856 protein-coding genes, 11 tRNA genes, 5 pseudogenes and 3 riboswitches (2 of these 875 running past the window's edge) are annotated in these 901,478 nt (G+C 64.9%); of the genes and pseudogenes, 476 read left to right on the plus strand and 396 right to left on the minus strand.

The window, feature by feature from the left end; all coding sequences use genetic code 11:
• From A7X65_RS03345 to A7X65_RS03380, 8 genes are all read right to left on the minus strand, one after another.
• A protein-coding gene (locus A7X65_RS03345) for a DUF4238 domain-containing protein (RefSeq protein WP_082884813.1) crosses the window boundary here: on the minus strand, positions 1-811 show its 5' portion. It extends 128 nt beyond the left edge of the window; 811 of the gene's 939 nt are visible here — the first part of the coding sequence; the start codon lies at positions 809-811; its stop codon lies off the left edge, out of view.
• Between the two features lie 77 nt (positions 812-888).
• Complete coding sequence (locus A7X65_RS03350; protein ID WP_063682908.1) at positions 889-1,092, minus strand: hypothetical protein; 204 nt, start codon at positions 1,090-1,092, stop codon at positions 889-891.
• A 147-nt stretch (positions 1,093-1,239) separates the two neighbouring features.
• Positions 1,240-1,698, minus strand: a complete 459-nt coding sequence (locus tag A7X65_RS03355) for a hypothetical protein (protein ID WP_063682909.1) — start codon at positions 1,696-1,698, stop codon at positions 1,240-1,242.
• Positions 1,699-1,742: 44 nt separating this feature from the next.
• The gene (locus tag A7X65_RS03360) at positions 1,743-2,519 is read right to left on the minus strand and encodes a hypothetical protein (RefSeq protein WP_063682910.1); all 777 of its coding nucleotides are present in this window, start codon (positions 2,517-2,519) and stop codon (positions 1,743-1,745) included.
• Positions 2,520-2,984: 465 nt separating this feature from the next.
• Entirely contained in the window at positions 2,985-3,275 is a 291-nt protein-coding gene (locus A7X65_RS41450) for a hypothetical protein (protein ID WP_156527617.1), read from the minus strand.
• Between the two features lie 9 nt (positions 3,276-3,284).
• Positions 3,285-4,271, minus strand: coding sequence for a GTP pyrophosphokinase (locus A7X65_RS03370; protein ID WP_063682912.1), 987 nt, complete (start codon positions 4,269-4,271; stop codon positions 3,285-3,287).
• Positions 4,268-5,332, minus strand: a complete 1,065-nt coding sequence (locus A7X65_RS03375) for a nucleoid-associated protein (RefSeq protein WP_063682913.1) — start codon at positions 5,330-5,332, stop codon at positions 4,268-4,270. Before A7X65_RS03375 ends, A7X65_RS03370 begins: the two co-directional genes overlap by 4 nt.
• A gap of 399 nt (positions 5,333-5,731) precedes the next feature.
• The gene (locus A7X65_RS03380; protein WP_063682914.1) at positions 5,732-6,019 is read right to left on the minus strand and encodes a site-specific integrase; all 288 of its coding nucleotides are present in this window, start codon (positions 6,017-6,019) and stop codon (positions 5,732-5,734) included.
• 153 nt (positions 6,020-6,172) lie between these two features.
• Here A7X65_RS03380 and A7X65_RS03385 point away from each other — a divergent pair, with 153 nt between their 5' ends.
• The 6 genes and pseudogenes from A7X65_RS03385 to A7X65_RS43080 all read left to right on the plus strand — a co-directional run.
• Complete coding sequence (locus A7X65_RS03385; RefSeq protein ID WP_063682915.1) at positions 6,173-6,412, plus strand: zincin-like metallopeptidase domain-containing protein; 240 nt, start codon at positions 6,173-6,175, stop codon at positions 6,410-6,412.
• Positions 6,409-6,519 (plus strand): hypothetical protein, encoded by a 111-nt coding sequence (locus A7X65_RS43780; protein ID WP_430642670.1) that lies wholly within the window; start codon positions 6,409-6,411, stop codon positions 6,517-6,519. Before A7X65_RS03385 ends, A7X65_RS43780 begins: the two co-directional genes overlap by 4 nt.
• Before the next feature lie 74 nt (positions 6,520-6,593).
• Positions 6,594-6,917 (plus strand): annotated as a pseudogene (locus A7X65_RS43785) (zincin-like metallopeptidase domain-containing protein); the annotation flags it as partial.
• A gap of 97 nt (positions 6,918-7,014) precedes the next feature.
• Positions 7,015-7,251: a hypothetical protein gene (locus tag A7X65_RS03390; RefSeq protein ID WP_156527618.1), complete on the plus strand. Its 237-nt coding sequence runs from the start codon at positions 7,015-7,017 to the stop codon at positions 7,249-7,251.
• Between the two features lie 57 nt (positions 7,252-7,308).
• On the plus strand, positions 7,309-8,766 hold the full coding sequence (locus A7X65_RS03395) for a hypothetical protein (RefSeq protein WP_063682917.1): 1,458 nt from the start codon (positions 7,309-7,311) through the stop codon (positions 8,764-8,766).
• A gap of 175 nt (positions 8,767-8,941) precedes the next feature.
• A pseudogene (locus tag A7X65_RS43080) lies at positions 8,942-9,135 on the plus strand (nucleotidyl transferase AbiEii/AbiGii toxin family protein); the annotation flags it as partial.
• Between the two features lie 239 nt (positions 9,136-9,374).
• On the opposite strand, the gene A7X65_RS03400 reads toward A7X65_RS43080, so the two are convergent.
• From A7X65_RS03400 to A7X65_RS03430, 7 genes are all read right to left on the minus strand, one after another.
• Positions 9,375-10,436, minus strand: a complete 1,062-nt coding sequence (locus A7X65_RS03400) for an aromatic ring-hydroxylating oxygenase subunit alpha (protein ID WP_063682918.1) — start codon at positions 10,434-10,436, stop codon at positions 9,375-9,377.
• On the minus strand, positions 10,433-10,636 hold the full coding sequence (locus A7X65_RS03405) for a hypothetical protein (RefSeq protein WP_063682919.1): 204 nt from the start codon (positions 10,634-10,636) through the stop codon (positions 10,433-10,435). The genes A7X65_RS03400 and A7X65_RS03405 overlap by 4 nt, the downstream gene beginning before the upstream one ends.
• A 42-nt stretch (positions 10,637-10,678) precedes the next feature.
• Complete coding sequence (gene metE / locus A7X65_RS03410; protein ID WP_063682920.1) at positions 10,679-13,009, minus strand: 5-methyltetrahydropteroyltriglutamate--homocysteine S-methyltransferase; 2,331 nt, start codon at positions 13,007-13,009, stop codon at positions 10,679-10,681.
• Between the two features lie 104 nt (positions 13,010-13,113).
• Positions 13,114-13,338: riboswitch (cobalamin riboswitch) on the minus strand.
• Positions 13,339-13,371: 33 nt separating this feature from the next.
• A complete protein-coding gene (gene prpB / locus A7X65_RS03415; RefSeq protein ID WP_063682921.1) occupies positions 13,372-14,295 on the minus strand; it encodes a methylisocitrate lyase in 924 nt (307 codons plus the stop codon).
• Between the two features lie 11 nt (positions 14,296-14,306).
• The gene (gene prpC / locus A7X65_RS03420; protein WP_063682922.1) at positions 14,307-15,488 is read right to left on the minus strand and encodes a bifunctional 2-methylcitrate synthase/citrate synthase; all 1,182 of its coding nucleotides are present in this window, start codon (positions 15,486-15,488) and stop codon (positions 14,307-14,309) included.
• Positions 15,489-15,530: 42 nt separating this feature from the next.
• Positions 15,531-17,048: an MmgE/PrpD family protein gene (locus A7X65_RS03425; protein WP_063684779.1), complete on the minus strand. Its 1,518-nt coding sequence runs from the start codon at positions 17,046-17,048 to the stop codon at positions 15,531-15,533.
• Positions 17,049-17,060: 12 nt separating this feature from the next.
• Positions 17,061-17,471: an acyl-CoA thioesterase gene (locus A7X65_RS03430; RefSeq protein ID WP_063682923.1), complete on the minus strand. Its 411-nt coding sequence runs from the start codon at positions 17,469-17,471 to the stop codon at positions 17,061-17,063.
• A gap of 149 nt (positions 17,472-17,620) precedes the next feature.
• On the opposite strand from A7X65_RS03430, the gene A7X65_RS03435 reads away from it, so the two are divergent.
• The 4 genes from A7X65_RS03435 to A7X65_RS03450 all read left to right on the plus strand — a co-directional run bounded on the left by A7X65_RS03435 (position 17,621) and on the right by A7X65_RS03450 (position 24,186).
• Positions 17,621-19,042: a short-chain fatty acyl-CoA regulator family protein gene (locus A7X65_RS03435; protein ID WP_063682924.1), complete on the plus strand. Its 1,422-nt coding sequence runs from the start codon at positions 17,621-17,623 to the stop codon at positions 19,040-19,042.
• A 5-nt stretch (positions 19,043-19,047) separates the two neighbouring features.
• Positions 19,048-19,536, plus strand: a complete 489-nt coding sequence (locus A7X65_RS03440) for a hypothetical protein (RefSeq protein ID WP_145666599.1) — start codon at positions 19,048-19,050, stop codon at positions 19,534-19,536.
• Positions 19,537-19,773: 237 nt separating this feature from the next.
• A riboswitch (cobalamin riboswitch) is annotated at positions 19,774-19,993 on the plus strand.
• Positions 19,994-20,114: 121 nt separating this feature from the next.
• Positions 20,115-23,018 (plus strand): ribonucleoside-diphosphate reductase subunit alpha, encoded by a 2,904-nt coding sequence (locus tag A7X65_RS03445; RefSeq protein WP_063682926.1) that lies wholly within the window; start codon positions 20,115-20,117, stop codon positions 23,016-23,018.
• Positions 23,019-23,028: 10 nt separating this feature from the next.
• Positions 23,029-24,186: a ribonucleotide-diphosphate reductase subunit beta gene (locus tag A7X65_RS03450; RefSeq protein WP_082884901.1), complete on the plus strand. Its 1,158-nt coding sequence runs from the start codon at positions 23,029-23,031 to the stop codon at positions 24,184-24,186.
• 647 nt (positions 24,187-24,833) lie between these two features.
• On the opposite strand, the gene A7X65_RS03460 is transcribed toward A7X65_RS03450, so the two are convergent.
• On the minus strand, positions 24,834-25,226 hold the full coding sequence (locus A7X65_RS03460; RefSeq protein WP_145666596.1) for a DUF4430 domain-containing protein: 393 nt from the start codon (positions 25,224-25,226) through the stop codon (positions 24,834-24,836).
• Positions 25,227-25,550: 324 nt separating this feature from the next.
• A riboswitch (cobalamin riboswitch) is annotated at positions 25,551-25,750 on the plus strand.
• Between the two features lie 250 nt (positions 25,751-26,000).
• Between A7X65_RS03460 and A7X65_RS03465 the strand changes: the two genes are divergently transcribed.
• From A7X65_RS03465 to A7X65_RS43790, 5 genes are all read left to right on the plus strand, one after another.
• Positions 26,001-27,350: a TonB-dependent siderophore receptor gene (locus tag A7X65_RS03465; protein WP_145666593.1), complete on the plus strand. Its 1,350-nt coding sequence runs from the start codon at positions 26,001-26,003 to the stop codon at positions 27,348-27,350.
• Positions 27,351-27,441: 91 nt separating this feature from the next.
• Positions 27,442-28,293 (plus strand): TonB-dependent siderophore receptor, encoded by an 852-nt coding sequence (locus A7X65_RS03470; RefSeq protein WP_082884814.1) that lies wholly within the window; start codon positions 27,442-27,444, stop codon positions 28,291-28,293.
• A 21-nt stretch (positions 28,294-28,314) separates the two neighbouring features.
• Entirely contained in the window at positions 28,315-29,073 is a 759-nt protein-coding gene (gene fhuF, locus A7X65_RS03475; RefSeq protein WP_145666589.1) for a siderophore-iron reductase FhuF, read from the plus strand.
• Positions 29,070-30,512 carry an ABC transporter ATP-binding protein/permease gene (locus A7X65_RS03480; RefSeq protein ID WP_063682932.1) on the plus strand — a complete coding sequence of 481 codons (1,443 nt, stop codon included), beginning with the start codon at positions 29,070-29,072 and terminating at the stop codon, positions 30,510-30,512. The genes fhuF and A7X65_RS03480 overlap by 4 nt, the downstream gene beginning before the upstream one ends.
• On the plus strand, positions 30,464-30,742 hold the full coding sequence (locus A7X65_RS43790) for an ATP-binding cassette domain-containing protein (protein ID WP_430642914.1): 279 nt from the start codon (positions 30,464-30,466) through the stop codon (positions 30,740-30,742). The genes A7X65_RS03480 and A7X65_RS43790 overlap by 49 nt, the downstream gene beginning before the upstream one ends.
• Positions 30,743-30,908: 166 nt before the next feature.
• Here A7X65_RS43790 and zigA read toward each other — a convergent pair whose 3' ends face one another.
• From zigA to A7X65_RS03505, 5 genes are all read right to left on the minus strand, one after another.
• The gene (gene zigA / locus A7X65_RS03490; RefSeq protein ID WP_063682934.1) at positions 30,909-32,114 is read right to left on the minus strand and encodes a zinc metallochaperone GTPase ZigA; all 1,206 of its coding nucleotides are present in this window, start codon (positions 32,112-32,114) and stop codon (positions 30,909-30,911) included.
• A 703-nt stretch (positions 32,115-32,817) separates the two neighbouring features.
• Positions 32,818-33,000, minus strand: a complete 183-nt coding sequence (locus tag A7X65_RS03495) for a hypothetical protein (RefSeq protein WP_063682935.1) — start codon at positions 32,998-33,000, stop codon at positions 32,818-32,820.
• Positions 33,001-33,076: 76 nt separating this feature from the next.
• Positions 33,077-33,229, minus strand: coding sequence for a hypothetical protein (locus A7X65_RS41455; RefSeq protein WP_156527619.1), 153 nt, complete (start codon positions 33,227-33,229; stop codon positions 33,077-33,079).
• Between the two features lie 412 nt (positions 33,230-33,641).
• Positions 33,642-34,460, minus strand: coding sequence for a nucleoside phosphorylase (locus tag A7X65_RS03500; protein ID WP_063682936.1), 819 nt, complete (start codon positions 34,458-34,460; stop codon positions 33,642-33,644).
• A 22-nt stretch (positions 34,461-34,482) separates the two neighbouring features.
• The gene (locus A7X65_RS03505) at positions 34,483-35,151 is read right to left on the minus strand and encodes an ArsR/SmtB family transcription factor (protein ID WP_063682937.1); all 669 of its coding nucleotides are present in this window, start codon (positions 35,149-35,151) and stop codon (positions 34,483-34,485) included.
• A 74-nt stretch (positions 35,152-35,225) separates the two neighbouring features.
• Between A7X65_RS03505 and A7X65_RS03510 the strand changes: the two genes are divergently transcribed.
• The 5 genes from A7X65_RS03510 to A7X65_RS03530 are packed head-to-tail and all read left to right on the plus strand — an operon-like array spanning position 35,226 to position 39,186.
• Complete coding sequence (locus tag A7X65_RS03510) at positions 35,226-35,963, plus strand: MBL fold metallo-hydrolase (protein WP_063682938.1); 738 nt, start codon at positions 35,226-35,228, stop codon at positions 35,961-35,963.
• 4 nt (positions 35,964-35,967) lie between these two features.
• Positions 35,968-37,260, plus strand: coding sequence for an MFS transporter (locus A7X65_RS03515; protein WP_063682939.1), 1,293 nt, complete (start codon positions 35,968-35,970; stop codon positions 37,258-37,260).
• Positions 37,261-37,290: 30 nt separating this feature from the next.
• Positions 37,291-37,638, plus strand: a complete 348-nt coding sequence (locus tag A7X65_RS03520; RefSeq protein WP_063682940.1) for an SHOCT domain-containing protein — start codon at positions 37,291-37,293, stop codon at positions 37,636-37,638.
• Between the two features lie 53 nt (positions 37,639-37,691).
• Positions 37,692-38,045, plus strand: a complete 354-nt coding sequence (locus A7X65_RS03525; protein WP_145666572.1) for a DsrE/DsrF/TusD sulfur relay family protein — start codon at positions 37,692-37,694, stop codon at positions 38,043-38,045.
• A 19-nt stretch (positions 38,046-38,064) separates the two neighbouring features.
• Positions 38,065-39,186 carry a cysteine desulfurase family protein gene (locus A7X65_RS03530; protein WP_063682942.1) on the plus strand — a complete coding sequence of 374 codons (1,122 nt, stop codon included), beginning with the start codon at positions 38,065-38,067 and terminating at the stop codon, positions 39,184-39,186.
• Between the two features lie 87 nt (positions 39,187-39,273).
• On the opposite strand, the gene A7X65_RS03535 is transcribed toward A7X65_RS03530, so the two are convergent.
• Both A7X65_RS03535 and A7X65_RS03540 read right to left on the minus strand, forming a co-directional pair.
• On the minus strand, positions 39,274-40,095 hold the full coding sequence (locus A7X65_RS03535) for a DUF2182 domain-containing protein (protein WP_063682943.1): 822 nt from the start codon (positions 40,093-40,095) through the stop codon (positions 39,274-39,276).
• A 50-nt stretch (positions 40,096-40,145) separates the two neighbouring features.
• Complete coding sequence (locus tag A7X65_RS03540) at positions 40,146-40,775, minus strand: DUF1326 domain-containing protein (RefSeq protein WP_063682944.1); 630 nt, start codon at positions 40,773-40,775, stop codon at positions 40,146-40,148.
• A 407-nt stretch (positions 40,776-41,182) separates the two neighbouring features.
• Between A7X65_RS03540 and A7X65_RS03545 the strand changes: the two genes are divergently transcribed.
• Complete coding sequence (locus tag A7X65_RS03545; protein WP_063682945.1) at positions 41,183-42,358, plus strand: lipase family protein; 1,176 nt, start codon at positions 41,183-41,185, stop codon at positions 42,356-42,358.
• A 142-nt stretch (positions 42,359-42,500) separates the two neighbouring features.
• Here A7X65_RS03545 and A7X65_RS42475 read toward each other — a convergent pair whose 3' ends face one another.
• Entirely contained in the window at positions 42,501-42,758 is a 258-nt protein-coding gene (locus A7X65_RS42475; RefSeq protein WP_063682946.1) for a hypothetical protein, read from the minus strand.
• Between the two features lie 248 nt (positions 42,759-43,006).
• Here A7X65_RS42475 and A7X65_RS03555 point away from each other — a divergent pair, with 248 nt between their 5' ends.
• Positions 43,007-43,381 carry a hypothetical protein gene (locus A7X65_RS03555; protein ID WP_063684780.1) on the plus strand — a complete coding sequence of 125 codons (375 nt, stop codon included), beginning with the start codon at positions 43,007-43,009 and terminating at the stop codon, positions 43,379-43,381.
• A 63-nt stretch (positions 43,382-43,444) separates the two neighbouring features.
• Here A7X65_RS03555 and A7X65_RS03560 read toward each other — a convergent pair whose 3' ends face one another.
• Positions 43,445-44,725, minus strand: a complete 1,281-nt coding sequence (locus tag A7X65_RS03560) for a polysaccharide deacetylase family protein (protein ID WP_063682947.1) — start codon at positions 44,723-44,725, stop codon at positions 43,445-43,447.
• 162 nt (positions 44,726-44,887) lie between these two features.
• Positions 44,888-45,658, minus strand: a complete 771-nt coding sequence (locus A7X65_RS03565) for a polysaccharide deacetylase family protein (protein WP_063684781.1) — start codon at positions 45,656-45,658, stop codon at positions 44,888-44,890.
• A gap of 116 nt (positions 45,659-45,774) precedes the next feature.
• Here A7X65_RS03565 and mgtE point away from each other — a divergent pair, with 116 nt between their 5' ends.
• From mgtE to A7X65_RS03585, 4 genes are all read left to right on the plus strand, one after another.
• Positions 45,775-47,196 carry a magnesium transporter gene (gene mgtE, locus A7X65_RS03570; protein ID WP_063682948.1) on the plus strand — a complete coding sequence of 474 codons (1,422 nt, stop codon included), beginning with the start codon at positions 45,775-45,777 and terminating at the stop codon, positions 47,194-47,196.
• A 230-nt stretch (positions 47,197-47,426) separates the two neighbouring features.
• Positions 47,427-47,744: a helix-turn-helix domain-containing protein gene (locus A7X65_RS03575; protein ID WP_063682949.1), complete on the plus strand. Its 318-nt coding sequence runs from the start codon at positions 47,427-47,429 to the stop codon at positions 47,742-47,744.
• A gap of 110 nt (positions 47,745-47,854) precedes the next feature.
• On the plus strand, positions 47,855-48,673 hold the full coding sequence (locus A7X65_RS03580) for an aldo/keto reductase (RefSeq protein WP_063682950.1): 819 nt from the start codon (positions 47,855-47,857) through the stop codon (positions 48,671-48,673).
• A 49-nt stretch (positions 48,674-48,722) separates the two neighbouring features.
• Positions 48,723-49,709, plus strand: coding sequence for a hypothetical protein (locus tag A7X65_RS03585; RefSeq protein WP_063682951.1), 987 nt, complete (start codon positions 48,723-48,725; stop codon positions 49,707-49,709).
• A gap of 261 nt (positions 49,710-49,970) precedes the next feature.
• Here A7X65_RS03585 and A7X65_RS03590 read toward each other — a convergent pair whose 3' ends face one another.
• Positions 49,971-50,690 carry a DUF599 domain-containing protein gene (locus A7X65_RS03590; RefSeq protein WP_063682952.1) on the minus strand — a complete coding sequence of 240 codons (720 nt, stop codon included), beginning with the start codon at positions 50,688-50,690 and terminating at the stop codon, positions 49,971-49,973.
• Positions 50,691-50,813: 123 nt separating this feature from the next.
• On the opposite strand from A7X65_RS03590, the gene A7X65_RS03595 reads away from it, so the two are divergent.
• The 5 genes from A7X65_RS03595 (at position 50,814) to A7X65_RS03615 (ending at position 53,955) form a co-directional block, all read left to right on the plus strand.
• Positions 50,814-51,476, plus strand: a complete 663-nt coding sequence (locus A7X65_RS03595; protein WP_063682953.1) for a glutathione S-transferase family protein — start codon at positions 50,814-50,816, stop codon at positions 51,474-51,476.
• On the plus strand, positions 51,419-51,931 hold the full coding sequence (locus A7X65_RS03600) for a YidB family protein (RefSeq protein ID WP_347336371.1): 513 nt from the start codon (positions 51,419-51,421) through the stop codon (positions 51,929-51,931). The genes A7X65_RS03595 and A7X65_RS03600 overlap by 58 nt, the downstream gene beginning before the upstream one ends.
• Before the next feature lie 188 nt (positions 51,932-52,119).
• Positions 52,120-52,323 (plus strand): hypothetical protein, encoded by a 204-nt coding sequence (locus A7X65_RS03605; protein WP_018647393.1) that lies wholly within the window; start codon positions 52,120-52,122, stop codon positions 52,321-52,323.
• Positions 52,324-52,479: 156 nt separating this feature from the next.
• Positions 52,480-53,472 (plus strand): hypothetical protein, encoded by a 993-nt coding sequence (locus A7X65_RS03610; protein WP_063682955.1) that lies wholly within the window; start codon positions 52,480-52,482, stop codon positions 53,470-53,472.
• Between the two features lie 42 nt (positions 53,473-53,514).
• Complete coding sequence (locus A7X65_RS03615; protein WP_063682957.1) at positions 53,515-53,955, plus strand: DUF1489 family protein; 441 nt, start codon at positions 53,515-53,517, stop codon at positions 53,953-53,955.
• Here A7X65_RS03615 and panC read toward each other — a convergent pair.
• Positions 53,952-54,803: a pantoate--beta-alanine ligase gene (panC, locus tag A7X65_RS03620; protein ID WP_063682959.1), complete on the minus strand. Its 852-nt coding sequence runs from the start codon at positions 54,801-54,803 to the stop codon at positions 53,952-53,954. The genes A7X65_RS03615 and panC overlap by 4 nt on opposite strands.
• 281 nt (positions 54,804-55,084) lie before the next feature.
• Here panC and A7X65_RS03625 point away from each other — a divergent pair, with 281 nt between their 5' ends.
• The 4 genes from A7X65_RS03625 (at position 55,085) to A7X65_RS03640 (ending at position 58,868) form a co-directional block, all read left to right on the plus strand.
• Positions 55,085-56,008, plus strand: coding sequence for a division plane positioning ATPase MipZ (locus A7X65_RS03625; protein WP_063682960.1), 924 nt, complete (start codon positions 55,085-55,087; stop codon positions 56,006-56,008).
• Between the two features lie 341 nt (positions 56,009-56,349).
• A complete protein-coding gene (locus A7X65_RS03630) occupies positions 56,350-57,210 on the plus strand; it encodes an alpha/beta fold hydrolase (RefSeq protein ID WP_063682961.1) in 861 nt (286 codons plus the stop codon).
• 121 nt (positions 57,211-57,331) lie between these two features.
• The gene (locus A7X65_RS03635) at positions 57,332-58,078 is read left to right on the plus strand and encodes a vWA domain-containing protein (RefSeq protein ID WP_063682963.1); all 747 of its coding nucleotides are present in this window, start codon (positions 57,332-57,334) and stop codon (positions 58,076-58,078) included.
• Positions 58,079-58,145: 67 nt separating this feature from the next.
• On the plus strand, positions 58,146-58,868 hold the full coding sequence (locus A7X65_RS03640) for a DnaJ domain-containing protein (RefSeq protein WP_063682964.1): 723 nt from the start codon (positions 58,146-58,148) through the stop codon (positions 58,866-58,868).
• Between the two features lie 213 nt (positions 58,869-59,081).
• On the opposite strand, the gene A7X65_RS03645 is transcribed toward A7X65_RS03640, so the two are convergent.
• Positions 59,082-60,944, minus strand: a complete 1,863-nt coding sequence (locus tag A7X65_RS03645; protein ID WP_063682965.1) for a D-alanyl-D-alanine carboxypeptidase — start codon at positions 60,942-60,944, stop codon at positions 59,082-59,084.
• A gap of 388 nt (positions 60,945-61,332) precedes the next feature.
• Between A7X65_RS03645 and A7X65_RS03650 the strand changes: the two genes are divergently transcribed.
• From A7X65_RS03650 to clpA, 3 genes are all read left to right on the plus strand, one after another.
• The gene (locus A7X65_RS03650) at positions 61,333-61,668 is read left to right on the plus strand and encodes a phasin family protein (RefSeq protein ID WP_063682966.1); all 336 of its coding nucleotides are present in this window, start codon (positions 61,333-61,335) and stop codon (positions 61,666-61,668) included.
• Positions 61,669-62,348: 680 nt separating this feature from the next.
• Complete coding sequence (gene clpS / locus A7X65_RS03655; protein ID WP_026312603.1) at positions 62,349-62,681, plus strand: ATP-dependent Clp protease adapter ClpS; 333 nt, start codon at positions 62,349-62,351, stop codon at positions 62,679-62,681.
• 283 nt (positions 62,682-62,964) lie between these two features.
• Positions 62,965-65,376: an ATP-dependent Clp protease ATP-binding subunit ClpA gene (clpA, locus tag A7X65_RS03660; protein WP_063682967.1), complete on the plus strand. Its 2,412-nt coding sequence runs from the start codon at positions 62,965-62,967 to the stop codon at positions 65,374-65,376.
• A gap of 70 nt (positions 65,377-65,446) precedes the next feature.
• Here clpA and A7X65_RS03665 read toward each other — a convergent pair whose 3' ends face one another.
• The 6 genes from A7X65_RS03665 to A7X65_RS03685 form a co-directional block, all read right to left on the minus strand.
• Positions 65,447-65,905: a PEGA domain-containing protein gene (locus A7X65_RS03665; RefSeq protein ID WP_063682968.1), complete on the minus strand. Its 459-nt coding sequence runs from the start codon at positions 65,903-65,905 to the stop codon at positions 65,447-65,449.
• A 130-nt stretch (positions 65,906-66,035) separates the two neighbouring features.
• Positions 66,036-67,457, minus strand: a complete 1,422-nt coding sequence (locus A7X65_RS03670; RefSeq protein WP_063682969.1) for an MFS transporter — start codon at positions 67,455-67,457, stop codon at positions 66,036-66,038.
• Positions 67,458-67,605: 148 nt separating this feature from the next.
• Complete coding sequence (locus A7X65_RS42480) at positions 67,606-67,767, minus strand: hypothetical protein (protein ID WP_167358201.1); 162 nt, start codon at positions 67,765-67,767, stop codon at positions 67,606-67,608.
• Positions 67,768-67,838: 71 nt separating this feature from the next.
• Entirely contained in the window at positions 67,839-68,864 is a 1,026-nt protein-coding gene (locus A7X65_RS03675; RefSeq protein WP_063682970.1) for an aldo/keto reductase, read from the minus strand.
• A 118-nt stretch (positions 68,865-68,982) separates the two neighbouring features.
• On the minus strand, positions 68,983-69,213 hold the full coding sequence (locus A7X65_RS03680) for a hypothetical protein (protein WP_063682971.1): 231 nt from the start codon (positions 69,211-69,213) through the stop codon (positions 68,983-68,985).
• Positions 69,214-69,305: 92 nt separating this feature from the next.
• A complete protein-coding gene (locus A7X65_RS03685; RefSeq protein ID WP_063682972.1) occupies positions 69,306-70,262 on the minus strand; it encodes an AraC-like ligand-binding domain-containing protein in 957 nt (318 codons plus the stop codon).
• A gap of 198 nt (positions 70,263-70,460) precedes the next feature.
• On the opposite strand from A7X65_RS03685, the gene A7X65_RS03690 reads away from it, so the two are divergent.
• Positions 70,461-71,477 (plus strand): carbon-nitrogen hydrolase family protein, encoded by a 1,017-nt coding sequence (locus A7X65_RS03690; RefSeq protein WP_063684782.1) that lies wholly within the window; start codon positions 70,461-70,463, stop codon positions 71,475-71,477.
• 27 nt (positions 71,478-71,504) lie between these two features.
• Complete coding sequence (locus tag A7X65_RS03695) at positions 71,505-72,545, plus strand: phenylacetaldoxime dehydratase family protein (protein ID WP_063682973.1); 1,041 nt, start codon at positions 71,505-71,507, stop codon at positions 72,543-72,545.
• Here the strand turns inward: A7X65_RS03695 and A7X65_RS03700 are convergent.
• Together A7X65_RS03700 and A7X65_RS03705 are read right to left on the minus strand one after the other, a co-directional pair.
• Positions 72,542-73,180 carry an HAD family hydrolase gene (locus tag A7X65_RS03700; protein WP_063682974.1) on the minus strand — a complete coding sequence of 213 codons (639 nt, stop codon included), beginning with the start codon at positions 73,178-73,180 and terminating at the stop codon, positions 72,542-72,544. The two genes, A7X65_RS03695 and A7X65_RS03700, sit on opposite strands and share 4 nt — an antisense overlap.
• A gap of 71 nt (positions 73,181-73,251) precedes the next feature.
• A complete protein-coding gene (locus A7X65_RS03705; RefSeq protein WP_063682975.1) occupies positions 73,252-74,268 on the minus strand; it encodes a TRAP transporter substrate-binding protein in 1,017 nt (338 codons plus the stop codon).
• Positions 74,269-74,487: 219 nt separating this feature from the next.
• On the opposite strand from A7X65_RS03705, the gene A7X65_RS03710 reads away from it, so the two are divergent.
• The 4 genes from A7X65_RS03710 (at position 74,488) to tsaA (ending at position 77,047) form a co-directional block, all read left to right on the plus strand.
• Positions 74,488-75,330 (plus strand): lytic transglycosylase domain-containing protein, encoded by an 843-nt coding sequence (locus A7X65_RS03710; RefSeq protein WP_245323223.1) that lies wholly within the window; start codon positions 74,488-74,490, stop codon positions 75,328-75,330.
• A gap of 105 nt (positions 75,331-75,435) precedes the next feature.
• On the plus strand, positions 75,436-76,176 hold the full coding sequence (locus A7X65_RS03715; RefSeq protein ID WP_063682976.1) for an AzlC family ABC transporter permease: 741 nt from the start codon (positions 75,436-75,438) through the stop codon (positions 76,174-76,176).
• Positions 76,173-76,523 (plus strand): AzlD domain-containing protein, encoded by a 351-nt coding sequence (locus tag A7X65_RS03720; protein WP_063682977.1) that lies wholly within the window; start codon positions 76,173-76,175, stop codon positions 76,521-76,523. The genes A7X65_RS03715 and A7X65_RS03720 overlap by 4 nt, the downstream gene beginning before the upstream one ends.
• A 32-nt stretch (positions 76,524-76,555) precedes the next feature.
• Positions 76,556-77,047, plus strand: coding sequence for a tRNA (N6-threonylcarbamoyladenosine(37)-N6)-methyltransferase TrmO (tsaA, locus tag A7X65_RS03725; protein ID WP_063682978.1), 492 nt, complete (start codon positions 76,556-76,558; stop codon positions 77,045-77,047).
• Positions 77,048-77,168: 121 nt separating this feature from the next.
• On the opposite strand, the gene A7X65_RS03730 is transcribed toward tsaA, so the two are convergent.
• The 4 genes from A7X65_RS03730 to A7X65_RS03745 all read right to left on the minus strand — a co-directional run bounded on the left by A7X65_RS03730 (position 77,169) and on the right by A7X65_RS03745 (position 80,291).
• Positions 77,169-77,597, minus strand: coding sequence for an HIT domain-containing protein (locus tag A7X65_RS03730; RefSeq protein WP_063682979.1), 429 nt, complete (start codon positions 77,595-77,597; stop codon positions 77,169-77,171).
• A 51-nt stretch (positions 77,598-77,648) separates the two neighbouring features.
• Positions 77,649-78,890, minus strand: coding sequence for a GNAT family N-acetyltransferase (locus tag A7X65_RS03735; protein WP_063684784.1), 1,242 nt, complete (start codon positions 78,888-78,890; stop codon positions 77,649-77,651).
• A gap of 181 nt (positions 78,891-79,071) precedes the next feature.
• Positions 79,072-79,818, minus strand: coding sequence for a glycerophosphodiester phosphodiesterase (locus tag A7X65_RS03740; RefSeq protein WP_063682980.1), 747 nt, complete (start codon positions 79,816-79,818; stop codon positions 79,072-79,074).
• Positions 79,819-79,823: 5 nt separating this feature from the next.
• Positions 79,824-80,291, minus strand: a complete 468-nt coding sequence (locus A7X65_RS03745) for a RidA family protein (protein ID WP_014494672.1) — start codon at positions 80,289-80,291, stop codon at positions 79,824-79,826.
• Positions 80,292-80,522: 231 nt separating this feature from the next.
• Here A7X65_RS03745 and A7X65_RS03750 point away from each other — a divergent pair, with 231 nt between their 5' ends.
• From A7X65_RS03750 to A7X65_RS03760, 3 genes are all read left to right on the plus strand, one after another.
• A complete protein-coding gene (locus tag A7X65_RS03750) occupies positions 80,523-81,368 on the plus strand; it encodes a cell envelope integrity EipB family protein (protein ID WP_063682981.1) in 846 nt (281 codons plus the stop codon).
• A 278-nt stretch (positions 81,369-81,646) separates the two neighbouring features.
• The gene (locus A7X65_RS03755; protein ID WP_063682982.1) at positions 81,647-82,048 is read left to right on the plus strand and encodes a RidA family protein; all 402 of its coding nucleotides are present in this window, start codon (positions 81,647-81,649) and stop codon (positions 82,046-82,048) included.
• A gap of 12 nt (positions 82,049-82,060) precedes the next feature.
• Complete coding sequence (locus tag A7X65_RS03760; protein ID WP_063682983.1) at positions 82,061-82,462, plus strand: NUDIX hydrolase; 402 nt, start codon at positions 82,061-82,063, stop codon at positions 82,460-82,462.
• Between the two features lie 80 nt (positions 82,463-82,542).
• Here the strand turns inward: A7X65_RS03760 and A7X65_RS03765 are convergent, their stop codons facing one another.
• The gene (locus A7X65_RS03765) at positions 82,543-82,950 is read right to left on the minus strand and encodes an ACT domain-containing protein (RefSeq protein WP_063682984.1); all 408 of its coding nucleotides are present in this window, start codon (positions 82,948-82,950) and stop codon (positions 82,543-82,545) included.
• 193 nt (positions 82,951-83,143) lie between these two features.
• On the opposite strand from A7X65_RS03765, the gene A7X65_RS42485 reads away from it, so the two are divergent.
• Complete coding sequence (locus tag A7X65_RS42485; RefSeq protein ID WP_167358202.1) at positions 83,144-83,299, plus strand: hypothetical protein; 156 nt, start codon at positions 83,144-83,146, stop codon at positions 83,297-83,299.
• Between the two features lie 11 nt (positions 83,300-83,310).
• Here the strand turns inward: A7X65_RS42485 and A7X65_RS03770 are convergent, their stop codons facing one another.
• Together A7X65_RS03770 and A7X65_RS03775 are read right to left on the minus strand one after the other, a co-directional pair.
• Positions 83,311-84,600, minus strand: a complete 1,290-nt coding sequence (locus tag A7X65_RS03770) for a DNA polymerase IV (protein ID WP_063682985.1) — start codon at positions 84,598-84,600, stop codon at positions 83,311-83,313.
• A complete protein-coding gene (locus tag A7X65_RS03775; protein WP_063682986.1) occupies positions 84,597-84,908 on the minus strand; it encodes a DUF3572 domain-containing protein in 312 nt (103 codons plus the stop codon). Before A7X65_RS03775 ends, A7X65_RS03770 begins: the two co-directional genes overlap by 4 nt.
• Before the next feature lie 237 nt (positions 84,909-85,145).
• Here A7X65_RS03775 and A7X65_RS03780 point away from each other — a divergent pair, with 237 nt between their 5' ends.
• Entirely contained in the window at positions 85,146-85,511 is a 366-nt protein-coding gene (locus A7X65_RS03780) for a response regulator (RefSeq protein WP_027553080.1), read from the plus strand.
• Positions 85,512-85,525: 14 nt separating this feature from the next.
• Entirely contained in the window at positions 85,526-86,899 is a 1,374-nt protein-coding gene (locus tag A7X65_RS03785) for a PleD family two-component system response regulator (protein ID WP_063682987.1), read from the plus strand.
• Between the two features lie 221 nt (positions 86,900-87,120).
• On the opposite strand, the gene A7X65_RS03790 is transcribed toward A7X65_RS03785, so the two are convergent.
• Positions 87,121-87,726 carry a TetR family transcriptional regulator gene (locus tag A7X65_RS03790; protein WP_063682988.1) on the minus strand — a complete coding sequence of 202 codons (606 nt, stop codon included), beginning with the start codon at positions 87,724-87,726 and terminating at the stop codon, positions 87,121-87,123.
• 129 nt (positions 87,727-87,855) lie between these two features.
• On the opposite strand from A7X65_RS03790, the gene A7X65_RS03795 reads away from it, so the two are divergent.
• Positions 87,856-89,094: an MFS transporter gene (locus A7X65_RS03795; RefSeq protein ID WP_063682989.1), complete on the plus strand. Its 1,239-nt coding sequence runs from the start codon at positions 87,856-87,858 to the stop codon at positions 89,092-89,094.
• Positions 89,095-89,185: 91 nt separating this feature from the next.
• Here the strand turns inward: A7X65_RS03795 and A7X65_RS03800 are convergent, their stop codons facing one another.
• Together A7X65_RS03800 and A7X65_RS03805 are read right to left on the minus strand one after the other, a co-directional pair.
• A complete protein-coding gene (locus A7X65_RS03800) occupies positions 89,186-90,967 on the minus strand; it encodes an adenylate/guanylate cyclase domain-containing protein (protein WP_063682990.1) in 1,782 nt (593 codons plus the stop codon).
• 237 nt (positions 90,968-91,204) lie between these two features.
• Positions 91,205-92,122 (minus strand): NADP-dependent oxidoreductase, encoded by a 918-nt coding sequence (locus A7X65_RS03805; RefSeq protein ID WP_063684785.1) that lies wholly within the window; start codon positions 92,120-92,122, stop codon positions 91,205-91,207.
• Between the two features lie 346 nt (positions 92,123-92,468).
• Here A7X65_RS03805 and A7X65_RS03810 point away from each other — a divergent pair, with 346 nt between their 5' ends.
• Together A7X65_RS03810 and A7X65_RS03815 are read left to right on the plus strand one after the other, a co-directional pair.
• Positions 92,469-93,152: a type 1 glutamine amidotransferase domain-containing protein gene (locus A7X65_RS03810; RefSeq protein WP_063682991.1), complete on the plus strand. Its 684-nt coding sequence runs from the start codon at positions 92,469-92,471 to the stop codon at positions 93,150-93,152.
• 548 nt (positions 93,153-93,700) lie between these two features.
• Positions 93,701-95,350, plus strand: coding sequence for a winged helix-turn-helix domain-containing tetratricopeptide repeat protein (locus tag A7X65_RS03815; protein ID WP_082884819.1), 1,650 nt, complete (start codon positions 93,701-93,703; stop codon positions 95,348-95,350).
• Positions 95,351-95,374: 24 nt separating this feature from the next.
• On the opposite strand, the gene A7X65_RS03820 is transcribed toward A7X65_RS03815, so the two are convergent.
• Positions 95,375-96,607, minus strand: coding sequence for an acyltransferase family protein (locus A7X65_RS03820; RefSeq protein WP_245323225.1), 1,233 nt, complete (start codon positions 96,605-96,607; stop codon positions 95,375-95,377).
• 546 nt (positions 96,608-97,153) lie between these two features.
• Here A7X65_RS03820 and A7X65_RS42490 point away from each other — a divergent pair.
• On the plus strand, positions 97,154-97,579 hold the full coding sequence (locus A7X65_RS42490; RefSeq protein WP_167358203.1) for a hypothetical protein: 426 nt from the start codon (positions 97,154-97,156) through the stop codon (positions 97,577-97,579).
• Between the two features lie 28 nt (positions 97,580-97,607).
• Positions 97,608-97,955, plus strand: a complete 348-nt coding sequence (locus A7X65_RS03830) for a hypothetical protein (protein WP_156527623.1) — start codon at positions 97,608-97,610, stop codon at positions 97,953-97,955.
• Between the two features lie 156 nt (positions 97,956-98,111).
• Here A7X65_RS03830 and A7X65_RS03835 read toward each other — a convergent pair whose 3' ends face one another.
• From A7X65_RS03835 to A7X65_RS03850, 4 genes are all read right to left on the minus strand, one after another.
• Complete coding sequence (locus A7X65_RS03835) at positions 98,112-98,705, minus strand: hypothetical protein (protein ID WP_208608598.1); 594 nt, start codon at positions 98,703-98,705, stop codon at positions 98,112-98,114.
• Positions 98,706-99,352: 647 nt separating this feature from the next.
• Positions 99,353-99,520 carry a 50S ribosomal protein L33 gene (gene rpmG, locus A7X65_RS03840; RefSeq protein ID WP_057756569.1) on the minus strand — a complete coding sequence of 56 codons (168 nt, stop codon included), beginning with the start codon at positions 99,518-99,520 and terminating at the stop codon, positions 99,353-99,355.
• 207 nt (positions 99,521-99,727) lie between these two features.
• On the minus strand, positions 99,728-101,053 hold the full coding sequence (locus A7X65_RS03845) for an LLM class flavin-dependent oxidoreductase (RefSeq protein ID WP_063682995.1): 1,326 nt from the start codon (positions 101,051-101,053) through the stop codon (positions 99,728-99,730).
• Positions 101,054-101,224: 171 nt separating this feature from the next.
• Positions 101,225-102,562, minus strand: a complete 1,338-nt coding sequence (locus A7X65_RS03850; RefSeq protein WP_063682996.1) for an amidohydrolase — start codon at positions 102,560-102,562, stop codon at positions 101,225-101,227.
• Between the two features lie 119 nt (positions 102,563-102,681).
• Between A7X65_RS03850 and A7X65_RS03855 the strand changes: the two genes are divergently transcribed.
• Positions 102,682-103,233 carry a hypothetical protein gene (locus tag A7X65_RS03855; RefSeq protein WP_063682997.1) on the plus strand — a complete coding sequence of 184 codons (552 nt, stop codon included), beginning with the start codon at positions 102,682-102,684 and terminating at the stop codon, positions 103,231-103,233.
• Positions 103,234-103,243: 10 nt separating this feature from the next.
• Here the strand turns inward: A7X65_RS03855 and A7X65_RS03860 are convergent, their stop codons facing one another.
• The 4 genes from A7X65_RS03860 to topA are packed head-to-tail and all read right to left on the minus strand — an operon-like array spanning position 103,244 to position 109,578.
• A complete protein-coding gene (locus tag A7X65_RS03860) occupies positions 103,244-103,993 on the minus strand; it encodes an NUDIX hydrolase (protein WP_063682998.1) in 750 nt (249 codons plus the stop codon).
• Positions 103,994-104,025: 32 nt separating this feature from the next.
• On the minus strand, positions 104,026-104,466 hold the full coding sequence (locus tag A7X65_RS03865) for a DUF983 domain-containing protein (RefSeq protein ID WP_063682999.1): 441 nt from the start codon (positions 104,464-104,466) through the stop codon (positions 104,026-104,028).
• On the minus strand, positions 104,460-106,811 hold the full coding sequence (gene rnr / locus A7X65_RS03870) for a ribonuclease R (protein ID WP_063683000.1): 2,352 nt from the start codon (positions 106,809-106,811) through the stop codon (positions 104,460-104,462). The genes A7X65_RS03865 and rnr overlap by 7 nt, the downstream gene beginning before the upstream one ends.
• 19 nt (positions 106,812-106,830) lie before the next feature.
• On the minus strand, positions 106,831-109,578 hold the full coding sequence (gene topA, locus A7X65_RS03875; RefSeq protein ID WP_063683001.1) for a type I DNA topoisomerase: 2,748 nt from the start codon (positions 109,576-109,578) through the stop codon (positions 106,831-106,833).
• Between the two features lie 323 nt (positions 109,579-109,901).
• Here topA and A7X65_RS43085 point away from each other — a divergent pair, with 323 nt between their 5' ends.
• The 3 genes from A7X65_RS43085 to A7X65_RS03890 all read left to right on the plus strand — a co-directional run bounded on the left by A7X65_RS43085 (position 109,902) and on the right by A7X65_RS03890 (position 110,968).
• On the plus strand, positions 109,902-110,045 hold the full coding sequence (locus A7X65_RS43085; RefSeq protein WP_232992230.1) for a hypothetical protein: 144 nt from the start codon (positions 109,902-109,904) through the stop codon (positions 110,043-110,045).
• A 244-nt stretch (positions 110,046-110,289) separates the two neighbouring features.
• Positions 110,290-110,532, plus strand: a complete 243-nt coding sequence (locus A7X65_RS03885; RefSeq protein ID WP_063683002.1) for a hypothetical protein — start codon at positions 110,290-110,292, stop codon at positions 110,530-110,532.
• A gap of 85 nt (positions 110,533-110,617) precedes the next feature.
• A complete protein-coding gene (locus A7X65_RS03890) occupies positions 110,618-110,968 on the plus strand; it encodes a hypothetical protein (protein ID WP_063683003.1) in 351 nt (116 codons plus the stop codon).
• A gap of 48 nt (positions 110,969-111,016) precedes the next feature.
• Here A7X65_RS03890 and A7X65_RS03895 read toward each other — a convergent pair whose 3' ends face one another.
• A complete protein-coding gene (locus A7X65_RS03895; protein ID WP_063683004.1) occupies positions 111,017-111,571 on the minus strand; it encodes a flavodoxin family protein in 555 nt (184 codons plus the stop codon).
• Positions 111,572-111,980: 409 nt separating this feature from the next.
• A complete protein-coding gene (locus A7X65_RS03900; protein ID WP_063683005.1) occupies positions 111,981-112,448 on the minus strand; it encodes a winged helix-turn-helix transcriptional regulator in 468 nt (155 codons plus the stop codon).
• Between the two features lie 122 nt (positions 112,449-112,570).
• On the opposite strand from A7X65_RS03900, the gene A7X65_RS03905 reads away from it, so the two are divergent.
• Both A7X65_RS03905 and A7X65_RS03910 read left to right on the plus strand, forming a co-directional pair.
• Complete coding sequence (locus A7X65_RS03905; RefSeq protein WP_063683006.1) at positions 112,571-113,344, plus strand: glucose 1-dehydrogenase; 774 nt, start codon at positions 112,571-112,573, stop codon at positions 113,342-113,344.
• Between the two features lie 177 nt (positions 113,345-113,521).
• Entirely contained in the window at positions 113,522-113,704 is a 183-nt protein-coding gene (locus A7X65_RS03910) for a hypothetical protein (protein ID WP_063683007.1), read from the plus strand.
• 58 nt (positions 113,705-113,762) lie between these two features.
• Here the strand turns inward: A7X65_RS03910 and A7X65_RS03915 are convergent, their stop codons facing one another.
• Positions 113,763-114,371 carry an FMN-dependent NADH-azoreductase gene (locus A7X65_RS03915; protein WP_063683008.1) on the minus strand — a complete coding sequence of 203 codons (609 nt, stop codon included), beginning with the start codon at positions 114,369-114,371 and terminating at the stop codon, positions 113,763-113,765.
• A gap of 83 nt (positions 114,372-114,454) precedes the next feature.
• Between A7X65_RS03915 and A7X65_RS03920 the strand changes: the two genes are divergently transcribed.
• Positions 114,455-114,865 (plus strand): winged helix-turn-helix transcriptional regulator, encoded by a 411-nt coding sequence (locus A7X65_RS03920; RefSeq protein WP_063683009.1) that lies wholly within the window; start codon positions 114,455-114,457, stop codon positions 114,863-114,865.
• On the opposite strand, the gene dprA is transcribed toward A7X65_RS03920, so the two are convergent.
• Complete coding sequence (gene dprA / locus A7X65_RS03925) at positions 114,862-116,004, minus strand: DNA-processing protein DprA (RefSeq protein WP_063683010.1); 1,143 nt, start codon at positions 116,002-116,004, stop codon at positions 114,862-114,864. The genes A7X65_RS03920 and dprA overlap by 4 nt on opposite strands.
• A 27-nt stretch (positions 116,005-116,031) precedes the next feature.
• On the opposite strand from dprA, the gene A7X65_RS43795 reads away from it, so the two are divergent.
• Positions 116,032-116,265: a DUF6959 family protein gene (locus A7X65_RS43795; RefSeq protein WP_430642671.1), complete on the plus strand. Its 234-nt coding sequence runs from the start codon at positions 116,032-116,034 to the stop codon at positions 116,263-116,265.
• A gap of 8 nt (positions 116,266-116,273) precedes the next feature.
• Positions 116,274-117,518 (plus strand): amidase, encoded by a 1,245-nt coding sequence (locus tag A7X65_RS03930; protein ID WP_063683011.1) that lies wholly within the window; start codon positions 116,274-116,276, stop codon positions 117,516-117,518.
• Here A7X65_RS03930 and A7X65_RS03935 read toward each other — a convergent pair.
• The 4 genes from A7X65_RS03935 to A7X65_RS03950 form a co-directional block, all read right to left on the minus strand.
• Entirely contained in the window at positions 117,510-118,700 is a 1,191-nt protein-coding gene (locus A7X65_RS03935) for a patatin-like phospholipase family protein (RefSeq protein ID WP_063683012.1), read from the minus strand. The genes A7X65_RS03930 and A7X65_RS03935 overlap by 9 nt on opposite strands.
• A gap of 200 nt (positions 118,701-118,900) precedes the next feature.
• Positions 118,901-119,497, minus strand: a complete 597-nt coding sequence (plsY, locus tag A7X65_RS03940) for a glycerol-3-phosphate 1-O-acyltransferase PlsY (RefSeq protein WP_063683013.1) — start codon at positions 119,495-119,497, stop codon at positions 118,901-118,903.
• Between the two features lie 47 nt (positions 119,498-119,544).
• Positions 119,545-120,846, minus strand: coding sequence for a dihydroorotase (locus A7X65_RS03945; protein WP_063684789.1), 1,302 nt, complete (start codon positions 120,844-120,846; stop codon positions 119,545-119,547).
• Between the two features lie 5 nt (positions 120,847-120,851).
• Complete coding sequence (locus A7X65_RS03950) at positions 120,852-121,799, minus strand: aspartate carbamoyltransferase catalytic subunit (RefSeq protein ID WP_063683014.1); 948 nt, start codon at positions 121,797-121,799, stop codon at positions 120,852-120,854.
• A gap of 213 nt (positions 121,800-122,012) precedes the next feature.
• Here A7X65_RS03950 and A7X65_RS03955 point away from each other — a divergent pair, with 213 nt between their 5' ends.
• Genes A7X65_RS03955 through A7X65_RS03965 form a run of 3 tightly spaced genes read left to right on the plus strand, consistent with a single transcriptional unit; the run spans position 122,013 to position 125,206 of the window.
• Positions 122,013-122,753 (plus strand): M15 family metallopeptidase, encoded by a 741-nt coding sequence (locus A7X65_RS03955; protein ID WP_245323256.1) that lies wholly within the window; start codon positions 122,013-122,015, stop codon positions 122,751-122,753.
• A 21-nt stretch (positions 122,754-122,774) separates the two neighbouring features.
• A complete protein-coding gene (locus A7X65_RS03960; protein ID WP_063683016.1) occupies positions 122,775-124,418 on the plus strand; it encodes an acyl-CoA dehydrogenase family protein in 1,644 nt (547 codons plus the stop codon).
• A 23-nt stretch (positions 124,419-124,441) separates the two neighbouring features.
• The gene (locus A7X65_RS03965) at positions 124,442-125,206 is read left to right on the plus strand and encodes a CPBP family intramembrane glutamic endopeptidase (protein ID WP_063683017.1); all 765 of its coding nucleotides are present in this window, start codon (positions 124,442-124,444) and stop codon (positions 125,204-125,206) included.
• A gap of 145 nt (positions 125,207-125,351) precedes the next feature.
• On the opposite strand, the gene A7X65_RS03970 is transcribed toward A7X65_RS03965, so the two are convergent.
• Both A7X65_RS03970 and ruvX read right to left on the minus strand, forming a co-directional pair.
• On the minus strand, positions 125,352-126,275 hold the full coding sequence (locus tag A7X65_RS03970; RefSeq protein ID WP_063683018.1) for an AEC family transporter: 924 nt from the start codon (positions 126,273-126,275) through the stop codon (positions 125,352-125,354).
• Positions 126,276-126,279: 4 nt separating this feature from the next.
• On the minus strand, positions 126,280-126,759 hold the full coding sequence (ruvX, locus tag A7X65_RS03975; RefSeq protein WP_063683019.1) for a Holliday junction resolvase RuvX: 480 nt from the start codon (positions 126,757-126,759) through the stop codon (positions 126,280-126,282).
• A 47-nt stretch (positions 126,760-126,806) separates the two neighbouring features.
• On the opposite strand from ruvX, the gene A7X65_RS03980 reads away from it, so the two are divergent.
• Entirely contained in the window at positions 126,807-127,025 is a 219-nt protein-coding gene (locus A7X65_RS03980) for a hypothetical protein (protein ID WP_063683020.1), read from the plus strand.
• A gap of 85 nt (positions 127,026-127,110) precedes the next feature.
• On the opposite strand, the gene A7X65_RS03985 is transcribed toward A7X65_RS03980, so the two are convergent.
• Positions 127,111-128,046, minus strand: coding sequence for a cyclase family protein (locus A7X65_RS03985; protein WP_063683021.1), 936 nt, complete (start codon positions 128,044-128,046; stop codon positions 127,111-127,113).
• Between the two features lie 220 nt (positions 128,047-128,266).
• Positions 128,267-129,157, minus strand: coding sequence for a LysR family transcriptional regulator (locus A7X65_RS03990; protein ID WP_063683022.1), 891 nt, complete (start codon positions 129,155-129,157; stop codon positions 128,267-128,269).
• A gap of 97 nt (positions 129,158-129,254) precedes the next feature.
• On the opposite strand from A7X65_RS03990, the gene A7X65_RS03995 reads away from it, so the two are divergent.
• The 9 genes from A7X65_RS03995 (at position 129,255) to A7X65_RS04035 (ending at position 137,361) form a co-directional block, all read left to right on the plus strand.
• Positions 129,255-130,235, plus strand: coding sequence for an NAD(P)H-dependent flavin oxidoreductase (locus A7X65_RS03995; protein ID WP_063683023.1), 981 nt, complete (start codon positions 129,255-129,257; stop codon positions 130,233-130,235).
• A 20-nt stretch (positions 130,236-130,255) separates the two neighbouring features.
• Positions 130,256-131,332, plus strand: a complete 1,077-nt coding sequence (locus A7X65_RS04000; RefSeq protein ID WP_063683024.1) for an NAD(P)H-dependent flavin oxidoreductase — start codon at positions 130,256-130,258, stop codon at positions 131,330-131,332.
• Positions 131,333-131,409: 77 nt separating this feature from the next.
• A complete protein-coding gene (gene gatC / locus A7X65_RS04005; protein ID WP_007611211.1) occupies positions 131,410-131,697 on the plus strand; it encodes an Asp-tRNA(Asn)/Glu-tRNA(Gln) amidotransferase subunit GatC in 288 nt (95 codons plus the stop codon).
• A gap of 18 nt (positions 131,698-131,715) precedes the next feature.
• The gene (locus A7X65_RS04010) at positions 131,716-131,928 is read left to right on the plus strand and encodes a hypothetical protein (protein ID WP_008548392.1); all 213 of its coding nucleotides are present in this window, start codon (positions 131,716-131,718) and stop codon (positions 131,926-131,928) included.
• The gene (gatA, locus tag A7X65_RS04015; protein WP_063683025.1) at positions 131,925-133,400 is read left to right on the plus strand and encodes an Asp-tRNA(Asn)/Glu-tRNA(Gln) amidotransferase subunit GatA; all 1,476 of its coding nucleotides are present in this window, start codon (positions 131,925-131,927) and stop codon (positions 133,398-133,400) included. The genes A7X65_RS04010 and gatA overlap by 4 nt, the downstream gene beginning before the upstream one ends.
• A complete protein-coding gene (locus A7X65_RS04020; RefSeq protein WP_156527626.1) occupies positions 133,391-133,693 on the plus strand; it encodes a hypothetical protein in 303 nt (100 codons plus the stop codon). Before gatA ends, A7X65_RS04020 begins: the two co-directional genes overlap by 10 nt.
• On the plus strand, positions 133,690-135,168 hold the full coding sequence (gatB, locus tag A7X65_RS04025) for an Asp-tRNA(Asn)/Glu-tRNA(Gln) amidotransferase subunit GatB (RefSeq protein WP_063683026.1): 1,479 nt from the start codon (positions 133,690-133,692) through the stop codon (positions 135,166-135,168). The genes A7X65_RS04020 and gatB overlap by 4 nt, the downstream gene beginning before the upstream one ends.
• Before the next feature lie 1,519 nt (positions 135,169-136,687).
• Positions 136,688-136,954, plus strand: coding sequence for a hypothetical protein (locus A7X65_RS04030; RefSeq protein ID WP_063683027.1), 267 nt, complete (start codon positions 136,688-136,690; stop codon positions 136,952-136,954).
• Between the two features lie 197 nt (positions 136,955-137,151).
• Positions 137,152-137,361 (plus strand): hypothetical protein, encoded by a 210-nt coding sequence (locus A7X65_RS04035; RefSeq protein WP_063683028.1) that lies wholly within the window; start codon positions 137,152-137,154, stop codon positions 137,359-137,361.
• 113 nt (positions 137,362-137,474) lie between these two features.
• Here the strand turns inward: A7X65_RS04035 and A7X65_RS04040 are convergent.
• Positions 137,475-137,567 (minus strand) — tRNA-Ser (locus tag A7X65_RS04040).
• Positions 137,568-138,065: 498 nt separating this feature from the next.
• Between A7X65_RS04040 and A7X65_RS04045 the strand changes: the two genes are divergently transcribed.
• Together A7X65_RS04045 and A7X65_RS04050 are read left to right on the plus strand one after the other, a co-directional pair.
• Positions 138,066-140,678, plus strand: coding sequence for a tetratricopeptide repeat protein (locus A7X65_RS04045; RefSeq protein ID WP_167358204.1), 2,613 nt, complete (start codon positions 138,066-138,068; stop codon positions 140,676-140,678).
• Between the two features lie 813 nt (positions 140,679-141,491).
• Positions 141,492-143,099: a porin gene (locus A7X65_RS04050; protein WP_063683030.1), complete on the plus strand. Its 1,608-nt coding sequence runs from the start codon at positions 141,492-141,494 to the stop codon at positions 143,097-143,099.
• Between the two features lie 571 nt (positions 143,100-143,670).
• On the opposite strand, the gene A7X65_RS04055 is transcribed toward A7X65_RS04050, so the two are convergent.
• A complete protein-coding gene (locus tag A7X65_RS04055; RefSeq protein WP_063683031.1) occupies positions 143,671-146,133 on the minus strand; it encodes a lytic transglycosylase domain-containing protein in 2,463 nt (820 codons plus the stop codon).
• A gap of 241 nt (positions 146,134-146,374) precedes the next feature.
• On the opposite strand from A7X65_RS04055, the gene dapA reads away from it, so the two are divergent.
• The 4 genes from dapA to A7X65_RS04075 are packed head-to-tail and all read left to right on the plus strand — an operon-like array spanning position 146,375 to position 148,852.
• On the plus strand, positions 146,375-147,265 hold the full coding sequence (dapA, locus tag A7X65_RS04060; RefSeq protein ID WP_063683032.1) for a 4-hydroxy-tetrahydrodipicolinate synthase: 891 nt from the start codon (positions 146,375-146,377) through the stop codon (positions 147,263-147,265).
• Positions 147,266-147,319: 54 nt separating this feature from the next.
• Positions 147,320-147,733 (plus strand): large conductance mechanosensitive channel protein MscL, encoded by a 414-nt coding sequence (mscL, locus tag A7X65_RS04065; RefSeq protein ID WP_063684791.1) that lies wholly within the window; start codon positions 147,320-147,322, stop codon positions 147,731-147,733.
• A 59-nt stretch (positions 147,734-147,792) separates the two neighbouring features.
• Complete coding sequence (gene smpB / locus A7X65_RS04070; RefSeq protein ID WP_018644570.1) at positions 147,793-148,266, plus strand: SsrA-binding protein SmpB; 474 nt, start codon at positions 147,793-147,795, stop codon at positions 148,264-148,266.
• 4 nt (positions 148,267-148,270) lie between these two features.
• Positions 148,271-148,852 (plus strand): peroxiredoxin, encoded by a 582-nt coding sequence (locus A7X65_RS04075; protein WP_063683033.1) that lies wholly within the window; start codon positions 148,271-148,273, stop codon positions 148,850-148,852.
• Between the two features lie 45 nt (positions 148,853-148,897).
• Here A7X65_RS04075 and A7X65_RS04080 read toward each other — a convergent pair whose 3' ends face one another.
• Together A7X65_RS04080 and A7X65_RS04085 are read right to left on the minus strand one after the other, a co-directional pair.
• Entirely contained in the window at positions 148,898-149,572 is a 675-nt protein-coding gene (locus A7X65_RS04080) for a uracil-DNA glycosylase (protein ID WP_063683034.1), read from the minus strand.
• Positions 149,553-150,200, minus strand: a complete 648-nt coding sequence (locus A7X65_RS04085; protein WP_018644573.1) for a LabA-like NYN domain-containing protein — start codon at positions 150,198-150,200, stop codon at positions 149,553-149,555. The genes A7X65_RS04080 and A7X65_RS04085 overlap by 20 nt, the downstream gene beginning before the upstream one ends.
• 327 nt (positions 150,201-150,527) lie before the next feature.
• Here A7X65_RS04085 and rpoZ point away from each other — a divergent pair, with 327 nt between their 5' ends.
• The 8 genes from rpoZ to A7X65_RS04125 all read left to right on the plus strand — a co-directional run bounded on the left by rpoZ (position 150,528) and on the right by A7X65_RS04125 (position 157,838).
• The gene (gene rpoZ, locus A7X65_RS04090) at positions 150,528-150,920 is read left to right on the plus strand and encodes a DNA-directed RNA polymerase subunit omega (protein WP_008133017.1); all 393 of its coding nucleotides are present in this window, start codon (positions 150,528-150,530) and stop codon (positions 150,918-150,920) included.
• Between the two features lie 209 nt (positions 150,921-151,129).
• A complete protein-coding gene (locus A7X65_RS04095) occupies positions 151,130-153,415 on the plus strand; it encodes a RelA/SpoT family protein (protein WP_063683035.1) in 2,286 nt (761 codons plus the stop codon).
• A 45-nt stretch (positions 153,416-153,460) separates the two neighbouring features.
• Positions 153,461-154,213: a pyridoxine 5'-phosphate synthase gene (locus A7X65_RS04100; protein ID WP_063683036.1), complete on the plus strand. Its 753-nt coding sequence runs from the start codon at positions 153,461-153,463 to the stop codon at positions 154,211-154,213.
• Entirely contained in the window at positions 154,210-154,629 is a 420-nt protein-coding gene (gene acpS, locus A7X65_RS04105; protein WP_063683037.1) for a holo-ACP synthase, read from the plus strand. Before A7X65_RS04100 ends, acpS begins: the two co-directional genes overlap by 4 nt.
• Before the next feature lie 248 nt (positions 154,630-154,877).
• Positions 154,878-155,642, plus strand: a complete 765-nt coding sequence (gene lepB, locus A7X65_RS04110; protein WP_063683038.1) for a signal peptidase I — start codon at positions 154,878-154,880, stop codon at positions 155,640-155,642.
• Entirely contained in the window at positions 155,639-156,520 is an 882-nt protein-coding gene (rnc, locus tag A7X65_RS04115; RefSeq protein WP_063683039.1) for a ribonuclease III, read from the plus strand. The genes lepB and rnc overlap by 4 nt, the downstream gene beginning before the upstream one ends.
• On the plus strand, positions 156,510-157,436 hold the full coding sequence (gene era / locus A7X65_RS04120) for a GTPase Era (protein WP_063683040.1): 927 nt from the start codon (positions 156,510-156,512) through the stop codon (positions 157,434-157,436). Before rnc ends, era begins: the two co-directional genes overlap by 11 nt.
• A 21-nt stretch (positions 157,437-157,457) precedes the next feature.
• Positions 157,458-157,838 (plus strand): hypothetical protein, encoded by a 381-nt coding sequence (locus tag A7X65_RS04125; RefSeq protein WP_063683041.1) that lies wholly within the window; start codon positions 157,458-157,460, stop codon positions 157,836-157,838.
• Between the two features lie 122 nt (positions 157,839-157,960).
• On the opposite strand, the gene A7X65_RS04130 is transcribed toward A7X65_RS04125, so the two are convergent.
• On the minus strand, positions 157,961-158,266 hold the full coding sequence (locus A7X65_RS04130; RefSeq protein ID WP_063683042.1) for a hypothetical protein: 306 nt from the start codon (positions 158,264-158,266) through the stop codon (positions 157,961-157,963).
• Positions 158,267-158,324: 58 nt separating this feature from the next.
• Here A7X65_RS04130 and recO point away from each other — a divergent pair, with 58 nt between their 5' ends.
• The 6 genes from recO (at position 158,325) to fabI (ending at position 164,921) form a co-directional block, all read left to right on the plus strand.
• Positions 158,325-159,077 carry a DNA repair protein RecO gene (recO, locus tag A7X65_RS04135; protein ID WP_063683043.1) on the plus strand — a complete coding sequence of 251 codons (753 nt, stop codon included), beginning with the start codon at positions 158,325-158,327 and terminating at the stop codon, positions 159,075-159,077.
• Positions 159,078-159,180: 103 nt separating this feature from the next.
• Positions 159,181-159,459 carry a hypothetical protein gene (locus A7X65_RS04140; protein ID WP_063683044.1) on the plus strand — a complete coding sequence of 93 codons (279 nt, stop codon included), beginning with the start codon at positions 159,181-159,183 and terminating at the stop codon, positions 159,457-159,459.
• 245 nt (positions 159,460-159,704) lie between these two features.
• On the plus strand, positions 159,705-161,927 hold the full coding sequence (locus A7X65_RS04145; RefSeq protein ID WP_063683045.1) for a DUF3141 domain-containing protein: 2,223 nt from the start codon (positions 159,705-159,707) through the stop codon (positions 161,925-161,927).
• A gap of 29 nt (positions 161,928-161,956) precedes the next feature.
• Entirely contained in the window at positions 161,957-162,916 is a 960-nt protein-coding gene (locus A7X65_RS04150; protein WP_063683046.1) for a phosphate acetyltransferase, read from the plus strand.
• A 5-nt stretch (positions 162,917-162,921) separates the two neighbouring features.
• Positions 162,922-164,136 (plus strand): acetate/propionate family kinase, encoded by a 1,215-nt coding sequence (locus tag A7X65_RS04155; protein WP_063683047.1) that lies wholly within the window; start codon positions 162,922-162,924, stop codon positions 164,134-164,136.
• The gene (fabI, locus tag A7X65_RS04160; protein ID WP_063683048.1) at positions 164,133-164,921 is read left to right on the plus strand and encodes an enoyl-ACP reductase FabI; all 789 of its coding nucleotides are present in this window, start codon (positions 164,133-164,135) and stop codon (positions 164,919-164,921) included. The genes A7X65_RS04155 and fabI overlap by 4 nt, the downstream gene beginning before the upstream one ends.
• Before the next feature lie 181 nt (positions 164,922-165,102).
• Here the strand turns inward: fabI and A7X65_RS04165 are convergent, their stop codons facing one another.
• The 5 genes from A7X65_RS04165 to A7X65_RS04185 form a co-directional block, all read right to left on the minus strand.
• Positions 165,103-165,561: a MaoC family dehydratase gene (locus A7X65_RS04165; RefSeq protein WP_063683049.1), complete on the minus strand. Its 459-nt coding sequence runs from the start codon at positions 165,559-165,561 to the stop codon at positions 165,103-165,105.
• 11 nt (positions 165,562-165,572) lie between these two features.
• Positions 165,573-166,223, minus strand: a complete 651-nt coding sequence (locus tag A7X65_RS04170) for a 3-oxoacid CoA-transferase subunit B (protein ID WP_063683050.1) — start codon at positions 166,221-166,223, stop codon at positions 165,573-165,575.
• Positions 166,224-166,226: 3 nt separating this feature from the next.
• Positions 166,227-166,874 carry a CoA transferase subunit A gene (locus A7X65_RS04175; protein WP_063683051.1) on the minus strand — a complete coding sequence of 216 codons (648 nt, stop codon included), beginning with the start codon at positions 166,872-166,874 and terminating at the stop codon, positions 166,227-166,229.
• 88 nt (positions 166,875-166,962) lie between these two features.
• Positions 166,963-167,559 (minus strand): hypothetical protein, encoded by a 597-nt coding sequence (locus tag A7X65_RS04180; protein ID WP_063683052.1) that lies wholly within the window; start codon positions 167,557-167,559, stop codon positions 166,963-166,965.
• A complete protein-coding gene (locus A7X65_RS04185) occupies positions 167,556-168,485 on the minus strand; it encodes an alpha/beta fold hydrolase (RefSeq protein ID WP_063684792.1) in 930 nt (309 codons plus the stop codon). Before A7X65_RS04185 ends, A7X65_RS04180 begins: the two co-directional genes overlap by 4 nt.
• A 130-nt stretch (positions 168,486-168,615) precedes the next feature.
• Between A7X65_RS04185 and A7X65_RS04190 the strand changes: the two genes are divergently transcribed.
• The 6 genes from A7X65_RS04190 to A7X65_RS04215 all read left to right on the plus strand — a co-directional run bounded on the left by A7X65_RS04190 (position 168,616) and on the right by A7X65_RS04215 (position 178,500).
• Positions 168,616-171,123, plus strand: a complete 2,508-nt coding sequence (locus A7X65_RS04190) for an alpha/beta hydrolase (protein ID WP_063683053.1) — start codon at positions 168,616-168,618, stop codon at positions 171,121-171,123.
• A gap of 8 nt (positions 171,124-171,131) precedes the next feature.
• Complete coding sequence (locus A7X65_RS04195; RefSeq protein WP_063683054.1) at positions 171,132-172,028, plus strand: alpha/beta fold hydrolase; 897 nt, start codon at positions 171,132-171,134, stop codon at positions 172,026-172,028.
• Between the two features lie 27 nt (positions 172,029-172,055).
• Entirely contained in the window at positions 172,056-172,406 is a 351-nt protein-coding gene (locus A7X65_RS04200) for a phasin (RefSeq protein WP_063683055.1), read from the plus strand.
• A 331-nt stretch (positions 172,407-172,737) separates the two neighbouring features.
• Positions 172,738-174,996, plus strand: a complete 2,259-nt coding sequence (gene parC / locus A7X65_RS04205) for a DNA topoisomerase IV subunit A (protein ID WP_063683056.1) — start codon at positions 172,738-172,740, stop codon at positions 174,994-174,996.
• Positions 174,997-175,397: 401 nt separating this feature from the next.
• Positions 175,398-176,948, plus strand: coding sequence for an ABC transporter substrate-binding protein (locus A7X65_RS04210; protein ID WP_063683057.1), 1,551 nt, complete (start codon positions 175,398-175,400; stop codon positions 176,946-176,948).
• Positions 176,949-176,952: 4 nt separating this feature from the next.
• On the plus strand, positions 176,953-178,500 hold the full coding sequence (locus tag A7X65_RS04215; protein WP_063683058.1) for a GMC family oxidoreductase: 1,548 nt from the start codon (positions 176,953-176,955) through the stop codon (positions 178,498-178,500).
• A gap of 131 nt (positions 178,501-178,631) precedes the next feature.
• On the opposite strand, the gene A7X65_RS04220 is transcribed toward A7X65_RS04215, so the two are convergent.
• The gene (locus tag A7X65_RS04220) at positions 178,632-179,258 is read right to left on the minus strand and encodes a LysR family transcriptional regulator (RefSeq protein ID WP_063683059.1); all 627 of its coding nucleotides are present in this window, start codon (positions 179,256-179,258) and stop codon (positions 178,632-178,634) included.
• A gap of 128 nt (positions 179,259-179,386) precedes the next feature.
• Between A7X65_RS04220 and A7X65_RS04225 the strand changes: the two genes are divergently transcribed.
• A complete protein-coding gene (locus A7X65_RS04225; protein WP_063683060.1) occupies positions 179,387-179,779 on the plus strand; it encodes a RidA family protein in 393 nt (130 codons plus the stop codon).
• A 45-nt stretch (positions 179,780-179,824) separates the two neighbouring features.
• Positions 179,825-180,514 carry an L-2-amino-thiazoline-4-carboxylic acid hydrolase gene (locus A7X65_RS04230; protein WP_063683061.1) on the plus strand — a complete coding sequence of 230 codons (690 nt, stop codon included), beginning with the start codon at positions 179,825-179,827 and terminating at the stop codon, positions 180,512-180,514.
• A gap of 1,063 nt (positions 180,515-181,577) precedes the next feature.
• On the opposite strand, the gene A7X65_RS04235 is transcribed toward A7X65_RS04230, so the two are convergent.
• The 3 genes from A7X65_RS04235 to A7X65_RS04250 all read right to left on the minus strand — a co-directional run bounded on the left by A7X65_RS04235 (position 181,578) and on the right by A7X65_RS04250 (position 185,811).
• Positions 181,578-182,801, minus strand: a complete 1,224-nt coding sequence (locus A7X65_RS04235; protein ID WP_156527627.1) for a hypothetical protein — start codon at positions 182,799-182,801, stop codon at positions 181,578-181,580.
• 806 nt (positions 182,802-183,607) lie between these two features.
• A complete protein-coding gene (chrA, locus tag A7X65_RS04245; protein WP_063683064.1) occupies positions 183,608-184,993 on the minus strand; it encodes a chromate efflux transporter in 1,386 nt (461 codons plus the stop codon).
• Complete coding sequence (locus A7X65_RS04250; protein ID WP_063683065.1) at positions 184,993-185,811, minus strand: chromate resistance protein ChrB domain-containing protein; 819 nt, start codon at positions 185,809-185,811, stop codon at positions 184,993-184,995. The genes chrA and A7X65_RS04250 overlap by 1 nt, the downstream gene beginning before the upstream one ends.
• A 199-nt stretch (positions 185,812-186,010) precedes the next feature.
• Between A7X65_RS04250 and dmeF the strand changes: the two genes are divergently transcribed.
• The 3 genes from dmeF (at position 186,011) to A7X65_RS04265 (ending at position 188,856) form a co-directional block, all read left to right on the plus strand.
• Positions 186,011-186,979 carry a CDF family Co(II)/Ni(II) efflux transporter DmeF gene (dmeF, locus tag A7X65_RS04255; protein ID WP_063684793.1) on the plus strand — a complete coding sequence of 323 codons (969 nt, stop codon included), beginning with the start codon at positions 186,011-186,013 and terminating at the stop codon, positions 186,977-186,979.
• An 83-nt stretch (positions 186,980-187,062) separates the two neighbouring features.
• Entirely contained in the window at positions 187,063-187,893 is an 831-nt protein-coding gene (locus A7X65_RS04260; RefSeq protein ID WP_063683066.1) for an N-acyl homoserine lactonase family protein, read from the plus strand.
• An 84-nt stretch (positions 187,894-187,977) separates the two neighbouring features.
• Complete coding sequence (locus A7X65_RS04265) at positions 187,978-188,856, plus strand: DMT family transporter (RefSeq protein WP_063683067.1); 879 nt, start codon at positions 187,978-187,980, stop codon at positions 188,854-188,856.
• On the opposite strand, the gene A7X65_RS04270 is transcribed toward A7X65_RS04265, so the two are convergent.
• Together A7X65_RS04270 and A7X65_RS04275 are read right to left on the minus strand one after the other, a co-directional pair.
• On the minus strand, positions 188,853-189,044 hold the full coding sequence (locus tag A7X65_RS04270; protein ID WP_063683068.1) for a hypothetical protein: 192 nt from the start codon (positions 189,042-189,044) through the stop codon (positions 188,853-188,855). The two genes, A7X65_RS04265 and A7X65_RS04270, sit on opposite strands and share 4 nt — an antisense overlap.
• 31 nt (positions 189,045-189,075) lie before the next feature.
• Positions 189,076-190,233, minus strand: coding sequence for an MFS transporter (locus A7X65_RS04275; RefSeq protein WP_063683069.1), 1,158 nt, complete (start codon positions 190,231-190,233; stop codon positions 189,076-189,078).
• Between the two features lie 169 nt (positions 190,234-190,402).
• Between A7X65_RS04275 and A7X65_RS04280 the strand changes: the two genes are divergently transcribed.
• Complete coding sequence (locus A7X65_RS04280) at positions 190,403-191,662, plus strand: adenylate/guanylate cyclase domain-containing protein (RefSeq protein ID WP_063683070.1); 1,260 nt, start codon at positions 190,403-190,405, stop codon at positions 191,660-191,662.
• Between the two features lie 57 nt (positions 191,663-191,719).
• Here the strand turns inward: A7X65_RS04280 and A7X65_RS04285 are convergent, their stop codons facing one another.
• The gene (locus tag A7X65_RS04285; RefSeq protein WP_063683071.1) at positions 191,720-192,964 is read right to left on the minus strand and encodes an MFS transporter; all 1,245 of its coding nucleotides are present in this window, start codon (positions 192,962-192,964) and stop codon (positions 191,720-191,722) included.
• A 169-nt stretch (positions 192,965-193,133) separates the two neighbouring features.
• On the opposite strand from A7X65_RS04285, the gene A7X65_RS04290 reads away from it, so the two are divergent.
• The gene (locus A7X65_RS04290) at positions 193,134-194,486 is read left to right on the plus strand and encodes an Nramp family divalent metal transporter (RefSeq protein WP_063683072.1); all 1,353 of its coding nucleotides are present in this window, start codon (positions 193,134-193,136) and stop codon (positions 194,484-194,486) included.
• 21 nt (positions 194,487-194,507) lie between these two features.
• Here the strand turns inward: A7X65_RS04290 and A7X65_RS04295 are convergent, their stop codons facing one another.
• The 4 genes from A7X65_RS04295 to hemB form a co-directional block, all read right to left on the minus strand.
• Positions 194,508-194,876: a hypothetical protein gene (locus tag A7X65_RS04295; protein ID WP_156527628.1), complete on the minus strand. Its 369-nt coding sequence runs from the start codon at positions 194,874-194,876 to the stop codon at positions 194,508-194,510.
• 153 nt (positions 194,877-195,029) lie between these two features.
• A complete protein-coding gene (locus A7X65_RS04300) occupies positions 195,030-195,806 on the minus strand; it encodes an arginyltransferase (protein WP_063683074.1) in 777 nt (258 codons plus the stop codon).
• Between the two features lie 134 nt (positions 195,807-195,940).
• Positions 195,941-196,480 (minus strand): RDD family protein, encoded by a 540-nt coding sequence (locus tag A7X65_RS04305; protein WP_167358205.1) that lies wholly within the window; start codon positions 196,478-196,480, stop codon positions 195,941-195,943.
• Between the two features lie 135 nt (positions 196,481-196,615).
• On the minus strand, positions 196,616-197,677 hold the full coding sequence (gene hemB, locus A7X65_RS04310) for a porphobilinogen synthase (protein WP_063683076.1): 1,062 nt from the start codon (positions 197,675-197,677) through the stop codon (positions 196,616-196,618).
• A gap of 123 nt (positions 197,678-197,800) precedes the next feature.
• On the opposite strand from hemB, the gene A7X65_RS04315 reads away from it, so the two are divergent.
• The 17 genes from A7X65_RS04315 to A7X65_RS04395 all read left to right on the plus strand — a co-directional run bounded on the left by A7X65_RS04315 (position 197,801) and on the right by A7X65_RS04395 (position 214,187).
• Positions 197,801-198,298, plus strand: coding sequence for a DUF6163 family protein (locus A7X65_RS04315; protein ID WP_063683077.1), 498 nt, complete (start codon positions 197,801-197,803; stop codon positions 198,296-198,298).
• Between the two features lie 552 nt (positions 198,299-198,850).
• Positions 198,851-199,369 (plus strand): transcriptional regulator LdtR, encoded by a 519-nt coding sequence (ldtR, locus tag A7X65_RS04320; RefSeq protein ID WP_018320040.1) that lies wholly within the window; start codon positions 198,851-198,853, stop codon positions 199,367-199,369.
• A gap of 201 nt (positions 199,370-199,570) precedes the next feature.
• The gene (locus A7X65_RS04325; protein WP_063683078.1) at positions 199,571-199,807 is read left to right on the plus strand and encodes a hypothetical protein; all 237 of its coding nucleotides are present in this window, start codon (positions 199,571-199,573) and stop codon (positions 199,805-199,807) included.
• Between the two features lie 37 nt (positions 199,808-199,844).
• Positions 199,845-200,066 carry a hypothetical protein gene (locus tag A7X65_RS04330; RefSeq protein ID WP_063683079.1) on the plus strand — a complete coding sequence of 74 codons (222 nt, stop codon included), beginning with the start codon at positions 199,845-199,847 and terminating at the stop codon, positions 200,064-200,066.
• A 257-nt stretch (positions 200,067-200,323) separates the two neighbouring features.
• On the plus strand, positions 200,324-201,622 hold the full coding sequence (gene glyA, locus A7X65_RS04335; protein WP_063683080.1) for a serine hydroxymethyltransferase: 1,299 nt from the start codon (positions 200,324-200,326) through the stop codon (positions 201,620-201,622).
• Between the two features lie 15 nt (positions 201,623-201,637).
• Complete coding sequence (gene nrdR / locus A7X65_RS04340; protein ID WP_063683081.1) at positions 201,638-202,120, plus strand: transcriptional regulator NrdR; 483 nt, start codon at positions 201,638-201,640, stop codon at positions 202,118-202,120.
• A complete protein-coding gene (gene ribD, locus A7X65_RS04345) occupies positions 202,117-203,265 on the plus strand; it encodes a bifunctional diaminohydroxyphosphoribosylaminopyrimidine deaminase/5-amino-6-(5-phosphoribosylamino)uracil reductase RibD (RefSeq protein ID WP_063683082.1) in 1,149 nt (382 codons plus the stop codon). Before nrdR ends, ribD begins: the two co-directional genes overlap by 4 nt.
• Before the next feature lies 1 nt (position 203,266).
• Positions 203,267-203,890: a riboflavin synthase gene (locus A7X65_RS04350; protein WP_063683083.1), complete on the plus strand. Its 624-nt coding sequence runs from the start codon at positions 203,267-203,269 to the stop codon at positions 203,888-203,890.
• A gap of 179 nt (positions 203,891-204,069) precedes the next feature.
• A complete protein-coding gene (gene ribH, locus A7X65_RS04355) occupies positions 204,070-204,561 on the plus strand; it encodes a 6,7-dimethyl-8-ribityllumazine synthase (RefSeq protein WP_063683084.1) in 492 nt (163 codons plus the stop codon).
• Positions 204,562-204,564: 3 nt separating this feature from the next.
• Positions 204,565-205,059: a transcription antitermination factor NusB gene (nusB, locus tag A7X65_RS04360; protein ID WP_063683085.1), complete on the plus strand. Its 495-nt coding sequence runs from the start codon at positions 204,565-204,567 to the stop codon at positions 205,057-205,059.
• 174 nt (positions 205,060-205,233) lie between these two features.
• Entirely contained in the window at positions 205,234-206,226 is a 993-nt protein-coding gene (gene thiL, locus A7X65_RS04365) for a thiamine-phosphate kinase (protein WP_167358206.1), read from the plus strand.
• Between the two features lie 100 nt (positions 206,227-206,326).
• On the plus strand, positions 206,327-206,932 hold the full coding sequence (locus A7X65_RS04370; RefSeq protein WP_063683087.1) for a hypothetical protein: 606 nt from the start codon (positions 206,327-206,329) through the stop codon (positions 206,930-206,932).
• 270 nt (positions 206,933-207,202) lie between these two features.
• On the plus strand, positions 207,203-209,317 hold the full coding sequence (locus tag A7X65_RS04375) for a sodium-translocating pyrophosphatase (protein ID WP_063683088.1): 2,115 nt from the start codon (positions 207,203-207,205) through the stop codon (positions 209,315-209,317).
• A 325-nt stretch (positions 209,318-209,642) separates the two neighbouring features.
• On the plus strand, positions 209,643-210,857 hold the full coding sequence (locus A7X65_RS04380; RefSeq protein ID WP_245323263.1) for a class I SAM-dependent methyltransferase: 1,215 nt from the start codon (positions 209,643-209,645) through the stop codon (positions 210,855-210,857).
• Entirely contained in the window at positions 210,854-212,404 is a 1,551-nt protein-coding gene (locus A7X65_RS04385) for an amino acid adenylation domain-containing protein (RefSeq protein ID WP_063683089.1), read from the plus strand. Before A7X65_RS04380 ends, A7X65_RS04385 begins: the two co-directional genes overlap by 4 nt.
• 35 nt (positions 212,405-212,439) lie before the next feature.
• Entirely contained in the window at positions 212,440-213,918 is a 1,479-nt protein-coding gene (locus tag A7X65_RS04390) for a hypothetical protein (RefSeq protein ID WP_063683090.1), read from the plus strand.
• Positions 213,915-214,187 carry an acyl carrier protein gene (locus A7X65_RS04395; RefSeq protein ID WP_063683091.1) on the plus strand — a complete coding sequence of 91 codons (273 nt, stop codon included), beginning with the start codon at positions 213,915-213,917 and terminating at the stop codon, positions 214,185-214,187. Before A7X65_RS04390 ends, A7X65_RS04395 begins: the two co-directional genes overlap by 4 nt.
• 38 nt (positions 214,188-214,225) lie before the next feature.
• Here the strand turns inward: A7X65_RS04395 and A7X65_RS04400 are convergent, their stop codons facing one another.
• Both A7X65_RS04400 and A7X65_RS04405 read right to left on the minus strand, forming a co-directional pair.
• Positions 214,226-215,227 carry a Bug family tripartite tricarboxylate transporter substrate binding protein gene (locus tag A7X65_RS04400; protein ID WP_063683092.1) on the minus strand — a complete coding sequence of 334 codons (1,002 nt, stop codon included), beginning with the start codon at positions 215,225-215,227 and terminating at the stop codon, positions 214,226-214,228.
• A 129-nt stretch (positions 215,228-215,356) separates the two neighbouring features.
• A complete protein-coding gene (locus tag A7X65_RS04405) occupies positions 215,357-215,845 on the minus strand; it encodes an outer membrane protein assembly factor BamE (protein WP_063683093.1) in 489 nt (162 codons plus the stop codon).
• 98 nt (positions 215,846-215,943) lie between these two features.
• Between A7X65_RS04405 and A7X65_RS04410 the strand changes: the two genes are divergently transcribed.
• The 7 genes from A7X65_RS04410 to A7X65_RS04440 all read left to right on the plus strand — a co-directional run bounded on the left by A7X65_RS04410 (position 215,944) and on the right by A7X65_RS04440 (position 220,683).
• Positions 215,944-216,495 carry a ubiquinol-cytochrome C chaperone family protein gene (locus tag A7X65_RS04410; RefSeq protein WP_063683094.1) on the plus strand — a complete coding sequence of 184 codons (552 nt, stop codon included), beginning with the start codon at positions 215,944-215,946 and terminating at the stop codon, positions 216,493-216,495.
• Positions 216,492-217,064, plus strand: a complete 573-nt coding sequence (locus A7X65_RS04415) for a YceD family protein (protein ID WP_063683095.1) — start codon at positions 216,492-216,494, stop codon at positions 217,062-217,064. The genes A7X65_RS04410 and A7X65_RS04415 overlap by 4 nt, the downstream gene beginning before the upstream one ends.
• A 296-nt stretch (positions 217,065-217,360) precedes the next feature.
• On the plus strand, positions 217,361-218,422 hold the full coding sequence (gene plsX, locus A7X65_RS04420; RefSeq protein WP_063683096.1) for a phosphate acyltransferase PlsX: 1,062 nt from the start codon (positions 217,361-217,363) through the stop codon (positions 218,420-218,422).
• Complete coding sequence (locus tag A7X65_RS04425) at positions 218,419-219,399, plus strand: beta-ketoacyl-ACP synthase III (RefSeq protein ID WP_063683097.1); 981 nt, start codon at positions 218,419-218,421, stop codon at positions 219,397-219,399. Before plsX ends, A7X65_RS04425 begins: the two co-directional genes overlap by 4 nt.
• A 134-nt stretch (positions 219,400-219,533) precedes the next feature.
• Complete coding sequence (locus A7X65_RS04430; RefSeq protein WP_027548240.1) at positions 219,534-219,875, plus strand: integration host factor subunit alpha; 342 nt, start codon at positions 219,534-219,536, stop codon at positions 219,873-219,875.
• Between the two features lie 24 nt (positions 219,876-219,899).
• Positions 219,900-220,478, plus strand: coding sequence for a MerR family transcriptional regulator (locus tag A7X65_RS04435; RefSeq protein WP_063683098.1), 579 nt, complete (start codon positions 219,900-219,902; stop codon positions 220,476-220,478).
• Positions 220,479-220,605: 127 nt separating this feature from the next.
• Positions 220,606-220,683 (plus strand) — tRNA-Pro (locus tag A7X65_RS04440).
• 330 nt (positions 220,684-221,013) lie between these two features.
• Here the strand turns inward: A7X65_RS04440 and A7X65_RS04445 are convergent.
• A complete protein-coding gene (locus tag A7X65_RS04445) occupies positions 221,014-222,336 on the minus strand; it encodes an epoxide hydrolase family protein (RefSeq protein ID WP_063683099.1) in 1,323 nt (440 codons plus the stop codon).
• Between the two features lie 58 nt (positions 222,337-222,394).
• A complete protein-coding gene (locus A7X65_RS04450) occupies positions 222,395-223,018 on the minus strand; it encodes a TetR/AcrR family transcriptional regulator (RefSeq protein ID WP_063683100.1) in 624 nt (207 codons plus the stop codon).
• 124 nt (positions 223,019-223,142) lie between these two features.
• On the opposite strand from A7X65_RS04450, the gene A7X65_RS04455 reads away from it, so the two are divergent.
• On the plus strand, positions 223,143-224,108 hold the full coding sequence (locus A7X65_RS04455; protein WP_082884821.1) for an alpha/beta fold hydrolase: 966 nt from the start codon (positions 223,143-223,145) through the stop codon (positions 224,106-224,108).
• Between the two features lie 145 nt (positions 224,109-224,253).
• On the opposite strand, the gene A7X65_RS04460 is transcribed toward A7X65_RS04455, so the two are convergent.
• Positions 224,254-224,493: a hypothetical protein gene (locus tag A7X65_RS04460; protein WP_027547402.1), complete on the minus strand. Its 240-nt coding sequence runs from the start codon at positions 224,491-224,493 to the stop codon at positions 224,254-224,256.
• 596 nt (positions 224,494-225,089) lie between these two features.
• On the opposite strand from A7X65_RS04460, the gene A7X65_RS04465 reads away from it, so the two are divergent.
• On the plus strand, positions 225,090-226,061 hold the full coding sequence (locus tag A7X65_RS04465; RefSeq protein ID WP_063683101.1) for an SDR family NAD(P)-dependent oxidoreductase: 972 nt from the start codon (positions 225,090-225,092) through the stop codon (positions 226,059-226,061).
• A 284-nt stretch (positions 226,062-226,345) separates the two neighbouring features.
• Entirely contained in the window at positions 226,346-227,458 is a 1,113-nt protein-coding gene (locus A7X65_RS04470; RefSeq protein ID WP_063683102.1) for an alpha/beta hydrolase family protein, read from the plus strand.
• A gap of 36 nt (positions 227,459-227,494) precedes the next feature.
• Here A7X65_RS04470 and A7X65_RS04475 read toward each other — a convergent pair whose 3' ends face one another.
• Positions 227,495-228,001, minus strand: a complete 507-nt coding sequence (locus A7X65_RS04475) for a MarR family winged helix-turn-helix transcriptional regulator (protein ID WP_063683103.1) — start codon at positions 227,999-228,001, stop codon at positions 227,495-227,497.
• A 407-nt stretch (positions 228,002-228,408) separates the two neighbouring features.
• Here A7X65_RS04475 and A7X65_RS04480 point away from each other — a divergent pair, with 407 nt between their 5' ends.
• Entirely contained in the window at positions 228,409-229,965 is a 1,557-nt protein-coding gene (locus A7X65_RS04480) for a porin (RefSeq protein WP_063683104.1), read from the plus strand.
• A gap of 339 nt (positions 229,966-230,304) precedes the next feature.
• Here the strand turns inward: A7X65_RS04480 and A7X65_RS04485 are convergent, their stop codons facing one another.
• The 3 genes from A7X65_RS04485 to A7X65_RS04495 form a co-directional block, all read right to left on the minus strand.
• Entirely contained in the window at positions 230,305-230,784 is a 480-nt protein-coding gene (locus A7X65_RS04485) for a GcrA family cell cycle regulator (RefSeq protein ID WP_063683105.1), read from the minus strand.
• 72 nt (positions 230,785-230,856) lie between these two features.
• The gene (locus A7X65_RS04490) at positions 230,857-231,054 is read right to left on the minus strand and encodes a hypothetical protein (protein WP_007603456.1); all 198 of its coding nucleotides are present in this window, start codon (positions 231,052-231,054) and stop codon (positions 230,857-230,859) included.
• A 200-nt stretch (positions 231,055-231,254) separates the two neighbouring features.
• Positions 231,255-232,196 carry an acetamidase/formamidase family protein gene (locus A7X65_RS04495; protein ID WP_063683106.1) on the minus strand — a complete coding sequence of 314 codons (942 nt, stop codon included), beginning with the start codon at positions 232,194-232,196 and terminating at the stop codon, positions 231,255-231,257.
• A gap of 133 nt (positions 232,197-232,329) precedes the next feature.
• Here A7X65_RS04495 and A7X65_RS04500 point away from each other — a divergent pair, with 133 nt between their 5' ends.
• Genes A7X65_RS04500 through A7X65_RS04510 form a run of 3 tightly spaced genes read left to right on the plus strand, consistent with a single transcriptional unit; the run spans position 232,330 to position 235,156 of the window.
• The gene (locus A7X65_RS04500) at positions 232,330-233,133 is read left to right on the plus strand and encodes a YdcF family protein (RefSeq protein WP_245323410.1); all 804 of its coding nucleotides are present in this window, start codon (positions 232,330-232,332) and stop codon (positions 233,131-233,133) included.
• A gap of 52 nt (positions 233,134-233,185) precedes the next feature.
• Complete coding sequence (locus A7X65_RS04505) at positions 233,186-233,968, plus strand: DUF169 domain-containing protein (RefSeq protein ID WP_063683108.1); 783 nt, start codon at positions 233,186-233,188, stop codon at positions 233,966-233,968.
• Positions 233,969-233,977: 9 nt separating this feature from the next.
• Positions 233,978-235,156, plus strand: coding sequence for a saccharopine dehydrogenase family protein (locus A7X65_RS04510; protein ID WP_063683109.1), 1,179 nt, complete (start codon positions 233,978-233,980; stop codon positions 235,154-235,156).
• Positions 235,157-235,269: 113 nt separating this feature from the next.
• Here A7X65_RS04510 and A7X65_RS04515 read toward each other — a convergent pair whose 3' ends face one another.
• Positions 235,270-236,466: an FAD-dependent monooxygenase gene (locus A7X65_RS04515; RefSeq protein WP_063683110.1), complete on the minus strand. Its 1,197-nt coding sequence runs from the start codon at positions 236,464-236,466 to the stop codon at positions 235,270-235,272.
• A gap of 147 nt (positions 236,467-236,613) precedes the next feature.
• Between A7X65_RS04515 and A7X65_RS04520 the strand changes: the two genes are divergently transcribed.
• A complete protein-coding gene (locus A7X65_RS04520) occupies positions 236,614-237,087 on the plus strand; it encodes a MarR family transcriptional regulator (RefSeq protein WP_063684796.1) in 474 nt (157 codons plus the stop codon).
• On the opposite strand, the gene A7X65_RS04525 is transcribed toward A7X65_RS04520, so the two are convergent.
• From A7X65_RS04525 to A7X65_RS04535, 3 genes are all read right to left on the minus strand, one after another.
• Positions 237,059-238,312: an O-antigen ligase family protein gene (locus A7X65_RS04525; RefSeq protein ID WP_063683111.1), complete on the minus strand. Its 1,254-nt coding sequence runs from the start codon at positions 238,310-238,312 to the stop codon at positions 237,059-237,061. The two genes, A7X65_RS04520 and A7X65_RS04525, sit on opposite strands and share 29 nt — an antisense overlap.
• A 151-nt stretch (positions 238,313-238,463) precedes the next feature.
• Positions 238,464-240,014 (minus strand): undecaprenyl-phosphate glucose phosphotransferase, encoded by a 1,551-nt coding sequence (locus tag A7X65_RS04530; protein WP_063683112.1) that lies wholly within the window; start codon positions 240,012-240,014, stop codon positions 238,464-238,466.
• Positions 240,015-240,134: 120 nt separating this feature from the next.
• Positions 240,135-241,268, minus strand: a complete 1,134-nt coding sequence (locus tag A7X65_RS04535; RefSeq protein ID WP_063684797.1) for a glycosyltransferase family 4 protein — start codon at positions 241,266-241,268, stop codon at positions 240,135-240,137.
• A 204-nt stretch (positions 241,269-241,472) separates the two neighbouring features.
• On the opposite strand from A7X65_RS04535, the gene A7X65_RS04540 reads away from it, so the two are divergent.
• On the plus strand, positions 241,473-243,878 hold the full coding sequence (locus A7X65_RS04540) for a GumC family protein (RefSeq protein WP_063683113.1): 2,406 nt from the start codon (positions 241,473-241,475) through the stop codon (positions 243,876-243,878).
• A gap of 278 nt (positions 243,879-244,156) precedes the next feature.
• On the opposite strand, the gene A7X65_RS04545 is transcribed toward A7X65_RS04540, so the two are convergent.
• On the minus strand, positions 244,157-245,338 hold the full coding sequence (locus A7X65_RS04545) for a GNAT family N-acetyltransferase (protein ID WP_063683114.1): 1,182 nt from the start codon (positions 245,336-245,338) through the stop codon (positions 244,157-244,159).
• A 129-nt stretch (positions 245,339-245,467) separates the two neighbouring features.
• Here A7X65_RS04545 and A7X65_RS04550 point away from each other — a divergent pair, with 129 nt between their 5' ends.
• Entirely contained in the window at positions 245,468-246,517 is a 1,050-nt protein-coding gene (locus tag A7X65_RS04550; protein ID WP_063683115.1) for a polysaccharide deacetylase family protein, read from the plus strand.
• On the opposite strand, the gene A7X65_RS04555 is transcribed toward A7X65_RS04550, so the two are convergent.
• Positions 246,501-246,722 (minus strand): DUF2842 domain-containing protein, encoded by a 222-nt coding sequence (locus tag A7X65_RS04555; RefSeq protein WP_018642447.1) that lies wholly within the window; start codon positions 246,720-246,722, stop codon positions 246,501-246,503. The two genes, A7X65_RS04550 and A7X65_RS04555, sit on opposite strands and share 17 nt — an antisense overlap.
• Positions 246,723-246,831: 109 nt before the next feature.
• On the opposite strand from A7X65_RS04555, the gene A7X65_RS04560 reads away from it, so the two are divergent.
• Entirely contained in the window at positions 246,832-247,914 is a 1,083-nt protein-coding gene (locus tag A7X65_RS04560) for a COX15/CtaA family protein (RefSeq protein ID WP_063683116.1), read from the plus strand.
• Between the two features lie 30 nt (positions 247,915-247,944).
• Here A7X65_RS04560 and A7X65_RS04565 read toward each other — a convergent pair whose 3' ends face one another.
• The 4 genes from A7X65_RS04565 to A7X65_RS04580 all read right to left on the minus strand — a co-directional run bounded on the left by A7X65_RS04565 (position 247,945) and on the right by A7X65_RS04580 (position 251,467).
• Entirely contained in the window at positions 247,945-248,289 is a 345-nt protein-coding gene (locus tag A7X65_RS04565; RefSeq protein ID WP_063683117.1) for a hypothetical protein, read from the minus strand.
• 215 nt (positions 248,290-248,504) lie between these two features.
• Complete coding sequence (locus A7X65_RS04570) at positions 248,505-249,785, minus strand: O-acetylhomoserine aminocarboxypropyltransferase (protein WP_063683118.1); 1,281 nt, start codon at positions 249,783-249,785, stop codon at positions 248,505-248,507.
• Between the two features lie 149 nt (positions 249,786-249,934).
• Positions 249,935-250,519 carry a CoA-binding protein gene (locus A7X65_RS04575; protein ID WP_063683119.1) on the minus strand — a complete coding sequence of 195 codons (585 nt, stop codon included), beginning with the start codon at positions 250,517-250,519 and terminating at the stop codon, positions 249,935-249,937.
• 123 nt (positions 250,520-250,642) lie between these two features.
• Positions 250,643-251,467 (minus strand): enoyl-CoA hydratase, encoded by an 825-nt coding sequence (locus A7X65_RS04580; RefSeq protein WP_063683120.1) that lies wholly within the window; start codon positions 251,465-251,467, stop codon positions 250,643-250,645.
• A gap of 86 nt (positions 251,468-251,553) precedes the next feature.
• Between A7X65_RS04580 and A7X65_RS04585 the strand changes: the two genes are divergently transcribed.
• The 6 genes from A7X65_RS04585 to A7X65_RS04610 all read left to right on the plus strand — a co-directional run bounded on the left by A7X65_RS04585 (position 251,554) and on the right by A7X65_RS04610 (position 255,232).
• Entirely contained in the window at positions 251,554-251,982 is a 429-nt protein-coding gene (locus tag A7X65_RS04585) for a PaaI family thioesterase (RefSeq protein ID WP_063683121.1), read from the plus strand.
• Between the two features lie 159 nt (positions 251,983-252,141).
• Complete coding sequence (rplM, locus tag A7X65_RS04590) at positions 252,142-252,606, plus strand: 50S ribosomal protein L13 (RefSeq protein WP_011087726.1); 465 nt, start codon at positions 252,142-252,144, stop codon at positions 252,604-252,606.
• Between the two features lies 1 nt (position 252,607).
• The gene (rpsI, locus tag A7X65_RS04595; protein WP_018320095.1) at positions 252,608-253,087 is read left to right on the plus strand and encodes a 30S ribosomal protein S9; all 480 of its coding nucleotides are present in this window, start codon (positions 252,608-252,610) and stop codon (positions 253,085-253,087) included.
• Between the two features lie 229 nt (positions 253,088-253,316).
• Positions 253,317-254,537 carry a GGDEF domain-containing protein gene (locus A7X65_RS04600; RefSeq protein WP_063683122.1) on the plus strand — a complete coding sequence of 407 codons (1,221 nt, stop codon included), beginning with the start codon at positions 253,317-253,319 and terminating at the stop codon, positions 254,535-254,537.
• A 59-nt stretch (positions 254,538-254,596) separates the two neighbouring features.
• Positions 254,597-254,833, plus strand: coding sequence for a hypothetical protein (locus A7X65_RS04605; RefSeq protein ID WP_063683123.1), 237 nt, complete (start codon positions 254,597-254,599; stop codon positions 254,831-254,833).
• Between the two features lie 102 nt (positions 254,834-254,935).
• Entirely contained in the window at positions 254,936-255,232 is a 297-nt protein-coding gene (locus A7X65_RS04610; protein ID WP_063683124.1) for an antibiotic biosynthesis monooxygenase family protein, read from the plus strand.
• A gap of 6 nt (positions 255,233-255,238) precedes the next feature.
• Here the strand turns inward: A7X65_RS04610 and A7X65_RS04615 are convergent, their stop codons facing one another.
• A complete protein-coding gene (locus A7X65_RS04615; protein WP_063683125.1) occupies positions 255,239-256,375 on the minus strand; it encodes an AI-2E family transporter in 1,137 nt (378 codons plus the stop codon).
• 135 nt (positions 256,376-256,510) lie between these two features.
• Between A7X65_RS04615 and A7X65_RS04620 the strand changes: the two genes are divergently transcribed.
• On the plus strand, positions 256,511-257,239 hold the full coding sequence (locus tag A7X65_RS04620) for a hypothetical protein (protein WP_063683126.1): 729 nt from the start codon (positions 256,511-256,513) through the stop codon (positions 257,237-257,239).
• An 89-nt stretch (positions 257,240-257,328) separates the two neighbouring features.
• On the plus strand, positions 257,329-258,102 hold the full coding sequence (locus A7X65_RS04625) for a gamma-glutamyl-gamma-aminobutyrate hydrolase family protein (RefSeq protein ID WP_063683127.1): 774 nt from the start codon (positions 257,329-257,331) through the stop codon (positions 258,100-258,102).
• A 71-nt stretch (positions 258,103-258,173) separates the two neighbouring features.
• Here the strand turns inward: A7X65_RS04625 and A7X65_RS04630 are convergent, their stop codons facing one another.
• The 4 genes from A7X65_RS04630 to A7X65_RS04645 all read right to left on the minus strand — a co-directional run bounded on the left by A7X65_RS04630 (position 258,174) and on the right by A7X65_RS04645 (position 261,450).
• Positions 258,174-258,977 carry an adenylate/guanylate cyclase domain-containing protein gene (locus A7X65_RS04630; RefSeq protein ID WP_063683128.1) on the minus strand — a complete coding sequence of 268 codons (804 nt, stop codon included), beginning with the start codon at positions 258,975-258,977 and terminating at the stop codon, positions 258,174-258,176.
• Positions 258,978-259,249: 272 nt separating this feature from the next.
• Positions 259,250-259,825: a DUF4291 domain-containing protein gene (locus tag A7X65_RS04635; protein WP_063683129.1), complete on the minus strand. Its 576-nt coding sequence runs from the start codon at positions 259,823-259,825 to the stop codon at positions 259,250-259,252.
• Between the two features lie 65 nt (positions 259,826-259,890).
• On the minus strand, positions 259,891-260,361 hold the full coding sequence (locus A7X65_RS04640; protein WP_063683130.1) for a hypothetical protein: 471 nt from the start codon (positions 260,359-260,361) through the stop codon (positions 259,891-259,893).
• A 111-nt stretch (positions 260,362-260,472) separates the two neighbouring features.
• Complete coding sequence (locus tag A7X65_RS04645; RefSeq protein ID WP_063683131.1) at positions 260,473-261,450, minus strand: GlxA family transcriptional regulator; 978 nt, start codon at positions 261,448-261,450, stop codon at positions 260,473-260,475.
• A 152-nt stretch (positions 261,451-261,602) separates the two neighbouring features.
• On the opposite strand from A7X65_RS04645, the gene A7X65_RS04650 reads away from it, so the two are divergent.
• From A7X65_RS04650 to A7X65_RS04665, 4 genes are all read left to right on the plus strand, one after another.
• Positions 261,603-261,860: a tautomerase family protein gene (locus tag A7X65_RS04650; RefSeq protein WP_063683132.1), complete on the plus strand. Its 258-nt coding sequence runs from the start codon at positions 261,603-261,605 to the stop codon at positions 261,858-261,860.
• 163 nt (positions 261,861-262,023) lie between these two features.
• Positions 262,024-263,406 (plus strand): NfeD family protein, encoded by a 1,383-nt coding sequence (locus tag A7X65_RS04655; RefSeq protein ID WP_063684798.1) that lies wholly within the window; start codon positions 262,024-262,026, stop codon positions 263,404-263,406.
• Entirely contained in the window at positions 263,403-264,164 is a 762-nt protein-coding gene (locus A7X65_RS04660) for a slipin family protein (protein WP_063683133.1), read from the plus strand. The genes A7X65_RS04655 and A7X65_RS04660 overlap by 4 nt, the downstream gene beginning before the upstream one ends.
• 81 nt (positions 264,165-264,245) lie before the next feature.
• A complete protein-coding gene (locus A7X65_RS04665; protein ID WP_063683134.1) occupies positions 264,246-265,385 on the plus strand; it encodes an asparaginase in 1,140 nt (379 codons plus the stop codon).
• A 156-nt stretch (positions 265,386-265,541) separates the two neighbouring features.
• On the opposite strand, the gene glnA is transcribed toward A7X65_RS04665, so the two are convergent.
• Both glnA and A7X65_RS04675 read right to left on the minus strand, forming a co-directional pair.
• Positions 265,542-266,951: a type I glutamate--ammonia ligase gene (gene glnA / locus A7X65_RS04670; protein WP_063683135.1), complete on the minus strand. Its 1,410-nt coding sequence runs from the start codon at positions 266,949-266,951 to the stop codon at positions 265,542-265,544.
• 150 nt (positions 266,952-267,101) lie between these two features.
• On the minus strand, positions 267,102-267,440 hold the full coding sequence (locus A7X65_RS04675) for a P-II family nitrogen regulator (protein ID WP_007603495.1): 339 nt from the start codon (positions 267,438-267,440) through the stop codon (positions 267,102-267,104).
• A gap of 381 nt (positions 267,441-267,821) precedes the next feature.
• On the opposite strand from A7X65_RS04675, the gene A7X65_RS04680 reads away from it, so the two are divergent.
• Positions 267,822-269,321 carry a bifunctional ADP-dependent NAD(P)H-hydrate dehydratase/NAD(P)H-hydrate epimerase gene (locus tag A7X65_RS04680; RefSeq protein WP_063683136.1) on the plus strand — a complete coding sequence of 500 codons (1,500 nt, stop codon included), beginning with the start codon at positions 267,822-267,824 and terminating at the stop codon, positions 269,319-269,321.
• A gap of 99 nt (positions 269,322-269,420) precedes the next feature.
• On the opposite strand, the gene A7X65_RS04685 is transcribed toward A7X65_RS04680, so the two are convergent.
• The gene (locus A7X65_RS04685) at positions 269,421-270,737 is read right to left on the minus strand and encodes a multicopper oxidase domain-containing protein (protein ID WP_063683137.1); all 1,317 of its coding nucleotides are present in this window, start codon (positions 270,735-270,737) and stop codon (positions 269,421-269,423) included.
• 154 nt (positions 270,738-270,891) lie between these two features.
• Between A7X65_RS04685 and A7X65_RS04690 the strand changes: the two genes are divergently transcribed.
• From A7X65_RS04690 to A7X65_RS04725, 8 genes are all read left to right on the plus strand, one after another.
• A tRNA-Leu gene (locus A7X65_RS04690) sits at positions 270,892-270,976 on the plus strand.
• Between the two features lie 173 nt (positions 270,977-271,149).
• Positions 271,150-272,511, plus strand: coding sequence for a trigger factor (gene tig / locus A7X65_RS04695; protein WP_063683138.1), 1,362 nt, complete (start codon positions 271,150-271,152; stop codon positions 272,509-272,511).
• A gap of 291 nt (positions 272,512-272,802) precedes the next feature.
• Complete coding sequence (locus tag A7X65_RS04700) at positions 272,803-273,438, plus strand: ATP-dependent Clp protease proteolytic subunit (RefSeq protein WP_063683139.1); 636 nt, start codon at positions 272,803-272,805, stop codon at positions 273,436-273,438.
• Positions 273,439-273,888: 450 nt separating this feature from the next.
• Entirely contained in the window at positions 273,889-275,160 is a 1,272-nt protein-coding gene (clpX, locus tag A7X65_RS04705; RefSeq protein ID WP_018642420.1) for an ATP-dependent Clp protease ATP-binding subunit ClpX, read from the plus strand.
• Positions 275,161-275,485: 325 nt separating this feature from the next.
• A complete protein-coding gene (lon, locus tag A7X65_RS04710) occupies positions 275,486-277,909 on the plus strand; it encodes an endopeptidase La (RefSeq protein ID WP_063683140.1) in 2,424 nt (807 codons plus the stop codon).
• Between the two features lie 147 nt (positions 277,910-278,056).
• Entirely contained in the window at positions 278,057-278,395 is a 339-nt protein-coding gene (locus A7X65_RS04715; protein ID WP_156527634.1) for a hypothetical protein, read from the plus strand.
• A gap of 120 nt (positions 278,396-278,515) precedes the next feature.
• Positions 278,516-278,920, plus strand: a complete 405-nt coding sequence (locus tag A7X65_RS04720) for a GFA family protein (protein WP_063683142.1) — start codon at positions 278,516-278,518, stop codon at positions 278,918-278,920.
• Between the two features lie 63 nt (positions 278,921-278,983).
• Positions 278,984-279,060, plus strand: a tRNA-Val gene (locus A7X65_RS04725).
• A gap of 149 nt (positions 279,061-279,209) precedes the next feature.
• Here A7X65_RS04725 and A7X65_RS04730 read toward each other — a convergent pair.
• The gene (locus A7X65_RS04730; RefSeq protein WP_063683143.1) at positions 279,210-280,970 is read right to left on the minus strand and encodes a caspase family protein; all 1,761 of its coding nucleotides are present in this window, start codon (positions 280,968-280,970) and stop codon (positions 279,210-279,212) included.
• 463 nt (positions 280,971-281,433) lie between these two features.
• Between A7X65_RS04730 and A7X65_RS04735 the strand changes: the two genes are divergently transcribed.
• The 9 genes from A7X65_RS04735 (at position 281,434) to A7X65_RS04775 (ending at position 291,461) form a co-directional block, all read left to right on the plus strand.
• Positions 281,434-282,447: a Pnap_2097 family protein gene (locus A7X65_RS04735; RefSeq protein ID WP_063683144.1), complete on the plus strand. Its 1,014-nt coding sequence runs from the start codon at positions 281,434-281,436 to the stop codon at positions 282,445-282,447.
• 36 nt (positions 282,448-282,483) lie between these two features.
• A complete protein-coding gene (locus A7X65_RS04740) occupies positions 282,484-283,092 on the plus strand; it encodes an acetyltransferase (protein WP_167358207.1) in 609 nt (202 codons plus the stop codon).
• Between the two features lie 226 nt (positions 283,093-283,318).
• On the plus strand, positions 283,319-284,353 hold the full coding sequence (locus tag A7X65_RS04745) for an acyltransferase family protein (protein ID WP_082884823.1): 1,035 nt from the start codon (positions 283,319-283,321) through the stop codon (positions 284,351-284,353).
• 147 nt (positions 284,354-284,500) lie between these two features.
• The gene (locus A7X65_RS04750) at positions 284,501-285,250 is read left to right on the plus strand and encodes a class I SAM-dependent methyltransferase (protein ID WP_063683147.1); all 750 of its coding nucleotides are present in this window, start codon (positions 284,501-284,503) and stop codon (positions 285,248-285,250) included.
• The gene (locus A7X65_RS04755; protein WP_063683148.1) at positions 285,247-286,113 is read left to right on the plus strand and encodes a glycosyltransferase family 2 protein; all 867 of its coding nucleotides are present in this window, start codon (positions 285,247-285,249) and stop codon (positions 286,111-286,113) included. Before A7X65_RS04750 ends, A7X65_RS04755 begins: the two co-directional genes overlap by 4 nt.
• A 22-nt stretch (positions 286,114-286,135) precedes the next feature.
• Entirely contained in the window at positions 286,136-288,040 is a 1,905-nt protein-coding gene (asnB, locus tag A7X65_RS04760; RefSeq protein WP_063683149.1) for an asparagine synthase (glutamine-hydrolyzing), read from the plus strand.
• Positions 288,041-288,059: 19 nt separating this feature from the next.
• Positions 288,060-288,908, plus strand: coding sequence for a class I SAM-dependent methyltransferase (locus tag A7X65_RS04765; protein ID WP_063683150.1), 849 nt, complete (start codon positions 288,060-288,062; stop codon positions 288,906-288,908).
• A 2-nt stretch (positions 288,909-288,910) separates the two neighbouring features.
• A complete protein-coding gene (locus A7X65_RS04770; RefSeq protein ID WP_156527636.1) occupies positions 288,911-290,593 on the plus strand; it encodes a hypothetical protein in 1,683 nt (560 codons plus the stop codon).
• A 7-nt stretch (positions 290,594-290,600) separates the two neighbouring features.
• Positions 290,601-291,461, plus strand: coding sequence for a class I SAM-dependent methyltransferase (locus tag A7X65_RS04775; protein ID WP_063684799.1), 861 nt, complete (start codon positions 290,601-290,603; stop codon positions 291,459-291,461).
• Positions 291,462-291,590: 129 nt separating this feature from the next.
• Here the strand turns inward: A7X65_RS04775 and A7X65_RS04780 are convergent, their stop codons facing one another.
• Genes A7X65_RS04780 through A7X65_RS04800 form a run of 5 tightly spaced genes read right to left on the minus strand, consistent with a single transcriptional unit; the run spans position 291,591 to position 298,434 of the window.
• A complete protein-coding gene (locus A7X65_RS04780; RefSeq protein WP_063683152.1) occupies positions 291,591-292,559 on the minus strand; it encodes a cation diffusion facilitator family transporter in 969 nt (322 codons plus the stop codon).
• Between the two features lie 2 nt (positions 292,560-292,561).
• The gene (gene ihpC, locus A7X65_RS04785) at positions 292,562-295,774 is read right to left on the minus strand and encodes a divalent metal ion exporter subunit IhpC (RefSeq protein WP_063683153.1); all 3,213 of its coding nucleotides are present in this window, start codon (positions 295,772-295,774) and stop codon (positions 292,562-292,564) included.
• Complete coding sequence (ihpB, locus tag A7X65_RS04790; RefSeq protein ID WP_063683154.1) at positions 295,767-296,744, minus strand: divalent metal ion exporter adaptor subunit IhpB; 978 nt, start codon at positions 296,742-296,744, stop codon at positions 295,767-295,769. Before ihpB ends, ihpC begins: the two co-directional genes overlap by 8 nt.
• Positions 296,741-298,015, minus strand: coding sequence for a divalent metal ion exporter subunit IhpA (gene ihpA / locus A7X65_RS04795; protein ID WP_063683155.1), 1,275 nt, complete (start codon positions 298,013-298,015; stop codon positions 296,741-296,743). Before ihpA ends, ihpB begins: the two co-directional genes overlap by 4 nt.
• A 56-nt stretch (positions 298,016-298,071) precedes the next feature.
• Entirely contained in the window at positions 298,072-298,434 is a 363-nt protein-coding gene (locus tag A7X65_RS04800; RefSeq protein WP_245323268.1) for a hypothetical protein, read from the minus strand.
• 148 nt (positions 298,435-298,582) lie between these two features.
• Between A7X65_RS04800 and A7X65_RS04805 the strand changes: the two genes are divergently transcribed.
• Positions 298,583-299,212: a cation efflux transmembrane domain-containing protein gene (locus tag A7X65_RS04805; RefSeq protein ID WP_063684801.1), complete on the plus strand. Its 630-nt coding sequence runs from the start codon at positions 298,583-298,585 to the stop codon at positions 299,210-299,212.
• Positions 299,213-299,229: 17 nt separating this feature from the next.
• On the opposite strand, the gene A7X65_RS04810 is transcribed toward A7X65_RS04805, so the two are convergent.
• The 11 genes and pseudogenes from A7X65_RS04810 to A7X65_RS04860 all read right to left on the minus strand — a co-directional run.
• Complete coding sequence (locus tag A7X65_RS04810) at positions 299,230-299,601, minus strand: hypothetical protein (RefSeq protein ID WP_063684802.1); 372 nt, start codon at positions 299,599-299,601, stop codon at positions 299,230-299,232.
• A 141-nt stretch (positions 299,602-299,742) separates the two neighbouring features.
• Entirely contained in the window at positions 299,743-300,384 is a 642-nt protein-coding gene (locus A7X65_RS04815; RefSeq protein WP_063684803.1) for an NrsF family protein, read from the minus strand.
• A gap of 215 nt (positions 300,385-300,599) precedes the next feature.
• Complete coding sequence (locus A7X65_RS04820) at positions 300,600-300,878, minus strand: hypothetical protein (RefSeq protein ID WP_063683156.1); 279 nt, start codon at positions 300,876-300,878, stop codon at positions 300,600-300,602.
• Positions 300,879-301,035: 157 nt separating this feature from the next.
• Complete coding sequence (locus A7X65_RS04825) at positions 301,036-301,242, minus strand: hypothetical protein (RefSeq protein WP_063683157.1); 207 nt, start codon at positions 301,240-301,242, stop codon at positions 301,036-301,038.
• A gap of 22 nt (positions 301,243-301,264) precedes the next feature.
• Positions 301,265-301,495: a hypothetical protein gene (locus A7X65_RS04830; protein WP_063683158.1), complete on the minus strand. Its 231-nt coding sequence runs from the start codon at positions 301,493-301,495 to the stop codon at positions 301,265-301,267.
• A gap of 31 nt (positions 301,496-301,526) precedes the next feature.
• Entirely contained in the window at positions 301,527-302,198 is a 672-nt protein-coding gene (locus A7X65_RS04835; protein WP_082884825.1) for a cytochrome b, read from the minus strand.
• 12 nt (positions 302,199-302,210) lie between these two features.
• Positions 302,211-302,486: a hypothetical protein gene (locus A7X65_RS04840; protein WP_063683160.1), complete on the minus strand. Its 276-nt coding sequence runs from the start codon at positions 302,484-302,486 to the stop codon at positions 302,211-302,213.
• Positions 302,487-302,627: 141 nt separating this feature from the next.
• On the minus strand, positions 302,628-303,185 hold the full coding sequence (locus tag A7X65_RS04845) for a sigma-70 family RNA polymerase sigma factor (RefSeq protein ID WP_082884826.1): 558 nt from the start codon (positions 303,183-303,185) through the stop codon (positions 302,628-302,630).
• A gap of 205 nt (positions 303,186-303,390) precedes the next feature.
• The gene (locus A7X65_RS04850; RefSeq protein WP_063683161.1) at positions 303,391-303,759 is read right to left on the minus strand and encodes a hypothetical protein; all 369 of its coding nucleotides are present in this window, start codon (positions 303,757-303,759) and stop codon (positions 303,391-303,393) included.
• 214 nt (positions 303,760-303,973) lie between these two features.
• A complete protein-coding gene (gene pepT, locus A7X65_RS04855) occupies positions 303,974-305,224 on the minus strand; it encodes a peptidase T (RefSeq protein ID WP_063683162.1) in 1,251 nt (416 codons plus the stop codon).
• A gap of 106 nt (positions 305,225-305,330) precedes the next feature.
• Positions 305,331-305,636, minus strand: a pseudogene (locus tag A7X65_RS04860) (HU family DNA-binding protein); the annotation flags it as partial.
• A 229-nt stretch (positions 305,637-305,865) separates the two neighbouring features.
• On the opposite strand from A7X65_RS04860, the gene A7X65_RS04865 reads away from it, so the two are divergent.
• Positions 305,866-305,942 (plus strand) — tRNA-Asp (locus A7X65_RS04865).
• A 135-nt stretch (positions 305,943-306,077) separates the two neighbouring features.
• Positions 306,078-306,911 (plus strand): FkbM family methyltransferase, encoded by an 834-nt coding sequence (locus A7X65_RS04870; RefSeq protein WP_063683164.1) that lies wholly within the window; start codon positions 306,078-306,080, stop codon positions 306,909-306,911.
• A gap of 109 nt (positions 306,912-307,020) precedes the next feature.
• Here A7X65_RS04870 and A7X65_RS04875 read toward each other — a convergent pair whose 3' ends face one another.
• The 3 genes from A7X65_RS04875 to A7X65_RS04885 all read right to left on the minus strand — a co-directional run bounded on the left by A7X65_RS04875 (position 307,021) and on the right by A7X65_RS04885 (position 309,922).
• Positions 307,021-307,224, minus strand: a complete 204-nt coding sequence (locus tag A7X65_RS04875) for a hypothetical protein (protein ID WP_015685754.1) — start codon at positions 307,222-307,224, stop codon at positions 307,021-307,023.
• A gap of 143 nt (positions 307,225-307,367) precedes the next feature.
• Entirely contained in the window at positions 307,368-308,663 is a 1,296-nt protein-coding gene (locus tag A7X65_RS04880; RefSeq protein ID WP_063683165.1) for a spinster family MFS transporter, read from the minus strand.
• A gap of 68 nt (positions 308,664-308,731) precedes the next feature.
• Entirely contained in the window at positions 308,732-309,922 is a 1,191-nt protein-coding gene (locus tag A7X65_RS04885) for an aromatic ring-hydroxylating dioxygenase subunit alpha (protein ID WP_063683166.1), read from the minus strand.
• Positions 309,923-310,103: 181 nt separating this feature from the next.
• On the opposite strand from A7X65_RS04885, the gene A7X65_RS04890 reads away from it, so the two are divergent.
• The 24 genes from A7X65_RS04890 (at position 310,104) to mtnK (ending at position 334,331) form a co-directional block, all read left to right on the plus strand.
• Complete coding sequence (locus A7X65_RS04890; RefSeq protein ID WP_063683167.1) at positions 310,104-310,616, plus strand: MarR family winged helix-turn-helix transcriptional regulator; 513 nt, start codon at positions 310,104-310,106, stop codon at positions 310,614-310,616.
• A 178-nt stretch (positions 310,617-310,794) separates the two neighbouring features.
• On the plus strand, positions 310,795-313,047 hold the full coding sequence (locus tag A7X65_RS04895) for a TonB-dependent siderophore receptor (RefSeq protein ID WP_063683168.1): 2,253 nt from the start codon (positions 310,795-310,797) through the stop codon (positions 313,045-313,047).
• 691 nt (positions 313,048-313,738) lie between these two features.
• Positions 313,739-314,104, plus strand: a complete 366-nt coding sequence (locus A7X65_RS04905) for an NADH-quinone oxidoreductase subunit A (protein ID WP_008136158.1) — start codon at positions 313,739-313,741, stop codon at positions 314,102-314,104.
• Positions 314,095-314,682, plus strand: a complete 588-nt coding sequence (locus A7X65_RS04910; RefSeq protein WP_063683170.1) for a NuoB/complex I 20 kDa subunit family protein — start codon at positions 314,095-314,097, stop codon at positions 314,680-314,682. Before A7X65_RS04905 ends, A7X65_RS04910 begins: the two co-directional genes overlap by 10 nt.
• 11 nt (positions 314,683-314,693) lie before the next feature.
• The gene (locus tag A7X65_RS04915; protein WP_063683171.1) at positions 314,694-315,305 is read left to right on the plus strand and encodes an NADH-quinone oxidoreductase subunit C; all 612 of its coding nucleotides are present in this window, start codon (positions 314,694-314,696) and stop codon (positions 315,303-315,305) included.
• Positions 315,306-315,307: 2 nt separating this feature from the next.
• Positions 315,308-316,504: an NADH-quinone oxidoreductase subunit D gene (locus A7X65_RS04920; RefSeq protein WP_063683172.1), complete on the plus strand. Its 1,197-nt coding sequence runs from the start codon at positions 315,308-315,310 to the stop codon at positions 316,502-316,504.
• The gene (locus tag A7X65_RS04925; protein WP_063683173.1) at positions 316,504-317,466 is read left to right on the plus strand and encodes an FkbM family methyltransferase; all 963 of its coding nucleotides are present in this window, start codon (positions 316,504-316,506) and stop codon (positions 317,464-317,466) included. Before A7X65_RS04920 ends, A7X65_RS04925 begins: the two co-directional genes overlap by 1 nt.
• A gap of 12 nt (positions 317,467-317,478) precedes the next feature.
• Complete coding sequence (nuoE, locus tag A7X65_RS04930; protein WP_063683174.1) at positions 317,479-318,090, plus strand: NADH-quinone oxidoreductase subunit NuoE; 612 nt, start codon at positions 317,479-317,481, stop codon at positions 318,088-318,090.
• Positions 318,090-318,296: a hypothetical protein gene (locus A7X65_RS04935; RefSeq protein ID WP_082884827.1), complete on the plus strand. Its 207-nt coding sequence runs from the start codon at positions 318,090-318,092 to the stop codon at positions 318,294-318,296. The genes nuoE and A7X65_RS04935 overlap by 1 nt, the downstream gene beginning before the upstream one ends.
• 15 nt (positions 318,297-318,311) lie before the next feature.
• Entirely contained in the window at positions 318,312-319,637 is a 1,326-nt protein-coding gene (nuoF, locus tag A7X65_RS04940; protein WP_063683175.1) for an NADH-quinone oxidoreductase subunit NuoF, read from the plus strand.
• Between the two features lie 5 nt (positions 319,638-319,642).
• Complete coding sequence (gene nuoG / locus A7X65_RS04945; RefSeq protein ID WP_063683176.1) at positions 319,643-321,718, plus strand: NADH-quinone oxidoreductase subunit NuoG; 2,076 nt, start codon at positions 319,643-319,645, stop codon at positions 321,716-321,718.
• A 4-nt stretch (positions 321,719-321,722) separates the two neighbouring features.
• Entirely contained in the window at positions 321,723-322,790 is a 1,068-nt protein-coding gene (gene nuoH, locus A7X65_RS04950; protein ID WP_156527639.1) for an NADH-quinone oxidoreductase subunit NuoH, read from the plus strand.
• A gap of 14 nt (positions 322,791-322,804) precedes the next feature.
• Positions 322,805-323,293, plus strand: a complete 489-nt coding sequence (gene nuoI, locus A7X65_RS04955; protein WP_026232873.1) for an NADH-quinone oxidoreductase subunit NuoI — start codon at positions 322,805-322,807, stop codon at positions 323,291-323,293.
• Positions 323,294-323,302: 9 nt separating this feature from the next.
• Positions 323,303-323,941 carry an NADH-quinone oxidoreductase subunit J gene (locus A7X65_RS04960; RefSeq protein ID WP_063683178.1) on the plus strand — a complete coding sequence of 213 codons (639 nt, stop codon included), beginning with the start codon at positions 323,303-323,305 and terminating at the stop codon, positions 323,939-323,941.
• Positions 323,938-324,246: an NADH-quinone oxidoreductase subunit NuoK gene (gene nuoK / locus A7X65_RS04965; RefSeq protein ID WP_008547737.1), complete on the plus strand. Its 309-nt coding sequence runs from the start codon at positions 323,938-323,940 to the stop codon at positions 324,244-324,246. The genes A7X65_RS04960 and nuoK overlap by 4 nt, the downstream gene beginning before the upstream one ends.
• Positions 324,247-324,254: 8 nt before the next feature.
• Positions 324,255-326,333, plus strand: coding sequence for an NADH-quinone oxidoreductase subunit L (nuoL, locus tag A7X65_RS04970; RefSeq protein WP_063683179.1), 2,079 nt, complete (start codon positions 324,255-324,257; stop codon positions 326,331-326,333).
• Entirely contained in the window at positions 326,334-327,842 is a 1,509-nt protein-coding gene (locus A7X65_RS04975) for an NADH-quinone oxidoreductase subunit M (RefSeq protein WP_063683180.1), read from the plus strand.
• 22 nt (positions 327,843-327,864) lie between these two features.
• Positions 327,865-329,301, plus strand: coding sequence for an NADH-quinone oxidoreductase subunit NuoN (nuoN, locus tag A7X65_RS04980; protein WP_063683181.1), 1,437 nt, complete (start codon positions 327,865-327,867; stop codon positions 329,299-329,301).
• 1 nt (position 329,302) lies between these two features.
• Entirely contained in the window at positions 329,303-330,109 is an 807-nt protein-coding gene (locus A7X65_RS04985) for a biotin--[acetyl-CoA-carboxylase] ligase (RefSeq protein ID WP_063683182.1), read from the plus strand.
• The gene (locus A7X65_RS04990) at positions 330,109-331,779 is read left to right on the plus strand and encodes a ribonuclease J (RefSeq protein ID WP_063683183.1); all 1,671 of its coding nucleotides are present in this window, start codon (positions 330,109-330,111) and stop codon (positions 331,777-331,779) included. The genes A7X65_RS04985 and A7X65_RS04990 overlap by 1 nt, the downstream gene beginning before the upstream one ends.
• A 69-nt stretch (positions 331,780-331,848) precedes the next feature.
• On the plus strand, positions 331,849-332,253 hold the full coding sequence (gene mce, locus A7X65_RS04995) for a methylmalonyl-CoA epimerase (RefSeq protein WP_063683184.1): 405 nt from the start codon (positions 331,849-331,851) through the stop codon (positions 332,251-332,253).
• Between the two features lie 8 nt (positions 332,254-332,261).
• On the plus strand, positions 332,262-332,537 hold the full coding sequence (locus A7X65_RS05000; RefSeq protein ID WP_063683185.1) for a DUF1467 family protein: 276 nt from the start codon (positions 332,262-332,264) through the stop codon (positions 332,535-332,537).
• Positions 332,538-332,583: 46 nt separating this feature from the next.
• Complete coding sequence (locus A7X65_RS05005) at positions 332,584-332,931, plus strand: hypothetical protein (protein ID WP_063683186.1); 348 nt, start codon at positions 332,584-332,586, stop codon at positions 332,929-332,931.
• 116 nt (positions 332,932-333,047) lie between these two features.
• A complete protein-coding gene (gene mtnK, locus A7X65_RS05010; protein ID WP_063683187.1) occupies positions 333,048-334,331 on the plus strand; it encodes an S-methyl-5-thioribose kinase in 1,284 nt (427 codons plus the stop codon).
• 228 nt (positions 334,332-334,559) lie between these two features.
• Here mtnK and A7X65_RS05015 read toward each other — a convergent pair whose 3' ends face one another.
• Positions 334,560-335,570 (minus strand): hypothetical protein, encoded by a 1,011-nt coding sequence (locus tag A7X65_RS05015; protein WP_245323272.1) that lies wholly within the window; start codon positions 335,568-335,570, stop codon positions 334,560-334,562.
• A 149-nt stretch (positions 335,571-335,719) separates the two neighbouring features.
• Between A7X65_RS05015 and A7X65_RS05020 the strand changes: the two genes are divergently transcribed.
• From A7X65_RS05020 to A7X65_RS05040, 5 genes are read left to right on the plus strand one after another with little or no spacing between them, the layout of a single operon-like run.
• Positions 335,720-337,306, plus strand: a complete 1,587-nt coding sequence (locus tag A7X65_RS05020; RefSeq protein WP_063683189.1) for an ABC transporter substrate-binding protein — start codon at positions 335,720-335,722, stop codon at positions 337,304-337,306.
• A 54-nt stretch (positions 337,307-337,360) separates the two neighbouring features.
• Entirely contained in the window at positions 337,361-338,284 is a 924-nt protein-coding gene (locus tag A7X65_RS05025) for an ABC transporter permease (RefSeq protein WP_063683190.1), read from the plus strand.
• Complete coding sequence (locus A7X65_RS05030) at positions 338,281-339,102, plus strand: ABC transporter permease (protein ID WP_063683191.1); 822 nt, start codon at positions 338,281-338,283, stop codon at positions 339,100-339,102. The genes A7X65_RS05025 and A7X65_RS05030 overlap by 4 nt, the downstream gene beginning before the upstream one ends.
• Positions 339,099-340,079 (plus strand): ABC transporter ATP-binding protein, encoded by a 981-nt coding sequence (locus tag A7X65_RS05035; protein WP_063683192.1) that lies wholly within the window; start codon positions 339,099-339,101, stop codon positions 340,077-340,079. The genes A7X65_RS05030 and A7X65_RS05035 overlap by 4 nt, the downstream gene beginning before the upstream one ends.
• A complete protein-coding gene (locus A7X65_RS05040; protein ID WP_063683193.1) occupies positions 340,072-341,094 on the plus strand; it encodes an ABC transporter ATP-binding protein in 1,023 nt (340 codons plus the stop codon). The genes A7X65_RS05035 and A7X65_RS05040 overlap by 8 nt, the downstream gene beginning before the upstream one ends.
• Before the next feature lie 35 nt (positions 341,095-341,129).
• Here A7X65_RS05040 and A7X65_RS05045 read toward each other — a convergent pair whose 3' ends face one another.
• The 5 genes from A7X65_RS05045 to A7X65_RS05065 form a co-directional block, all read right to left on the minus strand.
• Positions 341,130-342,533, minus strand: coding sequence for a threonine/serine exporter family protein (locus tag A7X65_RS05045; RefSeq protein ID WP_082884828.1), 1,404 nt, complete (start codon positions 342,531-342,533; stop codon positions 341,130-341,132).
• Positions 342,534-342,608: 75 nt separating this feature from the next.
• Complete coding sequence (locus tag A7X65_RS05050) at positions 342,609-343,634, minus strand: ABC transporter permease (RefSeq protein ID WP_063683195.1); 1,026 nt, start codon at positions 343,632-343,634, stop codon at positions 342,609-342,611.
• 11 nt (positions 343,635-343,645) lie between these two features.
• Entirely contained in the window at positions 343,646-345,148 is a 1,503-nt protein-coding gene (locus A7X65_RS05055; RefSeq protein WP_063683196.1) for a sugar ABC transporter ATP-binding protein, read from the minus strand.
• Positions 345,149-345,154: 6 nt separating this feature from the next.
• Positions 345,155-346,177, minus strand: a complete 1,023-nt coding sequence (locus A7X65_RS05060) for a sugar ABC transporter substrate-binding protein (RefSeq protein WP_063683197.1) — start codon at positions 346,175-346,177, stop codon at positions 345,155-345,157.
• Between the two features lie 146 nt (positions 346,178-346,323).
• Positions 346,324-346,728, minus strand: a complete 405-nt coding sequence (locus A7X65_RS05065; protein WP_063683198.1) for a globin — start codon at positions 346,726-346,728, stop codon at positions 346,324-346,326.
• Positions 346,729-347,211: 483 nt separating this feature from the next.
• On the opposite strand from A7X65_RS05065, the gene A7X65_RS05070 reads away from it, so the two are divergent.
• The 9 genes from A7X65_RS05070 to A7X65_RS05110 all read left to right on the plus strand — a co-directional run bounded on the left by A7X65_RS05070 (position 347,212) and on the right by A7X65_RS05110 (position 356,755).
• Positions 347,212-347,586 carry a DUF2946 domain-containing protein gene (locus A7X65_RS05070; RefSeq protein WP_063683199.1) on the plus strand — a complete coding sequence of 125 codons (375 nt, stop codon included), beginning with the start codon at positions 347,212-347,214 and terminating at the stop codon, positions 347,584-347,586.
• A gap of 84 nt (positions 347,587-347,670) precedes the next feature.
• Positions 347,671-350,145, plus strand: a complete 2,475-nt coding sequence (locus A7X65_RS05075; protein WP_063683200.1) for a TonB-dependent receptor — start codon at positions 347,671-347,673, stop codon at positions 350,143-350,145.
• A gap of 38 nt (positions 350,146-350,183) precedes the next feature.
• A complete protein-coding gene (locus tag A7X65_RS05080) occupies positions 350,184-350,705 on the plus strand; it encodes a copper chaperone PCu(A)C (protein WP_063683201.1) in 522 nt (173 codons plus the stop codon).
• Positions 350,705-351,127 carry a hypothetical protein gene (locus A7X65_RS05085; protein ID WP_063683202.1) on the plus strand — a complete coding sequence of 141 codons (423 nt, stop codon included), beginning with the start codon at positions 350,705-350,707 and terminating at the stop codon, positions 351,125-351,127. Before A7X65_RS05080 ends, A7X65_RS05085 begins: the two co-directional genes overlap by 1 nt.
• Positions 351,128-351,141: 14 nt before the next feature.
• Positions 351,142-351,660 carry a YcnI family copper-binding membrane protein gene (locus A7X65_RS05090; protein ID WP_063683203.1) on the plus strand — a complete coding sequence of 173 codons (519 nt, stop codon included), beginning with the start codon at positions 351,142-351,144 and terminating at the stop codon, positions 351,658-351,660.
• Entirely contained in the window at positions 351,660-353,222 is a 1,563-nt protein-coding gene (locus A7X65_RS05095; protein WP_063683204.1) for a copper resistance CopC/CopD family protein, read from the plus strand. The genes A7X65_RS05090 and A7X65_RS05095 overlap by 1 nt, the downstream gene beginning before the upstream one ends.
• Before the next feature lie 151 nt (positions 353,223-353,373).
• Positions 353,374-354,693, plus strand: coding sequence for a proline--tRNA ligase (gene proS, locus A7X65_RS05100; protein ID WP_063683205.1), 1,320 nt, complete (start codon positions 353,374-353,376; stop codon positions 354,691-354,693).
• A gap of 72 nt (positions 354,694-354,765) precedes the next feature.
• A complete protein-coding gene (locus A7X65_RS05105; RefSeq protein ID WP_063683206.1) occupies positions 354,766-356,046 on the plus strand; it encodes a lipoprotein-releasing ABC transporter permease subunit in 1,281 nt (426 codons plus the stop codon).
• 7 nt (positions 356,047-356,053) lie between these two features.
• Positions 356,054-356,755: an ABC transporter ATP-binding protein gene (locus A7X65_RS05110; protein WP_063683207.1), complete on the plus strand. Its 702-nt coding sequence runs from the start codon at positions 356,054-356,056 to the stop codon at positions 356,753-356,755.
• Between the two features lie 129 nt (positions 356,756-356,884).
• On the opposite strand, the gene A7X65_RS05115 is transcribed toward A7X65_RS05110, so the two are convergent.
• Positions 356,885-357,964 (minus strand): zinc-binding dehydrogenase, encoded by a 1,080-nt coding sequence (locus A7X65_RS05115; protein ID WP_063683208.1) that lies wholly within the window; start codon positions 357,962-357,964, stop codon positions 356,885-356,887.
• 109 nt (positions 357,965-358,073) lie between these two features.
• Here A7X65_RS05115 and A7X65_RS05120 point away from each other — a divergent pair, with 109 nt between their 5' ends.
• Positions 358,074-358,847, plus strand: a complete 774-nt coding sequence (locus A7X65_RS05120) for a helix-turn-helix transcriptional regulator (protein ID WP_063683209.1) — start codon at positions 358,074-358,076, stop codon at positions 358,845-358,847.
• Here the strand turns inward: A7X65_RS05120 and A7X65_RS05125 are convergent.
• The 4 genes from A7X65_RS05125 to pdxR all read right to left on the minus strand — a co-directional run bounded on the left by A7X65_RS05125 (position 358,844) and on the right by pdxR (position 363,199).
• The gene (locus A7X65_RS05125) at positions 358,844-359,704 is read right to left on the minus strand and encodes a DMT family transporter (RefSeq protein ID WP_063683210.1); all 861 of its coding nucleotides are present in this window, start codon (positions 359,702-359,704) and stop codon (positions 358,844-358,846) included. The two genes, A7X65_RS05120 and A7X65_RS05125, sit on opposite strands and share 4 nt — an antisense overlap.
• A 71-nt stretch (positions 359,705-359,775) precedes the next feature.
• A complete protein-coding gene (locus A7X65_RS05130) occupies positions 359,776-360,372 on the minus strand; it encodes a TetR/AcrR family transcriptional regulator (RefSeq protein WP_063683211.1) in 597 nt (198 codons plus the stop codon).
• Positions 360,373-360,447: 75 nt separating this feature from the next.
• The gene (locus tag A7X65_RS05135) at positions 360,448-361,698 is read right to left on the minus strand and encodes a COG3904 family protein (protein ID WP_063683212.1); all 1,251 of its coding nucleotides are present in this window, start codon (positions 361,696-361,698) and stop codon (positions 360,448-360,450) included.
• A 94-nt stretch (positions 361,699-361,792) separates the two neighbouring features.
• Positions 361,793-363,199 (minus strand): MocR-like pyridoxine biosynthesis transcription factor PdxR, encoded by a 1,407-nt coding sequence (pdxR, locus tag A7X65_RS05140; RefSeq protein ID WP_063683213.1) that lies wholly within the window; start codon positions 363,197-363,199, stop codon positions 361,793-361,795.
• A 115-nt stretch (positions 363,200-363,314) separates the two neighbouring features.
• On the opposite strand from pdxR, the gene A7X65_RS05145 reads away from it, so the two are divergent.
• Together A7X65_RS05145 and A7X65_RS05150 are read left to right on the plus strand one after the other, a co-directional pair.
• Positions 363,315-363,776, plus strand: coding sequence for a carboxymuconolactone decarboxylase family protein (locus A7X65_RS05145; RefSeq protein WP_063683214.1), 462 nt, complete (start codon positions 363,315-363,317; stop codon positions 363,774-363,776).
• A gap of 50 nt (positions 363,777-363,826) precedes the next feature.
• Positions 363,827-364,465 (plus strand): HD domain-containing protein, encoded by a 639-nt coding sequence (locus A7X65_RS05150; RefSeq protein WP_063683215.1) that lies wholly within the window; start codon positions 363,827-363,829, stop codon positions 364,463-364,465.
• Positions 364,466-364,468: 3 nt separating this feature from the next.
• On the opposite strand, the gene A7X65_RS05155 is transcribed toward A7X65_RS05150, so the two are convergent.
• From A7X65_RS05155 to A7X65_RS05165, 3 genes are all read right to left on the minus strand, one after another.
• Positions 364,469-365,767, minus strand: a complete 1,299-nt coding sequence (locus tag A7X65_RS05155) for an MFS transporter (protein WP_063683216.1) — start codon at positions 365,765-365,767, stop codon at positions 364,469-364,471.
• A gap of 158 nt (positions 365,768-365,925) precedes the next feature.
• On the minus strand, positions 365,926-366,180 hold the full coding sequence (locus A7X65_RS05160; RefSeq protein ID WP_063683217.1) for a DUF3551 domain-containing protein: 255 nt from the start codon (positions 366,178-366,180) through the stop codon (positions 365,926-365,928).
• Between the two features lies 1 nt (position 366,181).
• Entirely contained in the window at positions 366,182-366,490 is a 309-nt protein-coding gene (locus tag A7X65_RS05165; RefSeq protein ID WP_063683218.1) for a DUF3551 domain-containing protein, read from the minus strand.
• 255 nt (positions 366,491-366,745) lie between these two features.
• Here A7X65_RS05165 and A7X65_RS05170 point away from each other — a divergent pair, with 255 nt between their 5' ends.
• The 16 genes from A7X65_RS05170 to fabZ all read left to right on the plus strand — a co-directional run bounded on the left by A7X65_RS05170 (position 366,746) and on the right by fabZ (position 387,960).
• The gene (locus tag A7X65_RS05170; RefSeq protein ID WP_063683219.1) at positions 366,746-367,468 is read left to right on the plus strand and encodes an outer membrane protein; all 723 of its coding nucleotides are present in this window, start codon (positions 366,746-366,748) and stop codon (positions 367,466-367,468) included.
• A 454-nt stretch (positions 367,469-367,922) separates the two neighbouring features.
• A complete protein-coding gene (gene dnaE, locus A7X65_RS05175; protein ID WP_063683220.1) occupies positions 367,923-371,426 on the plus strand; it encodes a DNA polymerase III subunit alpha in 3,504 nt (1,167 codons plus the stop codon).
• 134 nt (positions 371,427-371,560) lie between these two features.
• Positions 371,561-372,067 (plus strand): DUF2846 domain-containing protein, encoded by a 507-nt coding sequence (locus A7X65_RS05180; protein WP_245323275.1) that lies wholly within the window; start codon positions 371,561-371,563, stop codon positions 372,065-372,067.
• Positions 372,068-372,464: 397 nt separating this feature from the next.
• Positions 372,465-373,235, plus strand: coding sequence for a carbonic anhydrase (locus A7X65_RS05185; RefSeq protein WP_063683221.1), 771 nt, complete (start codon positions 372,465-372,467; stop codon positions 373,233-373,235).
• A gap of 175 nt (positions 373,236-373,410) precedes the next feature.
• Entirely contained in the window at positions 373,411-375,885 is a 2,475-nt protein-coding gene (locus A7X65_RS05190; RefSeq protein WP_063683222.1) for a caspase family protein, read from the plus strand.
• 213 nt (positions 375,886-376,098) lie between these two features.
• Entirely contained in the window at positions 376,099-377,094 is a 996-nt protein-coding gene (locus A7X65_RS05195; protein ID WP_018642316.1) for a 30S ribosomal protein S2, read from the plus strand.
• A gap of 132 nt (positions 377,095-377,226) precedes the next feature.
• Positions 377,227-378,150 (plus strand): translation elongation factor Ts, encoded by a 924-nt coding sequence (gene tsf, locus A7X65_RS05200; protein WP_063683223.1) that lies wholly within the window; start codon positions 377,227-377,229, stop codon positions 378,148-378,150.
• A gap of 60 nt (positions 378,151-378,210) precedes the next feature.
• Entirely contained in the window at positions 378,211-378,927 is a 717-nt protein-coding gene (pyrH, locus tag A7X65_RS05205) for a UMP kinase (protein ID WP_063683224.1), read from the plus strand.
• A gap of 71 nt (positions 378,928-378,998) precedes the next feature.
• A complete protein-coding gene (frr, locus tag A7X65_RS05210; RefSeq protein ID WP_063683225.1) occupies positions 378,999-379,562 on the plus strand; it encodes a ribosome recycling factor in 564 nt (187 codons plus the stop codon).
• 12 nt (positions 379,563-379,574) lie between these two features.
• Positions 379,575-380,333 (plus strand): isoprenyl transferase, encoded by a 759-nt coding sequence (locus A7X65_RS05215; RefSeq protein ID WP_063683226.1) that lies wholly within the window; start codon positions 379,575-379,577, stop codon positions 380,331-380,333.
• Positions 380,330-381,172, plus strand: coding sequence for a phosphatidate cytidylyltransferase (locus A7X65_RS05220; protein ID WP_156527644.1), 843 nt, complete (start codon positions 380,330-380,332; stop codon positions 381,170-381,172). Before A7X65_RS05215 ends, A7X65_RS05220 begins: the two co-directional genes overlap by 4 nt.
• Positions 381,173-381,176: 4 nt before the next feature.
• Complete coding sequence (dxr, locus tag A7X65_RS05225) at positions 381,177-382,400, plus strand: 1-deoxy-D-xylulose-5-phosphate reductoisomerase (protein WP_063683227.1); 1,224 nt, start codon at positions 381,177-381,179, stop codon at positions 382,398-382,400.
• Between the two features lie 44 nt (positions 382,401-382,444).
• Positions 382,445-383,596 (plus strand): RIP metalloprotease RseP, encoded by a 1,152-nt coding sequence (rseP, locus tag A7X65_RS05230; protein ID WP_063683228.1) that lies wholly within the window; start codon positions 382,445-382,447, stop codon positions 383,594-383,596.
• A gap of 175 nt (positions 383,597-383,771) precedes the next feature.
• A complete protein-coding gene (gene bamA / locus A7X65_RS05235) occupies positions 383,772-386,309 on the plus strand; it encodes an outer membrane protein assembly factor BamA (RefSeq protein WP_063683229.1) in 2,538 nt (845 codons plus the stop codon).
• 125 nt (positions 386,310-386,434) lie between these two features.
• Positions 386,435-387,502 carry a UDP-3-O-(3-hydroxymyristoyl)glucosamine N-acyltransferase gene (lpxD, locus tag A7X65_RS05240; RefSeq protein ID WP_063683230.1) on the plus strand — a complete coding sequence of 356 codons (1,068 nt, stop codon included), beginning with the start codon at positions 386,435-386,437 and terminating at the stop codon, positions 387,500-387,502.
• A complete protein-coding gene (fabZ, locus tag A7X65_RS05245; RefSeq protein ID WP_063683231.1) occupies positions 387,499-387,960 on the plus strand; it encodes a 3-hydroxyacyl-ACP dehydratase FabZ in 462 nt (153 codons plus the stop codon). Before lpxD ends, fabZ begins: the two co-directional genes overlap by 4 nt.
• Before the next feature lie 22 nt (positions 387,961-387,982).
• Here fabZ and A7X65_RS05250 read toward each other — a convergent pair whose 3' ends face one another.
• Positions 387,983-388,306 (minus strand): KTSC domain-containing protein, encoded by a 324-nt coding sequence (locus A7X65_RS05250; protein WP_063683232.1) that lies wholly within the window; start codon positions 388,304-388,306, stop codon positions 387,983-387,985.
• A 176-nt stretch (positions 388,307-388,482) separates the two neighbouring features.
• Here A7X65_RS05250 and lpxA point away from each other — a divergent pair, with 176 nt between their 5' ends.
• The 3 genes from lpxA to lpxB are packed head-to-tail and all read left to right on the plus strand — an operon-like array spanning position 388,483 to position 391,326.
• A complete protein-coding gene (gene lpxA / locus A7X65_RS05255; protein WP_063683233.1) occupies positions 388,483-389,274 on the plus strand; it encodes an acyl-ACP--UDP-N-acetylglucosamine O-acyltransferase in 792 nt (263 codons plus the stop codon).
• Between the two features lie 19 nt (positions 389,275-389,293).
• The gene (locus tag A7X65_RS05260) at positions 389,294-390,151 is read left to right on the plus strand and encodes an LpxI family protein (protein WP_063684807.1); all 858 of its coding nucleotides are present in this window, start codon (positions 389,294-389,296) and stop codon (positions 390,149-390,151) included.
• Positions 390,148-391,326: a lipid-A-disaccharide synthase gene (gene lpxB / locus A7X65_RS05265; RefSeq protein WP_156527645.1), complete on the plus strand. Its 1,179-nt coding sequence runs from the start codon at positions 390,148-390,150 to the stop codon at positions 391,324-391,326. Before A7X65_RS05260 ends, lpxB begins: the two co-directional genes overlap by 4 nt.
• A gap of 112 nt (positions 391,327-391,438) precedes the next feature.
• Here lpxB and A7X65_RS05270 read toward each other — a convergent pair whose 3' ends face one another.
• The 9 genes from A7X65_RS05270 to gltX form a co-directional block, all read right to left on the minus strand.
• On the minus strand, positions 391,439-392,206 hold the full coding sequence (locus tag A7X65_RS05270) for an SDR family NAD(P)-dependent oxidoreductase (RefSeq protein WP_063683235.1): 768 nt from the start codon (positions 392,204-392,206) through the stop codon (positions 391,439-391,441).
• Complete coding sequence (locus tag A7X65_RS05275; protein ID WP_063683236.1) at positions 392,203-393,312, minus strand: ABC transporter ATP-binding protein; 1,110 nt, start codon at positions 393,310-393,312, stop codon at positions 392,203-392,205. The genes A7X65_RS05270 and A7X65_RS05275 overlap by 4 nt, the downstream gene beginning before the upstream one ends.
• Before the next feature lie 10 nt (positions 393,313-393,322).
• Positions 393,323-394,180, minus strand: a complete 858-nt coding sequence (locus A7X65_RS05280; RefSeq protein ID WP_063683237.1) for a carbohydrate ABC transporter permease — start codon at positions 394,178-394,180, stop codon at positions 393,323-393,325.
• Entirely contained in the window at positions 394,173-395,096 is a 924-nt protein-coding gene (locus tag A7X65_RS05285) for a carbohydrate ABC transporter permease (RefSeq protein WP_063683238.1), read from the minus strand. The genes A7X65_RS05280 and A7X65_RS05285 overlap by 8 nt, the downstream gene beginning before the upstream one ends.
• Positions 395,093-396,379 (minus strand): ABC transporter substrate-binding protein, encoded by a 1,287-nt coding sequence (locus A7X65_RS05290; protein WP_063683239.1) that lies wholly within the window; start codon positions 396,377-396,379, stop codon positions 395,093-395,095. Before A7X65_RS05290 ends, A7X65_RS05285 begins: the two co-directional genes overlap by 4 nt.
• Positions 396,380-396,439: 60 nt before the next feature.
• On the minus strand, positions 396,440-397,618 hold the full coding sequence (locus A7X65_RS05295) for an ROK family transcriptional regulator (protein ID WP_208608604.1): 1,179 nt from the start codon (positions 397,616-397,618) through the stop codon (positions 396,440-396,442).
• Between the two features lie 121 nt (positions 397,619-397,739).
• Positions 397,740-398,144, minus strand: coding sequence for a GFA family protein (locus A7X65_RS05300; protein WP_063683240.1), 405 nt, complete (start codon positions 398,142-398,144; stop codon positions 397,740-397,742).
• 174 nt (positions 398,145-398,318) lie between these two features.
• On the minus strand, positions 398,319-399,623 hold the full coding sequence (gltA, locus tag A7X65_RS05305; RefSeq protein ID WP_063683241.1) for a citrate synthase: 1,305 nt from the start codon (positions 399,621-399,623) through the stop codon (positions 398,319-398,321).
• Positions 399,624-399,779: 156 nt separating this feature from the next.
• Positions 399,780-401,207 carry a glutamate--tRNA ligase gene (gene gltX / locus A7X65_RS05310; RefSeq protein ID WP_063683242.1) on the minus strand — a complete coding sequence of 476 codons (1,428 nt, stop codon included), beginning with the start codon at positions 401,205-401,207 and terminating at the stop codon, positions 399,780-399,782.
• A 156-nt stretch (positions 401,208-401,363) separates the two neighbouring features.
• On the opposite strand from gltX, the gene A7X65_RS05315 reads away from it, so the two are divergent.
• The 4 genes from A7X65_RS05315 to A7X65_RS05330 all read left to right on the plus strand — a co-directional run bounded on the left by A7X65_RS05315 (position 401,364) and on the right by A7X65_RS05330 (position 406,149).
• A complete protein-coding gene (locus tag A7X65_RS05315; RefSeq protein ID WP_063683243.1) occupies positions 401,364-403,040 on the plus strand; it encodes a glutamine--tRNA ligase/YqeY domain fusion protein in 1,677 nt (558 codons plus the stop codon).
• Between the two features lie 25 nt (positions 403,041-403,065).
• Positions 403,066-403,452, plus strand: a complete 387-nt coding sequence (locus A7X65_RS05320; RefSeq protein ID WP_063683244.1) for a nuclear transport factor 2 family protein — start codon at positions 403,066-403,068, stop codon at positions 403,450-403,452.
• Positions 403,453-403,540: 88 nt separating this feature from the next.
• Positions 403,541-403,774: a DUF2171 domain-containing protein gene (locus A7X65_RS05325; protein ID WP_015685840.1), complete on the plus strand. Its 234-nt coding sequence runs from the start codon at positions 403,541-403,543 to the stop codon at positions 403,772-403,774.
• Positions 403,775-403,872: 98 nt separating this feature from the next.
• Positions 403,873-406,149, plus strand: a complete 2,277-nt coding sequence (locus tag A7X65_RS05330; protein WP_063683245.1) for a ComEC/Rec2 family competence protein — start codon at positions 403,873-403,875, stop codon at positions 406,147-406,149.
• Positions 406,150-406,158: 9 nt separating this feature from the next.
• Here A7X65_RS05330 and A7X65_RS05335 read toward each other — a convergent pair whose 3' ends face one another.
• The 8 genes from A7X65_RS05335 to A7X65_RS05370 all read right to left on the minus strand — a co-directional run bounded on the left by A7X65_RS05335 (position 406,159) and on the right by A7X65_RS05370 (position 412,823).
• Positions 406,159-407,097: a GAF domain-containing protein gene (locus A7X65_RS05335; protein WP_063683246.1), complete on the minus strand. Its 939-nt coding sequence runs from the start codon at positions 407,095-407,097 to the stop codon at positions 406,159-406,161.
• A gap of 221 nt (positions 407,098-407,318) precedes the next feature.
• Positions 407,319-407,750, minus strand: a complete 432-nt coding sequence (locus A7X65_RS05340; protein ID WP_063683247.1) for a hypothetical protein — start codon at positions 407,748-407,750, stop codon at positions 407,319-407,321.
• A 192-nt stretch (positions 407,751-407,942) separates the two neighbouring features.
• Entirely contained in the window at positions 407,943-408,146 is a 204-nt protein-coding gene (locus A7X65_RS05345; RefSeq protein ID WP_063683248.1) for a hypothetical protein, read from the minus strand.
• A gap of 243 nt (positions 408,147-408,389) precedes the next feature.
• Positions 408,390-409,091, minus strand: coding sequence for a transcriptional repressor LexA (gene lexA, locus A7X65_RS05350; RefSeq protein ID WP_063684809.1), 702 nt, complete (start codon positions 409,089-409,091; stop codon positions 408,390-408,392).
• Between the two features lie 176 nt (positions 409,092-409,267).
• Positions 409,268-410,479: a molybdopterin molybdotransferase MoeA gene (locus tag A7X65_RS05355; protein ID WP_063683249.1), complete on the minus strand. Its 1,212-nt coding sequence runs from the start codon at positions 410,477-410,479 to the stop codon at positions 409,268-409,270.
• 229 nt (positions 410,480-410,708) lie between these two features.
• Positions 410,709-410,903, minus strand: coding sequence for a hypothetical protein (locus tag A7X65_RS05360; protein ID WP_063683250.1), 195 nt, complete (start codon positions 410,901-410,903; stop codon positions 410,709-410,711).
• Between the two features lie 149 nt (positions 410,904-411,052).
• Positions 411,053-411,679: an HAD family hydrolase gene (locus A7X65_RS05365; RefSeq protein WP_063683251.1), complete on the minus strand. Its 627-nt coding sequence runs from the start codon at positions 411,677-411,679 to the stop codon at positions 411,053-411,055.
• A gap of 10 nt (positions 411,680-411,689) precedes the next feature.
• Positions 411,690-412,823 carry an alpha-hydroxy acid oxidase gene (locus A7X65_RS05370; RefSeq protein WP_063683252.1) on the minus strand — a complete coding sequence of 378 codons (1,134 nt, stop codon included), beginning with the start codon at positions 412,821-412,823 and terminating at the stop codon, positions 411,690-411,692.
• A gap of 292 nt (positions 412,824-413,115) precedes the next feature.
• On the opposite strand from A7X65_RS05370, the gene A7X65_RS05375 reads away from it, so the two are divergent.
• Positions 413,116-414,453, plus strand: coding sequence for a S41 family peptidase (locus A7X65_RS05375; RefSeq protein ID WP_063683253.1), 1,338 nt, complete (start codon positions 413,116-413,118; stop codon positions 414,451-414,453).
• A 71-nt stretch (positions 414,454-414,524) separates the two neighbouring features.
• Here the strand turns inward: A7X65_RS05375 and A7X65_RS05380 are convergent, their stop codons facing one another.
• Complete coding sequence (locus tag A7X65_RS05380) at positions 414,525-415,280, minus strand: SDR family oxidoreductase (protein WP_063683254.1); 756 nt, start codon at positions 415,278-415,280, stop codon at positions 414,525-414,527.
• A 375-nt stretch (positions 415,281-415,655) separates the two neighbouring features.
• Positions 415,656-415,910, minus strand: coding sequence for a hypothetical protein (locus tag A7X65_RS05385; RefSeq protein ID WP_063683255.1), 255 nt, complete (start codon positions 415,908-415,910; stop codon positions 415,656-415,658).
• Positions 415,911-416,385: 475 nt separating this feature from the next.
• Between A7X65_RS05385 and A7X65_RS05390 the strand changes: the two genes are divergently transcribed.
• The 8 genes from A7X65_RS05390 to A7X65_RS05425 all read left to right on the plus strand — a co-directional run bounded on the left by A7X65_RS05390 (position 416,386) and on the right by A7X65_RS05425 (position 423,939).
• Complete coding sequence (locus tag A7X65_RS05390) at positions 416,386-417,606, plus strand: OpgC domain-containing protein (protein WP_063684810.1); 1,221 nt, start codon at positions 416,386-416,388, stop codon at positions 417,604-417,606.
• Complete coding sequence (locus A7X65_RS05395; protein ID WP_082884832.1) at positions 417,603-418,016, plus strand: DUF1622 domain-containing protein; 414 nt, start codon at positions 417,603-417,605, stop codon at positions 418,014-418,016. Before A7X65_RS05390 ends, A7X65_RS05395 begins: the two co-directional genes overlap by 4 nt.
• Entirely contained in the window at positions 417,994-418,851 is an 858-nt protein-coding gene (locus tag A7X65_RS05400) for a Spy/CpxP family protein refolding chaperone (RefSeq protein WP_082884833.1), read from the plus strand. Before A7X65_RS05395 ends, A7X65_RS05400 begins: the two co-directional genes overlap by 23 nt.
• A gap of 21 nt (positions 418,852-418,872) precedes the next feature.
• Positions 418,873-420,846, plus strand: a complete 1,974-nt coding sequence (locus A7X65_RS05405) for an FAD-binding oxidoreductase (RefSeq protein WP_063683257.1) — start codon at positions 418,873-418,875, stop codon at positions 420,844-420,846.
• A gap of 1 nt (position 420,847) precedes the next feature.
• Positions 420,848-421,555, plus strand: coding sequence for a hypothetical protein (locus A7X65_RS42495; RefSeq protein ID WP_063683258.1), 708 nt, complete (start codon positions 420,848-420,850; stop codon positions 421,553-421,555).
• Positions 421,543-422,331 carry a cytochrome c3 family protein gene (locus A7X65_RS05415; protein WP_082884834.1) on the plus strand — a complete coding sequence of 263 codons (789 nt, stop codon included), beginning with the start codon at positions 421,543-421,545 and terminating at the stop codon, positions 422,329-422,331. Before A7X65_RS42495 ends, A7X65_RS05415 begins: the two co-directional genes overlap by 13 nt.
• 238 nt (positions 422,332-422,569) lie before the next feature.
• Entirely contained in the window at positions 422,570-422,974 is a 405-nt protein-coding gene (locus A7X65_RS41485; protein ID WP_156527649.1) for a hypothetical protein, read from the plus strand.
• Positions 422,975-423,327: 353 nt separating this feature from the next.
• Positions 423,328-423,939, plus strand: a complete 612-nt coding sequence (locus tag A7X65_RS05425; protein WP_063684813.1) for an RNA polymerase sigma factor — start codon at positions 423,328-423,330, stop codon at positions 423,937-423,939.
• Here A7X65_RS05425 and A7X65_RS05430 read toward each other — a convergent pair.
• Entirely contained in the window at positions 423,936-426,653 is a 2,718-nt protein-coding gene (locus A7X65_RS05430) for a bifunctional diguanylate cyclase/phosphodiesterase (protein WP_063683260.1), read from the minus strand. The genes A7X65_RS05425 and A7X65_RS05430 overlap by 4 nt on opposite strands.
• Positions 426,654-426,969: 316 nt before the next feature.
• On the opposite strand from A7X65_RS05430, the gene A7X65_RS05435 reads away from it, so the two are divergent.
• A complete protein-coding gene (locus A7X65_RS05435) occupies positions 426,970-427,134 on the plus strand; it encodes a Flp family type IVb pilin (RefSeq protein ID WP_026311877.1) in 165 nt (54 codons plus the stop codon).
• Positions 427,135-427,234: 100 nt separating this feature from the next.
• On the opposite strand, the gene moaC is transcribed toward A7X65_RS05435, so the two are convergent.
• The 4 genes from moaC to A7X65_RS05455 are packed head-to-tail and all read right to left on the minus strand — an operon-like array spanning position 427,235 to position 431,519.
• Positions 427,235-427,762: a cyclic pyranopterin monophosphate synthase MoaC gene (gene moaC, locus A7X65_RS05440; RefSeq protein ID WP_063683261.1), complete on the minus strand. Its 528-nt coding sequence runs from the start codon at positions 427,760-427,762 to the stop codon at positions 427,235-427,237.
• Position 427,763: 1 nt separating this feature from the next.
• The gene (gene trpC / locus A7X65_RS05445; RefSeq protein ID WP_063683262.1) at positions 427,764-428,585 is read right to left on the minus strand and encodes an indole-3-glycerol phosphate synthase TrpC; all 822 of its coding nucleotides are present in this window, start codon (positions 428,583-428,585) and stop codon (positions 427,764-427,766) included.
• 7 nt (positions 428,586-428,592) lie between these two features.
• Positions 428,593-429,606, minus strand: a complete 1,014-nt coding sequence (trpD, locus tag A7X65_RS05450; RefSeq protein ID WP_063683263.1) for an anthranilate phosphoribosyltransferase — start codon at positions 429,604-429,606, stop codon at positions 428,593-428,595.
• A gap of 14 nt (positions 429,607-429,620) precedes the next feature.
• Complete coding sequence (locus A7X65_RS05455; protein ID WP_063683264.1) at positions 429,621-431,519, minus strand: SurA N-terminal domain-containing protein; 1,899 nt, start codon at positions 431,517-431,519, stop codon at positions 429,621-429,623.
• A 223-nt stretch (positions 431,520-431,742) separates the two neighbouring features.
• Between A7X65_RS05455 and tpiA the strand changes: the two genes are divergently transcribed.
• The 3 genes from tpiA (at position 431,743) to pyrG (ending at position 434,823) form a co-directional block, all read left to right on the plus strand.
• A complete protein-coding gene (tpiA, locus tag A7X65_RS05465; RefSeq protein ID WP_063683266.1) occupies positions 431,743-432,498 on the plus strand; it encodes a triose-phosphate isomerase in 756 nt (251 codons plus the stop codon).
• A 140-nt stretch (positions 432,499-432,638) separates the two neighbouring features.
• Entirely contained in the window at positions 432,639-433,025 is a 387-nt protein-coding gene (gene secG / locus A7X65_RS05470) for a preprotein translocase subunit SecG (RefSeq protein WP_063683267.1), read from the plus strand.
• Between the two features lie 166 nt (positions 433,026-433,191).
• The gene (gene pyrG / locus A7X65_RS05475; RefSeq protein ID WP_063683268.1) at positions 433,192-434,823 is read left to right on the plus strand and encodes a CTP synthase; all 1,632 of its coding nucleotides are present in this window, start codon (positions 433,192-433,194) and stop codon (positions 434,821-434,823) included.
• A 4-nt stretch (positions 434,824-434,827) separates the two neighbouring features.
• Here the strand turns inward: pyrG and A7X65_RS05480 are convergent, their stop codons facing one another.
• The 3 genes from A7X65_RS05480 to A7X65_RS05490 all read right to left on the minus strand — a co-directional run bounded on the left by A7X65_RS05480 (position 434,828) and on the right by A7X65_RS05490 (position 437,667).
• Complete coding sequence (locus A7X65_RS05480) at positions 434,828-435,490, minus strand: class I SAM-dependent methyltransferase (RefSeq protein WP_063683269.1); 663 nt, start codon at positions 435,488-435,490, stop codon at positions 434,828-434,830.
• 112 nt (positions 435,491-435,602) lie between these two features.
• Positions 435,603-436,979 (minus strand): sensor histidine kinase, encoded by a 1,377-nt coding sequence (locus A7X65_RS05485; protein WP_063683270.1) that lies wholly within the window; start codon positions 436,977-436,979, stop codon positions 435,603-435,605.
• A gap of 10 nt (positions 436,980-436,989) precedes the next feature.
• Entirely contained in the window at positions 436,990-437,667 is a 678-nt protein-coding gene (locus tag A7X65_RS05490; protein WP_063683271.1) for a response regulator transcription factor, read from the minus strand.
• 188 nt (positions 437,668-437,855) lie between these two features.
• On the opposite strand from A7X65_RS05490, the gene A7X65_RS05495 reads away from it, so the two are divergent.
• From A7X65_RS05495 to glsA, 5 genes are all read left to right on the plus strand, one after another.
• On the plus strand, positions 437,856-438,182 hold the full coding sequence (locus A7X65_RS05495; RefSeq protein WP_063683272.1) for an NIPSNAP family protein: 327 nt from the start codon (positions 437,856-437,858) through the stop codon (positions 438,180-438,182).
• Positions 438,183-438,309: 127 nt separating this feature from the next.
• Positions 438,310-439,161 (plus strand): 3-deoxy-8-phosphooctulonate synthase, encoded by an 852-nt coding sequence (gene kdsA / locus A7X65_RS05500; protein WP_063683273.1) that lies wholly within the window; start codon positions 438,310-438,312, stop codon positions 439,159-439,161.
• Entirely contained in the window at positions 439,161-440,372 is a 1,212-nt protein-coding gene (locus A7X65_RS05505; protein ID WP_063683274.1) for an MFS transporter, read from the plus strand. The genes kdsA and A7X65_RS05505 overlap by 1 nt, the downstream gene beginning before the upstream one ends.
• Before the next feature lie 143 nt (positions 440,373-440,515).
• Positions 440,516-442,609, plus strand: coding sequence for a methyl-accepting chemotaxis protein (locus tag A7X65_RS05510; protein ID WP_063683275.1), 2,094 nt, complete (start codon positions 440,516-440,518; stop codon positions 442,607-442,609).
• Positions 442,610-442,757: 148 nt separating this feature from the next.
• Positions 442,758-444,632 carry a glutaminase A gene (glsA, locus tag A7X65_RS05515; protein WP_063683276.1) on the plus strand — a complete coding sequence of 625 codons (1,875 nt, stop codon included), beginning with the start codon at positions 442,758-442,760 and terminating at the stop codon, positions 444,630-444,632.
• Positions 444,633-444,740: 108 nt separating this feature from the next.
• On the opposite strand, the gene A7X65_RS05520 is transcribed toward glsA, so the two are convergent.
• The 3 genes from A7X65_RS05520 to queF form a co-directional block, all read right to left on the minus strand.
• Positions 444,741-445,382: a glutathione S-transferase family protein gene (locus A7X65_RS05520; RefSeq protein WP_063683277.1), complete on the minus strand. Its 642-nt coding sequence runs from the start codon at positions 445,380-445,382 to the stop codon at positions 444,741-444,743.
• A 156-nt stretch (positions 445,383-445,538) separates the two neighbouring features.
• Positions 445,539-446,336: a substrate-binding domain-containing protein gene (locus A7X65_RS05525; RefSeq protein WP_063683278.1), complete on the minus strand. Its 798-nt coding sequence runs from the start codon at positions 446,334-446,336 to the stop codon at positions 445,539-445,541.
• A gap of 20 nt (positions 446,337-446,356) precedes the next feature.
• A complete protein-coding gene (queF, locus tag A7X65_RS05530) occupies positions 446,357-446,845 on the minus strand; it encodes a preQ(1) synthase (protein WP_063683279.1) in 489 nt (162 codons plus the stop codon).
• Positions 446,846-446,971: 126 nt separating this feature from the next.
• Here queF and eno point away from each other — a divergent pair, with 126 nt between their 5' ends.
• The 18 genes from eno (at position 446,972) to A7X65_RS05625 (ending at position 466,144) form a co-directional block, all read left to right on the plus strand.
• Positions 446,972-448,255, plus strand: coding sequence for a phosphopyruvate hydratase (eno, locus tag A7X65_RS05535; RefSeq protein ID WP_063683280.1), 1,284 nt, complete (start codon positions 446,972-446,974; stop codon positions 448,253-448,255).
• Between the two features lie 34 nt (positions 448,256-448,289).
• Entirely contained in the window at positions 448,290-449,423 is a 1,134-nt protein-coding gene (locus A7X65_RS05540; RefSeq protein ID WP_063683281.1) for a zinc-binding dehydrogenase, read from the plus strand.
• 118 nt (positions 449,424-449,541) lie between these two features.
• A complete protein-coding gene (locus A7X65_RS05545; protein ID WP_063683282.1) occupies positions 449,542-450,540 on the plus strand; it encodes an MBL fold metallo-hydrolase in 999 nt (332 codons plus the stop codon).
• A 472-nt stretch (positions 450,541-451,012) separates the two neighbouring features.
• Positions 451,013-451,564 (plus strand): NADPH-dependent FMN reductase, encoded by a 552-nt coding sequence (locus A7X65_RS05550; protein WP_063683283.1) that lies wholly within the window; start codon positions 451,013-451,015, stop codon positions 451,562-451,564.
• Positions 451,565-451,719: 155 nt separating this feature from the next.
• Positions 451,720-452,037, plus strand: coding sequence for an FtsB family cell division protein (locus tag A7X65_RS05555; RefSeq protein ID WP_063683284.1), 318 nt, complete (start codon positions 451,720-451,722; stop codon positions 452,035-452,037).
• 164 nt (positions 452,038-452,201) lie between these two features.
• Positions 452,202-453,161, plus strand: a complete 960-nt coding sequence (locus A7X65_RS05560; RefSeq protein ID WP_063683285.1) for a helix-turn-helix domain-containing protein — start codon at positions 452,202-452,204, stop codon at positions 453,159-453,161.
• A 278-nt stretch (positions 453,162-453,439) separates the two neighbouring features.
• Complete coding sequence (gene adh / locus A7X65_RS05565) at positions 453,440-454,957, plus strand: aldehyde dehydrogenase (RefSeq protein ID WP_063683286.1); 1,518 nt, start codon at positions 453,440-453,442, stop codon at positions 454,955-454,957.
• Positions 454,958-455,101: 144 nt separating this feature from the next.
• Positions 455,102-456,481: a glycerophosphodiester phosphodiesterase family protein gene (locus A7X65_RS05570; protein WP_082884904.1), complete on the plus strand. Its 1,380-nt coding sequence runs from the start codon at positions 455,102-455,104 to the stop codon at positions 456,479-456,481.
• A 255-nt stretch (positions 456,482-456,736) separates the two neighbouring features.
• On the plus strand, positions 456,737-457,759 hold the full coding sequence (gene pdhA, locus A7X65_RS05575; RefSeq protein WP_063683288.1) for a pyruvate dehydrogenase (acetyl-transferring) E1 component subunit alpha: 1,023 nt from the start codon (positions 456,737-456,739) through the stop codon (positions 457,757-457,759).
• A gap of 29 nt (positions 457,760-457,788) precedes the next feature.
• Positions 457,789-459,171 (plus strand): pyruvate dehydrogenase complex E1 component subunit beta, encoded by a 1,383-nt coding sequence (locus tag A7X65_RS05580; protein WP_063683289.1) that lies wholly within the window; start codon positions 457,789-457,791, stop codon positions 459,169-459,171.
• A 3-nt stretch (positions 459,172-459,174) separates the two neighbouring features.
• Entirely contained in the window at positions 459,175-459,477 is a 303-nt protein-coding gene (locus tag A7X65_RS05585) for a DUF5076 domain-containing protein (RefSeq protein WP_008547332.1), read from the plus strand.
• Positions 459,478-459,479: 2 nt separating this feature from the next.
• Entirely contained in the window at positions 459,480-459,932 is a 453-nt protein-coding gene (locus A7X65_RS05590) for a nucleoside deaminase (RefSeq protein ID WP_082884836.1), read from the plus strand.
• A 63-nt stretch (positions 459,933-459,995) separates the two neighbouring features.
• Positions 459,996-461,348: a pyruvate dehydrogenase complex dihydrolipoamide acetyltransferase gene (locus A7X65_RS05595; protein WP_063683290.1), complete on the plus strand. Its 1,353-nt coding sequence runs from the start codon at positions 459,996-459,998 to the stop codon at positions 461,346-461,348.
• 8 nt (positions 461,349-461,356) lie between these two features.
• Complete coding sequence (locus A7X65_RS05600; protein ID WP_063683291.1) at positions 461,357-461,590, plus strand: hypothetical protein; 234 nt, start codon at positions 461,357-461,359, stop codon at positions 461,588-461,590.
• A 17-nt stretch (positions 461,591-461,607) separates the two neighbouring features.
• A complete protein-coding gene (gene lpdA / locus A7X65_RS05605) occupies positions 461,608-463,029 on the plus strand; it encodes a dihydrolipoyl dehydrogenase (RefSeq protein WP_063683292.1) in 1,422 nt (473 codons plus the stop codon).
• A 360-nt stretch (positions 463,030-463,389) separates the two neighbouring features.
• On the plus strand, positions 463,390-464,631 hold the full coding sequence (locus A7X65_RS05615) for a threonine synthase (protein ID WP_063683294.1): 1,242 nt from the start codon (positions 463,390-463,392) through the stop codon (positions 464,629-464,631).
• A 125-nt stretch (positions 464,632-464,756) separates the two neighbouring features.
• Positions 464,757-465,728, plus strand: coding sequence for a tripartite tricarboxylate transporter substrate binding protein BugD (locus tag A7X65_RS05620; protein WP_063683295.1), 972 nt, complete (start codon positions 464,757-464,759; stop codon positions 465,726-465,728).
• A 65-nt stretch (positions 465,729-465,793) separates the two neighbouring features.
• The gene (locus A7X65_RS05625) at positions 465,794-466,144 is read left to right on the plus strand and encodes a hypothetical protein (RefSeq protein ID WP_063683296.1); all 351 of its coding nucleotides are present in this window, start codon (positions 465,794-465,796) and stop codon (positions 466,142-466,144) included.
• Between the two features lie 40 nt (positions 466,145-466,184).
• Here the strand turns inward: A7X65_RS05625 and A7X65_RS05630 are convergent, their stop codons facing one another.
• From A7X65_RS05630 to A7X65_RS05640, 3 genes are all read right to left on the minus strand, one after another.
• Complete coding sequence (locus tag A7X65_RS05630) at positions 466,185-466,571, minus strand: response regulator transcription factor (RefSeq protein WP_063683297.1); 387 nt, start codon at positions 466,569-466,571, stop codon at positions 466,185-466,187.
• 86 nt (positions 466,572-466,657) lie between these two features.
• Complete coding sequence (locus tag A7X65_RS05635; RefSeq protein WP_063683298.1) at positions 466,658-467,323, minus strand: response regulator transcription factor; 666 nt, start codon at positions 467,321-467,323, stop codon at positions 466,658-466,660.
• Positions 467,320-469,746 (minus strand): PAS domain-containing sensor histidine kinase, encoded by a 2,427-nt coding sequence (locus A7X65_RS05640; protein WP_063683299.1) that lies wholly within the window; start codon positions 469,744-469,746, stop codon positions 467,320-467,322. Before A7X65_RS05640 ends, A7X65_RS05635 begins: the two co-directional genes overlap by 4 nt.
• 713 nt (positions 469,747-470,459) lie before the next feature.
• On the opposite strand from A7X65_RS05640, the gene A7X65_RS05645 reads away from it, so the two are divergent.
• The 3 genes from A7X65_RS05645 to A7X65_RS43090 all read left to right on the plus strand — a co-directional run bounded on the left by A7X65_RS05645 (position 470,460) and on the right by A7X65_RS43090 (position 471,385).
• Complete coding sequence (locus A7X65_RS05645) at positions 470,460-470,855, plus strand: hypothetical protein (protein WP_063683300.1); 396 nt, start codon at positions 470,460-470,462, stop codon at positions 470,853-470,855.
• Entirely contained in the window at positions 470,852-471,040 is a 189-nt protein-coding gene (locus tag A7X65_RS41490; RefSeq protein WP_145665742.1) for a hypothetical protein, read from the plus strand. The genes A7X65_RS05645 and A7X65_RS41490 overlap by 4 nt, the downstream gene beginning before the upstream one ends.
• 180 nt (positions 471,041-471,220) lie before the next feature.
• Complete coding sequence (locus A7X65_RS43090) at positions 471,221-471,385, plus strand: hypothetical protein (protein WP_245323281.1); 165 nt, start codon at positions 471,221-471,223, stop codon at positions 471,383-471,385.
• An 84-nt stretch (positions 471,386-471,469) separates the two neighbouring features.
• Here A7X65_RS43090 and A7X65_RS05655 read toward each other — a convergent pair whose 3' ends face one another.
• Entirely contained in the window at positions 471,470-473,668 is a 2,199-nt protein-coding gene (locus A7X65_RS05655) for a lytic transglycosylase domain-containing protein (protein WP_063683302.1), read from the minus strand.
• A 323-nt stretch (positions 473,669-473,991) separates the two neighbouring features.
• Here A7X65_RS05655 and A7X65_RS05660 point away from each other — a divergent pair, with 323 nt between their 5' ends.
• The 6 genes from A7X65_RS05660 (at position 473,992) to A7X65_RS05680 (ending at position 477,869) form a co-directional block, all read left to right on the plus strand.
• Positions 473,992-475,728 carry an adenylate/guanylate cyclase domain-containing protein gene (locus tag A7X65_RS05660; protein WP_063683303.1) on the plus strand — a complete coding sequence of 579 codons (1,737 nt, stop codon included), beginning with the start codon at positions 473,992-473,994 and terminating at the stop codon, positions 475,726-475,728.
• Positions 475,729-475,853: 125 nt separating this feature from the next.
• Positions 475,854-476,030 (plus strand): hypothetical protein, encoded by a 177-nt coding sequence (locus A7X65_RS42500; RefSeq protein ID WP_167358208.1) that lies wholly within the window; start codon positions 475,854-475,856, stop codon positions 476,028-476,030.
• Between the two features lie 209 nt (positions 476,031-476,239).
• Complete coding sequence (locus A7X65_RS05665; RefSeq protein WP_063683304.1) at positions 476,240-476,452, plus strand: hypothetical protein; 213 nt, start codon at positions 476,240-476,242, stop codon at positions 476,450-476,452.
• Between the two features lie 135 nt (positions 476,453-476,587).
• Positions 476,588-476,845: a hypothetical protein gene (locus A7X65_RS05670; RefSeq protein WP_063683305.1), complete on the plus strand. Its 258-nt coding sequence runs from the start codon at positions 476,588-476,590 to the stop codon at positions 476,843-476,845.
• A gap of 148 nt (positions 476,846-476,993) precedes the next feature.
• Positions 476,994-477,215, plus strand: coding sequence for a hypothetical protein (locus A7X65_RS05675; RefSeq protein WP_063683306.1), 222 nt, complete (start codon positions 476,994-476,996; stop codon positions 477,213-477,215).
• Between the two features lie 72 nt (positions 477,216-477,287).
• Complete coding sequence (locus tag A7X65_RS05680) at positions 477,288-477,869, plus strand: hypothetical protein (RefSeq protein ID WP_208608599.1); 582 nt, start codon at positions 477,288-477,290, stop codon at positions 477,867-477,869.
• A gap of 7 nt (positions 477,870-477,876) precedes the next feature.
• On the opposite strand, the gene A7X65_RS05685 is transcribed toward A7X65_RS05680, so the two are convergent.
• Both A7X65_RS05685 and A7X65_RS05690 read right to left on the minus strand, forming a co-directional pair.
• Positions 477,877-478,068 carry a hypothetical protein gene (locus A7X65_RS05685; protein ID WP_063683307.1) on the minus strand — a complete coding sequence of 64 codons (192 nt, stop codon included), beginning with the start codon at positions 478,066-478,068 and terminating at the stop codon, positions 477,877-477,879.
• Between the two features lie 84 nt (positions 478,069-478,152).
• Positions 478,153-478,590: a hypothetical protein gene (locus A7X65_RS05690; RefSeq protein ID WP_145665724.1), complete on the minus strand. Its 438-nt coding sequence runs from the start codon at positions 478,588-478,590 to the stop codon at positions 478,153-478,155.
• 302 nt (positions 478,591-478,892) lie between these two features.
• Between A7X65_RS05690 and A7X65_RS05695 the strand changes: the two genes are divergently transcribed.
• The 4 genes from A7X65_RS05695 to A7X65_RS05710 all read left to right on the plus strand — a co-directional run bounded on the left by A7X65_RS05695 (position 478,893) and on the right by A7X65_RS05710 (position 482,301).
• Positions 478,893-479,087, plus strand: a complete 195-nt coding sequence (locus A7X65_RS05695; RefSeq protein ID WP_063683309.1) for a hypothetical protein — start codon at positions 478,893-478,895, stop codon at positions 479,085-479,087.
• Positions 479,088-479,271: 184 nt separating this feature from the next.
• A complete protein-coding gene (locus tag A7X65_RS05700; protein ID WP_156527651.1) occupies positions 479,272-479,526 on the plus strand; it encodes a hypothetical protein in 255 nt (84 codons plus the stop codon).
• A gap of 242 nt (positions 479,527-479,768) precedes the next feature.
• Positions 479,769-481,490 (plus strand): dihydroxy-acid dehydratase, encoded by a 1,722-nt coding sequence (ilvD, locus tag A7X65_RS05705; protein WP_063683311.1) that lies wholly within the window; start codon positions 479,769-479,771, stop codon positions 481,488-481,490.
• On the plus strand, positions 481,477-482,301 hold the full coding sequence (locus A7X65_RS05710) for a tetratricopeptide repeat protein (RefSeq protein WP_063683312.1): 825 nt from the start codon (positions 481,477-481,479) through the stop codon (positions 482,299-482,301). Before ilvD (A7X65_RS05705) ends, A7X65_RS05710 begins: the two co-directional genes overlap by 14 nt.
• A gap of 126 nt (positions 482,302-482,427) precedes the next feature.
• Here the strand turns inward: A7X65_RS05710 and xth are convergent, their stop codons facing one another.
• Positions 482,428-483,225, minus strand: a complete 798-nt coding sequence (xth, locus tag A7X65_RS05715; protein WP_063683313.1) for an exodeoxyribonuclease III — start codon at positions 483,223-483,225, stop codon at positions 482,428-482,430.
• Positions 483,226-483,360: 135 nt separating this feature from the next.
• Here xth and A7X65_RS05720 point away from each other — a divergent pair, with 135 nt between their 5' ends.
• Positions 483,361-485,691, plus strand: a complete 2,331-nt coding sequence (locus A7X65_RS05720; RefSeq protein ID WP_063683314.1) for an ATP-binding protein — start codon at positions 483,361-483,363, stop codon at positions 485,689-485,691.
• A gap of 85 nt (positions 485,692-485,776) precedes the next feature.
• A complete protein-coding gene (locus A7X65_RS05725; protein WP_063683315.1) occupies positions 485,777-486,883 on the plus strand; it encodes a dienelactone hydrolase family protein in 1,107 nt (368 codons plus the stop codon).
• Positions 486,884-486,958: 75 nt separating this feature from the next.
• On the opposite strand, the gene erpA is transcribed toward A7X65_RS05725, so the two are convergent.
• Entirely contained in the window at positions 486,959-487,288 is a 330-nt protein-coding gene (erpA, locus tag A7X65_RS05730; protein WP_063683316.1) for an iron-sulfur cluster insertion protein ErpA, read from the minus strand.
• A gap of 110 nt (positions 487,289-487,398) precedes the next feature.
• On the opposite strand from erpA, the gene A7X65_RS05735 reads away from it, so the two are divergent.
• The 12 genes from A7X65_RS05735 to surE all read left to right on the plus strand — a co-directional run bounded on the left by A7X65_RS05735 (position 487,399) and on the right by surE (position 499,599).
• Positions 487,399-488,607 (plus strand): deoxyguanosinetriphosphate triphosphohydrolase, encoded by a 1,209-nt coding sequence (locus tag A7X65_RS05735; protein ID WP_063683317.1) that lies wholly within the window; start codon positions 487,399-487,401, stop codon positions 488,605-488,607.
• Between the two features lie 9 nt (positions 488,608-488,616).
• On the plus strand, positions 488,617-490,407 hold the full coding sequence (gene argS / locus A7X65_RS05740; protein ID WP_063683318.1) for an arginine--tRNA ligase: 1,791 nt from the start codon (positions 488,617-488,619) through the stop codon (positions 490,405-490,407).
• A gap of 140 nt (positions 490,408-490,547) precedes the next feature.
• Entirely contained in the window at positions 490,548-492,158 is a 1,611-nt protein-coding gene (locus tag A7X65_RS05745; RefSeq protein ID WP_063684816.1) for an SPOR domain-containing protein, read from the plus strand.
• 46 nt (positions 492,159-492,204) lie between these two features.
• Positions 492,205-493,233: a beta-N-acetylhexosaminidase gene (nagZ, locus tag A7X65_RS05750; protein WP_063683319.1), complete on the plus strand. Its 1,029-nt coding sequence runs from the start codon at positions 492,205-492,207 to the stop codon at positions 493,231-493,233.
• Complete coding sequence (locus A7X65_RS05755; RefSeq protein WP_063683320.1) at positions 493,230-494,069, plus strand: segregation and condensation protein A; 840 nt, start codon at positions 493,230-493,232, stop codon at positions 494,067-494,069. The genes nagZ and A7X65_RS05755 overlap by 4 nt, the downstream gene beginning before the upstream one ends.
• A gap of 21 nt (positions 494,070-494,090) precedes the next feature.
• Positions 494,091-494,867, plus strand: coding sequence for an SMC-Scp complex subunit ScpB (scpB, locus tag A7X65_RS05760; RefSeq protein WP_063683321.1), 777 nt, complete (start codon positions 494,091-494,093; stop codon positions 494,865-494,867).
• Between the two features lie 166 nt (positions 494,868-495,033).
• A complete protein-coding gene (locus tag A7X65_RS05765) occupies positions 495,034-495,270 on the plus strand; it encodes a twin-arginine translocase TatA/TatE family subunit (protein WP_008134998.1) in 237 nt (78 codons plus the stop codon).
• 89 nt (positions 495,271-495,359) lie between these two features.
• On the plus strand, positions 495,360-495,929 hold the full coding sequence (gene tatB, locus A7X65_RS05770; protein WP_063683322.1) for a Sec-independent protein translocase protein TatB: 570 nt from the start codon (positions 495,360-495,362) through the stop codon (positions 495,927-495,929).
• Positions 495,926-496,738, plus strand: a complete 813-nt coding sequence (gene tatC / locus A7X65_RS05775; protein WP_063683323.1) for a twin-arginine translocase subunit TatC — start codon at positions 495,926-495,928, stop codon at positions 496,736-496,738. Before tatB ends, tatC begins: the two co-directional genes overlap by 4 nt.
• Before the next feature lie 137 nt (positions 496,739-496,875).
• Positions 496,876-498,207 carry a serine--tRNA ligase gene (gene serS / locus A7X65_RS05780; RefSeq protein WP_063683324.1) on the plus strand — a complete coding sequence of 444 codons (1,332 nt, stop codon included), beginning with the start codon at positions 496,876-496,878 and terminating at the stop codon, positions 498,205-498,207.
• Positions 498,208-498,357: 150 nt separating this feature from the next.
• Positions 498,358-498,720: a hypothetical protein gene (locus A7X65_RS05785; RefSeq protein WP_063683325.1), complete on the plus strand. Its 363-nt coding sequence runs from the start codon at positions 498,358-498,360 to the stop codon at positions 498,718-498,720.
• 111 nt (positions 498,721-498,831) lie between these two features.
• The gene (surE, locus tag A7X65_RS05790) at positions 498,832-499,599 is read left to right on the plus strand and encodes a 5'/3'-nucleotidase SurE (protein WP_063683326.1); all 768 of its coding nucleotides are present in this window, start codon (positions 498,832-498,834) and stop codon (positions 499,597-499,599) included.
• Between the two features lie 23 nt (positions 499,600-499,622).
• Here the strand turns inward: surE and A7X65_RS05795 are convergent, their stop codons facing one another.
• Positions 499,623-499,994, minus strand: coding sequence for a response regulator (locus A7X65_RS05795; protein ID WP_063683327.1), 372 nt, complete (start codon positions 499,992-499,994; stop codon positions 499,623-499,625).
• 241 nt (positions 499,995-500,235) lie between these two features.
• Here A7X65_RS05795 and A7X65_RS05800 point away from each other — a divergent pair, with 241 nt between their 5' ends.
• Positions 500,236-500,886 carry a protein-L-isoaspartate(D-aspartate) O-methyltransferase gene (locus tag A7X65_RS05800; protein WP_145665700.1) on the plus strand — a complete coding sequence of 217 codons (651 nt, stop codon included), beginning with the start codon at positions 500,236-500,238 and terminating at the stop codon, positions 500,884-500,886.
• A gap of 109 nt (positions 500,887-500,995) precedes the next feature.
• Positions 500,996-502,387 carry a LysM peptidoglycan-binding domain-containing M23 family metallopeptidase gene (locus A7X65_RS05805; protein ID WP_063683328.1) on the plus strand — a complete coding sequence of 464 codons (1,392 nt, stop codon included), beginning with the start codon at positions 500,996-500,998 and terminating at the stop codon, positions 502,385-502,387.
• A 161-nt stretch (positions 502,388-502,548) separates the two neighbouring features.
• On the opposite strand, the gene A7X65_RS05810 is transcribed toward A7X65_RS05805, so the two are convergent.
• Positions 502,549-503,553, minus strand: coding sequence for an ATP-binding protein (locus tag A7X65_RS05810; RefSeq protein WP_063683329.1), 1,005 nt, complete (start codon positions 503,551-503,553; stop codon positions 502,549-502,551).
• Between the two features lie 180 nt (positions 503,554-503,733).
• On the opposite strand from A7X65_RS05810, the gene yajC reads away from it, so the two are divergent.
• The 6 genes from yajC to A7X65_RS05840 are packed head-to-tail and all read left to right on the plus strand — an operon-like array spanning position 503,734 to position 509,387.
• Complete coding sequence (gene yajC, locus A7X65_RS05815) at positions 503,734-504,111, plus strand: preprotein translocase subunit YajC (RefSeq protein ID WP_027546603.1); 378 nt, start codon at positions 503,734-503,736, stop codon at positions 504,109-504,111.
• A gap of 47 nt (positions 504,112-504,158) precedes the next feature.
• Positions 504,159-505,763 carry a protein translocase subunit SecD gene (gene secD, locus A7X65_RS05820; protein WP_063683330.1) on the plus strand — a complete coding sequence of 535 codons (1,605 nt, stop codon included), beginning with the start codon at positions 504,159-504,161 and terminating at the stop codon, positions 505,761-505,763.
• 10 nt (positions 505,764-505,773) lie between these two features.
• Entirely contained in the window at positions 505,774-506,793 is a 1,020-nt protein-coding gene (secF, locus tag A7X65_RS05825; RefSeq protein WP_063683331.1) for a protein translocase subunit SecF, read from the plus strand.
• Positions 506,794-506,853: 60 nt separating this feature from the next.
• Positions 506,854-507,237, plus strand: a complete 384-nt coding sequence (locus tag A7X65_RS05830) for an Mth938-like domain-containing protein (protein WP_063683332.1) — start codon at positions 506,854-506,856, stop codon at positions 507,235-507,237.
• A complete protein-coding gene (locus A7X65_RS05835; RefSeq protein WP_063683333.1) occupies positions 507,234-508,097 on the plus strand; it encodes a phytoene/squalene synthase family protein in 864 nt (287 codons plus the stop codon). The genes A7X65_RS05830 and A7X65_RS05835 overlap by 4 nt, the downstream gene beginning before the upstream one ends.
• A gap of 45 nt (positions 508,098-508,142) precedes the next feature.
• Positions 508,143-509,387, plus strand: a complete 1,245-nt coding sequence (locus A7X65_RS05840) for a threonine ammonia-lyase (protein WP_063683334.1) — start codon at positions 508,143-508,145, stop codon at positions 509,385-509,387.
• 1 nt (position 509,388) lies between these two features.
• Here A7X65_RS05840 and A7X65_RS05845 read toward each other — a convergent pair whose 3' ends face one another.
• Entirely contained in the window at positions 509,389-510,567 is a 1,179-nt protein-coding gene (locus A7X65_RS05845) for an aminotransferase class V-fold PLP-dependent enzyme (protein WP_063683335.1), read from the minus strand.
• Positions 510,568-510,774: 207 nt separating this feature from the next.
• Here A7X65_RS05845 and A7X65_RS05855 point away from each other — a divergent pair, with 207 nt between their 5' ends.
• From A7X65_RS05855 to A7X65_RS05870, 4 genes are all read left to right on the plus strand, one after another.
• Entirely contained in the window at positions 510,775-511,734 is a 960-nt protein-coding gene (locus A7X65_RS05855) for a LysR family transcriptional regulator (protein WP_063683337.1), read from the plus strand.
• 106 nt (positions 511,735-511,840) lie between these two features.
• Positions 511,841-513,034, plus strand: a complete 1,194-nt coding sequence (locus A7X65_RS05860; RefSeq protein ID WP_063683338.1) for a CaiB/BaiF CoA transferase family protein — start codon at positions 511,841-511,843, stop codon at positions 513,032-513,034.
• Entirely contained in the window at positions 513,031-513,972 is a 942-nt protein-coding gene (locus tag A7X65_RS05865) for a hydroxymethylglutaryl-CoA lyase (protein WP_063683339.1), read from the plus strand. Before A7X65_RS05860 ends, A7X65_RS05865 begins: the two co-directional genes overlap by 4 nt.
• 41 nt (positions 513,973-514,013) lie before the next feature.
• Entirely contained in the window at positions 514,014-515,345 is a 1,332-nt protein-coding gene (locus A7X65_RS05870) for an MFS transporter (protein ID WP_063683340.1), read from the plus strand.
• A gap of 18 nt (positions 515,346-515,363) precedes the next feature.
• On the opposite strand, the gene A7X65_RS05875 is transcribed toward A7X65_RS05870, so the two are convergent.
• The 5 genes from A7X65_RS05875 to A7X65_RS40425 form a co-directional block, all read right to left on the minus strand.
• Complete coding sequence (locus tag A7X65_RS05875; protein ID WP_063683341.1) at positions 515,364-515,666, minus strand: hypothetical protein; 303 nt, start codon at positions 515,664-515,666, stop codon at positions 515,364-515,366.
• A gap of 43 nt (positions 515,667-515,709) precedes the next feature.
• Positions 515,710-516,291: a CAP domain-containing protein gene (locus A7X65_RS05880; protein ID WP_063683342.1), complete on the minus strand. Its 582-nt coding sequence runs from the start codon at positions 516,289-516,291 to the stop codon at positions 515,710-515,712.
• Between the two features lie 92 nt (positions 516,292-516,383).
• On the minus strand, positions 516,384-517,478 hold the full coding sequence (locus tag A7X65_RS05885; RefSeq protein ID WP_063683343.1) for a serine/threonine protein kinase: 1,095 nt from the start codon (positions 517,476-517,478) through the stop codon (positions 516,384-516,386).
• Between the two features lie 7 nt (positions 517,479-517,485).
• Positions 517,486-518,913, minus strand: coding sequence for a methylenetetrahydrofolate--tRNA-(uracil(54)-C(5))-methyltransferase (FADH(2)-oxidizing) TrmFO (gene trmFO, locus A7X65_RS05890; RefSeq protein WP_063683344.1), 1,428 nt, complete (start codon positions 518,911-518,913; stop codon positions 517,486-517,488).
• 127 nt (positions 518,914-519,040) lie between these two features.
• On the minus strand, positions 519,041-519,193 hold the full coding sequence (locus tag A7X65_RS40425; protein ID WP_007590701.1) for a DUF1127 domain-containing protein: 153 nt from the start codon (positions 519,191-519,193) through the stop codon (positions 519,041-519,043).
• 628 nt (positions 519,194-519,821) lie between these two features.
• Between A7X65_RS40425 and A7X65_RS05895 the strand changes: the two genes are divergently transcribed.
• Entirely contained in the window at positions 519,822-520,148 is a 327-nt protein-coding gene (locus tag A7X65_RS05895) for a hypothetical protein (RefSeq protein WP_063683345.1), read from the plus strand.
• A 64-nt stretch (positions 520,149-520,212) separates the two neighbouring features.
• Here the strand turns inward: A7X65_RS05895 and A7X65_RS05900 are convergent, their stop codons facing one another.
• Complete coding sequence (locus A7X65_RS05900; RefSeq protein ID WP_063683346.1) at positions 520,213-521,037, minus strand: lytic murein transglycosylase; 825 nt, start codon at positions 521,035-521,037, stop codon at positions 520,213-520,215.
• A gap of 129 nt (positions 521,038-521,166) precedes the next feature.
• The gene (locus A7X65_RS05905) at positions 521,167-522,075 is read right to left on the minus strand and encodes a DUF2189 domain-containing protein (RefSeq protein WP_063683347.1); all 909 of its coding nucleotides are present in this window, start codon (positions 522,073-522,075) and stop codon (positions 521,167-521,169) included.
• A gap of 334 nt (positions 522,076-522,409) precedes the next feature.
• On the opposite strand from A7X65_RS05905, the gene A7X65_RS05910 reads away from it, so the two are divergent.
• The gene (locus A7X65_RS05910; RefSeq protein WP_063683348.1) at positions 522,410-522,811 is read left to right on the plus strand and encodes a DUF3597 domain-containing protein; all 402 of its coding nucleotides are present in this window, start codon (positions 522,410-522,412) and stop codon (positions 522,809-522,811) included.
• Between the two features lie 50 nt (positions 522,812-522,861).
• On the opposite strand, the gene A7X65_RS05915 is transcribed toward A7X65_RS05910, so the two are convergent.
• Positions 522,862-523,137 carry a GNAT family N-acetyltransferase gene (locus A7X65_RS05915; RefSeq protein ID WP_063683349.1) on the minus strand — a complete coding sequence of 92 codons (276 nt, stop codon included), beginning with the start codon at positions 523,135-523,137 and terminating at the stop codon, positions 522,862-522,864.
• Between the two features lie 103 nt (positions 523,138-523,240).
• Here A7X65_RS05915 and A7X65_RS05920 point away from each other — a divergent pair, with 103 nt between their 5' ends.
• Positions 523,241-524,176 (plus strand): tetratricopeptide repeat protein, encoded by a 936-nt coding sequence (locus tag A7X65_RS05920; RefSeq protein ID WP_063683350.1) that lies wholly within the window; start codon positions 523,241-523,243, stop codon positions 524,174-524,176.
• Between the two features lie 198 nt (positions 524,177-524,374).
• Positions 524,375-524,773, plus strand: a complete 399-nt coding sequence (locus A7X65_RS05925; RefSeq protein WP_063683351.1) for an SPW repeat domain-containing protein — start codon at positions 524,375-524,377, stop codon at positions 524,771-524,773.
• A gap of 47 nt (positions 524,774-524,820) precedes the next feature.
• Here the strand turns inward: A7X65_RS05925 and A7X65_RS05930 are convergent, their stop codons facing one another.
• The 3 genes from A7X65_RS05930 to A7X65_RS05940 form a co-directional block, all read right to left on the minus strand.
• On the minus strand, positions 524,821-525,096 hold the full coding sequence (locus tag A7X65_RS05930) for a GNAT family N-acetyltransferase (protein ID WP_063683352.1): 276 nt from the start codon (positions 525,094-525,096) through the stop codon (positions 524,821-524,823).
• Positions 525,097-525,107: 11 nt separating this feature from the next.
• The gene (locus A7X65_RS05935; RefSeq protein ID WP_063683353.1) at positions 525,108-525,623 is read right to left on the minus strand and encodes a DUF3828 domain-containing protein; all 516 of its coding nucleotides are present in this window, start codon (positions 525,621-525,623) and stop codon (positions 525,108-525,110) included.
• Positions 525,624-525,706: 83 nt separating this feature from the next.
• Complete coding sequence (locus tag A7X65_RS05940; RefSeq protein WP_063683354.1) at positions 525,707-526,072, minus strand: hypothetical protein; 366 nt, start codon at positions 526,070-526,072, stop codon at positions 525,707-525,709.
• A 94-nt stretch (positions 526,073-526,166) separates the two neighbouring features.
• On the opposite strand from A7X65_RS05940, the gene A7X65_RS05945 reads away from it, so the two are divergent.
• The 3 genes from A7X65_RS05945 (at position 526,167) to A7X65_RS05955 (ending at position 529,247) form a co-directional block, all read left to right on the plus strand.
• Entirely contained in the window at positions 526,167-526,664 is a 498-nt protein-coding gene (locus tag A7X65_RS05945) for a hypothetical protein (RefSeq protein WP_063683355.1), read from the plus strand.
• 105 nt (positions 526,665-526,769) lie between these two features.
• Positions 526,770-528,377, plus strand: coding sequence for an acyl-CoA synthetase (locus A7X65_RS05950; RefSeq protein ID WP_063683356.1), 1,608 nt, complete (start codon positions 526,770-526,772; stop codon positions 528,375-528,377).
• Positions 528,378-528,386: 9 nt separating this feature from the next.
• Positions 528,387-529,247, plus strand: coding sequence for a PCC domain-containing protein (locus A7X65_RS05955; protein WP_063683357.1), 861 nt, complete (start codon positions 528,387-528,389; stop codon positions 529,245-529,247).
• Positions 529,248-529,260: 13 nt separating this feature from the next.
• Here the strand turns inward: A7X65_RS05955 and A7X65_RS05960 are convergent, their stop codons facing one another.
• Positions 529,261-531,330 (minus strand): DUF1217 domain-containing protein, encoded by a 2,070-nt coding sequence (locus A7X65_RS05960; protein WP_063683358.1) that lies wholly within the window; start codon positions 531,328-531,330, stop codon positions 529,261-529,263.
• A 1,207-nt stretch (positions 531,331-532,537) separates the two neighbouring features.
• Here A7X65_RS05960 and A7X65_RS05965 point away from each other — a divergent pair.
• The 3 genes from A7X65_RS05965 to A7X65_RS05975 all read left to right on the plus strand — a co-directional run bounded on the left by A7X65_RS05965 (position 532,538) and on the right by A7X65_RS05975 (position 534,528).
• Positions 532,538-533,092, plus strand: a complete 555-nt coding sequence (locus A7X65_RS05965) for an SRPBCC family protein (protein ID WP_063683359.1) — start codon at positions 532,538-532,540, stop codon at positions 533,090-533,092.
• Between the two features lie 2 nt (positions 533,093-533,094).
• On the plus strand, positions 533,095-534,042 hold the full coding sequence (locus A7X65_RS05970; protein WP_063683360.1) for a YVTN family beta-propeller repeat protein: 948 nt from the start codon (positions 533,095-533,097) through the stop codon (positions 534,040-534,042).
• A gap of 270 nt (positions 534,043-534,312) precedes the next feature.
• Positions 534,313-534,528, plus strand: a complete 216-nt coding sequence (locus tag A7X65_RS05975; RefSeq protein WP_245323287.1) for a hypothetical protein — start codon at positions 534,313-534,315, stop codon at positions 534,526-534,528.
• A 79-nt stretch (positions 534,529-534,607) separates the two neighbouring features.
• On the opposite strand, the gene A7X65_RS05980 is transcribed toward A7X65_RS05975, so the two are convergent.
• A complete protein-coding gene (locus tag A7X65_RS05980; RefSeq protein WP_063684819.1) occupies positions 534,608-535,534 on the minus strand; it encodes a nucleoside hydrolase in 927 nt (308 codons plus the stop codon).
• A 155-nt stretch (positions 535,535-535,689) separates the two neighbouring features.
• Positions 535,690-536,319, minus strand: a complete 630-nt coding sequence (locus A7X65_RS05985) for an HAD-IA family hydrolase (RefSeq protein WP_063683361.1) — start codon at positions 536,317-536,319, stop codon at positions 535,690-535,692.
• Positions 536,320-536,379: 60 nt separating this feature from the next.
• On the opposite strand from A7X65_RS05985, the gene A7X65_RS05990 reads away from it, so the two are divergent.
• Complete coding sequence (locus A7X65_RS05990; protein ID WP_063683362.1) at positions 536,380-536,916, plus strand: RNA 2'-phosphotransferase; 537 nt, start codon at positions 536,380-536,382, stop codon at positions 536,914-536,916.
• 50 nt (positions 536,917-536,966) lie between these two features.
• Here the strand turns inward: A7X65_RS05990 and A7X65_RS05995 are convergent, their stop codons facing one another.
• Together A7X65_RS05995 and A7X65_RS41500 are read right to left on the minus strand one after the other, a co-directional pair.
• The gene (locus tag A7X65_RS05995; RefSeq protein WP_063683363.1) at positions 536,967-537,530 is read right to left on the minus strand and encodes a DinB family protein; all 564 of its coding nucleotides are present in this window, start codon (positions 537,528-537,530) and stop codon (positions 536,967-536,969) included.
• Positions 537,531-537,622: 92 nt separating this feature from the next.
• Positions 537,623-537,802: pseudogene (locus A7X65_RS41500) on the minus strand (HAD hydrolase-like protein); the annotation flags it as partial.
• A 99-nt stretch (positions 537,803-537,901) separates the two neighbouring features.
• Here A7X65_RS41500 and A7X65_RS41505 point away from each other — a divergent pair.
• Positions 537,902-538,861, plus strand: coding sequence for a hypothetical protein (locus A7X65_RS41505; RefSeq protein ID WP_156527656.1), 960 nt, complete (start codon positions 537,902-537,904; stop codon positions 538,859-538,861).
• 3 nt (positions 538,862-538,864) lie between these two features.
• Positions 538,865-539,395 (plus strand): restriction endonuclease, encoded by a 531-nt coding sequence (locus A7X65_RS06000; protein ID WP_063683364.1) that lies wholly within the window; start codon positions 538,865-538,867, stop codon positions 539,393-539,395.
• A gap of 8 nt (positions 539,396-539,403) precedes the next feature.
• Here A7X65_RS06000 and uvrA read toward each other — a convergent pair whose 3' ends face one another.
• From uvrA to A7X65_RS06020, 4 genes are all read right to left on the minus strand, one after another.
• On the minus strand, positions 539,404-542,379 hold the full coding sequence (uvrA, locus tag A7X65_RS06005) for an excinuclease ABC subunit UvrA (protein ID WP_063683365.1): 2,976 nt from the start codon (positions 542,377-542,379) through the stop codon (positions 539,404-539,406).
• 267 nt (positions 542,380-542,646) lie between these two features.
• Entirely contained in the window at positions 542,647-543,399 is a 753-nt protein-coding gene (locus A7X65_RS06010) for an outer membrane protein (RefSeq protein ID WP_063683366.1), read from the minus strand.
• A 233-nt stretch (positions 543,400-543,632) separates the two neighbouring features.
• Positions 543,633-544,319, minus strand: coding sequence for an outer membrane protein (locus A7X65_RS06015; protein ID WP_063683367.1), 687 nt, complete (start codon positions 544,317-544,319; stop codon positions 543,633-543,635).
• Positions 544,320-544,555: 236 nt separating this feature from the next.
• A complete protein-coding gene (locus A7X65_RS06020; protein WP_063683368.1) occupies positions 544,556-545,335 on the minus strand; it encodes an outer membrane protein in 780 nt (259 codons plus the stop codon).
• Positions 545,336-545,785: 450 nt separating this feature from the next.
• Between A7X65_RS06020 and A7X65_RS06025 the strand changes: the two genes are divergently transcribed.
• The gene (locus A7X65_RS06025) at positions 545,786-546,283 is read left to right on the plus strand and encodes a single-stranded DNA-binding protein (protein ID WP_063683369.1); all 498 of its coding nucleotides are present in this window, start codon (positions 545,786-545,788) and stop codon (positions 546,281-546,283) included.
• Between the two features lie 155 nt (positions 546,284-546,438).
• Here A7X65_RS06025 and A7X65_RS06030 read toward each other — a convergent pair whose 3' ends face one another.
• From A7X65_RS06030 to A7X65_RS43800, 3 genes are all read right to left on the minus strand, one after another.
• Positions 546,439-547,959: a DUF1254 domain-containing protein gene (locus A7X65_RS06030; protein ID WP_156527657.1), complete on the minus strand. Its 1,521-nt coding sequence runs from the start codon at positions 547,957-547,959 to the stop codon at positions 546,439-546,441.
• Positions 547,960-547,993: 34 nt separating this feature from the next.
• Positions 547,994-549,493 carry a DUF1254 domain-containing protein gene (locus A7X65_RS06035; protein ID WP_208608600.1) on the minus strand — a complete coding sequence of 500 codons (1,500 nt, stop codon included), beginning with the start codon at positions 549,491-549,493 and terminating at the stop codon, positions 547,994-547,996.
• Between the two features lie 254 nt (positions 549,494-549,747).
• On the minus strand, positions 549,748-550,788 hold the full coding sequence (locus A7X65_RS43800; RefSeq protein WP_430642709.1) for a DUF1254 domain-containing protein: 1,041 nt from the start codon (positions 550,786-550,788) through the stop codon (positions 549,748-549,750).
• Between the two features lie 464 nt (positions 550,789-551,252).
• On the opposite strand from A7X65_RS43800, the gene A7X65_RS06045 reads away from it, so the two are divergent.
• Together A7X65_RS06045 and gyrA are read left to right on the plus strand one after the other, a co-directional pair.
• The gene (locus A7X65_RS06045) at positions 551,253-551,651 is read left to right on the plus strand and encodes a DUF2306 domain-containing protein (protein WP_063683370.1); all 399 of its coding nucleotides are present in this window, start codon (positions 551,253-551,255) and stop codon (positions 551,649-551,651) included.
• Positions 551,652-551,819: 168 nt separating this feature from the next.
• Complete coding sequence (gyrA, locus tag A7X65_RS06050; RefSeq protein ID WP_063683371.1) at positions 551,820-554,600, plus strand: DNA gyrase subunit A; 2,781 nt, start codon at positions 551,820-551,822, stop codon at positions 554,598-554,600.
• Between the two features lie 88 nt (positions 554,601-554,688).
• Here gyrA and A7X65_RS06055 read toward each other — a convergent pair whose 3' ends face one another.
• Positions 554,689-556,542, minus strand: a complete 1,854-nt coding sequence (locus tag A7X65_RS06055; RefSeq protein ID WP_063683372.1) for a potassium transporter Kup — start codon at positions 556,540-556,542, stop codon at positions 554,689-554,691.
• Between the two features lie 195 nt (positions 556,543-556,737).
• On the minus strand, positions 556,738-556,995 hold the full coding sequence (locus tag A7X65_RS06060) for a hypothetical protein (RefSeq protein WP_063683373.1): 258 nt from the start codon (positions 556,993-556,995) through the stop codon (positions 556,738-556,740).
• Positions 556,996-557,276: 281 nt separating this feature from the next.
• Between A7X65_RS06060 and coaD the strand changes: the two genes are divergently transcribed.
• The 5 genes from coaD to queA all read left to right on the plus strand — a co-directional run bounded on the left by coaD (position 557,277) and on the right by queA (position 560,482).
• Positions 557,277-557,774, plus strand: coding sequence for a pantetheine-phosphate adenylyltransferase (gene coaD, locus A7X65_RS06065; RefSeq protein ID WP_063683374.1), 498 nt, complete (start codon positions 557,277-557,279; stop codon positions 557,772-557,774).
• A gap of 37 nt (positions 557,775-557,811) precedes the next feature.
• Positions 557,812-558,387 (plus strand): peptidylprolyl isomerase, encoded by a 576-nt coding sequence (locus A7X65_RS06070; RefSeq protein ID WP_063683375.1) that lies wholly within the window; start codon positions 557,812-557,814, stop codon positions 558,385-558,387.
• Between the two features lie 8 nt (positions 558,388-558,395).
• Positions 558,396-558,806 (plus strand): hypothetical protein, encoded by a 411-nt coding sequence (locus A7X65_RS06075; protein ID WP_063684822.1) that lies wholly within the window; start codon positions 558,396-558,398, stop codon positions 558,804-558,806.
• On the plus strand, positions 558,803-559,267 hold the full coding sequence (locus A7X65_RS06080) for a peptidylprolyl isomerase (protein WP_063683376.1): 465 nt from the start codon (positions 558,803-558,805) through the stop codon (positions 559,265-559,267). Before A7X65_RS06075 ends, A7X65_RS06080 begins: the two co-directional genes overlap by 4 nt.
• Before the next feature lie 141 nt (positions 559,268-559,408).
• Positions 559,409-560,482: a tRNA preQ1(34) S-adenosylmethionine ribosyltransferase-isomerase QueA gene (queA, locus tag A7X65_RS06085; protein ID WP_063683377.1), complete on the plus strand. Its 1,074-nt coding sequence runs from the start codon at positions 559,409-559,411 to the stop codon at positions 560,480-560,482.
• Between the two features lie 185 nt (positions 560,483-560,667).
• Here the strand turns inward: queA and A7X65_RS06090 are convergent, their stop codons facing one another.
• From A7X65_RS06090 to A7X65_RS06105, 4 genes are all read right to left on the minus strand, one after another.
• Positions 560,668-561,705 carry an aspartate-semialdehyde dehydrogenase gene (locus A7X65_RS06090; RefSeq protein WP_063683378.1) on the minus strand — a complete coding sequence of 346 codons (1,038 nt, stop codon included), beginning with the start codon at positions 561,703-561,705 and terminating at the stop codon, positions 560,668-560,670.
• Between the two features lie 230 nt (positions 561,706-561,935).
• The gene (locus A7X65_RS06095; protein ID WP_063683379.1) at positions 561,936-562,541 is read right to left on the minus strand and encodes a PepSY domain-containing protein; all 606 of its coding nucleotides are present in this window, start codon (positions 562,539-562,541) and stop codon (positions 561,936-561,938) included.
• 250 nt (positions 562,542-562,791) lie between these two features.
• Positions 562,792-563,550 (minus strand): TetR/AcrR family transcriptional regulator, encoded by a 759-nt coding sequence (locus tag A7X65_RS06100; RefSeq protein ID WP_063683380.1) that lies wholly within the window; start codon positions 563,548-563,550, stop codon positions 562,792-562,794.
• A 130-nt stretch (positions 563,551-563,680) separates the two neighbouring features.
• Entirely contained in the window at positions 563,681-564,865 is a 1,185-nt protein-coding gene (locus A7X65_RS06105) for a patatin-like phospholipase family protein (protein ID WP_245323290.1), read from the minus strand.
• A gap of 205 nt (positions 564,866-565,070) precedes the next feature.
• Here A7X65_RS06105 and tgt point away from each other — a divergent pair, with 205 nt between their 5' ends.
• Positions 565,071-566,219 carry a tRNA guanosine(34) transglycosylase Tgt gene (gene tgt, locus A7X65_RS06110; RefSeq protein WP_063683381.1) on the plus strand — a complete coding sequence of 383 codons (1,149 nt, stop codon included), beginning with the start codon at positions 565,071-565,073 and terminating at the stop codon, positions 566,217-566,219.
• A 14-nt stretch (positions 566,220-566,233) separates the two neighbouring features.
• Here the strand turns inward: tgt and A7X65_RS06115 are convergent, their stop codons facing one another.
• Positions 566,234-566,452 (minus strand): hypothetical protein, encoded by a 219-nt coding sequence (locus tag A7X65_RS06115; protein ID WP_063683382.1) that lies wholly within the window; start codon positions 566,450-566,452, stop codon positions 566,234-566,236.
• Positions 566,453-566,656: 204 nt separating this feature from the next.
• The gene (locus A7X65_RS06120; protein ID WP_245323292.1) at positions 566,657-567,766 is read right to left on the minus strand and encodes an acyltransferase family protein; all 1,110 of its coding nucleotides are present in this window, start codon (positions 567,764-567,766) and stop codon (positions 566,657-566,659) included.
• A gap of 355 nt (positions 567,767-568,121) precedes the next feature.
• On the opposite strand from A7X65_RS06120, the gene cysK reads away from it, so the two are divergent.
• Entirely contained in the window at positions 568,122-569,099 is a 978-nt protein-coding gene (gene cysK, locus A7X65_RS06125; protein ID WP_063684825.1) for a cysteine synthase A, read from the plus strand.
• Between the two features lie 3 nt (positions 569,100-569,102).
• Positions 569,103-569,342, plus strand: a complete 240-nt coding sequence (locus tag A7X65_RS06130; RefSeq protein WP_063683383.1) for a BrnA antitoxin family protein — start codon at positions 569,103-569,105, stop codon at positions 569,340-569,342.
• Positions 569,343-569,387: 45 nt separating this feature from the next.
• On the opposite strand, the gene A7X65_RS06135 is transcribed toward A7X65_RS06130, so the two are convergent.
• The 5 genes from A7X65_RS06135 to solA form a co-directional block, all read right to left on the minus strand.
• Positions 569,388-570,140: an amino acid ABC transporter ATP-binding protein gene (locus tag A7X65_RS06135; protein ID WP_063683384.1), complete on the minus strand. Its 753-nt coding sequence runs from the start codon at positions 570,138-570,140 to the stop codon at positions 569,388-569,390.
• A gap of 11 nt (positions 570,141-570,151) precedes the next feature.
• Positions 570,152-570,988 (minus strand): amino acid ABC transporter permease, encoded by an 837-nt coding sequence (locus tag A7X65_RS06140; protein WP_063683385.1) that lies wholly within the window; start codon positions 570,986-570,988, stop codon positions 570,152-570,154.
• Positions 570,985-571,728: an amino acid ABC transporter permease gene (locus A7X65_RS06145; protein ID WP_063684826.1), complete on the minus strand. Its 744-nt coding sequence runs from the start codon at positions 571,726-571,728 to the stop codon at positions 570,985-570,987. Before A7X65_RS06145 ends, A7X65_RS06140 begins: the two co-directional genes overlap by 4 nt.
• A gap of 98 nt (positions 571,729-571,826) precedes the next feature.
• Positions 571,827-572,639 carry a transporter substrate-binding domain-containing protein gene (locus A7X65_RS06150; protein ID WP_063683386.1) on the minus strand — a complete coding sequence of 271 codons (813 nt, stop codon included), beginning with the start codon at positions 572,637-572,639 and terminating at the stop codon, positions 571,827-571,829.
• 76 nt (positions 572,640-572,715) lie between these two features.
• Positions 572,716-573,885 (minus strand): N-methyl-L-tryptophan oxidase, encoded by a 1,170-nt coding sequence (gene solA, locus A7X65_RS06155; protein WP_063683387.1) that lies wholly within the window; start codon positions 573,883-573,885, stop codon positions 572,716-572,718.
• A 125-nt stretch (positions 573,886-574,010) separates the two neighbouring features.
• Here solA and A7X65_RS06160 point away from each other — a divergent pair, with 125 nt between their 5' ends.
• On the plus strand, positions 574,011-574,976 hold the full coding sequence (locus A7X65_RS06160; protein WP_063684827.1) for a LysR family transcriptional regulator: 966 nt from the start codon (positions 574,011-574,013) through the stop codon (positions 574,974-574,976).
• A 55-nt stretch (positions 574,977-575,031) separates the two neighbouring features.
• On the opposite strand, the gene A7X65_RS06165 is transcribed toward A7X65_RS06160, so the two are convergent.
• Together A7X65_RS06165 and A7X65_RS06170 are read right to left on the minus strand one after the other, a co-directional pair.
• A complete protein-coding gene (locus A7X65_RS06165; RefSeq protein ID WP_063683388.1) occupies positions 575,032-576,459 on the minus strand; it encodes a caspase family protein in 1,428 nt (475 codons plus the stop codon).
• A gap of 202 nt (positions 576,460-576,661) precedes the next feature.
• Positions 576,662-577,537: a DMT family transporter gene (locus A7X65_RS06170; RefSeq protein WP_063683389.1), complete on the minus strand. Its 876-nt coding sequence runs from the start codon at positions 577,535-577,537 to the stop codon at positions 576,662-576,664.
• Positions 577,538-577,682: 145 nt separating this feature from the next.
• On the opposite strand from A7X65_RS06170, the gene A7X65_RS06175 reads away from it, so the two are divergent.
• Positions 577,683-578,081, plus strand: a complete 399-nt coding sequence (locus A7X65_RS06175; RefSeq protein WP_063683390.1) for a RidA family protein — start codon at positions 577,683-577,685, stop codon at positions 578,079-578,081.
• A gap of 69 nt (positions 578,082-578,150) precedes the next feature.
• Here the strand turns inward: A7X65_RS06175 and A7X65_RS06180 are convergent, their stop codons facing one another.
• From A7X65_RS06180 to A7X65_RS06185, 3 genes are all read right to left on the minus strand, one after another.
• Positions 578,151-578,696 carry a hypothetical protein gene (locus A7X65_RS06180; protein WP_063683391.1) on the minus strand — a complete coding sequence of 182 codons (546 nt, stop codon included), beginning with the start codon at positions 578,694-578,696 and terminating at the stop codon, positions 578,151-578,153.
• The gene (locus A7X65_RS40440; protein WP_082884840.1) at positions 578,641-578,991 is read right to left on the minus strand and encodes a hypothetical protein; all 351 of its coding nucleotides are present in this window, start codon (positions 578,989-578,991) and stop codon (positions 578,641-578,643) included. The genes A7X65_RS06180 and A7X65_RS40440 overlap by 56 nt, the downstream gene beginning before the upstream one ends.
• Before the next feature lie 172 nt (positions 578,992-579,163).
• Positions 579,164-579,751, minus strand: a complete 588-nt coding sequence (locus A7X65_RS06185) for a formyltransferase family protein (protein WP_063683392.1) — start codon at positions 579,749-579,751, stop codon at positions 579,164-579,166.
• A 189-nt stretch (positions 579,752-579,940) separates the two neighbouring features.
• Here A7X65_RS06185 and A7X65_RS06190 point away from each other — a divergent pair, with 189 nt between their 5' ends.
• From A7X65_RS06190 to A7X65_RS06200, 3 genes are all read left to right on the plus strand, one after another.
• Positions 579,941-580,225, plus strand: coding sequence for a hypothetical protein (locus tag A7X65_RS06190; RefSeq protein WP_063683393.1), 285 nt, complete (start codon positions 579,941-579,943; stop codon positions 580,223-580,225).
• A gap of 336 nt (positions 580,226-580,561) precedes the next feature.
• Positions 580,562-580,780 carry a hypothetical protein gene (locus tag A7X65_RS06195; RefSeq protein ID WP_063683394.1) on the plus strand — a complete coding sequence of 73 codons (219 nt, stop codon included), beginning with the start codon at positions 580,562-580,564 and terminating at the stop codon, positions 580,778-580,780.
• Between the two features lie 153 nt (positions 580,781-580,933).
• A complete protein-coding gene (locus A7X65_RS06200; RefSeq protein WP_063683395.1) occupies positions 580,934-581,353 on the plus strand; it encodes a hypothetical protein in 420 nt (139 codons plus the stop codon).
• Between the two features lie 6 nt (positions 581,354-581,359).
• Here A7X65_RS06200 and A7X65_RS06205 read toward each other — a convergent pair whose 3' ends face one another.
• Positions 581,360-581,662 (minus strand): hypothetical protein, encoded by a 303-nt coding sequence (locus A7X65_RS06205; protein ID WP_063683396.1) that lies wholly within the window; start codon positions 581,660-581,662, stop codon positions 581,360-581,362.
• A gap of 209 nt (positions 581,663-581,871) precedes the next feature.
• Here A7X65_RS06205 and A7X65_RS06210 point away from each other — a divergent pair, with 209 nt between their 5' ends.
• Positions 581,872-582,084 (plus strand): hypothetical protein, encoded by a 213-nt coding sequence (locus A7X65_RS06210; RefSeq protein ID WP_063683397.1) that lies wholly within the window; start codon positions 581,872-581,874, stop codon positions 582,082-582,084.
• A 7-nt stretch (positions 582,085-582,091) separates the two neighbouring features.
• Here A7X65_RS06210 and A7X65_RS06215 read toward each other — a convergent pair whose 3' ends face one another.
• Both A7X65_RS06215 and A7X65_RS06220 read right to left on the minus strand, forming a co-directional pair.
• On the minus strand, positions 582,092-584,140 hold the full coding sequence (locus tag A7X65_RS06215) for an acetoacetate--CoA ligase (protein ID WP_063683398.1): 2,049 nt from the start codon (positions 584,138-584,140) through the stop codon (positions 582,092-582,094).
• 244 nt (positions 584,141-584,384) lie between these two features.
• Positions 584,385-584,612 carry a hypothetical protein gene (locus tag A7X65_RS06220; protein ID WP_063683399.1) on the minus strand — a complete coding sequence of 76 codons (228 nt, stop codon included), beginning with the start codon at positions 584,610-584,612 and terminating at the stop codon, positions 584,385-584,387.
• A gap of 258 nt (positions 584,613-584,870) precedes the next feature.
• Here A7X65_RS06220 and A7X65_RS06225 point away from each other — a divergent pair, with 258 nt between their 5' ends.
• The 3 genes from A7X65_RS06225 (at position 584,871) to A7X65_RS06235 (ending at position 587,587) form a co-directional block, all read left to right on the plus strand.
• A complete protein-coding gene (locus A7X65_RS06225; RefSeq protein ID WP_063683400.1) occupies positions 584,871-585,590 on the plus strand; it encodes an outer membrane protein in 720 nt (239 codons plus the stop codon).
• Positions 585,591-585,973: 383 nt separating this feature from the next.
• Positions 585,974-587,059 carry an AI-2E family transporter gene (locus A7X65_RS06230; RefSeq protein WP_063683401.1) on the plus strand — a complete coding sequence of 362 codons (1,086 nt, stop codon included), beginning with the start codon at positions 585,974-585,976 and terminating at the stop codon, positions 587,057-587,059.
• 141 nt (positions 587,060-587,200) lie between these two features.
• Positions 587,201-587,587 (plus strand): NUDIX hydrolase, encoded by a 387-nt coding sequence (locus A7X65_RS06235; RefSeq protein WP_063683402.1) that lies wholly within the window; start codon positions 587,201-587,203, stop codon positions 587,585-587,587.
• A gap of 1 nt (position 587,588) precedes the next feature.
• Here the strand turns inward: A7X65_RS06235 and A7X65_RS06240 are convergent, their stop codons facing one another.
• The 3 genes from A7X65_RS06240 to A7X65_RS41510 form a co-directional block, all read right to left on the minus strand.
• On the minus strand, positions 587,589-587,873 hold the full coding sequence (locus tag A7X65_RS06240) for a hypothetical protein (RefSeq protein WP_063683403.1): 285 nt from the start codon (positions 587,871-587,873) through the stop codon (positions 587,589-587,591).
• Between the two features lie 185 nt (positions 587,874-588,058).
• A complete protein-coding gene (locus A7X65_RS06245) occupies positions 588,059-588,298 on the minus strand; it encodes a hypothetical protein (RefSeq protein ID WP_063683404.1) in 240 nt (79 codons plus the stop codon).
• A 154-nt stretch (positions 588,299-588,452) separates the two neighbouring features.
• On the minus strand, positions 588,453-588,737 hold the full coding sequence (locus tag A7X65_RS41510) for a hypothetical protein (RefSeq protein ID WP_156527662.1): 285 nt from the start codon (positions 588,735-588,737) through the stop codon (positions 588,453-588,455).
• Between the two features lie 210 nt (positions 588,738-588,947).
• Between A7X65_RS41510 and A7X65_RS06255 the strand changes: the two genes are divergently transcribed.
• Both A7X65_RS06255 and A7X65_RS06260 read left to right on the plus strand, forming a co-directional pair.
• On the plus strand, positions 588,948-592,052 hold the full coding sequence (locus A7X65_RS06255; protein ID WP_063683406.1) for a DEAD/DEAH box helicase: 3,105 nt from the start codon (positions 588,948-588,950) through the stop codon (positions 592,050-592,052).
• Between the two features lie 361 nt (positions 592,053-592,413).
• The gene (locus A7X65_RS06260; protein ID WP_063683407.1) at positions 592,414-593,121 is read left to right on the plus strand and encodes a hypothetical protein; all 708 of its coding nucleotides are present in this window, start codon (positions 592,414-592,416) and stop codon (positions 593,119-593,121) included.
• Positions 593,122-593,141: 20 nt separating this feature from the next.
• Here A7X65_RS06260 and A7X65_RS06265 read toward each other — a convergent pair whose 3' ends face one another.
• The gene (locus A7X65_RS06265; protein WP_156527664.1) at positions 593,142-593,987 is read right to left on the minus strand and encodes a hypothetical protein; all 846 of its coding nucleotides are present in this window, start codon (positions 593,985-593,987) and stop codon (positions 593,142-593,144) included.
• Positions 593,988-594,096: 109 nt separating this feature from the next.
• Between A7X65_RS06265 and A7X65_RS06270 the strand changes: the two genes are divergently transcribed.
• The gene (locus A7X65_RS06270; RefSeq protein WP_063683409.1) at positions 594,097-594,336 is read left to right on the plus strand and encodes a hypothetical protein; all 240 of its coding nucleotides are present in this window, start codon (positions 594,097-594,099) and stop codon (positions 594,334-594,336) included.
• Positions 594,337-594,416: 80 nt separating this feature from the next.
• On the opposite strand, the gene A7X65_RS42505 is transcribed toward A7X65_RS06270, so the two are convergent.
• The gene (locus tag A7X65_RS42505) at positions 594,417-594,587 is read right to left on the minus strand and encodes a hypothetical protein (RefSeq protein ID WP_167358209.1); all 171 of its coding nucleotides are present in this window, start codon (positions 594,585-594,587) and stop codon (positions 594,417-594,419) included.
• A 202-nt stretch (positions 594,588-594,789) separates the two neighbouring features.
• On the opposite strand from A7X65_RS42505, the gene A7X65_RS06275 reads away from it, so the two are divergent.
• Positions 594,790-595,371, plus strand: a complete 582-nt coding sequence (locus A7X65_RS06275) for a hypothetical protein (protein ID WP_156527665.1) — start codon at positions 594,790-594,792, stop codon at positions 595,369-595,371.
• A gap of 217 nt (positions 595,372-595,588) precedes the next feature.
• On the opposite strand, the gene A7X65_RS41515 is transcribed toward A7X65_RS06275, so the two are convergent.
• Positions 595,589-596,185, minus strand: coding sequence for a hypothetical protein (locus tag A7X65_RS41515; protein ID WP_156527666.1), 597 nt, complete (start codon positions 596,183-596,185; stop codon positions 595,589-595,591).
• 668 nt (positions 596,186-596,853) lie between these two features.
• Between A7X65_RS41515 and A7X65_RS41520 the strand changes: the two genes are divergently transcribed.
• Complete coding sequence (locus A7X65_RS41520; RefSeq protein WP_156527667.1) at positions 596,854-597,237, plus strand: hypothetical protein; 384 nt, start codon at positions 596,854-596,856, stop codon at positions 597,235-597,237.
• A gap of 65 nt (positions 597,238-597,302) precedes the next feature.
• Here the strand turns inward: A7X65_RS41520 and A7X65_RS06285 are convergent, their stop codons facing one another.
• The 4 genes from A7X65_RS06285 to A7X65_RS06300 form a co-directional block, all read right to left on the minus strand.
• Positions 597,303-597,851 (minus strand): hypothetical protein, encoded by a 549-nt coding sequence (locus tag A7X65_RS06285; protein ID WP_063683412.1) that lies wholly within the window; start codon positions 597,849-597,851, stop codon positions 597,303-597,305.
• A gap of 113 nt (positions 597,852-597,964) precedes the next feature.
• Positions 597,965-598,040 (minus strand) — tRNA-Lys (locus A7X65_RS06290).
• A 456-nt stretch (positions 598,041-598,496) separates the two neighbouring features.
• On the minus strand, positions 598,497-601,166 hold the full coding sequence (locus tag A7X65_RS06295) for a glycosyltransferase (RefSeq protein ID WP_063683413.1): 2,670 nt from the start codon (positions 601,164-601,166) through the stop codon (positions 598,497-598,499).
• 215 nt (positions 601,167-601,381) lie between these two features.
• Positions 601,382-601,975 carry a hypothetical protein gene (locus A7X65_RS06300; RefSeq protein ID WP_063683414.1) on the minus strand — a complete coding sequence of 198 codons (594 nt, stop codon included), beginning with the start codon at positions 601,973-601,975 and terminating at the stop codon, positions 601,382-601,384.
• A gap of 327 nt (positions 601,976-602,302) precedes the next feature.
• Here A7X65_RS06300 and A7X65_RS06305 point away from each other — a divergent pair, with 327 nt between their 5' ends.
• Positions 602,303-603,862, plus strand: coding sequence for a glycoside hydrolase family 17 protein (locus A7X65_RS06305; protein ID WP_063683415.1), 1,560 nt, complete (start codon positions 602,303-602,305; stop codon positions 603,860-603,862).
• Here A7X65_RS06305 and A7X65_RS06310 read toward each other — a convergent pair.
• The gene (locus A7X65_RS06310; RefSeq protein ID WP_063683416.1) at positions 603,822-604,202 is read right to left on the minus strand and encodes a hypothetical protein; all 381 of its coding nucleotides are present in this window, start codon (positions 604,200-604,202) and stop codon (positions 603,822-603,824) included. The genes A7X65_RS06305 and A7X65_RS06310 overlap by 41 nt on opposite strands.
• A 140-nt stretch (positions 604,203-604,342) precedes the next feature.
• Between A7X65_RS06310 and A7X65_RS06315 the strand changes: the two genes are divergently transcribed.
• Positions 604,343-604,561, plus strand: coding sequence for a DUF7660 family protein (locus tag A7X65_RS06315; protein WP_063683417.1), 219 nt, complete (start codon positions 604,343-604,345; stop codon positions 604,559-604,561).
• Between the two features lie 78 nt (positions 604,562-604,639).
• Here the strand turns inward: A7X65_RS06315 and A7X65_RS06320 are convergent, their stop codons facing one another.
• Entirely contained in the window at positions 604,640-606,064 is a 1,425-nt protein-coding gene (locus A7X65_RS06320; protein WP_063683418.1) for a hypothetical protein, read from the minus strand.
• 175 nt (positions 606,065-606,239) lie between these two features.
• Between A7X65_RS06320 and glmU the strand changes: the two genes are divergently transcribed.
• Together glmU and A7X65_RS06330 are read left to right on the plus strand one after the other, a co-directional pair.
• Positions 606,240-607,595: a bifunctional UDP-N-acetylglucosamine diphosphorylase/glucosamine-1-phosphate N-acetyltransferase GlmU gene (glmU, locus tag A7X65_RS06325; protein WP_063683419.1), complete on the plus strand. Its 1,356-nt coding sequence runs from the start codon at positions 606,240-606,242 to the stop codon at positions 607,593-607,595.
• Between the two features lie 27 nt (positions 607,596-607,622).
• A complete protein-coding gene (locus tag A7X65_RS06330; protein ID WP_063683420.1) occupies positions 607,623-607,805 on the plus strand; it encodes a hypothetical protein in 183 nt (60 codons plus the stop codon).
• Between the two features lie 9 nt (positions 607,806-607,814).
• On the opposite strand, the gene A7X65_RS06335 is transcribed toward A7X65_RS06330, so the two are convergent.
• Positions 607,815-608,033, minus strand: coding sequence for a hypothetical protein (locus A7X65_RS06335; RefSeq protein WP_063684828.1), 219 nt, complete (start codon positions 608,031-608,033; stop codon positions 607,815-607,817).
• 219 nt (positions 608,034-608,252) lie between these two features.
• On the opposite strand from A7X65_RS06335, the gene glmS reads away from it, so the two are divergent.
• The 3 genes from glmS to A7X65_RS06350 all read left to right on the plus strand — a co-directional run bounded on the left by glmS (position 608,253) and on the right by A7X65_RS06350 (position 611,909).
• Positions 608,253-610,079 (plus strand): glutamine--fructose-6-phosphate transaminase (isomerizing), encoded by a 1,827-nt coding sequence (gene glmS, locus A7X65_RS06340; RefSeq protein ID WP_063683421.1) that lies wholly within the window; start codon positions 608,253-608,255, stop codon positions 610,077-610,079.
• Positions 610,080-610,169: 90 nt separating this feature from the next.
• Positions 610,170-610,946: a DUF502 domain-containing protein gene (locus tag A7X65_RS06345; RefSeq protein WP_063683422.1), complete on the plus strand. Its 777-nt coding sequence runs from the start codon at positions 610,170-610,172 to the stop codon at positions 610,944-610,946.
• Positions 610,947-611,051: 105 nt separating this feature from the next.
• Positions 611,052-611,909, plus strand: a complete 858-nt coding sequence (locus A7X65_RS06350) for an NAD(P)-dependent oxidoreductase (protein WP_063683423.1) — start codon at positions 611,052-611,054, stop codon at positions 611,907-611,909.
• A gap of 10 nt (positions 611,910-611,919) precedes the next feature.
• On the opposite strand, the gene A7X65_RS06355 is transcribed toward A7X65_RS06350, so the two are convergent.
• On the minus strand, positions 611,920-612,441 hold the full coding sequence (locus A7X65_RS06355) for a P-loop NTPase family protein (protein ID WP_063683424.1): 522 nt from the start codon (positions 612,439-612,441) through the stop codon (positions 611,920-611,922).
• A 206-nt stretch (positions 612,442-612,647) separates the two neighbouring features.
• Between A7X65_RS06355 and panE the strand changes: the two genes are divergently transcribed.
• A complete protein-coding gene (panE, locus tag A7X65_RS06360) occupies positions 612,648-613,577 on the plus strand; it encodes a 2-dehydropantoate 2-reductase (protein WP_063683425.1) in 930 nt (309 codons plus the stop codon).
• A 41-nt stretch (positions 613,578-613,618) separates the two neighbouring features.
• Here the strand turns inward: panE and A7X65_RS06365 are convergent, their stop codons facing one another.
• Both A7X65_RS06365 and recG read right to left on the minus strand, forming a co-directional pair.
• Positions 613,619-615,313: a sensor histidine kinase gene (locus tag A7X65_RS06365; protein ID WP_063683426.1), complete on the minus strand. Its 1,695-nt coding sequence runs from the start codon at positions 615,311-615,313 to the stop codon at positions 613,619-613,621.
• Between the two features lie 137 nt (positions 615,314-615,450).
• On the minus strand, positions 615,451-617,559 hold the full coding sequence (gene recG / locus A7X65_RS06370; RefSeq protein WP_063683427.1) for an ATP-dependent DNA helicase RecG: 2,109 nt from the start codon (positions 617,557-617,559) through the stop codon (positions 615,451-615,453).
• Positions 617,560-617,752: 193 nt separating this feature from the next.
• On the opposite strand from recG, the gene A7X65_RS06375 reads away from it, so the two are divergent.
• From A7X65_RS06375 to A7X65_RS06385, 3 genes are all read left to right on the plus strand, one after another.
• Entirely contained in the window at positions 617,753-618,043 is a 291-nt protein-coding gene (locus tag A7X65_RS06375; RefSeq protein ID WP_063683428.1) for an FAD assembly factor SdhE, read from the plus strand.
• Positions 618,040-621,558: a transcription-repair coupling factor gene (gene mfd / locus A7X65_RS06380; protein WP_063683429.1), complete on the plus strand. Its 3,519-nt coding sequence runs from the start codon at positions 618,040-618,042 to the stop codon at positions 621,556-621,558. Before A7X65_RS06375 ends, mfd begins: the two co-directional genes overlap by 4 nt.
• A 269-nt stretch (positions 621,559-621,827) precedes the next feature.
• Positions 621,828-622,964, plus strand: coding sequence for an acyl-CoA desaturase (locus tag A7X65_RS06385; protein WP_063683430.1), 1,137 nt, complete (start codon positions 621,828-621,830; stop codon positions 622,962-622,964).
• A gap of 114 nt (positions 622,965-623,078) precedes the next feature.
• On the opposite strand, the gene A7X65_RS06390 is transcribed toward A7X65_RS06385, so the two are convergent.
• From A7X65_RS06390 to A7X65_RS06400, 3 genes are all read right to left on the minus strand, one after another.
• Positions 623,079-624,302: a hypothetical protein gene (locus tag A7X65_RS06390; protein WP_063683431.1), complete on the minus strand. Its 1,224-nt coding sequence runs from the start codon at positions 624,300-624,302 to the stop codon at positions 623,079-623,081.
• Between the two features lie 86 nt (positions 624,303-624,388).
• Complete coding sequence (locus A7X65_RS06395) at positions 624,389-625,891, minus strand: class I adenylate-forming enzyme family protein (RefSeq protein ID WP_063683432.1); 1,503 nt, start codon at positions 625,889-625,891, stop codon at positions 624,389-624,391.
• Positions 625,892-625,895: 4 nt separating this feature from the next.
• Positions 625,896-627,740, minus strand: coding sequence for an extracellular solute-binding protein (locus A7X65_RS06400; protein WP_063683433.1), 1,845 nt, complete (start codon positions 627,738-627,740; stop codon positions 625,896-625,898).
• 260 nt (positions 627,741-628,000) lie between these two features.
• Between A7X65_RS06400 and A7X65_RS06405 the strand changes: the two genes are divergently transcribed.
• The gene (locus A7X65_RS06405; RefSeq protein ID WP_063683434.1) at positions 628,001-628,828 is read left to right on the plus strand and encodes an invasion associated locus B family protein; all 828 of its coding nucleotides are present in this window, start codon (positions 628,001-628,003) and stop codon (positions 628,826-628,828) included.
• A 77-nt stretch (positions 628,829-628,905) separates the two neighbouring features.
• Here A7X65_RS06405 and hspQ read toward each other — a convergent pair whose 3' ends face one another.
• The gene (gene hspQ, locus A7X65_RS06410) at positions 628,906-629,238 is read right to left on the minus strand and encodes a heat shock protein HspQ (RefSeq protein WP_063683435.1); all 333 of its coding nucleotides are present in this window, start codon (positions 629,236-629,238) and stop codon (positions 628,906-628,908) included.
• A gap of 106 nt (positions 629,239-629,344) precedes the next feature.
• Here hspQ and A7X65_RS06415 point away from each other — a divergent pair, with 106 nt between their 5' ends.
• Positions 629,345-630,298 (plus strand): AEC family transporter, encoded by a 954-nt coding sequence (locus tag A7X65_RS06415; protein WP_063683436.1) that lies wholly within the window; start codon positions 629,345-629,347, stop codon positions 630,296-630,298.
• 94 nt (positions 630,299-630,392) lie between these two features.
• Positions 630,393-630,779 (plus strand): DUF7674 family protein, encoded by a 387-nt coding sequence (locus tag A7X65_RS06420; protein ID WP_063683437.1) that lies wholly within the window; start codon positions 630,393-630,395, stop codon positions 630,777-630,779.
• A 24-nt stretch (positions 630,780-630,803) separates the two neighbouring features.
• Here A7X65_RS06420 and A7X65_RS06425 read toward each other — a convergent pair whose 3' ends face one another.
• Positions 630,804-631,988, minus strand: coding sequence for a UbiH/UbiF family hydroxylase (locus A7X65_RS06425; RefSeq protein WP_063683438.1), 1,185 nt, complete (start codon positions 631,986-631,988; stop codon positions 630,804-630,806).
• An 87-nt stretch (positions 631,989-632,075) separates the two neighbouring features.
• On the opposite strand from A7X65_RS06425, the gene pcsA reads away from it, so the two are divergent.
• The 3 genes from pcsA to A7X65_RS06440 all read left to right on the plus strand — a co-directional run bounded on the left by pcsA (position 632,076) and on the right by A7X65_RS06440 (position 634,624).
• On the plus strand, positions 632,076-632,843 hold the full coding sequence (gene pcsA / locus A7X65_RS06430; RefSeq protein ID WP_063683439.1) for a phosphatidylcholine synthase: 768 nt from the start codon (positions 632,076-632,078) through the stop codon (positions 632,841-632,843).
• Positions 632,840-633,574 (plus strand): TerC family protein, encoded by a 735-nt coding sequence (locus tag A7X65_RS06435; RefSeq protein WP_063683440.1) that lies wholly within the window; start codon positions 632,840-632,842, stop codon positions 633,572-633,574. Before pcsA ends, A7X65_RS06435 begins: the two co-directional genes overlap by 4 nt.
• A 75-nt stretch (positions 633,575-633,649) precedes the next feature.
• Positions 633,650-634,624, plus strand: a complete 975-nt coding sequence (locus A7X65_RS06440; RefSeq protein WP_063683441.1) for a quinone oxidoreductase family protein — start codon at positions 633,650-633,652, stop codon at positions 634,622-634,624.
• A 1-nt stretch (position 634,625) separates the two neighbouring features.
• On the opposite strand, the gene A7X65_RS06445 is transcribed toward A7X65_RS06440, so the two are convergent.
• The 3 genes from A7X65_RS06445 to A7X65_RS06455 all read right to left on the minus strand — a co-directional run bounded on the left by A7X65_RS06445 (position 634,626) and on the right by A7X65_RS06455 (position 637,294).
• Positions 634,626-634,701: transfer RNA gene (locus A7X65_RS06445), tRNA-Arg, on the minus strand.
• A gap of 14 nt (positions 634,702-634,715) precedes the next feature.
• Positions 634,716-635,912: an acetylornithine transaminase gene (locus tag A7X65_RS06450; protein WP_063683442.1), complete on the minus strand. Its 1,197-nt coding sequence runs from the start codon at positions 635,910-635,912 to the stop codon at positions 634,716-634,718.
• Between the two features lie 290 nt (positions 635,913-636,202).
• On the minus strand, positions 636,203-637,294 hold the full coding sequence (locus tag A7X65_RS06455) for a tetratricopeptide repeat protein (RefSeq protein ID WP_245323308.1): 1,092 nt from the start codon (positions 637,292-637,294) through the stop codon (positions 636,203-636,205).
• Positions 637,295-637,475: 181 nt separating this feature from the next.
• Between A7X65_RS06455 and A7X65_RS06460 the strand changes: the two genes are divergently transcribed.
• Together A7X65_RS06460 and A7X65_RS06465 are read left to right on the plus strand one after the other, a co-directional pair.
• Entirely contained in the window at positions 637,476-638,417 is a 942-nt protein-coding gene (locus A7X65_RS06460) for a hypothetical protein (protein WP_063683444.1), read from the plus strand.
• A 166-nt stretch (positions 638,418-638,583) separates the two neighbouring features.
• Positions 638,584-638,826: a hypothetical protein gene (locus tag A7X65_RS06465; protein ID WP_167358210.1), complete on the plus strand. Its 243-nt coding sequence runs from the start codon at positions 638,584-638,586 to the stop codon at positions 638,824-638,826.
• A gap of 92 nt (positions 638,827-638,918) precedes the next feature.
• Here A7X65_RS06465 and rimO read toward each other — a convergent pair whose 3' ends face one another.
• On the minus strand, positions 638,919-640,244 hold the full coding sequence (rimO, locus tag A7X65_RS06470) for a 30S ribosomal protein S12 methylthiotransferase RimO (protein WP_063683446.1): 1,326 nt from the start codon (positions 640,242-640,244) through the stop codon (positions 638,919-638,921).
• Between the two features lie 111 nt (positions 640,245-640,355).
• Here rimO and A7X65_RS06475 point away from each other — a divergent pair, with 111 nt between their 5' ends.
• The 5 genes from A7X65_RS06475 (at position 640,356) to A7X65_RS41525 (ending at position 646,311) form a co-directional block, all read left to right on the plus strand.
• Positions 640,356-640,946, plus strand: a complete 591-nt coding sequence (locus tag A7X65_RS06475; protein WP_063683447.1) for an ANTAR domain-containing response regulator — start codon at positions 640,356-640,358, stop codon at positions 640,944-640,946.
• Positions 640,943-642,106 carry a CmpA/NrtA family ABC transporter substrate-binding protein gene (locus tag A7X65_RS06480; RefSeq protein WP_063683448.1) on the plus strand — a complete coding sequence of 388 codons (1,164 nt, stop codon included), beginning with the start codon at positions 640,943-640,945 and terminating at the stop codon, positions 642,104-642,106. The genes A7X65_RS06475 and A7X65_RS06480 overlap by 4 nt, the downstream gene beginning before the upstream one ends.
• Positions 642,107-642,443: 337 nt before the next feature.
• On the plus strand, positions 642,444-644,225 hold the full coding sequence (locus A7X65_RS06485; RefSeq protein ID WP_063683449.1) for a NirA family protein: 1,782 nt from the start codon (positions 642,444-642,446) through the stop codon (positions 644,223-644,225).
• Positions 644,222-645,829: a sulfite reductase subunit alpha gene (locus A7X65_RS06490; protein ID WP_063683450.1), complete on the plus strand. Its 1,608-nt coding sequence runs from the start codon at positions 644,222-644,224 to the stop codon at positions 645,827-645,829. The genes A7X65_RS06485 and A7X65_RS06490 overlap by 4 nt, the downstream gene beginning before the upstream one ends.
• 329 nt (positions 645,830-646,158) lie before the next feature.
• Positions 646,159-646,311 carry a hypothetical protein gene (locus A7X65_RS41525; protein WP_063683451.1) on the plus strand — a complete coding sequence of 51 codons (153 nt, stop codon included), beginning with the start codon at positions 646,159-646,161 and terminating at the stop codon, positions 646,309-646,311.
• A gap of 121 nt (positions 646,312-646,432) precedes the next feature.
• Here A7X65_RS41525 and A7X65_RS06500 read toward each other — a convergent pair whose 3' ends face one another.
• The 3 genes from A7X65_RS06500 to pxpB are packed head-to-tail and all read right to left on the minus strand — an operon-like array spanning position 646,433 to position 649,001.
• A complete protein-coding gene (locus A7X65_RS06500) occupies positions 646,433-647,203 on the minus strand; it encodes a LamB/YcsF family protein (RefSeq protein WP_063683452.1) in 771 nt (256 codons plus the stop codon).
• 32 nt (positions 647,204-647,235) lie between these two features.
• Positions 647,236-648,273 carry a 5-oxoprolinase subunit C family protein gene (locus A7X65_RS06505; RefSeq protein WP_063683453.1) on the minus strand — a complete coding sequence of 346 codons (1,038 nt, stop codon included), beginning with the start codon at positions 648,271-648,273 and terminating at the stop codon, positions 647,236-647,238.
• A complete protein-coding gene (gene pxpB / locus A7X65_RS06510) occupies positions 648,270-649,001 on the minus strand; it encodes a 5-oxoprolinase subunit PxpB (protein ID WP_063683454.1) in 732 nt (243 codons plus the stop codon). Before pxpB ends, A7X65_RS06505 begins: the two co-directional genes overlap by 4 nt.
• Positions 649,002-649,257: 256 nt before the next feature.
• Here pxpB and A7X65_RS06515 point away from each other — a divergent pair, with 256 nt between their 5' ends.
• Both A7X65_RS06515 and A7X65_RS06520 read left to right on the plus strand, forming a co-directional pair.
• Positions 649,258-649,956, plus strand: a complete 699-nt coding sequence (locus A7X65_RS06515; protein WP_027536148.1) for a ribonuclease activity regulator RraA — start codon at positions 649,258-649,260, stop codon at positions 649,954-649,956.
• A gap of 26 nt (positions 649,957-649,982) precedes the next feature.
• Complete coding sequence (locus A7X65_RS06520; RefSeq protein ID WP_063683455.1) at positions 649,983-650,387, plus strand: (R)-mandelonitrile lyase; 405 nt, start codon at positions 649,983-649,985, stop codon at positions 650,385-650,387.
• Positions 650,388-650,520: 133 nt separating this feature from the next.
• Here the strand turns inward: A7X65_RS06520 and A7X65_RS06525 are convergent, their stop codons facing one another.
• The 5 genes from A7X65_RS06525 to A7X65_RS06550 form a co-directional block, all read right to left on the minus strand.
• Complete coding sequence (locus A7X65_RS06525; protein ID WP_063683456.1) at positions 650,521-652,704, minus strand: KAP family P-loop NTPase fold protein; 2,184 nt, start codon at positions 652,702-652,704, stop codon at positions 650,521-650,523.
• A 721-nt stretch (positions 652,705-653,425) separates the two neighbouring features.
• A complete protein-coding gene (locus A7X65_RS06535; RefSeq protein ID WP_063683458.1) occupies positions 653,426-653,782 on the minus strand; it encodes a hypothetical protein in 357 nt (118 codons plus the stop codon).
• A 183-nt stretch (positions 653,783-653,965) separates the two neighbouring features.
• Positions 653,966-654,847 carry a DUF2147 domain-containing protein gene (locus tag A7X65_RS06540; protein ID WP_063683459.1) on the minus strand — a complete coding sequence of 294 codons (882 nt, stop codon included), beginning with the start codon at positions 654,845-654,847 and terminating at the stop codon, positions 653,966-653,968.
• A gap of 244 nt (positions 654,848-655,091) precedes the next feature.
• Positions 655,092-655,913, minus strand: coding sequence for a hypothetical protein (locus A7X65_RS06545; protein ID WP_156527671.1), 822 nt, complete (start codon positions 655,911-655,913; stop codon positions 655,092-655,094).
• 548 nt (positions 655,914-656,461) lie between these two features.
• Positions 656,462-657,253, minus strand: a complete 792-nt coding sequence (locus A7X65_RS06550; RefSeq protein ID WP_063684829.1) for a transporter substrate-binding domain-containing protein — start codon at positions 657,251-657,253, stop codon at positions 656,462-656,464.
• 111 nt (positions 657,254-657,364) lie between these two features.
• Between A7X65_RS06550 and A7X65_RS06555 the strand changes: the two genes are divergently transcribed.
• Entirely contained in the window at positions 657,365-657,862 is a 498-nt protein-coding gene (locus tag A7X65_RS06555; RefSeq protein ID WP_063684830.1) for a DUF1993 domain-containing protein, read from the plus strand.
• A 57-nt stretch (positions 657,863-657,919) separates the two neighbouring features.
• Here A7X65_RS06555 and A7X65_RS42510 read toward each other — a convergent pair whose 3' ends face one another.
• The 6 genes from A7X65_RS42510 to A7X65_RS06585 form a co-directional block, all read right to left on the minus strand.
• On the minus strand, positions 657,920-658,438 hold the full coding sequence (locus A7X65_RS42510) for a hypothetical protein (protein ID WP_063683461.1): 519 nt from the start codon (positions 658,436-658,438) through the stop codon (positions 657,920-657,922).
• Positions 658,439-658,607: 169 nt separating this feature from the next.
• Positions 658,608-659,597 carry a hydroxyacid dehydrogenase gene (locus A7X65_RS06565; protein ID WP_063683462.1) on the minus strand — a complete coding sequence of 330 codons (990 nt, stop codon included), beginning with the start codon at positions 659,595-659,597 and terminating at the stop codon, positions 658,608-658,610.
• A 36-nt stretch (positions 659,598-659,633) separates the two neighbouring features.
• Positions 659,634-660,734, minus strand: a complete 1,101-nt coding sequence (locus tag A7X65_RS06570) for an ABC transporter ATP-binding protein (RefSeq protein ID WP_063683463.1) — start codon at positions 660,732-660,734, stop codon at positions 659,634-659,636.
• A 6-nt stretch (positions 660,735-660,740) separates the two neighbouring features.
• A complete protein-coding gene (locus A7X65_RS06575) occupies positions 660,741-661,652 on the minus strand; it encodes a carbohydrate ABC transporter permease (RefSeq protein WP_063683464.1) in 912 nt (303 codons plus the stop codon).
• On the minus strand, positions 661,652-662,590 hold the full coding sequence (locus tag A7X65_RS06580; protein WP_063683465.1) for a carbohydrate ABC transporter permease: 939 nt from the start codon (positions 662,588-662,590) through the stop codon (positions 661,652-661,654). Before A7X65_RS06580 ends, A7X65_RS06575 begins: the two co-directional genes overlap by 1 nt.
• Before the next feature lie 154 nt (positions 662,591-662,744).
• Positions 662,745-664,085, minus strand: a complete 1,341-nt coding sequence (locus A7X65_RS06585) for an ABC transporter substrate-binding protein (protein WP_063683466.1) — start codon at positions 664,083-664,085, stop codon at positions 662,745-662,747.
• Positions 664,086-664,601: 516 nt separating this feature from the next.
• Between A7X65_RS06585 and A7X65_RS06590 the strand changes: the two genes are divergently transcribed.
• Entirely contained in the window at positions 664,602-665,429 is an 828-nt protein-coding gene (locus tag A7X65_RS06590; protein WP_063683467.1) for a Spy/CpxP family protein refolding chaperone, read from the plus strand.
• A 112-nt stretch (positions 665,430-665,541) separates the two neighbouring features.
• Positions 665,542-665,919, plus strand: coding sequence for a response regulator (locus A7X65_RS06595; RefSeq protein WP_063683468.1), 378 nt, complete (start codon positions 665,542-665,544; stop codon positions 665,917-665,919).
• 90 nt (positions 665,920-666,009) lie between these two features.
• Here the strand turns inward: A7X65_RS06595 and A7X65_RS42515 are convergent, their stop codons facing one another.
• The 3 genes from A7X65_RS42515 to glk all read right to left on the minus strand — a co-directional run bounded on the left by A7X65_RS42515 (position 666,010) and on the right by glk (position 667,642).
• Positions 666,010-666,165 (minus strand): hypothetical protein, encoded by a 156-nt coding sequence (locus A7X65_RS42515; protein ID WP_167358211.1) that lies wholly within the window; start codon positions 666,163-666,165, stop codon positions 666,010-666,012.
• Positions 666,166-666,323: 158 nt separating this feature from the next.
• Positions 666,324-666,527, minus strand: a complete 204-nt coding sequence (locus tag A7X65_RS06600) for a hypothetical protein (RefSeq protein ID WP_063683469.1) — start codon at positions 666,525-666,527, stop codon at positions 666,324-666,326.
• A gap of 143 nt (positions 666,528-666,670) precedes the next feature.
• A complete protein-coding gene (glk, locus tag A7X65_RS06605; RefSeq protein ID WP_063683470.1) occupies positions 666,671-667,642 on the minus strand; it encodes a glucokinase in 972 nt (323 codons plus the stop codon).
• Positions 667,643-667,925: 283 nt separating this feature from the next.
• Between glk and pncA the strand changes: the two genes are divergently transcribed.
• The 10 genes from pncA to A7X65_RS06655 all read left to right on the plus strand — a co-directional run bounded on the left by pncA (position 667,926) and on the right by A7X65_RS06655 (position 678,994).
• The gene (pncA, locus tag A7X65_RS06610) at positions 667,926-668,552 is read left to right on the plus strand and encodes a bifunctional nicotinamidase/pyrazinamidase (RefSeq protein ID WP_063683471.1); all 627 of its coding nucleotides are present in this window, start codon (positions 667,926-667,928) and stop codon (positions 668,550-668,552) included.
• Between the two features lie 16 nt (positions 668,553-668,568).
• Positions 668,569-669,687, plus strand: coding sequence for an alpha/beta fold hydrolase (locus A7X65_RS06615; protein ID WP_063684831.1), 1,119 nt, complete (start codon positions 668,569-668,571; stop codon positions 669,685-669,687).
• 138 nt (positions 669,688-669,825) lie between these two features.
• On the plus strand, positions 669,826-671,859 hold the full coding sequence (locus A7X65_RS06620) for an NAD(+) synthase (protein WP_063683472.1): 2,034 nt from the start codon (positions 669,826-669,828) through the stop codon (positions 671,857-671,859).
• Between the two features lie 36 nt (positions 671,860-671,895).
• Positions 671,896-672,279: a GrlR family regulatory protein gene (locus A7X65_RS06625; RefSeq protein ID WP_063683473.1), complete on the plus strand. Its 384-nt coding sequence runs from the start codon at positions 671,896-671,898 to the stop codon at positions 672,277-672,279.
• A gap of 453 nt (positions 672,280-672,732) precedes the next feature.
• Positions 672,733-673,548: a sugar phosphate isomerase/epimerase family protein gene (locus tag A7X65_RS06630; RefSeq protein WP_063683474.1), complete on the plus strand. Its 816-nt coding sequence runs from the start codon at positions 672,733-672,735 to the stop codon at positions 673,546-673,548.
• A gap of 30 nt (positions 673,549-673,578) precedes the next feature.
• Positions 673,579-675,216 (plus strand): ABC transporter substrate-binding protein, encoded by a 1,638-nt coding sequence (locus A7X65_RS06635; protein WP_063683475.1) that lies wholly within the window; start codon positions 673,579-673,581, stop codon positions 675,214-675,216.
• A 2-nt stretch (positions 675,217-675,218) separates the two neighbouring features.
• The gene (locus A7X65_RS06640) at positions 675,219-676,202 is read left to right on the plus strand and encodes an ABC transporter ATP-binding protein (protein WP_063683476.1); all 984 of its coding nucleotides are present in this window, start codon (positions 675,219-675,221) and stop codon (positions 676,200-676,202) included.
• Positions 676,199-677,191: an ABC transporter ATP-binding protein gene (locus A7X65_RS06645; RefSeq protein WP_063683477.1), complete on the plus strand. Its 993-nt coding sequence runs from the start codon at positions 676,199-676,201 to the stop codon at positions 677,189-677,191. The genes A7X65_RS06640 and A7X65_RS06645 overlap by 4 nt, the downstream gene beginning before the upstream one ends.
• Positions 677,191-678,120, plus strand: a complete 930-nt coding sequence (locus A7X65_RS06650; protein ID WP_063683478.1) for an ABC transporter permease — start codon at positions 677,191-677,193, stop codon at positions 678,118-678,120. The genes A7X65_RS06645 and A7X65_RS06650 overlap by 1 nt, the downstream gene beginning before the upstream one ends.
• A gap of 13 nt (positions 678,121-678,133) precedes the next feature.
• The gene (locus tag A7X65_RS06655; RefSeq protein ID WP_063683479.1) at positions 678,134-678,994 is read left to right on the plus strand and encodes an ABC transporter permease; all 861 of its coding nucleotides are present in this window, start codon (positions 678,134-678,136) and stop codon (positions 678,992-678,994) included.
• 54 nt (positions 678,995-679,048) lie between these two features.
• Here the strand turns inward: A7X65_RS06655 and A7X65_RS06660 are convergent, their stop codons facing one another.
• Together A7X65_RS06660 and A7X65_RS06665 are read right to left on the minus strand one after the other, a co-directional pair.
• Positions 679,049-680,425, minus strand: a complete 1,377-nt coding sequence (locus tag A7X65_RS06660) for a SagB/ThcOx family dehydrogenase (protein WP_063684832.1) — start codon at positions 680,423-680,425, stop codon at positions 679,049-679,051.
• Positions 680,426-680,519: 94 nt separating this feature from the next.
• Positions 680,520-682,427: a TOMM precursor leader peptide-binding protein gene (locus A7X65_RS06665; protein WP_245323314.1), complete on the minus strand. Its 1,908-nt coding sequence runs from the start codon at positions 682,425-682,427 to the stop codon at positions 680,520-680,522.
• Here A7X65_RS06665 and A7X65_RS43095 point away from each other — a divergent pair.
• The 6 genes from A7X65_RS43095 (at position 682,404) to A7X65_RS06685 (ending at position 688,093) form a co-directional block, all read left to right on the plus strand.
• Positions 682,404-682,841 carry a hypothetical protein gene (locus A7X65_RS43095; RefSeq protein ID WP_245323321.1) on the plus strand — a complete coding sequence of 146 codons (438 nt, stop codon included), beginning with the start codon at positions 682,404-682,406 and terminating at the stop codon, positions 682,839-682,841. The genes A7X65_RS06665 and A7X65_RS43095 overlap by 24 nt on opposite strands.
• Positions 682,842-683,199: 358 nt before the next feature.
• Entirely contained in the window at positions 683,200-683,487 is a 288-nt protein-coding gene (locus A7X65_RS41535) for a hypothetical protein (RefSeq protein WP_156527674.1), read from the plus strand.
• An 89-nt stretch (positions 683,488-683,576) separates the two neighbouring features.
• Complete coding sequence (locus tag A7X65_RS06670; protein ID WP_245323325.1) at positions 683,577-684,446, plus strand: VOC family protein; 870 nt, start codon at positions 683,577-683,579, stop codon at positions 684,444-684,446.
• 180 nt (positions 684,447-684,626) lie between these two features.
• Complete coding sequence (gene ilvD / locus A7X65_RS06675) at positions 684,627-686,477, plus strand: dihydroxy-acid dehydratase (protein WP_063683481.1); 1,851 nt, start codon at positions 684,627-684,629, stop codon at positions 686,475-686,477.
• 220 nt (positions 686,478-686,697) lie between these two features.
• A complete protein-coding gene (locus A7X65_RS06680) occupies positions 686,698-687,021 on the plus strand; it encodes a hypothetical protein (RefSeq protein ID WP_027559170.1) in 324 nt (107 codons plus the stop codon).
• Between the two features lie 328 nt (positions 687,022-687,349).
• Positions 687,350-688,093 carry a hypothetical protein gene (locus tag A7X65_RS06685; protein ID WP_063683482.1) on the plus strand — a complete coding sequence of 248 codons (744 nt, stop codon included), beginning with the start codon at positions 687,350-687,352 and terminating at the stop codon, positions 688,091-688,093.
• A gap of 72 nt (positions 688,094-688,165) precedes the next feature.
• Here A7X65_RS06685 and A7X65_RS41540 read toward each other — a convergent pair whose 3' ends face one another.
• A complete protein-coding gene (locus A7X65_RS41540) occupies positions 688,166-688,336 on the minus strand; it encodes a hypothetical protein (protein WP_156527675.1) in 171 nt (56 codons plus the stop codon).
• 298 nt (positions 688,337-688,634) lie between these two features.
• A tRNA-Ser gene (locus A7X65_RS06690) sits at positions 688,635-688,724 on the minus strand.
• Between the two features lie 270 nt (positions 688,725-688,994).
• On the opposite strand from A7X65_RS06690, the gene A7X65_RS06695 reads away from it, so the two are divergent.
• A complete protein-coding gene (locus A7X65_RS06695; protein WP_063683483.1) occupies positions 688,995-689,186 on the plus strand; it encodes a hypothetical protein in 192 nt (63 codons plus the stop codon).
• Between the two features lie 58 nt (positions 689,187-689,244).
• Here A7X65_RS06695 and A7X65_RS06700 read toward each other — a convergent pair whose 3' ends face one another.
• Positions 689,245-689,475, minus strand: a complete 231-nt coding sequence (locus A7X65_RS06700) for a hypothetical protein (protein ID WP_063683484.1) — start codon at positions 689,473-689,475, stop codon at positions 689,245-689,247.
• 244 nt (positions 689,476-689,719) lie between these two features.
• Between A7X65_RS06700 and A7X65_RS06705 the strand changes: the two genes are divergently transcribed.
• On the plus strand, positions 689,720-690,037 hold the full coding sequence (locus A7X65_RS06705; protein ID WP_063684834.1) for a DUF1476 domain-containing protein: 318 nt from the start codon (positions 689,720-689,722) through the stop codon (positions 690,035-690,037).
• A 17-nt stretch (positions 690,038-690,054) separates the two neighbouring features.
• Here A7X65_RS06705 and A7X65_RS06710 read toward each other — a convergent pair whose 3' ends face one another.
• Both A7X65_RS06710 and A7X65_RS06715 read right to left on the minus strand, forming a co-directional pair.
• Complete coding sequence (locus A7X65_RS06710) at positions 690,055-690,525, minus strand: GNAT family N-acetyltransferase (RefSeq protein WP_063683485.1); 471 nt, start codon at positions 690,523-690,525, stop codon at positions 690,055-690,057.
• 34 nt (positions 690,526-690,559) lie between these two features.
• The gene (locus A7X65_RS06715) at positions 690,560-691,138 is read right to left on the minus strand and encodes a TIGR00645 family protein (protein ID WP_063683486.1); all 579 of its coding nucleotides are present in this window, start codon (positions 691,136-691,138) and stop codon (positions 690,560-690,562) included.
• A gap of 246 nt (positions 691,139-691,384) precedes the next feature.
• Here A7X65_RS06715 and A7X65_RS06720 point away from each other — a divergent pair, with 246 nt between their 5' ends.
• Positions 691,385-691,618 (plus strand): hypothetical protein, encoded by a 234-nt coding sequence (locus tag A7X65_RS06720; protein ID WP_245323414.1) that lies wholly within the window; start codon positions 691,385-691,387, stop codon positions 691,616-691,618.
• 28 nt (positions 691,619-691,646) lie between these two features.
• Here A7X65_RS06720 and A7X65_RS43520 read toward each other — a convergent pair whose 3' ends face one another.
• A complete protein-coding gene (locus A7X65_RS43520; RefSeq protein ID WP_283806131.1) occupies positions 691,647-691,775 on the minus strand; it encodes a hypothetical protein in 129 nt (42 codons plus the stop codon).
• A gap of 818 nt (positions 691,776-692,593) precedes the next feature.
• Here A7X65_RS43520 and A7X65_RS06725 point away from each other — a divergent pair.
• Complete coding sequence (locus A7X65_RS06725) at positions 692,594-693,529, plus strand: septal ring lytic transglycosylase RlpA family protein (protein WP_082884843.1); 936 nt, start codon at positions 692,594-692,596, stop codon at positions 693,527-693,529.
• A 47-nt stretch (positions 693,530-693,576) separates the two neighbouring features.
• Here A7X65_RS06725 and A7X65_RS06730 read toward each other — a convergent pair whose 3' ends face one another.
• Positions 693,577-697,887: an IPT/TIG domain-containing protein gene (locus tag A7X65_RS06730; protein WP_245323328.1), complete on the minus strand. Its 4,311-nt coding sequence runs from the start codon at positions 697,885-697,887 to the stop codon at positions 693,577-693,579.
• Between the two features lie 413 nt (positions 697,888-698,300).
• Here A7X65_RS06730 and A7X65_RS06735 point away from each other — a divergent pair, with 413 nt between their 5' ends.
• The 4 genes from A7X65_RS06735 (at position 698,301) to A7X65_RS06750 (ending at position 700,592) form a co-directional block, all read left to right on the plus strand.
• Positions 698,301-698,843 carry a phage tail protein gene (locus A7X65_RS06735; protein ID WP_063683488.1) on the plus strand — a complete coding sequence of 181 codons (543 nt, stop codon included), beginning with the start codon at positions 698,301-698,303 and terminating at the stop codon, positions 698,841-698,843.
• 99 nt (positions 698,844-698,942) lie between these two features.
• Complete coding sequence (locus A7X65_RS06740) at positions 698,943-699,470, plus strand: phage tail protein (RefSeq protein ID WP_063683489.1); 528 nt, start codon at positions 698,943-698,945, stop codon at positions 699,468-699,470.
• Between the two features lie 37 nt (positions 699,471-699,507).
• Positions 699,508-700,050, plus strand: coding sequence for a phage tail protein (locus tag A7X65_RS06745; protein ID WP_063683490.1), 543 nt, complete (start codon positions 699,508-699,510; stop codon positions 700,048-700,050).
• 35 nt (positions 700,051-700,085) lie between these two features.
• Positions 700,086-700,592: a GNAT family N-acetyltransferase gene (locus tag A7X65_RS06750; protein ID WP_245323330.1), complete on the plus strand. Its 507-nt coding sequence runs from the start codon at positions 700,086-700,088 to the stop codon at positions 700,590-700,592.
• Here the strand turns inward: A7X65_RS06750 and A7X65_RS06755 are convergent.
• Positions 700,589-701,545: an alpha/beta fold hydrolase gene (locus A7X65_RS06755; RefSeq protein ID WP_063683492.1), complete on the minus strand. Its 957-nt coding sequence runs from the start codon at positions 701,543-701,545 to the stop codon at positions 700,589-700,591. The genes A7X65_RS06750 and A7X65_RS06755 overlap by 4 nt on opposite strands.
• Positions 701,546-701,697: 152 nt before the next feature.
• Between A7X65_RS06755 and A7X65_RS06760 the strand changes: the two genes are divergently transcribed.
• The 9 genes from A7X65_RS06760 to A7X65_RS06800 all read left to right on the plus strand — a co-directional run bounded on the left by A7X65_RS06760 (position 701,698) and on the right by A7X65_RS06800 (position 711,511).
• Entirely contained in the window at positions 701,698-702,960 is a 1,263-nt protein-coding gene (locus A7X65_RS06760; protein WP_082884844.1) for a D-alanyl-D-alanine carboxypeptidase family protein, read from the plus strand.
• 2 nt (positions 702,961-702,962) lie between these two features.
• Positions 702,963-703,649, plus strand: a complete 687-nt coding sequence (gene tmk, locus A7X65_RS06765; RefSeq protein ID WP_063683493.1) for a dTMP kinase — start codon at positions 702,963-702,965, stop codon at positions 703,647-703,649.
• Positions 703,646-704,692 (plus strand): DNA polymerase III subunit delta', encoded by a 1,047-nt coding sequence (locus tag A7X65_RS06770; protein ID WP_063683494.1) that lies wholly within the window; start codon positions 703,646-703,648, stop codon positions 704,690-704,692. Before tmk ends, A7X65_RS06770 begins: the two co-directional genes overlap by 4 nt.
• A 111-nt stretch (positions 704,693-704,803) precedes the next feature.
• On the plus strand, positions 704,804-706,840 hold the full coding sequence (gene metG, locus A7X65_RS06775; RefSeq protein ID WP_082884845.1) for a methionine--tRNA ligase: 2,037 nt from the start codon (positions 704,804-704,806) through the stop codon (positions 706,838-706,840).
• 13 nt (positions 706,841-706,853) lie between these two features.
• On the plus strand, positions 706,854-707,630 hold the full coding sequence (locus A7X65_RS06780) for a TatD family hydrolase (RefSeq protein WP_063683495.1): 777 nt from the start codon (positions 706,854-706,856) through the stop codon (positions 707,628-707,630).
• A gap of 13 nt (positions 707,631-707,643) precedes the next feature.
• Complete coding sequence (locus A7X65_RS06785) at positions 707,644-708,441, plus strand: MBL fold metallo-hydrolase (RefSeq protein ID WP_063683496.1); 798 nt, start codon at positions 707,644-707,646, stop codon at positions 708,439-708,441.
• A gap of 164 nt (positions 708,442-708,605) precedes the next feature.
• Positions 708,606-709,193 carry a TRAP transporter small permease gene (locus A7X65_RS06790; RefSeq protein ID WP_063683497.1) on the plus strand — a complete coding sequence of 196 codons (588 nt, stop codon included), beginning with the start codon at positions 708,606-708,608 and terminating at the stop codon, positions 709,191-709,193.
• 2 nt (positions 709,194-709,195) lie between these two features.
• A complete protein-coding gene (locus tag A7X65_RS06795; protein WP_063683498.1) occupies positions 709,196-710,509 on the plus strand; it encodes a TRAP transporter large permease in 1,314 nt (437 codons plus the stop codon).
• Between the two features lie 27 nt (positions 710,510-710,536).
• Positions 710,537-711,511: a TRAP transporter substrate-binding protein gene (locus A7X65_RS06800; RefSeq protein WP_063683499.1), complete on the plus strand. Its 975-nt coding sequence runs from the start codon at positions 710,537-710,539 to the stop codon at positions 711,509-711,511.
• A 67-nt stretch (positions 711,512-711,578) separates the two neighbouring features.
• Here A7X65_RS06800 and A7X65_RS06805 read toward each other — a convergent pair whose 3' ends face one another.
• The 5 genes from A7X65_RS06805 to A7X65_RS06825 form a co-directional block, all read right to left on the minus strand.
• Entirely contained in the window at positions 711,579-712,970 is a 1,392-nt protein-coding gene (locus tag A7X65_RS06805) for an autotransporter outer membrane beta-barrel domain-containing protein (RefSeq protein WP_156527678.1), read from the minus strand.
• 237 nt (positions 712,971-713,207) lie between these two features.
• Complete coding sequence (locus A7X65_RS06810) at positions 713,208-714,857, minus strand: acyl-CoA synthetase (RefSeq protein ID WP_063683501.1); 1,650 nt, start codon at positions 714,855-714,857, stop codon at positions 713,208-713,210.
• 21 nt (positions 714,858-714,878) lie between these two features.
• Positions 714,879-716,768: a TRAP transporter large permease gene (locus A7X65_RS06815; RefSeq protein WP_063683502.1), complete on the minus strand. Its 1,890-nt coding sequence runs from the start codon at positions 716,766-716,768 to the stop codon at positions 714,879-714,881.
• Positions 716,769-716,783: 15 nt separating this feature from the next.
• The gene (locus A7X65_RS06820; RefSeq protein ID WP_063683503.1) at positions 716,784-717,803 is read right to left on the minus strand and encodes a TRAP transporter substrate-binding protein; all 1,020 of its coding nucleotides are present in this window, start codon (positions 717,801-717,803) and stop codon (positions 716,784-716,786) included.
• Positions 717,804-718,345: 542 nt separating this feature from the next.
• Positions 718,346-719,245, minus strand: a complete 900-nt coding sequence (locus A7X65_RS06825) for a ferritin-like domain-containing protein (RefSeq protein WP_063683504.1) — start codon at positions 719,243-719,245, stop codon at positions 718,346-718,348.
• Between the two features lie 318 nt (positions 719,246-719,563).
• Between A7X65_RS06825 and A7X65_RS06830 the strand changes: the two genes are divergently transcribed.
• Genes A7X65_RS06830 through A7X65_RS06860 form a run of 7 tightly spaced genes read left to right on the plus strand, consistent with a single transcriptional unit; the run spans position 719,564 to position 728,370 of the window.
• Positions 719,564-721,723, plus strand: coding sequence for a NosR/NirI family protein (locus tag A7X65_RS06830; RefSeq protein ID WP_245323333.1), 2,160 nt, complete (start codon positions 719,564-719,566; stop codon positions 721,721-721,723).
• Positions 721,724-721,746: 23 nt separating this feature from the next.
• Positions 721,747-723,696 (plus strand): TAT-dependent nitrous-oxide reductase, encoded by a 1,950-nt coding sequence (gene nosZ, locus A7X65_RS06835; protein WP_063683506.1) that lies wholly within the window; start codon positions 721,747-721,749, stop codon positions 723,694-723,696.
• Between the two features lie 31 nt (positions 723,697-723,727).
• Positions 723,728-725,068: a nitrous oxide reductase family maturation protein NosD gene (locus tag A7X65_RS06840; protein WP_063683507.1), complete on the plus strand. Its 1,341-nt coding sequence runs from the start codon at positions 723,728-723,730 to the stop codon at positions 725,066-725,068.
• Positions 725,065-725,985 carry an ABC transporter ATP-binding protein gene (locus A7X65_RS06845; RefSeq protein WP_063683508.1) on the plus strand — a complete coding sequence of 307 codons (921 nt, stop codon included), beginning with the start codon at positions 725,065-725,067 and terminating at the stop codon, positions 725,983-725,985. The genes A7X65_RS06840 and A7X65_RS06845 overlap by 4 nt, the downstream gene beginning before the upstream one ends.
• Entirely contained in the window at positions 725,982-726,809 is an 828-nt protein-coding gene (locus tag A7X65_RS06850) for an ABC transporter permease (RefSeq protein ID WP_063683509.1), read from the plus strand. The genes A7X65_RS06845 and A7X65_RS06850 overlap by 4 nt, the downstream gene beginning before the upstream one ends.
• The gene (locus A7X65_RS06855; protein WP_063683510.1) at positions 726,806-727,378 is read left to right on the plus strand and encodes a nitrous oxide reductase accessory protein NosL; all 573 of its coding nucleotides are present in this window, start codon (positions 726,806-726,808) and stop codon (positions 727,376-727,378) included. The genes A7X65_RS06850 and A7X65_RS06855 overlap by 4 nt, the downstream gene beginning before the upstream one ends.
• Positions 727,375-728,370: an FAD:protein FMN transferase gene (locus tag A7X65_RS06860; protein ID WP_063683511.1), complete on the plus strand. Its 996-nt coding sequence runs from the start codon at positions 727,375-727,377 to the stop codon at positions 728,368-728,370. Before A7X65_RS06855 ends, A7X65_RS06860 begins: the two co-directional genes overlap by 4 nt.
• Before the next feature lie 11 nt (positions 728,371-728,381).
• Here the strand turns inward: A7X65_RS06860 and A7X65_RS06865 are convergent, their stop codons facing one another.
• Complete coding sequence (locus A7X65_RS06865) at positions 728,382-729,305, minus strand: helix-turn-helix domain-containing protein (protein WP_082884846.1); 924 nt, start codon at positions 729,303-729,305, stop codon at positions 728,382-728,384.
• Positions 729,306-729,502: 197 nt separating this feature from the next.
• Between A7X65_RS06865 and A7X65_RS06870 the strand changes: the two genes are divergently transcribed.
• The 5 genes from A7X65_RS06870 to A7X65_RS06890 are packed head-to-tail and all read left to right on the plus strand — an operon-like array spanning position 729,503 to position 735,527.
• A complete protein-coding gene (locus A7X65_RS06870; RefSeq protein ID WP_063683513.1) occupies positions 729,503-730,723 on the plus strand; it encodes an amino acid ABC transporter substrate-binding protein in 1,221 nt (406 codons plus the stop codon).
• 58 nt (positions 730,724-730,781) lie between these two features.
• The gene (locus A7X65_RS06875) at positions 730,782-731,657 is read left to right on the plus strand and encodes a branched-chain amino acid ABC transporter permease (RefSeq protein ID WP_063683514.1); all 876 of its coding nucleotides are present in this window, start codon (positions 730,782-730,784) and stop codon (positions 731,655-731,657) included.
• On the plus strand, positions 731,654-733,324 hold the full coding sequence (locus tag A7X65_RS06880) for a branched-chain amino acid ABC transporter ATP-binding protein/permease (protein WP_245323335.1): 1,671 nt from the start codon (positions 731,654-731,656) through the stop codon (positions 733,322-733,324). The genes A7X65_RS06875 and A7X65_RS06880 overlap by 4 nt, the downstream gene beginning before the upstream one ends.
• Positions 733,317-734,048 carry an ABC transporter ATP-binding protein gene (locus A7X65_RS06885; RefSeq protein WP_063683516.1) on the plus strand — a complete coding sequence of 244 codons (732 nt, stop codon included), beginning with the start codon at positions 733,317-733,319 and terminating at the stop codon, positions 734,046-734,048. Before A7X65_RS06880 ends, A7X65_RS06885 begins: the two co-directional genes overlap by 8 nt.
• Before the next feature lie 27 nt (positions 734,049-734,075).
• Entirely contained in the window at positions 734,076-735,527 is a 1,452-nt protein-coding gene (locus A7X65_RS06890; RefSeq protein ID WP_063684839.1) for an aldehyde dehydrogenase, read from the plus strand.
• 231 nt (positions 735,528-735,758) lie between these two features.
• Here A7X65_RS06890 and A7X65_RS06895 read toward each other — a convergent pair whose 3' ends face one another.
• From A7X65_RS06895 to A7X65_RS06905, 3 genes are all read right to left on the minus strand, one after another.
• Entirely contained in the window at positions 735,759-736,574 is an 816-nt protein-coding gene (locus A7X65_RS06895; protein ID WP_063683517.1) for a hypothetical protein, read from the minus strand.
• 86 nt (positions 736,575-736,660) lie between these two features.
• The gene (gene fsrB / locus A7X65_RS06900; protein ID WP_063683518.1) at positions 736,661-737,950 is read right to left on the minus strand and encodes a siderophore utilization protein FsrB; all 1,290 of its coding nucleotides are present in this window, start codon (positions 737,948-737,950) and stop codon (positions 736,661-736,663) included.
• Between the two features lie 148 nt (positions 737,951-738,098).
• On the minus strand, positions 738,099-740,411 hold the full coding sequence (locus A7X65_RS06905) for a TonB-dependent siderophore receptor (RefSeq protein WP_063683519.1): 2,313 nt from the start codon (positions 740,409-740,411) through the stop codon (positions 738,099-738,101).
• 358 nt (positions 740,412-740,769) lie between these two features.
• On the opposite strand from A7X65_RS06905, the gene A7X65_RS06910 reads away from it, so the two are divergent.
• Entirely contained in the window at positions 740,770-741,333 is a 564-nt protein-coding gene (locus A7X65_RS06910; RefSeq protein WP_063683520.1) for a helix-turn-helix domain-containing protein, read from the plus strand.
• Here the strand turns inward: A7X65_RS06910 and A7X65_RS06915 are convergent.
• Entirely contained in the window at positions 741,330-743,321 is a 1,992-nt protein-coding gene (locus tag A7X65_RS06915) for a primary-amine oxidase (RefSeq protein ID WP_063684840.1), read from the minus strand. The genes A7X65_RS06910 and A7X65_RS06915 overlap by 4 nt on opposite strands.
• A gap of 15 nt (positions 743,322-743,336) precedes the next feature.
• Positions 743,337-744,527: a serine hydrolase domain-containing protein gene (locus A7X65_RS06920; protein WP_063684841.1), complete on the minus strand. Its 1,191-nt coding sequence runs from the start codon at positions 744,525-744,527 to the stop codon at positions 743,337-743,339.
• A 184-nt stretch (positions 744,528-744,711) separates the two neighbouring features.
• Between A7X65_RS06920 and A7X65_RS06925 the strand changes: the two genes are divergently transcribed.
• The gene (locus A7X65_RS06925) at positions 744,712-745,695 is read left to right on the plus strand and encodes a helix-turn-helix domain-containing protein (RefSeq protein WP_063683521.1); all 984 of its coding nucleotides are present in this window, start codon (positions 744,712-744,714) and stop codon (positions 745,693-745,695) included.
• A gap of 16 nt (positions 745,696-745,711) precedes the next feature.
• Here A7X65_RS06925 and A7X65_RS06930 read toward each other — a convergent pair whose 3' ends face one another.
• The 6 genes from A7X65_RS06930 to A7X65_RS06955 form a co-directional block, all read right to left on the minus strand.
• Positions 745,712-746,485, minus strand: a complete 774-nt coding sequence (locus tag A7X65_RS06930) for a MetQ/NlpA family ABC transporter substrate-binding protein (RefSeq protein WP_063683522.1) — start codon at positions 746,483-746,485, stop codon at positions 745,712-745,714.
• Between the two features lie 28 nt (positions 746,486-746,513).
• On the minus strand, positions 746,514-747,179 hold the full coding sequence (locus tag A7X65_RS06935; protein WP_063683523.1) for a methionine ABC transporter permease: 666 nt from the start codon (positions 747,177-747,179) through the stop codon (positions 746,514-746,516).
• Positions 747,169-748,311: a methionine ABC transporter ATP-binding protein gene (locus tag A7X65_RS06940; RefSeq protein ID WP_208608601.1), complete on the minus strand. Its 1,143-nt coding sequence runs from the start codon at positions 748,309-748,311 to the stop codon at positions 747,169-747,171. The genes A7X65_RS06935 and A7X65_RS06940 overlap by 11 nt, the downstream gene beginning before the upstream one ends.
• 217 nt (positions 748,312-748,528) lie before the next feature.
• A complete protein-coding gene (locus A7X65_RS06945; RefSeq protein ID WP_063683525.1) occupies positions 748,529-750,010 on the minus strand; it encodes a DASS family sodium-coupled anion symporter in 1,482 nt (493 codons plus the stop codon).
• A gap of 113 nt (positions 750,011-750,123) precedes the next feature.
• Positions 750,124-750,930, minus strand: coding sequence for an enoyl-CoA hydratase/isomerase family protein (locus A7X65_RS06950; protein WP_063684842.1), 807 nt, complete (start codon positions 750,928-750,930; stop codon positions 750,124-750,126).
• A gap of 35 nt (positions 750,931-750,965) precedes the next feature.
• Positions 750,966-751,724 carry a hypothetical protein gene (locus tag A7X65_RS06955; protein ID WP_063683526.1) on the minus strand — a complete coding sequence of 253 codons (759 nt, stop codon included), beginning with the start codon at positions 751,722-751,724 and terminating at the stop codon, positions 750,966-750,968.
• Between the two features lie 62 nt (positions 751,725-751,786).
• Here A7X65_RS06955 and nthA point away from each other — a divergent pair, with 62 nt between their 5' ends.
• From nthA to A7X65_RS06975, 4 genes are all read left to right on the plus strand, one after another.
• Positions 751,787-752,413 carry a nitrile hydratase subunit alpha gene (gene nthA / locus A7X65_RS06960; protein WP_063683527.1) on the plus strand — a complete coding sequence of 209 codons (627 nt, stop codon included), beginning with the start codon at positions 751,787-751,789 and terminating at the stop codon, positions 752,411-752,413.
• On the plus strand, positions 752,410-753,069 hold the full coding sequence (nthB, locus tag A7X65_RS06965; RefSeq protein WP_063683528.1) for a nitrile hydratase subunit beta: 660 nt from the start codon (positions 752,410-752,412) through the stop codon (positions 753,067-753,069). Before nthA ends, nthB begins: the two co-directional genes overlap by 4 nt.
• Positions 753,069-753,446: a nitrile hydratase accessory protein gene (locus tag A7X65_RS06970; RefSeq protein WP_063683529.1), complete on the plus strand. Its 378-nt coding sequence runs from the start codon at positions 753,069-753,071 to the stop codon at positions 753,444-753,446. The genes nthB and A7X65_RS06970 overlap by 1 nt, the downstream gene beginning before the upstream one ends.
• A gap of 119 nt (positions 753,447-753,565) precedes the next feature.
• Positions 753,566-755,290 carry a hypothetical protein gene (locus A7X65_RS06975; protein WP_063683530.1) on the plus strand — a complete coding sequence of 575 codons (1,725 nt, stop codon included), beginning with the start codon at positions 753,566-753,568 and terminating at the stop codon, positions 755,288-755,290.
• On the opposite strand, the gene queC is transcribed toward A7X65_RS06975, so the two are convergent.
• Positions 755,283-756,005: a 7-cyano-7-deazaguanine synthase QueC gene (queC, locus tag A7X65_RS06980; RefSeq protein WP_063683531.1), complete on the minus strand. Its 723-nt coding sequence runs from the start codon at positions 756,003-756,005 to the stop codon at positions 755,283-755,285. The two genes, A7X65_RS06975 and queC, sit on opposite strands and share 8 nt — an antisense overlap.
• 127 nt (positions 756,006-756,132) lie before the next feature.
• On the opposite strand from queC, the gene mazG reads away from it, so the two are divergent.
• Both mazG and A7X65_RS06990 read left to right on the plus strand, forming a co-directional pair.
• Positions 756,133-756,951: a nucleoside triphosphate pyrophosphohydrolase gene (gene mazG, locus A7X65_RS06985; protein WP_063683532.1), complete on the plus strand. Its 819-nt coding sequence runs from the start codon at positions 756,133-756,135 to the stop codon at positions 756,949-756,951.
• A complete protein-coding gene (locus tag A7X65_RS06990) occupies positions 756,951-757,424 on the plus strand; it encodes a GNAT family N-acetyltransferase (protein ID WP_245323416.1) in 474 nt (157 codons plus the stop codon). Before mazG ends, A7X65_RS06990 begins: the two co-directional genes overlap by 1 nt.
• Positions 757,425-757,498: 74 nt before the next feature.
• Here A7X65_RS06990 and A7X65_RS06995 read toward each other — a convergent pair whose 3' ends face one another.
• From A7X65_RS06995 to A7X65_RS07055, 13 genes are all read right to left on the minus strand, one after another.
• Entirely contained in the window at positions 757,499-758,896 is a 1,398-nt protein-coding gene (locus A7X65_RS06995; RefSeq protein ID WP_063683533.1) for an FAD-dependent oxidoreductase, read from the minus strand.
• A 182-nt stretch (positions 758,897-759,078) separates the two neighbouring features.
• The gene (gene hflX, locus A7X65_RS07000) at positions 759,079-760,476 is read right to left on the minus strand and encodes a GTPase HflX (protein WP_063683534.1); all 1,398 of its coding nucleotides are present in this window, start codon (positions 760,474-760,476) and stop codon (positions 759,079-759,081) included.
• An 11-nt stretch (positions 760,477-760,487) separates the two neighbouring features.
• A complete protein-coding gene (gene hfq, locus A7X65_RS07005; RefSeq protein ID WP_007591126.1) occupies positions 760,488-760,736 on the minus strand; it encodes an RNA chaperone Hfq in 249 nt (82 codons plus the stop codon).
• A gap of 312 nt (positions 760,737-761,048) precedes the next feature.
• Positions 761,049-762,419: a nitrogen assimilation response regulator NtrX gene (gene ntrX, locus A7X65_RS07010; protein WP_063683535.1), complete on the minus strand. Its 1,371-nt coding sequence runs from the start codon at positions 762,417-762,419 to the stop codon at positions 761,049-761,051.
• Between the two features lie 17 nt (positions 762,420-762,436).
• Entirely contained in the window at positions 762,437-764,875 is a 2,439-nt protein-coding gene (locus A7X65_RS07015) for a sensor histidine kinase NtrY-like (protein WP_063683536.1), read from the minus strand.
• Positions 764,876-765,082: 207 nt separating this feature from the next.
• Positions 765,083-765,544: a hypothetical protein gene (locus A7X65_RS07020; RefSeq protein WP_063683537.1), complete on the minus strand. Its 462-nt coding sequence runs from the start codon at positions 765,542-765,544 to the stop codon at positions 765,083-765,085.
• Positions 765,528-766,448, minus strand: coding sequence for a DUF2950 domain-containing protein (locus tag A7X65_RS07025; RefSeq protein WP_063683538.1), 921 nt, complete (start codon positions 766,446-766,448; stop codon positions 765,528-765,530). Before A7X65_RS07025 ends, A7X65_RS07020 begins: the two co-directional genes overlap by 17 nt.
• Positions 766,445-768,106 carry a DUF3300 domain-containing protein gene (locus tag A7X65_RS07030; RefSeq protein WP_063683539.1) on the minus strand — a complete coding sequence of 554 codons (1,662 nt, stop codon included), beginning with the start codon at positions 768,104-768,106 and terminating at the stop codon, positions 766,445-766,447. Before A7X65_RS07030 ends, A7X65_RS07025 begins: the two co-directional genes overlap by 4 nt.
• A gap of 117 nt (positions 768,107-768,223) precedes the next feature.
• Entirely contained in the window at positions 768,224-769,219 is a 996-nt protein-coding gene (locus tag A7X65_RS07035) for an ABC transporter substrate-binding protein (protein ID WP_063684844.1), read from the minus strand.
• A gap of 107 nt (positions 769,220-769,326) precedes the next feature.
• Entirely contained in the window at positions 769,327-771,210 is a 1,884-nt protein-coding gene (locus tag A7X65_RS07040; protein WP_063683540.1) for a sensor histidine kinase, read from the minus strand.
• Positions 771,211-771,392: 182 nt separating this feature from the next.
• Positions 771,393-771,806 (minus strand): hypothetical protein, encoded by a 414-nt coding sequence (locus tag A7X65_RS07045; protein WP_063683541.1) that lies wholly within the window; start codon positions 771,804-771,806, stop codon positions 771,393-771,395.
• 20 nt (positions 771,807-771,826) lie between these two features.
• Entirely contained in the window at positions 771,827-773,059 is a 1,233-nt protein-coding gene (locus A7X65_RS07050; protein ID WP_063683542.1) for an HlyD family secretion protein, read from the minus strand.
• The gene (locus tag A7X65_RS07055) at positions 773,052-773,486 is read right to left on the minus strand and encodes a hypothetical protein (protein WP_063684845.1); all 435 of its coding nucleotides are present in this window, start codon (positions 773,484-773,486) and stop codon (positions 773,052-773,054) included. Before A7X65_RS07055 ends, A7X65_RS07050 begins: the two co-directional genes overlap by 8 nt.
• A 161-nt stretch (positions 773,487-773,647) precedes the next feature.
• Here A7X65_RS07055 and A7X65_RS07060 point away from each other — a divergent pair, with 161 nt between their 5' ends.
• Both A7X65_RS07060 and ppk2 read left to right on the plus strand, forming a co-directional pair.
• Entirely contained in the window at positions 773,648-774,100 is a 453-nt protein-coding gene (locus A7X65_RS07060; RefSeq protein WP_063683543.1) for a hypothetical protein, read from the plus strand.
• Between the two features lie 25 nt (positions 774,101-774,125).
• Entirely contained in the window at positions 774,126-774,926 is an 801-nt protein-coding gene (ppk2, locus tag A7X65_RS07065) for a polyphosphate kinase 2 (RefSeq protein WP_063683544.1), read from the plus strand.
• A gap of 73 nt (positions 774,927-774,999) precedes the next feature.
• Here ppk2 and A7X65_RS07070 read toward each other — a convergent pair whose 3' ends face one another.
• Positions 775,000-775,428, minus strand: coding sequence for a hypothetical protein (locus A7X65_RS07070; RefSeq protein WP_063683545.1), 429 nt, complete (start codon positions 775,426-775,428; stop codon positions 775,000-775,002).
• Between the two features lie 61 nt (positions 775,429-775,489).
• Positions 775,490-777,124 carry an aspartate 4-decarboxylase gene (gene aspD, locus A7X65_RS07075; RefSeq protein ID WP_063683546.1) on the minus strand — a complete coding sequence of 545 codons (1,635 nt, stop codon included), beginning with the start codon at positions 777,122-777,124 and terminating at the stop codon, positions 775,490-775,492.
• 319 nt (positions 777,125-777,443) lie between these two features.
• Here aspD and aspT (A7X65_RS07080) point away from each other — a divergent pair, with 319 nt between their 5' ends.
• Together aspT (A7X65_RS07080) and aspT (A7X65_RS07085) are read left to right on the plus strand one after the other, a co-directional pair.
• Complete coding sequence (gene aspT, locus A7X65_RS07080) at positions 777,444-779,135, plus strand: aspartate-alanine antiporter (protein ID WP_063684846.1); 1,692 nt, start codon at positions 777,444-777,446, stop codon at positions 779,133-779,135.
• Positions 779,136-779,146: 11 nt separating this feature from the next.
• Positions 779,147-780,853: an aspartate-alanine antiporter gene (aspT, locus tag A7X65_RS07085; protein ID WP_245323337.1), complete on the plus strand. Its 1,707-nt coding sequence runs from the start codon at positions 779,147-779,149 to the stop codon at positions 780,851-780,853.
• A 9-nt stretch (positions 780,854-780,862) separates the two neighbouring features.
• Here the strand turns inward: aspT (A7X65_RS07085) and A7X65_RS07090 are convergent, their stop codons facing one another.
• Both A7X65_RS07090 and A7X65_RS43805 read right to left on the minus strand, forming a co-directional pair.
• Entirely contained in the window at positions 780,863-783,616 is a 2,754-nt protein-coding gene (locus A7X65_RS07090) for a decarboxylase (protein ID WP_063683548.1), read from the minus strand.
• Between the two features lie 233 nt (positions 783,617-783,849).
• A pseudogene (locus tag A7X65_RS43805) lies at positions 783,850-784,014 on the minus strand (DUF1275 family protein); the annotation flags it as partial.
• 134 nt (positions 784,015-784,148) lie between these two features.
• Here A7X65_RS43805 and A7X65_RS07100 point away from each other — a divergent pair.
• From A7X65_RS07100 to A7X65_RS07110, 3 genes are read left to right on the plus strand one after another with little or no spacing between them, the layout of a single operon-like run.
• Complete coding sequence (locus A7X65_RS07100) at positions 784,149-785,837, plus strand: aspartate:alanine exchanger family transporter (protein ID WP_063683550.1); 1,689 nt, start codon at positions 784,149-784,151, stop codon at positions 785,835-785,837.
• A 10-nt stretch (positions 785,838-785,847) separates the two neighbouring features.
• Positions 785,848-786,735: an alpha/beta hydrolase family protein gene (locus A7X65_RS07105; protein ID WP_063683551.1), complete on the plus strand. Its 888-nt coding sequence runs from the start codon at positions 785,848-785,850 to the stop codon at positions 786,733-786,735.
• 22 nt (positions 786,736-786,757) lie between these two features.
• The gene (locus tag A7X65_RS07110) at positions 786,758-787,342 is read left to right on the plus strand and encodes an invasion associated locus B family protein (RefSeq protein WP_063683552.1); all 585 of its coding nucleotides are present in this window, start codon (positions 786,758-786,760) and stop codon (positions 787,340-787,342) included.
• A gap of 18 nt (positions 787,343-787,360) precedes the next feature.
• Here A7X65_RS07110 and A7X65_RS07115 read toward each other — a convergent pair whose 3' ends face one another.
• Both A7X65_RS07115 and A7X65_RS07120 read right to left on the minus strand, forming a co-directional pair.
• Positions 787,361-787,729, minus strand: a complete 369-nt coding sequence (locus A7X65_RS07115; protein WP_063683553.1) for a response regulator transcription factor — start codon at positions 787,727-787,729, stop codon at positions 787,361-787,363.
• Positions 787,730-787,914: 185 nt separating this feature from the next.
• The gene (locus A7X65_RS07120; protein WP_063684847.1) at positions 787,915-788,538 is read right to left on the minus strand and encodes a response regulator transcription factor; all 624 of its coding nucleotides are present in this window, start codon (positions 788,536-788,538) and stop codon (positions 787,915-787,917) included.
• Positions 788,539-788,854: 316 nt separating this feature from the next.
• Here A7X65_RS07120 and A7X65_RS07125 point away from each other — a divergent pair, with 316 nt between their 5' ends.
• Positions 788,855-789,541, plus strand: a complete 687-nt coding sequence (locus A7X65_RS07125) for a helix-turn-helix domain-containing protein (protein WP_063683554.1) — start codon at positions 788,855-788,857, stop codon at positions 789,539-789,541.
• Between the two features lie 16 nt (positions 789,542-789,557).
• Here A7X65_RS07125 and A7X65_RS07130 read toward each other — a convergent pair whose 3' ends face one another.
• From A7X65_RS07130 to A7X65_RS07140, 3 genes are read right to left on the minus strand one after another with little or no spacing between them, the layout of a single operon-like run.
• The gene (locus tag A7X65_RS07130; protein WP_063683555.1) at positions 789,558-790,247 is read right to left on the minus strand and encodes a MarC family protein; all 690 of its coding nucleotides are present in this window, start codon (positions 790,245-790,247) and stop codon (positions 789,558-789,560) included.
• Complete coding sequence (locus A7X65_RS07135; RefSeq protein ID WP_063683556.1) at positions 790,240-790,692, minus strand: potassium channel family protein; 453 nt, start codon at positions 790,690-790,692, stop codon at positions 790,240-790,242. Before A7X65_RS07135 ends, A7X65_RS07130 begins: the two co-directional genes overlap by 8 nt.
• Positions 790,693-790,702: 10 nt before the next feature.
• On the minus strand, positions 790,703-791,815 hold the full coding sequence (locus A7X65_RS07140) for an AI-2E family transporter (RefSeq protein WP_245323339.1): 1,113 nt from the start codon (positions 791,813-791,815) through the stop codon (positions 790,703-790,705).
• A gap of 359 nt (positions 791,816-792,174) precedes the next feature.
• Here A7X65_RS07140 and A7X65_RS42520 point away from each other — a divergent pair, with 359 nt between their 5' ends.
• Positions 792,175-792,321 carry a hypothetical protein gene (locus tag A7X65_RS42520; RefSeq protein WP_167358212.1) on the plus strand — a complete coding sequence of 49 codons (147 nt, stop codon included), beginning with the start codon at positions 792,175-792,177 and terminating at the stop codon, positions 792,319-792,321.
• 188 nt (positions 792,322-792,509) lie between these two features.
• On the opposite strand, the gene ntrC is transcribed toward A7X65_RS42520, so the two are convergent.
• From ntrC to dusB, 3 genes are read right to left on the minus strand one after another with little or no spacing between them, the layout of a single operon-like run.
• Complete coding sequence (gene ntrC / locus A7X65_RS07145) at positions 792,510-793,952, minus strand: nitrogen regulation protein NR(I) (protein ID WP_063683558.1); 1,443 nt, start codon at positions 793,950-793,952, stop codon at positions 792,510-792,512.
• 9 nt (positions 793,953-793,961) lie between these two features.
• On the minus strand, positions 793,962-795,137 hold the full coding sequence (locus A7X65_RS07150) for a two-component system sensor histidine kinase NtrB (protein ID WP_063684848.1): 1,176 nt from the start codon (positions 795,135-795,137) through the stop codon (positions 793,962-793,964).
• The gene (gene dusB, locus A7X65_RS07155) at positions 795,134-796,135 is read right to left on the minus strand and encodes a tRNA dihydrouridine synthase DusB (RefSeq protein WP_082884850.1); all 1,002 of its coding nucleotides are present in this window, start codon (positions 796,133-796,135) and stop codon (positions 795,134-795,136) included. Before dusB ends, A7X65_RS07150 begins: the two co-directional genes overlap by 4 nt.
• On the opposite strand from dusB, the gene A7X65_RS42525 reads away from it, so the two are divergent.
• Genes A7X65_RS42525 through A7X65_RS07165 form a run of 3 tightly spaced genes read left to right on the plus strand, consistent with a single transcriptional unit; the run spans position 796,107 to position 798,209 of the window.
• Entirely contained in the window at positions 796,107-796,355 is a 249-nt protein-coding gene (locus A7X65_RS42525; RefSeq protein WP_167358181.1) for a hypothetical protein, read from the plus strand. The genes dusB and A7X65_RS42525 overlap by 29 nt on opposite strands.
• Before the next feature lie 60 nt (positions 796,356-796,415).
• A complete protein-coding gene (locus A7X65_RS07160; RefSeq protein ID WP_063683559.1) occupies positions 796,416-797,597 on the plus strand; it encodes a bifunctional 2-C-methyl-D-erythritol 4-phosphate cytidylyltransferase/2-C-methyl-D-erythritol 2,4-cyclodiphosphate synthase in 1,182 nt (393 codons plus the stop codon).
• Between the two features lie 3 nt (positions 797,598-797,600).
• Entirely contained in the window at positions 797,601-798,209 is a 609-nt protein-coding gene (locus A7X65_RS07165; protein ID WP_063683560.1) for a CinA family protein, read from the plus strand.
• 111 nt (positions 798,210-798,320) lie between these two features.
• On the opposite strand, the gene A7X65_RS07170 is transcribed toward A7X65_RS07165, so the two are convergent.
• Together A7X65_RS07170 and A7X65_RS07175 are read right to left on the minus strand one after the other, a co-directional pair.
• On the minus strand, positions 798,321-799,100 hold the full coding sequence (locus tag A7X65_RS07170) for a mechanosensitive ion channel family protein (protein WP_063683561.1): 780 nt from the start codon (positions 799,098-799,100) through the stop codon (positions 798,321-798,323).
• Positions 799,101-799,203: 103 nt separating this feature from the next.
• On the minus strand, positions 799,204-799,398 hold the full coding sequence (locus A7X65_RS07175; protein WP_063683562.1) for a hypothetical protein: 195 nt from the start codon (positions 799,396-799,398) through the stop codon (positions 799,204-799,206).
• A gap of 982 nt (positions 799,399-800,380) precedes the next feature.
• Between A7X65_RS07175 and A7X65_RS07180 the strand changes: the two genes are divergently transcribed.
• Genes A7X65_RS07180 through A7X65_RS07200 form a run of 6 tightly spaced genes read left to right on the plus strand, consistent with a single transcriptional unit; the run spans position 800,381 to position 805,548 of the window.
• A complete protein-coding gene (locus tag A7X65_RS07180) occupies positions 800,381-801,088 on the plus strand; it encodes a c-type cytochrome (protein WP_063683563.1) in 708 nt (235 codons plus the stop codon).
• An 11-nt stretch (positions 801,089-801,099) separates the two neighbouring features.
• Positions 801,100-802,350: a c-type cytochrome gene (locus A7X65_RS07185; protein ID WP_063684850.1), complete on the plus strand. Its 1,251-nt coding sequence runs from the start codon at positions 801,100-801,102 to the stop codon at positions 802,348-802,350.
• A gap of 19 nt (positions 802,351-802,369) precedes the next feature.
• A complete protein-coding gene (locus A7X65_RS42530) occupies positions 802,370-802,546 on the plus strand; it encodes a hypothetical protein (protein WP_018641890.1) in 177 nt (58 codons plus the stop codon).
• On the plus strand, positions 802,543-803,124 hold the full coding sequence (locus tag A7X65_RS07190) for a cupredoxin domain-containing protein (protein ID WP_063683564.1): 582 nt from the start codon (positions 802,543-802,545) through the stop codon (positions 803,122-803,124). Before A7X65_RS42530 ends, A7X65_RS07190 begins: the two co-directional genes overlap by 4 nt.
• Positions 803,111-804,733 carry a b(o/a)3-type cytochrome-c oxidase subunit 1 gene (locus tag A7X65_RS07195; RefSeq protein WP_063683565.1) on the plus strand — a complete coding sequence of 541 codons (1,623 nt, stop codon included), beginning with the start codon at positions 803,111-803,113 and terminating at the stop codon, positions 804,731-804,733. The genes A7X65_RS07190 and A7X65_RS07195 overlap by 14 nt, the downstream gene beginning before the upstream one ends.
• Positions 804,733-805,548, plus strand: coding sequence for a c-type cytochrome (locus tag A7X65_RS07200; RefSeq protein ID WP_063684851.1), 816 nt, complete (start codon positions 804,733-804,735; stop codon positions 805,546-805,548). Before A7X65_RS07195 ends, A7X65_RS07200 begins: the two co-directional genes overlap by 1 nt.
• A gap of 141 nt (positions 805,549-805,689) precedes the next feature.
• Here the strand turns inward: A7X65_RS07200 and A7X65_RS07205 are convergent, their stop codons facing one another.
• Together A7X65_RS07205 and lipA are read right to left on the minus strand one after the other, a co-directional pair.
• Entirely contained in the window at positions 805,690-806,160 is a 471-nt protein-coding gene (locus tag A7X65_RS07205) for a type II toxin-antitoxin system RatA family toxin (protein WP_063683566.1), read from the minus strand.
• Between the two features lie 6 nt (positions 806,161-806,166).
• Positions 806,167-807,123, minus strand: coding sequence for a lipoyl synthase (gene lipA, locus A7X65_RS07210; RefSeq protein ID WP_063683567.1), 957 nt, complete (start codon positions 807,121-807,123; stop codon positions 806,167-806,169).
• A 130-nt stretch (positions 807,124-807,253) separates the two neighbouring features.
• On the opposite strand from lipA, the gene A7X65_RS07215 reads away from it, so the two are divergent.
• Positions 807,254-807,856, plus strand: a complete 603-nt coding sequence (locus tag A7X65_RS07215; protein WP_063683568.1) for a DNA-3-methyladenine glycosylase — start codon at positions 807,254-807,256, stop codon at positions 807,854-807,856.
• A gap of 49 nt (positions 807,857-807,905) precedes the next feature.
• Here the strand turns inward: A7X65_RS07215 and A7X65_RS07220 are convergent, their stop codons facing one another.
• From A7X65_RS07220 to A7X65_RS07295, 16 genes are all read right to left on the minus strand, one after another.
• A complete protein-coding gene (locus A7X65_RS07220) occupies positions 807,906-810,782 on the minus strand; it encodes a valine--tRNA ligase (protein WP_063683569.1) in 2,877 nt (958 codons plus the stop codon).
• A gap of 154 nt (positions 810,783-810,936) precedes the next feature.
• Positions 810,937-811,713 carry a PopZ family protein gene (locus A7X65_RS07225; protein WP_063684852.1) on the minus strand — a complete coding sequence of 259 codons (777 nt, stop codon included), beginning with the start codon at positions 811,711-811,713 and terminating at the stop codon, positions 810,937-810,939.
• Between the two features lie 308 nt (positions 811,714-812,021).
• Entirely contained in the window at positions 812,022-813,428 is a 1,407-nt protein-coding gene (locus A7X65_RS07230) for a TolC family outer membrane protein (protein ID WP_063683570.1), read from the minus strand.
• Between the two features lie 206 nt (positions 813,429-813,634).
• Positions 813,635-814,297 (minus strand): protein-L-isoaspartate O-methyltransferase family protein, encoded by a 663-nt coding sequence (locus tag A7X65_RS07235; protein WP_063683571.1) that lies wholly within the window; start codon positions 814,295-814,297, stop codon positions 813,635-813,637.
• Between the two features lie 136 nt (positions 814,298-814,433).
• Positions 814,434-814,613, minus strand: coding sequence for a hypothetical protein (locus A7X65_RS07240; protein WP_063683572.1), 180 nt, complete (start codon positions 814,611-814,613; stop codon positions 814,434-814,436).
• 212 nt (positions 814,614-814,825) lie between these two features.
• A tRNA-Asn gene (locus tag A7X65_RS07245) sits at positions 814,826-814,900 on the minus strand.
• Between the two features lie 200 nt (positions 814,901-815,100).
• Entirely contained in the window at positions 815,101-815,469 is a 369-nt protein-coding gene (locus tag A7X65_RS07250) for a hypothetical protein (RefSeq protein ID WP_063683573.1), read from the minus strand.
• A 212-nt stretch (positions 815,470-815,681) separates the two neighbouring features.
• Entirely contained in the window at positions 815,682-817,382 is a 1,701-nt protein-coding gene (locus A7X65_RS07255) for a flotillin family protein (protein WP_063683574.1), read from the minus strand.
• 20 nt (positions 817,383-817,402) lie between these two features.
• The gene (locus A7X65_RS07260) at positions 817,403-818,065 is read right to left on the minus strand and encodes an OB-fold-containig protein (RefSeq protein ID WP_063683575.1); all 663 of its coding nucleotides are present in this window, start codon (positions 818,063-818,065) and stop codon (positions 817,403-817,405) included.
• A 10-nt stretch (positions 818,066-818,075) separates the two neighbouring features.
• Positions 818,076-819,239 carry a PspA/IM30 family protein gene (locus A7X65_RS07265; RefSeq protein ID WP_063683576.1) on the minus strand — a complete coding sequence of 388 codons (1,164 nt, stop codon included), beginning with the start codon at positions 819,237-819,239 and terminating at the stop codon, positions 818,076-818,078.
• Between the two features lie 1,159 nt (positions 819,240-820,398).
• Entirely contained in the window at positions 820,399-820,782 is a 384-nt protein-coding gene (locus A7X65_RS07270; RefSeq protein WP_063683577.1) for a RidA family protein, read from the minus strand.
• A 14-nt stretch (positions 820,783-820,796) separates the two neighbouring features.
• Positions 820,797-823,127, minus strand: coding sequence for an acetamidase/formamidase family protein (locus tag A7X65_RS07275; protein WP_063683578.1), 2,331 nt, complete (start codon positions 823,125-823,127; stop codon positions 820,797-820,799).
• 134 nt (positions 823,128-823,261) lie between these two features.
• Complete coding sequence (locus tag A7X65_RS07280; protein WP_063683579.1) at positions 823,262-824,503, minus strand: acetamidase/formamidase family protein; 1,242 nt, start codon at positions 824,501-824,503, stop codon at positions 823,262-823,264.
• 49 nt (positions 824,504-824,552) lie between these two features.
• Positions 824,553-826,175: an amino acid ABC transporter permease/ATP-binding protein gene (locus tag A7X65_RS07285; RefSeq protein ID WP_063683580.1), complete on the minus strand. Its 1,623-nt coding sequence runs from the start codon at positions 826,173-826,175 to the stop codon at positions 824,553-824,555.
• Positions 826,175-827,095, minus strand: a complete 921-nt coding sequence (locus tag A7X65_RS07290; protein ID WP_063683581.1) for an ABC transporter substrate-binding protein — start codon at positions 827,093-827,095, stop codon at positions 826,175-826,177. Before A7X65_RS07290 ends, A7X65_RS07285 begins: the two co-directional genes overlap by 1 nt.
• Positions 827,096-827,537: 442 nt before the next feature.
• A complete protein-coding gene (locus A7X65_RS07295) occupies positions 827,538-827,801 on the minus strand; it encodes a hypothetical protein (RefSeq protein ID WP_063684853.1) in 264 nt (87 codons plus the stop codon).
• A gap of 253 nt (positions 827,802-828,054) precedes the next feature.
• Here A7X65_RS07295 and A7X65_RS07300 point away from each other — a divergent pair, with 253 nt between their 5' ends.
• Positions 828,055-828,249: a hypothetical protein gene (locus A7X65_RS07300; protein WP_063683582.1), complete on the plus strand. Its 195-nt coding sequence runs from the start codon at positions 828,055-828,057 to the stop codon at positions 828,247-828,249.
• An 84-nt stretch (positions 828,250-828,333) separates the two neighbouring features.
• Here the strand turns inward: A7X65_RS07300 and A7X65_RS42535 are convergent, their stop codons facing one another.
• The 7 genes from A7X65_RS42535 to A7X65_RS07330 all read right to left on the minus strand — a co-directional run bounded on the left by A7X65_RS42535 (position 828,334) and on the right by A7X65_RS07330 (position 838,788).
• Positions 828,334-828,480: a hypothetical protein gene (locus A7X65_RS42535; RefSeq protein WP_167358213.1), complete on the minus strand. Its 147-nt coding sequence runs from the start codon at positions 828,478-828,480 to the stop codon at positions 828,334-828,336.
• Positions 828,481-828,659: 179 nt separating this feature from the next.
• A tRNA-Cys gene (locus tag A7X65_RS07305) sits at positions 828,660-828,733 on the minus strand.
• Positions 828,734-828,827: 94 nt separating this feature from the next.
• Positions 828,828-829,568 (minus strand): tRNA-uridine aminocarboxypropyltransferase, encoded by a 741-nt coding sequence (locus tag A7X65_RS07310; RefSeq protein WP_063683583.1) that lies wholly within the window; start codon positions 829,566-829,568, stop codon positions 828,828-828,830.
• Positions 829,569-829,605: 37 nt separating this feature from the next.
• Positions 829,606-832,713 carry an efflux RND transporter permease subunit gene (locus tag A7X65_RS07315; protein WP_063683584.1) on the minus strand — a complete coding sequence of 1,036 codons (3,108 nt, stop codon included), beginning with the start codon at positions 832,711-832,713 and terminating at the stop codon, positions 829,606-829,608.
• Positions 832,713-835,862, minus strand: coding sequence for an efflux RND transporter permease subunit (locus A7X65_RS07320; protein ID WP_063683585.1), 3,150 nt, complete (start codon positions 835,860-835,862; stop codon positions 832,713-832,715). Before A7X65_RS07320 ends, A7X65_RS07315 begins: the two co-directional genes overlap by 1 nt.
• Positions 835,863-835,898: 36 nt before the next feature.
• Positions 835,899-837,314 (minus strand): efflux RND transporter periplasmic adaptor subunit, encoded by a 1,416-nt coding sequence (locus A7X65_RS07325; protein WP_063683586.1) that lies wholly within the window; start codon positions 837,312-837,314, stop codon positions 835,899-835,901.
• Entirely contained in the window at positions 837,304-838,788 is a 1,485-nt protein-coding gene (locus A7X65_RS07330; protein WP_156527684.1) for an efflux transporter outer membrane subunit, read from the minus strand. Before A7X65_RS07330 ends, A7X65_RS07325 begins: the two co-directional genes overlap by 11 nt.
• A gap of 660 nt (positions 838,789-839,448) precedes the next feature.
• Here A7X65_RS07330 and A7X65_RS07335 point away from each other — a divergent pair.
• Positions 839,449-840,483: a cysteine synthase A gene (locus A7X65_RS07335; protein ID WP_063683588.1), complete on the plus strand. Its 1,035-nt coding sequence runs from the start codon at positions 839,449-839,451 to the stop codon at positions 840,481-840,483.
• Positions 840,484-840,496: 13 nt separating this feature from the next.
• Here A7X65_RS07335 and A7X65_RS07340 read toward each other — a convergent pair whose 3' ends face one another.
• From A7X65_RS07340 to A7X65_RS07375, 8 genes are all read right to left on the minus strand, one after another.
• Entirely contained in the window at positions 840,497-841,030 is a 534-nt protein-coding gene (locus A7X65_RS07340; RefSeq protein ID WP_063683589.1) for a DUF805 domain-containing protein, read from the minus strand.
• 124 nt (positions 841,031-841,154) lie between these two features.
• Complete coding sequence (locus A7X65_RS07345) at positions 841,155-843,392, minus strand: O-linked N-acetylglucosamine transferase family protein (protein ID WP_063683590.1); 2,238 nt, start codon at positions 843,390-843,392, stop codon at positions 841,155-841,157.
• Positions 843,389-845,626: a tetratricopeptide repeat protein gene (locus tag A7X65_RS07350; protein ID WP_063683591.1), complete on the minus strand. Its 2,238-nt coding sequence runs from the start codon at positions 845,624-845,626 to the stop codon at positions 843,389-843,391. The genes A7X65_RS07345 and A7X65_RS07350 overlap by 4 nt, the downstream gene beginning before the upstream one ends.
• Positions 845,627-845,755: 129 nt before the next feature.
• A complete protein-coding gene (locus A7X65_RS07355) occupies positions 845,756-847,993 on the minus strand; it encodes an O-linked N-acetylglucosamine transferase, SPINDLY family protein (RefSeq protein ID WP_488230409.1) in 2,238 nt (745 codons plus the stop codon).
• Positions 847,994-848,089: 96 nt separating this feature from the next.
• Entirely contained in the window at positions 848,090-848,827 is a 738-nt protein-coding gene (locus A7X65_RS07360; protein ID WP_063683592.1) for an amino acid ABC transporter ATP-binding protein, read from the minus strand.
• 11 nt (positions 848,828-848,838) lie between these two features.
• Positions 848,839-850,344: an amino acid ABC transporter permease gene (locus A7X65_RS07365; protein ID WP_063684855.1), complete on the minus strand. Its 1,506-nt coding sequence runs from the start codon at positions 850,342-850,344 to the stop codon at positions 848,839-848,841.
• On the minus strand, positions 850,341-851,546 hold the full coding sequence (locus tag A7X65_RS07370; RefSeq protein WP_063683593.1) for an amino acid ABC transporter permease: 1,206 nt from the start codon (positions 851,544-851,546) through the stop codon (positions 850,341-850,343). The genes A7X65_RS07365 and A7X65_RS07370 overlap by 4 nt, the downstream gene beginning before the upstream one ends.
• Before the next feature lie 26 nt (positions 851,547-851,572).
• Entirely contained in the window at positions 851,573-852,589 is a 1,017-nt protein-coding gene (locus A7X65_RS07375; RefSeq protein ID WP_063683594.1) for an amino acid ABC transporter substrate-binding protein, read from the minus strand.
• Positions 852,590-852,971: 382 nt separating this feature from the next.
• On the opposite strand from A7X65_RS07375, the gene metC reads away from it, so the two are divergent.
• Entirely contained in the window at positions 852,972-854,156 is a 1,185-nt protein-coding gene (gene metC / locus A7X65_RS07380; RefSeq protein WP_063683595.1) for a cystathionine beta-lyase, read from the plus strand.
• A gap of 12 nt (positions 854,157-854,168) precedes the next feature.
• Here metC and A7X65_RS07385 read toward each other — a convergent pair whose 3' ends face one another.
• Entirely contained in the window at positions 854,169-855,209 is a 1,041-nt protein-coding gene (locus A7X65_RS07385) for a hypothetical protein (protein ID WP_063683596.1), read from the minus strand.
• A gap of 250 nt (positions 855,210-855,459) precedes the next feature.
• On the opposite strand from A7X65_RS07385, the gene A7X65_RS07390 reads away from it, so the two are divergent.
• On the plus strand, positions 855,460-857,151 hold the full coding sequence (locus A7X65_RS07390; RefSeq protein ID WP_063683597.1) for a Na/Pi cotransporter family protein: 1,692 nt from the start codon (positions 855,460-855,462) through the stop codon (positions 857,149-857,151).
• On the opposite strand, the gene A7X65_RS07395 is transcribed toward A7X65_RS07390, so the two are convergent.
• The 7 genes from A7X65_RS07395 to A7X65_RS07425 all read right to left on the minus strand — a co-directional run bounded on the left by A7X65_RS07395 (position 857,122) and on the right by A7X65_RS07425 (position 868,797).
• Positions 857,122-857,511 carry a DUF3592 domain-containing protein gene (locus A7X65_RS07395; protein ID WP_167358214.1) on the minus strand — a complete coding sequence of 130 codons (390 nt, stop codon included), beginning with the start codon at positions 857,509-857,511 and terminating at the stop codon, positions 857,122-857,124. The genes A7X65_RS07390 and A7X65_RS07395 overlap by 30 nt on opposite strands.
• 93 nt (positions 857,512-857,604) lie before the next feature.
• Positions 857,605-857,943 carry a lipid-A-disaccharide synthase N-terminal domain-containing protein gene (locus tag A7X65_RS07400; RefSeq protein ID WP_063683599.1) on the minus strand — a complete coding sequence of 113 codons (339 nt, stop codon included), beginning with the start codon at positions 857,941-857,943 and terminating at the stop codon, positions 857,605-857,607.
• Complete coding sequence (locus A7X65_RS07405) at positions 857,940-858,674, minus strand: glycosyltransferase family 2 protein (protein ID WP_063683600.1); 735 nt, start codon at positions 858,672-858,674, stop codon at positions 857,940-857,942. Before A7X65_RS07405 ends, A7X65_RS07400 begins: the two co-directional genes overlap by 4 nt.
• Positions 858,675-858,739: 65 nt before the next feature.
• Positions 858,740-859,585, minus strand: a complete 846-nt coding sequence (locus A7X65_RS07410) for a phosphatase PAP2 family protein (RefSeq protein ID WP_063683601.1) — start codon at positions 859,583-859,585, stop codon at positions 858,740-858,742.
• A gap of 1 nt (position 859,586) precedes the next feature.
• The gene (locus A7X65_RS07415) at positions 859,587-861,329 is read right to left on the minus strand and encodes an ArnT family glycosyltransferase (protein ID WP_063683602.1); all 1,743 of its coding nucleotides are present in this window, start codon (positions 861,327-861,329) and stop codon (positions 859,587-859,589) included.
• Positions 861,330-861,379: 50 nt separating this feature from the next.
• Positions 861,380-863,488: a penicillin-binding protein 1C gene (gene pbpC / locus A7X65_RS07420; protein WP_063684856.1), complete on the minus strand. Its 2,109-nt coding sequence runs from the start codon at positions 863,486-863,488 to the stop codon at positions 861,380-861,382.
• Between the two features lie 104 nt (positions 863,489-863,592).
• Entirely contained in the window at positions 863,593-868,797 is a 5,205-nt protein-coding gene (locus A7X65_RS07425) for an alpha-2-macroglobulin family protein (protein WP_063683603.1), read from the minus strand.
• 404 nt (positions 868,798-869,201) lie between these two features.
• On the opposite strand from A7X65_RS07425, the gene A7X65_RS07430 reads away from it, so the two are divergent.
• Positions 869,202-869,278 (plus strand) — tRNA-Arg (locus tag A7X65_RS07430).
• Between the two features lie 204 nt (positions 869,279-869,482).
• On the opposite strand, the gene A7X65_RS07435 is transcribed toward A7X65_RS07430, so the two are convergent.
• Positions 869,483-870,898 carry an O-antigen ligase family protein gene (locus A7X65_RS07435; RefSeq protein ID WP_156527685.1) on the minus strand — a complete coding sequence of 472 codons (1,416 nt, stop codon included), beginning with the start codon at positions 870,896-870,898 and terminating at the stop codon, positions 869,483-869,485.
• 107 nt (positions 870,899-871,005) lie between these two features.
• Complete coding sequence (locus A7X65_RS07440; protein WP_063683605.1) at positions 871,006-871,191, minus strand: RlpA-like double-psi beta-barrel domain-containing protein; 186 nt, start codon at positions 871,189-871,191, stop codon at positions 871,006-871,008.
• A gap of 5 nt (positions 871,192-871,196) precedes the next feature.
• Between A7X65_RS07440 and A7X65_RS41560 the strand changes: the two genes are divergently transcribed.
• Entirely contained in the window at positions 871,197-871,385 is a 189-nt protein-coding gene (locus A7X65_RS41560) for a hypothetical protein (protein ID WP_156527686.1), read from the plus strand.
• Between the two features lie 256 nt (positions 871,386-871,641).
• On the opposite strand, the gene A7X65_RS07445 is transcribed toward A7X65_RS41560, so the two are convergent.
• Complete coding sequence (locus A7X65_RS07445) at positions 871,642-872,304, minus strand: SGNH/GDSL hydrolase family protein (protein WP_063683606.1); 663 nt, start codon at positions 872,302-872,304, stop codon at positions 871,642-871,644.
• Positions 872,305-873,378: 1,074 nt separating this feature from the next.
• Between A7X65_RS07445 and A7X65_RS07450 the strand changes: the two genes are divergently transcribed.
• Positions 873,379-873,642: a hypothetical protein gene (locus A7X65_RS07450; protein ID WP_063683607.1), complete on the plus strand. Its 264-nt coding sequence runs from the start codon at positions 873,379-873,381 to the stop codon at positions 873,640-873,642.
• Between the two features lie 478 nt (positions 873,643-874,120).
• On the opposite strand, the gene A7X65_RS40470 is transcribed toward A7X65_RS07450, so the two are convergent.
• On the minus strand, positions 874,121-874,495 hold the full coding sequence (locus A7X65_RS40470; protein ID WP_347336372.1) for an excalibur calcium-binding domain-containing protein: 375 nt from the start codon (positions 874,493-874,495) through the stop codon (positions 874,121-874,123).
• Between the two features lie 234 nt (positions 874,496-874,729).
• Here A7X65_RS40470 and A7X65_RS07455 point away from each other — a divergent pair, with 234 nt between their 5' ends.
• A complete protein-coding gene (locus A7X65_RS07455; RefSeq protein WP_063683608.1) occupies positions 874,730-874,990 on the plus strand; it encodes a hypothetical protein in 261 nt (86 codons plus the stop codon).
• A gap of 25 nt (positions 874,991-875,015) precedes the next feature.
• Here A7X65_RS07455 and A7X65_RS07460 read toward each other — a convergent pair whose 3' ends face one another.
• Both A7X65_RS07460 and A7X65_RS07465 read right to left on the minus strand, forming a co-directional pair.
• Entirely contained in the window at positions 875,016-876,359 is a 1,344-nt protein-coding gene (locus A7X65_RS07460; RefSeq protein ID WP_245323345.1) for a TadE/TadG family type IV pilus assembly protein, read from the minus strand.
• Between the two features lie 355 nt (positions 876,360-876,714).
• Positions 876,715-876,933: a hypothetical protein gene (locus tag A7X65_RS07465; protein WP_063683610.1), complete on the minus strand. Its 219-nt coding sequence runs from the start codon at positions 876,931-876,933 to the stop codon at positions 876,715-876,717.
• Positions 876,934-877,446: 513 nt separating this feature from the next.
• On the opposite strand from A7X65_RS07465, the gene A7X65_RS42540 reads away from it, so the two are divergent.
• Positions 877,447-877,608 (plus strand): hypothetical protein, encoded by a 162-nt coding sequence (locus tag A7X65_RS42540; protein ID WP_063683611.1) that lies wholly within the window; start codon positions 877,447-877,449, stop codon positions 877,606-877,608.
• Positions 877,609-877,708: 100 nt separating this feature from the next.
• On the opposite strand, the gene A7X65_RS07475 is transcribed toward A7X65_RS42540, so the two are convergent.
• The 3 genes from A7X65_RS07475 to A7X65_RS07485 form a co-directional block, all read right to left on the minus strand.
• A complete protein-coding gene (locus tag A7X65_RS07475) occupies positions 877,709-878,491 on the minus strand; it encodes a hypothetical protein (RefSeq protein ID WP_063683612.1) in 783 nt (260 codons plus the stop codon).
• Between the two features lie 181 nt (positions 878,492-878,672).
• Positions 878,673-878,909, minus strand: coding sequence for a hypothetical protein (locus A7X65_RS07480; RefSeq protein ID WP_063683613.1), 237 nt, complete (start codon positions 878,907-878,909; stop codon positions 878,673-878,675).
• Between the two features lie 76 nt (positions 878,910-878,985).
• Positions 878,986-879,222: a hypothetical protein gene (locus A7X65_RS07485; RefSeq protein ID WP_063683614.1), complete on the minus strand. Its 237-nt coding sequence runs from the start codon at positions 879,220-879,222 to the stop codon at positions 878,986-878,988.
• Between the two features lie 264 nt (positions 879,223-879,486).
• On the opposite strand from A7X65_RS07485, the gene A7X65_RS07490 reads away from it, so the two are divergent.
• The gene (locus tag A7X65_RS07490; RefSeq protein WP_063683615.1) at positions 879,487-879,834 is read left to right on the plus strand and encodes a DUF6481 family protein; all 348 of its coding nucleotides are present in this window, start codon (positions 879,487-879,489) and stop codon (positions 879,832-879,834) included.
• A 162-nt stretch (positions 879,835-879,996) separates the two neighbouring features.
• On the opposite strand, the gene A7X65_RS07495 is transcribed toward A7X65_RS07490, so the two are convergent.
• Positions 879,997-880,239 (minus strand): pentapeptide MXKDX repeat protein, encoded by a 243-nt coding sequence (locus tag A7X65_RS07495; RefSeq protein ID WP_063683616.1) that lies wholly within the window; start codon positions 880,237-880,239, stop codon positions 879,997-879,999.
• Between the two features lie 343 nt (positions 880,240-880,582).
• Here A7X65_RS07495 and A7X65_RS07500 point away from each other — a divergent pair, with 343 nt between their 5' ends.
• From A7X65_RS07500 to A7X65_RS07510, 3 genes are read left to right on the plus strand one after another with little or no spacing between them, the layout of a single operon-like run.
• The gene (locus tag A7X65_RS07500; RefSeq protein ID WP_063683617.1) at positions 880,583-881,605 is read left to right on the plus strand and encodes a TRAP transporter substrate-binding protein; all 1,023 of its coding nucleotides are present in this window, start codon (positions 880,583-880,585) and stop codon (positions 881,603-881,605) included.
• Entirely contained in the window at positions 881,602-882,156 is a 555-nt protein-coding gene (locus A7X65_RS07505; RefSeq protein WP_063683619.1) for a TRAP transporter small permease, read from the plus strand. Before A7X65_RS07500 ends, A7X65_RS07505 begins: the two co-directional genes overlap by 4 nt.
• Positions 882,153-883,511: a TRAP transporter large permease gene (locus tag A7X65_RS07510; RefSeq protein WP_063683620.1), complete on the plus strand. Its 1,359-nt coding sequence runs from the start codon at positions 882,153-882,155 to the stop codon at positions 883,509-883,511. The genes A7X65_RS07505 and A7X65_RS07510 overlap by 4 nt, the downstream gene beginning before the upstream one ends.
• 112 nt (positions 883,512-883,623) lie before the next feature.
• Here the strand turns inward: A7X65_RS07510 and A7X65_RS07515 are convergent, their stop codons facing one another.
• The gene (locus A7X65_RS07515; RefSeq protein WP_063683621.1) at positions 883,624-884,307 is read right to left on the minus strand and encodes a GntR family transcriptional regulator; all 684 of its coding nucleotides are present in this window, start codon (positions 884,305-884,307) and stop codon (positions 883,624-883,626) included.
• A 217-nt stretch (positions 884,308-884,524) separates the two neighbouring features.
• Here A7X65_RS07515 and A7X65_RS07520 point away from each other — a divergent pair, with 217 nt between their 5' ends.
• The 4 genes from A7X65_RS07520 to A7X65_RS07535 all read left to right on the plus strand — a co-directional run bounded on the left by A7X65_RS07520 (position 884,525) and on the right by A7X65_RS07535 (position 888,421).
• The gene (locus A7X65_RS07520) at positions 884,525-885,148 is read left to right on the plus strand and encodes a TRAP transporter small permease (RefSeq protein WP_430642762.1); all 624 of its coding nucleotides are present in this window, start codon (positions 884,525-884,527) and stop codon (positions 885,146-885,148) included.
• Complete coding sequence (locus A7X65_RS07525; RefSeq protein WP_063683622.1) at positions 885,148-886,413, plus strand: TRAP transporter large permease; 1,266 nt, start codon at positions 885,148-885,150, stop codon at positions 886,411-886,413. The genes A7X65_RS07520 and A7X65_RS07525 overlap by 1 nt, the downstream gene beginning before the upstream one ends.
• A gap of 24 nt (positions 886,414-886,437) precedes the next feature.
• Positions 886,438-887,421 carry a TRAP transporter substrate-binding protein gene (locus A7X65_RS07530; protein WP_063683623.1) on the plus strand — a complete coding sequence of 328 codons (984 nt, stop codon included), beginning with the start codon at positions 886,438-886,440 and terminating at the stop codon, positions 887,419-887,421.
• Positions 887,422-887,494: 73 nt separating this feature from the next.
• On the plus strand, positions 887,495-888,421 hold the full coding sequence (locus A7X65_RS07535) for a dihydrodipicolinate synthase family protein (protein WP_063683624.1): 927 nt from the start codon (positions 887,495-887,497) through the stop codon (positions 888,419-888,421).
• A gap of 146 nt (positions 888,422-888,567) precedes the next feature.
• On the opposite strand, the gene A7X65_RS07540 is transcribed toward A7X65_RS07535, so the two are convergent.
• From A7X65_RS07540 to A7X65_RS07560, 5 genes are all read right to left on the minus strand, one after another.
• Positions 888,568-889,395, minus strand: coding sequence for a hypothetical protein (locus A7X65_RS07540; protein ID WP_063683625.1), 828 nt, complete (start codon positions 889,393-889,395; stop codon positions 888,568-888,570).
• Between the two features lie 222 nt (positions 889,396-889,617).
• Positions 889,618-890,529, minus strand: a complete 912-nt coding sequence (locus A7X65_RS07545) for a hydroxymethylglutaryl-CoA lyase (protein WP_063683626.1) — start codon at positions 890,527-890,529, stop codon at positions 889,618-889,620.
• Between the two features lies 1 nt (position 890,530).
• The gene (locus A7X65_RS07550; RefSeq protein WP_063683627.1) at positions 890,531-892,534 is read right to left on the minus strand and encodes an acetyl/propionyl/methylcrotonyl-CoA carboxylase subunit alpha; all 2,004 of its coding nucleotides are present in this window, start codon (positions 892,532-892,534) and stop codon (positions 890,531-890,533) included.
• A gap of 4 nt (positions 892,535-892,538) precedes the next feature.
• Positions 892,539-894,143: a carboxyl transferase domain-containing protein gene (locus A7X65_RS07555; protein WP_063683628.1), complete on the minus strand. Its 1,605-nt coding sequence runs from the start codon at positions 894,141-894,143 to the stop codon at positions 892,539-892,541.
• An 81-nt stretch (positions 894,144-894,224) separates the two neighbouring features.
• A complete protein-coding gene (locus A7X65_RS07560) occupies positions 894,225-895,397 on the minus strand; it encodes an isovaleryl-CoA dehydrogenase (protein WP_063683629.1) in 1,173 nt (390 codons plus the stop codon).
• A 109-nt stretch (positions 895,398-895,506) separates the two neighbouring features.
• Between A7X65_RS07560 and A7X65_RS07565 the strand changes: the two genes are divergently transcribed.
• Positions 895,507-896,535 (plus strand): AraC family transcriptional regulator, encoded by a 1,029-nt coding sequence (locus A7X65_RS07565; RefSeq protein ID WP_063683630.1) that lies wholly within the window; start codon positions 895,507-895,509, stop codon positions 896,533-896,535.
• 91 nt (positions 896,536-896,626) lie between these two features.
• Here A7X65_RS07565 and A7X65_RS07570 read toward each other — a convergent pair whose 3' ends face one another.
• From A7X65_RS07570 to A7X65_RS07580, 3 genes are all read right to left on the minus strand, one after another.
• A complete protein-coding gene (locus A7X65_RS07570) occupies positions 896,627-896,914 on the minus strand; it encodes a DUF3551 domain-containing protein (RefSeq protein ID WP_063683631.1) in 288 nt (95 codons plus the stop codon).
• A 213-nt stretch (positions 896,915-897,127) separates the two neighbouring features.
• Complete coding sequence (locus A7X65_RS07575) at positions 897,128-897,619, minus strand: Lrp/AsnC family transcriptional regulator (protein WP_063683632.1); 492 nt, start codon at positions 897,617-897,619, stop codon at positions 897,128-897,130.
• A 263-nt stretch (positions 897,620-897,882) separates the two neighbouring features.
• A complete protein-coding gene (locus tag A7X65_RS07580; protein WP_063683633.1) occupies positions 897,883-898,188 on the minus strand; it encodes an ETC complex I subunit in 306 nt (101 codons plus the stop codon).
• A gap of 260 nt (positions 898,189-898,448) precedes the next feature.
• Here A7X65_RS07580 and A7X65_RS07585 point away from each other — a divergent pair, with 260 nt between their 5' ends.
• A complete protein-coding gene (locus A7X65_RS07585; protein WP_063683634.1) occupies positions 898,449-899,621 on the plus strand; it encodes an OpgC domain-containing protein in 1,173 nt (390 codons plus the stop codon).
• Positions 899,622-899,661: 40 nt separating this feature from the next.
• Here the strand turns inward: A7X65_RS07585 and A7X65_RS07590 are convergent, their stop codons facing one another.
• Together A7X65_RS07590 and A7X65_RS07595 are read right to left on the minus strand one after the other, a co-directional pair.
• Positions 899,662-899,856 (minus strand): hypothetical protein, encoded by a 195-nt coding sequence (locus A7X65_RS07590; protein WP_063683635.1) that lies wholly within the window; start codon positions 899,854-899,856, stop codon positions 899,662-899,664.
• 627 nt (positions 899,857-900,483) lie between these two features.
• On the minus strand, positions 900,484-900,894 hold the full coding sequence (locus tag A7X65_RS07595) for a hypothetical protein (protein WP_063683636.1): 411 nt from the start codon (positions 900,892-900,894) through the stop codon (positions 900,484-900,486).
• Positions 900,895-901,187: 293 nt separating this feature from the next.
• On the opposite strand from A7X65_RS07595, the gene A7X65_RS07600 reads away from it, so the two are divergent.
• Positions 901,188-901,409 (plus strand): hypothetical protein, encoded by a 222-nt coding sequence (locus A7X65_RS07600; RefSeq protein WP_063683637.1) that lies wholly within the window; start codon positions 901,188-901,190, stop codon positions 901,407-901,409.
• 50 nt (positions 901,410-901,459) lie between these two features.
• On the opposite strand, the gene A7X65_RS07605 is transcribed toward A7X65_RS07600, so the two are convergent.
• Positions 901,460-901,478: the end of an outer membrane protein gene (locus A7X65_RS07605; protein WP_063683638.1), read on the minus strand. It continues 710 nt past the right edge of the window; only the last 19 of its 729 coding nucleotides appear in the window; its start codon lies beyond the right edge, outside the window; its stop codon occupies positions 901,460-901,462.

The following is a 901,478-nucleotide window of genomic DNA, read 5'->3' on the forward strand; positions in this document are numbered from 1 at the left end:
AGTGGTCGTGCGCCCAAACGTATTTGACGGCCCGCTGAACCAGCTGCTTGTTGCAGCTGTAGACCAGGTCGCGAATTGGTATGGCCTTGATCGAGTCCATGCCCTGTTGCGTGGTGGCGGCAACGAACAGCATTGTAGGGCTAAGCGGCATGGCGAGGTGGCTATCAACGTAGCCAAGCCCATTGGTCATCACGACAGGCCGGTCCGACGTGAGAAGGCGATATCTGTACTTTGTAAGGTCGAGGCACACCCACGTCATGCTGTGGATGAGCATGCCAATCGCGTCGTTTGCGATGAAGCGGCGAAGTTGGATTAGAGCATATTGCCGCGCCATGCCCGGGTTGTGATCACCCAGCGGCGGCTCGTTAGGGAAGTCGATAGTCCACTGCTTCTTCGCGTGCTCCCATTGCTCTTGCAAATCTTCGGTGAATTTCTCGAAGGTGTCGGCGACGGCCTTTGGTGACCGCATCAGGATGCTGAGCACGAACAGCGTCCAAGCCTCGCGCATGCGCGGCGTCATCTTTCCGCGCTGGAGCTGCCTCTGGTGCGCGTAGGCCGCCTGGTCGTCTACCTTCTTGAAGAAGGTCTGCTCAATCACTTTAACAAATTCTTCGGTGACGCCGGGCATTCGGTACAGCCCGCGCACGTACCCGGTCGCATCCGGGAATTTGTACTGAGGTTTGACAATGCCCTTGTAGGGGGTGCTGTACTCAATCAGCCACCTATCGGCTCGCTTCGCCCATTCTTTCGAAGACGGGGATGTAGCGATGCTTGGGGAGCTTGAACTCCTTGCCAGACATGATCGACTCATTTGCGGAGTGACCACAAACTAGTTGCTGGCTTGCAGCATTTCAACCTTGGCCTCGGCTCGACGGATGCCGGCTTTCACTAGAAGAGTTTGACGAAGCGAAGCACGGTTGCGGCGCCGCTGGTGTAAGCGAGCGACACAATTCCCAGGATCGCGATGCCGAGGGTCACGATCAGGAAGCGGAGCGGCCACTTAACCGCATTGATCGCATCGACACCCTTGGCCGAGACGCGGCTCTTCCCGATCTGCAGCAGCAGCTCCGGCGGTTTGGTCGCGGCGGTCATGGGGAGAATCCTCCTTAGAAATCAAATGATTACTACAGCGGAGGACAGGAGTATGAGGCCCCAGAATTTGAGTTTCGTCAAGAGGCAGGGATTCAGTTTTGAACGCCACACTTACCGTGTCTATGCGTTCGGAATTTCAAAATTCGCTTACCGCTTGCTGCTAAGCTCTTTCCACCACCGTGTCAGTGCTTGAGTCACCAAGTCAGAATTAAACACGATGCCGGTCTCGGCCTTTAGGTTTTCGATGATTTCCTTCAGCTCCGGCCGGCGGTTCGTGTTGATGAAGATACCATCGCGTTTGTTATGCGCGCCGGCTTCAGTGAAGAGAGACGTGCGAAGTGGTTCGCGGCGTTCAAGATCGATCTGCTTCTCGTCCAGAGAGTCCGCAGGGACACACCGGGCGAGAAACTGTTCCTGGATGCCAAACACCCGGAGCTGCACCGCGAGGTGTTCGAGCTGCCGGGACCAATCGGGCAGGCGAGAGAGGCCGTAATGCCTTTCAGGGGTGAAGGTGTGCTTGCGAGAATCGAATACCTTGGCCTTTGGGTGGCTCGGTATCTCGTCTTCGCTTGCAGGTCGCCCGCCGCTCAAAACAAAGAGCCTCACTTCATTCTATCAGATCGGGGCAGGCGGAATTGTAGCCGGAACGGCTACTTGGCCCAATCCAAGACCTCAATCGTGGTCTTCGTGATCCGCAGAGCGAGAGCGAACGCGAGAATAAATGGCCATGCGAATAGTCCGTGCGAAGATATCCGGACGTCGTCTGACGAGATAGGTGCGTGAAATCTGACAAAGTCCGAATCCAACTTGATCCTATCTTGCACGGTCCGGAGCTTTTCGATCTCTTCGCCTATCTGTCGGAAGGACTGCGTTCGGAGGGCGTCGTTTGAGTCCGGTGGCTTGATCTGACGAAGGTATCTATCGACAGCCAAGCTAAAATCGAGGCGCGTCTCGCTTTCGCTCTCTTCCTGCATATCTCTATTGAGCTTCTTTATTTGCTCGCAGTATAACGGAACTAGCTGCACCTTTTCCGGTATGCATGATGCATGCTGTAGGGCCTTTATCGTATCAAGGAGCTCTCGATACTCCTTGCCTAGAAGGCGACGCCCCTCATCTTGCACTTCCAACTGAGTATATTCGTATCGCTTATGCTGGTAATTTATGGCGAGAACGAAAACGCCGACCGCTGCAATTCCAAGATATACATAGTCGATCAACCGCGCCTTGGTAGGCGTGAGCTTCTTCATAGCTCCGAACCACCAGTGGAAGAGAAAGAAAAGCGCGAAGAACCAAGTTAAAAGACGCACCTCATAATCCGGACGTTCGACAAAAAAGGTCGAGCCATACAGCAGGACGAAAACGAACGTGCCGATCTGAGAAATCCGAACAAGCGTTTTCCTGTCGATAAGTCGCTTCCAAATCGCCATTCTCCGGACTCTCCGCTATTTGGCTCACCGAGCGAGAGCTGCCCAACGTGCGCTCCCTTTTCGCTTCTTCTTTGACAGCGCCTTTGCCATAGCGAGTCCGCCAGGTTTTTCCGCTTCTCGCGTATACATGGCTGCATAATAGCACGACGGCAAGTTGAGCGGTTGTTATCCACAACTACAAAACTTGCGTGCCGCTGCGCATATGCGACGATCAACGCAAGATGATCCGTGGCAGAGATGTAGTTCGACCGGGAAATGAAACAGGCGTGGCGGAATTAGACCTTTCTCGAATATTGAACGGCCGGCAGTCCTGACACCTCATCGGTGATAGCAACTAAATCTGAGAAAATGATCGCCTCTGCAACTCGCTTCGACGGTTCGTTATCAATGCTTACGATCGCCTCAACACAGAACGAGCTGATGCCGTTTCGGGACAGTCCATTCTTCAATTTAGCGATCGCGGCCTCAACGATTTTCTTGGCATAAACCTTTGCCGCGGTGATGGACTGGCACCGCTACGCCCGCCTGAAAGCAGGGAAGCCCATGAAGCGGCTCAGTCAGGACCATCACAGCCAACGCTTGAACCTCCCGACCATCGAGCTTCACGTAGGTAAACCCCGAAACGCCGGCCGTAGGTTCGTTGAAATGCACGAACAATTCGCGGTCGAGCTGTCCAGCTTGTAACTCTACCTCATTGCGAAGCAGGGCTTGTTGAAACGACACTAGGCCGTCCGTGGGGGCGGTCATACCTGCCATTGTCGCTCCTCAGCTATCAGGTGCGGCGAGCCCTAGGTCCGTATAGATTGGCTTCATTTCAGCCTTCGTAAGAGGCCACGCCTCTTGAGCGTCTGCAGGCCGTTTCGCCGCAACGAGATAGGCGAGCATTATACTCGGCTGGCGGAACAGCAGCTTGGTCGGCGCGCGCTCCCTGATGCGATCAAGTAGAAACGGTTTCTCTGCGAACAGCTCGCGCGCCATCAACGCGGGCTGTTCGCCGCCGAAGACCGCGAACGCGTCGTTTAGCAGGCCTTCCGCCCTCGTGATGTCCGGCGAGCGACCAACAAGCTCCCGATATAGAGCGTCCATTTCGATGGATAGCTTCTTGTTCGGAGCTACGTTGTTTTCGATCAACTCCATGAGCTGTTCGAAATAATCGTTCGTGGCCTCGATAAGCGCCATGCTCTTGGCGGCGGCACGATGCATGTCGGGCGTATCGACGACGCTCGGCTTGTAGATCGTATCGTGCGTCAGTTCGCTATGAGCATGCTGAAGGATTGTCCGTACCTGAATCTCACAGGGCGTTCCTGCCGTCACCGTGAGCCCGCCAACATCTTTGCTGGCCTTGCAGCGGACAACGTAGTGGACGGATTGATACTTGAACTCATACGGACTTTTCGCCCGTTCCTCCTCGTAATCCTTGTCCTTGGAAGCCTCCCACTCTGAGCATGCCTCTATGGCATGACACACGGTCGCGATTTCCTTCGCGAGAAGCACGACGAACCGAACGCCGACCTTGTCGGTGATCTGCGCAAGGGGATCAGCGTAATTCTTGTCTCGATAAAAAGCCTTCGTCAGGATCGAGCCGTCGCCTTTGACACGCGGACTCGCCGGCATACGCACGAAAATGTCGGCTGACAGCGGCGCGATGAGCGGTGAAATTTCTTGCATGAGTTTCTGAGCGACAAACTTTCCCCACGCCTCAACGAGAGGTCGTTCTTGATACCAGCGCTCTAGGAACTCTTCCTCTGTCATTCTTGCGTCTGAATGCGGTCTTTAATCGTGATGATCGTCCATTGGCCCGGCGGCCCCGGTGCTGTGCCCTTGGCCTCGACCGTTTCCATGGTGATCAAATCCTTGAAGGACTCGGGCGGCGCGCTCAGCTCGATGCTTCCCGAGAAGCGAACACGTCTCTTACGCAACTGACTACGGACTTCGGAGATGTCTTTCTGAACGGCATTCAGGGGGAAGTTCTTGCCCTGCATGAAGTTTGTATAGTCGTCCCGCGCCTCAGTGGGCAGGTAAGCCGTTGAGAAATTGTTAACCTGGATCGTCGGCGTTTGGTCCACCTTCAGGTACGTGTACAGCGAGGTCAGAAGGTCGTCCCTGACTTCTGGCTTGACCGGCAGTGACCGAATGAAGGTTCGCGTGTGGTCGAAGAAAACGCGTGTCAGGTGCGCGCTGTTTTGAGGGATCTGGCAGCCAAGAAATGTGCCGAAGAAGTATTTCGCCGCACCCTCACGGTTCTGCGTCGTCATCTGACTATCGTAGACGTGCGCGGTCCAACCCTGTGGCAGGGTTTGCCCCGCCGTCATCTGCACGAAGAAGCCAATCTTGTAGAGCTTCGAGGCCGGTGTCAGGAACAGGTCTTTGAAAAAGTCTAGTGCTGTTCCGTGTTCTCGAAAGCCACTCTGTTTTTCCGCTTTGATGACGGCCACAAATGGGCATGGAGTGGCGCCGATCGTTCCCGAAAACACCACCAGCTTTCCGCCCGGAAGGTTTTTTGCAAGTTGTGCATTTGCTAGTTTGTCAGCGAACTTCACCGAATTTGCGACGAACGCCGCGTCGGGTATACCGACAAGAGATAACGCGAGGGCCACAGCGCTTTCCGGTCCCGCTTCGGCGATCTCCATTTCCATGCTTTGCGAAACGGCCCCCATCGCATCGACGACACGTTCCTTGAACATATCCATAGCTTCAGGAGGCAGGGCGATCAGTTGCGCGCCGTAATGGGGGGGCACCAGCGAGCCATCGAGGCGGCGCTTAAACACTTCATGCAGCACAACGCGTGCCACGACCAGATTTTCGAATGGCATTCAGACCCCACTAGTTGTGGGGAGGTTACCGAACCACCTCCGAAGGTGTCGAGACCGTCAAAAGTTCCATATGTTCGTGTTTTGTTCTATCAACTGCGAAGCGATGATACAAGCGTTTTCTCGTGAGTTTTCTTGCATTTCCCCTAGCCAGACAGTGCGACCGAGGGCGTGGGCGGCGGCGGGCTCCGACCGAAGCCTTATGCGGCGCAGTGGCATGCGAAGCGGCGGGAAGAAGTCGGCGCGCCGAGGGCAGCGCCGGCAGAGTGCGCTGAGATCAGCTTCACCCGAGCGGACGTAACCGCAGCTATCTTCGCAGTTGGCGCACGGACTCTTTCGAAGCGTAATGCGGCGTAGGCTCATCATGTGGTCCTCAGGTTGAAGCCAGCAGAGAGACCCGCGCTACGCGGCACGGGCCAGGGTTTGAAGGAACGGCTCCAACTTTGTCTCGATCGCGGTCCGTATCTTGGGCAGGTACTTTGCCAACATGTAGACCTCTGCCACGGCACTCACGATTCGGTCAGCTTGGTTGCCGATGGCGCCCATCGAGGGATTGAGCAACCGTTCGACGATGTGCGGCTCGACCTCCGTCTCGGCCAAGCCGGTCCTGAACGTCCGGCGCAAGTCGTGAAGGCGCCACGCTTCCACTCCGTCGCCGAGGCGCTTTTTGTACTTGCTCCACCCGGACATCCGCCGTTTATCTGAGAACTTCGGGGGAAGAGCAGGTCCGTCGAGTTGAGGCGAGGGCAGGCTTCGAGCTCGGCTGCGACCATGTCCCCGTGCGGGAAGGTGTGCTCCCGAGAGTTTTTGCAGAGCCACTCGCGTAAATGCGCACACGGGTTCATGGTCGTCTATACCGACAAGATGCTGCGAACGAAGATCGATGACGTGTCGAGTGAAGAGACCGCTTACGCTGTTCCGGTTCTGAAAGCTTACACGGTCTTGAATATCAAACAGATCGAAGGCTTACGGGAGTTTTCTATGCGCCAGCCGCGCCGCGCCTCGATCCCGTTCAACGCGTTGCTCGCGCTGGTGCGTTCTTCGCCGCGATCAAGCCCGACATGCGCCATAGTGGCGCGATGACGTACTACAATTTTGTGCGACACTTCGTGCAGATGATGACGCCATTCGAGTACTTTTGTGGCGCGGAAGGCTATTACGCGACGCTCGCGCATGAATGCACGCACTAGACGCGGCACCCTTCGCGCCTCGATCGCGATCTCGGTCGCAATCGCGTTGGCGATGAAGATGTGCGACCGAACAATTCGTGGCCGAACTCGGCGCGCCTTTTGTTTGCGCTGATCTTGACCTCTCCTTGGCCAATCGTGACGACCATGCGCCCCACATCGCGTCTTGGATGAGATTCCTGAAGAACGACGCGCGTGCGATATTTTTCGGCGCCGGCGCTTGCTCAACGCGCGACCAACTATCTATACGGTTCGTTAATTGCTCGCCTCGTCTGAAGGGGCGTGCCGATCACCTGGCGTTTGGCGGAACGAGAGTTGACGATGAGAACGCAATTGCTTGCGCACTACCTGACGAAACGGCAATGTTTTCAGATAAGCTGAAACCGGCGGCCGTTGGATAGTCTGTTAGTGCTCTAAGGGCGACTACGAAACGGCTTGCTCTTCGCAGCTCTATGTCCAATGGCCGGCTAGTCTAGTCAGGCGCATCAGGAGGTTAAGATGGAAAGTAAATTTTCCAAGATGAGCAAAGCTGAGGCTGTCGAAGCCACCAAGCTCTGTGATCAGCAAATCATAGTGTTGCAAAAATATTCGGCAGACCTGGAAGCGGGCGCCGTTAGCTCTCCGGCCAATCCAATGCGAAGGATCGAACTCATCGAAACCAATGGGAAGCTGATCAAGGCAAAGCTCGAGGAAATTGAAGAGCTCAACAAGGAGCTAGCGCGAAGAATCGGGTAAGTTAGTTTACGGCTAGATAGCGGCCGTTTACGAAGGTGAGGTCGCTGCTTTCGAGTCGTGGCCATCAAGATCGTAATCGGGCAATATACTATGCGAAGAGTCGTGTTCTATTCGTGGCAGTCCGATCTGCCAAACTCTACCAATCGCAGCTTTATACAGCGAGCGCTCGAATTTGCAGCTGCGGCCATCGCTGGCGACGACGGCGTTGCGGTGGAGCCGGTGATTGACCGTGATACCGAGGGTGTCGCAGGGTCTCCCGATATTGCCGCGACGATTTTCGCGAAGATCGCAGAGGCCGATGTTGTGGTCGTTGACGTTTCCATAATCAACAAAGCAACGGGTGGCAGGCCGGTACCCAATCCAAATGTATTGATAGAGCTCGGCTATGCGCTGAGAGCAATCGGCTACGAGCGGATCATTCTGGTCTTCAATCGAGCGTATGGCGCGATCGAGGATTTGCCGTTCGATTTACGAACGCGTCGTATTCTCACGTACGATGTCGCGCAGGATGCTGTCGAAAAAGCCGCGGTTCGTTCGGACCTTTCGAAACGATTGGACGTTGCGCTTCGGGCGGCGCTCGCTGGATTGCCGGTCGTTGGAGAAGAATCGGCGGTCTTGCCTGTGATTGCAGCGATCGAAGCGAGCCAAGGCAACCGTGCCGCCATCTTACGTCGTTCCTTAACCTCGATCCTGGAGAAGCTTGATACTTTGAAACCTGCAAGAGATTCAGCGGGCGACTGGATAGAAGAACTGGAGAAGGCGCTGAACGAGAGCCAGGCGCCGATACTCGAATTCTCCATGATTGCGGAGGCCATTGCGATTATGAATGACACCGCGGCGGGATTGGAATGCTACCGGTGGTTCGGCAAAGTCTTGGAGCGATACGATCTGCCCGAAGGCTTCTCGGGATCCTTTTTCGACGAAGACTTTGATTATTATAGGTTCGTCGGCCATGAGCTTATGGTGACGCTCATTGCATGCTTGTTGCGCGAGAGTCGGTACGCTTTGATCGCGGAAATTCTGCTAGAGTCGCTGCCTGTGGGCTATCTCCGTCGTACAGGTGGGCCAGGCAGTCGCGAATGGTCGGACGCATCCGCCCACATCCGCACGTTTGGAGCGGTAAACAGGCAGCGACAAAGAAACTCTGTCCACGCCGATATTCTCCATGACCGCCACACCTCTGGCAGCTTGGCAGCAATTGTGCCGGCGGAGAGTTTCATTGCTGCCGACTTCTTCCTGTTTTTGCGCAGCGTGTTGCCTCCAGAAATGCGGGGGGCTCACTCGTCTTGGCGGCCGTGGAGCTGCCTCTATTTAAAAGGTGCACCTCGGTTCTTACTCGATGCAGAGCGAAAAACGCGCGCTGAAGAACTTGCACGAACGTTGGACGTCCCTTCCATCGATGAACTCAAGCGGCGTCTCTTGGAACGCGGGCACGACATAGGTCATCTTTTCAGCAACGGTTTCTGGGACTACCCCATCAGCCAAAAAGACGTGGAACGCATCGGTAGCCGGTAAAGCCCCGCCCGTGCCTCCGCTCCTAGGACCGCGACCATACAGGCGTTGTCTCTGTTGGACCGATCAGGCATCCATACAACTATATGGTCACACAGAGCTAGGCCACGGCAAACGCATGTTCGTGAGAGTAGTATCCTCGATCCGGCCAACCAGATAACGGTCCCGGACGACCTCGATGGTCTTCGCTTACATCTATGAGGAGCAAGTTGCGCTCCTGTACGCGTACTTCCGATCGTCAGCCAGGAGAAATGCTTTGGCACCGCGATCAATCTGTTCGTTCGCGATATGCCGCGGCTCTCCGTCCAATATCGATCTCACATACCTCCCAATGGGGACCGAGCGAGGTCGTTCGCCGATATCGATGCCGCCGGGCCACCTGGATCCAAAAATGCAATTCCGAGGTTGAGCCGTTGGCGTGCATACACTGCGGGCGAGATCAGAGCAGCGAGAGCGGAACGCGACTGCCTCACGAACGAAATGTGGACATATCTGGTGCGGCGCCCGCGCTGCGAGCAACGAGCACGACGTAAGCTATTGATCACGTTGGTGGGCCCGGCAGGACTCGAACCTGCAACCAGACCGTTATGAGCGGTCAAGGTATTGGATATCTAAGTGTGATTATGCACCCCGTGCAGAGCTAGCAATTCTCGCAGGTCGCGGATGGCGGGAAAAACCTCCTGATTCCAGTCTCCGCCCTGCACGTCGTAGGCGGCCTGTTCCATCTCGACGATCGCGCGATCCTCGTCGAAGACGCGGTCAGTGAATTTGGCTAGGAATGGCCAAGCCAGCTCGAGCAGGCCGGGGATTTTCGGCCGACGGACGGAGAGCATGATGAACGTTCGGTTCTTGCGTTGTTGGACATCGACAGGCGTATAGCCGAGCCAGACATGCAGGACCGGATGCTCGCCTGAGGTCCAGAGACGCAGGGATTGGTGCGGGTAGTCCGTCCGGATCGTCATGAGGTCGCGCGGTGCGGCAGAGGGGGCGCGGAGACTGCCCACGATCATGCTCTCACCAAGCGGAGCACGTTCGCCGGGGCGGCGGAAGCTGTAGTCCAGCTCCATCCAGCCTTTACCCGATCGCTGGCCGAGATAGCGAGGGCTGACTTTTCCGGTGGTCTGTCGGTGCAGGAACTGATGGTTCATGTCCATCAGGTTCTCGTGCATGAACGTGTAGTGGCAATTGACGAATTGTCCGAACCGTCGCGTCTTGTAGGCGCGATCCGCAGCGGCCCCGAGCGTTGTAGGCGGCGGCTTGGCTAGCAATCGGCCCGGCCATACCAGAACGACGCCATCCAGTTCGCAGCACGGATAGGCGCACACGCCGTTCGGAAGTTTGTCCTTGCCGAGATAGGGAACGTCGACGCAACGGCCTGAGGAGTCGTAGCTCCAGCCGTGATAGCAGCAGTGCAGATGACAATCCTTGACGACGCCCTTCGACAGCGGGACCTGCCGATGCGCGCAGCGATCTTCCAGCGCGAACAGATCGCCGGCCTCGGTGCGAACGATGACGATGGGTTCACCCGCAAACGAGGAGGCGAAGGCACGTCCGCGCTTCACCTCTTGCGACCATGCCAGGGGATACCAGTGATCGGGGTGTGAACCCACTTGTCTCAAGTCGGCCGGCGCCTGATTTGCATCGGTGCCGGCCGCATTTCTAACGGAGTTCACGGATTGGACGCCCCCGACGTGCCGAGGTGAATCGCGAGGATCTCTTCGGGGGTCTCCCGAACCTCGATCGTCTGAGCCCCGCTGCCGACGAACTCCAGGATCGTCTTGTCGCCATCGCGCCACATCCCGCCGACCAGCGAGATATTGACGTGATAAGGCTTACCGCCGTCAAAACGGGTACATTTGATCCAGAAGCGCATCGGCAGTCTCCGTTTGGGGCCGAGGAGAGAGTTACATCAGCGTCACGACGCTTTTCGAAGCTCGCGTGCGGCAGCGACCATGTTGACGAGCGCCGGACGGACTTCCTCCCATTTGCGCGTCTTCAGGCCGCAATCGGGATTGATCCAGAGCTGCGAGTCCGACAGCCGCTTCCGGGCCAGCGTGATGAGGTCCTTCATCTCGTTGGTTTCGGGAACGCGCGGCGAGTGGATGTCGTAGACGCCGGGGCCGATGTCGTTCGGATATTTGAAACCGGTGAACGCATCGAGCAACTCCATCTTTGATCGCGACGTCTCGATCGAGATGACATCGGCATCCATCGCCGCAATCGCGTCGATGATGGCGTTGAACTCGGAGTAGCACATGTGGGTGTGGATCTGCGTGGCATCGAGAACGCCGGTCGAGCAGATGCGGAAGCTTTCCACGGCCCAGTCGAGATAGGTCTTCCACTCAGAGTGACGCAGCGGCAGGCCCTCGCGAAGTGCGGCTTCGTCGATCTGGATCATGGTCGCGCCGGCCTTTTCGAGGTCGGTGACTTCGTCGCGGATCGCGAGCGCGATCTGTCGGCAGGCCTCGCTGCGCGGAAGATCGTCGCGAACGAATGACCAGTTCAGGATTGTCACCGGACCCGTGAGCATCGCCTTCATCGGCTTCTTGGTCAGCGATTGCGAATAGCGCCACCACTCGACCGCCATCGGCTTCGGTCGCGAGACGTCGCCGAACAGGATCGGTGGACGCACGTAGCGCGAGCCGTAGGACTGCACCCAGCCATATTGGGTGAAGACGAAGCCGGAGAGCTGCTCGCCGAAATACTGGACCATATCATTGCGCTCGAATTCGCCGTGGACGAGCACGTCGAGCCCGATCTCCTCTTGCCAGCGCACGGTGCGGGCCGTCTCCTCCCTGAGAAACTGCTCGTACTGCGCATCGGTCAGCTTGCCCTTGGCGTGCGCAGCGCGGGCGTTGCGGACGTCGGCAGTCTGCGGAAACGAGCCGATCGTCGTCGTCGGGAACGCCGGCAGGTCGAAACGCTTGCGCTGGATCTCCGCGCGGCTTGCAAAGGCGCTGGTGCGACGGCGCATGGCATCGTCGATCGCCGCCATGCGCTTGGCAACCGCCGCGTTGTGGATCTTGGGTGAGGTCTGGCGGGCCTTGGCAGCCTTGTCCGAGGCGGCGAGGGTATCCGCGATGCCTGCGTCACCAGCGAGAGCCCTCGCCAACGTGGAGAGCTCCCCGATCTTCTGTACCGAGAAGGCAAGCCAGCTCCTCACATCGGGGTCGAGACCGGTTTCGAGTTCGAGATCGATTGGCGTATGCAGCAGTGAGCAAGAGGGGGCGATCTGCACGCGGGCCGCGCCGAGCCTGGCAATGACCGGCTTGTAGTGCTCGAGGAGCGCCGACAGGTTCGAGCGCCAGACGTTGCGGCCATCGATGACGCCGAGCGAGATCACGAGATCGGCGCGGGCGCCGGATTCGAACTTGCCAAGTTGCTGCGGCGCGCGGATCAAGTCGACGTGCAATCCGGCGACGGGCAAGGCGAGGGCGGTCGTGAGGTTGTCGCCGATCGCGCCGAAATAGGTCGCGAGCATGATCTTGATGCTGGGGACTTCCTTGGAGAAGTAGGCATAGGCGCGCTGAAGTGCACCGCGCTCGGCTTCGCTAAGGTCAAGCACCAGACAGGGCTCATCGATCTGAACCCATTCTGCACCACGCTTGGCCAGTTCCTGCAGAACCTCGACATAAACAGGCAGGAGTGCATCGAGCAGCGAAACCGGATCAAACCCTGCATCATGGCTCTTGCCGAGCTTGAGGAAGGTGACGGGACCAACCAGCACGGGGCGGGTCTGATAACCTAGCGCCTTCGCCTCGTCGTATTCCTCGATCGCCTTGCGTGAGGAGAGCTTGAAGGTCTGTCCTTTGTGAAATTCAGGAACCATGTAGTGGTAGTTGGTGTCGAACCACTTGGTCATTTCCTGCGCAGTCGCGCCGTGACCGTGATGGGCATGACCGCAGCTTGCATCTTGAGTGTCGCCCTGTGAACCGCGCGCCATCGCGAAGTAAGTCTTGAGCGAGACCGGGCCGCCCTTCCAGCCATAGGCGTCGGGGATGGCGCCGACCATGACGCTGGTGTCGAGCACTTGATCGTAGAGCGAGAATTCGTTCGACGGAATGATGGTTGCGCCAAGAGATTTCTGGCGTGCCCAGTTGGCGGCGCGGAGCCCGGCCGCGGTTTCGAGGAGCTGTTTCTCGCTGATCTTGCCTGCCCAGAAGCCTTCGAGCGCGAGCTTGAGTTCGCGGCGCGGCCCGATGCGGGGCGTGCCGAGTGTTGCGACTGGAAGTGAAAGAGAAGTCATAGCTTTAACCCCATTGTGTTGGGGCAAAAGGCCATGGCGGACGCTGGCAGGGCAGCCGTGGATGCGGCAGCTGCTTGGCGTACCACCGGGACACCCCGCCCGTGGACGATTATGTTGTCGGGGCAGGTCTCCTGGCTCGCGGGTCATCGCCTGCATCCTGGCCTTCCCGAAGCATGTGCTTCAGTGACACTTTTGGATGCGGGCTCACCGCTTACAGTTGCGGGGGCAGCGCCGGCATTGCATCAGTCCGAACGGACCGGGAGCGCACCGGCTTCCCTCTTAGCTCCGGATCAAGTGGGACCCGGAGAACCTCGACGTCTCCGATTAGCTGCAACGGTGGGGTTCCGTCAACCTCCCGCCGTTCACTTGCGCTGTGGCATACCTGATGGAACGATTGTCTGAACGATCGAAGAATCCAAAGCTTCGTAATCGTGTAGTCCGATTGTCGCGTAGAGCTCCGCGCGCGTCTGCATACGATCGACGAGCTTATGCGTGCCGCCATCACGCGAAATTGCAGCATAAAGTTCTGCCTGCGCCTTGTTGGCGACGCGCAACGACGACACGGGCCAGATCACCATTGCGTAGCCCATCGCCTCGAACTCGGCGGCTGTGAAGAACGGGGTCTTTCCAAATTCGGTCATATTGGCGAGCAAAGGCACGCCCGGCATGCGCTGGGCAAAGGCGCGGAACATCTCGGCGGTGTTGAGCGCTTCGGGGAAGATCGCGTCAGCGCCCGCTTCCACGTAGAGTTTGGCACGCGCAACCGCGCCGTCGAGGCCCTCGCTCGCGGCAGCATCGGTCCTGGCGATGATCACAAGATTGCGACGGGCTTTAGCCGCGGCCGCCACCTTGGCCGCCATGTCGTGCGCATCGGCAATCTTCTTGTCGTTCAGATGCCCGCACTTCTTTGGCAGGATCTGGTCTTCAAGGTGAAGCGCGGCCGCGCCGGCGTCTTCAAACACGCGCGTGGCATGCATGACGTTGAGGGCCTCGCCGTAACCGGTGTCGGCATCGACGAGAAGGGGCAGGCCTGATGCGCGGACGATCTGGCGGACGAAGAAGGCAACTTCATCCACGGTGATGATGCCGAGATCGGGCAGGCCCATCGACGCCGTCATAGCTGCGCCCGACAGATAAAGCCCCTCGAAGTCAGCCGCCTTGGCCTGGAGCGCTGCCATGCCGTTGTGGGCACCGGGAAGCTTCAAGATGCCGGGCTGCTTCAAGAGCTCGCGGAAGCGGAGACCCGCGGGCTCCTGCGGCAGATCGGCGGCAACGAGATAAGGCATCTGGCAGTTCCTCAGGCGGCGCGGACCGACGAACGCAATCCGTTGCGCTGTTCGAGCGGCACGAATTTCAGGTTCTCCGGGCCCACATAATTGGCCGACGGCCGGATGATTTTGTTGTCGATACGCTGCTCGATGATGTGCGCAGCCCATCCCGACGTGCGGGCGATCACGAACAGCGGCGTAAACATCGGCGTCGGCACGCCCATCATGTGATAGGACACCGCGCTGAACCAGTCGAGATTAGCGAACATCTTTTTGGTTTCCGCCATCACGGCTTCGATCCGGTCGGCGGTCTCGAACATCTTCATCGCGCCGGCCTCGCGCGACAGACGGCGCGCGACCTCCTTGATCACCTTGTTGCGGGGATCGGCGATCGTGTAGACGGGGTGGCCGAACCCGATCACGACTTCCTTTGCGGCGACGCGGCGGCGGATGTCGGCGTCGGCTTCATCGATATCGGCGTAACGCTTCTGCACCTCGAAGGCGACCTCGTTGGCGCCGCCATGCTTCGGCCCGCGTAGCGCACCGATTGCTCCCGTGATGGCCGAATACATGTCGGCGCCGGTGCCGGCGATCGACCGGGCGGTGAAGGTGGAGGCGTTGAACTCGTGCTCGGCATAGAGGTTAAGCGACGTATGCATCGCGCGGACGTGGGAGTCCGATGCCTTGCGGCCGTGCCGCAGATGCAGGAAGTGCCCGCCAATGTTGTCGTCATCGGTCTCCACCTCGACGCGGCGGCCGTTCTGGGAGAAATGATGCCAGTAGAGCAGCATCGAACCGAGTGACGCCATCAGGCGATCGGCGATGTCGCGGGCGCCGGGATGATTGTGGTCGTGGGCTTCCGGCAGCACGCAGCCGAGCGTCGAGACACCGCTGCGCATGACATCCATCGGATGCGCCGCCGCAGGAAGGGCTTCCAGCGCTGCCTTTACAGCGTTGGGTAAGCCGCGCAGGCCCTTCAGCTTGGACTTGTAGGCAGCAAGCTCAGTCGGCGTCGGTAAACTGCCGTGCACAAGCAGATGGGCGATCTCCTCGAACTCGCAGGTCTCTGCTACATCGAGGATGTCGTAGCCGCGATAGTGCAGATCGTTGCCGGTGCGGCCGACGGTGCAGAGCGCGGTGTTGCCGGCGACGATGCCCGACAGCGCGACCGATTTTTTGGGCGCCGGCTTTGAAGACACTTCGTTCGTCATGATGCCAATCCCTTGATTCCGAGAAAGCTTGCGTTCGCCGCCTTAGCGGCTGGACCAATCGAAGATGCCCGCCGATCCCTTCGCGCCGAGCTGCAATGAATCGACGGTGAAGGTGAGGCCGGAGAGGTCGCCGGCCGTCAGTTCTGGCAGGCGTTCGACCAAGCCGAGCAAGCGATCCTGCTCGGCCGGCGCGATGACACCATCGGCGAGGCTGCGGAACTTCGCGACATATTGCGGCCGGGCGAATGGGCGTGCGCCGAGCGGATGCGCATCCGCCACCGCAAGCTCGTCGCTGATGGTCGAGCCGCCCTTGAGCGTGACCACCACGCGTCCGCCGAACGCCTTCTGCTTGGGATCGTGGCTGTGATAGCGCTGGGTCCAGGCGGGATCTTCGACCGTGGAGATCTTGTGCCACAGCGCGACCGTCTCCGGCCGCGCAGCGCGTTCCGGCGCGTAGGACTTCTGGTGGTGCCAGCCGCCGTCTTCGAGGGCGACGGCGAAGATGTACATGATGGAATGATCCAGCGTCTCGCGGCTGGCCTTCGGGTCCATCTTCTGCGGATCGTTGGCGCCGGTGCCGATTACGTAGTGGGTGTGATGGCTGGTGTGGATCACGATGCTCTCGACTTTGGAGAGATCACCGATCTTCGGTCCCATGCGTCGGGCGAGGTCGATCAGGGCCTGGCTCTGGTACTCCGCCGAATGCTCCTTGGTGTAGGTGTCGAGGATGGCGCGCTTCGGCTCGCCCTTCTCGGGCAAGGGCACGACGTACTGCGCCTTCGGGCCCGACAGCAGCCAGGCGATGAAGCCATCTTCGCCTTCCCACGCGGGCGAGGGAGCACCTTCGCCGCGCATGACGCGATCCACGGCCTCGATCGCCATCTTGCCGGCAAAGGCCGGCGCATAGGCTTTCCAGCTCGAGATTTCGCCCTTGCGCGACTGGCGCGTGGTGGTGGTGACGTGCAGCGCCTGCTGCACGGCCTGGTAGGTCGTCTCGATCGGCAGGCGCAGCGCTGTGCCGATGCCGGCGGCGGCGGACGGGCCGAGATGGGCGATATGGTCGATCTTGTGTTCGTGCAGGCAGATGCCCTTCACCAGATTGACCTGGATCTCATAGCCGGTCGCAAGGCCTCGGATCAGCGCGGCACCGTCAAGGCCGCAGTGCTGGGCCACCGCCAGGATCGGCGGAATGTTGTCGCCGGGGTGCGAATAGTCGGCAGCCAGGAACGTGTCGTGAAAGTCGAGCTCGCGAACCGCAACACCGTTGGCCCAGGCGGCCCATTCCGGCGAGATGCGTTGTGCCTGAGGCAGCCCGAACACGGTCGCGCCAGGCTTAAACGGATGCGAGACGGCCTGAGCCCGCGCGCTGGCAACGGAACGACGCGCGACGGATGCCGCGGCAACGGCGGCGTTGTCGATGATGCGGTTGCCGATCATCTCGATCACGGCAGGCTCGACCGCGACGGGATCGGAGGCGACCTCGGCGATCTTCCAGGCGAGCTGGTCCGTCCGCGTCAGATTCTCGGAGGATTTGTAGGTGCGGACGTGGTGCGATTTCACGATCAATATCCTTCAGGCGTGATTGGAAGAAGCCGGATCGACCGGCGTCGGCTTTCCAGTCGCGTCGACCGCGACCATTTCGAACGAGCCCCGTATGGCGACGCGGCGAGAGCCTGTCGTCAGCGCTTCGGCAACGACTTCGACCGCGACAGTCATTGATGAACGGCCGACCCGCTCGACATGAGCAGTCAGCTCAACGAGTTCGCCGACTCGAACGGGCTCGTGGAATTGCACCTTGTCCGAAGTCGCCATCACCACCGCGCAACGGTCGCGTCGGGTGGCCGCGACAAACGCGGCCTTGCCCATAAGGCTCAGCGCATTGCCGCCGAACAGCGTTCCGTAATGGTTGGCCTGTTCGGGGAAGACGACCTCGACGAAGCGTGTCGGCTCGTTTTGTCCGGTAGCTTTGAGGGCGGCCTGCATGGAGCGATATCCGATGACCCTTGCAAGGCGGGTCCGTTATTCGCAATATCTGCAAGGTTAAAACTTGCGTATAGTACTGAAAAAGCAAAGCTTTGTGAAAGTCGAGACTGTTATTTTGCAAAGTTTGCGAAGTCGGTGTGGAGTTTCAGATGAAGAAAGCATTCATGGGCGTACGCCTGAAGCGCCTGCGCGAAGAGCGCAGATTGACGCAGCAGGCGCTCGCCTCGGCAATCGGAATCTCACTGAGCTATCTCAATCAGCTCGAGAACAATCAGCGGCCACTCACCATCGCCGTGCTGCTCAAGCTCAACGCCGCCTTCGGCGTCGATGTTCAGTTGTTCTCGGAGGACGACGAGGCCCGGCTCGTCGCCGATTTGCGGGAGGCGCTGTCCGATCCCGAAATCGGAGGGACGATCTCGTCGGCCGAATTACGCGAACTCGCAACCAACATGCCCGCGCTGGGCAGGGCTCTCGTCAGCATCAATCGTCGCTATCGGCAGGCGATCGAGCAGAGTGCCGCGCTCGCGGCCCGGCTTGGAGAGGATCGGCAGGCGGAGACGGCGATCCTGCCGTCGACCGCGTACGAAGAGGTGCGTGATTTCTTCTATGCGCGCCACAACTACATCGCTGAGCTTGATGAAGCTGCCGAACGTCTTGCACAGCAGCTTGCGCCATCCGACGCAGTCACTCCGGTTGTTCTCACTGACCATCTCCGTGCCAAATTCGACGTCACGGTCCTGATCGGTAACGGGGCTGACGATGTCCATCGCCGCTACGACCCGCAGAACAGGACCCTGCATCTTTCGCGCAGGCTTGAACCAGGGCAGCGCGCCTTTCAGCTCGCAACCCAGATCGCGATGCTCGGCCTCGACCGCGAGCTCAGTGCGCTCGTCGATGGAGCAGGATTTGCCAATCAGGAGACGCGCGGCCTCGCGCGCATCGGGCTTGCTAATTATTTCGCGGGCGCACTGATCATGCCCTACGGGCGTTTCCTGGCAGAGGTCAAGACGCAGCGCTACGACATCGATATGCTCGGTGAAGTTTTCGGGGTCGGCTTCGAAACGATCTGCCATCGCCTTAGCACGCTGCAGCGGCCATCGGCCCGTGGCGTGCCGTTCTTCTTCATCCGCGTCGACCGCGCCGGCAACATTTCGAAACGTCAGTCGGCGACGGATTTTCACTTCTCGCGGATCGGCGGCACGTGCCCGCTTTGGAATGTCTACGAGGCGTTTGCTTCTCCAGGCCGCATCGTGACTCAGTTTGCCCGCATGCCAGACGAGCGAGCTTATCTCTGGATCGCCCGGACCGTGTCTCACAGAAGCGGCGGCTACGAGTCACTAAGCAAGACCTTCGCCGTGGCCCTGGGGTGCGACATCAGGCATGCAGGTGAGCTCGTCTATTCACGAGGATTGGACGTTCACGATCCTGCGTCAGCAGTCCCCATTGGCATGGGTTGCAAGGTGTGCCAACGTATCCATTGTCCGCAACGTGCTTTTCCCCCTGTCGGGCGTTCACTGATGATTGACGAGAGACAGTCATTCTTTTCGCCATATGCCGCGTCCAAACCCTGAGACGCATGCACGAAGATTCTGCCCAAACCCGCTATCTGGATACGTCTGACGCAGCCGCGTGTCGCGTGGGCTTCGTTCCTTCAACACATTTGACCGCGGGCAGCACGAACAAGGCACACCAGGCAATTCGTCTCGTGAAATCGACGTTTCGTGGCGAGTTCAAATGCCTTGTCACTCAAGTAGAAGCTGGCATCATTATCGAGTGCCCGGAGGCGACCGAGTGCGCAATCCTTAATTTGTGCATTGTCGTCGAACAAAGATTGGAGCGTCTGAAGCAAGAGCCGCTCGCTGCCAAGATGGTCGAAGAGATTCTCGCGGTCTCAAGCGCCGAACTTCGTCGTTGGTCAAAGGACGGTCGCATTCCGACCAGTGGCCGAGCCTATTTCAGCCAAGGCAGGAAGCAGGTTGGGTTGTTTCTCTATTCGCCCGAGGTCATTCGCGGACTGTCGTCGCGCCCGGACCAAATCGCGCAATGGCGCAATCAGGATCGCTAGCCACAGCCTCAGCATTAAAAAAAGAATCTTGCCAGCGCGCCTGAGTGGCGCGACTCAGAGTGGTGAGAGTCGTGCGCGCGCGTTTCGAACAAGTTTCCCGTTAAATCCCGTATGAGACCTGATTGCACGGCCGTCCCGAATCGCCGGATGTCGGTGGAAGCCTGTGAAATTCCCACATTCCACAAGGAACCAGGCCACAGAGCCGCAACGAATCGTTGACACCGGCTCGCGAATATCACCACATATAGGCGTCACGGTTCCGCTGGATCGCAAGATTTAGTGGCTAAGAGGGAAGCCGGTGAACCTCGCCTTTGGTGAGGAATTCCGGCGCTGCCCCCGCAACTGTCAGCAGCGAGCTGCTTCCGTACAAGCGTCACTGATGCGTTCGCGCATTGGGAAGACGGGAAGCGAGCGACGACCTGCGAGCCAGGAGACCTGCCGTGACGATCTGAACGTCCACGGGCGGGGTGTCCGGCGGTCGCTTGCATGCACCGTCCGGCACTTTGCTGCCGGCGTTTCTGCGGCGTCCTTTCCAAAAGCCCCGTTCAAACACAACGCGCGCATCACGGGGCCGATTGATGTCACTGAACCTGCACGACGCGGAAGGCGCTTCCGCACCCATCATCCAGTTGCGTCCACAGTCACTTGCGGCTGCTTCCAGCGAGCCGTCCATGCAGATCATCCGTCGCAACGGCAAGGTCTCGCCATTCGATTCCGCCAAGATCGCCGTTGCCATGACCAAGGCCTTCCTGGCCGTGGAAGGCACCAGCGCGGTCGCCTCGCGCCGCGTCCATGAGAGCGTCGAGCAGCTGACGTCCGAAGTCCTCACCGCGCTGATGCGACGGGCAGGCGAAGGCCGCACCTTCCATATTGAGGACGTTCAGGATCAGGTCGAGCTCGCCTTGATGCGTAGCGAGCACCACAAGGTCGCGCGCGCCTATGTGCTGTATCGCGAGGAGCGCTCGCGTCAGCGTGCGGAGGAAGCCGCCGCGGAAGCCAAGACGACTGCCGTGCCCGAACTCCACGTCACGCTCGCCGACGGCTCGCGCGTGGGCCTCGACAACAAGCGTCTCGCGCTGATCATCGGAGAAGCCTGCGCCGGCCTCGACGGCGTCTCGCCCGCGCCAGTGCTGGCCGAGACCACCCGCAATCTCTACGACGGCATCAGCCAGGATGAGCTGGCGCTGGCCTCGATCATGGCTGCGCGCACGCTGGTCGAGCAGGAGCCCAACTACGCCTATGTCAGCGCACGCCTGCTGCTCGACAAGCTCCGCGGCGAAGTGCTGTCGCATGTCCACGGCGTTCCGAGCTCGGCCTCGCAGGCCGACATGGCGAGCCGCTATGCCGAATATTTCCCGGCTTATGTCAAAGTGGGCATCGCTGCCGAGCTGCTCGATCCCGAGCTCTCGCGCTTCGACCTCGGCCGCATCGCTGCGGCTCTGAAGCCCGAGCGCGACCTGAACTTCCAGTTCCTCGGTCTGCAGACGCTCTACGATCGCTACTTCCTGCATGAGCACGGCAAGCGCATCGAGCTGCCGCAGGCGTTCTTCATGCGGGTCGCCATGGGTCTCGCTGTCCGCGAGATCGATCGCGAAGCCAAGGCGATCGAGTTCTACGATTTGCTGTCCTCGTTCGACTTCATGGCCTCGACGCCGACCCTGTTCAATTCGGGCACGCTGCGCCCGCAGCTGTCGTCGTGCTTCCTGACCACGGTGTCGGACGATCTCGACGGCATCTTCAAGTCGGTCAAGGACAACGCGCTGCTCGCCAAATATTCCGGTGGCCTCGGCAATGACTGGACGCCGGTGCGCGGCCTCGGCGCCCACATCAAAGGCACCAATGGCGAGAGCCAGGGCATCATCCCGTTTCTGAAGGTCGCCAATGATACCGCGATCGCCGTCAACCAGGGCGGCAAGCGCAAGGGCGCGGTCTGTGCTTACCTTGAGACCTGGCATGTCGACATCGAGGAGTTCCTCGATCTGCGCAAGAACACCGGCGACGATCGCCGCCGCACCCACGACATGAACACCGCCAACTGGGTGCCGGACCTGTTCATGCAGCGCGTCGATACCGACGGCGAGTGGACGCTGTTCTCGCCCGACGAGACCCCCGACCTGCACGATCTCTATGGATCGGCCTTCAAGACCGCCTACGAGGCCTATGAAGCCAAAGCCAAGGCCGGTGGCATGCGCGTGTTCAAGACCGTGCGCGCGACCGATCTCTGGCGCCGCATGCTGACCATGCTGTTCGAGACCGGCCATCCCTGGATCACCTTCAAGGATCCCTGCAACCTGCGCTCGCCGCAGCGGCACATGGGTGTGATCCATTCCTCGAACCTCTGCACCGAGATCACGCTCAACACCTCGGCCGACGAGGTCGCGGTGTGCAATCTCGGCTCGATCAACATGCTCGCCCATGTCGGCGCTGCCGGCATCGACCAGGCCAAGCTGAAGCGGACGGTCAAGACCGCCGTGCGGATGCTCGACAACGTCATCGACATCAATTTCTACACCATCCCCGAGGCGCGCCGCTCCAACATGCGTCACCGCCCGGTCGGCCTTGGCCTGATGGGCTTCCAGGAAGCGCTTCAGGTCCAGCGTATCCCGATCGCATCGGACGCGGCCGTCACCTTTGCCGATGTCAGCATGGAAGCGATCTCCCACCACGCGATCGAGGCGTCGTCGGATCTAGCCGCCGATCGCGGCCGTTATCCGAGCTTCGAGGGTTCGCTGTGGTCGAAGGGCATTCTGCCGCTCGATTCCATTCACTTCGTCGCGGAATCCCGCGGCGGCCTCGATGCCGATCGCTCGTCGACCCTGGACTGGGATAGTCTGCGCAAGAAGGTCACCTCCAGCGGCATGCGCAACTCCAACGTCATGGCGATCGCGCCGACCGCGACGATCTCCAACATCTGCGGCGTCTCGCAGTCGATCGAGCCGAACTACCAGAACCTGTTCGTCAAATCGAACATGTCTGGCGACTTCACCGTCGTGAACGAATTCCTCGTGCGCGATCTGAAGGCGAGGGGGCTGTGGGACGAGGTCATGGTCTCCGATCTCAAATATTTCGACGGCAGCGTCGGCCAGATCGACCGCGTGCCTGATGACCTCAAGGCGCTTTACGCCACCGCCTTCGAGATCGACAGCGCCTGGCTGATCGAGGCGGCCGCGCGCCGGCAGAAATGGATCGACCAGTCGCAGTCGCTCAACCTCTACATCGCCAATCCGTCCGGCAAGAAGCTCGACACGCTGTACCGGCTGGCCTGGCGGCGCGGCCTGAAGACCACCTATTACCTGCGCTCGCGCAGTGCCACCCATGTCGAGAAGTCGACGCTGAAGGGCACGGACGGCAAGCTCAACGCGGTGTCCGCGTCGAGCACCATGTCGCACGCGCCGATCATGATCCCGACCGCGGCGGCGCCTGACCTCGATGGCATCAAGGCCTGCCGGATCGACGATCCCGAATGCGAAGCGTGCCAGTGAGGAGATGACGATGCTCGATTGGTCTGACACCGAAACCACCACAGCGGTCGCTCCTGCGGCCGCGACCCTCACGACGGCACTGCGTCCGCAGACCCAGTTCAAGCTCGAGCCGGTCGATCCGACTGGCCTCGGGGCGATCGACCGCGCCGGCGGCCGCGTCTCCGTCGACGAGAAGCGGATGATCAACTGCCGCGCCGACGTCAACCAGCTGCTGCCGCTGAAATACAAATGGGCCTGGGAGAAATATCTCTCCGGCTGCAACAATCACTGGATGCCGACCGAAGTCTCGATGCAGGCCGACATCGCACTGTGGAAGTCGCGGGACGGCCTGACAGAGGACGAGCGTCGCGCCATCAAGCGCAACCTCGGCTTCTTCGCCGCCTCGGAATCGCTCGTCGCCAACAACATCGTGCTGGCGATCTACCGTCACCTCACCAACCCGGAGTGCCGACAGTATCTGCTGCGGCAGGCCTTCGAGGAGGCGGTGCACACCCACACCTTCCAATACATCGTGGAGAGCCTCGGCCTCGATGAGGGCGAGCTGTTCAACATGTACCGCGAGGTGCCCTCGATCACCGACAAGGCGGCCTGGGCACTCAAGCACACCCAGCATCTGGACGATTCGTCGTTCGAGACCGGAACGCCTGACAACGACCGCGCCTTCCTGCGCGATCTCGTGGCGTTCTATGTCGTGTTCGAAGGCATGTGGTTCTACACGGGGTTCGCGCAGATCCTGTCGCTTGGCCGCCGCAACAAGATGGTCGGCATCGCCGAGCAGTATCAATACATTCTGCGCGACGAGAGCATTCATCTGAACTTCGGCATCGACGTGATCAACCAGATCAAGATCGAGAACCCGCATCTGTGGACCGCCGAATACCAGGACCAGATCCGGGGCATGATCCGCGAGGCGGCAGAACTCGAAGCCGCCTATGGTCGGGACACCATGCCGCGCGGCTTCCTCGGCCTCAACGCGGCGCTGTGCGAGCAGTACATGCACTTCATCGCTAACCGCCGCTGTGCCCAGATCGGCCTCGCGCCGGTCTTTGCGGATGTCGAGAACCCGTTCCCGTGGATGTCGGAGGCGATGGACCTGAAGAAGGAGAAGAACTTCTTCGAGACCCGCGTCATCGAGTATCAGAACGGTGGTGTGCTGAGCTGGGATTGAGCGGGTCTGGAAAGCCCGGCGAGGATCTTATGATTGCCCTCGCCGGTTGCGTTCCGAGACACGATCATTGAATGAGTACGTAACCCGATTCCGACTGGTTCAATTGCCTCGGGTGCGCGGTCCTACTGCCTAGCTGAAGCATCCAATGCCCTGCGGTTCGCCGGAGCTCTGCCTCTTGATCGTAGGGCTTGTTGGCGTCGAAAGACACTTTCACCTTGATATGAGTGTCATCTTCCCAAGCAACGAGCTCCCAGCTCTCGTACTGCTTGGCTCGATACTTGAATTCCAATTTGGGTGGTCGGTCTCTAGAGACCAAACTGCAATATCGTATTTGCGTGCGCAGGCGTCGTCTCGATCTATCGAGAGCAAATATTTCGCATTCGGCGACATAAGCGGAACTTCACGCATCACGATCTCGCTGCCTGTAGGCGACTGAGCCGGGTCAATTTGATCCGCTGCCCGGTTGGTCAACAGTGGCGCGCCGAGAACAAGAACCAATGCACAACGATGCACAAACATGGGTGAGAACCTAATGTATAGGCTGCGCTGCCCCTCTGAACTGCAAGCGTCGGAGTTGTCGCGAAGGGCTGCGCTTTTGCGATGAGACGGTCTGTATCGGGCTCTCAGTGGACCACGCAGCGTCTGAGCTAAGGCGCCGCTGTCTTCAGATTGACCGACTTGCTTTGCATCGTCGAGACATCCATGTACTTCCATTCCACGAGAGCTGTCTGGTTGTTGAGATCCTCGAACAAAATAGCCTCGCTGGCTCCAACGGACGACTCATTTCCATTGATCCAAAGCAACCAATAACAGTTCGCTGTAGCTCCGTCGGTCGTCCCGTCAATGCTATCGATCTGCGCGCCGTAGATCGAACGATACTCAACGCGAAATGTGAAGTTGCTCGGGTTCATTGCCTCACCAATGATCATCGCTTGAAGGACGGTGATTCCGGCAAACCAAGGCACGTCAGGTAGTACTTGAGTTGGATTTGGGTTGGTCGGATCTGCGTAGATTTTGATCTGAACGATATTGGCTGCCACAGCGATCCTCCATAAATTGAAAGCCAATTCTCGTGGTTGTTTTAGAGTAGTATGGCAACTCAAGGCGGTGTCCGCAAGGCTGATCGCTTTCTCCCGCTTGTTGACCTAATTGTCGACGACCGCAGACTGCAAAAAGGCACGCCGCGTGCTCCCATTCGTGACCACGTTCAAGCGGCGTCCGCCGGTGGTCGCTGCCGTCGTTCTTTGATCCCTTCTACATATGGGGATTGCAAGACATGAAACCTGCAGCGCCAAGTCGCAGGGGGCCTACGTCGGATAGCGCGCTGCGGCAGGCAACCCATGTTGACAGTGGTTTCTGGATAAACTTATGGTGACTGCGACGGTCCTCCTTCGGGAGTTTAATAGGGAATGCGGTGCGGAGTTTTGCTCCTAAGCCGCTGCTGCCCCCGCAACTGTAAGCGGCGAGCCTGCTGATCACTGGCCACTGGGTTTTCGGACCTGGGAAGGCGATCTGAAGGCGACGACCCGCGAGCCAGGAGACCTACCGTCAGTCGTGGTCACGAGCGAAACGCGTCGGACGGGGTGAGCCGAAGCGAGATCATCGAGCTGTTTGGCGGGTCACGTTGCCGTGGGGGCTCGTACGGTTTTGCCACTCAGGAAGCTGCCGTAGGTCGTTGCAGGTGTCGTGCGCGGTGATGCACGGCTCGCGCTTCTGCGCGTGCCGTGTATGGCCGATCAATCGCGCGTGAGGGGGTTGTTTTGTCCAGACTTCGTTCGAGTCTTCTTGCCCGTACAGGGCGGTCGAAAATTGAAGTGAGCGTGGCGGCTTGTGCTGTGGTGGTTTTGGCTGCCGGTGCCACCGCTAAGGCTCAGCGGGTGCCACGTGACACGGGATTGCCTCCGGTCGTGGTCCAGCCTACGGAGCCGGCAACCCGACAACCGGCGTCACAGAGCGCGAGCGGCACCAATGCGCCGCGTAGAGCAGCGCGACGATCGCGTCCAACGTCGGCGCAGGCGCCGGCATCAGCACCGGCGAAGCCCTCGGTAGACAGCGGCAATGTCAGCCAAACCCGCGATGGCGTCGACGGTTATGTCGCCCATGGGACCGAAGCCGGCAGCAAAGTTGCAACGCCGCTGCTACAATTGCCGCGGTCGGTATCCACCGTGACGCGCGAAGAAATGGCGGACCGAGACGCCCAGAGCGTGCGAGAGGCTTTGCAATACACCGCCAGTGTCGGCACTTATTATCGAGAAGGGCAGTTTACCCGAGATTACGGTTATATCCGCGGGTTTCAGGGACTGCAGTTCGTCGATGGGCTTCGGCTGAATGTCAACAACTACGGCCTGGAGCCCTATGGGTTCGAGCGCATCGATGTTTTGAAGGGACCCGCCGCGACCTTGTACGGGCAGGGTAGTCCCGGCGGCCTGTGGGATCTCACCAGCAAGCGTCCAACCGATCAAGCTTTCGGTGAGGCTCTCGTGCGTTTCGGAGTGCACAACACGGCCGAAGGTGCGTTCGATGTCGGCGGCCCGGTGACGCAGGATCATTCGCTACTCTATCGGGTTGTGGGACTCGGCCGGATCGGTGACGGCCAGATCGATTTCACCAGCAATGACCGCGCCTATATTGCGCCATCCTTCACTTGGCGGATCAATGAGGACACCACTCTCACCATTCTGGCTGCCTATCAATACGATCCTCACCTGACCGTGCTGCAGCCGCTGCCGTACGCGGGATCGGTCGTGCCGGGCCCGAACGGCCAGTTCGTCTCTCGCAACCTCTTCATGGGAGAGCCGAGCTACCATGATACATCAATCAAACAGGCGCGTATCGGCTATGAGTTCAAACACCGGTTCAACGATATTTTCTCGTTCCAGCAAAATTTCTACTATCAGAATATCGATATCAATCTGAACGAAGTGCAGGGCAACCCGACTACGCCCGTTACGACGACGATGCCGCGCATAGCTGCGCACCAGACGTTCCAGATCGACATGTACCAGATGGATAATCGGCTGAAGGCCGATTTTGCGATGGGCCCGCTATTCCATCACGTCGTGTTCGGTGGCGACTATTCTGCCACGCCCAACGTGCAGGGGACGGGTACTGGGACAGCAACCGCACTCAATTTGTATAACCCGTCTATGGACAGCCTTTCGTGAGTTCGCCCACGATTACGACGCTGCGCTATCAGGATCAGTGGCAGGCCGGGGCCTATATTCAAGACCGTGTTGAACTAGGGGGGGGCTCAACGTGTTGCTCGGCGCGCGTTACGATCAGCTCGAGCAGGATCAGAAGACACGCAGCCTCAATACTGCGACAGGTATCTTCTCTAATCCGGCTTGGACATTCGCACCGGACCATGGGTTCACCTACAATGGAGGCCTGATCTACAATTTCGCCAATGGCATCGCGCCCTACGCTAGCTACTCGCAGACATTCACACCAACTGCGGGAACAGATTTCTTTGGACGCGCTTTCGTTCCAGTGACCGGCGATCAGAAGGAGGTTGGCGTCAAATACATGCCGCCAGGCTATGATATTCTTATGTCCGCGGCCGTGTTCGACATCACGCAGTACAACGTGCTGACGCGCGACCTCGCCGCTGTACATACCGGCTTCTCGGTGCAGACTAGCTCGGTCGAGAGCCAGGGTGGCGAGCTTGAGATCAAGACCACGCATCTCTACGGATTCAATATCAGCGCCGCTTACACTTACCTGGATGCAAAAGTGATCGCGACAAACACCGCGGGCGGGCTCGGCAAGCATCCGGTCGGAATTCCCATGAATTCGGCCTCGCTGTGGACGACCTACCGGTTTGCCGGCGGCGAACTCGCAGGCCTCACGCTCGGCGGTGGCGTGCGTTGGGTCGGCGATCAACCCGTCGATGCCCTCAACACACTGCCGGTGCCTTCCTTCACGCTCTACGACCTCACCGCCCGTTACGAGCTTGGCGCGCGTTTCCCGACGCTGAAAAATTGGGATGTCGCGTTGAATGTCAAAAATCTGCTCGATACACGGTATGTCGGGTCCTGCGATGACGCCCAAGACTGTTACTATGGTCCAGGTCGCAACATTACGGGGACACTGCGTGCGCGCTGGTAGCTCATTCCGGACTCAGAGTCCGTGACGCCTGAGAAGGTTTGCGAGGCGATTGATCGATTGGCCGTCGCCGACTACGCGTCGTTCGGCGGGCGCCTTGTGACTTTGCAAGACCCGAGGCCGGGCGTGCCGTCGGATCGGCTCCTGGATGTGGCAATGCGCGAAGCGATCGAGCACCGCTTCGCGCGTCGCTTTGCGACAGAATTTGATGTCCGTTCGGTACAGTCGATCTGGATGAAGTGGTATCTGAACGCCTTCATCCCGCCCGTTCTCATGGCGGATATCCTGCTCGGTCAATCGATTTCGGTCGATCTACCCGATCTCAGCTTCATCATGGCAGATGATGGACGTGTAGCGGCGGTCAAGATCGCGAGCACACGTGACAGTACCGGAGAGGAGCCGTTTCATCGGCTCCGGCCGTTGATATTCGACCACTTCGCGCCCTTGATTGAGATGTGGTGCGACCGGACCGATGTCACTGCACGCGTGTTCTGGAGCAATGTTGGCAATACTTTCGAGGCGATGCTGCGCAGGATCGAGGCGGTTTCGGGCGCGTCGGAACGACTTTCGGAGGCGCAGCGTCTGCTCTCGGTGGTGGTCACGCCCTGGGGCGTGGCAAATCCGCTATTTGACGCTGTGTATTACGCGCTTGAAGAGGGCGCGCTGGAGCGGCGACGCCGCGTCTGCTGTCTGCAATACCTTTTGCCCGATCGACGCTTCTGCAAGGCGTGTCCGATCGAGGAGGCCCGGACCGTACATCGGCAGGAAGGGACCCGATCTTGAATCGCATCGCCTCCTTGGGAACCTCGCTACGCGAGGTCGCTCGCATCGCTGCGCCTTACTTCCGGTCCGAGGAGCGCTGGAGCGCGGCGCTGTTGTTCATCTCGATCATCTTGGCACAGCTCGCTTTGGTCGGCGCTGCTGTTGCAGAGAACTACTGGCGTAATGGATTCTTCCAGACCCTTCAGGATAGGGATTGGGACGGGTTTTTAGTCCAGTCCGGGCTCTTCAGCACCATCGGCGTCGTCTTCGTCCTTGCGACGGTTTATCAGCGGTATCTCACTCAGTGGTTGGCGATCCGTTGGCGTCGGTGGCTCACCACACAATATCTCGGCAAGTGGCTTGACGGTTCAGTTCACTATCGGGCGGCACTCGCTGGTGGGCCAATTGACAATCCTGACCAGCGCATTGCTGATGACATCAGGCAGTTTATCGACGGCGTAATCTCGCTCATCGTGGGCCTGCTCAACGCGATCGCGCGCGTTGTGTCATTTGTCGCTGTGCTGTGGACGCTGTCGAACCTGATGCCGCTGCAGATTTTTGGCGAATCCTACGTGATTCCCGGCTATTTGGTGTGGGCGGCGCTAATCTACGCGGCTCTCGGCAGTGTAGTCACCCATCTGATTGGGCGTCACCTCATCGGCATCGAGTTCGAGCGCGAGCGGCGCGAAGCGAACTTTCGTTTCGCACTCGTGCGCGTGCGGGAGAACGGCGAAGCCATCGCCATGATGCGAGGCGAGGCATCCGAACGAGAGGATTTGCTTGGCCGCTTTGCGGAGATTGCGCGGAATTGGTACCGATTGATGCGTTGGGAGCAGTTTGTATCGCTCTTCGCCGAGAGCTACAAATATTACTCTAGGTATTTTCCCTATTTCGCCCTTGCGCCGCTTTTCTTTGGCGGGCCTATGCAATTGGGGGCGTTCATGCAGGCGGGATCCGCCTTCAACTCGGTGCATCAGGCATTCTCGTATTTCATCAGTTCATATGTCCGGATTGCTGAGCTTGCCGCAACCGTTCAGCGTCTGTCTCAGTTTGAGCTAGCAATGCAAGAGTCCGCATTCGGCAGCGAGGCGATTTCGTCCGCCACGGACCTTGTGGTCGATGCCGAGAACCTCGTGGTGAGCGATGCGGCTGGCCGCGAACTCGCCTTGCTCAGGCGTCTTGCGCTAGCTCCAGGCGAGACAGCGTTGTTGATCGGGCGATCCGGTGCCGGCAAGACCAGTCTACTGCGGGCCATCGTGGGGATCTGGCCGCATGTAAAGGGAAGAGCGGGTCGTCACGCCGAGCCGATCATGGCGCTACCTCAGCGTCCTACATTCCGCTTGGAACGCTTCGACGCGCGCTCAGCTATCCGGCATCGGCAGGAGCGTACGGCGACGAACGCTTGCGTGAGGTGTTGGCCGCAGTCGGCCTCGGTTATCTGGATCAGTCGCTCGACGTGATGGAGGCCTGGGACAGGCGGCTGTCCGAAGGCGAGAAACAACGTCTGTCGCCTGCGCGCGTCCTTCTTGCCGAACCAGATTTGGTTTTGCTGGATGAGGCGACGTCTGCCTTGGAACGGCCTGCAGAACTTGCCCTGCACAGCCTGCTTCGCGAAAGATTGCCGCGCACGGTCATCGTTGCAGCGGCGCACGACGACCGTTTGCAGGATCGAAGCGTCGTGATGACTTGATGTGTTGACGTCTTGGGCTCGGGGCTGCCATCGGTGTGGCCGTCAGCCATGGTAGTCTGCGGGAATATGCTGTCGTAGATCGCGCGTGCCTCGCGGATGAGGCGCTCGCGCTCGAGCTCTGATTTCGAAACGAAGCCGACGACGTTGTTCATGGATGCGCTCCGGTCTAGGCGGCTTCGTCCGCGCGTCGCCAGACCGGGAAGGGGTCCGCAAGCGTCGCCCATTCCGCGAGGTTCATCGCAGGCTTTCCTGGAACGAGGCAGGCATCTAGCCGGGCGCGCAGTGCGGTTTCGTCCATGCCGCTGCCGATGAACACGATTTCCTGGCGGCGATCCCCGTAGATTTCGTTCCAGTTCGCTCGCAGCTGTTTGCGCCAGAACGGATCGTCCGGCCAGCGTTCCGCTGGCACGTTGGCCCACCAGAAACCAAGCGCCTGGGTGCGTGTGATCGAGCCGGCCTGGCTGAGTTCGCCAAGCCATTGCGGGCGCGTCGCGAGCCAGAAATGTCCCTTGGCGCGGATGACGCCGGGCCAAGATTCCTTGATGAACTTGTCGAACTTGGCGGGATCGAACGGGCGGCGCGCGCGATAGACAAAGTTTGTCACGCCATATTCTTCGGTTTCCGGCACGTGATTCTCGAAGCCGTAGAGTTCCTTAAACCACAAGGGATTCTGCTGCGCCTTCTCGAAGTCGAACCTGCCGGTGTCAAGAATGCGGTCGAAGGCAACCCGGCTGTGGTTGGCTTCGATGAGATCCGCCTTCGGATTGAGTGCGCGGATGATCTTTCGGGCCGCCTCACGCTGCTCGGGCGCGGCATCATCGACCTTGTTGAGGACGATCACATCGGCGAACTCGATCTGCTCGACGAGCAGGTCCACCAGCGTCCGCCGGTCGTTCTCCAGCGCCTCGCCGCGCTGTTCCAGAAATTCGGTGGAAGAATAGTCCTTCAGCAGATTCACGGCATCCACGACGGTGACCATGGTGTCGAGGCGCGCCACGTCGGAAAGGCTCTCGCCGTCTTCGGTACGGAAATCGAAGGTCGCGGCGACTGGAAGCGGCTCCGCGATGCCCGTGGATTCGATCAGCAGATAATCGAAGCGGCCGCTCTCTGCGAGACCGCGCACCTCCTTCAGAAGATCGTCGCGTAGCGTGCAGCAGATGCAGCCGTTGGTCATCTCGACGAGCTTCTCGTCAGTCCGAGAAAGATTCGCACCACCATTGCGAACTAGGTCCGCATCGATGTTCACCTCGCTCATGTCGTTGACGATCACCGCCACCTTTAGGCCGTGCCGGTTGTTCAGGACGTGGTTCAGCAAAGTTGTCTTTCCAGCCCCGAGGAATCCGGACAAGACGGTGACGGGGAGTTTGTGCATCGAGATCGAACAGCCTTTTCAAGGAGATACGGCGACGGCGTTTGGGAGGGGGCATGCGGACCAAATATGTAATGTTATAACATTACATTCAATCTGCGCCCGCCTGTCAAGGCGCGTTTCCGAGGCGAGCCGGTTTGAATATGGAAATCGGCGACGATTGCTGGCGTGCCTACCGGAGGGTAAGTCCGCGATGCGGTCCAGGCTCTACGCGCTACGCTTACCGAACCAATACGTCTCGGCCCTTCGGGTTAGGATCCATCTCGCAAAACATATTGAGCTCCTCGCCGGGGGCACTCGGGAAAGGGGCTCGCCCTCGGCGATCGCTATCACTGCCCCTGTCCCGGGTGCCGCTGTTGACCGGTCTCGTCGCTGCACTCGGTCCCGCGTGCCGCCCTCGCTGTTGCGAGGACGTCGCTATGCTCACGCTCTTGCGGGTGCCATCTCACTTGTCGCGATGCGCCTGCGGCGCACGCTGCTGGGGTCTGCGACCCCGCGGCGGTCAAGGGCCTTGCGAGCGCCGCAAGCGGCGCCCTTGACCGCCTTCCCCCGCTCATTGGCGCGGGCCTAGTCCGGTTGCATGCGCAACCGTCCCACAAGATTAGGAAATCCGATCTCAATTGAGACGGCTCGTCGTGGGCGTTAGGCTCGCCCGGTGATCAGCTAACGAGCTGCGGTCTCAGACTGGAACGTCATCAGGGTTTGATCAGGTAAATTCGGTCTGCCTTGCGGCCGCGTCGTAGACCTTGATTTGGATGGCCGGAAACCGGCCCTTAAGCTCGATGGCCGCCCTGTGTGCGCCTTCTCTGGTAGAGAAGGTCGCTTTAGAGTGGCCATCGACAATGATCGCGAACTCTTCGAGCGGAAGGTCTTCCAGGCGCTGGTGCATGATTGTTCGATATCCCCGTGCAGCGGATTTGGCGCGAGTCCATCGGACTGTTGGTTCCGACCGCGACCCGCCGGCCTCAGTCGGACAAACGTCGGATCGCGACGATGCGCCAACGAGCGCCGTCGAACCATTTCTCCGCGGCGCTGCGAGCTGAGTCCTCGTTCAAAGCTTTGAGGTCGGTCTTCAAGTTCCGCTCGCCGTCGGCGAGCTGAATTCGAAACATCGCCATTTGCGACTCCCTTTGTTTGGAGGGGAGGTTGGCGCTGTGTGGTTAATGAAAGGTTAACGGTCGCCGCCTCGGGCTCCCTACGACCGACCTTCGATCGGATGGCTTCGCACCGCAAGCTGAAAGGGACCCGTTGGGGTCGAAATGAACCTTTCGATCCAAGTTGCTGGAATAAGCCATTGAATTCGCAAGAAATGCGAACGCCCTCCGAGCGCACCAATGGTGATAACCCATTGACGCGAAAACATTTTCGCGATTTCTCTCCCCTCGCATTATGATCGCGGCGGATGTTGCCGATTTCGTGGGGCTCCGTGCTCGAAATTTTGCGTCTGGGTCCAGCGTTGCGCTCTGTTGGTCGTGTCCATTTGAACCAACGGCATGCGATGCAAATCCCTATTTGCTCGCGCGATCGCCGCTAACTGCGCCAGACACGAGCGGTGGTGGCGATGACAGCCAGCGTCGCCTTTGCGCCATCTGCCTCGCCCTTCTCGAAATCCCCCTCCGTCTGGGCCATGGAGTTGGTCACATGCGCGAAGCACACGATGGAACGTCCGCTAGTTGCGCTGAACGCATAGAGGGCCGCAGCTTCCATCTCAACGGCCAGCAGGCCGAGCTGGCGCGCCCGCGCGATCGCCGACTCGGTTTCGCGATAGGGCGCATCTGTCGTCCACGTTGCACCCCGATGCAACGCGATGCCAGGGAGGGCGAGCCCCGTCTGCTCGACGCGAGCGAGGAGCTTCGCGTCAGGTGCCTCGGCGAACGTGGAGCCCGGCAGATAGTGATAGCTCGTTCCCTCATCGCGTAGCGCGCGGTCGATCAGAACAAAGTAGGGCGTCGGTCCGATCGGGGTGATCTGGCCGGCGGACGTGACGCTGACGAGCAGCCGGCATCCGGATGCGAAAAGCTGCTCGGCGACCAGCACGGCAAAGGGAGCGCCGACCGCACAGCCCACGATCCCGACCTCGCCGATGCCCTCGAGATCGAAAGCGAGAAGCTCGGTGTGGTAGCAGGCCCATCCTTCATGAATGCGTCCCGCGCCGGTCCGCTTGAGATAGCGCACGACATCGCCATCCGGGTCCAGCACGCAGACCTCGGGTACCGCGACAAGCGGCAACTCCCTCTGCCTGCGTGCTTCCCTCAACAGGGCTTCGGGTCGGAACACCGAAGGGGCAGAGTGATTCTTCTCGCCGGCAATCGGCCATGCGCCATCCGCGCGATCGATTTTCTTGTCCATGATGCAACAGGATCCAGTTGGCTTAGGCGAGGGATTCGATGGGTAGACCGGCGGCCTTCCACTCGGGGTAGCCATCCTCAAGCCGGCGGATGCGATAACCGCGGGCTCTGAGCGCTGCCACGGCTTCGAACGAAAGGACGCAATAGGGACCACGACAATAGGCGATCACTTCGCGGCCTTTCGGAAGTTCGCCGAGACGTCGTTCCAGTTCGGCGAGCGGAATGTTGAGAGCGCCGGGAAGATGGCCGAGCGCGAACTCGTCTACCGGTCTCACATCGAGCACCGTGACCAGATCGTCCCGCAACCTTGCGATCAGGTCGTCACGGGAGACCGGCTCGAGCGAGTCGCGCGCCTGAAAGTAGTCAGTCACGACACGGCCGATCTCGGCGACATTTCGTTCGCCGACGCGACCCAGCGCCTTAAGCAGGGCGACCACTTCGGATTCGCCCGCCAGGCGATAGAGAACGTTCTTGCCGCGGCGCTCCGTCTCGACGAGGCGGGCCCGCCTCAGGATCTGCAGGTGGCGTGAGGTGTTGGCAAACGTCAGATGCGCCCGGACGGATAGTTCTTCGACGGTCCGCACGCCTTGGGCGAGATGCTCCAGAAGCTCAAGCCGATGCGAGTGCCCGAGCGCCTGTGCCACTTCGGCGAGGTTCTCGTAGATCGCCTGTTTCGGTCCGGTGCTTGACACGGTTGCTCCTGGATATATCATTCAGCAGATCGATTGAATATGATTTACCTGCTCTCGTGGAGGAGTGCAAGCCCATGATCCTGCGTCAGTTCTTGCATCACGATCCGGTCGGCATCTCCTACCTCTTCGGCTGCGGCGGCAAGGCGACGGGAGCGGTGGTCGATCCCGTTGGCGATATCCGACCCTACCTTCAAGCCGCAGAAAATGCCGGCATGAAGATCAACTACGTGATCGACACTCACGTCCACGCCGACCACATCTCCACCGGGCGGGCGCTCGCTGAGGCGACCGGTGCGCCCTATGTGCTCTCGGCCGAGGCGGGCGTCGGGTTTCCGTTCAAGGGCGTGCGGGACGGGGACGTCCTTCCGCTCGGCAACGTCACGGCCAAGGTGATGCACACGCCTGGCCACACGCCCGAGCACATCTGCATCCTCGTGACCGATCACACCCGCGGCGAGGAGCCCTGGTTCGTTCTCAGCGGCCACACGCTGATGGTCGGCGATCTCGGGCGTACCGAGCTGGCCACGAGCGCCGAAGAAGGCGCGAAGCAATTGTTTCACAGCGCACGTCGCTTGAAGGAGCTTCCAGACGACGTCGAGGTGCTGGCCGGCGCCTATGCCGGTTCAGTCTGCGGCCGGCGGCTCAGTGGCAAGCCTTGGTCGACCATCGGCTTCGAGAAGCGGCATAACCAGGCGTTCATGATCGCGGATGAAGCCGAGTTCATTCGCTTCATGGTGTCGGAGATTCCGCCGGCGCCGCCGGAGGCCGCGAAGATCAGGGCGGCCAATTCGGGCGTCGCGGCTGCCGCGTGATCCGATGAGCGAAGCGGTATCCAGTCCACAAGCTGCCCCATCAGTCAGGCTCGGCCTGAAGGAGAACTGGCCGCAATTCGCCTTGCTTGTCCTGATCAATGCCTTCGTCGGTGGCATGGTTGGGATCGAGCGCACCGTTGTGCCGCTGATCGGCGCCGAGGAGTTTCGGATCAGTTCGACCACTCTGGTCGTCTCCTTCATCGTCAGCTTCGGCGTGGTGAAGGCCTGCGCCAACCTGGTTTCCGGTCAGCTCGCCGACGCCTGGGGACGCAAGCGGGTTCTCATTCTCGGCTGGCTCGTTGGCCTGCCAGTGCCGTTCATGATCATCGCCGCGCCAAGCTGGAAGTGGGTCATCGCGGCCAACGCGCTGCTCGGCATCAACCAGGGCTTTGCATGGTCGATGACGGTCATCATGAAGATCGATCTGGTTGGCCCGAAATCGCGTGGCCTTGCCGTTGGCCTGAACGAATTCGCGGGCTATCTCGCGGTGGGCGTGACAGCCTTTCTCACCGGATACATTGCATCGGAATACGGGCTGAGGCCGGCGCCGATCTATCTCGGCGTTGCCTATGCGATCCTGGGCTTCGCACTTTCGATCCTTTTGGTGCGCGACACCCGCGATCATGTGCGGCTCGAGACGGCGGGCCATGCGCGGCAGGCGGCGCCGATCAGTTTTCGAGAGATCTTCCTCCTGACGTCTTTCAGAGATCGCAACCTGTTCGCCGCTTCCCAGGCCGGACTCGTCAATAACCTCAATGACGGCATGAGCTGGGGCATCTTCCCGCTGTTCTTCGTGTCGTTTGGCCTGTCGGTCGAGCGCATCGGCATCCTGAAGGCGGTCTACCCGGCAGTCTGGGGTATCCTGCAGATCGCGACCGGTCCGCTGTCGGACCGCTGGGGCCGCAAGGGCCTGATCGCCGCCGGCATGTGGGTGCAGGCCGCGGGCCTGTTCCTGACTGCGGCGACCAGTCACTTCGAATGGTGGCTCGTCGCGAGCGTCCTGCTCGGTGTCGGCACGGCGATGGTTTACCCAAGCCTGATCGCGGCGGTCTCTGATGCGTCGCATCCGAGCTGGCGCGCCCGTTCGCTCAGTGTCTATCGCTTCTGGCGCGATCTCGGCTACGCGATAGGCGCGCTATCGGCTGGCGTGATCGCGGACAGCTTCGGACTTTCAGCCGCCATTGGTTCGATCGCCGCCCTCACGTTCATTTCCGGCGGCGTCGTTGCGTTGATTATGCGCGAAGGCGAGGCGACTTCCGTTGATCTTGCGCAAAAGGCGAACCCGCCGGCGGAGTAGAGTTCGTTTCGTTTATGATGGAGCAAGCCAATGCGAAAAGTCTTGGTCCAGATGATCGGCGCTTTCTGCCTGTTACCCGGTCTAGCATGGGCGCAGGCATCGCCAGACACTGAACGCTACTACGGTTGGGGTCCGCATATGATGGGCTGGGGCGGAGGATGGTCCGGCATGATCTTCGGTCCGTTGTTCATGATCTTGTCTCTCGCGGCCCTGATTGTCCTCGTTGTTATCTCGGTTCGCTGGCTAAGCGGGTCAGCACGGGACAATACAGCCGCACCAATTACGCGCACACCGCTCGATATTCTCAAGGAGCGCTTTGCGCGCGGTGAGATCGACAAGGCGGAGTTCGAGGACGGCCGACGTGTTCTAAGCGAATAGACCGGGACGCCGACTCAAAAAGCTCGCCTGGCTGGATGAGGGGAAACGCGCCCGTGCAAGTTCTGCTGATACTGAACGACCCGCCCTATGGCAGCGAGCGGTGCTACAACGGCCTGCGACTCGCCCTCGCTCTCGCCAAGGCCGATCCTGCGATCGCCGTGACGGTGTTCTTGATGGCAGATGCGGTCACCTGCGCGAAGTCGGGCCAGAAGACGCCGGACGGCTATTACAACGTGGAGCGCATGCTGAAGGGCGTTCTCGCGGGTAAAGGACAGGTCCTGCTTTGCGGCACCTGCATGGATGCCCGCGGCCTCGCTGATGCCGAGATGTTGAGTGGCGTGAGACGCAGCACCATGGCTGAACTCGCGACGATCACCGTTTCCGCCGAGAAGGTGTTGGTGTTTTGAACCGCCCCGAGGAGTTGGCATGCGACCGATCTATCTCGACTACAACGCGAGCACGCCCATCGATCCGGCGGTGGCGGCAGCGATGCGGCCGTTCCTGGACGAGGCGTTCGGCAATCCGTCCAGCGGCCATTGGGCCAGCATCCCGGCGAAAGCCGCCCTGGAGCAGGCCCGCGGCCAGGTCGCCGCGCTGCTCGGCGCCGCACCAGACGAGATCATTTTCACCAGCGGCGGCAGCGAAGCAAACAACCTGGCCATCAAGGGCACGTTCTTCGCGCTGAACCGCAAAGGGGCGCACATCATAACATCGGCGGTCGAGCATCCCGCCGTTCTTGCTCCCTGCCGGTTTCTCGAACGGCTCGGCACTGTGGTCACGTATCTTCCGGTTGATCGCACCGGCCGCGTCGATCCCGAGGACGTGCGCCGCGCCATTACCCCGCAGACAGTCCTGATCAGCATCATGCACGCCAACAACGAAGTCGGCACAATCCAGCCGATCGAGGAAATAAGCGCGCTCGCACGGGAGCACGGGATTCGCCTTCACACGGACGCGGCGCAATCGGTCGGAAAGATATCGACCAAGGTCGACGCGCTCGGCGTCGATCTGCTGTCGATCGCCGGTCACAAGCTCTATGCCCCCAAAGGCGTCGGCGCGCTCTATGTACGCGGCGGGGTCGAACTGGATCCCCTCATTCACGGCGCCGGCCACGAGTCGGGCCGACGCGCCGGAACCGAGAGCGCACTGCTCGCGGTTGGGCTCGGGACGGCCTGCGCGACAGTCGCAGACCTTGCACCGATGGAACGTGTTCGGGCTCTACGCGATCGCTTCTGGCAGGCGCTGCAAAATCGATTCGGCGATAGTGTCGCCCTCAATGGCCATGCGACACATCGTTTGCCCAATACCCTCAACGTGTCGTTCGTCGGCAAGATCGGCGGGGACATACTGGGAGAGCTGAGCGGTGTCGCAGCATCGACGGGTTCGGCGTGCCATGCGGGGCGGATCGAGCTCTCACCCGTTCTCGCCGCGATGGGCGTGCCCGAGAGAATCGGAATGGGGGCGATCCGCTTCAGCCTGGGAAGGGCCACCACGTCTGACGAGATCGATGAAGTGGCCGCTCGTCTGGCCGCGATCGCATCGGCCTGATCTTTCGGCATTCCGCCCGTAAGGAAAGTCGCTCCGTGGGACTCATGCGAGTTGCGGCTTCCTCGTCGGAGATCAGCGTCCGCCAAATCACCGCGGCAAGGACAACAGCAGCCAAACGCCCGCGGCCACACTTGCAACGCCGGCGGCGCGCGCGATCCAGCGTCCGATCGGCGTGAGCTTCTCCAGAAGGACAAGCAGCGCCAAAAGCGCAATCCAGAGTACGTTCATCGCACCGCCGACGAACAACAGCGCCATCAAAACCCAGCAGCAGCCGACACAATAGCCTCCGTGTCGAAAGCCAAGCAGCAGGCAGCCTCGCAGGTCGCCGCGAAAGCCGCCGTGGCGCATCAGGAACAGAAATGGCGACTGGCATTGGGCTAGGCAGACGTCTTTGAGCGGTGTCCACTGATAGACACCCGCCGCGATCAGCACGATGGCGCCGAGCAGGTCGCTCGCGATCGCCATCCGGGAATCCAGCAGGGCTGCCCGCTCGATCGCCCATTGGACAAAAGTGGCCGCCAGCGAAAAGCCGCACCAGGCGAGGAGATAACCGGCGGCAAACCAGCCGGTCGCGGCGAACGGCTTGCCTTGCGCTTTGCCCTGTCGGCCGACGCGGGCGTACATCAGGATCATGGGCGCGGCCGAGGGTGCCATCATTCCGACCATCATCACCGCCCACATCAGGAACACATAGGCGAACTCGATCGTTCGCCAGGGCTCATTGGCCGGCAGCATGATTCCGATCCCGGCCGGGATCATGCGGAAGTCGGTCATGTCCATGCCGCCCATGTCCATGTCGTTGGCGAGCCAGAGCACATAGCTCCATGCCAGCGCGACAAGGAGGCCGATCGCGCCGCCGACGATCCAGCGATCGCGTCTCAGCACGGTTTCCAGGGGGCTGTCCGTCATTTGCGAGCGACGTTGGCGGCCCTGATGCAGGCCGGTATCGGGAGTTTACATCACGCCTGGTTCGACCAGCGGATCGGCGCATAGAGGCCGTTCCTGCCGGAATTATCCCAGCGCATCCCATGATCGCTGAAGGTATTGCCAGCGGCGCCGACGGCCATCACCATCGCGTCGGGGCTGACGGGATGACCGATGTTCACCCACATTTCCCCGCTCGGATGCATGGTCGGCAAGGGATCGACGGACATGTGCAGGATGCCGGGGATCTCCGCCGACCGCGTCTTGCCGTCGGTCCGGAACGTGATCGGCACCTTGCGCACCCCCAGGTTCTTGCTGATCAGCGGCGTGAACGCGGCCATCGGACCGCCGGCACCGCCGGTGAAGATTGCAGCCAGGGCCTCGGTCTGCTCATCATTGGCGCGCTGATCGATATAGGCGGCCACCGACCAATCTCCGTCCGCCATGACTCCAGGCGCGTGGAGGACGACGAGCACATTCATCCCATCGAGCGCGACATCGCCATACCGGCCACTCTCGATGTGGAAGATCAGCGGTACGTTGCAGAAGCCCTCGGTCGGCCGCGCGGTCAATGGAGGGGCCGCCGACACCAGGCAGGGACACACGATGCTGCAACTGCAATTCTCGAAATAGTCACCGGAAAGGTGCCATGGGACATCTGCCATTGCTCTCTCCCGCCTGGCCGAACCCGATAGATGCTTTCGAATGAGCTACGTAGGGTTGAAAGCTACGCCCCGTGGGGAAGCGCCGCAAGCCGATTTCACCGGCAGATGCCTGGTGTCGTTTCTCGCAAAGTCCAACCGGATCGAGATCGTCGATCGCCACGCTCGACGTGCCGCCGAATCCCGAACGATGGACGTGCCGCGGTTTCGGCCTGCGGATTCTCCCTGCTCACGCAATTGTTCCCCGGAATAGGCTGTCAGGGACGTGGGTCGATCGACATCTTATTATTGCAATATAGTGCTATTACACCCTATAATTGATCAACTCCAAGAAATGCCAAATATCGGTTGCTGGCTTCCGGGTCCGAACACGGTCGGCCGGAGTCGAGCACCTTTGCAGGGAGGGTAGCATGACGCTCAAGCCGGGATTTCAGTTCGCGGAGGCGCAGCTTCTGCTCGAGATGGCGCAGCATGCCTATGCCGGGACACCATCGCTGACCGAGGTGGTGGCGACCTGCGGCGTTCCTCCCGTGCCCGATCCAAGCTCGAATTGGACAATCCGCAAGGACCTGACTCCGACGAGCCCCACGCTGTTGGATAATTACTGGCAGGTCTGGCAGAACCAGAGTGACACCACCCAATACGCGATCGCCGTGCGCGGCACGGTCGCAACTGCTTCCAGCGTATTGGCCGACTTGCTGTTCCCCCTGATCAACGCGCGCTTTGACGTGAAGCTCGGTTCGATCTCGCTGCCGTTCTACCTCGCGCGAGACGAGGGCGACAGCGCGGTAAAAGCGAGCGTGCATTCGGGCTTCGCTCTGAGCTTGATGCTCATGCTGTTCACCACCAACAGCCCGTTGTTCGTGACCTTGGCGCTGCTCGCGCAGCAGGGCAACGACGTCTACATCACCGGGCACAGCCAGGGTGCCTCGATAGCCACGCTGCTTACCTCGCTGGTCCGGCACTCGACGGATGCTTTCAAGGGGCCGGCCTACAAGACCTACACGTTCGCGCCCGCCAAGGCCGGCAACGACCATTACGCATATGATTACGCGCAGCTTGCCGCGGTCGGCGGAAACGCCTGGGCGGTGACGTCGACCCAGGACTGGGTGCCGCAGGCGCCGTTTGCGCTGGAGTGGATATCAGACCTCAACACGCCAAATCCGCTGCGTGGGTTCGGCGGCAGTCCCGATCCCGAGGCAATGATCGCGCTCGGCAGCGTGGCCGCCGACGGTCAGGCCGCGGTCAATCGTGTTCGCGACGATGCGGTGGGACGGCTCAAGCAGCGGGTCGAGAGTCTGTCCCGAAGACTGACATCCGAGACGATCCACTTGAGCGCCGCCGATCTCGGCGCGCCGACCGCCGCACCGATCACGGGATCGACGATCTCGGACGTGATCCAACAGATCCTCGACCAGATTCAGGCTTCGCTGAATTATGCAGACGCCGGCGCGCTGCTGCCGCTCTTCGCCACCCCGGGCGGCAATCCGAGCGACGGGACGCCGGGATGCCAGAAGCTGGACTATTTCTGGCAGCACCACCTCGGCAACTACCTGAAATACATGAAGCAGCAGTACGGCGGCTGAGCCGACAACGACCGCGTGCAGGTGCGCTGATGAGCAAGTATCGCACCCGCTTCCACGGCCAGGTCGATCTCGCGACGGCGGAGGAATTGGCGGAGTTCTGGCGCGAGGAGGGCGGTGATCGCCGCCCGCTGGTTCGCCGCGCTCAGCCGTATTCGTCGCCGATGCCGTACTCCTTATAGATCTCCAGCGGATCGGACTCCGGGAACAGGCGGCATTTGGCCTGGGCGAGGTGCAGGCTCACCGCCGACGCCTCCTTGCCGTTCGCAAGCATCTTGCGGATGTCGTCCATATGCGCGCTCGGCTGGTGCTTCGGCTCGAGCTGCTCGAGCGCGACCAGCGCGGTCGCGAGGGCCTCGGTCAAAACCCATTCGTCGTGGCCCGTGATTCCCTTTTTCGGCATCGGCAGACCCCAGATATGGCGGCAGTCCCCAGTCTATCGCGTCTTCCGCCAAATCGCCATTGAGCCGTTGCGGGCGGGAGGGGTGCTGGCTAAAAGGCGGCAAGTTGCCGGGCCTTGGTATCTTTGTTGAAACATTGTTGGCGTAGACGGGCGCCTGCAGGGATCCTGCCGGCAGTTCCGGCCCGGGCCTCCCTGACCCCGCATTCGCGACACGCTTTCCGTTGCGCATCCTGAAGGCTCAAGCCAGCATGGTCTTTCTCAGCTTCGTCTACCGCTTTGTCACCAATTTCGCCTTCATGGCGATGGTGTATTTCAGCCTGAACTTCATGGAGAAATATCAGAACCGGGCGATCATCGCGATCCTGGTGCTGATCTATGCCGGCATGCGCGCGGCCTCGACGCTGCGGGCGTTCTACTTCTACCAGAAAATCGAGAAGCTGGAGGCCGAGACGAAGCGGCTCCAGGCGCCGATCAACGACGGCTCGGGCGGAACCAGCGCGCGCAAGCAGGTCGTCGCCGACGTCGCGCGGTTGCGGCGCGACGGCGAGCTCAAATCCTATATGGACTTGTTCTTCCTGGCGTTGATCGTGCTGCTCTGCGTCGCGGCCATCTTCCGGCAGTAACGGACGCCGCGGCGTTCCGACGGGATCGCCTGACAGCAGCCTGACGCGCCGGCAAGCCGCGCCTCAGGCGCGCTTCTTCGCGCTGGTCGCGACGCGGGTCGGGTGGGCCGTGCCCTTGGGTGCGATGTTCTTGGCCTGCGCACCGTGCTTGGCGGCAGCGGGCGCCGCATGCGCGGTGCGGCCAGCGTGCGGCTTGCCGGCCTTGCCCTTGGCGGTCTTGCCCCTGGCCGTGCCGGGCGTCTCGGCTGCCATGGCAAGCCGTGTCGCGGCGCGCCGCGACAAGCTGGTCGACAGCAGCACCTCGACCGAGCCCTCGGGGATCGCGAACAGATCGCGGCCGGGCACGGGCAGGGTGGATGCGATATCCGTCTGCGCCCTGGTCCGGCGCGGCAGCAGCGGCTGATGCTCGGTCTGCGCGTTGAGGTCGGCAAGGGAAGGCGCCGGCAGTGTCTGGGTCTGTGCGAACACGAAGCCCGGCACGCGCGGCCAGCGGGCGATCGGCGTCGTCTCGGTCGGCGGATGCAGCAGCCACTCCACCGGCGTGGTCGGCGTCGCCGGACGCTCGGCGGTCGCGGGCACCACATGCACGATGCGATAGCCGCGCGCCTTGAGGTCGCGGATGATCTTCGGGAACGCCGCCACGGTGCGCGCCTGGATGTCGTGCAGCAGCAGAATGCCCTTGCCCTTGGCCTCCAGCCGCTGGATCGCGAGCTGATAGACGCGATCGGACGATACGTGCCGCCAGTCGTCGGCCGGGAAGTCGGCGCTCCAGACCTGGATGCCGCGCGAGATCAGATAGTTCTCGACGGCCTCGGCCCGCATCAGGCCGGGAATGCGGAAGAACGGCGCGAGCTGCTTCGACGGATCGGTCATCGCAGCCGAGGTCCACTGGATTCCGCCGTTGATCTCGGGCTCGAACTTCTCGATTGGCATCCGGTCGAACGTCAGCGGATGGTCCATGCTGTGGGTGCCGACGGTGTGGCCCGCTGCGATCAGCTTGCGTACGCCTTCCGGATTCGCCTTGGCCTGCTGCCCGATGATGAAGAACGTCGCCTTGATGCACTCGTCGTCGAGCATCTTGAGGATCTGGTTCGAATATTTCGGCAGCGGACCGTCGTCGAAGGTGAGGACGACCTCGTGGTCCTTCAGCGGCAGCGTCTCGCGATACTGCATGGTGCCGATCAGCGGATGCTCGCGCGGATCGACGACAAGGGTGCGGGAGGTCCCGAGCGCGTCCGGATGGCCAGGGCAATCGGCAGCGTAGGCCGCCGGTGCACCGGCGGTCAGCAATCCCAGAAGGACGATCCACGATCGCGTCCGAACAACAACGCTACTTCCGATCATGAACCCGGTCTGCCCTCATGCGCGACTGCCGCCATCATTAGGTCGGAGCTGCACCGAAACGGTTCAGGCGCAAGTCCCCTTCCATCTTTGCATGGCGTAGCATGAACGGACTGTTAATAGGGTCAAAATCACCCCATTTTGCGCCGGCGTGACATTCCGGCATCAGCGCGTGTCGGCGCTCTTCTGTGACGTGCCCGGGACCACGTGAACCACGCGAAAACCGTTGTCTTTCAGGTAGCGCAGGAAGGCCGGCATGATCGCCGCCGTGCGCGCCTTGGGATCATGGAACAGGATGATACCCTTGCCGGCCGCAGCCAGGCGCTCGGTGACCAGCTTCAATTCCTGCTCGGGCGTCATCTCGTTCCAGTCGCTGGCCCAGAGGTCGGCCCCGAACACGACGATGCCGCGCGACTGCAGGAGATCGAGCTGTGCCTGCGTCGCCTCGAAATAGGGGAAGCGGAAGAACGGCGTCGACGGCGTCGTGGTCGAGACCCCGTTGAGCGCCATCTCGTCGGCCGCGATGCCGCGGTCGATCTCGCTCTTCGCCTTCTCGAACGGGATCCGCGCCATGAACGGATGCGAGAAGGTGTGATGGCCGATGGTGTGGCCCTCGCGCGCGATGCGCTTGACCATCTCGGGGTGCTCGGCGGCGTGCAGGCCGATCAGGAAGAAGGTCGCGCGCACGCATTCCTGCGCCAGCGCCGCCAGCACCTTCGACGTGGTCGGCGGATGCGGGCCGTCGTCGAAGGTCAGCACGACCTCGTGATCGGCCAGCGCCAGCGTCTGCGGAAAGCTCTTCAAGCCGACACGCGGCGTGGCCTTGGCGTCGACGCTCAGGATGCGCGAGGTGCCGAGCGCATCCTTGCGCGGGCACTCGGCAGCCTCCGCAGAGGCGATGCCGGCGAGGGCCGCGAGGACCGCGCCCGCCGACATCGATGTCCATTTCAGCCGAAGCATCTTTGCCATTGCGCTTGGAGTCGCCTTGTGGGTATTGCCTGAACCATCAGCTCAGACCACTCGTTCCAACCTGTCAAACGGCGAGGCGCGCCATGGATGAACATATGGACGGTGCCCCATCCGCCGCGGATTCGGTACTCGACCACGTGCCGATGCGCAATGAAGACGGCGAAATTCGGCACGAATTCGTCGAGGAAATCGCGCATGCGATCGAGGCCGGCGACAGTGTGTCGCTGCGCGCCTGCGTCGCCGAGCTGCACGAGGCCGATCTCGGCGACCTGATCGGGGCGCTGGCGCCCGACGACCGCGTCCGCCTGGTCGAGCTCACGGGGCGCGACTTCGACTTCTCTGCGTTGAACGAGGTCGACGAGAGCGTCCGCGAGGAGATCCTCGAGGAGCTGCCGCCGGAGACGGTCGCCGAAGGCGTCCGCGAGCTCGAATCCGACGACGCGGTCGAGCTGCTGGAGACCCTCGACGAGGCCGAGCAGGAGGAGATCCTCGAGAGGCTGCCCTTGCAGGAGCGCGTCGCGCTCGAGCGCAGCCTGCTGTATCCGGAAAACTCCGCCGGCCGACGCATGCAGACCGAGTTCATCGCGGTGCCCCAGGATTTCACCGTCGGACAGGCGATCGACTACATGCGCGAGACGCCGGATCTGCCCGACCGCTTCTACGAGATCTACGTCGTCGACAAGGAGCAGCATTGGCAGGGCGCAGTCCCGCTCGACGTGCTGCTGCGCGCCCGCCGGCCGGTGGCGCTCGCCGAGCTGACCGACGAGGACCGCCGCCGCGTCTCCGTCCTGGAGGACCAGGAGGAGGTGGCGCGCATGTTCGGCAAGTACAATCTCGTCGCAGCCCCCGTGCTCGACACCCAGGATCGCCTCGTCGGCGTCATCACCGTCGACGACGTCGTCGACGTCATCGAGGAGGAGGCCGACGAGGACCTCAAAGCGCTCGGCGGCGTCACCAGCGACGAAGAGCTGTCGGACACCTTCCTCACCATCGCCCGCGGCCGCTTCAACTGGCTGCTGGTCAACCTCGCCACCGCGTTCCTGGCGTCCTCCGTGCTCGGCCTGTTCGAGGGCCAGCTCGAGAAGATGGTGGCGCTCGCGGTGCTGGCGCCGATCGTGGCGAGCCAGGGCGGCAATGCCGCGACCCAGACCATGACGGTAGCGGTGCGCGCGCTCGCGACCCGCGAGCTCGGCTCCTCCAACGCCTGGCGCGTGGTGGTGCGCGAGTTGCTGGTCGGCCTCGTCAACGGCCTTGCCTTTGCCGTGATCACCGGCATCGCGGCGGTGGCCTGGTTCAAGATCCCGGGCCTCGGCATCGTCATCGGCCTCGCCATCATCTGCAACCTCGTCGCCGGCGCGCTCGGCGGCATCCTGATCCCGATGGCGCTGGAGCGGGTCAGGGTCGACCCGGCGGTAGCGTCCGGCACCTTCGTCACCACGGTGACGGATGTGGTCGGCTTCTTCTCCTTCCTTGGCATTGCGACGCTGTGGTTCGGGTTGAAGTAGGGGCGGGGGCAACTCGTGCTCTCGTGTCCCGGGCGCGCTGCAGCGCATAGCGCTGCTGCGCAGAACCGGGACCCAGAACGCGGCACGGTCCACTGGGCAACATGGGCCCCGGCTCTGCAGCGCATCACTTCGTGCTGCGCAGCGTCCGGGGCACGAGACCGTCTACGCGACGCCATCATCTTTAATCCGAACTTAAGCGACCTGCCGCATCATCATGCCCGCTTGGGGGAATGGACATGCGGTTGCGGCTGAAGGCGGACGGACGGGTCGTTGAGTTGCGGGATGGACAGGAATTTCCGGTCCAGCCGCTGGCGGCCGAACCCGCGGCCCATGCCGCCGCTGCCGATACCAGTTCGCTCGCGGTGCGCGATCTTCGCCGCCGCGCCTGCCTGACCCAGATGGAGTTCGCCGCCAAGCTCGGCGTTCCCGTCGAAACCATCCGCAACTGGGAGCAGGGCAAGCGCGCCCCGCGGGGACCCGCCCGCGCGCTGCTGGCAGTGATCGCGCATGCGCCCGACACGGTGTTCCAGGCGCTCGCCAAAGTCTGACACGAACCTCCTGTTAGCATTGCGCCGAAGATCCGGCCGGGCGTCCGTTGCACTCTCGCGGACCGGGTCCATAATGACGCTTGGGGCTGCCGTAACAGAGAGGATTCCTCATGCTGTTCGTCGAGGCCAGTGGCGCAAGGATTCCCGCAATCGGGCTCGGCACCTGGGAGCTGGAAGGGCGCACCTGCGCGCGCGTGGTCGAGCAGGCGCTGCGGCTCGGCTATCGTCACATCGACACCGCCCAGGTCTACGAGAACGAGCGCGAGGTCGGCGACGGCTTGCGCGCCTCCGGCGTGCGCCGCGACGACGTCTTCCTCACCACGAAAGTCTGGACCAATCATTTCGCGCCCCACGATCTGGAGCGTTCGGTCAAGGAGAGCCTCGCGCGCATGCGGCTTCCCAGCGTCGATCTCCTGCTGCTGCACTGGCCCAATCCGCATGTGCCGCTGGCGGAGACGCTCGGCGCGCTGTCGCATGCCAAGCGCATGGGCCTGGCGCGCCACATCGGCGTCTCCAACTTCACGGTGGCACTGATGGAGCAGGCGGTCGCGCTGTCGTCCGAGCCGCTGGTCTGCAACCAGGTCGAATACCATCCCTATCTCGACCAGGCGAAGGTGAGGGCGGCCTGCGACCAGCACGGCCTCGCGCTGGTCGCCTACAGCCCCGTCGCCAAGGGCCGCATCAAGTCCGACCAGACGCTCGCCGCGATCGGCCGCGCGCATCGCAAGACGCCGGCGCAGGTCTGCCTGCGCTGGCTGGTGCAGCAGAACGTTGCGGCGATCCCGCGCACCTCGCGCGTCGAACGCCTGTCGGAAAACATCGATATCTTCGATTTCGAGCTCGCCGACGACGAGATGACTGAGATCGCCGCGCTGGCCAGCCCGAGGGGCCGCCTGACCGATTTCGGCTTCGCGCCGAAATGGGATTGAGAGGGCACTGGGGTATGCTAGGACCGCGACGGCAACCCAAGATCGGTCGATGGAACTGCGGAAGATCATACGGACGGACATTGCGGCGTCGGCGATTGCGCATCTGACGCTGGTGGCGCTGATCATCGTGATCAGCGAGGTCCATCCGTTTCACGCCGCTGCGCCGGAGGCCGTTGCGGTCGACATCGTCACGCCCGAGCAGGTCAAGCAGGAAGAGGCGCGAGCGGAGGAGAAGGCCAAGGAAGAGGCCAAGGAGAAGCCGCCGGAGCCGCTCCCCGACCTGAAGCTGCCGAAGCTCGATGCCACCGACAAGTCGGAGCCGATGTCGAAGCCGGCGGCCAAGCAGCCGGCTGCAGCGCAGCCATCGCCCGAACCCCAGCAGCAGAAGCCGACGCAGCAGCAATCGCAGCCACAGCCACAGCCGTCACCCGTGCCGAAACCGCGCGAGGCCAACGCACAGCCGCAACAGCCGCCGCAGCCGACGCCGCAACAGCCGCCTCAGCAGACCCCGCAATCGCCGCCCCAGGCGATGCCGCAGCCACCAGCAGCGCAACCGCCGCCAGCTGCGATGTCGCAGCCCGAGGCAACGCCGCCGCCGGCCTATCGGGCCCCGGAGCCCGACGTCACCGTCAAATACGGCGTGATGCTGGGCCTGCCGCCCGAATTGCCGGTGGAGCCGAAGGACACGCCCAAGGACGACGGGGGCGATTCCAAGGATTCGATCGCCGCGAAGCTTCCGCCCGAAGTCATCGCCGAGTTGCGGCGGCATTTGCGAAGCTGCTCGAAACTGCCGGCCGGGCTCGATCCAACCGACAACGTCCACATCAAGCTGCGTGCGGTGTTCGCCACCGACGGCACGCTGGCGCGCGAGCCGATCCTGATGGCGGCCCCGCCATCCGCCAAGGGCGTGGCCATCGTGAAGTCCGCCATGAGCGCGCTGCAGGCCTGCCAACCCTACAAGATGCTGCCGCGCGATCTGTACGGAGAGTGGAAGGTGATGGATCTGCCGTTCAGCCCGCGGGATTTTGGCGGGTAGCTCCCGCGTAGCCCGGGTGAGAAGCGATACCCGGCTATTGTCTCGCGAAGGTCCCGGATGTCGCTTCGCTCATCCGGGCTACGAGACATCGAGAGAGTACGCGTCATACCCCGTTCTCGTGCCCCGGACGCAGCGCAGCGTCACTGCGACGGTGCGCTGCAGAGCCGGGGCCCATGTCGCTGAATTGCCCCGTATTGCCTTCTGGGTCCCGGCTCTGCGCAGCAGCGTTGCACGCTGCGGCGCGTCCGGGACACGGGCGCATCAATGACCGCGCTTCACCGCGCCTTCATCACCATCCACGACCTCCGGCGCCATCGCCGCCCAGGCGCTCGATGCAAACTGCCGCCGCCAGGTCACGATCACCACCGCGGCCGTGGTCACGAACAGCACCCAGGGGCTGACGAACCAGCCGAGATAGCCGAGCGCGAAGAAGAAGGCGCGCTGGCCGCGGTTGAAATGGCGGCCGGCGGATTCGAAGACGCGCGAGGTGCGGATGACGTGAGCCTCGGCCTGCGGCGTGCCGGCTTGCGAGGCCGGCGGCATGCCGCCGAACAGGATCGCGACATAGTTGAACAGGCGATAGGCCCAGGCGAACTTGAAGAACGCGTAGACGCAGATCAGCACGAGGCCGACGCATTTCAGCTCCCACATCGCCGGCGAGGTGCTGAGGTCGATCGGCAGCTTGCTCAGAATCGTGATCGCGTCGTTGGTGGCGTGCAGCAGCGCCAGCGCGCCGCCGAGCGCGAACAGGCTGGTGGAGGCGAAGAAGGCGGTGCCGTTCTGCAAGGAGGCCATGATCTGCATGTCGACCATGCGGGTCTCGCGATCGAGCAAGCGGCGCACCCAGACCTCGCGATAGCGGTTCATGCGCGCCGACAGGCTGTCGCGGCCATAGGCTGAATGCTCCAGCGTCAGGGCATAGGCCAGCCATTCGATGATGAAGAAGCCGACCGCGGTGATGTCGACCCAGTGCCTGCTCATGTCTTGCTCCCTCGGGGATCGCAACGATTGCCACGCATGTCCGGGCGCGGCAACGATTGATTGGCGGCAGGCGATGGCGCTAAAAGCAGCCGCACCAGACGGACTTTCGAAGGGATCAGTGACATGGCAACGCTCAAGCTCGCGATCGGCAACAAGAACTACTCGTCATGGTCGATGCGGCCCTGGCTCGCGCTGCGCGCGAACGACATCCCGTTCGTGGAGACCGTGATCCCGCTCTACACCGACAACCCCGCGGACAAGCAGCAGATCCTGTCCTTCAGCCGCGCCGGCAAGGTGCCCGTGCTGGTCGATGGCGAGACCACGGTGTGGGATTCGCTCGCCATCATCGAATACATCGCCGAGCGCTATCCCGAGAAGAAGCTGTGGCCCGACGACGCCGCGGCCCGCGCCCATGCCCGTTCGGTGTGCGCCGAGATGCATTCCGGCTTCGTAGCGCTGCGCAGCGAATGCGGCATGAACCTGCACCGCCCGGTCCGCGCCGTGGCGCTGTCGACGGACGCCAAGGCCAATGTCGCGCGCATCGAGGAGATCTGGCGCGAGTGCCGCGCGCGCTACGGTGCCAATGGACCGTTCCTGTTCGGCCGCTTCGGCGCGGCGGATGCCATGTATGCGCCGGTCGTGCATCGCTTCCGTACCTACGCGATCGACGTTGCGCCGGACACGAAGGCCTACATGGACACCATGATGGCGCTGCCGGCGTTCCAGGAATGGACCCGCGAGGGGATCGCCGAAACGCTCGTCATCGCGAAGTTCGAGGATGCCTAACCCGCGAATGTGATCGGGCGCCGCTTGACGATCAGCAAGCCGGCGGCGCTCAATCACGCGGCAACCAAGGCTTGGGAGAGGGCGCCATGGGAATCCTGGACTCGCTGGAAAACAATCCCGCGCTCCGCAGCGCACTCGGCCAGCTCGGCGCCGCCGTGCTGCCCGCCGTGCTGAACGAAGTGCTCGGCAGCAACAATCAGGGCGGCCTCAGCGCGATCGTCGCCAAGCTCCAGCAGGCCGGCTTCGGCGACCAGGTCAAATCCTGGCTCGGCAACGGCCACAATTTGCCGATCTCGGCCGACCAGCTCCGCGCCGTGCTCGGCAGCGACACCGTCCGCCAGCTCGCCGCGCGCTACAACATCCCGGTCGACCAACTGGGCCAGATTCTGGCCCAGGAGCTGCCCAAGGCGGTGGACCAGGCCAGCCCGCAGGGGCATCTGCCCCATACCGCCTAGGGAGCCGGTTCCAGCGGTATTACCGTGGTCCGCAGGCCTGCTTATCGTCCTGAAAAGACTTACTGATTTGTATATTTACCGGGCTCGCATGAGACTGGTCAAAAACGCCGCATGCGTGCTATACAGCACACGGGTTTCCGGCCGGCCATCGCAGTGGGACCATGGGCGAGGCAGGCGTTGTTTGAGTAATGGAGAGGGTGTTGAAGCACAAATTCCCCGTTGGAACGCGCGTTTTGTTCACGGCCAGCAACGTCGCGCGCCCCGCTGCCAGCGGCTCGTATGAAGTGATCCGCCTGCTGCCGACGGAAGGCGACGATTGCCAGTACCGGATCAAGAGCTCGACCGAAGCGTTCGAGCGGGTCGCCAAGGAAAGTCAACTGGCGCTCTCCTGACGCGCCGACGATCGCGCCCATTGCTTTCGCGGACGAATTTGCTTTGCTCGCCGTTAAAAGGCCCGCTTCGCCTTCACAAGGTGAGGCGGGGGCAGTTGCCGACTCGCGGTGCTCGCTTGACCATTCGCTCTTTGCTCGCGTGAGGGGACGTCGCGCATGAACTGGGCATGGGCCTCTTCGTTCGACCAAATCTGGCGCTCGGCGGCCTTTCCGATGTGGATGACGCTGGCGGCGGCCGGATTCTTTGGATTGATCCTGCTGATCACGCTGCTGCGCGCCGAGAAGTCGGTCGCCAACGGCGCGTTGACCGTCATCACGCTGCTGTCCATCGCGATCGCGGGGGCGGCCATGGTGCGCGTCTACGGGCCGGGCGCGGAGGACGCGCCGACCGAGGCGCGTGCGCAGGCCGCGGTCACCGCAAGCCTGCCGGCGCTGTCCTGCCTCGATGGTCTCGCCGGTGATGCCGTGGCCGCCGGCTGCGAGAAGGCACTGTTCGGCGCGCCCGAGACCGCGGCGGCCGCCGTCGCCTATACCGCGGCCCGGATCGACCGGCTGACCGCGCTCGGCGATGCCGCCTCCGCCGACAAGAGCCTGACGCTGGACATGAAGGTGCTGCGCAAGGCGCTCGAGCGCGACCGCTACGGCCTCGTCGCGCAGGTGCTGGTCGCCCGCGACGGCTGTACCCCGTTCGATTGTGCCGCCTTCCGCTCGCTGACCGATCAGCAGCAGGTCGCCGCCAACATGGATTCCCATCTCTACGATACGCTGGTCGCGCGCTACGCGCCGATCTGGAACGCGCCCGCAGGAGCGCCGGCGATGCCCGCCACCGCTGCGCTCGCCGGGCTGCCGCCCACGATGCCGACGGGCAAGCCGACCAATGCCGAATTCCCGAGCGCGTCGTCGACGCCGCCGGTGAGCATCATGAATCCGGAGCCACCCACCGCGGCGACGCGCCAGGCCGCCCCTGCCGGTGGCGCTGCGCCGGCGGCGCGTGCGCCGGCCGCCAGCTCCGCGCAGGCCGCAGCTCCCGCGGCACCGGCCGCCAAGAAGCCGCCGGCGCCGAAGGCCGCGCGTGCGCCGGCTCCGCCACCGGTTCCGCTCGCGCCGCCGCCCGCAGCGGCAGCTCCCGCGGCTGCGGATAACGAGTAGTTCGGCATTCCAAATGCGTGGCTGCCCGGCTAATGCTGGGGCATGCCGCTACATCTCATCAAGCTCGCCGTCGGCTGCGACTCCGTCAAGGAATTGAAGGAGTGGGTGGCCGAACGGATGCAGACCGCCAAGAAGAAGGGTCTGCCGCAACATCACATCCACATCACCCGCATGGTGCCCAAGCGTGACGCCGAAATTCTCGGCGGCGGCTCGCTCTATTGGGTCATCAAGGGTGAGATCGCCGCGCGCGAAAAGATCATCGGCATCGAGCCGTTCCGCGACAAGGACGGCATCGGACGCTGCCGGATCGTGATGCAGCCGAAGGTGATCCCGGTCTCGCCGCGGCCGATGCGCCCATTCCAGGGCTGGCGCTATCTCACCGACGATTCGGTGCCGTCCGATCTCGGCAAGTCCGCCGCGAGCTCGATCGCGGCGATGCCCGAGCCGATGCGGCGCGAGCTGCGCGATCTCGGACTGCTCTAAACCGCGATATTGTCGATCAGCCGCGTCGTGCCGAGCTTGGCCGCGACCAGGATCCGCAGCGGCCCGTCCTTGCGCGAGGTGACCTCGGCCAGTGTCTCGGCGTGGCGGACCTCGAAATAGTCCAGCGCAAAGCCGGCCGCCCTGATCGTCTCGGCGCCGCGCGCCATCGCCGGCGCGATGGCTTCGCCCGCCTTGATCCGTCCGGCGCTGTCCTTCATGGCGCGGTAGAGGACGGTGGCGGTCTGGCGCTCCTCGGCCGAGAGGTAGACGTTGCGCGAGGACATCGCGAGCCCGTCGCGCTCGCGCACGGTGCGGGAGCCGATCACCTTGACGCCGAGATCGAGGTCGCGCGCCATCTGCGCCACCACCCGCAACTGCTGGAAGTCCTTCTCGCCGAAGATCGCGAAATCGGGCCGGCATTGCGTGAACAGCTTGCCGACGACCGTGGCGACGCCGCCGAAGAAGTGCGGCCGGAAGCGATCCTCGAGGCCGGCGAGCGCCGGCCCCTCCGGCACGATGCGGGTCGCAAAGCCCTGCGGATACATGGCCTCGACGCCGGGATGCCAGACGATGTCGACGTCCTCGGCCGCGAGCTTGGCAATGTCCGACTTCCAGGTGCGCGGATAGGCGCCGAAGTCTTCGGTCGGAGCGAACTGGGTCGGGTTGACGAAGATCGACACCACGACGCGACTCGCGCGCCGCTTGGCGAGGCGCACCAGCGACACATGCCCGTCATGGAGGGCCCCCATGGTCGGGACCAGCGCGATCGTGGCCTTCCGCTTGCGGAGATTATCGGTAGCGCGCCGCAAGCTTGGGACCGTGCGGGCAATCAGGGGGCTTCGTGACATCAGGACTCGGGGGCTGGGGGATCGGTGGGCGCGGCCTGCCGCGCGGCCGGCTAACCTTAACAAGCAGCTGTCGTGGACGCCATGCATGCGGATGCGGCACAGCATCCCGCGCAAGGCCGCGCAGGGCGTCGCGACATTGTGGGCCGGATCACAGACGAACGATGGCGCCGCTGTTCATGATGAAGAATGGCGCACTGCTATTTGCATTTCCTGTCACGCATTTCACTTGACCGCAGACGCGGCCAACTCGAAGATATTGCTTAGGGGTGTTGAGGATCGCCATGCTTGTGCAGGCTAGCCAAAGCCAATCCGGCTCGGCGCACGTCGTTGTGCTTGGTAACGAGAAGGGCGGCTCTGGCAAATCGACCACCGCCTTGCACATTGCCGTTGCGCTTCTCAAAGCCGGCCAGCGCGTCGCCACCATCGACCTCGACTGCCGCCAGCAGAGCTTCACCCACTACATCAACAACCGCGCGGCCTGGGCCCGCCGCACCAAGCTCGACCTCGAGCTGCCGGTGCACCGCTGCATCAAGCTCGGCGAGACCATGCAGATCGCCGACAACGAGAACTCCGAGTTCCAGCAGTTCATGGAGGCGGTGTCGGCGGTCGAGAGCAGTTTCGATTTCATCGTCATCGATACGCCGGGCACCGACAGCTACCTGATGCGGCTCGCCCATTCGATGGCCGACACGCTGGTCACGCCGATCAACGACAGCTTCCTCGATTTCGACGTGCTCGGCACCGTCGATCCCGCCAGCTACGCGGTGACGGGCGAGAGCCATTATGCCGAGATGGTGCGGGACGTCAGGCGCAAGCGCCGCCAGCTCGACGGTTCGAGTACCGACTGGATCGTGGTGCGCAACCGCCTGTCCATGCTCGGCTCGCGCAACAAGCAGCTCGTCGCCGACGGCCTGAAGGATTTGTCGCTGCGGCTCGGCTTCCGCTATGTCGACGGCTTCGCCGAGCGCGTCGTCTACCGCGAATTCTTCCCGCGCGGCCTGACCGCCCTCGACGAGATCGACGAGGCCACGCTCGGCATGCGGCCCAATCTCGGCCATCTCACTGCGCGGGAGGAGGTGACGAGCCTGCTCCGCCAGCTCAAGCTGCCGCTCGACGAGCGCGGCCGGCGCCGTGCGGCAAATCGCGCCGAGTGGTTCAGCCAGGTCGACAAGCCGCTCGAGGTTCACGACATCCTCGGCGCCTGAGGCGGTATAAGGCTACTTCCGATCGATTTGAGAAGCAGGTTCCTGCCGGAACCAGACTGGCGCTTGGCCGTTTCACCCCATGTTTACTGCGAAATTGAACCCCGTGGCGACCGGTTGCGTCCGATAGTGACCTGCACCTTGACGTAGCCGTAAAAGAACGGGGTGCCCACAAAACGAGTGCGGCGCACAATGAAAGGGCTGATAGTTCACAATATTTAGCCTTCCTGTCACGCGGCTGTGACATATATTAGGGAATAGGCGACCAGAGGCCGAAGAGCCTCGGAAGAACACGATTTTCAACAGGGTATTCAGGCCGCAAGAGCCTGAGGCTGAGGACGAAAATGAAGCGTGGAATTGCCGTTCTGGTTTCGGTCAGTGCCCTCTGTGGCGTCGCCTATTTCACGGCGAGCAAGTGGGCGATCAAGCACGAGACCATCACCTTCTACGACGCTTCGCGCGACAACCGTCCCGTGCCTGTCGACATCGCGATCCGTCGCGACAAGGAAATGCAGGCCAATGCCGGCATGATCACGCTGCCGGTCGCAGTGATCAATCACGGCAACACCGTCAAGAACACCGAGTACGGCTTCCTCGCCAACATCTTCGCGGCGCGCGGCTACATGGTCGTCAGCCCGCAGCATGATCTGCCGACCGATCCTCCGATGGTGACCAAGCCCGGCGAGCTCTATGTCGGCCGCCTGCCGCAGATCCTGCGCGGTGTCGCCAACATCCATCTCGCCATGCAGGAGCTGAAGAAGGTCCAGCCCAACGCCGACTACGACAAGGTGACGATGGTCGGTCACTCCATGGGCGGCGACATCACCATGTATTTCGCCAAGCAGTATCCGGACGAGGTCAAGAAGGTCGTCACGCTCGACAATCTGCGCGTGCCCTTCGTCACCGCCGGCAAGTTCAAGATCCTGTCGTTCCGCTCCCAGGATCCGCAGTTCAAGACCGATGCGGGCGTGATCCCGACGGACGAGGAATGCGAGAAGGCCGGCATCCAGGTCGTGAAGACCGAATTCCAGCATAACGACATGCGCGACACCGGCCCCGATGCAGCCAAGAACTCGATCCAGAGCATGCTCGACAAATTCCTGAGCGCGACGGACAGCGAGCTGGCGCCGGTCGACACGCAATCGTCGCCGCCCAAGATCCTCGAGCCGGGCCCGGTCGCTCTGATGGCGCCTGCCAAGAGCTGACGCGTCGCTCATCATCCGTACCGACTTCGAAGCCTCCGCCGGCATCCGCCCGCGGAGGCTTTGCACATTGACCGGGCTCTTCGCGCGCACCACATTAGTCGCCCAGCTTGGTTGAGCAGCGATGTCGGGCGAACCCATCAAGCCGCGCGGTGATGCGGTTTCGACGAAGGCGGGCGGGGCGGTGCCGCAGGCCGGCGCGTCGACGTCCGAAGACATTGCCGCCTTCGTCGCCAGGGCCCGCGCGCTGTCACCGCATGCGCCCGGTGCGAAAGGCCGGCTGATCTTCGCGCTGGATGCGACGCTGAGCCGGCAGCCGACCTGGGACATGGCCTGCGCGCTGCAGGCCGACATGTTTCGCGAGACCGCGGCGCTCGGCAGTCTCGACATCCGGCTGGTCTACTATCGCGGCTACAACGAGTGCCGCGCCACCGGGTGGATCTCCGACAGCGCCAGGCTTGCGACGCTGATGAGCAAGATCGATTGCCGCGGCGGCGACACCCAGATCGGCAAGGTGCTGAGCGAGGCGCGGCGCGAGGCGGTCGCATCCGGCGTGCGCGCCGTCGTCTTCGTCGGCGATGCCATGGAGGAGAATGTCGACGAGCTCTGCGCCAAGGCCGGCGAGCTCGGCATGCTCAAGGTGCCCGTCTTCCTGTTTCAGGAAGGCCACGACGCCGTCGCCGAAAAGGCCTTCCGCGAGATCGCACGACTGACCGGCGGCGCCTGGTGCCGATTCGATCCGGGAGCTGCGGCGCAGCTGCGCGAGTTGCTGCGGGCGGCTGCCGCCTATGCCGCCGGCGGCCGCGAGGCGCTGTTGAAGCTGGCCGGCAGCGTGAGCGGTGCGGCGATGTTGATCGGCCAGATGAAGTAGGGCGCCGCGCGATCGGCGTGATCGAAGACGCCATGCTTTTTGACACGAGGACGACTATATTCCGGCCATGACCCTGATCGTCGGCGCCGTCGCCGTTATCACGCTTTACCTGCTGCTCCAGATGTTCCGCTCGGCCAATCCGGCGGTGCTGGCGCGTACCATCAAGTTTGGCGGCGGCGTGGTGGCGCTGGCGGTCGCGGCCTTCACGGGCCTGCGCGGCGAGCTTGCGGTCGCGATCCCGCTCGGGATTTTCGGCGCCGGGCTGCTCGGCTGGACGCCGCTGGCGAATGCCGGCTTCGGCAATGTCGGCGGGCTGTTCGGCGGCGCGGCGCGCCCGACCGGTCAGGCCTCGCGGGTGCGCTCGTCATTCCTGGACATGCGGCTGGACCACGATTCCGGCCGGCTCGGCGGCCAGATCATTGCCGGCCCTCACGCCGGGCGCGATCTCGACGAGTTCGATCTCGCCGCCTTGCTGGCAATGGTCCCGGCGTTCGACGCCGAGAGCGTGGCCTTACTTGAAAGCTATCTCGACCGCCGGTTTCCCGCTTGGCGTCAGAACGCGCAGGGCAATGCGGCAGGGGGGCAGCGCCGTACGGCGGCGAGCGGCAAAATGACGGCGGAGGAAGCCTATCAGATCCTTGGCCTGCAGCCGGGCGCGGGGCGTGACGACATCAGCAGGGCTCACAAGTCCCTGATGAAGAAACTCCATCCCGACCAGGGGGGCTCGACGTATCTCGCTGCCCGGGTAAACGAGGCCAAGGATACTCTGCTTCGCACGCATAACGGCTAACTCCGGCACCACGCTACAAACGCCCGTACCCGCGTGAGCTCCGTTTGCTCTGTTCTCGCCCGATGCCCGCCATTGTCGGCGTGGTCGATCCCTTGAGTAAAAATTTAACCGTAAATCGTTGACGAGAGGTTGTCGCGGAACAGGCTTCCGCGCACGCCGAAAACAAAAATGCCCGCGCAAGGCGCGGGCATTTTTTCGAAGCTATGCGGAAGATCAGTTGCGGACGGTGATGCAGGAGATGTCGGCGCGCTTCAGGGCGCGGCAGACGGCTTCGGCCTGGTCGCGCTCGAGGCCTGCGAAGCGGGCACGGTAGAGCTTGCGATTGTCCTTGGCGAGGACGGGCTCGGTGAACGGATCGGCCTTGCTGAGCAGGCCGCGGGCCGAGCTGCGCGCGGCGTCGATGCGCTGCTGGGCTTCGTTCTCGCTCTCGAGCGCGCCGACCTGGACGATCCAGCCGCTGTGGGTGACGGCCGGCTTGGTGGTGGCGCTCATCTGGATCGGCTGCGGCGCCGGATCGGCGGAGGCTAGCTTCGGAGCGGCAAGGGCAGGAGCAGGCGCGGGCGCAGAGGCGGTCGCGGCCGGCAGCACGCCGAGGATGCCGTTGCCGGTGCCGAAGCCGGCCGGCTGGCGCGGCAGCTCGGCGCGGGCAAGGTCCGCCTTCGGCGCTTCCGGCTGGCTCTGGGGCTCGGGCTTGTTGATCAGGTCGGCCCGGGCGACGACGGCGCCGGAGGTTTCCGCGACGTCGGAGCGGGAGGCAATCGTGCTCGTGACCTGCGGAGCAACCTGGGCCGGGGCAGCGGAAGCGACCTTCACGGCACCGGCCTTGACCTGAACGGTCTTGACCCGCACCGGCTTCATCGGCTCGGACGAGCCGGGGATGATCGAGAGCGGCTGGCTCGAGATCACGCCGTTGGTGAGCGGTGCCGGCTCGATCTTGGATTCAGTCGGCCGAACCTCGAGCTTGCTGGCTTCCGGCTTGGGCGTGGCCGGCGGCACCGCAGCCGTCGCCGCAGCAAGCGTCGACAGGCGCGCAGCGAGACGGGACGGGGCGGATTCGGGAGCAGGGGCGGCAGCGGCCTGAACCGGTGCGGCGGGCCGCGCCGGCGTATCCGACGCATCGGCGACCTCGGCAGAGGCGTCAGCGCCGTTGCGCTCGGTGACGGCGACGACGGTGCGGGTGGTCGCGCCCTTCTCCAGGTTCTCCGCGAGCAGGTTGCGCATGATGGCATCGCGCGAGCCGCCGCTGCGGCCGCCCAGCACCACGCCGATCAAATGGCGGTTGCCGCGGCGCATCGAGCTGACGAGGTTGAAGCCGGAGGCGCGGGTGTAGCCGGTCTTGATGCCGTCCACGCCTTCCACGCTGCCGAGCAGGTGATTGTGGTTGCGGATCGACTGGCCGCGCCAGTTGAACGTCGAGGTGGCGAAATAGCGATAGTAGCGCGGGAAGCGCTCCTGGATGGCGCGGCCGAGCGTGGCCTGGTCGCGCGCGGTCGTGACCTGCTCGTCGTTGGGAAGGCCGTTGGCGTTGCGGTAGACCGTGCGGGACATGCCGAGCGAGCGCGCCTTGCGCGTCATCATCTGGGCGAAGTCGTCCTCGTCTCCGGCGATCGCTTCGGCGATGACCACGGCGGCGTCGTTGGCGGAGCGGGTGACGAGACCCTTGATCGCGTCCTCGACGCGAATGGTCTGGCCGGGACGCAGGTTCAGCTTGGTCGGATCCTGGTCGGCAGCGTGCTGGGACACCGGCATCTCGGTGTCGAGCTTCATCTTGCCGGACTCCAGACGCTCGAACAGCAAATAGAGCGTCATGATCTTGGTGAGCGAGGCGGGGTGGCGGATTCCGTCGGGGTTGTTCGACTGCAGCACCGCGCCGGAATTACCGTCGACGATGATGGACGCGAATTTCGGGCTGGAGCTCTCGGATACGTCGCGCTGCACCCGGTGGTGCGCGTAATGCCGCCGGTGGCGCCGCGCTTCCGCTGCGTCAGTGGTGAAGATGACTGCGGTGGTGACCGTAAGAAGCCCGAAAACGCCAACCCGCGCCAAGCGCGAGGAAGACAAGTTTTTACGAAGCATGGAACCCCGTCCCCGTTTCTGACTAGATCACCGGCTCGTGAGGCGAAATTGTGCCCATGGGACCCGGGATCATTACCTGCTCAGGCTGTCCCTCCGCTGGTGTTCGCCGCGGGAGACGTTGGGCCTGAGCCGCTATTCTGGCTAAGGTGATGTTCTCAAACGGCTTTTGACCGATTGCGGAAGCTGAACACGTCCAGGGAATCAGGGTAGGGGGCTGCGGTTTCCAAAAGCTTAAGGAACCCTTGCGGGAAACCCCGGGAATCTCAGCGATTTGCATCTAATTTTGTGCGTCGCACAAGATTCTTGACTTTTTTGTGCGTTGCACTAATAATGGGCACGGTCAGGGAGCCGGGGCTTCCCGACGAGAGCCAGGGAAAAGGATTCCGAAATGTTCAAGGTTGAAGACTTTCAGAACTACGGGAAAGAGCACTTCGAGCAGTGCGTTGCCTCCGCGACCTCGGTGCAGCACGGCCTCCAGGCGATCGCCAGCGCCTATGGCGACTACACCAAGAAGTCGTTCGAAGACACCAAGTCCTTCGTCGAGAAGCTTTCCGGCGTGAAGTCGCTGGACAAGGCCGTCGAAGCGCAGACCGAGTTTGCCCGTTCCGCCTACGAGACCTTCGTTGCGGAGTCGCAGAAGATCGCCGGCCTCTACAGCGACCTCGCCAAGCAGGCGTTCAAGCCGGTCGAGACCGTCGTGTCGAAGTTCACCCCGGCCAACTAATCCCTTTCCGGATATCTGGAAGCAAAAGCCCGGCTGAACAGCCGGGCTTTTTGTTTGTCGCGATCGATTGACCCGGCGGGCCGAGCGCGGCCTCGACCGTCGTTCGACATCTCTAGGGTCGAGGCGGCCGGCAGCGCGCGCAATGTCGCGGCACGTGCGTCGTCGGTTCGCTTCCGGCGTTAACCAGCACGCAGGTCATGATGGTCGTCGGCCCCGATGCTCGCCGGCTGTCTTCCAGGCGATTCAATGGCGATGGGTTGGTCCGTAAAAATCCGGAGATGATTCCGCGCGAAAGCGTCGCAGCCCGGTTGCCAACCGGTTCCTGCTCAATACGTTCTAACCATGTGACGCGGAAATTTTTGTCAAACCGGCCCGGATTGATTAACCTCGCCAAGGATCGTCCGGATCAGGAATCGGGACCGTCGCGGCCGCATCGGCCGGACCTTCGCACGCTTGCGGCGAAGGGGGGCGGGCCCATATTGTTGACGACCGAGACGGCTTGGACCGGACCGGTTGGAAGCGGCGATCCAACGAGGCGGCGCGCCTGTGTGAAGCTCCGGAGGTTGGGGCTCCGCGGCGGACCGTCATACGCTTCCGTGGGGAATTTGAACGCCTGAGCCATGCCGCAACTGACTTCCAGACTCGACCTGTCCGCGGCCACCGCCGCCGTCGCTCCCCGGATGAGCAATGACGAGAACCGTTCCGGCAACCCGACGGGTCCGAACACCTCTGTCATCACCAAGGTCAAGCCGAAGACCAAGCGGCCGAACCTGTACCGCGTGCTGATCCTGAACGACGACTACACGCCGATGGAATTCGTCGTCCACGTGCTGGAGAAGTTCTTCCAGAAGGACGTCGAGGCGGCGACCAAGATCATGCTGCACGTTCACCATCACGGTATCGGCGAGTGCGGCGTGTTCACCTACGAGATCGCCGAGACCAAGGTGACGCAGGTGATGGACTTCGCCCGCAAGCACCAGCATCCGCTGCAATGCGTGATGGAAAAGAAGTAGTCGCGCGTTCGCGTTCTTTAGAGTGGTTCTGTTCGTGTGCCGTGTGATGGCAGCACATCCTGCTGCATGATCCCGCTTAACATCGCGCCGACTTCAACCTGCCCAAATGGGTAGTTCTGCCCAAATCGGAACGGGTTTTGCATCGAAAATACCGCAGGCGTGTTGCTTGCCCAGTCGCGGAACCGGTCTTTCGCGGCGGTCTTGTATAACTATATGTGACAAAGGTTGTTGTTGCCTGACCGGGCGATCACGACCATGATGGTGGGGGCCATAGAGGACGCGAATGCCGACTTTTTCCCAAAGCCTTGAACAATCCCTGCATCGTGCGCTGGCGATCGCAAACGAGCGTCATCACCAATACGCGACGCTCGAGCATCTCCTGCTCTCCCTGATCGACGACTCCGATGCAGCCGCCGTCATGCGCGCCTGTAGCGTCGATCTCGACAAGCTCCGCACGAGCCTCGTCAATTATCTTGAGACCGAATTCGAGAACCTGGTGACGGATGGCGCCGATGACGCCAAGCCGACCGCCGGTTTCCAGCGCGTGATCCAGCGCGCAGTGATCCACGTTCAGTCGTCTGGTCGCGAAGAGGTGACCGGCGCCAACGTGCTGATCGCGATCTTCGCCGAGCGCGAGAGTCATGCCGCGTACTTCCTGCAGGAGCAGGACATGACGCGCTACGACGCCGTCAACTACATCAGCCACGGCATCGCCAAGCGGCCGGGCGTCTCCGAGGCGCGGCCCGTGCGCGGCGTCGACGAGGAGACCGAGACCAAGGGCAACGAGGACGCCAAGAAGAAGGGCGAAGCGCTCGAGACCTATTGCGTCAACCTCAACAAGAAGGCGCGCGACGGCAAGATCGATCCGGTTATCGGACGCAATTCCGAGATCAACCGCGCGATCCAGGTGCTGTGCCGCCGGCAGAAGAACAATCCGCTGTTCGTGGGTGAAGCCGGTGTCGGCAAGACCGCGATCGCGGAGGGCCTTGCCAAGCGCATCGTCGACAGCGAGGTGCCGGAGGTTCTGGCAGCCGCGACCGTGTTCTCGCTGGACATGGGCACGCTGCTCGCCGGCACGCGCTATCGCGGCGACTTCGAGGAGCGTCTCAAGCAGGTGCTCAAGGAGCTCGAGGCGCATCCCAACGCCATCCTGTTCATCGACGAGATCCACACCGTGATCGGTGCGGGCGCGACGTCGGGCGGGGCGATGGATGCCTCGAACCTGCTCAAGCCGGCGCTGGCCTCGGGCACGATCCGCTGCATGGGCTCGACCACCTACAAGGAATACCGTCAGCACTTCGAGAAGGACCGCGCGCTGGTGCGGCGCTTCCAGAAGATCGACATCAACGAGCCGACCGTCGAGGACGCCATCGCGATCCTCAAGGGCCTCAAGCCGTACTTCGAGGACTACCACCGGCTGAAGTACACCAATGAGGCGATCGAGGCCGCGGTGCAGCTCTCCTCGCGCTACATCCACGACCGCAAGCTGCCCGACAAGGCGATTGACGTGATCGACGAGTCCGGCGCGGCGCAGATGCTGGTCGCCGAGAACAAGCGCAAGAAGACCATCGGCATCAAGGAGATCGAGACCACGATCGCCTCGATGGCGCGGATCCCGCCGAAGAGCGTGTCGAAGGACGATGCCGAGGTGCTCAAGCATCTCGAGCAGACCCTGAAGCGCACCGTGTTCGGTCAGGACAAGGCGATCGAGTCGCTCGCAGCTTCGATCAAGCTGGCACGCGCCGGCCTGCGCGAGCCGGAGAAGCCGATCGGCTGCTACCTGTTCTCGGGGCCCACCGGCGTCGGCAAGACCGAGGTCGCGAAGCAACTGGCGGCAACGCTCGGCGTCGAGCTGCTGCGCTTCGACATGTCCGAGTATATGGAGCGGCACACCGTGTCGCGCCTGATCGGCGCGCCTCCCGGCTATGTCGGCTTCGACCAGGGCGGTCTGCTCACCGACGGCGTCGACCAGCATCCGCATTGCGTTGTGCTGCTCGACGAAATCGAGAAGGCGCATCCCGATCTCTACAACGTGCTGCTCCAGATCATGGACCACGGCCGGCTCACCGACCACAACGGCAAGCAGGTCAACTTCCGCAACGTGATCCTGATCATGACCACGAATGCAGGCGCGGCGGATCTCGCCAAGCAGGCGTTCGGCTTCACGCGCTCGAAGCGGGAAGGCGACGACCACGAGGCGATCAACCGGCAGTTCGCGCCGGAATTCCGCAACCGTCTCGATGCCATCGTCTCGTTCGGCCATCTCAGCGTCGAGGTGATCGGCACCGTGGTCGAGAAGTTCGTGCTTCAGCTCGAGGCGCAGCTCGGCGACCGCGACGTCACCATCGAGCTGTCGGAGCCCGCCAAGACCTGGCTGGTGCAGCATGGTTACGACGAGCAGATGGGCGCACGTCCCATGGCCCGCGTGATCCAGGAGCACATCAAGAAGCCGCTCGCCGACGAGGTGCTGTTCGGCAAGCTCAAGGGCGGCGGCCATGTTCGCGTCGTTCTCGTCAAGGACGAGGCCGACGAGACCAAGGAGAAGATCGGCTTCGAGTTCCTCGATGGCCCGGTCACGCCGAAGCAGGAAAAGCTGCCCGGCACCCGCAAGCGCCCGCCTGGCAAGCCCAACAAGCCGGGCGGCCCCGGCGGCTCCAAGGGGCCGACCTCCAAGGGACCGCTGGTCAAGGCTTGATCGGCGCGGGATGAAATCGAAAAGGCCGGCTGCAAAGCCGGCCTTTTTGTTTGCGTCCGCCGTGCGGGCGCTAGGTGCCGGTGTCCGGCGCAGCCGCAGCCGGCGGCCGTGGTTTCTTCGGCGCGGGCGGCCGCGCGCGGGGAGGGGCGGACGGCTGCATGGTCACGATGACCGGATTGGGCTTGTGATCGGTCGCAGCTCCCGTTGCAGCATCGACGCCCATGCCGACGACACCGCCGAGCAGGAGATTGCCGGCGAAGCCTGCGGCGCCACCGGTCTGGATGTCCCGGGTGAGCGGCACGATCTGCGGCTCATAGCCTTCCTTCTGGAAGGTGATGGAGATGTCGGCATTCCGCTTGACGACCACGGAGCAGGGTGTCGTGCAGGTGGTCGGAACTTCCATTCCGCTGACCACGGCTTCCACGCCAGAAGGTGTCGATGAGATGCTGATATTTTCCGTCGTGCCGCGCGTGACAGACGCGCAGCCGCCCAGCATGACGCTGAGCGCCACAATTCCAAATGAACGCATGAAATGCCCCTTTTTCCCGGCGCCAATCAAGCGCAACCGGAGCGGGAGGGCAATAGGTCATAGGTCCAGATAGTTAAGCCACGCACAAGTTGCGGGAGAGGATGGAGGTCGCCTCTGGCGTGGGCACCTGCTAGTCGCCGCGCAGGCGCTGATCGTCCTGCACCCGGACATGCTCGGCGCCGCGCGCGCCCGTGGAAGACAGCCGCAGCATGCTCAGCATCGCGCCGCAGAGCGCAAATCCGACACCGGTGAGAAGCGCCAGCCGCGTTCCGTCGACCGGATAGCGGCCGAGCAGCAGCGCCACCAGCGCAGCGCCCGTCGTCTGCCCGAGCAGCCGCGCCGTGCCCAGCATTCCGCTGGCGCCGCCGGCGCGCTCGCGCGGGGCGGCTGCAATCATGGTGCGGTTGTTGGGCGTCTGGAACAGGCCGAAGCCGGCGCCGGCCAGCGCCATTCGCCAGATCACGTCGAACGGCGTGGGCGCGGCCGGCAGGAAGGCGAGCGCGGCGAGGCCGCAGGCGAACAGCGTCAGCCCGATGCCGCCGAGCAGGCCCGCCGGATAGCGCTCGACCAGGCGCCCGGCCAGCGGCGCGGCGAATGCCACCGCGATCGGCCAGGGCGTGATCAGCAAGCCCATATGCACCGCCGAATAGCCGAAGCGGCTCTGCAGGTAGAAGGGGATCGCGACGAAGGCCAGCATCTGCCCGCAGAACGAGGCGATCGAGGTCGCGATCGACAGCGCGAACACCGGGATCCGCAGCAGGTCGACCGGCAGCAGCGGCGAGGTCATGTGAGTTTCGCGATAGACCAGCATCGCGCCCGCGATGATGGCGATGGCAAACTGAATGAGACAGGTGATCGCGGCCTCGCCGTGACCGACACTGTCGACGGCCGCGATGCCGACGCCGAAGGTGATGGCGGACAGGCCGGCGCTTTGCCAGTCGAAGGAACGGCTGGCCGGCCTCGTGTGCGGCAGGCTGCGCAGGCCGAGCAACAGCGTCACCGCGCCGAGCGGCACGTTGATGGCGAACAGCCATGGCCAGCTTCCGACGGCGAGGATGCCTGCGGCAAGCGTCGGGCCGACCGCGGCCGAGAAGGCGACGACGAGAGCGTTGAGCCCGATGCCGCGGCCGAGCTGGCTGCGCGGATAGGTGAAGCGCACCAGCGCCGCGTTGACGCTCATGATGCCGGCGGCGCCAAAGCCCTGGACGATGCGTGCGATCGTCAGCAGCGGCAGTGTATGGGCCAGCGCGCAGAAGGCGGATGCGAGCGTGAACAGCACGAGCCCGACCAGATAGACGCGGCGATAGCCGACGATCTCGCCGAGCGAGGCCAACGGCAACAGCGAGATCGTGATCGCGAGCTGATAGCCGTTGACGATCCAGATCGAGAAGGCCGGGCTGGCGTTGAGGTCGGTCGCGATCGTCGGCAGCGCGACATTGGCGATGGCGCTGTCGACCACGGCCATGATGATGCCGAGTGCGATCGTCAGAACCGCGTAGTTGCGCTGCGGTTGCGGCAGGCCGTCGGCATGTTCGATCGGTGCGGACGACATGATGGTGGCGCGGTTGATTTGGGCCGTGGTGCGTCTCCGGATTAGGAAATTGCAGGCTGGATCGCAACCCGGCAGAACCACGGACGGTTCCAGCGCCGGCGGCAGGCCTGCCGTGCGGCAAAATGGGTTGGAAAACGCCGCCGTCGGACTACCAGCGCCCCGTCCACTTTCCGAAGATGTAGAGCGTCACGAGGCCGAGCGTCACCGCGGTCGAGGCGGCGATGACGGTGCGATCCCAGTCGATGCGCGTCCGCTCGGCGCGGTTGAGACTAAGCACCGTGAACAGGGCCTTCATGGCAAATCGGCGCATCGGAAGCCTCGCGAGGGCCGCAGGATGGCACGGCCGACACACGCGGGCTTGATGCAGCTCAAGGGCGGTCGTTACACCGCCGGTGGATTGCGATCGGTGAAGGTGGTGCGCTGGTGCCAGTAGGGATAGGGCAGCGTCACCTTGCTGGCGGCATCGAGCTTGGCCACCTGGTCCTTGGTCAATGACCAGCCGACCGCGCCGAGATTCTCGCGCAGCTGCGCCTCGTTGCGCGCACCGATGATCAGCGTCGAGACGGTGGGGCGCTGCAGCAGCCAGTTGAGTGCGATCTGCGAGACACTCTTGCCGGTTTCCTTCGCGATCTCGTCGATCGCATCGACCACGCGATAGACGTGCTCGTCCGGCACGGGCGGACCGAACTCGGCGGTCTTCGGCAGGCGGCTCACTTCCGGCTTCGGCTGGCCGCGCCGGATCTTGCCGGTAAGGCGTCCCCAGCCGAGCGGCGACCACACCACTGCGCCGAGGCCCTGGTCGACGCCGAGCGGCATCAGCTCCCATTCGTAATCTCGGCCGATCAGCGAATAGTAGGTCTGGTTGGCGACGTAGCGTGGGAAGCCGTGCTTGTCGGCAACATTGAGCGACTTCATCAGGTGCCAGCCCGAGAAATTCGAGACGCCGACGTAACGGATCTTGCCGGCGCGCACCAGCACGTCGAGGGTCGAGAGCACCTCTTCGGGCGGCGTGAAGGCGTCGAAGCCATGGAGCTGGAACAGGTCGATGTAGTCGGTGCCGAGCCGGCTCAGCGAACCGTCGATGGCCGCGAGCAGATGCTGCCGCGACGAGCCGATGTCGTTGGGACCGTCGCCGAAGCGGAAGGTAGCCTTGGTCGAAATCAAAACCTTGTCGCGGCGGCCTTTGATGGCCTCGCCGAGCACGCGCTCGGACTCGCCGAGCGAATAGACGTTCGCGGTGTCGAACATCGACACGCCGGCCTCGAGGCAGATGTCGAGAAGGCGTCGCGCTTCGGTCGCGTCCGTCGTGCCCCAGGCCGCGAGGCGGCCGACGCCGCCGAACGTGCCGGTCCCCAGGCTCAGGGCGGGCACCATGAGGCCGGACCGGCCCAAGCGTCGGTATTCCATCGATATTGCTCCTCGGCTGGCCGCTGGTTGATCGGCGCGGCCTTTCGTTCGGGATGTTAGTGCAAGCAGGCGCGTCGTCCTACGACGTGCTCACATACCGGCCTTGCTTGGGAGCGGGCTAGTCGTGCCGAAGCATGTCATCGAAGGCCGTATCGGCAACGCGCGTGCCGACCGGATTCGATGCAGCCTGAGCCTCAATTCTTGTTGAAGGAGAACAGGCGGCATCACCATCATGCGGCTGCCGCGGCAACAAGGTGAGGCTCCAGCCGACGAGAACCAGCATCGCGAGCCGGAATGCGATCGCGCCCAGCAGCAGCTCCGATCCGCTTATGGTGGCGTTGCTCCTCATGTGCCACAGCCTGCGGCAGGCCGGCCGGCAAGACAATCTGGAATTGGCGAGCGCTGCCTTCGTCCCGAACGAAGGCTCCGCCTGATAGCTGCTCAGTGCGGCAACTGGCTCTGCCTGAACTCGCGCGGCGACATCCCGAAATGTTCGCGGAAGACGCGGCCGAAATGCGAGAGGTCGTTGAAGCCCCAGGCGAATGCGATCTCGCTGATGTGGCGATGGGTGAGCACGGGCGAAACGAGGTCGCGCCGGCATTGGCCGAGACGTTCGGCGAGAACGTAACGCTGGAACGAGGTGTCCTCGTCGGCGAGGAGATCGTTCACATAGCGTGGCGAGATACCGAGCGCGGCAGCAGTGTCGGCCAGCGAGAGGTCGGGGTCAGCGAGGTGCGCGCGAATGTGGGCCTTCAGCCGGTAGAGCAGGGCGGAGCGATGGGTCGACGACGGCAGCGTGGTGTTGCCGAGCCGCTCGCTCAGCGCCATCGCCAGCAGGTCGACGGCCTGCTCCGACAGGGCGGCCGCGTTGTTCGGCGCGAGACGGTCCGCGCTCTGGCAGAGCCTGATGATGAAATCATAGGCGAGCCGCTCCAGCGGTGCATCGGCGCCGAACGAGATCGCGGTGAGCGTCTCGGTGGCACCTAACCGTCGCTGCAGCATCTCGCGCGGCACCTTGAAGATGGTCTGCGTGAAACTGTCGTTGAACTTCAGTTCATAGGGGCGCGTCGTGTCGTAGAGTGCGAACTCGCCGGGATGGATCACGGTCTCGCGGCCGTCCTGCACCACACAGCCGTCGCCGCGATTGCCGAGCGCGACGAGAACAAAATCCTGATCCGAGCGCGCGATGCGAGAGGGCGTGCGAAAGACGTGCTGGCGGTCCGAGCAGACGTCGGAGCAGACGGCCTTGCCGAGCGAGGCTTGCGTCACCGAGCCGTGAAAGGCGCTGCCGAGGTCGGACTTGCAGTCGAGCCCGACGAAGACGTCGCAGACGATGTCCTGCCAGAGGGCGAGCCGCCGGTAGCCGGGGCTGCCGTGCGTCGTGAACTGGATAGTCATCGGCAAGCCTCCCTGTCCCATCCCCGCAAAGCCGCATGTTGGCGCAGGTCAAGCCTGACCTGAGGCAAGTCCCGTACCGGCGCGGCGGTCCCTTCCAGTCGAGTTTTTGTTCCGCCGCGGTCGAGCGCCCGGCCGCCCGGCTTGGCCAAATAGACTGCATCGGACGAGGTCCGCGATCAACCGGCAATGGAGGCGGCCATGGGCATCGAACATCCCAAATACAAGGTGGCGGTGGTGCAGGCGGCGCCCGCCTGGCTCGACCTCGACGCCTCGATCGACAAGTCGATCGCACTGATCAAGGAGGCGGCCGAGAAAGGCGCGAGGCTGATCGCCTTCCCGGAGGCTTTCATCCCCGGTTACCCCTGGCATATCTGGATGGACTCGCCGGCCTGGGCGATCGGCCGCGGCTTCGTGCAGCGCTATTTCGACAACTCGCTGTCCTATGACAGCCCGCAGGCAGAGCGCCTGCGCGATGCGGTACGCAAGGCGAAACTGACGGCGGTGATCGGCCTGTCCGAGCGCGACGGCGGCAGCCTTTACCTCGCGCAATGGCTGATCGGGCCCGGCGGCGAGACCATCGCCAAACGCCGCAAGCTGCGGCCGACCCATGCCGAGCGCACCGTCTATGGCGAAGGCGACGGCAGCGATCTCGCCGTGCATGCGCGGCCCGACATCGGCCGGCTCGGCGCGCTGTGCTGCTGGGAACATCTCCAGCCGCTGTCGAAATACGCGATGTATGCCCAGAACGAGCAGGTGCATGTCGCGGCCTGGCCGAGCTTCTCGCTCTACGATCCCTTCGCGCCGGCGCTGGGCGCCGAAGTGAACAATGCCGCGTCCCGCGTCTATGCGGTGGAGGGCTCGTGCTTCGTGCTGGCGCCGTGCGCGACGGTGTCGCAAGCAATGATCGACGAACTCTGCGACCGGCCGGACAAGCACGCGCTGCTGCATGCCGGCGGCGGCTTTGCCGCGATCTACGGGCCCGACGGCAGCCAGATCGGCGACAGGCTCGCGCCGGACCAGGAGGGGCTGCTGATCGCCGAGATCGACCTCGGCGCCATCGGCGTCGCCAAGAATGCCGCCGATCCCGCCGGGCATTATTCGCGGCCCGACGTGACGCGGCTGCTGCTCAACAAGAAGCGCTACCAGCGCGTCGAGCAGTTCGCGCTGCCGGTGGACACGATCGAGCCCACGGATATTGCCGCGGCGGCGAGCTGACCGCTGCGATCACGGGGAGGGCACGGCATGGAATCCGCAATTCCTCTGCATCTCGAAACCACGCGCACGCGCCACAAGCGCGTGCCGGACGATTATCAGCCGCCATATCCATCCTTCGTGGCGCGCTACAAGCCGGCCGTGAACCGGGTCGTGATGGCCTATTTCGGCCTGCAGTATCGCGGCACGGCGCCGTCGGGCGCGATGGAAGCGCTGAAGGATATCGCAGGGCTGTTCGCGGGCGAGGGTGGTCCGTCTCATTGGGACCGCGCGAGTTATGCCGACCAGGCCGGCTACGAGAATGTTGTCACGGTCGCCTATTGGGACGACGTCGTGCGCTTCGATGCCTGGTTCGCACCGGCGCGGGAGGCGTGGACCGGCCGCGTGCGCGAGGGCGTCGGCACCTTCATCGAGGTGCTGCGCCCTGTCGTGGCGCGGCACGAGACGCTGTTCTCCTCGCCCGACCGGCCCGAAGGCGTTGCCGTCATCGCGGATGGCATGAGCGGAGAGGTGCAGGAGCACGCCTATTGGGGCGGCATGCGCGACCGCATTCCGCTGTCGCAGACCGACGCAATGGCGCCCGGTGGCAGCCCGGAGCTGATCCGCGACGGCGCGCGCCTGCGCGTCAAGGCGCACGACAATCTCTGTCTGATCCGCTCCGGGCAGGACTGGAGCGATACCGAGGCGTCCGAGCGAAAGCTCTATCTCGACGACGTCGAGCCGGTGCTGCGCGAGGGCATGGACTTCTTGCGGGACGACGGGCTTGCCATCGGCTGCTATACCAATCGCTACATGAATGTGATCGCGGCCGACGGCAGCGTCAGCGAAAAGTCCTATGGCCAGAGCTGGTGGAAAAGCCTCGCCGCGCTGGAGCGCTGGGCGGAGTCGCATCCGACCCATGTCAGGATCTTCGGTGCGGCGATGAAGTACCTCTCGACGCTCGGGCCGTCAGCGAAGCTGCGGCTCTATCACGAGGTCACGGTGGCGGCCGCCGACGAGCAGTTCTTCGAATATCTGAACTGTCACGCCAAGACGGGGATGCTCGCAGCGGTCGAGACTGTGACCGCTTAGGCCACGCAGTGGCCGAGCAGCTCGGGATGCGCGGTGCAGATGTGATGCGCGCCGGCCTCCCGAAGCTCGGTCTCGCTGCCATAGCCGTAGAGCACGCCGATCGCGGTCATGCCGTTGGTGCGGGCGCCGACGACGTCGTGGCTGCGGTCGCCGATCATGATCGCCTGCCGCGGATCGACCTTGGCCTCGTCGAGCGCGTAGCGCAGCAGGTCGCGCTTGTCGACGCGCGTGCCGTCGAGCTCCGAGCCGAACACCCGCTCGAAATACGGCTTCAGGCCGAAATGATCGACGATGCGGCTGGCGTAGACCGCGGGCTTGCTGGTTGCCACGAACATGCGCGGCGTCGTCGCCGCAAGCGTCGTCAGGGTATCGACGATGCCGGCATAGGCCTCGTTCTCGAACAGGCCGATATCGGAAAAACGTTCGCGGTAGAGCAGCAGCGCGCGGTCCGCGAGTTCCGCGCTGCCCGTGAGTTTCTGCAGGCTGGCATGCAGGGGCGGGCCGATGCACCAGGTCAGCTCGTCCTCGCTCGGGACCTTGAGGCTCAGCCGCTCCAGCGCGTACTGGATCGAGCGGGTGATCCCGGGCTTCGGGTCGGTCAGCGTGCCGTCGAGATCGAAATAGATCGTGGTCATCAGGGCGGAACCGGCGTTGAGACTGCCGCCCGTTGCTAGTGGGCTGGGCCCTCAAGTCAAGCCCCGTTGCGTCATTGCTGCCGGGCCCAGGCGACGATCGCGGCGGCGTCCGGGCCGGCCTGGGCCTCCCACGCGGTGATCGTGCCTGACGCGGCGCCGCGCAGGGCCGCGACGAGGGATTGCGGCGCGGGCTCGACGATGCTCACACCGTTCTCGCGCATCCGCGCGTAATTCTCGGCCGTACGATGGGCGAGCAGTGCAAACTGGCGTTCCTCCGTCTCGGCGGCCGCCGCCAGCACCTCGCGCTGCATCGGCTCGGACAGCGCGGCAAAGTCCTCGTTGCGGACGAAGGCGATCGAGACCGGCATCGCATAGTTGATGGCGGTGAAATGCGGTAGGAAGTCCCAGAGCTTTCGCCCTGCGCCGCCGTCGCCGGAGGTGAGGAACGCGTTCAGCTGATGGTCCTTCAGGCCGGCCAGCGCCTTGTCCATCGGCAGGAACTGCGCATTGGCGCCGGCCGCGCGCATCACCGCGTTGGAATTGGCGTCGTAGGCCCTTAAGTCTAGCTTCGCCAGATCGTCGGCGCCCGCGAGCGCATGATGCGACCAGAGACCGGTCGCCGGCCAGATCGTCAGATACAGCAGCTTGAGGCCGCGCGCGGCGAAGGCCTTCTCGTAGAGCGGGCGTGCCCGCGCGTTGGTGGCGCGGGCAAGGTCCACCGATTGCACCACAAAGGGCAGGGTGGAGAGACCGAACACCGGGTCGAGGCCGGACAGTGCGCCCGCGAAGGCATCGCCGCCGGCGATGCGACCATCCATCGCGGCACGCGGCATTTCGCCCGAGCTGATCTTGAGCTCGTTGTCGAAGGCGTTAGCTACGGTCACGAAACCGTTTGTGCGCGCTGCGACGCGATCGGCGAAAGTGGTGAGGCCGATCCCGGAAATGTTGTTTTGCGGGTATTCCGTGGTCATCCGCCAGCTGACCTGCGCCATGGCCGGCGCGGCGGACAGGACGAGGGCGGCGACGGTTAAGGTCGCGCGGATCCGTTTGGCGAGGGAACGCGTTGGGCGAAGCAGGTCAGGCAGCATATATTGGCAACTCATTGAACCATGGCACGATGCCACGACATGGCGGATCATCTTGTCGCATGCCGCGCCGCAGCGCGCCACGTTGATGCTTGGGCAGTGTTGGCGCGGATTGCATCAATCCTCATAGCCACACTGCTCGTCTCGCCGTCGCGCGTCGCAGCCTGGGACAGCTCGCCGGCAAAAACCAACGTCGCCGTTCCCAGCGTTGAGGAGCTCGCGATGCCGCCGCAGAAGCCGGCGGATGCGCGCGAGAGCGACACGCGGGAATCGATCTGCCTGATCGTCGAGGCCGCCGCGCGCGATGCCAACCTGCCGCTGGAGTTCTTCGCCCGCGTGATCTGGCAGGAAAGCCGTTTCCAGGCCGATGCGGTGGGGCCCATGACGCGCAGCGGCGAGCACGCCCAGGGGATCGCGCAGTTCATGCCGGGCACCGCCAGCGAGCGCGGGCTGCTCAACCCCTTCAACCCGGTGCAGGCGCTGCCGAAGTCGGCCGAATTCCTGAACGAGCTGCGCAACCAGTTCGGCAATCTCGGCCTTGCCGCGGCCGCCTACAACGCCGGCCCGCGCCGCGTGCAGGAGTGGCTCGCCGGCACCGGGCCGATGCCGGAGCAGACCCGCAACTATGTCTACGCCATCACCGGCACGAGCGTTGACGCGTGGGCCAAGGCGGGCAGCACCGGCAAGGGGCCGCCGAGCTCGCCGCCCACCAGTTGCCGCGACCTCATGGCCCTTTTGAAGCGCGCGCCAAATCCGTTCGTCGCCGAGCTCGAGCAGCATGTCGAGCTTGCCGCGGCCAAGATCTGGGGCGTGCAGCTTGCCGCCGGATTCGACCGCAACAAGGCGCTGGCGATGTATTCCCGCGCGGTCACGCATCTGAGCGCGGTGATCGGCGAACGCGATCCGAGCCTGCTGCGTTCGGTGATGCGCAGCCGCGGCACGCGCGCGTTCTACCAGGTGCGGATCGGTGCGGATACGCGCAGCGAGGCGGATGATCTGTGCAACCGCATCCGCAAGGCGGGCGGCGCCTGCTTCGTGCTGAAGAACCGGGGTGTGACGGGGTAGGGCGCCTCTCCGCGCGCATGCCAGCCCCGCCGCGCGCTTCCTTGACGCGAGGCGCCGCATTGCCCGTTATGCGGGCACGATTCTGCAACTTCAGCCGGCCGTTCCGTGGCGCTCCCTCCGCTCGATTCCCCTCAATGGCAAAGTCCCTTGCGCGCCTTCGGTTGGGGGCTGCGCTCGGTCACGCAGACGATCCTGACGCTCGTCCTGTTCGCGACCTATCTCGGCATCGGCGCGCTGGCCCATGACACCCATTTCAGCCTGCTCTGGGCACTCTGCTCGACGCTGTTCGTCTGGGCGGGGCCGGCGCAGATCATCCTGATCACCACGCTTGGCTCGGGCGCCACCATCATCCAGTCGGCGATTGCCGTCACCGTCAGCGCGATCCGGCTGTTTCCCATGGTGGTCTCGGTGCTGCCGCTGATGCGGACGCCGACGACCAGGCGGCGCGAGCTGTTCTTCGCGGCACATCTCACGGCCGTGACGCTGTGGGTCGAATGCCATCGCTTCCTGCCGCAGGTGCCGCGCGAGCGGCGGATCGCCTTCGTCAACGGACTTGGCTTCGGTCTGGTCTCGGTGTGCCTCACCGCCAACACGGTCGGCTATTTCCTCGCCGCCAATCTGACGCAGACGCTGGGCGCGGCGATCCTGATGCTGACGCCGCTGTCGTTCCTGTTCTCGACCGCGCGCAACAGCCGCGAGGCCGCCGACGTCGTCGCGCTGACGCTCGGCGTCCTGCTCTACCCGCTGGCCGCGAAGATGAACTCCGGCCTCGACATCCTCGTCAGCGGGCTCGTAGCCGGCACCATTGCCTATGGCGTGCATTGGTGGCGGGAGGTGCGCGCATGAGCTACGCGCAGCTCATCGGCGACTGGCAGGCGCTCGTCGTGCTGTTCGTCGCCGGCGTCGTTCCCAACCAGATCTGGCGCATGCTGGGCCTGTGGTTCGGCGGCGGCATCGACGAGGGCTCCGAGCTGCTGGTCTGGGTGAGGGCGGTTGCAACCGCCATCCTGGCCGGCGTCATCGCCCAGATCGTGGTGCAGCCGCCGGGGGCGCTCGCCAGCGTGCCCGATGCCCTGCGCTATGGCGCGGTCGGCGCCGGCCTCGTCGTGTTCCTGCTGACCCGCCGCTCGATCTTCGCGGGCGTGGTGACGGGCGAAGTCTTCATGCTGGTCGGCAAGTGGTGGTTGGGCTAAAACCGCTTCCGACAAGCCAAGGAACAGGAAATATGGTTCGCGAAAACGAGCTCCGCGAAGGCGAGGTCGCCATCGAGCTGCCGTCCACCGAGGATGCCGGCCTCGTCTTCATCGGCCGCATCCGCACGCCCTGGACGTCGCGGCTGGAGACGCCGCGGCAGGGGCGCCAGGACGGCCCGATCTGCCGGCTCGAGATCTACGAGCTGTTCGTGCCGGCCATCAAGGGCGTCGACTTCTACAGCAATCTCGAAGTGCTCTATTGGCTCGACCGGTCGCGGCGCGACATCATCCTGCAGAGCCCGAAGAACAACGAGAAGACGCGCGGCACGTTTTCGCTGCGCTCGCCGGTGCGGCCCAATCCGATCGGCACGTCGATCGTCAAGCTGGTCGGCATCGAGGGCAATGCCATTCTGGTGCGCGGCCTCGATTGCATCGACAACACGCCGCTGATCGACATCAAGCCCGACCGCTGCGAGTTCACCCCGCTCGCCGCACCGCAGCCGGGGGATTTCCAGACGGAGTGAGGGGCCACATCGTCGCCTCCTCGTCATTGCGAGCGAAGCGAAGCAATCCAGTCTGTCTCTGCGGACGCAGACTGGATTGCTTCGTCGCAAGGGCTCCTCGCAATGACGGAGTGTGCGCCGGCTATCCCGCCTTCAGCGCCGCGATCAGCTTGGTCGCGTTCTCTTCGAGCACCTTGACGTCTTCCTTGCGGCTCGCGGGCGGCAGCATGGCTACGCCGTCGTGGCGCGGCATCACGTGCATGTGCAGGTGAAACACCACCTGGCCGCCGGCAGGCTCGTTGAACTGCTGCACGGTGATGCCGTCGGCCTTGAACGCCTTCATCGCGGCAGCCGCGATCTTGTGGGCGCCGCGGGCAACATGGGCGTAGTCGTCGGGCTTGATGTCGAGGATGTTGCGGGCAGGGGCCTTCGGGATCACCAGCGTGTGGCCGGGGACGCGCGGCATGATGTCGAGGAAGGCGAAGACGTGTTCGTCTTCGTAGACCTTGTGGCAGGAAAACTCGCCGCGCAGGATCTTTGCGAAGATGTTGTTGGGGTCGTAGGCGGTCATGGCGGCAGCTCCCAAGATTTTGCGCTTACTGTCACCAGCCCGGTGTGCGCGTCAAGGCGCCTCGTCGAAGCCTTTGCGGAACGGGCCGAGCTCGGCGAGCTCCCGTCCGGCCTCGGCGACATAGGCGCGCTCGCGCTTGAGGTAATCGTCGATGGCGCGGCGCAGGCCGGGATCGGCGATGAAGTGGGCGGAATGGGTCGTCTTCGGCAGGTAGCCGCGCGCGATCTTGTGCTCGCCTTGCGCGCCGGCTTCGACATTCCCGAGGCCATGTTTGATGGCGAAATCGATCGCCTGGTAGTAGCAGACCTCGAAATGCAGGAAGGGATGATGCTCGACCGCGCCCCAGTTGCGGCCGAACAGCGTGTCCGAGCCGATGAAGTTGATCGCGCCCGCGATCCAGCGGTCGTTGCGGCGGGCCATCACCAGCAGCACGTCCTCTGCCATGGTCTCGCCGATAAGTGAGAAGAACTCGCGCGTCAGATACGGCCGGCCCCATTTGCGCGAGCCGGTCTCCATGTAGAACATGAAGAACGCGTCCCAGGCATCCTCGGTGATGTCCTTGCCGGTGAGCCAGTGGATGGTGATCCCCGCGGCCAGCGCATCGCGCCGCTCGCGCTTGATCGATTTGCGGTGGCGCGAGTTCAGCGTCGCCAGGAAATCGTCGAAGCCGGCAAAGCCCTCATTGTGCCAGTGGAACTGCTGGTCGGTGCGCTGGAGGAAGCCGTGCTCGGCGAGCAGCTTCCATTCCGCCTCGCGCGCGAAGGTGACGTGAACGGACGAAGCCTTGCTGACGCCGCACAGCGCCACGAGCCCGCTTGCCAGCGCGTCCGTGATGCGCTCGCGATCGACGCCGTCGCGGACGAGCAGCCGCGGCCCCGTCGCTGGCGTGAAGGGAACCGAGACCTGCAGCTTCGGGTAATAGCGCCCGCCTGCGCGCTCATAGGCGTCGGCCCAGCCGCGGTCGAAGACGTATTCGCCCTGGCTGTGCGATTTCAGATAGCAGGGCACGACACCGGCGACGCGGCCGTCGAGCTTGGCCACGAGATGCCGGGGGCCCCAGCCGGTGCGGATCGTCGCCGAACCCGATTTCTCGACGGCCGACAGAAAGGCGTGCGAGACGAACGGGTTATAGGCGGGTCTTGAGAGGCCGAGGGAATCGCCTGGAACGGCAGATGAGGTTCCGTTGCCAGCCCCGTTGCAGCGGCCGCCGGGATTGGCGCAGGCGTCCCAATCCCCTGCAGACACTTCACCGATAGAAGGGACCGCCTCAAGCGTGATTTCAGATGATGCCATCGTGCCCAAGATCGTGCATTGCAGCAGCGACTTCAAGAGGGCGGCCCGCGCGTCGTCCTGGCGAAAGCCAGGACCCATTACCCCAGAGAGAAGTTGTAGTGCCGAGCTGCCAACCACCTGTCGTCGCCAAACGAGCGCCGGTGGTAATGGGTCCTGGCTTTCGCCAGGACGACGTCGGTGGCTACGGCACGAACCCCTCGAAGATCATCTGATCCGCATACTGCCCAACCCGCGTCCGCTGTTCGTCCGTGCGGACGGTCCAGCCTAGCAGGGCACAGCCGAAGACGTTGCGGGCGATCCAGGGGGCGGGGGCCGGCAGGTGATCGACCTTGAAGGCGACGAAATGCGGCTGGGTCTGGAGGCCGTGGCGCAGGTACAGCATGCTGTCGCGCTGCTCCTGCGTCAGGTAGGCCCAGTATTCGTCCTCATAGCTCCGCTGCGCGACGATGCCGCGCGGGCGGCTCGGCACCAGCTCGCGTAGCGCCAGCACCTGGTCGGGATCGAAGGACATGCCGACGGCAGGGCCCTGATAGGACGCCAGCACCTCGGCCATCCGCTTCACCAGCTTGCGGTCGCCGTCAAAATGGCTCTTCACCTCGATCACCAGCGGCACGCGGCCGGCGACCATGGTGCAGAGGTCGGACAGCGACATCATCCGCTCGTCGGTGTCCTTGAATTTGACGGCCCTCAGCTCCGCCGCGGTCTTCGAGACCACGTTGCCGGTCGCCTCGGTGAGGCGGCCGAGCGCATGGTCGTGATGGATCATTGCCTCGCCGTCGGACGAGAGCTGGATGTCCACCTCGATCGCGAAATTGCCCGCGATCGCAGCCTGAACCGCACCCGGCATGTTTTCGACGATGCCGCGGGCGATGTCGTGCAGGCCGCGATGGGCGACCGGCCGGGCTGTCAGCCAATCCGGAGCGCGCATGCGCGTCAGGCGACCTCGAACACGCCTTCGACCTCGACCGCCGCGTCCGCGGGCAGCGAGGCGACACCGACGGTGGTGCGGGCATGGCGGCCCTTGTCGCCGAAGGCTGCGACCATCAGGTCGGAGGCGCCGTTGAGCACCTTCGGCCCGTCCAGGAAGTCCGGCGCCGAGTTGATGAAGCCGCCGAGGCGAACCACGCGCACCACCTTGTCGAGGTCTCCGAGCGCCGCCTTGACCTGGGCCAGCAGATTGACCGCGCAGCCGCGCGCGGCCGCCGCGCCGTCCTCGATCGAGACGCCGGCGCCCAGCTTGCCCTTGGCGATCAGCTTGCCGGCGGGGTCGAAGCAGACCTGGCCGGACACGAACAGCAGGTTGCCGGTCCGCACGAACGGGACGTAGTTGGCGACGGGGGTGGGGGCCTCGTGCAGCTTGATGCCCTGTTCCGCCAGTTTTTGCTCGACCGTGCCCGCCATGTCCGACCTCGTTGTCCAAAAATCATTCATCCCGGCTCCCCTGGAGGCCGCCGGGCGCGCCCTGTTTCGCCCATCGTGCCGCCACATGCAAGCAACTGGAGGGGGCTGGGTTTTGTTGAGGCAGGCCAGCAGGTTCAACGCGGGGGCCGCAACTTTACGTGAAACGGCCTCAGTTGCGACGCAATGGAACGGTCATTAAAATGTCGAATCTGCGCTTTCCAGGGATGAGACATGGTGCACCTTTTCCGGACTTCGCTCGGTGTGATGGCGCTCGCGGCGGCCGCTTTCGGCTCTGGCGAAACGGTGCAGGCCGCCAACGGTCCGTTCCTCGCGCACCAGGCGCTCTATGACCTCAGCCTCGTCAAATCGCGCTCCAATTCGGTGAACAGCGCGCGGGGTCGCATCCTCTACAATTTCACCGGCAGTTCCTGCGAGGGCTACACCTCCGAATTCCGCCAGGTCTCCGAACTCGACAGCGGCGAGGGCAAGGTCACGCTGAGCGACCTCCGCTCCAATTCCTGGGAGGATGCCGCGGGCAAGAGCTACCGCTTCAAGATCGAGACGCGGATGAACGAGGCCGACGCCGGCCGGGTCGACGGCTCGGCCGAACGCGACGGCGACCACATCAACGTCAAGCTCAAGCTGCCGGCGCCGAAGAGCTTCACCCTCGACGGCAAGATCGTATTCCCGACCGAGCAGATCCAGCGCATCATCGCCGCCGCCAAGGAGGGCAAGTCGCTGCTCGAGCTCTCGGTTTATGACGGCTCCGACGACGGCCAGAAGGTCTACAACACGCTGACCGTGATCGGCCAGCCGATCGCCGCCGACCGCGCCACCTCCGCCGATCCGTCGACGTCGGACGAGCACATGAAGTCGCTGAAGCGCTGGCCCGTCACCGTCAGCTATTTCGACCGCGAGGCGCAGCAAAAGGAAGGCGAGCAGACGCCGGTCTATGCGATGGCGTTCGAGCTCTACGAGAACGGCGTCTCGCGCCAGCTCGTGCTCGACTACAACGATTTCGTCATCTCCGGCGCGATGGGCAAGTTCGACGCCAAGGACAGCAAGCCCTGTAATTGAGGGGCACGGCCACGTCGTACTCCTCTCTTTCACCGTCACTCCCGCGCAACGGCGAAGCCGTTGTCGCTGGAGGTGGCCGCTTCTTCAGCGGCCCTCGAAGGGCGACGGCCCGGCTGCAACAGTACGGCCGTGCATCCTTCGAGGCTCCCCGCGCGCCACTTCGCGCCACGCGGCTCGCACCTCAGGATGACGGGGCATCAGCGCTGCTCGTTGCATCTAGCTCTCGTCACACTCTCCCGCTACGCTACCTCCCAACCACAAACTCCGGGGAGCCAACCATGCCCAAGCTCGACCATCTCCGCCCCAGCGGCCTGCATCACAATCCCGCTTATTCCCACGTCGTCACCGCCTCCGGCGCGCGCACCATCTACATCTCCGGCCAGGTCTCGACCGACGAGGAGGGGCGGATCGTCGGCGAGGGCGATATCGCCGCGCAGACCACGCAGGTGATGCAGAATCTCGGGCATGCGCTGAAGGCGGCCGGCGCGAGCTATTCCAACATCGTGAAGATCACGACCTTCGTCGTGAACTACAAGCCGGAGCTGCGCCCGATCATCGGCAAGGCCCGCTCGGCCTTCTTCGAAGGCATGGAGCCGCCGGCCTCCACGCTCGTCGGCGTCTCCGCGCTCGCCGCGCCGGAATGGCTGATCGAGATCGAGGCGATCGCGGTCGCGGATTGAGGTGTTGACGGAATGACGTCGGAGAATATCCGGATTGCCGCCGCGCTGATGAGCAGGAGCGACGGACGCGTCCTGCTGGTCCGGAAGAGGGCGACTGAAAGCTTCATGCAGCCCGGAGGAAAGATCGAGGCCGGCGAGCATCCGCAGGCCGCGCTGCGGCGCGAATTGTCGGAGGAGCTCGGGATCGAGGTCGATCCGAGCGAGATGACCTATGTCGGGCGATATACGGCGCCGGCCGCCAACGAGCCCGGCCGGCTGGTCGATGCGGACATCTTTCGTGTCGTCATCGCCCATTCCGTCACGCCCGCCGCGGAGATCGAGGAGATCCTTTGGCTCGATCCGTCCTCGCCCGGAGCTGTCAAGCTCGCACCTCTGACACGCGACAAGCTGCTTCCGCTGTGTTCGCGGCAGTAGCCCGGAATGGAGCGCAGCGTAATCCGGGAAACCTGTCGCTGAGGATGCACCGTCCCGGATTTCGCTTCGCTCCATCCGGGCTACTGGTCTCCCGTCCCACCGAGCTCTCGCAACAGCGCCATCGCTTCGTCGGCCCGGTCAACCGGCACGAAGAGATGGTCATGATGGAAGGCCGACACGGCGTTCACGCTGATGCCGGCCTCGGCGAGGCGCGCGGTGATTGCCGCCAGGAAGCCGACTGCATCGAGCGCGGAGTGAACCGTCAGCGTGATCAGGCGCGAGGCGAATGCGTGGCTTAGTCCCGCCGCTTCGGCTTCCTCGTGCCGTATCACCAGCGTTATTCCTTCGCGCTCCCGGAATGTCAGCATCGGGCTGATCGTGGCTGGAGTGCTCACGCCCGGCGCAAGCGTGCAGAACACGAAGGTTCCGTCCATCATCTCCGGCTTCATGCCTTTCAGCAGCGCGGCGAGATCGCGTTCGCCGGTCAAGGTGCGAGCCTCCGGACGAGGAGGGGCGTCCTTGCGAAGCTGTCGGCGCAGGCGACTGTGGAAGCCTTGTCCAACATACCTTTGTATATCTCCTCTAATCCTTCTCATGCGCCGAGCTTACGCTGGTACAATTGAGCGACGGCGGGAGATTCTTACAATTTGAGTCCACTCGGGTCACTGCGAGGAAACTCAAATGAACGTGGTCATTCGAAAGCTCAACGGCTTATGGCACCTCATCGTCGGATCCTGCCAGATCCGAACGCCGTTCCTGGAAACGCAGGACCGGCAGTTGGTCGTTCAGTACGCCAGGCGCGCCTATCCGGGTGCACGGGTCTTCGAACGCGACTGAGCTGAGCGGGATCACTCCTGCGCCTTCTCCGGTCCGTCATAAGCGATGCCGCGGATCACCGCGGCGCTGCCGAACTTCTTGCGCAGGCTATCCACCGCGCGTTCGGCATGGGCGGCACGGCGGTCGAGCATGTCGGTGTCGTCGATCGCTGATCCCTCGCGCAGCGCGCTGACGCCGGCGCCCATCAGGCGGAAGGCGGTGCCGTCGATCTCCTTCGCCAGCATTTCACGGCAGATCGAGAAGATCTTCGCAGCGAGCTGCGTCGGCGCGGCGATCGACTGCGAACGGGTGCGCTGGCGGAAATCGGCGGTCTTCAGCTTCAGCGTCACGGTGGAGCCGGCGAGCTCGCTGCTCTTGAGCCGCGACGACGTCTTCTCGCAGAGTCGCCACAGAATCTTCTCCAGCGTCGCGAAATCGCGGATGTCGGTCTCGAAGGTGGTTTCGCTGGAAATCGTCTTGGCGCCGCGGTCCGGCTCGACATGGCGGTCGTCGATGCCGCGCGCGAGCCGCCACAGCCTGCGGCCGTCGCTCGGGAACTGCCGCATCATCTCGATCTCGTCCGCCTTCTGCAGGTCGGCGATGACGCGGAAGCCGCGCTGCACCAGGCGCTCCTGGGTCGCAGGCCCCACGCCGAAGATGAAGCCGACCGGCTTGTCCGCCAGCATCGTGCGCGCTTCCTCCTGGTCGAGCGCAGCAAAGCCGCGCGGCTTGTCGAGGTCGGAGGCGATCTTGGCGAGGAACTTGTTGCAGGACAGGCCGACCGAGACGGTGATGCCGATGTCGCGCTCGACCTCGCGGGCAAAGCGCGCCAGCACTTTTGCCGGGATCATGCCGTGCACGCGCTCGGTGCCGGAGAGATCGAGGAAGGCTTCGTCGATCGAGAGCGGCTCGACCAGCGGCGTCAGGGCCTGCATGGCCTGGCGCACCTCGCGGCCGACGCGGACATATTTGGCCATGTCGGGCGGGATCACGGTCGCATGCGGGCAGGCATCCAGCGCCTTGAACATCGGCATCGCCGAGCGCACGCCATAGGTCCGCGCGATGTAGCAGGCGGCCGACACCACGCCGCGCTTGCCGCCGCCGATGATGACGGGCTTGTCGGCGATGTCAGGATTGTCGCGCTTCTCGACCGTGGCGTAGAAGGCGTCGCAGTCGATATGGGCGATGGTCAGGCTCGCCAGCGTCCGGTGGCGGATGAGGCGGGGGGAACCGCAGGCCGTGCAGCGCCGGACACTCACGTCCAGATCGGCCAGACAATCCCGGCAGAAGCAGCGGGGCCCGGCCGGGTCGGGCGTGCTCACGGCACGTCGCGCTCCCAGGAGGGGTCGCCGAGCGCGTCGCCGAGCACCTGCCGCGCTGCGGCAACGTTGGTCGGATGCAGCTCCGAGGCTGTCGCGAAGGCCTTCACGGTGGCGTCATCGCGCAGCACGAAATCGAGCACGTTGAGGAGGAAACTCGGGTCCGCGGCGGCGTTCCGGAGGGTCTCCGGACCGACCCCTGTCTCAGCCAGGAACAGGCCCAGCCGCTCGGGGTCGCCCGCGACAAAGGACAGGGCCTGAATCGCAACGATTTCAGCGACTTCGCGAGGGTTGTGAACAGGCTTTTTCAAGGGAGCAGTTTGCCTTTCCGTTAACTTTCGGTGTCTACTTTGCATCATGCCCGAGTCTCCGCCTTGAGTCTTCCGGCCCGGGGCAAGCAACTGGAAACCACGTCGCAGAAAGTGGCCCCTCGGGTTTAACGAAACTAGAGCGAATCTGAGGCTAGTTTGAATCCAGTTTTCGAAGCGCCGGAAAGCGGCGCCTGAGGCGTCAGATGTATCCGGCTACGTGCCAATCAGGAGGACGGGATGGCTAAGACCGTCCTGATCGTGGAAGACAACGAGCTCAACATGAAGCTCTTCCGCGACCTGTTGGAGGCCCACGGCTACCAGACCTCCGGCACCAGCAACGGCTACGAGGCGCTCGACCTCGTGCGCAAGATGCGGCCCGACCTCGTGCTGATGGACATCCAGCTGCCGCAGGTCTCAGGCCTCGAGGTGACGCGCTGGATCAAGGACGATCCGGAGCTGCGCACCATTCCCGTCGTCGCGGTCACGGCGTTCGCGATGAAGGGCGACGAAGAGCGCATCCGCGAGGGCGGCTGCGAGGCCTATTTGTCCAAGCCGATCTCGGTCGGCAAATTCATTGAGACGGTCCGGCGTTTTATCGGATAGGAAGTGAGTTCACAGTGTCCGCGCGTATCCTGGTTGTCGATGACGTTCCTGCCAACGTCAAACTCCTCGAAGCCCGCCTGTCCGCCGAATATTTCGACGTGATGACGGCCTCGAACGGCACCGAGGCGCTCGCGCTTGCACGCCGCGCCGAATGCGACATCATCCTGCTCGACGTGATGATGCCCGACATGGACGGTTTCGAAGTCTGCCGCCGCCTGAAGACCGATCCGGCGACGCACCACATTCCCGTCGTGATGGTCACCGCGCTCGACAGCCCCGCCGACCGCAACCGCGGCCTCGAAGCCGGCGCCGACGATTTCCTCACAAAACCCGTCTCCGACGTCGTGCTGATCGCGCGCGTGCGCTCGCTGACGCGGCTGAAGATGATGACCGACGAGCTGCGCATGCGCGCCATCACCTCGCTCGAGATCGGCATGCAGGCGCCCGAGCGCAGCGCCGTGGCCGACACCGGCAAGGGCGGCCGCATCCTCCTGGTCGACGACCGCGAGTCCTCCTACGAGCGGCTGGCGACGATCCTCGCCGCCGAGCACACCATCGACGTCGAGCCGAACCCGACGGAGGCGCTGTTCCACGCCGCCGAAGGCAATTACGACCTGCTGATCGTCTCGCTCGATCTCAACAATTTCGACGGCCTGCGCCTGTGCAGCCAGGCGCGCTCGCTTGAGCGGACGCGCCACGTGCCGATCCTCGCCATCGCCGACCCCGAGAACTCGACGCGGCTGCTCCGCGGCCTCGAGATCGGCGTCAACGACTATCTCTTGCGCCCCGTCGACAAGATCGAGCTGCTGGCGCGCGCCCGCACCCAGATCCGCCGCCGCCGCTACACCGATCATCTGCGCGACAACGTGCAGAACTCGATCGAGATGGCGATCACGGACGCGCTGACCGGCCTGCACAATCGCCGCTACATGGAGAGCCATCTGGCAACGCTCGCCGAGCAGGCATCCACGCGCGGCAAGCCGCTGGCGCTGATGATCCTCGACATCGACTACTTCAAGTCGATCAACGACAATTACGGCCACGACGCCGGCGACGACGTGCTGCGCGAGTTCGCGGTGCGCGTGCGCAAATCGATCCGCGGCATCGACCTTGCCTGCCGCTACGGCGGCGAGGAGTTCGTCATCGTGATGCCGGAGACCGACCTGCACGTCGCCGGCATGGTCGCCGAGCGCCTGCGCCGCTCCATCGCGGGCGAGCCCTTCGCGATCCACAAGGGCGCCAAGCGCATCGAGGTCACCATCTCGATCGGCCTCACCACGCTGGAGCAGAAGGGTGAGGCGGTCGGCGACGTCCTCAAGCGCGCCGACACCGCGCTGTACCGCGCCAAGCACGACGGCCGCAACCGGGTGGTCTCGCACGCGGCGTGAGGCTGCTCGCGATCCAAAAGTTCGAAAACAACCCCATGCACAGTAGCCGGCGCGAGCGGGATCAATGGGTTATGCCGGTGGCAGGGAAGGGTGCGCCGCGGCGGCGCGCGGTTTGACTTGTCGGGCAAAACAGAAGCATTTTGGCAGGGTCGGTGCTGCATGGGGCGAATGCTGTCGCCACACCCACAGTGTCGTCCCGGCCTCCGCCGGGACGACGGCAGTTATTGTGGCGAGCGCTTGCCCTTCACGGGCGTCACCGCCTCTCCACCCACATCCACCCCCGCATTCCGCAAGAGCACCTTCGCCGCTTCCTTTGCCGCGCGCGCCATCGCGGGATCGTCGCGCACCAAGTCCTGGGCGATGGAGCCATCGACCAGCAGCACGAGCTGGGTGGCGAGCGCATCGGCGTCGGCAACGCCGAGCTCGGTGAGGCGGTCGCGAAACCAGACGCGGCGGCTTTCCTTGAAGGCGATGGCGATCTTCTTCACGGCGCGGTCGGAAGGGCCGAGCTCGGCGACCGCATTCACGAACGGGCAGCCGCGGAAATCCTTGGCCGCAAAGCGGCGCTCCAGCGAATCGAAAGTGGCGAGAATCTGCTCGGCCGGCGGCTTGTCGGAGGGGCGGGCGTGCACGAAGCGGCGCTCGAGATAGGCCGCGATCAGCGCGTCCTTGGACGGGAAGTGGTTGTAGAGCGTGCGCTTGGAGATGCCGATCTCGGCCGCGATGGTGTCGACGCCGATGGCGCGAATGCCCTGCAGATAGAACAGCTTGTCGGCGGTCTCGAGGATCCGCTCTTTCATCGTCTGTGGGGCGGGCGGGGGAGCCATGCGATAGCGCGCATCCTGTTGGCTTGACAGTACCGGCCTTTCATAGCCTAAGTACACAGGTCTGTGTAACCAAAATCAACCGATATTGCAGACGACGGCACGCGTGCCGCGCCGCCGAGGGAGAAAGTCATGCCCCTGTTGCAGGTCCTGCGTCCGACCTTGCCGATCCTGATCGGCGCCTCGATCATGCTGACGCTGAGCATGGGGCTGCGGCAGAGTCTCGGCATCTTCATGCAGCCGCTGACGCACGACATCCACATCTCGATCTCGGATTTCACGCTGGCGCTGGCCGTGCAGAACCTCGCCTGGGGCTTCCTGCAGCCGCCTGCCGGCGCGCTCACCGTGCGCTACGGCTTCCGCCCGATCATGATCGTGGGCGCGCTGATGTATATCGCAGGGCTTGCGCTGATGGCGACCGCCAACGGCCTGCTCAGCATCATGATCGGCGCCGGCGTGCTGATCGGGACCTCGCTGGCCTGCACCGCGGCCGCGATCGCGATGTCGGTGGCGGCGCGCGCGGTGCCCGCAACAGTGCGCTCCACCGTGCTCGGCATCGTCTCCGGCGCGGGCTCGCTCGGCGCGCTGCTGTCGGCCCCGATCGGGCAGATCCTCAACGAAGGCTTCGGCTGGCGCTTCGGCCTTGCAGGCTTCGTCGTCATGTCGGTGCTGATGATCCCCGCGGCCTGGTATGCCGGTCGCATCGACAAGATCCCGCTGCCGAAGCCGACCGCCGACGACATCGGCGATGCGACGGCCGCGACCGCGGCGAAGACCGCGTTCGGCAATGCCTCCTTCGTGGTGATGACTTGTGCCTATCTCGTCTGCGGCATGCAGCTCGTGTTCCTGACCACGCATCTGCCGTCCTACCTCGCGATCTGCGGCCTCGATCCGATGCTCAGCGCGCAGACACTCGGCATGATCGGCGGCTTCAACGTGCTGGGCTCGCTGTTCTTCGGCTGGGCCGGCCAGCGCTGGAACAAGCTGGCGCTGCTTGGCGGCATCTACATCCTGCGCTCGATCGCGCTCGCCTGGTACTTCACGCTGCCGGCGACGCCATTCTCAACGCTGCTGTTCGGCGCGATCATGGGCTTCCTCTGGATGGGCGTCGGTCCGCTGGTCGCCGGCGCCGTCGCCGAGATGTTCGGCCTGCGCTGGCAGGCGATGATCCAGGGCCTTGCCTTCATGAGCCATCAGATCGGCAGCTTCCTCGGCGCCTATGGCGGCGGGGTGCTCTACGATGCGCTCGGCTCCTACACCATGGCCTGGCGCATCGGCGTCGCGCTTGGGCTGGCCGGCGGCATCATCCAGGTCGCGTTCGCGCTGATCCGGCCGTCGCAACCGCCGACGCCGGTGTTGAAGGCGGCGTAGGCGGGGAGAGGCTCACGAACGTCAGCTCGAGCGCTTGTGGCGCACGACGCTCTGCTTCGTGCGATCGGCAGCTTCCGACCCATAATCGACATCACCCCTCTGGTACTCCAGCCAGGCGCAGTCCCTCACTGATCCGCGCCCGACCAGCAAGATACGTCGGATGGTCGCTTGATGAACCGAAGCCGAAACGGCGGATACTGAAGTCTGGGTCGAGCGCAAGTCCCGCCCTCGCAACTGTTCGTGCCTCATCCGAGGCTCCTAGCAGGCCCAAGGCAGCGGCCAACGCAAAATGTGCAGGAGGGTAATTGCGGTTAGTCTCGATACTTCGTCGCAGCCAACTGGCCGCCTCGGCATATGCACCGAGATGCATCTTGGCCGTTCCTACGAAATCCATCCACTGGTGGGCAAGCGTATCGCGCGGGGAGAGACGGAGAGCCTCGAGTATGTGAGCTTCGGTCTCGGCAGGCCGACCCATCTGAATTTTGGCTATGCCAATGGAGCTGTGCGCCCAGGCCGAGTTGCGATCAATCGCCAATACTCGCTCGCATTCTGCAATTCCTTGGGCGGCCCGATTTGTCAAAATGTAGACACCACCCAAGACCAAGTGGCCTAGCGTGTCGTCCGGTGCGAGCGAAAGTGCTTTGGTCGCATTTGTTGCCGCTGCGGAAAAGAGCGCCGCCTTATTGTCGGTGCGCACGGTAATTGCCATTCGGAAATCTACGATTGCCAGCCCGACCATCGCTCGGACATTTCGAGCGTCGATTGCCAAGGCACGTTCGAAAAAATCGCGTGCATGAGTTAGGTCCTTGGGGCTCGGCCCCTCGTATAGGCAAGCAAGACCTTGAAAAACCAGATCCAATGCGTCGGGATTGAGCGAGCGCTCCGCTCGTCGGGCCTCGGCGACAATGAGCTGGACGTCTAAGGCATTGGCGAGTCTCGATACAATTTCGTCCTGCATATCGAAAATATCGGCGATGAGCTTTTCGAAACGCTCGGCCCACAGGTGATTGGCAGTTTGAGCATCTATGAGCTGGACGTTGATCCGAAGTCGGCTCCGGCTGCGCTGAACCGATCCTTCGAGTACATAGCGAACGTTCAACTCACGCCCGACCTGTCGAACGTCTATAGACTTGCCCTTGTAAGAGAACGCGCTGTTTCGGGCAATAACGAACGAGCCACTGATGCGAGACAGATCCGTTGTAAGAGAGTCAGTTACACCATCGGCGAAGCAGTCTTGTTCAGGATCGCCGCTAAGATTGGTGAACGGTAACACAACAATGGAAAGATGCGGCGGCGAAGACGTGCTTGATCCCCCACGTTCAGACAGCGTCGCGGGCCTGAACTCATCCAAAATCACGGCGTAGACTCGAATCGGGCGGCCGATGTTTTTAAGGTTCTGTTCGCCGAGATCGGCAAACCTGTCTCCGATCTTGCCTTGGACCTGATCGTAAACAGATGAGGAAATGCAGATGCCGCCGGGGGCTGCGACGCTCTCAAGCCTCGCCGCGATATTGACGCCATCGCCAAAGATGTCGTGAGGTTCGACGATGACATCACCGATATTGACGCCCACCCGAAAAGCGATGCGGCTGTCTTCCCGATCGCCGGTCGTCAGTTCGCCGACACGCGTTTGGAATTGCATCGCAGCCCGAACTGCTTCGACGGCGCTCGGAAACTCCGCTAGAAGCCCGTCGCCAGTGTTTTTCACGATGCGACCGCCGTGCTCCGCGATTGCGGGCTCGACGCCGTCGGCGAGGAGTGCCATCAGCCTGGCATGCGTCGCCTCTTCGTCCGCGTGCATAAGCCGCGAGTACCCGGAGACGTCGGCCGCCAATATTGCTGCCAATCGACGCTCTGGCCTCGCGTGCACCATGATCGGCAAGTCCTGCTTGTTGCACTTTTACGCCGGATCACGCGAGGTGACAAACGCGCACGACCTATGAGCCGACGGTTCCGTCTCCTTCGATCAAAAACGACAACTGCACTGACCATCTGCTTGCTCGGACCGCCCGCACCGTTGTTGAAGACGGCGCAGGCGGAAGGTCGTTCACGAGTATCTGCCGGAGGGGAGCCGACGACGGTGTGCCTCCTGTGCCTGATAGCTGCTGCTTCAGGGACGAACGCGGATGATCGTATTCCCCTTGCGCCGGCCGCTCGGATTTAGGGCGGCGACCGCATCGTCGAAGGTGGAGACCTTGCCGATGTTCGTCCGCAGTCGGCCGTCCCGCACGCGCTGGACGATCTCACTTAGCTGGGAACGATCTGCCTCGACGACAAAATCGAGAGCCAGTCCGTTGGTCGGCCGCGCCTCGGCCGGCCCGACGATGGTGACCAGTGTTCCTCCGGCTCGGATCAGTGCTGCGGACCGCTTCTGGATGTCACCGCCGATGACATCGAACACCAGATCGACCTTGCCGATGTCTTCAAGGGCGTCGTTGTCGAGGTCGACGAATTCCTTCGCCCCGAAATCGAGCACCGTCTGACGGTCGGAGGCGCGACCGGAGCCGATGACGTAGGCGCCTGCCTCTCGTGCGAGCTGCGTCACCATCGAGCCGACGGCGCCCGCCGCGCCGTGTGCGAGCACGCGTTGCCCCGCCTGGAGGCGGCCGTGCTGGAACAGCCCTTGCCATGCGGTCAGGCCAGAGACCGGCAGGCTCGCGCCCACCGTGAAGTCAACGTCACCAGGCAGCGGCGCGAGATTGCGGGCCTCGATCGCCACATACTCGGCCAGCGAGCCATCGCGATACCAATCCGCAAGGCCGAACACCCGCTGTCCCACCGAGAGCCCGGTCGTGCCATATCCGAGAGCGGTGACCACTCCGGCCAGCTCGTGTCCAGGGATCGACGGTGTTCGGGCACGCTCGACGCGATCAGTCCAGGTCGAAGGCCACGTCAGCTCGGTCGGGACAAATCCCGACGCGTGAACCTGGACAATGACGTCGTTGATCGCTGCTTGCGGCTCGGGCCGGTCCATCAGCTTCATTCCGCCTGTTCCCGCAGCCTGTTCCGTGACAACGATTGCCTTCATGGGAATTATCTCCTCGATCCTGATCTGGTTGGGCCCAGCGATCAGCGCCGTCTGCGCCGGCCGGACCTCCCGCAAGACTGGCGGATCGGGATCGCTCCGGTCGCTGGCTAGCGGATAAATGCGCTGCGCCCGGCCATAGAACAGTACCAAGATTGCAAATTGCGCATGTACCAGGCGCGATGGCTTTGAGCTGAAGACACTTGCCGGATATTCCCCATTTACCGCATTTAACCACCGTCGGGCCGACTGCGGTGATAGGTACGTTCGCGTATCGCGCGCCGGGGCGCTCGTGGCGGGAAACGCTTGGAACCGAATCCTGAACGCCTCATCAAATCGAGGATCCAACGTGACCCAGCATGTTCTGTTCATCGTCACCAACGCAGCCGTGATCGGTCCGCACAGTCGCAAGACCGGCTTCTTCTTTGCGGAAGTCGCCCATCCTTTCGACGTGCTCGACAAGGCGGGAATCGCGGTGGAGTTCGCGTCGCCTGCCGGCGGATGGACGCCCTACGACGCATATGACGAGAAAGACCCAGCCCAGAAGGCGTTTCTCGCGAGCAAGGCTTTTCGTCGGCTCAATCACAGCCGCAAATTGTCCGAAGTCGATGCCGCGGACTACGATGCGATCCTGGTGCCCGGCGGCCTCGGGCCGATGGTCGACATCGCGCGAAACGCCGACGTGCAGAAGGCCGTCGTGCGCGCGTGGAGCACGGGCAAGCTCGTGAGCGCCGTTTGTCACGGTCCGTGCTCTCTTCTCGGCGTGGATCTCGGGGATGGCACGCCGTTCGTGCGCGGCAAGAAGCTCACGTCGTTCTCGACAAAGGAAGAGTACGACTACGCCCGGGACGACGTGCCCTACGAACTTGAGGATGCATTGAGGGCAGAGGGTGCCGAGTACTCGTCTGCATCCAACTGGCAACCTCATGTCGTTGTTGATGGCCGCCTCATCACCGGGCAGAACCCGGCATCGGCGGGACCGCTGGCGAAGGAACTGTTGACGGCCCTCAAACGGGCTGCCGCTGCAAGCTGATGCCTTCGGGCGCGCGCTTCGGATTGACGGTTTGAAACGCGGTCACTCACGCCCCAGCGAGCCCGGCGTAGCCGAGAGCATGCATCCGATCATGGCGGTGCTCGTCGAGCGCCGCCGCTTTGCGCCGCACGGGTCGATCGCGCCGCGGCAGCGGAGATCCCGTGCGCTGCCGGCAGTTGTCCGGCAGCTGTTGCGGCCTGATGCGCGAGCGACGCTGCAGCCCACGTATTGAACAGACGCCTCAGGCGGGCCGCCAGCAGGAGAACCTTCTTCCGCAAGCTCGGACGCGTCGCGGACGGGAGGGATGCAAGCGCTTGCGCGGAACCGCGATGTGCCAAGACGGCAAACCATCCGGCGCAATAGCGGTGCAGACGATCGGACGCACGGACCATGTGGCATCTCCGGTTGAAGGGCGATTGACCGATCTCTAAACTCGACCGATCCCTCGCGCTTGACGGAGTCCTTCAGGACACATTGGTTTTTCCCTGAGTTGGAGATTGTTTCGACGACGGCCGCCATATGCGGTCAGCCTCGCTAGGAAAGTGATAATGGTAGTAAAATACCGTTTTTCGGATTTCGAGGTCGATCTAAGCCAGCAAGAGCTTCGACGTGAGGGGACGCCTGTCCATATTGAACCTCAGGTCTTCGATCTCATCGTTCATCTGGTGCGCAACCACGAGCGGGTGGTGAGCAAGGACGAGCTCATCGACATCGTGTGGCATGGCCGCATCATTTCCGAAGCGGCTTTCTCCAGCCGCATCAACGGCGCGCGGCGCGTGCTCGGCGACAACGGAACCGATCAGCTCTTCATCAGGACGCTGCACCGGCGCGGCTTTCGGTTCGTCGCCCAGGTGCATGCGATCGGCGGCTCCGACGCCGAAGCGATCCGGCTTGCGCCGGAGCAGCGCGCGCCGATCGACGTTCCGAAACAGGCATCGCTTTCGACCGACGTGTCGCATCTCGACGACGTCGTTTCGGAATCGGTCAAGGCAGAGGCCAACGCGCGTTCGTTCATCGCGGTGCTGCCGTTCACGAACATGTCGAACGATCCGGAGAACGAATATTTCAGCTATGGATTGACGGAAGACATCATCCGGCTGCTCGCCCGCAACCGCTGGCTTTCCGTGATCTCGCGCCACTCGACGATCGGGTTTCAGGGGCGGGTGGTTGACGCGCGCGACGTCGGTGCGCAGCTCGGCGTGAGCTATGTCATGTCCGGCAGCGTTCGCAAGAGCCGCGATGTCGTGCGGATCACGGCAGAGCTGACCCGGGCCGCGGACGGGATGCAGCTTTGGTCCGACAAGTACGAACTTCAGCTCGAGAACATCTTCGATATTCAGGAGGAGATGGCCAAGCAGATCGCCGCCACCATCGAACCCGAACTGTCGAAGGTCGAGCAGCAACTCGCGGCACGAAAGGCGCCCGAAAGCCTGGATGCGTGGGACTGCTATCAGCGCGGACTATGGAATCTCTGGCGGTTCACCACGCCGGGATTCGACCTGGCCGAGGAGTATTTCCAGCGTGCGATCGCGGCAGATCCCGGCTTCGCGCGTGGTCATGGTGCGCTGGCCTACGTCAATATCCAGCGCGCGCTCTATGATGATCCGAAGATCCGGCCCGGGCGTCTGGAAACGGCGCTGCGCCAGTCCCGTCTCGCCGTGACGCTCGACGAGCTCGATTGCTTCTGCCATTGCGCGCTCGGGCGAGCGCTGTGCCTGACGCGTCGGAACGACGAGGCGCTGGCCGCCATCGACACCTCGCTGGAGCTCAATCCGAGTTTCGCGCAAGGGTATTTTGCGCAAGGGTTCAACCTTTTGTGGTGCGGGCGGGAGATCGAGGCCGAAGCGCTGCTTGATCGCGCGACAATGCTCAGTCCTCGCGACAGCCATCTCTGGAGCTTTCACCACGTTCGTTCGTGGACGCATTTCTCGCTTGGCGAATACGACATTGCCGTCGAGTTTGCCCGCAGGGCGACGCGGCAGCCGAATGCCACCTATCGTGCTTATGCGACGCTGGCTGCGTCCCTCGGCCACCTCGGTGACAAGGCGCAGGCCCATGCGGCAGCCGTCGATCTGCTGCAGCGCAAGCCGGATTACACGATCGCGACGGCGCGGCAGGAGCTGTTCTTTTGCAACGATCAGGGCTTCGTCGAGCGGTTCGCCGAGGGGCTGGCTGTTGCCGGTGTCAGCGGCCGCTGAAGGCCGCAAGACTGCGCGCGCCGGCTAGGATGCCGCGACCTTCACCTTGATCGGGGCGGGCAGGGGAAGGCGCAGTCCCAGGCCCCGTGCCAGCGCCGGGCGGCGCGATGCCGGCAGCCGCTTCGGCAGCCTTCCGAAATGCGCCAGCGTTTGCATCAGCGCGGACCTGACGGCCGGCTCGATCCTCGCACAGATGAACCAGCAGACCAGCACGAGTAGGCCCAGCGCGACCCACACGGCCGAGGTGGCATCGAGGCCCGCCTCGATCAATGCACGGATGATCGCAGAGCCAATGACGTTGTGGGTGAGATAAAGCGGATAGGTGATCAGTCCGAGCGTCCTCAGCCAGGCCGGCGCTTCGGGAGAAGCCACGGGTGCAGGGTGCCTGTTCCTTTTCGCGGCACGGGCAATGAGGAGCACCGCGGCCGCCCAGACGGTGATCGGCACCATGGCCGATTGATCCGAGATGGCGGGGATGGAGGTCAGGAAGAACGAGGCGAAGACGTAGATCTCGGCTGCGCCCGACAAGCAGGTGACGGCGACGGCAAGCTGTTCGAGCGCGGTCAATTCCCTGTTCGCGGAAATGAACAGCCAGATGCCCAGCGCAAAGAAGCAGCCGTGAGTCAGCAGGAATGCCGCGCACGGCACCCGGAACATCAGGATCAAGAGATAGGGCAGGTCGGATGGCGTCGTGCATGACGCAACCAGCAGCGCGATGGCATTGAACACCGCGCTGTAGATGGTGAGACCAAAGGCGAGGTGCCGCAGCGTGATCTTCCGCGTCAGCATCGCGCACAACACCAGCCCATAGAACGCCGTCTCGGCCGCGAGCGTCCAATAGACCTCGTCGAGCCATTGACCGGTGACGCCCTTCGGCACCATCAGCATGGCGTGGATGTAGGGCAGGATGATCTCGGACGCCGGTCCGCTGCCGAACAGCAGCAGGACGAGGAAGGTCGCGGTGGCGCAGACCCAGACCGCCGGATAGAGCCTGAGCGCGCGGCCAAGCAGAAACTCGCCGGGCGAGGCCGTGCTCGCGGAATTGGCAATGACGAAACCGGAAATGACGAAGAAGATTTCAACGCCGACCCAGCCGAACCAGGTGAACGGTGCGGCCGAGGGGTAGAGCACGTCGGCTGCAACGGTGCGCTCGAAACCGGGGACGCCGATCGATGCCCAGGCCCAGGACCAGAACATCTGGTGGAAAACGGCAACTCCGAGCGCGGCTCCGAAGCGCAGCGGATCCAACAGCGGCAAATGGCTCTTCACGGGAATGGACCAGGTTCATGCAACAATCCCGCTGGAGGTATTGGAGCCTGCCGCTGGCCTCTGCGACATGGGTCACACTTGGTCGACGGTTGTCCGGATGCGCAGTGCTTTGCGTGGGGTGCGTAGCCCAGCTCTCATGCCCCGGACGCAGCGCAGCGTCACTTCGACGGTGCGCTGCAGAGCCGGGGCCCATGTCTCCGCATTCTGCCGTGCCGCCTCCTGGGTCCCGGCTCTGCGGAGCAGCGCCATAGCGCGTCGAAGACGCGCGTAAACGCGCTGGCGGCGCTGCACCGCGTCCGGGACACGAGAGAGCTGAAGCTCGACAGCAACAGAAGGCGTGTGGAGAGAAAGAACTAGCGGCGTGCAGACCGCTTGAGGTCGGCGACCTTGAACCTGTTGCCGGCGGCGAGGCTGCTGCAGAACCAGTGGGCTCTGTTTCGATTCTCGCCCAGGAACACCTTCGTCTCGACGCAAGTCTCGTAGGACGTATGGGTGATGGTGTCCCGGCATGTGGGCGAGAAAGGTCCATAATTGATGTTGCCGCCGGACTCGCTGCAGCCGATCCAGGGCTCATTGCCGTGCCGGAAGCTTGAAGCACAGCCGCCGTTGCAACTGCTGGCGACTTTCTCCAGGCTGGCAAGCCTCGCCATGGGTGAGCCCGGCGCGTACGAAGGCGTGCGCGCGGTTGACGTTGGAGCTGTTGACGCCGTCCGGCGCGGCGCGGTTGTGGTTGCTCCCCGCTCCGACACGTGCGGTCTTGCCGTCTGCTTCGGCGCGTCGACCGTGACGGGGGGAAGCGTGGCGGCGGAGCCGGTTGGGATCTGCGACGCGGCCGGGGCGCACAGTAGGACGGTTGACAACGCGGCGGCGACTGAAGGCACGACAAGGCTTGATGACAATCTCATGACCATGTCCTTCCTGATCCGGGACGGAAATGCCGTGCCGGGAAGTGCACGCTAACATACATTCGGGATTGAGCAACCGAGGGTTGACGAAGATTGTCCGTTTCGAGCGACGTTGCTATGATGCCTCGATGCCGCCTTTGCTTGTTACTCTCTTGAATTGTGCCCTCATTGGCACATTCATCGCCGGGATGCTTGGAGGCGTCTGGGCCAACCATCAAATGTTGCTGCGAGCGCGGGATGCTGGTGGCCGATTCTGGTTGATCAATCCCTTGACGGCGTTCGCTGGGATAACGATCAAGCACGCTCTGATCTTCCTCGCGTGCTTGGCCGTCAGCATGTCCTCCTTTGCAGGATTGATTGCGCTGAACCAGGGGCTGCCGAAATTGAAGGCCGTGCTATTCGAGATTCAGGCTGGCCCCGTCAAACACTGATCGGCTTTTGCTGTTGGCCGCAGTTCACCCGGCCCAGTGTCGTGCTCCGGACGCAGCACAGCGGCATTTCCGAGCGGTGCTACGCATCGCTCGGGCTACGGCAGGTCCGGATCACGTGGGGGCGCAACCAGAAACGGGGCTGCGATGCCCCGTCGACTAACGTTGACGTGCCGATCGCTTGAGCTCGGCGACCTCACGCTTCTCCGCAACCAACGTGGTCAGCTTTTCCCCCTTCAGCTTCCCGCCGGCGAGCAGGCTGCTGCAATGCCAGCGCGCTTCTCGCGTGATCCAGCCCAGGAAAAGTTTGGTGTCCATGCACTCCGCGTAGGTCTTGTAGGTGAGCGTGTCGGTGCAGGTTGACGAGACCACCGAATTGATTCCCGCCGAATAGCTGCAGCCAACCCAGGGGGCGTTGCCGGTCTTGAAGCTGGTCTCGCAGCCGCCGTTGCAGCTGCTGGCAGATCGCTCCAGCTTGGCGATCTTCGCCATGGTCGATCCCGGCGCATAGGACGGCGTTCGGGCGGCCGACGATGTCGTCTGAGTTGCCGACGATGTCCGGCCGGATGTGCCGGTGCCTGCCGCGCGCTGCGGCGCAGACGGTTTTGCCGCCGGCTTCGGCGCGTCGACGGTGACCGGAGGCAGCGTGTCGGTGGAGCCCGCGTTGATTTGCGACGCAGCGGGGCCGACCAGCAGGACGGTCGACAAGGCGGCGATGGCTGAAGGCACGACAAGGCTTGGCGACAATCTCATGACCATGTCCTTCCCAAATCCGGCGCGGAAATGCCGCGCCGGTAACGGCACGCTAACATACATTTGAGGTTGAGCAACCGACGGTTGATGAGATGCCTGCCTATAAACTCGTCAGCGCGATGGCGGGCGGGAGAAGGCTGTCCTTGCGATCAAAGCCGTCGCGGCAATTCGTCTAACGGCGCAAGGATTTGGCTAGCCGGATAGCACCTTTGGCTCCGGCGGCGCCGCCCACTCCAAAGCACACCAGGGCTGCAGAGAACACGACGAGAGCCCAATCGCTGTGAATGCCGCCCGGTGCGTGACCGAGAAACGAGATGCCGATCCACAAGGCTGCGAATCCAGCGTGGCTGCTCCAAGCGCGAAGCCCACCAGGGCAGCGAGCGACGTTCTGGCTTCCATCGGAAAATTCCCCGGGCACTTCGAGCGTCCCCGATGATGACGGCAGGAGTCAACTCAGCTCGATGCGAAGCATCGTCCAATGCGGTGTGCTGCGGGACCTTGTCTTTGCGCGTGCCGAGTCGCTCTCCAGGTCCCGGCTCTGCGCAGCTGCGTTGCACAGTGCCGCGCGTCCGGGACACGCGAGGAGGGGCCAAAATAAAACGGGGCCCGAAAGGGCCCCGCAAAAGTCTTCAGCGTTTGCCGCGATCTTACTTGATCTTGGCTTCCTTGAATTCGACGTGCTTGCGCGCGACCGGGTCGTACTTCTTCTTGACCAGCTTGTCGGTCATGGTGCGCGAATTCTTCTTGGCGACGTAATAGAAGCCGGTGTCGGCCGAGGACACGAGCTTGACCTTGATGGTGACCGCTTTGGCCATGTTCTGAACCTCAGAGAATTGGGGAATCTGGAGCCGGCCAAACGGCCCGCGTTGGCCGGCAACCTAGCCAGAAACCGCCTGATGTCAAGGTTTCGAAGCGTTTTCCAGCGAAGTGGGCACCGGTTCGCGTCAGGAAAACGCGTCAAAAACAACAACCTAGAGCCCCGAACGGGGCTCTAGGCTGGAAAACCACTCAAATCGGCCCGATTAACCCTCGAAGAACCGGTTTTTCGGCCGCGGCAGGCCCAGATTCTCCCTCAAAGTGGTCCCTTCGTACTCTTTCCGGAAAATCCCGCGCTTCTGCAGCTCCGGGACCACCTTGTCCACGAAAACGTCGAGGCCGGCGGGCAGGAACGGGAACATGATGTTGAAGCCGTCGGAGCCGCGCCCGACCAGCCATTCCTCCATCTGGTCGGCGATGGTCTTGGCCGTGCCGACGAACGAAAGCCCGCCATAGCCGCCGACGCGCTGGGCGAGCTGGCGCACGGTGAGCTTTTCGCGCTTGGCGAGGTCGACCATGCGCTGGCGGCCGCTCTTGCTGGCATTGGTCTCGGGGATCTCGGGCAGGGGACCATCGGGATCGAAGCCGGAGGCGTCGGTGCCGAGGATGACGGACAGCGAGGCGATGGCGCTGTCGTAATGCACGCGGCTGTCGAGCAGCGCGCGCTTCTCCTTGGCCTCGTCGACGCTGTCGCCGACCACGACGAAGGCACCGGGGAGGATCTTGAGGTGCTCGGGATCGCGGCCGATCTTCTCCATGCGGCCCTTGATGTCGGCGTAGAGCTTCTGGCCGTCGGCGAGGCTGCCGCCGCCGGTGAACACGGCTTCCGCGGTTTCGGCCGCGAGCTGCTTGCCGTCGTCCGATGCGCCCGCCTGCACGATCACCGGCCAGCCCTGCACCGGGCGGGCGATGTTGAGGGGACCGCGCACCTTCAGATATTTGCCGTTGTGGTCGAGCGTGTGCATCTTGGCGGGATCGAAAAACAACCCGCTCTCGACATCGCGCACGAAGGCGTCGTCGGCGAAGGAATCCCACAGGCCGGTGACGACGTCGTAGAACTCGCGGGCGCGCTTGTAGCGCTCGGCGTGCTCCATGTGGTCGTCGAGGCCGAAATTCAGCGCCGCGTCGGGGTTCGAGGTGGTGACGATGTTCCAACCCGCACGGCCGCCGCTGAGATGGTCGAGCGAGGCAAACCGGCGGGCGACGTGATAGGGCTCGTCGAAGGTGGTCGAGCCGGTCGCGATCAGGCCGATCCGCTCGGTGACGGCCGAGAGCGCCGAGAGCAGCGTGAACGGCTCGAACGAGGTCACGGTGTGGCTGCGCTTGAGCGCATTGACGGGCATGTTCAGCACGGCGAGGTGATCGGCCATGAAGAATGCGTCGAACTTGCCGGCCTCGAGCTTTTGGATCAGCGTCTTGATGTGGCCGAAGTTGAAATTGGCGTCGGGCCAGGCCCCAGGGTAGCGCCAGGCGCCGGTGTGGATGCTGATCGGGCGCATGAACGCGCCAAGCTTGAGTTGCCGTTGTGCCATCGCCCCGCTTCCATGTTGGGTGTCGTTGGGGAAAGACATAGGCACGCTGGGGAACTCCGCCATCGGGGGAGGCGGGAAGAATTTTTTGTTTTTCGATCGACCTTCAGCACGTTCGCGTCATTCCGGGCCGCCGATCGGCGAGCCCGGAAGACATCAAGACGCGAGAGGGGATTATTGCCCCCGCGCCCTTTGATCGAAGGCGCTCAGCACGGCGAGCGTCATCGCGGTGACGCCGGTCTGGATGGTCGGCTTCGGCACCGGGGCGAATTGGGGCGAGTGGTTGCCGGGAAGCGGCGGGCCGCTGCCGTTGCGCGCGGCGGCGACGCGCTCGGGCTCATAGACGCCGATGTTGAAGAACATCGAAGGCACGCCGGCGTTGATGTATTCCGAATAGTCCTCGCTGGTCGTGTTCGCGGGGCTGACGTTGAACTTGTCGCCGAACGCCGCTTTCAGCACCCGCTCGGCCTGGCCGACGACAGCGGCGTCGTTCATCACCGCCTTGGTGCCCTCGTCGAGATGGATTTCGGGCGCCGGCGCATCCGCCATCGCCGCCACCGCCTTCGCCGTTCGTTCGATTCCGGCCAGCATCCTGGCGCGCACCTGCGGCTTGAAGCTGCGGATCGTGCCGATCACCCTGGCCTCGTCGGGAATGATGTTGCCGGCGGTGCCGGCGTGGATCGCGCCGATGGTGACAAGGCCGAATTCCGTCGGGTCCTTCTCGCGGCTGATCACGCTCTGCACGTCGACGACGAAGCGGGACGCCATCATCACGGGATCGATGGTCGCCTGCGGGACCGCACCATGTCCGCCGCGGCCGACGAACTTGATGAACAGACCGTCGACATTCGACGATCCGGCCCCGACCCTGTAGGTCAGGGAGCCGTAGGCGCCACTGCCGTCGTGCAGGGCAAAACCAGCATCGGGCTTGGGAAAGCGGGTGAACAGGCCATCGTCGATCATCGCCTTTGCGCCCCTGACCTCTTCCTCGGCGGGCTGCGCGATGAACATCAACGTGCCGTGCCACTGGTGCTTGAGGCCGACCAGCGTCTTCGCCGTACCGACCCAACTCGCCATGTGGATGTCGTGGCCGCAGCTATGGGCGACAAATGTCTCGCGACCCTGCCAGACCTGCTTGTCGCGGCTGGCATAGGGCAGTCCGGTCTTCTCCTCCATCGGCAGCGCATCGAGCTCGGTGCGGACCATGATGGTGGGACCGTCGCCGTTCCTGTAGATCGCCACAACGCCGGTCTTGCCGACGCGCTCGGTGACCTCGAAGCCGATCGCACGCATCTCGGCGGCGAGCTTCGCCGCGGTCTTCTCCTCCTGGAAGGCAAGCTCGGGATGGGCGTGGATGTCCTTGTAGAGGGCGTCGAGCTTCGGATAGTCGCTCTCGAAGGAGGTCTCGATCGTCTGCTTCAGTCTGGCGACGTCGAGGTCAGCATGGGCAGGCGGAGCGAGCAGGCCGCATAGTGCCATAGAAGCGAGCAGGGGCTTCACGAACCGCGTCATCCCATCCTCCAAACGCTCAAGTGAACTTTCCTAGACCTAGCACATCCGGGGCGTCTGTTCGAACCAATCTGCTCGTCACGCCGACCAAGCCATGACCTTCGCTCCCGAGGAGACCTCTCATGGCAGACGCAATGACGGTGGATGGCAATTTGATCCGCGTCGAGTGGCCCGGGCAATGGATTGCCCGGATTTTGTCGGTGCCGTTCCTTGCCGCGGGTTCGTATCTGCTCTGGAACGTCGCGCTCGGCGTGCGCAATGATCTCGCAGGGTTCGGCAGGCTGGCCGACGATCTGGTCCCGATCCTGGTCTTTTCGGGGATCGGCCTCGTGATCGTGATTCCCGGCCTTTGGCTCGCGACCTACCGCTATTTCGTCGAGCTCAACAAGCTGATGTCCGAGGTCGTCGTGATCCGCGCCTGTGGTCCGCTGCGGGTGCGCAGCCGGCGGAAGCTCACCGAATTCAGCTTTCTCAGTGTCACCGATCAGGGCGCCACCGACGAGGATCCGCCGTCGACCTTCGACGTCGCCCTCTGCGGCAAGCGCGGCACCGAGCCCGTGGCCTTGAGCAGCTTCAACACGCGCGACGAGGCCAACGCGTTCGCGCAGGAGATCGGCCGCGCGCTCAAGCTGCCGGCACGCGATTATGTCGGCACCGAGCCGGACGCGGATTGAACCCGCGAGCTCAGCTCAAAATATCCTTCTGCATCTTGCCGCCGTAGAAATGGAAGAACGGCACGGGCGCATCGTGGCGCAGCGGGCCGGTGGCGAGGCGGGTGTCGAGCTCGTTGAGCACGTTGCGCGTCATCGGATGCAAATCGGCGAGCGGCTTCGAGCCGAGCTCGACCCAGACCAGCTCGACCAGTTCCGCATCGGCATGGATCACGCCCTCGACGCGGTGGGTGATCGCGGAGGCATCGGCTGTGAAGAAGCGGGTGTCGAAGCGCTTGACGCGGCCGGGCGGGGTGATCGCGCGCGCGATCAGGAACAGGCTGGAGGGATCGGGCAAGAGGCCCGCATCGGCGAACGGCTTCCAGGCGCCTTCGAGCTTCGCCTTCACCTCAGCCCTGCGGCCGAGGCAGAGACCAGTCTCCTCGCAGGCCTCGCGGATCGCGGCGATCGCCAGTGACTTCGCGCGCGAGGCCGGCGTCTTCGGGCTGCCTTTGGCGAGATTGGCCTCGAGCTCCGCGGTGACGGGCGCCGCAATCGGCACGCGATAGTCGTCCTTGTCGACACGGCCGCCGGGGAAGACGAACTTTCCGGGCATGAACACCACCTTGTCGTGGCGCTTGCCGACCAGGACTTTCGGGATCGCGCCGCTGCGATCGACCAGGATCAGCGTCGCCGCATCCTTCGGGCGGAAGTAGGGATGATGGTCGGCTTCCTTGCCCTCGTGGATTTTTGCCTTTTCGTCCGCCTGCGACGTGTCCGTCATGTCCTCACCCAAAACGCTTTTTGATTATTTGCTTACACCGGCGGAATACCATCCGGAGGGTTCTCGTCAAAGCCGTGCATGCGCAGAGCCCATTGCAATCCGACCACGGCGCCCTTCACCGGCTGCAGCAGTCCGAGCGAGGCAAAGAAAGTGAAGGGCAGGTAGGCCGCGAAGCTGAGCCAGACCGGCGTGGTGTAATTGGTCTCGATCCAGAGGATGGTGGGCACCACGATGTGGCCGACGATGACGATGACGAGATAGGCGGGCAGATCGTCGGCACGGTGCGGCGTGAAATCGAGGCCGCAGACCGAGCAATTGTCCGCGGTCTTCAGGAAGGCGCGGAACAGCTTGCCCTCGCCGCAGCGCGGGCAGCGGCTGCGGAAGCCGCGCTTCATCGCCGTCCAGACGTCGCGCTTCTCGACGAGGCCGGTCTCGCGCGTCCAGATCTTGGGGGCCGTGCTCATCGTCACCATGCCTTGCCCTTCTTGCCCTTGCCTTTGCCCTTGTTCTTTCTCTGCTTCTTTCCTTTGCCCGACTTCTGCTTCTCCGGCTTGCGTTTTCTCTCCGGGCTGCGTCCGGGATGGGGCTTGGACGATTTGCGCTGTGGGCGGAACTGCCGGCGCTCGCGCGGGCGGCTCTCGCCCTCCGAGGACAGCAATTCGAAGCGCAGTGCGCCCGCGATGGGAGCGGCTTCGATCAGGCGGACGTCGACGACGTCGCCGAGCTGGTACATGGTGCCGCTGCGGGTGCCGACCAGGGCGTGGCGGCCCTCGTCATAGTTGAAATATTCCGTGCCGAGGGATCGGATCGGGATCAATCCGTCGGCGCCGGTCTCGCTCAACTTGACGAACAGGCCGGCGCGAGTGACGCCGGAGACGCGGCCCTGGAAGCTCGCGCCGATACGGTCGGCGAGGTGATGGGCGATCAGGCGATCAACGGTCTCGCGCTCCGCCTTCATCGCGCGCCGTTCGGTTAGCGAGATATGCGCGGCAACCTCGCTCAGGGTTTCCGGCGTCTCGCTGTCGGGCAGGGCGCCTTCGCCGAGGCCGAGGGCGCGCACCAGCGCGCGGTGCACGACGAGGTCGGCATAGCGGCGGATCGGCGAGGTGAAATGCGCATAGCGGCGCAGGTTCAGGCCGAAATGACCGTAATTCTCGGAGGAATATTCAGCCTGGGCCTGGGCGCGCAGCACCACCTCGCTCACCAGCGGGTAATAGTCGTGGCCCTCGAGCTGGGCCAGCACGCGGTTGAACGTGGTGGGGCGCAGCGCGCCTGATTTGGCGAAGGGGACGTCGAGCGTCTCCAGGAACTCCGCGAGCGCGTGGACCTTCTCCAGCGTCGGCTCGTCATGGACACGGTAGATCAGCGGGAGCGATTTCTTCTCCAGCATCTCGGCTGCCGCAACGTTGGCGAGGATCATGAACTCCTCGATCAGCTTGTGCGCATCGAGACGTTCGGGGACGACGACGCGGTCGACCGTGCCGTCGCTCTTCAGGAGAATCTTGCGCTCGGGCAGGTCGAGATTGAGCGGATCGCGCTCGTCGCGGGCGCGCTTGGCGCAGGCGTAGGCGGCATAGAGCGGCCTCAGGATAGGATCGAGCAGAGGGCCGGTGGTGTCGTCGGTGCGTCCATCGATCGCGGCCTGAGCTTGCGCGTAGCTCAGCTTTGCGGCCGAGCGCATCAGGATGCGATGAAAGCTGTGCGAGCGCTTGCGGCCGTCGGGGCCGAGCACCATGCGCACCGCCAGCGCGCCGCGCGGCTCGCCCGGCACCAGCGAGCAGAGATTGTTGGAGATGCGCTCGGGCAGCATCGGCACGACGCGGTCGGGGAAATAGACCGAGTTGCCGCGGTCGAGCGCGTCCCGGTCGAGCGCGGTGCCCGGGCGGACGTAGAAGCTGACATCGGCAATGGCGACGTTGACGATGAAGCCGCCCTTGTTGTTGGGGTCGTCGTCGGGCTGCGCATGCACCGCGTCGTCGTGATCCTTGGCGTCGGGCGGATCGATCGTGACCAGCGGGATGTCGCGCCAGTCTTCGCGTCCCCTCAGATTCGCCGGCTCCGCGGCTTCCGCCTCGCGCTCCGCTGTGGAGGAGAATTGCAGGGGGATGTCGTGGGCGTAGATCGCGATCAGGCTGATCGCCTTCTCGGACTTGACCGAGCCGAGCTTCTCTTTCACCCGGCCGGAGGCGAGGCCAAAGCTGCGCGTGCGGACGATGTCGACGCTGACGAGGTCGCCGTCCTGCGCGCCGTTCGTATCGGCCGGGGCGATGTTCAATTCGCGATCGGCGGACTTCTTGTCGACGGGGACGAGCCGTCCACCGCCTTCGGGAAGGCTGCGGAACACGCCGAGGATGCGGGTCTTGGTCTTGTCGAAGACCTTGATGACGCGGCCGCGATAGGCCGGTCCTTCGGTCTCCTCGGTGCGCTCGACGCGCAGCAGCACGCGGTCGCGTACGCCGGCGGCGGTGCCGGGCTTGGGCCGGCGCGGCATCTCGATGATGATCTTCGGCGGCTCGCCGCTCTCGACCTCGTCCCACTCGGTGGGCGTGGCGATCAATTCGCCGTCGCGGTCACGGCCGGTGATGTCGGCGACCAGCGTCGGCGGCAGCGTGTCCGGTTCGGACACCTTGTGGCGCTTTTTCTTGATGGTCCCGTCGTCGGCGAGCTCGCGCAGCATGCGCTTGAGCTCGACGCGATCGGCGTTCTTCAGGCCGAACTCGCGCGCAATTTCGCGAGTTCCAACCTTTCCAGGATTTGCCTTGATGAAGGCGACGATGGCTTGCCGGTCGGGAAAGCCACGGTCATTGTTTCGTTTCACTTAACCTCTAATTCTTCACTTAAGTCTTGCCGGCACTCTTCTTGGCCGGAGCCTTGGCGGTGGCGGCCTTGGTCGGCGACGTCTTTGCGGTCGACGACACGGCGGCGCGCGCCTTGCTGGTGGATTCAGTTTTCGATTTAGCCGCGGCTTTCTTCGCGGCCGGTTTTTTCTTCGGCGCGGCGTCCTCGCCGTCCGCGGCCTTCGCCGCAGCCTTCTTGGCCTTGGCGGGCTTCGCCGCCTTCTTCGCCTTGGCCTTGCCGCCGCCCTTGGCCGCGCGCTCGTCGATCAGCGCGATCGCCTGCGGCAGCGTGATGGCGTCCTTCTCGAACTCGGCGGGGATCGTCGCGTTGACGCCGCCGGCCGTGACATAGGCGCCGTAGCGCCCGCTCTTCACGGTGACGGTGCCGAGCGTCGGATGATCGCCGATCGCCTTGCCGGGGTCGGCGCCGAAGCGCCGGCTCGGGCCCTTGGCGACCTTTTCGGCGATCAGCGTGACCGCGCGGTTGAGGCCGATGTCGAAGACCTCGTCGCCGGATTCCAGGCTGGCATAGGTCTTCTCATGCTTCACGAACGGCCCGAAGCGGCCGAGGCCCGCGGTGATGGGCTGGCCGGTCTCGGGATGCTTGCCGATCTCGCGCGGCAGCGACAGCAGCTTCAGCGCAAGCTCGAGCTCGACATCGCTGGGCGAGGTGCCCTTCGGGATGCCTGCGCGCTTCGGCTTCTCGCCTTCCTCGTAATCCTTCTGCTCGCCGAGCTGGATGTAGGGGCCGAAGCGGCCGGCCTTCACCCAGACATCGCGACCGGTGTCAGGATCCTGGCCGAGCGAACGGTCGGCCGTCTGCTCGCTGTCGGCGGCGAGCTGGCGGGTGTAGCGGCACTCAGGATAGTTCGAGCAGCCGACGAAGGCGCCGAACTTGCCGGCCTTCAGATTGAGCCGGCCGGTGCCGCAGCTCGGGCACTGCCTGATGTCGCCGCCATCCGCGCGCGGCGGATAGATGTGCTGGCCCAGCATGTCGTCGAGCACGTCCAGCACCTGCGCGACGCGCAGATCCTTGATGTCGTCGACGGCACCGATGAAGCCGGTCCAGAAATCCTTCAGCACCTGCTGCCAGGAGATCTCGTTGTTTGAGATGCGGTCGAGCTGCTCTTCGAGGCTGGCCGTGAAATCGTATTCGACGTAGCGGGCAAAGAAGCTCTCGAGGAACGCGACCACGACGCGGCCCTTGTCCTCGCCGTGCAGACGCTTCTTCTCCAGCTTGACGTAGCCGCGGTCCTTCAGCACCTGGAGGATCGAGGCATAGGTCGAGGGCCGGCCGATGCCGAGCTCTTCCATGCGCTTGACGAGCGAGGCCTCCGAGAAGCGCGGCGGCGGCTCGGTGAAATGCTGGGTGACGGAGAGCGAGTCGCGCTTGATCGGCTCGCCCTGGCTCATCGCGGGCAGGCGGCGGGAGTCTTCGTCCTCCTCGTCGTCGCGGCCTTCCTGGTAGAGCGCGAGGAAACCGTCGAACTTGACGACCTGACCGGTGGCGCGCAGCTCCAGCGTCCGGCCGCCGGCCTTGGCGGTGATGTCCACGGTGGTGCGCTCGAGCTCGGCCGATTCCATCTGGCTCGCAATGGTGCGCTTCCAGATCAGCTCGTAGAGCCGGGCCTGATCGGAATCGAGCTTGCGGCTCATGCTGTCGGGGCGGCGGGCGAGGTCGGTCGGACGGATCGCTTCGTGCGCTTCCTGGGCGTTCTTGGCCTTGGCCTGGTACTGGCGCGGGGCATCCGGCACGTAGGCGTTGCCGTAATCCTCGCCGATCACCTTGCGCGCCTGGGTGATCGCCTCGGGGGCGATCTGCACGCCGTCGGTACGCATATAAGTAATGAGTCCGGTGGTCTCGCCGCCGATGTCGATGCCTTCATAGAGGCGCTGGGCGATGCGCATGGTGTGCGCCGGCGCAAAGCCGTATTTGCGGCTGGCTTCCTGCTGCAGGGTCGACGTCGTGAACGGCGCCTGCGGATTGCGGCGGGCCGGCTTGGCGTCGACCGCGGTGACCGCGTAGGTGGCGAGCTCCAGCGCCTTCTTGAAGTCTTCGGCTTCCGCGCCGGTGCCGATGTCGAGGCGCTGGATCTTCTTGCCGTCGGCGCCGACCAGGCGTGCCTCGAAGGCATCGCCGCGCGGGGTGAGCAGGGTCGCGATCAGCGACCAATATTCGCGCGGCACGAACTTCTCGATCTCGAGCTCGCGGTCGCAGACGAGGCGCAGCGCCACCGACTGCACGCGACCGGCCGAGCGGGCGCCCGGCAGCTTGCGCCACAGCACGGGGGAGAGGGTGAAGCCGACCAGATAGTCCAGCGCACGGCGCGCCATATAGGCATCGACCAGCGCACCGTCGATCTCGCGCGGATGCTTCATCGCGTCCGTGACGGCCTGCTTGGTGATGGCGTTGAACACCACGCGCTCGATCTTCTGATCCTTCAGCGCGCGCTTCTCCTTCATCACCTCCAGAACGTGCCAGGAGATGGCTTCGCCCTCGCGATCAGGGTCGGTCGCCAGAATCAGTCGGTCGGCGCCCTTCAGGGACTTGGCGATATCGTTGAGCCGGCCGGCCGCCTTGGGGTCGACCTCCCAGATCATCTTGAAATTGCTGTCGGGATCGACGGAGCCGTTCTTCGCGGGCAAGTCGCGGACATGGCCGAACGAGGCCAGAACCTCATAGGACGAGCCCAAATACTTGTTGATCGTCTTGGCTTTCGCCGGCGACTCCACAATGACGATATTCATGTAGTTCCAGTGACTTACGGGAAAATCTTGGGCCGAAAACGAAAGGACTCGGGTCGGCCGTTTCGACCCGAACATGGGTGGTGAGGCGGTCCCTGTCAAATCGAGGGGTGTTGAAAGCGCTCCGAATGGGAAAAGTTTCATATCGAGAAAGTTGCAAATTACCACCTTGGAGTTGCGATCCCGATCGGCGTAATGTTTCCACGGGGCATGGATTCGGGGTGGGGACGGTGACAAGGCCGGGAAAGAAACGGGCGCGCGCTGCAGCAGGCGCGCCGGCAGGCTCGCGTAATGAGGAACCCGGGGAAGGCGGGGCGGACGAGGCCGTGGCCTTCATCGCCGAGCAGGTCGCCGCCATGCGCAAGCTCGCCGAGCGCCACAAGCTGGACGTGCTGCATTATCTCCTGGGCATGACGCAGCTCGAGGCCGACGAGCATTTGCGGCTGCGGACGCGGCGCAAGCTGTCGTAGCGGACGGTGTCGCGCGTGTCGCCCGGATGAAGCGAAGCGTAGTCCGGGGCGACTTGCAGCGAGGAGAGAACCCGGGATGGCGCTTTGCTCCATCCGGGCTACGGATCATCTCCGCTCAAAGGGCGAAGGCGCTGTGATCGGCATGCGGGTCGATCGATCGGGCATGCCGCTTCGGCGTCCAAAATGCATGCCTGCATGCGTTGCGGCCGTGGTAGATTTGCTCTCGCGAAACCGGAGGTTTGCGATGATGTCGATCAAGCCGCTTCCATTCGTCGGGACGGATCTAGGGCGCGCGCGCCAGATCCTGAAGTCCTGGACCTCGCTCCGGCGGCTGACAAGCGATGAAACCGACATCGTCGTACGCATGATCGCACAGGGCCTCGCGGAGGGCCGGAAACACGGCTTCGAGTTGGCTGGTGCCGAAGGGCCGTCGGCAAGCCAGGATTATGTCGACGAGCTGCCGGACACTGCCGGCGCCCAATCGTAGATCTCACTGCCACATTTTGACGGGCCGAACCTGGTTCGGGCGCGCAGCTGCGCGCGTGTTTTCGCAAGCAACCGCGGAGACTGGCATGTTCGAAGTAACACGCGCGCTGCTGCTGCTGGCCGTCATCGCCGTTGCCGCGCCGGCGCTCGGGCGCGACGACGGCCGTTACGCCAATTCGCCGCTCAAGTCGTGGTTCGAGAGTTTGCACAGCGAATTTGGACAGTGCTGTACCAATGCCGACGGATACATCGTCTCCGATCCGGATTGGGACACCGATGGCGTGAATTATCGCGTTCGCATCGACGAAGAATGGGTGAACGTTCCTGCCGGCGCCGTGATCAAGCAGCCCAATCGTGCGGGGTTGACGATGGTGTGGAAACATTACCTCGACGGTCATCCCAAAGTCCGGTGTTTCATGCCGGGTAACATGGGCTGAGGCATGCCTCGCCAATGCGAGAGATCGCGCGCTCGCAGCGACGGCTGGTCAGCTGTGGCGGCCTGCGATCCTCGCCAATCGCCGGCCGAGATATTCGGCCGTGACGAGGTCGCTCTCAGGCAAGGCGCCGTCGATCAGGTGCGTTGCGAGTCCAAGCTGGCTGCCCAGCCGATTGCGGCCGGCCGGATCCTCCCCGCCCGGAATATCCAGTCCGCACCAGAGCATGCCGTGCTGGGTAGCCAGAATGGAAAAATAGGTCAGCGTGTGCAGTTGATCGCCGTTGGCGCATGCGCCCGTCGTGAAGCCGCCCGCGATCTTGTCGGCCCATCGCTGCTGGCTCCATCGGTCACTTGAAGCGTCGGCGAAGGCTTTGAATTGCGCGGTTGGGCCGCCCATGTAGGTCGGGCTGCCAAATGCCACTGCGCCGGCGCGGTCGATCGTCTCAAGCAACCGCTCATTCCGGAAACGGCCCGACACGATGTCGTCGCCGGCGATGCGGCAAAGACCGATCTCCGCCATTCCGGTGGCCCCGCGCGCTATTGCATGTGCCAGCTGTTCGGTGGTGCCGGAGATCGAAAAATAGACGATGGCGAGCAGGGGCATGTTGGCGCCGCTTTGGGATGCCTAGCCATCTTTGATGCTGTCGAGCTTTTGCACAAGTCCTGCAACGAGGCTGTCATGGGGCCCGGGGCTCTATGAATTCCGTCATCCTGAGGCGCGAGTGGCGCGATGCAAGGCATCGCGCCGGGAGCCTCGAAGGATGAACGGCCGGGATGCAGCCGCGTGGAGAAGGCTGGGCCGTCGCCCTTCGAGGCTCGCCGAAGAGGCGAGCACCTCCAGCGACAATGGCTTCGCCATTGCGCGGGGGTGACGGTGAGGGATTGGGGCGCGGTGCTCCAAGTTCGTCATTGCGAGCGGAGCGAAGCAATCCAGAGTGTCCCCGTGGAGGCAGTCTGGATTGCTTCGTCGCAAGCGCTCCTCGCAATGATGGCGTGGTGGCAGTCCTGCTCCGTCACGCCGACCGCCGGCGCGGGGCCGGTCTTGGCTTCACCATCGCATCCGCGGGGCTGAGCAGGCGGCCGTCCTCGGCGCGCATTTCGAGTTTCTTCACCGGGCGGCCTTTCTCGCGATCGACCAGGACGGTCGCGATCTGCTCGGGGTGGTCGTCGAACTCCTCGCTCCATTGCCGGAGCGCAACCAGGATCGGGAAGGTGCCGCGCCCCTTCGGTGTCAGCACATATTCCTGATAGGCGCTGCCGTCGGAGGCGGGGGCGGTTTCCAGGATGCCATGGTCCACGAGGGAGTGCAGACGGGCTGACAGGATGTTCTTGGCCATGCCGAGCTTGCTCTGAAACTCGCCGAAGCGGCGCAGGCCGAACAGCGCCTCGCGGATGATCAGCAGCGACCACCAGTCGCCGAGTGCGTCCAGCGAGCGCGCGACCGGGCAGGAGTCCCCCTCAAAGCTCGTTCGTTTCACCATTGTTCCAGGTCCTTTCGCGTTCGCACGGTCCGGCCGCCGATCACGCGCTCGTGTGGTTGCATCATAAAACCAAATGCCCTAGATGGCAATCTAGTTTCATAATGAAACCACTGGAGGCGAGCATGAGACTTCAAGGCAAGACGGCACTGATTACGGGCGGCAACAGCGGCATCGGGTTTGCGACGGCAAAGCTGTTCGTGGCCGAGGGCGCGAAGGTAGTGATCACCGGACGCAACAAGGAGACGCTGGCGGCGGCCGCCAAGGAGCTCGGCCCGAACGCGCTCGCGCTGGCGGCCGATGCGACCGACATCGCCGCGACGGAAGCCGCGATCAAGCAGGGTGCCGAGAAATTCGGCAAGTACGACATCGTGTTCGCCAATGCCGGCATCCCCGGCGGAACGCCGCTCGGCTCGGCGACGCTGGATGTGTTCGAGAAGGTCATCAGCACGAACCTCACCGGCGTGTTCTTCACGGTGCAATCCGCGCTGCCCTATCTCAACGACAACGCCTCGATCATCCTCAACGGGTCGGTGATCTCCGTGCTCGGCATTCCCGGCTATTCGGCCTATGGCGCGGCGAAAGCCGGCGTGCGAGCGATGGCGCGGATCATGGCTTCGGAACTGTCGCCGCGCGGCATTCGCGTGAACGTGGTCGCGCCGGGCGCGATCCGCACGCCGATCTGGGGCGCCGCGATCGCAACGCCGGAGGCCGAGAAAGAGTTCGAGAAGCGCATCGCGCTGTCGACGCCGCTCGGCCGCATTGGTGAACCAGATCACATCTCGAAGACGGTGCTGTTCCTCGCCTCGGATGACTCCGCGCATGTGCAGGGCCAGGAGATCTTCGTCGACGGCGGCGCGGTGGCATCGCCGAGCGGCGCGCCGATCTATCGCGGCTGATCAAATAAGCTGCAAATTGAATCGGTCGGCGCGATCAACTCGGTTGCGCCGGCCGGTTCCCTCGCGTTGCGCGACCTATTTTCTAAACCTTTGCGTGAGGTGTTGAACCTTCGCTTGTGCTGCAAAGACATTTTTACGGGCAGAGGGTCACAAGACTCATTTTCAAAGGAGCCCGTGATGCCGAAGGCAGCTCGCATTTTTTCGTCGATTTCAGCACCGCGTATTTTCACCGAACGTTCCGCCATTCCCGCCAAGCGCTCCGACACGTCCGAATTCATCGGCGTGGCTCTGTTCTCCGGTATCGGCCTGTTCATTTCGCTCGTGGCCGTCATCCTCGGTATTCAGGGCGCCTGGTTCTAGCTTCGTCGATCTGTCAGCCGCCGCCGGAGTCCGGCAGCGGCTGGTGTCGGTGTGAATCTTACGCAGCGCGCAGGCTGGTGGCCGCCTGAAGCGCGCTTGCGATCGACTTCTCGCGATGCTCCGGCCCGACCTGGATGCCGTCGGCGATGATGAATTCGGGATTGGTGATGCCCATGAAACCGAATACGCCGCGCAAGTACGTTTCGAGGTGCTCAAGCGCCGCCGCCGGCGAACCCGCGCCGTAATATCCGCCGCGCGAGATCGCCACGATCACACGCTTGCCGCCGGCAAGACCCTGCGGCCCGTTCGCCCCGTAGCTGAACGTCTTGCCCGCCACCAGGACGCGGTCGATCCAGGCCTTGAGCTGGCTGGGAATGGTAAAATTGTACATGGGCGCGCCGATCACGACGACGTCCGCGGCGAGGAACTCGTCGAGGGCAGCGGCGCTGGCAGCAAGGTCGGGGCCGAGTTCGGCCGGCGCGGGGGCGCCTTGCGCAACGGCCAGGTGCGATCCGGAGAGATGGGCAAGCGGGGTCTGGGTCAGGTCGCGATAGGTCACGGCGAGCGAGGGCGTCGCCTGCCGGAGCCGGTCGACGATGGCGGCGGAGACCTGCCGGCTGACGGAGTGGGGGCCGAGGACGCTGGAGTCGATATGGAGGAGTTTCATTTGGGGTCACCCTGGTATAGGTTTGTAACCAGCGCTAGATGAGTGACTATCGAAATCCCCGCAAGAACGCACTTTTTTGAGCCATGGGCACATCTTTGGAACCAGCACACACCGATTTACCCGCACCGCGACTGCCTGATCCGGACCATTCCGACTGCCGCGGCGTGGCCTCGGTCCTGTCGCGCGTCGGCGACAAATGGAGCGTGTTCGTCATCATGAATCTGAGCGACGGGCCCAAGCGCTTCAATGAGCTGAAGCGGATGATCAACGGCATCTCGCAGCGGATGCTGACATTGACGCTGCGCGGCCTCGAGCGCGACGGCCTCGTCACGCGCACGATTTTCCCGACGATTCCACCGCGCGTGGATTACGAGCTGACCGATCTCGGCCGCGGGCTGCAACAGCCGGTGAAGGCGCTTGGACAGTGGGCCATGGACCATCTGGCGCAGATCGAGGCGGCGCGGACGCGCTTCGACGCGCGCAACGAGCTCTAGATCAGCGACACCAGTCCGCCGCCGTGGCGCTCGAGCCGGCCGGCGAGCTCAAGCTCCAGCAGCACGGTCCGCACGATCGCGGGCGAGGCGCCGGACATCCGCACGAGATCGTCGATCGTCACGGGGGCAGGGCCGAGCAGGCCGGTGATCTGGTCGCGGTCGTGGCCTTGCGGATCGCTCTCGAACGGCTCGCTGTCGGGCTCGCTCATGGGATGCATCAGCGGCCGCTCCATGATCGGCTGGACCGCGTTGACGATGTCGGCGGCTTCGGTGACGAGCGTTGCACCCTGCTTGATCAAATCGTTGGTGCCGGCGGCGCGCGGATCGAGCGGCGAGCCCGGAACTGCGAATACCTCGCGGCCCTGTTCGGCCGCCATGCGCGCGGTGATCAGCGAGCCCGAGCGGTGCGCGGCCTCCACCACGACCACGCCGAGCGAGGCGCCTGAGATCAGCCGGTTGCGGCGAGGGAAGTCGCGGGCGCGCGGCTCGTGGCCGAGCGGCATCTCGGAGATCGCCGCGCCGGCGTGATCGAGGATCGCCGCGAGCAGATCGCCATGCTCGGGCGGATAGATGCAGTCATGGCCGCCGGCGAGCACCGCGATCGTGCCGCTCTCGACGCTGGTGCGATGCGCCGCCTGGTCGACGCCGCGGGCGAGCCCCGAGATGATGACAAAGCCGGCTTCGCCGAGCTCACGCGCGAGCTGGCCGGCGAACTTCAAGCCGGCGCCGGAGGCATTGCGAGATCCCACGATCGCGATCATCGGCCGCATCAGGGTCTTGGTGTCGCCGCGCACCGCGAGCAGCGGCGGCGCATCGTCGAGCGTTGCGAGCCGCGCCGGATAGCCGTCCTCGCCGGGCGCGAGCCAGGAGATGCCGAACTTGCGGCTCGCGGCGAGCTCGGCCTTGGCCTCGTCCGCACTGCAGATGCGCCCCGACCGCTGCGCACCGCCGCGGCGGGCGAGATCCGGCAGCCGCTCCAGCGCCGCGCGCGGGCTGCCGAAATGATCGACCAGCGAACGGAACGTGCGCGGGCCCACATTGTCGGAGCGGATCAGCCGCAGGCGGTCGATCCGCTCAGCCTCGGTCAGCTCAACGCTTGGGTTGATGGCGTCCACGGCGTCTCCTTGTGAGCGCAGCATGGAACAACCTGAGGGCGTAGGGAAGGGGTGGACCGCCACCCGGGACGGCGTTTTCCGGGCGTGCTGATTCAGGGCGACACCCTCCACTCACTCTGTTGCATGGCAGACGATGCCTGTTCGGCCCTCGACCGGTCGTCGGAAGCATACGAGAATGCCAACGAGCTCAGAAACCGGCTTTGGTCGTACCTCAATCACGACAAGGCCGTCCTGGATGAGCACAGCCTGCCTTTGCCGTTCAGCGGCCGAGGCACCTTGACCTAGGAAGACCCATGATCTCACTCGCCGACCTCCAGCGCCGCATCGAAGCCGGCGAGCTTTCGCCTGACGCCGCCATCGCCCAGTCGCACGCGGCGATCGAGGCCAGGGAGAAGGACGTCCGCGCCTTCGTCCGTCACGACAAGGCCGCCAAGGCGCAAAGCTCCGGCCCGCTGCGCGGCATCGCGGTCGGGATCAAGGACATCATCGACACCGCCAACATGCCGACCGAGATGGGCTCGGAGATCTATCGCGGCTGGCAGCCGCGCTCGGACGCGCCTGTGGTGATGATGCTGAAGCGGGCGGGGGCGACCATCATCGGCAAGACCACCACGACCGCGTTTGCCTCGCGCGATCCGACGCCGACGCTCAATCCGCACAATCTCGGTCACACGCCGGGCGGCTCGTCCTCGGGCTCGGCGGCAGCCGTCGGCGCCGGCATGATCCCGCTGGCGCTGGGCACCCAGACCGGCGGCTCGGTGATCCGGCCGGCGGCGTATTGCGGCGCTGCCGCGATCAAGCCGTCGTTCCGGATGCTGCCGACGGTCGGCGTGAAGTGCTATTCGTGGGCGCTCGACACGGTCGGTCTGTTCGGATCGCGCGCGGAAGATCTCGCGCGTGGTCTGTTGGGAATAACCGGCCGTACCGAATTCGCCGGCATCGCTCCGGCCAAGGCGCCGCGCATCGGCGTGGTCCGGCAGGAATTCGCCGGCGCCGTCGAGCCGGCGGCGGAAGAGGGGCTGCAAGCTGCGATTAGGGCGGCCGAACGTGCCGGCGCCAGCGTGCAGACGATCGCCGCGCCGGAATCGTTGGCGGAAGCCTGGCGCATCCACCCGATCATCCAGGATTTCGAGGCGCACCGCGCGCTCGCCTGGGAGTTTGACCAACATCACGACGAGATCGCACCGATGCTGCGCGCCAGCCTCGATGCGACGGTCGGGCTGACGCCGAAAGACTACGACGAGGCCCGCCGCATCGCGCGTCGCGGCCGCCGCGAGCTCGGTGAACTGTTCGAGAATTTCGACGTGCTGCTGACCTATTCGGCGCCGGGCACGCCGCCGGCCAAGGAGCTCGCCTCGACCGGTGACCCCCGTTACAACCGGGTCTGGACGCTGATGGGCAACCCTTGCGTCAACGTGCCGGTGCTGAAATCCAACGGACTGCCGATCGGCGTTCAGGTGATCGCGCGCTTCGGCAATGATCCGGTGGCGTTGTCGTCGGCGTGGTTCCTGGAGAACGCGCTGGCGAAATCAGGCTAGCGCCGCTTCGGCGGCGGGCAGCGCGTGTCGGGCGTCCGCGCCTGATGCGCCTTGCCCGAGCCAGCGCTCGGCGGCTTCGCGACCGCTCCGGTGCAGCGCGCGGATGAAGCCGCGGCCGAGATCGGTGGACGAGCGCTGCGCGAGCCCGTCGACGGAATCTTCGGCTGAGATCGTGGAGAGCCGCAGCGACGGCGCGGCCTGCGACTTCGCCCATGCGATTGCGGCAAGCTCGGCATTGAGCGCGGCGTTGGCGGCGATCTGGTCGAGCCGGCGGTCGATCGCCGCGAGCGTGATCGGCACGTAGCTGTCGCGGGACGGCGTGACCTGGACCAGCAGGAGGTCGGCGGTTGCAGATTCCTGCACCAGCTTCACCAGCGGCGGGTTGCCGCCGAAGCCGCCGTCCCAATAGGCCTCACCGTCGATCTCGACGGCACAGTGAACCAGCGGCGGGCAGGTCGAGGCCAGCGCGACATCGGCGGTGATGGCCTCGTTGCGGAAGATCTGCTGCTGGCCGTCGCGGATCCGCGTCGCCGCGATCAGCAGCTTCGGGCAGCGCGGATCGCGCAGAGCGGAAAAGTCGATGTCGCGCGACAGTGCCTGCCGCAGCGGATCGAGATCGAATGGATCGAACTGGCCGGAGCGCAGCGTCGGGCCGAACGCGACCGAGCTTCCCGCCGGAGAAAATCCGCCGACCAGCATCAACGAACGGAACGACGCCTCGTGCATCAGGCGGACCCAGAACCGGTTCAGCCGGCCGCGGGCCGCCTCACGGCCGCCCTCGGCAAGACCGCAGGCGAGCAGCAGCGCGTTGATCGCGCCGGCGCTCGCGCCGCTGATCGCGTCGATCTCGATGTCGGGCTGTTCCAGCAACCGCTCCAGCACGCCCCAGGTGAAGGCGGCAAAGGTGCCGCCGCCCTGGAGGGCCAGCGAAAGCTTTTTCGGCGGCCATGATCTTGATGGCTGCCTGATCCCAACGGGTGGGGCGACGGCCTCGACTTCGACGCGGCGCGGCGGTGGCGCGACGGCGATGGGCGCTGGGGGAGAGACGGGCGCAGGCTCTATCGCGGGAGGCGGCGAGGGAGCGCCGGACCAGATGTCCGTTGCCGAGAGCAGCTGGCTTGCCGCGGTGCGTGCCGCACCTTGCGAACCAGCATCGATATGCGCGTCCATCTTCTCGCTCATTCTGAGCAACCGCGTAACGCCATTTCCACTGTCAGGATGACAGGCGTGGAACCCGTTCGCTACAGCCTGCCGTGAGTCGGAAGAGAGTTGCGAACAGGATTTGGCATATAATGCGGAGATGGTGCGGCGGTATCCGTACTTTTTCCGGCTTCAGATTTTGGCTGACGCGAACCGCTATCCGCCTCACTCGAGAACGCGACTTAAGCCTTCTCGCCGATCCGGCTCTCCTTGCCCGATTGCAGGCGCTTGATGTTCTCGCGATGCGCGTAGAACAGCAGCAGCGTCAGCACCGCGAACAGTGCCGACAGCGCGAGGTGGCCGAACCACCACAGGAACATCGGCGTGATGAACGACGCCACCAGCGCGGAAAGCGAGGAGTAGCGGGTGGTGAAGGCGGTGGCCAGCCAGAGCACGCAGAACACCACCGCGGCCGGCCAAAACAGTCCGAGCAGGATGCCGATATAGACCGCGACGCCCTTGCCGCCTTTGAACTTGAGCCAGACCGGGAAGAGATGGCCGAGGAACGCGCCGAGCCCCGCCACCATCGCGGCATTGGGGCCGGCGATGTAGCCGCAGATCACCACGGCGGCAGTGCCCTTGAGCGCGTCGAGCAGCAGGGTGCCCGCGGCAAGGCTCTTGCGTCCGGTGCGCAGCACATTGGTGGCGCCGATGCTGCCGGAGCCGATCGAGCGGATGTCCTGCGTGCCGGCAAGCTTCGTCAGGATCAGCCCGAACGGAATCGAGCCGAAGAGGTAGCCGATGGCGAGCGCCACCGGCAGGAAGGCTTCAAGCCCCATGGCTGCACCTTGATGCTGAACTGCGACGCCACGCATGATCCCGCGCTTCAGACATGTTCATAGACCGTCCGTCCGCCGACAATGGTGCGCACCACGCGGCCTGTAAAGCGGGCCTCGTCGAACGGGGTGTTCTTGCAGGGCGATTTGAGGTCGGCCGGATCGACCACCCAGGGCGTATCGGGGTCGATCACGATCACGTCCGCCGGGCTGCCCACGCGCAGGGTTCCACCGGGCAGGCCCAGCAGCTCGGCCGGCCGGGTCGACATCGCCCGGATCAGCGTCTTCAGCTCCAGCTCGCCATTGTGCACCAGCCGCAGGCCGGCGGGCAGCATGGTCTCGAGCCCCACGGCGCCGGGCGCCGCTTCCGCGAACGGCAGGCGCTTGACCTCGACGTCCTGCGGATTGTGATCGGACATGATGACGTCGAGGAGGCCGGAAGCGACGGCGGCGACCAGCGCGCGGCGGTCGTCCTCGGTGCGCAGCGGCGGCGACAGTTTCAGGAAGGTCCGGTAGGGGCCGATGTCGTTCTCGTTCAGCGCAAGGTGGTTGATCGAGACCGAGGCGCTGACGGCGAGCCCGGAATCGCGGGCGCGCTTGAGCACGTCGAGCGAGTCGACGCAGGACAGCGATGCCGCGTGATAGCGGCCGCCGGTCAGCGCGACGAGGCGCATGTCGCGCTCCAGCATCACGGCTTCCGCCGCGTTCGGGATGCCCATCAGGCCGAGCCGCGTTGCGAACTCGCCCTCGTTCATCACGCCTTCGCCGACCAGATGCGGGTCCTCGGTGTAGTGCACGATCAGCGCGTCGAAATCGCGGGCGTAGGTCAAGGCCCGGCGCATCACCTGGGCGTTGGTGACGCTTTTGTCGCCGTCGCTGAAGGCGACCGCGCCGGCGGCCTTCAGCAGGCCGAACTCGGTCATCTCCTCGCCGCGCATGCCCTTGGTGAGAGCGGCCATCGGCTGGATGTTGACGATCGCGGTGTCGCGGGCCCGGCGCATCACGAAGTCCACGGTCGCCGAATTGTCGACGACGGGCAGGGTGTCGGGCTGGCAGATGATGGTGGTGATGCCGCCGGTCGCAGCCGCCTGGCTCGCTGACGCAAAGGTCTCGCGATGGCTGTAGCCGGGCTCGCCGACGAAGGCGCGCATGTCGATCAGGCCGGGCGCGACGATCTTGCCGGCGCAGTTGACGACGTCGGTGCCCTCGGGGACGCCGGCCGCGCCGATGCCGCGGCGGGTCTCGCGGATGGTGCCGTCGGCAATCAGGACGTCGCCGACGCCGTCGAAATCCCTGGAGGGATCGATGACGCGGGCGTTGGCAAGCAGGATCGGGCGGCGATCGGTCAACATGGGCATCACGCGTTCGGCAGGTTACGGGCGAGCGCTTCCAGCACCGCCATGCGGACGGCGACGCCCATCTCCACCTGCTCGCGGATCAGGGACTGTGCGCCGTCGGCGACCGCCGTGTCGATCTCGACGCCGCGGTTCATCGGGCCGGGGTGCATCACGAGGGCGTCCGGCTTGGCGTAGCCGAGCTTCTTCTGGTCGAGCCCGAAATAGTTGAAGTACTCGGAGGTCGACGGCACGAAGGAGCCGTTCATGCGCTCGCGCTGCAGCCGCAGCATCATGACGATGTCGGCGCCGTTGAGGCCCTCGCGCATGTCGCGCGCGACCTCGACGCCCATCCGCTCGATGCCGGGCGGCAGCAGCGTGGAGGGGCCGACGACGCGGACGCGGGCGCCCATGGTGTTGAGGAGGATGATGTTGGAGCGGGCGACACGCGAATGCAGCACGTCGCCGCAGATCGCGACCACGAGGCCCTCGATGCGGCCCTTGTTGCGGCGGATGGTGAGGGCATCCAGCAGCGCCTGGGTCGGATGCTCGTGGGCGCCGTCGCCGGCATTGATCACGGAACCGTCAACCTTGCGGGCCAGCAGTTCCACCGCGCCGGAGGCGTGATGGCGCATCACCAGGATGTCCGGGTGCATGGCGTTGAGCGTCATCGCGGTGTCGATCAGCGTCTCGCCCTTCTTGATGGACGAGGACGCGACCGACATGTTCATGACGTCGGCGCCGAGCCGCTTTCCCGCGAGCTCGAACGAGGACTGGGTCCGGGTAGAGGCCTCGAAGAAGAGGTTCACCTGCGTCCGTCCACGCAGGACGGTGCGCTTCTTGTCAACCTGGCGGTTGAGCTCGACATATTCTTCGGACAGGTCGAGGAGGCCGGTGATGTCGGCCGCGGAAAGGCCCTCGATGCCCAGCAAATGCCGGTGGCCGAGGACGAAGGTCGATTTCGATGTCATTAAAGCGAGAGCTATAGGCGCGGATGGCGGGGGGAGCAAGGGCCAATGCCGGGGTAGGGAGTTATCCCCTGATCTGTCTGGTCGGGCTCGTCCTCTCCGTCATGCCCGGGCTTGTCCCGGGCATCCACGTTCTTCTATCGCAATTGATGCAAAAAGAACGTGGATGGCCGGGATAAACCCGGCCATGACGATGCGGGGCCACCTATGAAAATAATGGCGACAGCTCTTCTGGCCGCAATGACGATCAGCGCCGCCCACGCCCAATCGCTCCCCGGCGGCTTCGTCTATCTCCGCGACATCGATCCCGGCATCATCCAGGACATCCGCTACGCGACCTCGAACAATTTCGTCGGCCGTCCGCTCGCCGGCTACGGTGCCGGGGAATGCGTGGTGAAGCGCGAGGTCGGGCTGCGGCTGAAGGCGGTTCAGGCGGAGCTGGCGGCGCAGAACCTGTCGCTGAAGATGTTCGACTGTTACCGGCCGGCGCGGGCCTCGCTCGACATGGTGAAGTGGTCGCAGAACGGCCACGAGACCGCCGCCGAACGGCGTTACAATCCGAAGATCCCGAAGACCGAGCTGTTTCGTCTCGGTTACATCGCGAGCCGTTCGCAGCATTCCACCGGTGCGGCGCTCGACCTCACGCTGGTCGATCTCAAGGCCGACAATTCCGGAAAATACGATCCGTCGAAAACCTATGCCGATTGCACGGCGCCGGTCGAGACGCGTGCTCCGGAAGGCAGCGTCGACATGGGGACCGGTTATGATTGCACCGACACCAAGGGCCATACCGCGGCACCGTCGATCGGTGCGGAGCAGCGCGCCTGGCGCAAGCGGCTTGTGGCTGCGATGGCGAGGCAAGGCTTTGTGAACTATTCGAAGGAGTGGTGGCATTTTTCCCTGCCGGGGGCAGGCGGGGAGGCCTATGATTTCCCTATTCAGCCGCGGCGGAACTGATTCCGCGCCGAGGACGAGAAGATGACCCAGCCCACATTTGCGACCCACGAGGTCTTCAACCAGTCGCCGCCGTTCGAAGACGTCGATCTGTTCGCGGTCGACCGTCCCCTGGTCGCGGCGGTGAAGGCCAATGGCGGCGCGGCGGCGGAGCGGGAGCTGTCGGAGTTCGGCAGGCATTGGGGCTCGGCCGCGATGGCCGATCGCGGGCGCGTGGCCAACGAGAACACGCCGAAGCTGCGGACCTTCGACGCAAAAGGCAATCGGCGCGACCAGGTCGAGTTTCACCCCTCGTATCACGAGCTGATGGCGCACAGCGCACGTGCCGGCGTGCACAATTCGACCTGGACGATGGAAGGCAAGCCCGCAGGCGATGCCGCCGAAGTCATTCGCGCGGCAAAGTTCTACATGGCCTCGCAAGTGGAGACCGGCCATCTCTGCCCGATCACGATGACGCGCGCCTCGGTCGCGGCGCTCGCGACTGAGCCGGATCTTTTGGCGCGCGTGATGCCGGTGCTGTCGACGAAGAGCTACGATCCCGCCTTTGCGCCGTGGTGGGAGAAGCGCGGCATGACGCTCGGCATGGGCATGACCGAGAAGCAGGGCGGCACCGATGTGCGCGCCAACATGACGCGCGCGGTGCGCGACGGCGATGCCTATCGCATCACCGGACACAAATGGTTCATGTCGGCGCCGATGTGCGATGCGTTCCTGGTGCTGGCGCAGGCCGAGAGCGGGCTGACCTGTTTCTTCATGCCGCGCTTTGCGCCGGATGGTTCGGTCAATGCGATCCAGTTCCAGCGGTTGAAGGACAAGCTCGGCAACCGCTCCAATGCATCTTCCGAGGTCGAATTCACGGGCGCCTATGCACAGGCGGTCGGCGAAGAGGGCAAGGGCATCCGCACCATCATCCAGATGGTGCAGCTGACGCGGCAGGATTGCGCGATCGCTTCCGTCGGCTTGATGCGCTCGGGGCTCGCACATGCGCTGCATCACGCCCGTCACCGCAGCGTGTTCCAGAAGCATCTGGCCGATCAGCCGCTGATGCAGGCGGTGCTCTCGGACATGGCGCTGCACGTGGAAGCGAGCACGGCCCTGGTGATGCGGCTCTGCCGTGCCTTCGATCGCACGCCGCATGATGCCGCGGAGGCCGCTTACATGCGGCTGCTCACGCCTGCGATCAAATACTGGACCTGCAAGAGCGCGCCGGCATTCCTTTACGAGGCGATGGAGTGCCTCGGCGGTAACGGCTATGTCGAGGACGGCATTTTGGCGCGCCACTACCGGGAGTCGCCGGTGAACGCGATCTGGGAAGGGTCCGGCAACGTGATGTGCCTCGACGTGCTGCGCGCATTGTCGCGTGAGCCGGAGGCGGCAATGGCCGTGCTGCAATCCCTTGTCGCCGAGACCAAGGGCCTGCCCGGAGCGGGCGAGGCGGCGGCGTTCATCGGCAGGACGTTTCGGCGCGCCGATGGCGAACGCGTCGCGCGCCTCGCGGTCGAGAAGCTGGCGCTGCTGGCCGCGGCCGCTGCGCTCAATGGCGTGTCGCCGCGCCAGGCCGAGCTGTTTGCCGCCACGCGCCTCGCAACGAACCACGCCAGCATGTATGGCGCGGTCGAGCTGGAGAGCGGCGACGTGCGCGCGTTGCTCGAGCGGGCGCTGCCGTGAGCCTTCCCAAGGAAAGCCTCCTGATGGACTCCCTCAATCCCGATCATCCGCCGCTCGTCATGACGCCCGCGCCGCCGCGTGTCTGGAAGTTCTGGGGCACGGCGCTGTGGGGCCTCTTCATCTTCGCCGCGATGTTCGTCGGGCAGATCGGTGCCATCGTTCTGCTGGTGGTGATGCGGGGTCTTCCCGCAAACCTCAGCTCGGTCGAACTCGTCGGTCACGAACCCCAGGCATTGGGGCTGTCGGTGATCATGGGGTTGCCAACGACGCTGGCCGCGGTGTGGCTCGCCATCCGCATCAAGAAGGCGTCCTTCGTCGACTACCTCACGCTCTATTGGCCCTCGTGGAAGCAGCTGCTGTTCGGCGCGGTCGGCCTCGTCCTGATCGTGCTGGCCTGGGAGGTGGCATCGCGATCGCTCGGCCGCGAGGCAACGCCGGGCTTCATGACCGACCTGTTGAAATCCGGCCGCGACAAGGGCGCCGCGCTCCTGCTGCTGGTCGCCTTCAGCGTGGCCGCGCCGATGTCGGAAGAAGTTCTGGCGCGCGGATTCCTGTTCCGCGGCTGGTCGGCGAGCTTCCTGCGCGTACCGGGCGCGATCCTGCTGTCGTCGCTGGTGTGGACGGTGGTCCACCTGCAATACGACCTATACTTCCTCGCCGAAGTCTTCACCATCGGGCTGTGGTTCGGCTACATGCGCTACCGCGCCAATTCGCTGTGGCTCACGATCATCCTGCACGCGCTGAACAACATGACGGCCGTGGTGCTGACGATGTGGCTGGGAGGTTAGCCGGTTGCCGCACACTCCGTCATTGCGAGCCAACGGGGTCCGCGCGAAGCGCGGCCCGATGACAGGCCCCGCGAAGCAATCCAGAATCCCACCGCGACGACAGTCTGGATTGCTTCGTCGCAAGGGCTTCTCGCAATGACGAGGTCTAGGCAACCAGCGCGATCGCGATCGGCATGGTGATCGCCGCCAGAATGGTCTGCAGCGTGATGATCTGTGCCAGCAGCGGCGCGTCGCCGCCCATCTGGCGGGCCAGCACGTAGGCGCTGGGCGAGGTCGGCACCGCCGCGCAGATGGCGACGATCGCAAGGCTGTTGCCGGACAGTCCGAACCAGGCGGCAAGAACCAGCGCGAGCACGGGCATCAGGACCAGCTTGAATGCCACGCCGATGGCTGCGCTCACGCTCGGGCGGAACAGGCCCTTGAGTTGCAGGCCGGCGCCGGTGACGAGCAGGCCGATGGCGAGCGATGAGCGGCCGAGCGCGTCCGCCACCTCGTGCCAGATCCTCGGCAGCGGCAGATGGACGACGTTGATCACGAGCCCGATGACGCAGGCCCAGATCAGGGGATTGCGGATCACCGTCATGACGATGGCGCGCACCGACTGCTTTTCGGGCGAGGCATAGTGCGCGAGCACGGCGACGCTGAATACGTTCACCAGCGGGATGATCGCGACCATCGCGACCGACGCCAGCGCCAGCCCGACATCGCCGTACAGATTGGCCGAGACCGACAGCGCCACATAGGTCTGCCAGCGCGTCGCGCCCTGGAAGATCGAGGTGAAGGCAGGGCCGTCGATGTCGAGCCGCGACAGGGCCGGGCGGAGCGCGAGGCAGAGCAGGGACATTGCCAGCGCCGACAGCAGCAGCGCGCCGCCGACCCCGGCGACCGGCACTTTCGTCAGGTCCGCCTTCACCAGGGTCTGGATCAGCAGCATCGGGAACAGCACGAAATAGGTCAGCCGCTCCAGCCCGTGCCACTGCGTGTCCAGCCGCATCAGGCTGTGCCGGAGCACCACGCCGAGCACGATGAGGATGAAGACCGGCAGCAGCGCCGCGATCACGACGAGCATGGGGTCAGCCGGTGCGCAAGTTTGCGAGGCGGTCGAGTGCCCCTTGCAGGATGAAGATCGCGGCGTGCTCGTCGATCACCTCGGCGCGCTTGGCGCGGCTGACATCCATGCCGATCAGCTCGCGCTCGACGGCCGCGGTCGAGAGGCGCTCGTCCCAGAGGCCGATCGGAAGCGCGGTCAGGCCGGCGAGATTGCGGGCAAAGGCGCGGGTGGATTGCGCGCGCGGGCCCTCGCTGCCGTCCATGTTGATGGGCAGGCCGAGCACGAAGCCGGCTGCCTTGCGCTCGGCCGCGATCGCGAGCAGCCGGGCGGCGTCGTGCTTGAACTGCTTGCGCTGGATGGTCTCGACGCCGGTCGCCAGCCGGCGGTCCGGGTCGGACACGGCAACACCGATGGTCTTGGTGCCCAAGTCGAGCCCGACCAGCGCACCGCGCTGGGGCCAGTGGGTTGCAGCATCGACGAGAGGCAGGATAAGAGCCGGCATGGATCTAGCGCATATCACGCGTCGCGCTGCGGAGTGAACCCTCGGCGATGGACACACTGACACTATTCGGCCTGTTTGCCGTGACGGCGATGCTGGTCTGCTATGCCCTGGAGGACCGCAGCCACTGGTTCGTGCTGCTGTTCGCGGCCTCGTGCGCGCTCGGGTCGGCCTACGGCTTCCTGCAGGGCGCCTGGCCGTTCGGCGTCGTCGAGGCGATCTGGGCCGTGGTTGCATTGCGGCGGTGGCATCTCAGGCCGCAGGGATAGTGGGCGAGGGGCCTGCCGCGCAGGCTGGAGGCGCCTCGCCCGGGTCCTGAGATCGCGGATCGAGATCAGCGGATCGCGATCGAGATCAGCGGATCGCGATCGGGTTGATCATCGCCTGCACGCCGCCGGTCCAGCGCGGCTGCCCGAGCACGAACAGGAACTCATAGCCCTTGTCCTTCGCGAGCGCGGCGGTGTCCATGTTCTCGAGGATGTAGGTCCCGTTCATCGCGAGCAGGATCTGGTGCACCTCGAACACGTTCTTGGACTCGAACGGCAGCACCTCGAGCGCCCAGGTGTCAGCGCCGACAGCGACGACGCCCTTGCCGGTGAGGTACTTCGCGCCCTCGACGCCGAGACCGGGCTCGCCGGCCGAGTAGCGCTTGTCGTCCTTGCCGATCAGGCTGAGCCAGCCGGTGTGGAAGATGACGACGTCGCCCTGGCGGATCTCGACGTTCTGCGCCTTGGCGGCTTCCTCGATCTCCTTGACGTTGAAGGCGGTGCCTTCCTTGACGATGTCGGTCTTGAAATAGGCGGCCATGTCGAGCAGCACGCCGCGAGTGACCATCGGCGGTACCTTCTCGATGCCGAGTTTCTTCAGCCCGTTCGGGTCGGCGAAGTCGGCGAGCTTGTTGCCGTTGTAATAGACGTGCTCGACGCCGAGATGGCCGAGACCGTCGAGCTGGCTGCCGATGCCGACCCAAGTGTCGAGGATGTCGTCGTTATAGGTGGCCTTGTTGGGGCCGAGACCGGGGATGCCGGCTTGTCCGGGCTGCACGATGGTGAGCTTGAACTGGCGCGGCGGATAAGCGGGCGTCTGCGGTGTGACGGGAATGCCGAGAGCGTAGGTCTTGCCGGTCTTCACCAGGGAGGTGGCCTTCACCACGAGCTCCGGTGTTATGTAGTTGGCGGCGCCGATCTCGTCGTTCGGGCCCCATTTCGATTTGGTCCAGTCCTGAGCGCTTGCAGTTCCTGACATCGCCGACAACGCGGCGACGCAGCACAACACGAGCGTATTGCGCATCGATAGTCCTCCCGATGTTTTTTTGCCGATGTTTTGGCTTCGTTGTGGTTTCGCGCTGGCCAGTCGCTCATCCTAACGTAGAACGATCGCGTGCTTCAAAACTTTTCGACGCGCGATGATGCGACCGCTGAACGCAGCATCGGCCGCGCGCAACGCAAATGGATTCGAGTACGACAGATTTGTGACAGTGAATTTCGCCGCGTGGAACGTTCGCTTTGCGTCAGGCCGCGATGACGTCGTCGTCCTTTTTCAGGCAGGCGACGAAGCCTTGAAGCGCGCTGTATTGATGTCCCGCGCTGCGCTGAATGAAGAGCGTCTCGGCACGCGCGTGCGAGGCGCCGAGCGCGTGCACCGACACGCTGCCGCTCATCGCGCTGCGTTCGACCACCGCGCGTGGCAACAGCGTCACGCCCATGTCGGCGGCGACGCAGCCGATCATGCCGTCGAGCGTGCCGAGCTCGAAGCGTGCGGCCGACGGCCAGCCGAATTCGACGAAGATCTGTTCGAGCCGTTGGCGATAGGTGCAGCCGATGCGGAACACCAAGGCGGTCGGGCCGGATTCCGGCGTGCCGGCGCGCAGCTCGGCGAGCGAGCTCCAGCGCCGCGCGCTGACGAGCACCATCTCTTCGCGGAAGGCGTTCGTCGCGGTGAGATCGGCATGTGCGATAGGACCTGCGACGAAGGCGCCGTCGAGCGTGCCGTCGAGCACGCTTGCGACGAGGTCGGCCGTGGTCGCGGTGCGCAGGGAGAGGCGCACGGCCGGGAAGCGGCGGTGGAAATCAGCCAGCAGCGGCGGCAACCGCACGGCCGCGGTGGTCTCCATCGAGCCGATCGCCAGCGGGCCCTTCGGCTCGCCATCGTCGCGTGCGGCGAGCACGGCCTCGCGCGACAACGCGGCCATGCGCTGCGCGTAAGGCAAGAGACGCTTACCGGCGCCGGTCAGCGTCATGCCGCGGCTGTGACGCTCGAACAGCGGGGTGCCGATCTCGGCCTCCAGCGCCTTCACGCGCTGGGTGACGTTCGATTGCACCGTGTTGAGCTCTTCGGCGGCGCGGGTAATGCCGCCGGTGCGGGCGACTGCGGCGAAGGTCTGGATGTCGCTGAGTTCCATGGTGTCGTTTCGCTTTTGAGATGGCAGCGTTCGCAACAATTCATTTTTCGAGAATGCTAGTCGCGCCTAGTCTCGCTGTCCAGATCAGGGAGGGACCATGCCGCTTGCGACATCGCTGACCACGCTGCTCGGGATCAGGCATCCCATCCTGCTGGCGCCCATGGACGTCATCGCCGGCAGCCGTCTGGTCGCAGCGGTGAGCCGCGCCGGCGGCTTCGGCATCCTCGGTGGCGGCTATGGCGAGCGGGCGTGGCTGGAGCAGGAGACAGCCAAGCTCGCGGGCCTCTCCGCGCCATTCGGCATCGGCTTCATCACGTGGAGCCTGGCCAGGCGGCCCGAGCTGCTCGACGTTGCGCTCGCCGCAAAGCCATCCGCGATCATGTTGTCGTTCGGCGATCCCGCGCCGTTCGCTGCGAAGATCAGGTCGGCGGGCGCCCGCCTGATCTGCCAGGTGCAGGACGAGCTCATGGCGCGGCAGGCGCTCGATGCCGGCGCCGATGTCCTGATCGCGCAGGGGACGGAGGCAGGCGGTCACGGCGCCTCGCGCACCACCGTCGATCTCGTGCCGGCGGTCGTCGATCTCGCCGCGGGCCGCGTGCCAGTCGTCGCGGCCGGCGGCATCGCGGACGGGCGCGGGCTCGCCGCGATGATGATGCTCGGCGCAAGTGGCGTGCTGCTCGGCACGCGCTTCTATGCCAGCCAGGAGGCCGACGGCGCGGAGGAGGCCAAGCGGCGCATCTGCGCGGCGAACAGCGGCTCGACCGTGCGCGGCATCATCTTCGATCTCTCCCGCAACAATGTCTGGCCGGCGCCGTTCACGGGACGATGCCTGGTCAACGACCATGCCCGACGCTGGATCGGCCGCGAGGTCGAGCTGATGCAGAATGTTGCCGCAGTCGCCGCGGACTATGCCGCCGCAAAGACCGCCGGCAATTTCGACGTGGCCGCGGTGATTGCCGGCGAGGCAGTCGGACTGATCCATGATATTCCACCGGCGGCGGAGATCGTCGAGCGGATTGCGATTGAGGCGGAGCAGCTTCTGGCTGGACGGAGAAACTCCACCGCGTCAGCCGCCTGAGCACAAGAGAGAGAACAACCATGTGGCCTGACCGTCGACTGATCGATCTCTTCAAGACCGAATTCCCGATCGTGCTGGCGCCGATGGCCGGCGTGATGGATGCGGAGCTGGTGATCGCCGTGGCGGAGGGCGGCGGGCTCGGCTCGCTGCCGAGCGCGATGCTGTCGCCGGAGAAGGCGCGCGAGCAGGTCCACATCATCCGCCAGCGCGTGAAGGCGCCGCTGAACATGAACTTCTTCTGCCACACGCCGGTCGATCTCACGGCGGAGGCGGAGGCGCGCTGGAAGCAGCGGCTCACGGGCTATTACACCGAGCATGGTCTCGATCCCGCAGCGCCGATCGCGGCGGCCAACCGTGCGCCGTTCGATGCGGCCTTCTGCGAGGTGGTCGAGGAGCTGAAGCCGGAGGTCGTCAGCTTTCACTTTGGCCTGCCGGAGCAGGCGCTGCTCAAGCGCGTCAAGGCGGCAGGCTGCCTCGTCATCTCGTCCGCCACCACAGTGAAGGAGGCGGTCTGGCTCGAGCAGCACGGCGTCGACGCGGTGATCGCGCAAGGTGCCGAGGCCGGCGGCCATCGCGGCATGTTCCTGACAGACAAGATCGCCGAGCAGCCCGGCACGTTCGCGCTGGTGCCGCAGGTCGCCGACGCCGTGAAGGTGCCGGTGATTGCGGCCGGCGGTATCGCCGACGGGCGCGGCATTGCCGCAGCCTTCGCGCTCGGTGCCTCCGGCGTGCAGGTCGGCAGCGCGTACTTGCGCTGCCCGGAATCCAAGGTCAGCGCGGGTGGCCGCAAGGCGCTCGCCGAGGCGCGGGACGATTCCACCGTCATCACCAATGTCATGACCGGCCGGCCGGCGCGCGGGGTCCAGAACCGGCTGATGCGCGAGGCCGGCCCGGTCTCGCCCGATGCGCCGCCGTTCCCCCACGCCGCGACCGCGCTCGGGCCGCTGAAGGCGGCGGCCGAAAAGCAGGGCAGGGTGGATTTCACCAATCTCTGGGCCGGACAGGCCGTGGCCCTCGGCCGCGAGGTCCCTGCGGCCGAATTGACCCGGGATTTGGCCAAATCGGCGCTGGCCCGCATGAAAGGGCTTGCTGGATAGGCCCCTGGCGCCGGTTGCGGCGCAAAAGCGGCCTCTGCTATACGGCACATAGGTTTTGCCGTGAGAGGCCTTATATAATGTCCGTCGACGCCGCTACCGTCCGCCGCATCGCGCATCTCGCGCGCATCGCGGTTTCCGAGGGCGAGGTTCCGCATCTGCAGGGCGAGCTCAACGCCATGCTCGCCTTTGTCGAGCAGCTCTCGGAGGTCAATGTCGAGGGCGTAGAGCCGATGACCTCGGTGACCCCGATGCAGATGAAGAAGCGGCAGGACGTCGTCAACGACGGCGAGATCGCCGACGATATCGTTGCCAACGCGCCGGCGACTGAAGGTCACTTCTTCCTGGTGCCGAAGGTCGTAGAGTAACTTTTAGGACGTGGTCCGATGTGTCTGCTTTGCGACGATGAGAAGGCCTATCAGGCCTACATGAATTACCTCGACAAGATGGAGCGGCAGGGCAAGGCCGCCGATCCCAATGTCGCCGTCAATGCCGTGCTCGACGAGCTCGAGGCCGCCGCGAATGCGGCCGCCAAAAAAGACGACCCGGCCAACGACAAGACCCTGTCTCCCTTCTTCTGCAGCCCGATCAATAAATGACCGATTTGACATCGCTGACGCTGGCCGAGGCCCGCAAGGGTCTCGCCGACAAGACTTTCACGTCGCTCGAGCTGACCGATGCGCATCTGAGCGCGATCGAGAAAGCGCGCGTGCTCAATGCTTTCGTGATGGAGACGCCCGACCAGGCGCGCGCCATGGCGCGCGAGGCGGACGCGAAGATCGGGAAAGGTGACGCGGGCCCGCTCGCCGGCATCCCGCTCGGCATCAAGGACCTGTTCGCGACCAAGGGCGTGCGCACCACGGCGTGCTCGAAGATCCTCGGCAATTTCGTGCCGACCTACGAGTCCACCGTGACCTCGCAGCTCTGGCGCGACGGCGCGGTGATGCTGGGCAAGCTCAACAATGACGAGTTCGCGATGGGCTCGGCCAACGAGACCTCGTGCTTCGGTCCCGTCGGCAATCCCTGGCGGCGCGAGGGAAGCAACACGACGCTGGTGCCGGGCGGCTCGTCCGGCGGCTCGGCCTCGGCCGTGGCTGCGCTGCTCTGCATGGGTGCGACCGCGACCGACACCGGCGGCTCGATCCGCCAGCCGGCGGCGTTCACCGCGACCGTCGGCATCAAGCCGACCTACGGCCGCTGCTCGCGCTGGGGCATCGTCGCCTTTGCGTCCTCGCTCGACCAGGCCGGCCCGATCGCGCGCAGCGTGCGCGACAGCGCGATGCTGCTGCGCTCGATGGCCGGTCACGATCCCAAGGACACGACGTCGGTCGATATCGCCGTGCCGGATTACGAGGCTGCGATCGGCAAGTCCGTGAAGGGCATGAAGATCGGCATCCCCAAGGAGTATCGTCTCGACGGCATGCCGGCCGAGATCGAGAAACTTTGGACTGAGGGTGCGGCCTGGCTGAAGGCGGCCGGCGCCGAGCTCGTCGAAGTGTCGCTGCCGCACACGAAGTATGCGCTGCCGGCCTATTACATCGTGGCGCCGGCGGAGGCGTCCTCCAATCTGGCGCGCTATGACGGTGTGCGCTACGGCCTGCGCGAGCAGGGCAAGAACATCATCGAGCTCTACGAGAACACCCGCGCCGAAGGGTTTGGCGCGGAGGTGCGCCGCCGCGTCATGATCGGCACCTATGTGCTCTCCGCCGGCTATTACGATGCCTATTATCTGCGCGCCCAGAAGGTGCGCACGTTGATCAAGAAGGACTTTGAAGATTGCTTCGCCAAGGGGGTCGACGCGATCCTGACGCCGGCGACGCCGTCGGCGGCCTTCGGCATCGGCGAGAAGGGCGGCGCCGACCCGGTCGAGATGTACCTCAACGACATCTTCACGGTGACCGTGAACATGGCGGGCCTGCCCGGCATCGCCGTGCCCGCCGGCAAGGACGCGCAGGGCCTGCCGCTCGGCCTGCAACTGATTGGCCGCCCGTTCGAGGAGGAGACGCTGTTCTCGCTCGGCGAGGTGATCGAGCAGGCGGCCGGCCGCTTCACGCCCGCGAGGTGGTGGTGAATGTCGCGGGCTTCATCGCGAGCCTCGACGGCGCGGCGCCAGCGCCGGAGCTGAACGCGCCGCTCGCCGGTCTTTGGTGGGCTGCCAAGGGCGACTGGGACCAGGCGCACAAGCTCGTCCAGGACGACCAGGGGCGCGACTCCGCCTGGGTGCACGCCTATCTGCACCGCGTCGAAGGCGATCTCGGCAACGCCGGCTACTGGTACCGCCAGGCGGGCAAGCCCGCGGCAAAGGATTCATTGGAAGCGGAGTGGGAGCGGATCGCTGCCACGCTGCTCGGGAGCACAACATGAGCACGGCCACGCACAAGCTTCTCAGGGGCGCCACGGGTGACTGGGAGATGGTCATCGGCATGGAGATCCATGCCCAGGTGACGTCGAACTCAAAGCTGTTCTCGGGCGCCTCCACCACGTTCGGCGGCGAGCCGAACAGCCACGTGTCGCTGGTGGACGCCGCGATGCCGGGCATGCTGCCTGTGATCAACGAGGAATGCGTCAGGCAAGCTGTCCGGACCGGGCTCGGTCTCAACGCTCAGATCAATCTGCGCTCGGTGTTTGACCGCAAGAACTATTTCTATCCGGACTCGCCGCAGGGCTACCAGATCAGCCAGTACAAGTCGCCGATCGTCGGCGAGGGCGAAGTCGTCGTCGAGCTGGACGGTGGCAGGACGGCCACCATCGGCATCGAGCGGCTGCATCTGGAGCAGGATGCCGGCAAGTTGCTGCACGACCAGTCGCCGTCGATGTCCTTTGTCGATCTCAACCGCTGCGGCGTGGCGCTGATGGAGATCGTCTCCAAGCCCGACATCCGCGACGCCGAGCAGGCCAAGGCCTATGTGACCAAGCTGCGCTCGATCCTGCGCTATCTCGGCACCTGCGACGGCGACATGGAGAAGGGAAACTTGCGCGCCGACGTCAACGTCTCCGTGCGCAAGCCGGGAGCGCCGCTCGGCACCCGCTGCGAGATCAAGAACATGAACTCGATCACCTTCATTGGCCAGGCGATCGAGTTCGAGGCGCGCCGGCAGATCGAGATCCTCGAGGAAGGCGGCGCCATCGACCAGGAAACGCGGCTCTATGACCCCAACAAGGGCGAGACGCGCTCGATGCGGTCGAAGGAAGAGGCGCACGACTATCGCTACTTCCCCGACCCCGACCTGTTGCCGCTGGAGTTCAGCCAGGCGTTCGTCGACGAACTGAAGGCCGAGCTGCCCGAGCTGCCGGACCAGAAGAAGACGCGCTTCGTCGCCGATTTCGGCCTGTCGGCCTATGATGCGAGCGTGCTGGTCGCCGAGCGCGAGAGCGCACTGTTCTACGAGACGGTGCTCGACAAGCTCGCCAACCGCGCGCGCGACGGCAAGATGGCGGCGAACTGGGTGATCAACGAGCTGTTCGGCCGTCTCAACAAGGAAGGCCGGGATATTACGGACTCTCCGGTCAACGCCGAACAGCTCGCGGCGATCGTCGATCTGATCGGCGAGGGCACGATCTCGGGCAAGATCGCCAAGGATCTGTTCGAGATCGTCTGGCAGGAAGGTGGCGACCCGCGCGCGCTGGTCGAAAGCCGCGGCATGAAGCAGGTCACCGACCTCTCGGCGATCGAGAAGGTGGTCGACGACATCATCGCGGCCAATCCGGACAAGGCCGCGCAGGTCAAGGACAAGCCGCAGTCGCTCGGCTGGTTCGTCGGCCAGGTGATGAAGGCGTCCGGCGGCAAAGCCAATCCGCAGAGCGTCAACGACCTGCTCAAGTCCAAGCTCGGCGTCTAGCCTCACGCGTTCGAACGAGGTGACGGACACGCTCCGTCACCTCGCTTGGTGTTTGCGATGCGACGCTCGCGCGTCATCGACGGCGAAGATCATCCCGTTCAAGCGCGATGCGGCGGCCGAATCGCAGCCCGCGCGATTCGCGCAAAACGGCGACTTGCACACGCTCCGACGAGCGCTTCCGCCGTTAAGCATGAAAATAATTTCGTTGCCAAAATTCGCGACTCAGAGTCCGCGACTCGCCTCCGCGGCGCCGTCGCGCGCCGTGCAGCGTTCGTCGACGCACTGATCGCACGCGATGTATGCGCACAGAATAATACTTGCTGCATAGTGTTTTTCTGCAATCGCTGCGCTTGCCGATGTCGCTGTTGCGAGAAGCATTCGCAATCGCGGACGCGTGTCTCCGCGTGTCGGCAAATCAAGCGCGGCTGGCGCACGCGCGCTGCGTCGTCAACACTTCCTTAAGTCAGAAGATGTTTTTTTCGTCGTGTTGGTGTATTCGGGGTGAGTGCATTCGATCCCCGAATGCGCGCAGCGATTAAAGCCATCTCACACATCGGAGGGCAACATGGCCAAGAAAGCGAAGAAGGCGAAGAAGGCGAAGAGCGCAGTGAAGAAGACTGCGAAGAAGACCCGCAAGGTCGCGAAGAAGAAGAAGTAACTTCGCTTCTGAAGTTGCCGGCCCCTAGCAGCCGGCACGTCATCAGCGCCTCCCAGAGGTTCTGATCGACGATAGAGGGTGTCGGCGAGACATCAGGTCAACGGTCGGGTCGTTCTCTTTTACGGCCCGGCAGAAGAAACAAAGTTTTCTTCGTTCGGTGCGGTTCTCTTTCCAAAGGGCTCCGCAATTTCACAAGCGGCCTTCGGGCCAACGTGAAATCTGGTCCTGACGTGTTCGCCGACGCCCTCGTTCTCCCTGAGGCCGGGGTATTGCCGGCATTCCCTTTCCCGACATTGCTGATCTGACCGCGACGTCGCCGCGCTGCCCTGAGGCAGGCAGGCCACGGCGCCAGTGGCGTTGTGTGCGCCATCTCTTCATGCGCGGTGCCGTCGCCGGGCTACGAGCGGCGGTCCTGCACGCCGAGACGGCCGTGGTCGAGCCGATCGGCCGCGGTGCGCCGGATTCCCCGTGGGCGCGGGGACTGGCGGGGGCAGGGTGCGGTCACGACGGCGCCGCTCCCACAAATTGCAGCCGCAGGACGCCCACCACCGCGCGCGATGGTTATCGATGTCCCAAAATCCAGCGGTAAACAGAATCTGACGAATCGCAAAAGTGCCTGCAAATCAGGGACTTTTTGAATTCCGCGCGCGGGTGCCGCGCGCTCGCGTTTACGTCTGCTTCATCGCGATACTTAAACTGCCATTCAAATTTGCCCGCCATCATTACCTCCAACAACAAGCCGGCAAACGGCGTTGGGGAAGAGTTGAACGGCGCAGGATCCCAGAAAGGGATTTTGCAAATCACAGTTGGACGGGAGCCGCGCTCGGGGGACGAGGCGGCATAAGAAAAAGGGGATGCGTTATGTTTCAGGGTACTTTCGATCTCGATACGGCCACTCCGATCGATGCGAGCGCGCTGTCGGACGTGCTGTTCGAGCGCGGGATCTATTGGGCGAGCGGCCGCTCCGGCCTCGTCGATCTCGTCGCCGCGCATAAATGGTTCAACCTCGCTGCCCTGAAGGGCCGCAAGGACGCCGTGGCGCTGCGCCAGGAAGTTGCCGGCCAGATGTCGGATGCCGAGATCTCGGTCGCGCAGCGCGAGGCCAGGGCCTGGGTGTCCGCTCACTAAGAGCCGTCTCCGTTCCGATGGAACCGGAGCAGGGCTTCCGGTTCCCATGTGACGCGCTTTCCACGCGCCAGCCGATATCGCCTTCGCTCGAAGCGGCTTTGAACTGAGAATCCGGTTCGCCCCCGTGTTTTCACGGGCGGCCTTGGTTGCGCTGAATCAAATCTTTCGTCGTGCCGTCGCTTAACAACCGGCGCGGTATGAGCACCCACGACATCAATGAACAATGGCTGCCGATTCAGATCGCGCCCGACGACTGCGTTCTGGAACTCGGACGGCCCTACAAGACGGGCATCGTGCCCTGGACCTTTCCGGCCCGGCGCACGTCCGGTGTCTGGTTCAACGTCTGGGCCGACGAGCCGGTGCTGATCTCACCCTCGCATTGGCGGATCTGGCGCTCCGGCGGCTAGGTGAGGGCACGCATATATAAGGTGAGCGGGGAATCGGGCTGAGCCCAACCGTGTGGCTGCGGCCAAGCGTCGTCTTCAGGTGAAAGAACGGCAGACCCTGATTCTGCTGCTGGTGGCGGAGAGGGAGGGATTCGAACCCTCGATACAGCTTGAGACCGTATGACGCTTTAGCAAAGCGTTGCCTTCAGCCACTCGGCCACCTCTCCGGTGCGAGCCTTATGCCTCTAATTGCTTGGGCCGGTCAATTTGTAAGCGCGTGTTTGCGCTCGAATATTCCCATCGATTTTCCGAACAGACCCGGTTTGCTTCCCGGACGAGAACCGTTACGTCGCAAGAACGGACGCGGGGCTCGAACGTCGCGCATGTGCAATGAGACTGCTCGTTGCGGGTGAGTTTCTCTCGTTCTGGCGTAAGTGGCTGGATTTGCTGTAGAATCAATCAATCTCGTGGAGGGGGTCATCGAGGGAGCGAAACCCCTCCGTCTCGGCGATCGTTACCTTAATGTATTGATTTTGCGTGTTTTTATTTCCGAATGCCTGTGTCGCAGGTGGGATGAGCTGCCTCTAGACTGTATCGGCTCAGACAGCCGGCCGATCTGGTAACGGTGCTCTCGGCGGGACCGGGCGACGCGAGCGGCCGAACCGGATGGGCCTTCGCAGGACCAGTTGCTAAGGTCAACGAGTTGGATTGAGGGAGGAATGGGCTTGGCGAATGAGTTGCAGGCCAAATTTCGGCGTGCTGTCGAGGCCTTTCAGGCCAGGGACCTGCCGAAAGCGGAAAAAATCCTCGAGCAGATCAGGAGAGCCTCCCCGAACATCTTCGACGTCGCCCACTTCCTCGGCGTGATCAAGCTGATGCAGGGCCGATTTTCGGAGGCCGAGACTCATCTCAAGGCGGCGGTCGCCCTGAACGGCAGCAGCGACGAAGCGCTCAGCAATTACGGATACGCACTCAAGAGCCTCAACCGGCCCCACGAGGCGCTGACGTATTTCACGCGCGCCTTGGCGGTCAATCCGCGCAATCCTCTCTCGTACCACAACAGAGGCACGATCCTCGCCGAATCCTCGCGAAACTATTCGGAGGCGATCGAACAGTTCGACAAGGCGGCATTCTACAATCCGAACTTTGCCGAAGCCTATTCGAGCAAGGGCAATTGCCTCGAAAAGCTCGCCCGCTTTGAGGACGCTCTGGTAGCCTACGACAAGGCGCTTTCGATCAGGTCCGACCTGGAGCCTGCATGGCTCGGTCGGGGGAATGCGCTCCGGAATCTCAAGCGCTACGATGATGCGCTTGCCACCTACGTCAAGGCGCTGTCGATCAACTCCGGTTTCGCGCAGGCATGGGTCGGCCGCGGCGATGTTTTCGCCGATCTCGAACGGCATGACGAAGCGCTGGCCGCGTATGACAAGGCGCTGTCGATCAAGCCCGATCTCGAGGGCGCATGGGCTGCCAAGGGCCATGTCTTCTGGCGCCTGAAGCGCTACGACGAAGCGTCGGCCGGCTATGACAAGGCGCTCTTGATCAAGCCGGACCTGGAGAATGCGTGGCTTGGTCGGGGCAATGTGTCGTTTGACCTGAAGCACTATGACGATGCGTCAGCTGCGTTCGACCGGGCGCTGTCGATCCGGCCTGATCTGGCAGAAGCCTGGCTCGGCCGTGGCAACGTTCTCAATGAATTCAAGCGCCATGACGATGCGCTCGCCGCATTCGGCCGGGCACTCTCGATCAAGCCCGATCTCGCTGAAGCCTGGCTCGGTCGAGGTAATGTCGCGTGGGCTCTCAAGCGCTATGAGGAAGCTCTGGCCGCCTTTGACCGGGCGCTCTCGCTCAAGCCTCGCCTCGTGGGGGCATGGATCGGTCGGGGCAACGTCTTCACGGAGCTCAAGCGCCATGACGAGGCATTTGCTGCCTTTGACAAGGCGGTGTCCATCGAGCCGGATCTGGAGGGCATTGAGGGGCTGCGCCTTCTTGCAAAGATGAACTTGTGCAATTGGGACAATCTGGAGGACGAGATCGGTCATTTGACGGCGGCGATACGAGCCGGGAAGGCGAACAGTTCGCCGTTTGCGCTGCTGTCGTTGACCGACACTCCCAATGATCATTTGTTGTGTGCCAGAGCGTGGGCGCGCGCAAAGCTCCCGCAATTGTCCAAGCCGAGCTCAAGAGGTGAGATCCGCAGGAACGACAGGATTAGGATCGGATATGTTTCCCCCGATTTGGGCCAGCATCCGGTCGGGTACCTCATCGCCGGCGTCTTCGAGAACCACGACACTGATCGTTTCGAGACCTACGCCTTTTCGCTAGGCCCGGACGACAACAGCGATCTGCGCAGGAGGCTTGAACGGCCGTTTCATCGCTTCGTCGATTGTCACCACAAGGTCGACAGTGAAATCCTGAGGGCCATCGACGATGCTCAGATCGATATTCTCGTCGATCTTGCGGGCCATACGCACAATGCCAGGTTGTCGCTGTTCGCGGCCCGTCCCGCGCCGATCGCCGTCAATTATCTCGGCTTTGCCGGAACATTGGGGAGCAGCGCGCTCGCCGACTACATCGTTGCCGATCACGTCGCGCTGCCGGACCAAATCAGCCAATGCTTCGAAGAGAAGATCGTTCGCTTGCCCGGCAGCTTCATGCCGCGCGGTGACAACGATAAGACGATCGGCGAGGTGCTCCCCAACCGGGCTGATCACGATCTGCCGCAGGATTGGACGGTGTTTTGTTGCTTCAACAACGCCTACAAGCTTAATCCGGCTGTCTTCCGCTGCTGGATGAATATTCTGACGCGCGTGGACCAGTCGGTGTTGTGGCTGTCCGACGTCGGCGAGATCGCCAAATCCAACCTGCGAAAGCAGGCGTCGGGCTTGCGCGTCGACCCGGATCGCCTGGTCTTTGCAAAGCGCGTTCCGTCCTCGGCCGAGCACCTGGCGCGGCATCGCCTTGCCGACCTTTTCCTGGACGTGCTGCCATACAACGCACATACGACGGCGAGCGATGCGCTGTGGGCCGGTCTGCCGGTCGTGACGCAGATTGGAGATAGTTTCGCCGGCCGCGTTGCGGCGAGCCTGCTTGACGCCGTCGGCTTGCCTGAATTGATCACGCGAACCCGCGACGACTATGAAGCCCTTGCGGTCGAGCTCGCACTGGACAGGCCGAAGCTTCAGGGAATTCGCCAGAAGCTGTGGGACAACCGCTCAGCGACGTCATTGTTCGATGTCGCGCGCTATACGAGGCACCTGGAAGCTGCCTACGAGACCATGCATCAAAAGCATCTGGCCGGATTGCCGCCGGATCACATCGACGTTCGGCCGCTCTGATCGGGCAGGTCCATGACGTGCGTCTGCCTTGTTCGGGCAGGCGAACGGCAAGGCCGGCCGCGTATGCGGCCATCTCCTTATATGTCATGCGAGCGGCGAGGCTGCTCGATCCTGGAACGAGACAACCGAACCGGGCGAGGGGATATCGCGGCAGGCCGGGATGTCTTTGGTATCCGTGATTCCTGGGTTCCACCGTAGAGGCTCTGCCTCCGCCCGGCGGCAGCCCGGCCCGGTCGATTGTCCAGCCGGCACCGCGGTCTCTCTCCAGGCCCCGTCAGGCCGGATGCCCCGTCGCGTGACGCCCCGGCGCGATCCGCGATCGCCGGATTCTCCTTTGATCAGCCGATTCCCGGTCGTCGATTGCACCGCCAGGTGCGGGCCGATTCCACGATTCGAGGGCGTCAAATGCGTAACTCCGCGACCGACGGCGCGCGGCGCCTCAAGTGAGGAAATTCAAGGGCAAATGGAACCGCACCGAAAACAACAGTAAAAACAATATGTTGTGGACGCGTTCCGATCACATCTGCGTGTTATTTGTGCAACACCCATTGGAAAACGCGCTTCATAGGCCGGGTTCGGAGCGTTCTGTTGTTGTGTGTGCAAGGACGTTCGGTAATTGTGACTGAGCGACGGAGGGGGGCATCCCGAGGTCGTCCCGTTTTAGGTGGTTCGCTTAAGTCCCTCGCGTTCAGCGGGTGTGTCCGAAGGCGCGAAGCGACTAAGCGGTGAGTTAAGGGACAAGGGAACCAACCTTAGGGTGTATCACCCAGCGGATCCGGAACCTTCCCTATAGAGCAAACTTGGAGGTTTAACATGAAGTTGGTTAAGAGCCTTTTGCTCGGTTCAGCGGCGGGTCTGATCGCCGTTGGCGGAGCGCAGGCAGCCGATCTCCCCGTGAAGGCCAAGGCGGTCGAATACGTGAAGATCTGCTCCCTGTACGGTGCCGGATTCTACTACATCCCGGGCACTGACACGTGCATCAAGCTGGGCGGTTATCTGCGCGCCGAAGTCGCGCTGGGCACCAACTCGGACTTCACTCTGAACCAGAACGTTTCGACGCAGGGCGCCAACGGTGCGCGCAACCGTCTGACGAACTACTACACGATGCGCGCTCGTGAAGATCTCAACATCGACACGCGCACCGCAACCGAGTACGGCGTCGTCCGTACCTTCTTCGACGGCGTGTTCTCCTGGACCACCGGCAACTACGTCGGCACCGGTTCGGCCACCGGCACTACCGCCTACAGCGGCGCGCTGGCGACTGCCACGACTCCTGGCGCGACCACCACGTCGCTCTTTGGCTCGGGCGGCGGCTCGGTGAACGGCACCGACGGCAACACCTCGGCCGGTTCGCTCGGCGTGTACTACGCCTTCATCCAGTTCGCCGGCTTCACGATGGGTAAGGCCGTGTCGCAGTTCGACGCGCCCTGGACCAACTATCCCGGCAACAACTTCGACGGTCTCGTCGGCGGCAGCGGCACGGTCACTGGTATCAACCAGTTCACCTACACCGCTGACTTCGGTCAGGGCGTGACGGCGGCCTTCTCGGCGGAAGATCCGACCTCATACATGCAGGCCGGCAATCTCAACATGTCCGGTGCGACCGCGTCGAGCGTCCTCGGTGCTTCCTATGGTTCCAACGCCATCGGCGGTTCGCGTTCGCCGAACCTCGTCGGTATGGTGCGTGTCGACCAGGCCTGGGGCCTCTTCCAGGCGTCGGTTGCGGCCAAGGATAACCACGTTGCTTACTATGGCTCGACCGAGCTGACCGGCCACCCCGATGACAAGTGGGGTTGGGCAGTTCAGCTCGCTTTGTCGATCAAGAACATCCCGACTGGTGCGGGTGACGTGATCAACATTTCGGGCGTCTACACCGACGGCGCGACCCGCTACAACTTCCAGAACCTGGCGGGCAGCACCTACGTGATGTTCGGCAGCTCGGGCACGGCCTACCAGAGCATCGGCTACGCTTCGGCTCCGGACACGGTGTTCATCACGGGCAGCTCGCAGGAGACGGTCAAGACCTGGGGCTTCCGCGGTGCTTACACCCATAACTGGGATCCCTACTGGAACACCGCGATCTACGGTGCCTACGCTCAGGCTCAGTTCGGCACGCTCGCCAAGACCACGCTCTGCGGCGCCGGTGGCGCTGGCGGCGGCGTGATCGGTGCTGGCTTTGCTGGCGTGACCTCGTGCAACCCGGACTTCGCGATCGGCCAGGTGGGTATCATCACCCGCTGGACCCCGGTCAAGAACCTGACGTTCTCGGCTGACCTCGCCTGGACCCACCTCGACCAGAAGTATGCTGGTACGGTGACCCCGGCCGCTCTGGTCCCGGTTCCGGCCAAGCCGGTCGCGACCTACGAGCTCAAGGATCAGGACTCGGTCGTTCTGCTCCTCCGCGCTCAGCGTAACTGGTAAGTTTGGTCTAACGACCTGACAGAGAGCCCCGGCGGGAAACCGCCGGGGCTTTTCTTTTGAGCGGTCGCTCGCAGCCAGGGGAAGAGGTGGTCGTCAGGGCGGCAAGTCCGCAAGGCCCGCAAGGACGGCATTCGATGCCGGCTCTTGATGCGAAAGAGGCCGCCAACGCCGCGGCTTCCCGAGATTCCCGAGCGAAGCCGGCGTTATCTCGGATCGAGGAGCCCTCGACGCTGGCCAAGCCTCGCTCCATCCTGCTGCTCCGGCATTCGTAGAAGGTCTTTAGGCCGAGAACCTTTCGGCAGTCCTGGACCGCGGCACCGGACAAGGGCATCCGACCCATGGACCACTATTGGGGCCGTTGCTGGTTTGGGCCGCGACCTTGATCGGGGCAGCGCTCAACGGCGCGATCGAGACGGCGCCAAGAACAAGCGCGGACATGCCAACGTCGTCATGGCTCTCCTCGTCGCGTTGCTTGGGACGGCAGACCTCCATCCTGGAGACGGTGCAGGGGTTTACTCAATCCAGACCGTCTGGCGCGTGAGGGCCGTGCGTTGGCCCGCCAGGAGAGTGGCTACTCGACGCTGCCGGCGCCGCGGCGCAGATCGGCCTCGATCTGCAGGCGCGTGCCGCCGCCGAAACGGGCGCGGTAGACCTGCAGGTTCTCCATGATCCGCTGCACGTAATTGCGCGTCTCGGAGAACGGGATCAGCTCGACCCAGTCGACCGCATCGACCTTCGCGTCGCGCGGATCGCCGTAGCGGTCGACCCATTTCTTCACGCTGCCGCGGCCGGCATTGTAGGCGGCAAACGTCATGATGTAGGAGCCGCGATAGTCCTCGAGCAGCCCGCCGAGCTCGGCCGAGCCGAGCGTGGCGTTGTAGACCGAATCGTTCTTGAGCCGTCCGAGGTCATAGGTCGCGCCGTGGCGCTTGCAGACATAGCGGGCGGCGTCCGGCGTCACCTGCATCAGGCCGTAGGCCTGCGCCGGTGAGACCACCGACGGGTTGAAGGCGCTCTCCTGCCGCGCGATGGCGTAGACGATGCTGCGTTCGACCTCGGGGCCGATCGGCGTGAACTGCGGAATGCCGTTGACCGGGTAGGCGTAGAAGTCGAACGGCAGGCCGCGGTTGAGCGCGGCCTTGCCGAGCAGCAGCATGCCGCGTGCGTCGCTGTAGCGCTGGGTGACCTCGCCGAGGCCCGCGAGCGCTTCGGGATCGCCGTTCTCGCCCATGTCGGCGAGCATCGGTATCGCCATCTCGCGCTCGTCGAGCTCGTAGAGCAGCTGCGCGGCGCGGACGATCTCGAGGCGCTCGGCGCCGCGGCCGCGCGGCTGGCTGTTCAGCTCGATCTGCGGCAGGCCTAGTTTTGCGCGCGCGAGCTGGCCGTAATAGCTGGTGGACTGCTCGGCGGCGCGGGCATAGGCGTTGCGCGCCTCCTGCTGGCGGCCGGCGGCTTCCGCGGCGCGGCCCTGCCAGTAGCCGGCGCGCGCCAGCGTGGTCGGGTTGACGCTGCCGACGCCGATACGGGCGAAATGCTGGGCGGCGGTGGCGGGATCGTTGAGGAAGCGCAGCGCGATCCACCCCGCGGTGAATTCCTGCTCGGTCTTGTAGATGTCGCGCGAGGGCAGGGCCGCATCGCGCGCGATCAGATAGGCGCTGCGGAACTCCTCGGTGTCGATCATCTTGCGCGCCAGGAGGCGCCGCTCGATCCACCATTCGTCGAGATTGTAGAGCCGGTTCGGATCCTTCGGCGCCGCCAGCATCAGCTGGGCGGCCTCGGCAAACTTCTCCTCGCGGCGCAGCAGCTGGATCTTGCTGAAGATGAAGCCGGGATCGTTGTGCAGCTCGCGCGGCACCGCATCGAGCAGGGCGCGCGCGTTGGGGGCCTTCTTGACGGCGGCGATGCGGGCCTTGGCCAACGCGATGTAGCCGGCGCCGAGGCGCTTTGCGGCGCGCAGCGCGGCCTCGTTCTCGCTGCCGTAGAGCAGGGTATCCATCCGCGCCTTCTGGTCGCCCGCCGTCAGCAGGGCGCCGAACTGGTCGAGCGCGTTGTTCTCGGTGTCCTCCGACATCGGATCGCTGCGCCAGGCCTCGCGCACCAGTCGCTCGGCATTGGCGCGGTCGCCGCGCGCCAGCATCGCCCTGGCGAGCGTGAAGCGGCCCTTGGCGGAGATCGGGGATTCATTCTCGAACCAGGACCAGGCGACCGACTCGTCGCGCCTGTCGTCCCACATCGCGGCCTCGAGCCGGCGGCGCAGGAAGGTCTGCGACGGCCAGCTCGGATTGGCCGAGAGGAAGGCGCGGTAGCGCTCGACGGTCGCGCCGTTGTCCTCGCTGCGCAGGATGATCCACTCCGCAAGCTTCCGCGCGACGGGATCGGAGATGGAGGCGGCGTAGTTGCTGGCGTCGCCCGCCTTGCGCTTGCGCACGAGCTCGATGACGTTCTCCAGCGTGTCCTTGTCGGCCTGCGACGTCGACGAGGTCGCAGCGACCGCGGCCGGCGTGACCGGCTTGCGCGGCGCGGCGTGCTGGCGGGTCGCGGGCGCAAGCACGGGCGCCGCAATCGGTTTGGCCGGGGCCGGGGCGGTCGGTTTGACGGTGGCCGTCACGGCCGGGGCGGGCGCCGGCTTGGAGGAGAAGCCGCTTGCCGCCGGATGCGGCTTTGCCGCAGCGGCCGCTGCGGCGGGCTTGGGCTTATCCTTGGTGGTGTCCTTGCCGGCGCTCTTTGCGGCATCCTGGGCCGGCTTCTTCGCGGCGTCCTTGGCCGGGGCGGCGGCCGCACCCTTAGCCGTATTCTTGGCCGCGCCGGCCTTCGCCGCGTCCTTGCCGGTTCCCTTGTCCTTGCCAGCGTCCTTTGCCGATCCCTTGGCAGGTCCTTTCGCGCCGTCCTTTGCCGCTGGCTTCGCGGTCTCCTTGGACCCTTCGGCGGCCGTCTCGTTGGACTTGGCCAAGGCGGCGCAGCCGACCGACAGCCCTGCCGCCAGGCTCACGACCAGACCTAGGGATCTCCATGCGGCGCGCGGGAAGCAGGTCACGGCGTTTCGTCGCCCCGAATCAGTCAAGTGGCTCAAGACCTATCTGTACAGGATCTCTCGGTATTCGATTGAATATGCGGACAAAATACCAACAGCCGCTTACTTTCGGCGGGTTTGCACCACCACCGCGGCAAAATCGCGGCCTAAACAGTGCGTCACGCGGCAGCGGCCCTTTTACCAGCGGGACAGACCCGATATGTATGGGGCTTGCTCTCAAGATTGCCGCGTACGGAGGAAGTCCATGGCAGCCAAGACGAAATTCCGGGGATCGTTCACCGCCTTGGTCACGCCGTTCAAGAACGGCTCGCTGGACGAGGCGGCGTTCCGCTCCCTGGTCAACTGGCAGATCTCAGAGGGCACCAACGGCCTGGTCCCGGTCGGCACGACCGGCGAGAGCCCGACGCTCAGCCATGACGAGCACAAGAAGGTCGTCGAATGGTGCATCGAGGAGGCCAAGGGCCGCGTTCCCGTGGTCGCCGGCGCCGGCTCCAATTCGACCAAGGAAGCGATCGAGCTTGCCCAGCACGCCGAGAAGGCGGGCGCCAATGCCGTGCTGGTGGTGACGCCCTACTACAACAAGCCGACCCAGGAAGGCATGTACCAGCACTTCAAGGCGATCAACGATGCGATCGGGATTCCGATCATCATCTACAACATCCCGCCGCGCTCGGTGATCGACATGTCGGTCGACACCATGAAGCGGCTGTGGGAGCTGAAGAACATCGCCGGCGTCAAGGACGCCACCGCAAGCATGGTTCGCGTTTCGCAGCAGCGTGCTGCGATGGGCGAGGACTTCAACCAGCTCTCCGGCGAGGATGCGACCATCCTCGGCTACATGGCCCATGGCGGTCATGGCTGCATCTCGGTGACCTCGAACGTCGCGCCGCGGCTGTGCTCGGAGTTCCAGGCGGCCTGGGCCAAGGGCGACACCAAGGCGGCGCTCGCGATCCACGACAAGCTGATGCCGCTGCACAACAACCTGTTCATCGAAAGCAACCCGGCGCCGATCAAGTACGCGATGTCCCTGATCGGCAAGCTCGACGAGACGCTGCGGCTGCCGATGGTTCCGGTCTCCGAGCCGACGCGCGTTGCGGTGCGCAGCGCCATGGTGCACGCGGGACTGATCAACTGATGAAATAGCAATCGGGGGGAGCCGTTCATGAGCGTCGACGAAAAGGGCAGGAAGATGCTCACGGAGTTCCGCGAGTTCGCCATGAAGGGCAATGTCGTCGACCTCGCGGTCGGCGTCATCATCGGCGCGGCCTTCGGCGCCATCGTCACGTCGCTGGTCGGCGACGTCATCATGCCGATCATAGGTGCTGCGACCGGCGGTCTCGACTTCTCGAACTACTACATTCCGTTGTCGAAGGCGGTGACCGCCACCAATCTGGCGGATGCGAAAAAGCAAGGCGCGGTCCTCGCTTACGGTAGCTTCCTCACGCTGACGATCAACTTCATCATCGTCGCCTTCGTGCTGTTCCTGGTGATCCGCGCCATGAACACGCTGAAGCGGAAGGAAGAGACCAAGCCCGCCGAGCCGGCGAAGCCGTCGGCGGAAGTCGTACTGCTGACGGAGATCCGCGATCTCCTCAAGAAGTGACGCGCGCCCTTCGTCCAAACTGTTAGCTTACGCGCGTATGTCGATCAGGTTTGTAGGTCATGGCCGATAAGAACGAACGTCCGATCAAGGTCATGGCGGAAAATCGCAAGGCCCGCTTCAACTATGCGATCGAGGACACGATCGAGGCGGGCATTGCACTGACCGGCACCGAGGTGAAGTCGATCCGCAACGGCAAGAGCACGATCGCCGAATCCTATGCCGACTCCAAGGACGGCGAGATCTGGCTGATCAACGCCACCATCCCGGAATATCTCCAGGGCAACCGCTTCAATCACGAGCCGAAGCGGCCGCGAAAGCTGCTGCTGCATCGCCGCCAGATCAACAAGCTGATGGGCGCGGTCGATCGCGAGGGCATGACGCTGATCCCGCTCAAGCTCTACTTCAACGAGCGTGGTCGCGCCAAATTGCAGCTCGCGGTTGCGAAGGGCAAGAAGCTGCACGACAAGCGCGAGAGCGAGAAGAAGCGCGACTGGAGCCGGGAGAAGGGCCGGCTGCTGCGGGCGAGGGGATAGTGCGATGAACCAGCGCAACCTGCTCGAGGTCGACTGGAGCCAGATCCCGGCGCCCGCCGATGACGGCGGTGCCGCGCATCTGACCGGCATGACGTTGCCGCCGATCGGCCTGCTCGCGACCGACGACAGGTCGGTGACGCTGTCGGCACTTCCAGGCCGGACCGTGGTGTTCGCCTATCCGCGGACAGGTGAGCCGGGCAAGATCGCGCTGGTCGATGATTGGGACATGATTCCGGGCGCACGCGGGTGCACGCCGCAGACTTGCGCGTTCCGCGATCTGTTTGCCGAGCTGAAGGCTGCCGGTGCCGCCCATGTGTTCGGCCTTTCGACTCAGAGCAATGAATACCAGACCGAGATGGCCTCGCGCCTGCACCTGCCATTCCCCGTGCTCTCGGACGAGAAGCTGGCGCTGACGCGCGCGTTGAACTTGCCGACCATGGAGGTCGCGGGCCTGACGCTGATCAAGCGCCTCGCGCTCGTCATCGACGACGCCAGGATCACGCATGTGTTCTATCCGGTGTTCCCGCCCGACCGGAACGCCGGCGACGTCTTGGACTGGCTGAAGGCCAATCCGGCCAAATCCTGAACCGAGAAGTCCTGATCCAGGCCAAAGCCTGATCCGAGGCAAGGCCTAGTCGAGGTCGGCCCTGATCTTCGCGAACACGCTGCGGAACATGTCGGTGGTCAGCACGCCGGTGTTCGTGTTGTAGCGCGAGCAATGATAGCTGTCGTACAGCTTGAAGGCGCCGGCCTGATGCACCGCCCCGTGGCCGAAGGGGGCCTGCGAGGCCTTCAGCTTCAGCGGCTTGAGCACGCTATCGTGCGCAATCCGCCCCAGCGCCACGATCGCGCGCAGCTTCGGCATGGTCTCGAGATTCGCGACGAGGAACTGGCGGCAGGTGTTGATCTCGACCGGAAGCGGCTTGTTTTGCGGCGGAACGCAATGCACGGCATTGGCGATTCGGCAGTCCACGAGCTTCATCCCGTCATCGGGCCGCGCCTGATAGGTCCCCTTGGCGAAGCCGTATTCGAGCAGCGTCGCGTAGAGCAGGTCGCCGGCATAGTCGCCGGTGAAGGGGCGCCCGGTGCGGTTGGCGCCCTGCATCCCCGGCGCAAGGCCCACGATCAGCAGACGCGCCGTGATGTCGCCGAAGGGCGGGACGGGGGCATTGTGCCACAACGGCTCCCGCGCGCGGTTCGCCTCGCGAAAGGCGACCAGGCGCGGACAGAGCGGACAATCGCGGTCGGGGACGAGGGTGGGGGGCTGGCGGCTTGACCGGACCGCCTCACTCCTCGAAGTCGTCATCGCCCCTCGGCGCCATGGTGGTCGCGCGCTGGAGGAACTGCGGGGCGTGATGGCGTCCCTCGCCACGCTCGCCGCGGTCGCGCGGGGCGGGACGTTCGGACGGGTCGCGGCCGAGCTTGGACTGCAGCTCGACGAGATCGGTGAAGACGTCGGCCTGGCGGCGCAGCTCGTCGGCGATCATCGGCGGCTGGCTGGCGATGGTGGAGACCACGGTCACCCGGACGCCGCGGCGCTGGACGGCCTCGACCAGGGAGCGGAAGTCGCCGTCACCCGAGAACAGCACCATCTGGTCGATGTGCTCGGCGAGCTCCATGGCGTCCACCGCGAGCTCGATGTCCATGTTGCCTTTGACCTTGCGGCGGCCGGAGGCGTCGATGAATTCCTTGGTCGCCTTGGTGACGACGGTGTAGCCGTTGTAGTCGAGCCAGTCGATCAGCGGACGGATCGAGGAGTATTCCTGATCCTCGATGATGGCGGTGTAGTAGAACGCCCGGAGCAGCGTCCCGCGGCTCTGAAACTCCTTCAGCAAGCGCTTGTAGTCGATGTCGAAGCCCAGAGTTTTCGCCGTCGCGTAGAGATTGGCCCCGTCGATGAAGAGCGCGATCTTGTTGGTAGGAGAAGGTGACATTCAGTTTGCTCGCGTAGTGTGTCGTGATTGATCGTTTATTGTTGGCGCGGCGGCCCCCAGCCGCGCAGTCCCATAGCGCCTAAACCCGTCGAAACCGCAAATCCGGAGAAGTCGGGGCAATCAAGGTATAGTTATGGCGGACTCTCATACACCCGGCGCCGCCCTCGATGGCAGCCCGGGAAATCACCCATCCCAGCCCCAATGTGGGGGTATCAGAGCCATTTGGCGAGGCCAAATCACAAATTGGCCTTGCGAAATCGCCCTGTCCCCTATAACTACCCCCAATCATCCACATATTTCGTCCCACCCACAACGGAGCGACAGTCTATGGCTCGCGTCACCGTAGAAGATTGTATCGACAAGGTCGACAACCGGTTTGACCTGGTCCTGCTGGCCGCCCACCGCGCCCGCATGATTTCGTCAGGTTCACAACTAACGGTTGACCGCGATAACGACAAGAACCCTGTTGTGTCTTTGCGCGAAATTGCCGACACGACCATCTCGCCGGAGGACCTCCGCGAGGAGCTGGTGCACTCGCTCCAGAAGTTCGTCGAGGTCGACGAGCCCGAGCCCGATACGGTGCCGCTGATCGGTTCCGCCGGCGCCAGCGTCGATGCGGACGATACCGAAGTTGCTGTCGAGCGCATGACCGAAGAGGAGCTCCTGAAGGGCCTGGAAGGCCTCGCTCCGCCGGAGGAGCAGCCCGAGGAAGACGAGTAAATCGTCCCGTCGCAATCATCGACTTCTTGTGATCTTATCAAAGGCCCGAACCGTTGTTCGGGCCTTTGCTTTTGTTGGCGTTTTCGTGGTTACCATAGTGTTGTCGATGGGCGCTGCGAACCTGTCACCGAATTGAACTGACGCACGCGCGATCGGGGCTAAGATGTATACAACGGGCCGCCTCGTGGTCCGTTTGAAGGCAGGACGGAATGGTATATCGGCGCCGGAGATCCACGCAGATGCAGGCCGCAACCGAATCGGTTGCCGTGGTCCCGACTGCGCAGGTCGCGCGCCCCGCAAAGCCGCGCGCGCGCATGATGCGTCAATATGACCTCGTCGAGCGCGTCAGGTCCTACAATCCCAACACCAACGAAGACCTGCTGAACCGCGCCTATGTCTACGCCATGAAGGCGCACGGCTCGCAGACGCGTGCCTCGGGCGATCCGTATTTTTCGCACCCGCTCGAAGTGGCGGCGATTCTCACCGACCTGAAGCTCGACGACGCCACCATCGTGGCCGCGCTGCTGCACGACACGATCGAGGACACCGAGGCGACGCGGGCCGAGATCGACCAGATCTTCGGACCCGAGATCGGAGCGCTGGTCGAGGGCCTGACCAAGCTGAAGCGGCTGGAGCTGGTGTCGCGCGAGGCCAAGCAGGCCGAGAACCTGCGCAAATTGTTGCTGGCGATTGCCGACGATGTCCGCGTGCTGCTGGTCAAGCTCGCCGACCGCCTGCACAACATGCGCACGCTGGAATTCGTGCCGACGGAATCACGCAGGCGCATCGCCGAGGAGACGCTCGACATCTACGCGCCGCTGGCCGGGCGCATGGGCATGCAGGAAATGCGCGAGGAGCTGGAGGATCTGTCCTTCCGCACCCTCGATCCCGAGGCCTATTCGGTGGTGATGCAGCGGCTCGATGCGCTCGCCGAGCGCAACCGCAACCTGATCGGCGAGATCGAGGACCAGCTCTCCAACAATCTGCGTCACCGGGGTCTGGGCGCGCGGGTCTATGGCCGCCGCAAGAAGCCGTTCTCGATCTGGACCAAGATGGAGCGCAAGTCGGTCGGCTTCGAGCAATTGTCGGACATTTTCGGCTTTCGCCTCGTCGTCAACGACATCGAGGCCTGCTATCGCGCGCTCGGCATCGTCCACACCACCTGGCCTGTCGTGCCCGGCCGCTTCAAGGACTACATCTCGACGCCGAAGCAGAACGACTACCGCTCGATCCACACCACGGTGATCGGCCCGGGCAACCAGCGCGTCGAGCTGCAGATCCGCACCGAAGCGATGGACCAGATCGCCGAGCGCGGCATTGCCGCGCACGTCTTCTACAAGGAGGGTGTGGGCTCCCCGACCGAATTCCTCAAGCGCGAATCCAACGCGTTCGCCTGGCTGCGCCACACCGTCGGCATCCTCTCCGAGAGCGCCAATCCCGAGGAGTTCCTCGAGCACACCAAGCTCGAGCTGTTCCACGACCAGGTGTTCTGCTTCACGCCGAAGGGCAAGCTCATCGCGCTGCCGCGCCATGCCAATGTGATCGACTTCGCCTATGCCGTGCATACCGACGTCGGCAACAGCGCCGTCGGCTGCAAGATCAACGGCAAGTTCTCGCCGCTGTCCTCGGAGCTGCAGAACGGCGACGAGGTCGAGGTGCTGACGTCGGAGGCGCAATCGGCGCCGCCGTCGGCCTGGGAAACGCTGGCGGTGACCGGCAAGGCGCGCGCCGCGATCCGCCGCGCCACGCGCACCGCCGTGCGCGACCAGTATGTCGGCCTCGGCCGGCGCATCGTCGAACGCCTGTTCGAGCGCGCCAAGATCGAATACGCCGACGACAAGCTCAAGGGCGCGCTGCCGCGGCTGGCCCGCACCTCGATCGAGGACGTCATGGCGGCCGTGGGGCGCGGCGAGATCAAGGCCTCCCACGTCGCGCGCGCGATGTATCCGGATTACAAGGAGGAGCGGGTCGCCCGTTACGGCATCAAGAAGGGCCTCGCCGCCAAGATCAAGGAGAAGTCGTCCGAGCCGCCGCGCAGCCCGGTCGCGATCCCGATCCGCGGTATCAATTCCGACCTGCCGGTGAAGTTCGCGCCGAACGGCGGCGCGGTGCCCGGCGACCGCATCGTCGGCATCGTCACGCCGGGCGAGGGCATCACCATCTACCCGATCCAGGCGCCCGCCCTGAAGGATTTCGAGGAGGAGCCGGAGCGCTGGCTGGACGTGCGCTGGGACATCGAGGACACCGCGCCGCAGCGTTTCCCGGCCCGCATCAGGGTCGAGAACGTCAACGAGCCCGGCGCGCTGGCGCAGATCGCGACCGTGATCGCCGAGCACGACGGCAACATCGACAACATCAGCATGCAGCGCCGCTCGCCCGATTTCACGGAGACGACGATCGATCTCGAAGTCTACGATCTGAAGCACCTGAGCGCGATCCTCGCCCAGTTGCGCGCGAAGGCGGTCGTTGCCCGCGTCGAACGTGTTAATGGATAGGCGCTGATTGCACGCGTCCGTCCCTCCGATTTCGTGAGTCCTGAAATGCCCGCATCTCCGCTCCGCCTCGGCGTCAATATCGATCACGTCGCAACCGTGCGTAACGCGCGCGGCGGCCGCCATCCCGATCCGGTGCGCGCCGCGCTGCTGGCCATCGAGGCCGGCGCCGACGGCATCACCGCTCACTTGCGCGAGGACCGCCGGCATATCCGCGACGAAGACATGGCGCGGCTGAAGGCGGAAATCTCCAAGCCGCTGAATTTCGAGATGGCGGCGACCGACGACATGATGCGAATCTCGCTCGCCACCAGGCCGCACGCGGTCTGCCTGGTGCCGGAGCGCCGCCAGGAGGTGACGACCGAAGGCGGCCTCGACGTGGTCGGCCAGCACAACGCGCTCGCGCCCTACATCGCGCGGCTGAGCGAGGCCGGCATCCGCGTCTCGCTGTTCATCGCCGCCGACCCCGCGCAGATCGAGATGGCGGCCCGGCTGCGCGCGCCCGTGATCGAGATCCACACCGGCGCCTGGTGCGACGCCGTCACCGACGGCCATACCGAAAAGGCCGAGTCCGAATGGGCGCGGATCGTTGCGGGCGTGAAACTAGCCAAGAACGCCGGGCTCGAGGTCCACGCCGGCCACGGGCTCGACTACGCCACCGCGGAGAAGATCGCCGGCCTGCCGGAGATCATGGAGCTCAACATCGGCTACTACATGATCGGTGAGGCACTGTTCGTGGGTCTTGCCGAGACGGTGCGCAAGATGCGCGCGGCGATGGACCGTGGCCGGAGCCGGGCATGATCATCGGCATCGGCTCCGACCTGATCGACATTACCCGCGTGGCCAAGGTGATCGAGCGCCATGGCGAGCGTTTCCTCGACCGCATCTTCACTGCGGCCGAGCGGGCCAAGGCGGAGCGCCGCGCCAAGAACGAGAAGATGGTGGTGGCGACCTATGCCAAGCGCTTTGCCGCCAAGGAGGCCTGTTCCAAGGCCCTCGGCACCGGCATCCGTCTCGGCGTCTGGTGGCGCGACATGGGGGTGGTCAACCTGCCGGGGGGGCGGCCGACCATGCAGCTGACCGGCGGGGCGCTGGCCCGGCTCCAGACCCTGACCCCGGCGGGATTCGAGGCCCGGATCGACCTGTCGATCACCGATGACTGGCCGCTGGCCCAGGCCTTCGTCATCATTTCCGCCGTTCCGCTGCCGAAGTCCTGACCGTTCGGCGGGCGTTTTATAAATCTCTTTAAAAATCAATGTCTTGGGCAGTTTTGATGCGATCCTTGATTGCGTGGCCCCCGACAACCGTCTAAAAGTCCGCCGACGCAAATCAGGCTGGGCGAATTCGGCTTTACGCCGGAATTGGCCCTCATTATCAGAATCAGGACAATCTCCTTGCGCCGCGAGCGATGGGCTGTTCGCGGGAGGAGGGCGCTCTGTGACCGCCGGCCGGAATTGAGAGAGCAATGAGCGTGACTTCGGGAACGAAAACTGAAAGCGGCGTCGGCGAAACGATCCGGGTCGTCATCCACGCCCTCCTGATCGCGCTGGTGATCCGCACGTTCCTGTTCCAGCCATTCAACATCCCGTCCGGCTCGATGAAGGCGACGCTGCTGGTCGGCGACTATCTGTTCGTCTCGAAATATTCCTACGGCTATAGCCACTATTCGATCCCGTTCTCGCCGCCGCTGTTCTCGGGGCGGATCTGGGGCTCGGACCCGAACCGCGGCGACATCGTCGTATTCCGCCTGCCCAAGGACGATTCCACCGACTACATCAAGCGCGTGATCGGCCTTCCCGGCGACCGCATCCAGATGCGGGACGGGCTGCTCTACATCAACGACACGCCGGTCGAGCGGCAGCGCATGAGCGAGTATGTCGGCGAGGATCCCTGCGGCGCCGAAAGCGGTGCGATCTCCCGGGTGAAACGCTGGAAGGAGACGCTGCCGAACGGCGTGTCCTACGAGACGCTGGACTGCGCCGACAACGGCTACATGGACAACACCAACGTCTACACCGTGCCGGCCGGCCATTTCTTCATGATGGGCGACAATCGCGACAACTCCACCGACAGCCGCTTCCTCGGCCAGGTCGGCTATGTGCCGCAGGAGAACCTGATCGGCCGCGCCCAGATGATCTTCTTCTCGATCGCCGAAGGCGAGCATGCCTGGATGTTCTGGCGCTGGCCGTGGGCCGTGCGCTGGAATCGCTTCTTCAAAATCGTCCGATGAAAGACGAAGCCAAGGACATCACGACCCAACCGATCGACGCGCAAGCCGTCTCTGACGGCGAAGCTGCCGCCAACACGCTTGCGACCAAGGTTTCTGAAGGCAAGGCTTCGGAGGGCAAGACGGCTGAAGCCAAAACGCCCGCGAAGAAGAAGCGGGCACGCAGCAGCAAGGCCAAGAGCTCGGACGCGAACGCGGCGCTCGAGGCGCGCATCGGGCACGCCTTCACTGATCCGAACCTGCTGATGCAGGCGATCACGCACGTCTCGGCGTTGAAGTCCGGGCGCAAGCGCGGCGACAGCTATCAGCGACTGGAATTCCTCGGCGACCACGTGCTCGGTCTCGTCGTCTCCGACATGCTCTACCATGCCTTCCCGAACGCCGACGAAGGCGAGCTGTCCAAGCGTCTCGCCGAGCTCGTGCGCAAGGAGAGCTGCGCGGACGTGGCCAAGTCGCTCGGCCTGCTCGACGACATCAAGCTCGGCTCGGTCGGCTCCAGCGCCGATGCCCGCCTGCGCAAATCCATCCTCGGCGACATCTGCGAGGCCGTGATCGGCGCCATCTTCCTCGATGGCGGCCATGCCGCGGCATCCGAGTTCGTCAAGCGCAACTGGACCGAGCGCATGCACAAGCCGCGGCGTCCGTTGCGCGATCCCAAGACCGTGCTGCAGGAATGGGCGCAGGGGAAGGGGCTGCCGACCCCGGTCTACCGCGAGGTCGAGCGCACCGGCCCGCATCACGATCCGCAATTCCGCGTCGCCGTCGACCTGCCGGGACTGGCGCCGGCCGAAGGCATCGGCGGCAGCAAACGCGCAGCAGAGAAAGTAGCAGCTTCGGTGATGATCGAACGTGAAGGTGTTGGCGGCAGCAATGACGGCTGAAGCGAGCGGCGAAGCGCCCACCGCGACGCGCTGCGGTTTCGTCGCGCTGATCGGCGCGCCCAATGTCGGCAAGTCCACGCTGGTCAATGCGCTGGTCGGGGCCAAGGTCACGATCGTCTCGCGCAAGGTGCAGACCACGCGCGCGCTGATCCGCGGCATCGTCATCGAGAACAACGCGCAGATCATCCTGGTCGACACGCCCGGCATCTTCTTGCCCAAGCGCCGGCTCGACCGCGCCATGGTCTCGACCGCCTGGAGCGGGGCGCATGACGCCGACCTCGTCTGCGTGCTGCTCGATGCCAAGACCGGGATCGACGAGGAGGCCGAGGCGATCCTCGCCAAGGCAGCCAGCGTCAATCACGAGAAGATCCTGGTCATCAACAAGGTCGACCTTGTCCAACGCGAGAAGCTGCTGGCGCTGGCGCAAGCCGCCAACGAGCGCATGAAGTTCGCGAAGACCTTCATGATCGCGGCGATCTCGGGCGACGGCGTCGACGATATCCGCACGACGCTGGCCGAGATGGTGCCGCCGGGCCCGTATCTCTATCCCGAAGACCAGATGTCGGACGCGCCGATGCGGCAGCTCGCCGCCGAAATCACGCGCGAGAAGATCTATCAGAAGCTGCACCAGGAATTGCCCTACCAGTCCACGGTCGAGACCGACAAATGGGAGGAGCGCAAGGACAAGTCGGTGCGGATCGAGCAGACGATCTTCGTCGAGCGCGAAAGCCAGCGCAAGATCGTGCTCGGCAAGGGCGGCGCCACGATCAAATCGATCGGCGCGGACTCGCGCAAGGAGCTGATGCAGATCCTGGACGTGCCGGTGCATCTGTTCCTGTTCGTCAAGGTGCGCGAGAACTGGGGTGACGATCCCGATCGCTATCGCGAGATGGGCCTGGACTTCCCCAAAGAATAACGAAGAAAAGATCGATCACCGATGAGCCTGCCCGCCAACGTCCAGCGCTTCGAAGCGTTGCTCTATGCATCGTTGATGCTGGATGCCGTGTCGGTCGCGGTGCAGGACCGCACGCCCAATGCCGAGATGACCGAGCAGATGATCATGACGGCGACGCTTCTCGCCGGCGGCATGATCCTGCTGCTGGTCTATTTCGTCTGGCTGGCCGCGCATTGGCGCAAGAACTGGCCGCGCTGGGTGCTGGCGGCGGCGCTGGTGCTGTCAGTGATCTCGCTCGGCCAGATCATCGGCGAGAAGGGCATGGAGCTCGACAGCGCCATCGAGATCGTCTCCTGCGTGCTGACGACGATGGGCCTGTATTTCTCCTTCAGCGGCGACGCCCAGGGCTGGTTCAACGCGTAGCGTCTCGCGCGGTGCCGTAGGGTGGGCAAAGGCGCGCCCTTGCGCGCCGTGCCCACCATAATCGCGTCGTAGTCAAAATTCGTGGGCACGCTTCGGTTTGCCCACCCTACGATTTTTGCGACCTACGATCGGTACGCGTGGACGATAATCGCCGCGCTCACGATGACGGCCCAGATCACGAAGCCCACGATCACCCCGAGCGCCGGTGACAGGATCACCCGGCCCTCGCCCTTCCGCGTGATCTGCAAGAGGCCTGTCCAGCCGATCCGTCTCAAGGTTTCCGGGAATTCGACGGTGATCCTGCCGAACGTGGCGACAAATAGCAGCGCGAGTGCAGTGAAATAGAGAACGGTCGGCAGTGCCGCCCAGACGACCCAGAACACCAGTTCGAGAACGACCGCGATCAGGTCGAAAATGATGCTGGCCATCGTGATCCCGGGCGTGTCCGAACTTCTGCATCAAGGCATATCGCGTTATACTTAACATATGGAATGGACCGACGAAGGCATCGTGCTGGGCGTGCGGCGGCATGGCGAATCCAGCGCCATCGTCGAGCTGCTGACACGCGCGCATGGCCGGCATCTCGGCCTCGTCCGCGGTGGTGCGAGCTCGCGGCTGCGGCCGCTGCTGCAGCCGGGCAACAGCGTCAGCGCGGTGTGGCGGGCGCGGCTCGACGAGCATCTCGGCACCTATGCGATCGAGGGCCTGAAGCTGCGCGCGGCGACGCTGCTCGGGTCGTCCCATGGCGTCTACGGCGTGACCCATCTGGCCTCGATCGCGCGGCTGCTGCCGGAGCGCGACCCGCACGAGGAGATCTTCGCGCTGCTCGAACATTCGCTCGACGATTTCGACGACATCGGCAGCGCGGCCGTGCATCTGATCCATTTCGAGCTGGCGATGCTCGCCGAGCTTGGCTTCGGACTGGCCCTGGAGAACTGCGCGGTCACCGGCGAGACCACGGATCTGATCTACGTCTCGCCGAAGTCGGGCGGCGCGGTGTCGCGCGGCGCGGGCGAGCCGTGGCGCGACCGGCTGCTGCGGCTGCCGCCGTTCCTGCGCCATGGCGAAGCCGCCAGCGAACTCACCGAGCAGGACCTCCAGGACGGCTTCCGGCTGACCGGCCTGTTCCTGCTGCGCCATGTGCTCGAGCCGCGCGGGCAGGCCCATTCGGACGCGCGGGCCGGCTTCATCAATGCCCTCATGCGGCAGCAGGCGAGGGCGGCTCTCCCCTCGCCATGAGCTGATCGCGTCTCTGCCTTGCCCCTCGGCATGGGGTTCCCCCGGAACGAAATCGGGCCGATCGCGTTCGCTCCCTCAGGGTTCCACAACGGGGACAGCCTAAATGTTGATCAGAGGATTTGCCTTGTCCGCGGCGCTGGTTGCGCTTGCGCCTGAAGCAACGGCCGGAGAGCCGCAACCGGGCGTGTTTCGACGCGCCTCCTGCACCGTCGTGCGGTACTATGTGGCCAAATATTCCGCTGCGGCCGCAGAGACATGGGCGCGGTCCCATGGTGCGACGGAGGCCGAGATCGAGGCCGCCCGCCGCTGCGTGGCCAATGCGCCGGCCACCGCGCAGCCCAAAACCCAGCAGACTGTGACAGCGGGCTGGGCCGGGCAATAGACCGTTTCTGCATTTGATGACAATTCAGCGATCGCCGGCGCGCCCATGGCGCGGCGGCGCGATGATTTGATCACGCAATAGCCCGCACGCTGCGCAGCGCGCGGGACGTGTTCGCTCGCCTGTGTGCGTAGATTTGCGCACCATATCGGCCCGATCAGATTCCGCGCATCTTTGACCGTTGACCTAAATCAACACCCGCATGTCCGGCCCTCGTTGAATGGCCGTGCGCGACGGCGAGGTCGAACATGGCGATGGAAAATCTGAAACTGCCCGATGGTCCGTTGTCGGGCCTTGTCGCATCCGCCGTCGAATATCTGGTCGATGCCGGACAGCGCAGCGTCCTGTTCCTCGACATCATGCGCCAGCGCGGCGACCAGTATCGCGAGCACGTCACGCAGACGGCGCCGCATGTGCTGCAATATGCTGCCGAATTGATCACCGACGGCCGCACGCTGGACGAGCCGGTCAATTATGCGCTGGTGCGCATCATTCCCCCCAAGGATGTCGAGATCGATATGAGCCGGCGGCCGTTCGTCGTGGTCGATCCGCGTGCCGGCCACGGTCCGGGCATCGGCGGCTTCAAGGCCGACAGCGAGATCGGCGTCGCGATGAAGGCGGGACATCCCTGCTATTTCATCGGCTTCCTGCCCGAGCCGGTGCCGGGCCAGACCATCGAGCGCATCGCGCGCGCCGAAGCGACATTCATCGAGACTGTTATCAGCCGCCACCCCGATGCCGACGGCAAGCCCTGCGTGATCGGCAACTGCCAGGCGGGCTGGGCCGTCATGATCCTGGCATCGCTGCGGCCGGAGCTGTTCGGTCCGCTGATCATCGCCGGCGCGCCGCTCGCCTATTGGGCCGGCGTGCACGGCAAATATCCGATGCGCTATTCCGGCGGACTGCTGGGCGGAAGCTGGCTGACGGCACTGACCAGCGATCTCGGCGCCGGTAAGTTCGACGGCGCCTGGCTGGTGCAGAACTTCGAGAACCAGAACCCGTCGAACACGCTCTGGACCAAGCAGTACAACGTCTATTCCAAGGTCGATACCGAGGCGGAGCGCTATCTCGACTTCGAGCGCTGGTGGGGCGGGCACGTCAACCTCAATGCCGAGGAGATCCAGTTCATCGTCGATGAACTGTTCATCGGCAACAATCTCGCCGCCGGGCGCATCGAGATGTCGGATGGACAGAAGGTCGACCTGCGCAACATCCGTTCGCCGATCGTGGTGTTCTGCTCCAAGGGCGACAACGTCACCCCGCCGCAGCAGGCGCTGGACTGGATCCTGGAATGCTATTCCGACGTCGATGAGATCAGGGCTTACGGCCAGACCATCGTCTATACCGTTCACGAGAACATCGGCCATCTCGGCATCTTCGTCTCCGGCGGCGTGGCGAAGAAGGAGCATGCGGAATTCTCCAGCAACATCGATCTGATCGACGTGCTGCCGCCGGGGCTCTACGAGGCCACGTTCGAGGCTCGCGGCGACAAGACGATCAACGCCGATCTCGCGGAAGGCCATTGGGTGATGCGCTGCGAGGCCCGCACCCTGGACGATATCCGCGCCATGGGCGGCAATTCGCCGGAGGACGAGCGCCGCTTCGCAGCCGCCAAGCGCATCTCCGAGCTCAACCTCGCGGCCTATCAGAAATTCGTGCAGCCCTGGGTCAAGAAGATGGTGACGCCGCAAATGGCGGACTTCGCCCGCAACATGCATCCGCTGCGGCTGCAATATGAGGCCTTCAGCAGCAAGAATCCCTGGATGTCCAGCGTCAAATCGGCCGCCGACCGGGTCGAGGACAACCGCAGGCCGGTTTCGAAGGACAATCCGTTCCTGGCGTTCCAGGAGCAGATGTCCAAGCAGATCGTTCATGCGCTCGATAGCTGGCGCGACGCGCAGGAGGCGCTGAGCGAAACCATGTTCCTCAATCTCTACGGCTCGCCGGTGCTCCAGGCCGCCGTCGGCGTCGATCCGGAGTCTGTGCCCTCGCGCCGCCGCGAGATGTCGGACGAGCATCGCGCCATGCTCGAGAAGCGGATCGCCGAATTGAAGTCGCGTATCGGCGAGGGCGGCCTCCGCGAGGCGGCGCTGCGGGCGCTGCTTTATGTCGGCTCGGCGCGCGGCATGGTGGACGAGCGCAGCATCGAGGCGCTGCGCCAGGTCCGGCGCGACCAGGCCGGCGCCCGGATGACGCTGTCCGAATTCAAGATGCTGGTGCGGGAGCAGTTCTTCATGCTGCTGCTGGATCGGGAGCGCGCCCTGGCCGCCATTCCGGGCCTGTTGCCCGACGACATGAACAAGCGGCGCGCGGCCTTCGCCGCGATGCGCGAGGTGCTGTCGGCGAGCGAGGACATCACCGGCGAGCGCGCCAATCGCTTGCGGCGCGTTGCCGTGCTGTTTGGCCTGGACGGAGAGGGCGAGGTGACCTCCAACGTTGCCCCTTTCGACCCTCAGGCAAGAGCATCGTAGCGCGGATTGGCGGAGACGGGAGTAACATCATGTCGGCCGATACGACGCACGAGACCGGCAGCAAGTACGACCGGTTGATCGCGGCGGCCAGGGCCGCTCCCCCGACGCCGACCGTCGTCGTGCATCCCTGCGACGAGACGTCCCTGCGCGGGACCGTCGACAGCGCGAGTGCCGGCATCATCCGGCCAATCCTCGTCGGGCCGGAGCGGAGGATCAGGGACACGGCCGCAAAGTTCGATCTCGACATCTCCGGCTTTGAGATCGTTGACGCCGCGCATAGCGACGATGCCGCAGCCAAAGGCGTCGAGCTGATCCATGCCGCCAAGGGCGAGCTGCTGATGAAGGGCAGCCTGCACACCGACGAATTGATGCGTGCCGTCACCGCCAAGGTCGGCGGCCTGCGCACCGACCGGCGCATCAGCCATGTCTTCGTCATGGACGTGCCGGCCTATACCGACACCATCTTCGTCACGGATGCCGCGATCAACATCTTCCCTGATCTCGACGCCAAGCGCGACATCATCCAGAACGCGATCGATCTCTATAACCAGGCCGGCTTCGGCCGGACGCCGCGGGTTGCGATCCTGTCGGCGGTCGAGACCGTGACGTCGAAAATCCCCTCGACGATCGAGGCCGCGGCTCTCTGCAAAATGGCCGATCGCGGCCAGATCACCGGTGGCCTGCTCGATGGTCCGCTGGCGTTCGACAATGCAATCGACCCGGAAGCCGCACGGATCAAGGGCATCGTATCCGAGGTCGCCGGTCGGGCGCAGATCCTCGTTGTCCCGGACCTGGAGTCCGGCAACATGCTGGCCAAGAACCTCGCTTATTTCGCCAAGGCGGATGGCGCCGGCATCGTGCTCGGTGCGCGGGTGCCCGTCGTCCTGACGTCGCGCGCGGATTCGCCGCGTGCACGGATGGCCTCCTGCGCGGTCGCGGCGCTGTATGCGCACGCCCGGCGCCAGAAGGCGCCGACAGTGGCCGCGTGATCGCCATGGAGACGATCCTCGTCGTCAACGCAGGCTCCTCCAGCGTCAAGTTTCAGGTCTATGCGATCGAGGGTGAGGGCACCCTTCGCCGGCACATCAAGGGACAGATCGACGGCATCGGCAGCCGGCCGCGGCTGCGGGCAAGCGGCGCAGGCGGTGATGCGCTGGCCGATCGCGCCTATCCGATCGAGACCGTGCCTGACGTTCCGGCGGCGATGGCCGTTGCCGGCGCCTGGCTGCGCGACGAGCTGCGCGTCACGCCGATCGCGGTCGGGCACCGGGTCGTGCACGGGGGACCGGACTACGCAAAGCCGGTGCTGATCGATCATGGCGTGGTGTCGCGTCTCGAACGTTTCGTATCCCTGGCGCCGCTGCATCAGCCGCACAATCTCGCGCCGATCCGCTCGTTGCTTACGAATTTCCCGGCGCTGCCGCAGGTCGCGTGCTTCGACACGGCCTTCCATCGCACCCATGACGCCGTCGCGGACCACTACGCCATTCCGCATCAGCTCCATGCCGAGGGCGTCAGGCGTTACGGATTTCACGGGCTGTCCTACGAATACATCGCCCGGACTTTGCCGAGCGTGGCGCCCGACATCGCCAAGGGGCGCGTGATCGTCGCCCATCTCGGCAGCGGCGCCTCGATGTGCGCATTGAAGGACGGCCGCAGCGTCGAAAGCACGATGGGCTTCACGGCGCTCGACGGCCTGCCGATGGGAACGCGTCCCGGACAGATCGACCCCGGTGTGGTGCTCTACCTCATCTCCGAGAAGGGCATGCCGGCCGCAAAGGTGCAGGACTTTCTCTACCGCGAATGCGGGCTGAAGGGCCTCTCGGGCATCAGCAACGATATGCGCGAGCTGGAAGCGAGCACCGACCCGCACGCGCGGCTCGCGATCGATTGTTTCGTTTACCGCATCGGCCTCAATGCCGGCATGCTGGCCGCCGCCCTGCAGGGGCTGGACGCCTTCGTGTTCACGGCCGGCATCGGCGAGAACTCGTCCTCGATCCGCGCGCGCGTCGCCAGCCGGCTCGAATGGCTCGGCGCCGTGCTCGATGCCGGCGAGAACGCCCGCCATGCGCGGCTGATCTCGGAGGCTGGCAGCCGTATCCCCGTCTACGTCATCCCGACCGACGAGGAACTGATGATCGCGCAGCACACGCTGTCGCTGCTGATGAATGGCCAATCGCACAACACACGATCTGAGAGGGTGTCATGATCCCCGTATTCCCCGACAGCAAGGTGGCCCTCAAGGGCAAGAAGGGCCTGATCGTCGGCATCGCCAACGACCAGTCGATCGCTTGGGGTTGCGCGCGGGCGTTTCGCGCGCTCGGCGCCGATCTCGCCGTCACCTATCTGAACGATCGCGCCAAGAAACACGTCGAGCCGCTCGCCAAGGCGCTGGAGGCGCCGATCTTCATGCCGCTCGACGTCATGGTCGAGGGCCAGACAGAGGCGGTGTTCGAGCGTATCGCATCCGAGTGGGGGCAGCTCGACTTCCTGCTCCATTCGATCGCCTTCTCGCCCAAGGAGGCCCTGCACGGACGCGTCGTCGACGTCGGCCGCGACGGCTTCCTCAAGACCATGGATGTTTCGTGCTGGTCGTTCATGCGCATGGCGCATCTTGCCGAGCCGCTGATGAAGAACGGCGGCACGTTGTTCACCATGACCTATTACGGCAGCCAGATGGTGGTCGAGAACTACAACGTGATGGGCGTCGCCAAGGCCGCGCTTGAGGCCTCGGTTCGCTACATCGCTGCGGAGCTCGGTCCGAAGGGCATTCGCGTCCACGCGATCTCGCCGGGACCGCTGGCGACCCGGGCCGCATCCGGCATTCCGGAGTTCGACGAGCTCATGGACAAGGCGCAATCGAAGGCGCCGGCGCGCAGCCTGGTCAGCATCGACGATGTCGGCAATGCCACCGCGTTCCTCGCGCTCGACGGCGCCAAGCTGATTACCGGTGGCGTGCTCTACATCGACGGCGGCTACCACGTCATCGATTGATCGCGCGGGGGCGTCCGCTGTCGCGGCCGGCGGGCTCGGAGCGAAGTGCTGATCGTGGCATCATGCCGGTGTTTTGCCCGACGGAACAATAGCTTTTTGGGGCTGCAGATTCGCTGATCGAAAAGCGTAACGATTCCAACCCGCCGCTACTGTGCATGGGGTTGTTTTCGAACTTTTTTGGTCAGCGGTAGTGCAGGGCGATCAGTTCGGCGACGCAGGCGGGCTTCTTGGCCCCCTCGATCTCGATCACGAGATGGTAGTTCACGCGCAGGCCGTCGGGCGGCACGTCTTCGGCTTCCGCAACGCTGACGCGGCCGCGCAACTTTGAGCCCGCCGGCACCGGCGCGAGATATCTGATCCGGTCGGCGCCGTAGTTCAGCGTGTTGCGGAGCCCCTTCAAGCCGATCACCGAGCGGATGAACAGCGGGGCGAGCGCGAGCGACAGCAGGCCATGGGCGATGGTCTTGCCGCCGGGCATCTCCCTGGCTGCGCGCTCCTGGTCGACATGGATCCACTGCTCGTCGCAGGTCGCTTCCGCGAACTGGTTGATGCGGTCCTGCGACACCTCGACCCAGTCGCTCACGCCGATCTCGGTGCCGACCGCGGATTTGATCTCGCTGAAATCGCTGAATATGCGCATGATCCCCCTCGTCAGATTTGCATCTCCGGGACGGTGTCGGGAACGGTCAGTTCCGCTTCCGTCACCGCCAACACCTCGCCGATGCTGATACCGGGCGCCGTCTCCAGCAGCGTCGCCTTGCCGCCGGGAAAGCCGATCACGGCCATGTCGGTCACCACGAGATTGACCGGCCGCGCCGACGTCAACGGCAGGGAGCATTTGGCGACGATCTTCGACTTGCCCTTCGCGGCATGCTGCATGGCGACGATCACGCGCTTGGCGCCGCTGACGAGGTCCATTGCACCGCCCATGCCCGGAACCATCTTGCCCGGGATCATCCAGTTGGCGAGCAGGCCATGCGCGTCGACCTGGAGGCCGCCGAGCACGGTGATGTCGACATGGCCGCCGCGGATCAGGCCGAACGACATCGCGCTGTCGAAGGTCGCTGCGCCCGGCAGCGCGCTGATCGGCCGGCCGCCGGCGTCGGTGAGCGTCGGGTGTGCCATGCCTTGCTCGGGAATCGGTCCGGTGCCGATCAGGCCGTTCTCCGACTGGAAGAACACTTTCAGATCCGCCGGAACGTAGTTCGCCACCAGCGTGGGAATGCCGATGCCGAGATTGACGAGGTTGCCGCTCTTCAATTCCTTGGCGACGCGCCGCGCGATGATGATCTGCGGATCCATATGTCACCCGTTCGTAATGAGGTAATCGACGAGGGGTGCCGGCGTCATGACGTGGTCGGGCGCGATGACGCCCACCGGCACGATGTTCTCGACCGTCACGATCACCGTGTCCGCCGCCATCGCCATGATCGGGTTGAAGTTGCGTGCCGTCAGCGCATAGGCGAGGTTGCCGAGATAGTCGGCGAGGAAGGCGTGGACCAGCGCGTATTGTGCCCGCAACGCCGTCTCCAGCAGAAATGATTGGCCGTCGACCTCGATCTGGCGTTTGCCTTCCGCGACGAGGGTGCCGACGCCTGTCGGAGTCAGCACGCCGCCGAGTCCGCATCCGCCGGCCCGGATGCGTTCGACGAAGGTGCCTTGCGGCACGAGATCGACGGCGATCTGGTTCCCCAGCATCTGCTGCTGCGCCTTCGGATTGAGGCCGATATGCGTCGCCGTGAGCTTCGCGACCAGCGCCGCATCGAACAGCTTGCCGACGCCTCTGCCAGGTATGGCGGCGTCATTGCAGATCAGGGACAGGCCGGACTTGTTCTGCCGGACGAGCTCGTCGAGCAGGCGCTCCGGCGTCCCGACTCCCATGAAACCGCCGACCATGACGCTGGCGCCGGCCGGGATCATCGCAACGGCTTCTTCGACGGAAACGGCCTTCATGCAGGGACCTCCGCGGCGGGCAGACAGATGCTGGATCGATGTTGCGGGCGGGAGGTCTCGCAGTCTTGATCTGCGTCAAGGCCTCGGTTCATTCGCGCTGGACGATCCCGATGCTTTCCAGGGTCTCGTTCCAGAGCCGGCGCACTTCGGCATGCCGCCGCTCGAGCGCCGCGCTGACGGCATCCCGGAAAGGAAGCAGGTCGGGTCCCTTCAGAAACAGGATCTGTGCCTGCAACAGCCGGCTGCTCTCGAACTCGATGCGGCGCAGGGCCATGACGAAAGGATCGTTCTGGCTCGCTTCCGTCGGCAGCAGGGCGGCCGGCCGTATCCCCGCGTGAATCGCATGCGCAAGGGTCGCAAGGTGAATGGCCTGCGCGCGGGCGGGATCGGCGATGTCCTCGACCGGAGCGGGAAGCCAGGCCATCTCCCAGGACGCGACCATGTGGGTTAGCGCGAAATCCGGAACCCATGCGGTCGCGCGCGCGAGCAGCGAGACGATCTCGCTCTCGCGATAGAACTGGGCGTTCAACTCGACCTGCCAGGCCGCATCGAATTTCGCGGGCAGGGCGACGGCGAATTGCCGTGCCAGCGCACCATGGGCCGAGACCAGGAACGCGGCGACCCGCGTCTGCTGGCGCGGCTGCACGCGACCGTCGGTCTCCAGCGGTCCAAGGAATGCGTTCATGTCGTCGCCGTCCTCCGCACGGGGATCGCGCGCAGATGGTCGTAGCCCGCGGGAAATGGCGAATAGTCTCCGCCGGCATCGTCCGGCGCGATCAAGACTTGCTTGTTGCCCTTCCAGCGTCCAGCCATGACGTCTTCGGCGAAGCGGGCCAGGAGGTCAGCGGTGAGCGCGGCCTTCTCGAGCGTGAAGGCGTGGTAGGCCTTCGGGATGATCACGAGCGCGCTGTCGGGAATCTCCACACGCAGCGTTTCGTGCAGCGCGCGCGGCGTGAGGAAGTCGAACTCGCCGTTCAGGATCATGGTTGGGACGGTGATCGAGGAGAGCAGTGGCGTCAGCGGCTTGAAGTCGAGGAAGGACTCCATGAGGTTCTGCAGAGCGTAGACGTCGTTCACCAGCCATCCCTGCCGTTTCACGCTATCGAGCTTGTCCAGCAGCGGCTTCAGCCACTGGTCCGACAGGTTCATCGGCAGCAGCAGATCCTGGAGATAGCCGGTGCCGCCCAGGATGAGACCGGTACGCAGGGCGTTGCCGATCAGCAGGAGTTGCGGCGAAAGCTCTGCAAAGCAGCTCATCGGCACGAGCCCGGACAGCCGCGCGCCGTGCTCGATGGCATAGCGCAGCGCGATCAGGCCGCCGAAGCTGATGCCGCTGAGGAACACCGGACCATCGCCGAGCTCACCGATCAGGCGATGCAGCACGGCGGTATGGTCGTCCTGATCGATGAACAAAGCGGGCTTGTCGGAAATGCCCTGGCCGAGCAGGTCGAAGGTCGCGACCCGAAAGTGCCGTGTGGTCAGCGCGTCGCGATAGCTGCCCCAGAGCTCGGAATATTGCGTAAGGCCGTTCACCAGGACATAGGTCGGCGCACCCGGCGGCCCGTCTAGCTCATAGCGGATACGATACGAGCCGTGACTGAGGAAGGGCATAGCGGTGACCGGCCAGATGATGATGGCCGCGATCCTCAACGCCGGCGTGCGGATTCCATTGAGTTAAATCAAACCTCCCTCGGACGCCGGACCTAGCGTTCGCGCAAAACATTGCCAGGAGGAGTCCGCCATGACCGGGGCAAAGGCGCTTCAGCGCTGCTGCGTCACCTTGATTGTGTTGCTGGTCGGCACCGCGCTTGCTGTCGCGCAGCCGTTCACGCGCCGCTCGTCGCAAGTGCAACATGACGGGCTGAAGAAGACTTACGAGATCGCGAACTTTCGCCTCGGCGGTAAATACGATCTGGCCAACCCGTCGAAATGGGAAAATGGCGGCGAGGGCGGAGTAACGCTGGAATCGCTGGGCGCCGGCAAGCTGCGTACGGCCTACATCGCAATCGGAAACCCACGCCGCAACGCGAGCGGCGAGATCACCAACGCGGTCGTGATCAACTCCTATTACTCCGGCGACTCCACCGACATGTACGAGCAGTGGGTCAAGGGCGCCGCTCTGTCAGGCGGCGTTCCCATCATCGGACCGGGACGGCCGATCGACACCGACCGCTACTATGTCGTCATGGTCGATCCGCTCGGGACATGGGGCGCGAGCAAGCCGTCCGACGGTCTCGGCATCAAGTTTCCGCAGTACAGTTACTATGACATGGTACAGGCGAATTACCGCCTGCTGCGCGACGAGCTGAAGGTCGCGCGCGTTGCGCTGGTCACGGGCGTCTCGATGGGCGGCACCCAGACCTATGTCTGGGGCGTGATGCATCCGGAATATGTCAGCGCCTTGATGCCGATCGGCGGCACCACGCAATCCGACGGCGATGACCCCGTCGGCAACTGGACCTTCCAGATGATGACGGCGGCGATCCAGGCCGATCCGGTCTGGCAGTCTACCAATGGCGATTACTACAAGCTGCCCAAGGAAAAGCATCCGGTGCCGGGCGTTGCGTTCGGCTGGTCGATTCTCGGAATGACCGGGTACGACTTCGCCTTCCGCACCAGCCAGAACTGGGGCGCCGTGCAGCCCGAAATCTTCTACTGGGATCCGCCGAACGAGAAGGCGGGATTGAACGTCGTCAACCGCGCCAAGCTCTACGACGCGGTCGACCTCGTCTGGCGCAACAGGGTCGGCGAGACTCACAACGTCAATCCCTATCTCGGCCGCATCCAGGCGCGCACGCTGGTGATGCACATCACCAACGATCTCTGGCTCAACTTCAAGCTGGCCCAGAAAGCGGTCGACCGGGTCCCCGGCGCCGATCTGATTGCTCAGGAAAGCCCGGTCGCCCATTACGGCGTGTTCCCGATCATCAACCAGCGCAAGAACGATCCGAAGTTCGTCGCCTTCATGGACGATGTTGCGAGCCTCGATCGCGCGCAGAAGTTCGTCGACAAGAACTACCGCGTCCCGGGCGTCGCCGAGACCATCGATCCCAAGAAATCCTTCTGGAAGGATTTCGTGACCTATCCCTATCCGGTCAAGTTCGCCAATGCCAAGGACAAGAGCGGCAACGCCTGGCAGATCGGCTACATGGATGAATACAACGGCACCGACCGGGATCCGAAGGTGCTGGTCATCATCCATGGCAAGGGCGCGTTCGGCGGCCATTACGGCAACATCATGCAATACGCCCTGCGCAGCGGGTTGCGCGTGATCGTGCCCGACCTGCCGCACTACGGCATGTCCGGGCCCGGCAATCTCGACAAGAGCCCGGCGCGCACCATGCAGGACATGCGCGAGGTCATCTACGACCTCGTCGTCAACCAACTCGACGTCAAGAAGGCCTATTACCTCGGCCATTCGCTCGGTGGCCAGTTCGTGACGGGCTATGCGCTGACCTGGCCGGATGCGGTGCAGGGGCTCGCGCTCGAGGCACCGTCGGGCCTCGAGGAATATCCGCGCGAAATCACCATCGCCAAGGACAAGAAGGCGAAGCTGTTCGACCCGGCCTTCGACCACGATTTCGACAAGTGGAAAGCCGTGTGGGACCAGACCGGCATCCTCGCGGCCGAGATGGGGCGTTCGGAGCAGAACATCCGCGACTTCTTCTATTTCAAGAAGCGCGATCCCGACACCGGAGCGGTGTCGGCGGCCAAGAGTGGCTATTTCTTCAGCGACAGCGAATATGCCCGCTTCCATACCGAGCAGCGCGTCGGGCTGACCAAGGGCAACCCGAAGGAGCTCGAGCAATGGTGCAACGTCTTCATCTACGACATCCACACGATCGGCGCCGAGGTTCAGCAGGACGATCCGAAGAACCTCTATGAGCGGGTCACCCAGATCAAGGCGCCGATCTTCCTGGCCTTCGGCGACAAGGAGCCCTTCATCCCGACGCCCGCCTTCAACGGGCTGACCGATCTCGGACGCGACGTCATCTCGCCGTTCATGACGCGGATGACGAATGCCGGCAACCGGCCGATCCTGAAGATCTACCCCGACACCGGACACTTCATCCACACCGACAATCCCGTCGAATATTCGGTCGACGTCGTGGACTTCGTCATCAAAGGCGGTGTCGACACGTCATCGCCGGCCGGTATCGACCGCATGATCAAGGGCGCCGTCGTCTCGGCGTTGCCGGTGGCTCCGAGTCCTCCCGGTGCCGCGCCCACGGCCGGCCTGAACAAATAGGGCCGCCCATGCGGACGGTGCCAGGAGTTGCTACCGGAATTGCGCCGAGGGTGCAGGCGGGAGAAGTCAAGCTCGGCTGGCGGGAGTGGGGACGCGGCGACGTGGCCGTCGTCTTCATCCACGGCAATCTCGCCAGCAAGGACTGGATCGAGCTCGCTGCGCCGTTGTTTCCAACGGGCCTTCGCGTCGTCGCGATCGACTGGCGCGGATGCGGCGACAGCGACCGGCCGAAGCCGGCCGCCGATTATTCCAACTATTCGATGCAGCAACATGCCGAGGACATGCTGGCTGCGCTCGCTACGCTCGACATCGGCTATTGCCATCTGGCGACACACTCGACCGGCGGCATCATCGCCGCGCGGATGTTGCTGATGCAGCCGCAGCGCTTCGGCCGCGTCTTCGCGCTCGACCCGGTGACGCCGCTCGGCATGGCGTTCAATGCCGACCAAATCGGCCTGTTCCGCGAGATGATGGAGAGCAAGGAGCTGACCCGGAAGATCATGGCGACGGCGGCCTCGTCCTTGTTTGAGCCCGAGAGCATGGCGCCGCATGCGGTCCCACGCTTCCGCGAGGGGCTGGCCGAGATCCAGGCGCTGTTCGACCGCATCATCGACCAGACCTTTGGCGTCTCGGAAGGCATCTGGATCGGCACCCCAGTCAATCTCACGCGGGAGAGGGAAAGCCGCGAGCTCGAGCGCCGCATGCCGGAGCTGCGGCATCCGCATCTCGTGGTGTGGGGCGAATGGGACGGCTGGATTCCGCCGGCCGACCTTCGCACCATGGCCGAGGCGATGCCGGATTGCCGCCTCGTGGTCGTGCCTGGCATCGGGCACTCGATGAACCTGGAAAGGCCCGCGCTCTATGCCGGATATTTCGGGGCCTGGTTCGGAGGACTTCCCGCGTAACGCAATCCCTGAAAGGAGAGGAACGTCATGGCAGAGATCAACGCGTCCGCCGAAGGCGTCCGCAACGCACTGACCGAGGCGCTCGGTCGCCTGCGCAAGGCCAATGCAGATTATTTCGAGCTGTTGGAGAAGAGCCTTGGCTCGTCGCCATTACCGATCGCGAACCAGGCCAAGGAGGTCTGCAGCTTCATGCAGCGCAACACCACCGCGACGTTCGATCTCGGCGAGAAGCTGATCCACGCCAACAACGTGCAGGATGCGCTCAAGCTGCAATCCGATTTCTTCCAGGACCAGATGCGCTCGCTGACCGATCAGGCCAGGACCATGGGCGAGTCCGCGATGAAGGCGGCAGGCGGCTTGTTCAGTCCGAAGAGCTGACACGGCCGGCGACGACAGCGCCAGCCGTCCGCGTCCAAGTCATCCCATTGCCGGTCGTCCGGGCGGAGGCCGCCCGATCGCCGGCCGGCCCGGCCGTCCGGGCTATCCCGGCTATGGGGGCGTTATCGGGGCCCGCGGGTGAAGCCACTTGCAGCGCAAATTCCTCGCAATTGTGGATAACTTCCGGGCACGGCCTCGGGAGAGCAGGGGCGCATGTCCATGCTGAGCCTGCTATACATCCGCCCGAATCGCGCCCCAGCCGGGGGCTATTGGGAACCATCTTGGGCCGCCGCCGGATTGCCGGCGGCAAGTGTCTGAAAGTAAAGGCTTTATGGGCAAGCGAATTGTGCCGCCGGAAGAGCCGGCCGAAATCCACGAGGTGCGGCTGCAGGAGGCGCTGGAAGAGCGCTATCTCGCCTATGCGCTCTCGACCATCATGCACCGCGCGCTGCCGGACGCCCGCGACGGCCTGAAGCCGGTGCACCGGCGCATCCTCTACGGCATGCGCCTGCTCCGGCTCGATCCCGGCACCGCCTTCAAGAAGTCCGCGAAAATCGTCGGCGACGTGATGGGCTCGTTCCATCCGCACGGCGACCAGGCGATCTACGACGCCATGGTGCGCCTCGCGCAGGATTTCTCCTCGCGCTATCCGCTGGTCGACGGCCAGGGCAATTTCGGCAACATCGACGGCGATAACCCTGCGGCCTACCGCTACACCGAAGCGCGCATGACCGACGTCGCGCGGCTGCTGCTCGAAGGCATCGACGAGGACGGCGTCGAATTCCGCGCCAATTACGACGGCCAGTCGAAAGAGCCGGTCGTGCTGCCCGGCGGCTTCCCGAACCTGCTCGCCAACGGCGCGCAGGGCATCGCGGTCGGCATGGCGACCTCGATCCCGCCGCACAACGCCGCCGAGCTCTGCGACGCCGCACTGCATCTGATCGAGAAGCCCGACGCGAAGTCCAAGGCGCTGATGAAGTGGGTCAAGGGGCCCGATTTCCCGACCGGCGGCATCTGCGTCGATTCCAAGCAGGCCATCGCTGAGGCCTACACGACCGGCCGTGGCTCGTTCCGCGTCCGCGCCAGGTGGGAGCAGGAAGAGGGCGCGCGCGGCACCTGGGTCGTCGTCGTCACCGAGATTCCCTTCCTGGTGCAGAAGTCGCGCCTGATCGAGAAGATCGCCGAGCTGCAGGACCAGAAGAAGCTGCCGCTGGTCGGCGACATCAGGGACGAGTCGGCCGAGGACGTCCGCATCGTCATCGAGCCGAAGTCGAAGAACGTCGATCCCGCGCTGATGATGGAATCGCTGTTCCGCCTGACCGAACTCGAAAACAAGATTCCGCTGAACCTGAACGTGCTGATCAAGGGGCGCATCCCCAAGGTGGTGGGGCTCGCGGAGTGCCTGCGCGAATGGCTCGACCATCTGCGCGACGTGCTGATCCGCCGCAGCAACTACCGCAAGGGGCAGATCGAGCACCGCCTGGAAGTTCTCGGCGGCTTCCTGATCGCCTATCTGAACATCGACAAGGTGATCAAGATCATCCGCACCGAGGATGAGCCGAAGCCGGCGTTGATGAAGGAGTTCAAGCTCACCGAGGTGCAGGCCGAAGCCATCCTCAACATGCGCCTGCGCTCCTTGCGCAAGCTCGAGGAGATGGAGATCCGCACCGAGGACAAGAACCTCCGTGCCGAGCTCAAGGGCATCAACGCGGTGCTCGCCTCGGAAGCCGAGCAGTGGAAGAAGGTCGGCGAGCAGGTCGGCAAGGTCCGCGACATGTTCGGACCGAAGACGCCGCTCGGCAAGCGCCGCACCACCTTCGCCGACGCGCCCGAGCACGATCTCGCCGCGATCGAGGAGGCCTTCGTCGAGCGCGAGCCGGTGACGGTCGTCGTCTCCGACAAGGGCTGGATCCGCACCATGAAGGGCCATGTCGAGGATCTCTCGGGCCTTGCCTTCAAGCAGGACGACAAGCTCGGTATCGCGTTCTTCGCGGAGACGACCTCGAAGCTGCTGCTGTTCGCCACCAACGGAAAGTTCTTCTCGATCGACGTGGCGAAACTTCCGGGCGGCCGCGGCCATGGCGAGCCGATCCGCCAGTTCATCGATCTCGAGCCGGAGGCCGCGCCGGTCACGCTGTTCGTCAACAAGGGCGGGCGCAAATTCCTGGTCGCGAGCCACGAGGGCCAGGGTTTTGTAGTCAACGAGGACGATTGCGTCGGCACCACCAAGAAGGGCAAGCAGGTCCTCAACGTCGACATGCCGAACGAGGCGCGCTCGGTCACCGAGGTGATCGGCGACACCGTCGCGGTGATCGGCGAGAACCGCAAGATGTTGATCTTCCCGCTCGACCAGGTGCCGGAGATGGCACGCGGCCGCGGCGTGCGCTTGCAGAAGTACAAGGACGGCGGTCTCTCCGACGTCGCCGTGTTCGAGGCCAAGGCGGGCCTGACCTGGAAGGACTCCGCTGGCCGCGAATTCTCCGCGACCATGAAGGAGCTCTCGGAGTGGCAGGGCACCCGCGCCGACGCCGGCCGCCTGCCGCCCAAGGGTTTCCCGAAGTCGAACAAGTTCGGCAAGGTGATCGGGTAGGGCGGTCTTGTCCCGGACGCGCAGCAGCGTGAACGCTGCTGCGCGAAGCCGGGACCCACGCCACGCGGATTGCTCGGGGACATGGGCCCCGGCTCTGCAGCGCACCGCCAAGTGGCGCTGCGCTGCGTCCGGGGCACGAGAGTGTGTTTAACGCGCACCTATCGCCCCATCGTCATTGCAAGCGCAGCGAAGCAATCCAGACTGCCCTGCGGAAAGACTCTGGATTGCTTCGCTGCGCTCGCAATGACGAGAGGTAGCAACCTCGCTCCTCCAATTCGCATCGCTTAGCCCGCAAACGCTTGGCAGATAGTCGTGAGTGCATAAGTGCCTGCGTTGATCGGGCACGAACATTGCTTTTTCTTCGCCTGCAAATGAACTCTCAAGAAGAAGCAAAAGGCACAATGTTCAAACTGAAGGCTTTCATTCCGGCGCTGCTCGGTCTCGCGCTGGTGGCGGCGCCCGCGCATGCGGCGGGCAATCTCGTCGCGGTGCTCGAGGCGGAGATCGTCACGCTCGATCCGCATTTCTCCACCGCCTACATTTCGCGCACGTTCGGCTACATGGTGTTCGACACGCTGTTCGCGAAAGACTCCAAGGGCGACATCAAGCCGCAGATGGTGCAGGACTGGAAGGTCTCGCCGGACGGATTGATCTACACGTTCACGCTGCGCGACGGCCTGAAATGGCATGACGGCCAGCCGGTCACCGCAAGCGATTGCGTGGCCTCGCTGCGCCGCTGGGGCACTCGCAGCGCGCTCGGCCGCCGCATCTTCGCGATCACGGCCTCGCTGGAGCCGACCGATGCCAAGACCTTCGTGCTGACGCTGAAGGAGCCGTCCGGCCTCGTCATCGACGCGCTCGGCAATCCCGTCAGCCCGGTCGCCTTCATGATGCCCGAGCGCATCGCGAAGACTCCCGGCGACCAGCGCATTACCGAGATCGTCGGCTCCGGTCCGTTCGTCTACAGCAAGGCCGATCACCGCACCGGCGACCGCATGATCCTGAAGAAGTTCGCCGACTATGTACCGCGCCCCGAGCCCGCCGACTTCCTTGCCGGCGGCAAGCGCGTCAATGTCGATACGCTCGAGATCCGCGTCATCCCGGATGGTGCGACCGCCGCCTCGGCGTTGCAGGCCGGCGAGATCGATTTCATGCAATACGCGCCGTTCGATCTGCTGCCGCAGCTGGAGAAGAACGCGCGCGTCAAGCTTGTGAACTTCACCGGCGGCAACATGTTCGCGGGCGCCTACCGCCTCAATGCTGCGTCGAAGCCGTTTGACGATCCGGAAATTCGCCGCGTGTTGTGGAAGCTGGTCGATCAGCGCGAGGTACTGGATGCGCTCGGGCTCGATGCGAAATATGCAACGCCCTGCGCGACCTACTTCACCTGCGGCACGACCTATGAGAGCAAGGCCGGCACGGATGCTGCCGCAAAGCCGTCGATCGAAGCGGCGAAGGCCGCGCTGAAGGCGACCAAATATGCCGGCGAGCCCGTCGTCGTCATGGAGGCCAACGATCTCGAAGCCCCGCGCATCTCGGCGCAGGTATTGGCCGAGCGGCTGAAGGCTGCCGGCTTCAACGTCGATCTGCAGGTGATGGACTGGGCGAGCGTGCTGGCGCGCCGCGCCAAGAAGGAGGGCTGGAGCGTCTACGGCGTCCACGCCGGCGGTTTCGACCTCGGCTCGCCGCTGACCAACGTCATGGTCGCCTTCAATTGCGCCGACTTCACCGGCTGGCAATGCGATGCGCGCATCACGCCGCTGATGGAAGCCTTCGCCAAGGCGCCGGCCGAAGCGGACCGCAAGACAATCGCGGGCGAGATCCAGGCCGTCATGTACGATCAGGCTCCCGCCATCCCGTGGGGGCAATTCGCCCAGCCCGCGGCCTATCGCGCCACCCTGCGCGGTCTGTTACCGTCCGCCATCCCCGTGTTCTGGAACGTTGAGAAGTAACGCGATGTACGATGTCATTGTTGTCGGCGGCGGCTCCGCCGGCGCCGCCGTTGCGGCCAGGCTCTCGGAAGATCCCGCCCGGCGCGTCCTGCTGCTCGAAGCGGGGCTCGACTGGCGCGCCGACGAGGCGCCCTGGGAGGTACGGACGCCCAACCCGATTCCGATCATCCACAAGCGCGAATATCAGGAGAAATGGCAGTGGCCTGATCTGCTGACGCGCCGCGTGGCGGGGCAGGAGCCGCGCTTCTACTGGCGCGGCAAGGGGCTCGGCGGCTCCTCGATGATGAACGGCCAGATCGCGATCCGCGGCGTTGCCGACGCGTTCGACGAATGGGCGGCCAATGGCTGCACCGGCTGGTCGGCGAAAGAGGTGATGCCGCTATTCTCGGTGATCGAGGACGATCTCGAGTTCGGCGACAGCGCAGGCCACGGACGCGGCGGACCGCTGCCGGTCTATCGCGCTCCGCCGGACAAGTGGGGCCCGATCGACTGCGGCTTGCGCGATGCAGCGCTGGCGAGCGGCTATCCCTGGTGCGCCGACCTCAACGGCCCCGATGGCGAGGGCGTTGCCTGCTATCCCATCAACAGCCGCGACTTGCGCCGCATCACCACCAACGAGGGCTATCTCGAGCCCGCGCGCGACCGCGCCAATCTGGAGATCCGCGGGCACGCGCTGGTCGAGCGCGTGCTGATCAGCGACGGCCGCGCGACCGGCGTCCGCGTGCATATCGAGGGGCAGGGCACCCACGATATCGCCGCGCGTCAGATTGTGCTGTGCGCCGGCGCGATCCACAGCCCGGCGATCCTGCTGCGCTCGGGCGTTGGACCTGCCGAGGAACTGAAGGCGATGGGGATCGCGGTCGAGCGCGACCTGCCGGTCGGCCGTCACTTCTTCGACCATCCGCTGTTCCGCGCCACGATCCAGCTCCAGGAAAAGCTGCGGCCGACCGATCCGGACACCCGCCACACCAATTGCTGCGTGACCTATTCCTCGGGCCTCGCCAATGGCGGCAAGCGCGACATGATCCTGATCGCCTTCAACCATCGGGGCATTGGCGTGCCCGGCGCGATCGGGGCAGGGCTGTTCAACGCCTATTCGCGTGGCACCCTCAAGCTGGCTTCGACCGACCCGTCGATCGATCCGGTGGTCGAGGAGAACATGCTGGCCGATCCCCGCGACATGCTGCGGATGATCGACGCGGTGAAGCGGCTCGCGGTGATCACCTCGCAGCCGGCGCTGTCAGGCATTGCGGACTGGATCAGGCTGACCGATACCGATCTGACGCTGCCGCAGGCAGCCGCCCTGCCGGATCATGAGCTCGACGCGCTGCTGCGGCGGGAGACCGGCGACATCCAGCACGCCGCCGGCAGCTGCCGCATGACCGGCGTGAATGACGGCGATGGCGTGGTCAACCCCGATGGCGGGGTGAAGGGCATCGCGGGCTTGCGCGTTGCCGACGCCTCGATCATGCCGTCGGACTGCCGCGCCAACACGCACTTCACGACAGTGGTGATCGGGGAAGCGATCGCACGGATGATGATGATGCGGTAACGCCGCAACGCCAGTGCCATGCCCCGGCTTTACCGGGGCATCCAGTGCGTCGCGGCCTCACGATTCAGGCACAACCGTCTCGGAGTACTGGATCGCCCGCCCCAAGCGCACAAGGCGGGCGATGACGCGCCTCAACTTCCGACGGTGCCCACCAGGCGAGGGCGGCGATTTGCGTGCGGCATCTCCGCCGACAGCGCGCTCAGCCATTCGCGGAAGCTGACGATCTCAGGACAATCCGCGGTGCCCTCAGGCGCAATCAGCCAATCGCCTACGCCGGCCCCTTGGCTGACACGATCGCAGCGATAGCCCGGATGGTGACCGACACCGCGCGCGATCAGCAGGTCGACCTTGCCCTCGACCAGCTCGTGCAGGCCCGCTGGGTGCAGCACCCGCAGACCGATATCCGCATGCGCGTTGCGAAATTCCGCCAGGGCGAGGCGGCGCAGGTCGAAGCCGCCGTGGACCCCCAGCTGCAGCAACACTGTGCCAGCCGGCTTCAATTGCGCGGTCGCGTCCGCGATGTGGCGAAAGCCTTCGGAGACCCCGGGCAGATAGGCCTGACCGGCCGCGGTGAGGATCAGCTGCTTATGCAGCCGCTCGAACAGCTGCACGCCGAGCCGCGACTCCAGCGCTTTCACCTGCTGCCCGACGGCGGCGGGCGTGACATGCAGCTCGTGCGCGGCGAGCTTGAAACTGAGATGCCGCGCGGCGGCCTCGAAAGCGCGGAGCGCGTTGAGCGGTGGGAGGGCGTAGGTCATCGCGCCTCAGTTTGACACCGATCGCTTGCGGCCTTGCAATAGATTTTCTTGCGCTGAACCGCAGGAATGATGCTTTGCGCCGCGGCGACGCTGCCGGATACGGTCAGCCCGCAACCGGAGAATACCCCATGCCCGCAGCCCACATCGTCAGCCATAATCCCGCAACGGTCCACCCTCCCGCCGCCGGTTACAGCATGGGAGTTGAGCTGACACAGCATCGCCGCCTGCTGTTCATCAGCGGCCAGGTGCCGGAGAGAGCCGACGGCACGGTGCCGGAGGGCTTCGAAGCGCAATGCGAGCAGGCCTGGCGCAACGTCATGGAGGTGCTCGCCGCCGCCGGTCTCGGCGTGGAGAATCTGGTCAAGGTCACGACGTTCCTGACCGACCGGAGCCAGCTCGTGCCCAACCGCACCATTCGTACCACGGTGCTCGGCGACCATCGGCCGGCGCTGACGGTGGTGGTCGTTGATACCGTCGACAGCAAATGGCTGCTGGAGATCGAGGCGATCGCCGCGGAATGAGCGGGCTTCACAGGTAACGATCGATCCAATGATATGAGGTTTCCAATGGCCGAGACCATCCATCCCTTCTACGAGAAGCATCGGGGCGCCATGGAGGCCGCCATGCGCCATCGCCTCGATCTTGCCGAGCCGATGCTGCGCGAGCGCGCGCATCTGTCCGACATCGGCGGGATCAGGCGGGAGGTGATGGCCGAATTCGACATCGTGCTCACGCAGACGCCCTATGTCGGAGGCGCGGCAAGCCGCATGAGCGATTTCTTCATGAGCCTGATCGGTTTCATGGCCATCAGCAGGGTGCTCTCGCGCCATGGCGTGCCGGTTCCCGTGATCGGCGAGATCGAGCGGGAGACCTACAAGGCGCAGTTGCTCACCGTACCGGAAGACGAGCGTCTCGCCGAGGGGCGTCAGTTCATGTCGCCCGAGAACCAGGCCTTGCTGCGCGAGCAGGCTGCGCAGAGCAAGACAAGCAGCCATCGAGACGCGTTTCCGGAAGACTTCGTCTACGACTTCGTTGAGCCTGGGCCGGACGACGATTTTGAATTCGGCATCGACTACAAGGCGTGCGGCTTCTGCAAATTCGCGGCGCGCCATGGCGACAAGGATATCCTGTCGAACATCTGCGGCCTCGATTTCGACGCCTATGCAACGCGCGGCATCCGTCTTGAAAGGACGCAGACCTTGGCCGGCGGCGCGAGCCACTGCAATTTCCGCTTCTCGCGGCTGCCGTCGAGATAGGGCACAGATCTGATGCGCCGGCTTGATAGGGGCATCCGGTACGCCGCGGCCTCTGTTTTCAATCACGATCGTCTCGGAGTACTGGATCGCCCGGTCCCGTCTCCGCCAAGGCTACGCCGGGCCCACAAGGGTGCTTGGCCGCCGAAGCTTCAGCGAAGGCGGCAAGCCGGGCGATGACACCGAGAGTGAGGCTAGACAGGTCATAGCTCGGTTACACGTTTCAAACAGCGGATAAGAGTTCGCGTTCTCGCGGCGCGTCTCGCCCGAGTTTTCTTTGATGTGCTGCGCCCGGAAAGGCAAGGGCGCAGGGAAGGCCGGGCGCCGGCTGGCACCCGAGATCCGTGCGCCACAAAGAATGCACACGGGAGTGGACCACAGGTTCGCCGGATCGCCCGGCCTTCCCTGCGCGAATGGTTTTAACGGTGTCCTTCGTGCTCTCCCCGGGGAGCGGTGCACTATTGCCCCCGTCGCCTTGCGGATGACTGATGCGCGCGCCCGGTCGGGCCGCCACATCACCGCATGACTTGACGCACAGACCCCGGGCGTCAGGACCACACGACTTCTCCGTCCGCGCACGTCTTCGCCCGACGTTCGAAGGCTGGCCGTGTGCTCACCCTCGAAATCGCACGAAGACGCTGCCGGCGCCGTGTCGTACGCGCGAACGCCATTGCTCACGGCCAAGGCCGCCCTGCAACGCCGATCGCGCCCGACGCCGTCGCGTCCATCGCTGCCCGGCCTGCGATTCGTGACGATCGCGATCCGCCCCTTGTCTCAGGCCAGGGTGTCTCGTGTGTACGATAAATCCGAATTTCGGTAAAGTGGAATATTTTGGGCTGTGAGGCTTGACAAGCGGGCGGGCAAAATGGCCGGGCTGTTTTGCCCGACAGGCACAGGCCTTTATGAAATAGCTGATGGAGCCTTAAGTTGCTCCTTATCTCAAGCGCCTGAATGTTCGGGCGGTGGCCGAACCATGCCGGGTAGCGAGGGGATGCTCGTGACCAGGCGGCTGGCTATCGAATATTCGAAGGTTCTGGGGTCATAGAGACAATTGCGCAGCATCCCCTCATTGGAGTTGGTTGATGTGATTGAGAATGCGTGATTGCCAAGGCTTGAGGTCTGGGTCGTTCAAATGACCTCTTGCCCGTTCGAGCAAGTCGCCAGCCGGAGCCATCCGGCCCGGCGAAAATTGTCTATCTAACTGCCTTTCGAGGAGTGAAGTCGTCTCATGTTCCGCTATCGGCGCAAATATCAGATCAAACATTACATCATCTGGAAAAGCACGCTCATCCAGTCGCATGAAGGATATGGCTTTGATCCCCAAGCCAATCCGAAAGGGGTCGTGACTTGTAATCAAATGAAGAATGCGATCCTTCAAGATCTGAGGTTGAGTCCTCGATGCATTTGATGCGACCTGGGACCATGTCCATCCCGCCAAGCGATGCGTATCTGCGCCAATCGCTTCGTTTTGATCGAAGTAGTTTTCAATGCCGATCAGCACTTCTTCTAATGGGAAGGGCTCGGCCGATTTCCGGAGAGTTTCGACGTCGGTTCCAATAGCGTTTGCGATGAAGGAGAGACGGTCGATCGGCGGCCCTGCATCGATTGCCGGCGGCCGCGTTTCAAGCAGAAGTAGAAACTGCGTCTTGTTCGAGAGGCCGCCTTTGATGTGACGAGCCAGAAGGCGATCTTTGCCGTCAATGCGCTCAAAATATTCGAAGCTATCTCCCGTGAACCCCTTCGGAAGATCCGACTTCCGTGGCCATCTCGAGTCTGACCGTATGACACGCAACAGGAAGCCGTCCTCAAATTCGCCGAGTTTCCGTTGCGTTGCGCACTTGCCGGGATAGCCCCGTAAAAGAAATTCAAGAGCCAGTTTGGCGTTATTTTTCGCAAAACATGTAGCGCCATCAGCTTGAGTGTAGAGCATCCAATCGCGAGTCCGGGTATTAGATCGCAGTGCGAGCGTGTGGTTAGACGTAGCCAGAACTTTGATGCAGACGTCGTCGCAATGATTATTGTTGTCGTCTTCGATAGCCAAAAGCGTGTGATCTCTGCGCTCGGGTTCGGCGGTAAAGGATGTGAGACTAGCGAACAGGTCCATTTCTTCGGTTATCAGCAAGAAGGAGCCGCAATAGATGCTACCCGCTAGAATGATCGGGCCTAGGACAAAGCCGATTCGTCGCTTTGCAAGTCCATAGACGGGCAACAGAATAAACGGCGCGGTAAGTGCGCCGAAAAGCAGAGCAATCAAGCCCGGCGCGAACATGAGTGCCATGCCCATCGCCATAGCCGCGCTCCACGCGCAAGCCGCTGAGAGGATGGCGATCACAGCGGAGATGCAAGCGTCTCCAAGGATCTTAATCAGCGGGTGATATCTCACCTGGATGGAGGCCTTCGGAGCAGATGGCGGGCGGACATCCTTTGGTTGTGGACCATGTGCCCTAACGCTAGGTAAACCGGGTCCAGGGGCAACAACTCGTAGGATGGGTAGAGCGTAAGCGAAACCCATCAACCCTCCGCCCATGACGAGGCATGATGGGTTTCGCAAGGGCTCAACCCATCCTACGTACTGCGATACTTAAAGCGTCGTGTCGCACGACACCGAAAGTCGTCGCCTCCGTCTCGATCGTGATGTACCGTACGAAGGTCGTGGCGAGGCCCGGCTGCGTCGGAACTGTCCATTTCAGAACACTCTTGTCGGGCATGCGCTTCTCGAACTCGGGCGCTGTCCCATACAGCTCCGAAAAGAATGTCACGGCTCTTTCGATCGCGCCCGGGCCAGTCCCCATTGCCTCTCGCAGGTGTTGCTCATCGCTTGCGTCAAAGCATATTTTGAACTCTGCAGATGCAACAGTCGGAAAGACCACGACCAGTGAGGGCAAGCAAACGCATTCAATCTGGCTCCTCGGAGTAGCTCGGGTGACGTGAGGCCCTAGCTCGTAGGATGGGTAGAGCGTAAGCGAAACCCATCAATCCCTCCGCCGGTGACGTGGCATGATGGGTTTCGCAAGAGCTCTACCCATCCTACGCACTGTCGGCTCAACGTCGCGCTCTGGCGACAAGCCGGACGCGACGAGCCCACGAGGATACGCCCTAGATCACCCCCGCCATCCGCAGCACCACGCCCGCCGCGCAGCTGCCCGCCAGCACCGTCAGCATCCCCAGCTTGAAGCGGAAGATCGCGGTTGCTGCCGCGATCGCCAGCACCAGCGCGGGGAGGTCGACGCTGGTCAGCACCGGCCGGTCGAACGCGAACGGGAAGGCGTGCACGGGCACGGTCTCGCGGAACAGCGTGTGGAGCGCGAACCAGATCGAGAGGTTGAGGATCACGCCGACGACGGCGGCGGTGATCGCGCTGAGCGCGCCGGCAAGGCCGGTGTTGCCGCGCAGGCGCTCGATATAGGGGGCGCCGACGAAGATCCAGAGGAAGCAGGGCGTGAAGGTGACCCAGGTCGCGAGCAGGCCGCCGAAGGTTGCGGCGACCATCGGCGACAGGATGCCGGGATCGCGAAAGGCCGCCATGAAGCCCACGAACTGGAGCACCATGATCAGCGGGCCCGGCGTGGTCTCGGCCATGCCGAGGCCGTCGAGCATCTCGTGCGGCTTCAGCCAGTGATAATGCTCGACCGCCTGCTGGGCGACATAGGCGAGCACCGCGTAGGCGCCGCCGAAGGTGACCAGCGCCATCTTCGAGAAGAACAGCGCGATCTGGCTGAACACGTTGGCCTGGCCAAACGCGGCCAGCAGCGCGATGACCGGCACCAGCCAGAGCGCAAGCCACAGCGCGGCGACGCGGATCGCACGGCCGGTGTCGGGTTTGACGTGATCGGGCACGGCCTCGCCGAGCATGCTGTCGATTACGGCACCGCTGCCGCCATGGCCGTGACCGGCCGGGGCGAATTCCGGACGGCCTTGCCTGGCGCCGATATATCCGATCACGCCGGCGGCGATGATGATGATCGGGAAGGGGACCGCGAAGAAGAAGATCGCGACGAAGGCGATCGCTGCGAGCGCGATCATGATGCGGTTCTTCAGTGCGCGCTTGCCGACGCGGAACACGGCTTCGATCACGATCGCGAGCACGGCGGCCTTCAGCCCGAAGAACAGCGCCTCTACGAAGCTGACATTGCCGTAAGCGGCATAGATGTAGCTGAGCCCCATGATGGCGATGATGCCGGGCAGGATGAACAGCCCGCCCGCCATCAGTCCGCCGGCGGTGCGATGCATCAGCCAGCCGACATAGGTCGCAAGCTGCTGCGCCTCCGGTCCCGGCAGCAGCATGCAATAGTTCAGCGCATGCAGGAAGCGGCCTTCGGAGATCCACTTCTTCTCCTCGACCAGGATGCGATGCATCACCGCGATCTGGCCCGCGGGCCCGCCAAAACTCAGGCAGGCGACGCGCAGCCAGACACGGAAAGCCTCGTTGAAGCTGATGCCGTGACCGGCATCAGCTCCTGCTTGATTGGCACGCGTATCCATTACGCCTTTACCTTGTTGGTCGGCCAGTTGTGGGTCTCGGCCGTGGCATCGCGGCACCAGCGGTAGAAGGCGTCGTAGAGCAGCATGCCGGCCTCGAGCTGCTCGAGGTCGTCATCGTACATGCGCGACAGCCCGAGCGAGGCCGCGAGCAGGCCCGGCGCCTCCGGTGCCAGATCCGGCCGCGCGGTGTCGGCACCGCGCACCAGCGTCGCGAGTCGAAGCAAAGGCGGCGTGGCAATGCCGAATTCCTCGATCATCACGTCGAAGGTGCAGAGCTCGCCGCGGTGGCTCCAGAACACGTTCTCGATGTCGAAGGGCGCTGCATTGAAGCGCTCGCCGACGGCGACGACCTCGGACGGCGCCACGTACAGGAACACCGCGTTGGGATCGACGAAGCGGCGGATCAGCCAGGGGCAGGCGATGCGGTCGACCTTGGGCCGCGCCCGCGTGACCCACACGGTGCGTCCCTTGGCGTCGCGCGGCGGCAGCTTCCTTGTGTCGAGCAGCGGCAGTTTTGCAGCCTTCCAGCCCTCGAAGCCGTCCTCCAGGGTTTCCGCCTCGGCGCCAAGCTGCCTCAGCCAGGCGGCCGTGCCCTGCGCCAGCTTGGCGCCGCGCAGGCAGGAGACGATGGCGGAGCGGCCGGCAAAGTCGCCGCCCCATTCCGCGACGGTTTCGTGACTGAGCTTGATCGAGCCGGGAATCAGCCGCCGGTCGGCGGCAAAATCCTCCTCCGTGCGGACGTCGATCAGGACAGGAGCGTTGGCCGTGCCGATCAGGCGCGCCAATTTTTCGGATGATATGGTCGTGAACGTAGACATGGTGTTGCGTCCTCGCAAAAACCGAACGGGACGCGATACTTGGGCATGTCGCCTCGTGGGGAGATCGCTCAAATCCCCATGGGCCGATTACAGCCAAACTAAGCGGAACTGTCAATCCGCAGGACGATTGGGCCTTCGAAAATAGACCGCCGCCGGTCTATAGTGGGTGGCAACACATCTGAATCTTCTGGAGAATTCGATGCATTCCCACTCCATTGAACAGTGGACGCATGACCACGCGTTCCTCGGCGAAAAGCACGAGGAGAACGAGCGGCGCACCTGGCTCGTGGTGGTGCTGACGCTGGTCATGATGGTCGGCGAGATCGTCGCCGGCTCGCTGTTCGGCTCGATGGCGCTGCTGGCCGACGGCTGGCATATGGGCACGCATGCGGCAGCGCTCGGCATTGCCGCCTTCGCCTATCGTTTCGCGCGGCGGCATCTCGGCAATGCGCATTTCACCTTCGGCACCGGCAAGTTCGGCGATCTCGCCGCCTTCTCCAGCGCGATCATCCTCGGCCTGATCGCGGTCGAGATCGCCTATGAGAGCGTGCTGCGGCTGATCAATCCGGTGCCGATCGTCTATGGCGAGGCGATCGCGGTCGCGGCGCTCGGCCTGTGCGTCAACCTCGCCAGCGCGTGGCTGCTGCGGGGCAGCCACGATCACCACCACGGGCATCATCATGGCCACGATCACGGCCACGGTCATGCGCATCATGATCACGACGATCACGATCACCACCATCATCACGACAACAATCTTCGCGCCGCCTATGTCCACGTCATGGCGGATGCCGCGACCTCGGTGCTGGCGATCGCAGCGCTGCTGGTGGCCATGTATTCCGGCTGGGTGTGGGCCGATCCCGCGGTGGGCCTGATCGGCAGCGTGGTGATCGCGAGCTGGGCGTTCGGCCTCATCAAGAGCTCGGGCGCGGTGCTGCTCGACGTGCGCGCCGACGAGAAGCTGGAGCGGGTGATCCGCGCCCGCATGGAGGTCGGCGACGATCGGGTTACCGATCTGCATCTCTGGCAGGTCGGACCGGGCCATTGCGCCGTGCTGTTGTCCGTGGTGTCGGACCGGCCGAAGCAGCCGGCTGTCTACAAGAAGCGGCTCGCGGGGTTGAAGGGGCTCAGCCACATCACGGTCGAGGTCGAGACCTGCCCGCATTGACGTGATTGGTTGGTGCGGAATTCTTTGGTGCGAGCGGGGTTGATCCTCGGTCGCAGCCGGCATGGCCATAAGGAGAAACAGCAATGATGCCCAGGATCGCGCTCGCACTCACCGCCGTTTCGCTCGCTCTGTCCAGCCCTGCGGCGATGGCGCAATCGGAAAAGAGCGGGGTCGAAAGGCTCTACGTCCTCAATTGCGGCGAGGGTACCGCCGGCGACATCTCGCGCTGGACCCCCGGCCTCAACGAAGGCAAGACGATGGACTTCGTCGACAGTTGCTATCTCATCAAGCACGCCAAGGGCTGGTTCCTGTGGGACACCGGCATCGCCGATGCCGTCGCTGCCATGCCGAACGGGTTGGTGCCCGCCGATCCCAAGGCGGTAACCTGGAAGCGGCCGAAGACGCTCGCGGCCCAGCTCGAGCAGCTCGGCCTCAAGCCCGACGACGTCAAGGCAATGGCGGTCTCGCACACCCATCCGGATCACACCGGCAATGTCGAGCTGTTCCCGCAGGCCATGCTCTACGTGCAGAAGGCCGAATATGACTGGCCCGGCGCCAACAACGAACCGCGCTTCAAGCCGTCGCATCCGGTCGAGCTGCTCACGGGCGACAAGGACGTGTTCGGCGACGGCAGCGTGACCATCCTCTCGACACCCGGCCACACGCCGGGACACCAGTCGCTGCTGGTGAAGCTGCCGAAGACCGGCGCGGTGGTGCTGTCAGGCGATGCCGTGCACTTCAAGGACAATTGGGACAACCGCCGCGTACCCGGCATGAACGTCAACAAGGACCAGACCGCGACCTCGATGCAGAAGATCGCCGACACGCTCGCCAAGGAGAAGGGGCAGCTCTGGATCAACCACGACAAGGCCCAGCGCGACAGCCAGAAACTGGCGCCGGAGTTTTACGACTAGCGCCCTTTGGCGGCCCTGTTGCCACAGCGGTGGCAGCAGGGCTGTGCTAGGCGCAACCCGAAGCTCCGGGACAGGAGACGGCGTGTGGGCGAATGGCTCGGGGTTGCGATCGCGCTGGCGTCGAGCAGCATCGGCGGCACCGCCGCGGCGATCACCCGCTATCTCGTCACCGGCGCCGATCCGGTCCTGCTGGCGATCCTGCGCTGGGGGATCGGCTTTCTCTGCCTGCTGCCATGCGCGTTGCTGCTTCGCGTACGCTGGCCGCAGCGGTCCGACTGGCCGGCCGTGGCGCTGCTCGGCATCTGCTTCTTCGGTCTGTTCTTCATCCTGTACAACATCGCCGTGTCCTACACGACGGCGGCGCGGGCCAGCCTCGCGCTGGCGACGCTGCCGCTGCACACCATGGTGGTCGGCGCGATCCTCGGCGTGGAGCAGCTCACGGCGCGCAAGATCATCGGGGTCGGCATCGCCGTGCTCGGCGTCACGGCGGCGCTTGCCGCGGGGCTCGCGCAGAGCCCGCCGGGCGCCTGGCGCGGCGAGCTGATCATGACCGCGGCCGTGTTCTGCATGGCGTTCTACAACGTGCTGTCGCGTCCGCTGATGCGGCGCTCCAGCGCGCTCGGCTTTCTCACGGTCGGTATGGGCGCGGGCGCAGCGGTGCTGGTGCTGGCGGGGCTCATGAAGGGCAGCTTTGCGGCGCTCGATCACTTCACCACGGCGCAGTGGATTGCCGGCATCTATCTCGGGGCCGGCGGCGGTGCGCTCGCCTTCATCCTCTGGGTCATGGCGCTGGCGCGGGCGACGCCGACCCGCGTTGCCAATACGATGACGGTCAATCCGATCGCCGCGACCTTGCTGGCCGCACTGCTGATCGGCGAGCCGATCACGGCGAACCTCCTGATCGGGCTCGTCGCGGTGTTCGCTGGGATCTGGATTGCGACCGGCGAGGCGAAACCGGCCTAGCTCTTTGGCGCGGTCGCGGCAGGCGGGCTCGTCTCCGGCGTCTTCTTCGGCTTCAGCGTGCCGGCATAGAACGAGACCAGCCACACCAGGAGGAGGGCGAGGAGATAGACGCCCCAGGCCTGCGGCGGCGTGGTCGCCCAGCGCAAGAGGCCCTTGAAGGTGCGGGGCGGGTTGTTGTCGTCGGTCATGGCCCGCTTGTGCGCGAAAGCCGAGGTGCGGTCAATCCGGCCGCGGTGTCGGGCGGATCAGGAACAGGGCCGCCAGTGCCGAGAGGCTGAGCGCAGAGGAAACGATCAGCACCTTGGCACCCATGACGTCGATCAAGAGGCCGAAGGCCAGCGGCGCCACCGCCTGCGCCATCCGCGCCGGCGCACCGATGATGCCGAGGCGGTAGCCGAAATCCTTTGGGCCGAAGATCGATAGCGGCAACGTGCCCCGCGCAATGGTCAGGATGCCGTTGCCCGAGCCATAGAGCAGCGCAAAGGCGCTCGCGGCGGGCGCGCCGAAGATGGCAACGACGGCGGCGCCGACCGGCTGGGTGATGCAGGCCAGCCGCGTCGACCACAGCGGATGGAAGCGGCTGAGAAAGCTCGCCTCCAGGATGCGCGCGGCCACTTGTGCCGGGCCGATCAGCGCGCCGGCCGCGATCGCCTCGATGTGGGTGGCGCCCATCGTCTCGAGGATGCGCGGGAAGTGGACGGCCATCGCACCGGTGACGGTCCATGCGGCGGCAAAGACGAAGGCAAGCAGGATCATGGTGCGATCGAGCGGCACATTCGGCTTCTCGGCGGTCGCCGCCGCCTGCTTTGCGCCCTTGATCGCCGGCAGCATGAAGAAGTTGAGCGGCAGGCCGATCAGGATGTTGGCGGCGGCCCAGGCAAAGCAGGTCTCACGCCAGCCGATATGGGCAAGGCCCCAGGCGGTGAGCGGCCAGCCGACGGTGGAGGCAAAGCCCGCCATCAGCGTGATGCCGGTGATGGAGCCTCGCGCCTCGGTGCCGTAGATGCGCCCCAGCGCGGCGAAGGCGGCGTCATAGAGGCCCATCGCCATGCCGATGCCCAGCACGAGCCAGGCGAATGCCATCACCGCAACCGATTGCGAGACGCCAAGGAGCACGAGGCCGGCGGCGATGATCAGGTTGGAGGCCGACAGCACCTGCCGTCCGCCGACGAGGTCGATCTGCCGCCCGATGCGCGGGCCGAGCATCGCCGAGATCACCAGCGAGGCCGAGAACGCGCCAAACACCCAGTTGGAGGAAATGCCGAGCTCGTGCGCCATGGGATCGGCGAGCAGCGCGGGCAGATAGTAGCTGGACGCCCAGGCCAGCGTCTGCGTCGTGCCCAGCGCCAGGATGATCGGAAGCTGGCGCTGGCTCATGGTTCTGTACGTGGGGTCGGCGATGTCATTGGTTCCATTTGCAGTCGGCCGCGACAGCGCGTCAACAGCACCTGCGGCATATTCGACCTGCTGCAGGCGGGAGCCTTGGTCGCACGCCACGCCCTATGCGTGGCCTTTCGCTCGTCACGAATGCACGCCATAATGGCGCATGCAATTGACCTCGCGCCTCGCGCTGATGAACTGGCTGACCGGCCAGGGGCTCACAGGCCTGCCCGAAAACGAACTGCTCCGCGGGTTCTGCGAGCGCTGCCGCGCCGAGGGCCTGGAACTGTCGCGCGCGCTGGTCGTCATCGACACGCTGCATCCGATCTATGAGGGGCGGGGCTTCCGCTGGAGCGACCGCGCCAGCAACGAGAGCGACGCGTTCGAATACGGCTCGACCGCCGAGGGCGATGCCGCCAAGAGCTGGCGCCGCTCGGTGTTCTTCCACATGCTCGAGCACGGTCACGACGAGATGGTGATCGATCTCGCCGACGCACCGTCGCTGGATTTCTCGCAGATCGGCGAGCTCGCGGAAAAGGGCCACAAGCACTATCTCGCCTTCGTGCATCGCTTCGGCGAGAACGGTGCGCTCGGGCTGATGGACTGCCTCTATTCCTGCTGGACCACGCGGCGCGATGAGGGTTTCGACGAAGCCCAGCTCGAGGCCCTGCGCGATCTGGTGCCGGTGCTGGGGCTCGCGATCAAGTCGGCGCAGCAGGTTGACATCGCGCGCACGCTGGGCCGCGTCTATCTCGGCCGCGGCGCCTCCGAGCAGGTGCTGGGCGGACGCATCTCGCGCGGCGTCACCGAGCGCATCAACGCCGTGCTCTGGTATTCGGATTTGCGCGGCTCGACCGGCATCAGCGAGAGCATCGGTCCGGACGAGATCATCCCGTTCCTCAACGATTACGCGCAGGCCGTGATCGACGCGATCCACGATGCCGGCGGCGACGTGCTGAAGCTGATCGGCGACGGCGTGCTGGCGATGTTCACCGGCGAAGACATGGCGCATGCCCGCCGCGCCGCGCTCCGCGCCGAGCACCTGTTCCGGCAGAACGTCGCGGGCTTGAACGCGCGGCGGGCCGCCGATGGCCGTCCCACCACCTCCGCCTATATCGGCCTGCATGTCGGCGAGGTCTTCTACGGCAATATCGGCAGCGAGGACCGGCTCGACTTCACCGTGGTCGGCCCGACCGTGAACGAGGTCAGCCGCATCGCCTCGATGAGCCGCTCGGTCGATCGCGAGCTGCTGGCCTCGGCGGAGTTCTACAAGGGCCTGGACGCCGCCGGCCGCCGCTACCTCGTCTCCACCGGCCGCTACGCGCTGCGCGGCATCGGCCGCGCGCAGGACCTCTACACGCTCGATCCCGAGGTCGATGCGAACGAGCCCGTGACGGGGAGCTACGAGCGCTATCTGGCGAATTAGCCGGACTTACCCCCGGCGTCGTCCGGGCTTTCGCCAGGACGACGCCGGAAAAATCACCTAGCACCGCACCGCGACCTCATCCCCCACCATGTCCGGCTGCCGGTCGAGGCCCGCGGCCGGGGACAGCCAGATTACCAGCGCCTGCGCGCCGAACACGACGGCGGCGAGATAGAGGCACGCCTCCGCGCTCCAGAGGCCGCCGACGATGGCGCCCAGGGCCGAGCCGAGCGGGCGTGCGCCGTAGCTCATGATGTTGATGGCGGAGACGCGGCCGAGCAGGCGTGGCGGGGTCACCGACTGGCGCAGCGTCGTGGTCGAGATCACCCACAGGATCGGCCCGACGCCGAGCAGGAAGAAGCTCAAGGCGGCGAGCCAGGGCGAGGGGATCAGCACGGTCAACGCCATCACCACTGCGGCGACGAAGCCGGTGACGGGGCCGAGACCAACCACCGTTCCGAATGCGATGCGCTTCATCACGCGCGTGGCGAGGAGCGCGCCGATCACCATGCCGACTCCGTACATGGTCAGCACCGTGCCGACGCCGGCGGCGCTCTGTCCGAGATGACGCACCGCGTAGGGCACGAACACCGCGATCTGCAGGAACCAGCCGGTATTGAAGATGAACTGGGTGATGAACACCGGCCGCAGCAGCGGATGGTGAAACACGAAGGCCGCGCCTTCACGGATCTCCTGCAACGGATGGCGGCGCGGAGAGGGCGCCCGCGCGGGCTCGTAGATGCCGGAAAGCAGCACCACGGCGATGGCCGAGAGCGCCGCGGCGAAGCCGAAGGCCAGGCTCGCCCCCCACCATCCAACCAACGCGCCGCCGAGCGCAGGCCCGCTGGCGAAGGCAATGGTGCGCGCGAGCTCGATCCGGGCGTTTGCGGCGGGCAGGAGGTCCGGGCTCACCAGCGAGGGCACCAGCGCCGGCGCCGCGACGCTGTAGACGACGGTGCCGCACACCGCGGCGAAGCCGAGCAGGGCCAGCAGCGGCAGATTGAGCGCGCTCAGCGCGAGGAGCAGCACGATCGCCGCGAGCGCCGCGGCCCGCAGCGCCTCGGCGCCCGCCATCAGCGCGCGGCGCGAGATGCGGTCGGCGAGCAGGCCGGCCGGAATGGCGAACAGCACGAAGGGCAGGGTCAGCGCGGTCTGCAGCACGCCGGTCTGGCCTTCGGCGACGCCGAGCGTGAGCACGGCGACGATCGGGGCGGCGGCTAGCGCGATCTGCTCGGCGGATTGCGCTGCGAGGTTGGACCAGGCGAGGCGGCCGAAGGTGTCGGGAAGGCGCGGCGGATTTGACATGGCTCATTTCCTGCAAAGTCGGATTGGCGCCAGTATCGGCGTCCCGGCGCGGCCAAACCCACCCGCTTCCCGACAGGGCGGGGCAAAACGCGCCCGATGGGGGAACCGATGCGGCTAGATGCAGTTGCAAATGAGTTGCAATAAGGGACGACTTCGGTATTCTGACCGTATGGATGCACGCTCGCCCGACCTCACCCCCAACGCCGCCGGCTGGCGCGCTGACGCGCCAACCACCAAAAGCCTCGCCGAGGTGAACGGCACGGTCGCCATTCCGGCGGCCGCCCAGTGGTGGCGGCGGCTGCTCGCCTTCGTCGGTCCCGGCTACCTCGTCTCGGTCGGCTACATGGACCCCGGCAATTGGGCGACCGACCTCGCGGGTGGCTCGAAATTTGGCTACACGCTGCTCTCCGTCATCCTGCTCTCGAACCTGATGGCGATCCTGCTGCAGTCGCTGGCGGCGCGGCTCGGCATCGTCACCGACCGCGATCTCGCGCAGGCTTGCCGCGCCACCTATTCGCCGGCGGTGAACTTCCTGCTCTGGCTCGCCTGCGAGGCGGCGATCATCGCCTGCGATCTTGCCGAGGTGATCGGCACCGCGATCGCGCTGAAGCTGCTGTTCGGCATCCCCCTGATCGGCGGCGCGCTGCTCGCCGCGCTCGATGCATTCCTGCTGCTCATCCTGATGAATCGCGGCTTCCGATTCCTCGAGGCCTTCGTCATCGCGCTGCTGGCGGTGATCGCGGTCTGCTTCGCGGTCCAGATCGTGGCCGCCGCGCCGCCGGTTGGCGAAGTGCTGCACGGCTTCGTGCCGAAGGGCGAGATCTTCACCAATCCCGAGATGCTCTACATCGCGATCGGCATCATCGGTGCCACCGTGATGCCGCATAACCTCTATCTGCACTCCTCTATTGTGCAGACGCGCGCCTATGAGCGCAACGACACCGGCCGCCGCGAGGCGATCAAATGGGCGACGACGGACTCCACCATCGCCCTGATGCTGGCGCTGTTCATCAACGCCGCGATCCTCGTCGTTGCCGCCGCGACCTTCCACAAGAGCGGCCATTCGGATGTGGCCGAGATCGGGCAGGCCTTCGAGCTGTTGTCGCCGCTGCTTGGCCTCGGCATCGCCTCGACGCTGTTCGCCGTCGCGCTGCTCGCCTCGGGCCTCAACTCGACCGTCACTGCGACGCTCGCCGGCCAGATCGTGATGGAGGGCTTTCTCGACCTGCGCCTGCCGCACTGGGCGCGCCGCCTGCTCACGCGCGGCATCGCTATCGTTCCGGTGATCGTCGTCACAGCGATCTATGGCGAGCGCGGCACGGCGGATCTCTTGGTGTTCAGCCAGGTCGTGCTGTCGATGCAGCTGCCCTTCGCCGTCATCCCGCTGGTCCGCTTCGTCTCCGACCGCCGCAAGATGGGGCAGTTCGCGATCCCGACCTCCGTTGCCGTGATCGCCTGGATCGTCGCGGGCGTGATCGTGATTTTGAATCTGAAGCTGCTGGCCGATACGCTGTTCGGCTAAGGCCGCTTGCGCGCGTGGCGGCTAGCAGAGCCCGCTCATATGCTTGAACTTTAGGAGTGACGGCAGCCCTTGCGGGCTCGATTTCGGCACGTAGCCCCGCAAGGTCGCCTTCGGGCCCTTCTGCTTGTACTCTTCGATCCCGCATGACGTCGGGCCTTCGTACACAGTCACCGTCACGGCATAGAAATCGGGAAGTACGCCGTCGATCCGGGCCTCGGATTCGATGTCGATGTTCGGCTGTCGCCATGTATGGATGATCTTGCGGCCGGGCTCGGGCCTGTCGAACAAGGGAACGTCAGGTGCAAAGAGATCGGCGATGTCGCCGACCTTGCCGACCGGCTCGCCATAGTCCTTGATGAACTTGCGAAGCTTCGGGGATGGAGACGTCACCACGATGCACCGGCCAAAATACTCCTTGCGTCCGGCGTCACAGGCATGAGCGTCGATGTTCGACGGGATGATCAGCGCGAGTGCGAGGAAAAAAGACGCAGCCGACGGCGAGCGCATGCCTCTGCTTGGCGCGCGACATCGAACCAAGGTGTCTCAGTCCTGCGGCTCGGACGTCGCATCGCCCTGCGCGTCGATGCGCAACCAGCCCGAGGGCGCAAGGCGCTGCTGCGGCAGGAAGCGCGCCTTGTAGTCCATCTTCTTGGAGCCTTCGATCCAGTAGCCGAGATAGACGTAAGGAAGGCCCTGACGTCGCGCGCGGGCGATGTGGTCGAGGATCATGAAGGTGCCCATCGAGCGGCTGACCTGGCTCGGCTCGAAGAACGAGTAGACCATCGACAGGCCGTCGCTGAGGACGTCGGTGAGGGCGACAGCGATCAGTTCCTCGCCGCGGCCGGTGATGCCGCTGTCGGGGCCACGCTTGCGGTACTCGATGATGCGGGTCTCGACATGAGAGTCCTCGACCATCATGGCGTAGTCGAGCACGGTCATGTCGGCCATGCCGCCGTGGCGGTGGCGGGCATCGAGATAGGCGCGGAATACCGAATATTGCTCGGAGGTTGGCACCGCGCTGCGCTGCTCGCCGATGATGTCGGCGTTGCGCGCCATCACCTTGCGGAAGTTGCGGGAAGGGCGGAACTCGTTGGCGACGACGCGGACCGAGACGCAGGCGCGGCACTGGTCGCAGGCGGGACGGTAGGCGATCGACTGGCTGCGGCGGAAACCGCCATGGGTCAGGAGGTCGTTGAGGTCGCCGGCGCGCTCCCCCACGAGATGCGTGAACACCTTGCGCTCATGCCGGCCCGGCAGATACGGGCAGGGCGAGGGCGCCGTGAGGTAAAATTGGGGGGTGTCGCGCGAGTGCTGGGTCAAGGGACGTCGTGGGCCTCCGAAGTGAATATCAGCATCGCGCTACGAAAGCCCTCGGTCAATTGGTCTACTCGGCAGGTCAGATCAGCCAGCTTAGCCGGTTTTGGTTGACAGGCCCTTGATCAGTACGGCCCCGCTCAATAAGGCCTTGCCGCCTGCGGCACGGGTGCACGGACGGAATTGTTGATCACGACCGTTCCCAGCACGAAATCGTGCAGCAGGCGCCGGCGACCGTTGAACAGGCCGACCAGCACGACGAAGGGCGACAGGAACGACACCGTCACCCAGAACAGCACGGCATGGGTGGCGCCAAGCACGAAGTAGCCGGGCGCGCCGTACCAGGTGCGCAGTTCCAGGTCCATCACGCGCATGCCGATCGTGGCGGAGGAGGGGCCGCCGATGCAGGCGCCGTAATAGACGATGGCCCAGATGACGGACGCCGGCCAAGCCGGCCAGAACAGCGCCCAGCCGAGGCCGAGCGTGACTACGCCGAACAGCGCGATGAAGAGGTAGCCGAGGATGACCGGAACGGAGATCACGATCATGTCGATCAGGAAGGCGAACACCCGGCGCGTCGCCACGCCGCGGAACAGTTCCGGATGCAGATACGGATCGTAGGCGTGCGGCTGCACCGCGCCGTCGTTGCGCCAAATGCCTGAATTACCCGAGTCCGACATCGTCCGTTCTCCCAGCGAAGCCCCCATCGCAGGACATGGGAACACGCCATGCCCGCGCCAAGGGCGCGCCGGGGTAGCAAGCCGAAATATTCCGGCGATTCGGGGGCGGTGTGGGGACGACGCCGTGGAAGCATCTTACCCCTGGCTGCGCAGCTTCTCCGCGACCTTCGGTGCAAAATAGCTCAGCACGCCGTCGGCGCCGGCGCGCTTGAAGGCGAGCAGGCTTTCCATCATCGCGCGCTCGCCGTCGAGCCAGCCGTTGTTCGCAGCCGCCGCGATCATCGCGTATTCGCCGGAGACCTGGTAGGCGAAGGTCGGCATCGCAAAGGTGTCTTTCACGCGGCGGACCACGTCGAGATAGGGCATGCCGGGCTTCACCATCACCATGTCGGCGCCCTCGGCGATGTCGAGTTCGACCTCGCGCAGCGCTTCGTCGGTGTTGGCGCTGTCCATCTGATAGGTGCGCTTGTCGCCGGTGAGCGTCTTGGCCGAGCCGATGGCATCGCGGAACGGGCCGTAGAAGGCGGAGGCGTATTTCGCCGCATAGGCCATGATCTGAACGTCGAGCAGGCCTGAGCGGTCCAGCCCCTCGCGGATCGCGGCGACGCGGCCGTCCATCATGTCGGAGGGCGCGATGATGTCGCAGCCGGCCTCGGCCTGCACCAGCGCCTGGCGCACCAGCACCGCGACCGTCTCGTCGTTGAGGATCTTGCCGTCGGAGATCAGGCCGTCATGGCCGTGGCTGGTGAAGGGATCCAGCGCGACGTCGCAGAGGATGCCGATCTCCGGAAACTCTTTCTTGATCGCGCGCACCGCCTGGCAGACCAGATTATCGGGATTGGTGGCTTCCGACCCTTCCTCGTCGCGCAAGGAAGGATCGGTGTACGGAAACAGTGCGAGGCAGGGGATGGTGAGCTTCATGGCGCGCTCGGCTTCGCGCACGGCCTGATCGACGCTGAGGCGCTCGACGCCCGGCATAGAAGTAACCTGCTCGCGCTTGTTGTTGCCGTCGATCAGGAACAGCGGCCAGATCAGGTCATCGGTGGTGAGGACGTTCTCGCGCACCATGCGCCGGGCCCATTCGGCCTTGCGGTTGCGGCGCGGGCGGACGGTCAGATCGAGGGCATGGGGCACGGCCGTGCCCTCCCGGCGCGAGACCTCGCGCAATTCGATCGGACGTCCGTATTTGATCGCCATTACTCTTCCTCCGGCTGGAATTATTCTTATACCAGCTCGCATGGTTCCCGTCACCGCGGCTTGACCTGCCGCAAGGGATGGCAGCCGATTGATTTTGCTGGCCGAAGCAGCCAGAAGGGAGCCATGTCCGAGATCTCCACCCGCGATACGGCCCGCGACAGTGCCAGGGACGCTGCCCGAGACAGTGCCAGAGAAAGCGCGCTGTCGGTGGCGGCGATCTCGTCGGAGCGGCCTGAGTCCGACGACAATGTCTGGACGCGGCGGCTCGTGCTGTTCCTGCGGGTGATGGCGCTGCTCTCGATCCTCAAGGGCCTCTATCATTGGGCGCAGGTGACCGGCTTCGTCGGCGGCGAGGACGAGGCGTTCGAGAACCAGTCGATGGCCTGGCAGGCCGCGACCGTCTACTTCGCTGTGATCGAGCTCGTCGCCGCCGTCGGTCTGTGGCTTGCCACGCCCTGGGGCGCAGTGGTGTGGCTCACCACCGTTGTTTCGATGGCGGTGATCGAGCTGATGTTCCCTGGCATCTACGGCGGCAGCCTCGTCGTGGTCGGCGTCGAGGTCTTCATGCTCGCCGCTTATCTCGCGCTCGCCTGGATGGCCGCGCGCGAGCGGCCGCCGTAGCGCAGGCATTTCGTAGGATGGGTAGAGCGAAGCGAAACCCATCGATGCGACTGCGCGTGGATGATGGGTTTCGCTTCGCTCTACCCATCCTACATCTGTCCAGCTCCGGGACGCTGCAGAGCCGGGGCCCATCTCTCCGCATTCTTGCTTTGACACATCTGGGTCCCGGATCTGCGCTTCGCTTGTCCGGGACACGATGGCGGAGTTGTGCGCGATTGGTTGACCGCTGGTTGCCTCAAATTTGAGGTAAGTTTTCATTGACCAGTCCGTTCCGCCACAGCTGTTACGGGTGCGTTTCGAAACGGGGCGGGGCTGTTCTGGAATGCGACAGAATGGGCGGACGGAGGGTGAACAGGACCTTGCGAAGGTCAACAGACGGTTGCGAAAAGTCCTTGTGGCACAGGCTTAATCCGCAATTCACTGTCTTAAATTCATGATCTCTTTATTCTCTTATTTAAGCCGATCTTCAAACGAGCCCCTTAAGTTGCACCTATCAGACGGGACACAAGTTTCGTCGAATAAGTCGATAAAAACGACAACAGGGGAAGTGTCATGATGAAAGCCGTCGCAACTGCGGCAGATACCGCAGAGCGCGTCTCCGGCCAGCAGGGTTCGGTGCAGTCGCTCTATCTGGAAGCTTTGACTCTGGTGGAGCGGCTGCATCGCCGGCTCCTCGACGTGATCAAGGATGAATTCGATCGCCGCGGCCGTGCGGACATCAACTCGGTCCAGGCGCTCCTGCTCTACAACATCGGCGACAAGGAGCTGACCGCGGGCGAGCTGCGCACGCGCGGTTACTATCTCGGCTCCAACGTCTCCTACAATCTGAAGAAGCTCGTCGAGCTCGGCTTCCTCGATCATCAGCGCTCGCGCGTTGATCGCCGCTCGGTGCGCATCCGCCTGACCCCGCAGGGCCAGGAAGTCCGCCGCATCGTCGACGCGCTCTATCAGAAGCACGTCAAGACGGTCGAGCAGGTCGGTGGCATCTCGGGCGAGGAGTTCTCCACGCTCAACAAGTCGCTGCACCGTCTCGAGCGGTTCTGGACCGACCAGATCCTGTATCGCCTCTGAGCTTTCCGAGGGATCAAGGCCAAGCCGGCCCCGACAACAAGACCGGCAAGCCTCCCGAACGTGCCTAACTTCCCCAAGCGCGCCGGCCCGGAGTTGCCCCCGGACCGGTGCGTTTTGCTTTTTTGCGCCTGCGAAAAAAATCGCCGCCGCGTGGAACGAGTTCCCCTTCTGGCGCTTATCTCTTCCGGATCGGAGGCTACGATGCTGGTCGAGCGCGGCTTGGGGGTGATGAACGTGGAGCTCGTGAGCGAGGCCTACGCCATCGCCGCGAACTATCTGCGACGCTCCGGCGCGATCGCCGACACGCTCGTCACGGACGAGCATTTGCTCGGCATCATCGTCAAGCTGCTCCACCACGGCGAATTCAACAAGATCAGGCTGGCCAACAAGGCCATCGCACGATTCGAGGCCGAGACCGGGGCTCGCGCGGTTGCCTGATCAAAACTCCCCAAATCCCAGTGAACCAGAGGGTGCCATGGAAGCTGCCATCGACCGCATCATGCAGACCTATGACCTGCTCGCCAATCGCACGGCGGCGGCCAGCGAGGAGGCGCGGGAAAAGGTGACGAATTACCTCAACACCCTGATGGAAGCAGGCGAAAAGGACACCCACAGGTTGACAGTCTGCGGCCTGACCTATCTCCGCCAGCTCGACGGCAGCGTGGACCCGGTGAAGGCGGGGTACACCGGGCTATAGGTAAAATCCGGCCAGCCCGGCTGGGGCGTAAAGGTCCAAAGCGGACCCTTTAGGGATAATCGGACAAGGGCGGTTCCGCAGAGCGGTCCTGACGTCGAAATCCTTCAATCCCCACCATATGTTGCATAAATATCAGGCCCGACCCGCAAATGCTTGGCCGGGGGCGGGCGATGTGGTAGATCGCGCGTGCTTCCGATCGCCACACCAGACCCGCCCGTAGCCTGCCAAAAGGCCGCGGCGGTGGAGATATTCGCAAGATGACCCTCGCCAAAACCGCCTCTGCGCCCGATTCGTTTTTCACCGCCTCGCTCGAGCAGGCCGACCCGGAAATCGCCGCCGCCATCAAGGGCGAGCTCGGCCGGCAGCGCCATGAAGTCGAGCTGATCGCCTCCGAGAACATTGTCAGCCGGGCCGTGCTGGAAGCGCAGGGCTCGGTCATGACCAACAAATACGCAGAGGGTTATCCGGGCGCGCGCTACTACGGCGGTTGTGAGTGGGTCGACGTCGCCGAGAACCTCGCGATCGATCGCGCCAAGAAGCTGTTCGGCGCCAATTTCGCCAACGTGCAGCCGAACTCCGGCAGCCAGATGAACCAGGCGGTGTTCCTGGCGCTGCTGCAGCCGGGCGATACCTTCATGGGTCTCGATCTCGCGGCCGGCGGCCATCTCACCCACGGCTCGCCCGTCAACATGAGCGGCAAATGGTTCAAGGCTTCGCACTACACCGTGCGCCGCGAGGACCAGATCATCGACATGGATGCGGTCGCCAAGCAGGCAGAAGAGGTCAAGCCGAAGCTGATCGTCGCCGGCGGCTCGGCCTATTCGCGCGCCTGGGACTTCAAGCGCTTCCGCGAGATCGCGGACTCGGTCGGCGCGTATCTGCTGGTCGACATGGCGCACTTCGCGGGTCTCGTTGCCGGCGGTGTGCATGCTTCGCCGGTGCCGTACGCCCACGTCACCACCACCACCACGCACAAGTCGCTGCGCGGTCCGCGCGGTGGTCTGATCCTCTCCAACGACGAAGTGCTCGCCAAGAAGCTCAACTCGGCGATCTTCCCGGGCCTGCAGGGCGGCCCGCTGATGCACGTGATTGCTGCGAAGGCGGTGGCCTTCGGCGAGGCGCTGCGTCCGGACTTCAAGGTCTATGCGAAGAACGTCGTCGAGAACGCCAAGGCGCTGGCCGAGGCCATGAAGAGCCACGGCTTCGATATTGTCTCGGGCGGCACCGATAACCATCTGATGCTGGTTGACCTCAGGCCGAAGGGCCTGAAGGGCAACGTCTCTGAGAAGGCGCTGGTCCGCGCCGCCATCACCTGCAACAAGAACGGCATTCCGTTCGACCCCGAAAAGCCGTTCGTCACCTCGGGCCTGCGTCTCGGCACCCCGGCGGCGACGACCCGCGGTTTCGGCGTCGCCGAATTCCAGCAGGTCGGCGGCATGATCGCCGAGGTCCTCAACGCGATCGCGCAGTCCGACGACGGCAAGGCGCCGCTGGTCGAGGCCGCGATCAAGGAACGGGTCAAGGCGCTCACCGACCGGTTCCCGATCTACCAGTAAGGTCAGGCCAAACGGATGCGATGCCCGAACTGCAACAGTCTCGATACGCAGGTTAAGGACTCGCGTCCGACCGAGGACTCGTCCGTGATCCGCAGGCGGCGCGTGTGCGTCGCCTGCGAATTCCGTTTCACCACCTTCGAGCGCGTGCAGCTCCGCGAGCTCACCGTGATCAAGCGCAACGGCCGCCGCGTGCCGTTCGACCGCGACAAGCTGATGCGCTCGGTGTCGATCTCCTTGCGCAAGCGGCCGGTCGAGCCGGAGCGGGTCGAGAAGATGGTCTCCACCATCGTCCGCGAGCTCGAGACCGGCGGCGAAGCCGAGATCTCCTCCGAGGTGATCGGCGAGACCGTTATGGAGCATCTGCGCACGCTCGACGACGTCGCCTATGTGCGCTTCGCCTCTGTCTATCGCAATTTCCGCGAGGCCAAGGATTTCGCCGAGGTGCTCGGCGAGCTCTCCGGTGAGGAGGAAGCGCGGCTCGCCGCGATCCGCAAATGATCTTCCGCATCCTGGAAGATCAGTTCGCGCAGAAGGCTCGCGAGGCCAGGGACGCGGACCGTCGCTTCATGGAGCTGGCACTCTCGTTGGGCAGGCGCGGGCAGGGACGCACCTGGCCCAATCCGGCCGTGGGCGCCGTCATCGTCAAGGACGGGATCATCGTCGGCCGGGGCTGGACGCAGCCGGGCGGACGGCCGCATGGCGAGCCCGAAGCGCTGCGCCGGGCAGGCGAGGCCGCGCGCGGCGCCACGCTCTACGTCACGCTGGAGCCGTGCTCGCATTTCGGCAAGTCGCCGCCTTGTGCCGACGCCGTGATCGCGGCCGGCATCAAGCGGGTGGTAGCGGCGATCGAGGATCCCAATCCTGATGTCGCCGGCCAGGGCCATGCGCGCCTGCGCGCCGCCGGTATCACGGTGGATGTCGGCCTGTGCGCGGCCGAGGCCGCCTTCGACCACGCCGGCCATTTCCGCCGCATCCGGGACCAGCGTCCGCATGTGATCCTGAAGCTCGCGGTGTCGCCCGACGGCAAGATCGGCGCGGCCGGCGGCAAGCCGATCGCGATCACGGGCGAGGCGGTGCGCAACCGCGTGCATCTGCTCCGCGCGCAGAGCGACGCCATCCTGGTCGGCATCGGCACGGTGCTGGCGGACGATCCGCAGCTCAATTGCCGCCTGCCGGGCATGGCGGCCCGTTCGCCGGTGCGCGTGGTGCTGGACCAGAGCCTGCGCATTCCCGCATCGAGCCAGCTGGTGCGCTCCGCACGCGAGACACCGCTCTGGGTGATCGCGTCCGAGCTTGCGGAAGCCGCCGCCGCGACCCGCCTGGGCGCCGCCGGTGCGCAGATCGTTCGCGTGCCGCAGGGCAGTGCGTCCGGGCTCGACCTTCCGGCCGTGCTGCATGCGCTGGCCGGGAAGGGCATCTCGCGGCTGATGGTCGAGGGCGGCAGCCGGGTTGCGGCCTCGTTCGTCGCGGCCGATCTCGTCGACGAGATCTGGCTGTTCCGCGGGGCGGAAGCGGTGGGCGAAGGCGGCGTCGATGCGCTCGATGCATTGCCCCTGTCGAAAATCACGCAGTCGCAGGCCTACAAGGTTCATGCTAGCGAGACATTCGAGCACGATACTCTCACCATCTATGAGCGCGCCTAACATGTTCACCGGCATTGTCACCGATATCGGCGAGATCGTCGGCTTCACGCCGACCGCGCAGGGCCAGCTGCACCGGCTGCGCATCGCCTGCAGCTACGATCAGTCCACCATTGCCGACGGCGCTTCGATCGCCAGCAACGGCGTGTGCCTGACCGTGGTTGCTTCCGGCGTCGCCGGCGGCAAGGATTCCAAGCAAAGGACCTGGTATGACGTCGATGCTGCCGCAGAGACGCTGGCGCTGACGACGGCGAAGCACTGGAAGCTCGGCACCAAGCTCAACCTCGAGCGCGCGCTGAAGATCGGCGACGAGCTCGGCGGCCATATCGTCGCCGGCCATGCCGACGGCATCGCCACCATCGTCAGCCGCGAGGACCTGCCCGACATGGCGCGGTTCGAGCTTTCCACGACGCGGGAGCTGGCGCGGTTCATCGCCACCAAGGGCTCGATCACGCTCGACGGCGTCTCGCTGACGGTCAATACGGTTGCGGACGTGACCTTTTCGGTGCTGATCATCCCGCACACCCTGACGGTCACGACCATCGGCGGCTGGAAGGCGGGGGCCGAGGTCAATATCGAGGTCGATTTGATGGCCCGCTACGCGGCGCGGCTGACGGAAATGAAGTGACCGGCAAAGCCGGTCGTTCCGGGGCGCGGAGCGAACTAGGGTGCGCAATTGCGCACCGAGAATCTCGAGATTCCGGGCTCGATGCTTCGCATCGCCCCGGAATGACGGTGTCTTTGAACTTGGCTTGCTGGCCTGCGGCGACTACATAGCGGCCAACCCAGACTGAACGGATTTTGACGATGGCAGACGCGCGGCGCGCACCCCTGAAGGACCAGACCGACATCTCCGGCGCACGCGCGCTGATCGTCGAGGCACGGTTCTATGACGATCTCCAGGACGCGCTGCTGGACGGCGCGGTCACCGAGCTGAAGGCGGCCGGACTGACGCATGACGTGATCACGGTTCCGGGCGCGCTGGAGATCCCGGCGGCGGTCGCGATCGCCGTCGACGCGGCTGCGGCGAACGGCAAGCCCTATGACGCCGTGATCGCGCTCGGCTGCGTGATCCGCGGCGATACCATCCATTTCGAGATCGTCTCGCAGGAATCCTCGCGCGCGCTGATGGACCTCGCGGTTGCGCGAAAACTGCCGCTCGGCAATGGCATCCTCACCGTCAACAACGAGGACCAGGCCTGGGCGCGGGCGCGTGCCAGCGAGCTCAACAAGGGCGGCGATGCCGCGCGCGCGGCGCTTGCGATGCTGCGCATCAAACGCCGCCTGGCGCGGGCTTGAGACATGGCTGACGCGAAAAAACCGGCTGGCGCTCCCGAGAAGAAGGCGAACCGCCGTGGTGCGGCGCGGCTCGCGGCCGTCCAGGCGCTGTACCAGATGGACATCGCCGGCGCCGGCATCAACGACATCTTTGCCGAGTTCGAGAGCCACTGGCTCGGCAACGAGGTCGAGGGCGACACCTATTTGCCCGCGGAAGCCGCGTTCTTCCGCGACGTCGTCTCGGGCGTGGTGCGCGACCAGAAGAAGCTCGATCCCCTGATCGACGAGGCGCTGTCGAAGGGCTGGCCGCTGAAGCGGATCGAGGCGATCCTGCGCGCGGTGCTGCGGGCCGGGGCTTATGAGCTCCAGCACCGCAAGGACGTGCCGGGCCGCGTCGTCGTCTCCGAATATGTTGACGTCGCCAATGCCTTCGTCGATCGCGAGGAGACCGGCATGGTCAACGCGGTGCTCGACCAGATCGGCCGCCAGTTTCGCGGCGACGAGTTCGGGCGGGGGTAGCCTCTGACGAGGGCGGTGAATTGATGCGAGGTGGCTGCCCGATACTCCGTCGTCATCACCCGCGAAGGCGGGTGATCCAGTACGCCGCGGCCCATCGGGTTCACACGACCGTCTCTGGAATACTGGATCGCCCGGTCAAGCCGGGCGATGACAGCGGAGAATGGGGCTAGGCTAGTGGCAGACCCGCACAATCCCTCCGGCGAAGACTCCCTCATCGCGCGCTATTTCAAGCCGCTCGCGACCGATCCCGGTGCGCTCGGGCTGGTCGACGACGCCGCTGTCCTGGCCTCATCGGGCGAGGACATCGTCGTCACCACCGACGCCGTCGTGGAGGGCGTGCACTATCTTGCCACCGACCCGCCCGACACCATCGCTCGCAAGGCGCTGCGGGTGAACCTGTCCGATCTCGCCGCCAAGGGCGCGACGCCGGCCGGCTTCGTGCTGACGCTGGCGCTGCGCAGCAAGGAGGATTCCTGGCTCCGCCCATTTGCCGACGCGCTGGGCGAGGACGTAAGAACCTTCGCGTGCCCGCTGCTCGGCGGTGACACGGTGTCGACGCCGGGGCCGCAGATGATCTCTATCACCGCCTTCGGGCGCGTGCCGAAAGGGCGGATGGTCGGCCGCACTGGTGCAAGGCCGGGCGACCTTGTCTTTGTCACGGGGACGATCGGCGATGCCGCGCTCGGTCTCGATGTGCTCACGGGCGGCGTGACGGCCGATGTGCTGAAGGGGGATCGGATCGCGCAGGATTATCTGCTCGATCGCTACCGTGTTCCCCGGCCGCGCAATGCTTTGGCGGCGGCGGTGCTCGCTCACGCCAGCGCAGCGATGGATGTCTCCGATGGCCTCGCAGGCGATCTTGCCAAGCTCTGTGCTGCCTCCGGCGTCAGTGCCTCGGTCGAGGTGCACCGCGTTCCGCTATCGCAGGCCGCCGCTGCCGCGGTCTCCGCTGTGGGCCTGGAAAAGCTTGTGTCGGGCGGGGACGATTACGAGATCCTTTGCGCCGTTCCGGAAGCCCACTGCGACGATTTTGCGCGAGGGGCCGACCAGGCGGGTGTTCCCGTCACGGCGATCGGCACCGTCGTCGCCGGCCTACAGGCGCCGCGATGGACAGATGCGCAAGGCCGCGAGGTTGTCCTGAATAGGCTTTCCTACAGTCATTTCTAGACCCTGCGACCGAACGTCCGCCGGCTGGCGCGCTCAGTCCCTCTGCTTTCCCACGATAACCGGGTAATGTCGGCAATCGCAACTGACGGACTTGATTCGGATGACGGCGGCTTCAACCGAGAGCAAGTTGCAGCCCGTTCCCGGCAGGGAATGCGGAAGCTGCAGCTTGTGCTGCAAGGTCTACAACGTTCCAGAAATCCAGAAGGCCGCAGGCAAGTGGTGCGGCCAATGCAAGCCCGGTCGAGGCTGCAAGATCCACGACAACCTGCCGGACCAGTGCGCGACGTTCAATTGCCTTTGGCGAACGGAAGCAGCAATGCCGGCGCAATGGAAGCCGGATCAGGCGAAGATGGTGGTTACCATCAATCCGATTACCCGGAATATCCAAGTCCAGGTTGATCCGGGCCTGCCGTCGGCCTGGAGCCGCCAGCCCTACCACGATCACTTGCGTCAATGGGCAACGAAGAACATGGCGAAAGGCCAGTACGTCGTCGTTCTCGTCAATGAGCTGGCGACGCTGGTTTTGCCTGACCAGGATGTGGCGCTCGGCCCGCTTGCGCCCGAGCAGAAAATCGCAGTTCGGCTCGAGCCCGGTCCGAATGGCGGTGTCTACGAGATCAAGGTTTCGACCACGCGAACGACGGACGATGGTCAGACCTTCGAAATCGCGTCCTCGTCCCGTCATCCCGTGAGATCCGCGGCCTAGACATGGCCGCCGACTAGCTTGACCACCTTCGGAGGTCGCCGGCGTGCACTGCGGCAAGCCGGCGGCCGGGTGCTCGGGATTAGGCCCAAATACCTGCCGAGATCGGCCTTTTCGGCTCTATCCGGCGTTGCACCCTCAATTTGATTTTGGCAAGCTTGCGGCTGACTAAGGCCGCCCTCGGGCGGCTTTGTTCAAAATCAAGGCGCCGCACCGCTCGACGGACAACAAAAGGCGCCGGGGGTACATCAAGGATCTGAGGCAAAAAATCACATGACAGCATTATGGTTGATAGTGCTCTGCGGAGTGCTTTCCGTCGTCTACGCGATTTGGGCGACGTCTTCGGTGTTGAGCGCGGATGCGGGGTCGCCGCGCATGCAGGAGATCGCAGGAGCCGTGCGTGAAGGCGCACAGGCCTATCTCCGGCGCCAATACACCACGATCGGTATCGTCGGCATCGTCATCTTCGTTCTGCTTGCCTATTTCCTTGGGCTCTATGTCGCGGTCGGTTTTGCCATCGGCGCCATCCTGTCCGGCGCCGCAGGCTTCATCGGCATGAACGTCTCGGTCCGCGCCAATGTGCGCACCGCCCAGGCCGCGACGACGTCGCTCGCCGGCGGCCTCGAACTCGCCTTCAAGGCGGGGGCCATCACGGGCCTGCTGGTGGCCGGTCTGGCGCTACTGGGTGTGACCCTCTATTTCGGCTTCCTGGTCCACTCGCTCAAGCTAGCGCCCGACAGCCGCACCGTGGTCGACGCCCTGGTGGCGCTCGGCTTCGGCGCCTCGCTGATCTCGATCTTCGCCCGTCTCGGCGGCGGCATCTTCACCAAGGGTGCGGACGTCGGCGGTGACCTCGTCGGCAAGGTCGAGGCCGGCATTCCCGAGGACGATCCGCGCAACCCCGCGACCATCGCCGATAACGTCGGCGACAATGTCGGCGACTGCGCCGGCATGGCCGCCGACCTGTTCGAGACCTATGCGGTGACCGCGGTCGCGACCATGGTGCTCGCGGCGATCTTCTTCGCGAAGACGCCGATCCTCGCCAACATGATGACGCTGCCGCTCGCCATCGGCGGCATCTGCATCATCACCTCGATCATCGGCACGTTCTTCGTCAAGCTCGGGCCGAGCCAGTCGATCATGGGCGCGCTCTACAAGGGCCTGATCGCAACCGGCATCCTGTCGCTGATCGGCATAGCCGTCGTGATCTACTACCTGATCGGCTTCGGCAAGCTCGACGGCGTCGCCTACACCGGCATGGCGCTGTTCGAGTGCGGCGTGGTCGGCCTGGTCGTCACCGCGCTGATCATCTGGATCACCGAATACTACACCGGCACCGACTATCGTCCGGTGAAGTCAATTGCCCAGGCCTCGGTGACCGGCCACGGCACCAACGTGATCCAGGGTCTCGCCGTCTCGATGGAGGCGACCGCGCTGCCCGCGATCGTCATCATCGCCGGCATCCTGGTCACCTACAGCCTCGCCGGCCTGTTCGGCATCGCGATCGCGACTGCCACCATGCTGGCGCTGGCCGGCATGGTCGTCGCGCTCGACGCCTTCGGCCCGGTGACGGACAACGCGGGCGGCATCGCCGAGATGGCGGGCCTGCCCAAGGAGGTGCGCAAGTCGACCGATGCGCTCGACGCGGTCGGCAACACCACCAAGGCGGTGACGAAGGGCTACGCGATCGGCTCTGCCGGTCTCGGCGCCCTCGTGCTGTTCGCGGCCTACAATGAAGACCTCAAATTCTTCATCGCCAACAAGAATGCCTACTTCCAGGGCGTCAATCCGGACTTCTCGCTGAACAACCCCTACGTGGTCGTCGGCCTCCTGTTCGGCGGCCTGCTGCCCTATCTGTTCGGCGCGATGGGCATGACGGCCGTGGGCCGTGCGGCCGGCGCGATCGTGGAGGAGGTCCGCCGTCAGTTCCGCGAGAAGCCGGGCATCATGCAGGGCACCGACAAGCCGGACTACGGCAAGGCGGTCGACCTGCTGACCCGCGCGGCGATCAAGGAGATGATCATCCCCTCGCTGCTTCCGGTGCTGTCGCCGATCGTCGTCTACTTCCTGATCTACGCGATCGCGGGCGGTGGCGCGGCCGGCAAGTCGGCGGCGTTCTCGGCGGTGGGCGCGATGCTGCTCGGCGTGATCGTGACGGGCCTGTTCGTCGCGATCTCGATGACCTCCGGCGGCGGTGCCTGGGACAACGCCAAGAAGTACATCGAGGACGGTCACTTCGGCGGCAAGGGCAGTGATGCCCACAAGTCCGCGGTGACCGGCGACACCGTCGGCGATCCCTACAAGGACACGGCCGGCCCGGCGGTGAACCCGATGATCAAGATCACCAACATCGTGGCCTTGCTGCTGCTGGCGATCCTCGCGCACTAAGGCACACGGCATCGTCTGGACTGAAGACCCCCGCGGCGCAGGCCGCGGGGGTCTTGTTTTGCGTGCGGCCAGCGCCTTCCGGGGTCATCGGAGCAAGCCGGCTCATCGGCTCGCGATCGAGCAGGGCGCGGCGGCGCGGGCCTATGGAAAAAGGGGCCGGCGACCGGGAGATGCACACACCTGAGAGGGTGTCATTTAAGGTTGCTTAACCCGCGGCCCTCTAGAAATACGAGAGGATATCGGCGGCTTCCGAGCGGGTTCCCATGAGAGACGCTCGCGACGTGTTCAGGTCATCGTCGCCTGCCGGCTGCAAATGGAGGTTCCGTTGCCTGCGCTGCCGATGAACGAGGTTGTGCGCGCGCTGATGGCGCACCCGGATGTGGCGGATGCCGTGCTCAGCTCCGAGCGGAGCCATGACGGCCGCCAGTTCGAGATCGCGTTCGTCGCGGTCGATCCCGACCGGCTGAGCGTCGGCAAGGCGAACCACCTTCAGGCCGAAACAGAGCGGAGGGTGGCGCAATGGCGCCGCGCCTTCGATCAAGCCTATCGCCATGATGCCGATAGCCTTGCGCCCTCGTTCGTAGGCTGGACCAGCAACTTCACCAACAAGCCCATTCCCGAGCCCGAAATGGCGGACTGGTTGGATCGCACGATCCAGCGCATTCGCGCGCTCGGTGCGAGGCGGGTGCTCGAGATCGGATGCGGAGTCGGGCTGCTCGTCGAGAAGCTCGCGCCCGGGTGTGAGGTGTATTGCGGGACCGACCTTTCGCCGGTCGCCGTTCAACGCTTGCGCGCGTTTGCGCAGTCGAGGCCCGAGCTTCGGCATGTCGAATTTCTGGAGCGGGAAGCCACGGATCTGACGGGCCTGTTGCCGCACTCGTTCGATGCCGTGGTGCTCAACTCGGTCGTGCAATATTTTCCGGGCATCGAATATCTGCACACAGTCCTGGATCGCGCCGCCGATCTGGTCGCTCCCGGAGGTCACATCTTCGTCGGCGACGTTCGCAATCTCGAGCTGCTGCCGGCCTTCCACCGCGAGGTCCAGGCCGCGAAGGCAGCGCCGGGTGCAACGGAGGCCTCGCTCGAGCGAAAGATCTTCCTGTCGATCGCCCAGGACCGCGAGCTGGTGATCGATCCCGGCTATTTTCAGGGCATCTCGGAGACCATCCCGCAGATCGGGGCGGCGGACGTGCTGCTCAAGCAGGGATCAAGCTATGAGCTGACCCGCTATCGCTACGACGTGGTGTTGCGTGTCGATCGCCAGACCGTCTCAGCCCGCACCGACAACAACAGCCTCGTGCCGGACATGAAGCACTGGGCGGATGAGCGTCGGCCGCTCGCCACCGACCCGATGGCCGCCGCGTTTCTTCAGCATCTCGGCATGGCGCTCGGCAACGCGTTGCGGGTCGAGCTTCCGGATGCCCAATTGCCCGCGGCAGTGATCGCGCTCAGCCAACGGGATTTCGCCGAAATCGTGCGCGCCTTGTTGCGCGCGCCGGCTGATCCCGGCAGCCGCGAAGCGGCGGAGGCATCGATATGACCGCCTATAATCTCGGGCTGCGCTTCGAAGAGGTCGCGGCGTCCTCGCCCGATGCCGTCGCCCTCATCTGCGAAGGCGACAGCCTCTCGTTCGCAGAGCTCGACAGCTCGGCAAACCGGTTGGCGCGATGGCTGATCTCGCAGGGCGTAGGCAAGGGCGTCGTGGTCTGCCTCGAACTGCCGAAGATTGTCGAGGCCTATGCGCTTGCGGTGGCCTGCATCAAGATCGGGGCGCCTTATGCGTTCCTCGATCCCGCGGCTCCGGCGGAGCGTGCCCGGCTGATGCTGGAGCGGTGCCGGCCCGCCTTGATCGTCAGCGTGCGCGAGGGATCCGGCCCGCGCACGGTGATCGGCGATGCAGCGGCCAGAGCGGCTCTGCAAGAGACCGTTTCGAAGTTCGACGACGGCAATCTGCCGCTGACGTCCCTGATCACCGGCGTTGATCCGGCCTATGTCATGTTCACCTCGGGCTCGACGGGCGAGCCGAAAGGCGTGGTCATCCCGCATCAAGGGGTGCTCCATCTGATCGCGTGGGCGAAGAGCGATCTTGGAATTGGACCGCAAGACCGCCTGACCAATGTCAATCCGATCTACTTCGACAATTCGGTCTTCGACATCTATGCGGCCTTGCTGAACGGAGCGGCGATCGTTGCGCTGGACGCGCTGAAGGGAAGGCCGCCTGCGGAGCTGGTGGCGGAGATCACGAAGCATCAGTGCACGTTCTTCTTTGCCGTGCCGACGCTGTTCATGTTCCTGGACTCCATGCATCTGCTGGGCCCCGAATGGCTGCCGAGCGTCAGCCGTTTCATGTTCGGCGGCGAGGGGTTTCCGCTGGCCCGGCTGCGCCGCTTCCACGACGCGTTTGCCGGCAAGGCAAAGCTGATCAACTGCTACGGCCCGACCGAGACGAGCTGCATCTGCAGCGGCTTCGAGATCGTCGAATCCGTTTTCGACACCGACGACGGGTTGGCTCCGCTCGGACAGCTCAATCCCAACTTCAGCTACCGGATTCTGGACGAAGACAGGAAGCCGGTCGCCGCGGGCACTGCCGGCGAGTTGTGGCTGGGCGGCCCGTGTGTGGGGCTCGGCTACATCAACAATCCGCAAGAGACGGCCCGCCGTTTCTGTCAGGATCCGCTGATCGAGGGCTATCGGTCGATCCTGTATCGGACCGGCGACCTCGTGGAGGCCGAGGCTGAAACGGGCGTGCTCCGTTTCCGTGGCCGTGCCGACAACCAGGTCAAGCTTCGGGGCTACCGGGTCGAGCTCGAGGAGATCGACCACGCGCTGGTGGCCTGCGAGGGGATCACCCGTGCGCTTGCCGTGGTGCTCCACGATGCCACTGGCGCAAGCCGGCTGCTCGCCGCCTATTCGGGTGCAAAAACCGCGGACGGCGATTTGCGTCAGCACTGCGCCGCGCGCCTTCCGGCCTACATGGTGCCGAGCCGGTTCGTCTGGCTGGAGAACATTCCCGTCAACGCCAATGGCAAGGCCGACCGGCGCTCGGTGGCGTCCCTGCTCGGTGAAGCGGTCGCGAGGGCCTCGTAGATGCGACGGCCCGCAGCGCTTGCGCGCATCCTCCGATGAGCATCGAAAGCCAGTCCTACGGCTACACGGCCACGGGCTTGCTCGTGAAGCCGTCGTGGCGGTTGATCCCCCAGATCGACCGCGATCCGAACCTCGTGGCGGGCGTCCAGGCCACCCGCGGCCGCTTGCTGCTCTGGTGCACCGTCGTGCTGCTCACCGTGCTGTTCTGGCGGATCGGTGTCGATTTCTCGGCGGCGGCTCTTGCGGTGGCGTGCGCCTATGTCGGGCGGCACCGGCGTGTGCTGATCCTGCTGGCAACCGTGCTGCTGCTTTACCGGAGCGGCTTCCTGATCGATCGCCCCTTCCTCGAGCGGATGGCCGTCACCGAAGGCGTCGCGGACCGGATCCATCAGCCGCTGCTGGAGGCGGTCACGCTGGTGGTGGTGCTTGCGCTGTTCGCGGGCCTGCTGGTCTTGCAGGGATCAGCGAGCACGGCGCTTCGCCGCCCGACGCTCAGCCTCCTCGTCGCATTCCTGGCGCTTCTCGCGCTGACGCAGGCGCCGGTGATGGCCGGCATGCCGCGCGTCCTGCTCTGGTCGTTCCTGATGACCTCGCAGCCCTATCTCTGGTTCCTCGCTTACGGTCTGGTCGATGCGAGCAAGAAGCGGTCTCCGGTGTGGCAGCGCCTGAGCGTCTTTCATCCCTTCTGGGGATCGTCGCTGACGCCGTTCGGGAAGGGGCTGGCCTATCTCGAACGCTTCGAGGCCAAGACACCGGAAGAGCTCGCGGTCACGCAGCTCAAGGGCGTCAAGCTGGCGGCCTGGATCCTCGTGCTGGCGATCGTCAAGATTTGCCTCGGCGAGCTCGTCCACGGTCGTTTGCAGCTTCCGATGTTCGACGACAACCTGCTGCAATATCTCGCCGGCCATCCTTTGCCGCGCCTCGTCGGATGGGCGAGCCTCGTCAGCTTCTTCGTGGAAGACCTGCTGGGCATGACGGTGTTCGGCGGCGTCATCGTCGCGACGGCGCGGCTCGCTGGATTTCGCCTGCTGCGCAACACCTGGCGGCCCCTGGAGTCGACGACGCTCGCCGACTTCTGGAATCGCTACTACTTCTATTACAAGGAACTGCTGGTCGATCACTTCTTCTACCCGACCTTCATTCGTTGCTTCCGCGGCCATCGCCGGCTTCGCATGTTCTTCGCCACCTTCATGGCGGCGTGCGTCGGCAACCTGCTGTTCCATTTCATTCGCGACATTCATTTCGTCGGCGACATGGGCCTTTGGCGGGCCGTGGTCGGCGAGCAGTCGCATGCGTTCTACACGTTCGTCCTGGCCGTCAGCGTGGGGCTCTCGCAGATGCGCCGCGCGCCGCAGCCGGCCTCGCGTGGATGGCTGCGCCGCCGCTTGCTGCCGTGCCTGTGGGTTTCGACCTTCTTCTGTCTCATCCACGTCTTCGACGCGCCGCTGGACCGCGAGCACACGCTCCTGCAGCGCGGCGAATTCCTGTTCTACCTCCTGGGAGTAACGACATGACCGCGAAAGCCGGGCCTGAAATCAGGTCGCAGATGCGCCGCTACATCGAGCAGCGGCTGCTCATGAAGGGCGACGGTGCGCCGCTTCATGACGACGATCTGCTGTTCACCAGCGGGCGCCTCGATTCACTCGACGCCGTCGAGCTCGTGATGAGCATCGAGACCGACTATGGGATCAATTTCGCCGACATCGGTTTCGACCTGACGCGCCTCGACTCGATCTCGGCCATTGCGGCGCTGGTCGGACAGCCGTCAGCCCAACCCGCCTAGCGCTTTCGCGCAAGGCGGGATGCCGGTTCGACCCAGCGCTACTGCACGTCCATCTGCAGCCCTTCCTTCTGGATGATGCCGGCGAACTTCTTCGTCTCGGCGTCCACGAAGTCGGCGAACTGCTGCGGGGTGCCATAGTCGGCGCGGGCGCCCATGGCGGCGATGTTCTTCTTCACGTCGTCGCGCTCCAGCATCGCCTTGACCTGGAGATTGAGCGCCTCGAGCACGGCGGGCTGGACGCCCTTCGGCAGGAACACCGAGAACCAGGACGAGACGTCGAAGTTCGAAAGCTCCGGCGCGCTCTCGCGCATGGTCGGCAGGTCTTTCGCGAGATCGCTGCGGTCGGTGGTGGTGACGCAGAGACCGGTGAGCGTGCCGTTCTGGACCTGCGGCAGGCTCGGATAGAGATTGTCGAACAGGATCTGGATGTCGCCGGCGAGCGCGGCCTGCAGCGCCGGCCCTGCGCCGCGGAACGGAATGTGCGTCATCTTCAGCCCTGTGAGCTGGAGAAACCAGGCGCCGGTGAGGTGAGGGCTCTGGCCGACGCCGGAGGAGGCGTAGCTCAACTTGTCCGGATTGGCCTTCAGATAGGCGATCAGCTCGGCGATCGACTTGATGCCGGTCTTGGGATGCGCCGAGACGATGTTCGGGATCCGGATCATGTTGGAGACCGGCTGGAGCTGGTCAGGCTTGTAGGTCAGATTCTTGAAGATGCTGTAGGCGATCGCGTTCGGACCGGGGTTGCCGATCAGGATGGTGTGGCCGTCAGGCTTGGCGCGGACCACCTCGGCGGTGCCGATCGTGCCGCCGCCGCCGGAGCGGTTTTCCACGACGACAGACTGGCCCCAAATGGGCTGCAAATGGGCGGCGAGGAGCCGGCCCATGACGTCGGTCGAGCCGCCCGCCGCAGCCGGCACGATGACGCGGACCGTCTCGGTCGGTTTCCAATCCGCCAGGCTCGATCGCGGCAGTATCGCTGCGGCTGTGAGGCCGGCGGCACCGGTGAGAACGCGGCGGCGGGACAACAAATTTTTGGGCACGAATCCACTCCCTGCTTCTTGTTTTGCAGGGAGCGTAGGGAACCCGGCGCGCAACGGCAAGTCGGAGGCGAAGGCAAGTCCCGCGCGAACAGCGGCACGACGCCGCAGGCCCGAAAACGCTATAGGTGCTCAGTCTTTGAAGCTGATCAGCTTGAAGATTGGCGCGAGGTAGCTCATCTCCTGGCCCGACGTCGGCGTGGTGCGGCTGACGAAGTCGAAGATCTTGCCGTCCTGCAGACCGTAATTGGCCAGCCGACGCACGCGCCGGTTCTTGTCGAAATAGATCGCGATCACGCGCTGATCGACCACCTTCTGGTTCATGAAGGCGACCATCCGCTCCGAGCGCTGCGAGATGTAATAGAAGACCTCACCGTCGAGGGTGGCGACCGTGGAGGGCGTGCCCATCACGATCAGCACCTGGTCCTGGCTTGCGCCGATCGGAATCTGCTCCAGCGCGCCGGGCGGCAGGATGTAGCCCTTCTGGAACTGCTCGCCGGTGCAGCCGGCCAGCGCTATGCCGACGAGGGCCGCAGCGGCAGCCAGGCGCAGGCCGCGCCAACGTGCATGAAGGCCGCGCCGCTTGTCCGCGCGCAGGCCGGTCTGGTTCGTTATCGTCATAGCGGAACTGATTCCGTCCCCTTGCGTCGCGCGAGGCGCTGAAGTACCGGGCTGGGCGTCTGAATGCAACTCGCGCGCGCCCGCTTGCGGAAACCACAATGCTTTGGCCGTTCAATCACTTCAGGAAACCCCGGCTTGCCCCGGCGCGCACCATTGAAGCCATCTATGGCATGATCGTGACGCAGGCGCGAGAACCCATATTTTACCGTGACTTGGGCGTGCCGGATACGGTTAACGGGCGTTTCGACCTGTTGCTGCTGCATCTGTGGCTGCTCCTGCGCCGCCTGCGCACGGTCCAGCACGCCACCGAGCTGTCGCAGGCGCTGTTCGACCGCTTCTGCGAGGACATGGACGACAATCTGCGCGAGATGGGTATCGGCGACCAGACCGTGCCGAAGCGGATGCGGGCGTTCGGGGAGGCCTTTTACGGCCGCGTGCAGGCCTATGATCAGGCCGTGGAGGGCGGGGCTGAGGCGCTGGCGGCCGCGATCTGCAAGAATATCTTGAACGGGACCGGCCTGGAGCAGGCCCGGCAGCTCGCGGCCTATGCCGTGGCCACCGAGGCCGATCTCGGCCGGACCGAAGAGGCCGCGCTGCTGGGGGCGTCCTTCAAGTTTCCCCCGGCACTTTCCGAGGATATTTCGCCATGAGCCGACCAAACACCGGATCCGAGCCCGATCCCTGGCGGGCCCCCATCATCGTGGCCCAGATTCCCGAGGCCGGCCTGCATCGCGAGCTCGAGGCATCGGCCGGCGAGCGGCAGGCCATGGCCGGGCTTGCCGGCCTGCGCGAGATCCTGTCGGCCCATGCCAGCTTCGACGTCGTGCCGAAGAGCGGTGGCCGCGTCCAGGTCACGGGGCTGGTCCGGGCCCGGGTCGGCCAGACCTGCGTGGTCACGCTCGATCCGATCGAGAGCGAGGTCGACGAGGAGGTGGACCTGACGTTCGCGCCCGAGGCCGAGGCACGGCGCCTGGCCGACCTGATCGAGGAGGGGCAGGACGACGAGGAGCCGCCGGAGGTGATCGATCCGCCGGAAGCCATCGTCAACGGCATCATCGACCTCGGCCGACTCGCCACCGATGCCCTGTTCCTGGCGATCGACCCCTATCCGCGCAAGCCGGGCGTCGTGTTCGAGGCGGAGGTTACCGCCCCCGATCCGGAGGACCATCCGTTCGCGGTGCTGAAGGCGCTTCAGGACGGGAAGAAGAAGGGCGAGTAGTTGCCGATTCCCCCGTAAGACCGCTGCCGCGGGGCACGAGGTGTCTGCGGCGGCGGTTTGAAAGTCCGGCTTATCTGATTGATTTCCATGGATTTCTTCTGAATCCGCCGGTTCGCGGCCGGATCGCCCTGAACGCAAAAGGCTGGGGGCAAGAGGTTGTTTCGGGATAACAAAACGCTATTGTCGCGCCCCGGTCCGGGTGCGGCGTGGCGCTTGGCCGGTCGCCATGTCCATGGCGAACCCATTTGCGGACCCGCTCGTTCAAGACCGCACCAGACCAGGTTTCCAGGACTTTCATGCCCAGCAAGGTTCGCATCGCGCTTGACGCCATGGGTGGCGACGACGGCGCCGCCGTGGTCATTCCCGGCGCCGCCATCTCGCTGGCCAGGCATCGCGACACCGAATTCCTGCTGGTCGGGGACCGGGCCAAGATCGAGCCCGAGCTCGAGCGGCATCCCCAGCTCAAGGCCGCCTCCAAGATCGTCCATACCGACGTCGCCGTCAGCGGCTCGGACAAGCCGAGCCAGGCGCTGCGGCGCGGCCGCAAGACGTCCTCGATGTGGCTCGCCATCGACGCGGTGAAGAAGGGCGAAGCCGATGTCGCGGTCTCCGCCGGCAATACCGGCGCGCTGATGGCGATGTCGCGCTTCCATCTGCGCACGCTGCCAAGCATCGACCGCCCGGCCATCTCCGCGATCTGGCCGACCAAGCGCGGCTCGTCCGTTGTTCTCGACCTCGGCGCCACCCTCGGTGGAGATGCCCATCATCTGGTGTCGATGGCGGTCATGGGCGCGGCCAAGGCGAGCGTGCTGTTCAACAAGAAGCGGCCCACGGTCGGCCTGCTCAACATCGGGACCGAGGAGGTCAAGGGGCACGAGGAGATCCGCGAAGCCAGCGAGATCCTCCGCGCGCGGAACCTGCCCGAGCTCGACTATATCGGCTTCGTCGAGGGGGACGACATCGGCAAGGGGGCCGCCGACGTCATCGTGACCGAAGGTTTCAGCGGTAACATCGCGCTCAAGACCGCCGAGGGAACCGCGCGGCAGATGGCCGAGTTGCTTCGTAATGAGTTGCAGCGGAGCTGGCTGTCCAGGCTCGGCTATCTCTTTGCCCGCCGCGCCTTCCAAGCCCTGCGCGACAAGATGGATCCCAACAAGTCCAACGGCGGCGTGCTGCTTGGGCTGAACGGGATCGTGGTCAAGAGCCACGGTGGAACCAGCGCCGAAGGCTTTGCCTATGCGATCGATGTTGGCTATGAGATGGCTCACTACGATCTCCTGAACAAGATCAATCAGATGCTCAACCGCGAGGGTGGTGCACTTAGTTCCGTGCAGGCCGCGCAGGAGGCTGTTTCGTGACGAAAATCCGTTCGGTCGTGCTCGGCTGCGGCTCCTACCTGCCGGAGCAGGTGGTGACCAACGCCCAACTGGCGGCGCGTATCGACACCTCCGACGAGTGGATCGTCCAGCGCACCGGCATTCGCGAGCGGCACATCGCGGCCGAGGGCGAGTTCACCTCGCACCTCGCCATCAAGGCGGCGCAGGCCGCGCTCAGCGATGCCGGGCTGGATGCGCAATCGATCGACCTGATCGTGCTGGCGACCTCCACGCCCGACAACACCTTCCCCGCGACCGCCGTCGCCGTGCAGCACGGGCTCGGCATCAATCACGGCGCGGCCTTCGACCTGCAGGCGGTGTGCTCGGGCTTCGTGTTCGCGCTCGCGACCGCCGACAATTTCCTGCGCACCGGCGCCTTCAAGCGCGCGCTGGTGATCGGCGCGGAGACCTTCTCGCGCATCCTCGACTGGAACGACCGCGGCACCTGCGTGCTGTTCGGCGACGGTGCCGGCGCGGTGGTGCTGGAGGCGCAGGAGCAGCCGGGCGATGCGGCGACCGACCGCGGCATCGTCACCACGCACCTACGCTCCGACGGCCGCCACAAGGCCAAGCTGTTCGTCGACGGCGGGCCGTCCTCGACCCAGACCGTCGGCCATCTGCGCATGGAGGGCCGCGAGGTCTTCAAGCATGCGGTCGGCATGATCACCGACGTGATCGTCGATGCCTTCCAGGCGACCGGGCTCAACGCCGACAGCATCAACTGGTTCGTGCCGCATCAGGCCAACAAGCGAATCATCGACGCCTCCGCCCACAAGCTGCACATCGCGCCGGAGAAGGTGGTGCTGACGGTGGACCGTCACGGCAACACCTCGGCGGCCTCGATTCCGCTGGCGCTGTCGGTGGCGCGCAGGGACGGCCGCGTCAAGAAGGGCGACATGGTCCTTTTGGAAGCCATGGGCGGCGGCTTCACCTGGGGCTCGGCGCTGGTGCGCTGGTAGCGCCACAGTCGATAAAATTTTGCCGGAATCAGTCGCGATTATCGATGCGTCTGCATTGATGAGCGCTGTTGACCGCCGTATCGTAAGCTCATAATTTCAGACAACAATTGTTCGCCGTGATGTGGGGCAGGGCGATGACCGATCAAAGTAAAACCGTAACGCGTGTCGATCTCTGCGAAGCCGTCTACCAGAAGGTGGGGCTGTCGCGGACGGAGTCGTCTGCGTTCGTGGAACTCGTGCTGAAGGAGATCACCGACTGCCTTGAAAAGGGCGAGACGGTGAAGCTGTCCTCGTTCGGCTCCTTCATGGTGCGCAAGAAGGGTCAGCGTATCGGCCGCAACCCGAAGACCGGCACCGAGGTGCCGATCTCGCCGCGCCGCGTCATGGTGTTCAAGCCGTCGGCGATCCTGAAGCAGCGCATCAATTCCCAGCACCGCACCAACGGCGACGCCAGCAAGGCTCAACCCGAGGCGTAACGCCCAACGGATAAGGACAGGCATTTGGACAAGGCGCCGGATGCGTTCCGAACCATCAGCGAAGTAGCGCAGGAACTCGACATTCCGCAGCACGTGCTGCGGTTCTGGGAGACCCGGTTCTCCCAGATCAAGCCGATGAAGCGCAGCGGCGGCCGCCGCTATTACCGCCCCGACGACGTCGACCTGCTCAAGGGCATCCGCCGCCTCCTCTACGGGGAGGGCTACACCATTCGCGGGGTGCAGCGGATCCTGAAGGAGCACGGCGTCAAGTCGGTGCAGGGCCTTGCCGACGGCGCGGCCGCGGTCTCCTTCGGAGCCATCGAGGACGCCATCGGCGCCAGCCTGATGGAGCCGGACGACGAGGGCCCCATCAAGGGCATCGCGGACGCCGACGATGACGACTACCAGGGGGATGAGGAGGAAGGCATCGACTTCCGCTTCACGGAGGTCGACGACGAGGAGATCCTCACCACCTTCCGCAAGGGCGGCACGCCCGCCGCGCCCGCCGGCCCCAGCGCGCTGGACCGGGAGCGCCTCGGAAAGGTGCTTGCCGACCTTGTCGCCTGCCGGGAGATGCTGGATCAGGCCCTGAAGGACGGGTAGGGGCGCATTTCGCGAGCCTTGCCGTTGTTCCGGGCCCTCGCGGCCTCCCGGCCGATGAAGCCGAGGCACCAAAATGGTGTGACCTCGCCTTGCGCATCGCGCCGATCCTAGCTAATGGAACGACGTTCGGAGCGTGGCGCAGCCCGGTTAGCGCACTAGTCTGGGAGACTAGGGGTCGGAGGTTCAAATCCTCTCGCTCCGACCATTTTTTCAAAAGCAGCTGTTGGGTGGAATGGCCGTCGGCGTGGAGCCTGCTTCCGCCGGTGATGTGGCCGTGCGATCGGTCGCGGATGGCAGCTTGGTAGACCGCCAAATCAAAACAACGAAAACAACCCCATGCACAGTAGCGAGCCGTTGGCGGAATGACGGTTTTCCGAATTAGTTCTGACCCGTCGGGCAAAACAGGGGTATTGTGCAATCGTGCGAGCCGGTGGGGGATGTAATTGGACTGCACTGCACTGCTCTGCATGCCCGCACTGAAAGCCTCGCCTGAGTTGGCGGGTGACCCGTCCGTCGACGCCGAGCCTCTGGTCCGTTATTTGCGCAATGATCTGAAGGCTGCGCGTACTTCTTCTGAAAACAGCTTCGGCTCCTCCCAGGCGGCGAAATGTCCGCCACGTTCGGCCTCGCTGAAATAGGCCAGGCTGGGGTACATAATCTCGGCCCAGCTTCGGGGCGCAGCAAAGATTTCGCCAGGGAACGTCGTAAATCCCACGGGGACCGCGACCGCAGGAGGAGACTTGCCGGCCGCACGGGCTGCGGCCTGTCCGGCCTCCCAGTACCACCGTGCGGCCGAGGCCCCGGTGCCGGTCAGCCAGTACAGCGTGACGTTGTCGAGGATGCTGTCCCGAGTGAGATTGCCCGCGGGCTTACCCTCCACGAACGCTCGGGAAATCTTGTAGTAGCTGTCCGTGTCGTGGTCGAGCATCCAGCTCGCGAGCCCGAGGGGTGAATTCAGCAGGGAGTAGCCGATCGTCTGAGGCCGCGTCGACTGCTCCAGGAAGTAGCCAAAGCCACTCGCCCTGAACGCCGCGGCCGCCTTCTGCGCCGTGCGTTCCTTCTCGGATTCTGCGGGCAGTTTGTCGGACATTGCCGCCACACCCGCGAGCAGGTTAACGTGGATGCCCAGAAGTCCATTGGGGGCTTGGCGCCCCATCGCATCCGTTACTGCCGCACCTACGTCGCCACCCTGGGCGACGTAGCGCGTGTAGCCGAGGCGATCCATCAGCGCCGCCCACGCACGCGCGATGCGCGCGGCGTCCCAGCCGAGTTCGGTCGGCTCTCCCGAGAAGCCGTAGCCAGGCAAGGATGGAAGCACCAGGTGGAATGCATCGTTGGAAGTGCCACCATATTTGGTCGGGTCAGTCAGGGGGCCGACTGTATCGAGGAGCTCGATGACCGAGCCAGGCCAGCCGTGCGTCATGATTAGCGGCAGCGCGTTCTCATGCCTGGACTTGACGTGGATGAAATGGATCTTCACCCCGTCGATCACGGTCGTGAACTGTGGCAGCGCGTTCAGCCGCGCCTCGCACTTGCGCCAGTCGTACTCAGTCGACCAGTAGCGGGCGAGCGCCCGCAGCGTCGCCAGCTGCACGCCCTGCGACCGATCCGCAACGAGCTCTTTGGTGGGCCAGCGCGTGGCCGCGAGGCGCCGGCGGAGATCAGCGAGGTCTTCACCCCGGACATTGATGCGGAAGGGAAGAATTGCGTCGGCCTTGGTCGTAGCGGGCGGGGTCTCTCCTTGCTTCGATTGTGCGCGTGCGGCGACGAAATGTATTGGAAGCAAGCTGACGGCACCAGTTGCGGCTGCCCCTGCGAGAAGGCTGCGCCGGGTGGGCGAAGAGGAGATTGCGGTCATGGTCGGCCTCCTTGTTTGCAAGCCCGCTCCCAAACTAACCGACGAACCAAGGCTGGTCCTACCTCAAATACCCCACCACCATCCTCGTCGTCTCGTCCACCAGCGTCTTTACCGTCTTCTCCGACCGCATCTCCGCCTGGTTCAGCACCGTGTTGTGCGCGACGGCTTCGATTGCGCTGACGCAGATGAAGGCGGCTAGGCTAGGGTCGATCTTGCGCATCTCCTTGCGGCGGCTTTCGAGATAGGCCCGGACGAGGGCGTGGACCTCGTGGTTGAAGGCTTCGACCTCGGCGAGGTGGCCGGAGCGGGGGATCTGTTCGGCGAGGACCCTGTGCAGGTCCGGGTCGATGTGATGGGCCTCGATCGCGACGGTGACGAGGCGGCGCACCGCTCTCTCGATCGGCATGTCCGCAACCTCGGCGAAGGCGGCGCGGACGATCGTCATGATCTCGTCGTTGTGACGATTGATCACGGCAGCGACGAGCGCTTCCTTGCTCGGAAAATACTGGTAGAGCGAGCCGACGCTGACGCCGGCGATCTCGGCGATGCGGTTGGTGCTCGTCTTCTCGAAACCTTCACGGACCAGAATGCGAGCGGTCGCCTCGACCAGCGCGTCGACGGTGGCGCGCGAGCGCGCCTGCGAGGCGTTTTTCCGCGGGTTTGTCGGCGGTTTGCGGGCCATGGGCTTGCGATCCCGAATGCGAGTAGAAAAAGCGAGTGATCGCTCGCATTATATCCGCGTGCGGTGGGCTGTCGGCAAGCCTCTTTGTCGCCATATGGATGCCGAGCCAAATGGAGGACGGACGATGAGCGTCGCACGACTTGTATCGGCCCTGCAGTTTTGTCCTGTCATCTGCGCGCCGCGCAATCGCGATCCCGCGCCCAGCCTGCAGAGCCGCGCCTTCAACCTGCTGCTCGGGCAGCTCCCTTACAAGCAGCAGCTCGCATCCGCCGAGGCCGTGCAGGCGCATGTGCAGAAGCTGGCGCTCGCGCCGGCCTCCTTCGAGCCGACGGGCCTCGGGCGCGGCGTCGAAGCGGTGTTGACCAAGATGGGCGGATGGCCGGTCTATTACACCGCGCCGTCGTCGGGCCATGAGGGCTGCAACTACGTGATGTTCCTGCATGGCGGCGGTTTCATCAACGAGATCGTGCCGGCGCATTGGCGGTTCGTCGGACAGATGACGCGCAAGGCGCGCGTGTGCTGCGTCGTGCCGATTTATCCGCTGGCGCCGCGCGCGACCGCTAGGGATGTCGTGCCGGCGACGGCCGAGCTGCTCCGCATGCTGCTCGAGGATGCCGGCAGCGCAAAGGTCACGGTGGTCGGCAATTCCGCCGGCGCGGGGCTCGCGCTCGCGGCGTGCCAGTGGCTGCGCGATCGCGGCCATCGGCAGCCGCACCGGCTGATGCTGATCTCGCCCGCGGCCGATGCGTCCGTGAGCCGTCCGGAGCAGGTTGCGATCGCCGCGCGCGATCCGATCCAGGACATTCCGGGGATCGTCGAGGCGGGACGGCTCTATGCCGGCGAGCTCGATGTCGGCCATCCCTTCGTCAGCCCGCTCAACGGCGCCTTCCGCGCGCTGGCGCCGATGACGATTTTTTCGGGCACGCGCGACCTGCTCTACCCCGACAGCGTCGATCTTGCGGAGCGGGCGAGGGCGGTGGGCGTTGCGGTCGAGCTGCATCTGCTCCGCGACCAGCCGCACAATTATGCGCTGATGCCGACGCCGGAGGGACGGCGTGCGCGTGCGCTGATCATGCGGGCGATAGCTTAGGGGGCAAAGCTAAAGGGCAAAGCTAAAGGGAAGGTGTGACTGACGTCACAGGGCGCGCAGCCTCGGTGGGTCTGGCGCTGGCAGTGCTCGGACAGGGGAAGGCTGCCCCGGGCGTTTCCTCGATAGACGTAATTTTACGGGGCCGTCAGGCGTGGCCCTTGATCTCGTAGTGACCCGGCACGCATTTGTAGCGCTCGAGGCGCCAGTTGGCGTGATAGATCGGATGCTCGCCCATCCATTTCGCCAATGGTGCCTGTGCGCCGATTGCACACTGCATCATCGACATCTCGGGCGTCATGTTGCTGTCGGTCACGATTTCCTCGACGCAAGCGCCCGAGGCAGATGCACCTAGCCGGCAGAGCACGGCAACGACGGTCACGAACATTCCTGTCACCTCATCGGTAGTTTCAGACCACGAAGAGGATGCAAGCGGAGTGCCAGAGCCTGTGACACAAACAACACGCTGGCCTGGACGACTCGACCCAGCGTCCGTCCTCATTTGACGATTCGGATTGTAAAAAAATTGCCCCTAAACCGAAGCCGGACAAATACGGGAACCGGAAAGGGATGTGTGGATTGTAAGCGCCGGGCCGCTTTCCGCTTGTGAGGCCGTTCACAGGGGCTGGCACGCCGATAGGTTCGGTTTGGTACGGATACGCGCCGGGCGCGCGGGACCGCCACAGGATCGCGGGATACGCGAGGGCGATTCCGTATCGGTCGCGCCGGTGCAGTTTCTGTTCAAGCAGGACGACGAGGCGGTGCTCGCGCGCGTCCGCGTGCTCGCGGACGAGGATCGCATGCCGTCATCATCGACAGCGTCGTGCCGCGCTCGGATCTTTCGAATAGTCCGCAGCCCGAAATAACGAATGTCGACCGATCCGCTTTTACCTGCGGTTGCGTCGCTGCTACATTTTGCGCGCACGCTCGCGAATGGCGTAGCGACGGAAGAAACATACCGACAAGGGAGGGGCCGAAAGTCCCATGAAGGATTTTGCTGGAAAGATCGCAGTCATCACCGGCGGCGGCACGGGAATGGGGCGCGAGCTCGCGCGGCAGCTCGTTGCCGAAGGCTGCAACGTTGCCATGTGCGACGTCTCGGAGGCTGCGATGGCCGAGACCAAGCGGCTATGCGAGGTCGAGAAGCTGCCGCAGGGCCTGCGCGTCACGACGCATGTCGCCGACGTCGCGATCGAGGATCATCTGAAGCGTTTCCGCGACGAGCTCGCCGAGCAGCAGAAGACGGACAGGATCCATCTCCTGTTCAACAATGCGGGCATCGGGGGCGGCGGCAGCCTGTTCACCAACACGCGCGAGCAGTGGGAGCGCACCTTCAACATCTGCTGGGGCGGCGTCTATCTCGGCGTGCGCACCTTCCTGCCGATGCTGGTCGCGGCCGACGAGGCCCACATCGTCAACACCGCCAGCGTCAACGGCTTCTGGGCCTCGATCGGCATGGGGCAGGCGCACACCGCCTACAGCTCGGCCAAGTTCGCGGTGAAGGGATTCACCGAAGCGCTGATCAACGATTTGCGCCTGCACGCCCCGCACGTCAAATGCTCGGTGGTGATGCCCGGCCATATCGGCACCTCGATCGTCTCCAATTCGCGCAAGGTGCAGAGCACGGACGGCTCGGAGCGGCTCAACGCCGACGAGGTCGCGCTGACCCGCAAGCGCATGGTCGCCGCCGGCGTGCCGGATGCGGAGAAGATGTCGGACGAGGACATCCAGGCCGTGTTCGCCGAACGCGCCCGCAGCTTCCTGGAGGACGCGCCGACGACCGCCGCGCAGGCCGCGAAGATCATTCTCGACGGCGTCAAGGCGGAGCGCTGGCGCATCCTCGTCGGCGACGACGCGAGGCGCCTCGACGAGCGCGTACGCACCACGCCCGAGCAGGCCTATGACCGCGCCTTCTACGAGAGTTTTACACAGGAGGTCGGCTGGCGACTCGGCTGAACTGGCTTCGCGCTGCCGGCCGGTGAACGCGCGCCAATATGGGTATGATGACCGTCATGGCAAGAGGCGCGCACGTCACCTCGCGTAATTTGGCGTGCCACCTCTTGCCATCGTTTGCAGCCTCATGACGAATTGGAATGTCACGCATGCGACATCGTCCGTCGTTCACCGATCGTTCAAGCGATGGTGATGCCAAACGGCTCTCATTCGGTGCACGGCAGCTTGGTTGGCGAACCAAAATAGTTTAGTCAGTCAGGGTAACGCGATGATAGAGCGTAGCTCCGATGATACCCGCATGCCTCTCCGACGACTGGATCCTCTGCCCGGAGCGAGAGGATATCTCCTCTGAGTTCACGCGGCTCCTCACCGCGGCCCAGGAGGGCGGCGCCACCATCGCGGAATGCCTGATGATCGCGCGGCAGCTCAAGCGCGGCGAGGACCAATCCTGGCATCGCGAGTGGAAGAAGCTCGCGCAGACCAATCGCCATCGCGCCGAGGCCGCGTTCGCCGAGGGCCACATGGCGACCGCGCAGCGCAACTGGCTTCGCGCGCTGAACTACTATGGTGCTGCGGCGATGCCGCTCGACCAGGCCGACGAACGCCGATGGGTCGCGGTGCTGGCGATGCAGGAATGCGCCCGCCGCTATCTCACGGCGCGCGCGCCGGCCGGCGAGGTCGTGACGATTCCCTGGGTCGAGGACCACGCGCTGCAAGGTTACTTCCTGCCCGCGAGCGCGGGCAGAGCGCGGGCACCGACCGTGATCTGCATCGGCGAGCCCGGCCATCGCAAGGAGGAATTCCTGTTCAAGCTCGCGCCGCATGCGCGCGAGCGCGGCTTGTCGATGCTGGCGCTGGACCTGCTCGGCGACCAGCGCGACGACTATACCGACAGCCTGTTGCAACGGCGCGATCTCGAGAGCTCGATTGCGAGCGTGATGGACTATCTGGAGACGCGCGACGACGTCGATTTCGACCGCGTCGCCATCGTCGCGGACGGGTGGGGCTCCTCTTTCGTAGCGCGCGCGGTGCTGCAGGAGCCGCGGCTGGCCGCGGCGGTCTGCGACGGCGGGCTGTGGGATCTGCACGAACGATCGTTCTTCGCCAGCCGCTTTGCCATGAGCGACCTCAGCATCGTCCCGGTGCCGCATGCGCCGCTGATGGCCTCCAGCGCCGACTGTCCGGTGCTGATCACGCTCGGCGAAGATGGCTGGCTCAAGGCCGACCGGGCCCGCCAGATCGTCCAGCAATCCCGGCTCGGCAGCTCGGATATCATGCTGAAGGTGTTCACTGCGGCGGAGACCGGCGCGGCGCAGGCCCATGCCGACAATCCGAGCCTTGCCAACGAATACATCTTCGACTGGCTGGAAACGCGCCTCGGCGCCGGGCAAGGAATCTAAGCGCGCGAGCGCGCGCTTTTCGAACGAGCCGGCGTCTCAGAAGTCGAGCGAGATCCTGACGCAGGCCTTCTCCAGCCGGGTCTTCAGCGTCGCAAGCTTGCCGGTGAATTCGGTCAGCTCGTTCTCGTCGAACTCCTGGAAGACGAATTCGCGAATCGTCTTGTACTGCTCGTTCAGGCTCGCGATGTGCTTCTGGGTCTTGTCGACCAGCGAGAGCCGCACGACCCGGGCGTCGGTCGGCGAGGGACGCCGGCGCAGCAGGCCTTTCTTCTCCAGCAGCTTGGACTGGGTGGTGACGAAGGAGGGATCGACGTGGAGCAGCTTGGAGACCACGTTGACCGGCACGCCGTCGTCCTTGTCGAGGTCGGAGATCGCCATCAGGATCAACCATTGCGGGCCGCTGATGCCGAGCGTTCTCGCCCAGAACTGACGCAGCTCCTCCAGATACATGTTGATCGAGGATATCTCCCAGGTGAAGCGCCTGATGATATCCAGATTGCCGACGGAGCGCAGACGCGCTCCTTCTTTCCTCGTCGCGGACACAGCATCACTCCCGTGAAATGATTCTTCAGGCCGGTGTTCGTGGAGGGGCATAGTCCACGCAAGCCTGCCCTGACGCAAGTGCAGGGCAGGGTTATTTTGTCACTAAAATTACAAAGATGAGCCGCTCAGTATATTGGGCGGGCCCGAGTGTTGCGTGCGGGGCACAGGTTTAGTGAAACCAGAAAGCTTACTCAATAAACTATTTTGATAAGTGGAACGGCGCAGGCATATTGCCCCGCGACGGTGGGGGGTACTCAATCGTCCCGTTGCAGGTGGTTCGCTCACGTCCCTCGCGTCGAATGCGGGTGTGTCCGAAAGCGCGAAGCGGCCGAGCGGATTTGAAGAGACGGGGATCTGGGGGGCCTCACGGTCCAGTCTCCGTAAAATGAGCAACTTGGAGGTTTTAAATGAAAATGGTGAAGAGCCTTTTGCTCGGCACTGCGGCGGGTCTGATCGCCGTCGGCGGAGCGCAGGCGGCTGATCTTCCGGTCAAGGCCAAGGCGGTCGAGTACGTGAAGATCTGCTCGCTCTACGGCGCGGGTTTCTACTACATCCCGGGCAGCGACACCTGCATCAAGCTGGGCGGCTACCTGCGTGCCGAAGTCGCGCTCAATGCCGGCGGCAACTACAGCGCCCAGTACAACGGCGTGTTTGCGGCCAACAACCGCCTGACCAACTACTACTCGATGCGCGCTCGTGAAGACCTCAACATCGACACGCGCACCGCAACGGAATACGGCGTCGTCCGCACCTATTTCGACGCGGTGTTCACCTGGACGACCGGCAACTATGGCGGCACCGGTTCGGGCACGGGCGCGACCCAGTACAGCGGCACGGTCGGCCTCAACGCCGCGGGTACCGGACTCACGGGCTCGAGCGGCGGCGCCGTCAACGGCACCGACGGCGCTATCTCGGGCGGTTCGCTCGGCGTCTACTACGCTTTCATCCAGTTCGCCGGCTTCACCCTCGGTAAGGCGGTGTCGCAGTTCGACGCACCCTGGATCAACTATCCCGGCAACAACTTCGACCAGCTCGTCGGCGGCAGCGGCACCACCAACGGCGTCGTTCAGGCCACCTACACGGCCGATTTCGGTCAGGGCGTGACGGCGGCGTTCTCGCTGCAGGATCAGACGCAGGTCTTCCAGACCAACGTCTGGAACACCGCCGGCATGAGCACCACCGGCGTCCTCGGTGGCGCTTACGGCTCGAACAACCTCGGCGGCACCCGTGCTCCCGACATCGTCGGCATGGTCCGCGTCGACCAGGCCTGGGGCCTGTTCCAGGCATCGGTCGCCGCGCACGACAACCACGCCGGCTATTACGGCGCCACCGAAGTCACCGGTCATCCGGAAGACAAGTGGGGCTGGGCCGTTCAGCTCGCCTTGCAGATCAAGAACATCCCGACCGGCGCCGGCGACGTGATCAACATCTCGGGCGTCTACACCGACGGTGCGAGCCGCTACAACTTCCAGGAGCTGGCCGCGACCAGCTACTCGATGTTCGGCAGCTCGAACGCAGCGTATCAGAGCATCGGCTTTGCCGGCGTGTCTGACGCGGTGTTCGGACCGGGCAGCGGCCTCGAGCTGACCAAGACCTACGGCTTCCGTGGTGCCTACACCCACAACTGGAGCCCGTACTGGAACACGGCGCTGTACGGCGCGTGGGCTGCGGTCAACTACAGCGGCACGGCCAAGGGCCTGATCTGCGGCAGCGCCGCGTTCGCGACCCTGACCGGCACCTGCAACCCGGACTTCAACATCGGCCAGGTCGGCGTCATCACCCGCTGGACGCCGGTGAAGAACCTGACCTTCTCGGCTGACTTCACCTACAGCCACCTCGACCAGAAGTACTCGGGCGTGATCACGACCGGTGCGCTGACGGGCGTCGCCAAGCCGGCGGCCACCTACGAGCTGAAGGACCAGGACACCTACAGCCTGCTGCTGCGCGCCCAGCGCAACTGGTAAGGCTTTAAGCTTCTCTCGAACTCGACGAAGCCCCGGCGGGAAACCGCCGGGGCTTTTTCGCGGATAGAATTGTTTACGGGAAGGGCCTTCGGAAAATCCGGCGGTCCCGTGCAGGGGACGAAGACGAGCTATGCGATTCGATCGCCTTCAAACTTATTTACTTACCTGAGTTAATCAGCTATATAGTTTTCAGCCAAATACGAAAGTAGCGGCTCTTAGCTTCACGCTAAGCCTCCAGAAACCTCCGGTGATGCCCCGCCGGAGGTTTTTCGTTTTGGGCATGGCGTCTTCGCGCGATGCGGATGCGGGCCGTTGCGGCGACAACGTATCGACGAGACGTTAGCCGCGCATCATGCGGGCGCGCGAGTTCGGCCGGTAGGCGAGGCGGCTGTGGCCGGTGCAATAAGGCTGGCCGTCGGGCGCGGTATTGCCGCAGAAGCAGAAATCCTCTTCGCCCGGGCTCGAGATCGGCCAGCGGCAGCGGTTCTCAGAGAGCTCCAGCAGCGAGCAGCGATTGGCATCGTCGATCGAGCCGGGGGCAACAGGCGCGTCGGTCTCGCCGTAGATCGTTGCGAGCATCTCGTATTGCAGCCGCGGCACCGCCCGCGATGCGCGTGCCGGCGGCGCAAGGCTGCGCTCGAGCCTGCGGTCTTCGACGGCGCGGCTGCGCGTCAGATTGAGACGGGAGAGCTTGCCGATCACGGCATTGCGGCTGACGCCGATATCGGCCGCGATCTCGCGGCAGGAGAGGCCGGCTTCGAAATGCTGCTTCAGAAGCTCAATTCGTTCGTCAGTCCAGGTTGGTGAGAGAACAGGCATTGTAACGGTCCCAGGTTGCAGATGTCGGCCATCCGCATCGCAAGATCCGTCCGCATCACGTCCGGCGCGCGCTCACGTCCTGCCATTGTCGCGAATCGACAAAAGCCCGTCCTTGATGGCGAGACGGATGCCTTCCTCGATCAGGGTTCGTGCGACGCCGGGAACGCTGGTGCCGTGGGTGCCCTGTCTCACCAGTTTCTCCAGATAGGTGATGGTCGAGAGCGCCAAGGTTACGGGAATGCGGTCAGTCTCGGCTTTTTCGGTGGCCATGGCCCGAACGCTAGCCTCTTACTCAGGTACATAAAAGTAACGATTAAGACTCTATTTAGGTTCGGGGGTGGAAGTCAAATGCAGCCTGCGCTTGACGATCAGCCCGTTGGAATCGCACAGGAAATTTGGTGCGACTCAGCGCGCCGCACGGCAGGCCGGGCGGCGGCGTCGCGTTGACGGGGCAGGGAAGGCCCGGCCGCTCAGCCGTGCACGAGCGCCTTTTCGATCATGCAATGGATGCCCTTGGAGCCGTTGACGGTCTGGGTCACCCTGAGGTCGGCGGCCAGGCTGCACAGCGTATAGGCGTCCTCGCGCGACAGGTTTCGCTTCTCGCCGAGCAGCACGATCATGTCGCGCAGCGCGCGCATCGCGCACTGGTCGAGGTCGGGATCCATCGCCATGGTCATGTAGTGCGTCGCCGTTTCGGCGCGGGGGTACGCGAACTTCAGGTCCTTGCGCAGCGTCAGGCGGAAGCGGCCCTGCAGCGCGGTCTCGATCGCGGTGACGCAGACCTCGCCGTCGCCCTGCACGCCATGGCCGTCGCCACAGGAGAACATCGCGCCGGGAACGAACACCGGCAGATACAGCGTCGCGCCGGCGCCGAGCTCCTTGTTGTCGAGATTGCCGCCCATGGCGCGCGGCACCAGCGAGGAGATGCGGCCCCAGCTCGGCGGCGGCGACACGCCCATCACGCCGAAGAAGGGTTTCAGCGGCAGGTCGAGGCCCCACGGCATGCGGCCGACCATCCGCGACCGGTCGAGCGGGATGTTGAGGATGCGCGTCTCGTGGAAATCGTCGGGCAGGGTGCCGGAGAGCGGCTTGATCATGTTCCAGCCCCAATCCTGCCGGAGCTGAACGTCGAGGATCTCGACCGCGAGCACGTCGCCGGGCTCGGCGCCCTCGACCGCGATCGGGCCGGTGAGGATGTGGCCGGGCAGCATGCGCTCGTTTTTGGCGTGAACCTCGTGCATCTCCGGCGGAATGTGGAATTTGTCGCGGTCGGGCAGCATGTCCGGACCGCCGCTGATGGTGTCGACCGTCACCTCGTCGCCGCTTTTGATGGTGAGGACGGGCTTGAGCGCGGCCTCGAAGAAGCCCCAATGGCAGGTCTCGGGGCTCGAATGCAGGTGGTGATGGGTCATTTGCGGCCGTCCAATCGGTTTTGCTTGTGATGCCCGGGCTTGACCGGGCGATCGATCCTCTTCCAAGAAGATTTCTGAAGATGGACCGGCCGGTCAAGCCCGCGCACGGCATATCATTTCAGCGAGGCTCCCCCTGTATTTCGTTCTGTCCAAGACCCTCGGCATTGCGCTGCTGCCGATCAACCTCCTGGTCGAGCTCGGCATCCTGTCGCTGGTGCTGATGCTGACGCGCTTTGCCGCGCTCGGCCGCAAGCTCGCGGTGACCACGCTGGTCCTGCTGGTGCTGGCGGCGTTCTCGCCGCTCGGCAACCTGCTGCTCTATCCGCTGGAGTCGCGCTTTCCGGCGTGGGATCCCGCGCGCGGGGCGCCCGACGGCATCATCGTGCTCGGCGGCTCCGTCGACACCGATCTGTCGGCGGCGCATCGCACGCCGGTGGTGCGGCACGCGGCCGATCGCCTGTTCGCGCCGGCCGATCTGGCCCGCCGCTATCCGAACGCGCGCATTGTTTTCACCGGGGGCACCGCGAACCTGATCTCGACCGAGGCCAAGGAAGCCGACTATTCCGCGCCGGTGCTGGAGAGCCTGGGCATCCCGAAAGAGCGCCTGATCCTCGAGCGCGACTCCCGCAACACCTGGGAGAACGCGATCTTCACCAAGCAATTGGTGTCGCCGAAGCCGGGTGAGCGCTGGCTGCTCGTGACGTCGGCCTTCCACATGCCGCGCTCGATGGGGATTTTCCGCAAGGCAGGATTCGACGTCGAGGCCTATCCCGTGGACTGGCGCATGGGCGGGCGTGACGATCTCTTCGCATTCACCCGTGTCGGCGGCGAAGGGCTCGCCAAGACCGACATCGCCATGCGCGAATGGATCGGTCTTCTGACGTACCGCGCCATGGGCCGGACCAGCGAGTTGCTTCCGGGCCCGGCCACGGACTAGGCTCGCACAACAAGAACAAAGCACCGGCGCGATCCGCCGGCCGGAGGACGCCATGTTGCAGCAGAGTGCAGAGACAATCGACCTTGCCGGTCTCGTCGCCGATCTCAACAGCCTGTTGCGGCTGAAGACGACGGTGATCGGCATGAAGCTGTTCGCGCGCGCCGCGGACATGGAAGCGGTCCCCAAGATCCGGCGGCCGAACGCGGTCCACACCACCGACCAGATCGTCAGCATGGCGGCGCGGCTCGGCTGGACGGTCGGCATCACCGCCGACGATCTCGTCGGCGCACAGTGCCGCGCGGTGATCGGCCTCAGCCCCCAGGACGACAAATGGCTCGCCGGCGAAAACTATGTCGGGGTCTGGCACGGCACGGCGGAGGACGCGCGCAAGCGGCAGGAGGCGCTCGACGTGGTGCCGTTCGGGCAGTATCAGGCGCTCGCGGTCAGTCCGCTCGCCAGCGGCCGGCTCGATCCACCCGACATCTGCCTCGTCTACGCGACGCCCGGGCAGATGATCATCCTGATCAACGGGCTGCAATATACCGGCTACAAGAAGTTCGAATGGGGCGTGGTCGGCGAAACCGCCTGCGCCGATTCCTGGGGGCGGGCGCTGAAAACGGGCGAGCCGAGCCTGTCCTTGCCATGCTATGCCGAACGGCGCTATGGCGGCGTGCCGGACGAGGAGATGCTGATGGCGCTGAAGCCTTCGCATCTCGCCAAGGCGGTTGTGGGCATGAAGGCGCTGGCGAAGAACGGCCTGCGCTATCCGATCCCGCCCTATGGCATTCAAAGCGACGTCCGTGCCGGCATGGGCGTGAGTTACGCGAAAAAGTAAGGGACGACCATGAGCTCTCAGGAATTCGACATCGTCGTCTACGGTGCGACCGGTTTCACCGGCCAGCTCGTCGCCGAATATCTGGCGGCGCATTACAAGAACGACAAGGCGCTCAAATGGGCGATGGCGGGCCGCAGCCTCGACAAGCTGAAATCCGTGCGCGATGCGATAGGTGCGCCCTCGGACACGCCGCTGATCGTGGCGGACGCATCCGACGCCGCATCGCTGAAGGCGATGGTGGCGCGGACCAAGTCGGTGATCACGACGGTCGGTCCGTATCAGTTCTACGGCGAAGACCTGCTCGCGGCCTGCGTCGCCGGCGGCACTGACTATTTCGATCTGTGCGGCGAGCCGGTCTGGATGCGGCAGATGATCGACAAGTACGGTGCCGCGGCCAAGGCGAGCGGCGCGCGCATCGTGTTTTCCTGCGGCTACGATTCCGTGCCGTTCGAGCTCGGCACCTTCTTCGTGCAGGAAGAGGCGAAGCGCGTGTTCGGCGCGCCCGCGGCGCGCGTGAAGGGCCGCGTGCGCGACATGCGCGGCACGCTGTCGGGCGGCACCGCGGCGAGCGCGAAAGCGACGTTCGACGCGGTTGCGAAAGATCTCAGCCTCGTCGCCATTCTCAACGATCATTTCGCGCTGACGCCCGGCTTCACCGGACCGAAGCAGCCGAAGGGCAACAGGGCCGTGTTCGAGGAGGACCTGCAGTCCTGGGCCGCACCGTTCATGATGGCGCTGATCAACACCCGCAACGTCCACCGCTCCAACATGCTGATGGGTTTTCCCTACGGCCAGGACTTCGTCTACGACGAGATGGTCCTGACCGGCGCCGGCGAGAAGGGCGAGTCCAACGCCAAGCGCGTGATGGCGGCCAACGCCGAGAAGACCGGTCCGAACGCGCCGAAGCCGGGCGAGGGGCCGTCGAAGGAGGAGCGGGAGAAGGGGCTCTTCAACCTGCTCTACGTCGCGATCGCGCCCGACGGCCGCATGGTCCGTGCCGGCGTCACCGGTGACCGCGATCCCGGCTACGGCTCGACCTCGAAGATGATCTCGGAATGCGCGATCTGCCTGCTGCGCGACGCGAGCGACGTTCCGGGCGGCTTCTGGACGCCGGGCGCAGCGATGCAGCACAAGCTGATCAAGCGGCTGGTCGACAACGCCGGGCTGACGTTCGGGGTGGAGAGCTAGCTCGGTCCCGTGGGGTGGGCAAAGCGAAGCGTGCCCACCAGTGTCGCGATCGGAGAGAGAAGGTGGGCACGGCGCTTTGCGCCTTTGCCCACCCTACGGCACCGGTCGTGCCGCTACACCGCCCGCGCATCATACGCGTACATGAAGTCCATGGCCTTGGCGCCAAGCGGCAACAGCCACTTCATCATCTGATTGCGGACCCAGGCGCCGGAGGCGCTGAACTCGCGCTTGCTGTTGCCGTTGCGGCGGGCCATCGCAACGATCTTCTCGGTGCGCGGACGCCGTTCGGCCTCGAAAGCCTGGAAGGTGGCGCCGAGCTCCTGCCCCTCCTGCATCAGTCGGGCGAGCCGCATCGCGTCCTCGAGCGCGAGCGAGGCGCCCTGGCCGGCATGGGGGCTGGTCGCATGCGCGGCATCCCCGATCAGCAGCGAGCGCTTGCGGGACCAGACCGGCAGGGTCGCGACGTCGAGCGTATCGGTGACCACGATGTTCTCGGCGGCGTCGATGATGTCGGGGATCGGATCGTGCCAGCCGCGATGGAAGCCGCGCAGATGCTGCTTCAGCGTCGCCTGGTCGAGCGCGCGGAACATCGCTGCGTCCATGCCGTGCGCCGGCTGGGTGCTCCACCACATCACGCCGTCGTTGGGATCCGGGCTGCAATGGCCGTAGCCGAAGAAGCCGCTCTGGCCGAACGTGGTCTCGACATGCCGGCCGATGGCGCGGCCATCGAGGACGGCGTGCGGCACGAAGCCACCGAAGCCGATCAGGCCGGTGTTGAACGGTTGCGGGCCATCAGGCACGACCTGGCGGCGCACCACCGAATGCACGCCGTCGGCGCCGATCAGGAAGTCGCCTTCCGCGGTGGTGCCGTCGGAAAAGTAGGCGATGATCGGCTGGTCGCCGCGATCCTCGATCTTGATCAGGCGCTTCTCGAAATAGAGCGAGACGCAGGCGCACCAGGCCTTGTCGATCAGGATCTCGTTCAGGCTCGCGCGGGCGATGTTGACCGCCGGCTGGCCGAAGCGCCGCGCCATGTCGCGGTTGATCGAGCCGAGCCTCTCGCCGCCTTGCGAATAGAAGTCGAACGATTCCGCGACCGAACCGCGGCTGATCAGCTCGTTCGCAAGCCCGATCTCGTCCATCACATGCATGCCGTTCGGCGCGATCTGGAGACCGCCGCCGATGCCCTTCGAGTAGGGCCAGGCCTCGTAGATCGCGGATTCGATGCCGGCGCGGCGCAGCAGGATGGCGGCGACAGGCCCGGCGATGCCGGCGCCGATGATCAGGGCCTTGCGGGGACGGTTGGACATGGCTTGCTCTCGACGTTTCCGTGGTGCTAGGAGATATTACGGTCGCTAAATCTCTTAGTGACTAAGATATATATCGAGTAAGAGAAGAGGCCGACCTTGTCAAGGACGAAGGCGCGCACGGCGTTGTTGGGGCAGCTGGAGGAGGCGATGCGCAGGTCTTCGGCGCAGGGCGTGCTCTATGGCCAGACCGTTGCGAACGTTGCCGGAATTGCCAATTCCGACCTCGAATGCATGGACATCCTCTACCTTGAGGGACGGGTCACGGCGGGCAGGCTCGCCGAGGTCACGGGCCTCACCACGGGCGCCATCACCGGCGTGATCGACCGGCTCGAGAAAGCGGGGCTGGTGCGCCGCGAGCGGGACGAGGCCGACCGCCGCAAGGTCTTCATCACGGTCGTGCCGGAGGCGATCGACAAGCTCAGCCAGTTCTACGTGCCGATGCAGCAGGCGATGGAGAAGGTCTGCAATGGCTATTCCGACGAGGAACTGCGCCTGCTGCTGCGCTTCGCCAATGAGGGCTACAAGGGCGTGGTCGCGGCGACCGAAGCGTTGAAGGGCCTGCTCGATACGCCGCCCGAGAAGCGGCCCGCTCTCAAGCTGAAGACGTTTCGTCAGCCCTAGTCTTGTAGGCCTGCGCGGCGGCGATCATGCCCCACATCGCGCCCAGCATCATCCAGAAGTGCCGCCAGTGGTCGGTGTCGATCACGAAGCTCTCGCCGACGGTGCCGACGAAGGCGGAGAACACCGCGAGATAGGCCCGCTGCCAGGGCACGCGGACGAAGACGTGCCTGAAGCCCATGATCACGGTGGTGAAGACCAGTGCGGGATAGCACACGCCGGAGAGCCAGCCGCCGGACATGAAGGCGTTGAGGTAGGAGTTGTGGGTGTCCTCGGGGAAGTAGCGGTGGAATTGCAGCGGGCCGATGCCGAACGGCAGGTCGAGCGCCATCTCCGCACCGAGGATATGCCGGCCGAACCGGCCGAAGCGGCCCTCGTCATAACTCTGGTCGAAGCTCGCGCGCTGCTTGAACATCTCGGCGGTGGCATCGAATGACAGCAGCACCGCGATCAGCGCCAGTCCGAGCACCGCGGCGACGATCGCCATGATGACGATGCGCGAGCGCTGGGCGTTGGTACGGCTGGTCAGCACCATCAGCGCCAGCATGAAGGCGGAGGTCAGCACCAGCCCGCCCCAGGCGGCGCGGGAGAAGGCGAGCAGGATCGCCAGCGACATGATCCCGAAGGCGAAGACGTTGCGGATCGCCTTGCCGAGCTTGTCCGAGACCACGCTCTGCAGCGCGAACAGCGCCGGCAGGATCAGGAAGGCGCCGAGCACGTTCGGGTCCTTGAACGTGCCGCGCGCGCGTCCATAGAGCGTCAGCAGGTCGTTACCGCCGGGAACGAGGTGGAAATAGCCGGCGACCGCCAGGAGCGAGGCGATCATCGCGCCGACCACGAGGCCGCGGCGGAGCATGTCGAGCCGGGCCGCGGTGTCCTCGGACGTGACCATGGCGAAGAACACGACGGTTACCGCCATGTACCAGGAGGTCGCGATCCAGCTCACCACCTCGGGCTGGTCGTACAGCGGGATCGCGCTGATGGTGTAGCCCACATTGAGAAGGACCAGCATCAGCACCATCGGCATCAGCACGAGCCGCAGGCGCAGGCTGGTGGCGAAGAAAGCGACGGTCGCGAGCAGGGTCGCGATCTCGTACGGGCTCGGCTCGATGAAGACGATGGCGCCGGAGGCGCCGACCAGCCACACCAGCGCGCGCTGCAGCGCCAGCACGCCGGGCGCGGCCGGCGCGGCCAACTTCACTCCACCGGCTGTCGCCGCATACGCCATCACACGCTCACGCTACTCGTACGCCACAAACACCGCTGTCATCGCCCGGCCTGACCGGGCGATCCAGTATTCCGCGGCGCCTGTTGGAGAAAGCGGCTGGCGCTGCGGAGTACTGGATGCCCCGGTTAAGCCGGGGCATGACAGAGAAAACTCAATACGCGTTCTCGTTCTTGGTCAGCAGCGAGATCGGCGTCTTCAGGAGAATGACGAGGTCGAACAGCACCGACCAGTTCTCGATGTAATAGAGGTCGAACTCGACTCGCTTCTGGATCTTTTCTTCATTGTCGATCTCGCCGCGCCAGCCGTTGATCTGGGCCCAGCCGGTGATGCCGGGCTTGACGCGGTGGCGGGCGAAATAGCCGTCGACGGCTTCGTCGAACAGGCGGCTCTGGAGCTTGCCCTGAACCGCATGCGGGCGCGGGCCGACCAGAGAGAGATTGCCGGAGACGACCACGTTGAAGAGCTGCGGCAGCTCGTCGAGGCTGGTCTTGCGGATGAAGCGGCCGACGCGGGTGACGCGCGGATCGTTCTTGGTCACGACCTTCGAGGCTGTCGGATCGGCCTGATGGTGGTACATCGAGCGGAACTTGTAGACGTCGATGCGCTCGTTGTTGAAGCCGAAGCGTTTCTGGCGGAACAGCACCGGGCCGGGGCTGTCGAGCTTGATCGCCAGCGCCACGAGCCCCATCACCGGCAGTGCCGCGAGCAGCGCGAGGCAGCCGACGATGCGGTCGAACAGCCATTTCATCACCAGGTCCCAGTCGGTGATCGGCGCCTCGAACACGTCCAGCGTCGGCACCTCGCCGAGATAGGAATAGGAGCGAGGACGGAAGCGCAGCTTGTTGGTGTGCGCGGAGAGGCGGATGTCGACCGGCAGCACCCAGAGCTTCTTCAGCATTTCCAGGATGCGGGTCTCCGCCGAGATCGGCAGCGCGAACAGCACGAGATCGACGCGGGTGCGGCGGGCGAACTCGACGATGTCGTCGACCTTGCCGAGCTTGCGCGCGCCGGCGCAAGTGTCGAGCGCGCGGCTGTCGTTGCGGTCGTCGAACACGCCGAGCACGTGGATGTCGGAATCCTCCTGCGCATTCAGCGCCTCGACCAGCTGCTCGCCGTTGCGGTCGGAGCCGACGATGATGGTGCGGCGGTCGAGCCGGCCCTCGCGCGCCCAGGCGCGCACCAGCGAGCGTAGCACCAGACGCTGAGAGATCAGCGCGACGAGCCCGAGGAAGTAGAAGGCGGCGAGCCACAGCCGCGATATCTCGCTGCCGAACTTGGCGAAGAACGAGATGCCGATGAACAGCAGGAACACGAACGACCAGGACGAGATCATCCGCGTCATCTGGCGGAGCTGGCCGCGGAACAGTTGCACCTGGTAGAGGTCGGCGGCCTGGAAGCAGACCACCGCGGCGACCGCGACGGCGACGATCTCCGCAGGATAGATCCAGCTGAAGGATCCCGCGAGCGGCATGACATAGCCGACATAGACGGCGATGCCGACGAGGCTCAGCAGGACGAAATCGGCGAGGCGGACGAAGCCGGCGATCACGATCGGCGAATAGGCACGCGCGACCTTCTGGTTGACGACCTCGAGCGCGGCGGGTGTGAGCCGGCGGCGACGCTCCACGAAAGGCTGGTCAGCGGGCCTGGCCGCGGCGCTGGTCGCGGCATCGAGCATCGAGCGTGCGTTGAGCGGTTCCACGGGCGTCCACGTCCATTCCAAAAGCCCGCGGGTCGCGACTTTGCACCCCGGGTGAGCATCCCCTGGCACATCGATTATCGAACAAATCGGAAGATTCTCTAAAGCCGGCCTTAAGGATGGCTAATGATTGGTAAATGCGTCGCGATAACCCGCGAGCACGCCCTCGACCATCGCCTGCTGGGAGAAGTGCGCGGAGATCCGTTCGCGCAAGGACACCGCGCGCTGCGCGGTGGTTTTGGGATCATCGAGCGCCGCAGCGATCGCCTCCGCCATGGCCTCGGGATTGCTCGGTGCGAACAGAGCGGGGCTGTCGCTGCCGAATATCTCGGGGATGCCGCCGATCTTCGAGGCGATCATCGGGATGCCTGCGGCGCCGGCCTCGATCACGACATAGGGCATGGAATCGCCGCGCGAGGGAACGACCAGCAGCCCTCCCTTGGAGAAGCCGTAGCGCGCCTTGACGTGGCCGACGAAACGAATGGCACTGGTGAGGCCGAGCCTCTCGACCTGCGCCTTCAGCGCCGCCGTCTCCTCGCCGTCGCCGCCGAGCGTGAGCGTGACCTTCTTGCCGCCTTCGTGCAGCCGCGCGACGGCATCGACAAGGAGATCCGCGCCCTTGATGTGCCTGAACTCGCCGACGTAGCAGATGTCGGTGGCGTCCTCGGCGGTGATGACGGGCTCGAACTCCTCCGGTGTCACGCCGTTGAAGACGCAATGCACCACGCCCTTGGGCGTACCGACGATGCGCTGATAGGTGTCGCGGGCAAATGCGCTCTCGAACAGGAAGAGGTCCGTCGCGCCCATCAGCGAGCGCTCGAGCCGCGCGTAGAATTCGCCCTTCAGCGTGTTGAGCGGATAATGCAGCGAGCCGCCATGCGGGGTGTAGATACGGATGGCGTCGTCGGTGCGCCGTCGCATGCGGATGAATGCGCCGGCCTTGGCGCCGTGGCCGTGCAGGACGTCGGGCTTGAGCGTAGCGATCAGGCGCCGCATGCGGAGCCAAACCAGGAAATCGTCCGGCGACGGCTCGCGGCGGATCGCCATCCGGTGAACGCCGAGCTTCAGCCTTGGCGCGAGCTCGGCCAGCGCTTTGTCGGCGCGTTCGCCGCCGGTCAGGCTGTCGGCGAGAATCCCGACATGATGGCCGCGGTCGACCTGACCGTTGGCGACGTCGAGGATGTGGCGAAAGATTCCGCCGACCGGGGCGCGCACGGCGTGCAGGATTCGAAGCGGCTGGTCGGGTGAGGGGGGCATGATCAAAACCAGCGCTCGACGGCGAAGACCGAACAATTCCGAGGAAAATATCGCGTTGGATTAAGAGCCTTCGTGGTTAACAAACGGTGACGAGCGCGTGCGTGCAACGCGCGCGACGTCGCGATTAACCCAGCGGCAACCTTAATGGAGTGTAATCGCCCCGGTTGAGGTAGCTTGGTGGCGTTGCCCCTGCGGGAGTGTTCGATGCGTTTAGCGTTCTGGCGTGCCGGCAGAGCCAAGGCCGTGGTCGAGCGGGCTGTTTCGAAGTCCAGAGCCGAAGCCGCGCACAAGGCCGAAGCTGCCAAGATTGAATCGACCAAGCCCGAAGCGGCCGCGACTGAATCGTACAAGGCTGAAACCACCAAGGTTGAATCGAAGGCTGCGCCCGCCGCCGCGAAGCAGGCTCAGGCCGAATCCGGCGACCTCGATTTGCATGCGCTCGGCGCGGCGTTGGCGCGTAAGCGCGGCTGGATCATCGTGCCGACGGTGCTGGCGCTCGTCGGGTCGATCGCCGTCGTCAACCTGGTCACCCCGCGCTACAAGTCCGAATCCCGCATCCTGATCGACGGCCGCGAGAACGTGTTCCTGCGCCCGAGCAGCGACCGCACCGAGGAGCGCCAGGCGCTCGACGCCGAGGCCGTCACCAGCCAGGTGCAGCTCGTGCTGTCGCGCGACCTCGCGCGTGAGATCATCAAGAAGAACAAGCTTGCCGAGCGCCCCGAATTCGATCCGGTGCTGCAGGGCGTTTCGCCGCTGAAGTCGCTGGCGGCTCTCGTCGGCATCGGTCGCGATCCGTTCTCGATGACGCCGGAAGAGCGCGTGCTCGACGCCTATTATGAGCGCCTGCAGGCCTATGCCGTCGACAAGTCGCGCGTCATCGTGGTCGAATTCCAGTCCGCCGATCCCGACCTTGCCGCACGCGTCGCCAATTCGATCGCCGAGGGCTATCTCGTGCTGCAGCAGAGCGCGCGCCAGGACCAGGCCAAGAACGCGAGCCAGTGGCTTGCGGGCGAGATCGAGAATCTCCGCAAGAAAGTGTCCGACGCCGAAGCCAGGGTCGAGGATTTCCGCTCCAAGTCGAGCCTGTTCGTCGGCACCAACAACACCACGCTGTCGAACCAGCAGATGGGCGAGGTCAACACCCAGCTCAACAATGCGCGCTCGATGAAGGCCGATGCCGAATCCAAGGCGCGGCTGATCAAGGAGATGCTCCAGAGCGGCAAGCCGATCGAGGCATCCGAAGTGGTGAACTCCGAGCTGATGCGGCGCTTGTCGGAGCAGCGGGTGACGTTGCGCGCGCAGCTCGCGGAACAATCCTCCACGCTGCTCGGCAATCACCCGCGCATCAAGGAGCTGAAGGCCCAGCTCGGCGACCTCGACAACCAGATACGGGACGAGGCGGCCAAGATCTCCCGCTCGCTCGAAAGCGACGCACGCATCGCCAGCGGCCGGGTCGACGGCCTGACCGCGAGCCTGGAGCAACTCAAGAAGCAGGCGACATCGACCAATGGCCAGGACGTTCAGCTTCGTGCGCTCGAGCGCGAGGCCAAGGCGCAGCGCGACCTGCTCGAGTCGTATCTGGCAAAATATCGCGAGGCCAACACTCGCGAGACCATCGACACCGCGCCGACCGACGGCCGCATCATCTCGCGCGCCATCGTTTCCAACACGCCGGCCTATCCCAAGAAGCTGCCGATCGTGCTGATCGCGACCATCGCGACGCTGCTGCTGTCGTCGGGCGTCGTCGTCACCGGCGAGCTGCTGCGTCAGACCGCGCCGCGGGCGGCGGCCGTGTTCGCGCCGGCGGCCTCACAAAGGCAGGCTGCGGCTCGCCAAGAGCCGTTTGTTGAGCCGCCGTTTGTTGAGCCGCCGTTTGTTGAGCCGCCGTTCGTTGAACCGCCGGTCGTCGCGCCGCCTGTCGCTCCATCCGCCGAACCGGTCTTCGAACCGATCGTGGACGAGTCCCTGCCGCTTCAGCCGGAGATGACGGCCGATGCCGGTCTCGCCGAATTCGCCGAGATCGAGCACCTCGCTAACAGACTGCGCGCCGCGGGCGGGGCGGCGAAAAAGGTCACGGTGCTCGGCACCGCATCGGGCGAGGCCGTCACTTTGTCGGCGCTGACGCTGGCCCGCCATCTGGCGCGCGACGCGCGCGTCGTCCTGGTCGATCTCGCGGCGTCCTCGCCGACCATCGCCGCGGTGTCGGTCGACGCCTCCGCGCCCGGCCTTGCCGAGCTGATGCAGGGCGAAGCCTCGTTCGCGCAGGTCATCACCCGGGACAAGCTGTCGCGGCTGCATCTGGTCATGGCGGGGCGTGCCGGCTTCGACCGCAGCCTGCTGCAGTCACCGCGCGTGGGCCTTGCGATCGACGCGCTGCTGCGCGCCTACGACCATGTGCTGCTCGACGCCGGCGGTGCATCCGATCTTCCTGCGGAGCTGCTGACGACCAGCGCCCGCGCCATCGTGGTGCCCGATGCCGCGATGGCGGCCGATGCGCGCACGCTGATGTGCGAGCAGTTGAAGGCCGTCGGCTTCAGCGAGGTGACGATGCTGAGCAAGCCGGTCCAGGCGCCGAATGCAGTGGAGACCCCGCGCGTGGTGGCGGCGTGATCTTTCCCTCTCCCTTGTGGGAGAGGGTGGCTCGTCGCGTTAGCGGCGAGACGGGTGAGGGGTCTCTCTTCCCGAGTCCCACTGCCATTTGAGTCTGCGGAAACAACCCCTCATCCGGCGCTTCGCGCCACCTTCTCCCACAAGGGAAGAAGGGAAGGCAGGAATCGTAGGGTGGGCAAAGGCGCACTTGCGCCGTGCCCACCAGCTGTCAACGATTGCCATAGACGTGGGCACGCTTCGCTTTGCCCACCCTACGATACTCTGCGCGTGGACGGTTTTTACCCGAACGCCTGCCGCAGCCGGCGCGCCAAATCGAACAGCATCTGGTTCTGCTTCACCAGCCGCTTGCCGTGGCTGAGCGACGACATCGCCATCGCCGCCAGCTTTCCGCGCGAGGTCAGCGGCACGAAGCTGTCGAAAATGTCCTCGTCGTCCTTGCAGAACATCCGCTTGTACTCGTCGGAGCCGATGCCGAGGTCGAGCGAGCGGTAACCGCGCTCGGCGTAGCGGTCGATGATGTAGCGCATCAGGATCAGGCCCGGGCTGTAGCGGGCATGCTCGGACATCGTGTAGGTGTTGAACATCATCGAGAAGCGCTGGCCGTCGGCAACGCCGGCAAAGATCGCGATCACTTCCTCCTCGCATTCGAGCGCGTGGATGTCGATGACGCGGCCCTCGCCGCGCGGCGCGAGGCACGCGCTGCGGACGAACTGCTCGACCCCCGGCTCGGCGAAGACGTTCGGCAGCTTCTGCTCCGCCATCCGCACCGGCTTGACGCGGAAGAACCAGTCGAGCAGGCGGGTGACGTCGGCGTCGGTCGTGGCAAGATGATAACGATAGCCTGCGAGCGACTGGAGCTTCTTCTCCTTGCTCTTGAGGCGGCGGCGGAAGGAGTTGCTGATCCGCGATGCGGGCGGCCCGCCGGGCTCCATCGTCAGCAGCGGGCAGCCGTTGATCGCGCTCTGTCGCGGCAGGGCCGCAAACGGATTTTGCTGGTCGCTCCAACGCAGCGGCTGCTGCGTCAGCGCCAGCACGTCGACGTGCTCGCCGAGCGCGGCGAACAGGCCGTCGAGATCGGCGGCGCCGGCCTGGCCTGCGAATTCGCTATTCCACAGACCCATGTTGAAGGTCGTGTGCTTGCCGCCCATGAAGCAGGCGGTGCGTACGCCATGGCCCTGGCGCAGCGAGAGCGGCAGCAGCAGCAGCGGCTGGCGGTCGGCGTCGCGGGCGATGACGATGAAGGGACGGGCGCCTTCGTGAGCGCCGACCTGCTTTTGCCAGGGACCGAGCAGGTCGAAGCGCTGGTAGGGCGTGAAGAGGTGACCGGGCTCCTCGAAGGCGCGCCAGACCGCCTCGGCCTCGCCGAGCTCCCGGACGATATCGACATGCGCGATACGGCTCGCTTTCGACCGCGCTGGCGCTTCTGCCGTCCGGCTTTGCATCGCCGCAGCCATGGTCATTCGCGAAACCTGTCGAGAAAACGGAAAATGCGTAATTCGGCCTGTGGCCGACCTTTGCAAAGAAATGTCAACAAAGGGTAATGAGGATGGGCGAGGGAACGGGCCGCCGGCGAGCGCGAAGGTGGGATATTGGCATCCGACGACAGATGGCTGGAACGGCTGCGCCTCGAGCTGACCTGGTTCAGCGGCCAGGCGCTGCTGCGCAGCCGTGGAGCGGGCGCCATCCTGCGTTTTGCCCATGTGCGGCCACGGCGCCGCGGCGGATTCCAGCCGCTCCGCGCAGACGAGATCACGCCGCAATTCCTCGACCGCGCCATTCGGGCGCTGAAGCGGTGGCGTTATGATTTTATCGGCATGGACGAGGTCTGCCGGCGCGCCGTGACTCTGCCTGAGAAGCGGCGCTTCGTGGCGCTGACCTTCGACGGTGCTGCCAAGGACCTCATCAGCTTCGCCTATCCGGTGCTCGCGCGCCACGCCGTGCCCTTCACGGTCTATGTGCCGACAGCGTTTCCCGACGGCGTCGGCGAAGCCTGGTGGATCGGTCTCGAACGGGTGATCGCGCGCGAGAGCCGCATCAGCTTGATGATGGGCGAGAAGGAGCAGCGCTTCGTTGTGACCGGCGATGCCGAGAAGCAGGCGCTGTTCTCGCATATCGAGAGCTGGCTGCGCTCGCTGCCGCCGGCGGAGCTGTCGGCTGCGATCGCCGATCTCTGCACGCGCTACCGGATCGATCTCGCCGCGCTCTCGCGCGAGGCGTCGATGGACTGGGAGGATATCGCCAGGCTCGCGGCCGACCCGCTCGTCACCATCGGCAGCGCGACCGTGAATTATCCCGTTCTTGCCAACATGAAGGACACCGCGGCGCTGCGCGAGATGACGATGGGCAAGGCGGTGGCGGAATCCGCGTTCCACCGCGAGATGAGGCATCTCGCCTTTCCGTTCGGCGACCGCGCGTCGTTCCGGCGCAGCCACGTCGTGATGGCCGAGGAGGCGGGCTTTGCCAGCGCGGTGTCGACGATCCCGGGCATCGTGGAGGCGGAAGGGCGCACCAATCTGCGCGCGCTGCCGCGGATTTCATGGGACGGCCGGATCGGCTCGCTGCGGATGCTGCGCGTGCTGGTGTCGGGGGCCGCGTTTGCGCCGGTGAAACCGACGGGAAGTACTACGGGCCAGACTTGACGCGGTCGGGCCGCTGCATCCAGCTCACGATCGGCATCGCCGGCAGCACCCAGCCCATGCCCACGACCACATAGTAGATCGCCTGCCGCCAGCCGGATTCGGCGATCCACGGCATCTGCGCCGCCGCCATGCCGAGCAGGGCCCAGACGGTGGCGAGCACCAGGAGCAGGATGGCGCCGAGGAACTTGCGGGTGCGGATCGTCATGGTCGAAAACTGCGGCCTTCGCGTAACTTGCGCTGCGGGAGCGGGGGACTATAAGGGGCACGCAGTCCGGTTCAAGTCTCTTAGGCACCAGGCCTCGTTTGCCCCTGAAATGACGACGATTTCCGCTTCCCCCGACCCGCATCGCGCCGTCCGCTGGTGGCTGATCTCCGTGGCCGCGCTGATCGCCCTGATGGTGCTGGTCGGCGGGGCGACGCGGCTGACGGAATCCGGCCTGTCGATCGTCGAATGGAAACCCGTCACCGGCAGTGTTCCGCCGCTCTCGGAGGCGCAGTGGACCGCGGCGTTCGAGGCCTACAAGAAGATTCCGCAATATCGCGAGCTCAACGCAGGCATGAGTCTGTCCGAGTTCAAGGAGATCTTCTGGTGGGAATGGAGCCACCGGCTGCTCGGCCGCTTCATCGGCGTCGCCTATCTGCTGCCGTTCCTGTTCTTCCTCTGGCGCGGCGGATTGGCGGCTGAGCTGAAGCGGCGGCTGTGGCTGCTGTTCGCCCTCGGCGGGCTGCAGGGCGCGGTCGGCTGGTGGATGGTGGCCTCGGGCCTCACCGAGCGGGTCGAGGTCTCGCAATACCGGCTGGCGACGCATCTGATGCTGGCGCTGCTGATCTTCGCCGGCATCGTCTGGACGGTGCGGCGGCTCAAGGAGCGGCCGGCGATCGCCGTGCCCGCGCGGTTGCGCTTCACGAGCGCGGTGCTGCTCGCCGTGACGCTGGTGCAGATTTATTTCGGCGCGCTGGTTGCGGGCCTGCGCGCCGGGCGTGCCTACAACACCTGGCCGCAGATCGACGGCGCGTTCATTCCCGCAGCTGAGCGGCTGTGGTTCGAGACGCCGTGGTGGCGCAACATGTTCGACAATGTGCTGACCGTGCAGTTCGAGCACCGGATGACGGCGTATGCGCTGTTCGCGCTGGCGGCGCTGCATGCGTTCGATGCCGTGCGCTCGCGCGCGGGCGCAGCGGCAAGCGGCGCGCTCTGGCTGTTCGCCGCGGTCAGCCTGCAGGCCGTGCTCGGTATTCTCACGCTGCTCAATCAGGTGCCGATCGGGCTTGCCCTCGCGCATCAGGCGGTTGCGATTTTGGTGCTCACGCTCGCCGTGATGCAGGTGGAGCGGCTGGCCTCACGCCAGTCCGCACACGCGCAGCCGCGTGCCGTTCCGGTCGGTCAGGTCGGCTGATCACCATCAGCCCCGGCTGATACCGGCTGATCAGCAATAGCCGTAGATGCCGCACGAATAGGGCAGGCGCCAGAAGTAATCGACTTGCTTCCCGCCGTAATAGGAGCCCTGGTAATCGTAGCTCCAGGGGCGGCCGTAATAGCCGGGCAGGGTGTGGGAGCCGGGCAGGAGCGGCGTGCCCGGCAAGTTGCTGATGTAGCTGCCGATGCCATACGCCGGCGAAATCAGCGCATCCGGATCGGTCTCGACATAGACCTTGGGCGGGTCCTGCGGCGGCGGAGCGGCTCGCCGTCTCGCCGTTGCCGGCAAATCAGCGGCCATGGCGGCCGAGACCGTCAGCATTGCCGCAAGGGCAGGCACAATCCAGCGCAGCATCGTCGGCTCCGAATCAAAAGGGCGATCCAGCGACGATGTATGCGGCAGATATGGTTAATGACTGTTAACTGACGGTCGCCAAGGCAACCGTCATTCCGGGGCGCGCGTGAGCGCGAACTACGGTGCGCAGTTGCGCACCCGAGAATCTCGAGGTTCTCAGGTGCGCAATTGCGCACCCAGTTCGGTGCTTCGCTCCGCCCCGGAACGACAGGAAACTAAGCGCTGAGCGCCTGCTCGAGGTCGGCGATCAGGTCTTCCTTGTCCTCGATGCCGATCGAGAGCCGGACCACGTCGGGGCCGGCACCGGACTTCACCTTGGCGGCGTCGTCGAGCTGGCTGTGCGTGGTCGAGGCCGGGTGGATCACCAGCGAGCGGGTGTCGCCGACATTGGCGAGGTGCGAGAACAGCTGCAGCTTCGACACCAAATTGACGCCGGCGTCGTAGCCGCCCTTCAGGCTGAAGGTGAAGACGGCGCCCGCGCCCTTGGGCGCATATTTGCGCGCGAGCTGGTTGTACTTGTCGCTCGCAAGGCCCGCATAGCTCACCGAGGCCACCGCCGGATGACCGGCGAGGAATTCGGCGACCGCCTTGGCGTTGTCGCAGTGCTTCTGCATGCGCAGCGGCAGCGTCTCGATGCCGGTCAGGATCATGAAGGCGTTGAACGGCGACAAAGCGGGGCCGAGATCGCGCAGGCCCAGCACGCGGCAGGCGATCGCGAAGGCGAAGTTGCCGAACGTCTCCTGCAGGCGGATGCCGTGATATTCGGGGCGCGGCTCCGACAGCATCGGATATTTGCCGCCCGTGGACCAGTCGAAGGTGCCGGCATCGACGATGATGCCGCCGAGCGAGTTGCCGTGGCCGCCCAGGAACTTCGTCAGCGAGTGCACGACGATGTCGGCGCCGTGGTCGATCGGACGAATGAGGTAGGGCGAGGCCAGCGTGTTGTCGACGATCAGCGGCACGCCCGCCTTGCGCGCCACCGTCGAGATCGCCTCGATGTCGGTGATGCTGCCGGCGGGATTGGCGATGGACTCGATGAAGATCGCCTTGGTGCGCGGCGTCACCGCGCGCTCGAAGCTCGAGATGTCGTCGGGATCGGCCCACACCACGTTCCAGCCGAAGCTCTTGAACGCGTGCGTGAACTGGTTGATCGAGCCGCCATAGAGCTTTCGCGCGGCGATGAATTCGTCGCCGGGCTGGAGCAGTTGCTGCAGGATGACGACCTGGGCGGCGTGGCCCGAGGCCACTGCGAGCGCGGCGGTGCCACCTTCGAGCGCGGCCACGCGCTCTTCAAGCACCGCGTTGGTCGGGTTGCCGATGCGGGTGTAGATGTTGCCGAACGCCTGCAGGCCGAACAGCGAGGCGGCGTGGTCGGCGTCATTGAAGACGAAAGAGGTGGTTTGATAAATCGGGGTCGCGCGCGCACCGGTGGTCGGATCGGGCTGTGCACCGGCATGCACGGCAAGGGTTGAAAATCCCGGAAGGCGATCGCTCATAGAAGGCGTCCTGTTCTCTTGGTCTGAAATCGCGCGGCATGCTGATGGGCGGGGCGTCCGCCGTCAAGGCGCCGCTTCACATCAGGATGATTTGGGAATGATCCTGCTACGCATTGTCGCGTTCGCGAAACGAAACCTTCGCAATTGCGTCAGCTCTGCTCGGTCTTGTTTTTCGCGGCGCGATCCGATGCCGCGGTGTCGCCGCCGCCGACGCTCATCCGATTGAGGGAGAGCCGCATGCCTTGCGTCGGCGCCGGCGCGCGCTTGGAGCTGAGCGTGCGCGAATTCACGCCCATCCAGGAGATTTCCGAGGACAGGCGGCCATATTCGATCTTGGGGCAGCGGTTCATGACCACCTTGATACCGACCGACTCCGCTTTCGCCGCCGCGGCGTCATCGCGTGCGCCAAGCTGCATCCAGATCACCTTCGGCAACGGGTCGAGCGTCAGGGCTTCCTCGACTACGGGCATGATGTGGCTGGAGTTGCGGAAAATGTCGATCATGTCGATGGGGCGACCGATGTCGGACAGCGAGGCGACGAACGGCTTTCCGAGCAAATCCTTGCCGACATGGCCCGGATTGATCGGGATCATGTCGTAGCCGCGCTGCGCCAGATATTTGAACGCAAAATAGCTCGGTCGCACGTTCTGCGGCGAGGCGCCGACCATCGCGATCGACTTCACGCTGTTGAGGATGCCGCGGATGTAATTGTCGGGATAGGCGTCGTGGTTCATCTTGTTCTTTCTCTGACCCTCATGGTGAGGTGCGCGGCACGCGCGTCTCGAACCATGAAGCCGCAGTCGGGCCTCTATCCTTCGAGTCGCCGCGTTCCGCGGCTCCTCAGGATGAGGAACTGATTACTCATCCCGCCATGTCGGCGTGCGCTTCTCGATGAAGGCGCCGATGCCTTCCTCGGCGTCGCGTGCCATCATGTTCTCGGTCATCACCTCTGCGGCATAACGATAGGCATCCGCAAGGCTCATCTCGGCCTGGCGATAGAAGGCCTCCTTGCCGAGCTTGACGGTATAGGCGGATTTCAGCGCGACCTTCTCGGCGAGCGCGATCGCCGCATCGCGCTCGGTACCGGCGGGCACGACGCGATTGACGAGCCCGATTTCGCGGGCGCGGTCGGCGGTGACGGGCTCGCCCGTCAGCAGCATCTCCATCGCCTGCTTGCGCGGCACGTTGCGCGTCAGCGCCACCATCGGCGTCGAGCAGAACAGGCCGATATCGACGCCTGGCGTGGCGAACGTCGCGTCCTGCGAGGCGATCGCGAGGTCGCAGCTCGCAACCATCTGGCAGCCGGCGGCCGTGGCGATGCCCTGGACGGCGGCGACTGTCGGCTTCGGCAGATGCACGATCGCCTGCATCATCGCGCTGCAGGCATTCATCATCTCGGCGAAGAAGGCACGGCCGCGGTCCGGGTCCGTGCGGCGGGCGTTCATTTCCTTGATGTCGTGGCCGGCGGAGAAGGCGGGACCGTTGGCCGCGATCACCACGCCGCGGATGGCCTTGTCGTCGCGGATCTCGTTGAGCTCGGCATGCAGGGTCGCAATCATCGCCTGCGACAGGCTGTTGCGCGCGGCCGGGCGGTTCAGCGTCAGGACGGCGATGCTGCCCACCGTCTCGCGCAGCAGGATCGGCGGTTGCGGGGAGGGGGCACGGGCGGCCTGAACGGACATTGACGCGACTTCCGTGGAATGATTGCAATTGGATGACACGGATAACTTAATGTAACAGGGCAAGCGAAGCGAGGGTGGGGAACAGCATGGCGTTAGCGAAAATGAGCGTGGCCGAGGTCGAGCAGTTTCTGCGCGACGAGTTCCCCCAGGCCTTCAGCGGCGACGACATCACGATCGAGAGCGCGGACGGCCAGACCTGCCTTTTGCGCCAGCGTTTCAGTGAAAGGATGCTGCGGCCGGGTGGAACGGTCTCCGGCCCGACGCTGATGGCGCTCGCCGATTTCGCGATGTACGTGGTGCTCCTGTCCGCCATCGGCCCGGTCGGGCTCGCGGTCACCACCAATCTGAACATCAACTTCCTGCGCAAGGGCCAGCCCGGGCAGGACGTGCTGGCCGAGGCGCGGCTACTCAAGCTCGGCAAGCGCCTGGCGGTGGGGGAGGTAAACCTCCTGTCCGGGACTTCACCCGACCCGATCGCCCATGTCACCTCGACCTATTCCATTCCAAATGTTTGAGCTTTTCGCAGGTAATATAGCACCGTATTTTTAAACCATTGATTTTGCTTCAGTAATTTGCGTCATCGGGCATTGACCGTTGCGCGGCGTTTCTCTAGAAACCCGGGCAGTCCGGTGCGGTTGTTCGCGCCGATGCTCCCCGTCCACGGAAACTCTGACATGAAAACCTTTTCGGCAAAGCCGGCTGAGGTGACGAAGAAGTGGGTGCTGATCGACGCCAAGGGTCTGGTCGTCGGCCGTCTCGCCACCATCGTTGCCATGCGCCTGCGCGGCAAGCACCTCCCGACCTACACCCCGCACGTTGATTGCGGCGACAACGTCATCATCATCAACGCGCAGCATGCGGTCCTCACCGGTCGCAAGCGCGAGCAGAAGACCTATTACAAGCACACCGGCTACGTCGGTCACGTCAAGGAGCGCACCGCGCGCCAGATTCTCGAGGGCAAGCACCCCGAGCGCGTGCTCGAGAAGGCCGTCGAGCGCATGATCCCCCGTGGTCCGCTCGGTCGCGTGCAGATGGGCAACCTCCGTGTCTACGGCGGCGCCGATCATCCGCACGAGGCGCAGCAGCCCGAGAAGATCGACATCGCCAAGTTGAACCGCAAGAACACGAGGGCCGCATAACATGGCCGAATCCATCCAGTCGCTCGACCAGCTCTCGCAGCTCAAGACTGCGGCGGCGCCCGATGCGCCCAAGCACGAGAAGAAGGTCGACAAGTTCAACCGCGCCTATGCCACCGGCAAGCGCAAGGACGCGGTCGCCCGCGTGTGGATCAAGCCGGGCGCCGGCAAGGTCACCGTGAACTCGCGCGAGGTCGAGGTCTATTTCGCCCGTCCCGTGCTGCGCATGATGATCGAGCAGCCGTTCTCGGTGGCCCAGCGTTCGGGCCAGTACGACGTGATCTGCACGGTCGCCGGCGGCGGTCTGTCCGGCCAGGCCGGCGCGGTCCGTCACGGCATCTCCAAGGCGCTCACCTATTTCGAGCCGGAGCTGCGCTCCGTGCTCAAGAAGGGCGGCTTCCTCACCCGCGACTCGCGCGTGGTCGAGCGTAAGAAGTACGGCAAGGCCAAGGCCCGCCGGTCCTTCCAGTTCTCGAAGCGTTAATCGCTTCGGTCGCATTCGCCGCGAAAGCGGCTTCAATGAGATGCAAAAGGGCGCTGATTTCAGCGCCCTTTTTGTTGTTCGTTTGTATGCAAATTGACGACGAGTTTCTGGAAAAGTTGGGGCTGCGCGAAAACCTGAATGGAACCCGCGGGACATAGCGTCGCATTCGGAAGGGCGCGCAAATCGGATGTGCCGATCGCGTAACTGCTATGTTTTCAAGGGGGCCGACATGATGTCGCTCGATAGCATCACGCTCTATTTGGTTGCCACCATGGTTGCCGCATTGCTCGGCGCCATGATGGTGTTCTTCGGCAAGCAGGAAAACAGTCCTGCGCTGAAATGGTGGGGCACCGCCTATCTGCTCGGTGCGACCTCCGTCGCGTTGTGGACGGCGGCCGGCGACAAGCTCGGCCCGCATCTCTACCTCGCGTTAAATGCCGTCGGCTTCGTGGCCTGCGGCATGGTGTGGAATGCGGCGCGCGTCTTCCACGGCCGCAAGCCGAACTGGCCCGGTCTCGTGCTCGGCGCGCTCGCCTGGGTCGCCGCCGTCTCGCTGCTCGATCCGGCGGCGTCCATGCTGCGCATGATCATCGGCGCGGGCATCGTCTCGGTGTATGCGGCGCTGACCGCGAGCGAGCTCTGGGTCGAGCGGCGCAAGAGCCTGCAGCGGCGCTGGCCAGCCTTCGTCGTGCCGGTGATGCACGGCTGCGTCCTGATGCTGCCGATCCTGATCGGCAGCTTCCTGCGTCCGCACGACGCCGGCTTCTCCTCCAGCATCTGGGTCACCGTGTTCGCGGTCGAGATCGTGCTCTATGCCGTCGGCACCGTGTTCGTGATCTTCATGCTGGTGTCCGAACGCACCGTCACTGCGCACCGGACCGCGGCGTCGACCGATCCGCTCACCGGCATGCTGAACCGACGCGGCTTCTCCGAAGCCTGCGGCCGCGTGATCGATCGCGAGGCCAAGGCCGGACGTCCCGTCACCGTGATGATCTTCGACATCGACCACTTCAAGTCGATCAACGACCGCTTCGGTCATCCCGCCGGCGACGAGATGCTGAGGCTGTTCTCGACGGTCGTCGTCAACAATTTGCGCATCTCCGACCTCTCGGGCCGCATCGGCGGCGAGGAGTTCGCGGCTTTGCTGCCGTGCTCGCTGGAGGAGGGTGTGCTGGTGGCCGAGCGCGTGCGCGAAGCCTTCGAGACCTCCGGCGTCGTGGTTGACGAAGGCCCGGTCGACACCACCGTCAGCATCGGCGTCGCCGGCGGTCCTGCCGGCACCGAGCTCGAGGTGCTGCTGGCCTCGGCCGACACCGCGCTCTACCAGGCCAAGCGCGGCGGCCGTAACCGCGTCGAGGCGGCGGAGGAGCTGCCGCTGTCGCTGGAGAACTGGCGCCGCCAGAGCGCGGCGCGGGTCGGTGCGCCGCAGGCGCGTCCGGTCACGGCGTGAACCCAAGGGCGGCCCTGCGGTAAGCCGCTGTTTACCATTCGATCCCTACCATTGCGGTCATGGAATCGATCCGTCGACAGACCCCGCAGGCCGCCCTGATGTCGCTCGAAGCCCACGCGGCGTCGGCGCGGAGCGGCTTTGCCTGCCTGTTCTCGACAGCGGAGGAATACGAGACCGCGCTGATCACCGAGCGCCGCGCCCAGGGACGCTACACGCAGGGACGCAGCTACTGGCCGGTCGCGCTGTTCATCGGTTGCACCCTGATCGTCCTGGGCACCGCGCTGCTGTTCTCCTGAGAGGGACGCATTTGGGGCCGGGCAGGGCGCCGTTTCGGCGCCTTTTTCTTTGTCCATGGCTGCGGTAGACACGCCCATCGAACAACAAAGGGTGGAAAACCGATGGTCACCGAGATCGCGCAAATCGACGTCAAGCCGGGCAGCGAGAAGGATTTTGAAGCCGCCGTCGCCAAGGCCAAGGCGGCCTTCGGCCGTTCCAAGGGCTTTCATGGCTTCGAGCTGCACAAGTCGATCGAGAAGCCGCAGCGCTACCGGCTGATGGTGAAGTGGGCAACGCTGGAGAACCACACCGTCGACTTCCGCGGCTCGGAGAATTTCACCGAGTGGCGTGGCCTCGTCGGCCAGTATTTTGCCGCGCCCCCGGAGGTCGAGCACACCGAGACCGTGCTGACCACCTAAGAGGGATCACGCCGCCTCCGCCAGAGGCGGCGCCTCATACGTCTTGAAATGGTCGATCATGACCTTGGCGATGGCGACCAGCGGGAGCGCCAGCGCGAGACCCCAGATTCCGAACACCACGCCAAGCAGGATCTGGAACGCGAACAGCGTCGCCGGCGGGATGTCGAGCGCCTGGCGCTGCAGGATCGGCGTCAGCACGTAGCTCTCCATGGCATGCACGCCCATGAAGAGCAGGAACGCCGACAGCGCCGGGATCCAACCCGAGGCGAGGCTCGCCAGCACCACGACCACACCGGCGATGATGGCGCCGACGGTCGGGATGAAAGCAAGCAGGCCGGCCTGAATCCCCAGGATGAACGAGCCGGGAATGCCGATGATGGCAAGCCCGATCCAGGTCACGGCGCCGACCGCGATCATCACCACGATCTGCGCGATCAGCCAGCGCTCCAGCGTCTCGCCGATCCGGTCGATGATCAGGGCGACGCGAGTGCGGTGCCCGGCGGGTGCGAGGAACAGCAGGCCGTCGTGGTAGACGCCGGGCTGGGCGGCAAAGGCGAGCCCGAGGAACAGCACGATGAAGATGTTGCCGACGGCGCTGATCGCGCCGAACAGCACCTTGAAGGTCTGACTGACGATCGCCCCGCCGCTCGAGGCGAGCGCGCCGGCGCCGCCCGGCAATCCGCCATGCGGGGCCGGGCTCGGGGCCGGCGCCGTGCTGTCCTCGCTGGATGCCGCGGGCGCGGCATTGCCGAGATCGAAGACGCTGGTGTCGATGCCGTGGCTCTCGAGGAAGGACCGGACGTTGCTGATCTGCGACTTGATGGTCTTGCTCAGCACCGAGGCCTGCTCCGCGATGGTGGCGCCGCCGAGATAGGCGACGCCGGCGAGCAGCACCGCAAGCACGACGCAGACGATCGCGAGCCGTACCGCGTGGGGCAGATGTACGCGCCGCCCCAGCGCAATGGTCAGCGCATTGAGGCCGACGCCGAGCAGCATGCCGGTGAAGATCAGCAGCAGGGTCGTCGCGAAATACCAGGTGAAGACCAGCATGGCCGCGAACAGGACGACACCGATGCCGCCGACCGAAATCGCCCAGGCAAGATCGCTGCGGGTCCGGGGCCGTTCATCTCTGGAAATGCTCACATCGGGTCCTTTTCAGCGTACCGCGCGCTGCACTCTTTCGACAAACGCGCTTCCGATCAAGGCCGCGTCAACGCGCTGGTTTGACGCTGCAGCGCGAACGGTGCAGAGCGATGAGAAAGAACAGGTGGGGGGCGCTTGAGTTTCATCAGCAAATGGGCCGGTCTGCTCGGGCTTCTGGCCGTGCTCGTGATCGGGGACCAGATCCGGATCAACCGGCCCGGGCACAAATACCGTCTGACGGTCGAGGTGGCGACGCCCGACGGGATCAGGACCGCATCAGGCATTCTCGCCGTGGTGCCCGACCGCAACTACAACCGCGGCGGCCGCACCACGATGCGCGGGGAGGCGGTGTTCGTGGACCTCGGCCAAGACGGCGGCAAAGATCGCGGCAAGGGCAAGAACCTGGTGGTGCTGCTGGCACATCGGCAGGGCGACAAGCTCGATCTCGACGACATCAACTATGTGGCGCTCCGCGCCTACGGTGCCGCGCGCGGCAACCGCGTCTCGTTCAACGACATCAGCCGGCAGACCGGCATTGTCCCGGTGCAGGGGGACCTGATCCCGGTGCTGGTGAGCTTTGGTGATCCCGCCGACCCCGCGAGCGCGCGTCTTGTCGCCAGCGACCAGGCGGACGCGGTCCTGGGCGATGGCTACGCCATCCGCGGCCTCACCGCCGAGGTGGTGCCCAACGGGTTCTGGCCGATCGATTTCGGGGGCGTGCTCGGAGAGCCCGTGACGCGCGGAATTGATGCGAAACTGCCCTGGCTGGCCACGCCGGGCGACCCCGCGGCGACCGCCCTGAAGGCCGCCGGCCTGCCTGCGGCGGGGGCAATTGAGGCCCGGGAGGCATTTGCGCGAAAATAGCATTGCCGTCCCGCGATCCCTTCAGTTGAATTTGTTCCATCCCAAGGGCATCTTTGGAGAATCTTGTTGCGGGGAGGTCGGAACGGGAGATGAGAAAGCCGGTCGTCGGCGTGATTGGGAATTCCCATCGCGTCGAGAATCGATTTCAGGTCCAGATGGTCGGCGAGCGAAATTTGCGCGCCGTGGCCGAGGTCTCCGGCGGCTTGCCGGTGATGTTCGCGGGCTCCCCTGATATCACCGACATCGCCGCACTGCTCGATACGGTCGACGGCATCGTCCTCACCGGGGCTCGTGCCAACGTGCATCCGACCCGTTTCAACGTCGACCCCTGCGAGAAGCACGAGCCCTACGACATCCATCGCGACGAGGTGGCGCTGGCGCTCTCGCTTGCCTGCGTTGCCCGCGGCATCCCGCTGTTCGGCATCTGCCGCGGCCTGCAGGAGATGAACGTCGCCTTCGGCGGCTCGCTGCATCCCGAAATCCGCGAAATTCCCGGCCGCATGAACCACCGCATGCCCCGGCTCGAGAACGGCGAGATCCATCCCGATCCGACCGTGGTGTTCGCCGACCGTCATGACGTCGCCCTCACGCCCGGCGGCGCATTCGCGACGCTCCTGGGGTGCGAGAAGATCAGGGTCAATTCGCTGCACGGCCAGGGTATCCTCGACCCCGGCAAGCGCGTGCTGATCGAGGGCGTCGCCGAGGACGGCACCATCGAGGCGATCCGCATCGCGGAGGCCCCGACCTTTGCGCTCGGTGTGCAGTGGCACGCCGAGTACGACCCGCAGCGCAACCCGATCAACCGAAAACTGTTCGAGGCCTTTGGCGAGGCGCTGGTGGCGCGGCAGAGGACGGCGGCTTAGCTCAAGGCTCCGTCCCGGACGCGTTGCAACGTTCTGCTGCACGGGGCCGGGACCAAGCGCAGGCTCGCGCATCAAGGCGTGAGCTTTGCGACATAGGCATTGACGGGGTCGGCGTAGCCCTTGAGAAGCAGGCTGCGCTGCTCGGCGGCAATGCCGGGCGGTGCGTCCTCCCGGACCACCGAACTGATGACCATCTCGCCGCCCTTGGCCGCAGCGACCAGCCGCGCGCAGAAGTTCATGGGGTCTCCGAGCGCGGCAAACTGGTAGTTGCCGTCCTCCACGCCGATCGAGCCGACAAACGTCTTGCCCGCATGCACGCCGACGCCAATGGAAAGCCAGGGGCCCGCGGGATCGTCATGTCCGGTCGCGCGCAGAAGTGCGAGCCCGGCCTTGACCGCGTGCCGGCGATAGTCGCTGCCTGAAAAGCCGGGCAGGAAAATTCCGATCACCTCGTCGCCGACCATCTTGTCGACCACGGCGTCGGTCTCGGCAAATACCTCGGTGGCCACCCGGAAAAAGCGCTGCATGAGCGCGGCAAACTCGGTTGGGCCCATGCGCGCAGCGAGTTGGGTCGATCCCCGCACGTCGGCATAGAGCATCGCGATCTCGATCTCGGCGCCGCCGCGCTCCTTGGCGAGCACCGCCTCGCACTGCTCGCAGATATGCGGGTTGCGGCGCCATGGCCGGAAGCCTGCAAGCCGTAAGGCCGGTGCGGTGAAGCCGTCGAAACCCACGCAGCAGAGCCGGCAGCGGTTATCGGCCGTCGGCGACAGCATGCGCATCACCGCGCGGCCGCGGCGGAGCGAAGGGTGCTCGCCGGACAGCATCTGCTGCCAGAAGGCATTGCGATCCTGATCGCCTGCGAGGTCCGACATCGAACGTCTCGTCCGATCGCCCGAGATTGGTCTTCTGCATTCTAGTCCGCGGGCCGGAAACCGGCAACGAAACATATGCGGCTGCGGCTCGCGTCGGTGAGAAGCCGGGGCGATTGCGCCATGCTTCAAAACGCACTCCGAATTTCAAACGCGATAAACCAATCAGTAGGAATTAGTCCGCCCCGATTTTCGCGGCTCTGATTTGTTCTTTGAGAACGAAGTGGAGTCAGATGCGGAACGAAAGCTGACGGCGCCGAGGCGCGACGCCATCGCTACGGTACGATCGCATCGTAGGCGCGCTCAGGCGGCAGTCCGGCTTCAGCCTGATCCAGCTTGTTCTCCTTCACCAGATCATGAATCGTGCGGGCGAGGTCCGTGACATCGGTGATCTTCCGAATCCATTGGCTGGCATAGAGGGGCACCGCCGCTTCACCGAGCCCGATCTGAATGGCGCGGTGGGGCAGCGGTCGAAGATGAAGGTCTCGTTCCGGGTCCCACTGAATCCGCACAGGCGAGTTGGTCTTCAGCCTGATCCAATCCTCCTCGTTCATGGTGGGATCGGGTTTGCTGGGGCAGGTATTTTCCAGGGCCCAGTGAAATCCCTCGCGGCTGATGTCTATCGCGAGGATCCGGCGCTGGCCCGCGTCCTTGTAGCTCCAGCCGCTGCGATACATCATCCAGAGAAAGGACGGCTTTATCCACGTCATGCGGTTGAGCTTGAAGGGAGGAGAAACGAACGTGCCTCGTGCCAGGGCCGCATCCGCGATTTCGTCGCCATAGGCCTGGTAGACCCGTATCGTTTGTTCGTCATAGACGGCCCTGATCTGCCGTTCGGGAACATCATTCATGGTCGGTCGCGCGCTTGTTCTCAATGGTTGGTGCCGGCATCAATCCGACGTCGTCGGCCGGGAGGCTAACTCGGTGTGGCCGGAAGCGGGCGCTCGAACTCGATTTCCGGGAAAGGGCTGTAGACGCGATCGGAATTGCAACTGATCAAGGCGACTTCCTTGCGCGCGCGCAGGTCGGTTGTGAGCTGACGATGCGTGAATGCGAACCAGTTGACCGCTGGCTCCGCAGCGTATTTGTCGGCATTACGCCCCCGGAAGCGGAAGCGCACGCAGACAGCGGCAACTGTGCCGCCTCCCAGGAGATTTCCGAATTGCGCCTGCGCATTGGAGATTTGCGCCTCCCGGATGCCCGTGAGGCCGTAGACCTGCGTCATCATCACGAATTCGCGCTTGAGTATCGCGCGGTAGTCGTCGGGCAGGTGGGTGGCAAGCTTGCTGCGTTCGGATTCCCGCTGCTCCGCCGATAACTCCTGCGAGGTCGTATTGCAGCCTGCGCAGGCCAGAAGCGTCATGACTACGAAGATGCGTCCCCACATGATTCGACCCCAAGCCTGTCCGGGAATTTTCTAGGACAACCTCAGAACGATGGCAATGAAGACGCAACCGGCGCTATCGCGAGAGCACGATGTGGCGCGTGCCGGCCGATCTCACGCTGTCCGCTCCATCCGCCGTGCACGATACGCCTGCGGAGACATCAGGGTCAGCTTGCGGAACGCCTTGCGAAAGCTGCTCTCGTCCTCGTAACCGGCGGCGCGCGCGATGGTCTTGACCGGTTGCGCCGTCGTCTCCAGCAGCGTGCGTGCCTGCTCGACGCGGCGGCGCATGATGAAGGCTCGCGGCGGCTCGTGCGTGAGCTCCTGGAACTTCCGGTTCAGCGTGCGTTCGCTCAATCCGAGCGCGCCGGCGAGGCGCTTCACCGTCATCGGGCTCTTGCCGGCGCGGCGCACCAGCAGGTCCGCCCTGGTCAGCAGCGGGTCCTGCGACAGCAGATAGCCGACGGGCATGAAGATCGACTGGGTGCGCTGCGCGGTGTCGATGACGACGTAGTCCGCGCACAGTTTTGCGATCTCCTTGCCGTCGACCATCTCGATCAGGCGGAGCAGGAGGTCGACCCACGACATCGGTCCGGCCGCGCAGACGATGCGGTCGGTCGCGGTGATGACGGCGTCTGGCGCGAGATCGATCGCGGGATGACGCTGCCGCAGCTCGCCCTGCAGCCACCAGGTGATCGTGGCGCGGCGGTTGTCGAGCAGGCCCGCGCCTGCGAGCAGGAACACGCCGCTGCAGAAGGCGCCGATCAGGCGGCCGTTCGCGTGCTGCTGCCGCAGCCAGGCCCCGGCGCGGGCATATTGCCGTTGCAGCCGGGCGGCCGTGACGTGATCGACGAGATTGCCGGGGACGAGGATCGCATCGAAGCTGCTGCGTCTGCCGATCGCGCCATCGACCGCGACGATCTGGCCGCCGCCGGCGCGCACGGCCTTGCCGTCGAGCGACAGCGTCTGCCAGGCGAAGCGGGATTTTGCGCCGCTCTGCTGCATCACGTGGTTGGCGAGCGACAGGACGTCGGCGATGCCGGCGATCGCCGAATGCATGCAGCCTTCCAGCGCCAGAATGGCGAGCTTCATTGGGACCTCCAGGCAGACGCGATGATCCTAGCCGATGGCCGCGTGGACCGAGTGGCTGAAATTGCCCGATCTCTGGCTTATCCGCCACTGCCTTGCCGGGCAACCCGGGTGCAAATTCGCGGCGTCGTCACCCGACATGATTGGAGAAAGACATGCCTTACGTCACCATTTCCACCGTCCGCGGCATCCTCGACGCCGCGCAGAAGAAGTCGCTGCTCGAGCGGATCACCGACCTGATGGTCGAGGTCGAAGGGCAGGGCAATGCGGACTTCCGCCGCAACGTCTGGGTCAGGATCGAGGAGCAGGAGCCCTCGCACTGGTCGCTCGGCGGCATGCAGCCGACGCCTGACGTCATCGCCGGCACGTTCGGGGCGATCGGCGCGGATGGCATGCGCGTCTCGCGGTCGTAGCAGCACATCGCGCGCGGGCGGATCGGCCGAAGGCATGGTCCGCCCCGTGCTCAATCTGCCTGCGGGGCGATCTCCATTGCATTGCACAACGACAACGGCGTGCACGCGACCGCATTGAGGTTCGAAAGACGCGCACCATATGTTCTGCAAGGGAGCCCGTGCCGTGCAGACCATGAAGGCGGCCCTCGTTGCGGCGATCAGCGCCGCGGCTTTGATCTGCAGCCTCCTTCCCGGCCTGGCGGAGGAGGGACGCCGTTTTGCATTGATTGTATCGATCGACGGGGCCATTGGCCCTGCGTCGGCCAGCTACGTGAAGGAGGCCTTGGCCACGGCGAGCGAACGGCGTGCCGAGGTCGTGCTTCTGAGAATGAACACGCCTGGCGGTCTCAATTCCAGCATGCGCGAGATCATTGCGGATGTGCTTGCCTCGCCCATCCCTGTCGTCGGCTACGTTGCTCCTTCCGGCGCCCACGCGGCGAGCGCCGGGACCTATATCCTTTATGCGACCCATATCGCGGCGATGGCGCCAGGCACCAATATCGGTGCCGCGACGCCGGTGCAGATTGGCGGGCCGCTGCCGGGGCTGCCGAGCGGCACGCCCGACAAGGATGGCAAAGACAAGAAGGATGAGCCGAAGGACGCGATGACGGCGAAGGTGACGAATGATGCCGTCGCCTTCATCCGCAGCCTCGCGGAGCTGCGCAACCGGAACGCGGACTGGGCCGAGAAGGCAGTCCGTGAGGCTGCCACGCTCTCCGCCAACGGTGCGCTCGAGGCTCATGCCATCGAGCTCGTCGCGCGCGACCAGGCTGAATTGCTGCGGCAGCTCGATGGTCGTGTGGTGGAGGTTGCAGGCGGTAAGACGCAACGCCTCGCGACGAAGGATGCCGTCGTCGAAGCCGTCGACCCCGGACGGATATCCCGCTTCCTGGCGGTCATCACCGATCCGAACGTGGCGTTCATTCTCCTGATGGTCGGCATCTACGGCCTGATCTTCGAGTTCATGTCGCCCGGTGCCGTCGCCCCCGGCGTCGTCGGCGCGATCTGCCTGCTGATCGGCCTCTATGCGCTCAATCTGCTGCCCATCAACTATGCCGGGCTCGCCCTGATGCTGGTCGGACTCGTGCTTCTCACCATCGAAGCCTTCAACCCGACAGTGGTGATCGGCCTCGGAGGGATCATCGCTTTCGTGCTGGGAGCCATGATGCTCTTCAGGGGCGAGGCGCCCGGCTACCAGCTGTCGTGGTGGGTGATCGGCATTGCAGCGGCCGTGTTCACCGGCTTTGCCCTGGTCGTGCTCAGTTCGCTCCGGCGCGTCCGCAAGGCTCCTGCACGGGTCGGCGCGCAGGCCATGCGCGGCTTGCCCGCCAAGGTTCTCGACTGGAACGGAAACGAAGGTCACGTCTTCGCCCATGGTGAGCGCTGGCAGGCGCGCGGCGCCGAAACGTTCAAGCCCGGAGAGACCGGCGAAATCGCCGACGTCGTCGATCTGACGCTGCTGATACGGCGCACACCCGCCCGAACCGGCGAGGGAGGCACATCATGATGCTGGAATATCTGACGTATGCGGCGCTTGCGCTGCTTGTCATCATGTTTCTATCCCAGGCCATTCGAATCCTGCGCGAATATGAGCGCGGAGTCATCTTTACACTCGGCCGCTTCACCGGCGTGAAAGGACCGGGCCTCATCCTCCTCATTCCGGTCGTGCAGCAGCTCGTCAAGGTCGACCTCCGGGTGATGGTGCAGGTCGTGCCGCCGCAGGACGTGATTTCGCGCGACAACGTCTCGGTCAAGGTCAATGCCGTTCTGTACTTCCGCATCGTCGACCCCGAACGGGCCATCATCAAGGTCGGCGATTACATGGCCGCGACCAGCCAGCTCGCCCAGACCACGCTGCGCTCGGTGCTCGGCAAGCACGAGCTCGACGAGATGCTTGCCGAGCGTGACAGGTTGAACGCGGATATCCAGGAGATTCTGGACAAGCAGACCGACGTCTGGGGCATCAAGGTCACCGGCATCGAGATCAAGGACGTCGATATCAACGAAACCATGGTTCGCGCGATTGCCAAGCAGGCCGAGGCTGAGCGGTTGCGGCGGGCCAAGGTGATCAATGCGATGGGCGAGCAGCAGGCCGCCGAAAAGCTCGTCGAGGCCGGCCGGATTCTCGCGCAGGAGCCTCAGGCGATGCAGCTGCGTTATTTCGCAGCTCTGCACGACATCGCGGGCGAACGGTCATCGACCGTCGTGTTTCCGCTGCCGACGGGCTTGCTCGACCATTTCATGCCGCGGCGAGACAATCCATAGCGACAGGCAGCAGGCCGACCCATCTTCGGCCTCAATGGGCGTATCGAATGTCGATCCCTACTTAAACGGGAGGACAATTCGATGATGACGCCTACCGCCAGTGCAGCCGGTCGCCGCCAAAGCTGGATTTCAATGCTCTCCATTCCCCTGTTCGCCCTCACACTTTGGACGTGCGGGGGCGGGGCAGCAGTCCAGGCTGCGGAGCCCGGCAAGGACGCTTCGGCCGGCAGCCTGCCGCGCATTCTCGTGCTCGCGACGGGAGGCACGATCGCCGGCCAGGCCGACCCGCGTGCGACGGGCGCGTACAAATCCGGGCAGATCACCGGCGAGCAGCTCATGGCGTCGGTGCCGGGCCTGGACAAGCTCGCCAAGATCAACGCCGAGCAGATCTCGTCGATCGGATCCCAGGACATGAACGACAAGGTCTGGTTCGCGCTGGCCCGCCGCATCCAGGACGCCTTCGACAAGAACGAGGCCGATGGGATCATCATCACCCACGGCACGGATACGCTGGAGGAGACCGCGTTCTTCCTCGACAATGTGGTACGCGGCGACAAGCCCGTGGTGATCGTCGGCTCGATGCGGCCGGCCACCGCGGTGAGCGCGGACGGCCCCGGCAATCTCTACGAGGCGGTCCAGGTCGCCGCCGATCCGCGCGCGCGCGGCCGCGGCGTGATGGCCGTGCTGAACGACAAGATCCAGGGCGCACGCTCGGTGACGAAGACCAACACCACGAGCATCGAGACCTTCGGCTCGCCCAATGACGGGCCGATCGGTTATGTCGACACCGCCGGCGGCATCCGCTTCATGGCGCAGGCTCCGGGCTTTAGGCGCGCGACCTATCAGCTTCCGGCCGGCGAGCAATTGCCGCGCGTCGCGATCGTCTACTCGCACGCCAACATGGACGCCATTCCGATCGAGGATGCGATCTCGCACGGCGCCAAGGGCATCGTGCTGGCCGGCGTCGGCGACGGCAACACGTCGAAGGCCGCGCTCGACGCGCTCGAGGCCGCCGCGAAGAAGGGCATCGTCGTCGTCCGCTCCACGCGGGTGCGATCCGGCTTCGTCACGCGGAACGTCGAGGTCGACGACGACAAGAACGGCTTCGCCGTGTCGGAGGATCTCAATCCGCAGAAGGCGCGCGTGCTCACCCAATTGCTGATCGCGAGCGGCGTCACGGCGCCGGCCGATCTGCAGAAGGCGTTCACGGCGACGTGGTAGGGGCTGAGTAGGATGGGTAGAGCGCAGCGAAACCCATCGACCTTGCGCGACGCAAGATGATGGGTTTCGCAAGGGCTCTACCCATCCTACGATCCCCCAAAGCGAAAAGGCGCCCCTTTCGGGGCGCCTTTTGCCTGTCTCGTCCTGTTCGAACGCTTAGTTCGAATAGTACATCTCGAACTCGACCGGGTGCGGGGTCATCTCGAAGCGGGCGACTTCGGTCATCTTCAGCTCGATGTAAGCGTCGATGAAGTCGTCGTCGAACACGCCGCCGTTCTTGAGGAAGCCGCGGTCCTTGTCGAGATTTTCCAGCGCCTCGCGGAGCGAGCCGCAGACGGTCGGGATCTGCTTCAGCTCTTCCTTCGGCAGGTCGTAGAGGTCCTTGTCCATCGCCGGACCCGGATCGATCTTGTTCTTGATGCCGTCGAGGCCGGCCATCAGCATCGCGGCGAAGCCGAGATAGGGGTTGGCCATCGGATCGGGGAAGCGCACCTCGACACGCTTGGCCTTCGGCGAAGCGGTGTAGGGGATGCGGCAGGAGGCCGAGCGGTTGCGCGCGGAGTAGGCGAGCAGCACGGGGGCCTCATAGCCCGGGACCAGACGCTTGTAGGAGTTGGTCGACGGGTTGGTGAAGGCGTTGATCGCCTTGGCGTGCTTGATGATGCCGCCGATGTAGTGCAGGCAGGTCTCCGACAGGTCGGCGTACTTGTTGCCGGCGAACACCGGCTTGCCGTCCTTCCAGATAGACTGGTGCACGTGCATGCCCGAGCCGTTGTCGCCGTAGATCGGCTTCGGCATGAAGGTGGCGGTCTTGCCGTAGATGTGCGCGACCTGGTGGATGCAGTACTTGTAGATCTGCATGTGGTCGGCCATCAGCGTCAGCGTGTCGAACTTCATGCCGAGCTCATGCTGGGCGGACGCGACCTCGTGGTGGTGCTTCTCGACCTTGACGCCCATCTTGGCCATGGCGCCAAGCATCTCCGAGCGCATGTCCTGCACCGAGTCCTGCGGCGGGACCGGGAAGTAGCCGCCCTTGGTGCGGATGCGGTGGCCGAGATTGCCGCCTTCATACTCGGTGTCGGAGTTGGTGGGCAGCTCCGACGAGTCGAGCCGGAAGCCGGTCTTGTAGGGCTCGGCCGAATAGCGCACGTCGTCGAATACGAAGAACTCGGCTTCGGGACCGACGAACACGCTGTCGCCCACGCCCATCGACTTCACCATGGCTTCCGCCTTCTTGGCGATGCCGCGGGGGTCGCGGTTGTAGGGCTCGCCGGTGGTCGGCTCGAGCACGTCGCAGGTGATGACCATCGTGGTCTCGGCGAAGAACGGGTCGATCGTCGCGGTCACCGGATCGGGCATCAGGCACATGTCGGACTCGTTGATCGCCTTCCAGCCAGCGATCGAGGAGCCGTCGAACATCGTTCCTTCGGCGAAAATGTCCTCATCGATCATGCTGACGTCGAACGTGACGTGCTGCCACTTGCCGCGCGGATCGGTGAAGCGCAGGTCGACGTACTTAACGTCGTTGTCCTTGATCGATTTCAGGACGTCTTTGGCGGTCTTCATGCATACCCCTTTTGGCTCTGCGGGTCGGTTTCCAGGTGAGCAGATTCGTTCTCGCTTTCGGCGAGTTGGCGCAACCGCACAAACGAAATCAGGCCGCCGAAGCAGCCTTTTTTCTTTCAGAGTGTCGCAAAATTCGGGATAGCACCCGGCTCAGATAGCGTCCAGCCCGGATTCGCCGGTTCGGATGCGGATCGCCTCTTCGATGTTGGAGACGAAGATCTTGCCGTCGCCGATGCGACCGGTTTGCGCGGCGCGGCGGATCGCGTCGATCGCCCGCTCGACCAGATCGTCGCCGATCACGATCTCGATCTTCACCTTGGGCAGGAAGTCGACGATGTATTCTGCGCCGCGGTAAAGCTCGGCGTGGCCCTTCTGCCGGCCGAAGCCCTTGGCCTCGGTCACGGTGATGCCCTGAAGGCCGACTTCCTGAAGCGCTTCCTTCACCTCGTCGAGCTTGAACGGCTTGATGATGGCTTCAATTTTCTTCACTGCGCGCCTCCCGGCCTTTCGATCAATAGCAACGTCTTCGTCAGGATGCGCTTTATCTCACGCACGATCGTGTCTTCGGTATGCCGGGATGCCTGACCAGCCCGACAACGACGGCCAGCCACACCCTGATAAATGCCAGCGAGCACGACAAACCGAAGCGGCTTCCTCGAAAGCAGGGTCTATGCCAAGTTGCAAATGCCCTGATTATTGGAGCGTTATCAGCCTTTTAACTGGCAACTCTGATAGGTGGAGCCGACCGGCTCAAAATACCGCAGACTACGAAATAGGCAAACGGTTCAATATCTGTGCAGATCGTTGTTCCGTAAGCCCAGTCGGCACGGATCGTGCCTGTTGAAAAGGCGTTTGGACCAGGGAAGTGGCATGGAAGTACTGACCAACGCTGAAATGCAGCGCGCGGACCAGCTCAGTATTGCGGCAGGCACGCCCGGCTTCAAACTGATGCTGAGCGCCGGGCAAGCGGTCGCGGAGGCCGCCAACGCGCTGGTGGAGGAGGGGCCGATTCTGATCGTGGCCGGCCCCGGCAACAATGGCGGCGACGGTTTTGTCGCAGCCGCCGAGCTCGCCGCGCAAGGGCGCGAGGTCTCGGTGATCCTGATGTGCGAGCGCGACCAGCTCCAGGGCGATGCGGCCTCCGCCGCGCGCGGCTGGAAGCATCCCGTGCTGCCGTTCAATCCTCAGGCGATCGGAAGGCCCGCGCTGATCATCGATGCGCTGTTCGGCGCCGGCCTCGGCCGCCCCGTCGAGGGCGAGGCGCGGGAGATGATCGAGGCGATCAATGCCAATGGTGCGCCCGTGCTCGCGGTCGACCTGCCGAGCGGCATCAACGGCACCAGCGCGGCAATGATGGGCGTTGCGGTCAACGCCGCCGAGACCGTCACCTTCTTCCGCAAGAAGCCGGCCCATTTGCTGCTGCCCGGCCGGATGCATTGCGGCCGCGTTCGCGTCGCCGACATCGGTATCGACGCGCAGGTGCTGGAGGAGATCAGGCCGGGGGTATTCGAGAACGATCCGGATTTCTGGGGCGCAGCGTTTCCGGTGCCGCTGATCGACGGGCACAAATACGCGCGCGGACACGTGCTCGCGGTCTCCGGCGATGCGGCCGCGACCGGCGCGGCGCGGCTTGCCGCGCGCGGCGCGCTGCGGTCCGGTGCCGGGCTGGTGACGCTCGCCACCCCGCGCGATGCGCTCGCGATCAATGCCGCCGCGCTTACCGCAGTGATGGTGCGTCCCGTCGATACCGCGGTCGAGTTCGGCAAGCTGCTCGGCGACAGGCGCTACAACACCTGCATCATCGGTCCCGGCACCGGGGTCGGCGATCGCACCTGCGACATGGTCCACACCGCGCTCACCGCGCAGCGGCACCTGGTGCTGGATGCGGACGCGCTGACGAGCTTTGCCGCAAATCCTGAGCGCCTGTTCGAATCGATCAAATCCTCTGGGGACAATGCGGTGGTGCTGACGCCGCACGAGGGCGAATTTCCGCGCCTGTTCTCCGACCTCAGCAACAAGCATCCGGGCCGCTCCAAGCTCGAGCGCGTGCGCGCTGCCGCCGAGCGCTCCGGCGCAGTGGTGCTCCTGAAGGGGCCGGATACCACCATCGCCGCGCCAGATGGCCGCACCACCATCGCCGCGAACGCGCCGCCCTGGCTCGCCACCGCCGGCGCCGGCGACGTGCTGTCCGGCATCATCGCTGGTCTCCTGGCGCAGGGCGTTCCGGCGTTCGAGGCCGCCAGCATCGGCGTCTGGATGCACGGCGAGGCCGCGACCGAGGCCGGGCCGGGGCTGATTGCGGAGGACCTGACCGAGACACTGCCGGCCGTGCACCGGCGCATCTACGATGCGCTGGGGGTGGAGTACTAGGCCGCCAGGTAGGATGGGTAGAGCGCAGCGAAACCCATCATCTCAAATCGCGGCGAGGGGCGGCGGGTTTCGCTGCGCTCTACCCATCCTGCGCGTCTTTCACTCCACCGCGTACCAGCGCACCAGGCGCGGGGCGGCCCAGTCCGTCACGACCGATTCGAGCAGCCATCGCCCGGGCGAGGTCGCGGCGAAGGCGATCCGCTGGGTCTGGCCGGGCTCGACCGCGAGCGTGTCGAGCCAGTAGGGCTTCCAGCCGTCGTCGAGCTTGTCGAGCAGGCGGAAGGGATGACCGTGCAGGTGGAAGACGGTCGTGACGGGGGCCGGGTTCTTCAGGGCCAGCACGACGGTGCGGCCGGCCTTGGCGCGGAAGACGGGGGCGGAGGCCGTGGAGAAACTCGCGGGACGGACCCAGCCGGCGTCGGCGCCGCCCAGCGCGACATCGAACCGCAGGGCGCCTTTCAGATCGAGCTTCTCGGGCAGGTCGTTCGACGGGAGCGGCTGCGGCGGCGACAGGGGCACGCGCCGCTCCAATGTGCCCGCTACCGTGAGGCGGCCGACCTGGCGCGCCTCCTTGCCGTCATGCAGCAGGAATGCGGCCGATGTGGCCGTATCCACAAACGCGTCGGCGCGGCCGCCGGGGGCGAGCACGAGGGCGCCGTTGCGCGCCGGGAACGGCTCGGCGGGCTGCCCGTCCAGCGCCATCACGCGGACCTCATGGCTCTCCAATTTGATTGCCAAAACAGTGCGTTGGGAGCCGTTGATAAAGCGCAGCCGCAGCCGCTCGCCGGCCGAAGCTGAGAGTTCGAATGAAGTGTTGCCGTTGATCGTATAGAGCGGCGTCGTGTCCTTCGGGTCCTGACCGGGGGGAAGGGCGGTGCCGTCCGGCCGCAGGCGCCATTCCTCGAACAGCAGGACCTCGTCGCGATCGACCGCGACCCGGCTGGTCTCGGCCGCGATGATCGGAAGCGGGCGCGCCGGCTGCTTCTGGCCGTCCTCGAAGAGTCGGAAGTCAGCCAGCAGGGTTCCCGCGTTAGATACTGAAATAATTGATGTTTCTGTCGTGTCCGGCGCCGCCGGGGCGCGCCCCCGGAGCGGGTCGGCCGGGGTCGGCGCGCTCAGTCCGTACCAGACTGGTGCAAGCGGCACAGGCAGGTCGTTCCGGAACACCACCTGGCAACTGTCAAAGCGCTTGAGACGGACGTCCCTGAGGTGGCTTACCGCAGCCAGCTCCCAGATCGGTGTAGGTGCCTGACCCGGCCGCAGAGCCAGCGTTGCCGCCCTTGCCTGAAGCGCGAGCTGGGCCGTCACCGACGGGCCGGCGCCGCCGGCGATCAACCCGGCCGCCGAGGCTCCAAGGGAAGCTCCAAACCCTGCCAAAACCTGCCGTCTGTTCGGGTCGAAAATCCGTGGTTTCATGCCGCGATCCGGACCACGCCGCGCTGGATAAGTCCAGCCATCGTGCCTACTTGAACCATGCCTCCATCGGGCCATTTTTTTGCTGCGAACAGTCAGGCACATGTTATAAGCCCGGCCGCCCGCGGCATCGCGGCCGGTCTTGATGCAAATTCACGCGGGCGTGGCGGAACTGGTAGACGCGCTGGATTTAGGTTCCAGTGACGAAAGTTGTGGGGGTTCGAGTCCCTCCGCCCGCACCAAGCGCTTCTCGCGTTTGCACGGATTACGAGGGCCTGCTCCTCGCGGATGTCTGTCCGCCTGAAGCCGGTCCGATGAACCACCGGCGTTGAGGCGTTCGCCTCGCGCCGGATCGATTAATGACAGCGTCCCGACGCATGCGCGCCGGGACCGAGCGAAAAGAAGATTGGACGCCATGCAGGTCACAGAGACCCTCTCGGAAGGTTTGAAGCACGAGTTCAAGATCAGCGTTCCCGCGGCTGATCTCGACGCCAAGGCCGGCGCCAAGCTCGTCGATCTCAAGGACAAGGTCCGCATCAACGGCTTCCGTCCCGGCAAGGTGCCGGTCACGCACCTGAAGAAGGTCTATGGCCGTTCGGTGATGGCCGAGACCATCGACCAGACCATCCGCGACACCAACACGCAGCTGTTCTCCGAGCGCGGCTTCCGTCTCGCCACCGAGCCTAAGATCACGATGCCGACCGAGCAGGCCGAAGTCGAGGAACTGCTGAACGGCAAGACCGATCTGACCTACACGGTCGCGATTGAAGTGGTGCCTGCGATCGCGCTCGCCGACTTCAAGACCTTCCAGGTCGAGAAGCCCGTCGCCGACGTATCCGACGCCGACGTCGACGAGGCGATCAAGCGCATCGCCGATTCCAACCGCGGCTATGCCGCCAAGACGGAAGGCGCCAAGGCCGAATCCGGCGACCGCGTCACCATCAACTTCAAGGGCTCGATCAACGGCGAGCTGTTCGAGGGCGGCACCGGCGAGGGCATCCAGGTCGTCATCGGCTCCAACACCTTCATCCCCGGCTTCGAGGAGCAGCTGATCGGCATCGGCGCGAACGAGACGCGCACGCTGAAGGTGTCGTTCCCGAAGAACTACATGAACGACAAGCTCGCCGGCCAGCCGGCCGAGTTCGAGACCACCGCGACGACGATCGAGGCGCCGCAGGACATCGCGATCGACGACGAGTTCGCCAAGACGCTCGGCCTGGAATCGCTGGACAAGCTGAAGGAAGCCGCGCGCGAGCGTCTGGTTGCCGAGTTCTCGACCGCGACGCGCCAGCGCGTCAAGCGTGCGCTGCTCGACCGCCTCGACGAGGCGCATCGCTTCGAGGCGCCGCCATCGCTGGTCGACGAGGAGTTCAATCTGATGTGGAACTCGGTCAAGGCCGAGATGGACTCCGCCGGCAAGACCTTTGCCGACGAGGACACCACTGAGGATGCCGCCAAGGAAGAGTACCGCAAGATCGCCGATCGCCGTGTGCGGCTCGGCCTCGTGCTCTCCGAGATCGGCGAGAAGAACAAGATCAGCGTGACCGACGACGAGGTCGGCCGCGCCGTGATCGAGCGCGCCCGGCAGATGCCCGGCCGCGAGAAGGAGGTCTGGGACTACTATCGCAACAACGCCCAGGCGTTGGCCCAGCTTCGCGCACCGATCTACGAGGACAAGGTCGTCGACTTCATCCTCGAGCTCGCCAACGTGACCGAGAAGAAGGTCTCGCGCGAGGATCTCTACAAGGACGACGAAGCGGAAAAGACCGCTGCTTGAAGGCTTTGAGCAATCAGCCTTCTATTAAGGATGATCCGCGATCAGGCCCGGCTAGCCATGTGGCTGGCTGGGCCTTTCTGCGAGAATCAGCTTCAACTCCCCGCTGGATTAAGCCTTAATTCGCTCCGCACTTGTCTGGCGCGAATTGGGCTATATCTGTCGGTACGCCCTGTACCCGAGTTCCTCTGCTAACTAGTCCTGCATCACGGGACGTCCATCGCCTCCGGCAAATCCAGCCCCACTGGCCAGCCAAGACAGGTGGTGTCCACGTCCGAAAACCCTAGGTGACTCATGCGCGATCCGGTTGAAACCTACATGAACCTCGTGCCCATGGTGGTCGAGCAGACCAACCGTGGCGAGCGCGCCTACGACATTTTCTCGCGCCTGTTGAAAGAGCGCATCATCTTCGTGACCGGTCCGGTCGAGGACGGCATGTCGACGCTGATCGTCGCGCAGCTGTTGTTCCTCGAGGCGGAAAATCCGAAGAAGGAAATCTCGATGTACATCAACTCGCCGGGCGGCGTGGTGACGTCGGGCCTTGCGATCTACGACACCATGCAGTTCATCCGCCCGCCGGTCTCCACGCTCTGCACCGGCCAGGCCGCCTCGATGGGCTCGCTGTTGCTGTGCGCCGGCGAGAAGGACATGCGCTTCTCGCTGCCGAACGCGCGCATCATGGTCCATCAGCCCTCCGGCGGCTTCCAGGGCCAGGCGACCGACATCATGCTGCACGCCCAGGAAATCCTGAACCTGAAGAAGCGGCTCAACGAGATCTACGTGAAGCACACCGGCCAGACCTACAAGACGATCGAGGACGCGCTGGAACGCGACAAGTTCCTGACCGCGAACGACGCCAAGGAGTTCGGCCTGGTCGACAAGGTCATCGACAAGCGCGCCGAGGAGCCGGCGGCGGCGAAGGCCCCGTAGCACTACTGGACCGTAACGGCGATCCCCTGGGATCGCCGGGTCCCATCAGGGTGGCGTTCACGCTTAGTGCGCGTGGACGCATTGCAAAACAGCGTTTTGCGCCCTGCGGCAGGCAGAAAGTTCCGCTTTCGTGCTTGTTTTTCGTGGCAATCCAGCAACGCCGGGGTGATTTCGGTCACTTCGTCCGTGCCAAGACCGGAAATCACGGTATTGTCACGGGTAGCCGGCGACCCCCGATTAGCGAATTCTTGATAGTCGGGTGACAGCATGGTTGGCTACGATTGATCGGCTATGATCGCGGGAGAATCGAGTGACCGTGATTCGCACGGGATGTAGTAACGCGTAGGTCTTTTTTGGTACGGAATTTGCTCTATTTAAACTCTAGGCCGGCCATCGTGTCGGAATGGAGCGATCGAGCGGAACGGGATCGAACCGCGGACGGAGACATGAATGAGTAAGGTCGGCACGAGCGACTCCAAGAACACGCTATATTGCTCGTTCTGCGGCAAGAGCCAGCACGAAGTCCGCAAACTGATCGCGGGTCCCACGGTCTTCATCTGCGACGAGTGCGTCGAGCTCTGCATGGACATCATCCGCGAGGAGAACAAATCCTCGCTGGTCAAGTCGCGCGACGGTATTCCGACGCCGAAGGAAATCTGCAAGGTGCTGGACGATTACGTCATCGGCCAGAGCCATGCGAAGAAGGTCCTGTCGGTCGCGGTGCACAACCACTACAAGCGCCTCAACCACCAGACCAAGCACAACGACGTCGAGCTCGCGAAGTCGAACATCCTGCTGATCGGTCCGACCGGCTCGGGCAAGACGCTGCTCGCGCAGACGCTCGCCCGCATCCTGGACGTGCCGTTCACGATGGCGGATGCGACGACGCTGACCGAAGCCGGCTATGTCGGCGAGGACGTCGAGAACATCATCCTGAAGCTGCTCCAGGCCGCCGACTACAATGTCGAGCGCGCCCAGCGCGGCATCGTCTACATCGACGAAATCGACAAGATCAGCCGCAAGTCCGACAATCCCTCGATCACGCGCGACGTGTCGGGTGAGGGCGTGCAGCAGGCGCTGCTCAAGATCATGGAAGGCACGGTGGCTTCGGTCCCGCCGCAGGGCGGCCGCAAGCATCCGCAGCAGGAATTCCTGCAGGTGGACACCACCAACATCCTGTTCATCTGCGGTGGTGCCTTCGCCGGCCTCGAGAAGATCATCTCGGCGCGCGGCCGGTCGACCTCGATCGGCTTTGCGGCTCAGGTGATGGCGCCGGAAGACCGCCGCACCGGCGAAATCTTCCGCCACGTCGAGCCTGAGGATCTCCTGAAGTACGGTCTCATCCCCGAATTCGTCGGCCGTCTGCCCGTCGTGGCGACGCTCGAGGATCTGGACGAGACCTCGCTGAAGAAGATCCTGACCGAGCCGAAGAACGCGCTGGTGAAGCAGTACCAGCGGCTGTTCGAGATGGAGAACATCGAGCTGACCTTCGCCGACGAGGCGCTTGGCGCGGTTGCCCGCAAGGCGATCGAGCGCAAGACCGGCGCGCGTGGTCTGCGTTCGATCCTCGAGGCGATCCTGCTCGAGACCATGTTCGACCTGCCGGGCCTGGAAGGTGTGGAAGAAGTCGTCATTTCGCGCGAAGTCGTGGAAGGCACGGCCCGTCCGCTCTACATCTACGCCGATCGGACCGATCGCGCCGTCGAGAACGCCAGCGCCTGATTTCGGCGCTGGAACGCTTCCTTTCGTCTTTCATAGTGGCGGCTGCGGAAATGAGCTCCGCAGCCGGTGTTGCGTCGCTTATTTGCGTGCGTAAGCGCCTGATGGCGCGCGTCTTTCAATGACTTGACACCCCCCCGGTCGATAGCCACCTAATGTCGGCGGCGAGCGAGAATTCTGTTCAAGATTCGCCTCAGTTCCGATCCGGCAAGCCCGGTCCAACCTACGAATGGTAGACCGGTTTTTTCGGATCACGTCGGCACCTTGTGGCGGTTGCGCATGAAGACGGCGGACTGCGTGCAAGGGGGCAAAGCAAAAGGAAAAGGCCATGACTAATCCAAAACCCCGGCCAACCATCGTCCACGGCGAAACGCACGCCTATCCCGTGCTGCCGCTGCGCGACATCGTCGTCTTCCCGCACATGATCGTTCCGCTCTTCGTCGGCCGCGAGAAGTCGATCCGCGCGCTCGAAGAGGTGATGAAGAACGACGCGCTGATCATGCTCGCGACGCAGAAGAACGCGTCCGACGATGATCCGGCGCCCGATGCGATTTACGAGACGGGTACGCTTGCGAGCGTGCTGCAGCTCTTGAAGCTTCCCGACGGCACCGTGAAGGTGCTGGTCGAAGGGCTCGAGCGTGCGCGCGTGCAGAAATACACCGATCGCGCCGACTACTATGAGGCCACCGCCGTCGCGCTGGCCGACACCGATGCCAAGTCGGTCGAGGCGGAAGCCTTGGCGCGCTCCGTCGTGTCGGACTTCGAGAGCTATGTGAAGCTCAACAAGAAGATCTCGGCCGAGGTCGTCGGCGTCGTGCAGGCGATCACCGATTTCGCCAAGCTCGCCGACACCGTTGCCTCGCATCTTGCCGTCAAGATCGCCGATCGCCAGGGCATCCTGGAGACGCTGTCCGTCACCACGCGCCTGGAGAAGGTGCTGGGCCTGATGGAGAGCGAGATCTCGGTGCTGCAGGTCGAGAAGCGCATCCGCTCGCGCGTCAAGCGCCAGATGGAGAAGACCCAGCGCGAGTACTATCTCAACGAGCAGATGAAGGCGATCCAGAAGGAACTCGGCGACGACGACGGTCGCGACGAGCTCGCCGATCTCGAAGAGAAGATCTCCAAGACCAAGCTCTCCAAGGAAGCGCGCGAGAAGGCGCAGCATGAATTGAAGAAGCTGCGCCAGATGTCGCCGATGTCCGCGGAAGCGACCGTCGTGCGCAACTATCTGGACTGGCTGCTGTCGATTCCGTGGAACAAGAAGTCCAAGGTGAAGAAGGACCTGGAGGCCGCGCAGGCCATCCTGGACTCCGATCACTACGGGCTCGAGAAGGTCAAGGAACGCATCGTCGAGTATCTCGCGGTGCAGTCTCGCGCCAACAAGCTGACCGGCCCGATCCTGTGCCTCGTCGGTCCTCCCGGCGTCGGCAAGACCTCGCTCGGCAAGTCGATCGCGAAGGCGACCGGACGTGAGTTCGTGCGCGTGTCGCTCGGCGGCGTGCGTGACGAGGCCGAGATCCGCGGTCACCGCCGCACCTATATCGGCTCGATGCCCGGCAAGATCATCCAGTCGATGCGGAAGGCGAAGTCGTCGAACCCGCTGTTCCTGCTCGACGAGATCGACAAGATGGGCGCCGATTTCCGCGGCGATCCGTCCTCGGCCTTGCTCGAGGTCCTCGACCCCGAGCAGAACGGGACCTTCAACGACCACTATCTCGAGGTCGACTACGATCTGTCCAACGTGATGTTCATCACGACCGCGAATACGCTCAATATTCCCGGACCGCTGATGGACCGCATGGAGATCATCCGGATCGCGGGCTACACCGAGAACGAGAAGGTCGAGATCGCGCGCAAGCATCTGATCCCGAACGCGGTGTCCAAGCACGGCCTGGACTCCAAGGAGTTCTCGATCGACGACGAGGCGCTGCTGCTTCTGATCCGCCGCTACACCCGCGAAGCTGGCGTGCGTAACCTGGAGCGTGAGCTCTCCACACTCGCCCGCAAGGCGGTGAAGGAGCTGATGATCTCCAAGAAGAAGTCGGTCAAGGTCACCGAGAAGACTCTGGAAGAGCTGCTCGGCGTGCCGAAGTACCGCTTCGGCGAGATCGAGAGCGAGCCGCAGGTCGGCATCGTCACCGGCCTTGCCTGGACCGATGTCGGCGGCGAGCTGCTGACCATCGAAGGCGTCATGATGCCCGGCAAGGGCAAGATGACGGTCACGGGCAATCTGCGTGACGTGATGAAGGAGTCGATCTCGGCGGCGGCGTCCTATGTCCGCTCGCGGGCGATCAACTACGGCATCGAGCCGCCGATGTTCGACCGCCGCGACATCCACGTGCACGTGCCGGAAGGCGCGACGCCGAAGGACGGCCCGTCCGCGGGCGTGGCCATGGCCACCGCGATCATCTCGGTGATGACCGGCATTCCGGTCCGCCACGATGTCGCGATGACCGGCGAGATCACGCTGCGCGGCCGCGTGCTGCCGATCGGCGGCCTCAAGGAGAAGCTGCTCGCCGCTGCCCGCGGCGGCATCAAGACGGTGCTGATCCCCGAGGACAACGCCAAGGATCTCACGGAGATTTCCGATGCGATCAAGGGCGGCATGGAGATCATCCCGGTCTCGCGCCTCGACGACGTCGTCGCCAAGGCCTTGGTGAAGAAGCCGGTGCCGATCGTCTGGGAAGAGGACACCAAGGTGACGGTGAAGCCGGACGGCGACGAAGCCGCCGGCGGTCTGACCGCTCACTGATCGCAGCTTGAAAGATCACGAAACGGCGCCTTCGGGCGCCGTTTTTGTTTTGAGCGACGGGGCCGCGCTAGCGAGGGCGACGGGTACGATTGAATGCAATTATAGATTGTGCTATCGATATCCCTTTACCCACAGGGGAGGATAGCAATGATTGGCAAGACATTTGGCTTTGTCTGTTTGCTGACGCTCGCAGTTGCACCCGTCGCGCACGCGCAGGCCGCCGTCGCCTGCACCGACATCTACGCTCCGGTTTGCGGTCTATCGAGCGTCGGGCTGCGGATGACCTATTCGAATGCCTGCTGGGCCCGCGCGAGCGGCGCGACGGTTCTGCATGCCGGCCAATGCCAGGGGCCGATCTGCTCCGACCTCTACAAGCCGGTATGCGCACGGCCGGTGGGAACGCGGATTCTGAAGACGTATCCGAACCTGTGCATGGCTGAAAATGCGAACGCGGTCTTCGCCTACAACGGCAGATGTCACAAGTAGGCTGGACGATCCGCGAGGCCGAACGTTACGGTGACGCCGGCGTTTCGCCGGGGCTGTGATCGTGCGCGAGAGTTGCCCGGTGCGGCGCCTTCGGGCGCCGCTTGTGCTGTGGGGCAAATCATGCGGATCGACGGGCAGTGCCATTGCGGGAAGATCGCCTTCGAGGCCGAGGTCGATCCGGAGGCCGTCTCGGTGTGCCACTGCACCGACTGCCAGACGCTGACGGGATCGCCGTTCCGGGTGACCGCGCTCTGCACCAGGGCCGATATTCGCCTGACCGGCGGTACGCCAAAAGTCTACGGCAAGCGCGGCGACAACGGCCGGATGCGCTTCCAGCACTTCTGCGCCGATTGTGGTTCCCCGCTGTTCACGAGCGGCGAGGGCGAGGAGGCCGGCGATTGGGGCATCCGCTGGGGCTCGATCCGCCAGCGGGACAAATTACGCCCCGTCAGGCAGCTCTGGTGCCAGTCGGCGGCGGTATGGATCGACGCCGTGCCGCTGCTGCCCGGCCGGCCGCAGGACTGAGGCCCAGGAACTGAAGTTCCGCGCTTGCTCGTTCGGGGCCTGTGAGGCTAAAGAGGCGGCGAGGGGCGGTTAGCTCAGCTGGTTAGAGCATCTCGTTTACACCGAGAGGGTCCGCGGTTCGAATCCGTGACCGCCCACCAGCCTTCGCTCGCTTCGCGAGCTACGGCTAGGCGAGCCAGCCTCGGAACATCATTGACGCGAAGCGAGTGAAGGCTGCCGTGCCGACTAAGTCGGCGAAGGCGGGCATCTCCCTGAGAGTTTCGGCTGGGCATCCACGGAGCGGACTGGATTAGTTACAGACTTCAACACTTTCGCCGGTGTGGGTGTTTGCACTACCGCCGCCCCTGCGAAATTCCAATCGACAACCTTTGGACACTGGTCGGCAGCCAGCGCTATTGCAAACAATCTGTCCGCTCGACTGTGGCTTCGCTGGCGTAGCCTCGACCTTCTTACGCTCTGCATCCCGCTTCGTCGCATCCTCGCGGGTCGCAACCGGCTTCTTGTCCGGCACCTTCTCGCATTCATTGTCGTCATTGACGCGGTAGCCGGCGCGGCAGGCGATCTTGATGCAGGCATCGCCGTCGGCCCTGAAGCCGTGGTCGCAGACCAGCGGGCAGATCCGGCCTGGCCTGGCCTTGATCGCGTCCAGCGCCTCGAAGCTCGCGACCTTGGCCTCGAATTTCGTGCCGGCGTATTTGTTGAACAGCGCAAGCGAACGCTCGGATGAGGCCGTCCAGATTCCATCCACGGGAGCCGGGTGGCAACCGACGCGTCGCAGTTCGGACTGCACCAGCTTGGTTCTCTCGTCCGCCGACATCGCCGGCGCGGCGGAGGAGGGCGTTACGGCGGCGACCTTTTGCTCCGCGGCGGCCTGCTTCTCGGCCATGACCTTCGCGACGGCCGCCTCGGCGTCTTTCCGCCGCTGCTCGGCTGCGGCCGCCTTGGCTTCCTCGACCTGCTTGGCCTTCTCGGCGGCAAGACGCTTCTCCTCGGCGGCCCTGGCGGCGGCTGCCGCCTTCTCCTGCTCGGCCTTGTTGGCCCGATCAGTGGCGAGGCGCGCCTTGTCCTCTTCGGCTTGCCGCGCCTTGTCGGCCGTCGCCGCGCGGGTTTCCTCGGCGGCGATCTTGTTCAGCTGGCCTTTGGCGAGATCGGCATAGAAGCCGATCGGAAAGCGGTTGAGGAATGCGGTCCATCCGTCACGCGTACCGAGCTGAAGCGCCAGTTCGTAGTCGCGCCGGATTTCGCTGTCGGGGTTTGCCTGGGGGCCGGCCGCGATCGGCTTGGCGGCGACCAGCGAGACGTCGTCGCCGCCGAGCGAGCCGTACACATAGGGCTCCTGCTTGTAGCCGGTGTTCTTGAGAACGTCGTCGCGTACGAAGCCGAACGCCTTGCGCAGGTCGAGCCCGGGCGTGGGGAGGCGTTCGACCAGCGCTGCGGCGAACGGGCTGTTCCTGGAATCGCCGTCCGAGGCCGTCGAGCCGGCCTTGGCGGCGAAGGCGATCATGGTGTTCGGGCTGGTCGGCTCGACCTTGGCGAGGCCGCGGCCGACGGCGCGCGCGGCCATGGTCCGCTTCATCGTCTTCGCGAACGGGTTGTCGCGGCATGCATCGAGGATGACGAGACGGAGCTGCCTCGCCGGCTCGACCGCGAACAGGGCGCGCTCCAGCGGCAGCGTCTCGTCGAGGACGTCGCTGTCGGTCTCGAGCGTGGCGTCCGTGGGGATCAGGTAATTGGTCCCGTCGAGCTCGATGCCGTGGCCGGCATAGTAGACGACGGCGACATCGGCCTCACGCGTCCTGCCCCCGAAGTCGCGCAGCGCCCGCCGCATCTCCGCGGCATTGAGATCGAGCTTGATGTCGACCTGGTCGAACCCTGCCTTCTTCAGCATGCCGCCGACCAGGGACGCGTCGTTCACGGGATTGGAGAGCCTGGGCGCGCTCTTGTAGGCGGAATTGCCGATCACGAGCGCCACGCGCTTTTCCGCGTGCGCCGCTCCACAGCCGAGACAGCAGATCGCCAATAAAAACAGAAAAATCCGAAGTGCGCCCATTGCAGCCCCAAATCGCAATGTCACCAGACTATTCGCAAGAGTGCCATCAAGGCAAAGCCCCCTATGTGACGAACATCACAGGCGGCCGCGCGGCAGCACGCCAATGTCAGATCCGCAAGTCACACCAGAGGGCCGCCCAATGTGTGCTCTGCTTGATTTCATCTATCGGAATTGCTGCCGGGCGCGCCTGCGCGAGCTGCGACGCGCGAGCCGGCGTGGCTCGATCATCCCGATCTAGTCATTTCCGCCCCGGTGTCCGCGCGCAGCGGCCTGTGATGGTCGCGCGCCGGGGGCGGCGGTCTCTCTCGCCAGCGGCCAGCCCGGTTCCGCCGGCATCTTCTGCTTGCGGCCTGTCGGCTCGTCGGGCATATCGGCCCGAACCGGGACGCGCAGAGCGGCTGCCCTACCCAGGGAATGCTCCGTCGGGGCGGTCGTGTGAGAAGGGCTTGCCAGGGGACGTCGGATGCTGCGCCAGATCATTGCCGAGGAAATACCCGGCAACCCCGATTTTTCCGCTTCCCTCTCGGATCTGCCGATCGACAGTTTTGGGCTGGTGGTGCTGAGGGGAAGGATCGAGGCGGCACTCGGACGCCCCGTCGGCGACGAGGCCTGGGGACGCGTCGAGACGCTGAACGACATCCTGGCCCTCTCGTCGGTGCAGGAGCCGGCGCGCGTCTCAGTGGCGGCGGCCATGGAGCGGCGCAGCCTGTCCGTGAACATGCCGCAGATGGCGATGGGAGGACTGTCGGAGTCCTGGCTCCTGAAGGAGCTGGGCGACATGCACTGGACCATGATCACCTCGGGTCTCCGCAGCCCGAGCTCGGCATTGAAGGATGGCGGAGGCAACCGCCTGTACGCGACGTTTACGCGCATCGGTTACTCGCTGCGCAAGCCGCTCAGTGCGATCGGCGAAGACAGCGGTCTCGATCTCACCGGGACGATTTCCCGGTTCGGAGCCGGCACGTTCATCTCGGACATCACGCTGCGCCACGACCTTGCCGGCGGTGAGGCGCGCCTCATGTCGAATTTTTCCCGGCGCGGCGAAGCGAACAACACCTCGCTCCTGAAGGGGCAGCCGACCATTCCGCCGGATTGTCCGATTCCGGAAGTTCCTCTGCCCGCCTTCGTGTCGGAGTACCGCGATCTCAGGGCGCGGACGCCTGCGGCGCCGCTGTTCGAGGCCGAGTACGACATCATCCCGTTTCACGACATCAATGGCGTCGGGCTGCTGTACTTCGCGTCCTATCCGATCATCAGCGACATCTGCGCGCTGCGCTACGACCCGACGTTTTCCGAGCTGAGCACGGTCTCGCGCGACATCTACTATTTTGCCAATTCGGACATCAAGGACCGTATCGTCTTCCGTATCCACAAATGGGAGCAGTCCGAGGCCGGGCTCGTTACGGAGATCTCCCTGTCGCGCAAGAGCGACGGTGTCGTGATGGCCTATATGCTGACGACGAAATCCCAAGGCTAACGCACTTGATGGCTGAGGCGTTCAATGGCTAAGGCGATGGCTAAGGCATTTATCTTCGGCGGAGGCGGCCATGCGCGCGTGATCGCATCGTTCCTCGATGTCGCGCCCGTCTTCGTCGTTCGCAGCCTGGAGGGCCAGCCCGCGCTGCCCGGAAGCGTGATGTCCGAGGACGACTATTTCCGCGAGCTTCCGTCCGGCGATGCCTATCTCGGAATAGGAGCCAACGCGGCGCGCCAGCTCTGTGCGTCCCGGTTGCGGGAAGCCAAGGTGAACATGCCGCCGTGCATCGCTCCGACCGCCTTCGTCGCGCGCGACGCCGAGATCGAGAGCGGCGCGGTGATTGCGGCCGGTGCCGTCGTGGGCTCGAGAGCCCTGATCGGGCGCGACACGATCGTCAACACCCTGTCCAGCGTCGACCACGATTGTGTGCTCGGTGCGCTGTCCCAGGTGACGGCCGGTGTGACCTTCGGCGGAGGGGTCAAGGTCGGCGCCAATTGCTTCTTCGGCATCAAGAGCGCCATCGTTCCGAACAGGACCATCGGCGACAATGTCCAGGTCATGGCGGGCAGCCTGATCACGGCCGACGTCGAGCCGAATGTCGTCATGGGCGGTAATCCGGCGCGGCTGGTCAAACGCATCGGTTGAGGCCGCGCGAACGGGCGGGCGGAACTGGCCGCCGGGACTTCGCTTTGCAGGATGCGATCGGCAGGGCGGCGTCGGATGAGGACGACACCGAGCGATTACGGATCAACGTCGGGCAGTCCGCGTCTGAGTATTCCCGAGACGGCGCTGACCACGAAGGTGAAGGCAAGCTCACGCTGCGGTTGTGAGACATTGCGCCTGCCACGATGCGCTGCTAGGTTGCCGCCGAATGGCAGGAACTCAGCTCCATGGCCGGTTGCCCGGCATTCAGGTCGGGCGCGCGATCGCTGCCTTGGGGGTTTTTTATTTTCATACTCATCTTGCGCTGAACTACTTCGATCCGGCCCGGCTCTATACTTGGAAGTTCCTGGCTGATCGCGGCGCCGCTGGTGTGGATCTCTTCTTCGCCATTTCCGGCTTCATCGTCTGTTACGTCTCGTCAACGCCGGGCTACACGCCCTTCAGCTTTCTCGCCAAGCGCTTCTTTCGCATCTACCCGCTCAATGCGCTGGCGACGCTTGTCATGATCATGCTCTTCAGCCGCAGCATCGGCGGGCCGCCGCACGAGATCGAGCTGGGGCGCGTCTTGCGATCGCTTCTGATCGTTCCGCAACAGACCCCGATGAATGCGGTCGGCTGGACGCTCGAATACGAGGTGGTCTTCTATCTGGTCTCCGCAATCCTCATTCCGCTCGGCGGAGTGCGGCTGTTGCTGCTCTGGTGCGTTGCCGCTGCTGCGATCGGGACCGAGATCGCTCCGCAGCCGCCGATCATCGCTCGTTTCGGTGACGACCATTACGCAAGCTTTGCGGCAGGTGTGTTCGCTTACATGATGGTTTCACGGCTGTCGCCGCGCTGGAGTTCCAGTCTGGTGCTGCTGGTCCTTGCAATTGTCACTTACGTCTATGGGCTAAACGTATCCTACTGGATGACGCCCGTGGCGTGCTGCCTCGCCGTTTCCGGCATGGCGCTTCTGCCATCCGCACCGCGCCCGTTCGTCAAGCTTGGCGACATTTCCTACGGTCTCTACGTCTGGCACTGGCCCGTGTTCATGATCCTGCCGTGGCTGGCGTATCGGAAGCAATTCGACCCGGCCAATGGCGAGCTCTGGCGCTGGTTCCTGCTTGTGGCCGTCGTCGCCGTCGCGTCCGCATCTTGGATGTGGTTTGAGCGCCCGATCAACCGCTGGGCGGCGCGTTGGCTGGCGCTGCGGTCAAAGGGCCGCGATGTGCCGGGCGATCCAAGCCCCGAGGTGATCAGGTAGGCAAGGTGATCCCCGGTATTGCAACAGCCTCGTGACGCCACGGGACGCGTCGCGAGAGCGGTGAACTCGCGTCTCGGGCCGGTGCCCTGCGCCTTGAGAAACCTGTCCCTTGCTGCTAATCCCGACATGAAAAGAGGTTCAGGACCAATGGCTCAGGTCTCTCGGCTGCCACAACCCGCGCCCGCGGACCCTCTCAAGACGGGGGCGGCGACGTATTCGAGCGGCATCGCCGATGCGCAGAACTACATGAACTGGGTCATCGAGCAATTCCGCCCGTACCTCAAGGGACGAATCGTCGAAGTCGGATTCGGTCATGGGCTCTACAGCAGGGTGCTTGGGGAACTCGGTGACTATTGCGGGATAGACCACGACCGCGACAGTGTCGAGCAGGCCAGCCGGGCCATGCCGGACCGCAACTTTGCCGTCTGCGACATTTTGGCTGGGGAACAGCTCCACGCGCTGTTCCCCAACGGGGTCGATGCGGTCTTCACCATCAACGTGCTCGAGCACATCGAGGACGATGCCAAGGCGGTCGCCAATCTGGTCGACGTGCTCAAGCCGGGCGGACATCTTCTCATCAGCGTTCCGGCCCTGATGCTGCTCTACAACGATCTGGATCGTCTTGCCGGACACTTCCGCCGCTACAGCACCACGCGCTTGCGCGATCTTCTCGCGGGACAGCCTGTCGAGCTGGTGAGGCTCAGCTATTTCAACCCCGTCGGCGGGTTGGGATGGCTTGCCAACCGTTTGAAGCGCCATGAGTCCCTGAACGACGATGCCGTGAACGGACAGATCGCACTGTTCGACAAGTACATGGTTCCGTTGTCGCGGGCGCTTGACCCCCTGTCGCGGAGCTTCTTCGGGCAATCCGTCACCTGCATCGCACGGCGCGTATGATTTCGGTCGTCATTCCAGCGCTGAACGAGCGCAACGGCATCGTCGATACGATCGCGCGGGCGAAGGCGGTTCTCGACGGAGCCCAACTCACTCCCTACGAGATCATCGTCGTCGACGACGGATCGAGCGACGGGACCGGGGCGCTGGCCGAGGAGGCCGGCGCAAAAGTCCTGAGGCACCCGCACAACATCGGCTACGGGCGCTCGCTCAAGGACGGCATTCGCATGGCGTCCTTCGAAACGATCGTCATCAGCGATGCCGACGGCTCCTATCCGATCGAGGCCATACCCAAGCTGATCGCACGCCTCAATGAGGGGTTCGACATGGTGGTCGGCGCGCGGACCGGCCCGAACTACCGGGAGTCGATGCTGAAATCGCCGCTGCGCGCGGTGCTCAAGGTCATCGTCGAGTTCACCGCCAATCGCGAAATCCCCGACATCAATTCCGGCCTTCGCGCCTTCCGGCGCCAGGTTGCGATTTCCTATTTCGACCATGTCAGCGACCTCTTCAGCTTCACGACGTCGCTCACGCTCGCGTACATGATGAACGCGAGATTCGTCGATTACATTCCGATCGATTACGCAGAGCGGATCGGACGATCCAAGGTCAATCTGTTCCGCGATTCCCTTCGCACCCTTCAATACGTCCTCGAAGCCTGCACCTACTACAATCCGCTGAAGATCTTCGTGCTGTTGGCGATGATGTGCATGCTGCTCGCGGTGGTGTCGCTGATCGGCGGGATCATCCTGCAGGTCGTCAGCGGTTTCGTGCTCGGGGTCGGAGCCATCCTTCTCAGCATTCTCGTCGTCGCGATGGGGCTGCTGGCGGTGCTTCTGAAGCAGATCATGAACCAGCGACCATGACCATCGATCACGCCAAAGCGCGATGTGCGGCATAGCCGGAATCTTCCATCGCGATGGCCGCCCGGCTGATCGCGCCACGGTCGCAGCGATGTCTGCGGCGTTGATCCATCGCGGGCCGGACGGCGACGGCTCCTGGCTGGATCAGTCCGTCGGTTTCGCGCACCGCCGGCTCGCGATCCGCGATCTGTCCGACGCCGGGCACCAGCCGATGCTGGATGCGTCCGGCCGGATCGTCGTGACTTACAACGGCGAGCTCTACAACGACGGCGAGCTGCGCCGCGAGCTCGAGCGGTCCTTCGGCTTCCGCTTCCGCGGGCACTGCGATACGGAAATTCTCCCTTACGCCTATCTCGCCTGGGGAGAGGCGATGTTCGAACGGCTGGAGGGCTTTTTCGCCCTCGGCCTCTGGGACCGTCAGGAGCGTCGGCTGATCCTCGCGCGCGACGGCATCGGCATCAAGCCGCTCTTTTTCTTCGAGGACCGTAGCGACGTCGTGTTCGCGAGCGAGGTCAAGGGAATCCTGGCGAGCCAGCGCATAGCCGCGCATGTCGATCCTGCCGCCTTGCACACCTTCCTGGCCGCCGGGCACACCGGGACGCGGGAGAGCCTGTTTCGCGACATCAAGCAGGTGCCGCCGGGTACGGTTATGAGCTTCACCGCCGGCGAATGGACCGAGCGCCGCTTCTGGCGTCCGGTTCGCGCGCCGACGATCGACCGGTTGGATGACGCGGTCGACCGCCTGCGGTCGACCATCCAGACGGTGGTCGAGAGCCAGATGGTGAGCGACGTGCCGCTGGGCGTGCTGCAAAGCGGAGGCGTCGACAGCTCCCTCGTCACGCTCACGCTGAAGCAGCTCGGATTGAAGCCGCCGCTGTTCACGGCAGGCTTTTCCGAGAAGAGCCATGATGAATCCACCGCCGCAAAAGACATCGCCGCCGCGGCCGGCCTGTCGGTCAGCGTGATCGACGGGGAAGGGGGCGAGGATGCCGAGACGGCCCTGCGCGCGGTGGTCCATCATTTCGACGGGCAGTGCGCCGATACGGGGGCGCTCGGCTTCTATCGTCTGGCCGGTGCGGTGCGGCAGCATTGCAGCGTCGTTCTGTCTGGCGACGGCGGCGACGAGTTCTTCGCCGGATATGAAACCTATGCCGCAACCGCCATGGCGGAGCCTTTGCGCCGCGTCGTGCCGCGCGGCGTTGCCGGCATGACCGGCCGGTTTGCCTATGCCGCCGTTCGCGGCAACGAGAGACGTCTTCCCGCGGCGGCGCAGCTGGCCCGTTTTGCGCTGGGTCTCAGCGAGGAGGGCGACAGCCCGCATTTGCAATGGCGGCGGCTGGTGCCTGGATTTCTTGCCGCGAAGATCTACGCGCCCGCAATGCTCGATGTCGCCACGGCGGATCCGTTCGCGGAATATGCGGAATATTATGCGGAGCCGCACGACAAAGTGCTCGATCGTGCGCTGATCGCCGACCAGCGCTTTCACCTGCAAAGCGTGCTCACGAAGGTCGACGCGATGAGCATGGCGCATTCGCTCGAGGTGCGCGTTCCGATCCTTGACCGGCGGGTCATGGACCTCGCGGGCACTATCGATGTCGCGCTCCTCAATCCTTGGCCGAAAGGAGCCCCGAAATACGTGCTCCGGAAGCTCGCCGAGAGCCTGGGAATGCCAAAGGAAGCCGCATGGTCGCGCAAGCGAGGATTCAACGTGCCTATCGCGCAGCTGATGAGGCGGGGCGGCCTGCAGGCGATCTGCGATCGCGTCTTCAACAAGGAGCCGGACGTCTTCGCGCCCTATCTCAAGCCGGATGAGATCCGGACGCTGTGGACCGACCATTTGGAGCGGCGCAGCGACAACGCCTTCGCACTGTGGCCCATCCTGACATTGGGGATATGGCTGATGGGGCTCGCGGCCCCGCGGTCGCGTTGAGCGAGCTGGACGCGCGCGCATGCCGGATCTGAAGCGACAGACGATCAGCGATTTCGGAGAGCAGTGGACTGCGTTCCGGGACAATCCCGGCTATTACGGGTCGGCGGATCTGCTCGCGGATCTGTTCGGTCCGCTGCTGACGCTTGACGATGTCAGGGGCGCGCGGGTCGCCGACATCGGAAGCGGCACCGGGCGTATCGTCAACATGCTGCTCGACGCGGGCGCCGATCGCGTCGTTGCGGTCGAACCATCGGCTGCATTCGAGGTCCTGAAGGCGAACACCACCGTCAATGCGGACCGCATCGAATATCTCCAGGTGCCCGGCGATCAATTGCCGCCTGGCCTTGGGCTCGACTACGTCGTCTCGATGGGCGTGCTGCACCATATCCCAGTGCCGGAGCCGGTCGTCCGCGCCGCGTTCGCAGCGCTGCGTCCGGGCGGGCGCTGCGTCGTGTGGCTTTATGGCTTTGAGGGGAACGAGACCTATCTGTCGATCGCCGTGCCGCTGCGCAAGCTCACGGTGCGGATGCCGCACCGGATGCTCGTGGCACTGTCGCACCTGCTGGAGTTCGCGCTGACGGGTTATATCTGGCTGTGCCGGATCCTTCCGCTTCCGATGCGCAGCTACATGCGTTCCGTCCTGGCGAAGTTTCCGCGTTCGGTTCGCCGCCTGACCATTTACGATCAGTTGAATCCCTCCTACGCGAAATACTATACGCGCGCCGAGGCGGAGGCGTTGTTGTCGGATGTGGGATTTGCGGATGTTCAGCTCTATCACCGGCATGGTTATAGCTGGACCGTGTCCGGCACCCGCCCGGCGGAGTCGCGCGGTCAGTCCGCGACCGGCGATATCAAGGGCGAGCATTGAAGATGAACGAAGCACGGGCCGGGCGCCCTGGATTGTTGCCTGCATGGCTCGGATGGGTGAGTTCCATCGCGTGGTTCTGGATCTGGGTCGGCGCGATCGGCTTCGTCCTGATGGTTCACCTCGCATTCCTGGTGACCTGGCCGGATCACTTCATCCATGAGGACAGCTGGGCCTATCTGACGCAGGCGGAAGCCATCCTGAAGGGGCACTATATCGAAGACGTGACGAAGCGTCCGTATGGCGTGGCGTTCTTCGTCGTCCTGCTGTCGAAGCTGTTCGGCCCAAACATCCTGGTGTTTGTCATCGTGCAGCACCTGATGAGCGTCGGCACCGCGCTTCTGGTCGCTGCTATCGTCCGTTTTGCCGGTGCCCCTCGCTTCTTTGCGCTGCTGGCATTTTGCCTTGCGGCACTGCATGGCCGTCTCGTCCACTACGACAACTCTGTCGGTGCGGAGACGATTTCCAACTTTCTGGTCAGTCTTGCGGCCTTCATCGCGGCCGGTGCGGCATTTCGGAACTGGCCGGCGTTTCTCGCAGCGGCGGGTATGGGCCTGGCTCTCGGTGCGCTCATGGTGTGCCGGTCGGCGGCGATAGGACAAGCCATGGTCATCCTGCTGTGGTTGTTCGTGACCTTGGATGCCCGGCTCTTGCGTCGGTTCGGTGCCGTTGGACTGGCGGTCTTCGTCGCGTCAGCCGTCTACCTCACTCCGGCGGCGGTCGATGCCGTGATTGGAAAGCCGCGCGCCGGCAGCGAGAGCGTTGCGGTCATGGCCTTTGTCGTCGGCTATTCCGGCGATTTCGATCACGGCGTGCACCTCGACCGGAAAGCCAAGGCGAGGCCGTATGTCGAGAAGATGCGGGCTGCCGATACGGCCAAAGGCTGGGCCGACACGGGCGAATATCAATGGCCGTTCGGCGCGGTGCAAGGGCTGAAAATGCCCGGCGACAGCGACGCCGACATCGGACAGGTCGTGCGCGATATTTTCATCGAAACCGTGACGACGCCGTCCACGCTGTATCGGCACGTCACGCGGCACTTCTTCCGGGAAATGTATTTCCTGCTCTTCGATGGAAATTCGGTTGCGCGGCGCGCGCCCAATCCGCAAGGGTACGAGTACTTCGTGAAGCGCGATGCCCTGCCGTTCTTCGGGAGCCCGACCGGATTCGAGCGCGGCCAGCTCGTGCGCGCGTACTACAAGCCCTGGTGGCCGTTGCCGCGGTTTTTGCCGACAGCGGATCAGTTGCAGAACTGGCTGACCCAGATCATGGGGCGTGGCTACGCGCCGAACTCGGAGTTGGTGACGTTCTGCTGCGGGGTGAAGGTCTCGACGGAATACGATGACCGTCCAGGCCCGATCCGGTGGTTGTCCGCGGCGACGCTCATTCTCGCGCTCGTCCTCTTGATAGGAGGCGCCGCGAGCTATGTGGGCCTTGTTCGGCGGCCGTCCCGCGGCCTTGTTGCCGGCGGCGCTTTGATGGTTCTGCTCGCCCTGGTCAGCGCCGCGTTTCCCGCCTTCCTCATTTATGGCTACAATCGTTATGCTTATTACGTCATTCCCTTCCTTGGGGGCTCGAGCGCCATTCTGGCGAGTTTGGTCTTCGATGCGATCAGGTCCTATCGCACCCGGGCCGGAGATGGCGGGGAAGACCGCAAAGTGCGAACGGCGCGCGAGCGCATGCAATGAGGCCATGATGCAGCAACCCAGCGGACACGAGCAAAACGCCGACCAGATTGCCTATTGGAACGGCCCGAGCGGGCAGCGCTGGGCCGATCGCCACGGGGTCCAGGAGAAGCTGCTCGGGCCGATCGCCGACGTGCTGATCGACCGGGCGAAACCGAAGCCGGGCGAGCGCGTGATCGACGTGGGCTGCGGCTCCGGTGCGACCACGGTAGCGTTCGCCAGGGCCGTGGCTCCCGATGGTTTCGCGCTCGGCCTCGACGTCTCCGATCCGATGCTGTCGCAGGCGCGGGCGCTCGCCCCAAAAGGCCTGCCGCTCGATTTCGTGCTGGCGGATGCAACGGTGCATCCGTTCGAGCCGGCGAGCTTTGACCTGTTGGCGTCACGCTTCGGCGTGATGTTCTTTGCCGATCCCGTTGTGTCCTTTGCCAATCTCCGCCGCGCGCTGAAGCCCACCGGGCGGCTCGCCTTCGTCTGCTGGCGCGAGCCCAAGGAAAATCCCTGGATGATGGCGCCGCTGATGGCGGTCTACAAACACGTTCCGAAAATGCCGCCGGTCGGGCCGGAGGAGCCGGGTCCGTTCGCGTTCGCCTCCGAAGAGCGCGTGATGCGCATCCTGAAAGGCGCAGGTTTCGTGGACGTCGCGATGGAGCCGCACAATCTGGCGATGGACATCGCGATCGGCGGCGGCCTCGAGGCGGCCGTCGAGGGCTCGCTCCAGATCGGCCCCGCCAGCCGCGCGCTTCAGGGCCATCCGCCCGAGACGTATGAGGCCGCCAAAGCCTCGATCCGCGAGGCGCTCGCGCCGTTCCTGAAGGGGCAGAGCGTGGCGCTGCAGGGCGCGATCTGGATTGTGACGGCGAAGGCGAGTTAGGGCTTAAGCGAAGCTCTCTCCACCGTCATTTGCGAGGAGCTCTTGCGACGAAGCAATCCAGACTGTTTCCGCGGAGGCAGTCTGGATTGCTTCGTTGCGCTCGCAATGACGACGCGGAGGTAGAGCGCCTCACACCACGTCGTCCGGCGCCAGCGCGCAGCCGTTATCTGGATGGGTCTCGACCTGGAGCGTGGTGTGGCCGATGCGGAAGGAGGCCTTCAGCATCTGTGCCGTCTCCATCAGGAACGCATCGCCGCTGCCGGCGGGCATGACGAGGTGACACGTCAACGCCGTCTCGGTGGTCGAGATCGGCCAGACGTGGAGATCGTGGATGGCGGAAACGCCGGGGCGCTCCAGCAGGAATGTCCTGATCGCGGCGAGGTCGGTACCCTTGGGGGCGGCTGCCATCGACATGTCGATGGAGCCGCGCAAGAGGCTCGTCGTGCTCCAGAGAATGGTGGCGCAGATGACGAGGCTGGTGACGGGATCGAGCCAGAGCCATCCGGTCCAGATGATCAGCCCCGCCGAGACCACGACGCCGAGCGAGACCGCCGCGTCCGCCGCCATGTGCAGATAGGCGCCTTCGATGTTGATGTCGTCCTTGCGGCCGCTGGCGAACAGCATCGCCGTGAAGCCGTTGATGAGGATGCCGATGCCGGCAACCACCATCACGGTCACGCCGGCGATCGGCTCCGGCTGGCGCAGGCGCAGGATCGCCTCCCAGCCGATGGCGCCGGTCGCGACCAGCAGCAGCACCGCGTTCGCGAGCGCAGCGAGGATGGTGGAGGCGCGCAGGCCATAGGTGAAGCGGCCGCTCGGCGCGCGCCGCGCTGCGATCGAGGCGCCCCAGGCCACGACCAGGCCAAGCACGTCGGAGAGATTGTGGCCGGCATCCGCGAGCAGGGCGGTTGAGTTGCTGATGTAGCCATAGATCGCCTCGGCCACGACCAGCGCGGTGTTGAGGACAATGCCGATCGCAAAGGCCTTGCCGAAGCTGGCAGGGGCATGGACATGACCGTGACTGTGGTCATGCCCGTGATCATGCGAATGGCCGGCATGGTCATGATGGTCGTGGCCGTGGTGGTCGTGGCTGCCCAAACCTAGTGCTCCCCGGACGCCGCCAAATCAGGCACCATTGTAGGCGTTTCGCGTGCCGCGTCACGCCGGAACAGCACGTAGAGCGCCGGCAGCACCAGCAGCGTCAGCACCGTCGAGGAGATGATGCCGCCGATCACGACGGTCGCCAGCGGCCGCTGCACCTCGGCGCCGGCGCCGGTGGCGAGCGCCATCGGCACGAAGCCGAGCGAGGCGACGAGCGCCGTCATCAGCACCGGCCGCAGCCGCGTCAGGGCGCCCTCGCGTACGGCCTCCGCAACGGGCCGCCCCTCGCTGCGCAGCCGCTCGATGAAGGCGATGATGACGAGGCCGTTGAGCACCGCGACGCCCGACAGCGCGATGAAGCCGACGCCGGCGCTGATCGACAGCGGGATGCCGCGCAGCAGCAGCGCCGCGACGCCTCCGGTCAGCGCCAGCGGCACGCCCGAGAACACCAGCGCCGCATCCGCCGCCGATCCCATTCCCATGAACAGCAGCAGGAACACCAGCAGCAGCGCGACCGGCACCACGATGGTCAGGCGCTTGGTGGCGGAGACCAGCTGCTCGAACTGTCCGCCCCAGCCGATCCAGTAGCCGGGCGGCAGCTTGACCTTCTCGGCCACGGCGGCCTGCGTCTCGGCGACGAAGGAGCGTAAATCGCGCCCGCGCACGTTGGCCATCACCACGACGCGGCGCTTGCCGTTCTCGCGGCTGATCTGGTTGGGGCCCGGCGCGATCTCGATCGCCGCGACCGAAGACAGCGGAACGTAGCGCAGCGCCGTACCCGAGGTCCCGGACCAGGCCGTCTTGGTGATCGCGGCGGCATCCTCGCCCGGCGGCAGCGGGATCGGCAGCGACTTGATCGTGTCCGGGTTGGCACGCAGGTTTTCCGGCAGCCGCACCACGATGTCGAAGCGCCGATCGCCCTCGAACAGCTTGCCGACCGGCTTGCCGCCGATCGCGATCTCGACGAGGTTCTGCACCTCGCTGAGGCTGAGGCCGTAGCGCGACAGCGCCTGGCGGTCGAGCTTGACGGTGAGGATCGGCAGTCCTGCGACCTGCTCGGTCTTGACGTCGGCGGCGCCCTCGATGCCGCGCACGATGCCGTTGACCTGCTGGGCGATGCCCGCGAGTACGTCGAGATCGTCGCCGAAGATCTTGACGCCGACGTCGCTGCGGATGCCGGCGATGAGCTCGTTGAAGCGCATCTGGATCGGCTGCGTCATGCCGTAAGCCGTGCCGGGCAAGGTGTTGGCGGCGCGCTCGATCTCCTCGATCACCTCGTTCTTCGGCTTGTCGGGATCGGGCCATTCCTCGCGCGGCTTCAGCGTCACATAGGTGTCGGCGACGTTGGGCGGCATCGGATCGTTGGCGATCTCGGCGGTGCCGACCTTGGAGAAGATGGTTGCGACTTCCGGTACCTGCTTGACGGCCTTTTCCAGGCGAAGCTGCATGTCGACGCTCTGGGTCAGGCTGGTGCCGGGAATCCGGATGGTCTCGATGGTGATGTCGCCTTCGTCCAGGCTCGGAATGAACTCGCCGCCCATGCGAGTCGCGGCAAAGACACTGCCGACGACGATCAGCACGGCAGCGAACGCGACGCTGCCGCGATAGCGGATCGCGCGGTCGAGCAGCGGCACATAGAACCGCTTGGCCGCCCGCATGAAGATGTTCTCCTTCTCCGAGACCTTGCCTGTGACGAAGATCGCAACCGCGGCCGGCACGAAGGTGACCGACAGCAGTGCTGCACCGGCCAGTGCCATCAGCACGGTCAATGCCATCGGCGTGAACATCTTGCCCTCGGTCCCCGTGAGGGTGAGGACCGGCAGGTAGACCACGGCGATGATCAGCGTTCCGAACAGGCTCGGCTTGATCACCTCGCTGCTTCCGGCGCGGATGGTGTCGAGGCGTTCGTCCAGCGTCAGCAGCCGGCCGCGCCGATGCTGCTCGGTAGCGAGCAGCCGCAGGCAGTTCTCGACGATGATGACGGCGCCGTCGACGATGATGCCGAAATCGATGGCGCCGAGACTCATCAGATTGGCGCTGACCTTGCTCTCGACCATGCCCGTGATCGTGAACAGCATCGCGAGCGGGATGACGCAGGCCGTGATCAGCGCGGCGCGGATGTTGCCGAGGATCAGGAACAGCACCGCGATCACCAGCGCCGCGCCCTCGATGAGGTTCTTGGCGACGGTCTGGATCGTCGCCTCCACCAGATGCGTGCGGTCGTAGACGGCGCGCGCGATCACCCCGTCGGGGAGCGATTTCGCGATCTCGTTGAGCCGCGCCGCGACGCGCTGGGCAACCGAGCGGCTGTTCTCGCCGATCAGCAGCATGGCGGTGCCGAGCACCGTCTCCTTGCCGTTGGCCGAGGCCGCGCCGCTGCGCAGGTCCTGGCCCTCCTGGACGTCGGCGACGTCGCGGATGCGCACGGGCACGCCACCGCGCGAGCCGATCACGATGTCGCGGATATCCTCGATATTGGCGACCTGGCCGGGGGCGCGGACGAGATATTGCTCGCCGTTGCGCTCGATATAGCCGGCGCCGACATTGGAATTGTTGGCGGCGAGCGCCGTCATGATGTCGCGGAAGCCGAGCTTGTAGGCCATCAGCCGGCCCGGGATCGGCAGCACGTGGAACTGCCGCTCATAGCCGCCGATCGAGTTGACCTCGACCACGCCGGGAATGGTCCGCAGCTGCGGCTTGATGATCCAGTCCTGGATCGTGCGCAGCTCCGTCGGCGTGAACTCCGTACCCGTCGGCGACTTCGCGCCCGCCCTGGCTTCGACGGAGTAGACATAGATCTCGCCGAGGCCGGTCGAGATCGGCCCCATCGCGACCTCGGTGCCCGCAGGCAATTGCTCCTTCGCCTGCTGGATGCGCTCATTGACGAGCTGGCGCGCGAAATAGATGTCGGTGCCGTCCTGGAACACGACGGTGACCTGGCTCAGCCCGTAGCGCGAGATCGAGCGGGTATAGTCGAGCCTGGGCAGGCCGCCCATGGCGGTCTCGAGCGGGAAGGTGATGCGCTGCTCGGCTTCGAGCGGCGACAGGCCCGGCGCGCGCGTGTTGATCTGAACCTGTACGTTGGTCACGTCGGGCACCGCGTCGATCGGCAGCCGCGTGAAATTCCAGGCGCCAAAGGCGCCGGCGGCGAGCGCGAGCAGCACCACCAGCCACCGCTGGCGAACCGAGAAGGCGAGGAGGGCGTCAATCATGATCGGCGTCTCCCTTGCCCATCTCCGCCTTCACGACGAAGCTGTTCTCGGCGACGTAGCGCTCGCCGGCCGACAGGCCGGCGCGGATCTCGACGAATTTTGGGTCGGAATCGCCAAGCTCGACGGGACGCGCCTCGATCTTGTCGCCGTCCTCGCGGACGAACACGATGGTCTTGTTCTCCAGCGTCTGGATTGCGCTCCGGCGCACGGCGACCGCGACATTGCGGGCGGCGAGGATCAGCCGGGCCGTGACGAACAGGCCGGGCCGCAGGCGTCCTTCCGGATTCGGCAGCACCACGCGCGCCAGCGCGGTCTGGGTCTCGCTCGAGCCGATCGGCGCCATGTAGGAGATGGTGCCCTTGATCTCGCCGCGGCCGTCATCGGGGTCGATCAGCACCTCGTCGTTGAGACGGACGCGTTTCAGGTCCTGCCGGTAGATCGATAGGTCGACCCAGATGGAGGAGAGGTCGGCGACGACGAAGGCCGGCTTCTGCTCGGAGGCGTATTCGCCGAGCGAGATCTGCCGCTCGATCACGGTGCCGGCGATCGGCGCCTTCAGCTCGTAAACCGTGAGGCTCTGGTTGCTCTCGATCGCCGCCAGCAGGTCGTCCTTGCCGACCTTGTCGCCGATCCGCTTCTGGATCGATTTTGCAATTCCGGGAAAGCGGGGCGTGACCTGGACGACCGCCTCCTGGTTGGCGCGCAGGATGCCGTTGAACGACAGCGTGTCGGTCAGCGTCGCGCTGGCGGCTTCCGCCAGGGTCACGCCGGCGGCGGCCAGCTTGACGTCGGAGATGCGGATGCGGTCGGCACCGTGCTCGTCCTGCTCGACATGGTCGTTCGGCTTCTCCGGCTTCTTCTCTTCGGCGTGCTCGGTGTGCGCAACCTTGGCAGGGGCGAGCAGCGAGTAACCGTAAGCGCCGAGCGCGGCCGCGACGACGGCTATGAGGAGGGTGGAGGATGTCTTCATCGCGCGCTCTCCCGGGCCAGCGCAAAGGGATTGCCGACGAGGCCTTCGATGGTGGCAACGCCGACGTGGAAGTTCTGCTGTGCTTCCTGCTCGCGCAGCCGCGCTTGCGTCACGCTGGCCTGTGCGTCGAGCACTTCGAGCAGGGTGAAGCGGCCCTGGCCGTAGCCTTGCGAGATCGCCTCGGACGCCTCGACCGCCTTGGGGATGGCGGTCTCGCGCAGCACGGCGAGCTCGCGCAGCGAGCCCTGCACCGAGTCGTAGGCGCGGCCGGCGATCACGATCAGCGTGTTGCGGTTGGCCTCGCGCTCGGCTTTGGTCTTGGCGAGGCTTTCCTGCGCCGAGAGGATGTTGCCCTGGTTCTGGTCGAACACGGGGATCGGCACCGAGACGGTGAGCCGCACCGCGTCGTCATTGCTCTCGTTGAAATGGCGCCAGCCCGCGGCGATCCGCACGTCGGGATAGGGCTTGAGGCGCGCGATCAGCAACTCGGCATTGCGCTGGGCGAAGACCGCGGTCCAGCGCACCAGCTGCGGATTGGCATCGATGGCGGCGATCACCGACTGGAAGGTCGGCGGCCGCCCGGTGGTGTCGAGCCGTCCGGAGACCTCGCCGAATTTCGCCGCGGGATCGCCCATCAGCACGGCAAGCTCGCGCCGGGCGCTCGCCAGCGTCGCCTTGAGGCGCTCGCGGTCGGCCTTCACCAGCGCGGAGGCGACCTCGGCGCGGCCGGTCTCGGCCGGGGAGGAGGCGCCGGCTTCGACGCGGCGACGAAGCAGCGGCGTCAGCCGGTCGATCGCGGCGATCTGCTCGTCGAGGATCTGGATGCGCCGCTGCGCGCCGAGCACGCTGAGGAAGGCGATCGCAGTCTCCGACAGCACCTCCAGCCGGACTGCCTTGCGCTGGATCGCGGCGACCTCGATGCCGGCCTGTCCGGCGGCAATCCTGGCGTCGCGCTTGCCGAACAGCTCGAAAGCCTGGCTGATCTGGAGCGTGGTCTCGGCCGATCTGGTGCCGCGATAGATGCCGGAGCCGAACGAATTGTCCTGCTCGTATGACAGTTCCGGATTGAGCAGCGCGCCCGCCTGGATGCGTTGGCCCGTGGCGATGCCGACATCGCGCTCCGCCGCCGTCAGGCGCGGGCTCGCGGCCAGCGCGCGCGAGAGCGCCGCGCGCATGGACAGCGTCTGGGCCTGCGCATGCGGCGTCAGCCAAGGGCCAATGAGTATCGCCAACGCGCATGCGAGGCGCGCGGCAGTCCGTCTGGAAGACATGAAGGTGACCTGTGAACAATAGCATCGTGGGCGCGCAAGGCGCCCGGCTGATCAGTTCAGGCCAGGTATCTGGGGGGAGGCGAGTCGGTATCGGGATCGATCCCGACCGAGGCGGGCTCGCGCGACGATGTCGGCACGGTGTGCAGGTCGACCGTTGTGGCGGGTTCGACGTGCTGGGCGACGGTCACCGAGAAGCAGCCGTGGCAGTGATGCGCTGCGATGGACTTGCCGTCACAATCGCCCGGCGTACCCGCCATCGAGACGATGTGCGACTGGCCGAACGGGTTTGCCACATCGAGGCACTGGCTGGCATGCAGGGCGCCCGACAGCAGATAGAGCACCGCGCAGACTACGGCCCAGGACCCGCGCCAGTTGCGCGGGCGGAACACTTTCCTGATGGACCGGCGGATCGAAAACACGGCGTCGCTCTCTTTGACTTCAAGCTGCCTAGCAGGGTCCGGGAAAAGTGTCGACCCGCAACAATGTTACGTGTGGGGAACTTGATGTCGCGGGGAGGGTGGGGATATCGAGATTGTCTGGGACGTGTTCTGGTCCTATCTTGCCGGCATGGCCGACGCATGCTGTTCACCGCCGCCACTCAATTTCGATCGCCATCGGGGCAACAAGGCGTATCGCCGCGTGCTGTGGGCCGTGCTTGCCATCAATGCCGTCATGTTTCTGGTCGAGATCGGCGCGGGCCTCGCCGCCGGATCGGCGTCGCTGCAGGCTGACGCGCTCGATTTTCTCGGCGACGCCGCGAACTACGCCATCAGCCTTCTGGTCGTCGGGATGGCGCTGCGCTACCGCGCCGCTGCCGCTCTCGCGAAGGGGCTGACAATGGGTGCTTTCGGCCTGTGGGTCGTCGGCACCGTGGTCTGGCACGCCGCTCATGGCACGTTACCGAGTGCGTTCACGATGGGCGCGGTCGGCATGGCGGCCCTTGCCGCGAACGCGGCCTCGTTCGGATTGTTGTGGGCGTACCGCAAGGGCGACGCCAACATGCGCTCGGCCTGGATCTGCACGCGCAATGACGTGCTTGGCAACATCGCGGTGCTGCTGGCCGCCCTGGGCGTGTTCGGCACCGGCACGGGCTGGCCCGATGTGATCGTGGCGGCCATCATGGCCGGCCTCGCGCTCCAGGGGGCGTCCGTCGTGGTGCAACAATCGACGATCGAACTGAAGGCCCGTCCGGCCTGACGACGTGGTGTGAGCTGTCAGTCGTCATTGCGGCCGTAGTAGCTCTTCATGAGCCGGTATTGGCCGCCTTGCGAGACGTATTCCTGATGCAGGCAAGTGTCGCCCCTGCAAAACCCTCCGCCCTCGCTGCAATGAAGATGCTCGAAATGCAGCCTGATGATGCGTGAGTTTTCAAGATAGGTTGCGAAATAGTGGGCGGCGCGTGCCGAACTTCTGCACATGTGCGCCACGGCGTTGCGGACTTCGAGCGGCAAGCGATCAATGTGTTCTGGATTCCAGGGGGCGTCGTATCCGCCCTGACTGCCGCGAGCAAATGCATGCGGCGTGCTCACGAACACCAATGAAACACAAGCCGCTATCGCGGGGAACTGTCCACGAAAGCTCCACATGCCAGCCTCCATCATTGCGGATGACTTGCTGCGTTTCAGAGATAAAAAACTATCACAGTACAGGGCAATCGGTGCAGAAATTTCAGTTCAGCAGCTTTGTCCGCTCGTCATAGACGTCGCGTGTTCGGAGATTTGCCTCGGCTACCAGCGCAGAAGGCGCGGGCCGAGCAGGGCGCCGGCCAAGGTACACAGCACGATTGTCCCGCCATACCAGACCGCCACGAACGGCAGCGAATCGTCTGTACAGTGAAGCGCGTAGGCGAACGCGCTGATTCCGCCGGCGACGAGACCGGCGAACGCGCCCGCGCGGCGAAGGTCGGTCGGCGCGGCCTGACGCGCCGCCCACATCGTCATCGCGAAGGGGACAATGGCGATGACCGGAATCGACACCAGACATTCGAGCCATGCGTCGCCTGTGACCATCCGGTCCCAGTGCGAGGCAGGCGCGGCGCCGAGACTAACGAGAGCGAGCGCGACGACGGCCAGGAAGGGCAGGACAACGACGGTCGCACCGTGCCTGAGCGACCCACCCGGGCGCGACAGCTTGGTCAGATAGGCGGCTGCCGCGCCCGTGACCGTCGCGGCAAAGGCGATCTTGAGAAGAAGGAAAGCCCAGGCAGCGGCCGAGTTGAGGCCGGTCCGCGGACCTAACCCGACCAGAATGGTAGTGACCGCGAGCGCGGATGCCAGAGCGACCGTCAAAGCGATGCGCCGGCCGACCTTTCGGGAGTCCACTGGCTCGACCCGGGTACTCAAGACGTTAACGAGGTCGTCGGTCTTCATCCCATGCTCCACGGCCCCGCCGGTCAAATCCGCAAACGGCTTTTCCCTTGAGCCGGCTGCTTTTACCACGATGGCACCATCGTCAGGCGGACCGGCGGCAGTGCCCGCCTGACGAATTCGAAGCGCGCGAACATCCGGTTACATCATCACGCGCACGTGATCTCGGGAGGATGGCCGCCGGAGACGAATCTCCCGATCGGCTGTCGCGCCGGGCGCTATTTCTTCTCGTCCTGCTTCTTGTCGGAGTCCTGACCAGCACGGCTCATACCGCCCTGGCCGCAGCATTTCATCGCCTTCATCCCCGACATCGCACCGCTGCCCATCCCCATCATGTCATGGCCGTCCGCACCCATGCCCATCTTGTCCTGTGCCGGCGGCGTCGCCGGACGGTCGTCCGCCATCGCAGGCGAGCCGGCCGCAATGCTGGCCACGACTGCGGCCATCGCGACCGCAAGTGCATGGCGCTTCATGATCGACGATTGATTGAATCCCATTTTGGATACCTCCGAGTGATTTGCCTGATCGATTTTTCCAGATTGAGGGGGCTGCTTCGCAACGCGCCTCAAGCCCATCTCGCAAATGAATTCGAGGTCTCCCGGCGGCCGGTTACAAGTTCACGCGCAGGTGATTGAGGTTGGACAACGAAGCAACTCATTTCGAGATGGGCCCGCGGATGTGGCCAATGGGGCGAGCCCGAAACCGGCGGACCAGGTCGAAGCAGAACCGGGCAAGAGCGACGGCCGCAAGGGCGGCCAGGATGATCAGCAGTGCCGCCGATAGCGTGATTGCCGCATCTGCGAGGCGAATACCGCCGACGGTCAGCGCGCCAACGCCTGTGTTCATACAGTTCATCATCATGCGGCGTGTTCTCCGATCGGATTCACGGTCGTGACGTTCGCTTCGGCAGAAGCAGACGCAGAACGGCGGCGTTGGCGAGCAGAAGCAGCAGAGCCGTCAGGACGACCAGAACCGGCCTCGACGTCAGGACAACCAGGAAATCCCCGGCCAGACGGCTCGTCGCATCCAGCACCCGATGAACGCTTCCGGACGGCATGCTGCCTTCCATCGCTGACATCATCTGGTGCATCGCGGACATGTGTTCCATGTTCATTGCTCCTTGTGATGCACGACCCTCGATGCGCTCACGTTGTGCTCGTGGAAGATTTGCGGTCGCCGAGCGACGCGGATGCTGGTCCTGTGCGGCTGCCAAGCGCTGGAATCATCCGGACCAGGATCGGGTCTCGGAAGATGAAATGATGAACGAGCGCGGCCAGCACGTGGAGGGAGATCAGGCTCAACAAGGACCAGGCGAGAAAGACGTGGACATGGTAGGCGGCCATCGCCCTCGCGGGATGGCCGAGCGGGATGCCCGAGCCGAGCGCATCGAGGTCTGGGAGCCCGGGGACGCCCATGCAGCACTGCATCGAGGAGGCGACGATCCAGCCGGTGAGCGGCGTCAGGATCATAAGGCCGTAGAGCGTCCAGTGCATCGCTTCGGCGACGACGTGCAGAATCCCGGAGCTTCCGGAGGGGGCTTTCGGCCAAGGCATCATCGTCCTCAGGAAGAGCCTGATCACGACGAGCCCGAGGACCGTAAGCCCCGCATGGGCGTGAGCAACGAAGGCGTCCTCGCGCGGGCCGCTTCCGTAGACGGCGCTCAAGCCGAAGTAGAGCGCCAGCAGGATCAGCCAGGCGCCAGCCCAATGCGCGGCCACCGAGACGAGGTTCGGCCGCCTCGCTTGTCCCGGCTGCGCGGGAGAGCCCCGACGCAGCCGGTTCAGCCTGGTTCGAACGAGACGCCGAAGATCGAGCATCACGACGTCGCATCAGAAGCCGCGCGACGGCGGGATCGATGATTTCGGACCGCCGATATAACGCGGGCCAGGATCTGCCGTGGTGGAAGAGGTCACCGATCCCATCGCGGCGAAGGGACCACCCGAGGCGGATTGCGCTCCCGCCGTCTGGTAGGAATGGGGGCCGACTTCGTTCGGCCAATACCGCCGATCGGAAATCGTCAGGCCCGCGTTTGCGGCTGCCGTCGTCGCGACCAGAGATGCCAGCACGGAGAATGCAAGAACGGATTTGGGGAAGATCGTCGACATGGTCTGCTCCTTTGTTACGAAAGGCGCCTCGTGCGCGCTTCTGCAAAGGAGTTCGGAGATTTTCTGCGACCGGTTACATCATCACAGCGACGTGAGATCATCGGCCGCGAAGGGCGATTTCGACTGCACGCGGGAGGACGATCAGGTGTCGCTGTCTTTTCTCAAGAACGAAGCAAGTGCCTTCAGCCCGCGGTGAATGCTGACCTTGACGTTCGATTCAGACATCCCGTACCGCTCGGCGGTTTCCGCAACACTCTTGCCTTCGAGCTTGACGGCTTCGATCGCCTGCCGCGTTTTCAGAGGCAGCCGGGCAAGCAGGGACGTCATGTCGTGTGTTCCCTCTGCGGCCGCGTGGTCGTCCGTTGCGGACAGCTCCAGATGGTCCTCGATCGGGACGTCCATCCTTGAAGCTCTGGTGCTGCGCAGGTGGTCGATCAGCTTGTATCGCGCAATGGCTTGAAGCCATGGCGTGAACAGCGCTTCGGGATCGTAAGTGTGTCGCTTGAGGTGAACCGCCAGCAGCGTCTCCTGCAGCAGGTCTTCGGCCTCATCCGCGCTGCGTCCTACGCCTGTCAGCCGGCGTTTGTAGTAACCGCGAAGGCGCGGGACGAGCTTCGACAATAGGACTCTATAGGCCGCCGCGTCGCCACGTTGACTGGCGATCATCAAGGCCTTGAGCTCGGCTTCCTGGTTCGTCACGTCAGCCCCGCCGATGTCGCGAGCGCAGCGTCGACCGGCGCGGCCATGGCGGCGCGCGCGAGGTTGGTGGTCACCATGTGATTGGTCCTCGATGGGTCTGATGGAGCCGCCGGAGCTGCGCCCGGCAGGCCGGATGCAGCAGGCGGCAGGCAATGGCGCGCACGACGGTGCCGGCGTGCACGATCATCAGGCGCGTCAGCGCCGATCAGGCCTTGCTTCGAGGGGGATGGTCGGGAGGTGTGGCGCCGAGCCCGTCATGCAGGCGGTCATTGCCGAGCGTCAGCGGGCGCCTCTGCAACGGCCGGAGCATCGCCGAGCTCGCTCCGGATGGCGCGGGCAGCGACAGGCTCAGCATGCACAGGGCGATGAATGGACAGGAAACGCAGTTCTTGCTCTCGCCCGGACAGCAGGGCATGTCGTCGGACATCGCCTGCGTATCGCCGGACATTGCGCTGACGCTGACGTGGGAGCCCGCCGCCGGCATGGCCGACGCCGGTGACGCCAGCGGCGCGAGCGTGAGCCCGGCCGCGACCAGCAGCATCACCACAGCATGGGCGAACCGTTTCAGGCGCATGCGTTCTTGTTGCATGCCGGGGTGGAACCCGTAAACCTGCGCGCTATCACGATTTGGCCAGCCGCACACGGAAAGGCCCCAGCCCGGGGCTGACCGGCTGAGGCCTCATGTGCTCACAATCTTCATCCTTGGGACTTGAGCTTCCAACACGCTCCCTACCGTATCGTTCCGGCGCGGCTGGAATTTTTTCGCCCGCAGCGGGGAGGAGCGGCGCCTACGCCTTCTCCTCCCAGATCATCGCGAGGTGCACGATGGTCTGCACCGCCTTCTCCATGTCCTGCCGGCTGACCCATTCCAGGCGCGAGTGGAAGGCGTGCTCGCCCGCGAAAATGTTGGGGCAGGGCAGGCCCATGAAGGACAGGCGCGAGCCGTCGGTGCCGCCGCGGATCGCGGTGCGCATCGGCCGCAGGCCGGCGCGGCGGATCGCCTCGATGGCGTATTCGAGAATGTGCGGGTGGCGGTCGATCACCTGCTTCATGTTGCGGTACTGCTCGCGGACCTCGAAATTGTAGGTCGAGCGCGGATAGTCCTTCATCACGTCCTTGACGATGGTCTCAAGCAGGACCTCCTTCTCCTTCAGCCCTTCCTCGGTGAAGTCGCGCACGATGAAGGACAGCGTCGCCTGCTCCAGCGCGCCCTCGATGCCGATCGGATGCAGGAAGCCCTGCTTGCCCGAGGTCGTCTCCGGCGAGCAGCCCTCCTTAGGCAGCCGCTCGACGATGGCGGCCGCGATCTTGATCGCGTGCTCCATCTTGCCCTTGGCGTAGCCGGGATGAGCGCTGACGCCGTTGATGGTGATGGTGGCGCCGTCGGCCGAGAAGGTCTCGTCCTCGACGCTGCCCGCGCTCTCGCCGTCCATGGTGTAGCCGAAATCGGCGCCGAGCTTTTTCAGGTCGACATTGTCGACGCCGCGGCCGATCTCCTCATCGGGCGTGAACAGGATCTTGATGGTGCCGTGCTTCACATCAGGATTGTTGATAAAGAAATACGCGGCATCCATGATCTCGGCGACACCGGCCTTGTTGTCGGCCCCGAGCAGCGTGGTGCCATCGGTGGTGATGATGTCGTTGCCGATCTGGTTCTTCAACGCCGGATGCTCCGCAAAGCGGATCACCTGGTTGGGATCGCCCGGCAGCGCGATGTCGCCGCCGCGATAGTTCTTCACCATCTGCGGCTTGACGTCCTTGCCGGTGACGTCGGGCGAGGTGTCCATGTGCGAGCAGAAGCAGATCACCGGCACCTTCTTGTCGGTGTTGGCGGGGATCGTTCCGTAGACATAGCCGTAATCGTCGAGATGGGCGTCGCCGACGCCCATGGCCTTCAGCTCGGTGACGAGCACGCGGCCGAGATCCTTCTGCTTCTCGGTCGAAGGCGAGCGCGGGGATTCCGGATCGGACTGGGTGTCGATGGTGACGTAGCGCAGGAAGCGCTCGGTCACGGTGTGCGAAAAGGTGAGGGAGGACATTTCTGGTCAAACCGCCGGGGCTTTGGGGAAGCTGGCGGTATATCAGAAAAGCGGGCCAGGTTGCGGCCGGAACGACGCTGGATCAGGCTTAACGATCGGTAAGCGGCTAGATCGCCTCTTTGAGCTCCTTGACCGGGCGGAACGCGACCTTCTTGCTGGCCTTGATGTGGATGGCTTCGCCGGTGGCGGGATTGCGGCCGGTGCGGGCGGCGCGCTTGCGGACCTGGAGGATGCCGAGGCCCACGATGCGGACCCGGTCGCCCTTCTTCAGGTGCTTGGTGATCAGCTCGACCATGTCGGTCAGGACGGCCTCGGCGTGCTTTTTCGACAGATCCTGGCTCTCCGCGATGTCGGCGGCGAGGTGCTTGAGCGTGATGGTGGCGGGAGCGGCTACCTTTTTCGCCATATCTGGCCTCCTCGATTCTTGCCGGCGGCCGGGGAGACGGCCCCGGAACCCTGCAAGTTCCCGGAGGCGTAGACGATTCGGGACCGGACTGACTACGCCGCCGGCGCGACCGCGGGTCACGTTGGCGCGGCCTGTCCGCGAAAATCAGCTCGTTCAGGCTGTGGATGCAACGTCCTTGACTTCACCTAGTCCGGCCTTTAAGTCCCCCCTCGTTCCGCAGACATTTGCGTGTCACGCGGGAGTAGCTCAGTTGGTTAGAGCGCCGGCCTGTCACGCCGGAGGTCGCGGGTTCGAGCCCCGTCTCTCGCGCCATTTTTGGTGGAATTTCAATCAGTTAAAATCAGCTAGATCCAGGCCTTGCTGCCCAGGGGCATGCGTGGGTACCGGCCTCGACCGCTGCGTTGATCCCATGCTAGTGCTCAATCCAGCATTGTTCGGGTCGATTTCATGCAGGCAGCCGATTTCAGCGCCACGCTGCAAAATTTGTTCGAGAAAGGCGTGCGCTACGGGACGGTCATCGATCTCGGCTGCGCCGATGGGCACTTCGTGCTCAACCATCTCTCGTGCCTCAGCGGTGCGGCGCCACTGAACATCGATGCCAACAGGATCTATGAGGACTCCCTCAAGGCCATCAAAGAGGCCCTTGGCGGGCACTATCGCATCTGCGCCATCACCGACCACGAGGGCGAGATCGAGATCACCGAATCGGTGCATCCCTACTGGTCGTCGCTCCGCCCGGCGGGCGACATCTACTGGTCGCGGGTCAACGACCTGACCACGAGCAAGGTGAAGGTGCCGGCGACGACGCTCGATGCGCTGGCCAAGGAGCTGTCGCTCGAGCCGCCGTTCCTGATCAAGCTCGACGTCCAGGGCGCGGAAATGGCTGCGCTGAAGGGCGCGCGCGACGTGCTCGAGAATTGCAGCGTGGTCGTCTGCGAGGCCGACATCGACGACTTCCAGGACATCAACGCGGCGCTGCTGGAGGCTGGTTTCTTCCTCTACGACCTGACGACGCTACAGCGCCTGCGCGATGGGACGCTCGGCTGGTTCTACCCGGTCTATGTCAGCGGCAAGCTCGCGCATCTGAAGCCGCAGGCGTTCTGGGAGGCCGGCGACAACGCCGCGGTGATCGGCGTGCAGGAGACGCGCCGTAAGATGATCCTCGAGCAGAACAGGAAGATCCTCAACCGGCTGCGTTATGGGCAGAGCAAGGTTAGCCGCAACGATCCCTGTCCCTGCGGTTCGGAGCAGAAATTCAAGCATTGTTGCGGTAGCTACTGAGGCAAACTTCAGTTGAATCATTAGCCTGGTGAGTTGCCCTCAACTGGGGTCGCGACGCAAAAAGGCCGCCCGGGGGCGGCCGTTTGGTCTCAAACCGGACCTTTCGTTCTCAGCGGATCTCCGAGGTCCCGGCGCTCGTCACCACGACGGGCTTGCCGGCCTTGATCACGTGGGTCGACTGGGCGGTCTGGCTGTAATCGGCGTTGGTCCGGGCGGCGATCCCGAAACCGGCCACTGCAATGCCGGCAACCAGCGCCACCACCACGATCTTCAGGTGGGTCGCACGATCAGCAGAATGAATTGAGTGGTTCATATGAGCCTCCCGACGGGCTTAGCCGCCGTCTATGGGCTCATCTTCTAAGGACCATCTGTTTCCGGATGGTTTCGCGGGTTCCGCAAAATGGTTTCATCTGGCTGCCCGGAGGGTTCCGCCGGGCGGCCGTCCCTGGGCGGCTTTCAGGCCGCCGCCCGCCCGATATCGTCCCGGATGCTCCGTGCCGCCCAGACGAACAGGAGGGCGCCGAGCGTGGTCGTGACCGCCGCCGAGAGCAGGGAGTAGCGCACGGCATCCGCGCCATAGCTGCCCTTCAGGGCATCGTTGACGACGCCCACGGCGAGCGGACCGACGCCCTGGCCGAAGCAGGTGGCGGTGAGCGCGATCAGCGCGGAGGCCAGTGCCCGCATGCTGGGCTTGGCCACCGTCTGCGCGATCGCGAAGATCGGGCCGAGATGGAAGCCGACCAGGAACGAGGTCAGCGCCAGCATCGCCACCATCATCGTGAAATCCTGCGTCAGCATGCAGAGCGCGAACACAGGGCCGGCGAGGCCGGAGGTGATCGCCGGCGCCCACAGCTTCCAGCGGTCGTCGCGGCGGCTCACTTGCGCCACCACGAAGCCGCCGAGCAGGGTGCCGGCCATGCCGGCGAGGCCCTTGAAGGTGCCGGCATAAGTGCCGATCTCGGCGCTCGACAGATGGTGCACGCGCGCCAGGAACGGCGGGATCCAGGCCGCCGTCGCGTAGTTCGTGTAGGTGGTGAGGCAGAACCCGATCAGCACGACGATGAAGCTCCGCTGCGAGGCCAGGAAGCGCAGCGTCGGGCCGAGCGGCTCGGGCACGAAGCTCTCCTGCATGGCGCCGCGCTTCGGCTCGGAGATCGTCAGCCACAGCACCAGCGCGAGCAGGATGCCGGGCAGGCCGGCGACATAGAACGCCATCCGCCAGCCATAGTGCTGGTTGACGTAGCCGCCGATGAAATACCCGAGGAAGACGCCGAGATAGGTGCCGATGGCGTAGATGCCGAGCGCGCGCGGGCGCTCGTTCTTGGCGAAGAGGTCGGCGACGATCGACTGCGAGGCGGGGGAGCCCGCGGATTCGCCGATGCCGACGCCGATGCGCGCCAGCGCCAGCGAGGTCAGGCTGGCGGCGGCGCCGCACAGCGCCGTCATCGCGCTCCAGAACGCGAAGGCGACGGCGACGATGTTGCGCCGGTTCATCCGGTCGGCGACGCGCGCGATGGGGATGCCGAGCAGGGAGTAGAACAGCGCGAAGCCGAAGCCTGCGAGCAGGCCCATCATGGTATCGCTGAGCTGAAACTCCTTCTTGATCGGCTCGATCAGGACGTTGAAGATCGTGCGGTCGAGGAAATTCAGCGCGTAGATGATGGTGAGCAGGCCCAGCACGTAATAGCGCCGCGCCGAGGGCTTTGCCGCGGCCGCCGTTTGCACCGACATCTGTGACGTCACATCGACCATCGCTTCCCCCAATTTGTCTTTGTTTTGTCTTTGTTGCCGTCACCAGTCCAGCCCTGAGGGCTGTCGGCTCATCCTTCGCGGATGTAATTCCCCGCTTCGAACTCGACCGGCGGCGCGCCAGCATCGAACGAGATGCCGATCGGATCGCGACCTGCTTCCATCGCTTCGAGCTGGTCGGTCAGCATGCGCCGGATCATCAGGATGCCGCGGTCGCTCTGGCCGAAATGCTCCTCGGAATGGACGGTCATCTCGCCCTGGCCGACCTGGGCCTCGTAGTCGCCCGGGAATTTCTGGTGCTCCTGCTCAGTCATGTCCCACCAGAACTTGCCGTTGAATTTCGAGCGCATGCGGCCGATGTCGCCGGAGTTCTTGACGCGGCCGGCGACGTAGATGCGGAACGAGGTGTCGTCGATCGGCAAGGTCCAGCCGATCGACTCGACGCGGGCGAACTGTGCCACGCGCGGGTTCGGCACGACGCGCAAGGTGGGGAGGGCGGCTTCGGTGACGCGGTAGAACACCTTGCCATCGTCCTGCTTGCGGATCGAGCGCACGGCGATGCCGCGCGGGGTCTTGTCGAACTTCACCTCCGGCATCGAGGCCATCATGTTGGTGAATTGCGGGCCCGAGAACGAGCCGTGCAGCACCGGCACGTGGTAGGGATCGACGACGTTCTCGAAATGCTGGAGCCAGTTGCAGGGAATGATCGCAGGGCCGCCTCCGCCGATCGAGGAATCGTCGGCCTCGACCAGTTCGCCGTCATCCATGTTCTCCAGGCACTCGTAGCGCGGCAGCACCGGGCGTTTCTCCGCCGGGCCCATATAGGCGAAGATCAGCCCGTAGCGCTCCTCGACCGGATACCAGGGCTGGCGCACCTTGTTCTTGAACTGGCCGCCCTCGGGCTCGCATGGCTGCTCCAGGCAGTGGCCTTCTGTGTCGAACTTCCAGCCGTGGTAGCAGCAGCGGATGCCGTCCTCCTCGACCTTGCCATAGTAGAGCGTGGTGCCGCGGTGGCAGCAGCGCGCGTGCAGCAGCCCGGCGCGGCCGTGCTTGTCGCGGAACAGCACCAGATCCTCGCCGAGCGCGCGCACCTTCTTCGGCGTGTCGGCGGCGTCACCGACGAGGCCGACCGGATGCCAGTAGCGGCGGAGCAGTTCGCCCATCGGCGTGCCGCGCACGACAGAGGTGAGCTCGATGCGCGTGTGCGCCGGCTTCATCGCATAGGCCGTGCCGAGATCGCGATCCCGCTGGGTGATGGTCATGCTGATCCTCCCGCCGCCGGCCGCGCTGACCGGGCCTTCTTGACGCGTTGGGAGCAGTGAAAAATAAATCGATGACAATGTCAACGATCTTCTAAATGCCTCTTAATCGCATTTGAGGAGAACGGCGGGGCCGCGGCGGCTCAGGCTTGGCAGGGCCGGGCTTTCTTGGCAGAGGTGGATGATGAACGAGACACCGAGCAGGGAGGGGTGGACGGCCCCCGAGGCGAGCAAGAGCGAACCGGCGCCGGTCACCGTGATGCTGTCGTCGCGGCTGATGGTGCTGGCCAATCTGCTCAAGCGCGGTGCCATCCTCCGCTACAAGCGGCTGACGGGATTGTCCTCCGTCGAGTTCGGTCTCGTTGCCTCGCTCGGCCGGCGTCCGCCGATGAGCGTGGCGCGGCTCGCCGAGGCGGTCGGCCAGGACAAGGGGCAGATCAGCCGCGCGCTGGCCAATCTGGTGTCGCGCAAGCTGATCGCGAAGTCGGCAAATCCGAAAGATAGCCGCGAGGTGCTGATCTCGCTCACCGCGGCCGGCCTTGCGGCGCATGACGCGATCGTCGAAGGCGCGCAGGAGCGCAACCGTCGTCTGTTGGAAAGTCTGAGCCCCGCCGAGTTCGAGATGCTGCTGCAGCAGGTCGATCAGCTCACGGCGATCGCCGCCGACATGCTCGAGAGCGAGAAGAACGCGCGCTGACGCTTCGATCGTGCCCGGGAACAATGGATCGGTTCTAAGAGCCGCTCTAAGAAGTTTTCAATTAGGGAAATCGCGCGCGCTCACATAAGCGTCGCCCTGGGCGCATGCCGTTGCCGGGACACGGCGGCATGACGCAGCAAACATGCAGCTTCGGGGTGGCGCGTTGAACAGTCTTGGAATGCTGCGGTCTGCCGTTTTGGCGACCGCATCCGCTTGGGTTTTGGTGCCGCAGGCATCGCTCGCACAATCGTCCGCGCAAAGCGGCGCGGAGAACCTGCCGTCGGTGACGGTCACCGCACCGGAAGCGCGCCGCCGCGCGCCCGCGGCTGCGGTACGCAGCGCGCCGCGGCGGTCGGTGCAGACAGTAAACAGGAGCAAGCCGCAGCCGCAGCGCAATGCCGGTTTCGTCGAGACGGCGCGCGGCCCGGTGAACGGCTATGTCGGCAAGCGCAGCTCGTCCGGCACCAAGACCGACACGCCGATCATGGAGACGCCGCAATCGGTGTCCGTCATCGGTGCGGAGCAAATTCGCGACCAGAAGCCGAACAAGCTCGACGAAGTGCTGCGCTACACCGCCGGTGTGCGGGCAGGGACCTTCGGCGCGGATACGCGCAACGATTGGTGGCTGATCCGCGGCTTCAAGTCCGACGATGTCGGTCTGTTCCTTGACGGCATGCAGTTGTTCTACACGTCCTACGCGAGCTGGAAGCTCCAGCCCTTCAACATGGAGCGCGTCGAGGTGCTGCGCGGTCCGTCTGCGGTGCTCTATGGCGGATCGAGCCCGAGCGGCATCGTCAACGTCATCAGCAAGATGCCGCCGGCGGCGCCGATCCGCTACGTCGAGACCGGCGTCAACAATTTCGGCAATGCCTATGTCGGCTTCGATGTCGGCGGGCCGGTCGCAACACAGCCCCAGGATGGCGAGCTGTTCTACCGCGTCGTCGGCCAGGTCCAGAACGGCCCGACGCAGGTCAACTTCACGCCCGATAACAACTACTTCATCGCACCGTCGGTGACCTGGAAGCCGGATGCCGACACCACGTTCACGGTGCTGGCGTCGGCCTCGAAGCAGGACACCCGCGGCATCAACTTCCTGCCCTATGTCGGTACGGTGACGAATGCCTCGTATGGCAAGATTCCGACCAGTTTCTTCGGCGGCGATCCCAGCGTAGACAAGTTCACGCGCGAGCAGGAGATGCTCGGCTACCAGTTCGAGCGCCATCTCACCGAAGACCTCACGTTCCGGCAGAACGCGCGGTTTGCGCATATCGACCTGACCTATCGCGGCTATGTCGGCAACGACGCCAATCAGGCGACCGCCACGCTCAATCGCTACAATTGGTATGCGAAGAACACGGCCAATCAGGCTGATCTCGACAACCAGCTCGAATATCGCTTCAACACCGGCCCGGTGAGGCACACCATGCTGTTCGGCGTCGATCTGAAGGGCTATCAGATCGACGATTATCAGGCCTTCGGGTTCGGCGTGCCCTCAATCAGCATCTTCAATCCCGTCTACGGCGGAGCCGAAACGCCGCTGCCGACCACGCCGTTCCGCAACTTCCTGATCACGCAGAAGCAGGCCGGCACCTATCTCCAGGACCAGATGAAGCTCGGCAATTTCACGCTGGTCCTGAGCGGGCGGAATGATTGGGTCGAGACGACGCAGGACGCCCGCGACACGGGTGCCAGTGTCGACAGCCGCAACGACAGCAGGTTCAGCGGCCGTGCCGGGCTGATCTACAATTTCGACAACGGCATTGCGCCCTACGTCTCTTACTCGACCAGCTACAATCCGATCATCGGCCTCAATGCGCAGAACAAGCTGTTCCTGCCGGAGACGGGCAAGCAGGCTGAGATCGGTGTGAAGGTCGCACCGAAGGGTTTCGACGGCTATTTCACGGTCTCGGCCTTCGATCTGGTCCGTCAGAATGTTGCGACGACACTGCCGGGCAGTGTTCCGGTTCTGCAGAACCAGACCGGCGAGGTGACCTCGCGCGGCATCGAGCTCGAGGCGGTCGCCAACGCCACCAAGGAACTGAAGCTGATCGGCGCGTTCACCGCCTATCATCTGTTCAACAGCAAGGACCTCGATCCGACCCTGGTCGGCAAGACCCCGACCAACACGCCTGAGATGCTGGTCTCTGGCTGGGCGGACTACACCTTCAAGGACGGACCGCTCGAGGGCTTCGGCTTCGGTGGCGGCGTCCGCTATATCGGCTCGTCCTGGGCCGATACCGCCAACACCCTCGAGGTTCCCGCGGTGGTGCTCGGCGACCTCGCGCTCCACTACGAATGGCAGAACTGGCGCACGGCCCTCAACGTCATCAACCTGACCGACAAGATCTATGTCGCGAGCTGCGCGTCGGCCACGTCCTGCTTCTACGGCGACCGCCGGCGGGTCACCGCCAGCGTCTCCTACAAATGGTGAGGCCAGGGTGAGGACAGGCGAGGGCAGTCTCGCGCCTGCCTGATCCCGTCCGCCTCCTGTCCTGACGACCGGACGACCGCCGATCTTCCGTTGGGGAGACGATGAGCTCCAGGCCATGCCCCCCGGCCGAAAGCTCATGCGAGCGCGGCGCGTGCGACGACCCAGCAAGTCGCCGCCGCGCTCGCGGTCGGTCGGGTCCGGAGCCGCCCCGACGCATTCGCCAGACGGGCCCCGGACCCGTCGTGATGCATGGCTCGTCCGATTGCCTCTGCCGTGCTGGTCCTGCCCATGGCCGAGATCATCTGCGCGGTGCCCGCAGTGCCCGTCGGCAATATGTCGCCGGGGTGACGGAAAGGGCCTCCGCACCGCGTCATGGCCCGGCCATGGGTGCGCTGCCACACGAAAAATCCGAGCATTTTGCCCCGATGCTGCGTGACGGAGAGCCGCCGCGCTCTATGCACCGCAATCTCGGAACGGCCGCCGTGCAAAACTGCCGTCACCCTTGCTGGGCTGGGCGATCTGCTCCATACCAGCCGCGGGGTGATTCCGGGATTTCCACCGTTCTGGGGCGACAAAGGGCCTAAAAAGAGCGTGTCTTGCGCCCATTGGTGCACTGCGCTAAGGCTCAGAATAATTCCAAATCGGGACGAATCCGCGGCTCCCCCGACGTCGCGGGAAAAAGGGCTCGCCAATGAGCGGCATTCTGCAGAACTATCTTCCACTCGTCGTCTTCATAGGGGTAGCGGGCCTCATCGGCCTCGTGCTGCTGATCGCGCCGTTCATTGTCGCGTTCCAGCAGCCGGACCCGGAAAAGCTGTCGGCGTATGAGTGCGGATTCAACGCCTTCGACGACGCGCGAATGAAGTTCGACGTCCGCTTCTATCTGGTCGCCATCCTCTTCATCATCTTCGACCTCGAGGTGGCGTTCCTGTTTCCCTGGGCGGTGGCGTTCGGCAAGCTTGGCGCGACCGGCTTCTGGTCCATGGTGGTGTTTCTCGCCGTGCTGACGGTCGGGTTCGCCTATGAATGGAAGAAGGGAGCACTCGAATGGGATTGAACCCTGCAACGTCCGCCGGTCCGGTGATTGCGCCGGCCCCCAAGGGCATTCTGGATCCGTCGACCGGCAGGCCGGTCGGGGCCAATGATCCGTTCTTCCTCGAGGTCAACTCCGAGCTGTCCGACAAGGGCTTCTTCGTGGCTGCGACCGACGACCTCATCACCTGGGCCCGCACCGGCTCGCTGATGTGGATGACCTTCGGTCTCGCCTGTTGCGCCGTCGAGATGATGCAGGTGTCGATGCCGCGCTACGACGTCGAGCGCTTCGGCTTCGCCCCGCGTGCCTCGCCGCGCCAGTCCGACGTGATGATCGTCGCCGGTACCCTGACCAACAAGATGGCCCCGGCGCTGCGCAAGGTCTACGACCAGATGCCCGAGCCGCGCTACGTCATCTCGATGGGCTCGTGCGCCAATGGCGGCGGCTACTATCACTATTCCTACTCGGTCGTGCGCGGCTGCGACCGCATCGTGCCGATCGACATCTACGTGCCGGGCTGCCCGCCCACGGCGGAAGCGCTGCTGTACGGCGTGCTGCTGCTGCAGAAGAAGATCCGGCGCACCGGCACCATCGAACGCTAAGGTTTTACGTCATGGACGACGGCAAGCTCGACGCCCTTGGGCAAACGATCGTTAGCGCGCTTCCGGGCGCCGCCACCGGTCACACGGTGGCCTTCAACCAGCTCACGGTTGATGTCGAGGCCAGCAAGATTGTCGAGGTGGTCAAGTACCTCCGCGACGATCCGAATTGCCGTTTCGTCAACTTCACCGACATTACGGCCGCCGACTATCCGTCGCGCGACAAGCGCTTCGACGTGATCTACCACTTCCTGTCACCGACCCTGAACACCCGCATCCGTCTCAAGGCGCAGGCCGACGAGACCACGCAGGTGCCGTCGTTGATCGAAATTTTCCCCGGCGCCGACTGGTTCGAGCGCGAGGCCTACGACCTCTACGGCGTGTTCTTCGTCGGCCACCCCGACATGCGCCGCATCCTCACCGATTACGGTTTCGAGGGTCACCCGCTGCGCAAGGACTTCCCGCTCACCGGTTTCGTCGAGGTCCGCTACGACGACCAGGAGAAGCGGGTCGTGTACGAGCCCGTCCGGCTCAACCAGGAATTCCGCAAGTTCGATTTCCTCTCGCCGTGGGAAGGGGCGGACTATCCGCTTCCCGGTGACGAGAAGGCGGGACCGAAGGCCTGATCATGAACGAGCAACCCGAACAGCTTCGCAATTTCACCATCAACTTCGGGCCGCAGCATCCGGCGGCGCACGGCGTGCTGCGCCTGGTGCTGGAGCTTGACGGCGAGATCGTCGCCCGCGTCGATCCCCATATCGGCCTGCTTCACCGCGGCACCGAGAAGCTGATCGAGCAGAAAACCTATCTCCAGGCGATCCCGTATTTCGACCGCCTCGACTACGTCGCGCCGATGAACCAGGAGCATGCCTTCTGCCTCGCGGCCGAAAAGCTGCTCGGCATCGAGGTGCCGCGCCGCGGCCAGCTCATCCGCGTGCTCTATTGCGAGATTGGCCGCATTCTCTCTCACCTCCTCAACGTCACCACGCAGGCGATGGACGTCGGCGCGCTGACCCCGCCGCTGTGGGGCTTCGAAGAGCGCGAAAAGCTGATGGTGTTCTACGAGCGCGCCTCCGGCAGCCGCATGCATGCAGCCTTCTTCCGCGTCGGCGGCGTGCATCAGGACCTGCCGCAGAAGCTGGTCGACGACATCGAGGCCTGGTGCGATCCGTTCCTGAAGGTCGTGGACGATCTCGACCGCCTGCTCACCGCCAACCGCATCTTCAAGCAGCGCAACGTCGACATCGGCGTGGTGCCGCTGAAGGAAGCCTGGGAGTGGGGCTTCTCCGGCGTGATGGTGCGCGGCTCGGGCGCGGCCTGGGACCTGCGCAAGTCGCAGCCCTATGAATGCTACGCCGAGATGGATTTCGACATCCCGATCGGCAAGAACGGCGACTGCTACGACCGCTACCTGATCCGCATGGAAGAGATGCGCCAGTCCGTGCGCATCATGAAGCAGTGCATCCAGAAGCTGAACGCGGCCGACGGGAAGGGCGCCGTCGTCGTCGAAGACAACAAGGTCGCTCCGCCCCGCCGCGGCGAGATGAAGCGCTCGATGGAAGCGCTGATCCACCACTTCAAGCTCTATACCGAAGGCGTTCACGTGCCGGCCGGCGAGGTCTACGCCGCGGTCGAGGCGCCCAAGGGCGAGTTCGGCGTCTATCTCGTCTCCGACGGCACCAACAAGCCCTACAAGTGCAAGATCCGCGCGCCGGGCTTTGCCCATCTGCAGGCGATGGACCACATCTGCCGCGGCCATCTGCTCGCCGACGTCTCGGCCATTCTCGGCTCGCTCGACATCGTGTTCGGAGAGGTCGATCGGTGATGGCGCAGGCGCCAATCCAGTTTGACCGCGCCTCGGGGGCCCTTGAAGGGGCCAACCTGTGGGAGCGGACGGCTGCGTTGGCGCTGGTGACGGGATCGAAGATCTCCTCGCACTTCTCGCACATGGGCTACATCGCCTGCGCCAACCTGCTGCGGAAGACGCTGCCGGAGCGCAACATCGCGATCAGGCTCAATCCCGACGCCGTGTTCGAATTCCCGTATGGCGACGGCTATTGGAGCAAGCTGCTCAACCGCTCGTACAATTACGAAGACGAGCTCGAGCTGCTGTTTTCCGACTCCATCGACGTCGACTACACGCTGCTCGATTGCGGCGCGAATTACGGCTACTGGTCGGTGCTGGTCTCGAGCAAGCCGTTCGGCGCACACAAGGCGATCGCGATCGAGCCGTCCGGGCAGAACTATCCGAAGCTCGCCAACAACGCCCGCGTCAACGCTGGTCGCTTCGAGACCATGAAGTGCGCGATCGGCTCCGCCCGCGGCACCGCGCGTCTGTCGGGCACCAAGCACGAGGCCTTCAGCATCGCCGGCGATCCGTCGGCGGGCGGCGAGGACGTGCCGGTCATTTCGCTCGACAACCTCATCGACGACGGCAAGGTCGCGGCATCGGGCAAGTACCTGATCAAGCTCGACGTCGAGGGCGTCGAGATCGAGGCGATCAAGGGCGGCGCCCGGCTGCTCCAGGCCGACAGCGTCATCATGTGCGAGGAGCACGGCAGCGACCGCTCCCATGCGGTGTCGCGCTACATCCTCGAGCAGACCCCGCTGAAGCTGATCGTGTTCGATCCGCGCAGCAACCGGATGGAGACCGTGACCGAGCTGTCGATCCTCGACCGCATCAAGGTCTCGACCCACGTCGGCTACAACGTTTTCGGCACCGCAAGCGCATTCTGGCAGGACAGGATCGAAGCCCTCAATGCCAAGACCGCGCGCCGCATGCAGTGAGAGATTGAAGATATGTCCGTTCGCCGATTAGCACCGAAGGAAGTCCAGCCCGCGAGCTTCGCGTTCACGGAGGAGAACCTCGCATTCGCCAAGCAGCAGATCGCGAAATATCCGGCCGGCCGGCAAGCCTCCGCGGTCATCGCCATTCTCTGGCGCGTCCAGGAGCAGCACGAGGGCTGGGTCTCGGAAGCCGCCATCCGCGCCGTCGCCGACCTGCTCGACATGCCCTATATCCGCGTGCTGGAGGTCGCGACCTTCTACACGATGTTCCAGCTCGCCCCGGTCGGCAAGAAGGCGCACGTCCAGGTCTGCGGCACCACGCCGTGCCGGCTGCGCGGCGCCGAGGATCTGATCCACGTCTGCGAGCACCGCATCCATCACGAGCCCTTCCATCTGTCCAAGGACGGCAATTTCAGCTGGGAGGAGGTCGAGTGCCTCGGCGCCTGCGTGAACGCGCCGATGGTGCTGATCGGCAAGGACACCTATGAGGACCTGACCAAGGAAAGCTTCGGCAAGGTGCTCGACGGCTTCGCTTCGGGCAATCCGCCCAAGCCCGGTCCGCAGAACGGTCGCCAGTTCTCGGCGCCGAACGGTGGGCCGACCACGCTGAAGGAGATCACCTGATGCGTGATCTCTCGTCGCCGGCCGTGCAGGGGAGCGGTGCCATGAAGAAATGGGGCTTCATCGCGATGCATGCCGCCGTGGCGGCTGCCTTCATCTTTCTCCTGCAACGCTTCAGCCTGAACGCGTCGCTGGAATCCAGCCTGCTCTGGGCGCTGACGTTTGGCGTCTGCGCCGCCGGGCTTGCCTACAAGCAAGCCAACCGTTGATCGGAAAGCACTGATATGCTCGAGGACAAGGACCGCATCTTCAAGAACCTCTACGGCCTCCACGACTGGGGGCTCGAGGGTGCGCGGCGCCGCGGCGCCTGGGATGGTACGAAGAACATCATCGACAAGGGTCGCGACTGGATCATCAACGAGATGAAGGCGTCGGGCCTGCGCGGCCGCGGCGGCGCAGGCTTCCCGACCGGCCTGAAGTGGTCCTTCATGCCGAAGGAATCGACCGACGGCCGTCCGAGCTATCTCGTTGTCAACGCCGACGAGTCCGAGCCCGGCACCTGCAAGGATCGCGAGATCATGCGGCACGATCCGCATCTCCTGATCGAAGGCTGCCTGATCGCGAGTTGCGCGATGAACGCGCACACCTGTTACATCTATGTCCGCGGCGAGTTCATCCGGGAGCGCGAGCACCTTCAGGCCGCGATCGACCAGGCCTATGATGCCAAGCTCGTCGGCAAGGACAACGTCAACGGCTGGCCGTTCGACATCTACGTCGCCCACGGCGCCGGCGCTTACATCTGCGGCGAAGAGACCGCGCTGCTCGAAAGCCTCGAAGGCAAGAAGGGCCAGCCGCGCCTGAAGCCGCCGTTCCCGGCCAACGTCGGCCTCTATGGCTGCCCGACCACCGTCAACAACGTCGAGTCCATCGCCGTTGCGCCCGACATTCTCCGTCGCGGCGCCGCCTGGTTCGCCGGCATCGGCCGTCCGAACAATGTCGGCACCAAGCTCTTCTGCATCTCCGGTCATGTCGAGCGGCCCTGCAACGTCGAAGAGGCCATGGGCATTCCGTTCCGTGAGCTGATCGACAAGCATTGCGGCGGCATCCGCGGCGGCTGGGACAACCTCAAGGCCGTGATCCCCGGCGGCTCGTCGGTGCGCATGGTGCCGGCCGAGCAGATCATCGACACGCCGATGGATTTCGACAGCCTGAGCAAGCTGCGCTCGGGCCTCGGCACTGCGGCCGTGATCGTGATGGACAAGTCCACCGACCTGATCCGCGCCATCGCCCGCATTTCGTACTTCTACAAGCACGAGAGCTGCGGCCAGTGCACGCCGTGCCGCGAGGGCACCGGCTGGATGTGGCGCGTCTTGACCCGCATGGCCGACGGCCGCGCCCACAAGCGCGAGATCGACATGCTGCTCGAAGTGACCAAGCAGGTCGAAGGCCACACCATCTGCGCGCTCGGCGACGCGGCGGCCTGGCCGATCCAGGGCCTGATCGCGCATTTCCGTCATGAGATCGAAGCGCGCATCGACCAGTATTCGCACAAGGCCGACATCGACGATATCGGCGTCCGCGATCCCGTGAACATGGTCGCGGCGGAGTAGAGAGAATGACCAAGCTCATCATCGACGGCAAAGAGATCGATGTCCCCGCCGAATACACGCTGCTTCAGGCGTGCGAGGCGGCCGGCGCCGAGATTCCGCGCTTCTGCTATCACGAGCGCCTGTCGATCGCCGGCAATTGCCGGATGTGCCTCGTCGAGGTGAAGGGCGGCCCGAAGCCGGTCGCGAGCTGCGCCTGGGGCGTGCGCGACTGCCGTCCGGGTCCCAAGGGCGAGCCGCCGGAGATCTCGACGCGTTCGCCGATGGTGAAGAAGGCGCGCGAAGGCGTGATGGAGTTCCTTCTCATCAACCATCCGCTGGACTGCCCGATCTGCGACCAGGGCGGCGAGTGCGACCTGCAGGACCAGGCGATGGGCTATGGTGTCGACACCAGCCGCTTCGCCGAGAACAAGCGCGCGGTCGAGGACAAGTACCTCGGCGCGCTGGTCAAGACCTCGATGAACCGCTGCATCCAGTGCACGCGCTGCGTCCGCTTCTCGGCGGAAGTCGCCGGCGCCCCCGAGATGGGCGCGACTGGCCGCGGCGAGGACATGGAGATCACGACCTATCTCGAGCACGCCCTGACCTCGGAATTGCAGGGCAATCTCGTCGACATCTGCCCGGTCGGCGCGTTGACCTCGAAGCCCTATGCTTTCGCGGCGCGCCCGTGGGAGCTCGGCAAGACCCAGTCGGTCGACGTCATGGATGGCGTCGGCTCGGCGATCCGCGTCGACACCCGCGGCCGCGAAGTGATGCGCGTGCTGCCGCGCATCAACGAGGCCGTGAACGAGGAGTGGATCTCGGACAAGACCCGTCACATCGTCGACGGCCTGCGCACCCAGCGCCTCGATCGGCCCTATATCCGCGAGGCCGGCAAGCTGCGCGCGGCGAGCTGGCAGGAGGCCTTTGCCGCGATCGCTGCGAAAGCGGCACGTACCGACGGCAAGCGCATCGGCGCGATCGCAGGCGATCTCGCCGGCGTCGAGGAGATGTTCGCGCTGAAGGACCTGCTGTCGAAGTACGGCTCGGGCAATCTGGCGGTGCAGGGCGGTGACGCCTTCGATCCCGCGCTCGGCCGCGGCTCCTACATCTTCAATCCGACGCTGGTCGGTGTCGAGCAGGCGGATGCGCTGCTCATCATCGGCGCCAATCCGCGCAAGGAAGCGGCTGTGTTCAACGCCCGCATCCGCAAGCGCTGGCGCGCCGGCGGCTTCAAGGTCGGCGTCATCGGCGCCAAGGCCGATCTCACCTACGACTATGACCATCTCGGCGCAGGCACCGAGACGCTCGGCGAGCTCGCAGCCGGCAAGCACTCCTTCATGGACGTGCTCAAGAACGCCAAGCACCCGATCATCCTGGTCGGCGCGGGCGCGGCTGCCCGTCACGACGGCGCCGCCATTCTCGCCGCCGCCGCCAAGCTCGCGCTCGACGTCGGCGCGCTCAAGGACGGCTGGAACGGGTTTGGCGTGCTGCACGAGACCGCCTCGCGCGTCGGCGCGCTCGATATCGGCTTCGCCGCCGGTCAGGGCGGCCTGAACGCCGCGCAGATGACGACCTTCGGCACGCTCGACCTGTTGTTCCTGCTTGGCGCCGACGAGATCAAGGCGCCGGACGGCACCTTCGTCGTCTACATCGGCACCCATGGCGACCGCGGTGCGCACCGCGCCGACGTGATCCTGCCGGCCGCCGCCTACACCGAGAAGTCCGCGATCTACGTCAACACCGAAGGCCGCGTGCAGATGACCGGCCGCGCCGCGTTCCCGCCGGGCGAAGCCCGCGAGGACTGGGCAATCATCCGCGCGCTGTCGGAAGCGCTCGGCAAGAAGCTCGGTTACGACTCGCTTGCCGCGTTGCGTCAGGCGGTCTTCAAGGCCGTGCCGCACCTGATCCGTCTCGACCAGATCGAGGCCGGCTCCGCCGACCAGATCAAGAAGCTGGCAGGCAAGGGCGGCTCGCCCGAGAAGGCGCCGTTCAAGCCGCTGGTCGAGGACTTCTATTTGACCAACCCAATCGCGCGTGCGTCCGCCGTGATGGCGGAATGCTCGCGGCTTGCCTCCGGGCAGATGCTGACCGCAGCGGAGTGAGCTGATGGAATTCTTCGAAAGCGCATTCTGGACCGGCTTCCTCTGGCCGCTGATCATCATGGTCGCGGAGAGCGTCCTGGTGCTCGTCGTCCTCCTGGTCGCGATCGCCTACATCCTGCTCGCCGACCGCAAGATCTGGGCGGCGGTGCAGATCCGCCGCGGCCCGAACGTGGTCGGCCCGTGGGGCCTGCTGCAGTCCTTCGCCGACCTGCTCAAGTTCGTGCTGAAGGAGCCGATCATCCCGGCCGGCGCCAACAAGGGCGTGTTCCTGTTGGCGCCGCTGGTGTCGTGCGTGCTCGCGCTCGCGGCCTGGGCGGTGATCCCGACCAATCTCGGCTGGGTGATCTCCGACATCAATGTCGGCATCCTCTTCATCTTCGCGATCTCGTCGCTGTCGATCTACGGCATCATCATGGCCGGCTGGTCGTCGAACTCGAAGTATCCGTTCCTGGCGGCGCTGCGCTCGGCGGCGCAGATGGTGTCCTATGAAGTCTCGATCGGCTTCGTCATCATCACGGTGCTGCTCTGCGCCGGCACGCTGAACCTGTCGGCCGTGGTCGAGGCCCAGCATGTCCGCGGTCTCGCCAGCCTGATCGGCCTGCCGCAGCTCACCATCCTCAACTGGTATGTCTGGCCGCTGTTCCCGATGTTCGTGGTGTTCTACGTCTCGGCGCTGGCGGAAACCAATCGTCCGCCCTTCGATCTCGTCGAAGCGGAATCCGAGCTCGTCGCCGGCTTCATGGTGGAATACGGATCGACCCCGTACCTGCTGTTCATGCTCGGCGAGTACGTCGCGATCGTCACGATGTGCGCGATGGCCACGATCCTGTTCCTCGGGGGCTGGCTGCCGCCGGTGGACCTGCCGCCCTTCAACTGGGTGCCGGGGATCATCTGGTTCTCGTTGAAACTGTTCTTCATGTTCTTCCTGTTCGCGATGGCAAAGGCGATTGTGCCGCGCTACCGCTACGACCAACTCATGCGTCTCGGCTGGAAGGTGTTCCTGCCGCTGTCGCTGGCGATGGTGGTCGTGGTGGCGGGCGTGCTGCAGTTCGCCGGCATCGCGCCGAAGTGAGGGCCGTCATGGGTATCAACATCAACGCCACTGCACGCTCGCTCCTGCTGTCGGAATTCGTCTCGGCGTTCTTCCTCGCCATGCGCTATTTCTTCCAGCCGAAGCCGACGCTGAACTATCCGTTCGAGAAGGGCCCGATCTCGCCGCGCTTCCGCGGCGAGCATGCGCTGCGCCGCTATCCGAACGGCGAAGAGCGCTGCATCGCCTGCAAGCTCTGCGAAGCGGTCTGCCCGGCGCAGGCCATCACCATCGAGGCCGGCCCGCGCCGCAACGACGGCACCCGCCGCACCGTGCGCTACGACATCGACATGGTGAAGTGCATCTATTGCGGCCTCTGCCAGGAGGCCTGTCCGGTCGACGCCATCGTCGAAGGTCCGAACTTCGAGTTCGCGACCGAGACCCGCGAGGAACTGTTCTATGACAAGGCCAAGCTGCTCGCCAACGGCGACCGCTGGGAACGCGAGATCGCGAAAGCGATCGAGCTCGACGCGCCGTACCGGTGAGGTGAGGGCATGATCCTTCCCGCGCTGTTCTTCTATCTCTTCGCCGGCGTCTGCGTCGCCTCGGCCGTAATGGTGATTGTCTCGCGCAATCCCGTGCACTCCGTGCTGTACCTGATCCTGGCCTTCGTCAACGCCTCCGGCCTGTTCGTGCTGATGGGCGCCGAGTTCCTCGGCATGATGCTGATCGTCGTCTATGTCGGCGCGGTCGCGGTGCTGTTCCTGTTCGTGATCATGATGCTCGACGTGGACTTCGTCGAGCTGCGCGAAGGGTTCATCCAGTACCTGCCGGTCGGTGTGGTGATCGGCGGCATCTTCCTGTTCGAGCTGCTGCTGACCGTCGGTGCCTGGGTCATCAACCCCTCCGTGAGCAAGAACATCACGGCGGCGATCCCGACCAACGTCTCCAACACCGAAGCGCTGGGCCTCGTGCTCTATACGAAGTACATCCACTACTTCCAGCTCTCGGGCATGGTGCTGCTGGTCGCCATGATCGGCGCCATCGTGCTGACGCTGCGCCACAAGGCGAGCGTGAAGCGGCAGGACATCAACGTTCAGAACGCGCGCACGCCCGAGATGGCGATGGCGATGCGCAAGGTGGCGCCGGGGCAGGGGCTCTCGGATGCCGACGCGGCGGAGTGGGTGAAATGACGATCGGGCTCGGACATTATCTGGCGGTCGGCGCGATCCTGTTCACGCTCGGGATTCTCGGCATCTTCCTGAACCGCAAGAACATCATCGTCATCCTGATGTCGATCGAGCTCATCCTGCTCTCGGTCAACATCAACCTCGTCGCGTTCTCGACCTTCCTCGGCGACATCGTCGGCCAGGTCTTCGCGCTGCTGGTGCTGACGGTCGCGGCTGCTGAAGCCGCGATCGGTCTCGCCATCCTGGTGGTCTATTTCCGCAACCGTGGCTCGATCGCGGTTGAGGACGTCAATCTGATGAAGGGCTGAGCTCTCAAATGGTTCAGGCAATCGTTTTTCTGCCTCTGCTGGGCGCCATTCTGGCAGGGCTCATCGCCCTGGCCGGCGCGCATGCCCGCAACCCCTCGGGCGACGAGCTCGATCATCATGGCGACCATGGCCACGGCGATGCGCACGCTTCGGCTGCGCATGACGACCACGCTCACGACGACCACGGCCATGACGACCACGGCCACGGCCCGGTCGAGCCGGCCGCGGCCGGTTCGCGCGCCGCCGAGCTGATCACCACCGGCCTGCTGTTCGTCTCGGCCGCGCTGTCCTGGATGACCCTGGTCGACGTCGGCTTCATGCACCATGACGTCCGCATCCAGCTGCTGCCCTGGATCTTCTCCGGCGACCTCCAGGTCTGGTGGACGCTGCGCGTCGACACGCTCACCGCCGTGATGCTGGTGGTGGTGACGACCGTGTCCTCGCTCGTGCACCTCTATTCCATCGGCTACATGGACGAGGACCCGAACCGGCCGCGCTTCTTCGGCTACCTCTCGCTGTTCACCTTCGCCATGCTGATGCTGGTGACTGCGGACAACCTCGTGCAGCTGTTCTTCGGCTGGGAAGGCGTGGGTCTGGCGAGCTACCTGCTTATCGGCTTCTGGTACCAGAAGCCCTCGGCGAACGCGGCCGCCATCAAGGCCTTCGTGGTCAACCGCGTCGGCGACTTCGGTTTTGCGCTCGGCATCTTCGCGATCTTCATGCTGACGAGCTCGACCGATTTCGAGACCATCTTCCATGCCGCGCCGGGCCTCACCGGCAAGACCATCAACTTCCTCGGCTGGCACGCCGACGCCCTGACCCTGACCTGCCTCCTGCTGTTCATGGGCGCGATGGGCAAGTCGGCGCAGTTCCTGCTGCACACCTGGTTGCCGGACGCTATGGAAGGCCCGACCCCGGTGTCGGCGCTGATCCACGCCGCGACCATGGTCACCGCCGGCGTCTTCATGGTGGCGCGCTTGTCGCCGCTGTTCGAGCTCGCCCCGAACGCCCAGGCCGTGGTGATGTTCTTCGGTGCCACCACCGCGTTCTTCGCGGCCACCATCGGCCTCGTCCAGAACGACATCAAGCGCATCGTCGCCTACTCGACCTGTTCGCAGCTCGGCTACATGTTCGTGGCGATGGGAGCAGGGGCCTATTCGGTCGGCATGTTCCACCTGTTCACGCACGCCTTCTTCAAGGCGCTGCTGTTCCTAGGTTCCGGCTCGGTGATCTACGCGATGCACCACGAGCAGGACATCCGCAACATGGGCGGCCTCTGGAAGAAGATCCCCTACACCTACGCGGTGATGGTGGTCGGCACGCTGGCCCTGACCGGCTTCCCGCTCACCGCCGGCTACTTCTCCAAGGACGCGATCATCGAGTCCGCCTACGCCTCGCACAACCCGTTCGCGGTGTACGGCTTCCTGATGACGATCGTCGCCGCCGGCCTGACCTCGTTCTACTCCTGGCGCCTGATCTTCAAGACCTTCCACGGCGAGCCGCATGACGAGCATCACTACGAGGCCGCGCATGAGGCGCCGCTCTGGATCCTGATCCCGATCGGCGTGCTCGCGGTCGGCTCGTTCGTCGCCGGTCTTCCGTTCAAGGAGCTGTTCGCAGGCCACGGCGTCGAGGAGTTCTTCCGCGAGTCCGTGAAGATGAACCCGCACATCATCGAGGAGATGCACCACATCCCCGAGACCATCGCCTTCCTGCCGACGGTGATGATGGTGCTGGGCTTCCTCGTCTCGTACCTGTTCTACATCCGCCGGCCTTATCTGCCGGTCGAGCTCGCGAACACGCAGCCGATGCTGTACCAGTTCCTGCTCAACAAATGGTACTTCGACGAGCTGTACGACCTCATCTTCGTCCGTCCGGCGAAGTGGATCGGCTATCAGCTCTGGAAGAAGGGCGATGGCTTCATCATCGACGGCTTCGGCCCCGACGGCGTCTCGGCCCGCGTGCTGGACATCACCCGCAACGTCGTGAAGATCCAGACCGGCTATCTCTATCACTACGCATTCGCCATGCTGATCGGTGCCGCCGGCCTGATCACCTGGTTCATGTTCGGCTTTGGAGGCCAGTAAATGACAACCTGGCCCATTCTTTCGGTCACGACGTTCCTGCCGCTGGTCGGCGCGCTGATCGTCTATCTCAGCCGCGGTGACGACGAGGCGGCCAAGCGCAATTCGCGCTGGATCGCGCTCTGGACCACGCTGATCACCTTCGCGGTGTCGGTGATCCTGGTCATGCGCTTCGACCCCAATAACCCGGACTTCCAGTTCGTCGAGAAGGCGAACTGGCTCGCCGCCGGCATCACCTACCACATGGGCGTCGACGGCATCTCGCTGCCGCTGGTGATCCTGACCACCGCCGTGATGCCGTTCTGCATCATCGCGAGCTGGAAGGCGATCACCAACCGCGTCCGCGAATACATGATGGCGTTCCTGATCCTGGAAACGCTGATGATCGGCACCTTCTCGGCGCTCGATCTCGTGCTGTTCTACCTGTTCTTCGAGGGCGGCCTGATCCCGATGTTCCTGATCATCGGCGTCTGGGGCGGTCCGCGCCGGGTCTACGCGTCGTTCAAGTTCTTCCTCTACACGCTGCTCGGCTCGGTCCTGATGCTGCTCGCCATCATGGCGCTGTACTGGAACGGCGGCACTACCGACATCCCGACCCTGATGCACACGGCCGTGCCGCGTAGCTTGCAGACCTGGGCGTGGCTCGCCTTCTTCGCCTCCTTCGCGGTGAAGATGCCGATGTGGCCGGTGCACACCTGGCTTCCCGACGCGCACGTCGAGGCGCCGACCGCGGGCTCCGTGGTCCTCGCCGCGATCCTGCTGAAGATGGGCGGCTACGGCTTCCTGCGCTTCTCGCTGCCGATGTTCCCGCTGGCTTCGCATGACTTCGCGCCGTTCGTGTTCACGCTCTCGGCCATCGCCATCATCTACACCTCGCTGGTGGCCTTGATGCAGGAGGACATGAAGAAGCTGATCGCCTACTCGTCGGTGGCGCATATGGGCTTCGTCACCATGGGCATCTTCGCCGGCACCATGCAGGGCGTCGCGGGCGGTATGTTCCAGATGATCTCGCACGGCATCGTCTCCGGCGCGCTGTTCCTCTGCGTCGGCGTCGTCTACGACCGCCTGCACACCCGCGAGATCGCGGCCTATGGCGGCCTCGTCAACCGGATGCCGCTCTACGCGATGACCTTCATGATCTTCACCATGGCCAATGTCGGTCTGCCCGGCACCAGCGGCTTCGTCGGCGAGTTCATGACGCTGCTCGGCACCTTCAAGGTCTCCATCCCGACCGCGTTCTTCGCCACCTTCGGCGTGATCCTCTCGGCGGGCTACGCGCTGTGGCTCTACCGCAAGGTCGTGTTCGGGGCGCTGGTCAAGCCGTCGCTGGCGAGCATGAAGGATCTGACCTTGCGCGAATGCGTGACGCTGTTCCCGATGATCGCGCTGACGATCCTGTTCGGCGTCTGGCCCAAGCCCGTGCTCGACATGTCGGCCGCCTCGGTCCAGCAACTCGTCAACAATTACAACACCGCTGTGACGGCCGTGAAGGCCGCCGCACTGCTCCAGTGATCGGGCAGGTCAGGATATCGCCATGAGCTTTACGACTGCAGGTTATCAACTGGCGCCGGTGCTGCCCGAGCTCGTGCTCGCGATCGGCGCCATGGCGCTTCTGATGCTGGGAGCCTATCGCGGGCAGGGGACGACAAGCGCGGTTACCTCGCTGGCCGTGCTGCTTCTCGTCGTGGTCGGCGTGCTCGAATACATGCTGCCCGCGGGCAAGCAGGTCACCTTCGGCGGCAGCTTCATCGTCGACGACTTCGCCCGCTTCATGAAGATCCTGGCGCTGATCGGCTCGGCGGTGACGCTGATCCTGTCGACCGAGTTCCTGGCCGACCCGTCGCGCCGCATCTTCGAATACGCCATCCTGGTGCTGCTCTCGACGCTCGGCATGATGGTGCTGATCTCGGCCGGCGACCTGATCTCGCTCTATCTCGGCCTCGAATTGATGTCGCTGGCGCTCTATGTCGTGGCGGCCTCGAACCGCGACAACGCCAAGTCGACCGAAGCCGGCCTGAAGTACTTCGTGCTCGGCGCGCTGTCCTCGGGCATGCTGCTTTACGGCGCCTCGCTGATCTACGGCTTTACCGGCACCGTGAGCTTCACCGGCATCGCCGCCGCCGCGACGATGTCGAATGTCGGCCTGGTGTTCGGCCTCGTCTTCCTGCTCGCGGGCCTGTGCTTCAAGGTTTCGGCCGTGCCGTTCCACATGTGGACGCCGGACGTGTATGAAGGCGCCCCGACCCCGGTCACCGCCTTCTTCGCCTCGGCGCCGAAGGTGGCTGCGCTCGCCGTCTTCACCCGCGTCACGCTGACCGCATTCCCGGGCATCGTCTCGCAGTGGCAGCAGATCCTGGTGTTCGTCTCGATCGCCTCGATGGCGCTCGGCTCCTTCGCCGCGATCGGCCAGACCAACATCAAGCGCCTGATGGCCTATTCCTCGATCGGCCACATGGGCTTTGCCCTGGTCGGCCTCGCCTCCGGCACGGTCGAGGGTGCGCAGGGCGTGCTGATGTACATCGTGATCTATGTCGCGATGACGCTCGGTTCGTTCTCGATCATCCTCGCCATGAAGCGCAACGGCCAGGCGGTCGAGCAGATCAGCGATTTCGCCGGCCTGTCGCGCACCAATCCGCTGCTCGCCTTCATGTTCGCGATGCTGCTGTTCTCGCTCGCCGGCATCCCGCCGCTCGCCGGCTTCTTCGCGAAGTGGTACGTCTTCGTCGCCGCCATCAAGGCAAACCTGTTCACGCTCGCCGTGATCGGCGTGCTCTCCAGCGTCGTCGGCGCCTACTACTATCTCGCCATCGTCAAGACGATGTACTTCGACGAGCCGGCCGGCCAAGTCGATCCGGTGCGCGTCGAGGTGAAGACGGTGCTGGCGGTTGCGGGCGTGTTCAACATCCTGTTCGCGCTGATCGCAGGCCCGGTGGTGAGCGTCGCCTCCGCTGCGGCAAAGTCGCTGTTCTAGGATGGGGTTCGCGCTCGGTCCTCGCGCACAGGCCGCGGGCTACAGGCTCGCGGCTTTCGAACGGACCGGCTCGACCAACACCGACGCCATCGAGCACGCGCGGGCCGGCGAACGCGGCCCTATGTGGTTCGTCACCTCCGAGCAGACCGCCGGCCGCGGCCGTCGCCAGCGCGCCTGGATCGCCCCGAAGGGCAATCTCGCCGCCAGCGTCCTTGAAGTCCTGGACATCGCGCCTGCGGTTGCCGCCACCATCGGCTTTGCCGCCGGGCTGGCGGAGGAGGCAGCTCTCGAGAAGGTCAGCCTCGAGGCCGCGATGCGGCTCGGCGAAGGCCGTCCCCGCTACGCCCTGAAATGGCCGAATGACGTGCTCGCCAACGGCAAGAAGCTCGTCGGCATCGGCCTCGAGGCGGAAGCCGTCGGCGATCGCCTGGCCATCGTCACTGGCATCGGCACCAACGTCGTCGCCGCGCCCGAGGGCACGCCGACGCCCGCCGTGTCGCTGGCCGCCCTCGGCGTCCAGATCAGCGCGGAGGAGCTTTTCACGGCCCTGGCGGATGCCTGGGTCGAGTTCCGTGGCATATGGGACAATGGCCGCGGCTTCGCCGAGATCCGTAAACTGTGGCTGGCGCGCGCCGCCGGTCTCGGCGAGCGGGTGGGGATCCACACGGGGACGACGACACTGGAAGGTATTTTCGACACCATCGACGACACCGGCTGCCTGATCGTCCGCACCGCGGAGGGCCGGCGCGTGCCGGTGGCGGCGGGTGAGGTGTTCTTTGGTCCGGCCCGTTCCGTGGGAGCTGCGTGATGGCAAGGCCGGATGAACTGGTATTTGCGCCGCTCGGCGGCGTCGGCGAGATCGGCATGAACCTGTCGATCTATGGCCTCGGCAACCGCCACCAGCGCTCCTGGCTCGCGGTCGATCTCGGCGTCTCCTTCGGCGACGAGGAGCACCTGCCGGGTATCGACCTGATCATGCCCGACATCTCCTTCCTGGAGAAGGAACGCAAGAACCTGATGGGCCTCGTGCTGACGCACGCCCATGAGGACCATTTCGGCGCCATCATCGATCTCTGGCCGAAGCTGAAGTGCCCGATCTACGCGACCAAGTTCAGCGCCGCCTTGTTCGAGGCCAAATGCGCCGCCGAGCGCAATGCGCCGGAGATCCCGGTGACCGTGGTGCCATCCGGCGGGCGCGTCGATATCGGCCCGTTCAACGTCGAGTTCATCCCCGTCGCGCATTCGATTCCGGAAGCGCATGCGCTGGCGATCCACACTGAAGCCGGCATCGTGCTGCACACCGGCGACTGGAAGATCGACCCGACCCCGACGCTGGGCGCGCCGACCGACGAGAAGCGGCTGCGCGAGCTCGGCGAGGAGGGCGTGCTCGCTCTGATCGGCGATTCCACCAATGCCGTGCGCGACGGCCGCTCTCCTTCCGAAGCCGAGGTCGCCAAGACCATCATCGACCTCGTGAAGTCCGCCAAGGGCCGCGTCGCGGTGACCACGTTTGCTTCGAACGTCGCCCGCGTGAAGGCCGTGGCCGACGCCGCCAGGGCTGCCGACCGCGAGGTCGTCGTGGTCGGCCGCGCCATGGAGCGCGTGGTGCAGGTCGCGCGCGAGACCGGCTATCTCGAGGACGTGCAGAATTTCCGCTCGCCCGAGGTCTACGGCCACCTGCCGCAGGACAAGGTGCTGGCGCTGTGCACCGGCAGCCAGGGCGAGCCGCGCGCCGCGCTGGCGCGCATCGCCAATGACGACCACCCCGAGATCACGCTGAACCGCGGCGACAGCGTCATCTTTTCCTCGCGCACCATTCCCGGCAACGAGAAGGCGGTCGGCTCGATCATCAACAATCTGGTGCTGCAGGGCGTCGAGGTCATCACCGATCGCGATGCGCTGGTCCACGTCTCCGGCCATCCCCGCCGCGACGAGCTGCGCGACCTGATCTCCTGGGTGAAGCCGCAGCTCCTGATCCCCGTCCATGGCGAGGCCCTGCATCTGCACGAGCATGCCAAGCTCGCGCGCGCCGCCGGCGTGCCGCGGGTGCTGGTGTGCCGCAATGGCGACCTCGTCAAGCTCGGGCCTGGCGATCCCGGCGTGGTCGGCGAGGTGCCGTCGGGCCGGCTCTACAAGGACGGCACGATCCTGGAGGATTCCAAGTCCCGCGCGGTGGTCGAGCGGCGGCGCATGGCCTTCTCCGGCTGCGCCTTCGTCGCCATCGCCATGACCGCCCAGGGCGAGCTCGCCGACGAACCCGAGGTCGATCTGGTTGGCATTCCCGAGAAAAACCGGGCCGGCGAGACCTTCGACGACCTGGTCTTCGACGCCGTCATGTCCACGATCGAGGGGCTGCCGAAGGCGCGGCGCCGGGATCCCGACGCGCTCGGTGAATCGGTGCGACGCGCTGTCCGGGCCGTCATCAACGAACATTGGGGTAAAAAGCCCCCCTGTCTGGTACACGTCCTGACAGTGTAATCGCGTAGGCATGGTCTCGCGGGCGGGTCGCTTCGCCCAGTCCGGATCGTGCGCTGAGGGAGAAGAAACATGCTGGGTCGCCTCAACCATGTCGCGATCGCGACCAGGGATGCCGTCAAGGCCGCGAAGATCTACGGCACCGCGTTCGGCGCCCAGATCTCGGAAGCCGTGCCGCTGCCCGAGCACGGCGTCATCACCGTGTTCGCGACCCTGCCCAATACCAAGATCGAGTTCATCGAGCCGCTCGGGGAAGCCTCGCCGATCGCCAAATTCGTGGAGCGTAACCCGGACGGCGGCATCCACCATGTCTGCTACGAGGTGGTCGACATCATCGCCTCCCGCGACACGCTGGTGAAGGAGGGGGCAAGGGTGCTCGGCGACGGCGTGCCGAAGATCGGCGCCCATGGCAAGCCGGTGCTGTTCCTGCACCCCAAGGATTTTTCCGGCGCCCTCGTCGAAATCGAGCAGGCGTAAGCCGTCCCATGGCCATCCAGATCTCGACCGCGATTGCGATCTACTTCGTCATCTGGTGGGTCGCGCTGTTCCTGACGCTGCCGTTCGGCGTGCGCAGCCAGCACGAGGACGGCGTGGGCGCGCCCGGCACCGACCCCGGCGCGCCGATCCTGACGCGGATGGGCCGCAAGCTGATCTGGACCACGATCATCTCGGCGATCATCTACGGCCTCGGCATGTTGGCCTATCATGCCGGCTATCTCTCGATCGAACGGCTGTCGAAATTGATGGGCATGCCGTTCTAGCTATTCTTCGCTGGATTTTCCTGTTGCGTGGTTGTTGGGGAAACGAATGACTTTTCAAAGGATCGTCGTCGCGCTTCTGGTGCTGATCGTCGCCGGCCTTGGGGCCGTCGGCTATTTCGAATGGAAGATGGCGGTGCAGGTGCGCACCCTGAAGGCGTTCGTCGAGGGCTATGTCTTCAACGACGCGGTGATGGCCTGCGAGCAGGCCAAGAGCTCGACGCCGTTCAAGTGGAACGGCGGCAAGAGCACCTCGGTGATCGGACTGAACTCGGTCAAGCTGGACAAATACAACGTCGTCGCCAGCTACACGCTGGTGGCGGACGGCGTCTATTGTGATTACGATCCGATCAAAAGAAAGGCCGAGATCGGCTCGAGCTTCCTGGAGCGGGAGTAACGGTCCGGCCCCATAGAGCATGATCCGGAAAGTGTGAAGCGTTTTTCCTTGAAGATCATGCTCAAATATAAAAAACGAAGGCGCGATTTCATCGCGCTTTAGGGGATGGGATCGCCATGGCGCAGGCGGCGGATTACCGGATTCTGCATGAGGCCGACTTGCGGGACTATCTCGCGGGCCTTCCGGACCTGAAGGCGCAGCTCGGCGGCGCGCCCGCGTCCTGGGAGATCACCGAGGTCGGCGACGGCAATCTCAACCTCGTCTTCATCGTCAAGGGCGCGAAGGGCGGCGTCGCCGTGAAGCAGGCGCTGCCCTATGTCCGCCTCGTCGGCGAGAGCTGGCCGCTGCCGCTGTCGCGAGCGCATTACGAATATCTCGCGCTGTCGCGGCAGGCGCAGATCGCCCCGGGCCTCGTGCCGGCGCTGCTGCACCACAATGACAAGCTGGCGCTGACGGTGATGGAGCTGCTCGAGCCCCACATCATCATGCGCAAGGGGCTGGTTGCCGCAACGCAATACCCTGGTTTCGTGGACGACATCACCACCTTCATGGCGCGAACGCTGTTCTTCACCTCGGACCTCGCTTTGCCGGCCGCCGAGAAGAAGGAGTCCATCGCGGCCTTTGCGGGCAACCATGCGCTGTGCAAGATCACCGAGGATCTGATTTTCACCGATCCCTACCGCATCGCCGAGCAGAACCGCTGGACCGCGCCTTACCTCGATGGCCTCGCCGCAAACCTTCGCGACGACATGGAGCTGCATGTCGCGATCTCCCGGCTGAAGCTGAAATTCATGGCAAGCCCGGAAGCGCTGCTGCACGGCGATCTCCACACCGGCTCGATCATGGTCACGGAGAGCCAGACGCGGGTCATCGACCCGGAATTTGCGTTCTACGGTCCGATGGGGTTCGACGTCGGCGCGGTGCTGGCCAATCTGCTGATGGCCTATTTCGCCTCCGCAGGCCATGAGCGCACGCAAGGCGAGCGGGCTGCGTTCGAGGTCTGGGTGCTGGAGACGGTCGACAAGGTCTGGAACGAGTTCGCCCGCAAATTCCTCGACCTCTGGCGCACCGGGCCGACCGGCGATGCTTACCCGACCTCACTTTTCACCGGCGACAAGGGCGCCTTGCGTCTGGAGGCCGAGCGGCAGGCCTACATGCAGCGCCTGTTCACCGACACCGTCGGCTTCGCCGCCGCCAAAACCATCCGCCGTATCTTCGGCCTCGCGCACAACATCGATTTCGAGCTGATCGAGGATCCCAGGAGACGGGCGATCAGCGAAGCCCGCGCCGTGCGGCTCGCACGGGGCATGATGGTGGAGGCGGCGGCGTTCCGGACGATCGCCGACGTCACCGGCGCCGCGCGGAAAGTGCGCGACTGGCAGCCGGAGCTGACGGGCTGAGAGAGCTTGAGGAGCGCACCTTCGCGCTCGCAATCATAACCCGAGCAACAGGCGCAATTGTTCACCGTCACCCTGAGGTGCCGGAGCGAAGCGGAGGCCTCGAAGGGCGACAGCCCGGCTGCATCTCGGCCGTTCATCCTTCGAGGCTCAGCACGCGATTGCATCGCGCGCCTCGCACCTCAGGATGACGGTCACGCTGTTTACGAGAGCCCACGGGGCCAGACGGTCTCAATAAAGCCGTATCGGCAGCAGGACGCCGTCCGAACCGGCCAGCAGACCCCAGGTCTCACCGGCCGCGACCTCGAACTCCCGGCTTTGCGCCGCGCTACCGTCCACCTTCAGGGCGACCCTGTACTTGCCGGGCGGCAGATCGATCTTTTGGCCGCCGGGCAATTCGCCTGCGGCGGTGTCGGAGTCCGTCAGTTTCTCGCCGGCGTGCGCAGCCAGCCTGATCGTCTGCTCGGCGACGGTGATGACTGCTGCTTCATCCGTCTTGTTGCCGAGGATCAGCCTCACTTGCCCCGGCTTCGCCAGCAGGCCGCCAGTCGCCGCGACGAATTTGCGCCGGGACAGCTCGGCGATGGTCTTGTCATCCTGACGGGAGAGCCGGAGCAGGGCCAGCCCTGCGCCTGTCCTGAAGGTGATCACCGCCCGGTCGGATGCGACGACCGCGCCGTCATCCTCGGTCCAGCCACGCTGGCCGAGTGCGTCGCGGTAGAAGCCGAGCACGGCTGCGAGATCGCGCGGCGTCTCGGCGTAGACCGAATTGATCTGCGGCGAACTCTTCGCCGTCGTGAGGGTCCAGTCCTCGGGCAGCGGCAGGCCGGTGACCTCGGCGAGCTTGGCTTCGAAACCCGCGCCTGCGCCGCGCGCGATCATCCCGACGGGGATGCTGAGCAGCCGTTCGACGACATTATCCGCAGTCTCGTGGCTTCGGACCGCCCACCAGGTCTGGTCGAGATAATCGTTCGACCCGGAGGTGCGGCTCCAGCCAAAGCGAATGCCGTCCGCGTCGCTGTGCCGGCCGGGGTTGGCCGCGAGCGGGCTTGCGAGCACAGCCGCCGCGGCGACCAGACTGCCCGCGAGCAAAACACCTAAAATTCGGCGCTTCATCTTTTCCGCGATCCCATTTTTCCGCGATTCCCGCGGCTCAGATGACGATCCTGAGCTTGGTCGCGCTGATCGCGAAAAATGTTCACTGCTCCCGGTCATTCGATGATGCACCGCGTCAATCGGCAACTTGCACCGCCGTGGGATGCAACCCGGCCCGCGAGCTTGTCGCTGCCTCAGGAACCGGCATCACGTGGCATCAAATCGAAGCTTGCGTTCGACGGGCTACGAATGATCAAATCCGTGATCGAAATACCTGCGCCGGTGGGGGACATAAGATGTTGAGGAAGATCGCGATCGTTGCTGGTCTGGGGCTGGCACTCGCCGCCTCGGCAGAGGCCCAGACGCCGCGCAAGGGCGGAACCATCCGCATGACGGCGCCCTACGGCTCGAGCTTCACCAGCCTCGACATCCACACCACCCAGCGCGCCCAGGACGAAATCTATGCCAAGGCGCTGCATCGCTCGCTCTACATCTGGAATTCCGCGGAAGGAAGGCCGGTTCTGGAGCTTGCCAAGGAGGACGTGGTTTCGGGCGGAGGCCTCGTTCACACCTTCAAGCTGCGCGACGACGCCTATTTCCACAACGGCCGCAAGATGACCGCCGATGACGTGATCTGGTCCTTTACCCGCATCATGGACGGCACCAAGGCATTTCCCGGCGCACGCTTCGTCCGCGTCATCGAGGGCGCCGCTGCGGTGGAGAAGGGGCAGGCCAAGGAGATCTCCGGCCTGAAGAAGATCGACGATTTCACCGTCGAGATGAAGCTGACCGAGAAGGTCGATCCCGGTTTCTACTTTTTCACCGCGCTGACCTCGATCTATCCTGCCGACGAAGGCGCCAAGGAGAGCTTCATCCAGAAGCCGATCGGCCTCGGACCGTTCAAGTTCGTCGAGCACGTGCCGGGATCGCGCATCGTGCTGGAGCGCTGGGACCGCTTCTACAAGCCCGGCAAGCCTTACGCCGACAAGGTCGTCGTGTCGATCATGGCCGAGGCCGCGGCGCGCGACGTCGCCTTCCGCAACAAGGAGATCGACACGTCCGTGCTCGGGCCGGCGCAGTACGTGGCCTATCAGTCCGATGCCAATCTCAAGGGCACCATCGTCGAGGTCGCCGAGGTGTTCACGCGCTACATGGGCATGAATCCCTCGTTCAAGCCGTTCACGGACAAGCGCGTCCGTCAGGCGATCAACTACGCGATCGATACCGATCTGATCATCAACAAGCTGGTCAAGGGCAAGGCCTATCGCGCCACCAGCTGGCTGCCGCTGACTTCGCCTGCCTACGACAAGGCGATGAAGCCTTACCCCTTTGATCCCGCCAAGGCCAAGCAGCTGCTTACAGAGGCCGGTTACCCCAATGGCTTCGAATTCGAATGGACCACCAGCCAGAACGAGAGCTGGGGCCTGCCGATCGTCTCGGCCGTGATCCCGATGCTGGACAAGGTCGGCATCAAGGCGAAGGTCAAGCAGGTCGAGACCGCCGTGCTGGCGGAGGTGGTGCGCAGCGGCGACTACCAGGCCTTCATCTATTCGCAGCAGAGCGGCCCGGATCCCCAGGCTGCGCTCAAATGCTTCCACTCGGCGACGCCGCAATCGGCCTGCAATTACATGAACTTCAAAAATGCCGAGTTCGACAAGATCGTCGATGCGGCCGGGCAGGCTGACGCTCCTGAGCAGCGCGTCGCGCTGCTGCAGAAGGCCAATGCGCTGCTCTACGAGGAAGCGCCGGTCTGGTTCTTCAACTACAACAAGGCGGTCATGGCCGTGCAGCCATGGCTCAAGGGCGTTCAACAGAACGCGACGGAGCTGACCCACCAGAATGTCGAAGACCTCTGGGTCGACGAGACCTCGCCCGCGAAGTGACACGCGCGCTTCCTCGATTGCACCGGGCGATGGAGGGAGCGGGGAAAAGTGCCGATGCTCTCGTTCCTGATCCGTCGTCTGCTGCAGTCCATTCCGACCGTGCTTGCCGTCGTGCTGCTGGTGTTCGTGCTGTTCAGCGTCGTTCCCGGCAGCATCGTCTCCTCCATGAGCGACGATGCAGATCCGCAGGTCGAGCTGCGGATGAAGAAGCAGCTTGGCCTCGACGATCCCGTCTATGTCCGTTTCGGCAGCTATATCGCCAAGCTCGCAACCGGCGATTTCGGGACCTCGTTCCGGACGCGTGAACCGGTCATAACAATGATCGCCAAACGGGCCTGGCCGACGCTGCAGCTGATCTTCACGGCCATGGCGTTTGCGATCGTGATCGGCGTGCCGCTTGGCTTCGTCGCGGCGCTGAGGCCCGGCGGCCTCGTCGATACGCTTGCCATGGTCGTGGCGGTATCGGGTCTGTCTATCGCCAAGTTCTGGCTCGGACTCGTGCTGATGTATCTGTTTGCGTTGAAGCTTGGCTGGCTGCCCAGCTTCGGCTACGGCGACGGCGGGCTGAAATACCTGCTGCTGCCGGCGGTGACCCTCGGCGTCTCGCCGATGGCGCTGTTTGCCCGCACGACGCGCGCTGCGGTGCTTGAGATCATGACCGCCGATTTCGTCCGCACCGCGCGTTCCAAGGGCATGAGCGAGACGCGCGTCGTCAAATGGCACGTGATGCGCAACGCACTCGTCATCATTCTCACCACCGTTGGGCTGCAGTTCGGCGGGCTGATGGGGCAGGCGGTCGTCGTGGAAAAGCTGTTCTCGTGGCCCGGCATCGGCTCGCTGCTGGTCGACAGCGTCCTGCAGCGCGACATTCCCGCCGTCCAGGGCTCCATTCTCGTGGTGGTGCTGGCCTTTCTCGCGATCAATCTGCTGATCGACGTGCTCTACGGCGTGATCGATCCCAGGATCAGGTACGCATGAAGCTCCGCGCCAATCTCATCATCGGCGGCGCGCTGTTCGCGCTCGCGATCCTGGTCGGGCTGCTCGCGCCCTGGCTGGCGCACACCGATCCTGTCCTGGACGCCAATCTGATGAACGCGGAAGAGCCGCCGAGCTGGACTTGGTGGTTCGGCACCGACGACCAGGGCCGCGACATCTATTCCCGCGTGGTCTACGGCGCCCGCGTCTCGCTGACGGTCGGCATCGTCTCGCAGCTCATCAACAGCGTCATCGGCGTGGCGCTGGGCCTCAGCGCCGGCTATTGGGGCGGTTGGTGGGACGATGTCGTCAACGCCCTGACCAACCTGATGCTCGCAATCCCCTCGCTGATCTTCGCGCTCGCCATCATGGCGGTGTTGGGACCCGGCCTGACCAGCCTCCTGATCGCGCTCGGGCTCACCAACTGGTCCTTCACCTGCCGGATCGCCCGGGCCTCGGCATTGTCGCTGAAGAGCCAGGGCTATGTGCAGGCGGCCACCGTGCTCGGCTACGGCGATGTGCGCATCATGATCACGCAGCTTCTCCCGAACATGCTGGGGCCGATCGTCGTCATCGGCACACTCGGCATGGGTAGCGCGGTCTTGTCCGAAGCCGCGCTGTCGTTCCTGGGCCTCGGCGTCCGCCCGCCGTTCCCGAGCTGGGGCAGCATGCTGTCGGACGCCCGCGACCAGATCACGACGGCGCCATGGCTCTCGGTGTTTCCGGGCCTTGCCATCTTCCTGACGGTGCTCGGTCTCAATCTGCTCGGCGATGGCCTGCGCGACATCCTCGATCCCCAATCGCGGAGCCGGCGGACATGACGGGCGCGCCGCTGATCGAAGTCGAGGATCTCCGCATCGACCTGGACGATGGATCGCGGCGCGTTGCGGCAGCCGAAGGCATTTCGTTCCGCATCGATCGCGGCGAGACCTTTGGCCTCGTCGGCGAATCCGGCTGCGGCAAGAGTATTACGGCGCTTGCCTTGATCGGCCTGTTGCGGCCGCCGCTGTCGATCGGCGGCGGCGTCATCCGGTTCGAGGGCAAGGAAATCCAGCACCTGTCCGCGGCGCGGCAGCGCGACCTGCGCGGCAACCGCATCGCCATGATCTTCCAGGAGCCGATGACGGCGCTGAACCCGGTCTCGCCCGTCGGCCGGCAGATCGCCGAGATGTTCGTGCTGCACAAGGGCAAGAGCTGGCGGGAGGCCAACAAGCTGGCGGTCGAGGCCTTGGCGAGCGTGCGCGTGCCCGCGCCCGAACGGCGCGTCAACGACTATCCGCACCAGCTCTCCGGCGGCATGCGCCAGCGCGTCATGATCGCCATCGCACTCGCCTGCGGCCCGGACCTTCTGATCGCCGACGAGCCGACCACCGCGCTCGATGTCACCGTGCAGGCCGAGATCATCGAGCTGATGCGCAATCTGTGCGCGGAGCGGGGCACGGCGATCCTGATGATCAGTCACGATCTTGGCCTCGTCGCCAATGTCTGCCGCCGCGTCGCCGTGATGTATGCCGGCCGCATCGTCGAGGAGCGCGGCTCGGCCGATATTTTCCGCGCACCTTCGCACCCCTATACGCAGGGCCTCGTCGACTCCTTGCCGCGGCTGGGCAGCCGCGCCGCGCTCGGGCGGAGCAGGCTCAAGGAGATCGCGGGCGTGGTCCCGGCCATCACGAGCTTTCCGGACGGCTGCCGGTTCAATCCGCGCTGCGCGCGGGCGACCGATATCTGCCGGACCGTCGCACCGACGGCGGAGTGGCTGGAGGCGGGCGGCCTGGTGAGGTGTCATCACCATGCATGAACCACAGGGAAGACCGGCTGACGACTTGATCCTCAGCGTCGAGGATCTCGCGGTCCATTTTCCCTTGGGCGGTGGTCTGTTTGGCCGCGGCCGGCGGTTGCTCCGTGCCGTCGATGGTGTCGATCTCAGCTTGAAGCGCGGCGAATGCCTTGGTCTCGTCGGCGAGTCCGGCTCCGGCAAGTCCACGGTCGCGCTCTCGATCCTCGGCCTGCTGACGCCCACGCGTGGCCGCATCGTGCTGGACGGGCAGGTCGTGACGGACCGGGCATCCGTCGATCGCAAGGCGCTGGCCCGCACCGTGCAGATCGTGTTCCAGGATCCCTACGCCTCGCTCAATCCGCGCCAGACCGTGCGCCGCACGCTGGAAGATCCGCTGCGTGTGCACGGCGTGACCACAAAGAGCGAGATCGAAGACCGCGTCGCGACGATGCTCAAGCATGTGGGATTGCGGCCCGAACAGGCCGACCGCTACCCCCATGAATTCTCCGGCGGCCAGCGCCAGCGCATCGGCATCGCCCGCGCGCTGATCCTCAATCCCAAAATCGTCATCTGCGACGAGCCGGTCTCGGCACTCGACGTCTCGATCCGCGCCCAGATCATCAATCTGCTGCTGGAGCTGAAGGACACGCTCGGCCTGTCCTACATCATGATCAGCCACGATCTCGGGGTGGTCGAGCACATGAGCGACCGCGTCGCGGTGATGTATCTCGGCCGCATCGTCGAGAACGGCCACTGGCGCGAGATATTCGAACGGCCCGCGCACCCCTACACGCAGGCGCTGATCGCCGCCATTCCCGACCCGCTGCGTCACGCCCCGCTGGCGACGACCGGCGGCGATCTTCCCAACCCGCTCAATCCGCCGCACGGCTGCGCCTTCAGCCCGCGCTGCCGGCATGCCGAGGACGTGTGCCGGCGCGAGCCGGGGCCGGTGCTGGAGACGCGGCCAGATGGGCATGCGGTGCGGTGCTGGCGGGCTGAGGAGATTGCGGGGCAGGCGGCGGTGGCCTCCATCTAGCGGATATACTCGCAGCGCGCCGGCCCCGGTCGTCCTCAGCTCCTCTGAGCCGGATTACGGCGAACATCGAGGTGGTCGATGACCACCTTCGGCACAATCAGGCCGAGGCTTATGCCCAGCACGATCGCGATGGCGGTCACACCATCGGCAATCGTGGCCCCGACCAGGGCGGATGTCGCCTGTGCCGTGTCGGCGATTTCCAGTAGCCCGCTCGCCATCCGGAAGAGGTAGACACCAGGGATCATCGACACGACCGAGGCAAAGCCGATCGCGGCGAATGGCAAGTGGCGACGGCGTGCGATCGGGGTGAGGAGCAACCCGACCACGAGGCAGGCGACCAATGCGCCGGTCGCCGCGCCAAAACCCAGCTCCGAGATCGCGGCCCAGCGTGAGGCATGGGCAAGCATGCCGACGGCGACAGGCCAGGGCAGCATGGCGCTCGGAGTCGAGAAGAAGACGCTGTAACAGGCGACCGCGACGCCCGCCGCGATCACATCGAGCCAGAGCGGCACCGCCTGGCCCGGCGGGTCGATCGGGAGCGACTGATTGAGCAGCGTGAGCCCGAGCAGCAGCCCGGTCGAGATTGCGAAGACCACCAGGCCCGCATAGGTCAGGCGGGCCGCGCCCAGGTGAATGCGCGCCCTGAGGAGATCGAGCACGCCGTTGAGGATGTGCGGTCCGGGCACCAGCACCATGCATGGACACACGACGACCAGGCCGGGGTTGGGGCTGAGCTGGTAGCGCGCCGCAACGCCGCCGACGATCCCGGCCAGCAGGGCTGCGCAAAACGGCTGGATGAAGACATTCGTGCTGATCTTTGCGATGAGGCGCCGAAGCAGCCCGCCGAGGCCGGCGCTCGCGAAGATCAACACTGCAGTCAGCCAGTGCTGCATGCCGAAAATGATCGCGAGCGCCACCGAGCCGCTTGCCGCCGCCAACGCGAACAGCCAGGTCGGCGACGGTGGCGTGGCGGCGATGGCCTCGATGCGGCTGTGTGCATCCGCGATCGACAATCGACCGGCCTCGATGTCCGCGATCGCATGCATGGTGGACGCAACGCGGCTCATGTCGATCCCGGTCGGATCGGCCGGCTCGTCGGTGATTGATGTCACGCCGCCGGCGTCCACGCGCAACCGCAGCTCGCCCCAGCGCGACATCAGCCGGGCATTGACGCCGAGCTTGCGTCCAAGCAGTCCGGTTGCGGCGACGACCTGATCGGTCGCCTGGCCGTTGACGAACAGCGTTCTCGCGAACGCCAGGATCAGCCCGGAGCTGTCTTGACTGGTCATGGTCTCATCTCTCGACGCCGCCTCCGGGAGCTGGACAACCGGCCAGGGTGGGCGGTTCTCGCGGTAGTCGGCGATTGTCCTCCATGGACGGCAGCGCTGGCTTTCAGCTCCGAACGATAGCGAGCGGACCGGCGTGGAAGATGTCCGCATGGCCAGACGGCCATGAGGCAGTCGGCGCCGCTCCGCGCCAAATTCCCCAATGATTTGTAATGTGCGTGGGGTGGGCTACTCGACCGCCTTTTCCCTCAACCGCTGCGCATAGACGTTGATCACCAGCGCCGCCAGCAGGATCAGGCCTCGGATCAGGATCTTCAGGAAGCTGTCGATGTTGACGTGGTCGAGGCCGTTGTTGAGGACGCCGAGTACGAAGAGCCCGACGATGGTGTTGCCGATTCCGCCGCGGCCGCCGAACAGGCTAGTGCCGCCGACGACGACGGCGGCGATGGAATCGAGGAGGTAGGTGTCGAACTCGTTCTGCTGTGCGCTGCCGAAATGGGCGACGCCCAGCATGCCGCCGATGCCGGAGCAGACTGCCGAGATGATCATCACAGCGCCGAGAATGAGCTTGACGTTGAGGCCGGCATATTCGGCGGCCTCGCGGTTGCCGCCGACCATGTAGACGTAGCGGCCGAAGCGCGTGTAGGTCAGCACCAGATGGCCGCCGAGCAGCATGATGGCGGCGACGATGACGATCCAGGGGATGCCGCCGATCGATCCCGAGCCGAGCGTCGTGATCAGGCTGGGGACCTTGTAGGCGATCTGGCCGCGCACCAGCAGCGCCGAGATGCCGGCGGCGATCTGCATCATCGCCAAGGTCATGATGAAGGAGGGGATGCCGATGACGGTCAGCCCCAACGCGTTGACGAGCCCGAGCAGGGCGCAGAGCAGGATCGACAGGATGATCGCGACCGCGCCGGGCAGGGGTATGTTGGCGATGTTGACGTAAGATTCCTGCAGCGTGAAGTAGGCGACCGCGATGCCCGTGACATTGGCGATGCTGGCGATCGAGAGGTCGATCTCGGCGCACAGGATCACGAAGGTGAGGCCGACCGCGATGATGCCCGTCACCGACACCTGCGTCAGGATGTTGCCGAGATTGTCGAGCGTGGCGAAGGAGGGGCTGGCGAAAGCGAAGAAGCCGGAGAGGAAGATCAGCGTCAGGAACGGGGCGATGTTGCGCATCTGCGAGCGCAGGAAGGGCGCAAGGCCCCGTGCCCGCTGTCCCGCCGCCAAAGCCGTCTCGCTGCTCATGTGCTTCTCCGTCACGCGGCTTCCAGCAGGCGGTCCTTGCTGACCGGCTCGTTCCTGAACTCCCGCACCACCGCGCCGCGCTTGAGCACGAGGATGCGGTCGGCCAGCGACAGCACCGTTTCCGGCTCCGTCGACAGCACGATGATCGCGAGCCCTTTTGTGCGGAGGTCGCGGACGATGTTAATGACGTCGTTCTTGGCGCCGACATCCATGCCGCGGGTCGGCTCGCACAGCACCAGCAGCTTGGGCGGATAGGTCAGCCATTTGGCGAGGGCAACCTTCTGTTGGTTGCCGCCCGAGAGCATGCCGAGATCAAGGCCGACCACCGGCGGCCTGATCTGCAACTGCTCGACTTGGCGCTTGGCGATGTCGCGCTCTTGCGCCGGCTTCAGCAGCAGCGACGAGATGCGGTCCAAAATGCTGATCGAGATGTTCTTGTAGACCGGTTCCTGGTGGAACAGCATGTCGCGCCGGCTCTCCGGCACCAGCGCCACGCCGGCGCGCCGCGCCGCCGCCGTGCTGGCGAAGGTCTTTGGCGTGCCGTCGACGAAAAGCGTGCCGCCGTCCGGCTTCAGCTTGCCGAACAGGATGCGGGACAATTCCTGCTGGCCGCAGCCCATGAAGCCGTAGATGCCGAGCACCTCGCCGGCGCGCGCTTCGAAGGAGATGTCCTTCAGGCTGCGCGCGAGCGAGAGCTGGTCGACTTTCAGGACCACCGGGCTTTCGCTCGGCTGCGGCAGCATCAAATCGTCGGTGTAGCTGTGCTCGAGCGCCTCGCCGCCGCGGCCGATCATGGCCTCGATCAGCGCGCCCTTGCTGGTCGCAGCGCTCGCGGTCTCCGCGACCTTCCGGCCGTTGCGGAACACGGTCACCGTGTCGGACACACGCAGGATGTCCTCGATGAAATGCGAGATGAAGACGATGCTGGTGCCTTGCGCGCGCAGCCGCCGGAGCGTTGTGAACAGCCGCTCGACCTCCGGCGGGGAAAGGGCGGAGGTTGGCTCGTCCAGGATGACGATGCGCGCGCCGGAGAACAGCACGCGTGCGATCTCGATCAACTGCTGCAGCCCGATCGGCAGGTCACCGAGCCGCGACATAGGGTCGACGTCGATGCCGAAACGGGCGAGCTGTTCGCCGGCCTCGCGCGCCATCCGTCGCCATTGCACCAGGCCAAGGGCGTTGGTCGGCTGGTTGCCAAGGAAGACGTTCTCGGCAACGGTAAGGTCTGGGGCGACGGAGAGCTCCTGATGCACCATGGCGATGCCGGCCGCATGCGCGTCGCGCGCCGAGCGGAAATGCGTTTCGGTTCCGTCGATCAGGAAGCGGCCGGAGAACTCGGTGTGCACGCCGGCGATGATCTTCATCAGCGTGCTTTTCCCCGCGCCGTTCTCGCCGACGAGACCGTGGATCTCGCCGGGATAGAGCGCGAAGTCGACACCACGAAGCGCTTCGACGCCGCCGAAGCTCTTCGTGATGCCCTGCAGTTCCAGGATGGGCGAACGCGTCTCAGGCATGAAAGATCAGATCAGGAAGTGATCCTGCATCCACTGCATCCCCGCGGCGTTCGCCTTGGTCACGACAGGGCCGTCGGTGACGACGTTCTTGGGAATGCCCTGTCCGCTCTTCTCGCCGCCGACCACGGCGGACACGCCCGCGATGATCGCACCGCCATGGATGCGGCAGGACGGGTTGCGGACGGTCGCGTACATGCGGCCTTCGCTCACCGCCTGGATCGCCGGCGGCATGGCGTCGACGCCGCCGATCAGGATGTTGGTGCGGCCCCGCGCCTTCATGATGTTGGCGGCGGCGAGCGCCATGTCGTCATTGTGGAAGAACGCCGCGTCGATCTGCGGGTACTTCGTGAGGTAGGTTTCCCAGAGGCGCGCAGTCTTGGAGACGTCCCAGTCGGCCGGCTGGGTGTCGAGTACCTCGATGTTCGGGAACTGCTTGACGACGGTGTTGAAGCCCTTCGCGCGTCCTTGCGCGCCGGTGTGGCCGAGCGCGCCCTGCGTCATGATGATCTTGCCCTTGCCGCCCATCGCGTTGCACAGCGCCTGCGTCACCGAGGCGCCCATGAACTCGTTGTCGGGGGCGAGGAAGGAGTGGACGTTGATTTGATCGAGAGGAGCAATGAGTGTGTCCATGTCGATCACGGGTGTGCCGGCGTCGATCATCTTCTGCACGGGCTGGGTGAGGGTGCCGATGCCGAAGGCCTGGATCGCGACGAAATCCCATTTCTGCGAGGCCATGTTGTCGATTGCCGCGCGCTGCTTCACTGCGTCGAGCTGACCGTCGAACCAGGTGACCTCGACGTTGAACAGCTTGCCCCAGAATTCTGCCGCCTGCTTGCCTTGCGCGCACCACGTCGCCTGAAGGCCCGCATTGGAGAAGGCCGCCTTCAGCGGTTTCTCGCTGCGTCCGACCTCGGCGGCCAAGGCGGGGTTTATGCCCATGCTGCCGAACAGGGCAGCCCCGGCGCCGGCGGTCGCTGCCGCCTGAAGAAGATCGCGCCTCGTCGTCGAGAAATCTTTCGTCCCGGACATCGCTCGCTCCCATGTATTTTATCGTCGGCGCGTCATTGCTTGCGCGGCCGATGTCCGAAAGTCTCTCACAAGAGTTGTTCGCACTCAATCTGCAATCAGCGGCGTCGTGGCCGCGACATCGCCGCAGCTTGGTGCAGCGCAAAGGATCAGGCGGGAATGCTGGCGTATGCGTCGATCTCGACGAGCAATCTGTCCCAGGCCAGTGCAGTGTCCGCCGACCAGTCGTCGCCGAGCAGGTCGCGCAGCGTGTTCCTGATGACAGCGAAGAAGGCGATGAACAGCTCGCGCGAGGTGCCATATGCATCGTGCGAGGCGACCTCGCAGGCGATCAGCCGGAAATGCCCGCGGCGCTCGCCCGCAAAGTCGAGAATCGCCTCGATGGTCAGGGCCAGCATCGAACCCATCACGAGCTCGCTGCCTTGTGCGCGGAACATCGTTCGCGTTTCGGGATGCGCTTCGAACAGGCGCCGGTAGACCAGCGGCGTGAGATCGGCGCAGCGCAGCGCCGCGATTTCGAAACTCTCTTCGATACGATTGAGAGAAGCGCTCATCGGCTTTTCAGCCATGCGGACAAAAAAAGAGCGGGGCCCTGGCCCCGCTCAAAAATTGTGTCGACCCTATTATCCCCGATCTTAAGATTTGATCTTGATTGACGGGGCGACGCTGCGTTTTGCGCGCCAGGGGCTCCTCCCGAGACTTGGACCACCAGGCCATGACCTCGCGGTCAGCGCCTGAGCAAGAGGATGCTAGATCAACTTTTCTCACTTGTCATCATTTTCGGCAACGATTGTTCAAAATAACAGCAGCTGACGAAATGATCGGGCTGTTTACCGCGTAAGCATATGACAAATATAAGAAATCTGTGGATGCGGCGGGGTGGCCCGGCTGCCTCGAATACCAAACGTCCGGTCCCCATGGGGCGCCCGGACCACAGTTTTCGAGTAATTTGAGCCCGGCCAACCAGGCGGCGGAACTGGTCTCGACTCGGGTCGCGGCGAGGTGTTTAGATCGCAGCTGAACGAACGGTTCGGTGGATGCGCGCACGGCTGCAAAAATTCCTGCCTCTGGTCCTGCTCGCCCTGGCGATGCAGGTGCTGGCGCCGATTGCCGCCTGTCTGGCGGCAAGCCAGGCCGTTGCCGATCCGCTGTCGGCTGCCGTCATCTGCCACAGCCCGAGCGAGCAGGGTGGTCTGAACGACCGGACGGGAACGCCGACCGCGCATGCGGGCGCATGCGCGCTGTGCTGCCTGGCCCAGGCCAATGCCTCACTCGATTCGCCGCCGCACGTGGCGCTCGCCATTCCCTTCCGCCACGCCGAACGCGTGGTGTGGCACACGGCGGATGCATCCGCCGTGTCCGCCCATAGAGGCTCACACGCCCAGGCGCGCGCGCCTCCCCAATTTTCCTGACGACCCTCGTGATCGCCGCGGTCCGTCCGTAGGCGATTGATGTTGTCGAATGGCCGGAGAGAAAGCCGGCGTCAGGAATGCCCCATGTTAAGTCGTCATGCCCGCCGAGGCGTGAGCGTCGTTGCCGTTCAGGCCGCGCTGCTCGCGTCGCCGGGCGGAGTTTTAGCCCAGAGCAGCGCGGTGCTGCCGCCGGTGACGGTCGATGCGCCCGCCGCTGCGAAGCCCAAGCCGCGCAAACCGGTGGTGCGTCCAGTCGCCGCCAGGACGCAGTCGGCAAAGCCTGCCCGTGCGGGGGCCGCTCCCGCCGTCGCGGCCGAGCAAGGTACAGGCAGCGCCCGCGCATCGCTCGACGCCCCGGCCGCCGTCACGCGCTATCAATTGCCGCAGCGTTCCTTCAGCATCACGGCGAAGGAGGTCGATGAGACGATCAACCTCAAGGATCCCGAGGACGCCGTCAAATACATGCCGAGCCTGTTCGTGCGGAAACGCAACGACGGCGACAACATGGCCGTGCTGGCGACGCGGAGCTGGGGTCTCAATTCGAGCTCGCGAACGTTGATCTACTACGACGATCTCCTTATCTCGGCCCTGATCGGCAACAACAACACGAATGCCTCGCCAAAGTGGAACTTGATCTCGCCGGAAGCGATCGGGCGGGTCGATTACCTCAACGGCCCGTTCGCCGCCGCCTATCCCGGCAACTCGATCGGCGGCGTGCTGCTGATCTCGTCAAAGATGCCGGACAAGCCGTTTGCGGTGGCCAAGGAAACCGTGTCCGTGATGCCCTGGAATCAATACGGCACCAAGGACACCTACGTGACCAGCCAGACCAGCGCCGCCGCGGGCAATCGCGACGGCAAGCTGTCCTGGCTCGTCAGCGCCAACTATCTCGACAGCTACCAGCAGCCGCTCACTTACACGACCAGCGCTGCAATCCCGGCCGGCACGACCGGTGCGTTCCCCGCGTTGAACAAGCAAGGCGTTGCGGCCAACGTGCTAGGCACGGGCATCCTCGCGCATTCGCAGCAGACGTCGGGCAACATCCGCCTTGCCTATGATGTGACGGCGCAGGTTCAGGCGACCTATTCGTTCGGGATCTGGAATAACCACCAGGTCTCCGATCCCCAGACCTACCTGAAATCGGCCGCGACCGGTGCGCCCACATTCGCGGGCCTGTCCGGATTTGCCACCGGCAAATATGTCTGGGACCAGACTCACGTCAGCAATGCCGTTGCGATCAGAAGCGACACCAAAGGCACCTACGATTTCGATCTCTCGGCTTCCAGCTACAATTATCTCCAGGACATTCAGCTCAATCCGTTCACCGTCACGCCGACAGGCGTTGGCTATTCCCAGAACGGGAAGATCACACGGATGGACGGCACCAACTGGCAGAACGCCGATGCCAAGGGGATTTGGCGGCCGTTCGGCTACGACGGCCCCCATGAGGTCAGTTTCGGTCTGCATGGCGATCGTTACCGCCTGGAAAGTCCCGTCTATGCGTCATCGGTCTGGTATGCGACTGGAGACACTGGGACAGGCACGCTCTACTCACAGGGACAGGGTGAAACGCGGACCGGTGCGATCTGGCTGCAGGATGCCTGGAGGATTCTTCCCAATCTGAAGCTTACGCTCGGCGGACGGTTCGAAACCTGGCGTGCCCAGGACGGCTTCAATGTCAGCACCGGAACAAGCGCTGCCGGTGCGATTACGTCGATCGCCGCGGTTCAACAACCGCAACTCTCCTCAACGAATTTCTCGCCGAAAGCGTCGCTGTCCTTTGATCCGAACAGGGACTGGAACATCACAGCGAACTTCGGGCAGGCCTATCGTTACCCGACCGTCATGGAGCTCTATCAGAACCTGACGGTCGGCGGCGTGGCGACCATCGCCAATCCAAACCTGCTGCCCGAGCAGGATCTGACGGGTGAGCTGAACATCGAGCGCAGATGGAGCGACGGCCGCGTCCGGTTGACTCTGTTCCGGGAGCACGTCGATCACGCGATCATCTCCCAGACCAACCTCGTCACCAATCCGGTCACCAAGGTACAGACGCCGACGACGGTGATCAGCAATGTCGACGCGATCAGGTTGCAGGGTATCGAGTTGTCCGCCGACAAGGACAATGTTTTCGTTAACGGCCTCCAGCTGTTCGGCAGCGTGACCTATGTCGACTCGCGTATCCTGGCTGATGCGGGCTGGGCCGGACTTGATCCTCTGACGAACCTGCCCACGGCCGTCGTCGGCAAGCGCGTTCCGTACGTGCCGGACTGGCGCGCCAAGTTCGGCGTCACCTATCGGCCGAACGACAATTGGGCCTACACAATCGCGGCACGTTACAGCGGCAAGCAGTATTCGACGCTGGACAACACCGATCGTGTGTCCCACGTCTATGGCGCCTTCGACAACTTCTTCGTTGTGGATCTGAAGGTCCACTACAACGCGACGAAGAACTTCGCATTCGACTTCGGTATCGATAATCTCTTTAACGAGCAGTATTTCCTGTTCCATCCGTTTCCGGGGCGAACCTTCGTTCTCGCCGGCAAGTACACGTTCTGACTGATAGGGCGATGTCTACGACAAGAAAGGCAAACGACATGACCAGGCTATCAAATATCCTCGCGCTCGCAGTGCTCTCCGCGGCAATGTTCGCCGCCCCAGTGCGCGCCGACGACGTCAAGGCCGGCGATCTCGTGATCTCGCAGGCCTGGAGCCGGGCGACTCCGGGCGGCGCCAAGGTCGCGGGCGGCTATCTCACCATCGAGAACAAGGGAACGGCAGCGGACAGGCTGGTCAGCGTCTCCGCCGACATCGCGGGCAAGGCCGAGGTCCACGAGATGGCGATGGACAACGGCGTGATGAAGATGCGTCCGCTCGACAAGGGTCTTGTCATTGATCCCGGCAAGACCGTGAAGCTGGCGCCGGGCGGCAATCATTTGATGCTCCAGGAGCTGAAGGGGCCGTTTAAGGAAGGCGAGAAGGTGCCGGTCACGCTCGAATTCGAGAAGGCCGGCAAGGTCGCCGTCTCCCTCGATGTGCAGGGCCTTGGGGCCCAGGCACCGGGCGGCGGCGGAATGATGATGAAGAAAATGCCGGATCATTCGGGAATGAAACACTGATGAGCACGATCAAGCTCCATATGACCACGCGTCGAGCCATCCTCGGGATTGCTGCGTTGCTGTCGGTTGCCGCAACGCCGATGGCGGCGGCGACCGACGACGACAGCTTCTTCACGCATCTGCACACCGAGAAGGCGATGGCCAACGTCACGGTCTCGCCGGGCCGCGCCGGCCCGGTCGAGATCGCGATTCAGCTTGAGACCACGGACGAGACACCGCTCACGGCGAAGGCCGTGTCGGTCACGCTGGTGGACACGCAGTCCGGCAGGACGCTCGCGCCGGTCGAGGCTTCGCGCGAGGGCGAAGACGGCTGGCGCGTGAAGCTCGCGCAATTGACGCCCGGCCGCTGGATGCTCGGTCTTGGAATCTCGATCTCCGAGGCTGACCATGTGAACATTGAATCGCCGATCCTGATCAAATGATAGGGGGCCCGAACATGTCGAAGCGTTTTTGCCTGATCCTGATCGCCGCATGCGCGGCGTCGCCCGCGGCGGCGCATATCACGCTAGAGACCAAGCAGGCGGCGGTCGGTTCCTACTACAAGGCCGTCTTCGCCGTGCCGCATGGCTGCAAGGGTTCGCCCACGACAAAAATCCGGGTGCAGATTCCGGAGGGCGTCATCGCGGTGAAGCCGATGCCGAAAGCGGGCTGGAGCGTCGACGTCGTCGAGGGAAAATACACCAACGAGTACGACTATCACGGCAACAAGCTATCTTCCGGCGTCAAGGAAGTCGCCTGGTCCGGGGGCAAGCTGCCGGATCACAATTACGATGAGTTCGTCATCAGCAGCTTTCTCACCGATAGCCTGAAGCCGAACACGACCTTGTATTTCCCGGTCGTCCAGGAATGCGAGACTGGCGTCAGCCGCTGGATCGAAATCCCGGCGGAGGGGGCAAAGCACTCGCACGAGGGCAACTCGCCGGCGCCTGGCGTGAAGCTGCTGCCCAAACCGTGATGCGCCTCTTCGCCGCGCTTGCGACGCTGCTCCTTGTTGTCGGCTTCGCGACCGGCGCCTTTGCGCATGCGGCGCTCGTCGCGGTCGAGCCGGCGAGCGGCAGCATGCTGGCGGCTGCGCCCAAGTCCGTGGAGCTGCGCTTCAACGAGGCGGTGACGCCGGGCGCGGTCCGGCTGATCGACGGAGCGGGCAGGGCACGGGACGATGCGCGCGTCAGCGCATCGGGCGAGACGATCTCGGTCGCCATGCCGCCGGATCTGCCGCAAGGCACGGCAGTCGTGAGTTACCGCGTGATCTCACAGGACGGTCATCCCGTCGCGGGATCGGTGATCTTTTCGATCGGCATACCGACGGGAACGCAACCCCCCGCCAATGTGGACCGCGGGTTGAACGCGCTGATCTGGCTGGCGCGGGTCGGTCTCTATCTCGGGCTGTTCGTCGGCATCGGCGGTGTGTTCTTCGCGCGCTGTGTCGCCTGGTCGATGACGGGCCTGACCGTGCCGCGCGTCGCGCTGTTGGTCGGCATTCCGAGCGCGGTTGTCTCCCTGGGCGTGCTGGGTCTCGATCTCCTCGGCCTGCCGCCGGCGGCGCTCGCAACGGTTGCTCCGTGGAAGGTCGCATTCGCAGCCAGCGCCGGCCCCGCGCTGCTCGTTGCAGTCGTGGCGATGCTGCTTGCAATGACGGCGCTGCGCAGCGCGTGGTATGCGCGCGCCTGCGCGGTCGTCGCATTCATCGGCGTCGGCCTGTCGCTCGCCATGACCGGGCACGCCGCAACGGCACCGCCGGAGGCGCTGACGCGGCCGGCGATTTTCCTTCATGGCGTCGGTGTCGCCTTCTGGATCGGAGCCCTCGCGCCGCTCGCCGCGCTGATGTCGAAGCCGGCCACTGCGGCTCTCCCGGTCGTGAATCGCTTTTCCCGCGTCGCTGTGCTGGCGGTCGGTGTGCTGGCGTTGACCGGTCTTGGCCTTGCCATCGTTCAGCTCGAAAAGCCGTCGGCGCTGGTCGAGACCCGCTACGGGACCATCCTGTCGATCAAGCTTGGTCTGGCCGTCGTCCTGCTGGCGCTGGCCGCACTCAACCGGTTTCGGCTGACGCCGGCCCTGGCGGGGAAGGGGAACGCCGCGTCTGCATTGAAGCGTTCGATCGTACTCGAATGCATCATCGCCCTCGGCATCTTCGCCCTCGTTGCCGGCTGGCGTTTCACGCCGCCGCCGCGGACCATTGTTCCCGAGACGCCGCTGGCGATCCACATTCACACCGACAAGGCGATGTTCCAGGTGCTGGTCTCGCCGGGGAAGGCGGGCGCCAACGACTTCGTGCTCCAGCTCATGACGGGAGAGGCGACGCCGCTTTCGGCCAAGGAGGTGACGCTGACGCTCAGCCTGCCCGAGCGCGGCATCGAGCCGATCGAGCGGGGCGCCTCGCTCGGACCTGACGGCTACTGGCATGTCGCCAAGGCCGAGCTGCCCTTCGCCGGCCGCTGGCATGTCCGGATCGATGCGCTGGTGACCGATTTCGAGCAGGTCACGCTCGAGGACGATCTCGAGCTGGCGCCCCCTTAGTGGGGCCTGCGCGGTTCAAGTTAAACCTCAAGGCAACGGAAAAATGACAAGGAATTCCGCCGCGTTAGCGGCTTTTCCTCATTCCCGGCCTTGTATTTTCGCTCCCAATCCGGTTTCACTGCAGGCCCTCACTGATTCCTCGAGTATTGCCATGCGGTTGTCGCGATTCTTTCTGCCCATCCTGAAGGAAAATCCGAAAGAGGCGGAGATCGTCTCGCATCGGCTGATGCTGCGCGCCGGCATGATCCGGCAGGAAGCGGCCGGCATCTATGCCTGGCTGCCGCTCGGCTTTCGCGTGCTGAAGAAGATCGAGCAGATCGTGCGCGAGGAGCAGGACCGTTCCGGCGCGCTGGAACTGTTGATGCCGACGCTGCAGCTCGCCGACCTCTGGCGCGAGAGCGGCCGCTACGACGCCTACGGCCCGGAGATGCTCCGCATCGCCGACCGCCACAAGCGCGAGCTGCTGTACGGGCCGACCAACGAGGAAATGATCACCGAGATTTTTCGCGCGTACGTGAAGTCTTACAAGAACCTGCCGCTGAATCTCTATCACATCCAATGGAAATTCCGCGACGAGCAGCGTCCGCGCTTCGGCGTGATGCGCGGCCGCGAGTTCCTGATGAAGGATGCCTATTCCTTCGACCTCAACGAGGCCGCCGCGCGCGTCGCCTACAACAAGATGTTCGTCGCCTATTTGCGGACCTTCGCGCGGATGGGGCTGAAGGCGATCCCGATGCGCGCCGAGACCGGTCCGATCGGCGGCGATCTCAGCCACGAATTCATCGTGCTCGCGGAAACCGGCGAATCCGGCGTGTTCATCAATCGCGACGTACTGGAGCTGCCGGTGCCGGGCGAGGACGTCGACTATGACAGCGACCTGACGCCGATCATCAAGCAGTGGACCTCGGTCTACGCCGCGACGGAAGACGTTCATGATGCCGCCCGGTTCGAGCAGGAAGTGCCCGCGGACAAGCGGGTCAACACCCGCGGCATCGAGGTCGGCCAGATCTTCTATTTCGGTACCAAATACTCCGACGCCATGAAGGCCCTGGTCGCAGGCCCCGACGGCGTCGATGTGCCGATCCATGGCGGCTCCTACGGCGTCGGCGTCTCGCGCCTCCTGGGTGCCATCATCGAGGCCTGCCATGACGATGCCGGCATCAAATGGCCGGAGGCGGTGGCCCCGTTCCGCGTCTCGATCCTGAACCTCAAGCAGGGCGATGCGGCGGTCGATGCGGCCTGCGAGCAGCTCTATGCCGAGCTCCAGGCCAAGGGCGTCGACGTGCTCTATGACGACACCGACCAGCGCGCCGGCGCCAAATTCGCCGCCGCCGACCTGATCGGCATCCCCTGGCAGATCATGATCGGGCCGAAGGGGCTCGCCGACGGCAAGGTCGAGATCAAGCGGCGCAGCGACGGCTCCCGCGAGACCATGTCGCCTGCGGACGCAGTCGCCCGGCTGGTCGGCTGAATAGTGTTCATCGCGCGATAGCGGGCCGGTAATCCGGCCACATTTGCCCCCGAATCATGGGATTATCGAGCGATGGATGAAACCATGACTGAAGCCAAGCCAACCGCGCCTTTTGCGCCATTCGAGTGGATGCTGTCGGCGCGCTACCTGCGGGCGCGCCGCAAGGAGGGATTCATCTCGGTGATCGCCGGGTTCTCGTTCCTCGGCATCATGCTCGGCGTGGCGACGCTGATCATCGTCATGGCCGTCATGAATGGCTTCCGCAAGGAACTGCTGGACAAGATCCTGGGCCTGAACGGCCACATCCTGGTGCAGCCGCTGGAATCGCCGCTGACCGACTGGAAGGACGTCGCCGACCGCCTCAGCCAGGTCAAAGGCATCCGGCTGGCCGCCCCCGTGGTGGACGGCCAGGCGCTGGCGTCCTCGCCGTGGAACGCCTCGGGCGTCCTGGTGCGCGGCATCCGCTCCGACGACCTCAACAACCTCACCTCGATCGCCAAGAACATCAAGCAGGGCTCGCTCGAGGGCTTTGACGAGGGGCAGGGCGTCGCGATCGGCCGGCGCCTCGCCGACCAGCTGTCGCTGCATGCCGGCGACAGCATCACGCTGGTGGCGCCGAAGGGCGCGGTCACCCCGATGGGCACCACGCCGCGCATCAAGCCCTACAAGATCGTCGCCGTGTTCGAGATCGGCATGTCCGAATACGATCTCGGCTTCGTGTTCATGCCGCTCGCGGAGGCGCAGGCCTATTTCAACCGCAGCAACGACGTCACCTCGATCGAGGTGTTCACCACCAATCCCGACCAGATCGTCGCCTTCCGCCAGGCGGTGACGGAGGCGGCGGGCAGGCCGGTGTTCCTGGTCGACTGGCGGCAGCGCAACTCGACCTTCTTCAACGCGCTCCAGGTCGAGCGCAACGTGATGTTCCTGATCCTGACTATGATCGTGCTGGTCGCGGCGCTCAACATCGTCTCCGGCCTGATCATGCTGGTGAAGGACAAGGGCAGCGACATCGCGATCCTGCGCACCATGGGCGCCTCGCAGGGCTCGATCATGCGCATCTTCCTGATCACCGGCGCCTCGATCGGCGTGGTCGGCACGCTGGTCGGCTTCATCGTCGGTCTCGTCATCTGCCTCAACATCGAGTCGATCCGGCAATTCCTGTCCTGGCTGACCTCGACCGAGCTGTTCTCGCCGGAGCTCTACTTCCTGTCGAAGCTGCCGGCCGAGATCGACATCGGCGAGACCACGGCGGTCGTCATCATGGCGCTGACGCTGTCGTTCCTGGCGACGCTGTATCCGTCCTGGCGCGCCGCGCGCCTCGACCCCGTCGAAGCGCTCCGGTACGAGTGAGGGGCTGATGGAGCAGCAGGGGGCTGACGATGTACCGGTCATTTATCTCCACGAGATAAAGCGGCAGTACTTGCAGGGCGAGGTGCCGCTGACGATCCTGGACGGCGCCAAGCTCGCGCTGTGGCCGGGCCAGTCGGTTGCGCTGGTCGCGCCGTCCGGCTCGGGCAAGTCGACGCTGCTGCACATCGCGGGGTTGCTCGAAGCGCCCGATTCCGGCGAAGTCTATGTCAACGGCGCGCCGACCTCGCAGCTGCCCGACATCGAGCGCACCCAGCTGCGCCGCACCGATATCGGCTTCGTCTACCAGTCGCACCGGCTGCTGCCGGAGTTCTCGGCGCTCGAGAACGTCATGATGCCGCAGATGATCCGCGGCCTGAAGAAGTCCGAGAGCGTCAAGCGCGCCAAGGAGATTTTGGGCTATCTCGGCCTCGGCGACCGCATCACCCATCGTCCCGCGGAGCTGTCGGGCGGCGAGCAGCAGCGCGTGGCGATCGCACGCGCGGTGGCGAACGCGCCGCGGGTGCTGTTCGCGGACGAGCCGACCGGCAATCTCGATCCGCACACCGCGGACCACGTGTTCCAGGCCCTGATGCAACTGGTCAAGGCGACCCAGGTCTCCATGCTGATCGCGACCCACAACATGGAGCTCGCCGGCCGCATGGACCGGCGCGTGTCGCTGGCGAACGGCCAAGTCGTCGAGCTCGAATAAAAAGTTACGAAAACAACCCCATGCACAGTAGCCGAACACCGGCGGCTACTGGCGGGGTGACGCCTCCCAATCCTTTGAGATGCCGGGCATAACCGCTGCGACCGCGCATCGCCGCAGCGGGACGGCGAATTACGGCCTGATGACCGTCAGTTTGAACGGGCCGCCGTTGGCCGCGGCGTGCGCAACGGCGTCGTTGGCGTGGTCGAGGTCGAAGGCGGTGGTCTCATACTCCTCCAGCCGCAGCAGCCCCGAGCGCACCAGAGCGATCAGGCGTGCGGCCGCGTCCGGCGGATACATCCAGACGCCGCGAATACTGATGCAGTTGCGCATGATCCAGGGGTAGGGCAGCTCGAGGCCGGCGCCGCCGGCCATCCCAACGCCGCCCATCAGCACGACGCGGCCATAGGCCCGCACCGTCATGACCGCCGCGCGCACAACGGTCGGACTGACCGAGGGCGGCATGATGTCGAACACGCAGTCGATCGGGCCGGGCGCGGCGCGCTTCATCGCCTCGCGGTCGTCATCCTCATTGCCGGTCAGCCTGACCGGCTTCACCCGGCTGCCGAAGCGGCGGACGAGGTCAGCGAGGATCGTCTCGTTGCGGCCCGGCGTCACCACGCAGGCCGCGCCCATCGCCAGCGCGACGGACACCGCCGCGCTGCCGAAATTGCCGGTGGCGCCGCTCACCAGCACGGTCTCGCCGGCTTGCAAATTGGCGGCGAGGAAGCCGCCATAGGGCACCAGCAGCGTGCCGAGCGCGCACCATTGCGCGGCCTGCTCCGGCGTGATCTCGCCGATGCGTTTGACGTTCTCGGTGGGCACGCGCATCTGCCCGGCAAACGAGCCATGGCGAAAATGCTGCTGTAGCCGCATGCCGCCGGGACCGGCGGCCGTGAGTCCCTGCAGGGCGATGTCAGGCGCGACGGCATCGTCGCGCGAGCGCACCGTCGGGTCGCAGAACACCCAGTCGCCGACGCTGAGCTTCGTCGCGTCCGGGCCGACCGCGCGCACCCGGCCGATGCCGCCCGGTCCGGGGATGATCGGCAGGTCGAGCGCATAGTTGCGCGTCCCGTCGAAGACCTCGTTCATGTAGGACAGCACGCGCGTGGCTACGACGTCGATGATGACCTCGCCGGTGCCGAGCACCGGTTCGGGGACAGTCTCGATCGCCAGGGGCGAGCCGAAGGATTTGAGCACGGCAGCTTTCATGATGTTCACCTCGGGGATGGATGAAGCCGATATGCCCCGCCCTTGAACGGACAAGAAGGCCTGGTATTATCCTAGTATTGCAAAATCCCTCCATCGCGGGAGCGACATCATGGCCGATCCACGCCGCGTCGAATTCGGCGACTTCCTGCGGTCCCGCCGCGAGAAGCTGTCGCCGAAGATCGTCGGGCTTCCGGCAGGCCGCCGGCGCCGTACCGCGGGACTGCGCCGCGAGGAGGTCGCGCAGCTCGCCGGCATCGGCGTCGACTGGTACATCCGCCTCGAGCAGGGCCGCACCGTCAGTCCCTCGGTCACCACGATCGACGCGCTGGCCCGTGCGCTGCGCCTGTCGAAGACCGAGCACGCGCATCTGAAGGCGCTGGCGCGCGACGGCGACAAGCGCGCGTTCGTGCCGGAGGTCGTGCCGCCGTCGATCCGGCGGATGATCGAGAGCCTGAACCAGCCGGCCTACATCACCGGGCGGCGGTGGGACGTGCTGGCCTGGAACGATCCCGCCGAGGAGATCTTTGCTTTCGGTCAGTTGCCCGAGCAGGATCGCAACACGCTGCTCCTCATGATGACCAACAAGCAGACGCGCAAGCGTTACGGCGCAGGCTGGGCCGACGTCGCCAAGGCCATGGTCGCGATGTTTCGCGCCACCCACGACGTCTGGGCCGGCGATCCCGCCTTCACCGAGCTGCTGACGCGGCTGCGCGCGGGCAGTCCGGAATTCGTCAAATGGTGGGAAGCGCACGAGATCCGCAGCACCATGTCGGGCCGCAAGACCATGAACCATCCGACCCTCGGCGTGCTGCATTTCGAGCACACGAGCTTTCAGGCCAATGACGATCCCGCGCTGAAGCTTGTGATCTACACGCCGGTTTAGGCTGCCCGGATGACCGGTCGTATTTGCGTCATGGCGACGCCGGAGATCGCGAGCAGCCCGCCAACAATCAGTTTCGGCGTCACCTCGTCGCCGAGGAACAGCACGCTCGACATCAGGGCGAACACCGGGAGCAGCAGGCCGAAGGGCGCGACGCGACTCATCGAGCAGCGCGCGATCAGCCAGAACCAGAGACTAAAGCCGACGATGCCGCCGATGAAGATCGTGTAGGCGAGGGCGAGCCAGCCGCGTCCATCCGCTGAAGCGAGGCTTGCCAACTGGCCGTATTCGAGCAGCAGCGACATCAACAGCACCTGCGGCACCGTCAGCAGCGACGACCATCCCATCAGCATCAAGGGATCGAACGGCCCGTAGCGTTTGGTCAGGACGTTGGAGACCGCGAATGCGAAAGCGGCCCCGATCACGAGCAGCAGCGGAAGCGGCCTTGCCGACAGGCCGGGCTCGGCTGCCAGCACGACCACGCCGGCGAACGCAAGCGCCACGCCGGCGGACGTGGTCAGAGACGGTCGTTCCGCGAGCAGCGGCCACGCCAGCAGGACGGTGAAGGGCGTGGCGAGCTGGTAGGCGACCGCCGACATGCTTCCCGAGCCGAGCCCAAGGCCGACATAGAACAGCCCGAAGTTCAGACCGCCGAGGAAGATCGAGATGGCGATGACAGGGCCGAGCTGTCGACGCGTTGGCCTTTTGACGAAGGGGACGAGCAGCAGCGCAATGGCGAGAAAGCGCAAGGCGAGGAAGAAGAGCGGCGGAAATTCCGCGACGCCGACCTTGATGGCCACGAACTGATAACCCCAGAGCAGGGGTACCGCCACCGCGCAGACGATCTGGATCGCGGACATCGGACTTCTTCCTTTCAAGACCGATCGGTCTAAATATCGACGCGCCGATACGACGCGCGTCATACGGGTGGTTAGCTCACGAAACGGTCGAGAAGAGCGTCAGCACTGGCTTGCGACGAGGTCCGCGCCGGCGTGGTCTTGCCGATCACGCGCAGGCCTTCGACGAAACAGACGAGAATGCGGGCGGCGCTTGCAGGCTCGACACGATCCGCCAGCTTCTCCGCCGCCTTGGCGCGGGACAATGCATCGGCGAGCCTCGCCTCCATCGCCTTGAAGAAGCCCGCGACGCGGCGGCCGACCTCGGCATCCTGGCCGGCCAGCTCCATGGCGGTGGCGACGAGCAGGCAGCCGCGACGTCCATTGGTGCCGCTGGTGCGCTCGACATAGCCGGCAAGGAAGGTTCGCAGACCCTCGACGGGATCCCTGTGCGGGGCAAGCTCGACGTCCATCCGCGCGATGGCGTCGGCGATGTAGCGATCGAGTGCAAGCAGGAACAGCGAGTGCTTGTCGCCGAACGCGGCGTAGAGGCTGCCGCGCGACAGCCGCGTCGCGCGAAGAAGATCCGGCAGCGCCGTAGCGTGATAGCCGCGCGACCAGAACACATTCATCGCGCGTTCGACGGCGGCATCGACGTCGAAGCTTCGCGGGCGGCCGCGGGTCGGTTGCACGGGGGCTGGGCGGAGCATCGCGGATATATAGACCATTCGGTCCATATATCGCAAGGGCCACTTCCGAGCCCGATCCTATGGCGCCGGCGCCGCCGAAGGCGTTGCGCTGGCGTTCGGCTGCGGAACCGGAGGCCACGGACTGATCGGGCTGAGCGCCGACAGCGCGCAGGATGATTTGAGCTGGCTCCACAGCGAGGCGAGGCCCGTCAGGTCGATGTCGAATTTGGTCTCGTCGGTCTTGTCGTCCGGCATCGCGATGGTCTCGCGGACATGCAGGGAGCGCGAGGCCAGGATCGCCTTGAGCATGTCGGCATCGATGTTGCCGCGCCAGGTCTCGTACTTGCCGGATCGGATCGGGGCTCCTCCGGCCTGCTTGTCGGAGGCGTCCGCCGTCATCAGAAGCGTGCTTGTGCCGGTGGAGGCCTCGTCGATTTCGCCGGCGAACCACAGCGGCACGTGCGTCCTGCTTTCGCAGGACAGGCGCCACTCCATGGTCCGGAACGAGCTTTCGCTCGTCTTCAGCACGGCGAGCTTGCGGACGTACGGCCGCGCGGACTTCTCCAGTCTCCACGTCGTTTCCGCAAGCGGCCGGGTGTCGATGCCGAAACGATAGAGCTCGTATCGCGTCAGCACGTGCAGGTTCTCGAACTTCACGGTGTGGATCAGGGCATCGAGCTCGCGGCTGATCCCCATCGAGGTGATGAACGCGGCGCGCTCGCGCTCGGCGCTCGCCATGCGGCGCTGCCTCGCCTCGGCGATGATCTGTGGCGGAGGATCGCCGCGAACGCGGAAGATCAGCCTGGAATTGTGGACCGCCAGCGCAGCGTCGGGCGCCACCTCGCGGGACGTCGCACCGAGGAAGAGGTAGCCACAGGCCGAATTGCACATCGCGTTGCGGGTGGTGAGCTCGGCCTCGAGTTCGCCGCCGGCGTTCTTCATCTTCAGGCATGCGGCGTCGATCTGCGTGCCTGCCGCGCAGGCCGTCACGGTGGTGCGGCCGACCCGCGCGACCGCCTTGCGGCTGCGCAGCAGCCGTCCGATCGCGTAGGATTGATCGACATTGCCGCCGGGCGAATAGAAGTAGATCGGGCGCTGCGTGTCCTTGATGGCGGCGAGGAAGCGGCGAATGCGCGGCGCGGCCCCGCCATCGATCTCGCCCTCGACGGCGATCCAGCGGTCGCAGCCCGGCCCGCACGCATCGGGCGCGCCCTTGGCGAGATAGATCGTCAGCGTGGAGGGCATCCCGGCTTTCTGTGCCGGCGTTTCCGCATGCAATGCGCCCGATATCGACAGCGCGGCAACGACAAGCAGGATACGGGCGAGCATGAACTGGGAGACCGCGCGGCAAGACACGGATGGAGGCTATACGAAGATCACCCCGTGCACAACTTTCGGTGGCATGACGAAGTGCGAAGGCCGATCATTTGAAACGGTCGATGATCTGCAGCAGCCGCTCGCACGACGCCTCGATCCGCTTCAGCGGGGATGTCGCAACGCCGAGCAGCAGGCCCGGGCGCGCCGACGCCTGCGACCCATACCAGAGCGACAGCGCGGTCGGCGCCAACCCGAACGATGCGGCGTCCCGGGCGATCGGAAGATCGGGCGCTCCGTCCGGCAGTCGCAGCACCGCCGCCAATCCGGCAATCGCAACGTTGGCGGTGCGTGGACGCAGATATTTCACCAGCGCATCGGCCTGCGCCGCGTAAGCCCGCTTGGTGCGGCGGAGGTGCCGCAGATAATGGCCGTCGCGCATGAAATCGGCCATCGCGCGCTGCACCGCCGGCCCGGGCGCCGGTGCAAGGCATGCCGCAGCTTCGGCAAAGCGCGAGGCGAGCGCCGCGGGGGCCACGACGAAGCCGAGGCGCAAGGCCGGCGTGACGGTCTTGCTGAAGGAGCCGACGTGAATGACGCGGCCGGCGCGGTCGAGCGAGGCGAGCGCCGGCGTGGCCCGGCCCTTGAGCTGAAGCTCGCTGAGATAATCGTCCTCGATCACCCAGGCGCCGCGCTGTGCGGCCCAGTCGAGCAGGCGCGAGCGCCGTTCCAGCGACAGGGTCGATCCGAGCGGCGCCTGCTGTCCCGGCGTCACGACAGCCAGCGCCGCGTCGGGAGCGTGCTGCAGCCCGTAGGCGACGTCGATGCCGTCGGCATCGACGGGGATCGGTGCGAGCGACAGGCGCGCAAGCGCAAGGCCGTGCCGCGTGAACGGGAAGCCGGGGTCCTCCACCCAGGCCGTCTTCTGCTCGAGGCCGAGCACGCGGAGCGCAAGGCCGAGGCCGCCGCTGAAGCCGGCGGTGACGACGATCTGTGACGGTGCGCATTCGATCCCGCGCGCGAGCGCAAGGTAGGCGGCGATCTCGCGGCGCAAGTCCGGCTCGCCGCGCGGATCCGGATAGATCGCCGGCGCGCTCATTTCGACGCGAACCGCCTGCGCGCGGATGCGTGCGAGCAGCGTGGCGGGAAAGGTCTCCTGCGCCGGCACGCCCATCTGGAAGATCGCCGGCCCCGCCGTGAGCTCCTGGTACATCTCCATGAAGGAGCCGGGGTCCGGGGCCTTGTCCTGCCGAACCGGAAGCGACGGCCGGTCCGCGACATGCGTTCCGCTCGCGCGGGAGGCGACGATCAACTGGGCCGAAGAGAGCTTCTCGTAGGCCGACCGTACCGTGCCGCGCGCGACGCCAAGCTGGGCCGCCAGGTCCTGCCAGGACGGCAGGCGCGCGCCCGGGGCGAGCACGCCGCTCTCGATGGCGGCCCTGATCCCCCCATGGATCTGCTCGGCCAGCGGGGTCCTGGCGGATCGATCGAGCTCCAGCCGCAGCGGTCGGGTCATGGCCCGTGGTACACCCTTTTTGCGCGTTCTTGGTGCTTTTTTGTGGACCAGGGCAGGGGCACCTACAGGGGAGAAAAGGGCCGGGCAGCCCAAAAGACCATCAAGGAGCAAGGCAATGACTGGACGTCTCGACTACGAACGCATCGCACCTTCAGGCGTCAAGGCGCTGGGCGGCGTCTATGGCTACATCCTGCAAAGCGACCTGCCTGCGACGCTGGTGAACCTCGTCTATCTACGCGTGTCGCAGATCAACAACTGCGCCTATTGTCTCGACATGCACACGCGCGATCTGCTCAAGGGCGGGGTGAAGATCGAAAAGCTCGCGCTGTTGCAGGCATGGGCCGAAGCAGGCGATCTCTTCGACGCGCGCGAGCGCGCGGCCCTTGCATGGGCCGAGACGGTGACGCGCGTTGCGGACACCGGCGTGCCTGAGGAGGCCTATGAAGCGGCGCGAGCCGTCTTTGGGGAGCGCGAGCTCGTCGATCTCACCATCGCGATCGGCCTGATGAACACCTACAACCGGATGGCCATCAGCTTCCGCAAGACGCCGCAAGCCGTGCTGGCAAAGGCCGCCTGACCGGCCGCGAACGCAATCGACCGATGTGTGTGCAAGGCAGGAGCTTTAAGATGACCAATGTGATCTCCGGCGTGACGATCCCCGACAGCAAGCTGGCGCGCGAAGCCACTGAGCTGGTGCGCAGCTACGAAGACGAGATGCTGTTCAACCATTCGGTCCGCGTCTATGTGTTCGGCGCCATGAAGGGGCAGCGTCAGAAGCTGAAGTTCGATGCCGAACTGCTCTATGTCGCGGCGCTGTTTCACGACCTCGGCCTGGTCGATCACTATCACAGCGAGACCAAACGGTTCGAGGTCGACGGTGCCGACGCCGCGCGCGATTTCCTCCGGGCGCGCGGCATCGGCGAAGCGCAATCCGATCTGGTGTGGGAGGCGATCGCGCTGCACACCACCCCCGGCATTCCGCAATTCATGCGGCCGGAGATCGCACTCACCAATGCCGGCGTCCTGGTGGACGTCGTCGGTGTTGGATATGACGACTACACGCCCGAGCAGCGCGACCAGGTGATATCGGCGTTTCCGCGCGGCGACTTCAAGAACGAGTTCCTGAAGGTGCAGACCTGCTCAGCCCTGAAGAAGCCGCAGACGACGTTCGGGACGGTGAACTTCGACTACATCCAGGATCACGATCCGAGCTTCCACAAGCCGAACGCGTGCACGCGCATCCGGAATACGCCCTGGCAGAGCTAGCCGTTACGCCACCCTGTCCCTGGTACGGTTCTGATGATCCGGCGCCAATGGCGGCGCAGGTCTGGCGGGAGCCAACGGAGCGATATCGACGACGACCGGCGTGGACCCGGCGTCGCGCCAGGCAACGATCCAGATCAGGAAGCCAAGCAGCGCGAGCACCGCGCCGACGGGACCGGTGGAGGTCCAGCCCAGCCCCTCGCGAATGGCGATTCCGCCCAGGAACGGGCCGAGCGCGTTGGCGGTGTTGAACGCCGAATGGTTGAGCGCGGCGGCGAGCGCCTGCGCATCGCCGGCGACGTCCATCAGCCGGGTCTGCAGGATGGCGCCGAGCGAGACGCTGGCGCCGATCGCAAAGACGTCGATCGCCAGCAGCCACGGATTGCCGGCGACAAGCGGGAAGACCAGCAGCGCGACGGCGGCAAACAGCAGGATCACGCCCGCCGTCGGCATCAAGGCGCGGTCGGCAAAGCGCGGCACGAACAGATTGCCAAGCGTGGCGCCGATGCCAAAGATGGCCAGGAAGAACGGGATGACGGTGACGCTGACCTTCGTCACCTCGATCAGCGTGGTCGCCAGATAGGTATAGACCGCGAACATGCCGCCGAAGCCAATGGCGCCGATTGCCAGCGTGATCCAGATGCGGCCGTTTCGGAGCGCACCGAGCTCGCGCAGCGGATCGGACCGGCCGGCCTGGTCGCGTGGCGCGAACAGGGCGCAGAGCAGCACCGTGAGCAGCGCCAGCACCGAGACGAGGCCAAAGCTTGCGCGCCAGCCGATCGCCTGGCCGATCAAATTGGCCAGCGGCACGCCGATAATGGTCGCGACCGTCAAGCCGAGCATCACTTGGCCAACCACCCGAGAGCGGCGGTCGAACGGCACGAGTGAGGCGGCGACCAGGGCGGCGATGCCGAAATAGGCGCCGTGCGGCAGCCCCGAGAGGAAACGCGCCGCGATCATCCAGCCGAAGCCGGGCGCGAGCGCGGTCAGCGCGTTGCCGAGCGCGAACACCAGCATCAAGGCCAGCAATTGCGTGCGCCGCGCGAACCGCGCGCCGAGCACGGCGATCAGCGGTGCGCCCAGCACGACGCCGAGCGCGTAGGCACTGATCGCATGTCCCGCGGTCGGCTCGTCGATGCCGAGGTCGGCAGCGAAGAACGGCAGCAGGCTCATCGATGCGAATTCGGTGGTTCCGATCGCAAAGCCGCCCATCGCGAGCGAGACGAGGACGATGGCGAGGTGAGGGGGAGCTGCGGCGGCGGGTGAGTGGGCGCGCGGCGAGGTCGCGTGAGGCGAGGTCGTCATGAGTCCTGCATTGGTGGCGGCAACGGGAACCAGCCCAGCGAACGTCGCCACCCCTGCAAGATTTGTCCGACCTACTTAAACCTGTGCCGGCTTGCGTCAACGCTGCAAGCTCGCCGAATGGCGGCGCGCATATCAGCCTCCCGATTTGCACCTGCCGCTCAATGGTCGCGTCGCGTCCGGGACCGGGCCTTCGGTTCGTTCCGCGCGAAATACGGATTCACGATGCAGGTCGCCGACCGGCCGACCGCGAGATATCTGCACTGCTCGAGCGTCGCGTAGCGGCAGTCGGCATAACCGACGGGGCCGTAGATCTGCATGCAGACCGGAAAACGCGGATCGTAGGTCTGCGCATGCGCGGTCGCGCTCGCGAGCAGCGCGCCCGCGACGAGGAGGGCGAGGGCGGGCCTGCGCATCTCAGCGCGGCAGATAGTAGCCCGGCACCAGGTTGCGTGGACGATTCTGATACGCATAGGGATCATCGCTTTGTCCCCCGAAATACGGATTTGCGATGCAGGTCAGCGCGCGGCCCGAAGCGCTCGCCTGACACTGCGCGTAGGTGTCGAACATGCAATTGCTCAGTCCCGGCCATTCATCGCCCGTGAGGCAGAACGCGTGATGCGTACCGAATGCGCGTGCAGGCTTACTCGCGCTCAGCGTAAACGTGAATGTGGCGATTGCGAGCGAAAGTGTGGCGACAATGGGGAGGGCAATTCGTCCACGCATTTCTCGTTTCTCCAATCACGTGAATGTGCGCGCGACGATGTTACGCGCGCACGCATTCTATCGCGTGTCGCCGACAATGGAACTCTCGAAAACACTTGTTTCAAAGGGTTTCCAGCGCGCTCCGATAAATCTTCATTAATGAAGCGCGGGCCTTTGGCGCGGACTGTTGCGTCGTGGTTACAGCAATTCCGTCGAGCGCTGATATGACGACGCCACGGCCCGGGGGCCTAACGACGAAACTGGAACGGGAATCAAATGAAGAAGAATTTGTTGCTTGCTGCTGTGAGCCTCGTCGCGCTGAGCGCGACTGCGCCGGCGCTCGCTGCTGACCTCGCCGCGCGTCCTTACACCAAGGCGCCCGCGATGGTCGCCGCGATCTACGACTGGAGCGGCTTCTACATCGGCATCAACGGCGGCGGCGGTTCGGCGCACTCGACCTGGGACGTCGTCGGCGGTGGCCGTGAAGGTTCGCACGATGCGACGGGCGGCACGGTCGGTGGCCAGGTCGGCTATCGCTGGCAGTCCGGCCAGTGGGTGTTCGGCATCGAAGGTCAGGGCAACTGGGCTGACTTCTCGGGCGACAACGTCAGCGCGCTGTTCGCGACCCGCAACCACTCGAAGATCGATTCGTTCGGTCTGATCACCGGTCAGGTCGGCTACGCCTGGAACAACGTCCTGCTCTACGTCAAGGGCGGTGCCGCTGTCGCCAGCACCAAGTACGACGTGTTCAGCACCGCTTCGGGCGCGCTGCTCGCCTCGAACGACCAGACCCGCTGGGGTGGCACGGTCGGTGCCGGCCTCGAGTACGGCTTTGCGCCGAACTGGTCGGTTGGCGTCGAGTACAACCACATCTTCCTGCAGGACAAGGACGTCACCTTCGCTCTGGTGCCGTCGACCGATCGCATCCGTCAGGACGTCGACATGGGCCTCGTCCGCCTGAACTACAAGTTCGGCGGCCCGATCATCGGCCGTTATTGATACCGACCGCTCTTTCGAGCGCTCGCGAAAGCCCCGGCCATCGGCCGGGGCTTTTTTATTGCGTGAATTCAGCGAGTTAACCATCCGCTTGCGAGATCGTTGGTCCGGCTTGACTCCCGTGAACGAAATGAGAACAATGTTCTTCATACGTTCTAGCAAGGGAGCGAGACCATGTTCAGGATTTTCGTGGAAGAGGCGGCTGCACTGGCGTCCATCACGCTGTTCGTCGGGATGATCGCGATCTGGGCCCAGGTGATACCGCAACTCTGACTGCACGGCCGCACGGGATGGCCGGGTTGGGGAAAAGCGGGACGACGCGGCGGATCGGCCGGTCCGGCGTGGACTCTGGAGCTGCGACACCCCACCATTGCGAGGCGAGTCGGCGAGCGGGTGCATGATGCCCTAAGGAGCCGGCGACCGCTCCATCTCATCTGCAAGAGGCCGTCACGCGACCATGCCGAGCGCCGGATTTGTCCACCTTCACGTTCACTCGGCCTATTCGCTGCTCAAGGGCTCGATCAAGATCGCCAAGCTCGCTGAGCTCGCGAAGAAAGACCACCAGCCCGCGCTGGCGCTGACCGACACCGACAATCTGTTCGGGGCGCTTGAGTTCTCCGACAAGATGGCGGGTTCCGGCATCCAGCCGATCGTCGGCTGCGAACTCGCGATCGACTTCGGCGATCAGGATCCGAACGCGCGCAATGCGATGGGTCCGTCGCGAATCGTGCTGCTCGCCGCGCAGGAGCGCGGCTATCGCAGCCTGATGCGGCTGAACTCGCGGGCGTTCCTCGAAACGCCCGACAGCCATGCTCCGTTCATCAAGTTCGACTGGTTCGAGGGCGAGACCGAGGGGCTGATCGCGCTGACGGGCGGACCGGACGGGCCGATCTCGCTGGCGCTCGCCGGCGGCATGGCCGACCTCGCCGCGACGCGATGCGAGCGCCTGGCCAGCCTGTTCGGCGACCGCCTCTATATCGAGCTGCAGCGCCACAACATCGACAAGGAGCGGCGCATCGAGGGCGGCTTGATCGACATCGCCTATGCGAAGGGCCTGCCGCTGGTCGCGACGAACGAGCCGTATTTCGCATCGACCGACGATTACGAGGCGCATGACGCGCTGCTCTGCATCGCCGGCGGCCGGCTGATCGCCGAGACCGATCGCGTCCAGCTCACGCCCGATCATCGCTTCAAGACCCGCGCCGAGATGGCGGTGCTGTTCGCCGACATCCCGGAGGTGCTGGCCTCGACGGTCGAGATCGCCGAGCGCTGCTCGTTCCGCCCGATGACGCGCAAGCCGATCCTGCCGTTCTTCACGGTCGGCGCCGCCGCCAGTTCGGATGCCGCCGCGGTCGAGGCCGCCGAGCTGAAGCGGCAGGCGGAGGAGGGCCTCGCCAACCGCCTGCGCGTGCATGGCCTGTCGCAGGGCATGACGGACGAGGACTACGACAAGCGCCTGGCGTTCGAGCTCGACGTCATCATGCGCATGAAGTACGCGGGCTACTTCCTGATCGTGTCCGACTTCATCAAATGGGCCAAGGCGCATGGCATCCCGGTCGGACCGGGCCGCGGCTCCGGCGCAGGCTCGCTGGTGGCGTGGGCCCTGACCATCACCGACCTCGACCCGATCAAGTTCGGCCTGCTGTTCGAGCGCTTCCTCAATCCGGAACGCGTCTCGATGCCGGACTTCGACATCGACTTCTGCCAGGACCGCCGCGGCGAGGTGATCAAGTACGTCCAGGAGCGCTACGGCCGCGACCAGGTGGCGCAGATCATCACCTTCGGTACGCTGCAGGCGCGCGGCGTGCTGCGCGACGTCGGCCGCGTGCTGCAGATGCCCTACGGCCAGGTCGACAAGCTGACCAAGCTCGTGCCGCAGAATCCGGCTGCGCCGGTGACGCTGGCGGCCGCGATCGAGAGCGAGCCGAAGCTCCAGGCGTTCCGCGACGAAGACCCGGTGGTGGCACGCGCCTTCGACATCGCGCAGCGCCTCGAGGGCCTGACCCGTCACGCCTCGACGCACGCGGCCGGCATCGTGATCGGCGATCGCCCCTTGAGCGAACTCGTGCCGATGTACCGCGATCCGAAATCGGACATGCCGGTGACCCAGTTCAACATGAAATGGGTCGAGCCGGCGGGCCTCGTGAAGTTCGACTTCCTCGGCCTGAAGACGCTCACCGTGCTCGACGTCGCCTGCAAGCTGCTGAAGCCGCGCGACATCCATGTCGATCTCGCCACGCTGCCGATCGACGATGCCGACAGCTACCAGATGCTGGCACGCGGCGAGGTGGTCGGCGTGTTCCAGGTTGAAAGCCAGGGCATGCGGCGCGCGCTGGTCGACATGCGCCCCGACCGTTTCGAGGACATCATCGCGCTGGTCGCGCTGTATCGACCCGGCCCGATGGCGAACATCCCGACCTATTGCGCGCGCAAGCACGGCGACGAGGAGCCGGAATACCTGCACCCCGTGCTGGAGCCGATCCTGAAGGAGACCTTCGGCGTCATCATCTACCAGGAACAGGTGATGCAGATCGCGCAGGTGATGTCGGGCTACTCGCTCGGCGACGCCGACCTGCTGCGCCGCGCCATGGGCAAGAAGATCCGCGCCGAGATGGACAAGCAGCGCGACATCTTCGTTGCGGGTGCGGTGAAGAACGGCGTGCCGAAGGCGCAGGCCGAGACCATCTTCGAGCTCTTGGCGAAATTCGCCGACTACGGCTTCAACAAGAGCCACGCGGCGGCCTATGCGCTGGTGTCGTACCACACCGCCTACATGAAGGCGCATTATCCGGTGGAGTTCATCGCGGCGTCCATGACGCTGGATCTGAACAACACGGACAAGCTCTCCGAATTCCGCTCCGAGGCGCAGCGCCTCGGCATCAAGGTCGAGCCGCCGAACATCAACCGTTCGGGCGCGACCTTCGAGGTCGGCGACAAGGTCATCTACTACGCGCTCGCCGCGCTCAAGGGGGTCGGCATCCAGGCCATCGACCAGATCATCGAGGAGCGTACCAAGAACGGCCTGTTCACTTCACTCGCCGATTTCGCCGCGCGGGTGTCGCCGCGCGCGATCAACAAGCGCATCATCGAAAGTCTCGCCGCCGCCGGCGCCTTCGACACGCTGGAGCCGAACCGGGCGCGCGTGTTCGCCGGCGCGGATGCGATCCTCGCCGCCTGCCAGCGCGCGCATGAAGCTGCGACCGTCGGCCAGAACGACATGTTCGGCATGTCGGCCGACGCGCCGACCATCATGCTGCCGCAGATCGAGGCATGGCTGCCGGCCGAGCGGCTGCGCCGCGAATACGATGCGATCGGCTTCTTCCTGTCGGGACATCCGCTCGACGACTACGCCACCGTCCTGAAGCGGCTGCGCGTGCAGAGCTGGGCCGAATTCTCGCGCGCGGTGAAGACCGGCGCCACCGCCGGCAAGGTCGCGGCGACTGTCGTCTCGCGCATGGAGCGACGCACCAAGACTGGCAACAAGATGGGCATCATGGGCCTGTCGGACCCGACCGGGCATTTCGAAGCGGTGTTGTTCTCCGAAGGTCTCGCGCAATATCGCGACGTGCTGGAGCCGGGCGCCGCCGTGCTGCTCCAGCTCGGCGCCGAGCTCCAGGGCGAGGACGTGCGCGCCCGCGTGCTGCATGCCGAGCCGCTCGACGACGCCGCGGCCAAGACGCAGAAGGGCCTGCGCATCTTCCTGCGCGACACCAAGCCGCTGGACTCGATCGCCAAGCGCCTGGCCGGTCCCGATGCGGCCGCCCCGAACGGCGCTGCGCCAAAGGTCGGCAGCCCGGCCATCGCGCCGCGCTCCAACGGCGACGGCGAGGTCTCGCTGGTGATGATGCTCGACCTCGAGACCGAGGTGGAGATGAAGCTGCCCGGCCGCTTCAAGGTCTCGCCGCAGATCGCCGGCGCGATCAAGGCGGTGGCGGGCGTGGTGGACGTGCAGCAGATCTAGCTGCATCGCGCGTTGCGGCCGGCCGGTCATACGACAAAGTTGTCATAATGGATCGGTTGCAACCTTGCGCTGATTCTGGCTAGCATATCCCGGGGAATGGACTGGGGTATGCAATGCTGCGATGGGGCGCTTTGGTGCTGGCCGCCGGCGTGATGCTGGCTGGGTGTGTGAGTGATCGGGTCGGAACCGACTTTGCATCCGTGTCGAAGAAGATCGGTCCTCCGCGCGCGGGACATTCGCGCGTGGTGTTTCTGCAGGACAAGCGCAACGGCCTCAGCATGGCGATCTGTGCCTGCGAGGTGAAACTCGATGGTGCGCCGCTCGGGAAGATCGTGGCCGGGAAATACGCCTATGCCGATCTTCCGGCCGGGCGTCACGACGTGCTGGTGACCGAGGCGCTGTTTCCCGGCGACACCAAGCGCCAGATCGTGATGGAAGCCGGCCGGACGCACTTCTACCTGATCAAGAGCAGTGCGAGGCACGACGCCACGACCGGAGCCGCGGTGCTCGGCGGTCTGGCCGGACTGGCGGTCGTGTCCGTCGCGACGGCCGGCGAGGCCAATCCCGGCCCGGGCGAAATCGTCGCCCTGGACGAGGCAACCGCGCGCACGAAGCTCGCGGAGCTGCAAGCCGTCGAGTAGGGCGTACGCAGTACGATGAACTGCCTCCGCCCTGCGCCGCTGCAGGGGTGACGGGCAGCAGCTTTGGAGCGCGACGAGATCTGGACGAATCGCCACCGTGATCTGGATCGTTGCTTGAGCACGATCTTCACGCGAACGCGTGCCGCTTGCGTTGTTGAGAGGAAAAATTGCGGCGACCTTCTCGGATCGCTCTTTGGGGGGGCTGGTTTCGAATGATGCAGGCCGGCGCAAGCCCGTGCAGTCGTGAGGCGCACGATGAGCAATCGTTTTGGCTTTGCGGTACGGTTTGCATTGCAGCAATCGTCGGTTGCATCACTTAACATTTGTTATTTCTTCACATCGGCGTACCTATCCTCGCGGCACTTCCATTCGTCCACGGTAACTGGGGAAACGTCACATGTGCGACAAGTGCTCTGACTCTCTGCATCATCAATCACTGCATCAAGACGTCGTGCCGTCACGGCGGTCGGCGATGCTGTTTGGCGCCGCTGCGTTTGGCATGGCCTTCGCCGGCGGACCTTTCGCCAACGGCGCCTCGGCAAAGGAGGCCAAGCAGCCACCAAAGCCGCAGAACGTGCTGTCGCCCGACGAGTCGTTGAAGCGACTGATGGAGGGCAACGGACGCTACGTTTCGGGCGTGGCGCGGCGTCACGATTTCAAGCACGAACGCGAGGCACTGGCCGGCGGGCAGAACCCGTTCGCGGCCGTGCTGAGCTGTGCGGATTCCCGCATCGCGCCGGAATACGCTTTCGATACCGGCCGCGGCGATCTCTTCGTCTGTCGCGTTGCCGGAAACTTCGCGGGCACCGAGACCATCGCGAGCATGGAATATGCAGTCGCAGTGCTGAACGCGCCGCTGATCCTCGTGCTCGGCCATGATGCCTGCGGCGCGGTCGACGCGACGCTGAAGGCGATCAAGGACGACAAGCAGCCGCCGGGACATATCCCGTCGCTGGTCGATGCGATCGCGCCGGCCGCGAAGGCTGCGATGCAGCAGGGCGGGGACGTGCTCAACAAGGCAATCCGGCAGAACGTGGTCGACAACGTCGCCAAGCTGAAGGCGGCGGCGCCGATCCTCAATGCGGCCGTGGAGCAGGGTAAGCTGAAGGTCGTCGGCGGCATCTACCGGCTCACGACCGGAACGGTCGATTTGATCGCGCAGGGCTGAGCGGGGCTCGCGCCGCATTGCGGTCGCGAGGCTTACGCCGACCTGACGCTGGGTTTGATGTGGGGCGGGGGCGTCATGCCGCCGCCTCAATCCGCGCTTTTCGTTCAAGAGCCATTCAGCCGGCCGCGCGTTTGATGTGCGGTGGCCACCTCAACAACAAAAGCGGGCACAAGCCATGCGTGGGACGCTCAAAATCTTCATCTGCCTTCTCCTGCCGATGGCGGTCCTTGCCGCGGGCGCGCACCAGGCGCGTGCGCAGCAGCCGGAAAAGCGCATCGCGCTCGTGGTCGGTAACGGCGCCTATGCCAAGTCGCCGCTGGCGACGACCGCGAACGATGCCGGCCTGATCGCGCAGACGCTGCAGGCGGCGGGCTTCGACGTCGTCGGCGCGCGCGATCTCGACGGCGACACGCTGCGCAAGAGCTTTCGCGATTTCGTCCAGAAGGCGCAGGCCTCGGGTCCCGGCACCGTCGCAATGGTTTATCTGGCCGGCTATGGCGTGCAGCTCGCCGGCGAGAACTATTTCATCCCGGTTGATTCCAACATCACCCGCGACACCGACATTCCGACCGAAGCCCTGCGCCTTAGCGACTATGCGCGCCAGCTCGCTTCCATTCCGCTCAAGGCCAACATCCTCGTGCTCGATGCGGCCCGCGCGCAGCCCTTCATCGAGGGCGGCCAGCCGATCGCGAGCGGACTGGCGCTGGTCGAGCCCGATCCGAACATGCTGATCGCCTTCAATGCCGCGCCCGGTACGGTCGCGCCGGAGGAGCCGGGGCCCTACGGCATCTATGCGCAGTCGCTGGCGGAGATGATCCGCACCGGCGGCTTGTCGCTGGCCGACGTGTTCGACCGCGTCCGTCTGCGCGTCAACGAGGCCAGCAAGGGCGCGCAGGTGCCGTGGAACGAGCAGAAGATATCGGCGCCATTCTCCTTCTTCGAGCGCGCGCCCGATGCGCCGCCGGAGACCGCACCGGATCAGGTCGCCGCGATCCGGAACAAGCCGATCCGCGATCTCGGCGTGCGGGATGCCTATGCGGCCGCGCTCGAGCGCGACACGCTGCCGGCCTATGAGGAGTTTCTCGCCGCCTATCCGGGCGATCCGATGTCGAAGCGCGTGATGGCGATCGTCGCGGCGCGCCGCGAGGCGATCACCTGGCGCCGCACCTACCGGACCGACACGCCGGAGGCCTATTGGTCGTATCTGCGCCGCTATCCGCGCGGGCCGCACGCGGGCGATGCGCGCCGCCGCCTTGCGATCCTCACCGCACCGGTCGAGCCGCCGCCGAGCTTTGCGATGATCGACTACGACGTGCCGCCACCGCCGCCGGAGGAAGTGGTCTATGTCGACCGTCCGGTGCTGTATTTCAGCGATCCCGATTTCGGCTTCGCGCCGCCACCTCCGCCGCCGGTCTATTACCTGCCGCCGCCGCCGCCGGATTTCATCGTGCTGCCGCCGCCGCTGCCGGTGATCGGCCTGTTCGTGCTGCCGCAGCCGGTGTTCGTGCCGATCCCGGTGTTCGTGCGGCCGCCGGTCTATGTCGCGCCGCCGCCGAACAACATCATCTACGCCAACATCCACAACACCACGGTGATCAACACCGTCATCAACCGGCCGCCCGCAGCGCCGGTCGGGCCCGGAGGAGGGACCGGGCCCGGCAATCTGACGCCGGCGATTGCCGGCCGCGCCAACGCGGTCGGACCGGTCCTGCCGCAAGCCGCCACGCAACGCGCCGCCCTGATTCAGGAAGGCAAGGCGCCGATGCCGCCGAGCGCGACGATCCGGCCTATGGCGAGGCCCGGGACACCTCCGGGGACGCCGGCGAACGTCGCGCCAAGCGCTTTGCCGGGCGTCGCCGCACCAGGCACCGCTGCACCAAATGTGGCCCCGAACGCCGCGCCACAGGCCAGGTTGCCTGCGGCCAACACGCTGCCGGTTCCGGGCTCCCATGGCGGTCCGCCGGCACCGCCGGCGGGGGCAGGGCCATTGCCAGGCGGCAGGCCTGCGCCGACCGCGGACGCGCCTGGTTCGACGCCGCCTCAACCGGGGGCGCCGACGGCCGCAGCTCCCGGCACGACGACGCTGCCTGGCCATCCCGGTGCGCCGAATGGTGCCGGTTCGGTAACGGCTGCGCCCACCACGACGAATCCGACGCCTGCGCCCGGCCAGCCGCCGAAACCGCCGGTGGTCCAGACCCCGGTCGGGGCGGGGCCTGGCGATCGCGGCAAGTCCGCAGCCCGCGAGCCGTCCGGTCCGCCTCCGGCCGCAGCCGGAAAGCCGGTCGCGCCGCCGCCGTCGGCTGCGCATGAGCCGATCCGGCCGCAGGGCCGGCCGACGGCCCCGCCACCACAGGCGGCCAGACCCGCTGCTCCGCCGCCGCGGCCCCAGGCCGTGGCGCGGCCGACGCCGCCACCACCTCCGCCCCGGGTGTCGGCGCCGCCGCCGCGCATGGCGGCGCCTCCGCCGCCGCGACCCGCTCCGCCGCCGGTCGCCGCGGCCCGGCCCGCGCCGCCCCCGGTGGCTCGGCCTGCTCCACCGCCGCCGCCCCGGGTGGCCGTGGCCCCGCCGCGTCCGGCGGCACCCCCGCCACGCCCGGCCGCCCCGCCGCCGGCCGCCAAGAAGTGCCCCCCGAACCAGCAGAAGTGCTAGGACGGTAGGGTGGTATTGACGGAGGAGGGGTCTTTCGCGGGCGAAAACCGCCCCTGAAAGACCCTTATTTCCTTGCTTCTGGCCAAAATCGCGCTATATAGCGCGCCATCTCACACGGAAGCATGGCTCGCAAGGCCGTCCGGTGGCAACCGGGGCGACAACGCTCTGTTTTGCTCACACGCTTCCGGAGGAACCAACCGGAGAATTAGAACGATGGCACTGCCCGATTTCACTATGCGTCAGCTGCTCGAAGCTGGCGTGCACTTTGGTCACCAGTCTCACCGCTGGAATCCGAAAATGGCTCCGTTCATTTTCGGCGCTCGCAACAACATCCACATCGTCGACCTCGCCCAGACCGTGCCGATGCTGCACACGGCCCTTCAGGCCGTCAGCGACACCGTCGCCAAGGGCGGCCGCATCCTGTTCGTCGGCACCAAGCGCCAGGCGCAGGACGGCGTTGCTGACGCGGCCAAGCGCTGCGCGCAGTACTTCGTCAACTCGCGCTGGCTCGGCGGCACGCTGACCAACTGGAAGACGATCTCGGCCTCGATCAAGCGTCTGCGTCATCTCGACGACGTGCTCTCGGGCGGCGAAGCCAATTCCTACACGAAGAAGGAGCGCCTGACGCTTCAGCGCGAGCGCGACAAGCTCGACCGCTCGCTCGGCGGCATCAAGGACATGGGCGGTCTGCCCGACCTGATCTTCGTGATCGACACCAACAAGGAAGACATCGCGATCCAGGAGGCCCAGCGCCTCAACATTCCGGTCGCCGCGATCGTCGACACCAATTCGGATCCGAAGGGCATCACCTATGTGGTCCCCGGCAATGACGACGCCGGCCGCGCAATTGCGCTGTATTGCGACCTGATCGCGCGCGCCGCGATCGACGGAATCTCGCGTGCCCAGGGCGATTCGGGCATCGACATTGGCGCCTCGGTTCGTCCGGTCGCCGAAGAGCTGCCGGCGGCGTCCTCGAGCGGTTTCCAGGGCCTTGCGGGTCCCCGCGGCACCGCCGACGACCTCAAGAAGCTCCCGGGCGTCTCGGGCGCGATCGAGAAGAAGTTCAACGACCTCGGCATCTTCCACTACTGGCAGCTCGCCGAGCTCGACCACGACACCGCGCACACGATCGGCGAAGAAGTCGGTCTGCCGAGCCGCGCGGATGCGTGGGTGGCCAAGGCCAAGGCGCTGACCGCGGAAGCGGAATAATCAGAGCGATCGGTTGGCCGGATCGGATCCGGCCACCATTTCATTCAGTTGACGCGAATTCCTGAGATGGACCGCGGCGGGGCAATTGGAGCCACGCCGCGGCAAACCGGCAGGCAAGAAGGATTTTCCACGATGGCAACGATCACTGCTGCGATGGTCAAGGATCTGCGCGAGTCCACCGGCGCAGGCATGATGGACTGCAAGGCCGCGCTGACCGAGAACGACGGCAACATGGAAGCGGCGCAGGACTGGCTGCGCAAGAAGGGCCTGTCGAAGGCTGCCAAGAAGTCCGGCCGCGTCGCCGCGGAAGGCCTGATCGGTGCGCTCACCAAGGGCACCAAGGGCGTTGTGGTCGAGGTCAACTCCGAGACCGATTTCGTCGCGCGCAACGGCCAGTTCCAGGGCCTCGTCAAGATGGTCGCCCAGGTCGCCTTCGACGCCGGTGCCGACGTCGAGAAGATCAAGGCCGCCAAGGTCGGCGACGTCACGGTCGAAGCCGCGATCAATGACGCGATCGCCACCATCGGCGAGAACATGACGCTGCGCCGTGCCGCTGCTCTCGAAGTCAAGCAGGGCGTGGTGTCGCATTACGTCCACGGTGCGGTCATCGACGGCGCCGGCAAGATGGGCGTCATCGTCGCGCTGGACTCGCCGGGCAAGGCCGACGAGCTCGCCGCGCTCGGCCGCCAGATCGCGATGCATATCGCGGCCACCAACCCGCTGGCGCTCGATCCGTCCGGCCTCGATCCGGCGGTCGTCAAGCGCGAGAAGGACGTGCTCGCCGACAAGTACCGTCAGCAGGGCAAGCCCGAGAACGTGATCGAGAAGATCGTCGAGTCCGGCCTGAAGACCTACTACAAGGAAGTCTGCCTGCTCGAGCAGGCCTTCATCCACGACACCGGCAAGTCGGTGGCGCAGGCGGTGAAGGAAGCCGAGGGCAAGGTCGGCGGCGCTGTGAAGATCGCCGGCTTTGTGCGCTATGCTCTCGGTGAGGGAATCGAGAAGCAGGAAAGCGACTTCGCAGCCGAGGTCGCGGCGGCCAGCGGCAAGAAGTAAGCGCCGGAACGTTCCTTCCGGCGTGCCGCCGGAAGCGGCGCCCGGACGAGGAAAGTGCTCATGACTGATCCGGTCTATCGTCGCGTCGTGATCAAGCTGTCCGGCGAATATCTCGCGGGACAGCAAGGCTTCGGCATCGATCAGCCGACCATGGACCGGGTTGCGGACGATCTGATCGCCGCCCGCCAGCTCGGATGCGAGGTTGCGGTCGTGATCGGCGGCGGCAACATCTTCCGCGGTGTCGAGGTGTCGTCCCGCGGCGTGTCGCGTCCGACCGGCGACACCATGGGCATGCTCGCCACCATGATGAACTGTCTCGCGCTCGAAGCCACGATCGAGCGCAAGGGGACGCCGGCGAGGGCTCTCTCGGCCTTCGTCATGCCCGAGGTTTCCGAGCTGTTCACCCGCGCGGCGGCGCACAAATACCTCGCCGAGGGCCGGATCCTGCTGCTTGGCGGCGGAACCGGCAATCCGTTCTTCACCACCGACACGACCGCGGTGCTGCGTGCCGCCGAAATCGGCGCCCAGGCGGTGCTGAAGGCGACCAATGTCGATGGCGTCTACTCGGCCGACCCGAAGAAGGACCCAAGCGCCACGCGGTTCGACCGGCTGACGCATTCGCAGGCGATCGAGGGCGGTTACAAGGTGATGGATGCGACCGCCTTCGCGCTTGCCCGCGAGACGTCACTGCCTATCATCGTGTTTTCGATCGCGGAGCCAGGCTCGATCGGTGCGATTCTGCGTGGCGTCGGCCACGGAACCGTCGTCGCCGGCTGACGGCTCATCCAGCGCTCTTTCCGGGAAGGGGCGCGGTGAGGTCGTCGCCGGGATTTTGAAGGAGAAACGTGATGGCCACGGGTAATTTCGACCTCAACGAAGTGAAGCGCCGCATGCAGGGCGCCGTCTCCTCGCTCAAGCACGAGCTTGGCGGCCTGCGCACCGGCCGCGCGTCGGCCTCGATGCTCGATCCCGTGCAGGTCGATGCTTATGGCAGCCACATGCCGCTCAACCAGCTCGCGACCGTCAGCGTGCCCGAGCCGCGCCTGATCTCGGTGCAGGTCTGGGACAAGTCGATGGTCAAGGCGGTGGAGAAGGCGATCGTCGATTCCAATCTCGGCCTGTCGCCCGCGACCGAAGGCCAGGTGCTGCGCCTGCGCATCCCCGAGCTCAACGAGGAGCGGCGCAAGGAGCTGGTAAAGGTCGCGCACAAATACGCGGAAGCCGCCAAGGTCGCCGCGCGCCACGTCCGCCGCGACGGCCTCGACGTGCTCAAGAAGCTCGAGAAGAATCACGAGATGTCGGAGGACGATCAGAAGCGTCATGCCGACGAGGTGCAGAAGGCGACCGACGGCACCATCGCCGAGATCGACCAGCTGCTGGCCGCCAAGGAAAAAGAAATCCTCACCGTCTAGGGCTTTTTTTCCATGTCCAACGCCGCCGCGCCAGCAACGGAAGGGCCCGACCGGTCCGAGGCGCCTGCGCATGTCGCCATCATCATGGATGGCAACGGGCGTTGGGCGGCCGCACGCGGCCTGCCGCGTGCCGAGGGGCACCGCCGCGGCGTCGAGGCGTTGCGCCGCGTGGTGCGCGCCTCGCACGAGCTAGGCATCCGCTATCTCACCATCTTCTCGTTCTCGTCGGAGAACTGGTCGCGTCCGGCGAGCGAGATCGGCGATCTGTTCGGCCTGCTCCGCCGTTTCATCCGCAACGATCTGGCGAGCCTGCATCGCGACGGCGTCAAGGTCCGCATCATCGGCGAGCGCGACGGGCTCGAGGGCGACATCTGCGCGCTGCTCAACGAAGCCGAAGAGCTGACGCGCGACAACACGCGCCTCACGCTCGTCGTCGCGTTCAACTACGGCTCGCGCCAGGAGATCGCGAAAGCTGCGCAGAAGCTTGCGCGCGAAGTCGCGGAAGGCAAGCGCGACCCCGCCACGATCGACGCCGAGACGCTCGGTGCGCATCTCGATGCGCCCGACATTCCCGATCCCGATCTGATCATCCGCACCAGCGGCGAGCAGCGCCTCTCCAACTTCCTGATGTGGCAGGCGGCCTATAGCGAGCTGGTCTTCGTGCCGATCCACTGGCCCGATTTCGACAAGGCGGCGCTGGAAGGCGCGATCGCCGAATTTGCCAGGCGCGAGCGCCGTTTCGGCGGCCTGGTCGCGAAAACCGCCTCGTGAGCGAATCCGACACCGCACCCGCGGGCGCCAAGCCCGCCCCGAGCAACCTCGTGATGCGAGTCCTCGCAGCGCTGGTGCTGGCGCCGGTGACCATTGCGATCGCCTATGCCGGCGGCTGGCTGTGGGCGCTTCTCGTCACCCTGGTGTCGATCGGGCTGTTCGCGGAATGGCTGATGGTGGTCGGGGCGGGCTCGACCGCGCTGACCGGGGCGGGGACGATCGTCATTGCCATGATGGGCTTGTGCGTTGCCGCCGGCGCGCTCAAGACCGCCATCGTCGTCGGCTGCGTCGGCGGCGCCATCATCATGCTGATCGCGCGCGGCAGGTTCGTCTGGGCCGGGACCGGCTTTGCCTATGCGTCGGCGGCGCTGCTGGCCTCGATCCTGGTGCGGAAGGATCTCGTCAACGGTTTCGCCGCGCTGATGTTCGTGCTGCTGGTGGTGTGGGCGACGGATATCGGCGGCTATTTCGCCGGCCGCGGCCTTGGCGGCCCGAAATTGTGGCCGCGGGTGAGCCCGAAGAAGACCTGGGCCGGAGCCCTCGGCGGCTTTGCCGCGAGCCTTGCGGTCGCTTCGGGCTTTGCCGCTTGCGGGATCGGCAAGCTGGTCCCGCTGCTGCTCGTCAGCGCCGTGCTCTCGGTGGTGTCGCAGCTCGGCGACCTCTTCGAATCCGCGGTGAAGCGGCGGTTCGGCGTCAAGGATTCCAGTCACTTAATTCCCGGCCATGGCGGGCTTATGGACCGCCTGGACGGCTTTGTTGCGGCCATCCTGGTGGCCTGGATTATCGGCTTTCTCCGTCACGGTGTGCATAGCGCCGGAAGCGGTCTTATGGTTTGGTGAGGATATGAGCGCAGTCCCATTGCGTAATAACAGGCTTGCTGCGTCCGACGTTCGCAGCGTCACGGTTCTCGGCGCCACCGGCTCGATCGGCGACAGCACGATGGATTTGCTGCGCGCTTCGCCCGAGCGCTACCGCGTCGAGGCGCTGACGGCGAACAGCAATGTCGAAGCGCTGGCCAAGCTCGCGAAGGAATTTTCCGCGCGCTTCGTTGCGATCGCAGACAGCTCGAAGCTCGGTGAGCTCAAGACCGCGCTTGCGGGGACGAGCACTGAATGCGGCGCCGGCGAAAGCGCGGTGATCGAGGCCGGCGCGCGGCCGGCCGATTGGGTGATGGCGGCGGTCAGCGGCGCGGCCGGGCTGAAGCCGGCTCTGGCGGCGGTCGATCGCGGCGCGCATGTCGCGCTCGCCAACAAGGAATGTCTCGTCTGCGCCGGCGATTTCTTCATGCAGCGCGCTGCGAAAGCCGGCGCGTGCATCCTGCCGGCCGATTCCGAGCACAACGCGCTGTTCCAGGCGCTGGCATCGGGCAATCGCGACGAGCTCGTCCGCGTCATCATCACCGCGTCGGGCGGCCCGTTCCGGACCTGGAAGCCGGCCGATATCGAGCAGGCGACGCTCGAACAGGCGCTCAAGCATCCGAACTGGAGCATGGGCCAGAAGATCACGATCGACTCCGCCTCGATGATGAACAAGGGGCTCGAGGTGATCGAGGCTTCCTATCTGTTCGCGCTCTCGCCCGACGAAATCGACGTGCTGGTGCATCCGCAGTCGATCATCCATGGCATGGTGGAATTCTCCGATCGCTCGGTGATGGCCCAGCTCGGCGCCCCCGACATGCGCACGCCGATCGCGCACTGCCTCGGCTGGCCCGACCGCATCAAGGGGCCGGCGGCCAAGCTGGACCTCGCCAAGATCGGCCAGCTCACCTTCGAGGCGCCGGACTTCGAACGGTTCCCCGGACTGCGTCTGGCTTTCGACTCGCTCCGGACCGGGAAGGGGGCGACGACGGTCTACAACGCGGCCAACGAGGTCGCGGTCGCCGCTTTCATCGCCGGCAAGATCCGGTTCGGCGCCATTGCGCGGCTGGTCGAGGCGACGCTGGACGACTGGATCCGGAGCGGAAACCAGGCCCCGATGACATCAGCGGATGATGCTATATCTGTTGACCATGTTGCTCGAAATAGAGCCGCCGCCCTATTGCCTCAAATTGCCTTAAAGGCATCCTAGTTGGTTCGGGGCCAGGGCCTTGCGGCGCTGGATGAGGGATATCGATGATCGACTTTTTCGTCCATAGTTTCAATACGTTGAGCCATGGGCTCCTCGGTTACGCAGTTCCCTTCCTCTTCGTCCTGACCATCGTCGTGTTCTTCCATGAGCTCGGCCATTTCCTGGTCGCGCGCTGGGCGGGCGTTCGGGTGTTAACCTTTTCGCTCGGTTTCGGACCTGAGCTGATCGGTTTCAACGACCGTCACGGCACCCGCTGGAAGATCTCGGCGATCCCGCTCGGCGGCTACGTCAAGTTCTTCGGCGACGAGAGCGAGGCCTCGACCCCGTCGGCCGAGTCGCTGGCGGCGATGACGGCCGAGGAGCGCGCCGGCAGCTTCCACCACAAGAAGGTCGGCCCGCGTGCAGCCATCGTCGCGGCCGGACCGATCGCCAATTTCATCCTGGGCGCGCTGATCTTCGCCGGCATGGCCCTGTATTACGGCAAGCCGAGCACGATCGCGCGCGTCGACGGCGTCGTAGCCGACGGTGCGGCGGCCGCAGCCGGCTTCAAGATCGGCGACGTGGTCGTCCAGATCGACGGCAAGCCGATCGAGAGCTTTGCCGACATGCAGCGAATCGTTGCGATGAATGCCGGTTCGGCGCTTGCGTTCCAGGTCAAGCGGGACGGGTCCATCGTGTCGCTGACCGCGACCCCGGCGCTGCTCGAGCGCAAGGATCCCTTCGGCAACAGCCATCGTGTCGGCGTGCTCGGTGTCGAGCACAAATCTCAGGCCGGCGAGGCCTCGACCGCGCCGGTGGGTGTCGGCGAAGCGCTCAAGATCGGCGTCGAGCAGGTCTGGTTCATCATCACCAGCACCTTCAAGTTCCTGGGCTCGCTGTTCGTCGGAAACGGCAATCCCAACGAGGTCAGCGGTGTCCTCGGAATCGCGAAAATGTCGGGGCAGGCGGCCAGCGCCGGGTTCCAGTTCGTGATCAACCTCTGCGCGGTGCTGTCGGTGTCGATCGGCCTGCTGAACCTGTTCCCGATCCCGCTGCTCGATGGCGGTCACCTTATGTTCTATGCGGCGGAGGTCGTCCGCGGCCGGCCGCTGTCGGAGCGGACGCAGGAGATGGGGTTCCGAATCGGGCTGGGTTTGGTGCTGATGTTGATGGTGTTTGCCACCTACAACGACATCCTGCGGATGGCAGCTTCCTGATAGGGGCTTTTTTGTGGCGTTGCTGATCAGCAACGTCTTGGAATGAAATTGAAATTACGGCGCTTTCGGCCGTTTGCGGCGTGAGCGAAATTGGCTACAAGCGGCCTGAACTTGGGGAATCTCCGGACCGGCGTTGGGGTTGGGTCTGGCACGGAATGATAAGGGCGCGTTGCGCATGAAGTTTGGACTGCGACTCCGGGGGGGCTTGCTCGCAACCCTGATCATGTTCGGCGCGCCGGTGGCTGCCCCGGTTGGGGCTGTTTTTGTGTCTTCGTCTGCGCTCGCTCAGACCGTTCAGTCGATTTCCGTCGAAGGAAATCGCCGTGTCGAGGTGGAGACGATCCGCTCCTATTTCAAGCCGGGCCCGGGCGGCCGCCTGGATCAGGGCGCCATCGATGACGGCCTCAAGGCCCTGATCGAGACCGGCCTGTTCCAGGACGTCAGGATCAATCGCGGCCCCGGTGGCCAGGTCATTGTCTCCGTGGTGGAAAACCCGGTGATTGGCCGCATTGCCTTCGAGGGCAACAAGAAGATCAAGGACGAGCAGCTCACCGGCGAGGTCCAGTCCAAGGCGCGCGGAACCTTCTCCCGTGCCATGGTGCAGTCCGACACGCTGCGAATCGCTGAAATCTATCGCCGCTCCGGCCGCTACGACGTGCGCGTCACGCCCGAAGTCATCGAGCAGCCGAACAACCGCGTCGACCTCATCTTCACGATCGTCGAAGGCTCCAAGACCGGCGTGAAGTCGATCGACTTCGTCGGCAACGTCGCGTTCTCGTCCTACCGCCTGCGGGACGTCATCAAGACGCGCGAATCGAATCTGCTCAGCTTCCTTGCCAGCGGCGACATCTACGATCCCGATCGCGTCGAGGCCGACCGCGACCTGCTGCGCCGCTTCTATCTCAAGAACGGCTTCGCCGACGTCCAGGTCGTGGCCGCGCTGACCGAATACGATCCGGAGAAGAAGGGCTTCAACGTCACCTTCAAGATCGAGGAAGGCTCGCAGTACCGCGTCGGCGCGGTCGACTTCCGCACCAGCATTCCAAACTTCGATCCCTCATCGATGCGCGGCTATTCGCGCGTCAATGTCGGGTCGCTCTACAACGTCGAATCGGTCGAGAAGTCGGTCGAGGAGATGCAGATCGAGGCCTCGCGCCGCGGTTATGCCTTCGCCGTGGTCCGTCCCGGCGGCGACCGCAATTTCGAGGCGCACACCGTGTCCGTCGTGTTCAACATCGACGAGGGCCCGCGCACCTATATCGAGCGCATCAATCTGCGCGGCAACACCCGCACGCGCGACTACGTGATCCGCCGCGAGTTCGACATCTCCGAGGGCGATGCCTACAACCGCGCGCTGGTCGATCGTGCCGAGCGGCGCCTGAAGAACCTCGACTACTTCAAGTCCATCAAGATCACGACGGAGCCCGGCTCGTCGAGCGACCGCGTCATCCTGATCGTCGACATGGAAGAGAAGTCGACCGGCGACTTCTCGATCTCGGGCGGCTATTCCACGACCGACGGCGCGCTGGCCGAAGTGTCGGTGTCCGAGCGCAACCTGCTGGGCCGCGGCCTGTTCGCCAAGGCGGCGGTGACCTACGGCCAGTATGCACGAGGCTATTCGCTGTCGTTCGTCGAGCCGTATCTGCTCGACTACCGCGTCGCGCTGGGCCTCGACCTCTATCAGCGTGAGCAGAAGTCCAACAGCTACATCTCCTACGGCACCAAGACGCTCGGCTTCTCGCCGCGCCTCGGCTTCTCCTTGCGTGAAGATCTGGCGCTCCAGGTGCGCTACTCGATCTATCGGCAGGAAATCTCGCTGCCGTACTACCTGGCGAACTGTAACAACGTCGTCGGTTCAGCGGCGTTCAACCCGAGCCCGGCCTTCGTCAATTCCAATGGCGGCGTTCCGGACCTGAGCTCGACCAACGGCCTCGGCTGCTACAGCGACGGCGAAGCTTCGCTGCCGGTGCGCAAGGAGCTTGCCAACGGCAAGACCCTGACCTCGGCGCTCGGCTACACGCTCAGCTACAACACGCTGGACAACAACAAGAACCCGACCGACGGTCTGCTCATCGACTTCCGGCAGGACTTCGCCGGCGTCGGCGGCGACGTCTCCTATCTGAAGACCGTTGCGGACGGTAAGTACTACACCCCGCTGGTCTCGGACATCGTCGGCCTCGTCCATCTCCAGGGCGGTATCCTGACCAAGATGGGCAGCGATCTGCGCATGCTCGACCACTTCCAGATGGGCCCGAACCTGGTTCGCGGCTTCGCTCCGAACGGCATCGGTCCCCGCGATCTGAATCCCTTCGGCACGCAGGATGCGCTCGGCGGCACCAAGTATTGGGGTGCTTCGTTCGAATTGCAGATGCCGTTCTGGTTCCTGCCGAAGGAAGTGGGTCTGAAGGGCGCGGTCTATGCCGATGCCGGTGGCCTCTTCGATTATCAGGGACCGACGACGTGGTCGCTGACGAACGAAATGACCACGCCCAAGAACTCGAACTGCGTGCCGTCGACCGTCAATCCGCCCACGGCCGGAACTTGTACTGGCCTGGTGTACGACAACGGCAACACCGTTCGTTCGTCGGTCGGTGTCGGCCTGATCTGGCAGTCGCCGTTCGGTCCGCTGCGGTTCGACTACGCGGTTCCGCTCACCAAGGGCAAGTACGACCGCACGCAGGAGTTCCGGTTCGGCGGCGGCACCACGTTCTAACGTGAACAGCACGGCACGATCCGGATCGTTGGAGCCGGTTTCCGAAAAGGATCGTGCCAGTCCAAGAGATGAGGCATGATGCGGCCTTGCCGCTTCATGCCGAAGCCGGACCGCGACGGGGTGGAATGGCGCAGCCGATCTTCTTCACAAAACCGCCTGCGACAGCACTGGCCGAGATTGCCACGCTGACCAAGGCGCAGCTTGTCGACCCCGCAAGGGGCGGCCATGTCATCACGGGTCTGGCCTCACTCGACGAAGCCGGCCCGATGCATCTGGCGTTCTTCGACAATCTCAAATATGCCGACCAGCTCCGGGCAACCAGGGCGGGGGCCGTTCTGGTCAGTCCGCGCTTCGAGGCCCAGGTGCCCGCGCATGTGGCCGTGCTGCGCGTGGCGCAGCCGTTCCGGGCCTTCGTCAGGATCGCGCGCGAGTGGCATGGCGAGGCTCTGAGGCCGCAATCCTGGACCGGCAATGACGGCATTGCGCCGTCGGCCATCATCGATCCCACGGCCCGGCTCGAGGACGGCGTGGTCGTCGAGCCGCTGGCGGTGATCGGTGCGGATGTCGAGATCGGCAGCGGCACGGTGGTCGGCGTCGGCGCGGTGATCGGGCCCGGCGTCAAGATCGGCCGGGACTGCAATGTGGGCGCCCGCACGGCGATCCAATGCGCGCTGATCGGCAACAACGTCCTGATCCATCCCGGCTGCTCGATCGGCCAGGACGGCTATGGCTTCATCTTCTTCGGCCCCGAGGGGCATCTGAAGGTGCCCCAGACCGGGCGCGTGCTGATCCAGAACGATGTCGAGGTCGGCGCCAACACCACGATCGATCGCGGGTCGCTGCGGGACACGGTCATCGGCGAGGGGACCAAAATCGACAATCAGGTCCAGATCGGCCACAATGTGACCATCGGCCGGCACTGCCTGCTGGCGGCCCAGATCGGCCTCGCCGGCAGCCTGACCATCGGCGACAACGTGGCGCTCGGAGCAAAGGTGGGCATCAACAATCACCTCAAGATCGGCGATGGCGCCCAGGTGACCGCGATGAGCGCGGTCAAGGACGACATTCCTCCGGGCGGCCGCTGGGGCGGGCATTTCGCCAAGCCGACCAAACAATGGTTCAAAGAGATTATCGCGGTGGAGCGCCTGGTGCGGGACAGCAAGGCCGAGCCGAAGGACGAGGGACGGGAATGACGGAGGAATCACCTATCAAGTTCGAGCTGGTGGATATCAATGCGATCCTCCAGACGCTGCCGCACCGGTTTCCGATGCTCCTGATCGACCGCGTGATCAACATCAGGGCCGATTACAGCGGCATCGGCATCAAGAACGTCACCTTCAACGAGCCGGCCTTCCAGGGGCATTTCCCCGAACGCCCGGTGTATCCCGGCGTGATGATGATCGAGGCGATGGCGCAGACGGCGGGCGTGATCGGCATCAAGTCGGTCGAGGGCACTGAGAAGCCGCGCGCGGTGTATTTCCTCACCATCGACAAATGCAAGTTTCGCAAGCCCGTGCTGCCGGGCGATACCATCGAGTATCACATGCGCTCGCTCGGCCGCCGCAAGGCCATGTGGTGGTTTCACGGCGATGCCAAGGTCAACGGGACGGTCGTTGCCGAAGCCGACGTCGGCGCGATGCTGACGGACTGATCGCGCCGCTGCGCGAAGGGCGTCACGCGCGGCAGTCGTAGCGGCTGCCGCCAGCCTCGCGCCTGATATTCCGGTTGAAGAACTGGCCCATCGACGGTGCGCCCAGGAGGCGTTCGACCGTCTCGGCCGTGACGCCGCAATAGCGGCCATAGGCGCCGTCTGCGATGACGACGAGGTCCTGCCGCGCGCGATCGTAGCAGACCCGCTGGAGCACCGTGCTGCGGGTGATGTCGCGGCACTCGAACGTTGCGAGATCGACCAGGTGGCGCTCGGCGGTCTCGACCGTTTCGGAGACGATCGGCGCAGCCGCGAGCTGCGCGAGCAGAACTGCCAGGGCCCTGACCATAATGACTTCAAGCTCCACATGAACACGTTGAAGGGCCGGGATGGCGGCCTCATCCGGCACTTGAAACACGGCGAGATGATACGTCACTGGACAGATCGGGCATAGTCGCGCTAACCAGCGGAAAACCTAACGACTTCAACACACAATCAGACCTTCTTGACGAGTTAGATTGCTTGATGAGCAAGATTGATCCCACCGCACGGGTCGCGGACGGCGCCGTGATCGGCGAGGGCACCGAGATCGGCCCCTATTGCATCATTGGCCCGAATGTCGTGATCGGCGCGAACTGCAAGCTGATCGGGCATGTGCACATCACGGCGCAGACCACCATCGGGGACGATTGCACGATCTATCCTTTCGCCTCGCTCGGCACGCCGCCGCAGTCGCTCAGCTATCGTGGCGAGCTGACCAGGCTTACGATCGGATCGGGCTGCACCATCCGCGAGTCCGTGACCATGAACGCCGGCACGGTCGCCGGCGGCGGCATCACCTCGGTCGGTGACCGCGGCTACTTCATGAACTGCAGCCATGTCGGCCATGACTGCCATGTCGGCAACGACGTGATCTTCGCGACGTCGGCGACGCTCGGCGGTCACTGCGAGATCGGCGATTTCGTCTTCATCGGCGGCCTGTCCGCGGTCCACCAGTTTACCCGGATCGGGCCGCAGGTCATGGTGGGCGGCGTCTGCGGCGTCCGCGACGACATCATCCCGTTCGGACTGGTCAATGGCCAGTATGCCGCGCTCGAGGGCCTCAACCTCATCGGTATGAAGCGCCGCAAATTCACCAAGCAGCGGCTCGCGACGGTGCGTGGCTTCTACCAGAAGCTCTTCCACGGGCCGGGCACGTTCGCCGAGCGGCTCGAGGCGGCGCGGCCGCTGGCGGGAGAAGATCCCGCCATCGCCGAAATCCTCGACTTCATCGGCAAGGGCAAGCGCCCGCTCTGTCTTCCCGCCATCGCGAAGTGAACCCGGGATGGCCGCGGACATGACATCGGCGGCTCCTGAGATTTCATCGCCGGTCGGCGTGGTCGCCGGCGGCGGCGCGATGCCGTTCGCGGTGGCCGACTCGCTCGCCGCGCGCGGCATCACGCCGGTGCTGTTTCCGCTCCGCGGCGCCTGCGATCCGGCGCGGGTGGAGAAATTCCGCCACCGCTGGATCTCTGTCGGCCAGCTCGGCCGCGCGATGCGCCTGTTCCGCGAGGAGGGCTGCCGCGACCTGATCTTCATCGGCACCCTGGTGCGGCCGTCGCTGTCCGAGATCCGCTTCGACATGAAGACGCTGCGCCTGCTCGGCAATGTCATCCGCGCCTTTCGCGGCGGCGACGACCATCTTCTTTCCGGCGTCGGCCGCATCCTCGAGCAGGACGGCTTCCGCATGGTGGGCATCAAGGACGTCGCGCCTGACCTCTTGATGCCCGAGGGCTGCATCAGTCGCGCCTGGCCGAACGACAATGCCAAGGCCGACATCGAGCGCGGGCGCGCGGTGCTGACGGCGCTCGGTCCGTTTGACATCGGCCAGGCTGCCGTGGTGATCGACGGCCACGTGGTGGCGGTCGAGGACATTGAGGGCACCGACGCGCTGCTCGCGCGCGTGGCGCGGCTGCGCGAGGAGGGCCGCATCCGCGCCGCGACCGGCCGCGGCGTGCTGGTGAAGGCGCCGAAGAGCGGGCAGGATCTGCGCTTCGACTTGCCGACGATCGGCCCGCGCACCATCGAGGGTGTCGCCAAGGCCGGCCTTGCCGGCATCGCCGTCATGGCCGGCAACACGATCGCCGCCGAGCCGCAGGCGATGATCGCGCTTGCCGACGCCAAATATCTCTTCGTCATCGGCCTGCCCGCGTGATGCAGACCCGCGATCCCCAGCGAAAGATCTTCCTGATCGCGACGGAGGAATCCGGCGACCGGCTCGGCAGCGCGCTGATGAAGGTGCTGCGCCAGCGGCTTGGCGACGGCGTGCAGTTCGTCGGTGTCGGCGGCCGCACCATGGCGCGCGAGGGGCTGGAAACGCTGTTTCCGATCGAGGAGCTGTCGATCGTTGGTTTCGCCGCAGTGGTGCAGCAATTGCCGAAGATCCTGCGGCTGATCCGCGGGACCGTGGACGCCGTTCTGGAAGCCGCGCCCGACGCGCTCGTCATCATCGACAGTCCGGATTTCACCCATCGCGTCGCCCGCCGCGTCCGTGCGAAGAACCCTGCGATCCCCGTCGTCGATTATGTCTCGCCGCAGCTCTGGGCCTGGCGGCCGGGACGGGCGCGGACCATGCTCGGCTATGTCGATCACGTGCTTGGCCTCTTGCCGTTCGAGCCGGAGGAATACCGCAAGCTCGGCGGGCCGCCCTGCAGCTATGTCGGACACCCCCTGATCGAGCAATTGTCTTCGCTGCGACCGAACGCGCAGGAGCAGGCGCGCCGCGACGGTGAGCCGCCGGTGCTGCTGGTGCTGCCCGGCAGCCGCCGCAGCGAGATCCGGCATCATCTCGACGTGTTCGGCGCGGCGCTCGGCCGGCTGCAGGGGCAGGGGCGCGCCTTCGAGCTGATGCTGCCGACCATGCCGCATCTCGAAGCCACCGTGCGCCAGGGGATCGCGAGCTGGGCGGTCAAGCCGCAGATCGTGATCGGCGAGGCCGAGCGGCGCGCCGCCTTCCGTCTCGCGCACGCCGCGCTGGCGAAGTCCGGCACGGTGACGCTGGAGCTTGCGCTATCGGGCATTCCCATGGTGACGGCCTATCGCGTCGGCGCGATCGAAGCCTTCATCCTGCGCCGCGCGATCCGCGTCTCCTCGGTGATCCTCGCCAATCTCGTGATCGGCGAGGACGTTATTCCGGAATACCTGCAGGAGGACTGCACGCCGGAGAAGCTTGCCCAGGCGTTGTCGGAGGTGCTGACCGACACGCCGCTGCGCCAGCGGCAGGTCGAAGCCTTCGCCCGGCTCGACCGGATCATGTCGACCGGCAACAAGTCGCCCAGCGTGCTCGCGGCCGATGTCGTGCTGGCGACGATGCGGAAGGGCCGGCGATAGAAGACGGTCTTGTAGGGTGGGCAACGCGCAGCGTGCCCACCTTGCCGTTGTTGGTTGCGGGAAAGTCGTAGGCACGCTTCGCTTTGCCCACCCTACGGTACTTCCCGTGCCGTTAGGCCAACCCGCCATCCACCCGAAAACACTGGCTGGTGATGCGCTGGCTCTCGTCGGAGGCGAGAAACAGCGCCATTCTGGCGATGTCTTCAGGCGTCACCGCGTCGGGGACGGCCTGACGGGTACGAAACTCGGCGATGACGCGCTCGTCCGGATACCACAGCCGGCGCTGGCGCTCGGTGATCACCATGCCTGGCGCGATCGCATTGACGCGGATGCGGTCGGGACCGACCGACCGCGCCAGCGAATTGGTGAAGCCGACGATCGCTGCCTTCGCCGCGGCATAGACCGGCAACGCCGGGGCGCCGCGCATCCAGGCGATCGACGACATGTTGACGATCGAGCCGCCGCCGCGCGCCTGCATCTGCGGCACCACGGCCTGTGCGGCAAAGAACACGTGCCTGAGGTTGACGCCGATGGTCCAGTCGAACTCGGCGGGCGTCACGTCCGCGAGCACGTGGCGCTGGTCGTTGGCGGCGTTGTTGACGAGCACTGCGGCGTCTCCGAGCTTGCGGTGGACCTCCGCCATCGCGGTGCGCAGGGCCTCGATGTCGAGGAGGTCGCAGCGCACGAATAGCGGCGTCGTGCCGGCCGCGGCCGCTACCTCCGCCGCCAGCGCCGCGCCCGCCGCTTCGTCGACGTCGAGAAACGCAACGCGGGCGCCTTGACCCGCGAAGGCGCGCACGAAGGCGGCGCCGATGCCGCTGGCGCCGCCGGTAATCAACACCACGCGGTCCGCGAGGCCTGCATAGTTCGTTCTTGTCATGCGATCAGTCGCTCCGTCTCGGGGTCGAACAGGCAGATGCGGCGGGTGTCGAGCGCGAAGGGCGCGACCTCACCCGGCGCAGGGCGGACGTCCGGGGAGATGCGCGCCTGCGCGGGCTCGCCGCCCAGCCGCAGCAACACAATGGTCTCGGCCCCGGTCGGCTCGACCATCTCCACCGGTGCGTTGACGATGATCGGCGCCTCGCCGGAAAACACCCGTTCACCCTCGGCGATGCATTCCGGCCTGATCCCGAACACCACCTCGCGGCCGACATAGGGCGCCGCTGCATCGTAGCCCCGGAGGCGCAGACGAACCTCGTCCGGCCGCCCGGCGCCGATCACGACCACCGGCCCGCCGGCATCGGCCTCGAGTCGCGCGGGCACGGTGTTCATCGGTGGCGAGCCCATGAAGCGGGCGACGAACAAATTGGCGGGATAGCGGTACACGGTGTCGGGGTCGGCGAACTGCTGCACCACGCCCCGATGCATGACGGCGATGCGCGTTGCCATCGTCATCGCCTCGATCTGGTCGTGGGTGACATAGATGATGGTGGCGCCGATGCGCTGGTGCAGGCGCTTGATCTCCATCCGCATCTCGACGCGGAGTTTCGCGTCGAGATTGGAGAGCGGCTCGTCGAACAAAAAGAGCAGGGGATCGCGCACCAGCGCCCGGCCCATCGCGACGCGCTGGCGCTGGCCGCCCGAGAGCTGCGACGGCTTGCGGCCGAGCAGTGGTTCGATCTGAAGCAAGCGCGCCACGTTCGCCAGCGCCTTCTCCTGCTCGGCCTTGGCGACACCCCGGCATTCCATGCCGAAGGTGATGTTCTGGCGCACCGTCATCGACGGATAGAGCGCGTAGGACTGGAACACCATGGCGATGTCGCGGTCCTTCGGCGGGACGTCGTTGACGACGCGCCCGCCGATTTCCACGGTGCCCGCGCTGGCATGGTCCAGTCCGGCGACGATGTTGAGCAGCGTGGACTTGCCGCAGCCCGACGGCCCGACCAGCACGGTGAACTCGCCGCTCTCGATGTCGAGGTCGATGCCCTTCAGCACCTCCAGATTGGCGTAGCGCTTCGACAGGGCGCGAATGCTCAACGCGGCCATAACCACTCCATCATTTCACGGCCCCCGCGGTCAGGCCGCGTACGAAGTACTTGCCGCCGATCAGGTAGATCAGCAGCGTCGGCAGGGCGGCGATCATCACCGCGGCGCTCTGCACGCCATGCTGCGGGATATCGGCGACGGCCGCGGAGAGCGCGATCAGCGCGGCGGTGACCGGCTGCTGCTGACCGGTCGTGAACGTCACACCATAGAGGAACTCATTCCAGATATGGGTGAACTGCCAGATCACGGTGACGACCAGGATCGGCGGCGAGAGCGGCAGGATGATGCGCCAGAAGATGCGAAAGAACCCGGCGCCGTCGATGCGTGCCGCCCTGATCAATTCCTGCGGGATGGCCACGTAGTAGTTGCGGCAGAACAGGACGGTGAAGGAGAGGCCCTGGATCGTGTGGATCAGGACCAGGCCCGTCAGCGTGTTCATCAGGCCGGTATCGCGCAGCACGATGGTCCAGGGCAGCAAACGCATCTGCTGCGGCAGGAAGATGCCGAGCGTGACGATGCCGTAGATCCAGCTGTCGCCGCGAAAGCGCCAGAGCGAGATCGCGTAACCGGCGACCGCGCCGAGCAGGGTGGAGAAGATCGTGGCCGGAATGGTCACGAGCGCCGAGTTCAGCATGTACGGCCGGATGCCGGCGCAGGTCTCGGCGACGCAGAAGCCGCTCCAGGCCGCGGCATAATTGCTCCAGGCCAGATGCTGCGGCCAGCCGATCATCGAGCCCTGCGCGATCTCCTCGTTGGTGCGGAGCGAATTCAGCACGACGACGGCCAATGGCGCGAGCCATGCGGCCGCGACCAGCGACACGATGAGATAGATCAGGATCCGGCTGGATGCGAAGCTGCGGTCACGCATGGATCGCCCGTCGCCGCTGGAGATAGCGCCACGCCGCATAGGGCAGCAGCACCGCAAGAAGAATGAGCAACATGAGGACCGCCGCCGCCGCGCCTCGCCCGAGCAGGCTACGCTGGAACATCAGGTCGTAGACGACGAGCGCCGGCAGTTGCGTCGCGATTCCAGGCCCACCATTGGTGAGCGCGCGGACGAGGTCGAAGGTCGAGATCGCGAACTGCAGCTGGATGACGATGACGGTGATGGTGATCGGCCATAGCGTCGGCAGGATGACGCGCCGGTACATCCGGACCGGCCCCGCGCCGTCGATCTGCGCGGCCTTGATCAAATCGGCATCGACGGACCGAAGGCCCGCAAGGAAGAGCGCCATGGCAAAGCCCGAGGATTGCCAGATCGCGGCGATGACGATGGTCCAGATCGCCATGTCGCGGTCGATCAGCCAGTCGAAACGGAAGGAGGTCCAGCCGAGGTCATGAACCAGCTTCTGGATCCCGAGGCCGGGATTGAGCAGCCAGCTCCAGACCGTGCCGGTGACGACGAACGACACCGCCAGGGGATAGAGGAAGATCGAGCGCAGCACATTCTCGCCGCGAATGCGCTGGTCGAGCAGGATCGCCAGGATCAGGCCGGTCGCCAGACTGAGCAGCACGAAGGCACTGCCGAACAGCAGCAGATTGTCGAAGGCGATCTGCCAGTTCCGCGATGCCGCGACCGAGGAATAGTTGCGCAGGCCCACCCAGCCCGTCACGGGGACCAACGTGGAGGGCGTGAACGAGATCCAGATCGTCCACAGCGTGAACGCAATGAGATGCGCGGCGGACAACAGCAGCGGCACCCAGATCGTCAGGATTTCGGGCAGCCGGCGGATCATCTCAGACCCCGCCGGCCGGCCCGCTCTCGTCGAGACGGCGATCGTCAACGTGCGCTCTCGACGGCCTCGGCGAGGCGTGTCGCCGCCTGCTCCGGCTTGATGGTCTTGTTCTTCACATACTCCGTGATCACGTCGATCATGGCTGCCGTCATGCCGTTTTCCTGCGCCATGTTGTGGGCAAGGCTGAGGACGGCCTGATTGCTGGCGATCGCGTCTTTCAAAGCTGCTGCGGTCCGCCGTTGACCGTCCGACCAGCCTTCGCCGGAGAGATCGACGTCGGTACGCACGGGGATCGATCCCGTGATCTGCGAGTACATGGTCTGGATCGCCGGATCCATCACGAGCTGGGCCATCAGCGTCTGGCCGGCCTGGAGGTCCGCCTCCTTACGCTGCCAGAAGATGAAGGCATCGGCGTTCAGCAGGAAGACCGGCTTGCCATTGTCGCTCGGGCCGGGAGCGATCATGAAGTCTTCGAATTTGAAGCCGGCGTTGCGCAGCACGCCCTGGGCCCAACCGCCCATGATCATCATGCCCATGTCGCCGTCGACGAAGCGCTTCAAATTGGTCGAGAAATGCTGGGCGCCGACATTGGGGTCCATCCAGTCGGCGATCTTGCGGACCTGCGCGAAGGCGGCCTTGATCTCGGGGGCCTTCAGCGCCTTCTCGTCGAGATTCATGATGGCCGTGCGGTAGACGGCGGGACTGATGCCCGCCAAGGCGGCCTCGAACTTCTGTCCGTCATCGGGGCGGGTGCCGCCGTTGGCGATGGGATAGGCCACGCCGCCCGATTTCATCTTCTCGGCGAGATCGTTGAACTCGGCCCAGGTGACGGGGACCTTGTCGGCCTTGGCCTTGTCCATGGCGCGCTTGGAGAGAAACAGCATGTTGGTGCTGTAGATCTGCAAGGGCAGCGCAATCCATTTGCCCGCCGGCCTGTGCAGCTTGGCAAGGTCCGGCGCGACGACCTTCTCATAGCCGGCGGCCGCGACGAGAGCGTCGAGATCGACGGTCGGCGCGATCTTCGACCAGGCCGCGATCTCGGGGCCCTTGAGCTGCGAGCAGGCCGGCGGATCGCCGGCGATGATCTGGGCACGCAGCTTGTTCATCATCTCGGTGGTGAATCCGGGGACGGGCGAGTGCTGCCAGACCCCGCCTTTCTCCTCGAATTTCTTGCCGAGCGCCGTGATGGCCGCTCCGTCGCTGCCTGCGGACCATTGCGAGATGGCGGTCAGGCGCGGCTTGACCGCGCCTTGGGCGCGGGCAAAGGCCGGCAGCGCAAGCGCGGCGGCAGATCCAGCAAGCAGACGACGCCTTGTTGTTGTGATCGGCATGGCAGTTCCTCCCGGTGTGAACTTCTCATTGGCGCGTTGAAGCCGCAGGCTCAGGGCATGTCAGGCGGCCTCCGTGGATGCCGCGGGCATGCCGCCGCGGCTGGCAAGACAAAAGGCGGCGAAGGCGAGTGCGGCCTGGGGATCGTTGCCGGTCGAGGGCGGCACGAAGGCGAGGGACACCTGCGCCAGGGTCCGGCCGCCCAGCAGGCAGGCGTCGATCCCGTCGATCACCGCTTTCCGATCCGCTTCGGAGAGCAGCGATGGCCAGCCGCTGACGACAACGCCGCGACACGGCTTGACGTTCAGCGTGTTGCCGATGGCCAGACCGAGCCTGAACAGCCGCTGATGCAATTCCTGGCGCATCCGCGAGGTCAGCGGGATCGTTGTCACCCATTCGCTCCCGAGCTGGAGCAGCTCCGCTTCGCCGACCCGGAGCAGCTCGGCCAGTGCCGGCAGCGACGTATAGGCTTCGACGCAGCCGTGATGGCCGCAGCGGCAACGCGGCCCCCCGGTTCCGAACACCATGTGCCCGAGCTCGACCGGTTGCAGCGCGTCCTCCTCGATCGGATCGCCCATCCACGTCCCCGCGACGCCCTGGCCGACAAACACGAACAGGTGCGCGTCGCTGAACGGGTAGTCCTCGGTCCGGCAGCGATGAAAGGTGGCATGCGCGACCACCGAATTGGTGAAGGCGACCGGGACGTCGGCAAACAGCTCGGCGACCATGTCGCCGATCTGTTCGACGTCGCAGGGGATGATCGGGTTGCCGAATTCGCTCAACCGGCCGAGGCCGGGAATGGTGATGCCGATCTGCGCAAGCGTGATGCGGCGCCGGCGCGTCCAGTCGCGCAGCAGGCCCAGCGCTTCGCGGAACAGGCGGCCGACAGTCTCCATGGCTGGCTTCTTCGGCAGCGGCAAACGCTCGGTGTAATGCATTTCGCCCGACAGGCTGCCGACGCCCAGGGTGAGCCACTGACTGTTCAGCTCGAGAGCCGCGAGGGCCACCGAACCATCAAGTGACACGAGGCCGGTCGGGCCGCCGACGTAAGGGGCAGGGCGCCGTACTTCCTCGATCAGGCCTTCGGCCTTCAGGTCGAACAGGATGCGCGACAGGCTGGCTTCCGACAGGCGAACGGCCTTGGCCAGCGGCGGGCGAAACGAGCCGCCCGACTGAAGCAGATGAGTCAAAATGGCGGCGCGTGTCTGCCGCCGACTTCTCGGCTGCTCCGGCATTTCCATCCCTGTCGTCATTCTTACTTACTGTAAGAATGCGCGCGGAGCATTTCGGCTGTCAAGCGATCGCCGGCGCAATGCGCCGACTTGTTGTTGTGCGCGGCAGCACGAGCGGGATGCGATCAGATCAGGATTTTGGCGGCCAGCCTTCCGCCCATTCCGCCAATTCGACCTTCGGGTCGTACCAGTCGGCTGCATCGGATCGCCAGATGTGCAGCTCGGGACGCTCCGCGATCTGCGTATCAAGACAGCCCATCCGCAACAGCACCGTGTCCTTGCCATCGCGCGCGGCGACGATGTGCGATCCACATTGCGAGCAGAAGTAGCGCGTCTTGCCGGGCGAGGATTCGAAACCGCGCAGCAACTCTTCGCCCTTGGTCCAGCGGAAGCGGTCGCGCGGGACGTTGGTGACGGTGGAGAATGCCGAGCCGTGCGTCTTGCGGCAGGTCTGGCAATGGCAGTGCACGATCATGCTCGGGGATGCGTCGACCTCATAGGCGACGCCTCCGCAAAGGCAGCTTCCGGTGAGCATGAGGTTCTCCAGATCCGTAGGATGGGTAGAGCGAAGCGAAACCCATCAAGGTCGGCCTGGGTAACGGAAGTTGATGGGTTTCGCTTCGCTCTACCCATCCTACAAGGTCATCGCGCAAACAAAAACGGCGCCATCTTGCGATGGCGCCGTTTCGTCAGACCCTAAAGTCCGATCTTACTTGCGGTCCTTCATCGCGACGTAGTCGCGGCGGGTGACGCCGGTGTAGAGCTGGCGCGGACGGCCGATCTTCTGCTGCGGATCCTCGATCATCTCGCTCCACTGGCTGATCCAGCCGACGGTGCGGGCGACAGCGAACAGCACGGTGAACATCGAGACCGGGAAGCCCATCGCCTTCAGCGTGATGCCCGAATAGAAGTCGACGTTCGGGTACAGCTTGCGGTCGATGAAGTACTGGTCGCTGAGCGCGATCTTCTCGAGCTCGAGCGCCACCTTCAGCATCGGATCGTCGCCATGGCCGGTCTCCTTGAGAACGGCGTGACACATCTTCTGCATGATCTTGGCGCGCGGATCGTAGTTCTTGTAGACGCGATGACCGAAGCCCATCAGGCGGACTTCGGAGTTCTTGTCCTTCACCTTGGCAATGAACTCGGGGATCTTGTCCACGGTGCCGATCTCGGCGAGCATCGCGAGCGCGGCTTCGTTGGCGCCGCCATGCGCCGGGCCCCAGAGGCAGGCGATGCCGGCGGCGATGCAGGCGAACGGGTTGGCGCCGGAGGAGCCGGCGATACGCACCGTCGAGGTCGACGCGTTCTGCTCGTGGTCGGCGTGCAGGATGAAGATCTTGTCCAGCGCGTCAGCGAGCACCGGGTTGATCTTGTACTCCTCGCACGGCACGGCGAAGCACATGTTGAGGAAGTTCTCGGCGAAGGACAGCGAGTTCTTCGGATACACGAAGGGCTGGCCGACCGTGTACTTGTAGGCCATCGCGGCCAGGGTCGGGATCTTCGCGATCATGCGCATGGAAGCGATCATGCGCTGCTTCGGATCGTTGATGTCGGTCGAGTCGTGATAGAACGCGGCGAGCGCGCCGACCGAAGCCACCATGACGGCCATCGGGTGAGCGTCGCGGCGGAAGCCCTGGAAGAAGCGGGCCATCTGCTCGTGCACCATCGTGTGATGGATCACGCGGTCGTCGAAATCCTTCTTCTGCGCGGCGGTCGGCAGGTTCCCGTAGAGCAGGAGATAGCAGGTCTCCAGGAAGTCGCCGTTCTCGGCGAGCTGCTCGATCGGATAGCCGCGGTATTCCAGCACGCCCGCGTCACCGTCGATGTAGGTGATCTTGGACTGGCAGCTCGCGGTCGAGGTGAAGCCCGGATCGTAGGTGAACAGGCCGGACTGGCCGTAGAGCTTGCCGATATCGATGACATCCGGCCCGACGCTGCCGCTGTGAATCGGGAGATCGTAGTTCTTGTTTCCGACCGTCAGCGTGGCGGTCTTGTTGGCTGGTTTTGCGTCCATCAGAGGTCCCCGATGTGTGGTGAAACGGGCCGGAGCCGGAGGCCCCTTGGGAGATTATGGGGGCAGGCCGGATGTTCCAGAATGTACGGGGAGATGGGTATATTATTGCTGTGTGCGCTGCAAGATCATGGCAGCCATGGTCTGCTCATGGCCTACTTACGTCGTAGACTGATCCTTAAGCCGCCCCAAGCTTTCCTGGCGTCCCAGCACGTCCAAAACCTCAAATATACCAGGCGACGTGGTCCGTCCGGTCAGCGCCGCCCGCAAGGGCTGGGCGACCGCGCCGAGCTTGAGACTATTTTCCTCGGCAAAAGTACGCAGCGCAGCCTCAGCCGTAGCGGCACTCCAGGTCTCGACTTTCTCCAGCGCGGAATGAAGCTGACCGATCAGCTTGCGGTTCTCGCCCGTCAGCAGGGCGGCCGCCTTGGGATCGAGCTGCAATGGCCGGTCGGCGAAGATGAAATAGGCGCCGTCGATCAGCTCGATCAGCGTCTTGGCGCGCTCCTTCAGGGCCGGCATGGCTTTGAGAAGCTGCGCCCGCGTGGTGTCGTTTAACTTCGCCTTAACATCGTCGCGGCTCGGCACGACGTGCTCGAGCACGTCCTCGAACATCTTCACGAGTGATTGATCGTCGGCGTGGCGGATGTAGTGGCCGTTGAGGTTTTCCAGCTTGGCGAAGTCGAAGCGGGCGGCGGCGCGGCCGACGCTGGCGAGGTCGAATGCCGCGATCATCTCCTCGGTCGAGAAGATCTCCTGGTCGCCGTGGCTCCAGCCGAGGCGGACGAGATAGTTGCGGAGCGCGGCCGGCAGGTAGCCCATGGCGCGGTAGGCATCGACGCCGAGCGCGCCATGCCGCTTGGACAGTTTCGAGCCGTCCGGGCCGTGGATGAGGGGGATGTGCGACATGCTCGGCAGCGCCCAGCCCATCGCATCGTAGATCTGCTTCTGGCGGGCGGCGTTGATCAGATGGTCGTCGCCGCGGATCACATGGGTGACGCCCATGTCGTGGTCGTCCACGACCACCGCGAGCATGTAGGTCGGGTTGCCATCGCCGCGCAAAAGCACGAGGTCGTCGAGGTTCTCGTTCTGCCAGACCACGCGGCCCTGGACCTGGTCCTCGATCACGGTCTCACCGGTCTGCGGCGCCCGCAGGCGGATGGTCGGCTTGACGTCGGAAGGCGCCGTCGCCGGGTCGCGGTCGCGCCACATGCCGTCATAGAGGCGGGTGCGGCCTTCCGCGCGCGCCTTCTCGCGCATCGCGGTAAGCTCGTCGGCGGTGGCGTAGCAGCGATAGGCCTTGCCGTCGGCGAGCAGCTGCTCGGCGACCTCGCGGTGGCGGGCGGCGCGGCTGAACTGGTAGATGACCTCGCCGTCCCAGCCCAGCTCCAGCCATTTCAGCCCGTCCAGGATGGCGCCGATCGCGGCCTCCGTGGAGCGCTCCCGGTCGGTGTCCTCGATCCGGAGCAGCATCTTGCCGCCATGCTTCTTGGCATAGAGCCAATTGAACAACGCCGTGCGGGCGCCCCCGATATGGAGGAAGCCGGTCGGCGAGGGGGCAAAGCGGGTGACGACGGAATCGGTCATTCTTGGCAGGGCCTATGCATTGGAGGCGGTGGTGTATAGCAGGACCGGAGCATAACTAAAGCCCGACGGCGGACGGCTTGTGAGCTCGCTTAAGGCCTTGGCGTGGGCACGCGAATTTGGCAGAAGAACCGCTGATTTCCCTACAGGATTTTCGTAATGACAGAACCGGTGGCAGCTGAGGTTGGGCGCGATTTCATTCGTGACATCATCCAGGCCGACCTCGATCAGGGCAAGTACAAGGAGATCGTGACCCGGTTCCCGCCGGAGCCGAACGGCTACCTGCATATCGGTCACGCCAAGTCGATCGCCCTCAATTTCGGCATCGCCCAGGAGTTTCCGGGCCGCTGCCATCTGCGCTTCGATGACACCAATCCGGTCAAGGAAGAGCAGGAATACATCGATTCCATCCAGGCCGACGTGCGCTGGCTCGGCTTCGACTGGGGCAAGAACCTGTTCTTCGCCTCCGATTATTTCGACCGCCTGTACGAATGGGCGGAGAAGCTGATCCGCGACGGGCTCGCCTATGTCGACGACCAGTCCCAGGAGGAGATCCGCCTTGCGCGCGGCACGCTGACCGAGCCCGGCAAGAACTCGCCGTTCCGCGACCGCTCGGTGGATGAGAACCTCGACCTGTTCCGCCGCATGAAGGCTGGTGAATTCCCGAACGGCGCACGCGTGCTGCGCGCCAAGATCGACATGTCCTCGGGCAACATCAACCTGCGCGATCCCGTGCTCTATCGCATCCTGCATGCGCACCATCCGCGCACCGGGACCAAGTGGAGCATCTATCCGAGCTACGACTATGCGCACGGCCAGTCGGACGCGATCGAAGGCATCACGCATTCGATCTGCACGCTGGAGTTCGAGGACCACCGGCCGCTCTACGACTGGTTCATCGAGAAGCTGCCGGTGCCGTCACAGCCGCATCAGTACGAGATGGCGCGGCTCAACCTGACCTACACGCTCTTGTCCAAGCGCGTGCTGACCCAGCTCGTCCGCGACGGCCATGTCGCGGGCTGGGATGATCCGCGCATGCCGACCGTGGCGGGGATGCGCCGCCGCGGCGTGCCGCCGGCGGCCCTGCGCGAATTCGTCAAGCGCATCGGCGTCGCCAAGGCCAACAGCGTGGTCGACGTCGGCATGCTCGAATTCTGCATCCGCGAGGAGCTGAACCGCACGTCGCAGCGCCGCATGGGCGTGCTGCGGCCGCTCAAGGTCGTGATCGAGAACTATCCGGAAGGGCAGACCGAGGAACTGGAGGCGATCAACCATCCGGACGATCCCAGCGCCGGTACCCGCAAGATCACCTTCGGCCGCGAGCTCTATATCGAGCAGGACGACTTCATGGAGAACCCGCCCAAGAAGTTCTTCCGCCTGTCGCCCGGCAACGAGGTGCGGCTGCGCTATGCCTATTTCGTCAAGTGCACCGGCGTGATCAAGAACGACAAGGGCGAGGTGGTGGAGCTGCGCTGCACATACGATCCCGCGACCAAGGGCGGCAACGCGCCCGACGGCCGCAAGGTCAAGGCGACCATGCACTGGCTGCCGGCGGCGACGTCCAAGCCCGCGGAGATCCGCATCTACAACCAGCTGTTCGCCAACCCGAGCCCGGACGCCTCCAACTTTGCGGCCGATCTCAACCCGAACTCGCTGGAGATCCTGTCGGACGCGCGCATCGAGGCATCGGTGGCCGAGAGCAATGCGACCGAGCCGATGCAGTTCGAGCGCCAGGGCTATTTCGTGCGCGACAAGGACTCGACGCCGGGCAAGCCGGTGTTCTCGCGCACCATCGGCCTGCGCGATACGTTCGCGAAGGAAGTCGCCAAGGGCTGACAAGCGCTGACAAGGGGCAGGGCCTATGAGCAGTGAAGCCGACGCCATCGTTTCCGCCATCATCGCGAAATGGTGCGCCGGCTTCGCGACGCTCGACGCCGCAGCGCTGTCGCAGCTCTATGCGAAGAACGCGTTCTTCTTCGGCTCCAATCCGAAGCTTTACCGGGGCCGGGATGGGGTTGCCGACTACTTCAACGGCCTGCCGCGCTGGCGCAAGCCGAGCGCGGTGTTTTCCGAGGTGAACGCAGCGCAGGCCGGCCCCGACCTGATCAACATGGGCGCGACCATCTCGTTCGACCTCGCCGGCGAGCGCCCCGATCTCGTCGTCAAGATGAGCTGGGTCATCATCCGCGAGGACGGCGACTGGAAGATCGTCAACCACCACGCCTCGGCGAAGGCGCCGCTGATCTGACGGAACAGCCGCACACGGCATCGTCATCTCGCGATAGCAACGAAGACACGTCACGCGCGTTGAGGCGGATTCCAACAAGGATCCCGCCATGCAGAACATCGCAGAGCATATGGAAGTCATCGGCGCCGACGGCGTCCATGTCGGCACCGTCGACAAGGTCGAGGGCAATCGCATCAAGCTGACCAAGAAGGACAGCGGCGAGGGCAGCCATAAGGGCCACCATCATTTCATCGACAAGGGGCTCGTCGCCGGTGTCGAGGGCAACAAGGTCCGCCTGTCGGCCAAGGCGGATGTCGCCGTGACCATGGAGGAGGAAAAGTAGGTCGCATCCCGTTCGTTCCTGATCCGTACCGCTATTCGCCCGCCTGCACGTTCCGGTAGCCTCTGCGCCTGTCGCGTATCGCAGGGGTTGCCAAGGGAATGGCGGAGCCGGGCCGGCCGCAGCGTGTCTCGCAAGGGATCGCGGGGACTTGGCCGACGGGCCGGTCCGCCTCGGCCGGCGGCTTTGCGCCAGTGGGCTCCGGCCTCTGGCCTGGGATCGTCGAGACGCTCCGCGCATGGGCCAGCGCCGAGGCTGGCGCCGGGCGGCTGTTGCCCTGGGTACCCGTCGCGTTCGGCGCCGGCATCGCGCTTTACTTTGCGGCCGACCATGAGCCGGTGTTGTGGGTCGTGGCCGCAACGGCGATCGCGCTCATGCTGGGGGCGGTCCTGCTGCGGCGGAGCCGGCTGTTCGCATCTGCGCTTCTGATCGCGGCGGTCGCGGCCGGCTTTGCGATGGCGACGTGGAAGACGGCGCGCATTGCGCACACCGTTCTGGCAAAACCGCTCTATTCCGTGTCGCTGTCGGGCTTCGTCGAGACGCGCGACATCCGCGAGCGCACCGACCGTTTCGTGCTGCGCGTCAGCGCGATGGAGGCCCAGCGCAGCGACGTCAAGCTCGAGCGCGTGCGCCTGTCGGTACGCAAGGGCACCGCCCCCGAGGTCGGCAGCTTCGTGCAGCTCAAGGCGCGGCTGCTGCCGCCGATCTCGCCGGTGCGTCCCGGCAGCTACGATTTCTCGCGCGACATGTTCTTCCAAGGGATCGGCGCCTCCGGCTTCGTGATGGGCGCGATCACGGCTTCGGTGCCGCCGGATGCCGGCGGCTTGCGGCTGCGCTACGCCGCCTTCATGCAGGGCCTGCGCGATGCGATCGATGCGCGCATCCGTTCAACGCTCGAAGGCGACAACCGCGCGATCGCGACCGCGCTGCTCACCGGCCGCCGCGATGCCATCACCGCGCCCGTCAACGATGCGATGTTCATCTCGGGGCTCGGCCACGTGCTCTCGATCTCCGGCTATCACATGGCCGTCGTCGCCGGCGTCGTGTTCTTCGCGGTGCGCGCGCTGCTCGCCCTGATCCCGGGACTGGCGGTCGGCCATCCCATCAAGAAATGGTCGGCGGCCGCGGCGCTGGCCGCTGCGGCATTCTATCTGCTGCTGTCGGGTGCGGAGGTCGCGACGCAGCGCTCGTTCTTCATGACGGCGGTGGTGCTGATCGCCGTCATGGTCGACCGCCGCGCCATCACCTTCCGCACGCTGGCGGTGGCCGCGCTGATCGTGCTCGCGGTCGCGCCGGAGGCGCTGGTGCATCCGAGCTTCCAGATGTCGTTCGCGGCGACGCTGGGGCTGGTGGCGCTGGTGCAGATCGGCATGCCGAACCTGTTCGCTTCGCCCGACCATTCCGCGACCGCGCGCATCGCGATGTGGGGCGGCCGCGAGATCGCGATGCTGTTCCTGGCCTCGCTGATCGCGGGGCTCGCGACCACGCCCTATGCAGCCTTCCACTTCCACCGCGTCACGCCATACGGCGTGCTCGCCAATCTCGGCGCGATGCCGGTGGTCTCAGCCCTGGTGATGCCGGCGGGGCTGCTGGGCCTGCTCGCTGCGCCCTTCGGGCTCGACGGCGTATTCTGGTGGCTGATGGGGATCGGCATCGACTGGATGGTCATGGTCTCGCGCTGGGTGGCATCGCTGCCTGGCGCGATCGGACGCATCCCGGCGTTCGGCATCGCGCCGCTGATCGCCGCGAGTCTCGGGATCATCGTGATGGGGCTGCTGCGCACGCCCTTGCGCTGGTCGGGCGGGCTGGTCCTGCTGGCAGCGGTCCTCTGGGGCCTGACGGCGCGGCCGCCGGATATCCTGATCGCCGGAGACGGCCAGAGCGTCGCGGTGCGGGGCAGGGACGGGCACTTCCACATGATCCGGGCGGGGAAGGACAACTTCCTCCTGAAGGAGTGGCTGGCGGCTGACGCCGATCCGCGCGATGCCGGCAGCCCCGCGCTCGCGGACGGCGTGTCGTGCGACGAGGCCGGCTGCGTGACGCCGCTCGCCGACGGGCGCCTCGTCGCGCTGGCCTTGCGCATCGACGCACTGGCGGACGATTGCAGCCGCGCTGCGCTGGTGGTGACGGCGCGGCCGGCGCCGCCGGATTGCGCGGCGATGGTGGTGGATCGCCAGCGTCTTGCCGCGCAGGGCGGGCTGGCGCTGACCCGGCGGGGCGATGGCTTTGCGGTCCAGGCGGTGAAGGCGCGAGGCGCTGATCGCCCATGGGCGCCGGCAGCCGCAGGCGAAGCAGATTTCGGCGCGAGCCTTGCGCCGCCGGTCCCGCGGAACAGGGATGCGACGCCGTCCGAGGCCGACTTGCAGGCCGATGATTGAACGGATCGCCTAGAGGTACCAGGCCAGCACGGCGTCGAGCCCGGTGCTTCCGATCACCGGCAGGGCCACCATCTGGCCGAGGCCGGCTGAGCGAGCCTCGGCCGCGGCGATCGAAGTGTCATGCGCGAGATCATCGTTGAGCGCTGGCATGCCGGTGGCCCAGGCGCCCCCGATGCTCCCGTCGCCTTTGGCAATGGATTTGGTCGCATAGAGCGCGGCGAGGTCGGTCTGAGCACTGCAGTCGCCGGCAGCAAAGACCAGCGCCGAGCGGGCCTCGTTCGGCACCCAGATCTCGAAGCGCCGCGCGATCGGGGTGGCCTGCGCGGAGAGGAAGGTCAGCACCCAGGTCTGGAGACCGGTCGGATAGGGGACACCGACGCCGAGATTGATCCCGACCTCGGCGGCGTCTTCCCAGCGCAGGAAGCTCCTGGCGTTGTGCAGGTCCTTGATGATCAGCGGCAGGCCGGCCTTCCAGGTGCGTCCGGGCAGGCCGAAGCCGCGCGGAAACCGGGTGTGGCGGGAGTTGAATTCGAACATGTCGGCGGTGCCATAGTAGCCGTCCACGAGCCCCATCTCGTGAGAGGTATCGGGGTCGTTGTGCCAGAGCTCGACCGCGCCGACATGGGCCTCGTCGTCGCCGCAGAACAGCACCATGACCGCTTGCAGGAATTCGCCTGCGAACACCGGCACCGCGACGCCGCAGGTGAGGCCGGCCGCGAGCGCCTGGTCCGTCCGCCTGAAATAGGAATTGGCGAATTTGGTGAGGATCACCGGATGGCCGCAGGCCCAGGCCTTGCCGGGAAGACCCTCGTCGAAGCCGAAGCTCAGCTCCTCGCTCACGGCCCTGAACGCGGAGAGCCCTTCGCCATAGAGGCCGCCGCCGAAAGCCAGCCGCGTGCGCGTCCGGTCGGGCACCCAGAGTTCAACGACGCGAATGAAGGTCTTCATCGAACGTGTCCGCCGCCTCGAGCTTCTGGCAGCATCGGCCATTTGCTCACGGAACGGACGTTCAAAATTCAGGCAGGAGCGCGCAAACTTCGTGCGACGGAGGGAAGCTGCGGGTGATCCCGGCGGACTCATTGCGGACGACGCAAACGACACCACGTCGCCGGCCACGGCCGGCGATGGCGATTTCAATCGGGCCCCGACCTACGGCCGGGGCAGTCCATTCAGCCGATCGGCAGACGTGTGATCGTCGGCCTGTCGGCAATGGTCTGCGGCTTCTGTTCACGTTCGCCAAGTGGCTGGGTGACCGGCAATTGCAGCACTGTTGCGCGCTGCCCCTCGACGAGCTGCGTCACCAGCACGTACTTGCCGTCGGGGAATTCAATCGCGTCGTGATGGCGGTCCGGAATGTTCGGATCGATCTTGCCGAACTTGCCGACCCGGGAGTTGATGGTGCGGGTCCAGATCCAGCGATTGTCGTAACGGACGTTGTCGGCGAAGGCGAGCTCCGTTCCCGGCAGCAGACATACGGCGACGGACATGTCGGCTTCGGAAGCGAAGCCGCGCGTCGAGGTGCCGCGGAATGTTGTCGTGACGATGGTCTCGCCGACTTCCGCGGGACGCGTCGCAACGGCGTGCAGGCTGTAGTCACACATCGGGGTGCTCCTCATTCGAAGATAGCAACCCGCGCCTCTCATCGAGGCGCAGGCCTCTATCAGAGTGGAAGCCCGCAAGCGTCTGCTTGGTTGTAGGCAAATCTGCGGCTTGGATCCGCGGGCCGCCATCACAATATCTTTCCCGCTTTCATTGGGAACAAAGTCCGTTCCCGTGCATTCCGGCAGCGTGTGTCAGTGTCCTGCCGGCGCCGACCAGCCGGAGTATTGCCAGGCGGATTGCGATGGCTGTGCAAGCGCAGCACGGGCGTTGCGGACTTGCTCGCTCGCTGTCGCCGGCGCCGTCTTGCGGACACGATGCGACGGTGCAGCAACGGCTTGCGACGCTGATGCCGTGATCAGCGCCATCGTGACGATGCTCAGGACGATCTTGCGCATGTTGTCTCCTCGACTTCTGAAAGACCTTGCGGAGCGATGCGTGCTCCGCGCGGTGTGCCGAGGATGTAGCGCTGGAGAGGTGGCCGGATAATCTGTGCAGAACGAGAAAGACTATCCAGCCGGAGCGGACAATGATCCGCTCCAATCGTTGAGGCGCGTCGCCAACCGGCGACGCCCGGATGCGCTCGCCTTTGGCTGAGCATCACTTTCCGGACAACCGCTGTGCGCTTGTCCGGATACTGCTCAGTACTTCCGGTAAAGGCCGATCAGCTTGCCCTGGATCTTCACGCGGTTCGGCGGGAGGATGCGGACCTCGTAGGCGGCGTTGGCGGGCTCGAGCGCGATCGAGGCGCCGCGGCGGCGGAAGCGCTTCAGGGTGGCTTCCTCATCGTCGATCAGCGCGACCACGATGTCGCCGGTGTCGGCGCTCTCGTTGCGCTGGATCAGCGCCATGTCGCCGTCGAGGATGCCGGCCTCCACCATGGAATCGCCGCGCACTTCGAGCGCGTAGTGCTCGCCCGAGCCGAGCATGTCGGGCGGGACGCTGATGGTGTGGCTGCGGGTCTGCAACGCCTCGATCGGCGTGCCGGCCGCGATGCGGCCCATGACCGGCACGGCGACCGGACGTTCACCTTCGTCGGCGGCCGGGCTGGATGTCGTGCGCACCTTGCCGAGATTGCCTTCGATGACGCTCGGCGTGAAGCCGCGGCGGTTGCCGGCGGCGGCCTGCAGCTCGGGCAGCTTGATCACTTCGATGGCGCGCGCGCGGTTGGGCAGGCGCCGAATGAAGCCGCGCTCCTCGAGCGCGGTGATCAGGCGATGGATGCCCGACTTCGAGCGCAGATCGAGCGCGTCCTTCATCTCGTCGAAGGAGGGCGGCACGCCGCTTTCCTTCAATCGCTCACTGATGAATCGCAGGAGCTCGTATTGTTTGCGCGTTAACATCTCGACCAAAATCCCCCGGTTGATGTCGTTCGATTCCGAGACGCTGAATTCAGCTATAAGCCGCTACATGCTCGAAACAAATCATGAACGGACACTATATGTTCGATACATGTTCCGCAACTGCTTAATTTACCGTGAACGCGGCAAACTTCGCGGAACACGTGGGCTGACGGCGCTCAGACCGGCAGCAGCAGCACCTCGCAAGGCGTGCCGGCTTCGGCCTTGGGCGCGAACGGCGCGCGCACGAGAAGTGCCTGTGCCGCAGCGAGATTCGCAAGCAGCGAGGAATCCTGATGATTGACGGGAAGCACGATCGGCGTGCCGTCGTCGCGCAGTTCCAGGCGCGCGCGGAGATAGTCCTCGCGGACATCGTTTGCGCCGACGTCGCGGCCGAGCACGGCACGTTCGCGCCGATGGTGAATCACCGAACGCCCCGACAACGCGCGAATCAATGGCACCATGAACAGGAAAGCGCAGACGTAGGACGACACGGGATTGCCGGGCAGGCCGATGACGCGCATCGCGTCGATGCGGCCGTGCATCATCGGCTTGCCGGGCCGCATCGCGATCTTCCAGAACGACATCGCGATGCCCTCGGCCTTGAGCGCCTGCTGCACCAGGTCGTGGTCGCCGACCGAGGCGCCGCCGGTCGTGATCAGGATGTCGGCGCCGCTCTCGCGGGCGCGGCGGATGCCTGATGTGGTGGCGTCCAGCGTGTCGGCGGCAACGCCGAGATCGATGGTATCCGCGCCCTCCTGGCGGGCCAGCGCGTGCAGGGCGTAACCGTTGGAATAGACGATCTGGCCGGGGCCAGGCGCTGAGCCCGGCATGACCAGCTCGTCGCCGGTGGCGAGGATCGCGACCTTCGGGCGCCGGCGGACGGGGAGCTGCGGATGGTTCATCGCGGCGGCAAGCGCCAGGTCACGGTCGGTGAGCCTGGTTCCCTTGCGCAGCAGCACATCGCCCTCGGCAAAGTCGACGCCGGCCCGCCGGATGTGCCGTCCGGGAAGCGCTGCTTCCTTGATCGTGATGCGCTTGCCGTCCGCGACCGTGTCCTCCTGGATCACGACGGCATCCGCTCCGGCGGGCACGACGCCGCCGGTGAAGATCCGCACGGCCTCGCCGGTGCCGACCGATCCTGCGAAGGGGCGCCCGGCGGCGACCTCGCCGATGACCGTCAGCTGGGAATCGACTGTCGCCGCGTCTGAAGCCCGCACCGCGTAGCCATCCATCGCCGACATCGCCTCCGGCGGCTGCGTGCGCCGCGCCGCGACGTCGCGTGCGAGCACGCGGTGGAAGGCTTGATCGAGGACGACCATTTCCTCAGGCTGGGGCTCCGCGCCGGCGAGCACGGCGGCAAGCGCGTCGGATACCGGCATCAGGGCCACGGGTGAGAACTCCTGCAGAGCACGTTCGGCAAATCGGCGGCGAGAGTTCTAGCCGAGTGGGGGCGCAGAGGCAAAACACCGCGGCGCAGGATGATTCATCCTGCGCCGCCTGGTTTGTCATGGAAGATGGATGTCAGGTCCTTCGCGGCATGATCCGGAAGGCGAGGCAAACCGGTACGAGGATGGCCATGGCAAGCACGAGAATGACGAGCGCCACGGCCAGCATCGGTCAACTCCCTGCCGATCCGCTCGGACTGACGTCGGGGGCCGCGGGGCCCTGATCCTTGTCGGGCAGCGGGTCGGCCTGGGATTTCAGGTCGGCGGCCTTGCTGATCAGCTTGGCGGACAGCTCAGAATCCGAAGTGGTTCTGGCGAACTTCATCAGCAGAGAGGCCTGCTTGGTAAGGTAGGTTTTGCCCAACACGTCAGTTACGTCCGATGTAGAATTCCCAACGGACTCTAGAGTCCGGAACAGGGGATTCCGTTCCCGGAACTTTGTACAAAAATGCACAAAGTGGTTTGGTTCCTCAGCTTGGGCAAAAATGGGTTCCGGGAACCGCGATCAGATCCCGGTCAAATCCCCAGTTTCTTCAGGGCATCGCCGACGTCGCGAGGCGAGGTCACGTGCACCGCGGTCAGCCCCCGCGCCCGTGCCCCCTCGACGTTCTCGGCAAGGTCGTCGAAGAACACGATGCGGCTGGCCGGCACGCCCATCGCCGCCACGACATGGTCGAAGGCCGCCGCATCGGGTTTGCGCAGGCCGATGCTGGACGACAGGTACAGCTCGCGGAAATGGCCGAGCAGGCCGGCATATTCCTTCGAGAAATGGTCCACATGCGGCCGGTTGGTGTTGGAGAAGGCGTAGAGCGGCATCTGCCTGGCCGCGCGCGGCAACAGCTCGGCGATATCGGGCATCTCGCCGGCGAAGATCGCGTTCCAGCCTTCCAGGAACTGCGCATCCGAGATGGCAATTCCCAGCGAGGCCCGCAGCGAAGCGAAATAGTCCTCGTCGCTGATCTTGCCGACCTCGTGCAGCCGGTAGGCCTCGCTGTCGCGCACATAGCGCGCGACGATGGCTTCGGGCTTGCAGCCGGCATGTCCCGCCCAGCAGGCGATCGCCTTGGAGAAATCGATGTCGAGCACGACGCGCCCGAGATCGAACAGAAGCGCATCGGCGCTGCCGGGAGAGAGCGAGGTCACCTGGGTCCTTTCAGTACCGGTACGGGTCGTGGTCGAACAGCGGGAACGCGCTGAACACGCTCGGCGCGTTCGTTGCGGTGGCCGGATGCAGGCAGGATTTGTTGACCTCGGCGAACGAGGTGGCGCCGAGAAGGCCGAGGCAGCGCAGCACCTCGTCCTCGAGCAGCTCCAGCATCCGCTGGACGCCGGCTTCGCCCGCCGCCGCCAGTGCCCAGCATTGCAGCCGGCCGATGCCGACGAGGTCGGCGCCGGCCGCGATCGCCTTGACGATGTCGGTGCCGCGGCAGATGCCGCCGTCGACCATGATCTTGGCGCGGCCTTTCACGGCATCGACGATTTCAGGCAAGACATGCATGGCGCCGCGGCCGTGGTCGAGCTGGCGGCCGCCGTGGTTGGAAACGTAGATCCACTCGACGCCGTGATCGACCGCGATCTGCGCATCCTCGGCGGTGGCGATACCCTTGAGGATCAGCGGGATCTTGAACTTGTCCTTGATCATCTTGACCGTCCGCCACTCCAGGCCCTTCTGGTAGTCGCCGCCGGTGGCGCGCAGGCGGCTTTCACGAACGTAGCGCTTGGCGATGTCACGTTCGCGACGGCTGTAATGGGCGGTGTCCACGGTCAGGCAGAAGGCGGCATAGGCGTTCTTCTCGCTGCGGCTGACGACATCGGCGACGAAGGCGTCGTCGCCGCGCACATAGAGCTGATAGAGGCGCAGCGCGTCGGGGGCGGCCTCGGCGGTCTTCTCGAGGCCGGGCTCGGACACCGAGCTCAGCATGTGGGCCGCACCGAAGGTGCCGCAGGCGCGTGCCACGCTCGCCGCGCCGTCCGGGTCGAAGATCTCGAGCGCGCCGACCGGGGCCAGCACCACCGGCAGGCGCATCTTGCGGCCGAACTGCTCGACCGAGCCCTCGACCTTGCGGACGTCGCGCAGCACGCGGGGGCGGAAGGCGATCTCGTCCAGCGCCATGCGGTTGCGGCGCATCGTGGTCTCGGTCTCGGCGGCACCGACGATATAGTCCCAGGCATTCTGGTTGAGGTTGGCGCGCGCCTTCCGGATGAATTCGTGCAGATTCTGGAACGGCTCGCTGCTGGCACCGAGTTCGACGTTCCGTTCCGGCCGGATGCGGGGCGCTTCGTTCATTGTTGTCCTCCCGAGAATTTGAAGCCTTGTGTCATCGCCTAACCCGTCCGCCTCTCCAAAACCATCCTAAAATCGCATAGCTGCGAAGCACGGGCCGGCAGGCGATTCCGGCCCTTGGTACGTGACGGTGTCGGAACGTTGCCAAAAGTTTAGGCCAGGACGAAGGGATTTTTGCAGGTACCGCGCCTGCGTTGCGGGCCGGCCTTGAAGAAACCTGAATGGTATTGTGAGAACCGGGCTGGATCGCCATTTGCATGGCGCCCCAAAGCCCCAAGCGAAAAGGTCAGACTACATGCGGAAATCCCTGCTGTTCCCCCTGGGCGCGCTCACCGGAGTGTGTCTGACCCTTCTGGTATCCGGTCCGCAGGGCGGACTATGGGCGGCGAGGGCGGCGGCAGGCGCGGACGATGCCTATTCCAGGCTCAACCTGTTCGGTGAGGTGTTCGAGCGGGTGAAGGCGAGCTATGTCGAGAGGCCCGACAATGCCAAGCTGATCGAAGGCGCGATCACTGGCATGGTGACGTCGCTCGATCCGCATTCGCGCTACATGAACGACAAGGCCTGGACCGAGATGCAGGAGACCACCTCCGGCGAGTTCGGCGGTCTCGGCATCGAGGTCACGATGGAGGATGGCCTCGTCAAGGTCGTCTCCCCGATCGACGAGACGCCGGCGTCCAAGGCCGGCATCATGTCCGGCGACCTCATCAGCAAGATCGACGGCGAGGCCGTGCAGGGCATGACGCTCGAGCAGGCTGTCAACAAGATGAAGGGCCCGGTCGATACCCAGACCAAGCTCACCATCGTGCGCAAGGGCGCCGATGCGCCGCTCGACGTTGCGATCAAGCGCGAGATCATCCATGTCCGCCCGGTGCGCTTCCATGTCGAGAACGGCGACATCGGCTATATCCGCGTTACCTCGTTCAACGAGCAGACCACCGACGGCCTGAAGAAGGCGATCGCCGCGATCTCCAAGCAGGTGCCGCAGGAGAAGCTGGTCGGCTACGTGATGGACCTGCGCAACAATCCGGGTGGTCTGCTCGACCAGGCCGTGTCGGTGTCGAGCGCCTTCCTTCAGCGCGGCGAGGTCGTCTCGACCCGCGGCCGGAATCCGGAAGAGACCCAGCGTTTCACCGCGCATGGCGGCGACCTCACCAAGGGCAAGCCGCTGGTGATCCTGGTCAACGGCGGCTCGGCCTCGGCCTCCGAGATCGTCGCCGGCGCGCTGCATGACCACAAGCGTGCGACGATCATCGGCACGCGCTCGTTCGGCAAGGGCTCGGTGCAGACCATCATCCCGCTCGGCACCGGCAATGGCGCGCTGGCGCTGACCACGGCGCGCTACTACACGCCGTCGGGCCGCTCGATCCAGGCCCAGGGCATCGCGCCCGACATCGAGATCCTCCAGGACGTCCCGCCGGAGCTGAAGGGCCGGATGGACACCATGGCGGAGTCGCAGATGCGCGGCCATCTCCAGGCCGCCGACGGCACCGAGCAGACCGGATCGCAATCCTACGTCCCGCCGGAAGAGAAGGACGACAAGGCCCTGCACGCGGCCTATGACTTCCTGCACGGCCAGACCGCGAACGCCGTCGCCGCCAAGCCCGCGGCGAAGGCCACGGTGCCGAACTAGAATCTTCCAGCGTTCAGATATCGCCCGGGAGCGGACAGCCGCTTCCGGGCGTTTTCGTTTGGGGGACTGGCTCAGCTCGGATTCATCGCGGCAAAGGTCGCCTCGTAGCGGCCCTCGCGCTCGGCCCAGCGGCGGGCGCGATCGCGTTCGACCAGCACCTCGTCGCGGGGATGAACCCGCAACTCCAGCAATTGCATGACCTCCGCGATGTAGGCGGACAGCGGCATGGCGCGCGCGTCGCTGGCCTGCTGCGTTCCGGTGAGCTCGGTCTGCACATAGGGCGGCGCGAGCTCCAGCACCTCGATCGGGACCTTGCGGAGCTGATGCCGCAGCGACTGCAGCCAGGAGTGCAGGAACGCCTTGCTGGCGCAGTAGGTCGGGAAGTCGGCACGCGGTACGAAGGCGAGGTTCGAGCTCGTTGCGATGATCGTCGCGCCCGGTTGCCGCGTCAGGATCGGCAGGAACGCCGCGGTCGCGCGGAGCACGCCCAGAATGTTGGTGTTGACGATCGCTTCCGCGTCCGACGCATCCCAGCTCTCTGCCATCAGGTCTTCCGGCCGCGAGATGCCCGCGTTCGCGATCAGCACGTTCAGCTCGGGGAAGCGTGTGCGCATTTCGGCCGATGCGTGCGCCAAGCTTGCGGGATCGTCGAGGTCGAGTTGCAGTCCGGTCAGGCTAGGCCGCCCGGCCGCGATCTGGTCGAGCAGGGCCTGCCGTCTGCCGGTGACGATGATGCGGTTGCCGCGGTCGTGGAAAGCCTCAGCCAGCGCGCGGCCTATGCCGCTGGTGCCGCCGGTGACGAGGATCGTGTTGCCAGTCATCTTCATGTGTTGCCTTTCGATTGAAGAAGGCCACGGCAACCACGTAGATCCTTCATGGCGCGCCAGAGGACAGGACAGCCGGCAGCGCGGCGCGTGCGCGCCGGTTGAAGCGTCTTGTCGGGGGAAGCATCCGCTGACAGGAGGAGTGATGGCATGACCGTGGCGTCTCGTGAATCGAGAATTCCCTGCTGGGATCCTCTCGACAAAGGACGCGTTGGATGACGGTAACGCCTACGGCAGCGCCCTTGCGGCGGCTGCAATCGTGCAAATACGTTGGCCGGCCGCCATCGTCAAGTCCGAAGCGGGGGACTGTCCGCCGCGAGCCGGCCTGGAAGACGGTGATCCCGCAGCTTCGCGAGCTGCGGGATCACCGTGAGATCATCATTGCTGCTTCTTCGGACCCATGTGGTGCGGGACCTCGGTCTTCGGTCCGCCATTGTAATGGTGGCTGCCGCCGGACCCGCTGGTCGATCCGCCGTCGCTCTCCTTCTTGCCCATGTGGTGCGGGACTTCGGTCTTCGGTCCGCCATTGTAGTGGTGGCCGTTCTTTTCATCGGTCGTGGTCGTCTGCGCCATCGCAGGCAGCGCAACGAACGACATGATCGCGGCGGCGACGATCAGCTTGCGGTGCTTCATTTTGGTTTCTCCTGTTGATCTCGTCGAGTTGGTGTCAATCAAGTCCCGGTGGCTCGATCGAGCTGCAACCAAACCCGGAGCGCGATGGTGTAAGTTGAGCAAGATCAAATGTCGACGCGCGCGCCCGCGTGTATCGCTGCGTGGATCGTCGCGTTGCCGCAGGCGACGAGAAACGTCGATCTTCTTACAGAAAAAAATTCCGGCGCATTGCGCAGGATTGCGGGGCGCTGGCGAGGCCTGGCGGTCATGTCGCGAGCGGCTGCGAGATGTCGTGGCCGATGACACTTCCGGCCGGTGACGACGGACGCGTCGATTCATTACGCGATTGAACCACAAAAAGATTTGGCTGGTGCGTCGATCCAATTTGATGTCCGTCAAACCGGCATCAATGACGCAACCTAGCGTGCCGGCGCGAACGAGCGGCGACATGATCGCGATCCGAAAGGGGTCGGCCGCCGAGATGGAGAACGAGCCGTTGACTGACGAGACGATCCACGCGCCTGCTCGGCCCTTGCGAGCGGTGTTTTTCCTGCGCCGCCGGTTGTGGGACACGATCACGATCAGGTCGGTGCTGGTCAAGCCGCGGCGCGATCTGCGCCTGGATCTGTTCCGCGGTCTGGCGAACTGGCTGATCTTTCTCGGGCACATTCCGGATTCGGCGCTCGCCTGGTTCACGACGCGAAACTACGGCTTCAGCGATGGCGCCGATCTGTTCGTGCTGATCTCCGGATACACCGCGACGTTCGTGTTCGGCTCGATGATGATGGAGCGCGGCTTCGTGATCGGCGCAACCCGGCTGTTGCGGCGGGTGTGGCAGCTCTATGTCGCTCACCTGCTGCTGTTCCTGGTCTATCTCACGGCCGTGCACTACATCGCGCACGGTTTTGACGATCTGCACCTGATGGATCAGTTCAACGTCGCGCCATTGATGAACTTTCCCGTCGAGACGCTCTTCCAGGGGCTGATCCTCAAGTTCAAGCCGCTCAATCTCGACGTTCTGCCGCTCTACATCGTGCTGATGGCCGCGTTTCCCGTCGTGCTCTGGCTGATGCTGCGATGGCGCAATGCCGTGATGATCGGCTCGCTCGGTCTCTATCTGGCCGCCCGCAATTACGGCGTTAACCTGCCGTCCTATCCGGCTGGGGTCTGGTATTTCAATCCGTTCGCCTGGCAGTTGCTGTTCGTGCTCGGGGCCTGGCTGGCCTTAGGAGGAGCGGCGGCGAGCCGCTGGCTGCTGTCGTCGCGCACGCTCCTTGTTCTCAGCTGCGGTTTTCTGATCTTTGCGTTCGGGATGACGCTGGCGGAACGAATTCCGGCGCTGCGGGACTACATTCCCGAGGACCTCGCAGCGATCTTCATTCCGAACGACAAGACCAATCTGGGTCCGTATCGCATCGTCCATCTGGCGAGCCTGATGCTCATCGTCGTCTCGCTCGTTCCAGCGGACTGGCCCGGTCTGTCGTCAAGATTGCTCCAGCCTCTGATCAGATGCGGTCAGCAATCGCTGTCGGTGTTCTGCGTTGGTCTCTTTCTGTCGTTCGTCGCCCATTTCGCGCTCGAATCCGGATCGGAAGGCTTGTGGGCACAGATGCTGGTCGGTGCCGCGGGCCTCTGGATCATGACGATCGTGGCCTACTACCGAACGTGGTCCAGGGACGTCGACAGGAGCCGCCTGACGGGGGAGGCGGGCGGATGATGACGTCGGGGTTGATTTTCACCGACGAGATCCGGGGCCTCATCCTGCATGGCCTGCACTGGACCGCCTCGACTATCGAGCTGCTCGGCGTGGTGGTCATCGTCGGCGGCGTGCTTGCTGCAGCGATCCGGTCGATGAACGAGATGCGGCGCGGGAATCCTGCCGATGCGTTCCGGTCCTATCGCGCCACTCTCGGGCGCGGCATCCTGCTTGGCCTCGAATTCCTGATCGCCGCCGACATCATCGGGATGGTCGCGATCGTACCGTCGTTCGACCGGCTCGGCATCCTCGCGCTGATCATCGTGATCCGCACGTTCCTGAGCTTCTCGCTCCAGATCGAGATCGAGGGACGATGGCCGTGGCGCAGGCACGACAAGGAGATGAGCGATGCAGGACGCTGCAGCCTTTGACGGCGGCGCGCGTAAGAGTTGCGGGCGCGTTGCGTCTATATGGCCTGACCCACCCGCCGCTGCGCTCGTCGCCGACCGCGACAGGCCGATCACCATCCCAAACACCGACTGGAGAAAGACCATGAACCGTCCGAGAAATGTCTTCGCGAACGCAGCCGCCTTTGCCGTCCTCGCCGTCCTCGTCCCGGGGGCGGTCGGGCTGTCTTCCGCAACCGCCGCCGGTCTTGGGCAGATCGCGATGATGGACGACGACAAGATGTCGAAGATGCCTGCTGCCCCGGATTCGAGCGCCAAGATGAACATGGGCCAACCGGCGGGGCAGCCGAACATGAGTGGCGGCCGGATGAACGACGACAAGATGCAGATGCCGCCGCAAGGCCAGATGCGGGACTGCCAGGGCGCCGGCTGCCAGGACAATTCCGGCATGATGCCGATGATGCAGATGATGGAGAAGATGATGCGGGGCCAGATGAGTTCGCCCGGCAACAACGGTGCGATGAGCGGCCCGGCGGACGTGACCGAGCGGCTCGAGGGGCGCATCGCCTTTCTGAAAGCGGAGCTGCAGATCAGTGACGGGCAGGCGACCGACTGGAACAATGTCGCGAACGCCTTGCGTTCGAGCCGGCAGCATCTGCTGGAAGCGCGAAAGATGCTCGCAATGGATGACAGGCTGGGCAGCGCCGACCGCCTGGAACATTACGAGCGGCACTTGTCCGAGCGTCTGGAGGCTCTCAAAGCCGCGCGACTTGCCTTCACGCGGCTCTATGCGTCATTGAGCGAGAGCCAGAGGCAGACCGCGGATACGATCCTGCTGCCGCTGATCGCGTCATTCTGACCGGGAGGCGAGGGCGGGATCATGTTCGCTCTGCCTCTTCGGCGTCGCCGGGGCCTGCTTGTGGCTGGTGTCCTGGCGAGCCAGCTTGCGGCCCATGCCGGGTCCGCATCGGATCGCGGCCACGGCGTAACGGCTGCGGCGGGACCGTCTCTCCCGCGCTGGGAGCTGGCGCAGGCGGAGGGCGATCATGCCGCGCATCATCCCGCAGCGTCCGGCTCCGCCGCAGATGCGGCGTCACGGCCGGAGGGACCTGCCGGTGCAGGCGCCGGCATGCAGCCCGGCGGTGACACGTCCGGAATGATGGGTGGAATGGGCGGCATGATGGGCCGCCCGCGCAAGGAGTTCTATCCGGCATTGATGGACATGCCGGCGCTCTCCGTCGATCAGCGGAGCAGGCTGGAGGCCCAGGCGCGCCAGCGGATCAGCGCGGAAGCCGATCGCCTTGCGGGGGCTGAAATGGACCTGCGGCATGCGATCGCGGGCGACGATATCGCGGCTGCGGATCAGGCGTCGCGGCGGCTGCGCGACTCCCTGAATGCAGTCCAGAGCGGCGTGAGTGCGCTGCGTTCGCTGCACGAGGGCAAGCCGCCGCGGCAGATCGCCCAGGCCTGGTTCAGATCGCAAATGAATCTTCCGCCTCGGCGAGACACGGCGGATGGGGATGACAGCGCGCCGGGAGTGTCCTGGTTTCACGTCACCACCATGGCGCTGCTTGTGCTGTTCTCGCTGGCGATGCTTGCCGTCTACGTCGCGCGGATGCGCCGGGCGAATGCACTGGTCGAGCGGCTGACGCGGGCCGCGGTTGCTCCGGCCGCCGCCGCGCCCCTCGTGTCCGCACCAGTTACCGGCGCACCAGCCCGCCAGGCCGAGGCGACATTCTCGGCTCCCCCGATCGGGCGGGACGAGCCGGTCCGCTCATGGAAGGGGCCATTGAGGATCTGCGCGATCTACCAGGAGACGCCGAACGTGAAGACCTTCCGCTTGCAGGCGCCGGGCGGCGGGGCGATTCCGTTTGCGTTCCTGCCCGGACAGTTCCTGACCTACGCCATCGAGATCGACGGGCAGACGGTCAGGCGCTCCTACACGATCGTGTCGTCCGCGGCGCAAACCGCCTACGTCGAGACCACGATCAAGCGTGAGGATGGCGGGCTTCTGTCCGACTACATGCATGGTCACCTGAAGCAGGGAGACCTCATCGAGGTCGCGGGCCCCTCCGGCGCGTTCACGTTCACCGGCGCGGAAGCCGACAATGTCGTCCTGATTGGCGGCGGCGTTGGCATCACGCCGCTGATGGCGGCGATCCGGTATCTCTCGGATATCGCATGGCCTGGCCAGATCTACCTCGTCTATGGCGCGCAGACGACCGAGCAATTCATCTTCCGCGACGAGTTGGAATATCTGCAGCGCAGGATGAGCAATCTGCATGTCGCGGCCACGATGGTGCGGACCGCAGGCACCTCGTGGATGGGAAGCGAGGGCCAGATCACGGCCGAATTCCTGACGCAGGCCGTGCCTGATCTGGCCGGACGTCGCGTTCATTTGTGCGGTCCGCCCGGAATGATGGAGGCGCTCCGGAAGACGCTGGTCGGCCTCGGTGTGCCGCGCGAGCAGATCAAGACGGAGGCCTTCGGGCCGGCCCGCGGAGCTGCTCCGCCTCCCGTCCGGAGCGTCGGCGACGTGCACATGCCGGACAGCGGAGCGGACGGTCGAGGTGCGGCGGCAATCGGTCCTGCGACGGCCAAGGTTCGTTTTGCGCGGTCCGGCAAGGTGGCGGCGCTGCCTCCGGACAAGAGCGTCCTAGAGGTGGCGGAGGCGGCGGGGGTATCGATCGACTATTCCTGCAGGGTCGGGGTCTGCGGGGTCTGCAAGACGCATCTGCTGCAGGGAAACGTCACGATGGAAGTCCAGGATGCCCTGACCGCGGACGAAAGGACGAATGGTCTCATCCTGGCCTGCCAGGCGAGATCCGTCGGCGATCTGGTCGTCGAGGCCTGACATGGTGAACGCGAGAGAGCGCCTGATTGCCGACCTCGTTTTGGCAAGCCTGTTGCTGCTGGTGCCGGCGTTCCTGCTCCACGCCGACGGCAGGTTTGCAGGAAGCCTGGCCGGCTTTGTGCTCGGGGCCGGTGCGGCTGCGTTGATGGTTCTGCTTCTCGTCTATCCCCTGACCAAATACAGCGCGGTGCTGAAGGCCATGGTCACGCGATGCGTGTCGATGCCGGCGCTGCTGGCATTTCACGCCTATGCCGGCATCGTCGCGGCTTTCCTCGGCCTTCTGCACACCGGGCACAAGTTTCAGAGCCCGCTTGGGATCGCTCTGGTGGCCAGCATGCTGATCGTCGTCGTCACCGGATTGGTCGGACGCTACTACCTGCCGCAGACCGCGACGGAGCTCCGGCAGCAGCAGGCGCATCTGGCGACCTTGAGGTCAGCCTACGAGCATGTTGCAGCGTCGCTATCGTCGCCCGAGCGTGCCGCGCATGACGGTGCGGCGATGCGGGCCTCCGCCGTGCAGACCGTGCCGCTGTTGCAGCTCGTTGACGGCATCTCCGACGTCGAAGCGGCGATCGGCTCGAGTGAGGCAGTCAAGAAGATCTTCATGCAACGGATCGGGCTGCACGTCCTCGCCGCGATCGTTATGTATTCGCTGCTTGCCGTGCACGTGGCGGCCGAGGTCTATTACGGGCTGCGGTGGCTCGCGTGACGATCAGAGGCCTGCTCTACGTCGTGGCTGCGACGCTGGCCTTGGGAGGTGCTGCCGTCGCGTCGATCGCTTTGTATCGGGGCGGCTCTGGAATCATCTCGGGATGGACGAGGTTCGTCAGTCCCGGACCGCTCTCGGCGAAGCATGCGTTTCTGTCCGACCAATGCGAGAGCTGCCATGCGCCCGTCAAAGGGGTCGCGGGGGCCGCCTGCATCGCCTGTCACGCGCCTTCCGCTGCCGATCTCGCCAAGCCGTCGACGGCGTTTCATGCCGTGGCGGGCGCTGAATGCTCAGGCTGCCATCGCGAGCATGCGGGCGAGCGGCGGCCGATCAGGATGAACCACGCGTCGCTGCTGCAAGTTACGATGCCGCCCTCCGGCGGGAGGCTGTTCGGCCGGGCCGCGGCCGATCAACTGACAGCGGATCTGAAGGAGTTTCTCGGCCTGCCGGGATCAGAGCAGCGAGAAAGGACGGCGCTCGACTGCGCCAACTGCCACAGCAACCAGGAGCCGCACCGCGAATTGTTCGGGCGGGACTGCGCGGAGTGTCACGGGCTGACGTCCTGGAAAATCGCGGGCTTCCTGCATCCCTCGCCGACGTCGCGGGACTGTGCTCAATGCCATCAGGCGCCGCCGAGCCACTACATGGGGCACTTCCTGATGATGGACCGCATGATCGCCGGGCAGGAGCATGCGTCGGTCGATCAATGCTTCCTGTGCCACAGAACCGACTCGTTCAACGACATCAAGGGCGTCGGCTGGATGAGACATCATTGACCAGCGCGACCGTGCGACGCAGTTGGGTGCAATATATTACGCAGGGCTCGACGAAAAAAAACGGAGACTACTTCCGTGCCGCATCGCGACGCGGGATGCTCGTGCCGAGCCTTTCATGCCCGCATGTCGCGCGCCTCTCATCGCCGTCCTGCAATACCGGTGCCGCGTGCGTCGTTTTCTATTGGCCGTCCCTGCAACCAGAGCTATATGTTCACGGTTCGAGACAGTGGGTGCAGGGATGATTGGCTTGCGAAAGCCAAGACGAAAATGGTGGGGATGGCTTGTCGCCATCGCTTACCTGCTCGCGTCGATGACGCCGTCTCTCGCGATCTCGATCTCCCTCGACGCAGCTATGCAGTGCGACCATCGGGCCGATCGGTCCATGGATGCGCACGAGCACGATGATGATCCCGGGTCGCCGGTGCATTCGCATGCGATGGCCGGGGATTGCGACGATGATCAGGACCGGCCCGGTGACCGGCATGCGACCTGTTGCGGCTCGGTGCTTTGCTTCAGCGCCGTGTGGCCGCAAGCTCCCGTCATCGCGGAGCACGCCGTGCCGCGCTCGCGCTGCGAGGCGCAGCCTGGCGTGATCGGCGACGAGGGCACCTTCCGCCGTCACTACCGTCCCCCCATCACCTGAGATAGCCGACCGAAAACCGGACTGCGTCGCTCCAGGTTCGAGCGCCGACCGGCTCGTCTGCGAAGGGCGCTGGCCCGACGCGGATGACGCCGACGCGCGCCAGGATATCGCGCACAGCGGAGTGAGCACGCCGGTCTCGGTGTTGCTCGCGCGCGCCGTGCGATGAGCGGACCAACGCCGAGAAAGCGATCACCGGTTTGCGGAAGGCGAGGTTGTCGCGCGAGCGCTGCCATCGCGGCGATCTCTCGCGCCCACCCGTTCGGAAGGCCGTCGTCCTCGCGGATGGCAGCCGTGCCGTCGCGTTTCCGCTTCCGCGAAGCGATCTACTGAATGTCATGCAAGGACGATGCGTCATGAAGTCGCCAAACGCGAATCTTCCGGTGCGAGCAGCCGGCTCCGAGGAAGGGCAGGAGGCGATCGTTCGCGCCGCCCTCATCGGCAGCTACGATCGTCTGCGCGCCTACCTGCAACGACGCTTTGGCGGCAAGGCGGAAGCGGAGGAGGTGCTGCAGGCATTCATGTTGCGTGCGCTCGAGCGGTCAGGCGACATTCGCGACGCAGACCTGGTGCGAGGCTGGCTGAGCCGGGTCCTGGCGACGACCATCGCCGACTTCCATCGCCAGGCATCGAGAAGCAGGACGCGGGAGATGCCGTTCCCGCATGAGCTCAACGATCGCCTCGCGGCCGACCAGGACGCCGCGGCGAATGCCGCGGTCTGCGAGTGTCTTCACGCCCATCTGTCCCTGCTCAAGCCGGAGCATGCCGAAGTCATCAGGCGGATCGATCTCGCCGGTGAACAGCGGGAGCTGGTTGCCGTCGATCTGGGCGTGACCGTGAACAACCTCACGGTTCGGCTTCACCGTGCGCGGCACGCTCTGAAGGAACGTCTCGAGCAGACCTGTGTCGTATGTCTGGAGGAGAGCTTCTGGGAATGTCGCTGCGCCGACACCCGAGGTCCGTCCTAGCCGGCCTCGCGCCGGCGGCCCTCGCTGCCGCTGCGCTGGGCGAGCCGGCTGCGATGCAGCGCGAACAGCTCCAGCATCTTGTCGGCGGGCTTGGCGGCACTGAACAGATAGCCCTGCATCTCGGAGCAGCCGAGCGTGCGCAGCAGGCGCTGCTGCTCCTCGGTCTCGACGCCCTCGGCCGTGGTGGTCATGCGGCGGGCGGCCGCGAGGTTGACGACGGCCTGCACGATGCTGGCGGAGCCGTCGGGGCCGGCGATGTCGTCGACGAAGCAGCGGTCGATCTTGATCTTGTCGAACGGGAAGCGGTGCAGGTAGCTCAGCGAGGAATAACCGGTGCCGAAATCGTCGAGCGCAATGCGCACGCCGATGGCGCGGAGCTGGTGCAGGATCGCAAGCGCGGTGTCGTCGTCGCGGATCAGCACCGCCTCGGTGATCTCGAGCTCGAGCCGGCTCGCCGGCAGATTCGACGCGGCGAGCGCGGCCATGATCTTGAGCGCCAGCGTGCCGCTCTTGAACTGCACCGGCGAGACGTTGACGGCGAGGCGGATGTCGTCGGGCCAGGTCGCGGCATCCCGGCAGGCGGTCGCCAGCACCCATTCGCCGATCTCGTTGATCAGACCGGTGTCCTCGGCGATCGGGATGAACTCGGCGGGTGAGACCATGCCGCGTTCGGGATGGCGCCAGCGCACCAGCGCCTCGCAGCCGGTGATGCGGTCGTCCTTCAGCGCGAGGCAGGGCTGGTAGTAGACCTCGAGGCCGCCATGGGCGATGGCGTGGCGCAGGTCGATCTCGAGCTGCCGCCGTTCGCGGACCTTGGCGTCCATCTCCGGCTCGAAGAAGCGATAGGTCCGGCGTCCTGCGGATTTGGCGGCATACATCGCCAGGTCCGCGTTCTTCAGGATCTGGTCCAGCGCCGTGCCGTGTCCCGGCGCCAGCGCGATGCCGATGCTGGCGTCGCTGGTGAGATGATGGCCCATGCAGTCGATGGGCGTGCGGATGGCCTGGAAGACCCGGGCGACGAGATCGTTGACCTGGTCCGGCGACGTCACCGCGCTCTGCACGATGGCGAACTCGTCGCCGCCGAGCCGCGCCACGAAATCGGTCGGACCGGCGCAGCGGCTGAGGCTCGTTGCCAATGCTTTCAGGAGCTCGTCGCCGACGAGATGGCCGAGCGCGTCGTTGACGCCCTTGAACTCGTCGATGTCGATGTAGTGGACCGCAACTTCTTCGCCGTTGGCGATCACCGCCAGCTCCTGGCGCAGATGCTCGTGGAACATGGCGCGGTTGGGCAGGTCGGTCAGCGCGTCGTAATGGGCGAGGTGCGTGATGCGCTCCTCGATGCGCCGGCGCTCGGTGATGTCCTCGTGCGTCGCCACCCAGCCGCCGTCCGCGAGCGGTTCGTTGAGGATGTGGATCGAGCGGCCGTCGGCGGTGTCGACCACCATGGAATTGCGCACGTGAATGTCGCGCAGCACGCGTTCGACATACTGATCGATGTCGCCGGTGAACGAGCCGGTCGTCTTGCGATGGGCGATGATGTCGTGGAAGCTGCAGCCGGGCTTCACCACGGCGGTCGACAGGCCGTACATGTCGATGTAGCGCTGGTTGCACACCACCATCCGCCGGTCCGCGTCGAACAGCAGCAAACCCTGGGTCATGTTGTTGACGGCGCGGTCGAGCCGTTGCTTTTCCAGCGTCAGCCGCTCGCGCGAGAGGCGGTGCTGCTCCAGCAGCTTGCGCACGATCGCGATCAGGACGCCGGCGATGGCGAGCGCGGACGAGGCGGCGACCGAGATCAGGATGCCGATCTGCTCGCGCCAGTCCGTCAGGGCCGCCGCGCGTGTCGTGGTGGCCATCATCAGGATCGGGAAGTGGGGCAGGGCGTGCGAGGCGATCAGGCGGTCTTCGCCGTCGACCGGACTCATGAAGCGACCGGCGAAGTGATCGAGCCCGAAGACGCGCTGGTGCTCGAACGGGCCGGTCTTAAAATTCTGCCCCATCAGCTCGCTGGAATGGGGATAACGGGCGAGCAGCGTGCCGTCCCGGTGCAGCATCGAGATCGTCGCACCTTCGCCGAGCACGACAGACTCGAAGAACTTCTCGAAATTGGCGGGCTCGATGCCGCGACCGACCACGCCCATGAACTCGCCGTTCGGGCCGATGATCTTGCGCACGATGAGGATGGTCCAGGCGCCGGAGATGCGGCTGTGCAGCGGTTCGATCAGGACATCGGGCGAATAGGGATCGTACTTGAAGGTACGGAAATAGGCGCGATCGGACACGTTGATCTTGGGCGCCGGCCATGCCGTCGACGAATTGATCACGTTGCCGTCGGAATCGATGATGTTGACGCCGCCCATGTAGGGCAGCGCCTCGATCTTCGAGCGCAGCATGCGGTGGATGTCCTGGCCGGAAAGGCGCTTGCGATACTCATCCGCGCCGGCGACGCCGATGCCGCGGACGTGGTCGACGAAGTCCTTCTGGATGACCGCGAAGTCCTGCAGTTGCTGGTCGAAATGATGCGCGAGCATCAGCACGGTGTTTTCCAGCTCGCGGCCGGAATTGCGCAGCGCGCGTTCGCGGAAGTTCTGCGCCATCAGCGTCGCACCGACCGCGATCGCGGCGATCAGCAGCGTGCCGCCGACCACCAGCCAGCGGATCGGTCCGCTGCGTACGAAGGCTTGGTCAAACAGACGGCTGCCAAATCTCGTCATCACACGCAATCATTGCCCTGCACACGCCAGGATCAATTCTGGATCCTCAAAACATCCGTTGGTTTACGGGAACGATGTGGAGGCGGAGTTAGGAAGCGCAGTTAACGCGACATGAATACCCACACGCAAATGCGATCGATGCGCGCGATGCGGGACGTGCAGGAATTGCCGAAGCGTCGCGCGATGCCGGTCAGTTTCTGCCGGTCGCGCGAGGATCAACCAAGGCTTAACCATCTAAGGTGCTGGCGATCCTCACGTCGGGCAATGGCACGCGATTTGCGAACATGCCTGCCGACGACACAGTGAGGAGTTGATCATGAAAACCGTTTTGAAGAACTTCATTGCCGACGAATCCGGCGCGACCGCGATTGAATACGGCCTGATCGCCGCCGGCATCGCGCTCGCCATCATCGCCGTGGTCAACAACCTCGGCTCGACGCTGAAGCTGAAGTTCGGCTCGATCAGCACGTCACTGAAGTAGCGGAGCAAAGCGTTTTCGAGCGAAGTGGGTACCGGTTCGCGTCAAGAAAACGCGTCAAAACAAAACGAGAGTTCCGTTCCGATGCGATCGGAACGGAATTCTAGGCGCGGTAATGGCCGGACTTGCCGCCGAGCTTTTCGACAAGATGGATGCCCTCGATACGCACGCCGCGCTCGACCGCCTTGATCATGTCGTAGATGGTGAGGCAGGCGACCGACACGGCCGTGAGCGCCTCCATCTCGACGCCGGTCGGGCCGGTGACCTTGACGCTGGCGCGCACGAGGCAGCCCGGCAGTTTCGCATCCGGCTCGATGTCGACGGTGACCTTCGACAGCGCCAGCGGATGACAGAGCGGGATCAGCTCGGAAGTGCGCTTGGCCGCCATGATGCCGGCGATGCGCGCGGTGCCGAGCACGTCGCCCTTCTTGGCGTTGCCGGACACGATCAGGTCGAGCGTCGCCTTCGTCATGAGGACGCGGCCTTCCGCGACCGCGAGCCGCTCGGTCGCGGGCTTGGCCGAGACGTCCACCATCCGCGCCTCGCCGGAGGCACCGATATGGGTGAGGGCAGGGCCGGGCTTGGTCGATTTGGCCTTGGTCGGTTTGGTCTTCGCAGGCTTGCGCGCCATGTCAGCGCGTGCCCGTGGCGCGCGTTCCGCCCTCGCGCGCGAGCAGCGTGCGCGTGGCCGCCGTGACGTCGGCCTGCCGCATCAGGCTCTCGCCGACCAGGAAGGTCGACATGCCGACGCGCTCGAGCCGGGCGAGGTCGGCGGGCGTGAAGATGCCGCTTTCGCCGACCATCAGCCGGTCCGCAGGGATCAGCGGCGCCAGCGTCTCGCTGGTCGCCAGCGTGGTCTCGAACGTGCGCAGATTGCGGTTGTTGACGCCGATCATCGGCGAACGCAGCCTCAAAGCCCGGTCGAGCTCGGCGCGGTCATGGATCTCGATCAGCACGTCCATGCCATAGCCGATCGCGGCGTCCTCAAGGTCTTTGGCGGTGGCATCGTCGAGCGCGGCCATGATGATCAGGATGCAGTCGGCACCGTGCGCGCGCGCTTCCGCCACCTGATAGGTGTCGAACATGAAATCCTTGCGCAGGACAGGCAACGAGGTCGCCGCACGCGCGGCCACCATGAAGTCGAGATGGCCCTGGAACGAGGGCGTGTCCGTCAGCACCGACAGACAGGCGGCGCCGCCGGCCTCATAGGCCTTGGCGAGAAGCGGCGGATCGAAATCGGCGCGGATCAGTCCCTTCGAGGGCGAGGCCTTCTTGACCTCGGCGATAAGCGCGTAGTCGCCATTGGCGTGCTTCGCCCTGATCGCGCGCACGAAGCCGCGCGGAGCGGCTTGCGCCTTGGCCTTGGCCTCGACCGCCGACAGCGGCTGCGCGCGCTTGGCGGCGGCGATCTCCTCGCGCTTGTAGGCCTCGATCTTGGTCAGGATGTCCGACATGTCAGGCTCAGCCGTTCGAGACCGCGATCAAATGCTTCAGCCGCGCGTTGGCCGCGCCGCTGTCGAGCGATTGCACACCGATCGCAACGCCCTCCTTGAGGTCCTTGGCACGGCCGGCCACGACCAGCGCGGCGGCGGCGTTCATCAACGCCACGTCGCGGTAGGGGCTCGGCTTGCCGCTGAGCACGCTTTGCAGCGCGATCGCATTGGCGTCGGCGTCGCCGCCCTTGAGCGCACCGGTCTCGCAGCGCGAGAGCCCGGCTTCCTCGGGCGTCACCTCGAAATTCCGGATCTCGCCGTTCTCGAGCGCGGACACGAAGGTCGGGCCGGTGAGGGTGATCTCGTCGAGGCCGTCGGATCCGTGCACGACCCAGGCGGCTTCCGAGCCGAGGTTCTTGAGCACCTGCGCCAGCGGCTGCACCCACTGCCGGGAGAAGACGCCGACCATCTGCCGCTTCACGCCGGCCGGGTTGGAGAGCGGACCAAGCAGGTTGAAGATCGTGCGGGTCGCGAGCTCGACCCGGGTCGGCCCGACATTCTTCATGGCGGGATGGTGGGCAGGGGCGAACATGAAGCCGATGCCGCATTCGCGCACGCAGCGGCCGACCTGCTCGGGCTTGAGGTCGATCTTCACGCCGAGCGACGCCAGCACGTCCGCAGCGCCCGAGCGCGACGACAGCGCGCGGTTGCCGTGCTTGGCCACCGGCACGCCGGCGCCCGCGACGATGAAGGAGGCGCAGGTCGAGACGTTGACCGAGCCGGAGCCGTCGCCGCCGGTGCCGACGATGTCGACCGCGTCGGACGGCGCCGTCACGGTCAGCATCTTGGAGCGCATCGCCGCGACTGCGCCGGTGATCTCTTCCACGGTCTCGCCGCGCACCCGCAGCGCCATCAACAGGCCGCCCATCTGCGAGGGCGTCGCCTCGCCCGACATCATGGCGTCGAAGGCGGATGAGGCTTCGTCACGCGACAGGCTGGCGCCGGTCGCCACTTTTCCAATGATCGATTTCAGGTCGTCCATCGCGTGCTTTCAACTCACTGGTTCGCGCCGGTCACTTGCGCGAAGGCGGCCTGATTAATGGTGGTCCCGATGTCGGTTTCAAGCTTGTTGACGTAGGAGGCGATCTGCTCCTCGGTCAGGGCGCGGTCGAGGCTTTCCGTCAGCTTCTTGACCGCGTCGGAGGCGGCGTCGACCGCGGGATCGACGATGTCGGTGACGCGGAACACGATCACTTCGCTGCCGCCGCTGACGGCCGTCTGCCCGACACCGTCCTTGGCGGTGCGGAAGGCGGCTGCAACGACGGTGCCGGGCACGCCGGCGGGCGAGTCGTCGCGCTTGAAGCTGGTCGCAGTCTCGAACTTGGCGCCGATCGCAGTGGCTTCATCGGCAAGCTTGCCGCCGGCTTCGAGCTTCTGCACCAACTCGGTCGCCTTGGCCTTCAGCTTGGTCGCGATCTGGTCCTGGCGCCAGCGCGCCTCGACCTGGTCGCGCACCTCGTCGAGGTTGCGATCGCGCGACGGCGTGATGCCCAGCACGTCGTACCAGGCATAGCCGCCCTTGAACGAGATCGCGTCGTTGTCGACGCCGACATCGGTGTTGAAGGCCTGCGACACCACGTCGAGGCCCTGCGGGATGTTGGCGACCGGCTGGCCGTTCGGGGCGCGGCCGGAGCGGTCGACGGCGTCGATGGTCACGGCGGTGAGGCCGAGCTTCTGCGCCGCGTCGATCACGCTGGCGCCGCCGCCGCGCTCGTCTTCCATCTTGTCGCGGAGATCGGCGACCTTGGTACGGGCGCGGTCGGCCGCGATCTCGCGCTTGATGTCGCCGGCAAGCTTCGCGTAGTCGGCCTCATTGCCCGGCTCGATCTTGTCGACCTTGACTATGGAGGTGCCGAGGGCGCCCTGGATCGGCTGGCTGATCTCGCCTTGGGGCAGCGCGAAGGCCGCATTGCCGACCGCAGCGTCGAGCGAGGACTTGGTCACGAGCCCGAGATCGATGTCGGAGGCGCTGAGACCGCGCTCCTTGCCGAGATCCTCGAACGACATTCCGCCGACGAGGCGCTCACGTGCAGCCTTTGCCTCGGCCTCGTTGGGAAACACGAGCTGCTGGATCTGGCGCTTCTCGGGCGTGCCGAGCCGGTCCTTGCGCTGCTCGAACACCTTGCGGGCGTCCTCGTCGGAGACCTCGCTCCATTTGCCGATCTCTTCCGGCGAGATCACGACGAACGCGATCTTGCGATATTCGGGGGCGCGGAACTGGACCTTGTGGTCCTCGAAATAGGCTGCGAGCGCCTCGGGCGAGGGCGCGTCGATGGTGCCTGCCTGGGCCGCGTCAAGCCTGATGAATTCGATGGAGCGCTGCTCGTTCTGGAAGCGCGTCAGCACGTCGATCATGGTCTTCGGCGGCTCGAGGCCGGCGCCGATCGTGCCGGTGATCTGCCGGCGCAGCGACACCTTGCGCTGCTCGGCGACGTAGCGCTGCTCGGTATAGCCGAAATTGCGGATCACGGCCTGGAAGCGGTTGGCATCGAAGGTGCCGCCGACGCCCTTGAAGTTGGGGTCGTTCATGATGACCTGGCGGATCTGCTCGTCGGACTGGCCGAGCCCGAGACGGCGCGCCTCCTCGTCGAGGGCGGCTTCCGCAATCGTCTGCTGCAGCACCTGCCGGTCGAGGCCGAACGCGCGCGCCTGGTCGGGCGTCAGCGGCCGGCCGAACTGGCGGCTGATCTGCTGCAGGCGGTCGGTGTAGATCTGCCGGAACTCGTTCAGCGATATCTCGGTGCTGCCGATCTTGGCCACCGTGGACTGCCCGAAGCCCTTGAAGATGTCGGCGATGCCCCAAATGCCGAAACTGATGATCAACACGCCCATCACCATGGCCATAATGGTTTTGCCGAGCCAGTTTGATGAGGCCTTGCGCATTCCTCGAAGCATTTGGTCCAACTTGTTTGGTCAGGAGGGGAACGGGAGCGCGTCTTAATGCAGATTCCGCAAAAGCGCGTCACCAAATTGATAGATCATCATAAAGTGGCGGCTTTCCCCCCGCAACCTCAGGTCAGGCCGTGGCTCCGCGCTGCGGTTAATCGCCCCTGGTCTCTGGAACTGCTGTGGCAGCTCTGCTAGCGCATGCACAAACCTCATCTTGCTGGAAATTAATATGACCGATGCCATCCGACCGCTGATCGCCGGCAACTGGAAAATGAACGGCCTGAAGGCCCAGGCTGCCGAATTCGACGCCATGCTCAATGGCGCGGCAGAGGTGGCCGCCAAGGCCGACCTGCTGGTCTGCCCGCCGGTGACCCTGGTTGCGGCTTTTGCCGGTAAAGCGGCCGGCAAGAAGGTCGCGGTGGGAGCCCAGGATTGCCATCCCAAGGCCTCCGGCGCCCATACCGGCGATATCGCCGCCGAGATGCTGGCGGATGCCGGGGCGACCGCCATCATCGTCGGCCATTCCGAGCGCCGCGCCGATCATGGCGAGGGTGATGCTCTCGTCCGGCAGAAGGCCGAAGCCGCCTGGCGGGCAGGGGTCACGGCGATCGTCTGCATCGGCGAGACGCAGGCCCAGCGCGACGCCGGCCAGACCCTGGACATCCTGCGCGGTCAGCTCGACGGCTCACTGCCGGATGGCTCCACCTCCGCCAATCTGGTCGTGGCCTATGAGCCGGTCTGGGCGATCGGTACGGGCCTGACCCCTACGGCGAAAGATGTCGAGCAGATTCATGGGTTTATCCGGGAATTCCTGACCTCCCGGTTCAAGGCCGACGGTGCCAGGATGCGCATCCTCTACGGCGGCTCCGTCAAGCCCTCGAACGCGGCCGAGCTGATGGCCGTCAAGAACGTCAACGGCGCGCTGGTCGGCGGCGCCAGCCTGAAGGCGGCCGATTTCCTTGCCATTGCCAAGGGCTGCCCCTAGCTAACCCAAACCGGTTGGTCCGGGCCCGATCGGGGGTGGCAATAGCCCCTCCGATCGTGTAACACCGCGCAACTTCAGGAAAACCCGCGAAGCGCGATCGGCCGCCGTCAGGCGCCGCCCGCTTGTGACGGAAGGACACTATGCAGACCGTTGTCATCGTCATTCACCTCATGATCGTCGCCGTCATGATTGGCGCCGTCCTGCTCCAGAAGTCGGAAGGCGGCGGCCTCGGCATGGGCGGCGGCGCGGGCTTCATGTCGAGCCGCGGCACCGCGAACCTCCTGACGCGGACCACCGCGATTCTGGCCGGGCTTTTCTTCCTCACCAGCATGTTCCTGTCCTGGCACGCGGGCTACAGCCGCGCGCCGTCGTCGATCATCGGCACGCCGGCCTCGCAGGGCCAGCCGGCTGGCGGCTCGCCGATCGCGCCCCCGACCTCAGGCGGCATCCTGGATTCGCTGAAGAAGGCCGACGAGCAGCAGCAGGCGCCGGCTCCGACCGGCCCGCAGGTGCCGCGTTCGCAATAAAGCAGGGGGGCCATGCAGGGCGGCGGCTACCGTCCTGCGTCAACAATCCCCATCAAGGCACTGTCACCACTCTTAGTTTTGGCTCACCCACAGGCCCGCAGAATCTTTGGGGCGGAATACGAATCGCTTTGGCGAATCGAATTCGAGGGATTAGAGGTTAGGTCCCATGGCGCGGTACATATTCATCACCGGCGGCGTGGTTTCTTCGCTCGGCAAGGGTCTGGCTTCAGCGGCACTCGGTGCCCTGCTGCAGGCCCGGGGCTACAAGGTCCGCCTCCGCAAGCTCGACCCCTATCTCAACCTCGATCCCGGAACGATGTCGCCGTATCAGCACGGCGAAGTGTTCGTTACCGATGACGGCGCGGAGACCGATCTCGATCTCGGTCACTACGAGCGCTTCACCGGCCGGCCTGCGACCAAGCAGGACAACATCACGACGGGGCGGATCTACCAGGACATCATCTCCAAGGAGCGCCGCGGCGATTATCTCGGCGCGACCATCCAGGTGGTTCCGCACGTCACCAACGCGATCAAGGAGTTCGTCCTCTCCGGCAATGACGACTACGACTTCGTGCTGGTCGAGATCGGCGGCACCGTCGGCGACATTGAGGGCCTGCCGTTCTTCGAGGCGATCCGCCAGCTCAAGAACGAGCTGCCGCGCGACCACGCCATCTACATTCACCTTACGCTGCTGCCCTACATTCCCAGCGCCGGCGAACTGAAGACCAAGCCGACGCAGCACTCGGTGAAGGAGCTGCGTTCGATCGGTATCCAGCCGGACATCCTGCTCTGCCGCACCGATCGCGAGATTCCGAAGGAAGAGCGGCGTAAGCTCGGCCTGTTCTGTAACGTGCGCGAGAGCGCCGTGATCGAGGCGCGTGATGCCGACAGCATCTACGCCGTGCCCGAGGCTTATCATAACGCGGGCCTGGACGACGAAGTGCTCGCCGCCTTCGGCATCGAAGCGCGCATCCCGCCGGTGCTCAAGAGCTGGAACCAGATCAACGAGCGCATCCGCAACCCCGAAGGCAACGTCACCATCGCCATCGTCGGCAAGTACACCGGCATGAAGGATGCGTACAAGTCGCTGATCGAGGCGCTTTCGCATGGCGGCATCGCCAACAAGGTGAAGGTCAATCTCGACTGGATCGAGAGCGAGATCTTCGAGAAGGAAGATCCGGCGCCGTTCCTCGAGCACGTCAACGGCATCCTCGTGCCCGGCGGCTTCGGCCAGCGCGGCGCGGAGGGCAAGATCCGCGCGGCGCAGTTCGCGCGCGAGCGCGACGTGCCGTATTTCGGCATCTGCTTCGGCATGCAGATGGCGGTGATCGAGGCGGCGCGTAACCTCGTCGGCATCGAGGACGCCAACTCCACCGAGTTCGGTCCGACCAAGGAACCCCTGGTCGGCCTGATGACGGAATGGCTGCGCGGCAACGAGCTCGAGAAGCGCTCGCAAGCCGGCGACCTCGGCGGCACGATGCGGCTCGGCGCCTATCCGGCTGCGCTCAATCGCGGCAGCCGCGTCTCGCAGGTCTATGGCGGCGCGACCGAGATTTCCGAGCGCCACCGCCATCGCTACGAAGTGAACACCGCCTACAAGGATCGCCTCGAGCAGCACGGCCTGAAATTCTCCGGGCTCTCGCCCGACGGCGTGCTGCCTGAGATCGTCGAGTACGAGGACCACCCCTGGTTCATCGGCGTCCAGTTCCACCCCGAGCTGAAGTCGCGGCCGTTCGAGCCGCACCCGCTGTTCGCCTCGTTCATTCAGGCAGCGATGGTGCAAAGCCGGCTGGTGTGATGGTTCAGCGCGCGGCCGAGTGGTCGCGCGCGTGATGCATCGGCTCCAGCGCCACCCGCGCTGACGGCTCAGGCGCAAGCGATCCCGTGATCAGCTTCATCTGCGGCCGCCGCGTCAACCTGTAGACGGCGGCGGGCGGTACGTTCAGCAAGGCGCGATCCACGAGCTTTGCGCGCAGGCCCAGCCGGTCGAGCACGGGCCGCGGCACCGGGCAGCTCATGCCATAGGTGAATTGGTAGAACGCGCCGCCGGGGCGCAAATAGCTAAACGCGCCGCCGAGGATCGAGATGACCTTGCGCCTGCTCATGTTGAGCAGCGGCAGGCCGCTCACGACCGCGCCGACCGGCGCGCCGTCATAGAGACGCTCGGTCGTCAGCCGGCCTGCGTCCATCCACAGCACGCGCGCGCCGGGAAAACGCATCTGCAGCAGCTTCATGAAGTCGGAGCCGTATTCGATCAGCGTGAGATCTTGCGGACGGACACCGCGCTTGAGCAGCTTGTAGGTGAACGCGCCGGTGCCTGGACCGAGCTCGAGGATCGGACCCGTCGATGCGCTGATCTCGCGCGTGATGAGGTCGGCCAGTGCCGCACCCGATGGTGCGACGGCGCCGACCCGGCGCGGTGACGACATCCAGGACAGGAAGAACGAAAGAAAATCGTTGGGCATGCGCACTCCGGCATCGTGGTTTGCACCTCCCGAGATCGGAGGTGAGACGGATGCAGTGTTGCGGAGGCGCATTGCGACAGCATTGCGCTGCCGGAAGCGGATGCGGATTGAATCAACTCTTTCGAACCGGCGGCAGCGTCATCCGGAAACAGGCGCCGCCCTCTGGTCCATCGGCCACCGAGACGTGGCCGCCGTGCAGCTGCACGATCTCGCGCACCATGTTGAGGCCGAGGCCGGCCCCGCGATCGAGCGGCGCCAGCCGGTAGAACGGCTCGAACACCTGTTCGCGCTGATCGGCGGGAATGCCGGCGCCTTCATCCGTGACCTCGATGTTCGCTGGACTAGAGACGCGAATCCCGATCGTGCCGCGGCGCGGGCCGTGCTGGATCGCGTTCTGCACGAGATTGGTCAGCGCGCGCTCCAGTGCCGCCGCATCGCCGATCGTCTCGATCTGTGTCGCCGGCGCATCGAGCGCCAGCTCGTAGCCGGCCGCGATCGCCAGCGGCGCGAGGTCGGCGGCAACGCTTTGCGCAACCGCGACGAGATTGAGGCGCGTGAAGGGATGACCGCAGCGGTCGAGCCGCTGGATGTCGAGCAATTGCTCGGCAAGTGTCGCAAGCCGTGCGGCATCCTCCAGCAGGCGGGTCTTGTCCGGGCCGGGGCTGAGCGACTCCAGCCGCGTGTTCAGGATCGCGATCGGTGTGCGCAGCTCGTGCGCGGCGTCCGCAACGAAGCGCTTGTGGCGGGCATAGCCCTGGTCGAGCCGTGCCAGCGCGTCGTTGATCGCGGATACCAGCGGCACGACTTCCAGCGGAATGCGCTCCACCGGAAGCCGCGCGCCGCGCTGGTGGATGTCGATGCGCCTAGCCTCGTCCGCCGCGGTATCGAGCCCCCTGAACGCGCGCTGCACGATCATCGGCGTCGCGATGAAGGTCGCCGTTCCCATCAGCAAGAGACCGGGCAGGGCGATGCCCAGGAACGCAAGCGAAGTCATGAACAGCGCCTTGGCGCCCGTCAGCCGTCCCTGCGTCGCCGTGATGACCTGCACATTGCCCGCTGGCGTGTCGACCCGTTTCAGCCGCGCCGCCGGCTTGCGTGGATCGTCCTCGAACATCTGCCAGCCGAGCCGCGCCTGGCTGATCTGGTCGAGGCCGTTGCCGATCGCGGCGAACTCGGCCGGCACGGTGCCTTCGCTGAGCGAGCGGCCCTGCCGGTCGCGCACCAAAAACCAGAGGTCGGGCGTTTCGTTGCGCAACTGCTGCAGCTCGGCGGTCGGCCGCAACGCCAGTCCGCCTTGCGCATCGCGTGTGAGCGCGCGCTGGACGACATCGATGACACGGTCCTCGTCGCGCTCGGCGAGCGCGAAGCCGGAGGCGCAGAGCCCGGCGATGACGATTGCGACCAGCGCGACCAGGATCGCCGCCTGGAGCGAGAGCAGGCGCCAGCTTAGCCGCGAGCGCAGGCAATAGGGATCGTCGTGTTTGCTCATATCAGCTTCTTCAGGCTGGCAGCTTCTTGAGGAGATAGCCGACGCCGCGAATGCCGTGGATCTCGATGCCCGCGTCGGCGTCCGCGAGCTTTCGCCGTAGCCGCGAGACATGGGTGTCGAGCGCGTTCGACTGGATCTCGTCGTCGAAATTGTAGACCGCCTCTTCCAGTGCCGCGCGCAGCACGGTCCGGCCCATGCGGCGGACCAGGGCTTCGAGCACCAGGAGCTCGCGGCGCGGCAGCTCGAATGGCGTGCCGTCGATGCTGGCCTCGCGATGACCGAGATCGAAGGCGAGGCGGCCGGCACGAATGACGTCGGGGGACAGGCCCGCGGGCCGCCGCAGCACGGCGCGCAGCCGCGCCAGCAACTCCTCGACCGCGAACGGTTTTGCCAGATAGTCGTCGGCGCCGCTGTCGAGCCCGGCGATGCGGTCGGCGAGCTCGCCCCGCGCGGTCAGGACGATGATCGGCACACCGTCGGCGCGCGCCCGGAGCTTCGGGATCAGGGCAAGGCCGTCGCCGTCGGGAAGCTGGCGGTCGAGCAGGACCGCGGCGTGGACGTCGGCGGAGATGGCTTCCTCCGCTTCGGCGAGTGTGGGGGCATGGTCAACCACCATGTCATAGCGCTTCAGCGCCGAGGCCAGCGCGCCGGCCATTTCCGCTTCGTCCTCGACCAGCAAAATCCGCATGTGACAGGCACCCAGGCTGCGACTGAGCCTTTGTAGCGGCCCGATCATTGCGGCAGCATTGCGGGAGTCCGGCGCAGCGCCGCAAGCGCAAGCTATGCGCGGAACGCCACAGGGGCGGCCGGGCGGGGCTCAAGACACCGTCGGGGCCAGCCGCTATAACCGCCGGGCCTGTTCAGGGAGGAACAAGAATGATCTATGAAATGCGCGTCTATCGCTGCGTCCCCGGCCGCCTGCCGGCGCTCTTGAAGCGGTTCGAGACGGTGACGCTGAAGCTGTGGGAGAAGCACGGTATCCGCCAGGCCGGATTCTTCACCACGCTGATCGGCGAATCCAACCAGGAGCTGACCTATTTCCTGGCCTGGGAGTCGCTTGGCGAGCGCGAGACGAAGTGGGGCAAGTTCATGACCGATCCGGACTGGATGAAAGCGCGCGCCGAAAGCGAAGCGGACGGCCAGATCGTCGGCAATATCGTCAGCCAGTTCCTGACGCCGACGGCCTTCTCGGCGGTGAAGTAGGAACCTGCCGACGCACGGGCGGCGCCGGGAGCCCCGGCGCAACCCTGATATTCGGATGACCCGGCCCGAATAGGGTTGATCCGACCCTCGCGGCGGCTATGGTTCGCGCCGAAACGAGGGATTTGCCTTGAGCTCTTCGACGTCAGCGGCGCCGGTCGTCACCATCGGCAGCGTCAAATTCGGCAATGATCTGCCGATCTCGATCATTGCCGGGCCCTGCCAGCTCGAAAGCCGCCAGCACGCGCTGGAAGTGGCCTCCGCACTGAAGGAGATCGCGGCGCGGCTGAAGATCGGCCTCGTCTACAAGACCTCGTTCGACAAGGCGAACCGCACCAGCGCGTCGGCGGCGCGCGGGCTGGGGCTGGCACAGTCGCTGCCGATCTTCGCCGAGATCCAGTCCTCTCTCGGCCTTCCCGTTCTGACAGATGTGCACGAAGCCACGCAATGCGCCGAAGTCGCGCAGGCGGTGGACATCCTGCAGATCCCGGCCTTCCTGTGCCGTCAGACCGATCTGCTGCTGGCCGCGGCCGCGACCGGCAAGGTCGTCAACGTCAAGAAGGGGCAGTTCCTGGCGCCCTGGGACATGGCCAATGTGGTGACCAAGATCACCAGCGCCGACAATCCGAACGTGCTCGTCACCGAGCGCGGCGCCTCCTTCGGCTACAACACGCTGGTGTCCGACATGCGCGCGCTGCCGATCCTGGCGCGCACCACCGGCGCGCCCGTGATCTTCGATGCCACCCATTCGGTGCAGCAGCCGGGCGGGAAGGGGACCTCATCGGGCGGCGAGCGCGAATTCGTGCCGGTGCTGGCGCGCGCGGCCGTCGCGGTCGGCGTTGCCGGCGTCTTCATCGAGACCCATCCCGATCCTGATCGCGCCCCGTCCGACGGCCCGAACATGGTGCCGCTGCGGGACTTCGAGGCGCTGATCCGTACGCTGATGGCGTTCGACGCGGTGACGAAAAGCACAACGCGCTGATGCACCAGCCTGCGACCGGGGCGCCCGCCGACCAGAAGTTTCCACCCGCGATCAACATCATCGCGCTGGCGAGCTTCTCGGCGGCACTGTCGACGCGCGCGCTCGATCCAGTCCTGCCGCATGTCGCCGAGGATTTTTCGATCAGCGTCACGACCGCCGCCAGCATCGCGGCCGGCTATGCCCTGATCTACGCGCTGGTCCAGCCCGTGATCGGCGCGGCCGCCGATATGTTCGGCAAGGCGCGGCTGATGACCCTGTGTCTGGCGCTGCTCGGTGTCGCCTCCATTCTCGGCGCGGTCGCGACCACCTTCTCGGGCCTGTTCGCGAGCCGCATCCTGGCAGGCATCGCCGCCGGCGGCGTGTTTCCGGTCGCTCTCGGCCTGACCGCCGACCTCGTCGTACCCGCCAAGCGGCAGGTCGCGATCGGCCGCACGCTCGCGGGCTCGATGACCGGCAATCTGTTAGGTGCGACCGCCTCCGGCATCATCGGCGAGTTCATCGGCTGGCGCGGCGTGCTGATGATCCTCGGCGCGCTCGGTCTGATCGCGGCCGTTGCGGTGGCGGCCGGCTTTCGCGGTGCCGCGCTGACGGCGCCGCCGAAGACCGATTTCAAGGCATTGCGACAGGGCTATCGCACCATCTTCGCCAACCCCAACACGCGCTACTGCTACTCGGCGGTGTTCGTCGAGGGCTGCTGCGTGTTTGGCCTGTTTCCCTTCATCGCTGCGTTGCTGTTCGATCTCGGCGAGAAGTCGCCGTCGATCGCGGGCATCGTCATCGCCGGCTTTGCGGTCGGCGGGCTGTTCTACACCTTCACGGTCTCGCGCTTCCTGCCATGGCTGGGCGTCAAGGGCATGATGATCGCGGGCGCGGGCCTTGTCGGGCTGCAGCTCGGCCTGCTCGCCTTAGGGCCCCAATGGAAGCTGCAATTCGTCAGCATGCTGGCGATGGGGTGGGGCTTCTACATGATCCATGGCTGCCTCCAGGTGTTTGCCAGCGAGCTCTCCGTCGGGGCGCGGGCGACCGCGATGTCGCTGCACTCGTTCTTCTTCTTCATGGGGCAGACGGTTGGCCCGATCGCCTACGGCCTCGGCCTCCAGCACGGCGGCAAGGTGCCGACGCTGCTCGTGAGCGCGGCGATCATGGTCACGCTGGGCCTCGTCTGCGCCCGCTGGCTCAAATCGCGGGCACCGGCGGACGCGCGCGCCTGACGGAAGTACCGAATTACCGGACATCCGTAATTGTCCGGGAGAAAACGGTAGCCAACTCCCTTCAATCTTAAATCAAATCTCACCGTTCGCTCCGTAGATTGCCGCGCAAACCGCCTCTAGCGGCAACATCTGTGGATCAGTCGATGCAAAAGCAGCGTTCGGTCGCCCGTATCCTCGGGGCGGTGGTTGGGTCTCTCGGTCTCGTCCTCGTCGTCATCTCGGCCTACGCGCTGAAGCTCGCGGTCACGCGCTACGCGGACAGCAACCGCATCGTCGCACTCACGATCGCCAGCCGCGACCTCACCAACACGCTGGTGATCTTTCGCCTGGAGCGCGGTGACACGCTCAGCTATCTGGCATCGGCCGCGCCCGCGCCCGAGAGCGTCATGAACAGCCTCGCCGGACAGCGCGCCACCGTGCAGAAGAACTACGCGCAGGCCTTGCAGAGCCTCGCTGCGGTCGAAGCCCCCGGTCTTGCCGAAAAGCTCGACAAGCTCCGCGGCATCTGGGCCCAGCTCGAGGAGCTGCGGCCACGTTCGGTGACGGCTCTGAAGCAGGAGAAGGGCGCGCGCGAAGCCAGCCTGACGCCAAGCTGGGCCAAGGTCAGCGACGCCTATATGGACGCGATCGGCGACGTCACTGCCCATGTCGACGGCGCGATGACGCTGATCGACCCCGTGGTCGATCGTCTGCTGATTGCCAAGCAGGCCTCCTGGCAGGCCCGCGCCAATGCCGGCCAGACCATCCTGGTCCAGTTCTCCTCGATCCTCGCCAACAAGACTTGGACGCCTGCGGACGGCGTCACCTTCGCCGACCTCCGCGGCCGCATCCAGCAGTCCTGGCTCGTGGTGCGCGACCTCAGCCCGAATGTGGCTTCGCCCGAGCTGCTCCAGGCGATCCGCAACGCGGAGCCGGAAATCTCCGGCGCGCTCAGCGACGAGCGCAACGCGATCGCCACCAAGCTTCTTGCCGGCGAGCCCGCGGGCGTCGTCGGCATCGAGTACCGCGATCGCCAACTGGTCGGCGCCAACAATGTCGTCATCGTCACGCAGACCGCGCTCGCCGACATGATTGCGCGGGCCGAGGAGGGCGCCTCACGGGCTCGCTTCAGCCTGATCCTGTTCGGCCTGCTCATGCCGGCCTCGCTGGCGCTGACGATCGGCGGTCTGATGCTGATGCGCAACCGCGTCACCCGGCCGCTGACCGCGATCACCGGTGTCATGACGCGTTTTGCCGCACATGATTTCGCCGGCGAAGTGCCCGGCCTCGATCGCAACGACGAGATCGGCCGCATGGCCGCTGCCTTGCAGGTGTTCAAGGATGCGATGATCAACGCCGAGCGCCTGTCGGGCGATCAGGCCGCCGAGCGCGCCGAGAAGGAGAAGCGCGCCTCCGATCTGTCCGGTCTCGTGCGGCAGTTCGAAAGCCGCGTCGGCCAGATGGTGCAGGCGCTGTCGAGCGCTTCGGGCGAGCTGGAGACGACGGCGCGCTCGATGTCGGGTACGGCGAGCGAAGCCCAGACCCAGGCCGGCTCGGCCTCGACCCTCGCCGACCAGGTCGGCAGCGGTGTGCAGACCGTCGCAGCCGCGGCCGAGGAGCTCAACGCCTCCATTCGCGAGATCAACCGCCAGGTCGACCAGGCGACGCGCGCCACCGAACAGGCGGTCGCCACGGTGAAGGAGACCGACACCACCATGCGCGCGCTTGCCGAAGGCGCCGACCGCATCGGCGAAGTGATCGGCCTGATCACCTCGATTGCCGGTCAGACCAACCTTTTGGCACTGAACGCGACCATCGAGGCCGCCCGCGCCGGCGAGTCCGGCAGGGGATTTGCGGTGGTGGCGAGCGAGGTGAAAAATCTCGCCTCGCAAACCGCGAAGGCGACCGAGGAGATCAGCAGCCAGATCACCGAGATCCAGGGCGCGACGCAGAAGGCGGTCGCGGCGATCGACGGCATCGTCAAGACCATCGAGGAGGTCTCAAGCATCAACCGCGTCATCGCTGCCGCCATCGAGGAGCAGAACAAGGCCACTGCCGAGATCGCCAACACCGTGCAGCATACGGCGGAGGCGACCTCGACCGTGACGCGCAACATCGCCAGCGTCTCGTCGGCGGCGAGCGAGACCGGGCGTGCGGCCTCCGGTGTGCTGAAGGCGGCCGGCAATCTGTCGAGCCAGTCGACCTCGCTGACCTCGGAAGTCGATGGATTCATCAGCCAGGTGAGGGCGGTGGCGTAGCGCTGCCGGACAGACCGGCCGGCTTCGGAAGGCCGTCGCGGCGTCAGGCTGCGGCGGCCTTCGTCGTTTCGCGTCACCGTGTCACGCGCGCTTCGGTATGCATGGCACGCGAATTGCTTCGATTTTGGGCAAATCGAGGTGTGAGACCGTGGACGCCCAGACCAGCCGTTCCGCCAGCGCAGCCAGCACGCCCCGCCCGACCGGATATCCTACCAGGCCACCGCTGCGGCGTTTCCTGACGGATTGCCACGAGGAATTCCGCACCAACAATTCCGGCGAGCTCGCCGACTACATCCCCGAGTTGAAGCGCGCCAATCCCGATCATTTCGGTATCGCGCTCGTCACCATCGACGGTCACGTTTACGAGGTCGGCGACAGCGACGTCCCGTTCACGATCCAGTCGGTGTCGAAGGCTTTCGTGTTCGCGCTGGCGCTGGAGATGGTCGGCGAGGCGCGGGTCGCGGCCACCATCGGCGTCGAGCCGAGCGGCGAGGCGTTCAATTCGATCCGCCTCACCAACGACAACCGTCCTTTCAATCCCATGGTCAATGCCGGCGCGATCGCCTGCTCGGGCCTGATCTACGAGGTGGAGGGGAAGGGGGCCTTCGAGCGAGTCCGCTCAAAGCTCAGCCAGTTCGCCGGCCGCGAGCTCGGCGTGGACGAGGCCGTGCACGCCTCGGAGACCGCGACCGGCAACCGCAACCGCGCGATCGCCTGGCTGCTGCGGAATTACGCGGTGCTGCCTGACGACGTCGACGCGGTGCTCGATGTCTATTTCCGCCAATGCGCGATCCTGGTTACCGCCCGCGATCTCGCGGTGATGGCGGCAACGCTCGCCAATCGCGGCATCAATCCGGTCACGGGCGTTCAGGTGATCACGCCGCACATCGTCGCGCGCACGCTGTCGGTGATGACGAGTTCGGGCATGTACGACTATGCCGGCGAGTGGACCTATCGCGTCGGCATCCCCGCCAAGAGCGGCGTCGGCGGCGGCATCGTCGCGGCGCTGCCTTCGCAGCTCGGGCTCGGCACCTTCTCGCCGCTGCTCGACAACCATTTCAACAGCGTGCGCGGCCTCAAGGTCTGCGAGGCGCTGTCGGCGCGGTTCGACCTGCACATGCTCAACCGCAACGCGGACGTACGCACCAGCATCATGGCGGATTACGACGTCTACGGCATCTCCTCGCGACGCAGCCGCCAGCCGCACGAGCAGCAGATCCTCGACGAGCGCCACAGCGACATCCGTGTGCTCGAGCTGGTCGGTGCGATGAATTTCGGAACCATCGACTACGTCACGCGAAGGCTCACCACCGAGCCGCCGAACGCACCGCTCCTGATCATCGATTTCCGCCGTGTCCCCGACATCACCGCCGCCGGCGCGGAGCTGCTCGGCGAGACGCTGACCGCCCTCGGCCATGCCGGCGTCACCGCCATCTTGTCCGGTTTCGAGGAGGCCTCGGCGGTGTGGAGCGCGATCGCCGCGCGCACGACCGAGCCGCGACGGCTGCGCCGCTTCGCGCTGCTCGACGATGCCATCGAATGGGCCGAGGATCAGGTGATCTACCGGTTCGGCGGCTTCACCGACATCAAGGAGAATGCGCATCTCGGCGAGCAGGCACTGCTTGCCGAGCTCGACGCGGAGGAGATTGCCGCGATCGTCAAGCTCTCGACCACGCGGCACTACGCGGCCGGCCAGCGCATCATCGCCGCCGGCGAGCCCGCCAATTCGCTGTTCTTTCTCCAGAGCGGGATGGTCAGCGTGAAGCTGCGCAGCGGCGTGCGGCTGGCCTCGCTCGGCCCCGGCATGGAATTCGGCGAGATGGCGATCCTGGAGCAAAGCCGCAGCGCCGACGTTCTCGCCGATACGCCGGTCACCTGCCTCGAACTGCCGCTCGACAGCTTTGCCGACTACCGCCGCCTGCATCCCGAGACGTCGCTGAAGATCATGCGCAACCTCGCCGCGATCCTGGCGCGGCGGCTGGTCGCGGCGAATGCCAAGGTCGATCTGCTCAGCGCGTACTAGCCCTTGGACTCGCAAGCTTGTTGGGCAGATCGCGCGTCACTCGGACGCCGGTAAGGATACTTTTGCACCTACTCAATCAGACAGCTGGCCGCCCCGATGAAGCGAGCCCTACAATCCCGGTGATCGCGCCGCCCAAGCCTTGGTGCCTTGGCAGCTTTCCATCGCTCGGGCATAGGCAGGGCGTGCCGTCGTGCGAGCGAGATAATCCCGCTCGGTAGATCCGGGGACGTAGTTGCCAGTTCGCAGGCCGAGCAGGAGCGCGTAGCTCACCGAGATATCGGCAGCGGTGAATCGATCGCCGGCGAGATAGGGGCAATCGGTGAGGCGGCGGATAACCAACCCCAGCCGACTCTCGAAAGTCTCGTGTGCCCAACAGGTAACCCGGGCATTTCGCTCGGCTTCGGGCGCCAGTTGGCGACCGACAAGGACGGCGTTCATCGGCCCGGCGAGCCCGGCCTCGCCCAAGTGGAGAAATTGCAGATAGGAGGCGAAGGCGGGATCGCCCGGGGCGACGGCAAGCGAACCTGAGCCGTAGCGGGCGAGCAGGTATTCAAGGATCGCGATCGATTCGACCATGATCGTCTCGCCGTCCTGCAGCGCGGGAATGAAGCCTGCGGGGTTGATCGCGAGGAAATCGCCATCATTCTCGACTGCGAACAGATCGACCGGGCGCAGCCGATAAGCCAACCCTAGTTCCTCAAGCAGCCAGACAACACGGAAGCCACGACCTTCGCCATAGACAGTGAGCATCGTTAAGCGCTCCTAGACTGGGCTGGACATACTACCGGCGAACGCGAACATCGATCGGCTATGGGGGCCAGAAATTCGTCGCGCTGGGTCCCGGCTCTGCGGAGCAGCGTTGCACGCTGCACCGCGTCCGGGACACGAGCAGGAGTTAGGCTCGCCTTAGTTCGCGCCGGCAGCCGGGATCGGCTCCATGCCGCTTGCGATGATCGCTTCGCGGGCGGCGGGGGACGCCAGGAACTTGATCAGGGCACGGCCTGCCTCGGGCTCCTTCGAAGCGGTCGCGATTCCCGCCGAGAAGATCGTGATCTTCTGCAATTCGTTCGGCAGGGGACCCACGATGTCGATACCCTTCACCGGCTTCAACTCGCTGATCTGCTGGAAGCCGAGCTCGGCCTCGCCATGCGCGACGATCTCGCCGACCGGCGTTGCCGGAATCTTGCGTGCCTTGTCCTTCATGGCCTCGGTGATGCCGAGCTTGTCGAACATCTCGGTCGAGACGTAGACGCCGCTGGCGCTGTCGGAATAGGCGATCGTCTTCGCTGCCAGCAGCGCGCGCTTCACCGCATCCACCGAACTGATGTCCGGCTTCGGCGCGCCCGATTTCACGGCGACGCCGATCGGCGACTTTGTCAGGTCGACCTGGCTGCCGGCGACGACCTTGCCCTTGCTCGCGAGGTCGTTGAGGGCATAGCCCACCATGATCAGGACGTCGGCGGGCTCGCCGCGCTCGAGCCTCACCGGGATCGCATTCGCGGTCGTTCCCATCGACGGGCCATATTCCGTCAGCACCTTGTTGCCGGTCGCCTTCTCGAATTCCGGTACAAGCGCCTTGTAGGCCGCCGTCAGGCCCCCGGAGATCATGACCCGGACCTCGGCAGCGTCGGCCGCGCCGGTGAACCAGAGGGCGCCCACAAGACCGAGAGCAAGGTTACGGAAAGTCGCTGACGTCGATTTCATTGTTCTTGTTCTCCTTGTGACTAGCCTCGCCCGCGATAGGGCGCGACGCCTTGCTCCGGCACCCAGAGTCCCTTCGGCACGCGGCCGGTCTGCCAGAATACGTCGATCGGGATGCCGCCGCGCGGATACCAGTAGCCGCCGATGCGCAGCCATTTCGGCTTGATCTCCGAGGCAATGCGCTTGCCGATCATGACCGTGCAGTCCTCGTGGAAGGCGCCGTGATTGCGGAAGCTCGCGATGTAGAGTTTCAGCGACTTCGACTCCAGCAGCCATTGGCCGGGCGCGTAGTCGATCATCAGATGCGCGAAATCGGGCTGGCCCGTGACCGGGCAGAGCGAGGTGAATTCCGGCACGGTGAAACGGACCAGATAATCGGTGCCTGCTTGTGGATTGGGCACGCGGTCGAGCCTGGCCTTTTCGGGTGCATCCGGCCATTCCACGGCGCGGCCGAGCTGCAAAGACGCTGACTTGGCTGGTGAGTTGTTCGATTTGCTGGGCTTTTTCGACATCGGTCCGCCTCCGTGGCGCCCTCTTAGCCAATCATGCGGGGAACGTCACCCGGCCTTTTCCGCTTCGATGCATTGCGGTAGAAGCACCGCCAACTGCCCCCTTTGTTTCCCGAAAAGAGGCCCCCCATGACCGCCATCATCGACATCATCGGACGCGAAATCCTCGACAGCCGCGGCAATCCCACCGTCGAGGTCGACGTCGTGCTGGAAGATGGTGCGCTCGGCCGCGCCGCAGTGCCGTCCGGCGCCTCGACCGGGGCCCATGAGGCCGTGGAACTGCGCGACGGCGACAAGGCCCGCTATCTCGGCAAGGGCGTCACCAAGGCGGTCGGCGCCGTCAACGGCGAGATCTTCGAGTCCCTGAGCGGCCTCGATGTCGAGCAGCAGGCCCAGATCGACCAGATCATGATCGATCTCGACGGCACGCCGAACAAGAGCCGCCTCGGCGCCAACGCCATCCTCGGCGTCTCGCTGGCCTGCGCCAAGGCCGCCGCCAACTCGCTCGACATGCCGCTCTACCGCTATGTCGGCGGCACCTCCGCGCGCCTGCTGCCGGTGCCGATGATGAACATCATCAATGGCGGCGTGCATGCGGACAACCCGATCGACTTCCAGGAGTTCATGATCCTGCCCGTCGGCGCGTCCTCCTTCGCCGAAGGCCTGCGCTACGGCGCCGAGGTCTTCCACACGCTGAAGTCGGAGCTGAAGAAGGCCGGCCACAACACCAATGTCGGCGACGAGGGCGGCTTCGCCCCGAACCTGCCGTCGGCGGACGCCGCGCTCGAATTCGTCATGAACGCGATCGGCAAGGCCGGCTTCAAGGCGGGCTCCGACATCGTGCTCGGCCTCGATTGCGCCTCGACCGAGTTCTTCAAGGGCGGCAAGTACGTCTATGAAGGCGAGGGGAAGACCCGCTCGATCTCCGAGCAGGCCAAGTATCTCGCCGACCTCGTCGCGCGCTATCCGATCGTGACCATCGAGGACGGCATGTCGGAAGACGACATGGACGGCTGGAAGGAGCTGACCGACCTCATCGGCAAGAAGTGCCAGCTCGTCGGCGACGATCTGTTCGTCACCAACGTCAAGCGCCTCGCCGAAGGCATCAAGACCGGCCGCGCCAACTCGATCCTGATCAAGGTCAACCAGATCGGCACGCTGACCGAGACCCTTGCCGCCGTCGAGATGGCGCACAAGGCCGGCTACACCTCCGTCATGTCGCACCGCTCCGGCGAGACCGAGGATTCCACCATCGCCGACCTCGCGGTCGCCACGAACTGCGGTCAGATCAAGACCGGCTCCCTTGCGCGTTCGGATCGCACCGCCAAATACAATCAGCTCCTGCGCATCGAGCAGCAACTCGGCAAGCAGGCGCTCTATGGCGGCAAGGCGGCACTGAAGGCGCTGGCATAAGCCGGCGCCTCGACAAACACAGGGGAGGATCGACATGAGCGACGGCAACACCGGCCTGCAACTGCGTTCGCTGATCAAGAAGAGCGGCGAGCTGGAGATCTCGCTCGTCGACGTGCCGACCCCCGAGCCCGCCGCGGACGAGGTCGTCGTCCGCGTCGAGGCGGCGCCGATCAACCCGTCCGACCTCGGACTGCTTGTCGGCGCGGCCGACATGAGCACGGCCAGGGCGTCCGGCACGAAAGCGGCGCCAATCATCACGGCGACCGTGCCGCAAGGCGCGATGCGTGCGATGGGCGCCCGGCTCGACCAGTCCCTGCCGGTCGGCAATGAAGGCGCCGGTGTTGTCGTCAAAACCGGCTCGTCGGATGCCGCGAAGGCGCTGATGGGCAAGACGGTCGCGATGATCGGCGGCGCCATGTATTCGCAGTACCGGACCATGAAGGTCAGGGATTGCCAGCCGCTGCCCGAGGGCACCACGGCGGCGGAGGGCGCATCCTGGTTCGTGAATCCGCTCACCGCGCTCGGCATGACCGAGACCATGCGGCGCGAAGGGCACAAGGCCCTGGTGCACACCGCGGCCGCCTCCAATCTCGGCCAGATGCTCAACAAGATCTGCCTCGCCGACGGCATCCCGCTGGTCAACATCGTGCGCAGCAAGGAGCAGGCGGAGATCCTGAAGAAGATCGGCGCCAAACACGTCGTCGATTCCAGCGTGCCGAGCTTCCTCGACGATCTCACCAATGCGCTGGTCGAGACTGGCGCCACGATCGCCTTCGACGCCATCGGCGGCGGCAAGCTTGCCGGCGACATCCTCAATTGCATGGAAGTCGCGATCAACAAGACCGCCAAGGAATACAGCCGTTACGGCTCCAGCGTGCACAAGCAGGTCTATGTCTACGGCGCGCTCGACGTCCGTCCGATCGAGCTGCCGCGCGGCTTCGGCATGGCCTGGGGCGTCGGCGGCTGGCTCCTGACCCCGTTCCTCCAGAAGATCGGGCCCGCCGATATCGGACGGCTGCGCCAGCGCGTGGTGAGCGAGCTGAAGACCACCTTCGCCAGCCACTACACCAAGGTGGTGTCGCTGTCCGAGGCACTCGATCCCGCCAACGTCGCGGTCTACGCCAAACGCGCCACCGGCGAAAAATTCCTCATCAACCCAAATAAATAATCGTGATGTGCTGCGGCACGTCACCGAAAGAAGGTCTTGCCTTCTGAGCGAAGCGGGAGATTATTCCGCCGCCTTTGAAAGCGGAAAAACCGCAAGGCGCTCAGAAGGGGACCTCTCCATGACTGATCTCAATCGTCGTCATCTGCTCGCAGGCGCCGCCGCCATCGGCGCGGCTGCCGCCACCGGGCTTCGCCCGACCATCGCCAATGCCGCAGTGCCGCAAGCCGGCACGCAGGCGCCGGGCTTCTATCGCTACAAGGTCGGCAGCCTCGAATGCACCTCGATCAATGACGGTGCGCGCACCTTCCCGATGCCCGACAAATTCGTCGTCAACGCGCCGAAGGAAGAGGCCGCAGCCGCCGGCGAGGCGGCCTACATGCCCAAGGGCATGGTCACGGTGCCGTTCAACCCGCAGCTCATCAACACCGGCTCCAAGCTGGTGCTGATCGACACCGGCAACGGCGTCGCCAATCTCGAGCCCAGCAAGGGCGCGGTCGGCCGCACGTTGCAGAACCTCCAGGCTGCCGGCGTCGACCCGAAGAGCATCGACATCGTGCTGCTGTCGCATCTGCACCCCGACCACACCAACGGCATCCGCCTCGCCGACGGCGCGCTCGCGTTCCCGAACGCGGAGATCATGGTGCCGGGCAAGGACTGGGAGTTCTGGACCAGCGAGGACAACACGGCGAAGGCCGAGTCCAACCCGATGATGAAGAACTACTTCGCCAACGTGAAGAAGACCTTCGCGGGCCTGGAGTCCAAGGTCACGAAATACGAGTGGGGCAAGGAGGTCGCGCCCGGCATCACCTCGATCGCGACGCCGGGCCACACGCCGGGCCACACCTCGTTTGCGGTCGCCTCGGGCGATGCGAAGGTGCTGATCCAGTCCGACGTCACCAACATTCCGGAATTCTTCCTGCGCAATCCGGACTGGCACGTGATGTTCGACGCCGACGCCGCCATGGCGCAGGCGACGCGCCACAAGTTCTACGACATGGCGGCGGCCGAGAAGGCCACCGTGATCGGCTTCCACTTCACCTTCCCCTCGGTCGGTCACGTCGAGAAGGACGGTGCCAAGTACCGCCTGATCCCGTCGGCGTGGAATCCGACGATCTGATCCGAACCACGAAGTTGCGCGAAACGTCAGGCCGCCTCTTGGCGGCCTGATTGTTTTGGAGCGGAACTGCCTGTTCGAACAAAATGTCGAAAACAACCCCATGCACAGTAGAAATCGCGAGTGATTTCAGTGCTTCGCTAAAACCGAATGGAAATTTGCGCCGTCGGGCAAAACAGGGCTAGTCTGCAAGGGTGGACAGGCGCGGCGGTTAGCGGTTTTCGAGGCCCGGAGGGAGCCGACGGGCCGGCGCAAGGCGCCCGCCGATGACAGGCTCCGCGCACTCCGGGGCCACTGCATCCGGCTCGATCGGTCCCGGATTACGCTTTGCTCCATCCGGGCTACGCTGGGCCTCAATGACCACTTTCGCGAAACTCAGCGTTTCCAAATCGCGCCGGTTCATGCACTTGCATCCATCGCGGCAGATCGATTAAGTGCCGCCCGGCACTCCCGCTCTAGCCCTCGAGGACATTCCATGGCCTACAACATCGTCGTTATCGCCGGCAGCCTGCGCAAGGACAGCTTTTCGCTGAAGATCGCCAACGCGCTCACCAAGCTCGCGCCGGCCTCGCTCAAGCTCGAGGTCGTCACGCCGGCGGGCATCTCCTTCTTCAACCAGGACCTCGAGGGCGCGCCGCCCGCCGACTGGCTGGCGTTCCGCGACAAGCTGCAGAAGTCCGACGGCGTCATCTTCGTGACCCCCGAATACAACCGCGCCATCCCGGGCGTGCTGAAGAACGCCATCGACGTCGCCTCGCGCCCCTATGGCAAGAGCTCGTTCAACGGCAAGCCGGTCGGCATCGTCTCGAACTCGCCGGGCCCGCTCGGTGGCGTCAGCGCCGCCAAGACGCTGCAGAACATCCTGCCCGGCATTGCCGGCCCGATCATGCAGCAGCCCGAGATCTACCTGAACGCCGTCGGCGACGCCTTCGATGCCGAGGGCAACCTCGCCAAGGACTCGCTGAAGGGCGTGCTGCAGGCCTACATCGACGCCTTCGCCGCGCACGTGGCCAAGCACCACGGCTGATCTCTAACTCTCGCCGTCATGGCCGGGCTTGTCCCGGCCATCCACGCTCTAGCTTGCGGCGACGAAGAACGTGGATGCCCGGGACAAGCCCGGGCATGACGACTGGCAGCGGGCGAGTTAGCACTCCCTTAACCAAGCTGCCCCATCTTCCCAAGATGGTCTCCCGCGCGCGCCTGAAATCCATCCTGACCGGTCTTGCCCTCTACGCGATGGCGGCCGCCATCGTCGGCTATTTCGGCGTCAACGCCTATACCGGCAAGTACGGCCTCAACGCCCGCCAGGAACTCGACCAGGAGATCATCTCGTTGACGAGCGAGCTGGCGCAGCTCAAGCGCGAGCGCGCCAAGAGCGAGCAGCGGGTCTCGCTGCTGCGCTCCCAGAGGATCGACCCCGACATGCTGGACGAGCGGGCGCGCTTCCAGCTCGACTACGTCAATCCGCACGATCTCGTCCGGATGATCCCCCAGAACTAGCGCCTTCGCGGGCCGTCCTCTCGCACACCGAAAGTCGCAGGACCGCTACCTTGACGGAGCGGAGGGGGTGGGGGCATGGCTGTTGCGGTGCGCGGCCCCGAGCTTGACGGAGATCAATCCGGCCGCGCCGGCACGCCCTAGATTGCCACCCGGAGGAAACGGTGATGAATGGGTCAATGCCCCGGCATCACGCGGCCCGTGTCGAGGCCGCCATCGCATCAGGCCAGGCGGCTCGGTCCGCGCTCGTGGCCTCCTGGCGCCGTTCCTCCCGATTGCATCATCTCGACCCCTCCGGCCGCGGCCTGCCGCAGCGGCTGACGGAGGTGGAACTCCGCACGGCGCGCGAGCGCATCGCGCCGCTGCTGGCCGCCGCGCAGGGCGCCATGGACCGGCTCTATCAGGCCGTCGGTGCTGCCGGCTGCTGTGTGCTGCTGGCCGACGGCGAGGGGGTTCCCGTCGATCGCCGCGGTACGCCGGCGGACGATGCGACGTTCGAGTCCTGGGGCCTGTGGACCGGCGCGCTCTGGAGCGAGGAGCATGAAGGCACCAACGGCATCGGAACCTGCGTCGTCGAGCAGCGGCCGCTGACGATCGACCGCGACCAGCACTTCTTCACGCGCAACACGCTTCTGAGCTGCACCGCCGTTCCGATCTACGATCACGAGGCGGCCTTCGCCGGCGTGCTCGACGTTTCCTCCTGCCGCGCCGACCGCACCGATGCGTTTTCCAGTCTGATCGCGCTGGCGGCGGGGGAGGCGGCCAAACGTATCGAGGCCGATCTGTTCCGCCGCGCCTTCGCCCATGCCCGCATTGTGCTGACGCCGGGCTCGGACGGTCAGTCCATCGGCCTCGTCGCGGTCGATGCGGACGATCTCGTGATCGGCGCGACCCGCACCGCACGGGCGGGACTTGGGATCGCGCCCGGCCGTCCTTTGCAACCGGTGCCCGCGGCCGACCTGCTCGGCGGCGAACCCGCGCATGACCACCTTGCCGGCGGCCAGCGCGCGGTGCTGCAGCGGGCGCTGCTCCGCGCCGGCGGCAATGTGTCGGCCGCCGCCAAGGCCCTCGGCGTCAGCCGCGCCACGCTGCACAGGAAGCTGAAGCGGTTCGAGATCAAGCACTGAGTTCTATCCCCTCATGGTGAGGAGACCGCGCAGCGGTCGTCTCGAACAATGCAGGCCCCGCAGTGCCCGCAACCATCCTTCGAGACGCGCGCAAGGGCGCGCTCCTCAGGATGAGGACCGAGAACGTGGATGCGGCCGCATCACCTGTCGCAGAACTGCGACAGGTCCGCTCCGCCATCGCTCCCGCCCGGGCTGACAGAAAACACCTTCCGCGAGATCGTCAGCGCAAGTCGTGAACACACGGCGGATCGCGCAAACAGCAACATCGGGAGTGAGCAATGAACAAGGTGGAATTCCTCGGCGTCACCCAAAACCCCTTCGCCGAACGCTACGACAATTTCATCGGCGGCAAGTTTGTCGCGCCGAAGTCCGGCAAGTATTTCGACAACGCCTCGCCGGTGAACGGCCAGATCGTCTGCAAGATCGCGCGCTCCGACGCGCAGGACGTCGAAGCCGCCCTCGACGCGGCGCATGCCGCCAAGGGCGCCTGGGGCCGCACCAGCGTTGCCGAGCGCGCCGCGGTCCTCAACAGGATCGCTGATCGCATGGAGGAGAATCTCGAGCGCCTTGCGATCGCGGAGACCTGGGACAACGGTAAGCCGATCCGCGAGACCCGCGCAGCCGACCTGCCGCTCGCCATCGACCATTTCCGTTATTTCGCCGGCGTGGTGCGCGCCCAGGAAGGCTCGATCGGCGAGATCGACGAAGACACCATCGCCTATCATTTCCACGAGCCGCTCGGCGTGGTCGGCCAGATCATTCCCTGGAACTTCCCGCTGCTGATGGCGTGCTGGAAGCTTGCGCCTGCGCTGGCCGCCGGCAATTGCGTCGTGCTCAAGCCCGCCGAGCAGACCCCGGCCTCGATCATGGTCTGGGCCGAGATCGTCGGTGACCTCTTGCCGCCAGGCGTGCTCAACGTCGTCAACGGCTTTGGCCTCGAGGCCGGCAAGCCGCTGGCGTCGAGCCCGCGCATCGCCAAGATCGCTTTCACCGGCGAAACCTCGACGGGCCGGCTGATCATGCAATATGCCAGCCAGAACCTCATCCCGGTCACGCTGGAGCTCGGCGGCAAGTCGCCCAACATCTTCTTCAAGGACGTCACCGCGGAAGACGACGATTTCTTCGACAAGGCGATCGAGGGCTTCGTCATGTTCGCGCTGAACCAGGGCGAGGTCTGCACCTGTCCGAGCCGGGCGCTGGTCCACGCCGACATCTACGACCGCTTCATGGAGCGGGCGCTGAAGCGCGTCGCCGCCATCAAGCAGGGCGATCCGCGCGTGGCCGACACCATGATCGGCGCGCAGGCCTCCAGCGAGCAGCTCGCAAAGATCCTCTCCTATATCGACATCGGCAAGCAGGAGGGGGCGAAGGTGCTGGCCGGCGGCGGACGTGCCGAGCTCGGCGGCGATCTCGCCAGTGGCTTCTACGTCCAGCCGACGGTGTTCGAAGGCCACAACAAGATGCGCATCTTCCAGGAGGAGATTTTCGGCCCCGTGGTCTCGGTCACGACCTTCAAGACCGATGAGGAGGCGCTCGCGATTGCCAACGACACGCTCTATGGCCTGGGCGCCGGGGTCTGGAGCCGCGATGCCAATCGCTGCTACCGCTTCGGCCGGGCGATCCAGGCTGGCCGGGTCTGGACCAACTGCTACCACGCCTATCCCGCGCACGCGGCGTTCGGCGGCTACAAGCAGTCGGGCGTCGGCCGCGAGACCCACAAGATGATGCTCGATCACTACCAGCAGACCAAGAATCTCCTGGTCAGCTACAGCCCGAAGAAGCTCGGCTTCTTCTGATCGAAGATGTGATCGGGCGGACGAGGAAGTCCGCCCGGCCGTCATCCATCTGTCAGAGTCTTGGGACAAGACGGCAGCGCCGCCCGTTCGGGGCCGGCGCTGCTGGCGTTCGAGGCGATGCCAGGCAAAGACGGAGACTTGGCGATGCCGAACACGCGTTCACAACGCGCGATGTATATTGGGGCGATGCTGCTCGGTGCCGCGGTGCTCCCGCTGTCGATGGCTTTCGCGCAGACCGCTGCGGCGCCATCGGGCGCAAAACCCTTCCTGACCGTCGATGGAAAGGCGCCGCTGGTCCTCGGACATCGCGGCCTGCCGGGACTGGTGCCCGAGGAGACCGAGGCCTCCTATGACCTCGCCGCCGCCGTCGGGACCGACGCGCTCGAAGAGGATTTGCACCTGACCAAGGATTGCGTCCTGGTCGTGCGCCACAATCCCTGGCTGAGCGACAACACCAATGTTGCCGAAGTGGCGAAGACCAACGCGTCCGTGGCCGCGCGCAAGCGCACGGTGCCAGGCGTTCGCGTCAAGGCGCCGGCGTCGCCAACCGCGCCTGCCGATTACCTGACGGATCTCACCGATCCCTCGGATCCGAAATCGGTGCTGAAGTCATTGATCGTGGACGGCGAGGACCACACCAACGACTGGTCGATCACCGATTTCACCATGGCCGAGCTGAAGACCCTGATCGGCGGCACCACCTACGACGCCGCAAACGAGCGGCCGAAGGTCTTCAACGGCAAGCTTCCGGTCATCAGCTTCCAGGACGTCATCGACATCGCCAGGGCCAGGAGCAAGGAGACCGGACGGTCCATCCTGGTCTACCCCGAAACCAAGAACCCGACCTGGAACAACGCGCAGGCGATCGCCAATGGCTGCGGCGCCCCCGGTAGCCGCCCGCTCGAGGATGCCCTGATCAAGATCATCGGGGACAGCGGCCTCAACACCACGGATGCTCCCATCCTCGTTCAGAGCTTCGAGCCCGGCAGCCTGAAATATATGCGCAGCCACGGCCTGCAGACGCGGCAGGTCCAGCTGATCGACGGCAACGGCATCGACTTCAAGTCCGGCAAGGTCCTGCTCAACAACATCACGAGCTCGCGTCCGTTCGACTGGACGGTTGCAGGCGATGGGCGCCTCTACGATGCGATGCTGACCCCGGAGGGGCTTGCCGAGATCAAGACCTATGCCGACGGCATCGGTCCTTGGAAGGCCTACATCGTTCCACTCAAGATCGCACCGTGGAAGGACAGCAATGCCGACGGCACGCCCTACAAGGGATCGACGCCGGAGGCGACGACGCAGGAGGCGACCAGCCTCGTCGCCGATGCGCACAAGCTCGGCCTGTTCGTGCACGTCTTCACGTTCCGCAACGAGAAGAAATATCTCGCGGCCGACTATCGCGGCGATCCCAGCCTTGAATATCTCAAATTTTTCCGACTTGGCGTCGACGGGGTCTTCAGCGACTTCACCCATACCGGCGTTGCCGCCCGTGCAGCGTATTTGCGCGAGCTGGGCTGGTAGGCGGCACCGCGATTCGGCCGCGCGCGAAGGCTTGGAGCCGTCGATAAACGTGTCCGAATTTCGTCGCGTCGGCGGCGCACGGCAGCGTCGCTGGCGGGTGAGCTAAAGTTGCCTGATCGAGCCTAAAGGTTTTGCAAAGTTTCGACCACGTTGCAGTGCGGCATAATGAAAGTCGTGCCATGTCGCCGCGGTGCTTTCCAAGGGCGTTTGACTTGGGTTAGAGAGGGCAGAAGTTTTCTCTGACCCGGAATTCCCATGGCCGCACCCAAGAAAGCCGCCGCAGGCGCTGCACAGGACAAGACCGACGGCGGCTCGCCCCCGGAGTTCACCAGGGAGCAGGAGCTCAAGGCGCTCCGCGAGATGCTCCTGATCCGGCGGTTCGAGGAAAAGGCCGGCCAGCTCTACGGCATGGGCGCCATCGGCGGCTTCTGCCATCTCTATATCGGCCAGGAGGCCGTGGTGGTCGGCATGCAGATGGCCCTCAGGGAGGGCGATCAGGTCATCACCGGCTATCGCGATCACGGCCACATGCTGGCCACCGGCATGGAAGCCAACGGCGTGATGGCCGAGCTCACGGGTCGCCGCGGCGGCTATTCCAAGGGCAAGGGCGGCTCCATGCACATGTTCAGCAAGGAGAAGCACTTCTACGGCGGCCACGGCATCGTCGGCGCCCAGGTTTCGCTCGGCACCGGTCTTGCGTTCGCCAATCACTATCGCGGCAACGGCAATGTCAGCGTCACCTATTTCGGCGACGGCGCGGCCAACCAGGGCCAGGTCTATGAGAGCTTCAACATGGCGGAGCTCTGGAAGCTGCCGGTGATCTTCGTCATCGAGAACAACCGTTACGCCATGGGCACCGCGGTCTCGCGCGCCTCGGCCCAGCAGGATTTCTCCAAGCGCGGCGTGTCCTTCAACATCCCCGGCAAGCAGGTCGACGGCATGGACGTCCGCGCCGTCAAGGCGGCGGGCGAGGAGGCGGCGGCCTGGTGCCGCGCCGGCAAGGGCCCCTTCATCCTGGAGATGCAGACCTACCGCTATCGCGGCCACTCGATGTCCGACCCTGCGAAATATCGCACGCGCGAGGAGGTCGAGAAGGTTCGCCATGACCAGGACCCGATCGAGCAGGTGCGCAATCGCCTGCTGGCGGCCAAGGTCAGCGAGGCCGACCTCAAGGCGATCGACGCCGAGGTGCGCGACATCGTCAACGCATCCGCCGACTTTGCCCAGCATGATCCCGAGCCGGATGCCGCCGAGCTCTGGACTGACGTTTACCGCTGAACGCGCGCAAGCTTTCTTTTGGAGTCGATATGCCAATTCAAGTGCTGATGCCCGCGCTGTCGCCCACGATGGAAAAGGGCAACCTTGCCAAGTGGCTGAAGAAAGAGGGCGAGCAGATCAAGTCGGGTGACGTGATCGCCGAGATCGAGACCGACAAGGCGACCATGGAGGTCGAAGCGACCGACGAGGGTACGCTCGGCAAGATCCTGATCCCCGAGGGCACCGCCGACGTCGCGGTGAACACGCCGATCGCGACCATTCTCGCCGACGGCGAGAGCGCCGCCGATCTTGCGAAGGCGCCCGCACCGGCCGCGAAGGCGGCCGAGTCCGCTCCGCCTGCTGCTGCAAAGGCCGAGGCTCCCGCGCCGAAGGCTGCGCCCGCGCCGCAGGCTGTCGCCGAGCCGGATCCGGAAGTGCCCGCCGGCACCGAGATGGTGACGCAGACCATTCGCGAAGCCTTGCGCGACGCCATGGCCGAAGAGATGCGCCGTGACCCCGACGTCTTCGTGATGGGCGAAGAGGTCGCTGAGTATCAGGGCGCCTACAAGGTGACGCAAGGGTTGCTCCAGGAGTTCGGCGCCCGGCGCGTGATCGACACCCCGATCACCGAGCACGGCTTTGCCGGCGTCGGCGTCGGCGCCGCCATGACCGGCCTGAAGCCGATCGTCGAGTTCATGACCTTCAACTTCGCCATGCAGGCGATCGACCAGATCATCAACTCCGCCGCCAAGACGCTCTACATGTCCGGCGGCCAGATGGGCTGCTCGATCGTGTTCCGCGGTCCGAACGGCGCCGCCGCGCGCGTTGCCGCGCAGCACAGCCAGGACTATTCGGCCTGGTACTCCAACGTCCCGGGTCTCAAGGTCGTCGCGCCGTTCTCGGCCGCCGACTACAAGGGCCTGCTCAAGGCCGCGATCCGCGATCCCAATCCGGTGATCTTCCTCGAGAACGAGGTGCTGTACGGCCACACCGGCGAAGTGCCGAAGCTCGACGACTTCATCGTCCCGATCGGCAAGGCGCGCATCGTGCGCGCCGGCAGCCACGTCAGCATCATTTCCTGGTCGAACGGCATGACCTATGCGCTCAAGGCCGCCGACGAGCTCGCCAAGGAGGGCATCGAGGCCGAGGTGATCGACCTGCGCACGCTGCGCCCGATGGACACCGAGACCATCATCAACTCCGTCAAGAAGACCGGCCGTGCCGTCACGGTGGAAGAGGGCTGGGCCCAGAGTGGCGTCGGCGCCGAGATCGCCGCGCGGATCATGGAGAACGCCTTCGACTATCTGGACGCGCCTGTCGCGCGCGTTTCCGGCAAGGACGTGCCGATGCCTTATGCCGCGAACCTGGAGAAGCTTGCACTGCCGTCGGCGGCAGAAGTCGTCGAGGCCGCCAAAGCCGTCTGCTACAGGTAAACCATGGCGGGCCCGAAGGAGCAGCCACTGCCGCCCGACGTCATGACCCGCGACGACGCGGTCGAGATCTTGCGCGTGTTCGTGCTGGACGGCGGGCTGTCGATGGCGTTCCAGCGGGCCTTCGAGGAACCCGACATGTGGGGCCTCCTGCTCGTCGATCTCGCCCGCCACGCCGCGCGCGCCTATGCGCGCGAGAGCGAGTACACCGAGGAAGACGCGCTGAACCGGATCCTCGACATGTTCCAGGCCGAGATCGAGCGTCCGACGGACACCGGCACCACGACGCCGCGCGGGAAGGGGCACTGACCGTGGCGATCGAATCCCGTCATTTCGATTTCATGCTCGAGGCGATCCGCGAGGCGGAAGCCTCGATCGCACAGGGCGGCCTGCCGATCGGCGCGGTGCTGACGCGCGACGACAAGATCATCGCCCGCGGCCACAACAACCGCGTGCAGGAGAACAACGTCATCCTGCACGGCGAGATGAGCTGCCTGCGCGAGGCCGGCGCGATCACGTTCCACGACACCGTCATGTACACCACGCTGTCGCCTTGCTCGATGTGCGCCGGCGCGCTCGCGCTGTTCAAGGTCAAGCTGGTGGTGATCGGGGAGTCCGTCACCTTCGAGGGCTCCAAGGACATTCTCGACAAGTTCGGTATCCCCTGGATCGATCTTGCCGACGACCGTTCCATCACCATGATGAAGAATTGGCGTTCCGTCCCTGCCAATGAGCGCCTGTGGCAGGGCGACATCGGCAACTAAACCTGGTCTGTTCGTCTCCACTGTCGGAGGCGGCGTTTTTGCAAAGTTCTTCTTGAGGTCAGCATGCCCATCAACATCCTGATGCCCGCTCTCTCGCCGACGATGGAGAAGGGCAACCTCGCCAAATGGCTGAAGAAGGAAGGCGACAAGGTCAAATCCGGCGACGTGATCGCCGAGATCGAGACCGACAAGGCGACCATGGAGGTCGAGGCCATCGACGAGGGCACGATCGCCAAGATCCTGGTGCCCGAGGGCACGCAGGATGTGCCGGTCAACGACGTGATCGCGGTGCTCGCCGGCGAAGGCGAGGACGTGAAGGCCGCAGGCGCCGCCAAGCCCAGCGCGTCGGCTGCGCCGCCGAAGGCTGCGGAGGCTCCCGCGGCTCCGGCTGCCGCACCGGCTCCCGCTGCGCCCAAGGCTGCACCGGCGCCCGCAGCGGCTCCGGCGCCGCAGGCTGCCGCCCCTGCCGCGCAGGCCAACGGTCATGGCGGCCGCGTGTTCTCCTCGCCGCTGGCGCGGCGTCTGGCCAAGGATGCCGGCATCGATGTCGCCATGGTCACCGGTACCGGCCCGCACGGCCGCGTGGTCGCCCGCGACGTCGAGCAGGCCAAGTCCGGCAAGGGCCTCAAGGCGCCCGCGGCGGCGCCGTCAGGCGCGCCTGGAATCGCGCCCACCATGTCGGACAAGCAGATCCTGTCGCTGTTCGAGCCGGGCTCCTACGACATCGTCCCGCATGACGGCATGCGCCGCACGATCGCGCAGCGCCTGACCGCGTCGATCCAGAACGTGCCGCACTTCTTCCTCACCATCGACTGCGACATCGGCAAGCTGATGGCCGCGCGCGAGGAGATCAACGCCGCCGCGCCGAAGGACAAGGAGAAGAAGCCGCTCTACAAGATCTCGGTCAACGACTTCGTCATCAAGGCGATGGCGGTGGCGCTGCAGAAGATCCCGAACTGCAACGTCAGCTGGACCGAAAGCGGTATGGTCAAGCACCACCATTCCGACGTCGGCGTCGCCGTCGCGATGCCCGGCGGCCTGATCACGCCGATCATCCGCAAGGCCGAGACCAAGACGCTCTCGACCATCTCCAACGAGATGAAGGATTTTGCCGCGCGCGCGCGTTCGCGCAAGCTGAAGCCCGAGGAATACCAGGGCGGCACCACCGCCGTCTCCAACCTCGGCATGTACGGCATCAGCCACTTCACCGCCGTGATCAACCCGCCGCATGCCACCATCCTCGCGGTCGGCACCAGCGAGGAGCGGCCCGTCGTGCGCGGCGGCAAGATCGAGATCGCGCACATGATGAGCGTGACCTTGTCCTGCGATCACCGCGCCATCGACGGCGCGCTCGGCGCCGAACTGATCGGTGCGTTCAAGCAGCTGATCGAAAACCCCGTCATGATGATGGTCTGAGATGGCGCATGACGACGCGCTGGCCCTGGATCTCGATGCTGGTTTCGCTGATCCTCACGCTCAGCCCGCACGGCCGCGAGATCATTGACGCCGCCTTCTTCGCCGGCGAGGCGCTGTCGCGCAACATCTGGGCGCCGATCGCGCTCACCATCTTCGCCATCATGGCGGCGGTCATTCTCATGGAATGGCTGATCAGAATCTACATCCTCAATCGCCGCGCCCGCGGCGCAACGACCGCTTGAGTTGAATGGGAGCCGCCATGGCCGATACATCCTTCGACGTCATCATCATCGGCTCCGGTCCCGGCGGCTATGTCACCGCGATCCGCGCTGCCCAGCTCGGCTTCAAGGTCGCGATCGTCGAGAAGTCCTATCTCGGCGGCATCTGCCTGAACTGGGGCTGCATCCCGACCAAGGCGCTGCTGCGCTCGGCCGAGATCTATCACTACATGAAGCATGCCAAGGACTACGGCCTGTCCGCGGAGAAGGTCTCGTTCGACCCGAAGGCCGTGGTGCAGCGCTCGCGCGGCGTCTCCAAGCGGCTGAACGACGGCGTCGGCTTCCTGATGAAGAAGAACAAGGTGAGCGTGATCTGGGGCGCCGCCTCGATCGACGCGCCCGGCAAGGTCACGGTGAAGAAGTCCGACGTCGAGGGCCCCAAGGGGTCGCTGGGCGAGGGGACCTATCAGGCCAAGCACATCATCGTTGCGACCGGCGCGCGGCCGCGCGTGCTGCCAGGGCTCGAGCCCGACAAGAAGCTGATCTGGACCTACTTTGAAGCGATGGTGCCGGAGCGCATGCCGAAGTCGCTGCTGGTGGTCGGCTCCGGCGCGATCGGCATCGAGTTCGCCTCGTTCTTCCACACCATGGGCTCCGAGGTCACGGTGGTCGAGGTGCTGCCGCAGATCCTCCCCGTCGAGGACGCCGAGATCGCGGGCCTTGCGCGCAAGCGCCTGGAGAAGCTGGGCATCAAGATCATGTCCTCGACCAAGGTCACGAAGCTGGAGAAGAAGGCCGACAGCGTCGTCGCCACCATCGACGACGGCAAGGGCAAGCCTGTCACGACCGAGTTCGAGCGCGTGATCTCGGCCGTCGGCGTCGTCGGCAACATCGAGAATCTCGGCCTCGAAAAGCTGGGCGTGAAGACCGACCGCGGCTGCATCGTCATCGACGGCTACGGCAAGACCAACGTTCCCGGCATCTACGCCATCGGCGACGTCGCGGGACCCCCGATGCTCGCCCACAAGGCCGAGCACGAGGGCGTGATCTGCGTCGAGGCGATCAAGGGCCTGCATCCGCATCCCATGGACAAGAACATGATCCCGGGCTGCACCTATTGCCACCCGCAGGTCGCATCCGTCGGCCTGACCGAAGCCAAGGCCAAGGAGAGCGGCCGCGAGATCCGCGTCGGCCGCTTCCCCTTCGTCGGCAACGGCAAGGCCATCGCGCTCGGCGAGGACCAGGGCCTCGTCAAGGTCATCTTCGACAAGAAGACCGGCCAGCTGCTCGGCGCCCACATGGTCGGCGCTGAAGTGACCGAGCTGATCCAGGGATATGTCGTCGCCATGAACCTGGAGACGACGGAAGAAGAGCTGATGCACACCGTGTTCCCGCATCCGACCCTGTCGGAGATGATGAAGGAAGCCGTGCTGGATGCGTATGGGCGGGTGTTGAACATCTAGAGCGGGGCGCCCAATGGCGGCTCATGACGATTGGTCGGAGGCCGGCAATAGTATCCTTGCGCCAGAATTGTGGCCAAGGTTCGCGATATTCTGGAATGCGAGCCCGTTATTCTGGAACACCGTTTGTACGCGGGTAGTTCTGCTCCGTTGAGGTTCATCTTCGACGAATACGAAGACTTTGTCCGCCACCTGGAATTGCGCGCCCGTCCCGGCGATCATCTACTTTTTTGGGGCTACTCCGGTCTTTGCAGGGACGATAATATGTCGGTCGATGCAAAATACCCCGACGCTACGGGGCGGACCCCGCGCGGTGGCTCTTATTGAAGACGTAACTGCAAACCTCAAAACGAAAGAACAGTTGTGAAAGACAACGACAACCTCACCATCGAACGCCCGACCTTCGTCACCCATCTCGAATGCGCGATGGAGGGCGACCATTACGCCGCCGACCAGGTCCACAATCTCTCCAAGGCCGGCAAGCCGCTGCTGGTGCGCTACGACCTCGCGGGCGTGAAGAAGGCGCTGACCAAGGACGCGCTCGCCCAGCGTCCCGGCGACATGTGGCGCTACCGCGAGCTGCTGCCGGTGCGCAAATGCCAGGACATCGTCTCGCTCGGCGAGGTCACGACGCCGCTGATCCGGCTACCCAGGCTCGGCAAGAAGCTCGGCGACGGCGAGATCATCGTCAAGGACGAGGGACGGCTGCCGACCGGCTCGTTCAAGGCGCGCGGTCTGGTGATGGCGGTGTCGATGGGCAAGGCGCTCGGCATCAAGCACATGGCGATGCCGACCAACGGCAATGCCGGCGCGGCGCTCGCGGCCTATGCGACGAGCTGCGGCATCAAGACCACGATCTTCTGCCCGGCCGATACGCCCGAAGTGAATGTCAGCGAGATCGAGCTGCAGGGCGCGACCGTCTATCGCGTTAACGGCTATATCGACGATTGCGGCAAGATCGTCGGCGAGGGAAAAGCAAAAGTCGGCTGGTTCGACACCTCGACGCTGAAGGAGCCGTACCGGATCGAGGGCAAGAAGACGATGGGCCTCGAGCTTGCCGAGCAGCTCGGCTGGGACGTGCCCGACGTGATCTTCTATCCGACCGGCGGCGGCACCGGCCTGATCGGCATGTGGAAGGCGTTCGACGAGCTCGAGAAGATCGGCTTCATCGGATCGAAGCGCCCGCGTATGGTCGCGGTGCAGGCTTCCGGCTGCGCGCCGATGGTGCGGGCCTATGACGCCGGCACCGAGCACGCCACGCGCTGGGAGGATGCCCACACCATCGCCTCCGGCATCCGCGTGCCGCAGGCGATCGGCGACTTTTTGATTTTGCGCGCGGTGCGGCAGAGCAAGGGCTTTGCCATTGCCGTCGACGACGACAAGATCTCGGCGGCGCTCAACGAGGTCGCGCGCGAGGAGGGGCTGTTGCTTTGTCCCGAGGGCGCCGCGACCTACGCCGCCTACAAGGAGAGCCTTGCCGACGGCCGCGTCTCGAAGGGCGACCGCGTGATGCTGTTCAACTGCGCGACCGGCCTGAAATACCCGCTGCCGCCGGTCACCCGCACGCTCGACCGCCACAAGCCGATCGACTATTCGCAGTTCTGATCGAGACCAGCAGCCGGAGCGCGGTCAACGCGCTCCGGCGCGTCATTTGGTCTCTTCACGACTGGTCTCTCTTCCCGTACGCGGGAGGGCACAAAAACAACAAAGACATCGCTGGGGAGAACACAATGAAGAAGGCCGCCTGGGCTGGGCTGATCGGTATTCTCGCTATCGCAGGCGCCGCGCGCGCCGACGATTTCCCCTCGCGTCCCATCACTATCATCGTGCCCTTCGCCGCCGGCGGGCCCTCGGATGCGATGGCGCGCGTGCTCGCGGAACGCATGCGCGTGTCGCTGGGCCAGCCGCTGGTGATCGAGAACGTCACCGGCGCGGGCGGCTCGATCGGTGTCGCCCGCGCGGTGCAATCGCCGCCGGACGGCTACACCATCTCGTTCGGCCATCTCGGCACCCATGTCGCGAACGGCGCCGTCTACAAGCTCAAATACGATCTCGTCGCCGATCTCGAGCCGGTGGTGCTGCTGCCCAGCAACCCCATGATCGTCGTCAGCAAGAACGCGGTACCCGCGACCTCGCTGAAGGAGCTTCTGGAGTGGCTGAAGTCGCGCACCTCGCCGCCGACGGCCGGCACCGCCGGCGCGGGCTCGGGCAGCCACATCGCCGGCGTCTATTTCGAGAGCGTGTCCGGCATCAAGCTGCAATATGTGCCGTATCGCGGCACAGCGCCCGCGCTGAACGATCTGATCGCCGGCCAGATCGACGTCATCGTCGACCAGACCTCCAACTCCATCAACCAGGTCCGTGCCGGCACCATCCGCGCCTACGCCATCACCGACAGCAAGCGCCTCGCCTCGGCGCCCGACATCCCGACCGCGGAGGAGGCGGGCCTGAAGGGCTTCAACATGACGCTGTGGTCGGGCATGTGGGTGCCGAAGGGCACGCCGAAGGAGATCGTCGCCAAGCTGAATGCCGCCGCCGTGGACGCGCTGAACGATCCCGCGGTGAAGAAGCAGCTCGAAAGCCAGGGCCTGGAGATGACGCCGCAGGACCAGCTCACCCCCGAGGCACTCGGCGCGCGGCAAAAGGCCGAGATCGCCAAATGGTGGCCGATCATCAAGGCGGCGGACATCAAGGTCGATTGAGGGGCATGTTGGCCGACCATCAAGGCGGCCAACATCGCTGAGCCGGCGCTCGCAGAGGACGTAAGATGAAGTTGAAGACCATGTTGGCGGCGGCGCTATGTTCGATCGCCGCAGCCGCCACCGCAGCGCCGCCCGGCGCCAGCATCGCCGACGCTGCGCAGCTGCACCAGGAATACACCGACGTCGTGATTGCGTCGGAGCAGTGTCCGGGCGTCACGTTGGACATCAAGAAGTGGGATGGCGAGGTGCGTAAGCTGGGCGGACCCGGGGTGCTGAAGGCGTTCGACGTTTCAGAACAGGGCGGAGCGTGGCGCGACAAGCGATACGACGAGTTCAAGGCGAACCCTGCCAAGCAGTGCGCCGACGCGTTGGAGACCTACGGCCCCAAGGGCATGGGTCTGCTCCAGAGGAAGTGACGTCCTGGCCGTGAGGCTCGGCGGACGCGGCGGCACCGCATCACATCGTGGCGTCACTGGGGCCCGACAGGGCCGTCTCCAGGCATTGAAGCAGGGTTGGCGTTGAGAACGGCTTGGCGAGAAAGCAGGTCGCGCCGGCCTTCAGCGCGCGGTCGCGCACGCTCTCGTCCGGAAAAGCCGTCATGAAGATGAAGGGCGTGATGCGCCCGTGGCGGCGCATATGCGTCAGCAGCTCGACGCCGCTCATGGTCGACATCTGCACGTCCGCGATCACGCAGGAGGTCGTCTCCAGTTCGGCGGATTGGAGGAATTCATGAGCGGAGCCAAAGGTGTAGACCGTGTATCCGCGCGACGTCAGGAGGTTGTTCGTCGCCAGGCGAACGGAGGCATCATCGTCAATGACGGAAATGATCGAAGGCGCTGGCAATAGATCGCTCCTGAACGGCGAGCCGCCGGCCGCGGTTCAGCCGCCTCAGGGAAGGTGGGCCACCGGAGCGAGCTTGGAAAGCATACTTAGGTTTGCAAATGACCCCTGTTTCGCGGGATTCCGAGCGCGTCCGTCATTCTGACGAGATCGGCGAGCGACTTCGCCCCCATCTTCCGCATGATCTGCCCGCGATAGATCTTCACGGTGATCTCGGCCAATCCAAGCTCGGCGGCGACCTGCTTGTTCATCAGCCCGGAAGCAACGAGGGCCAGGACGTCGCGCTCGCGTGCCGTCAGCGCCTCGAAACGGGATCGCACACCCGAGATCGATTTCTCGGCATCGCGGCGCTTGCGATCTCTCTCGATTGCCGCCTGCACCGCATCCAGCATGTCCTGGTCGCGCACCGGCTTGGTCAGGAAATCGACGGCGCCGCTTTTCATGGCTCTCACGGTCATGGGGATGTCGCCGTGGCCGGTGATGAAGATGATGGGCGTGTGAATATTCGCCTTGGCGAGGTCCGCCTGGAGGTCGAGGCCGCTCGAGCCCGGAAGGCGGATGTCGAGCACGAGGCAACTGGGGACCGCGGGCGGCTTGGCTTCCATGATCTCCGCCGCCGAGCTGAAGGCTTCGACCTTGAGACCGACGGATTGAAAGAGATTGGTGAGCGCACGGCGCATCGACGGATCATCATCCACGATCAGAACGATCGGATCGCCGGCGCTCGGCCCGGCCTGCTTTGCATTGTCAGTCACGACGTGTCCTTGTGCGACAAGGGCAGGGCGATCTGGAATGTCGCACCGCGTCCCTCGTTTTGAAAGGCCGAAAGCCGTCCCGCATGAGCCTCGATGATCGATCGGCAGATCGAGAGTCCCATGCCCAGACCGCCGGATTTCGTCGTGAAGAAGGGGCTGAAGATGCGCTCCTTGACGTCGTTGCCGAGACCGACTCCGCGGTCCGTCACGGTGAGGAGCAGACGGTCGTCGTCATCCGCACAACACGAGCGGATCGCCAGCTCGCGCGGGCGATCGACATTGGCTTGCATCGCCTCGATGCCGTTCATCACCAAATTGATCAGCACCTGCTGGAGCTGGATCCGGTCGCCGCAGACCTGGGGCAGGTCGGACGCCAACTCCATCCGCACCGACACCCCATGGGTCGCGAGCTCGCGCCGAACGAGCGCCACGGCCTCCCTGACGACTTGGTTGATGTCGAGTGCAACGACTTCGATCTCGGTCTTCTTCGCAAGCGCCCTGATCCGGCGGATCACCTCGCTCGCGCGATTGGCGTCCTCGACGATCCATTCGGCGGAACGGCGCGCGGCTTTCAGATCGGCCGGTTCGCGGTCGAGCCAGGCGATGCAGGCGTCCGCGTTGGAGATCACCGCGGCAAGCGGCTGGGTGATTTCGTGGGCAATCGAGGTGGTCAGTTCGCCGAGTGTCGTGACGCGCGTGACGTGGGCGAGCTCGCCTTGTGCCTTGCGCAGCGCCTCTTCCGCCTGCTCGACGCGGATCGCCGCCGTGACGTCGCTGCTGACGCCGCGATAGCCGAGAAAATTGCCATTCGCGTCGTGAAAGGGCTTGCCGCTGGTGCGTACGTAGATGGGAGATCCGTTACGATCCTTGCTGCGGTAGATCAGATCGCGGAACGGAACGTGGGCATCGAGCGCCGCGCGATGCTCCTCCCATTTCTCCGGCTCGAGCTCGGCATCGGGTGGAATGTCCCAGCGGGGCAGGCCGATCACGCCCGTCGGCGGGGCGCTGGAGCTGTCGGCATGTTCCGATATCCTGGTGATGCGGTGGTCCGGCCCGGTCTCCCAGAACCAGTCCGATGCGGTTTCGGCGTAGTCGCGGAATCGCTGCTCGGATGCCTTGAGCTCGTCGAATGCCTTGTGCAGCGCATCTTTCGCCGCGAACTGCTCGGTGACGTCCACATGCGTACCGATGATCTCCATCACCTCGCCGTCGCGGCCCATCACGGGATGTCCCTCGCTGTGGACGCGTCTGATCGCGCCGTCGGGGCGCGCGATCCGGAAGTCGATCTGGAAGGGCTGCTTCTGCCGAACCGCTTCACGTTCGACCTCGATAATCCGCCGAAAGTCCTCCGGCAGGATACGTTGCTGAAAAGCCCGGGCCGGGACATCGGTCTGGTCCGGCTCAAACCCAAACAGGCGGTAGAGTTCAGCCGATCGGTAGGCGAACTCCTGGCGATGAACGTCCCAGGCCCAGCTGCTCGTCTGGCTGAGGCGCTGGGCTTCGGTTAAATAGGCTTCGCTGCGCCGCAGCCTCTGTTCCGCTTCCTTGGCAATCGTGACGTCGGTCACCGCCCCGACGAACTCGATGCGCCCGGATGGATGTCGAACCGCGCGCGCCACGGAATGCAGATATTTGACCGATCCGTCGGGCATCAGCAGGCGGTATTGGTGGTCGAAATCCTCCGCGAGGCGGTAGGCCCGCTCGAGGGTGCTGCGGACCGTATGGCGATCTTCCGGATGGATGCGCTCGAAGACGAAACCCAGGCTCGGCTTCGTCGCCGGGTCACACTGGAAGATGCGGAAGGTCTCCCTCGACCAGACGGCTTCGCCGGTCGCAAAGTTCAAGCCGAAGCTGCCGGTGTGGCTCAGTTCCTGGGCCTGGGCGAGGTAGTCCTCGCTCTGCCGCAGTGCATCCTCCGCTTCCTTGCGCTGGGTGATGTTCTCGCAGGCAACCAGCAGGATCGGCGTGCCGTCGCCGCGCAGCATCACCTTGGCGTTTTCACGGACCCAAAGTACCGACCCGTCCTTCCGGAATTTACGAATCTCCCAGGTATGCGACTGGTCCACGGTCGTCAGGCACAAGGCGACGCATTGACGTACGAAGTCGCGGTCTTCCTCGAAGAAGACGTTCAGCACGGATTGGCCGATCAGCTCGTCCGTCGTGTAGCCCAGTTGGGCGGCGCCGAACGTGTTGACGTTGAGCACCGTTCCGGCGGGATCGACCATGAAGTACATGACGGGATTGTGCTCGAACACCTCGCGCCATTGCTTCACGGCATCACGCAGGTCGGTATTCTTCCGCGAGGCGTCTACGACGGCCGGGCCGTCCTTCTCGCCGTTGCCGAATGACCGAAGCGCTGCAAGGCCGCCGAGCAGGAATTGTGCGGCCGAACTCCCGATTTTCGTGATCTGGCCAGGCATCATCGCAAGCGTTCCGGCTCGCTGGCGTCGAAGGCGAGTAGAGCACTTTGGCATAACAGGGGCAATTGCCTCCGACGCAAGTCGGATTCCTGGCAAAACTCCCGACTGCCGTGCAGCTTGCGCGCCTTGCGCCGTCACGTTGCGCGAGTGGGGAGGTCCGCAAAACTACGGCACAAACCTACGTATAGCTCGCACAACCCTAGTTCTAGCGTGCATTTACCTCCGTACAATTGAGCGGTGCGTTGCAAGGAGCCTAGTCTTGCGGCCAATCGAGAGAAGTCGATTGCGGAGCACAAATCGCCGAAATGCTCGGCGTGTTACTCCCGAAGAGCCAGGCTCTGCGTCCGTTGCCCCGACCTGCCGCATGACTTGGCGGTCGCGATCGAGAAGCCGCATTTTCCGTGACGACCGTGGCGCCTCCTGCCTTTTGCGCAGGGGGAAGCCAGGACCCCAGAGGTCAAGAGGAGAGGATCATGTGCGATAGCCCCGATGATTCCGATCGCCGTCCCGAGTCCGAAGGCTGCGCCCTCTGTGCCGGGAAGTTTGGCCTGATCCGGTACTACTCCTGGCGGACGCCGCTCTGCTCGCGGAAGTGCCTCGACCGGTTCAGGGCACGTCGCGAACGCGACCGCCGCTGGCTGTTCCAATGCCAACTGGCATGACGACCGACTGCCGCACCAAGCCCGTCAGGTCATTTTTCGTCCGGAGGCTGTGAGTTGAACCGAGGCTGCAAGCTCCTGTTGGCGATCGCGCTGCCGCTTCCGCTGGCGACGGGCGTGAAGGCCGAGGACGTTGGACGGGATGGTTCGCATCGTCACCATCCGCCTCAGGATCAAGTGCTGCACGAGAAGTTCTATTCGAACTGGCGCATGCCGGACAATCCGGTTCTGAGCTGCTGCAACAATGCGGATTGCTACCCGACCGAGATACGCTACGTCGAAGGCAGGATCTACGCACGGCGCCGGGAAGACGGGAAATACATCCTGATCCCGTCCCAGAAGGTCGAGCGCAACAGGGACAATCCCGACGGCCGCAACCATATCTGCGCGCCGCCGCCGTCCGCCTCTCTGGTCGATACGGTCTTCTGCTTCGCGCTGGGAGGTGCCACGTGAGATTCATATTGGTGAACGGCAGAACCCCGTTTCGCAAGACGTCATGTCTGTGGTGCTGCGAGGAGATCGACGGTGGCTATCTGCGCGATGCCAGGACGCTGCTGCGCTACTGCGGCTACGAGTGCTACGCAATTCACCAGGAAGCGGCGCCGTTGATCCAGGAGCGTACGCGCGCGGCGTCCTGAGCAGACAGGCAGGAAAGAGGCGAGGACACGGCATTGAGATTCATGCTCGTCAATCAGGAACATCCCCGCCACGGCGCGGCCTGCAGCGCATGCGCCCGGCCGCTGGGTTCGAGCTACGTCCGGCAGGTGTCCAGGCAAGAGCGGTATTGCGACTATGATTGCTACCGGCAAGAGACGGCCATGGACCTGTTGTGGCCCTACCACAGCGCGATCGAGACGGTCGCGGTGCTGACGGCCATCACGAGCTGGAGCTGGATGATGCAGATGGGCGCGCTCTCGCGCTCACTGGCTGAGGCATATCTGCGCGTGCACAACCTTCGAACCCTGGAAGGAGGTGACGGCTAGCCCCACGATGCCGGCCGCGCAGAACCGTCGGCCGCAGTTCCCGCGTCCAGCTTCGCGCCGCGTCCAGCCCCGGCGGTCGCGACGCTAGGGCGATGGGGCTGCGGCCGATGCCGTTGGTTCCGCGCTCACTTCGTGTGTCGTGACGCGCTGCTCGGATTTCGCGGCCATCATGCCGCTGCCCTCGAACCTTGCGCGGTAGACCAGCACGTTCTCTATCACACGCTGGACGTAGTTGCGCGTCTCGGACAGCGGGATGCGCTCGACCCAGTCGACCGGATCGACTTTGGGATCCCTGGGGTCGCCGCGGGCCTGCACCCATTCGCGCACCCGGCCGCGGCCGGCATTGTAGCCGGCGAAGGTCATGATCTGGTTGCCGCGATATTCCGACAGCAGCGCGCTGAGCTCGGCTGCGCCCATCTGCGTGTTGTAGACGGGGTCGGAGACCATCCGGTCCCAGTCATAGGTCAGGCCGAAGCGCTTGGCGGTGTCGCGGCCGGCTTCCGGCGTCACCTGCATCAGACCGACCGCGTTGGCGGGCGACTTGTCGCGCTGGTCGAACGAGCTCTCGGTGCGTGCCACCGAATAGATCACGCTGGTTTCGATCGCGGGCGCGACCTGCTTGTGTTCGGGGATGCCGATGGTCGGGAAGGCGTAATGGTCGAGCGCAAGCCCGCGCGACAGCGCCGTCTTGCCGACCTCCAGCATCACGCGGGCATCGTTGCGCCGGCCGGCGAGCTCACCGAGCGCTTCCAGCGCTGCGACGTCGGTGCTCTCCTTGGCGAAATCCTCGGCGTAGTAGAACGCCATGTCACGCTCGCCGATGCCGTAGAGCATGTCGGCAGCGCGCACGCGCTCGTCGGTCGGCGGCGTGTCGGCCGAGGCCAAAGCGGGCGAGGGCGCGCGCAACTCGATGCGGTCGATGCCGAGCCTGGCGCGGGCGAGCTGGCCGTAATAGGCGGTCGGATAGCGCGCCGCAGCCTTGTAGCTCATGCGGGCGTCGGCAGCTGCGCCCATGGCCTCGGCGGCGCGGCCCCGCCAATAATGCGCGCGCGACAGCGCGATCGGGTTGACCGAGCCCTCGTCGATCGCGGCGAAATGCACCATCGCCGTCCTGGGATCGTCGAGATAGCGCAGCGCGATCCAGCCGCACATGAAATGGTAGTCGATGCGGTAGACTTCCTTTTCCGGCACCGCCGCCGTGCGCACCACGTCGTAGGCGGTCTTGGCCTTGCCCTGGTCGAGCAGCTTGCGCGCCAGCAGGCGGCGTTCGCGCCACCAGGCATCGGTGTCCTGCGCCGCCATCGTCTCGGGCGCGGCAGCGAGGATCACTTCGGCCGCGTCGTCGATGCGGTCCTTCTGCAGATGCCATTGCGCGCGGCACAGCACATAGCCGAGATCGCGGCGCGCCTCGGCCGCGACGTCGTCGAGATAGTCCTTGGCCTTGTTCGCCTTGCCGGTGACGGCGGCGCAGGCCTTCACGATGGCCAGCGCGTCCTCGCCGAGGCGCTTGGCTGCGCGCCTTGCGCCGGCATAGTCCTTGGCACCGAGGCGCTTGTCCATGCGGGCGCGATGATCGTCGGCGGTGAGGAGATCGCGGAACGCCTCATAGGAATCTTCTTCGCTGCGCTCGGACAATTCGTCCGTGCGCCAGGCCTCGCGCACCAGCCGTGCGGCCCGGTCGGACTCGCCTTCGCTCAGCAGCACGCGGGCAAGCGCGAACTTGCCCTTGGCGCTGGTCGGCCGGTCCAGCGTGAATTTGTGCACGGTGGCCGCGTCGGACTTTTCCTGCCACAGCCGGGCCTCGGCGCGGCGGCGGAGCGGGGCGCTGCTCGGCCAGTCGGGATTGGCGGCGAGGAAGGCGGCGTAGCGCTTGAAATTCGCGGTGCTCTCGGAGTGGCGCAGCATGAACCAGTCGGCGAGCTTTTGTCCCGCCGGATCGGCGATGCGGTCGCGCGCGGCGCTGGCGTCGTCGCTCTTGCCCCGGCGCGTGAGATCGATGGCGTCCTTCAGCGCGGCGAGGTCGCCGGTGAATGCCGGCGCGGCCGGCTTCTCCGCAGGCTCGTCGTCCTGCTTCTTCGCCTTGCGCCTGGCCTCGGCGTGCTTGCCGTGACGCGACTTCGCGGCGGCGTGCCGCTGCTTGCCGGCCTTGCCGGCGGCTTTCGCTTCGTGCGTCTTCTTCGACGCGGACGATTTGTGACTGCTCTTCGCTGCCAGTTCGCACGGGAGAAGGGCCAATGCGGCCACGGCAACGACACACGCGAGCGAGCGTAGGCACTGGTTCATTGGATGGTCCCCCTGCGAAACCACTACAAACCAAGGTCCGCGACGACATGCGGCTTGAGAATCAAAAACGACACCAAAACGATGTCACGACATCGTTTCGCATTCCTCACGCTGTCGCAACAATGCGGCAAAATACGGATAGGGCCATGGAACTTCCGCAAAGGAGAAAAGGGCAGGTGCTTTAACCTTTGTTAACGATTTGGGCTCGCGCGCCGGTTGTGCGCGGTCTGGGGCGTCACGGCAGCCAGATTGCGCGTGTTCCCGCCGTCAAATCCGGTGTATGAGTTCCCTCAAACCCGTCCTTCAGCCTTTGCCCCGCACCTATGCCGATTTTCAACCAGTCGATCCGGCGCAAGATCGTCGGCATCGCCCTCGGATTGATCGTCCTGATGCTCGTCACCTCGATCCTGTCGATGGTGATGTCGAGCCAGGTCGGCGTCCTCCTGGACGAGCTGACCAACCGCTACATCCCCGCCTACGGCGACCTTGCGCGCGCCAATATCCGCTCGCTGGAGCGATCGGTGGCGCTGCGGCGCATGGTCATGATGAAGATGCAGGAGGCCTCGGACGAGGAGGCCTACGCGGCGCGCCTCAAGGAGTTCGAGGAAGCCGACCGCAGGATCGAGGAAGAGACCTCCGGCGCGCGCAAGCTCATCAACGAGATCATCGACGACAGCAGGACGCCGTCGGACAATGCCGCGCTGGCGCGGATCGACACCCGCATCGAGACCGCCGTCACCGAGCTGCGCCGCGGCATGAACGAGGACCACGCGAGGCTGCTCAGGCAGATCGACGCCAAGCAGATGCCCGAGGCGCGCAGTACGCTCGAGCACCTCGACTTCCTGCGCGACCAGTTCAACCAGAGGATCGATTCTGTCCGCGGTGACATGCTCAAGCAGGTGTTCGCCTCCACCTCGACGGTGATCCGCCACCAGCATCAGGCCATCATCATCTCGGCGGTCGTCACCGTCCTCGCGGCGGTCGTCGGCTTCGTCTTTGCGCTGATGGTCAGCAGCGGCATCACGCGGCCGGTGCGGCTGCTGCTCGCCGGCACCCGCGAGGTCGAGGCCGGGCGCTTCGACAAGACCATTTCGGTGTCGACCCAGGACGAGATCGGCGAGCTCGCGGCCGCCTTCAACCGCATGACCGAGCAGCTGCGCCACAACGAGCGCGTCCGCGAGACCTTCGGGCGCTATATCGATCCGCGGGTGGTGCAGGGGCTGATCGACCGGCCGGAGGTCGCGATCGACGGCCAGCGCCGGGTGATGACCATCATGTTCTGCGACATGAGCGGCTTCACCTCGATGAGCGAGGGCATGACGCCGCGCGGCCTCGTCAAGGTGATGAACCACTATTTCACGGTGATGTCCGCGCCGATCAGGGCGCATCGCGGCATCATCGACAAATATATCGGCGACGCCATCATGGCCTATTGGGGGCCTCCCTTCATCGAGGAGGACGAGCCGGCGCTGCTCGCCGGCCATGCCGCCATCGACATGGCCGACCAGGTGCCGGCGCTGCAGAAGCAGTTGCCGGACCTGCTCGGCATCCGCGCCATGCCCGGTCCCTGCGATCTGCGCATCGGCATCGCCACCGGCGAGGTCCTGACCGGAAGCATCGGCTCCGAGCTGATGATGAGCTTCACCGTGATGGGCGACGCCGTGAACCTCGCCTCGCGCCTCGAGCTCGTCAACAAGGTCTACGGTACCCGCATCCTGATCTCGCAGGCCACCGCGGATGCGGTCGGATCGAACCTCGAGCTGCGCGAGATCGATCGCCTCGCGGTTGCCGGCCAGAGCGCGCCGCAGCCGATCTTCGAGGTGATGAGCAAGGCGCACGGCCTGAGCGTGCCGCAGGAGGCCTTGCGTACGCACTATGCCGCAGGTCTCGCCGCCTATCGCGCGCAACGTTTCGACGAGGCCCGCAGCGCTTTCGGCGCTGCGCTCGAAGCCGTTCCCGGCGATGGCCCCTCGCGCACGCTGCTCGATCGCATCGCGCAGTTCGAGGCAAATCCGCCGGACGCGGGATGGGACGGCGCCTGGCGGCTGGAGCAGAAATAAGCCGCCCGCTACCGTCGCGACGCCTGCGGCGACGAAAATTGATTCTACTCCATAACGATGTTCGCCGTGACCTATTTCCCGGGCTTAGGTTGAGTGTCCTTGAGGCGTTTGATGGGGACACGCCGATGACAGAACTTGAGGACAGGCTGGAACGTTTCGAGACGCTCACCGCCGAATGCGAGCTGATCGCCAAGCTCGCCACCGACAGCACCAAGCGCGAATTCTATCTCAAGCTCGCCGGGCACTATTACGAGCTGGCGAATGAGACGCGCCGCGCGGTCGCGACCAAAGCTGCGGCTTGAGGCAGGAACGTTAGCGCCGCTTGATGCGGAACCCGTGCGGCACCGCGGGCTTGCGCCTGAAAGCCGTTTTTAACGTTTCGCGTGCATTCTTGATCGTGTGCGAGGGACGCCGCGTGGCGTCGTTCCCCGCGATGGGAATGCCGGGGTCCGTTGCGGCGCAGCGTGCCTCGTGGTCGTCACTTTGACCCGTGTTTCTCTCAGGCGATCCCATGCGTGTTCTGTTGTTGCTCGTGCTTGCGTTCACGATGGCGGCCTGCAACCAGGAGCAGGACATCACCGGCTCGACCGCGGTCTGTCCGATGCGCAGCTACACCTCGTACAATCCTCGCGACATGAACCAGTGCGTGGCCGCCTGCAAGGCGTGCGACCACGGCAATACGGTCACCTGCACGACGTCCTGCAGCCTCAAGGGCGCGCACTGAGGCGGTTTGCGTGGGATCGCAACGGCGCGGAACTCCGCCCGTCGTTGCGCGGCCGGCGCTGACGGTGCCGAGACACCGGAACGATTCACCTGTGTTGATCATTGAAGGGGCGGGCAGGACGCGGAGTCCGATGGAATGGGTATGCTCGATCCCGGACGGTTCCTGGTGTCGTGCTCGCATTGCGAGGCATGGCCGATGGCGGCCAATGTGAAGCGCTCGAGCTGGTCGGCATCCCCGCACGAGGTCCGCTTCGTGTGCCCGCGCTGCCGTCGCGAGGAGACCGCGATCATTTCCGCCTCCGGGCAGCTGATGCCGGTCAAGCGCGTTGAAGTCCCGCCGCGGGACGTCACCGCGGCCTGGGCTCAGGCCCAGCGGCCAAGAGGGCGGGCGTAGCGAGCCCGTCTCCAGCGCAAGAGGGCGGGCGTTGCCCGACCGTCTTAGGTGCAAGAGGGCGGGCGTAGCCCGCGCTGATCCCGTTTTGGAACCCGGCCGATCGTCCGACGTTTCCGCTCCGACATCCAACGCGACCGAGGCCGTGCGAATGATCAGCGAGCACTTCGACACCCGCACCCGCATCAACATGAAGCTGGCCCTGGACCGGGTCTGCCGCAATCGCCCCGACGGCGAGGTTCATGGCTTCCGCAGATCGGTCGCCGAAAACATCATCCGCTGTGCGCTGGCAGGCCGGACCGGCATCGGCCAGCTCGTCGACGCTGGCGAGCGGGCCATGATCACGACGCGCGCCGAGCAAGAGCCCGCCTAGCACCGGCCGCTTCTCGCATGCATGTCATATCGAGGCCCCCGGCGGATGTGCTAGGATCGGGACCGGAGATCCATGATGCCCGCCGAAATGCCTTCGCCCGAGATTGATCGTTTCCGCCTTCGTCCGGTGGCGCCGCGCCTTGCGCCGCTGTTCTGCTTCGCGCTGCTGACCGCGACGTGCGCGCTTGCGAGCTTTGCGCTGGCCTGTGCGACGCCGTTCGCGGCCTTCGCCGTCGTTGCGGCCGCGGCGCTGCCGCTGCGGCCGGCGCTTCTCGTGGTCGCCGGCGCCTGGCTCGTGAACCAGGGCATCGGCTTCGGCGCGCTGCATTACCCGATCGACGGCAGCACCATCGCCTGGGGCTTTGTCATCGGCGCGGCGGCGCTGCTGGCGACCGCGGCGGCATCGGCCGTGCTCCGCACGCTGCCGCAGGGCCGCACGCCGCTGATGCTGGCGATCGCGCTGGTTGCCGCCTATGCGGCCTACGAGCTCGCGCTGCTGGCCGCGACGCCGTTCCTCGGCGGCGAGGGCGCCTTCACCGCCGCCATCGTGACGCGGCTTGGGTTCCTCAGCGCCGTCTGGCTCGCCGGCCTCGTCGCGGCCTGCGAGATCGCCCGCCTGCTCGCTCCGTTCGGCCGCAAAGTGCGGAGCGCATGAGCGCCTCCTAGCCGCGCCCCGTGCGCGGCTCCAGCCACCTCATGATCACCGCGCACGGCGTCTGGCGGCGGCGCGGCAGCCTGTGCCGCTCGCTCGCATCCTGTGCGAAGGCGAGGGCCTGCTGGCTTGATCGGCGCTGTTCGGGGGCACGTGCCATCCATTCGCGGATGACGGCGCGCCGTGTCTTCGACTTCAACATGGGAGAGGGCTCCGTAAAGCGGGATCGAGCAGGGCCGGATCAAGCCGTTCGGCTCCTCCGGCCCCTGCGTGACCGGCGGCGGGCCTAGGCTGCCTTTTGCATCGGATAGGCCTGCGAGCGTCGTGCGAGCAGGGCGCTGCCGCAGGGATGTTCGGCGCCTTGCAGCACGATGAAGCCACGCTTCGCCACTGCGGCGCGAAGGTTGTCCTTCGCTGCCGGCTTCTGCGCGTCGAGCCAGATCACCAGCACGGCGCGCGGGCCGAGGAAGCCGTCGAGCCAATCCATGGCCGCATCGAGCGCGCCGAGCGGGCGCCGCCGCCAGTCCACCAGGGCTGCGTCGTACTGGGCGGCCGGGAGGCCGCAATTGCCGGCCGATGCCGCCAGAAAATATCCGCGCCGTTGCAGATCCATCATCAATTCGATGCTCTTCGCACCGACCACGACAATGCGCTGCCCTGGCGAGCAGCCTGCGAGCGCGATCATGGGGTCAATGATCCTGTCGCCGACCTCTGAGGTAGACATGAGTTCACCGGTTCTGTTGGTGTTGCCTGGCAGGGCTGGCCGAACCTTGCGGGACAGAAGCGGCGGCGTGCCGCGCTGTCGCCTCGTTCGCGTCCCTGCGCTCGGTCGCGCCGACAGGCGTGACCGGCTCGATATGTTGCCGGCGGCGATATGATTTCGAGATGAGCGCGGCCGCGATCGTATAGGTTCGGCATAGGACCACTACGCCGCGCCTAGAAACTGGCGGTCCGATCCCCATCGCATTCAAACATGTCCGCCGTCATGTTCTGACCAATAGATGCAACCCTTTGTGGGAGGTCAGGATGCCGGCATATCGCGCCTTCGTCGTCGGACGGCACAGCGTACCGATCGGCGTGGTTCAGATCGATTGCGCCGACGATGACGCGGCGATCTCCCGCGCCGCCAAGCTCGTCGACAGCCACGATGTGGAGCTCTGGCAGCGCGATCGCCCGGTCGCGCGCTTCGAAGCGCAGTCCGGACACATGCACCGGAAATAGGTCGCGGATAGCGTGTTGCCGGACGGGCAAAACATCTGACAATTTCGGCGAGGGCCGCGGCGTACTGGATTCCTCGCCTTCGCGGGAATGACAGCGGAGGACGGCGCCATTGCCTCACGCGCCGTCATTGCGAGCGCAGCAGCCTGCCAAGCACCCAGGCCTCGTAGGGTGGGCAAAGCGTAGCGTGCCCACGTCGATGCGCGTCGTGGCGGGATTGGTGGGCATGGCGCTTTGCGCCTTTGCCCACCCTACGGCATTGCGCCGCGTCGCTTGCACCTCCAGCCACAAGCGCGACGCGCCCGCGCGAGATATCGACGGGATCGGCGGCGAGGGCGACTCAGTTGCGGGTTCGTCCGTCCTTATCGCAAAGCCGCGTGCGTTCTGCGTGTCGAAAAATCTCCAGTTGTGGACCGTCATCTTTGCGAAGGTATCGCGGTAGCTTTCCCCGTGTCTTCCCGGTAACGATTGTGCCGTCTGCGCAACACTCACGGTGGATTTAACCCTCATCACGGGTCGTTCGCATCAGCGCCGCTTTTTGGCCACACCCGAACATGAATAAAATCACTCTAAGTTTTAGGCAGCGGCGATCCATCAGGCGGCAACGGGAAATCCCAAGGTCGATTCAAATCTTGGCTCTGATTTTTCGGGTCTGAAAGGGTTGACCGGGGAAACTGGTTTGCGATGGGCGCGAAGATTGACAAGCAGAGGCTGCCGAGCCGTCACGTGACGGAAGGCCCTGCGCGCGCGCCGCACCGGTCCTACTTCTACGCCATGGGTCTGACCACCGAGCAGATCCACCAGCCCTTTGTCGGCGTCGCCTCGTGCTGGAACGAGGCCGCGCCCTGCAACATCGCCCTGATGCGCCAGGCGCAGGCGGTGAAGAAGGGCGTCGCGTCCGCCGGCGGCACGCCGCGCGAATTCTGCACCATCACCGTCACCGACGGCATCGCCATGGGCCATGACGGCATGCGCTCCTCGCTGCCGTCGCGCGAATGTATCGCCGACTCGGTCGAACTGACCGTCCGCGGCCATGCCTACGACGCGCTTGTGGGTCTGGCCGGCTGCGACAAGTCGCTGCCGGGCATGATGATGGCGATGGTCCGCCTCAACGTGCCGTCGATCTTCATCTACGGCGGCTCGATCCTGCCCGGCAATTTCCGCGGCCAGCAGGTCACCGTGCAGGACATGTTCGAGGCCGTCGGCAAGCACTCGGTCGGCGCCATGTCGGACGAGGACCTCGACGAGATCGAGCGCGTGGCGTGCCCCTCGGCGGGCGCCTGCGGCGCGCAGTTCACCGCCAACACCATGGCGACCGTCTCGGAAGCCATCGGCCTTGCGCTGCCTTACTCGGCCGGTGCCCCGGCACCGTACGAGATCCGCGACGCGTTCTGCATGACCGCGGGCGAGAAGGTGATGGACCTGATCGCCCAGAACATCCGGCCGCGCGACATCGTCACCCGCAAGGCGCTGGAGAATGCCGCGGCCGTCGTCGCCGCGTCCGGCGGCTCGACCAATGCTGCACTGCACCTGCCGGCGATCGCCCATGAGTGCGGCATCAAGTTCGACCTGTTCGACGTCGCCGAAATCTTCAAAAAGACACCTTATGTCGCGGATTTGAAGCCGGGCGGCCGTTATGTCGCCAAAGACATGTTTGAAGTAGGTGGCATACCGCTTCTGATGAAGACGCTGCTCGACAACGGATTTCTCCACGGCGACTGCATTACGGTCACCGGTCGAACGATCGCCGAAAACCTCAAAAGCGTGAAATGGAATCCGCACCAGGACGTGGTGCACCCGGCAGATAAACCCATCACTGTCACCGGTGGTGTGGTCGGTCTGAAGGGCAATTTGGCGCCAGAAGGTGCGATCGTGAAAGTCGCGGGAATGTCCAACCTCAAGTTTACCGGTCCGGCCAGGTGCTTCGACCGTGAGGAGGACGCGTTCCAGGCTGTCCAGAACCGCACCTATCGCGAAGGCGAAGTCATCGTGATCCGCTACGAGGGCCCCAAGGGCGGCCCCGGCATGCGGGAAATGCTCCAGACCACCGCGGCGCTGACCGGCCAGGGCATGGGCGGCAAGATCGCGCTCATCACCGACGGCCGCTTCTCCGGCGCGACCCGCGGCTTCTGCATCGGCCATGTCGGGCCCGAGGCGGCGGTCGGCGGCCCGATCGGGCTGCTCGAGGACGGCGACATCATCGAGATCGACGCCGACGTCGGTACCCTTAACGTAAAATTGAGTGACGCTGAGCTGGCTCAGCGCAAGACCAAATGGGCCGCTCGCGCGACTAACCACACGTCGGGTGCGCTCTGGAAATATGCTCAGCAGGTTGGACCAGCGGTCGGGGGGGCAGTGACCCATCCGGGCGGCGCGCACGAGAAGCAGTGCTATGCGGACATCTAGGCGTGCCATTGTTGCGTTTGTGTTGGGGGCCAGTGCGCTGGCCGCGCCCGCGTTCGCCTTCGACGGCGCGCCGGTCAACAAGGACGCGGCTCTCCCTGTCGTGACGACCTTGCCGGGCGCCGCACCGACCGTGCGCAGCCGGACCGCGCCGGTCACCGCGCCCCAGGAAACCTCGCTCAGCGCCCTGCAATATGCCGCCGAGGGCGGTCATCCCATCGCGCAGTGGAAGCTCGGCCGCATGTATGCCAATGGCGACGGCGTCGCCCAGGACGATCTGCGTGCCTTCGAATATTTCAGCCGGATCGCCAACGCCCATGCCGAGGACAGCCCGTCGGCGCCGCAGGCGCAGGTCGTGGCCAACGCCTTCGTCGCGCTCGGCCGCTACTATCTCGCCGGCATCCCGAACTCGAAGATCAAGGCCGACCCGGACCGGGCGCGGGAGATGTTCTCCTACGCGGCCTCCTATTTCGGCAATGCGGACGCCCAGTACGATCTCGCCCGCCTGTATCTGAAGACGCCGGACGCCTCGCGCGAGGACTTCCGCTACGGCGCCCGCTGGCTCGGGCTTGCCGCCCAGAAGGGTCAGCACGAGGCGCAGGCCCTGCTTGGCCAGATGCTGTTCAACGGCGACCGCCTGCCGCGGCAGGCCGCGCGCGGCCTGATGTGGCTGACCCTGGCGCGCGACAGCGCCGGCGCCGAGGAGACCTGGATCAAGGAAAGCTACAACCGCGCCTTCGCCAAGGCGTCCGACGACGACCGCGCCATGTGCCTGCAAATGCTGGAACAGTGGGTGCAGGGGCGCCGGGAGTAAGCTCGGTCCCGTAGGGCGGGCAAAGCGAAGCGTGCCCACCACCTGTTTCCATCATGAAGAGATCGTGGGCACTGCGCTTTGCGCCTTTGCCCACCCTACGGCAGTTGCGATTGCCGCTGGCTAAGCCTACGCCGCCTCCAGATCCAGATCCGCCCACACCGGCACGTGGTCCGACGGCTTCTCCCAGCCGCGCACATAGCTGTCGATGCCGACATTGGCGAGCTTGTCGCTGGCCTGCGGCGACATCAGCAGGTGGTCGATGCGCAGTCCCTGGTTCTTCTGCCAGGCGCCGGCCTGGTAGTCCCAGAAGGTGTAGAGACCCGGCTCGTCGGTCACCGCCCGCAGGGCATCGGTCAGGCCGAGGCCGAGCAGGGCCTGAAAACTCTCCCGCGTCTCCGGCTTGAACAGGGCGTCCTCTGTCCAGGCGGCCGGATTGTGCACGTCGCGGGCATGCGGGATGACGTTGAAGTCGCCTGCGAGGATCAGCGGCTCCTCGGTCTTAAGGCGCTCCTTCGAATACTCAAGAAGCCGCGACATCCATTTGAGCTTGTAGGGATATTTCTCGGTCCCGACCGGATTGCCGTTGGGCAGATAGAGGCAGGCGATGCGCATCACGCCCGTCTTGAGCGTCACCACGCCCTCGAGGAAGCGGGCATGGGTATCCTCGTCGTCGCCGGCGAGCCCAGACTTGGTTTCGTCAAAGCGGAGCTTCGAGAGCAGGGCGACGCCGTTGAACGTCTTCTGCCCGTGCGTGACGACGTTGTAGCCGAGCGCCTCGATCTCCAGCCGCGGGAAGGCATCGTCGACGCATTTGATCTCCTGCAGGCAGACGATGTCCGGCTGGCATTCCTTCAGCCAGGTCAGCAGCAGGTCGATCCGCTGCCGGACCGAGTTCACGTTCCAGGTGGCAACTCTGATGGGCATGTCGGCAAGGCTCCGGGCAGGGGCCTTGGTTAGAACAAAATGCAAACGCGCCCGTCAAGGACGCCGCAAAATCTCCCACAAAATTAACCCGGCTTAAGCCGGCTGCAGGCCATTGATGGGAAAAAGGTTCCGCGGATGGGATGGCCGGTCGAGACTTCACAACGCATTGAACAGCGCGACGGCGTCGTCGGCGCGTTCCTGTACTGGCTCGGCGGCTTCGAGATCGAGGACGGCCTGACCGCCGATCTCAGCGAGCGCCAGATGGGCCGCATCCGCGCCAAGCAGATCGACGCGGTGATCCGGCTGATCCCGGTGACCATGGCCGTCACCATGCTCAACGTTGCGATCGTGCTGATCCTGTTCTGGGGCCGGGGCTGGAACGACTTCCTCGCGATCTGGGGCATGACCCTCGCCGTCACCGCTTCGCTGGCGGTGCGGGCCTGGCGGCGATCGCATCACAACCCGCCGCAGGAGGCCTCGCCCCGTGCCGCCAGGCAGATGATGCGGCAGGCGTTTTTCCTCGCCGCGATCTGGGGCACGCTGCCGCTCGCGCTGTTCAGCCGCATCGAGCCGACCAGCCAGCTCATCCTCGCCTGCCTGATGGTCGGCATGATGTCCGGCGGCGCCTTCACGCTCTCGACCTTCCCGCGCGCCGGCCTCGTCTATCTCGCCACCATGACGGTCGGCTGCGCCGGCGCGCTGCTGCTGTGCGGCTCCGGCCCGTATCTGGTGACCTCGGTGTTCCTGCTGCTGTTCGCGTTCTTCATGGCGCGCAACATCGTCTCGCAGGGCAATCTGTTCCTCGGCAACCTCAAGGCACAGCTCGAGCTCGAGCGGCAGACCGAGATCATCTCGCTGCTGCTGAAAGATTTCCAGGAGAACGCCAGCGACTGGCTGTGGCAGACCGATGCTGACGGGCATCTCACCGACGTGCCGCAGCGCTTTGCCGACGTTGCGCAGCTGCCGCTTCCGCTGCTGAAGGGCTCGCACTTCGCCGACGTGCTCGACATGCTCTGCCCCGAGGACAAGAGCGCGGCCTACAACATCGTCGGCCTGATGGAGCACACCGAGCCGCTGCACGAGATGAACCTCAAGGTCGTCGCCGGCGGCGAGGCGCGGCTGTGGTCGCTGACCGCAAAGCCCGCCTATGATCGCGACGGCCAGTTCCTCGGCTATCGCGGCTTCGGCCGCGACGTCACCGAGCGCTGGCGCGCCGAGAAGGCCGAGGCCGAGAGCCGCGCCAAGTCCGACTTCCTCGCGGTGATGAGCCACGAGATCCGCACGCCCATGAACGGCGTGCTCGGGCTCGCCAGCATGCTGCTCGAGACCAAGCTCGACGCGGAGCAGCGCGAGGCCGTCACCACGATCCGCGAGTCCGGCGACAACCTCCAGCGCATCCTCAATGACATTCTCGACCTCTCCAAGCTCGAGGCCGGCCGTTTCCAGTTCGAGGCGATCGACTTCGCCCCGCAGGCGCTGGCCGAGACGGTTGCGACCGTGGTGCGCGCGAGCGCGAAGAGCAAGGGGATCGCCGTCAGGGTCGAGCTCGATCCGAGCCTGCCGCCGACGCTGCGCGGCGACGTCGCGCGTATCCGGCAGGTGTTGCTCAATCTCGCGTCCAACGCGGTGAAGTTCACCGACGAGGGCGAAGTGACGATCGCTGCCACCTGCCAGGCGCGACGCGACCTGCTGGCGACCGTCGAATGGACGGTGAGCGACAGCGGCATCGGCATCGCGCCCGAGAAGCTCGGCCAGCTCTTCAGCGACTTCGCGCAGGCCGACGCCTCGATCAGCCGCCGCTTCGGCGGCACCGGCCTTGGTCTTGCGATCTCACGGCGCATCATCGAGCAGATGGGCGGCACGATCGGCGTCACCTCGACGCCGGGCGAAGGCTCGACCTTCCGCTTCACGCTGGTGCTGCCCTGGAGCCAGGCGCAGGCCTCCGATGCCGCGGCCGGCCGCGACGAGGCGGAGGAGTTGAAAGCCCGTATCACCGATCTCGACCGACCGCTGAAGGTGCTGGTCGCGGAGGACGACGCCGTCAACCGCATGGTCGTGAGCAAGATGCTGGGGGCCTTCGAAGTCGAATTGCGCGTCGTCACCGACGGTGTCGAGGCTGTCGCGGCGGTCTCGGAAGGCGACTTCGATGTCGTGCTGATGGACGTGCGCATGCCGGATATGGACGGCCTTGCCGCGACCCGCGCGATCCGCGCGGAAGGAGGACGCTTCGACGCCTTGCCGATCATCGCGCTCACCGCCAACGCCTTCCCCGAAGACGTCAGGATCTGCCGCGAGGCCGGGATGTCGGACTTCCTGGCGAAGCCGCTGCGCAAGCCGGCGCTGGTCGCAGCCTTGCTGCGCGCGCTGGACGGTCATTCGGTGTCGGAGGATGTGCCGCTTCAGCCGGAGCTGATGCCGGCGGACGTGGAGTGGACGGATGAGGAAAGGCAGATGACCGGCGCGTAGGCGCTAACCACGTGCCTGAATATGCGTTCCACGCCGGTCGGCCGGACGCTGGCAATTCGGATGCGCGGTGTTACCTTGCTCCACCATGCGCATTGTTGTCCTGCTTCTCATCCTGTTCACGGCCTCCGCCCGCGCCGGCGACGGGCCGCTGATGAGCGCGCACATGATGTTGCCCGTCGTGATCTCCGGCAACAAAGTGTCGCTCGAAAGCTTCGTCATTCGTCCTGATCGTCCCGGCAAATTTCCTCTCGTCGTGATCACTCACGGAATGCCTAGCGGTGGCGAGGAATTTTTCGCTGAACTCCTCGACCGTTCTCCGGTCGGTTACAGCAAGGCGGCCGTCGCCTTCGCGCAGCGCGGATATGCAGTGGCCTCGATCATGCGTCGTGGCTACGGCCGATCCGGGGGAGGGTTCTCCGAGTCTGCGCGGCAGACCTGCGACTATCTTCCGGCCACGCGCGCTGCCAGCGACGATGTCATTGCGGCGGTCGCTTCACTGAGTCATGAGCCCTGGGTCGACGCCGAGCACGTCGTCTTGCTCGGTCATTCCGTTGGGGGGCTCGCGGTGATGGCCGTCGCCGCACAGAACATACCGGGAGTCGTAGGCGCCGTGAATTTTGATGGCGGTCGGCATAGCTTCTCCGCACCCAACCAACCTTGCTCGCCTGATAATCTGGTCGATGCATCGGCCGCATTGGGGCGCACGGCCCGTGTCCCCCTGCTTTGGCTCTATGCCGAGAACGATCAATTCTACGGTCCGGACTTGGCACGGCGCATGTTCGCGGCCTACAGCGCCGGCGGTGCGCCCGCGCAGTTGCATGTGCTGCCGCCGTTCGGACCGAACGGCCACAACACCGTCATGCTCGCGCCGGCGGACACTTGGTTTCCGTCCGTCGAACCCTTCCTCGAAACGCTCGGTCTTCCAACCAAGACCGTCATCGAGGCGCCGCTGTTCGCTGCGCTGCCAATCCCGCCGGGGGCTGTCGCCGCTTGTCGGGAGGCGTTCGCGGACTACCTCGCCAATCCCGATGATGCCAAGGCCTTCGCGGTGAGCACGCGCGGTCATTGCGGGACTGGGTTTGGCCGCACAGTTGTCGAGGCGCGCGAGCCTGCCTTGATGAAATGCAAGATCAATTCGCGCGGCGAAGATTGCAGGCTTTACGCGGTCGGACAGACGCTTGCGGGGGATTGAACCGCAGTCCACGCGACGGCAGCACTCCATCGCGATTCGCCGGAATGATCCGGCCACGCCCAGTCAAAAGGCGGGTCAGACCGAAAAACTGGTCCCGCAGCCGCAGGACGCCGTGGCGTTCGGATTGTTGACGCGGAACGAGGCGCCGATCAGGTCGTCGACGAAATCCACCTGCGAGCCCTCCAGGAACGGCTGCGAGGCGGAATCGACCAGCACCACCGCATTGTCCTGCTCGATCACGAGGTCGTCGTCGGTGCGGTCGCGGTCGATGTCGAACTTGTACTGGAAGCCGGAGCAGCCGCCGCCCTCGACCGAGATGCGCAGCATCGCGCCAGAGCCTTCGCCCTTGAGGATTTCCCCAATCCGGCGTGCGGCCCGGTCACTGATGGTCACGGCAGTCGTCATCGCAAGTCTCCGATAGTCCCGCGGTCATACCCAATTCATTTGGTATCCCGCGCCCGACATAGTTAAGTGCCACCATACGCAGAATCAAATGGATAGGGACTAAATTCGCCGTGTCCGTCGGAATGGCAGCCCCCCGCGCGCCCTATGCCTGCGACCCCGACCGCAGCCGCGGCCGGCTGGTCGCCGAGCCCCCGAGCCGGACCCGCAGCCCGTTCCGGCGGGATTGCGACCGGGTGATCCATTCCACCGCGTTCCGCCGCCTCAAGTACAAGACCCAGGTCTTCGTGTTCCACGAGGGCGACCACTATCGCACCCGGCTGACGCATTCGCTGGAGGTGGCGCAGATCGCCCGCGCGCTGGCCCGGCAGCTTGGCCTCGACGAGGACCTCACGGAAACCCTGGCGCTGGCCCACGATCTCGGCCATCCGCCGTTCGGGCATGCCGGCGAGCGGGCGCTGGACGCCTGCCTGAAAGACTTCGGCGGCTTCGACCACAATGCCCAGACCCTGCGCGTCGTCGGCTCGCTGGAGCACCGCTATCCCGAATTCGACGGGCTCAACCTGACCTGGGAATCTCTGGAGGGCATCGTCAAGCACAACGGCCCGCTGACCGATCGCAGCGGCGCGCCGGTCGGGCGCTACCGCGAGCACGGCATTCCCGTCGGCATCGCCGACTACATCAAGGTCTATGATCTCGAATTGTGGAGCTTCGCCTCGCTCGAAGCCCAGGTCGCCGCGATCGCCGACGACATCGCCTATGACGCCCATGACATCGACGACGGCCTGCGCGCCGGCCTGTTCGATCTCGACGATCTCAGGGCGATGCCGCTGACCGCGGAGATCATCGACGGGATCGCCGCGCACTATCCCGATCTCGAAGACGTCAGGCGCGGCGCTGAGCTCGTGCGCGAGTTGATCTCGCACCTGATCGGCGCGGTGTTTGCCGAGGCGCAGAAGAACCTCGCCGCGACCAGGCCGCAATCGGCCCAGGACGTGCGGCAGCTCGGCCGGGCGCAGGTCGCGTTCCCCACCGAGGTTGCCGCGGAGGAGGCTGCCATCAAGCGCTTCCTGTACCAGCACATGTACCGCCACAAGCGGGTGATGCGGGTAATGGGGGAGGCCGAGCAGATCCTGTTCGACCTGTTCGCAAAATACCTGAAATCGCCGGCCGAGCTGCCGCCGGAATGGCTGGTCGGGGCGCAGGCCGATGACGAGGGCGACCGGGCCCGGCGGATCGGCAATTTCATTGCCGGAATGACCGACCGTTTCGCCCTGACCGAGCACCAGCGGCTCTTTGACTCGACCCCGGATTTGCGTTAGGCGGCGCCCATGCCCCAGACATCCTCATCCCTGCATCTGTTCGCCGATGTGCTCGCACGCGTGCACGCCGCCTGCCGCGCGCTCGCGGCGGACGCCAGCTGGCCCGAGGGCATCGATTTCTCGCGCGTGGTGGTCGAGCCCCCGCGCGATGCCACCCATGGCGACATGGCGACCAACGCCGCCATGGTGCTTGCGAAAGAGGCAAAGGCAAAGCCGCGCGACCTCGCCGAGCAGATCGCCGAGCGGCTCCGCGCCGACGCGCTGATCGCCAAGGTCGATGTCGCCGGTCCCGGCTTCATCAATCTGACGCTGAAGCCGGCCGCCTGGGCGGAAGCGTTGCGCACCGTGCTGCGCGAGGCCGCCGATTACGGTCGCGTCCGCGGCGGTGCCAAGGTCAATGTCGAATACGTCTCGGCCAACCCGACCGGGCCGATGCATGTCGGCCATTGCCGCGGCGCCGTGTTCGGCGACGCGCTGGCGAGCCTGCTCCAGTTCGGCGGCCACGACGTCACCCGCGAATACTACATCAACGATGCCGGCGCGCAGGTCGACGTGCTCGCGCGCTCCGCGTTCCTCAGATATCGCGAGGCGCTCGGCGAGGACATCGGCGCCATTCCGGAAGGCCTCTATCCCGGCGACTACCTCAAGCCGGTCGGGCAGGCGCTGGCGAAGGAGCACGGCGACAAGCTGCGCGCAATGAGCGAGGCCGAGTGGCTGCCGACCGTGCGCGCCAAGGCGATCGCGATGATGATGGACGAGATCAAGGACGATCTCGCTGCCCTCAACATCCGCCACGACGTGTTCTTCTCGGAGCGGTCGCTGATCGAGACCGGCAACAACAAGGTTGCCGAGACCATCGATTTCCTGAAGGCCAAGGGCGACATCTACGAGGGCCGCCTGCCGCCGCCGAAGGGCGCGCCGGTCGAGGACTGGGAAGACCGCGAGCAGTTGCTGTTCAAGGCGACCGCCTATGGCGACGACGTCGATCGTCCGCTGATCAAGTCGGACAATTCCTACACCTACTTCGCCTCCGACATCGCCTACCACAAGAACAAGTTCGACCGTGGTTTTGCGGAGATGATCGACGTCTGGGGCGCCGACCATGGCGGCTACATCAAGCGCATGCAGGCGGCGGTGAAGGCGACCACGTCCGGCAAGGGATCGCTCGACGTCAAGATCGTCCAGCTCGTCAAGCTGCTGCGCAACGGCGAGCCCGTGAAAATGTCGAAGCGGAGCGGGGACTTCGTCACCTTGCGTGAGGTGGTGGATGAAGTCGGCCAGGACGCCGTCCGCTTCATGATGCTCTATCGCAAGAACGACGCGGTGCTCGACTTCGACCTCGCCAAGGTCATGGAACAGTCGCGCGACAACCCGGTGTTCTACGTCCAGTACGGCCATGCCCGCGGCCACTCGATCTTCCGCAATGCGCGGGCCGAGGTGTTCCCGGAGCTGCCTGAGGACGCCGACAAGCGCATTGCCTGGCTCAGTGAGTCGGCCGTTGAACGGCTGTCGGACCCCGTCGAGCTCGATCTTCTTAAGCGCCTCGCAATTTATCCTCGCATGCTGGAAGCGGCTGCCGCGGCCCATGAGCCGCACCGAATTGCCTTCTATCTCTATGACTTAGCGAGCGAATTTCACGCACTTTGGACGAAAGGGCGGGATTTGCCCTATTTACGCTTCATTATCAATAATGATGCAGATCTTACAAAGGCGCGACTGGCCATGGTCCAGGGCGTCGTCTCTGTCCTGGCATCGGGCCTCGCCATCCTCGGCGTCCATGCTCCGGACGAGATGCGGTAGTTTGGGGCGAACTACTTAATGGGAATTCGGGGGTAACCGGCAGAAGCCGGATCGCTTAGACTTGGTTGAATGCCTTGTGGGTCGGAAGCCGTGCCTTGGTCGAGGGGCGCGCGGCTTTCCCGAAGGGACGCATCATCACGATGGCCGAACGATATCACGACAGACCGTTTCCTTCCGATGACTATGGTCGCGGCGGCGATCAGCATGGAAAGGCGGACAGCGATCCTTTGGCCGAGCTCGCCCGCCTGATCGGACAGACCGATCCGTTCGCCGCGCAGGGCCGGCCCGCCGCGCAGCCGCCGGCCGCACCCGCGCAGAGCTACCAGGACGACGACTACCGTCAGGACGATTATCAGCAGGACTATGCCGAGCCGGCCGCGCCGCCGCCGTCCGGACCGCCGTCATGGATGCGCCGCGCCAACGTGCAGCCGCAGCCGGCACCCGCGCCGGAGCCCGACTATCCCGTTTCGGTCAGTCCGGTTCATCCGTTGCATCGCTACTCCGCCCAGCCGGCCGCGCCTCAGCCTGATGTCCATCAGGCGCAGGCGTATCAGGATCATGCCTATCAAGGGCAGGCCTATCAGGAGCAGGCCTACGCGCCGCAGGATCAGGGCTATCAGCAGCAGGCTTATCAGGAGCCGTATCAGCAGCAAGCCTATCAGGAACCGCACCAGCAGCCCGATCCGTCGCGCTACGATGATGCGCTCTATGGCCGCCTGGAGACGGGCGAGCAGGATTTTCAGCGCGACCCGGCCTATCCGGACGATCCTTACGCGTTCCAGAGCGACTATCCCGAGGCCGATCTCGACGAGCCGAAGAAGCAGCGCGGCGGCATGATGACGGTTGCGGCGATCGTCGCGCTTGCCGTGGTCGGCACCGGCGCAGCGTTCGCTTACAAGACCTATGTCGGCTCGCCCCGCAGCGGTGAGCCGCCGATCATCAAGGCCGACAACACCCCGACCAAGATCGTGCCGGCGCCGTCGGACTCCTCCGCCAAGGTGCCGGATCGCATGGTCACGGGCGATGGCAGCGAGAAGATCGTGCCGCGCGAGGAAGCGCCAGTCGACGTCAACGCCAGGGGAGGTGGTCCCCGCGTGGTGTTCCCGCCGCTGAACCAGAACGCCAATCCGCCCGCAGTGGCGAGCGTGTCGCCGTCCACGGTGCCGCCGCCGAGCGCGGGTCCGGTCCCGAGCAACGGCACGTTGCCGAACAACTCGCCGCGTCCGATCAGGACCGTGGCTGTGAAGGGCGACCAGACCGACAGCGCCACGCCGCAATCGGCCGCCGCCAGGCAGCCGGCAGCAGCGGCGGCGAAGCCTGTTGCAGCTCCGGCTCCTGCGGCCCCGGCCGCGCCGCGCAGTCCGCCGACCTCGGCCAATGCCAGTGCCAACCAGCCGCTCTCGCTCGCGCCGCAATCGGCGCCCGCGTCCGAGCCGCCGCAGCGGATGGCAGCGACCAACCCGACGCAGATCGCGCCCGCGAGCAGTGGCGGCGGCGGCTTCATCGTGCAGGTCTCCTCGCAGCAGAGCGAGGACAGTGCGCACGCCTCCTACCGGGTGCTTCAGAGCAAGTACGGCAGCGTGCTTGGATCGCGCTCGCCGGTGATCAAGCGGGTCGATCTCACCGACAAGGGCAAGGGGATCGTCTACCGCGCGTTCGCCGGTCCCTATGCGTCGGCCGAGGAAGCGACGCAGGCCTGCAACAGCCTGAAGTCCGCCGGCCTGCCGACCTGCTTCATCCAGAGGAATTAACGGCCGTTTCCTTGACCCCCTCGCGGGGCAGGGTTAATCGGCCGTTATGAGCACGCGGGCCTTCATTACCGGCGTTTCCGGAACCGAACTGACCGCCGACGAGCGGGCGTTTATCCGCGCCGAACGCCCATGGGGCTTCATCCTGTTCAAGCGCAATGTCGCGACGCCGGCGCAAGTTGCTGCGCTTGTTGCGGAATTGCGCTCGGCTGCGAATGCTCCGGACGCGCCTGTCCTGATCGACCAGGAGGGTGGACGGGTGCAGCGGCTGGGTCCGCCGCACTGGCCGGTCTATCCGCCGGGCGCCGTTTTCTCGACCTTGTACGACACTGATTCGGCGCTCGGGCTCACCGCGGCGCGTCTCAGCGCCCGCCTGATCGCGGCTGATCTCGCCGATCTCGGCATTACCGTGGACTGCCTGCCGCTGGCCGACGTGCCGGTGCCGGGCGCCGACGCCGTGATCGGGAACCGGGCCTATGGCACCTCGCCGGACAAGGTCGCGGCGATTGCTCGCGCGGTGACGGAGGGGCTCGAGCAGGGCAGCGTGCTGCCGGTGCTCAAGCACATCCCCGGCCATGGCCGCGCCACGGCCGACACCCATTTCAAGCTGCCGACCGTCGACACACCGCAGGACGAGCTGGAACGCACCGACTTCGCCGCATTCAAGCCGCTGGCCGATTTGCCGATGGCCATGACTGCACATGTTGTGTTTAGCGCGGTCGACCCCGCCCATCCGGCGACGACATCTGCGACAATGATTGCTCAGGTGATTCGCGGCGCAATCGGGTTCCAGGGTTTGTTAATGAGTGATGACGTGTCGATGAACGCGCTGGCAGGCAGCATTGCCGAGCGGACCCGCGCCATCTTCGCGGCCGGCTGCGACATGGCCCTGCATTGCAACGGCAACATCGAGGAGATGCGCGAGGTCGCCGGTCAGACACCTGAGCTGTCGGGGAGGGCGCTGGAGCGGGCGAACGCCGCGCTCGCGGCGCGCAAGGCCCCGCAGCCGTTCGACCGCGTCGCTGCGCGCGCCGAACTGGACGCATTGATCGCACGGGCAAACACGGCATCCGCATGACCGCAGAAATCCTATCGTTTGAAACCGGGCGGCCCGCAGAGCTCGCCGAGGGTGAGCCGGCGTTGGTGGTGGACGTCGAGGGGTACGAAGGCCCGCTCGACCTGTTGCTCGCGCTGGCGCGGCAGCAGAAGGTCGATCTCGCCAAGATCTCGATCCTGGCGCTCGCCGACCAGTATCTCCACTTCATCGAAGCCGCGCGAAAGATCCGTCTGGAGCTTGCTGCCGACTATCTCGTCATGGCGGCGTGGCTCGCCTTCCTGAAGTCGCGCCTGCTGCTGCCGGAGCCGCCGAGCGCGGAAGGCCCGAGCGCCGAGCAGATGGCGACCGCGCTCGCCAATCGCCTGCGTCGTCTGGAAGCCATCCGCGAAGCCGCCAACCGGCTGATGAACAGGCAGCAATTGCTGCGCGACATCTTCCCGCGCGGCGAGCCCGAGCAGATCGCCGAGATCAGGCATCCGAAATACACCGCGACGCTGTACGACCTGCTCACCGCCTATGCCTCGCAGCGCCAGTCGCGCGTGCTGGCCAGCGTGCATCTGGCCAAGCGCACGGTGTGGTCGCTTGCCGAAGCGCGCGCGACGCTGGAGCGGCTGGTCGGCAGCATCACCGAGCAGGACGATTGGGGCGTTCTCGACGACTTCCTGGTCCGGCATGTCGCCGATCCGACGCAGCGCGCCACCGTGTTCGCCTCGAGCTTTGCCGCAGCGCTGGAACTGGTCCGCGAAGGGCAACTGGAGCTGAACCAGAAAGAGGCATTTGCGCCCATCTATTTCCGGAAGGGGCGTCCTAAACCGGTTCCGGACGCAGCTCCTGCGCCCGACGCGCCGGTCGCTTAAGTGCAAGAAGGAGAATTTGCCATGGCAAGCCTGGCTGAAGTGCGGGTAGAAGAGGCCGAGCCGATGGAGAACGAAGCCCAGGCACGTCCCGAGGAATTGCGGCTGCTGGAAGCGCTGCTGTTTGCCTCGAATGAACCGCTCGACACCGCGACGCTGGCCAAGCGCATGCCTGACGGCGTCGACGTCAAGGCTGCGCTCGAGCAGCTGCAGGCCGACTACGCCTCGCGTGGTGTCAATCTGGTGCGGGTCGCCAACAAATGGACCTTCCGCACCGCTGGCGATCTCGCCTGGCTGATGACGCGCGAGAGCACCGAGACGCGCCGCCTGTCGCGCGCCGCGATCGAGGTGCTGGCGATCATCGCCTATCACCAGCCGGTGACGCGTGCCGAGATCGAAGAGATCCGCGGCGTCGTCACCTCGAAGGGCACGCTCGACGTGCTCTTGGAGACCGGCTGGATCAAGCCGCGCGGCCGCCGCAAGACGCCGGGCCGCCCGCTGACCTTCGGAACCACCGAGGACTTCCTGTCGCAGTTCACGCTGGAACAGCTCGGCGACTTGCCGGGCCTGGAAGAGCTGAAGGGCACGGGCCTCCTGGATTCGCGCCTGCCGACCGGCTTCAGCGTGCCGACGCCGTCGGACGACCCGGCGCTGCGTGAGGACGAGGATCCGCTGGAACCGGGCGAGGAGCTTGATCTCGCGCTCGCGCCTGCGGTCGAGCCCGAGACCTCGGAAGCGGCTCCGGAAGGCGGCAATGAGGGTAGCGGCGAGGGTGGCCCCGAAGGCGGCACCGAGGACTGATGTACCGTCCGTCCACGGGCCCTGCGACCAGTTACCACTTAGCAAGATTACGTAGTGCCAACAGAGAATTGGCACTGCCTTGGTCCTTGTTTTTGAGACCCGCCAAGCCTAGGTTTCGGTGAAGATCGGCCGGGTCCCCGGCCATGCGTGTTTGGAGGGTTGCAGGATGGGTTCACTCAGCATTTGGCACTGGATCTTGGTGATCGCAGTGGTCCTGCTGCTGTTCGGCCGCGGCAAGATTTCGGACCTGATGGGCGACGTGGCGCAGGGCATCAAGGCGTTCAAGAAGGGCATGCAGGACGACGACAAGGTCGCCGACAAGCCCGCCGAGCCGTCCAAGTCCATCGAGCACAATGCCGCGCCGACCGCGGCACGGACCGACGTCGGCAGCAAGGCCGTCTGAGCCGAAAGAAGCACGCGAGACGCGGGGTGCGACCCGATCCTGCGCACAAGGGATTGGGCCGGCTCCGGCTGGCGTGAACGGAAGACCTCATGTTCGACATCGGGTGGAGTGAACTGGTCCTGATCGGGGTCGTGGCCCTGATCGCCATCGGCCCGAAAGAGCTGCCGGGCGTGCTGCGCATGGTCGGACAGTGGATGGGCAAGGCCCGCAAGATGGCCGCCGAATTCCAGGGCCAGTTCCAGGAAGCGATGCGCGAGGCCGAAATGGCCGACCTCAAGAAGAGCTTCGACGAGGTCAAGGAAGCCGCCACGGGCTTCAATCCGCTGAGCTCGCTGCAGAAGGACGTCAGCGACGCGCTCCGCGTCGATGCGCTGGACAAACCGGCCGAGACGCCGGCGATTTCAAGTGAAACGCCGGCGACTTCAAGCGAAGCGCAGGCGACTTCGAGTGAAGCGCAGGCGACTTCAAGTGAAGCGCCGGTCACTCCCACCACGCCTGAGCCGCCGACGCCCGCGACCTTCGTGGAAGCCGAGGCGCATCCGGCCGTGGACGAGCCGCTCGTCATCACCCGTGAGGTCGAGCAGGCCAAGGTTGCGCAAGACCCTGTCGCTCAGGACACCGCGCCATCCGAAGCGATCAAGGACGCCAAAGCGTCATGACCGACGCCGATATCGAGGCCAGCAAAGCCCCGCTGATGGACCACCTGATCGAGCTGCGCTCGCGGCTGATCAAGGCGCTGCTCGGCTTTGGCATTGCCTTCATCTTCTGCTTCTTCTTCGCCAAGCAGATCTACAACGTGCTGGTCTGGCCGTTCGTGTGGGTCGCGGGACCAGAGAATTCCAAGTTCATCTACACGGCGCTGCTGGAATATTTCATCACCCAGCTCAAGCTTGCGCTGTTCGGCGCGGGCTTCATCTCGTTCCCGATCGTTGCCACGCAGATCTACAAGTTCGTGGCGCCCGGGCTCTACAAGCACGAGAAGCAGGCCTTCCTGCCGTATCTGGTCGCAACCCCGTTCTTCTTCGTGCTTGGCGCGGCGCTGGTCTATTTCGTGGTGCTGCCGATGCTGGTGCGCTTCTCGCTCGGCATGCAGCAGGCCGGCAGCGACGAGACCGCGCAGATCCAGCTCCTGCCCAAGGTCGGCGAATATCTGTCGCTGATGATGTCGCTGATCTTCGCCTTCGGCATCGCCTTCCAGCTTCCGGTGATCCTGACGCTGCTCGGCCGCATCGGCATCGTCACCTCGAAGATGCTGCGTGAGAAGCGCCGCTATTTCATCGTGATCGCCTTCGTGATTGCGGCGGTGCTGACGCCGCCCGATGTGCTCAGCCAGTGCTCGCTCGCGATCCCGTTGCTGGCGCTCTACGAGGGCTCGATCATCGCGGTCGGGATGGTGGAGAAGAAGGCGGCGGCGTCAAAGGCTGCCACCGGCACCGACGTCACGACGCCGGCCAATCCGGCGGAGTAGGGTACTTTCGCTCTATCATGTCGCTGCTGAGCCCATGATTCGTCATGCCCGGGCTTGACCCGGGCATCCACGAATTGATCTAAGGCGGCAGATACGTGGATGGCCGGGATGAACCCGGCCATGACGGGAAGACAGCCATGCACGACATCAAATCGATCCGCGACAATCCGCAAGCCTTCGACGCCGGTCTCGCCCGGCGCGGCCTGAAGCCGTTGTCGGCGTCGCTGCTGGCGATCGACGAGAGGCGGCGCGCGGCGATCCTGGCCTCGGAGCAGGCGCAGGCGCGGCGCAACGCGGCCTCGAAGGAAATCGGCGACGCCAAGAAGGCGAAGGACGACGCGCGCGCCACCAAGCTGATGGCTGAAGTCGCCGAGCTCAAGACCACGATGCCGGAGCTCGAGGCCGCGGCGAAAGCCGCCGACGAGGAATTGACCAAAGAACTGTCCGCGATCCCGAACATTCCGTTTGACGAAGTGCCCGACGGCGTCGACGAGCACGGCAACGTGCAGCACCATGTGTTCGGCAACAAGCGCAGCTACGGCTTCGCGCCGAAGCTTCATGACGATCTCGGCACCGCGCTCGGCTACATGGATTTCGAGGCGGCGGCCAAGCTCTCCGGCGCGCGCTTCGTCGTGCTGAAGAAGGGGCTGGCGCGGCTCGAACGCGCGATCGGCCAGTTCATGCTCGATTTGCACACCACCGAGCACGGCTACACCGAGATCAACCCGCCGCTGCTGGTGCGCAACGAAGTGATGTTCGGCACGGGGCAATTGCCGAAATTCGAAGACGATCAGTTCTGGGCGATCAAGGGCGAGCTGCTCGCCTCGCCGGACCATGAGCGGCTGAAGACCGAACGCCTCGGCCTGATCCCGACAGCCGAAGTGTCGCTCACCAATCTCGCGCGCGACTCCATCCTCGACGAAAAGCAATTGCCGATGCGCCTCACGGCGCTGACGCCGTGCTTCCGCGCCGAGGCGGGCGCCGCGGGCCGCGACACGCGCGGCATGATCCGCCAGCACCAGTTCACCAAGGTCGAGCTGGTCTCGATCACGACGCCCGAGACCAGCAAGGACGAGCTGGAGCGGATGCTGTCCTGCGCCGAGCAAGTGCTGCAGAAGCTCGACCTGCATTACCGCGTGATGACGCTCTGCGCAGGAGACATGGGCTTCTCGTCGCAAAAAACCTATGACATCGAGGTCTGGATGCCCGGGCAGGGCGAGGGCGGCATGTTCCGCGAGATCTCGAGCTGCTCGGTCTGCGGCGACTTCCAGGCGCGCCGCATGGATGCGCGCTCGCGCGGGCCGGACGGCAAGCCGCGCTTCGTGCACACGCTGAACGGCTCCGGTACCGCGGTCGGCCGCGCGCTGATCGCCGTGATGGAGACATATCAGCAGGAGGACGGCTCGATCGCAGTCCCCAGCGTGCTTCAGCCCTATATGGGCGGCCTGAAGGTGATCTCGCGCGACTAAAGCGTTTTCGAGCGAAGTGGGTACCGGTTCGCGTCAAGAAAACGCGTCGCAATAAGCGTCGCGTTGCTCATCTGAAACGCGAGAAACGTTTGGCGAAGATCGGGCGGCCGGGTATCCTGACGGCCACCCGTCAATGCGAACCTCGATTTCATGCCCTTGCACCGCGACATCTTCTGGGTCGGCAGACAATGGGCGGTGACGGGTGCCGGCATCCAGGCCGTCGACCAGCGCCTGCGCGGCGTGCTCGACATCGAGATCGCGCGGCTCTGGGACGACCAGCTCGTGCAGAGCCGGCGGGCCAAGCCCGGCGTGAACGCCGCGGATTTCGACAAGGCGGTGACCGTCGCCCGCGAACGCTTTCCGCAGGAAGCGGCGCCCGATCCGATCGTTGCGCAGCTGGAAGCGCTCGGCGTGGTCGAAGCACCCGCCGAAAGCCCGGTCCCGCCGGCAATGCAGCTGCGTGCCGAGGGCCGGCTTGCGCGCTTCCTGCCGCAATGGCGCGTCCGCCGGTAGCGCGACGAGGCCCGGGAACCAGGGCGGCCCCGAAATTGGCCCGGTTTGCCTGATCGGCCGTTGCCGGATAAGACGGCTCGGACCCCGCTTTTCCAGGAATCGACCAGCCGCATGCGCATTCTTTGCACCAACGACGACGGTATTCACGCTCCCGGCCTCAAGGTCGTGGAGGAGATCGCGCGCGCCTTGTCCGACGACGTCTGGGTGGTGGCGCCCGAGCTCGACCAGTCCGGCGTGTCGCATTCGCTGTCGCTGAACGATCCGCTGCGCTTGCGCGAGGTCGGCCCGCGGCACTTCGCCGTGCGCGGCACCCCGACCGACTGCGTCATCATGGGTGCGCGCCACATCCTCGGCACCAAGCCGCCCGATATCGTGCTGTCCGGCGTCAACAAGGGCCGCAACGTCGCCGAGGACGTGGTCTATTCCGGCACCATCGCCGGCGCGCTGGAAGGCACCATCCTGGGGCTGCCGTCATTCGCGCTGTCGCAGGAGTTCAGCGTCGAGACCCGCGAGCGGCCGCCGTGGGACACCGCGCGCAAGTTCGGCCCCGACATCCTGCGCAAGGTGATCAAGGCCGGCATCCCCAAGGACACCGTCATCAACGTCAACTTCCCGTCCTGCGCTCCGGAGGAGGTGCTCGGCATTCGCGTCACGCGCCAGGGCAAGCGCAATCTCGGCTTCCTCAGGATCGACGAGCGCAGGGACGGCCGCAACAATCCCTATTTCTGGATCGGATTCGAGCGCGCGGCGATGATGGATACGCCCGCGGAGGGCACCGACCTCGCCGCGCTCCGCGAGCGCTACGTCTCGGTGACGCCGCTCCGGCTCGACCGCACCAATGAAGCGTTTTCGGAAGAGTTGAGCGCGACGCTGAAATAGCGATGCCGGGCTACGGAAGTCTCCTAGCCGCCGCGTAGCGCGGCTTCGATGGTCTTGCCGAGCGCATCGAGTTGGAACGGCTTCTGCAGTGCCGGCCGGTCGCGATACTGCTCGGGCAGGCCCGAGGAGCCGTAGCCGGTGGCGAAGATGAAGGGGCAGCCCTTCGCCTTGATGACGTCGGCGACCGGCGAGATGACCTTGCCGTTGACGTTGACGTCGAGGATGGCGATGTCGAACTCGGTCGCCTGGGCAAGCCGCATGGCCTCGGTGATATCACCGGCTTCGGCTGCGACCTTGTAGCCGAGCTCCTCGAGCATGTCCGCGACCATCATCCTGATCATCACCTCGTCTTCGACGAGGAATACAGAGCGGCCGGGAAGCCCTGTCGCGGTCATTGTCGGTGAGTCCTTGCCCTATTTGCAGAAAACGTTCGCAGATAACACGAATCGACGCAATGCGCGTTTCGACGAACGGACGGCCGAAAATGGCCTTTGCAGCCTGTCCGCTGCAAGCCAATTTATGGTCAAATAACGCTGCAAAAGGCTATCATGGGTTCCTGAGCAGGAACAAGATTCGGGACCGCCGCTTGAGCTTTGCAGGCGAGGCTCCGTACCTGACGAGACGATACTGGCCGCAATGACCCCCACGCAGCATCCGCCGGAAAAGATGATGTTTCAGCTCACGCTGAGGCGTCGAGGCATCAGCGATCAGGCGGTGCTGCGGACCATGGAGGAGGTGCCGCGCGACGAGTTCGTCGACGAGGCCGATCGCGAGGGGGCCTATCGCGACAGCGCGCTGCCGATCGCTTGCGGGCAGACCATCAGCCAGCCCTTCGTCGTCGCCTACATGACCGAGCAGCTCCAGCTCCGGAAGCAGCACCGCGTGCTCGAGATCGGCGCCGGCTCCGGCTACCAGGCCGCGGTCCTGTCGCGGCTCGCAGGCCAGGTGCTGACGGTCGAGCGGTATCGCAAGCTGGCAGACACGGCGCGCGCCAGGCTTGAAAAGCTGGGCTGTCACAATGTCGAGGTGATGCTCGGCGACGGTCTCAACCTGCCGCCCAATATCGGTCCGTTCGACCGCATCATCGTCACCGCCGCGGTCGAGCAGCTTCCGGAGAACCTGATCGAGCGGCTCGAGGTCGGCGGCATCCTGATCGCGCCGGTGGGACCGCATCAGGGCGTGCAGACGCTGATCCGCCTGACCCGGACCGAAGCCGGGATCGAGCGTAGGGAACTCGTGGAGGTCCGCTTCGTTCCCGCACTGCCCGGCGTGGCGCGGGAGCTGTAGAATTCCGGATCGGCTGTGCTGCCAACATCTTATTGGGAGGGTTAAGCCGTTATTTACTCGGCGCGTGTTTACTTAAAACACCAGTTCAGTTGCGTACGAGTGAGTAACCATGTCTGTCGTCGCCGAGTTGCTTTACTCGCGCCGCGTGCCGCAGGTCGCGGTACTGGCGCTGATCTCCTTCAGTTTCGCAGGGTGCAGCGCCGACATGTCGTCGCGGCTGTCCCAATCGAACTTCTCCAACCCCTTCGCGTCCGACCAGACCGGTTCGGTGCAGCAGGCGCCGCCGCAGCAGCAGCGTGAGCTGCCGCAATATTCGCGGCCGCAGACGCAGCCCGGTTACTACCAGTCGCAGCCCTTGCCGCCGCCGGCGGTGTCTGCGCCGCAAACCCTTCCGGTTGCGGGAGGCGGTGGCGTGTCCGGTGGCGGGCGCGGCGTCAGCTCCTATGCGCCCCCGACGCAGCCGCACCTCGAGACCACGGCCACCGTGCCGCCGCGCTCCGTCGCGGCCGCCCAGCCGGCCGGTGGAACCAAGATCATCGTCGGCACCAGCGACACGCTCGACGTGCTCGCCAAGCGCTATCACGTCACCCCACAGGCGATCCTCGCTGCCAATGGCTACAAGGGCCCTCGCGCGCTCTCGCCCGGCCAGCAACTGATCATCCCGCATCCGGCCACGGCCGCTGCACCAGCGCCCGCGATGGCTCCGGTCGCGGCAGCTGCCCCTGTGAAGCCGGTGGCGGCCATTGCCGCACCGTCCAGCACCCACTTCGTCAACCGTGGCGATACGCTCGCCAGCATCGCCCGCAAGAACCATATCTCGGCCGCCGAGCTCGCCCGCGCCAATGGCATCGAGCCGTCGGCCAAGCTCAAGCTCGGCACCAAGCTGACCGTGCCTGGCGCCAAGACCGCTGTCCTCGCGGCGCCGGTTGCGGCGGCTCCGGTCGGTGCTGCCCCGGTTGCCGGTACACTCCAGCCGGTTGCGGCCGCTCCTGCGCCCGCCACCAAGATGGCCGCTGTCGCCGCGCCGGTACAGAGCGCGCGCCTCGCCCAGGCCACGGCCAATGTCGAAGAGAAGCCCGCTGCTGAAGCTCCGGCGAAGGCTGCGGAAACCACCAGTGCGCTCCCGACCTTCCGCTGGCCGGTGCGCGGCAAGGTGGTCACCAGCTACGGCGCCAAGACCAACGGCAAGTCCAACGACGGCATCAATCTCGCGGTGCCCGAGGGGACGCCGGTCAAGGCGGCTGAAGACGGCGTCGTTGCCTATTCCGGCAACGAGCTGAAAGGATACGGCAATCTGGTCCTGGTTCGGCACTCCAACGGCTACGTCACCGCATATGCCCATGCGAGTGAGCTGTTGGTGAAGCGCGGCGATACCATCAAGCGCGGTCAGGTCATTGCCAAGTCGGGTCAATCCGGGGAGGTGGCGTCGCCGCAGCTCCACTTCGAGATCCGCAAGGGATCGAGCCCGGTTGACCCGCTTCAATTCCTGAACGGGGCGTGAGGTCTAAATAGCCTCCGCACGAAAACTGTCATCGCCCGGCCTGACCGGGCGATCCAGTATTCCAGAGACATTCGTTATTTGAGCCGATAAGCCGCGGCGTACCGGATTCCCCGCCTGCGCGGGGAATGACAGTGGTGTGCTGGGCGATAGCTTTCGACTAATTACTTCGCCGTCAGCTTCACGCCGAGCCGTCCCGCCAGCTCCTGCACGAACTGCCAGGCGACGCGGCCCGAGCGGGAGCCGCGCGTGGTCGACCATTCCAGCGCCTCGCGTTCCAGCGCCTCGTCATCGACCTTGATGCCGAAATGGCTGCAATAGCCGCGCACCATGGCGAGATATTCGTCCTGGCTGCAACGGTGGAAGCCGAGCCAGAGGCCGAAACGATCCGACAGCGAGACCTTCTCCTCGACCGCTTCGCCGGGATTGATCGCGGTCGAGCGCTCGTTCTCGATCATGTCGCGCGCCAGGAGATGGCGGCGGTTCGAGGTGGCGTAGAGGATGACATTCTCGGGCCGGCCTTCGATGCCGCCTTCGAGCACGGCCTTGAGCGACTTGTAGGACGCGTCATTGCCGTCGAAGGAGAGGTCGTCGATGAAGACGATGAAGCGGAAATCGGCGTCGCGCAGCTTCTCCATCAGCATCGGCAGCGTCTCGATGTCCTCGCGGTGGATCTCGATCAGCTTCAGCCGGTCGGCCGCCTTGCGGTCGGCATTGATGCTGGCATGCGCTGCTTTGACGAGGGACGACTTGCCCATGCCGCGCGCACCCCAGAGCAGGGCGTTGTTGGCGGGCAGGCCGCCCGCGAAGCGCTCGGTGTTCTCCATCAGGATGTCGCGCATCCGGTCGACGCCCTTGAGCAGGAACAGCTCGACGCGGCTGACCCGCGGCACGGCCGAGAGGCGGCCGTCGGGGTGCCAGACATAGGCGTCGGCCCGCGCGAACGTTTCGCGCTCGACGGCGGGCTTGCCCTGGGCGGCGAGGTGCGCCGCAATGCTCTCCAGCGCGCGGACGAGGCGCTCCTGGGAGAGGTCCGGGGATGGCTTGGAATCTGCCTTGGAGGCGACCCTTCGGGCCGCCGTGGGGCGTTTTGCCGCGACGGCGGCGGGCTTCCTGGCAGGGGTACGGGGGCCTTTGCCGGCCGGGCTTTTGCTAAGGTTTTTGGGCATGTCCGAAGTTCCTGAGAATGCAGCCTTATCGGGCCTGACGGCGCGCCGCAAGGTGGCCAAATCGACGGTCTGGCAGCGTTGCAATTGGGGCAATGGCCGCTATAGTCCGCGCGAATTTGACCGAACCGGTCGCCTTGAGGGCCTGACCGGCTTTCCCCCGTTCTCACGAGGATCGTCCGAATGTTGATTACCCCTGCGTATGCCCAGGCTGCGGGCGCCGGTGACACCAACAGCATGTTGATGTCGCTGCTGCCGTTCGCCCTGATCTTCGTGATCATGTACTTCCTGATTCTGCGTCCGCAGCAGAAGAAGGTCCGCGACCACGCCGACCTCGTGAAGAACATCCGCCGCGGCGACACCGTCGTGACCTCGGGCGGCCTCGTCGGCAAGGTCACCAAGGTCGTCGACGACGACCAGATCGAGTTCGAGATTTCCGACGGCGTGCGCGTGCGCCAGATGCGCCAGATGATTTCGGGCGTGCGCGCCAAGGGCGAGCCGGCGAAGGAATCCAAGGATAGCGCGAAGGAATCCGCCAAGGACGACGCCGCGTCGAAGTGAGCGCTTCCGCGGCTTCCTCAAGTCTCCTGATCTGACAGGTCCAATCGATGTTGTATTTCACGCGGTGGAGGGCGCTCGGGATCATCCTGACGGCGCTGATCGTGTGCCTCTTCGCGGTTCCGAACTTCTTCCCCGAGGCGACGGTCAAGACCTGGCCCGCCTGGGCGCAGCGCCGGATCGTGCTCGGCCTCGACCTTCAGGGCGGCTCCTATCTGCTGCTCGAGGTCGATTCGAACTACGTGAAGAAGGAGCGGCTGGACCAGGTCCGCGACGACGTTCGCCGGACGCTGCGCGATGCCAAGATCGGATTCACGGGCGGCGTGACCGTGCGCAACGACGCGGCCGAGGTTCGCATCACCAAGGACACCGACGTGCAGCCGGCGCTCGCCAAGCTGCGCGAGCTCGCCCAGCCGCTGGGCGGCCTGATGGGATCGAGCGGACAGCGCGACCTCGAAGTGGCTGACGCCGGCGGCGGTGTGATCCGCCTGACCATCCCGCAGGCCGCGATGCTCGACCGCATGCGCAAGACCATCGAGCAATCGATCCAGATCGTCGAGCGCCGCGTCAACGAGCTCGGCACCGTCGAGCCCGTCATCCAGCGCCAGGGCAACGACCGCATCCTGGTGCAGGTCCCCGGCCTCCAGGACCCGACCCGCCTGAAGGAGCTGCTGGGCAAGACCGCGAAGATGGAATTCCGCATGGTCGACACGTCCGTGCCGCCGGATCAGGCGCAGCAGGGCAGGTTGCCGCCGGAATCCGAGCTGTTGATGAGCGCATCGCCGCCTCCGACGCCCTATGTGGTCAAGAAGCAGGTGCTGGTGGCCGGCGGCGATTTGACCGACGCGCAGGCGAGCTTCGACCAGCGCACGGGTGAGCCGGTCGTCAGCTTCAAGTTCAACACCTCGGGCGCGCGCAAGTTCTCGCAGGCCACACAGGAAAACGTGGGTCTGCCCTTCGCAATCGTGCTCGACAACAAGGTGATCTCGGCACCCGTCATCCGCGAGCCCATCACGGGCGGTCAGGGCCAGATCTCCGGCAATTTCACGGTGCAATCGGCCAACGACCTTGCCATCCTCTTGCGCGCCGGCGCGCTGCCGGCGCCGCTCACGGTGGTCGAGGAACGCACCGTCGGTCCGGGCCTCGGCCAGGACTCGATCGAGAAGGGCGAGCTTGCGGCCTATGTCGGCTCGATCCTGGTCATCGTGTTCATGCTGCTGACCTACCGCCTGTTCGGCGTGTTCGCGAACATCGCGGTGACCATCAACGTCGCCATGATCTTCGGCCTGCTGTCGCTGCTAAGCGCCACGCTGACGCTGCCAGGTATCGCCGGCATCGTGCTCACCGTCGGCATCGCGGTCGACTCCAACGTGCTGATCTACGAGCGCATCCGCGAGGAGCTGCGCGGCGGCCGCAACGCGATCTCGGCGATCGACGCCGGGTTCAAGCGGGCGCTCGCCACCATCCTCGATTCCAACATCACCACCTTCATTGCCGCCGCGGTGCTGTTCTACATCGGCACCGGCCCGGTGCGCGGCTTCGCCGTGACGCTCGGTATCGGCATCATCACCACGGTGTTCACCGCCTTCACTCTGACGCGGCTGATCGTCGCCGGGTGGGTGCGGTGGAAGCGGCCGCAGAGCGTGCCGATCTAGGAGCCTGATCGTGACTCACACCGTTCTCATCGGGCTCGGCGTCCTCATTGCCGTCCTCACCGTGGTCGCGGCCCTCGGTCTGCTGCCGTCGCTGCGCATCGTCCCGGACAACACGCATTTCGACTTCACGCGCTTCCGCCGCATCAGCTTCCCGATCTCGGCCGCGCTGTCGATCCTCGCGATCACGCTGTTCTTCACCCACGGGCTGAACCTCGGTATCGACTTCAAGGGCGGCACGCTGCTCGAGGTGAAGGCGAAGTCCGGCGTCGCCGACATCGCGGCGATGCGCACCTCGCTCGACGCCCTCGGTCTCGGCGAAGTCCAGCTGCAGCAGTTCGGCGGCCCCGAGAACGTCCTGATCCGCGTCGCGGAACAGCCGGGCGGCGACGCCGCACAGCAGGCTGCCCTCGCGAAGCTTCGCGGCGCGCTCGGCGACAGCGTCGACATTCAGCGCACCGAGGTGCTGGGTCCGCGCGTCGCCGGTGAGCTGCTGGCCTACGGCATGATCGGCCTGATGCTCGCGATCATCGCGATCCTGATCTATCTCTGGTTCCGGTTCGAATGGCAGTTCGCGCTGGGCGCCATGATCGCCAACGTGCACGACATCGTGCTGACGATCGGCTTCATGTCGGTCAGCCAGGTCGATTTCGACCTGACCAGTATCGCCGCTCTGTTGACCATCCTGGGCTATTCGCTCAACGACACCGTCGTCATCTACGACCGAATCCGCGAAATGCTGCGGCGGTACAAGAAGATGCCGATGCCGCAGCTGCTCAACGAATCCATCAACTCGACGCTGTCGCGCTCGATCATCACCCACGTGACGGTGACGCTGGCGCTGCTCGCGCTGCTGCTGTTCGGCGGCCACGCCATCCACAGCTTCACCGCGGTGATGATGTTCGGCGTGGTGCTGGTCGGCACCTACACCTCGATCTTCATCGCGGCGCCGATCCTGATCTATCTCGGTGTCGGCGAGCACCGCGAGGATGCCAAAGAAGACGCTCCGCCGGCGAAGAAAAACAAGGCATGATCCGAACTGCAGGTCCTCGCATGCGTTTGCGGGGGCGGTAAGCTCATTCGGACGAAACTGATGGCCGGCGATCCCAACGCACCGCATTTCCCGCGCTCGGCGCCGATCGATGCCTATGGCAAGGGCGGCTTCGCCTTTGCCGGCATGTCGCATCGGGGATCGCTGCTCTGCCTGCCCGACGCGATCTGGGCCTGGGATGTGACCGACCCCGCCAAGATCGACCGCTATTCGCTGGACCGGGTGTTCGCGGCCGCCAACAGCATCGACACGCTCCTGGTCGGCACCGGAACCGGCCTGTGGCTGCCCCCGCCGGAACTGCGCCAGGCGCTCAAGGCGGTGCGGGTGGTGCTGGACACGATGCAGACCGGCCCTGCCGTGCGCACCTACAACATCATGATCGGCGAGCGTCGCCGCGTCGCTGCCGCGCTGATCGCCGTCCCATGAGCGCCGCCGCCGCGCCGCCCGACAACGTTTCGTTCTGCGCCGATCTCGTGCGCAGCCACGATTTTCCGCGCTATGCCGCGACCCTGTTCACGCCCGCCGCCGAGCGCCGCGCGCTGCTGGCGCTCTATGCCTTCAACGTCGAGATCGTCCGCGTCCGCGACCAGGTCAGCCAGCCCTTGCCTGGGGAGATCCGCCTGCAATGGTGGACCGACATGCTGTCGGGCCACGTCCATGGCAGCGCCGAGGGCAATCCAGTGGCAGCGGAGCTGCTGCGCGCGATCCGCGATTTCGACCTGCCGGTGGAGCCGCTGTCGCTGCTCGCCGACGAGCATCAGTTCGATCTCTACAACGACCCCATGCCGACGCTGACCGCGCTGGAGGGCTATCTGGTGGCGACCTCGTCGGCATTGTTGGGTTTGGCTGGCCGGGTCATGGGCGCGCCGCCCGACGCCGCTGACCATCTCGCGCGGCATGCCGGGCTCGCCCAGGGCATCGTGCAGGTGATTGCCAATCTGCCGCGCGATGCCGCGCACCGGCAATTGTTCCTGCCGCAGCAGGTGCTGGAGAGTCACGGCTGCAACATGGAAGATGTGTTCGCCGGCAAGGCGACGCCGAACCTGGATGCGGTGCTCGAGCAGCTTGCGGGTGAAGCCCGCCAGCATGCGACGACGGCCTTGTCGCTGCTGGCGCAGGTGCCGCCGTCGGTGCGGCCGGCGTTCCTGCCGCTGAGCCAGGCGCAGGCCGACCTCAAGCGCCTGTCGCAGCCCGGGCGCAATCCGTTTGCGCTGCTGCCGCCGTCGCGACTGCGCACGCTGTCGACGCTGTGGCGGGCTTCACGTTCCCGGGAGTTTACCAAATAGCGTTTGGTTTCTCGCCCGGGCCGGGCAAATGCTCTATGCTGTCCCATGGCTGAATTGTCCCAAAGCACGTCTTCCGATCTCACCGGCTTGCCGGTCGCACCCGCCGACATTCATGCCGCCGCCGAGACCATTCGTGGCGCCGTCGTCGAGACGCCCTGCAGCTACAGCCGCACGCTGAGCAGCATCTGCGGCTGCGACACCTGGCTGAAATTCGAGAACCTCCAGTTCACGTCCTCGTTCAAGGAGCGCGGTGCGCTCAATCGGCTGAACGCGCTGACGCCGGAGGAGCGCGCGCGGGGCGTGATCGCGATGTCCGCGGGCAATCACGCGCAGGGCGTCGCCTATCATGCGAAGCGCCTCGGCATTCCCGCCACCATCGTGATGCCGGTCGGCACGCCCATGGTGAAGGTCGAGAACACCCGGCATCACGGCGCCGAAGTCGTCGTCACGGGCGCGACTCTGGAAGAGGCCGCCACCTTTGCCCGGAGCCACGGCGAAGCCCGCGGCATGATCTTCGTTCATCCCTACGACGATCCGCTTGTCATCGCGGGGCAGGGCACCGTTGGCCTCGAAATGCTCAAGGCCGTGCCGGAGCTCGACACGCTGGTCGTCCCGATCGGCGGCGGCGGGCTGATCAGCGGCATCGCCATTGCCGCCAAGTCGATCAAGCCGTCGCTGCGGATCCTCGGCGTCGAGGCCTGGCTCTATCCCTCGATGTACAACGCCATCCACGACGGCAATCTGCCGGCGCGCGGCGACACGCTGGCCGAAGGCATCGCGGTGAAATCGCCGGGCAAGATCACCACCGAGATCGTCCGACGCCTGGTCGACGATATCGCGCTGGTCAACGAAGCCGAGCTCGAGCGCGCGGTCGCGACCCTGATCTCGATCGAGAAGACGGTCGTCGAGGGTGCCGGCGCCGCCGGCCTTGCCGCGCTGATGTCAGATCCTTCCCGCTTTGCCGGCGAGAAGGTCGGCCTCGTCCTGAGCGGCGGCAACATCGACACGCGGCTGATCGCCTCCGTGCTCACCCGCGAGCTCGCGCGTGAGGGACGGCTGACCCAGCTCTCGCTCGATATCCCCGACAGGCCGGGGCAACTCGCGGCCGTCGCGGCGCTGCTGGCCGAAGCCGGCGCCAACATCATCGAGGTCTCGCATCAGCGGACCTTCTCCGATCTGCCGGCCAAGGCGACGCTGCTGCAGCTCGTCATCGAGACCCGCGACAGCGCGCATCTGGACGAGGTCATGGCGAAGCTCAGCGCCTCCGGATTGAGCGCGCGCTGCACGTAAGCTATCGCGGCGTCAGGGTCGCGAGGTGGGCGATCAGCCGGTCGACCTCGGCTTCGGTGTTGTAGTAATGCGGCGAGGCCCGCACGACGTCCGGCAACGCGCGCATTTCGGCGTCGATGCGGGTGCTCGCAGGATCTGAGGCGCCGATCGTGATGCCGGCCGCCGCGGCGTTGCGGACGATATCCTCCGCCTCGTGCCCGTCCATCGTGAAGCTGACAATCGCGCCCGGCGTGCGTCCAAGATCGCGAATCGTGACGCCGCGAATGCCGGCGAGGCCGCCGCGAAGCCGGCCGGCAAGCAGGCGGCAGCGCTGCGCGATCGGGCCGATGCCGATCTTGAGGGCATAGTCGACAGCCGTGCCCAGGCCGAGCCGGGCTGCGTAATTGTTCTCCCAGTTCTCGAAGCGGCGCGCATCGTCGCGCAGTCGATATTCGTTGCGCGAGACCCAGGGGGCCGCGAAATGGTCGATCATCGGCGGCTCGAGCTGTTGCATCAGTGCCCGGCGGACATAAAGGAATCCGGTGCCGCGCGGGCCGCGCAGGAATTTGCGGCCCGTGGCAGACAGCATATCGCAGCCGATCGCTTCGACATCCACCTCCATCTGGCCGACCGCCTGGCAGGCGTCGAGCAGATAGGGGATGCCGTGCGCGCGGGCGATCTTGCCGATTGCCGCCGCCGGATTGACCAGCCCGCCATTGGTCGGAACCCAGGTGATCGCGATCAGCTTGACGCGCTCATCGATCATGCGCTCGAGCGCCTGGACATCGAGCTCGCCGGTGGCATCGCTGGGCACGATTTCGACGACCGCGCCCGTGCGTTTGGCGACCTGAAGGAACGCGACATAGTTGGCGGCGTATTCCGCCTCGGCGGTCAGGATGCGGTCGCCCTTGCGAAACGGGAGCGAATAGAACGCCATCTGCCAGGCGACGGTGGCGTTTTCCACGAGCGCGATCTCGTCGGGAGACGCATTCAGCAGACGCGCGACGGAGCCGTAGACCGCGCCGAGCCGGTCGGATTCGCGGTCGGACGCGGCATAGCCTCCGATTTCGCACTCCAGATCGATGTGCTCCTTCATCGCTGCCGCGACCACGGTGGGCATGAGGGCCGCGCCCGCATTGTGGAGATATGTTCGCCTGGAGACGGCCGGCGTGTCGAAACGAATTTGGTCGAGATCGATCAATGTTACCTCCGCCTGCTGGCTGCACAGCCAGCATTAGGCGCGATGCCGCGCGTGAGCAAGGCCGAGGCCATCGCGCCAATCTTGGGAAGAATCGGCGAAATTGAGCGTGCGGTTGGTATCTGATTCCAATTCAGCAGCCTCGCTCTCGGCATTTTGAGAAACCCGGCGGCTTCGAACGCGATATTCTCCTGCATCGGAACATCGACCATGCAAGAGAAAACGCAGTCGTCGCGCCCGACCGGCGGCGCGCCCCGAATTAACATCGCCAGGCGGATCGATCTCACGACGCTCAGGCTGTTCATCGCCATCTGCGAAGAGGGCAATTTGACGCGTGCCTCGCAGCGCGAGGCGATCGCGCCCTCGGCCGTCAGCAAGCGCATGAATGATCTGGAGGAGGTTCTCGAGGTCACACTGTTCGAGCGGCATCCGAACGGGATGGCGCTGACGCCGGCCGGCGAATCGCTGCTGCATCATGCGCGCGTGACGCTGCTCAATGTCGAGAAGATCGCGGTCGACATGGCCGAGCATGCGCGCGGCGTGCGCGGGCACGTTCGGATGCTGGCCAATCTGTCGTCGATCGTCGAGTTCCTCCCCGACGATCTGCCCGGCTTCTTCCGCTCGCACGAGCTCGTGCGTCTCGACCTGCAGGAGCGTCCCAGCGCCGATGTCGTTCGCGGTGTCGAGGAGGGCGTGGCTGAAATCGGCATCTGCTCCGCGGATGTGTCGACGCGCGGGCTGGATCGGTTCTCGTACCGGCGGGACCGCCTCGTGATCGTGGTGCGCACGGACCATCCGCTCGCATCGGCCCGGGAGGTTTCGTTCGCCGATACGCTCGACTACGACCATGTCGGCCTGTTTGCGGCCAGCTCGATCTATCTGCGCTCGCAATACATGGCGCAGCAGATCGGCAAGTCGATCCGGCTGCGGGTTCATGTCCCGGGCTTCGATGCGGTGTGCCGCATGGTGCAGGCCGGCATGGGCATCGGCCTCATTCCCGATCGTGCGTTCGAGGTCCTCAGTCACGGCATGAACCTGACCGCCATAGAGCTGAGCGACGACTGGGCCGATCGCGAGCTGGTGCTGGTGGCGAGGGATCCGGCGGGATTGTCGGCGACCAGCCAATTGATGCTCGACCATCTGCGGATGCCGGGCAACAGGCCGCACTGACTCCACGTCGTTCGTCATCCGCGAACGCGTGTTCATCAAAGGATATTGGACTTGAGACGGTGAGCTCGGCGACACCTCGATCAAAGACGATCGAGGAGCGCGAGACATGGACGGACCACTATCCGGAATACGGGTCGTCGAACTCGGAACATTGATCGCCGCGCCGTTCGCCGCGCGGCTGTTCGCCGAATTCGGCGCTGACGTCATCAAGATCGAGCAGCCGGGCAGCGGCGATCCCTTGCGCAGATGGCGCAAGCTGCATCAGGGCACCTCGCTCTGGTGGTATCTGCAGTCGCGCAACAAGAAGTCGATCGCGATCGACCTGAAATCGCCTGATGGCCGCGACGTCGCGCTGCGGCTCGCCGCACAAGCCGATGTCGTGATCGAGAATTTCAAGCCGGGCAGCCTCGAGAAGCTCGGCCTCGGCTGGGATGTGCTGTCGAAGCTCAACCCAGATCTCACGCTGGTGCGCATCTCCGGCTACGGGCAGACCGGACCTTATCGCGATCGCTCCGGTTTCGGCGCGATCGGCGAAGCCATGGGCGGGTTGCGCTTCACCACGGGCGACCCGGACAGCCCGCCGGCGCGGGTCGGCATCAGCATCGGCGACAGCCTTGCATCCCTTCACGGCGTGATCGGCGCGCTGATGTCGCTGCTCCGCGTCAAGACCGGGCAGGGACGAGGGCAGGTCGTTGACGTCTCGCTCTACGAGAGCGTGTTCAATCTGATGGAAAGCCTTGTCCCCGAATACGATCTCATGGGTCATGTCAGGACCCGCACCGGCGGGGCCCTGCCGGGCATCAGTCCCTCCAATACCTATCCGAGTTCCGATGGACGCCACGTCGTCATCGCCGGAAACAGCGATGCGATCTTCAAGCGGCTGATGCAGGTGGTCGGCCGGCCGGATCTGGCCGACGAGCCGGCACTTGCCAGCAACGACGGACGGGTGCGCAGTAACGAGATGCTCGACGCCGTGATCGCGACATGGACGTCGGCGCGAACGATGGACGAGATCCTTGCGCGTCTCGATGCGGCCGACGTCCCGGCGGGCCGGATCTATTCGGTAGCCGACATCGTCGAAGACCCCCATTACGCCGCCCGCGAGATGATCCTGCCGACCGAGCTGCCGGGTGATGTCACCGTCAAGATGCCGGGTATTACGCCAAAGCTCTCGGAGACACCGGGCGAAGTGAAATGGTCAGGCCCGACGCTGGGACAGCACACCGACGAGGTGCTCGAGGGCCTCGGCCTGCAGGCGGGCGATATCGCGCAGCTGCGCCGCAGCGGAGCGGTGCAATGATGGCAACACGACCGGATATCCTGATCCAGGAAGTCGCTCCGCGCGACGGCCTTCAGATCGAAGCCAAGTGGGTTGAGACCGACGACAAGATCCGGCTGGTCAATTCGCTGTCCGCGATCGGCTTTGGCCGCATCGAAGTCTCGTCGTTCGTGTCGCCGGCGGCGGTCCCGTCGCTGCGCGACGCGGCGGATGTCTTCGCCGGCATCGAGCGCCGGCCCGGCACGATCTACACGGCGCTGGTCCCGAACCGGAAAGGCGCCGAACTGGCGCTGGCGGCCCGCGCCGACGAGCTCAATTTCGTGATGTCGGCCAGCGAGACGCACAACCGCGCCAACATGAACATGACGCACGCGCAATCGCTGGCCTCGCTCGCCGAGATCGTGAGGCCGGCTCATGCCGGCGGCGCTCTGGTCAATGCCACCGTTGCGACCGCGTTCGGCTGTCCGTTCGAAGGCGGGCAGCCGTTCAAGAAGGTGCTCGACATCGTCAAGCGCTATCTTGATCTCGGCGCCGACGGCATCACGCTCGCGGACACCACGGGCATGGCCAATCCCAATCAGGTCTCCCAACTGGTGGCCGAGGCCTTGATGCTGGTCACTGCGGACAGGCTCACGCTTCACTTCCACAACACGCGAGGCCTTGGGCTCGTCAATGTTCTCGCGGCCCATGACACCGGTGCGCGCCGCTTCGACGCTGCGCTGGGTGGCCTCGGCGGATGTCCATTCGCGCCGGGCGCCACCGGGAATGTCTGTACCGAAGATCTCGTCAATCTCTGCCACGAGATCGGCCTGCGGACCGGTCTCGATCTGCAACGCCTGATCGATCTGTCGTTCCGGCTACCGGGGCTGGTCGGACATGAGGTGCCGGGGCAGGTCGCCAAGGCCGGCCGTCCGCTCGATCTGCATCCCATACCCGAACGTTTGCGGCGTTCCGGCTGAACGGCCGCCGCCAAATCTCAAAAGCAAAATTGGAGGAAACCATGACGATTGCGACGGCGGCCACCGCCGACCTCGACGCTGGATTGACGGAGCAGCAGGTCATCAGGAAGATCGCCTGGCGGCTGATGCCGCTGATCATCATCTGCTACTTCTTCGCGTTCTTCGACCGCGTCAACATCAGCTTTGCCAAAACCGCGCTGCAGGCCGATCTCGGCCTCAGCAACACCGCCTACGGATTTGGCGCCAGCCTGTTCGTCGTCGGTTACGTCCTGCTGGAAGTGCCGAGCAACATGCTGCTCTATCGTTTCGGCGCACGGCGCTGGATCGCCCGCATCATGATCTCCTGGGGGCTGGCGACGGCGGCCATGATCTTCGTCCGCAGCGAATGGCAATTCTACGCACTGCGCTTCGTGATCGGCGCCATGGAAGCGGGTTTCGCGCCGGGCATTCTCTACTATCTGACGCTCTGGTTTCCGAAGTCGCATCGCGGCCGCATGACGTCCGTGTTCTTTCTTGCGACTGCGTTCTCCGGGATCGTCGGCGCGCCGATCTCCGGCCTCATCCTCAACTATCTGAACGGGCTGCACGGTCTTGCGGGCTGGCAGTGGCTGTTCCTGGCCGGCGGCATTCCCTGCGTCGCCCTTGGCTTCGTCGTGCTGCTGCGCTTCGACGACGGGATCGCACAGGCCGAATGGTTGAGCGATGACGAGCGCCGGCTGATCTCGGTCCAGCTGGATCGCCAGAACAGCGAGATCGGCGAGCATTCGGCGTGGCGCTCGCTGCTCATGCCCGGCGTGCTGCTGCTCGGCTTCATCTACTTCCTGATCCAGATCGCGTCCTACGGCCTCAACTTCTGGGCTCCCGATCTGATCAAGGCGGCCGGTGGCGGCAGCGCGGCTGCCATCGGCTTCCTGACCGCCGTGCCCTACATCTGCGGCGCCATCTGCATGATCATTGTCGGACGCCTGTCGGACGCGTCGGGCGAGCGGCCGAAGTTCGTCGCCGGCCTGGTGCTGGCTGCGGCCGTGGGCTTCTTTGCCTCCGGTGCATTCGACCGGAATGTCGTCACGCTGGTCGGTTCGCTTGCCATCCTCGGCGCCGGCGTCGTTGCGGCCATCCCGACGTTCTGGACGCTGCCTCCGAAGATCCTGACCGGCGCGGGCGCGGCGAGCGGGATCGCGCTGATCAACACGCTGGGGCAGATCGGCGGTATCGTCAGCCCGATCATGGTCGGTTCGGTCAAGGACATGACCGGCAGCACGACGCCGGCGCTCTATGTGATCGGGGGCCTGTGCCTGCTTTGCGCCGTCCTGGTTTTGACGGTGCTTCCGCGTGACCTCAAGGCCAAGGATCTGGCCGAGCCGATCCGGTAAGGGCGCGACCCATTCGCCTCAGTCAGGCAATGAACCGGGCCGGGATGCGCTGTCGATGATGTCATCCCAGCTCTTCCCGGCCGCGCGGAGAAAGTCGATGGAGGGCCCGGCCGGATTGCCGTATTGGGCAATCGTTCGCGCCCGAATTCTTGTCCTGAGCGGCTCCGGCGTGAGGTCCTTGAACGCCTTGGCGATCGCGAGGCGCTCGGCATGGACCGCTCTCGCAATGGTCTCGGCCTCAAGGCCCCGGCGCCGCATATCCATGGCCATTTCGGCGAGCGTCTGCACCTTCCGTTCGTACGCCGAGCGAAGGTCGTTCATGGGCGATGCGCTCTTTCGTATCTGGCCGTCTGCGACGACCAGCTCAGATGCAGAGGCTGAGCAGCTTGATGTGGCAGCTGCTGGATTTGGGCTTGGACTCGGATTTGGGCTTGCTGGCGGGCGCGGCCTCGCGCTTCACTGCGACCAGCGGCTCCGCGTCCTTGTTGCCCTTGCCTTTACCCTTGCCTTTGGGCTCGTAATCGCCGGCGATCACCATGGCCCAATAGGTGCGCTTGCCGCTGGCGTTCCTGGCGCTGGCGACGCCGACGCGGGAGGCGTTATGCAGCAACAGGTTCTTGCGGTGCCCGGAGGAGTCGATCCACTGGCCCAGCGTCTTCTCGAAATTGTCGTAGCCATAGGCGATATTCTCGGCGGCGCGGCCTGCGCCGGCCGGGGCGACGCGCCGGTTGAACGGGCCGAGCGCATCGTGGCTGAGATCGTCCTTTGCCGCCATCGCGCGGGCCTGGTCCATGGCGATGCGGTCGAGCGTTGAATCGCGGACGACACGGACTTCGCCGTGCTTGAGGCGGAAGCTGGAAATCAGCTCGGCCGCGGAATCGGCCATCGCCGGGGCGGCCGAGAGCAGCAGGAGGCTGGCGACGAGAGCGCCAACCACACGATGCATTACCGTCGCCCCAGTACCCATGACCCCGCCAAGTCCGAATGATCCGACCGCTTCTCTATCGCCAATGTGGAGGCTTCATGGCGCGGGCGGCGCTAGCCGGCCGGCAGATCGGCCTCGAAATTGAAGCGGTCGCGCAGGTTCTTTCGCTGCTCCAGGATGTCCTTGAGGAAGGCGCGGTCCTGGTCGTTCTTCATCATCGGCTCGATCAGGTCGAGCTGGTTCATGGCCACCAGCTGCAGGATCTCGGTGCGCGGCTTGCCACCGGCATCGCGCGGCAGCGCGTGCACCACCTGGATGTGTTCCGGCGGCTTGGGACCCTTGGCCGCCGAAAGCTCGCTGCGAAGCTGGCCCTCGAGCGTGGCCTGATCGGCTTCGACGAAGGCGTAGAGGCCGACGCCGGAGCGCCGGTCGGCAAAGGCGACGATGGCGGTGTCGCGCACCGCCGGGTTCTTGCGGATCAGCTCGGCCAGCACCGGCGCATCGTTGACGAGCCGGCGGCCGCCGCCCTCGCGGTCGGTGAAATTGAACAGGCCGCGCGTGATCGCGCGATAGACCTTCTTGCCCGTGGCAAGCCACAGGCTGGCGGCAAACGACTTCTTCGCCAAGATTGCTCGCTCGCGCGGCGTCAGCGCCTCAGGGGCGTAGGAGCGCTTGTGCTTGAGCAGGTGGCGGAGATCTTCGTAGGCAAGGATCCGGTAGAGGCGGCCGCGCCGCGCAAAGCAGGCCGCGAGCTGGAAGTCCGTCACATAGGCGCGGCCGTCGCGGCCGACCAGCCAGTTCTGCTCCTTGGCGAGGTCGTTGTGACAGATGCCGGCGCGGCGCAGCCGCCGCAGTGCCGCCTTGGCCGAGCGGAAATAGGCGAGGTCGCCATGGGGCTTTGCCAGGTGCAGCGCGACGCCGTCGACGAAGCCGCGCACCAGCGCGCGGCGTCCGGCCCACAGCAGCTCGGGGCCGACGTTAAGACCCTTGGCGAGTGCCAGCGCATGCTTCTCGCGGGCGAACAGATGGCGCGCCAGAGGGAATGACCACCACGGCACTTCATCCAGCCGGCGCAGCACCGCGTCGACCTCGCCGCTGTCGCCGCGAAAACGGCCGCGCTCGACGGTCGAGAACACGTCGCGCTTGAGCAGCACGCCCTCGGTCCAGCGCGCCGACAGCGTCGCGGCGTCGTCTTTCGGAAGACTCATCGATATCTCACGCGGCTGCGGCGATGCGCAAATGATCGGCGATCCAGCGATCGAGATCGGCAAGCGCCAGCGCGCTCATCGCCTGCTTCTTGGCCACCGTCTTCTCGTTGCCGCGCAGCCGCGTGCCGTCGGGCTTCTTCGTCGGCGCGCTTGCGAGCGGCGGGAACAGGCCGAAATTGATGTTCATCGGCTGGAACGAGCGCGTGCCCGGCTCGATCGTCTCGATATGGCCGCCGGTGATGTGTCCGAGCAGGGACCCCAGCGCGGTCGTGTTCGGCGGGCTCGCAAGCGTCTCGCCGCGTGCATCCGCCGCCGCATACAGGCCGGCGATCAGGCCGACGCTCGCGGATTCCACATAGCCCTCGCAGCCCGTCATCTGGCCGGCGAAACGCAGCCGCGGCTGCGCGCGCAGGCGCAACTGTCCGTCGAGCAGTTTTGGCGAATTCAGAAAGGTGTTGCGATGCAGGCCGCCGAGGCGGGCAAACTCGGCCTTCTCCAGCCCGGGAATGGTGCGGAAAATGCGCTGCTGCTCGCCGTACTTCAGCTTGGTCTGGAAGCCGACGATGTTGTAGAGCGTGCCGAGCTTGTTGTCCTGGCGCAGCTGTACGATCGCGTAGGCTTTCGTGGTGGGATCGTGCGGATTGGTGAGGCCGACCGGCTTCATCGGACCGTGGCGCAAGGTCTCGGGGCCACGCTCCGCCATCACCTCGATCGGCAGGCAGCCGTCGAAATAGGGCGTGTTGGTCTCCCACTCCTTGAACTCGGTCTTCTCCCCGGAAATCAGCGCGGCGACGAAGCCGTCATACTGCTCCTTGGTCATGGGGCAGTTGATGTAGTCGGCGCCGGTGCCGCCGGGGCCGACCTTGTCGTAGCGCGACTGAAACCAGGCCACCGACATGTCGATGGATTCGCGATGCACGATCGGCGCGATCGCATCGAAGAAGGCGAGCGCGTTCTCGTCGGTCAGCTCACGGATGGCGTCGGCGAGCGGCGCAGAGGTGAGGGGGCCGGTGGCAACGATCACGTTGTCCCAGTCCGCCGGCGGCAGGCCTGCGATCTCGCCGCGGGCGAGCTCGATCAGGGGATGTTCGTTCAGCGCCTTGGTGACGGCCGCCGAGAAACCGTCGCGGTCGACGGCAAGGGCGCCACCGGCGGGCACCTGGTTGGCATCGGCCGCGCGCATGATCAGCGAGTCGAGGCGGCGCATCTCCGCATGCAGCAGGCCGACGGCGTTGTTGGCGGCGTCGTCCGAGCGGAAGGAGTTGGAGCAGACGAGCTCGGCGAGCCCGTCGGTGCGGTGCGCCTCGGTCATGCGGGTCGGCCGCATCTCGTGCAGCACCACGGGCACGCCCGATTTGGCGACCTGCCAGGCGGCTTCGGAACCGGCAAGGCCGGCACCGATCACGTGCACACGATTTGAATGGGATCCTGTCATGGGGCGGACAGGTAGCGCTTTTCGGCGAGGAGTGGAATCGCCGAGATCGAGTTTTCTGCCTCCGGAAACGACAACGCCCGCACGAGGCGGGCGCTATCGGTCCGTTCCGGTGAAGGGCTGAACGATATCAGCCCTGATACTGGCCGGCGGCAACGCGCGGGATGTCCGAGCGATCGAGGCCGATGTCGGCCAGTTCGCGATCGCTGAGCTGGGACAGCTCGGCAACATTGCGCTGATAGTCCCGGAAGGCCTGGATCATGCGGATGAGCGAGAGCAGCATTGGTAGTCTCCTGTAGTTCGATTCAGCCTTTGCCTAGGCGTCATCGTTGAAATGAATATAAGTGAGAGTGGTGCAGTGCGAAAGTTCCGATGTTGCGACGCAGCTAAGCGATTGGCGCATAGCACTGGTAACAGCCGATTAACCTCTCGGCAGGCCCGCTCAATCGCTGGGCGGCCGGCCCCGCTTAGTGCAATAAATTACCGTGAAATCACGGATTTATGGCAGATCATGCGGTTCCATCGATGCTTGAAATAGGTCGCGTTTTCGTGATCCGCAAGAAAGTGGGGCAGCCTGTAAGCCCAAGTCTCGCATGCGAGAATCGCATGAATGCGGTCGTCGTATAATTGAATATAAATTCATATCATTGGGTGCTTGCGCCAGGCTTGAGCTGGTAGAAGGGCGAGCGGAGACTTGCAGAGCGCCGGCTTGGGCCGATTCCGTTCGCCCATCTCTCAGACCGGGCGCATTTGCTTCTTTGGTGCGACGCACACACGCCATGCGTGCGCTGTCGGGTTACGAAGTTGTAATGAAAATCAGAAGTTCCGCATACGCGCTCTGCGCAGCGCGCAACATCACGCAATTCTCGCGGGGAATTTATTGCGGCAAGTTGCCGCAACCGGGGAAAGTCATGCCGCAGATTCCGGCAATGTCGCTGGTTCTGGCCCAAGAACAAAAGAAGGAAAGTAACATCATGACGAAGTTACTCGGGGTTATCGCAGTTGCCGCCGTCGCATTCGCCGTCGCGCCGGCCCAGGCCGCCAAGCACGCCATGGGCGGTTGCAGCGGGGCCAATCTGGAGAAGACGGAGACCGCGATCGAGGCCATGCCCGACGGCGACAGCAAGTTCGTCGCGCAGAAGGAGATCGCGGCGGCGCAGGACGCGCTGCTCAACGGCAAAATGGGTGTGTGCGGCACGCACCTGAACAAGGCGATGCACGCCACCATGGGCAAGTAAACGCAACCCAAGAGAGGGCCGGTCGCCTGGCGGTCGGCCCTGCGCTTTTTGTTGATTGTTGCTCTTAAGGAGCGCGCGCGAGCTGGGTGGCGAAATAGGCGACCGTCTTGGAATAGACCTCGCTCTTGTTCCACTGCTGGAGCACCGCGAAGTTCGGGCCGCCCGGCTGCCAGTCCTTGCCCTTCTGCCAGCCATAGCCGGCGAGATAATTGGCGGTGGAGGCGAGCACGTCGGGTGCGTTGTGCAGCAGGTCGCGCTTGCCGTTGCCGTCGAAATCGACGGCGTATTTCATCCATGACGAGGGCATGAACTGGGTCTGGCCGAGCTCGCCGGCCCATGCGCCCTTCATGTCGGCCGGCGCGAGGTCGCCGCGCTGGACGATGCGCAGCGCATCCATCAGCTCGCCGCGAAACTGCTCGGCGCGCCGGCAGTCATAGGCCAGCGTCGCCAGCGAGCGGATGGTGGCGAACTTGCCGGTGTTGACGCCGAAGTCGGTCTCCAGCCCCCAGATCGCGACCAGCACTTCGCCGGGCACGCCGTAGGTCTGCTCGATGCGCGACAGCACCGAGCCGTATTGCTTCATCATGTTGGAGCCGCGCGTCATCCGCGGCGGCACCATGCGGCCGGAAAACTCCTCGAAGGTCTGGGTGAAGACCTTTTGCGAGCGGTCGCGCTTGAGCACGCTCTCGTCGAGCGTCACGCCTGCAAGCCCCGCGGCGATGGCCTGCTGCGAGATGCCCTTGGCGGCGGCGTCGGTTTTGAAGTCCGCAAGCCAGGCGTCGAAATTGCCCGAGCCGCAGGCCACAGCGGCAAGCGCTGGCTGGGCGGACAGGATGGATGCGGAGAGGGCGAGGGCTGCGAGAGCGAGACGAGAAATCGTCGGGGTCATCAGATGAAATGGATTCCGTGAAGTGATCTGACCGGCCACGCAATCTCGGTCGGAACCGCGGCCAAAGCAAGGCGTCTGGCAACGCCCGGTCCTGCCCGGAGCCGGGCAGGACCGGATGTCACGCGATCGTTAGGCGCCTGTCCTGTTACGCCAGGGGAACAGATTGGCCGGGAAGTCGGCGGCCGGCTTGCGCGGACGATGCGGCGGGGGCGGGACGGGCCGCGCGCCGGGATCGGACGCGATCACCTTGCGGTAGAGATGCCAGGTGGCGTGGCCGAGCAGGGGGATGACGACGGCGAGGCCGAGGAACGCCGGGATCGTGCCGAGCGCGAGCAGCACCGCCACGATCACACCCCACGCCGCCATCGGCACCGGGTTCTTCGCGACGACGCGCAGCGAGGTGACCATCGCCTCGAACGCGCCGGCATGGCGGTCGAGCATCAGGGGGAACGACACCGCGCTGATGCAGAGCGCGGCGAGCGCGAACAGGAAGCCTGCACCGCAGCCGACCATGATCAGCCACCAGCCTTGCCGGGTCGTCAGCACGCGCGTGAGGAAGTCCGAGATCCCGGTGACGCCCTCATAGCCGAAGGCCGCGACATAGATCGCCTGCGCGGTCGCGACCCAGGTCACGAACAGCGCGAGCAGCAGCGTGCCGAGGCCGAGCATCGCGCCGAACGACGGCGAGCGCAGCACCTCCATGGCATCCCAGGCGCTGGCCTCCTCATAGCGTTCGCGCCGGCTGGAAAGCTCATAGAGGCCGAGCGCTGCGAACGGGCCGATCAGGGCGAAGCCCGCGGCCAGCGGAAACAGCAGCGGCAATACCGAATAGCCCATCGCCACGCGGGCGATCACGAGGCCCAGTACCGGATAGATCACGCACAGGATGATGGCGTGGCTCGGAACCGCCTTGAAATCCTCCCAGCCGCGCCGGAGCGCCTCGTGCAGGTCGGACAGTTGGATGGTTCGAATGACAGGTCCAGCCGCATCCGCGGGCTGGGCCATGGTGGGGACATTGCCCTGGTAGAGTGTGGCCATGGTCGCTAGCTCCCTTGCCGGGCAGCCGCACGCGACGCCGGCAAACGGCGCAAGCGGCCGCTCTTCTCTGAGTTTCGCGATTCCAACCAGACGCGAATTCCGGAGGGGATCGCGAGTTGAGCGTGGAGGCTACTCCCAATTCCGAGTCCTGTCCCTCACGCTTGGGTGAAATTCGATGCCGCAGTGCAACTTCGACGAATGTCATTCGGTCGTCATTTCGCCGCAGATAAGCTCATGCTGCTTGCCGGTTCGCAGAACGCGAGCGCAACGCAGTAACTTCGTCTATAAGTGGCCACTCCAGGCCCTTCCAACGGATCCTTTTCGGGGAGCAGACATGAGCATTTTCGGAAAAATCATGAGCGCGATCTTCGGCGGCCAGCCGGCTTCCGCCGCGCCCGCCGGTGGCGCAGCTCCGGGTAGTGCCCCCGCAGGGACCGCGCCGGGCGCATCGGCGCCGGCAGGTGCGCCCATGGCAGCCGTCGACGTCGCTGCCATCGTCGACAAGGCGGTCGCCGCGCACAAGGGCGAGAAGCTGGAATGGCGCACCTCGATCGTCGATCTCATGAAGGCGCTCGACATCGATTCCAGTCTTGCGGCGCGCAAGGACCTCGCCAAGGAGCTCGGCTATACCGGCGACATGAACGACTCGGCCAGCATGAACGTCTGGCTGCACAAGCAGGTGATGTCCAAGCTCGCCGCCAATGGCGGTAAGCTGCCGCCCGAGATCAAGCACTGACCGATCCCTCGGTCGTCGAAGGGCCCGCCATTGCGCGGGCCCTTTTTGCATCAGGCGACGAGGTCGGCATCCTCCGGATGCCTGTCGAGATAATCGACGACGAAGCCGCAGCCGGCGATAACCTTCTTGCCGTCGCGGCGGATCAGCTCCAGCGCACCCTTGACCAGCTCCGAGGCGATGCCGCGGCCGCGCAGCGCGCGCGGCGTCTCGGTGTGGGTGATGATCACCGCCGACGGTGTCAGCCGGTAATTGGCGAAGGCGACCTCGCTGCCGACATCGAGCTCGAAACGGCTTTTGTCCTTGTTGTCGCGTACCGATGCCGCCATGCGAAATCCTTCCGAAGCGCTGCCTTCCCCTGATCTAGGCCGCTGAACCGGCCCTTGCCAAGATGCGACCAAGCAAGGTTGCCGCAGGGGAGATATCCGGAAAATGCGTGTCCAGCTCAGCGTCATGGCGTTGCTCGCCGCGCTTGCTTCGGCGGCTCCGGTGCCGGCGGCGGCCGAAGGCGGTCCGGCCTGGGAAGCCTGTTTCGCGGCGGCCAGCACGCCGGACGAACGGGTCAAGGCCTGCTCGACCGTCATCGACACCGGGAGCGAGACCGGACAGAGGCTTGCCGGCGCCTATTGCAGCCGCGGCCACGGGCTGACCGAGAAGCGCGAGCTCGACGCCGCGCTGTCCGATCTCGACGAGGCGGTCAAGCTCGCGCCGGACTATGCCTGCGCCTACAACAACCGCGGCCGCGTCTACGGCTTCAAGGGCGATTATGACCGCGCCATCGCCGAGTACGACCAAGCCATCAAGCTCGATCCGTCGATGGCGCTGGCCTACAGCAACCGCGGCGATGCCCGCTACAACAAGGGCGACCTCGACGGCGCGATCGCCGACTTCGACGCGGCGATCAAGCGCAATCCGAACTATGCCCGCGCCTACGCCAATCGCGGCTATGTCTATGCCCGCAAGCACGACACAGCGCATGCGCTGGCCGACTACAGCATGCGGATCAAGCTTGCGCCCGATCTGCTCGCCTATATCGATCGCGGCAACGTCTATCGCGACAGCGAGCAGCTGGATCGTGCCGCCGCCGATTATGGCGAGGCAATCCGGATTGCACCGACGGATGCGCGTGGCTGGCGCAATCGCGGCATGATCCGGCTCTTCCAGGGCAACAACAAGGGCGGCGTCGCCGACTACGACAAGGCGCTGCAATACGATCCGTCCGACGCGTTCTCGTGGAACAATCGCGGGCAGGCCCGCATGCGGCTCGGCGACAAGCAAGGTGCGATCGCCGATCTCAGGAAGGCGCTGGAATTGAATCCGGACCTTGCGACTGCGCGCGAGGCGCTGCAGAGGCTCGGGGCGCTTTAGCTGCGGTGCGATATGGGGTGACGACCAGCGAGGATCGCGGCTACCAGCGAAATAATCCTCTCGCTTGCTCTTGCGTGGCCGTCCGCGGTTCCCACGTCCTTTGCAGGACATACGTCCGAATGCGGCCGGCAGGGTCGCCATACATTCGGAAGTCGTGATCGCCAGCCGCCGACGTGTGCTCTGTCATAGGAGGGTACGATGTCGGACTTTGGGTTTTTGAATACTCATCGCACGTGGGAAGACTGGGCCGGAATGCTGGTGGGCGCCCTGATCGTCGTCTCGCCATGGTTTCCCATCCAGGACCATCCCGCGATCGCCGGAGACTCGATGGTCATCCTGAATGCGGTCGCGGTCGGCCTGATCGTGTTTGGCATCAGTCAGCTCGAATATGTGGCGCTGCAGCGCTGGCAGGAGGTGGCGACGATCCTGATCGGATTGTGGCTCATCGCCTCGCCCTATACGCTCGGCTATTCCGCTGAAGGCTTCCTGCGCATCTATCATACGAGCCTCGGCGCGGTGGTGGTGCTCCTCGGCGTGCTGCTGCTGTGGCAGGACTGGGACCTGAACGATCAGGATATGCTCAAGCACGGGCAGTAAATCGCAGATGTCCGCGGGTTCGCCCGGCTATGGGCGGACCCGTGCGCTCATGGCTTCACGAGGTCCTGATAGTCCGGGTGCTTGTCGATCCAGGCCTTCACGAACGGGCATTGCGGGATCAGCTTCAGGCCGGCCGCGCGCACCTGGTCGAGCGCGCCTTGCACCAGCTTCGATCCGACGCCCTTGCCGCCGAGCTCTTTCGGCACATCCGTATGCTCGAACGTGATGACATTGCCGTCGAGCTTGTAATGCTCGGTCGCCAGATGGCCCTCCACCTCGAGCTCGAAGCGGTGATGGGCCTTGTTGTCGATGACGTCGCTCATGTGGTCTCCAGTCAGCTCTTGAGCGAGTCCGTCAGCATCTTGCGGATCGACCAGGCTTCGCCGTCGGAGGAGCCTCTGATGTCGCCGATCCGCCAGCTGCCGGCCTCGCGTACGAAGTCGTAACGCACGATCAGGTCGGCGGGTTTCCGGTCGTTGCGGTGGCCGGTGATGGTGACGGCAACGATCGCCTTGTCCGCCTCCATCTTCTCGGCGTCAACCTTGAACGACTTCACGTCCGGCTCCTGCGAATTGGTCACCGGATCGAAATCGACCGGACCGACGTCGCCCTTCGGCGTATGCGCATCAGCCTTGGCCCAGAGCGCGACCAGCGCCTTGGAGAGATATTTCGTCTTGGCCGCCTTGTTCTCGATGATGAACGCGCCGCCGCCATCGCCCTTGCCCTTGGCGGCGCGGGTGTAGATCGCGGTCAGGATGGCGACGGGATCGGCGGGGGCAGCGGTCTCGGCCAACGCCGACGAGATGCCGGCGAGCAGGGCGATGGCGACGAAGCAGCGGCGGGTGAGCATGAGATGTCCCTGAGATGATGGCGCATGGCGGCGGGCCGGGAGCCGGCGCGCATCTCTGTAGACCAGCGTGAAGGCGGTTCGGTTCAATCGCTCGCTTTGGCGAGTCTGGAATCTTCCGCCTGCGGCTGCGTAGGAAGGCAGCCCTGGCAGATGACGAGGGAGCGGTTGACCCTCGCGTCCTGCTCGGCCTCGATGCCGTCCTGGGCCTGCCACCATTCCCTGGAATAGGGCTGAAGTCCGGCTTGTGACTTGCCCCGCTCGGCGCCGGCACGCGTGGCTCGCGATGCCCCCGCGGCAGCACGCGGCTGATTGGGATTTTCGCCGGCGCCATCCCAGGCGTAGCGCGCAGGCGTGAAGGCGGGGTCGGAGGCGAGGTGGGCTTGCGGACCCATGGCGGCACACCCGGCGAGCGCCAGCGACAACAGGAGGAGGGCGGGCGCTTTGACCATGATGCGGCACTCTGTACGCGAGAACTTGTGAACGTTGCGCTGATCATGTTTAAAATTCCCTGAACGATTGCAGGCTCGCGCACGACCAACGCGAATGAGATATTGGCTGCTCCTGTTGACGATCCTTGCCACGGCTGCACGCGCCGACGACGCAAGGCCCTTCAATCCCGCTGACTATCCACCCGGCGTGCAGAAGGCTCTGCACTACGCCAATGAGGAGTGCGAGAGCCAGGATGGCGGCGCGGTCACGTTCGCACCGGACACTGTGCGCAAGCTCGACCTGACCGGCGATGGCCGTGACGACTACATCGTCGATTTCCGCGACACCAAATGCGGGGACCGCGAGACCACCTATTGCGGAACCGGCGGCTGCGTCATGACCATCCTGGTGACGCTGCCGGACGGCAGCATACGCCCCGTGTTCGACGGCTATGTCCGCAGCTACAGGATCGTGGCGCCGCCGGTGAAGCGCGGGGCTGCGCGCACCATCCGCTTCGACCTGCACGGGAGCTATTGCGGCGGCTTCGGCGCGCAGGCCTGCGTCAAGGAAAAGGCGATCACGGCGACGCCGTTCGCGTTCAAGCAGCCGTAGGGCAGGTGTGCGGCGCGCGGCCTTGCAGGGGCGCTCGCGATGGCGATAAATGGGCCGAAATGAGCGGACGGCCTGCGCGCCGTCCGCGCTCCCAAAGGAAGCCCGATGCAGCCCCTGCGCATGTCCCGCCGCGTCATGAATCTCGCTCACATGCTGACCCAGAATGCGCGGCGGCACGGGGCGCGTCCCGGCTTCGTCTGGGGTGACCGATCCTGGACCTGGCGCGAGGTCGATGCGCAGGTCTCGGCGCTGGCGGCGGCGCTCGCCGCGCGCGGCATCGCCAAAGGCGACCGTATCCTCGTCCATTCCAAGAACGGCGACGAGATGTTTGTCTCGATGTTCGCCGCGTTCCGCCTCGGTGCGGTCTGGGTGCCGACCAATTTTCGCCTGATGCCAGACGAAGTCAGTTATCTCGCGGAAGCCTCCGGCGCGAAGGCGTTTCTGTGCCATGTCGATTTCCCCGAGCATGCCGCGGTCGTGAAGGGCGGCGCGCTCGCGTTCACCTGGAGCATCGACGGCAAGGCCGCGTTCGCCGAGAATTCGGTTGCGGAGGCCATCGCCGCGCAGGCAGGTCGCGTGGTCGAGAACGTCGCGGTCGAGCACGACGATCCCTGCTGGTTCTTCTTCACCTCCGGCACCACGGGCCGCTCCAAGGCCGCGGTGCTGACCCACGGCCAGATGGGTTTTGTCGTCACCAATCATCTCGCCGATCTCACGCCCGGCGTGACGGAGGCCGATGCCTCGCTGGTGGTGGCGCCGCTCTCGCATGGCGCCGGCGTGCATCAGCTGGTGCAGACCGCGCGTGGCGTCTGCACCGTGCTGCTGCCGACCGAGAAATTCGACATCGACGAGGCGTTCCGCCTGATCGAGAGGCATCGGGTCGGTAATCTCTTCACGGTGCCGACCATCCTCAAGATGATGGTCGAGCATCCCGCCGTCGACAAATACGATCATTCCTCGCTGCGTCAGGTGATCTATGCCGGCGCGCCGATGTATCGCGAGGATCAGAAGACCGCGCTGAGGAAGCTCGGCAAGGTCATCGTGCAGTATTTCGGGCTTGGCGAGGTCACCGGCAACATCACCGTGCTGCCGGCGGCGCTGCACGATCCCGAGGACGGCCCTTACGCCAAGGTCGGCACCTGCGGCTTCGAGCGCACCGGCATGCAGGTCTCGATCCAGGATGACGAGGGCCACGAGCTCAACGCGAACCAGAGCGGCGAGATCTGCGTGATCGGGCCCGCGGTGCTCGCCGGCTACTACGACAATCCTGAAGCCAATGCGAAGGCATTCCGCAACGGCTGGTTCCGCACCGGCGATCTCGGCCACATGGACGAGGAGGGGTTCCTCTACATCACCGGGCGGGCCTCCGACATGTACATCTCCGGCGGCTCCAACATCTATCCGCGCGAGATCGAGGAGAAGATCCTGACGCATCCCGCGGTGGGCGAAGTGGCCGTGCTCGGCGTGCCCGACGCGACCTGGGGCGAGGTCGGCGTCGCCGTCTGCGTTCCCCGCGAAGGCGCCAAGGCCGTGAGCGAGGCCGAGATGGCGGCGTTCCTCTCGCCGAAGGTGCCGCGCTACAAGATGCCGAAGCGCTTCTTCTTCTGGGAGGCGCTGCCGAAATCCGGCTATGGCAAGGTGCCGAAGCGCATGGTGCGCGACGAGCTCGAGGCGCGCGGGCTGCTCGACCTCGACAAGACGAAAGCGGGCTGAGCGGACGCGATGCGGAGTATCAAGCAGCCGGGCGCGCCCGTCGCAGAGCGCATCCAATCGGTCGAGGCGAGGGGACGCGCCTTCTCCTTCACGCTTCAGGCAGGTGTGCCGCTGCTGGAGGCCGCGCGACGCGGCTTCGCGGCGGAGGGCTTTGCCGGCGGCGTGCTGAATTTCGAACGCGGTGCGCTCGGCCCGTTCGGCTATGTCATGCCGGCGCTGTCCAAAACCGGTGAGAATGCCGCGTTCTACAGCGACACCTACCGGCCGGGGGGCATCACACGCACCTCGCTCGGCAGCATGACGCTCGGCACGCGCGACGGTGCGCCGTTCTTTCACTGTCATGGGCTGTGGACCGAGGCCGACGGCAAGGCGAGCGGTGGCCACATGCTGCCGGACGAGACCATCGTGGCCGAACCGTTCGAGGTCGAGGCTTTCGGTCTCGACGGAGCGATGTTCACCGCCGAGCCCGATGTCGAGACCAATTTCAAGCTGTTCGGCCCGGTGGCCGCCGCAAGCAGCGGCGCGCGCACGACGAGCCGCGCCTTCGCGCTGCGGCTGCGCCCCAACCAGGACTTTGCAGGCTGCCTCGAAGACTTTTGCCGCGCGCGCGGCATCTCGCGCGCCAGGATTCACGGCGGCGTCGGCTCGACCATCGGCGCGCGTTTCACCCATGGCGGCGTGACCGAGCCGTTCGCGACGGAGCTCGCGATAACGTCCGGCGCGATCGCGCCGGGCGCTGCGGGCACGCTCGAAGCCACGCTCGACGTTGCCCTGATCGACTACACAGGCGGCATCGCGCAGGGCCGACTGATCCGCGGCGACAATCCCGTGCTGATGACCATGGAGCTGGTGCTCGAGGTGTTGGGCTAGGCTCGGCGCGTGATCATCGCGGGCTGGAACGCAGCTTGGCAATCGCCAGGTACGTGGAGTCGCTCAAGCCCGAGCCCGATCCCTGAAAGAGGTTGAGCAGGGGAGATTGTGCCTGACCGACGCTGTCGCTGTTCCGGATGTCGTACATGGCGGAGAACCGCCCGAGCAGCTTCTCGACCTTCGCGGGGTCGGACAGATCCTTGATCTTCATGAACTTGTCCACGAACTTGGCCTGCTGATCGATCGGCATGGCGGCCATTGAGTCAGGCAGATTGAAGGTGGTTCTGAACACCTCCGAAAGCGCCTTGTCGGCAAGGATGTCGTATGCGGACGTGATCTCTCCCGCCTTGCGTTGGAAGTAGAGCGCGAGGCGGATGCCGGGATTCGCATCCCCTTGCTGCTGCTCCAGGCTTTGCTGCAGATAGTTCGCTTGTGTTTCCCGAAGTTGAGTCTGCTTCTGCGGTCCCATCATCGGGAGGCGCGCGACGTTGCCCTTGCTGTCGAAATTGAACGACGACGCGATTTCGGCAAAGCGCGGATCGGTCTCAGTGTTCGCGAAGCTCTTGGGATTGTTCAGGTCGGAGGCGAAGATCTTCTTCAGATATTCGGTGCTGACCTTCTTGGGGTCCAGACCCTTGGCGATGAGAACGAAATTGATCAAATTCCGGTTCGCAAGCAGCTCGGAAACGCTGTCGACGCCGCCGATGGCTTCCTGATAGGCCGTCGCGTCCTTCTGGGCCTGTTCCCGAACGGCTTTCTGCTCGCTGGTGCTTGCCCCTCTCACCACCGCAATGACGTAGTCTTTCGCAATATCGAGGACTTTTGCCGGGTCCTGGGCCACGAGCGGCGTCGTCAGATTGCCCTTTGCGTCGAAGTTGAAGGCGCGCGCGAGCTCGACGTAGCGATTGTCCTTGAGCTTGTAGACAAAGCTCTTGGGATCGGTGAGATCGCTCTCGAGCACAGCCTTGATGGTGTCCTTCGAGACCTTTGCCGGATCGAGGCCGACGGAGCCCAGCGCAAAATTGTACACGGTCGGCGTCGATACGAACGCCTGGAGGGAATTCACCTTGACGACGGCCGTTCTGAATTGCGTGATCGCCAGGGCTTCGCTCAGCGGGCTCGCCGCCGCATAGACCTCGGACTTGCTGTCGTCGAACCACTGCTTCGTGAGCGTGATATTTGCGGCAGTCTGGGCCGACTGGCCCGGCGGAAGCGACCCGTCAGGCAGAAACTCGAACGCGCCGGCGAGGTCGACGAGGTTGCCGATCCCCGCGATCTGGTCGGTGAGGCTGGATACGCTCTTGGTGTATGTTTCCAGGTGATATTTTTCGACCAGGATCTGGACGTTCAACTGATTCACGTCGGCGCCGGGTTGCGAAAGCTGGGCCGTGTAGTCGGCGATCTTGGTATTGGTGGCGGTCACGTCCGACTTGGCTTGCGTGAGCTGGGCGTTGAGGCCGCTCAACTGAGACGTGAAGGTGGTGCTGACATAGCTGTTCGGGTCGGATGGATCGCTGCGCAGGACCTGGCTTATGGTGTCGCGCGTCCACTTGCTCTCGTCGATCCCGAATGCCGAATAGACGTAGTTGCGAAGACGATCGTCGTTCAGGATATCGTCGGCACTGGTGATGCTGCCGATCTTCGAGCTGTAGTAGTTGGATGCATCGGTCAGCGCATCGACCTGCTTCTTCATCGTCGCCGTGTACAGGCCGATCATCTCGTCGGTCTGGTCCTCCGATTGCGCAACCGGCTTTTCAGTGCCGTTGAAGGAGAATGCCGCGGCAAACTCCCGGTAACGCTTGTCGACCAGCTTGTTGACGAAGCTCGTGCCGTCGGAGAGGTCGCTCTCCAGCACCTTTTTCATGAAGGCCTTGGCGTAGGCCATGTCTTCGAGGCCGTATGCCTTCATCGCATAGTGATAAAGGCGGTAGTCCTTCATGAAATCATCGACGGTCTTCACCTTGCCGATGTTGGCTTTGTAATAAGCAGCCTCTTTCGCGATGTCGGCTTGCTGCTCGACCCGCGTCAGGGACTGCTTGAGGTGGTGCGAGATGTAATTGTAGCTGAAATAGGTCGATACCATCGCGCACTCCTCGCGGCTTCTGACGATCCCGGACGTCCCTCAATCATTGCGGGGTCGCGAGGTTGGGAAGCTGGCCTCATGCCAGCCGACGGTCGGACGGCCGCGTCCTGGGCTGCAATCTCAGATCCGGGAGCGCATGAGAGACACGTAGACCGAGTTTGTTGCTGTTTGTTTCCCAATATTTCTCAAATGCAGCTTTCGTGGGGGTTGCGTTCCCGATATGTTCTGGCTGGGACTCCGCTGGAATCTGTCCATCGTCCTTGCGAGCGCAACGACGGCGTGTGGGGCAGCGGCACTCCTCTCACTCGTGTCCCGGACGCGACGCAGCGCGTAGCGGTGCGGCGCAGAGCCGGGACCCCAGGAAGCGCCAGGGAACGCTGCTGCATGGGCCCAGGCTCTGCAGCGCACCGTCGAAGTGACGCTGCGCTGCGTCCGGGGCACGAGTGTCAAATCCATCCCGCATTTCTTATCCAGATCGCGCCCACGGTTTCGCATTCTCGCGGCCCATTCCGCCCGAGCTGTGCGTTGGCTGTGGCCCCCGAAAGTGCCGAGGGCGCAGGGAAGGCCGGGTGCCGGCTGGCACCCGCGGTCCACTGTGCGAAAATCGCGCTACGAGAAAGCGTGCACAGCGGCATACAGGTGAAGCCCAACATCCGGCCTTCCCTGCGCAGTGGGTTGACGGCTTATGTCGTGATCTCCCCGGGGAGCGATGCACTATTGCCCCCGTCGCCCCGCGGATGGCTGATGTTGCGGGCCCGGTTGGGCCGCAGCATCACCGCAGGACTTGGCGCACAGACCCCGGGCGCCAGGACCACACGATTTTGCCGTACGCAGGCTGCACCGGTCGTGTGCGCGCATGCCGTCGCTCACGGAGTGATCCGCCCTGCAACCGCCTTCGCGCCGACGCCGCCTGCGTCCACCACGTCCCCTCCCGCGTGTCGTGACGATCGCGATACGCCCCTCGGACCGGGCTGGGATGGCTGCAACATGCGATAATTCCGAATTCGCGTAAAGCGAATTGTTTTGACTTGGGCGCATTGACCGCGACCTTGGTGTTTTGCCCGGTGGGCAACCCAAGCAATGGTGTCGGGACCGGAATGCGCCCGCCACAGCCGCGCCACGAACCGGTCTCCCCATGGTCGAAAAATGCGCTACGATGCCCCCAGCGCGCCTCAAGTCGCGCAAGCTTCAAGGATGAGGAAACGAGATGAGGATAACGATCGGAACGGCGACCGCCGGGGTGGCGGCGCTGGCGGTGGCGGGGATGGCCTTGACGGCCGCCTGGGCCCATGGGCCGACCCGGCAGAAGGTACGGGAATCCATCGAGATCAACGCGGCTCCGGCCAAGGTGTGGGCGGCGATCGGCAATTTCCAGGACATGAGCTGGCTCCCGCCGGTCACCAAGACCGAAGGCGAGAAGGGCAACGAGATCGGCGCGACGCGCAAGCTGACGCTGACGGGCGGCGCCACCGTGGACGAGGAGCTCTACAAGTTCGACGCCGCCGCCATGACCTATTCCTACCGGATCACCAATGTCGACGTGAAGGTGCTGCCGGTCACCAATTATTCCTCGACGCTGACCGTGACGCCGAGCGCCGACGGCAAGGGCTCGACGCTGGAATGGGCCGGTGCGTTCTACCGCGGCTTTCCCAACAACGATCCGCCGCCGGAGCTGAACGACGAGGCCGCGATCAAGGCGGTGAAGGGGCTCTATCAGACCGGCCTCGGCGCGCTGAAGAAGAAGATCGAGAGCGGAAGCTGACCGTGCGGATCCTGGTCCTGGCGGCGCTTGCCGCCAGTCTTGCTTGTCCGGGCGGCGCCTCCGCCGAGGAAGCGTTCGTCACCAATCAGCTCAGCGACGATTTGATGGTCGTGGACCTCGCGACATCGCGCAGCGTTGCGACCATCCCGATCGGCGGCAAGCCGGCCGGGGTCGCCGTCAGCCCGGACGGACGCTTTGCCTATGTGACGAGCCCCGACGCCAAGGCGGTGACCGTGGTGGACGCTGCCACGCGGCAGGTCGCGGGCAGCATCGAGGTCGGCGGCGGGCCGCTCGGCATTGCGGTGTCACCCGACGGCAAGACGGTCTATGTCGCCGACTGGTATGCGGCGGCGGTGCGGGTGATCGACGCGGCCTCGCGCAGCGTCACGGCCAGCATCGCGGTCGGCGCCTCGCCGTCGGGCCTTGCGGTGACCCCTGACGGCAAGCTGCTGCTCTCGGCGGACCGCGACGACGACAGCGTCTCGGTCGTGGACACCACGACGCGCCAGCGCAAGGCGAGCATCAAGGTGGGTACCCGCCCGTTCGGCGTCACCATCGATGCCGACGGCAGGCGCGCCTACACCGCCAATGTCGGCTCCGACGACGTCTCGGTGATCGACCTCGCGGAAGGCCGCGAGATCGGCCGCGTGCCGGTCGGCATACGCCCCTATGCGGTGGCGCTGGCGCAAGGCCGCGGCTTCGTCACGGACCAGTATGGCGGCACCGTCAGCGTGTTTGACGTCGCCAGCCTCAAGCCGGTTAAGCGCATCAATGTCGGCGACTATCCCGAAGGCATCAATGCGACTGCCGACGGCAAGCGCATCATCGTCGCCTGCTGGGAGAGCAACACGCTCCATATCATCGATGTGGCCGAGCTGAAGGTGATCGGCGAGGTCAAGACCGGCGACGGCCCGCGCGCGTTCGGCGCGTTCCTGCGGAGGACGGAGTAGGGGGCGGTTGCGTAGGGTGGGTTAGCCGAAGGCGTAACCCACCACCTCTTTCACCGCGGAAACGAAAGAGGTGGGTTACGCCAGCGGACTCTGCTTCGCGGAGCCGCAGGACTAACCCACCCTACGGCACTCATCCGGGCTACCGGACGGCATGCCGTGGGCCCGGCATCGAACCGGATGTTGCTCTCCGCCGACAGATGCTATCCAGGATTGTTGTCATGCGCCGACTCGCGAGCGGCGGACGTGGAGACGTGTCTGATGGAAAAGTGGATGGTCGAACTGGCGCTGTCGTGGCTGCCGTTTGTGGCGCTGATCGGATTCTGGTTCTGGTTTTCGCGACGGAACGGGATGCAGGCGCGCGGCAAATCGGGCGCGTCCCTGATCGAACTTTACGAACAGCAGCTGATCGAAACCCGCCGCATGAACACGTTTCTGGAGCGCATCGCGGTTACGATGGAGAAGCACGAGCCGCCGCGTAGTTCGTAGCCCGCATGAGCGTAGCGACATGCGGGACCGCGCCATCCTCATTCCCTGACGCTCCCGGATGTCGCTGCGCTCATCAGGGCTACGGCACTTTCGCCGCGGCGAAATCCCGCAATTTCACGAAGAAATCCTTCAGGATCGCGTTGCGGTCCACATAGGTCACGTAGCGGATCGGATGCCGCCGGCGATCGACGCTCCAGGTCATCTGATCGGTGAGCACCGGGGCCGGGATGACCACGCTCGGCGCCCACAGGGGATTCAGCAGCCAGCCGACCGGCGCCATGTCCCAGATTTCCTTGGCCCAGCCCATGTGATCGGATGAATACTCCTTGAAGCGCATGGCGAGAAACGCGCCGATGCTGCCGTGGGGTTCGACGTATCGCTCGATCTCCGGCACAGTCGAATGGAGACGCGAGGTCACGCCCATGCACGGGACGAGGACGAGCGGCACGCCGCTGTCGAGCAGCACCTGCGCGCCACCGACGTCCTGCTTCAGATTGAACTCGACCGTGTGGGGCCATTCCAGCGCATGGCCGCCGAGCCAGACCACGACGATACGGTCGATGATATCGGGGGCCTTCAGCAGCGCAGAAGCGACGTTGCTGATCGCGCCGATGGCAACGACGTAGAGCGGATGGTCGGGCGAGCCGGCACGCGCCCGGGCGATGAGGTCATCGACGGCGGGTGCCGTCCGCGCCGTCTTGCCTGGGCCGACATAGTCGGTGACGCCGCGGTGAACCAGGCCTTCCGGCGCGACGTTGAGGCGATCCAGCAGGCGCAGGATCTCCTGATAGCTCAGCTCCATGCCGTGGCCGGGACTGTCCGCGCGCGCGTTGAAGAACGGCGCGGCATAGATCGCCTCAACCGCGAAGCGGTCCTTCGACAAGAGCATCTGCACCAGCGCGAACTGGTCATCGATCTCGTTATAGGTGTCGGTATCGAGCACGACCCGCAACCGGCCGGCCGGCGGCTCCAGCAGCTTGAGTCGGCTCGCGTCCGTGAGTGTCATCGACGTCTCCCCGAAGAGGTCGTAGGGTGGGTTAGCCTGCGGCTGCGCAAAGCGCAGTCCGCGGGCGTAACCCACCTCTTCTGTCTCCGCGGATGCGCACAGTGGTGGATTACGCCCTGCAGACGCGCTTCGCGCCTCTGCAGGGCTAATCCACCCTACGTTCCGCACAATGTCTCCGCAATGTCGCGTATGTGTCCGAACATGTGATCCGGCGCAAGCGCCCGCAGCGCTGCCGGAGCCGCATAGCCCCAGCACACCGCGCCGCAGGCGATGCCCGCCGCGCGCGCCGCCTCGATGTCGCGGACCTCGTCGCCGATCGCGATCACCTGGGCGGGGTCCACGCCGGCGCGACGGATCACCCGGCGGAATTTCGCGGCCTTGCCGAAGAGCGAGGCGGAGCAGTCGAAATGCGAAAACAGCGCCGCGGCCGGTCCAAGCTTCTCGCGCGCATTGGCTTCGCTGTCCGACGTCACCAGCGCGAGCTGTACGCCGTTCTCAGTCAGCGTCCGCAGCATCGTCTCGACGCCCGCGAACAGCGAAATCTCCGCTGCCGCCTCCGCCTTCAGCCGCCGCGCATGCCGCGCGATCGCCGGCAGCTTCCACAAGGGGACCTCAAGCCGGGTGAGGATGTCGCGGCTCGAAGCATTCCGCAGCGGCTCGATGTCCTCATCGGCGACGCGGCGAAAGCCGAAGCGGTCGGCGACGTCGTTGATGGTGCGCAGGAACCACGGAAAGCTGTCGGCGAGGGTGCCGTCGAGATCGAAGATGACGAGGGAGTAGGGCATGGAGGCGGGGTGGTCGAGCCAAGCGGCCGGATGTTACAAGAGTGAAACAGGAAGACACAGATGCCGGTCGATCAGGTCCAACTTAGCAAGTTCCTCAGCTTCGTGCTGAGACACAAGCCCGATGAGATCGGCTTGACGCTCGGTGCCGAGGGTTGGGTCAATATCGACGAACTGGTTGAAAAAGCCAATGCGGCGGGGACGACTTTTGACCGCGCCGACCTACTCGGCGTCGTCGCAAGCAGCGACAAGAAGAGATTTTCGTTGTCAGCGGACGGGCTGATGATCCGGGCCGCTCAGGGACACTCCGTAGCGGTGGAGCTCGGCTTGCCGCCGCGAGAGCCGCCTTCGATCCTGTACCACGGCACGGCGACGCGGTTCGTCGATGCGATCCTTGGCGAGGGCTTGAAGCCGCAGGCGCGCCAACAGGTGCATCTGTCCTCCGACGAGGCGACCGCGCAGCGGGTCGGGCAGCGCCACGGCAAGCCGCACATCTTCAGGGTCGATGCGGGCGGCATGCATGCGAAAGGTCTCAAGTTCTACCGTGCGGACAACGGCGTGTGGTTGACCGACCATGTGCCGCCGGAATTCCTGAACTGAGCGGGGCATGATTGTTCGGAGCGCGGTCGCGCAGTTCTTTGGGAAGCGCGCTAGGCCTTCCACACGGTCGCCTCGGTCCATCCGAGCTCGGCGAACTCGGCGGCCCTGAGCGGCGCCTCTCCCGCCGCGAAGAACTCGTCGAGCTGGGGCGGGGCGACGCTGGTTGCGGACAGCATCGCGTGCGCCTGTCCGCGATGATGGATCTGATGCTGAAACAGATGCATGAGCAGCCGGTCGCGGCGTTCGGTCTGGACGCTCGTGTCGCGGTTGATCCGGACAATGCCGTCGAGCAACTCGGGCGTAAGCGCGTCGCAGATGGCGAGCAGGCGCTTGTCCATGGCGGCCTGGGCCGGCTTCAGTCCGGCGAGGGAAGGGTATGGCACCTCGTTCGCCCAAGCCCGTGGTCCGAGCCAGCCGCCCTCCAGCGCATCGATATAGAAGTGGTCGATGACGTAGATGTGGTTCAGCGTGCGCTGCAGGCTCGGGAAGAAGCCGGTGCGGTGGGCTTCGAATTCCGACTGGCTCAGTGCGGCGCAGGCGGCGAGCAAGCGATGGTTGGCCCAGGCGTTGTTATGGGCGAAGGCGCGGTAGGTCTGCACGAGGCTGGCGGACATGTCGGTTTTCCTCCAGAGTCTACGGGTTCGTTGGGCGAGTTCACGAAGCGCGACCCGCCTGTCTCATGGGAAGAACAGTGGCGGCTTCCACAGGGTACCTCAAGCCGGGTGAGAATCTCCCGTGTTGAAGCATGCCGCAGCCCCTCGACATCCTCATCCCTCACACGGCGAAAGCCGAAGCGGTCGGCGACGTCGTTGATGGTGCGCACGAACCACGGAAATCTGTCGGCGTGCGTGCCATCGAGGTCGAAGATGGCGAGGGCGTAAGGCATGGAGAGACGTTGGCTATCCGCAGTCGGAATTCATGTCGAACAAGTTGCACTAATCATGTAGGATGTACCTAGATGGGAGCTTGCGCCAAGAGGACGTCATTGGTTCAGCGTGAAAAGATCAGTTGCTATTTGATTGCCCCTTCAACGGTGGATGTCACTGTTGCTCGGTCTACACTGCGAAGCCTGAACGTGAGCTTTGAGGATGTGGCGATGTTGCCCCCCTCTGGGGAAAGTGCGCCAGATGTATTGAGAAGGCGAGTTGAGAAGGCCGACTTCGTATGTGGCATGTTGCTTGAGAAGTATAGTGGCAGCAGAAATCGGGTAGAGAACGTCTTATTTGAACTAGGGGTCGCGGTCGGCCTCAACCGGCCGATCTTTATCATCGCTGAGCAGGCGAGTTTAATTCCGCTCGGGCTAGCCAGCTACCCCCACGTGCTTGGAGCCGCAAATAGTGAAAGTGTCTTGCGCTTCCATTTGGACGCCTTCCTGAAGCGTCTTAGCCTTCCGACGGAGCGCGCCGTTAGGCCGCCGCGATTGGCAGAACGGCCGCCATTGTTTTCGGCTCTTGATGAGTCCAAGGCACCACGCCCTCGGAAGAACCGACGAGCGGAGGTAGATAGAATCCGCGCGGGTGTAGATTTGGTCAGCCTTTCCGAGCGCGAATTGGAGAGGGCCGTTGCAAATGCGTTAGAAATCACGGGCGCAAACGTCGCGGTAGAACCTCAGATCGCCGACCATTTTCGACCTGACGTTGTAGCTTGGCTGCCTCGATCTAATACTGGCTTAGGTCCTGCATTACTCGTGGAAGTTAGGAGACGCATTCAAGGGGCCGGATACGAGCGCGCAATCGAGCAGATGGAGCGCTATATGTCTGCGGCGGGGATACGTACTGGGGTGCTGGTTTCGCCGGAGGCGTCCGACGAGATAGCGGTAAGAATAGCGACGTCAGGATATGTATTTATCGTTTCTTTGAACACTCTCTTTGACTTAGTTTCCGAAAACAATCTGGCGAGGCGCCTCATAGAAGCGCGCAACAGATTCGTTCATACGGGTGCTTAACCCGTGGCTGCGATCTCGGGTCAGCGAATTGCCACTGCGTTCACGTCGGGTGATGCCGCCGCAACTGCGCACGCGAAAGGACAGGCCTTAGAGGGGCTTCTCGGATACGTGTTCGAGAAATATCCGGGGGTCAAACTCCTAGATCGAAATGTGGTCGTCGCGAACGGGAGTGAGGAAATCGATCTGGTGTTTTGGAACGACCGCGTCGCCAACGGTCTGCCGTTCCTACCAAATATATTACTCTTTGAATGCAAGAATTGGGTGCATCCAGTTGGCAGTGATGCGGTCGTCTATTTCATTAACAAGGTTCGCTCTCGTCACCTGGAATTTGGTTTTCTAATCGCGGCAAATGGCATAACGGGAGATGCTGCCGACTTAAATGCGGCTCACCAGCAGATCCACAACGCCTTGATAGCCGATAACGTGAAGATCATCGTCATAAACCGCCAAGAACTACGTGGGATTAGCAGCACTCAACAGCTAACCGCTCTTATTCAAGCAAAGATTGCTAGAATCATTCTGCGGGGAGCATAGCTGATCAGTCACTCCGCCGCCTCGCTCGTGCTCCGCCGCTTCGGCTTCCTGGCCTTCTTCAGCACCGGCTCCAAAAACTTGCCCGTATAGCTCCGCGGCGCCTTTGCGATGTCTTCCGGGGGGCCCCAGGCGACGATCTCGCCGCCGCCGTCGCCGCCTTCGGGGCCGAGGTCGATGACCCAGTCGGCGGTCTTGATGACTTCGAGATTGTGCTCGATGACGACCACGGTGTTGCCCTGCGCGACCAGCTCGTGCAGCACCTCCAAGAGCTTCTTGACGTCGTGGAAGTGCAGGCCGGTGGTCGGTTCGTCCAGGATGTAGAGCGTGCGGCCGGTGGCGCGCTTGGACAGCTCTTTTGCCAGCTTGACGCGCTGGGCTTCGCCGCCTGAGAGCGTCGTGGCCTGCTGGCCGACATGGATGTAGTCGAGGCCGACCCGGTGCAGGGTCTGGAAGGTTTCCCGGACGCGCGGGACCGCCTTGAAGAACTCGGCGGCTTCCTCGACGGTCATGTCGAGCACGTCGGCGATGCTCTTGCCCTTGAACAGAACCTCCAGCGTCTCGCGGTTGTAGCGCTTGCCCTTGCAGACGTCGCAGGTGACGTAGACGTCGGGCAGGAAGTGCATCTCGATCTTGATGACGCCGTCGCCCTGGCAGGCCTCGCAGCGGCCGCCCTTGACGTTGAAGGAGAAGCGGCCGGGCTCGTAGCCGCGCGCCTTCGCTTCGGGCAGGCCGGCGAACCATTCGCGGATCGGCGTGAAGGCGCCGGTATAGGTCGCCGGATTCGAGCGCGGGGTGCGGCCGATCGGCGACTGGTCGATGTCGATGATCTTGTCGATATGCTCCAAGCCCTCGATGCGGTCGTGCGGGGCGGCGCCTTCGCTGGCGCCGTTCAGCTTGCGGGCGATGGCGCGGTAGAGCGTGTCGATCAGCAGCGTCGACTTGCCACCGCCGGAGACGCCGGTGACGCAGGTGAACAGGCCGAGCGGAATCTCGGCGGTGACGTTCTTGAGGTTATTGCCGCGCGCGTTCACCACCTTGATGGTGCGGCGATGGTTCGGCGGACGCCGCTCCGGCACCTCGACCTCGAGCTCGCCGGTGAGGTACTTGCCGGTGAGCGATTTCGGGTTGCGCATGATCTCGGCGGGCGTGCCTTCGGCAACGATGTTGCCGCCATGCATGCCGGCGCCGGGGCCGATGTCGAGCACGTAGTCGGCGAGGCGAATGGCGTCCTCGTCATGCTCGACCACGACCACGGTGTTGCCGAGGTCGCGCAGCCTTTTGAGGGTGTCGAGCAGGCGCGCGTTGTCGCGCTGGTGCAGCCCGATCGAGGGCTCGTCCAGCACGTAGAGCACGCCGGTCAGGCCCGAGCCGATCTGCGAGGCCAGGCGAATGCGCTGGCTCTCGCCGCCGGACAGCGTGCCGGACGAGCGGGACAGCGTCAGATAGTTGAGGCCGACGTCGAGCAGGAAGGTCAGGCGCTCGCGGATCTCCTTGAGGATGCGGCCGGCGATCTCGTTCTGCTGCTTGTTCAGCGCCTCCGGCACGCCCTCGAACCATTCGCCGGCCTTCTTGACCGACAGCTCCGAGATCTCGCCGATGTGCTTGCCGCCCACCTTGACGCAGAGCGCCTCGGGCTTGAGGCGGAAACCGTTACAGCCCCCGCAGGGCACGTCGTGGAAATATTTTGCGAGTTCCTCGCGCGCCCACTCGCTCTCGGTCTCGCGATAGCGGCGGTTGATGTTGGTGATGACGCCCTCGAACGGCTTCTTGGTGTCGTAGGAGCGCACGCCGTCCTGGTAGGAAAACTTGATCTCGTCCTCGCCGGAGCCGTAGAGGATCGCATCGCGCGTCTTCTTGGCGAGGTCCTTCCACTTGGTGTCGACCGTGAACTTGTAGTGCTTGCCGAGCGCGGTCAGCGTCTGCTCGTAATAGGGCGAGGACGACTTGGCCCAGGGCGCGATCGCACCCTTGCGCAGCGACAGCTCCTTGTCGGGAATGACGAGATCCTCGTCGACATGCTGCTCGACGCCGAGACCGCCGCAGGCCGGGCAGGCGCCATAGGGGTTGTTGAACGAGAACAGGCGCGGCTCGATCTCGGGGATGGTGAAGCCGGAGACCGGGCAGGCGAACTTTTCCGAGAACAGGATGCGCTCGGGTCCGCTCTTGTCGTGGATCTTGGCGGTCTTCTTCCTTTCCTCGGCGGGCGCGGCCGCCGGCGCGTCGGCGAACTCGACGACGGCAAGGCCCTCGGCCAGCTTCAGCGCGGTCTCAAAACTTTCGGCGAGGCGCTGGCCGATGTCGGCGCGCACCACGATGCGGTCGACGACGACGTCGATGTCGTGCGGGAATTTCTTGTCGAGGGTCGGTGCCTCCGCCAGCTCATGGAAGGTGCCATCGATCTTGACGCGCTGAAAGCCCTTCTTGAGCCATTCGGCGAGCTCCTTGCGGTACTCGCCCTTGCGGCCGCGCACGACCGGGGCGAGCAGATAGAGGCGGGTGCCCTCGGGCAGCGCCAGCACACGGTCGACCATCTGCGAGACGGTCTGGCTCTCGATCGGCAGGCCCGTGGCCGGCGAGTAGGGCACGCCGACGCGCGCCCAGAGCAGGCGCATGTAGTCGTAGATCTCGGTGACGGTGCCGACCGTCGAGCGCGGGTTCTTCGAGGTGGTCTTCTGCTCGATCGAGATCGCCGGCGACAGGCCGTCGATCTGGTCGACGTCGGGCTTTTGCATCATCTCGAGGAACTGGCGGGCATAGGCCGAGAGCGACTCGACGTAGCGGCGCTGGCCTTCGGCATAGATGGTGTCGAAGGCGAGCGAGGATTTGCCGGAGCCGGAGAGGCCGGTGAACACCACCAGCTTGTCGCGGGGAATCTCGACGTCGATGTTCTTGAGGTTGTGCTCGCGTGCGCCGCGGATCGTAATTGCGCGCTGGCTGGAGCCGGCGTTCTGTTGTTGGCGCTTCGCCTTGATCACTTCATCCATCCGAGTTGCCCTCAAGGAAGCCCAAAGGTGCGCAATCGCGCCAACAAAAAAAGGCGCGCTTCGCCCGGAACCGGGATCGGCGCCAATGGGTATGGCGGCGAACGTAGGAAGAACGGAGGCGGATTTCCAGAGGGAGTTGCGAATCGTCAACGGAATGTTGGCGCTCTGGCGGCATCTGGCAGCAGGAACTGCACCGGACCATGCCCGCAAAGCAGAAAGGCCGGCGCGAGGCCGGCCTTTCGTAACGCGAGTGCGTCGGAGCGACGCTCAGTACTTGGCGACGACCGGGCCGCCAAAGGTGTAGTTCACGCGAACCGTGGCCATGTCCACGTCCTGCTTGATGCTGTCGCTGCGGGTGTTCACGCCGAGGAAGGTGAAGTTGTCGGTGTGCTTGCCCATGAAGAGGTGGTTGTATTCGACGGCAACCGACCAGTTCGGAGCGAAGCCGAACTCGATGCCGGTGCCCACGGTGCCGCCCCAACGGGTTTCGTTGGCGGTGTCGAGCGTGACCCCAGCCAGAGTGCCGCTGAACTTGTTGTGGGTGACGGCCGCGCCGCCCTTCACGTACCAGAGCACGTTGTTCCAGGCGTAGCCCACCTGGCCGGTGAAGAGGCCAATGGCGTCGATCTTGGTGTTGTTCACCAGCGGGAAGAAAGCGGCGGGCGAGCTGGTGTTCGAGCCCTTCAGGTCAGCCCAATCGCCTTGGGCTTCGAGGCCGAACACCCAACTGGCGGACTGCCAGCGATAACCGATCTGGCCGCCGACGATTGCGCCGGTCGCATTGTGGCAACCTTCAGCCGTGACGGGGACTGCCACGCCGACCACAGCAGTCGTATCCCAGCAATTGTGGCTGGAGCCGCCACCGGCGTTGCCACCGATGTAGAATCCGCTCCAGTTGTAGATCGAGGCCACGGCGACCGGAGCCTTGGTGTAGGGGCGGGCCGCAAGATCGGCCGCCGAGGCCGGTGTCAACGCGCTGAGTGCGAACAGGCTGGCCGAGGCCAGCAAGATCTTCTTCATCTGAATTCCCCAGTTCCATTTCACTTGGCTGCCTTCCACAGGAAGAGCAGCGGACGCTACGACCCAAACGAATGCCGCAACCTTACATCATTGAATCCTAAGGTTGTGTCACTCGTGCGCCACAGCTCCCGGAAAATGGGTGTGACCGGCTGGCGTCTATCGCTACGCGCGCAAAAACAAAAAGGCCGGCGCGAGGCCGGCCTTTCGTAACGATGGTGCGTCGGAGACGAAGCTCAGTACTTCGCGACGACCGGGCCGTTGAAGTGATAGTTCACGCCGACCTGCACGGTGTGGAAGTTGAGCGTGCCGGTGGGCAGGGCGCCCGAGAAGTAGGTCTCGCCGCCGAGGCTGCGATAGAGGTATTCGCCCTTGACGGTCCAGTTCGGAGCGAAATACGCCTCGACGCCCGCACCGACGGTCCAGCCGGAGTGGAACTTGCTGTCCGAAACGCTCACGCCGAGCGCGGAGAGGGTGATCTTGTTGTCGATCCAGGCATAACCACCGGTGCCGTACAGCAGCACGTTGTTGACGGCCCAGCCGATGCGGCCGCGCACGGTGCCCATGGCATCGGTCTTCGAGCTGGCGGTCGCGGTCACGACGCCGAAGCCGGGGACGACGGTCGCGCCGGTCACCGAAGCGTTGACGTCAGCCCAGGCGGCATCCGCCTCGAGGCCGAACACGACGTTGCCGGTCTGCCAGTTGTAGCCGGCGGTGCCACCGACGAAGCCACCCTGCATACGGGGGGAGCCCGAGTCTTCCCAAGCGCCGCCACCGACGACACCGAGGTAGAAGCCGGTCCAGTTGTAGACCGAAGCCACGGCCACCGGAGCCTTGGTGTACGGGCGAGCCGCGAGATCAGCCGCCGACGCGGGGGCAGCCAGAGCGAACAAACAGGCCGAAGCCAACAAAACCTTCTTCATTTTCAACCTAATCCCAGTCCCAGTTTCTGTTGTTGCCTTCCCTCAACGGAAGGACAGCGGACGCTGTGGTCCAACTGGTGACGTCCATACACCAGCGAAGCCGCAAGTTGTGTACCCAAAAAGCCACAACAGTCCCAAAACGTCATAATCGCTGACCGACTGTCCCCATGGAACCCCGCCGCAACGAAAAAGGCCGGCGCGAGGCCGGCCTTTCTCCCAGGGATATCAGAGGGATATCAGTACCGCGCGATGACCGGACCGCCCCAGCGATAGTTCAGGCGGACGAGGCCCATATCGACGTCCTGGCTGATGCGCTCGGAGCGCGTGGCGACGCCGAGCGGGGCGATCCCGAAATTGCCAGAACCGGTGAAGCCGATGGTCCGGTTGCCGAGGAAGATGTGGTCGTACTCGACGCCGACGGTCCAGTTCGGTGCGAAGCCGAATTCGAGGCCTGCGCCCACAGTGCCGCCCCAGCGGGTCTCATTGGACCGGTCGAATTCCAGACCAGTGATGACGTCGTAGCTCCGGTAGCGGTCGTTCACGACCGCGCCGCCGCCCTTCACGTAGAACAGCACGTTGTTCCAGGCATAGCCGATCTGGCCGGTGAACAGACCGAACGCGTTGATCTTGGAACGGTCGCGAAGGCCCGTGCCGACGAACGTCAAGCTGGTGTTGTCGCCGGAGAAGTCGGCCCAGTTGCCCTGGCCCTCCAGGCCGAACACCCAATTGGCCGACTGCCAGCGATAGCCGACCTGTCCACCGACCGTGCCGCCGACCGCGTTGTGGCAACCTTCGCCGACGAGAACGCCGGTCACGGGAGTGACGAAGTCCCAGCACTTGTGGCTGCTACCGCCGCCGCCGTTGATGCCGATGTAGAAACCGCTCCAGTCGTAGATGGCCGCGACCATCGGGGGCGGAGCCTTGGTGTAGGGACGCGCAGCGAGGTCCGCCGCGCTCGCCGGAGCCGACAGGCCCAGCGCGACCATGCCAATTGCACCAATCAGAATTTTCTTCATTGCAGTCTCCCCAAGTTTAGGTCCGCTTCTTGAAATCCCCGAAGCGGCCAGTCAGGCGCGACGCCCATATGAAACAATTCCAGGGGAGAGCGTAACGTCGCGGGGAAGCAGAGTCCGTCTCCGAAATGCAACAGTCCGAAACCATCTGTGCCGCGTCTAACTTGATGAATGTTAAGAGGTTTTTCGATGTTCACGGGAACCTCGAAAGGTTCCATCCGTGCAGTCAATTCCGATCCACGGTCGCGGCTTGTTCTGCGTGCGCGGCAGCGACTGCAATTGCAGAACAAATCTGGAACATCGTGGGGGCCGATGCTATATGTGGGGATAAGTGGAGGGGCCATGGGCCGACCGGTCCGCGCAAGCGTATAGGGTCGCCTCAACAGGTTGCAGAGGACCGCGGGGCGCGGCCCGGCCTCATGAATTCAGTGGCATTTGGAGTGGAGAGCGGCGATGGCGGGAAGCGTCAACAAGGTCATTCTGGTTGGAAATCTCGGCAAGGATCCTGAAATCCGCCGCACCCAGGACGGGCGGCCGATCGCGAATTTGAGCATCGCGACGTCGGAGACCTGGCGCGACAAGAACAGCGGCGAGCGCAAGGAAAAGACCGAGTGGCACCGCGTCGTGATCTTCAACGAAGGGCTCTGCAAGGTCGCCGAGCAGTACCTGAAGAAGGGCGCCAAGGTTTACATCGAGGGCGCGCTGCAGACCCGCAAATGGACCGACCAGCAGGGCGCCGAGAAGTACTCGACCGAAGTCGTGCTGCAGGGCTTCAACTCGACCCTGACGATGCTTGACGGCCGCGGCGGTGGCGGGGGAGGCGGCAGCTTCGGCGACGAGCCGGGCGGCGATTTCGGCTCCTCCGGTCCGGTCAGCAGCGCACCGCGCCGTCCCGTTGCCGCCGGCGGCGGTGGCCGCAACAACGACATGGACGACGACATCCCGTTCTAGGTTCTAGGAAGGCGAAGGTTGTCAACTCGCGTGGCCGTCATGGTCGGCGCCGGCGAGACCTTGCGGCAGGCGCTGGAACGCGACGCGCATGCGGAGCGGAGGGAGACGGCGCTGGGCCTGCTGATGGGAGCCTGGTTGCGGAACGATGGTGTCGGTTACGCCACTAGCTCGAAATCCGGCAACTTCCAGCTCCGGTCAAGGTACGGCTCGAGCGGCCCGTAGAGCCGGAAATAGGCGAACCATGCCTTGCCGGGATTGGTCTGCAGCCAGTTCTTTTCGTAGCCGGCCGGCGCAGATGGCCCGACGTAGAGATCGATGGTGCCGTCCGGGTTCTTGCGCAGGCCCTCGTCGCGCGAGGACAGGTCCGCGTTCTGCGTCTTGTTGTCGATCCCGACGCGATCGTAGGTGTCGTAGATCGTCAGCGACCAGAATTGCTTGGCCGGCGGGTTGGCGGGAACGCTTAGCTTGTAGGTCTTGCCGCCGTCGAACCAGCGGTCGTTCTTGTCCTTGTAGGCGCCGAGATAGGCCTGGCCGATGCCGGGCGTGCTGCTCACCATGCCCTTGGAGGACGTCACGGCCTCGTAGAAGTAGTCGCAGCGTTCGTCGAGTTCGCTGAAGTTCTTCTTCTCCTGCCCCGGATCGAACATGATCACGTAGGCCCATTTCGTATCGGGCCTGTAGTACGAATTCTCGAACCGCTTGGCGTAGGAGATGTTCATCGACATCAGTTCGCCCATCAGCGCGCCTTCGGTGAGCAGCTTGGACTGACGTTCGTTGGGCTGGAACTGCCTGTCCTTCTCCAGCCCCAGCGGCGCCAACATGGCGGTGATCATGCGGTCCCGCTCCTCGACGGGCTCCTGCTGCATGATCTCGCTCAGACTCTCCCAGTATTTCAGCCCTCGCGGCTGCACCTGCGACCACGACTTGCCTTCCGGGGTTAGTTTGCGCTGCTTGGGCGGGTTGTCCCGCTGCGCGAGCGGATAGATCACGAAATTCTCCATCGCGAACTTCAGCTTGTCCTCGCCCGGTTCGAGCACGCGGATGCCGATGAACACGTTGTTGGTCCGCGATGGAATGACGTAGTAGCCCTCGACCTTCGGCGGTTCCTGGCCGGGGCCGACGATCAGGTATTTGCCGCCTTGACCCTTGTCCGGACCGGCTTGTCCGAGATCGGCGACCGGGCGCTGCCAGAAGTCGAGGACCATCCCGGCGAAGGCGCCGGCCGGCTCCTCGATCACGACGGGACCGCCCGACAGGTCATGGAACGTGATGATGTAGGGCGTGGTGAAGTTCGCCGTGAGAATGCCGAGCTTGTCCTTGTAGTTGTTGTAGAGGACCAGATCGCCCAGTTTTGCGCCGATCGGGCCGAGGTGAGCCCGCTTCCATTCGTTCATCGCCACGATCGGTATCGCCCAGATGTAGGCCTGACAGGCGCGCTGGAAATCCATCTCGTCGTAGATCTTGCGCTCGACTTCGGCGTTCGCCGGCAGTCCCATCGTCAGATCGATCCTGCCGATCCGAGAATCGACGGCCCCGGTGAATGCGCCGCCAGACGCTCCACCCTGCGCGAATGCCGACGACGGGAAGAGGCCCAAAGCCCCCACGGCCGAAGCGGTCGCCAGCGCCGTTCCACCGAGAAGGACAGTGCGACGCTCGTCGTTGATCCCGGTGTCCATGATGCTCTCCGACTCTCGCTGCCGATCGTGAATGTCAACGCTGCTTTTCGATGTCCCCGGGTTTCCAGGTCTTGTCGAAGAACGCTTGCTCCGGCCCGTAGAGCCGGAGGATCACGAAGTAGCCCTGGCCGGGATTGGTGCGCAGCCAGTTCTTGCCGTCGCCGGGCGAGGTCGGACCGAAATGGATTTCGGTGGTGCCGTCGGGATTCGCCGGAGGCTTGTCCATCGTGTTGAGCGAGGGAAAGGGCTGCCCGTTGTCGAGGCCGGATCCCGTGACGGCATCGTAGACGGTGACCGACCAGAACAGATGCGCCGGGATGTTCTTCGGCAGGGTCAGCCTGTAGCTGTCGCCGCCCTGCAGGAAATCGCCGTCCTTGTCGACGAAGGTGACCGGGTACTTCGCACCGACGTTGACCATGTTCGCCGCCATGCCGGGGCTCGCCGAATAGGCGACGTCGAAGAAGCCGCTGCGCGCGTCGATGTAGTTGAACGTGTCCGCGGTGAACGTCGCGTTGCCAGGGAAGACGTTGACCCACCTCCGGTCCGGGTACCAGTAGCCGTTCGCGACCAGCGACGATGGCCCGTAGGACATGGTGTGTATCATGCGGAACGCCGTCTTGGCGCCCTTGTCGAGCAGCGCTCGCGTCTTGTCATCAGGGCGGAACGTCTCGCCCTTGACGATGCCGAGCGCGGCCAGCATGCCGCGCATCTCCATGTCCTGCGGGTCGACATATTCGTGCTGGACGAAGCGGTCGATCATCTCGAAGGCGGCGCCGTCGGCGGGGTAGAGCAGGTCGGCAGGTGTTTTCGACGCGTTGGGGAACTGCATCGGCTTGGCGTTTGCCTCCTTGCCGAGCGGGTAGATCCGGGTCTGCTCCATGACCCGCACCGGTTCGGCGAGCTGCTTCGGGTCCTGGAAGAAACCCCGCCAGAACACGAATACGCCGTAGGTGCGCGACCGATAGGTGAGATAGCCGGCGGGCGCTTCGCCCTGGTGATCCGGCGGCAGGATGAGGTACTTCGCGCCCTTGCCCTTGTCGGGACCTGGCAGGCCGACGTCGCCACACCAGGTCTGGCCCTCGATCTGGCCGACCGAGCAGATCGGTCTCTGGAAGAAGTCGTCGAGAATGCCCTGAAGGCCCGGCGGGACTTCTATCACGATGGGACCGTCCTCCTTGAGGTCGACGTAGCCCATCGCGTAGATGACGTCCGAGTTCGGCGTGGTGACCAGCGTCTTGGCGTTGAGGCGGTCCTTGAAGATCGGCAGGACGTTGTAGCCCTTGCCGAAGACCTTCTCCGAGCCCTCCTTCATGCCGTACATGTTCAGGACCGGGAGCATCCAGATGTAGCTCTGGACGGCCCGCTGATAGGCGAGTTCATCCCGAAGGGTCGCGATCGCGTCTTTCGAGAGGAAGCCTCGCGTGAAGGGCAGGGAGGCCAGCGCGTCGTGACGTCCGGTCTGCGCGATTGCCGGCGCCGAAACAAACGCGGCGCAGAACAACAATATTCGTGCCGTGAAGGTCGCTCTCATCATGATCGCCTCCCTGTGGCAACGGCCCCGGGGCTGCGAACATTCACCCGGCACATGGGACCATCAAAACTGGCCTTCGGGCGACGTTGATCCAGATCAACGGTTTGGGCTCCGATCGCGGGCGACCGATCTGGCCGTCATGGTCGGCGCCGGCAAGACCTTGCGGCGCTGGAACGCGACGCGCATGCGGAGCGGAGGGAGACGGCGTTGGGTTTGCTGATCGACGTGGTCGCGCGGTAAACGGAGCCGACCATGAGCTACCGCAGGCTCAGTTGACCGGCACCGCTTCCGGAAACTTCCATGTGCCGTCCAGAATCTCGGGACGGGGGCGATACAGGCGCACCAGATAATTCCAGCCGGCGACGGTCGGCAGGCAATTGGGTATCTTGCCGTCGCAACCGCCGAACTGGACGGCGACCGAGCCGTCCGCAGCCTTCCTCGCCGTGACATTGTTGACGACGTAGGCGTCGTACGGATTGCCTTGAAAATAGCCCTCCGCGTTGTAGACGCTGCCAGAAACCGTCGACCGGCACGTCCTTGACGTCGAGTTTGTAGACCGTGGTCCCGTCGTTCCGGGCCGGCGTGACGTTCATATAGGTCGCCTCACGCTCGGGATTGCCGCCCCAACCGCCGGCGGCGCCGATCAGGCGCCGGACGGGGTCCACCTGCTCCTTCGTGCCGAACATGCGGTTCTGATCGGGCAAGGTGGTGTAGAGGACCACCAGCGCGTCCCGCACCTTCTTCTGGCTGACCGGATCCCAGTTCGGCACCTCGAACGTCCCGACACTGGCCTGGCTGGTCCTGGTCGCGTCCTGCAGCGCGTGGGCGGCCGCGACATCCTTCGGGTCGTTGGGGTCGACGAGCGTGCGGATACCCAGGAGGATGTAGCGCGTTCCGATCTGCTCGCGGGTGAAGGTGTAATCGCCAGCCTTGTAGTGCACCGCGGGCGTATACTGATCCTCGGAGATCACGATCAACGAGCGGAATCGTCGGCCCGCATCGGGCAGCGTGACCGTCAGCGGTCCGGCGTCGAGATCCCAAACCCCGGTCGAGTAGAGGGTATCGAGATTGCCGCGCACGACGATCTGCTTGTCGACTGGCGCGTGATTCCGATCGTGATGGAACTTGCCGATGCCGCCTGCATGCTCGATGGCGACCGCGAAGTAGCGATCGGTCTCGGCGCGGACGAAATTGTCCGGCGAGACGGGCACCGAGGCGCCGTCGGCGGTCTGCCCATGGACTTGGCCGAACGTCAAAAACACAGTGCCGACGAGACCGAAAGCGAGATTCCGCTTCATAAACCACCTCCCTGACGACACGCCTCTCATGCGTAGACTGCACCGACAGGACTGGCCCGGCAACGGAAGCCGAGGGGGCGGCTAGGGCCCCGATGATCTCTTGACGGCTTGACGTCGGAGACCTTGGAAGTTGACATCCTACGGGACGTCGCAGTGCGGAGGCGATTGGCGCTGCAGACAAACAGGACGTTGGTCACTTCACTGCTCTGGATAAACGATCGGGGAGAGCTCGGCGACCGCGCTCTTGGTAAGTGGTGGTGCTCGGTGGGTCGGCGCGATGGCTGCCCTTGGTTTGGCCGCTCGCGTAAAGCGACAGGATTTCTTACGAATTGACGGGTAAGGCTTGGCTTTCCGGCCTTGCCTCATGTTCTGCCTCAACGCTTTGACGGACTGCGATGTGAATGGTATTAACTTTATGTTAATCCTATTCACATGGTGCGATCCGTCGATCTGGGGAAGCCTGCATGAGCCTTACGCCGTTGCTTGAGGCTGCCCCTGCGATCCCGCTGCATGCCTTTGCCGCCATGGCCGCCTTCGTGCTCGGCCTCGTCCAGTTCGCCGCTCCCAAGGGCACGCTGCCGCACCGGACGATCGGCTGGATCTGGGTCGGCCTGATGGTCGTGGTCGCCGCATCCTCGTTCTGGATCCACGGAATCCGCATGGTCGGCCCGTTCGGCCCGATCCACCTCTTGTCGATCTTCACGCTCGTGGTCCTGCCGCTTGCGGTGTGGCGGGCCCATACCCATCGCGTCGCCGATCACCGGCGGATGATGATCTTCATCTTTGCCGGCGCGCTGGTCGTGGCGGGCCTGTTCACGCTGGTCCCCGGGCGCATCATGCACCGGGTGATTTTCGGGGCTTGAGGGGCGGTTCCACGCCGCTTGTTCCGGCCTTGTCCGAGGCGGTGCCGGGATAGGCGTAAGTCTCTGGAAAAACAGTCGGAAAAAGCGCTTCCAAGACCCCCGCAAGGGTGGTTATCAGGGGTTCGATGCGCTATATGATTCCCAGACAAAAACTCACCGGATTCCCCCTTGGCTGACGACGACAACAAGCCCGGCGACCAGCCGGCGCAACCCTCGGACATTCGCCCCGTTTCCATCTTCGAGGAAATGAAGAAGTCCTATCTCGATTACGCCATGAGCGTGATCGTGGCGCGTGCGCTGCCTGATGCCCGCGACGGTCTGAAGCCGGTGCATCGCCGCATCCTCTACTCGATGAACGAGCAGGGGCACACGCCGGACAAGAAGTACGTCAAATCCGCCCGCGTGGTCGGTGACGTCATCGGTAAGTATCACCCGCACGGCGACCAGTCGATCTACGACGCCATGGTCCGCATGGCGCAGGACTTCTCGATGCGCGTGCCGCTGATCGACGGCCAGGGCAATTTTGGCTCGGTCGACGGCGATCCCCCGGCCGCCTATCGGTACACCGAAGCGCGGTTGACGAAGGTGGCGCTCGCTCTGCTGGCCGACATCGACAAGGACACCGTCGACTTCCAGCCGAACTACGACAACAACGAGACCGAACCGTCGGTCTTGCCGGCCAAGTTCCCGAACCTTCTGGTCAACGGCGCCGGCGGCATCGCCGTCGGCATGGCGACCAACATTCCGCCGCACAATCTCGGCGAGGTGATCGACGCCTGCGTCGCGCTGATCGACAACCCTGCGCTCACCATCGACGAACTCATCAACATCGTGCCGGGACCGGATTTCCCGACCGGTGGCGTCATTCTCGGGCGGCAGGGCATTCGCTCCGCCTATCACCTCGGCCGCGGCTCGATCGTGATGCGCGGCAAGGTCGCGATCGAGACCATCCGCAAGGAGCGCGAGGCGCTCATCATCACCGAGATTCCCTACCAGGTGAACAAGGCGACGATGGTCGAGCGCATCGCCGAGCTGGTGAAGGAAAAGAAGATCGAGGGCATCGGCGACCTGCGCGATGAATCCGATCGCGAAGGCTACCGGGTCGTCATCGAATTGAAACGTGACGCCGTGCCGGATGTGGTGCTGAACCAGCTGTACAGGTTTACGCCGCTGCAGACGAGTTTTGGCGTCAACATGGTGGCGCTCGACAGCGGCCGTCCGCGGATCATGCATCTGAAGGACCTGCTCGCCATCTTCGTCGACTTCCGTGAGCGGGTCGTCACGCGGCGCACCAAGTACCTGCTCGCCAAGGCGCGCGATCGCGCGCATATCTTGGTGGGTCTGGCGATCGCGGTTGCCAATATCGACGAGATGATCCGCGTCATCCGAACCTCGCCCGACCCGACCACCGCCCGCGATACCCTGATGTCGCGCGACTGGCCGGCCCGGGATGTCGAGGACATGCTGACGCTGATCGACGACCCCCGCCACCGCATCAGCCCGGACGGCACGATCCGGCTGTCGATGGAGCAGGCGAGGGCCATTCTCGATCTGCGCCTGCAGCGCCTCACCGCGCTCGGCCGTGACGAAATCCGCGACGAGCTCGACAAGCTCGCCGGCGAGATCGCCGACTATCTCGACATCCTGCGCTCGCGCGAACGCGTGCTCAACATCATCAAGACCGAGCTTGCCGAGGTGAAGGCCGAGTTCGCCACGCCGCGCCGCACCGTGATCATCGAGCAGGAGGGCGAGGTCGAGGACGAGGACCTGATCCAGCGCGAGGATATGGTCGTGACCGTGTCGCACGCCGGCTATGTCAAGCGCGTGCCGCTGTCGGCCTACCGGGCGCAGCGCCGCGGCGGCAAGGGCCGTGCCGGCATGCAGACCCGCGACGAGGACTTCGTCTCACGCCTATTCGTGGCCTCCACGCACACGCCGGTGTTGTTCTTCTCGTCGCGCGGCCAGGTCTACAAGGAGAAGGTCTGGCGGCTGCCGATGGCCGCGCCGAACGCGCGCGGCAAGGCCATGATCAACATCCTGCCGCTGGAGCAGGGCGAGCGCATCACCACCATCATGCCGCTGCCCGAGGATGAATCGACCTGGGGCCAGCTCGACGTGATGTTCGCCACCACGGGCGGCAACGTCCGGCGCAACAAGCTGTCCGACTTCGTCGACGTCCGCCGCTCCGGCATCATCGCGATGAAGCTCGACGACGGCGAGGCGATCGTCGACGTGCAGATCTGCACCGAGCACGACGACGTGCTGCTGACGACGGCCGCCGGCCAGTGCATCCGCTTCCGGGTCAGCGACCCCCGACCCGACAAGGACGGCGAGATCAAGGAGCACGGCGTTCGGGTCTTCGGTGGTCGAACCTCGATGGGCGTTCGAGGCATCTCGCTTGACGGTGACAAGGTCATCTCGATGTCGATCTTGCGCCATGTCGAGACCACGTCCGACGAGCGCTCGGCCTATCTGAAGATGCGCCGCGCGGTGGCCGGCGATACCGCGGCCGAGGAGCCTGCGGTCGATACCGAGGCGGAAGAGACCTCTGGCAACTTCCAGCTCACCCAGGAGCGCTATGCCGAGATGTCGGCGGCCGAGCAAATCGTGCTGACCGTCTCCGTCAACGGCTATGGCAAGCGGACCTCGTCCTACGAGTACCGCACCACCGGCCGCGGCGGCAAAGGCATCGTCGCCATGAGCGTCAACAACCGCAACGGCAATCTGGTCGCGTCCTTCCCCGTGGAGGATGCCGATCAGATCATGCTGGTCACCGACAAGGGCCAGCTCATCCGCTGCCCGGTCGAAGGCATCCGCATCGCCGGCCGCTCGACCCAGGGCGTGATCGTGTTCGACACCGCCGAGGACGAGCATGTCGTCTCGGTCGAGCACATCACGGAAGAGGCCGAGAGCGGCAATGGGGCGAACGGAGAGGCAAGCGGGGAGTGACGTGTAGCCGGTAGCCCGGATGAGCGTAGCGATATCCGGGGCACATCTCCCCGCATGTCGCTCCGCTCATGCGGGCTACGGGCTCACGCTAGATCTCCAGCTCCGTGCCGAACTCCACGACCTGCTTGGTCGGCACGCCGAAGAACGCGGCGGAGCGTTCGGCGTTGCGCTGGAGGAAGGCGAACAGGCCTTCGCGCCAGACCCACATGCCCGGAACGTCCTCGCGCGGGATGATGGTCTCGCGGCCGACGTAATAGGTGATGTCGGAGAGGTCGATGCCGGGCAGCTTGCCCTGGCGGCAGGCGAGCGTCAGTCCCTCATAGATCGTCGGGTTCTGCATGAAGCCGTAGTGCAGGATCACGCGGGTGATGCCGGATATGATCTCGAGCACCTCGGCGCGGGCTTCGTCGGCGACGTGCGGCACCTCCTCGATCAGCACGGTGACGAGGATGATGCGCTCGTGCAGCACACGGTTGTGCTTGACGAACTGGGTCAGCGCGAGCGGCACGCCGCGCGGCGCGGAGGCCAGGAACACGGCGGTGCCGGGCAGCCTGGCGCTGCACTTGTTGACCGCTGTCTCGATCAAATCCTCTTCCGGCTGGCGTAGCCGGGCGCGTGCCGCTTCAACCAGCTTCACGCCGGCACGCCAGGTCAGCATCATGAAGGCCACGAGGGCCGCGAGCAGGAGCGGAAACCAGCCGCCCTCGAACAGCTTCACCGAATTGGCCGAGAAGAAGATCAGGTCGATGACGAAGAAGAAGCCGTTCACGGCGGCCACGAGCCAGGGCGAATAGCCCCACTGGATCGCGACCAGGGCGGCGAGCAGCGTGGTGATCGCCATCAGCAGCGACACCGCGATGCCGTAGGCGCCGGCGAGCGCGTCCGACGTGCCGAAGGAGAGCACCGCCCCCAGCGTGGCCGCGGCGAGCAGCCAGTTCACCAGCGGCACGTAGATCTGGCCGATCGCATCGCTGGTGGTGTGGCGGATCTGCATGCGCGGCAGGAAGCCGAGCTGGATCGACTGCTGGGTCAGCGAGAACACGCCGGAGATGATGGCCTGCGAGGCGATCACGGTCGCCACCGCCGAGAACGCGACCAGCGGATAGTGCAGGGCGTCGGGGCAGAGCTGGAAGAACGGATTCTCGATCATCGTGGGATCGGTGATCAGGAGCGCGGCCTGGCCGAAATAGTTCAGCACCAGCGCGGGCAGGCAGATCGCGAACCAGGCGAGCCGGATCGGCATGCGGCCGAAATGGCCCATGTCGGCATACATGGCCTCGCCGCCGGTCACCGCGAGGAAGGCGGCGCCGAGGATGGCGAAGGAGATGTGGAAGTCCTGGTGGATCAGGAAGTCGAAGGCATAGAACGGGCTGAGCGCGGCCAGCACCGCCGGTGCCTTGACGATGCCGTGGATGCCGAGCGCGGCCAGCACGACGAACCAGGCCAGCATGACCGGTCCGAAGATGCGGCCGATGAAGCCGGTGCCCTGCTTCTGCATCATGAACAGCCCGATCAGGATGGCGACCGTGACGGGCACCACGACCGGCGCGAGCGAGGGCGCGTCCACCTTGAGGCCCTCGATGGCTGACAGCACCGAGATCGCGGGCGTGATCGCGCCGTCGCCATAGAGCAGGGCGGCGCCGACGAGGCCGACGACGAGCAGATGCGCGCGCCAGGTGCCGGGCTGGGCGTTGCGGGCGTGCAGCAGGGCCAGCAGGGCGACGATGCCGCCTTCGCCGCGATTGTCCGCGCGCAGGATCAGCAGGGCGTATTTCAGCGAGATGATCAGCAGCAGCGCCCAGAGGATCAGCGAGGCAACGCCCAGGACAGCGTCGTGACTTAGCGTGCCGCCATGCGCCGCCGCTTTGGCGGCCTCCTTCAGGGCGTAGAGAGGGCTGGTGCCGATATCGCCATAGACGACCCCGAGGGCGCCCATGGTCATGGCAAGCGGCAGTGGATCAGGATGATGTCCGGAGGCGACTGCGGGCGTACTGGACAAAGGCAAACCCCCCGATGGGATCGCGCCCGGCGGGCCATTCCGACGGGCGCGAGCACGACGCAGTCTGCGACGGGACGTCGCAAATAGCCATGGTGTTTATCTTGGGAGGCCTAGCTGACGCGAAACTGACAGAGGCGGCTACGGCGTGCGGTCGGCCGTCACGAGACGGGCCTGGCGGACGTCGGCCTTGGTGCCGGCGCGGCGCATGCAGGACGCCTCGAAATTCGGCCAGGCCTGCTGGGAGCAGTCACGGCCGATGCTCCGGATATCGAGCCGGTCGCTCTTGGCCAGCGCCTGCGGCACGCTCGCCTCGACGGTCGGTGCAAAGCCGGGCAGGAGGGTGAGGGCTGCGGCAACACACGCAGAGAGTACGATCGCCGAAAGCGTCTTGATCATTGACTGTCCCCTGTGATGCGGCCGCCTACGCCCAGTGTGCGGCCCGTCTTTCGTTGGCCGGATTAGTAACCATGGCCAGTTTCCGGACGTCTTCGCGGACGCCGGAAATGGTTTCGTTCGCGCTCCGTTTTGTTTCGTCGCTGCCCCGAGGACGAAACAAAGCCGGGCTGGCCGACATTCCCGGCGGGGTAATTTCCGGGATAGGGCAGGAAAGACGGCAGAAGACCGACAAGGAACCTGTCCGGCTTGCCGGGCCGGGCCCGGCGCGGTAGGAGGGGGCCATGCCGCGCATTGCCTTCTATCCGGGTTCCTTCGACCCCATCACCAACGGCCATCTGGACGTGGTCCGGCACGCCGTCCCCCTGTGTGACAAGCTTGTGGTCGCGATCGGCGTCCACCCCGGCAAGAAGCCGCTGTTCTCGACCGAGGAGCGGCTGAAGATGCTTCACGACGTCTGCGGGCCGGTGGCGGCCCAGGCCGGCTGCACGCTCGAAGCCGTGACCTTCGACGATCTGTCGGTGACCGCGGCGCGCAAGGCTGGCGCGACCATCATGATCCGCGGCCTGCGCGACGGCACCGACCTCGACTACGAGATGCAGCTTGCCGGCATGAACGAGGCCATGGCGCCCGAGGTGCACACGGTGTTCCTGCCGGCCTCTCCCATGGTCCGCCCGATCACCGCCACTTTGGTGCGCCAGATCGCAGGGATGGGCGGAGATGTCTCGACCTTCGTGCCGCCGCTCGTTGCCACCCTGCTCAAGGCCAAATTCGCCGGATAAAGGCGCGCTTTCTCATCTCATCAGCTCCGGAGTTTTCATGATCCGTCGTCTCGCAATTCTTGCCACGATCTTTGCCGCGCTGTTGGGCGCGGCCCCGGCGCTGGCGCAGCAACTGCCGGCAAACCTGGACAAGGCCAACGCACTGGTCATCGACACCACCAAGGGCCGCATCATCATCAAGCTGCGCACCGATCTGGCGCCGCAGCACGCCGAGCGCCTCAAGACGCTCGCGCGCGAGGGCTATTACAACAACGTGCCGTTCCATCGCGTCATGGACGGCTTCATGGCGCAGACCGGCGACGGCGAGAAATTCAACGGCACCGGCGGCTCGAAATATCCGAACCTGAAGCAGGAATTCTCCAAGGTGCATTTCGCGCGCGGCATCGTCGGCATGGCTCGCCGCGGCGACAGCGTCGACACCGCCAACTCGCAGTTCTTCATCATGTTCGCCGACGGCGGCAGCCTCGACGGCCAGTACACCGTGATCGGCGAGGTCGTGCAGGGCATGGACGTCGTCGACAAGTTGAAGAAGGCCCCGGCGGGCTCGCCGAGCGGCACCGTCACCGATCCCGACAAGATGGTGAAGGTGCAGGTCGCTTCCGACATCAAATAGGATTGGCCATGGCGTACCGTGGCGACAAGCTTCTGCTGGTTGCCGCGGTGCTGCTCTCCGGCGTGTCGGGCGCGGCCGCCCAGGACGGGCAGGTCAACACCATCAAGGACCTGTTCCAGCGTCTGCACAGCTGCTGGAGGCCACCGCCGCCGGCCAAGGCCCGCCCCCTCGACATCACCGTCGTCGTGAGCTTTAACCGGTCCGGCGACATTCTGGGCCATCCGAGGATTAGCTATGAATCCGCGGAGGCCTCCGACAATGACCGGCTGCAATACCGGATCGCGGTGATGGAAGCGTTGCAACGCTGCACGCCGATGCCATTTACCGAAACAATGGCCGGCGCCGCGGCGGGGCGTCCCTTCGCGATCCAGTTCCGTAACCGCAAGACTTCACCTCCAACGCAAGAGAGACGAGCATGAGCGCCACCGAAAACACCCTGATCCTCGAGACCACGCAGGGCCCCGTCACCATCGAGATGCGGCCCGACCTCGCGCCCGGCCATGTCGCGCGCATCAAGGAACTGGTCCGCGAGGGCTTCTACGACGGCATCGTGTTCCATCGCGTGATCGAGGGCTTCATGGCGCAGACCGGCTGCCCGCACGGCACCGGCACCGGCGGCTCCGGCAAGAAGCTGAAGGCCGAGTTCAACAAGGAGCCGCATGTGCGCGGCACCACCTCGATGGCCCGCGCCGCCAATCCCGACTCCGGCGACAGCCAGTTCTTCATCTGCTTCGACGACGCCCGCTTCCTCGACAACCAGTACACGGTGTGGGGCAAGGTCACCGAGGGCATGGAGAACGTCGACAAGATCAAGCGCGGCGAGCCGGTGCAGAACCCCGACAAGATCGTCAAGGCGCGCATGGCGGCCGACAAGGAATAAGTCCATCCCCTCATGGTGAGGCGGCGCGCAGCGCCGTCTCGAACCATGAAGGCCAAGCTGCAGCAGCGGGGCCTTCATCCTTCGAGACGCGCGTTCCGCGCTCCTCAGGATGAGGAATGACTGTGTCGCGCTGAGCCCGACATGCGCACCGACCTCTTCGATTTCGACCTGCCCGCCGAGCGCATCGCGTTGCGCCCGGCGCATCCGCGCGACTCCGCCAGGATGCTGGTCGTGGAGAACGGCGCGCTGCGCGACCAGACCATCGCTGATCTCGCGCAATGGCTGAAGGCGGGCGATCAGCTCGTCGTCAACGACACCAAGGTGATCGCGGCGCAGTTGAAGGGCCGCCGCATCGGCCGCGAGACCGAGCCGAAGATCGAAGCGACGCTGATCAAGCGGCTCGACGGCTCGCGCTGGCAGGCGCTGGTCAAGCCCGCGAAGAAGCTGGTTGCCGGCGACCGCATCCGCTTCGGCAACGAGGGCAAGGTCTGCCTGCTCGGCCATCTCGACGCCGAGGTCGAGGCCAAGGGCAGCGAGGGCGAGGTGACGCTGTCGTTCTCGTTCCACGGGCCGGCGCTCGACCAGGCCATCGCCGATCTCGGCAGCCCGCCGCTGCCGCCCTACATCGCCTCCAAGCGCACGCCCGACGATCAGGACCTCGCGGATTATCAGACCATGTTCGCGGCGAACGAGGGGGCCGTCGCGGCGCCCACCGCCGGCCTGCATTTTACGCCGGCGCTGGAGCAGGCGCTGCACGCGCGCGGCGTCGGCATCAACCGCATCACGCTGCATGTCGGGGCAGGGACCTTCCTGCCGGTGAAGGTGGACGATACCGAAGGCCACAAGATGCATGCGGAGTGGGGCACCATCTCGGCCGAGACGGCCGAGACGCTCAACACCGCGCGGAAGAACGGCGGCCGTATCATCGCGGTCGGCACCACGTCATTGCGGCTGCTGGAAAGCGCGGCGAGCGAAGACGGCACGATCCAGCCGTTCGCGGCCGAGACCGCGATCTTCATCACCCCCGGCTATCGCTTCCGCGCCGTCGATATCCTGATGACGAATTTCCACTTGCCGAAGTCGACCCTGTTCATGCTGGTGTCGGCGTTTTCCGGGCTGGAGACGATGCAGGCCGCCTACGCCCACGCGATTGCGAGCGGGTATCGGTTTTACTCGTATGGCGATGCGTGCTTGTTGTTCAGGGCAGAACCGTAGCCCGGATGAGGGAAGAGATATCCGGGATCTTTCTTTGCGAATTCCCGCATGTCGCTTCGCTCATGCGGGCTACGACACTGCCGTAGGGTGGGCAAAGCGAAGCGTGCCCACCATCTTTCTTGAATGCACGGCGGAAGTGGTGGGCACGGCGCTTGCGCGCCTTTGCCCACCCTACGCACCTTCCGCTACGCCATCACCCGCTGCGGCAGCAGCTCCGCGATCTGCACCGCGTTCAGCGCCGCGCCCTTGAGCAGCTGATCGGCCGCCACGAACATCGAGATCGAATGCCCGGAGGGATCGCTGAGGTCCTTGCGGATGCGGCCGACCAGGACGTCGTCCTGGCCCGAGGCGTCGATCGGCATCGGGAAGTAGTTCTTGACGCGGTCGTCGACGATCTTCACGCCCGGCGCCTGCGCCATGATGGCGCGGACCTGGTCCTCATTGATCGGCTTCTCGCATTCGAAGGTGATGGCCTCGCAATGCGCGCGCAGCACAGGCACGCGGACGCAGGTCACGCCGATCGCGATGTTCGCGTCCTCGAAGATCTTGCGGGTTTCCTTGATGACCTTGGTCTCTTCGTCGTTGTAGCCGGTCTCGGGATCGACCGCGGTGTTGTGGTTGAAGAGATTGAAAGCGTAGGGGTGCGGCATCACCTTGGGCGTATAGACCTGCCCGTTGAGATTGGCGCGGGTGGATTCCACGAGTTCGTCCATCGCGGCGGCGCCGGCGCCGGAAGCTGCCTGGTAGGTCGAGATGATCACGCGCTTGATGCGGTTCTTCTGGTGGATCGGCCAGAGCGGCACCAGCGCGGTGATCGCGGCGCAGTTCGGGTTGGCGATGATGCCCTTGTGATCCCGGATGCGGTTCGCGTTGATCTCGGGGATCACCAGCGGCACGTTCGGATCCATGCGGAAGGCGGAGGAGTTGTCGACGACGACGGCGCCCGACTTCACCGCGATCGGCGCAAACTTCCTGGAGATGCTGCCGCCGGCGGAGAACAGGGCGATGTCGACGCCCTCGAAGGCGCGCTCGGTCAGTTCCTCGATGACGACGTTCTGGCCGCGGAACGACACCGTCTTGCCGGCCGAGCGGGCGCTCGCCAGTGCCTTGAGCTTGCCGACGCGAAAGCCGCGCTTGTCCATGGTGGCGATGAATTCGGCGCCCACCGCACCGGTGACGCCGACAATCGCGACGACGGGATCGTTACTCACTTTGTCCTCCATTGCATTTGAATTCGAGACAACAAAAAAGCCCCGGACCATCGAGGGCGGGGCTTCGGTAGAGCTGATGCGTTTAAGTCGACGACCTACGCGCGCACGCCTCCCCGGGCCCCTGGGGCCGTGGTGGTTTTGGTCGTGCGTTTGGTGGTCGTGAACATGGTGCGCCTTATGCGGGAGAGTCTGGCCCCCGTCAATGGCTTTTCGGCGGGAATGTGGCCGCGAGCGACCCGCCGTTATTTGGCGCGGGCGCCCGGCGGCTCCAGGATGACTTCCTTGAGGTCGTCGCCGCTGATCACGACGATGGCGAAGCTGAGCCGGCCGCCCTCGCGCACGAGGCCGCCGCTGATCGCCTTGCCCGAGGCTGCGCGCTCGGCGACGCGCACGGCATCGGCAAGGCGGTGCCTGATCGCGCCGAGCGCTGCGAGATTGCTGCGATCGTCGTGGTCGAGCTCGGCGAGGGGGAGGGCGGCTTCCCCGCCCACGAGCTCGCCGGTCGCGGCATTGATGGTGTGGCGCCAGATCCGGTCGTTGTGCAGGGTCTTCACCCGGTAGACCGGCACGCCCGAGGCGCCGTCGAAACTCACATCGGCGGTGGTGGCGCCGGCATGGCGGGCTTCCGCGATGGCCATGGCCTGACTGATCGTGATCGACGACGAGCGGAATCGTTCGATCTCGCGGCTCACCGCTTGGCGATCGGCCTCGGCGTCACCATCTGCCTCGCTGTGGAGGGCGGTGGGTGTGCTTCCGGCCGAAACGATCGCCTGCGCCGGCGCTGCGACGAGCAACGTCGACAGCGCGGCAGCGAATAACGTCCAGGCGTGTTGTCGTGCTGCCTTCATGCTCGAAACCCTCGGCCAGCGAGTGTGCCGGATGATCGTAAAGATTTCACGGCCGGCCTTGGGCAAGGCCGGCCGCGGAGCGTCGTAGCAGGTTGTGCCCGCCGCGGCGTTCGAAACAGCACGGTCCTCTTTGGGGCTGGTGAAAAAGCGGACCGTACCGGTTCATAACTAAACCATACCGTATCGTTTTATTTCGGTCAACGACGTGGCGCCGTTCCCCGCGGGGAAAGATCGCAAGCTCACGGAATTGTCAGCGCGACCGGCGGCGCCGCGGCGTGGCCTTGGGCGCGTCTTTGGGCAGGTCCTGGACGCGGTCGGCCGGACCCAGCGCGCCGGCCAGGAACAGCTTGATGGCGGCGCGCATCCGCTTTTCCGCGGCCTTCATCTCGAGCGCCATCCCGAACGTCGCCATGCGGTGGGTATGGCCGACGACGACGTCGAGGAACACTTCCGCTGCGATCGTCGTGTCCTCGAGGTCGAGCGCGCCCTGCGCCACCAGATGGTCGAAGAAGCGCGCGGTGGTGGCGACCGCCTTGAGCCAGCCTTCCTCCTTGCCGAGCTTGGCGACGTCGGGGAAGTTGATGGCCTGTGACGTCATCATGCGGCTGAAGGCGACGGCATCGGGCCCGCAGGTGAAGGTCAGCATTTCGCGCCCGATCTCGACCAGCCGCTGCTCGACGGAAATGTCCGAGGCGCTGGAGAGCTGCGTTTCGGCTGCTGCGGAAAGAGGCGCAAGCCAGCGCTCGATTTCGCGCCGGAGCACGGCGGCAAACAGGCCGCGCTTGTCGCCATAGCGGGAATAGACGGTCGGCTTGCTCACGCGCGCCGCCTCCGCGACGGCGTCGAGCGAGGTGGCGTCGAAACCGCGGTCCAGGAACAGGCGGGTGGCGACCTCGATCAGCCGCTGGTCGCGTTCGATGGCGGCGGTCTTGGTCGGCCGGCCGCCGCGCGATTTCGGCACCTCGCGCCGCGGCGATGCCGATCTTGTCCTGGTCGCAGTCAATCCCATGCCCAATGATTCCTGCGCGTTTCCTGTCATTCGCTCTATATCGCGCAGGAGCCGGGGCGTCATCGCGAATCTGGCCGAACTGGCCGTATCGTCAACGGTCTCGATACGACCTCGTTCCGTTACGGCGGGGTCACGGCAGCGTCGAGGTCCAGGCCTGGCCGGACGCGGCCTTCTCATATCCGTACTGGTAGAGCGCCCGCATATAGCCGGTGTCGAACCCTTCCGACGGCGGCGCGGGATAGTCGCGCGCGATATAGGAGAGGTGGAAGCCCAGGCGGTTGCGCTTGGCGAAATCGTAGGTCGAGAAGATGATCGAGCGGGTCTGCGACTGCGTGATCGCCGACAGGCTGCGCGAGGCGACGTCGATGGTGCTGTTGGACACCAGCTCGAAATTGCGCTCGATCTTCTTGTTGACGAGGATGTAGATGTCCATCCGCGCGCTGCCTGGCAGGCGGCTGCCCTGGAACAGCAGCGCGTCCGGCAACGTCAGCACCGGCGCCGTCACGCCGCCGTCGACATGCATCTCCTGGAATTTGCGGCCCTGGCCCTCGGCGTCGATCATGATCGGCGGAAACACCAGCGGAATACTGGCGGAGGCCGCCATCACGTCGCGAAACAGCTTGAGCGCCTCGGGCGTGCCGACGGCTGCGATCTTGCCCATGTCCCAGATCGCGGTGCGCTGGGTGTCCAGATCGGTCGTCACGATCAGCAACCTGCGGCCCTTGGCGTTCTCGCGCGCGACCTGCGCCATGATCTCGGGCCCGACATAGCGGGCGACGAGCTCGCGCAGCCGCGTGTTGCCGAACAGGCCGGATCCGAACAGCACGCGCATGATGCTGGGATCGTTCAGGAGGCTTTCCGCGATGCCGCTGGTGTAGACGTCCTTCAGCGTGTCGTCATATTGCGAGCCGAGAAACGCGAAAGGCGCGATCAGCCCGCCGGTGCTGACGCCCGAGACGACCGTGAAGGTGGGGCGGGTTCTGGCCGCGGTCCAACCATTGAGCACGCCGACGCCGTAGGCACCATCGGCGCCGCCGCCGGAGAGCGCCAGATAGGTCTTCGTCGCGGTGCTGGTGTCCTTCTCGAAGCTGAACTTCGTGACCGGCTCGTCGGCGTAGCGCCTGAGGCCGTCGATATCGAGCACGCGCGAGGCCTGGGCTTCGGCGGCCGTGTAGGGCGTGCGGGGCAGGGAAGTGCAGGCGCCGAGCGCCAGCCCCAGGGACAGGACCAGGAGCCCGGTCAGGCGGACACCTGCGTGCCTGATCCGGCCGCGCGAGGCGCCGGAGATTTCAGTCGAACTTGAAAGGGAAGGCATTGTCGGTGGCTGGCGATCACGCAAATACTGCCGCCGGCAAAGTCACCGCGGCATCTCGTCCAGCCCCCACGGTAAAACTACACTGTATCGTTTTATTTGGCAAGCCGCGGGAACACCGAGCCGCGCGTCAAATCTGTCCCACTCTGAGGCAGTGGAGGGTCCGAGCGGGTTGATCGGTCTCGCCTGACACGCAATAAGCACCGCCATGAATCCTTCTGATAGCAGCCTACCAAACCATTTCGAACTGCTCGGCACCGATGGCGCCGCTCGCACCGGGCGCCTGACCACACCGCACGGCGTTGTGCGCACGCCGGCCTTCATGCCGGTCGGCACCGCCGGCGCGATGAAGGGTATGCACTGGCGCGAAGTGCGCGACGCCGGCGCCGACATCGTGCTCGGCAACACCTATCATTTGATGCTGCGCCCCGGCGCGGAGCGGATCGCCGCGCTCGGCGGCTTGCAGAGATTCACCGGCTGGAACGGCCCGATGCTGACGGATTCCGGTGGTTTCCAGGTGATGTCGCTGGCTGATTTGCGCAAGGTCAGCGAGCACGCCGTTACCTTTCGCTCGCATATCGACGGCGCCAAGGTCGAACTGTCGCCGGAGCGCTCGATCGAGGTGCAGCGCTATCTCGGCTCCGACATCGCCATGCAGATGGACGAATGCGTGCGGCTTCCCGCCGAGCGCGACGACATCGACCGCGCCATGCGGCTGTCGTTGCGCTGGGCCGAGCGCTCCAAGCGCGCCTTCGAGAGCGCGCCCGACGGCTACATGCTGTTCGGCATCGTGCAGGGCGGCGACATCCCGCAGCTTCGTCACGCCAGCGCCCAGGGCCTCGTGGAGATCGGCTTCCATGGTTACGCGATCGGCGGCCTTGCCGTCGGCGAGCCGCAGGCGGTGATGCTGGCGATGATCGACGAGACCGCGCCGCTGCTGCCGCAGGAGCGGCCGCGCTATCTGATGGGCGTCGGCACGCCCGACGACATCCTCGAAGCGGTGAAGCGCGGCATCGACATGTTCGATTGCGTGATGCCGACGCGCAATGGCCGGCATGGCGTTGCCTTCACCCGTTTCGGTCAGGTGAACTTGCGCAACGCACGCCACGCCGACGATCCGCGTCCGCTCGACGCGGAAAGTCCATGGCCGTCGACGCGCAACTACGCGCGCGCCTACCTGCATCATCTCGTCAAGGCGGGCGAGACGCTGGGGGCGATGCTGCTGTCCGAGATCAATATCGCTTACTACCAGTCCCTGATGCAGGGCATCAGGGACGCGATCGCACACGGAACGTTCGACGAGTTCTACCAGCGTACGCGTGAGGACTGGGCGAGGGGCGATATCGCCCCGCGCTGATCACGTGCGCAACGTCAATTGCAGACGATCCGCTGCTTGACGGCGTGCTTGGTGACAAAGCCGTAGCCGCAATTGTCGCAGGTCCAGAGGTAGCTGATCATGTGGTCCGAGACGTAAGCGGATGCTTCAGCGGCGACCATGGAGTCGGCGCAGACGGGACAGGTGGGCAACTCGCTGCAACGCGGATCGCGGGTGTGCGCGACGGTCGACAACACTTCAGCAACTGCTGACATCGTGGTGACCTCCCTGCTTTAAGACGGAAGTCTAACATAAGCAGAAGCCGTTGACGAGGTCGCAACACAAAAGCGTTGGCTTTTCTAAAATTCGTCTCACCTTGGCGTGTTCTGCCGCTGTTTCGCTCTCGCTATTGCAGCGCAAACAATCCGTGTGCGTTGCGGGAGTCCGAGGCGCATTGCGTCACACGTCGTGACGCTTCGTCATTGCGCCGCGCGCTGCCGGCCGAGTGCCGGCGCGAGAGCAGCCGGCTTGCTGCGGTCTGAACGAAGCATGCGTCCAAACGCGATCCAGGGTTTCTCGACGAGCGAATGTGACAGCCAGCTGACAAAAATCGATGATGCGACGACCGCGGCGACAAAGGCGAACCATGCCAGCGGGCCATCGCCAAGCCAGGCGTAACGGTGCACCCAGACCATTGCGAACGGCGACAGCAGGTAGACCGAATAGCTGATCAGGCCGACGAAGGCGACCGGGCGCCAGGCCATCCTCTCGCCGAATGCGGCAAACACGATGAAGACGAGGGCGGCGCAGACATAGGCCGCACCGATCGAATAGCTGTAGAAGAAATTGTCCTCATACGTCCCGCCATAGCGCCTGCTGGCCAGCGCGATCGCGAAGACGGCGTACAGCGCCGTGCATATGGCGACATGCCGCCACCGCAGCGATCCGCCGATGACGGTATCGCGAACGATCTTGCCGAGGAACATCGCCGAAAGGTTCAGCGCGACCTCCATCATGATCCAGGCCGCCCTGTTCTCGACCAGGACAGCCACCGCGATACCGGCGAATGCGGTTGCAACGACGATGGCGATGGCGGTGGAGCGCCGGTTCAGCAGTCCTGCCGCAAACAGAACGATGCAGACCACGTAGAACAGCAGCTCGATCGTCAGTGTCCAGTAGAAGTCCCAGAGGTGAGGGACCTCCAGGAACGACTGCAGCATCGTGAGGTTCACGGCGATCTGCGCCAGCGAATAGGTCTTGGATTCGACCAGCAGCATCGTGACCAGGCCCAGCGCGATCGAGGCCCAGTAGGCCGGGTAGAGCCGGAAGAAACGACTGACCGAGAAGTCGTTCACAGGAGATGCGCTGGCGGGAAAACTGAAGGGGATGACGAAGCCAGAGACGAAGAAGAACAGCACCACGCCGAAGCGGCCGAAATTCATGTAGTAGCCGATCGCGTCGTGAAAGACCGCGTGATAACCGCCGGTCGGGTGCTCCCGCACGATCACCTCGAGCGCATGCTGGATCACCACCGACAGGACGGCGATACCGCGCAGCGTATCGATGAAGGCGAGCCGTTGATGCATCATGCGTTCTCTGCCGCTTCCGCCTCCGTCCCATGACCGGATCGGCCGGGCGGCACCCCGACCGCGGTCAGCCGGCCGGACGTCGCCTGTCGGGGGATATCCGGCTGAGACACAAGCGGGGATCAGGAGGCTGGACGCTGCCGGCAGTTCAGCACGGCAATCGTGAACAGATTGACAACGCACGACAGGGTGGTGCGCCCCCAAGCCAGGGGGGGTGGAACGGCCTGGCGGGTCACATGATTTTGCTGGGAGGCGGGTTCCGGGCGGGCCGTATTGCCGCTTGCGTGTCGCCGCCAGCTGTCTGTAACTGCAAGGCAGCTGCGACAGCGGTGAAAATTGTCGCCAGAGGGAGTCCATGATGGACGCATCGTCCAAAACGGGTGCAGCGCACCAAGCCGGCCGCGGCCGGATCTATTCTTCGATCGTCGAGGCTTTCGGCGACACGCCGATCGTGCGCTTGCGCCGCCTGCCGGGCCAGCACGGGGTGAATGCGACGATTTTGGCAAAACTTGAATATTTCAACCCGGCCGCGAGCGTGAAGGACCGCATCGGCGCGGCGATGATCATCGCGATGGAGAAGGCCGGCATCATCAAGCCCGACACCGTGCTGATCGAGCCGACCTCCGGCAATACCGGTATCGCGCTCGCCTTCGTGGCGGCTTCGCGCGGCTACCGGCTCAAGCTGGTGATGCCGGAATCCATGTCGATCGAGCGGCGCAAGATGCTGGCCTTTCTCGGCGCCGAGCTGGTGCTGACACCGGCCGCACAGGGCATGAAGGGCGCGATCGCGGCCGCCGAGGAGCTTCTGAAGACGACGCCGAACTCGGTGATGCCGCAGCAGTTCAAGAACCTTGCCAATCCCGAGGTGCACCGTCGCACCACCGCCGAGGAGATCTGGAACGACACCGAGGGCAACATCGACTTCTTCGTCGCAGGCGTCGGCACCGGCGGCACCATCACCGGCGTCGGCCAGGTGCTCAAGCCGCGCAAACCGTCGTTGCGCGTGGTCGCGGTCGAGCCGGAGGAGAGCCCGGTGCTGTCGGGCGGCCAGCACACGCCGCACAAGATCCAGGGCATCGGCGCCGGCTTCGTGCCCGACATCCTCGACCGCTCGGTGATCGACGAGATCGTGAAGATCAACTCGACCACGGCGATCGAGACCGCGCGCGCATTGGCGCGGCACGAGGGCATTCCGGGCGGTATCTCCTCGGGTGCCGCGATCGCCGCCGCGCTTCAGATCGCCAAGCGTCCGGAAGCTGCGGGCAAGACCATCCTGGCGATCGTGCCGTCCTTCTCCGAGCGCTATCTTTCAACGGCTCTGTTCGAAGGAATCTAGCCCATGGCGGATCAACCGAGGCGGCCGCGCACGCTGGGAGACGCGCGGACCGAGGCCGAGGCGGCGTTCAAGAAGGTGACGGCCAAGGTCGCCGCGCCGCCGCCGAAGCAGAATGCCGTCCCCGGCATCAAGGAGCAGGTCACGCTGCGCCTCGACCAGGACGTGCTGGAGTTTTTCCAGCAAGGCGGACCCGGCTGGCAAGACCGCATCAACGAGGCGCTGCGAAAGGCGGCGGGCAAGTAGGCGCGGCTGCCAAGGGCGCGCCGAAAGCCGGCGCACGAGCGAAACTCAGAGGACCTGCGACAGGAACCGCTGCGTGCGCTCGTCCTTGGCCGCCGTGAACAGGACGTCCGGCGGCCCGTGCTCGACGATCACACCGCGATCGGTGAAGTAGACGTGGTCGGCGACTTCGCGGGCGAAGTTCATTTCGTGGGTCACGAGGATGCACGTCATGCCATCCTCGGCGAGCTCCCGGATCGTCACCAGAACCTCCTTGACCGTTTCCGGATCGAGGGCGGCGGTCACTTCGTCGAACAGCATGATGTCCGGTCGCATCGCCAGCGATCGGGCGATTGCCACGCGCTGCTGCTGTCCGCCCGATAGCTCGCCCGGATAGGTGTCCTCCTTGCCCGCGAGCCGCACCTTGGCGAGCAGCGCCCGGGCGCGCGCTTCGACCTCGGCGCGCTTCTGGCCGAGAACATGGATCGGCGCCATCATCACGTTCTGCAGCGCGGTCCTGTGCGGGAAGAGGTTGTACTGCTGAAACACCATCCCGACCTTGCGACGCAGCGCGAGCTTGTCGAGCCTGGGGTCGGTAACCTCGATGCCCTCGATCTGAATGCTGCCCGATGTGATTGGCTGAAGCGCGTTGATGCAGCGGATCAGCGTGGATTTCCCCGATCCGGACGGGCCGATGATACAGATCACCTCACCTTTTCTGACCGACAGGCTGATGCCTTTCAGAACCTCGAGGGCACCGAACGACTTTCTGACGTCGACGCATTGGACGATGGGCTGATCCGGAGTCCAGCTCGTGGCCATGCTCTGCTTCCTCAGCGTACGCGGAACCGACGCTCGAGACGAGCGGTCCAGAGGTTGATCGGATAACAGTAGAGAAAGAAGCACAGCAGCGCGAAACCGTAGAGCGGTGCGAACAGCTCCGGCCTGCCGCCTTCCGCGGCGTGGACCTGCGCCGTCAGGGTGAGCATTTCCGAGACGCCCACGATCGATGCCAGCACCGTCGACATTGCGACGATGGCATAGATGTTCATCCAGGGCGGCAGCATGCGCTTGATGCATTGCGGCAGCATGATCAGCCACATGGTCTGGCGCCGCGTGAAGGAAAGCGACTCCGCCGCCTCCCATTGCGTCGATGGAATGGAGCGGACGGCTCCGCGCACGACCTCTGCGACATTGGCCATGACGGGCAGGGCGAAGCCCACGGTCGCCTTGATCCAGTCCGGCAAGGGGATGGTCGTCTTGAACAGCGTGATCTGGAACGGCACCAGAAACATCACGAAGAACAGCAGCACCAGCCAGGGCGCGTTGCGGAAGAATTGTGTGACGAGCCAGCTGACGGCCGCGAGCAGCCGGGACTCCGACAACAAAGCGAGACCCAGGCCAAGCCCGGCGATGGTCCCGAGCAGCATGGCCAGCAGGGAGATCAGGATGTTGAAGGCGAACCCGCGCAGCAGAAGCGGCGACCATTTTACGATGACTTGCAGCGGCGACAGTGTCGTCGGTCCGGCCTGCGCCCATGCGGTGGATGCGGCCATGATGGCACAGAAGCAGAGGATCGCGGCCGGCAGCGGGCCGATCCGGACGGACATCCGGGCCGGTGCGGGACGATACGGCAGAAGGACGGCCAGCCTGTGTCCGGTTGTCTTCATCGCGCATAACCGGGGATGTGCATCGCCCGCTCCCAGCGATGCATCATCCAGACGAGGATCCCGACCAGGATGCCGTAGGTCGCCAGCAACACGACCATCATCTCGAACACGTTCTGCGATTCCGACCAGATCTGCTTGACCGCATACAGCGTTTCGGGGACGGCGATCGCGTAGGCGAGGGTGGTGGTCTTGAGCAGGTTGACGAGGTTGTTGTTCAGGGCCGGAAGGCAGACGCGAATGGCCAGCGGCAGGACGATATGGATGTAGGCCTTGAGGCGTGTGTATCCGAGCGCCTCCGCGGCTTCCAATGTCGTTCGCGGTACCGCCTCGATGCCGGAGCGGAAGATTTCGACGTTGAAGGCGCCCGCGAACAGCGACAGCGAGATGATGGCCCACTGCACGTTGCTCAGCAGCGGCACGCGCATGCCCGCCGCCTCGACGGCCGGAAGCATGGTGCCGAGGCCGAAATAGAAAAAGAACAGCTGGACCAGCGGGGGCGTGTTGCGAAACACCACCACGAAGGCATTGACGGGCAGCCGCAGCAACGCCGACGGACTGCCCTGCATCAAGGCGCCGATCGCACCGACGATGAGGCTCAGCAGGATGGTCGTGACGCTCAGAAGCAGCGTCATCTTGAGGCCGCCGAGGTAGCGGCCCCAATCATAGGCGTCGTAGAATACGGAGAAATTCAGCCCCGTCGTGTCGTAGAGCCGCTGAAACCAGTCGCCGATTGCCTGCATGTTGCGCGACACCGAGATGTTGAGGCGATGCCTCGTGTCAGTGCATGGGTTCGACCTGTCCGGAGCGCAGGACCCGGCCTGCGCTCCGTCTCATGCGCTCATTTGTCCTTGAATTGCTCGTGCATCAAGAGCGAGTACTCGGTCGGCGTAATGCCCCACTTTTTCTCGGCATTCACGATGAAGCCGGTCTTCATCCAGTCCTTTGTCGTCTCTTCGAGCAACTTCTGAAGGCTGGTGTTCTCGAGCGCGACGGCGATCATCCATGGCGACGGCAGAACGCCCTTGAGCGGGAGGTCGTAATCCGCCTTCCACTCGTCCTCGAGCAATTTGCCTTGCAGGAAGGTCTGATCGTAGACGTAGCCGATGCAGTTGCCCTGCTTCATGGCGAACAGAGGCTTCTCCGAGCCGTCGAACGCAACAATTTCGGGGCCGTAGGATTTGGCGACGTCCTTGTTGTACCAGGCCCCCGACGTGGCACAGACGGGTTTTCCCTTGAGGTCGGCCCAGTCCTTGATACCGGCCTTCTTGTTGAGAAGGATGTTCACATAGTCCGAATAATACAGCGGCTCGATGGCCTGAACGACGCGACGGCGTTCCGGCCGATCCGACATGGTCGCGATCAGCAGGTCAACCTTTCCCTGCTGAAGAAACTCGATCCTGTTCGAGGCTGCGACCGGAACGAGCTCGAGTTTGACGCCGAGACGCTTGGCGATGTCTGCGGCAAGATCCGGCTCGATGCCGACCACGTTGCCCGCGGGATCGCGGAAGCCGAAAGGCTTGTAGTCAGCCTTGACGCCGACGTTCAACGTGCCGCGCTGCTTGATTGCATCGACGCCATCGGCTGCCTGAGCGCTGCCAAGCATCATCAGCGCCGCAGCACCTGCCATCATGGAAAGGACAACGTTTCTCATCGGATGACGCCTCCAGGATTGAAATCACGACGCGCGTTGCGCGTGCTTGTTGAGGATACAAGGCTCGTGCCAAACGTCACGAGAATCGGGATACGGAGAATGGCGTAAGGTCGATCGCGCTCCGGCCGTCGGTCACCATTGCGGCTGCGACGTTGCCGATCCCCGCCGAGTGCTTGAAGCCGTGGCCCGAGCAGGCGGAGATGACGAAGACTCTGTCCTGCTCGGGATGCCGGTCGATGATGAAGCCCCGATCGGGCGTCACGGTGTAGATGCAGGCGGCTGCCTGTGCGACGCGCGGCGTCGCGCCCGCGAGCCGTCCCTCGACGTGCTTGCGGTACATCTCAGCCGACTCCCTGGGATCGACGGTGCGGTCGATGGTGTCGGCCGTGGTGTCGGTCTCGTACTGCTCGGTTGCGACCTTGAGGCGATGGTCGCCGGGCAAAGGCGGGAAGCCGTAGAGGTAATCGACGTCGGTCGCGCCATGCATCCAGATGAACACGGGCGCATTGGCGCGATAGGCGCTCGTATCGTCGAGCTCGTACCAGTGCAGCACCTGCCGCTTCACGGTGAGGACGCGGTCGAACGGCGCGCCGAGCAGGTGTGCATTCCAGCCGCCGGCCGACACCACGACCTGGTCCGCCTCGAAGGTGCCCGAGGACGTTTCCACCCGAACGGCGGAACCCTTCTGCACGATCGAGAGCACCTCGACCCCGGTGCGTATCGTTGCCCCAAGCTGCGCCGCGCGCGTCAGCTGCGCCGTGATGCAGCGCTCCGGAAAAACGTATCCCCCGCCGGGCTCGTAATAGGCCTTCTCGTTGCCCTCGAGGTTCAGGAACTGCGGGAAGCGGTGTGCGACCTCGCGCCCGTCGATCACCTCATGCGCGATGCCGAAGTCGCGCGCCGCCGCAATCGAGCGCTTGACGAAATCCGGCTTGCCGTGGTGCGAGGTCTCGCCGACACCGGGCGCCATGACGACGAGGCCGCATGGGTTCAACAGCTCGGCGGACGTCTCCGCTTCGAGCTCGCGCCAGATCCGGTGGGTATCGAGCACCAGGGGCACGTAATCGCGGCCTTCGCCGACCGCCTGGCGGGTGATGCGGGTCTCGCCGTGGCTGGATCCCATCGTGTGGGGCGGGGCGAAGCGATCGAGGCCGACCGCCTTCACCCCCCGCTTGGCCAGCTGATAGAGCGCCGCGCTGCCCATGGCACCGAGGCCGATCACCAGAATATCCGCTTTCTCGCTCATCAATCGGAACTGCTTAATTGTTAGGACAGCATGAATTGTGCTTTCAGATGCGGCTCTCCGACAAGGATAATTCATGTAATGAAGCAAATTTGCATCTTCATATGACTTTTGCTTAAGTCGTGGAGATGCAGCCACCGCTCCCAGACCTGCGAAGCCTCCAGATCGTTGCCGCTGTCGCGGACACCGGCAGCATGCTCGAAGCGTCGCGCCAATTCGGGATGACGCAATCCGCCGTGTCGCAGGCGGTCCGGCGGGCCGAAGCCGCGCTCGGCGTCGCCTTCTTCAACCGCGGCCGGAGGCCGCTGACACTGACGCGGGCGGGCCGCATCCTTGCTGGTCGTGTCCGCGACCTGAATCGCGACTTCGACTCATTGCTCAGCGCACTTCGGGACGCGGCGAAACTGCCTGAACGTGTCGATCTGAGGCTCGGCCTCATCGACTCCTATGCCGCTACGGTCGGCGCGCACCTCGTCAAGGAGCTCATGACGGGCGAGGTCGCGCTGAGTCTGTCCGTCTGGTCGGGCCTTGCTCACTCGCACGCCGAGGCGCTGGTCAACCGAACGATCGACGCGGCGATCACATGCGATGCGATGGATGACCTGTACGATATCGAGCGCTTCCCGTTCTACCGCGAGCCAAATCTGCTGCTGGTGCCGCGCGGATTGGAAGCCGAATTTGCTGACCTTGATTTGCGGGAGATCCTGACCCGGCATCGCCTGGTCCGGTACAGCGAGCGCTCCTATGCAGGCGCTCAGGTCGAGCGCCACCTGAGCCGTTTGGGCATTCGCCCGCCACGGTCCTTCGAGTTTGACACCTCGGACAGCCTGGTCGCCATGGTCGCCACGGGGATGGGCGTGGCGATCACCACGCCGCTGTGCTTGTTGCAGGGGCTTGCTCACGCGGCCCAGGTCAGCGCTCTCCCGCTGCCGGGCCCCGGCTTCTTTCGCGAACTGCTTCTGGTCACCCGCCGTGGAGATCTCTCATCACTGGCGCCGCGGATCGCAGAGATGGCGCGAACGAGCATCACGACGCAGGCGATGCCGCGCATCCGAACGCTCGTGCCCTGGTTCGCCGAGGATTATCCGCAATAAAAAAGCCCGGCGCGAGCCGGGCTTTTGTTTGCGATCGCTCGTCGCGCTTTTCGTCTCAGCGCCGGAACATGCCGCCCATCATGCCACCGACGACGCCACCCACGAAGGCTGCACCGGCGGCATCGCCGGGATTGCTGCGCTGGGGAGCCGGGGCCGGCGCGCCGCTGCCTGCGGGCGCGGCAGCACGCCGGGGCGCCTTCTGGCTGTTGTCGCTGGCGGTCGGCGGCGCAGCGACGACTTCGGAGAGCAGGGCCTTGTGCTGGGGCTTGTTGAGGTAGCCCGACGCGGGATAGCCACGCGCGGCCTGCCAGCGCTTGAGGACGGACCGGGTTTCCTCGCTGAAGACACCGGTCTGCTTGGTGTCGAAGCCGAGGCCGGTGAGGCGGCGCTGCACGTCGCGGCGCTGGGTCTTGTCGAGGCCGATCTGGTCCTCGGTCAACAGGCTGGCCTCGTCGGTAAAGGCTGCGGGGTCGACGCCTGCATTGAGGGTGCGTGTCGCGGTCGAGGGGCCGCTCTTGATCGCGGCGAGCCGTGCCAGCGCCAGTGCCTTGAACTGACCGTTCGGATAGGCGGCGAGATAGGCGTTGAGCTCTTCCGGCTTGTTGCTCTCCTTGACCGAGCGCCAGTATTCGAGCTCGACGCCATCAGTGCCGCTGGTGGCCGCCGGCACGACGCCGGAGGCGGTCGGCGCCGCATTGGCAACCTGTGTCGTCTGCGACGGGTTGAGGTAGACCGCGCCGATCAGGTTGGTGTGGCCCCAGGGCAGCTGGCCCTTGCGGGTCTCTTCGTTGACCTGGGCGCGCACCGAGGTCATCGCCTGCTGGATCTCGACGCCGGGCTTGGTGATGTTGTCGATCAGCGCGCGGGTGAACGGGCTGTTGTTGCCTTCCTGGCCGTCGAGCGCGGTCTGGCCCGGGCCGGTCGCAAACGCGATCAGCGTGCCTTCCCCGGACTTCATCTCGGCAAGGCCGCTTCCCACGTTGACGCTGCGCGTCGCCGCGTTCGACTTGATCTTGGCGGCGAACGGATTGTCGCGGCAGGCATCGAGGAACACGAGCTTGACCTTGGCATCGCCCATGGTCTGCTCGAGCGTCAGGTCGATGTTGATGGCAGCGCCCAGCTTGACGTCCATCTCCGACTTGATGTCGGCATCGACGGGCAGGAGATAGTTGGTGCCGCCGACGGCGATGCCGTGGCCGGCATAATAGAACAGCGAGATGTCGGCGCCCTGCGCCTTGCGGCCGAAGTCGAGCAGCTTTTCCGTCATCTGATCGCGGCTGAGATTGGATCCTTCGATCACCTCGAAGCCGACATTGCGCAGCGTCGCCGCCATCGCCTTGGCGTCGATCGGCGGGTTCGGCAATTGCGCGACGTTCTTGTAGGAGCCGTTGCCGACAACGAAGGCGACGCGGCGGTCGGCTCTCGCGGCACTGACCGACAACGCCATGCACATGAGCGAGGCGAGGAGGGTGAGATAGCGCATCTGAAATCCCCAGAATCGAATTGCAGGCAGCAACAAATCGACAACGAACCTACACGAAGAGCCCGACTTCGCGCCACCGAAACGGCGGTACGGCTCGTTCAACCCGCTGCTGTGTGGCCGAATGTGCACGATGGAGGGGTTCTCCAACGTGATCCAAATCACGCTCGACCACTTTGTTTTGTCGCGCGAGGCGACACATGGTTCATGGCGCGCGGGTCGAAACCGGCGAAGCCGGCTTTAGATTCAGGAGGTTGCCGCACAGGATCAGCACCGCGCCGAGCACGGTCCAGGTGTCGAGCCGCTCGGAATAGAGCAGCCAGCCGACGGTCGCGGTGAGTGGAACCCGCAGGAAGTCCATGGGAACCACGATGGTTGCGTCGGCGTAGCGGAGCGCGCTGGCGAGGCAATAGTGCGAGAACGTGCCACACACGCCGATGACGAACAGCCAGCCCCACATGGCGGCCGAAGGCCAGACCCAGACATAGAACGTCGGAAGCAGGCCCATGACGAACTGCACGACGATCATCCAGAACAGGATCGAGAGTGCGCTCTCGGTCCGGGTCAGCGATTTCGCCAGGATCATGGAGATGCTGAAGCCGATCGCGGCCCCGAGTGCGATCAGCTGGCCCGGATTGATCTCGCCGGTCGCGGGCCGCACGATCATGACGACGCCGACGATGCCGAGCACGACGGCTGCAATTTTCCAGACCGTCATGCGCTCGGCCAGGAATGTCGCTGCGAGCAGGGCGGTCCAGATCGGCATGGTGAACTCGATCGCGACGACCTGGCCGATTCCGATCAGCGTCAGTGCGTAGAACCAGCCGAGCTGCGCGAAATAGTGCACGCCGTTGCGTGCAAGGTGTTGCGGCAGGCGCTTGGTCGCGACCGCCTTGAAGCCTCCCGCACGGTAGATGATCGGCAGCAGCAGCGTGAAGCCGATCACCGAGCGCACTTCCATGATCTGGAAGACGTTGAGGTCTCGGGTGGACTCACGGCCGGCGACGGCCATGACCAGCATCAGCGCCAGCCAGCCGGCCATCCACAGTGCAGCCATCGTTTTGGACGGTGTCGCGGTCATCGGTGCAAGTGCGGGAGATCGTACCTCGAGGGGACGGCCGGTATCGGCGACATCGGCGCGGTTTGCAACGGCCAAATCTGCGGATGCAGCGATGCAAGGCGGCGTGCTAAGCAGCATTGAACAACAAGAAAGGGAGACGTCGCTCATGCAGATCTTGCAGCCGGCCGAATGGAAAAAACCGCGCGGATTTTCCCACGGTGTCGTGGCCGAAGGGCCGGGCCGCTGGGTGGTGCTGGCCGGGCAGACCGGCGGCGACGAGACCGGCAATTACGCGCCCGACATGGCGGCGCAGGTGGCGACCGCCCTGAAGCGGATCATCAAGCTTCTGGCAGAAGCCGGTGCAGGCCCGGAGCATATCGTCCGCCTGACCTGGTACCTGACCAGCCGCAGCGAATATGAGGCCGCCGGCGCCGGAATCGGCGCAGCCTGGAAGGAGACGCTGGGGCGCAATTTCCCGCCCTCGACGCTGCTCTATATCGGCGGGCTCGTTGACGAGCGCGCCAAGGTCGAGATCGAGGTCACGGCCTTCGTGCCCGGCGCATAAGAAAAGGCCCGGCGTCGGGCGCCGGGCCTTTTCTCGCGTCGCGTTTTCTCGTGTCGCGGTGCTGTCGTCCTACTTCGACAGCGAGATGTTGGCGCCGCGGAACTGGCTGTCCGCGCGCATCGAGACGTTTTGTTTGTTGCCTGAGGTCTTCAGCGAGATGTTGGCGTTGAAGCCGGCGGTCGAGGCGATCAGTTCGTAATTGCCGCCGGCGCCGCGGCCCTGGAGCGATCCGGAGATGTTGCGGCTGGCCTCGGACCAGCTGCCGGCGATGGCTCCGCCTTCAGACTTCACGTTGGCGCCGAGGTTGAATTTGTAGGCGTCGCTGGCGCAGGTCAGCGACATCTCCATGGTCGGGCCGATCGGGGCGTATTTGGCCCGGCAGCGGATGCGTTCGGTCGAGCCGTCGTCCAGTGTAACGGTGCCGCTGCCGTTCCAGGTGCCGGCCAGGGGGGCAAACGGGCCGGACTGGGCCTTGCCTTCAGAGTTGACGAGCCCCGCCGCAAACAAAACGGCGGCCGCGATCAGCAGCCGCCGGTTCCGGGCGCGAGCCTCGATTGGTTTATTGGCGCGATGCTTCCCACCGCCCGCTGCACGGTATGCCTGCAGATGCTCCATTCCACTTCCCCGATCCGGCGTTGCCGTTGAGTTGACCGTTGGCATATGCACCATTGATCGAAACTTTCACAAGTCCCCCGCTGCCGATGGTGCCGGAAACGTTAGCGCCGGGCGCGGTGATCTTTCCGTCGGCGACCGTCAGCATCGAGCTTGCGCTCGGCTCACAGGTGCCGCTCTTGGTGACGATGGTGACCTGCCAGTTGCCGTCATAGGGGCTCTGGGCGAAGGCGGGAGCGGCGAGGGTGCCGGCGAAAACTGAAGCGGCACAGAACGCCGCGATGCGAGCAAAACGCATGAATTCCGTCCTTGAATATGTCCGATATGCTGTCGCTTATTCGGGCCAAATGTGACGGAAGTTTGTTGCAATGCCAAATCGAAAATTGTTCCAGTGGAAACAATGGTTTATTTGCGTTTTTGACTCCGATTTTCGAAGCAGAATCAATGCGGCTTCACGTTAAGGGTAAACGTCAGGAGAGACTCGGTGCCGAGGTCGCGAACTGCTCGTCCTGGACCTTGGCCGGCAGCGCCTTGTGGACCTTGGCATAATCGATCACGTCGGCCAGCAATTTGAGCCCGAGCGGGGCGAGCGCACGCTCCCAGAGGTCACGGGCGGTCTCGCCCTTCTTGACGAAGCACCAGTCCTGGGCGGCGATGGCTCCGGCGTCCATGCGGTCGGCAAGATGATAGATCGTGCCGCCGGCGATCGGATCGCCCTCCTTGATGGTCCATTCCACCGCCGCCTTGCCGCGGTGGCGCGGCAGCAGCGAGGGATGGTAGCCGATCCCGCCGAGCCTGGCGGCGGCCAGTGCGTCCTTGCCGATCCTGGCATGGCTGTGCGCGGTGATGATCAGATCGGTATCGGGGGCGATCTCGGAGGCCACCACCAGCTTGGGATTGGCCTGCACCACGACCTCGATGCCGGCTGCCTTGGCCGCCGCGGCCAGGCGATCCTCGGCGTCGGCCACCACGACCCGTGCGATCGAGACGCTGTGCTCCCGGAGCATGTTCAGGGTGGTCACACCGAAATGGCGGGAGCCGACGAGGGTAATGCGCATGGGGGTCCGATCCGTCTCGCAACTGCGTCGTACCCCCGATAACACGTCCGGCCGCCGTGTCACCAGCCACGGGCCGTTTGCGCCGGTTATCAACAATGCACCGGACGCGGGGACGTCGAATTCTGCGATTGCGCGGCCGGCCGTTGCAGTGCTTCCATATGCGCGTTGCACCGGCCCGGGAGCGAGCGCATGCGCAGCGCGTGGTTTTTCCTTCTTGTCGCACTGGTCGCGGCCACGCCGGCCCGCGCCGGCGGGCCTTATCCGGCGGTGCCGCCGGAGATTGGCGTTGCGCCGTTCATCGGCCCGACCTGGGATACGTTTCGCTGCGCCGACGGGACCATCCACAATTTCTATCACGGCGCCTATTACGGCGAGGAGCCGCCGGCGCTCTATCGCGGCTATGCCTACCGGCCACATTACCGATACAGCGCCTATCGCAGAGTGCCGCGGACCTATTTCTGCGTGACGGACTAGCGTTGCCGGTCTGCCACGGCTGGCCGGGAAGTGCGGCCACACGGTTCCTGTGTTTCATTTTTAACAGAAGCGATCGCCGGTTTGCGGCTAGAACGTGCCCCACCGGGGCTGGTCATATTTCAATCCCGATCCGTTTTCGAACCCGGCTTTGGCCGCTGGCGTAATCGCCAGCGGCTTTTTCATTCCGCGCATCGCGAAATCATCCGACGGTAATACGTTCTCAACCAGCTTGTCGTATCGACGAATCCGTCGCGGATTTGTATTGCGTACCGCGACACCGAAAATGTCCGCCGGCGTGGGTGCGCCGCGCGGGCCTTTTCGCCGGGACCGATTTTCATGCCGAGCGCAATTGAGCAGATCGTGGACGCCTATGTGCGGCTGAAGAACCGCCGTGGCCTCGACCAGCTCATGATGCACAGGCAGCGGCTCGCGGTCGATCTGAAGAGCAGGTCCGGCTTCGATTTCAGCCTGCCGATCGACAAGATCGACGAGGAGATCGCGATCATCGAGGCGGGCCTCAGCAGGCTGAAGGCGGTGAATTCCACGGCGCTCTAGCGAGCCTCGCCGCGCCTTGGGACTGAGGTACGGCGCGTCGTCGCAGCCCGCTTCCGGTTCATGCATGGTTCAGCCCGGCCGTGCCCCAATGAGCCGGTTGTTTCGTGGGACACGAATCCTGTTAGGCTTGTCCCCGACATTGGAGGAGACGTCATGATTGGACTCGCGCTGGCCGGCCTGATTGCGATTGCGAGCGTGCCGGCGGCATCGCCGGAACCCCTGGTCGAGCAAGTTCAGTTCAGGGGTGGCCCGGGCGGGCAATGTCCGGACGGCTATGATTTCAATCACTCGAACGGCCGCTGCTATCCCAACGACTATCATGCGCCCGGTTACTACAACCGGCCCGAGCCGAACTACGGGGGCCGTCGCGGGGGGCTTTGTCCGGACGGTTACGATTACAATTACTCGAACGGGAATTGCTATCCGAACCGCGCGCGGCCGCCCGGCGCCTACGGGGCTCCCGAGTATTACGGACGCCGCGGCGGGCTCTGTCCCGACGGCTACGACTACAATTATTCGAGCGGACAGTGCTATCCGAACCGCGCACGCCAGCCGGGCATGTACGGGCGCTAGGACGCCTTAAGAGGATTTGCCGCCGTCGATCACCGTGAACAATGGTCGGGCCTTGGTCGGCTCGACCAGCAGTTCGTCGACCATGGCGCTCGCAGCCTCGACATATTTTCGCGTGGGCTTGTCCAGGGGCCGCAGAGCCTCGTCGTCGAGCGCGACCCTGGCCGCCTCGACCAGCTTGCGCATGCGCTCGGCATGGTCGTCACCCGCCGTCAGCGTCGCGCGGGCCAGTGAGCGCAACACGAACAGCTCGCCCTCGAGGCGGAGGAGGCGGTCGTTGAGCCTGGTGAGGACGGCGTTGAGGTCGGCCATTGCTTGCTGTTCGGCGCGGAGGATCCATCCTGATCTAGCCGCCATGGGTGAACGGAGTCCAAACGCCATTGGTGCAATTGGGGCGATCTCCGGCGGCCTCCCGGCATCGGCGATGCCGCCGATGTGACCGATCGTGACCCTGCGGTCCATTGGGACGCGACTGGTTCCCGCACACATCGCAAGACGGGTGGACGTCTGGAGCACGTTCAATGCGGTCTGTTGTGGCTTTGGTTCTTCTGATCTCGGCGTGTGCGCAGGCGGCAGCCGCGCCGGCGCACCATGCGCGTCCGCGCCACCATGCCGTCGTCCGTCTGCCTGAAGACGCGCCGGTGCCGCCCGGCTGGTACAAATTCCCAGGCTACCCGCCGATCCCGCCGTCGGAGAACAGGAATCTCGATCCTTCGAATTTCGGCGGCGGCTGATCGCGCCTCACACCGCGGTCCGCGCCAGATAGTCGCGGGCGAAGGCGAGATACCAGTCGAGGCAGGCGGGATTGGCCATCGCCTCCTTGTTGATGACTTTCTCAACGGGCTGACCAAGCAAGAGCTTCTTGATCGGCAGCTCCTGCTTCTTGCCGGACAGCGTGCGCGGGATCTCGGCGACCGCGAAGATTTCATTCGGCAGGAAGCGGCGGGACAGGCCGGCCTCGATCGCCTTGTTGATCTTGGCCTGCATCGCGGCGTCGAATGCGGTGCCCTCGCGCAGCACCACGAACAGCGGCATGTAGCTGTCGCGGCCGAGATATTCGAGGTCCACGACGAGGCTATCGAGCACCTCGGGCAGGGCTTCGATCGCGGAATAGAGCTCGCTCGTGCCCATGCGTAGCCCGTGGCGGTTGATGGTGGCATCGCTGCGGCCATAGATGATGCAGGATCCATCAAGGTTGACCTTGAGCCAGTCGCCGTGCCGCCACACCGGTCCGCGGCCGCTGCCGTCGAAATTGTCCGGATAGGTCTCGAAATAGCTGCTGCGATAGCGCGCGCCGTCCTTGTCGTTCCAGAAGTAGAGCGGCATCGAGGGCATCGGCTCGGTGCAGACGAGCTCGCCGACCTCGTCGATCACGGCGCGGCCTTGTTCGCTGAAGGCTTCGACCGCAGCGCCCAGTAGGCGGCATTGCATCGCGCCCGGCGTCTGCGGCAGCTCGCGGTTGCCGCCGATGAAGGCGCCGGCGAAGTCGGTGCCGCCGGAAATGTTCGCCCACCAGATGTCGGCCTGCGCCGCGCTGCCGTTCGTCTTCGACAGCGCCGCGAAGCGTGCGTTGAACCAGGCTTGCGTGTCGGCGCTGAGCGGCGAGCCGGTCGAGCCCAGGCAGCGCAATCGCGAGAGGTCGCCCGCAGCGGTCAGATCGATCTCGGCCTTGGCGCAATTGGCGAAGAACGCCGCGCCGGCGCCGAAGAAGGTCGCCTTCGACTGCGCCACGAAGCGCCACAGCGTGGTCCAGTCCGGCTTGTCCTTGGCACCGCCCGGGCTGCCATCGAAGATGCAGCAGGTGGTGCCGCTCAACAGGCCGCCGACCTGGCTGTTCCACATGATCCAGCCGGTCGACGAGTACCAGTGATAGCGCTCGCCGAAAGAATTCTCGTGATAGGAGCAGCCGATGTCATTGTGCAGGCCGAGCAGCGCCAGCACCACGATGACGATGCCGCCATGGCCATGCACGATCGGCTTCGGCAGGCCGGTGGTGCCGCTGGAATAGACGATCCAGAGCGGATGATCGAACGGCAGCCACATCGGCTCGAACGCGTCGACGGCGGCGCCGGTTCTTGCGGTGATGTCGGAGAGCAGGGCATCTGGTGCGGTGACCGCGTTGGCCGCGCTGTGCAGGATGACATGCGCGACCGTGGGCAGCGATCGCCGCAGCTCGGCGACGACATCGCGCCGGTCATGCTGCCGGCCCGCATAGGTGACGGCATCGCAGGCGATCAGCACTTTCGGCTCGATCTGCTTGAAGCGGTCGATCACGGCGGGCGCGGCCATGTCGGGCGCGCAGACGCTCCAGACCGCGCCGATGCTGGCGCTCGCCAGAAAACCGATGACGGTCTCGGGAATGTTGGGCAGATAGGCCGCAACGCGATCGCCCGGCTTGACGCCTTGCTCGATCAGATGCAGCGCGAGCGCAGCCGCCTTGCGGCGCAGCTCCGGCCAGCTGGTCTGCCTGAGCTTGCCGTCTTCACCGCTGCTGACGATCGCGGGCAGGCCGGCGGCGTCAGCCGCGTCCACATGACGGAACACCTGCCGCGCGTAATTCACCTGTGCGCCCGGAAACCAGACCGCTCCCGGCATCTTGCGCTCGGCGAGAACGGCCGTGAACGGCGTCGGTGACTGCAGATCGTAATAGTCCCAGATGCTGCGCCAGAAAGCGTCGAGATCGCGCACCGACCATTGCCGCATCTCCTCGTAACTGGCGAAGGACAGGCCGCGCCGTTCGGCAAGCCAGTTGCGGTAGAGGGCGATCTGGGGAACGAAAGCTGCGGTCATTGCTTGCCGGGTTCGATTGCGGGGAGGCAAGTCTAGCTCGCAGCGCAGACGAGCAGAAGCCATCTTCGCGCAGAGCGCAATGGCGCCGCCATTGGAGCGGGCGTTCCCCGCGACGAAGTTGCCGCGAGCGCAAATCAGCGCTTCAACAATCTCGCTATGGCTTCGCTGTGCTTGCAATGTCAGCGAGTAGCGCGGATGAAGCGAAGACCTAGTCCCGGCTGCGGCACCGAGACTGCCGCCTCAGCTACCACTCCACGCCGGCCCAGCGCCGGCCGAACACCGGCGGCTTCGTCTTCACCGCCTGCCAGCCGAAGAAGTGGTGCTTGCCGGACCAGCTGTGCACCACGCTGCCGCAGATGCTGCACTTGAAGTGGCCGACATGCGCCTCGGTGTGCTCCTCCCGGGTCGCGGTGTAGTTCATGCTGCAACCGGTGCAGGTGAATTCTTCGATCGTCCAGATGCTGTTGGCCATTGCACGGAATGTTTGTTGGGACCTCGACGCAGGGTAGGCGCGGGCGTTTGCATCGGCGTAAACCGGCGAGCGGAAATCCGGTTAATCGCCGTTAGCCAAACCGGTCCGCGGCCAACGCGTTTGCATGATTTTCCTGGGTTTTGCGGCGCCCGTCAGTCCAAATCGCGCCGCCGGCAGGTCCAAGCGCGCCACTGATCCGGCAGCTAGATTTCACCCGTCGCCCCGGTCGGGCGGGGCAAGAGTCGATGGGGTGAGATCATGGGGAAGAAGCTCGTTTTGACGGCCGCGTTGCTGTCGCTGACAACGCCGGCATTCGCTGCCGATATGGTTGCGCCCGTGCCGATGAAGGCACAGGTCGCGGCACCTATCTTCACATGGACCGGCTTCTACATCGGCGCCCATGGCGGCGGCGCGTGGAGCAAGTGGAGCGGCATGGACCCGGCCGATCCGGCGGCCGGATGGAGCTCGGTCACGGCCAGCGGCGGTATCGTCGGCGGCCAGATCGGCGGCAACTACCAGATCAGCAATTTCGTGCTGGGCCTCGAGGGCACCGGCGCCTGGTCCAGCGTCACGCTCAACAGCAACAGTCCGTTCGGCGGCGGAGCTGGGTTCATCTTCTCGCTGAAGAACGACTATATCGCCACGGTGGCCGGGCGCTTCGGCGTCGCGTTCGACCGCGTGCTGCTCTACGCCAAGGGCGGTGCGGCGTTCACGCGCGACAAATACTGCGCCAATAACGGCCTTGCGGGCGCGCTCGCCGGCTCGGCCTCGGGCAGCTTCAACCGCACCGGCTGGCTGGCCGGCGCCGGCGTGGAATGGATGTTCATGCCGAACTGGTCGGTGAAGGCCGAGTACAATTATATGGGCTTCGGCGCGATCAACGAACTGCCGGTGACGACGGGCAATCTGGTGGCAACGCCCGCCAACGTGAAGCTGAACATCCAGACCGGAACGGTCGGCATAAACTATCACTTCTAGCCGCGCGGGGCCTTGCCGCGGGATCAGCCCTCGGTCCGCATGTCGCGGTCGATGCGCATCTGCACGCGCCTGACGGCGAGCAGCGGCAGCCTGCCTTGCACCCGTCCGGTGCGGACCTTGTCAGCGATCGCATAGGGATAGCGCCAATAGCCGGGAGCGCCGTTCGGCTCGAAAAGTGGATGCCGCGGTGGATCCCCGCATGTTGGTCGGGCTCTGTGGCGGCACGTGGCATCGTCTGCGAATGCCCCAGGGCTCGATGCGTTCCAATCCGGCGGCGGGCGCGTCTGCCGCAGGAGGAACCGGTCGTCTTGACGGCGGATGCGGGGCTGGCAATAACGGCTTGTTCGAGTGCCGGAACCCGCGTCGATGCCGCAAGGAAGGTCGTGCCCGTGAAAAGCCTCCGTCAGCTCCTCACGGGAGAGGACATCATCCAGCTCGTGATCCGGCTCGGCCTGCTTGCCCTGCTGATCATCTGGACCTTCCTGATCATCCGCCCGTTCGTGCCGATCCTGGCCTGGAGCGGCGTGCTCGCGGTTGCGTTCTATCCGGCCTTCAGCTGGGTCGCCAGGATGCTCGGCGGACGTCCCAAGACCGCCGCGGCGATCCTCACCCTCGTCACGCTCGGGATCGTCATCGGTCCCGCGACCTGGCTCGGCATCAGCGCCGTGGACGGCGTGCGCGAACTGGCGCACCAGCTCGGCACCGGCGATCTCGCGCTGCAGTCGGCGCCGGAGCAGCTCAAGTCCTGGCCGCTGGTCGGTCCATGGCTGTTTGAGCTCTGGGATCAGGCCTACACCAACATCCGCGCAGTGCTGCGCGAGGTTGCGCCCTATCTCCAGCCGCTGGCGGGGCCGCTGTTGTCGCTCGCGGGCGATGCCGGCGTCGGCACGCTCCAGTTCCTGGTCTCGGTGTTCGTCGCCGGCTTCCTGTTCCCGCATGGGCCGCGGCTGGTCGCCGCCGGCCGCGGCTTCCTGTTTCGCATCGTGCCCGAGCAGAGCGAGCATTTCCTGGGGCTCGCGGGCGCGACCATCCGCGCGGTGGCGCAAGGCGTGATCGGCGTCGCGATCGTGCAGGCGCTGCTGGCCGGCATCGGCTTCAAGCTCGCTGCCGTGCCGAGCGCGGGCCTGCTCGCCTTCATCGTGCTGCTGCTCTCGATCGTGCAGATCGGCGCCTTCCTGGTCCTGCTGCCTGTGATCATCTGGATCTGGACCGCGAAGGACGTCACCACCGCGCTGGTTCTCACCGTATTTCTCGTCCTGGTCGGCTTCATCGACACCATGTTGAAGCCGCTCGTGATGGGACGCGGCCTGAACACACCGACCATCGTGATCTTCGTCGGTGTGATCGGCGGGACGCTGGCCCACGGCATCGTCGGCCTGTTCATCGGACCGATCATCCTCTCCGTCGCCTGGGAGCTGATGATGGCGTGGATCCGGACAGAGGACCAGACGGGGACAGCCGAGGGCTGATTTTGGCCTGGCGGGCGCGAACTCGCCGCCGCCGCGCATAACGACGACGGCTTCGCTGCCTGTGATCAAGGCAAGCCGCGAACTTGTCTATCCGACTAGACAAGTTACGATGGCTCGATTCTGTTTTTGATTACGGCAGCAATGGCAAAGTCTTCCAAGCTCGTTGCCGCGAAGCGCGGCAAGGTATTGTTGGTCAGACGCCGGTCGGACGGGCTTTGGATGTTCCCGGGCGGCCGCAAACGTTCGCGCGAGTCCGACAAGGCTTGCCTGCGGCGCGAGATCAAGGAAGAGCTGCCCAAGCTGAAGCTCGGCCGGATTAGCCTCTGGAAGGAAGTGACGGCCAGGAACAAGCGCTCCGGCCGCAAGATGAGCGATGCGATCTTCATCGCCAAGGGCGCCAAGGGCAGGCTGGAGATCGGCGACAAGAAGGAGATCGACCGCGCCGCCTGGCACAAGCCGCGCGGCCTTCGCCTGACGCCGACCTCGCGCTACATCCGCGATCGCTTGTTTCCGCGCAAGCGGCGCTGAGCTAGTCCTCGCGTCCCGCCGATTGCGTCCGTCCGGCGAAGGATCTCGACCCGGCGAGGCGCGGCTCCGGCGCAGCGCGCCTCACGGCCTCGGCCTCGCGCTGCTCCTTGCGGGCCTTGCGCGCATTGCGCATCGCGCGCTTGACGAAGGGGTGCTGGGAATCCTCGGTGAAGAACAGCACCACTTCGCAACTCGGGCACTGCCTGGAATAGCCGTCCTGCAACCGCGCGGCGCGATCGCGGAACACGTTCTTGCAACGCGTGCACTGAATCTGGACGGAGCCCATGTGCGATCGACAATGACTGATGGAAATGCATCGTCATGCTGATCGCAAATGTCTGAAGAAAGCTTGAAAGCCTTCCGCGAATTCAACGTCACTGTGTCGCATGCCGATGCAGCGGGCGCGAGCACGCCGGAAATGCTCGCGTCGCGCGCGCGGCGAAGCGATCGTTTGCTGAAGCTGGTGGCAGGCTATTGCTTGGCCGCCATCGTCTCCAGGCAATGGGTGAGATAGGCGGTGCGGTCGCGCGGCAGCACCTTGTCGAGATCCGCCTTCAGTGCGCATTCGCGCTGCCGCAGCTGTTCGGCGCGGCGCTTCTCGGCGGCTTCGCGGAATTCGGGAGCGACCTTGTTGGGATCAACCAGCGCCTGCGCGCGGGCCGGGGTGGTTGCAAGCAGGATGCAGGCAGCGACGAAAATGAATGGTTTCAAATGAGCCTCCGTAAAAGGAGGCATCCTAGCGTGCCGCGCGCAAACCCTCAAACCGGGACACGCGGTACCCCGTTCCGCTGCGGCTGCGCCGGCGGGGCGTGTGAACCAGTTCACAAGCGCTCGGCGGATTTGCTGCTATGAAGTTGTCATTGCTTCACCAAATCATTTTCCACGAAACGCCCCGGCGTCCAAGCGCCGGGGTTTTTCGTGCTGGCAAGGCGCTATCTCCGATCGGGTCGGCCTTGAGCAAGGCATGATCCCGCGCAAGCAGCGGCTGCTTGCGGAACGGGTGGAGTTCCCCGCAATGGTTGCGCGGAACGTTGCCGCGAGGCGTGCGTTCGCCCGGCAAATCCCATATGGATGGCGGCGCGTCGCCGAATCGAATGAGGCCGGCGCGCGCGTTCAGTTGGTGGCGGTTGACGACCAGAAACGGATTCACGTGAGGCTTGCAAAGAAGGCGCGGGCGGCCAAGGTCTTGCCTAAGGCATTGCCTAGGACGAAGTCGCTCAAGACGACGCTGTCCAAGACGAGGTCGTTGAAAGCAAAGACATCGTCGAAGACCAAGGCTTCGCTGAAGACCAAGGCTTCGCGAGGGAAGAACGAGGGAGCGCAGCGCGCCACGATCTCGTCGTCGTCGCCTCTCGGTTCGATGGCGCTGCATCTGCTCGCGCAGTGGAAGCTGTCCGGGCCGAGCGGCATCGTGTTTCTCGCCGAGAACGAGAGCAGGGCGGAGCGGCTGGGCAGCGTCCTTCACGCGCTCGATCCGTCCTGCGAGGTGCTGGTGTTTCCGCGGCTGAACACCTTGCCGTTCGATCAGCTCGAGCCCTCGCATGAGCTCGCAGGGCGCAGGGCCTCGGTGCTGCGGCGCCTCGCAAAATCCAAGAAGCCGATCTTCCTCGTTTCGACCGCAGAGGCGGCGATGGAGCGCCTGCCGCCGCCGGCGAACCTGTTGCGCCTCAGCATCAGCCTGAAGGTGGGCGGCGCGTTTTCCGAGCGGGATCTCGAGACGCGTCTGGAATCCCTGGGATACGATCTCGACGACGAGCCGGACTATCCGGGCGGGGCGCTGTTTCACGGACAGACCTTCGAGATCTTTCCCGCGGGCGCGCTCGGGCCGTTCCGGATCGAGCATTCAAATCGCGCGATCGACCGCATCGTGGCGTTCGATCCGAAAGAGCACGAGATCATCTTCGAGACCAAGGAGCTTCTCGTCGATCCCATGTCGGAGCGGCTGGGGCTTTCCGGCAAGGGCGGCAAGCGCGCGACGCTGTTCGACTATTGCGGACGCGCCAAGTGGATCGTCGATGCCGGCGTGCCCTCGCACGCCGACGTCTGGTTCGACACGATCGAGGAAGCGGCACCGCGTGCGGAGCGCGAGCGCGAATATCTCGGTCGCCGCGACTGGAAGCAGCTCTCCAGGGGCATGAAGGTGCTGCCGCGCACGGCACCGTTCCAGGCCATCCCGGAGTTCTCGAAGCTGACATCCACGCGCAAGGCGCTGCGTGCCTTCGTCGAGGAGACGCGGCGGGCCGGCTCGCGGCTGATCCTCGTCGCGGCGCAGGAGGACGACCTGCGCGTGATGGAACGGATGAGCGGTGTCAAGGCGCAGCGCTCAGAGGATTGGGACGAGGCGAGCCGCGGGGGCAGCGGCGAGGCGTCGCTTCTGGCCGATCTCGATGCGGGCTTCGTTGTGCCCGGGAAAAAGCCGATCGTCGTCGTGACGGCATCCGACGTGCTCGGCAGCCGGGCGCATCATGCCCAGCCGATGGCGCGCGCCTGGAGCGCGGCGTTCGATCATGCCGATGTGCCGGAGCAGGGCACCGTGGTTGTGCATCTGCAGCGCGGCCTTGCCGTGCTCGACGGCCTGCAGACCGTCAACACCGGCGGCGGCGCGATGCGCGAGATGATCCGCCTGAAATTCGCGGGCGACAATGCGGTTCTGGTGCCGCCGACCGATCTGGCGCTGATGTGGCCCTACGCCGCCGAGCTCGGCAAGCTCGCGCTCGACAAGGCGGACGGCAGCACATGGTGGGGCCGCCGCAGCGAGGCCGAGCGCGAGATCCAGATCGCCGGCAAGGTGCTGGCCAAGCACATCAGCCAGCGCCGCCGGCGGCGCGGCGAAAAGCTGGTGCCGCCGGGATCGGCCTACGAGAAGTTCGTCGCGCGCTTTCCCTACTTCACCACGATCGACCAGGCCAGGGCGATCGGCGACGTGCTGGACGATCTCGCGTCCGGCCATCCGATGGACCGGGTGGTCTGCGGCGATGTCGGCTTCGGCAAGACCGAGGTGGCGCTGCGCGCGGCCGCGGCCGTGGTGCTGTCGGGCAAGCAGGTCGCGATCGCGGTGCCGACGACGGTGCTGGCACGGCAGCACGTCGCGACGTTCCAGAAGCGCTTCGCCCCGTTCGGCATCGAGGTCGGCAACCTCTCGCGCGCAACCTCCGGCGCGGCGCTGCGCGAGACCCGGGAGGGCCTGCGCAGCGGCCGGATCAAGGTCGTGATCGGAACGCAGGCGCTGACGGCGAAGGACGTGAAGTTCGACGATCTCGGCCTCGTCATCATCGACGAGGAGCAGCATTTTGGCGCGGCCGAGAAGGCCAAGCTCGCGGGCCTCGCCAAGAATGTCCATGTGCTGATGATGAGCGCGACGCCGATCCCGCGGACGCTCGCCGCGGGCCTTGCCGGCTTCCGCGATCTCAGCGTCATCGCCTCGCCGCCGGTGCACCGGCTTCCGGTCGCAACCAGGATCGCACCGCTGTCGGATGCGGCCATCGCCTCCGCACTGCTGCGCGAGCAGCGTCGGCACGGCCAGAGCTTCCTGATCTGTCCGCGCATCCAGGATCTCGATCCTATGCTGGCGCGGGTGCAGGCGGTGGCGCCGGACCTCCGCATCGTCTGCCTGCACGGACGGCTGGCGGCCGACGAGATCGACGATCGCATGATGAGCTTCGTCGAGGGCAGGGCCGACGTCCTGCTCGCGACCAACATCGTCGAGAGTGGACTCGACATTCCCCGCGCCAACACCATCGTGGTGTGCTGGCCGGAGAAGTTCGGCCTCGCCCAGCTCCACCAGCTGCGCGGCCGGGTCGGTCGCGGCGGCATCCGCGCTTTCGCCCATTTGTTGACCGAGACGCAGTCCGGCCAGTCCGAGAAGCGGCTCGCGGTGCTCGAGGAGTTCAGCCGGCCGGGCGCAGGCTTTGCCATCAGCGAGCGCGACCTGGATCTGCGCGGCGCCGGCGACCTGTTCTCGGAGGAGCAGTCCGGCCATGTCCAGGTGTTCGGACCCGTGCTCTACAGCCACCTCCTGAAGATGGCCTCGGAGAAGGCCGACGACGAGCGCGCCGCGGTGTGGGTGCCGGACCTCAACCTGCCGGTCGGTGACATGCTGCCCGAGACCTATGTGCAGTCCGAGCCGGTGAGGCTCGAGCTCTATGCGCGGGCCGCACGGTGCAGCAACGAGGACGACCTCGACGATCTCGAAGAGGAGACCTCCCGCCGCTTCGGGCCCTTGCCGAAGGTCGCGCGCGACTTCTTCGCCGCGGCGAGGCTTCGCATCGAATGCAAGCGGAGAGGCATCATCCGGCTCGACGTCGGCCCCGGCGCGGTGGCCGCGACGTTCCTGCCCGGGCGGTTGCGGAAGTCGCGCGGCAAGTCGCTGCAGCGCGACGGCGATCGCGTCGTCTATCACAGCCAAACGCGCGATGCGCCGTTCGAGACGGTGGAGGAATTGTTCGAGCTGCTGGACGAGGGGTAGGGCGAACTAAAAGTTCGAAAACAACCCCATGCACAGTAGCCAAGTGCTTGTCGGCACGATGCCTTTCCGCAGCCGGCTGGAGTGGCCGGTTGACCCGTCGGGCAAAACAGGTGCATTCGCCAAATTCGGAAAAACCGTTAAGCGCGATGCTCGCCGGCCGGACCGGCACACGCCGTCCGCGGCCTCGGCTATTTGGCGCGGTCCCGCCCATGGCGTCCCCGTAGTCGGCCGGAGTGACCGCTAACGTGGAATTAATCCAGAACGCCGACAATTTTAGGCAGTTGTGTATGGGTGCTGCGTAAAGGGGTCCTCGCGAGGGGCGTTCCAGGGGCGGCTTCCGTTTGCTCGCTCACTGGGGTCAATGCACGTGACCACGACTTTCGAAACGCAAGGCCTCGTCGAACAACTCGACCCTGCAGCCCTTGCCGCCGCCGCAGCGGCGGACGAAGCCGCTGCCTTTGAAGCTCCAGCCCCGATCGTACGGACCAGCCGGAAATCGGTGCTGGCCCTGTCGGCGTGCGCCCTCGCCATCGCCATCAATGGCGCAGCGGCGGTCTACACATTGCCGTCCATTCTTCCCGCGCTGAATGTCAGCAGGCTGGCTGAGCTGCTTCCGCGCCGGGAAACGCCGCCGCCGCCGAAACCGGATCCGGTCGTCGCGGCCTTGAAGGATATTCAGTCGGCCCAGCAGCAGCACACGGCCTCGCTGCAGGCGAACAACGACCTCGCGCAGCAGAACGCGGCCGCGCTGCAGCAGGATACGATGGTGCTGCTGTCCCTGCGCCAGAGCATTACGGACGAGCGGGTCGACGTCAGGAAGATCTCCTCGCAGCTCTCCACGCTGATCTCGAAGGTGGACTCGCTGCAGAATGTGATGATGTCGGACATGACGTCTTCCATTCGAAAGGCGAATGCGCGCTACGGCTTCTCGGCCGCGATGCGCAAGCGGATGCTGACCCGGCAGACCAAGCCTCTGGGGCCCGTCCCGGTGGGCGGCGCGCTAGGGCCCGTGTCGGTCGGCGGGGCGCCGCTGAGCATGCCGGCTGCGACGGCAGCTCCGGAGAGCTGAGGGGCGGTCGAGCAGATCGCCTAGTTCTTCTTGAAGCTGAGATACCGTACCGACTGATTGGCGCGCGAGCTGCAGGCGGAACTGGAATCCGAAGCGCCGTTGGCGAGTTGGAAGCTGCCATGGGTGCAGTACCTGCCGCGGCAGGCGGCTCCCTGTCTTTCGAAGAAGACGGTGATGGGATAGCCGCATTTGTTGGCCACGCTCAGGCACGCGCAATTCCTGCCGCCCGGTTCGTCCATGCACTGGGTGGGCGTGGAGCTGACCACCGACCCGCAGATTTCATCGGCCGATTTCGCCGCCGGCGGCGGATTTCCAGCGATCTTCTTGCCCGGTTGAAGCGGCTGCGAGCCTGATGGCTGGTACTCGGTTTGGAGAGGGGCGGATGAATCGCCGATCAACTTCGCCGGCGGCTTCTGCGGGGCGGGCTTGGCTTGTTGCGGCGCAGCCTGGCCGCCGCCGATCCGCGTGACGACGATGGAGCCGTAGGTCATCACGCCGCTCGACTGCAGCGTATAGACGTAAGTGCCTGCACTGTTGGTGTAGGTCAGGCTGTTGCCGTTGCAGGTCCAGGTGCCCTGAACGCAGAAGGCATTGCCGGTGCACTGCGCCCGCCCGTCCGGCGTCAACGTACCGATGTTGCTGGTGCCATGCTGCCAGGTGCCGACGAACTTGTTGGCGCATGATGACGGCGGCGCGGCCAACGCGTTGCCGGCGAGCAAAAGAAGAGCAAACAAGCCGAGAGCGCGCAATCCAATCATTCCAATTCCCTTTTTTGCAATGTCACGAGAGAGCCATCGTGCGAATTGAAAATCAAGGCGCTTTAACGTGGTTGTCTCGTCGGCGCGGAGCGCAGGTTTGCGCCGCAAGGGGCGTTGCGCGATCGCACGTCCATCGCCGGACCGTGATGCCGCGCCGGATTGCGGCGGGCCCGTTGGCGCATCACATCACCTCGATCGTTCGATTGGAGCTGATGCGATGCGCGTTGCCCTGGCGATGGGTCTGTTGATTGTCCTGTGCACCACCGCGAACGCCGCGCCGGCGCATCGCGTCCGTGCGCACCACCCGAGCTATTCCGAGATCGATGGTTATCCTGCGGGCGCGCGCCCCGGCGCGGAGGCAGATCCCCGGGCGCGTTTCGCGGTGCCCGGCTGGAGCGATGAAGCAACGCAGCGTTGGCTGAACAGCGCCTCGTCCAATGTCGGACGAGGGGGATAGCCATCGGGATCGGCTGTGGTGTCGGCTCGCGCTGGCGAGCCGATGGGGCCGGTTTCCGATTTGCAGGGGGAACGGAGCGGCTAGGCAGCCTGCTCCTCGAACGAGGTGTAGATGCGGCCGGCGGGATCGACGACCTGGACGTCCCAGCATCCGTCCTGGACCAGCTCTCTGGCCTTCTTGAGGGCGGCCGCGAGCGTCGGCCGCTTGAGGCTGACGACGCCTGCCGTGTCGAAACCGTTGATTTCAAACATGCCGCTTCCTCCTGTGATTTTCTCGAATCCTACATCTTTCCGGCGCTTTGTCTCGCGGCTTTTTGGGGCAGGGCGCCTGGAACCCGCAGGCTGGTCCCGTGTCACCGCGAGCGGCTGAAGGTCGTCGGACACCCTGCCGGCGACATGGACGTCCCCCGCTGGGGTTGCTACGATATTGGCTCACATTTTAGGGGTGTTTGCCGTGCGGCTCGATCGGCCCGCGGCCCGATTGGTCGAGCGGCATTACAAGCAAAGGCGTTGTCGAGGGATGGTCAGCCGGCGGCCAGCAGGGACAGCCGCGCTACTCGCGCTCCTTTTGTCGGCTGGACCTTCATTCGCGACTGAAACCGTCTGGGACGTTCTGGAAGGGTTTGGCCTGACCGGCGTCTGGAGCGTTGCTTGCGCAGCGCCCACGACGGCCGCCAACTTCCGCTACATCTATTCCAGGGCCGCCAATGGCGGTGCGACGCGCGAGCTCGATTTCGGTGTGAGCGAACTGACCTCGAGCGTGATCGAAAGCGCGGAGCTGCTCTCGCCGTCGACCCTCAAGATCCGTGTCCGCAGCACCGATCCGCGATTTCAGCACCTCAACAATTTGATCCTCGAGACCGTGCTGACAAAGCAAATCCATGCAGGGACCGGAGAGATGCGCGTCCGGTTCATCGAAGCCGGCGACAGCTCTGGCAAAGTGTACATCAAGGGCGGCATGGTCGTCGGCGGCGCGCAGGTGCGGGTCGGAAAGCCGACCTTCTGGCAACACAAGTGCCGCCCCACGATGACGTGACGGTGCGTTGATTGGGTTGGTGAGCGCCGATCAGTTGGAAAAGTCGTCCGAACGATAGCGCCGATATCGCCGAACGAATTTAGCCGGCGGTCGCTCGTCGCAGGTGCGAGGGAACGGGGATGGGACGATGATCTTCCTCGGCGGCCTCAATCCAGCACAGGATTGCGTCCTGCACATTTTGCACTGCTTCGAATTCGATGGCGCCGTCGGACACCAATCACTTGTTTACAGCAGTGACGTCAGAGAATCTAAAAATGAACTCCGGCTCTCTAATAGAACCATCCAGCGTCATGCTGGACTCCCGAACACAGTCCGTTCGATCGGGTATGAAACTGCCTGAGAAGGCTACGACTTGTCCGACGCTTAGCGAGGAAGCTCGTCGAAAGAGGGGCGAGCTGGGCTCGATCAAAGTTCCGGCTCCTGTATCTGAGAGAAAGTTATTCCATGTTTTCACGTGGACGTTGTTGCCTATCATGATCGAGAGCACGCCCTTTCCATCTCCGTTAGATGAGAGCGTAGCGACTTTTCCGATCCAGTTTTGTACGCGTTGCAGCTGGGATGATCCATTGCACAACAATTGCGCCCGTTGAGGTCTCGCGGCGCCTTTGGCCATCTCGTTGGCACCGGCTTTGTACGCCGCGCGCCCGGAATCGATGGCTGCGATAAAACGGGCCTGTTCATCGGGTATTGGAATCTGTCGGGACGTCGTCGCTGTGGCGTTGACGGAGCTCTCTTCTTTCGGCGACAAAAAAATGAATGCGCCGATAACTACCGCGACACTGGTGACAAAGTACGAGCGGGCGCTATTTGTCATGAACTGCCCCAATGCTGAAAGTGGAAATACAAACACCGGCAGCAGCGAGAGTCGATAGGATCTAAGCCGGATCTATCTGGCCTTCGCCTTCAGTCCTATCTCGACCAAGCGGCGGATGGCCCGAGGCGCCCTGGGAGGTCGTCCGGTTTGCGGGCGCCATTCGTCCAGATTTTGCAGTGCGTCAACGATCAAGCGGCAGACGAGCTGCGCCGCGTCAGCCAAGCCGGGAGGATCATTCCAGCGACTGCAATCCATCTCAACCTCCCTTGAGTCCTGACAAGCCCCTTTTGCCCCGATCTTGCTTGAGCGGTAGCACCCCAACATCCTATGCTCGCTTTGGTTTAGGGCCGGGGAAGCCGATGTTCGATATGCATTTTGGCGACGCCCTTTTGGGCGCGATTCTAGGTGGTGTCGTCACATTCATCCTGACAGTGATAGTGGAAAAGCAACGCAGTCCACGCTTGGGGGTCAAGATCGAATCTCCACCCTTGGACCTACCGCCGAGGGGCCCGTTCGCGGCCGGCTGGCGGGTCCTACGCGTAAGGGTCGCGAATAGGGCTCTGCCTGGATGGGCCAACTGGTGGCTCCTACGCGCTCCCGCCGACGATTGCCGTGCCAAGATCACCTTCTTACGCGGAGTTGATGGGACGGATTTCTTCGACGTGCCCATGACCGGACGTTGGGTCAACACGCCGGAACCGTACGTCAACTTCAACGCCACGCCGACTGGTCAGGTCCCAACCCTATTCAACCCGCAAGAACTGCGGAGTTCGATCTCGATCTTTGCCGGTGAGGATGAGCTCTTGGATATCGCAATACAGGTGCAGGGCGAGAGCGACGCCTTCGGCTGGAACAACGATGCTTATCTCTGCCCAGATTGGCGCAATCCGACCAAAAGGCTTGTTCCGGGGCGTTATATTGTAGAGATCATGGTGATCTCTTCTGGCCGAAAACATCGGGACTGGTTTCGGCTAGAGAACGATGGCTTTTTCGAACTGGGGCAACCAACACCGGAGCAGCGCGCAATGTTGCGCCGAAGACCGTTAGCCTGAGGCGCGATAGGCCTTGGCCGCATTTTGCGCGCGGGACGTGCAGCATTCGGCGGACTAGGATGAGATCAGTGCCGCCGCCCCCGCCAATCGATGTTCGACTTGTCGCAAGCGTCCCGGATGTACGTCAGCGCCTCAAGAATATCCTTCCGTGGGGCCCAATGGTTTCGACCGAACGAGTCAGAAAATCCGACGCGTTGGTAATTTCCCTTCGCCAGCAACTCGTGGGCCGGAACGAGATAAGCACTGTAGGTTTCGCCGACTGCAATCTTTGCCGGAAAGCCAACTCCCAATCCGCCGCGCCTGTGGTCCAAGTAGCGCGGGAACGCTTCGAGGGTGGACAAGAGTCCATAACTTGTCGTCTGGCCGAAGTAACCGGTGAACTTCACTAGTGCTTTGCTTAGCGTGATATCGCCCGGTCCCATATTGGTGGCGCTCAGCTCTAACACCTCAGGAACCCAGTCGAGATCGTTGGCGATGATCTGCACCATCTTGAATGAGACCCGGATCACCGGCTTCGGATAAATGAACTTCGACCAGACGTTCCAGATGAAGCTCGCGGCCGAGATGACCAGTGAGAACAGGCTAATGATCAGAGCCCAATCGGCGGTTTGCATGCTTGCGTTGCGTCCTTACCGGTGGGCCCTAACGCAATTCTCCACCATGGAGTCAAAATCGTTCTTGTGGTGCGAACGCTGGCCCATATGGTCCAAAGCTCGCAAGCAGGCTTTGGTGAGCGCGCTGGGGCTCGAACCCAGGACCCCGTGATTAAAAGTCACGTGCTCTACCGGCTGAGCTACGCGCTCCCATGGCCGCGGATGGCTTCGAAAGAGATTGCCATCGTCTTCGGACATTCGAGAAGCATGTCTTGCCGCAGCGCGTAAGGTTGCGTCGCGGGGAAAACCGGCTGTTTCCGGATCATGCTTTCGGCCCGCGCTGTGTAGGGGGAGTGGCTGCGCAGGTCAATAGTGCGGGTGGTTGCCGAAACTGTCGGCAGGGACGGGGATTTTCTCGCTGCTTCCGTTGGTTAAGCCGGAAGTTTCAACCTGATTGGCGGGTGGCTGTCCACGCCGAACTGCTGGGGGCGGCCGGAACGGTTCGGCCTGCATGGTTCGCCCGGCGATGCGGAGCATCGTCCGGACGCCCGCTTTGGCGGGCTCCTCACCATGAGGGTCTAAGGTCTTGCCGCGCCCCCTGACCTCATCCTGAGGGCCCGCCGAAGGCGGGCGTCTCGAAGGATGGCCGCAGGCGAGCTTCGTCCCTCAGTTCGCCTCGCGCCGGACCTCGTTCGGCACGGCTTGCGGCGTTCCCGCCGGGGTCGGGAGGGCGACCGGGCGCAGGCCGATCAGCTCGGCGGTGCGGATCGCGCTGTCGCGCCAGAACTGGAACGAGTTGATGCGGCTGAGCTCAAGGATGGCGATCGCGACCGCCGCCAGGAACGGCAGGCTCTGCAGCACCAGCACGCCGGCGAAGATGTAGATCTCGGTGATCTGGCGGAAGCTGTTGGACGCCACCAGCACGCCGGCGCCGACCAGGAGCAGGGTGCCGATCACGGCCTCCCAGAACGCCTGGAACTCGATCGACATGCGCGAGAGGCCGCCCTTGGAGGTGCGGGCGAAGGCGATGTGCTCGGTGATCAGGCCCTGCGCCACCGCGCGCGACACCGTCCACTGCACGCTCATCGCGGCGATCATGGCGCCTAACATCTGGCCCGGCTTGATCGCGACGCGGGCGCGGTACATCGACAGGAAGTGCACCAGCGAGACGATGAAGGCGCCGATGATCGGCAGCGTCAGGATCTTGTCGGGAATGGCGATGTCGGCAAAGGCGACGATCGGCACCCAGACGAGGTTGAGCAGCGCCACGACCACGCCGAGGCTTTCGGCGCCCAGCCAGTTCAGCCAGCCGAGGCCGTATTCGCGCTTCTGGTCCGCGGTCAGCCGGCTCGCGCCCGGCAGGAAGCGGCGCCAGTGCTTCTTGACGATCTGCAGGCCGCCATAGGCCCAGCGGTGACGCTGCTTCTTGAAGGCCTCGTAGGTGTCCGGCAGCAGGCCCGCGCCGTAGCGGGTGTTGGTGTAGTGCGTGACCCAGCCGAGCTCCTGGATCGCAAGGCCGAGATCTGAGTCCTCGCAGATCGTGTCGCTTGACCAGCCGCCGGCCATGTCCATCGCGGCGCGGCGGATCAGGCACATCGTGCCGTGCACGATGACGGCGTTGAGCTCGTTGCGCTGGACCATGCCGATGTCGAAGAAGCCGGCATATTCGCCGTTCATGATGTAGTGCATGATCGACAGGTCGCCGTCGCGATGCTCCTGCGGCGCCTGCACGAGGCCGACGCGCGGGTCGGCAAAAGCCGGCACGAGATCCTTCAGCCAGTCGGGCTCGACGACATAGTCGGCATCGAGAATGCCGATGATCTCGGCATCGACGGCGGTGCGGTCCATCGCGATGCGCAGCGCGCCGGCCTTGAAGCCCTGCACCTTCTCGGCGTTGATGAACTTGAAGCGTTCACCGAGCGCGCGGCAATGGTCCTGGATCGGCTGCCAGAAGGCGGGATCCGGCGTGTTGTTGATGATGACCACGCATTCGTAGTTCGGATAGTTGAGCCGCGACAGCGCATCGAGCGTCTGCTTGAGCATGTCCACCGGCTCGTAATAAGCGGGGATGTGGATCGAGACCTTCGGATAGTAATTCTCCGGCACGTTCTCGACCGGCTTGCCCTTGGCGAGCAGCCGCTGCGGCGGACGGCCGAAGGCGACCGCCGCGATCTCGTCGATGCGCGCCATCGCGATCAGCACCAGCGGGACAAGCAGGATCATGCCGAGCGTCAGCGCGAAGGCCGAGCCGAAGATGAAATAGTGGCTGTTCCAGAACGCGAACACGATGGCCGTCCAGGCGCCGACGCCGTTGGCGGTGGCCGACAGCAGGAAGGCCTGCTTCGCGGTCGGCTTCTCCAGCCGCAGGATCGGCAGCGAGAGCAGGATGCCGACCAGGAGCGCGATGCCCATCAGCTTCCAGTAGTCGGGATTCTCTACCGGGCCGGTCCAGGCGAATTTCGGCTCGCGGCTGGCGTTGAGGATGCCCCAGTACGGACCGACGCCGCCTTCGAAGAATTTCCAGGGCTGATCGATGGCCTCGACGATGTTGTATTCCATGCCGATGGCTTCGGCGCGGCTGACGAAGTTGCGCAAGGTCAGCGCCTGCTGGAACGGACCGGGGTCGGCGTTGCGCAGATTGTAGCCCTGGCTCGGCCAGCCGAACTCGGCGATCACGATGCGCTTGCCGGGGAACAAATTGCGCAACAGGTTGTAGCGGTCGACAGCCTGGTCGACCGCCTGGTCGGAACGGAAGTTCTCCCAGTAGGGCAGCACGTGCGCGGCGATGAAATCGACGTTGGAGGCAAGGTCCGGATTGTCGCGCCAGATGTTCCAGATCTCGCCGGTCGTGACGGGCACGCGGACCGAGCCCTTGACCTTCTTGATCATGTCGATGAGGTCTTCGACCTTCTGCTCGCCGCGGTAGATCACCTCGTTGCCGACCACGACGCCGACGACGTTGCTGTTCTTGCGGGCGAGTTCGATCGCCGCCTTGATCTCGCGCTCGTTGCGATCCTTGTCCTTGTCGATCCAGGCGCCGACGGTGACCTTGAGGCCGAACTCGGCCGCGATCGGCGGCACCAGTTCCACGCCGCCCGTGGACGAATACAGGCGGATCGCGCGCGTCATCGTCGACAGCGTCTTCAGGTCGGCGCGGATTTTCTCCACGCTCGGGATGTTGTCGATGTCGGGGTGGGCCGAGCCTTCGAACGGCGCGTAGGACACGCTGGGCAGCAGGCCCCTGAAATCGGGCGCGGGTTCCCTGTCGCGCAGGACTCCCCAGAGCCCGGCGTGAAGCACAGACACAAGCAACAGAACGGCGGCGACAACGCGCATCGCGGCTAAACCAAAAGGGGCTGAGGTGGCAGGGAAGCGGACCCGACCCCGAGATCCGACCAAGTCCGCGGCAAAGGGAGCATATCGCTGCCGCGCGGTTTCACAACTGTCATGGGCTCATGTCCTTATGAGGGCATGGGCTTTTCGAGCTCGCGTGGCAGTGCCAACCGCCTCTATGGCCGATCGTTCCTGAACGGCAGCTGAAACGATCGCGGCTATTTCTGGGGCGCCGGTGTCGGACTTGTCGCAGGCGAGGGGCTGGCGGCCGGCTGCGGCTGCGCAGCGTTGGCGGCGGGCGCTGCCGGCTGGGAGGCGGCGGCGGCGGCCTGCTGCGGCTGGGAGGCCGGGTTGATCCAGCAGGCGTGCACGCGGCTGTCCAGGGTCTCGGCGACCTTGGGATCGATCTGGCCGCCGAAGCGGGTCAGGCAGCGGAACGCGGCCTGGATGTGGCCGCCGGGGCAGCCGAAGCGGTCGTAGAGGTCGAGATGGCGGAACGCGGTATCGAGGTCATCCCGCCACATCAGCCGCACCACGCGCCGGCCGAGCCAGACGCATTCGGGGTTGCCGGCCGGGCCGTTGATGACCTGGGCGGCTTCGGCGAACTCGTCGGTGCGGCGCTGGTTCTGGGCGGCGTCCTTGGCGGCGGCGTCGGCGGGCTGGGCGGCGGCCTTGCCCTGGTCGGGAGCCGGGGAGCCGCTCTGGGCGGAAGCGCCGGTCAGGCCGGCCAGACCGAGAAGGGCGGAAACGGCCAAGGTGGCGGCGAACTGCCGCAGGACCGCATTTCGTGACTGACGCACCCGTTGCCGCATGAATTCCCCAACTTCTCCACTGACCGCCCGCGTCAGGATCCCCGCGGACGCGCCGGTGATGGCGTCCAAATGGGTCTCCAATGCGGCGGAAAATTCCCGCCAAGTCCCATGACCGGTATTTCGAATTTTGTCCAGCAAAGTCACGATCCTAGGCCTCTGTCGAACGGCCGCAGGTAAATTCCTTGGGGGAGCGATCGATCCATCCGGCATCACCTCTTGGCAGATGGCGTGCGAGCAGGTAATCGACGGCCCTTCGCGGAGGACGGAACTATTTCTCTTCGTACGCCACTGGCGCTTCTGCTCGTCTCACTGGGTGCGATTGCTGCCGTGTGGTGGTGGCTTGCCACGCCAATCACGCTCGCGCGCGCGCCGATCGATCCTGCCGACAAGGTTCAGTGCGTCTCCTATGCGCCGTTCCGGGGCGATCAGTCGCCGCTGAACGCGTGGACCCATATTGAAGCCGATCAGATCGAGCAGGATTTGCGTCAGCTCAAGGAGATCACCGACTGCGTCCGCACCTATTCCATGGAGAATGGGCTCGACCAGGTTCCGGCGATCGCCGCCAAGGTCGGCGGGATGAAGGTGCTGCAGGGCATCTGGCTCTCCAGCAACCGCACCAAGAATTTCGAGCAGGCCGCGCTCGCCGTCCGCCTGTCCAAGGATTTCCCCGGCATCGTCACCAGCATCATCGTCGGCAACGAGGTGCTGCTGCGCGGCGAGATGACGACCGCCGATCTCGTCTCCATCATCCGCTCGGTGAAGGCGCAGGTCAGCGTGCCCGTCACCTACGCCGATGTCTGGGAATTCTGGCTGAAGAACCGCGAGGTCTATGACGCCGTCGACTTCGTCACCATCCACATCCTGCCCTATTGGGAGGACTTCCCGGTCAAGGCGAAATTCGCCGCCGCCCATGTCGAGGCCATCCGCGAGCGCATGGCGGTGGCCTTTCCGGGCAAGGAGATCCTGATCGGCGAGACCGGCTGGCCGAGCGAGGGGCGCATGCGCGAGGGCGCGCTGCCGTCGCGCACCAACCAGGCGCGCGTCGTCTCGGAAATCCTCGGCCTTGCGAAGGCGAACAAGTTTCGCGTCAACCTGATCGAGTCCTACGACCAGCCCTGGAAGCGCAAGCTGGAAGGCACCGTCGGCGGCTATTGGGGCCTGTTCGATTCCGTGCGCCGCGAGCTGAAATATCCGCCGGGCCAGCCGATCAGCAATTTCCCGTCCTGGAAATGGTACATGGGCGCGGGCATGGGCCTGTGCGTGCTGGTGTTCGCGGTGGCGCTGATCACGCTGCGGCGGCGGCCCTGGACGCCGCGCTTCTCGGCCTGGCTCGGTGTCGCCATCTCGGCGACCACGGCGGGCAGCCTGCTCGGGATCGGCATCGACAAGATGTACTACGAGAGCTACGGCATCGGCGGCTGGCTGCACTGGGGTGCGCTGCTGCTCGCCGGCATCCTGGCGCCGATCTTCTGCGCGCAGGCGATGGTGATCGGCCGCAGCCTGCCGACGTTCCTGGATCTGCTAGGCCCGCGCGAGGGCCGAAAATGGTCGAAGCTCACCGCCGTGCTCGGCCTGACGCTGGCGCTGACCGCTGTCATCGCGGCACAGACCGCGCTCGCCTTCGTGTTCGACCCGCGCTACCACGATTTCCCCTACGCCTCGCTGACGATGGCGGTGGTGCCGTTCGCGCTGTTGATGCTGAACCGCCCGCAGGTCGGCCAGCGTCCGATCGCGGAAGCGGTGTTCGCGGGCGTGCTGACGCTGTCGGCGATCTACGTGCTGTTCAACGAGGGGCGCGACAACTGGCAGTCGCTGTGGACCTGCGCGATGTATCTGTTGTTCGCGCTCACGCTGTGGCGGGCGCGGGCCGAGCAAATCCAAGAATGAACAGGCCGATCGCAAGGCCCGACAGCACGACGTTGTAGAGCACGATGCCGAGGCCGGCGGCGATGATGCCGACGGTCAGGAGCACGATCGACGGCCGCATCAGGTTGAGCGTCGCCACCACCAGCGCGACGATGCCGAACACCGAATTCTTGAACAGCACGGTCGACACCGAGCGCGCCTTGCAGATCAGCGTCTGCAGGCCGGCGTCGCAGGCAAGGCCGACGGTCGAGAGCTCGATGCCGAGATAGCGCAGATAGAGCGCATAGCCGACGCTGGCAAAACCGACGACGATCAGGAACTGCACCTGGTAGGGCGTAAGGCGGAAGGGCTTTTTTGTCATGGCCGCAATATGGTCGGGATGACGGACAGGGGCAACAGGGGCGAGGCACTTTTCTGTCTATCAAGCGCGCGCCGTTCGGCCGGTGATCAAGTCAGGACCGTGAACTGCGTGCTATCCTTGTCGCAGCGGGGGGTGCTGAAATGGATGTCGAGCAGGTTCAAGACAGGAAGAGCTTTCTCGCGTTCGTAGCGGCAATGCGCAACGAATTGCAAACGGGCGCAAAGGGCTGGGAAAACGTCGATCTCGCTGACTTCCTCGAAGCGATGGCGGCTTGGGCGCACGACTCGCACGACCCAGCGGACCCCAACCCGTGGCGACACGCGGCTGCCTTGATGCGGGCGGGTATGCTGTACGAGTAGGTGTTGCTCAGAGTGTATTCGGCGCCATCAGCGATGCTGATGCCGCAAGCGAATGATCCGGCCGGCGCGAACCTTTCCCTACCGCCTGAAGAACGACGTCAGCGTCGATCCCGCCGATGCCGTCTCTGGCTTTGCCTGTGCGGCCGGCTGCGGGGCCGCGGGGGCAGGTGCGGGCTCTTCGCGCCTCGAGGAGCGCTTTGAGGAGTAGCTGCGGCGGCGCTTGTCGGGCTTTGCATTCGGCGCGGGCGCGGGTGCGGTCTCGGCTTGCGGCGCCGCCTCGTTCTTGTCGGCGCTCTTGTCCTGCACCCGGTCCTGGGACTTCTCCTGTCCGTTGTCCTGCGACTTCTCTTGTCCCTTGTCTTGTCCCTTGTCTTGGCTCTTCTCCTGGCTCTTCTCCGAACCGCCGCGCATCGACAGCCGCTGGCCGTCGAACACGGTGGTGTCGCAGTGGCGGTTGTTCTCGGAGAGCCCGGCGCAGAGCTTTGCGGCGGCCGCGGCATTGATCAGCGGGCCGGCCCCCAGGCGCAGCTGCATGCCGAGGCCGTTGGTGCCTTCCTTGATCATGATGATCGGCCGCAGCGCTGCGACTTCCGGATTGGATTTTGTCACGCCGCGCCAGAGCGCACGCAGGCCGTCGACCGAGTTGGCGCCGCCAAGGTCGATCGCAAAGCGCGTCTGCTGGACCGCAATGGCCGGCGCTTCGCTCTCGGTGGCCTCCGGCGGCTTGGCTGCAACGGCCGCGACCTCGGTCGGGGCGGGCGCTGCTTCAGGCTTCTTCTCGGCGGCCTTCTCGGTCGCGTCGGGTTGAACCAGCCTGGATGCGGCGGGATCAGGCGGCGCCATGATCGACTTGGACGGCACCAGCGGAAGTATCGGCAGCGCCGAGGTGGTTGCCGGCGCCTGCGATACCAGCGATGCGGCGGCCGCGCTTTGCGGCGGCGGATTTGCCGGCTCCTTCGCGGTATCCCTGACTGCGTCCTTGGCGGGCTCCTTCGCCTGCTCCCTGGCGCTCGCGCGCGGCTTGTCGGCGGAGGGCGCGGGCACCGAGGCGACCGGGCCGACGCTGGGGGCTGCGGATGCGGCTTGCGCCTCAGGAGCGTCCTGCGGCTTCGCGGCCTGTTTGGCGATGGCGCCGGTGACGGAATCCAGGCCCTGCTCCAGCACGGTGACGCGCGAATAGAGCCGATCGCGATCGGTGTTCAGCGTCTCGATGGCGGCGGCGAGGCGCCGCGCCTCGTTCTGGCTTTCCCGGGTCAGTTGCTGCAGCCGGTCGGCCTGGCGCGTCAGATCGGCGGCGGCGACCTGATCGCGGCGCCAGCCGAGCTGGGCCTGGTTGGCCATCACCGCGATGACGACGGCGCCGACGGCGGTCACGCCCCACGTGCCCAGGCGCCACATCATGCGGCGGTCGAACGTGCTTTCCTCGGCCCAAAGCCCGGAGAACAGCCCGCCGGTCTCCTTGGCGCCGAAGGCATCCGCCAGTAGGTCGGAATCCTTTGCCATGAACGTTAAATGCCCAGCCCCTGTCCGGCTTCCCCGAATCAATCAAGGAACATTAACAGGAAAACCCCGTCGCACTTGAATTCCGGGCGTTTGCGGGGGTAGCAAGGCGGCAGCTCACGAGGGCGGCGCACCGCCTGCCGCGCCAATTGATTCGGCCGTATCTGACAGGATTTCGATGACCGCCCGTTCCAGCCTCACGATCGTGCTCGCCGCCGGTGAAGGCACGCGCATGCGATCGAGCCTGCCGAAAGTGCTGCATCCCGTCGCGCACCAGACGCTGCTGGCCCATGTGCTCGCCGCCGCACCGAAGGGAACCGGCACCGCGCTGGCCGTCGTGATCGGCCCCGATCACGGGGCCGTCGCGGAGGAGGCGAAGCGCATCCGCCCCGACGCGCTCACCTTCGTGCAGAGCGAGCGCCTCGGTACGGCACATGCGGTGCTCGCTGCACGCGAAGCCATCGCGCGCGGCGCCGACGATCTGCTGGTCGCGTTCGGCGACACGCCGCTGATCTCGGCCGAGACCTTTGCGCGGCTGCGCGCGCCGCTCGCCAAGGGCGCTGCCATCGCCGCGCTCGGCTTTCGCGCCGCCGATCCGACCGGCTACGGACGCTTCATCGTCGAGGGCGACCGCCTGGTCGCGATCCGCGAGCAGGCCGACGCCAGCGAAGCCGAGCGCAAGATCGATCTGTGCAATGCCGGCGTGATGGCGATCGACGGACGCCGCGCGCTCGAGATCCTCGAGAAGATCGGCAATGCCAATTCCAAGGGCGAATATTATCTGACGGATGCGGTCGAGATCGTCCGCAAGCAGGGATGGGAGTCCGTGGTGATCGAGACCAGCGAGGACGAAGTGCGCGGCATCAACACCAAGGCGCAGCTCGCCGAGGCCGAAGCCGTGATGCAGGCGCGCCTGCGCAAAGCGGCGATGGAGGCCGGCGTCACGCTGATCGCGCCGGAGACGGTTTATCTGTCCGCCGACACCGTGTTCGGCAAGGACGTCACCATCGAGCCGTTCGTTGTGATCGGCCCCGGCGTGTCGATCGCCGACGGCGCGGTGATCCATTCGTTCTCGCACATCGTCGAGACCACGCTCGGCAAGAAGGTTTCGATCGGCCCCTATGCGCGGCTTCGGCCCGGCACCTCGCTCGGCGACGGCGCGCGCATCGGCAATTTCGTGGAGACCAAGGCGGCGACGCTGGAGGCCGGCGTCAAGGTCAACCATCTCTCCTACATCGGCGATGCCACCGTCGGCGCCAATTCCAACATCGGCGCCGGCACCATCACCTGCAACTACGACGGCTTCAAGAAGCACAAGACCATCATCGGGCAGGGCGCCTTCGTCGGCACCAACTCCTCGCTGGTCGCGCCCGTGAAGATCGGCAACGGCGCCTATATCGGCTCGGGCTCGGTGATCACGAAGGACGTGCCTGATGATGCCATGGCGCTGGAGCGCAACCAGCAGACCATCCGGGAAGGCGGCGCCAAGCGCTATCGCGAGATGAAGACGGGCGGCAAGAAGCCGGAGAAGTGAGCGGCCGCGTGCCAGGCCTGCGCGCTCATGGTCGAGTTCATCCGCAGTCTCATCGATGTTCTCGTCGAGACCTTCATCACGGCGACGGGACGGGGCGTGCTGAGGCTGTTCGGCCTGCGCCGTCCTCACGACATCGCTTCGCTGTTCGCAGGAATGGCCTGCTGGGCGCTCGTTGCCATCCTCATTTGGGCCGTCGTGGCGCCGAGTTGAGGGACCCCGCTATTCGTCGTCGGCGAATTCCGAGAAGATTGCGCGGGTCAGGCGCCAGCCGCGCGGTTTGGCGCGCTTGGCCGGCTCGCCCTGCACGTGCTTGACGAACACCGGCTTGCTTTCCTTGCCGCGCTGGGGCGGCGGCCAATGGGCGAGGTGCGTGCCCGAAGTCTCGCTGGCACGCAGATACAATGATGACAGACCTTTGCGGTCGGATGAGCCTTTCATGGCCTTGTTCTCCTGACCGGAATCGTTGGTCAAACTTGTTGACAACAAGTTAACGTGCGGGGTTAAAGGCCGGCCACAACGACGCAGGCAGGGCCTGGTACGGTCGGATGCTGTCTCAATCGGCAATAATTATTGAGTATCTGGTTCCTTGGGAATTTCGCTAAAAACTGAACGTGTCGTTTTGGCGATTTTTCGACGATTTGGGGGATATTGATCCGCATGTGCGGGATTGTCGGCATTCTCGGGCGCGAACCGGTTGCAGAGCAATTGGTGGATTCGCTCAAGCGTCTTGAATATCGCGGCTATGACTCCGCGGGCGTTGCCACGCTCGAAGGCAAGCATCTCGAGCGCCGCCGCGCCGAGGGCAAGCTGAAGAACCTGGAGAAGCGTCTGGAGGCCGAGCCGCTCAAGGGCACGACCGGCATCGGTCACACCCGCTGGGCCACCCACGGCAAGCCGACCGTCAACAACGCCCATCCGCACGCGACCGAGCGCGTCGCCGTGGTCCACAACGGCATCATCGAGAATTTCCGCGAGCTGCGCGAGGAGCTCGAGAAGAAGGGCGCGGTGTTCCACACCGAGACCGACACCGAGATCGTGCTGCATCTCGTCGACGATTTGCTGACGCGCGGCAACAAGCCGGTCGAGGCGGTGAAGCTCGCGCTGGGACGCCTGCGCGGCGCCTTCGCGCTCGGCTTCATCTTCGCCGGCGACGACGACCTCATGATCGGCGCCCGCAACGGCCCGCCGCTCGCGATCGGCTATGGCGACGGCGAGATGTTTCTCGGCTCCGACGCCATCGCGCTCGGCCCGTTCACCGACACGATCAGCTATCTCGAGGACGGCGACTGGGTCGTCCTGACCCGCAAGAGCGCCACGATCTTCGACAAGGACGGAAACGCCGTCCAGCGCGAGAAGATCAGGCACGCCGCCTCGACCTCGCTGGTCGACAAGGCCAACTATCGCCACTTCATGGCCAAGGAGATCCACGAGCAGCCGGAAGTGGTCGGCCACACCCTGGCGCGCTACGTCGACATGGCGAGCGAGCGCGTGTCGCTGCCGGTCAAGCTGCCGTTCGATTTCAACGAGATCCGCCGCATCAACATCACCGCCTGCGGCACTGCGAGCTATGCCGGCTTCGTCGCCAAATACTGGTTCGAGCGCTTTGCGCGCGTGCCGGTCGAGGTCGATGTCGCCTCCGAATTCCGCTACCGCGAGGCGCCGCTGCGCAAGGGCGATCTCGCCATCTTCATCTCGCAGTCGGGCGAGACCGCCGACACGCTGGCTGCGCTGCGCTACGCCAAGGCCGAGGGCGTGCACACGATCGCCGTGGTCAACGTGCCGACCTCGACCATCGCGCGCGAGAGCGAGACCGTGCTGCAGACGCTGGCCGGTCCCGAGATCGGCGTCGCCTCGACCAAGGCCTTTACGTGCCAGCTCATGGTGCTCGCCAACCTTGCGATCGCCGCCGGCAAGGCCAGGGGCGAATTATCCGACGAGGACGAGACCAAGCTGGTCCACGGCCTCGTCGAGGTCCCGCGCCTGATGTCGGACGCGCTCACCACCGAGCTGCAGATCGAGAAGCTCTCGCGCGAGATCGCGAAGTCGCGCGACGTGCTCTATCTCGGCCGCGGCACCAGCTTCCCGCTCGCGCTCGAAGGCGCGCTGAAGCTGAAGGAGATCTCCTACATCCACGCCGAGGGCTATGCCGCCGGCGAGCTCAAGCACGGCCCGATCGCCCTGATCGACGAGACCATGCCGGTCGTGGTCATCGCGCCCTACGACCGTGTGTTCGAGAAGACCGTCTCCAACATGCAGGAGGTCGCCGCCCGCGGCGGCAAGATCATCCTGATGACCGACGCGAAGGGCGCGGAGGAGGCGACGGTGGATTCCCTCGTCACCATCGTCATGCCCGACATGGCGGCGGCGTTCACGCCGATGGTCTACGCCGTCCCGGTCCAGCTGCTCGCCTATCATACGGCTGTCATCATGGGCACCGACGTCGACCAGCCGCGCAATCTCGCGAAATCGGTGACCGTGGAATAGGCAGAAGGGATACCGGTCGCGTCGCTTCGTGGTCTTCCAAAACCTGCTAGAAGACCCTAGCTTGTCAGCTGCGACCGACCTGGAACCCGAATGACCACCCGCGACGACGTCCCTGCGCCGCTTGATCCCGCACCGGAACCGCATACCGGGCTGATGGGCCGCTTCCGCAATTATTTCCTGACCGGCCTCGTGGTGACGGGGCCGATCGCGATCACCCTCTATCTGGTTTGGTGGTTCGTCACCTGGGTCGACGGCGTGGTGCGGCCCTTCGTCCCACTCGCTTATCGTCCCGAGACCTATCTGCCCTACGGCGTTCCTGGCTGGGGACTGATTGTCGCGTTCTTCACGCTGACCCTGGTCGGTTTCCTCGCGGCGAACCTGATCGGCCGGACGCTGGTCGATGTCGGCGAGACCTTCCTCGGCCGCATCCCGGCGGTGCGTGCCATCTATCGCGGCCTGAAGCAGGTGTTCGAGACGCTGTTCTCGGGCAAGGGCTCGAGCTTCCGCAAAGTGGGGCTGGTCGAGTTTCCCTCGCCGGGCATGTGGTCGATCGTGCTGATCTCGCAATCGCCGAGCGAGGACATCGCTCGCAGCCTGCCGGGACAGGAAGAGCATGTCTCGGTGTTCCTGCCGTGCTCGCCGAACCCGACCACGGGCTTCTTCTTCTACGTGCCCAGAAGCAAGATCATCGAGGTCGACCTCACCGCCGAGGACGCCGCGACGCTGATCATGTCGGCCGGCGTGGTGCAGCCGGGCTCGGCGCCCGACCCGAAGAAGGCTGCGGCGCTCGCGGGCATGGCCAATGCCGCGCGCATCGCCAACGCCTCGACGCTCCAGCAACAGCCCCAGCCTGCGAAGGTGGAGTAGGGCCATTCCGCTGCGGGATGGCCGCGTTCACGCAAGGCCTCGCATCCTCTGCTAATCTTCCGGTCGAATTGAGCGCCTCGCTCAAAGTTCGATCTGGAGTGCACGATGTCAAAGACCATTGCGATCCTCGCGCCCGGCGCCATGGGCAGCGCCGTCGCCCGCCGTCTCAGCGAAAACGGCGCGCGCGTGCTGACGTCGCTGAAGGGGCGGAGCGAGGCGACGCAAAAGCGCGCCGCGGATGCCGGCATGATCGGCGCCGAGGACGAGGCGATCGCGGACGCCGATATCATCCTCTCGATCGTGCCGCCGGGCGAAGCGGTCGCATTGGCCGAACGGCTGGCGGCGCTGATCGTCAGGCGCGAGAAGAAGCCGATCGTGGTCGATTGCAACGCCGTCAATGTCGATACCGTGCAAAGGATCGAGGAGATCATCGGCTCGGCACAGGCGCCGTTCGTCGATGGCGGCATCATCGGCTTCCCGCCGCAGAAAGGCGGCAAGAGCCCGGCCTTCTACATGTCCGGCGAGTACGCAGGGGACATCGCGATGCTCCGGGATTTCGGCCTCGACGTGCGGATTGTCGAAGGGCCGGTCGGCGCGGCATCGGCGTTGAAGATGTCCTATGCCGGAATCGTCAAGGGCCTCGCCGGCATCGGATCGGCCATGGTCGTCGCTGCCACCAAAGCGGGCGCTGCGGATGCGCTGCGCGACGAACTCGCGCTCAGCCAGCCCGCGATCCTCGCCCGCCTCGAAGTCGCGTTGCCGGACATGATCCCGAAAGCCTATCGCTGGGTCGCGGAGATGCGGGAGATTTCCGGCTTCCTCGGCGCCGACCATCCGGCCAGCCAGATCTACGAAGGCTTCGCGCGCTGGTTCGAGCATCTGGCCGCAGACGCAAAGGGCGAGGCGGTGGATGCGGAGCTGCTGAAGGCGTTTTCCGCGGGTATCGCGCAGAAGAAATCCTGATCGTCAGGTCTCACTCGCCGTCTATCGAGACGGACTCCAGAAAGCCCTGGATGTCCCGGTCGCGTCTCAGGCGCAGGACCGGGACATCGGGGCCATGTTGGATGCGCTCGGCTTCGATGTCAGGCACGCGCTCGACGTCGTAGCGCCAGGCCTCCTTCATCAGTTTCCAGTCGAACTGTTCCGGACATCCCTCGGGCAGATCGGGGCGAGCCGTGTCGCGATCGAAGGCCGAGCGCCAGAGGATGCGCCACTGGCAGACCCAGCGCGGGCGGTCGATGACGACGAGAACATCGGCACGTGCGATCGTGAGATCGAACGCCAGCCCCGAGAAGCTGCCGTCGACGACCCATGCATCGCCCGCGATCGCCTCTGCGACGCGCGTCCGAAAGCCTGCCTTGTCGGATGGTGTCCAGCCCGGTTGCCAATAGAGGACGTCGAGATGCACCACCGGCAGCCCAAGCTTCTGCCCAAGCTTGCGAGCAAGGCTCGTCTTTCCGCTGCCTTGTGAGCCAACCACGATGATCCGGCGCATGGCGGGAGGGTTGCACGAAGTCGGTCGCGGCGAAAGGGCAAGCCGCCTGAACTAGTCGTCATTGCGAGCGCAGCGAAGCAATCCGGACTCTTTCCGCGGAGGCAGTCTGGATTGCCTCGCTGCGCTCGCAATGACGGCCAGGAGACGGAGCGAGGCTCGTCTGCTAATGTCTCAGCGGCAGCAATTCTACTGCAGTGGGAGTTCGAATGAGAGTGCTCGTGATCGGCGCAGGCGCGCTTGGCGGCTACTACGGAGCTTGCCTGGTCCGGGCGGGCCGCGACGTGACCTTCCTGGTGCGGCCGGCGCGGGCAGGGCAATTGCAGCGGAATGGACTGCAGGTCGCAAGCCCGCATGGCGACTTCGCCGTAGAGCCGAAGCTGGTTGTGGCCGGCGATCTCAGGGAGCCGTTCGACGTCGTGCTCGCCGGCGTGAAGGCCTACTCGCTCGATGACGCGATGAACCAGTTTGCGCCCGCGGTCGGCCCCAACACGATGATCCTGCCGATCCTGAACGGATTGAAACATATCGACGCGCTCATTGGGCGGTTCGGCGCCGCGCGCGTCCTTGGCGGGCTCGCCAATGTCAGCGCGGGCCTCGATGCGGATGGCCGCGTCGTCCAGTTCATGGCCAATCAGACGATTGTCTTCGGCGAGACCGCGGGCGCCCTGAGCGAGCGTGCGCTCGCGCTGGAGGCGCTGCTCCAGGTTCCCGGCATCGACGTGCGCGCCAGCGAAGCAATCATGCAGGACATGTGGGAGAAATTCGTCCAGCTCTCGACGCTGGCCGGCATCACCTGCCTGATGCGCGCGAGCATCGGCGACATCCTGGCCGTGCCGAACGGCGAGCAGTCCATTTTCCGCCTGTTCGCCGAATGCTGCGCCGTCGCAACGGCGTCGGGTTTCGAGCCGCGCGCGCCGTTCATCGAGTTCGACCGCAAGCTCTTCACCACGCTGGATTCGCCGCTCAAGGCCTCGATGCTGCGCGACATCGAGCGCGGCTCGATCACCGAAGCGGAGCACATCCTCGGCGACATGGCCAATCGCGCCCGCGCGCTCGGCATCGACACGCCGCTGCTGGATCTCGCCCGCGCGCATGTGGCGGCCTACGAGATCGGGCGTCGGAGGGCCGCAGGCTAGCCCGCCATCCGCGGACACGGCGATATTGTGCCGGGCAACGCCTAGCTTGCTTCCATCAGCGGCAGATCCCCGTCGACCTGGTCGCGCGACCAGAACTGCATGACGCAGCGAAGCCCGCCGGGATTGAAGTCCAGATTCACGGACCAGCCGGTCTCGCCGGCAAACATGCCGGTGATCATCTTGGTCCCGAAGCCGCGGCGCGTGGGCTTGTGGACCAGCGGACCGTCCCGTTCCGTCCAGGACAGGCGAACCAGACCGGTCTCGTCCACCGTCCAGGAAATCTGCAGCTTGCCCGACGGGACCGAGAACGCGCCATATTTGGCCGCGTTGGTGCTGAGCTCCTGCAGCGCGGCGGAGATCGCCAATGTGACCTTTGGCGGCAGCAGAAGATCGGGGCCGTCGATGTCGAGACGTTCGGGACCGGCATAGGGTGCCAGGGTCTGCCTGACGATGGACTCCAGGCTGACGCCGACCCAGTTGTTTTCGGTGAGGAGATTGTAGGCCTGCGACAGCGCCAACAGCCGGCCCTCGAATGCGGCCGCGTACTCGTTGAGGTCGCTTGAACTCGCACGCGACAGCCGCGCGATCGACTGGACGGTGCCGAGCGTGTTCTTGACCCGGTGATTGATTTCGTCCAGCAGCGCCTTCTGCTGCTTCAGCGCGCCGGCGAGCTCGCTTCCAACATGATAGAGCACCTTCTTCATCCGGTTGACTTCGCTGATTGCGCCCAGCTTAGGCTCGGCAGCACCGGAACGCAGACCTGCGACATATCGTTCGAGATCGGAGAATTCGGCCAGGAAGCGCCGGGAGATCAGGCGTGCCAGCGCCAATCCGAGGACGAGCGTGAACGCCGTCAGCGCGACGATCCATTCGACCGTCCGGTGCAATGGGCCGTCGATGACGTCGCGTGGAACGGCAAGGTTGATCGACCAGCTGCTCTGGTTGGATCGCAGCAGCGAGGTGTAGGTGGGAACGCCGGTCCGCGACACCGCCTCGATCCACCAGGCGGACGGCTTTCCGAGTTGGGCCATGACCGCAGGAATGGTCGGCTGTCCCACCAGATCGTCGCCATCGAGCAACGGGCGCCTCGCCAGAAGCAGTCCGTTCGCATCGATGATGCTGCCCACCATTCCGGCGGAGACATATTCATCCATCATCGATGAAAGGTATCGCGTCGACAGTCCGATGTTGAGCGCGTAACGGATCTCGCCGCCGATACGGACCGGAACGGCGATCGTGACGATCGGTTGACCGTCGACCACGGCCCGCTGCAGGCCGGACACTTGCGGGCGGCCGGTCTCGATCGCCCGGCGCTCGACGTCGAATTCGGTGCGCTTGGGCAAGGGGGCATCGAGCTCGAGGCGCGTATTCGCGATCTGCTGACCATCGGGGGCATAGAGCACGATGGCGACGCCCCCGATCAGCTTGACCGCCTGCACGGCATGCTCCCTGAACTCCGCAAACCGGCCCTGCGCCAGTGAAGGCGACAGGGCGAGGACCTGCAGGTCGTCGATGATGTTTGCGATGCGCAGGTCGGCGGCGTTGCGCATGAGGCGCAGCCTGTCCTCGTACTCGGCCTTGGTGAGCTGGGAGGATTCGGCGACGAAATGGTAGGCGAGAAAGGCCGCACAGGCCGTGACCGGGACGGCGGTGGTGATGGCCAGCAGCAGCAGATATGCGGAAACAGGCCAGGTCAGCAGCGACCGCCTGAACCAACCCCTTCTTCGACTCCCCAAACCTCGCACCTGTCGCTCACCCCATTGGCGAGGCTGATCTCGCAATTGATTCCTTCAAGGTACCGGCTCGGCCGCGGCGAGCAACATGCGATGTGATGGAACCTGCTGCCGGAACCTTTGTTCCGAACGCGGTCCGATCAACCCGCGCCGATCAGCGGGATCGCCTCGTCCCGTTCGTAGAGATACAGGAGGCAGCGCAGCGCCTCGCCGCGCTCGCCCTTCAGCTTGGGATCGTCCTTGAGGATGCGCAGCGCCTCGTCTCTCGCCTGGGTGATGAGCTGGCCGTGGACCTCCGAGCGCGCGATGCGATAGCCGGGCAGGCCGCTCTGGCGGACGCCGAGCACGTCGCCTTCGCCGCGCAGCTTCAAATCTTCCTCGGCGATGCGGAAGCCGTCGGTGGTCTCGCGGATCACCTTCAAGCGCGCTTTCGACATTTCGCCGAGCGGCTCGCCGTAGAGCAGGATGCAGGTCGAGGCCTCCGAGCCGCGCCCGATGCGGCCGCGCAGCTGGTGGAGCTGGGCAAGGCCGAACCGCTCGGCGTTCTCGATCACCATGATGGTGGCGGCCGGCACGTCGACGCCGACCTCGACCACCGTGGTCGCGACCAGCAGCCCGATCTCGTGGGCGGCGAACTGGCCCATCACGCGGTCCTTCTCGGTGCCCTTCATCTGGCCGTGGACGAGGCCGACGCGGTCGCCAAAACGCTTCTGCAGGCTCTCGAAACGCTTGGTCGCGTTGGTGAGGTGCTCGGTGCCCTCGGCCTCGGATTCCTCGACCAGCGGGCAGATCCAGTAGACCAGCTTGCCGGCTTCGAGCGCACGGCCGACACCTTCCATGACCTCGCTGATCCGGCTGATCGGCACGGCGCGGGTGTCGATCGGCTGGCGTCCCGCGGGCTTTTCGCGCAGCTCGGAAATGTCCATGTCGCCGAAATAGGTCAGCACCAGCGTGCGCGGGATCGGCGTTGCGCTCAGCACCAGCACGTCGACGGCTTCGCCCTTGGAGGTCAGCGCCAGCCGCTCGCGCACGCCAAAGCGGTGCTGCTCGTCGACGATGGCAAGCGCGAGGTCTTTGAAGATCACATCGTCCTGGATCAGTGCGTGGGTGCCGACCAGGAGATCGATCTCGCCCTCGGCGAGCTGGGCGATGATCTCGCGCCGCTCCTTGCCCTTTTCGCGGCCGGTGAGGATCGCCACGCGCAGGCCGGCGCGCTCGGCGAGCGGGGCGATGGTCTTGATGTGCTGGCGCGCGAGGATCTCGGTCGGGGCCATCAGCGCGGCCTGCTTGCCGACCTCGGCCACCGCGGCAGCCGCGAGCAGCGCCACGACCGTCTTGCCCGAGCCGACGTCGCCCTGGAGCAGGCGCAGCATGCGCACCGGCTGTTGCAGATCGTTGGCGATCGCTGCTGCCGCGTCGCGCTGGGAGGTGGTCAATGCATAGGGCAGGGCGTCGATGATCTTGTGGCGCAGATGCCCGTCGCCGGCATTGCGCACGCCGGCGGGGCGGCGCAGTTGCGCGCGGATCAGGGCGAGTGCGAGCTGTCCGGCCAAGAGCTCGTCGAAGGCGAGGCGGGACCAGAACGGCCGGTCGGGCAGGATGTCGGTGAGCTCGACCGGCTGGTGCACGCGGGTGAGGGCTTCCGCGATTGGCGGGAAGTGGCAGCGGCGCATCACTTCGGGGCTGATCCATTCCGGCAAGGCGGGCAGCTTCTGCAGCGCCTGCGTGATCGCGCGGCGGAGCGAGCCGAGCGCGAGGCCCTCCGTCAGCGGATAGACCGGGTCGATGCCGGAGAGTTTCGAGATCGCCTCCTCATCCAGCACGCGGTCGGGATGCACGATCTGTGGGATGCCGTCATACATCTGCAGCGTGCCCGAGACGTAGCGCTTCTCGCCGACGGGCAGCAGCTTCTCGACATAGCCGGGCTTGGCGCGGAAGAAGGTCAGCACGAGGTCGCCGGTATCGTCGCTGGCATAGACCAGATACGGCGCGCGCGCGTTGCGCGGCGGGGGCGGGCGGTGGCGGTCGACGGTCACCTCCAGCGTCACCATGGTTCCCTGCGCGGCGTCGCGGATCTTCGGCCGGGACCGGCGGTCGATGACCTGGCTCGGCAGATGCAGCAAGAGGTCGACCAGCCGCGGCGTCTCGCTCCGGCTGAGCAGGTATTGCAGCAGCTTGTCCTGCTTCGGACCGACGCCGGCCAGGCTGGTCACGAGGGCAAACAGCGGATTGAGCAGGCTGGGGCGCATTCTCGCAACATTCGTCATGCGCGGGCTCGACCCGCGCATCCATCTTTTCAAGGAGGATGGATTGCCGGGTCAAGCCCGGCAATGACGGTCCCCAAACAATTGCAAAAACAAAGGGCTGACACCGGCGGTCCCAATGGCTATATCAGCCCCGCCCGGCACGTCCGGGCTTTCTGCGTTTGACTGGATTTGAGACATGACGGGAACGACACGATCGAGCAGCGGGCTGGACGAGCGCCGCAAGCGGCTTCTGTTCCGCTGCTGGCACCGCGGCACGCGCGAGATGGACCTGATCCTCGGCCGCTTCGCCGATGCCGAGATCGGCAACCTGTCCGACGCGGAGCTGACCGAGCTCGAGACCCTGCTCGAGGTCAACGATCCCGATCTCTATGCCGCCATCACCGGCGACAAGGTGCTGCCGGCCGACGTCACCGGCGCGCTGTTTGCCCGCATCAAGGCGTTCCCGATTACGGACGGCAATCTATGAAAACGGGGATGAAGTCGCCGGCCGAGCTGCTCACGCCCGGCCGCGCGGTGACGCTTGCCAATGTGGCCGAGGGCGCGGAAGGCCTCGTCGTCTCCGATCTGGCGCGGGCGATCGCGGCGCGGCCGAAGAAGCCGGCCGTCAGCCTTGCCGTGGTCTGCCGCGACGGCGCGCGCATGCAGCAGCTCGAACGCGCGCTGCGGTTCTTTTCGCCCGATCTGCCGGTGCTGACCTTCCCGGCCTGGGACTGCCAGCCCTATGACCGCGTCTCGCCGCATGGCGGCATCCTCGCCCAGCGCCTGACCACGCTGGCGCGGCTGGCCCCGCTCACCGGCAGCGACAAGCCGCTGATCGTGCTGACCACGGTGAACGCCGTGGTGCAGCGCGTGCCCGCGCGCGAGCTGGTCGCGGCGCAGGCGCTGTCGGTTGCCCCGGGCAATGTGGTGCCGATGGACACCGTCGTCGCCTGGCTGGAGCACAACGGCTACAACCGCTCCTCGACCGTGCGCGAGCCCGGCGAATACGCCGTGCGCGGCGGCATCCTCGACCTGTTTCCCGCCGGCCTCGAGCAGCCGGTCCGCTTCGACTTCTTCGGCGACAGCCTGGAATCGATCCGCTCCTTCGATGCCGAGACCCAGCGCACGATGCTCGACATGCGCTCGCTCGATCTGGTGCCGGTCTCCGAATTCCAGCTCGTCACCGACACCATCCGCCGTTTCCGCATGGGCTATGTCGCCGAGTTCGGCGCGCCCGAGCGCGATGATGCGCTGTACGAGGCCGTCAGCGAGGGCCGCCGCCATCCCGGCATGGAGCACTGGCTGCCGCTGTTCCAGGACCGCATGGACACGCTGTTCGACTATCTGCAAGGGGCAGTCGTCGCGATCGAGCCGCAGGCCGAGGACGCGGTCCGCGAGCGCTTCAAGCAGATCCAGGACTATTACGAGGCCAGGCGCGATGCGATGGAGCATCCCGGCGGCGGCGCCATCTACAAGCCGCTGCCCCCGGACCGGCTCTATCTGACCGACGCGGAATGGACCAAGCGCCTCGGCGACATTCCGCTGGCGCGGCTGACGGCATTCTCGGTGCCGACCGACGGCATCAGCGTCGTCGATGCCGGCGCGCGCAAGGGCCGCGATTTCGCGCCGGAGCGCAACGACTCCACCGTCAACGTGTTCGAGTCCGTCGTCAGCCACGTGATGGCACTGCAGGCCCAGCGCAAGAAGGTCGTGATCGCGCTCTGGAGCGAAGGCTCGCGCGACCGCATGACCTCGATGTTGCGCGACCACAAGCTGACCCACACCACCAGCGTCAATTCCTGGCGGACGGTGCAGGCGACCCCGCGCAACGAGACCATGCTCGCCGTACTCGGCCTCGAGAGCGGTTTCGAGACCGACGAGATCGCGCTGATCAGCGAGCAGGACATTCTGGGCGACCGCCTGGTGCGGCCGCGCAAGGCGAGCCGCAAGCTCGACAATTTCATCTCGGAGGTGACGAGCCTCACCGCCGGCGACATCGTCGTCCATGTCGATCACGGCATCGGCCGCTTCATCGGCCTGCAGACGCTGGACGTTGCCGGCGCGCCGCACGACTGCCTCGAGCTGCATTACGCCGCCGAGACCAAGCTGTTCCTGCCGGTCGAGAACATCGAGCTGCTGTCGCGCTACGGCTCCGACCAGACCACGGTCGAGCTCGATCGCCTCGGCGGCTCCGGCTGGCAGACCCGCAAAGCGAAGCTGAAGAACCGCATCCGCGAGATCGCGGGCGAGCTGATCAAGATCGCTGCCGCGCGCCATCTGCACGAAGCGCCCAAGCTTCCGGTGCAGCAGGGTCTCTACGACGAGTTCTGTGCGCGCTTCCCCTATGACGAGACCGAGGACCAGCTCGGCGCGATCGAATCCACCCTGAAGGATCTCGAGCTCGGCCGACCCATGGACCGCCTGATCTGCGGCGACGTCGGCTTCGGCAAGACCGAGGTGGCGCTCCGCGCCGCGTTTGCCGTTGCGCTCGAAGGCAAGCAGGTCGCGGTCGTGGTCCCGACCACGCTTTTGGCGCGCCAGCATGCAAAGACCTTCACCGAGCGTTTCAAGGGCTTTCCGGTGAACGTGGCGCAGGCCTCGCGCCTGATCGCAACCAAGGAGCTGAACCAGGTCAAGAAGGGCATCGCAGACGGGTCGGTGGACATCGTCGTCGGCACGCATGCGTTGCTGGGGAAAGCCATCAAGTTCCGCGATCTCGGCCTCGTCATCGTCGACGAGGAGCAGCATTTCGGCGTCACCCACAAGGAGCGGCTGAAGGCGCTGCGCTCCGAGGTGCACGTGCTGACGCTGTCGGCAACGCCGATCCCGCGCACGCTGCAGCTGGCGCTGACCGGCGTGCGCGAGCTCTCGATCATCGCATCGCCCCCCGTCGATCGCCTGGCGGTCCGCACCTTCGTCGCCCCGCACGATCCGCTGATGATCCGCGAGGCGCTGCTGCGCGAGCGCTATCGCGGCGGCCAGGCGTTCTACGTGGTGCCGCGCATCGACGACCTCGCCGAGGTCAAGGACTTCCTCGACAAGAACGTGCCGGAGATGAAGGTCGCGGTCGCGCACGGCCAGATGCCGCCCGCCGTGATCGAGGACATCATGACCGCGTTCTACGACGGCAAGTTCGACATCCTCTTGTCCACCACGATCGTGGAGTCCGGCCTCGACATCCCCAACGCCAACACGCTGATCGTGCACCGCGCCGACATGTTCGGTCTCGCCCAGCTCTACCAGCTCCGCGGTCGCGTCGGCCGCTCCAAGCTACGGGCCTACGCACTGTTCACGCTGCCGGCGCAGCAGAAGATCACGGCGCAGGCCGAGCGCCGGCTCACCGTGCTGCAATCGCTGGAGACGCTGGGGGCAGGCTTCCAGCTCGCATCGCACGACCTCGACATCCGCGGCGCCGGCAATCTGCTCGGCGAGGAGCAGTCGGGCCACATCAAGGAGGTCGGCTTCGAGCTCTATCAATCGATGCTGGAGGAGGCGATCGTCAATCTCAAGGCCGGCGTGTCCGAGCCCGCGGCCGACCGCTGGTCGCCGTCGATCACCATCGGCATGCCCGTGCTCATTCCGGAGGATTACGTCAGCGATCTCTCGGTGCGGCTGTCGCTGTACCGGCGTCTCGCCGATCTCGACACCGAGGAGGAAATCGAGAACTTCGGCGCCGAGATGCGCGACCGCTTCGGCGTGCTGCCGGACGAGGTGCGCTACCTGTTCAAGGTCGCCGCGATCAAGGCGTTCTGCCGCCGGGCCAATGTCGAGAAGATCGACGCCGGCCCGAAGGGAGCCGTCATCGTCTTCCGCGACAATTCCTTCGCCTATCCCGATCGCCTCGTCACCTTCATCCGCAGCTACGGCCAGGCCGCCAAGGTGCGGCCCGACATGAAGGTGGTATTTTTACAGGACTGGGAGACGCCAGAGGAGCGGCTGGCCGGAACCACCGAGATCATGCGGCAGCTGGCGCAGCTCGCCGAGAGCAAGAAGGCGGCGTAGAGGCTCTCCTGGGCCGCTGAAGAGGTATTTGGACACAATTACAGCGACATATGGCCACTTGCGGAATGATCGAGCAACAGCCATGTTCGATCCATCGAGCTCGGGCCGAAACGAATCGGCCCGTTCATGGAGCTTCTGGTTCGTGCGCCCCGCGACTGGTTTACCGGCCGCGGGTTTTTTGTACCCGCCCAACTGAAACTGATGAGGTCGCAAGCGTGTCTATCAATATCGGTTCAGGCCCGGACAATGACGACGAGCACGACGACGTCATGTATCCTCAGGTCCTGCCGTTTGTCCTGGTTCACGCGGGATGCTTCGCGGCGATCTGGTCAGGTATCTCGTGGCAGGCCGTGACGATCTGTGTGGCCCTGTACTGGCTGCGCATGTTCGGGATCACGGCCGGCTATCATCGCTACTTCTCGCATCGCTCCTACGCGACCAGCCGGGTGTTTCAGTTCATCCTGGCTTTCCTGGCCCAGAGCAGCGCCCAGAAGAGCGTGCTGTGGTGGGCCGCCAAGCATCGGCACCATCATCTTCATTCCGACACGGCGCATGACGTGCATTCGCCCCGGCACAAGGGCTTCCTCTACAGCCATGTCAGCTGGATCTTCTACCGTCAGCACGATGCAACCGACCTCGTGAAGGTCTCGGACCTCGCGTCCTATCCCGAGCTGATGTGGCTGCACCGGCTGGAGCTGCTGCCGGCGTTCGTGCTCGCGGGCCTCTGCTTCCTCGTCGCCGGCTGGTCGGGGCTCGTGGTCGGATTCCTCTGGAGCACCGTGCTGGTGTATCACGCCACGTTCTGCATCAACTCGCTCGCGCATGTTCACGGACGCAAGCGCTATGTGACCGGCGACGACTCCCGCAACAACTGGCTGCTCGCGCTCTTCACCATGGGCGAAGGCTGGCACAACAACCATCACGCCTATCAGGCCAGCGCGCGGCAAGGCTTCTACTGGTATGAGATCGATCTGACCTATTACATCCTGGTGGTCCTGTCGTGGCTCGGCATCGTCCGGGATTTGAAGACGCCGCCCAAGCTGGTCCTGCGCAACGAGCATCGGCTGGGATCGCGCGCGGTCAAGCAGGCGGCCGAGCAGCTCGCGGCCCGCTTCAACCCTGAGCACATCGCGCACGCGATCAGGACGTCGATCCACGAGACCGAATTGTCGGTGCGGGATACGCTTGTTCAGTTGCAGCACCACGCCGATCTGCGCCTCGCCAGCATGCCGACGCGCGAGCAGCTGCTGGCCGAAGCCCAGCGCATGTTCGCCAAGACGATCTCGCTCGACGACATCGTCGACCGCGCCCACGAGCTTCTGAACGAGACCGTTGGCTTTCTCCTGGCCGCTCCTGCGCCTGCTCTGGCGACCAGCGCGCAACCGGTAACAAAGGGCAACGGCTAGCGCGCACTGCCGTAGGGTGGGCAAAGCGAAGCGTGCCCACGGCTTTCGTCGTTGTTGAAGATGGTGGGTAGGGCGCCGCGCGCCTTTGCCCACCCTACGGCAGCGAGCTTGGGGTTACGACGCCGCCCTCGACGCGTCAGCCGACAGCCGGGCCAGCAGCGACCTTGCCGTATCCGACGGCGACAGCGAGTCCACGCTGACCACGGGATCGCTGCGCATCTCGTGCTTGCCGTTCGAGGTGTGCCGCATCACCGCCGACAAACGCCGGGCGATCATGTGCGCCGTGCGGAAGTCGGTTTCCGCAAACACGACGATAACCGAACCATCCTTCTGTGCTGCGCCAAAATCCATCTGCCGCATCAGGCGGCTGAGGATGCGCGCGGCATCGAGCTGGGCGCGGGGATTGTTGGGATCGAAGGCGAAGCGTGCCACCGACAGGCCGCCGCCGCGGGCGAGCGCCTGCTCGACCGCCTTGGCGAAGTCGCGGGCGAAGGCTTCCGTCGTCAGGAGGCCGCTGCGCGGGTCGAGCCAGCCGCCGGCGTCGATCGAACGCAGCGTGCGGCTCAGTTGCGCTTCCATCGCGTGCTGGCGGATCAGCGGCAGCGCATTGGCGGCGACCTTCGCCGGTTCGCCCACGATCAGCTCGAGATTGGGCAGGTCGTAGCTCTGCACCAGCTGGTGCGCGGTGACGACGACGGGCAGGGTGCGGAAGCGGGTGTCCTCGGCGAGCACCGTCAGGAAGGCGTCGGTCACGCGCGCGGTGAACCCTTCGGCGAGCACGACGCCGTCAATGTCGCGGGTGTTGAGATGCTTGGCCGCGGCCTCGATCGAGAGCGCGCCGACCACGCCGACGCGCTCGCCGAGCGCGACGGAGAGGGCGGGATAGGCCGCACCGCGGCCGATCAGCAGCACGGTGGCATCGCGCGACGGGTCGCCCTCGGGCAGCGCGACCTTCGCCTCGGGCAGCCGGCGCAGCATGGTCGAATGCAGGGTGCGGACGCGGAGCGCGGCGCGCAGCCGCGCGCTCAGGCGGTCGGGCTGGCCGCCGCGCGAGGCGAAGGGCAGGGCGTTGGGCGGCAGTGCCCCCGGCGCATCCAGGGCCACGAAGGGCAGGTAAGGCGATTGGTCAGCGATCTTCCTGGCGAGCGGCGCCAGATACGGCTCGTGCCCGCCTTGCATCGCGGCGAGCACCGCGGCCGGCTGCACCTGCTCGACCGCGCGCGCTGCGCTGGCCCAGTCGGTGTCGATCACGGGGAAGAGCCGGGCCTCATCCAGCGCCGCAACGAAGGCGGGGCGCTCGGCATTGGACACAAACAGGATCGGGCCCGCCTGGGACATTCGGAAACTCTGACTCGCGCAACAGGTGTCGCGCAATCTAGTCCGGTCGCCTTAATGCGGCGTCAATGGAACCGGCGAAACTGCGCTCAGGCCGGCCCGGAGCGGTCACGAAAAGCCTCGACCATCAGAGGGTTAAGCCCGAGCTCGCTGAGCGCCTCGCGGGCGCGGGCATTGTCCTGGGCCCGTCCTGCCAGCCGGTGCCCCGAGAGCCGGTCGGGCAGCGCGGTGAGCAGGGCACCCTGGCCGAGCCGGCGCGCCCATTCCTGCAGGTCGTTGGAGAGGAAACGGTAGCCGCCGACCGCCATGATGCCGGAGGGCGGTGCGGTGATGCAGATCGCCCCGCTCGGCCGGTCGAGCCGCGCGGCATAGCCGGTGTCGACATAGTCGCGCGGCGGCTGCGCCGTCAGCGTCTCGCCGACCGGCTGCGGCGGAGCATAAGCCGCGATCGGCACCATCGCCCCGCGCAGCCCGAGCGTGCCCTTCGGCGTCAGCAGGATCTCGCCGGCGATCGAGGATCCCGCCTGTTCGCGCGGCGCACCGTGCGGTCCCGGCATGACAGGCACCGGCATGCCGTCCTCGCCGCGGCGGGCGCCGAACAGTCCGGCCTCGCCGAACAGGTAGATGTCGGTGAGCGGCGCATGCGGCGCGATCCAGGCGTCGCTTGCCGCGACCTGCTCCGGCGCGCGCCACAGGCCGACGACGTTGCGCAAGCTCGGCAACCGCGCCGCGAGATCGGAATCGCCGAGCCGGAGCGCGAGTTGCGCCGGCGCGATCAGCACCTCGCATTCGTGCTCGTTGATCTGTTGCTCCAGCACGTCGTTCTCGAACGGATGATGCAGCGCCAGCGTGCCGCCCGACAGCAGCCACACCCCGAGCGAGGAGGCGAGGCCCGCAAACGACATCGGCGTGAACGCCGCCATCACGGTCGCGCCCTGCTTGATGTCGGCTTCGAGCGACATCGCCAGAGCGCCGGCGATCAGGCTGAAATGCGGCCGCGGCACCGGGCGAAAGCCCTCCGCCGTGACGTCGAAGGAGATCATCGCCGCCTTGCGGCCGTCCTGGATCACGGCGCGCGTGGTGCCCGGCGGGCGCGCCAGGACGTCGTCGAGCGAGGCCATTCCTTCGGGCAGATTGGCTCCGAAGCCGAAGACGTGGCGGATCGAGAAGGCCTCGGCCGCGGCGTGCATCGCGAGGTCGGCATAGCTGACGCCGTCGACCGTGCTCATGGTGACGATGGCACGCGCCGCCGTGCGGTTCAGCGCCGCGGTCAGCTCCGCGTGCCGCCACAGCAGCGGCAGCACGGCGACGACGAGGCCGGCGCGATGGGCGGCAAGCACGGTGAGCACGAACTCGACCGTGTTGGGGAGCTGGATCGCGATGACGGAATTGGCCGGCAGGCCCGATTCGACGAAATGGGCCGACAGCGCCTCGATGGCGGTATCGGCCTCGGCATAGCTCATCCGCCGCGGCTGATGCCCGGTGATGCGCGCCTTGTTGAGCGGATCGAGCAGGGCGGCCGCATGCGGCTGCCGCATCAGCGTGCGCTGAAACAGCGTGTCGAGCGTCGGCGATACGGCTTGCTGGTTCACGGCGTCACTTCGTTTGCGTCGCTTGAGGCTCACCCTTCGACCACCAGGTCTCCGGCAGGTAGCCGGACAACGCGGTAGTCTTTGGCCGTTCTATCCGATTCCAACGCGCGATCCATTGCTCGGATACGTTAAACAGCGGGATTGTGTAGAAGCCCGCGATCAGGGCGCGGTCGAGCGCGCGCACCGCCGAGACGAAATCCGTATGTTCACGGGCCTCGAGCAGGGCACCGATCATGGCGTCGACGGCGGGATCCCTGGCGCCCATGTAGTTGCGGGTGCCGGGATTGCCGGCGGCCGCGCTGCCCCAATAGAAATACTGCTCGTTGCCGGGCGACAGCGACTGGTCCCAGCGGTTCTGGATCATGTCGAACTCGTAGCCGAGCCGGCGCTGGTCGAATTGCACGGGGTCCACCGCGCGCACGCTGGCCTCGATGCCGGCGCGCTTGAGGTCGCGCTGGAAGGCGAGCGCGATGCGTTCCTGGTCGCGGGTGGTGACCAGGATCTCGAAGGCGAATGGCGCCTTGGTCGTGCGGTTGCGCAGCACGGTGCCGTCGAGATCGTAGCCGGCCTCCGCCAGCAGCTTGAGCGCAGCGCGCAGCGTCGTGCGGTCGCGGCCCGAACCATCGGTCACGGGCAGGCGGTAGCTGCCCTCCATGATGTCGGACGGGATCTGCGCGGCGAAGGGTTTTAGCAACTCGCGCTCGCGCGCATCGGCGGGCTTGCCATAGGCCGACAGGTCCGAGCCGGCGAAATAGCCGGCGACGCGCGAATAGAGGCCAAAGAAGTAGTTGCGGTTGACCAGCTCGAAGTCGAACAACAGCGTCAGGGCCTTCCGCACCCTGATGTCGGCGAAGACCGGACGGCGGGTGTTGAAGACCAGGAATTCGGACGGCTGCGGCACGCCGGGCTTGACGGTGTCGCGGATCACCTCGCCGCTTCTGGCGGCCGGAAAATCGTAGCCGTCGTGCCAGCGCAGCGGTTCGTGCTCGACGCGGAAATCGTAGAGGCCGCGCTTGAACGCCTCGAACTGGCCGTTCGCCTCGCGAAAATAGTCGAGCCTGATCTCGTCGAAATTGTAGAGCCCGCGATTGATGGCGAGATCGCGCCCCCAATAATCCGGATTGCGCGTCAGCGTGACGCTAGCGCCCGGTTTCACGGCGGTGACGCGATAGGGGCCGGAGGCGACCGGCGCCGCCAGCGACGTCTCCTCGAAGGTCGCAACGTCGACCGCGTGCTTCGGCAGGATCGGCATCAGGCCGAGGATCAGCGGAAGCTCGCGGTCGTTGGCGCCTGCGAGGTCGAAGCGGACGGTGAGGGGATCGGGCGCCTCGGCCTTCGCGACCTTGCTGTAATATTGCCGGTGATTGGGACGGCCGTGGTCGCGCAGCAGCTGCCAGGAGAACAGCACGTCCTCGGCCGTGACCTGCTTGCCGTCGGAGAAGCGCGCGCGCGGATCGATATGGAACGTCACGAAGGACCGCTCGTCGTCGGTCTCGACGGTCCGGGCGAGCAGGCCGTACAGCGTGAACGGCTCGTCCTGGCCGCGGGCGAGCAGGCTCTCGACCACATAGTTGCGAACCGGCTGCACCGCCAATCCCTTCACAATGAAGGGATTGAGGCTGTCAAAGGTTCCGAGAATGCCCCAGGTCAGCCGGCCGCCCTTGCGGGCGTCAGGGTTGACGTAGGGCATGTGGGTGAAATCGGGGGGCATCGCCGGCTTGCCGTGCATGGCGATGGCATGGGCTTCCTCGGCCCGCGCAGGGCCTGCCGGCAGCCCGGCCACAAGCGCGAAGGCGATGACGCAGAGGCGGAGACCGGGGCCCTCGAAGAGGCGCTGGAACATGAACATCGGCACACGTTGATTCGAGGACCGGCGGGCCTGAATCCTATCACAGGGAATTTGACCGGACGCGCCTGCGGATGTGGCCAAACATGGTTGTCGGCATTGATCTTTTCGTCGGCCACGCTAAGAAGGCACCCGATCGCGCAAGAGCGTCGAGCCCGTCACTTATCTGCCTCAATTGACGGGGAGAGAGCCGCGCCCAAGGCGGCTTGGTTCGGTGCTTCGGAGCGGTTCGGGCGCTTCCCGTTCAGAAAGGGTTTTCTGCAATGAATTTCCGTTATTTGGCCGCGTCCGTCCGGCCGCGCGGGCGAGTTCTCGCCCTGTTGACGGCGACGGCATTGGTCGTTCCGTTTGCTGCCGAGGCCCAGACCCCGGCGCCGGCCCCCGGTGCGCCCGCCGCGCCCAAGGCGGCCCCGGCTCCGAAGGCGGCTCCCAAGGCTGCCCCCAAGGCTCCCGCTCCGGCCGCCCAGGCGCCCGCACAGCAGGCTCCGGCCGCAGGCGCCCCTGCGCAGCAGGGCGCGGCTCAGCCGGCTGACCAGCAGATCCAGCTGATCTACGCCCCCTGGACCAAGTTCTGCCTCAAGGGCCAGGACGCCAACGCCAAGCAGGTCTGCTTTACCGGCAAGGACGGCCGCATCGAGTCGGGCCAGCCGGTCATCGCCGCCGTCATCATCGAGCCGGAAGGCGAGCCGAAGAAGATCCTGCGCGTGACGCTGCCGCTCGGCATGCAGCTCGTGCACGGCACCCGCATCATCGTGGACGGCAACGCGCCGCTGCAGCAGCCCTACGTGATCTGCTTCCAGAACGGCTGCATGTCGGACTACGAGGCCACGCCCGAGCTCATCAACAGCATGAAGAAGGGCCAGAACCTCGTTGTTCAGGCAATCAACGCCAACGGCGCGCCGCTGACCCTGCCGCTGCCGCTCGCCGGCGAATTCCAGAAGGCCTATGACGGTCCGCCGACCGATCCGAAGGTGTTCGAGGAAACCCAGAAGAAGCTCCAGGAAGAGCTTCAGAAGAAGGCCGACGAGCAGCGCAAGAAGCTCGAGCAGGGCGGTGGTGCCCCCGGCGCCGCGCCGGCCGGCCAGAAGTAATCGGGCTCGAATCCCGGACATGAAAAAGGCGCTCGCAAGAGCGCCTTTTTTGCTGGCCGCTGGTGTGCGGCGAAACCTCAGTTCAGCGACGGATTGCGCGGGCGATAACCGCCGTCCTTGTTCTTGATGAAGATCTCGGCGACCTGGGAATGCCGGATCGGCTCGCCGGAATCATCCGGCACCAGGTTCTGCTCGGAGACGTAGGCGACGTACTCGGACTCCGCGTTCTCCGCGAGCAGGTGGTAGAACGGCTGGTCCTTGTGGGGCCGCACCTCCTCGGGAATGGACAGCCACCACTCCTCGGTGTTGTTGAATTCCGGATCGATGTCGAAGATCACGCCCCGGAACGAGAAGATCCGGTGGCGCACGACCTGTCCGATCTGGAATTTGGCGGTCCGCGCTTTAATCATCCCCCGTCGATAGACCAGGATTGTGGCCGATGCTAGTGCCCTGATCTGGAATTAACCTTCGCCTGCTGGGCGGATAACCCCCAGGTCTTCAGAAAACACTTCACCAATGGCCGATATCCTCAATCTGGCGCTACCTTATTTTGGCTTGATCTTCGTTGGGTTTGCCTGTGGCAAGGTCAAATCGCTGCCGGAATCAGGCCTCGCCTGGATGAACTTCTTCCTGCTCTACGTGTCGTTGCCGGCGCTGCTGTTCGCGATCATGTCGAAGACGCCGTTTGCGGAGCTGAACAACCCGCCGTTCCTGATCGCGACGACATTGTCGACCGTTGTCGCGTTCACCCTGGCGCTGGTCGTCGGCAAGGTGCTGGGACGCCTGACATTGCGCGAGGCGACGCTCGCAGGTCTCTCCGGCGGCTACGGCAATATCGGCTACATGGGACCGGGGCTGGCGCTCGCCGTGCTCGGGACCAAGGCTGCCGCGCCGACCGCGCTGATCTTCTGCTGCGACAGCATCTTCCTGTTCACGATCGTGCCGCTGCTGATCGAGCTGTCGGATCGGGACCATCCCTCGATCGTGCACGCCTTCGGCGTCGTGCTGAAGCAGATCGTGCTCAACCCGCTGATCATGTCGGCCTGCTTCGGCGCGGCGGTGGCGGCGCTGCATATCGAGCTGCCGGTCGCGCTCGATCGCACCATCACCTTCCTCCAGAACGCGGCCGCGCCGACCGCGCTGTTCGTGCTCGGCGTGACCGTGGCGCTGCGTCCGTTCGACCGCGTGCCTTGGGAAGTGCCCGGTGTGATCGCGGTGAAGCTTCTGATCCATCCGCTTGCGGCGTTCGGCCTGATGCTGGCGTTCGGCCCGTTCGCCCAGCCCTGGGCCGCGACCGCCGTGCTGATGGCCTCGCTGCCGCCGGCGCTGAACGTGTTCGTCATCGCAAGGCAGAACGATGCCTGGATCGAATCCGCCTCCGTCGCCGTGCTGCTCGGGACGTTCGGTTCGGTGGTCACGCTGACCACCGTGATGTGGCTGCTCCAGACCGGACGGCTGGCGTTTCCGTGAGGCAGGTGGCTAGTGGAACTAACATCAACTGATTCATCGTTGGAATTGGGTCTGCCTCGATTGGTGGCTTCTGCACACGCTAGATGGCCCCACTATGCCTGAGGATCGTTTTCTTGATCGGATCGCAAATCTTGCGCCGCAATTGAGCAAGCCGCTCGATGCATTGAGAGCGGAGTGGGCACCTGAAGGGGTGCCCGTGACGCTCGCTGGAGCCAGATTGGCGGAGGCTCTGATCGAGAATTTCGACCAACTGCCACAGACCACGGTAAGATCTGTCTTTGAGCTCTGCGAGCAGGCGCTGGAAGATGGTTCGGCTGAAGAGCAGGCCGCTTTTTCGACGGGTTTTCTTGAAGCGCTGCAGCACGCGGACGGCAGGCTAGCATTCGATTTTACGGAGCTGATTGGCTTCCTCGGGGCAAAGTCTAAAGCGCATTGCCTATCGATGGATAAGTTCTGGAAGGCTACCACGCGCGGCTTGTAGAGAATCTACTTCCATCCAACGGAATCACCGCCGCCAGGTCGGTGTCAGGCCCTCGCGCATGGCAAAGCGGCGGAGCGGGCCGATGGCGCCGAGCAGGTGCATGCCGACGGCGCGGACCGGCTGCAGCGGCAGGAAGTCGTTGAGCAGGGAGCGGTTGGCGATGTCGATCGCGAAGGTGCGGCTCAGGATGTCCGGACGCCGCGCCCGGTCGTAGCGCTTGAGCACCTCGTCCGAGCCGGGATCTTCGCCGGCCGCGATGGCTTCGCCCGCGAGCCGCGCGATGTCGGCGGCGTCGCGCAGGCCGAGATTGAGGCCCTGCGCGCCGATCGGCGGGACCACATGGGCGGCTTCCCCGACCAGCGCGACCCGGTCGCGGCCGAACGATTTCGGACGCTCGATCGCCAGCGGGAACAGGTTGCGCCCGGGCTCCACCGTCATGCGTCCGAGGATCGAATGCGACTGCTTCTCGATCGCGGCGGACAGCTCTTCGTCGCTGAGACCGCGCAGCTGCTCGGCGTCCCCAGGGGCCGCGACCCAGACGATGCTGGAGCGGTTGCCGGGCAGGGGCACGAACACGCAGGGACCGTGGGACGTGTGGAACTCGGTCGAGACGTTGCGATGCGGCCTGATATGGCCGACGTTGAAGGTCAGCGCGGTTTGCGACAGATCCCGCCGAGTCACCGCAATGCCGGCCGCCTCCCGGCACAGCGAATGCCGGCCGTCGGCGCCGACCACCAGCCGGGCCGAGAGGAATTGCGCGGAGGCGGTGCGGATCGCGACGTCGCCGGCCTCGATGACGACGCTCTCGGCCTCGTCGTCGAAACGGACGATGCCGGGCAGCTCGGCGGCGCGCTCTTCCAGCGCCAGCATCAGCGAGCGGTTGTCGATGTTGTAGCCGAAGGCGTCGAGCCCGATCTCGTGACAGGAGAACCGGACCTCGGGGCTGCGGAACAGCCGGCCGGTGTCGTCGACGAGCCGCATCACCTCGAGCGCGGCCGCCTTGTCCCTGCAGCGCGGCCAGACGTCGAGGCCTTCGAGCAGATCGACGGAGGCGCCCAGCAGCGCGGTGGTGCGATTGTCGGCATAGGGCAGTCGCCGCGCCACCAGCGCGGTCCGCGCGCCCGTCTGCGCCAATGCGATGGCCGCCGCGAGCCCGGCCGGTCCGCCGCCGATTACGGCCGTGTCAAACAGTGTCGATGCGTCTGTCATGGAACGACAAATGACACGCTCCGCGGCAAATTCAAGCCCACCTATTTTGCCTAGGTTTTATGGCGAATTGTGCGACGGCGCGCCGGAATGGCTTATGTGCAAACCGGCCCCGTTCTGATAGCAGAAGCCATGGACAGCCAAGAGGATTCCCTGAAGCCAACCCCGGCGATCCGCGCCGCGGCGTTCTCGGTGCACATCTTCACCGCGTTCGGTGCGGCCATCGCGCTGCTGGCGATGCTGGAGGCCGTGCGCGAGCACTGGGCGGCGATGTTTCAATGGCTGGGCATCGCGTTGATCATCGACGCGATCGACGGTCCGATCGCGCGCCGGCTCAACGTCAAGAACGTGCAGCCGAACTGGTCGGGCGACGTGCTCGATCTCGTGGTCGACTTCGTCACCTACGTGTTCGTGCCGGCCTATGCGATCGTGGCGAGCGGGCTGTTGCTGCCGGTCGCCGCGCCCTTGCTCGGCGTCGCCATCATCGTCACCAGCGCACTCTATTTCGCCGATCTGCGCATGAAAGCGGACGACAATCATTTCCGCGGCTTTCCGGCATTGTGGAACGCGGCGGCGTTCTACCTGTTCCTGCTGCACTGGCCGCCGCTGTGGTCGACGCTGCTGGTCGCGGCCCTGGTCGTGCTGACCTTCGTGCCGTTCCACGTGCTGCATCCGGTACGCGTCGTGCGCCTGCGCTGGCTGACGATGTCGCTGATGGCGCTCTGGGCGGTGCTGGCGCTCTACACGCTGCGGATGGATTTCGGCGTCGGCGCCGGCGTGACCCTCGCGCTGTGCGCGATCGCGCTCTGGATCAGTTTCAGCGATGCGTTGATCCGCCTCGCAAGATCCTTCGCATGATGCATCTGGTCACCAGCCCCGAGGCCTGGGCCGCGCTCCTCACCTTGACCTCGCTCGAGATCGTGCTCGGCATCGACAACGTCATCTTCCTGTCGGTGATCGTCTCGCGCATCCCGGCGCAGCAGGCGAACCGCGCCCGCCAGATCGGCCTCGCGCTGGCGCTGGTCTTTCGCATCATCCTGCTCAGCGTGCTGGTCTGGCTGATCGGCCTGACCGCGCCGGTGTTCTCGTTCTCGGATTATGCCTTCTCCTGGCGCGACCTGATCCTGATCGGCGGCGGCCTGTTCCTGATCGCGAAGGCGACGCACGAGATCCATGCCGAGGTCGAGGCCGACGACAGCGAGGTCGATCAGAAGTCCGGCGGCAGCGCCTTCTTCTGGGTGATCGTCCAGATCATCATCATCGACATCGTGTTCTCGCTGGACTCGATCATCACCGCGATCGGCATGGCGCAGGACATCGAGATCATGATCGCGGCCGTCGTGATCGCCTGCCTGATCATGTACATTTCGTCCGGGCCGGTGTCGCGATTCGTCGCCGAGCATCCGACCACGAAAATGCTGGCGCTGGCCTTCCTGGTGCTGATCGGCGTCGCGCTGGTCGCGGACGGATTCAAATTCCACATTCCGCGCGGCTACATCTATTTCGCAATTGCGTTCTCGGCCGCCGTGGAATTCTTCAACGTGCTGGCCAAGCGCAACCGCAGGAAGGCGAGCAAGCCGTCGGTTTAGGCGTTCCTGTCGGCGTTGAGTTGACAAGGCTGGCGCGATGGCTTTCGCTCAGCCTTGAGAAGAGGAGGTCAGGCGATGACCAAAGCCGTCCGTGTGCACAAGGTCGGAGGCCCCGAAGCCCTGGTCTATGAGAGCGTCGAGGTTCCGGCGCCCGGCCCCGGCGAGGTGCGCATCCGCCAGCATGCGGTCGGGCTGAACTTCATCGACGTCTATTACCGCACCGGCCTCTACAAGGCGCCGGGGCTGCCCTTCATCGCCGGCAACGAGGCCTCGGGTGAGGTCACGGCGGTCGGGCCGGGCGTCACGCATTTCCATCCCGGCGACCGCGTCGCCTACTACCACAATCTCGGCGCCTATACCGGCGAGCGCAACATGCCCTGGGAGAAGCTGGTCAAGCTGCCCGACCACATCACCCACGAGCAGGGCGCGGTGCTGATGCTGAAGGGGCTGACGGTCTGGTATCTCCTGCACAAGACGTTCAAGGTCGAGCCGCATCATCGCGTGCTGATCCACGCCGCGGCCGGCGGCATTGGCCTGCTCGCCTGCCAATGGGCGAGGGCGCTCGGCGCGCATGTCATCGGCACCGTCGGCTCGCGCGAGAAGGCGGAGCTTGCCGAAGCCAATGGCTGCGACCACGTCATCCTCTACAACGAGGAGGATTTTGTCGCGCGCGTCAAACAAATTAGCCGCAACGAGGGCTGCGACGTCGTCTACGACGGCGTCGGCAAGGCGACGTTCCCGGGCTCGCTGTCCTGCCTGAAGCCGCGCGGCATGTTCGTCTCCTTCGGCAATGCCTCGGGTCCCGTGCCGCCGTTCTCGATCGCCGAGCTCAACAACCACGGCTCGCTGTTTGCGACGCGCCCGAAGCTCAACGACTATATCGGCACGCGCAAGGAGCTGCTGGAAGGCGCCGACACGCTGTTCGCCGCCGTCATCAACGGCAAGCTGCACGTGCCGATCAACCACGCCTACGCGCTCAAGGATGCCGCGAAGGCGCATATCGATCTCGAAGGCCGCAAGACCACGGGGGCGTCGATCTTGAAGCCGTAGGTGGTGGTCCCGCGAGGACTCGAACCTCGAACCTCCGCGTCCGCAACGCGGTGCTCTATCCCTTGAGCTACGGAACCTTGCCACCTTCGATCTAGGCCACCCGCCGTGCCGCGCCCGCCTTCGTCAAAATCGCGTCGAGACAATCGATCATCTCGGCGATCTCGGCGCGCGTCACGTTCAGCGCCGGCATGAAGCGCAGCGTGTCGACCTGCGGCGCGTTCAGGAGCACACCGGCCTCGAACGCCTGCGCGACGATCCCTGGGGCGATCGGCAGCTTGAGGTCGAGCGCCAGCAGCAGGCCGCGTCCCCGCACGCCGCCGAGCCCGTGCCGTGCCGAGACCTTCTGCAGCTCGCTTTCGAGCAGGAGACCGGTCTCGGCGACCTGTTTCAGGAAGTCGGGCTTGCCGACTTCCTCCAGCACCGCAAGGCCCGCCGCGCACATGATCGGGTTGCCGTTGAACGTGCCGCCCTGGTCGCCGTGCTCGAAGCAGGAGGCGCGTTCGGTCGCAAGCAACGCTGCGAGCGGCACGCCGCCGCCGATGCCCTTGCCGAGCGTCATGATGTCGGGCGAGATCCCCGTGTGCTCATAGTGGAAGAGCTTTCCGGTCCGGCCCATGCCGGTCTGGATCTCGTCGAAAATGAGCAGCAGGCCGTGCGCTTCGGTCAGCGCCCGCAGCTCCTTCAGGAACTGATCGGTCGCGGGCCACACGCCTGACTCCCCCTGGATCGGCTCGAGCATCACGGCGACGGTGTTGGCGTTGATCAGCTTCTCGACCGAGGCGATGTCGTTCAGCTTCGCCTTCTTGAAGCCCGACACTTTCGGCTCGAACAGCGGCTCGAACGCCTTCTTGCCGGAGGCCGACATCGTCGCCAGCGTCCTTCCGTGGAAGCCGCCCTCCAAGCTGATGATCTCGAACGCGCCGCCCTTGTGCAGGCTGCCATATTTCCGCGCGAGCTTGATCGCACCCTCGTTGGCTTCCGCCCCCGAATTGGCGAAGAACACCTGGTCGAAGGCACTGTTTGCGACCAGCGCCTGCGCGAGCTTGAGGCTCGGCTCGTTGTAGAAAGCCGGGCTCGGCGTCAGCAGCCGCTTGGCCTGGGCTGCAAGCGCATCCGCAATCCCGGGCGGGGAGTGGCCGAGGCAGTTGACGGCCCAGCCCTGCACGAAATCGAGATAGCGCTTGCGGCCATCGTCCCAGAGGTAGGAGCCGGCACCGCGGACGAACACGGCCTTGGGCCGTGCGGTGATGTCCATCAGCGCGTCATACGGATGGGTGGCGGTGGTCATGTCGAACTCCTCTTTAGGGTAGGAAGATCTGGTCGGCGGGCGGAAAAAGGACGCGGAAAAGCAAGAAGGCCGCACTTTGCGGGTGCGGCCTTCTCGAAAACTGGCTGAATTCTAGTGCTTCAGCGGCGTCGTCGGACATGGCGCAACCCATCATCGTCGCGGGTGCGACGACGGAAAGCTGCGCGGCGGTTGGTCCGAGAGTTGATCATGAGGCGCGTCCCTACAGCCGAATGCCAGGCCTTGTCAAGCGGGCGTTTTACAGGAGGCGCGCCCGACACTGCGCGCGAGGCTCACTCGATACCGTAATGCGCAAATTCGTCACCGATCTTGGCGTTGCTCGCTTTGGCCGCCGCGATGTCGCGCTCGGCGCCTTCGCTGTCGCCCTTCTTCCGCTTTGCAAGTCCGCGCCCATAGAGCGAGCTGTCGTAACCGGGCTTGGCGCTCAGCGCTGCGTCGTAATCCGCAATCGCCGCATCGAGATTGCCGAGCTTGAGATAGGTGAGGGCACGGCTGTCCAGCGTGTAGGGATCGTCGGGGGCCATCTTCAGTGACTGTTCGCAATCGGCCAGCGCCTCCTGCAGGCGGCCGAGGATCGCACGCGTCATACAGCGCGAATTGAAGGTGCCGGCATAGCTCGCATTGGCCTCGATCGAGCGGTCGTAATCCTCCAGCGCCCGCGCATAATCATGCTCGTCGAAATACATGTTCGCGCGCGCGAAGAAATCGCGGTCGTTGTTCGGGCTCAGCTGAAGCGATTTGGCGAAATCGGCCAGCGCACGGGCGCGATCACCGCGGTCGCGATAGATCCGTGCGCGATTGCCATAGGCATTGCCGTAGTTCGGGTCGAGCTTGATCGACATATCGAGATCGGCAAGGGCGCGATCGGCCTCGTCGTGCTCGCGATAGGCCGAGCCGCGGTTGTAATAGGCCAGCGCGAATTTCGGATCGAGCTTGATCGCCTGATCGTAGTCCGCGAGCGCATGCGCGTAGTCGTCCTTTCCGGCGTAGGAGTTGCCGCGGTTGTTGTAATAGAACGGATCGCGCGGGCTAAGCTTGATCGCGCTCGTATAGTCCGCGATGGCATGGTCGCGATCGCCGAGATCGTCATAGGCAATGCCGCGATTGTACCAGGCGATGGCGTCCTTGGGATCGAGGTCGATGGCGCGGTTGAGGTCGGCCAAGGCGCGCTCGGCCTCGCCCTTGCGCCGGAAGGTCTCGCCGCGATTGGCAAGCGCCCGCGCGTTGGATGGATTGGCCCGCAGCACGACCGAGCAGCCGGCGAGGCGCTGGTCGTCATCGATGCCGCTGGTGCCGAAGCACCATTGCCGCGCCTGCGCGGGCGAGGGGGATTGGGCACCGGCGGGAAGCGAAAGCAAAATCAAAGCTGTGCCAATCGCGTACAGCCCGCCTCGAATACCAACCTTGTGATTTTTTTTCATCGATCGCCGCGTAGAAACCATTGAGCCTCTAGCGCGTTTGTGATCAAGGGACGCATATTGGTTCGAACCGGACGCCGAACGGTCGAGACCAAGAATGGCGGGACCAACCAGACAGTTTTCAGCCTTGTCCGATACCCCTTACCCGATCGACCTCGACAGCATTCGCGGCGCGTTTCCGCCGGGAATCGAAGCACCACCGCTGCTGGTCGACTTTGCCGGCTGGCTCAAGGGGCGCCCCTGGGGCAGCGTCGGCTGCTTCTCCCTGCAAGGCCAGTTCTCCGATTCCGCGCCGATCGTCGACGGCAGCCCGTTGCGCGACCGGTTTTCCCTGTTCATGCGCTTGCCTGATGGCTCGGCCGTCGGCGGCTGGTATGGCGCGGGTCTGGACCGCGACAATCCGCCAATCGTCGGGCTGGGATCGGAAGGCGATTACGAGCTGCTCGCGCCGAGCCTCGACGCCTTGCTGACCAAGCTCACCTCGCAAGCCTTCGACAGCGCGTGGAGCGATCTGCGTCCGCACGAGGATGTCGAGTGCCAGACGGTCGAGCTCGCGCAATGGCTCGCCGGACAGCCGGCCGGCGACAAGGCGGCCTGCGATGACGGCGCATCGGAGCTTCCGGACTTCCGCGGCTTCGTGGAAAAATGGAGCAGGGACCGCGAGGATTATTGGGCCAATCATCGCCTGATGGCCGAGCTCGGCTGGCGGCTCGCCGCGCATCTGCCGAAGGGCAAGAAGCCCTGGGACAAGACGCATTTCGAGATCGCGATCGTCGGCAAGCAGTATGAGGCCCGCGTGCTCTCGCGCGGCCCTCAGCCGTTCGAGGAAGCGGCCTCGATCGAATCGCTGCTGCGCGACCTGCGCGAGGAGATGCGCCGCGCCCAGCCCGAGCTCGGATTGTGGTACGCGATGAAATTCGGCCTCTATGCCGACGGCCGCGTCATGCCGAGCTTCGAATACGACGTCCACCCGACCATCGACGGCGAGCCGGCGCTGCTCGCCGAGGCGAAGGCCGATCTCGCCCGCGCCCCGCGCCCGGAGCGCTGGGTGCCGAAATGGCTGGCGTGACGGCGCCTGCCGGTTTCTCGTTCTCCCGCCCGCCCAGCTAGCTCATCGTGCGTTCGGCCAGGCCGTGGCGCCATGGCGGTTTCCGATTGCAGGAATCCGTGCCGTCTACTTGTGGATTATGTTCCAGCCGCTATCCTGCCGCCGTTTTTCTTTGGGGGGGATTGCGGTGAAAATTCTTCGATTGAGTGCGTTGGCTGCGTTCGTTCTCACGTCACATGCCGCCCTGGCGCAAACGGTGATGAAGTCCGAGCCGCCTCCCGGGCAGCTCGGCCCGGGGCAGGTTGTCTATGTCGAATGCGGTCCCGGCAAGGCCAGGAAGATCACGGGCGGAAGCAATGTCAACTCGAGCGGCGTCGTCGGTCCGGGGCAGCGTCGCCAGTACGGGCCCTGCGTGGCGATGAAGCACTAGCCGGCACCGTAAAGCCTGCTGGCAGACATCTCAATGGCCGAGAGACATCGGGCCGGCTTTGCCGACCCGGTGCCGAGACCGTTGGTCGCGGGCTAGAACCCCGCGACGCTGCCGTGCAGATCATACTGATCGGCGCGTTCGATCTTCGCCGTGACGATCTCGCCGACGCGCAGCGGGCGGCGGCTGGAGAGATAGACCGCGCCGTCGATCTCCGGCGCATCGGCCTTGGAGCGGCCCTTGGCCACGGTGGGACCGACCTCGTCGATGATGATCTGCTGGCGCGTGCCGACCTTGCGCTTCAGCCTGCGCGCGGAGATCTTCTGCTGGCGGGCCATCAGCGCGTTGTAGCGCTCCTGCTTGACCTCTTCCGGCACCGGGTTCCCGATCGCGTTCGAGGTGGCGCCCGCAACCGGCTCGTATTTGAAGCAGCCGAGACGATCGATCTCGGCTTCATCGAGCCAGTCGAGCAGATAGGCGAAGTCGGCATCGGTCTCGCCGGGGAAGCCGACGATGAAGGTCGAGCGCAAAGCGAGATCCGGGCATTCCTCGCGCCAGCGCTTGATGCGCGCCAGCGTCTTGTCCTGCGCGGCCGGGCGCTTCATCGCCTTCAGCACGTCGGGACTCGCATGCTGGAACGGGATGTCGAGATAGGGCAGCACCTTGCCCTCGTTCATCAGCGCGATGACCTCGTCGACATGCGGATAGGGGTAGACGTATTGCAGCCGGACCCAGGCCCCGAGTTCGCCGAGCTCGCGGGCGAGGTCGAGGAATCTGGCGCGGACCTGGCGGTCCTTCCACGGGCTCTCGGCGTATTTGAGATCGACGCCGTAGGCCGAGGTGTCCTGCGAGATCACCAGCAGCTCTTTCACGCCGGCGCCGACCAGGCGCTCGGCTTCGCGCAGCACGTCGTTGGCCGGGCGCGAGACGAGGTCGCCGCGCAGCTTCGGGATGATGCAGAAGGTGCAGCGGTTGTTGCAGCCCTCGGAGATCTTCAAATAGGCGTAGTGCCGCGGCGTCAGCTTGATGCCCTGCGGCGGCACCAGGTCGAGATGCGGATTGTGCGCCGGCGGCAGCGCGCGGTGCACGGCGTCGAGCACGCTCTCATATTGCTGCGGGCCGGTGATGGAGAGCACGCCGGGATAGGCCTGCTCGATCTGCTCGGGCTCGGCGCCCATGCAGCCGGTCACGATCACCTTGCCGTTCTCGGCCATGGCCTCGCCGATCGCCGAGAGCGATTCCTGCTTGGCGCTGTCGAGGAAGCCGCAGGTGTTGACGATGACGATGTCGGCCCCGTCGTGCTTGCGCGCGAGCTCGTAGCCTTCAGCGCGCAGGCGCGTGATGATGCGCTCGGAATCCACCAATGCCTTGGGACACCCGAGCGACACGAAGCTGACCTTGGGCGCAGCCGTCTGATCCATATCCAAATCTGCCTGATTGACAGGCTTGAGCTAGTCCCAATTGCCCATAATTACAACCCTTTGCATGGCCTTCCGGCGTGCTATGGATGAATCACCTGCCGTGAGTGAGCTATGAGCGCCGAACAGTCGCCTAAAATCGTGATTGTCGACGAGAGCCCGATCCGGGCCGCGATCCTCCAGGAGGGGCTGCGGGAGGCCGGGTTCACCCAGGTGGTCCATATCAGCGAGATGCAGAGCCTCTTGGCCCGTATTTATGCGGTGGACCCCGACATCATCCTGATCGATCTGGAGAACCCCAGCCGCGACGTGCTGGAGGCGATGTTCCAGGTCAGCCGCGCCGTGAAGCGGCCGGTCGCGATGTTCGTGGACCAGAGCGATTCAGCCTCGATCCAGGCCTCGGTCGAGGCGGGGGTGTCGGCCTATATCGTCGACGGGCTGAAGAAGGAGCGCATCAAGCCGATCCTCGACCTCTGCGTGTCCCGCTTCAACGCCTTCGCAAAACTCCAGGAGGAGTTGGAGCGCACCAAGTCGCAGCTCGAGGATCGCAAGATCATCGAGAAGGCCAAGGGCATCCTGATGAAGGTCAAGGGCCTCACCGAGGACGAGGCCTATGTGCTGCTGCGCTCCACCGCGATGCGCGAGAAGAAGAAAATCGGCGAGATCGCGCAGTCGATCATCACCGCGTCGGAGATGCTGAAATGACCGCTCCCCTCCGCATCGGGTTCATCCCGCTGGTCGATGCCGCAGCCCTGATCGTCGCGGTCGACAAGGGGTTTGCCGCCGCCGAAGGCCTCGAGGTCGAGCTGGTGCGCGAGGTCTCCTGGTCCAACGTGCGCGACAAGCTCAATATCGGCCTGTTCGACGCCGCGCATCTGCTCGCGCCCGTGGCCATTGCGTCCTCGCTCGGTCTAGGCCACGTCAAGGTGCCGATCGCAGCTCCCTTCAATCTCGGCATCAACGGCAATGCGATCACGGTGTCGCCGACGCTGTATGCGGCGCTGATGGAAGAGATCGACGGCGACCGCTTCGATCCGCTTGCCACCGCGAAAGCGCTGGCGAAGGTGGTCGCCAAGCGTCGCAAGGCCGGCGCGGAGCCGTTGACCTTCGGCATGACCTTCCCGTTCTCGACCCACAATTACCAGCTGCGGTTCTGGATGGCTGCGGCCGGCGTTGATCCGGACGAGGATGTGCGCCTCGTGGTGCTGCCGCCGCCCTACATGGTCGAGAGCCTCAAGAGCGGTCATGTCGATGCGTTCTGCGTCGGCGCGCCCTGGAATTCCGTCGCGGTCGATCTCGGCATCGGCCATATCCTGCATTTCGTCTCCGACATCCTGGTCCGCGCGGCGGAGAAGGTGCTGGCGCTGCGTCAGGTCTGGGCCGACAAGAATCCCGATGTGGTCGCAGCATTGGTACGCGCGGCGGTGAAGGGAGCCGAGTTCATCGAGCAGCCCGCGAACCTGGCGGAAGCCGCGCAAATCCTCGCGCAGCCCGAGCGGATCGGCGTCGATGCCGAAGTCATTCAGCGCACGCTCACCGGGCGCCTCAAGATCTCGCCCGACGGCACCTTGCGCGAAAGCGGCCGCTACCTCCTCGTGGGACGCGAAGGGGCAGGGCGCCCGGAGCCGGTCCAGGCGGCCTGGCTCTACGCCCAGATGGTGCGCTGGGGGCAGACCGCGCTGACGCCTGATGGCGTCAAGACGGCGATGGCCGTGTTCAGGCCGGACCTCTACGACGCGGCCGTGGGGCGTGAGCCGCCCGCCGATGCCCCGGCAGCCTTCGGAGCGTTCACGGGGCCCGCCTTCGATGCCGGCAACATCCGGGGGCACCTGGAGGCCTTCGAGGTCGGCCGCTGGAAGGCCTGATTTGCCTCCTGCATAATTATTGGGCAATATTCGGCATCGGCTAAATTTTGAGCCGAGTGCTCGAATTTCATGTGAGTTCCGGGGCCGGTACTTTCCGGGGCAGCTCGTACTCCATTGAAAAACAACCCCTTTCACTTCCGTCAAAGCTGGCACGCAACTTGTATGTTGCACTGCGGCCAGCTTGTCATTGGTGCCTGCTGAGCCAAGTCCCGCAGCAACGAAGCTGATTGGACCGTCGGGTAAGCAGAGCTGGCTCCAGCGCCAGCCGTCTTCCCCGCGGGTCGCGCAATTGTCCGTCGATCCCACCGTGGTGGCCGCAGGAGCTTCGTTACCGACCATGAAAATCGATACGGTCTCAGTCGACTTTACCGACGAGCAGAAACGTTATCTCGAAGGCTTCACGACGGGCTTGCAGATCAGCCGCGTCGGTCGCGGACTTGGCGGCGGGACCGGCAAGGCGAATGCCGAGCCCACCGGTCCCGATGCCGTGCACATCAAGGCGCAGGACAAGGTCATCGCGGCAGGCAAGAAGCTCGCCGACCAGGAGAAGTTCAAGCGCGACGAGCATCCCTTCGATGCCTATCCGCGGCTGCGCCAGCAGGCCCACGACAACGCCCCGCCGAGCCCCGCCGACAATTTCCGCTGGCGCTATTACGGCATCTTCTACGTCGCGCCGACGCAGGACTCCTACATGAGCCGCCTGCGCATCCCCAACGGCATCATGAAGCACTGGCAGCTATCGGGCCTTGCCGATCTCGCCGACGAGCTCTGCGGCCCCTATAGCCACGTCACCACGCGCGCCAACCTCCAGCTACGCGAGATCCCGCCGAAGCACGCCATCAAGCTGCTCGAGGGCATCCAGGATCTCGGCCTGTGCTCACGCGGCTCCGGTGCCGACAACATCCGCAACGTGACGGGAACGCCGACGGCCGGCGTCGATCCGCAGGAAATCATCGACACGCGGCCCTTTGCGCGCGAGTGGCACCATCACATCCTCAACGACCGCTCGCTTTACGGCCTGCCGCGCAAGTTCAACGTCGCCTTCGACGGCGCCGGCAAGATCGCGGTGCTGGAAGAGACCAACGACATCGCCTTCACCGCCTATGAGGTGAAGGACGGTTTTGGCGTCGAGCCCGGCGTCTGGTTCCGGCTCGGCCTCGGCGGCATCACCGGGCACAAGGATTTCGCAAAGTACTCCGGCATCATCGTCAAGCCGGAGCAGGCGACCGTCGTCGCTGACGCCATCGTGCGTGTCTTCATCGAACATGGCGACCGCACCAACCGCAACAAGGCGCGGCTGAAATACGTGCTCGACGCGATGGGCCATGACGGCTTCCTCAAGCTTGTCGAAGAGCGGCTGAAGACGCCTTTCGCGCGCGTACCAGAAGAGGCCTTCGTGCCGCGGCCTGCGGCCGATCGCATGGCCCATGTCGGCGTGCACAAGCAGAAGCAGGACGGTCTCAACTGGATCGGCGTGTCGCTGTCGCTCGGCAAGCTCAGCTGCGAGCAGATGCGCGGCCTGGCCAAGGTCTCGCGCGATCTCGGCGACGGCGAGATCCGCCTGACGGTCTGGCAGAACCTGTTGATCTCGGGCGTGCGCGACGAGAATGTCGAGCTCGCCAGTGCCGCGATCAAGCACATCGGGCTCGCGGTCGAAGCTTCGCATATCAAGGCCGGCCTGATCGCCTGCACGGGCAATGCCGGCTGCCGTTTCGCGGCCTCCAACACCAAGCGCAATGCCGCCGAGATCGGCGACTGGTGCGAGCCGCGCGTCGCGATGGACAAGCCGGTCAACATTCATCTGACGGGCTGCCACCATTCCTGCGCGCAGCATTACATCAGCGATATCGGCCTGATCGGGGCGCGTGTGCCCGTGAACGAGGAGGACACGGTCGAGGGCTATCACCTCTTCACCGGCGGCGGGTTCGGTCCCGACGCCGATGTCGGGCAGGAAGTCTATCACGACCTCAAGGCCGAGGACGCGCCGAAGACGGTCGAAGCGCTGCTCAAGGCCTATCTCGCCCATCGCGCCTCTCCCGATGAAACTTTCCTGTCCTTTGCGCGCCGCCATGACGGCGAAACGCTGCGCAAGCTTGCCGATGCACAGGTGTCCGCATGAACCAGATCACGCCCCCGCCGAAACTCGACATCATTCCCTCAAGCGCCCCGTTCTCGGATGCGCAGCGTTCCTGGCTGAACGGCTTCTTTGCCGGCCTCTTGTCGCCTGACGTCGCAACGCCGTTGTCGGCGGAGCAGGGCGCCGCCGTCATGCAGGCCGGGGACGGCGACGACGGCGAAGCGCCCTGGCACGACCAGACTATGCCGATCGCAGACCGGATGAAGCTTGCCGAAGGCCGTCCCGTGCGTCGCAAGATGATGGCTGCGATGGCGCAGCAGGATTGCGGCCAGTGCGGCTACAATTGCCACGACTATTCGGAGGCGATCGCGGGCCGCAGCGAAGCGCGGCTCAATCTCTGCGTCCCCGGCGGCAAGGAAACCGCGCGGATGCTCAAGTCGCTGTACGAGGAGCTGGACAAGGCGCCCGCGGCGAAAGCACCCGAGAAAACGGACGCGGTCGCCGCGCCCGCCGTCACCGTAACCATCGCCGAGCCCGGCCGCTCGCGCGACAATCCGACCGAGGCCACCTTCCTGTCGCGCCGTCTCCTCAACAAGGGGAAGTCCGAGAAGGAAACCTATCACGTCGAGTTCGATCTCTCCGCGAGCAAGCTCGACTACGTGGTCGGCGACAGTTTTGGCGTGTTCGCGCGCAATGATGTCGGCCTCGTCGACCAGATCATCGCACTGCTCGGCGCCTCCCATACCACCAAGGTCAACGGCAAGACGCTGCGTGAGGCGCTGATCGACGACGTTTCGCTGTCGCCCGCGCCGGACTCGCTGTTCGAGCTGATCTCCTTCATCACCGGCGGCGCGCAGCGCGAGAAGGCGCGGGCGCTGGCGCAGGGCGAGGATCCCGATGGCGATGCGGCGACCCTCGACGTGATGGCGGCGCTGCAGAAGTTTTCCGGCACGCGGCCGCATCCCGAAGCTTTCGTCGAGGCGCTGGAGCCGCTGCAGCCGCGGCTCTATTCGATCTCGTCCTCGCACAATGCGACGCCCGGGAAGCTGTCGCTCACGGTCGATTCCGTGCGCTACGTGATCGGCAAACGCAAGCGCGTCGGCGTCGCCTCGACCTTTCTGGGCGAGCGCATCGCCGAGGGCGAGAAGCTCAAGGTGTATGTGCAGAAGGCGCACGCCTTCGGTCTGCCGCAGGACCCGAAGACGCCCGTGATCATGATCGGGCCGGGCACCGGCATCGCGCCGTTCCGCGCGTTCCTGTTCGACCGCAAGGCGACCGGCGCGCCCGGCAAGAACTGGCTGTTCTTCGGCCACCAGCGCAGCGATTGCGATTTCTTCTACCAGGACGAGCTCAATGCGATGAAGACCTCGGGCCTGCTGACGCGCATGTCGCTGGCCTGGTCGCGCGACGGCGAGAAGAAGTTCTACGTGCAGGACCGCATGCGCGAGGTCGGCCGTGAGCTGTGGACGTGGCTCGCCGAAGGTGCGCATCTTTACATCTGCGGCGATTCCAAGCGCATGGCCAAGGACGTCGAACGCGCGCTGGTCGACATCGTCGCCCAGTTCGGCGCGCGCTCGACGGACGAAGCCGTCAGTTTCGTTGCCGAGCTCAAGAAGACCGGCCGCTTCCAGGCTGACGTCTACTAAGCCGCGGCGGGGGCAACGGGAATCGTCCCGGCGGCGCAATCGCCGGGACTTCGCGCCCCGGTCCGGTTTCTACTGTGCATGGGGTTGTTTTCGACGTTTTGTTTGGAGGGGGCCGAACCGCTCCGACCGGCTGTCATCCCGGCGTCATGGAACCGGTTCCGGCTTGGTCGGATCTTAACGAATAAGATTCTTGGAACCCGCGCCTGAGAAGAATTTGCGCCTTCGGCGGGGCTTCTAGAGAGAACCCTCATCGCTATTTGTTCCGGAGTCTTGCCTGATCCCCCGGTCGATCCTTCATACTCCCACGGATGGAGCGTTGGAGATCGACCATGCGCGAACTATCGGCGGAAGCCAGACTGCACTTCTACGCGCGCTCGCTCTCACGGCGGACCTGGGCGAGCATGCACCATGTCGCGCTCTACAGCGCGTTCGCGGTCATTGCAGCGATCGTGTTCGGGACGCTGTCGGTACACCCGTTCTAACGAGCGTAACCATTCTCGTAAGGTGGGCAAAGCGAAGCGTGCCCACCACCTGTCTCGATCATGTGGAGATGGTGGGCACGGCGCATCGCGCCTTTGCCCACCCTACGGCACCTGATGTGCCTCACGCCCCGCGCTTGAACGGCGCGACCTCGATCCCCGCTTCCTTCAACGCCTGACGCAAGGTCCGCGCGATCTCGACTGCGCCGTGGGTATCGCCGTGGATGCACACCGTGTCCGTGCGCATCTTGATGACCTTGCCGGTGACCGACACCACCGCGCCGTCCTGCACCATGCGCACCACGCGGTCGGCGATCGCCTTGGCATCGTGCAGCACCGCGCCTTGCTTCTTGCGCGAGACGAGGTTGCCGTCGTCCTCATAGGCGCGGTCGGCGAACACTTCGTGCACCAGCGGCAGATTGGCCTCTTCGCCGGCCTTCACCAGCTTCGAATTGGCGAGCACGACGAAGATGAGGTTTGGATCGACGGCCTTGATGCCGGCGGCGATCGCCTTCGCCGTCATGTCGTCCTCGCAGGCGACGTTGGAGAGCGCGCCATGCGCCTTCACATGCGTGACCTTGTGGCCGGCCGCGGTCGCAATCGCCTGCAGCGCGCCGATCTGGTAGGCGACGAGGTTCTCGATCTCGGACGCCTTCAGGCCCGCGATCGGGTGACGGCCGAAGCCGTGCAGGTCGCGGTAGCCGGGATGCGCGCCGACCGAGACGCCGCGGGCTTTCGCCAGCTCCACCGTGCGGCGCATGATGTCGGGGTCCCCGGCATGGAAGCCGCAGGCGACGTTGACCGAGCTTGCGAGCTCGATCATCGCGGCGTCGTTGCCCATCTCCCACGCGCCAAAACCTTCGCCGAGGTCGCAATTGAGGTCGATCGTCTTCATGGGGTGCTCTCCGCCTCTGGTCTTGTTGCCGCTTACGGTTCCGCCGTCACCTGCCACGTTCCGGCGTCGACGGCGCTCACTGCATAGCCGGCGACGTTGGCATCGCTCAGCGCCTCGATGTTGAGCTCGACGGTGTCGGAGGAGCGCAGGCGGTCGGGGAGGCCGCGGATCAATTGGGCGAACTTGCGCGCCTCGTCCTGCGCCTCGGCCATGCCGACCTGCTTGAAGCGGAACGCCGTTCCTGCCGAGGTCTGCGCCAGCCGGCCGATGTCCGCGGTGATCACGGTCGCGATCTTCGGATAACCGCCGGAGGTGCCGCGGTCCATCATCAGCGCGATCGGCGAGCCGTTGCCGGGCACCTGGATGCTGCCGTTGACGGTGCCGTCCGAGACGATGTTGTGGCCGTGCAGGTGCTTGATCGCGGGGCCTTCGAGCCGGTAGCCCATGCGGTCCGAGGTCGCCGAGATCTTCCATTCGCTGTCGAGGAACAACGCCTTGTTGGCGTCGTCGAATTCGTCGTCCTGCGGACCCAGCAGCACGCGGATCGGACCTGTCGCGGGCTTCGGCAGCTCGATGCGCAGCTCCGGCGCGCCGCTCGCGGCATCGGTGGTGAACTCGTCGCCGGCCTGGAGCGGACGCGGGTAGGGGCTGCCGAGGCCAGCCCGGGCGTTCACGGCAAGGCTTCCGAACACGAGCTCGCCTTTGATGCCGCCTTCGATCGCCAGATACGTGAAGGCACCGCCGCGGGCAAAGCCCAGCGTCAAGGTCTCGCCGTCCTTCAGCGTCACCGACGTCTCCATGGCCACCGGCTTCCCCGCGACGTCCGCATTGCGCGGCGCGCCCGCGATCGCCACGCGCACGGCGCCATCCTTGGCGGTGAACGTGGCGCCGAACGGGCCGATCTCGACGCTGGCCGCGAACGGGTCGTTGCCGACCAGCGTGTTCGCCGCCGCCAGCGACAGGCGGTCCATCGCGCCGCTGACAGTCAGGCCGTAGCGCTGCGCACCGTGGCGGCCGCCGTCCTGGACGGAGCTTGCCGGCCCGATGCTGGCAATGACGAGCCGGCTCATGCGTCCACCTGCTCGGCGACAATCTCGCCAGCCTCGGCGGCGCGGTCCATGTCCTCGAACGTCTTGTGGTCGATGGCGAAAAACGTCACGCGGTCACCGGGTTCGGTGAGGAAGGTCGGATTGCGGTGGAGCTGATAGGTTCTGACCGGCGTGCGGCCGAGCAGGTGCCAGCCGCTCGGCGCGGCCAGGCACTGGATACCGGCCTGGATGCCGCCGATCGAGATCGTGCCGGCCGGCGTCAGCAGCCGCGGCGATTGCCGCCGCGACATGTGCAGGGATTTGTCGAGGCCGCTGAGATAGGACCAGCCCGGCGTGAAGCCGATCATGGCGACCTTGTAGTCGCCGCCCGCATGCCGGGCGATGATGTCGTCGGGCGTGGTGTTGAGGGCCTTTGCGACATCCTCGAGGTCGATGCCATGCTCGCCGCCATACGCCACGGGAACGCGCCAGCGCCGCGCCTTGGTGGCCGGCGGCAACGGCCGGCTGGCGATCGGGAGGATCTTCTCGCCGAGCGCGTCGAAGCCGATCTTGCCGGGATCGTAGTGCACAAGCAGCGAGCGATAGGTCGGCACGGTCTCAGTGATGCCGTCGATCGGGCTGGCGGCGAGCGCCTTGTCGAGCGCCAGCACGCGCTGGTTGGCGTCGTCGTCGATGGTGCGGCTGAACTCGACCGTGACGGCACTGTCGCCACTGGGCAGAAGACGGGGCGGGGGAAGCGTCGCGGCCATGAGCTGTCAAAGCGCTGTCGAAATCGGGCTTCTCGGGAAAGCGGGCTCGACCTTGAGTTCCGCTTGTCCCTGCTTCGCGTAAATGCGCCCGCAAGTCCAATAAATTAATGCCGGGGGGAGCGATAAAGCCTTGTTATCGCGTCGCATAACGGCGCTGCCGCCCTGCATTCCTGCAGGCCTTTTCGCCCTTGACGCAACGCTCGCGGCTCGCAAGATGCGCGCGTTCTTTCCCGCACCTCGGAGCTCGTTCTCGTCCATGTCGCTGTCCCCCGAAGCCCGCAAGACCCTCGCCGGCATCACCACTGCCACCATCACCACGGTCCTGCTGAAGAAGGGCCTGCGTAACGTCTGGATGCGCGGCGCGCGCCCGCTGCGTCCGGGCCTGCCGCGCCTGGTGGGACCCGCTTTCACGCTGCGTTTCGTGCCGGCGCGCGAGGATCTGGCGACGCCGGAATCCTGGTCCTCGCCGATCTCGACCCGCACCGCGATCGAGGCGATGCCGGAAGGCTGCATCGCCGTGGTCGATGCCATGGGCATCACCGATGCCGGCATCTTCGGCGACATCCTGTGCGCGCGCATGATGAAGCGCGGCGTCACCGCGCTCGTCACCGACGGCGTGGTGCGTGACGTCGAGGGCGTGCTCGGCACCAATCTGCCGGTGTGGTGCGACGGCTATGCCGCGCCGCCGTCGGTCGCGGGCCTGACCTTCGTCGGCTGGGGCGAGCCGATCGGCTGCGGCGGCGTTGCCGTTTTCCCGAACGATATCGTGGTCGCCGACCAGGACGGCTGCGTGCTGATCCCGCAGGCGATGCTCGAGCACGTCCTCAACGAGGGCGTCGAGCAGGAGCGGATGGAAGCCTGGATCGTCAACGAGGTGAACAACGGCGCCGTGCTGCCGGGCCTCTATCCCATGAACGCCGAGACCAAGGCGCGCTACGCCGCCAGCAAGAAGTAACAACACCCCAGAAGCGAGGTACCCCCATGGAGATTCACGTCGCAGGCACGCGGCCGACCCGCCGCGCGCCCAAGGAAAACTTCACCGGCACGGTGTGGCAGGACCCTGTGATCATGACGCCGGAGCCGGCGCACCTGAATTGCTCGCGCGTCTCGTTCGAGCCCGGCGCGCGCACCAACTGGCATCATCATCCGCTCGGGCAGACGCTGTACGTCATCTCCGGCGTCGGCCGCATCCAGGCCAAGGGCGGCCCGATCCGCGAGATCCGCCCTGGTGACACCATCTGGATCCCGCCCGGTGAGCTGCACTGGCACGGCGCGTCGCCGACCAACGGCATGTGCCACATCGCCATGCAGGAGGCACTCGACGGCAAGTTCTCGACCTGGCTTCATCCGGTGACGGACGAGGAATACGGCGCGGCCCTGGGCTAGGCTCTCGTGCCTCGGATGCGACGCAGCGCGGTAGCTGCGTCGCATCTACGAATAGCTCCTGACAGCATCGCAGTCGCCCGGACGCGACTCTGCAGCGCAGGGCTCAAGCTCGGGGCGGGCCTTCCGTCGGCGTCTAGTCCCGTTCGTGTTCTTGCTTCTTCCATGCCTTCAAGAAGGTACGAATAGCAGGGTCGGAGGTCTCATCCAGTGCAAGGCGCTCTAGGCGGCCACGAAAGGCCGGCACGTCGAGTATCTTATCGAGAGAACTGACTTCAGCTCGCGTGTTCCGTATAGCGACACGGTCCGCAAGCCCCGCCATTCCTAGGCTTTGGCTCCAGGAGTGGGTCGTAAAAGCCTGTGCGAAGACCGCAATCATCCTATCGTTACGAATCTGTTCGGCAGTCCAAACTTTCACTTCTTCCTCCCCATTTTCCGCCAGTTCCCGCCATCTGAACAAAAGGTAGGGGAGTTGTCTGGAACCAGCGAGAGCTCCTGAATGCGCGGCGTTTCGAATATGTTGCAAGGCGCGCTCCCGAAGTCGGTTCGCATCTTCTTCGGTAGTTAAGCATCGTTCTGGCGCCTCCGGCGGACGACCTTCACGTGGATAATAGTCGCGATATGCGGAGTCTGCGAAATCCACGAGCCACCCCAGGGATGCGAACTCGCAGGCTGAAGCAAAAATTTGCGACCGCTGCGATAGATCGAAGCGTTCAAGTGTGAGCCGCCGCAACAACCAATGAAGTCGAAGCCGATTATCCCCGATGTCAAAAGCGCCGGCGCGATCCGAATCGAGTTCAAGTTCGTCTGCGATCTCGAAGAGGGCGGACAAGAGTGGAAGAACAGCGTCGCTCGCTATCTCCGCGGCGTGCAGATTCAGCTCCTCCAGAAGCAGCATCGCCTTCGTCCTCCCATTTCTGCGAATCGTCGAGATCGCCGACCGGAAAGTGGCTTTGATGAATTCGGTATCTCTTGCACGAAGCATTACCGTGTCGAGTTCCGATTTCGGAAGTACGTCGTCTCCTATTGAAAAGCGGAAATATGAATCGAAGTGCTCTTTAGAGCAGACCAAGCGATCCCGTGCCCAGTCCTCTGCAGAATCGGCGCCATAGTGCACATTGCTCCAAACTGAACTAAGTCGAGGAAACAAGCGCATGAGGGCGCGACGGAGCCGGTCGTGATCTGAAGTGTCCTCTGAGCCAAGGAATACCCGATCGAGTTCGGTCGCCTCGTCCCGACCACGATTGTCCCTAGCCGTTCCGCATAGCCTATCTTTGTGACGCTTCAGGGAATGGTATAGACGGGGACGGAGCACCCGCAGGGTTTCAATTGCGACGAAGTCAGCTTCATCGACCGCCGTTTTTAGAGCAGGCCAGATCACCGCCAGAGTATTTACCAAGCGAACAAGATCGCGAGGGGTGCGCATTTCAGGCGCAACAACGTCGTAAAATACGTTCATGAAGCGAGCCATTTGTCTCTCAGGCGGCGAGCCGCATATCTGGCCTACCTGATGCAGCAATTCTTGGCTCAAGTCTGAAGGGCGTGGCGGAGGTGTGTCGAACGCTGCTTGAATGATCTTTTCTAGATAGTGGTGCCCCTCTGAAGGATAGCGTTCAGCAACTACTTTTTCTGCCAACTCACGATCAAAGACAAGCAAGTAAACAATATTTGGCAGCCGGCCGACCGACTTAACCAAACGAAACATGACAAGAGCTTCATCCGGAGACAAGCGATCGATGTCATCGATGATGATGAGAAATCTCTTCTGCTGCCTACTTAGCTCGTCTACTAGCTCTCGATGTAGTTTCTCCACAGTATCGCCGCCGCCGAAAAAATATGAGATCCAAGACGTCGCCTTGGAGAGAAGGGTCCCAGTTCCAGCTGTCGCGCCTGTAAGGTCAACCGCTGCACCGACAGTTGATCCCGCCTGCAGTACTCGCGTGGCTAACTTTGGCAGAGCCTTCCTAAAACGTTTCCCTAGAGACGGGCTAAGGCCAGCGTATAGTTGCCGAAAAAACTCTAGTGCGAGGGCCTCCTCACCCCGGAACCACCAGCATGCAAAATCGAGCACCGTTATCTCGGCACCTCGGCTCGTATCTCCAAGATGGTGCTTTATTAAGTTCACAATGCTACTTTTGCCGGAGCCCCAAGGTCCGTTTAAAGCGACCACCGTGCCGTCAGGCGACTCCATTCCGCGAAGGCTGGAAGCTAGTGTCTGCGCGAATGGGTCAACACCAAATCGATCCTCTGCAGGTCCTGCAATAGGCCTGTCGTTATGAAGTCTCGGGACATCGGCTGTGGTGAGCGTTGATCTCTTCATGGTTGATCTCGCGAGGTGATCCGCATATCAACGCTCTATAGCCCGCGGGGCAGGATACTCGCTATAGTTGCTCCGGTTATCCCCACCTTGGCAGACATCGAGTTAAGCTTAGACGAGAAGAGCTTTCCAGCGCTCGGTCAATGAGATAGCTTTCCGCCAAATCTCGTCAGGGGCGCTGTTCTCCCTCTCTAGCGTTTGACCTAGAGTGCAGATGGTGAGCCAAGCATCGGCTTGAGCAGTCTCTAGCTGGAGCCCGCGCTGACCCTTGTTGCTGATCGTGTGGGCCAGTTGCCGCACGATATCCAAGGATCGCTCAAATTCTTCAGTCTTTGCGCGGCGTAACTCCATAAGGGTCATCTCGCCTGTACAAGATCGTCGTCGATATCAGCCATAGTGATGCGCTCTTGATGCTGGGAGCGACTTTGCCGGCTGACTGATGTCTTCGAAGATCGCCAACAGGTTGAAGCATCTGGAAAACGTCACCAGCGACCAAAGTCGCACCGTGATATGTTTCCCTCGAATGCTCACCGGGGCGCCCGGGCTGGTTCGGGGTTTGGTCCTGCGCAGTACTGAGTCTGGGGCGTCCAGACGAGAGCCACGTAGCTGGGAAATCATAGCCGACTTTCGGCCGGATGGAAATCCTGCCGGTTACGATTGTCATGTTTCTTCGGTGGTGGAGGGCAGGCGCTCCTCTACTCTTCCAAGATCTGCCGTGCTCCTACTACATCCGCTCCGCCGTCCAGGTGCCCGTGCACAGCGCGCCGCGCCAGGTGCCGGAGCCGGAGGCGCCGCTGAGCCGGCCGAAGCCGACGGCGCGTTTGATGCCGGTGCTCAGGGTGACGTTGATGCTGCCGGCGTCCGCCACGCGGCCCGAGGCCGTCACCGCGGCGCTGCTTGATGCGATCTGACCATTGTTGATGCCGATCGCGACGGTCGCGCCATTGCCGCAGGTCTCGCTCGACGACGAGATGCGGACATTCCATGTGCCGTCGAAGCTGCTTGTCGCGGCAGACGCCTGCGTCAGCGGAAAAGCGATGGCGACAAGAGTAGCGAAGAGTCCTCTGCGAAAGCCGTGCATGGCACGCCCCTGTGGTTGACCATGCCGGGGAACGTGGCACGCCGCGTGGAACCGGCGATGTGAGGGGGCTCACGCCTGCAAGCGGCTCTGTGAGGTGGCTCACCTCGCCATGACATCGCGAAGCCAAGCAAAAGGGGCCCGGATCACGGGCCCCTTGTTTTGGTCAGAGCGTCGAGGCCGAACTCAGTTCACCCGCGTCCAGGTCTGGCCGCCGCAGAACATGCCGCCGAAGGCGCAGCCCTGCACGCGCAGGCGGTCGGTGCCCTTCATGGCGATCGTGGAGTCGTAGGTCGACCCGCTGTTGGGATCGAGGATGCGGCCGGACCATTTCTGGTCCTTGCCGGGCTTCATGTTGATCAGCACCTGCTCGCCGTTCTGGTTCGATTTGCTGTCGACCGAATAGCCGCAGAGATTGCTGCCGCATTGCTCGATGCGGACCTTGCCTTCCTTCTCCTCGGTCAGCCAGACGCCGAGCGGCGAATTGAGATCGCGCGTGGGCGCGGCGGCCGGAGCCGGCGGAGCAACTGCTGCGGACTGGACCGGTGCGGGGGCCGGCGCCGGCGGCGGGGCCGGGGGTGCGGGCGGCGCGGCTGCCGCTGTGGCCGGCGGCGGTGCAGGCGGTGCCGCCGGAGCGGCCTGCTGCTCGGCGGGAGCGGGGGCCGGAGGCGGTGCGGGTGGAGGCACGAGAGCCGTGTCGCCCGGAGCGGCGTTGGCGGTCGCGGGCGGTGGCGGAGCAGGCGGCACCGGAGGCGGTGCGGCCACGACGGGCGCGGGAGCCTGCGTGGCGACGGGCGGAGCTGCGGCCGGAGCAGGCGGGGGCGCCGGTCCGGCCGGCGGCTGCGGATCGACCTTGGCCTCCTGCGGCTGCTGGCCCGGCGCCGTCTCGTTCTTCTTGGTGGTCTTCTTGGCCTTGCCCTGGCCGGTATTGTCGTACACGCCGGGGATCTGCACCGTGCCGCGGTCGGGATCGATGCGGATGGTGCGCCCGCCATATTCGAAGGTGTACTGCGCCTGCGCGGCAGTGCTCGCCAAAAGGAATGCGGCCGCGGCCAACAGCTTCCTCATTTCCATCTCCTGAACAGGTGGTCCCCGCACCGACACTTACGCGCCGGCTTCATTCCAAAACGTGATCTAGATCACTGTCTCGGTATGAGTCGCCGTCCCGCTGTTCCGGGTTCAATAGGCGAGGGGCCGGCCACGGCCACGGCCTGCATCTCACACTGAAATATTTGGAGAGGATCGCACTGGCGCCCGGGATGGACGCGCCAGCGACGCTGGTGTTGATCAGGAAGGACGTGGCTTAGGCCCCTCAATTACCTGGCTCGGACAGCATCGACAGTTGGAACTGGATGATCCTGGGTCCAATGACAACTGGCATAACATCAGTGTTGGCGACCGTCGCGCGGGACACGATGGCAAAGGGAATTCGTCCGGCGTTTTCTTGCTGGTCGGTGGACAGCGAGATCACACCGAGGAAGCCGCCCCGATAAGTGCCTAACCGCTTGTCACCCGCAATGAAGATCCATCTGTTTTCAATCTCACTCAGAGACCCAATCTTTATCCGAGCCTGCGTATCGCGGCTGAACTTTGGCTCGGTGGACGTAGCGCTTCTCACGCCGGCCGAGGGCATGTAGGCCCACATGTCTCGTCGTGGAGCGCCAATGGTCGTGTTGAAGGTTTCCGGCGAATAGCCCGCAACGTAAGCGGTCAGATTTGTTCCTGACCGCGTGTATACACCCGTGAGCCAAATCGTTCCGTCGATGTCCCATATCACGTCGATGTCCTTGAGGGGAGGGGACTCGGCGTTTGCCTTCTGAGAGGCGCTCGGCGCCCGCTCTTCGCTCGTTGCAGTCGCCCTCGCTCCCAGCCCGAACGCTGCGGCACCAATCGCGAGCACGCCGATGATGACAAACGTTACGATGAAGTACCAGGAATCCAAGGCTCTCCTCCCGCTCGCCGTTCGATGGACGTGCCATCGATGGACGTAATGAAATGCAGGGAGTGATAGCATCAGGGTGCCGGCCCCCGCCAGAGTTGCGGCGATGCTTGAGCTGGTAAATCCGCTCACCTGAGCAGCGAGCGCGAGCACGTAAAATGCTGCTGACGGTGCAAATTCAAGGATCTTGTTCACAGGCTGCCTTTACCCCCTTGGGCCATTGCGGCAGCCAAGATGTACCCGATCAAGGTTGCATATTCAAAAGGAGTCGCTGCTTCCGCCCATGGCGTCTGCGCCTCGCTGGGGCGAGATGCGTATCCTGATCAGCGCGGTCGGCAATCGGAGTGCCGCGAACCGCTGTTCGGCCTGTGCGAACGTCGGGCAACTGTGAAGGTGAAGTAGATACATCGGCCGGCTCATGTCGCCTCCGCTTTCAGCTGCAGCGTCTCGCCCCGGATCTCCGCGCGGCCGTTGGCGAGCGGCGCGATGAACGGGTCGATTTTGGCCGTGCCAGCAACCTGCTTGGTCACCAGCCGGCATTCCCGCGCCGTTCGTTCTCGACGTTGCCGTCGACCCACGACATCAGCCCCTGTCCGCCATGCCAGAACGTTGCATCGGCGAGCTTGAACTCGAGTCCATAGCCGGTCCAACGTGTGGCGGAGACGAGCGACAGGAGGACGCGGCCTGGAGCGCCGTTCCCCTGGAATCGGAACGGCGCGCGAGCTCCAACGCGTGAAAGCGCCCTAGTCGAACCAGGCGGCGTAGATCTTCCTGTAGCTGCCGTCTTCCATGGAGATGTGCAGCCACTGGTCGACGAAGGCCTTGAACGCCATGTCGCGCTGGAGCCAGTAGGCCTTCTCCGAGAAGTCGAACGGCTTTTCCGGATGCACCGCGCAGAGCACGCCGGCGTGCTGCTTCTGCTGGTAGCGCGTCTCGGAGGCGTCCGTCATCATCAGGTCGGCATTGCCCTTCGCGATCTCGTCGAAGATCACGGTGTTGTCGGCGAACACGGTGATCTCGGCGTCCTTGATGTTGGCGCGCGCGAAGCGCTCGTTGGTGCCGCCGGGATTGACGATGACGCGGGTGCCCTTCTTGTCGATGTCGGCGATGCTCTGGTACTTGCCGACGTCGCCGCAGCGCGTGATCGGCGTCTTGCCCTCGCGCATGATCGGCATCGAGAAGAAGCCCTTCTTCTGCCGGTCGAGCGTCACCGACACGCCGCCCATGGCGATGTCGAACTGGTCCGCCTCGAAATCCTTCATCAGCTTCGGCCAGGCTGTCGCGACGTATTCGACCTTGACGCCGAGCGCCTTGCCGAGCGCCTCCGCCATGTCGACGTCGAAGCCGCTGAACTGCTGCGTTGTCTTGTCGAGATAGGTGAAGGGCTTGTAGTCGCCGGTCATGCCGACCCGCAATGTGCCGCGCTTGACGATCTCGTCGAGGCGCGAGGGCGCCTGCTGTGCCTGCGCCGAAAGGTTTGCCAGCAACGCCACGGCCAAAGCCGTCACGATTCGAACGGATATTCGAACGATCATCTTTTCCACCCATGCCCGAGCTGTCATTGTGCAGCTCTTCAGACGTGGATTTAGACCAGATGCCCGCCGCTGGCGAGGCGGAATTGAAAGGAATGCCGGGTGACGATCTCGATGTACGAGGCCTCGGTCGGCCTCTTCGTGCCGAATTTGCGCAACCTGTCGGTCCTGCTCGACAAGGGTGTTGCCTATGCGGAGGCCCGCAAGTTCAATCCGGCGGTCTTGCTCGGCATGCGCCTTGCGCCGAACATGTACGATCTGGCGCAGCAGATCGGCGAGGCCTGCCGCCACGCCACCGTCGCGCCGGCCCTGCTGGCGCAGCAAGAGCCGGTGGCGCTGCCGGTGCTGGAGCACGACATGGCCGGGCTCCAGGCGCGCATCGCGACCTCGATCGAATTCATCGAGAGCCTGCCGCGCGCGGCGATCGATGCCGCGGCGGAGCAGAACGTCTTCTTCAAGCTGAAAAACGGGACCGAGTTGCCCTTCACCGGGCGGACGCTGCTGCTGACATTCAGCGTCCCGCAGTTCTTCTTCCACGTCACCACCGCCTACGACCTGTTGCGGCACGCGGGCGTCGAGCTCGTGAAGAAGGATTATCTCGGACGGAAATAGCGGGAGGTGGGATGGGCACCTCTCCCCGGCCGGGGAGAGGTCAAGATCATGCGGGCGTCAGGATTCGCCCTTGCGCTCGAACTCGGCGAGCGAGCTGCGACCGGCGATCTCGCTGCGTAGCAGCTCGAACCGCCTGTTCGCCTCGTCCTCGTGCGCGTCGACGAAATGCACTGCGGCCTCGCTCGTCATGGGTCCGCTGACCACAGGCGCGGATTGCTCGCCGATGGTCTCGTGGACGTAGTACTGCCCGTCATCGCCGCGATGAACCGTCCATTTGAGGCGGATCGCCACCATCGGCCCGGGCCCGACCTTGCTGTAGCCGTCGGCATCGGTGTGCTCCGGCACCAGCGGCTGCTCCTCGACCACGGGATGCTCATCGGCGACCACATGCTCGTCGGCGGAGGCTGAATGCTCGCTCGTGACCGTATCCTCGTTGGCGTCCGTATCCTCGTGAGCGACCGTCTCCTCGTCGGCGGCCGCCGCTTCGGTGTCGCGGGCGACGAGGGCGGGCTCGGGGTGCTCCAGGATGCTGGCGATGGTCGCCAGCGCGTGGTCGGTCGGGTCGATCTCTGACAAGGGTCCATCCTCCAGCTCGACGCGGCCGGCAAGTCTGTCCCACTGCCGCCGCGGCCGGGAACATTACGCAGGTTTGATTAAGGCTGAGTTGGGGCCCGATCTGCACCAAAATGGGACGCTTTCTGGCGGTCCGAAGGCGGGCAGCGTGGGCGGCCCGCCTTCGTTGAGCTCAGCCGAGCACGTCCTGATTGATGACGTTCTGCGTGATCGGATCGCCGTCGAGCACGCTCAAAATGTTGCGCGCGGTCTGCTCGCTCATGCGCTGCACCGCCTCGACGGTGACGCCGGCGACGTGCGGAGCCATGATGACGTTGGGCAGCGCGAACAGCGCATTGCTGACCGGCGGCGGCTCCACCTCGAACACGTCGATGCCGGCGCCCGCGAGCTTTCCGGACACCAGCGCGTCGTACAGCGCAGCTTCCTTCACGATGCCGCCGCGCGCGGTGTTGATGAGATAGGATTTCGGCTTCATCCGGCCGATCCGCGCGGCGTCGAACAGGCCGACGGTCTCCGGTGTCTTCGGGCAGTGGATGGTAACGAAATCGGCGTTCGGCAGTGCGGCGTCGAGATCGGTGACCGGTTCGCATCCGGCCGCCTTGATGTCGGCCGCGCCCTTGTAGGGATCGTAGACCTGCACCTTCATTTCCATCGCCAGGCAGCGCTTGGCGGTGCGGCTGCCGATGCGGCCGAAGCCGATGATCAGCACGGTCTTGCCGTAGAGATCGAACGGCAGCATCCCAAGCCGGTTAGCCCATTGGCCGTCCTTGACGCAGGAATGCATTTCCTGGGCGCGCTTGGCGAGCGTCAGCATCATGAACAGGGCCTGCTCGGCGACGGACGGCGAGTTCGCGCTGCCGGCGACCATCAGCGGCACCTTGCGGCGGGAGAGGGCGGGGACGTCGACGGCGTCATAGCCGACGCCGATGCGGGTCACCACCTTCATGTCCTTGGAGGCCTCGAGCTCGGTCTCGCCGAAGGCGGTGGCGCCGAGCGCCACGCCATGGACCGGCGCATGGCTCTTCAGCATGGCCTCGAAATCCCCGGCCGAGATCAGATTCGAAAACTCGACGAGCTCGATATCATCCCGCTGGGTGAGGAGGGCGCGTGCCCCTTGCGACAAAGTTTGTGTAACGAAAATCTTCTTCTTGTTGGACGCCATCGCTCCCCTGCCTGCCTTGCGTTTCTTGAGCCGGCGTCACAGGACGGCGCCGGTCTCCTCGTTTAGCAGGTGCATGTTGTTGAGGTCCATCGCCAAACGCATGGGAGCCCCGTCCTTGGCGCCGGCATTGGGATCGACACGGCCGCAGACCGGCGTGCCGTCGAGCCCGAAATAGACCAGGGTCTCCATTCCCATCGGCTCGGTGACATCGAGCACGGTGTCGAACGTCTCGATGCCCGGCCCCAGATGCGCATGCGCCTCGGTGAGATGCTCGGGCCGGATGCCGAGCAGCAGCTTGTCGGTCCGCGGCAGCGCGTTGTAGCGCGCGGCGCGGGCCGCCGGCAGCGCGAAGGCGATGCGGTCGGTGAGACGAAGCTGAAGCGTGCCGCCGACATCCTCGAGGCGGCACGGGAGGAAGTTCATCGCGGGCGAGCCGATGAAGCCCGCCACGAAGCGCGTCGCCGGCTTGTGGTAGAGCTCGTTCGGCGTCCCGATCTGCTCGATCTTGCCCTTGTTCATCACCACGACGCGATCGGCCAGCGTCATCGCCTCGACCTGGTCGTGGGTGACGTAGACCGTGGTGGTGCGCACCTTCTGGTGCACCTTCTTGATCTCGATCCGCATCTGCACGCGGAGTTTCGCGTCGAGGTTGGACAGTGGCTCGTCGAACAGGAAGACCTTCGGATTGCGCACGATGGCGCGGCCCATCGCGACGCGCTGGCGCTGGCCGCCGGAGAGCTGCTTCGGCTTGCGGTCGATCAGGTCGGTGATGTCGAGGAGCCGGGCGGCTTCCGTCACGCGGGCCTTGATCTCGGCCTTGGGATAATGCTTCAGACGCAGCCCGAACGACATGTTCTCGGCGACCGTCATGTGCGGGTACAGCGCGTAGTTCTGGAACACCATCGCGATGTCGCGATCCTTCGGCGGCACGTCGTTGACGACGTCGCCGCCGATCATGATGTCGCCGTCGCTGATGTCCTCGAGCCCGGCGATCATGCGCAGGGTGGTCGACTTGCCGCAGCCGGAGGGGCCGACCAGCACGATGAACTCATGGTCGGCGATATCGAGGTCGATGCCGCGCACGGCTTCGACATCGTCGTAACGCTTGACTACCTTCCGCAAAGCAACGTCAGCCATGAGTCATCAACCCTTTGTCGCACCGGCGGTCAGGCCGGCAATGTAGTAGTCCATCAGGAATGCGTAGATGATCAGCGGCGGCGCGGCGCCGAGCAGCGCGCCGGTCATGATCTGTCCCCAGTTGAACACGTCGCCCTTGATCAGCGTGGTGGTGATGCCGACCGGCAGCACGAGCTGATCGACCGACGTCGTGAACACCAGGGGGTAGAGGAACTGCGCCCAGGACACCGTGAAGGCGAAGATGGTCGCGGCGATCAGCCCGGGCAGCGCGACGGGGATGAAGATCCGCGTCAAGGTCTGCAGCCAGGAGGCGCCGTCGATGAGGGCGGCCTCGTCGAGCTCCTTCGGGATCGAGGCGAAATAGCCGATCATGATCCAGGTGCAGAACGGCACCGTCAGCGTCGGATACACGAACAGCAGCACGTACCATCGGTTGAGCAGCGTGATACCGGTCACGTCCTGGACCACCCCGAGCATCTTGAACAGCGGGATGAACAGAAGGCTGTCCGGGATCAGGTAGGTCAGGAAGACGCCGGTAGCGAGCGTCGCCGAACCCCAGAATTTCATCCGCGCCAGCGCGAAGGCCGCGGGGATGCTGATCAGCATCGTCACGATGACGACGACGATCGACACGATCGCCGAATTCCAGAAGAAGCGCAGGAACTGGTTCGAGGTCAGGAGCTCGACATAGTTAGACAGCGTCGGGTGGAACACCCACCAGGGATTGGTGGCCGCCGATATCTCCGCGCTGCTCTTGAGCGAGGTGATCAGCATGTAGACCGGCGGCGTCAGGAAGAAGATCGCGAACAGCACCAGGAAGAAATAGGACCAGCGCAGTGCCCAGGTGCGGTCGCGGCTCATGCTGCCGTATTTGACCTTGCGGGAGGGGCCGGCCTTGTCGATTGCAAGCGTGCTCATCAGGCTTCGTTCCCGCGTTTGTTGACATCGCGCAGGATGAAGATCGCTGCGACGGCGAGGATCGGCACCATGAACAGCGAGACGCAGGCGCCGAGCGGAATGTCGCTGCTCTGGATGCCGACCTGGAACGCCCAGGTGGCGAACAGATGCGTCGTATCCAGCGGGCCGCCTGACGTCAGGATGCGCACGATGTCGAAATTGGCGAAGGTCACGATCAGCGAGAACAGGGTCGTGATCGCGATGATGTTGCGCATCATCGGCAAGGTGATGTGCCAGATCTTCTGCCACCAATTGGCGCCGTCGATCGACGCCGCCTCGTAGAGCTGGTCCGGCACGGATTTCAGGGCGGCGAGATACATGATCAGGAAGAACGGCGCGCCGTACCAGACGTTGACGAGGATGACGGAGAAGCGCGCCCAGAAGGTGTCGCCGAGCCAGGGGATCGGGCCGACGCCGAAGAAGGACAGCGTATAGTTGAAGGCGCTGTAGGAAGGATCGAACAGCCACAGCCAGGCCAGCGTGCTCATCGCCGGCGGGATCACCCAGGGCACCAGCAGCATGCCGCGCCATTTGCGCTGCTTCTTGCCGGGAATGTTGTGGACGAAATGCGCGACGATGAAGCCGATCAGCGCCTTGAAGATCACGGCGGTGATCGCGAAGATGCAGGACTGCTGCACCACCATCCAGAACGTCTCGCGCTTGAACAGGAAGGTGAAATTGCCGAGGCCGACGAATTTCGTCATCGCCTTGTTCAACGTCGCCAGATAGAGCGAATAGAAGGCGGGGTAGAGCACCAGCAGCGCGATCAGGAGGATCAGCGGCAGCGTCAGGAGGAACGCGACCGTCGATTTCCGCCCCAGCGTATTGCGCAGGCTTGATCCCTTACGCGCGCCCGTCGCACGGGCGACGGGACCTCGCTCAACGACGACATCGGCCATGTCAGCTTCCTTGAATCAGCTCTCTTGAGTGCTTCTCTTCGCAGACTTCCAACTGCAAAGCCGGCCGTTCGGGCGGCTTCGCAGGCATGCGCATCCGATGATGGGATGCGGACGGCTCGCGCACGCGGCGCGAGCCGTCCTGTCCCATCGCGGTCTAGCTTCGCATGAAGCCTTCGCACTCGCCTTCGGCCCAGGCGAGCGCCTGCTCCATGGTTTCGCCGCGCGCAAAGCGCAGCGCCATCTTGGTCAGCGTCGCCTGGAAGTAGATCTGTTGCGCGATCTTCGGCGGCGCCGGCGACGCTGCGATCGACAGCGTCTGATGCTTGTAGGGGTCCGGATAGTGGAAGAGCGTTCCCTTCGGCGGACCTTCCTCCTCCCATGTCTTGAACTTGGTCATGTTCGCGTAGGCCGGCAGGTCATAGCCGCCGCTGACTGCCACGAACTTCTCGATCGACGAGGGCGAGGACATGTGAACGAGCAGGCTCTTGGCGGCCTCCTTGTTCTTGCCGAAGCTCCAGACGCCCCAGAAGTAGGGCAGGTACGGTGCGAACCGCCCCTTCGGACCGGACGGGAAGCCGTGCGTCCAGCACTGCTCGGCGACCTGCGGCGCGTCGCGCTTGGCAACGGCCCACGCGCTCGGCGGATTGAGGATCATCGCGCCGCGGCCGGAGATCAGCCATTTGTTGTTGGAGGCGTCATCCCAGGACGGCGCATCCGGCGGCAGGAAGGCGATCAGCTTCTTGTAGAACTCCATCGCCTGGCGGACCTGGTCGGTCTTCACCGTGATGTCGCCCTTGGCATTGACGAGCTCGGCGCCGAACGACTGGAAGATCGCGCCGGCGGTGTCCACGCTGTCGGTGGTCTCGCCCATGCCGATGCCGAACGCGAAGCCCGCCTTCTGGCAAGCCTCGGCCGCCTTCAGGAAGGTCTCCATGGTCCAGTTCTCGACCTTGGGCGGGCCGCCGGCCGGATACATCTCCTGCACGTCGATGCCGGCGTGCTTCTTCATCAGGTCGATGCGGGAGCAGGGGCCCTTGATCTGGCTGCCGGGTGTCGCAGGCACTGCGAGCCATTTGCCGCCCGACTGCCCGAGATATTTGACGGTGCCGTTCACCTCGCCGTTCTGCTTGAGCAGCGGCTCCATGACGTCGTTGAGCGGCTCGAGATTCTCGGCGTAAGCCTGCGGCCACCAGCTCGGCATTTGCAGGATGTCGTGACCGGACTTGGCCTGCGCTTCGGCGGCGGCGGTCAGCTCGATCTTCTTGTTGTTGCTGGTGATGTAGTCGATGGAGACTTCGACCTTCTCCTTGGCGGCCCATTCATTGACGAGATCGGTCGAGGCCTTGTTGGCGCCCGGCACCCAATGGTCCCAGAAGCCTATCGAGAGTTTGCCGGCGGCGTAGGCGCCGCGGACGTAAGGCGCTGAGATCAGCGCCGCGGAGGACATTGCAGTGGCAGCCACAAATTGACGTCGCGTCAGTGTCTTTCGTGACATCTCGTTTCCTCGCTTGGGTGTTTTATTGTTCTGGGTTTCCTCTGAACTCTTCCGAGTTTTGCTTTTGATTTTCTTGTTGGCGTTTCTTGTTGATCGCTGCTTGATCGCGTCTTGCCGGTGCCGTCAGCGCCGATCCCGATCATGCGCCGCGCGACAAATTGGTAGCGCGATCAGATCATGATTGATTGCGTCTGTCGAGAAAGCCGAACGGCGTTTGTCTAGAACTAACGTTGTGCCCTGATGCGCGGCAGCGCCTTGCGTTGCTGTGCGCCGGACGCAAGCCGGCGTTGGCTTCTTTTGCGCCGCACACGTGGCGTCAGCCGCGCGGGAACGCTCCGTGCGCAATTACGCCGCAGTTTCGAATAAGCCTGCATAACCGCTTCGCGCGAAAGACTTTTCGGGCGTGGACAGCGATTGGCTGCGTCTGGACCTCGAAGCGGCGAAAACGATAGAGTTGCAACCGGCGGGAAGCTCCCACCCCGACAGAGGCCAATCCGTTCGACGATGGAGACGAGAATGATCGACCCGGCGCCGCCAGCGCGGCTTCACCTGCGACGATGGCTGGCGTTGGGGAGCGTGCTCACAGTGCTGCTCGGCGCGGCCGCAGTTGCCAATGCTCAAGGATTGGTCAAAGGCGTACAGGAGGGCGCGGCGGCCGGGAACAAGGCGGCCGGCCCCGTCGGTGGCGTGCTTGGCGGCGCGATCGGCGGCGTGGTCGGCGTGTTCACCGGCGTGCTCGGTGTCGGCAACAACAACAATGCCAGTCCGCCGCCCGCTGCCAACAAGGACGCCAGCAAGGATTCGAAGGACGCCAAGCAGCAGGGCGCCGGCAAGGACAAGGACGCCAAGGACACAAAGAGCGCCAAGGAGAATGCCAAGGCTGGCAAGGGCAGCAAGGCGAGCAAGGAAGCCAAGAACGCCCCGCAGGATGCCAAGGACACCAAGGACAAGGACGTCACCGTCCTGACCCAGCCTGGCGCGCCGCAGCAGACCGCCGAGCAGATCGTCGCCAACAGCGATTCCTATATCGAGCGGATCAAGACCGAGCTGAATCTCACGCCCGACCAGGAGAAGCACTGGTACGGCTTCTCGAGCGCAATGCACTACCTCGGGCATAATGGTGCAGAGCGGCTCAACCTGCGGGTTGCCCGCGCCAAGCGCGATCCGCCCGACGACATCATCGAGCAGATGCGCAACGAGGCGCAATTCCTGATCGACCGCGCCTCCGACCAACGCAACGTCGCCGACGCTGCCGAGCCGCTCTATTCGAGCCTCGACGACAAGCAGAAGCAGGTCTTCATCCAGGAGATGGTGCGCCTCAGCCACGAGCGCGGACTGGATTGATCAAGTTGAATCGGATTGCGGGCGCCTGAATTAACGGCGCTCGCCACGAATTCGTGAATCCTCTCCGCGATTCGGGTATGGTTAGCTTCGCAAGGCTGACTGCGGGGGTGATATGGCGGACGGACTCTCCGTTTTCCTGGTCGAAGACGAGGCGTTGATCCGGATGATGATGGCCGACATGGTGGAAGAGCTCGGCCACCACGTCGTCGCGGAAGCGGACAATGTCCGGGACGCGAGCGCCTTTGCGATGACCGCGCAATATGATTTCGCCATCCTCGACATCAATCTCATGGGCCTCTACGTCGATCCGGTCGCCGACCTGATCGAGCGCCGCGGCAAGCCGTTCCTGTTTGCCACCGGCTACGGGCCGGAATTGCTGCCCTCCTTGCTCCGCCGCAGGCCCATCCTGCGCAAGCCGATTTCGATCGACCGGCTCAAAGCGATGATCGATTCGATGTTTCCGGAAGCCACTGCAAAAGCGCCGCACTGAGCCGAGGCGCCGGACGACGGCGGAAGGCACCGCGCCAACGAAAATGGCCGCCCGAGGGGCGGCCATGTCGCGAAAGGAATTTGTCCCGGCTCACATCAGGCCGGCGCTGAGATCGATGCCGCGCGCCATCAGGCCGAGCGAGGCGAGAAGGCCCGCGCAGCAGAACAGCAAGATGGTCTTGAACGAAGAATTGGCAAAACGCGTTTCGGCGGCGACCGGCATTGCGGCAAGCGAAAGCATGCTCATGTTCATTCCCCCCTGTGTTGATCCTGAATTGCATCAGGTGAGGGAACTCTTAGAGCAAAAAGTTTGACGCGAGCTTGCGAGGGATCCTTAACGGAATCGCAATCGGTACGCATTGTCGCGCGTGCCGACAGCGACTCACACGCTACGGCATTGCAGGCTCAGCTGCGGCCGTTCTTCAGCACGGTGGCGATGGTATGCGCGGTCATGGCGGCGCGATCCGAGGCGCGCTGGGCGGCCAGCCGGTCTCGCGCCTTTTCCTCGATCAAGAGCTCGATCAGCGCGCGCCGCTTGTCCTCGTCGTCCGCCTCGGTCAGCAGGCGATGATAGCGGTGATAGTCGAATCCTACGTCCTGCTTACGCATGTCACGCCCCCGCAACTAACGCCACACACAGGCGCGAATTGTTTCCCATCGGAAACAAAGGGGCAAGCAGGATCGCGCGTGGAACCGCGTGTGCACTGCAATCAGCTGTGAATAGTTAACGGACCGGACAGCCTCGGTCGTGCTCAATCCGGATTGTGGTCGGCAAACGTCTTCAGGCCGAGGAAGCTCGCATCGGGCTTGGTGACCAGCCGGGTCGGAATGTTGCGCAGGTAATCCTGGAAGCGTCCCTTGGCTTCGAAGCGCGCGCGGAAGGCCGAGGCCGCGAGGAATTCCGGGAAACGCGGCACGATCCCGCCGGCGATATAGACGCCGCCACGGGCGCCGAAGGTCACCGCGAGATTGCCGGCGACCGAGCCGAGGATGGCGCAAAACATCTCCAGCGTCGCGCGGCTGTGCACGCAGCTGCCGTCCAGCGCCGCCTTGGTGATGGCGGCGGCATCGCGATGCGGCACCTGGGCGCCGTCGACCTCTGCCAGAGCTTCGTAGAGGCTTTGCAAGCCGGAGCCGGAGAGGGCGCCGCGCTCGATCGAGACATGGCCGAGGCGCTGTCGCAAGGCTGCGATGACGCGCTCCTCGCGCTCGTTCTCAGCCGGAAGCGTCGCGTGCCCCGCCTCGGTGACGACGGCGAGCCGCGCCCCGTGGCGCTCGACCAGGCAGGAGACGCCAAAGCCGGTTCCGGGGCCGACCACCAGCAGCGGTTCTCCGGACAGGCCGTCCTGTCCGCCGAGCGGAATGAGGTCCGCCGGCTGCAAGGCGGGCAGGGACCAGGCCACCACCTCGAAATCATTGAGCACGTGGACGCTGTCGAAGCCGAGCGCCGGCTGCAGTTCGTAGCCGTCGATGACCCAGGGACTGTTGGTCATGACGCAGCGATTGTTGGTGACCGGGCCCGCCACGGCCAGCACGGCGCGCGGGGGCGCCTCGCCACCGGTCCGGCGCGCCAACACATCGGCGATGGCTTCCCGAACCGTCGGGAAGTCGGCGACCTTCACATAGTCGATGGCCCCGATCTGGTCGCCCTGGCCCAGCGCGAAGCGCGCATTGGTGCCGCCGATATCGGCGAGAAGAATTTGGCCTGTCTTGCCGATACCCATGTCCTGCTGATTCCGATGCCCTGCGGCTGCCGCGGCCTTTCCGGCCTGCGGGAACCCTTGTCGCGGTTGCTGATCCGGTCCGCAACTTGCGAACGGTTCGAGAATCCTCGCCTGATTGTGCCTAGTCAACACGGAGGATGCCAAACCGTTGCATACTCATGACGCGCATTGGCTCGGCGCGACATCGCCACACGCTGTCGGTGGTTGCGAAGCCGGGCCGGAAGATCGACATTGAGGGAGCGCCGGGCACTTCGACGTCCGGCGGACGGAATGGAGCCTTGCGATGAAGATTGCCGACCGCGACGTGCTGCTGGTGATCGACGTGCAGAACGACTTCTGCACCGGCGGGGCGCTGGCCGTGCCTGGCGGCGAGAAAGTCGTGCCCGCCATCAATCGCATCGCCCAAAAATTCGCCAATGTGGTGCTGACCCAGGACTGGCACCCGGGCGATCACGTCTCCTTCGCGCAAAATCATGCCGGCAGGCAGCCGTTCCAGACCATCGAGCTCGATTATGGCACCCAGGTGCTGTGGCCGACGCATTGCGTGCAGGGCACGGACGGCGCTGAATTCCACCGCGCGCTGGACGCCTCGAGGGCGAACCTCGTGGTGCGCAAGGGATTCCGCCGCGGCATCGATTCCTATTCGGCGCTGTTCGAGAATGACCACAAGACGCCGACGGGCCTGCTCGGCTATCTGCGCGAGCGCGAGCTCAGAACCGTTTTCGTCGCAGGACTGGCGCTCGACTTCTGTGTCCGCTTCTCGGCTGAGGATGCCCGCAAGGCGGGGTTCGAGGTCGTCGTGATCGAGGACGCCTGCCGCGGCATCGACCTCGACGGCTCCATGGCGGCGGCCCATCGGAGCTTCGGCGAACACGGCATTTCCGTCATCAGCTTCGAGGCGTTCTTGTGAGGCGCGCGAGATGGATTTGGTGGACAAGACGGGCAAACAACCGGGCGGACCGGATCACGTCCAGGGCGACCAGCTGCTCTGGCCGTTTGCGGCGGCGCGCCTCGCTCTGGATGCCTGTTTCTGGTGGATGGAGCGCGGACCGGCCGACCCGCCGGCCGACAGCAGCCTGCCCTGGACCACGCCCGGCACAGTTGCGCTCGAGCTCGCAACCATGCGCCTGCGTGCCTGCGTGAAGGACCGGTCCGGCCAGCCGGCGCTGGTCTGCGCACCCTATGCGCTGCATCGGGCCCTGATTGCCGACTTCGCGCCGGGCCACAGCGTAGTGCAGTCGCTGCAAAATGGCGGCGTCGATCGGGTCTATCTCACCGACTGGCGGTCGGCGACACCGGACATGCGCTACCTCTCGATCGACAGCTACCTTGGGGATCTCAACGTCGCCATCGACGAGATCGGTGCGCCGGTCGACCTCGTCGGCCTGTGCCAGGGCGGCTGGCTGTCGCTGCTCTACGCGGCGCGGTTTCCGGCCAAGGTGCGGCGGCTGGTCCTGGTCGGCGCGCCGGTCGATCTGTCGATCGAGTCTTCGCTGTCCCGGCTCGCCCGCAACGCGCCGGAGCTGGTCTACGACCAGCTCGTCGCGCGCGGCGGCGGCAATGTCAGCGGCGAGGAGATGCTGCGTTTCTGGTCGCGGACGCCAAGCCGCGAGGATATCGCGGCCGCTCTGCAAAGGGAGCTCGCGGACGAGGAGGGCGCGGCGCTGCTGGCACGCTTCGACCGGTGGAACGTGGAGACGCTCGATCTGCCGGGCACCTATTATCTCGAGATCGTCAACCGGATCTTCCGTGAGAACCGGATTGCCGGCGGCGACTTCGTCGCGCTCGGGCGCCGGGTTGACCTGAAGGACGTCAAGGCGCCGGTCTTTCTGCTCGCAGGACTGGACGACGACGTGGTGCCGGCGACGCAGGCTCTTGCCACCGCCGCGCTCGTCGGCACGCCGCCGGCCTTCATTGCGGCGGCGTCCGAGCCGAGCAACCATCTCGGCCTGTTCATGGGCGCGCGGACCCATGCGCATGCCTGGCCCCGGATCGCGCAATGGCTGCGCGGCGACCTGTCCGGTGTGCTGGCCCGTAGCGCTTGAGATCGCCGGGATTGGCCCGGCCGGAGCGCAAATCCGTTATGCATGACGGCGGATGACCTGCACGGGGCGGGGTCCATAGGTTACATAAGAGGCAGAGCTGACGGCTGCGGCCGGCCGCGAAGAAATTAAGGGTACTGGATGACTTTCCACTCGATCTACGCCCACGGATTTGCGCGCGTGGCGGCCTGCGTGACCACCTCCCATGTGGCTGATCCCTCGGCCAATGCGAAGGCCGTCCTGGCGGCGGCGAATGCCTGCCACGAGCAGTCGGTTGCGGTCGCCGTGTTTCCCGAACTGTGCCTGTCCGGCTACGCGATCGAGGACCTCGTGAAGCAGGATCCGCTGCTCGATGCGGTCGAGCGCGGACTCGTCATGATCGTCGAGGCCTCCGCGGCGCTGATGACCGTGCTGATCGTGGGAGCGCCGCTGCGCTTTGGCCACCGCATCTACAATTGCGCCGTCGTCATCCACCGCGGCAACGTCCTTGGCGTCGTGCCGAAAAGCTACCTGCCGACCTATCGCGAGTTCTACGAGGGCCGCCATTTCGCCTCCGGCGCGGGGATCGCCGGCGAGAGCATTGCCTTTGGTGGTCTGCATGCTCCGTTCGGCGTCGATCTGCTGTTCGCCGCAGAGGACGTTCCGGGCCTGATCCTCGGCGTCGAGATCTGCGAGGACATGTGGATCCCGGTGACGCCGGCCTCCGAGCTGGCGCTGGCCGGTGCCAGCGTGCTGGTCAATCTCTCGGGCAGCCCGATCACCATCGGCCGGGCCCGCTCGCGCGCGCTGTTGTGCCAGTCGACCTCGGCGCGCTGCCTTGCGGCCTACGTCTATTCCGCGGCCGGTGCCGGGGAGTCGACAACGGATCTGGCCTGGGATGGCCAGACGTCGATCTACGAGAACGGCGTGCTGCTGGCCGAGGGCGAGCGGTTCCGCCAGGGCGGCCAAGTCACCACGGCCGACGTCGACCTCGACCTGCTCAGGCAGGAGCGCGCCCTGATGGGCACGTTCGACGACAACCGCCGCCAGCGCGAGGCGTTCTTCCGCAAGGTGACGTTCACGCTGAAGCCGCCTTCCGGCGACATCGGTTTCCTGCGCAAGGTCGAGCGCTTTCCGTTCGTGCCGAGCGACGAGAGCCTCTTGGAGCAGGATTGCTACGAGGCCTACAACATCCAGGTCGCGGGCCTCGTGCAGCGCATGCGCGCGACCGGCACCAAGCGCGTCGTCATCGGCGTCTCCGGCGGCCTCGATTCCACGCATGCGCTCATCGTCGCTGCCAAGGCCGTCGATCTGCTCGGACTGCCGCGAGAGAACATCCTGGCCTACACCATGCCGGGCTTTGCCACCGGCAGCGAAAGCAAGACCAACGCGCTGGCGCTGATGAAGGCGTTGCAGACGACCTGGCAGGAGCTCGACATCCGCACCACCGCGACGCAGATGCTGAAGGACATCGGCCATCCCTTCGGTAAGGGCGAGAAGGTCTATGACGTCACCTTCGAGAACGTGCAGGCGGGCCTGCGCACGGACTATCTGTTCCGCCTCGCCAACCATCACGGCGGCATCGTCATCGGAACCGGCGACCTCTCCGAGCTCGCGCTCGGCTGGTGCACCTATGGCGTCGGCGACCAGATGGCGCATTACAACGTCAACGCCGGCGTGCCGAAGACGCTGATCCAGCATCTGATCCGCTGGGTGATCGCCTCGAAGCAGTTCAGCGGCGACGTGAACCGGACGCTCGCCTCGATCCTGTCGGCCGAAATTTCGCCGGAACTGGTTCCGGTGCAGCCCGGCGAGAAGCCGCAGAGCACGGAAGCGTCCGTCGGTCCCTACGAGCTGCAGGACTTCAACCTGTTCTACACGCTGCGTTTCGGCATGCGGCCGTCCAAGATCGCCTTCATGGCGCTCCAGGCGTGGAAGGACGTCGCCGGGGGCGAGTGGCCGCCGGCATTCCCGACCGACAAGCGAAGGGCTTATGACCTTGCCGAGATCCGGCGCTGGCTGGAGGTGTTCCTGCGCCGCTTCTTCGCCTTCAGCCAGTTCAAGCGCTCGGCCATGCCGAACGGCCCGAAGGTGTCGGCCGGCGGCTCCCTGTCGCCGCGGGGTGACTGGCGTGCGCCGTCGGATTCGAGCGCGGCGGCCTGGCTCGAGGATTTGGAGCGCAACGTACCGCATTGATTGGCGAGGACGGAGAGTTACAGGGGAGACGATCTGATGTCGGCCGGGGCAGGCGAAGAAGCGGGTGAAGGGGCCAGCGTCGTCAACGGCCTCTACATCTTCGACATCAAAATGCGTGACGGCAAGCGGGGCCAGGCGAGGGGCGTCGTCGTGCTCTGCGACGGCCGCATCATGGGCGGCGACAGCTACTTCTACTACACCGGCAGCTACACCTTCCGGAACGGCAAATGGCGTGGCGACATGATCGTCAATCAGCACACCGAGGCGGTCGGCAGAACGCTCGCCTTCGGAGGCAGGGAAGTCACCTGCGGCTTTTCCGGCGATTATTTCGCGGGCGGCGGCGACATCGAGGGCATGGCGCTGGTCGGCAAGACCAGCGTGACCTTCACGGCGCGGCTGACGCTGCAGGACGCGATGTGAGCTGACGCTCGGCGCGAACTGCTTCGCGGCAAGCACATGTGGATCTGGGAATATCTGGCGTGCCCGCGCTGATGGAAAGCGCGAGGTCCGGAGTGCCTAGGAGTCCGGACCTCGTCACCTTGCCCCAGCCTTCGATCCCCCGCCCCAGTTGGTCCCCCAACCCCTTGGTGCGCGATCAGAGGGTGATGCCCTTGGAAGTGGCCGCCGATCGATGTCGCGCGATGTACGCGAGATCGGGATAGGATTCCATTCCGGATCACTACGGACACGATTGAGCTTGCTTCTGCGGCAAACTGCACGCGGCTGCATCGACGGCGGCGCCGCTGCACAAGATCGATGCTGCCGCTGTTCGGGATGTCCACATCTGCCCGCTGCTGCGGAACATCGATTTCACGGGCCTGTCACTGAACTGGTCTAGCGCTGCTCCCGTCATCGCAGACGAAGGAGCAAGCCATGTCGAAGCCGGTGTTGGGCGCCGCATTGTCCATCAAGTCGATCCCCGCGCATCGTGACTGGCTGCTGGAGCGGCAGCGCGATCTCGAGATTCAGGATTTCTTCCGCGCCGATTTGCTCGATGGCGACTGGCGCAGCGCCGCCGGCGAAATCAAGCAGATGCTCGCGGGCCATACCGGCCGCCTCGGCATTCACGGGCCATTCTGGGGTTTCAAGATCGACAGTCACGACCCGATGATCCGCCAGGCCGTGACCAAGCGCCTGCTGCAGGGGCTGGAAGCCGCCGAATTCCTGGGCGCGACGCAGATGGTGATCCATTCGCCGTTCACGACCTGGGACCACAATAATCTCGACCTCTATCCCGAGAACCGCACCAACATCGTCGAACGCGTCAAGGCGACGCTCGCCGACGTGATCGCGCGCGCCGAGACGATCGGCTGCGAGATCGTGGTCGAGAACATCGAGGACAAGGATCCGCGTGACCGCGTGCGGCTCGCCAAGGCGCTCGAAAGCAGCAAGGTTCGCGTCTCGCTCGACACCGGTCATGCCAACTACGCCCACATCTCCACCGGCGCGCCGCCGGTCGACTATTACGTCGAGACCGCCGGCGACATGCTGACGCATGTCCACCTCCAGGACACCGACGGCTTCGCCGACCGGCACTGGGCGCCGGGCGAAGGCAACATCCCGTGGGTCGCCGTCTTCCGCGCGCTGGGACGGCTGACCTCGAACCCGCGGCTGATCCTGGAACTCCGCAACCACGACGACGTCCGCAAGGGCGCAGCGCATCTCGCCGCGCGCGGTCTCGCCGAATAACCGACATCACAGAGGGCAGGGGCTATTGCCATGACCAAACTCACCCGTCGCACCATCCTGAAGACCGGCGGCGCGGCCGCAGGCACGCTGCTGCTGCCGCGCTTTGCGATCGCGCAGGCCGACAACCGTCCGTCGGTGACCATCGCCGTCCAGAAGGTGACCAATTCGAACGTGCTCGACGTGCTGCGCGAGCAGTCCAATGTCGGCGAGCGCGTGTTCTTCTCCTCGATCTGGGAAGGCCTGATCTCCAAGAACTGGCGTGGCAGTCTCGAAGCCGTGCCCGGTCTTGCCACCGAGTGGCGCCGCATCGACGACCAGACCGTCGAGGTGAAGCTGCGTCAGGGCGTCAAGTTCCACAATGGTGACGAGCTGACGTCGGAAGACGTGGTCTTCACCTTCAGCCGCCAGCGCATGTTCGGCGAGACCGAGGCCAAGAGCCGCAGCACCATCCAGGCCTTCGAGAAGATCCCGACGCCGCGCCCGGGCAAGGAGCTGCCGCCTGACGTTCCCGCCGTTGCCCGCCGCATCTGGCCGGACCTTGTGCGCGTCGACGCCGTCGACAAGTATACGGTGCGCTTCTACAACGCGACGCCCGACGTCACCATCGAGGGCCGGCTGTCGCGCTACGGCTCCGACATCGCAAACCGCCGCGCCTGGGAAGAGTCCGCGAGCTATCTCGACTGGGCCCGCAAGCCGATCACGACAGGTCCGTACAAGGTCGTCGAGCTCAAGCCCGACGTGTCGCTGACCTTAGAGGCCCACGACGAATATTGGGGCGGCCGTCCGCCGCTCAAGCGCATCCGTTTCCTCGAAGTCCCCGAGGTCGCGAGCCGCATCAACGGCCTCTTGTCGGGCGAATACCAGTTCGCCTGCGACATCCCGCCGGACCAGATCGCCGGCATCGAGAAGAACACCGCGTTCGAAGTGCAGGGCGGCACCATCCTCAATCACCGCCTCACCGTGTTCGACAAGAACCACGCCGTGCTCGCCAATCCTCTGGTCAGGCGCGCCTTTACCCACGCGATCGACCGCCAGGCCATCGTCGACAGCCTGTGGGCCGGCCGCACCCGCGTGCCGAAGGGCTTGCAGTGGGAGTTCTACGGCGACATGTTCAACGCCGACTGGAGCGTGCCCGCCTACGATCCCAAGCTCGCGCAGGATCTCTTGAAGCAGGCCAATTACAAGGGCGATCCGATTCCCTATCGCCTGCTCAACAACTACTACACCAACCAGGTCGCGACCGCGCAGGTTCTGGTCGAGATGTGGAAGTCGGTCGGCCTCAACGTGCAGATCGAGACCAAGGAGAACTGGTCGCAGATCATGGAGCGTGCGCCGAGCCGCGCGGTGCGCGACTGGTCGAATTCGGCCGCCTTCAACGATCCGGTGTCCTCGCTGGTCGCCCAGCATGGGCCGAACGGCCAGCAGCAGCAGATCGGCGAATGGACCAATGCCGAGCTGAACACGCTCTCGGAGTTCCTGGAGACTTCGACCGACCGGGCCGCACGCAAGAAGGCGTTCCGCCGCATGCTCGAGATCGCCGAACGCGAGGATCCCGCCTACACGGTGCTGCACCAGAACGCGACCTTCACGGCCAAGCCGAAATCGATCAAGTGGAAGGCGGCGCCCGCCTTCGCGATGGATTTCCGCGCCGGCAATTTCGAGGTCTGACGGTGTCGCCGCTGGTCAGCATCCAGGGCCTCAGCGTCGCGTTCAACGGCGTGCCGGTCCTGCGCGGTGTCGACATCGCTCTCGGCAAGGGCGAGGCCCTCGGCCTCGTCGGCGAGTCCGGCTCCGGCAAGTCGGTGACCTGGCTTGCTGCGCTTGGCCTGTTGCCCCGGCATGCCCGGGTATCGGGCTCGGTGCGGCTCGACGGACGCGAGCTCCTGGGCGCGCCGGCAACTGAGCTTGATCGCGTCAGGGGCGGGCGGGTTGCCATGATCTTCCAGGACCCGGCAAGCGCGCTCAACCCGGTGCTGACAATCCGCAAACAACTCTGCGAAGCGCTGGCGCTGCATCGCGATCTCCAGGGCGAGGCGGTGAAGGCCGAAGCCAAGCGCCTGCTCGACCTCGTCGGCATTCCCGATGCGGCGCGCCGGCTGTCCGCCTATCCGCACGAGTTTTCGGGCGGCCAGGTCCAGCGCATCATGATCGCGATGGCACTCGCCGGAAATCCCGATGTCCTGATCGCGGACGAGCCGACCACGGCGCTCGATGCCACCATCCAGGCGCAGATTCTTGAGCTGCTCTCGACCATCCGCCGCGAGATGAGCATGGCGATGGTGCTGATCAGCCACGACCTCGGCGTCGTCGCCGAGAACTGCGACCGCGTCGCCGTGATGTATGCCGGCCGGATCGTCGAACAGGCGCCCAGCAACCAGCTCTTCGCCGATCCCGTGCACCCTTACGCGCAGGGCCTGATCGGCGCGCTGCCGCCGCTCGACGGGCCGCGCCGCCGCCTCACCGCCATCCCCGGCACTGTGCCCGATCCCGCGCACATGCCCGGCGGCTGTGCCTTCGCGCCGCGCTGCGCGTTGGCGGAAGAGGCCTGCGGCCTTGGCGCGCCCAGCCTGGCGCCGATTGCGAACGACCGGACCGTTGCCTGCATCCGCGCCGAAGCCTCGCGGCGGGCGCTGCTCGGAATCGCCGCCGAATGAGCCCGCCGCTCGTCGAAGTGTCCGGGATCTCGCGCAGCTACGCCATGCGCTCCGGAATGTTCGGTCGCAGTACCGCCGTCCATGCGGTCGACGGCGTGTCGCTGGCGATCGCCAAGGGCGAAACCCTGGGCCTCGTCGGCGAGTCCGGTTCGGGCAAGTCCACCACCGGCCGCATCGTGCTCGGCCTCGAGCCGCCCGACCGCGGCGAGGTGCGGTTCGACGGCAAGCCGATGGCCACACCGGGGACCGCTGCATGGCGTGCACAACGTGCGCGCATGCAAATGATCTTCCAGGATCCGCTGGGCGCGCTGGACCGGCGCCTGCCGGTTGCGACGCAGATCCGCGAGCCGCTCGACATTCATGGTCTCGGGTCTTCTGCCGAGCGCGAAGACCGCGTCCGCGAATTGCTGCGCGCGGTCGAGCTGACGCCGGCGCATGGCGCACGCTATCCCGGCGCGCTCTCGGGCGGGCAGCGTCAGCGCATCGTGCTGGCGCGGGCGCTGGCGACGAAGCCGGATTTCCTGGTCTGCGACGAGCCGGTCAGCGCGCTCGACGTCTCGATCCAGGCACAGGTGGTGAACCTGCTGTGCGATCTTCAGGTCCAGCTATCGCTGACGCTGCTGTTCATCAGCCACGATCTGCGCGTCGTCAGGCAGATCAGCAATGTCGTCGCCGTGATGTATCTCGGCCGCATCGTCGAAATCGGCAGCGCCGATGATCTCTTTGCGCGCCCCGAGCATCCCTACACGCAGGCGCTGGTCTCGGCCTCGCCCGCGCCGGGCCGCCGCAGCGCCGGCCGCATCGTGCTGGCGGGCGATCCGCCGAACCCGGCGGCGCGTCCGCAAGGCTGCGCGTTCCATCCGCGCTGCCCGCGCGCGATCGCGCGCTGTGCGAGCGAGGTGCCGGTACTCTCGGCCGTCGGCGGCGACAGGCAGGTCGCCTGCCATCTCGTCACCGGGCCGCGGGTTGAAAGGCGGGATGCGGCGTGATGGGACGCTATGTCGCCATTCGCATCGGACGCGCGGCGCTGACCATCGTGCTGGTCGTGACCTTTGCCTTCGTGGTGCTGCGCCTCTCCGGCGATCCAGCTCTGATGATCCTGGGACCCGAGGCGCCGCCCGAAGTAATCGCAGCCTTCCGCAAGGCCTGGGGGCTCGATGATCCCATCTGGCTCCAATATCTCGATTACTTCCGCGCGATCGCGCAGGGCGAGCTCGGCCGCTCCATGCGCGATGGGCGGCCCGCGATCCAGCTGGTGCTGGAACGCATCCCGGCCACGCTGGCGCTGACCTTGCCGGCCTTCTTCTTCAAGGTCGCGCTCGGCGTTCCCGCCGGGATCTACGCCGCGCTGCATCGGGGCTCGGGCATTGATCGCGCCGTGATGATGACGGCGGTCGCGGGCTTCACGGTGCCGAGCTTCGTGCTGGCCTTGCTGCTGGTCCTCGTCTTCGCCGTGCAGCTCGGCTGGCTGCCCTCGGGTGGGCAGGACAGCTGGCGTCATGCCATCCTGCCCATCGTGACGCTCAGCCTCGGCGGCGCTGCGGTGCTGGCGCGGTTCACCCGTAGCGCGATGCTGGAGGTACTGGGCCAGCCCTACATCCGCACCGCCTCGGCCAAGGGCGTGCCGTGGCGCAAGGTGGTGACCTCGCATGCGTTGCCGAACGCGGCGATCCCGACCGTGACCATCCTGGGCTTCATGGTGGGCACGCTGATCGCGGGCGCGGTCGTGGTCGAGAGCGTGTTCGCCTGGCCGGGAGTAGGGCGCCTCCTCGTCGTCGCCGTCGCCAACCGCGACCTTGCCGTCGTGCAATGCATCCTGCTGCTGGTGGCGATGACCATGGTGACGTCCAACCTGATCGTCGACTTCCTCTACGGCTTCCTCGATCCGCGGCTGCGCGCCAAAGGGGCTCACGCATGAAGCGAGGGCACGCATGACCGACGCCACGCTGAAGGACACCGCCATTCGCCGCCGCTTCAGCCTGCCGGCTATTCCGGTCTCGGTTGCGCTCGCGATCACCTGGATCGTCGCGATGCTGGTGATCGCGGCCTTCGCCGAGAAGATCGCCCCCTACGGCTTCACCCAGCTCGACCTGCGCAACCGGCTGGCCGCGCCCGGCAATGTCGCGCATTGGCTGGGTACCGACGAGCTTGGCCGCGACGTGCTGTCGCGCCTTCTCGTCTCCATCCGCATCTCGCTGCTGATCGCCTTTGGCGCCACCGCGATCTCGGCCGTCGTCGGCACCACGCTCGGCTTCCTCGCCGCGCATTTCCGCGGGGCTGTCGAGCAACTCGTGCTGATGCTGACCGACTTCCAGGCCAGCATGCCATTCCTGATCATGGCGCTCGCGGTGCTCGCCTTCTTCGGCAACTCGCTGCCGCTGCTGATCGGCCTGATGGGCCTGTTCGGCTGGGAGCGCTATGCCCGCATTGCCCGTGGCCTTGCCATCTCCGCCAACGCGCAAGGTTATGCCGCTGCGGTCCGCCAACTCGGCGCCACGCCGTCGCGGATCTATCTCCGCCACATCCTGCCCAACATCGCCTCCACGCTGATCGTCTCGACCACGCTGGTGTTTCCCGAGGTGATCCTGATGGAATCCGGCCTGTCCTTCCTCGGCCTCGGCGTGCAGCCGCCGATGACCAGCCTCGGCAACATGGTCGGGTATGGCCGCGAGTACCTGACCCGCACGCCCTGGATCATGCTGGCGCCGGCGACGACCATCGTGGTGACGACGCTGGCGGTCTCGGTGATCGGCGATTGGCTGCGCGACCGGCTCGATCCGACGCTGCAATAGCGCGACCGGCTTGAGCCGTGCGCCGATTTTGCCGCCGCTTCGATCCTTGGACGTCTAACCTTGGAACTCCGGCTTCTTGCCGCGCCCGAGCGCGAATTGACCGACCGGGCCCTCAATATGCAATTCCAGCCCCGTCATTTTCGCGAACAGATCGATGTCGGTCGTTCCGATGGCGCAGCCACCAAGGCCCATATCGGTCGCTGCCAGATAGAACGTCTGAAGCAGGCTGCCGACGTCCTTCAGGATCAACGAATATGCAATTGAGCTGTATTTCCAGGAGACCCGCCCAAAGCGCGCCGCGATGGTGATCAGGATTTGCGGTTGCCCAGGCGCGTCCATGGCGAACTGAGCCGCCACCGAGAGAGCCTGGAGTTGCTGGGCGGAGGCGCTGATCGCGACCAGCGCGTGTTGCCCTGCGTCATAGTGGTAGAAACCGCGCGCGAGCCCTTCGCAGTTCGAGACTGCCAAATACAATTCCAGCTCGTATGCGCTGCCCGCCGACGGATAGGGCCTCGTGCTGTATGTGACTTCGGGACCGCCGTCAAAATGCGGTCCGCTCTTCCATTCGGACACAACGCGCGCGGTGGTGTCGAGAAACTGCGCGAGTTCGTCGAGCGTGATCGGATGCTTGTCGTCGAAATCCCGCGTTGAATGGCGTTCGCGCAACAGCTTCGGGAGGAGAGAGTTCGGCTCCAGGGAGGGGAATTTACGCAAAGCGATCTTGTTGCCGGGCCAGCGCGGACGCACCGCCGGCGGCGGCGGAACGACACTCGCGTAGCTGAAAGCGGCACCGACCGGATTGGCTTGCCGGCCCTCCGTGCTCCGCGTGTGAAATACCAGATCATGGAAATCCCAGAGAACGAGATTGCCGTCGCCTTCATTCACGCGCAAGCCGTCGCCGCCTTTCGCATCGAGCTTGAGCAGGATCTGGCTTTCCACCAGCAGCTCGAGCAGAAGGAGGTTGAAGGAGAGCGCCTTCGGGCCGAGCTTGCCGATCTTCTGAGGCTGCGACAGCGCAGCAAGGGTAGCGGCGATGGCGGGATCGCCAATCCGGAACAGCGCGCCGGCGCGTGGCGATTCCAGCACCAACTCGTTGCCGCGCCGGCGCAGATAGGCAAAGCGCGACAACACGACGGTATCACGGCTGCTCAGCTTCGCGCGTCGCGGCCAGTAGTCGGGGACTTGAGGCTCGATGACCACGAGGTCCGGCCCGTCGCGCGAGGAGGAGAGGCGGTATTCCAGCAGCCCGTGCCGGGCCAGGCGATGCACCAGGGCGTCGATTTCCCTGGCGAGTTTGCTCTTGCCTGCAAACGAAGCGAGCGGAAGACCGGTGCTCAGATGTCGCGCATGGTCCATCGCAGCCTCGCTGAATTGTCCGAGGTTGACGGAATAGTCGCCCACAGAGGCTGCGATGTTTCCGTCCCCCTGCATCTGGAGGGAGAAGCGATGGCCCAATCGGGCAGCAATGTCTGGCGCGACCTTCCTGGTCGGCTTCTTCCGGGGAGCGCGCACGACGAGGAGGCCTTCAGGTGTGTGGAAGGAATGAGGTCAGATCGCTTTCCAGTCGCGGCCGCTCCAACAATCCGAGCTTCACCGGCACATCGTAAAGGCGGCCCGGCGCGAAACGGCGATAAAAATGACGCAAGCCGGGAACGAGCACTCTGACGACCGGAACCTCGACGTCGGGACGTGTCTGGTCGAGGACGAGGAAATCGTAGCCCGCACGGGCGGCGATCTCGACACAGGCGATGGCCTGGTCACGCGTATTGTCGTGAAGCTTGAGGCTCGGCGCTGGGGGGACGATCGGGCGATTGCTGGGGATCAGGAACGGGTAGTTTTCCAGGCGCAGCGGTGTCACACCGTCGAGGGTCGGCTTCTCGCCGCTCGCACTGCCCATCATGCTGACGGACATGAATTGGGTCAGCTCGGTGAGGGAGCGCAGCAGGGCTATGCGGCGGTCGAAATGCGCGCCGGAACCGAACTCGATATGCTCGTGTCCATTCTCCATCCAGTGCATGATTGCCACGTAAGTGGGAATGCCAAGGTCGGTCGTAACATCGAGCACCCACAGCTTGCGCCCGGCTTCCGCAAATTGAGACCGGAGATCCCGGACATAGAAATCGTCGAACTGCTCGAGGTCGACCTCGGCGCGCTGCACCCGGTTGTACCACCAGATCGCGTAGGCATCGCGTTCGATCAGTTCGAGGAAGCCCTGGACAATCGCTTCGTCGCGGGTGTTGCCGGCCGCGCATCCGTTGGAATCCGTATGAAAGCCGCCATAAAAGAAATACAGCAGGCCCGTCGGCAGATATTTGAAGCGCTTGTCGCGCAACGATGAGACGGGCGACCACTCGGTCCTCGTCGCAGGATCGAACGGCTCTGGAACCGGATGGGGATCGTCCGGCTGCTGGAGAAATCTGTTCTTGAACTGCGTTTCGCTGAAGAGCTGGACATCGTTGGGAAGAATCGCGTCGCCAGGCGCGAAGTCGGCAAATCGACGCGTCGTCCTGATCTCGTCGCCCTGGAAAATGCCCGAATAGCGTTCGATCGATTCCATCAGCGCGCTGGCTTCACCCTGCTCGGCGGTCGACCCCTTGCCAAAACTGCCGCCGCTCAATCCGGACCTGAGCTGGTCGATGCTGTGGGCCGGCGCGGAGAAATTATGCTGGGCGAAATAGTTGGTGTTCATCGGCAGATCGACGTCGATTCGTTCGAGCCTGGTCACTACCCCCGTCAGCGGGCTCACATGCTTGCGGAAGCGCGACACCGTCGACCGCGACGTCACGGTGCGATACCCACCGCTGGTCATGACGAGCCTCTTGCCCTCGGCAATCTCGACCAGGGCGGGAGATCGGCGCGGGTTGTTCAGCTTCCTGCTGCCGCAGGTCGGACATTGTGGACGTCGCGTCACGTAGTGCTTGGCGATCGCGGCGCCGGTCAGGTCGAAACTTGCGATGTGATCGCACAAATCGGTGCGAAAATCCGATGCAATCGCCTTGGCGATTTCGACGGCCGCAAAATGGATTCCGGTCTGGCCGACACTTTCTCTGACGAGCGGCGATATGGCAACCGCATGCGCCGGGCCCCTGTCGAGAAACCCCTTGATCTCCCGGTTGCGGATCATGCGATCGAACAGGCAGGTCCAGCAGGCGCTCTCGCCCGGTTTGAACACGGGTCCGACCAGCGGAAACGGGCCGGATGGCTGTACCAGCAGCCAGGGCGTCTTGCCGGCCACACGTTCCTGGTTCAGTTCAGCAAGTCCCCGGTCGAGATAGTCGTTCGCCAGCGTGATCGTGAGCTTCGGCGCTCGCTTGGCGATTTGAACACCGAGCTTGCTCAACGCCGCGGTCAGCTCCTTGGCGCCTTTGACGTCGATCGTCTCGATCTGGACGGGGCAATTGCGAAGATTTTGTTCCGCGATCTCCAAAGGCATGCCGAGGCTCGCCAGGAAACCGCCGACGGCGCCGTCGAATGCTTTCGCGGGCCGCGCAACGACGTAACGGCGATCGAGCAGCCGCTTGATCGCTTCCTCGATCTTGTTGGCCGGAAAGTGCTTCGAAAGCTGGCTGATGATTTCCGGCCACGTCTTGCCATGCTTTCCGATCGCGGTAGCCAGGGCACAGTAGAGCTCGCCGTGCAGGAAGAACTTGCGGTCCTCGGAATAGAGGCAAACCGCATCGGGAGGCAGGACGTAAGCGGTGAAGTTCGGTGCAAATCGGAGGATGTCTTTGCGGGTTTGCCGCGCGGCGCGGGTCTTGCGAGTTGCAGTCATTGCGTCAGCACGCTGATCCTGTTGCCGTCACGCCGGTTGTCGCGAAATCAAGCAATTGGCCGGACCCTTTCGTGAGGCCGGCCAATGACCTATCAACCCGTGAATGTGACATTCGGAGCGCGCCGAGGCCTAGCACCAGCGGCAGCGGCCCCACGATGCGCAGCAGCCCGCACATGATACGGCGCATCCCACCACGCCAACGCCACAGCCGACGGCACAACCCGCACATCGGCAACCGACGCCACATCGGCAACCACGGCAACCCCGACAGCCTCTGCAGCCGCGACAACCGCCGCATCCGCGCCATGCCAGCTGCACACGGCTGCCGGCGTTCTCCTTGTCGAAGAGATGGAAGGTGGCCAGGCTGACGTCAGCCATTTCCTCTTCATCGAGCGTGATTGCCTGACCGGCTCCAAGGTGGGGCAATTGTTGTATGTCGGGTGTCGGTACGGCGGACGCTGATGCGCCTCCCGCCAGCGAGAACGTCAACCCTGCGGCTCCGAACGCCGGCACGGCGACTTTGGTTACGCGCTTCTTCCCTTTAGAAGTCTTCTTCGCCTGCCGCATGGTCGAACCTCCGAGCATTGCAAGAAGCGTCCCAGCCGCGGTAAGCCTACGCCCAGGAAATGACGCGAGCAACAATTTCGCGCACAGAAGTGCGGCGCCGCACGTTCAGGATGATGCATTCATCTTCATGAACGGCATCGGCGCGGTCAGTTGACACAACGCATCAATGATCCACGCTGTTGGTGCGCGTGCAGTTTTGGTGCAGTGCCGCAAGTGCATCGAATCTCGAATGGAGAGAGCGGCGTGGCAGATCGATCAGGGCGCTTCGCTTGGTATGAACTCCTGACCACGGATGTCGCGGCGGCAGGCGCATTTTACAGCAAGGCCGTCGGCTGGGGCCTGAAGGACGAGTCGACCCCGGAACTGCCTTATACGGTGCTTAGGAGCGGCGGCGCTCCGCTCGGCGGGCTTATGGATATTCCGGAAGAGGGGCGGAGACTGGGGGCGACGCCGCGGTGGATGGGATACGTCGCCGTCGACGACCTGGACGCCACCGCCGCGCGGATCGGGCGTCTTGGAGGCACGATCCTTGTACCGCCGACCGACACCAATATCGGCCGCATAGCAGTCGTTGCCGATCCGCAAGAGGCGACGTTCGGGCTGATCAAAGAACCGACATATGGCCGGCGGAAGCCGGGCCGGCTGGACGAGCCGGGGCGCGTAGGCTGGCATGAGTTACTGGCCGCCGACCGGACCGTGATCTTCGATTTCTACAGAGAACTATTCGATTGGCAGCAGGCCGACGCACAAAGCGATCCAGCGGACTGGTATCAATTGTTCTCGGCGGGTGGGCAGACGGTCGGCGGCATGCTCACGAAACTTCCGAGCGTCGCGCAGCCGAGCTGGCTGCATTACTTCAATGTCGCCGACATCGGCGCTGCCAGCAAACATGTGATTGCCGGCGGAGGCCGGATCCTCCAGGGGCCGATCGAATTGCCTGACGGCTGCTGGATCGCACGATGTGTCGATCCCCAGGGCGCCCTGTTTGCATTGCAGGGCGCCCGAGGTCAGACAAGCATTGAACCATCCTCGGCTTCGGAAATCGGCTGGTCCGCCAAATGGGGGGGCATTGCCTCCCAAGGCAGAATTGTGCTGCCCAAGCCAAAGCGCTAGCGGTAGCGTCTGTCCGACGCTGCCGCGACCCCTGCAATAGCCCGCGCCGGGAGCAGGGAAGGCCTGCCATGCCCAAGTTCCCGTTGCGCGCGCCCGGTCCGTGCGCTATCCGGCCGGAAAGGCCTGAGGCGGCTCCATATTTTCCCGCCCGGCCACCCAAACCCGAGGACGGAAACCGCCATGCCAGCCTATCGCTCCCGCACCACCACCCACGGCCGCAACATGGCGGGCGCGCGCGGCCTCTGGCGCGCGACGGGCATGAAGGACGGCGATTTCGGCAAGCCGATCATCGCGGTCGTCAACTCCTTCACCCAGTTCGTGCCCGGCCACGTCCACCTCAAGGACCTCGGCCAGCTCGTCGCGCGCGAGATCGAGCAGGCCGGCGGCGTCGCCAAGGAATTCAACACCATTGCGGTCGATGACGGCATCGCCATGGGCCATGACGGCATGCTCTACAGCCTGCCGTCGCGCGAGCTGATTGCCGACAGCGTCGAGTACATGGCCAATGCGCATTGCGCCGACGGCCTCGTCTGCATCTCCAACTGCGACAAGATCACGCCCGGCATGCTGATGGCCGCGCTGCGGCTCAACATCCCCGCCGTGTTCGTCTCGGGTGGCCCGATGGAGGCCGGCAAGGTCAAGCTGCAGGGCAAGACCAAGGCCGTCGATCTCATCGACGCCATGGTGGCTGCGGCCGACTCCAAGGTCAGCGACGAGGACGTCAAGGTGATCGAGCGCTCGGCGTGCCCGACCTGCGGCTCCTGCTCGGGCATGTTCACCGCCAATTCCATGAACTGCCTGACCGAGGCGCTTGGCCTCGCGCTGCCCGGCAACGGCACCGTGGTCGCCACCCATGCCGACCGCAAGCGCCTGTTCGTGGAGGCCGGCCACACCATCGTGGATCTCGTCCGCCGCTACTACGAGCAGGACGACGCGTCGGTGCTGCCGCGCAACATCGCGAACTTCAAGGCGTTCGAGAATGCGATGACGCTCGACATCGCCATGGGCGGCTCGACCAACACCGTGCTGCATCTGCTCGCCGCCGCCCATGAAGGGCAGGTTGCCTTCACCATGCAGGACATCGACCGGCTGTCGCGCCGCGTGCCCGTGCTCTGCAAGGTCGCACCGTCGGTCGCCGACGTGCACGTCGAGGACGTGCATCGCGCCGGCGGCATCCTGGGCATTCTCGGCGAGCTCGACCGCGCCGGTCTGATCGACACGTCGTGCTCGACCGTGCACGCGCCGACGATGAACGAGGCGCTGGAGCGCTGGGACATCAAGCGCTCCAAGAGCGAGGCGGTGCGCACCTTCTATCGCGCCTCGCCCGGCGGTATCCCGACGCAAGTCGCCTTTAGCCAGGAGCGCCGCTACGACGAGCTCGATGCCGACCGCGAGAAGGGCGTCGTGCGCGACCTCGAGCACGCCTTCAGCAAGGACGGCGGTCTCGCCGTGCTCTACGGCAACCTCGCGCAGGACGGCTGCATCGTGAAGACCGCCGGCGTCGACGCCTCGATCCTGAAATTCTCCGGCCCGGCGCGCGTGTTCGAGAGCCAGGACGCGGCGGTTGAAGGCATCCTCGGCGGTAAGGTCGTCGCCGGTGAGGTCGTGGTCATCATCTATGAAGGCCCGCGCGGCGGCCCCGGCATGCAGGAGATGCTGTATCCGACCAGCTATCTGAAATCGATGGGCTTGGGTAAGGCCTGCGCGCTCGTCACCGACGGTCGCTTCTCCGGCGGCTCGTCGGGCTTGTCGATCGGCCATCTCTCGCCGGAAGCGGCCGAAGGCGGCAACATCGGCCTCGTGCGCACCGGCGACATCATCGCCATCGACATCCCGAACCGCAGCATCACGCTGGAGGTCTCCGACGAGGAACTCGCCAAGCGTCGCGCCGCGGAGGAGGCGAAGGGCGACACCGCCTGGCAGGCGATCGGCCGCAAGCGCAACGTCTCGACCGCGTTGCAGGCTTACGCCGCGCTCACCACCAGCGCCGCGCGCGGCGCGGTGCGCGAGGTGAAGCGTCGCTCGAACTGAGCGCTGCACCGCGCACACCACGCGCGCATGGTCAACAAGTTCTGAACGGCCGGCGAAAGCCGGCCGTTTGCATTAAGGACGTCCCCATGAACTTCAGCAGGTTCGGATTTTGCGGCGTATACTGCGGCGACCTTCGCAAATCCATTTCGGGCAACTGGGGCACCGCATAATGTCTCGTACTCTTGCTGTTGTTTTCTCCACGGCCGTCGCTGCGATTTCCATGACGGGCGCTGCTTCCGCCGGCTGCTACAATTGCTACACGCCGCCGCCGTGCCAGACCTGCTATCAGCAGCAATACGTCGCGCCGCAATACCGCACCGTGGACGAGACCGTGATGGTGTCGCCGGGCTCCGTCGTCGCGCATCGTACGCCGGCGCAGTATCGCACCGTGATGGTGCCGCAGACCGTGATGGTGGCTCCGCCGGGCGTCCAGTACGAGCGCATCCCGCCGCAATACGCCACGCGTCAGCGCGTCGAGATGGTCTCGCCGGGCTATTCCTATTACGCGCCGGTGCAGATGGGCTGCGCGTCCTGCGGCTACTGACGCCGACGCAGCAATCAACGTTTTCGAACGGCGCTCCCGCGGAGCGCCGTTTTCTTTTGCGCATCCGCAAACGAGGCCCGGATTGGAGGTGAACCCAACCGGGCCTCGTCACCAGCGACGCCCTGGGAGATGTCGCCGGTATCGCGGGTTGTTGAGGACGACAGGCTAAAGCACCAGGCTGACGCGCGCCTGACAAATCGCCGGATCAGGAAGTGTCGTCTGATCGTTCCGCGTCGCGCGGGACGCGCTTTCGATCAATGGGGGGCCGTGCCAAAAGCTGGATGCGTCCGATCGCCATTGTCATGGTCGGGCATCCCCGAGAGGAAGCATGGTGGACACATTCTGCAGTGACGACGCGCTCGCTTATGAACGCAGCCGGACGCATTTCGCACCGGGGCAGGGCATGATGCTTGACGATGCCTACCGGTTGGCGCATCTGCCGCTGGTCGCTCCGCATGATCCTCGCGTGATCGCAGCGAAGGATGGCACCCCCTACGACAAGGGCCGTCATCCAACGGCCTACTCGGTGGTGTTGCCGGTTTCGGCCGATGCACTCGAAGCATCGCCGGCCTATCGGGCGCTCGATGCGGAGATGCGGGCGGCTCCCTTTGCGCGCAAGGTGGCGTGGCACGTAATGGGCAGGCGGCGGCAGCGCCTGCATGCAACCATCTGCGGTGGCCTCGGCTCCGAATTGCCAGCGATCGAAGCTTCCCGTCGCTCGGCCCTGGCCGGGCTTGGACCCATCAGGGCCGAAATCCGCGGGCCGTTCTCGGGGAATGTGAACCGGGGACGGCTCTACCTGCGGGTCTACCCGGCGCTCCGCGACGGCGCCAACCTGCTCCATACGGTGCAGCGCGCGCTCGGCCGTCCGACAACGGATCTCTATGTCGTCGGACTTTGGAATTTGATGGACGACCTCGATGCCGGCGAGGCGGCAATCCTGGCGTCGATGATCGAGCGCTGGTGGTCACGCACGTTGCTGCAGGTCGAGGTCGGCGAGCTTTGGCTGCTCGGTGCGCGCGACGACCTCGTGCTGGATGGGGAAATCAGCGACCGTCTGCTGCTGCGCTGACGTGTCGTGACCTCGGATTTCGCTGTAGATTTCGCTGGAGCCTACTGATCTCCAACAGCCGCCATCTTGCTACTATTGCCAGAGCCGGCGAGTGATGTTGAACAAACCGGCGAGCGGCACGCCGACCAAAACGCCCGCAAGGCCGTACGCAATCCCGAACAGCGCTGCCGTCCATGGCCCCGAGCTTGTAGCGAAGCCGTATGCCGCAGCCAGCGCGCCAAGTGCCCCCGCAATCGCGAACATGTTCCGGTCGTTGCGCGCCTCTACGTTATGGATCGGCGTCCGCTTGCGACTAAGGACCGGAGGACCAAAAGGGTGTCGCGACCCGCAACTCGGGCACGCAGCGGCGTTCCCAGAGACTGAATGCCCACAGTCGTAGCAATCGATAAGTTTTTGAACGCGGCCCATCTCGGGCACCCTAGGCGGCGACACACACGTTGTCGATTCCCCGTGCTTTGTCCGCGGTGCCCTTTGATCCCCAATAGGCTGCCGGTTCGCACCCGGAACGTTGGGCGGACCAGAACGTCTTTCGACTAGCAGATGGCGGAAGGGGTGGGATTCGAACCCACGGTGCCCTTGCAGGCACGCCGGTTTTCAAGACCGGTGCCTTAAACCACTCGGCCACCCTTCCTGACGGAGAGGCTGTCGCTTAGCCCAGCCGACCGCCCAAGGCAACGCGAACTAGCCGGCGAACCGGCATTGCGGCATGCCGCAAGCAAGCCGCACCGCGATCATCGATCAGAATAACAGTCGGATCGGCGTCAGCACGCCGACATCAATATGCCTGACCAGGCCATCGCGCATGGCGCTAATTAACTGATATTGTGGGGTTTTATCCGGCTTCTACCGCGGTTTCGCGTCGATCGATGGAACCCTTTTAGGTCATCTGCGTTGTCTCGGCATGACTGAAGACCTTTCTTTTCGACGCAAACCCTTGACCCCCGAACAGCGCCAGGCGCGCGATGCGGCACGCCGCGTCGAGGCCGAAAAGGCCATGCGCGATCATGAAGAGGCGCAGAAGGCGTTTTACGCCAACAAGGAACGGTTGAAGGCCGAGCGCCTCGCGCGCGAAGCCGCGGCAGCCAAGGGCTGACCCGCCACTCGTTCCCCCGAGACCAATCCGAGATCAACCTTGCCGGTCGATGCCGTGCCTAGTGCCGGTGTCGGCCGGGAATGCGTGTTGGAATCAAGGCCAGCTTGAGGGCCTGCACCGCGCTCGCGAAGCCGCCGCGGGGCGATTGCGCCTCGATTGCTTCGGCCGCGATGCGGCAATCGTCGGCGACCTTGAGCAGCCCGGATCGTGTCAGGTCCATGTTGGAGAGGGCAGCCTGCTCCAGGCAGAGGCGTTCAAGTCGTCGAAACTCGCGCAGCTCTCTGTTCATGTGTCAGCTCTTGATGTGTCCCCCGGAGCCATGCGGCGCTGAGTCTGCTTAACAAACAGTAAACATCGAGATGTTGGCCGGTCTGGCTGGCGCGGGGCTGGTGCTGGCTGCGGTCGGCCAGATGCAGGCTTGACGGACTTTGCCTTCCGGGACGAAGCTTCAAATGATCCTCAACTGACACGAAATACGGAGACGTTCGCTCCCAGCCAGTCCATCCCATCCGCGAAACGCAATGGAGCTGACCATGACCACGTTCGACAAGCGCGAGCAGGGCTTCGAGGCCAAATTCGCCCACGACGAGGAGCTCATGTTCAAGGCCGCGGCCCGGTCCAACAAGCTGCTCGGGCTGTGGGCGGCCGGCCAGCTGGGTCTCACCGGGGATGAAGCGGCCAGTTATGCGACGATGCTGGTGACCGACAATGTCGCGAATCAGACGATGGATGAAGTCCTGGACAAGGTGTCTGGCGATCTCGCCGGCAAGGGCGTCGCGCGCGAGCAGGTCGCGGCCAAGCTCCAAGAATGTCTGCACGCGGCGTTGCAGCAGTTGGAAGCAAAGGAGTGAGCGCCGCAGCGTGGTGCTCACAGCTCCATATGTATGATCTCGATGGGCTCGCCACCGAGACCGTGAGAGAACTGTCCTCGACCTGTGCGTCTGAAACCGTAACGTCGGTAGAAGGGTTCGGCGTTGATGGTGGCTTCAAGGCGGATCGGCCCGCTATGGCCGAGCCGCGCCTGGGCCACGCCGATGTCGAGCAGCCGTTTTCCGACGCCGAAGCCGGCCGCCCCAGGCAGTACGAATAATCGGGTGACTTCGCCGGGCTCGGCATCGACGAAGCCGATGACGACGTCGTTGCGAAGGCAGACAGTCATTCGCCCCCTGACGATGAGTTCTTCGTAGAACAGGGGCGTCCGTTCGCCCATCCAGTTCTCGATCTGGGCCGGTGAATAGCATCCCCGCGAAAGACCCGCGATCGAGGCCTTGGTGATGTCAAACACAGTTTCCGCGTCTTCGGGGCACGCCGGTCTGAAGGAGATGTTGTCAGCGGGCATGCGGACTCCGGATCGAGATCGCAAATCGAACGCCTCACTCGGCGTGTCTGCGCATTCCGGAGTCGCTGAGCTTGTCGACATAGGCAATTCCGAGCGCGGAGACGATGAAGGTGATGTGGATCAGCACCTGCCACATCACGCCGGTCTCGGTGAAGCCGGCGCGGTTCGAGCCGAGATTGCCGGCCTCGATGAAGGTGCGCAGCAGCGCGATCGAGGAGATGCCGATGATGGCCATGGCGAGCTTGATCTTCAGGACGCTCGCATTGACGTGGCCGAGCCATTCCGGCTCGTCCGGATGGCCCTGGAGGTCGAGCCGCGAGACGAAGGTCTCGTAGCCGCCGACGATGACCATCACGAGCAGGTTCGAGATCATCACGACGTCGATCAGCGCAAGCACGCTCATCATGATCTGCTGCTCGGTGAGATCGATCGCGTGCCAGGAGAGGTGCCAGAGCTCCTTGAGAAACAGCACGATGTAGACGCATTGCGCCACGATCAGTCCGAGATAGAGCGGCAATTGCAGCCATCGCGAGCCGAAGATGATCATCGGCAGCACGCCGAGGCGCGGCGAGGGCGAACGGGATCCGGTCCTTGGCTCAGGCTCAACCGACATTCAGGCAGCATCCTTGCGAGCGGAGACGATCTCGCTCTCATGTACCCCGGCAAGATGGCCGGTGGAAGACGCGAGGCGCGCCTGGCTGGTTCGGATGGCCGCCTCTCTTGGCGGTTGTCCGGGGATCGTGCAGTTTCGTGCTAGCGTGGGATGCGGCCGTCGCGTGACGGGCCCGGATGGGGAGGCGAGAGGTTGCAGAGTTGCTTCGGCAGAAGGCCCGGCGGTTTGGCGCTGGTTGCGGTGGTGATGCTTGGTGCCGGCATCGGCGAGGCATTGGCTACGCCGCTGACGCCGTTTCGCTACGAAGCGCAGGCGCAGCGGCATTGTCCGCATGATCAGGTGGTCTGGCTGGATTTCAGGAAGGGCATCTACTACGCGAAAGGCCAGAAGCGTTATGGCCAGGGCTTCGACGGTAGCTTCGTCTGCCGCAGCGAAGCCCGTGAGAGCTTGTATCGCCGGTCGCTGCTCGGACTGCGCTGAGTGCGTGACCGGCGCTCCGGGACTCCGGTTATTTCTGGCCCGGGAGCTTCACCGGCACGTGCGGGGAGGTGCTGATGATGCGGGGGCTTCCGTCGGGATAGGTGCGATCGCCGCGGATCAGGGATTCCAGAACCAGGAAAAATTTCTCGGCAAGCATTTGCGTCACCTTCGTTGGTGAGGGCCTCTTGAAATGGGTCGAGGCGTCGAATGCAGAAATTCAATCAACTAAAGGAGAGCAGGGCAATCCAAAACGGATGGCATGCTGCATCGCGGTGTAGTTGTCGTTAGAAATGAGGAAACTCGTGGTCGTGCTCAGGCGAAGGCCAATGCCATGAGGCTCGAGCACAACAGCACCAGACCGCTCGCGGTCAATGCCAGGAAGCCATCGGATACGAGGTCATGGTTGCTGCGCATGGGACACCTATTGGGACACCTGCCGCTCTCGTCTTCGATGCTCGGTCGGATTGATTAAAACTGTCCGAACGTGCCGTCTTGAAAGAGGTGATGCTTGCCGCCCGCGCGAATACCCTCAGGCCCTCGTGCGGTAACCTTCAAACGCATGGGCCAGGAAGATCCCCGCGCTTACCAGACCCATCAGTGCCGAAACCGTCTCGATCATCGTTAAATTCCAAATCCCGCCCTTGCATCCGAGAGAACGCGGGCGGCCTTGCACAGTCAAAAGAATTCCAGTGAGCGGCGCGACAATGGGGGTGGAGTGAGGATTTGGCGCAACAGAATGTCCAGGAGTGGCACAAAGCAGGCGCCTTCACGCCGTAGATCGACGGGGGAAAACGAACGCGGCGTTTACCATCCCGGCGCGATGGCTGTGGGCTCCCCATTTCCGCCGTGTTCGGGTTGCGTTATCCTTACTGCATCTGACGCGGTGGTGGGCCGCCTCGGATTGGATGACCGGACGGCGCTCCCCGTAGCTAAAGCGGGTTAGGTACGCCTCCGGCGAAGTGGTATTTGGGGCACATGGGGATCCGACGGTCAGATTCGGTTTTGCGGGCCGCGCGCGGTGTCGCGGTGGTCGCAAGCTGCCTCGCGCTCGCCAATTGCGCCTCCTCGAACAAATTCGCCAGCCGGGTCGATCCGAAATACGGCGTGTCGTCGAGCCCCCGGGTCGTCGCCTTTGGCGAGCCGGTCCCGAAGGGCGGCGGCACCTACCGCGTCGGCAAGCCCTATGTGGTGGCGGGCAAGACCTACGTGCCGGAAGAGGACGTCAACTACCGCGCCGAGGGCATGGCCTCCTGGTACGGCGATGATTTCCACGGCCGCCTGACCGCCAACGGTGAAGTGTTCGACATGGGTTCGCTGACCGCGGCGCATCCGACCCTCCCGATGCCGTCCTATGCGCGGGTCACCAACGTCTCGAACGGCAAGTCGCTGATCGTCCGCGTCAACGATCGCGGGCCTTATCACGGCAACCGGCTCATCGACGTCTCGAACAAAGCCGCCGAACTCCTTGAATTCAAAGGCAATGGCGTCGCCAAGGTGCGCGTCGAATATGTCGGCCGGGCGCCGCTCGAAGGATCCGACGACCGTCAGCTGATGGCGACGCTCCGCACCGGGATCCCGGCGCCGTCGCCCTCGATGGTCCGGGTCGCCTCGGCCAGGCCCTTCGTGCCGGAGCTGCCGTCATCGAATCGTGGCGCCATCCGCGGCGAGGTTCCGATGCCGGAAGGGCGGCCCTACAATCTCGGCAATACGTCCGCCGACATGGCCTCGCTCAATGCGACCTCGGAGATGTCGGCCTCGAGCCGCAGCCGGGGCCGGGCTCTCCAGAACGCCAGGCAGGTGTCCTATGACGACGAGGGGCGCTACGCGACCGAGAGCGCTCCGTCCGCCGCCTACACTTCGGACGGCGCCGCCGAGGCCCGCAGCATCCTGAGCGGACGCGGCCTCTACTGAGCCTCGCAAGTCAATCAGCGACGAAGCCCGTCGCTGAGATCCGGTGATCAGAACGGGATGCGCGCGCGTCCCGCAAACGTCCAGATCTGCGTGTTGCCGCCGATGCCGCCGAGTTCGGCGCCGAAGCCGACGGTGGCCCCGCCCGCCAGCCTTGCACCGATGCCGCCGGTGACGCGCGCCGACCAGCCTTGCAGCAGCGGCGTCGATGCCAGCGGAATGCCTCCCGCAGCAACGATCGCGGCCGCGTCGTCCTGGGTGAAGTAGTAATCGGCGTAGACGCCGGCATAGGGCAGCAGCAGCACGCTATCGAGCCACGGTACGGGATAGGACACTCTGTTGCCTGCCGAGGCGCGGCCGCTGGAGAAGGTGCGGGCGGCCTGCGAGGTGCCGAGCGAATCGACATAGGCGTTTTCACGTTCCCACAGCGCGTAGACCTTGGCCGACGGCTCGATGTTGAAATTGGCCCAGCTGTAGCTGCCGGTGAAACCGGTCGCGAACATCCAGCGATTGCCGTTGAAATTGCCCTGGGCGGTGCCGGCGGTGCCGTCATAGCCGATACCGGAATAGGTCACCGCCGCGTCGTAGCGCAGCGTCGGGATGATCTTCCAGCCGACATAGGCGCCGACGGTCCAGCCGTCGCCCTTGAGCTTTCCGCTGATGTCGGTCTGGGTGTAGCTGAAATTCTCGTAGCCGCCGACGACGCCGACCAGCAGGTCTGGCCTGGCACGGTAGGTCAGGCCCGACAGCAAATTGATCTGCTGGCCATAGAGCGTGGCCTGCGTTGCGCCCTGACCGATATTGCCGGACGAGCCCCAGCGGTCGATGCCGGTGCCGCGCACGTCGATCCAGAACAGCCAGTCCTTCTGCTCCTTGAACCGCGCACGCGGTGCCTTGGTCGGCGCCGCGCGGTCGATCGCGGCGAAGGCATCGTCGATCCGCGAAGCCCCGCCGGCACGGCCGGCCCTGCCGGAGCGTCCGTCGCCGGCATAGGCATTGGAGCCCTGCTGATCGATGGAACGGCCGGCCGGAGGCTCGTCGTCGCCATCGGGCGCTGCGGCGAAGTTGACCCGCATCCCGCCGCCGCCCGGCGTGATGTATTGTCCGCCATTGCTGAAGCCTTCGGAGATGGCGGTGTCGATGGCGCCGGAGATCGCCTGTCCCGAGCTTTGTGCGACGACCTTGGTGACGTTGAGCTGGAGCGCGCGCAGCCTGGCGCTATCGGCGGGAATATCCACCGACTGGGTCAGGGCAGACGAGGTCGAGCGGTCGAACGCCGGCGATCCGCCGTAGGTCGCGGTGATCGTGTGATTGCCGACGGCGAGCGCGGTTGTCGCGAAAGTCGCAGTGCCCGCCGCCAGTGCCGACGTTCCGATCGGCGTTCCGCCGTCGTTGAAAGTGACCGTTCCGGTCGGCGTTCCGCCCGGGCTTTGCACCTTGGCCGTGAAGGTGACGGACTGGCCGTAGCTGCTCGGATTCTGCGACGACGTCACCTCGGTCGTCGTCGTCGAGGACAGATAGGTGAACCGGTCTGCGGCCGAGGTGGGCGATGTGCCGCCGACCGTGGTCACCGTGACGTCGACCGTGCCGGAGCCGGCCGGTGAGGTCGCCGTGATCGACGTCGCCGAGTTCACCGTGAAGCTCGCCGTATTGGCGCCGAACTTCACAGCGGTGGCGCCGGTAAAGCCGGACCCGGTGATCGTGATGGACGTGCCGCCGACTGCCGGGCCGGATGTCGGTGAGATCGAGGTGACGGCGGGCGCCGGCGAGTAGCTGAACTGATCTGATGCTGACGTCGGGGAGGTCCCTCCGGGCGTCGTCACGGTGACATCGACAGTGCCGGCGCCGGCGCCGGGCGGCGAGGTCGCCGTGATCGAGGTCGCCGAATTGACGGTGAAGCCGGTGGCCGTGACGGTGCCGAACTTCACGGCGGTCGCGCCTGAGAACGCGGTGCCGGTGATGGTGACCGACGTGCCGCCCGTGGTCGGGCCTGCATTCGGCGACACCGACGTCACTGTCGGCGTTGCGGCGTAGGTGAACTGATCCGCGGCAGAGGTGGCCGACGTTCCGCCCGGCGTCGTGACTTTGACATCGACGGTGCCGGTCCCTGCGGGAGAGGTTACGGTGATCGTCGTCGCGTTGACGACCGAGAAGCCACCTGCCGTTGTCCCTCCAAAGTTGACGGCCGTGGCGCCGGTGAAATTGGTGCCGGTGATCGTCACCGACGTGCCGCCGGCCAGTGGACCACCGTTCGGTGAAATCGACGTCACCGTCGGCACGCCGAAATAGGTGAACTGGTCCGCCGCCGAGGCGGCCGATGTACCGCCCGTGGTCGTCACCCTGACGTCTACGACGCCGGTCCCGGGCGGCGAGGGCACGGTGATCTGGGTGGCGGAATTGACGATGAAGCCTGTCGCAGCCACCGCGCCGAAGGTCACTGCGGTTGCTCCGGTGAAATTGGTGCCGGTGATGACCACTGACGTGCCACCGGCCTGCGGGCCGAGAGTCGGCGAGATCGAGGTGACCGTCGGCGTCGCTACATAGGTGAACTGGTCAGCAGCAGACGTCGCCGAGGTGCCCCCGGCTGTTGTCACCCTGATGTCGACAGTGCTGGCGCCGGACGGTGATGTCGCCGTGATCTGGGTAGCGGAATCGACATTGAAGCCCGTTGCAGCTACGCCGCCAAAGGTCACAGCCGTCGTGCCCGAGAAGTTGGTGCCGGTGATCGTCACCGTGGTGCCGCCTGTACCCGGACCTGCGGTCGGGGAAATCGACGTCACGGTGGGGGCTGCGACATAGGAGAATTGGTCCGCAGCCGAGATTGCCGACGTCCCGCCGGGCGTCGTGACGGTGATGTCGACGATACCGGTGCCGGCCGGCGCGGTCGCGGTGATCTGGGTCGACGTATTGACGGCGAATCCGGTCGCCGCCGTGCCGCCGAATGTCACCGCGGTCGCACCCGACAGGTTTGTGCCGGTGATGACGACACTTGTGCCGCCGGTCTGCGGACCTGCAGTCGGCGAGATCGACGTGACGGAAGGTACCGCGAAATAGGTGAACTGGTCCGCCGCGGAAGTCGCCGACGTGCCGCCTGGAGTGGTGACCCTGACGTCGACCGCGCCAGTGCCCGCGGGAGAGGTCACGGTGATCGTCGTCGCGTTGACGACCGAGAATCCACCTGCCGTTGTCCCGCCGAAGCTGACGGCCGTGGCGCCGGTGAAATTGGTGCCGGTGATCGTCACCGACGTGCCGCCGGCCGTGGGCCCCGAGGTTGGCGAGATCGAGGTGACGGTGGGAGCGGCGATATAGGTAAACTGGTCTGCCGCCGAAACTGCTGACGTGCCTCCGATCGTCGTCACCCTGACGTCGACGGTGCCCGAGCCTGCCGGTGCGGTCGCCGTGATCTGGGTCCCGGAATCGACATTGAAGCCCGTCGCAGCTACGCCGCCAAAGGTCACAGCCGTCGCGCCCGAGAAGTTGGTGCCGGTGATGACCACCGACGTGCCGCCCGTCGCCGGACCTGAGGTCGGCGAGATCGACGTGACAGTCGGCGCGGCGACATAGGTGAACTGGTCCGCGGCCGAAGTCGCCGATGTTGCGACCGACGTCGTCACCGTGACATCGACAATGCCGGCGGTGCCGGCCGGGGAGGTCGCCGTGATCTGCGTACTGGAATTGACGGTGACGCCGGTTGCATTGTTGGCGCCGAATTTCACGGCGCTGGCGCCGCTCAGATTGGTGCCCGTGATGATCACGGTCGTGCCGCCGGTTGTTGGACCTGATGTCGGCGATATCGAGGTCACGGTCGGCGGGTTGGGCAGATTGACCGTGATCGTGAACGAAGTGTCGGTGAGATGAACACCGGAGTTGCAAGGCGCACTCTGCGAGCAGCTGCTGGTGTACCAGAGGGTGATCGTATCGGTGCCGCTTCCGGAAATCGTGTTGATCTGGATGTCGTATTCGTCGGTGTGCTGGTTGTTGACCCCGTTGTTGACGGGCACCAGGGTGTAAGTGGCATTTGCCGTCGTGTAGTTCAGGTTCGTGAGGGTCGTTCCGCCGGCAGTCATCGGATAGTGCTGGAACGCATCGATGTTTGGATTGGTGCCGTTCGAGGAGCCGTAGAGACCCCACCTGACCGTATCGTTGCTCACGCAGAGCCCGACCGCGTTGCCGGCACCGGTCCCGGTGAAAGTGATCGTGCCGCCAGTGGGCGACGCGGACGAGAAATTGCACGCCGCGTTCGCTGCGGCCATCGCGCCGAGCATCAGGACGACCGCGATGCAGATGCGTTGAACCGCGCGCCAGAGGGGCCGCAAGGCGTGCCGCGACACGGCTCCGCCGTCGCGCACGTAGACCGCCAATTCCCCGCTTGTTCCTGGCACGGCCACCGCAATTGCGTGACTCACCGGCCCCCCTTCGCGGCACTCTTTCGCAGAGCTCCGCCCTGAAATCCCTGATTGTGTAATTTTTCACTGATATCGTTGCGTGCATTTGGCTGAGATGCGGTGCACAACGCAAGCGTGTGAGCCCGAACACCGCGCTTCCAGCGCAACTTTTCAGCGAGCCGTTGCGCCACGGCAACAAAAGCGTGATCGAGCACAAGTAAGTTATTCGTCTGAGAGCGCATTTATGGTTGCGCTGGCGCTTGACTGTCGGGACGGTCTGTTGAACAATCTTGGCGAGTAGATCGTTTGTCGTGCATTTTATAATTTAATAGACCGTCGTCGTCGCATCACGAGACGATGGGGCGCCTGTTCTTTTTCGGGGAGGGGTCATGCCGTACCAGCCAGTTCTCGGCCAGATCATGCCTTTTGCCAGCGGCATCGTTCCCAGAGGCTGGGCACCCTGCAACGGCGCGCTGGTGGCGATCCAGACCAATCAAGCGCTGTTCTCGCTGCTCGGAACCTATTACGGCGGCAACGGCGTGACGACGTTTGCGCTTCCGGATCTTCGCGGCCGTGCCATCATCGGCTCGTCCGGCGGCAGCGGCCAATATCCCGTCGGTATGGTCAGCGGATCGATGTCGATCAACCTCACGGTGTCTCAATTGCCGAGCCACAATCACCTGATCCAGGCGATTGCGACACAGGGCAGCGGCCGTGGTGCTCAGGTTGCCGGCAACATCTTCGGCACGAACACGCTGCCGTCCGATAATCCGAAGAAGATATTCGGCCCGGCCGGGAGCGCCGATACGCCTTTGGCAACCGCCACCAATCTGGTGAACGAAGGCCAGGGGCAGCCTCACAACAACATGCAGCCCTATCTCGTCATCAGCTACCTGATCGCGATGCAGGGAATTTATCCGTCGCGAAACTAGGCGGCGGGCCGCGACATTTTCGCAGCCGTTGATATCGATTTCGAAGATCGGCGCATTGCCCGACCGGATCGGGAGCGCCCAGGCAGGGGATCAAGTGCAATGGCGGATCCGTTTATCGGCGAGATCAGGTTGTTTGGTTTTCCGCGAGTGCCGACCGGTTGGTTCGCCTGCAATGGTCAGGCGATGTCGATTTCGACGTATCAGGCGCTCTACACGGTGATCGGCACCACCTACGGCGGTGATGGCGTCAACACTTTCAATCTTCCCGACCTTCGCGGGCGCGTCGCGATCGGACAAGGGCAGGGCACGGGTTTTCCGGTCTATGTGCTGGGCCAGGCCGCGGGTGAGGAAAACCACACGCTGGTCGAGGCCGAAATGCCGACCCATAGTCATGCGCTGATGTCCTCGACCGCGACGGGCGAGACGTCCGTGCCCGGACAGAGCGTGCATCTCGCCACTGCGTCCGTCGGCAATTTCTATGCGCCGGTCGCGAACGCGGAGCCCTACGCAACCATGGCCGCCTGCGTGATGCCGGCCGGCAACAGCGTCGGGCACAACAACATGATGCCCACCGTCGTTGCCAACTACTGCATCTGCAGCGACGGCATCTTCCCTTCGCCCGGTTAGCAGCGCATCGATCCGTATTCAGTCTCGAGGAGACACCATGTCCAGTCCGTATGTCGGGGAGATCCAGGCCTTCACGTTTCCCTTTGCGACCGGCGGCTTCAACAATGCCTGGCTCCCATGCCTCGGCCAGATCGTACCAATTCAGCAATACACCCCGTTATTTTCACTGATCGGGACCAACTATGGCGGCAACGGCACGACCAATTTTGCTTTGCCCAATCTGAACGGTTCGGTCGTGATCAGCCAGGGCCAGGGGCAGGGGTTAGAGGATCGCATCATCGGCGAGGTCGTCGGCAGTCCGACGGTCAACCTGATTTCAAGCGAGATGGCTATTCACACGCACGCCCTGCAGCTCGGGGCCGGCAACGCACAGAATGCCGCGCCGGCTCCCGGGACGGCGCAGAACATGGTCGCACTCGATCCGCAATTCAACGGCTTCATCGCGCCGCCCGGCAATCTCACTTTGGCCCCCAATGCCGTCACGCTGACCGGGCAAGGGCAGGCCCACGACAACATGCAGCCGACGCTGGCCATTATCTGGTGCATCGCCTATGCAGGAATCTTTCCGTCCTTCGGCTGAACGCGCGGGCGCGGCGTGACGGCATGATGGACGGCATGTCGCTAGATATCGTCCCTGATGATCCGGCTCTACGGCTGCGATCGGTGAGCCCGATCGACGCCTCGTTCATCCGCCATCTTTTCGAGCAGGTCAGGACGGCGCAATTCACCGCGACGGGCTTGTCGGGACCGATCGTCAGGCAGATCGTCGCGCAACAATTCCGCAGCCAGACGACAGCCTATGCCACGCAGTTTCCGGAGGCGATTTCGCTGATCGTCACGCGAGACGGAACCGCGATCGGCCGGCTGCTGCTTCATTGTGCGCGCGAACGCTGGCACATCATCGACATCGCGCTGCTGCCGGCCGATTGCGGTCTGGGTGCCGGCACGAAGATCGTCGAGGCGCTGGGAGCGGGCGCGCGGCAGCACGGCGTCTCGGCGCTGACGCTCGCGGTGCTCGCGGCCAACCAGGGCGCGCGCCGGTTTTATCAGCGACAGGGATTTGCCGAGACCGGGGCGCTGGGCGCCGCGCACGTCGCGATGCGGAAGGACCTTGCGCCCTAGCGTGCCGAAGCCTCGCGCAGGAATTTCACCAGCGCGGCATTCACCTCCTCCGGCCGCTCCTGCTGCACCCAATGACCGGCGCCTTCGATGATGAGCTTCCGCGTCAGATTGGGCAGCACGCGCTCGAGCTCGTTGACGCGCTTGGCCCCGATCAGCCCGGTGATGACGGCGTCCTTCGAGCCGGCAATGAAGAGGGAGGGCTGATGGATCTGCGCATCCTGCCAGGGCGCCGTGAGCTCCCAGTTGCGGTCGAGGTTGCGATACCAGTTCAGCCCGCCGCGGAAGCCCGATTTGCGGAAGGTCTCGGTGAAATAGGCGAGGTCGGTCTCGCTGAGCCAGGCGGGCAGCGGCTCCTCGGTGGTTGCGTGGCCGAGAAAGCCCTTGCCTTCCTGCACGAACATGGCGGCGCTGGGGTCGGCGAGGCCGCGCCCGCCGAGCACGATGCGCATGGTGCGGGCGACGTCGCGCTCGAGCTCGGCCTCGGCGACGCCGGGCGCCTGGAAATACTGCCAGTAGAAATTGGTGACCCCGCCCTGGCGCAGCAGGTCGAGCGGCTTGCCGCGGCCGCGGAACGGCGGCGGCACACTCAAGCCCGCCACCGCGCTAAAGATGTCGGGCCGGAACAGCGCTGCATGCCAGGCCACCGGCGCACCCCAGTCATGGCCGACCACCATCGCCCTGGTCTCGCCCAGTGCCTGCACAAGGCCGACGACGTCGCCGACGGTGTCGAAGATGGAGTAGGCAGTCACATCCGCCGGCGCCGCGCTCGCGCCGTAGCCGCGCATGTCGGGGGCGACGACGTGAAACCCGGCCTCTGCCAAGGCCGGGATCTGGTGGCGCCAGGAATAGGACAGTTCCGGCCAGCCATGGCAGAGCACGACGAGGGGACCCTGGCCGGCTTCGCGGATGAACAGCTCGATCCCGTTTGCCTTGATCACACGGGTGGACGACATCGCTTTTCCGCCTTTTTTCAGGGGTTTGGTCGCTAAAGATGAGGCGTCACGATAGGGGCGCCGCGAGAATCATGCAAACTCGGAGGCCGGCGCCAACCTCGTATTGTTCGGCCCGGTTCCAACTGTTAGAACGCCGCTCTCAGGGCTTGGCCATGGCATTTCGTCTTTTTCCGCTCCGTCGCACCGGGTCCACCGCCGGCATGCTGGCGCGCGGGCTGATCGCTGCGGTCCTGGTGGCGGGCATCGGCTGGGGCGGGGCGCTCTATGCGGCCAACCAGAGTGTCCAGGGCGCCAAGAAGGCGGAAGAGGTCGGCTTCGACGGCGATGCGCCGACCGCGATCCTGATCGAGGCCTCCAGCGGCAGCGTCCTGTTCGAGAAGAACGCCGACGAGTTGCGCGCGCCCTCCAGCATGATGAAGCTGATGACGGCCGAGGTGGTCTTCAACGCCATCAAGAAGGGCGACATCAAACTCACCGACGAGTACCGGATCAGCGAGAACGCCTGGCGCAAGGGCGGCGCGCCCTCGGGCGGCTCGACCATGTTCGCCGCCATCAACAGCAAGGTCTCGGTCGACGACCTCCTGCATGGTGCGATCATCCAGAGCGGCAATGACGCCTGCATCGCGCTGGCCGAAGCCATGGCGGGCAACGAGCGGATCTTCGCCGCCGACTTCATGACCAAGCGGGCCCGCGAGCTCGGCATGCCGAAGTCGACCTTCGGCAATTCCAACGGTCTGCCCGACCCCGGCAACAAGATGACGGTGCGCGAGCTCGGCATCCTCGCCCGGCACATCATCCTGGACTTTCCGGAGTTCTACAAACTGTTCGGCGAGAAGGAGTACACCTGGAACAAGATCCGCCAGCCCAACCGCAATCCGCTGCTCAATTCGATGGAGGGCGCTGACGGCCTCAAGACCGGCTACACCAAGGAAGGCGGCTACGGCATGGTCGGCTCGGCGGTGCAGAATGGCACGCGGCTGATCGTCGTCGTCAACGGGCTGGAAGATCCCGAGGATCGCGCCACCGAAGCCAAGAAGATGCTGGAATGGGGCTTTCGCAACTTCGAGACCCGGACACTGATCGCCGCGGATCAGCCGGTCGGCTACGCAAAGGTGTTTGGCGGCGAGAGCCGCTCGGTCAAGCTGGTCGCCAAGACGCCCGTGAAGGTGATGGTGCACAAGAACGGCAGCGACAAGCTGATCGCCCGCGTGGTCTATAAGGGCCCGGTGCGGGCGCCGGTCGAGGCCGGCCAGCAGGTCGGCGTGGTCAAGGTCTGGCGCAGCGGCAACATCGCGGTGGAGACGCCGGTCTATGCGGCCGAGGCGATCGGGACGGGCTCGACGATGCGCCGCGCGATCGATGGTGCCAGCGAGCTCGTGATCGGCATGTTCCGCGCGGGCGCCGAGAAGCTCTGACCATGAGTGACAACGCGGCAAAGCGACCGTCCGGACGCGGACGTTTCATCACCTTTGAGGGCGGCGAGGGGACCGGCAAGTCCACCCAGATCAAGAAGCTCGCCGACCGCCTCAAGGCGGCGAGGATGCGCATCCTCGTCACGCGCGAGCCGGGCGGCTCGCCGGGCGCCGAGATCATGCGCCATCTGGTGCTGTCGGGGATGGGCAAGCTGCTCGGTCCCGAGGCGGAGACGCTGCTGTTTGCCGCAGCGCGCGACGACCATGTCCGCACCGTGATCCAGCCCGCGCTCAACCAGGGCGCCTGGGTGCTGTGCGACCGTTTTGCCGACTCCACGCGGGCCTATCAGGGCAGCCTCGGGCGCGTCCCCGTCGGGCTGATCAACGCGATGCAGCGGGTCACGATCGGCGATCTCAAGCCGGACCTCACCATCATCCTCGACCTGCCGGTCGAGATTGGCCTGCAGCGCGCGGCCGTTCGCCGCGGAACCGGCACGCCCGACCGGTTCGAGGGTGAGCAGCTCAGCTTCCATCAGGGCCTGCGCGAGGCCTATCGCAAGATCGCGGCGGAAGAGCCCGCGCGCTGCGTGCTGATCGATGCCAATTTCGATCCCGATACGGTCGCCGACCGCGTCTGGACGGCGCTGCGCGAGCGTCTGCTTCCCACGACCGCCTCGGTGATCTCCGCATGAGCCCGCGTCAGGTCGAGCGTGAGAGCGCCATTCCCCATCCGCGCGAGACGAGCCTCCTGTTTGGTCATCGCGAGGCTGAGACGGCGCTGCTGACGGCCTATCGCAGCGGCCGGATTCCACACGCCTGGCTGATCGGCGGGCCGCAGGGTATCGGCAAGGCGACGCTGGCCTATCGCATGGCACGCTTCGTGCTGGCGCACGGCCAGCCGCTTGCGCCGGCCGTGCAGAGCGCCGACAGCCTCGCGATCGATCCCGACGACGCCATTGCGCGGCAGGTCGCCGCCGGCTCGCATGGCGGCCTGCTGACGCTGGAGCGCACCGCCAACGACCGCGGGGTGATGCGCACGGTGATCACGGTCGACGAGACGCGCGAGACGATAGGCTTCTTCGGCTCGACTGCCGCTGCGGAAGGCTGGCGTGTCTGCATCGTCGACACCGTCGACGAGCTCAATCCCAATGCGGCGAACGCGCTGCTGAAGATCCTCGAGGAACCGCCGCAGCAATCGCTGTTCCTGCTGGTGAGCCATGCCCCCGCACGCGTGCTCGCCACGATCCAGTCGCGTTGCCGCAAGCTGCGCCTGCGCTCGCTTTCAACCGATGACGTGATCGGCGCAGCCGCCGCGGCTACTGACGTTGCGCCGACCGATCTGGCGCTGCGCGAGGCGGCCGAGGCCTCCGAGGGCAGCGTTGCGCGGGCCCTGACGCTGCTCGGCGGCGATGCGCTGAAGCTCCAGCAACGCACGGCGGCGATGCTCGCGCGACTGCCGGAGGTCGATCCGCGCGAGCTGCACACGCTCGGCGATTCGCTTCCCACCAACGACCGCGTCGCGCTTGCGGCCTTCATCGACGGCATCGATCGCTGGATCGCCGATCGCCTGGACGCGGACGAGGCCAACGCCAACCAGAACCTGCCGCGCCTTGCGCGCCTTGGCGAGGTATGGGAAAAGATCGTCCGCGCCGCGCGCGACACCGAAACCTACAATCTGGAGCGAAAGCCCTTGGTTTTCTCGGTGTTCGGCTGGCTGGCGGACGCAACGCGCTAGAAGCATGATCCGGAAAAGTGCGCAGCGGTTTTCCGAGACGATCATGCGCAAAACAATGACCTAACTCAGGTTCGTTTCCAAATTTCGAGAAGCCGGTAAAAGGAATTCGTCGTGGCAACGCGAGCTAAGAAAACCGTCAAAGCCAAGGGCAGCAAGAAAGCTGCAAAGAAAGCCACGAAAAAGGCTGTGAAGGCGCGCGCCGGCAAGGCCGTCAAGAAGGTCAAGAAGACCAAAAAGGCGGCCGCCAAGAAGGGCGCGAAGAAGAGTGTCGCGAAGACGGTAAAGAAGGCCGGCAAGAAAGCTGCAAAAAAGCAGGCCGTCGCCAAGAAGACGGTGAAGAAGGCGGCCAAAAAGCCAGCCAAGAGTCCGGCTACGAGCAAGGCTCCGGCGAAGCAAGTGGCCAAGAAGGCGAGGGTGAGTGCGCCTGCCGTTGCCGTTGCGCCGGCTCCTGTTGCTTCGCCTCCGAAGGTCGTGAAGCCCAAGGTGTCGAAGCCCAAGATCTTGAAACCCGAGATATCAAAGCCCGAGATCGCAAAACCCGTGGCGCCGCCTGCGCCGAAGCCCGTCGCAGCTCCGCAAGCCGCCGCACCGATTGCAGCGCCCGCGCGCGACAACGTCTTCTACATCACGACTGCGATTGCCTATCCCAACGGCGTTCCGCATATCGGTCACGCCTATGAGGCGATCGCGACCGACGTGCTGGCGCGCTTCGCGCGGCTCGACGGCAAGGACGTGTTCTTCCTGACCGGCACCGACGAGCACGGTCAGAAGATGGTTCAGACGGCCGCCGCTGAAAACATGCCCGTCTCCGCACTCGCCGCCCGCAACGCCGGCCGCTTCAAGGAGATGGACGAGCGTCTGAACGTGTCGTTCGACCGCTTCATCCGCACTACCGAAGAGCAGCACCATCGCTCCAGCCAGGAGATCTGGCGGCGCATGGAAGCAAACGGGGACATCTACGCCGACACCTATGCCGGCTGGTACTCGGTTCGCGACGAGGCGTATTACGCCGAGGACGAGACACGCCTGAACGACGACGGCGTGCGCCTCGGGCCGCAGGGCACGCCGGTCGATTGGGTCGAGGAGAAGAGCTATTTCTTCCGCCTGTCCGCCTATCAGGACAAGCTGCTCAAGCTGTACACGGACAACCCTGATTTCATCGGCCCGGACTCGCGCCGCAACGAGGTGGTGAGCTTCGTCAGGGGCGGCCTGCGCGATCTCTCGATCTCGCGCACCACGTTCGACTGGGGCGTCAAGGTGCCCGGCGACGAAGAGCACGTGATGTATGTCTGGGTCGACGCGCTGACCAACTATATCACCGGCGTCGGCTTCCCCGACGAAAGCGACAAGAACTGGCGCTACTGGCCGGCCGACGTGCACATCATCGGCAAGGACATCATCCGCTTCCACGCGGTGTACTGGCCCGCATTCCTGATGTCGGCCGGCATACCCGTGCAGAAGCGCGTCTATGCGCATGGCTTCCTGTTCAACAGGGGCGAGAAGATGTCGAAGTCGGTCGGCAACGTCGTCGATCCGTTCAACCTCGCCGACCAGTATGGCGTCGACCAGATGCGCTATTTCTTCCTGCGCGAGGTGCCGTTTGGACAGGACGGCAACTACAACCACGAGGCCATCGTCGCGCGCATCAATGCCGATCTCGCCAACGATCTCGGCAATCTCGCGCAGCGTTCGCTGTCGATGATCGCAAAGCAGCTCAGTGGCGTGCTGCCGGAGCCGGGCGAGTTCAGCGACAACGACAAGGCGATCCTGGCGATGGCCGACGGCATGATCGCCGCGAGCCGCGAGGCCATGGCGACCCAGCAGATCCATCACTGGCTCAATGCCGTGTGGGCCGTGGTCGCGGAGGCCAACCGCTATTTCGCGGGCGAAGCGCCGTGGGCGCTCGCCAAGACCGATCCTGCCAGGCAGAAGACGGTGCTCTACGTCACCGCCGAAGTCGTGCGCCAGATCGCGATCCTGGCCCAGCCGGCGATGCCGACTGCCTCGGGTCTGCTGCTCAATAGCCTCGGGATCCCGGCAGGCGAGCGCACTTTCGCGATGCTTGGTGGCGACAAGCGCATCGCGCCAGGCTCGACGCTGCCGGCGCCGACGCCGGCGTTCCCGCGCTACATCGAGCCGGCGGCCTGAGGCGGGCGTATCGATGCTGGTCGACAGTCACTGCCATCTGGATTTTCCTGACTTTGCGGAGGATCTCGACGGGATCGTGTCGCGCGCCCGCGCGGCCGGTCTCGCGCGCATGGTCACGATCTCGACGCGGGTGAAGAAGCTCGATCAGCTTCTCGCCATCGCCGAGCGCTTCGACGACGTCTATTGCTCGGTCGGCACTCATCCGCACAATGCGGATGAGGAGGACGGCATCACACCTGACGAGCTGATCGCGCTGACGCAGCACCCCAAGGTGGTTGCGCTCGGCGAAGCCGGGCTCGACTATTTCTACGACGACGGCTCGCCTGAGGCGCAGGCGAGGGGGTTCCGCGCCCACATCGCCGCCGCGCGCGCCACCGGCCTGCCGCTCGTGATCCACACCCGCGAGGCCGACGAGGACTGTGCCCGTATCCTGGAAGAGGAGGCGGCCAAGGGATCGTTTAACGCCGTGCTGCATTGTTACACCGGCGGTCGCGAACTGGCGCTCAAGGCGGTGTCGCTCGGGCTCTATATCGGATTTACGGGCATCCTGACCTTCAAGAAATCGGAAGCCTTGCGCGCGCTTGCGGCCGAACTGCCGTCCGATCGTATTCTGGTTGAAACAGACTCGCCCTACCTTGCGCCGGGCAAGTTCCGCGGCAAGCGCAACGAGCCGGCCTATGTGGTCGAGGTGGCCAAAGTGCTCGCCGAGACGCGCGGCGCGTCGTTCGACGAGATCTCGCGCCAGACAAGCGAAAACTTCTTTCGCCTGTTCTCCAAGGTGAAAGCATAAGACTGGGAGCCGCATGACTCTGACGCTGACGATCCTGGGCTGCGGCTCCTCCGCCGGCGTGCCGCGCCCGGCACTCGGCTGGGGCGCCTGCGATCCGACCAATCCGAAGAATCGCCGCCGGCGCTGCTCGTTGCTGGTCGAACGGACCTCCGAGCACGGCACCACACGGATCGTGATCGACACCTCGCCGGACCTGCGCGAGCAATTGCTCTCGACCAATGTCGACCACATCGACGCGGTGTTTTTGACCCACGAGCATGCCGACCAGACCCACGGCATGGACGATCTGCGCTCGGTCGTGATGCACATGCGCCGCCGCATCCCGACCTATTTCAACCAGTCGACCGCCAAGGACATCCTGTCGCGCTTCTCCTATTGCTTCATTTCGCCTGAGGGCAGCGACTATCCGCCGATCCTGACGCGGCATTCGATCGAGGCGGGCGGGAGCCAGACCATTCTGGGCAAGGGTGGCGCCGTGACGATGACGGCCTTCCTGGTGCAGCACGGCACCATCCCCGCGCTCGGCTATCGCATCGGCGACGCCGCCTACACACCCGACCTTAACGACATCCCGCGCGAGAGCTGGGGCGCGCTGGAAAACCTCGATCTCTGGATCGTGGACGGCCTGCGCTACACCCAGCATGTCAGCCATTTCAGCATCAACGACGCGCTGTCCTGGATCGAGCGCTTCAAGCCGAAGCGTGCCGTCATCACCAACATGACGGCCGACGTCGACTATGAAGTGATCAGGCAGTCGCTGCCTGCCGGCGTGGTGCCGGCCTATGACGGCTTGCGGCTGGAGACGCGCTGAGCCTATCCAATGGAAATTTGCCGCTTGTCGGCATGCTCCTTGCTTTCGCGACCCCCATCGTGTTGGTCTAACGTCTCAAAGACAGGCGTTGGCAGGAGGCGATAATCAGGCACGGCGAGCTATCGCCGGACTTGATTGCGCCGCAAGATGAGGATGGGGGCCGCGTGGCAGGGCACGGCGACGACGTAGAGACTGTCGGACCGGTCCGACGCGCTCTGGATCTGCTTTATCTCGGTTCGGGCATTGCGGCCGGTGCCTTCCTGGTCGCGATCTTCGCCATCATGATGGTGATGTCGGTGGGGCGGCAGTTTGCGCTCAACATCCCCGCCGGAGACGATTTCGCATCCTGGTGCATGGCGGCGATGGCGTTTCTCGGCCTCGCCCACACCTTCAAGCGCGGCGAGATGATCCGCGTCGGCCTGCTGCTGGAACGGCTGCACGGACGGACCAAGCAGGTCGCGGAGATCGTGGCGCTCGGCATTGCAACCGCCTTCATCCTCTATTTCACGCGGCACGCGCTGCAGATGACCTATGATTCCTGGCGCTTCAACGACGTGGCGCAGGGCGTCGTCGCGCTTCCCCTCTGGATACCGCAGCTCGGCTTTGCGGGTGGTCTCGTGATCCTGTCGGTCGCGCTGATCGACGAGATGGTCAACGTCATCGGCGGCAACCGCCCGAGCTACGAGAAGGGCTCACCGGACGAGACGCCGGAAGAATTCGTCGAGCGCATCTCGCAGGGCGGAGGCGGTTGACCATGGCCAATCTCGGCATGATCGAGCTCTCTTTCATTCTACTGGGCGTGATGATCCTGCTGCTCGGAAGCGGCGTCTGGATCGCGGTGTCGCTCGGGCTCGTCGGCTTCGTGGCGATGGCACTGACGACGAGCTTGCCGCTCGGTTCTGTGCTTGCGACCACGACCTGGAGCGCAAGCTCGTCCTGGACGCTGGCCGCGCTGCCGTTGTTCATCTGGATGGGTGAAATCCTCTTTCGCACCAAATTGTCGGAGGAAATGTTTCGAGGCCTGTCGCCCTGGGTTCAGTGGCTGCCGGGACGGCTGACGCATGTGAACGTGATCGGCTGCGGCATCTTCGCCGCAGTATCGGGATCTTCGGCCGCAACCTGCGCGACCATCGGCAAGATCGCGCTGCCCGAGCTCGACAAGCGTGGCTATGACAAGGGTCTGAGCCTTGGATCGCTCGCAGGCTCCGGCACGCTTGGCCTGCTGATCCCGCCGTCGATTCCGATGGTGGTCTACGCGGTCACGGCGAACGTCTCTGTGCTTCAGGTGTTCCTCGGCGGCTTCCTGCCGGGTTTGCTCGTGATGGTGCTCTATTCCGGCTACATCATCATCTGGTCGCTGCTGAACCCCGGCAAGATTCCCCCGCGCGATCCGCCGATGCCGTTTCGTCGAAAGCTCCAGGAATCCGCCAAGCTCGTACCCTGCCTGCTGCTGATCCTCGCAGTGTTCCTCTCGCTCGTGCTCGGCTTTGCGACCGCGACCGAGTGTGCGGCTTGGGGTGTCGCCGGCGCACTGCTGCTGGCGTGGTGGAGCGGCACGCTCACGCGCAAGAACTTCCTCGAGAGCATCATGAGCGCGACGCGCCTGACCTGCATGATCATGTTGATCCTCGCGGGCGCGGCCTACACCACGGCGGCGATGGCCTATACCGGCATCCCCGCAGCGCTCGCCACCTGGGTCCAGGGGCAGCAGCTCACGCCCGGCATGCTCGCACTGTACCTGAGCATCATGTACATCATCCTGGGATGTCTGATCGATGGCATCTCGATGATCGTGCTGACGGCCGTCATCGTGCTGCCGATGGTGAAGCAGGCGGGTCTCGATCTGGTCTGGTTCGGGGTCTATCTCATCATCCACGTCGAGATGGCGCAGATCACGCCGCCGGTGGGCTTCAACCTGTTCGTGCTCCAGAACATGAGTGGCCGCGACACTTTCACCGTTGCGCGGGCTGCGTTTCCGTTCTTCGTGTTGCTGCTGGCCGCCGTGTTCATCATCACGGAATACCCGCAGATCGTGCTGCTTCTGCCCAAGCTTGCTTTCCCCGACTGATCTCGTTCGACCGTGAGGAGAAGTCCGATGAAGTCCCGTCTCGTCCGCGCAGGCCTGATCGCCGGCGCCGTGCTGGCCGCAACGCCCGCCCTGGCGCAAACCAAATGGAATCTGCCGGCCGCGTATCCCGCCGACAATCCGCACTCGGAAAATCTGGTCGCGTTCGCCAAGGACGTCGACGCCGCCACGTCCGGCAAGCTCCAGATCACGGTCCATCCCGGCGCCTCGCTGTTCAAGGCCCCGGACATCAAGCGCGCGGTGATGACCGGCCAGGCGCAGATGGGCGAGGTGCTGCTGTCGATCCATGAGAACGAGGACCCGATCTACGGCGTCGATGTCGTTCCGTTCCTCGCGACTAGCTTTCCGGATGCGATGAAGCTTTATCAGGCGTCGAAGCCGCTGATCGCCAAGAAGCTCGACGCACAGGGTCTCAAGCTGCTGTTCGTCGTGCCGTGGGCGCCGCAAGGCGTCTACGTCAACAAGCCGCTGGCCACGATCGAGGACATGAAGGGCCTGAAATGGCGCGCCTACAATGTCGGGACCGCGCGCATCGGCGAGCTGGTCGGCGCGCAAGCCGTCACGATCCAGGCGGCCGAGCTGCCGCAGGCGCTCGCGACCGGCGTGGTGAATTCCTTCATGTCGTCAGGCGGGACCGGCTACGATTCGAAGGCCTGGGAGTCGCTGAAATATTTCTATGACGTGCAGGCTTGGATCCCGAAGGACTACACCTTCGTGAACAAGGCTGCGTTCGAAGCCCTCGACAAGCCGACCCAGGAAGCCATCCTCAAGGCCGCCGCCACCGCGGAGACGCGCGGCTGGAAGGCCTGGGAAGAGAAGGCCAACTGGTACATCGATCAGCTCAAGGCGAAGGGTATGACGGTCGAGCCGCCCAGTGCTGCGCTCAAGGCCGGCTTCCAGAAGGTGGGCGATCAGCTCACGGCCGACTGGCTGAAAAAGGCCGGTACTGACGGTCAGGCCGTGGTCGACGCCTACAAGAAGTGAGGGCGAAGAGCATCGCAGTGCGTGCGGTCGGCGGCGTCCGCGCGCCGTCGCCGATCAATACGCCTGGTCACCAAGCGTAGCGCAGCACGGCCCTGCCGGTGTAGGAGCGCATCAGGCTCGACACTTCGCTGTCGAAGTTCGCCGCAGCGGACCAGCCGTTCACAGCGCGCAGCTCGAGTGCGACGCCCGTCAGCATGGCGTTTGGCGCTAGCGACGTCGCCGCGGCAATCGGTCCTGGACCGGGCTGCGACTGGAACGATGCCGGGATCGCTTGCCCCGCGTTGAAGCCATGCGCCCAGGCGAGCCGGCCGCGCAGGTTCACTTCGCTTCCCGCCAGGGCAAGGGACGTGCTCGTGCGGAGGCCCAGCTCGGTGCGGCCATCGCTGAGACTGTCGCTTCCGGTCGGGCTCGAAAGTGCATTGGCCGCGCCCGGCGGCGGCTGCGTCGCACTGGTGGAGGAGGGCAGGCGGAAGCTGGTGATCTGTGCCGCCGCGTAGGGCGTGACACCAAGCCAGGGTGTGGCCAGACGATAGCCGCCTTCGATGCGGCCGGAATAGGCGTTGGCGTTGATCGCAGCAGCGAGCTGGCCGGAGCCGGCCGGTGTCACCGGATGATCATTGCTGATGGCTTGCCAGCCGTAGGCGAGGCCCGTGGCAACATAGGCCGACCCGACGCTGTGCCGGATGAAGGCGCCGGCCTGGAACAGATCGGAGCGGCCGCTCGAGAAATTGTTGGCGAAGCCAGTGCCGCCTCCGGCCAGTGCAAAGCCCATCCGGGTCTGCGGCGAGAGAGAATAATCGGCTCCGGCCACGGTGCCGTAACTGCGGCTGGCGGAGCCGGTGCTGCCGGTCGCCATCTGCGAGCCGCCAAAGCCCGCCGCCCAGACGTTCCAGTGCGGGGCTGCGAGCGAGGGCCTGCCGTAGATCGCCCCGTAGGCGTCGCGGCCGATGCCGCCATGGGTCGGATCGTTGCCGATATCGGCGTAAGCGGCGAGCTCCGCGTCCAGTTCGGACCTGCCCGGGCCGCGGCCATCGACGGCGGGATCGAGCAGGGTCTGCGTGAACTGGGACATCGCCAGGAACGTGGCCTGCGCCGTCTCGCCCTGCGTGGCCTGGTCGGAGCCGCTGCCGAAGCCCTGTCGCATGCCGAACCGCCCCGTGCCGGCAAGTCCGGGCGGCTCGGTGTTCCAGCCATAGTTCGGCGGCATGCCGCCGGCGCCACCCGTGCCGCCACCGCCAAATGGCGCTCCGCCAAAGCCGGAGGCTTGCGGTCCGCCGTACATCGGACCACTCATCGCGCCGCCGAAATTATTGAAGCCGTTGCCGGGCGGGTTCGGACTAGGCGCGCCGAAATTCTCGGAGCCCCCGAACGCGCCGAATTCGCGCATGACCTGCGCGTCGGCCGCGCGCGGCAGCAGCAACCCGGCCGTCAATAGCAGTAGCGTCAGACGCGCACGCACGTCTGCGCTCACGACACAAACCGCATGAAGCGCCCCAACCGCGCCGGATGCCAGCCGCGCAGCCCGCGCGGCGAATCAAATGGAAACAGCGAATCCGACGGAGCTGAATCGTAAATGCGTCTCTAATGTTTTCCAATCTTTTCCTGGCGTGTCGCGATGTCGTCGAACCCGCGCGAACGGTTTCGCGACGATGCGGCCATCGCCGCTGCGCTCAATGTTTCAAAATGTGTCTGCGGCTTAGGCCGTGATTGCCTTTGCCGAGCCCACCTCGTTGCGCAGCAGGAATTTCTGGATCTTGCCCGTGGAGGTCTTCGGGATCGGCCCGAACACGACGGCCTTCGGCGTCTTGAATCCACTCATCTGCGTGCGGCAGAAGGCGATGATGTCGGCTTCACTCGCGCTAGCACCGTCCTTCAGCTCGACGAAGGCGCAGGGCACTTCGCCCCATTTCGGATCGGGCTTTGCGACCACGGCCGCGAACAGCACGGCCGGATGCTTGTAGAGGACGTCTTCGACCTCGACGGACGAGATGTTCTCGCCGCCGGAGATGATGATGTCCTTGGAGCGGTCCTTGATGGTGACGTAGCCGTGCTCGTCGAGCACGCCGAGATCGCCGGTGTGAAACCAGCCGCCCTCGAACGCTTCCTTCGTCGCCTTCTCGTTCTTCAGGTAACCCTTCATCACTATGTTGCCGCGGAACATGACCTCGCCGATGGTCTCGCCGTCGCGCGGCACCTCTCGCATCGTCTGCGGATTGATCACGGTGACGCCTTCCTCGAGCGGGTAGGGCACGCCCTGCCGCCGCTTCATGCGCGCGCGTTCGGGCGCGGGAAGATCGTCCCAGCCGGGCTGCTCGGCGCAGACGGAGGCGGGGCCGTAGACCTCGGTCAGGCCGTAGACATGCGTGAGCTTGATGCCGATGCTTTCGGCGCCTTCCAGCACCGCGACCGGCGGCGCCGCACCCGCGATCAGGCCGACGACACGGCGGGCCGCATTGCCTTTCGGCGCATCGGGCGCGTTGATCAGCGTGTTGTAGACGATCGGCGCGCCGCACATGTGGGTGACGCCATGCTGCTTGATCAGCTCGAAGATCCTGGTCGGCTCGACCTTGCGCAGGCAGACATTGATGCCGGCCGCGGCCGCGATGGTCCAGGGGAAGCACCAGCCGTTGCAGTGGAACATCGGCAGCGTCCAGAGATAGACCGGATGCTGGCCGAGATTGCCGGCGAGGATGTTGCTGACGGCGTTCAGATAGGCGCCGCGATGATGCGTGACGACGCCCTTGGGATTGCCTGTCGTGCCCGAGGTGTAGCTCAGCGCGATCGCATCCCATTCGTCGTTGAGCGGGACCGCGGCGAAGCCGGGATCGCCTTGCGCGACGGCGGCCTCGTATTCGATCTCGCCGATGCGCTTACCGCCCTTGAAGGCGGCGTCGTCGACGTCGATCACGAACGGCTTCGGGCCGCTCATCCGCGCCAGCGCGTCGGTGATGACGGTCGAAAATTCGGGATCGACCAGGATGATCTTGGCGCCGCCATGGTCGAGCTGGAACGCGATCGAGGGCGCATCGAGGCGGATGTTGAGCGCGTTAAGCACGGCACCCGTCATCGGCACGGCGAAGTGGGCCTCGTTCATGGCCGGTATGTTCGGCAGCATTGCCGCCACGGTGTCGCCGACGCCGATGCCCTTGCCAGCAAGATACGACGCAAAGCGCCGGCAGCGCTCATAGGTCTGCCCCCACGTGAAGCTGCGGCCTTCATAGACGGTGCTGACATGGTCCGGATAGACGGCGGCACTGCGCGCGAGGAAGCTCAGCGGGCTCAGCGGCACGTAGTTGGCGGGGGTCTTGTCGAGGCCGATATTGTAGGGGTTCTGGCGCTCACTCATCGACACCCTCCTTCAAACGCGTCAAAGAAATCCGATCGAGATCCAGGGGAAGATCGCAACGATGATCAATCCCACCAGCAGCGCCAGCAGATAGCCCCAGATCGGTCTGATGCCTTCGGCCGGATCGACGCGTCCAATGGCGCAGGCGGCATAATAGCCGACACCGAAGGGCGGGGCGAATAGCCCGATACCCATCGCCAGAATGATCACCATCGCATAGTGCACCTCGTGCACGCCGACGGCGCGGGCGATCGGAAACAGCAGCGGGCCGAACAGCACGATCGCCGGGATGCCCTCGAGCACGCTGCCGAGGATGGTGAAGGCCAGGATCGACACGGCGATGAAGGTCGCTGCTCCCCCGGGCAATCCCGTCATGGCTGATGCCAGCGAGCGCGAGAAGCCGGACTGCGTGAGGCCCCAGGCCATGCCGGTCGCCGTGCCGATGATCAGCAGGATCGCGCCCGACAGCGCCGCGGTCTCGACCAGCATCGGAAACAGCCGCCGCCAGTCGAACCGGCGGTAGACGAGGAGGCCGACCAGGGCGCCGTAGACGATGCCGATGGTGGAGACTTCGGTCGCCGTGGCGATGCCCTCGACCACGGCGTAGCGGATCACGAAGGGCAGTGCGAGCGCGGGCAGGGCAATGACGAACGTCTTGCCGATCTCGCCGGCCGTGGCGCGGCGGACATGGCTCATGTCCTCGTGGCGGTAACGCCACCACACCAGCATGCAAAGCGTGACGGCAAGCACCACGCCGGGCAGCAGGCCGCCGGTGAACAGCGCTGCGATCGAGACGCCCGTGACCGAGCCGATGGTGATCAGCACGAGGCTCGGCGGAATGGTTTCGGTCTGGGCGCCCGTGGCTGCCAGCAGCGCGACGAGATCGCCGGGCTTGGCGCCGCGCTGCTTCATCTCCGGGAACAGCACGGGGGCGACCGCGGCCATGTCGGCGGCCTTGGCGCCGGAGATGCCGGAGACCAGGTACATGGCGCCGACCAGCACGTAATTGAGGCCGCCGCGGACATGGCCGAGCAGGCTCGCCAGGAACGCCACCATGGCCCGCGCCATGCCGGTCATTTCAATCAACAGCCCCAGGAAGACGAACAGCGGCACCGATAGCAGGATGAGGTGGCTCATGCCCTCGTCCATCCGCCCGACCAGCACCATGACCGGCGTGCGCGTGGTCAGCGCCAGATAACCGAAGATCGCAAGGCCGAAGCCGAACGCAATGGGAACGCCGGCGAAGACGCAGAAGCCGGCAACGCCGACGAAGAAGATGACGAGGTTGAGGTTGCCGAGCGGCCGTAGGTAAGGCTGCGCCAGCCAGAACAGGCCGACCACGATGGCGACCGAGATCACGGCAGCCAGCACCATGCGGTAGTCGGCGGCGCGCAGCAGCCGCAACAGCGCGAACGCCGCCATCAGGCAGATGCCGGCCGGCAGCGCCGCGGCGCGCCACATGTTCGAGATCTGCAGCGCCGGCGTGGTGATGAAGCTTTCCTCGTAGGCGTATTCGGCCGACGGCCACACGATCAGCGCCAGGAACGCCAGCGCCGCCGAGGTCGCGACGACGTCGAGATAGGCGCGCATGGCCGGCCGCGCGCTGGCGACGATCGCGGTCATGCGCATGTGCTCGGAGCGGCGGAAAGCCACCGCCGCGCCCAGCATGGCCAGCCACAGGAACAGGATCGAGGCGAGCTCGTCGGACCAGATCAGCGGCCGGTGCACGCCGTAGCGTGCAACGACGCCCGCGAACAGGATCACGATCTCCGCGACCACCAGGATGGCCGCGGGGATCTCGACCAGGAGGCCGAGCAGGCGCTCTGTCGAGGCCAGCAGCGAAGGTCGGCGAGGGGACTGTACCGTCGCCTCGCCCGCCACTTCCATCACTTGAGCCTCGACATGAGCCATGACGGCCCCAACGCGTTACGACAGCTTGCCGACGGCCTTTTCCAGGAGATCCCAGGCCTGGTCGCCGTATTTACCTTTCCACTCGGCATAGAAGCCGGCGGTCCGCAGCTTGTCGCGGAACGGCGCCACGGCCGGCTGGTTGAAGGTCAGGCCCTTGCCCGCGAGCTCCTGCTGCAGGTTCGCATTGAGCTTGGCGGTATCCTCGCGCTCCTTGACGGCGGCGGCGTTGATGTTCTTGGCGACGATGGTGCGGATGTCCTCCGGCAGCGCGCTCCAGGCCCGGCGGTTGGCCAGGAACCAGAAGCCGTCCCACATGTGGTTGGTCAGCGAGCAGTACTTCTGCACCTCGTAGAGCTTGGCGGTCGAGATGATCGCCAGCGGGTTCTCCTGGCCTTCGACGATCTTGGTCTGCAGCGCCGAATAGACCTCGGCGAAATTGATCGAGGCGGGCGCCGCATCGAACGCCTTGAACATCGAGGTCCACAGCGGCGACACCGGCACGCGGATCTTGAAGCCCTTGAAATCGTCCGGGCCGTTGATCGGCTTGGTCGAGGACGTGGTCTGGCGGAAGCCGTTGTCCCAGATCTTGTCCATGACCTCGAGGCCGGCCTTCTTGATCTCGCCGCGGACGAAGCCGCCGAGATCGCCGTCCATGGCCTTCCAGACCGTGTCGTAGTCCGGGAATGCGAAACCGATGCCGTTGATGGACGCGGCCGGCACCAGGGTCGACAGGATCAGGCCGGACAGCGTGAAGAACTCGACGCCGCCGGAGCGGATCTGGCTCAGCATGTCGGTATCGGACCCGAGCTGGTTGTTCGGGAAGATCTGGAGGTCGAACTTGCCGTTCGTCTCGGTCTTGATCGCCGCCGCCATCTCCCGGGCGCGCACGTTCAGCGGATGGGTGTCGGGCAGGTTGTTGGCGTATTTATAGGTGAACTCGGCGCTTTGGGCGCGGGCCACATGGGGCGCGCCGATGCCGCCCAGGACCGCGGTCGCGGCGGAGGCCTTGAGAAGCGTGCGTCGGGAAAAACTCATGGGTCTGCTTCCTCGGAAGTTTGTTCTTGTTGTGAGATGCAAACCTATACGGACGTCACGTCAGAAGGTCATCTGCGATCTCGCGAAGCTCGCTTATTGCAGCCGGACAACGCCACGGCAATATCGGCTTTCGCCACATGCGGCCGGATACAAAATGGCGAAAACAACCCCATGCACAGTAGCCGTCAAGCGCTGCGATGAGGCTTCGGTGCCCAAGCCGGAAACGGTGCGGGAGCGAACGTGCAGTGGCAGGAAATCTGCCTAAATATCTGATCCAATTATATATAAAGATATTCCATAATATACCTTATGCGAATTACGGATATAGGTCTGGAGATCTGGACCCGCCGACCCTGTCCGGCGGCTTTGGCTCTCCCAACGAGACCAAGCCGGCGCTGGAGCATTGCCCCTGGGCGCGACATGTTCGGACATGGCGTCGTCGGCACCGCGACACCAACGGCCCGTGGCCGCGGGCGGAGCCACGTCAAGCGCCCTGCGCTTGATTGATGGAGATCGATCGAGAGCGGGCCGCGAAAGTTCCGTCACGGCGGCCCGGACCGTGGTGGTTGGTCCGAGGTGAGCGAGCGCAGCCAGGCCAGCCTTGAGATCGCCCTCTCCGCCAGCAGCTGCAAGGCATGGACGCGGTCGGGGTCGTCCGCGCGGTCCGCGCCGTCGAGGTAGCCGTCCGCCAGGACTTCAGCGATGTCCAGGAGGTCTCGTCGCTCGCTGGCGATCGGAAAGCGTCCTAAATCGGCGGCGGCCTCGGCCATCTCGGTCGTCTCCAGGCGAATTTGCCGCGCGCGGCCGGCGGCTGGTCCGCTCAGGCGTTGCTCGAGATCGGTGAGGCCGGCGACCATGCGAAGCTCGAGCCTTTGCGCATCGACGTGCGACGGGTCCGTCGGCGATGCCTCGGGGCTGTTCCGGCCCTGTTCGTGATGGTAGGCGCGGCGCCTCTCCTTCCGCAACGTTGCAACATGGCCGAGCTCTTCCCTGGCCATGGCCTCGGAAGCGCTCTTGATCTCAGGATCATGAGAGTAGGCTGCAAGGTAGGACCAGAAGGCGAAGGCGCGCTCTTCGTTGCGGACCGCCATGGCGAGCGCGCGGTATGGGGTCATCAGACGTGACGTCTTCACCTCGGCCGTCAAATCGGGATCGAGGGGTTCCGGCGCCTCCCAGCGCACCAGGGCGGGATCCGGACTCTTGCCGCGGCGCAATTGCGACCAGCGTGTAACGCTGTCCACGTGCTCTCGCTCGGCGGCGGCAAGCCGCATGAACACCTCCGCGAGATCATCCTTGCCTTGCCCGCGCATGTCCTCGGCAAGAGCATCGTACCGTTTTGCCGCCTCCTGCTCCATTGCATGAGCTAGCGCAAAGAGTTCGTCGAGCGACTGCAGTACACCGACTGGCTCCACGCTCAGCAATGACGTGCGCAGGAATGACATGGCGAGGACTCCAGATGCAGGCTTCTGATTCTTTTCCGCGCGAACAAATGTTGTCGCCGGGCTTGACAGATGTGGCGACGCACGATGAGCTTCGCATGTCAGCGGCGACAAATCATCGAAGAAAAATCTCGAGGCACGCGCGTCCAATGTGGTCGCGCTGATCGCATTTGAATCGATATGTTGAAGCGGCCGAACGACGATATCGTCTTCGCAACGCGTGCAGCGCTCGCGCTGGCCGGCCTGCTGCTGTTGTGCCTGACATATATTTCATCGTCCGCATGCGCTGCCGGTGATTTGCAGAGATATCTTCCGAAGGTCATGCCGGCTGACCTTTTCGCCGGCGCAGATCGTTTCGGGCCGCCGCAAGGCGATCCGCCTATCGTGCCCGTCTACCGCGGCGATCAGCTCCTGGGCTTCGTCTTCCTCAATTCCGATTTCGCAAATGCCGTCGGCTACTCGGGCAAGCCGATTCACATGCTGGCGGGGATCGACACGAAGGGCGTCATCACCGGCGTGAGGCTTGTCGACCACAAGGAGCCGATCGTGCTGGTCGGTATCCCCGAAGCCCGCGTCGTCGGCGCCATGAATGCGCTGATCGGCAAAGACATGAAGCCGGTCGCGCGCGGGGCCGAGAGCCCGCCGAAGGTGGACATTGTCAGCGGCGCGACGGTCACCGTGCTGGTGATGAGTGACAGCGTCGTCCGCGCGGCGTCGAAGCTCATCCGGAGTGGTCGCGTCGGCGGCGGAGACGGCGTTGCGGCTGTGACGGCCCTGCCCCCGGTCATCAAGACGCTCGATCTCGAGCACCGCGAGGTCCGCAACTGGGAGAGTCTCGTGGGCGACGGCTCACTGCGACGCCTTCATCTGAGCATAGGCGACATCAACGAGGCGTTTGCCAAGTCGGGCAACGCTGCGGCTGCCCAGTATCCCGAGCCGGGTGATGCGAGCGACAGCTTCATCGACCTTTACGCGGCGCTCGTGAGCGCACCCACGATCGGCCGCAGCCTGCTCGGGGAGGACGGCTATCAACGGCTGAAAGCAAGCCTGAAGCCCGGACAGCAGGCGATCGTCGTCGCCGGCAATGGCGCCTACTCCTTCAAGGGTTCGGCCTACGTTCGCGGCGGCATCTTCGATCGCATCGAGATCCTGCAGGACGGCAGCAGCACGCGCTTCCGCGACCGCAACCACACGCGCCTTGGCGCACTGGACGCCGTCGATGCGCCCGAGTTCAAGGAAATCGGCCTGTTCGTCACGCCGCCCGAGTTCACCCTGGATCCGACGCAACCATGGCAACTTCAACTGCTCGTGCAACGGAGCCTTGGAGGCCGCGACAAGGCATTCCTGACCTTCGACCTCAGCTACGCCCTGCCCGACAGCTATATACGCCGCGAGCAGCGCGCGGTGACGGTGCCGGAGAATACGCCGCCTCCGGCCTCGCAGGTTGCTGCCGCTGCGACCGCTCCGCCTCAAGAGACAGAGGAGCCGCTCTGGGTGCGGATCTGGCGATCGAGCACGGTCTCGGTCGGCATCACCGCTTTCATGCTGGCCGCCCTCACCGGCATCTTCTTTTTCCAAAATCTGCTGGTGCGGCGTCCCGTGTTCTACAACTGGGTCCGGCGAGGATACCTCGCCTTCGTGCTGATCTGGCTCGGCTGGTACGCGAACGCCCAGCTCTCCGTGGTCAACGTCGTCACCTTCACGAACGCGCTGGTGACGGGATTCCACTGGGAATTCTTCCTTGCGGCTCCGCTCATCTTCATCCTGTGGGCTGCCACTGCCGGCGGTCTTCTGTTCTGGGGACGCGGCCCGTTCTGCGGCTGGCTATGTCCGTTTGGCGCGTTGCAGGAGCTCACCAACACGGCGGCGAAATGGCTGAAGGTGCCGCAATTGACGGTGCCATGGGGGCTGCATGAACGGCTCTGGCCGATCAAGTATGTCATCTTTCTCGGCCTGTTCGGCCTTTCGCTGTACTCCGTCGACATGGCCGAACGCTTCGCCGAGGTCGAGCCCTTCAAGACCGCGATCATCCTGAAGTTCTCGCGAAGCTGGCCGTTCGTGCTCTATGCGGTCGCCCTGCTCGTGATCGGCCTGTTCGTCGAGCGCTTCTTCTGCCGTTATTTGTGCCCACTGGGCGCCGCGCTCGCAATTCCCGGACGTATCCGCACGTTCGAATGGCTGCGCCGCTGGCCGGAGTGTGGATCGCCATGCCAGCGCTGCGCCAAGGAATGCCCAGTGCAGTCGATCCACCCCGAGGGGCACATCAACGTCAACGAGTGCATCTACTGCATGCACTGCCAGGAACTCTATTACGACGATCACCGCTGCCCGCACATGATCCAGGTGCGGCTGAAACGAGAGAAGCGCGAAGCGCTGTCGTCGCCCTCGATGCGCACGGGCGGCAAGGGTCCCGCGACCGTCATCACCGCCGGCGGCAAGCCCGTCGGCGCATCACCCGCAATCTCCCCACCTTCAACCTGAAACCGAGAGCCGAGGAGGCAATCATGAGCGAGAACGAAAGAGCAAAGGGCATCAGCCGACGAACGGTGCTGGGGACCACGGCGGCCGCAGCAGGCGTGGGCCTGGCGGGCGGAGCGACGATCAAGGATGGCGGCAGTTTCGTCTCGACCGCGGACGCGCAGACCAAGGCGGGGGCGCCGAAAGCCCCCCCTGCCCGGCCGGCCGTGCAGAAGACCGAGGTCGCGCCGGGAGAGCTCGATGAATACTACGTGTTCTTCTCGAGCGGCCAATCCGGCGAGATGCGTGTGGTCGGCCTTCCGTCGATGCGCGAACTGATGCGGGTTCCCGTCTTCAACCGTTGCAGCGCGACAGGCTGGGGCCAGACCAACGAGAGCCTCAAGGTTCTTACCGAGGGAATGCAGCCCGCAACCCGCGAATTCCTCAAGAACCGCGGCGGCACGTTCATGAACGGCGACCTCCACCACCCGCACGTCTCCTTTACGGACGGCACCTATGACGGTCGCTACGCCTTCATGAACGACAAGGCCAACAGCCGCGTCGCGCGCGTGCGGCTCGACATCATGAAATGCGACAAGATCATCGAGCTGCCGAACCAGCACACGGTCCACGGCCTGCGGCTGCAGAAATATCCGCGTACGGGTTATGTGTTCGCCAACGGCGAGGACGGGGTGCCCCTGCCCAACGACGGCAAGATCCTTGATGATCCCAAGCAGTATCACTCCATCTTCACCGCGATCGACGGCGACACGATGAAGGTGGCCTGGCAGGTGATCGTCAGCGGCAATCTCGACAACGTCGACTCCGACTACCAGGGCAAATATTGTTTCTCGACCTGCTACAACGGCGAGGAAGGCGTCACCCTGGCCGAGATGACGGCCAGCGAACAGGACTGGGTCGTCATCTTCAACCTCAAGCGGATCGAGGAGGCGGTGAAGAAGGGCGACTTCAAGGAAATGAACGGCGTGCCTGTGGTCGACGGCCGCAAGGGCTCCGCCTACACCCGGTACGTGCCGGTCTCGAACAATCCGCACGGCATGAACACCGCACCCGACGGCATTCACATCGTGGCGGCGGGAAAGCTTTCGCCGACCGTGACGGTGATGGACGTCCGCAAGTTCGACGATCTGTTCGACGACAAGATCAAGCCGCGCGACGTCGTGGTCGCGGAGCCGGAGCTCGGCCTCGGCCCGCTGCACACCGCCTACGACGGCAAGGGCAATGCCTATACGACGCTGTTCCTCGACAGTCAGGTCTGCAAATGGAGCATCGACCTCGCCAAGCGAGCCTTCAAGGGCGAGAAGGTCAATCCCATCCTCCAGAAGATCGACGTGCACTACCAGCCAGGCCACAACCATTCCTCGATGGGGCAGACCAAGGAGGCGGATGGAAAGTGGCTCATCTCGCTGAACAAGTTCTCGAAGGACCGCTTCCTGAACGTCGGGCCGCTCAAGCCGGAGAACGATCAACTGATCGACATTTCGGGCGATCAGATGAAGCTCGTTCATGATGGCCCGAGCTTCGCCGAGCCGCATGACGCCACCATCGTCCACCGCTCCAAGATCAACCCGATCTCGATCTGGGACCGCGCGGATCCGATGTTTGCGGACGCGGTCAAGCAGGCCAAGGCCGACGGCGTCGACCTCGAGGCGGATTCCAAGTTGATCCGAGACGGCAACAAGGTGCGGGTCTATATGACGTCGACCGCGCCGGCCTATGGACTGGAGCAGTTCCAGGTCAAGCAAGGCGACGAGGTCACCGTCTTCATCACCAATATTGATGCTGTCGAAGACCTGACGCATGGCTTCTGCATCGTCAACTACGGCATCAACATGGAGATCGGACCGATGGCCACCTCGTCCGTGACCTTCATGGCCGACAAGCCGGGCGTCTACTGGTACTACTGCTCCTGGTTCTGCCATGCCATGCACATGGAGATGAAAGGCCGGATGTTCGTTGAACCGAAGTCGGTTTGATCGGAGCGATCACGTGGGCCTGTTGTCACGCATGTTGCCGGCGGCGCTCGTCGCCGCCGGAATTTCCGGCTTCGCCGATGCGGAGACCTTGACGGCTGCGCCGGACCGGCCGCTCCAGGCGCTGCTGGACGGTGCGCGCGACGGCGACGTCGTCGAGCTTGCGCCGGGTGAATATCACGGCGGGATTCGGATCGACCGTTCCCTTGTACTTGTTGGGAGCCAGGGCGCGGTGCTCGACGGCGATGGCGCAGGCAACGTCATCACCGTCGGCGCGCCCGACGTCACGGTCCGCGGCGTGACCATCCGCGGGTCCGGACGCGATCTGCAGGTGATGAATTCCGGAATCTTCCTCCAGAAGACGGCCGAGCGCGCGCGGATCGAAAACAACCGCCTGGTGGGAAACCTGTTCGGCGTCTATGTGCATGGCGCCCAAGGCTCGCGGGTGGTTCACAACGAAATCGAGGGAATGCGCGGTTGGCGTCTCAGCGAGGCAGGCAATGGCGTCTCGCTTTGGAATGCGCCCGACGTCACCATCGCGGACAACACGTTCCGCTACGGCCGCGACGGCATCTTCTCGATCTCAAGCCGCAAGGACCGCTTCGTCGGAAACCGCTTCGAACAGGTTCGCTTCGCGATCCACTACATGTACACCAACGACAGCGAGGTGAGCGGCAACGTTTCGATTGGAAACCATGTCGGCTACGCCATCATGTACTCGAACCGCTTGGTGGTCCGCGACAACATTTCCGATCACGATCGCGACCATGGACTTCTGTTCAACTATGCGAACTACGCCGAGATCGACGGCAACCGGGTGACGGGCGGCCCACTGGACACGGTAGCGGACAGGACGGACGACGGTCCGAACGAGGAACGGGGCATGATTCCGGAGTCGAATCGCGGCCCCATTCGTCGCACCGGTCCGGAGAAATGCGTGTTCATCTACAACACCAACCACAACAAGTTCCGCAACAACTGGTTTGAGCGCTGCGCCATCGGTGTTCACTTCACTGCCGGCTCCGAGGGCAATGAGATTACCGGCAACGCCTTCGTCAACAACGCCAACCAGGTGAAGTATGTCGGCACCCGGCACCTGGACTGGTCGACCGGCGGACGCGGCAACTACTGGAGTGACAATCCGGCATTCGACCTCAATGGGGACGGAATCGCCGACACGGCGTACCGGCCGAACGACCTGATCGATCGCGTCTTGTGGACTGCGCCCGCGGCGAAGGTCCTCATCAACAGCCCTGCCGTCCAGGTGATCCGCTGGGCGCAGGCGCAATTCCCTGCCCTGCTGCCGGGCGGCGTCGTCGACAGTCGTCCTCTCATATCTCCTCCCACGCGCCGTGCGGCCGAGGAGGCACGATGACGAAGACTGTGCGCATCTGCGATGTCACCAAGGACTACGGCAGCGTCAAGGCGGTCCGCGGTGCTTCGTTTGAACTCGGCGAAGGCGAGTTGGTCGCCCTGATCGGCCACAACGGCGCCGGCAAGACCACGCTCATGAAACTGATGCTCGGGCTGATCCGGCCGAGCAGCGGCTCGATCGAGGTCCTCGGCGACAATCCCGCCGCGGGTGAATTCGCAGGGCGTCGGCAGCTTGGTTATCTGCCCGAGAATGTGTCCTTCGAGGCTGCACTGACCGCCCGCGAGACGCAGGCCTTCTACGCCAGACTGAAGCGCGAGCCGGTGGCGAAGGCGCTTGATCTGCTCGACGCCGTCGGACTGGGATCGGCCAGCCGGCGGCGGATCGGCACCTATTCGAAGGGCATGCGCCAGCGCTTGGGACTTGCCCAGGCCCTGATTGGACGCCCGCGAGTGCTGCTGCTGGACGAGCCGACCACCGGCCTCGATCCGGAGCTGCGCCAGACCTTCTACGATGTCATCGCGCGGCTCGCCAGCGAGGGCGCGACCGTGTTGCTGTCGTCGCACGCACTTACCGAGCTCGAGGAGCGCGCCGGCCGCGTCATCATCATGAACCGCGGCGTCAAGGTCGCCGACGGATCCATCGAGGAACTGCGTCGCCTGGCCCGCCTGCCCACCAGGATCCGTCTCAAGGTTTCGGGCCTCGCCCCGCACGAGATGCCGGCATGGGCGCCTGCGGACGCGATCTGCCGCCGCCTGAACGGCCACTTCGTCGAGATCGACGCTGCGCCCGAGCGGAAGATCGAGCTTCTGCATCGGGCGACCGCCTTGGGCAATTCGGTCGAGGACGTGGACGTGATCCCGCCGACTCTCGACGAGCTTTACGCTCACTTTCTTCGGCAGTCGGAGCAGCCATCATGAATGTGCTGATGATCGCGGCCAAGGAAATTCACCAGGCGATCCGCAATCGCTGGGTGCTGGCGGCCACGCTCCTGCTGGCCGGGCTTGCCCTGTCACTGACCTTTCTCGGCAGCGCGCCAACCGGGAACGTCGGCGTTCGCACGCTCGACGTGGTCATCGTCAGCCTGTCGAGCCTGACGATCTTCCTCGTTCCGCTGATCGCGCTTCTGATTTCCCACGACGCCATCGTCGGCGAGATGGAGCGAGGGACGATGCTGTTGCTGCTGAGCTACCCGGTGGCGCGATGGCAGGTGCTGCTTGGCAAGTTCCTGGGCCATCTCAGCGTCCTCGCCTTCGCAACCTGCCTTGGCTACGGACTGGCCGTCGGAGCACTGGCCGCGACGGGTGGCCAGATCGATACCGATAGCCTCCTGGCCTTCGTGGCCATGATCGGCTCCTCCGTGCTGCTCGGCGCAGCCTTCGTCGCGATTGGATATCTGATCAGCGCGCTGGTGCGCGACCGGGGAACGGCGGCCGGCATCTGCATCGGGTTGTGGCTGCTGCTGGTTCTGATCTACGACATGGCATTGCTGGGCGTGCTTGCGCTCGACCAGGGACGCAACATCTCGGCGGCCGCGCTCAACGCCATGTTGCTGTCGAATCCGACCGACGCCTACCGGCTGATCAATCTGACCGGGTTCGCCAATGTCAGCACGTTTGCCGGCATGGCCGGCCTCGCTCAAAGCACGTCCCTGACGGTGCCGGTCCTTCTGATCGCCCTGCTCTGCTGGACGCTGGTGCCGCTGGGGCTCGCCGCGCTCGCTTTCTCGCGGAGGGAGCTATGAGGCGCCGAACGATACTTTTCGCCTTGCTCGTGCCGCTCGCGCTCGCGGGCTGCGATCAGAAGCAGACCGCGCAGATCCCACCGCCCCACCGGATGACCGCGGAGGACATCGGCCACTATTGTGGCATGAACGTGCTCGAGCATCCGGGCCCAAAGGGCCAGATCTTCGCTGCGAGCCTCATTCAGGCGGTCTGGTTTTCGTCCGTGCGGGACGCCCTCGCCTTCACCATGCTGCCGGACGAGCCCAAGGACATCCTGGCAATCTACGTTTCCGATATGGGCAAGGCACCGAGCTGGGACCAGCCCGGCCCCGACAACTGGGTCGAGGCGCGCAAGGCATTGTTCGTGATCGAGAGCCGGGCCAAGAGCGGCATGGGCGGGGACGAGGCCGTTCCGTTCTCGGACCGGGCGGCGGCGGAGAAGTTCGCAGCTGAAAACGGAGGCAGGATCGTCGGCTTCGACGAAGTACCGCGGGACTACGTCTTGGCGTCGGCGAATGTCACCGGCAACGCGGCGATCGACGAAGCGAGTGGACGGATTCCGGGCGAACGATCGAGGAGAACGCCATGACGCAGTCGCTGACGCGCCGACGCTTCATCCGGATCAGCGCCGCAGCGGCAGGCTTCGGCCCGCTCGGCCTCGGACGCCCCGTTCGCGCGGGGAGCGAGCCGACCATCTGGCGCGGCAAGATGCTGGGCGCGGTCGCGACGATGGAGATCCACGACGACGACCGCAGCCGCGCGGAACGGCTGATATCGCTCGCTTGCGCCGAGGCGCGCCGGCTCGAGCAGTTGTTCAGCCTCTACCTGGGCGAGTCCGCCCTGGTCGAATTGAACCGGACGGGCATCCTGATTGATCCCGCCGCCGAGATGGTCGATCTGCTTTCGACCGCGCAGCACTATTCCAGCCTGACCGGGGGCCTGTTCGATGTCACCGTGCAGCCGCTATGGGACCTGTATGCCGACCACTTCGCACGAGAGAACGCGAATCCGGCTGGCCCGACGGCGGCGGAGATCCGGACAGCGCTTGCGCGTGTCGGCAGCAGCCGCCTGTCCATCAGTCGCGACCGGATCGTGATGCCTCGGGGGATGGCCGTCACCCTGAACGGGATCGCGCAGGGCTACATCACGGACAAGGTGGTCGAGCTCCTGCGGGCGCACGGCATCTCGCACAGCCTTGTCGACATGGGCGAAGCCCGGGCGATCGGCTCGCGTCCCGACGGCCGACCTTGGGAGGTCGGCATCGCCGATCCGGACCATGCGGGCCACACGAAAGCGGTGCTGCCGATCATCGATCGCGCAGTGTCGACCTCGGGCAGTTACGGCTTCCAGTTTGGCTCCACGTCGCGGTTCAACCACCTGTTCGATCCCCGAACGGGAGGCTGCGCCCTCCGCTATCGCAGCGTGACGACCGTATCTCGCACTGCGACCGCCGCGGACGCACTGTCAACGGCGTTCTGCCTGATGCCGGAAGCTGACATCCGATCGTTGCTGTCACGTGTCGGCATCGACCGCGTTTACCTCGTCAACGACGCCGGCCAGTCGGTCGAATTCGCTGCTTAGCGTCCCCGCGCTCACGGCCAGTCGGCGAAGTTGAGCGTCGGCGGCGATCGTCCGGCGCGGACGCGGGCCGCAACGCGCCGGCGCCAAACGCCTGGAGCCTCGCCGGTGTGCTTGCGGAAGAAGCGGTTGAAATAGGCGGTGTCCTTGAAGCCCAGCGCAAAGGCGATCTGCTTGACGGCAACCGTGCCGGCCTCGAGCCGGCTTGCGGCTTCCTTGACGACGCGCTGCTGGATCAGCTCGCTCGGTGATCGCTTCAGCTCGCGGCTGCAGAGTGCGTGCAGGCGGTCCGGCGTCATGCCGAGGAGGCCGGCGTAATCGCTGACGCGCAGATGCTGGTGGTAGCGCTCCTCGAGCAGCCTGCGGAAGCGGCTCAGGATCTCGGTGCTACTGCCCTCCTCGTCCCGGTCGGTATCGCCTGCGAACAGACGCCAGAAGCGCAGCACGCACAGCGTCAGCTCGGCGGATAGGATCGACGCTGCGCCGCTGCGTGCCGGCGACGCGATCTCGGCGGCGATCGCTGCAATCGAGCGCGACATCGTGGTCACGAGGTCGGTTTCGACCGGCCGAGCCATGATGCCGCCGGCGGCTTCGAGCGCGAGATAGGCCGTTTCGGCCGATGGCGGCAGATAGCGATGCCACACGCCCGCGCGCAGCTGCAGCAGCTCGGCGCTCGCACCGGCGGACACCTCAAGCCATTCGGCCGAGCCCGCCGGCAGCCAGACGATGGCCGGGCCGGTGAAGGTCATGGTCTTGCCGGGCTGGCCGACCTCGGCCGCGGAAGCGCTGTGCAGGCACAGCAGATGGATGAACGGCCGGGCCGCCTTCGATGTCAGCATCCAGCGCCGGGCCACATAGTGCGAGGCAATCAGCTCGGCGCCGACGGGCGCGGCGCCGCTCGCGGTCGCTGGACCTGGGCCCGCGACGCCTCGACGCACTTGGGCGCCCCGACCAGAAAAGTCCAATCTTTCGCCGGATCTGTCCATTGTGCGAACAAATCCCCCGGTGCTTGCTAGGTCAAGTCCTGATCGCGGCGGGCTCAAACATGCCGCACCTCAAGAAATCGGGACTGAGAGGAACGACCCAGTACATCGTCGCGAACAATCGTTTGCGTGAAACACGAGGGAGGATCGACATGTTTTCGGCGAACCGTCGAACGTTGCTGCGCGTCACTGGCCTTGTGGCCGTCGCCACGGCACTGGGGACCTTTGCGTCCACCGCCGAGGCGCAGGAGAAGATCCGGATCGGCTATGCCATCTCCAAGACCGGCCCCTATGCCGGCGGTGCCGGCATCACCACCCTGCCCAATTACGAGCTGTGGGTGAAGGACGTGAACGCCGCCGGCGGCATCAAGCTCGGCGACAAGAAGCTGGCGATCGAGGTGGTCGAATACGACGACCGCAGCAGCTCGGAAGAAGCCGTCAAGGCGATCGAGCGGCTCGCCAACCAGGACAAGGTCGATTTCATTCTTCCGCCCTGGAGCACGGGCCTCAACCTTGCGGTCGGCCCGACGCTGAACCGTCTCGGCTACCCGCACCTCGCGGTGACCTCGGTGACCGACAAGGCGCCGGAGCTCGCCAAGCGCTGGTCGAACGCGACGTTCTGGCTCGGCACGTCGGCGCAGATCTCCGAGGGGCTGGCGGATCTGCTCGGCAAACTGAAGAGCGAAGGCAAGATCGGCGCGAATGTCGCGATGGTCAGCGTCGCCGACCAGTTCGGCATCGAGCTCTCCGCCGCCGGCCGCGAAGCGTTCAAGAAGCACGGCTTCACCCTCACCTATGACAAGACCTATCCCATGGGCGCGCAGGATCTCCAGCCGCTGCTGAAGGATGCGATCGCGTCGAACCCGGATACGTTCGTCGCCTTCAGCTATCCGCCGGATACGATCGCGCTGACCGAGCAGGCGCAGCTCCTGAAGTTCAATCCGAAGGTCTTCTATGTCGGCGTCGGCACCGCCTTTCCGCTCTACAAGGGCAAGTTCGCCGGCAACAGCGACGGCGTGATGGGGATCGGCGGCTGGAACGCGGATTCGCCGCAGCTCAAGGACTATCTCGCGCGCCACAAGGCCGCGACCGGCAAGGAGCCGGATCGCTGGGCGAGCTCGATCACCTATGCGAGCCTCCAGGTGCTGCAACAGGCGATCGAAAAGGTCGGCAAGCTCGATCGCGCCGCGGTCGCAGCCGAGATCCGCTCGGGCACGTTCGACACCATCATCGGCAAGGTCAAGCTGAAGGACGGACTGCTCCAGGACGTCTGGAGCGTCGGCCAGTGGCAGAACGGCGAGTTCTACGCGCTCGCGCCGGCCTCGCTGCCGGGCGCGCGTGCGCCGGTCGTGCCCAAGGCACCATGGCAGTAAGGCCGTTGGCAGGCCTCCCGCTTGCGAGGCCTGCCGTCCGCGCGAAGGGCTCCGTTTCATGCTGCTTGTCGACATCATCCTGCCGGGCCTCGTGCTCGGCGGCATGTACGCGCTGATCGCGCTCGGGCTGACGCTGCAATACGGCGTGGCGCGGATCATGAACCTGTCCTACGGGGAGTCGCTGGTCGCGGCCGCCTTCGGTGCGTTCTCGCTCTACAGCGGCCTCGGCCTCAGCCCGCTGGCTGCGCTGCTGCTGGCCGTCCCGGTCGCGATGGTGCTGAACTGGCTGCTCTATCGCTTCCTGCTGGAACGGCTGATGCGGCGGGGCAAGGATCGCGGCGCGCAGGAGATCGACAGCATCCTCGTGACCTTCGGCGTTCTGTTCGTGATCCAGGGCGCCATGCTGGTCGCCTTCGGCGGCCAGTATTACAGCTATAGCTATCTCTCCATTCCACTGACGGTCATGGGCTCGACCCTTGCGGTCAATCGCCTGGTCGCGCTGCTGTTCGCAGCCGTGGTCGGCTTTGCGGTGTATCTCGCCCTCACCCGCACCCGCATCGGGACCGCCGTGCGCGCCATCGCGGTGGATGCGAATGCCGCGCGCCTCGTCGGGATCGACGTGGCGGCCTTGTCGGGGCTGGCCTTTGCCTTTGGCGGCGGTCTCGTTGCCGTCGGCGGCGTGCTGGTCAGCATGTTCCTCACCTTCAATGCCGCAATGGGCGTGGTCTTCACCATGAAGGCGCTGGTCGTCGTCATCATGGGCGGCGTCGGCAACGTCCTGGGCGCGCTGGTGGCGGGGCTGCTGCTCGGTGTGGTCGAGACCGCGGTGGCGCGGCTGGTCGATCCCGGCCTGACGCTGGCCGCGACCTACGCGTTGTTTCTCGGCGTGCTGCTGATCAAGCCGACCGGCCTGTTCGGGAGGGCTGCGTCGTGACTAGGCCCATGCGTGCAGCGCTGTGGTGCGGAGCCCTTGGCCTGGCTGCGGCCGTCGTCACATATCCGCTCTATGCCAACGGCTACTATCTCGCGCTCGGCATCAGCGTGCTCTATTTCACGATCCTCGCGACGGCGTGGGCGATGTTCTCGGGGCCGACCCGCTACGTCTCGCTGGCGACGGTCGCCTTCTTCGGCCTCGGCGCCTATACGGCCGCGGTACTCGGCGAGACCATGTCCTGGCCGGTCGTGCTGCTGGCCGCCGCCGGCGTCGGTGCCCTCACCGCTGCCATCACCGGGCTCTCGACGCTGCGGCTGTCGGGCATCTATTTCGTGATCTTCTCGTTCGGGCTGGCCGAGCTGATCCGGCAGCTTGTGATCTGGTACGAGGTCAACATCCACAAATCGGTCGGCCGCTATCTGTTCAGCGCGGTGACGCAGGACATTCTCTACTGGCAGCTCCTGGGCCTGACCTTCATCGTCTTCCTGGTGGGCTGGCTGCTCGGGCGCTCGCGCTACGGGCTGGCGTTACGCGCCATCGGCACCGACGAGACCGCGGCCAGCCATTCCGGCATCGATGCGACGCGCATCAAGCTCGGCGTCTTCATCCTGAGCGCGACATTCATGGCGATGACCGGTGCAGTGATGGCGCCGCGTTGGACCTATATCGATCCCGCGATCGCCTTCAACCCGACCATCTCGTTCCAGGTCGTGATCATGGCTTTGCTCGGTGGCGCCGGCTCGTTGTTCGGGCCCGTGCTCGGCGTCATCCCGCTGGTGCTGCTGTTCGAGGTGCTGACCGCGACGCTGCCGAACCATTTCAGCATCGTCCTCGGCATCATCTTCGTCTTCATCGTCATGGTGCTGCCGAACGGCGTGATCGGCCTGTTCGGGGCAGGACGCTGGCGCGTTCCGGCGGGTAATCCCGCCCCCGGGGCAGCTCGTAAGACGGACGCAACGCTGCTCGCGGTCGACGGCGTCAGCAAATCGTTCAGCGGGCTGCGCGCGGTCGAGGACGTCAGCTTCACGGTCGCGCCGGGCGAGATCATCGGCATCATCGGCCCGAACGGGTCGGGTAAGACGACGCTGCTCAACACGCTGTCCGGCGCCTTGCGCCCCTCGTCCGGCACGATCCGGTTCAGCGGCACCGTCCTCAACGGCCTGCGCGCGCATCAAATCGCGCGGCTCGGCCTCGCGCGCACATTCCAGCTGGTACGCGTGATGCCGGACCTGACCGTCGCCGAGAACGTCGCCGCGGCGCGGTTGTTCTCCACCTCGAGCGGTTGTGACGCGACGGGAGGCGAGCTGCTGGATCTGGTCGGGCTCGGCACCATGCACGAAGCCCCCGCCGGCGAATTGACCTATATCGATCAGAAGCGGCTCGAGCTTGCCCGCGCGCTGGCGCTGCAGCCGCGCCTCGTGCTGCTCGACGAATGGCTGGCGGGCCTCAATCCGAGCGAGCTCGAGACCGGCATCGCGCTGATTGCGAAACTGCGCGACCGCGGCCTCACCATCATCATGGTCGAGCATGTCATGGATGCGATCCGGGCGCTGTGCGGCCATTGCATCGTCATGAACGCCGGCAGCGTGATCGCGCGCGGCACGCCTGATGATGTTCTGGCCGACCCGAAGGTCGTCGCCGCCTATCTCGGAGGCGACGATGCTTGAGGTCACCGCCCTCTCCCACTTCTACGGCAAGCACCAGGCGCTGGCCGAAATTGCGCTCGGCATTGGGCAGGGCGAGATCGTCGCGATCCTCGGCGCCAATGGCGCCGGCAAGTCCACCCTGCTCAAGAGCATCGCCGGGCTCATCAAGCCTGCACCGGGCGCGATCATCAGGTTCGACGGACAGAGCATCGCCGAGCTGCCCGCCCATCTGATCGTGGAGCGCGGCATCGCCCTCGTACCGGAGGGACGCGGCGTGTTCGGCGACCTGACCGTCGCCGAGAATTTGCAGCTCGGCGCCTATCCCGCCCGTGCGCGTGCGAGCGAAGCGGACCGGCTCGCCGGGATCCTGCAGCTCTTCCCGCGCCTTGCCGAGCGCATGACCCAGGCCGTCCGCACCATGAGCGGCGGCGAGCAGCAGATGGTGGCGATCGGCCGGGCGCTGATGTCGAACCCGCTGTTGCTGTTGCTCGACGAGCCCTCGCTTGGCCTCTCCCCCCTTCTCAGCCGCGAGGTGTTTCGCGCGCTGGCGCAGATCCGGAGCAGCGGCCTCAGCGTGCTCCTGGTCGAGCAGAACGCACGCGCCAGCCTCGACATCGCCGATCGTGTCTATCTGATCGAGTCCGGCCGCAATGCCGGCAGCGGACCGGCGGAGGCGATGAAGAACGATCCCGAGATCCAGCGCGCCTATCTCGGCAAGGCGCGCGCCGCATCACCCCCTCATTGATCCCCCCAGCACCTCATGGAGAGCGCCATGAACGCAATCGACCTTCTCATCGGCGGCAAGGACCAGTCGGCCAGCAACCAGCGCACCTTCCAGCGCCGCAATCCGATCTCCGGCGAGGTCGCGACGATAGTCGCCGCAGCCTCGATCGACGATGCGATGCGCGCCGCCGATGCCGCGGCCGCCGCCTTCCCGGCCTGGTCGCAGCTCGGCCCCTCCGAGCGCCGCAAGCGGCTCAGCGCGGCCGCCGACATCCTTGCGCGCCGGGCCCCGGAGTTCACCGCGCTGATGGTGGCCGAGACCGGCGCCACCGCGGGCTGGGCCGGCTTCAACGTGCATCTCGCCGAAGGCATGCTGCGCGAGGCCGCCGCCATGACGACGCAGATCTCGGGTGAGGTCATCCCGTCCGACAAGCCCGACAATCTTGCGATGGCATTCCGTCAGCCGGTCGGCGTCGTGCTCGGAATTGCGCCGTGGAATGCGCCTGTCATCCTCGGCGTGCGGTCGGTCGCGATGCCGCTCGCCTGCGGCAACACGGTGGTGCTGAAGGCCTCCGAGATGAGTCCCGGCGTGCACCGCCTGATCGGAAGCTGCCTCGCAGAAGCCGGGCTCGGCGACGGCGTCGTCAACGTCGTGACCAATGCGCCGGAGGATGCGCAGGCCGTGGTCGAGGCACTGATCGCCCATCCCGCCATCCGCCGCGTCAACTTCACGGGCTCGACGCGGGTTGGCCGTCTCATCGCCCTGGCTTGCGCCAAGCATCTCAAGCGCGCGTTGCTGGAGCTCGGCGGCAAGGCCCCGCTCGTCATCCTCGACGATGCCGATCTCGATGCCGCCGTGAATGCCGCGGCCTTCGGCGCCTTCATGAACCAGGGTCAGATCTGCATGTCGACGGAGCGGATCGTGGTCGACGACAAGGTGGCGGACGCGTTCATCGCCAAGTTCGCCGCCAAGGCGAAGAGCCTGCCCCACGGCGATCCCGGCAAGGGCAATGTCGTGCTCGGCTCGCTCATCAGCGGCGCCGCGTGCGAGCGCGTCCGTGGCCTGATCGACGATGCCGTCGCCAAGGGCGCGGTGCTTGCGGCAGGCGGCCACGGCAGCGGCACGATCATGCCGGCCACCATCGTCGATCACGTCACCCCGGCGATGCGCATCTATGGCGAGGAAAGCTTTGGTCCAGTCGTGACCGTCGTGCGGGTCAGCGGCATGGACGAGGCGGTGCGGGTCGCCAACGACACCGAATACGGCCTCTCCTCCGCCGTGTTCGGCCGCGACATCGCGCGCGCCCTTGGCGTTGCCAAGCGGATCGAAGCCGGCATCTGCCACGTCAATGCACCGACCGTGCACGACGAGCCCCAGATGCCGTTCGGCGGCACCAAGGCGTCAGGCTACGGCCGCTTCGGCGGCAAGGCTGCCATCGACGAATTCACGGAGCTGCGCTGGATCACGGTGCAGACCGGGCCGCGGCATTACCCGTTCTGAAGCAGACGCTGTGAGCGCTGAGGTCCGATGCAGCGGAGTCGCAGATGGAAGCGTTTCCCCTGTGGCCATCCTTCGAGACGCCCGCCGTTGGCGGGCCCTCAGGATGAGGACCGAATGCGCGGCCGTCGTTTCGGCAGGTACCAATGCTGCTTAGCCTCATCCTGAGGAGCCTGCGCAGCAGGCGTCTCGAAGGACGAGGCGTTCGCTCGACGCGTGCGACGGCCCTTTGCCCTAGCGCAGCAGTAGCTCGTCCAGCTGGCTCTGGGCTTTCTTCACCGCTGCCGCGAACCAGGGCTGGCTCGGCGCTTCCCTGGCGAAGCACTTGGTGTAGGCGTCCATGGCCTGATCCTCCCTGGCCATGTCGTCCTGCGGGGTCTTCTTGGCCATCATCTGCTTCCAGACCTTCTCGCAGGCCGGGATCTCCGCCGTCTTCACGGCGTCCGTTGCGGCGAGGAAAAAGACCTTGTCGCCCTGGATCGTGACGACGTCGATTTCGTGCGGCGTGCCCTTGAGCCCGCCATTGCCGCGCAGGCCCAGGACGGCGAACGCGGCGCTTGCCGATGCGGGTTTTGTCACCGGCAGCGGCGCATAGATCGCGAAGGCGGCGTCCTGGATGGCGTAATAGTAGAAGCGGTCCGATTTGAAGGCGGCGCCGATGTCCTGCGGCATGCCGTCGGTGCGGTGCTCGGCCAGCCAGTGCTTGAGCAGCCCGGTCGTGGTCACCACGGCCTGCCTCTTGTCGCCTTCGGTCGCGAAACCGAGCCCGTCGAGATGACCGAACCCGATGTCGCTCTTGAAGAGCGTGTCGACGTTCGACTTGCCGTCCGCCGGCAGCCCCTTGATCGTGACCGGCCCCACCAGGCCGCGCAGCACGCCCGCCAGCTCTTTCAGCGCGGCATCGTGCTGCTTGTAGATCTCCTCGCTCTCCTTGGCCTTCGAGAACTTGGCGATGTAGCGGTCGCGCAGGTCGAGATAATGCTGCTCGGGCGCGGCCGCCCGCGCGGGCATGGCCAGGATGAGCAGGCAGAGCAAGGCAAGCGATCTCATGAAAGGTCCGGCAGGCTGGCAGCGATCTCCAGTCTTTGTGCCCCTGCCGGACGGTCAGGTTCAATTCCTTGGGAGTTCGGACGCCCCTACTCCGCCGGCGTGAGCTGCCGGTTCAGGCGTATCGCCGCGGTCTCGCGCACGCGGACCCGGGCGCGGCGCTTGCGCCACCAGATCACGACGCCGGTCACCGAGAGCGCGGCCACCACGAGGCCCATGATCGAGATCAGGATGCGGCCGGGCAGCCCGACGATGCGGCCCGAATGCAGCGGGAACTGCGCCTGCACGAAGATGTCGGCGGCGGTGCCGACCCAGGGCAGCCGCTCGCCGATCGGGCGGCCGTCCTCGCTGTCGTAATAGAGCTGCGCCGGGCCGACGCCGCCGGCGCCGTGATCGTCGCCGGGGTGGAAGAACGCGGCGGCATAGACGCCATGGGCCGGGCCGTAGCTGAGCGCGCCGACCGGGGTGGTCCAGCCTCGCGCCTTGCCGTCGGCGGCGGCGCGCACGGCGATCTCGGCGAATGTCATCCTGGGTTCGATGGGATCGTCGAGATCCCGATAGGGCCGCTGCTCATACGGCGTCGGCGTGTAGTTCGACACCATCTTCATCAGCGGCGAGAACACTTCGAAATAGAGGTTCAGCGAGAACGCCGTGAAGGCGATGATGAACAGGACGCCCCAGGTCCACAGGCTGAAGGCGCGGTGGATGTCGAAATTGATCCGGTAGGCGCTGCCCGAGGTCTTGATGGTCCAGGCCGGCGCCCAGCGCGCCCAGAAGCCGCGTTCGAGCTGCCGCGAGACCTCGGGCGCGCGCGCCGCCTTGGCACGGCGCCGCGAGGGCAGCGTCAAGTAGAAGCCGACGAAGCAGTCGATGGTCCAGATGATCGCGATGACACCGAGCACGCGCATGCCCCAGCGATCGCTGCCCCAGAATTCGGGGATGTGCATGGTGTAGTGCAGCTTGTAGAGGAACGAGACGAAGTTTTCGCGAGTGACCGGCCACACGGCGCCCCAATAGCGGCGGCCGAGCTCCGCGCCGGTGTTGGGGTCGAGGAACACCTGGTTGTAGTCGAGCGGATAGCGCTTGCCGGTCGCCGGATCGATCCGCGGCATGATGAAGAACCACAGCGAGTGGCCCTCCTCCGGCGTCATGAAGAGATAGACGACGCGCGCCCGCGGGTCGCGCTGCTCGATCATCTTCGCAAGCTCGATCGAGGGAATCGCCGGGCCTTTAGTCGTGACGTCGAACAGATGGCTGTTCAGGACGTCGTCGATCTCGTGGTCCCAGGAGATGATTGCGCCCGTGATGCCGGAGAAGAACAGGAATCCGGCCGTCAGCAGTCCCGCCCAGCGATGCAGCTTGCCGAATATCGCTCTCATGGTTCAGGTCTCGATAAGCTTGCGCGTCGTCATGCCCGGGCTTGTCCCGGGCATCCACGTTCTTCGTCCTGCGGGGCAAGGCGTGGATGGCCGGGACAGGCCCGGCCATGACGACCTCCCGTGCGTGTTCATCGACCCCATTTCACACTCACCACCGGTAGGTCAGCTTGCCGATGGCCTTGCGTCCCTCCGCGTAGAAGCAGCCCGACAGGCTGTAGCAGGCGGCGACATAGCGGGTATCGGCGAGGTTGGTCACGTTCAGCGACAGGCGCCAATTGTCCCGGCTGTAGGCGAGCAGCGCATCCAGCACCGTGGAGGCGCCGACCTTGAACGTGTTGGCGTCGTCGCCCCAGGTCGCGCCGACATAGCGGATGCCGCCGCCGAACTGCAGGCCCGCCAGCATCCCGCTCTGGAGCGTGTAGTCGCTCCACAGCGAGGCCCGGTTGAGCGGCACGGTGACCGGCGCCTTGCCGACATTGACCGGATCCTGCGTGACCATGGCGTCGACATAGGCGTAGGCCGCGCGCAGGTTCCAGCCGTCGGCGAGCGACATCGTGCCTTCGAGCTCGATGCCGCGCGAATTCACCTGGCCGGTCTGCTCGGCGAACACCGACCCCGGCGCATAGACGACGACGTTGTCGCGCGTAAGGTCGAAGGCGGCGAAGGTGAACAGCGCGTTCCAGCCGAGCGGCTGGTACTTGACGCCGACCTCGTACTGGACGCCGGTTTCGGGATTGAGCATCTGCCCGCCCGGCCCCGTCGCCAGCACCGGCAGGAACGATTCCGAATAGCTGAAGTAAGGCGCGATGCCGTTGTCGAAATTGTACATTACCGCGGCACGGCCGGTGAAGGCCGAGGCATCCTTCGAGACCGTCGTGTTGGCGATGCCGCTGTCGACCTGGGTCGTCACGAAGTCCTGGCGGCCGCCGAGCTGGAACGACAGCCGGCCGAGCTTGATCTGGTCCTGCGCATAGAGGCCGGCCTGCGACTGCTTGACGCCGGTGTCGTCGCTCTTGCCGCCGATCGCATAGTCGTAGCTGTAGACCGGGTTGAAGACGTTGATCTCGGGCGCCGACGTCGTGACGCCGAAGGCCGTGTCGCGGAAGGTGGTGTTGCGATAGTCGAACCCGACCAGCGTGGTGTGGCTGAGGATGCCGGTCGTGAACTTGCCCTGGAGCTGGTTATCAACCGCGAAGGAGTTGATGTAGGAGTTGCTGTAGCTGCCGTAGCGCGCCAGCTGCCCCGCGGTCTCGTTGGTGTAGCCGCCGCCGTAGAACACCTTCTCCTCGTTGTGCTGGTAGGCGTAGCGCAGGTTCTGGCGGAACGTGATGTTGTCGGTGAAATTGTGCGAGAGCAGGTAGCCGACCGTCGCGATCTCGGTGTTGAAGGCGTCGAAGCTCGGCACGCCCGCGAAGAACGAGACCGGGATGGTGCGGCCGTTGTTCGGCCAGACCGTGCCCGAGGCCGGCAGGAACTGGAGGCCCCACCCCGCCCGGTCCCTCTGGTAGTTGGCGAGCACGGTGAGGGTCGTATCCTCGTTCGGCTTGAAGGTGACGGCGGGCGCGATGAAGACGCGGTTGTCCTTGCTGAAATCGACCTGGGTCTCGCCGTCGCGCACCACGCCGGTCAGGCGCCACAGCACGGTCCCTTCCTTGTTGGCGGGACCGCCCATGTCGAACTGGCCCTGGTAGCGGTTGAAGCTGCCGCCGGAGATCGAGACCTCGCCGAACTGCTGCGCGGTCGGCAGCTTGCTCACGTAGTTGAGCAGGCCGCCGGTGCCGCTGCCGCCATACATCGCCGAGGACGGTCCCTTGAGAACCTCGAGGCGTTCGGCGCCGTAGGGATCGAGCCCGTTGAAATGCACGTAGTTGCTGGAGGGAATCCGCAGGCCGTCGATGTAGAGCCCCGGCATGGTCATGTCGAAGCCGCGGATCTGCAGGCCGCCGAAGCGGGTGTCCGAGCCGCCGTTGACGTCGCCGCTGACGCCGGCGGTGTAGCGCAGCGCCTCGCCGATCGAGACCGCGCCCTGGTTCCTGACCTGCTCGGTGGTGATGACAGAGATCGATTGCGGCGTCTCGATCAGCGGCGTGTCGGTCTTGGTGCCGGTGCCGCTGCGGGTGGCGACGAAGCCGCGAACGGGTCCGCCGGCGCGTTCACCCGAAGTGCCGTTCGCCGCCGACTGGTTTGGCGCGGCCTGCTGCGCCGGCGCGCGACGATTGGCGCGAGCGCTGCGCGTTGCCGCCGAACGTCGCGAGGCCGCGACCGCTGCGGGTCGTGCGCGCTGGGCCGGCGCGTCGACGGTGACCGAGGGAATTTGCGTCTGTGCCTGCACGGGACCTAACGGAAGGATCAGAGCGGCTGAACTCACGGCGCCGAAGAAGAGCACCTGAAGCTGTCGATGGCGCGTTTGAACACGCGAAGGAAGTTGGAAGTCGGTCACGTCTGTCGCAGCCCCACGCACTGCCGGCTTTGCCGGTATCGTTTTTGATGTCCCGCCGTAACGCAGGCGGTTTCGCAGGGCGATAGGAACCGGGTTAGAACTTCTCCAGACCTGTGCGTGGGATGTGCGGCGAATGCGCTCAGCTGCGATGAAAGCCAGCGTGCTCCTCGCGTTTGGAATATTTCTAGACGATGACGAAGCGCGCGCTCCCCTGACGTGCGAACGCGGGCGTGAAGAACGAATCCTTTACCATGGCTGCGGCGCTCGATTGAGCCCGGGGAACCGCAGCGGTAGAATCTGTTGCGGGATATTTCATTTGCGTTGCCGACCGTGTCGCAACGCTGTGCCAGCTTATGCTGGGCATCCGGGGGCGACGTCCATGAGCGAATTGCGCGCTGCGACCAGGCAATCCACGGCAAGGACCGGGCTCGTCGAGTTCGACGGTCCCAGGGGCACCGTCAGCATCCCCTGCACGATCGCGGACGTCTCAGGCACCGGCGCGCGGCTGAAGCTCGACTGGTCGCTGGCGTTTCCGAAAGAGGCGACGCTGATCTTCGCCGACGGGCTGCGCAAGACCTGCCGTGTCGCCTGGCAGAAGCGGCGGCTGCTCGGCGTCGCCTTCGCCGACGGCGTTGCGAGCCACGACGAGCAGGCGCTCATGATGACCGAGGAAGAGCAGGCCCTGCACCGGCGGCATATCGGCGCCCAGGTGCGCGCCGCGCGCGAGGCACGGGGCTATACCGAAAGCCAGATGGCGAGCCTCATCGGTCTCTCGCCCGGCGATCTGTCGCGGGCCGAGCGCGGCGAGATCAGCATCCCGCTGCACCAGCTCACGCACATGGCCGATCTGCTGCTGGTCGACCTCGACAGTCTCGTGGCCGGCCCGGCCTCGATCGAATCGCCGCCCCTCGGCGACGCCGAGCTCGCGGCCGGCTGCCGCTAGTCCTTGTGGCAGCACGAGGCGCTGCCACCCTTCCCTTCGCCCGCGAGCACGCTGCGGCTGTTGCGCTCCGGCGGGATGTCGCCCGCGGCATTGGCCGCGAAAAAGCCGGTCGGCTTCAGCATGAAGCCGGCATATTCGACCGGCATGATCGGGAAATCCTCGGGCTTGCAGACATGGGTGTGGCCGAAGGAATGCCACACCACGATATCCGCATTCTCGATGTTGCGGTTCTGCGCGGCGTAGCGCGGCAGGCCGTCGCCGCCGGCATGGACGTTGGGATAGTCGCCGCTGGCGTATTTCTCAGCCGGGTCAAACGCAGTCACCCAGACATGTTTGGTGGCAAAGCCGCCGCGCTTGCGCACATAGCTGCCCTCCTGCGCCAGCATCAGCGGGCTTGGATTGACGACGAGCTTGTAGGCCGGCGCGTTGCCGACGGAGTTGGTCTCGTTGGGATTGCTGATCTTCCAGAACCGGCCGGTCTCGCCATTGGCGACCGCGGCCGCGTCGCGCTCGCGTGACAGCACGCGCGTCGTGGTGTCGAACACGTTGCCATGGGGATTGTCGTGGCCCCAGGGCCGCGGCACGAAGTCGTGCTCCGTCACCATGTTGCCGCCGCCGTCGAGATCCATGTGCAGGCGGACGTTGAAGAAGTGCTGGTGCGTCGGCCCGCCCAGATTGTCGTCGACCATGCCGCCCCATTTGTACTTTTCGCCTGATGGCACGGCGGCGGTCTGGATGATGCCGGTGAGTTTTGTTTCGAGCTGGATCGTGCCGTCCTGGTAGAGATACCAGTAGAAGCCGTAATCGTAATTGCCGACGGTGGCGAAGAACGAGATCACGAGCCGCCGGGACCTGCGCACCTCGAACAGGCCGTTGCGGAATTCGTAATGTTTCCAGGCAATTCCGTAGTCTTCTTCATGCATGCAGATAGCGTTCTGCATGACGAAGGGCTCGCCCTTGTTGTCGGCGGCCGGCACATCGAAATAATGGATGTTGCCGAGGCAGTCGCAGCCGAGCTCGAGCGCATTGGCGAGCATGCCGAGCCCGTATTCGCCGGCGTCGAACGCCGACTTCCAGAAATGGTTCGCGGTCGGATCGGCGTAAGGCACGACCATCTCGGTGACGCTGGCGCGGTGGATCAGCGCGCGCTTTCGCGCGCCGTCCTGATAGGCGAGTTGATGCAGCACGAGACCCTCGCGCGGCGTGAAGCCGACGCGAAAGCTCCATTTCTGCCAGTCGACCTTCCAGCCATCGACGCGAAAGCTCGCGCCCTCCGGCTGCTCGATGTGGAGCGGCTTGATGTCGGTGCGCGGGTTCTTGACCTCGTGCGCGCCGTAGTTCCGCTTCTTGCGCGGGATCGGGATGATCGGGTCCTCGTCGGTGAGGTCGATCACCCTGCCCCCGATCAGGTCGACGACGGCGACCACGCCTTCGATGGGATGGGCATAACCATTGTCCTGCAGGTGCTCGCGGAAATAGCTGACGGCCCGCACGATGCGCGCTCCGCGCTCGAATTCCTTGTCGAAGAAGCCCGAGGAGAACGGATCGACCTGGACCAGCTCGATGTCCTTGTCGGTCAGCCCGCGCCGGACCATCGCTGCACGCCAGCCGGGATCGGCCTTCACCACGGCCTCGCACTTGAAGAACTCTTCCAGCATCACCGAGGGCTGCCCGTAGGGCGCCTCGCGGTTCGGGATGATGTTTCGCGTGACGATCTCGCTGCGGGCGAGATCGACGATGTGCTCGATCGCCTCGCCGGTGGTCACGTCCAGCGTCAGCACGAAGGCGCGGCGCCCTGCCGGGCCGGCCGCAAGCTCCTGCTTGGTCGGCTCCTCCAGCCGCACCGTCGGGAAGCGGCAGTGCTCCGGTGAGGCCGCGGCGGCACGCACCAGCGTGCAGGCCGCGGTGATCTCTGCGGCGGTCAGCGGATCGAGCGGATGCGGCGCGGCAGCCTGGGCTTGCGGTTTGACCTTGGCGGTATCGAGCATGGCGATCTCCAAAAGTCAGGCGAGATGCGCGGTGATGGCGCTGAAGGCGGCAAACCAGCGCTGGTCGATCGGAACGTCCATCGCCTTGGGCTGGGTCGCTAGCTTCGCGATAACGGTGTCGGAATCGAGATCGACATAGAGGTGCTGGCCGTGAATGCCGATCGCCGTGAGCGCGTTGCGCGACGGGTCGATCGCGAACCATTTGCTGCGATAGCGCGCGCCCGGGAAGAACTCGGCGAGGTCGCCGTCGGCCCAGGCCTGGGGATCGCCGTTCTCGCGGATGTCGTCGATCCACCAGCCCGGCACCACCTGTCGTCCCTCGACCACGCCGCGGCAGCGCATCATCTCGCCGAAACGGACGAGATCTCGCGCGGTGACGGAGATGCCGCCGGCGATGCGGCCCATGCCGTGGCTGTCGAGCGTGAGCGAGCCGTCCTCTTCAGTGCCCAGGGGCTGCCAGAGATATTCGGAGAGGATGCGATGATAGGGCATGCCGCAGGCGCGCTCATAGACCCAGCCGAGCACCTCGGTGTTGGTCGAGACGTAATGGAACACCTTGCCATGCGGCTTGCCCGTCCCGCGCAACGTCGTGAGATAGGCGCGCTGGTGACCGGGCTCCACACCCGGAGGCGGCACGTCCCAGCCCGAGGAGAAGCGGTAGCGCGCGACGTCGCCGGCGGGATCCTCGTAGTCCTCCTCGAACTGGATGGCGACGGCCATGTCGAGCAGGTTGCGGACGGTGCAGCCGGCATAGACCGAGGTCTCCAGCTCCGGCACGTAGCGCAGCACCCTTGCTTCGGGATCAATCAGGCCCCGCGCGGCGAGAATGCCGCCGAGCGTCCCGGCGATCGCCTTGCTGATCGAGCAGATCAGATGCGGCGTGGTCGCGGTCATGCCATCGCCGTACCATTCGTGGATCAGGGTGCCCCGGTGCATCACGAGCAGCGTGTCGGTGAAAGTCTCGCGTAGCGTGGCCTCGATCGTGGTCTCTCTGCCGTCGGGCGCGGTGAAGCCGAGTTTTGACAGCTCGCGCGGGGCGCTTGGCATCGGCGTCGGCCGGGCCGAGCGGCGGATCTCGGCGGTCGGCAGCACTTCGCGGGTGTGGGTGAAGCCCCAGCGGATGGCAGGAAAGCTGCGCCAGTTGGAGCGCGTCACCTGGGCCTCCGGCGCGGGCGGGCTGCCGCGCATGACGTCAGTCGGTCGCATCTCGATCCCTCCGCAAAGCGCCATTTCGGGCCGCGATGTCGGAGCGGCCGCAACGGAAGCCTGCACCGAGCCGCGGCCGTGCGTTATCGAAATCGCGCAATATTTTGCTGGACACGGCTGCGGAGCGTGCCAGTCTTGGCGCAGTTCTTGCTGGTTTCCGGCTGGCAAATTCCGACGTGGCGTCATGGCCTTGAGCGCAACTCTTCCGATTCAGGACTCGGCTGCCAGCCTGTTCCAGGCGAGCAGCACGGATGTCGACGAGCACTGCGCCGCGCTCGGCCGCTGGCGGCTGAGCTACGACCAGATCAGTGCCGGGGCCTTCCGCGGCAGCTTTACCCAGCTTTCCCTGCCCCGCATCGAGGTGTTCCGCGAGATCACCAGCCAGCAGGTGCGCCAGTACGGCCAGCTCGGTGCCGACAGCTTTGGCATCGGCCTGCCCTGGGACGGCGATGGCGAGCTCAGCTGCAACGGCACCAGTGCCGGGGGCGCCCACGTGCTCGCCAGCATCGACGCCGAGATCGACATGTGCACGCCGAAGGCCTTCGAGCTGCGCGGCGTCGTCGCCAGCACGGCGCTGATCGCCGACCTGGCGGCCAGGCTCGATATCGAGCTGCCGCGAAGCGTCTGGCATCAGTTGCGGGTGATCGAGATGGCGGAAGCGCCGGTCGCGCGGCTGCGCGCGGATCTTGCCGCCATTCACGAGACCATCACATCGGCCCCCGGGCAGTTCGACGATCCCGCGGCACGGCAGGCGCTGGAGGATGCCCTCCTCCTCGACATCATGGACATGCTGCCGACGGCGCGGCCGAGCGATCCCGGCCGCAGCGCCGCGGCACGCAGGCGCACTGTCGACCGCGCCCGCGAGCTGATGCATGGCAGCGGCGACCGCGCGCTGTCGCTGCTGGAGGTCTGCAAGGCGGTCGGCGCCAGCCCGCGCAAGCTCGGTTATTGCTTCCAGGAGGTCGTGGGTACGAGCCCGATGCACTACTGGCGCGCGATGCGGCTCAACCGGGTGCGGCGCGACCTGAAGCGCGGCACCGATGCGTCAGTCTACGACGTCGCCGTGCAGCACGGCTTCTGGCACTTCAGCCAGTTCTCGCTCGACTACAAACGCCACTTCTCCGAGCTGCCCTCGGAGACATTGCGGCGCGCCAGGCTGGCCGCCTGACGCGCGCTTTCTGCCTTTACCAGGTCGGCAGATAGGTCCCCTTGAAGCGCGTTTCCAGAAACGCCTTCACGGGCTCGGAGTGATAGACCTCGATCAGCTGCTTGACCCACGGCTTGTCCTTGTCCTCCTCGCGGACGGCGAGGATGTTGACCCAGGGTCCGTCGGGGTTTTCGCGCGCGATGGCGTCGGTCGCGGGGTTGAGGCCGGCCTGCACCGCGTAGTTGTTGTTGATCGAGACGACGTCGACATCCTGCAGCGCGCGCGGCAGCTGGGCGGCATCGAGCTCGACGAAGCGCAGCTTCTTGGGGTTGTCGGTGATGTCGGCAATCGTCGAAGAGACGTTGTTCGGGTCCTTCAGCTTGATCACGCCGTGCAGCGCCAGGATCATCAGGCCGCGCGCGCCGTTGGAGGGATCGTTGGCGATGGCGACGCGGGCGCCCTCGGGCAGGTCCGCGAGCTTCTTGTATTTCTGCGAATAGACGCCCTGCGGCGAGCCGATCGTGTTGGCGACCTTGACGATCTTCCAGCCGGTCTTGGAAATCTGGTTCTTCAGGTACGGCTCGTGCTGGAACGAGTTGGCCTCGAGGTCCTTCAGGGCCAGCGCCTGGTTCGGGATCACGTAGTCGGTGAACTCGACCACCTTGATGTCGAGGCCGCGCTCGGCACCGACCTTCTTCACGACGTCGAGGATCTCGGCGTGGGGGCCGGCGGTGACGCCGACCCGGATGGTTTCGGCCTGGGCGGTGGTCGCAAGCAAGGCTGCAGCCGCAAGGGTTGCGAGAAAACGCATTGAAGTCTCCAGTTTCAGGAAGTTTGGATCAGCGATGCCGCAGCCGGCGATTGACCCGGCGCGCCAGATAGTCGCCGGCGCTCTGCACGAGCTGCACCAGCGCGATCAGCACGACGACGACGGCGAGCATCATCTCCGGCATGAAGCGCTGATAACCGTAGCGGATGCCGAGGTCGCCAAGGCCGCCGCCGCCGACGGCGCCGACCATGGCGGAGTAGCCGAGCAGGCTGACCACCGCGAGCGTCAGCGCCAGCAAGAGACCGGGCAGCGCTTCGGGGATCAGGACCTTGAGCACGATCTGGATCGGGGATGCACCGAACGAGGACGCGGTCTCGATCAGGCCGCCATCGACTTCACGGATCGCGGCCTCGACGAGGCGCGCGATGAACGGCGCCGACGCGATGGTCAGCGGCACGATCGCGGCCGTCGAGCCGATCGAGGTGCCCGCAACAAACCGCGTGAACGGGATGATGGCGACGACCAGGATGATGAAGGGCGTCGAGCGCGTCGCGTTGACGACGGCGCCCAGCACGCGATTGACGAGCGGCGCTGCGAACAGCTCGCCCTTGCGGCTGGTGGCGAGAAAGACGCCGAGCGGCAGGCCGAAGGCAGTGCCGAGAGCTGCCGCGATACCGACCATGTACAGGCTCTCGAAGGTCGCCTGAACGATGAGGTTGATGAGTTCAGGCGACATAGCCGAGACGCTCCGCCGGGAATTGATATTGAGACAGCCAGGCGAGCGTCCGCGTCACCGCGTCCTCGCCGCCAGAAATATTGAGAGGAATACCGAGCGTCAGCGAGCCCACATGCTGGCCGCCGATCTCGTCGATGCGGGCCGACAGCAGCGCGACGTCGAGGCCAAGCTCGCGCGCGAGCCGCGCCACCACGGTGTCGCCCGCCCCTGCCCCGCGCACCTGGACGCGGATCACGGCCTGTCCGCCGGCCGCTGCTTGCGGAACGATCCGGCTCGCCAGCGAGACCGGCAGGCTGTCGCCGATGACCTCGGCGAGGAAGGATTGCGTGATCGGATGCTTCGGGTGCGTGAAGATGTCGGCGACATGGCCGCTCTCGACGACGTGGCCGGCATCGAGCACCACGACTTCCTTGGCGAGCTGGCGCACCACGGACATTTCATGGGTGATCAGCACGATAGTCACCCCCAGCTCGCGATTGATGTTGGCGAGCAGATCGAGAATGGCGCGGGTGGTCTGCGGATCGAGCGCGGAGGTCGCCTCGTCCGACAGCAGCACGCTTGGCCGCGTTGCCAGCGCGCGGGCAATGCCGACGCGCTGCTTCTGGCCGCCGGAGAGTTCCGACGGATAGCGGTCGTGCTTGTCTGCGATGCCGACCAGCGCCAGCAGCTCGGCGACGCGGGCCTTGATGTCGGCCTTGGCCCAGCCGGCGATCTCGAGCGGCAGCGCGATGTTGTCGGCGGCGGTGCGCGAGGACAGCAGGTTGAAGTGCTGGAAGATCATGCCGATCGAGCGCTGCGCCAGCCGCAGCTCGCGCCCGGCCAGGGCCGAGATATCGCGGCCGTCCACGATCACGCGTCCGGTGGTCGGCTTCTCCAGCCCGTTGATGAGCCGGACGAGGCTCGACTTGCCGGCGCCGGAGCGGCCGATCACGCCGGTGATCGAGCCGCGGGGGATCCCGAAGTCGATGTTTTGGAGCGCGTTGACGCCGGGCTTGCCGCGATAGGCCGGATAGGTTTTCGAGATGGCTTCGAACCGGACCATCGCGTCCGGTTCAGTGACAATCGCTGCGCGTGTCTCGATCGGTTCTCCGACCACCAGCGATGGGTGCGCGTTCATGGAAGCAGCTTTCATGCACGAAAGTTAGCTCGCCCGCCCGAACGGCGCACGAGGCTGAGGTCGCATCAAGCGACGGGAGGTGGAACAGCAGCAGATCGTCCGGGTGCGGCGCGCTGCACTGCAGCACACCATCGCCCGAACCGGTCTTCCTTGCAATTTCAGATATTTGCGGGGACTTGGACGAAGATTTCCCAATCCCTCCCCGGAGAAGAATATTCCTCCGCCGGGGGTATCAGCCTCCGGCCCTGAGCTGCAACCACGGCAATACGATCAGCAGCAGGCCTGCGAAATACAGCAGGCCGAAGATCAGCCCAAATCCCCAGAACTGCCCCTTCCCGATATAGCCGCTGCCGAAATACATCGGCGCCGGACCCGTCGCGTAGGGCGAGATCACGCCCATCAGGCCGAGCGAGTACATGCACAGCATGGCGAGCGTCGTCACTGGCAGGCCGGGAATCCCGGAGCCGACCGCGAGCACCACCGGCAGCACGGCGGCGGCATGCGAGGTGATGCTCGAGAAGAAGTAGTGGATCCAGAAGAACAGCGCGACCAGCAGCAGCATCGCGGTCGACGGCGACAGCCCCGCGAGCGGCTTTGCGTATTCGGTCGCGAACCATTTGATGAAGCCGATCTCGTTGAGGCCCGAGGCCAGCGTCAGCAGCGAGGTGAAATAGAAGAACACCTCCCAGGCGCTCTTCTCGCTGACGATGTCGGCGAACTCGATGACGCCGGTCACCAGCATCAGGGAGATCACGATGAACACGACGGTGGTGGCATTGACGAAGTTGGAGCCTATACCGGGAACGTGGATGTCCGGGCTCGAGCCCGCGATCCACAGGAACATCGCCAGCACGATCAGGGCCAGCATGATCCACTCGTTGCGCGACATCGGGCCCATCTCGCTGAGCTCCTTCGCCGCCCATTCGGTGATCTCCGGGCTGCGCTTCACCTCGGGCCGGCAGACCAGATAGCTGAGCAGAGGCACGACGATCATGAGAAGAAGACCGAGCGGGGCAAAGCCGATGAACCACTGCGCCCAGCTCACCTCGACGCCCGCGGTCTTCTTGGCGATCGCAAGCGCCGCCGCATTGGGCGCGAGCGCGGTGAAGAACAGCGAGCTGGTGATCGCGGTCGCCGCGAACGCGGTCCACATCACGTAGGTGCCGATCTTGCCGGCAGTCGGCCCGGGCTCGGAGCCGTAGATGCGCGGGATGTTGCTGATGATGGGATAGACGATGCCGCCGCTGCGCGCGGTGTTGGAGGGCGTTGCCGGCGCCAGCAGGAAGTCGGACATCGCAACCGCATAGCCGAGGCCGAGCGTGTTGCGGCCGAGCCGCTGCACCAGCACCAGCGCGATGCGCCGGCCGAGCTGGCTCTTGCGGTAGCCGATCGAGAACACGAAGGCGCCGACGATCAGCCACACCGTGCTCTCGGCAAAGCCCGCCAGCATCCAGCGCAGCGACTTGCCGGGGTCGGGATCGATATAGCCGGCAACGCCCGCGACCGTCAGGCCGATGAAGCCGACCGCGCCGACCGGCATCGATTCCAGGATGAGCCCAGTGATCACGGCCGCAAACACCGCGAAATAGTGCCATTGATTGACGTTGAGGCCCGGCGGCACCGGCCACAGATAGATCACCAGCCACACCACGAGCGGCGCGATCAGCTTCCAGCGAAACCCCTTTGCTGCGGGCGCCTGCGAACCAGCGGCCATGAATCCTCCCCTCGATTGCCGTCACATCGTGCGCCCGTTGGCCGGGCTGCTTTTGTCCTTCCGCGGCGTATACGGATTGTCCGCGATGCGATCAATGGTCTGACGTCAGGTTTCTACCGTCCCTTGAAGCGCGGCTTGCGCCGCGTCAGGAACGCCTCGACTCCCTCCTTGTGGTCCTCGCTGAGGCTTGCGAGCGCAAACTGATCGACATCCATGTGGCTGGCGAGATCATCCAGCGCATGCGCGAGGCGGTTGACGGTCAGCTTGGTCATGGCGACCGAAAGCGGCGGCTGCGCGGCGACCTTGCGGGCAAGTTCCATGGCGGCATCGAACGCATGGCCGGGATCGGCCACCTCTTCCACCAGGCCCCATTCATAGGCCTCCTCCGCGCTGATGCGCTGGTCGGCCAGAATGACCGCCTGCTTGGTGCGGGCCGGCCCGACCAGATGCAGCATGCGCGGGATGCTCTGCCAGCTCATGTTCATGCCGAGCCCGATCTCGGGCACGCGCAGATGCGCGTCGCGTCCCATGATGCGGAAGTCGAGCGCCACGGCAAGGGCGACGCCGCCGCCGACGCAAAAGCCCTCGATCGCCGCGATGGTGATCTGCTCCATCTCCTGCCAGGCGTGGGTGAGACGCGGCCCGAGCTTGAGATGCCGCCGCAGCGCGCCGAGATCCATGTCCTTGCGCGAGCGGCCCTCGACGTCCTTGAGGTCGAAGCCGGCGCTGAAGGCGCTGGTGCTGCCTGTCAGCACCACGACGGAGGTCTCAGCGTCGTCCTCGAAGCTGCGCGCGGCCGCAGTAAGCTGGCGCAGCGCCTCGGGCGAGAGCGCATTGATGCCGTCATTGCGGTCGAAGCGCACGATCGCGATCCGCCCCTCCGGCCCGAGCCCCTTCTCGATTGTTACATAGTCGCTCACCACAGGCCTCCCTGTTCTTGTTGTTCTTGGATCGCTCACAAATGCCCGGTGCGCCGATGCTCCGGCTCACTGCCGCGGACCGGAAACCGGATCGTGGTACCGATGGTGATCCAGTTGGCATTCTCGCCGGTGATGTTGCGGCCGTAGATCACGTCGACGGAAAATATCTCGTTCGGCCGGTAGCGTACACCGGTCTGGAAGCGCGGTTGCACGATGCTCGCGATCTCGGATCTGCCGGCCTGGCCAAACGCCTCGATCGTCCACTGCAACGTGTCGGTGAACTTCCAGTCGAAGCCGATGCCGTAGGTCAGGTAGTGGCGATCCACGGTGCGATCCCAGAGCCAGCCACCGTTGACGTTGATCCGCATGGTCTCGGACAGGCGGAAGGTCGCGGGTATGACCGCAAAGGCGGCCAGCGCCTCGCCTGTCATGACATCGAACGACCCGCCGCCATAGGCCGACAGCCCCCACCGCCCGATCCCGGTGGGGATGAAATTCGTCTTGGCCTTCGGAGCGACCGTCGTGCTCCAGTCGCCGTCGCTCCGGGCGCGGATGGTCTGCATGCTCAGCTCGATCGGCCTGAAGGGATCGACGACGCAGGACGGATTGGCCACCGCCAGGACATCCGTATTGGTCGCCGCCGACATCCAGCTTTCGACCTTGCAGGAGCCGACCTCGGAGATGTCGGCGGCATCCACCGCATAGGCGCCATTCGCGGCGCGCGCATCCTGGGTCGCAAGTGCGACAAGAGCCGCGATTGCAGCGGTTATTCCGGAGTCTTTGGCCCAGCCCATGCCCCGATGTTAGCAGAGTCTTCGCCTCGACAAGGCCCGGATTCTGGGACTATCTTCGCGCCATGAGCGAGCATCATCACGACCACGATCACGACCATTCCGAGCTGTCGGAGACCGAGCTGCGCGTGCGCGCGCTCGAAACGATCCTGACCGAAAAAGGCTATGTCGAGCCGGCCGCGCTCGATGCCATCATCCAGGCCTACGAGACCAAGATCGGCCCGCACAACGGTGCCCGCGTCGTCGCCAAGGCCTGGACCGATCCGGCGTTCAAGAAGGCGCTGCTGGAGGACGGCAGCAAGGCGATCGGCACGCTCGGCCATGTCAGCCGTGTCGGCGATCATCTCGTCGTGGTCGAGAACACGCCGGAGCGGCACAACATGGTCGTGTGCACGCTGTGCTCCTGCTACCCTTGGGAGATGCTGGGGCTGCCGCCGGTCTGGTACAAGGCTGCGCCCTATCGTTCGCGCGCGGTGAAGGATCCGCGCGGCGTGCTCGCCGATTTCGACGTGACCCTGCCCAAGGACATCGAGATCCGGGTCTGGGATTCCACGGCCGAGACGCGCTTCCTGGTGCTTCCGATGCGCCCCGCGGGCACCGAAGGCTGGAGCGAGGAGCAGCTCGCCGAGCTCGTCACGCGCGACTCCATGATCGGGACCGGCTTTCCGAGGATGCCGGGAGCACCGTCATGAACGGCGTGCACGACATGGGCGGCATGGACGGGTTCGGCAAGGTCGAGGCTGAGCTGAACGAACCTGTCTTCCACGAGGAGTGGGAATCGCGCGTGCTGGCGATGGTGCGTGCGATGGGCGCCGCCGGGGCCTTCAACATCGACACCTCGCGCTTCTATCGCGAGTCGCTGCCGCCGCACGTGTATCTGTCGAGCTCCTACTACAAGAAGTGGTTCCTCGGGCTCGAGGAGATGCTGATCGAGAAGGGCTACCTCACGCGCGAGGAGGTTGCGGCCGGTCACGCGATGCAGCCCGGCAAGGCGCTGAAGCACGGCAAGTTCGATCTCACCCAGGTCGAGCGCATCATGGTGCGCGGCAAGTTCGCCCGCCCTGCCCCGGCACCGGCCCGATTCAACATCGGCGACCGCGTGCGGGCGAAGAACATCCATCCGGCAACGCATACACGGCTGCCGCGCTACGTGCGCGGGCATGTCGGCGTGGTCGAGCTCAACCACGGCTGCCATGTGTTTCCGGATTCGGCGGCGATGGAGCTCGGCGAAAATCCGCAATGGCTCTACACCGTGGTGTTCGAGGGCCGCGATCTCTGGGGCGAGGATGGCGATCCCACACTGAAGGTGTCGATCGACGCGTTCGAGCCGTATCTGGACCCGGCCTGATGAGCAGCAATGCGGCCGCTACCGCGACGGCGGCGATCCCGAGCATTCCGCGCGACGATGAAGGCCCGGTATTTCGCGCCCCGTGGGAAGCGCACGCCTTCGCGATGGCGTTGACCCTTCACGAGCGCGGCGTCTTCACCTGGCCCGAATGGGCTGCGGCGCTCGCGGACGAGATCAAGCGCGCGCAGGCCGCCGGCGATCCTGACACCGGCGAGACCTACTATCTGCACTGGCTCGCCACGCTGGAAGGCCTCGTCGCGCGCAAGGGCGTGGCTTCGATGGACACCCTGCACCGCTACCGCGACGCCTGGGACCACGCCGCGGACCGCACGCCGCACGGCAAGCCGATCGAGCTGCGGGACGAGGATTTTAGGTAGCAGGCTCTCCCAGGCCCCCCAGATCGCGAAAAACTTCTTCTAATCCATATAGGAAGTTGTAATATCTTAGCGTTTGCTAACTGCATATTTCAATCAATAATTGCGTGCTGGGGGCTCTGATGGTCGCAAGGATCGCAATCGTTCTATTGCTGCTTACCGCTATTTTCGCCGTTCCCGCTCCGGGCCAAGCCGCGTGCAACGTGCCCCCACCACTGTGCCTGGACAAGACACCACAGAAGGACACCAACCTTCAGCAGATCGTCGCAAGCCGATCTTCGGTTCCCTACAAGGTGGACGAAGTTGCCGACTTTAGCTACGCGGATATCAGGATCGATTGCAATTCCGCAGGGCTTGAGCGGTTCGCCCGGCAGTTTGTTGATCGCGCGTGGTCCGTAGGTCTACTATCCGAAAATCGCGAATTCGCGCTTTCGGTCGACATCGAGCAGATCAGCAGGAACTCCGCCGATCCACCCAAGCCGCTCACTTATCTGATCGCGCAAATCAAACGCGACGCTGGTGGGAATACCACCGTGATGGGTTGCGACAATCTTCTTGCCACCAACATCTCCTTCAATTCGACACTAAGGCTGAAATTCAAGCTACTGCAATCGAAGACGACGACGGTCAATCCGTCGACTTACAGTGCCATCCGCATCCTTTCGAAAGTGCTTGGTTTCGTTTTCGCCGGACCGGGCGGCGCCGCGATCGCCACAGAAGCCACAAAAATTAGCGATGCCATCAAGGATAACAAGAGCGACATTGACGAGATCGCCAAAGCGTTCGACGAAGTCAACACGCAGCAGCCCCAGGCGACGTTCGACGTCAATGAAAAAAATGTGACGCTCATCCTCTCCGACAATTCGAAATTCACGATATCTCGAATTGGCAAACGCTCCGCCTTCCTGACGTTCGCAGGCCCAAAACTGAATGCGCCGGGCGCGCCGCTCCAGAAGCTCATATCCGAGAAGACCGGAATCGATCTTGCTGCCTATCTGACGACTAAGGCAGGCAACTGGGACACGATGGTCATCAGTGAGGATGTCGACACGTCGAGGACAGGCTGCGGCAAGATTCGTGAGGCGCTCGGATACCTCTTCACGAAGGAAGAGATGATTATCATTCTTGCCAAGGAGTTCGACAGGTTTGGAGACGATACAGTCAAGGACCTGAAGGACCCCTGCTTCAGGGCTATTGAGCGGGAGGCTCTCAAGACGATGGGACTGACAGATCCCCTCGCCGCCCGCGCAGCGCCGCAGGAGAGCAGCGGTCTCCCTCGAGATCCGGCAAAGGACGCCACCGATCCGATCCGCTGGAGCGCGATCAGGGAGTTTCTCAACGAATTTGGACGCGCGCTCAGTTCGATCTCTGCAGCGAACCTCTCGCCCGAAGTTCGTGCCAAAAAGCTGGCGCTCTACTTGGATGCAAGGGTCGCAACTGAGTCGTTCGATGCGCTTGACCTCTTGCCGCCTAGCACCGGGGTCCTCAGGGAGTCTCTCGCGGCGAAGATCGCAGGCTGGCCGATCGGTGCATCGATCCGGTATGGATGTTTTCTCGCGCCGGACAAGCAGCTACTCACCAAATATTCGGCACAGATGCTGGTCTTGCTTGATTCCGGAGGCGGTAACCAGAGACTTGTTAATCTCATTGTGGGCTTCACAGACCCCAAGGCGACCAATGCCGACGGACTTCTGATCGGGAATATGCTGATCGAGAAGCCGACGGCGGCAAGCCTGGCCGCGGTCTCAACGGCTTACAAATCGGGCTGCGGTGATCGTTCGGATCCGTGGAAGCCCTGGGAAGAGATCAAGACAAGCTCTGTGTTTCGAACACCACCCTTCAGCTGACATCCATACTCGCCGCAAACTCCCGCCAGCCCTTCGCCCGCAGGCTGCACGCCGGGCATTCGCCGCAGCCATAGCCCCACTCGTGCCGCGCGCCGCGTTCGCCGAGATAGCAGGTGTGCGACTTCTCGCGGATGAGGTCGACCAGCCCCTCGCCGCCGAGGTCATGCGCGAGCTTCCATGTCGCGGCCTTGTCGATCCACATCAAGGGGGTGTGCAGCTCGAATTGCCTGGCCATGCCGAGCGAGAGCGCGGCCTGCATGGCCTGGATCGTGTCATTGCGGCAATCGGGATAGCCGGAATAGTCGGTCTCGCACATGCCGCCGACGATGTGGGTGATGCCGCGCCGGTAGGCCAGCGCCGCGGCAAAGGTCAGGAACACCAGATTGCGGCCGGGCACGAAGGTGTTGGGCAGGCCGTCGGCGCCCATCGCGATCGCGACGTCGCGCGTCAGCGCCGTCTCGGACACCGCCGCCAGCGTCGGGATCGACAGCGTATGGCTCTCGCCGAGCTTTGCGGCCCAATCGGGGCGCAGGGCCTTGACGCCGTCGAACAGGCTGTCGCGGCAGGCCAGCTCGATGGCGTGACGCTGACCGTACTCGAACCCCAGCGTTTCCACGCGGGCGAAGCGGCTCAGCGCCCAGGCAAGGCACGTGGTGGAATCCTGACCGCCGGAGAACAGCACCAAAGCGGTTTGTGATGAAAATGCGTCGCTCATGGCCCGCGCTTTAGCACTGTGGAACGTCCCAGCCAATCGGTGGAAATCGGCCTGTTCCGTGCCGTTACGCTGGGATCGACCGGCTGCTTTTGGCATAAGTCTCAAGACCCAGGAGAGACGCCCCGCAATGACCCCTTCCCGTGACATTTCCCGCCTGATCGAGATCATGGCGGCGCTGCGCACGCCGGTGACCGGCTGCCCCTGGGACCTCGAGCAGGATTTTTCGACGATTGCGCCCTACACGATCGAGGAGGCCTATGAGGTGGTGGACGCCATCACCCGCGGCGATCTCGACGATCTCCGGGAGGAGCTCGGCGACCTCCTGCTGCAGGTCGTATTCCACGCCCAGATGGCCGAGGAGCAGAACGCCTTTGCCTTTGGTGACGTCGTCGAGGCCATCACCCGCAAGATGATCCGGCGCCATCCCCATGTCTTCGCCGACAAGAACGGCAATCTCGCCCCGCACCACGTCAAGGAGGTCTGGGACCGCATCAAGGCCGAGGAGAAAGCCGAGCGCGCCGCGCGCCGGCCGCTGGAAGAAGCACCGGCGCACACATCGCTGCTGTCGGGCATCAAGGCCGGCCAGCCGGCGCTGACGCGCGCCATGGAGCTGCAGCGCAAGGCCTCCACCGTCGGCTTCGACTGGAACGACCCGCGCGCCGTGCTGGCGAAGATCCGCGAGGAAGCCGACGAGATCGAGGCGGCGCTGGAGCGCGGCGACAAGCAGGAATTGGCGGAAGAGACCGGCGACCTGATGTTCGCCCTCGTCAACCTCGCCCGCCATGTCGATGCCGATCCGGAAAGCGCGCTGCGTGCGACCAACGCGAAGTTCGAGCGGCGCTTTGCCTATATCGAGCGGGCGCTGGAGGCGCAGGGCCGGACGCTCAAGCAGGCTTCGCTCGCGGAGATGGACGCGCTGTGGAATGCGGCGAAGACGGCCACGTGATGCAAGGGCGCGCCATGGAGATCCGGCAGGACGATCCGAGGGCGCCACATGTCGCCGACCTGCTGGCACATCATCTGGAAGAGCTCCGCAGCGTCATGGGCGAGCACGCGCAGGCGCTCGATGCGAGCGGTCTTTCGGCTCCCTCGGTGACGTTCTGGACGGTCTGGCACGGCGATGTGCTGGCCGGCTTTGGTGCCCTGAAGCAACTGGACGATACGCACGCGGAGGTGAAGTCGATGCGCGCCGCGCCTGCCGCGCGCGGGACCGGGGTCGGCCGCGCGATCCTGCGGCACATCATCGCCGAAGCCCGCAAGCGCGGTTATGCGCGGCTCAGCCTGGAGACCGGCACGGCACCGCTGCATGCTCCTGCCGTCGCGCTCTACCGCAGTGCCGGCTTCGTATCCTGCGAGCCGTTTGCCGATTACGAGGCGAGCCCGCACAACCAGTTCATGAGCCTCGACCTCGCGAATTGAGTGGGTACGTTCTAGGGCAAGTAAACCTTCTTCAAGATCTGCTTCGCCTCGGCACCGACCGCTTTCGTGAGGACTTACAGTTCAGCGAGCAGACGCGTCGCGTTGATCACGGCGGCCTGGCTGGCTTTTCTTGCGCGCCACAATAGAGCCATGCGCTCTGTGTCATCAGGCGAGACCTCTGAAGCGGTCCTGGACGACATATCGAGTCTCAAGGAACGAGCCCATTTTGCCAAGTTCCGCTCAGACGACCAGCGCTTCTCGTTTCGCGCGGTGGTTACAAACGTGCCCAACCAGTCAGCGGGCGTTCGCGGCGGTGACATTGGCTGGCAAAGGTCATTCTTGAGATCGTCGTCATCGATGGTCGCCTCGACATATCCCAGCACAGCGGCGCTCAGAACCGCTCTTCCCCATTTCACCCATTGCAGGGTGATCTTGTCCGGCTCGAATATCGCCTTCGTTTCGCGCGAGGGAATCCCGGCAGCCGTACAATCGACGTACAGCCAGTCATCATTCGCAGAGACTGTCCCCTCTTCAAGGTCGACGCGGTCTCGATGAATGAGGCGGACATGCCCCCTTCGGACGATGTCCTTGATCAGTCGCAATTTCTCCAATTCGCCCTTTGAAACCGTCGCGCCATGGAACATCGTCGGAGTGATCGAACGATCAAGCCGCAGCCACAGGTCACGTCCCTCGAATTGCAGGAAGAGATCGTCAATCGATGATGCCTCGCCAATTGCCTCCACGAGGTCTGCCGCGTACCTGAATGACGGCTCAAAGAAGTCCTGGGTGAATTGAACCTTCGATCTGTTGATCCACCAGGAATCACGGGGGACGATCCACCTGATATTGTCTGGATCGGCGCCATTCTCGAGCAGCCAAAGGCACGCATCGACCCCGGTTTTCCCTCCACCGATGATGCAATAGCGATGCGCTTCACCGGAAATCCTGACCAGATCGTTGACGGGGACACACCGCACCCCTTCCTCTGCCTGAAACCTGCGCTTATGCATGCTTGGCACTTCAACCGCCGCGTATGTTGCATCGACGAGTTTCTTGCGTGCTTTGACTGCGCGCCGCTCTCCGGTGACCAGGGAAACGGCGTGCCCGCGCCAGTCGATCCGCGTCATCGGCAGATAGGCGACCCGACCGGTCGGCAGGAATACATGGTCCATTACATCGCGATAATACGAGACGATCTCGGGCCCGGATGCCATGGACGACAAGCCGTCATTCAACCCTCCTCGAATGATCGAGGCATTCCCCAGCACGCGGGACTCCACGCCATAGTGGGGTGAAGGCAAGTGAAGTGTGACGAAGGGATATGAATGGTTCCAGTGCCCGCCTGGCGCATGACCGGCGTCTATGATCGCGACCGTGGACGTGCCGTGGTGCAGCAGCGTGTCGGTGAAAGCCATACCGGCGGCGCCAGCGCCGACGACGACATAATCAGCCTCGAGGACATTATCCGGCATCGCTTCGCCTCCCACATTGTGTGACGAACCGCCAGGCCCGCTGATCTATGCAGCGCGCAACGTTGCTTCCTCTTCCTGAACAAGCACGATCATTACCATGGAGAGCGGCTTCCGCTTAAGCCAAACGGGCGCCGCCCAAGGTCAGATTCGGGTGATTTTCGGCGAGCCCGAATGGGCGTAGTTCACGCCGACAGACGCGGCACGGCGTCGAACCTGTTCACCACGATATCCCGCTTGGTCTCGTCCACCCGCACGGTCATGTCGAAGCGGCCGTCGTGCAGCTCTTTCGCCAGCACCTCGGAATTGCGGTGCAGCCAGGAGATGCCGGCGCCATCGGCGGCGTCGATCGAGAGGTCGAGCGTGGTGCGCTTGGCGGCGAGCCGCTCCTCGATCGCGGCGAGCAGTGCGTCGACGCCCTCCCCGGACACTGCGGAGACCAGCATCGCCGGATGATCTTCCGGCCGGCGCGCGGCGATGTTCAAAAGCTCTTCGCGCTGCTCGGCATCGTAACGGTCGATCTTATTCCAGACCTCGATGATGCGGCCGCTATCATCGGGGTTGATGCCGAGCTGGCGCAGCACTGCGTCGACGTCGCTCTGCTGCGCCTCGGCGTCTTCATGGGAGATGTCGCGCACATGCAGGATGACGTCGGCTTCCAGCACCTCCTCCAGCGTGGCGCGGAAGGCGGCGACGAGCTGGGTCGGCAGATTGGAGATGAAGCCGACGGTGTCCGACAGCATCGCCTTGCCGCCATGGGGCAGGTTGAGTGCGCGCAGGGTCGGATCGAGCGTGGCGAACAGCATGTCGGCCGCCTGCACGTCGGCGCGCGTCAGGCGGTTGAACAGCGTCGACTTGCCGGCATTGGTGTAGCCGACGAGCGCGACCACGCGATACGGCACGCGCTGACGCCCGGCGCGATGGAGCCGCCGTGTCGCCTGCACCTTCTTCAGCTCGCTCTCGAGCTTGGAGATGCGCTCCTGGATCAGGCGCCGGTCGGCCTCGATCTGCGTTTCGCCCGGACCGCCCATGAAGCCGAAGCCGCCGCGCTGGCGCTCCAGATGGGTCCATGAACGCACCAGGCGCGAACGCTGGTAGTTGAGATGCGCGAGCTCGACCTGGAGCGAGCCTTCCCGGGTCTTGGCGCGGCGGCCGAAGATTTCCAGAATGAGGCCGGTGCGGTCGAGCACCTTGGCATGCAGCTCCTTCTCGAGATTGCGCTGCTGGATCGGCGCCAGCGCGCAGTCCATCACCACGAGCTCGACGTCGAGGCTCTTGGCGAGCGCTGCGATCTCCTCGACCTTGCCCTTGCCGATATAGGTGGCGGGCCGGATCTGGCTGATCGGCGCGATGATGGCGTCGGCAATGACGAGATCGATCGCGCGCGCGAGGCCCGCAGCTTCGTCGAGCCGGGCCTCGGCGTCACGCTGAGCATGATTGGGAAGGGCATGGCTTTCCGATTGCGCGTCGGCACTTCCCGCGCGCGCTCGCAAATAGGGACCGATGACAAGCACCCGCCCCGTCTGCTTAGCCCCTGCCGGCCGCGGACGGTCGGCATCCCCGTCGAAATTCCGGGGTTCCAATCAGATCACTCTCAAGCCGGCTGATCCTCGCCGCCTTCAAACAACTGGATCGGAGCACCCGGCATGATGGTCGAGATCGCGTGCTTGTAGACAAGCTGCGAGTGACCGTCGCGCCGAAGCAGCAAACAGAAATTGTCGAACCAGGTCACGATACCCTGGAGCTTCACTCCGTTGACCAGAAAGATCGTCAGTGGCGTTTTGGTTTTACGAACGTGATTGAGGAAGGTGTCCTGTAGGTTTTGTGCGCGGTCTGCCGCCATTGTTTTTTTCTCGCTTTGAGTTTCTTTTTATTGCGCCGGATGCGGCCCTCTTTGTCGAGCTCGGGGCCTCCTCCGGTTGCCGTTCCTCATGAGATCCCCCTCGGAGGGAACAGCAGTTCGATTAGAGGACAGGTCGGCTTATTAGGCAAGCCGCTTCACGCGGCAGGCGATGTTCTAATGCTCCGAAAAACTACGGAAATGGATGATTTCGTTCGTTTTTCCCAAGCGCGGCGCCGCAACGTCGCGGCGCCCGGCCTGTTGTCCCGGTGCGAGCGCTGTATGCGGACCGGTATCCACTTCGCTCGCGGCGGCCTAGCCGACGCCAAGCGCTTTCAGCTTCCGATGCAGCGCCGACCGTTCCATGCCAACGAACTCGGCCGTGCGAGAAATATTTCCTGAAAAACGGCTGATCTGAGCAATCAAATAGTCGCGCTCGAAGACTTCGCGCGCCTCGCGCAGCGGCAGGCCCATGATGTGCTCGCCATTGTTGCTGGTCGGCATTGCCGGCACCATCGAGCCGACGTCCTGCGGCAGCATGTCGGCGGTGATGATCACCTCCGGACCACCCGCAGCCAGAATCATGACTCTCTCAACGTTGTTGCGGAGCTGGCGCACATTGCCGGGCCAGACATGCGATTGCAGCACCGCCATCGCGTCCTGCCCGATCTGGCGCTTGGGCAGGCCGCTGCCGGCCGAGATCTGCTCCATGAAGTAGTCGATCAATTCCGGGATGTCCTCGCGCCGCTCCGAGAGCGCGGGCACGCGGATCGGCACCACCGAGAGCCGGTGATAGAGGTCCTCGCGGAAATGGCCGGCCGCGATCTCCTCTTCGAGATTGCGTGCGGTGGAGGAAATGATGCGCACGTCGACCTGCACCTTGGAGGTGCCGCCGACGCGCTGGAACGACTGCTCGACCAGCACGCGCAGGATCTTGTTCTGGGTCTCGCGCGGCATGTCCGCGATCTCGTCGATGAACAGCGTGCCGCCATGCGCCTCTTCGAGCGCGCCTGGCTTGCGCGGCTGCTCGCCGTTGGACTGCTCGATGCCGAACAGCTCGTGCTCCATGCGCTCAGGCGTGATCGCGGCGGCATTGATCACGACGAAGGGGCCGTCGGCACGGCCCGAGGCGGTATGCAGGGTGCGCGCGGTCAGCTCCTTGCCGGCGCCGGCGGGACCGACGATCAGGATGCGGCTGTTGGCCTTGGCCGCACGCTCGATGGTCTGGCGCAGCTGGTTCATGCTGGGCGAGCGTCCGACGAGCTGGCTGGCGCTCGGCGCGAGCTGCTTCAGCTCCTTGACCTCGCGCTTCAGCCGCGAGTTCTCCAGCGCACGGTTGGCGACGAGGATGAGCCGGTCGGCCTTGAACGGCTTCTCGATGAAATCATAGGCGCCGCGCTTGATCGCGGCGACCGCGGTCTCGATGTTGCCGTGGCCGGAGATCATCACGACCGGCAGGTCGGCATTGTCCTTCTTGACCTGCTCCAAGAGCTGCAAGCCGTCGAGCTTGGAGCCCTGCAGCCAGATGTCGAGGAACACCAGGTGCGGCCTGCGATTGGCGATTTCGGCGAGCGCCGAGTCGCTGTCGCGTGCGGTCCTTGTGACGAACCCCTCGTCTTCGAGAATGCCCGCAACGAGATCCCGAATATCGGCCTCGTCATCGACAATCAGAATTTCACTAGCCATGGGTCGCGCCTGTCTTCTCAGCTGCCTGTTGAGGCTTCGATTTTCGTTGAATCATTGGTCATTTCAGCCGGCTCTTTGGTTTGGGCGGCCGGCTCTTTTGTTTCCAGGCCGTTGTCTGAATCCTTCACGGATTGCTGGCCGGATTCCCTAGGGGAATCCGGGGGCGTGTCCTTGGTGTCGGGCTTGGCCGCGGGCGCGGGCGCCTGCTCGGCTCCCTGGCCCTTCGCGGGCTGGCCCGTGATCGCAAAGCGCATCCGCATCCAGGCGCCGCGCTGGCCCTCGCGGAAATCGGAGGCGTCCTTCAGCTCGATGCGCCCGCCATGGTCCTCCAGCACGCGGCCGACGATGGCCAGCCCAAGGCCGGTGCCCTTGGCGCGCGTGGTCACATAGGGTTCGAGCAGCCGCGAGCGCGCGACCTTGGGCAGGCCGATGCCGTTGTCGATGACGTCGATCAGCACGTCTTCGCCGTCGCGCGACACCACGACGTCGATGCGGCCCTTGCCACCGTCCTTGCCGAGCTCCTCCGGCGGGACCTGCTCGATCGCCTCGGTGGCGTTCTTGACGATGTTGGTGACCGCCTGGGAGATCAGCCGCCGGTCGAACTGCGCCCGGAGCGGATCCTCCTTGAATTCCGCCTCGATATCGAGCTCGGGATGGGCGACCTTCATCAGGAACACCGCCTGCCGCACCGTGTCGGCGACGTCCTCGCCCTCCATCACGGGCTTGGGCATCCGCGCGAAGCGCGAGAATTCGTCGACCATGCGCCTGATATCGTCGACCTGGCGCACGATGGTGTCGGTGCACTGATCGAAGATCTGCTTGTCCTTGGCCTCGGTGATGTCCTTGCCGAATTTGCGGCGGATGCGCTCGGCTGAGAGCTGGATCGGCGTCAGCGGGTTCTTGATCTCGTGGGCGATGCGGCGCGCCACGTCGCCCCAGGCCGAGGTGCGCTGCGCCGAGACCAGCTCGGTGATGTCGTCGAGCGTGATGATGTAGCTGTCGTGCGGCTGGTTCTTCTCGGCGCTGACGCGGACCGACAGATTGCGCTCGGCGCCGTCGCGGGTGATCGTGATCTGGCCCTGCACCAGGCGCTGGGTCCCTTCCCGCGCGGCCTTCATCATCTCGTCGAGCTCGGGCAGCACGTCCGAGAGCGGATGGCCGAGCGTCTCGGCTTCGGAGTGCCCGATCAGCTTCTCGGCTGAGCGGTTGAGGATGCCGACGCTGCCCGATGTATCGACACCGATGATGCCGGCGCTCGCCGAAGACAGCACGGCCTCGATGAAGCGGCGGCGGCTGTCGATGAGATCGCTGGCGTTGACGAGCTCGTCGCGCTGGCTGCGCAATTCCTGCGTCATCTTGTTGAAGGTCTCGCCGAGCTGGGCGAGGTCGCCTTCCGACTGGTGCACCGGCACTTTGACGTGGAGGTCGCCGGTCGAAACCGTATGGGCCGCGTTCATCAGCCGCCGGATCGGCGCCACCAGCGAGTTGGCGAAGTTCAAGCCGATCAGCACCGAGGCCATCAGGATGGTCAGCGCGATCACCGCGAACATCAGCGCGAAGGCGACCTGGATGCCGAGCCGCCGCGACTCGATCTGGGCATATTCGGCGACGCTGACCTCGGTCTGCTTGAGCTGGTTGACCACATTGGGATCGAGCGGCCGCGCGACGTAGAGAAAGGTGTCGTTGAAGGCGCGCAGCCGGATCACCGCGGCGACGAAGCTCGCATCCGGCAGTACCGCGATCTCGGGCTCGTTCTCGTTGACGTTGCTGAGGAAGTCGGGGGCCGGCGGCGAATAGGCCAGCCGCATGCCGGTGTCGGCGGATTCCAGGATGTTGGTGTTCTTGTCGATGATCATCGCGCCCGGCAGATTGCGCGAGCTGGCGCTGGCGGTGAGCATCTCGCGGAACGAGCGCCGGTCCTGGTCGTAGAGCGGCCTTGCATGCGCGATGTCGTTGGCCATGCCGAGAATGTCGCCGCGGATCAGCTGCGCGTGGTCCTGCATGTAGGCGCGCGCGATGTTCAGCGAGTTCTGGATGACCTCCTTGGTCGGCCCCGAGAACAGCCGGTCGAGGCCGCGCTCGAGGGTGACGTTGGCGACCACGGAGACCAGCACCGCCGGCAGCACGGCGACGATCGAGAACAGGCTGACGATCTGGACATGGAGGCGCGCCGCCGCCCTTCCCCGCCGCCGCGCCAGGATGAGCTGCCAGAGCTCGCGGACGATGATCCCGACCAGCAGGAGGATCGTGCCGGCATTGATCAGGTAGAACGAGCGGACCACCTCCGGCGTCGGATCGATCCGCGTCAGCCCGGTCAGGACCAGGAAGGTCAGGAGCCCCGACAGCAGTGCGAGCGCCACGGCAAAGGGCGCCAGCCATCGCCGCGGCGACCAGCGTCGCGGTTCTTCGGCTGGGGCCGTGTCAAAGGATGCGGCCGAGGTATCTGCGCTGGTCATTCCGGCAATGGTGCTGAAAAACGGATCCGCGGCTGGCGGAAACTGATGTATTCGTACCACATTGTTGCCGAGACACTACAGTGTCAAATAGCCACGTGATCTCAGTAGCTTAGAGAATTCAACTTCTTCTTTTAGCCATGATTTACCAAATCGGTGGCAGCGGGATTCGAGACTTGCCGGCCGCTCGCCGAAGCTCCTCCGGCCGTCTTACTTCAGGGCGATCGTGATCTGGCCGATATTGGCCGCGAGCTCCAGGCCCGCCTTCGGGCCTTGCAGCGTGAGCTTCACGCCCTTCTCGTTGCGCAGCTGGACGCCGTTGACGCCGCCGACGAGGGCGAAGCCGCCGCCGACGGAACTGTAGGTCCCGGCAAAGTCACTGACCTCGCGGATCCCCGACGCCCGCCCCTCGAACCGGCCGACGCTCGCGCCGGCGGTGATGCCAAAGCTCAACCCGGCGACCTTGAACGGATAGTTCCGGCCGCGATAGGTCAGGACGCCGCTGCCTGCGCCGCCGCCGACCAGAAGGCCGGCCTTGACGATCTTGACGCGGACCTCGCCGCTCGCCTGCGCGAAGGCTGGCGTCGCCGGGATCGCGAGCAGCACGAGCACCAGCGCGGCGACACTGGCTGCAATAGTGCGAAGGCCTCGCACGCTAAGGCTTCTGGGCATCGACCTTCTTCCAGGTCTGGTCGGGATCGAACAGCGTCGTGCGCGGTGCAATGAATTCGGTCCGCGCGCCCAGATCCTTCTGGTAGACGTTGCCGGCGTGATTGACCAGGAAGGTCATGACGCCGGAATTGCCGTACTCGGCGGGCCAGGCGATCAGTCCGAAGCCGCCGATCATCTTGCCCTTGACGACGTAGTTGAGTGCGCCGCCCGGCGCATCCGCACCCTGACCTTTCAGGATGCGGAAGTAGTAGCCGTGATAGGGCGCCGGAGCGTCGCCTGCGCCTTGCTTGTAGCCTTCGGCCGCGGCATCCGCGACCAGCGCGCCGAGCGGGCTCGGATCCGCATCGTCACGCCAGAACAGGCCGTCCTTCTTGCCGGGCGTGGAGAGGAAGCGCTGTGCGTAGACGCCGGCGCCCTCGCCGCGATCCTTGTCGGCATATTCGTTCTGCGCATCGACATAAGCGAGCGCGGTTTGGATCGCATCGAGCTCGTTGCGGCCGATGCGGCGGCGAAGCACCTCGATGCGCCCCTCGTCGGTGTCGAACTCCCAGCCGGTCTTGCTGTTGACCAGCGGAATCGGGAACGGGAAATCGTCCGGCCCCAGGAACAGCGTCGCGCTCTTGTTGCCTTCCGCCTTGATGCCGTGCTTGGCGTCATACATCGAGGTGAACCGCGCGCGGATATCCTTGTCGGCGACTTCGTCGCCGGAGGAGACGATGTCCTCGGCGGCCCGACCGAGCACTTTCAGGATGTCGTCCGGACCGCTCTTGACCGCGGCCGCGAGTGCGGCGGCCGCGTCTTCCGGGGTCTTGTAGGATTGCTGCGCCTGCGACGCAGTACCGAGCAAGGCCAGCGCGATCAGGCCCGGAAATACGGCGCGGCGAAACGATTTCAGGCGGGTCATTGCATCACCTCCGCAGGAATCTTCGCGCCGCCGGCGAGCCAGTCGCGGTAGGTGCGGAATTTCAGGCCGAGCATGTCGTAGTGGACGCGCAGATAACCGTCGCTGCCGCGGCTCACCGCCGCCGGCATCACGCTTTCGACCTCCTGCGCCATGACGCCGACATAGGCCCTGTCGCTGCCGATGTAGCTGAAGCGGTAATAGCCGAGGCCGTTGCCGAGATGGCCGAGCAGCGTGATGTCGTGCTTCAGCGCGATGTCCGAGCGCCGGCCACCGCCGCCGCCTCGCCCACCGCCTCCACCACCGCCGCGGAAGCCACCGCCTCCACCGCCACGCATCGCCATTCCGCCGCCGCGTGGCATGCTCGCCATGCTGGCGCGTCCACGCGCCGATGCCGCGCTCGCCGCCCGGCCGGAAGAGACGTTCATCGCGCCGCCGCGATTGCCGCCGCCGCCACGATTGGCCGCTCCGCCGCCGGCACGGTTCGCAGCCTTGGCACGGTCTCCGCCACCTTTGGCGCGATTGCCAGCGTTCTTGCCCCGGTCTCCGGCGCCGGCCCGATCGCCGCCGCCCGGCCGGTCGCGCGTGCCCGCACTGGGACGATCACCGCGATTGCCGGCGCGATCACCGGGCCCGCCGCGATCACCTGCACGATCTCCCGCGCGATCGCCCGCACGGTCGCCCGCGCCCTGATTGGGACGCAGCACCTGATTGCCGTCACGGCCGCGGAAATCCATCCGGTCCGACACGCCGGCCTTCAGATTGTTGTTGCCGAAGCGCTGCTGAACATTGCTGTTGTTGTAGCGAACGCCCTGGCGATGAGCCGGATTGTGCTGCCACCCGTTACCGATGTTGGTGGTGCGATGATTGACGTAGACGTTGCGGTTGCCCCAGTTGCAACCGCCGCCCCAATAATTGCCCCAGCGTCCGATCGCCCAGGCCGTGCCGAAAGCAAGGCCTGCCGCAACAACGCCCGCGCCGATATAGGACGGATAGCCCCAGTAATACGGCGGATATTCCGCATAGGGCCAGCTGCCATAGACCGTCGCCGGATCGTAATACGGCACATACATTTCCGCGGGATCGGCCTGCTGGATCACGACGACCTGCTTGCCCTCCTGCGACTGCACGCTGACCTTCTGCTGCTTGGTGGTGGTCAGCTTCTTGTTGTCATAGGCCTTGTTGCGCAGGCGCTGGATCGCATCCATCACGTCGGGCTGCTGCGCGAGAAAGGCATCGCCGAGCTTCTTGGTCCATTCGAGCTGGTCGCTCATCATGGTCAGGACGTCGGCGGTGCTGGCGAGCGCCTTGATGCTGTCGTCCCAGCCCTGCTTCTCCACCTCGGTCCGCAGCGCATCGCCCTTCAGCGTCCTGCGCTCCTTCAGCCAGCGGTCGGCCTGCACCACTTCGAGCGGATAGGTCGAGGCGGCCAGCACGTTGGCGAGCAGCTCGTCGGGATAGAGCGCGATCGGCGCGACCAGTGCTTCGAGCTGCTCCGGCTTCAACAGCTCTGCGGCCGGTGCTGGTGCCGGTGCCGGCGCAGGAGCCGGCTGCGCCTGTGTGCTCGGGGTCGCCGGTTTGTCGGCCGTCTGCGCGATTGCCGCCAACGGCAGCGCCAGCATCAGCGTAACCGCCATCAGGGTTTTGCTGCAGCGAGACATGTCCACCCTCCATTCCAGCTTTCCGAACGCGAAGATCGGGGCCGCGGCATGGGCGTTCGTTGATCGAGATCAACGAAACGGGGCCGGTCGCTGTGCTGCAACGCAAGACCGAAGGCCTCACTCGATCAGCTCAGCCTCGATCAGAAACCGGCCCGGCACGGTCAGCCCGAGCGCATTTACGGCCTTCATGTTGATGACGAGCTCGAACTTGCTGGCGAATTGCACCGGCAGCGTGCGGATATCCGCTCCGCGCAGGATGCGATCGACGTAGCCGGCGCCATCGCGAAACTGCTGGGTCAGATCGGCACCATACGACATCAGGCCGCCATTGGCGGCGTAGAAGCGGACCGCGAAGATGGCGGGCACGCGGCGCTGTGCCAGCAGCGAGATCGTCATCGCGCTCTGTGCGCCGAAGAAGCCGCCGTCCGGCAACACCACGAGGCCGGCGCCGTTGCGCGCTGCCGCGTCGATGACCCCGGCAATGTCGGCTGCGCTTCGCACGCTCGCGCCCGCGACCTTCATGCCGAGGCGGTTCTCCATCTGGTGTGCGGCCTCGACGTAGAACGGCGCGTAGGGTGCCGAGTCCGGATTGAACAGAACCGCGGCATGCGCCATGCCCGGCACCATGTCCTTGAGCAGGCTGAGCCACTTTCCGCTCATCGAGTGCTCGTAGAGCGAGAAGCCGGTCAGATTGCCGCTCGGGCGCGCCAGATTGGCGACGAGACCGGTCCCCACGGGATCGGAGAGCCCGACGAAGACGATCGGAATCCGCTGCGTCGCATCGCGCAGCGCCCGGGTCGTGCCCGTGCTGGTCGCGAACAGGACGTCGGGTGCGGCGGCGACGAGCTCGAGCGCCTCCAGTCTTTGGCGCGCCGGATCGGGCCCTGGCCAGCGGATCTCGAGCCGATAGTTCTGATTGGCGATCCAGCCGCGATCGGCCAGTCCCTGCTGGAAGGCATCGACGCGCATCTGGGCGCCGGGATCGCTCGCAATATTGCCGGTCAGGACGCCCACCGACGGCATCGACTGCCACGGCGCCCTTTCCTGCCCCCGCACCGCGGCTGGAAACGCAGCCGCAGCGCCAAGCAGGGCCATGAACTCGCGGCGCTTCATGATCAACCACCCACCCCCACCATGCCCGCGCCCAGCCCGGCCATGACGCAAGTGCGAACAAAACGGCTTCGGCGGGCGGAGGTTTGATCGAGATCAATGTATTCGTGTCAATCTATGAGTGGCAGCCTGATCGTGAACAGGGCACCGCCCCACGGCTGGTTCTCGGCGGCGATCGTGCCGTGATGGGCCTCGACGATGGTCCGCGCAATCGCAAGCCCCATCCCCATGCCCTCCGGCTTGGTCGTGAAGAACGGATTGAAGACGCTGCCGAGATCGGCGGAGGCGATGCCCGGGCCGGTATCGGCGATCTGGATCTCGGCCTGGTGGCCGGCACGGACGGTCGACACGCTGACCTCACGCTTCTTCATGTCGCCGTCCGAGACGGCATCCATCGCATTGATGATCAGGTTGAGCACGACCTGCTGAAGCTGCACGGGATCGCCCCGGACATGCAGATCCGCTGATACGGGCATATAGGCCAGCGCGATGCGGCGGCCGTCGGCGAGCGCCCTTACGAGGCCGATCGCCTCCCGCACGGTGTCGTTGAGCTCGATGTCCCTGACCTCGAACGGCGTCTTCTTCAGGACGCTGCGCAGCCTGCGGATCACCTCGCTCGCCCGCTGATCGTCGCGCCTGATGTCGGCGAGGATGTGCCGGATCTCGTCCATGTCGGGCGAGGCCCCTCTCAGCATGAGCTCGGCCGTCTCGGTGTTGGTCAGGATGGAGCCGAGCGGCTGGTTGAGTTCATGCGCGATCGATGTCGTCAGCTCGCCGACGGCCGAGTACCGGTTCACGTGAGCGAGCTCCGCCAGCCGCTGGCGCGATTCCACTTCGGCGAGCCGGCGGCGGTGGCGTTCGTGCAACAGCCCGGTGATGAGCCCGGCCTGGACCAGGAAGACGGCCGTGATCATCAGCATCTGCCAGCGAAAGCGCTCCCAGATGTTCGGCTCGCGAAACAGGATCTCGCTGCCGGTAGGCAGGCGGCTTTCGCTAATGCCCCAGCGCTGCAATTCCCGCCAGTCATATCGGGGCGGCGAAAAACCCAGCGGTTCGTAGTTGATGCTCGCAGGCTTCTCGCCCCCGAGAATGCGGATCGCAACGCTGACGGTCCGCGCGCTGGTTTGCGCAACCGAATGCATGGGGCCGCCGACGGTGCTGCCGCCGAAGAACGGGTCCTGGTAGGAAAAGATCGGCGCGTTCGCGACCGCGCGCAGGCTGCGCAGCGCCATGTCGCTCTCGTGGACGATGCCGGCCGCATCGACCGACATCAGGCCCCAGAACAGCACCGTGTGCGGCGGCAGCTTCGCGGCGCGTTTCAATATCTCCTCGAACGACAGGTCCGAGTACCAGACGAGCTCCAGTCGCTCGCCGAGGGGCTTCAGGTCCCGCTTCACCTCCTCGACCCAGTACCTCTCGAGCGGCGAGGCGCCGATCACGATCGCGACCTTCCTGGTGTCCGGCAGCAGCTGAAGGATGTTGTCGAACGCGGCCATGAAGTCGTTGCGGATCGCGACGACGACGTCGTTGTCGGTGAGGTCGGCGCGATTGACCAGCCGGCTCTCGACCGCGGCGAGGACGAGCGGCGTGTCCGGGAACAGCTTGGCGCGATATCGCTGCGCGAACCGGGCGGCGGGCGCGCCGATGCTCAGCACGATGTCGGGCAGCGCCCCCTGGTAGAGCGATTGCAGATATTCGACGAACGGCGCCTCGGGACCGGGATTGTTGAAGCGCGCCGTGAGCAGCGCATGCTCCTGGATGTCGAGCGGCCACGGCGATTGCCGCTCGAGCTCGGCCTTGATGGCGCGCGCATACTCGCTCCAGGGGCGAAACTCGCGGCCAAAGGAATGCAGCACGAGGACGCGCTTGAGCTCGCCGCGCAGGCTCCGCTCGACGGCTCCGGCCGGTCCGAGCGATAGGCACATGGCGGCGAACAGGCTCACGCACAGCAGCAGGGCCGCGGCTGGCCACGGCCTGACCGAGTCAGAGGACATTCACCCGCTCAGCTCCAATCCTCGCAGCTTCCAACGGCTGCTTTCAGGGCATCCTAGCGGCAATCGGCGGGCACGGACAGTCCGTGAGATCACGCTTCGGCAGCGCGTGGTGAGGCGGCCATAGGGAGGCTTGCCCTGCACGCAGGACGGCTGTCATGGAGCCCGGCAGCCGTCGCCGGGCGCTAAGGCGCCGGGCAACGGTGATAGCGGATCTCCATGTCCTCCATGCCCGGGAATAGCCGTGCGACGCTGTTTGCATCCAGCTCCTTCAGGCTGAACTGGACGTTCGACAGCATCATGTCGGTGGCGCAGGAGGCAACCAGGTTGACGTTCGGACCGCTGTCCTTCCTGGCCTTGATGCGGCAGCGCGCGAATTTCCCGATGATCTGATCGCCGTCGACAATGAAGCCGCCGCCATAGACGTCCGACATGTCGGTGAAGCCGAGCTGGGGGCCTTTGCGGACGAACACCTTGGCGCAATTGTCGGGATCGCCGACCCATGCGCCGTTGAGCTCGACGGCATGGGCGCGGCCAGCCATGACGGCCAGCGGGACGAGCAATGCTGCACAGAATGCGATCGTTTTCGGACCGTTCATCGCGTCATTTCCTCCCGGGCTCAATGGCCGCTGAGCACCAGCGTCTTGATCGGCATCAACAGTGCTTGAATGCGCAGGAGAAGCGCATGAACAAGCCCGACACCGTCGACCACGTGCAGGGCGACCGCGCGGCCCGTGCTGGTATGCGCAGCGGAAATCTCCTCGTGATTGCTAGTATAGGCGTTGACGATGCAGCTGCTTCCCGGCGTGACGCCGTCAAGACCGTTCTTGTAGAGCGGCTCGAGGAACACCAGAATAGTGCCTGGCTTTATCGTGCTCTGTGCCTCGATCAGTTGCTGGCCGCCTTGGATCTGTCCAGCGGCGATGTAGTCCTGCACGCTCGTAATGACCATGGGAATGATCACCCACGGCTTGGAAATGCAGGCGGCTTCCGCCACCATGCCTTCCTTCAACACGCCGGCCTCGATCTGGCCGAAGCCAGCCTGAAGGGCGCTCTTGCCGGCACCATCAGGTATGAGAACGCCGGCCGGCCGCATGATCTGCGCCACGAGGTCGCCGGGACGGAGGAAAAACTGCTCGACGCGTCCATCGACCCCTGCACGGATGGTGGTCTTGTCGAGGTCGACCTGGGCCTGATCCCGCGCGGCCTCGGCGCTGGCCTTCTGCGCCGGCAGCATGGTTGAGACTTGCAGGCTCGCCGTCTGCATTGACGCCGTGGCAGCATCGATCCCCGCCTGACGCTGATCGACCAGCACCTTGAGCTTGTCGATATCACGTTGCGGCACGATACCGGGATTGCGGCTCTGCAGCTCACTTTTGACGTCGAGCTCGTCCTTGGCCTGCTGGTAATTGGCCTTGGCTTCCTGGATCTGGGCTTCCGCCTTGACCACATCGGATTGCGCGGTCGTCAACGTGGCATCAACCTCGGCCACCTTTCGCTTGGCCGTCTCGAGAGCAGATCGCTGCCTGGAGGCGTCCAGCGTAAACAGGACATCGCCCTTCTTCACGGGCTGGCTAAATTTGACCTTCACCTCTTCAACGCGCCCCGATCCTTCCGGCAGGATCGGCACGGTGCGGTAGTAAAGGGTCGCGGAGTCCGTCGCGGGATGGAAGTAGAAGATCATCGTGATCAGCGACACTGTCAGCATCAGGCAGCCAGTGATGCCCCAGCGCAGCTCGTACCAGATCGAGAAGAAGGTGATCTCCTTGCCCAGGCGTTTGCCCTGGACATAGCGGCGGTAGAGATAATCCGGCACGATGGTGAGGAGCGAGCAGAACATCAGCTCAAACATGGCTGTGCTCCTTCTCCTTGGCGGGGCCCGGCTTGTCCGCCGGCGGCAATTCGGCCTCGCCGCTCGCCTGGGCGGCAGCATCCCTCTCGCCGGCCTCGCCCGGCGTCGCATCGGCGATCTTCTCCACGGAATCCGCGATGCTCCGCAGCGGCGTGCCGAAGTCAGGGATATCGATCAGCGCCAGCAACAGGCCGGCGATCCAGAAGATGTGCATGTGCGTGAAGAGCGAGATCAGACCGAGCACCGCGACGAGCTCGAACTGCAGCTTCTGCGATTTGTGCGCCATCCGTTCGGGCAGGCTGTGCAGCTTCCAATAGAGCGTGCCGACCCAGAGGATGGTACCGATCAGGAATAGGCCCATCACCACCATCAGCGTATCGGTCCCGCTGCCTGGCGCGAGATAGAACGGCAGATGGTGTGGGGCCATCGGATGCAGCTGGTCGCTCAAACGTCTCTCCCGGTCAAACGTGCTCTACGGCACCTTGTTCAGGCAGCATCCCAATTTGCTTGATTTGAATCAAGGGAGTGCCCCCTACCGAACATAGCGTTTTGTGAATGCCGACTTCACAAGCACAGGGAGCCGCCGCCATGCCCGGCCTCGATCATCTCATTCCCAACGCCGCCACGATCAGAAAGGAAGCCGCCCTCAAGGAGGCCGAGAAGGCCGAGGAATATGTCCGCCTCGCTGCCGCAGCCGAGGCCGAGAAGCGCGCCCTGATCGAGCGGCTGAGCAAGCCCTCCGGCAAGAGCGAAGAGGAAAAGATCAAGCTCGCCTCGACCATCATCCAGCGCGCGGTGCGCAATGGCCTCACCGAGGTGCTGGTCTATCGTTTCCCCAACTCGCTCTGCACCGACAAGGGACGCGCCATCAACCAGATGGAAAAGGGCTGGGAGAATACGCTGACCGGCATTCCCAAGGAGATCTTCCAGCTCTGGACCGATTACCTGAAGCCGCGCGGCTATCGCATCGCTTATCAGATCATCGATTTTCCGGGCGGCGTGCCCGGCGACATCGGCGTGACGATTTCATGGGACGATTGACGCGCGCAGCAGCGAAGGGACCGCCATGGCCAAGGACGAGCCCGCGGAGAAGATGAAGCGGAAGGACTATGAGAAGAAGCTTGAAAAGCTCCAGGTCGAACTGTGTCATCTCCAGGAATGGGTCAAAGCCCAGAAGCTGAAGATCATCATCATCTTCGAGGGCCGCGACGCCGCCGGCAAGGGCGGCACGATCAAGGCGCTGACCGAAAAGGTCAGCCCGCGCGTCTTCCGCGTCTGCGCCCTGCCCACGCCCTCCGACCGGCAGAAATCGCAGCTGTTCCTGCAGCGCTATATCGAGCAATTTCCGGCCGGCGGAGAAATCGTGATCTTCGACCGCAGCTGGTACAACCGCGCCGGCGTCGAATATGTCATGGGCTTCTGCTCGCCGGCCGAGCACAAGCGATTCCTGGAATTGTGTCCGCTGGTGGAGAAGTTCGCCGTCGACGCCGGCATCATCCTGATCAAGCTCTGGCTCGAGGTCGGGATGGAGGAGCAGGAGCGCCGCTTCCAGGCGCGCATCGAGGATCCGCTGCGGCAGTGGAAGCTCAGTCCGATGGACACCGAGTCGTTCGGGCGCTGGTACGATTACTCGCGCGCGAGGGACCAGATGTTCGAGGCGACCGACACCAAGCACGCGCCGTGGCGGCTGATCCGCTCCGACGACAAGCGGCGGGCGCGGCTCAACGTGATCTCGCACATCCTGCGGACGATTCCCTACAAAAAGGTCAAGCGGGACAAGGTCAAGCTGCCGTCGCGGTCGCACAAGGGACGCTACAACGACCAGGCCAGCCTGCGCGGACTGAAGTTCGTCGAGGAACGCTACTGAGACGTACGATCATATCGAACAGCAAAACGGGCTGCGTCACCGCAGCCCGTTCGCTTTGAGGTCCCCGTCAGCCCTATTTCAGGCGGATCGTCACGCCGCCGACCGCGGCCGACACCTCCGCGCCGATCCTCGGGCCGGTGAGCTGCAGGATCACGCCATTGCCGTTCTGCAGCTGGACCGCACCGGCGCCGGCTGCAACCGCGCCGCCGGCTCCGCCCACCGCATAGGAGCCCTCGATCGACGCGGGCCCCCTCAGATTGAGGGCCTTGCCCACGAACTTGCTGGTCGATGCGCCGATCGTGAATCCGACGCTCATGCCGGAGACGGTGAAGGGATATTTCTTGCCTCTCAGAAGCAGCACGCCCTCGCCGCCGCCGACACCGACGATGAATCCGCCCTTGGTGAAGACGACGGCGACATCGCCGGTCTCGGCACGCGCGGGCGTGCTGACGGCACTGACAGCAGTGAGGACCAGAGCAGCACCAACAACAAACCCTCTCATGACTTTCGTTCCCCTTCTTGATGTTTGACGTCCAAAGAATCCGGACCCGCAGGCGGGCCTGCTATCGCGCCGCCTTGGCATTCTCGCCTCCCACCGAGGCCTCGTATGCGTCCCGGTAACCTCGTGCGATGGCCCGGACGCCGCGACCGATGTCGTCGTAGACATCGTCCGGAAGATTGGCCAGCGATACACGCAGGGACCATTCGGGTGCATCAAAACCGCCGCCGTTCAGCAATACGATGCCGTGGGCCTCGGCCAGGCGGAATGCGAGATCGAGCGGATGGATATTCTTCTTCAGATAGTCGACGGCTTTGTCTCCGATGTTCTTCCGCGCCCAGAACTCGAAATCGATCAAGCCGTAATAGGCATCGTAGTTCGGATTGGGTGTCATCTTGTCGGCAAGGCCGAGCCCGTCGAGCAGCGCCCACAGACGCTTGTTGACGATGTCCATGCAGGCGGCCTGATAGGCCTTTTTGGTGTCCATCATCTCCGAGAGCGAGAAGAGGCTCATCATCACCTGTTGCGGCAGCGACAGGCCCGCGGTGTGATTGAGCGCAACGTCGCGGCTGTCGGCGACGATGCGGTCGATCAGTTTCAGCTTGCGCGGCTCCAATGTCAGCGGCCCGTAGCGCTTGTCGAGCGCCTTGACGGCGGCGTCGGGCAGCTTGGCGATCATCTTGTCGAAGATGTTGTCTTCGTGAATGGCGATGGCGCCGAGCCGCCATCCCGTGCAGCCGAAATACTTGGAATAGGAGTAGACGCCGATGGTGTTGTGCGGAAGTTCGCCCAGCAGCGAACGGAAACCGTGGACGAAGGTGCCGTAGACATCGTCGGTCAACAGCATGAGATCGGGACGCTTGGTCTTGACCAGCTTGCTCAGCTTGCCGATCGTTTCCGGGCTTACCCCCATCCCGCTGGGATTGGCAGGATTGACGATGAAGAACGCCTTGATCTTCGGGTCCTCGAGCTTGGCGATCTCCTCGTCGGTGAACTGGAATTTGTTCTCCTGGGGCGCCTTGATCTGGACGACCTTCAGATCGTAGTCCTCCAGATGCGTCATCTCGATGTAGGGCGTGAAGATTGGCGTTCCCAGCGCGATGGTATCGCCGGGAAGCAACAGGCGGTTGGCCTTCAGCGACTTGAAGAGGTAGCACATCGCCGCCGTGCCGCCCTCGACTGCATAGATGTCGAACTTGCCTGCCGGCCGCGGCTCGCCGCAAACCGCCCACATCAGATATTCGTGCACGATCTTCTCGTTGTGGACCAGCATGCGGTCCGGCACGGGATAATTGTCGCCGATGATGGAATCGACGAGCTCGTGGATGAAGGCGTCCGGCTCGAAGCCGAATTTCTTGACGGCGAAGGGCAGCATCTCCGACAGGAAGCTCGCCCCCGGCATGTCGGAATGCTTGGCGAGCCAGGCTTCGTAGCGTGCGGCGATGCCTTTGGCCTGGGGCATGCCGCCGAGGCCGGCCGCGTGCTCCATGACCCGCTTGCTCTCGGTGATCGCGAATTGCCCCAGCAGGAAGAAACCTTCGCGCGGTGTGGTGGCCACCCAGTTCGGGTTCCCGCGCCCAGCGTTCAGAAACGCGGACTGCGTCCGCTTCGACGTCGCCTTGGCGAGATTGATCAGCTCGTCCTTGATCTCGAACGGGCTCAGCGCCTCGAATTTCTTCAGCGTCAGGATATCGGCCATAGGACACTCCAGGACGGTGCTATCTGTTGGGACGAGGTGGAGGAGGATTCACGCCGGTCATCGCGTTTACGATGAGCGGCAGCCGAGCTCGGACCTTGATCTAGCTCAAGGGTCTTGTGACCCGCTTTCCCCGCGACGCAGCGAAGTGACGCCGCTCGATCGTGGGCGCGGCCATGCTCAGCCGTTGACATAAATCAACATGTCGGCCGCAGGCCATCGCCTCATTCCGATCGACACGGGTTCAGATCTCGTTCTCGGGATCGTCGCAACGTGGCGCGGAGCGAATTGGGCGCGCGCCGGTGCACGAAGGGGTGACATCATGATCGACTGGTTCTTTCAGACGCTCAAGAGCTATCCGGAAATTGCGATCTTCCTGTCCCTGGCTCTCGGCTACTATTTCGGCTCCTTCACGTACAAGGGCCTGGGGCTCGGGGCCGTCACCGCGACGCTGGTTGCTGCTGTGATCATCGGTCAGATCGGGATCACGGTGACGGGGCCGCTCAAGCCGTTCTTCTTCCTGATGTTCCTGTTCGCCATCGGCTACGGCGTCGGACCGCAATTCGTGCGCGGGATCGCGCAAGACGGCGTGCCCCAGGCGATCTTTGCGGCCGTCGTCTGCGTGTTCTGTCTGATTGCCCCCTACGTCGCGGCGAAGATTGCGGGGTACGATGTCGGCTCGGCCGCCGGACTTTACGCAGGCTCGCAGACGATCTCGGCATCCATGGGTCTGGCGACCGATGCCATCAACCGGCTCGGTCTGTCGCCCGAAGAGACCAAGAAGATCCTCGACGGCATGCCGGTCGCCTACGCGGTCACCTATATCTTCGGCACGGTCGGATCAGCGATCGTCCTCGCGCTTTTTGGCCCGGCCCTGCTCGGCATCGACCTCGAAGCCGCGTGCAAGAAGTACGAGGAAGAGCACGGTGGCAAGAAGCAGTTGGGCGGTCCCGGCACCGCGTGGCACCAGTTCGACGTCCGCGCCTTCCGCGTCCGCGAGCGCGGCCCAGTGGTCGGGAAAACGGTGCAGGAAGCCGAGGCGCTCCTCCCCGATCATCGCGTATTCATTCTGCGCATGCGGCAGGACGGGAAGATCGTCGACGCCACCGCCGACGCCGTGATCCACGCGAACGACGTCGTCGCAGTCGCCGGCCGGCGCGACGTGCTTGTGCAGTTGATCGGCGAACAGGCCGAGGAGGTCGATGACCGCGAGCTGCTCTCGATGCCGATCGAAGGCGTCGATGTCTACGTGACCAGCAAGGAGGTCGACGGCAAGACCCTGGAACAACTGGCGCAGGTCCGGGCATCGCGTGGGGTTTTCCTGCGCAAGATCACCAGAGGCGCGATTGCGGTCGAGATCCCGATCCTGCCCAACACCAAGATCAATCGCGGCGATATCGTCACCATCGTGGGACGTACGCCGGATGTCGCGGCGGCGACCAAGATGCTGGGGCGGCCGGACAAGGCAACCGACGTGGCCGACGTGGCTTTCATCGGTGCCGCCATCGCCATCGGCGCGCTGATCGGCGCGATCGTCTACAAGGTCGGCAGCGTCCCGCTGACCCTGTCCACCTCCGGCGGCGCGCTGATCTCGGGCCTGTTCTTCGGCTGGCTGCGCTCCGTGCACCCGACCTTCGGCCGGATCCCCTCGCCGACCGTCTGGTTCATGAACTCGGTCGGCCTGAACGTCTTCATTGCCATCGTCGGCATCTCGTCGGGACCGGGCTTCGTTGCCGGCCTGAAGGCGCTCGGCATCGGGTTGTTCCTGTGGGGCGTGGTGGCGACGACCGTGCCGCTGATTCTCGCAATGTATGTCGGCAAATACGTGTTCCGCTTCCACGACGCGATCGTGCTCGGATGCTGCTCGGGCGCACGCACCACCACGGCTTCGCTCGGCATGATCAATGACCGCGCGCGGAGCCAAATTCCGGGGCTGGGCTATACCGTCACCTACGCCGTCGGAAACACGCTGCTGACGATCTGGGGCATGGTGCTCGTCATGCTGATGACGTAGGGCGGTTCGACGTGCTGACTGGGATGCTGACCTGGCTGGAGCAGTTTCTCGTCCGTTATCCGGAGCTCGCGCTGTTCCTCGTGATCGCCGCGGGCTACTGGATCGGAAGCTTCAAGATCGGGACGTTCAGCCTGGGCCCGGTCACCGGCGCATTGTTCGCCGGCCTCGTGGTTGGGCACTTCGCGCACGTGCCCGTGTCGGGCATGACCAAATCCTTCCTGTTTCTGCTGTTTCTGTTCGGCGTCGGCTATTCCGTCGGTCCGCAATTCGCGCAGGCGATGAAACGCGGCGGGCTGCAGCCGATGCTGCTCGCCGTCGTCGTATGCGTCACTGGTCTTGTCACCGCTATCGTCGCGGGGAAGGTCCTTGGTCTCGATCCCGGCCTCGCCGCCGGGCTGATGTCGGGCGCCCTCACACAAAGCGCGGCGATGGGAACCGCGACCGACGCGATCAACGGACTCGCAGTGCCCGAGGCCCAGCGGGCCCTCTATGTCTCGCACATCGCGGTCGCGGACGCTGTCTGCTACATCTTCGGCTATGCCGGCGTGATCCTGTGGATCACGGTGGTCGCGCCGGCCCTCCTCAAGATCGACCTGCGCGACGAAGCGCTCAAGCTCGAGCAATCGCTGGGAATGAGCCGGAGCAAGCCGGGTCTGGCGTCCGCATGGCGGAAGTTCGAACTGCGCGCCTATCGGCTGGACGCGGGCTCTCCGCTGATCGGATTGACAGTCGCAGCCGCCGAAGCGCGCGGGTCGGAGCACCGCGTATTCATCCATCGCATCCGCCGCGGCGAACGCGCGTTCCCGTCGGAACCGGGCAGCATCCTCGCGCCCGGGGACGTCATCGCGATATCGGCTCCGCGTCAGATCATTGTCGAGCTGGTCGGAGCGCGTGCCGAGGAGGTCGAAGACAGGGAGCTGCTCGACATTCCCTTGATCTCCGTGGAAATATTCCTGATCAACGCAAAACTTGCGGGGATGAACCTGCAAGAGGTCTCGCAGCAGGACTGGACGCACGGCCTCTATCTTCGCTCGCTGACCCGGGGCGGCCAGGAGCTTCCGATTGCTCCCGGGATCGTCCTGCAGCGTGGTGATATTCTGCGCATCGTCGGCCCCGAACCGGCCGTCGAGAATGCGGCGAAGATGATCGGCGTCATCGTTGCGCCCAGCAGCAGCATCGATTTCGTCGTGATGGGGCTGGCCATCTTCCTTGGCGGCATCGTCGGCGTGCTCGTGAGCTTTCCCGTCGGCAGCATCAAGATCGCGCTCAGTACCAGCGTCGGCACGCTGCTGGCCGGGCTTCTGGTCGGTTATCTCCGCACGCTCAATCCGCGCTTCGGACATATCCCCGACGGTGCCGTCAGCCTGATGACGTCACTTGGCCTCGCCGCCTTTGTCGGGCTCACGGGGATCCACGCCGGTCCGATCTTCCTGTCCGCCTTGCGCGAGTCCGGCGTTGCCCTGCTGTTGGGCGGCGTGGTCGTGACCTTGCTGCCGCAGGTGGTCGGATTTTGCTTCGGTCATTACGTCCTGCGCATGAACCCGATCCTTCTCCTCGGAGGCTTGACCGGCTCGCAAACGGTCACGGCCGCCATGGCCGCGCTCCAGGAGCGATCGGGAAGTCCGGTGCCCGTGCTCGGATACACGCCGGCTTATCCCGTCGCGAACATTCTGCTGACGACCTGGGGGTCGCTCATCGTGGTCGTGTTCGCCGCCTGACCGGCCGCACTATGACGCGGCCTTCAGCTTTGGCTGGGCAGCGGGCTTCGGCCGGCCGAGTTTCGCCAGGGCTTCCGTGCGCACGAGCTTCAGTCCCTCCTTGGCGTCGTAGCCATGGATCTCCTTCACATCGAGCTTGCGCATGAAGTCGATGGTTTCCTGGGTGATGACCTGCCCGGGCACCATGATCGGGAAGCCCGGCGGATACGGGATCACGAAATTGGCCGACACGAGCTCGGGGCCAGCCTTCAGCCGCCGGTCGATCTCGGGATCGCCAAGGCGGATATGCTCGCAGCCGGCGACGTCATAGGCCGCATAGAAGCCGGTGCGGATGTCACCTTCGTTGGTCTTGGTGCCGGCATCGCCGCGGAAGCTCGGGTGGAAGTGCGAGAAGTTCGGCAGGTCCGGCACGTCCTTCATCAGGCTCGTCACCCGTGCCTCGAAGGTCTTCCGGGCATTGGCGCCGCCCTGGGCAAGGCCGCGGTCGATCTCGCCCGCGATCTCGGCGAGCACGCGGATGAGATGGGCGACGTCGCTGCGGGTGTTGTTGATGTTGGACTGGACCAGCACCGAGTTGCGCGAGGTCTTGTTGACCTGGATGTTGTACTCGTTGGCCAGAATGCCCTTGAACTGGGTGCCGTCAAAGCCGGCCATGCCGCACACCAGCGTCATGCGGGTCGGGTCGAGGCAGAACTCGTCCTCGTCCAGGCTCTTGAGGCTGTTCGCCCAGTTGACGCCATCGGCGAAGAAGTCGGTGAAGCCGCTCTGGCGGTATTGTGCCGGCACCATGGCGTCGGCACCGAGGATGCGGAAGTATTTCGAGATCAGCGGGTTCTTGTTGACCGCCTGACGGATGGCGAACGCGATTTCGATCGCGTTGGCGACGAGGCCATAGCCCTCCAGCTCCATCTGCCGCCGCGAGATGTCGAGGCTGGCGATCAGCTGCTGGTTCGGGCTGGTCGAGGCGTGGGTGAACACCGCCTCCTTGAACTGCTGCTCGACGGTATGGAATTCGACGTCCTTGACCGAGAGCATCGAGCCCTGGCGGATCGCCGACATCGACTTGTGGGTCGAGTTGGTCTGGTAGACGCGCAGCCGGATCTGCCTGGGGTCGGGGATCAGACGGGTCTTGAGCAGCAGCTCATCCGATGGGTTCTTGCCGAGCTCGGCCTGCTGCTTCTCATAGGCCGCGACCGACTTCGGATCCTGCATCCACGCCTCGATCTCGTTGGCGGCGCCGAGGCCGGTGCGGCGGCGCAGGAACGGCGAGAACCGCGCGAAGCCGAACCAGGCCTCGTCCCACAGGAAGATCAGGTCGGGCTTGATCGCGAGGCACTCCTCCATCACCCGGCGGGTATTGTAGATGTGGCCGTCGAAGGTGCAGTTGGTCAGGTCGATCAGCTTGATGCGGTCGAGCCGGCCGTCGGCCCGGGCGTTGAGGAGCGCCTGCTTGATCGTCTTCAGCGGCACCGCGCCGTACATCGAGTATTCCGTCATCGGGAAGGCTTCGACATAGAGCGGCTGGGCGCCGGCGAGCACCATGCCGTAGTGATGCGACTTGTGGCAGTTGCGGTCGACGATCGCGATGTCGCCCGGCGCGAGCAGCGCCTGCACAGCCATCTTGTTGGAGGTCGAGGTGCCGTTGGTGACGAAGAAGACGCGATCGGCGCCGAGCGCCCTCGCCGCCTTCTCCTGCGCCTTCTTGATGTTGCCGGTCGGCTCCAGCATGCTGTCGAGGCCGCCGGTGGTGGCACTGCTCTCGGCCAGGAACAGGTTCGGGCCGTAGAACTCGCCCATGTCGCGGATCCAGTCGGACTTGAAGATCGACTTGCCGCGGGCGATCGGCAGCGCGTGGAAGGTGCCGATCGGGCGCTGCGCGTATTTCTTCAGATTGTCGAAGAACGGCGTGTCGTAGCGATCCTGGATGCCTTCGAGGATCGACAGGTGCAGCTCCAGAAGCTCTTCGACCGAATAGAAGATGCGGCGAACCACGCTGGCCTGGGGATTGCCCGCCAGCTCCTCCACGTCGTGGTTCGAGATCATGTAGAGATCGAGCTCGGGCCTGACCCGCTTGATGATCTGCGCGAGCCGCAATGCCGAGGCGTCGGTTTCGTCGTTGAGACCGGCCGCGGCCATCATCGAGCGGAGCACCGGCGCATTGTGCCGGGAGCGCAGGCCGAAGCCCTCGTTGACGATGACCGCCCCGATGTTCGGGTTGAGGATCGTCGCGCAGAAGGCATCCTCGAGGTTGCCCACGATGACGGGCTCATAGATGAAGGCATCGACCGGACGCCGCAGCTTGCGCCATTCCGCCGCAAGCGCCGGCCAATGGCTGGACGACACGCCGGTGACGATCAGGGTCTCGAAATAAGGCCGGCGCACCGAATGGGCGCCGAAGCTCGGCGGCACCAGCTCGGGCGCATCGCCATTGCCGTCGTCCTTTGCGCTCCAGTCGCCGGCATGCTGCCGGAACGACCGCGTCGCCAGCGCTTGCGCAATCCTGGTCGCAAGCGCGAACGAGGTCGCGCCGTCGCCGGCAGCGGCGGCTTCCCGCAGCGCCGCCATCAACTGCATGCCGGGATAGCCGTGAAATTCCTCGATGACCGAAAGATCGGCCAGCGCCGCATCATAGGCCGCGCGATTGCCGACGCGCGCCCACATCTTCGCTGCTTCCACGAGGTCGCGCCAGTCGTCTGCCCGGGCACCGGGGCCGGAGAAGAACTGGTCGATGCGCTTCTGTGCGGGCTTGATGTCTTTGGACATGGCTCTCTCCCGATCGTGCCGGCCTTGGGGCGAAGGTGATGGCGGATCGTGAGTGCGGCCCGCACGGCTCCATTGATCCAAGTCAACGGTCGCGCGTTATGCTGGCTCGCGCGTTCGGCGGCCGACGCTCTATGCAACGCAGCACGCACAGCCGCTGGCGGCACCGGGAGAGGCAGCCGGCCGGACCGTTCGCATCGGACGACGGGTTCATCTGATCACTTCGCTCCCATCGCATGAACCCAGAGCAGGATCACGTTGGCCGTCTGCGCATTCGCCATCACGCCGTGAATGATCCAGGTATAGGCGTCGATATAGCCGCCGGCGAAAGCGAGCAGCAGCACGATTCCGACCGTTTCATCGCGGCGGATCGCGCCGGCTGCGACGTCCAGAGTGCTCATGTCGGCAATGGCTGCTGTCGCGAACGCATCATCAGCATTGGCGGCGGCATGCCGCCGGCCAGGCTTGATCTGGATCAAGCAATGGTCTCGCGCGCGCCATCAAATCCGCCGCAAAGTGCCGGGGAAAAGCGACCATGGATACCGTCAGGTGGATCATCGCCACCGCACCGGAAATCTTCCTGCTGCTCACGATCGCGATCGGCACCGTCCTCGGCCGGATCAGGATTCGCGGTTTTTCGTTCGGCACCACCGCCTCCATCCTGATCGTCGCGGTGCTGATCGGACAGCTCGGGCATTTCACCTTCCCTCCGATCCTGAGGGCGATCTTGTTCAGCCTGTTCGTCTTCACCATCGGCTATCGCTCAGGGCCGGAGTTCTTCGCCTCCTTGAGCGTCAGGACGCTGGCGCAGGTGGTACTGGCGCTGGTGATCGGCAGCACCGGTCTCCTGCTCGTGCTGATCTTCGCCCACGTGTTCAAGCTCGACACCGGCACGGCCGCGGGCCTCACCGCCGGGGCCCTGACGCAATCCTCCGTGATCGGCACCGCATCGGGCGCGCTGGCCCAACTCGGCCTGCCCGCCGAGACGTTGAAGCAGCAGGAGGCCAATATCGCGGCCGGCTATGCCGTGACCTATGTGCTCGGCTACATCCTGACGCTGCTGTTCGTGCCGTTCGTGGCGCCGCGTCTGATGGGTATCGATCTGAAGGCGGAGGCCAAGAAGCTAGAAGCCGAGCTCGCCGGCGGCGCGCTGCCGAAGACGGAAAACCTGTCCTATCGCAAATTCCAGGCCCGCGCCTATCGCGTCACCGCCGGTGCGGGCCGCACGGTCGCGGCGATCGAGGCCGAGATCGGCAGCCGGACCATCGTGGAGCGGATCGTGCGCGGCGGTGCCGACCTCAAGCCGCAGCCGGACATCGTGCTCGCGGTCGGCGACGACGTCGTCATTGCCGGGCCTACCGCCGCCATTGTTGCGGCCAAGCCCATCCTCGGGGACGAGATCGATGCGGGAGAGCTGCTGCGCAATCTGCCCGGCAACGTGATCGACGTGCTGGTCCAGAGCCGCGAACTGCACGGCCGCTCGCTCCGCGAGATCGTCGACCGGCTCGGCGACAATGCGCGCGGGGTGTTCCTGCGCGGGCTCACGCGCATGGGCCGGGAGGTGCCTCTTGGCCCCGACACCCGCGTCTATATCGGTGACGTCATGACGCTGGTCGGCAACACCGGCAACATCACGCGAGCGACTGCCCGAGTGGGACATGCCCTCAATAGCGCCGACCGGACCGACATCGCCTTCCTCACTATCGGTATCGCCGCCGGTCTTCTCGCAGGTCTCGCCAGCTTCAAGGCGGGCACGGTCGCGCTGACGCTCGGTGGCGGCGGCGGCGCGCTGATCGCGGGCCTCGTCTGCGGCTGGCTGCGGACGCGCAGGCCCGGTATCGGCGCAATTCCGCCGGCCGCGCAGCAGACGCTGAGCGATCTCGGGCTCGGCGGCTTCATCGCAGCCATCGGCCTCGGCAACGGGCTTGCCGCCTGGTCGGCGATCCAGGCGCATGGCGCCCTGCTGGTCGGCATGGGCATCGTCGTCACGCTGATCCCGTTGACGATCGGAACGCTTGTTGCCTATTACCTTCTGCGCATGAACCCGGTCGTGACCTGCGGAGCGCTCGCCGGGGCCATGACGGTCGATGCCGCCGTCACCGGCGCCTGCGATGTAGCCGAGAGCCAGACCCCGGTGCTCGGCGTCGCGGTCCCCTATGCGGTCGGCAATGTCGTTCTCACCGTACTCGGTCCGATCGTCGTGGCCGCCACCTTCAACGGTTGAGGAGGCTAGAATGCGCTTCGACGTCTCCGCAATCCGCCGTCACCTCGCGATCGTCCTGTTCCTTGTCGCCGGGATCGTGGCGCCGGCCCGCGCCGAGAATGACATCCGTATCCAGGAAGAGATCTGGGCGCTGCCGCTGCCGCTACCGATGTTCGCCTATCTGGTGCGCCCGGTCGGCGACGGCCCCTTCCCGCTCGTGATCATGAACCATGGCGTCTCGCTCAACCCGACCGACCGGAGCTTCTTTCCGCTGGTCGAATTCCGTGACGCCGCAAAATGGTTCGCAAGGCGCGGCTATCTCGTGGTGGCCCCAGTCGGCAGCGGCTATGGCGCGGCGGCCATAGACATCCCCGAGCGCGCGATCTACGGACCGTTCTTCTCGAAGGTCGGCAAATGCACCAATCCGAACTTCCATGATGCCGGCCTTGCGGTCGCGCAGGTCGATCTCTGGATCATCGACTACCTGACCGCCGAGAAGCGGATTATCCCAAAGGACGTGATCGTAATCGGCCAGTCCGCCGGAGGCTGGGCCTCGATCGCGCTGTCCAGCGTCAACCCGCCGCAGGTGAAGGCCATCATCACCTTCGCCGCCGGCCGCGGCGGCCGGGTCGGCGGCAAGCCCAACAACAATTGCGCCCCCGACAGGTTGGTCGAGGCCACCGCGGATTTCGGCCGCACCTCGCGGGTGCCGATGCTGTGGATCTACATCGAGAACGACACGTTCTTCGGACCGGATCTGTCGAAGCGGATGCATCAGGCGTTCACGGCGGCCGGCGGCCGCGCCGAATATCACCTGATGCCGCCGTTCGGCAACGAGGGACATTTCTTCATCGGCTCGCCCGATGCGATCCCGCTCTGGTCGCCGCTGGTGACACAATTTCTCGACGCGCAAAAATAGAGCCTGCCCTGGAGGCCCGACCATGTTCGCCATCCGCAACCGTGTCTGTGGCCTGCTGATCGCCGCCGTCTTCGGAGCTACGACATATTCCGCCCTCGCCGCGCCGAAAGCCGCGCGGGCCGACAAGCCCGCCGAGGCGGCCACACGCGGACAGCGCGAAGCCAAGGACATCACCTATGGTGACTGGCAAAAGCTGTGTTTCAAGGCCGGCGGTGCGCCGATGCTGTGTCGGACGACGATCACCGGGACCTTCCCGACCGGGCAGATGGCGGTGCGCATCGACCTGATCGAGCGCGACGACGCGCCGTCGGCCCGGTTGCAGCTTTTCGTGCCTGTCGGCATGTACCTGCAGCGGCCGGCAAAGCTGACCGTCGACCAGCGGAACAGCTTCAGTGTTCCCTATAGCTGGTGCCTAACCAACGCCTGCATCGCGGCCGACGTCGTCTCGCCCGGCTTCGTCAAGGACATGGACTCCGGCAAGACGCTGGCGCTCGAGGTCGTCGATTCGAACCTCCTGGCCCTGACGACCCTGGTGCCGCTGACGAAGTTCGCCGCGATCCACAAGGGCCCACCGGCCAAGACGCTGGAACAGTATGTCGACGAATGAGCGTTTCGCCTTCTTGCGCTATGCGGCGGCGGCACGCGTGACCGACTCGATCAGGGACTGCGCCGTGAACGGCTTTGTCAGGTAGGCGACGCAACCGGACGCAACTGCAGCCGTGCGATTCACCGCGCTGTCGTTGCCGGTAATGTAGATCACCGGTGCCGTGACGCCCTCCTCTGCCAGCTTCCGCCTGAGATCGACGCCGGACTTTCCGTCGAGATTGATGTCGAGCACGATGCAGATCGCCGTCTCGAAACTGTCGTGATCGAGCAAGGCCTCCGCGGACTCGAACAGCGCCACGGCAAATCCGTGCGCGCGCAGCAACCTGTTCAGGCTGGCCCGCACCGACGGATCGTCGTCGACGACAAAGACGGATTCGCGCGTCGGCACTGAAGCGACCTTTCCGGCTTGACACGAACGGTGACGCGGCAGCAACGATCGATGCGCTCTGCCACGATCTCGCGAGGACGAACACAACGCGCGTCGCAGTGACATGGCATCACCACGTCAGCGTACTTCCTATTGACCTTTGGGGCAGTGACATCGCAGGAACTGTATTCGAAGCGACAGAACAGCTAACCGCCGTTCGAATCCAGCATTCCAAGCCGCTCCGCGATCGAAACGAGCTCTGCAAGCGAATGAACCTGCATCTTCTCCATCACCTGATGGCGGTGCGCCTTTACAGTTCGCTCCGTCGTTCCGAGTTCATACGCGATCTGCTTGTTGATCTTGCCGCGAACGATGAGATCGAACACTTGCCGCTCGCGCTGTGTCAGCGTCGCAAGATGCACGCGGAAACCGTCGAGCCTGCCGCGCTGGCTGCGCGCAGCGTCCTGCCTCGCCAGCGCTCGCGCGATCGCATCGAGCAGCAGTTCCGATGAAACCGGTTTGGTCAGGAAGTCTTCCGCACCCGCCTTGATGGCCTGCACCGTCGTCGGCGTGTCGGCGTGGCCGGTCAGGAATATGATCGGTAAGTTCGAGCCCGCCGCGATCAGGCGGCTTTGCAGTTCGGGGCCGCTCAAGCCCGGTATGCGCACGTCGAGCAGAATACATCCTGGGCGTGTATCGTCCGGCGCCGCATCCAGGAGGTCCTGGGCGGACGCGTAGGTGGCGACGTCATAGCCGGCAAGCTTCAGCCGGCGCTCGATCGCCGTCCGGAACGATGCGTCATCATCGACGACATGGACAAGACCGGACACCATTCACCTCGCGCGAATTCAAGAAAATCAACACCGGAGAGTGTTTAACCGAGGAAACGCGGATGCCAATAGTTTGGAAATTGAAATAACTGCTTCGCAACAGGATAATTCCGGGCCCCGGCAGGGCCTTCTCAATCCGTGCAGCAAGCCGCCTTGCTGTCCCTTGGTACATTGAACCTTGGGACAATGGATGGAAATACCGCGTTAGTCGTAAATCAACCTCGGCGGGAGAGCGGGTTCAGCGCGGCTGCCTCTGCCGCTGCACGGCCTTTTTGTCTGACACAGACCAATTCAGCGTTCAGCAGAGGAGTTGGCCATGTTCGTTCGCATCGCGACTGAGTCCGCCGCACCGCGCCCCAATTCCCTTCGCGATCTCGGCATGACGAGTGAGACAAATGCGCTCGTCAGTTTAATCGAATTTTCCTACAAAAAGGGCACCGAGATCTACGGCGAGAAAGAGCCCGCCGAATACGTCTACCAGGTCAAATCCGGCGCGGTACGAAGCTACAAGCTGCTGTCCGACGGCCGCAGGCAGATCGGCGCCTTTCACCTGACCGGCGACATCTTCGGCTTGGCGAACGGAAGCGAGCACCGTTTCACGGCGGAGGCGATCGTCGATACCACGGTGCGCATCGTCAGGCGGCAGAGCCTCGAGATCGTGGCGGAAAGCGATGCCATGGTCGCCAGAAACCTGCTCAGCATGACCACGCGCAACCTCCAGCACGCGGAAGATCACATGCTGCTGCTCGGCCGCAAGACATCGCTGGAGCGGGTCGCGGCATTCCTGCTGGAGATGGACAAGAGGCTGACCGCCGCGGGCGTGATGGCGTTGCCGATGTCGCGGCGCGACATTGCCGATTATCTCGGCCTGACGCTGGAGACCGTCTCGCGTGCCCTGTCGCGGCTGCATGAGCTCGGCGTTCTCGGCTTCATCGGCAACACCCAGCGCCAGATCGTGCTTCTGGACCGCCACCAGCTCGCCAGCCTCGACCTGCAGCCCTGAGCGGTGCGGTAGCGCGTTATGGAATCGCGCGCGGAGCCGTCTCCATGATGGACCGCGCGACCTCCGAAATTCCCGTGATGATGATCTGCACGCCGATGCAGAGCAGCAGGAACGCCGACAGTTTCGTAACGACGCTGGTGCCTTCCTCGCCGAACAGGCGCGCCATGGCGCTGGATTTGCGGTAGGCATGGTAGATCGCCGCGGTCATGGCCAGCGCGACGAGCAGCGACACGATCGATGAGGCGAATCTGGCATCCAGGCTGTCCGATCGGCTGATGCCGATCGCGATGGCGGTGGCGATCGTCCCGGGCCCGGTCGTGAGCGGGATGGTCAGTGGGAAGAACGCCATGCGCTGGATCGTCGCGGCATCGGCCGACGAGACCGCGTGTGCGCTACCGGACGTCGGCACCGCATGCAGCATTGACCATCCGGTCGCGGCCACGACGAGACCGCCGGCGATGCGCAGCGCGGGAATCGTGACGCCGAAAAAGTTCAGGATCTGGCTTCCGAGGAACTGCGACACCAGCAGGACCGCGAATGCATAGGCTGCGACACGCCATGCGACACTGGCACGCTCGGCCTCGGACAGGCTTATTGTCCTGTCCAGAAAGACGAAGGCGAGACCATAGGGATTGATGATCGCAAACAGCGCGCCGAAGCCGAACAGGAAATCGGCAACCCACTTCGACGACGTGAATTCAAGCATTCTTCCTGCCCGGGAGCCGTTCGATTGCCGCGAGATGCTCGAGGGTCTTCTGCAGGACCTCGAACAGGATGGCCGCCGACCAGCCGAACAGCAGGATGCCGTTCATGGCCGTCAACGGCCCGATCAGCCGCCATGCGGGCACCGGCGTGATGTCGCCGTATCCGAGCGTGGTGTAGTTCACGAAGACGAAATACAGGAGGTCGCTTCCCGGCGGCGCCGCCTGGACCAGCCAATATGTGCAGACCCAGACCAGGACCTCCATTGTGTGCGCAAGGCTCAGCGCTACGGCGGTTGCGACCATCACGCCCATCAGATGCAGTCGCGGACCATCGGTCTGCCTGTAACCGGCCGTTCGCGCGATCGATATGGCTGCGACCGTCGCCAGCGCGTGGATCCCGATATTGGTCGCGCTGACCAGCGTGGCGACAAGGACTTGAAGCAGCATAGCGACGAACTCACTTCTGGACGGCCGCGGACATCCCGGACTTGTCTTGCTCCTGGAACCCTGCGGCGCGGTCGATCCGGATCCAGGCCGCCGCGAGCTCCCAGGCGACCGCCAGAATGATCGGACCAATGAAGAGGCCGATGATGCCGTGCGCCAAGGTGCCGCCGATGACTCCGATCAGGATGACGAGCGTCGGCGTGCTCAGGCCGCGGCCCATGACCAAGGGTTTGAGGATATTGTCGAGCAGACCGACGACGACGAGAAAGATCGTCAGCAGCAGCGCCGTCGTCACGTCCTTGTCCATCCAGATCCAGATCACCACGGGCACGAGCACGATCGCGGCACCGATCTGCACGATCGACAGCAGCAGAACGAGGATGGCGAGCAAGCCGGCGCTGGGGATGGCCGCGAGCTTGAGGCCGATGCCGGCCAGCAGCGCCTGGATGATCGCAACCCCGATCACGCCTTGCGAAACCGCCCGGATCGTCGCGCCCGCCAGCTCGAGAAAATGCTCGCTCTGCTCCGGCACGATGCGGAATAGGAAGCCGCGAACCGCGCCGACGAGCTGCGGTCCGTACGGAAACAGGAAGCCGGCGACGAGCACCGACAGCAGGAACTGCAGCGTGCCGACGCCGGCGCTGCCGGCGAACGACAGCATCACCCCCGCCAGCGGCTTCAGATACGGCGCGACCTCGCGCAGAACGGCACGAATGTTGGTGTAGGCCAGCGTCCAGAGATCGAACAGCTGCGGGCCGACCAGCGGCCAGTCCTTGAGCCATTCCGGTGCGGCCTGCAGCACGAGATCGCCGGTGCCGATCTGGCTCGCGAGGTCCTTGATGCCTTCGACCGCGCTCAGCCCGAGCCATGTCGCCGGACCGATGACGATGGCAAGCGTCGTCACGGTGAGAATGACCGCGGCCATCCGGGGCCGGCCGCCGAGGCGTTTGGCGAGCCAGCTGAAGGCGGGATAGAACGCGACCGCGAGCACGGCGCTCCAGGTCAGGATCGGCACGAAGGGACGGATGATCACGTATGTCCATGCGATCAGGAGCCCCAGCAATCCGAGACGGATCACGAGCTGGACAATTTGTTCCGCGGACAGAAGTTTGCGAAGCGGGGTCAAGACGACGCTATCCTCTGGGAGAGCGGATACCCGATGGACGTAGCGGCCTCCGCCGTGCGGCATTCTTGATCCAGATCAAGCGGTCCCGGCGACCGGTTCCTGCTCCCCGATCACGTGCCGCCCCGGGCGGCTTGATGCCGGTCGAGGTCGAGCCGGCCTGCAATCAAACGAATCGGCCGGCCGGTGTCGGATGCGCGTGAAGAACGCCGGCCAGACATCCGCGCGGCAGACGTCGGCAAATGCGAAGCCCGTCAACCGATTGTGACGTATGGATTATTTCGCGGACGCCTGGAGGGCGTAATCCACAGATCAGAGGCTGATCCGCGGGAACGGATTCCCTTGCCTCTGGATTGACGGGGATGGACAGGTTCTTTCTCGCAACGATGATTTCAGCCGTGCTGCTGCTGATTGTGGCCGCCGACCTCCTGGTCAACGGCGTGGGGCTACAGCCGCCGGCGACGCAGCTCGCCAACATCGTGCCGGTGCCTGCACGCCTGGTCAGGTAAGGTTCGGTGTCGCGTCCTGCGGACGAATGACTATTTCGACCGACAAGCGGAACATTTCGCCCGATCCGGACTTCTGCTCACCGCGCCAGCCAAAACGGCCAGCGCGATCCGGACAGGCTCAGCTCCGCTGTGGTAGGGGGAGCTGAGCCACCGCCGCGCAGAGCGGCGCCGGGCGTTCATCGTTAAAACTAGCCGCCGCTCCGATAGACCTGGATATCGAGATCCCGGATCTTCTTGCGCAGCGTGTTGCGGTTGAGGCCGAGCAGGTCGGCGGCGCGGATCTGGTTGCCGCGGGTCGCGGCGAGCGCGGCCGTAAGCAGCGGCACCTCGATCTCCTTGAGGATGCGGTGATAGAGGCCCGGCGGCGGCATGCCGTTCGGAAAGCCCTGGAAGTGCGAGGACAGATACGCTTCGACCGCGCCGCCGAGATTGTCGACGCCCTGCTGGACCGCGGCCCCCGGACTGACCGAGGGCGGCGCCAGCTCGCCGTCGATGACGGAGGCCGTGATCACGTCCTGCGGATAGAGCGCAGCAAGACGGCGCGCGAGGTTCTCGAGCTCGCGCACGTTGCCGGGCCAGCGGTGCTGCTTCAGCCGTTCCAGCGCCAGCGTGTCGAGCTTCTTCGGCGGCAATCCGTCCTTCTCGGCGAGCGCGAAGAAGTGACGCACCAGGTCCGGCAGATCCTCGATGCGCTCACGCAGCGGCGGCAGCCGCAGCGGCACGACATTGAGGCGGAAGAACAGATCCTCGCGGAACAGGCCCTGCTGGATCAGGACGCGCAGATCCTTGTTGGAGGCCGCGACGATGCGGACATCGGTCTTGATCGGGGTGCGGCCGCCGACGGTGGTGTATTCGCCCTGCTGCAGCACGCGCAGCAGCCGCGTCTGCGCCTCCATCGGCATGTCGCCGATCTCGTCGAGGAACAGCGTGCCGCCCTCGGCCTGCTCGAAGCGACCGGAGGCGCGGGTGTTGGCGCCGGTGAAGGCGCCGCGCTCATGGCCGAACAGTTCCGATTCGATGAGGTCGCGCGGGATCGCGGCCATGTTGACGGCGACGAACGGACCATTGCGGCGCTTGCCGTAATCGTGCAGTGCGCGCGCCACCAGTTCCTTGCCCGTGCCGGACTCGCCCGTGATCATCACGGTGAGATCGGTCTGCATCAGCCGCGCCAGCACGCGGTAGATTTCCTGCATCGCCGGCGAGCGGCCGACCAGCGGGATCGCCTCCATCTCGGCGTCCTCGTCCGGCGTCGAGACCCTCTCCTTCGGCTCGGCCAAAGCGCGGCCGACGATGGCGATCAGCTCCTTCAGGTCGAAGGGTTTTGGCAGATATTCATAGGCCCCGCGCTCGGAGGCGCGGATCGCGGTCATGAAGGTGTTTTGCGCGCTCATGACGATGACGGGCAGATTCGGCCGCATCTTCTTGATCCGCGGCAACAGGTCGAAGGCGTTTTCGTCCGGCATCACAACGTCGGTGATGACGAGATCGCCCTCCCCCTGGCTGACCCAGCGCCACAGCGTGGCGGCGTTGCCGGTGAGCCTGACTTCATAGCCGGCCCGGGAAAGTGCCTGATTGAGAACCGTGCGGATGGCGGTGTCGTCATCAGCAACGAGAATGCTACCTGCGGGCATCGTTAATCCTCATTTTGCCCCCTGTGACGCAGACGACGACTTCCCGGCAGAGCCGTCGCGACTGCTGTGATCGGCATGTTTCACCGATGTGGAATACATCGGCATCAGCACGCGGAAGGTGGTCTTGCGCGGCTGAGATTCGCATTCGATGATGCCCCCGTGATCGCCGACGATCTTGGCGACCAGAGCAAGACCCAGGCCAGAGCCGGTCTGCTTGGTGGTCACGAAGGGATCGAACAGATTGGGCAGAAGATCGTCCGGCACGCCTGGTCCATTGTCCTTCACGCAGAACTCGAGCGGCAGGGATACCCGGGATTTTTGACCGGGGACTGACAGTCGCACGCCGGGGCGGAACGCGGTGGTGAGCTGGATCTCGGCGTCGGGCACGTCGATCAGCGCTTCGGCGGCATTCTTCACCAGATTGAGGAACACCTGGATCAGTTGGTCCTGGTTAGCCAGCACCGGCGGCAGCGAGGGATCGTAATCCTCGATGAAGCGGATGTTGCGGGCAAAGCCCGACTGCGCCAGCCGCTTCACGTGATCCAGCACGGAATGGATGTTGACCGGCCCGCGCACCACGGGGCGCTCGTCGCCGAACACCTCCATGCGGTCGACCAGCGTCACGATGCGGTCGGCCTCGTCGCAGATCAGCCGCGTCAGCATGCGGTCCTCGGACGAGGCCTGCTGCTCCAGTAGCTGCGCCGCGCCGCGGATGCCCGAGAGCGGATTCTTGATCTCATGCGCGAGCATGGCTGCCAGCGCGATCACCGAGCGCGCGGCGCTGCGGTGGGTGAGCTGACGGTCCATCTTGTCGGCGATGGTGCGCTCCTGCAGCATCACCACGATGTGGCCGGGCCGCTCCGTCAGCGGCGCCACGTGCAGGTCGACCTGGCGGTCGCCGCCCATGCGGGGCGTGCCGAGATCGACCTTGTATTCGTTGACCGGCGCGTTCGACGAGCGCACCTGGTCGATCAGCGCCAGCAAGGGGCTGCCGAACGGCACCAGCTCCTTCAGCGACTGCCGCTTCAGGAACTGCGTCGAGATCTCGAAAAAGGCTTCGGTCGCGATATTGGCGGCGACGATCTTGCCGTCCGGCCCGATCATCAGCACGGGATTGGGGAGTGCATCCAGGATCGCGTCGCTGTCGGACGGGATCGGCCGACGATGTTCAGCAGCTGAGCTCATGCAGCAGCGCTCCATGCGAAGTCGTCGAAGGCATCTTGCAGTGACTGGTGGACGAGGCGCGGATCCTCGGAGGTGAGGATCTTCTGGCGCCAGGCTTTCAGCTTCTCGGCCGGCGCGCGGCCGGCATCGGCCGCGACGTCGAGCGCCCAGCCGAGATGCTTGCGCGCATGCTTGAGACCGACGCGCAGTCCATAGAGCGCGCAGACGCCTTCATAAAGCGTGCGGACATAATGAAGCTGCGTCGCGAGCGACGGCGCCATTTCCGCCGGCCCGCCATTGAGGCGGCGGCCGATCTGGCCGGGCAGCCAGGGCTGGCCGTTGGCGCCGCGGCCGATCATTACGGCGTCGGCGCCGGAGGCCTCGAGCGCCGCGAGCGCCTTTTCGTAAGTGGTGATGTCGCCGTTGACGATGAGCGGGATAGAGATCGCCTCGCGCACGGCGCGGATCGCGTCCCAATCGGCCTCGCCCTTGTAGAACTGGCAGCGGGTGCGGCCGTGCACCGTCACGAGCTTGATGCCGGCGGCTTGCGCGCGCCGCGCCAGCTCCGGCGCGTTGCGGGTGCGATCGTCCCAGCCGAGCCGCATCTTCAGCGTCACCGGCACCTTCACCGCCGCGATCGTTGCGTCGATCAGGCTGACGGCATGGTCGAGATCGCGCATCAGGGCCGAGCCGGACTGGCCGCCGGTGACGTGCCGGGCCGGGCAGCCCATGTTGATGTCGATGATATCGGCGCCTTCGGCTTCGGCGATCCGGGCGCCTTCGGCCATCCAGTGCGCCTCGCAGCCGGCGAGCTGGACCACGTGCGGGCCGATTCCGGTCGCTTCGCAGCGCAACCGGGACATCCGGTGGCCATTGGCCAGCTCATCGCTCGCAGTCATCTCGGAGACAACCAGACCGGCCCCGAGCTCGGCGACCAACCGGCGGACGGGCGAGTCAGTCACCCCCGACATCGGCGCCAGGAAGACCGGGGTGGCGACTTCAATATCGCCTATTTTCAACGGCTTAGAGCCGGATATTGCCGGGCCGGTCACGGGGGTCTCGTCAACTCAGCAGCGCCTCATCGCGCTGGCCATGATCTATCTTGCGCACAATTCTTGTGCAGTCAAGCGTCATGCCTACAGTTTAGACAGTTCTGCAAATCTTTCAAGTGCAGTGCAGCAAATTGCTGTTTCCCACAATCCGGGGAAACCCCCTTTTTTTGCGGGCCTGCCGTGCTAGAGGCATGCGGCATCACCCCACTCCCCGACTCTTTCACGAACAACTGAGTATTTGAGTCCTATGGCGAAATCACAGCGCACCGCAGTCGTTCTTGTCGCGGCCGGACGCGGCCTGCGCGCAGGCGCCGGCGGGCCGAAGCAGTATCGGACGATCGGCGGCGTGCCGGTGATCTTCCGCGCCATGGAAGCGTTCAGCCGCCATCCCGATGTGTTCGCGGTGCAGCCGGTGGTGAACCCCGACGACGCTGCGATGTTCACGGCGGCGGTCGCAGGATTGAATCACGAGACCCCGGCCAATGGCGGCGCCACCCGTCAGGCCTCGGTGCTCGCCGGCCTCGAAGCGCTGGCCCGGCATAAGCCGGACATCGTCCTGATCCACGACGCCGCGCGGCCCTTCGTCTCGGCAGGCGTCATCTCGCGCGCGATCGAGGCGGCGAGCCGCACGGGTGCCGCGATCCCTGTCGTTCCCGTCACCGATACGATCAAGGTCACCGGCGCAAGCGGCGATGTCGAGGACACGCCGGACCGCGCCGCCCTGCGAATCGCGCAGACGCCGCAATCCTTTCGTTTCGATGTCATCCTGGAGGCGCATCGTCGCGCCGCAAAGGACGGGCGCAGCGATTTCACCGACGATGCCGCGATTGCCGAATGGGCGGGATTGACGGTTGCAACCTTTGAAGGCGATGTTGCCAATATGAAGCTCACCACTCCCGAGGATTTCGTGCGCGAGGAAGCGCGCCTGGCTGCCCAGCTCGGCGACATCAGGACCGGCACCGGTTACGACGTGCATGCCTTCGGCGAAGGCGACCACGTCATGCTCTGCGGCGTGCGCGTGCCGCACAGCAAGGGTTTTCTCGCCCATTCCGACGGCGATGTCGGCCTGCATGCTCTGGTCGACGCGATCCTCGGCGCATTGGCCGACGGCGACATCGGCTCGCACTTTCCCCCGACCGATCCGAAGTGGAAGGGCGCCTCCTCCGACCAGTTCCTGAAATATGCCATTGAGCGCGTCGCGGCGCGCGGCGGCCGCGTCGCCAATCTCGAGGTGACGATGATCTGCGAGCGGCCGAAGATCGGCCCCTTGCGCGACACCATGCGTGCCCGCATCGCCGAGATCTCCGGCGTCGACATCTCCCGCGTCGCAGTAAAGGCGACCACCAGCGAGCGGCTCGGCTTCACCGGCCGCGAGGAAGGCATCGCGGCCACCGCGAGCGCCACCATCCGCCTGCCCTGGAGCCTGTAGATCATGGCCGGCAGCGACGCACGCGCCCTCTCCCGCTCGCTGCTCGACCTCTGCCGGATGCGCAAGCTCACGATCGCCACGGCTGAATCCTGCACCGGCGGCCTCGTCGCCGGCGCGCTGACCGACATCCCCGGCTCCTCCGACGTCATCGACCGCGGCTTCGTCACCTATTCCAATGACGCCAAGCGCGCGATGCTTGGGGTCGAGGCCAGCACGCTCACCAATTTCGGCGCCGTCAGCAAGGAGACCGCTACCGCGATGGCGGTCGGCGCGCTGGAGCGCGCCGATGTCGATCTCGCCGTCGCCATCACCGGCATCGCCGGCCCCGGCGGCGCCACGCCGGGCAAGCCGGTCGGGCTCGTGCACTTTGCCGCCGCCGCGCGCGATGGCCGCATCATCCACCGCGAGCACCGCTTCGGCGCGATCGGCCGCAGCGCCGTGCGCGCCCGCTCGGTGGTGGAGGCGCTGCGCATGCTGATGGACCTCGCCCGCGGCCCGCAAGTCCAAGCCAAGCCGCAGCGCACCGCCGCAAGCCGCCTGCGCCCCCGCGTCACCCGCTCGCCGCGCCGGCATGCGGTGAAGCGCAGAACTCCGCGCTCGCCGCGAGGCTGAGGTCGCAGCCCGGGTGGAGCGAAGCGCAGTCCGGGAACACTATGTCCGCGGATGCGAATCCCGGATTACGTCCGCTCCAGGCTACGAGATTGCCCAAGCTGATGAGACGCCTCACGCCGCCGCCAGCAACGCGCTGGCGTGATCGAGGACGCACTGCTTCACCGCACCGGCCTCGGACGGCTTCGCCTTCGCGCTGACCGTCAACTCCAGGATCGGTGCCGCGGGATTGGCGACATCGAGCACCTTGGTGACGGAGACGGCAGGCTGCGCCTGATGGTCGAGGCGCGCGTCCTTGCGCAATTCCTCCAGGATGCGATCGGCCAGCGTATTGGCTGCATTTGCCGGGACCGGAAACGCCACCTTGACCTCGCCCGTGCCGGGATAGGCGCTGTGGTTCACGATCGCCGCGCCCCAGACCTGCCCGTTCGGCAACAGGATCTGCGTGTTGTCGGCCGCGACCAGCTCGGTCATGAACAGCGACAACGATCTCACCTTGCCGGCCTTGCCGGCGACCTCGACGTCGTCGCCGATGTGAAACGGCCGGAACAGCAGCAGCATGACGCCGGCGGCAAGATTGGACAGCGTCCCCTGCAGCGCGAGGCCGATGGCCAACGATGTCGCGCCCAGCACGGCGACGAGGCTCGCGGTCTGGATGCCGAACAGCTGCAGCACGGCGATGCCGACGATCGCCAGCACCCCGTAGCGCGCAAGGCTGCCGACGAACAGGGTGACGAGCGGGTCGACACGGTGAGTGACGCTCAGCATGCGCGTGACGAAACGCTGCATCGCGCCGGACAGATACCAGCCGATCGCGAGCAGCAGAATCGCGTAGATCGCATTCAGCCCATAGAGAACGAGCGAGGCCTTCAGCGTTTCGAAATTGACGGTCATGGCGGCTCCAACCGGGACAATCGGTTGAGAACTCGCTGTCGCGCGAAATGATCCCTTCCGGGAACGACGTGAAATCCGGGCATTGCCAGCAGCTATTCCGCCCTCACCGGGCGGCCTGCCGCTGCGGCGTTCGCTCGTTCCGATAGATGACGGGGAGCTTTTGCTCGATCGCCTTCGCGAGGACTGTTCCCGTGGTCCGTCCGAGCTCTTTCGCGATCGTCGTGACCGGCTTGGTGCCCGCGAGCTTCCTCAGCCGGTTGAGATCTTCCTCGCTCCACGATTGCTTCCAGCGCGCCATCTGTCCTGGTCCCGCCTCACAAGCCCCGCGCCCGATTCGGATGTTAGTTGAGCGTCCCACGAAATACATCCCTTGCAGGTGTGCCGCACGCGGCAATGGGTGTTCCGTCACGGCCGGCGTTTTGGCACAAACTGCACTTGTCACCGCCGCGCCCACGACATCTGAATTCGTGTTTGTTCATATGCCGGGGTGCGCGCCTGCGCACGCCTACAAGTCCTTGTGCTGCCCGTCGGGCAAAACACACGAGCATGGGGTCAATTGCCGCCCGCAAAAATATTCCGCTTTACCGAATTTCGGCTTTGACGTAGTCGTGTCTCACCTCATCCCCTGTCAGAGGGGCGTATCGCGATCGTCACGAGCGCGGGGTGAGCTGCGGTGGACGTGAGTTACATCGGCGCGAAAGGCATCGCAGGGCGGGCAACCGTGAGCGGTGGCCGCCGCGCATACGACCGGTGTGACCTAGCGTACGGCAAAACCGTGTGGTCCTGGCGCCCGGGGTCTGTGCGCCAAGTCTTGCGGTGATGCGGCGGCCCGACCGGGCACGCGCATCAGTCATATCGCAAGGCGACGGGGGCAATAGTGCATCGCTCCCCGGGGAGAGCTCGGCATAAGCCGTCAAACCACTGCGCAGGGAAGGCCGTGTGTTGGGCTTCACCTGTATGCCGCTGTGCAGTTCTTGTTACCACCTTTCGCACAGTGGACCGTGGGTGCCCGGCCGGCACCCGGTCTTCCCTGCGCCCTCTGACATCGGGGGCGACATGAGCGTGCAAGACTCGGACAGGAGGTGTCGCGAGAGCGCAGCGTCATGTCTGCTTTTCAAAAAGCACGCAATTCTTGTCGAATTCGATCAGGATCACAAATGTGCAGACGCGACCAAACGTCGTCTCTCGTGTCCTATCTTGCGCCCGAAAGTATAGACGCAATAATGTCGCGCTACGTTGTGATCCGGAATCAACCGGACCCGTTGTGGAGGGCGACGACAGTGTTCGCTCGCGTCGCGGCTTCGGCCGTCGTCATCGTCACTTTGGCCGCCTTTGATGGCGCGGCTGCGCAAACCGCCAACCAACCGCCGGATACCATGGCGGCGCGGGTGGAGGCGTGCACGCCCTGTCACGGCAACAAGGGCGAAGGCACCAGCGACGTCTATTTCCCGCGGCTCGCCGGCAAACCCGCAGGCTATCTCTACAACCAGCTTCTCGCCTTCCGCAGCGGCCGGCGCAAATACCCGCCGATGAACTATCTGCTGGAATTCCTGCCCGATCCCTATCTGGAAGCGATGGCGGAATATTTTGCCGGCGAGCATCCGCCGCTGCCGCAGCCGACGCCGAGCGAGGTCAGCAAGGAGGTTCTGGCGCAGGGCGAATTGCTCGCGACCAGCGGCGATGCCGGTCGTAACATACCGGCGTGCGTGAGCTGTCACGGCCCGGGCCTCACCGGCATGCAGCCCGGTATTCCCGGCCTGTTGGGCCTGCGCGCCCCTTATATCAGCGCCCAGCTCGGCGCCTGGCGCTACGGCACCCGCACGGCGAAATCGCCCGACTGCATGCAGCTCGTCGCCGGCCACCTGACCGAGGCCGACGTGACCGCCGTCGCAGCCTGGCTTGCGACGCGGCCGGCCCCCGCCAATCCTGCTCCCGTGCCGAAAGGCACTTACGCGCTGCCGTTCGGCTGCGGCAGCCAGCCCAACTGACGAGGCGGATGATGGGCTCGAAACTGTCGATCGCATTCCTGGCACTCGCCGCGCTCACTGGCGTCGCGCAGGCGCAGGACAAGACCAGCGACAAACCCGGCGACATCATCGCGCGCGGCGAATATCTCGCGCGCGCCGGGGATTGCACCGCCTGCCACACCGCGCCCGAGGGGCGCCTGTTCGCCGGCGGCCGCGCCATGCCGACCCCGTTCGGCACGCTCTACACCTCCAACATCACGCCCGATCCGGAAACCGGCATCGGCAAATGGACCGCCGACGATTTCTACAAGACCATGCACAGCGGCCGCTTCCCGGACGGCGGGCTGATCTATCCGGCGATGCCATTCGCCTCCTACACCAAGGTCACGCGCGCCGACAGCGACGCCATCTTCGCCTATCTGCGCTCGATCCCGCCGGTGAACCAGAAGAACAAGCCGCACGAGCTGCGCTTCCCCTACGACAACCGCCAGCTCATCCTCGGCTGGCGCACGCTGTTTTTCCGCGAGGGCGAGTTCAAGCCCGATCCGACCAAGTCGGCCGAATGGAATCGCGGCGCCTATCTGGTCGAGGGCCTCGGCCATTGCGGCATGTGCCATTCGCCGATCAACGCGCTCGGCGGCACCTCGCAATCCGACGCCTTCAAAGGCGGCCTGATCCCGATGCAGAACTGGTACGCGCCCTCGCTCACCTCCAACCGCGAAGCGGGCTTGGGCGACTGGAGCATCAAGGACATCACCGATCTGCTTCAGACCGGCGTGTCGGCGCGCGGCGTGGTCTACGGCCCGATGGCCGAAGTCGTGCACAACAGCCTGCAATATCTCAGCGACGAAGACACCCGGGCGATGGCGGTGTACCTCAAGGGCATCTCGGAGCCCTCCGCGCCGCCGCCGGCGAGCTCGACGCTGCCGACCACGGAAAGCAGCCTGCTGATCAGCCTCGGCAAGACCGTCTACGACAAGAACTGCGCGAGCTGTCATGGCGCGCAGGGCGAAGGCAAGCCGCCGCACTGGCCGCCGCTCGCCAACAACCAGTCGATCGAGATGCAGTCGGCGGTCAATCCGATCCGCATGGTGCTCAATGGCGGCTATCCGCCCGGCACCAAGGGCAACCCGATGCCGTACGGCATGCCCCCGTTCGCCGGCATCCTCTCCGACAACGAGATCGCCGCCGTCGTCTCCTACATCCGCACCGCCTGGGGCAATCGCGGCACGCCGGTCTCGGCGCGCGAGGCCAACGAGCTGCGCTCCGCACCGCTGAACTGAGAGGCGCCAGAGACCCGTCATGATCAATTCGGATCCGCCAACCAGCCCAGCCGCCGCCGATCAGGCCGTCGAGGAGGTCGTGGCGCAAGGCCCCTCCGGCGCCATCGTGCTCGCGGGGATCGCGACCGCCTGCGTGGTCGCGATGTGGCTCGCCTTCTATCTGTTCGTCTTCCTGCCGCGCGGGCCGCTGCAATGAGCACCGAGGAAACCCATGGACACGGCAGCACCAGCGCCAGCGCCGAGGTCGCGGCCCGCGTCGAGCGGCGCTGGGCGACCATCGCCGTGGTCATCATCGTGATGATGGCCTTGCTCGCGGCATTCGCGGGCATCCATCGCGCGACCATGCCGCAGCCGCGCGTCGAGACCACCGATCCCTCCCGGATTCACCTGTCCGGCGAGTTCATCGAGAGCAATCTCGGCAGCGTGCTGGAGGCCAACGGCAACGTGACCGTGCGCGCGATCGGCCAGCAATATTCCTTCACGCCGGCCTGCATCGTGGTGCCCGTGGACACGCCGATCACGCTGCGCGCCACAAGCGCCGACGTCGTCCACGGCATCCTGGTCCAGGGCACCAATATCAACACCATGCTGGTGCCGGGCTACGTCTCCGAGCAGCTGATGCGCTTTGCGAGGACCGGCGACTATCTGATGCCCTGCCAGGAGTTCTGCTCCTTCGGCCATGAGGGCATGTGGGGCAAGGTCAAGGTGATCGACAAGACCGAATTCGCCAATCGTGCGAAGGGCGGCGGGAGGCTGAGCTGTGTTGGTCAATAGGAAGCTCATCCTCGCCCATTTCTGGCTGGCCTTCGGCGTATTTGGCATCGCGCTGACGCTCGGCGCCTGGCAGATGTTCATCCGGAGCCCGATCGGCACCTGGCTGTCCAATCCGGAGCTCTACTACCGCTCGCTGACCGCGCACGGCACGGTGATGGGCTACGTCTTCCCGACGCTGGTCGCGATGGGGTTCGGCTATGCCATCAGCGAGTCCGCGCTGCAGCAGCGCCTGGTCGGTGTGCGCTGGGCCTGGGCCGGATTCTGGCTGATCGTCGCCGGCAGCATCATGGCGGTGATCCCGATCGCGCTCGGTCGCGCCTCGGTGCTCTACACGTTCTATCCGCCGTTGATCGGCAACGTCTTCTACTATCTCGGCGTCGTGCTGGTCGTGGTCGGCTCCTGGATTTGGGTCGCGCTGATGTCGATCAATCTGCGCGTCTGGCGGAAGGCCAATCCCGGCGCGGCGGTGCCGCTTGCCATGTTCGCCAATGTCGCGGGCTCCTATCTGTGGGCCTGGACCGCCGTCGGCGCCGCGCTCGAGCTGCTGCTGCAGATCATTCCGGTTGCGGCCGGATTGAAGGCGACGATCGATGCCGGCCTCGCGCGCGTCTTCTTCTCTTGGACGCTGCACGCCATCGTCTATTTCTGGCTGATGCCGACCTACATCGCCTATTACACCATCGTGCCACGCGCGATCGGCGGGCGGGTCTATTCCGACAGCATGGCGCGGATCTCCTTCATCCTGTTCCTGGTGGTGGCGATGCCGATCGGCATGCACCACACCTTCGCCGATCCGCAGGTCGGCGCCGGCTTCAAATTCATCCACTCGGCCTTCACCGCACTGGTGGCGCTGCCGACGCTGCTGACGGTGTTCACGATCTGCGCCTCGGTCGAGATCGCGGCGCGGCTGCGCGGTGGCCGCGGCATGTTCGGCTGGATCAAGACCCTGCCCTGGGACAATCCGATGATGCTGGCGCTGGCCTTCTCCTTCGTCATGCTCGGCTTCGGCGGCGCCGGCGGTCTCATCAACATGAGCTACCAGCTCGACGCCTCGATCCACAACACGCAGTGGATCACCGGCCATTTCCACCTGATCTTCGGCGGCGCCATCGTGATCATGTATTTCGCGATTGCCTACGACCTGTGGCCGCATTTGACGGGGCGCGAGCTGATCGATCTCCGCCTGATCCGGACCCAGCTCTGGCTGTGGTTCATCGGCATGATCGTCACGACCTTCCCGTGGCACTGGGTCGGAATCCTCGGCATGCCGCGCCGCATGGCCTATTTCGACTTCGGCGATCCCGCTATCGCGCCGCAGGCGCTCTCCGTCACGCTCTCCGCGATCGGCGGCTTCATCCTGCTGACCTCAGGCATCCTGTTCCTGGTCGTCCTCGCCCGCGGCATGCGCGCGCCTCAGGCCGACGCCGGGCCCTATCGCTTTGCGGTGGCGGTGCATCAGCCCGTGATCGTGCCGGTTGCGCTCAACACCCATGCACTGTGGGTGGCGCTGATGATCGCGCTGACCCTCACCAATTACGGCTATCCGATCCTGACGCTCGCGCTGACCGAAGGCACGTCGGTGCCGGCCGTCTATGTGGGGGCGCAGTGATGAGCGCGCGCGACCTCTTCACCTTCAGCAATCCGCATTTTACCCGCGGCGTCGGCATCACCGCTGCGATCCTGGTCGTGACGGCGATCGTCGGCTTCATCGTGCTGCCGTTCGCCCAGCCCTGGGTCCAGTTCGCCAATGTCTGGGATGCGATCTGCAGTGCCGCCGGCGTGCCGCAGCGCGCGGCGTCCGTCGCGGCGCCGGCTCAGGACAAGCGTCTGTCCGAGGTCGTGCTGACGTCGAGCACGCTGTCACGTCCGAGCCAAGAGGCGATCGGCCGCGGCGCCACGCTGGCGCAGCGCTGCGCGATCTGCCACGGCCCGACCGGCGTCAGCCGCGCCGACTCGCCGAACCTCGCCGGTCAATATGCCGCCGTGATCTACAAGGAGCTGCACGACTTCCGCTCGGGCGCGCGCACCAATGCCGTGATGTCGCCGTTTGCCGTCAATCTGACCGACCAGGAGATCGCCGATCTCTCGAACTACTACGCGTATCTGCCGCGGCTGCCGGCCTATCACCCGACGCCGCAGCTGCCCAAGCCGAACATCGTGATCTTCGGCGCGCCGATGCGCGGGATCGCGCCGTGCGGCTCCTGCCATGGCAGCCTCGACAACAAGACCGGCAGTCCGTGGCTCGAAGGCCAGTCCGAAGCCTACATGAAAGCGCAGCTCCAGGCCTTCGCGTCAGGCGAGCGGCGCAACGACATCAGCCAGCAGATGCGCAACATCGCCCGCGCCATGACGCCGCAGGAGATCGAGCAGGCCGCAGCGTATTACGCCTCGCAGCCGCCGGATGTGGTGAAGGCGGTGGATTGAGAGGTTGGCACGTCTGTATCTGCATCGTCATTGCGAGGAGCTCTTGCGACGAAGCAATCCAGGCTGCCTCCGCGGATGCACTTCTGGATTGCTTCGCTTCGCTCGCAATGACGGCGGATGGAGTGGAATCCGTAGGAAAGCCTACGTCGGCGCCAGCTTCGGCCGGCCGTAGATCGCATCGGCCCGTTTCTCGAACGCCGTCGAGAACCGCGCGAAGGCGGCGTCGAACATCGAGCCCATCAGCATCGCCAGCATGCGGCTCTTGAATTCGTAGGACAGGAAGAAGCCGACGTCGCAGACGCCCTCACCCTTGGGCTCGAACGTCCAGCGGTTCTCGAGGTTGCTGAACGGACCTTGCAGATATTCCACCAGGATCTTCAGATTGGCGCGATCGAGCGTCACGCGGCTGGTGAAGGACTCCTTGACCAGCTTGAACGACACCGTCATGTCCGCGACCAGCACCTCGATGCCGTCGGGCTTCGCCATGCGCTGGCGCACCTTCAGCGCGCTGCACAGCGGCACGAATTCCGGATAGCGCTCGACGTCGGCGACCAGATCGAACATCTCGGATGCGCTGTGATCGACACGGCGCTTGCTCGAAAAACGGGGCATATCTGTTCAGCGGGCGCTAGCTGCCCGTGCGGCCTTCAATCTCGCAAAATCCTCTCCGGCATGATGCGAGGAGCGGGTGAGCGGGCTCGCCGACACCATCAGGAACCCCTTGGTGTAGGCGACCTTCTCGTAGGACGAAAACTCGTCCGGCGGCACATAGCGCATCACCGCGTGATGCTTGCGGGTCGGCTGCAGGTACTGCCCGATGGTCAGGAAGTCGACGTCGGCCGAGCGCAGATCGTCCATCACCTGCTGCACCTCGTGGCGCTCCTCGCCGAGGCCGACCATGATGCCGGACTTGGTGAAGATGGTGGGGTCGAGTTCCTTGACCCGCTGCAGCAGCCGGATCGAGTGAAAGTAGCGCGCGCCCGGCCGCACCGTCAGGTAACGCGACGGCACCGTCTCGAGATTGTGGTTGAACACGTCGGGCCTTGCCGCGACCACCACCTCCAGGGCGCCCTCTTTGCGCAGGAAGTCGGGCGTCAGGATCTCGATCGTGGTCGAGGGACACGCGGCGCGGATGGCGCGGATGGTCTGGGCGAAATGCTCGGCACCGCCGTCGGCGAGATCGTCGCGGTCGACGGAGGTGATGACGACGTGGGCAAGGCCGAGCTTGGCGACGGCTTCGGCCACGTTCTGCGGCTCGGCGGCATCCAGCGCGTTGGGGAGCCCGGTCTTGACGTTGCAGAAGGCGCAGGCCCGGGTGCAGGTGTCACCCATGATCATGAAGGTCGCGTGCTTCTTGTCCCAGCACTCGCCGATGTTCGGGCAACCCGCCTCCTCGCACACCGTATGCAGCCCGTTGGCGCGCACGATGTTGCGGGTGTCGGCATAGCCGCGGGTGTTGGGCGCGCGCACGCGAATCCAGTCCGGCTTCGGCGGGGAAGCGGAATCGGGGCGATTCACCTTTTCGGGGTGGCGCGGGCGCAGCGGGTTCGAGATGGTATCGACGATAACGACCATGGGGTGTCCGGTCTGTTCAGGTCCTACCTAGTCGGTCTGGCCCGGCATCGCAACCCGGCTCGCACCACTTCAGGGAACATGGCAGATATGGGCAATATCCTGCTCTGTTCTCAGGCGATTCTCACCTCGAATGGCTCCAGTCTCGAAACCTTCCACACCCCGGCTTGGCAAGGCCCTGAAGCGCGCCTTTTTCAACCGCGACGTCCGCGAGGTGGCCCGCGACCTGATCGGGGCCACCATGCTGGTCGACGGCGTCGGCGGGATCATCGTCGAGGTCGAGGCCTATCACCATACCGAGCCGGCGGCGCACTCCTACAACGGTCCGACGCCGCGGAACCAGATCATGTTCGGCCCGCCCGGCTATGCCTATGTCTACCGCTCCTACGGCATCCACTGGTGCGTCAACTTCGTCTGCGAGGAGGCAGGCTCGGCCAGCGCCGTGCTGATCCGCGCGCTGGAGCCGACCCATGGCCTCGCCGCCATGCGCCGCCGTCGTCATCTGCAGGAGGTTCACGCGCTCTGCTCGGGCCCAGGCAAGCTGACCGAGGCGCTCGGCATCACCATCGCGCACAACACACTGCCGCTGGACCGCCCGCCGATCGCGCTGCATGCGCGGACCGAGGATGTGGAGATCGTCGCCGGCATCCGCATCGGAATCACCAAGGCGGTCGAGCTGCCCTGGCGCTATGGCGTCAGGGGCTCAAAGTTTCTGAGCAAGCCGTTCCCGAAGTGACGGTCATTCCGGGCCGATGCGCAGCATCGAACCCGGAATGACGATAAGATCACGACGCCTGCTTCAGCCGCTCCATCGCCTCGAGCAGCTTGGCCTTGCGGGCCAGCGCCGCCTCGCGCTTCTCGCGCTCTTCCTCGACGACTTCCTCGGCCGCGTTGGCGACGAACTTCTCGTTCGCCAGCTTGGATTCGGCGCGCTTGATGTCGGCATCGGCCTTGCCGATCTCCTTGTCGAGGCGCGTGCGCTCGGCCGCGACGTCGATGACGCCCTTGAGCGGCAAGGCGGCGACCTCGCCGCGCACCAGGAGCTGGACGGCGCCGTCAGGCGCGCGGTCGGCGAACGAGATATCCGACAGCCGCGCCATGCGCTTGATGACGTCGGTCCAGCGCGGCGCACGCTCTTTCGTCTCGGCGGAGGCGCCCGCGAGCACCAGCGCCGTCAGCGTCGCCGGCGCGATGTTCATCTCCGCGCGCACCGAACGGATCTGCGTGACGAGGTCGATGACCCAGCCGATCTCGGCTTCAGCCTTGGGATCGGTGAAGTCGGCGTGGTCGAAGATCGGCATGACCAGCGCCGGCGAGATCAGCGGATCGGTGGGACCTGCCGCAGCGGCGAGCATCGCGAGCTGCTCCGGCGACGGCTCGGCCGGCTTGAGCGGCCACGGCGCCAACGCGAGCAGGCCGTCGCGCTTGGCCGTCACCTCCCACAGCTCCTCGGTGATGAAGGGCATGAAGGGGTGCAGCAGCTTGAGGATCTCGTCGCGCGCCCAGGCGACCATGGCGCGGGTCTCGTCCTTGGCCGGGCTGTCGGGACCGAGCAGCACGGGCTTGGCGAGCTCGACATACCAGTCGCAATAGACGTTCCAGACGAACCGGTAGATCGCGCCGGCCGCGTCGTTGAAGCGGTAGGCCTCGATCGCCTCGGTCACCTCGCGCGTGGTGTGCGCGCTCTCATGCGCGATCCAGCGGTTCAGCGTCTCCTTGGCCTTCGCCGGCTCGAAACCGTCGGGCACGGCACAATGGTTCATCTCGGCGAAGCGCGAGGCGTTCCAGAGCTTGGTCGCGAAATTGCGGTAGCCCTCGACACGGCTGGTGGCGAGCTTGATGTCGCGGCCCTGCGCCGCCATCGCGGCCAGCGTGAAGCGCAGCGCGTCCGCGCCGTACTCGTCGATCAGGTTGAGCGGGTCGATGACGTTGCCCTTCGACTTCGACATCTTGGCGCCCTTCTCGTCGCGGACGAGGGCGTGGATGTAGATGGTCGAGAACGGCACCTCCTTCATGAAGTGCAGGCCCATCATCATCATGCGGGCGACCCAGAAGAAGATGATGTCGAAGCCGGTCACCAGCGCGTTGGTCGGATAGTAGCGCTGCACCTCGGGTGCGTCTTCGGGCCAGCCGAGCGTCGAGAACGGCCACAGCGCCGAGGAGAACCAGGTGTCGAGCACGTCCTCGTCACGCGTGATGAAGCCCTCGCGCTTGTTGCGGTCGAGCGCCATCTCGCGCCCCTGCTCCGGCGTGATGACCTCCTGCTCGACGTAATAGCCGAGTGCGTGGCTGATCGCCTCCTCCTCGGTCTCGGCGACGAACACCTTGCCGTCGGGACCGTACCAGGCCGGGATCTGATGGCCCCACCACAGCTGGCGCGAGATGCACCAGGGCTGGATGTTCTCCATCCACTCGAAATAGGTCTTTTCCCAATTCTTCGGCACGAACGAGGTCTCGCCCGAACGCACCGCCGCGATCGCCGGCTTCGCCATCGTCTTGGCGTCAACGTACCACTGGTCGGTCAGGTAGGGCTCGATCACGCTGTTGGAGCGGTCGCCGTGCGGCACCATGTGGGTGTGCGGCTCGATCCGCTCGACGAAGCCGAACGATTCCAGCCGCTCGACGATGCGCTTGCGCGCGACGAAGCGGTCGACCTTGTTGAACTCCTCGGCGAACTGCGAAGCGCCTTCCGGCAGGTCGCGCAGGTAATCCTCGTTGTCGAGGAGATCGAGGCAGCCTTCCTTGTCGAGCACGCTGATGCGGCGCAGGCCGTGGCGGTTGCCGACCTCGAAGTCGTTGAAGTCGTGCGCCGGCGTCACCTTGACCGCGCCCGAGCCCTTCTCGGGATCGGAGTAGTCGTCGGCGACGATCTTGATCTTGCGGCCGACCAGCGGCAGGACGACGTTCTTGCCGATCAGCTTCAGATAGCGCTCGTCCTCGGGATGCACGGCAACGCCGGTGTCGCCGAGCATGGTCTCGGGGCGCGTGGTGGCGACCACGATGAAGGTCGAGGGATCCTCGGGGTTGAACGTCTTGCCTTCGATCGGATAGCGCAGATACCAGAGATGGCCCTTGACCTCGGTCTGCTGCACCTCGAGATCGGAGATCGCGGTCAAGAGCTTGGTGTCCCAGTTCACCAGCCGCTTGTCCTTGTAGATCAGGCCGTCGCGGTGCAGCTCGACGAACACCTTGATGACGGCCTTCGACAAGCCCTCGTCCATGGTGAAGCGCTCACGCGACCAGTCGCAGGACGCACCGAGCCGCTTGAGCTGGTTGATGATGGTGTCGCCGCTCTCGGCCTTCCACTGCCAGACGCGCTCGAGAAACTTCTCGCGGCCCATCTCGCGGCGACCCGGCTGCTGGCGCTCCATCAACTGCCGCTCGACCACCATCTGGGTGGCGATGCCGGCATGGTCGGTGCCGGGCTGCCACAGCACGTCGCGGCCGCGCATGCGCTCGAAGCGGCAGAGGATGTCCTGGAGCGTGTTGTTGAGGGCATGGCCCATGTGCAGCGAGCCCGTCACGTTCGGCGGCGGGATCACGATGGTGAACGGCACTGCGTCGCGGCGGTCGGGACGGCCGGCCTTGAAGGCAAGGCTGTCCTCCCACACCACGGACATGCGGGCTTCGATATCGGCGGGCTGGTAATTTTTCTCGATCATGGGCTGCTAGAAAGACGCGCAGGCGGGTCAAGTCAACGAAAAGGTCGACAAAGGGGCAGCGGAAGGCGCCGCGGCAAATCGGCTTCCCGGCCCGTTCGGAACGGGCCAAATCATGATGCTTAAGCGCGGCTTAATGAGGGCCCTCGCCCGAGGCCTACCGGCCGCCGCGCGAGACCCGCTCGATTTCCGCCTTCACGATGCGTTCAACCAGACCCGGAAGGTTGTCGTCGAGCCAGGATTTCAGCATCGGACGCAGCATCTCCTTGACCAGATCCTCCAGCGTCCGCGCATTGCTGCTCAGCACAGTATGGGCCAGGGAGTTGAAGGCCGATTCGACCGCGGAGACGGTCGATTGCGCCAGGATCGGCTGTTGCGGCGGCAGCGGCGGGGCATCGAAGTCGACCGGCGCAAAGGATGGTGCCGGGCGCGGCGGCGGCGCCTCGGCAAATTCGAGGTCGTCCCGCGGCTCGACCTTGCGGAAGCTTGGCGGCGGCGGAGCCGGTGTCGGCACCGGGTCCATCGCCATCTCGTCGGTCAATTCGAGCACATCGGGTTCTGGCTCCGGCTCCGGTTCCGGAGCACGCATCTCGGGTGCCGGCGTCGCCGCGTCGAGCCCGGCGAGCAGCGCGTCGATATCGTCCTGGTTGTTCGGTCCGGCATCCGCTGCGGGCGCCGGAGGCGGCGGCGCGGGAGCCGGCTTTGCGGCCGGCGGTGGCGCGGGCTTCTCGGCGGCAGGTTTTGCGGGGGCGACCTTGGAGGGCGGAATGTCGTTCATGGCCTGCGGCTTGGGTGGCGCAGCGGGGGCTGCAGCCTTCTCGGGCTTCGCAGCTTCAGCCGGCGGCGGCTTCGCCTCATCGTCGGCAATGATGCGCCGGATCGAGGCCAGAATCTCCTCCATCGAGGGTTCTGTGACCTTTGCAGGCTGCGTCATCTCCGACTCCACATCATCATCAACGCCCTCGCATGCGTTGTTTTACACCAAGCACGACAGGATTGGCCGGTTCCGCAACGAACGCCCCGACATTTTCGTCGCGGCAGCCCGACTTGTCCCCAGATCACGGCTCAACGTGCGGCGGTGCGCCCCTGCCCTCGGCACTCAAGCTTTACGCACACGACATCGAATGCGGAGCGAATCGATCCGCATCATCTTGGCAAGGCTATGTCAGGGGTTTTGATGATTGCAAGCAAAGCACCGATCGGCCTTCGCTGTTTGCGAGGCCGACCGGATCACTACGGGACTCAGCGCCCGTCAGGAATACGCACGCCGGCCCAGCTGTCGCGGACCTGCTGGTAGTGCACGCTCGGATCGTAGACCGTGGTGTTGAGACCAAGCACCTGCGGTGCGAGACGGCCCACCGCGTTGAGCACCGAGTAGGATGCAACCACGCGATCGTGCTGTGCGGTCACCAGCGCGACGCGCGCGTTGACCAGCGCCTGCTGCGCGTTGAGCACGTCGAGCGTGGTGCGCTGGCCGGCCTTGGCTTCTTCGCGCACGCCGTTCAGTGCGATCTCGGACGCCGTCACCTGCGCCTGTGCGGACTGCACCTGCGCCTTGCCGGCCTCGAGCTGGCCCCAGGCCTGCACGATGTTGGCGCGGGTCTGGTCGCGGGTGGTTTCGAGATTGAGGCGCTGCTGCGCCAAATTCTCTTTCGACTGCCGGATCAGTGCGTATTCCGCGCCACCCTGGAAGATCGGCACGGAGGCGGTCGCGATGGCGGATGCGGTCGTCGTCCGGAACACCGTCAGGGTCTGCTGGTACGACTGGGTGATGCCGGCCTGGACCGTGACGGTCGGCAGCAGCGCGCCCTCGTTGATCTTGACCTGGAGATAGTTGACGTCGATGCCGAACATCGCGGCCGTGACGTTCGGGTTCTCCACCAGCCCGAGATTAACCGCCGAGGCAATCGTCCCGGGCAGGAAGCGATCGACCGGCGAGCCCGGAGCCAGGTTTGCCGGCTCGTTGCCGATGATGCGGCGGAAGTTCGCGCGCGTCGTCGTGAGATTCGATTCGGCGGTCAGGGCCTGCGTCTTGCCGGCCGCGAGCTGGGCTTCGGATTGCGCCACGTCCGTGCGCGTCACCTCGCCGACATTGAAGCGATCGCGCGTCTGCTTGAGCGTCTGTTCGAGCACGCGCACGTTGCTGCGCTGAACTTCGAGCGTTGCCGAGTCGCGCAAATAGTCCATGTAGGTGGTGGCGGCCTGCAGCAGCACCGTCTGCTCGAGCACACGCAGCGCCTCGCGCGATCCGGAGACCTGGCTCTCCGCCGCACGCGTCCTGTTGGCGGTCTGATTGCCGTTGTAGAGCGTCTGGTTGACGGTCAGGCTGGCGGCGTTGGGCTGAAGGGGCTCGGGGGCGCCGACGCCGTTACTGTGGATCGTCGGGCCCTTCTGGGTCTGTTGGATATCCTGATATTGAGCCCCGCTGCTGAGGGTCAAATTAACCTTGGGGCGGTAGCCCGACAAAGCTTGCGGCACGTTTTCGTCGGTCGAGCGCACCTGCGCGCGCTGTGCGTTGAGCTGCGGATTGTTTTGATAGGCGCGCACCAATGCGGCCTCGATCGTGTCCGCCAAGGCAGGCGTCGGCCCGGCGAGCGCCAGCAGCAGGACCGAAACTGCAGCTCCGGTGAAGAGCTTCACCCCATGCATCCCAAAAATTCCGTTCATTCTAACGCCCGACTCGTGCCCGCGAGCTGGGTTATCGTCTACCGAGTGGAGTCGTTGCCCCGCCGCAACATAGGACGCGGATTGGCGCGACGGAACTACCTCAAGGTAGTTCTCGGTGGAAACTCTTCACGTGCAGCATCCCGGCCACACTTCTGATTCAGAACGGTATTTTAACGGGATTTTGGGGGTCAGAAGACGAAAGCGGCGGCCCGCTCCAGCCCGGGAAGCACCGGAGCCGCAGCGTCGAACAGCGCCCGATGGCCGAATTCGCCGTGGGTATGGGTCACGATCATGGCCCGGGGCGGCCGCGATTCGGCCGATACGCCGACGAGGCGCCCGCCCTCTTTGAGCTGCCCGAAAAGCGCTTCCGGGGTGACCTCGGTGGCGCCGTTGAGGATGATCACATCATAGGGGGCGGCAGAGGGGTCGCCCTCGGTGCAGGGAGCGGCCTTGCAGGTGACGTTGCCGACGCCAAGCGCGACCAGGGCCTCCCTGGCCTTCGCGGCCAGAGCCGAATCGCATTCCGTCGCGGTGACCTGGCGGGCGAGCTTGGAGGCGAGCGCGGCGAGGTATCCGGTGGCGCAGCCGACGACCAGGACGTTGTCGCCCTCGCCGATCTCGGCGGCCTGGAGCAGCTTGCCGGTCAGCTGGGGCTTGATGAGGAACCGCTTGGCGCCGCCCTCGCTGACATCGAGATCGACGTCGAGATAGGCCAGGGCCTGCCGGCTCGCCGGCACAAAGGCCTCGCGCGGAACGGTGAGCATGGCATCGAGAATTCGACGATCGGTGACGTCATTGGTGCGCACCTGGCCATCGACCATTTTGAGGCGCGCGGTCGAGAAACCGGACATTTGCGGACCCTGAAATGCGGACGATGCCGCGGACGGAAGTTGGCGGCATCTTTGGAACATGCCCGGCGAAAACGCAACATGGCCGTTGGCGCCAGCGTGCCACGCCGCACATCTCACCGCATCAGGGAACAGGACGCTATTCGATCGTCACCGCGAGACGGCCGATCAAGGCGGCAACCTCGTCCAGCCGCGCCGAATCGGGCGTCTCGACAGCACGCTTCAGGCGGGCAAGGCACTCGTCGTCGCTGAGCTCGGGAACGTCGGCCGGCAGAATCGAGGGAGCCTGGTGGGCGCGGTCGATCTGGATGTCGGGCATAGGAATCAGCTCCGTAAGAGTCCGGCCCTCCGAAGCTCGATTTGAATTAAGTCGATTTGGTGCCGCCCCCGCGGCTTGGGCGGGACTGCGCACACATCTGGTTGAACGCGATTCTGGCTGGGATGGGCGCGGAAGGGCTTGAGAGACTGCGCGAACGCAGTCGTGCGCCACATCAGAAAGCGCTCACAAGGCACTGATTTTACGGTGAAATTTGGCTCCCCGGGCTGGATTCGAACCAGCGACCATCCGATTAACAGTCGGATGCTCTACCGCTGAGCTACCGAGGAAAAGGGCGAACTGTCGTCCGCGCGCGGGTGCGTATAACAAAGCCGGTTGCGCTTGCAAAGGACGAATTCGTTATCTTCCGCAACGCATCCGAGGAAGGGCCTGGGCCGGCCCCTCCTCCGGGCCACGAGGTTTTGGTCTGCCGCGTTGTCTTGACGCGAGCGAGTATCCACTTCGCCCGAAGGCGCTCTCGCCGCGAAAACTATTCGGCGACGAAAGACGTGGTCTTGGTGCCGGGATCGTAGCGCAGCCGGAGCGCGGTCATCTTGCAGAGGTTGACGTTCTTCCACAGCACGGCTTCGTCGTAATTCTGCCAGTCGACGCGGATGTTCCAGACGCAGCCCTCGTCGTCCTCGTCGAATTCGACATAGGTGCTCGCCTGGTTCTGCAAGACCTTCTCGAGCTCGTTCTCCCATTCGTCCAGGCCATCGTCCGGCGCGTTGAAGCCGAGGAACTTGATGGCATAGCCGGTCTCGTTGACGACGGTGACGTTACGGGCATCGGCGGCGAACGACGCCGTGGCCGCGATCGAGAGGCCGATCGCAAGCAGTCCGGAGAGAAAATACTTCATGTGAAAAATCCTCGGATCGAAACAGGCTTGAGGCGCCTGACGTCGATCGGCGCAGGCGCCGCGGCAACAAATGACGTTGCCTCTTCAAAGCGTCCGGAGTGCGATCGAACGATACGAGACGCGATCGACCAGCACTCCGGGACGTTGCGCGACGCGAGACGCGCACGGCCCGTTTCTATCGTTTCGATTTCTCAGCAGCAATGAATGGGCATTCATAGATCGGCGGCGTTTGTTTTCTCCGTCGCGGGCGCCGGCACTGCGGCACCGTTGCTCTTGCCCGTCACGGCACCGACCAGCGCCTTCACGGGATCGTCGCCCGGCGCAAAGCCGCTCTGGCGCAGTATCTCGTCGATCATCGGGCGCAGCGCGTGCACCTTGAGCAACTCGCCGGCGAGGCCTTCGCCGAAGCCGACGCCACCGCCAGCGGCGCCATTGCCGTTGCCGCCGAAGGCGCCGCCGGTATGTAGGATGCGGACATCCTTCAGGTTGGCGATCGGCTTCACCATCTCGGCCAACGCCGAGGGCATGGTCTCGATCCGCTTCTTGGCGATCTCGAAGTCGATGACATTGCTGCCGAGCTTGTTCTGCGCCTCGTTCTTCATGGTGATGACGGCGGCCTCCGCCTCACCGATATTCCTGACACCGACCGCCTTGATCTTGTTGGACTCGGCCTCCGCCGTGGCCAGCGTCTTGACGGCCTCGGCACGGTCGAGCGAGGCTTTCTTCTCGGCTTCGGCGGCGACGATCAGCTCGGTCGATTTGCGCTCGGCCTCGGTGCGTGCGGCGAGCACCTGGGTGAGACGGGCGCGGTCGGCGACTTCGACCGCGCGTGCCGTGACGACCTTTTCCTCCGCGGAGACGGCGACGGCTTCGGCGGTCTTGGCTTCGGCGACCGCTTCCGAGGTCTGCTTGCTCTTGGACGCGATCTGGATCTCGTTCTCCTGCGTCGCGATCTGGATCTCGCGCTGGGCGTCGGTCTTGCGCTTGTTGATGGCGAGATCGGACTCGATCACCGCGGTTTCCTTGATCTGCTTGGCGCCCGCCTCCTTCTCGGCGACGGCACGGTCGGTGTCGATGCGGGCGTTCTCCTCGGTCAGGCGCGCGGTTTGCGTCGCGGATGCGACCTCGGCGCGGGTGCTGGCAGTCTTGTTGGCGATGTCGCGCTCCTGCGACAGTTCGGCTTCCTTCTTGGTCCGCTCGATCCCGAGCGTCTGCTGCCGCGCCTCGAGGTCCTTCTGGGCGATCGCCACCTCGTTGTCGCGCACGATGGCGTTGCGGTCGCGGCGGCGGGTTTCCGTGACGGTCTTCAGCTGGGTCAGGCCTTCGGCGTCGAAGAAGTTCTCGGGGTTGAAGAACTTGACGTCGGTCTGGTCGAGCTTCGTGAGCGACACCGATTCAAGCTCGAGCCCGTTGGACTTCACGTCGGACTCGACGGTCGCCTGGACGTGCTTGACGAAGTCGCTGCGCTTTTCCTGCAATTCCAGAATGGTCATGGTTGCGGCCACGGACCGCAGGCCGTCGACGAACTTCGCCTCGACCTGGTTGCGCAGGGCCTCCGCGTCATTGGTCAGTGCGCCCAACGTCTGGCTCGCGAGCGCGATGCTCTCGTCGTCGGGGCGGACGCGCACGTAGAACTCGGCGACGATGTCGACGCGCAGGCGGTCCTTTGTAATGAGGGATTCCCGCTCCTTGCGCTCGACCGTGAGCCGCAGCGTCTTCAAATTGACGCTGGCATAGGAGTGGAAGATCGGAAGGATCATGGCGCCGCCGTCGAGCACGACCTTCTTGCCGCCGAGGCCGGTACGCACGAAGGCCTCGTCGCGCGTGGCGCGCTTGTAGAGAATGGTGAAGACGATCCCCAGGACAACGATCAGCGCGACGCCGATCATGGCCGGGACTGCGATGTCGAACATGACTTTCTCCAATGAATGACCTAGCTGCTGCTTAGACTGGGCTTGGACGGCTTGAGTTCATCCTCGGCTTTCACCGCCACGAAGCGGGTGCCATCGCGATCGACGAGAAGCACCAGGGTTCCCTGCGGCAGGGGCGATGACGAAGGCGCCGCCACCGCCAGCACGAAATGGCGGTTGCCGTGGACGTCGGCGACGCTGACGCGGCCGGGCGGCCCCTGATCGAGTGGACCGACCACCACCTCGCCGACACGGCCGACGAGATCGCCGAGGCCGACGACGTAAGTCTCGTCCTTGGGAATGATCCGCGCGATGGCGCCGCTGGCGGCACGCACCAGCGGAACCGAGACCGCGACGGCCGCGATCGAAGCGACCGTCGCCGGCAAGGGACCCGCCACCATCCGCGCGATGTCCTGGATCAGGAAGCCGGTGATGGAGAAGGCGCCGAGCACCAGCAACAGGAAGATCAGCAGCGGCACGCCGCCGACATTGATCCAGGAGATGGCGTTGAGCACGCCGTTGTCGCTGGGATGGCTGAAATCGATGCTGGTGCCGAGCATCTCGCTGAGGGACGCTCCGACCAGCATCGAGATCACTTCGAGCGAGCCGACGATGAGGATCATGGCCGCCGCGATCGAGAACGGCCTGACCTCCGGCATCATGACGTGTTCGAGCAATGTGCTCATGACACGGCACTCAGGAGCGCGACTTCAACCGCGCCAGCCTCGCTGCAATTTCCTTGTCGCGATGCAACGCGCTGAGCTCGTCGATGTCGCTTGAATACGGGATGCCCTGCGGCACGCCGGTCGCCCTTGCCACCGCCCTGCCCGCCCGCAAGGCTTTTGCCGCCGCGGAACTGCCGCCGGACTTGCGGGGCGAGGTCGAGGCCTGGTGGCTGGCGTGGGCTTCGCTCTTCTCGAGATCGGCGCGGCGCTGCTCGGCATCCTGCAGCGCCGACAGCACCGCGCGCAGCGAGGTCACGCATTGCTCGATCTTCTCGTTGTTCTCGTCGATGGCGCGGGAGAGCACCTCGAACTGCGCCTCCAGATCCATCTGCCGCGCGATGCCGGCGCGGGCGAGATCATCGCGGCTGTCGGTGATCGCGCCCTCGATCTTGGCGGCAAGATCTGTCATCTCGCGCTCGATCTCGCCGCGGCGGGCGTTGAGCCGATATTCCTCGGCCCGCGCGGCCGCGAGCGCATCGCGCGCTTCGCTTTCCGCACGCTCGATCTCGCGGATGGCCTGACCGACCACCTTGAGCTTGTTCTTGCCTTCCGCCTGCTCGATCGCGTCGTAGGCGATCCCGGCGATCAGGCGCCCGACCCGGGACAGGAAGTTGTCGGGGGCGGCAGCGATGGTATCCATAGCGTTCTCCTCCTCTGGCAGGCTATTCGGCGTGACGCCGTAGTGAACTTCGAAACCGTCGTCGGTGCGGATGAGGTGCGCGGGCACGCTCTGCCCCCAGCCCTCGGCATAGCCGGCATAGTCGAAGGGCACGCTGAAGCGCCCTTGCACGGTCGCAATCGAAATGGTGGCGGGTCCCTTGATCTTGGCGAGCTTGTCGTCGAGCGGCAGGCGGCGGCCTTGCGCGGCGCGATATTCCGAGCGGTCGCGCAGGCCCAGCGTCACCAGGCGCGAGGGCAGCGCGGTCTCTTTCCGGATCGGCTCATAGGCATGGGCGTGGAGCAGGACGACGTTGGAGCCCACATTGTGGGTCCGCGCGACCTCGTCGAGTATCTCCATCATGCGGTCATAGGCCCTGAACGTCGCCTCGATGGCGGCCTTGGCGGCCGGCTCAGGGGCAAGCCTGTAACGCAGCGCGGACGGCGCGTTTCGGGGCGACTGGCTCATGAAAAGCACTAAAGCACCATTTTGGTGCTTTAGGAAGAGGAAGCTCGATCACGTTCCACTGATCCTTGTGCACTCCAAGGGTTAGTCGCTGTCGCCCGGGGCTGCGTTCAAGGCGGCGGATCACTCCTGGGTCACCGCCGATCAAGACTTCCTGCACGGACGGGCAAAGCTCTCGCGTCCCGAACGCGCTGCAACGCTCCTGGCGTTGCTGCGCAGAGCCGGGACCCACGCCACACGGATTGCGTCGTGACAGATGGGCCCCGGCTCTGCAGCGCATCGTCAAGAGACGCTGCGCTGCGTCCGGGGCACGAGACCGAGGTGGAGGCGCACGCTCTCTCAACGTCGTCATTGCGAGGAGCTCTTGCTCCGAAGCAATCCAGAGTCTTTCCGCGGAGGGATTCTGGATTGCTTCGCTTCGCTCGCAATGACGGAGTATGAGGCAATCGCGTCGCTCTCCCATCTGGCATTCAGGTCACAGACACGCCTTCGCATTCTCGCGGCTTGGTTCGCGCGAGCTTTGCCAGGTCATTCCACCCTCCTTTGTCAGAGGGCGCAGGGAAGACCGGGTGCCGGCCGGGCACCCACGGTCCACTGTGCGAAGGTTGCGCTACAAGAGGCTGCACAGCGGCATACAGGTGAAGCCAAACATCCGGCCTTCCCTGCGCAGTGGTTTGACGGCTTATGCCGAGTTCTCCCCGGGGAGCGTTGCACTATTGCCCCCGTCGCCTTGCAGATAACTGATGCGCGCGCCCGGTCGGGCCGCCACATCACCACAAGACTTGGCGCACAGACCCCGGGCGCCAGGACGACACGGTTTTGCCGTACGCGGATTACACCGGTCGTGCGCGCGACGGTTTTCGCTCACGGTTGCCCGCCCTGCGAACCTGTCGTGCCGATGTAACTCGCGTCCACCGCAGCTCACCCCGCGTTTCGTGACGATCGCGATACGCCCCTCTGACTGGGGTGAGGTGGCGCCACGAATACGTCAAAGCCGAAATTCGGTAAAGTGGAATATTTTGCGCGGTGCGGATTGACCCGTTACTTGGGTGTTTTGCCCGTCAGGCAGCGCAAGGTCTTGTAGCCCGGATGAGCGAAGCGACATCCGGGGGATGCTCGTTCGCGCGGTTCCCGGATGTCGCTTCGCTCATCCTGGCTACGAAAGCGCGGCTCACGGCCGCCGGCACACCAGGTCGATCTCGATCAACGCGTCGTACGCGAGCCCGGTGACACCGACGCAAGTGCGGGCCGGCAGACGATCCGCTGGAAAATAGGTGCGGTAGGCCTCGTTCATCGCGGCGTAATCGTCCTTGAAGCGCGTGAGATAAATCCGGGTCATCACGACATGCTCGAGGCCGAGACCGACGCCGGCGAGAACCACCCTCAAATTCTCCATCACCGCCATCGTCTGCGCGACGATGCCGTCGGGCAGCACGCCCGGCGTCTGCGGCGTATCGGGCATCTGACCGGTGACGAAGACGAAGCCGTCGGTTTCGACGGCGTGGCTGAAGGGCGCGACCGGCTTCGGTCCGCCGCTGATCATGTGGAATTTCACGTGATGTGTCCTTGTTAGGTCGCGCCCTCGAACAGGCGCTTGCTGAGAATGGCGTGCACGCCCCAATTGCCGTCGACGACCTGGGTGACGCCGAAATCGACCGCAGCCGACATCAAGGCGATCGCCTCGTCCTCGCTGAGGCCCTTGGTGTTCATCAGGAAGCGCCGCATCTTGCGGAACGCATCCTTCATGGCACGGTCGAGCGACGACTTGGCGTAGACCTCGCTCTGCCCCTGCGCGCCGAACTCGGCGAGGTAGTTGGGATGGCTGAACCCTGTCAGCACCCAGTCGGTCGCGGTCTCGATCAGAGGGTATGAAAGATCGGCGAAGGGCTGTCCGGCGAGATCGGCCTTCTTGTGCAGGATCACCTCGAAGGTGCCAGTCATCGAGCACTCGATCGCGGTGCCGCTCAGTTCGCCGTCGCCCTGCGCGGCATGAGGATCGCCGATCGACAGCAGCGCGCCCGGTACGGAGACCGGGAGATAGACGGCGGCCCCCTTCCCCAACCGCCAATTGTCGAGATTGCCGCCGAAATAGGACGGCGGCACGGAATCGACGAAATCCACCTCGCGCGGCGCTACCGCGATCACGCCGAAATGCGGCCGCAAGGGAATGCGGATGCCGTCGAGCACGGCGTGGCGGCGCTTGATCGTACCGGGTGCGACCGGGACGCCGGGATAGTCGTAGGTGGCATGCACCACGCCGGAGGGATCGGTCTGCGGCTCCCAGCGATAGGAATAGAGCGCGCGGGCATGCGGCGCCTCGGGATCGTCGAAGATCTCGTAGATGGTGACAGCTTCGCGCGGCTTGAGACCGCCGAGAAACTCGTTGTAGTGATAGCCCCACCACGCCGCCACCGATGAGCCGAACACGCGCCCGGCATGGTGCGGGCTGCGGCTCGCCCGCGGTACGATGTCGAGGATGCGCACCTCCAGGACATCACCGGGCTGGGCGTCCTTCACGGCGACGGGCCCGGTGCAGATGTGCACGCCAAACCCCTCGCCGGCACCGCGGCCGAACACGCTGGCATCCATGGGCCCCGCGCCGCGGCGGTCGACATTCTTCTTGCTCCGCGTCCAGCCGAACACGCTCTCGGCGGCAGCATCACCGGCGATCATCAGCTCGGGGTCGTCGGAGGCGTGCTGTGTCAGCGTTTCGATGGTGATCGTATCGCCCGACGCGATCTCGATCTGCGGCGGCAGCGAGCGGCTGAAATACCCCCAATGAACGCGGCTGGCTTCGACCGGGAGGTGGTGATGCCTGCGCTCCGCGGTCGTCCGCTCCTCTGCGCCGGCCCGGGCGACGTTGCTGCGTGCCTCGACGCCCTGATGCGCACGGAGCTGTGCCAGCGCCTCCTGGGGCCAGCCGCGCTGGCCGGCAGTGCCGTGCTGCGAGGTTGCCCGCTCCGCCTCCTGCTGGCGAAACTCGCGCGGCGGCAGGCCGAAGCGATGACGGAAGGCGCGGCTGAAATGTGCGGAATCGCCAAAGCCATAGGCGTAGGCGATCTCCGAGATCGAGCGATGCGCCTCGGTCGGACTGGACAGATCCGCCCAGGCGCGCTGGAGCCTGCGCTCACGGACGTAGTGAGTGAAATTGTCGCCGACGGTCTCGAACAGCTTTTGCAAGTAGCGTTCGGAGATGCCCTCGGCCTGCGCGACACGCCCCGGCACCAGGTCGGGATCGTCGAGCCGGCGCTCGATGGTCTGACAGATCCGATGCAGCAGCGCGGCCTGCGTCGCGCTCGACCCGGCATCGGACGCCGAGGCTGCCAGCTGATGTGCGAACGTCAGGAGCAGGTCGACCAGCGATTGCGCGAGCGAATTCCATTCGGCATCGCTCAAGCTGTCGAGTGTGCGTGCCGTCGCGTCCATGAGACGCGCGAACACCTCGGCGAAGCCGCTTGGCGGCACGACGCGGGGCTCGCCAAGCCGCGGCTTGCCCGACAGGCGTCCGTGCAGCGCCTCCGAGGTCACCGACAGCACGATGGCGCGCATGTCGCGCTGGAACACGATGCTCCAGTCGCCGCCGCGCGGCAGCAGCACGAGATGGCCGACGGGAACGATGCGGTGACCGCCGGCGCTCTTGAGGACCATGCCGTCCTCGACGGGCATCAGCGCGATCGGAAGGTCTTCATGGGCTTGCGAGAGAGGTGCGACGCTCTGCGCGCCCGCGGCCATGCGCGTCAGCGCAATGCCTGGGGCATGGCGATGCGAGGCGGTTGCGTGCCCGTCGAAGAAGGAATGGCCGCCTGCCGGCTGCAGGCCGACCGCCGCCAGCACGTCCCGCCAGGCTTCGGGGCGGTCGTCTTGTGCGTAGGACTCGCTCGTGAACGGCCGGAAGCTCATCGGATCGACCCAGATTGCAGTCGATCGAAGCAACCTCTGTGCCAGACGAACGCGGTCATCCGTTGCTGCGACGGGCCGCAAATGGTCTCCGCTTGTCACCGGCTCATCCCGAAAACAGACCGCGTCTCAAGGCATTAGTCGCACCGGAAGATGTTCTTGCGGATCGTGCCGTGGACCCCCCAATTGGCATCGACCACCTGGGTGACGCCGAAATCGGCGCCGACCGACATCAGCGAGATCGCCTCGTCCTCGCTGAGGCGATGCACGGTCATCAGGAACCGGCGGAGTTTTCTGAAGGCATCGCGCATCGCACGGTCGAGGCTGCTGTGATTGGCAATCTCGGTTTGCGCGTCGATGCCGAGGGCTGCGAGATAGTTCGGATAGGTGAAGCCGTAAAATGACCAGGCGTGGTCGGTCTCCAGCATGGGATGATCGAGGCCTTCCAGATGGGTGCCCGCAAGGTCGGCCTTCTTGTGCAGGATGAATTCGAAATCGCCAGTCAGCGAGGTCTCGATCGCGGTGCCGCCGAGCTCGCTGTCGCCTTGGGCGGCATGGGGATCGCCGACCGAGAAATAGGCGCCGGGCACGGCAACCGGATAGAACATCCGCGCGCCCTTGCCGATCCGCCAGTCGTCGATATTGCCGCCGGTGTAGCTCGGGGGGATCGAGCTGACGAAGTCAGCTTCCGAAGGCGCGAGACCCATGGTGCCGAAGTGCAATCTTGCATGCACTTTCACGCTGGAAAGAATGTTCTCGCGCTTCCTGATGGTGGCGTGATCGACGCGAACACCGGGATAGTCGATGGTCGGATGCACGATGCCGTCGGGGTCGGTCTGCGGAGTCCAGACGTAATTGTAGACGGCCTTCGCATAGGGCTCGCCCGAGGTGTCGAGTTCGAAGATGGTGACGACTTCGCGCGGCTTCGGCTCCTCGATCAGGTCGTGGTAGTGAAAGCCCCAATTGGCGGCGACATTGGAGCCGAAGCAGCGACCGGCGTGACAGGCACTGCAGCTCGGCCGCGGCCTGACATCGAGGATGCGCACTTCCAGGATGTCACCGGGCTCGGCACCTTCGATCGCCACCGGGCCGGTGAGCAGATGCACGCCAATGCCCTCGCCCGCGCCGCGGATGAACGGGCCCTCTGTCGGCCCCGAACCGCGCCGCGCCACCGCCTTGTGCTCGCGCGTCCACCGGAACACGCTCTCGGCGCCGGGATCGCCCTGGATCATGCGCTCGTAATCATCGTTGGCGTGATGGGTCAGCGTCTCGATCGTTGCGCGATCTCCCGAGCGCAGCGTCAGCGCCGGGGTGACTGTCTTGGAGAAATATCCCCAGTGAACGGTCTTCGGCGAAACCGGCAGGGTGACATGCTTCATGAGGTGGCCTCTTCGGAGAACGCGGTCGTGAATCTTGCGGGGGCAGCGCTCATCGCACCGCCTCCGGAGTCTTGTCGGCTTCCATCACGCTGAGGAAACGCGCCGTCAGCGCATTGCGCGGGTTGGAGAGCACCTCGTGCGCCGGCCCCTCCTCGATGATCGCCCCGCCGCTCAGGAAAGCGACGCGGTCGGCGACCTCGTCGGCGAAGCGGATCTGGTGCGTCGAGATGATCATGGTGAGGCCGTCGTCGATGGCCAGACGCCGGATCACCTCCAGCACCTCGTTGACGAGTTCGGGATCGAGCGCCGAGGTCGGCTCATCCAGCAGCAGCACGCTCGGATTGGGCGCTAGCGCGCGGGCGATGGCGACGCGCTGCTGCTGCCCTCCGGAGAGATGCCGCGGCAGCGCATCGGCGCGATGCGCGAGGCCGACGCGGTCGAGCAGCTCGCTCGCGCGGCGATCGGCGTCGATGCGGGTCATGCCGTGGACCCAGCGCAACGGCCCTGCGATGTTCTCCTTGGCCGACAGATGGGCGAACAAGTTGAATTGCTGGAACACCATGCCGACGCCGACGCTCGCCCGCTCGTTGGCGATGGCGCGCGGCGATAGCGGTTTGCCGTCCTCGGAAAAGCCGAGGCGGCGGCCGCCGACGCGCACGGTCCCGGCGTCCCAGTTTTCGAGATGGTTGATGCAGCGGAGCAGCGTGCTCTTGCCGGAGCCGCTCGGACCGAGCAGCGCCACCACCTCGCCGACACGAACCGTGAGGTCGAGACCGTCGAGGACCTTCTGCGGACCATAGCTCTTGGTGAGAGCTTTGGCCTCGACCGCGACATTGTTGCGCGCGATCGTCGCGGTGCGGCGGGCGCGTTCCTCGCGGGTCAGGGCCAGCGGCGGCGTATCCGTGAGCTCTGCTTGCGCCGGCTCGGGATCGAGAGCGGTCGCATCGGTATGTTCCGGCTTGGTGACGAGCTCGACGCGGCGCCAGCGCAGATAGTCGGCCAGCTTCCGCTCCCGCCCTTTCGCGCGGTCGAGATCGAGCAGCCATTCCGCGAACAGCTGGATGCCGCTGATGGTCGCGGTCAGCACGAGATAGAGCAGGCCCGAAGCGAAGAAGATCGAGAAGAAGTCGAAGGTGGAGGACGCCAGCTGGGTGGAGCGCAAGGTCAGCTCCTGGACCGCGACGACCGAGGCGAGCGAGGAATTTTTCAGCGCACTCACCGCCTCGTTGCCGAAGGCCGGGATCATGGTGCGGATGGCCTGCGGCGCGATGACCCTGCGCATCAGCACGGACGGCGTCATGCCGAGCGCCTGCCCCGCGGTCACCTGCCCGCGGTCGACGCCGAGCACGCCGGCCCGCAGCATCTCCGCGATGAACGGCGCCTCGTTGCAGGCGAGTGCGAGACCGGCGGCGAGCACCGCCGGCAGCTTGATGCCGATATGCGGCAGCGCGTCGTAGGCGAACACCATCTGCAGGATCAGCGGCGTACCGCGGAAGATCACGGTGTAGGCCCTGGCGATCGCAGCCAGGGGCCAGAAGCGCGAGAGCTGCATGCCGGCGAGGATCAGTCCGAGGATCAATCCGCCGCCGAGCCCAAGGGCAGTCACCTCGAGGGTGAGCTCGATGCCCTCGAGCAGATACGGCATGCTCAGATAGTGGAGGAACAGCGACATCAGTCGGCCGTCAGAATGTCCGGCTCCTTGAAATTGTTCACATCGAGCCCATGCTTCTTCAGGAGCTCCATGTGCGTGCCGGCCTTCTGCACCTCGATCAGCGCAGCGAGCACGGCGTCACGGAATTTCGGCTTGTCCCTGGGAACGGCGATGCCGACCGAATACGGGATGGTCACCGCGATCGCCTTCTCCAGCTTGTCCGGATAGGCCTTCACGGCGCTGTCGACGGTGTTGACGTCGTTGATGTAGGTGTCGGCGCGGCCGGCGAGGATCGCCTGGATGCAGTTGGCATTGTTGTCGTAGAGCTGGATGGTCGGCTCAGCCTTGCCTGCCTTCTTGCACTCGGGGATCAGCGCCTGGATCAGCGGCACCTCGACATAGCCGGTGTTCTCGGCGGCTGCCGTGCCGCACATCGACATGTTGATGCCGTTGATGCCCTTTGGATTGCCCTTGGCGACCAGCACGCCGTCGAACACCTTCGAATAGGTGATGAAGTCGGCCGCCTTCGCCCGCTCCTTGGTGGCGTAGATGTCGGAAATCACGATGTCGGCCTGACCGGCCGCGAGCGTGGTCAGGAGCGCTGCGAACGTCACCGGCTTGTAGGTCAGCTTGAAGCCGAGGCATTCGCCGATGGCCTCGCCGAGATCGATGTCGAAGCCGATATACTTGCTGGGATCCTTGGGATCGATGGTCTCATAACCCGGGGTGTGCGGGTTGATGGCATTGACGAGCGTCTTGCCCTTCCAGTCCGGGTACTTTTCCTGGAGCGCCGTGCAGGCGGCGGGCGCCGCGGCCTGGGCGCTCAGCGGTGCGGCGACGACGAGCCCGAGAGCGATGGCCGCGCCTGTTGCAGCCTTGCGCCATGGCTTCGATGCGCGAGCCGTTCCCCGCCGCGCCTGGGGCAATTCCGGTCTGTCCATGTGCTGCTCCTTCGAATTGGCCTGGCCGTGTGGCTGGACTCGGCCGTGCTGCTGAACTCGAAGGTCAGCCTAGGTGCAGAGCGCACGTGAAAGCTTGTCCGCGGGCGTACAAAAAATTGGATGGAGGCGGCCCGCGATTTGGGCACACGACTGCACAAAAACTGTTCGCTCCTCCGGAAGCGCCGCTGGCGCGGGATTCCGAATTCGGGAGAACCAAATCATTGGGATGCTGTAGCGATCAGTACGGCCTCGAAACCACCTGATGAGGCGGTTTCACGGGGATATGACGCCTGCTGACGGAGATGCTGCACTGGGTGAGCAGAACTGCGGCGACTCCCACAGCATTCCACAGCATGTCCGCAGCATATCCACAGCCCGACTATGCCGGATTCGTCAGGCCGCACGAGCCACTTGCTGCGCACAAACCCACAGGACAGCCATGTCAGCCGCCGGCCTGGTCGAACACGCTGCGGCAAGCCTCGCTCAAGCTTGAGCGGTTACGGCGCAAACAGGCCGTGATGGCGCGGACATTGGGGATCTCGCCGGCGCAGAGCCGGTAGACGTCGGGGGTGCAGGCGCGGCGCTGCTCGGGCGTGCCCTGCTGCGCCTGAGCGGCTGAGGCGAACAACGTCAGGAACAACCCGATCGTGGAGGCGCGGCGTGCCCGGCTCTTCACACCCGCAAACCGCAGGAACCTTGCCTTCATGACAAACTCTCCCGTTCTGCCCGCCCCGGCTCGCATGGGCCGTTGCGCGAGGGGTAGGAGAAATAAATCGCGGGGGATGTGATCTCTTTCACACTCGCGCTGCCCGGGAGGACCGTAGGGTTCCCGCGGGGATTTTTAGAAATCGCTAACCAATCGAGACCTGATCGCCGGATCGTTAAAATGCGAACGATCGGCTCAATCGGGTAACAAACCGGCTTTGCGACAGTGCGCCATCCGCGTTCCGGAGGGTGTGATGAGCGAAGCCGAATTCAACTTGATGCTGGATGCCGTCCGCGACGCCATGATCAACGAAGATTTCGCGCCCGTGCCGGAGGAGGATTTCGTGCCCCGCTCCTGGTCGTATGCCGCAACGCCCAAAGCCGCCAACGACAACGAGGGCGCCTGGCCGCTCCTGCCGTTTCCGGACGGCTGGTACGCCGCCTGCTGAGACCGGCCCCTTGCGGCGAGCCGATGCGCCCGCCTTTGCGGGCGTTTTGCCGTCAGCCCCGCGCCTGCCCCGGCGCAGTCCCGATCAGGTCTTGACGCGCTCCTCGCCATTCGGCGGCACCCGGTCGGGTGCGGCGGACGGGAAGATGCTGTCATAGATCGCGCGCGCCTCGGCGATGAGGCGAGCCCGCTCCAGCTCGGATTTCGGAACAAATCGGACGATTTCGCCCACGTGCTCTCCAGCGCTCGGTTGACGACGATGCATCACTTCGCAGATGCGAAGTCTATGCCATCGGGTCTGAATCGCTGGTTTCCGCCAAGCCCCGGGCAAACCCGGTGGAAACGGCGCGGCAGGCCGTTTCACCGCCCCTGCGGCAGGGCAATTTGTACCGGAAGATCAAAAGGTTGCGATGGAGGCCACGTCGGGACTCGAACCCGAGTAAACGGTTTTGCAGACCGGCGCGTAACCACTCCGCCACGTGGCCCCGTAAGGGCGGACCAATATAGGGGATCAATGGCTTAAGCAACCGCCTTCGTCCGACTTCGGGGGCGATAGCTGCTTTCCGATGTGGACCAAAGTCAGGCGCGCTTGGCGCGCCGGAAGTTGCGCCGGCGGTCCTTCGCAGCCGGCTTTGGCGCCAGTTCCGGCATCTCGGCCTGGACCTCGCGGTAGCGCGCCAGCATCCGCTCGAAGCTGGCGTTCAGGGTTTCGGCGATGTCGGGGCGCTTCTCGAGACCGGCCATGAGCGTCGCGGCGGCTTCGATGGTCGAGAGGCCGTCGCTGCGCGGCTCCTTGCGCAGGCGTCCGTAGCGCGATGGGCGCGACGGGTTGAGGATCACGCGCTGGCATTTCAGCATCCAGGGATTGCGCCACCACAGCGCCTTGGCCTGGCTCCAGGTGCCGTCGAGCAGCACCACGCCTTCGAGCTTGCCGAGGCGCTCGCGCTGCTTGTCAGCCACCTCGCCCTTGCGGTTGAGCGCAACGATCTCGGCCTCGGTCTCAAGGTCGGCAGCCCGGGCCGAGCCGAGATAGAGCACGGCCCAGTGCGAGGCGTTCTCGACCGGCCGCTCCAGCGCCTTGGACAGGCTCGACCAGGACAGGCCGACCCGCACCGTGGCATCGGCAAAATGCTTCGCAAGCAGCCGCGCTGTGCCGAGCGCCCTGTCCTGCTCCTGCGGATGCTGCAGGATCAGGAGCGAGAGGCGGTTTTCAATGGGCGTGACACTGTCGCAGATGCACAGCGGCATCGGCTTCTGGCAGTGCGGGCATTCGGGGATCGGCTCGGGCGCGGCGGCCGCGGTCTCGGAGGGGTTCGACATGGCCGCCGCTATACGCTTCGCGCAGCGCCGCAACAACCTATTCCGCCGGCACGGCGACCGGACGGGGTTCGGAGCGCCGCCGCAGGCGGTCGATCAGGAGGTAGATCACGGGCGTGGTGTAGAGGGTCAGGATCTGCGAGACGAACAGGCCGCCGATGATGGTGATGCCGAGCGGCCGGCGCAGCTCCGTGCCGGGGCCGGTTGCGATCACCAGCGGGATGCCGGCGAACAGCGCCGCCATCGTCGTCATCAGGATGGGCCGGAAGCGGGCCTGGCAGGCCTCGAAGATCGCCTCCGCGGAGGACAGGCCGCGCTGGCGCTCGGCGTCGAGCGCGAAGTCCACCATCATGATGCCGTTCTTCTTGACGATGCCGATCAGGAGGATGATGCCGACGAAGGCGATCACCGTCAGCGGCGTGTTGGTGATCTGCAAGGCCAGCAGCGCGCCGAGGCCGGCCGAAGGCAGCGTCGAGATGATCGTGAGGGGATGGGCAAGGCTCTCGTAGAGCACCCCCAGCACGATATACATCGCCACCAGCGCGCCGAGGATCAGCAGCGGCTGCCGGCCACTGGTCCTGGCGAAATCGCCGGCATTGCCGTCGAAGCTGCCGCGAATGCCCTCGGGCATGTGCAGCTCCTCCACCGCGCGCTGGATGTTCTGCGTGGCGGCCTGGAGCGGCACATCGGGCAGCAGGTTGAACGACACCGTGGTCGAGGGGAACGACTGCGAATGGTAGACCGCGAGCGCGGCGAGCCCGCGTGTCGCATGCACCACGGCCGACAGCGGCACCTGGACGTCATTGGCGCCGGCGACATAGATGCGCTCGAGGTTGGACGGGTCGACCTGGAATTTCGGGTCGATCTCCAGCACGGTCATGTACTGGTTGCGCTGGGTGTAGATGATCGAGATCTGCCGCTGCGAGAAGGCGTTGTTCAAGGCGTTGTCGATGTCCTGGACGTTGACGCCGAGCGCGGAGGCCTTCTTGCGGTCGATGGACAACGTCAGTTGCAGCCCGCCGGGATCGCGGTCACTGGAAATGTCGGTGATGCCCTCGACGCTCTCCATGCGCTTGGCGACGATCGGCGCCCACTTCTGGAGCAGGCCGAGGTCGGTGCTGGTCAGGGTGTATTGGTAGTCGGAATCGCTTTGCCGTCCGCCGGCGCGGACGTCCTGTGCGGCGAACATGAAGAGGCGGATGCCCGGCACGGGATATAGCGCGCGCCGCAGGCGATCGATCACCACCTGCGTCGAGACGTGGTCGCGCTCTTCCGGCGGCTTCAGGCTGATGAACATGGTGCCGCGGTTCGAGGTCGCGGCCCCCGGCCCCCCGCCTCCGCTGCCGACGGTCGAACCGATGCCGGCCACCGCCGGATCCTGCATCACGATGTCGGCGAGGCGCTGCTGCAGGCCCAGCATCGACTGGAACGAGATGTCGGCTGAAGCGCGCGTCGCGCCGATGACGAAGCCGGAATCGTCGGTCGGGAAATAGCCCTTGGGGACCTTGATGTAGAGCGTCACCGTGAGGCCGATCGTGGCGAAGAACACCAGCAATGTCAGCATCGGGTATTCCAGCACGGTCCTCAAGGTCCGGGCGTAGAAGGCGACGATGCGCGTCAGCGAACCCTCGATGATGCGGTCGAACAGCGTCGCGGTGCCGGAAGTGGTCTGGCGGATGTAATGCGCGCAGATCATCGGCGTGACCGTCAGCGACACCAGCGTCGAGACCAGGATCGCGAAGGTCAGCGTCAGCGAGAATTCGCGCAGGAGGCGGCCGACGATGCCGTCCATGAAGATCAGCGGCGTGAACGCCGCGATCAGCGACAGGCTGATCGAGACCACGGTGAAGCCGATCTGCTTCGCGCCCTCCTGTGCCGCCTGGAACGGCCGCATGCCGTGCTCGAGATTGCGGTACATGTTCTCGATCATGACGATGGCGTCGTCGACCACGAAGCCGACCGAGATGGCGAGCGCCATCAGCGACAGATTGTCGATCGAGAAGCCGGCGACCCACATGCCGGCGCAGGTGCCGGCCAGCGCCAGCGGCACCGAGATGCCGGCCGCGATCGTCGGCGTCAGCCGCCGCAGGAACACGAACACCACGACCATCACCAGAAATGCGGTCGCCAGCAGCGTCCATTGCATGTCGAGCACGCTGGCGCGGATCGTGCCGGTGCGGTCGACCAGGGTGGAGATGTCGACGCCGGCCGGAATCCACTGCTTCAGCTCGGGGATCAGCGCCTTGACCCGGTCCACGGTGTCGATGACGTTGGCGTCGCCCTGCTTGGTGATCTGGATCAGCACCGCCGGCTGCTTGTTGAACCAGGCGATGGAGCGGGCGTTGCGGACGGAATCCTCGATGTCGGCGACGTCGGAGAGCCGGACGAAATTGCCGTTCGAGCTCTTGATGACGATATCGCGGAACTCCTTCGCCGTGCGCATCTGCTTGTTCAGCGACAGCGTCTCGCTCTGGCGCTCGCCGTTGAAGATGCCGACGGGGCCGAGCGGATTGGCGTTGACGATGGCGGTCCGGACGTCGTCGGTGGCGATGCCGGCATTCGACAGCGCGACCGGATTGAGCTGTACCCGCACCGCCGGCTGGTCGGCGCCCGACACGGTGACGTCGCCGACGCCCGGCACCTGCGAGATGCGCTGCGCCAGCACGGTATCGGCGACGTCGTAGATCGCGCTCGCCGACAGCGTCTTCGAGGTCAGTGCCAGAACGAACACGGGCGCGCCGGCCGTGTTCGCCTTCCTGAACTTCGGCAGGGTCGGCAGGTCGCTCGGCAAATCGACCAGCGACGCGTTGATCGCCGCCTGCACGTCGCGCGCGGCCTTGTCGATGTTGCGGCCGATGTCGAACTGGAGCTGGATGTTGGTGGTGCCGAGCGAGCTCGTGGACGTGATCTGGTTGATGCCGGCGATCTCGCCCAGGCGCCGCTCCAGCGGCGAGGCCACTGTCGCCGCCATCACGGAGGGGTCGGCGCCCGGCCGGCTGGCCGAGACGAAGATCGCGGGAAAGTCGACGTTCGGGACCGAGGCGACGGGCAGGAACTCGTAGGCGACGACGCCCAGCAGGAACAACCCGATCGACAGCAGCGTGGTCGCCACGGGCCTCCGAATGAAGGGCTCCGAGATCGATACCATCACTGCATCCCCTCGGTCGCACCCGCGACCGGCGGGCCGCCGGATTCCGCCGGCGGCAGCGCCTGCTCGAGGCGGCGGTTGATGCGGTCGAGCGCGAGATAGATCACGGGCGTGGTGTAGAGCGTCAGCAGTTGGCTCAGCAGCAGGCCGCCGATGATGGAGATGCCGAGCGGAAAGCGCAGCTCGGCGCCGGTGCCGCTCTCGATCGCCAGCGGCAGCGCGCCGAACAGCGCCGCCAGCGTCGTCATCATGATCGGGCGGAAGCGCAGCAGGCAGGCCTGCACGATGGCTTCGTTGGGCGACATCCCCTGCCCGCGCTCGGCTTCCAGCGCGAAGTCGATCATCATGATCGCGTTCTTCTTGACGATGCCCATCAGGAGGATGATGCCGATCAGGCCGATCACCGAGAGGTCCTGCCCGCACAGCACCAGCGCCAGGATCGCGCCGACGCCGGCCGAGGGCAGCGTCGACAGAATCGTGATCGGGTGGATGTAGCTCTCGTAGAGCACGCCAAGCACGATGTAGATCGTGATCACGGCGGCGAGCAGCAGCCAGGGCTGTCCGGCGAGCGCCTTGGCGAATTCGGCGGCATCGCCGGCATAGACGCCGACGATGCTGTTGGGCATTTCGATCCGGGTCTCGATCGCCTTGACGGCTTCGACGGCATCGCCGAGGGCCGCGCCCGGCGCGAGGTTGAAGCTGAGCGACACCGACGGGAATTGCGCCTGATGCGAGATCGCGAGCGGCGCCGTGGTGCGCTTCAGCGTCGCCACCGCGTCGAGCGGCATCTGGGCGTTCGGCGCGCCGACGGTGGTGCTGGCGGCGCCTGGTAAATAGAGTTTTGACAGGATTGAGGGATCGCGCTGGTACATCGGCAGCGCCTCCAGCACCACGCGGTACTGATTGGCCTGGCCGTAGATGGTCGATATCTGCCGCTGCGCGAATGCGTCGTTCAGCGTGTCCGTGATGGCCTGCAGGCTGACACCGAGCTGGCCGGCGCGGGTGCGGTCGACGTCGAGCTGGGCCCGCAGGCCGCCCTCCTGCGCCTCCGAGGAGACGTCCCGGAACAACGGATCGCGCCGCATCTCCGCGACCAGCTTGCGCGCCCATTCGGACACCAGCGCGGCATCGGTGCCGGTCAGCGTGTACTGGTATTGCGAGCGGCTCGACTGGGTCGATATCTGCACGTCCTGGACCGGCTGGAAATAGACTGTCATGCCGGGAATGCCCGCCACGCGCTGCTTCAGCCGGGTCACGACCACGCTGACATCGTCGCGCCGTTCGCCGCGCGGCTTGAGCGTCATGACGAGGCGTCCGACATTGGTGGTCGGATTGACCGAGCCTGCGCCGATCACGGAGACCACGCCGACCACGTCAGGGTCGGCCTTGATGGCGTCGGCGGCCTCGGCCTGCCGTTTCTGCATCTCCGCAAACGAGACGTCAGGCCCCGCCTCCGTCACCGCCGTGATCGAGGCGGTGTCCTGCAGCGGCAGGAAGCCCTTTGGCGCGACGACGTAGAGAACCAGCGTCGCAATCAGCGTCGCAAAGGTCACGACCAGCGTGAGGCGCTGGTGCTGCAGAACCACCAGCAGCGTACGATGATAGAACTCCACGGTGCGATCGATGAAGCGGCTGATCGCGGCAAGGCCCGGCACCGCCAGCTCCTCGTGGGCATGCCGCAGCAGCCGCGAGCACATCATCGGCGTCAGCGTCAGCGAGACCACGGCCGAGGTCACGACCGCGATCGTCAGCGTCAGCGCGAATTCGCGGAACATGCGCCCGACCAGGCCCGACATGAACAGCAGCGGGATGAACACGGCGATCAGCGACACCGTCAGCGAGATCACGGTGAAGCCGATTTCGCTGGCACCCTTCAGCGAGGCCTGCATCGGACCGTCGCCGTTCTCCATGTGGCGGACGATGTTCTCGATCATGACGATGGCGTCGTCGACGACGAAGCCGGTGCCGATCGTGAGCGCCATCAGCGACAGATTGTCGAGGCTGAAGCCGGCGAAATACATGATGCCGAAGCTGGTGATCAGCGACAGCGGCAGCGCGACGCCCGCGATCAGCGTGGCCCGCAGCGAGCGCAGGAACAGCAGCACCACCAGCGTCACCAGCACGACGCTGAGGATCAGCGTGAACTGCACGTCGCGCACCGAGGCGCGGATGGTGACGGTGCGATCGGAGACGATGGTGAGGTTCACGCCGGCCGGAATGGCGCGCTGGACCTTCGGGATCTCGGCGCGGATCTGGCTGACGACGTCGATGACGTTGGCGCCGGGCTGGCGCTGGATGTCGATGATGACGGCGGGCGAGCCCTGGTACCAGCCGCCGGTGCGGTCGTTCTCGAGCCCGTCGACGATCTGCGCGACGTCGCCGATCGTGACCGGCGAGCCGTTGCGGTAGGCGATGATGACGGGCTTGTAGGCCTCGGCGGCGGCGATCTGGTCGTTGGCGGCGATGATGTAGGATTGCTGGGCGCCATCGAGCGAGCCCTTCGGCCCCGACACGTTGGCATTGGCGATCGCGGTGCGCAGATCCTCCATGGCGATGCCATAGGCGGCAAGCCGCGCCAGGTCTGCCTGGATGCGCACGGCCGGCTTCAGCCCGCCCAACACGGAGACGCGGCCGACGCCGGAGATCTGGCTCAAGCGCTGCGCCAGCAGTGTATCGGCGATGTCGCTCATCGCCCGGAGCGAAATCGTGTCCGAGCGGAGCGCCAGCGTCATGACAGGCGCGTCGGCCGGGTTCACCTTGGCGTAAGTCGGCGGGTAAGGCAGCGTCTTGGGCAGCACGCCAGCGGCCGCGTTGATGGCGGCCTGCACGTCCTGCGTCGCGCCGTCGATGTCGCGGTTGAGGTCGAACTGCAGCGAGATCTGGCTGACGCCGTACGAGCTCGTCGAGTTCATCGCAGACAACGACGGGATCTGGCCGAGCTGCCGCTCCAGCGGCGCGGTGATCAGCGAGGCGATCACGTCGGGGCTGGCGCCCGGCAGTTGCGTCGTCACCTGCACGGTCGGGAAATCGACCTGCGGCAGCGCCGAGACCGGCAGCGAGAAATAGCCGAGCAGCCCGCCGATCAGCAGCGCGATGCCGAGCAGCGAGGTCGCGATGGGCCGGCGGATGAAGGGTTCGGAGACACCCATGGGATCTGCCTGCCGCCTAGGCGGCTGTTGTCGGGATCATGGCTGCTTGGCTCCAGATCCCGATGCGCCAGGCCCAGGTACAGGCCCCGGAGCCGGACCGGTCTGCCCCTTCTGGTCGCCCTCAGTGCTGCTGCGCTTGGCGCGATGCTCGCCGTCCTTGCCCTGCCACTCTTTCTGGCCGTCCTTCTGGCCTTCCTTGGCACCGTCCTTCTTCTGGCCGTCCGGCCCGCGCGATCGCTTGCGCGGGGCGAGATCGGCCGACGGCGTCTGGTCGTCGCGGCCGACGACCACCTTGGAGCCATCTGACAGATTGGCAAAGCCCGTGGTGACGACCTTGTCGTTCGGCGACAGGCCGCTCGCGATCACGGCGTCATGCTCGTTCTGCTGCGTCACCGTCACGGGCTTGGCCGAGACCACATTGTCCTCGCCGATGACATAGCTGAAGGTCCCGATCGGGCCGCGCTGCACCGCCGAGGTCGGCACCACCAGCGCCTGCGCCAGGGTCTCGACCTTGAGGCGCACATTGACGAACTGGCCGGGCCAGAGCTGGTAATTGGCGTTGGGGAATTCCGCCTTGAGCCTCAGCGTGCCGGTGGTCTGGTCGACCTGGTTGTCGATGCCGGTCAATTTGCCGGTGTCGATCACGGTGACGCCGTCATTGCCGAACACGTCGACCGCGAGCGCGCCCTTTGCCGCCGCGGCGTTGACCCGCATGATCTGCTGCTGCGGCAGGCTGAACCACACCGCGATCGGCTGCAATTGCGTGATCACCACGAGGCCCGTGGTGTCGGAGGCGTGGATGATGTTGCCCTGGTCGACCTGGCGCAGGCCGGCGCGTCCCGACAGCGGCGCCACGATCTTGGTGTAGCTCAGCGTTGCCGCCGCATTGTCAATCGCGGCCTGGTCGGCCTTGACCAGCGCCTCGGTCTGCGCGACCAGCGCGCGCTGGGTGTCGGCCTGCTGCTTGGAGCCGGCATTGGAGGCAGCTAACTGCTCGTAGCGTGTCAGGTCGATGCGCTGGTTGGCGAGCTGGGCCTGGTCCTGCGCCTTCTTGGCGACCGCCTGGTCGTAGGTCGCCTGATAGAGCGCGGGATCGATCTCGCCGAGCACGTCGCCCTTCTTGACATCCTGGCCTTCGGTGAAATTCACGGCGATCAGCTTGCCGTCGACCTGCGAGCGCACGGTCACGGTGTTGAGCGCGCGGATTGCGCCGACGCCGTCCAGATAAACAGGCACGTCCTGGATACGCGGGGTCGCCGCCAGCACCGGCACCGGCAGATCGGGCCGCTGGTTGCCGTTCTTCGCCTGCTGCTGATGCGTAACGGTCCAGCCGACATAGAAGAGGCCGCCGAGGATCGCGAGCGTGATCAGGGTCATGACGAAGCCGCGGTCGCGCGACTTTTTCGCAGTCCCCTCTTTCGCGCCTTCCTTCGTATCCGGCTTAAAGAGCATTGACCGGTTTCTCCATTCGCGGCTCCCAGCCGCCGCCGAGCGCCTGATACAGGCTGACGATGGCCAGTAGCCGTGCGAGTTGCGCCTGCGACAGCGCGTCTTCCGCCGTGAACAGCGTCAGCTGGGTGTTGAGCACGGTGACGATATCGGCGGTGCCGGCGCGCAATTGCTGCTCCGACAGATCGAAGGCGCGGCGCGAGGCAGCGACGACGTCGCGCTGCAATTGTAGCTTGATCGTGGTCTGTCTGATCGAGAACAGCGCATTGTCCACGTCGGTGAAGGCCTGGATGATGGTCTTGCGATAGGTCTGCAGCAACTCGTCCTGCCGCGCCTTCGCATTCTCGAAATTACCGAGGATCCTGCCGCCGTCGAAGATCGGCTGCGTCGCGCTGCCGACCAGTTGGAAGAACGCCGCATGCGGCTGGAACAGCGATACCAGCGCCGAGCTCTGGTACCCGCCATTGCCGGTGAGCTGGATGGTCGGAAAGAACTGCGCGCGGGCGTTGCCGATATTGGCGGTGGCGGAGGCGAGCTGCGCCTCCTGGCGGCGGATGTCCGGCCGCTGCGTCAGCAGCTCCGACGGCAGCCCCGGCGTCACGCGCGGGATCGCAACGGCGTTCAGCGAGCCGCCGGCGATGCGCACGCTTTCCGGCGGGCGAGACACCAGCACGGCGAGCGCATTCCTGTTCTGGTCGAGCGTCTGGCGCAGTGGCGGCACCAGCGCCTTCTGGTTGGCAAGCACGCTCTCCTGCTGGGCGACGTCGAGATCGGTGCCGGTTCCGGCCTTGCGGCGCTCCCTGACCGCATCGAGGATACGCTGCGCGCTCGCGATGTTGCGCTGGGAGGTCCTGATGCGATCCTGCGAGGCCAGTACCTGGAAATAGGCGTTGGCAACGCCGGCCAGCGTCGTCAGCGCAACGGTGTCGCGATCGAAGCGGTTGGCGTTTGCCGTTTCCTCCGCCGTCTGCAGCGCGTCGCGGTTCTGGCCCCAGAAGTCGAGCTGATAGCTCGCGCTCAGCGAAGCCGAATAGTTGACGACCTCGCGTCCGCCGATGGACAGGCCCGATGCGCTCGAGCCCGAGGTGCGCGAATAGGTTTCAGATCCGCTCCCCGACAGGCTCGGCAGCAGCGCAGCTCCTGCCTGCCGCGCCAGGGCATCGGCCTGGACGATACGGGAGACCGCAGCGGCGATGTCGAGGTTGACGGTCTGCGCCTCCTCCATCAGCTGCGTCAGCTCGGCGGTGCGGAAGCCGCGCCACCAGTCCAGCGGCGGCGGCGCATCGCCCTTGCCGGCATATTTGTAAGTCGTGGGAACGTCGAGGGCGGGATCCGGGAGATCCTGCGTCAGCACGCAAGCGCCTGAACTTGCCGCAAGGCACACCACCGCAAGCCAGCGCGCCGTGCGACGCGTCCGGGACGCAGACCCCAAAGACCGCCGCATGGCGATCGCCGGAACACGCTGTGTCACATCCACCCCCCGCCGGGCAGATCGAGCCGCCACCGCAGAGCCGGATTAACCGATTCGCAGGCAGACAGTCGGGGGGCTTTCGGCAACTCGTGCACAGGTGATGCTTTCTGCGGAACCTTGAGCTTCATACTAGCCGGGCGCGGAACAGCGGGACAGTCCCGCAGGTGCGAACTGACGGGCGCTTTGCTTTCCAAGCGAGACCTTGCAAATCCAAAATACGCCTGTCTCGCAATGGTTTCTCGACTTTCGATGCCGTCGCAAACCGCGCTCAAGCTTACCAAGATTTCATGTGATATTGGGGCCACACCTGCAGAGAAGCCGTCGATCCCCCTGCACTGCCCGGCAACGAGCTGCATGCGGCGGCAGCGCCATAGCGACGCGCGGGCGCATTACGCTGGAAGCGGACCTCGAGTGCTTGAGCGCGATACCCGGCTGCCGCAGGTGAGGACCATTTTCTTCCACGCTGCGACGTCGGCGGGACATATCATTCCACTGATGTCGAGCACGGCAGCCCACATTGCCCGCGCTGATCTTTGCTGCGGAATATGGTTGCTCCTCCCGCCATTTCCACCGCCTTCGCCGCAGCGCAAAAGCCTTCCCCTTTGGGCTCCCAGGCACTAGGTTCTGCCCAGCCAGATCAACCCTTTGCCAGTGATTTCCCCCGACATGACCTTTCGAACCAACGTTGTCGAAGCCATCGGCAACACCCCGCTGATCAAGCTCAAGCGCGCCTCCGAATTGACCGGCTGCACCATCCTCGGCAAGGCCGAGTTCATGAATCCCGGCCAGTCGGTGAAGGATCGCGCCGGCAAATGGATGATCCTGGAGGCTGAGAAGCGGGGCGAACTCAAGCCCGGCGGTCTCGTGGTGGAAGCGACCGCCGGCAACACTGGCATTGGCCTTGCCGTCGTCGCCAGTGCCCGCGGCTATCGCACGCTGATCGTGATCCCGGAGACGCAGAGCCAGGAGAAGAAGGACTTTCTCAAGCTGTGCGGCGCTGAGCTGATCGAGGTGCCGGCCCTGCCCTACGCTAACCCGAACAACTACCAGCATGTCGGCCGCCGCCTCGCCGACGAGTTGCGCAAGACCGAGCCGAACGGGGTGCTGTTCGCCGACCAGTGGAACAACCTCGACAACGCCAAGGCGCACTATGACTCGACCGGGCCCGAGATCTGGGAGCAGACCGGCGGCAAGGTCGACGGTTTCGTCTGCTCGGTCGGCAGCGGCGGCACACTCGCCGGCACCAGCCGCTTTCTGAAGGAAAAGAACAAGGACATCCGGATTGCCTGCGCCGATCCGGCCGGCGCCGGCATGTATGAATATTTCAGGACGGGGACCGCCAAGGCCACCCCCGGCGACTCCATTACGGAAGGCATCGGGCTCGGCCGCTCGACCGCGATCGTCGAGAGCGCGAAGGTCGATGACGCCTATCTCATTCCCGATGCCGAAGCGGTGACGATGATCTACGAGCTGCTCCAGCACGAAGGCCTGTGCCTCGGCGGCTCCACCGGCATCAACATCGTGGGCGCGATGCGCCTCGCAAAACAGATCGGGCCCGGCAAGACGATCGTCACCGTGCTGTGCGATTCCGGCAGCCGCTACCAGTCCAAGCTGTTCAACGCGGACTTCATGCGCGCCAAGAACCTTCCGGTGCCGGAATGGCTGGAGAAGCGCAGCAACATCAAGCCGCCCTTCGTCTAAAGCGCGAAGCCGATCAGCTCCAGGTCGGACGCTGCGCTCCCTGCGACACGCGCGCCAGGCGCTCATTCGTCAGTGATGGCGCGGCAGCCTGCGTGTGCGACTGGAGGGGGTTGGCATAAGAGCCTTCGCTGCCGGCGCTCGGCCAGAACGTGAGCACCAGGATCAGCACGAGATTGACCAGCGCGCCGACGGCCGTGCCCTGGTGCTCCCCACCGATGGCCCAGGCCGGAAACCGGCCAGCGACGACATGATCGACGACCATGAGCGCGATCCAGGCCGGCACCACGCAGACCGGGTCCCAGCCGATGTCGCGGATGCGCATCGATTGCAGCATGAAGGTCGCAAATCCAAACAGCACCATCGCGGCAATGACCGCCCGGTTCTTCAGCAGATCTTCCGGCCGGATCAGGGCGGGCGAAGTATCGTGAAAGACAGCCATCGCGATCGCGAAGCAGATCGCCGTCATCACGACCGCAAGCGCTATCGTCCCGAGGAAGAAATGCAACCGCCCGAGACGCGCATTGAGGCCGAACAGGAAACCGAGCATTGGCGCACCTATTTGGCGCCATATGCACAGAAAGAGCTTTCGGAGCCGTGAAGCGGCGCGGCCGCGCAACGGCGCATGGTTTCCCGAAAGCTAATTTGGGCGTTCGCCCCGGGGATCGGTTGGGTCAGGCGCCCTCGCCTTGCCCGGCAGCGGCGGCGCTATAGTCGCGCCAGAACTGGCGATAGCCTGCCTCGAGCTCACGCGTGTAGATCTCGACATTGCCGGCGGGCGACGCTGCGATCCGGGCCGGTAGATCCGCGCGCAACTTCGCCAGAAGCTCGGGCTGCGAGGCAAACCTGCGGGCGATCTCGATATAGCCCTCGTCATCCTCGGCGACCCAATCGCCGAGCCCGACGGAGGTCACGATGGAGGCGCCGGCGCGCGAGGAGGCACCGTTGCCGAGCTTGGCCACGACGGGAACGCCCTTGTAGAGCGACTCCCAGGTGCTGATGCCGCCGTTCTGCGGGAACGTATCGAGGGAAATATCGACCTTGCCGAAGGCCAGCAGATGGTCGCCGCGCGAGGTGGTGCCGAGGCAAGTGATGTCCTCCTCGGCAATGCCTTGCGCCACAAAGCGTGCGATCACGCCGTCGCGCACCAATGCATCGTCAAGCAGGGTATGTTTGAGGATGATCTTCGATCCCGGCAGCTCCCGCATCAGGCGTGACCAGACGCCGATTGCCTGATCCGAGATCTTGTTGACGCGGTTGAACACGCCGAACGTCACATGGCCGTTGCGGAGCATGGGAAGCTCCGAAGGCGACACATGCAGGATCGGATCGATCGTGTTCAGGCACGGCAGGTCAAAGACCTTTTCGGCCAACAGATGCCGTGCCGATTGCGGAATGAAGACAGGGTCCGCGAGTACATAGTCCATGGTCTGAAGGCCCGTGCCTGTGGCGTGCCCGAAACCGGTGGCCTGGATCGGGGCCGGCTTCCGCGCGAAAACGGGAAGCCTGTTGCCGGTCGTATGCCCTGATACGTCGATCAGGATATCGACCTTGTCGGCCTCGATGCGATCGGCCAGCTCGTCGTCCGAAAGCTGCCAGGCATCGACCCAGACGTCTGCCAACGACTTGAATTTGGCGGTGAGCTCGTCTCGTGACGGCGAGCACGAATAACAGTTGATCTTGAAGCTCGCGCGATCATGATGGCGCAGGACCGGCAGCAAGGTGAGCCCTGCCGAGTGTTGCCGGAATTCGGCGGCGACATAGCCGACCACAATCTGCCTGTCCGGATCAAGCGATCGCTCTTGCAGCTTCCGCCGCGGTATCTTGGAGCCGATCGAGTCCCACCAATCTCGCCGTACCGCCTGCTGGATCGCGAAATCGGCCTCGGCGCGGAAGTCCTGAAGGAAGATCTTTCCCGTGATCGCATCCCCATAGTCCGGCCGGATCGCCAGCGCGCGATCGAGATATTCGATTGCGGCGTCCATTTCTCCCTGGTTCGAATGAGCAAAGCCCATCATCGCCAGCCCCACCTCCGAGCGCGGATTTCGCTCGATCAAGGCAGCGGCAGCGGCCATCGCCTGCGCGGTCTTTCCCATCGTGAGGCAGACCTGTGCCTTGCCCCGGAGCGCCAGCTCGAGCCCGGGCGAAATCGCAAGCGCCGCCTCGAAATCCGCAAGCGCCGGCTCCAGGCGTTGCAACTCGTAACTGAGCCGCCCACGCTGCGCCAGTATCTTCGCCGAACCGGGCCTGATCGCGAGCGCCGCTGCGAGCGCGGCTTCCGCCTCATCGAAATGCTTGAGCTCGATGCTGACCACGCCTTTGCCGGCGAGCGCCTCGGCGTGGCGCGGTTGAAACAACAGCGCGCGCTCCAAGCTTTGCCTGGAGCGCTCAAACTGGCCCAGCGCCAACTCGGCCAGGCCACGATTGCAGAGCGCATCGGCATGGTCGGGCTTCAGGGCGATGGCGCGATCGTACATCTCGATAGCCTGCTCGCGCAGCTTCATCTGAAGCAAGGTATTGCCGAGACCGACCAGGGCCGGCACAAAGTTCGGCTTCAGCGCGATCGCCCTCTCCTGACAGGCGCGGGCCGCTTCGAATTTCTGAAGGACGAAGCACACGGTCGCGAGATTGTTATGAGCCTCGTGTGAACGCGGATCGATCGCGATCGCGCGCTCGAGCAACTGTTGAGCTTCGTCGAGGCGCCCGCTTTGTTGCACGCACAGTCCGAGAAAATGCAAGGCGTCGAAATGATCCGGAATCGCCTGCAGGATCTGCCGGCAGAGCGCATCGGTCTCCGCATACCTGCCCTGGCCATAGGCGCTCGACGCAGCAGAGATGATGGCGTCCGCCTGCTTCTTCAATTTCTTCTGCAATCGCGCATTCTGGAATGCGCGCGCGCCGGCGCTGCTCAAATTGTCTCTCCGGAGGCCGCGGCACAATAGTCGCGCCAGAACTTGCGATAGCCAGCCTCGAGCTCACGCGTGTAGATCTCGACATTGCCGGCGGGCGACGCTGCGATCTGAGCCGGCAGATCCGCGCGCAACTTCGCCAGAAGCTCCGGCTGCGAGGCGAATTTGCGGGCGATCTCGATATAGCCCTCGTCATCCTCGGCGACCCAATCACCGAGCCCGACGGAGGCCACGATGGAGGCCCCGGCGCGCGAGGAGGCGCCGTTGCCGAGCTTGGCCACGACGGGAACGCCCTTGTAGAGCGACTCCCAGGTGCTGATGCCGCCGTTTTGCGGGAACGTGTCGAGGGAAATATCGATTTGCCCGAAAGCCAGCAGGTGGTCGTCGCGCGAGGTGGTGCCGAGGCAGGTGATATCCTCCTCGGCAATACCCTGCGCCACGAAGCGCGCGACGAGGCTGTCGCGCAGCAGGGGATCATCGAGCAAACCATGCTTGAGGATGATCTTCGATCCCGGCAGCTCCCGCATCAGGCGTGACCAGACCCCGATTGCCTGATCCGAAATCTTGTAGATACGGTTGAACACGCCGAAGGTGACATAGCCGTTGCGGAGCATCGGCAGCTCGGTCGGCTGCAGATTCGTGACCGGCTCCATCGTGATCAGGCACGGCAGATCGTGGATCTTCTCAGGAAACAGATGCCGGACTGATGGCGGAATGAAAACGGGATCCGCGAGCACATAGTCCATTGTCTGCATGCCGGTGCCCGTTGCGTGGCCGAAGCCGGTGGCCTGGATCGGCGCCGGTTTCATCGCAAAGACCTGCAGCCTGTTGCCGGTCGTGTGGCCCGACACGTCGATCAGGATGTCGACATCGTCAGCCTGAATGCGATCGGCGAGTTCCTCGTCCGAAAGACCCCAGGCGTCGACCCAGACGTCGGCCATCTCCTTGAACCGGGCCGTGTACTCGTCCGAGCCCGGCCATGAGTAATAGCAGATGATCTTGAAGTTGGCGTGGTCGTGATTGCGCAGCACCGGCAGCAGGGTGAGGCCCGCCGAGTGCTGGCGGAATTCGGCCGCGACATAGCCGACCACGATCTGCTTGTCCGGATCGAGCGGCCGCTTCGCCAGCGTCCGCCGCGGCAACTTGGAGCCGATCAGATCCCACCAGTCTCGTCGTACCGCCTGCTGGACCACGAAATCGGCCTCGGCGCGGTAGTCCTGCAGGAAGATTTTGCCCCTGATCGCATCGCCATAGTCCGGGCGGACCGCCAGCGCGCGATCGAGGTACTCGATCGCGGTGTCCATATCGCCCTGGTTCGAATAGGAGAAGCCCATCAGGGCCAGGCCCATCTCGGAGCGCGGATTCTGCTCGATCAAGGCCGTTGCCGCCGCCATCGCCTGCGCGGTCTTTCCCATCACGAGGCAGGTCTGCGCCTTGCCCCGGAGCGCGAGCTCGAGCTTGGGCGAGATCGCAAGCGCCGCCTCGAAATCCGCGAGCGCGGGCTCCAGCTGCTGCAGCTCGTAACTGAGCCGCCCGCGCTGGGCCAGAATCCTCGGCGCGCCGGGCTTGATGGTCAGCGCCATGGCAAACTTGGCCGCCGCTTCCTCGTAGTGCCGGAGCTCCGAGCAGACCATGCCGCTACCGACAATCGCCTCGGCGTGACGCGGCTGAAACAGCAGGGCGCGCTCGAAACTTTCCTTGGCGCGCAGGATCTGGCCAAGCACGATTTCGACCATGCCGCGGTTGCAGAGCGCGTCGGCATAGTCCGGCTTGATCTTGATGGCGCGGTCGTGCAGCTCGATCGCCTTTTCGTACTGGCCGAGATGCATCAGCGTGTTGCCGAGGTTGGTCAGCGCCACCGCGAAATTCGGTTTCAGCGCGATGGCCTTCTCCTGGCACCGCCGCGCCTCCTCGAGATTGCCGAGGTCGAAATGCACGGTCGCGAGGTTGTTGTGGGCATCGTGCAGGCGCGGGTCCAGCGCGATCACGCGCTCGAGCAGCTCTTGCGCCTCCTCCAGGCGCCGGCCGTCATGCGCGCACATCCCGAGCAGGTGAATGGCATCGATATGCTCGGGGAGCACCTTCAGGATCTCGCGGCAGAGCGCCTCGGTCTCGGCATATCGTCCCTGGCCATAGGCGCCGGCCGCAGCGGAGAGGATCGTCTCCGCCTGCTTCATCAATTTCTTCTGCAATCGCGCGTTCTGGAATGCGCGTGCGCCGGCGCCGCTGTTCTGCAAGGTTGCTCTCCGGAGGGTGGCCCGAGACGAGTCTAACTGATTCGTCAGCCCGGCCAGCCGGCCGGCTGGACCGGCCGTGCCCCCGGAATTTCCCGGTGTTCGCGTCCGCTGATCCGGCGTAGCCGATGGCTACGCCACCTCGCCGCTTGCCGAAGCCGAGGCACAATAGTCGCGCCAGAACTGGCGATACCCCGCCTCGATCCTGCGCGTGTAGCTCTCGACGTTGCCGGCCGGCGAATTGGCGATCTGGGCCGGCAGCTCCGCGCGCAGCTTGGCCAGATGCTCGGGCTGGGCGGCATATCTGCACGCGATCGCGGCATAGCCCTCGTCGTCCTCGGCGACCCAGTCGCCAAGACCGACGGCCGCCACGATCGACCCGCCGGCCCGCGCTGAGGAACCGTTGCCGAGCTTGGCCACAACCGGCACGCCCGCATAAAGGGATTCCCAGGTGCTGATGCCGCCATTCTGCGGGAAGGTATCGAGCGAGATGTCGACATTGGCAAAGGCCCGCAAATGCTCGTTGCGCGGGGTCGTGCCCATGCAGATGACGTGCTCCTCGGCAATGCCCTGGGCGACGAACCGGGCGACCAGCCGGTCGCGCAGCAGCGGGTCGTCAAGCAGCCCGTTCTTGATGATGATCTTCGATCCCGTCAGCTGGCGCATCACCTTCGACCATACCCGGATCGCCTCGTCCGAGATCTTGAAGATGCGGTTGAAGACGCCGAAGGTCACATAGCCGTTGCGGAGCATGGGCAGCTCCGAAGGCGGCACGTCCAGGATGGGATCGATCGTGATCAGACACGGCAGGTCATGGACCTTTTCGGCCAGCAGATGGCGCGCCGAGTGCGGAATGAAAGTCGGATCCGCGAGCACGTAGTCCATGGTCTGCAGGCCGGTTCCGGTGGCATGCCCGAAGCCCGTGACCTGGATGGGGGCCGGCTTGCGCGCGAACATATGGAGGCGGCTTCCGGTCGTATGCCCGGAGACGTCGATCAGGACGTCGATGCCGTCGGCCTGGATGCGATCAGCCAGCTCGTCGTCCGAGAACTGCGCGGCCTCGACCCAGACGTCGGCGCAGGCCTTGAACTTCTCGGTCATCTCGTCCTGCAGCGGCCAGCAGGAATAGCAGACGATCTTGAAGTCGGCGCGATCGTGATGGCGCAGCACCGGCAGCAGCGAGTACGCCGCCGAGTGCTGCCTGAATTCGGAAGCGACATAGCCGACCACGATCTGCCTGTCCGGATCGAGATTGCGCGGCGCCAGCGTCCGTTGTGGAAGCTTCGCGCCGATCTGGTCCCACCAATATTTTCGGGCCGCCTGCTGGACCACGAAATCGGCCTCCGGCAGGTAATCCAGCACGAAGATCTTGTATCCGATCGCCTCGGGGAAATCCGGCGCGATCGCCAGCGCGGCGTCGAGATGCACGAGCGCGGTCGCGATGTCGCCCTGGTTCGCATAGCAGGCGGCCAGCAGCGCCATGCCAGCCTCGGACTGCGGATTGACCTCGAGCAGGGTCTTGACGCCCGCCATCGCCCCCGCCGTGTTCCGTACCATGATGTCGACTTGCGCCCGCCAGCACAGCGCGAGCTCGTTCCGCGGCGATTGCGCCAGCGCGGCGTCGAAATCCTCCGCAGCCTTCTGCAGCCGGGACAGGGTCAGATAGAGCCGTCCGCGCTGCACCAGAATGCGCGGCGAGCCCGGCTTGAGCGCCAGAGCGAGATCGAGGGCGGCTTCCGCCTGCTCGAAATGCCGGAGCTCGAGGCACACCATGCCCTTGCCGGCGATCGCTTCTGCGTGACGCGGCTGAAGCGACAGGGCGCGATCGAAGTTCTGACCGGCGCGCTCGAATTCTCCGATCATCAGTTCCGCCATGCCGCGGTTGCAGAATGCATCGGCATAATCCGGCTTCAGCCTGAGGGCGCGCTCGTGCAGCGCGATTGCCTCCCTGGCAAGGCCCATGTGAAGCATCGTGTTGCCGAGATTGGTAAGGCTGGTCGCGCAATTCGGCTTCAGCGCAATGGCCTTTTCCTGGCACGCGCGGGCGTCCTTGTACTTCTCGAGCGCGAAATACACGGCCCCGAGATTGCCGTGCGCATCGGGCGAACGCGGATCGAGCATGGTCGCGCGCTCGAGCAGGAATTGCGCGTCCTCGAAGTGCCCGCCGTCGAATGCCCGCAGGCCGAGCACGTGCGTGGCGTGGAAATGATCCGGAACCTCTTTCAGGATCTCGCGGCAGAGGATCTCGGCCTCGGCAAGATTACCCTGCCCGATCGCCTCAATCGCGATCGACATGACGGCGTCCGCCTGCTTCCTCAGCTTCTTCTCCAGGCGCGCAGCCTGGTATGCGCGTGCGCCGACACTGCTCAAGGTCTCTCTCCGGAATCTGGTCCGAAGAAGAGACAAGTGATTCGGATGGTGCGAAGCTGGTGGCGCAGTCCCGCAGCGCCGCCAGGCGGCAGGCGGTTACCGCAGGATCTGGCTCAGGAACAACTTGGTGCGGGCATGCTGCGGGCTGGCGAAGAACTCGTTCGGGGTGTTGGCCTCGATGATCTGGCCGGCGTCCATGAACACGACGCGGTTGGCGACCTCGCGGGCAAAACCCATTTCGTGGGTGACGACCAGCATGGTCATGCCCTCTTCGGCGAGGTCGACCATGGTGTCGAGCACCTCCTTGACCATCTCGGGGTCGAGCGCCGAGGTCGGCTCGTCGAACAGCATCACCTTCGGGTTCATGGTCAGCGCGCGGGCGATCGCGACGCGCTGCTGCTGGCCGCCGGACATTTGGCCCGGGAACTTGTTGGCCTGGTGCGGGATCTTGACCCGCTCCAGGAATTTCATCGCGGTCGCCTCGGCATCCCGCTTGGGGATGTTGCGCACCCAGATCGGGGCCAGCGTGCAGTTGTCGAGCACCGTGAGGTGCGGGAACAGATTAAAGCTCTGGAACACCATGCCGACCTCGCGGCGCACGGCGTCGATGTGCTTGAGGTTCGGCCCGAGCTCGATGCCGTCGACGACGATCTCGCCCTCCTGGAACTCCTCCAGCGCGTTGATACAGCGGATCAGCGTCGACTTGCCGGAGCCCGAGGGGCCGCAGATCACGATGCGCTCGCCCTTGCGGACCTCGAGGTCGATGTCGCGCAGGACGTGGAAGTCGCCGTACCATTTGTTCAGGCCGGTAATCTTGACGATGGGGTCGGACATGATGGCCTCGATCAGTTGCGACGGTGGGCGTTGAGGCGGTGCTCGACGAACAGCGAGTAGCGCGACATTCCAAAGCAGAACAGGAAATAGATGATACCCGCAAAGGCAAAGCCGGTGAACAGCGTCGACGGCGCCGACCATTTCGGATCGGCGAACGAGGCCCGCAGCGATCCCAGCAGATCGAACAGCGCCACGATCGAGACCAGCGAGGTGTCCTTGAACAGCGAGATGAAGCTGTTGACGAGGTTCGGGATGACGTGGCGCAGCGCCTGCGGCAGCACGATCAGCGAGGTCGTCTTCCACCAGGACAATCCGAGGGCTGCAGCGGCCTCGCCCTGCCCGCGCGGGATCGCGGCGAGCCCGCCGCGGACGTTCTCGGCCTGGTAGGCGCCGGTGAACAGCGCGATGCCGATCAGGGCGCGGACGAGGCCGTCGACCGTGAAATTGCCCGGCAGGAACAGGGGCAGCATGTAGGTGGCGAAGAACAGCACGGTGATCAGCGGCACGCCGCGCCAGAACTCGATGAAGGCGATCGAGAATATCCGGATCAGGGGGATGCTGGAGCGGCGGCCGAGCGCGAGCGCAATGCCGATCGGCAGCGAGGTGACGATGCCGGCCACGGAGACCACCAGCGTCACCAGAAGCCCGCCCCAGAGCCGCGTCTGCACGACGGACAGCCCGCCGTGGTCGAGCCCCATCAGCTTGATCACGATCGCGATGGCGGCGAACGTGGCGAGGCTCCACGCCAGCGGACGCCATCCCGCGCGTACCCCGCCGCCCAACGCGAAAGCGATCAGGGACACGACGGCGGTCGTGATGGCGAAATCCGTCCAGACCGACTGGCCCGAGGCCTCGAGCTGGTCGCGCAGCCAGGTCAGCGGAAAGATCAGCCAGTAGATCGCCTTGCCGACCAGAACGATGAGACTGCCGAGCACCCAAAGCAGCGGCGCGATCGCCGAGGTCTTGCTGAGATTGAGCAGGACCTGCCCGGCGCCGATGATGCTGTCGTCGAACAATTGCAGCAGCCCGGCGGTCCAACTCAGGCCGAAGCCCGAGATGCCGCCGCCATGCAGCAGGAAGAATGCGACGACGGGAAAGGCGAAGAAGAACAGGCTGGCGTTGATCGCCTTCGCCGGCAGGCGCGGCACCAGCATCGGCACCAGCAGGACCGCGGCGAGCGCGAATGTGAGGTTGACGCGCCAGCGCTCGGCCTCGGGATAGAAGCCATAGATCAGTTGCGGCAGCTTGGCCTGGATGTACGGCCAGCAGGCACCGTTCTCGGTCAGGCACGCCGTGCGGTCCGTGCCGGTCCAGACCGCGTCCACGAACAGGAACTTGACGCTGGGAACGATGGTGAACCAGAGCAACAGGGCACTGACGATAGTGATCAGGATGTTGGTCGGCGAATTGAGCAGGCGCGTGCGCACGAGGCCGATGAAGCCCGTGGTCTTCACCGGCGCGGGACGCTCGGTGAGCAGATCCTGGCGGACATAGGCGGATGCGGTGATATCGCTCATGCGCCCAGGCTCCGGCTGACGCGCCAACCGTAGACGCTCATGATCGCGCTGGTGAGCAGCGAGATCAAGAGATAGACGCCCATCGTCATCGCGATGATCTCGATCGCCTGCCCGGTCTGGCTCAGCGACGTGCCGGCCCATACCGACACGAGGTCAGGATAGCCGATCGCGACGGCCAGCGACGAATTCTTGGTGAGATTGAGATATTGGTTGGTCAGCGGCGGCACGATGACGCGCATCGCCTGCGGCACCACGATCAAGCGCAGCGTGGCGCCTCGGCTGAGGCCGAGCGAAGACCCCGCCTCCATCTGGCCCTTGTGCACCGACAGGATGCCGGCGCGCACGATCTCGGCGATGAAGGCGGCGGTGTAGGTCGACAGCGCCAGCGTCAGCGCCACGAACTCCGGAATGATGCGCGAGCCGCCCGCGAAATTGAACCCCTTGAGCTGCGGCAGTTCGAGTGTGAACGGCAAGCCGAACACCAGCATGGTGGCGAGCGGCAGGCCGAACAGCAGGCCCAGCACATAGGGCCAGATGCGGATCACCTGCCCGCGCTGGAACAGCGCGCGCCGCGCATGGATCCGCAGCGCCAGCGAGGCCACGATACCGAGCGCCAGCACCGCGAGGAACGGCATCAGGCCGCTGCCGCCGATCGGCGCGGGGATGACGAGGCCGCGATTGCTGATGAAGGCGATTCCGAGCAGCGAAATGCTCTGCCGCGGATTGGGCAGCGCCGCCAGCACCGCGAGGTACCAGAACAGGATCTGGAACAGCAGCGGCAGGTTGCGGATGATCTCGACATAGATCTCGCCGACCCGCGACAGCAGCCAGTTCGGCGACAGCCGGCACAGCGCGACGACGAAACCGAGCACGGTGGCGAAGAAGATCCCCACCACCGACACCACGAGCGTGTTGAGGAGCCCGACCACGAACACGCGCAGGAACGTGTCCGAGCCGGTGTAGGGGATCAGGGTCTGGTTGACGTCGAAGCCGGCATTGTTCCGCAGGAAGCCGAAGCCGGCGGCGATGTGCTGGTTCTCGAGGTTGGCGCGGGCATTGGAGACGATTTCATAGCCGATCCAGCCCAGGATCGCCGCGAAGGCAAACTGGACGGCAACGCCGTTCCAGCCGGCCTTGCCGCCCAGAATGCGCCTGATCTTCAGCGCGATCTGGGCCGGCGGTTTTCGAGCCTCGGTGCTCATCGCCGCGAGCTGCTGATCAGGAGCGATCAGCGGATCGGGGGCGCGTACTGGAGACCGCCCTTGTTCCAGAGATTGTTGAGACCGCGGTTGATGGCGAGCGGCGAGCCGGCGCCGACATTGCGGTCAAACACCTCGCCGTAATTGCCGACCGCCTTCACGATCCGCACCACCCAGTCCTTGGTCAGGCCGAGCTGTTCGCCGAAATTGCCGTCGGTGCCGAGCACGCGCTTCAGCTCCGGGCTTTCAAGCTTGGCCTTCTCGTCGACGTTCTTCGAGGTGATGCCGAGCTCTTCGGCGGTGACCATCGCAAACAGCGTCCATTTCACGATGTCGAACCACTGGTCGTCGCCGTGGCGCACCATCGGGCCGAGCGGCTCCTTCGAGATGATCTCGGGGAGCACCATGTGGTCGTTGGGATTGGCGAGCTTGAGGCGGTTGGCGTAGAGGCCGGACTGGTCGGTGGTGAAGACGTCGCAGCGGCCGGCCTCATAGGCCTTGACGGTCTCGTCGTTGGTGCCGAACGCGATCACCTCGTACTTCATGTTGTTGGCCTTGAAGTAGTCGGCGAGGTTCTGCTCCGTGGTCGTGCCGGTCTGCACGCAGACCGAGGCGCTGTTCAGTTCCAACGCCGAATTCACCTTGAGCGACTTCTTCACCATGAAGCCCTGCCCGTCGTAATAGGTCACGCCGGTGAAATTGGCGCCGAGCGAGGTGTCGCGCGAGATGGTCCACGTGGTGTTGCGCGACAGCACGTCGATTTCGCCGGACTGCAGTGCGGTGAAGCGGTCCTTGGCCGAGGTCGGCACGTACTTGACCTTGGACGGGTCGTTGAAGATGGCGGCCGCGATGGCACGGCAGACGTCGACGTCGAGGCCGGTCCAGTTGCCCTTGTCGTCGGGCGAGGAGAAACCCGGCAGGCCCTGGCTGACGCCGCAGGAGAGCGTGCCCCGATCCTTGATCGTCTTGAGCGTTTGCGCATCGGCAGCCTGGGCGGACAGGCCGGCGGCGAGAGCGAGGGTAAGAGCCAAGGTTACGCGTTTCATGGGCTAAAGGCCTTTCAAGGTCGTCTCAAGGTCAGGAATGTTGTCTTTGGGATCGTCTCTGCCGGGGGGTAGCCTTGCAAGAGTCATGCTGGGAAGCCTTGCCGAACACCCGCCGATATCGGGAGGCCATACCTTAATCCACGCCGGTCGCGCCCGCATCTTTGGCTGTGGCGCAAGGTCCGGTCAAACGATGGATCGAAGGTCGCGCAGGCCCCTCAACATGCAGCGACTGAATAGCACCTGCGCATCACAGAACGACTGGCGAGCCGGGTCAAGGGGTTGACGGGAGTCTTCTGTGTTCTGTTATTAACGCGAGCGGCCTTTCGGCCGGCCTGCCAGGCGCAAGGCGCCCCGGCGGAAACGCGGTTTTGAAAGCAGACGCATGGATTCCTCTCACCCCTCCCAGCAGCAGGCCGAGACCCGGCTGGTCACCTCCGGCCGCGACACCAAGGCGCAGAAGGGGTTCGTCAATCCGCCGGTGTTCCACGGCTCGACCGTGCTGTATCCGACCGCCGAGGACCTCCATGCCCATCGCGGCGAGTTCACCTATGGCCGGCACGGCACCCCCACGACCAGGGCGTTCCAGGACACGCTGATGGCCCTGGAGGGGCCGCAATGCGCCGGCGTCGGCATCGTGCCGTCGGGGCTGTCGGCGATCTCGACCACCCTGCTCTCGGTGCTCAAGGCCGGCGACCATATCCTGGTCGCCGACAACATCTACCGGCCGTCGCGCAATTTCTGCAACGGCATGCTGACCCGCTTTGGCGTCGAGACCACCTATTTCGATCCGCTGATCGGCGCCGGCATCGAAAAGCTCTTCAAGCCCAACACCCGTGCGGTGCTGGTGGAGGCGCCCGGCTCGCAATCCTTCGAGATGCCCGACATCCGCGCCATCGCCGAGGTCGCGCATGCGAAGGGCGCGCTCGTCATCGACGACAACACCTGGGCGACGCCGCTCTATCACCGCTCGCTCGAGCAGGGTGTCGACATCAGCATGCAGGCCGCCACCAAGTATATCGGCGGCCACTCCGACATCATGTTCGGCACCATCTCGGCCAACGCCAAGGCCTGGCCGCAGATCGCCGAGGGCATCCGCCTGCTCGGTGTCTGCGCCGGCCCCGACGACGTCTTCCTGGCGCTGCGCGGCCTGCGCACGCTGTCGGTTCGGCTCGCACAGCACCATCGCTCCGGGTTCGACATGGCGCGCTGGCTGGCGGGGCGTCCCGAGGTCGCGCGTGTGCTGCATCCGGGATTGGAGACAGATCCCGGCCACGCGATCTGGAAGCGCGACTTCACCGGCGCCTCGGGCCTGTTCAGCATCGTCCTGAAGCCGGCGCCGCAGCAGGCGGTCGACACCATGCTCAACACGCTCAAGCTGTTCGGCATGGGATTCTCCTGGGGCGGCTTCGAGAGCCTCGCGATTCCCTTCGACTGCAACGACTATCGCACCGCGACCAAATGGGCGCCGGGCGGCCCGACGCTGCGACTCCATATCGGCCTCGAGAGCGTCGACGATCTCAAGGCGGATCTCGATCGCGGCTTCGCTGCTCTCAAGACGGCGATGTGAGCTCGATCGGCCTCACGTCGCATTCAATGCCGGAAGATCAAAATCCAGCACGGTGATGGTGTCGCCTTTGGCGATCGCGAAGCGGCCGCCAGAGGGATCGAACGCCATGACGGGCGGTATCGCGTCGCCGCTCAGGCCCCAAATGATGCTGCCGTCCTGACGGCCGGAGGAGAGTTCGGTCCAGGCATGGACGACAGTGCCGGTCGAAAGCTCTATCAGCTTCGGATGCCGGTACAGGGACAACACGTGGCACTTCCCGAGCGGCAAGATCGTTCCAGGCTGCTCGTCCATTTTGAAGGCCCGCAGGCAGGTTCGGCTCGCGACATTGTAGACGGCGAGCCCACACGGATGCAGGCGCGGTTCCCGGTCGTCCTCGATGCTTTCCTGCTCGGGCTCGGCTGAGGCCGCCACCGCAAGGCGATCATCGTCGAGCCAGCAGGCCGAACTCTCCTCGACCAGACCTGGATTGAATGATGCACTGAGTTCATGGCGGCCATCGAGGTGACAGGGGTCCGCGATGGCTTGCGCGACGTCGTAGCACACCGCGAGACTGAGCGGATGCCACAGCCACCCGGCACTGAGCAGACGCCTTCCGTCAGGGCTCGCGCTTAGCCGCGAATGGAAAAAATCAGACGGCTTGCGCTCGACCGATGCCGTGAGCGGCCGGCCTGTTTCGGCCTCCTCCAGTTCGAGGCGGCAATAGTTTCCGGGACAATGTGCCAGCAAGAGCCGGCCGTCCGGAGCGTTGAACAGGGCAACAGGGAATTCGTAGGCGTCTGCGAAGTAGTAGCTACGGTCCAGCTCACGAACAATCCGTCCGTCGCGAAGCAGGAGCCCCTTCGTGCCCAGTCGCTCGTAGATCACGACAAAGCGGCCATCCGGCGACGCCGTGGCGGCGTCGAACCGATAGCCGAATTTCACGATCGCGCGCTTTTCCCCACCGTCGACCGTGAATGCGCGCCCGCCGCTGACCCAGTCCACGAGCTCATCGCCGCGCCAACAGAGCGAGCGTACATCGGACGCGCTGAAACGGGATTGCTTGAAGAGGGCCATTGAGATTCGCAGGCTATCGAGAGCCGGTATCATAGGTTTGACCACGCTCTTGCGATACCCGGCAGCGCAACTCGACCCGAGCGCCGCCGGGAGAATGCCCTGAAGGCAGCAATGTGAGCCTGCTCACAAGGCATCGCGCTGCGGGAACGAGCAGTCCGCGCAAACGTTAACGCCGATGCACCAACAAATGGTTTGATCCCCAAGCATTTGGCGCTAGCCTCACCAATCGACTCCAATCCGGACACGGAGCATGGGAACGTTGGTTCTGCTCGATCTGATGGGCGGCGTTGCGCTGCTGCTGTGGGGCCTGCACATGGTCCACAGCGGGATTCTGCGCGCGTTCGGTCCCGACCTGCGGCGGCTGCTCGGCAAGGCGCTGGGCAACCGCATCAGTGCGTTTGCGGCAGGCCTCGGCCTCACCGCGCTGCTCCAGAGCAGCACAGCGACGGCACTGATCACTTCGTCGTTCGCGGCCGAGGGCCTCGTCAGCCTCGCAGCCGCGCTCGCGATCATGCTGGGCGCCAATGTCGGCACCACGCTGATCGTGCAGGTGCTTTCGTTCAACATCGCGGCTGTCGCGCCCGTCCTGTTCGTGCTCGGCCTCGTCGCCTTCCGCTCCGGACCGCGCTCCCGGATCAAGGACATCGGCCGCGTCTGCATCGGCCTCGGCCTGATGCTGCTGTCGCTGCACATCCTGCTCGACACGCTGGCGCCGGCGGAGAACGCACCCGGCATGCGCGTCGTGATGGCGGCGATAACAGGCGATCCCGTGCTATGCATCCTCATCGCCGCGCTCGTCACCTGGGCGGTGCATTCGAGCGTCGCCAGCGTGCTGCTGATCATGTCGCTGGCCTATTCGCAGTTCATCACACCGTATGCCGCGCTGGCCCTGGTGCTCGGGGCCAATCTCGGCAGCGCCATCAATCCCGTGTTCGAAGGCGCACGGCGCGACGATCCCGCAAGCTACCGCCTTCCGGTCGGCAATCTCGTCAACCGCGTGGTCGGGATCGCCCTCGTCATGCCGTTCCTGGGCGTGATCGCCGCGCACATGCACGCCTGGCAGCCGGATCTGGCGAAGATGACGGCCGCGTTCCACATCGCCTTCAACGCCGGAACCGCGATCATCTTCATCGGCCTGCTCGACACCATGTCGCGCCTGCTTACCCGCCTTCTGCCCGACCGCGTGCAGGAGGCCGATCCAGGCCGACCGCGCTATCTCGACGAGACCGCGCTGGAGACGCCGTCACTGGCGCTGGCCGACGCCGCCCGCGAGGTGCTGCGCATGGGCGATCTCGTCGAGGTCATGCTGCGCAAGGTGATGACAGCGATGATGACCGGTGACCGGGCGCTGGTCGATCAGGTCTCGAAGACGGACAACATCGTCGATGGTCTCGACGAGGCGATCAAGCTCTACGTGACCAAGCTGATGCGCGGCAGCCTCGACGAGAGCGAGGGGCGGCGCGCGATGGAGATCGTCTCCTTCGCCATCAATCTCGAGCATATCGGCGACATCATCGACAAGAGCCTGAGCGAGCTTGCGACCAAGAAGATCAAGCGCCGCTTCCAGTTCTCGGCCGAGGGCGCCGAGGAGCTCGCCGCCTTCCACAAGCGCACGATGGAATCGCTGCGGATCGCCTTCGGCGTGTTCATGTCGGGCGACGCCAACGAGGCGCGCAAGCTGCTGGTGGAGAAGACCATGCTCAAGAACACCGAGCTTGCCGCGGTCGAGCGCCATCTCGACCGATTGCGCGAGGGACGGCCTGAGACCATCGAAACCACCTCGTTGCATCTCGACGTGCTGCGTGACCTGCGCCGCATCCACTCGCACATCTGCTCCGTCGCCTATCCCGTGCTGGATGCGGCCGGCGAGCCCTATCGCAGGACCGAGGCGGAGACCGCCGCCCTGCCCGACTCAGGCGCGGCCTCGGCGCTGCCGCGCTAGGGCGATGCGAACGGCAATCGCGCCGCCTGCCAGAAGCAGCCCCGCGGCGCAAAGCAGGACGGGAGCGATCCAAAGCGTCAGGAACGACAGCAGCCGCGCATCCTCCGGCCGCCGGGGATCGTAGGCGATCCGGACCCGCTCGCCGTCCGCATAAGGCTGGCTTGTCGACCCCGATGAGGATGTGAACGTGATCGGGCGCCCGTCCGCCGTCTGGAATTGAAACGTCGGATAGAGAAACGTCCCGCCATGGTTTCCGCCGCTGCGCGCGACGGCACCGGCGAAATGCGCCTCGGCCTGCTCGGCCCTTGCAAGAAATGCGACGACGACGCCGAGCTCGAACACGCCGAGCCCAAGCAGCACAAGGCCGATCAGAACAACCGATCCAAACAGAGCTGCCGGTAACTTGCGCATGGCGATCGGGATATCCGGATGCCCTGCCGTCGTAGACCGCGATCAGCGCTCCAGCGTCTTCGAAGCGCGGCCGCGGTTCTTGATGATCAGCATGATGTTGCGGATATAGATGATGGTCGCGAGCGACTGGCCGAGGATGATGACGGGCTCGCGCTTCACGACGCCATAGACCAGCGTCATCAGGCCGCCGCCCATCGAGCAGAACCAGAACGCCATCGGCACCACGCTGTTGCCGGCGCGCTCGCTCGCGATCCACTGCACCAGGAAGCGTGCGGTGAAGAACAGCTGCGCGACGAGGCCGAACGCGAGCCAGAAGTCGAACTTGGCGACGAAGACGTCGTAGAGATAGTTGCTCAGCGCCTGACCGTATTGGATGATCATGCGTTCACCTCGGTTACATCTGGTGTCGGCTTCTTGCGGCGGATCAGCCACCACACACCGGCCAGGTCCATGATGCCGATCCACAGCCGGTCGAAGAAGCCATAGTTGGACACGCCGGACCGGCGCGGCCGGTCGATCACGTCGACATAGGCAATGTCAAAGCCCTCGCGGCGGACCAGCGCCGGCAGAAAGCGATGCAGCCCGTCGAAATAGGGCATCATCAGGAACACGTCGCGACGGAACGCCTTCAGCCCGCAACCGGTGTCGCGCGTGCCGTCCTGCAGGATCGCGTTGCGGACCTTGTTGGCCACGCGCGACTGGAATTTCTTGAAGCCGGTGTCCTTGCGCCCGACACGCTGTCCCGCGGCAAGGCCGACATTGGCACCCTTCTCGACCGCGGAGATCAGGTCCGGCAGGAAGGCGGGATTGTTCTGTCCGTCGCCGTCGAGCGTGGCGACGATCGCCCCGCGCGCCGCGCGCACGCCGCTGCGCACCGCGGCCGATTGGCCGCCCGATCTGACGTGCCGCAGCTGACGCAGATTGCTCCGCTGCGCCATCACGGCCTTGAGTCGCTCGCCAGTCGCGTCCGTCGAGCCGTCATTGACGTAGATGATCTCGTAATCCCAGCGGCCATCGAGCGCCGCCGTGATCTCCTCGATCAGCGGCACGATGTTGTCGGCTTCGTTGCGCACGGGAACGACGATGGAAACCGATGGCTGGGACGTCGACAAATCGAGGCTCGTGGTTGGAATTGGCCTGCCCTCGGGGAACCGGGGGCCCCGGCAGGCAGCCGCTTTTATGGGGCGGACGCCCCGCGGGCAACCCTTTTGAGGCGCCCTGTGACCGGCCCCGGAAGCGGCACGATGGTGCCGTCGGCGCGGATGGCGAAGGCGAGCCGGCGGGCTGCAAACCAGTACCGGACCGCCATGGCGCAGACGATGCCGACCAGAGCCCCGGCGGTGACGTCGCTGGGGTGATGCGCGAGCAGCACGAGGCGCGTCAGCAGGATCACGATTGCGTAAGTGAACATGAACACCCGCAGCCGCGGCCACAGTGCGGAGACCGCAAACGCCAGCGCGAACGCCGCGATCGCATGGCCCGACGGCAGGCTGGCATAGGCTCCCGAGCCCTCGAACGGGATGAAGTTGAATGGATCGGCCTTGCCGCCGACGAAGGGACGCCCCCGGCCGATGAGATATTTCAGGATCTCGCCGATCAACGCGGAGAAGGCAACGGACAGAAACAGGAACTGCAGCCGCGTGCCGAGGCCCAGCAGCAACGCGCGCCGTGTGCCGTGAAGCCCCGCCGCGGCCAGCGCCACGACGACCAGCATCACGCCCAGCACCGAGAGCACGTACTCGTCCTTGCCGAAATCGGTCAGGATGCGGATCGGCCACAGGCTGGGCGTGCCCCGCGCCGGCATCAGCTGGATCTCGGTCAGGTCGAACACCAGCATCAGCGCGATGACCAGGGCCGCGCCCGCCACGCTGAGCCACAGCGAATGCCGCGCCAGCTTTCGCGCGGCCTCGGCGCGGCGGGAATGCGAGGGCGAGCGCACGAGCTGCGCCAGCGCGCGCCCCGACACCGTGAGCAATTGCACGGGATAGGCCGGGCGCGAGGCGCTATCGGTGGTCGCCGGCATCTTACTCGGTGCCCTCCGAGCGGAAGATCGAGATCGAGATCGCGCGCCCTTGCGAGAAATTATAGCCGTCGATGCGCGCGCCGACCTTGTAGCGCAGCCCGATCGCCTCGGCGCGCTGCACGAAGCTGCGCTCCGAGCGCTGCTCGATCAGCGCGAAGCGGCAGCTGCCCTGGCGCAGGAAGTCCGCCGCGCCCGAGCCGTCGGTGAGCAGCGTCTGCGTGCCGACCAGGAAGACGAGGCTCGGCTCGTGGTAGCCGGCCGATGCCGCCTTCGGCCCGACACAGGTGACGCTGCGCAAGGCGCGCGCGATCTCGATGCTCGGGAACAGCGGTGTCAGCGACGGCAGCACGATGCCGTAGACCGTCACGGCCAGCATGAGGGCTGCGACCAGCGCATTCAGAACCGAGCGCTCGGCGCGGTTGGTGTCGAACAGCCACCAGGCGAACAGGCCGAAGATCAGCGAGGCCGCAATGAACGGCCAGGCCACGAAGGCCGGCTGCCGCGTCAGCATGACCGCGCCGACCACCGCTATGATCGAGGCCGCCGCAGGGATCGCGAACCACCAGGCCGAGCCGCGTGCGAGCCAGGACCGCGACAGCACGCGCCGCTCCAGCGCGCCGACGGTGAGGATCGCGATCGCGGGATAGAGCGGCAGCACGTAATGCGGCAGCTTGGTCAGCACCGCCTCGAACACGATCCAGGACGGGATCAGCCAGGCCAGCAGGAACTGCGCGCCCGGCTCGCGCCGCGCCCGCCACACCGCAGGCGCCGCCATCGCCGCCAGCGGCGCACCGGGCCAGAACGTGATCCAGAACAGCGCCAGGTACAGTCCGGGCGGCGCGCCATGGGATTCCTGGGCGCCGAGCTTGCTGAGCATGTCGCCGCCGACGGAATCGGCAAAGAAGGCGTCCCCGGCGCGCCAGAAGATCGCGATGAACCAGGGCAGCACCAGCACCAGCGTCCACATCAGGCCCCAGAGCGGGCGCAGCTTCCACAGCCAGGAGGCATCGCGGTCCAGGATCGCGAGTGCGACGATGGTGAGACCGGCGAACATCAGGATCAGCGGGCCCTTGATCAGGATGCCTACCGCAAGCGCGCTCCAGAAGATCGCGGGCCAGCTCCAGGGCGGATGCGTCTCGTCCTCGGCGCGCTGCCAGGACAAATAGGCCCGCGCCATCGCGCCCATCGCGGCGGTCACGCAGAACAGCAGCATCGCGTCGGTCTTGGCGAGCCGCGCCTCGACGCCGAGCAGCACCGAGGCGCACATCAACAGCGCCGCGAGCACGGCCGCGCGCCGCGTGACAAAGGCGAGCGCCGCCCAGTAGGTCATAAGCACGGCGCCGATGGCACCGATCAACGAGGGAATCCGGTACACCCAGATCCGCAATTCGGCCTTCGGCAGCCTAAGGGCGGACGCGGCTTCAACGGCCGCAGATTGCAACCAGTAGATGCCGACCGGCTTCTTGTAGCGGACGTCCTCCTGGAAGCGGATGTCGACATAGTCGCCGCTCTCGACCATCTGCTTGGTCGCCTGGGCGAAGCGCGCCTCGTCGCGATCGATCGGCGGGATCGTGAAGAAGCCCGGCAGGAACAGCAGCAGCGCGCAGAGCAGCAGGAACGCGACCGCGCGGGCGTGGCTGGCCGTCGCGATATCGAGCATCGTCACGAGGCGGCTGCCCGGATTTACGGGCGATTTCGGCTCGCGGGGGGCTCCAAAACGGGGACTTGGGTAGGTCTCGACCATTGGTTCCGCTTACGCTGAAACCGCCATCGCCACAACCGCTTAAGCCGGGCTCATTGAATTCGAATGACAACTGTGTCCGCGGCGCCCGTGGCATCGATCACGGTGAGCCGCGCAAAGCCCGGCCCCGGCGGATCGATCAGGCGTTGGCGGCGGCCGTCGATCTCGCCGCGTGCGGCGCCGTTAACCATGACGGTCATGGGCAGAACCCCGCCGGCGACCTTGACCGGCATGGCAGCGCTCTCCGGCCCGCCCGAGCGATCGACATCGATGCGCGAGCCGTTCAGCGGGAACTGGATGTGCAGCGCCTGCTCGCCGCCGGTCCGCACCAGCTCTCCGACCGGGCGGAACCGTTTGAGCGGCAGCGGCAGTTTGGCGTTGCTGGCAACCAGAGTTCCCTTCGGCGGCTTCGGCAACGGAATCAGCGTCTTGCCGGTCCGGGCGAAGGCGTCGAACAGGATGGGCGCGGCGGCGACGCGGCCGATCAGGCCGGGAACCGGCGCGCCGTCGGGCCGTCCGACCCAGACGCCGATGGTCATGCGTCCGTCGAAGCCGACCGACCAGGCATCGCGATAGCCGTAGGAGGTGCCGGTCTTGAAGGCGATGCGGTTGTGGGCGGCGTTCTCCGGCGGCGGCGTGCCGAGCAGGACATTGCCGACCTGCCAGGCCGCGACCGGATCCAGCAGCCGCATCGGCTCGCGGTCGTCGTTGGCGGCGACGATCTCGCGCAGCGGCTTGGTGGTTCCGAGACGAGCGAAGCCCGCGTAGAGCTGCGCAAGGTCCTGCAGCGTGACGCCGACACCGCCGAGGCCCATGGCAAGACCGGGCGCTTCGTCCTTGGGCAGGATGAGATTGCCGCCGGCCTGCCGCAGCCGCGATGCCAGACGGCTCGAGCCGACCCGGTCGAGCAGCACGATCGCGGGCACGTTCAACGACAATTGCAGCGCCTTCTTCACTGGCACCGTGCCCTGGAAGGTCATGTCGAAATTCTCCGGCGCGTAGGAGCCGAAGCGGACCGGACGGTCGTCGATCAGGCTGTCGGGATGGATGAAACCATCCTCGAAGGCGAGGCCGTAGATGAACGGCTTCAGCGTCGAGCCCGGCGAGCGGATGGCGCGGGTCATGTCGACCTGCCCTGCCCGGCTCTCGTCGAAATAATCGGCCGAGCCGACGCGCGCGAGCACATCGCCGCTCTCGTTGTCGACCACGATGATGCCGACCGAGATGTTGGGCCCCAGCGCGATCGCGCGGTCGCGCGCCAACGGCTCCAGCACCTTCTGCAAGGTCGCATCCAGCGTCAGCTTGATGATTGGCGTGTCCTTGACCGTCGACAGCGCCGCGTCGGAGGCGTGCGGCGCCAGGATCGGCATCGGCTTACGCAGTGTCGGCACCGGCGCGGCCTTGGCTTGCCTCGCGTCGTCCGCGCTGACCACATGCTCCGAGACCATGCGATCGAGCACGCGATCGCGCGCCTTGCGCGCGGCGTCGGGATAGCGGTCGAGCCGGCGCGTCTCCGGCGATTGCGGCAGCGCGACCAGCAGCGCGGCCTCGGCCAGCGACAGTCGCTTCGGCTCCTTGCCGAGATAGGCGATCGAGGCCGAGCGGATGCCTTCGAGGTTGCCGCCATAGGGCGCGAGCGCGAGATAGAGATCGAGGATCTGCTCCTTGCTCATGGTGCGCTCGATCTCGATCGCACGCACCATCTGCCGCAGCTTGGCGTAGAGCGAGCGCTGCCGCCGCGGCTCCATCAGGCGCGCGAGCTGCATCGTGATGGTCGAGCCGCCCGAGACGATGTGGCCGCGCGTGCCGAGCTGCAACGCCGCGCGCCCCAGCGCCAGCGGGTCGATGCCGTCATGGGCGTAGAAGCGCTGGTCCTCATAGGCAAACAGCAGCTTCAGATAGGTCGGATCGACGTTGGTCCTGGCATCGACCGGCAGCCGCCAGCGGCCGTCGGCCATGGCATAGGCGCGCAGCAGCTTGCCGTTGCGGTCGACGATGGTGGCCGAGACCTGCCGCGCCTCGTCGAGCGGCAGCGGGCCGAGAGAATAGACCCAGCCGACGAAGCCGATGATGGCGAGGATGAGCGTGAGCGCGAGGGCTGAGAGGATGCGAAGGCCCCCGCCCCTTGCTCCGTCATGGCCGGGCTTGTCCCGGCCATCCACGTTCTTGCCGCTCGTGCCCAAGTTCGTGGATGCCCGGGACAAGCCCGGGCATGACGACGGAGTTTGTGGCGCGACTTCGCTCATCCGACTCTATTCCGCTCGTCTCACTTCGCCGTCCGCACCTCGACCGTACCCGTGCCGGTGCGGCCATAGCGCGAGGGATTGTACATGTCCTCGACATAGGCCTGCGGCAGTACGTATTTGCCGGGCGAGACCGCGCGCACGACATAGGCGACGGTGAATACCGACTTGGAGTCCGAGGCCCGGTCAACGGCCGCGGTGAAGCGGTCGTCGCGGAACTCGGTATCCTCAGGCTCCTCGCCGTCCTCGATCCAGTCCAGCGTGCCGCTGTCGCCGGACGAGACCAGCTTCGGATTGTCGATCTCGAGGCCCGCCGGCAGATAGTCGGACACCATGATGTGGCCGTACTCCGGCTTGGCTTCGGTGATCTTCAGCACCACCGCGAAGCGCTGGTTCTGCTTGACCTTGCTGATGTCAGCGGGCTTGCCGTCGAGCGTGAAGTAGCTGCGCTCGATCTTGAAGCCGTTCGATGCCGCCGGCTCCGGCGTCACCGGCGAGCCGGACACCGAGACCACCGCCTGCACCGGCGCATCGCCGGTGTTGGTGATCTTCAGCGGCTTGCCGCTCAGGGTGTCCGCCTTGTAGCTGCGATAGAGCGCGGTCTTGACCGGCTGGCCGTCGACTTCGATCGAGAGGTTCTCCTTGGCCAGCGCCCGCGCAGCCAGCACCAGCCACGCATTCTCCTGCGTGGAGGTGTAGGGCGTCAGCCCGCGCGCGGTCTCGACCCGGCTCACCGCCTGCGTCAGCGTCGCCTTCGGCGCGTTGCCCTCGCTGGCGAGCGAGACCAGCGCCGCGGCATCGCGCAGCTGCGAGCCGTAGTCGGTACGGCCGAACTCCAGCACCGGCTTTGGCGCGAGGCTGTCGAGCGCGGCACCATAGACGCGTTCGGCGCGGTTGCGGTCGCCGACCAGCGCGAGCGCCGCGGCAAGCTGCGACTTTGCAATCGGCGTTGCGAGGTTGCCGAGCTTGGTATCGGCGAGATAGCGGAGGTCGCCGATTGGAGCAGCGCCGTTGCGGGCGAGCACGTAGAGGCCATAGGCGAGATCGCGGCCGCCGTCCTTCTCCGGCTCGTTGCCGTTGACGACGGAGTTGCGGATGCGGTCGAGCGCGTTCTTGAACAGGACATCCGGCACCACAAAGCCCTTTTCGCGGGCGCGGGTGAGGAAGTCCGTCACGTACGCATCCAGCCACGCATCGTCGCCGCCGGCCGACCACAGGCCGAACGAGCCGTTGGAGCCCTGACGGGCCAACAGCCGCTCGATGGCGTCGCGGATGCGCTGGTCGACCTCGGTATCCATGGCAAGGTGCGCGCCGGCCGCAAGGTCGTTGACGTAGAGCAGCGGCATGGCGCGGCTCGTGATCTGCTCCGAGCAGCCATAGGGATAGCGGTCGAGCGCTTTCAGGATCGTCGCCGCATCGAGCGCGGTGGACAGGCTCGCCGAGACCGAGACACTGCCGGTGCCCGGCACGAGGTCGGAGAACATGTCCGAGGTCAGCGTCAGGCTCTCGCCCCTCGCGAGCGTCCGGATCGAGCGCCGCGCCAAAACTTGCGTCGCCGCCTTGACGTCGAACGCGTAGTGACGCGCCAGCGCGAGGCCGTTCGGGCCCTTGATGTCGACGTCGAGCGTCGCCTGCCCCGCCGCGGTCGCATCGAGCGCGAGCGTGAACGAATTGCGCTGCTTGGCGGCGAGCTTGACGGTGGTTGCGGGGTTGCCGGTCATCTTCACCGGGCCGCCGGTCTTGACGTTGATGACGTAGTCGCCGGCCTGGCCCTCGACATTGTCGATCTCGAGATTGACCGTGCCGTGGTCGCCGTTGAGCAGGAAGCGCGGCAGGGTCGTGGTCAGCACCACGGGATCGCGGATCACGACGTCGGTGTTGGCGCGGCCGAGCTTGGTCGCGGTCCATGCCACCGCCATGACACGGGCCGTGCCGGCGAACTCCGGAATGTCGAAGCTCACTTCAGTGGTGCCGTTGGCCCCGACCGTCACGATGCCCGAGTAGAGCGCCAGCGGCTTTTGCGAGGGCGGCGAGCCCTGCAGATCGGCCGCGCCGGCATCGCCGCCGGACTTGATCTGGCCGCGCGTGCCCGACATGCCGTCGATGAGCTGCCCGTAGAGATCTCGGATCTCCGCGGAGAGACGACGCTGGCCGAGATAGTAATCATCCGGGGCCGGCGGCTTGTAGTTGGTCAGGTTGAGGATGCCGACATCGACGGCGGCGATGACGATCTTGGCGTCCTCGCCGGGATTGAGCCCGTCGAGCTTGACCGGGATCTTCAGCATCGCGTTGGGGCGGATCAGAGCCGGCGGCGTCAGCTTCACGGCAAGCGTGCGGGCCTGCTTGTCGATGCCGAACCATTTCAGGCCGATGGCGCGGCCCGGCATGCGCTGGGCGGCGGCATCGAGCGGACGGCGCAGCGTTGCCACCACGTAGGCGCCGGTGCCCCAGTCCTTGCCTACCGGCAGCTTCACCTGCGCGGTGCCTTCCTTGACGTCGACGGTCTGCGTCGTCAGCAGGCGGTCGCCGAGCACGTTGATGGTCAGCTTGCCGGCAGAGCGGACGTTGACCGACACCGTCATGGTGTCGCCGGAGGAATATTGCGGCTTATCGATCGAGGTCTCCAGCAGGTCCGGCGTGTCGGCGCTGCCGTCGGAATACCAGCCGACATCGAACTGCACCGAGGTCACGGGGCCATCGGCATCGTTCGACTTCACATCCAGCCGGTAGCGGCCGGGCTGCGGGGTGAGCGAAATCCGCGACGGCTTGTCGGCGGCAATCGTGACATCACCGTCGGAGACGCGCGAGGTCGACTTGACCGGTTCGTACTCCCAGTAATTGTTCTGGCGGTACCATTGGTAACGCGACTCCATCTTCAGGAGCTCGTAGCGGAGGCCGTCGCGTCGCAGCGTTTGGCCCTCGGGCGAGACGAACACGACGTCGAACTCGGCCTTGTCGCCCTCGGCGACGTTCTTGTCGCCAAACAGCGGCTTGATGCCGATCTGCGCCGCGGTCGGCGCGACCGGCAGCACGATCTTGCGCTCGACGGCGCGGCCGCCGGTCTCGACCATGCGGACGAAGATCTGCGCTTCCTGCGGACGCGTCGAGGCCGGCTGCTTGTCGAGCGTCACCGGGAAGGTCGCAACGCCATTGGCGTCGGCCTCGGGCAGGCCCTCCAGCGGCGTGCGCTCGTTCGAGGTGGTCTCCTCGTCGGCGACGCCGAACTGATAGCCTGCAAACCCCGGACGTCCGGCCGCGGGCGCGACCAGCATGTCGCCTTCGAGTGCAAGACCCGAGGCCGGCGCGCCATAGAGGAAATGGCCGTCCGCCTTAAGCTCCACTGGAGCGTTAGCTTTGATCAGCTTGTCCTTGGCGGACAAGTCGAATTCGATCCGATCGGGGACGTAGTCCTCGACCATGAAGGTGGTCTCGCCGACGGAAGCGCCCTTCGGATCGGTGAACGCGCGCACCCGCCACGTGCCGGTCGGCACGGCCGAGTTGAGCGGCACGGATAGCGTGCGGCCGCCGGCGCCCTGGTCGGCCAGTACGGCGCGGCGGTATTCGACGCCATCGGGGCGCTCGATGACCAGCGTCATCGGACCGCCGGTCACGGCATTGCCCTGCCCGTCGCGCAGCAACGCGGTGAGGAAGACGGTCTCGCTGGAGCGGTAGACGCCGCGCTCGGCATAGACGAACGCATCGGCGCCGGCGGGCACGGCGCGCCCCGAGACGCCGCGGTCGGACAGGTCGAACGCCGAGGTCTTCAGGCTGAGGAAGGCGTAGTCGGCCTTCTCGCCGGTAACCGTGAGCATCGCCGGCGACAGGCCGCCCTCGCCGCGCGCCAGGCCCGCCTCGAACAGCACGTGGCCGCTCTCGTCGGTCTTGCGCGTCGCCAGGATCTCGTTGTTGCGCGCGACCAGCCGCACCTCGGCCTTGCCGACCGGATCGGTCGAGGCCAGCGAATTCACGAAGACGTGGATGCCGTCATTGCCGGAGTAAGCGGCCACCCCGAGGTCCGAGACGATGAACCATTGCGTGGCGAGCTGGTACTCGTCGTCCGAGCCCGGGCCCTTGGCCGCCGCCGTCATCACATAGACGCCGGGCTGCAGCTCGCCGAGTGCCTGGTCCACCGGGAATGCCGTGGTGACGTCCTGGTTCAGCGTCATCGCGGTCGAAAGCTCGCCGGTCCAGACCTTGACACCGCGCTCGTCGCCGAGATCGCTGAGCTGGTATTTGGTCAGCGTCTTCTGGAAGTCGCTGTCGACCACCGTGTTGATCAGGTTGCGGTCGCCGATGCGGAAGACGTTGATGTTGACCGCGGGCGTGTTGACGCTGACCACGGGGATGCCGCGCTGGCCGGTCCTGGGCAGCACATAGGCGCGGCTGGTGAAGCGCACGAACGGCTTGCGGTCTCGGACATAGATGTTGAACTCGGCCGATTTCGGCAGCCCCTCCTTCACCGTGGACGGCAGGCCGGCGCGCAGATTGATGTTGTAGCGCTCGCCGTGCTTCAGCCCGTCGACGCAGAGCTGCTTGCCCTCGGCCGACAGTGCCGGCTTGTCCTGGCCCGCCAGCGCCAGGAACGGCGCGAAGTCGGTGCGCTTGGCGAGCTCCTCCGAGAACTGGAAGCAGGCGCGCGGGCTCGCCGAGTCCGAATCCACGGTGTAGTCGAGCAGGCGGAAGCCGTGCTCATCGCGCATCTTCTCATATTGGCCGCGAACGTCGGCGACCTCGCGCATGTCGAGCGACAGCCGCAGCGCGTCCAGCGCCGGCCGCCACAGCTTGCGTTCGGCGAGCGACTTGCCGAGCACGGCGAGCGCATCGGCCTCCTCGCCCGGGTTTCCGGCGCGGGTGTAGGCGATGTAGGCGGCGGTCGAGGCGCGCTCCAGCAGGAAGGTCTGCTCGCTCGAGTTCTTCGGCCAGATCTGGAAGATCACCTTGGCGAGCCGCAGCCAGTTGCCGGCATCCTCAGGCGTGGTGGCCGCGATCTGGCCAAGCACCGACAGGCCGGTGCGGTAGTCGTTGCGCTTGAAGGCGGCGTCGGCATCCGTGCGCAGCGTCGCACTGGTCTTGGCGACCGGCCCCGCCTCGCTCTTGATCTGCGCCTCCAGCTTGATCGCGGAATCGGCAAGGTCGTCTCGCTTGAAGGCTTTGTCGGCGGCCTGCGCGGCCGACAGGCCAAGCGCCAGCGCTGCGCAGATTGTGACGGCGCGAACAAGACCGATCATGGATGGACTCCCGGGAATCGCGGACGAGCGCCGCTGGTCGCATGAAATGCGTGGAAAGGTGACGGACTCAAGGCGATGGAACCAAAGGTGCAAATCGTCGCATTCGCCATGACAAGGCAGGCCCAGAGGAGACCGGCCGAGATACCGCCGCGCACGCCGTCCTGATGGCGCAGCAACACCTCACCGATCGTCCGGCGACCGCATCCCGGAAGCTGTTCAGCGTTCCCGGCGATGTGAACCATCGTCCAGTCCGCTGCCGCTCAACCCGGCACCCTGACACGCCACCGTTCCGCTTTGTCGCGGCATTGAGGAAAACGGTTCGCTTCAGGCTTGGCGAAAGACCAGATTTTTCATATTGGCATGCTAGATGAACGGCCAGCCGCCCCGACCGGGCGGCCCAGGACGGTCCCGTAGCTCAACTGGATAGAGTAGCGGATTTCTACTCCGCGGGTTGCAGGTTCGAGTCCTGCCGGGATCGCCAAGAAAAAACCCCTAGCGATCAAAGGCATTTAGGTCGCCGCGAAATAAAATGATACACGCATGGACTCGAACGAGTGGGGATCAGAGGCGCTCGGTGAGGCAAAAATCCCCGGAGAAATCCCCATCCGCGTTTTCGCTGTGCGGAACGCCGCTTGACCTTGGTCCGCCAGCTTCGACGAGTCTATCGGCCTGATCCGCTGATAGGTCAGGAGCCGGAAGGACCCGATGACGTCGCCGCTCGCTTGGACGGCAACGGCATGAAGCCGCGCAGCATCCATTGCGAGGCCGCGCTCTCCCGCGTGGCGCGAAGATGCGCGGCCAGCCCCAGCACTAGCAGCAGGATGAAGTCATGGCTGGTGCGGCCATGGACCATGCTAATCAGTACCACGAACAGCATCAGGCAGGCCGCAAACCGGTAATCGGGCAGCACCCGCGCGAGCGGTATCAGCGCATGCCAGGTGGTGACGATCACCGCGACCAACAGCGCGCCGGCGAACCAACCAAATTCAATCACGGCCTGGATGAAGCTGTTATGCACGCTGTGCCCGCGCACGCAGCTGCGCAAGGCGAAGCCGCCGGCGCCGACGCCGAATGGCCCCGCCTGAGGCAACAGCCGCACCGCATCGGCCAGCAGCTGCTTGCGGATCGCGAGCGAATTATCGACGTCGACCGGCGGGCATTCCTTGGCGACCGGCAGCAGCATACTGGCATCGGGCGCAATGCGGGCCATGCCCGTTGCCGTCAACAGATGCCGGCCAAACACCGCGGCTGCGCCCCAGCGCGCGCCAGCGCCGGCCCCGATCGCGACAATGAGCAAGGCCACCAGGACGAGCCCACGCCGCCGCGCCCTGCCCTTGCAGAACAGCGCGCCGGCGCCTGCCGACACCACGAGCGCGAGGAGCGAAAACCGCACCATCGACGCTGAAAAGACGGCTACGGCCACGACAGAGAGCAGACCCACCCCTACAAAAGTCCAGCGCGGCAGCCGATCCGACGACACGGCGGCAATCACGACCACGCCCAGCAGGACGGCAAACTGCGTCGGCGCGGCATCGAACTCGCCGAACACATAGGGCTTGCCGTGGTTGTCGGACCATTGCTCGACCAGGGCAACGATTGTTACGGCGATCCCGATCACAACCACCCCGACACCGAGCGACAGCAGGCCGCTACGAGCATCACGGACCGGAGCAAGCCGGCCGGCGGCATATTGAGCCAGAACGACGGCGAGCAGCGCCAGCTCTTTGCGGTCCGAAACGCCATTGAGCAGGCAGGAGATCACAATGCAGCCCGCAAAGGCTGCGACCAGGATGTCGCAGAGATCGACCCGGATTTCCCGCCAGGATGCAACCGACGCCAGCAGCAGCACAGGCACAACCAGAACGAGCCCGGTAAAGATCGCGCCGAGGTCAAGCAGCCCATGCGCGAGAACGGCAATCGGGCCTGCAGCAAAGGCCACGCCGAGCGCGGCCGCACGTAGGAATTGATTCAACAAATGGTTGCCCCGGGCACGCAAATCACGCGTACCGAGCGTGCCGCAACTTCCGTTTGAGATCAAGCCGAGGTTGAGTGTTCCAATATTGCTCGCGTTGGGAACCACCACAAGAAAAGCCGGGCGCACCGCGGGGTATCGCGGCCGGATCGGTGCGCCGGGCCGGAACCGCTGGCCGAGGGGACACATTCGGTTTGGGCGACCTTCGTCCGCGGGAGGTTAATCGCCGGACGAATTCAATCGAGCCGCTCGCCCATGACGAAGCCGAGCGAGCTGATGCCGAGCGTCGGGCCGGCGCGACCGAGATCGACGCAGCGGCCGGTAATGAACGGGCCGAGGTCGGTCGACACCGCCTCGATCGCGACGCCATTGCTAAGGTTGGCAAAACCGTGGTGCGCGGCGCTGCAAATCGATCGCAGCAAAATCAATGCGTTATACGGCGTTGCAAACCGCTCCACGGAACACGGCGGCAACACCGTTTTTCGTTACCTGCTCACTGGAGGCGCGTCATGATCTGCTTCTGGATCATCGAATTGCCTTGCTGGTGGCCGCCGTCGCGTTCGCCCTCTTGGCGATCGTCCTCAAGACTCAACAGCACGAGCCAGGAATCGAATAGAGTGCTTCAATGGTGCTGAACAGCAAACCGTACTCGTGGCAACGGCGATCGTTATTGCGCTTCTGGTCGTCGCGCGCATCCTGCGTTACGAGCCGTATGGCGCGGACCAACACCGCAATCGCTACACCGGAGCAATCTGCAACGTCTCTCCGAAGAATGCTGGTTCAAGTGAGCGGTCGGTTCGGACTCGCTCGACGCCGCAGCATTGCTACGGCTGGCAGTAGCTCGCTCGCGTTCCGAACTGCCGATACGAGTTTCAGGTCAGCTTCGTCCAGGACGCGGTACACTTTTGGGTGATCGCCGTTTTCAGGGCGGGAATCCATGAGCTGTAGGCTGCGGCCCGATAATGGACCTTATCCGACATCATCGAGTCGGCCGTTGCTGGAATCTGAGGCTTCACAAAGGCGACGCCGCGGGCAGCTGTCGCAGCGGCAATTTCCCGGTTCATCGCCTCATCGGACGTCACAGCGACCGCCACCAGCGGGCGCTGCGAGAGCGGCTTGACGGCATCAATCAGCGCAACGAAATCACTTTGCGCCGACGCCGATCCGATATCGTTTGCTCCTACCGTAAGAGCGACCAGGAAAGCGCCACGTTCGCCCAGGACACGCGTTGCCAACCGTTTCGCCTCTTGAATCGTTTGGCCACCAACACCCGCATTAATAACCGGATGCCCGCACAGCTCGTGCGGAAGAGTGGCCATCTCGGTAATGCTATCGCCGAGCACGAAGATGGGTTCGGGAGCGTCGGCCAGTGCCGCTGCAATCATGTACTCCCGCACGTCTTTGTGATCGTGGAATTCGTGGCGGGTCAGTTCGCCGATGCGGCCCTTGAGCCGGTGGACCTCCGAGAAAGCGGCTCCGGCCGCGATAAAACACACAGCGGCCGCCGTCCACGGAATAGCTTTCCTCAGTCCCATTGCAGATTTCAAAGATCATCGTTCTTAGAAAGATGCAACCCGGCCACGTCGATCAACGGATAGGCTCGCCAGCGTGGACCGGCGGGCCTCCTCTTAGGACTGACACAGCGGCAACGGCGGAGATGAATACTCGATCTCGATGATCGTCTGCCCCGCCAGTGCAAGACGTAGGCTCGCTCGGAAGCCGAGCCGGGAGGCTAGCAGCCGGATTAGGCGCACGGGCTCATTTCCATCGCTTGCTGCTTCGCATCATCGGTACTCCCCGGTCGGCGACGTCCCGCTCGTGGTCAGCGAAGTAGCCCGCGCGCCAAGCGTGATCTTGGTGCAGGAGCCGATCGAACTGCCAAGCGACGGCTCGGCCTCCTCCGGCTCGCATTCGTCGTCGCAGGAGTCGCCGGCCCTAGGCTCAAGGCTGAAGGCAACGCCACGGGCTCGCCAGTGTTTCAGGCCTGAAATCAACCACTTGGCGCCGTCTCGACGTCGTGCTGGCCTCCCCATGTCTCGTTGCACGGTGCTGCAAGCCAGCGCTCGCAGGGGATAACGGTTCGGTGAACGAAACAACTTGCTTGTCGCTCGAAGCATACCGGAAACAGATGGATCCTATTCTTGGGGATCAGATTTAGTCGGGAGACTGAACATGATTGCCCTCAAGCTCCTTGCAGTTGCTCTTGGCGCCGGCTTCGTTCTTTCGATGTATTTCGGCGACCTCGGGGCTGACGTCGTGCTCGCCATCATCTCCTGCCTGGCATGATCTAAAGGACCCGCCAGCGTGAACTGGCGGGCATCACTGTTCAGCGGCCACCGGTCGAGACCCAAATAGGCCGCGCCCTGCTCTGCGCAGCCCCGCCCAGCATCTCGATCATGACTGGGATGAAGTTGGCCCGCCACTTTGATGGCTGCATGCTGCGAGACGTTCACCACGACACGCCTTGATACGACCATGACCCCGGTCGGGCCTGCCGAATTTCGAACGCGGCAAGCGCCGCCCGCCCGCGAGTTCCAACGCATTTCAGCGCCCCGGCTTCAACCGCACTCCCTGAAGGCTGTGTTTCGCGCGCAACTTGATATTTGATAATGCGGGAACTTTCGGCAATCCAGTACATTGGAATTGCTGCTGATTTTTGCACTGTTCATCGCCGTACCGGATCCCTCAAGTTTGAGGAGCTGCCGTTGAACCGGGACTTAAAGGAATTCCGCAGACTCGAGCGCGCCTGCCGAGAGCACGCGGCCGTCGCTTCCTTCGACCTTGAGCGTGAGGGCCTGCTCAAGGTGGCCGAGTATTATCGGAAAGCTATCGAGGCCTTGCAGCGTAACCCGCAGCGGACAGCCGATCTGTAAATTTCCCAAGAGGCAGTCCAGCAGCGGCGAGCAGGCATTGGCATCCGTGCGGCATCGAAGCGCACGGATGGCTGGAACGCTCGGTGCAGCGCTGCGTTCTCCCGGTCCCCTGACTTTCCACTCCCAAGTGATCGATTGTAATGGGTTTGCCTGCAAGCTGGCGTCTCACGCTCGCGCCGATGTCGCTCGTCCAAATCGTCAGGCCTGCGACGACAGAGGCAAAACCTTCTAACGACAATCAGCTTGCATGGCCTTTGATCGCGCTTCCCGCGGGATGGCACGCGTCGAATTGAGCATCAGCCGGCCTGGACTGCTGGGCGCCGGATAGCGTGAACCTTGGGAGCCGCCGGCTACGGGCGTCGCGCACCTTTTGCCGGCGGTCCGTTCGGACTCGCCTGTCTAGGGCGAGCGCCAATCAAAGCAGCGCATCGCGCAAAGTTCCTGGCTCCTGCCCGGCAAATTGCTGCGCTTCCCTTTCTCAAGTCTCTCCGCGCCGCGGCGGCCATGGCTCGCACGCAATTCCGTCTCCGCCACGATCGTGATGCTTCCAATAGCCGGGCTGCCCTCGCGTCGCCGGTGCCAAGCCAACCCAGCGAGCGACCCCGCAGTTTGGCGCGGACGCGATATGCCGAAGCGTCGCAGCGATCGGCCATGGGCTCGAAGCAAGTATCCACACGACCGCGACGACGAATGCAGCGGCCACTAACGCGGTTGCTGCCTGAAATCTCCGTCGCAGAGAAGGAGCTTCCCCGTTGCGCCTCGATACCGCACGGAAACGCTGCTGCAAGTCGCGCAGTCGCCGCTCGGACCCGGGTCTAACCGGATTTGGACTCGGTAGGCGTGGCATTGGCATAGCAGCTCCGCCAAACAGACCACGTATGAACTAGAATCAAATCTGGTACCACGCAGCAAGCGCCGGCAAAGGCTGCTCGGCTGCCTCTGGCCTATCCAACACAACGCCAGCCAAACGACGCTCAGCCGAGCCATCGTTCTTCACGAACGCGTGGGTAACCCCTTCCGGGTCTTTGAACCGGCCACATCAGTCCTATCTAAGCGCCGGGCAAAGTTTCGCCCGAGAAGGACCCTGATGCCGCTGTCGGACTGGACGAGAATGGCCATCGCATCTGCCGTGGCCGTGATCGCAATATCGTTTTTGGCAATCGATGCGGGCGTCGACGTGAACGCCGGCGCGATTGCAAAGCGCATCGCGACGGCGCGTGCGTCCATTATGGATGCGGTGGTGCGCCAGCACGAGGTCGCCTTCGCCGTTCAGGCGTGGTCACGCGGCAATCACGACAAGCCGCTCTCGGAGAAGCAGCATCTGGAGCAGTGCCTGGCCATCGACTGATTCGGCGCGCTTCCCGGATCACCCCTCACCTTGATACGTGTAGTTTCGCGATCGACGTTCCGATCTGACTGAACGCGGTCGCGATCTGACTGGATTGCGTCAGCAGAAAAGATTTCGACGTATCGCTCGCACATGCAGGCAGCACAGCCGATGGCCCCGCCCCGTCGGTATCGATCTGCACCGCGTAGATGGTCACCCCGGAATTCTTGATGTTGGTGCACAGCGTGCTCATCCGGTTGTCGACCTGCGTGCTGGTGCTCTGAAAATCGCCGTACCAGCGATCCCCGGTATTCAGACCATCCGTGAACAGCACAATGATATGCTGATACGTGTTGGTCGGAGACTCGGCCGGCGCGTTCATTGGCGCTTGCTGCAGCAACGACAGCCAGCCCCACAACAGACCGATGGTTTGATTGGTCGCGCCCTGCGCCGTCATCGCGTTGATCGTGTTGTTGACGGCAGTCCAGTTGTAGGTCAGGGGCAAGATCGGCGCCGTTGGACAGGATTGATCCTGGTCCGCGATAAAGAATGTCCCGGTCGAGGACGGTGCCGTGGAAAGGGTGTCGTAGTTCTGGTCGCGATCCGTCACGCAGCCGTTCCACTGCGATTTGTTCGAGGTATTGGGCGTGTGGTTCCAGGAATATCCATGCCCGACGCACTGGGCGTAGGTCATCCAGTAGCCGCCGCTGCAATAGGTCTGGTACGGGGCCGAAGCGTTTGGATAGTTTTTGGGATCCCAGAGATCCCAGCGCAACCAGCTTGCGCCCACGTTCGATGTGCCGACGTTGACGTCGATCTCGAACGGAATGACCGAGATGTAGACGTCGCCATCCTTGGCCGCGAGCTTTGAGAGCTGCGAGACCAGGCTTGTCGCAGCGCTCTGCAATGATCCCAGCTTGTTGTAGTTGGCCATGGAGCCGGTGTTGTCCAGCACGAGCGCCACGCGCAGAAGGCTCGCCCCCCAGGTACTGGTCGAACTGGTGCTGAAGCCCAGCTTGGGGTAGCCCACGATCTGCATAAAATCAGACTTGATCTCTCCGGCGCCCGTCGCCTGGATGGTTGCATTCCCGCTGCCGCTGGGAGCGGTGTAGGTGGCCGAAACAACGATCGACTGCGCACCATTGTAGGTGAACAGGCCAGTGAAGTAGCTCTGGACCTTTGCGCTGATCTGGGACGTCGTGATGGTCCCCTGAGCCAGGTCCTTGGCCGCCATCAACACGGCAGAATCCAGCGCCGCTTGCATCGACGTGCGCGCCGCAACAGCACGGCTGTAGTCGATGGCAGCGCCGATGAAGCCCAGAAGCGGGACGAGCGCAAAGGCAAAGATGGCTGCCACGTTGCCGCGATCGGCGGCGATGAAATCGAACAACTTTCCGGTAAGCCGGCGTACGCCGAATCCGCAGAGCATAAACGGCCCCTGAATGTCTCAAATACGGCGATTGTGGAGAATGCAGTTGAAGGGATAATTAAGCCGCAGAAATGTAAGCGGTATCAAAGTCCATTTTTTGCATCGATCGTCCGGGCTGGAAGTCGGCGGCCGTCGCGATGATTGAAGGTGAACGATTCACTAATCCAGCGCCGACCGCCGCATCACAACATCAGGCCCCTACGGAGCCTTTTGTTTGTTCACGATCCGACTCCGCTTCGTTCGCAAAGCACGAATCGCGACCGCGCAAATCGGCTGCGCGCAAATGTTAAGATGAGATTGCCGCGACGCTATCGGCTCATGCGTTCGCGATCACGACCAGCGGCCGCAACCGGTACGCATCGATGGCGGCGTTCGACAGCAGCAGCCTGCGCTTCTCGCCGCGCAGCATCATGCGGTCGATCCTGTTCAGGATGAAGCGCGCCGATTCCCTGTGCTCGCCCGTGAGCAGGCCGGACTGGTCGAGATATTTCCAGGCAATCTCGAACGACTGTGCGCGCAGCTGGAGGTCGGTCATATCCGCACAACGTCGGCGCGGAACGAATGTTCCTGATCTCGGCGAGGCGCAACGTGGTGGCGCGCGATATCCGCAGGCTCTAATCCGTCTGCTCATCCTCGCGACGCTCGCGGGCAAGCTGATGCCACGCGATGGCGAGCTCGATGAGACGTTGCCGGTCAGGACCTTCGGCCGCTGCGGCGCGCTTCATTGCGGCCTCGGCTTCGTGCTGCGGGTCGTACTTGTTACACATGAGGCCTATTGTAGCCGCCCGATCTGGACAAGTGCGTGGCAATTTCGTCCGTATGATTGCGGAGAACGGGCGTTGTCGAAAGCGATTTCGGCACCCTCCGATTGTGGCGGATATGAAACGTCACTCGCGGTTTCAACCGCGTCCGGGACGCTCGTGAACGAAGGTTCGTCCTCGCTCGGACCCATCTGTGAATTGCATCACATCGGACCTCCGGCGTGTCGCGGTAAACATCGTCTCAACGCTTCCAGGAAGCGCAAGACGGCGTGGGAGGTCTTCCCGTCATGAGACAGGACGCAGCGGCTCAAGCCGGCATTCCGGCACAGCGACAGAGGCCCGATCTGTTCGGCATCGCCTGTCTTGCGACCATCGGCATCGTGATGCTGGCCTGGATCGCGGGCCTGGTCTGGGGCGCGATGGCCTTCTTCAACTGGCTCGTCGCCTGACGCGCGATCGGCTCGCATCCGCGCGGCGGAATCGGCCCATTCGAAAAACAAAAGAGGCGGGCTTTCGCCCGCCTCTTCGATTCACATCCTGCGCAGCGGCTCAGTAGCAGGCGCGCGGATCGGCCTGGACGTACTGCCCGTTCGGATAGCGGTAGTAGCAATTGCCCTGGGCCACGTAGTAGCCGGGGCGCGAGGCGGCCGTCGCGCCGGCGATGGCGCCGGTCGCGCCGCCGATCACGGCGCCCGCAGCCGCGCCCGTCGCGTTGCCCGAGATCAGGCCGCCGAGCACACCGCCGACAATGGCCCCGCCCAGCGCGCTCGCGCCCGGATCGGCCGGCGGAGGCGGAGGTGGCGGCTCATAGGCAACCGGAGGCGGCGCCGGGGCATAGGCCACCGGCACGTCGTCGTAATATTCCTCCGAAATGTAGCCGGGCGGTCCCGCCATCCGCTGCGGATAATAGTACCAGACGCCGCCAACATCCCACCACCAGCCGGAACGGCCGTTGTGGACTTCGCGACGCCAGCGCCCGCCCTCCCAGGCGAGATTGCCGCGATAGGCATGTCCACCCCAGTCGCGCGCCGGCGCGGGGCCACGCGCGTAGTTGCGGCCGGGCGGCGGTCCGCCGGCCTGGTGCGGGCCGGGACCGGGGCCGCCAGCGTGAGGCTGGCCGCCGGGCTGCGGCGCCGGGCGGGCCGCCTGCTGCGGCGGAGGACCCTTGCGCATGTTCTGATTGGCCTGGGGCGGCGCACCGGCGCCCTGGCCGGCCGGCGGCGGGCCTGCGTCCCTTGGCGGCCTCGCCTCCTGCGCCTGCGCCGAGAGCGCGAGCAACGACATGGCCGAAACCATGGGAATGATGATCTTGATGCGGCTGGACGCACTCATGCGTGCTTGACCCCTACTCTCTCTGCCGTGGTCCCCGCGCAATAGACGGACGAATCGTCTCGCGCCGGGCTGATGCCGGCTGCCATAACTGACCTGCTTGATCGGCCAAGTCCCGTTACAAATGATTAAGATCACGGCAATTTTTCGGCCCGCCGAGGCCGCGGACGGCGTCGCGGAGCGCCTAGCGCGCCGGCTCGATCACATTGCAATTGGTCCGCCCCGACATCAGGCAGTCCTGCATCTTGCTCGCCGAGGTCAGATCCCGGGCGAGCCACCAGCCGACGCCGAGGATCACGATGGCAATGATCAGCCCGGCGATCGCGCCGCGGCGATTGTCAGCGGATGGAGGTCGCGGCGGGGTTCTGGGCTTCTCGCCCGGTTCGGGCTTCGACGTGGCCTTGGACTCGGACTCGGGCATGGCGACCTGATTGCACGGGCGGGCCGGCTTTAGCACCTCTGCGGCGTGGCGTCACATCCGGGTTTGCCGGTCCGCATCAACCGCGGGTCTGGCGGATCGCGTCCTTGCGTGAGGTCTCGACAGCCGGGATTGCCTGCTGGGCGCGCGGTGCGCAGGTCGTGAGCACGAAGGCCGTCTGGCTGCACTCCCAGCCGGCGCCCAAAACGGTGTTCTCGACCGGCTGCGGACGGGCAAACAGCAATGCGGCCCCCGCCAGCGCCGCCACCACGAAGGTAAGCGCAAGCGCCTTGAGGCCTAGGCGGAAAATGGTCATGCCCGAGCTCCGTCTCGTCTTGGGGCGGACGCTAGGCGTGGCGTCGGGTGCCCACTATGAGGGACATCACAATTCGGCAGTTTTTCGGGGCTACGAGAGATCGTCGGGGCGCGATTTTTCGTCTACCTGATCGGCTGCGATTATGGGTGGCTTCGCGACGCGCGCCGATGTACACGCTTCTGCGTCGCGTGGCGCCTGCTATGCCCAGCCGACGTACCAATTGAAGTGATGTAGGATCGAAAGCGAGGAAGACAAGGCTCGTCCATGAGTGGATTCAGGGAACCCGGCTTCGCAGACCGGCAAAAGGCGGCGCAGGACGCACGCAAAAATCTTTTGAACAAATTCAAGTCGCAGCCGGGCCAAGACGATCCGGCAGTGGCGGCACGCCGCGCCGAGCGCGAGGCCCTCGCGGCCAAGCGCGCCGAGACTAAGGCCGCGCGCGAAGCCGAAAAGGCCGAGCAGAAGCGCATCGCGGAAGAAGCCGCAGCCGCGGAAGCCGCGCGGATCGCCCGCGAAGCCGAAGAAGCGGTTGCCAGGCAAGCCGAACTCGAGGCCGAGCAGAAGGCCAAGCGCGACGCCCGCTACGCCGCCCGCAAGGCGAAGCGCAAGTAGCGGTCGCCAAGCCACCTTCGCGAAGTCATCTTCGCAAAGTCACGTTCAATTGAACTTGAGCCGAAGCATATTCCAGGGCGGTCCACGTGGCCGCCCCAGAATTTTTGACGTGAGAACGCGCGCGCCTGTGTTCGCTGCCGCGCGCCCCGAAGACGGCGAAGATCAGTTCTTCTTCATCATCCCGTCGTCCTTCTTCATCCCGTCCTTCGACATGTGATCCTTCTTCATGCCGTCGTCCTTGGACATGGTGTCCTTCTTCATGCTGTCCTTGGACATCGTGTCCTTCTTCATCATGCCGTCGTCCTTGCCCATCTTGTCCTGGGCAAAAGCCGCCGGAGACAGCGCGAGGCCGAGCGAGACAACGGCAGCCGAGACGCCGAGCGCGATACGGGTACGAATGGTCATGGATCGTCTTCCCTTCGAGATGTGTTTGTCAGCGACGGACGCCGCTATCTGATCTCGACGGATCGACGGACGGATTTGTTACGGCGCGCCAATAAATTCTCCGGGCCTCCGCGCATTCGCCGTAATCACGTTCGCGATATCCGGCCTCCATTCGGAGGAGTATCGACGGCAAGTGTGCAGCGCAGCACGACCGGCCCTTGCCGCGGCATTCGGTCTCGAACTATCAGATGAGAGAACATCGCCTCAAAGACCGGCTAGGATGGGCCCGAACGCCGGTCTGGCAAGACCCGACCCAAATCACGCAACAAGAACAGTCCAAAGAACCGTCCAAGGGGATTACACCATGATTACGCGCCGCCATCTGATCGCGACCGCCGTCGCCGCACCCGCCATCCTGCGCTTCGGCACCGGTACCGCGCATGCCGCCACCACGCTCAAGATCTCGCATCAATTCCCCGGCGGCACCATCGACAAGGGCGACTTCCGCGACCGGCTCTGCCGCATGTTCGCTGCCGAGGTCGCCAAGCGCAGCAACGGCGACATCGCCGCCGAGATCTATCCGAACTCCTCGCTGATCAAGACCAACGCGCAGTTCTCCGCGATGCGCAAGGGCGCGCTCGACATCTCGCTGTATCCGATGCCCTATGCCGGCGGCGAGCTGCCGGAAACCAATATCGGCCTGATGCCCGGCCTCGTCACCACCTACGACCAGGGCATGCGCTGGAAGAAGGAGCCGGTCGGCAAGGCGCTCTCCGACTTCCTCGCCGACAAGGGCATCATCCTGCTCACCTGGGTGTGGCAGGCCGGCGGCGTCGCCAGCCGCTCCAAGCCGATCGTCGCCCCCGAAGACGCCAAGGGCATGAAGGTGCGCGGCGGCTCGCGCGAGATGGACATGGTGCTGCAGACCGCCGGCGCCTCGGTACTGTCGGTGCCCTCCAACGAAATCTACGCGGCGATGCAGACCGGCGCGTGCGATGCCGGCATCACCTCCTCCACCAGCCTGATCTCGTTCCGCCTCGAGGAGGTCGCGAAGTCGCTGACCTCGGGCGCGGGCGCCTCCTACTGGTTCATGCTCGAGCCCCTGATGATGTCGAAGGCGATCTTCGACAAGCTGCCGAAGAACCAGCAGGACGTGCTGCTCACGGTCGGCGCCGAGCTCGAAGCCTTCGGCCGCAAGGGCGCACAGGACGACGACGTCGAGGTCGCCAAGGTCTACGAGAAGGCCGGCGCAAAGGTCTCGGTGCTCGATGCCGCGACCGTCGGCAAGTGGCGCGACATCGCCCGCGACACCGCGTGGAAGGATTACGGCGCCAAGACCGCGACCGCGGCCAACCTGCTCAAGCTCGCCACTGACGTTGCGGCATGAGCCACGGTCCGCTTCCGGATCGTGACGACCAGGCGAGCGTTGCCGCGGGGACCGGCCCTGCGGCGGCGATCGATCGCGGTCTCGCCGTCCTCAACAGCATCATCGTCGTGTTCGCGGCGATCGCTCTCGTCGCGGCCTGCGCCATCCTGAGCTACAGCGTGCTGAGCCGTGCGCTGTTCAAGGCCGCCAATTACTGGCAGGACGAGGCCGCCGTGTTCCTGCTGGTCGGCGCGACCTTCATGACGGCCGCTTATGTGCAGCAGAACCGCGGCCATATCGGCATCGAGGCGTTCGTCGGTCTGCTCTCGCCGTTCGCCAACAAGGTCCGGCTCTGGCTGGTCGATGTCGCGACGTTCCTGTTCTGCGCCTTCTTCACCTGGAAGTCCTGGACGCTGGCCCATGAAGCCTATGTCGACGGTCAGGTCTCGAATTCGATGTGGTCGCCGCCGCTCGCCATCCCCTATTCGCTGATGGCACTCGGCATGAGCCTGCTCTGCATCCAGATCCTCGTGCAGCTTGCGCTGCCCTTCGCTGGAGCCAGGCGGCCATGAGCGTTTTCGGTATCGGCCTCGCCTATGGCATCGCGACGCTGGTCATCATGTTCTCGGGCATGCCCATTGCCTTTGCCCTGGGTGCCGTCGCGGTCGTGTTCATGGGCATCTACATGCCCACTGCTTCGCTCGATACGGTGACGCAGAATGTCTACGAGGAAATGGCCTCGATCACGCTGCTGTCGATCCCGCTCTTCATCCTGAAGGGCGCCGCGATCGGCAAGTCGCGCGCCGGCCAGGATCTCTACTCGGCGCTGCACGCCTGGCTGCATCGCGTGCCCGGCGGCCTCGGCGTCGCCAACGTCTTCGCCTGCGCGCTGTTTGCGGCGATGGCGGGCTCCTCGCCCGCAACCTGCTCGGCGATCGGCTCGGCCGGCATCCCCGAGATGCGCAAGCGCGGCTATTCCGGCGGCTTTGCGGCCGGCATCATCGCCGCCGGCGGCACGCTCGGCATCCTGCTGCCGCCCTCGATCACCATGATCCTGTTCGCGGTCGCCGCGGAAAAGTCGCTCGGACGGCTGTTCCTCGCCGGCATCGGGCCCGGCCTGCTGCTGGTCTCGCTGTTCGGCTTCTACGCCGTGTACCGCTTCCGCCGGGAATATGCGGCCGCGGAAGCGATCTACAAGAACGGCGGCCCGGAGGCTCCGATCCTGGCCCGCGACGAGTACACGCTGGCCGAGCGCTTCAGCGTGCTGCCGCGCGTGATCCCCTTCGTGCTGCTGCTCACCGGCGTCATGATCGCGCTCTATGGCGGCTACGCCACGCCGTCGGAGACCGCCGGCCTCGGCGGCCTGCTCGCCCTGGCGTTGATCGCGGCGATCTACAGCGTGTGGCGGCCGAGCGATCTCGCCCCGATCATGAAATCGACGATCCGGGAATCGACCATGCTGATGATGATCATCGGCATGTCGCTGCTCTATTCCTACGTGATGAGCTATCTGCACATCTCGCAATCGGTCGCCGAATCCATCGTCGCGATGCATCTGCCGCGCTGGGAGCTGCTGTTCGCGATCCTCGTCATGGTCGTCGTGCTCGGCTTCTTCCTGCCGCCGGTCTCGATCATCCTGATGACGGCCCCGATCATCCTGCCGCCGCTCCGCGCCGCCAATTTCGACATCATCTGGTTCGGCGTGGTCATGACCATCGTGATGGAGATGGGCCTGATCCATCCCCCCGTCGGCCTCAACATCTTCGTCATCCGCAACGTCGCGCCGGATATTCCCCTGCGCGAGGTGATCTGGGGCACCCTGCCCTTCGTGCTGCTGATGATGTTCGCGGTGCTGCTGCTCTGCTTCGTGCCGGGCATCTCGACCTGGCTGCCGGATCTCGTGATGGGACCGGACGGGAGCAGGTAGCGGCAGTTACGTCTGTCGTAGGGTGGGCAAAGCGGAGCGTGCCCACCACCTGTCGGCGATCACGGACAGATGGTGGGCACGGCGCGTCGCGCCTTTGCCCACCCTACGAGACCTACGATTTATCCTTCCGCCGCCCTTTCGGCGCGATCGCCACGACCTGCAGCAGATCCTTGCGCACGGCCTCGATGTGCCGCTCCAGGAAGCGGCAGGCCTCCTCGACCTTCTGCGCCCGACACAGCGCGATCAGATGGGCATGCTCCTTCTCGGCCGTCCCCATCGCCTTGGTGTTGGAGAGCTGCAGGCGCGTGTAGCGGTCGCTGGTCTGGAGCAATGACAGCACGATCGCGCGCGTGCGCGGCTGCGGGGCGTGCATATAGAGCGCCAAATGGAAGTCGGCGTTGAGCTGGCCCCAGTCGCTGACATTCTTGGCCTTGATGGCCTTCTCGAATTGCCTGTGGATGTCGTCGAGTGCTTCGAAATCTTCGGCGGAGAAATGCGGCGCCGACTGCGCCAGCAGGCGCGGCTCCAAAATACAGCGCAGATCGAACACGTCGTTGATCTCGTCCAGCGACAGCTCGGAGACGATGGCGCCTTTTTGCGGGACGATGCGCACCAGCCCTTCGGCCTCGAGCTGGAACAGCGCCTCGCGCACGGGGATGCGGCTGACGCCATAGGCATCGCCGAGCGCGTCCTGGCGGAGCTGCGAGCCGGCCGGATAGGTGCCGTCGAGGATCGCCTGTCGGAGCTGGTCGACGATCGCAGCCGACAGGGTGCGATGTTTCAGAGGCTGTTTCATCTGATCGTCTGCTGTCCTTCCCGACTCGTCCGGCCGACGCGGTCCCTGTCTTGCATGTTGCGGCGCGCGACAAAAGTGCGGAGCCCGGCAAAAGCCCGTGCCCAGCAAAAGCGCGCCCTGCCTCCGGATTGACCGCAATCTCCGTTTGACACCCCAAATGTATAAATTATACATTTGGCAATCGCACGACAAATCTTCGGGGGTTGGGGCCTTCTTCATGATCGAGCAGACGATGCCGGCCACGCGCGCGCTCAGCCTCCGACGTACGGTCGTCCGGATGTCGGGTGCCCTGCTCGCCTTCGAGCGTCTGGCGCTGATGGGCCTGATGTACCTGCTCACGGCGCTGATCCTGGTGAACGTCGTCACCCGCTACGCGCGCTTCCCGATCTACTGGATCGACGAATCCGCGGTCTATTGCGTGGTCTGGCTCACCTTCATCGGCGCGTCCGCGATGACGCGGCTGCGGCTCGACTTCGCGGTCACCATGCTGACGGAACGTCTTTCGCCGCAGCACCAGAAACTTGCAAAGGTGATCTCGACCGGCCTCGTCGTGGTGTTCGGCGTCGCCCTGACCATCACCTGCGTGCTCTGGATGGATCCGGTCGGGCTCGCGCGCGCCGGCTTCGACGGGCGCAAGCTCGCGGCCGAGACCTTCAACTTCCTCTACACCGAGCGTACGCAGACGCTGAACTGGCCGACCTGGGTGCTCTATCTGACGCTGCCGATCTTCGCGGTGTCGATGACCGTGCACGGCCTCGCCAACCTTCTGGAAGATCTCGGGCTGGTGCCGCGCACGCCGCCGAAAGGCTTCGAGCTCTCCGAGCTCGACGGGGTCAACTGATGATCACCTCAGCCGCCTTCGTCGCGATCATGCTGGTCGGCGTGCCGATCGGGCTCTGCCTGTGCCTTGCCGGCCTCGTCTACATCGCGGCATCAGGCAATCCCGTGCTGTTCCAGTCCTATCCGCTGCAGCTGTTCGGCGGCGTCGACAGCTACGGCCTGATCGCCATCCCGCTGTTCATCCTGATCGGCGAGATCATGAACGGCGGCGGCATTACGCGGCGCATCGTCGACATGGCGATGGCCTTCGTCGGCTCGCTCAAGGGCGGGCTCGCCTACGTCAACATCCTCGCCAACATGTTCATCTCCTCGATCCTGGGATCGGCGACCGCGCAGGTCGCGATCATGGCCCAGATCATGGTGCCGGAGATGGAGAAGAAGGGCTACGACAAGACCTTTGCGGCCGGCCTCACCGCCTATGGCGGCATGCTTGGCCCGATCATCCCGCCCTCGGTGATGTTCGTGGTCTACAGCGTGCTGGCGCAGGTCTCGGTCAGCGACATGCTGATCGCCGGCATCGTGCCGGGCGTCATCCTCACCGTAATGTTCTGCCTCGTCATCGCGTTGATGGGATACATGTACAACTATCCCCGCGCCGACTATCAGACGCCGCGCCAGCGCCTGATGACGATCCTGCGAACCTCGCCGACACTGCTGATCCCGATCGTCATCGTCGGCACGATCCTGAGCGGCCTCGCCAACGCAACGGAATCCGCCGCCGTCGGCGCCGTGGCCGCAGCGCTGGTCGGGAAATACTGGACCAAGGAATTCGAGTTCTCGCAGCTGCCGCAGATGATGCTGCGCAGCGGCATCTATTCGGCCATCGTGCTGTTCCTGGTCGCAGCCGCGGCCGTGTTCTCCTGGGTCCTGATCTTCGGCAAGGTGCCGCAGGAGACCGCCGGCTGGATCCAGTCCGCAGCCAAGGACCCGGTCAGCTTCATGCTGATCTGCAACGTCATCCTGCTGATCATCGGCACCGTCATCGACGGCATCCCCGGCCTGATCATGACCGTGCCGATCCTGCTGCCGGTCGCAACCGACGTCTACCACATCGATCCCCGGCATTTCGGCGTCGTGGTGGTGATCAACCTCGTGCTCGGTCTGCTGTCGCCGCCGGTCGGGCTCTGCTTCTTCGTCGCGGCCGCCGTCACCGGCGCCAAGCCCGGCAAGATGTTCATGGTGACGCTGCCGTTCTTCGTCATCTCCTGCGTCCTCCTGGTGCTGCTCTCGCTCTATCCGTCGCTCTCGCTGATCCTCATCAAATAGGCCCGTTCAAAAGGAAGCCCGACCATGCCGCTTTCACGCCGCCGCTTTCTCGCCGCCAGTGCCGCCGCTTCGGTGTTCGCGCCGTCGCTGGCGCTCGCCCAGGCCAAGGAATTCCGCCTCGGCCTGATCACGCCCAACGGCCATTCCTGGAACAAGGCCGCGCTCAAATTCGGCGACGAGCTCAAGGCCGCAACCAACGGCCGCCTGACCCTGACCGTGTTTCACTCCGGCCAGCTCGGCAACGAGCCCGCGATGATGCAGCAATTGCAGTCCGGCGCGCTCGACATGGGATTCATCCAGGCTGCCGAGCTCGGCTCGCGCGTGCCGCATATCGCCGCGATCAACGCGCCCTACATCGTGCGCTCGACGCCGGCCGTGGCGAAATTCGTGCGGCATCCGGCGGCGGTGAAGCTGTTCGAGGTGCTGCCGCAGGAGACCGGTACCATCGGGCTCGGCTGGGGCATCACCGGCATGCGCGCGGTGTTCTCGTCCAAGGACCTGAATTCGCTCGCCGACATCAAGGGCATGAAGCTGCGCATCAACCCGACGCCGGTCTATCGCGACTTCTATTCCTCGCTCGGCGCTGCGCCGACGCCGATCCCGACGCCGCAGGTGTTCGACGCCATGGCCAATGGCCAGGTCGACGGTCTCGAGGCCGATCTCGAATTCTCCTGGAACCAGCGCTTCGACAAGGTGTCGAAGGTGATCCTGCAGATGAACGCCGTCTTCATGCCGATGGCGGCGGTCGTCTCCGGCCGGGTCTGGCAGTCGCTCCCCGCGGCCGACCGCGAGCTGATCACCAAGACGATCAAGACGACGCTGGACGCGCAGATCGACGAGCTTGCCGGCAACGAGCCGGCGCTGATCGAGAATTTCAAGAACGCGCCGATCCCGATCCGCCAGGTCCCGGCCGGCGATACCGAAGCCGTCATCGCCGAGTTCGACAAGGTCTGGCTGCCCAAGGCCCCCGTTCTCGCCGAGCTGCGCAAGGTCGGCGCAACGCTCTGATCCTGCCCGCCATCCTCTTCACAACTGCCGGCGGCCCCAGCCCCCCGCCGGCCTTTTCATCTGGAGAAAAACAATGAGCCGCCGCGTTTCCTGGGAAGGTGTCTTCCCGGCCGTCACCACCCAATTCCACGACGATCTCTCGCTCGACATCGACGCGACCGCGAAGGTGATGGACGGTCTGATCCGTGACGGCGTCTCCGGCCTGATCGTCTGCGGCTCGGTCGGCGAGAACACCTCGCTGGAGCGCAAGGAGAAGGTCGCGATCATGGAGACGGCCAAGTCCGTCGCGGCCGGCCGCGTGCCGGTGCTGTGCGGCATCGCCGAATTCACCACGGCGTTCGCGGTCGAGACCGCCAAGGAAGCCGCGCGCGTCGGCATCGACGGCGTGATGGTGATGCCGGCCCTGGTCTATTCGTCCAAGCCGCACGAGACCGCCGCGCATTTCCGCGCCGTCGCCAGCGCGACCGACCTGCCGGTAATGCTCTACAACAACCCGCCGATCTACAAGAACGACGTCACCCCCGATATCCTGGCCTCGCTGGCCGACGTCGAGACCGTCGTTTGCTTCAAGGATTCCTCCGGAGACACGCGCCGCTTCATCGACACCCGCAACATGGTCGGTGACCGCTTCGTGCTGTTCGCCGGCCTCGACGACGTCATCGTCGAGAGCGTCGCCATGGGCGCGGTAGGCTGGGTTTCGGGCATGTCGAATGCCTTCCCGCGCGAAGGCGAGACGCTGTTCCGCCTCGCCAGGGCCGGCCGCTTCGCCGAGGCGATGCCGCTCTACGAATGGTTCATGCCGCTGCTGCATCTCGATGCCCGCCCGGACCTCGTCCAGTGCATCAAGCTGTGCGAGCACATCATGGGCCGCGGCACCGCGCTGACCCGCCCGCCCCGCCTCGCCTTGCTGCCGCAGGAAAAGGCCGAGGTCGAGGCCATGATGGCCAAGGCGCTGAAGAACCGGCCGCGCCTGCCCGATGTCGGCCTGAAGGCCGCCTGACCGCGGGTCCCGTGTAGCGGGCAAAGCGATAGGCAATCGCAACTGCCGTAGGGTGGGCAAAGCGCAGCGTGCCCACCACCTGGCGCGATCATGGAGGGTTGGTGGGCACGGCGCTATGCGCCTTTGCCCACCAAACGGCCTGCGCCTTACACTTCATGGAGAGCAGTGCCAGGTTTCCGCCTGAGAATGTAGCTCTCGCCAAGCTCGTCAAGGCAATCCAGAGAGATCCACGTTTTCAAGCGGATCCAATAATGCCACACCTCCATGACCACCACGAAGCTCAGCACCAGCACGCTGTAGACAAACGTTTCCGCCTCGCCCGGAGGGAGTCCGATCTTTTGCGCGACGACCTGGGCCGTCACCAGTGAGCGAAATGCGGGGACAAAGGCGAAGGCGTCGATGATGACGACAATCATCGCACCTGCACCGAGACGCCACCATTTCCAATTGCCCTGAATTTGCTGTCTCACCAATCTGAGCTTTTCCAGCGCAAAATACTCCCTCTTCTCCCTGAATGCCGTGCCTGACTTCTCCCCTTCGTCGGCGAGCACAGCCACCAGATGCCGCCAACCCAAATGATCCAGGATAAAGAACGACGTCAGAGCGATCGAGAACCAGAAGACGCTTCCTTGTGTCGCCACGAGCACCACGGCGACCGCGATCAGTAGCCCAACGATACCGTAGCTCCGGAATGGCCATTGTCCTTTATTGGGCATGCTCACATAGGCCAGCTCCTGGATGTCGGTGTCGCGAATACAGCCAAAGCGCCAGCACCAGAAGTAGGCGATCAATGCGCCGCGCCAGATCACTTCGGATGCTGTACCGGTAATCACCGGTACAACGGTGACATCGCGGACCTGCAGCGCAGTGAATCCGAGCGCCAGCCCCGTGGTGATATAGACGACGACCTTGCGCGTATTGCGCGCAAATATCGTCCGGTACCGGCTTGCATCAAGAAGGGAAGGTCGCGGCATGACCCGATCGCCAGGCAAATGGATGGATCAATCAATGAGAGCAATAATTGATCGTACAACCATTCCTGACAGGCGGCAAGGCGAAGCCATCTCCGGTAACTGCCGTAGGGTGGGTTGGCCGAAGGCGTAACCCACCAACTTTGCCACTGCGGAAAGAGAGGTGGCGGGTTACGCCGAGCGACTGCGCTTCGCGCAATCACAGGTCTGACCCACCTTGCAAAGCTAGGAAGCTGCCCGCTTCTTCTTCGCGTTCAGCGCGGACGCCACGCGGCTCACCGGCGGCTTGCCCAGCACGGTGCCCATCGCGTTCGTTGCCGCCAGCAGCTTCTCCATGTCGACGCCGGTCCTGACGCCCATGCCCTCGAGCATGTAGACGACGTCCTCGGTCGCGACATTGCCGGTCGCGCCCGGCGCGTAGGGACAGCCGCCGAGGCCGCCGGCGGCGGCGTCGATGACGCGGACGCCCTCCTCCAGGCCGGCATAGAGATTGGCGAGCGCCTGCCCATAAGTGTCGTGGAAATGCATCGCAAGCTTTGCCGGCGGGATGTCGGCGGCAACCGCGCGCAGCATGTCCTTGGCTTTGCTGGGCGTGCCGACACCGATGGTGTCGCCGAGCGAGATCTCGTAGCAGCCGAGATCCCACAGCGTATTGGCGAGGTCCGCGACCGCCTTCGGCTTGATCTCACCGTCGAAGGGACAGCCGAGCACACAGGAGATATAGCCTCGCACCGGCACGCCATCGGCCTTGGCGCGCGCCAGCACCGGCTTGAAGCGTTCGATGGACTCCGCGACCGTGCAGTTGATGTTGGCGCGCGAAAAGCCCTCTGAGGCCGCTGCGAACACGGAAACGACCTTCGCGCCGGCGGCGCGCGCGGCGTCATAGCCCTTCTCGTTGGGCACCAGCACGTGAAATTCGGCGCCTTTCACATGGGCGACGCCCCGCAGCACGGCATCCGAGCTTGCCATTTGCGGGATCGCCTTGGGTGAGACGAAGGCGCCGACCTCGACCGTATCGAGGCCGGCCGCCACCAGCGCCTCGATGAAGGCGATCCGGGCCTCGACGCTGACGGGCGTCTTCTCGTTCTGGAGGCCGTCGCGCGGCCCCATCTCGATGATGCGGACGGGATCGCTCATGTCACTCTCCCGACGCCTCGACCACGGCGAGCTCGATGCCCTCCTGGACGATGTCGCCGACCTTGCATTTGATCGACTTCAGCACGCCGGCATAGGGCGCGCGCAGCGTTTGCTCCATCTTCATCACTTCGAGGGTGAGAATCGGCGCGCCCTTGTCGAGCTTGGCCCCTTCCTCCGCCAGCACGGCGACGACGGTGCCGGGCAGCGGTGCGGCGATCTTGTCCTCGCCGGTCTGCTCCTCGGTCTCGCCACCGAACTGATCCACCCAGTGCAGGTCGAAACGGCCGTTGCGCGTGCGCAAATACAGCTCATGGCCGTCGATCACGGCCGCGACGGACGATTTGACGCCGTCGAGCGTCAGGTCGAACCCGCCATCCTTCGCCGCGATCGTGAACGCCAGCTCGCGCTCGCCGATCACCAGCGTCGACGGCCCGCTGCCGTAGTTCAGAGAGATCTTCTGCTCGGGCCCATGTCCGACACGGAAGGAAAAATTACGCTGGCGCCGGCCGACCGGCTGCCAGCCAAAGGTTTGCCAGGGTGAATTCGCTTGCCCTTGCGCGGCCTGCCGCTCCTCGTTGACGATCGCCGCCACCGCGGCGCAGAGCTCGAGCTCGCCGGGCGCGGGGGAAGCCGAGGTCAGGACCGTCAGCTCGCGCTCGATGAAGCCGGTGTCGATCGCGTTGGTCCGCACCTTCGGGTGCGTGATCAGCGCGGAGAGGAACGGGATGTTGGTGACGATGCCGCGAACGTCGGACTCTTCCAGTCCGCGGTTCAGCCGGTCGATCGCGACATCGCGCGTCGGCGCCCACGCGATCATTTTTGCCAGCATCGCATCATAGTACGGCGAGACGCTGTCGCCTTCGCGATAACCGGCGTCGATGCGCAGGCCTCCGGTCTCGGCCGGCAGCCGCCAGGTCGAGATCTTCCCGACCGACGGCATGAAGTTCTTGGTCGGGTTCTCCGCGTAGACGCGCGCCTCGACCGCGTGGCCGTTGAGCTTGATCTCGTCCTGCTTCAGGGGCAGCGCCTCGCCGAAGGCGACGTGGAGCTGCCATTCGACGAGGTCGATCCCGGTGATCAGCTCGGTCACGGGATGCTCGACCTGGAGGCGCGTGTTCATCTCGATGAAGAACACGTCCTTGCCGTCGGAGACGAACTCGATGGTGCCGGCGCCGACATAGTTGACCGCCCCCGCCGCCTTTCGCGCGGCCGCACAGACGGTCTCCCGCTGCACAGCGTTGAGCGTCGGCGACGGCGCCTCCTCGATTACCTTCTGGTGCCGGCGCTGCAGCGTGCATTCGCGCTCGAACAGCGAGAGCAGATTGCCCTGGCTGTCGCCGATGATCTGCACCTCGATATGCCGGGGATTGTCGACGTATTTTTCGATCAGCATGCGGTCGTCGCCGAACGCGGCCTTGGCTTCCCGCTTGGCGCTGACGATCGCGGGGCCAAGCTCGGCGGCCGAGCGCACGATGCGCATGCCGCGGCCACCGCCGCCGGCGGAGGCCTTGACGAGAACGGGGAAGCCAACCTTCTCGGCCGCCTTCGCCAGCGTCGCATCGTCCTGGGCGTCGCCGTGATAGCCCGGCACCAGCGGCACGCCGGCCTTCTCCATCAGCGCCTTGGAGCCGGATTTCGAGCCCATCGCCGTCATCATCTCGGCGGTCGGGCCGACGAAGACGAGCCCGGCATCGTAGCAGGCCTGCGCGAATTCGGCGTTCTCCGACAGGAAGCCGTAGCCGGGATGCACGGCCTCGGCGCCGGTCTTGCGTGCGGCCTCGATCAGCCGTTCGACATTGAGATAGCTGTCGCGAGCCCGTGCCGGCCCGAGCAGCACGGCCTCGTCCGCGAGCGCGACATGCATGGCGTCGCGATCGGCCTCGGAATAAACCGCGACGGTGCGCAGGCCCATGGCGCGCGCGGTGCGGATGACGCGGCAGGCGATCTCGCCGCGGTTGGCGATCAGGAGCGTGCGAAAACGGCGGTAGAGCTTTGAGCGGTCCATCGCATCACATCCTGAACAGGCCGAACTTGGTGGGCTCGATCGGCGCATTCGCCGCCGCCGAGAGGCCGAGGCCGAGCACGAGGCGGGTGTCGGCCGGGTCGATCACGCCGTCGTCCCACAGCCGCGCGGTCGCGTAATACGGGTGCCCCTGGCTCTCATATTGCGCGCGGATCGGCTCGCGGAATTTGTCTTCCGCTTCCTTCGACCAGCTATCGCCCTTGGCCTCGATATTGTCGCGCCGGACCTGGCTCAGCACCATCGAGGCCTGCTCGCCGCCCATCACCGAGATGCGCGCGTTCGGCCACATCCAGAGGAAGCGCGGCGAATAGGCGCGGCCGCACATGCCGTAATTGCCGGCGCCGTAGGAGCCGCCGATCACGACGGTGAATTTCGGCACCGAGGCGGTCGCGACCGCCGTGACAAGCTTGGCGCCGTCGCGCGCGATGCCGCCGGCCTCGTATTTCTTGCCGACCATGAAGCCGGTGATGTTCTGCAGGAACACCAGGGGAATACCGCGCTGGCAGCACAGCTCGATGAAATGCGCGCCCTTTAGCGAGCTTTCGCTGAAGAGAATGCCGTTGTTGGCGATGATGCCGACCGGATAGCCCCAGATATGGGCGAAGCCGCACACCAGCGTCGTGCCGTAGAGCTTCTTGAACTCGTCGAATTCCGAGCCGTCGACGACGCGGGCGATGATGTCACGGACATCGAATGGCTTGCGGCCGTCCACGGGCACCACGCCGTAGATCTCCTCCGCGGCAAACAGCGGATCGCGCGGGGGATGCATGTTGAGGTTCGGCTGCACCGACGGCTTCAGCGTGCCGACGATGCGGCGGGCGATCCCGATCGCATGGGCATCGTTCTGGGCGTAGTGATCGGTCACGCCCGACTGCCGCGAATGCACATCGGCGCCGCCGAGCTCTTCCGCGCTCACGACCTCTCCGGTTGCAGCCTTCACCAGCGGCGGGCCGCCGAGGAAGATCGTGCCTTGATTCCGCACGATGATGCTCTCGTCCGACATCGCGGGGACATAGGCGCCGCCGGCGGTGCAGGAGCCCATCACGATCGCGATCTGCGGAATGCCCTGCGATGACATCTGCGCCTGATTGTAGAAGATGCGGCCGAAATGCCGCTCGTCCGGAAAGATCTCGTCCTGAAGCGGCAGGAAGGCGCCGCCGGAATCGACCATGTAGACGCAGGGCAGATTGTTCTGCCGCGCGATGTCCTGCGCGCGCAGATGCTTCTTCACGGTCATCGGGTAGTAGGTGCCGCCTTTGATGGTGGCGTCATTGGCGACGATGACGCATTCGCGGCCCGAGATGCGCCCGACGCCGGTGACGACGCTCGCCGAATGCACGTCGCCGCCATAGAGGCCGTAGGCCGCCAGCGGCGACAGCTCGAGGAACGAGGTGCCGGGATCGACCAGGAGGTCGACGCGCTCGCGCGCCAGCATCTTGCCGCGTGAGGTGTGGCGATTGCGCGAGGCCTCGCCGCCGCCGCCGGCGACCTGGCTGAGCTTTTCGCGCAAGTCCGCGACCAGGCCGCGCATGGCCTCGGCGTTGCGTGCGAAGTCTGATGAGGACGGATCGATGCTGGAATGGAGCGGCATGCAGGTCCCGGGTGGCTGGTGAGGTCTGAGAGGCCGCGGACAGGTTGGACCAGTTCCGCGGCAATTCCAATTGGGAGGAGCTTACGCGGTCTCCGCCATCAGCTCGCGGCCGATCAGCATGCGGCGCACCTCGGATGTGCCGGCGCCGATCTCGTAGAGCTTTGCGTCGCGCCACAGGCGCCCGACGGGGAATTCGCTGGTGTAGCCGACGCCGCCCAGCGCCTGGATCGCCTCGCCCGCCATCCAGGTCGCCTTCTCCGCGGAATAGAGGATCGCGGCGGCGGCGTCCTTGCGCAAGCTGCGGGCATGATCGGCGCGGTCGCAGGCGCGTCCGACCGCATAGACATAGGCCCGCGTGGCCTGCCAGGTCGCATACATGTCGGCGAGCTTGCCCTGCATCAGCTGGAAATCGCCGATCGGTTGGCCGAACTGCTTGCGCTCGTGCATGTAGGGCACGACAGCGTCCATGCAGGCCGCCATGATGCCGAGCGGGCCGCCCGAGAGCACCGCGCGCTCGTAGTCGAGGCCGGACATCAGCACCTTCACGCCCTCGCCCACCTTGCCCATCACGTTCTCCTCCGGCACCTCGCACTCGTCGAAGAACAGCGGATAGGTGTTGGAGCCGCGCATGCCGAGCTTGTCGAGATGCTGGCCGTGGGTGAAGCCCTTAAAACCCTTCTCGATCAGGAAGGCGGTCATGCCGCGCGGACCGGCCTCCGGATCGGTCTTGGCGTAGACCACCAGCACGTCGGCATCGCCGCCATTGGTGATCCACATTTTCGAGCCGTTGAGCACGTAGCGGTCGCCGCGCTTGTCGGCGCGCAGCTTCATCGAAACCACGTCGGAGCCGGCGCCCGGCTCGGACATCGCGAGCGCGCCGACATACTCGCCGGAGATCAGCTTGGGCAGATAGCGCTGGCGCTGGGCGTCGTTGCCGTTGCGGCGGATCTGGTTGACGCAGAGGTTGGAATGGGCGCCGTAGGACAGCCCCACGGCCGCCGAGCCGCGCGAAATCTCCTCCATGGCGACGACATGGGCGAGATAGCCCATGCTGGAGCCGCCATATTGCTCCGGCGCGGTCATGCCGAGCAGGCCGAGGTCGCCGAAGCGCTTCCACAGGTCTGCCGGAAACAGATTGGCTTTCTCGATCTCGGCCGCGCGCGGGGTGATCTCCGCCTCCACGAAGGCGCGGAGCGTGTCGCGCAGCATGCCGATGTCTTCGCCCAGATCGAAATCGATGCTCGGGATGTTCAAGGCGATTCCTCCGTAATTTGAGACCGAACCTAGCCGGGAGCGGGCCCTCTTGCGGTCGAAAAGGTTGCATTTTCCGCCAAACTTGGCGAGGATTTTCCCGAGGAGTCCGATGCCTTTTCAGGTCGCAACCGCAGTTCCGCGCCGCGCCGTCACCCCCGCCGCCTTCGTCCGCGGCGTGGTGGCCGCCTATGCGCGCTACGGCCGCGATCCGGCCGAGGCCCTCAGCCGGGGCCAGGTGGCGCCGGACCTCGTCAATTCCCCGGACGGACGGGTCACCGCGACCCAGTTCGAGGCCCTCGCCGGCCATGCCATGCGCGAGCTCGACGACGAGGCGCTGGGCTGGTTCTCGCGCCGGCTGCCATGGGGCACCTATGGCATGCTGTGCCGCGCCTCGATCACGGCGCCGACGCTGGAGGTAGCGCTCAAGCGCTGGTGCCGGCATCACCGCCTGCTCACCGAGGACGTGCTGCTCGACCTCGCCGTCGGCGAGGAGACCGCGACGGTGACCATTCGCGAGCTGCGCGACCTCGGCGCCTTCCGCGAATTCTGCCTCGTCACCCTGCTCCGCTACGTGCTCGGCTTCTCCTGCTGGGCGGTGGATTCCAGGATCGCGCTGCGCGCCGCCGAATTTCCCTTTCCCGAGCCCGGCCACGTCTCGGTCTATCCGACCATCTTCTCACGGACCATCCGCTTCGATGCGGCCCGCGCAGCCATCGTGTTCGACAAGCACTATCTCTCGCTGCCGCTGACGCGCAGCGCCGCCGATCTCGACAACATGCTCAAGGGGGCGCTCAGGCTGACCGTGCTGCCCTACCGGCGCGACCGCCTGCTGGTCGAGCGCGTCCGCCGCGTACTGCGCAATGCGCGCGGACGGGTGCTCGGCGCCGAGGACGTCGCAAGCGAGCTCGCGCTCTCCACCCGCACCATGCATCGCCGCCTGCGCGAGGAAGCCACCTCGCTGCGCGATCTTAAGGAAGAAGCAAAGTTCGAGCTGGCAAAGCAGGAGCTGATGCGCGGCCGCACGCCGATCAAGCGCATCGCGGAGATCGCCGGCTTCCGCAACGAGAAAAGTTTTTCGCGGGCCTTCCGGACCTGGACCGGCGCGAGCCCGCGCGAGTTTCGCGACCGGTACCGGTAAGCCCCGCGCGCGCCTGCCGGACATAAATTGACGGCCCCCGAGATCGCTCTCGGAGGCCGCAATGTCCCGGAGGAGATATCCGTTTCAGCCGTTAGTTCTGTGCGCCGGCGCGAGCCTTGGGCTGCTTGGTCTGCTTCGGCTGGAACGCAAGAGCGTCGTTGTTGGTCTTCGCGCCACCGGCCTGCGAGCACGAGCCGCCGATGCCGCCGGCGGCCTGACGGCAGGCTTCCATGGTCGGATAACCGCAGCCATGCGCGGCCTGGGCGCCGTTGGTGATGCAGTAATCCTCTGCCTGCGCAGCCGGCGCGGTCATCATCAAAAACGCAGAGGCGAACAGCGTCGCAGCGGATGCGACGAACGTCTTCGAAATCGAGGTCATGTTGTCTTTTCCTGGCTCAGGGTCCCACAAAAGAGTCCTCCGCATGCGACGCAGGCGCGAGGTACACACCTCGGATGTAGGCCGCCGTCAGGAACCGACAATCACGGTTCAGCGCATTGCAGGACTTCCCAAATCACATGTCAAAATTAGGTGAGTTACTAAGCATTATAATTCGGCTTTGGTGAAATCCCCGATTCGCACGCCGCGGCCCGGCTAGCCCGCCGGCAGCGCCGCCACCTCCTGCAACGGCAGCGGCACGTCCTTGGCCACGCCGAGCACGGGGAAGCTGCGGACGTTCTTCACGTTCGGCATGGCCGCGAAATGCAATAGCTGCTGGCGCATGCTCTCGACGCTCGGTGCCACGCATTTGAGGAGATAGTCGGTGTCGCCCGAGATCCGCCAGCACTGCTGGATGCGCGGGATCGCGGCGATCGAGCCCTCGAACGCCTCCAGCACAGGCTGGGCCTGGCTGCCGAGCTGGATCGAGACGAACGACACCACCTCATAGCCGAGCCGCCGCTCGTCGATGACGGCGCGGACCGCCCGGATCACGCCGCGGCTGAACAGCGATTTCAGCCGTCGCAGGCAGTTCGGCGCGGACACGCCGACGCGCAGCGCCAGCTCGTTGTTGCGAACCCGCCCATCCTCTTGGAGCTCGGCAAGTATCTTCAGATCGACGCCGTCGAGCTGGTCACGCCCCGCCATCCCCTGCCCTCGTCATGGTCCCGTCACGCGGGAAGCGAAGCACGGGGCGGAAGAGGTGCCAAGGGGCCGGAGCTGCGCATGTCGCTCCCCGCGCGCGAGCAGAATACCTCTCTCCGCCGTCATGGCCGGGCATAGCCGTCCGAAGGACGGCGTCGCTTCCGCTCGCCTATGTCCCGGCCATCCACGGACTTTCAGGCGCCCAAAACGTAGATGCCCGGGACGGGCCCGGGCATGACGAATTCGGCGTGCGTGGAGGCTGGTCGTTAATGCGTCCAGGGCTCGCCGCGGCGGAACGAGAAATTGTCGGCATAGGCGACCGGGCGGCGGATCGATTCCTGGGGCTCGATGACCTGGTAGGCAATGCCCTTACGCTCGCAATAGGCGACCGCCTCGTCCTTGCTGTCGAAGCGAAGGGTGATCTGCTGCTTCATGTCGCCCGACGAGGTCCAGCCCATCAGCGGCTCCACCGACCGCGGCTGCTCCGGCTCGTAGTCCAGCTGCCATTCCTTCGTCTTGGACCGGCCGGATTGCATCGCGTTCTTGGCGGGCTTGAAAATGCGTGCGGTCATGGGTGGTCCGGGCCTCGTTTTGCGTCTTTATCGTTCAATTTCGATGCGTCAGGGTGGCAGTTGTTGCAAACCTCAGGGATAGTATAGAGACACCGATCGGGAACTGATTGGTGATTCCGGCCCTCCGGTAGCCTCTGCGACGGTATAGTCATTATGCTGCACCGTGACAATTGCGTACCCGCCTCCCGCCCCGGGGTCCCGCCCGGGGCTACTGCCTCGCCGACATCAGCGTATCCGTCCTTTCCGAGAGCTCCCGTCGCATGGCCTTCCTGAACATCAACGCCACGCTGCCCGAAAAGGGCCGCGACCTCCGGCTCGACCTGTTTCGCGGTGTCGCCAACTGGGCGATCTTCCTCGACCACATCCCCGACAACGTGGTGAACTGGATCACCACGCGCAATTACGGCTTTTCCGACGCGGCCGACCTGTTCGTCTTCATCTCCGGCTACACCGCCTCCTTCGTCTATGCGCGGATGATGCTGGAACGCGGCTTCATCGTCGGCGCCACCCGGCTGACCAAGCGGGTCTGGCAGCTCTACGTCGCCCACATCATCCTGTTCGTGATCTACATCGCCTCGATCAGCTATCTGGCGCTGCGCTTCGGCGATTCCGAGATGATCAACGAGTTCAACGTCGCCGGCCTCGTCGATAACGCCACCGAGACGCTGCGCCAGGGCCTGTTCCTGCGCTTCAAGCCGCTCAATCTCGACGTGCTGCCGCTCTATATCGTGCTGATGGGCCTGTTCCCGCCGGTGCTGTGGTTCATGCTGCGCAAGCCCGACCTGACCATGGCGCTGTCGATCGTGCTGTGGCTCACCGCGCGCCATTTCGGCCTCAACCTGACCGCCTATCCGGCCGGCCAGTGGTACTTCAACCCCTATTGCTGGCAGGTGCTGTTCGTGTTCGGCGCCTGGTGCGCCATGGGCGGCGCCCGTCGTTCGATGACGCTGATCAACTCGCCGATTACGCTGTGGCTCTGCCTTGCCTATCTCGCCTTCGCGCTCGTCATGACCATGGCCGGCCGCTTCCCCACCTTCGGCGGCATGTTCCCGGAATGGCTGTTCTCGGCCTTCAATCCGAACGACAAGACCAACCTTGCGCCCTACCGCTTCCTCCACTTCGTGGTGATCGTGGTGCTGGTGATCCGCTTCGTGCCGAAGGACTGGCCGGGGCTGGAGTGGAAGGTGTTCGATCCGCTGATCGTCTGCGGCCAGCAATCGCTCGCGGTGTTCTGCGTCGGCGTGTTCCTGTCCTTCGTCGGCCATTTCGAGCTGTCGATGAGCTCGGGCTCGCTGTTTGCGCAGCTCTTCGTCAGCATCGCCGGCATCGCGATCATGACCACGGTGGCCTATTACATCTCGTGGTCGAAGAAGCAGGACAAGCCGCTGAAGCCGCCGCCGCCCAAGCCGGCAGCCGCGGCCAAGGCGGCCTGAGCAAGGCCGCCTGAAGGAAGACCGCTGAGAGAGGCGGCGGCTAAGCCGCCTCCTCGCCGTCGAATTCGGTGAATTTCTTGTAGATCCAGTCGCGGCCGTCGTGGCGCCGCCAGACCTTGCCGTAAACCAGCTGCCCGTTGATCGAGCGCCGCGGCACGATCACCGTCCAGAGGTGCCAGATTTCGGTCCAGCTCGCTTGCGAACTGACGATTTTGAAATTGCGATCGAAAGACATGACGCAGAACTCGACTGATACGCGCGCCGCAACGAACTGTGACCTTGTGTGAGCACGGATTTCAGGCAGCCGTCGCGGGCCAGGGCCGATTTGACCACGCCGGCGGAAGCGGCCGCAACAACCGCTCGCCCTTAACCTAACCGGTCAACCTTACCCGCCGCGAACGGCCGGCGAGACAGGTTGAAACCCGGCGCCGGCTTTTCTAGAATAGATGCGCAATTTGAGAACGAGCGCGCCGTTTTGGACGCGTGGCGATTTTGACCGACATTGATTTTGAAGAATGACTTACTCGGCTGGGGCGATCGCAATGAACTTGCAGTGTGTATGTCTGCGCCTGGCGGTGCGTTCGACACCGCCTGCCCCGCTGCTCCTGACATCTGTCCAGGAGCCCCCCAAGCCCGCCAACGACAATCAGATGGTCTGGCCGTTCGTACCGTTTCCGCCCGGCTGGCACGCATCGAGCTGATTGCGCCTGCCTGAAAAAGCGCAACGCCGCACAAGCGGAATATCATCGCTTGGCGGCGTCCGTTTAGACATTGGGCGCTGAAATCCCCAACACCCTTTTGTCTGTGGCGACAGCCAAAGGTTCGATGAATCCCAGGTAATTCTGCGCCGTGTGCTGTGCGGCTAGACGGCGGCGGCGACACTGGACGTGCTGGTGGACGCGCTCTGGGCACCGGTCCCGAGCGCGCCTTGCGCGTTGTAGGTTTGCCCCGCCTGACTGCCTTGACCACCTTGCGAGCTCGCGGACGTCTCGACCTCGGTCGTGCCGTCGGAATAGGTGATCGTCGTTGTGGTGACGCCGTCGATGGTGATGGAGACCTCGCTGACGATGGTCTTGGCCGACCCGCCGCCTCCCGATCCCGAGCTTCCGCCCGCCGACTGCGAAGACGATGCGGCCGATGCCGCCGATGTCGATGACGTCGCCGCTGTCGACGAAGCCGCCGACGTCGAGGATGCCGCAGACGTCGAGGCCGTCGCGCTCGATGCGGACGTCGTCATGGCGGCAACGGTTGATGCAATCGCACTGATCGACATGAAAGCCTCGCTTGAAGATGTCCCCGGGCGCGGCGGCGTCGCCTGCGCGATCATCTCCTTCAACGCGGCGGTCGGGCGAAGCAGGCGCGAGGAGCGTGAAAAAAATCGACGTGATAGACATTTTTCGCACCCGGGCGCCGCAACCAAACGGCCATCCGCGCGTTGCTGTTTTTTCCCTCCGCCTTTTCCCCTCTGTTTTCCCACCCCTGGCACCCGCGTGCGTCGCAGTCTGCGCGCCCGCTATGGATGCCCAGTCATCTCGTCTCACGTCCGTGTGAGCTGGAGCGCGGCCGGTGAATTTCTTCGACCGAGCAGAGACCAATCAAGAGCAGGCCGCAAGGCAAGGGGATGCTGTGAGCCAGATTGATACGACCGAGAAACTCGAGAGCGCGCCTGAAGCCAAAAATTCGCTGTTCGCACTCTGCGGCCTCGGCTTTGCCGCCATCGCCATGCTTGGCTGGATCTGCGCCCTCGCCTGGATCGCCTGGCGTCTCGCCGACTGGCTGCTGTTCTGAACTCCGGAACGCGGCCGGCTCCCGGCAACGGGAGCGGCCTCCCGACCGCATCAGTAGTGATAGTTCACG

It is taken from the genome of Bradyrhizobium stylosanthis, assembly GCF_001641335.1.
GTDB classification, from domain to species: Bacteria; Pseudomonadota; Alphaproteobacteria; order Rhizobiales; family Xanthobacteraceae; genus Bradyrhizobium; species Bradyrhizobium stylosanthis.

Bases quoted from the DNA above. Each gene is read 5' to 3' on its own strand.
- A7X65_RS06090 (WP_063683378.1), bottom strand. From the start codon at position 561,705: ATGGAGGACAAAGTGAGTAACGATCCCGTCGTCGCGATTGTCGGCGTC.
- A7X65_RS05985 (WP_063683361.1), bottom strand. From the start codon at position 536,319: ATGCCCTACTCCCTCGTCATCTTCGATCTCGACGGCACCCTCGCCGAC.
- A7X65_RS07445 (WP_063683606.1), bottom strand. From the start codon at position 872,304: ATGGGACTGAGGAAAGCTATTCCGTGGACGGCGGCCGCTGTGTGTTTT.
- A7X65_RS03865 (WP_063682999.1), bottom strand. From the start codon at position 104,466: ATGGTGACGATGAGCACGGCCCCCAAGATCTGGACGCGCGAGACCGGC.
- A7X65_RS06870 (WP_063683513.1), top strand. From the start codon at position 729,503: ATGTTTTCGGCGAACCGTCGAACGTTGCTGCGCGTCACTGGCCTTGTG.
- A7X65_RS07190 (WP_063683564.1), top strand. From the start codon at position 802,543: ATGAGCACCGAGGAAACCCATGGACACGGCAGCACCAGCGCCAGCGCC.
- glmS (WP_063683421.1), top strand. From the start codon at position 608,253: ATGTGCGGGATTGTCGGCATTCTCGGGCGCGAACCGGTTGCAGAGCAA.
- A7X65_RS04990 (WP_063683183.1), top strand. From the start codon at position 330,109: ATGGCAAGGCCGGATGAACTGGTATTTGCGCCGCTCGGCGGCGTCGGC.
- A7X65_RS04130 (WP_063683042.1), bottom strand. From the start codon at position 158,266: ATGGCCAGCATCATTTTCGACCTGATCGCGGTCGTTCTCGAACTGGTG.
- erpA (WP_063683316.1), bottom strand. From the start codon at position 487,288: ATGACGACTGCCGTGACCATCAGTGACCGGGCCGCACGCCGGATTGGG.
- A7X65_RS07540 (WP_063683625.1), bottom strand. From the start codon at position 889,395: ATGCCGCGACCTTCCCTTCTTGATGCAAGCCGGTACCGGACGATATTT.
- A7X65_RS05545 (WP_063683282.1), top strand. From the start codon at position 449,542: ATGACTGATCTCAATCGTCGTCATCTGCTCGCAGGCGCCGCCGCCATC.
- dxr (WP_063683227.1), top strand. From the start codon at position 381,177: ATGAGCGCAGTCCCATTGCGTAATAACAGGCTTGCTGCGTCCGACGTT.
- A7X65_RS06625 (WP_063683473.1), top strand. From the start codon at position 671,896: ATGTCGGCCGGGGCAGGCGAAGAAGCGGGTGAAGGGGCCAGCGTCGTC.
- A7X65_RS41485 (WP_156527649.1), top strand. From the start codon at position 422,570: ATGATTGGCTTGCGAAAGCCAAGACGAAAATGGTGGGGATGGCTTGTC.
- A7X65_RS06940 (WP_208608601.1), bottom strand. From the start codon at position 748,311: ATGAAAGCTGCTTCCATGAACGCGCACCCATCGCTGGTGGTCGGAGAA.
- A7X65_RS06570 (WP_063683463.1), bottom strand. From the start codon at position 660,734: ATGGCTGACGTTGCTTTGCGGAAGGTAGTCAAGCGTTACGACGATGTC.
- A7X65_RS06555 (WP_063684830.1), top strand. From the start codon at position 657,365: ATGTACGAGGCCTCGGTCGGCCTCTTCGTGCCGAATTTGCGCAACCTG.
- A7X65_RS07575 (WP_063683632.1), bottom strand. From the start codon at position 897,619: ATGGCGGGGCGTGACCAGCTCGACGGCGTCGATCTGAAGATACTTGCC.
- A7X65_RS42485 (WP_167358202.1), top strand. From the start codon at position 83,144: ATGAACGTGGTCATTCGAAAGCTCAACGGCTTATGGCACCTCATCGTC.
- A7X65_RS06330 (WP_063683420.1), top strand. From the start codon at position 607,623: ATGGTCGAGTTCATCCGCAGTCTCATCGATGTTCTCGTCGAGACCTTC.
- nuoF (WP_063683175.1), top strand. From the start codon at position 318,312: ATGCTCGAGGACAAGGACCGCATCTTCAAGAACCTCTACGGCCTCCAC.
- A7X65_RS05135 (WP_063683212.1), bottom strand. From the start codon at position 361,698: ATGCTCGCCCGTATCCTGCTTGTCGTTGCCGCGCTGTCGATATCGGGC.
- A7X65_RS03800 (WP_063682990.1), bottom strand. From the start codon at position 90,967: ATGGTGCACGCGAGGCCAGAGCGTCGATTGGCAGCAATATTGGCGGCC.
- A7X65_RS06070 (WP_063683375.1), top strand. From the start codon at position 557,812: ATGATCCGTCGTCTCGCAATTCTTGCCACGATCTTTGCCGCGCTGTTG.
- A7X65_RS42500 (WP_167358208.1), top strand. From the start codon at position 475,854: ATGACAGAACTTGAGGACAGGCTGGAACGTTTCGAGACGCTCACCGCC.
- A7X65_RS06770 (WP_063683494.1), top strand. From the start codon at position 703,646: ATGAGCCCGCGTCAGGTCGAGCGTGAGAGCGCCATTCCCCATCCGCGC.
- A7X65_RS04485 (WP_063683105.1), bottom strand. From the start codon at position 230,784: ATGCCTGTTCTCTCACCAACCTGGACTGACGAACGAATTGAGCTTCTG.
- A7X65_RS04840 (WP_063683160.1), bottom strand. From the start codon at position 302,486: ATGTCGACGATCTTCCCCAAATCCGTTCTTGCATTCTCCGTGCTGGCA.
- A7X65_RS04050 (WP_063683030.1), top strand. From the start codon at position 141,492: ATGAAGTTGGTTAAGAGCCTTTTGCTCGGTTCAGCGGCGGGTCTGATC.
- A7X65_RS05095 (WP_063683204.1), top strand. From the start codon at position 351,660: ATGCGCCTCTTCGCCGCGCTTGCGACGCTGCTCCTTGTTGTCGGCTTC.
- A7X65_RS04730 (WP_063683143.1), bottom strand. From the start codon at position 280,970: ATGGGCGCACTTCGGATTTTTCTGTTTTTATTGGCGATCTGCTGTCTC.
- A7X65_RS07550 (WP_063683627.1), bottom strand. From the start codon at position 892,534: ATGGACCGCTCAAAGCTCTACCGCCGTTTTCGCACGCTCCTGATCGCC.
- A7X65_RS07250 (WP_063683573.1), bottom strand. From the start codon at position 815,469: ATGAAGTATTTTCTCTCCGGACTGCTTGCGATCGGCCTCTCGATCGCG.
- A7X65_RS06535 (WP_063683458.1), bottom strand. From the start codon at position 653,782: ATGCACGGCTTTCGCAGAGGACTCTTCGCTACTCTTGTCGCCATCGCT.
- A7X65_RS04100 (WP_063683036.1), top strand. From the start codon at position 153,461: ATGCCCGCATCTCCGCTCCGCCTCGGCGTCAATATCGATCACGTCGCA.
- A7X65_RS06035 (WP_208608600.1), bottom strand. From the start codon at position 549,493: ATGATGAGAGCGACCTTCACGGCACGAATATTGTTGTTCTGCGCCGCG.
- A7X65_RS05870 (WP_063683340.1), top strand. From the start codon at position 514,014: ATGACGATTGCGACGGCGGCCACCGCCGACCTCGACGCTGGATTGACG.
- A7X65_RS03540 (WP_063682944.1), bottom strand. From the start codon at position 40,775: ATGGCAGATGTCCCATGGCACCTTTCCGGTGACTATTTCGAGAATTGC.
- A7X65_RS03740 (WP_063682980.1), bottom strand. From the start codon at position 79,818: ATGCGCGCTCCGGATTGGCTGACAGCCCGGCCGGTCGCCCATCGCGGC.
- ldtR (WP_018320040.1), top strand. From the start codon at position 198,851: ATGATGAAAGCCGTCGCAACTGCGGCAGATACCGCAGAGCGCGTCTCC.
- A7X65_RS06785 (WP_063683496.1), top strand. From the start codon at position 707,644: ATGACTCTGACGCTGACGATCCTGGGCTGCGGCTCCTCCGCCGGCGTG.
- A7X65_RS04645 (WP_063683131.1), bottom strand. From the start codon at position 261,450: ATGAAGCTCGCCATTCTGGCGCTGGAAGGCTGCATGCATTCGGCGATC.
- A7X65_RS03855 (WP_063682997.1), top strand. From the start codon at position 102,682: ATGGCAGACGCAATGACGGTGGATGGCAATTTGATCCGCGTCGAGTGG.
- tsaA (WP_063682978.1), top strand. From the start codon at position 76,556: ATGGTTCGCGAAAACGAGCTCCGCGAAGGCGAGGTCGCCATCGAGCTG.
- rimO (WP_063683446.1), bottom strand. From the start codon at position 640,244: ATGGATCAGACGGCTGCGCCCAAGGTCAGCTTCGTGTCGCTCGGGTGT.
- A7X65_RS06505 (WP_063683453.1), bottom strand. From the start codon at position 648,273: ATGAGCCGGCTCGTCATTGCCAGCATCGGGCCGGCAAGCTCCGTCCAG.
- A7X65_RS07570 (WP_063683631.1), bottom strand. From the start codon at position 896,914: ATGACCTCGATTTCGAAGACGTTCGTCGCATCCGCTGCGACGCTGTTC.
- A7X65_RS06665 (WP_245323314.1), bottom strand. From the start codon at position 682,427: ATGCCTTTGGAGATCGCGGAACAAAATCTTCGCAATTGCCCCGTCCAG.
- A7X65_RS05505 (WP_063683274.1), top strand. From the start codon at position 439,161: ATGCACCAGCCTGCGACCGGGGCGCCCGCCGACCAGAAGTTTCCACCC.
- A7X65_RS04095 (WP_063683035.1), top strand. From the start codon at position 151,130: ATGGTATATCGGCGCCGGAGATCCACGCAGATGCAGGCCGCAACCGAA.
- A7X65_RS06475 (WP_063683447.1), top strand. From the start codon at position 640,356: ATGAGCGCCGAACAGTCGCCTAAAATCGTGATTGTCGACGAGAGCCCG.
- A7X65_RS03555 (WP_063684780.1), top strand. From the start codon at position 43,007: ATGGTCTTTCTCAGCTTCGTCTACCGCTTTGTCACCAATTTCGCCTTC.
- A7X65_RS07175 (WP_063683562.1), bottom strand. From the start codon at position 799,398: ATGGCGCGCTGGAAGCAATCGTGGAGCGAGGAAGATCTCAACCGGCTG.
- A7X65_RS06925 (WP_063683521.1), top strand. From the start codon at position 744,712: ATGGCCTTGAGCGCAACTCTTCCGATTCAGGACTCGGCTGCCAGCCTG.
- trpC (WP_063683262.1), bottom strand. From the start codon at position 428,585: ATGTCGGACATCCTGACCAAGATCGAGGCCTACAAGCGCGAGGAGATC.
- A7X65_RS05075 (WP_063683200.1), top strand. From the start codon at position 347,671: ATGTTAAGTCGTCATGCCCGCCGAGGCGTGAGCGTCGTTGCCGTTCAG.
- A7X65_RS42520 (WP_167358212.1), top strand. From the start codon at position 792,175: ATGGACAGGTTCTTTCTCGCAACGATGATTTCAGCCGTGCTGCTGCTG.
- A7X65_RS05675 (WP_063683306.1), top strand. From the start codon at position 476,994: ATGATCAGCGAGCACTTCGACACCCGCACCCGCATCAACATGAAGCTG.
- A7X65_RS42530 (WP_018641890.1), top strand. From the start codon at position 802,370: ATGATCAATTCGGATCCGCCAACCAGCCCAGCCGCCGCCGATCAGGCC.
- A7X65_RS03860 (WP_063682998.1), bottom strand. From the start codon at position 103,993: ATGACGGACACGTCGCAGGCGGACGAAAAGGCAAAAATCCACGAGGGC.
- A7X65_RS06345 (WP_063683422.1), top strand. From the start codon at position 610,170: ATGACCACCCGCGACGACGTCCCTGCGCCGCTTGATCCCGCACCGGAA.
- gatB (WP_063683026.1), top strand. From the start codon at position 133,690: ATGAGCACGGCCACGCACAAGCTTCTCAGGGGCGCCACGGGTGACTGG.
- A7X65_RS43520 (WP_283806131.1), bottom strand. From the start codon at position 691,775: ATGCTTGCCGAGAAATTTTTCCTGGTTCTGGAATCCCTGATCCGCGGC.
- A7X65_RS05910 (WP_063683348.1), top strand. From the start codon at position 522,410: ATGAGCATTTTCGGAAAAATCATGAGCGCGATCTTCGGCGGCCAGCCG.
- A7X65_RS05335 (WP_063683246.1), bottom strand. From the start codon at position 407,097: ATGAAGACCTTCATTCGCGTCGTTGAACTCTGGGTGCCCGACCGGACG.
- dprA (WP_063683010.1), bottom strand. From the start codon at position 116,004: ATGCTGCGCTCACAAGGAGACGCCGTGGACGCCATCAACCCAAGCGTT.
- A7X65_RS07230 (WP_063683570.1), bottom strand. From the start codon at position 813,428: ATGCATGGGGTGAAGCTCTTCACCGGAGCTGCAGTTTCGGTCCTGCTG.
- A7X65_RS06825 (WP_063683504.1), bottom strand. From the start codon at position 719,245: ATGTCATTCCTGCGCACGTCATTGCTGAGCGTGGAGCCAGTCGGTGTA.
- A7X65_RS05435 (WP_026311877.1), top strand. From the start codon at position 426,970: ATGAAAACCGTTTTGAAGAACTTCATTGCCGACGAATCCGGCGCGACC.
- A7X65_RS06830 (WP_245323333.1), top strand. From the start codon at position 719,564: ATGCCGGCTGACCTTTTCGCCGGCGCAGATCGTTTCGGGCCGCCGCAA.
- panC (WP_063682959.1), bottom strand. From the start codon at position 54,803: ATGTCACGAAGCCCCCTGATTGCCCGCACGGTCCCAAGCTTGCGGCGC.
- A7X65_RS06975 (WP_063683530.1), top strand. From the start codon at position 753,566: ATGGTCGCAAGGATCGCAATCGTTCTATTGCTGCTTACCGCTATTTTC.
- A7X65_RS06095 (WP_063683379.1), bottom strand. From the start codon at position 562,541: ATGAAGGCAGCACGACAACACGCCTGGACGTTATTCGCTGCCGCGCTG.
- A7X65_RS05525 (WP_063683278.1), bottom strand. From the start codon at position 446,336: ATGAAATCGACGTCAGCGACTTTCCGTAACCTTGCTCTCGGTCTTGTG.
- hspQ (WP_063683435.1), bottom strand. From the start codon at position 629,238: ATGATTAAAGCGCGGACCGCCAAATTCCAGATCGGACAGGTCGTGCGC.
- A7X65_RS05295 (WP_208608604.1), bottom strand. From the start codon at position 397,618: ATGGAAATGCCGGAGCAGCCGAGAAGTCGGCGGCAGACACGCGCCGCC.
- A7X65_RS03350 (WP_063682908.1), bottom strand. From the start codon at position 1,092: ATGACCGCCGCGACCAAACCGCCGGAGCTGCTGCTGCAGATCGGGAAG.
- A7X65_RS05685 (WP_063683307.1), bottom strand. From the start codon at position 478,068: ATGTTGAAGTCGAAGACACGGCGCGCCGTCATCCGCGAATGGATGGCA.
- A7X65_RS05930 (WP_063683352.1), bottom strand. From the start codon at position 525,096: ATGAGCGACGTCATCGACAACAAGGCCCATCACCGCTTCGAGCTCGAG.
- A7X65_RS05835 (WP_063683333.1), top strand. From the start codon at position 507,234: ATGAGCGCCGCCGCCGCGCCGCCCGACAACGTTTCGTTCTGCGCCGAT.
- chrA (WP_063683064.1), bottom strand. From the start codon at position 184,993: ATGGATACGCGTGCCAATCAAGCAGGAGCTGATGCCGGTCACGGCATC.
- A7X65_RS05550 (WP_063683283.1), top strand. From the start codon at position 451,013: ATGGCCTACAACATCGTCGTTATCGCCGGCAGCCTGCGCAAGGACAGC.
- A7X65_RS04220 (WP_063683059.1), bottom strand. From the start codon at position 179,258: ATGACCTACGCCCTCCCACCGCTCAACGCGCTCCGCGCTTTCGAGGCC.
- A7X65_RS05840 (WP_063683334.1), top strand. From the start codon at position 508,143: ATGGCTGAATTGTCCCAAAGCACGTCTTCCGATCTCACCGGCTTGCCG.
- A7X65_RS06540 (WP_063683459.1), bottom strand. From the start codon at position 654,847: ATGAGGAAGCTGTTGGCCGCGGCCGCATTCCTTTTGGCGAGCACTGCC.
- A7X65_RS03405 (WP_063682919.1), bottom strand. From the start codon at position 10,636: ATGCGCTTCTGGATCAAATGTACCCGTTTTGACGGCGGTAAGCCTTAT.
- A7X65_RS04960 (WP_063683178.1), top strand. From the start codon at position 323,303: ATGATCCTTCCCGCGCTGTTCTTCTATCTCTTCGCCGGCGTCTGCGTC.
- A7X65_RS03630 (WP_063682961.1), top strand. From the start codon at position 56,350: ATGAAGCGTGGAATTGCCGTTCTGGTTTCGGTCAGTGCCCTCTGTGGC.
- A7X65_RS04805 (WP_063684801.1), top strand. From the start codon at position 298,583: ATGGCCGACGCATGCTGTTCACCGCCGCCACTCAATTTCGATCGCCAT.
- A7X65_RS03580 (WP_063682950.1), top strand. From the start codon at position 47,855: ATGCTGTTCGTCGAGGCCAGTGGCGCAAGGATTCCCGCAATCGGGCTC.
- A7X65_RS41515 (WP_156527666.1), bottom strand. From the start codon at position 596,185: ATGACAAATAGCGCCCGCTCGTACTTTGTCACCAGTGTCGCGGTAGTT.
- A7X65_RS03805 (WP_063684785.1), bottom strand. From the start codon at position 92,122: ATGAAGGCAATCGTTGTCACGGAACAGGCTGCGGGAACAGGCGGAATG.
- A7X65_RS05325 (WP_015685840.1), top strand. From the start codon at position 403,541: ATGCAGAACATCGCAGAGCATATGGAAGTCATCGGCGCCGACGGCGTC.
- bamA (WP_063683229.1), top strand. From the start codon at position 383,772: ATGAAGTTTGGACTGCGACTCCGGGGGGGCTTGCTCGCAACCCTGATC.
- ihpB (WP_063683154.1), bottom strand. From the start codon at position 296,744: ATGAAGACATCCTCCACCCTCCTCATAGCCGTCGTCGCGGCCGCGCTC.
- A7X65_RS06190 (WP_063683393.1), top strand. From the start codon at position 579,941: ATGCGCAGCGCGTGGTTTTTCCTTCTTGTCGCACTGGTCGCGGCCACG.
- A7X65_RS07125 (WP_063683554.1), top strand. From the start codon at position 788,855: ATGTTCGTTCGCATCGCGACTGAGTCCGCCGCACCGCGCCCCAATTCC.
- A7X65_RS07070 (WP_063683545.1), bottom strand. From the start codon at position 775,428: ATGAGAGGGTTTGTTGTTGGTGCTGCTCTGGTCCTCACTGCTGTCAGT.
- A7X65_RS06425 (WP_063683438.1), bottom strand. From the start codon at position 631,988: ATGACAGACGCATCGACACTGTTTGACACGGCCGTAATCGGCGGCGGA.
- A7X65_RS03545 (WP_063682945.1), top strand. From the start codon at position 41,183: ATGACGCTCAAGCCGGGATTTCAGTTCGCGGAGGCGCAGCTTCTGCTC.
- A7X65_RS06810 (WP_063683501.1), bottom strand. From the start codon at position 714,857: ATGAGTGAGCGCCAGAACCCCTACAATATCGGCCTCGACAAGACCCCC.
- A7X65_RS06725 (WP_082884843.1), top strand. From the start codon at position 692,594: ATGGGGATCCGACGGTCAGATTCGGTTTTGCGGGCCGCGCGCGGTGTC.
- A7X65_RS06590 (WP_063683467.1), top strand. From the start codon at position 664,602: ATGATCGACCCGGCGCCGCCAGCGCGGCTTCACCTGCGACGATGGCTG.
- A7X65_RS07205 (WP_063683566.1), bottom strand. From the start codon at position 806,160: ATGCCCCGTTTTTCGAGCAAGCGCCGTGTCGATCACAGCGCATCCGAG.
- A7X65_RS05280 (WP_063683237.1), bottom strand. From the start codon at position 394,180: ATGCGTGACCGCAGCTTCGCATCCAGCCGGATCCTGATCTATCTCATC.
- A7X65_RS04885 (WP_063683166.1), bottom strand. From the start codon at position 309,922: ATGACCATCACCCAGCGGGATCGCGATCTCGGCACGGCCTATGCGATG.
- A7X65_RS03985 (WP_063683021.1), bottom strand. From the start codon at position 128,046: ATGCGCAATACGCTCGTGTTGTGCTGCGTCGCCGCGTTGTCGGCGATG.
- A7X65_RS06745 (WP_063683490.1), top strand. From the start codon at position 699,508: ATGTCCAGTCCGTATGTCGGGGAGATCCAGGCCTTCACGTTTCCCTTT.
- A7X65_RS03510 (WP_063682938.1), top strand. From the start codon at position 35,226: ATGATCCTGCGTCAGTTCTTGCATCACGATCCGGTCGGCATCTCCTAC.
- hemB (WP_063683076.1), bottom strand. From the start codon at position 197,677: ATGGCGATCAAATACGGACGTCCGATCGAATTGCGCGAGGTCTCGCGC.
- A7X65_RS03920 (WP_063683009.1), top strand. From the start codon at position 114,455: ATGGGCACATCTTTGGAACCAGCACACACCGATTTACCCGCACCGCGA.
- A7X65_RS04490 (WP_007603456.1), bottom strand. From the start codon at position 231,054: ATGGCCACCGAAAAAGCCGAGACTGACCGCATTCCCGTAACCTTGGCG.
- A7X65_RS05045 (WP_082884828.1), bottom strand. From the start codon at position 342,533: ATGCGGACATCTTCCACGCCGGTCCGCTCGCTATCGTTCGGAGCTGAA.
- A7X65_RS03935 (WP_063683012.1), bottom strand. From the start codon at position 118,700: ATGAGCGAGAAGATGGACGCGCATATCGATGCTGGTTCGCAAGGTGCG.
- A7X65_RS07170 (WP_063683561.1), bottom strand. From the start codon at position 799,100: ATGACCGTCAATTTCGAAACGCTGAAGGCCTCGCTCGTTCTCTATGGG.
- A7X65_RS06015 (WP_063683367.1), bottom strand. From the start codon at position 544,319: ATGAAGAAGGTTTTGTTGGCTTCGGCCTGTTTGTTCGCTCTGGCTGCC.
- A7X65_RS07165 (WP_063683560.1), top strand. From the start codon at position 797,601: ATGGCCGGCAGCGACGCACGCGCCCTCTCCCGCTCGCTGCTCGACCTC.
- A7X65_RS04610 (WP_063683124.1), top strand. From the start codon at position 254,936: ATGGTCACCGAGATCGCGCAAATCGACGTCAAGCCGGGCAGCGAGAAG.
- A7X65_RS05300 (WP_063683240.1), bottom strand. From the start codon at position 398,144: ATGCTCACCGGAAGCTGCCTTTGCGGAGGCGTCGCCTATGAGGTCGAC.
- A7X65_RS06780 (WP_063683495.1), top strand. From the start codon at position 706,854: ATGCTGGTCGACAGTCACTGCCATCTGGATTTTCCTGACTTTGCGGAG.
- A7X65_RS04835 (WP_082884825.1), bottom strand. From the start codon at position 302,198: ATGCTCGATCTTCGGCGTCTCGTTCGAACCAGGCTGAACCGGCTGCGT.
- uvrA (WP_063683365.1), bottom strand. From the start codon at position 542,379: ATGGATGAAGTGATCAAGGCGAAGCGCCAACAACAGAACGCCGGCTCC.
- A7X65_RS04515 (WP_063683110.1), bottom strand. From the start codon at position 236,466: ATGTCCAACCGTCCCCGCAAGGCCCTGATCATCGGCGCCGGCATCGCC.
- A7X65_RS06435 (WP_063683440.1), top strand. From the start codon at position 632,840: ATGATGCATCTGGTCACCAGCCCCGAGGCCTGGGCCGCGCTCCTCACC.
- cysK (WP_063684825.1), top strand. From the start codon at position 568,122: ATGGACGCATCGTCCAAAACGGGTGCAGCGCACCAAGCCGGCCGCGGC.
- A7X65_RS07020 (WP_063683537.1), bottom strand. From the start codon at position 765,544: ATGCCCAGAAGCCTTAGCGTGCGAGGCCTTCGCACTATTGCAGCCAGT.
- A7X65_RS03700 (WP_063682974.1), bottom strand. From the start codon at position 73,180: ATGACCACGATCTATTTCGATCTCGACGGCACGCTGACCGACCCGAAG.
- A7X65_RS04230 (WP_063683061.1), top strand. From the start codon at position 179,825: ATGGCCGAGACCATCCATCCCTTCTACGAGAAGCATCGGGGCGCCATG.
- A7X65_RS03790 (WP_063682988.1), bottom strand. From the start codon at position 87,726: ATGGCTCCCCCGCCCGCCCCACAGACGATGAAAGAGCGGATCCTCGAG.
- dnaE (WP_063683220.1), top strand. From the start codon at position 367,923: ATGCCGAGCGCCGGATTTGTCCACCTTCACGTTCACTCGGCCTATTCG.
- A7X65_RS07090 (WP_063683548.1), bottom strand. From the start codon at position 783,616: ATGTCCAAAGACATCAAGCCCGCACAGAAGCGCATCGACCAGTTCTTC.
- A7X65_RS03635 (WP_063682963.1), top strand. From the start codon at position 57,332: ATGTCGGGCGAACCCATCAAGCCGCGCGGTGATGCGGTTTCGACGAAG.
- A7X65_RS06310 (WP_063683416.1), bottom strand. From the start codon at position 604,202: ATGACAAAAAAGCCCTTCCGCCTTACGCCCTACCAGGTGCAGTTCCTG.
- A7X65_RS03905 (WP_063683006.1), top strand. From the start codon at position 112,571: ATGAGACTTCAAGGCAAGACGGCACTGATTACGGGCGGCAACAGCGGC.
- A7X65_RS06935 (WP_063683523.1), bottom strand. From the start codon at position 747,179: ATGTCGCCTGAACTCATCAACCTCATCGTTCAGGCGACCTTCGAGAGC.
- A7X65_RS04565 (WP_063683117.1), bottom strand. From the start codon at position 248,289: ATGCTGCGCTGGATTGTGCCTGCCCTTGCGGCAATGCTGACGGTCTCG.
- A7X65_RS06595 (WP_063683468.1), top strand. From the start codon at position 665,542: ATGGCGGACGGACTCTCCGTTTTCCTGGTCGAAGACGAGGCGTTGATC.
- A7X65_RS06520 (WP_063683455.1), top strand. From the start codon at position 649,983: ATGGAGATTCACGTCGCAGGCACGCGGCCGACCCGCCGCGCGCCCAAG.
- A7X65_RS06440 (WP_063683441.1), top strand. From the start codon at position 633,650: ATGACCAAAGCCGTCCGTGTGCACAAGGTCGGAGGCCCCGAAGCCCTG.
- A7X65_RS05980 (WP_063684819.1), bottom strand. From the start codon at position 535,534: ATGACACTCACGGACGCGAGCCGACTCAAGCTGCTGGAGCCGCCGGCC.
- A7X65_RS03520 (WP_063682940.1), top strand. From the start codon at position 37,291: ATGCGAAAAGTCTTGGTCCAGATGATCGGCGCTTTCTGCCTGTTACCC.
- A7X65_RS07475 (WP_063683612.1), bottom strand. From the start codon at position 878,491: ATGAGTGCGTCCAGCCGCATCAAGATCATCATTCCCATGGTTTCGGCC.
- A7X65_RS06270 (WP_063683409.1), top strand. From the start codon at position 594,097: ATGCGCGTTGCCCTGGCGATGGGTCTGTTGATTGTCCTGTGCACCACC.
- A7X65_RS43780 (WP_430642670.1), top strand. From the start codon at position 6,409: ATGACGTACTACAATTTTGTGCGACACTTCGTGCAGATGATGACGCCA.
- A7X65_RS05170 (WP_063683219.1), top strand. From the start codon at position 366,746: ATGAAGAAGAATTTGTTGCTTGCTGCTGTGAGCCTCGTCGCGCTGAGC.
- A7X65_RS05455 (WP_063683264.1), bottom strand. From the start codon at position 431,519: ATGCTTCGAGGAATGCGCAAGGCCTCATCAAACTGGCTCGGCAAAACC.
- A7X65_RS07495 (WP_063683616.1), bottom strand. From the start codon at position 880,239: ATGACCATTCGTACCCGTATCGCGCTCGGCGTCTCGGCTGCCGTTGTC.
- A7X65_RS03730 (WP_063682979.1), bottom strand. From the start codon at position 77,597: ATGACCGCCTACGACCCCAACAACATCTTCGCAAAGATCCTGCGCGGC.
- A7X65_RS03515 (WP_063682939.1), top strand. From the start codon at position 35,968: ATGAGCGAAGCGGTATCCAGTCCACAAGCTGCCCCATCAGTCAGGCTC.
- A7X65_RS03885 (WP_063683002.1), top strand. From the start codon at position 110,290: ATGATGTCGATCAAGCCGCTTCCATTCGTCGGGACGGATCTAGGGCGC.
- A7X65_RS06955 (WP_063683526.1), bottom strand. From the start codon at position 751,724: ATGGGCTGGGCCAAAGACTCCGGAATAACCGCTGCAATCGCGGCTCTT.
- A7X65_RS05860 (WP_063683338.1), top strand. From the start codon at position 511,841: ATGGACGGACCACTATCCGGAATACGGGTCGTCGAACTCGGAACATTG.
- A7X65_RS05560 (WP_063683285.1), top strand. From the start codon at position 452,202: ATGAATGGGTCAATGCCCCGGCATCACGCGGCCCGTGTCGAGGCCGCC.
- A7X65_RS05855 (WP_063683337.1), top strand. From the start codon at position 510,775: ATGCAAGAGAAAACGCAGTCGTCGCGCCCGACCGGCGGCGCGCCCCGA.
- A7X65_RS04765 (WP_063683150.1), top strand. From the start codon at position 288,060: ATGCCGGATCTGAAGCGACAGACGATCAGCGATTTCGGAGAGCAGTGG.
- A7X65_RS06485 (WP_063683449.1), top strand. From the start codon at position 642,444: ATGAAAATCGATACGGTCTCAGTCGACTTTACCGACGAGCAGAAACGT.
- A7X65_RS43090 (WP_245323281.1), top strand. From the start codon at position 471,221: ATGGACCTGTTGTGGCCCTACCACAGCGCGATCGAGACGGTCGCGGTG.
- nuoG (WP_063683176.1), top strand. From the start codon at position 319,643: ATGACCAAGCTCATCATCGACGGCAAAGAGATCGATGTCCCCGCCGAA.
- A7X65_RS04935 (WP_082884827.1), top strand. From the start codon at position 318,090: ATGCGTGATCTCTCGTCGCCGGCCGTGCAGGGGAGCGGTGCCATGAAG.
- A7X65_RS03965 (WP_063683017.1), top strand. From the start codon at position 124,442: ATGGACTCCCTCAATCCCGATCATCCGCCGCTCGTCATGACGCCCGCG.
- lpdA (WP_063683292.1), top strand. From the start codon at position 461,608: ATGGCCGATACATCCTTCGACGTCATCATCATCGGCTCCGGTCCCGGC.
- A7X65_RS05520 (WP_063683277.1), bottom strand. From the start codon at position 445,382: ATGCTCACTGTCTATGGCGAAGGTCGTGGCTTCCGTGTTGTCTGGCTG.
- A7X65_RS07050 (WP_063683542.1), bottom strand. From the start codon at position 773,059: ATGTTTGAGCTGATGTTCTGCTCGCTCCTCACCATCGTGCCGGATTAT.
- A7X65_RS05795 (WP_063683327.1), bottom strand. From the start codon at position 499,994: ATGACCGCGACAGGGCTTCCCGGCCGCTCTGTATTCCTCGTCGAAGAC.
- A7X65_RS04350 (WP_063683083.1), top strand. From the start codon at position 203,267: ATGTTCACCGGCATTGTCACCGATATCGGCGAGATCGTCGGCTTCACG.
- queA (WP_063683377.1), top strand. From the start codon at position 559,409: ATGCGCACCGACCTCTTCGATTTCGACCTGCCCGCCGAGCGCATCGCG.
- A7X65_RS03945 (WP_063684789.1), bottom strand. From the start codon at position 120,846: ATGTTGACCGATCGCCGCCCGATCCTGCTTGCCAACGCCCGCGTCATC.
- pncA (WP_063683471.1), top strand. From the start codon at position 667,926: ATGAAGATTGCCGACCGCGACGTGCTGCTGGTGATCGACGTGCAGAAC.
- A7X65_RS07030 (WP_063683539.1), bottom strand. From the start codon at position 768,106: ATGTCTCGCTGCAGCAAAACCCTGATGGCGGTTACGCTGATGCTGGCG.
- A7X65_RS07315 (WP_063683584.1), bottom strand. From the start codon at position 832,713: ATGGTATCGATCTCGGAGCCCTTCATTCGGAGGCCCGTGGCGACCACG.
- A7X65_RS04145 (WP_063683045.1), top strand. From the start codon at position 159,705: ATGGCGATGGAAAATCTGAAACTGCCCGATGGTCCGTTGTCGGGCCTT.
- A7X65_RS04210 (WP_063683057.1), top strand. From the start codon at position 175,398: ATGTTCAAACTGAAGGCTTTCATTCCGGCGCTGCTCGGTCTCGCGCTG.
- prpC (WP_063682922.1), bottom strand. From the start codon at position 15,488: ATGACGAACGAAGTGTCTTCAAAGCCGGCGCCCAAAAAATCGGTCGCG.
- A7X65_RS04540 (WP_063683113.1), top strand. From the start codon at position 241,473: ATGCGTTTAGCGTTCTGGCGTGCCGGCAGAGCCAAGGCCGTGGTCGAG.
- A7X65_RS06600 (WP_063683469.1), bottom strand. From the start codon at position 666,527: ATGCGTAAGCAGGACGTAGGATTCGACTATCACCGCTATCATCGCCTG.
- A7X65_RS04665 (WP_063683134.1), top strand. From the start codon at position 264,246: ATGATGACGCCTACCGCCAGTGCAGCCGGTCGCCGCCAAAGCTGGATT.
- A7X65_RS05585 (WP_008547332.1), top strand. From the start codon at position 459,175: ATGGCGGGCCCGAAGGAGCAGCCACTGCCGCCCGACGTCATGACCCGC.
- A7X65_RS04085 (WP_018644573.1), bottom strand. From the start codon at position 150,200: ATGTCACCTTCTCCTACCAACAAGATCGCGCTCTTCATCGACGGGGCC.
- A7X65_RS05975 (WP_245323287.1), top strand. From the start codon at position 534,313: ATGGTCGAACTGGCGCTGTCGTGGCTGCCGTTTGTGGCGCTGATCGGA.
- A7X65_RS03430 (WP_063682923.1), bottom strand. From the start codon at position 17,471: ATGCAGGCCGCCCTCAAAGCTACCGGACAAAACGAGCCGACACGCTTC.
- A7X65_RS06920 (WP_063684841.1), bottom strand. From the start codon at position 744,527: ATGCGACCGACTGACGTCATGCGCGGCAGCCCGCCCGCGCCGGAGGCC.
- A7X65_RS06695 (WP_063683483.1), top strand. From the start codon at position 688,995: ATGACTGAAGACCTTTCTTTTCGACGCAAACCCTTGACCCCCGAACAG.
- A7X65_RS04030 (WP_063683027.1), top strand. From the start codon at position 136,688: ATGTTTCAGGGTACTTTCGATCTCGATACGGCCACTCCGATCGATGCG.
- A7X65_RS06390 (WP_063683431.1), bottom strand. From the start codon at position 624,302: ATGTCCCAGGCGGGCCCGATCCTGTTTGTGTCCAATGCCGAGCGCCCC.
- A7X65_RS05000 (WP_063683185.1), top strand. From the start codon at position 332,262: ATGGCCATCCAGATCTCGACCGCGATTGCGATCTACTTCGTCATCTGG.
- A7X65_RS03440 (WP_145666599.1), top strand. From the start codon at position 19,048: ATGCACGAAGATTCTGCCCAAACCCGCTATCTGGATACGTCTGACGCA.
- A7X65_RS03850 (WP_063682996.1), bottom strand. From the start codon at position 102,562: ATGACGCGGTTCGTGAAGCCCCTGCTCGCTTCTATGGCACTATGCGGC.
- A7X65_RS05375 (WP_063683253.1), top strand. From the start codon at position 413,116: ATGCGGAAATCCCTGCTGTTCCCCCTGGGCGCGCTCACCGGAGTGTGT.
- A7X65_RS07135 (WP_063683556.1), bottom strand. From the start codon at position 790,692: ATGCTGCTTCAAGTCCTTGTCGCCACGCTGGTCAGCGCGACCAATATC.
- nuoK (WP_008547737.1), top strand. From the start codon at position 323,938: ATGACGATCGGGCTCGGACATTATCTGGCGGTCGGCGCGATCCTGTTC.
- ntrC (WP_063683558.1), bottom strand. From the start codon at position 793,952: ATGCCCGCAGGTAGCATTCTCGTTGCTGATGACGACACCGCCATCCGC.
- topA (WP_063683001.1), bottom strand. From the start codon at position 109,578: ATGAATATCGTCATTGTGGAGTCGCCGGCGAAAGCCAAGACGATCAAC.
- A7X65_RS04985 (WP_063683182.1), top strand. From the start codon at position 329,303: ATGGGGTTCGCGCTCGGTCCTCGCGCACAGGCCGCGGGCTACAGGCTC.
- A7X65_RS05660 (WP_063683303.1), top strand. From the start codon at position 473,992: ATGCCGATTTTCAACCAGTCGATCCGGCGCAAGATCGTCGGCATCGCC.
- A7X65_RS04225 (WP_063683060.1), top strand. From the start codon at position 179,387: ATGCCCGCAGCCCACATCGTCAGCCATAATCCCGCAACGGTCCACCCT.
- glk (WP_063683470.1), bottom strand. From the start codon at position 667,642: ATGGGTATCGGCAAGACAGGCCAAATTCTTCTCGCCGATATCGGCGGC.
- A7X65_RS06875 (WP_063683514.1), top strand. From the start codon at position 730,782: ATGCTGCTTGTCGACATCATCCTGCCGGGCCTCGTGCTCGGCGGCATG.
- rpsI (WP_018320095.1), top strand. From the start codon at position 252,608: ATGGCCGAATCCATCCAGTCGCTCGACCAGCTCTCGCAGCTCAAGACT.
- A7X65_RS04600 (WP_063683122.1), top strand. From the start codon at position 253,317: ATGATGTCGCTCGATAGCATCACGCTCTATTTGGTTGCCACCATGGTT.
- A7X65_RS05120 (WP_063683209.1), top strand. From the start codon at position 358,074: ATGGCCGATCCACGCCGCGTCGAATTCGGCGACTTCCTGCGGTCCCGC.
- A7X65_RS05810 (WP_063683329.1), bottom strand. From the start codon at position 503,553: ATGCCCAAAAACCTTAGCAAAAGCCCGGCCGGCAAAGGCCCCCGTACC.
- A7X65_RS07160 (WP_063683559.1), top strand. From the start codon at position 796,416: ATGGCGAAATCACAGCGCACCGCAGTCGTTCTTGTCGCGGCCGGACGC.
- A7X65_RS04650 (WP_063683132.1), top strand. From the start codon at position 261,603: ATGCCTTACGTCACCATTTCCACCGTCCGCGGCATCCTCGACGCCGCG.
- A7X65_RS04450 (WP_063683100.1), bottom strand. From the start codon at position 223,018: ATGGCCCGCAAACCGCCGACAAACCCGCGGAAAAACGCCTCGCAGGCG.
- A7X65_RS06820 (WP_063683503.1), bottom strand. From the start codon at position 717,803: ATGAGTTTTTCCCGACGCACGCTTCTCAAGGCCTCCGCCGCGACCGCG.
- A7X65_RS06800 (WP_063683499.1), top strand. From the start codon at position 710,537: ATGAAGTCCCGTCTCGTCCGCGCAGGCCTGATCGCCGGCGCCGTGCTG.
- A7X65_RS05020 (WP_063683189.1), top strand. From the start codon at position 335,720: ATGTTGAGGAAGATCGCGATCGTTGCTGGTCTGGGGCTGGCACTCGCC.
- A7X65_RS05275 (WP_063683236.1), bottom strand. From the start codon at position 393,312: ATGGCCGCGTTGAGCATTCGCGCCCTGTCGAAGCGCTACGCCAATCTG.
- A7X65_RS04875 (WP_015685754.1), bottom strand. From the start codon at position 307,224: ATGAACCACTCAATTCATTCTGCTGATCGTGCGACCCACCTGAAGATC.
- A7X65_RS06620 (WP_063683472.1), top strand. From the start codon at position 669,826: ATGACTTTCCACTCGATCTACGCCCACGGATTTGCGCGCGTGGCGGCC.
- A7X65_RS04850 (WP_063683161.1), bottom strand. From the start codon at position 303,759: ATGCGCCTGAAACGGTTCGCCCATGCTGTGGTGATGCTGCTGGTCGCG.
- A7X65_RS07325 (WP_063683586.1), bottom strand. From the start codon at position 837,314: ATGCTCTTTAAGCCGGATACGAAGGAAGGCGCGAAAGAGGGGACTGCG.
- A7X65_RS05405 (WP_063683257.1), top strand. From the start codon at position 418,873: ATGTTCGCTCTGCCTCTTCGGCGTCGCCGGGGCCTGCTTGTGGCTGGT.
- plsX (WP_063683096.1), top strand. From the start codon at position 217,361: ATGCCCAGCAAGGTTCGCATCGCGCTTGACGCCATGGGTGGCGACGAC.
- recG (WP_063683427.1), bottom strand. From the start codon at position 617,559: ATGCGCCCCAGCCTGCTCAATCCGCTGTTTGCCCTCGTGACCAGCCTG.
- aspT (WP_063684846.1), top strand. From the start codon at position 777,444: ATGATCGACTGGTTCTTTCAGACGCTCAAGAGCTATCCGGAAATTGCG.
- A7X65_RS06195 (WP_063683394.1), top strand. From the start codon at position 580,562: ATGCCGAGCGCAATTGAGCAGATCGTGGACGCCTATGTGCGGCTGAAG.
- A7X65_RS03890 (WP_063683003.1), top strand. From the start codon at position 110,618: ATGTTCGAAGTAACACGCGCGCTGCTGCTGCTGGCCGTCATCGCCGTT.
- era (WP_063683040.1), top strand. From the start codon at position 156,510: ATGACGGCTGAAGCGAGCGGCGAAGCGCCCACCGCGACGCGCTGCGGT.
- A7X65_RS04555 (WP_018642447.1), bottom strand. From the start codon at position 246,722: ATGACGATCCGCACCCGCAAGTTCCTCGGCGCCATCCTGCTCCTGGTG.
- A7X65_RS04505 (WP_063683108.1), top strand. From the start codon at position 233,186: ATGTTGCAGCAGAGTGCAGAGACAATCGACCTTGCCGGTCTCGTCGCC.
- A7X65_RS06655 (WP_063683479.1), top strand. From the start codon at position 678,134: ATGACCGACGCCACGCTGAAGGACACCGCCATTCGCCGCCGCTTCAGC.
- A7X65_RS05115 (WP_063683208.1), bottom strand. From the start codon at position 357,964: ATGAAAGCTGCCGTGCTCAAATCCTTCGGCTCGCCCCTGGCGATCGAG.
- A7X65_RS07375 (WP_063683594.1), bottom strand. From the start codon at position 852,589: ATGAAACGCGTAACCTTGGCTCTTACCCTCGCTCTCGCCGCCGGCCTG.
- A7X65_RS06420 (WP_063683437.1), top strand. From the start codon at position 630,393: ATGCCTGAGGATCGTTTTCTTGATCGGATCGCAAATCTTGCGCCGCAA.
- A7X65_RS05215 (WP_063683226.1), top strand. From the start codon at position 379,575: ATGTCCAACGCCGCCGCGCCAGCAACGGAAGGGCCCGACCGGTCCGAG.
- A7X65_RS07285 (WP_063683580.1), bottom strand. From the start codon at position 826,175: ATGTCGCTGTTCCTCCACTATCTGAGCATGCCGTATCTGCTCGAGGGC.
- A7X65_RS05370 (WP_063683252.1), bottom strand. From the start codon at position 412,823: ATGAACGAAGCGCCCCGCATCCGGCCGGAACGGAACGTCGAACTCGGT.
- ruvX (WP_063683019.1), bottom strand. From the start codon at position 126,759: ATGCCGGCTCTTATCCTGCCTCTCGTCGATGCTGCAACCCACTGGCCC.
- A7X65_RS04035 (WP_063683028.1), top strand. From the start codon at position 137,152: ATGAGCACCCACGACATCAATGAACAATGGCTGCCGATTCAGATCGCG.
- A7X65_RS06355 (WP_063683424.1), bottom strand. From the start codon at position 612,441: ATGCGCCGGATCATCGTGGTTGGCTCACAAGGCAGCGGAAAGACGAGC.
- A7X65_RS04285 (WP_063683071.1), bottom strand. From the start codon at position 192,964: ATGTCAAATCCGCCGCGCCTTCCCGACACCTTCGGCCGCCTCGCCTGG.
- A7X65_RS03615 (WP_063682957.1), top strand. From the start codon at position 53,515: ATGCCGCTACATCTCATCAAGCTCGCCGTCGGCTGCGACTCCGTCAAG.
- A7X65_RS04720 (WP_063683142.1), top strand. From the start codon at position 278,516: ATGCGGATCGACGGGCAGTGCCATTGCGGGAAGATCGCCTTCGAGGCC.
- dmeF (WP_063684793.1), top strand. From the start codon at position 186,011: ATGCATTCCCACTCCATTGAACAGTGGACGCATGACCACGCGTTCCTC.
- A7X65_RS04000 (WP_063683024.1), top strand. From the start codon at position 130,256: ATGTGGCCTGACCGTCGACTGATCGATCTCTTCAAGACCGAATTCCCG.
- A7X65_RS03780 (WP_027553080.1), top strand. From the start codon at position 85,146: ATGGCTAAGACCGTCCTGATCGTGGAAGACAACGAGCTCAACATGAAG.
- A7X65_RS07480 (WP_063683613.1), bottom strand. From the start codon at position 878,909: ATGCCCGAGTCCGAGTCCAAGGCCACGTCGAAGCCCGAACCGGGCGAG.
- panE (WP_063683425.1), top strand. From the start codon at position 612,648: ATGAGAGTGCTCGTGATCGGCGCAGGCGCGCTTGGCGGCTACTACGGA.
- tgt (WP_063683381.1), top strand. From the start codon at position 565,071: ATGAATCCTTCTGATAGCAGCCTACCAAACCATTTCGAACTGCTCGGC.
- A7X65_RS05920 (WP_063683350.1), top strand. From the start codon at position 523,241: ATGCGTGTCCAGCTCAGCGTCATGGCGTTGCTCGCCGCGCTTGCTTCG.
- surE (WP_063683326.1), top strand. From the start codon at position 498,832: ATGCGCATTCTTTGCACCAACGACGACGGTATTCACGCTCCCGGCCTC.
- adh (WP_063683286.1), top strand. From the start codon at position 453,440: ATGAACAAGGTGGAATTCCTCGGCGTCACCCAAAACCCCTTCGCCGAA.
- A7X65_RS03650 (WP_063682966.1), top strand. From the start codon at position 61,333: ATGTTCAAGGTTGAAGACTTTCAGAACTACGGGAAAGAGCACTTCGAG.
- A7X65_RS06315 (WP_063683417.1), top strand. From the start codon at position 604,343: ATGGATGTCGAGCAGGTTCAAGACAGGAAGAGCTTTCTCGCGTTCGTA.
- nusB (WP_063683085.1), top strand. From the start codon at position 204,565: ATGGCTGACGCGAAAAAACCGGCTGGCGCTCCCGAGAAGAAGGCGAAC.
- A7X65_RS41560 (WP_156527686.1), top strand. From the start codon at position 871,197: ATGCGTTATACGGCGTTGCAAACCGCTCCACGGAACACGGCGGCAACA.
- A7X65_RS04915 (WP_063683171.1), top strand. From the start codon at position 314,694: ATGGACGACGGCAAGCTCGACGCCCTTGGGCAAACGATCGTTAGCGCG.
- A7X65_RS04680 (WP_063683136.1), top strand. From the start codon at position 267,822: ATGGAAGTACTGACCAACGCTGAAATGCAGCGCGCGGACCAGCTCAGT.
- rpoZ (WP_008133017.1), top strand. From the start codon at position 150,528: ATGGCTCGCGTCACCGTAGAAGATTGTATCGACAAGGTCGACAACCGG.
- clpS (WP_026312603.1), top strand. From the start codon at position 62,349: ATGAGCAATGACGAGAACCGTTCCGGCAACCCGACGGGTCCGAACACC.
- A7X65_RS41455 (WP_156527619.1), bottom strand. From the start codon at position 33,229: ATGGCGATGTTTCGAATTCAGCTCGCCGACGGCGAGCGGAACTTGAAG.
- A7X65_RS03695 (WP_063682973.1), top strand. From the start codon at position 71,505: ATGGAATCCGCAATTCCTCTGCATCTCGAAACCACGCGCACGCGCCAC.
- A7X65_RS06715 (WP_063683486.1), bottom strand. From the start codon at position 691,138: ATGTCGGTTGAGCCTGAGCCAAGGACCGGATCCCGTTCGCCCTCGCCG.
- A7X65_RS05875 (WP_063683341.1), bottom strand. From the start codon at position 515,666: ATGAACGACCTTCGCTCGGCGTACGAACGGAAGGTGCAGACGCTCGCC.
- A7X65_RS03980 (WP_063683020.1), top strand. From the start codon at position 126,807: ATGGACACACTGACACTATTCGGCCTGTTTGCCGTGACGGCGATGCTG.
- A7X65_RS03705 (WP_063682975.1), bottom strand. From the start codon at position 74,268: ATGCTGCCTGACCTGCTTCGCCCAACGCGTTCCCTCGCCAAACGGATC.
- A7X65_RS05190 (WP_063683222.1), top strand. From the start codon at position 373,411: ATGCGTGGGACGCTCAAAATCTTCATCTGCCTTCTCCTGCCGATGGCG.
- A7X65_RS05620 (WP_063683295.1), top strand. From the start codon at position 464,757: ATGAAGAAGGCCGCCTGGGCTGGGCTGATCGGTATTCTCGCTATCGCA.
- A7X65_RS04195 (WP_063683054.1), top strand. From the start codon at position 171,132: ATGCGGACGGTGCCAGGAGTTGCTACCGGAATTGCGCCGAGGGTGCAG.
- A7X65_RS06645 (WP_063683477.1), top strand. From the start codon at position 676,199: ATGAGCCCGCCGCTCGTCGAAGTGTCCGGGATCTCGCGCAGCTACGCC.
- A7X65_RS07410 (WP_063683601.1), bottom strand. From the start codon at position 859,585: ATGCCGGCGACCACCGATAGCGCCTCGCGCCCGGCCTATCCCGTGCAA.
- A7X65_RS41450 (WP_156527617.1), bottom strand. From the start codon at position 3,275: ATGGCAGGTATGACCGCCCCCACGGACGGCCTAGTGTCGTTTCAACAA.
- A7X65_RS07280 (WP_063683579.1), bottom strand. From the start codon at position 824,503: ATGAAGCATGTCACCCTGCCGGTTTCGCCGAAGACCGTTCACTGGGGA.
- A7X65_RS03670 (WP_063682969.1), bottom strand. From the start codon at position 67,457: ATGTCGTCCGCACCGATCGAACATGCCGACGGCCTGCCGCAACCGCAG.
- hfq (WP_007591126.1), bottom strand. From the start codon at position 760,736: ATGGCGGCAGACCGCGCACAAAACCTACAGGACACCTTCCTCAATCAC.
- A7X65_RS04740 (WP_167358207.1), top strand. From the start codon at position 282,484: ATGGCTAAGGCATTTATCTTCGGCGGAGGCGGCCATGCGCGCGTGATC.
- tpiA (WP_063683266.1), top strand. From the start codon at position 431,743: ATGACCGATGCCATCCGACCGCTGATCGCCGGCAACTGGAAAATGAAC.
- A7X65_RS04830 (WP_063683158.1), bottom strand. From the start codon at position 301,495: ATGAACATGGAACACATGTCCGCGATGCACCAGATGATGTCAGCGATG.
- A7X65_RS03575 (WP_063682949.1), top strand. From the start codon at position 47,427: ATGGACATGCGGTTGCGGCTGAAGGCGGACGGACGGGTCGTTGAGTTG.
- A7X65_RS04165 (WP_063683049.1), bottom strand. From the start codon at position 165,561: ATGCGCATATTCAGCGATTTCAGCGAGATCAAATCCGCGGTCGGCACC.
- A7X65_RS05345 (WP_063683248.1), bottom strand. From the start codon at position 408,146: ATGCGCAAGATCGTCCTGAGCATCGTCACGATGGCGCTGATCACGGCA.
- A7X65_RS04810 (WP_063684802.1), bottom strand. From the start codon at position 299,601: ATGTGGAGCTTTCGTGGACAGTTCCCCGCGATAGCGGCTTGTGTTTCA.
- A7X65_RS03435 (WP_063682924.1), top strand. From the start codon at position 17,621: ATGAAGAAAGCATTCATGGGCGTACGCCTGAAGCGCCTGCGCGAAGAG.
- A7X65_RS03390 (WP_156527618.1), top strand. From the start codon at position 7,015: ATGGAAAGTAAATTTTCCAAGATGAGCAAAGCTGAGGCTGTCGAAGCC.
- A7X65_RS03500 (WP_063682936.1), bottom strand. From the start codon at position 34,460: ATGGACAAGAAAATCGATCGCGCGGATGGCGCATGGCCGATTGCCGGC.
- A7X65_RS03845 (WP_063682995.1), bottom strand. From the start codon at position 101,053: ATGGCACAACGGCAACTCAAGCTTGGCGCGTTCATGCGCCCGATCAGC.
- A7X65_RS04770 (WP_156527636.1), top strand. From the start codon at position 288,911: ATGAACGAAGCACGGGCCGGGCGCCCTGGATTGTTGCCTGCATGGCTC.
- nagZ (WP_063683319.1), top strand. From the start codon at position 492,205: ATGAGCACGCGGGCCTTCATTACCGGCGTTTCCGGAACCGAACTGACC.
- A7X65_RS07110 (WP_063683552.1), top strand. From the start codon at position 786,758: ATGTTCGCCATCCGCAACCGTGTCTGTGGCCTGCTGATCGCCGCCGTC.
- A7X65_RS07595 (WP_063683636.1), bottom strand. From the start codon at position 900,894: ATGTCGATCAGTGCGATTGCATCAACCGTTGCCGCCATGACGACGTCC.
- A7X65_RS42505 (WP_167358209.1), bottom strand. From the start codon at position 594,587: ATGTTTGAAATCAACGGTTTCGACACGGCAGGCGTCGTCAGCCTCAAG.
- proS (WP_063683205.1), top strand. From the start codon at position 353,374: ATGCGGTTGTCGCGATTCTTTCTGCCCATCCTGAAGGAAAATCCGAAA.
- A7X65_RS05895 (WP_063683345.1), top strand. From the start codon at position 519,822: ATGCCGCAGATTCCGGCAATGTCGCTGGTTCTGGCCCAAGAACAAAAG.
- ribD (WP_063683082.1), top strand. From the start codon at position 202,117: ATGATCTTCCGCATCCTGGAAGATCAGTTCGCGCAGAAGGCTCGCGAG.
- A7X65_RS07220 (WP_063683569.1), bottom strand. From the start codon at position 810,782: ATGATCGAGAAAAATTACCAGCCCGCCGATATCGAAGCCCGCATGTCC.
- A7X65_RS04510 (WP_063683109.1), top strand. From the start codon at position 233,978: ATGAGCTCTCAGGAATTCGACATCGTCGTCTACGGTGCGACCGGTTTC.
- A7X65_RS05695 (WP_063683309.1), top strand. From the start codon at position 478,893: ATGCCGGCATATCGCGCCTTCGTCGTCGGACGGCACAGCGTACCGATC.
- A7X65_RS42540 (WP_063683611.1), top strand. From the start codon at position 877,447: ATGAGACAGGACGCAGCGGCTCAAGCCGGCATTCCGGCACAGCGACAG.
- A7X65_RS07060 (WP_063683543.1), top strand. From the start codon at position 773,648: ATGCCCGGCCTCGATCATCTCATTCCCAACGCCGCCACGATCAGAAAG.
- nuoN (WP_063683181.1), top strand. From the start codon at position 327,865: ATGAGCTTTACGACTGCAGGTTATCAACTGGCGCCGGTGCTGCCCGAG.
- A7X65_RS06840 (WP_063683507.1), top strand. From the start codon at position 723,728: ATGTTGCCGGCGGCGCTCGTCGCCGCCGGAATTTCCGGCTTCGCCGAT.
- lipA (WP_063683567.1), bottom strand. From the start codon at position 807,123: ATGGTCGTTATCGTCGATACCATCTCGAACCCGCTGCGCCCGCGCCAC.
- A7X65_RS06120 (WP_245323292.1), bottom strand. From the start codon at position 567,766: ATGATGCATCAACGGCTCGCCTTCATCGATACGCTGCGCGGTATCGCC.
- A7X65_RS03930 (WP_063683011.1), top strand. From the start codon at position 116,274: ATGATCTCACTCGCCGACCTCCAGCGCCGCATCGAAGCCGGCGAGCTT.
- A7X65_RS03720 (WP_063682977.1), top strand. From the start codon at position 76,173: ATGAGCTACGCGCAGCTCATCGGCGACTGGCAGGCGCTCGTCGTGCTG.
- A7X65_RS03900 (WP_063683005.1), bottom strand. From the start codon at position 112,448: ATGGTGAAACGAACGAGCTTTGAGGGGGACTCCTGCCCGGTCGCGCGC.
- A7X65_RS05480 (WP_063683269.1), bottom strand. From the start codon at position 435,490: ATGCCCAACGATTTTCTTTCGTTCTTCCTGTCCTGGATGTCGTCACCG.
- A7X65_RS04075 (WP_063683033.1), top strand. From the start codon at position 148,271: ATGAACCAGCGCAACCTGCTCGAGGTCGACTGGAGCCAGATCCCGGCG.
- A7X65_RS06630 (WP_063683474.1), top strand. From the start codon at position 672,733: ATGTCGAAGCCGGTGTTGGGCGCCGCATTGTCCATCAAGTCGATCCCC.
- ppk2 (WP_063683544.1), top strand. From the start codon at position 774,126: ATGGCCAAGGACGAGCCCGCGGAGAAGATGAAGCGGAAGGACTATGAG.
- A7X65_RS04180 (WP_063683052.1), bottom strand. From the start codon at position 167,559: ATGAACGCATTCCTTGGACCGCTGGAGACCGACGGTCGCGTGCAGCCG.
- A7X65_RS07425 (WP_063683603.1), bottom strand. From the start codon at position 868,797: ATGATCGGTCTTGTTCGCGCCGTCACAATCTGCGCAGCGCTGGCGCTT.
- A7X65_RS42515 (WP_167358211.1), bottom strand. From the start codon at position 666,165: ATGAGCATGCTTTCGCTTGCCGCAATGCCGGTCGCCGCCGAAACGCGT.
- A7X65_RS07555 (WP_063683628.1), bottom strand. From the start codon at position 894,143: ATGCCGCTCCATTCCAGCATCGATCCGTCCTCATCAGACTTCGCACGC.
- A7X65_RS05625 (WP_063683296.1), top strand. From the start codon at position 465,794: ATGAAGTTGAAGACCATGTTGGCGGCGGCGCTATGTTCGATCGCCGCA.
- A7X65_RS07150 (WP_063684848.1), bottom strand. From the start codon at position 795,137: ATGAGCTCAGCTGCTGAACATCGTCGGCCGATCCCGTCCGACAGCGAC.
- lexA (WP_063684809.1), bottom strand. From the start codon at position 409,091: ATGTTAACGCGCAAACAATACGAGCTCCTGCGATTCATCAGTGAGCGA.
- A7X65_RS05935 (WP_063683353.1), bottom strand. From the start codon at position 525,623: ATGCTCACCCGCCGCTGCTTCGTCGCCATCGCCCTGCTCGCCGGCATC.
- A7X65_RS05150 (WP_063683215.1), top strand. From the start codon at position 363,827: ATGACCAATGTGATCTCCGGCGTGACGATCCCCGACAGCAAGCTGGCG.
- A7X65_RS03675 (WP_063682970.1), bottom strand. From the start codon at position 68,864: ATGGAATACCGACGCTTGGGCCGGTCCGGCCTCATGGTGCCCGCCCTG.
- A7X65_RS05055 (WP_063683196.1), bottom strand. From the start codon at position 345,148: ATGCCTGAGACGCGTTCGCCCATCCTGGAACTGCAGGGCATCACGAAG.
- A7X65_RS03645 (WP_063682965.1), bottom strand. From the start codon at position 60,944: ATGCTTCGTAAAAACTTGTCTTCCTCGCGCTTGGCGCGGGTTGGCGTT.
- A7X65_RS06335 (WP_063684828.1), bottom strand. From the start codon at position 608,033: ATGAAAGGCTCATCCGACCGCAAAGGTCTGTCATCATTGTATCTGCGT.
- A7X65_RS04735 (WP_063683144.1), top strand. From the start codon at position 281,434: ATGCTGCGCCAGATCATTGCCGAGGAAATACCCGGCAACCCCGATTTT.
- A7X65_RS07045 (WP_063683541.1), bottom strand. From the start codon at position 771,806: ATGAACGGTCCGAAAACGATCGCATTCTGTGCAGCATTGCTCGTCCCG.
- A7X65_RS03690 (WP_063684782.1), top strand. From the start codon at position 70,461: ATGGGCATCGAACATCCCAAATACAAGGTGGCGGTGGTGCAGGCGGCG.
- A7X65_RS03710 (WP_245323223.1), top strand. From the start codon at position 74,488: ATGCCGCCGCAGAAGCCGGCGGATGCGCGCGAGAGCGACACGCGGGAA.
- A7X65_RS07400 (WP_063683599.1), bottom strand. From the start codon at position 857,943: ATGATCATCCAATACGGTCAGGCGCTGAGCAACTATCTCTACGACGTC.
- A7X65_RS07260 (WP_063683575.1), bottom strand. From the start codon at position 818,065: ATGAGCACATTGCTCGAACACGTCATGATGCCGGAGGTCAGGCCGTTC.
- A7X65_RS05025 (WP_063683190.1), top strand. From the start codon at position 337,361: ATGCTCTCGTTCCTGATCCGTCGTCTGCTGCAGTCCATTCCGACCGTG.
- A7X65_RS05510 (WP_063683275.1), top strand. From the start codon at position 440,516: ATGCAAAAGCAGCGTTCGGTCGCCCGTATCCTCGGGGCGGTGGTTGGG.
- A7X65_RS06750 (WP_245323330.1), top strand. From the start codon at position 700,086: ATGTCGCTAGATATCGTCCCTGATGATCCGGCTCTACGGCTGCGATCG.
- A7X65_RS05340 (WP_063683247.1), bottom strand. From the start codon at position 407,750: ATGTGTGACTACAGCCTGCACGCCGTTGCGACGCGTCCCGCGGAAGTC.
- solA (WP_063683387.1), bottom strand. From the start codon at position 573,885: ATGAGCGAGAAAGCGGATATTCTGGTGATCGGCCTCGGTGCCATGGGC.
- A7X65_RS03385 (WP_063682915.1), top strand. From the start codon at position 6,173: ATGGTCGTCTATACCGACAAGATGCTGCGAACGAAGATCGATGACGTG.
- A7X65_RS03535 (WP_063682943.1), bottom strand. From the start codon at position 40,095: ATGACGGACAGCCCCCTGGAAACCGTGCTGAGACGCGATCGCTGGATC.
- A7X65_RS04315 (WP_063683077.1), top strand. From the start codon at position 197,801: ATGTCCGAGATCTCCACCCGCGATACGGCCCGCGACAGTGCCAGGGAC.
- A7X65_RS06300 (WP_063683414.1), bottom strand. From the start codon at position 601,975: ATGCGGCAACGGGTGCGTCAGTCACGAAATGCGGTCCTGCGGCAGTTC.
- A7X65_RS07490 (WP_063683615.1), top strand. From the start codon at position 879,487: ATGAGTGGATTCAGGGAACCCGGCTTCGCAGACCGGCAAAAGGCGGCG.
- A7X65_RS03560 (WP_063682947.1), bottom strand. From the start codon at position 44,725: ATGATCGGAAGTAGCGTTGTTGTTCGGACGCGATCGTGGATCGTCCTT.
- nuoL (WP_063683179.1), top strand. From the start codon at position 324,255: ATGGTTCAGGCAATCGTTTTTCTGCCTCTGCTGGGCGCCATTCTGGCA.
- A7X65_RS07040 (WP_063683540.1), bottom strand. From the start codon at position 771,210: ATGTCCTCTGACTCGGTCAGGCCGTGGCCAGCCGCGGCCCTGCTGCTG.
- A7X65_RS03995 (WP_063683023.1), top strand. From the start codon at position 129,255: ATGCCGCTTGCGACATCGCTGACCACGCTGCTCGGGATCAGGCATCCC.
- A7X65_RS05065 (WP_063683198.1), bottom strand. From the start codon at position 346,728: ATGAGCGCTTCTCTCAATCGTATCGAAGAGAGTTTCGAAATCGCGGCG.
- A7X65_RS40470 (WP_347336372.1), bottom strand. From the start codon at position 874,495: ATGCCAATGCCACGCCTACCGAGTCCAAATCCGGTTAGACCCGGGTCC.
- A7X65_RS05925 (WP_063683351.1), top strand. From the start codon at position 524,375: ATGTCGGACTTTGGGTTTTTGAATACTCATCGCACGTGGGAAGACTGG.
- A7X65_RS05670 (WP_063683305.1), top strand. From the start codon at position 476,588: ATGGGTATGCTCGATCCCGGACGGTTCCTGGTGTCGTGCTCGCATTGC.
- ribH (WP_063683084.1), top strand. From the start codon at position 204,070: ATGGCAGACGCGCGGCGCGCACCCCTGAAGGACCAGACCGACATCTCC.
- A7X65_RS04185 (WP_063684792.1), bottom strand. From the start codon at position 168,485: ATGCCCTTCCTCAGTCACGGCTCGTATCGTATCCGCTATGAGCTAGAC.
- A7X65_RS04535 (WP_063684797.1), bottom strand. From the start codon at position 241,268: ATGCCCCCCTCACCCGACCAGCCGCTTCGAATCCTGCACGCCGTGCGC.
- A7X65_RS40440 (WP_082884840.1), bottom strand. From the start codon at position 578,991: ATGCGTTTTGCTCGCATCGCGGCGTTCTGTGCCGCTTCAGTTTTCGCC.
- A7X65_RS07035 (WP_063684844.1), bottom strand. From the start codon at position 769,219: ATGAAGCGCCGCGAGTTCATGGCCCTGCTTGGCGCTGCGGCTGCGTTT.
- A7X65_RS05040 (WP_063683193.1), top strand. From the start codon at position 340,072: ATGCATGAACCACAGGGAAGACCGGCTGACGACTTGATCCTCAGCGTC.
- A7X65_RS06650 (WP_063683478.1), top strand. From the start codon at position 677,191: ATGGGACGCTATGTCGCCATTCGCATCGGACGCGCGGCGCTGACCATC.
- A7X65_RS04375 (WP_063683088.1), top strand. From the start codon at position 207,203: ATGACAGCATTATGGTTGATAGTGCTCTGCGGAGTGCTTTCCGTCGTC.
- A7X65_RS06635 (WP_063683475.1), top strand. From the start codon at position 673,579: ATGACCAAACTCACCCGTCGCACCATCCTGAAGACCGGCGGCGCGGCC.
- A7X65_RS06855 (WP_063683510.1), top strand. From the start codon at position 726,806: ATGAGGCGCCGAACGATACTTTTCGCCTTGCTCGTGCCGCTCGCGCTC.
- A7X65_RS05880 (WP_063683342.1), bottom strand. From the start codon at position 516,291: ATGCATCGTGTGGTTGGCGCTCTCGTCGCCAGCCTCCTGCTGCTCTCG.
- lepB (WP_063683038.1), top strand. From the start codon at position 154,878: ATGAGCGTGACTTCGGGAACGAAAACTGAAAGCGGCGTCGGCGAAACG.
- A7X65_RS07100 (WP_063683550.1), top strand. From the start codon at position 784,149: ATGGATACCGTCAGGTGGATCATCGCCACCGCACCGGAAATCTTCCTG.
- A7X65_RS04460 (WP_027547402.1), bottom strand. From the start codon at position 224,493: ATGTTCGTGACCGTCGTTGCCGTGCTCTGCCGGCTAGGTGCATCTGCC.
- A7X65_RS05690 (WP_145665724.1), bottom strand. From the start codon at position 478,590: ATGTCTACCTCAGAGGTCGGCGACAGGATCATTGACCCCATGATCGCG.
- A7X65_RS04235 (WP_156527627.1), bottom strand. From the start codon at position 182,801: ATGGCGATGGGCATGGCACTCATGTTCGCGCCGGGCTTGATTGCTCTG.
- A7X65_RS05995 (WP_063683363.1), bottom strand. From the start codon at position 537,530: ATGTCCGCCAGCCTCGTGCAGACCTACCGCGCCTTCGCCCATAACAAC.
- glyA (WP_063683080.1), top strand. From the start codon at position 200,324: ATGACCCTCGCCAAAACCGCCTCTGCGCCCGATTCGTTTTTCACCGCC.
- A7X65_RS07105 (WP_063683551.1), top strand. From the start codon at position 785,848: ATGCGCTTCGACGTCTCCGCAATCCGCCGTCACCTCGCGATCGTCCTG.
- A7X65_RS06490 (WP_063683450.1), top strand. From the start codon at position 644,222: ATGAACCAGATCACGCCCCCGCCGAAACTCGACATCATTCCCTCAAGC.
- A7X65_RS05110 (WP_063683207.1), top strand. From the start codon at position 356,054: ATGGAGCAGCAGGGGGCTGACGATGTACCGGTCATTTATCTCCACGAG.
- A7X65_RS05805 (WP_063683328.1), top strand. From the start codon at position 500,996: ATGTCTGTCGTCGCCGAGTTGCTTTACTCGCGCCGCGTGCCGCAGGTC.
- A7X65_RS04275 (WP_063683069.1), bottom strand. From the start codon at position 190,233: ATGAGCCAGCGCCAGCTTCCGATCATCCTGGCGCTGGGCACGACGCAG.
- A7X65_RS06180 (WP_063683391.1), bottom strand. From the start codon at position 578,696: ATGGAGCATCTGCAGGCATACCGTGCAGCGGGCGGTGGGAAGCATCGC.
- A7X65_RS03595 (WP_063682953.1), top strand. From the start codon at position 50,814: ATGGCAACGCTCAAGCTCGCGATCGGCAACAAGAACTACTCGTCATGG.
- tatB (WP_063683322.1), top strand. From the start codon at position 495,360: ATGTTCGACATCGGGTGGAGTGAACTGGTCCTGATCGGGGTCGTGGCC.
- A7X65_RS04170 (WP_063683050.1), bottom strand. From the start codon at position 166,223: ATGGATCCGCAGATCATCATCGCGCGGCGCGTCGCCAAGGAATTGAAG.
- A7X65_RS06515 (WP_027536148.1), top strand. From the start codon at position 649,258: ATGTCGCTGTCCCCCGAAGCCCGCAAGACCCTCGCCGGCATCACCACT.
- A7X65_RS04250 (WP_063683065.1), bottom strand. From the start codon at position 185,811: ATGTCTACGTTCACGACCATATCATCCGAAAAATTGGCGCGCCTGATC.
- A7X65_RS06415 (WP_063683436.1), top strand. From the start codon at position 629,345: ATGGCCGATATCCTCAATCTGGCGCTACCTTATTTTGGCTTGATCTTC.
- A7X65_RS05755 (WP_063683320.1), top strand. From the start codon at position 493,230: ATGACCGCAGAAATCCTATCGTTTGAAACCGGGCGGCCCGCAGAGCTC.
- A7X65_RS03370 (WP_063682912.1), bottom strand. From the start codon at position 4,271: ATGACAGAGGAAGAGTTCCTAGAGCGCTGGTATCAAGAACGACCTCTC.
- A7X65_RS07500 (WP_063683617.1), top strand. From the start codon at position 880,583: ATGATTACGCGCCGCCATCTGATCGCGACCGCCGTCGCCGCACCCGCC.
- A7X65_RS04630 (WP_063683128.1), bottom strand. From the start codon at position 258,977: ATGTCGGACCTCGCAGGCGATCAGGATCGCAATGCCTTCTGGCAGCAG.
- A7X65_RS03360 (WP_063682910.1), bottom strand. From the start codon at position 2,519: ATGGCGATTTGGAAGCGACTTATCGACAGGAAAACGCTTGTTCGGATT.
- A7X65_RS05955 (WP_063683357.1), top strand. From the start codon at position 528,387: ATGCGGAGTATCAAGCAGCCGGGCGCGCCCGTCGCAGAGCGCATCCAA.
- trmFO (WP_063683344.1), bottom strand. From the start codon at position 518,913: ATGACAGGATCCCATTCAAATCGTGTGCACGTGATCGGTGCCGGCCTT.
- A7X65_RS05640 (WP_063683299.1), bottom strand. From the start codon at position 469,746: ATGATGCCTGGCCAGATCACGAAAATCGGGAGTTCGGCCGCACAATTC.
- A7X65_RS06850 (WP_063683509.1), top strand. From the start codon at position 725,982: ATGAATGTGCTGATGATCGCGGCCAAGGAAATTCACCAGGCGATCCGC.
- A7X65_RS07215 (WP_063683568.1), top strand. From the start codon at position 807,254: ATGGCTCCAGTCTCGAAACCTTCCACACCCCGGCTTGGCAAGGCCCTG.
- A7X65_RS06735 (WP_063683488.1), top strand. From the start codon at position 698,301: ATGCCGTACCAGCCAGTTCTCGGCCAGATCATGCCTTTTGCCAGCGGC.
- A7X65_RS06450 (WP_063683442.1), bottom strand. From the start codon at position 635,912: ATGACCACCGCCACCCATCCGTATGACGCGCTGATGGACATCACCGCA.
- queC (WP_063683531.1), bottom strand. From the start codon at position 756,005: ATGAGCGACGCATTTTCATCACAAACCGCTTTGGTGCTGTTCTCCGGC.
- A7X65_RS05710 (WP_063683312.1), top strand. From the start codon at position 481,477: ATGCGGACATCTAGGCGTGCCATTGTTGCGTTTGTGTTGGGGGCCAGT.
- A7X65_RS05270 (WP_063683235.1), bottom strand. From the start codon at position 392,206: ATGACAAGAACGAACTATGCAGGCCTCGCGGACCGCGTGGTGTTGATT.
- A7X65_RS07295 (WP_063684853.1), bottom strand. From the start codon at position 827,801: ATGAAGGCAAGGTTCCTGCGGTTTGCGGGTGTGAAGAGCCGGGCACGC.
- pcsA (WP_063683439.1), top strand. From the start codon at position 632,076: ATGGCTTATGTGCAAACCGGCCCCGTTCTGATAGCAGAAGCCATGGAC.
- pyrH (WP_063683224.1), top strand. From the start codon at position 378,211: ATGACTGATCCGGTCTATCGTCGCGTCGTGATCAAGCTGTCCGGCGAA.
- pyrG (WP_063683268.1), top strand. From the start codon at position 433,192: ATGGCGCGGTACATATTCATCACCGGCGGCGTGGTTTCTTCGCTCGGC.
- A7X65_RS04415 (WP_063683095.1), top strand. From the start codon at position 216,492: ATGAGCCGACCAAACACCGGATCCGAGCCCGATCCCTGGCGGGCCCCC.
- A7X65_RS04895 (WP_063683168.1), top strand. From the start codon at position 310,795: ATGCTGCGGTCTGCCGTTTTGGCGACCGCATCCGCTTGGGTTTTGGTG.
- A7X65_RS07510 (WP_063683620.1), top strand. From the start codon at position 882,153: ATGAGCGTTTTCGGTATCGGCCTCGCCTATGGCATCGCGACGCTGGTC.
- A7X65_RS06400 (WP_063683433.1), bottom strand. From the start codon at position 627,740: ATGTTCATGTTCCAGCGCCTCTTCGAGGGCCCCGGTCTCCGCCTCTGC.
- A7X65_RS04010 (WP_008548392.1), top strand. From the start codon at position 131,716: ATGTGTCTGCTTTGCGACGATGAGAAGGCCTATCAGGCCTACATGAAT.
- queF (WP_063683279.1), bottom strand. From the start codon at position 446,845: ATGTCGAAAAAGCCCAGCAAATCGAACAACTCACCAGCCAAGTCAGCG.
- pdhA (WP_063683288.1), top strand. From the start codon at position 456,737: ATGGCCGCACCCAAGAAAGCCGCCGCAGGCGCTGCACAGGACAAGACC.
- A7X65_RS07365 (WP_063684855.1), bottom strand. From the start codon at position 850,344: ATGAGCGATATCACCGCATCCGCCTATGTCCGCCAGGATCTGCTCACC.
- A7X65_RS05965 (WP_063683359.1), top strand. From the start codon at position 532,538: ATGAGGATAACGATCGGAACGGCGACCGCCGGGGTGGCGGCGCTGGCG.
- A7X65_RS43800 (WP_430642709.1), bottom strand. From the start codon at position 550,788: ATGAAGCGGAATCTCGCTTTCGGTCTCGTCGGCACTGTGTTTTTGACG.
- A7X65_RS04815 (WP_063684803.1), bottom strand. From the start codon at position 300,384: ATGAAGACCGACGACCTCGTTAACGTCTTGAGTACCCGGGTCGAGCCA.
- rseP (WP_063683228.1), top strand. From the start codon at position 382,445: ATGATCGACTTTTTCGTCCATAGTTTCAATACGTTGAGCCATGGGCTC.
- A7X65_RS06995 (WP_063683533.1), bottom strand. From the start codon at position 758,896: ATGCCGGATAATGTCCTCGAGGCTGATTATGTCGTCGTCGGCGCTGGC.
- tig (WP_063683138.1), top strand. From the start codon at position 271,150: ATGCAGGTCACAGAGACCCTCTCGGAAGGTTTGAAGCACGAGTTCAAG.
- A7X65_RS05490 (WP_063683271.1), bottom strand. From the start codon at position 437,667: ATGCGGATTTTGCTGGTCGAGGACGAAGCGGAAATGGCCGGCGCGCTG.
- A7X65_RS03565 (WP_063684781.1), bottom strand. From the start codon at position 45,658: ATGTCGGCGGGCGCGGTCCTCGCGGCCCTCGCCGGCATCGCCTCTGCG.
- A7X65_RS06795 (WP_063683498.1), top strand. From the start codon at position 709,196: ATGGCCAATCTCGGCATGATCGAGCTCTCTTTCATTCTACTGGGCGTG.
- A7X65_RS06080 (WP_063683376.1), top strand. From the start codon at position 558,803: ATGAGCGCCACCGAAAACACCCTGATCCTCGAGACCACGCAGGGCCCC.
- A7X65_RS03495 (WP_063682935.1), bottom strand. From the start codon at position 33,000: ATGCACCAGCGCCTGGAAGACCTTCCGCTCGAAGAGTTCGCGATCATT.
- A7X65_RS06145 (WP_063684826.1), bottom strand. From the start codon at position 571,728: ATGCAGGCAATCGGCGACTGGTTTCAGCGGCTCTACGACACGACGGGG.
- A7X65_RS07335 (WP_063683588.1), top strand. From the start codon at position 839,449: ATGACCTTTCGAACCAACGTTGTCGAAGCCATCGGCAACACCCCGCTG.
- A7X65_RS05785 (WP_063683325.1), top strand. From the start codon at position 498,358: ATGCCCTTGCACCGCGACATCTTCTGGGTCGGCAGACAATGGGCGGTG.
- A7X65_RS05005 (WP_063683186.1), top strand. From the start codon at position 332,584: ATGACTTTTCAAAGGATCGTCGTCGCGCTTCTGGTGCTGATCGTCGCC.
- A7X65_RS06915 (WP_063684840.1), bottom strand. From the start codon at position 743,321: ATGCTCGATACCGCCAAGGTCAAACCGCAAGCCCAGGCTGCCGCGCCG.
- A7X65_RS05425 (WP_063684813.1), top strand. From the start codon at position 423,328: ATGAAGTCGCCAAACGCGAATCTTCCGGTGCGAGCAGCCGGCTCCGAG.
- A7X65_RS05105 (WP_063683206.1), top strand. From the start codon at position 354,766: ATGGATGAAACCATGACTGAAGCCAAGCCAACCGCGCCTTTTGCGCCA.
- A7X65_RS04585 (WP_063683121.1), top strand. From the start codon at position 251,554: ATGGCGTTAGCGAAAATGAGCGTGGCCGAGGTCGAGCAGTTTCTGCGC.
- A7X65_RS03625 (WP_063682960.1), top strand. From the start codon at position 55,085: ATGCTTGTGCAGGCTAGCCAAAGCCAATCCGGCTCGGCGCACGTCGTT.
- trpD (WP_063683263.1), bottom strand. From the start codon at position 429,606: ATGGACGACCTGAAATCGATCATTGGAAAAGTGGCGACCGGCGCCAGC.
- A7X65_RS04755 (WP_063683148.1), top strand. From the start codon at position 285,247: ATGATTTCGGTCGTCATTCCAGCGCTGAACGAGCGCAACGGCATCGTC.
- scpB (WP_063683321.1), top strand. From the start codon at position 494,091: ATGGCAAGCCTGGCTGAAGTGCGGGTAGAAGAGGCCGAGCCGATGGAG.
- A7X65_RS05580 (WP_063683289.1), top strand. From the start codon at position 457,789: ATGCCAATTCAAGTGCTGATGCCCGCGCTGTCGCCCACGATGGAAAAG.
- A7X65_RS05185 (WP_063683221.1), top strand. From the start codon at position 372,465: ATGTGCGACAAGTGCTCTGACTCTCTGCATCATCAATCACTGCATCAA.
- ilvD (WP_063683311.1), top strand. From the start codon at position 479,769: ATGGGCGCGAAGATTGACAAGCAGAGGCTGCCGAGCCGTCACGTGACG.
- yajC (WP_027546603.1), top strand. From the start codon at position 503,734: ATGTTGATTACCCCTGCGTATGCCCAGGCTGCGGGCGCCGGTGACACC.
- A7X65_RS06285 (WP_063683412.1), bottom strand. From the start codon at position 597,851: ATGCAAACCGCCGATTGGGCTCTGATCATTAGCCTGTTCTCACTGGTC.
- A7X65_RS06235 (WP_063683402.1), top strand. From the start codon at position 587,201: ATGGCAAAGTCTTCCAAGCTCGTTGCCGCGAAGCGCGGCAAGGTATTG.
- A7X65_RS06140 (WP_063683385.1), bottom strand. From the start codon at position 570,988: ATGAAGACAACCGGACACAGGCTGGCCGTCCTTCTGCCGTATCGTCCC.
- A7X65_RS07565 (WP_063683630.1), top strand. From the start codon at position 895,507: ATGCCTTTTCAGGTCGCAACCGCAGTTCCGCGCCGCGCCGTCACCCCC.
- A7X65_RS04140 (WP_063683044.1), top strand. From the start codon at position 159,181: ATGTTGATCAGAGGATTTGCCTTGTCCGCGGCGCTGGTTGCGCTTGCG.
- A7X65_RS03605 (WP_018647393.1), top strand. From the start codon at position 52,120: ATGGAGAGGGTGTTGAAGCACAAATTCCCCGTTGGAACGCGCGTTTTG.
- A7X65_RS06260 (WP_063683407.1), top strand. From the start codon at position 592,414: ATGCACGTGACCACGACTTTCGAAACGCAAGGCCTCGTCGAACAACTC.
- A7X65_RS05665 (WP_063683304.1), top strand. From the start codon at position 476,240: ATGCGTGTTCTGTTGTTGCTCGTGCTTGCGTTCACGATGGCGGCCTGC.
- glmU (WP_063683419.1), top strand. From the start codon at position 606,240: ATGACCGCCCGTTCCAGCCTCACGATCGTGCTCGCCGCCGGTGAAGGC.
- gatA (WP_063683025.1), top strand. From the start codon at position 131,925: ATGACCGATTTGACATCGCTGACGCTGGCCGAGGCCCGCAAGGGTCTC.
- mscL (WP_063684791.1), top strand. From the start codon at position 147,320: ATGCTCACGGAGTTCCGCGAGTTCGCCATGAAGGGCAATGTCGTCGAC.
- A7X65_RS06185 (WP_063683392.1), bottom strand. From the start codon at position 579,751: ATGCGCATTACCCTCGTCGGCTCCCGCCATTTCGGTGTGACCACCCTG.
- A7X65_RS04280 (WP_063683070.1), top strand. From the start codon at position 190,403: ATGCAATTGACCTCGCGCCTCGCGCTGATGAACTGGCTGACCGGCCAG.
- A7X65_RS05570 (WP_082884904.1), top strand. From the start codon at position 455,102: ATGCCGAACACGCGTTCACAACGCGCGATGTATATTGGGGCGATGCTG.
- A7X65_RS07585 (WP_063683634.1), top strand. From the start codon at position 898,449: ATGGCCTTCCTGAACATCAACGCCACGCTGCCCGAAAAGGGCCGCGAC.
- A7X65_RS07300 (WP_063683582.1), top strand. From the start codon at position 828,055: ATGAGCGAAGCCGAATTCAACTTGATGCTGGATGCCGTCCGCGACGCC.
- A7X65_RS06320 (WP_063683418.1), bottom strand. From the start codon at position 606,064: ATGGCAAAGGATTCCGACCTACTGGCGGATGCCTTCGGCGCCAAGGAG.
- A7X65_RS06710 (WP_063683485.1), bottom strand. From the start codon at position 690,525: ATGCCCGCTGACAACATCTCCTTCAGACCGGCGTGCCCCGAAGACGCG.
- A7X65_RS05155 (WP_063683216.1), bottom strand. From the start codon at position 365,767: ATGACGACCTCGCCTCACGCGACCTCGCCGCGCGCCCACTCACCCGCC.
- A7X65_RS07520 (WP_430642762.1), top strand. From the start codon at position 884,525: ATGATCGAGCAGACGATGCCGGCCACGCGCGCGCTCAGCCTCCGACGT.
- glnA (WP_063683135.1), bottom strand. From the start codon at position 266,951: ATGAAGACCGCCAAAGACGTCCTGAAATCGATCAAGGACAACGACGTT.
- A7X65_RS05195 (WP_018642316.1), top strand. From the start codon at position 376,099: ATGGCACTGCCCGATTTCACTATGCGTCAGCTGCTCGAAGCTGGCGTG.
- A7X65_RS05060 (WP_063683197.1), bottom strand. From the start codon at position 346,177: ATGTCCGGGACGAAAGATTTCTCGACGACGAGGCGCGATCTTCTTCAG.
- A7X65_RS05050 (WP_063683195.1), bottom strand. From the start codon at position 343,634: ATGAGCAGCGAGACGGCTTTGGCGGCGGGACAGCGGGCACGGGGCCTT.
- A7X65_RS04200 (WP_063683055.1), top strand. From the start codon at position 172,056: ATGGCAGAGATCAACGCGTCCGCCGAAGGCGTCCGCAACGCACTGACC.
- A7X65_RS03910 (WP_063683007.1), top strand. From the start codon at position 113,522: ATGCCGAAGGCAGCTCGCATTTTTTCGTCGATTTCAGCACCGCGTATT.
- A7X65_RS06225 (WP_063683400.1), top strand. From the start codon at position 584,871: ATGGGGAAGAAGCTCGTTTTGACGGCCGCGTTGCTGTCGCTGACAACG.
- A7X65_RS03445 (WP_063682926.1), top strand. From the start codon at position 20,115: ATGTCACTGAACCTGCACGACGCGGAAGGCGCTTCCGCACCCATCATC.
- A7X65_RS05915 (WP_063683349.1), bottom strand. From the start codon at position 523,137: ATGGCGGCATCGGTACGCGACAACAAGGACAAAAGCCGTTTCGAGCTC.
- A7X65_RS04825 (WP_063683157.1), bottom strand. From the start codon at position 301,242: ATGATGATGAACTGTATGAACACAGGCGTTGGCGCGCTGACCGTCGGC.
- A7X65_RS04125 (WP_063683041.1), top strand. From the start codon at position 157,458: ATGAGCCTGCCCGCCAACGTCCAGCGCTTCGAAGCGTTGCTCTATGCA.
- mgtE (WP_063682948.1), top strand. From the start codon at position 45,775: ATGGATGAACATATGGACGGTGCCCCATCCGCCGCGGATTCGGTACTC.
- A7X65_RS05655 (WP_063683302.1), bottom strand. From the start codon at position 473,668: ATGAACCAGTGCCTACGCTCGCTCGCGTGTGTCGTTGCCGTGGCCGCA.
- A7X65_RS05320 (WP_063683244.1), top strand. From the start codon at position 403,066: ATGAGCAGTGAAGCCGACGCCATCGTTTCCGCCATCATCGCGAAATGG.
- A7X65_RS04570 (WP_063683118.1), bottom strand. From the start codon at position 249,785: ATGAGCGATCGCCTTCCGGGATTTTCAACCCTTGCCGTGCATGCCGGT.
- A7X65_RS03680 (WP_063682971.1), bottom strand. From the start codon at position 69,213: ATGAGGAGCAACGCCACCATAAGCGGATCGGAGCTGCTGCTGGGCGCG.
- A7X65_RS06845 (WP_063683508.1), top strand. From the start codon at position 725,065: ATGACGAAGACTGTGCGCATCTGCGATGTCACCAAGGACTACGGCAGC.
- A7X65_RS04445 (WP_063683099.1), bottom strand. From the start codon at position 222,336: ATGACCGCAATCTCCTCTTCGCCCACCCGGCGCAGCCTTCTCGCAGGG.
- A7X65_RS04880 (WP_063683165.1), bottom strand. From the start codon at position 308,663: ATGGTCGATGTGACGTCACAGATGTCGGTGCAAACGGCGGCCGCGGCA.
- A7X65_RS03685 (WP_063682972.1), bottom strand. From the start codon at position 70,262: ATGACTATCCAGTTCACGACGCACGGCAGCCCCGGCTACCGGCGGCTC.
- A7X65_RS42490 (WP_167358203.1), top strand. From the start codon at position 97,154: ATGTTGCCGCCGGACTCGCTGCAGCCGATCCAGGGCTCATTGCCGTGC.
- A7X65_RS04480 (WP_063683104.1), top strand. From the start codon at position 228,409: ATGAAAATGGTGAAGAGCCTTTTGCTCGGCACTGCGGCGGGTCTGATC.
- A7X65_RS06705 (WP_063684834.1), top strand. From the start codon at position 689,720: ATGACCACGTTCGACAAGCGCGAGCAGGGCTTCGAGGCCAAATTCGCC.
- A7X65_RS07235 (WP_063683571.1), bottom strand. From the start codon at position 814,297: ATGTCCGGTTTCTCGACCGCGCGCCTCAAAATGGTCGATGGCCAGGTG.
- A7X65_RS06255 (WP_063683406.1), top strand. From the start codon at position 588,948: ATGGCGCTGCATCTGCTCGCGCAGTGGAAGCTGTCCGGGCCGAGCGGC.
- A7X65_RS06585 (WP_063683466.1), bottom strand. From the start codon at position 664,085: ATGTCACGAAAGACACTGACGCGACGTCAATTTGTGGCTGCCACTGCA.
- A7X65_RS05085 (WP_063683202.1), top strand. From the start codon at position 350,705: ATGAGCACGATCAAGCTCCATATGACCACGCGTCGAGCCATCCTCGGG.
- A7X65_RS04905 (WP_008136158.1), top strand. From the start codon at position 313,739: ATGAGCGGCATTCTGCAGAACTATCTTCCACTCGTCGTCTTCATAGGG.
- A7X65_RS06885 (WP_063683516.1), top strand. From the start codon at position 733,317: ATGCTTGAGGTCACCGCCCTCTCCCACTTCTACGGCAAGCACCAGGCG.
- A7X65_RS06105 (WP_245323290.1), bottom strand. From the start codon at position 564,865: ATGCCTTCCCTTTCAAGTTCGACTGAAATCTCCGGCGCCTCGCGCGGC.
- A7X65_RS06760 (WP_082884844.1), top strand. From the start codon at position 701,698: ATGGCATTTCGTCTTTTTCCGCTCCGTCGCACCGGGTCCACCGCCGGC.
- A7X65_RS03610 (WP_063682955.1), top strand. From the start codon at position 52,480: ATGAACTGGGCATGGGCCTCTTCGTTCGACCAAATCTGGCGCTCGGCG.
- lpxD (WP_063683230.1), top strand. From the start codon at position 386,435: ATGGCGCAGCCGATCTTCTTCACAAAACCGCCTGCGACAGCACTGGCC.
- A7X65_RS06755 (WP_063683492.1), bottom strand. From the start codon at position 701,545: ATGTCGTCCACCCGTGTGATCAAGGCAAACGGGATCGAGCTGTTCATC.
- A7X65_RS06025 (WP_063683369.1), top strand. From the start codon at position 545,786: ATGGCGGGAAGCGTCAACAAGGTCATTCTGGTTGGAAATCTCGGCAAG.
- A7X65_RS04715 (WP_156527634.1), top strand. From the start codon at position 278,057: ATGATTGGCAAGACATTTGGCTTTGTCTGTTTGCTGACGCTCGCAGTT.
- A7X65_RS04150 (WP_063683046.1), top strand. From the start codon at position 161,957: ATGTCGGCCGATACGACGCACGAGACCGGCAGCAAGTACGACCGGTTG.
- rplM (WP_011087726.1), top strand. From the start codon at position 252,142: ATGAAAACCTTTTCGGCAAAGCCGGCTGAGGTGACGAAGAAGTGGGTG.
- A7X65_RS04700 (WP_063683139.1), top strand. From the start codon at position 272,803: ATGCGCGATCCGGTTGAAACCTACATGAACCTCGTGCCCATGGTGGTC.
- A7X65_RS07580 (WP_063683633.1), bottom strand. From the start codon at position 898,188: ATGACCGCACGCATTTTCAAGCCCGCCAAGAACGCGATGCAATCCGGC.
- xth (WP_063683313.1), bottom strand. From the start codon at position 483,225: ATGCCCATCAGAGTTGCCACCTGGAACGTGAACTCGGTCCGGCAGCGG.
- A7X65_RS03950 (WP_063683014.1), bottom strand. From the start codon at position 121,799: ATGACATCGAAATCGACCTTCGTCCTCGGCCACCGGCATTTGCTGGGC.
- A7X65_RS04525 (WP_063683111.1), bottom strand. From the start codon at position 238,312: ATGGCGTATGCGGCGACAGCCGGTGGAGTGAAGTTGGCCGCGCCGGCC.
- A7X65_RS06045 (WP_063683370.1), top strand. From the start codon at position 551,253: ATGAGCCTTACGCCGTTGCTTGAGGCTGCCCCTGCGATCCCGCTGCAT.
- A7X65_RS07415 (WP_063683602.1), bottom strand. From the start codon at position 861,329: ATGGTCGAGACCTACCCAAGTCCCCGTTTTGGAGCCCCCCGCGAGCCG.
- A7X65_RS03640 (WP_063682964.1), top strand. From the start codon at position 58,146: ATGACCCTGATCGTCGGCGCCGTCGCCGTTATCACGCTTTACCTGCTG.
- A7X65_RS41540 (WP_156527675.1), bottom strand. From the start codon at position 688,336: ATGTTCGCGATTGCGGGGGCACTTGGCGCGCTGGCTGCGGCATACGGC.
- A7X65_RS05940 (WP_063683354.1), bottom strand. From the start codon at position 526,072: ATGGTCAAAGCGCCCGCCCTCCTCCTGTTGTCGCTGGCGCTCGCCGGG.
- A7X65_RS03915 (WP_063683008.1), bottom strand. From the start codon at position 114,371: ATGAAACTCCTCCATATCGACTCCAGCGTCCTCGGCCCCCACTCCGTC.
- fabI (WP_063683048.1), top strand. From the start codon at position 164,133: ATGATCCCCGTATTCCCCGACAGCAAGGTGGCCCTCAAGGGCAAGAAG.
- A7X65_RS06100 (WP_063683380.1), bottom strand. From the start codon at position 563,550: ATGGGATTGACTGCGACCAGGACAAGATCGGCATCGCCGCGGCGCGAG.
- A7X65_RS05600 (WP_063683291.1), top strand. From the start codon at position 461,357: ATGACGACGCGCTGGCCCTGGATCTCGATGCTGGTTTCGCTGATCCTC.
- parC (WP_063683056.1), top strand. From the start codon at position 172,738: ATGGGCAAGCGAATTGTGCCGCCGGAAGAGCCGGCCGAAATCCACGAG.
- A7X65_RS03960 (WP_063683016.1), top strand. From the start codon at position 122,775: ATGACCCAGCCCACATTTGCGACCCACGAGGTCTTCAACCAGTCGCCG.
- A7X65_RS06160 (WP_063684827.1), top strand. From the start codon at position 574,011: ATGCAGCCACCGCTCCCAGACCTGCGAAGCCTCCAGATCGTTGCCGCT.
- A7X65_RS04260 (WP_063683066.1), top strand. From the start codon at position 187,063: ATGATGCCCAGGATCGCGCTCGCACTCACCGCCGTTTCGCTCGCTCTG.
- A7X65_RS06480 (WP_063683448.1), top strand. From the start codon at position 640,943: ATGACCGCTCCCCTCCGCATCGGGTTCATCCCGCTGGTCGATGCCGCA.
- A7X65_RS07455 (WP_063683608.1), top strand. From the start codon at position 874,730: ATGCCGCTGTCGGACTGGACGAGAATGGCCATCGCATCTGCCGTGGCC.
- A7X65_RS05960 (WP_063683358.1), bottom strand. From the start codon at position 531,330: ATGGTATCGACCTATTTCAGCTACAATTACATCTCGCACCACCTCAAG.
- A7X65_RS04750 (WP_063683147.1), top strand. From the start codon at position 284,501: ATGGCTCAGGTCTCTCGGCTGCCACAACCCGCGCCCGCGGACCCTCTC.
- A7X65_RS04155 (WP_063683047.1), top strand. From the start codon at position 162,922: ATGGAGACGATCCTCGTCGTCAACGCAGGCTCCTCCAGCGTCAAGTTT.
- A7X65_RS06165 (WP_063683388.1), bottom strand. From the start codon at position 576,459: ATGCGCTATCTCACCCTCCTCGCCTCGCTCATGTGCATGGCGTTGTCG.
- A7X65_RS06990 (WP_245323416.1), top strand. From the start codon at position 756,951: ATGCAAGGGCGCGCCATGGAGATCCGGCAGGACGATCCGAGGGCGCCA.
- ilvD (WP_063683481.1), top strand. From the start codon at position 684,627: ATGCCAGCCTATCGCTCCCGCACCACCACCCACGGCCGCAACATGGCG.
- A7X65_RS07200 (WP_063684851.1), top strand. From the start codon at position 804,733: ATGAGCGCGCGCGACCTCTTCACCTTCAGCAATCCGCATTTTACCCGC.
- pdxR (WP_063683213.1), bottom strand. From the start codon at position 363,199: ATGACCCGACCGCTGCGGCTGGAGCTCGATCGATCCGCCAGGACCCCG.
- A7X65_RS06295 (WP_063683413.1), bottom strand. From the start codon at position 601,166: ATGCGCGTTGTCGCCGCCGTTCTGTTGCTTGTGTCTGTGCTTCACGCC.
- nosZ (WP_063683506.1), top strand. From the start codon at position 721,747: ATGAGCGAGAACGAAAGAGCAAAGGGCATCAGCCGACGAACGGTGCTG.
- A7X65_RS06205 (WP_063683396.1), bottom strand. From the start codon at position 581,662: ATGGCCGACCTCAACGCCGTCCTCACCAGGCTCAACGACCGCCTCCTC.
- A7X65_RS05125 (WP_063683210.1), bottom strand. From the start codon at position 359,704: ATGTCCGCGATCCAGATCGTCTGCGCGGTGGCGGTACCCCTGCTCTGG.
- A7X65_RS04215 (WP_063683058.1), top strand. From the start codon at position 176,953: ATGTACGATGTCATTGTTGTCGGCGGCGGCTCCGCCGGCGCCGCCGTT.
- A7X65_RS04305 (WP_167358205.1), bottom strand. From the start codon at position 196,480: ATGTCGGACTCGGGTAATTCAGGCATTTGGCGCAACGACGGCGCGGTG.
- A7X65_RS07360 (WP_063683592.1), bottom strand. From the start codon at position 848,827: ATGTCCGACCCCATCGTCAAGATTACCGGCCTGAACAAATGGTACGGC.
- tatC (WP_063683323.1), top strand. From the start codon at position 495,926: ATGACCGACGCCGATATCGAGGCCAGCAAAGCCCCGCTGATGGACCAC.
- A7X65_RS06740 (WP_063683489.1), top strand. From the start codon at position 698,943: ATGGCGGATCCGTTTATCGGCGAGATCAGGTTGTTTGGTTTTCCGCGA.
- A7X65_RS04920 (WP_063683172.1), top strand. From the start codon at position 315,308: ATGAACGAGCAACCCGAACAGCTTCGCAATTTCACCATCAACTTCGGG.
- A7X65_RS06375 (WP_063683428.1), top strand. From the start codon at position 617,753: ATGACGGGAACGACACGATCGAGCAGCGGGCTGGACGAGCGCCGCAAG.
- prpB (WP_063682921.1), bottom strand. From the start codon at position 14,295: ATGCCTTATCTCGTTGCCGCCGATCTGCCGCAGGAGCCCGCGGGTCTC.
- argS (WP_063683318.1), top strand. From the start codon at position 488,617: ATGCCCCAGACATCCTCATCCCTGCATCTGTTCGCCGATGTGCTCGCA.
- nrdR (WP_063683081.1), top strand. From the start codon at position 201,638: ATGCGATGCCCGAACTGCAACAGTCTCGATACGCAGGTTAAGGACTCG.
- mazG (WP_063683532.1), top strand. From the start codon at position 756,133: ATGACCCCTTCCCGTGACATTTCCCGCCTGATCGAGATCATGGCGGCG.
- A7X65_RS06240 (WP_063683403.1), bottom strand. From the start codon at position 587,873: ATGGGCTCCGTCCAGATTCAGTGCACGCGTTGCAAGAACGTGTTCCGC.
- A7X65_RS04660 (WP_063683133.1), top strand. From the start codon at position 263,403: ATGATGCTGGAATATCTGACGTATGCGGCGCTTGCGCTGCTTGTCATC.
- A7X65_RS06550 (WP_063684829.1), bottom strand. From the start codon at position 657,253: ATGATCGTTCGAATATCCGTTCGAATCGTGACGGCTTTGGCCGTGGCG.
- mfd (WP_063683429.1), top strand. From the start codon at position 618,040: ATGAAAACGGGGATGAAGTCGCCGGCCGAGCTGCTCACGCCCGGCCGC.
- A7X65_RS41525 (WP_063683451.1), top strand. From the start codon at position 646,159: ATGCGCGAACTATCGGCGGAAGCCAGACTGCACTTCTACGCGCGCTCG.
- A7X65_RS03835 (WP_208608598.1), bottom strand. From the start codon at position 98,705: ATGAGATTGTCGCCAAGCCTTGTCGTGCCTTCAGCCATCGCCGCCTTG.
- zigA (WP_063682934.1), bottom strand. From the start codon at position 32,114: ATGCACAAACTCCCCGTCACCGTCTTGTCCGGATTCCTCGGGGCTGGA.
- A7X65_RS05830 (WP_063683332.1), top strand. From the start codon at position 506,854: ATGGCCGGCGATCCCAACGCACCGCATTTCCCGCGCTCGGCGCCGATC.
- A7X65_RS06910 (WP_063683520.1), top strand. From the start codon at position 740,770: ATGAGCGAATTGCGCGCTGCGACCAGGCAATCCACGGCAAGGACCGGG.
- A7X65_RS06135 (WP_063683384.1), bottom strand. From the start codon at position 570,140: ATGGCCACGAGCTGGACTCCGGATCAGCCCATCGTCCAATGCGTCGAC.
- A7X65_RS03970 (WP_063683018.1), bottom strand. From the start codon at position 126,275: ATGCTCGTCGTGATCGCGGCGCTGCTGCCGGTCTTCATCCTCATCGTG.
- A7X65_RS06525 (WP_063683456.1), bottom strand. From the start codon at position 652,704: ATGAAGAGATCAACGCTCACCACAGCCGATGTCCCGAGACTTCATAAC.
- A7X65_RS06115 (WP_063683382.1), bottom strand. From the start codon at position 566,452: ATGTCAGCAGTTGCTGAAGTGTTGTCGACCGTCGCGCACACCCGCGAT.
- A7X65_RS06150 (WP_063683386.1), bottom strand. From the start codon at position 572,639: ATGAGAAACGTTGTCCTTTCCATGATGGCAGGTGCTGCGGCGCTGATG.
- A7X65_RS07525 (WP_063683622.1), top strand. From the start codon at position 885,148: ATGATCACCTCAGCCGCCTTCGTCGCGATCATGCTGGTCGGCGTGCCG.
- A7X65_RS06350 (WP_063683423.1), top strand. From the start codon at position 611,052: ATGTCAAAGACCATTGCGATCCTCGCGCCCGGCGCCATGGGCAGCGCC.
- A7X65_RS04820 (WP_063683156.1), bottom strand. From the start codon at position 300,878: ATGGGATTCAATCAATCGTCGATCATGAAGCGCCATGCACTTGCGGTC.
- A7X65_RS03815 (WP_082884819.1), top strand. From the start codon at position 93,701: ATGGTAGTAAAATACCGTTTTTCGGATTTCGAGGTCGATCTAAGCCAG.
- A7X65_RS05945 (WP_063683355.1), top strand. From the start codon at position 526,167: ATGAGATATTGGCTGCTCCTGTTGACGATCCTTGCCACGGCTGCACGC.
- A7X65_RS41520 (WP_156527667.1), top strand. From the start codon at position 596,854: ATGACCGGACGTTGGGTCAACACGCCGGAACCGTACGTCAACTTCAAC.
- A7X65_RS07535 (WP_063683624.1), top strand. From the start codon at position 887,495: ATGAGCCGCCGCGTTTCCTGGGAAGGTGTCTTCCCGGCCGTCACCACC.
- A7X65_RS05595 (WP_063683290.1), top strand. From the start codon at position 459,996: ATGCCCATCAACATCCTGATGCCCGCTCTCTCGCCGACGATGGAGAAG.
- A7X65_RS04575 (WP_063683119.1), bottom strand. From the start codon at position 250,519: ATGAACCACGACGCCTATCCCGACAATTACATCCGCGGCATCCTCAAC.
- A7X65_RS04175 (WP_063683051.1), bottom strand. From the start codon at position 166,874: ATGAAGGCCGTTTCCGTCGAAGAAGCCGTTGCGATGATCCCGGCCGGC.
- A7X65_RS07310 (WP_063683583.1), bottom strand. From the start codon at position 829,568: ATGTCGAACCCCTCCGAGACCGCGGCCGCCGCGCCCGAGCCGATCCCC.
- tmk (WP_063683493.1), top strand. From the start codon at position 702,963: ATGAGTGACAACGCGGCAAAGCGACCGTCCGGACGCGGACGTTTCATC.
- A7X65_RS06020 (WP_063683368.1), bottom strand. From the start codon at position 545,335: ATGAAGAAAATTCTGATTGGTGCAATTGGCATGGTCGCGCTGGGCCTG.
- A7X65_RS04560 (WP_063683116.1), top strand. From the start codon at position 246,832: ATGACGACGATTTCCGCTTCCCCCGACCCGCATCGCGCCGTCCGCTGG.
- A7X65_RS05070 (WP_063683199.1), top strand. From the start codon at position 347,212: ATGCGCGCACGGCTGCAAAAATTCCTGCCTCTGGTCCTGCTCGCCCTG.
- A7X65_RS06660 (WP_063684832.1), bottom strand. From the start codon at position 680,425: ATGCAGGGGGACGGAAACATCGCAGCCTCTGTGGGCGACTATTCCGTC.
- rnc (WP_063683039.1), top strand. From the start codon at position 155,639: ATGAAAGACGAAGCCAAGGACATCACGACCCAACCGATCGACGCGCAA.
- A7X65_RS04405 (WP_063683093.1), bottom strand. From the start codon at position 215,845: ATGACGATAACGAACCAGACCGGCCTGCGCGCGGACAAGCGGCGCGGC.
- A7X65_RS06970 (WP_063683529.1), top strand. From the start codon at position 753,069: ATGAGCAGCAATGCGGCCGCTACCGCGACGGCGGCGATCCCGAGCATT.
- A7X65_RS07255 (WP_063683574.1), bottom strand. From the start codon at position 817,382: ATGTTCGACATCGCAGTCCCGGCCATGATCGGCGTCGCGCTGATCGTT.
- ihpA (WP_063683155.1), bottom strand. From the start codon at position 298,015: ATGTCTTCCAGACGGACTGCCGCGCGCCTCGCATGCGCGTTGGCGATA.
- A7X65_RS07185 (WP_063684850.1), top strand. From the start codon at position 801,100: ATGGGCTCGAAACTGTCGATCGCATTCCTGGCACTCGCCGCGCTCACT.
- A7X65_RS07340 (WP_063683589.1), bottom strand. From the start codon at position 841,030: ATGCTCGGTTTCCTGTTCGGCCTCAATGCGCGTCTCGGGCGGTTGCAT.
- plsY (WP_063683013.1), bottom strand. From the start codon at position 119,497: ATGGGGCTTGAAGCCTTCCTGCCGGTGGCGCTCGCCATCGGCTACCTC.
- A7X65_RS05990 (WP_063683362.1), top strand. From the start codon at position 536,380: ATGCCGGTCGATCAGGTCCAACTTAGCAAGTTCCTCAGCTTCGTGCTG.
- A7X65_RS07590 (WP_063683635.1), bottom strand. From the start codon at position 899,856: ATGTCTTTCGATCGCAATTTCAAAATCGTCAGTTCGCAAGCGAGCTGG.
- A7X65_RS06945 (WP_063683525.1), bottom strand. From the start codon at position 750,010: ATGGCCGCTGGTTCGCAGGCGCCCGCAGCAAAGGGGTTTCGCTGGAAG.
- A7X65_RS05260 (WP_063684807.1), top strand. From the start codon at position 389,294: ATGACATCGGCGGCTCCTGAGATTTCATCGCCGGTCGGCGTGGTCGCC.
- A7X65_RS07275 (WP_063683578.1), bottom strand. From the start codon at position 823,127: ATGAGCTTCCGGCCGTTCACGAGCGAGTCCTACGCACAAGACGACCGC.
- A7X65_RS06860 (WP_063683511.1), top strand. From the start codon at position 727,375: ATGACGCAGTCGCTGACGCGCCGACGCTTCATCCGGATCAGCGCCGCA.
- A7X65_RS07290 (WP_063683581.1), bottom strand. From the start codon at position 827,095: ATGGACAGACCGGAATTGCCCCAGGCGCGGCGGGGAACGGCTCGCGCA.
- A7X65_RS04465 (WP_063683101.1), top strand. From the start codon at position 225,090: ATGAAGGATTTTGCTGGAAAGATCGCAGTCATCACCGGCGGCGGCACG.
- A7X65_RS07545 (WP_063683626.1), bottom strand. From the start codon at position 890,529: ATGAGCGATCCCGTCCGCATCATCGAGATGGGGCCGCGCGACGGCCTC.
- A7X65_RS06210 (WP_063683397.1), top strand. From the start codon at position 581,872: ATGCGGTCTGTTGTGGCTTTGGTTCTTCTGATCTCGGCGTGTGCGCAG.
- A7X65_RS06075 (WP_063684822.1), top strand. From the start codon at position 558,396: ATGGCGTACCGTGGCGACAAGCTTCTGCTGGTTGCCGCGGTGCTGCTC.
- eno (WP_063683280.1), top strand. From the start codon at position 446,972: ATGACCGCCATCATCGACATCATCGGACGCGAAATCCTCGACAGCCGC.
- A7X65_RS04190 (WP_063683053.1), top strand. From the start codon at position 168,616: ATGACCGGGGCAAAGGCGCTTCAGCGCTGCTGCGTCACCTTGATTGTG.
- A7X65_RS06930 (WP_063683522.1), bottom strand. From the start codon at position 746,485: ATGCGTTTTCTCGCAACCCTTGCGGCTGCAGCCTTGCTTGCGACCACC.
- A7X65_RS05165 (WP_063683218.1), bottom strand. From the start codon at position 366,490: ATGCGTGGACGAATTGCCCTCCCCATTGTCGCCACACTTTCGCTCGCA.
- A7X65_RS07485 (WP_063683614.1), bottom strand. From the start codon at position 879,222: ATGACCATTTTCCGCCTAGGCCTCAAGGCGCTTGCGCTTACCTTCGTG.
- A7X65_RS04605 (WP_063683123.1), top strand. From the start codon at position 254,597: ATGGAATCGATCCGTCGACAGACCCCGCAGGCCGCCCTGATGTCGCTC.
- A7X65_RS07385 (WP_063683596.1), bottom strand. From the start codon at position 855,209: ATGGCCCTCTTCAAGCAATCCCGTTTCAGCGCGTCCGATGTACGCTCG.
- A7X65_RS03760 (WP_063682983.1), top strand. From the start codon at position 82,061: ATGACGTCGGAGAATATCCGGATTGCCGCCGCGCTGATGAGCAGGAGC.
- clpA (WP_063682967.1), top strand. From the start codon at position 62,965: ATGCCGACTTTTTCCCAAAGCCTTGAACAATCCCTGCATCGTGCGCTG.
- gltX (WP_063683242.1), bottom strand. From the start codon at position 401,207: ATGACCGATTCCGTCGTCACCCGCTTTGCCCCCTCGCCGACCGGCTTC.
- nuoH (WP_156527639.1), top strand. From the start codon at position 321,723: ATGGAATTCTTCGAAAGCGCATTCTGGACCGGCTTCCTCTGGCCGCTG.
- A7X65_RS04470 (WP_063683102.1), top strand. From the start codon at position 226,346: ATGATACCCGCATGCCTCTCCGACGACTGGATCCTCTGCCCGGAGCGA.
- A7X65_RS04410 (WP_063683094.1), top strand. From the start codon at position 215,944: ATGCTTTGGCCGTTCAATCACTTCAGGAAACCCCGGCTTGCCCCGGCG.
- A7X65_RS04635 (WP_063683129.1), bottom strand. From the start codon at position 259,825: ATGAATGATGTTCCCGAACGGCAGATCAGGGCCGTCTATGACGAACAA.
- A7X65_RS03590 (WP_063682952.1), bottom strand. From the start codon at position 50,690: ATGAGCAGGCACTGGGTCGACATCACCGCGGTCGGCTTCTTCATCATC.
- A7X65_RS07225 (WP_063684852.1), bottom strand. From the start codon at position 811,713: ATGACGCAGCCTGCAAAGGTCACAGAACCCTCGATGGAGGAGATTCTG.
- A7X65_RS05745 (WP_063684816.1), top strand. From the start codon at position 490,548: ATGGCCGAACGATATCACGACAGACCGTTTCCTTCCGATGACTATGGT.
- mtnK (WP_063683187.1), top strand. From the start codon at position 333,048: ATGGCGCAGGCGGCGGATTACCGGATTCTGCATGAGGCCGACTTGCGG.
- fabZ (WP_063683231.1), top strand. From the start codon at position 387,499: ATGACGGAGGAATCACCTATCAAGTTCGAGCTGGTGGATATCAATGCG.
- A7X65_RS06700 (WP_063683484.1), bottom strand. From the start codon at position 689,475: ATGAACAGAGAGCTGCGCGAGTTTCGACGACTTGAACGCCTCTGCCTG.
- nthA (WP_063683527.1), top strand. From the start codon at position 751,787: ATGAGCGAGCATCATCACGACCACGATCACGACCATTCCGAGCTGTCG.
- aspD (WP_063683546.1), bottom strand. From the start codon at position 777,124: ATGGCCGATATCCTGACGCTGAAGAAATTCGAGGCGCTGAGCCCGTTC.
- asnB (WP_063683149.1), top strand. From the start codon at position 286,136: ATGTGCGGCATAGCCGGAATCTTCCATCGCGATGGCCGCCCGGCTGAT.
- A7X65_RS04910 (WP_063683170.1), top strand. From the start codon at position 314,095: ATGGGATTGAACCCTGCAACGTCCGCCGGTCCGGTGATTGCGCCGGCC.
- A7X65_RS06500 (WP_063683452.1), bottom strand. From the start codon at position 647,203: ATGAAGACGATCGACCTCAATTGCGACCTCGGCGAAGGTTTTGGCGCG.
- A7X65_RS04390 (WP_063683090.1), top strand. From the start codon at position 212,440: ATGAGCATCGAAAGCCAGTCCTACGGCTACACGGCCACGGGCTTGCTC.
- A7X65_RS04640 (WP_063683130.1), bottom strand. From the start codon at position 260,361: ATGTGGGGACGCATCTTCGTAGTCATGACGCTTCTGGCCTGCGCAGGC.
- A7X65_RS04330 (WP_063683079.1), top strand. From the start codon at position 199,845: ATGGAAGCTGCCATCGACCGCATCATGCAGACCTATGACCTGCTCGCC.
- A7X65_RS04325 (WP_063683078.1), top strand. From the start codon at position 199,571: ATGCTGGTCGAGCGCGGCTTGGGGGTGATGAACGTGGAGCTCGTGAGC.
- A7X65_RS05315 (WP_063683243.1), top strand. From the start codon at position 401,364: ATGACAGAACCGGTGGCAGCTGAGGTTGGGCGCGATTTCATTCGTGAC.
- A7X65_RS07055 (WP_063684845.1), bottom strand. From the start codon at position 773,486: ATGGCCCCACACCATCTGCCGTTCTATCTCGCGCCAGGCAGCGGGACC.
- A7X65_RS04290 (WP_063683072.1), top strand. From the start codon at position 193,134: ATGGATGCACGCTCGCCCGACCTCACCCCCAACGCCGCCGGCTGGCGC.
- A7X65_RS05330 (WP_063683245.1), top strand. From the start codon at position 403,873: ATGGCGGAGCCGGGCCGGCCGCAGCGTGTCTCGCAAGGGATCGCGGGG.
- A7X65_RS04495 (WP_063683106.1), bottom strand. From the start codon at position 232,196: ATGACCCATCACCACCTGCATTCGAGCCCCGAGACCTGCCATTGGGGC.
- A7X65_RS07025 (WP_063683538.1), bottom strand. From the start codon at position 766,448: ATGACCCGCCTGAAATCGTTTCGCCGCGCCGTATTTCCGGGCCTGATC.
- A7X65_RS06215 (WP_063683398.1), bottom strand. From the start codon at position 584,140: ATGACCGCAGCTTTCGTTCCCCAGATCGCCCTCTACCGCAACTGGCTT.
- A7X65_RS05030 (WP_063683191.1), top strand. From the start codon at position 338,281: ATGAAGCTCCGCGCCAATCTCATCATCGGCGGCGCGCTGTTCGCGCTC.
- secG (WP_063683267.1), top strand. From the start codon at position 432,639: ATGCAGACCGTTGTCATCGTCATTCACCTCATGATCGTCGCCGTCATG.
- A7X65_RS05430 (WP_063683260.1), bottom strand. From the start codon at position 426,653: ATGACGAGATTTGGCAGCCGTCTGTTTGACCAAGCCTTCGTACGCAGC.
- A7X65_RS04520 (WP_063684796.1), top strand. From the start codon at position 236,614: ATGCGCAGGTCTTCGGCGCAGGGCGTGCTCTATGGCCAGACCGTTGCG.
- metE (WP_063682920.1), bottom strand. From the start codon at position 13,009: ATGACTTCTCTTTCACTTCCAGTCGCAACACTCGGCACGCCCCGCATC.
- A7X65_RS05090 (WP_063683203.1), top strand. From the start codon at position 351,142: ATGTCGAAGCGTTTTTGCCTGATCCTGATCGCCGCATGCGCGGCGTCG.
- A7X65_RS04925 (WP_063683173.1), top strand. From the start codon at position 316,504: ATGGCGCAGGCGCCAATCCAGTTTGACCGCGCCTCGGGGGCCCTTGAA.
- gltA (WP_063683241.1), bottom strand. From the start codon at position 399,623: ATGGACGCAAAACCAGCCAACAAGACCGCCACGCTGACGGTCGGAAAC.
- A7X65_RS04775 (WP_063684799.1), top strand. From the start codon at position 290,601: ATGCAGCAACCCAGCGGACACGAGCAAAACGCCGACCAGATTGCCTAT.
- A7X65_RS06060 (WP_063683373.1), bottom strand. From the start codon at position 556,995: ATGATCAAGACGCTTTCGGCGATCGTACTCTCTGCGTGTGTTGCCGCA.
- A7X65_RS05385 (WP_063683255.1), bottom strand. From the start codon at position 415,910: ATGAAGCACCGCAAGCTGATCGTCGCCGCCGCGATCATGTCGTTCGTT.
- serS (WP_063683324.1), top strand. From the start codon at position 496,876: ATGCACGACATCAAATCGATCCGCGACAATCCGCAAGCCTTCGACGCC.
- A7X65_RS05485 (WP_063683270.1), bottom strand. From the start codon at position 436,979: ATGAGCAAACACGACGATCCCTATTGCCTGCGCTCGCGGCTAAGCTGG.
- A7X65_RS03745 (WP_014494672.1), bottom strand. From the start codon at position 80,291: ATGGCGGGCACGGTCGAGCAAAAACTGGCGGAACAGGGCATCAAGCTG.
- A7X65_RS05555 (WP_063683284.1), top strand. From the start codon at position 451,720: ATGGTCTCCCGCGCGCGCCTGAAATCCATCCTGACCGGTCTTGCCCTC.
- A7X65_RS06815 (WP_063683502.1), bottom strand. From the start codon at position 716,768: ATGGCTCATGTCGAGGCTCAAGTGATGGAAGTGGCGGGCGAGGCGACG.
- clpX (WP_018642420.1), top strand. From the start codon at position 273,889: ATGAGTAAGGTCGGCACGAGCGACTCCAAGAACACGCTATATTGCTCG.
- acpS (WP_063683037.1), top strand. From the start codon at position 154,210: ATGATCATCGGCATCGGCTCCGACCTGATCGACATTACCCGCGTGGCC.
- A7X65_RS41535 (WP_156527674.1), top strand. From the start codon at position 683,200: ATGTCGGGTGTCGGTACGGCGGACGCTGATGCGCCTCCCGCCAGCGAG.
- A7X65_RS06220 (WP_063683399.1), bottom strand. From the start codon at position 584,612: ATGGCCAACAGCATCTGGACGATCGAAGAATTCACCTGCACCGGTTGC.
- A7X65_RS07505 (WP_063683619.1), top strand. From the start codon at position 881,602: ATGAGCCACGGTCCGCTTCCGGATCGTGACGACCAGGCGAGCGTTGCC.
- A7X65_RS06680 (WP_027559170.1), top strand. From the start codon at position 686,698: ATGACGGGCGCTGCTTCCGCCGGCTGCTACAATTGCTACACGCCGCCG.
- A7X65_RS03530 (WP_063682942.1), top strand. From the start codon at position 38,065: ATGCGACCGATCTATCTCGACTACAACGCGAGCACGCCCATCGATCCG.
- pepT (WP_063683162.1), bottom strand. From the start codon at position 305,224: ATGTCCTCCCTCACCTTTTCGCACACCGTGACCGAGCGCTTCCTGCGC.
- A7X65_RS06010 (WP_063683366.1), bottom strand. From the start codon at position 543,399: ATGAAGAAGATCTTGCTGGCCTCGGCCAGCCTGTTCGCACTCAGCGCG.
- metC (WP_063683595.1), top strand. From the start codon at position 852,972: ATGGATTCCTCTCACCCCTCCCAGCAGCAGGCCGAGACCCGGCTGGTC.
- rpmG (WP_057756569.1), bottom strand. From the start codon at position 99,520: ATGGCCAAAGCGGTCACCATCAAGGTCAAGCTCGTGTCCTCGGCCGAC.
- A7X65_RS07370 (WP_063683593.1), bottom strand. From the start codon at position 851,546: ATGAGCACCGAGGCTCGAAAACCGCCGGCCCAGATCGCGCTGAAGATC.
- secD (WP_063683330.1), top strand. From the start codon at position 504,159: ATGTTGTATTTCACGCGGTGGAGGGCGCTCGGGATCATCCTGACGGCG.
- A7X65_RS42475 (WP_063682946.1), bottom strand. From the start codon at position 42,758: ATGCCGAAAAAGGGAATCACGGGCCACGACGAATGGGTTTTGACCGAG.
- A7X65_RS06720 (WP_245323414.1), top strand. From the start codon at position 691,385: ATGCTTGGTGCCGGCATCGGCGAGGCATTGGCTACGCCGCTGACGCCG.
- A7X65_RS03755 (WP_063682982.1), top strand. From the start codon at position 81,647: ATGCCCAAGCTCGACCATCTCCGCCCCAGCGGCCTGCATCACAATCCC.
- A7X65_RS04580 (WP_063683120.1), bottom strand. From the start codon at position 251,467: ATGTCCGTTCAGGCCGCCCGTGCCCCCTCCCCGCAACCGCCGATCCTG.
- dapA (WP_063683032.1), top strand. From the start codon at position 146,375: ATGGCAGCCAAGACGAAATTCCGGGGATCGTTCACCGCCTTGGTCACG.
- A7X65_RS03955 (WP_245323256.1), top strand. From the start codon at position 122,013: ATGGCGACAGCTCTTCTGGCCGCAATGACGATCAGCGCCGCCCACGCC.
- A7X65_RS04975 (WP_063683180.1), top strand. From the start codon at position 326,334: ATGACAACCTGGCCCATTCTTTCGGTCACGACGTTCCTGCCGCTGGTC.
- frr (WP_063683225.1), top strand. From the start codon at position 378,999: ATGGCCACGGGTAATTTCGACCTCAACGAAGTGAAGCGCCGCATGCAG.
- A7X65_RS03990 (WP_063683022.1), bottom strand. From the start codon at position 129,157: ATGGAACTCAGCGACATCCAGACCTTCGCCGCAGTCGCCCGCACCGGC.
- A7X65_RS03450 (WP_082884901.1), top strand. From the start codon at position 23,029: ATGCTCGATTGGTCTGACACCGAAACCACCACAGCGGTCGCTCCTGCG.
- A7X65_RS05865 (WP_063683339.1), top strand. From the start codon at position 513,031: ATGATGGCAACACGACCGGATATCCTGATCCAGGAAGTCGCTCCGCGC.
- pxpB (WP_063683454.1), bottom strand. From the start codon at position 649,001: ATGGCCGCGACGCTTCCCCCGCCCCGTCTTCTGCCCAGTGGCGACAGT.
- A7X65_RS05400 (WP_082884833.1), top strand. From the start codon at position 417,994: ATGCAGGACGCTGCAGCCTTTGACGGCGGCGCGCGTAAGAGTTGCGGG.
- A7X65_RS42495 (WP_063683258.1), top strand. From the start codon at position 420,848: ATGGTGAACGCGAGAGAGCGCCTGATTGCCGACCTCGTTTTGGCAAGC.
- A7X65_RS06055 (WP_063683372.1), bottom strand. From the start codon at position 556,542: ATGACCATGGGCGCCCTCGGGGTCGTCTATGGCGATATCGGCACCAGC.
- A7X65_RS42480 (WP_167358201.1), bottom strand. From the start codon at position 67,767: ATGCGCCGATTTGCCATGAAGGCCCTGTTCACGGTGCTTAGTCTCAAC.
- A7X65_RS03750 (WP_063682981.1), top strand. From the start codon at position 80,523: ATGGTGCACCTTTTCCGGACTTCGCTCGGTGTGATGGCGCTCGCGGCG.
- A7X65_RS05885 (WP_063683343.1), bottom strand. From the start codon at position 517,478: ATGAGTCTTCCGAAAGACGACGCCGCGACGCTGTCGGCGCGCTGGACC.
- A7X65_RS05680 (WP_208608599.1), top strand. From the start codon at position 477,288: ATGATGCCCGCCGAAATGCCTTCGCCCGAGATTGATCGTTTCCGCCTT.
- A7X65_RS03375 (WP_063682913.1), bottom strand. From the start codon at position 5,332: ATGCCATTCGAAAATCTGGTCGTGGCACGCGTTGTGCTGCATGAAGTG.
- A7X65_RS06385 (WP_063683430.1), top strand. From the start codon at position 621,828: ATGTATCCTCAGGTCCTGCCGTTTGTCCTGGTTCACGCGGGATGCTTC.
- A7X65_RS40425 (WP_007590701.1), bottom strand. From the start codon at position 519,193: ATGCTGCTCTCGCTCATCCGCATGATCCAGGCCTTCCGGGACTATCAG.
- ihpC (WP_063683153.1), bottom strand. From the start codon at position 295,774: ATGATTGACGCCCTCCTCGCCTTCTCGGTTCGCCAGCGGTGGCTGGTG.
- A7X65_RS07450 (WP_063683607.1), top strand. From the start codon at position 873,379: ATGCGGGAACTTTCGGCAATCCAGTACATTGGAATTGCTGCTGATTTT.
- A7X65_RS05380 (WP_063683254.1), bottom strand. From the start codon at position 415,280: ATGAAGATGACTGGCAACACGATCCTCGTCACCGGCGGCACCAGCGGC.
- A7X65_RS05145 (WP_063683214.1), top strand. From the start codon at position 363,315: ATGACTGGACGTCTCGACTACGAACGCATCGCACCTTCAGGCGTCAAG.
- A7X65_RS06575 (WP_063683464.1), bottom strand. From the start codon at position 661,652: ATGAGCACGCTTGCAATCGACAAGGCCGGCCCCTCCCGCAAGGTCAAA.
- A7X65_RS05900 (WP_063683346.1), bottom strand. From the start codon at position 521,037: ATGACCCCGACGATTTCTCGTCTCGCTCTCGCAGCCCTCGCCCTCTCC.
- A7X65_RS05080 (WP_063683201.1), top strand. From the start codon at position 350,184: ATGACCAGGCTATCAAATATCCTCGCGCTCGCAGTGCTCTCCGCGGCA.
- A7X65_RS03895 (WP_063683004.1), bottom strand. From the start codon at position 111,571: ATGCCCCTGCTCGCCATCGTCTATTTTTCGATCTCCGGCACCACCGAA.
- A7X65_RS03585 (WP_063682951.1), top strand. From the start codon at position 48,723: ATGGAACTGCGGAAGATCATACGGACGGACATTGCGGCGTCGGCGATT.
- A7X65_RS06890 (WP_063684839.1), top strand. From the start codon at position 734,076: ATGAACGCAATCGACCTTCTCATCGGCGGCAAGGACCAGTCGGCCAGC.
- A7X65_RS06175 (WP_063683390.1), top strand. From the start codon at position 577,683: ATGCAGATCTTGCAGCCGGCCGAATGGAAAAAACCGCGCGGATTTTCC.
- lon (WP_063683140.1), top strand. From the start codon at position 275,486: ATGACTAATCCAAAACCCCGGCCAACCATCGTCCACGGCGAAACGCAC.
- A7X65_RS04395 (WP_063683091.1), top strand. From the start codon at position 213,915: ATGACCGCGAAAGCCGGGCCTGAAATCAGGTCGCAGATGCGCCGCTAC.
- A7X65_RS03380 (WP_063682914.1), bottom strand. From the start codon at position 6,019: ATGTCCGGGTGGAGCAAGTACAAAAAGCGCCTCGGCGACGGAGTGGAA.
- A7X65_RS04625 (WP_063683127.1), top strand. From the start codon at position 257,329: ATGAGAAAGCCGGTCGTCGGCGTGATTGGGAATTCCCATCGCGTCGAG.
- lpxA (WP_063683233.1), top strand. From the start codon at position 388,483: ATGAGCAAGATTGATCCCACCGCACGGGTCGCGGACGGCGCCGTGATC.
- A7X65_RS07530 (WP_063683623.1), top strand. From the start codon at position 886,438: ATGCCGCTTTCACGCCGCCGCTTTCTCGCCGCCAGTGCCGCCGCTTCG.
- coaD (WP_063683374.1), top strand. From the start codon at position 557,277: ATGCCGCGCATTGCCTTCTATCCGGGTTCCTTCGACCCCATCACCAAC.
- A7X65_RS05035 (WP_063683192.1), top strand. From the start codon at position 339,099: ATGACGGGCGCGCCGCTGATCGAAGTCGAGGATCTCCGCATCGACCTG.
- A7X65_RS07515 (WP_063683621.1), bottom strand. From the start codon at position 884,307: ATGAAACAGCCTCTGAAACATCGCACCCTGTCGGCTGCGATCGTCGAC.
- A7X65_RS04430 (WP_027548240.1), top strand. From the start codon at position 219,534: ATGACCGATCAAAGTAAAACCGTAACGCGTGTCGATCTCTGCGAAGCC.
- A7X65_RS06200 (WP_063683395.1), top strand. From the start codon at position 580,934: ATGATTGGACTCGCGCTGGCCGGCCTGATTGCGATTGCGAGCGTGCCG.
- A7X65_RS06030 (WP_156527657.1), bottom strand. From the start codon at position 547,959: ATGGACACCGGGATCAACGACGAGCGTCGCACTGTCCTTCTCGGTGGA.
- A7X65_RS04870 (WP_063683164.1), top strand. From the start codon at position 306,078: ATGCAGGCAGCCGATTTCAGCGCCACGCTGCAAAATTTGTTCGAGAAA.
- A7X65_RS04745 (WP_082884823.1), top strand. From the start codon at position 283,319: ATGGCAGGAACTCAGCTCCATGGCCGGTTGCCCGGCATTCAGGTCGGG.
- A7X65_RS07240 (WP_063683572.1), bottom strand. From the start codon at position 814,613: ATGCCCGACATCCAGATCGACCGCGCCCACCAGGCTCCCTCGATTCTG.
- A7X65_RS06580 (WP_063683465.1), bottom strand. From the start codon at position 662,590: ATGGCCGATGTCGTCGTTGAGCGAGGTCCCGTCGCCCGTGCGACGGGC.
- A7X65_RS04455 (WP_082884821.1), top strand. From the start codon at position 223,143: ATGAGCGTCGCACGACTTGTATCGGCCCTGCAGTTTTGTCCTGTCATC.
- A7X65_RS06685 (WP_063683482.1), top strand. From the start codon at position 687,350: ATGGTGGACACATTCTGCAGTGACGACGCGCTCGCTTATGAACGCAGC.
- A7X65_RS04545 (WP_063683114.1), bottom strand. From the start codon at position 245,338: ATGACCATGGCTGCGGCGATGCAAAGCCGGACGGCAGAAGCGCCAGCG.
- A7X65_RS07465 (WP_063683610.1), bottom strand. From the start codon at position 876,933: ATGACCGACCTCCAGCTGCGCGCACAGTCGTTCGAGATTGCCTGGAAA.
- A7X65_RS05720 (WP_063683314.1), top strand. From the start codon at position 483,361: ATGGGATGGCCGGTCGAGACTTCACAACGCATTGAACAGCGCGACGGC.
- recO (WP_063683043.1), top strand. From the start codon at position 158,325: ATGGAATGGACCGACGAAGGCATCGTGCTGGGCGTGCGGCGGCATGGC.
- fsrB (WP_063683518.1), bottom strand. From the start codon at position 737,950: ATGAGAGCGATATTCGGCAAGCTGCATCGCTGGGCGGGACTGCTGACG.
- A7X65_RS03600 (WP_347336371.1), top strand. From the start codon at position 51,419: ATGGACCCGCGAGGGGATCGCCGAAACGCTCGTCATCGCGAAGTTCGA.
- A7X65_RS07390 (WP_063683597.1), top strand. From the start codon at position 855,460: ATGGGAACGTTGGTTCTGCTCGATCTGATGGGCGGCGTTGCGCTGCTG.
- gatC (WP_007611211.1), top strand. From the start codon at position 131,410: ATGTCCGTCGACGCCGCTACCGTCCGCCGCATCGCGCATCTCGCGCGC.
- A7X65_RS06565 (WP_063683462.1), bottom strand. From the start codon at position 659,597: ATGGCGTCCAACAAGAAGAAGATTTTCGTTACACAAACTTTGTCGCAA.
- A7X65_RS05540 (WP_063683281.1), top strand. From the start codon at position 448,290: ATGAGCGACGGCAACACCGGCCTGCAACTGCGTTCGCTGATCAAGAAG.
- A7X65_RS04080 (WP_063683034.1), bottom strand. From the start codon at position 149,572: ATGACGACTTCGAGGAGTGAGGCGGTCCGGTCAAGCCGCCAGCCCCCC.
- ntrX (WP_063683535.1), bottom strand. From the start codon at position 762,419: ATGGCTAGTGAAATTCTGATTGTCGATGACGAGGCCGATATTCGGGAT.
- A7X65_RS04270 (WP_063683068.1), bottom strand. From the start codon at position 189,044: ATGACCGACGACAACAACCCGCCCCGCACCTTCAAGGGCCTCTTGCGC.
- A7X65_RS06170 (WP_063683389.1), bottom strand. From the start codon at position 577,537: ATGACCGCGACACCGTCCAAAACGATGGCTGCACTGTGGATGGCCGGC.
- A7X65_RS05250 (WP_063683232.1), bottom strand. From the start codon at position 388,306: ATGGTCAGGGCCCTGGCAGTTCTGCTCGCGCAGCTCGCGGCTGCGCCG.
- A7X65_RS05725 (WP_063683315.1), top strand. From the start codon at position 485,777: ATGCGCATTGTTGTCCTGCTTCTCATCCTGTTCACGGCCTCCGCCCGC.
- A7X65_RS05905 (WP_063683347.1), bottom strand. From the start codon at position 522,075: ATGGCCACACTCTACCAGGGCAATGTCCCCACCATGGCCCAGCCCGCG.
- nuoE (WP_063683174.1), top strand. From the start codon at position 317,479: ATGTCCGTTCGCCGATTAGCACCGAAGGAAGTCCAGCCCGCGAGCTTC.
- A7X65_RS05765 (WP_008134998.1), top strand. From the start codon at position 495,034: ATGGGTTCACTCAGCATTTGGCACTGGATCTTGGTGATCGCAGTGGTC.
- A7X65_RS04370 (WP_063683087.1), top strand. From the start codon at position 206,327: ATGACGGCGGCTTCAACCGAGAGCAAGTTGCAGCCCGTTCCCGGCAGG.
- A7X65_RS07015 (WP_063683536.1), bottom strand. From the start codon at position 764,875: ATGACCAGCGCAGATACCTCGGCCGCATCCTTTGACACGGCCCCAGCC.
- mce (WP_063683184.1), top strand. From the start codon at position 331,849: ATGCTGGGTCGCCTCAACCATGTCGCGATCGCGACCAGGGATGCCGTC.
- moaC (WP_063683261.1), bottom strand. From the start codon at position 427,762: ATGGCGCGCAAGCCTGCGAAGACCAAACCGACCAAGGCCAAATCGACC.
- A7X65_RS03795 (WP_063682989.1), top strand. From the start codon at position 87,856: ATGCCCCTGTTGCAGGTCCTGCGTCCGACCTTGCCGATCCTGATCGGC.
- A7X65_RS04385 (WP_063683089.1), top strand. From the start codon at position 210,854: ATGACCGCCTATAATCTCGGGCTGCGCTTCGAAGAGGTCGCGGCGTCC.
- A7X65_RS07320 (WP_063683585.1), bottom strand. From the start codon at position 835,862: ATGGGTGTCTCCGAACCCTTCATCCGCCGGCCCATCGCGACCTCGCTG.
- A7X65_RS05290 (WP_063683239.1), bottom strand. From the start codon at position 396,379: ATGCCGATCACAACAACAAGGCGTCGTCTGCTTGCTGGATCTGCCGCC.
- A7X65_RS03665 (WP_063682968.1), bottom strand. From the start codon at position 65,905: ATGCGTTCATTTGGAATTGTGGCGCTCAGCGTCATGCTGGGCGGCTGC.
- A7X65_RS04890 (WP_063683167.1), top strand. From the start codon at position 310,104: ATGAACGAGACACCGAGCAGGGAGGGGTGGACGGCCCCCGAGGCGAGC.
- A7X65_RS06130 (WP_063683383.1), top strand. From the start codon at position 569,103: ATGGCGGATCAACCGAGGCGGCCGCGCACGCTGGGAGACGCGCGGACC.
- A7X65_RS04685 (WP_063683137.1), bottom strand. From the start codon at position 270,737: ATGAAACCACGGATTTTCGACCCGAACAGACGGCAGGTTTTGGCAGGG.
- A7X65_RS05800 (WP_145665700.1), top strand. From the start codon at position 500,236: ATGACCCCCACGCAGCATCCGCCGGAAAAGATGATGTTTCAGCTCACG.
- A7X65_RS05395 (WP_082884832.1), top strand. From the start codon at position 417,603: ATGATGACGTCGGGGTTGATTTTCACCGACGAGATCCGGGGCCTCATC.
- A7X65_RS07130 (WP_063683555.1), bottom strand. From the start codon at position 790,247: ATGCTTGAATTCACGTCGTCGAAGTGGGTTGCCGATTTCCTGTTCGGC.
- A7X65_RS05495 (WP_063683272.1), top strand. From the start codon at position 437,856: ATGATCTATGAAATGCGCGTCTATCGCTGCGTCCCCGGCCGCCTGCCG.
- A7X65_RS03735 (WP_063684784.1), bottom strand. From the start codon at position 78,890: ATGGCATCATCTGAAATCACGCTTGAGGCGGTCCCTTCTATCGGTGAA.
- A7X65_RS06895 (WP_063683517.1), bottom strand. From the start codon at position 736,574: ATGAGATCGCTTGCCTTGCTCTGCCTGCTCATCCTGGCCATGCCCGCG.
- A7X65_RS06405 (WP_063683434.1), top strand. From the start codon at position 628,001: ATGAATTTCCGTTATTTGGCCGCGTCCGTCCGGCCGCGCGGGCGAGTT.
- A7X65_RS05160 (WP_063683217.1), bottom strand. From the start codon at position 366,180: ATGCGCAGGCCCGCCCTCGCCCTCCTCGTCGCGGGCGCGCTGCTCGCG.
- smpB (WP_018644570.1), top strand. From the start codon at position 147,793: ATGGCCGATAAGAACGAACGTCCGATCAAGGTCATGGCGGAAAATCGC.
- tsf (WP_063683223.1), top strand. From the start codon at position 377,227: ATGGCAACGATCACTGCTGCGATGGTCAAGGATCTGCGCGAGTCCACC.
- A7X65_RS05950 (WP_063683356.1), top strand. From the start codon at position 526,770: ATGCAGCCCCTGCGCATGTCCCGCCGCGTCATGAATCTCGCTCACATG.
- nthB (WP_063683528.1), top strand. From the start codon at position 752,410: ATGAACGGCGTGCACGACATGGGCGGCATGGACGGGTTCGGCAAGGTC.